The sequence below is a fragment of the Caulobacter sp. FWC26 genome (assembly GCF_002742645.2).
In the GTDB taxonomy this organism is placed as follows: Bacteria; Pseudomonadota; Alphaproteobacteria; order Caulobacterales; family Caulobacteraceae; genus Caulobacter.
Window position 1 is genome coordinate 2175582 of record NZ_CP033875.1, and the last position, 913040, is coordinate 3088621.

The 913040-nt window shown below is 66.3% G+C and carries 853 protein-coding genes, 15 tRNA genes, 22 pseudogenes and 1 riboswitch (2 of these 891 cut by a window edge); of the genes and pseudogenes, 338 read left to right on the top strand and 552 right to left on the bottom strand.

What is annotated here, in order from left to right; translation table 11 throughout:
* Both CSW63_RS11885 and CSW63_RS11890 read left to right on the top strand, forming a co-directional pair.
* Positions 1-245 carry the end of a YoaK family protein gene (locus tag CSW63_RS11885; RefSeq protein WP_082749762.1) on the top strand. 355 nt of this gene lie to the left of the window's left edge, so the window shows 245 of its 600 coding nt (coding positions 356-600); its start codon lies off the left edge, out of view; it ends in the stop codon at positions 243-245.
* A gap of 70 nt (positions 246-315) precedes the next feature.
* A complete protein-coding gene (locus CSW63_RS11890) occupies positions 316-663 on the top strand; it encodes a PRC-barrel domain-containing protein (protein WP_062099635.1) in 348 nt (115 codons plus the stop codon).
* On the opposite strand, the gene CSW63_RS11895 is transcribed toward CSW63_RS11890, so the two are convergent.
* The 3 genes from CSW63_RS11895 to purM all read right to left on the bottom strand — a co-directional run bounded on the left by CSW63_RS11895 (position 660) and on the right by purM (position 2968).
* On the bottom strand, positions 660-1283 hold the full coding sequence (locus tag CSW63_RS11895; RefSeq protein WP_062099636.1) for a DedA family protein: 624 nt from the start codon (positions 1281-1283) through the stop codon (positions 660-662). The genes CSW63_RS11890 and CSW63_RS11895 overlap by 4 nt on opposite strands.
* A gap of 63 nt (positions 1284-1346) precedes the next feature.
* On the bottom strand, positions 1347-1943 hold the full coding sequence (purN, locus tag CSW63_RS11900; RefSeq protein ID WP_062099637.1) for a phosphoribosylglycinamide formyltransferase: 597 nt from the start codon (positions 1941-1943) through the stop codon (positions 1347-1349).
* Positions 1943-2968, bottom strand: a complete 1026-nt coding sequence (gene purM, locus CSW63_RS11905; RefSeq protein WP_062099638.1) for a phosphoribosylformylglycinamidine cyclo-ligase — start codon at positions 2966-2968, stop codon at positions 1943-1945. The genes purN and purM overlap by 1 nt, the downstream gene beginning before the upstream one ends.
* A gap of 125 nt (positions 2969-3093) precedes the next feature.
* On the opposite strand from purM, the gene rnd reads away from it, so the two are divergent.
* Together rnd and CSW63_RS11915 are read left to right on the top strand one after the other, a co-directional pair.
* Positions 3094-4263, top strand: coding sequence for a ribonuclease D (gene rnd, locus CSW63_RS11910; protein ID WP_062099639.1), 1170 nt, complete (start codon positions 3094-3096; stop codon positions 4261-4263).
* A 120-nt stretch (positions 4264-4383) separates the two neighbouring features.
* A complete protein-coding gene (locus CSW63_RS11915) occupies positions 4384-5679 on the top strand; it encodes a serine hydrolase domain-containing protein (RefSeq protein ID WP_349290477.1) in 1296 nt (431 codons plus the stop codon).
* Positions 5680-5751: 72 nt separating this feature from the next.
* Here CSW63_RS11915 and CSW63_RS11920 read toward each other — a convergent pair whose 3' ends face one another.
* The 7 genes from CSW63_RS11920 to CSW63_RS11950 form a co-directional block, all read right to left on the bottom strand.
* A complete protein-coding gene (locus CSW63_RS11920; protein WP_082749758.1) occupies positions 5752-6021 on the bottom strand; it encodes a hypothetical protein in 270 nt (89 codons plus the stop codon).
* 158 nt (positions 6022-6179) lie between these two features.
* Entirely contained in the window at positions 6180-7679 is a 1500-nt protein-coding gene (locus tag CSW63_RS11925) for a Ppx/GppA phosphatase family protein (RefSeq protein ID WP_062099641.1), read from the bottom strand.
* Between the two features lie 89 nt (positions 7680-7768).
* Complete coding sequence (locus CSW63_RS11930; protein WP_062099642.1) at positions 7769-8164, bottom strand: hypothetical protein; 396 nt, start codon at positions 8162-8164, stop codon at positions 7769-7771.
* On the bottom strand, positions 8161-10377 hold the full coding sequence (locus tag CSW63_RS11935) for an RNA degradosome polyphosphate kinase (RefSeq protein ID WP_062099643.1): 2217 nt from the start codon (positions 10375-10377) through the stop codon (positions 8161-8163). The genes CSW63_RS11930 and CSW63_RS11935 overlap by 4 nt, the downstream gene beginning before the upstream one ends.
* A 255-nt stretch (positions 10378-10632) precedes the next feature.
* The gene (locus CSW63_RS11940; RefSeq protein ID WP_062094821.1) at positions 10633-11331 is read right to left on the bottom strand and encodes a hypothetical protein; all 699 of its coding nucleotides are present in this window, start codon (positions 11329-11331) and stop codon (positions 10633-10635) included.
* A 136-nt stretch (positions 11332-11467) separates the two neighbouring features.
* Complete coding sequence (locus CSW63_RS11945) at positions 11468-12004, bottom strand: hypothetical protein (protein WP_127846968.1); 537 nt, start codon at positions 12002-12004, stop codon at positions 11468-11470.
* A gap of 282 nt (positions 12005-12286) precedes the next feature.
* A complete protein-coding gene (locus tag CSW63_RS11950; RefSeq protein ID WP_231737364.1) occupies positions 12287-12379 on the bottom strand; it encodes a hypothetical protein in 93 nt (30 codons plus the stop codon).
* Positions 12380-12801: 422 nt separating this feature from the next.
* Here CSW63_RS11950 and CSW63_RS11960 point away from each other — a divergent pair, with 422 nt between their 5' ends.
* On the top strand, positions 12802-13542 hold the full coding sequence (locus CSW63_RS11960; RefSeq protein ID WP_062094819.1) for an EcsC family protein: 741 nt from the start codon (positions 12802-12804) through the stop codon (positions 13540-13542).
* Between the two features lie 205 nt (positions 13543-13747).
* A pseudogene (locus tag CSW63_RS23530) lies at positions 13748-13983 on the top strand (hypothetical protein).
* Here the strand turns inward: CSW63_RS23530 and CSW63_RS24140 are convergent.
* Both CSW63_RS24140 and CSW63_RS11970 read right to left on the bottom strand, forming a co-directional pair.
* Positions 13962-14066 (bottom strand): annotated as a pseudogene (locus CSW63_RS24140) (hypothetical protein); the annotation flags it as partial. The pseudogenes CSW63_RS23530 and CSW63_RS24140 sit on opposite strands and share 22 nt — an antisense overlap.
* Before the next feature lie 199 nt (positions 14067-14265).
* Positions 14266-14781, bottom strand: a complete 516-nt coding sequence (locus tag CSW63_RS11970; protein ID WP_062099891.1) for a GNAT family N-acetyltransferase — start codon at positions 14779-14781, stop codon at positions 14266-14268.
* A 141-nt stretch (positions 14782-14922) separates the two neighbouring features.
* Between CSW63_RS11970 and secG the strand changes: the two genes are divergently transcribed.
* The 4 genes from secG (at position 14923) to CSW63_RS11990 (ending at position 18570) form a co-directional block, all read left to right on the top strand.
* On the top strand, positions 14923-15384 hold the full coding sequence (gene secG / locus CSW63_RS11975) for a preprotein translocase subunit SecG (RefSeq protein WP_062099890.1): 462 nt from the start codon (positions 14923-14925) through the stop codon (positions 15382-15384).
* Between the two features lie 114 nt (positions 15385-15498).
* On the top strand, positions 15499-17151 hold the full coding sequence (locus CSW63_RS11980) for a CTP synthase (protein ID WP_062099889.1): 1653 nt from the start codon (positions 15499-15501) through the stop codon (positions 17149-17151).
* A gap of 114 nt (positions 17152-17265) precedes the next feature.
* A complete protein-coding gene (gene rpmF, locus CSW63_RS11985; protein WP_010919589.1) occupies positions 17266-17448 on the top strand; it encodes a 50S ribosomal protein L32 in 183 nt (60 codons plus the stop codon).
* Positions 17449-17568: 120 nt separating this feature from the next.
* Positions 17569-18570 (top strand): retropepsin-like aspartic protease, encoded by a 1002-nt coding sequence (locus tag CSW63_RS11990; protein ID WP_062099888.1) that lies wholly within the window; start codon positions 17569-17571, stop codon positions 18568-18570.
* Positions 18571-18581: 11 nt separating this feature from the next.
* Here the strand turns inward: CSW63_RS11990 and CSW63_RS11995 are convergent, their stop codons facing one another.
* Entirely contained in the window at positions 18582-19352 is a 771-nt protein-coding gene (locus CSW63_RS11995; protein ID WP_062099887.1) for an enoyl-CoA hydratase, read from the bottom strand.
* 114 nt (positions 19353-19466) lie between these two features.
* Between CSW63_RS11995 and eno the strand changes: the two genes are divergently transcribed.
* From eno to CSW63_RS12035, 8 genes are all read left to right on the top strand, one after another.
* Positions 19467-20747, top strand: coding sequence for a phosphopyruvate hydratase (gene eno, locus CSW63_RS12000; protein WP_062099886.1), 1281 nt, complete (start codon positions 19467-19469; stop codon positions 20745-20747).
* 353 nt (positions 20748-21100) lie between these two features.
* Positions 21101-21403 (top strand): septum formation initiator family protein, encoded by a 303-nt coding sequence (locus CSW63_RS12005; protein ID WP_062099885.1) that lies wholly within the window; start codon positions 21101-21103, stop codon positions 21401-21403.
* Positions 21404-21568: 165 nt separating this feature from the next.
* Positions 21569-22600: a pyruvate dehydrogenase (acetyl-transferring) E1 component subunit alpha gene (gene pdhA, locus CSW63_RS12010; protein WP_062099884.1), complete on the top strand. Its 1032-nt coding sequence runs from the start codon at positions 21569-21571 to the stop codon at positions 22598-22600.
* Positions 22597-23952, top strand: coding sequence for a pyruvate dehydrogenase complex E1 component subunit beta (locus CSW63_RS12015; protein WP_099503536.1), 1356 nt, complete (start codon positions 22597-22599; stop codon positions 23950-23952). The genes pdhA and CSW63_RS12015 overlap by 4 nt, the downstream gene beginning before the upstream one ends.
* Positions 23953-24095: 143 nt before the next feature.
* Positions 24096-25385: a pyruvate dehydrogenase complex dihydrolipoamide acetyltransferase gene (locus tag CSW63_RS12020; RefSeq protein WP_099503534.1), complete on the top strand. Its 1290-nt coding sequence runs from the start codon at positions 24096-24098 to the stop codon at positions 25383-25385.
* A gap of 17 nt (positions 25386-25402) precedes the next feature.
* Positions 25403-25885 carry a glutathione peroxidase gene (locus tag CSW63_RS12025; protein WP_082749341.1) on the top strand — a complete coding sequence of 161 codons (483 nt, stop codon included), beginning with the start codon at positions 25403-25405 and terminating at the stop codon, positions 25883-25885.
* An 82-nt stretch (positions 25886-25967) separates the two neighbouring features.
* Positions 25968-27368: a dihydrolipoyl dehydrogenase gene (gene lpdA / locus CSW63_RS12030; RefSeq protein WP_062093945.1), complete on the top strand. Its 1401-nt coding sequence runs from the start codon at positions 25968-25970 to the stop codon at positions 27366-27368.
* Positions 27369-27387: 19 nt separating this feature from the next.
* Positions 27388-28845 carry a DUF6880 family protein gene (locus CSW63_RS12035; RefSeq protein WP_062093944.1) on the top strand — a complete coding sequence of 486 codons (1458 nt, stop codon included), beginning with the start codon at positions 27388-27390 and terminating at the stop codon, positions 28843-28845.
* A gap of 14 nt (positions 28846-28859) precedes the next feature.
* On the opposite strand, the gene CSW63_RS12040 is transcribed toward CSW63_RS12035, so the two are convergent.
* Complete coding sequence (locus tag CSW63_RS12040; RefSeq protein ID WP_062093943.1) at positions 28860-30413, bottom strand: AMP-binding protein; 1554 nt, start codon at positions 30411-30413, stop codon at positions 28860-28862.
* An 88-nt stretch (positions 30414-30501) separates the two neighbouring features.
* A pseudogene (locus CSW63_RS12045) lies at positions 30502-31579 on the bottom strand (alpha/beta fold hydrolase).
* A gap of 82 nt (positions 31580-31661) precedes the next feature.
* Between CSW63_RS12045 and lipA the strand changes: the two are divergent.
* On the top strand, positions 31662-32639 hold the full coding sequence (gene lipA / locus CSW63_RS12050) for a lipoyl synthase (protein WP_062093941.1): 978 nt from the start codon (positions 31662-31664) through the stop codon (positions 32637-32639).
* Positions 32640-32642: 3 nt separating this feature from the next.
* Positions 32643-33089: a type II toxin-antitoxin system RatA family toxin gene (locus tag CSW63_RS12055; protein ID WP_062093940.1), complete on the top strand. Its 447-nt coding sequence runs from the start codon at positions 32643-32645 to the stop codon at positions 33087-33089.
* Here the strand turns inward: CSW63_RS12055 and CSW63_RS12060 are convergent.
* Positions 33086-33577 (bottom strand): CinA family protein, encoded by a 492-nt coding sequence (locus CSW63_RS12060; protein WP_062093939.1) that lies wholly within the window; start codon positions 33575-33577, stop codon positions 33086-33088. The genes CSW63_RS12055 and CSW63_RS12060 overlap by 4 nt on opposite strands.
* Positions 33578-33615: 38 nt before the next feature.
* Positions 33616-34764 carry a bifunctional 2-C-methyl-D-erythritol 4-phosphate cytidylyltransferase/2-C-methyl-D-erythritol 2,4-cyclodiphosphate synthase gene (locus tag CSW63_RS12065; RefSeq protein ID WP_062093938.1) on the bottom strand — a complete coding sequence of 383 codons (1149 nt, stop codon included), beginning with the start codon at positions 34762-34764 and terminating at the stop codon, positions 33616-33618.
* A gap of 99 nt (positions 34765-34863) precedes the next feature.
* Between CSW63_RS12065 and dusB the strand changes: the two genes are divergently transcribed.
* The 8 genes from dusB (at position 34864) to hflX (ending at position 44727) form a co-directional block, all read left to right on the top strand.
* On the top strand, positions 34864-35871 hold the full coding sequence (gene dusB / locus CSW63_RS12070) for a tRNA dihydrouridine synthase DusB (protein WP_062093937.1): 1008 nt from the start codon (positions 34864-34866) through the stop codon (positions 35869-35871).
* Positions 35868-36989 (top strand): nitrogen regulation protein NR(II), encoded by a 1122-nt coding sequence (locus CSW63_RS12075; RefSeq protein ID WP_062093936.1) that lies wholly within the window; start codon positions 35868-35870, stop codon positions 36987-36989. Before dusB ends, CSW63_RS12075 begins: the two co-directional genes overlap by 4 nt.
* Positions 36986-38407, top strand: coding sequence for a sigma 54-interacting transcriptional regulator (locus tag CSW63_RS12080; RefSeq protein WP_062093935.1), 1422 nt, complete (start codon positions 36986-36988; stop codon positions 38405-38407). Before CSW63_RS12075 ends, CSW63_RS12080 begins: the two co-directional genes overlap by 4 nt.
* Positions 38408-38470: 63 nt before the next feature.
* Complete coding sequence (locus CSW63_RS12085; protein ID WP_062093934.1) at positions 38471-40714, top strand: PAS domain-containing sensor histidine kinase; 2244 nt, start codon at positions 38471-38473, stop codon at positions 40712-40714.
* Positions 40711-42099: a nitrogen assimilation response regulator NtrX gene (gene ntrX / locus CSW63_RS12090; protein ID WP_062093933.1), complete on the top strand. Its 1389-nt coding sequence runs from the start codon at positions 40711-40713 to the stop codon at positions 42097-42099. Before CSW63_RS12085 ends, ntrX begins: the two co-directional genes overlap by 4 nt.
* The gene (locus CSW63_RS12095; RefSeq protein ID WP_099503532.1) at positions 42100-42963 is read left to right on the top strand and encodes a D-amino-acid transaminase; all 864 of its coding nucleotides are present in this window, start codon (positions 42100-42102) and stop codon (positions 42961-42963) included.
* 156 nt (positions 42964-43119) lie between these two features.
* Positions 43120-43368, top strand: a complete 249-nt coding sequence (gene hfq / locus CSW63_RS12100; RefSeq protein WP_010919613.1) for an RNA chaperone Hfq — start codon at positions 43120-43122, stop codon at positions 43366-43368.
* A 12-nt stretch (positions 43369-43380) separates the two neighbouring features.
* Entirely contained in the window at positions 43381-44727 is a 1347-nt protein-coding gene (gene hflX, locus CSW63_RS12105) for a GTPase HflX (RefSeq protein WP_062093931.1), read from the top strand.
* Here the strand turns inward: hflX and rpiB are convergent.
* The 3 genes from rpiB to CSW63_RS12120 are packed head-to-tail and all read right to left on the bottom strand — an operon-like array spanning position 44702 to position 47368.
* Positions 44702-45166 carry a ribose 5-phosphate isomerase B gene (gene rpiB / locus CSW63_RS12110; protein WP_062093930.1) on the bottom strand — a complete coding sequence of 155 codons (465 nt, stop codon included), beginning with the start codon at positions 45164-45166 and terminating at the stop codon, positions 44702-44704. The two genes, hflX and rpiB, sit on opposite strands and share 26 nt — an antisense overlap.
* The gene (gene mazG, locus CSW63_RS12115; RefSeq protein WP_082749340.1) at positions 45166-45993 is read right to left on the bottom strand and encodes a nucleoside triphosphate pyrophosphohydrolase; all 828 of its coding nucleotides are present in this window, start codon (positions 45991-45993) and stop codon (positions 45166-45168) included. Before mazG ends, rpiB begins: the two co-directional genes overlap by 1 nt.
* A complete protein-coding gene (locus CSW63_RS12120) occupies positions 45956-47368 on the bottom strand; it encodes an MFS transporter (protein WP_062093929.1) in 1413 nt (470 codons plus the stop codon). The genes mazG and CSW63_RS12120 overlap by 38 nt, the downstream gene beginning before the upstream one ends.
* 128 nt (positions 47369-47496) lie before the next feature.
* Between CSW63_RS12120 and CSW63_RS23785 the strand changes: the two are divergent.
* The 3 genes and pseudogenes from CSW63_RS23785 to CSW63_RS12130 all read left to right on the top strand — a co-directional run.
* Positions 47497-47640 (top strand): annotated as a pseudogene (locus tag CSW63_RS23785) (hypothetical protein); the annotation flags it as partial.
* A 279-nt stretch (positions 47641-47919) separates the two neighbouring features.
* Positions 47920-48109, top strand: a riboswitch (cobalamin riboswitch).
* A gap of 134 nt (positions 48110-48243) precedes the next feature.
* Positions 48244-50196 (top strand): TonB-dependent siderophore receptor, encoded by a 1953-nt coding sequence (locus CSW63_RS12125; protein WP_062093928.1) that lies wholly within the window; start codon positions 48244-48246, stop codon positions 50194-50196.
* Positions 50197-50259: 63 nt separating this feature from the next.
* The gene (locus CSW63_RS12130; RefSeq protein WP_062093947.1) at positions 50260-51714 is read left to right on the top strand and encodes a cobyric acid synthase; all 1455 of its coding nucleotides are present in this window, start codon (positions 50260-50262) and stop codon (positions 51712-51714) included.
* On the opposite strand, the gene CSW63_RS12135 is transcribed toward CSW63_RS12130, so the two are convergent.
* Positions 51711-52286, bottom strand: a complete 576-nt coding sequence (locus CSW63_RS12135) for a DUF2939 domain-containing protein (protein WP_062093927.1) — start codon at positions 52284-52286, stop codon at positions 51711-51713. The genes CSW63_RS12130 and CSW63_RS12135 overlap by 4 nt on opposite strands.
* A 55-nt stretch (positions 52287-52341) precedes the next feature.
* Positions 52342-53409: an alginate lyase family protein gene (locus tag CSW63_RS12140; RefSeq protein WP_062093926.1), complete on the bottom strand. Its 1068-nt coding sequence runs from the start codon at positions 53407-53409 to the stop codon at positions 52342-52344.
* Between the two features lie 200 nt (positions 53410-53609).
* Here CSW63_RS12140 and CSW63_RS12145 point away from each other — a divergent pair, with 200 nt between their 5' ends.
* From CSW63_RS12145 to CSW63_RS12165, 5 genes are all read left to right on the top strand, one after another.
* Positions 53610-54650, top strand: coding sequence for a LacI family DNA-binding transcriptional regulator (locus tag CSW63_RS12145; RefSeq protein WP_062093925.1), 1041 nt, complete (start codon positions 53610-53612; stop codon positions 54648-54650).
* A 139-nt stretch (positions 54651-54789) separates the two neighbouring features.
* On the top strand, positions 54790-57651 hold the full coding sequence (locus CSW63_RS12150; RefSeq protein ID WP_099503530.1) for a TonB-dependent receptor: 2862 nt from the start codon (positions 54790-54792) through the stop codon (positions 57649-57651).
* Between the two features lie 114 nt (positions 57652-57765).
* Positions 57766-59289 (top strand): tryptophan halogenase family protein, encoded by a 1524-nt coding sequence (locus CSW63_RS12155; RefSeq protein WP_062097299.1) that lies wholly within the window; start codon positions 57766-57768, stop codon positions 59287-59289.
* A gap of 23 nt (positions 59290-59312) precedes the next feature.
* Entirely contained in the window at positions 59313-61601 is a 2289-nt protein-coding gene (locus tag CSW63_RS12160; RefSeq protein WP_062097297.1) for a beta-glucosidase, read from the top strand.
* The gene (locus CSW63_RS12165) at positions 61601-63010 is read left to right on the top strand and encodes a glycoside hydrolase family 30 beta sandwich domain-containing protein (protein WP_062097301.1); all 1410 of its coding nucleotides are present in this window, start codon (positions 61601-61603) and stop codon (positions 63008-63010) included. The genes CSW63_RS12160 and CSW63_RS12165 overlap by 1 nt, the downstream gene beginning before the upstream one ends.
* Before the next feature lie 40 nt (positions 63011-63050).
* On the opposite strand, the gene CSW63_RS12170 is transcribed toward CSW63_RS12165, so the two are convergent.
* On the bottom strand, positions 63051-63965 hold the full coding sequence (locus CSW63_RS12170; RefSeq protein WP_369797870.1) for an alpha/beta hydrolase: 915 nt from the start codon (positions 63963-63965) through the stop codon (positions 63051-63053).
* A gap of 256 nt (positions 63966-64221) precedes the next feature.
* Here CSW63_RS12170 and CSW63_RS12175 point away from each other — a divergent pair, with 256 nt between their 5' ends.
* Positions 64222-65241, top strand: coding sequence for a glycoside hydrolase family 43 protein (locus tag CSW63_RS12175; RefSeq protein WP_062097293.1), 1020 nt, complete (start codon positions 64222-64224; stop codon positions 65239-65241).
* Positions 65242-65263: 22 nt separating this feature from the next.
* On the opposite strand, the gene CSW63_RS12180 is transcribed toward CSW63_RS12175, so the two are convergent.
* Both CSW63_RS12180 and CSW63_RS12185 read right to left on the bottom strand, forming a co-directional pair.
* The gene (locus CSW63_RS12180; protein ID WP_062097291.1) at positions 65264-67786 is read right to left on the bottom strand and encodes an ABC transporter permease; all 2523 of its coding nucleotides are present in this window, start codon (positions 67784-67786) and stop codon (positions 65264-65266) included.
* Complete coding sequence (locus CSW63_RS12185; protein ID WP_099503528.1) at positions 67783-68469, bottom strand: ABC transporter ATP-binding protein; 687 nt, start codon at positions 68467-68469, stop codon at positions 67783-67785. The genes CSW63_RS12180 and CSW63_RS12185 overlap by 4 nt, the downstream gene beginning before the upstream one ends.
* 57 nt (positions 68470-68526) lie before the next feature.
* On the opposite strand from CSW63_RS12185, the gene CSW63_RS12190 reads away from it, so the two are divergent.
* Positions 68527-69159 (top strand): arylesterase, encoded by a 633-nt coding sequence (locus CSW63_RS12190; protein WP_062093530.1) that lies wholly within the window; start codon positions 68527-68529, stop codon positions 69157-69159.
* A gap of 117 nt (positions 69160-69276) precedes the next feature.
* Here the strand turns inward: CSW63_RS12190 and CSW63_RS12195 are convergent, their stop codons facing one another.
* The 6 genes from CSW63_RS12195 to CSW63_RS12220 all read right to left on the bottom strand — a co-directional run bounded on the left by CSW63_RS12195 (position 69277) and on the right by CSW63_RS12220 (position 73928).
* A complete protein-coding gene (locus CSW63_RS12195) occupies positions 69277-69483 on the bottom strand; it encodes a hypothetical protein (protein WP_062097352.1) in 207 nt (68 codons plus the stop codon).
* Positions 69484-69598: 115 nt separating this feature from the next.
* Complete coding sequence (locus CSW63_RS12200) at positions 69599-70411, bottom strand: MBL fold metallo-hydrolase (protein ID WP_062097353.1); 813 nt, start codon at positions 70409-70411, stop codon at positions 69599-69601.
* Entirely contained in the window at positions 70408-71196 is a 789-nt protein-coding gene (locus tag CSW63_RS12205) for a TatD family hydrolase (RefSeq protein ID WP_062097355.1), read from the bottom strand. The genes CSW63_RS12200 and CSW63_RS12205 overlap by 4 nt, the downstream gene beginning before the upstream one ends.
* Complete coding sequence (locus CSW63_RS12210) at positions 71193-72203, bottom strand: DNA polymerase III subunit delta' (RefSeq protein ID WP_062097357.1); 1011 nt, start codon at positions 72201-72203, stop codon at positions 71193-71195. Before CSW63_RS12210 ends, CSW63_RS12205 begins: the two co-directional genes overlap by 4 nt.
* Positions 72200-72826 carry a dTMP kinase gene (gene tmk, locus CSW63_RS12215; RefSeq protein WP_062097359.1) on the bottom strand — a complete coding sequence of 209 codons (627 nt, stop codon included), beginning with the start codon at positions 72824-72826 and terminating at the stop codon, positions 72200-72202. The genes CSW63_RS12210 and tmk overlap by 4 nt, the downstream gene beginning before the upstream one ends.
* A 145-nt stretch (positions 72827-72971) precedes the next feature.
* Positions 72972-73928: a septal ring lytic transglycosylase RlpA family protein gene (locus CSW63_RS12220; protein ID WP_062097385.1), complete on the bottom strand. Its 957-nt coding sequence runs from the start codon at positions 73926-73928 to the stop codon at positions 72972-72974.
* 103 nt (positions 73929-74031) lie between these two features.
* Here CSW63_RS12220 and CSW63_RS12225 point away from each other — a divergent pair.
* From CSW63_RS12225 to CSW63_RS12240, 4 genes are all read left to right on the top strand, one after another.
* Positions 74032-74121: transfer RNA gene (locus CSW63_RS12225), tRNA-Ser, on the top strand.
* 39 nt (positions 74122-74160) lie between these two features.
* On the top strand, positions 74161-75069 hold the full coding sequence (locus CSW63_RS12230; RefSeq protein ID WP_062097361.1) for a class I SAM-dependent methyltransferase: 909 nt from the start codon (positions 74161-74163) through the stop codon (positions 75067-75069).
* A complete protein-coding gene (locus tag CSW63_RS12235; RefSeq protein ID WP_062097363.1) occupies positions 75066-75806 on the top strand; it encodes a pseudouridine synthase in 741 nt (246 codons plus the stop codon). Before CSW63_RS12230 ends, CSW63_RS12235 begins: the two co-directional genes overlap by 4 nt.
* A complete protein-coding gene (locus tag CSW63_RS12240; RefSeq protein ID WP_062097364.1) occupies positions 75799-76032 on the top strand; it encodes a sulfurtransferase TusA family protein in 234 nt (77 codons plus the stop codon). The genes CSW63_RS12235 and CSW63_RS12240 overlap by 8 nt, the downstream gene beginning before the upstream one ends.
* Here the strand turns inward: CSW63_RS12240 and CSW63_RS12245 are convergent.
* Positions 76004-76966 (bottom strand): YihY/virulence factor BrkB family protein, encoded by a 963-nt coding sequence (locus CSW63_RS12245; RefSeq protein ID WP_062097366.1) that lies wholly within the window; start codon positions 76964-76966, stop codon positions 76004-76006. The genes CSW63_RS12240 and CSW63_RS12245 overlap by 29 nt on opposite strands.
* 163 nt (positions 76967-77129) lie before the next feature.
* The gene (locus CSW63_RS12250; protein WP_062097368.1) at positions 77130-78257 is read right to left on the bottom strand and encodes a CaiB/BaiF CoA-transferase family protein; all 1128 of its coding nucleotides are present in this window, start codon (positions 78255-78257) and stop codon (positions 77130-77132) included.
* Positions 78258-78486: 229 nt separating this feature from the next.
* Here CSW63_RS12250 and CSW63_RS12255 point away from each other — a divergent pair, with 229 nt between their 5' ends.
* Both CSW63_RS12255 and CSW63_RS12260 read left to right on the top strand, forming a co-directional pair.
* A complete protein-coding gene (locus CSW63_RS12255; protein WP_062097370.1) occupies positions 78487-79812 on the top strand; it encodes a diguanylate cyclase domain-containing protein in 1326 nt (441 codons plus the stop codon).
* A gap of 80 nt (positions 79813-79892) precedes the next feature.
* On the top strand, positions 79893-80537 hold the full coding sequence (locus tag CSW63_RS12260) for a DsbA family oxidoreductase (RefSeq protein ID WP_062097372.1): 645 nt from the start codon (positions 79893-79895) through the stop codon (positions 80535-80537).
* A gap of 31 nt (positions 80538-80568) precedes the next feature.
* Here the strand turns inward: CSW63_RS12260 and mfd are convergent, their stop codons facing one another.
* Genes mfd through CSW63_RS12275 form a run of 3 tightly spaced genes read right to left on the bottom strand, consistent with a single transcriptional unit; the run spans position 80569 to position 85071 of the window.
* Positions 80569-84036, bottom strand: coding sequence for a transcription-repair coupling factor (mfd, locus tag CSW63_RS12265; protein ID WP_099503526.1), 3468 nt, complete (start codon positions 84034-84036; stop codon positions 80569-80571).
* A 4-nt stretch (positions 84037-84040) separates the two neighbouring features.
* Positions 84041-84334, bottom strand: a complete 294-nt coding sequence (locus CSW63_RS12270) for a succinate dehydrogenase assembly factor 2 (protein ID WP_062097386.1) — start codon at positions 84332-84334, stop codon at positions 84041-84043.
* Between the two features lie 23 nt (positions 84335-84357).
* Entirely contained in the window at positions 84358-85071 is a 714-nt protein-coding gene (locus CSW63_RS12275; protein WP_062097376.1) for a class I SAM-dependent methyltransferase, read from the bottom strand.
* Positions 85072-85213: 142 nt separating this feature from the next.
* Between CSW63_RS12275 and CSW63_RS12280 the strand changes: the two genes are divergently transcribed.
* Positions 85214-86758, top strand: coding sequence for a DEAD/DEAH box helicase (locus CSW63_RS12280; RefSeq protein ID WP_062097378.1), 1545 nt, complete (start codon positions 85214-85216; stop codon positions 86756-86758).
* A gap of 73 nt (positions 86759-86831) precedes the next feature.
* On the opposite strand, the gene CSW63_RS12285 is transcribed toward CSW63_RS12280, so the two are convergent.
* Complete coding sequence (locus CSW63_RS12285; RefSeq protein WP_062097380.1) at positions 86832-87983, bottom strand: DUF563 domain-containing protein; 1152 nt, start codon at positions 87981-87983, stop codon at positions 86832-86834.
* A gap of 32 nt (positions 87984-88015) precedes the next feature.
* Positions 88016-89473 (bottom strand): coniferyl aldehyde dehydrogenase, encoded by a 1458-nt coding sequence (locus tag CSW63_RS12290; RefSeq protein ID WP_062097382.1) that lies wholly within the window; start codon positions 89471-89473, stop codon positions 88016-88018.
* Positions 89474-89663: 190 nt separating this feature from the next.
* Between CSW63_RS12290 and CSW63_RS12295 the strand changes: the two genes are divergently transcribed.
* Positions 89664-90725 carry a GGDEF domain-containing protein gene (locus CSW63_RS12295; protein WP_099503524.1) on the top strand — a complete coding sequence of 354 codons (1062 nt, stop codon included), beginning with the start codon at positions 89664-89666 and terminating at the stop codon, positions 90723-90725.
* A 138-nt stretch (positions 90726-90863) separates the two neighbouring features.
* Positions 90864-91667, top strand: a complete 804-nt coding sequence (locus tag CSW63_RS12300) for an enoyl-CoA hydratase/isomerase (protein WP_062093284.1) — start codon at positions 90864-90866, stop codon at positions 91665-91667.
* Here the strand turns inward: CSW63_RS12300 and CSW63_RS12305 are convergent.
* From CSW63_RS12305 to CSW63_RS12315, 3 genes are read right to left on the bottom strand one after another with little or no spacing between them, the layout of a single operon-like run.
* On the bottom strand, positions 91654-92061 hold the full coding sequence (locus CSW63_RS12305) for an ACT domain-containing protein (RefSeq protein WP_062093285.1): 408 nt from the start codon (positions 92059-92061) through the stop codon (positions 91654-91656). The genes CSW63_RS12300 and CSW63_RS12305 overlap by 14 nt on opposite strands.
* Complete coding sequence (locus CSW63_RS12310) at positions 92058-92462, bottom strand: DUF6165 family protein (RefSeq protein WP_062093286.1); 405 nt, start codon at positions 92460-92462, stop codon at positions 92058-92060. The genes CSW63_RS12305 and CSW63_RS12310 overlap by 4 nt, the downstream gene beginning before the upstream one ends.
* Complete coding sequence (locus tag CSW63_RS12315; protein ID WP_062093287.1) at positions 92463-93434, bottom strand: glycosyltransferase family 9 protein; 972 nt, start codon at positions 93432-93434, stop codon at positions 92463-92465.
* A gap of 94 nt (positions 93435-93528) precedes the next feature.
* Here CSW63_RS12315 and CSW63_RS12320 point away from each other — a divergent pair, with 94 nt between their 5' ends.
* Entirely contained in the window at positions 93529-94089 is a 561-nt protein-coding gene (locus CSW63_RS12320) for a TetR/AcrR family transcriptional regulator (protein WP_099503521.1), read from the top strand.
* Positions 94086-94898, top strand: coding sequence for a 1-acyl-sn-glycerol-3-phosphate acyltransferase (locus tag CSW63_RS12325; RefSeq protein ID WP_062093289.1), 813 nt, complete (start codon positions 94086-94088; stop codon positions 94896-94898). The genes CSW63_RS12320 and CSW63_RS12325 overlap by 4 nt, the downstream gene beginning before the upstream one ends.
* A gap of 323 nt (positions 94899-95221) precedes the next feature.
* Here CSW63_RS12325 and CSW63_RS12330 read toward each other — a convergent pair whose 3' ends face one another.
* The 10 genes from CSW63_RS12330 to CSW63_RS12375 are packed head-to-tail and all read right to left on the bottom strand — an operon-like array spanning position 95222 to position 102674.
* A complete protein-coding gene (locus CSW63_RS12330) occupies positions 95222-95422 on the bottom strand; it encodes a hypothetical protein (RefSeq protein WP_062093290.1) in 201 nt (66 codons plus the stop codon).
* Positions 95422-95814 carry an iron-sulfur cluster assembly accessory protein gene (locus tag CSW63_RS12335; protein ID WP_062093291.1) on the bottom strand — a complete coding sequence of 131 codons (393 nt, stop codon included), beginning with the start codon at positions 95812-95814 and terminating at the stop codon, positions 95422-95424. The genes CSW63_RS12330 and CSW63_RS12335 overlap by 1 nt, the downstream gene beginning before the upstream one ends.
* Positions 95815-95828: 14 nt before the next feature.
* Positions 95829-96185: an SUF system Fe-S cluster assembly protein gene (locus tag CSW63_RS12340; protein ID WP_062093292.1), complete on the bottom strand. Its 357-nt coding sequence runs from the start codon at positions 96183-96185 to the stop codon at positions 95829-95831.
* Positions 96186-96192: 7 nt separating this feature from the next.
* Positions 96193-97446 carry an aminotransferase class V-fold PLP-dependent enzyme gene (locus tag CSW63_RS12345; RefSeq protein ID WP_062093293.1) on the bottom strand — a complete coding sequence of 418 codons (1254 nt, stop codon included), beginning with the start codon at positions 97444-97446 and terminating at the stop codon, positions 96193-96195.
* Positions 97446-98483 carry a Fe-S cluster assembly protein SufD gene (gene sufD / locus CSW63_RS12350; RefSeq protein WP_062093294.1) on the bottom strand — a complete coding sequence of 346 codons (1038 nt, stop codon included), beginning with the start codon at positions 98481-98483 and terminating at the stop codon, positions 97446-97448. The genes CSW63_RS12345 and sufD overlap by 1 nt, the downstream gene beginning before the upstream one ends.
* A complete protein-coding gene (sufC, locus tag CSW63_RS12355; protein ID WP_062093295.1) occupies positions 98480-99229 on the bottom strand; it encodes a Fe-S cluster assembly ATPase SufC in 750 nt (249 codons plus the stop codon). The genes sufD and sufC overlap by 4 nt, the downstream gene beginning before the upstream one ends.
* Complete coding sequence (locus CSW63_RS12360) at positions 99222-99611, bottom strand: hypothetical protein (RefSeq protein ID WP_062093296.1); 390 nt, start codon at positions 99609-99611, stop codon at positions 99222-99224. Before CSW63_RS12360 ends, sufC begins: the two co-directional genes overlap by 8 nt.
* A complete protein-coding gene (gene sufB, locus CSW63_RS12365) occupies positions 99608-101077 on the bottom strand; it encodes a Fe-S cluster assembly protein SufB (RefSeq protein ID WP_062093297.1) in 1470 nt (489 codons plus the stop codon). Before sufB ends, CSW63_RS12360 begins: the two co-directional genes overlap by 4 nt.
* On the bottom strand, positions 101077-102216 hold the full coding sequence (locus tag CSW63_RS12370; RefSeq protein ID WP_062093298.1) for a cysteine desulfurase family protein: 1140 nt from the start codon (positions 102214-102216) through the stop codon (positions 101077-101079). Before CSW63_RS12370 ends, sufB begins: the two co-directional genes overlap by 1 nt.
* Positions 102213-102674: an Rrf2 family transcriptional regulator gene (locus CSW63_RS12375; RefSeq protein ID WP_062093299.1), complete on the bottom strand. Its 462-nt coding sequence runs from the start codon at positions 102672-102674 to the stop codon at positions 102213-102215. Before CSW63_RS12375 ends, CSW63_RS12370 begins: the two co-directional genes overlap by 4 nt.
* Positions 102675-102852: 178 nt before the next feature.
* On the opposite strand from CSW63_RS12375, the gene CSW63_RS12380 reads away from it, so the two are divergent.
* Positions 102853-103503, top strand: a complete 651-nt coding sequence (locus tag CSW63_RS12380; RefSeq protein ID WP_062093300.1) for an alpha/beta hydrolase — start codon at positions 102853-102855, stop codon at positions 103501-103503.
* 53 nt (positions 103504-103556) lie between these two features.
* Here CSW63_RS12380 and CSW63_RS12385 read toward each other — a convergent pair whose 3' ends face one another.
* Complete coding sequence (locus CSW63_RS12385) at positions 103557-104663, bottom strand: anhydro-N-acetylmuramic acid kinase (protein WP_062093381.1); 1107 nt, start codon at positions 104661-104663, stop codon at positions 103557-103559.
* A 43-nt stretch (positions 104664-104706) separates the two neighbouring features.
* Here CSW63_RS12385 and CSW63_RS12390 point away from each other — a divergent pair, with 43 nt between their 5' ends.
* From CSW63_RS12390 to CSW63_RS12410, 5 genes are all read left to right on the top strand, one after another.
* A complete protein-coding gene (locus tag CSW63_RS12390; RefSeq protein ID WP_024265744.1) occupies positions 104707-104757 on the top strand; it encodes a hypothetical protein in 51 nt (16 codons plus the stop codon).
* 98 nt (positions 104758-104855) lie between these two features.
* A complete protein-coding gene (gene tyrS, locus CSW63_RS12395; protein WP_168193646.1) occupies positions 104856-106181 on the top strand; it encodes a tyrosine--tRNA ligase in 1326 nt (441 codons plus the stop codon).
* A gap of 130 nt (positions 106182-106311) precedes the next feature.
* A complete protein-coding gene (locus CSW63_RS12400; RefSeq protein WP_062093302.1) occupies positions 106312-106773 on the top strand; it encodes a peroxiredoxin in 462 nt (153 codons plus the stop codon).
* 232 nt (positions 106774-107005) lie between these two features.
* Entirely contained in the window at positions 107006-108157 is a 1152-nt protein-coding gene (locus tag CSW63_RS12405) for a peptidoglycan DD-metalloendopeptidase family protein (protein WP_062093303.1), read from the top strand.
* Positions 108138-108623 carry a polymer-forming cytoskeletal protein gene (locus CSW63_RS12410; RefSeq protein ID WP_062093304.1) on the top strand — a complete coding sequence of 162 codons (486 nt, stop codon included), beginning with the start codon at positions 108138-108140 and terminating at the stop codon, positions 108621-108623. Before CSW63_RS12405 ends, CSW63_RS12410 begins: the two co-directional genes overlap by 20 nt.
* A 63-nt stretch (positions 108624-108686) precedes the next feature.
* Here CSW63_RS12410 and prfB read toward each other — a convergent pair.
* From prfB to CSW63_RS12425, 3 genes are all read right to left on the bottom strand, one after another.
* Positions 108687-109812 (bottom strand): peptide chain release factor 2 gene (gene prfB, locus CSW63_RS12415; protein ID WP_099503519.1). Its coding sequence is split into 2 segments (ribosomal slippage): positions 108687-109742 and positions 109744-109812, totalling 1125 coding nucleotides; the frame shifts between segments, so codons are not numbered across the junction.
* 68 nt (positions 109813-109880) lie between these two features.
* Positions 109881-112250, bottom strand: a complete 2370-nt coding sequence (locus CSW63_RS12420; protein ID WP_168193647.1) for a penicillin-binding protein 1A — start codon at positions 112248-112250, stop codon at positions 109881-109883.
* Positions 112251-112410: 160 nt separating this feature from the next.
* Positions 112411-113598: an N-acetylmuramoyl-L-alanine amidase gene (locus CSW63_RS12425; RefSeq protein ID WP_062093307.1), complete on the bottom strand. Its 1188-nt coding sequence runs from the start codon at positions 113596-113598 to the stop codon at positions 112411-112413.
* A gap of 408 nt (positions 113599-114006) precedes the next feature.
* On the opposite strand from CSW63_RS12425, the gene CSW63_RS12430 reads away from it, so the two are divergent.
* The 4 genes from CSW63_RS12430 to CSW63_RS12445 all read left to right on the top strand — a co-directional run bounded on the left by CSW63_RS12430 (position 114007) and on the right by CSW63_RS12445 (position 119188).
* On the top strand, positions 114007-114225 hold the full coding sequence (locus CSW63_RS12430; RefSeq protein ID WP_082749277.1) for a hypothetical protein: 219 nt from the start codon (positions 114007-114009) through the stop codon (positions 114223-114225).
* A complete protein-coding gene (locus CSW63_RS12435) occupies positions 114149-116857 on the top strand; it encodes a ribonuclease E/G (RefSeq protein WP_062093308.1) in 2709 nt (902 codons plus the stop codon). Before CSW63_RS12430 ends, CSW63_RS12435 begins: the two co-directional genes overlap by 77 nt.
* Before the next feature lie 142 nt (positions 116858-116999).
* Positions 117000-118421: a M48 family metallopeptidase gene (locus CSW63_RS12440; protein WP_062093309.1), complete on the top strand. Its 1422-nt coding sequence runs from the start codon at positions 117000-117002 to the stop codon at positions 118419-118421.
* A gap of 26 nt (positions 118422-118447) precedes the next feature.
* Entirely contained in the window at positions 118448-119188 is a 741-nt protein-coding gene (locus CSW63_RS12445; protein WP_062093310.1) for a DsbA family protein, read from the top strand.
* 139 nt (positions 119189-119327) lie between these two features.
* Here the strand turns inward: CSW63_RS12445 and CSW63_RS12450 are convergent, their stop codons facing one another.
* Positions 119328-120137: a thiazole synthase gene (locus CSW63_RS12450; protein ID WP_062093311.1), complete on the bottom strand. Its 810-nt coding sequence runs from the start codon at positions 120135-120137 to the stop codon at positions 119328-119330.
* 45 nt (positions 120138-120182) lie between these two features.
* Positions 120183-120383: a sulfur carrier protein ThiS gene (gene thiS / locus CSW63_RS23535; RefSeq protein ID WP_062093312.1), complete on the bottom strand. Its 201-nt coding sequence runs from the start codon at positions 120381-120383 to the stop codon at positions 120183-120185.
* Positions 120384-120462: 79 nt separating this feature from the next.
* Between thiS and aroQ the strand changes: the two genes are divergently transcribed.
* From aroQ to aat, 4 genes are read left to right on the top strand one after another with little or no spacing between them, the layout of a single operon-like run.
* Positions 120463-120903 carry a type II 3-dehydroquinate dehydratase gene (gene aroQ, locus CSW63_RS12455; protein ID WP_062093313.1) on the top strand — a complete coding sequence of 147 codons (441 nt, stop codon included), beginning with the start codon at positions 120463-120465 and terminating at the stop codon, positions 120901-120903.
* Positions 120904-120963: 60 nt separating this feature from the next.
* On the top strand, positions 120964-121473 hold the full coding sequence (gene accB, locus CSW63_RS12460; RefSeq protein ID WP_062093314.1) for an acetyl-CoA carboxylase biotin carboxyl carrier protein: 510 nt from the start codon (positions 120964-120966) through the stop codon (positions 121471-121473).
* A gap of 5 nt (positions 121474-121478) precedes the next feature.
* A complete protein-coding gene (accC, locus tag CSW63_RS12465) occupies positions 121479-122825 on the top strand; it encodes an acetyl-CoA carboxylase biotin carboxylase subunit (RefSeq protein ID WP_062093315.1) in 1347 nt (448 codons plus the stop codon).
* A gap of 13 nt (positions 122826-122838) precedes the next feature.
* Positions 122839-123492 carry a leucyl/phenylalanyl-tRNA--protein transferase gene (aat, locus tag CSW63_RS12470; RefSeq protein ID WP_062093316.1) on the top strand — a complete coding sequence of 218 codons (654 nt, stop codon included), beginning with the start codon at positions 122839-122841 and terminating at the stop codon, positions 123490-123492.
* Here the strand turns inward: aat and CSW63_RS12475 are convergent.
* From CSW63_RS12475 to CSW63_RS23990, 3 genes are read right to left on the bottom strand one after another with little or no spacing between them, the layout of a single operon-like run.
* Positions 123429-124100, bottom strand: a complete 672-nt coding sequence (locus tag CSW63_RS12475; RefSeq protein WP_062093317.1) for a DUF2155 domain-containing protein — start codon at positions 124098-124100, stop codon at positions 123429-123431. The two genes, aat and CSW63_RS12475, sit on opposite strands and share 64 nt — an antisense overlap.
* Positions 124101-124105: 5 nt before the next feature.
* On the bottom strand, positions 124106-124501 hold the full coding sequence (locus tag CSW63_RS12480) for an NADH:ubiquinone oxidoreductase subunit NDUFA12 (RefSeq protein ID WP_062093318.1): 396 nt from the start codon (positions 124499-124501) through the stop codon (positions 124106-124108).
* Positions 124501-124623 carry a hypothetical protein gene (locus CSW63_RS23990; RefSeq protein ID WP_062093319.1) on the bottom strand — a complete coding sequence of 41 codons (123 nt, stop codon included), beginning with the start codon at positions 124621-124623 and terminating at the stop codon, positions 124501-124503. Before CSW63_RS23990 ends, CSW63_RS12480 begins: the two co-directional genes overlap by 1 nt.
* Positions 124624-124779: 156 nt before the next feature.
* Between CSW63_RS23990 and CSW63_RS12490 the strand changes: the two genes are divergently transcribed.
* The 3 genes from CSW63_RS12490 (at position 124780) to CSW63_RS12500 (ending at position 129043) form a co-directional block, all read left to right on the top strand.
* Positions 124780-127503: a ribonucleotide reductase gene (locus CSW63_RS12490; RefSeq protein WP_062093320.1), complete on the top strand. Its 2724-nt coding sequence runs from the start codon at positions 124780-124782 to the stop codon at positions 127501-127503.
* A 72-nt stretch (positions 127504-127575) separates the two neighbouring features.
* Positions 127576-128076, top strand: a complete 501-nt coding sequence (locus CSW63_RS12495; protein ID WP_062093321.1) for a pentapeptide repeat-containing protein — start codon at positions 127576-127578, stop codon at positions 128074-128076.
* 94 nt (positions 128077-128170) lie between these two features.
* Positions 128171-129043, top strand: coding sequence for a pentapeptide repeat-containing protein (locus tag CSW63_RS12500; RefSeq protein WP_062093322.1), 873 nt, complete (start codon positions 128171-128173; stop codon positions 129041-129043).
* 78 nt (positions 129044-129121) lie between these two features.
* On the opposite strand, the gene aspS is transcribed toward CSW63_RS12500, so the two are convergent.
* A complete protein-coding gene (gene aspS / locus CSW63_RS12505) occupies positions 129122-130960 on the bottom strand; it encodes an aspartate--tRNA ligase (protein WP_168193648.1) in 1839 nt (612 codons plus the stop codon).
* Positions 130961-131075: 115 nt separating this feature from the next.
* The gene (tpiA, locus tag CSW63_RS12510; RefSeq protein ID WP_062093323.1) at positions 131076-131843 is read right to left on the bottom strand and encodes a triose-phosphate isomerase; all 768 of its coding nucleotides are present in this window, start codon (positions 131841-131843) and stop codon (positions 131076-131078) included.
* 140 nt (positions 131844-131983) lie between these two features.
* Here tpiA and CSW63_RS12515 point away from each other — a divergent pair, with 140 nt between their 5' ends.
* Both CSW63_RS12515 and trpE read left to right on the top strand, forming a co-directional pair.
* On the top strand, positions 131984-133948 hold the full coding sequence (locus tag CSW63_RS12515) for a peptidylprolyl isomerase (protein ID WP_062093324.1): 1965 nt from the start codon (positions 131984-131986) through the stop codon (positions 133946-133948).
* A complete protein-coding gene (trpE, locus tag CSW63_RS12520; protein WP_062093325.1) occupies positions 133948-135489 on the top strand; it encodes an anthranilate synthase component I in 1542 nt (513 codons plus the stop codon). Before CSW63_RS12515 ends, trpE begins: the two co-directional genes overlap by 1 nt.
* 3 nt (positions 135490-135492) lie before the next feature.
* Here trpE and CSW63_RS23390 read toward each other — a convergent pair whose 3' ends face one another.
* The gene (locus CSW63_RS23390; protein WP_062093326.1) at positions 135493-135720 is read right to left on the bottom strand and encodes a hypothetical protein; all 228 of its coding nucleotides are present in this window, start codon (positions 135718-135720) and stop codon (positions 135493-135495) included.
* Positions 135721-135934: 214 nt separating this feature from the next.
* Here CSW63_RS23390 and CSW63_RS12530 point away from each other — a divergent pair, with 214 nt between their 5' ends.
* The 6 genes from CSW63_RS12530 (at position 135935) to lexA (ending at position 140814) form a co-directional block, all read left to right on the top strand.
* On the top strand, positions 135935-136531 hold the full coding sequence (locus CSW63_RS12530; protein ID WP_062093327.1) for an aminodeoxychorismate/anthranilate synthase component II: 597 nt from the start codon (positions 135935-135937) through the stop codon (positions 136529-136531).
* 8 nt (positions 136532-136539) lie between these two features.
* Positions 136540-137565, top strand: coding sequence for an anthranilate phosphoribosyltransferase (gene trpD, locus CSW63_RS12535; protein ID WP_062093328.1), 1026 nt, complete (start codon positions 136540-136542; stop codon positions 137563-137565).
* The gene (gene trpC, locus CSW63_RS12540) at positions 137562-138350 is read left to right on the top strand and encodes an indole-3-glycerol phosphate synthase TrpC (protein ID WP_062093329.1); all 789 of its coding nucleotides are present in this window, start codon (positions 137562-137564) and stop codon (positions 138348-138350) included. Before trpD ends, trpC begins: the two co-directional genes overlap by 4 nt.
* Positions 138351-138445: 95 nt before the next feature.
* On the top strand, positions 138446-139036 hold the full coding sequence (locus tag CSW63_RS12545; RefSeq protein WP_062093330.1) for a lysophospholipid acyltransferase family protein: 591 nt from the start codon (positions 138446-138448) through the stop codon (positions 139034-139036).
* 50 nt (positions 139037-139086) lie between these two features.
* Positions 139087-139938, top strand: a complete 852-nt coding sequence (locus CSW63_RS12550; RefSeq protein WP_062093331.1) for a class I SAM-dependent methyltransferase — start codon at positions 139087-139089, stop codon at positions 139936-139938.
* 171 nt (positions 139939-140109) lie between these two features.
* Positions 140110-140814 carry a transcriptional repressor LexA gene (gene lexA, locus CSW63_RS12555; protein ID WP_062093332.1) on the top strand — a complete coding sequence of 235 codons (705 nt, stop codon included), beginning with the start codon at positions 140110-140112 and terminating at the stop codon, positions 140812-140814.
* 78 nt (positions 140815-140892) lie between these two features.
* Here the strand turns inward: lexA and CSW63_RS12560 are convergent, their stop codons facing one another.
* Both CSW63_RS12560 and CSW63_RS12565 read right to left on the bottom strand, forming a co-directional pair.
* Positions 140893-141660, bottom strand: coding sequence for an isocitrate lyase/phosphoenolpyruvate mutase family protein (locus tag CSW63_RS12560; protein WP_062093333.1), 768 nt, complete (start codon positions 141658-141660; stop codon positions 140893-140895).
* Between the two features lie 43 nt (positions 141661-141703).
* Positions 141704-143815, bottom strand: a complete 2112-nt coding sequence (locus CSW63_RS12565; protein ID WP_062093334.1) for a ComEC/Rec2 family competence protein — start codon at positions 143813-143815, stop codon at positions 141704-141706.
* 219 nt (positions 143816-144034) lie between these two features.
* On the opposite strand from CSW63_RS12565, the gene gltX reads away from it, so the two are divergent.
* Positions 144035-145447: a glutamate--tRNA ligase gene (gene gltX, locus CSW63_RS12570; RefSeq protein ID WP_099503517.1), complete on the top strand. Its 1413-nt coding sequence runs from the start codon at positions 144035-144037 to the stop codon at positions 145445-145447.
* A 67-nt stretch (positions 145448-145514) separates the two neighbouring features.
* Positions 145515-146795, top strand: coding sequence for a citrate synthase (gene gltA, locus CSW63_RS12575; protein ID WP_062093336.1), 1281 nt, complete (start codon positions 145515-145517; stop codon positions 146793-146795).
* A gap of 46 nt (positions 146796-146841) precedes the next feature.
* On the opposite strand, the gene CSW63_RS12580 is transcribed toward gltA, so the two are convergent.
* From CSW63_RS12580 to rpsB, 17 genes are all read right to left on the bottom strand, one after another.
* Complete coding sequence (locus CSW63_RS12580; RefSeq protein WP_062093337.1) at positions 146842-147105, bottom strand: EscU/YscU/HrcU family type III secretion system export apparatus switch protein; 264 nt, start codon at positions 147103-147105, stop codon at positions 146842-146844.
* The gene (locus CSW63_RS23790) at positions 147102-147764 is read right to left on the bottom strand and encodes a flagellar hook-length control protein FliK (protein ID WP_246842017.1); all 663 of its coding nucleotides are present in this window, start codon (positions 147762-147764) and stop codon (positions 147102-147104) included. The genes CSW63_RS12580 and CSW63_RS23790 overlap by 4 nt, the downstream gene beginning before the upstream one ends.
* 1272 nt (positions 147765-149036) lie before the next feature.
* The gene (lpxB, locus tag CSW63_RS12590) at positions 149037-150227 is read right to left on the bottom strand and encodes a lipid-A-disaccharide synthase (RefSeq protein ID WP_062093339.1); all 1191 of its coding nucleotides are present in this window, start codon (positions 150225-150227) and stop codon (positions 149037-149039) included.
* The gene (locus CSW63_RS12595) at positions 150224-151066 is read right to left on the bottom strand and encodes an LpxI family protein (protein WP_062093340.1); all 843 of its coding nucleotides are present in this window, start codon (positions 151064-151066) and stop codon (positions 150224-150226) included. Before CSW63_RS12595 ends, lpxB begins: the two co-directional genes overlap by 4 nt.
* Positions 151067-151076: 10 nt before the next feature.
* A complete protein-coding gene (gene lpxA / locus CSW63_RS12600; RefSeq protein WP_062093341.1) occupies positions 151077-151868 on the bottom strand; it encodes an acyl-ACP--UDP-N-acetylglucosamine O-acyltransferase in 792 nt (263 codons plus the stop codon).
* On the bottom strand, positions 151865-152344 hold the full coding sequence (fabZ, locus tag CSW63_RS12605; protein WP_062093342.1) for a 3-hydroxyacyl-ACP dehydratase FabZ: 480 nt from the start codon (positions 152342-152344) through the stop codon (positions 151865-151867). Before fabZ ends, lpxA begins: the two co-directional genes overlap by 4 nt.
* Before the next feature lie 2 nt (positions 152345-152346).
* Positions 152347-153366 (bottom strand): UDP-3-O-(3-hydroxymyristoyl)glucosamine N-acyltransferase, encoded by a 1020-nt coding sequence (gene lpxD / locus CSW63_RS12610; RefSeq protein WP_062093343.1) that lies wholly within the window; start codon positions 153364-153366, stop codon positions 152347-152349.
* 53 nt (positions 153367-153419) lie between these two features.
* Positions 153420-154058: an OmpH family outer membrane protein gene (locus CSW63_RS12615; protein WP_062093344.1), complete on the bottom strand. Its 639-nt coding sequence runs from the start codon at positions 154056-154058 to the stop codon at positions 153420-153422.
* A 2-nt stretch (positions 154059-154060) separates the two neighbouring features.
* Positions 154061-156424 carry an outer membrane protein assembly factor BamA gene (gene bamA, locus CSW63_RS12620; RefSeq protein WP_062093345.1) on the bottom strand — a complete coding sequence of 788 codons (2364 nt, stop codon included), beginning with the start codon at positions 156422-156424 and terminating at the stop codon, positions 154061-154063.
* A gap of 17 nt (positions 156425-156441) precedes the next feature.
* Positions 156442-157638, bottom strand: a complete 1197-nt coding sequence (locus tag CSW63_RS12625; protein WP_062093346.1) for an RIP metalloprotease — start codon at positions 157636-157638, stop codon at positions 156442-156444.
* 22 nt (positions 157639-157660) lie between these two features.
* A complete protein-coding gene (locus tag CSW63_RS12630; RefSeq protein ID WP_062093347.1) occupies positions 157661-158860 on the bottom strand; it encodes a 1-deoxy-D-xylulose-5-phosphate reductoisomerase in 1200 nt (399 codons plus the stop codon).
* A complete protein-coding gene (locus tag CSW63_RS12635; protein ID WP_082749278.1) occupies positions 158848-159693 on the bottom strand; it encodes a phosphatidate cytidylyltransferase in 846 nt (281 codons plus the stop codon). Before CSW63_RS12635 ends, CSW63_RS12630 begins: the two co-directional genes overlap by 13 nt.
* On the bottom strand, positions 159653-160432 hold the full coding sequence (gene uppS / locus CSW63_RS12640; protein WP_062093348.1) for a polyprenyl diphosphate synthase: 780 nt from the start codon (positions 160430-160432) through the stop codon (positions 159653-159655). The genes CSW63_RS12635 and uppS overlap by 41 nt, the downstream gene beginning before the upstream one ends.
* A 50-nt stretch (positions 160433-160482) precedes the next feature.
* A complete protein-coding gene (gene frr, locus CSW63_RS12645; RefSeq protein ID WP_062093349.1) occupies positions 160483-161049 on the bottom strand; it encodes a ribosome recycling factor in 567 nt (188 codons plus the stop codon).
* Between the two features lie 24 nt (positions 161050-161073).
* Positions 161074-161814, bottom strand: coding sequence for a UMP kinase (gene pyrH / locus CSW63_RS12650; protein WP_062093350.1), 741 nt, complete (start codon positions 161812-161814; stop codon positions 161074-161076).
* 177 nt (positions 161815-161991) lie between these two features.
* The gene (gene tsf, locus CSW63_RS12655) at positions 161992-162930 is read right to left on the bottom strand and encodes a translation elongation factor Ts (RefSeq protein ID WP_062093351.1); all 939 of its coding nucleotides are present in this window, start codon (positions 162928-162930) and stop codon (positions 161992-161994) included.
* A gap of 150 nt (positions 162931-163080) precedes the next feature.
* The gene (gene rpsB / locus CSW63_RS12660; protein ID WP_062093352.1) at positions 163081-163887 is read right to left on the bottom strand and encodes a 30S ribosomal protein S2; all 807 of its coding nucleotides are present in this window, start codon (positions 163885-163887) and stop codon (positions 163081-163083) included.
* A 344-nt stretch (positions 163888-164231) separates the two neighbouring features.
* On the opposite strand from rpsB, the gene CSW63_RS12665 reads away from it, so the two are divergent.
* The gene (locus CSW63_RS12665; protein ID WP_062093353.1) at positions 164232-164882 is read left to right on the top strand and encodes a haloacid dehalogenase-like hydrolase; all 651 of its coding nucleotides are present in this window, start codon (positions 164232-164234) and stop codon (positions 164880-164882) included.
* A gap of 119 nt (positions 164883-165001) precedes the next feature.
* On the opposite strand, the pseudogene CSW63_RS12670 reads toward CSW63_RS12665, so the two are convergent.
* The 3 genes and pseudogenes from CSW63_RS12670 to sidA form a co-directional block, all read right to left on the bottom strand.
* Positions 165002-165403 (bottom strand): annotated as a pseudogene (locus tag CSW63_RS12670) (class I SAM-dependent methyltransferase); the annotation flags it as partial.
* Positions 165404-165559: 156 nt separating this feature from the next.
* On the bottom strand, positions 165560-168991 hold the full coding sequence (dnaE, locus tag CSW63_RS12675) for a DNA polymerase III subunit alpha (RefSeq protein WP_062093354.1): 3432 nt from the start codon (positions 168989-168991) through the stop codon (positions 165560-165562).
* A gap of 35 nt (positions 168992-169026) precedes the next feature.
* Positions 169027-169116 carry a cell division inhibitor SidA gene (sidA, locus tag CSW63_RS12680; protein ID WP_096051222.1) on the bottom strand — a complete coding sequence of 30 codons (90 nt, stop codon included), beginning with the start codon at positions 169114-169116 and terminating at the stop codon, positions 169027-169029.
* Positions 169117-169281: 165 nt separating this feature from the next.
* On the opposite strand from sidA, the gene CSW63_RS12685 reads away from it, so the two are divergent.
* The gene (locus tag CSW63_RS12685) at positions 169282-170241 is read left to right on the top strand and encodes a nucleoside hydrolase (protein WP_062093384.1); all 960 of its coding nucleotides are present in this window, start codon (positions 169282-169284) and stop codon (positions 170239-170241) included.
* Here the strand turns inward: CSW63_RS12685 and CSW63_RS12690 are convergent.
* From CSW63_RS12690 to CSW63_RS12825, 28 genes and pseudogenes are all read right to left on the bottom strand, one after another.
* Entirely contained in the window at positions 170238-170924 is a 687-nt protein-coding gene (locus CSW63_RS12690; RefSeq protein WP_062093356.1) for an ABC transporter ATP-binding protein, read from the bottom strand. The two genes, CSW63_RS12685 and CSW63_RS12690, sit on opposite strands and share 4 nt — an antisense overlap.
* Positions 170917-172197 (bottom strand): lipoprotein-releasing ABC transporter permease subunit, encoded by a 1281-nt coding sequence (locus tag CSW63_RS12695; protein WP_062093357.1) that lies wholly within the window; start codon positions 172195-172197, stop codon positions 170917-170919. The genes CSW63_RS12690 and CSW63_RS12695 overlap by 8 nt, the downstream gene beginning before the upstream one ends.
* Positions 172197-173528, bottom strand: a complete 1332-nt coding sequence (proS, locus tag CSW63_RS12700; RefSeq protein WP_062093358.1) for a proline--tRNA ligase — start codon at positions 173526-173528, stop codon at positions 172197-172199. Before proS ends, CSW63_RS12695 begins: the two co-directional genes overlap by 1 nt.
* Positions 173528-173943: pseudogene (locus CSW63_RS12705) on the bottom strand (hypothetical protein). The gene proS and the pseudogene CSW63_RS12705 overlap by 1 nt, the downstream one beginning before the upstream one ends.
* A gap of 18 nt (positions 173944-173961) precedes the next feature.
* Entirely contained in the window at positions 173962-174222 is a 261-nt protein-coding gene (locus CSW63_RS12710; RefSeq protein WP_062093359.1) for a DUF1467 family protein, read from the bottom strand.
* The gene (gene mce, locus CSW63_RS12715; RefSeq protein WP_062093360.1) at positions 174222-174641 is read right to left on the bottom strand and encodes a methylmalonyl-CoA epimerase; all 420 of its coding nucleotides are present in this window, start codon (positions 174639-174641) and stop codon (positions 174222-174224) included. The genes CSW63_RS12710 and mce overlap by 1 nt, the downstream gene beginning before the upstream one ends.
* A gap of 106 nt (positions 174642-174747) precedes the next feature.
* The gene (locus CSW63_RS12720; RefSeq protein ID WP_062093361.1) at positions 174748-176427 is read right to left on the bottom strand and encodes a ribonuclease J; all 1680 of its coding nucleotides are present in this window, start codon (positions 176425-176427) and stop codon (positions 174748-174750) included.
* A complete protein-coding gene (locus CSW63_RS12725) occupies positions 176427-177212 on the bottom strand; it encodes a type III pantothenate kinase (protein ID WP_062093362.1) in 786 nt (261 codons plus the stop codon). The genes CSW63_RS12720 and CSW63_RS12725 overlap by 1 nt, the downstream gene beginning before the upstream one ends.
* A complete protein-coding gene (locus CSW63_RS12730; RefSeq protein WP_062093385.1) occupies positions 177209-177961 on the bottom strand; it encodes a biotin--[acetyl-CoA-carboxylase] ligase in 753 nt (250 codons plus the stop codon). The genes CSW63_RS12725 and CSW63_RS12730 overlap by 4 nt, the downstream gene beginning before the upstream one ends.
* Before the next feature lies 1 nt (position 177962).
* Positions 177963-179423: an NADH-quinone oxidoreductase subunit NuoN gene (nuoN, locus tag CSW63_RS12735; protein ID WP_168193649.1), complete on the bottom strand. Its 1461-nt coding sequence runs from the start codon at positions 179421-179423 to the stop codon at positions 177963-177965.
* Positions 179416-180918: an NADH-quinone oxidoreductase subunit M gene (locus CSW63_RS12740; RefSeq protein WP_168193650.1), complete on the bottom strand. Its 1503-nt coding sequence runs from the start codon at positions 180916-180918 to the stop codon at positions 179416-179418. Before CSW63_RS12740 ends, nuoN begins: the two co-directional genes overlap by 8 nt.
* Positions 180915-182966 (bottom strand): NADH-quinone oxidoreductase subunit L, encoded by a 2052-nt coding sequence (nuoL, locus tag CSW63_RS12745; protein ID WP_062093365.1) that lies wholly within the window; start codon positions 182964-182966, stop codon positions 180915-180917. The genes CSW63_RS12740 and nuoL overlap by 4 nt, the downstream gene beginning before the upstream one ends.
* Before the next feature lie 8 nt (positions 182967-182974).
* Positions 182975-183280 (bottom strand): NADH-quinone oxidoreductase subunit NuoK, encoded by a 306-nt coding sequence (gene nuoK, locus CSW63_RS12750; protein WP_062093366.1) that lies wholly within the window; start codon positions 183278-183280, stop codon positions 182975-182977.
* On the bottom strand, positions 183277-183894 hold the full coding sequence (locus tag CSW63_RS12755) for an NADH-quinone oxidoreductase subunit J (RefSeq protein WP_062093367.1): 618 nt from the start codon (positions 183892-183894) through the stop codon (positions 183277-183279). Before CSW63_RS12755 ends, nuoK begins: the two co-directional genes overlap by 4 nt.
* Positions 183895-183976: 82 nt before the next feature.
* Positions 183977-184468, bottom strand: coding sequence for an NADH-quinone oxidoreductase subunit NuoI (gene nuoI, locus CSW63_RS12760; RefSeq protein WP_010919808.1), 492 nt, complete (start codon positions 184466-184468; stop codon positions 183977-183979).
* A gap of 10 nt (positions 184469-184478) precedes the next feature.
* Complete coding sequence (locus CSW63_RS12765; protein ID WP_062093368.1) at positions 184479-184703, bottom strand: hypothetical protein; 225 nt, start codon at positions 184701-184703, stop codon at positions 184479-184481.
* Positions 184700-184939 (bottom strand): hypothetical protein, encoded by a 240-nt coding sequence (locus CSW63_RS12770; protein ID WP_062093369.1) that lies wholly within the window; start codon positions 184937-184939, stop codon positions 184700-184702. Before CSW63_RS12770 ends, CSW63_RS12765 begins: the two co-directional genes overlap by 4 nt.
* Complete coding sequence (gene nuoH / locus CSW63_RS12775) at positions 184939-186009, bottom strand: NADH-quinone oxidoreductase subunit NuoH (RefSeq protein ID WP_062093370.1); 1071 nt, start codon at positions 186007-186009, stop codon at positions 184939-184941. The genes CSW63_RS12770 and nuoH overlap by 1 nt, the downstream gene beginning before the upstream one ends.
* A 4-nt stretch (positions 186010-186013) precedes the next feature.
* A complete protein-coding gene (gene nuoG / locus CSW63_RS12780; RefSeq protein WP_099503514.1) occupies positions 186014-188074 on the bottom strand; it encodes an NADH-quinone oxidoreductase subunit NuoG in 2061 nt (686 codons plus the stop codon).
* Positions 188075-188079: 5 nt separating this feature from the next.
* Positions 188080-189399, bottom strand: a complete 1320-nt coding sequence (nuoF, locus tag CSW63_RS12785; protein WP_062093372.1) for an NADH-quinone oxidoreductase subunit NuoF — start codon at positions 189397-189399, stop codon at positions 188080-188082.
* Between the two features lie 3 nt (positions 189400-189402).
* Positions 189403-189669 (bottom strand): hypothetical protein, encoded by a 267-nt coding sequence (locus CSW63_RS12790; RefSeq protein WP_062093373.1) that lies wholly within the window; start codon positions 189667-189669, stop codon positions 189403-189405.
* The gene (locus CSW63_RS12795; RefSeq protein ID WP_062093374.1) at positions 189666-189890 is read right to left on the bottom strand and encodes a hypothetical protein; all 225 of its coding nucleotides are present in this window, start codon (positions 189888-189890) and stop codon (positions 189666-189668) included. Before CSW63_RS12795 ends, CSW63_RS12790 begins: the two co-directional genes overlap by 4 nt.
* A gap of 1 nt (position 189891) precedes the next feature.
* Positions 189892-190578, bottom strand: a complete 687-nt coding sequence (gene nuoE, locus CSW63_RS12800) for an NADH-quinone oxidoreductase subunit NuoE (RefSeq protein WP_062093375.1) — start codon at positions 190576-190578, stop codon at positions 189892-189894.
* The gene (locus CSW63_RS12805; RefSeq protein ID WP_062093376.1) at positions 190575-190907 is read right to left on the bottom strand and encodes a nuclear transport factor 2 family protein; all 333 of its coding nucleotides are present in this window, start codon (positions 190905-190907) and stop codon (positions 190575-190577) included. Before CSW63_RS12805 ends, nuoE begins: the two co-directional genes overlap by 4 nt.
* The gene (locus tag CSW63_RS12810; protein ID WP_062093377.1) at positions 190904-192154 is read right to left on the bottom strand and encodes an NADH-quinone oxidoreductase subunit D; all 1251 of its coding nucleotides are present in this window, start codon (positions 192152-192154) and stop codon (positions 190904-190906) included. The genes CSW63_RS12805 and CSW63_RS12810 overlap by 4 nt, the downstream gene beginning before the upstream one ends.
* A 96-nt stretch (positions 192155-192250) precedes the next feature.
* On the bottom strand, positions 192251-192862 hold the full coding sequence (locus tag CSW63_RS12815) for an NADH-quinone oxidoreductase subunit C (protein ID WP_062093378.1): 612 nt from the start codon (positions 192860-192862) through the stop codon (positions 192251-192253).
* The gene (locus CSW63_RS12820) at positions 192859-193461 is read right to left on the bottom strand and encodes an NADH-quinone oxidoreductase subunit B family protein (RefSeq protein ID WP_082749279.1); all 603 of its coding nucleotides are present in this window, start codon (positions 193459-193461) and stop codon (positions 192859-192861) included. Before CSW63_RS12820 ends, CSW63_RS12815 begins: the two co-directional genes overlap by 4 nt.
* Positions 193431-193808: an NADH-quinone oxidoreductase subunit A gene (locus tag CSW63_RS12825; protein WP_062093380.1), complete on the bottom strand. Its 378-nt coding sequence runs from the start codon at positions 193806-193808 to the stop codon at positions 193431-193433. The genes CSW63_RS12820 and CSW63_RS12825 overlap by 31 nt, the downstream gene beginning before the upstream one ends.
* Before the next feature lie 199 nt (positions 193809-194007).
* Here CSW63_RS12825 and CSW63_RS12830 point away from each other — a divergent pair.
* The 3 genes from CSW63_RS12830 (at position 194008) to CSW63_RS12840 (ending at position 195288) form a co-directional block, all read left to right on the top strand.
* Positions 194008-194084 (top strand) — tRNA-Asp (locus CSW63_RS12830).
* Positions 194085-194149: 65 nt separating this feature from the next.
* A tRNA-Asp gene (locus CSW63_RS12835) sits at positions 194150-194226 on the top strand.
* 48 nt (positions 194227-194274) lie between these two features.
* Positions 194275-195288, top strand: a complete 1014-nt coding sequence (locus CSW63_RS12840; RefSeq protein ID WP_062099919.1) for an LLM class flavin-dependent oxidoreductase — start codon at positions 194275-194277, stop codon at positions 195286-195288.
* On the opposite strand, the gene CSW63_RS12845 is transcribed toward CSW63_RS12840, so the two are convergent.
* The 6 genes from CSW63_RS12845 to clpX form a co-directional block, all read right to left on the bottom strand.
* Positions 195285-196496 carry a glycosyltransferase gene (locus tag CSW63_RS12845; RefSeq protein WP_062099918.1) on the bottom strand — a complete coding sequence of 404 codons (1212 nt, stop codon included), beginning with the start codon at positions 196494-196496 and terminating at the stop codon, positions 195285-195287. The genes CSW63_RS12840 and CSW63_RS12845 overlap by 4 nt on opposite strands.
* A 264-nt stretch (positions 196497-196760) precedes the next feature.
* A complete protein-coding gene (locus CSW63_RS12850; RefSeq protein ID WP_062099917.1) occupies positions 196761-197648 on the bottom strand; it encodes an SPFH domain-containing protein in 888 nt (295 codons plus the stop codon).
* A 113-nt stretch (positions 197649-197761) separates the two neighbouring features.
* A tRNA-Val gene (locus CSW63_RS12855) sits at positions 197762-197836 on the bottom strand.
* Positions 197837-197940: 104 nt separating this feature from the next.
* Positions 197941-198219 (bottom strand): HU family DNA-binding protein, encoded by a 279-nt coding sequence (locus CSW63_RS12860; RefSeq protein ID WP_062099916.1) that lies wholly within the window; start codon positions 198217-198219, stop codon positions 197941-197943.
* 142 nt (positions 198220-198361) lie between these two features.
* Positions 198362-200761: an endopeptidase La gene (lon, locus tag CSW63_RS12865; protein ID WP_062099915.1), complete on the bottom strand. Its 2400-nt coding sequence runs from the start codon at positions 200759-200761 to the stop codon at positions 198362-198364.
* Between the two features lie 393 nt (positions 200762-201154).
* Entirely contained in the window at positions 201155-202417 is a 1263-nt protein-coding gene (clpX, locus tag CSW63_RS12870) for an ATP-dependent protease ATP-binding subunit ClpX (protein WP_062099914.1), read from the bottom strand.
* A gap of 338 nt (positions 202418-202755) precedes the next feature.
* Here clpX and CSW63_RS12875 point away from each other — a divergent pair, with 338 nt between their 5' ends.
* Complete coding sequence (locus tag CSW63_RS12875; RefSeq protein WP_062099913.1) at positions 202756-203424, top strand: HAD-IB family hydrolase; 669 nt, start codon at positions 202756-202758, stop codon at positions 203422-203424.
* A 77-nt stretch (positions 203425-203501) separates the two neighbouring features.
* On the opposite strand, the gene CSW63_RS12880 is transcribed toward CSW63_RS12875, so the two are convergent.
* The 6 genes from CSW63_RS12880 to CSW63_RS12905 form a co-directional block, all read right to left on the bottom strand.
* Positions 203502-204134, bottom strand: coding sequence for an ATP-dependent Clp protease proteolytic subunit (locus CSW63_RS12880; protein WP_062099912.1), 633 nt, complete (start codon positions 204132-204134; stop codon positions 203502-203504).
* Between the two features lie 178 nt (positions 204135-204312).
* Entirely contained in the window at positions 204313-205671 is a 1359-nt protein-coding gene (tig, locus tag CSW63_RS12885) for a trigger factor (protein WP_283204743.1), read from the bottom strand.
* A 183-nt stretch (positions 205672-205854) separates the two neighbouring features.
* Positions 205855-205939: transfer RNA gene (locus CSW63_RS12890), tRNA-Leu, on the bottom strand.
* A 44-nt stretch (positions 205940-205983) separates the two neighbouring features.
* On the bottom strand, positions 205984-207435 hold the full coding sequence (locus CSW63_RS12895; protein WP_062099910.1) for a bifunctional ADP-dependent NAD(P)H-hydrate dehydratase/NAD(P)H-hydrate epimerase: 1452 nt from the start codon (positions 207433-207435) through the stop codon (positions 205984-205986).
* Positions 207436-207445: 10 nt separating this feature from the next.
* Positions 207446-208015, bottom strand: a complete 570-nt coding sequence (locus tag CSW63_RS12900; RefSeq protein WP_062099920.1) for a histidine phosphatase family protein — start codon at positions 208013-208015, stop codon at positions 207446-207448.
* 5 nt (positions 208016-208020) lie between these two features.
* The gene (locus tag CSW63_RS12905) at positions 208021-209571 is read right to left on the bottom strand and encodes an acetyl-CoA acetyltransferase (RefSeq protein ID WP_082749829.1); all 1551 of its coding nucleotides are present in this window, start codon (positions 209569-209571) and stop codon (positions 208021-208023) included.
* Between the two features lie 236 nt (positions 209572-209807).
* On the opposite strand from CSW63_RS12905, the gene CSW63_RS12910 reads away from it, so the two are divergent.
* The 3 genes from CSW63_RS12910 to CSW63_RS12920 all read left to right on the top strand — a co-directional run bounded on the left by CSW63_RS12910 (position 209808) and on the right by CSW63_RS12920 (position 214075).
* Positions 209808-210146, top strand: a complete 339-nt coding sequence (locus tag CSW63_RS12910; protein ID WP_062099908.1) for a P-II family nitrogen regulator — start codon at positions 209808-209810, stop codon at positions 210144-210146.
* 44 nt (positions 210147-210190) lie between these two features.
* Positions 210191-211600: a type I glutamate--ammonia ligase gene (gene glnA / locus CSW63_RS12915; RefSeq protein WP_062099907.1), complete on the top strand. Its 1410-nt coding sequence runs from the start codon at positions 210191-210193 to the stop codon at positions 211598-211600.
* A 294-nt stretch (positions 211601-211894) separates the two neighbouring features.
* On the top strand, positions 211895-214075 hold the full coding sequence (locus CSW63_RS12920; protein ID WP_168193651.1) for a TonB-dependent receptor: 2181 nt from the start codon (positions 211895-211897) through the stop codon (positions 214073-214075).
* Between the two features lie 59 nt (positions 214076-214134).
* Here CSW63_RS12920 and CSW63_RS12925 read toward each other — a convergent pair whose 3' ends face one another.
* Both CSW63_RS12925 and CSW63_RS23395 read right to left on the bottom strand, forming a co-directional pair.
* Positions 214135-214530 (bottom strand): putative quinol monooxygenase, encoded by a 396-nt coding sequence (locus CSW63_RS12925; protein WP_062099905.1) that lies wholly within the window; start codon positions 214528-214530, stop codon positions 214135-214137.
* Positions 214517-214729, bottom strand: coding sequence for a hypothetical protein (locus tag CSW63_RS23395; RefSeq protein ID WP_168193581.1), 213 nt, complete (start codon positions 214727-214729; stop codon positions 214517-214519). The genes CSW63_RS12925 and CSW63_RS23395 overlap by 14 nt, the downstream gene beginning before the upstream one ends.
* On the opposite strand from CSW63_RS23395, the gene CSW63_RS12930 reads away from it, so the two are divergent.
* From CSW63_RS12930 to CSW63_RS12955, 6 genes and pseudogenes are all read left to right on the top strand, one after another.
* On the top strand, positions 214698-216167 hold the full coding sequence (locus CSW63_RS12930) for an amidohydrolase (protein WP_062099904.1): 1470 nt from the start codon (positions 214698-214700) through the stop codon (positions 216165-216167). The two genes, CSW63_RS23395 and CSW63_RS12930, sit on opposite strands and share 32 nt — an antisense overlap.
* Entirely contained in the window at positions 216167-217519 is a 1353-nt protein-coding gene (locus tag CSW63_RS12935; RefSeq protein ID WP_062099903.1) for an amidohydrolase family protein, read from the top strand. Before CSW63_RS12930 ends, CSW63_RS12935 begins: the two co-directional genes overlap by 1 nt.
* Positions 217520-217624: 105 nt before the next feature.
* Complete coding sequence (gene parE, locus CSW63_RS12940; RefSeq protein ID WP_099503512.1) at positions 217625-219730, top strand: DNA topoisomerase IV subunit B; 2106 nt, start codon at positions 217625-217627, stop codon at positions 219728-219730.
* Between the two features lie 247 nt (positions 219731-219977).
* A complete protein-coding gene (locus tag CSW63_RS12945) occupies positions 219978-220430 on the top strand; it encodes a hypothetical protein (protein ID WP_062098510.1) in 453 nt (150 codons plus the stop codon).
* Between the two features lie 236 nt (positions 220431-220666).
* The gene (locus CSW63_RS12950) at positions 220667-222859 is read left to right on the top strand and encodes a DEAD/DEAH box helicase (RefSeq protein ID WP_099503510.1); all 2193 of its coding nucleotides are present in this window, start codon (positions 220667-220669) and stop codon (positions 222857-222859) included.
* 9 nt (positions 222860-222868) lie between these two features.
* Positions 222869-222980, top strand: a pseudogene (locus CSW63_RS12955) (hypothetical protein); the annotation flags it as partial.
* Between the two features lie 7 nt (positions 222981-222987).
* On the opposite strand, the gene CSW63_RS12960 reads toward CSW63_RS12955, so the two are convergent.
* Entirely contained in the window at positions 222988-224169 is a 1182-nt protein-coding gene (locus tag CSW63_RS12960; RefSeq protein ID WP_062098514.1) for an NAD(P)/FAD-dependent oxidoreductase, read from the bottom strand.
* 143 nt (positions 224170-224312) lie between these two features.
* On the opposite strand from CSW63_RS12960, the gene CSW63_RS12965 reads away from it, so the two are divergent.
* Both CSW63_RS12965 and CSW63_RS12970 read left to right on the top strand, forming a co-directional pair.
* Positions 224313-225653, top strand: a complete 1341-nt coding sequence (locus tag CSW63_RS12965) for an Hsp70 family protein (RefSeq protein WP_062098516.1) — start codon at positions 224313-224315, stop codon at positions 225651-225653.
* An 89-nt stretch (positions 225654-225742) separates the two neighbouring features.
* Positions 225743-228181 (top strand): hypothetical protein, encoded by a 2439-nt coding sequence (locus CSW63_RS12970; protein ID WP_062098518.1) that lies wholly within the window; start codon positions 225743-225745, stop codon positions 228179-228181.
* A 17-nt stretch (positions 228182-228198) separates the two neighbouring features.
* Here the strand turns inward: CSW63_RS12970 and CSW63_RS12975 are convergent, their stop codons facing one another.
* Positions 228199-229104, bottom strand: coding sequence for a LysR family transcriptional regulator (locus tag CSW63_RS12975; protein WP_062098520.1), 906 nt, complete (start codon positions 229102-229104; stop codon positions 228199-228201).
* A 127-nt stretch (positions 229105-229231) separates the two neighbouring features.
* Here CSW63_RS12975 and CSW63_RS12980 point away from each other — a divergent pair, with 127 nt between their 5' ends.
* The gene (locus tag CSW63_RS12980) at positions 229232-229930 is read left to right on the top strand and encodes a pirin family protein (protein ID WP_062098521.1); all 699 of its coding nucleotides are present in this window, start codon (positions 229232-229234) and stop codon (positions 229928-229930) included.
* A gap of 95 nt (positions 229931-230025) precedes the next feature.
* Here the strand turns inward: CSW63_RS12980 and CSW63_RS12985 are convergent, their stop codons facing one another.
* The 3 genes from CSW63_RS12985 to ppdK form a co-directional block, all read right to left on the bottom strand.
* A complete protein-coding gene (locus tag CSW63_RS12985; protein WP_062098522.1) occupies positions 230026-230946 on the bottom strand; it encodes a DUF4861 family protein in 921 nt (306 codons plus the stop codon).
* A 119-nt stretch (positions 230947-231065) separates the two neighbouring features.
* Entirely contained in the window at positions 231066-231725 is a 660-nt protein-coding gene (locus tag CSW63_RS12990) for a cyclopropane-fatty-acyl-phospholipid synthase family protein (protein WP_062098523.1), read from the bottom strand.
* Between the two features lie 101 nt (positions 231726-231826).
* A complete protein-coding gene (ppdK, locus tag CSW63_RS12995) occupies positions 231827-234514 on the bottom strand; it encodes a pyruvate, phosphate dikinase (RefSeq protein ID WP_062098539.1) in 2688 nt (895 codons plus the stop codon).
* Positions 234515-234835: 321 nt separating this feature from the next.
* Between ppdK and CSW63_RS13000 the strand changes: the two genes are divergently transcribed.
* Entirely contained in the window at positions 234836-235372 is a 537-nt protein-coding gene (locus CSW63_RS13000; protein WP_062098524.1) for a GNAT family N-acetyltransferase, read from the top strand.
* Positions 235373-235398: 26 nt separating this feature from the next.
* Here the strand turns inward: CSW63_RS13000 and CSW63_RS13005 are convergent, their stop codons facing one another.
* From CSW63_RS13005 to flbT, 12 genes are all read right to left on the bottom strand, one after another.
* Positions 235399-236079, bottom strand: coding sequence for a hypothetical protein (locus CSW63_RS13005; RefSeq protein ID WP_082749664.1), 681 nt, complete (start codon positions 236077-236079; stop codon positions 235399-235401).
* 155 nt (positions 236080-236234) lie between these two features.
* Positions 236235-236741, bottom strand: coding sequence for a single-stranded DNA-binding protein (gene ssb / locus CSW63_RS13010; RefSeq protein WP_062098525.1), 507 nt, complete (start codon positions 236739-236741; stop codon positions 236235-236237).
* Between the two features lie 153 nt (positions 236742-236894).
* Positions 236895-237293, bottom strand: a complete 399-nt coding sequence (locus CSW63_RS13015; RefSeq protein ID WP_062098527.1) for a hypothetical protein — start codon at positions 237291-237293, stop codon at positions 236895-236897.
* Between the two features lie 17 nt (positions 237294-237310).
* The gene (locus tag CSW63_RS13020; RefSeq protein WP_062098529.1) at positions 237311-238000 is read right to left on the bottom strand and encodes a hypothetical protein; all 690 of its coding nucleotides are present in this window, start codon (positions 237998-238000) and stop codon (positions 237311-237313) included.
* 61 nt (positions 238001-238061) lie between these two features.
* A complete protein-coding gene (locus CSW63_RS13025) occupies positions 238062-240926 on the bottom strand; it encodes a hypothetical protein (RefSeq protein ID WP_062098531.1) in 2865 nt (954 codons plus the stop codon).
* A gap of 79 nt (positions 240927-241005) precedes the next feature.
* Positions 241006-241560, bottom strand: coding sequence for a UDP-4-amino-4,6-dideoxy-N-acetyl-beta-L-altrosamine N-acetyltransferase (pseH, locus tag CSW63_RS13030; protein WP_062098533.1), 555 nt, complete (start codon positions 241558-241560; stop codon positions 241006-241008).
* 65 nt (positions 241561-241625) lie between these two features.
* Entirely contained in the window at positions 241626-242462 is an 837-nt protein-coding gene (locus CSW63_RS13035; RefSeq protein ID WP_062098535.1) for a flagellin, read from the bottom strand.
* Positions 242463-242639: 177 nt separating this feature from the next.
* Positions 242640-243008: a flagellar protein FlaG gene (locus CSW63_RS13040; protein ID WP_099503508.1), complete on the bottom strand. Its 369-nt coding sequence runs from the start codon at positions 243006-243008 to the stop codon at positions 242640-242642.
* A gap of 112 nt (positions 243009-243120) precedes the next feature.
* On the bottom strand, positions 243121-243942 hold the full coding sequence (gene fljK / locus CSW63_RS13045) for a flagellin FljK (protein ID WP_099503506.1): 822 nt from the start codon (positions 243940-243942) through the stop codon (positions 243121-243123).
* A gap of 276 nt (positions 243943-244218) precedes the next feature.
* On the bottom strand, positions 244219-245040 hold the full coding sequence (gene fljL, locus CSW63_RS13050; protein ID WP_062099696.1) for a flagellin FljL: 822 nt from the start codon (positions 245038-245040) through the stop codon (positions 244219-244221).
* A 248-nt stretch (positions 245041-245288) separates the two neighbouring features.
* Positions 245289-245651, bottom strand: coding sequence for a flagellar biosynthesis regulator FlaF (gene flaF, locus CSW63_RS13055; protein ID WP_062099695.1), 363 nt, complete (start codon positions 245649-245651; stop codon positions 245289-245291).
* Positions 245611-246036 (bottom strand): flagellar biosynthesis repressor FlbT, encoded by a 426-nt coding sequence (gene flbT, locus CSW63_RS13060; protein ID WP_062099694.1) that lies wholly within the window; start codon positions 246034-246036, stop codon positions 245611-245613. Before flbT ends, flaF begins: the two co-directional genes overlap by 41 nt.
* 198 nt (positions 246037-246234) lie before the next feature.
* Here flbT and CSW63_RS13065 point away from each other — a divergent pair, with 198 nt between their 5' ends.
* From CSW63_RS13065 to CSW63_RS13080, 4 genes are all read left to right on the top strand, one after another.
* Positions 246235-248025, top strand: coding sequence for a tetratricopeptide repeat protein (locus tag CSW63_RS13065; protein ID WP_062099693.1), 1791 nt, complete (start codon positions 246235-246237; stop codon positions 248023-248025).
* A gap of 165 nt (positions 248026-248190) precedes the next feature.
* Positions 248191-248772 carry a UDP-4-amino-4,6-dideoxy-N-acetyl-beta-L-altrosamine N-acetyltransferase gene (pseH, locus tag CSW63_RS13070; protein WP_062099698.1) on the top strand — a complete coding sequence of 194 codons (582 nt, stop codon included), beginning with the start codon at positions 248191-248193 and terminating at the stop codon, positions 248770-248772.
* A gap of 107 nt (positions 248773-248879) precedes the next feature.
* Positions 248880-249749: a MoxR family ATPase gene (locus CSW63_RS13075; protein WP_062099692.1), complete on the top strand. Its 870-nt coding sequence runs from the start codon at positions 248880-248882 to the stop codon at positions 249747-249749.
* Between the two features lie 98 nt (positions 249750-249847).
* Positions 249848-250657 carry a hypothetical protein gene (locus CSW63_RS13080; protein WP_062099691.1) on the top strand — a complete coding sequence of 270 codons (810 nt, stop codon included), beginning with the start codon at positions 249848-249850 and terminating at the stop codon, positions 250655-250657.
* Positions 250658-250725: 68 nt separating this feature from the next.
* Here the strand turns inward: CSW63_RS13080 and CSW63_RS13085 are convergent, their stop codons facing one another.
* The gene (locus tag CSW63_RS13085) at positions 250726-251097 is read right to left on the bottom strand and encodes a hypothetical protein (protein ID WP_062099690.1); all 372 of its coding nucleotides are present in this window, start codon (positions 251095-251097) and stop codon (positions 250726-250728) included.
* Between the two features lie 33 nt (positions 251098-251130).
* Entirely contained in the window at positions 251131-251943 is an 813-nt protein-coding gene (locus CSW63_RS13090) for a universal stress protein (protein WP_062099689.1), read from the bottom strand.
* Between the two features lie 106 nt (positions 251944-252049).
* Between CSW63_RS13090 and CSW63_RS13095 the strand changes: the two genes are divergently transcribed.
* The 3 genes from CSW63_RS13095 to CSW63_RS13105 all read left to right on the top strand — a co-directional run bounded on the left by CSW63_RS13095 (position 252050) and on the right by CSW63_RS13105 (position 254452).
* Positions 252050-252694, top strand: coding sequence for a YfbR-like 5'-deoxynucleotidase (locus CSW63_RS13095; protein ID WP_082749780.1), 645 nt, complete (start codon positions 252050-252052; stop codon positions 252692-252694).
* Positions 252695-252703: 9 nt separating this feature from the next.
* The gene (locus tag CSW63_RS13100; RefSeq protein ID WP_062099688.1) at positions 252704-253684 is read left to right on the top strand and encodes a hypothetical protein; all 981 of its coding nucleotides are present in this window, start codon (positions 252704-252706) and stop codon (positions 253682-253684) included.
* Between the two features lie 135 nt (positions 253685-253819).
* Positions 253820-254452, top strand: coding sequence for an NAD(P)H-dependent oxidoreductase (locus CSW63_RS13105; protein ID WP_062099687.1), 633 nt, complete (start codon positions 253820-253822; stop codon positions 254450-254452).
* A gap of 35 nt (positions 254453-254487) precedes the next feature.
* On the opposite strand, the gene CSW63_RS13110 is transcribed toward CSW63_RS13105, so the two are convergent.
* The 3 genes from CSW63_RS13110 to CSW63_RS13120 form a co-directional block, all read right to left on the bottom strand.
* Positions 254488-255390, bottom strand: a complete 903-nt coding sequence (locus CSW63_RS13110; RefSeq protein ID WP_062099686.1) for a sterol desaturase family protein — start codon at positions 255388-255390, stop codon at positions 254488-254490.
* A complete protein-coding gene (locus CSW63_RS13115) occupies positions 255390-255773 on the bottom strand; it encodes a hypothetical protein (RefSeq protein ID WP_062099685.1) in 384 nt (127 codons plus the stop codon). The genes CSW63_RS13110 and CSW63_RS13115 overlap by 1 nt, the downstream gene beginning before the upstream one ends.
* Before the next feature lie 125 nt (positions 255774-255898).
* A complete protein-coding gene (locus CSW63_RS13120) occupies positions 255899-256432 on the bottom strand; it encodes a porin family protein (protein WP_062099684.1) in 534 nt (177 codons plus the stop codon).
* Positions 256433-256670: 238 nt separating this feature from the next.
* Between CSW63_RS13120 and CSW63_RS13125 the strand changes: the two genes are divergently transcribed.
* The 6 genes from CSW63_RS13125 to recG all read left to right on the top strand — a co-directional run bounded on the left by CSW63_RS13125 (position 256671) and on the right by recG (position 262571).
* On the top strand, positions 256671-257786 hold the full coding sequence (locus tag CSW63_RS13125) for a beta-ketoacyl-ACP synthase III (protein WP_062099683.1): 1116 nt from the start codon (positions 256671-256673) through the stop codon (positions 257784-257786).
* Between the two features lie 109 nt (positions 257787-257895).
* The gene (gene tcyJ, locus CSW63_RS13130) at positions 257896-258681 is read left to right on the top strand and encodes a cystine ABC transporter substrate-binding protein (RefSeq protein ID WP_062099682.1); all 786 of its coding nucleotides are present in this window, start codon (positions 257896-257898) and stop codon (positions 258679-258681) included.
* A 3-nt stretch (positions 258682-258684) separates the two neighbouring features.
* Positions 258685-259344 (top strand): cystine ABC transporter permease, encoded by a 660-nt coding sequence (gene tcyL, locus CSW63_RS13135; RefSeq protein ID WP_062099681.1) that lies wholly within the window; start codon positions 258685-258687, stop codon positions 259342-259344.
* Entirely contained in the window at positions 259341-260081 is a 741-nt protein-coding gene (locus tag CSW63_RS13140; RefSeq protein WP_062099680.1) for an amino acid ABC transporter ATP-binding protein, read from the top strand. The genes tcyL and CSW63_RS13140 overlap by 4 nt, the downstream gene beginning before the upstream one ends.
* 65 nt (positions 260082-260146) lie before the next feature.
* Complete coding sequence (locus tag CSW63_RS13145; RefSeq protein WP_062099679.1) at positions 260147-260449, top strand: hypothetical protein; 303 nt, start codon at positions 260147-260149, stop codon at positions 260447-260449.
* A gap of 40 nt (positions 260450-260489) precedes the next feature.
* On the top strand, positions 260490-262571 hold the full coding sequence (gene recG / locus CSW63_RS13150) for an ATP-dependent DNA helicase RecG (RefSeq protein ID WP_062099678.1): 2082 nt from the start codon (positions 260490-260492) through the stop codon (positions 262569-262571).
* Positions 262572-262579: 8 nt separating this feature from the next.
* Here recG and CSW63_RS13155 read toward each other — a convergent pair whose 3' ends face one another.
* Positions 262580-263524, bottom strand: a complete 945-nt coding sequence (locus tag CSW63_RS13155) for a DUF808 domain-containing protein (RefSeq protein ID WP_062099677.1) — start codon at positions 263522-263524, stop codon at positions 262580-262582.
* A 112-nt stretch (positions 263525-263636) separates the two neighbouring features.
* Between CSW63_RS13155 and CSW63_RS13160 the strand changes: the two genes are divergently transcribed.
* The gene (locus CSW63_RS13160; RefSeq protein ID WP_062099676.1) at positions 263637-264605 is read left to right on the top strand and encodes a phosphotransferase family protein; all 969 of its coding nucleotides are present in this window, start codon (positions 263637-263639) and stop codon (positions 264603-264605) included.
* Positions 264602-264982 carry a DUF6285 domain-containing protein gene (locus tag CSW63_RS13165; protein WP_062099675.1) on the top strand — a complete coding sequence of 127 codons (381 nt, stop codon included), beginning with the start codon at positions 264602-264604 and terminating at the stop codon, positions 264980-264982. The genes CSW63_RS13160 and CSW63_RS13165 overlap by 4 nt, the downstream gene beginning before the upstream one ends.
* Here CSW63_RS13165 and CSW63_RS13170 read toward each other — a convergent pair.
* The 5 genes from CSW63_RS13170 to kdsA form a co-directional block, all read right to left on the bottom strand.
* Entirely contained in the window at positions 264947-266101 is a 1155-nt protein-coding gene (locus tag CSW63_RS13170) for a DUF3089 domain-containing protein (RefSeq protein WP_062099674.1), read from the bottom strand. The two genes, CSW63_RS13165 and CSW63_RS13170, sit on opposite strands and share 36 nt — an antisense overlap.
* Before the next feature lie 31 nt (positions 266102-266132).
* On the bottom strand, positions 266133-267335 hold the full coding sequence (locus CSW63_RS13175; protein ID WP_062099673.1) for an acetyl-CoA acetyltransferase: 1203 nt from the start codon (positions 267333-267335) through the stop codon (positions 266133-266135).
* A 10-nt stretch (positions 267336-267345) separates the two neighbouring features.
* On the bottom strand, positions 267346-268812 hold the full coding sequence (locus tag CSW63_RS13180; RefSeq protein ID WP_062099672.1) for a hydroxymethylglutaryl-CoA synthase family protein: 1467 nt from the start codon (positions 268810-268812) through the stop codon (positions 267346-267348).
* A 100-nt stretch (positions 268813-268912) separates the two neighbouring features.
* Entirely contained in the window at positions 268913-269914 is a 1002-nt protein-coding gene (gene rfaD / locus CSW63_RS13185) for an ADP-glyceromanno-heptose 6-epimerase (protein ID WP_099503501.1), read from the bottom strand.
* 2 nt (positions 269915-269916) lie between these two features.
* A complete protein-coding gene (gene kdsA, locus CSW63_RS13190) occupies positions 269917-270780 on the bottom strand; it encodes a 3-deoxy-8-phosphooctulonate synthase (protein WP_082749831.1) in 864 nt (287 codons plus the stop codon).
* 61 nt (positions 270781-270841) lie between these two features.
* Between kdsA and CSW63_RS13195 the strand changes: the two genes are divergently transcribed.
* The 6 genes from CSW63_RS13195 (at position 270842) to CSW63_RS13220 (ending at position 278077) form a co-directional block, all read left to right on the top strand.
* Positions 270842-272293, top strand: coding sequence for a deoxyribodipyrimidine photo-lyase (locus tag CSW63_RS13195; RefSeq protein ID WP_062099922.1), 1452 nt, complete (start codon positions 270842-270844; stop codon positions 272291-272293).
* A 56-nt stretch (positions 272294-272349) separates the two neighbouring features.
* A complete protein-coding gene (locus CSW63_RS13200; RefSeq protein WP_062099923.1) occupies positions 272350-273579 on the top strand; it encodes a cyclopropane-fatty-acyl-phospholipid synthase family protein in 1230 nt (409 codons plus the stop codon).
* Positions 273580-273753: 174 nt separating this feature from the next.
* A complete protein-coding gene (locus CSW63_RS13205; RefSeq protein WP_062099924.1) occupies positions 273754-274752 on the top strand; it encodes a cysteine synthase A in 999 nt (332 codons plus the stop codon).
* A gap of 74 nt (positions 274753-274826) precedes the next feature.
* Positions 274827-275684 (top strand): 3-mercaptopyruvate sulfurtransferase, encoded by an 858-nt coding sequence (gene sseA, locus CSW63_RS13210; RefSeq protein ID WP_062099925.1) that lies wholly within the window; start codon positions 274827-274829, stop codon positions 275682-275684.
* A 24-nt stretch (positions 275685-275708) separates the two neighbouring features.
* Entirely contained in the window at positions 275709-276869 is a 1161-nt protein-coding gene (metC, locus tag CSW63_RS13215; RefSeq protein WP_062099926.1) for a cystathionine beta-lyase, read from the top strand.
* Positions 276870-277000: 131 nt separating this feature from the next.
* A complete protein-coding gene (locus CSW63_RS13220) occupies positions 277001-278077 on the top strand; it encodes an alkene reductase (RefSeq protein ID WP_062099927.1) in 1077 nt (358 codons plus the stop codon).
* 63 nt (positions 278078-278140) lie between these two features.
* Here the strand turns inward: CSW63_RS13220 and CSW63_RS13225 are convergent, their stop codons facing one another.
* The 5 genes from CSW63_RS13225 to CSW63_RS13245 all read right to left on the bottom strand — a co-directional run bounded on the left by CSW63_RS13225 (position 278141) and on the right by CSW63_RS13245 (position 286538).
* Positions 278141-279781 carry an NAD(P)/FAD-dependent oxidoreductase gene (locus CSW63_RS13225; RefSeq protein WP_062099928.1) on the bottom strand — a complete coding sequence of 547 codons (1641 nt, stop codon included), beginning with the start codon at positions 279779-279781 and terminating at the stop codon, positions 278141-278143.
* Between the two features lie 44 nt (positions 279782-279825).
* Positions 279826-282171 (bottom strand): glycoside hydrolase N-terminal domain-containing protein, encoded by a 2346-nt coding sequence (locus CSW63_RS13230; protein ID WP_062099929.1) that lies wholly within the window; start codon positions 282169-282171, stop codon positions 279826-279828.
* A 10-nt stretch (positions 282172-282181) separates the two neighbouring features.
* On the bottom strand, positions 282182-283732 hold the full coding sequence (locus CSW63_RS13235; RefSeq protein ID WP_062099930.1) for an alpha-N-arabinofuranosidase: 1551 nt from the start codon (positions 283730-283732) through the stop codon (positions 282182-282184).
* Between the two features lie 106 nt (positions 283733-283838).
* The gene (locus CSW63_RS13240; RefSeq protein WP_062099931.1) at positions 283839-285641 is read right to left on the bottom strand and encodes an IlvD/Edd family dehydratase; all 1803 of its coding nucleotides are present in this window, start codon (positions 285639-285641) and stop codon (positions 283839-283841) included.
* A gap of 156 nt (positions 285642-285797) precedes the next feature.
* On the bottom strand, positions 285798-286538 hold the full coding sequence (locus tag CSW63_RS13245) for a FadR/GntR family transcriptional regulator (protein WP_062099932.1): 741 nt from the start codon (positions 286536-286538) through the stop codon (positions 285798-285800).
* 169 nt (positions 286539-286707) lie between these two features.
* On the opposite strand from CSW63_RS13245, the gene araD1 reads away from it, so the two are divergent.
* Together araD1 and CSW63_RS13255 are read left to right on the top strand one after the other, a co-directional pair.
* Positions 286708-287718, top strand: a complete 1011-nt coding sequence (araD1, locus tag CSW63_RS13250; protein WP_062099933.1) for an AraD1 family protein — start codon at positions 286708-286710, stop codon at positions 287716-287718.
* Between the two features lie 40 nt (positions 287719-287758).
* Positions 287759-288895, top strand: coding sequence for an aldose epimerase family protein (locus CSW63_RS13255; protein WP_062099934.1), 1137 nt, complete (start codon positions 287759-287761; stop codon positions 288893-288895).
* Here the strand turns inward: CSW63_RS13255 and CSW63_RS23400 are convergent.
* The 5 genes from CSW63_RS23400 to CSW63_RS13280 form a co-directional block, all read right to left on the bottom strand.
* Positions 288892-289311 carry a hypothetical protein gene (locus CSW63_RS23400; RefSeq protein ID WP_231737594.1) on the bottom strand — a complete coding sequence of 140 codons (420 nt, stop codon included), beginning with the start codon at positions 289309-289311 and terminating at the stop codon, positions 288892-288894. The genes CSW63_RS13255 and CSW63_RS23400 overlap by 4 nt on opposite strands.
* A 21-nt stretch (positions 289312-289332) precedes the next feature.
* Positions 289333-289551 (bottom strand): hypothetical protein, encoded by a 219-nt coding sequence (locus tag CSW63_RS13265; RefSeq protein ID WP_062099936.1) that lies wholly within the window; start codon positions 289549-289551, stop codon positions 289333-289335.
* A 262-nt stretch (positions 289552-289813) separates the two neighbouring features.
* Positions 289814-291562 (bottom strand): adenylate/guanylate cyclase domain-containing protein, encoded by a 1749-nt coding sequence (locus tag CSW63_RS13270; protein WP_062099937.1) that lies wholly within the window; start codon positions 291560-291562, stop codon positions 289814-289816.
* Positions 291563-291572: 10 nt separating this feature from the next.
* The gene (locus CSW63_RS13275) at positions 291573-291980 is read right to left on the bottom strand and encodes a hypothetical protein (protein WP_062099938.1); all 408 of its coding nucleotides are present in this window, start codon (positions 291978-291980) and stop codon (positions 291573-291575) included.
* A complete protein-coding gene (locus CSW63_RS13280) occupies positions 291977-294040 on the bottom strand; it encodes a TIR domain-containing protein (protein ID WP_062099939.1) in 2064 nt (687 codons plus the stop codon). Before CSW63_RS13280 ends, CSW63_RS13275 begins: the two co-directional genes overlap by 4 nt.
* Before the next feature lie 35 nt (positions 294041-294075).
* Between CSW63_RS13280 and CSW63_RS13285 the strand changes: the two genes are divergently transcribed.
* The gene (locus CSW63_RS13285) at positions 294076-294822 is read left to right on the top strand and encodes a Crp/Fnr family transcriptional regulator (RefSeq protein WP_062099940.1); all 747 of its coding nucleotides are present in this window, start codon (positions 294076-294078) and stop codon (positions 294820-294822) included.
* Here the strand turns inward: CSW63_RS13285 and hemN are convergent.
* From hemN to CSW63_RS13350, 12 genes are all read right to left on the bottom strand, one after another.
* Positions 294819-296180: an oxygen-independent coproporphyrinogen III oxidase gene (hemN, locus tag CSW63_RS13290; RefSeq protein ID WP_062099941.1), complete on the bottom strand. Its 1362-nt coding sequence runs from the start codon at positions 296178-296180 to the stop codon at positions 294819-294821. The two genes, CSW63_RS13285 and hemN, sit on opposite strands and share 4 nt — an antisense overlap.
* Positions 296181-296233: 53 nt before the next feature.
* Positions 296234-297001 carry a cyclic nucleotide-binding domain-containing protein gene (locus CSW63_RS13295; RefSeq protein WP_062100002.1) on the bottom strand — a complete coding sequence of 256 codons (768 nt, stop codon included), beginning with the start codon at positions 296999-297001 and terminating at the stop codon, positions 296234-296236.
* Positions 297002-297180: 179 nt separating this feature from the next.
* The gene (locus CSW63_RS13300) at positions 297181-297825 is read right to left on the bottom strand and encodes an OmpW family outer membrane protein (protein WP_062099942.1); all 645 of its coding nucleotides are present in this window, start codon (positions 297823-297825) and stop codon (positions 297181-297183) included.
* 131 nt (positions 297826-297956) lie between these two features.
* Positions 297957-298124, bottom strand: a complete 168-nt coding sequence (gene ccoS, locus CSW63_RS13305) for a cbb3-type cytochrome oxidase assembly protein CcoS (protein WP_062099943.1) — start codon at positions 298122-298124, stop codon at positions 297957-297959.
* The gene (locus CSW63_RS13310) at positions 298121-300295 is read right to left on the bottom strand and encodes a heavy metal translocating P-type ATPase (RefSeq protein WP_062099944.1); all 2175 of its coding nucleotides are present in this window, start codon (positions 300293-300295) and stop codon (positions 298121-298123) included. The genes ccoS and CSW63_RS13310 overlap by 4 nt, the downstream gene beginning before the upstream one ends.
* A complete protein-coding gene (locus CSW63_RS13315; RefSeq protein ID WP_062099945.1) occupies positions 300292-300792 on the bottom strand; it encodes a FixH family protein in 501 nt (166 codons plus the stop codon). Before CSW63_RS13315 ends, CSW63_RS13310 begins: the two co-directional genes overlap by 4 nt.
* Positions 300789-302279: a cytochrome c oxidase accessory protein CcoG gene (gene ccoG / locus CSW63_RS13320; protein WP_062099946.1), complete on the bottom strand. Its 1491-nt coding sequence runs from the start codon at positions 302277-302279 to the stop codon at positions 300789-300791. Before ccoG ends, CSW63_RS13315 begins: the two co-directional genes overlap by 4 nt.
* A gap of 5 nt (positions 302280-302284) precedes the next feature.
* Positions 302285-303151, bottom strand: a complete 867-nt coding sequence (gene ccoP / locus CSW63_RS13325; protein ID WP_062099947.1) for a cytochrome-c oxidase, cbb3-type subunit III — start codon at positions 303149-303151, stop codon at positions 302285-302287.
* Entirely contained in the window at positions 303151-303318 is a 168-nt protein-coding gene (locus tag CSW63_RS13330) for a CcoQ/FixQ family Cbb3-type cytochrome c oxidase assembly chaperone (protein ID WP_062099948.1), read from the bottom strand. Before CSW63_RS13330 ends, ccoP begins: the two co-directional genes overlap by 1 nt.
* Positions 303315-304058: a cytochrome-c oxidase, cbb3-type subunit II gene (ccoO, locus tag CSW63_RS13335; protein ID WP_062100003.1), complete on the bottom strand. Its 744-nt coding sequence runs from the start codon at positions 304056-304058 to the stop codon at positions 303315-303317. The genes CSW63_RS13330 and ccoO overlap by 4 nt, the downstream gene beginning before the upstream one ends.
* An 8-nt stretch (positions 304059-304066) precedes the next feature.
* Positions 304067-305713: a cytochrome-c oxidase, cbb3-type subunit I gene (gene ccoN, locus CSW63_RS13340; RefSeq protein WP_062099949.1), complete on the bottom strand. Its 1647-nt coding sequence runs from the start codon at positions 305711-305713 to the stop codon at positions 304067-304069.
* Between the two features lie 430 nt (positions 305714-306143).
* Complete coding sequence (locus CSW63_RS13350) at positions 306144-307736, bottom strand: methyl-accepting chemotaxis protein (RefSeq protein WP_062099951.1); 1593 nt, start codon at positions 307734-307736, stop codon at positions 306144-306146.
* 208 nt (positions 307737-307944) lie between these two features.
* Here CSW63_RS13350 and CSW63_RS13355 point away from each other — a divergent pair, with 208 nt between their 5' ends.
* The 5 genes from CSW63_RS13355 to CSW63_RS13375 all read left to right on the top strand — a co-directional run bounded on the left by CSW63_RS13355 (position 307945) and on the right by CSW63_RS13375 (position 312580).
* Entirely contained in the window at positions 307945-308259 is a 315-nt protein-coding gene (locus CSW63_RS13355) for a hypothetical protein (protein WP_082749834.1), read from the top strand.
* Between the two features lie 144 nt (positions 308260-308403).
* Positions 308404-308487: a hypothetical protein gene (locus tag CSW63_RS13360; protein ID WP_127847013.1), complete on the top strand. Its 84-nt coding sequence runs from the start codon at positions 308404-308406 to the stop codon at positions 308485-308487.
* 96 nt (positions 308488-308583) lie between these two features.
* Complete coding sequence (locus CSW63_RS13365; RefSeq protein ID WP_062099952.1) at positions 308584-309681, top strand: 3-deoxy-7-phosphoheptulonate synthase; 1098 nt, start codon at positions 308584-308586, stop codon at positions 309679-309681.
* Between the two features lie 164 nt (positions 309682-309845).
* Entirely contained in the window at positions 309846-311024 is a 1179-nt protein-coding gene (locus CSW63_RS13370) for a lactate 2-monooxygenase (protein ID WP_099503499.1), read from the top strand.
* Between the two features lie 239 nt (positions 311025-311263).
* On the top strand, positions 311264-312580 hold the full coding sequence (locus CSW63_RS13375) for an MFS transporter (RefSeq protein WP_062099954.1): 1317 nt from the start codon (positions 311264-311266) through the stop codon (positions 312578-312580).
* A 199-nt stretch (positions 312581-312779) separates the two neighbouring features.
* On the opposite strand, the gene CSW63_RS13380 is transcribed toward CSW63_RS13375, so the two are convergent.
* The gene (locus CSW63_RS13380) at positions 312780-313583 is read right to left on the bottom strand and encodes an aldehyde dehydrogenase family protein (protein WP_231737596.1); all 804 of its coding nucleotides are present in this window, start codon (positions 313581-313583) and stop codon (positions 312780-312782) included.
* A gap of 30 nt (positions 313584-313613) precedes the next feature.
* On the opposite strand from CSW63_RS13380, the gene CSW63_RS13385 reads away from it, so the two are divergent.
* A complete protein-coding gene (locus CSW63_RS13385) occupies positions 313614-314384 on the top strand; it encodes a LysR substrate-binding domain-containing protein (RefSeq protein ID WP_062099956.1) in 771 nt (256 codons plus the stop codon).
* Between the two features lie 819 nt (positions 314385-315203).
* On the opposite strand, the gene CSW63_RS13390 is transcribed toward CSW63_RS13385, so the two are convergent.
* The 4 genes from CSW63_RS13390 to CSW63_RS13405 all read right to left on the bottom strand — a co-directional run bounded on the left by CSW63_RS13390 (position 315204) and on the right by CSW63_RS13405 (position 321124).
* Positions 315204-316664, bottom strand: coding sequence for a CehA/McbA family metallohydrolase (locus tag CSW63_RS13390; RefSeq protein ID WP_099503497.1), 1461 nt, complete (start codon positions 316662-316664; stop codon positions 315204-315206).
* 74 nt (positions 316665-316738) lie between these two features.
* Positions 316739-319561 carry a TonB-dependent receptor gene (locus CSW63_RS13395; RefSeq protein ID WP_246842018.1) on the bottom strand — a complete coding sequence of 941 codons (2823 nt, stop codon included), beginning with the start codon at positions 319559-319561 and terminating at the stop codon, positions 316739-316741.
* A 70-nt stretch (positions 319562-319631) separates the two neighbouring features.
* Positions 319632-320579, bottom strand: coding sequence for a FecR domain-containing protein (locus tag CSW63_RS13400; protein ID WP_099503495.1), 948 nt, complete (start codon positions 320577-320579; stop codon positions 319632-319634).
* On the bottom strand, positions 320543-321124 hold the full coding sequence (locus CSW63_RS13405; RefSeq protein WP_099503493.1) for an RNA polymerase sigma factor: 582 nt from the start codon (positions 321122-321124) through the stop codon (positions 320543-320545). The genes CSW63_RS13400 and CSW63_RS13405 overlap by 37 nt, the downstream gene beginning before the upstream one ends.
* A gap of 221 nt (positions 321125-321345) precedes the next feature.
* Here CSW63_RS13405 and CSW63_RS13410 point away from each other — a divergent pair, with 221 nt between their 5' ends.
* A complete protein-coding gene (locus CSW63_RS13410; RefSeq protein WP_099503491.1) occupies positions 321346-322323 on the top strand; it encodes a LysR family transcriptional regulator in 978 nt (325 codons plus the stop codon).
* Here CSW63_RS13410 and CSW63_RS13415 read toward each other — a convergent pair.
* The 6 genes from CSW63_RS13415 to CSW63_RS13440 all read right to left on the bottom strand — a co-directional run bounded on the left by CSW63_RS13415 (position 322230) and on the right by CSW63_RS13440 (position 331678).
* On the bottom strand, positions 322230-323171 hold the full coding sequence (locus tag CSW63_RS13415; RefSeq protein ID WP_099503489.1) for a S1/P1 nuclease: 942 nt from the start codon (positions 323169-323171) through the stop codon (positions 322230-322232). The genes CSW63_RS13410 and CSW63_RS13415 overlap by 94 nt on opposite strands.
* Entirely contained in the window at positions 323171-325462 is a 2292-nt protein-coding gene (locus tag CSW63_RS13420; RefSeq protein ID WP_099503487.1) for a TonB-dependent siderophore receptor, read from the bottom strand. Before CSW63_RS13420 ends, CSW63_RS13415 begins: the two co-directional genes overlap by 1 nt.
* A gap of 173 nt (positions 325463-325635) precedes the next feature.
* A complete protein-coding gene (locus CSW63_RS13425; RefSeq protein ID WP_099503485.1) occupies positions 325636-327150 on the bottom strand; it encodes a phosphoesterase in 1515 nt (504 codons plus the stop codon).
* 107 nt (positions 327151-327257) lie between these two features.
* Entirely contained in the window at positions 327258-330146 is a 2889-nt protein-coding gene (locus tag CSW63_RS13430; protein ID WP_099503998.1) for a TonB-dependent receptor, read from the bottom strand.
* Between the two features lie 105 nt (positions 330147-330251).
* A complete protein-coding gene (locus tag CSW63_RS13435) occupies positions 330252-331175 on the bottom strand; it encodes a FecR family protein (protein WP_099503483.1) in 924 nt (307 codons plus the stop codon).
* Positions 331172-331678 (bottom strand): RNA polymerase sigma factor, encoded by a 507-nt coding sequence (locus tag CSW63_RS13440; protein WP_099503481.1) that lies wholly within the window; start codon positions 331676-331678, stop codon positions 331172-331174. Before CSW63_RS13440 ends, CSW63_RS13435 begins: the two co-directional genes overlap by 4 nt.
* 536 nt (positions 331679-332214) lie before the next feature.
* Here CSW63_RS13440 and CSW63_RS13445 point away from each other — a divergent pair.
* The 3 genes from CSW63_RS13445 (at position 332215) to CSW63_RS24150 (ending at position 333923) form a co-directional block, all read left to right on the top strand.
* Positions 332215-333189 (top strand): sensor histidine kinase, encoded by a 975-nt coding sequence (locus CSW63_RS13445; protein ID WP_256371377.1) that lies wholly within the window; start codon positions 332215-332217, stop codon positions 333187-333189.
* Positions 333190-333484: 295 nt separating this feature from the next.
* The gene (locus CSW63_RS24145) at positions 333485-333706 is read left to right on the top strand and encodes an excalibur calcium-binding domain-containing protein (RefSeq protein WP_099503996.1); all 222 of its coding nucleotides are present in this window, start codon (positions 333485-333487) and stop codon (positions 333704-333706) included.
* Positions 333648-333923, top strand: a complete 276-nt coding sequence (locus CSW63_RS24150; protein WP_099503475.1) for a 5'-nucleotidase — start codon at positions 333648-333650, stop codon at positions 333921-333923. The genes CSW63_RS24145 and CSW63_RS24150 overlap by 59 nt, the downstream gene beginning before the upstream one ends.
* A gap of 593 nt (positions 333924-334516) precedes the next feature.
* Here the strand turns inward: CSW63_RS24150 and CSW63_RS13465 are convergent.
* The gene (locus tag CSW63_RS13465; protein WP_127846970.1) at positions 334517-335023 is read right to left on the bottom strand and encodes a hypothetical protein; all 507 of its coding nucleotides are present in this window, start codon (positions 335021-335023) and stop codon (positions 334517-334519) included.
* A 341-nt stretch (positions 335024-335364) separates the two neighbouring features.
* Between CSW63_RS13465 and istA the strand changes: the two genes are divergently transcribed.
* Positions 335365-336879: an IS21 family transposase gene (istA, locus tag CSW63_RS13470; RefSeq protein ID WP_066684306.1), complete on the top strand. Its 1515-nt coding sequence runs from the start codon at positions 335365-335367 to the stop codon at positions 336877-336879.
* A complete protein-coding gene (gene istB, locus CSW63_RS13475; RefSeq protein WP_066684304.1) occupies positions 336866-337594 on the top strand; it encodes an IS21-like element helper ATPase IstB in 729 nt (242 codons plus the stop codon). The genes istA and istB overlap by 14 nt, the downstream gene beginning before the upstream one ends.
* 294 nt (positions 337595-337888) lie before the next feature.
* Here the strand turns inward: istB and CSW63_RS13480 are convergent, their stop codons facing one another.
* Both CSW63_RS13480 and CSW63_RS13485 read right to left on the bottom strand, forming a co-directional pair.
* Positions 337889-339385 (bottom strand): sensor histidine kinase, encoded by a 1497-nt coding sequence (locus tag CSW63_RS13480; protein ID WP_099503471.1) that lies wholly within the window; start codon positions 339383-339385, stop codon positions 337889-337891.
* Positions 339386-339797: 412 nt separating this feature from the next.
* Positions 339798-340502: an ion transporter gene (locus CSW63_RS13485; RefSeq protein ID WP_305764129.1), complete on the bottom strand. Its 705-nt coding sequence runs from the start codon at positions 340500-340502 to the stop codon at positions 339798-339800.
* A 332-nt stretch (positions 340503-340834) separates the two neighbouring features.
* Here CSW63_RS13485 and CSW63_RS13490 point away from each other — a divergent pair, with 332 nt between their 5' ends.
* From CSW63_RS13490 to CSW63_RS13510, 6 genes and pseudogenes are all read left to right on the top strand, one after another.
* A complete protein-coding gene (locus tag CSW63_RS13490; RefSeq protein ID WP_099503469.1) occupies positions 340835-346684 on the top strand; it encodes a DUF3320 domain-containing protein in 5850 nt (1949 codons plus the stop codon).
* The gene (locus CSW63_RS13495; protein WP_099503467.1) at positions 346681-347808 is read left to right on the top strand and encodes a DNA repair exonuclease; all 1128 of its coding nucleotides are present in this window, start codon (positions 346681-346683) and stop codon (positions 347806-347808) included. Before CSW63_RS13490 ends, CSW63_RS13495 begins: the two co-directional genes overlap by 4 nt.
* Positions 347805-348155, top strand: a pseudogene (locus CSW63_RS24155) (AAA family ATPase); the annotation flags it as partial. The gene CSW63_RS13495 and the pseudogene CSW63_RS24155, both read left to right, overlap by 4 nt.
* A gap of 261 nt (positions 348156-348416) precedes the next feature.
* Positions 348417-350474 carry an ATP-binding protein gene (locus CSW63_RS13500; RefSeq protein WP_371415253.1) on the top strand — a complete coding sequence of 686 codons (2058 nt, stop codon included), beginning with the start codon at positions 348417-348419 and terminating at the stop codon, positions 350472-350474.
* Positions 350475-350658: 184 nt separating this feature from the next.
* The gene (locus CSW63_RS13505) at positions 350659-351849 is read left to right on the top strand and encodes a hypothetical protein (RefSeq protein ID WP_099503463.1); all 1191 of its coding nucleotides are present in this window, start codon (positions 350659-350661) and stop codon (positions 351847-351849) included.
* Positions 351842-353674: an ATP-binding protein gene (locus CSW63_RS13510; RefSeq protein WP_099503461.1), complete on the top strand. Its 1833-nt coding sequence runs from the start codon at positions 351842-351844 to the stop codon at positions 353672-353674. Before CSW63_RS13505 ends, CSW63_RS13510 begins: the two co-directional genes overlap by 8 nt.
* Before the next feature lie 336 nt (positions 353675-354010).
* Here the strand turns inward: CSW63_RS13510 and CSW63_RS13515 are convergent, their stop codons facing one another.
* Together CSW63_RS13515 and CSW63_RS13520 are read right to left on the bottom strand one after the other, a co-directional pair.
* Positions 354011-356140 (bottom strand): outer membrane beta-barrel family protein, encoded by a 2130-nt coding sequence (locus tag CSW63_RS13515; RefSeq protein WP_099503459.1) that lies wholly within the window; start codon positions 356138-356140, stop codon positions 354011-354013.
* A gap of 235 nt (positions 356141-356375) precedes the next feature.
* Positions 356376-356843, bottom strand: a pseudogene (locus CSW63_RS13520) (transposase); the annotation flags it as partial.
* A 505-nt stretch (positions 356844-357348) separates the two neighbouring features.
* Here CSW63_RS13520 and CSW63_RS13525 point away from each other — a divergent pair.
* Positions 357349-359289 carry a bifunctional DedA family/phosphatase PAP2 family protein gene (locus tag CSW63_RS13525; RefSeq protein ID WP_099503457.1) on the top strand — a complete coding sequence of 647 codons (1941 nt, stop codon included), beginning with the start codon at positions 357349-357351 and terminating at the stop codon, positions 359287-359289.
* Between the two features lie 283 nt (positions 359290-359572).
* Here the strand turns inward: CSW63_RS13525 and CSW63_RS13530 are convergent, their stop codons facing one another.
* The 6 genes from CSW63_RS13530 to CSW63_RS13555 all read right to left on the bottom strand — a co-directional run bounded on the left by CSW63_RS13530 (position 359573) and on the right by CSW63_RS13555 (position 367363).
* Complete coding sequence (locus CSW63_RS13530; RefSeq protein ID WP_099503455.1) at positions 359573-362659, bottom strand: efflux RND transporter permease subunit; 3087 nt, start codon at positions 362657-362659, stop codon at positions 359573-359575.
* A 4-nt stretch (positions 362660-362663) separates the two neighbouring features.
* Positions 362664-363563, bottom strand: coding sequence for a hypothetical protein (locus CSW63_RS13535; protein ID WP_099503453.1), 900 nt, complete (start codon positions 363561-363563; stop codon positions 362664-362666).
* Entirely contained in the window at positions 363560-364939 is a 1380-nt protein-coding gene (locus CSW63_RS13540) for a TolC family protein (RefSeq protein ID WP_099503451.1), read from the bottom strand. Before CSW63_RS13540 ends, CSW63_RS13535 begins: the two co-directional genes overlap by 4 nt.
* A 90-nt stretch (positions 364940-365029) precedes the next feature.
* A complete protein-coding gene (locus CSW63_RS13545) occupies positions 365030-366349 on the bottom strand; it encodes a HAMP domain-containing sensor histidine kinase (RefSeq protein WP_099503449.1) in 1320 nt (439 codons plus the stop codon).
* Positions 366350-367027 carry a response regulator transcription factor gene (locus CSW63_RS13550; RefSeq protein WP_099503447.1) on the bottom strand — a complete coding sequence of 226 codons (678 nt, stop codon included), beginning with the start codon at positions 367025-367027 and terminating at the stop codon, positions 366350-366352.
* A gap of 27 nt (positions 367028-367054) precedes the next feature.
* Positions 367055-367363, bottom strand: a complete 309-nt coding sequence (locus CSW63_RS13555) for a PepSY domain-containing protein (RefSeq protein ID WP_099503445.1) — start codon at positions 367361-367363, stop codon at positions 367055-367057.
* Between the two features lie 217 nt (positions 367364-367580).
* Here CSW63_RS13555 and CSW63_RS23995 point away from each other — a divergent pair.
* A pseudogene (locus tag CSW63_RS23995) lies at positions 367581-368861 on the top strand (TonB-dependent receptor); the annotation flags it as partial.
* 20 nt (positions 368862-368881) lie between these two features.
* Positions 368882-369709 (top strand): outer membrane beta-barrel family protein, encoded by an 828-nt coding sequence (locus tag CSW63_RS24000; RefSeq protein ID WP_256371364.1) that lies wholly within the window; start codon positions 368882-368884, stop codon positions 369707-369709.
* Positions 369710-369808: 99 nt separating this feature from the next.
* Here the strand turns inward: CSW63_RS24000 and CSW63_RS13570 are convergent, their stop codons facing one another.
* The 6 genes from CSW63_RS13570 to CSW63_RS13595 are packed head-to-tail and all read right to left on the bottom strand — an operon-like array spanning position 369809 to position 376373.
* Positions 369809-370969, bottom strand: a complete 1161-nt coding sequence (locus CSW63_RS13570; protein WP_256371378.1) for a glycosyltransferase — start codon at positions 370967-370969, stop codon at positions 369809-369811.
* A complete protein-coding gene (locus CSW63_RS13575; protein WP_246842019.1) occupies positions 370957-372123 on the bottom strand; it encodes a glycosyltransferase family 4 protein in 1167 nt (388 codons plus the stop codon). The genes CSW63_RS13570 and CSW63_RS13575 overlap by 13 nt, the downstream gene beginning before the upstream one ends.
* Positions 372116-373321, bottom strand: a complete 1206-nt coding sequence (locus tag CSW63_RS13580) for a hypothetical protein (protein ID WP_099503436.1) — start codon at positions 373319-373321, stop codon at positions 372116-372118. Before CSW63_RS13580 ends, CSW63_RS13575 begins: the two co-directional genes overlap by 8 nt.
* Before the next feature lie 40 nt (positions 373322-373361).
* A complete protein-coding gene (locus CSW63_RS13585; RefSeq protein WP_210408486.1) occupies positions 373362-374258 on the bottom strand; it encodes a hypothetical protein in 897 nt (298 codons plus the stop codon).
* On the bottom strand, positions 374251-375210 hold the full coding sequence (locus CSW63_RS23410; RefSeq protein ID WP_168193655.1) for a hypothetical protein: 960 nt from the start codon (positions 375208-375210) through the stop codon (positions 374251-374253). The genes CSW63_RS13585 and CSW63_RS23410 overlap by 8 nt, the downstream gene beginning before the upstream one ends.
* Complete coding sequence (locus tag CSW63_RS13595) at positions 375207-376373, bottom strand: glycosyltransferase (RefSeq protein WP_099503432.1); 1167 nt, start codon at positions 376371-376373, stop codon at positions 375207-375209. The genes CSW63_RS23410 and CSW63_RS13595 overlap by 4 nt, the downstream gene beginning before the upstream one ends.
* A gap of 190 nt (positions 376374-376563) precedes the next feature.
* Between CSW63_RS13595 and CSW63_RS13600 the strand changes: the two genes are divergently transcribed.
* From CSW63_RS13600 to CSW63_RS13620, 5 genes are all read left to right on the top strand, one after another.
* On the top strand, positions 376564-377814 hold the full coding sequence (locus CSW63_RS13600; RefSeq protein WP_099503430.1) for a glycosyltransferase family 1 protein: 1251 nt from the start codon (positions 376564-376566) through the stop codon (positions 377812-377814).
* A 16-nt stretch (positions 377815-377830) separates the two neighbouring features.
* Positions 377831-379030 (top strand): LptF/LptG family permease, encoded by a 1200-nt coding sequence (locus CSW63_RS13605; protein WP_099503988.1) that lies wholly within the window; start codon positions 377831-377833, stop codon positions 379028-379030.
* Between the two features lie 170 nt (positions 379031-379200).
* Complete coding sequence (locus CSW63_RS13610; RefSeq protein WP_246842020.1) at positions 379201-379728, top strand: RNA polymerase sigma factor; 528 nt, start codon at positions 379201-379203, stop codon at positions 379726-379728.
* 115 nt (positions 379729-379843) lie between these two features.
* Positions 379844-380833 (top strand): FecR domain-containing protein, encoded by a 990-nt coding sequence (locus tag CSW63_RS13615; RefSeq protein WP_099503428.1) that lies wholly within the window; start codon positions 379844-379846, stop codon positions 380831-380833.
* Between the two features lie 2 nt (positions 380834-380835).
* Complete coding sequence (locus CSW63_RS13620; protein WP_246842021.1) at positions 380836-383265, top strand: TonB-dependent receptor; 2430 nt, start codon at positions 380836-380838, stop codon at positions 383263-383265.
* Positions 383266-383273: 8 nt separating this feature from the next.
* Here the strand turns inward: CSW63_RS13620 and CSW63_RS13625 are convergent, their stop codons facing one another.
* The gene (locus CSW63_RS13625; protein WP_168193656.1) at positions 383274-384227 is read right to left on the bottom strand and encodes a tartrate-resistant acid phosphatase type 5 family protein; all 954 of its coding nucleotides are present in this window, start codon (positions 384225-384227) and stop codon (positions 383274-383276) included.
* Between the two features lie 182 nt (positions 384228-384409).
* Here CSW63_RS13625 and CSW63_RS13630 point away from each other — a divergent pair, with 182 nt between their 5' ends.
* Entirely contained in the window at positions 384410-385216 is an 807-nt protein-coding gene (locus CSW63_RS13630; protein WP_099503424.1) for a VacJ family lipoprotein, read from the top strand.
* Between the two features lie 133 nt (positions 385217-385349).
* Here the strand turns inward: CSW63_RS13630 and CSW63_RS13635 are convergent, their stop codons facing one another.
* The 3 genes from CSW63_RS13635 to CSW63_RS13645 all read right to left on the bottom strand — a co-directional run bounded on the left by CSW63_RS13635 (position 385350) and on the right by CSW63_RS13645 (position 389493).
* Positions 385350-387539 (bottom strand): TonB-dependent siderophore receptor, encoded by a 2190-nt coding sequence (locus CSW63_RS13635; protein WP_099503422.1) that lies wholly within the window; start codon positions 387537-387539, stop codon positions 385350-385352.
* Between the two features lie 163 nt (positions 387540-387702).
* Complete coding sequence (locus tag CSW63_RS13640; protein ID WP_127846972.1) at positions 387703-388122, bottom strand: hypothetical protein; 420 nt, start codon at positions 388120-388122, stop codon at positions 387703-387705.
* A 288-nt stretch (positions 388123-388410) separates the two neighbouring features.
* A complete protein-coding gene (locus CSW63_RS13645; protein ID WP_168193657.1) occupies positions 388411-389493 on the bottom strand; it encodes a DUF2726 domain-containing protein in 1083 nt (360 codons plus the stop codon).
* A 305-nt stretch (positions 389494-389798) separates the two neighbouring features.
* Between CSW63_RS13645 and CSW63_RS13650 the strand changes: the two genes are divergently transcribed.
* Positions 389799-390002, top strand: a complete 204-nt coding sequence (locus tag CSW63_RS13650) for a hypothetical protein (protein WP_127846973.1) — start codon at positions 389799-389801, stop codon at positions 390000-390002.
* A gap of 7 nt (positions 390003-390009) precedes the next feature.
* Here the strand turns inward: CSW63_RS13650 and CSW63_RS13655 are convergent, their stop codons facing one another.
* On the bottom strand, positions 390010-390216 hold the full coding sequence (locus CSW63_RS13655) for a hypothetical protein (protein ID WP_099503415.1): 207 nt from the start codon (positions 390214-390216) through the stop codon (positions 390010-390012).
* 140 nt (positions 390217-390356) lie between these two features.
* Between CSW63_RS13655 and CSW63_RS13660 the strand changes: the two genes are divergently transcribed.
* Entirely contained in the window at positions 390357-390755 is a 399-nt protein-coding gene (locus CSW63_RS13660) for a helix-turn-helix domain-containing protein (protein ID WP_099503413.1), read from the top strand.
* Here CSW63_RS13660 and CSW63_RS13665 read toward each other — a convergent pair.
* From CSW63_RS13665 to CSW63_RS13720, 12 genes are all read right to left on the bottom strand, one after another.
* Complete coding sequence (locus tag CSW63_RS13665) at positions 390752-390976, bottom strand: DUF2274 domain-containing protein (protein ID WP_099503411.1); 225 nt, start codon at positions 390974-390976, stop codon at positions 390752-390754. The two genes, CSW63_RS13660 and CSW63_RS13665, sit on opposite strands and share 4 nt — an antisense overlap.
* The gene (locus tag CSW63_RS13670; RefSeq protein ID WP_099503409.1) at positions 390973-392136 is read right to left on the bottom strand and encodes a TrbI/VirB10 family protein; all 1164 of its coding nucleotides are present in this window, start codon (positions 392134-392136) and stop codon (positions 390973-390975) included. Before CSW63_RS13670 ends, CSW63_RS13665 begins: the two co-directional genes overlap by 4 nt.
* Positions 392133-392912: a P-type conjugative transfer protein TrbG gene (trbG, locus tag CSW63_RS13675; protein WP_099503407.1), complete on the bottom strand. Its 780-nt coding sequence runs from the start codon at positions 392910-392912 to the stop codon at positions 392133-392135. Before trbG (CSW63_RS13675) ends, CSW63_RS13670 begins: the two co-directional genes overlap by 4 nt.
* Complete coding sequence (trbF, locus tag CSW63_RS13680) at positions 392909-393595, bottom strand: conjugal transfer protein TrbF (protein ID WP_099503405.1); 687 nt, start codon at positions 393593-393595, stop codon at positions 392909-392911. Before trbF (CSW63_RS13680) ends, trbG (CSW63_RS13675) begins: the two co-directional genes overlap by 4 nt.
* Positions 393595-394848 carry a P-type conjugative transfer protein TrbL gene (gene trbL, locus CSW63_RS13685; RefSeq protein ID WP_099503403.1) on the bottom strand — a complete coding sequence of 418 codons (1254 nt, stop codon included), beginning with the start codon at positions 394846-394848 and terminating at the stop codon, positions 393595-393597. Before trbL (CSW63_RS13685) ends, trbF (CSW63_RS13680) begins: the two co-directional genes overlap by 1 nt.
* Complete coding sequence (gene trbK-alt / locus CSW63_RS13690) at positions 394845-395072, bottom strand: putative entry exclusion protein TrbK-alt (RefSeq protein ID WP_099503401.1); 228 nt, start codon at positions 395070-395072, stop codon at positions 394845-394847. The genes trbL (CSW63_RS13685) and trbK-alt (CSW63_RS13690) overlap by 4 nt, the downstream gene beginning before the upstream one ends.
* Entirely contained in the window at positions 395069-395797 is a 729-nt protein-coding gene (gene trbJ, locus CSW63_RS13695; protein WP_099503399.1) for a P-type conjugative transfer protein TrbJ, read from the bottom strand. The genes trbK-alt (CSW63_RS13690) and trbJ (CSW63_RS13695) overlap by 4 nt, the downstream gene beginning before the upstream one ends.
* The gene (gene trbE, locus CSW63_RS13700; RefSeq protein WP_099503397.1) at positions 395794-398235 is read right to left on the bottom strand and encodes a conjugal transfer protein TrbE; all 2442 of its coding nucleotides are present in this window, start codon (positions 398233-398235) and stop codon (positions 395794-395796) included. The genes trbJ (CSW63_RS13695) and trbE (CSW63_RS13700) overlap by 4 nt, the downstream gene beginning before the upstream one ends.
* 3 nt (positions 398236-398238) lie before the next feature.
* On the bottom strand, positions 398239-398505 hold the full coding sequence (locus tag CSW63_RS13705; RefSeq protein WP_099503395.1) for a VirB3 family type IV secretion system protein: 267 nt from the start codon (positions 398503-398505) through the stop codon (positions 398239-398241).
* Positions 398505-398795 (bottom strand): TrbC/VirB2 family protein, encoded by a 291-nt coding sequence (locus CSW63_RS13710; protein WP_099503982.1) that lies wholly within the window; start codon positions 398793-398795, stop codon positions 398505-398507. The genes CSW63_RS13705 and CSW63_RS13710 overlap by 1 nt, the downstream gene beginning before the upstream one ends.
* Before the next feature lie 144 nt (positions 398796-398939).
* Positions 398940-399848 (bottom strand): P-type conjugative transfer ATPase TrbB, encoded by a 909-nt coding sequence (trbB, locus tag CSW63_RS13715; protein ID WP_099503980.1) that lies wholly within the window; start codon positions 399846-399848, stop codon positions 398940-398942.
* 179 nt (positions 399849-400027) lie between these two features.
* Positions 400028-400399 (bottom strand): MmcQ/YjbR family DNA-binding protein, encoded by a 372-nt coding sequence (locus tag CSW63_RS13720; protein WP_099503393.1) that lies wholly within the window; start codon positions 400397-400399, stop codon positions 400028-400030.
* A 207-nt stretch (positions 400400-400606) separates the two neighbouring features.
* Between CSW63_RS13720 and CSW63_RS13725 the strand changes: the two genes are divergently transcribed.
* Positions 400607-401272: an MAE_28990/MAE_18760 family HEPN-like nuclease gene (locus tag CSW63_RS13725; RefSeq protein WP_127846974.1), complete on the top strand. Its 666-nt coding sequence runs from the start codon at positions 400607-400609 to the stop codon at positions 401270-401272.
* Positions 401273-401308: 36 nt separating this feature from the next.
* Here CSW63_RS13725 and CSW63_RS13730 read toward each other — a convergent pair whose 3' ends face one another.
* Both CSW63_RS13730 and CSW63_RS13735 read right to left on the bottom strand, forming a co-directional pair.
* Positions 401309-403177, bottom strand: coding sequence for a UvrD-helicase domain-containing protein (locus CSW63_RS13730; RefSeq protein ID WP_099503391.1), 1869 nt, complete (start codon positions 403175-403177; stop codon positions 401309-401311).
* Complete coding sequence (locus CSW63_RS13735; protein ID WP_099503389.1) at positions 403177-405267, bottom strand: ATP-dependent endonuclease; 2091 nt, start codon at positions 405265-405267, stop codon at positions 403177-403179. Before CSW63_RS13735 ends, CSW63_RS13730 begins: the two co-directional genes overlap by 1 nt.
* Before the next feature lie 301 nt (positions 405268-405568).
* Here CSW63_RS13735 and CSW63_RS13740 point away from each other — a divergent pair, with 301 nt between their 5' ends.
* Both CSW63_RS13740 and CSW63_RS13745 read left to right on the top strand, forming a co-directional pair.
* Positions 405569-407638 (top strand): hypothetical protein, encoded by a 2070-nt coding sequence (locus CSW63_RS13740; RefSeq protein ID WP_099503387.1) that lies wholly within the window; start codon positions 405569-405571, stop codon positions 407636-407638.
* Between the two features lie 28 nt (positions 407639-407666).
* The gene (locus CSW63_RS13745; protein ID WP_127846976.1) at positions 407667-411875 is read left to right on the top strand and encodes a DEAD/DEAH box helicase; all 4209 of its coding nucleotides are present in this window, start codon (positions 407667-407669) and stop codon (positions 411873-411875) included.
* A 38-nt stretch (positions 411876-411913) separates the two neighbouring features.
* On the opposite strand, the gene CSW63_RS13750 is transcribed toward CSW63_RS13745, so the two are convergent.
* The 3 genes from CSW63_RS13750 to CSW63_RS13760 all read right to left on the bottom strand — a co-directional run bounded on the left by CSW63_RS13750 (position 411914) and on the right by CSW63_RS13760 (position 415042).
* Positions 411914-412822 carry a 3'-5' exonuclease gene (locus tag CSW63_RS13750; RefSeq protein WP_099503383.1) on the bottom strand — a complete coding sequence of 303 codons (909 nt, stop codon included), beginning with the start codon at positions 412820-412822 and terminating at the stop codon, positions 411914-411916.
* Between the two features lie 226 nt (positions 412823-413048).
* Positions 413049-413285 carry a hypothetical protein gene (locus CSW63_RS23795; protein ID WP_246842023.1) on the bottom strand — a complete coding sequence of 79 codons (237 nt, stop codon included), beginning with the start codon at positions 413283-413285 and terminating at the stop codon, positions 413049-413051.
* 170 nt (positions 413286-413455) lie between these two features.
* Positions 413456-415042, bottom strand: coding sequence for a type IV secretory system conjugative DNA transfer family protein (locus CSW63_RS13760; protein ID WP_099503381.1), 1587 nt, complete (start codon positions 415040-415042; stop codon positions 413456-413458).
* Positions 415043-415534: 492 nt separating this feature from the next.
* On the opposite strand from CSW63_RS13760, the gene CSW63_RS23550 reads away from it, so the two are divergent.
* Positions 415535-416230: a hypothetical protein gene (locus CSW63_RS23550; protein ID WP_210408488.1), complete on the top strand. Its 696-nt coding sequence runs from the start codon at positions 415535-415537 to the stop codon at positions 416228-416230.
* 56 nt (positions 416231-416286) lie between these two features.
* Positions 416287-416565 (top strand): HU family DNA-binding protein, encoded by a 279-nt coding sequence (locus CSW63_RS13770; RefSeq protein ID WP_099503379.1) that lies wholly within the window; start codon positions 416287-416289, stop codon positions 416563-416565.
* Positions 416566-416735: 170 nt separating this feature from the next.
* On the opposite strand, the gene CSW63_RS13775 is transcribed toward CSW63_RS13770, so the two are convergent.
* Together CSW63_RS13775 and CSW63_RS13780 are read right to left on the bottom strand one after the other, a co-directional pair.
* Complete coding sequence (locus CSW63_RS13775) at positions 416736-416969, bottom strand: hypothetical protein (protein WP_127846977.1); 234 nt, start codon at positions 416967-416969, stop codon at positions 416736-416738.
* 185 nt (positions 416970-417154) lie between these two features.
* On the bottom strand, positions 417155-417487 hold the full coding sequence (locus CSW63_RS13780; RefSeq protein ID WP_099503375.1) for a DUF3768 domain-containing protein: 333 nt from the start codon (positions 417485-417487) through the stop codon (positions 417155-417157).
* 727 nt (positions 417488-418214) lie between these two features.
* Between CSW63_RS13780 and CSW63_RS13795 the strand changes: the two genes are divergently transcribed.
* The gene (locus CSW63_RS13795) at positions 418215-419885 is read left to right on the top strand and encodes a recombinase family protein (protein ID WP_099503976.1); all 1671 of its coding nucleotides are present in this window, start codon (positions 418215-418217) and stop codon (positions 419883-419885) included.
* Here the strand turns inward: CSW63_RS13795 and CSW63_RS13800 are convergent.
* From CSW63_RS13800 to CSW63_RS13860, 13 genes are all read right to left on the bottom strand, one after another.
* A tRNA-Arg gene (locus CSW63_RS13800) sits at positions 419844-419920 on the bottom strand. The genes CSW63_RS13795 and CSW63_RS13800 overlap by 42 nt on opposite strands.
* Before the next feature lie 28 nt (positions 419921-419948).
* Positions 419949-420254 (bottom strand): ETC complex I subunit, encoded by a 306-nt coding sequence (locus tag CSW63_RS13805; protein WP_062093952.1) that lies wholly within the window; start codon positions 420252-420254, stop codon positions 419949-419951.
* A 26-nt stretch (positions 420255-420280) separates the two neighbouring features.
* Positions 420281-420357 (bottom strand) — tRNA-Pro (locus CSW63_RS13810).
* A gap of 61 nt (positions 420358-420418) precedes the next feature.
* Positions 420419-420871, bottom strand: coding sequence for a DUF192 domain-containing protein (locus CSW63_RS13815; RefSeq protein ID WP_062093959.1), 453 nt, complete (start codon positions 420869-420871; stop codon positions 420419-420421).
* 73 nt (positions 420872-420944) lie between these two features.
* A complete protein-coding gene (gene cspD, locus CSW63_RS13820; protein ID WP_062093951.1) occupies positions 420945-421535 on the bottom strand; it encodes a stationary phase survival cold shock domain protein CspD in 591 nt (196 codons plus the stop codon).
* A 172-nt stretch (positions 421536-421707) separates the two neighbouring features.
* Positions 421708-421782, bottom strand: a tRNA-Glu gene (locus CSW63_RS13825).
* Positions 421783-421826: 44 nt separating this feature from the next.
* Positions 421827-421901: transfer RNA gene (locus tag CSW63_RS13830), tRNA-Glu, on the bottom strand.
* Positions 421902-422029: 128 nt separating this feature from the next.
* Positions 422030-423850 carry a single-stranded-DNA-specific exonuclease RecJ gene (gene recJ / locus CSW63_RS13835; protein WP_062099523.1) on the bottom strand — a complete coding sequence of 607 codons (1821 nt, stop codon included), beginning with the start codon at positions 423848-423850 and terminating at the stop codon, positions 422030-422032.
* Positions 423851-423917: 67 nt separating this feature from the next.
* A complete protein-coding gene (locus CSW63_RS13840) occupies positions 423918-424895 on the bottom strand; it encodes a class 1 fructose-bisphosphatase (protein WP_062099522.1) in 978 nt (325 codons plus the stop codon).
* A gap of 61 nt (positions 424896-424956) precedes the next feature.
* On the bottom strand, positions 424957-425910 hold the full coding sequence (gene glpX, locus CSW63_RS13845; RefSeq protein WP_062099521.1) for a class II fructose-bisphosphatase: 954 nt from the start codon (positions 425908-425910) through the stop codon (positions 424957-424959).
* A 74-nt stretch (positions 425911-425984) separates the two neighbouring features.
* Complete coding sequence (locus CSW63_RS13850; protein WP_099503369.1) at positions 425985-427274, bottom strand: homoserine dehydrogenase; 1290 nt, start codon at positions 427272-427274, stop codon at positions 425985-425987.
* A 36-nt stretch (positions 427275-427310) separates the two neighbouring features.
* Positions 427311-428531: an LL-diaminopimelate aminotransferase gene (locus CSW63_RS13855; RefSeq protein WP_062099519.1), complete on the bottom strand. Its 1221-nt coding sequence runs from the start codon at positions 428529-428531 to the stop codon at positions 427311-427313.
* Positions 428532-428639: 108 nt separating this feature from the next.
* Positions 428640-429080 (bottom strand): hypothetical protein, encoded by a 441-nt coding sequence (locus tag CSW63_RS13860; RefSeq protein ID WP_062099518.1) that lies wholly within the window; start codon positions 429078-429080, stop codon positions 428640-428642.
* A 93-nt stretch (positions 429081-429173) separates the two neighbouring features.
* Here CSW63_RS13860 and CSW63_RS13865 point away from each other — a divergent pair, with 93 nt between their 5' ends.
* Together CSW63_RS13865 and CSW63_RS13870 are read left to right on the top strand one after the other, a co-directional pair.
* On the top strand, positions 429174-431186 hold the full coding sequence (locus CSW63_RS13865; RefSeq protein WP_168193659.1) for a class I poly(R)-hydroxyalkanoic acid synthase: 2013 nt from the start codon (positions 429174-429176) through the stop codon (positions 431184-431186).
* Between the two features lie 86 nt (positions 431187-431272).
* Positions 431273-431905 carry a DUF1287 domain-containing protein gene (locus CSW63_RS13870; protein ID WP_062099517.1) on the top strand — a complete coding sequence of 211 codons (633 nt, stop codon included), beginning with the start codon at positions 431273-431275 and terminating at the stop codon, positions 431903-431905.
* 7 nt (positions 431906-431912) lie between these two features.
* Here the strand turns inward: CSW63_RS13870 and argC are convergent, their stop codons facing one another.
* The 3 genes from argC to rplM form a co-directional block, all read right to left on the bottom strand.
* Entirely contained in the window at positions 431913-432866 is a 954-nt protein-coding gene (gene argC, locus CSW63_RS13875) for an N-acetyl-gamma-glutamyl-phosphate reductase (protein ID WP_062099528.1), read from the bottom strand.
* Between the two features lie 91 nt (positions 432867-432957).
* A complete protein-coding gene (rpsI, locus tag CSW63_RS13880; RefSeq protein WP_004624294.1) occupies positions 432958-433431 on the bottom strand; it encodes a 30S ribosomal protein S9 in 474 nt (157 codons plus the stop codon).
* A gap of 3 nt (positions 433432-433434) precedes the next feature.
* Entirely contained in the window at positions 433435-433908 is a 474-nt protein-coding gene (gene rplM / locus CSW63_RS13885; protein ID WP_010919253.1) for a 50S ribosomal protein L13, read from the bottom strand.
* A 234-nt stretch (positions 433909-434142) separates the two neighbouring features.
* Between rplM and CSW63_RS13890 the strand changes: the two genes are divergently transcribed.
* Entirely contained in the window at positions 434143-435543 is a 1401-nt protein-coding gene (locus CSW63_RS13890; RefSeq protein WP_062099516.1) for an alkaline phosphatase PhoX, read from the top strand.
* Between the two features lie 41 nt (positions 435544-435584).
* Here the strand turns inward: CSW63_RS13890 and CSW63_RS13895 are convergent, their stop codons facing one another.
* Positions 435585-436616, bottom strand: coding sequence for a COX15/CtaA family protein (locus CSW63_RS13895; RefSeq protein WP_062099515.1), 1032 nt, complete (start codon positions 436614-436616; stop codon positions 435585-435587).
* Between the two features lie 150 nt (positions 436617-436766).
* Between CSW63_RS13895 and CSW63_RS13900 the strand changes: the two genes are divergently transcribed.
* The gene (locus CSW63_RS13900) at positions 436767-437018 is read left to right on the top strand and encodes a GlsB/YeaQ/YmgE family stress response membrane protein (RefSeq protein ID WP_062099514.1); all 252 of its coding nucleotides are present in this window, start codon (positions 436767-436769) and stop codon (positions 437016-437018) included.
* A gap of 23 nt (positions 437019-437041) precedes the next feature.
* The gene (locus CSW63_RS13905; RefSeq protein WP_062099513.1) at positions 437042-437266 is read left to right on the top strand and encodes a DUF2842 domain-containing protein; all 225 of its coding nucleotides are present in this window, start codon (positions 437042-437044) and stop codon (positions 437264-437266) included.
* A gap of 90 nt (positions 437267-437356) precedes the next feature.
* Here CSW63_RS13905 and CSW63_RS13910 read toward each other — a convergent pair.
* From CSW63_RS13910 to CSW63_RS13940, 7 genes are all read right to left on the bottom strand, one after another.
* A tRNA-Pro gene (locus tag CSW63_RS13910) sits at positions 437357-437433 on the bottom strand.
* Between the two features lie 63 nt (positions 437434-437496).
* The gene (locus CSW63_RS13915; protein WP_062099512.1) at positions 437497-437922 is read right to left on the bottom strand and encodes a MerR family transcriptional regulator; all 426 of its coding nucleotides are present in this window, start codon (positions 437920-437922) and stop codon (positions 437497-437499) included.
* Positions 437923-437934: 12 nt separating this feature from the next.
* Positions 437935-438237 carry an integration host factor subunit alpha gene (locus tag CSW63_RS13920; protein WP_010919247.1) on the bottom strand — a complete coding sequence of 101 codons (303 nt, stop codon included), beginning with the start codon at positions 438235-438237 and terminating at the stop codon, positions 437935-437937.
* A 209-nt stretch (positions 438238-438446) separates the two neighbouring features.
* Positions 438447-439424: a beta-ketoacyl-ACP synthase III gene (locus CSW63_RS13925; RefSeq protein WP_062099511.1), complete on the bottom strand. Its 978-nt coding sequence runs from the start codon at positions 439422-439424 to the stop codon at positions 438447-438449.
* Positions 439421-440503: a phosphate acyltransferase PlsX gene (gene plsX / locus CSW63_RS13930; RefSeq protein WP_082749742.1), complete on the bottom strand. Its 1083-nt coding sequence runs from the start codon at positions 440501-440503 to the stop codon at positions 439421-439423. Before plsX ends, CSW63_RS13925 begins: the two co-directional genes overlap by 4 nt.
* 175 nt (positions 440504-440678) lie before the next feature.
* Positions 440679-441218, bottom strand: coding sequence for a DUF177 domain-containing protein (locus CSW63_RS13935; protein ID WP_062099509.1), 540 nt, complete (start codon positions 441216-441218; stop codon positions 440679-440681).
* Positions 441203-441733, bottom strand: a complete 531-nt coding sequence (locus CSW63_RS13940) for a ubiquinol-cytochrome C chaperone family protein (protein ID WP_062099508.1) — start codon at positions 441731-441733, stop codon at positions 441203-441205. Before CSW63_RS13940 ends, CSW63_RS13935 begins: the two co-directional genes overlap by 16 nt.
* Positions 441734-441854: 121 nt before the next feature.
* On the opposite strand from CSW63_RS13940, the gene CSW63_RS13945 reads away from it, so the two are divergent.
* Together CSW63_RS13945 and CSW63_RS13950 are read left to right on the top strand one after the other, a co-directional pair.
* On the top strand, positions 441855-442337 hold the full coding sequence (locus CSW63_RS13945; RefSeq protein WP_062099507.1) for an outer membrane protein assembly factor BamE: 483 nt from the start codon (positions 441855-441857) through the stop codon (positions 442335-442337).
* Positions 442338-442640: 303 nt separating this feature from the next.
* Positions 442641-443180 (top strand): response regulator, encoded by a 540-nt coding sequence (locus CSW63_RS13950; RefSeq protein WP_168193660.1) that lies wholly within the window; start codon positions 442641-442643, stop codon positions 443178-443180.
* A 92-nt stretch (positions 443181-443272) separates the two neighbouring features.
* On the opposite strand, the gene CSW63_RS13955 is transcribed toward CSW63_RS13950, so the two are convergent.
* The 7 genes from CSW63_RS13955 to glyA all read right to left on the bottom strand — a co-directional run bounded on the left by CSW63_RS13955 (position 443273) and on the right by glyA (position 449981).
* The gene (locus CSW63_RS13955) at positions 443273-445411 is read right to left on the bottom strand and encodes a sodium-translocating pyrophosphatase (protein WP_062099505.1); all 2139 of its coding nucleotides are present in this window, start codon (positions 445409-445411) and stop codon (positions 443273-443275) included.
* Between the two features lie 249 nt (positions 445412-445660).
* Entirely contained in the window at positions 445661-446158 is a 498-nt protein-coding gene (locus CSW63_RS13960; protein ID WP_062099504.1) for a hypothetical protein, read from the bottom strand.
* A gap of 36 nt (positions 446159-446194) precedes the next feature.
* The gene (gene thiL, locus CSW63_RS13965; protein ID WP_062099503.1) at positions 446195-447253 is read right to left on the bottom strand and encodes a thiamine-phosphate kinase; all 1059 of its coding nucleotides are present in this window, start codon (positions 447251-447253) and stop codon (positions 446195-446197) included.
* Positions 447213-447662, bottom strand: coding sequence for a transcription antitermination factor NusB (gene nusB, locus CSW63_RS13970; RefSeq protein WP_062099502.1), 450 nt, complete (start codon positions 447660-447662; stop codon positions 447213-447215). The genes thiL and nusB overlap by 41 nt, the downstream gene beginning before the upstream one ends.
* Positions 447659-448123: a 6,7-dimethyl-8-ribityllumazine synthase gene (locus CSW63_RS13975; protein ID WP_062099501.1), complete on the bottom strand. Its 465-nt coding sequence runs from the start codon at positions 448121-448123 to the stop codon at positions 447659-447661. The genes nusB and CSW63_RS13975 overlap by 4 nt, the downstream gene beginning before the upstream one ends.
* 65 nt (positions 448124-448188) lie before the next feature.
* Positions 448189-448662 (bottom strand): transcriptional regulator NrdR, encoded by a 474-nt coding sequence (gene nrdR / locus CSW63_RS13980; RefSeq protein ID WP_062099500.1) that lies wholly within the window; start codon positions 448660-448662, stop codon positions 448189-448191.
* A 32-nt stretch (positions 448663-448694) separates the two neighbouring features.
* On the bottom strand, positions 448695-449981 hold the full coding sequence (gene glyA, locus CSW63_RS13985; protein ID WP_062099499.1) for a serine hydroxymethyltransferase: 1287 nt from the start codon (positions 449979-449981) through the stop codon (positions 448695-448697).
* A gap of 164 nt (positions 449982-450145) precedes the next feature.
* Here glyA and CSW63_RS13990 point away from each other — a divergent pair, with 164 nt between their 5' ends.
* The gene (locus CSW63_RS13990) at positions 450146-450589 is read left to right on the top strand and encodes a MucR family transcriptional regulator (protein WP_062099527.1); all 444 of its coding nucleotides are present in this window, start codon (positions 450146-450148) and stop codon (positions 450587-450589) included.
* Positions 450590-450686: 97 nt separating this feature from the next.
* On the opposite strand, the gene hemA is transcribed toward CSW63_RS13990, so the two are convergent.
* The 6 genes from hemA to CSW63_RS14020 all read right to left on the bottom strand — a co-directional run bounded on the left by hemA (position 450687) and on the right by CSW63_RS14020 (position 456726).
* Positions 450687-451913, bottom strand: coding sequence for a 5-aminolevulinate synthase (gene hemA / locus CSW63_RS13995; protein ID WP_062099498.1), 1227 nt, complete (start codon positions 451911-451913; stop codon positions 450687-450689).
* A 175-nt stretch (positions 451914-452088) separates the two neighbouring features.
* Positions 452089-452985, bottom strand: a complete 897-nt coding sequence (gene mmsB / locus CSW63_RS14000; protein WP_062099497.1) for a 3-hydroxyisobutyrate dehydrogenase — start codon at positions 452983-452985, stop codon at positions 452089-452091.
* 71 nt (positions 452986-453056) lie between these two features.
* Entirely contained in the window at positions 453057-453854 is a 798-nt protein-coding gene (locus tag CSW63_RS14005) for a class I SAM-dependent methyltransferase (protein WP_062099496.1), read from the bottom strand.
* Positions 453855-453911: 57 nt separating this feature from the next.
* Positions 453912-454964: an enoyl-CoA hydratase/isomerase family protein gene (locus CSW63_RS14010; RefSeq protein ID WP_062099495.1), complete on the bottom strand. Its 1053-nt coding sequence runs from the start codon at positions 454962-454964 to the stop codon at positions 453912-453914.
* Positions 454965-454973: 9 nt separating this feature from the next.
* Complete coding sequence (locus tag CSW63_RS14015) at positions 454974-455573, bottom strand: histidine phosphatase family protein (RefSeq protein WP_062099494.1); 600 nt, start codon at positions 455571-455573, stop codon at positions 454974-454976.
* A gap of 7 nt (positions 455574-455580) precedes the next feature.
* Positions 455581-456726, bottom strand: a complete 1146-nt coding sequence (locus tag CSW63_RS14020; RefSeq protein ID WP_168193661.1) for an isobutyryl-CoA dehydrogenase — start codon at positions 456724-456726, stop codon at positions 455581-455583.
* 270 nt (positions 456727-456996) lie between these two features.
* Here CSW63_RS14020 and CSW63_RS14025 point away from each other — a divergent pair, with 270 nt between their 5' ends.
* From CSW63_RS14025 to CSW63_RS14040, 4 genes are all read left to right on the top strand, one after another.
* Entirely contained in the window at positions 456997-457455 is a 459-nt protein-coding gene (locus CSW63_RS14025; RefSeq protein WP_082749741.1) for a DUF2147 domain-containing protein, read from the top strand.
* Between the two features lie 144 nt (positions 457456-457599).
* Positions 457600-459099 carry an NAD(P)/FAD-dependent oxidoreductase gene (locus tag CSW63_RS14030; RefSeq protein WP_062099492.1) on the top strand — a complete coding sequence of 500 codons (1500 nt, stop codon included), beginning with the start codon at positions 457600-457602 and terminating at the stop codon, positions 459097-459099.
* Positions 459100-459157: 58 nt separating this feature from the next.
* Positions 459158-460162, top strand: coding sequence for a porphobilinogen synthase (gene hemB, locus CSW63_RS14035; RefSeq protein ID WP_062099491.1), 1005 nt, complete (start codon positions 459158-459160; stop codon positions 460160-460162).
* Positions 460163-460170: 8 nt separating this feature from the next.
* Complete coding sequence (locus CSW63_RS14040) at positions 460171-460566, top strand: NUDIX domain-containing protein (protein ID WP_062099490.1); 396 nt, start codon at positions 460171-460173, stop codon at positions 460564-460566.
* Here the strand turns inward: CSW63_RS14040 and CSW63_RS14045 are convergent.
* Positions 460563-461195 carry a TetR/AcrR family transcriptional regulator gene (locus CSW63_RS14045; RefSeq protein WP_082749740.1) on the bottom strand — a complete coding sequence of 211 codons (633 nt, stop codon included), beginning with the start codon at positions 461193-461195 and terminating at the stop codon, positions 460563-460565. The two genes, CSW63_RS14040 and CSW63_RS14045, sit on opposite strands and share 4 nt — an antisense overlap.
* 56 nt (positions 461196-461251) lie before the next feature.
* Between CSW63_RS14045 and CSW63_RS14050 the strand changes: the two genes are divergently transcribed.
* Positions 461252-462109: a metal-dependent hydrolase gene (locus CSW63_RS14050; RefSeq protein ID WP_062099488.1), complete on the top strand. Its 858-nt coding sequence runs from the start codon at positions 461252-461254 to the stop codon at positions 462107-462109.
* 145 nt (positions 462110-462254) lie between these two features.
* Here CSW63_RS14050 and glyS read toward each other — a convergent pair whose 3' ends face one another.
* From glyS to CSW63_RS14070, 4 genes are all read right to left on the bottom strand, one after another.
* A complete protein-coding gene (gene glyS / locus CSW63_RS14055) occupies positions 462255-464252 on the bottom strand; it encodes a glycine--tRNA ligase subunit beta (RefSeq protein WP_099503367.1) in 1998 nt (665 codons plus the stop codon).
* A 6-nt stretch (positions 464253-464258) separates the two neighbouring features.
* On the bottom strand, positions 464259-465158 hold the full coding sequence (locus tag CSW63_RS14060; protein WP_062099486.1) for a glycine--tRNA ligase subunit alpha: 900 nt from the start codon (positions 465156-465158) through the stop codon (positions 464259-464261).
* A gap of 85 nt (positions 465159-465243) precedes the next feature.
* Complete coding sequence (locus tag CSW63_RS23555; RefSeq protein WP_197425309.1) at positions 465244-466149, bottom strand: fasciclin domain-containing protein; 906 nt, start codon at positions 466147-466149, stop codon at positions 465244-465246.
* Positions 466150-466233: 84 nt separating this feature from the next.
* Complete coding sequence (locus CSW63_RS14070; RefSeq protein ID WP_062099485.1) at positions 466234-466584, bottom strand: DMT family protein; 351 nt, start codon at positions 466582-466584, stop codon at positions 466234-466236.
* Positions 466585-466909: 325 nt separating this feature from the next.
* Here CSW63_RS14070 and CSW63_RS14075 point away from each other — a divergent pair, with 325 nt between their 5' ends.
* Positions 466910-467248, top strand: a complete 339-nt coding sequence (locus CSW63_RS14075) for a P-II family nitrogen regulator (protein ID WP_010919216.1) — start codon at positions 466910-466912, stop codon at positions 467246-467248.
* A gap of 26 nt (positions 467249-467274) precedes the next feature.
* Positions 467275-468807: an ammonium transporter gene (locus CSW63_RS14080; RefSeq protein ID WP_062099484.1), complete on the top strand. Its 1533-nt coding sequence runs from the start codon at positions 467275-467277 to the stop codon at positions 468805-468807.
* Between the two features lie 75 nt (positions 468808-468882).
* Here CSW63_RS14080 and CSW63_RS14085 read toward each other — a convergent pair whose 3' ends face one another.
* The 4 genes from CSW63_RS14085 to CSW63_RS14100 form a co-directional block, all read right to left on the bottom strand.
* The gene (locus CSW63_RS14085; RefSeq protein ID WP_082749739.1) at positions 468883-469521 is read right to left on the bottom strand and encodes a peptidylprolyl isomerase; all 639 of its coding nucleotides are present in this window, start codon (positions 469519-469521) and stop codon (positions 468883-468885) included.
* 7 nt (positions 469522-469528) lie between these two features.
* Positions 469529-470401 carry a 4-(cytidine 5'-diphospho)-2-C-methyl-D-erythritol kinase gene (locus tag CSW63_RS14090; protein WP_062099483.1) on the bottom strand — a complete coding sequence of 291 codons (873 nt, stop codon included), beginning with the start codon at positions 470399-470401 and terminating at the stop codon, positions 469529-469531.
* Between the two features lie 42 nt (positions 470402-470443).
* The gene (locus CSW63_RS14095) at positions 470444-472174 is read right to left on the bottom strand and encodes a tetratricopeptide repeat protein (protein ID WP_062099482.1); all 1731 of its coding nucleotides are present in this window, start codon (positions 472172-472174) and stop codon (positions 470444-470446) included.
* A gap of 72 nt (positions 472175-472246) precedes the next feature.
* On the bottom strand, positions 472247-473917 hold the full coding sequence (locus CSW63_RS14100; RefSeq protein WP_062099481.1) for an electron transfer flavoprotein-ubiquinone oxidoreductase: 1671 nt from the start codon (positions 473915-473917) through the stop codon (positions 472247-472249).
* Positions 473918-474067: 150 nt separating this feature from the next.
* Here CSW63_RS14100 and CSW63_RS14105 point away from each other — a divergent pair, with 150 nt between their 5' ends.
* A complete protein-coding gene (locus tag CSW63_RS14105) occupies positions 474068-474886 on the top strand; it encodes a uracil-DNA glycosylase (RefSeq protein WP_099503365.1) in 819 nt (272 codons plus the stop codon).
* 52 nt (positions 474887-474938) lie between these two features.
* Complete coding sequence (locus CSW63_RS14110; RefSeq protein ID WP_168193662.1) at positions 474939-476549, top strand: lytic transglycosylase domain-containing protein; 1611 nt, start codon at positions 474939-474941, stop codon at positions 476547-476549.
* 28 nt (positions 476550-476577) lie between these two features.
* On the opposite strand, the gene CSW63_RS14115 is transcribed toward CSW63_RS14110, so the two are convergent.
* The 9 genes and pseudogenes from CSW63_RS14115 to CSW63_RS14150 form a co-directional block, all read right to left on the bottom strand.
* Positions 476578-477054: a hypothetical protein gene (locus CSW63_RS14115; RefSeq protein ID WP_062099479.1), complete on the bottom strand. Its 477-nt coding sequence runs from the start codon at positions 477052-477054 to the stop codon at positions 476578-476580.
* A gap of 50 nt (positions 477055-477104) precedes the next feature.
* Complete coding sequence (locus CSW63_RS14120; RefSeq protein ID WP_062099478.1) at positions 477105-478187, bottom strand: PA0069 family radical SAM protein; 1083 nt, start codon at positions 478185-478187, stop codon at positions 477105-477107.
* Positions 478188-478242: 55 nt separating this feature from the next.
* On the bottom strand, positions 478243-479499 hold the full coding sequence (locus CSW63_RS14125) for an RNA polymerase sigma factor (protein ID WP_099503363.1): 1257 nt from the start codon (positions 479497-479499) through the stop codon (positions 478243-478245).
* Positions 479496-479867 (bottom strand): YciI family protein, encoded by a 372-nt coding sequence (locus CSW63_RS14130; protein ID WP_062099477.1) that lies wholly within the window; start codon positions 479865-479867, stop codon positions 479496-479498. Before CSW63_RS14130 ends, CSW63_RS14125 begins: the two co-directional genes overlap by 4 nt.
* Positions 479868-479942: 75 nt before the next feature.
* The gene (locus tag CSW63_RS14135) at positions 479943-480950 is read right to left on the bottom strand and encodes an acyltransferase family protein (RefSeq protein ID WP_369797887.1); all 1008 of its coding nucleotides are present in this window, start codon (positions 480948-480950) and stop codon (positions 479943-479945) included.
* A gap of 54 nt (positions 480951-481004) precedes the next feature.
* On the bottom strand, positions 481005-482072 hold the full coding sequence (locus CSW63_RS14140; protein ID WP_062099475.1) for a class I SAM-dependent methyltransferase: 1068 nt from the start codon (positions 482070-482072) through the stop codon (positions 481005-481007).
* A gap of 6 nt (positions 482073-482078) precedes the next feature.
* A pseudogene (locus CSW63_RS24160) lies at positions 482079-482180 on the bottom strand (hypothetical protein); the annotation flags it as partial.
* A 37-nt stretch (positions 482181-482217) separates the two neighbouring features.
* A pseudogene (locus CSW63_RS23805) lies at positions 482218-482337 on the bottom strand (hypothetical protein); the annotation flags it as partial.
* A 6-nt stretch (positions 482338-482343) separates the two neighbouring features.
* On the bottom strand, positions 482344-483591 hold the full coding sequence (locus tag CSW63_RS14150; protein ID WP_062099474.1) for a class I SAM-dependent RNA methyltransferase: 1248 nt from the start codon (positions 483589-483591) through the stop codon (positions 482344-482346).
* 182 nt (positions 483592-483773) lie between these two features.
* Here CSW63_RS14150 and CSW63_RS14155 point away from each other — a divergent pair, with 182 nt between their 5' ends.
* Positions 483774-484424, top strand: coding sequence for a hypothetical protein (locus CSW63_RS14155; protein ID WP_082749738.1), 651 nt, complete (start codon positions 483774-483776; stop codon positions 484422-484424).
* A 67-nt stretch (positions 484425-484491) separates the two neighbouring features.
* Here CSW63_RS14155 and CSW63_RS14160 read toward each other — a convergent pair whose 3' ends face one another.
* A complete protein-coding gene (locus CSW63_RS14160; protein ID WP_062099472.1) occupies positions 484492-485223 on the bottom strand; it encodes a TlyA family RNA methyltransferase in 732 nt (243 codons plus the stop codon).
* A 119-nt stretch (positions 485224-485342) separates the two neighbouring features.
* On the opposite strand from CSW63_RS14160, the gene CSW63_RS14165 reads away from it, so the two are divergent.
* Entirely contained in the window at positions 485343-486830 is a 1488-nt protein-coding gene (locus CSW63_RS14165) for an amidase (protein WP_062099471.1), read from the top strand.
* 74 nt (positions 486831-486904) lie between these two features.
* Here the strand turns inward: CSW63_RS14165 and CSW63_RS14170 are convergent, their stop codons facing one another.
* The 9 genes from CSW63_RS14170 to CSW63_RS14210 all read right to left on the bottom strand — a co-directional run bounded on the left by CSW63_RS14170 (position 486905) and on the right by CSW63_RS14210 (position 496323).
* Positions 486905-487267 carry an iron chaperone gene (locus CSW63_RS14170; protein WP_062099470.1) on the bottom strand — a complete coding sequence of 121 codons (363 nt, stop codon included), beginning with the start codon at positions 487265-487267 and terminating at the stop codon, positions 486905-486907.
* 5 nt (positions 487268-487272) lie between these two features.
* Positions 487273-489024: a class I adenylate-forming enzyme family protein gene (locus tag CSW63_RS14175; RefSeq protein WP_062099469.1), complete on the bottom strand. Its 1752-nt coding sequence runs from the start codon at positions 489022-489024 to the stop codon at positions 487273-487275.
* 212 nt (positions 489025-489236) lie between these two features.
* Positions 489237-492011 (bottom strand): valine--tRNA ligase, encoded by a 2775-nt coding sequence (locus CSW63_RS14180; protein ID WP_062099468.1) that lies wholly within the window; start codon positions 492009-492011, stop codon positions 489237-489239.
* Between the two features lie 125 nt (positions 492012-492136).
* Positions 492137-492679, bottom strand: a complete 543-nt coding sequence (locus CSW63_RS14185) for a DUF2497 domain-containing protein (RefSeq protein WP_062099467.1) — start codon at positions 492677-492679, stop codon at positions 492137-492139.
* Positions 492680-492807: 128 nt separating this feature from the next.
* Positions 492808-494259, bottom strand: a complete 1452-nt coding sequence (locus CSW63_RS14190; RefSeq protein WP_082749737.1) for a TolC family outer membrane protein — start codon at positions 494257-494259, stop codon at positions 492808-492810.
* Between the two features lie 123 nt (positions 494260-494382).
* Positions 494383-494955, bottom strand: a complete 573-nt coding sequence (locus CSW63_RS14195) for a protein-L-isoaspartate O-methyltransferase (RefSeq protein ID WP_062099466.1) — start codon at positions 494953-494955, stop codon at positions 494383-494385.
* Between the two features lie 161 nt (positions 494956-495116).
* A tRNA-Asn gene (locus CSW63_RS14200) sits at positions 495117-495191 on the bottom strand.
* A gap of 137 nt (positions 495192-495328) precedes the next feature.
* Positions 495329-495403, bottom strand: a tRNA-Asn gene (locus CSW63_RS14205).
* Positions 495404-495618: 215 nt separating this feature from the next.
* A complete protein-coding gene (locus CSW63_RS14210; RefSeq protein ID WP_062095457.1) occupies positions 495619-496323 on the bottom strand; it encodes a glutathione S-transferase N-terminal domain-containing protein in 705 nt (234 codons plus the stop codon).
* A gap of 163 nt (positions 496324-496486) precedes the next feature.
* On the opposite strand from CSW63_RS14210, the gene CSW63_RS14215 reads away from it, so the two are divergent.
* Positions 496487-496882 (top strand): hypothetical protein, encoded by a 396-nt coding sequence (locus CSW63_RS14215; RefSeq protein ID WP_099503361.1) that lies wholly within the window; start codon positions 496487-496489, stop codon positions 496880-496882.
* Position 496883: 1 nt separating this feature from the next.
* On the opposite strand, the gene CSW63_RS14220 is transcribed toward CSW63_RS14215, so the two are convergent.
* From CSW63_RS14220 to CSW63_RS14230, 3 genes are all read right to left on the bottom strand, one after another.
* Positions 496884-497321 (bottom strand): VOC family protein, encoded by a 438-nt coding sequence (locus CSW63_RS14220; RefSeq protein ID WP_062095453.1) that lies wholly within the window; start codon positions 497319-497321, stop codon positions 496884-496886.
* 59 nt (positions 497322-497380) lie between these two features.
* Positions 497381-499150, bottom strand: a complete 1770-nt coding sequence (locus CSW63_RS14225; protein WP_231737420.1) for an ABC transporter ATP-binding protein/permease — start codon at positions 499148-499150, stop codon at positions 497381-497383.
* An 89-nt stretch (positions 499151-499239) separates the two neighbouring features.
* Positions 499240-500046 (bottom strand): hypothetical protein, encoded by an 807-nt coding sequence (locus CSW63_RS14230; RefSeq protein WP_062095449.1) that lies wholly within the window; start codon positions 500044-500046, stop codon positions 499240-499242.
* A 72-nt stretch (positions 500047-500118) separates the two neighbouring features.
* Between CSW63_RS14230 and CSW63_RS14235 the strand changes: the two genes are divergently transcribed.
* Together CSW63_RS14235 and CSW63_RS14240 are read left to right on the top strand one after the other, a co-directional pair.
* Positions 500119-500727 carry a TIGR00730 family Rossman fold protein gene (locus CSW63_RS14235; protein ID WP_062095447.1) on the top strand — a complete coding sequence of 203 codons (609 nt, stop codon included), beginning with the start codon at positions 500119-500121 and terminating at the stop codon, positions 500725-500727.
* A 101-nt stretch (positions 500728-500828) separates the two neighbouring features.
* Positions 500829-501137, top strand: a complete 309-nt coding sequence (locus CSW63_RS14240) for a hypothetical protein (protein ID WP_062095445.1) — start codon at positions 500829-500831, stop codon at positions 501135-501137.
* A 114-nt stretch (positions 501138-501251) separates the two neighbouring features.
* Here CSW63_RS14240 and CSW63_RS14245 read toward each other — a convergent pair whose 3' ends face one another.
* The 5 genes from CSW63_RS14245 to CSW63_RS14265 all read right to left on the bottom strand — a co-directional run bounded on the left by CSW63_RS14245 (position 501252) and on the right by CSW63_RS14265 (position 505629).
* A complete protein-coding gene (locus CSW63_RS14245; RefSeq protein WP_127846980.1) occupies positions 501252-501389 on the bottom strand; it encodes a hypothetical protein in 138 nt (45 codons plus the stop codon).
* 353 nt (positions 501390-501742) lie between these two features.
* Complete coding sequence (locus CSW63_RS14250; protein ID WP_062095443.1) at positions 501743-502882, bottom strand: acyl-CoA dehydrogenase family protein; 1140 nt, start codon at positions 502880-502882, stop codon at positions 501743-501745.
* A gap of 15 nt (positions 502883-502897) precedes the next feature.
* A complete protein-coding gene (locus tag CSW63_RS14255; protein WP_082749436.1) occupies positions 502898-503335 on the bottom strand; it encodes an endonuclease domain-containing protein in 438 nt (145 codons plus the stop codon).
* 38 nt (positions 503336-503373) lie between these two features.
* Entirely contained in the window at positions 503374-504588 is a 1215-nt protein-coding gene (locus tag CSW63_RS14260; protein WP_062095439.1) for an acyl-CoA dehydrogenase family protein, read from the bottom strand.
* Positions 504589-504738: 150 nt separating this feature from the next.
* Positions 504739-505629, bottom strand: a complete 891-nt coding sequence (locus tag CSW63_RS14265) for a nicotinate-nucleotide--dimethylbenzimidazole phosphoribosyltransferase (RefSeq protein WP_099503359.1) — start codon at positions 505627-505629, stop codon at positions 504739-504741.
* Positions 505630-505719: 90 nt separating this feature from the next.
* Here CSW63_RS14265 and CSW63_RS14270 point away from each other — a divergent pair, with 90 nt between their 5' ends.
* Entirely contained in the window at positions 505720-505944 is a 225-nt protein-coding gene (locus tag CSW63_RS14270; RefSeq protein WP_062093642.1) for a DUF1289 domain-containing protein, read from the top strand.
* A 218-nt stretch (positions 505945-506162) separates the two neighbouring features.
* Positions 506163-506681, top strand: coding sequence for a TIGR02281 family clan AA aspartic protease (locus CSW63_RS14275; protein WP_062093641.1), 519 nt, complete (start codon positions 506163-506165; stop codon positions 506679-506681).
* Between the two features lie 20 nt (positions 506682-506701).
* Here CSW63_RS14275 and dusA read toward each other — a convergent pair whose 3' ends face one another.
* Positions 506702-507718: a tRNA dihydrouridine(20/20a) synthase DusA gene (dusA, locus tag CSW63_RS14280; RefSeq protein ID WP_062093640.1), complete on the bottom strand. Its 1017-nt coding sequence runs from the start codon at positions 507716-507718 to the stop codon at positions 506702-506704.
* A gap of 275 nt (positions 507719-507993) precedes the next feature.
* Between dusA and CSW63_RS14285 the strand changes: the two genes are divergently transcribed.
* The gene (locus CSW63_RS14285) at positions 507994-508911 is read left to right on the top strand and encodes a site-specific integrase (RefSeq protein ID WP_231732115.1); all 918 of its coding nucleotides are present in this window, start codon (positions 507994-507996) and stop codon (positions 508909-508911) included.
* On the opposite strand, the gene CSW63_RS14290 is transcribed toward CSW63_RS14285, so the two are convergent.
* Entirely contained in the window at positions 508908-509282 is a 375-nt protein-coding gene (locus CSW63_RS14290; protein WP_062093638.1) for a hypothetical protein, read from the bottom strand. The two genes, CSW63_RS14285 and CSW63_RS14290, sit on opposite strands and share 4 nt — an antisense overlap.
* Positions 509283-509438: 156 nt before the next feature.
* Between CSW63_RS14290 and CSW63_RS14295 the strand changes: the two genes are divergently transcribed.
* Positions 509439-509702: a DksA/TraR family C4-type zinc finger protein gene (locus CSW63_RS14295; RefSeq protein ID WP_062093637.1), complete on the top strand. Its 264-nt coding sequence runs from the start codon at positions 509439-509441 to the stop codon at positions 509700-509702.
* A 250-nt stretch (positions 509703-509952) separates the two neighbouring features.
* On the opposite strand, the gene CSW63_RS14300 is transcribed toward CSW63_RS14295, so the two are convergent.
* On the bottom strand, positions 509953-510201 hold the full coding sequence (locus CSW63_RS14300; RefSeq protein ID WP_066683928.1) for a hypothetical protein: 249 nt from the start codon (positions 510199-510201) through the stop codon (positions 509953-509955).
* Between the two features lie 125 nt (positions 510202-510326).
* Between CSW63_RS14300 and CSW63_RS14305 the strand changes: the two genes are divergently transcribed.
* Complete coding sequence (locus CSW63_RS14305; RefSeq protein WP_062093635.1) at positions 510327-511082, top strand: SOS response-associated peptidase; 756 nt, start codon at positions 510327-510329, stop codon at positions 511080-511082.
* Here the strand turns inward: CSW63_RS14305 and CSW63_RS14310 are convergent.
* Positions 511079-511411: a hypothetical protein gene (locus tag CSW63_RS14310; protein WP_062093634.1), complete on the bottom strand. Its 333-nt coding sequence runs from the start codon at positions 511409-511411 to the stop codon at positions 511079-511081. The two genes, CSW63_RS14305 and CSW63_RS14310, sit on opposite strands and share 4 nt — an antisense overlap.
* 96 nt (positions 511412-511507) lie before the next feature.
* Between CSW63_RS14310 and CSW63_RS14315 the strand changes: the two genes are divergently transcribed.
* A complete protein-coding gene (locus tag CSW63_RS14315; protein ID WP_127846981.1) occupies positions 511508-511687 on the top strand; it encodes a hypothetical protein in 180 nt (59 codons plus the stop codon).
* Between the two features lie 2 nt (positions 511688-511689).
* Here CSW63_RS14315 and CSW63_RS14320 read toward each other — a convergent pair whose 3' ends face one another.
* Entirely contained in the window at positions 511690-512037 is a 348-nt protein-coding gene (locus CSW63_RS14320; RefSeq protein ID WP_062093633.1) for a hypothetical protein, read from the bottom strand.
* Between the two features lie 155 nt (positions 512038-512192).
* On the opposite strand from CSW63_RS14320, the gene dinB reads away from it, so the two are divergent.
* Genes dinB through CSW63_RS14335 form a run of 3 tightly spaced genes read left to right on the top strand, consistent with a single transcriptional unit; the run spans position 512193 to position 514574 of the window.
* Entirely contained in the window at positions 512193-513263 is a 1071-nt protein-coding gene (gene dinB, locus CSW63_RS14325; protein WP_062093632.1) for a DNA polymerase IV, read from the top strand.
* Positions 513264-513308: 45 nt separating this feature from the next.
* Positions 513309-513686, top strand: a complete 378-nt coding sequence (locus CSW63_RS14330) for a hypothetical protein (RefSeq protein ID WP_062093631.1) — start codon at positions 513309-513311, stop codon at positions 513684-513686.
* 27 nt (positions 513687-513713) lie between these two features.
* On the top strand, positions 513714-514574 hold the full coding sequence (locus CSW63_RS14335) for a trypsin-like peptidase domain-containing protein (protein ID WP_062093666.1): 861 nt from the start codon (positions 513714-513716) through the stop codon (positions 514572-514574).
* Here CSW63_RS14335 and CSW63_RS14340 read toward each other — a convergent pair.
* The gene (locus CSW63_RS14340; RefSeq protein WP_062093630.1) at positions 514571-514783 is read right to left on the bottom strand and encodes a hypothetical protein; all 213 of its coding nucleotides are present in this window, start codon (positions 514781-514783) and stop codon (positions 514571-514573) included. The genes CSW63_RS14335 and CSW63_RS14340 overlap by 4 nt on opposite strands.
* 232 nt (positions 514784-515015) lie before the next feature.
* On the opposite strand from CSW63_RS14340, the gene CSW63_RS14345 reads away from it, so the two are divergent.
* From CSW63_RS14345 to CSW63_RS14360, 4 genes are read left to right on the top strand one after another with little or no spacing between them, the layout of a single operon-like run.
* Positions 515016-515783: an ImuA family protein gene (locus CSW63_RS14345; RefSeq protein WP_062093629.1), complete on the top strand. Its 768-nt coding sequence runs from the start codon at positions 515016-515018 to the stop codon at positions 515781-515783.
* Positions 515695-517218 (top strand): DNA polymerase Y family protein, encoded by a 1524-nt coding sequence (locus CSW63_RS14350; RefSeq protein ID WP_062093628.1) that lies wholly within the window; start codon positions 515695-515697, stop codon positions 517216-517218. The genes CSW63_RS14345 and CSW63_RS14350 overlap by 89 nt, the downstream gene beginning before the upstream one ends.
* A complete protein-coding gene (locus CSW63_RS14355; RefSeq protein ID WP_062093627.1) occupies positions 517215-520379 on the top strand; it encodes an error-prone DNA polymerase in 3165 nt (1054 codons plus the stop codon). The genes CSW63_RS14350 and CSW63_RS14355 overlap by 4 nt, the downstream gene beginning before the upstream one ends.
* A gap of 8 nt (positions 520380-520387) precedes the next feature.
* Complete coding sequence (locus tag CSW63_RS14360) at positions 520388-520972, top strand: alpha-ketoglutarate-dependent dioxygenase AlkB (protein WP_062093626.1); 585 nt, start codon at positions 520388-520390, stop codon at positions 520970-520972.
* Here CSW63_RS14360 and CSW63_RS14365 read toward each other — a convergent pair.
* Positions 520969-521346, bottom strand: coding sequence for a hypothetical protein (locus CSW63_RS14365; protein ID WP_062093625.1), 378 nt, complete (start codon positions 521344-521346; stop codon positions 520969-520971). The two genes, CSW63_RS14360 and CSW63_RS14365, sit on opposite strands and share 4 nt — an antisense overlap.
* 212 nt (positions 521347-521558) lie before the next feature.
* Between CSW63_RS14365 and CSW63_RS14370 the strand changes: the two genes are divergently transcribed.
* Together CSW63_RS14370 and CSW63_RS14375 are read left to right on the top strand one after the other, a co-directional pair.
* Positions 521559-521789, top strand: a complete 231-nt coding sequence (locus CSW63_RS14370; protein WP_062093624.1) for a DUF5961 family protein — start codon at positions 521559-521561, stop codon at positions 521787-521789.
* A gap of 87 nt (positions 521790-521876) precedes the next feature.
* On the top strand, positions 521877-522761 hold the full coding sequence (locus tag CSW63_RS14375; RefSeq protein WP_062093623.1) for a Ku protein: 885 nt from the start codon (positions 521877-521879) through the stop codon (positions 522759-522761).
* Here CSW63_RS14375 and CSW63_RS14380 read toward each other — a convergent pair.
* Positions 522758-522940, bottom strand: a complete 183-nt coding sequence (locus tag CSW63_RS14380) for a hypothetical protein (RefSeq protein ID WP_062093622.1) — start codon at positions 522938-522940, stop codon at positions 522758-522760. The genes CSW63_RS14375 and CSW63_RS14380 overlap by 4 nt on opposite strands.
* Positions 522941-523040: 100 nt before the next feature.
* Between CSW63_RS14380 and CSW63_RS14385 the strand changes: the two genes are divergently transcribed.
* The 3 genes from CSW63_RS14385 to CSW63_RS24005 are packed head-to-tail and all read left to right on the top strand — an operon-like array spanning position 523041 to position 524295.
* Positions 523041-523814, top strand: a complete 774-nt coding sequence (locus CSW63_RS14385; RefSeq protein WP_062093621.1) for an exodeoxyribonuclease III — start codon at positions 523041-523043, stop codon at positions 523812-523814.
* The gene (locus CSW63_RS14390; RefSeq protein WP_168193664.1) at positions 523811-524137 is read left to right on the top strand and encodes a hypothetical protein; all 327 of its coding nucleotides are present in this window, start codon (positions 523811-523813) and stop codon (positions 524135-524137) included. Before CSW63_RS14385 ends, CSW63_RS14390 begins: the two co-directional genes overlap by 4 nt.
* Before the next feature lie 32 nt (positions 524138-524169).
* Positions 524170-524295 carry a hypothetical protein gene (locus CSW63_RS24005; protein WP_255357051.1) on the top strand — a complete coding sequence of 42 codons (126 nt, stop codon included), beginning with the start codon at positions 524170-524172 and terminating at the stop codon, positions 524293-524295.
* Here CSW63_RS24005 and CSW63_RS14395 read toward each other — a convergent pair.
* Both CSW63_RS14395 and CSW63_RS14400 read right to left on the bottom strand, forming a co-directional pair.
* The gene (locus CSW63_RS14395; protein WP_062093620.1) at positions 524292-524822 is read right to left on the bottom strand and encodes an antirestriction protein ArdA; all 531 of its coding nucleotides are present in this window, start codon (positions 524820-524822) and stop codon (positions 524292-524294) included. The two genes, CSW63_RS24005 and CSW63_RS14395, sit on opposite strands and share 4 nt — an antisense overlap.
* Before the next feature lie 243 nt (positions 524823-525065).
* The gene (locus CSW63_RS14400) at positions 525066-525707 is read right to left on the bottom strand and encodes a hypothetical protein (RefSeq protein ID WP_062093619.1); all 642 of its coding nucleotides are present in this window, start codon (positions 525705-525707) and stop codon (positions 525066-525068) included.
* A 317-nt stretch (positions 525708-526024) separates the two neighbouring features.
* Here CSW63_RS14400 and CSW63_RS14410 point away from each other — a divergent pair, with 317 nt between their 5' ends.
* Both CSW63_RS14410 and CSW63_RS14415 read left to right on the top strand, forming a co-directional pair.
* Positions 526025-527059, top strand: coding sequence for a hypothetical protein (locus CSW63_RS14410; RefSeq protein ID WP_062093618.1), 1035 nt, complete (start codon positions 526025-526027; stop codon positions 527057-527059).
* Between the two features lie 31 nt (positions 527060-527090).
* Positions 527091-527957, top strand: a complete 867-nt coding sequence (locus CSW63_RS14415; RefSeq protein WP_127846982.1) for a hypothetical protein — start codon at positions 527091-527093, stop codon at positions 527955-527957.
* Between the two features lie 62 nt (positions 527958-528019).
* Here the strand turns inward: CSW63_RS14415 and CSW63_RS14420 are convergent, their stop codons facing one another.
* The 13 genes from CSW63_RS14420 to CSW63_RS14480 form a co-directional block, all read right to left on the bottom strand.
* A complete protein-coding gene (locus CSW63_RS14420) occupies positions 528020-528961 on the bottom strand; it encodes a hypothetical protein (RefSeq protein WP_062093616.1) in 942 nt (313 codons plus the stop codon).
* Between the two features lie 250 nt (positions 528962-529211).
* The gene (locus CSW63_RS14425) at positions 529212-529436 is read right to left on the bottom strand and encodes a DUF2274 domain-containing protein (RefSeq protein WP_062093615.1); all 225 of its coding nucleotides are present in this window, start codon (positions 529434-529436) and stop codon (positions 529212-529214) included.
* Positions 529433-530584 carry a TrbI/VirB10 family protein gene (locus tag CSW63_RS14430; RefSeq protein ID WP_062093614.1) on the bottom strand — a complete coding sequence of 384 codons (1152 nt, stop codon included), beginning with the start codon at positions 530582-530584 and terminating at the stop codon, positions 529433-529435. The genes CSW63_RS14425 and CSW63_RS14430 overlap by 4 nt, the downstream gene beginning before the upstream one ends.
* The gene (trbG, locus tag CSW63_RS14435; protein ID WP_062093613.1) at positions 530581-531360 is read right to left on the bottom strand and encodes a P-type conjugative transfer protein TrbG; all 780 of its coding nucleotides are present in this window, start codon (positions 531358-531360) and stop codon (positions 530581-530583) included. Before trbG (CSW63_RS14435) ends, CSW63_RS14430 begins: the two co-directional genes overlap by 4 nt.
* Positions 531357-532043: a conjugal transfer protein TrbF gene (gene trbF / locus CSW63_RS14440; RefSeq protein WP_062093612.1), complete on the bottom strand. Its 687-nt coding sequence runs from the start codon at positions 532041-532043 to the stop codon at positions 531357-531359. Before trbF (CSW63_RS14440) ends, trbG (CSW63_RS14435) begins: the two co-directional genes overlap by 4 nt.
* Positions 532040-533329 (bottom strand): P-type conjugative transfer protein TrbL, encoded by a 1290-nt coding sequence (gene trbL / locus CSW63_RS14445; RefSeq protein ID WP_062093611.1) that lies wholly within the window; start codon positions 533327-533329, stop codon positions 532040-532042. Before trbL (CSW63_RS14445) ends, trbF (CSW63_RS14440) begins: the two co-directional genes overlap by 4 nt.
* Positions 533326-533553 carry a putative entry exclusion protein TrbK-alt gene (gene trbK-alt, locus CSW63_RS14450; protein ID WP_082749312.1) on the bottom strand — a complete coding sequence of 76 codons (228 nt, stop codon included), beginning with the start codon at positions 533551-533553 and terminating at the stop codon, positions 533326-533328. The genes trbL (CSW63_RS14445) and trbK-alt (CSW63_RS14450) overlap by 4 nt, the downstream gene beginning before the upstream one ends.
* Positions 533550-534266 (bottom strand): P-type conjugative transfer protein TrbJ, encoded by a 717-nt coding sequence (gene trbJ, locus CSW63_RS14455; protein WP_066683924.1) that lies wholly within the window; start codon positions 534264-534266, stop codon positions 533550-533552. Before trbJ (CSW63_RS14455) ends, trbK-alt (CSW63_RS14450) begins: the two co-directional genes overlap by 4 nt.
* Complete coding sequence (gene trbE / locus CSW63_RS14460) at positions 534263-536707, bottom strand: conjugal transfer protein TrbE (protein ID WP_062093609.1); 2445 nt, start codon at positions 536705-536707, stop codon at positions 534263-534265. The genes trbJ (CSW63_RS14455) and trbE (CSW63_RS14460) overlap by 4 nt, the downstream gene beginning before the upstream one ends.
* 2 nt (positions 536708-536709) lie before the next feature.
* On the bottom strand, positions 536710-536976 hold the full coding sequence (locus tag CSW63_RS14465; RefSeq protein WP_062093608.1) for a VirB3 family type IV secretion system protein: 267 nt from the start codon (positions 536974-536976) through the stop codon (positions 536710-536712).
* Positions 536976-537266, bottom strand: a complete 291-nt coding sequence (locus tag CSW63_RS14470; RefSeq protein ID WP_062093664.1) for a TrbC/VirB2 family protein — start codon at positions 537264-537266, stop codon at positions 536976-536978. The genes CSW63_RS14465 and CSW63_RS14470 overlap by 1 nt, the downstream gene beginning before the upstream one ends.
* A gap of 144 nt (positions 537267-537410) precedes the next feature.
* Positions 537411-538319 carry a P-type conjugative transfer ATPase TrbB gene (gene trbB, locus CSW63_RS14475; protein WP_062093663.1) on the bottom strand — a complete coding sequence of 303 codons (909 nt, stop codon included), beginning with the start codon at positions 538317-538319 and terminating at the stop codon, positions 537411-537413.
* 170 nt (positions 538320-538489) lie between these two features.
* Positions 538490-538858, bottom strand: a complete 369-nt coding sequence (locus CSW63_RS14480) for an MmcQ/YjbR family DNA-binding protein (protein WP_062093607.1) — start codon at positions 538856-538858, stop codon at positions 538490-538492.
* 372 nt (positions 538859-539230) lie between these two features.
* On the opposite strand from CSW63_RS14480, the gene CSW63_RS14485 reads away from it, so the two are divergent.
* The 4 genes from CSW63_RS14485 (at position 539231) to CSW63_RS14505 (ending at position 544148) form a co-directional block, all read left to right on the top strand.
* Positions 539231-540655, top strand: coding sequence for an SMEK domain-containing protein (locus CSW63_RS14485; RefSeq protein WP_099503355.1), 1425 nt, complete (start codon positions 539231-539233; stop codon positions 540653-540655).
* 77 nt (positions 540656-540732) lie between these two features.
* Positions 540733-542061 (top strand): hypothetical protein, encoded by a 1329-nt coding sequence (locus CSW63_RS14490; protein WP_210408489.1) that lies wholly within the window; start codon positions 540733-540735, stop codon positions 542059-542061.
* A gap of 663 nt (positions 542062-542724) precedes the next feature.
* On the top strand, positions 542725-543054 hold the full coding sequence (locus CSW63_RS14500) for a hypothetical protein (RefSeq protein WP_099503349.1): 330 nt from the start codon (positions 542725-542727) through the stop codon (positions 543052-543054).
* Positions 543051-544148, top strand: a complete 1098-nt coding sequence (locus tag CSW63_RS14505; protein WP_099503347.1) for an ImmA/IrrE family metallo-endopeptidase — start codon at positions 543051-543053, stop codon at positions 544146-544148. The genes CSW63_RS14500 and CSW63_RS14505 overlap by 4 nt, the downstream gene beginning before the upstream one ends.
* Here CSW63_RS14505 and CSW63_RS14510 read toward each other — a convergent pair.
* The 12 genes from CSW63_RS14510 to CSW63_RS14565 all read right to left on the bottom strand — a co-directional run bounded on the left by CSW63_RS14510 (position 544145) and on the right by CSW63_RS14565 (position 554287).
* A complete protein-coding gene (locus tag CSW63_RS14510; protein WP_210408490.1) occupies positions 544145-545050 on the bottom strand; it encodes a hypothetical protein in 906 nt (301 codons plus the stop codon). The genes CSW63_RS14505 and CSW63_RS14510 overlap by 4 nt on opposite strands.
* Before the next feature lie 36 nt (positions 545051-545086).
* The gene (locus CSW63_RS14515) at positions 545087-546070 is read right to left on the bottom strand and encodes a thymidylate synthase (protein ID WP_062096450.1); all 984 of its coding nucleotides are present in this window, start codon (positions 546068-546070) and stop codon (positions 545087-545089) included.
* A gap of 264 nt (positions 546071-546334) precedes the next feature.
* Positions 546335-546733, bottom strand: a complete 399-nt coding sequence (locus CSW63_RS14520; RefSeq protein WP_371415250.1) for a CopG family transcriptional regulator — start codon at positions 546731-546733, stop codon at positions 546335-546337.
* 14 nt (positions 546734-546747) lie between these two features.
* Positions 546748-548700 (bottom strand): conjugal transfer protein TraG, encoded by a 1953-nt coding sequence (locus tag CSW63_RS14525; protein ID WP_062096447.1) that lies wholly within the window; start codon positions 548698-548700, stop codon positions 546748-546750.
* Between the two features lie 15 nt (positions 548701-548715).
* Positions 548716-550428 carry a DUF3363 domain-containing protein gene (locus tag CSW63_RS14530; protein ID WP_062096445.1) on the bottom strand — a complete coding sequence of 571 codons (1713 nt, stop codon included), beginning with the start codon at positions 550426-550428 and terminating at the stop codon, positions 548716-548718.
* Positions 550429-550653: 225 nt separating this feature from the next.
* Entirely contained in the window at positions 550654-551490 is an 837-nt protein-coding gene (locus CSW63_RS23810) for a lytic transglycosylase domain-containing protein (RefSeq protein WP_231732189.1), read from the bottom strand.
* Complete coding sequence (locus CSW63_RS14540; RefSeq protein ID WP_062098543.1) at positions 551487-552005, bottom strand: S26 family signal peptidase; 519 nt, start codon at positions 552003-552005, stop codon at positions 551487-551489. The genes CSW63_RS23810 and CSW63_RS14540 overlap by 4 nt, the downstream gene beginning before the upstream one ends.
* Entirely contained in the window at positions 552002-552460 is a 459-nt protein-coding gene (locus CSW63_RS14545) for a DUF2840 domain-containing protein (protein ID WP_062098545.1), read from the bottom strand. The genes CSW63_RS14540 and CSW63_RS14545 overlap by 4 nt, the downstream gene beginning before the upstream one ends.
* Positions 552460-552750, bottom strand: coding sequence for an AlpA family transcriptional regulator (locus CSW63_RS14550; protein WP_066683293.1), 291 nt, complete (start codon positions 552748-552750; stop codon positions 552460-552462). The genes CSW63_RS14545 and CSW63_RS14550 overlap by 1 nt, the downstream gene beginning before the upstream one ends.
* Positions 552751-552859: 109 nt before the next feature.
* Positions 552860-553603, bottom strand: coding sequence for a DUF2285 domain-containing protein (locus CSW63_RS23815; protein ID WP_231732188.1), 744 nt, complete (start codon positions 553601-553603; stop codon positions 552860-552862).
* A gap of 163 nt (positions 553604-553766) precedes the next feature.
* The gene (locus CSW63_RS14560; protein WP_062098551.1) at positions 553767-553982 is read right to left on the bottom strand and encodes a helix-turn-helix domain-containing protein; all 216 of its coding nucleotides are present in this window, start codon (positions 553980-553982) and stop codon (positions 553767-553769) included.
* 92 nt (positions 553983-554074) lie between these two features.
* A complete protein-coding gene (locus CSW63_RS14565; RefSeq protein WP_082749667.1) occupies positions 554075-554287 on the bottom strand; it encodes a helix-turn-helix domain-containing protein in 213 nt (70 codons plus the stop codon).
* Between the two features lie 132 nt (positions 554288-554419).
* Between CSW63_RS14565 and CSW63_RS14570 the strand changes: the two genes are divergently transcribed.
* The 4 genes from CSW63_RS14570 (at position 554420) to CSW63_RS24165 (ending at position 561668) form a co-directional block, all read left to right on the top strand.
* A complete protein-coding gene (locus tag CSW63_RS14570) occupies positions 554420-554950 on the top strand; it encodes an RNA polymerase sigma factor (RefSeq protein WP_082749668.1) in 531 nt (176 codons plus the stop codon).
* 16 nt (positions 554951-554966) lie between these two features.
* A complete protein-coding gene (locus CSW63_RS14575; RefSeq protein ID WP_062098553.1) occupies positions 554967-555962 on the top strand; it encodes a FecR family protein in 996 nt (331 codons plus the stop codon).
* Between the two features lie 120 nt (positions 555963-556082).
* A complete protein-coding gene (locus tag CSW63_RS14580) occupies positions 556083-559172 on the top strand; it encodes a TonB-dependent receptor (RefSeq protein ID WP_062098556.1) in 3090 nt (1029 codons plus the stop codon).
* A 36-nt stretch (positions 559173-559208) separates the two neighbouring features.
* Entirely contained in the window at positions 559209-561668 is a 2460-nt protein-coding gene (locus CSW63_RS24165) for a prolyl oligopeptidase family serine peptidase (RefSeq protein WP_062098558.1), read from the top strand.
* A gap of 14 nt (positions 561669-561682) precedes the next feature.
* Here CSW63_RS24165 and CSW63_RS14590 read toward each other — a convergent pair.
* The 3 genes and pseudogenes from CSW63_RS14590 to CSW63_RS14600 form a co-directional block, all read right to left on the bottom strand.
* Positions 561683-563398 (bottom strand): annotated as a pseudogene (locus CSW63_RS14590) (asparagine synthase-related protein); the annotation flags it as partial.
* A 3-nt stretch (positions 563399-563401) separates the two neighbouring features.
* Positions 563402-564049 carry a lasso peptide biosynthesis B2 protein gene (locus CSW63_RS14595; protein WP_062098567.1) on the bottom strand — a complete coding sequence of 216 codons (648 nt, stop codon included), beginning with the start codon at positions 564047-564049 and terminating at the stop codon, positions 563402-563404.
* A gap of 494 nt (positions 564050-564543) precedes the next feature.
* A complete protein-coding gene (locus CSW63_RS14600) occupies positions 564544-565161 on the bottom strand; it encodes a GntR family transcriptional regulator (protein WP_062098569.1) in 618 nt (205 codons plus the stop codon).
* 333 nt (positions 565162-565494) lie between these two features.
* On the opposite strand from CSW63_RS14600, the gene CSW63_RS14605 reads away from it, so the two are divergent.
* Positions 565495-565983: a helix-turn-helix transcriptional regulator gene (locus CSW63_RS14605; protein ID WP_062098571.1), complete on the top strand. Its 489-nt coding sequence runs from the start codon at positions 565495-565497 to the stop codon at positions 565981-565983.
* 7 nt (positions 565984-565990) lie between these two features.
* Here the strand turns inward: CSW63_RS14605 and CSW63_RS14610 are convergent, their stop codons facing one another.
* Complete coding sequence (locus CSW63_RS14610) at positions 565991-566317, bottom strand: DUF736 family protein (RefSeq protein ID WP_062098573.1); 327 nt, start codon at positions 566315-566317, stop codon at positions 565991-565993.
* Positions 566318-566705: 388 nt separating this feature from the next.
* Positions 566706-567026: a DUF736 domain-containing protein gene (locus CSW63_RS14615; protein WP_062098575.1), complete on the bottom strand. Its 321-nt coding sequence runs from the start codon at positions 567024-567026 to the stop codon at positions 566706-566708.
* A gap of 775 nt (positions 567027-567801) precedes the next feature.
* Between CSW63_RS14615 and CSW63_RS14620 the strand changes: the two genes are divergently transcribed.
* Positions 567802-568218: a thermonuclease family protein gene (locus CSW63_RS14620; RefSeq protein ID WP_062098577.1), complete on the top strand. Its 417-nt coding sequence runs from the start codon at positions 567802-567804 to the stop codon at positions 568216-568218.
* 11 nt (positions 568219-568229) lie between these two features.
* Here CSW63_RS14620 and CSW63_RS14625 read toward each other — a convergent pair whose 3' ends face one another.
* Together CSW63_RS14625 and CSW63_RS14630 are read right to left on the bottom strand one after the other, a co-directional pair.
* Positions 568230-568610, bottom strand: coding sequence for a hypothetical protein (locus CSW63_RS14625; protein WP_062098579.1), 381 nt, complete (start codon positions 568608-568610; stop codon positions 568230-568232).
* 83 nt (positions 568611-568693) lie between these two features.
* A complete protein-coding gene (locus CSW63_RS14630) occupies positions 568694-570907 on the bottom strand; it encodes a ParB/RepB/Spo0J family partition protein (RefSeq protein ID WP_062098581.1) in 2214 nt (737 codons plus the stop codon).
* Between the two features lie 549 nt (positions 570908-571456).
* Between CSW63_RS14630 and CSW63_RS23565 the strand changes: the two genes are divergently transcribed.
* Both CSW63_RS23565 and CSW63_RS14640 read left to right on the top strand, forming a co-directional pair.
* Entirely contained in the window at positions 571457-572122 is a 666-nt protein-coding gene (locus tag CSW63_RS23565) for a hypothetical protein (RefSeq protein ID WP_197425296.1), read from the top strand.
* A gap of 57 nt (positions 572123-572179) precedes the next feature.
* Entirely contained in the window at positions 572180-572458 is a 279-nt protein-coding gene (locus CSW63_RS14640) for an HU family DNA-binding protein (protein ID WP_062098584.1), read from the top strand.
* Positions 572459-572978: 520 nt separating this feature from the next.
* Here CSW63_RS14640 and CSW63_RS14645 read toward each other — a convergent pair.
* Complete coding sequence (locus CSW63_RS14645; RefSeq protein WP_062098586.1) at positions 572979-573353, bottom strand: zf-TFIIB domain-containing protein; 375 nt, start codon at positions 573351-573353, stop codon at positions 572979-572981.
* Between the two features lie 171 nt (positions 573354-573524).
* Here CSW63_RS14645 and CSW63_RS14650 point away from each other — a divergent pair, with 171 nt between their 5' ends.
* The 3 genes from CSW63_RS14650 to CSW63_RS14660 all read left to right on the top strand — a co-directional run bounded on the left by CSW63_RS14650 (position 573525) and on the right by CSW63_RS14660 (position 576762).
* Entirely contained in the window at positions 573525-574013 is a 489-nt protein-coding gene (locus CSW63_RS14650) for an MgtC/SapB family protein (RefSeq protein ID WP_062098588.1), read from the top strand.
* Positions 574014-574166: 153 nt separating this feature from the next.
* A complete protein-coding gene (locus CSW63_RS14655) occupies positions 574167-574589 on the top strand; it encodes a hypothetical protein (RefSeq protein ID WP_062098590.1) in 423 nt (140 codons plus the stop codon).
* 106 nt (positions 574590-574695) lie between these two features.
* Positions 574696-576762 (top strand): TonB-dependent receptor domain-containing protein, encoded by a 2067-nt coding sequence (locus tag CSW63_RS14660; RefSeq protein WP_099503343.1) that lies wholly within the window; start codon positions 574696-574698, stop codon positions 576760-576762.
* A 315-nt stretch (positions 576763-577077) separates the two neighbouring features.
* On the opposite strand, the gene CSW63_RS14665 is transcribed toward CSW63_RS14660, so the two are convergent.
* Entirely contained in the window at positions 577078-577752 is a 675-nt protein-coding gene (locus CSW63_RS14665) for a GntR family transcriptional regulator (protein WP_062099893.1), read from the bottom strand.
* 144 nt (positions 577753-577896) lie between these two features.
* On the opposite strand from CSW63_RS14665, the gene ribD reads away from it, so the two are divergent.
* From ribD to CSW63_RS14700, 7 genes are all read left to right on the top strand, one after another.
* Positions 577897-578895: a bifunctional diaminohydroxyphosphoribosylaminopyrimidine deaminase/5-amino-6-(5-phosphoribosylamino)uracil reductase RibD gene (gene ribD, locus CSW63_RS14670; RefSeq protein ID WP_062099894.1), complete on the top strand. Its 999-nt coding sequence runs from the start codon at positions 577897-577899 to the stop codon at positions 578893-578895.
* The gene (locus tag CSW63_RS14675; protein WP_062099902.1) at positions 578895-579521 is read left to right on the top strand and encodes a riboflavin synthase; all 627 of its coding nucleotides are present in this window, start codon (positions 578895-578897) and stop codon (positions 579519-579521) included. Before ribD ends, CSW63_RS14675 begins: the two co-directional genes overlap by 1 nt.
* Positions 579488-580666, top strand: a complete 1179-nt coding sequence (locus CSW63_RS14680) for a bifunctional 3,4-dihydroxy-2-butanone-4-phosphate synthase/GTP cyclohydrolase II (protein ID WP_062099895.1) — start codon at positions 579488-579490, stop codon at positions 580664-580666. Before CSW63_RS14675 ends, CSW63_RS14680 begins: the two co-directional genes overlap by 34 nt.
* A 14-nt stretch (positions 580667-580680) precedes the next feature.
* A complete protein-coding gene (gene ribH, locus CSW63_RS14685; RefSeq protein WP_062099896.1) occupies positions 580681-581136 on the top strand; it encodes a 6,7-dimethyl-8-ribityllumazine synthase in 456 nt (151 codons plus the stop codon).
* A 231-nt stretch (positions 581137-581367) separates the two neighbouring features.
* The gene (locus CSW63_RS14690; protein ID WP_066683756.1) at positions 581368-581970 is read left to right on the top strand and encodes a sigma-70 family RNA polymerase sigma factor; all 603 of its coding nucleotides are present in this window, start codon (positions 581368-581370) and stop codon (positions 581968-581970) included.
* On the top strand, positions 581967-583265 hold the full coding sequence (locus CSW63_RS14695) for an Nramp family divalent metal transporter (protein WP_062099897.1): 1299 nt from the start codon (positions 581967-581969) through the stop codon (positions 583263-583265). Before CSW63_RS14690 ends, CSW63_RS14695 begins: the two co-directional genes overlap by 4 nt.
* Before the next feature lie 91 nt (positions 583266-583356).
* Positions 583357-584259 (top strand): NAD(P)/FAD-dependent oxidoreductase, encoded by a 903-nt coding sequence (locus CSW63_RS14700; RefSeq protein ID WP_062099898.1) that lies wholly within the window; start codon positions 583357-583359, stop codon positions 584257-584259.
* A gap of 19 nt (positions 584260-584278) precedes the next feature.
* Here the strand turns inward: CSW63_RS14700 and CSW63_RS14705 are convergent, their stop codons facing one another.
* The 3 genes from CSW63_RS14705 to CSW63_RS14715 all read right to left on the bottom strand — a co-directional run bounded on the left by CSW63_RS14705 (position 584279) and on the right by CSW63_RS14715 (position 585699).
* The gene (locus CSW63_RS14705) at positions 584279-584710 is read right to left on the bottom strand and encodes a helix-turn-helix domain-containing protein (protein ID WP_062099899.1); all 432 of its coding nucleotides are present in this window, start codon (positions 584708-584710) and stop codon (positions 584279-584281) included.
* A gap of 180 nt (positions 584711-584890) precedes the next feature.
* Positions 584891-585121 (bottom strand): hypothetical protein, encoded by a 231-nt coding sequence (locus tag CSW63_RS14710; protein ID WP_062099900.1) that lies wholly within the window; start codon positions 585119-585121, stop codon positions 584891-584893.
* 245 nt (positions 585122-585366) lie between these two features.
* On the bottom strand, positions 585367-585699 hold the full coding sequence (locus CSW63_RS14715; RefSeq protein WP_066730511.1) for a DUF3768 domain-containing protein: 333 nt from the start codon (positions 585697-585699) through the stop codon (positions 585367-585369).
* A 590-nt stretch (positions 585700-586289) separates the two neighbouring features.
* Here CSW63_RS14715 and CSW63_RS14720 point away from each other — a divergent pair.
* The 4 genes from CSW63_RS14720 to CSW63_RS14735 all read left to right on the top strand — a co-directional run bounded on the left by CSW63_RS14720 (position 586290) and on the right by CSW63_RS14735 (position 588870).
* Positions 586290-586496 carry a hypothetical protein gene (locus CSW63_RS14720; protein WP_062095592.1) on the top strand — a complete coding sequence of 69 codons (207 nt, stop codon included), beginning with the start codon at positions 586290-586292 and terminating at the stop codon, positions 586494-586496.
* Positions 586497-586601: 105 nt separating this feature from the next.
* Positions 586602-587711: a HEPN domain-containing protein gene (locus CSW63_RS14725; protein WP_062095594.1), complete on the top strand. Its 1110-nt coding sequence runs from the start codon at positions 586602-586604 to the stop codon at positions 587709-587711.
* Positions 587712-587830: 119 nt separating this feature from the next.
* The gene (locus CSW63_RS14730; RefSeq protein WP_127846983.1) at positions 587831-588220 is read left to right on the top strand and encodes a hypothetical protein; all 390 of its coding nucleotides are present in this window, start codon (positions 587831-587833) and stop codon (positions 588218-588220) included.
* A gap of 137 nt (positions 588221-588357) precedes the next feature.
* Complete coding sequence (locus CSW63_RS14735; protein ID WP_062095599.1) at positions 588358-588870, top strand: hypothetical protein; 513 nt, start codon at positions 588358-588360, stop codon at positions 588868-588870.
* Between the two features lie 58 nt (positions 588871-588928).
* Here the strand turns inward: CSW63_RS14735 and CSW63_RS14740 are convergent, their stop codons facing one another.
* From CSW63_RS14740 to CSW63_RS14835, 21 genes are all read right to left on the bottom strand, one after another.
* Complete coding sequence (locus CSW63_RS14740; protein ID WP_062095602.1) at positions 588929-590005, bottom strand: acyltransferase; 1077 nt, start codon at positions 590003-590005, stop codon at positions 588929-588931.
* A 24-nt stretch (positions 590006-590029) separates the two neighbouring features.
* Positions 590030-590221, bottom strand: a complete 192-nt coding sequence (locus CSW63_RS14745) for a hypothetical protein (RefSeq protein ID WP_062095604.1) — start codon at positions 590219-590221, stop codon at positions 590030-590032.
* A gap of 55 nt (positions 590222-590276) precedes the next feature.
* Positions 590277-590630, bottom strand: coding sequence for a DUF190 domain-containing protein (locus CSW63_RS14750; protein ID WP_062095606.1), 354 nt, complete (start codon positions 590628-590630; stop codon positions 590277-590279).
* A gap of 71 nt (positions 590631-590701) precedes the next feature.
* Positions 590702-591592 carry a cation diffusion facilitator family transporter gene (locus CSW63_RS14755; RefSeq protein ID WP_062095608.1) on the bottom strand — a complete coding sequence of 297 codons (891 nt, stop codon included), beginning with the start codon at positions 591590-591592 and terminating at the stop codon, positions 590702-590704.
* Between the two features lie 103 nt (positions 591593-591695).
* Positions 591696-592112: a flagellar basal body rod protein FlgC gene (gene flgC / locus CSW63_RS14760; RefSeq protein ID WP_062095610.1), complete on the bottom strand. Its 417-nt coding sequence runs from the start codon at positions 592110-592112 to the stop codon at positions 591696-591698.
* A gap of 70 nt (positions 592113-592182) precedes the next feature.
* The gene (locus tag CSW63_RS14765; protein WP_099503341.1) at positions 592183-595401 is read right to left on the bottom strand and encodes an efflux RND transporter permease subunit; all 3219 of its coding nucleotides are present in this window, start codon (positions 595399-595401) and stop codon (positions 592183-592185) included.
* Positions 595398-595817: a hypothetical protein gene (locus tag CSW63_RS14770; RefSeq protein ID WP_062096444.1), complete on the bottom strand. Its 420-nt coding sequence runs from the start codon at positions 595815-595817 to the stop codon at positions 595398-595400. Before CSW63_RS14770 ends, CSW63_RS14765 begins: the two co-directional genes overlap by 4 nt.
* Positions 595807-596985, bottom strand: coding sequence for an efflux RND transporter periplasmic adaptor subunit (locus tag CSW63_RS14775; RefSeq protein WP_062096442.1), 1179 nt, complete (start codon positions 596983-596985; stop codon positions 595807-595809). Before CSW63_RS14775 ends, CSW63_RS14770 begins: the two co-directional genes overlap by 11 nt.
* A gap of 11 nt (positions 596986-596996) precedes the next feature.
* Complete coding sequence (locus tag CSW63_RS14780; RefSeq protein WP_066730480.1) at positions 596997-598229, bottom strand: TolC family protein; 1233 nt, start codon at positions 598227-598229, stop codon at positions 596997-596999.
* A 59-nt stretch (positions 598230-598288) separates the two neighbouring features.
* A complete protein-coding gene (locus tag CSW63_RS14785) occupies positions 598289-598657 on the bottom strand; it encodes a hypothetical protein (protein ID WP_066682844.1) in 369 nt (122 codons plus the stop codon).
* 84 nt (positions 598658-598741) lie between these two features.
* A complete protein-coding gene (locus CSW63_RS14790) occupies positions 598742-599206 on the bottom strand; it encodes an SRPBCC family protein (RefSeq protein ID WP_066682845.1) in 465 nt (154 codons plus the stop codon).
* Positions 599203-599655, bottom strand: a complete 453-nt coding sequence (locus tag CSW63_RS14795) for a hypothetical protein (protein ID WP_127846984.1) — start codon at positions 599653-599655, stop codon at positions 599203-599205. The genes CSW63_RS14790 and CSW63_RS14795 overlap by 4 nt, the downstream gene beginning before the upstream one ends.
* Positions 599652-599795 (bottom strand): hypothetical protein, encoded by a 144-nt coding sequence (locus tag CSW63_RS23425; RefSeq protein ID WP_156449688.1) that lies wholly within the window; start codon positions 599793-599795, stop codon positions 599652-599654. Before CSW63_RS23425 ends, CSW63_RS14795 begins: the two co-directional genes overlap by 4 nt.
* The gene (locus CSW63_RS14800; protein ID WP_099503339.1) at positions 599792-601816 is read right to left on the bottom strand and encodes a heavy metal translocating P-type ATPase; all 2025 of its coding nucleotides are present in this window, start codon (positions 601814-601816) and stop codon (positions 599792-599794) included. Before CSW63_RS14800 ends, CSW63_RS23425 begins: the two co-directional genes overlap by 4 nt.
* Positions 601817-601827: 11 nt before the next feature.
* Positions 601828-602178, bottom strand: coding sequence for a DUF190 domain-containing protein (locus tag CSW63_RS14805; RefSeq protein WP_066684438.1), 351 nt, complete (start codon positions 602176-602178; stop codon positions 601828-601830).
* Between the two features lie 111 nt (positions 602179-602289).
* Entirely contained in the window at positions 602290-605535 is a 3246-nt protein-coding gene (locus CSW63_RS14810) for an efflux RND transporter permease subunit (protein ID WP_099503337.1), read from the bottom strand.
* Between the two features lie 31 nt (positions 605536-605566).
* Entirely contained in the window at positions 605567-606733 is a 1167-nt protein-coding gene (locus CSW63_RS14815; RefSeq protein WP_099503335.1) for an efflux RND transporter periplasmic adaptor subunit, read from the bottom strand.
* Positions 606733-607995: a TolC family protein gene (locus CSW63_RS14820; RefSeq protein ID WP_099503333.1), complete on the bottom strand. Its 1263-nt coding sequence runs from the start codon at positions 607993-607995 to the stop codon at positions 606733-606735. Before CSW63_RS14820 ends, CSW63_RS14815 begins: the two co-directional genes overlap by 1 nt.
* A gap of 61 nt (positions 607996-608056) precedes the next feature.
* Entirely contained in the window at positions 608057-608419 is a 363-nt protein-coding gene (locus tag CSW63_RS14825) for a hypothetical protein (RefSeq protein ID WP_062100101.1), read from the bottom strand.
* Between the two features lie 259 nt (positions 608420-608678).
* A complete protein-coding gene (locus CSW63_RS14830; protein WP_062100100.1) occupies positions 608679-609251 on the bottom strand; it encodes a hypothetical protein in 573 nt (190 codons plus the stop codon).
* A 47-nt stretch (positions 609252-609298) separates the two neighbouring features.
* Positions 609299-611920: a TonB-dependent siderophore receptor gene (locus CSW63_RS14835; protein WP_099503331.1), complete on the bottom strand. Its 2622-nt coding sequence runs from the start codon at positions 611918-611920 to the stop codon at positions 609299-609301.
* 453 nt (positions 611921-612373) lie between these two features.
* Here CSW63_RS14835 and CSW63_RS14840 point away from each other — a divergent pair, with 453 nt between their 5' ends.
* The 3 genes from CSW63_RS14840 to CSW63_RS14850 all read left to right on the top strand — a co-directional run bounded on the left by CSW63_RS14840 (position 612374) and on the right by CSW63_RS14850 (position 615790).
* Positions 612374-613810, top strand: coding sequence for a M20/M25/M40 family metallo-hydrolase (locus CSW63_RS14840; RefSeq protein ID WP_168193665.1), 1437 nt, complete (start codon positions 612374-612376; stop codon positions 613808-613810).
* A gap of 69 nt (positions 613811-613879) precedes the next feature.
* On the top strand, positions 613880-614782 hold the full coding sequence (locus CSW63_RS14845) for a LysR substrate-binding domain-containing protein (protein WP_062100097.1): 903 nt from the start codon (positions 613880-613882) through the stop codon (positions 614780-614782).
* Between the two features lie 78 nt (positions 614783-614860).
* Entirely contained in the window at positions 614861-615790 is a 930-nt protein-coding gene (locus tag CSW63_RS14850; protein ID WP_062100096.1) for a hypothetical protein, read from the top strand.
* 9 nt (positions 615791-615799) lie between these two features.
* Here CSW63_RS14850 and CSW63_RS14855 read toward each other — a convergent pair whose 3' ends face one another.
* From CSW63_RS14855 to CSW63_RS14915, 13 genes are all read right to left on the bottom strand, one after another.
* Positions 615800-616261: a RidA family protein gene (locus tag CSW63_RS14855; RefSeq protein WP_062100095.1), complete on the bottom strand. Its 462-nt coding sequence runs from the start codon at positions 616259-616261 to the stop codon at positions 615800-615802.
* A 67-nt stretch (positions 616262-616328) separates the two neighbouring features.
* Complete coding sequence (locus CSW63_RS14860) at positions 616329-617072, bottom strand: amino acid ABC transporter ATP-binding protein (protein WP_066680041.1); 744 nt, start codon at positions 617070-617072, stop codon at positions 616329-616331.
* On the bottom strand, positions 617069-618187 hold the full coding sequence (locus tag CSW63_RS14865) for an amino acid ABC transporter permease (RefSeq protein WP_062100093.1): 1119 nt from the start codon (positions 618185-618187) through the stop codon (positions 617069-617071). Before CSW63_RS14865 ends, CSW63_RS14860 begins: the two co-directional genes overlap by 4 nt.
* Complete coding sequence (locus CSW63_RS14870; RefSeq protein ID WP_062100092.1) at positions 618184-619311, bottom strand: amino acid ABC transporter permease; 1128 nt, start codon at positions 619309-619311, stop codon at positions 618184-618186. The genes CSW63_RS14865 and CSW63_RS14870 overlap by 4 nt, the downstream gene beginning before the upstream one ends.
* 8 nt (positions 619312-619319) lie before the next feature.
* Complete coding sequence (locus tag CSW63_RS14875) at positions 619320-620363, bottom strand: amino acid ABC transporter substrate-binding protein (protein WP_062100091.1); 1044 nt, start codon at positions 620361-620363, stop codon at positions 619320-619322.
* Between the two features lie 21 nt (positions 620364-620384).
* On the bottom strand, positions 620385-621545 hold the full coding sequence (metC, locus tag CSW63_RS14880) for a cystathionine beta-lyase (protein ID WP_062100090.1): 1161 nt from the start codon (positions 621543-621545) through the stop codon (positions 620385-620387).
* A gap of 103 nt (positions 621546-621648) precedes the next feature.
* Positions 621649-622632: a hypothetical protein gene (locus CSW63_RS14885; protein ID WP_127846985.1), complete on the bottom strand. Its 984-nt coding sequence runs from the start codon at positions 622630-622632 to the stop codon at positions 621649-621651.
* Positions 622633-622743: 111 nt separating this feature from the next.
* Positions 622744-623763, bottom strand: coding sequence for a hypothetical protein (locus tag CSW63_RS14890; RefSeq protein WP_062100088.1), 1020 nt, complete (start codon positions 623761-623763; stop codon positions 622744-622746).
* A gap of 702 nt (positions 623764-624465) precedes the next feature.
* Positions 624466-625758, bottom strand: coding sequence for a hypothetical protein (locus CSW63_RS14895; protein WP_062100087.1), 1293 nt, complete (start codon positions 625756-625758; stop codon positions 624466-624468).
* 57 nt (positions 625759-625815) lie between these two features.
* Positions 625816-627291, bottom strand: coding sequence for a sulfatase (locus CSW63_RS14900; protein ID WP_062100086.1), 1476 nt, complete (start codon positions 627289-627291; stop codon positions 625816-625818).
* Positions 627288-628325, bottom strand: coding sequence for a hypothetical protein (locus CSW63_RS14905; RefSeq protein ID WP_127846986.1), 1038 nt, complete (start codon positions 628323-628325; stop codon positions 627288-627290). Before CSW63_RS14905 ends, CSW63_RS14900 begins: the two co-directional genes overlap by 4 nt.
* A gap of 2 nt (positions 628326-628327) precedes the next feature.
* Positions 628328-630742 (bottom strand): TonB-dependent receptor, encoded by a 2415-nt coding sequence (locus tag CSW63_RS14910; RefSeq protein ID WP_062100084.1) that lies wholly within the window; start codon positions 630740-630742, stop codon positions 628328-628330.
* A gap of 111 nt (positions 630743-630853) precedes the next feature.
* Positions 630854-631558 (bottom strand): GntR family transcriptional regulator, encoded by a 705-nt coding sequence (locus CSW63_RS14915; protein ID WP_062100083.1) that lies wholly within the window; start codon positions 631556-631558, stop codon positions 630854-630856.
* A gap of 131 nt (positions 631559-631689) precedes the next feature.
* On the opposite strand from CSW63_RS14915, the gene CSW63_RS14920 reads away from it, so the two are divergent.
* Positions 631690-633009, top strand: coding sequence for a DUF1254 domain-containing protein (locus CSW63_RS14920; protein WP_062100082.1), 1320 nt, complete (start codon positions 631690-631692; stop codon positions 633007-633009).
* Here CSW63_RS14920 and CSW63_RS24010 read toward each other — a convergent pair.
* The 5 genes from CSW63_RS24010 to CSW63_RS14940 all read right to left on the bottom strand — a co-directional run bounded on the left by CSW63_RS24010 (position 633006) and on the right by CSW63_RS14940 (position 636514).
* A complete protein-coding gene (locus CSW63_RS24010; RefSeq protein ID WP_256371365.1) occupies positions 633006-633134 on the bottom strand; it encodes a hypothetical protein in 129 nt (42 codons plus the stop codon). The genes CSW63_RS14920 and CSW63_RS24010 overlap by 4 nt on opposite strands.
* Positions 633135-633291: 157 nt before the next feature.
* Positions 633292-634560: a TolC family protein gene (locus CSW63_RS14925; RefSeq protein ID WP_062100081.1), complete on the bottom strand. Its 1269-nt coding sequence runs from the start codon at positions 634558-634560 to the stop codon at positions 633292-633294.
* Entirely contained in the window at positions 634560-634763 is a 204-nt protein-coding gene (locus CSW63_RS14930) for a DUF2892 domain-containing protein (protein ID WP_062100080.1), read from the bottom strand. The genes CSW63_RS14925 and CSW63_RS14930 overlap by 1 nt, the downstream gene beginning before the upstream one ends.
* Before the next feature lie 19 nt (positions 634764-634782).
* The gene (locus CSW63_RS14935) at positions 634783-635226 is read right to left on the bottom strand and encodes a thioredoxin domain-containing protein (RefSeq protein ID WP_062100079.1); all 444 of its coding nucleotides are present in this window, start codon (positions 635224-635226) and stop codon (positions 634783-634785) included.
* A 4-nt stretch (positions 635227-635230) separates the two neighbouring features.
* Positions 635231-636514 carry an NAD(P)/FAD-dependent oxidoreductase gene (locus CSW63_RS14940; RefSeq protein ID WP_062100078.1) on the bottom strand — a complete coding sequence of 428 codons (1284 nt, stop codon included), beginning with the start codon at positions 636512-636514 and terminating at the stop codon, positions 635231-635233.
* A 160-nt stretch (positions 636515-636674) separates the two neighbouring features.
* Between CSW63_RS14940 and CSW63_RS14945 the strand changes: the two genes are divergently transcribed.
* From CSW63_RS14945 to CSW63_RS14960, 4 genes are read left to right on the top strand one after another with little or no spacing between them, the layout of a single operon-like run.
* On the top strand, positions 636675-637037 hold the full coding sequence (locus tag CSW63_RS14945; protein WP_062100077.1) for a rhodanese-like domain-containing protein: 363 nt from the start codon (positions 636675-636677) through the stop codon (positions 637035-637037).
* Positions 637038-637063: 26 nt separating this feature from the next.
* Positions 637064-638098 carry an efflux RND transporter periplasmic adaptor subunit gene (locus CSW63_RS14950; RefSeq protein WP_062100076.1) on the top strand — a complete coding sequence of 345 codons (1035 nt, stop codon included), beginning with the start codon at positions 637064-637066 and terminating at the stop codon, positions 638096-638098.
* The gene (locus CSW63_RS14955) at positions 638095-641307 is read left to right on the top strand and encodes an efflux RND transporter permease subunit (protein WP_099503329.1); all 3213 of its coding nucleotides are present in this window, start codon (positions 638095-638097) and stop codon (positions 641305-641307) included. Before CSW63_RS14950 ends, CSW63_RS14955 begins: the two co-directional genes overlap by 4 nt.
* A gap of 31 nt (positions 641308-641338) precedes the next feature.
* On the top strand, positions 641339-641671 hold the full coding sequence (locus tag CSW63_RS14960) for a helix-turn-helix transcriptional regulator (RefSeq protein WP_062100103.1): 333 nt from the start codon (positions 641339-641341) through the stop codon (positions 641669-641671).
* 496 nt (positions 641672-642167) lie between these two features.
* On the opposite strand, the gene CSW63_RS14970 is transcribed toward CSW63_RS14960, so the two are convergent.
* The 5 genes from CSW63_RS14970 to CSW63_RS14990 all read right to left on the bottom strand — a co-directional run bounded on the left by CSW63_RS14970 (position 642168) and on the right by CSW63_RS14990 (position 647001).
* Positions 642168-642971, bottom strand: coding sequence for a glutathione S-transferase family protein (locus tag CSW63_RS14970; RefSeq protein WP_062100105.1), 804 nt, complete (start codon positions 642969-642971; stop codon positions 642168-642170).
* A gap of 120 nt (positions 642972-643091) precedes the next feature.
* On the bottom strand, positions 643092-643745 hold the full coding sequence (locus CSW63_RS14975) for a TonB-dependent receptor domain-containing protein (RefSeq protein WP_062100106.1): 654 nt from the start codon (positions 643743-643745) through the stop codon (positions 643092-643094).
* Positions 643714-645417: a TonB-dependent receptor gene (locus CSW63_RS14980; RefSeq protein ID WP_168193666.1), complete on the bottom strand. Its 1704-nt coding sequence runs from the start codon at positions 645415-645417 to the stop codon at positions 643714-643716. Before CSW63_RS14980 ends, CSW63_RS14975 begins: the two co-directional genes overlap by 32 nt.
* Positions 645418-645684: 267 nt before the next feature.
* Entirely contained in the window at positions 645685-646296 is a 612-nt protein-coding gene (locus tag CSW63_RS14985; RefSeq protein WP_062100108.1) for a glutathione S-transferase family protein, read from the bottom strand.
* A gap of 108 nt (positions 646297-646404) precedes the next feature.
* Positions 646405-647001 (bottom strand): TetR/AcrR family transcriptional regulator, encoded by a 597-nt coding sequence (locus CSW63_RS14990; RefSeq protein WP_062100109.1) that lies wholly within the window; start codon positions 646999-647001, stop codon positions 646405-646407.
* Between the two features lie 285 nt (positions 647002-647286).
* Here CSW63_RS14990 and CSW63_RS14995 point away from each other — a divergent pair, with 285 nt between their 5' ends.
* On the top strand, positions 647287-647658 hold the full coding sequence (locus CSW63_RS14995) for a PRC-barrel domain-containing protein (protein WP_197425331.1): 372 nt from the start codon (positions 647287-647289) through the stop codon (positions 647656-647658).
* A 103-nt stretch (positions 647659-647761) separates the two neighbouring features.
* Here the strand turns inward: CSW63_RS14995 and CSW63_RS15000 are convergent, their stop codons facing one another.
* The 7 genes and pseudogenes from CSW63_RS15000 to ptsP all read right to left on the bottom strand — a co-directional run bounded on the left by CSW63_RS15000 (position 647762) and on the right by ptsP (position 662619).
* Positions 647762-650287: a glycosyl hydrolase 115 family protein gene (locus tag CSW63_RS15000; protein ID WP_082749909.1), complete on the bottom strand. Its 2526-nt coding sequence runs from the start codon at positions 650285-650287 to the stop codon at positions 647762-647764.
* Positions 650288-650378: 91 nt separating this feature from the next.
* Positions 650379-651623, bottom strand: a complete 1245-nt coding sequence (locus CSW63_RS15005) for a histidine-type phosphatase (protein WP_062100111.1) — start codon at positions 651621-651623, stop codon at positions 650379-650381.
* Positions 651624-651631: 8 nt separating this feature from the next.
* Entirely contained in the window at positions 651632-652750 is a 1119-nt protein-coding gene (locus tag CSW63_RS15010; protein WP_062100112.1) for an acyltransferase family protein, read from the bottom strand.
* Complete coding sequence (locus tag CSW63_RS15015) at positions 652747-655059, bottom strand: alpha-N-acetylglucosaminidase (protein WP_062100113.1); 2313 nt, start codon at positions 655057-655059, stop codon at positions 652747-652749. The genes CSW63_RS15010 and CSW63_RS15015 overlap by 4 nt, the downstream gene beginning before the upstream one ends.
* 139 nt (positions 655060-655198) lie before the next feature.
* Positions 655199-658008: pseudogene (locus CSW63_RS15020) on the bottom strand (TonB-dependent receptor).
* A 248-nt stretch (positions 658009-658256) separates the two neighbouring features.
* A complete protein-coding gene (gene nagE / locus CSW63_RS15025; protein ID WP_099503327.1) occupies positions 658257-660056 on the bottom strand; it encodes an N-acetylglucosamine-specific PTS transporter subunit IIBC in 1800 nt (599 codons plus the stop codon).
* Positions 660057-660060: 4 nt separating this feature from the next.
* Entirely contained in the window at positions 660061-662619 is a 2559-nt protein-coding gene (ptsP, locus tag CSW63_RS15030; RefSeq protein WP_099503325.1) for a phosphoenolpyruvate--protein phosphotransferase, read from the bottom strand.
* Between the two features lie 157 nt (positions 662620-662776).
* Between ptsP and CSW63_RS15035 the strand changes: the two are divergent.
* The 6 genes and pseudogenes from CSW63_RS15035 to CSW63_RS15060 all read left to right on the top strand — a co-directional run bounded on the left by CSW63_RS15035 (position 662777) and on the right by CSW63_RS15060 (position 671130).
* A pseudogene (locus CSW63_RS15035) lies at positions 662777-663603 on the top strand (GntR family transcriptional regulator).
* 37 nt (positions 663604-663640) lie between these two features.
* Positions 663641-664717 carry an SIS domain-containing protein gene (locus CSW63_RS15040; protein ID WP_062097765.1) on the top strand — a complete coding sequence of 359 codons (1077 nt, stop codon included), beginning with the start codon at positions 663641-663643 and terminating at the stop codon, positions 664715-664717.
* Positions 664717-665880, top strand: a complete 1164-nt coding sequence (gene nagA, locus CSW63_RS15045) for an N-acetylglucosamine-6-phosphate deacetylase (protein WP_062097767.1) — start codon at positions 664717-664719, stop codon at positions 665878-665880. The genes CSW63_RS15040 and nagA overlap by 1 nt, the downstream gene beginning before the upstream one ends.
* The gene (locus tag CSW63_RS15050) at positions 665852-668194 is read left to right on the top strand and encodes a GH92 family glycosyl hydrolase (protein ID WP_062097769.1); all 2343 of its coding nucleotides are present in this window, start codon (positions 665852-665854) and stop codon (positions 668192-668194) included. Before nagA ends, CSW63_RS15050 begins: the two co-directional genes overlap by 29 nt.
* Before the next feature lie 110 nt (positions 668195-668304).
* Entirely contained in the window at positions 668305-669516 is a 1212-nt protein-coding gene (manD, locus tag CSW63_RS15055) for a D-mannonate dehydratase ManD (protein WP_062097771.1), read from the top strand.
* 57 nt (positions 669517-669573) lie between these two features.
* On the top strand, positions 669574-671130 hold the full coding sequence (locus tag CSW63_RS15060) for a serine hydrolase (protein ID WP_246842024.1): 1557 nt from the start codon (positions 669574-669576) through the stop codon (positions 671128-671130).
* A gap of 23 nt (positions 671131-671153) precedes the next feature.
* Here the strand turns inward: CSW63_RS15060 and CSW63_RS15065 are convergent, their stop codons facing one another.
* From CSW63_RS15065 to CSW63_RS15090, 7 genes and pseudogenes are all read right to left on the bottom strand, one after another.
* Positions 671154-671366: a hypothetical protein gene (locus tag CSW63_RS15065; protein WP_062097775.1), complete on the bottom strand. Its 213-nt coding sequence runs from the start codon at positions 671364-671366 to the stop codon at positions 671154-671156.
* A complete protein-coding gene (locus CSW63_RS24170) occupies positions 671363-671920 on the bottom strand; it encodes a carboxylesterase family protein (protein ID WP_371415251.1) in 558 nt (185 codons plus the stop codon). The genes CSW63_RS15065 and CSW63_RS24170 overlap by 4 nt, the downstream gene beginning before the upstream one ends.
* 12 nt (positions 671921-671932) lie before the next feature.
* A pseudogene (locus CSW63_RS23830) lies at positions 671933-672933 on the bottom strand (carboxylesterase/lipase family protein); the annotation flags it as partial.
* 12 nt (positions 672934-672945) lie between these two features.
* Positions 672946-675144 (bottom strand): beta-glucosidase, encoded by a 2199-nt coding sequence (locus CSW63_RS15075; protein WP_062097777.1) that lies wholly within the window; start codon positions 675142-675144, stop codon positions 672946-672948.
* 11 nt (positions 675145-675155) lie between these two features.
* Positions 675156-677123 (bottom strand): glycoside hydrolase family 3 protein, encoded by a 1968-nt coding sequence (locus CSW63_RS15080; protein ID WP_099503971.1) that lies wholly within the window; start codon positions 677121-677123, stop codon positions 675156-675158.
* 70 nt (positions 677124-677193) lie between these two features.
* A complete protein-coding gene (locus CSW63_RS15085) occupies positions 677194-679383 on the bottom strand; it encodes a TonB-dependent receptor (RefSeq protein WP_062097778.1) in 2190 nt (729 codons plus the stop codon).
* 350 nt (positions 679384-679733) lie between these two features.
* Positions 679734-680780 (bottom strand): LacI family DNA-binding transcriptional regulator, encoded by a 1047-nt coding sequence (locus CSW63_RS15090; protein WP_062097780.1) that lies wholly within the window; start codon positions 680778-680780, stop codon positions 679734-679736.
* Between the two features lie 445 nt (positions 680781-681225).
* Between CSW63_RS15090 and CSW63_RS15095 the strand changes: the two genes are divergently transcribed.
* From CSW63_RS15095 to CSW63_RS15125, 7 genes are all read left to right on the top strand, one after another.
* On the top strand, positions 681226-682743 hold the full coding sequence (locus tag CSW63_RS15095; protein WP_062097783.1) for a methyl-accepting chemotaxis protein: 1518 nt from the start codon (positions 681226-681228) through the stop codon (positions 682741-682743).
* Positions 682744-683224: 481 nt separating this feature from the next.
* Positions 683225-684061, top strand: a complete 837-nt coding sequence (locus CSW63_RS15100; protein WP_246842059.1) for an alpha/beta fold hydrolase — start codon at positions 683225-683227, stop codon at positions 684059-684061.
* A gap of 311 nt (positions 684062-684372) precedes the next feature.
* A complete protein-coding gene (locus CSW63_RS15105; protein WP_062100009.1) occupies positions 684373-685029 on the top strand; it encodes a hydrolase in 657 nt (218 codons plus the stop codon).
* Positions 685030-685080: 51 nt separating this feature from the next.
* Positions 685081-685338 carry a DUF1427 family protein gene (locus CSW63_RS15110; protein ID WP_062100008.1) on the top strand — a complete coding sequence of 86 codons (258 nt, stop codon included), beginning with the start codon at positions 685081-685083 and terminating at the stop codon, positions 685336-685338.
* An 86-nt stretch (positions 685339-685424) separates the two neighbouring features.
* Entirely contained in the window at positions 685425-687284 is a 1860-nt protein-coding gene (locus tag CSW63_RS15115; RefSeq protein ID WP_210408491.1) for an amidohydrolase, read from the top strand.
* 1 nt (position 687285) lies between these two features.
* The gene (locus tag CSW63_RS15120) at positions 687286-687702 is read left to right on the top strand and encodes a DoxX family protein (RefSeq protein ID WP_062093569.1); all 417 of its coding nucleotides are present in this window, start codon (positions 687286-687288) and stop codon (positions 687700-687702) included.
* A complete protein-coding gene (locus tag CSW63_RS15125; RefSeq protein ID WP_231737268.1) occupies positions 687699-688433 on the top strand; it encodes a YoaK family protein in 735 nt (244 codons plus the stop codon). The genes CSW63_RS15120 and CSW63_RS15125 overlap by 4 nt, the downstream gene beginning before the upstream one ends.
* Here the strand turns inward: CSW63_RS15125 and CSW63_RS15130 are convergent.
* Positions 688430-688984, bottom strand: a complete 555-nt coding sequence (locus CSW63_RS15130; protein ID WP_062093567.1) for a helix-turn-helix domain-containing protein — start codon at positions 688982-688984, stop codon at positions 688430-688432. The genes CSW63_RS15125 and CSW63_RS15130 overlap by 4 nt on opposite strands.
* 312 nt (positions 688985-689296) lie before the next feature.
* On the opposite strand from CSW63_RS15130, the gene CSW63_RS15135 reads away from it, so the two are divergent.
* Positions 689297-689935, top strand: a complete 639-nt coding sequence (locus tag CSW63_RS15135; RefSeq protein ID WP_231737266.1) for a response regulator transcription factor — start codon at positions 689297-689299, stop codon at positions 689933-689935.
* Positions 689936-690017: 82 nt separating this feature from the next.
* Positions 690018-690365 (top strand): response regulator transcription factor, encoded by a 348-nt coding sequence (locus tag CSW63_RS15140; protein ID WP_168193667.1) that lies wholly within the window; start codon positions 690018-690020, stop codon positions 690363-690365.
* An 18-nt stretch (positions 690366-690383) separates the two neighbouring features.
* Here the strand turns inward: CSW63_RS15140 and CSW63_RS15145 are convergent, their stop codons facing one another.
* From CSW63_RS15145 to CSW63_RS15165, 5 genes are all read right to left on the bottom strand, one after another.
* The gene (locus tag CSW63_RS15145) at positions 690384-694502 is read right to left on the bottom strand and encodes an AAA family ATPase (protein WP_062093565.1); all 4119 of its coding nucleotides are present in this window, start codon (positions 694500-694502) and stop codon (positions 690384-690386) included.
* 398 nt (positions 694503-694900) lie between these two features.
* The gene (locus CSW63_RS15150) at positions 694901-696472 is read right to left on the bottom strand and encodes an AMP-binding protein (RefSeq protein ID WP_062093564.1); all 1572 of its coding nucleotides are present in this window, start codon (positions 696470-696472) and stop codon (positions 694901-694903) included.
* Between the two features lie 73 nt (positions 696473-696545).
* A complete protein-coding gene (locus tag CSW63_RS15155; RefSeq protein ID WP_062093563.1) occupies positions 696546-698003 on the bottom strand; it encodes a bifunctional 3-(3-hydroxy-phenyl)propionate/3-hydroxycinnamic acid hydroxylase in 1458 nt (485 codons plus the stop codon).
* A gap of 1 nt (position 698004) precedes the next feature.
* Positions 698005-698844: a fumarylacetoacetate hydrolase family protein gene (locus CSW63_RS15160; protein ID WP_062093562.1), complete on the bottom strand. Its 840-nt coding sequence runs from the start codon at positions 698842-698844 to the stop codon at positions 698005-698007.
* Positions 698841-699860: a VOC family protein gene (locus CSW63_RS15165; protein WP_062093561.1), complete on the bottom strand. Its 1020-nt coding sequence runs from the start codon at positions 699858-699860 to the stop codon at positions 698841-698843. The genes CSW63_RS15160 and CSW63_RS15165 overlap by 4 nt, the downstream gene beginning before the upstream one ends.
* A gap of 80 nt (positions 699861-699940) precedes the next feature.
* Here CSW63_RS15165 and CSW63_RS15170 point away from each other — a divergent pair, with 80 nt between their 5' ends.
* The 6 genes from CSW63_RS15170 (at position 699941) to CSW63_RS15195 (ending at position 708303) form a co-directional block, all read left to right on the top strand.
* Positions 699941-700564, top strand: a complete 624-nt coding sequence (locus CSW63_RS15170) for a TetR/AcrR family transcriptional regulator (RefSeq protein ID WP_062093560.1) — start codon at positions 699941-699943, stop codon at positions 700562-700564.
* Between the two features lie 57 nt (positions 700565-700621).
* A complete protein-coding gene (locus tag CSW63_RS15175; protein ID WP_062093559.1) occupies positions 700622-701647 on the top strand; it encodes a LacI family DNA-binding transcriptional regulator in 1026 nt (341 codons plus the stop codon).
* 150 nt (positions 701648-701797) lie between these two features.
* Complete coding sequence (locus CSW63_RS15180; protein WP_062093558.1) at positions 701798-704248, top strand: TonB-dependent siderophore receptor; 2451 nt, start codon at positions 701798-701800, stop codon at positions 704246-704248.
* A 97-nt stretch (positions 704249-704345) separates the two neighbouring features.
* Entirely contained in the window at positions 704346-706169 is a 1824-nt protein-coding gene (locus CSW63_RS15185) for an alpha-amylase family glycosyl hydrolase (RefSeq protein ID WP_099503319.1), read from the top strand.
* Positions 706166-707071, top strand: a complete 906-nt coding sequence (locus CSW63_RS15190; RefSeq protein WP_062093557.1) for an ROK family protein — start codon at positions 706166-706168, stop codon at positions 707069-707071. Before CSW63_RS15185 ends, CSW63_RS15190 begins: the two co-directional genes overlap by 4 nt.
* Positions 707068-708303, top strand: coding sequence for an MFS transporter (locus CSW63_RS15195; protein ID WP_062093556.1), 1236 nt, complete (start codon positions 707068-707070; stop codon positions 708301-708303). Before CSW63_RS15190 ends, CSW63_RS15195 begins: the two co-directional genes overlap by 4 nt.
* Before the next feature lie 3 nt (positions 708304-708306).
* On the opposite strand, the gene CSW63_RS15200 is transcribed toward CSW63_RS15195, so the two are convergent.
* Genes CSW63_RS15200 through CSW63_RS15210 form a run of 3 tightly spaced genes read right to left on the bottom strand, consistent with a single transcriptional unit; the run spans position 708307 to position 711847 of the window.
* Positions 708307-709680: a DUF3526 domain-containing protein gene (locus CSW63_RS15200; protein WP_062093555.1), complete on the bottom strand. Its 1374-nt coding sequence runs from the start codon at positions 709678-709680 to the stop codon at positions 708307-708309.
* The gene (locus CSW63_RS15205; RefSeq protein ID WP_099503317.1) at positions 709677-711125 is read right to left on the bottom strand and encodes a DUF3526 domain-containing protein; all 1449 of its coding nucleotides are present in this window, start codon (positions 711123-711125) and stop codon (positions 709677-709679) included. Before CSW63_RS15205 ends, CSW63_RS15200 begins: the two co-directional genes overlap by 4 nt.
* Positions 711122-711847 carry an ABC transporter ATP-binding protein gene (locus CSW63_RS15210; RefSeq protein ID WP_062093570.1) on the bottom strand — a complete coding sequence of 242 codons (726 nt, stop codon included), beginning with the start codon at positions 711845-711847 and terminating at the stop codon, positions 711122-711124. Before CSW63_RS15210 ends, CSW63_RS15205 begins: the two co-directional genes overlap by 4 nt.
* A 146-nt stretch (positions 711848-711993) precedes the next feature.
* Here CSW63_RS15210 and CSW63_RS15215 point away from each other — a divergent pair, with 146 nt between their 5' ends.
* The gene (locus tag CSW63_RS15215; RefSeq protein ID WP_062093553.1) at positions 711994-714075 is read left to right on the top strand and encodes a TonB-dependent siderophore receptor; all 2082 of its coding nucleotides are present in this window, start codon (positions 711994-711996) and stop codon (positions 714073-714075) included.
* Between the two features lie 15 nt (positions 714076-714090).
* On the opposite strand, the gene CSW63_RS15220 is transcribed toward CSW63_RS15215, so the two are convergent.
* Positions 714091-714873: an SDR family oxidoreductase gene (locus CSW63_RS15220; RefSeq protein ID WP_062093552.1), complete on the bottom strand. Its 783-nt coding sequence runs from the start codon at positions 714871-714873 to the stop codon at positions 714091-714093.
* A 334-nt stretch (positions 714874-715207) separates the two neighbouring features.
* Between CSW63_RS15220 and CSW63_RS15225 the strand changes: the two genes are divergently transcribed.
* Together CSW63_RS15225 and CSW63_RS15230 are read left to right on the top strand one after the other, a co-directional pair.
* Positions 715208-717532, top strand: coding sequence for a transglycosylase domain-containing protein (locus CSW63_RS15225; protein WP_099503315.1), 2325 nt, complete (start codon positions 715208-715210; stop codon positions 717530-717532).
* A gap of 116 nt (positions 717533-717648) precedes the next feature.
* Entirely contained in the window at positions 717649-718689 is a 1041-nt protein-coding gene (locus CSW63_RS15230; RefSeq protein WP_062098779.1) for a substrate-binding domain-containing protein, read from the top strand.
* Between the two features lie 70 nt (positions 718690-718759).
* Here CSW63_RS15230 and CSW63_RS15235 read toward each other — a convergent pair whose 3' ends face one another.
* The 4 genes from CSW63_RS15235 to CSW63_RS15250 form a co-directional block, all read right to left on the bottom strand.
* Entirely contained in the window at positions 718760-719134 is a 375-nt protein-coding gene (locus tag CSW63_RS15235) for a GFA family protein (protein WP_062098781.1), read from the bottom strand.
* Positions 719135-719786: 652 nt separating this feature from the next.
* Entirely contained in the window at positions 719787-720119 is a 333-nt protein-coding gene (locus CSW63_RS15240; RefSeq protein ID WP_062098783.1) for a hypothetical protein, read from the bottom strand.
* 108 nt (positions 720120-720227) lie between these two features.
* Complete coding sequence (locus CSW63_RS15245; protein ID WP_082749679.1) at positions 720228-720878, bottom strand: DUF882 domain-containing protein; 651 nt, start codon at positions 720876-720878, stop codon at positions 720228-720230.
* A 74-nt stretch (positions 720879-720952) separates the two neighbouring features.
* Positions 720953-722461, bottom strand: coding sequence for a murein L,D-transpeptidase (locus CSW63_RS15250; RefSeq protein ID WP_062098784.1), 1509 nt, complete (start codon positions 722459-722461; stop codon positions 720953-720955).
* 198 nt (positions 722462-722659) lie between these two features.
* Here CSW63_RS15250 and CSW63_RS15255 point away from each other — a divergent pair, with 198 nt between their 5' ends.
* From CSW63_RS15255 to otsA, 4 genes are all read left to right on the top strand, one after another.
* Positions 722660-724471 (top strand): glycoside hydrolase family 15 protein, encoded by a 1812-nt coding sequence (locus tag CSW63_RS15255; protein WP_062098786.1) that lies wholly within the window; start codon positions 722660-722662, stop codon positions 724469-724471.
* 94 nt (positions 724472-724565) lie between these two features.
* Positions 724566-727364: a TonB-dependent receptor gene (locus CSW63_RS15260; RefSeq protein WP_082749680.1), complete on the top strand. Its 2799-nt coding sequence runs from the start codon at positions 724566-724568 to the stop codon at positions 727362-727364.
* Positions 727365-727482: 118 nt separating this feature from the next.
* Positions 727483-728262: a trehalose-phosphatase gene (gene otsB / locus CSW63_RS15265; protein ID WP_062098790.1), complete on the top strand. Its 780-nt coding sequence runs from the start codon at positions 727483-727485 to the stop codon at positions 728260-728262.
* Positions 728259-729746, top strand: a complete 1488-nt coding sequence (otsA, locus tag CSW63_RS15270; protein WP_062098792.1) for an alpha,alpha-trehalose-phosphate synthase (UDP-forming) — start codon at positions 728259-728261, stop codon at positions 729744-729746. Before otsB ends, otsA begins: the two co-directional genes overlap by 4 nt.
* 29 nt (positions 729747-729775) lie before the next feature.
* Here otsA and CSW63_RS15275 read toward each other — a convergent pair whose 3' ends face one another.
* Positions 729776-730138: a BlaI/MecI/CopY family transcriptional regulator gene (locus tag CSW63_RS15275; protein ID WP_062098794.1), complete on the bottom strand. Its 363-nt coding sequence runs from the start codon at positions 730136-730138 to the stop codon at positions 729776-729778.
* A 229-nt stretch (positions 730139-730367) separates the two neighbouring features.
* Between CSW63_RS15275 and CSW63_RS15280 the strand changes: the two genes are divergently transcribed.
* The 3 genes from CSW63_RS15280 (at position 730368) to CSW63_RS15290 (ending at position 733854) form a co-directional block, all read left to right on the top strand.
* Positions 730368-731186 (top strand): 2-keto-4-pentenoate hydratase, encoded by an 819-nt coding sequence (locus CSW63_RS15280; RefSeq protein WP_062098796.1) that lies wholly within the window; start codon positions 730368-730370, stop codon positions 731184-731186.
* A gap of 44 nt (positions 731187-731230) precedes the next feature.
* A complete protein-coding gene (locus CSW63_RS15285) occupies positions 731231-732508 on the top strand; it encodes an MFS transporter (protein WP_082749681.1) in 1278 nt (425 codons plus the stop codon).
* A 119-nt stretch (positions 732509-732627) separates the two neighbouring features.
* Positions 732628-733854, top strand: a complete 1227-nt coding sequence (locus tag CSW63_RS15290) for a PQQ-dependent sugar dehydrogenase (RefSeq protein ID WP_099503312.1) — start codon at positions 732628-732630, stop codon at positions 733852-733854.
* 39 nt (positions 733855-733893) lie between these two features.
* Here CSW63_RS15290 and CSW63_RS15295 read toward each other — a convergent pair whose 3' ends face one another.
* On the bottom strand, positions 733894-734403 hold the full coding sequence (locus tag CSW63_RS15295) for an arsinothricin resistance N-acetyltransferase ArsN1 family A (protein ID WP_062098797.1): 510 nt from the start codon (positions 734401-734403) through the stop codon (positions 733894-733896).
* Positions 734400-735134, bottom strand: a complete 735-nt coding sequence (gene arsH, locus CSW63_RS15300; protein WP_062098813.1) for an arsenical resistance protein ArsH — start codon at positions 735132-735134, stop codon at positions 734400-734402. The genes CSW63_RS15295 and arsH overlap by 4 nt, the downstream gene beginning before the upstream one ends.
* 54 nt (positions 735135-735188) lie before the next feature.
* On the opposite strand from arsH, the gene CSW63_RS15305 reads away from it, so the two are divergent.
* From CSW63_RS15305 to arsC, 3 genes are read left to right on the top strand one after another with little or no spacing between them, the layout of a single operon-like run.
* Positions 735189-735542, top strand: coding sequence for a helix-turn-helix transcriptional regulator (locus tag CSW63_RS15305; RefSeq protein WP_062098799.1), 354 nt, complete (start codon positions 735189-735191; stop codon positions 735540-735542).
* Entirely contained in the window at positions 735539-736213 is a 675-nt protein-coding gene (locus CSW63_RS15310; RefSeq protein WP_062098800.1) for an MIP/aquaporin family protein, read from the top strand. Before CSW63_RS15305 ends, CSW63_RS15310 begins: the two co-directional genes overlap by 4 nt.
* Positions 736210-736620: an arsenate reductase (glutaredoxin) gene (gene arsC / locus CSW63_RS15315; protein ID WP_062098802.1), complete on the top strand. Its 411-nt coding sequence runs from the start codon at positions 736210-736212 to the stop codon at positions 736618-736620. Before CSW63_RS15310 ends, arsC begins: the two co-directional genes overlap by 4 nt.
* On the opposite strand, the gene CSW63_RS15320 is transcribed toward arsC, so the two are convergent.
* From CSW63_RS15320 to CSW63_RS24175, 3 genes are all read right to left on the bottom strand, one after another.
* On the bottom strand, positions 736617-737981 hold the full coding sequence (locus tag CSW63_RS15320; RefSeq protein WP_062098804.1) for a cation:proton antiporter: 1365 nt from the start codon (positions 737979-737981) through the stop codon (positions 736617-736619). The two genes, arsC and CSW63_RS15320, sit on opposite strands and share 4 nt — an antisense overlap.
* A gap of 151 nt (positions 737982-738132) precedes the next feature.
* The gene (gene pip, locus CSW63_RS15325) at positions 738133-739218 is read right to left on the bottom strand and encodes a prolyl aminopeptidase (protein ID WP_062098805.1); all 1086 of its coding nucleotides are present in this window, start codon (positions 739216-739218) and stop codon (positions 738133-738135) included.
* Positions 739219-739272: 54 nt separating this feature from the next.
* Positions 739273-739416 carry a hypothetical protein gene (locus CSW63_RS24175; RefSeq protein ID WP_369797881.1) on the bottom strand — a complete coding sequence of 48 codons (144 nt, stop codon included), beginning with the start codon at positions 739414-739416 and terminating at the stop codon, positions 739273-739275.
* 11 nt (positions 739417-739427) lie between these two features.
* On the opposite strand from CSW63_RS24175, the gene CSW63_RS15330 reads away from it, so the two are divergent.
* The 3 genes and pseudogenes from CSW63_RS15330 (at position 739428) to CSW63_RS15335 (ending at position 740876) form a co-directional block, all read left to right on the top strand.
* On the top strand, positions 739428-739739 hold the full coding sequence (locus tag CSW63_RS15330; RefSeq protein WP_062098807.1) for a DUF1244 domain-containing protein: 312 nt from the start codon (positions 739428-739430) through the stop codon (positions 739737-739739).
* A gap of 447 nt (positions 739740-740186) precedes the next feature.
* Positions 740187-740269, top strand: a pseudogene (locus tag CSW63_RS24180) (hypothetical protein); the annotation flags it as partial.
* Between the two features lie 268 nt (positions 740270-740537).
* A complete protein-coding gene (locus CSW63_RS15335; protein WP_062099883.1) occupies positions 740538-740876 on the top strand; it encodes a hypothetical protein in 339 nt (112 codons plus the stop codon).
* On the opposite strand, the gene CSW63_RS15340 is transcribed toward CSW63_RS15335, so the two are convergent.
* The 9 genes and pseudogenes from CSW63_RS15340 to CSW63_RS15375 form a co-directional block, all read right to left on the bottom strand.
* A complete protein-coding gene (locus CSW63_RS15340; RefSeq protein ID WP_062099882.1) occupies positions 740866-741972 on the bottom strand; it encodes a sugar kinase in 1107 nt (368 codons plus the stop codon). The two genes, CSW63_RS15335 and CSW63_RS15340, sit on opposite strands and share 11 nt — an antisense overlap.
* Before the next feature lie 6 nt (positions 741973-741978).
* Complete coding sequence (locus CSW63_RS15345) at positions 741979-742653, bottom strand: bifunctional 4-hydroxy-2-oxoglutarate aldolase/2-dehydro-3-deoxy-phosphogluconate aldolase (RefSeq protein ID WP_062099881.1); 675 nt, start codon at positions 742651-742653, stop codon at positions 741979-741981.
* Positions 742647-742808: pseudogene (locus tag CSW63_RS24185) on the bottom strand (hypothetical protein); the annotation flags it as partial. The gene CSW63_RS15345 and the pseudogene CSW63_RS24185, both read right to left, overlap by 7 nt.
* 125 nt (positions 742809-742933) lie before the next feature.
* Positions 742934-743035 (bottom strand): annotated as a pseudogene (locus tag CSW63_RS24190) (hypothetical protein); the annotation flags it as partial.
* Between the two features lie 159 nt (positions 743036-743194).
* Positions 743195-745924, bottom strand: a complete 2730-nt coding sequence (gene ppc / locus CSW63_RS15355; protein WP_062099880.1) for a phosphoenolpyruvate carboxylase — start codon at positions 745922-745924, stop codon at positions 743195-743197.
* 186 nt (positions 745925-746110) lie between these two features.
* The gene (kduD, locus tag CSW63_RS15360; RefSeq protein ID WP_062099879.1) at positions 746111-746878 is read right to left on the bottom strand and encodes a 2-dehydro-3-deoxy-D-gluconate 5-dehydrogenase KduD; all 768 of its coding nucleotides are present in this window, start codon (positions 746876-746878) and stop codon (positions 746111-746113) included.
* A gap of 150 nt (positions 746879-747028) precedes the next feature.
* On the bottom strand, positions 747029-747868 hold the full coding sequence (gene kduI, locus CSW63_RS15365; RefSeq protein ID WP_062099878.1) for a 5-dehydro-4-deoxy-D-glucuronate isomerase: 840 nt from the start codon (positions 747866-747868) through the stop codon (positions 747029-747031).
* Positions 747869-747892: 24 nt separating this feature from the next.
* Entirely contained in the window at positions 747893-749356 is a 1464-nt protein-coding gene (uxaC, locus tag CSW63_RS15370) for a glucuronate isomerase (RefSeq protein ID WP_062099877.1), read from the bottom strand.
* Positions 749357-749464: 108 nt separating this feature from the next.
* On the bottom strand, positions 749465-750538 hold the full coding sequence (locus CSW63_RS15375; protein WP_062099876.1) for a LacI family DNA-binding transcriptional regulator: 1074 nt from the start codon (positions 750536-750538) through the stop codon (positions 749465-749467).
* Positions 750539-750697: 159 nt separating this feature from the next.
* Between CSW63_RS15375 and CSW63_RS15380 the strand changes: the two genes are divergently transcribed.
* Together CSW63_RS15380 and CSW63_RS15385 are read left to right on the top strand one after the other, a co-directional pair.
* Complete coding sequence (locus tag CSW63_RS15380) at positions 750698-752206, top strand: UxaA family hydrolase (RefSeq protein ID WP_062099875.1); 1509 nt, start codon at positions 750698-750700, stop codon at positions 752204-752206.
* Positions 752207-752291: 85 nt separating this feature from the next.
* Positions 752292-753740 (top strand): mannitol dehydrogenase family protein, encoded by a 1449-nt coding sequence (locus tag CSW63_RS15385; RefSeq protein ID WP_062099874.1) that lies wholly within the window; start codon positions 752292-752294, stop codon positions 753738-753740.
* On the opposite strand, the gene CSW63_RS15390 is transcribed toward CSW63_RS15385, so the two are convergent.
* The 3 genes from CSW63_RS15390 to CSW63_RS15400 all read right to left on the bottom strand — a co-directional run bounded on the left by CSW63_RS15390 (position 753737) and on the right by CSW63_RS15400 (position 757351).
* Entirely contained in the window at positions 753737-754297 is a 561-nt protein-coding gene (locus CSW63_RS15390; RefSeq protein WP_062099873.1) for a sugar transferase, read from the bottom strand. The genes CSW63_RS15385 and CSW63_RS15390 overlap by 4 nt on opposite strands.
* A gap of 8 nt (positions 754298-754305) precedes the next feature.
* The gene (locus CSW63_RS15395; RefSeq protein ID WP_062099872.1) at positions 754306-756972 is read right to left on the bottom strand and encodes a hypothetical protein; all 2667 of its coding nucleotides are present in this window, start codon (positions 756970-756972) and stop codon (positions 754306-754308) included.
* Between the two features lie 172 nt (positions 756973-757144).
* The gene (locus tag CSW63_RS15400; protein WP_369797891.1) at positions 757145-757351 is read right to left on the bottom strand and encodes a hypothetical protein; all 207 of its coding nucleotides are present in this window, start codon (positions 757349-757351) and stop codon (positions 757145-757147) included.
* Positions 757352-757581: 230 nt separating this feature from the next.
* On the opposite strand from CSW63_RS15400, the gene cysD reads away from it, so the two are divergent.
* Both cysD and cysN read left to right on the top strand, forming a co-directional pair.
* Positions 757582-758562 (top strand): sulfate adenylyltransferase subunit CysD, encoded by a 981-nt coding sequence (cysD, locus tag CSW63_RS15405; RefSeq protein WP_168193668.1) that lies wholly within the window; start codon positions 757582-757584, stop codon positions 758560-758562.
* Positions 758562-760469 carry a sulfate adenylyltransferase subunit CysN gene (gene cysN, locus CSW63_RS15410; RefSeq protein ID WP_062099869.1) on the top strand — a complete coding sequence of 636 codons (1908 nt, stop codon included), beginning with the start codon at positions 758562-758564 and terminating at the stop codon, positions 760467-760469. Before cysD ends, cysN begins: the two co-directional genes overlap by 1 nt.
* A 6-nt stretch (positions 760470-760475) precedes the next feature.
* On the opposite strand, the gene CSW63_RS15415 is transcribed toward cysN, so the two are convergent.
* Together CSW63_RS15415 and metG are read right to left on the bottom strand one after the other, a co-directional pair.
* Positions 760476-761690 carry a major facilitator superfamily domain-containing protein 6 gene (locus CSW63_RS15415; protein WP_062099868.1) on the bottom strand — a complete coding sequence of 405 codons (1215 nt, stop codon included), beginning with the start codon at positions 761688-761690 and terminating at the stop codon, positions 760476-760478.
* Between the two features lies 1 nt (position 761691).
* Entirely contained in the window at positions 761692-763401 is a 1710-nt protein-coding gene (gene metG / locus CSW63_RS15420) for a methionine--tRNA ligase (protein ID WP_062099867.1), read from the bottom strand.
* A gap of 170 nt (positions 763402-763571) precedes the next feature.
* Between metG and CSW63_RS15425 the strand changes: the two genes are divergently transcribed.
* Complete coding sequence (locus tag CSW63_RS15425; RefSeq protein WP_062099866.1) at positions 763572-763985, top strand: DUF1761 domain-containing protein; 414 nt, start codon at positions 763572-763574, stop codon at positions 763983-763985.
* Positions 763986-764031: 46 nt separating this feature from the next.
* On the opposite strand, the gene CSW63_RS15430 is transcribed toward CSW63_RS15425, so the two are convergent.
* Positions 764032-765564: an acyl-CoA carboxylase subunit beta gene (locus CSW63_RS15430; RefSeq protein ID WP_099503310.1), complete on the bottom strand. Its 1533-nt coding sequence runs from the start codon at positions 765562-765564 to the stop codon at positions 764032-764034.
* A 127-nt stretch (positions 765565-765691) separates the two neighbouring features.
* The gene (locus CSW63_RS15435; protein ID WP_062094878.1) at positions 765692-766414 is read right to left on the bottom strand and encodes an ATP12 family chaperone protein; all 723 of its coding nucleotides are present in this window, start codon (positions 766412-766414) and stop codon (positions 765692-765694) included.
* A 56-nt stretch (positions 766415-766470) separates the two neighbouring features.
* Here CSW63_RS15435 and CSW63_RS15440 point away from each other — a divergent pair, with 56 nt between their 5' ends.
* A complete protein-coding gene (locus tag CSW63_RS15440) occupies positions 766471-767913 on the top strand; it encodes a DUF1800 family protein (RefSeq protein WP_062094876.1) in 1443 nt (480 codons plus the stop codon).
* Positions 767910-769130: a DUF1501 domain-containing protein gene (locus CSW63_RS15445; protein WP_062094874.1), complete on the top strand. Its 1221-nt coding sequence runs from the start codon at positions 767910-767912 to the stop codon at positions 769128-769130. Before CSW63_RS15440 ends, CSW63_RS15445 begins: the two co-directional genes overlap by 4 nt.
* A gap of 64 nt (positions 769131-769194) precedes the next feature.
* Here the strand turns inward: CSW63_RS15445 and CSW63_RS15450 are convergent, their stop codons facing one another.
* Positions 769195-770190 (bottom strand): RluA family pseudouridine synthase, encoded by a 996-nt coding sequence (locus CSW63_RS15450; protein ID WP_062094872.1) that lies wholly within the window; start codon positions 770188-770190, stop codon positions 769195-769197.
* On the bottom strand, positions 770187-770570 hold the full coding sequence (crcB, locus tag CSW63_RS15455) for a fluoride efflux transporter CrcB (RefSeq protein WP_062094871.1): 384 nt from the start codon (positions 770568-770570) through the stop codon (positions 770187-770189). Before crcB ends, CSW63_RS15450 begins: the two co-directional genes overlap by 4 nt.
* 163 nt (positions 770571-770733) lie before the next feature.
* Between crcB and CSW63_RS15460 the strand changes: the two genes are divergently transcribed.
* Positions 770734-771963, top strand: coding sequence for a hypothetical protein (locus tag CSW63_RS15460; protein WP_062094869.1), 1230 nt, complete (start codon positions 770734-770736; stop codon positions 771961-771963).
* Here the strand turns inward: CSW63_RS15460 and CSW63_RS15465 are convergent.
* The 12 genes from CSW63_RS15465 to CSW63_RS15520 all read right to left on the bottom strand — a co-directional run bounded on the left by CSW63_RS15465 (position 771960) and on the right by CSW63_RS15520 (position 782454).
* Positions 771960-772469, bottom strand: a complete 510-nt coding sequence (locus tag CSW63_RS15465; protein ID WP_062094867.1) for a hypothetical protein — start codon at positions 772467-772469, stop codon at positions 771960-771962. The two genes, CSW63_RS15460 and CSW63_RS15465, sit on opposite strands and share 4 nt — an antisense overlap.
* A gap of 14 nt (positions 772470-772483) precedes the next feature.
* On the bottom strand, positions 772484-773293 hold the full coding sequence (locus CSW63_RS15470; RefSeq protein ID WP_062094865.1) for an RluA family pseudouridine synthase: 810 nt from the start codon (positions 773291-773293) through the stop codon (positions 772484-772486).
* The gene (locus tag CSW63_RS15475) at positions 773290-773691 is read right to left on the bottom strand and encodes a hypothetical protein (RefSeq protein ID WP_062094864.1); all 402 of its coding nucleotides are present in this window, start codon (positions 773689-773691) and stop codon (positions 773290-773292) included. The genes CSW63_RS15470 and CSW63_RS15475 overlap by 4 nt, the downstream gene beginning before the upstream one ends.
* Positions 773688-774989: a replication-associated recombination protein A gene (locus CSW63_RS15480; protein ID WP_062094863.1), complete on the bottom strand. Its 1302-nt coding sequence runs from the start codon at positions 774987-774989 to the stop codon at positions 773688-773690. Before CSW63_RS15480 ends, CSW63_RS15475 begins: the two co-directional genes overlap by 4 nt.
* A gap of 112 nt (positions 774990-775101) precedes the next feature.
* Complete coding sequence (locus tag CSW63_RS15485; RefSeq protein WP_082749401.1) at positions 775102-776520, bottom strand: DegQ family serine endoprotease; 1419 nt, start codon at positions 776518-776520, stop codon at positions 775102-775104.
* A 91-nt stretch (positions 776521-776611) separates the two neighbouring features.
* On the bottom strand, positions 776612-777862 hold the full coding sequence (locus CSW63_RS15490) for a TCR/Tet family MFS transporter (RefSeq protein WP_062094861.1): 1251 nt from the start codon (positions 777860-777862) through the stop codon (positions 776612-776614).
* Complete coding sequence (locus CSW63_RS15495) at positions 777859-778353, bottom strand: SRPBCC domain-containing protein (protein ID WP_062094858.1); 495 nt, start codon at positions 778351-778353, stop codon at positions 777859-777861. The genes CSW63_RS15490 and CSW63_RS15495 overlap by 4 nt, the downstream gene beginning before the upstream one ends.
* Entirely contained in the window at positions 778350-778679 is a 330-nt protein-coding gene (locus CSW63_RS15500) for a helix-turn-helix transcriptional regulator (RefSeq protein ID WP_062094856.1), read from the bottom strand. Before CSW63_RS15500 ends, CSW63_RS15495 begins: the two co-directional genes overlap by 4 nt.
* The gene (locus CSW63_RS15505) at positions 778676-779011 is read right to left on the bottom strand and encodes an MmcQ/YjbR family DNA-binding protein (protein ID WP_197425231.1); all 336 of its coding nucleotides are present in this window, start codon (positions 779009-779011) and stop codon (positions 778676-778678) included. Before CSW63_RS15505 ends, CSW63_RS15500 begins: the two co-directional genes overlap by 4 nt.
* Positions 779008-779463 (bottom strand): VOC family protein, encoded by a 456-nt coding sequence (locus CSW63_RS15510; RefSeq protein ID WP_062094854.1) that lies wholly within the window; start codon positions 779461-779463, stop codon positions 779008-779010. The genes CSW63_RS15505 and CSW63_RS15510 overlap by 4 nt, the downstream gene beginning before the upstream one ends.
* A gap of 67 nt (positions 779464-779530) precedes the next feature.
* Positions 779531-781153: a GMC family oxidoreductase gene (locus CSW63_RS15515; protein WP_062094852.1), complete on the bottom strand. Its 1623-nt coding sequence runs from the start codon at positions 781151-781153 to the stop codon at positions 779531-779533.
* 71 nt (positions 781154-781224) lie between these two features.
* Positions 781225-782454: an ectonucleotide pyrophosphatase/phosphodiesterase gene (locus CSW63_RS15520; protein WP_062094882.1), complete on the bottom strand. Its 1230-nt coding sequence runs from the start codon at positions 782452-782454 to the stop codon at positions 781225-781227.
* A gap of 171 nt (positions 782455-782625) precedes the next feature.
* Between CSW63_RS15520 and CSW63_RS15525 the strand changes: the two genes are divergently transcribed.
* The 3 genes from CSW63_RS15525 to CSW63_RS15535 all read left to right on the top strand — a co-directional run bounded on the left by CSW63_RS15525 (position 782626) and on the right by CSW63_RS15535 (position 785408).
* Positions 782626-783543 (top strand): ABC transporter ATP-binding protein, encoded by a 918-nt coding sequence (locus CSW63_RS15525; protein WP_062094850.1) that lies wholly within the window; start codon positions 782626-782628, stop codon positions 783541-783543.
* The gene (locus tag CSW63_RS15530) at positions 783543-784373 is read left to right on the top strand and encodes an ABC transporter permease (protein ID WP_062094848.1); all 831 of its coding nucleotides are present in this window, start codon (positions 783543-783545) and stop codon (positions 784371-784373) included. The genes CSW63_RS15525 and CSW63_RS15530 overlap by 1 nt, the downstream gene beginning before the upstream one ends.
* 198 nt (positions 784374-784571) lie before the next feature.
* Entirely contained in the window at positions 784572-785408 is an 837-nt protein-coding gene (locus CSW63_RS15535; protein ID WP_127846987.1) for a hypothetical protein, read from the top strand.
* 102 nt (positions 785409-785510) lie between these two features.
* Here CSW63_RS15535 and rplQ read toward each other — a convergent pair whose 3' ends face one another.
* The 35 genes from rplQ to CSW63_RS15710 form a co-directional block, all read right to left on the bottom strand.
* Positions 785511-785924, bottom strand: coding sequence for a 50S ribosomal protein L17 (gene rplQ / locus CSW63_RS15540; protein WP_062094844.1), 414 nt, complete (start codon positions 785922-785924; stop codon positions 785511-785513).
* A 188-nt stretch (positions 785925-786112) separates the two neighbouring features.
* Entirely contained in the window at positions 786113-787129 is a 1017-nt protein-coding gene (locus tag CSW63_RS15545) for a DNA-directed RNA polymerase subunit alpha (RefSeq protein ID WP_010919151.1), read from the bottom strand.
* Between the two features lie 77 nt (positions 787130-787206).
* A complete protein-coding gene (gene rpsK / locus CSW63_RS15550; RefSeq protein ID WP_010919150.1) occupies positions 787207-787596 on the bottom strand; it encodes a 30S ribosomal protein S11 in 390 nt (129 codons plus the stop codon).
* Positions 787597-787609: 13 nt separating this feature from the next.
* The gene (gene rpsM, locus CSW63_RS15555; protein ID WP_004616895.1) at positions 787610-787978 is read right to left on the bottom strand and encodes a 30S ribosomal protein S13; all 369 of its coding nucleotides are present in this window, start codon (positions 787976-787978) and stop codon (positions 787610-787612) included.
* Between the two features lie 246 nt (positions 787979-788224).
* Positions 788225-788800, bottom strand: coding sequence for an adenylate kinase (locus tag CSW63_RS15560; RefSeq protein WP_062094842.1), 576 nt, complete (start codon positions 788798-788800; stop codon positions 788225-788227).
* Positions 788801-788932: 132 nt separating this feature from the next.
* On the bottom strand, positions 788933-790288 hold the full coding sequence (gene secY / locus CSW63_RS15565) for a preprotein translocase subunit SecY (protein WP_062094840.1): 1356 nt from the start codon (positions 790286-790288) through the stop codon (positions 788933-788935).
* Positions 790289-790508: 220 nt separating this feature from the next.
* The gene (rplO, locus tag CSW63_RS15570; RefSeq protein WP_062094838.1) at positions 790509-790994 is read right to left on the bottom strand and encodes a 50S ribosomal protein L15; all 486 of its coding nucleotides are present in this window, start codon (positions 790992-790994) and stop codon (positions 790509-790511) included.
* Between the two features lie 174 nt (positions 790995-791168).
* Positions 791169-791354 carry a 50S ribosomal protein L30 gene (rpmD, locus tag CSW63_RS15575; protein WP_010919145.1) on the bottom strand — a complete coding sequence of 62 codons (186 nt, stop codon included), beginning with the start codon at positions 791352-791354 and terminating at the stop codon, positions 791169-791171.
* A 3-nt stretch (positions 791355-791357) separates the two neighbouring features.
* On the bottom strand, positions 791358-791963 hold the full coding sequence (gene rpsE / locus CSW63_RS15580) for a 30S ribosomal protein S5 (RefSeq protein WP_010919144.1): 606 nt from the start codon (positions 791961-791963) through the stop codon (positions 791358-791360).
* 10 nt (positions 791964-791973) lie between these two features.
* Positions 791974-792324 carry a 50S ribosomal protein L18 gene (gene rplR, locus CSW63_RS15585; RefSeq protein ID WP_062094836.1) on the bottom strand — a complete coding sequence of 117 codons (351 nt, stop codon included), beginning with the start codon at positions 792322-792324 and terminating at the stop codon, positions 791974-791976.
* A 3-nt stretch (positions 792325-792327) separates the two neighbouring features.
* Positions 792328-792861, bottom strand: a complete 534-nt coding sequence (gene rplF / locus CSW63_RS15590) for a 50S ribosomal protein L6 (RefSeq protein WP_062094834.1) — start codon at positions 792859-792861, stop codon at positions 792328-792330.
* 18 nt (positions 792862-792879) lie between these two features.
* Positions 792880-793278 carry a 30S ribosomal protein S8 gene (gene rpsH / locus CSW63_RS15595; RefSeq protein WP_010919141.1) on the bottom strand — a complete coding sequence of 133 codons (399 nt, stop codon included), beginning with the start codon at positions 793276-793278 and terminating at the stop codon, positions 792880-792882.
* Between the two features lie 10 nt (positions 793279-793288).
* Positions 793289-793594, bottom strand: a complete 306-nt coding sequence (gene rpsN, locus CSW63_RS15600; protein ID WP_096051660.1) for a 30S ribosomal protein S14 — start codon at positions 793592-793594, stop codon at positions 793289-793291.
* A 21-nt stretch (positions 793595-793615) separates the two neighbouring features.
* The gene (gene rplE, locus CSW63_RS15605) at positions 793616-794173 is read right to left on the bottom strand and encodes a 50S ribosomal protein L5 (RefSeq protein WP_099503308.1); all 558 of its coding nucleotides are present in this window, start codon (positions 794171-794173) and stop codon (positions 793616-793618) included.
* Positions 794166-794480, bottom strand: coding sequence for a 50S ribosomal protein L24 (rplX, locus tag CSW63_RS15610; RefSeq protein WP_010919138.1), 315 nt, complete (start codon positions 794478-794480; stop codon positions 794166-794168). Before rplX ends, rplE begins: the two co-directional genes overlap by 8 nt.
* Positions 794480-794848 carry a 50S ribosomal protein L14 gene (gene rplN / locus CSW63_RS15615; protein WP_010919137.1) on the bottom strand — a complete coding sequence of 123 codons (369 nt, stop codon included), beginning with the start codon at positions 794846-794848 and terminating at the stop codon, positions 794480-794482. Before rplN ends, rplX begins: the two co-directional genes overlap by 1 nt.
* A gap of 17 nt (positions 794849-794865) precedes the next feature.
* Entirely contained in the window at positions 794866-795105 is a 240-nt protein-coding gene (rpsQ, locus tag CSW63_RS15620; RefSeq protein ID WP_010919136.1) for a 30S ribosomal protein S17, read from the bottom strand.
* Positions 795106-795115: 10 nt separating this feature from the next.
* Entirely contained in the window at positions 795116-795307 is a 192-nt protein-coding gene (gene rpmC, locus CSW63_RS15625; RefSeq protein WP_010919135.1) for a 50S ribosomal protein L29, read from the bottom strand.
* Positions 795308-795312: 5 nt separating this feature from the next.
* Entirely contained in the window at positions 795313-795744 is a 432-nt protein-coding gene (gene rplP, locus CSW63_RS15630) for a 50S ribosomal protein L16 (protein WP_010919134.1), read from the bottom strand.
* Between the two features lie 13 nt (positions 795745-795757).
* Entirely contained in the window at positions 795758-796510 is a 753-nt protein-coding gene (gene rpsC / locus CSW63_RS15635; RefSeq protein ID WP_096032933.1) for a 30S ribosomal protein S3, read from the bottom strand.
* Positions 796510-796890, bottom strand: a complete 381-nt coding sequence (gene rplV, locus CSW63_RS15640; protein WP_099503306.1) for a 50S ribosomal protein L22 — start codon at positions 796888-796890, stop codon at positions 796510-796512. The genes rpsC and rplV overlap by 1 nt, the downstream gene beginning before the upstream one ends.
* 2 nt (positions 796891-796892) lie before the next feature.
* The gene (gene rpsS, locus CSW63_RS15645; protein ID WP_010919131.1) at positions 796893-797171 is read right to left on the bottom strand and encodes a 30S ribosomal protein S19; all 279 of its coding nucleotides are present in this window, start codon (positions 797169-797171) and stop codon (positions 796893-796895) included.
* Positions 797172-797174: 3 nt separating this feature from the next.
* A complete protein-coding gene (gene rplB, locus CSW63_RS15650; RefSeq protein WP_010919130.1) occupies positions 797175-798014 on the bottom strand; it encodes a 50S ribosomal protein L2 in 840 nt (279 codons plus the stop codon).
* A gap of 3 nt (positions 798015-798017) precedes the next feature.
* On the bottom strand, positions 798018-798314 hold the full coding sequence (locus CSW63_RS15655; protein ID WP_010919129.1) for a 50S ribosomal protein L23: 297 nt from the start codon (positions 798312-798314) through the stop codon (positions 798018-798020).
* Positions 798314-798952, bottom strand: a complete 639-nt coding sequence (gene rplD, locus CSW63_RS15660; RefSeq protein WP_099503304.1) for a 50S ribosomal protein L4 — start codon at positions 798950-798952, stop codon at positions 798314-798316. Before rplD ends, CSW63_RS15655 begins: the two co-directional genes overlap by 1 nt.
* Positions 798952-799719, bottom strand: a complete 768-nt coding sequence (gene rplC / locus CSW63_RS15665; RefSeq protein ID WP_099503300.1) for a 50S ribosomal protein L3 — start codon at positions 799717-799719, stop codon at positions 798952-798954. The genes rplD and rplC overlap by 1 nt, the downstream gene beginning before the upstream one ends.
* 13 nt (positions 799720-799732) lie before the next feature.
* A complete protein-coding gene (gene rpsJ, locus CSW63_RS15670; RefSeq protein ID WP_004616952.1) occupies positions 799733-800041 on the bottom strand; it encodes a 30S ribosomal protein S10 in 309 nt (102 codons plus the stop codon).
* A gap of 13 nt (positions 800042-800054) precedes the next feature.
* Positions 800055-800255 (bottom strand): hypothetical protein, encoded by a 201-nt coding sequence (locus tag CSW63_RS15675; protein ID WP_099503298.1) that lies wholly within the window; start codon positions 800253-800255, stop codon positions 800055-800057.
* Positions 800256-800467: 212 nt separating this feature from the next.
* Entirely contained in the window at positions 800468-801307 is an 840-nt protein-coding gene (locus CSW63_RS15680; RefSeq protein ID WP_099503296.1) for a GIN domain-containing protein, read from the bottom strand.
* Between the two features lie 110 nt (positions 801308-801417).
* The gene (locus tag CSW63_RS15685; protein WP_099503294.1) at positions 801418-802566 is read right to left on the bottom strand and encodes a GNAT family N-acetyltransferase; all 1149 of its coding nucleotides are present in this window, start codon (positions 802564-802566) and stop codon (positions 801418-801420) included.
* Positions 802567-802610: 44 nt separating this feature from the next.
* Entirely contained in the window at positions 802611-804905 is a 2295-nt protein-coding gene (locus CSW63_RS15690) for an FdhF/YdeP family oxidoreductase (RefSeq protein ID WP_099503292.1), read from the bottom strand.
* Positions 804905-805723 (bottom strand): formate dehydrogenase accessory sulfurtransferase FdhD, encoded by an 819-nt coding sequence (gene fdhD / locus CSW63_RS15695; RefSeq protein WP_099503290.1) that lies wholly within the window; start codon positions 805721-805723, stop codon positions 804905-804907. Before fdhD ends, CSW63_RS15690 begins: the two co-directional genes overlap by 1 nt.
* Positions 805724-805814: 91 nt before the next feature.
* Entirely contained in the window at positions 805815-807779 is a 1965-nt protein-coding gene (locus tag CSW63_RS15700; protein WP_099503287.1) for an acetyl/propionyl/methylcrotonyl-CoA carboxylase subunit alpha, read from the bottom strand.
* A gap of 60 nt (positions 807780-807839) precedes the next feature.
* Positions 807840-808679 (bottom strand): enoyl-CoA hydratase-related protein, encoded by an 840-nt coding sequence (locus tag CSW63_RS15705; RefSeq protein ID WP_099503285.1) that lies wholly within the window; start codon positions 808677-808679, stop codon positions 807840-807842.
* Positions 808680-808699: 20 nt separating this feature from the next.
* A complete protein-coding gene (locus tag CSW63_RS15710) occupies positions 808700-810292 on the bottom strand; it encodes a carboxyl transferase domain-containing protein (RefSeq protein WP_099503283.1) in 1593 nt (530 codons plus the stop codon).
* A gap of 170 nt (positions 810293-810462) precedes the next feature.
* Between CSW63_RS15710 and CSW63_RS15715 the strand changes: the two genes are divergently transcribed.
* Together CSW63_RS15715 and CSW63_RS15720 are read left to right on the top strand one after the other, a co-directional pair.
* Positions 810463-812238 (top strand): patatin-like phospholipase family protein, encoded by a 1776-nt coding sequence (locus CSW63_RS15715; protein WP_168193669.1) that lies wholly within the window; start codon positions 810463-810465, stop codon positions 812236-812238.
* Positions 812239-812389: 151 nt separating this feature from the next.
* Positions 812390-812476, top strand: a complete 87-nt coding sequence (locus CSW63_RS15720; protein WP_127847015.1) for a hypothetical protein — start codon at positions 812390-812392, stop codon at positions 812474-812476.
* Between the two features lie 107 nt (positions 812477-812583).
* On the opposite strand, the gene CSW63_RS15725 is transcribed toward CSW63_RS15720, so the two are convergent.
* From CSW63_RS15725 to CSW63_RS15745, 5 genes are all read right to left on the bottom strand, one after another.
* Positions 812584-813744: an isovaleryl-CoA dehydrogenase gene (locus CSW63_RS15725; protein ID WP_099503279.1), complete on the bottom strand. Its 1161-nt coding sequence runs from the start codon at positions 813742-813744 to the stop codon at positions 812584-812586.
* A 201-nt stretch (positions 813745-813945) separates the two neighbouring features.
* A complete protein-coding gene (gene spmX / locus CSW63_RS15730; protein ID WP_099503276.1) occupies positions 813946-815229 on the bottom strand; it encodes a lysozyme-family localization factor SpmX in 1284 nt (427 codons plus the stop codon).
* A 93-nt stretch (positions 815230-815322) separates the two neighbouring features.
* A complete protein-coding gene (gene mgtE, locus CSW63_RS15735) occupies positions 815323-816792 on the bottom strand; it encodes a magnesium transporter (protein WP_099503274.1) in 1470 nt (489 codons plus the stop codon).
* A gap of 147 nt (positions 816793-816939) precedes the next feature.
* Positions 816940-817024, bottom strand: a tRNA-Leu gene (locus tag CSW63_RS15740).
* A gap of 85 nt (positions 817025-817109) precedes the next feature.
* Positions 817110-817421, bottom strand: coding sequence for a FliM/FliN family flagellar motor switch protein (locus CSW63_RS15745; protein ID WP_099503272.1), 312 nt, complete (start codon positions 817419-817421; stop codon positions 817110-817112).
* Between the two features lie 12 nt (positions 817422-817433).
* Here CSW63_RS15745 and lipB point away from each other — a divergent pair, with 12 nt between their 5' ends.
* Positions 817434-818159 (top strand): lipoyl(octanoyl) transferase LipB, encoded by a 726-nt coding sequence (gene lipB, locus CSW63_RS15750; RefSeq protein WP_099503270.1) that lies wholly within the window; start codon positions 817434-817436, stop codon positions 818157-818159.
* A 130-nt stretch (positions 818160-818289) separates the two neighbouring features.
* Positions 818290-818693: pseudogene (locus tag CSW63_RS24195) on the top strand (hypothetical protein).
* A 220-nt stretch (positions 818694-818913) separates the two neighbouring features.
* Here the strand turns inward: CSW63_RS24195 and CSW63_RS15765 are convergent.
* The 3 genes from CSW63_RS15765 to CSW63_RS15775 form a co-directional block, all read right to left on the bottom strand.
* Entirely contained in the window at positions 818914-819318 is a 405-nt protein-coding gene (locus CSW63_RS15765; RefSeq protein ID WP_010920039.1) for a DUF805 domain-containing protein, read from the bottom strand.
* A 72-nt stretch (positions 819319-819390) separates the two neighbouring features.
* Entirely contained in the window at positions 819391-819846 is a 456-nt protein-coding gene (locus tag CSW63_RS15770) for a DUF805 domain-containing protein (RefSeq protein WP_062095068.1), read from the bottom strand.
* A gap of 41 nt (positions 819847-819887) precedes the next feature.
* Complete coding sequence (locus tag CSW63_RS15775; protein WP_099503268.1) at positions 819888-821885, bottom strand: acetyl/propionyl/methylcrotonyl-CoA carboxylase subunit alpha; 1998 nt, start codon at positions 821883-821885, stop codon at positions 819888-819890.
* Between the two features lie 23 nt (positions 821886-821908).
* Here CSW63_RS15775 and CSW63_RS15780 point away from each other — a divergent pair, with 23 nt between their 5' ends.
* Together CSW63_RS15780 and CSW63_RS15785 are read left to right on the top strand one after the other, a co-directional pair.
* Entirely contained in the window at positions 821909-825820 is a 3912-nt protein-coding gene (locus tag CSW63_RS15780; RefSeq protein ID WP_062094191.1) for a LamG-like jellyroll fold domain-containing protein, read from the top strand.
* On the top strand, positions 825817-826314 hold the full coding sequence (locus CSW63_RS15785) for a heme-binding protein (RefSeq protein WP_062094192.1): 498 nt from the start codon (positions 825817-825819) through the stop codon (positions 826312-826314). Before CSW63_RS15780 ends, CSW63_RS15785 begins: the two co-directional genes overlap by 4 nt.
* A gap of 178 nt (positions 826315-826492) precedes the next feature.
* On the opposite strand, the gene CSW63_RS15790 is transcribed toward CSW63_RS15785, so the two are convergent.
* Complete coding sequence (locus CSW63_RS15790; protein WP_062094193.1) at positions 826493-827068, bottom strand: type 1 glutamine amidotransferase family protein; 576 nt, start codon at positions 827066-827068, stop codon at positions 826493-826495.
* 52 nt (positions 827069-827120) lie between these two features.
* On the opposite strand from CSW63_RS15790, the gene msrB reads away from it, so the two are divergent.
* The 3 genes and pseudogenes from msrB to CSW63_RS15805 form a co-directional block, all read left to right on the top strand.
* Entirely contained in the window at positions 827121-827600 is a 480-nt protein-coding gene (gene msrB / locus CSW63_RS15795) for a peptide-methionine (R)-S-oxide reductase MsrB (protein WP_062094197.1), read from the top strand.
* Positions 827601-827680: 80 nt separating this feature from the next.
* The gene (locus CSW63_RS15800) at positions 827681-828721 is read left to right on the top strand and encodes a glutathione S-transferase family protein (protein WP_062094194.1); all 1041 of its coding nucleotides are present in this window, start codon (positions 827681-827683) and stop codon (positions 828719-828721) included.
* A 108-nt stretch (positions 828722-828829) separates the two neighbouring features.
* Positions 828830-829414 (top strand): annotated as a pseudogene (locus CSW63_RS15805) (alpha/beta hydrolase); the annotation flags it as partial.
* 4 nt (positions 829415-829418) lie between these two features.
* Here CSW63_RS15805 and CSW63_RS15810 read toward each other — a convergent pair.
* Positions 829419-829503 (bottom strand) — tRNA-Leu (locus CSW63_RS15810).
* A 101-nt stretch (positions 829504-829604) separates the two neighbouring features.
* Here CSW63_RS15810 and CSW63_RS15815 point away from each other — a divergent pair.
* A complete protein-coding gene (locus CSW63_RS15815; protein ID WP_062094195.1) occupies positions 829605-830597 on the top strand; it encodes a P1 family peptidase in 993 nt (330 codons plus the stop codon).
* Positions 830598-830600: 3 nt separating this feature from the next.
* Here CSW63_RS15815 and CSW63_RS15820 read toward each other — a convergent pair whose 3' ends face one another.
* The 6 genes from CSW63_RS15820 to CSW63_RS15850 form a co-directional block, all read right to left on the bottom strand.
* Positions 830601-831110: a MarR family winged helix-turn-helix transcriptional regulator gene (locus tag CSW63_RS15820; RefSeq protein ID WP_062094196.1), complete on the bottom strand. Its 510-nt coding sequence runs from the start codon at positions 831108-831110 to the stop codon at positions 830601-830603.
* Between the two features lie 225 nt (positions 831111-831335).
* Positions 831336-832109, bottom strand: a complete 774-nt coding sequence (locus tag CSW63_RS15830; RefSeq protein ID WP_168193743.1) for a hypothetical protein — start codon at positions 832107-832109, stop codon at positions 831336-831338.
* Between the two features lie 82 nt (positions 832110-832191).
* Positions 832192-832434 carry a hypothetical protein gene (locus tag CSW63_RS15835; protein WP_062094199.1) on the bottom strand — a complete coding sequence of 81 codons (243 nt, stop codon included), beginning with the start codon at positions 832432-832434 and terminating at the stop codon, positions 832192-832194.
* Between the two features lie 34 nt (positions 832435-832468).
* Positions 832469-832717, bottom strand: a complete 249-nt coding sequence (locus CSW63_RS15840; protein WP_062099782.1) for a DUF3297 family protein — start codon at positions 832715-832717, stop codon at positions 832469-832471.
* Positions 832718-832838: 121 nt separating this feature from the next.
* Complete coding sequence (locus CSW63_RS15845; protein ID WP_082749795.1) at positions 832839-833324, bottom strand: EF-hand domain-containing protein; 486 nt, start codon at positions 833322-833324, stop codon at positions 832839-832841.
* Positions 833321-834106 carry a DUF4198 domain-containing protein gene (locus tag CSW63_RS15850; RefSeq protein ID WP_062099780.1) on the bottom strand — a complete coding sequence of 262 codons (786 nt, stop codon included), beginning with the start codon at positions 834104-834106 and terminating at the stop codon, positions 833321-833323. Before CSW63_RS15850 ends, CSW63_RS15845 begins: the two co-directional genes overlap by 4 nt.
* Before the next feature lie 164 nt (positions 834107-834270).
* On the opposite strand from CSW63_RS15850, the gene CSW63_RS15855 reads away from it, so the two are divergent.
* The 6 genes from CSW63_RS15855 to CSW63_RS15880 all read left to right on the top strand — a co-directional run bounded on the left by CSW63_RS15855 (position 834271) and on the right by CSW63_RS15880 (position 840839).
* Entirely contained in the window at positions 834271-836472 is a 2202-nt protein-coding gene (locus tag CSW63_RS15855; protein WP_062099779.1) for a TonB-dependent hemoglobin/transferrin/lactoferrin family receptor, read from the top strand.
* Positions 836473-836578: 106 nt separating this feature from the next.
* Entirely contained in the window at positions 836579-837187 is a 609-nt protein-coding gene (locus tag CSW63_RS15860; RefSeq protein ID WP_062099778.1) for a YqaA family protein, read from the top strand.
* A complete protein-coding gene (locus CSW63_RS15865) occupies positions 837184-837813 on the top strand; it encodes a disulfide bond formation protein B (RefSeq protein ID WP_062099777.1) in 630 nt (209 codons plus the stop codon). Before CSW63_RS15860 ends, CSW63_RS15865 begins: the two co-directional genes overlap by 4 nt.
* A complete protein-coding gene (locus tag CSW63_RS15870; protein ID WP_062099776.1) occupies positions 837810-838370 on the top strand; it encodes a demethoxyubiquinone hydroxylase family protein in 561 nt (186 codons plus the stop codon). The genes CSW63_RS15865 and CSW63_RS15870 overlap by 4 nt, the downstream gene beginning before the upstream one ends.
* A gap of 83 nt (positions 838371-838453) precedes the next feature.
* The gene (locus CSW63_RS15875) at positions 838454-840238 is read left to right on the top strand and encodes a M1 family metallopeptidase (protein WP_168193670.1); all 1785 of its coding nucleotides are present in this window, start codon (positions 838454-838456) and stop codon (positions 840236-840238) included.
* Between the two features lie 79 nt (positions 840239-840317).
* Positions 840318-840839: a hypothetical protein gene (locus tag CSW63_RS15880; RefSeq protein WP_062099774.1), complete on the top strand. Its 522-nt coding sequence runs from the start codon at positions 840318-840320 to the stop codon at positions 840837-840839.
* Here CSW63_RS15880 and CSW63_RS15885 read toward each other — a convergent pair.
* The 5 genes from CSW63_RS15885 to CSW63_RS15905 all read right to left on the bottom strand — a co-directional run bounded on the left by CSW63_RS15885 (position 840832) and on the right by CSW63_RS15905 (position 843395).
* Entirely contained in the window at positions 840832-841116 is a 285-nt protein-coding gene (locus CSW63_RS15885; RefSeq protein WP_062099773.1) for a hypothetical protein, read from the bottom strand. The two genes, CSW63_RS15880 and CSW63_RS15885, sit on opposite strands and share 8 nt — an antisense overlap.
* An 87-nt stretch (positions 841117-841203) precedes the next feature.
* Positions 841204-841767: an HNH endonuclease gene (locus tag CSW63_RS15890; protein ID WP_082749792.1), complete on the bottom strand. Its 564-nt coding sequence runs from the start codon at positions 841765-841767 to the stop codon at positions 841204-841206.
* 161 nt (positions 841768-841928) lie between these two features.
* Complete coding sequence (locus CSW63_RS15895) at positions 841929-842570, bottom strand: DNA-3-methyladenine glycosylase (protein WP_062099771.1); 642 nt, start codon at positions 842568-842570, stop codon at positions 841929-841931.
* A 51-nt stretch (positions 842571-842621) separates the two neighbouring features.
* Complete coding sequence (gene greA / locus CSW63_RS15900) at positions 842622-843104, bottom strand: transcription elongation factor GreA (RefSeq protein ID WP_062099770.1); 483 nt, start codon at positions 843102-843104, stop codon at positions 842622-842624.
* Positions 843105-843284: 180 nt separating this feature from the next.
* Positions 843285-843395 carry a hypothetical protein gene (locus tag CSW63_RS15905; RefSeq protein WP_062099769.1) on the bottom strand — a complete coding sequence of 37 codons (111 nt, stop codon included), beginning with the start codon at positions 843393-843395 and terminating at the stop codon, positions 843285-843287.
* 168 nt (positions 843396-843563) lie between these two features.
* Here CSW63_RS15905 and CSW63_RS15910 point away from each other — a divergent pair, with 168 nt between their 5' ends.
* Both CSW63_RS15910 and gluQRS read left to right on the top strand, forming a co-directional pair.
* Complete coding sequence (locus CSW63_RS15910; RefSeq protein ID WP_062099768.1) at positions 843564-844193, top strand: TetR/AcrR family transcriptional regulator; 630 nt, start codon at positions 843564-843566, stop codon at positions 844191-844193.
* Positions 844190-845029: a tRNA glutamyl-Q(34) synthetase GluQRS gene (gene gluQRS, locus CSW63_RS15915; protein WP_062099767.1), complete on the top strand. Its 840-nt coding sequence runs from the start codon at positions 844190-844192 to the stop codon at positions 845027-845029. The genes CSW63_RS15910 and gluQRS overlap by 4 nt, the downstream gene beginning before the upstream one ends.
* Before the next feature lie 6 nt (positions 845030-845035).
* Here the strand turns inward: gluQRS and CSW63_RS15920 are convergent, their stop codons facing one another.
* The 5 genes from CSW63_RS15920 to CSW63_RS15940 form a co-directional block, all read right to left on the bottom strand.
* Positions 845036-845347, bottom strand: a complete 312-nt coding sequence (locus CSW63_RS15920; RefSeq protein ID WP_062099766.1) for a transcriptional regulator — start codon at positions 845345-845347, stop codon at positions 845036-845038.
* An 8-nt stretch (positions 845348-845355) separates the two neighbouring features.
* Complete coding sequence (locus tag CSW63_RS15925; protein ID WP_168193744.1) at positions 845356-846003, bottom strand: hypothetical protein; 648 nt, start codon at positions 846001-846003, stop codon at positions 845356-845358.
* Between the two features lie 17 nt (positions 846004-846020).
* Entirely contained in the window at positions 846021-847238 is a 1218-nt protein-coding gene (locus CSW63_RS15930; RefSeq protein ID WP_062099764.1) for an acyltransferase, read from the bottom strand.
* A gap of 234 nt (positions 847239-847472) precedes the next feature.
* Positions 847473-848201 (bottom strand): GNAT family N-acetyltransferase, encoded by a 729-nt coding sequence (locus CSW63_RS15935; RefSeq protein ID WP_062099763.1) that lies wholly within the window; start codon positions 848199-848201, stop codon positions 847473-847475.
* A complete protein-coding gene (locus CSW63_RS15940; RefSeq protein WP_062099762.1) occupies positions 848198-848830 on the bottom strand; it encodes a TlpA disulfide reductase family protein in 633 nt (210 codons plus the stop codon). The genes CSW63_RS15935 and CSW63_RS15940 overlap by 4 nt, the downstream gene beginning before the upstream one ends.
* Here CSW63_RS15940 and argH point away from each other — a divergent pair, their 5' ends adjacent.
* Genes argH through lysA form a run of 3 tightly spaced genes read left to right on the top strand, consistent with a single transcriptional unit; the run spans position 848831 to position 851823 of the window.
* Positions 848831-850249 carry an argininosuccinate lyase gene (gene argH, locus CSW63_RS15945; protein ID WP_082749789.1) on the top strand — a complete coding sequence of 473 codons (1419 nt, stop codon included), beginning with the start codon at positions 848831-848833 and terminating at the stop codon, positions 850247-850249.
* Positions 850228-850548, top strand: coding sequence for a hypothetical protein (locus tag CSW63_RS15950; RefSeq protein WP_062099761.1), 321 nt, complete (start codon positions 850228-850230; stop codon positions 850546-850548). Before argH ends, CSW63_RS15950 begins: the two co-directional genes overlap by 22 nt.
* Before the next feature lie 9 nt (positions 850549-850557).
* Complete coding sequence (gene lysA / locus CSW63_RS15955; protein WP_062099760.1) at positions 850558-851823, top strand: diaminopimelate decarboxylase; 1266 nt, start codon at positions 850558-850560, stop codon at positions 851821-851823.
* A gap of 124 nt (positions 851824-851947) precedes the next feature.
* Here the strand turns inward: lysA and CSW63_RS15960 are convergent, their stop codons facing one another.
* Entirely contained in the window at positions 851948-852529 is a 582-nt protein-coding gene (locus CSW63_RS15960) for a phosphoribosyltransferase (RefSeq protein WP_168193671.1), read from the bottom strand.
* Entirely contained in the window at positions 852471-853427 is a 957-nt protein-coding gene (locus tag CSW63_RS15965; RefSeq protein ID WP_082749787.1) for an MJ0042-type zinc finger domain-containing protein, read from the bottom strand. Before CSW63_RS15965 ends, CSW63_RS15960 begins: the two co-directional genes overlap by 59 nt.
* Before the next feature lie 58 nt (positions 853428-853485).
* On the opposite strand from CSW63_RS15965, the gene ftsE reads away from it, so the two are divergent.
* From ftsE to CSW63_RS15990, 6 genes are all read left to right on the top strand, one after another.
* Positions 853486-854193, top strand: coding sequence for a cell division ATP-binding protein FtsE (gene ftsE / locus CSW63_RS15970; RefSeq protein ID WP_168193672.1), 708 nt, complete (start codon positions 853486-853488; stop codon positions 854191-854193).
* On the top strand, positions 854190-855083 hold the full coding sequence (locus CSW63_RS15975; protein WP_062099758.1) for an ABC transporter permease: 894 nt from the start codon (positions 854190-854192) through the stop codon (positions 855081-855083). The genes ftsE and CSW63_RS15975 overlap by 4 nt, the downstream gene beginning before the upstream one ends.
* Complete coding sequence (locus tag CSW63_RS15980) at positions 855080-855697, top strand: YdcF family protein (protein ID WP_062099757.1); 618 nt, start codon at positions 855080-855082, stop codon at positions 855695-855697. The genes CSW63_RS15975 and CSW63_RS15980 overlap by 4 nt, the downstream gene beginning before the upstream one ends.
* Entirely contained in the window at positions 855694-856404 is a 711-nt protein-coding gene (locus tag CSW63_RS15985) for a 1-acyl-sn-glycerol-3-phosphate acyltransferase (RefSeq protein ID WP_062099756.1), read from the top strand. Before CSW63_RS15980 ends, CSW63_RS15985 begins: the two co-directional genes overlap by 4 nt.
* Before the next feature lie 26 nt (positions 856405-856430).
* On the top strand, positions 856431-856577 hold the full coding sequence (locus CSW63_RS23430) for a hypothetical protein (RefSeq protein ID WP_156447828.1): 147 nt from the start codon (positions 856431-856433) through the stop codon (positions 856575-856577).
* Positions 856578-856655: 78 nt separating this feature from the next.
* Positions 856656-856847 carry a VOC family protein gene (locus CSW63_RS15990; RefSeq protein WP_062099755.1) on the top strand — a complete coding sequence of 64 codons (192 nt, stop codon included), beginning with the start codon at positions 856656-856658 and terminating at the stop codon, positions 856845-856847.
* A 48-nt stretch (positions 856848-856895) separates the two neighbouring features.
* Here the strand turns inward: CSW63_RS15990 and CSW63_RS15995 are convergent, their stop codons facing one another.
* On the bottom strand, positions 856896-857438 hold the full coding sequence (locus CSW63_RS15995; RefSeq protein WP_062099754.1) for a gamma-glutamylcyclotransferase: 543 nt from the start codon (positions 857436-857438) through the stop codon (positions 856896-856898).
* A gap of 28 nt (positions 857439-857466) precedes the next feature.
* Between CSW63_RS15995 and CSW63_RS16000 the strand changes: the two genes are divergently transcribed.
* The 4 genes from CSW63_RS16000 to CSW63_RS16015 all read left to right on the top strand — a co-directional run bounded on the left by CSW63_RS16000 (position 857467) and on the right by CSW63_RS16015 (position 861506).
* The gene (locus CSW63_RS16000; protein ID WP_062099753.1) at positions 857467-858492 is read left to right on the top strand and encodes a DUF2125 domain-containing protein; all 1026 of its coding nucleotides are present in this window, start codon (positions 857467-857469) and stop codon (positions 858490-858492) included.
* Between the two features lie 102 nt (positions 858493-858594).
* The gene (locus tag CSW63_RS16005; RefSeq protein WP_062099752.1) at positions 858595-859395 is read left to right on the top strand and encodes a chorismate mutase; all 801 of its coding nucleotides are present in this window, start codon (positions 858595-858597) and stop codon (positions 859393-859395) included.
* Between the two features lie 44 nt (positions 859396-859439).
* On the top strand, positions 859440-860561 hold the full coding sequence (gene hisC, locus CSW63_RS16010) for a histidinol-phosphate transaminase (RefSeq protein ID WP_062099751.1): 1122 nt from the start codon (positions 859440-859442) through the stop codon (positions 860559-860561).
* 6 nt (positions 860562-860567) lie between these two features.
* On the top strand, positions 860568-861506 hold the full coding sequence (locus CSW63_RS16015; protein WP_099503266.1) for a prephenate/arogenate dehydrogenase family protein: 939 nt from the start codon (positions 860568-860570) through the stop codon (positions 861504-861506).
* Between the two features lie 9 nt (positions 861507-861515).
* On the opposite strand, the gene CSW63_RS16020 is transcribed toward CSW63_RS16015, so the two are convergent.
* Positions 861516-862370 carry a DUF6065 family protein gene (locus tag CSW63_RS16020; protein ID WP_062099657.1) on the bottom strand — a complete coding sequence of 285 codons (855 nt, stop codon included), beginning with the start codon at positions 862368-862370 and terminating at the stop codon, positions 861516-861518.
* A gap of 182 nt (positions 862371-862552) precedes the next feature.
* On the opposite strand from CSW63_RS16020, the gene CSW63_RS16025 reads away from it, so the two are divergent.
* Positions 862553-862888 (top strand): calcium-binding protein, encoded by a 336-nt coding sequence (locus tag CSW63_RS16025; protein WP_062099656.1) that lies wholly within the window; start codon positions 862553-862555, stop codon positions 862886-862888.
* A 58-nt stretch (positions 862889-862946) separates the two neighbouring features.
* On the opposite strand, the gene CSW63_RS16030 is transcribed toward CSW63_RS16025, so the two are convergent.
* Entirely contained in the window at positions 862947-864506 is a 1560-nt protein-coding gene (locus tag CSW63_RS16030; RefSeq protein WP_062099655.1) for a DUF885 family protein, read from the bottom strand.
* A 172-nt stretch (positions 864507-864678) separates the two neighbouring features.
* On the opposite strand from CSW63_RS16030, the gene CSW63_RS16035 reads away from it, so the two are divergent.
* The 3 genes from CSW63_RS16035 to CSW63_RS16045 all read left to right on the top strand — a co-directional run bounded on the left by CSW63_RS16035 (position 864679) and on the right by CSW63_RS16045 (position 867477).
* A complete protein-coding gene (locus CSW63_RS16035; RefSeq protein WP_062099654.1) occupies positions 864679-866541 on the top strand; it encodes a glycoside hydrolase family 9 protein in 1863 nt (620 codons plus the stop codon).
* Between the two features lie 66 nt (positions 866542-866607).
* Positions 866608-866682 (top strand) — tRNA-Gly (locus CSW63_RS16040).
* Positions 866683-866778: 96 nt separating this feature from the next.
* Positions 866779-867477, top strand: coding sequence for a cyclopropane-fatty-acyl-phospholipid synthase family protein (locus tag CSW63_RS16045; protein ID WP_246842027.1), 699 nt, complete (start codon positions 866779-866781; stop codon positions 867475-867477).
* 197 nt (positions 867478-867674) lie between these two features.
* Here CSW63_RS16045 and CSW63_RS16050 read toward each other — a convergent pair whose 3' ends face one another.
* The 7 genes from CSW63_RS16050 to CSW63_RS16080 all read right to left on the bottom strand — a co-directional run bounded on the left by CSW63_RS16050 (position 867675) and on the right by CSW63_RS16080 (position 871741).
* On the bottom strand, positions 867675-868565 hold the full coding sequence (locus CSW63_RS16050) for a TraB/GumN family protein (RefSeq protein ID WP_062099658.1): 891 nt from the start codon (positions 868563-868565) through the stop codon (positions 867675-867677).
* Between the two features lie 90 nt (positions 868566-868655).
* A complete protein-coding gene (locus CSW63_RS16055; protein ID WP_062099652.1) occupies positions 868656-869594 on the bottom strand; it encodes an alpha/beta fold hydrolase in 939 nt (312 codons plus the stop codon).
* A 96-nt stretch (positions 869595-869690) separates the two neighbouring features.
* Positions 869691-870368 carry a hypothetical protein gene (locus CSW63_RS16060; RefSeq protein WP_062099651.1) on the bottom strand — a complete coding sequence of 226 codons (678 nt, stop codon included), beginning with the start codon at positions 870366-870368 and terminating at the stop codon, positions 869691-869693.
* Between the two features lie 27 nt (positions 870369-870395).
* Positions 870396-870590 (bottom strand): helix-turn-helix transcriptional regulator, encoded by a 195-nt coding sequence (locus tag CSW63_RS16065; RefSeq protein WP_010920093.1) that lies wholly within the window; start codon positions 870588-870590, stop codon positions 870396-870398.
* Complete coding sequence (locus tag CSW63_RS16070; protein ID WP_099503264.1) at positions 870587-871102, bottom strand: hypothetical protein; 516 nt, start codon at positions 871100-871102, stop codon at positions 870587-870589. The genes CSW63_RS16065 and CSW63_RS16070 overlap by 4 nt, the downstream gene beginning before the upstream one ends.
* On the bottom strand, positions 871012-871449 hold the full coding sequence (locus CSW63_RS16075; RefSeq protein ID WP_062099649.1) for a hypothetical protein: 438 nt from the start codon (positions 871447-871449) through the stop codon (positions 871012-871014). The genes CSW63_RS16070 and CSW63_RS16075 overlap by 91 nt, the downstream gene beginning before the upstream one ends.
* A 28-nt stretch (positions 871450-871477) precedes the next feature.
* On the bottom strand, positions 871478-871741 hold the full coding sequence (locus CSW63_RS16080) for a hypothetical protein (protein WP_168193673.1): 264 nt from the start codon (positions 871739-871741) through the stop codon (positions 871478-871480).
* A 174-nt stretch (positions 871742-871915) separates the two neighbouring features.
* On the opposite strand from CSW63_RS16080, the gene CSW63_RS16085 reads away from it, so the two are divergent.
* Positions 871916-872872, top strand: a complete 957-nt coding sequence (locus CSW63_RS16085; protein WP_062099648.1) for an IS1595 family transposase — start codon at positions 871916-871918, stop codon at positions 872870-872872.
* A gap of 185 nt (positions 872873-873057) precedes the next feature.
* Here the strand turns inward: CSW63_RS16085 and CSW63_RS16090 are convergent, their stop codons facing one another.
* The 4 genes from CSW63_RS16090 to CSW63_RS16105 all read right to left on the bottom strand — a co-directional run bounded on the left by CSW63_RS16090 (position 873058) and on the right by CSW63_RS16105 (position 876298).
* Positions 873058-873870 (bottom strand): DUF3800 domain-containing protein, encoded by an 813-nt coding sequence (locus tag CSW63_RS16090; RefSeq protein WP_127846988.1) that lies wholly within the window; start codon positions 873868-873870, stop codon positions 873058-873060.
* A gap of 113 nt (positions 873871-873983) precedes the next feature.
* Positions 873984-874550 carry a hypothetical protein gene (locus CSW63_RS23435; protein ID WP_062095459.1) on the bottom strand — a complete coding sequence of 189 codons (567 nt, stop codon included), beginning with the start codon at positions 874548-874550 and terminating at the stop codon, positions 873984-873986.
* An 84-nt stretch (positions 874551-874634) separates the two neighbouring features.
* Positions 874635-875123, bottom strand: coding sequence for a hypothetical protein (locus CSW63_RS16100; protein WP_062095461.1), 489 nt, complete (start codon positions 875121-875123; stop codon positions 874635-874637).
* A gap of 149 nt (positions 875124-875272) precedes the next feature.
* The gene (locus CSW63_RS16105) at positions 875273-876298 is read right to left on the bottom strand and encodes a 2'-deoxycytidine 5'-triphosphate deaminase (RefSeq protein ID WP_062095463.1); all 1026 of its coding nucleotides are present in this window, start codon (positions 876296-876298) and stop codon (positions 875273-875275) included.
* 175 nt (positions 876299-876473) lie between these two features.
* Between CSW63_RS16105 and metZ the strand changes: the two genes are divergently transcribed.
* The 5 genes from metZ (at position 876474) to CSW63_RS16130 (ending at position 880509) form a co-directional block, all read left to right on the top strand.
* On the top strand, positions 876474-877658 hold the full coding sequence (gene metZ, locus CSW63_RS16110; protein WP_062095465.1) for an O-succinylhomoserine sulfhydrylase: 1185 nt from the start codon (positions 876474-876476) through the stop codon (positions 877656-877658).
* Positions 877639-878103: a Co2+/Mg2+ efflux protein ApaG gene (gene apaG / locus CSW63_RS16115; protein WP_062095467.1), complete on the top strand. Its 465-nt coding sequence runs from the start codon at positions 877639-877641 to the stop codon at positions 878101-878103. The genes metZ and apaG overlap by 20 nt, the downstream gene beginning before the upstream one ends.
* Before the next feature lie 253 nt (positions 878104-878356).
* On the top strand, positions 878357-878695 hold the full coding sequence (locus tag CSW63_RS16120) for a helix-turn-helix domain-containing protein (RefSeq protein ID WP_082749438.1): 339 nt from the start codon (positions 878357-878359) through the stop codon (positions 878693-878695).
* Between the two features lie 165 nt (positions 878696-878860).
* Complete coding sequence (locus CSW63_RS16125; protein WP_062095471.1) at positions 878861-879523, top strand: hypothetical protein; 663 nt, start codon at positions 878861-878863, stop codon at positions 879521-879523.
* Positions 879524-879651: 128 nt separating this feature from the next.
* Entirely contained in the window at positions 879652-880509 is an 858-nt protein-coding gene (locus CSW63_RS16130; RefSeq protein ID WP_062095473.1) for a DUF4347 domain-containing protein, read from the top strand.
* Positions 880510-880553: 44 nt separating this feature from the next.
* On the opposite strand, the gene CSW63_RS16135 is transcribed toward CSW63_RS16130, so the two are convergent.
* From CSW63_RS16135 to CSW63_RS16150, 5 genes and pseudogenes are all read right to left on the bottom strand, one after another.
* A complete protein-coding gene (locus CSW63_RS16135; RefSeq protein ID WP_062095476.1) occupies positions 880554-881465 on the bottom strand; it encodes an Hsp33 family molecular chaperone in 912 nt (303 codons plus the stop codon).
* A gap of 219 nt (positions 881466-881684) precedes the next feature.
* Complete coding sequence (gene argF / locus CSW63_RS16140) at positions 881685-882620, bottom strand: ornithine carbamoyltransferase (RefSeq protein WP_062095478.1); 936 nt, start codon at positions 882618-882620, stop codon at positions 881685-881687.
* A gap of 10 nt (positions 882621-882630) precedes the next feature.
* Positions 882631-882722, bottom strand: a pseudogene (locus CSW63_RS24200) (hypothetical protein); the annotation flags it as partial.
* Positions 882723-882736: 14 nt separating this feature from the next.
* Positions 882737-883954 (bottom strand): aspartate aminotransferase family protein, encoded by a 1218-nt coding sequence (locus tag CSW63_RS16145; protein ID WP_082749439.1) that lies wholly within the window; start codon positions 883952-883954, stop codon positions 882737-882739.
* 153 nt (positions 883955-884107) lie between these two features.
* Positions 884108-884929, bottom strand: coding sequence for an ABC transporter permease (locus CSW63_RS16150; protein ID WP_062095480.1), 822 nt, complete (start codon positions 884927-884929; stop codon positions 884108-884110).
* A gap of 238 nt (positions 884930-885167) precedes the next feature.
* Between CSW63_RS16150 and gcrA the strand changes: the two genes are divergently transcribed.
* From gcrA to CSW63_RS16175, 5 genes are all read left to right on the top strand, one after another.
* The gene (gcrA, locus tag CSW63_RS16155; protein WP_062095482.1) at positions 885168-885689 is read left to right on the top strand and encodes a cell cycle sigma 70 cofactor GcrA; all 522 of its coding nucleotides are present in this window, start codon (positions 885168-885170) and stop codon (positions 885687-885689) included.
* A 153-nt stretch (positions 885690-885842) separates the two neighbouring features.
* The gene (xseA, locus tag CSW63_RS16160; RefSeq protein WP_062095485.1) at positions 885843-887360 is read left to right on the top strand and encodes an exodeoxyribonuclease VII large subunit; all 1518 of its coding nucleotides are present in this window, start codon (positions 885843-885845) and stop codon (positions 887358-887360) included.
* A gap of 27 nt (positions 887361-887387) precedes the next feature.
* The gene (locus CSW63_RS16165) at positions 887388-887603 is read left to right on the top strand and encodes a DUF2093 domain-containing protein (RefSeq protein ID WP_062095487.1); all 216 of its coding nucleotides are present in this window, start codon (positions 887388-887390) and stop codon (positions 887601-887603) included.
* Positions 887588-888439: a M23 family metallopeptidase gene (locus CSW63_RS16170; protein WP_062095489.1), complete on the top strand. Its 852-nt coding sequence runs from the start codon at positions 887588-887590 to the stop codon at positions 888437-888439. Before CSW63_RS16165 ends, CSW63_RS16170 begins: the two co-directional genes overlap by 16 nt.
* Positions 888440-888575: 136 nt before the next feature.
* Positions 888576-889094, top strand: coding sequence for a response regulator (locus CSW63_RS16175; protein WP_062095490.1), 519 nt, complete (start codon positions 888576-888578; stop codon positions 889092-889094).
* Here CSW63_RS16175 and CSW63_RS16180 read toward each other — a convergent pair.
* Positions 889091-890035 carry a lysophospholipid acyltransferase family protein gene (locus CSW63_RS16180; RefSeq protein WP_062095492.1) on the bottom strand — a complete coding sequence of 315 codons (945 nt, stop codon included), beginning with the start codon at positions 890033-890035 and terminating at the stop codon, positions 889091-889093. The genes CSW63_RS16175 and CSW63_RS16180 overlap by 4 nt on opposite strands.
* A gap of 120 nt (positions 890036-890155) precedes the next feature.
* Here CSW63_RS16180 and CSW63_RS16185 point away from each other — a divergent pair, with 120 nt between their 5' ends.
* Together CSW63_RS16185 and hisN are read left to right on the top strand one after the other, a co-directional pair.
* Positions 890156-890551: a helix-turn-helix domain-containing protein gene (locus CSW63_RS16185; protein ID WP_062095494.1), complete on the top strand. Its 396-nt coding sequence runs from the start codon at positions 890156-890158 to the stop codon at positions 890549-890551.
* 62 nt (positions 890552-890613) lie between these two features.
* Positions 890614-891450 (top strand): histidinol-phosphatase, encoded by an 837-nt coding sequence (gene hisN / locus CSW63_RS16190; RefSeq protein WP_062095496.1) that lies wholly within the window; start codon positions 890614-890616, stop codon positions 891448-891450.
* On the opposite strand, the gene CSW63_RS16195 is transcribed toward hisN, so the two are convergent.
* The 5 genes from CSW63_RS16195 to CSW63_RS16215 form a co-directional block, all read right to left on the bottom strand.
* Positions 891425-892405, bottom strand: coding sequence for an alpha/beta fold hydrolase (locus tag CSW63_RS16195; protein WP_062095498.1), 981 nt, complete (start codon positions 892403-892405; stop codon positions 891425-891427). The two genes, hisN and CSW63_RS16195, sit on opposite strands and share 26 nt — an antisense overlap.
* A 3-nt stretch (positions 892406-892408) precedes the next feature.
* A complete protein-coding gene (locus CSW63_RS16200; RefSeq protein ID WP_010920115.1) occupies positions 892409-892717 on the bottom strand; it encodes an SCP2 sterol-binding domain-containing protein in 309 nt (102 codons plus the stop codon).
* An 88-nt stretch (positions 892718-892805) separates the two neighbouring features.
* Positions 892806-893468, bottom strand: a complete 663-nt coding sequence (locus CSW63_RS16205; RefSeq protein ID WP_231737423.1) for a DUF2987 domain-containing protein — start codon at positions 893466-893468, stop codon at positions 892806-892808.
* Between the two features lie 11 nt (positions 893469-893479).
* A complete protein-coding gene (locus CSW63_RS16210) occupies positions 893480-894376 on the bottom strand; it encodes a class I SAM-dependent methyltransferase (RefSeq protein WP_099503255.1) in 897 nt (298 codons plus the stop codon).
* Positions 894377-894420: 44 nt separating this feature from the next.
* Complete coding sequence (locus CSW63_RS16215) at positions 894421-895263, bottom strand: class I SAM-dependent methyltransferase (RefSeq protein WP_062095502.1); 843 nt, start codon at positions 895261-895263, stop codon at positions 894421-894423.
* A gap of 231 nt (positions 895264-895494) precedes the next feature.
* Here CSW63_RS16215 and CSW63_RS16220 point away from each other — a divergent pair, with 231 nt between their 5' ends.
* Complete coding sequence (locus CSW63_RS16220; protein WP_062095504.1) at positions 895495-895953, top strand: Hsp20 family protein; 459 nt, start codon at positions 895495-895497, stop codon at positions 895951-895953.
* Between the two features lie 79 nt (positions 895954-896032).
* Here the strand turns inward: CSW63_RS16220 and CSW63_RS16225 are convergent, their stop codons facing one another.
* From CSW63_RS16225 to gpmA, 3 genes are all read right to left on the bottom strand, one after another.
* Positions 896033-897298, bottom strand: coding sequence for a pentapeptide repeat-containing protein (locus CSW63_RS16225; protein ID WP_062095506.1), 1266 nt, complete (start codon positions 897296-897298; stop codon positions 896033-896035).
* Between the two features lie 100 nt (positions 897299-897398).
* A complete protein-coding gene (locus CSW63_RS16230; RefSeq protein ID WP_062095508.1) occupies positions 897399-898658 on the bottom strand; it encodes a pentapeptide repeat-containing protein in 1260 nt (419 codons plus the stop codon).
* Between the two features lie 92 nt (positions 898659-898750).
* The gene (gene gpmA, locus CSW63_RS16235; protein ID WP_062095510.1) at positions 898751-899464 is read right to left on the bottom strand and encodes a 2,3-diphosphoglycerate-dependent phosphoglycerate mutase; all 714 of its coding nucleotides are present in this window, start codon (positions 899462-899464) and stop codon (positions 898751-898753) included.
* A 145-nt stretch (positions 899465-899609) separates the two neighbouring features.
* On the opposite strand from gpmA, the gene CSW63_RS16240 reads away from it, so the two are divergent.
* The 7 genes from CSW63_RS16240 to CSW63_RS16270 all read left to right on the top strand — a co-directional run bounded on the left by CSW63_RS16240 (position 899610) and on the right by CSW63_RS16270 (position 906083).
* Positions 899610-899825, top strand: coding sequence for a hypothetical protein (locus CSW63_RS16240; protein ID WP_082749445.1), 216 nt, complete (start codon positions 899610-899612; stop codon positions 899823-899825).
* Positions 899822-900778 (top strand): SIS domain-containing protein, encoded by a 957-nt coding sequence (locus CSW63_RS16245; RefSeq protein WP_062095514.1) that lies wholly within the window; start codon positions 899822-899824, stop codon positions 900776-900778. The genes CSW63_RS16240 and CSW63_RS16245 overlap by 4 nt, the downstream gene beginning before the upstream one ends.
* Positions 900779-900864: 86 nt before the next feature.
* Positions 900865-902361 carry a phosphomannomutase/phosphoglucomutase gene (locus tag CSW63_RS16250; RefSeq protein ID WP_062095516.1) on the top strand — a complete coding sequence of 499 codons (1497 nt, stop codon included), beginning with the start codon at positions 900865-900867 and terminating at the stop codon, positions 902359-902361.
* Between the two features lie 543 nt (positions 902362-902904).
* Complete coding sequence (locus CSW63_RS16255; protein WP_062095520.1) at positions 902905-903342, top strand: acetyltransferase; 438 nt, start codon at positions 902905-902907, stop codon at positions 903340-903342.
* Positions 903343-903388: 46 nt separating this feature from the next.
* A complete protein-coding gene (locus CSW63_RS16260; protein WP_062095522.1) occupies positions 903389-904666 on the top strand; it encodes an amidohydrolase family protein in 1278 nt (425 codons plus the stop codon).
* An 82-nt stretch (positions 904667-904748) separates the two neighbouring features.
* Complete coding sequence (locus tag CSW63_RS16265) at positions 904749-905648, top strand: 5'-methylthioadenosine/S-adenosylhomocysteine nucleosidase (protein WP_062095524.1); 900 nt, start codon at positions 904749-904751, stop codon at positions 905646-905648.
* 36 nt (positions 905649-905684) lie between these two features.
* Positions 905685-906083, top strand: a complete 399-nt coding sequence (locus tag CSW63_RS16270; protein WP_062095526.1) for a Dabb family protein — start codon at positions 905685-905687, stop codon at positions 906081-906083.
* 8 nt (positions 906084-906091) lie between these two features.
* On the opposite strand, the gene upp is transcribed toward CSW63_RS16270, so the two are convergent.
* From upp to CSW63_RS16285, 3 genes are read right to left on the bottom strand one after another with little or no spacing between them, the layout of a single operon-like run.
* Positions 906092-906721 carry a uracil phosphoribosyltransferase gene (gene upp / locus CSW63_RS16275; protein WP_062095529.1) on the bottom strand — a complete coding sequence of 210 codons (630 nt, stop codon included), beginning with the start codon at positions 906719-906721 and terminating at the stop codon, positions 906092-906094.
* A gap of 53 nt (positions 906722-906774) precedes the next feature.
* Positions 906775-908949 carry a xanthine dehydrogenase family protein molybdopterin-binding subunit gene (locus CSW63_RS16280; RefSeq protein ID WP_062095532.1) on the bottom strand — a complete coding sequence of 725 codons (2175 nt, stop codon included), beginning with the start codon at positions 908947-908949 and terminating at the stop codon, positions 906775-906777.
* A 2-nt stretch (positions 908950-908951) separates the two neighbouring features.
* Complete coding sequence (locus CSW63_RS16285; RefSeq protein ID WP_062095535.1) at positions 908952-909416, bottom strand: (2Fe-2S)-binding protein; 465 nt, start codon at positions 909414-909416, stop codon at positions 908952-908954.
* A 358-nt stretch (positions 909417-909774) separates the two neighbouring features.
* Here CSW63_RS16285 and CSW63_RS16290 point away from each other — a divergent pair, with 358 nt between their 5' ends.
* The 3 genes from CSW63_RS16290 to CSW63_RS16300 all read left to right on the top strand — a co-directional run bounded on the left by CSW63_RS16290 (position 909775) and on the right by CSW63_RS16300 (position 912145).
* Positions 909775-910338: an NUDIX hydrolase gene (locus CSW63_RS16290; RefSeq protein ID WP_082749446.1), complete on the top strand. Its 564-nt coding sequence runs from the start codon at positions 909775-909777 to the stop codon at positions 910336-910338.
* 80 nt (positions 910339-910418) lie between these two features.
* The gene (gene nth, locus CSW63_RS16295) at positions 910419-911144 is read left to right on the top strand and encodes an endonuclease III (protein ID WP_062095538.1); all 726 of its coding nucleotides are present in this window, start codon (positions 910419-910421) and stop codon (positions 911142-911144) included.
* A gap of 452 nt (positions 911145-911596) precedes the next feature.
* Positions 911597-912145: a hypothetical protein gene (locus tag CSW63_RS16300; RefSeq protein ID WP_062095541.1), complete on the top strand. Its 549-nt coding sequence runs from the start codon at positions 911597-911599 to the stop codon at positions 912143-912145.
* 112 nt (positions 912146-912257) lie between these two features.
* Here the strand turns inward: CSW63_RS16300 and CSW63_RS16305 are convergent, their stop codons facing one another.
* On the bottom strand, positions 912258-913040 hold the 3' portion of the coding sequence (locus CSW63_RS16305) for a M15 family metallopeptidase (RefSeq protein WP_082749441.1). The gene runs 186 nt beyond the window's last position; only the last 783 of its 969 coding nucleotides appear in the window; the start codon falls outside the window, past its right edge; it ends in the stop codon at positions 912258-912260.

Here is a 913040-nt window from a genome sequence, read left to right on the forward strand (position 1 = left end):
TGGTGGTCGGATTGACCTACATGACCGGCGCCCTGGTGAAGGCCGGGCAGCGCATCGCGGGCGCTCTGGTGGGGCGCGAACCGCGTGATTGGCTGCGTTACGTGCTTCTGTGGACGGGACTTGCGTCCGGCGGCGCTCTTGGCGCGCTGGCCTATCTGACCGTTGGCGCGGCTTCGCTTTGGGTGGCTGTGACGATGGTGCTGGGTGGCGCCTTGTGGGCCGAGCGCCGCTGGCGTTCGGTATAGGCGGCAACTCTCGTCGCGTTCAGACGCTCTCTCCTCCGGCGCAACCCGCCAAACGGAGAAGAAGACACCGATGAGCCTCACCAAAAGCAGCGACATCCTCGGCATGGACCTGACCGGCGAGGGCGGTGGCAAGCTAGGGACAGTTCGCGAGACGTTCATCGACCTTGCGTCGGGTCAGATCGGCTACGTGATCGTGGAGGCCCCAGGGCTACTGGGTGGTTCGGGCAAGTATCATCCGGTGCCCTGGGCGCTGGTCCGCTTCGATCCTGTCGCCAAGACCTTCCAGGCCGACATTAGCAAGGAGCAGTTCAAAGGCTCTCCCAGCTATGACCGGACCCAGCTTGCCAATCGGGACTATGCTTGGGACGAGCTTTCGGAGCGCTATTTTAACGCCGCCAACGCGGACGTTGACCACTAGACGGTCAAGGCGCGGGCCGCCGGACGTCGCATCATCATCCAGCCGGTCGCTACGACGATCATCACGGCGACCGCCAGGGGACCCGCGATGCCAGGGTCGAGGTTCAAACGCTGCAGGTTGCTGACCGCCAGGTAGCCCGGGGCCATCAGCGAGACGACCCAGATCGGCGCGGTCAGCGCACTGGCGATATGGAAACGCCAAGGCCGCGCGCGGCTCATGCCGGCCAGGATCGGGATCATCGGGCGAACGGGGCCCAGATACCGAGCCGCGACAATGGCGATCGCGCCATGGCGCCGGGCCAGCAGCTTGGCGCGGGCGAATAGACGGCGGCGACCAGAGAACAGCATGCGCGCGCCGTTACGGCCGCCAAGGCGGTGGCCGATCATGTAGGAGAGGGCGTCACCCACCGCCGCGCCGGCGCTGCACCACAGCACCGCCTCGACCGGATGCATGACGCCTTGGGCGACCAAGGCGCCCGCCGCGAGCATCACGCCGACGATCGGGATCAGCACGCCGACGACCAGCAGCGCTTCCAGCAGGGTCAACACGAACAGCACGCCCCCCGCCAACAGGCTGTTGTCGGCCGCGAGAGCGAAGGTCTGATTCAGGAAGGCGTCCATGCCGACAGTATCGTTACCGACTGTGACGAATCTCTGACCCAGTGTCGTAAACGCGCGTGAACCTTAGTCTTTCGCGGCGCCAAGGCCGCGACAGAAGGTCGCCAGGGTGTCGGCATACAGCCGGTGCTCCTGCGCCAGCACGCGCGCGGCCAGGGCGTCGGCGTCGTCGTCGGGCAGGATCGGTACGCGAGCCTGACCTAGGATCGGGCCCTCGTCGACGCCTGCCGTGACCAGATGGACCGTGCAACCGGCCTCGACCTCGCCGCCTGCTAGCGCGCGGGCGTGGGTGTCCAGACCCGGATAGGCGGGCAGCAGGGAGGGGTGGATGTTCAGCATCCGGCCTTCCCAGGCGTCGACCAGGAACGGCGTCAGGATCCGCATGTAGCCGGCCAGGGCGATCACTTCGACCCCGCGCGCACGCAGGGCCGCATCAATGGCGCGCTCGTGCGCCTCGCGGTCCTTGCCGAACGGCTTCTGGTCGACGCAGAGCGCCTCGACCCCGGCTGCGGCGGCGATCTCCAGGCCCTTGGCGTCCGGCTTGTTGGCCAGGACGAGGGTGATCTCGAACGGGCAGCCGGGCGCCTGGGCGGCGCGGACCAGGGCTTCCATGTTGGAGCCCCGACCCGAAATCAGGACGGCGACCTTAGTCCTGGGGCCCATCAGGCCTTGACCAGCTGGCCGCAGATGAAGGCGTCCTCGCCGGCGTTCAGCAGGGCCGCCAACACAGGCTCGGCGTCGGCTTGCGCCACGATGATGATGAAGCCCACGCCGCAATTGAACGTGCGGCGCATCTCGTGCTCGGTGATCCCGCCGGTCTTGGCCAGCCAGTCGAACACGGGTGGCATGGCCCAGCTGTTCCAGTCGAACTCGGCGGCGAGGCCCTCGGCGATGGCGCGCGGCGGGTTCTCGATCAGGCCTCCGCCGGTGATGTGGGCGCCGCCCTTGACGCGGCCCGACTTCAGCAGCGGCAACAGCGACTTCACATAGATGCGGGTCGGCGCCATCAGGGCTTCGGCGAGGGTCTTGCCGGCCTCAAAGGGGCAAGGCGCGTCCCAGGCCAGGCCCGAACGCTCAACCACGCGCCGCACCAGCGAATAGCCGTTCGAGTGCGGACCCGAAGACCCCAGACCAATGATGATGTCGCCGGCGCGCTGTTGGTCCAGCTTCGGCAGGACCGCGTCACGATTGACCGCACCGACCGAGAAGCCGGCCAGGTCGTACTCCCCGTCGGCGTACATGCCCGGCATTTCGGCGGTCTCGCCGCCCACCAGGGCGGAGCCGGAGATCTTGCAGCCCTCGGCGATGCCGGCGACGACGCTCTTGGCCGTCTCGACGTCGAGCTTGCCGGTGGCGAAGTAGTCGAGGAACATCAGCGGCTCAGCGCCCTGGGCCAGCAGGTCGTTGACGCACATGGCCACCAGGTCGATGCCCACCGTGGCGTGCATGCCGGTGTCGATGGCGATCCGCAGCTTGGTGCCGACGCCATCGGTGGTCGTGACCAGCAGCGGATCATCGTAGCCGGCGGCCTTCAGGTCGAACAAGGCGCCAAAGCCCCCGAGGCTGGCTTCCGCGCCCGGACGACGGGTCGCCTTGGCCAGCGGCTTGATGGCGTCCACCAGGGCGTTGCCCGCATCGATGTCGACACCCGCCTGGGCGTAGGTGAGGCCGTTGGGCAGATCGCTCATTCGCTCGCTCTGGTCTGTCGGACGGCGATGACGCCGACCGCACTCGCGGAAAATTTGCCTCCCAGCCACGCTTGGCGCGTCTTGACGCTTGCAGACTCGGGGGTGCGCGAGGCTATTAGCAGCGGATGAAGCCGATCACCACCACCGCCGAGTTGGCGGCGTTCTGTAATAGCCTTGCGGGCGAGCCTTTCGTCGCCGTGGACACTGAGTTCATGCGCGAGACGACCTATTGGCCGATGCTGTGCTTGATTCAGGTCGCGTCTCCCACGCATGAAGCCGTCATCGACCCGTTGGCCGACGGCATCGATCTGGAACCGCTGCTGGCCGTGATGCGTGACGAGCGCATCCTGAAGGTCTTCCACGCAGCGCGTCAGGACGTCGAAATCTTCAACAACCTCAAGGCGATGCCCAAACCGCTGTTCGACACGCAGGTGGCGGGCATGGCGGCCGGCTTCGGCGAGCAGATCGCTTATGACGCCCTGGTGCGGCAGATGCTGCGGATCGAGATCGACAAGTCGAGCCGCTTCACCGACTGGGCGCGGCGTCCGCTGACCGACGCGCAGCTGAGCTACGCCCTGGCCGATGTGACCCACCTGGCCAAGCTGTTCCCGATCCTGCGCGAGCGTCTGGAGACCTCCGGTCGCCTGGCGTGGGTGGAGGAGGAGATGACCGCCATCTCCGATCCCGCCGCCTATGACGTGGACCCGGAAAAGGCCTGGCGTCGCCTTCGCCCGCGCAAGACGCAGGCCAAGTATCTCGCGGTGTTCAAGGCCGTCGCCGCCTGGCGCGAGCGCACTGCCCAGAACCGCGACCAGCCGCGCGGCCGAATCCTGAAGGACGAGGCCATCGACGAACTGGCCACCCAGGCGCCGACCAGCCTGGAGGCGCTGAACAACCTGCGCGGCGTGCCAAAGGGTTTCGGCGGCAGCAAGTTCGGTCCGGATCTTCTGGCCGCCATCAAGGCCGCCTTGGCCGATCCTGAGGGTTATGCGCCCGTCGTCGACAAGCCTGGTCCTCCGCCCCCGCAGAACGCCGGCGCCGTGGTCGAGCTTCTGAAGGTGCTGCTCAAGGCTCGCGCCGAAGAGGCCGGCGTGGCGTCCAAGCTGATCGCCACGGTGTCGGACCTCGAAAAGATCGCCGCCGACGACAACGCCGCGACGCCTGCCCTGACCGGTTGGCGGCGCGAGGCCTTCGGCTCCGACGCCTTGAAGATCAAGCGGGGCGAACTGGCGCTGGTGCTGGATGGCGCGCGCGTGCGCGTGGTCGAGGTGCGTCGCGCCCCCAAGGGCGAATAGTTCTCCCCAGATTGCGCCGTTGGGCCTGGTTGGGCCGGGCGCCGAGTCTGCCTAGAAGAGGTCGGGTCGTCGGCGTTCAGCGCCGCGATCCGACCTCTTTTTCGTTTCATGAGTAGACGCGTGTTGGATACCGGCGAGCAGAGCGACTGGGAGCGGCGGCGGCGCTTGAAGTGGCTGGCCTTCGGCGGGGCTGGTCTGGTTCTGGCCGGTCTGGCGACCTTCCCGTTTCTCAAGGACGCCGCGCCGAAGATCCTTCCGGCGCCATTGTCCCAGGCCGTTGCGCCGATCCCGGAGCGCCCAGCGGACTGGCATGGCCGGATCGACTACCGCGCGATCGATGCTCGCCTCAGAGCGATGATGACTGATCGTTCGATGCAGGGGCTGGCGGTCGCGATCGTCGAGGACGGGCGGCTCGCCTTCGTTCACGGCTATGGCTACACCGCCGCCGACAACGCCCAGCGCGTGGATGCGCGGACGGTGTTTCGCTGGGCGTCTCTGTCGAAGACAATCGCGGGGACACTGACGGCCCGGTTGGCCGCCGACGGCGCGCTGTCGTTGCAAGACCCGCTGTCGGTCTTCAACACAAGCCTGCGCCTGCCTGGCGACGCCCAGGTCGGGCTGACTCTGGAGCAACTGCTCTCCCAGCGCACCGGCCTTGGTCGCAACGCCTATGACGGACGACTGGAAGACGGCGAAGACCCGACGGTCATCCGGGGTTCGTTCGCGACGCTGAAGCCTGTGTGTCCGCCCGCGACCTGCCACACCTATCAGAACATCGCCTACGACACGATTTCGGAGGTGATCCGCGCGCGCACGGGCCTAGACTATGGCGAAGCGGTCAAGCGCCGCTTGTTCGAGCCTCTGGGCATGAAGAGCGCGACGTTCGGGGCGGCGGGGCTGAAGGCGTCGGCCAATTGGGCCCATCCGTCACGCCATGGGCGAGCCTTGCCGTTCTCGGAGGCCTACTACCACGTGCCCGCAGCGGCGGGAGTGAACTCGGACATCGTGGACTTGGCGATCTGGATGCAGGCCCAGATGGGGCTGCGGGGCGACGTCCTGTCGAGGGATGTGCTGAGTGAGGTTCAGAGGTCGCGTGTCGGCACCGGGCGGCCCTATGGTCGCCTCAACATCGCGCGAGAGCTGAAGCAGCCAGGCTATGGCCTGGGGATGCGCAGTTTCACCTACAAGGGCCATGACCTTGTCGGGCATAGCGGCGGTGTGGCGGGTTATCGCTCGACCATGATGTTCGACCCGGCGACGCGGACTGGCATCGTGATGCTGTGGAACAGCGACGCCAACCTGCCATTCCGATACCAGGCCGAGTTCTTCGACCGCGTCTATGGCCAGCCGTTCACCGACTTCCTAGAGCTCGAACGGGGAGACCCGATCACGAGCGGCGCGGAACTGGCGGACTGATCCAGCTCGAGCATTGCTCCGATCTGTCTGGATTGGAGAAATGCTCTAGACGCGGTCAGAAGCTGGTGGCGTTCAGTGGGCGAACTGCGCCAGGGCGCCGCCGGCGGCAAGACCCAAGGCGCAGAAGACGCCTAGGTGGAAGACGATCCCGATCGCCACGGTGCGGCGAACCGACCAGCTGGTTTCCTGGGCGAAGACGCGGCCCAGTTCCGATTGCAGGGTGCGGGCGGCGCTGGTGACCGGCGCGTCGTGGTCATTGGCGACACGCAGTTCCAGGCGCTTGCGAGCGGCAGGAGCCGGAGCGATCGCGTCGAGATAGTCGAACTTACGCTGCAACATCACTGACCTCCACATTTGTTGTTGAGGGCAGGTTGTGCGAGGTAGGGCTAACAAATCGTGCTCTTTCCGCACGTTTCAGCCGTCTCAAAAGCTCATCTCCCCCGTAATGGGGAAATTCATCTGCAGTTAAGTATGATCTATACTTGTGTTGTAGACGGAGATTAAGCGGCGATAATCTTTGTCTTCAGGCCAAGGTGCTGAGCGGCGGTGTTGGCGCGCTTATTGGTCTGTTCACCAAGAAGTAGATCGGCAAAGCCAGGCTCGGCAGCCAGGATCAGATGGCTCTTGTCGAGGCTGAGGGTCGAGCGCGCCAGAAGGCTGGGGCTCCGGCCCGACAGATCGCACGCCAATCGGATCGTGGCGCCGAGCGCGCGGGCGCGCTTCAACTGCGCCGGGCTCAGCAGGCGCTCCAGCGTCTCGAGTTCCGGCGGATGGAAGTTGGTCGCATGGCGCGCGTGGGCGGCCGTGGCCAGGAAACACCGCTCGGCATGACCCTGACCCGCGATCGGCGCGCGCAGCACCTGTTCGAAGACGAGGTCCGCCCGATGGTCGGGGTGCAGGCGAACGCCCATGTCGGCCAGGCGGCAGGCCGCTGAGATCAAGATCGGGTCCCGGTCGCCGAACAGGGGCGGCAGGTCGGCGAAGGCGGGCGAGATCCAGGCGTCCAGCGCCGGTCCCAACTCGTCGGCGACGCCTTGACGGTGGCCCAGCGCACCGCAGCCTTCGATCAGGGGGTCCAGTCCGCGAACGCGCGGCGGCATGGCCTCGAACAGCAGGCCTTCGCGCACGCCATAGGCCGAGATCTCGATCCGCTTCAGGTGAAGCTGTTCGATCAGCGTCTCCAGGACGATCGCGGCGTAGGGCAGGGTCTCCGAGCGCTTCTTGCTCATGCCCTCGATCCGCTCCAGCGAGCTCTTGGACTGGTGGGCGACCAAGCGGGCGGCCTCGAGCGCCTCGGCGGCCGTGATCTCGTACTGATGGACGACGTGCAGCGGATAGCCCGACAAGCGCATGTGCAGCAGGGCCAGATTGCGCCAGGCCCCGCCCACGGCGTGGAAGGTCTCGGTCCGGAAGTCAGCCGCGACGGGAAGCAGCCGGTCTTGGGCCAGGCGTCGCACGCGGTCGGGGTCAAAGCCGTTGGCGGTTCCCGCCGGACCGGCCAGGCTGAACGGCCCCAGCGGCAGGGTGACGCCCCGGCCCGCGCCCGTGCTCGACAGGTGGACGAGCTCGAGGCTCGCGCCGCCCAGATCGCCCACCACGCCGGTGGCGTTCGGGGCGCCCGCCAGCACGCCCACGGCGGCGTAGTGCGCCTCTTCCTCGCCGGAGAGGACCCGGACCTTGAAGCCGGTCTCCTCGCGGACGCGGGCGATGAAGTCCGGACCGTCTTCGGCGTCGCGGGCCGCAGCGGTGGCGACGACGAACGTCTCGGCCGGTGTCACCGCTTCCAGCACGGCCCGGAAGCGCTTCAGGGCCTGCAGGGTCTGGATGACGCCTTCGGGCGACAGGCGGCCAGTCTTTGAGAGGTCGCGGCCAAGGCCGGCCAGCACCTTCTCGTTGAACACGGTCCAGATGGCGCGGCCTTCCAGTCGGTACACCACCAGGCGGACCGAGTTCGAGCCGATATCGATGACAGCCGCGTCGCGCGGGGCCTGGAAGGGCATGGGCGTCCTTTAGCCTATTCCCGGCGTCGGGAAAGCGGGACCAAGGGTCTCTGGTCGATTTTCCATGGGGATGAACGCGCGGAGGCCGTTTAGCGGTTGATCCGGCAGGCCACGGTGCGCCAGCCATCAGCTTCGCGCCGGTGGTAGCAGGTGCCGTAGGCGACCTGGTGGCCGTCGGCGCGGGGGCCGCCCTTGGTCAGGGCCCACGGGGCGGGCCCCAGCAGCAGCATGTCGGTGGTCTGAGCGCTGGGACCGCAGGGACCCCACCAGCGCACGCCATAGCCGCCGGCGATCCCGGGACCGTAGACCTCGGCCGTCGCCTGGGCGGCTTTCTCCACGCCCGGCGGCGGCGCGCCGAAGCGGTCGAAGCCGGGGCGGGCGGGCAGGGCCTGGATCGCGCAGATGTCAGCCCGCCGCTCGCCCTTGGGCGCGCAGGCGGTCAGAGCCGGCAGCAGGGCCATGACGACGAGGGCGGCGCGCCTCACCGCTTGCGCTTGGGCCCCACGTGGTCGAAGGCGCGCGGCAGGTCGCGGGCGCCGTGACCACGTCCCGACAGGCTGGGATTGGTCATGAAGTAGTCGTGCGCCGAGAAGGCGCCCTTGCTGTTCCAGGCCGGATCGCGCGCGTAGTCGCCTTCGCTGTCCAGCTTCCAGCTCTGGGCCTCGTCATTGAGGTTGGCGACCATGATCTGGTCCAGGACCTGCTGGTGGACCGTCGGGTTCTCGATCGGCACCAGGCTCTCGACCCGGCGGTCGAGATTGCGCGGCATCCAGTCGGCCGAGCTCATATAGAGCCGCGTCTGGGCGCTGGGCATCGGCGCGCCGTTGGCGAAGGCCACGATGCGCGAGTGCTCCAGGAACCGGCCGACGATCGACTTGACCCGGATGTTCTCCGACAGGCCCTTGATGCCCGGACGCAGACAGCAGATGCCGCGCACCACGAGGTCGATCTGCACCCCGGCCTGGCTGGCCGCGTAGAGGGCGTCGATGATCTGCGGATCCACGACCGCGTTCATCTTGGCCCAGATCGCCGCCGGACGTCCGGCGCGGGCGGCTTCGGCCTCCAGCGCGATCATCCGCAGCAGATCCGGCTTCAGCGTCTGGGGCGAGAACGACAGCTTCTCCAGCCGGCCCGGTTGGGCGTAGCCGGTGATGAAGTTGAACAGCTTGCCGCCGTCGCGTCCCAGGGCGGGGTCGCAGGTGAACAGCGACAGGTCGGTGTAAACCCGGGCCGTCTGCGGGTGATAGTTGCCGGTGCCGAAGTGGCAGTAGGTGCGTAGGGTCTCGCCCTCGCGGCGCACCACCACCGACAGCTTGGCGTGGGTCTTCCAGTCGACGAAGCCGAACACCACGTGCACGCCGGCCCGTTCCAGGTCGCGCGCCCACTTGAGGTTATTCTCCTCGTCGAAGCGCGCCTTGATCTCGACCAGCGCCGTGACGTTCTTGCCGTTGTCGGCCGCCTCGATCAGGGCCGCCACGATCGGGCTGTCCTTGGAGGTGCGGTACAAGGTCTGCTTGATCGCCAGCACGTTGGGATCGCGCGCGGCCTGGCGCAGGAACTGCACCACCACGTCGAAGCTCTCGAACGGGTGGTGAACGAGAATGTCCTTCTCGCGGATCGCGGCGAAGCAGTCGCCGCCGTGGTCGCGGATGCGCTCGGGGAAGCGGGCGTTGAAGGGCGGGAATTTCAGGTCCGGACGGTCGGGCGGGATCAGCTCGGACATCTGGGCCAAGCCGAGCTTGCCGTCGACCAGCACCACGTCTTCGGGCTCGGCGCGCAGGCCCTCGATGATGAACTCGCGCAGGTCGGCCGGCATGGTGGTCTGGATCTTGACCCGCACCACCTGGCCCAGGCGACGCTTCTTCAGCCGCGCCTCGAACTCGCGCACCAGGTCTTCGGCCTCTTCCTCGATTTCGAGGTCGCTGTCGCGGATCAGGCGGAACAGACCCCGGCCCTCGACCTCGTAGCCGGGAAACAGGTGCTCCAAAAACAGGATGATCATGCTCTCCAGGGCGACGATCTTGCGCTGGCGCTTGCGGCCGCGCGCGACCACCGAGGAGAGCTCCCAGAACCGCCGCACCTGCGAGGGGATCGGCGCCAGGGCGTACAGGTGCTTGTCGTCGGCGATCCGCCGCAGCTTCAAGGCCAGGCAGAAGCCCAGGTTCGGGATGAACGGGAACGGATGCGCCGGATCGATGGCCAGCGGCGTCATCACCGGGAAGATCTGGTTGAGGAAGATTTCCTCGGCCCGCTTGCGGTCGTCGCCCTCGATGTCCTTGGCGTCCAGCAGCTTCAGGCCCTCGTCCCACAGCTGGGTGCGGACCTGACGCCAGATCGTCTGCTGAGCGGCCATCAGCTCGGCGGCCGAGGCGTTGATGCGCGTCAGCTGCTCGCCGGGGGTCAGGCCGTCCTGGCTGACCACCCGCACGCCCTCGCGCACCTGACCTTTCAGGCCGGCGACGCGCACCATGTAGAACTCGTCGAGATTGTTGGCGCTGATCGACAGGAACCGCAGCCGCTCCAGCAGCGGGTGGCGCGGATTGGAGCTCTCCTCCAGCACCCGCTGGTTGAAGGCCAGCCACGAGAGCTCGCGGTTGAAGAACCGCTCGGGCGAGGCCATCAGCTCGGCGTCGAGCGTCAGCGCGTCGGCGGTTGCGGCGACAGGAGCGTTGGCGGCGATCGGCAGGGCGTCGGTCATGGACTCTATCTAGGCGAACTTTGTTCCGTCATGGTGAATGAGGCAAGTGACGCGGTGACGACAGGGGAAAATGAATCCCTCTCTCTTTGAGAGAGGGAGGGGCCCGCGCCGCAGGCGCGGGAGGGTGAGAGGTTGCAGCCCTTAAAGCCCTGGCCTGGATCGTCATTCGGCGGCGCGAACGCCGGGAAGGTTTATCCTCTCACCCTCCCACCGCTGCGCGGCGGGCCCCTCCCTCTCTCCACGAGAGAGGGATTTTTACCCCGCCTCATCCTCCCCCTCGAACCCCTCCAGCACCTCCCGCGCCAGGGCCTTGTTCAACTCGCGCCGGCGCGAGGCGGCTTCCTCGTCCAGCAGGTCGGCGGCGGCGATGGCTTCGGCGGCCGAGCGGGGCAGGCGGGCGACGAGGTAGGGATAGAGGTCGGGCTCGGGCTTCAGGAGCCGCTGGGCGAAGGCCCGCCGCAGCACCGCCTCCAGCACCCCATCGTCGGGCTCGTCGAGGACCGCCACCGACAGGGCGTTCAGCCGCGAGCGCAGGTCCGGCACCGCCGTCTCCCAGGCCAAGGGCGCGACCCGGCCGGTCAGCAGCACGGTCCCGCCGTCCACCCCGGCCATGTTGAGAAGATGAAATAGCGCCTCGTCGCTCAGCGCGCCGCCCTGCGCGCGGCGTTCGGCGTCCTCGACCAGCACCGGCCGGCCGCGCAGGGGCGCCAGGTCCAGCGGCGCGGCGGCCGGATCGGCCGCGTCCACCACCACGGCCCCGACCTCATCGGCCCAGGCCCGCGCCAGATGCGTCTTGCCGCTGCCCGCCGGCCCCACCAGGGCCAGCCGCCCCTCCGGCCAGGCCGGCCACGCATCGACCCGCGCCACCGCCTCGGCGTTGACCGACGAGACGGCGAAGTCCTCCCGGCCATAGCTGGGGGTGAGGGACAGCGGCAGTCGAAACTGGGTGGACAAGCCCTTGGGGTCCGGCGTGGTGAACGTCAGGCCAAGGATATAGGCCGCTTCGGCGGGGCGGGGGAGGTGGCGGAGCTGGGGATGATGGGGATTAGGCGGTGGGAGGTGTGGATGGAGGAGCGGGCATTCGGCGTCATTAATGGCCTGGGTCAGGTGGACGGGGATCATCCAGCGTTGGTAACTGTCGTCGCCATTCTTCAATGAGTAAACTTGTCCGATTAATAGCGTGCAGCTGGATACTAATTGATACGACGATCGCATTTGCAGCTATAAGTCCGTGCGAATTTTCCGGCTGCGGGCCAAACGAAGTTTCAAAATCTTCGTAGTTCGTCTTTGCAAAAAGTCCCAGAGCCCCGCTCCAATTTGGATGCGCGACCTCGCAGAGGCCGAAATATGTTTTGTCCAGCGCGGGAAACTCTAGCGCCATGCGCGGGATGGTTGTGAGTACGTTTATAGCCTCGACATCGCCAATCGACTTGTCTTTATGTCCGAGCAACATGCGATCAAGCTTCTCGTGGAAGTGCGCGGCCGGGGTAAGGTGAACGCCTTCCATCGTCCGTTTTAATTCCCAGGAGAGGGCGCTGGTTTCCATTGCAGCTCGGGCTAAGGTGGCTGCAGAAGCCCACTTCCGTCGCTCGAGCGCTTCTGCCGACATCTCAACGAGATCGAGCATTCTGTGGCCAAGCGAAGTGCTAATACAGAGTGCCTTGTAGGGCGCTTTTGACCAAACGTTCAGTTCTGAAGCGGATATTATTGAGGGTAATACGCTTGAAAGCTCGCGACAATAATTTCTAGCCTCGCTGATTTTGGACGAAATTTCTTTAAAGTATATGGATTGTTCCACCTATTCCTCGAAATTATATTTATGATTCCTGTTAATAGACATTTTGGAGGCGCGCGCACTCCCGTCCTTAAATCTCTTGGAGGCTGTAGCGTGCAGGACTGACCAAGTCAGTCAAGGACCGCCCTGCGGGCGGCCGCGCGGCGGCGACGCGGAGCGTCGTCCTTGAGTGACTCGGACAGCCCTGCGATCGTCTCGCCGGGAGATGTAAGGCGGGCTCCTTCTCGGGCGAGAAGGAGCGGAACTGGATCCCACCAAACCCCCGACTTCCCCGGCGAATGCCGGGGCCCAGATTCATCCGGAACGGTTTGGGTGGGCGCGCCCTGCGGCCTTGCGAGCGCTTCGACGGCGGCGGGTTCGATCTGGACCCCGGCGTTCGCCGGGGAGGTCGGGTTTGGGGGCTTCAAGCCCTCCTTATCGTGTCATCCCGGAAGCCTCGCAGAGGCTATCCGGGACCCAGGGGGTGCTGGAACGCCGCGCGCGCGGCCCCTGGGTCCCGGCTCTCCCCCCGGCTTTCGCCGGGGTCCGGCCGGGATGACACATGAAGGGGGCGAAAACCCTGCTCCCCTTGCGGGAGAAGGAAGACCGCGCGCCTTCACCCGCGCGCGCCAAACCCCTATCTCCACCCCATGACCCTCTCCCCCGACCTCCTCGCCTGGCGCGCCGACCTGATCCAGCCGCCGGGGCCGTTGAACGGTCTGGCGCGGGCCGCGCAGCAGCGGATCAACAGGATCATCCCCGAGAAGGTCCACGCCGCCATCACCACGGCCATCGAGGGCATGACGCGGGCGATGCTGACCGGGGCCGACTTCGCCACGGGCTCGCCGCTCTATAACCTGACGCTGGACGAGCGCCGGGCGCGGGCGGCCAAGGCGATCGACGGCTGGAAGAAGACGGCCGCGGTCGAGGGCGGCGTCACCGGGGCCGGGGGCTTCCTGATGGCGGCGGCCGATTTCCCGCTGCTGATGAGCTTCAAGATCAAGCTGTTGTTCGAGATCGCCGCCATCTTCGGCCATGACGGGACGGCGCTGCCCGAGCGCCTCTTTATCCTGCACGTCTTCGAGCTGGCCTTTTCCGACGGCGCGCACCGGGCCGGGGCGCTGGCGGCGCTGGACCACTGGGATTCCAAGCCCCATCCCCAGCACCTGGACGACTTCGACTGGCGGGCCTTCCAGCAGCAGTACCGCGACCACATCGACCTGGCCAAGCTGGCCCAGTTCCTGCCCGTGGTCGGCGCGCCGCTGGGGGCCATCGTCAACTGGCGGCTCGTCGAGAAGCTGGGCCACACGGCGGTGATGGCCTATCGGATGCGGGCCGAGCAGGGGGCTTATCCCCAGATTGGAACGGGCGCCGAAGTCCCTCTCTCCTAGAGAGAGGGAGGGGCCCGCGCCGCAGGCGCGGGAGGGTGAGAGGTTGCGGCTTTGACCGTGAAAGCCCCGCCCTTTCAGTTTCTTGTCAGGTCCTGCCTGGTCCGGAAAGGGTGTAACCCCTCCCTCTCCCAAGCTTTGCTTGGGTCCCTCCCTCTCCCTTTGGGAGAGGGGATTGGGTGGGCGTTTTCGCCGTTTCATCCCCGGCTTGAAAACCTGGCGTAGTCTCTATCCACCTCGTCGCGAGGAAGGGGCGCATGGCCAGCGACCATTTGCGGCGGCGGGGGGCGGTCGAGCGGGGACAGGTTCGAGGGGGATACTCGGACGGTCCGGGGATCTGGTTGCTGGCCAGACCCGCCCGCCGTCGGCGTGGTCGAGGGAAAGGGTTCGTCCCTCTTCGATCGCCGGGCGCTGCCGGAAACGGAAGCGCCCGGGTCCCGGTAAGGCCCGAACAGGGCCACCTTCCCGGGACGCTGGCGGATAACGACTGCGCGGAGCGTCGGCTTCGTCGAAACGGTATTTATCAATCAACTCCGGACGGATGTCCGGCGCTCCGCGTCCCTTTCCAGACCTCCAGCGGCTAGCCGCGTGAGGATGATCTCACTTGCCCCCACCTGACCGCTTCGCGGTCGTCCGCCCCCAAAGGGGGCGGAAGGACGCGCGCACCTTCTTCCCCCTGTGGGGAGGAGCGCGCAGCGCGGAGGGGCGAGGGCCAGCGTGTCTACCCTAAAGCCTCAGCCCATAGACCCGCCGGTCGCGGCGTTCGCCGTCGCGGTGCACGGCGCCGACGATGTAGCCGTCGGGGCGGAAGCCCAGCTTGGCCAGCAAGCGTTCGGCGGAGGTGTCGCCGACATGGACGCGGGCGGTGACGGTCTTGAGGTCGTCGGCGGCGATCTGGGCGAGCAGGGCGCTCAGGGCCTCCAGGCCAAGGCCCTGGCCCCAGCCCTCGCGGGCGATGGCGAAGCGGATCTCGGCGCTGTCGCGGCGGCGGTCGATGTCGAACAGCTCGCAGAAGCCGATGAAGGCGCCGTCGGCCGCGCGGCGGATGGCCCAGTAGGCGGCTTTCCCGCCGGCCATCTCCTCGACCTGGGCCGTCACGCGGGCGGTGACCTCGTCGGGATCCTCGATCGGCTCCTGGTCGAGGCTGGACATCACCTCGGCGTCGCTGAGGAACGGATACAAGAGCGGCGCGTCTTCCACCGTCAGCGGGGCGATGATCAGGCGTTCGGTTTCGAGGATCATGCGGTCCTTTGGTGGGGCTTATGGGCTTGCGTTGGCGCGGACGCTTCCCAGCTATGGCGTGCAGCCGCCTCTAGTGGTAGAGGGGCCGCTTCGTTTTTCGCGCGGGGTTTGTCCCGCGCCCGGATCGAGAATTCATTCGTCATGCTCATCGGCGTTCTGCTGGCCATCAACATCGTCGTCTGCCTCGCCCTGATCGGGGTGGTGCTGCTGCAGCGCTCCGAGGGCGGCGCGCTGGGCATGGGCGGCAACTCGGGCGGCCTGATGACCGCGCGCGGCGCCGGCGACCTGTTGACCCGCATTACCTGGATCCTGTTCTCGATCTTCCTGATCATCAGCCTGGCCCTGACCATCCTGACCGGCCGCCTGGACAAGAGCGGCTCGGTCGCCGACCGCATCAAGGGCCTGGACGCCAAGACGCTGCAGACCGTCCCGGCGCCGGCCCCGGCGCCCGGCTCGCTGAACTCGCTGCCGTCGGCCCCGCAGCCCGGCGGCATCCAGGCGCCGACGCCGCAGATCAACACGCCGGCCCCGGCGGCTCAGCAGCCGGCGCTCCTGGCCCCCGCAGAGCCGACCCCGGCTCCGGCCAGCCAGCCCAAGCCCTAACCGTCCCTGACGGCGCTTTCACCGACCCCCGAGGGCCACCTCGGGGGTTTAATCTTGTTGATGAACGCGGGTCTTTCTCCCCGCGTCCACGAATCACGGGTAATCTGATCGCCCATGACGCGGTATATCTTCATCACCGGCGGCGTGGTTTCCTCGCTTGGCAAAGGTTTGGCCTCGGCGGCGCTCGGCGCGCTGCTGCAAGCGCGTGGCTACAAGGTCCGCCTCCGTAAGCTCGACCCCTATCTCAACGTCGATCCGGGCACGATGAGCCCGTATCAGCACGGTGAGGTCTTCGTGACCGACGACGGGGCCGAAACCGACCTCGACCTTGGCCACTACGAGCGCTTCACCGGCGTGTCGGCGACCAAGGCCGACAACATCACCACCGGCCAGATCTACAAGACGATCATCGAGAAGGAGCGCCGCGGCGACTATCTGGGCGCGACCGTCCAGGTGATTCCGCACGTGACCAACGAGATCAAGGACTTCGTCCTGTCGCCGGCCATGGACGAGACGGGCGAGAAGTCCGTCGACTTCGTGCTGGTCGAGATCGGCGGCACGGTGGGCGACATCGAGGGCCTGCCCTTCTTCGAGGCCATCCGCCAGCTGCGCCAGGACCTGCCGCGCGGGCAGAGCTGCTACGTGCACCTGACCCTGCTGCCGTTCATCAAGACGGCCGGCGAGATGAAGACCAAGCCGACCCAGCACTCGGTCAAGGAACTGCGCTCGATCGGCATCCAGCCGGACATCCTGCTGTGCCGCTGCGAGCAGGAGATCCCGCCCGAGGAAAAGCGCAAGATCGCCCAGTTCTGCAACGTCCGGCCCAGCGCGGTGATCCAGGCGATGGACTCATCGTCGATCTACGCCGTGCCGATCGACTATCACGAGCAGGGCCTGGACGCCGAGGTGCTGGACGTGTTCGGCATGCGCGACGCGCCGGCGCCGGACCTGACGCGCTGGAAGACCATCGACGACACCGTCCAGCATCCCGATGGCGAGGTCACCATCGCCGTGGTCGGCAAGTACACGGTGCTGAAGGACGCCTACAAGTCGCTGATCGAGGCCCTGCATCACGGGGGCCTGGCCAACAAGGTCAAGGTCAATCTCGACTGGGTCGAGAGCGAGACCTTCGAGGGCGACGAGGGGGCCGCTGCGGCGCGCCTGGAGAACGCCCACGCCATCATGGTGCCGGGCGGCTTCGGCGAGCGGGGCGCGGAGGGCAAGATCCGCGCGGCCCAGTTCGCCCGCGAACGCAAGGTGCCGTACTTCGGCATCTGCTTCGGCATGCAGATGGCCGTGATCGAGACCCTGCGGAACGTCGCGGGGATCAAGGACGCCAGCTCCAGCGAATTTGGCCCCACCGAGCGCCCGGTCGTCGGCATCATGACCGAGTGGATCAAGGGCAACGAGACCGTCCAGCGCCGCGCCAATGACGACCTGGGCGGCACCATGCGCCTGGGGGCCTATGACGCGGTCCTGACGGCCGGCTCGAAGGTCGCCGAGATCTACGGGGCCACCGAGATCAGCGAGCGCCACCGCCACCGCTACGAGGTCAATATCGGCTACGTCCACCTGATGGAGGATGCGGGGCTGAAACTGACCGGTCGCTCGCCCAACGGCGTGCTGCCCGAAATCGTCGAGCGGGACGACCATCCGTGGTTCATCGGGGTGCAGTATCACCCCGAACTGAAGAGCCGTCCGTTCGCCCCGCACCCGCTTTTCGCCAGCTTCATCGCCGCCGCGAAGGAGCACGGACGCCTCGTCTGATCACGAGGTTGCATCTTCCAACAGATTCGGGCATAAGCCCGCCCTCACGCGGCGGCTCGGGCGCTCCCAAGCCGCCGCTCTCGATTTTCACGCTCAGCGAGCAGAGTCACTTCGATGGCCGTTCCTAAAAGAAAAACTTCGCCTTCTCGCCGGAACATGCGCCGGTCGCACCACGCCCTGGGCGCCAACTCGTTCATCGAGGACAAGGACACCGGCGAGCTGCGCCGTCCGCACCATGTCGATCTGAAGACCGGCATGTACAACGGCAAGCAGATCCTGACGCCGAAGGAAGACTAAGTCTCCTTTCGCCTCTGACGACTCGAAAGCGCCGCCGGGCTCGTTCCGGCGGCGCTTTTCGTCGTATTTTTGTCGCTTACGTCGAAACGGTGGTAGCCTCCTGTCGGGAGGACAAAGCCGATGTTCACGCGTCGCCTGTTGGCCGGAGGGCTGGGATCGATCCTCGCCGCGCCCGGCGTCGCCGGGGCATCCGCGCTCACCCCGATCCCCAGCCAAGCGCCGGCGCTGCCTCAGACCGGCAGCGACGTCCCGCAGGCCGCCGAGGATCCGCTGGTGATTCTCGACGCGACGCTCGACAGCGACGCCAGGCTGACCGTCGCGACCAGCGTAAACGATACGGGCGGCTTCCGCTTCGTGGTCGACACCGGCGCCGACAAGACGGTGCTCACGCCTGCGATCGCGGAACGTCTGAACCTGCCGCGCGGTCCCGATGTGCTGGTGCATGGCGCTTCGGGATCCTTGACCTGCCCGACCGCGCTGGTCCGGATCCTGCGGGCCGGGGAGACCGGTCTGACCAACAGCATCCTGCCGGTGCTGCCCTACGAGCGGGTCGGCGCGGATGGGCTCCTGGGGGTCGACGCGCTGGAGGGCCGCAATGTGGTCATCGATTTCCAGCGCAAGCAATTGGAGGTGCGACGCAGCGCGCCCAGTTTCGAGCCCTTCAAGACCTCGCGGGAGGTCAATGTCGCGGCCAATGCCCGGTATGGACGCCTTACCTTGGCGGACTCCCGGATCGGCGGCGCCCGGTCGCTGGCGTTTATCGACTCCGGCGGTGGGGTCACGATCGGGAACATGGCGCTGGCCCGCGCTATCGCCGCGAAGCGTCGCCGTTCGCCGGATTTTGTGCGACGTATCCGACTGCTGACGGCCAGCGGCGAGATCCAGCTGGGCGAGTTTCGGATCATTCCGACGATCGCGATGGGGGACTTACGCCTCAGCAACACGCCGATGGCGTTCGCCGACCTGCATGTCTTCAATCACTGGGGTCTAAACGATCGGCCGGCGGCGCTGTTTGGCGTGGACGTGCTGCGGCTCTTCGCCCGCGTCGAGCTGGACTTCGGGGCGGGCCAAGTGCTGTTCAGGCTAGGGCAGGGTGGGTTTTCTCCCGTGCTCCAGGCCTGAGGGTGGCGGTCCTATTGTCCGCGACCACGCTCCATGACCTGTCGTCGCCGCTGCTCGACACGTTCGGGGGTAACGTCAGCGTTGTGCGCGCTCGAGCGTTCATGCTCAAGCGCGAGGCCTTGGCGGAAGGCCATGCCATATCCGTCGTCGATCAGCCCCTTGTAGAACGCAAGCGTCTCGACGGGGATCGAGGTCATGTCTTCGGCCAGGACTAGCGCCTCGGACAGAAGCCGGTCGGCCGGGACGACACGATTGACCAAGCCCCACTCGGCCGCAGTCCGGGCGTCCAGGAAGTTCCCGGTGAGGGACAACTCCTTGGCGCGATAGGGGCCGATCAGCCGCGAGAGCTTTTGAGAGAGGCCCCAGCCGGGCATGATGCCCACTCGGGCATGGGTGTCGGCGAACCGGGCGTTCTCCGACGCGATCAGGACATCGCACGCCAGGGCCAGCTCGAAGCCGCCTGTAATGGCGACGCCGTTGATCGCCCCGATCACCGGTTTCCGGCATGTCTCGACCGCGCGAACCGGGTTCGAGCGAGCATCCTGATCGTTGGCTGCGCCCATCGCGGCCGGATCGGCGCCAAGCTCCTTCAGGTCCAGCCCCGCCGTGAAGGCGCGTTCCCCCGCGCCGGTCAAGATCACCGCGCTGACATCCGGGTCCTGATCGAACTGGACCATCGCCTCGTGAAGCGCTGATCGCAGGGCCTTCGATAGCGCGTTCATCGCCTCGGGCCGATTCAGCGTCACTATGGCTATGCGGCCGCGTCGTTCGATGAGCAGCATTTCGATCCTCCTTAGGGTTATCGACGTTCACACGCCCTCCCAAAGGGAAGTCAAGTTGCGCCGAGATCGCTTGGGGGCTAAGGCTCCCGCGCCTTTGGCCTTGAGGAGCAGTCCATGACCGAGATCGTCGACATCATCGCCCGCGAAATTCTCGACAGCCGGGGTAACCCGACCGTCGAAGTCGACGTCGTTCTCGAAGATGGAGCTTTCGGTCGCGCCGCCGTGCCGTCGGGCGCCTCGACCGGCGCCCACGAGGCGAATGAAAAGCGGGACGGCGACAAGGCGCGTTACCTTGGCAAAGGCGTCCAGCAGGCCGTCGACGCCGTCAATGGCGAGATTTTTGACGCTCTGTCGGGCGTGGATGCGGAGGACCAGCGTCGGGTCGACAACCTGCTGATTGAGCTGGACGGTACGCCGAACAAGGCGCGCCTGGGCGCCAACGCCATTCTGGGCGTCTCGCTCGCGACGGCCAAGGCCGCTGCGGAGTCGGCGGGGCTGCCGCTCTACAAGTACGTCGGCGGCGTCAACGCCCGCGTCCTGCCGACGCCGATGATGAACATCATCAACGGCGGGGCCCACGCCGACAATCCGATCGACATCCAGGAATTCATGATCCTGCCGACCGGCGCCAAGGACTTCCGCGAAGGTCTCCGCATGGGCGCCGAGATCTTTCACGCCCTGAAGAAGGCCCTGAAGGACGCCGGCCACAACACCAACGTCGGCGACGAAGGCGGTTTCGCCCCGAACCTCGCGTCGGCCGAAGCCGCGCTCGAGTTCATCGTTAAGGCGGGCGAGAAGGCGGGCTACAAGGCCGGTGACGACTTCGTCCTGGGCCTCGATGTCGCTTCGACCGAGTTCTTCAAGAACGGCAAGTATGAGCTGGAAGGCGAGGGCAAGTCCCTCGATCCCGCCGCCATGGTCGACTATCTGGCCGGCCTCGTCGCCAAGTTCCCCATCCTGACGATCGAAGACGGCATGGCCGAGGACGATTTCGACGGCTGGAAGCTGCTGACGGACACCCTGGGCAAGAAGGTGCAACTGGTCGGCGACGACCTGTTCGTGACTAACCCCAAGCGTCTGCAGATCGGCCTCGACAAGGGTCTGGCCAATTCGATCCTGGTGAAGGTCAACCAGATCGGTACGCTCTCGGAGACGATCGACGCGGTCGAGCTGGCGCATCGTCATGGCTACACCAGCGTGATGAGCCACCGTTCGGGTGAAACCGAGGACAGCACCATCGCCGACCTGGCCGTGGCGCTGAACTGCGGGCAGATCAAGACCGGGTCTCTGGCGCGCTCGGACCGTACCGCCAAGTACAACCAGCTGCTCCGCATCGAGGAAATGCTGGACGACCAGGGTGTCTACGCGGGTCGCGCGGCGCTCAAGGGGCGTTAAGGCGCCTGTAGACGCATGACATCAAGGGGCGCGGCCGCACATGTGGCCGCGCCTTTTTCGCATCCGATTCCCGCAAGAACACCCCAAAAGGCCGCAAGGGGCGGCCGCAGGAAAAGGTGTTAACCCACAAATTTTCTAAAAGGCTTGAAGTGGTTTCAAACGAGACCAAATCCAGCCTGTTCGCCAACGCGAAATGACTTCGGCGGCGCGGCATCTAGATGCGCTTGAAACGATCTCAGGTGAAAGCAATGTTCGCCTGTCGCGCGACCAGGCGGCGAGCTGGCGCAACGCCTAGATTTAGAAGGCGTTAAGGCTGGTCGGCGATCCTGCGAATCCCCCTTTGGGACGCTAAGATGTTCGCCCGACTGCAACCTTTCCTGCCGACTGCGGCGATCTTTTTCCTGATTTTCTACTTCGCCTTTCACGCTCTGACGGGTGATCGGGGGCTGCTTTCTATTTCGCAACGCAACGCGGACCTCGCAGCAAAAACCAGAGAACTCAGGAAGATACACGCCGAGAGGATGGACCTGGAGGCCCGCGCTCGTCTATTACGCAGCGGCAGTCTGTCGGCTGATCTTCTGGAGGAGCGTGCGCGTTCCCTCTTGGGATATGCTGACCCGAGGGACTATGTGATCAGGGTCAAGCGTCCGCGCTGATCCGGCGCTATATCTCGGAACACGCTGCCGGTCGTTCGTGGATCGTGTGGATCCATGTGCGATCGCAACGGACAGCAGGGCGTTTCCTTCGCGGAACCGACGAATTTTCGGCGGGAAGCGCTTTTAGCACGAAGGCCGCGATGAAGATTGGCCAGGGAGATTTGAATGGCGCGCACGCGCAAGGCTGATGCCTCCGAGGGGAAGGCGCCGGAAACCGGTGTCAACGCCTTCGTCGGCAAGGACGAACTCCTGAAATTCTATCAGGACATGCTGCTGATCCGCCGCTTCGAGGAGCGCGCCGGCCAGTTGTACGGCATGGGCCTGATCGGCGGCTTCTGCCACCTGTACATCGGTCAGGAAGCCATCGCGGTCGGCATGCAGTCGATCTCGCAGAAGGGCGACCAGATCATCACGGGCTACCGTGACCACGGCCACATGCTGGCCGCCGGCATGGATCCCCGCGAAGTCATGGCTGAACTCACCGGCCGGGCCGGCGGTTCGTCCAAGGGCAAGGGCGGGTCGATGCATATGTTCGACATCGCCACGGGCTTTTACGGCGGTCACGGCATCGTCGGCGCCCAGGTTGCGCTCGGCACGGGTCTGGCGCTGGCCAACAGCTACAAGAACAACGGCAACGTCTCCTACGCCTACATGGGCGACGGAGCGGCCAACCAGGGTCAGGTCTACGAGAGCTTCAACATGGCCCAGCTATGGAAGCTGCCGGTCGTGTACGTGATCGAGAACAACCAGTACGCCATGGGTACGGCCGTTGAACGCGCCGCGTCGGAAACCGCGTTCCACAAGCGCGGCGTCTCGTTCCGCATTCCGGGCGAGGAGGTCGACGGCATGGACGTGATCGCCGTCCGCGAAGCCGGCGCCCGCGCCACCGAGCACGCCCGCAGCGGCCAAGGTCCGTACATCCTTGAGATGAAGACCTATCGCTATCGCGGCCACTCGATGTCGGACCCTGCCAAGTACCGCACCAAGGAAGAGGTCGACGAGGTCAAGACGACCCGCGATCCCATCGACCACATCAAGGAACGCCTGGCCAAGGCCGGCGTCACCGAGGACGACCTGAAGGGCGTCGACGCGGAAGTGAAGCGCATCGTCGCCGAGGCCGCCGAGTTCGCCCGCACGAGCCCCGAGCCTGATCCCTCGGAACTGTATACCGACGTCTACCTGGAGGCCGCCGAGTGACGGACATCCTGATGCCCGCGCTTTCCCCCACGATGGAGGAAGGCACCCTGGCCAAGTGGCTGGTGAAGGAAGGCGACACCATCAAGGCCGGCGACGTGATCGCCGAGATCGAGACCGACAAGGCGACGATGGAAGTCGAAGCCGTCGATGAAGGCGTGATCGAAGCCATCCTGGTTCCGGCAGGCAGCGAGAACGTCAAGGTCAACACTCTGATCGCCCGTCTGAAGGGCGAGGGCGAAACCGCTGCTCCGGCTCCGTCCGCTCCCGCCGCCGAAGCCGCCCCTGCGCCGGCCGCCGCGGCTCCGGCCGCTGGCGGACCGATCTCGGCCGCGTCGACCTTCGCCGATCCGGAAATCGCCGACGGTACGCCGCTGAAGAAGATCACGGTCCGCGACGCCCTGCGCGACGCCATGGCCGAAGAGATGCGTCGCGACGACCGCGTGTTCCTGATGGGCGAGGAAGTCGCTCAGTACCAGGGCGCCTACAAGGTCAGCCGCGAGCTGCTGCAGGAGTTCGGCGACCGTCGCGTCATCGACACCCCGATCACCGAGCACGGCTTTGCCGGCATGGGCGTCGGTGCGGCTATGGCCGGGCTGAAGCCGATCGTCGAGTTCATGACCTGGAACTTCGCCATGCAGGCGATCGACCACATCATCAACTCGGCCGCCAAGACGCTCTACATGTCGGGTGGCCAGATCAAGTCGTCGATCGTGTTCCGCGGCCCGAACGGCGCGGCTTCGCGCGTCGGCGCCCAGCACAGCCAGGACTACGCCGCGTGGTACGGCAACGTTCCGGGCCTGAAAGTCATCGCGCCCTACGACGCCGCTGACGCCAAGGGCCTCTTGAAGGCTGCGATCCGCGATCCGAACCCGGTCGTCTTCCTCGAGCACGAGATGATGTACGGCCACGAGTTCGACATCCCGGACGTCGAGGAGTGGGTCGTGCCGATCGGCAAGGCCAAGGTCCGTCGCCAGGGTTCGGACGTCACGCTGGTCGCCTACAGCCGCATGGTGGGCTTCGCCCTGAAGGCGGCCGAGGAACTGGAGAAAGAGGGCATCGCCGCCGAGGTCGTTGACCTGCGCACGATCCGTCCGATGGACCACGCGACCATTCTGGAAAGCGTCAAGAAGACCAACCGCCTGGTGACGGTCGAGGAAGGCTGGGGCCCGATGGGCGTCGGCGCCGAGATCGTGGCGCGCATCACCGAGCACGGCTTCGACTACCTGGACGCCCCGCCGCTGCGCGTGCACCAGGAAGATGTGCCGCTGCCGTATGCGGCGAACCTGGAAGCCATGAGCCTGCCTTCGGTCGAGAAGATCGTGAAGGCGGCCAAGGCGGTCTGCTACCGCTAAGAGATCGCGGCCCTCGCCCCTGGCGGGGGCCGCTGCTCTTGGCCAAGACATTCATCCCGCCCTAAAGCGGGGTATCGTGGACGCCGGCCCTCTAAGACGAAAAGGGGTTCGCTAACGTCCCGAACGATTGAGGAAAAAGCTCAATGTCGATCGACATCCTGATGCCCGCCCTGTCGCCCACCATGGAGGAGGGAACCCTCGCCAAGTGGCACGTCAAGGTCGGCGACACCGTCAAGGCCGGCGACGTGATCGCCGAGATCGAGACCGACAAGGCGACGATGGAAGTCGAAGCCGTCGACGAAGGCGTCGTGGAAGCCATCCTGGTCGAGGCCGGGACCGAGAACGTCAAGGTCAACGCCCTGATCGCCAAGCTGGCGGGCGAGGGCGAGAGCCCCGCGCCGGCGCCGAAGGCCGAGGCCCCCAAGGCCGCCGCCGCAGCGCCGGCTCCGGCCGCCGCCGCCCCGGCGCCGGCCGTGCCCGCGCCGGCCGCTCCGGTCGCCGCTGACGGTTCGCGCGTCTTCGCGTCTCCGCTGGCCCGCCGCCTGGCTTCGGCCGCCGGTCTGGACCTCAAGACCATCAAGGGCACGGGCCCACACGGCCGTGTCGTGAAGTCGGATGTTGAAGCCGCCAAGTCGGGCGCGCCGACCGCCAAGGCCGCTTCGGCTCCGGCTCCGGCAGCTGCGGCTTCGGCCGCCGCGGCGCCGCGTCAGGTCCAGTCGCTGGAGCAGATGGGCATCCCCGCCGGCTCCTACGACCTCGTCCCGCTGGACGGCATGCGCAAGACGATTGCTCGTCGCATGACGGAGAGCTTCCGCGACGTGCCGCACTTCCCGCTTCAGATCGATCTCGAGATCGACGCCCTGCTGGCCGCCCGCGCCAAGATCAACAGCCTGCTGGAAAAGCAGGGCGTGAAGGTCTCGGTGAACGACATTGTCATCAAGGCCGCCGCCGTGGCCCTGAAGCAGGCGCCGGAAGCCAACGCCAGCTACACGCCGGAAGGCATCGCCATGCACCACCACGCCGACATCGCCGTCGCCGTGGCGGTCGATGGCGGCCTGATCACCCCGATCATCCGCAAGGCCGAGACCAAGGGCCTGGCCCAGATTTCCGCCGAGATGAAGGACCTGGCCCAGCGCGCCAAGGACAAGAAGCTGAAGCCTGAGGAATTCCAGGGCGGCACCTTCTCGATCAGCAACCTCGGCATGTTCGGCATCAAGTCGTTCGCCTCGATCATCAACGAACCGCAAGGCGCGATCATGAGCGTCGGTGCGGGCGAGCAGCGTCCGGTCGTCAAGAACGGAGAGATCAAGGTCGCCACGGTCATGACCGTGACCCTGACCTGCGATCACCGCGTGGTCGACGGCTCGGTCGGCGCCAAGTTCCTGGCGGCCTTCAAGCCGCTGATCGAAGAACCGCTGACCCTGATCGTCTGATCAGGTTGCGGGGAGGGATGGCCATGTCGGTCTACGACTATTCCGCCAAGACGTTGGACGGCCAGGACGTGAGCCTGGCCGACTATCGCGGACAGGTGCTGCTGATCGTGAACACCGCCAGCAAGTGCGGGTTCACACCTCAGTATGAAGGCCTGGAGGCGCTCTACAAGGCGTACAAGGATCGTGGCTTCACGGTGCTGGCCTTCCCCTGCAACCAGTTCGGCGCTCAGGAGCCGGGCGACGCCGCCGAGATCGCGAACTTCTGCTCGCTGACCTACGACGTCAGTTTCCCGGTCATGAGCAAGATCGATGTGAACGGCGCCGACGCCCATCCGCTCTACAAGTTCCTTAAGAAGGAACAGAAGGGCGTGCTGGGCACCGAGGCGATCAAATGGAACTTCACCAAGTTCCTGATCGGCAAGGACGGTCAGGTTGTCGATCGTTTCGCGCCGACCGTGAAGCCGGAAGACCTCAAGGTCGCGGTCGAAGCGCTCCTCTAGTTTCTCCCAGACCGGTTTGCAGACCGGTCGATCGGCGCCGCGCGCTCCCCCGTGCGGCCGTCAAAGTCAGGGTTAGAAGAACATGTCCACGGAATTCGATGTCGTCGTCATCGGCGCCGGTCCTGGCGGCTATGTGGCCGCGATCCGCGCCAGCCAGTTGGGCCTGAAGACGGCAATCGTCGAGCGTGAGAACCTGGGCGGCATCTGCCTGAACTGGGGCTGCATCCCGACCAAGGCGCTGCTCAAGTCCGGCGAGGTCTATGAACAGCTGTCGCACCTGGGCGGCTATGGCCTGTCGGTCGAGAAGGCCTCGTTCGACTTCGGCAAGATCATCGAGCGCTCGCGCGGCGTGGCCAAGAACATGTCGGGCGGCATCGCCTTCCTGATGAAGAAGCACAAGATCGAGGTGATCGAGGGCGAGGCCAAGCTCGAGAAGGGGGCGCCGGCGCCGAAGGTCGTCATCGCCCTGAAGGCCGGCGGCAGCCGCACCGTGCAGGCCAAGCACGTGATCCTGGCCAGCGGCGCGCGCGCCCGTGAGATCCCGGCGATCGGCGCGGTCTCGGACGGCGACAAGATCTGGACCTATCGCGACGCCCTGGCGCCGAAGTCGATGCCGAAGTCCCTGGTCGTGATCGGCTCGGGCGCCATCGGCATCGAGTTCGCGAGCTTCTATCGCGCCCTGGGCGCCGAAGTGACCGTCGTCGAAGCCATCGACCGCATCATGCCGGTCGAGGACGAAGAGGTCTCGAAGGCCGCCCAGAAGGCGTTCGAGAAGCGCGGCATCAAGTTCCGCGTCGGCGCCAAGGTCAGCAAGATCGAGAAGACCAAGGACGGCGTGGCCGTCACCGTGGAAGCCGGCGGCAAGATCGAGCAGCTCACCGCCGAGAAGTGCATCGTGGCCGTCGGCATCGCGCCGAACAATGACGGCCTGGAAGCCCTGGGCGTCAGCCTGGATCGCGGCCACGTCGTCACCGACAAGCACGGCCGCACCAATGTGCCTGGCCTCTACGCCATCGGTGACATCGCCGGCGCGCCCTGGCTCGCCCACAAGGCCAGCCACGAGGGCATCCACGCGGCCGAGGCCATCGCCGGCTACAAGACGCCGAACGTCCACTCGCCGATCCCGGGCTGCACCTACGCCAATCCGCAGGTCGCCTCGGTGGGCTACACCGAAGCCGGCGCCAAGGCGGCGGGCATCGAGGTCAAGGCTGGCCGCTTCCCGTTCCGCGTCAACGGCAAGGCGGTGGCCGCCGGCGAGACCGAGGGCTTCGTGAAGACCGTGTTCGACGCCAAGACAGGTGCCCTGATCGGCGCGCACATGATCGGCCACGAAGTGACCGAGATGATCCAGGGCTTCGTCACCGCCATCACCCTGGAAGCGACCGAGGAAGACCTGCACGGCGTCGTCTACGCCCACCCGACCATGTCGGAAGCGATGCACGAAGCGGCTCTGGACGCCTACGGGCGCGTGCTGCACATCTAAGGCGGCATAGGGAGTCTGGATGGCGCGCAAGGCCGCCGCGACAGCGGGTGACAAGCCGAAGGTTCGGAAGGGGTCGAAGACGACCCTCTCCGAGGCCAATCTGGCGGATCTCGGCGCTGAGCGGCTCGCCGCCATTCTGCTCGACCTCGCCAGCGACAGCCACGTCAAGCGCGTGCTGCGGCTGGAACTGTTCGCCGAGGCCAGCGCCGAAGGCCTGGCGCTGGAAATCTCCAAGCGCCTGGCGACGATCGGCAAATCGTCTTCCCGCATCCACTGGCGCAAGCGTCCGGCGTTCGCCCGGGACCTCGATTTGCATCGCCGGATGATCGAGCGGCTGGCGCAGGACGACGCAACCGCTGCGCTCGACCTTATGCTGGACCTCCTGGACCTGGCTTCGCCGACGTTGGATCGGCTCAGTCAACCCGATGGGCCAATCGGCGATGTCTTCCTGGCGGCCCGCGACTCCATCGGCGCCATCGCCGAGAAAGCCGTGCCCGAGCCGATTGCTCTGGCGGAGCGGACCGCCAAGATCCTGGCGACCGACTACCACGCCCAAATGGGGCCGCTCGCCAGTGCGCTCGGGCCTGCGATGGGGCCCCAGGGGCGCGCCCACCTGCGGCAGGTGCTGGAAACCGTTCTGGCGATGAACGCCAAGCGGCTGCGCGGCGCGGACCCTATGGCGGCGGTCTACAAGGACGCCTTGCGACGCCTGGCCGACGCCAGCGGCGATATCGACGCCTTCGAAGCGACCTTTGCGCCGGAGCTTCGCCGTACGCCGCTGGTCTCGGCCGAGATCGCCCGGCGCTTGCTTGCGGCTGGCCGTGGCGAAGACGCCTTGGCCACGCTCCAGGCCGGCGCACCCGGCGAAGCGCGGGGACGTCATCCCACGTCTGTCGAAGAGCGCGCCGCCTGGGAAGAGGTGATGCTGGAGGCGCTGGAGGCGACCGGGCATCAACAGGAGGCCCAACAACGTCGCTGGGCGGAGTTCGAGCGCACGCTCTCCATTCCGCTGCTGCGGACCTATCTGAAGGGGCTTCCAGACTTCGATGATGTCGAGGCTGAGGATCAGGCCAAGGCCGTCGTGCGTCGCTACCCACGCTTTGACACGGCGCTAGCGTTTTTCGTGTCCTGGCCCGACTTCGCTGCGGCCTCGCGTCTGGTCCTGTCGCGCTCGGGCGAGATCAACGGCGCGGACGACATTCTGATCACCGAGGCGGCGCGGCGGTTGGAAGGGAGCTACCCGCTGGCGGCCACGCTGCTGCTGCGCGCCTCTATCCAACACGTGCTGACCTTCGGCGTCGCGACACGCTACGCGGAGGCCGCGCGTCAGTTGCTGGAGGCCGAGTCCCTAGCGGCCATGATCGCCGATTTCGGCGAGTATCCGGACCACGCCAGCTTCGTCGCCGACCTTCGAGCTTCGCACGCCCGCAAGCAGGGCTTCCGCGCCGAGCTTGAAGCGCTCGGCGCGACGTTCTAGCCAGCCGAGCTTTCTCAGGCCGCTTGAGTGTCTGTTTCAGCCATGCGCTGGATCGCGACGTAGTCCGTCTTGCCGCTCCCCAAGACCGGCACCTCGGTGACCTTCAGGATCTTGCGCGGCACCGCCAGCTCCGGGGCTCCGATCGTCTGGGCGTGTGCGACCAGCGGCGCGACATCAGCGTCATGGCGATCGGTGACCAGGATGAGCTTCTCGCCCTTCTTCTTGTCGGGCATCGAGATCACCGCATGGCGACCGTCCGGCCAGACTGCGGAGGCGAGATCTTCTGCGGCGGTCAGCGAGACCATTTCGCCGCCGATCTTTGCGAAGCGCTTCACGCGGCCCTTAATGGTGATCCATTGATCGTCGGTCATGCTGACGACATCGCCGGTGTCGTGCCAACCGCCCTCAGGCGCATCGATTCCGCCATCCTCGCGGAGATAGCCGGCCATGATGTTGGGACCGCGCACGAACAGGCGCCCGCCTTCGGGAATGCCCTCGACGGGCTCGATACGAACCTCTTGGCCGGGGAGGAGGCCGCCGACGGTGCCGGGACGGTTGTCCTTGGGCTTGTTCACGGCAATGACGGGCGATGCCTCGGTCGCGCCGTAACCTTCGAGCAGCGGCACGCCGCCGAAGCGTTCCTTGATCAGCGTGTGGGTCTCATCGCGAACCTTCTCGGCGCCGCAGACCACAAACTCCAGACCTGACAACTCATCAGACTCGGCTGCTCGCGCGTACTGGTTCACGAACGTGTCGGTGGCCAGCAGGATCGAGGCCTTGGAGTCCTTGATCAGCGGCGGGATCTGCTTGGTGTGCAGCGGTGAGGGATATTGGAACGCCTTCATGCCGGTCAGGATCGGCAGGATGACGCCGCCGGTCAGGCCGAAGCAATGGAAGACGGGGAGGGGATTGAACATCACCCAGTCCGGGTCGAGCTCGATGTGAGCGGCGACCTGCATGGCGTTCTGCACCAAGTTCTCCTGGGTCAGCACCACACCGCGCGGGGCGCCGAAGCTGCCGGAGGTGAACAGTACGACACCCTTGTCCGAGGGCTTGGCTGGCGCACGGAAACGGCGAGGGAACATGCCCGCAGCGGCGGCGAACAGCTTGTCCGGCAAGCTGATCGTGCCGCGTACATCTTCCAGATAGGTCACCTGCGCCTGTTCGCCGATCGCGTCGACGATATCGTGCAGCTTCCCCAGTTCGACGAACTTGTGCGCGGTGAGAACCCGCGTGACCTTGGCCAGTTTACAGGCTGCTTTGATATTCCGAATGCCCGCAGTGAAGTTCAGCATCGTCGGCACGCGACCGAACGCGTGCAAGGCGAAGAAAGTGACGACGGAGCCTGCGCCGGAGGGCAGCAGGACGCCGACGTTCTCGCCCGGCTTCGTCATCGCCGCGATCTTGCGGCCCAAGGCGAAACTGGCTCGGATCAGATCGGTATAGGTGAGCGGGTTGCGATCCTGATCCTCCAGGATCGGCTTCTTGGCGCCGAACTTGTCGCGGGCGTCAATGAGGGCGTCGAAGATGGCCTTTTGGCCGTTCCGCACGTCGTAAACTACCGGCATCCCGGCGAAACCTCCCCGAAGAGCGGTAAGCGCTCTCGTTCTTTAAACGCCGACACTGCCGAGGAAGGTCCAGCTTTGCAAGAAAGAGTCACAATCCGTGACCCTGGTCCTTAGCGGATTGGGTTTTCGGCGGATGTTGGAGGTGCGGCAAAGGCCGTGACTTGGCTCAGCCAAGCGTTGCGGATGGGGTCCGATTCCATGTGCAGATCATGGCCCGCCGACGGATAGCGGATCTCGCGACAGCTCTTCATCGCCTCGCAAAGACGCGTTTGCGGCGCCGGCGTGACGACAGTGTCTCGCCCTGCGTCGAGCATGAGAACCGGGACCGCGACCTTTCGAATGTCGTGCGCGGCGGCTTCCGAGGCGTCGAAGAAGGCGGCGAACCAGCCGAGGCTTCTACCGCCCATGCGAAGATCCGGGTTCGCGAGCATCCATGCGGCCTGAACCTTGCCACGCGCCGCGTCTTGGGTCAGGCCTTGCGCCTTCCCGTCAGGGGCTTCTCGTCGCCAGGGCTGCTGATCTGGCGATCGAATCCAGCCGAGCCGTAGCGCCCTGAGCGCGGGCGCGAACCGTGCGAAGTCGGATCGGGGCCGGGGGAGGGCTTTCAGGCCGAAAGCGGGCGAAGACAGAACCAGTCCCTGCATCGGCAAGCCACCTTGCGCCGCTCTCAGGGCGATCAGACCGCCTTCGCCATGACCGACCACGATCAGGGGAACGCCCCCCGCCGGACGGATAACAGCCGTAACCAAGGCTTTGACCGCCGCGACGTCGGGACCGAAGCTGTCGACATGGCCCAGGTCGCGCCAAGGGGTCAGCCGTTCGGAGCCGCCTTGTCCCTGGCGCTCCAGCACCCAAACGCTGAAACCTTGCTTTGTGAGGTCGGAAGCCGTCTCGAACCACTTTTCGGCCGTTTCGCCATAACCCGGAAGAACCAGGATTGTCGCGCGCGATGCGACGGGCGGTGAGGTGACGCCGTAACGCTGTACGGTCGAATCTCCGGTCTTCACGTAGCCCCAGGCCCAACCCTGGGGCGGGTGGAAGCGTGAGGCCACGGCCGGAGGCGTCCGACTCTCGGCAAACGGCGCACGCGACGCCCCGTCACCGCACGCGGAAACGGCCAGGCAAAGTGCGATAGCCGAGGCGGCTGCAGGGAGACGAAGACGCATACGCCTCACTCATTTCGCGCCTTGGGGCCTTACGCAAGATCAAGCGCTTGATCCTGACGGCAAGAAGACCGATTTAGGCGCCATGGCCACGGTGATCGATACGCTGAAGGCTCGCGGCTCGGAAGACCGGGCGGCGCGCCATCCCGAAAAGCAGAACCGCCCGGATACGCCGGTGCTCCGCAAGCCGGAGTGGCTGCGCGTGCGGGCCCCCGGCTCGGGTCAGTACAACGAAACCAGGGGCATTGTGCGCGAGCACAAGCTTCACACGGTGTGCGAGGAAGCGGCCTGTCCGAACATCGGTGAGTGCTGGAGCCAGAAGCACGCGACCATGATGATCATGGGCGAGATCTGCACCCGCGCCTGCGCCTTCTGCAACGTCACGACGGGCTTGCCGACGCAACTGGATCCGGATGAGCCGCGCCGCGTGGCCGAGGCTGTCGCCAAGATGGGCCTCAAGCACGTGGTCATCACTTCGGTGGATCGTGATGACCTGCTGGACGGCGGCGCGCGCCATTTCGCCGAGGTCGTGACGTCCATCCGAGCCGCCGCTCCGGGAACGACGATCGAGATCCTGACACCGGATTTCCTCCGCAAGGACGGCGCCGAGAACGTGGTGATCGACTCCAAGCCGGACGTCTTCAATCACAACCTCGAAACGGTGCCGCGGCTCTATCTGAAGATCCGTCCCGGCGCGCGTTACTATAACTCGCTGCGCCTGCTGGATCGCGTGAAGCAGCGCGACCCCTCCCAGTTCACCAAGTCGGGCTTGATGGTCGGTCTGGGTGAAACCAAGGAAGAGGTCATGCAGGTCATGGACGACATGCGCTCGGCGGGCGTCGATTTCATCACCATCGGTCAGTACCTGCAGCCGACCCGCAAGCACGCGGCGATCGACCGGTTCGTGACCCCTGAAGAGTTCAAGGCCTATGAGGCGATCGCGCGGGCCAAGGGCTTCCTGATGGTCTCGTCCAGCCCGCTGACGCGTTCGTCCCACCACGCGGGCGAAGACTTCGCCAAGCTCCAGGCGGCGCGGCGCGCCCTCGACGCTCGCACGGCGTAAGCCTTGCATCGACACGTCGTTACGAAGCTGCTGCCTTACACGCCCGATCAGCTGTTCGAGCTGGTCGGAGACGTCGAGGCATATCCGAAGTTCGTCCCCTGGATCACCGGGATGCGCACTTGGAATAGCCGCGTCGAAGGCTCAGTCAGCTTGGTGGACGCAGAGGCCCAGGTCGGCTTTTCGTTTTTGCGTGAGAAGTTTGCTACGCGCGTGCGGCGCGACCGGGGCGCGCGCTCAATCGACGTCAGCCTGCTCTACGGGCCCTTCAAGCGCCTCAACAACGGCTGGCGCTTCGTGCCTGAGGGGGATGCGACGCGGGTCGAATTCGTTATCGAGTTTGCCTTCAAGTCCGCTCTACTCGACGCGATGCTGGCGGCCAATATGGACCGTGCGGCGGGCAAGCTGATCGCCTGTTTCGAGGCACGCGCGCAGCAACTCCACGGCGCTTAGGCGACAGCCTCTCGAAGCATCTCCAGCGCGGTCCGGACGGCGGCGAGTTGGACGGCCTCGCGCGTCTCGCCATCGAAACGCTCTTGGCGGTGCGTCACCGAGCGGTTGGCGCGCGCCACCGCGAAATGCACCGTACCGACGGGCTTCATAGGCGTTCCGCCGCCTGGCCCGGCGACGCCGGTGATGGCGACCGCCACATGGCCATTGCTCTCCCGCAGAGCGCCCTCAGCCATCGCGCGCGCCACCGGTTCGGACACCGCGCCGTAGTCGGCGAGGAGATCCCCCGCCACGCCCAGCATCTCGGACTTGGCGCGGTTGGTGTAGGTCACGAAGCCCCGCTCAAACACATCCGAAGCGCCGGAGATCGAGCAGATTGCACCGGCCACAAGCCCGCCCGTACAGCTCTCCGCCGTCACAAGCCGTAGGGACCGCGCGCGCGCTTCGTCGATCAGCAGGCGCGACAGGGTCTGGATTTCGAGGGGGAACATGAGGGTCTCCGATCTCGCGGGCATTCAGCCTAACTCAATCAGGCGGGCGTCTCGACGGCGACGACGGCCGAGGCGGCCAGGCCTTCGCCACGACCGGTGAAGCCCATTTTCTCGGTCGTGGTCGCCTTGACGCTGACCCGGTCAAGAGGGAGCGAAAGGATGTCGGCCAGACGTTCGCGCATCGCTTGCCGGTGCGGCTTGATCTTGGGCCGTTCGCAGATCAGCGTGACGTCGACATTGATGAGCGCGCCGCCCCTCGCGATGACCAGATCAACGGCGTGTTTCAGGAACTGGTCAGAGGCCGCGCCCTTCCACTTCGGATCCGTCGGCGGGAAATGGTCGCCGATGTCGCCTTCTCCGATCGCGCCCAGGATAGCGTCGGTCAGCGCGTGCAGGCCGGCGTCCGCGTCGGAGTGTCCAATGAGCGTTTCGTCATGCTTTATGGCGACGCCGCACAGCCAGACTTCCTCGCCCGGTCCCCAACGATGCGCATCGAAGCCTTGCCCGACGCGGGTCACGCGCGCAGCGCCGGCGAGACGTTCAGCCATGGCGAAATCCTCTGGATAGGTGAGTTTGCTCAGAAGCGGATCGCCTTGCGTGATCACGATGCGGCCGCCCACCGCTTCGACCACCTGGGCGTCGTCGGTGGGTTCGGGACCGGACCAGGCTGCATACGCGGTCAATAGGCGGTCGCGCCGGGCCGCCTGAGGCGTTTGGGCGCGCCAGAGATGGTCGCGAGACGTGGTTTGGATCTCGTCGCCGGGCGTCTGGCGCTTGAGGGTGTCGGCGACGGCCAAGGCGGGGAGGGCGAGATCCGCCGTCGCCAGCGCCCCCAGCAGATTGTCGATGACCGCGCGCGTCACGAAGGGCCGAGCCGCATCGTGGACCATCACGGGTTCACCGGCCGGACGATTGGACAGCGCCGCCAGCCCAGCTTGCACCGATAAGGCGCGGCTCGCCCCGCCCCGAGCGCTCCGCCATCCTGAAAGACCGGCTAGAACGGAAGGCAGGACCTTTTCTCCATCCTCTGTCGTCACGATGACGACTTCAGCCGCGCCCGCCGCCAGAAAGGTTTCGACCGACCAGCGCAGCACGGGCTTTCCGGCGAGAAGTCGCCATTGCTTGGCCTGGCCGGGGCCGGCCCTGGTCCCTGAGCCGGCGGCGACAATCACGACAGAGAAGGTCATGTCGGGTGTTTAGTCTCGCCACGTCGCTTGTCCAGTCGATCCGGGCTTTACTGCGGCGCACAATGTGCCTAAAAAGACAGCTTCGGGGATGATTACAAAATGAGCATCAAGCTCGATATCGGTGGCGTCGAGGTTCCGGGGCGGGTGTGGATTGCGCCCATGACCGGTGTGTCAGACCTGCCGTTCCGAGAGACGGCCTCGGCGCTCGGCGCGCCTTATGTGGCCACGGAAATGGTCGCCAGCGCGGAATTCGCGAGGGGAAGGCCTGATGTCGTGCGTCGCGCGGCGGTCGGAGACGGGCTCCCGTTGACGGTGATCCAGCTGGTCGGACGCGATGTCGCCTTCATGGCGCAGGGCGCGCGAATGGCTCAAGAGGCCGGCGCCGAGATCGTCGACCTGAACTTCGGCTGCCCTGCCAAGGAGGTCGCGGCCGGGGCGGCTTGCGGATCGGCGCTGATGCGCGAGCCCGAACTTGCCGAGGCCTTGGTGGCCGCGGCCGTCGAGGCGGTCGACGTTCCGGTGACGGTCAAGATGCGGCTCGGTTGGGACAGCGATAGCCTCAACGCGCCGGATATCGCGCGTCGCGCAGAAGCCGCAGGCGCAAAGGCCATCACGGTGCACGGCCGCACGCGCAATCAGTTCTATAAAGGTGTCGCCGACTGGTCGGCCGTGGCTGCGGTGAAGGATGCGGTGTCGGTGCCCGTTCTTGTGAACGGCGACATCGTCGACGGCGACAGCGCAAAACGGGCGCTCGCGCAGTCCGGCGCTGACGGGGTCATGATCGGGAGGGGCGTCTATGGCCGCCCTTGGATCGCCGGCGCGATCGAGGCGGCCCTGATGGGGGAGGGCTTCCGGGAGCCGGACGCCGAGGAGCGCCTGGCGATCGCAATCACGCATTTTCGTCGAAGCCTGTCCTTCTACGGGGAGCGTCTTGGTCTGAAAATGTTCCGCAAACACTTGGCGTCCTACATTGAGGCGGCGCCCTGGCCCGAAACCGCCGAGGCGCGCCGGGCCGCGCGCGCCAGCCTATGTCGGCTCGAAGATCCGGCGGCGGTCGAAAGCGCGCTCCACGATCTTTGGATCGCGGAGCGGAGGAGCGCGGCATGACGGATCGTGCTCGCGTTCTCGGCGGGGTCGCCACCGAAGCGCTCAAGGCGGCGGCTTTCGAACTGAGCCCCGAGCCCGCCTTGGTGGTGGATCACGACGGCGGTTTGATTGCGGTCAACGAAGCCGCCGAAGCGCTGTTTGGACACGGACTTTCGCTCCTGGCGCGCGGACGTTTCCGAGCCGCCTTGCCGCCCGGGTCGGTGCTGGTGTCTCTACTGGATCGGGCCGTGTTTGAGGGCGCGCTGGTTCGTGAGCATGGAGTCGAAGTCAATCTCTTTGGCCAGCCTCCGTTCGAGGCTGATGGTGCGGCGGTTCCGCTTGGCGATGGCTCCGTCCTTCTGACCTTGCACGTCAAGGGCGTGCTTGGGGTTGATCGAAGCGCGGAAGCCGCCGGACTTCGCTCGGTGGTGGGCCTTGGAAAGATGTTGGCCCACGAGATCAAGAACCCGCTCGCCGGCATTCGCGGCGCGGCGCAACTGCTGAAGACGGGGGCGAGCGCGGTTGACCAGCCGCTGGCGCAACTGATCGTCGATGAAACCGACCGGATTCGGCGTCTCGTCGACCGGATGGAGGCCTTCTCGGAACAGGCTCCGACGTCGCGGGAAGCCGTCAATATTCACCAGGTGCTGGACCGCGTCCGCGCTTTGGTGGCTAACGGGGTGGCAGATGGGTTGACGCTCAAGGAGAGCTATGACCCGTCGCTGCCGCCGGTGTGGGGTGACGAGGATCACCTGATCCAGATTTTCCTCAATCTCATGAAGAACGCCGCCGAAGCGGCTCATATGCGGGGCGATGACCGCGGCGTGCTGTCGATCCACACAGCCTGGCGACCCGGTGTTCGCGTGCGAGGCGCCGACGGCAAGGCCGCCAGCGGCGCGCCGATCGAGGTGCGGGTGATCGACAACGGGCCGGGCGTGCCTGCAAGCCTGCGCGATCACCTCTTCCAACCCTTTGTCACCACCAAGTCGAATGGCACGGGCCTGGGACTGGCCTTGGTCACAAAATTGGTCACCGCCCACGGCGGACTGATCGATTTCGAGTCCGAACCCGGTCGCACGGTGTTTCGCGTGCTGTTGCCTGTTGCCCCTGAAGCCGCTTCCGGAGACGTCCGAGCATGAACGCCGCGAGCAAGAAAATCCTGATCGCCGACGACGACAGCTCGGTTCGTCTGGTCCTCAGCCAAGCCTTCACGCGCCTGGGCTACCAGGTGCGCGCTACAGGCAACGCGACCACGCTCCTCAAGTGGGTCACCGACGGAGAGGGCGATCTGGTCGTCACGGACGTGATGATGCCCGACGAGAATGTCTTCGACGTACTCCCGCGCATCCGCAAGGAGCGTCCCAAGCTCCCGATCATCGTGATGAGCGCCCAGAACACGCTTCTGACGGCCGTCAATGCGGCCGACGCCGGCGCCTTCGAGTATGTGTCCAAGCCGTTCGATCTCGATGACGTGACCGCCGCCGCGCGGCGGGCGCTTTCCCGACCGGCGGACAGCGAAGCGTCAAAGGCGCAAGCGCGCGCCATGCGTGATGAGCGCCTGCCTCTGATCGGCCGCTCCGCGCCGATGCAGGAAGTGTATCGCACCATTGCGCGCTTGGTCGGGGCCGACTTGACGGTCTTGATCTTGGGCGAAAGCGGGACCGGCAAGGAACTGGTGGCGCGGGCGCTCCACGAACTCGGCCGCCGGAGGGATGGCAAGTTCGTGGTCATCAATCTCGCCGCCGTGCCCAGGGAGCGGGTGGAGGCGGAACTCTTTGGCCGGGGCGAGGGCGATAACGGACGCCTGATCGAGGCCGATGGCGGCACGCTGTTTCTTGACGAGATCGGCGACATGCCGCTCGATGCTCAGACGCGCCTTTTGCGTGTGATCGACGGCACCGAACCTGTCATCAACCCGAAGACGGGGCGCCGTCCGAATGTGCGGATCATCGCCGCAACCAATCGCGATCTGCGTGGCCTTATTCAGCAAGGCTTGTTCCGCGAGGACCTCTTCTTCCGCTTGAACGTGGCGCCGGTCCGACTGCCGCCGTTGCGCGACCGCGCCGAGGATATTCCCGATCTGGCGCGGACCTTCCTGCTGCGCGCCGCGCGCGAGGGGCTTCCTGCCAAGACGATCGATCAGGGCGCTTTGGATCGTCTGAAAAGCCACCCCTGGCCCGGCAATGTTCGCGAGCTGGAAAACCTGATGCGCCGGATGTGCGCGCTCTACGCGGAAGAGCTCATCACCGCGCGCATCGTCGATCGTGAGCTTCAGGACCACACGCCGGCCGTGCGCTCGGAGGAGGGCCCGGTGACGCTGTCGACGCTCGTCGAGCGTCATCTGGCCTCGCACTTCGCCGACCAGCCCGACGGCGTTCCCGCGCCGGGCCTGTATGACCGTATTCTGGAAGAGGTCGAGCGTCCCCTCATTCAGCTGACGTTGTCGGCGACGCGTGGCAACCAGGTTCGGGCGGCGGAAATCCTGGGGCTTAACCGCAATACCCTGCGCAAGAAGATCCAGGACCTCGGCGTGGAAATGACGCGCGGCCGCCGCTGACGCTGCAGCTTTCACGGCACATTACTGTTGAATTTGAGCCACACGCTCCTAAACTCCGGAGCGATGTCTTCAGTGGCTTACGCGACGAGATCCGAAGGTCCGCCAGCCCGGTTCAGCCGGGCTTGGTGGCGGGGCCTCCTGCGGTCACGCTACCTGACCGGCGGCGGCTACGCCTTGGCCGTGATCTTGACGGTTGCGGGCGTCGCGTTGGCCTCGTCGCCCCCGCGCACCGACTCGATCGGTACGGCCAGCACGGTCATCCTGGTCGTGCTCGGCTTCAACCTCGTGCTGATCCTCGGTGTAGCCACCATTGTCGGCCTTAGGCTGTACGACCTGATCGACGCCAGGGCCAGTGACGCAGGGGCCCGACTTCATCTTCGCTTCGTAGGCCTTTTCTCGCTGGCTGCCGTCGCGCCGGCCGTGATCGTGGCGCTGTTTTTTGGCGTGCTTGTCAACCGGGGCGTCGACGGTTGGTTCAGCCAGCGGGTGCAAACGGTGGTCGGAAATTCGGCGAAGGTCGCCAACTCCTACGTCGAGCAGCAGAAGAACTATATTTCCGAACACATAGGGCCAATGGCGGCGAGCCTTAATCAGGCCGCGCCGGCCCTGGCGCAGTCGCCAGTGGCCTTTGGCCACTTCCTTGCGGGTCTTACGCAGGACAACGGCTTCTCCGCCGCCTACGTGCTGGATCGTGATGGACGTATTCTGGCCCGCACCGAGTCGGAGGGCGCGCCGCCCTTCCTGGCTCCGCCGCCCGCGAGCTTCGATTGGGCGGACGGCGGCGAGGCCAGCGCGCAACGATTCGTCTCGACCGATCTTTTTCGGACGCTCTACAAGCTGAAGGGGTTCGAAGACGGCTACCTTTATGTGGTGCGCCCGATCGAGAAGGGCATCCTGACCCACCTGATCGAGACGCAGGACGCGCTGATCTCCTATCGCGACGCCGAGCGGAGCCGGGGTCGGATTCAGGCGATCTTCGGGTTGAGCTACCTGGAGACGGCGCTGCTCGTGCTGGTGGCGGCGATCTGGGTGGGCATAGCCGCCGCCAACTCCATCGCGGGGCCGGTAGCCGGCCTTGTGGAGGCTGCGGGTCGAGTCTCTGGCGGCGATCTCGACGCGCGGGTAGAGGCGGACCGCGGCCCGGAGGAAATACGGGCCTTGTCCAACGCCTTCAACATGATGACCAGCGAACTGCAGCTACAGCAGGCCGCGCTGAAGGCGGCCAGTCTGGACGCGGAGAGCCGGCGCCAGTTCATCGAGACCATCCTGTCCGGGGTCAGCGCAGGCGTGGTCAGCCTCGACGATCGTGGAATGATCTCGGCGGTCAATCGACGAGCGGTCGCTCTACTGGGCTTGCCTGACGACGCGCTCGGCGTGGACTTGATCCATCTGGCGCCTGAATTCGCGACGGTGATGACGGCGCTCGCGGAAAGCCGCCCCGACACCGATGTCGAGGTGGACATCATGCGCGAGGGCGAAACGCGCCGATTGAGGGTGCGCGCCGCCGGCCATGTTGCCCAGGGCCTTGTTCTGACGTTTGACGACATCACGCGTCTCGTCGCCGCTCAGCGCAACGCCGCCTGGAAGGATGTCGCGCGGCGGATCGCTCACGAGATCAAGAACCCGCTGACACCCATCCAGCTCTCCGCCGAGCGGCTTCGCCGCAAATATCGCAAGGAGATCGCGAGTGATCTGGAGACGTTTGATCGGTGCACCGACACCATCATTCGCCAAGTCGGCGACATCGGCCGCATGGTCGACGAGTTTTCCGCCTTCGCCCGTATGCCCGCGCCACGGTTCGAACCTGGTAACTTGACGGAGATGCTTCGCCAGGCCGTGTTTGCTCAGCGGTTCCAGGACGCCGAGATCGAGGTGACCCTGGAGGAAGCCGGGGATGCGGACGTCTGGATAACCTGCGATACCCGGATGGTCGGGCAGGCCCTGACAAACATCCTGAAGAACGCCGGCGAGGCGGTGGGCGCGCGTCGTTCGACTGAGCCGGCGCTTCGAGGGCGCATCACTGCGACGCTGGTCTGCGGCGCCGACGACCTCTGCGTGAGCATTGAGGACAACGGTGTGGGCCTGCCCGCCAAGGATCGGGATCGCTTGACCGAGCCCTATGTGACGACGCGCGAGAAAGGCACGGGCCTCGGCCTGGCCATCGTCAAGCGGATCATGGAGGACCACGGCGGTAGCCTGGCCCTCGTCGATGCGCGCGAGCCGCCTGGCGCACGCGTGATCATGAAGTTTCCAACGACCGCGCGCCTGCTCGTCGCGGCCCAGAGTGGCGTTGAGGAGATGATATGAGCGCCGACGTTCTTGTCGTGGATGACGAAGCCGACATCCGTGAACTGGTGGCCGGGATTCTCGAGGACGAAGGCTACGCTGTTCGTACCGCCGCCGACTCCGACCAAGCCCTCGCCGCGATCCGGGCGCGCAAGCCTGCGCTCCTGGTCCTGGATATCTGGATGCAGGGCGGGGGCATGGACGGGCTGGAGTTGCTCGACATGGTCAAGGCGCTGGACGCTGATCTGCCAGTCATCATGATTTCGGGGCACGGCAATATCGAGACCGCCGTCAGCGCCATCAAGCGTGGCGCCTACGAGTTCCTGGAAAAGCCGTTCAAGTCGGATCGCCTGTTGCTGGTTGTCGAGCGCGCCCTGGAAGCCGCCGGCCTCCGTCGAGAGAACCGGCGCCTGCGGACGCAAACGCTCGCGCCAGACGGTCTGATCGGCAAATCCGCGCCCGCTCAGGCCTTGCGCCAGCTGATCCTGAAGGTCGCGCCGGCCAACAGCCGGGTGCTGGTCTCGGGTCCGCCGGGCTCGGGCAAGGAGCTCGTCGCGCGGCTCATCCACGGCGCCAGCGCTCGCGCCCGCCAGGAGTTCGTCGCCGTCAGCGCGGCCGGCATGGCGCCGGAGCGCCTCGATGTGGAGCTCTTCGGCGAAGAAGGCGAAGGCGGTCGTCCACGCAAGATCGGCGTTTTCGAGCGTGCGCACGGCGGGACGCTCTATCTGGACGAAGTCGCAGACATGCCCCGGGAGACGCAGGGGCGAATTCTCCGGGTGCTGGTCGAGCAGCGGTTCCGCCGCGTGGGCGGCGACAACGACGTGCAGGTGGATGTGCGCGTGATCTCGTCCAGTTCACGCGATCTGCGGGACGAGATCGCTGCGGGTCGTTTCCGCGAGGACTTGTTCCATCGCTTGAACGTGGTGCCGGTGCGTGTGCCCGGACTTGCCGAGCGCCGCGAGGACATTCCAGAGCTGATCAACTACTTCGTCGAGCGCATCAGCGAGGCCACGGGCTTGCCCCGTCGACGGCTGGGCGAAGACGCCTTGGCCACGCTGCAGGTGCAGGCTTGGCCGGGTAATGTTCGCCAGCTTCGGAACAATGTCGAACGTATGCTGATCCTGGCGTCCGGAGAGCCGGGGGACGTGATCACCGCCGAGATGCTGTCGGGAACCGAGCAACCCAGCGCCGGCAACGCCGGCGCGATCGGCGCCGAGCGCATTATCGCCCTGCCGCTGCGGGAGGCGCGGGAGCTGTTCGAGCGAGAGTATCTGAATGCTCAGATCCTGCGCTTCGGCGGCAATATCTCGCGGACCGCCAACTTCATCGGCATGGAGCGCTCAGCGCTGCACCGCAAGCTGAAGTCGCTGGGGGTCTCCGGCGCTCGTGGCGAAGAGGAAGAGTAGATGTCGCGTTTTGCCTATGTGAACGGCCGCTTCGTTCGTCACGGCGAGGCCGCGGTGCATATCGAGGATCGTGGCTATCAGCTTGCCGACGGCGTCTACGAGGTCTGGGCCGTGTTCGACGGCAAGTTGGCCGATGCGGAGGGGCATTTCGCGCGCCTGTGGCGCAGCCTGGATGAGTTACGCATCGCTCATCCAATGACGGAAGCCGCGCTGACGATGGTGCTGCGGGAGGCTGTGCGCCGCAATAAGGTGCGCGATGGTCTCTGCTACCTTCAAGTCACCCGCGGCGTGGCCCGACGTGATCACGCGTTCCCGAACCCCGCCGTGCTTCCGTCCGTTGTCGTGACCGCGAAGTCGATTGACCGGGCGGCGACCGAAGCCAAGGCGGCGCTGGGCGCATCGGTCATTTCTGTCCCCGAGAACCGTTGGGGGCGCTGCGATATCAAGTCGATTGGTCTGCTGCCGAACGCCCTAGCCAAGCAGGCGGCGCGCGAACGGGGCGCGATCGAAGCCTGGTTTGTCGACGATATGGGTCTCGTCACGGAGGGCGCGTCCTCGAACGCGTGGATCATAGACGCCGAGGGGGCGCTTCGCACCCGGGACACCAACGCCAACATCCTGCGCGGCGTCACGCGCTTCACGCTTTTGGATGTGATCCGCGAGAGCGGCATGACGGTGAACGAAAAGCCCTTCACCATCGCGGAGGCTCAGGCCGCGAAAGAGGCCTTTATCACCGGCGCCGGCTCACTGGTGACGCCCATCGTGCAGATCGACGGGGTGAAACTGGGTGACGGAAAGCCGGGTCCGGTGGCGAAACGCCTTCGGGCTCTCTATATCGAGCGCGCGCGTCAGAAGGTGGTCTGAGTTCGATGAGATTTCGGACCGGGCGGCTTTCGGTCGCAAGGTTGGGTGGAATTTTTCGCTGCCGGCGTGTCGCTTTCGGCGAAAAATCATCTAGCATGACCTAGTTTGTGTGGGGGGCGTGTGGCCCTCCGAGAAAAACGAGAGGGGAACCCCCGTATGTCCGCCGAGAAGAAGCAGAATCTTCAGGACACCTTCCTGAACAGCGTCCGCAAGTCGAAGACGCCGCTCACCATCTTCCTCGTCAACGGCGTCAAGCTTCAGGGCGTGGTCAGCTGGTTCGACAATTTCTGTGTCCTGCTGCGCCGCGATGGCCAATCGCAACTGGTCTACAAGCACGCCATTTCCACCATCATGCCGGCTCAGCCTGTTCAGCTCTACGAGCCGAGCGCGGACGCCGACGACTGACCCTAGAGCCGTTTGTCCAAATCCAGTTCCAAGTCGATTGACCACGCCGCGCCGGTCCTGAAGGCGCTCGTGATCCATCCCGTGCGCCCTTTGCGCGGCCAGGCCGCCCTCGAAGCCCGGGATCCCAACGCCCGGCTCGAGGAGGCCGTGGGTCTCGCTGTAGCGCTCGACCTCGACGTCGTGGAGGCGCTGATTGCGCCTCTGCGCGTCGTCACGCCCGCCACCTTGTTCGGCAAGGGCAAGGTCGAGGAATTCGCCGCGATCTGCGAGGTCGAGCACATCGACGTAGCGGTCTTCGACGACCAGCTCACCCCCATCCAGCAGCGCAATCTTGAGAAAGCGCTGGAGGTCAAGGTCGTCGACCGCACGGGCCTTATCCTCGAAATCTTCGCCCGCCGCGCCCGGACCCGCGAAGGTCGCCTGCAGGTCGAATTGGCCAGGCTTGAGTACGAGCGCTCCCGCCTCGTGCGGACCTGGACCCACCTGGAGCGCCAGCGTGGTGGCACCGGCTCGACCGGCGGCCCGGGCGAAACTCAGATCGAAATCGACCGCCGCCTGATCGCCGGCACGATCGTCAAGCTCAAGAAGGAGCTCGATGAGGTTCGTCGGACGCGCACGCTTCACCGCAGCGCCCGCAAGAAGGTTCCGTACCCGACCGTCGCTCTGGTCGGCTACACGAACGCGGGCAAGTCCACGCTTTTCAATCGCCTCACCGAGGCCGAGGTTCTGGCCAAGGACATGCTGTTCGCCACGCTGGATCCCACGCTTCGCACCGTGAAGCTGCCGGACGGTCGCCCGGCGATCATGTCCGACACGGTGGGCTTTATCTCCGACCTGCCGCACGAGCTGGTCGAGGCCTTCCGCGCCACCCTCGAGGAGGTGCAGGAGGCCGACGTCGTGCTGCACGTCCGCGACGTCGCCAATCCCGATAGCGAGGCCCAGGCTCGCGATGTCGAGACGGTGTTATCCGAACTGGGCGTCACGCTCGACGAGGGCAAGACCGTCGTCGAGGTCTGGAACAAGGTCGATCTGCTCTCGGAGGACGATCGCGACATCGTCGAGGGGCAGGCGCGACGCAACGACGCCTCGGCGGTTTCGGCGGTCACGGGCGAGGGCTGCGAAGCCTTGCTGCGCCGCATCGCCGGCCTCATCGATGACTCGCCGCCGGTGGAGGTGAGTCTGGCCGCGCAGGACGGCCAGGCCCTGGCCTGGATCTATCGTAACGGCCGCGTGCTGAGCCGCTATGACGGCCCGGGCGGGGAGGTGACCTTGGTCGCCCGCCTCGACGCCCAAGCCCTGGGACGGTTCGAGCGCCAGTTTCCAGGCGCGCAGGTCAGCGCTGCTGTTCAGTCGTTGTAGCGGCAGGCGGGACTCCGAGTTTCTCGACCCTCGGGGCGTGACGACCACGCGCGAAATCGGTCGCTAGAAACGCTTCTAGGCAAGCCTTGGCCATGTCGATTTCGACAAGGCGCGCCCCCATAGCGATGACGTTGGCGTCGTTGTGCTCGCGACTCAGGCGCGCGGCGGCTGGGTCGCTGACCAAGGCGCATCGGCATCCGGGATGCCGGTTGACGGCGATCGAGATGCCGATGCCCGAACCGCAAAGCGCGACGCCATATTCTGATCGTCCGCCGGCGATGTGCTCGGCCAGACCATAGCCGTAGTCTGGATAGTCGCCTTGCTCGCCCTCGCGCCCCCCGAGGTCGGTCACCTCATGGCCACCGGCCTCAAGCCACGTCGCCAGCCTCGCCTTTAGCTCAAGGCCGGCGTGGTCCGAACTGATGGCGATCCGCGCCATCAGCGCTCTTTCTCCGCCGCTTTCGCGTCGTTCCAAAGCGCGTCCATCTCTGCGAGATCGGACTGGTCGGGCGTCTTGCCGCGCTTGGCCAGTTCAGTCTCGACGAAGCCGAAGCGGCGCGTGAACTTGGCGTTGGTGGCCCGCAGGGCGTCTTCAGGGTCAACATCCAGTTTACGGGCCAGGTTGGCGCAGACGAACAGGATGTCGCCCAGTTCCTCGCGCGCCTTGGCCAGGTCGCCGGCTTCGATCTCGACCGCGATCTCGTCGGTCTCCTCCCGCAGCTTGTCGAGCACCTCGTTGGCGGTCGGCCAGTCAAAGCCGACGCGGGCGGCGCGCTTGGTCAGTTTCACCGCGCGGGTGAGGGCGGGCAGGCCGGTCGGCACGTCATCAAGCACGCCCGTCTTGGCCTTCGCCTGGCGCTCCTGCGCCTTCAGCTGTTCCCAGCCCGCGACCTGCGCGGAGAGGTCTTCGTAGGCGTGGTCGCCGAAGACATGCGGGTGGCGGCGGATCATCTTGTCAGAGATGGCGCGCGCCACGTCCGTGATGTCGAACGCCCCTTGCTCCTGCGCCATGCGGGAGTGGAAAACGACCTGCAACAGAAGGTCGCCCAGCTCTTCCTTCAGGTCCGACAGGTCGCCGCGTTCGATGGCGTCGGCGACCTCATAGGCTTCCTCGACCGTATAGGGCGCAATCGTCGCGAAGGTCTGCTCCAGGTCCCAGGGGCAGCCGCCATTCGGATCGCGCAGCTTCGCCATGATTTCGATCAGGGCGAACAGCGGGTGCTGGTCGTCACTCGGCGGGGCCAAGGGCGGCGTTTGAGGGGACATGCGGATCCGAGGGGGCTGGGGACTTGGAAGCGTCCGCCGCCGCCGCGTCCCGCGCCGCAAGCTGGCGCTGGATCTCGGCGAGGCGGGTCGCATCCAGCGGATAGCGCATCATGATGGCGGCGACCACCAGTCCCAGCACGGCCGGCGCGATCGCGTACATGCCGATCAAGGCCGCATCGCCTTCGGGCGTGGACACCTTGGGGTCAAAGCCCATCCAGCCCAGGGCGATGAACACCGCCACCGCCAGGGCGTAGCCCAGTTTCACCGTACCGGTGACGATGGCGTAGAGCAGGCCGGTCTTGTCGACGCCGCTCTCCAGGCGCTCCTCGTCGCCGATGTCGGCCATCATCGAGCGCACCAGCACCGGCGCCGCGGAATACGGCAGGCCGGCCAACACCAGCAGCAACATCCCCATCACGGAGCTTCCGGCGGGCATAAACACCGTGGCGACCTGGACGAAGGCGTAGACAACCGCTGCGACGACCAGCGCCTTGTGCTTGCCCAGCTTCTTGGCCAGAAACGGCCAAAGCGGCGCGCCGGCCAGGGCGGCCAGGAAATAGACCAGCAGCAGTACGCCGGCCTGGGTCTTGTCGAAGCCCTTGATCCGCTCGAAGAAGAACAGGAACAGCGTGCCGGCGATGCCGGGGGCCAGCCCCATCAGCAGGTCGGCGAATAGCAGGCGCTGCACCGACGGGCGCATGAGCAGTCGCCAGTATTGCGCCAGGCCGGTCTTGCCGTGCTGGGGCGGGGCCTGCGGCTCTTTCACCGTGGCGACGGCCAGCAGCACCGTGATCGGCAACAGGATGACGATGAACCACCCCATGGCGCGGATGCTGTCGATGTGGTCGCCCTTGAGCACGCCGGTGATGAAGGGCGGCAGGCACAGCACCAGGATCATCCCGACGACATTGGCGCCCTGCCACCAGCCGTAGATGCGCGAGCGTTGCTGATAGTCGCTGGACAGCACCGCGCCCCAGGCCGTTTGGGACAGCACGACGATCGAGTAGCCGGCGTAAAGCACCGACAGCCAGAACCAGAGATAGAGCGAGCCGACGCCCGGTTCCGCCATGAAAAGCGCATAGCAGCCTGCGGTCAGAATCGGCGCGCCGATCAGCATCCACGGACGGAATCGGCCCATCCGCATGCGGGTCCGGTCCAGCAGCCCGCCGAATAGGGGGTCGAACAGGATGTCGATGAGCTTGACGATCAGGAACGCCGAACCCACGACGGTCAGCGAAAGGCCCAGGGAGTTGATGTAGTACTCGGGCAGATAGACCACGAGCGGCAGGCCCATGGCCGCGACCGGAATGCAGGGCGCGGCGAACGCGGCCAGCGTCCAGGATGACGCCTTCTGAGGAGACTGGGCCTCGGACATACTCTTGCTTCTCCCCGCGCCGTTGATCGCGCTTTCAAACGAGTGTGCGAGGAATATCCGGCAAGCGCTAGCCTGTTCCTCGATATGGAGCACGGCGCCGCCGCTTCACGCGGCGCGCCGCTGAAGGTCTGGAAAGGGCTGCGGAGCGCCGGACATCCGTCCGGAGAAGTTTGTGTTTTTACCGTTTCGACGCAGCCGCAACGCTCCGCGCAGCCGTTATCCGCCAGCGTCCCGGCAGGCGGCTCTGTTGAGGCCTTACCGGGACCCAGGCGCTCCCGTTTCCGAGAGCCCCAGCGGTCGGAGAGGACGGGAAATCGGACAGACCGCAGGCCCCCAACCTGACCGCTTCGCGGTCGTCCGCCCCCACAGGGGGCGAGAGGTTTGCGCCCCTTCTTCCCCCTCTGGGGCAGGAGCGCCGAAGGCGCGGAGGGGGCAAGTATGGGGCGCAGAAGCCCCGAACCCGGCCTTCAGCCCTACGCCGAACGGGGTTCCCTCCAACCCGCACGGAGGGTCACCCAAGCTCCACATTGACCGTGTGCGGTGCAGCATGTAGCTCTGGCGACGCGTCAGGTTCCTCGCGAGAGGATGAATAGGGAACGAGGTTCAAGACCTCGGCTGCCCCCGCAACTGTAAGCGGCGAGCTTCGCGTCACATGCCACTGGGCCCCCAAGGCCTGGGAAGGCGACGCCCAGAAGCATTGACCCGTGAGCCAGGAGACCTGCCCGGCGCAGTCGTTCATCGCTCGGCCGGGGTGCGCCGAACGAACGGGATCTCCCGAGAAACGACAGTCAACAGGCCGCGCGGCGGCCTGAGCGTCCGCGTCTTCGCGAGCGTTCGGGATGTCGCGTGGGTCGTTCATAACGGGAAGACTGAACATGATCCGAGCCCTTTTGAGCTCCACCGCCCTGGCCACCGCGCTGCTCGCCGCGCCCGCCTTCGCCGACGACCAGAAAGCCCCTGAGGCCGATGTCGCTGGCGCGACCGGCGCCAACGGCGTCGCCGAGCTGGTGGTCACCGCCACCCGCACCGCCCAACCGATCGAGAAAGTCGGAGCCTCGGTGACGGTCCTGACCCAGCCGGTGATCCAGGCCAGTCAGGCGATCTCGGTCACCGAGTTGCTGGCCCAGACGCCCAGCGTGACCTTCGCGCGCAATGGTGGTGTCGGCAATGCGACCAGCCTCTATATTCGCGGTGCCGAGAGCCATCACACGGTCGTGCTGATCGACGGCGTCAAGCTCAATGACCCCTCGTCCACGCAAGGCGGCTTCAACAGCGGCAACCTGCTGGTCGGCGACATCTCGCGCATCGAAGTGCTGCGCGGCGCTCAATCGACCCTGTGGGGCAGCCAGGCGATCGGCGGCGTCGTCAACATTGTCACCGCCGAGCCGACCACGCCGTTCACGAGCTCGCTGTCGGCCGAGGCCGGCGCGCGCAAGACCGGCTACCTGCGCGGCGCCGTCGGCGGCGCGTCTGACAAGGTCACCTGGCGTGTCGCGGGCGGCTACTACACGACCGACGGCTTCTCCTCGTACAAGCTGGGCCAGGAGAAGGATGGCTATCAGAACGCCGGCGCCTCGGGCCGCCTGCGGGTGAAACTGAGCGACGCGGTCTCGGTCGAGACCCGCGCGGTCTATTCACGCGGCAAGAACGACTTCGACGGCTTTAACACCGACAGCCCCGAGTTCGGCCGCACCAAGGAGCTGGTGGTCTATCAGGGCCTGAACGCCGCCCTGCTGGACGGGCGCTGGAACAATCGCTTCGGCTTCGCCTACACCGACACCGACCGCCAGAACTACAACCCCGCCCGCGCCGTCGTGCCGATGACTTTCGACGCCGCCGGCAAGAACAAGCGCTGGGAGTATCAGGGCGTCTTCGCGATCACCGAGACCTGGACCGCCACCTTCGGCGCCGAGAGCGAGCGCTCGCGCATGCGCACCCGCTCGCCGTCGGTCGCCAATCCGAACGTGGCGTTCCGCAGCGGCAAGATCAGCGCTGACAGCCTGTATGGCCAGCTGCAGGCCGAGATCGCGCCGGGCCTGACGTTGACCGGCGGTCTGCGCTACGAGGACCACGACGCCTACGGCGCCCACACGCTGGGCCAGGTCGGCGCGGCCTGGGCCCTGAATGACAACGCGACGGTGCTTCGCGCCGGCTACAGCCAAGGCTTCCGCGCGCCCGGCCTCTATGAGCTGTTCAGCGAGTACGGCAATGCCGCGCTCTCGCCCGAAGAGTTCGATAGCTGGGAAGCAGGGCTCGAGCAGCGCTTGTTCGAAGGCAAGGTCCGCGCCTCGGCGACGGTCTTCCACCGCGAAGCCGACAACGAGATCCGCTTCTTCTCGTGCTCGTTCGGCGCGACCGACACAATGTGCGCGCCGGGCGGCGTCTTCCGGTTCGGCTACTACCGCAATCTGCAGAAGACCAAGGCCCAAGGCCTGGAGCTGATCGCCGAAGCGCGGCCGCTCGCGGGCCTGACGATCACGGGCAACTACACCTACACCCAGGCCGAACTGGCGGCGGGGGCCAATGACGGTAAGCAGCTGTCGCGTCGTCCCAAGGACCTCGCCAACCTGTCGGCGACCTATCTCTGGCCCGTCGGCCTGTCGACGACGGTGGCGGTCCGCTATGTGGGCAAGACCTACAACAACGAGGCCAACACCGTTCCGGTCTCGGACTACGCGACCGTCGATCTGCGGGCGTCCTATCCGATCAACGAGACCTTCGAGGTCTATGGTCGGGTCGAGAACGCCTTGGACAAGGACTATCAGACCATCCTGAATTACGGCACGCCGGGCCGTGGTGCGTTCCTGGGTCTGCGGGCGCGCTTCTAAATAGGGGCAGGGGCGGGGGCTATGTCCCTCGCCCTGGCCATCTTCGCTTGGGGAGAGCAGCGCATGGCCGCTTTGATGATCCAGGGCTGCGGCTCGGATGTCGGAAAGTCGGTGCTGGTCGCCGGCTTGTGCCGGGTGTTCGCCAATCGTGGTCTCGCCGTGCGCCCCTTCAAGCCGCAAAACATGTCGAACAACGCCGCCGTCACCGCCGACGGCGGCGAGATCGGCCGCGCTCAGGCCTTGCAGGCGATCGCCTGCCGAACGCCGCCGACGGTCGACATGAACCCCGTGCTGCTCAAGCCGCAGAGCGATGTCGGCGCGCAGGTGATCGTACGTGGGCGGATCGCCGGGGAATGGGCGGCGCGTGGCTATCAGGACCACAAGGCGAGCCTTTTACCCACTGTGCTGGAGAGCTTCCGCAGGCTGGAAAGCCAAAGCGACCTGGTCATCGTCGAGGGCGCCGGCAGTCCGGCCGAGATTAATCTGCGGGTCGGCGACATCGCCAACATGGGCTTCGCCCGCCCCGCCGACGTGCCCGTCGTCCTCGTCGGTGACATCGACCGGGGCCACGTCATCGCCGCCCTGGTCGGGGCGCACGCGGTGCTCGATCCTGAGGATCGAGCGATGGTGCGAGGCTTTCTGATCAACAAGTTCCGCGGCGACCCAGCGCTGTTCGACGATGGTCGTCGGGCGATCGTGGAGCGGACCGGCTGGGCCGACCTTGGCATGGCTCCATGGTTGGCGGCGGCGCGACGGTTGCCGGCCGAGGATGCGATCGTGCTCGGCGAGGACGTGACGGAGCGGCGGGGGAAAATCCGTATCGTTGTCCCGATGCTCTCGAGGATCGCCAATTTCGATGAGTTTGACGCGCTGCGGCACGAGCCCTCGGTCGATTTCAGCTTCATACCGCCGGGCGCGGCTCTGCCGGGTGACGCGGATCTGGTGATCGTGCCAGGGACCAAGTCAACCCTGTCGGACATGGCGTTCCTGCGCGCCCAGGGTTGGGACATCGATCTTCGCGCCCATCTGCGTCGCGGCGGCCGGGTCCTTGGGGTCTGCGGCGGCTATCAGATGCTGGGCGCGCGGATCTCGGATCCCGACGGCGTCGAGGGCGTTCCGGGCGCCGCCGAGGGCCTTGGCCTCCTGGGCGTCGAGACGGTGATGACCGGGGACAAGACTCTCCGCCCGGTGACGGGGCGGCTGGCGGGCGGCGCGCGTTTCGCCGGCTATGAAATGCATGTCGGGCGCACAACGGTCTCGACGCGCCCTTTCCTGCGGTTCGACGACGGGACGTCCGACGGCGCCGTCTCGGCCGACGGCCGTGTCAGCGGCTGCTATGTGCATGGTCTATTCGATCAGGGCGAGGCGAGAGCCGCTCTGCTGGCAGAGTTGGGCGCGGCTTCAGACAGGCTGGACCAAGCCGTTCGCGTAGATCAGGCGCTCGACGAGATCGCCGGGGTCCTGGAAACCGCGTTCGATACCGCCGCCCTGGCCCGCATCGCCGGCCTGCGGGCTTAGGGCGCGGGCGCGATATCGATCTGGACCAGCTTCCAGCGGAACAGACCCTGACGGGCCAGGGTGAGGCCAAATCCGGGCTCGTTCGGCTTGGCCTTGTCGCGATAGGTCGCCCTGAAGCGATCCAGGTTCTGGTAGCTGTAATGGAGTTCGGTTTCCGACTTTGGTCTCGGCTTGGCGGTTTCGACCGGCGCGCTTGGCTGGGCAGGTGAAATCCGCGATGGAGCGCGGCGGGCCGCCACCATATGGGAGATGGCCTCCGGCGTGGCGTAGGCGTCGACGGCCTTGTCGATGACGCCGACCAGAAGGATCTGCCCGAACGTGGAGAAGGGATTGTCCCGAAGCTCGGGGTCTTCGGCGACGGACTGGGCCATTGCGTCCTTGAGTTGCGCCTTCAGGCTGTCGCGAACCGCCGGAAAGTCGACCAGACGCTCCAGCCTGGCCCGGTCTCCCGCCTTCGCCGCCGCGTTCAGGCTGTTGAGGGCGAACAGCGGCGATGCCAGATAGGCCGCGACCAGGGCGGCGCCGGCGAGGCCGCCGGCCGTCCAGGTCAGGATACGCTTGGCACGAGTCATCACGTCCTCCGCACCCATAGGGCCAAACCCGAGGAAGGCGGTCAACCGACGGCGGTCAGCGCGCCGCCGTGCTCGAGGCCCGCAGGATCTCGGTCCAGAGGGGCGGCGACTTGCGGGACTTGCGGACCAGGTCGTCGCGCAGGGGCAGGAAGCGCGCGTCCAGCAAGCTGGCAAGGCTGTACGTGCCCACAGCGTTGGCGACGTCCCACGGATGCGGCGCGTATTCCTTCTGGCCCGAGGCGGCGCGGTCGCGGTCGAACTGGATCTTGGACCTGGCGAACTCGATATGGGTCTTCTCGCCACGCGCATAGGCCGACAGCCAGTCCAGCGATCGCGGCAAGCTGGCTCCCTTGGGGCTGGTCCAGGCGTACCAGTCTTCGCCATGCGCCTGCGCGGCCAACGCCGCCACCATCAGCGGGTCGAGATTGTAGGTGACGTAATGCAGGGCGTCGCGGTCGTGGAAATCGAACATCGATCCGTCGGCATAAAGATTGACGGCTACCTGCTTGCGAAACGCCGCGCGCGCACGATCGATGATCGCCGCGTCGCCGGTCTGGAAGGCGCTCAGGGTCGCGAGCTTGATACGGTGGCTCTGCCAGTTGGTTTCGGCGTTGCGTGGCCCAGCGTCCATGGCGTCGAGATAGCCGGTCGCCATCGCGCGCCAGAACCGGTCCAGCTTGGCGCGAACCGGGTCGGCCAAGTCGTTCTCCGTCAGATCGTAGGCAAGGACCAGGGCGTCAAAGCCCGTCTCGTCGATCGGATTGAACGACATCTGATAGATGTCGGCCCAGGCTTCCAAATAGCGGCTGGTGGCGTCGAGAAAGCGCCGGTCGCCGGTCAGCCGCCAGGCGATCGCCAGATTCAGCACGATCGGCTGGTCCTGCTTGGCCTTGATGCTGATGTCCCGGATGCCGTGGCCGGGCAGGGTGCCTTCGGTGTGCAGGCGAGGAAGCGCGCCGGGCGGGCGATCCAGCGCCTCGGTCGCGCGAGCGATGACGGGATCTCTCGTTGTTGCGGCCACGGTGGCGCGACCGAACGACGGCCCCAGAATGGCGTAGTCGGCGGCTTCGGCGGCTGACGCGGCCAACGACAGGGTCAAGGCGGCAAGCCAGGCGGTCTTCATGGCGGTCCCTCCAGAGCGGGCGTCACGACGCACCGTGCGCACAAAAGATATCTGGCCAATGGCGTAACATGTCAATTATTGGTCATGCCAATATTCTTCCATTGGTCGGTCCGATCGAGCGCGGAGATCGCGTCGCCGTTGAGCGGCTTGTTTTGCTCTGCTTTCCTGATCATCTTCCCGACGCGCGAAAGGGGAGCCCATTGACGACCAAGAGACCCACCATCGACGATGTCGCCCGCCTATCGGGGGTGGCGCGCGTGACGGTCTCGCGGGTGCTGAACGGCGGTCCCAATGTGCGCGACGAGGTCCGCGCGCGCGTGATGCAGGCGGTCGAGGCGCTGGACTACAAGGTCAATCCGCAAGCGCGTAGCCTGGCCGGAGGCGCCAGCCGGCTGTTGGCCTTCGTCTTCGCCTCCGACCCCGAGAACGAACCGAACTCCTACTACGAATCCGCGCTCGAACTGGGAGCGCTACGGGCCTGTCTGGCGCTGGGCTATCAGGTGTTGGTTCAGAATGTTCCCCAGCAAACGCCGGACCGGCAGAAGCGGGTGCTCGACCTGATCCAGACCCAGCGCTGCGAGGGCCTGATCCTGTCGCCGCCCTACAGCGATGACGTGGCCTTGATCGAGGCCGCTCTGGCGCAGGGCTGTAAGGTCGTGACCGTCTCGCCCGGCGGGCCCGGGCGTGGCAAGACCGACGCCGTCGGCGTCGACGACGAGGCTGGCGGTTACGACGTCACGCGGGAACTCCTGCGTCTGGGGCACCGCCGATTCGGCTTCATCGCCGGCCTTGAGGGCCACCTCTCGGCGGATCGCCGTCTTCGTGGTTTCCAGCGGGCGCTGGCCGAGCAGGGGCTGGGGGAAGGCGATTGCGTGGTTCGGCGCGGAGACTTCACGTTCCGCGCCGGTGTCCATCTGGCGCCGCAACTGCTCGATCATCCGCTAAAGCCGACCGCGCTGGTCTGCGCCAATGACGACATGGCGGCCGGCGTGCTTTCCGCCGCCCATGCTCGCGGCTTGAACATCCCTCAGGATCTGTCGATCACCGGCTTCGACGACGCGCCGGTCGCTGCGATCGTCTGGCCGCCCCTCACCACGGTCCACCAACCGGTCAAGGTTCTGGGGCAGCGCGCCGTGGAATTGCTAGTCGCTCGACTTACGGGAGCGAATGTGTCGGCGACGCCCGTCTTCGAGGAACTCGAACACGCCGTCATCTCGCGCCAGACGACCGCCGTCGTGTAACCTTGCCAAGCCAGCGATCTTGACAACGTTGTCGGCTTGAGTGTTATTGGAAGCGCTTCCATTGAGCGGTTTGCGCTCGATGACGTGACAACAAGAACGATATCTCGCCGCGGCAAGGCGAATTCAGAGGGGAGAGCCTATGCGAAACCGCACGACACGCGGCGCGCGTCCGTCCAACAACCGATTCTACGCCACGGCCTCGATGGCTGCGATGGCCCTGGCGCTCGCCGGCCCTGGCGCAGCGTGGGCGCAGTCGACCGCTCAGACGCCTAAGGCCGAAGACGACACCGTCGAAGCCATCGTGGTGACCGGCATCAAGGCCGGCATCCAGAACTCGATCAACATCAAGAAGAACGAGACCTCGATCGTCGAGGCCGTCTCGGCCGAGGACATCGGCAAGCTGCCGGACGTGTCGATCGGCGAGTCGATCGCGCGTCTTCCCGGCCTGGCCGCCCAACGGGTCAATGGCCGCGCCCAAGTGATCTCGATCCGTGGCCTTGCCCCGGACTTCACGACCACGTTGCTAAACGGCCGTCAGCAGGCCAGCTCCGGCGACAACCGCGCGGTCGAGTTCGACCAATATCCCTCGGAACTGCTGTCCAGCGTCGTGATCTACAAGACCCCGGACGCTCAAGTCTCGGGTATGGGCCTGTCGGGCACCGCCGACCTGCGGACCGTGCGCCCGCTGGAGTTCGGCAAGCGCGCCGTCGCCGTCAACATTCGGGGCGAGAAGACCGCTGGCAAGAAGCTGAACGACGACGTCAGCAACTGGGGCGGCCGCTACAGCGCCAGCTATATCAACCAGTTCGCCGACGGCACGTTTGGCGTCGCGCTGGGTTATGCCCATCTGGACTCGCCGTCGCAGGTCAAACACTACAAGGCCTACGGCTACGAGACCTTCGACTTCGCGGTGTCGCCCGACAGCGCCGACAAGGCGCTGATGCTGAACGGTCAGGAGCTTTTCGCGACCTCGCGCCTCAACAAGCGCGACGCCGTTATCGGCATTTTTGAGTACCAGCCCAACGACCAGATCCACTCCACCCTGGATCTCTACTACTCGACCTTCCGCCAGAAAGAGACCACGCGCGGAGCGCAGTGGTTCTCGAACGGTTGGGCCGACAACGCGACCTTCACCAATGTGAAGACTGACGAGCTGGGCGGTTCGCAATTCGCCCGCAGCGGTGTGCTCAACAACGCCGTTCCGCAGCTGCGCAACGACTACAACACCCGCATGGACCAGCTGTTCGCGGCCGGTCTGAACAACGAGTTTCAGCTCTCCGAGCGCACCAAGCTGGTCGCCGATCTGTCCTACTCTTCCAACAAGCGGAAAGAGCAGATCATGGAGACGTATGCGGGCTATGGCCGCGGCGTCGGCGGCGTGACCCCGGCCACGCCGGACATCGGCCGGGTCTTCGACAAGATTGGCTTCCAAGTCGCCGACGACGGCTTCTCTCAATACGACGAAGGCTTCAACTACGCCGACGCCAGCAAGGTCACGCTGGGCGACCGCGCGCCCTGGGGCGGCTGGGGCCATGACGGCGCGATCCGCTTCCCGCACGTGAAGGAAGACGTCACGACGATCGACGTGCGCCTTGAGCACGAGCTGGACGGCTTCATCACCCAGGTCAGCGCGGGCGTGAACTACACCAAGCGCGACAAGGGCAAGACCGTCTCGGACAACGACCTGTTCCTGAAGAACGGCCGCCAGCAGGTCTATGTCGACGCGGGCGACCTGGTTGATCCCACCCAACTGGGCTTCGCCGGCTTCGGCGGCGTGCTGAGCGTCAAGATCGGCGACGTCTGGCGCAAGTACTACAACTGGGCGCCGATCCTCGACGCCAACTATTATGACAAGACGTGGGACATCACTGAGAAGGTCACGACCTTCTTCGCCCGCGCCAACTTCCAGACCGGAGACCTGCGCGGCAACCTCGGCGTCCAGGTGGTCAAGCAGGAGCAGGCCTCGGCTGGCGTGGTCATCAACGGCACCGAACCGGGCAAGCCGATCACCCCGACCAAGATCAATTCGACGGACGACTACACCGACGTCCTGCCGAGCCTGAACCTGATCTACGACCTGGGTGGTGGTCATCGCATCCGTTTCGCGCTGTCCAAGACCATGGCGCGCCCGCGCATGGATGACCTGCGCGCCAACGTGACGCCCGGCTTCAACTCGCTGGTGTGCTCGGGTCAGCCCTGCGCGCCCGGTACGACCGTCAATCCGTGGTCGGCCAGCGGCGGCAATCCCAAGCTGAAGCCTTGGATGGCCAAGGCGGCCGACCTTGCCTACGAGTGGTACGTCAGCCCCGCGACCTATGTGTCGGTGGCCGGCTTCTACAAGAAGCTCGACACCTACATCTATTCGCAGACCGGCAAGTTCGACTTCACCGGCATTCCGCTGCCGACGACGGCGACCGCGATTCCCCCCGGCATCACCATCAGCCCCATCGGCCAGATCACCCTGCCGGCCAACGGCAACGGCGGCGTGGTCAAGGGTCTCGAGTTCAGCGGCGCAGTCGATCTTGGTCAGTTCGCCGACCTGTTGAAGGGCTTCGGCATGCAGGGCAGCCTGTCGCTGACCAAGTCGAACCTCAACCCGACCACCAGCACCGATCCCAAGCAGAAGGTCCGTATCCCGGGCCTGTCGGGCACCGTCTACAACGTGACCGGCTACTACGAGCGCGGCGGCTTCCAGGCGCGCATCAGCCAGCGCTACCGTTCGGCCTTCAAGGGCGAGGTGGTGCAACTGTTCGCCACGCGCGGCTTCACCGAAATCCTGGCGGACAAGCAGGTCGACGCCCAGATCGGCTATACCTTCCAGGATGGGCCGATGGAAAACCTGGGTTTGCTGCTGCAGGTGAACAACCTGACCAATTCGCCCTATCGCACGCGCCTCGGCCTGGACGGCGGCGGGACGAAGACCAGCGGCGGCGGTTCGCTGCCTGAAACCTACGAAAAGTACGGCCGGCAGGTGCTGTTCGGCGTGAACTATCGGTTCTAAGCACTAGGCAGGACCGGCCGCTCTCCCCAGCGGCGCGGACCGCCAGGCACGAACCAATCGGGTCGGGATCGCCATGCGGCGATCCCGACCTTCGACCCAACGGGAGGCGGGTGGTTGCAACCGCTCAAGAAGATACTGATCGCCGGCGGCGGCTCCGCCGGATGGATGACGGCCGCGCTGTGCTCGCGTCTGTTCCACGGGCTCTATGAGATCGTGCTCGTGGAATCCGAGGAGATCGGCACCGTCGGGGTAGGGGAGGCGACCATCCCCGCCATCAAGAAATTCAATGAGTTGCTTGGCCTCGATGAGGACGACTTCCTGCGTAAGACGCAGGGTTCGTTCAAGCTGGGCATCCAGTTCAGGAACTGGTGGCGTCAAGGCGAAAGCTATCTGCACGGCTTTGGCGTGATCGGTCAGGACCTGGGCTGGCTGCGCTGCCACCAGTATTGGCTGCGCATGCGCGAACTGGGGCGTGCGGGCGACTTCGACAACCTGTCGATCAACAATGCGATGGCGTTGAGCAACAAGTTCATGCGCGCTCGGCCCGACATGGCGGAGTCGCCGATCGGCCACATCGCCCACGCCTTCCATTTCGACGCCGGTCTCTACGCCAAGCACCTGTCGACCTTCGCCCAGGCGCGGGGCGTCAAGCGCCGCGAAGGCAAGATCGTCGACGTGTCGCTGCGGGCGGAAGACGGCTTCGTGCAATCGGTGACGATGGACGACGGCGAGGTGATCGCCGCGGACCTCTTTGTCGACTGCTCGGGGTTCCGGGGGCTGATCATCGAGCAGGCCCTCAAGACCGGCTACGAGGACTGGACGCACTGGCTGCCCTGCGACCGCGCCGTGGCTGTGCCGTGCGATCGCTCGGAGCAGTTCACGCCCTACACGCGCTCCACCGCGCACTCGGCCGGTTGGCAGTGGCGGATCCCGCTGCAGCACCGCACCGGCAACGGCCACGTCTATTCCAGCCAGTATATCGACGACGACGAGGCCGAGCGGGTCCTGCTGTCTAACCTCGACGGCGCCCAGCGCGCCGATCCGCTGCGCATTCGCTTCAAGACGGGCAAGCGCAAGAAGATCTGGAACAAGAACTGCGTCGCAATCGGCCTGGCCAGCGGCTTCCTGGAACCGCTGGAGTCGACCAGCCTGCACCTGATCCAGTCGGCCGTGATCCGCATGGTGCGGCTGCTGCCGGACGCCGGCTTCGATCAGGCGACGATCGACGAGTTCAATCGCCAGACCGATTTCGAATACGAGCGGATCCGCGACTTCATCATCCTGCACTACAAGGCCACCGAACGCGACGACAGCCCGTTCTGGCGCTACTGCCGCGACATGGAGATCCCCGCGACGCTGCAGCGGAAGATGGATCTCTTCCGCGCCAACGGCCGCGTGTTCCGCGAGGACGACGAGCTGTTCACCGAGGAGAGCTGGATCCAGGTGTTCCTCGGTCAGGGCGTCATTCCCCGCGCCTATGACCCTCTGGTCCACGTCCAGTCCGACGACGAAATCGCCCGCTTCCTCGGGAACATCGAAACCGTCATCGGCAAGTGCCTCAACGTCATGCCCTCCCACGCCGAGTTCGTCGCGCACGCCTGCCAGGCGCCGCCGCTCGCGCCCGTTCCCACCTCATAGCCACGCTTATCCGGAGTACCGCCATGACGACCGCCGCCCAGCCTTCATCCGCGTTGCGGATCCTGAGCCGGACCACCGCCGCCGTGGCGTTGCTCGCGCTTCTGCCGCTGACGGGCGCGAGCGCGCAGGTCATGCCGACGCAAGATAGCGCGCCTCTGAACGTTCGGGCGAACGATCCGGCTTGGGTGCGGGCCGACGCGCTCGTCAAGCAGATGACGCTCGACGAGAAGATCACCTACCTGCACGGCCTTTTCCCGCCCAACACCAAGCCGGCGCCGGCGGACATGATCCCGTCGGCGGGATATGTGCCGGGCGTTCCGCGCCTGAAGATCCCGACTCTGCGCGAAAGCGACGCCAGCCTCGGCGTCGCCAACCAAGTGGAGCAGCGCAAGGGCGATGTGGCGACGGCCCTGCCGTCCGGCCTGGCTCTGGCCTCGACCTTCGAGCCGAAACTGGCCTACGAGGGCGGTGCGATGATCGGCGCAGAAGCCCGCGCCAAGACCTTCAACGTCCTCTTGGCCGGCGGCGTCAACCTGACCCGCGACCCGTGGGCCGGCCGTAATTTCGAGTATCTTGGCGAGGACCCGCTACTGGCCGGCGAGATGGTCGCCGAACAGATCAAGGGCGTGCAGTCCAACAACATCGTCTCGACGATCAAGCACTTCGCGCTGAACGCCCAAGAGACCGGACGCCACGTGATGGACGCCCAGATCGACGAGGCGGACCTGCGGGAAAGCGACCTCCTGGCCTTTCAGATCGCGGTCGAGAAGAGCAACCCCGCCTCGGTCATGTGCGCCTACAACAAGGTCAATGGCGACTGGGCCTGCGAGAACGACTTCCTGCTCAACAAGGTGCTCAAGCGCGACTGGAACTATCCGGGCTGGGTGATGTCGGACTGGGGCGCGGTGCACAGCACGGTCAAGGCCGCGCTGGCGGGACTGGACCAACAGTCGGGTCAGGAACTCGACACCCAGATCTTTTTCGGTGACGACCTGAAGGCCGCCGTGGCCAAGGGCGAGGTGAGCCAGGCTCGTCTCGACGACATGGTTCGCCGCATCCTGCACGGGGTGATCAGTTCGGGATTGATGGACAACCCGACCCCGGCGACCGCTCAGCCGATCGACTATGACGCCCACGCCAAGGTCGCCCAGGCCGTCGCCGAGCGCGGTTCAGTGCTGCTCAAGAACGATCGCGGGCTGCTGCCGCTGGCCAAGACCCCCAAGAAGATCGTGCTGATTGGGGCCCATGCCGATGTCGGCGTACTCTCGGGCGGCGGCTCCTCGCAGGTCCGCTCGGTAGGGGGCGCGCCTGTCGAGATCCCGCTGAACGGCGGCGAGGCGGCCTCGTTCGTTCGCGTCACCTGGCACGCGTCCTCGCCGCTGGAGGCGATCAGGGCCGTCAATCCCGGCGCCGAGGTCACCTATGTCGACGGCAAGGACCCCATCGCCGCGGCGGCCGCCGCCAAGGACGCCGACGTCGCCATCGTCTTCGCCTGGCATTGGCAGACCGAGGCCCAGGACGCGCCGTCGATTGCGCTGCCCGACAACCAGGACGCGCTGATCGACGCGGTCGCGGCGGCCAACAAGAACGCGGTCGTTGTGCTCGAGACCGGCGGTCCGGTGCTGATGCCCTGGCTCGATAAGGTCGGCGCGGTGCTCCAGGCCTGGTATCCGGGCCAGCGCGGCGGCCAGGCCATTGCCCGTCTGCTGTTCGGCGAAGTCAATCCGTCGGGCCGTCTGGCCATGACCTTCCCTAAGAGCGAGGACCAGGCGCCGCGCGCCAGCGCCCCCGGCTTCGCCGAGCAGGCGGCCATCGACGACGCGCGCCGCGCTGGCCAGAAAGCGGGTCCGATCAAGGGCTTCCCGGTGCGCTACGTCGAAGGTGCGGCGGTCGGCTACCGCTGGTACGCTCAGGAGAAGCGCCAGCCGCTCTATCCGTTCGGCTACGGCCTTTCGTACACCAGCTTCGGCTACAAGAACCTCAAGGTCGAGGACGGCGACGGCCTGAAGGTCAGCTTCGACGTCACCAACACCGGCAAGGTCGCCGGCGCCGACGCCCCGCAGCTCTATGTCACCTCCGGCCAACGCAAGGCCATGCTGCGGCTGGCCGGCTACCAAAAGGTGGACCTGGCGCCGGGCGAGACCAAGCGCGTTACTCTCACCGTCGAGCCGCGCATCCTGGCTGACTACGACACCGCCAAGCCCGGCTGGACCATCGCGGCCGGGACCTATCCGCTGTATGTGGGCCGCAACGCTGGCGAGCCGGTTCTGACCGGCAGCGCCAAGCTGAAGTCGTGGTCGAGGAAGCCCTGATGCGCCTCCAACTTGTGTCCTTGACGGTCGCGGCCCTCGCCGCGACCTCGCCCGTCCTGGCTGCGCCCAAGCTTCGCGCCTGGGTGACGACCGGCGACAAGCGCCAGCTGCTGAACGCGCAGACGCCCGTAGCGGCCTCGCGCGCCGGCGCGGTGGCCGGATTGCCGGTGATCACGGTCGAGACGAACGAGCGCCATCAGTCGATGGTCGGCTTCGGCGCCGCCATCACCGACGCCTCGGCCTGGCTGATCCAGAACAAGCTCAAGCCCGCTGACCGCGACGCGCTCTTGCGAGAACTCTTCGGACGCGGGGAGGGCGGTCTGGGGTTCAGCTTCACCCGCGTGACCATCGGCGCGTCCGACTTCTCGCTGGACCACTACAGTCTCGACGACACGCCGGAGGGCGCGCCGGATCCGGACCTGAAGCACTTCTCGCTGGCGCGGCCGGAGCAGTACGTTTTCCCCACTGTCCGGGCGGCCCTGAAGATCAATCCCGACTTGAAGGTGATGGCCTCGCCCTGGAGCGCGCCGGCCTGGATGAAGACCACCGGCTCGCTGGTCAAAGGCCAGCTGAAGGACGAGGCTTATCCGGTCTACGCCCGGTTCTTCGCCCGTTACGTCAATGACGCCGCCAAGCTCGGCGTGCCCACCGACTATCTCAGCATCCAGAACGAGCCCGACTTCGAACCTGACAACTATCCGGGCATGCGGTGGCTGCCGCAGGACCGCGCGCGGTTCTTCGGCGAGCATCTGGCCCCGGTGTTCCAGCGCGAGAAGATCAAGACCCGCGTGCTCGACTGGGACCACAACTGGGATCAGCCCCAGCAGCCACTGACGGTGCTGGCCGACACGAAGGCTCGAGCGTTCCTGACGGGCGTGGCCTGGCACTGCTACGCCGGCGATGTCTCGGCGCAGGACAAGGTGCGCGCGGCCTATCCGGACAAGGAGGTGTTCTTCACCGAGTGTTCGGGCGGCGAGTGGGCGCCGAAGTTCGACGACAGCTTCTCCTGGATGGTCGAGCAGCTGATCATCGGCTCCACGCGCGGCGGCGCGCGCGGCGTGCTGATGTGGAACCTGGCGCTGGACGACAAGTTCGGACCGCACGCGGGCGGTTGCAGCGATTGCCGAGGAGTGGTTTCGATCGACAGCCAAACCGGCGCGGTGACCCGCACCCAGGAGTACTACGCCTTCGGCCACGCCAGCCGCTTCGTGAAGCCCGGCGCGGTGCGGATCGGATCGCCGGCCAAGGTCGAGGGGCTGCGGACCGTCGCGTTCCAGAACCCGGACGGCCAACGCATCTTGATCGTGCTGAACGTGTCCACCGCCCCGGCGGACTTCGCCATTGCTGCGGGCAATGCCCGCTTCAAGGCGTCCTTGCCCGCACGATCCGCCGGCACCTTCGTCTGGTAGCCAGCGGCCGGCGCCCTACCGCGCCGGCCGCTCCTTCGGTTCAGGCCTTCGGCTTCAGCATGCCGTGCATGCCGATCCAGCGCACATAGGCGTCGAACCAGCCGGTGCTGGTGGTGGTCTTCGGGTACATGCCAAAGCCGTGGCCGCCCTGTTCGTACAGATGGAACTCGGCGGGACGCTTGGCGGCGCGCCAGCTGTCGATCAGGCCAAAGCCGCTGTTGGCGAAGAAAGGATCGTCGGCGGCCAGCGCCACGAACATCGGCGGCGCGTCGGCCGGGGTGGTCACCGGCGACAGCGGACCATAGATCAGTCCGATGAAGGCGGGCTTGGCCTCGCTGCCGCTCAGGGTCGTCGTCAGGGTCAGCATGGCCCCGGCCGAGAAGCCCAGCATGCCGATCCGGTCCGGATCCACCCGCCATTCAGCCGCGCGCTTGCGCACCAGGGCGAAGGCGGCGCGGGAGTCGGCCAGTTGCGGCGCGAGGCCCGCCATTGCCGCCTGCGGGTCAGGCCGGGGACGTTGCGCCGTTCCGGAGAACATCTCCCGCATCGACCGCTCAAAGCCCGCCATGTCCGGCGGGGTCTGGTTGAGGCGGTACTTGAGGACGAAGGCGGCGACGCCCTTGTCGGCCAGGGCCCGTGCGGCGTCCCAGCCCTCGTTCTCCATCGACAGAGTCCGGAAGCCGCCCCCCGGCGCAATGATCACCGCCGCGCCCGTGGATTTCGCAGGATCAGGCAGGAAAGGCGTCAGCGTCGCTTGCGTGACGTTCCGGGCGAAGACACTGCCATACTGGCTGTGCCAGGACTCCGGCGCCGTCGCGCCGGGCAGGGGCCCCGTACCGAGCGCTATCGCATTCGGCTGCGCCGGAATTGAAATCGGCGTCATCTTGTCGTTCTGGGCCGCTGCAGGCCCCGCCGTGGCGATGCTAAGGGCTAAGGCGGCCAGAGCTACGCCCATTGATCCCCGTAACCCGCGCGAGCGCTGCATCTTGTTGTTCATGCGTCTCTCCCTTTCGCATGCCGACCGTGCGCCAAGCCCGGTTTGCCACCGTTCGCTTTCAACTGGCGTGTGATCTTTGCCTCATCATGTCTGACAAAAGAATTCGCGATGCGCCAGAGGTACCGTTCACATTGAATGGTCGACCCCGCCCGTTCTCGGCGTTGACGGTTGAATTTGTCCGAGTAAATGTCACGCGTCGTTTGGGAGGCGCATCATGAAGCTGAAGCTCGCTGCGGCCGCGTTGGCCTTGATCGCAAGCCTGAGTGAGCCAAGCCTCGCCGCAGAGGAGGGGAGCTGGCTGCCCCTGAGCGCCAATCCGATCTTCCGCGACAGGTTCACGGCCGATCCCGCACCGCTCGTCGTCGGCGATCGCCTGTACCTCTATGTCGGTCGAGACGAGGCCCAGCGCGACGAGATGTTCAACATGCGCGAGTGGCTCGTCTATTCGACCACCGACATGAAGACGTGGACCTCGCACCCGCCGATCATGAAAGTCGCCGACTTCAAGTGGGCGCAAAAGGACGCCTGGGCGTCGCAGGCGATCCAGAAGAACGGCAAGTTCTATTTCTACGCCGCCGTCGAGCACGACAAGACGCGACCAGGCAAGGCCATCGCCGTGGCGGTGTCCGACAGCCCGACCGGACCGTTCGTGGACGCGCGTGGCTCGGCGCTGATCACCAACGACATGACGCCCAAGGGCACGCACAGCTGGGAGGACATCGATCCAACCGTCTGGACCGACGACGACGGCACAACGTGGATCGCCTGGGGCAACCGCCAGTGCTACATCGCCAAGCTCAAACCCAACATGATCGAGATCGACGGCCCGATCACCGAGATCACCCCGCCGCATTTCGAAGAAGGGCCGTGGCTACACAAGCGCGAGGGGCTCTACTACCTGACCTACGCCTCGCTCGATCGCGCCACGCAGCGCGACGAGCACGTTTCCTACGCCACCGCGCCAGCCATTACCGGGCCTTGGACCTATCGCGGGCTGTTGACGGGCTCAGGCAAGTACAGCTTCACGATCCACCCCGGCATCGTGCAGTTCAAGGGCGCCTGGTACATCTTCCTGCACAACGCGACTCTGACGATCGGCGACCTGAACGGCGCGATCGGTCGGCGCGCGGTCACCGTAGAGCCGCTGAGCTACAATCCCGACGGCACGATGAAGCCGGTGGTCCAGACCGACCGTGCGGACTCCTTCGTGGCGACGGTCGTCCCGGCGAAGTGACTGAAGCCGCTCCTGCGGGGCGCTAGTCGCCCCGCAGGACCGGCGCGGGCCTTTGCGCAAGCGCCAGGCTGGCGGCGATCAGGCCGCCCAAGGTCGCCAGGCCCGTCGCGCCCGCCAGCAGCGCCAGCACGCCGCTCCAGTCGACGCTCCACGTCGCCTCAAAGACCTTGACCACCACCGGCCAGGCAGCGGCGAAGCCGAAGAGCACACCCGCCGCCCCGGCGATGAGGCCGACCGCGCCGTATTCGATGATATAGGCCAACAGGATCTGGCCCCGGGTGGCGCCCAGCACCTTCAGGGTGGCCGCTTCGCGCGCCCGCGCCCGTGCGCCGGCGGCGATAGCGCCGGCCAAAACCAGGAGTCCCGCCAGACCTGCGACCGCCGCTGCGCCGCGAACCGCCAGGGCCAAGCGGTCGAAGAGGGCGGCCGCTGACTCCAGTTGCTCGCGGACGCTGATGACGTTGACCGTGGGAAGGGTCTGACCGAGCTTGCGGGTGAGGGCGGCTTCCTGGCTCTTGTCGAGGCGCGCGATGGCCACACTGCGAAGCTCGGCGCCCTCCAGTGTCGCGGGGTTGAGGATCAGGTTGAAGTTGGGACCAAAGCCCCCGAACTCCACCTTGCGCAGCACCGTGATCCGCGCCTCGATCTCCTGACCCAGGACTTGCAGGGTGACCGTGTCGCCGAGCTTCAACCCCGCAGCCTCAGCGATCTCGGCGCTCATCGCCAGCTTGGGCGGCCCGGCGTCGTTCTCCGCCCACCAACGCCCGGTCACGACGCCCGCGTTCTTGGGCTCCTTGGCCAGGGTTGAAAGGCTGATGTCGTTGTCGAAGGCCCATCGCGCCGAGGGTTTGACCGTCTTCGGGTCGATCGGCTTGCCCTTCACGGCGATGATGCGCCCCGTGACGAACGGCATTCGCAGATAGGTGTCTTCGTTCAGCGCTCCCATGACCGAGGCCACTGTGGCGTCGAAGGTCGCGGCCTTGTCCGCCGGAATCTCGGTGAACACCATGGCCGGCGCGGTTCGCGGAGCCACGTCGCTGACCTGGGCAAGCAGCGCTGATTGAATCAGCACTACACACGCCAGGAGTGCGACACCCAGGCCGATCGCCGGGCTGGCCGTCCGCGCCGCCGACCGAGGCCCTGCGAGGTTGGCGAGGCCAAGCTTGGCGGGGCCCCGGGTGAGCCCGCGCGCCTTGCCCGCCGCCCAGGCGGCGGACCGGCCCAGCGCGGCGAGGAGGCCAAACGACACCGCCACCCCGGCGATCATGATCGCGGCGGCCATCGGCGTCGGGGCGGTGGCGACCGCCAGCGCCGCGAGGGCCAGGCCGGCCAGACCCGCGCCGACGGTCTCGACCCCGAACGACAGCCGCCCCTTGGGCGCGCGACGGAACAGGGCCGACGGCGGCGTTGTCCGCGCCCGCGCCAGGGGCAACAGCGAGAAAGCCGCTGCGGCCAGCAGGCCAAATAGGGCGGCTTTCGCCAGGGGCCACGGATAAATCTTGAAGAGCGCAGGCACCGGCAGGCTGGAGCCCGCCAGCTGTCCCAGGATCAGCGGCGCAGCGCCGCCGACGACCAGGCCGATCGCAATGCCCAGCAGCGCCAGCACCGCGATCTGGATCAGGTGAAGGTCACGGATCAGGCCGCTCTGCGCGCCCAGGGCCTTCAGCACGGCGATCGCCGGCTCCCGCGCCGACAGATAGGCCGAAACGGCGCCCGCCACGCCCAGCCCCCCAGCGACAAGCGAAGCCAACCCGATGAAGCCCAGGAAGTACTCCAGCTGGTCGATCAGGCGACGCGCGCCCGGGGCGGCGTCCAGCCGGTCGCGCACCCGCATCCGCGAGTCCGGAAGCGAGGCCTGAACCGCCTTGCCGATCGCGCGAGGGTCCTGGTTGGGTGACAGCGCAACGCGCACGGTCCTGCTTGTCAGGCCGCCGGGCGCCAGCAGGCCGGATCGCTCCAGCACCTCGCCTCTGACCAGAACACGGGGCGCGATGGCGAAGCCGCGTGACAGGCCGTCGGGCTCACCGGTCAACCGCGCGCCCACGACCAGCGTCATCGGGCCGGCCTCGAAGCGGTCGCCGATCTTGAGGTTCAGGCGATCCATGAGCGCCGGCTCCACCGCCGCGCCGGGCAGACCGTTCCGGTCGGCCAAGGCGGCTTGCAGGCTCGGCGCGCCTTCGAGGGTCACAGCGCCGGCGAGCGGAAACTGTCCGTCTACCCCGCGCAGATTGACCAGCCGCCGCTCGCCGTTAGGCGCCTGCGCCATGGCGCGGGCGGTGGCCGCGTAGGTGGTCACGCCCAGCTTGTCGAACGTCTGACGCTCCTTGGGCGTGAAATCGCGGTTCTCGATCGAGAACGCTAGGTCGCCGCCCAGGATCTCGCGCGCCTGGCTGGCCAGGCCCTGGCGGAAGGCTTCCGCTGTCGAGCCCGCCGCCGCGATGGCCGCGACGCCCAGCGCCAGACAGGCCAGGAAAATACGAAAGCCGCGTACGCCCGAGCGCAGTTCGCGGGCGGCGAGGCGGAAGGCGAGGGGCGTGCGGCTCACGAGACGATCCGTCCGTCGGCCATCCGCACGATCCGGTCGGCCCGCGTCGCCAACAAGGGATCATGGGTGACCATGACCATCGCCGCACCGACCTCGGACACCAGGTTGAACATCAGGTCCGCGACCGACGTCGCCGTGGCGCCGTCGAGATTGCCGGTGGGCTCATCGGCGAACAGCAGGGCGGGGCGGGCGGCCAGGGCGCGGGCGAGGGCCACGCGCTGCTGCTCACCGCCCGAGAGCTGGTGGGGATAGTGCGTTAGGCGACCGGCCAAACCCACCCGGGCCAGCCAATCGCGCGCCGTGGCCATCGCGTCCCGAGCGCCGTCGATCTCAAGCGGCGTTGCAACGTTCTCCTCGGCCGTCATATTCGGCAGCAGGTGGAACGACTGGAAGACTAGGGCCGCGCGACCGCGTCGTAACCGCGCCCGGCCGTCCTCGTTGAGCTTGGCCAGATCCTGTCCGAACAATCGGACCTGTCCCGAGGTCGGCTCTTCAAGACCCGCGCCCACGGCGATTAGCGACGACTTTCCCGAACCCGACGGACCGATGATCGCGACTCGCTCGCCAGGGTTCACGACAAGGTCGACGCCGCGCAGGATGTTCACGGGCCCGGCGGAAGAGGGGAGTGTCAAGGCGACGGCGTCGAGGACCAGGGGCGCGGCGGGCGTAACGTCGTCGGACATGGGTTTTCCTGTGGAGCCGGTCCTTGTTTGGCCGGCGGCTAAACTACATAGGAAGGCATGAGCCAGACCGCACAGCGTTTTCCCAATCGTCGACGATTTTTGCTGGGGATCGGCCTGCTGAGCCAGATCGCGGCCGCCCCGAAGCCGGTCGTGATCACGGTTCTGGGCGATTCGATCACCGCCGGACTGGGTTTGTCCGCGCGTGACGCCATGCCCGCGCAGTTGCAAGCGGCGCTGGGACGGTTGGGCGTTTCGGCGGTCGTCAAGCCCGCCGGGGTTTCAGGAGACACGAGCGGCGGCGGTCTGGCGCGCGTCGGCTTCAGCGTCTCGAAGGATACTCAGCTTTGTGTCGTGGCCCTCGGCGGCAATGACTTGTTGCAAGGCGTTGATCCGGCCCAGACCAAGGCCAATCTGCGCGGTATTCTCCAGAAGCTGAAAGCGCGCGGCGTTCGCGCCGTGCTGGTCGGCGTGGCGGCGCCGCCCAGGATCGGCGCCAGCTACGCACGTGAGTTCAACGCGATTTATCCGAGCCTAGCCAAGGAGTTCGGCGTGCCGCTTTACGCCAATATCCTGGCGGGCGTAGGCGGCAATGCCACGCTTATGCAGAGGGACGGCATCCATCCCAACGCCCAGGGCGCCAGGAAGATTGGCGAAGCGTTGGCTGCGGTCGTCGCCAGGGCGGTCAGATAGGCGTCAAAGCTAAGCGTTGGCGAGAGGCGCTTCGCCCATATCAATATCGTCTAAGATATATTATCGGAAATAATGCGTCGTGACCTTGATGCGGATTTTGGCTTTTCGACTAAGCGCTCAGGCCGCGATGCGGGAGTCCAGCGCAGCGAGCTTGGCCAGCACGCGATCCAGCGTCGAGCGCTTAACGGGCCGGCCGTCCCTGAGTTTGGTCCAGGTCGTCTCGCTGATGGCGTAGCAATTAAAGAGATGCTCCCGCGTGACCGCCGGGAGACGCGCCCGCAGGCGCTGGAACACTTCGCGCGAAATGGTGACGGTTTCGGCCATGGTCGTTGGAAAACTGGACCCAGGTGACGGACTCTACCGCGTCCGTATGCCGACCTAGTTGCGCGAGCCTATTTCAGATTTGTTACGTTCGGCAAAGTTTCCGCCGAAGCCGACATCACGTGGCGGTCGTGAAGCGCATCCCGTCAAATGCGGGCTCGACATTCGGCGGCAGGCGCGCCGCCAGCGCCTGGTAGTCGAGATCGATGTGGAGGTTCGTGAGGATCGCGCGCCGGGGCTTGGCGCGCGCGATCCACTCCAGGGCCAGATCGACGTGGGCGTGGGTCGGGTGCGGCGTCCAGCGCAACGCGTCGACGATCCAGACGTCCAGGTCCTGCAGGGCTGGCCAACTCGCTTCGGGAATGGCGCGCGCGTCGGGCGTATAGGCCACGTCGCCGATCCGATAGCCGACCGCCCGCACCTCGCCGTGGTCGACGTCGAAGGTCTGCACCGAGACATCACCGCTGGGCCCTTCGATCGTGAAGTCCACGCCCAGCGGCGGGATCAGGCGCGGCTCGCAGATCGCGGGATAACCGCCTTGGCTGACGAAAATGTAGGTGAAGCGCTGCGTCAGTCCGTCATGCGTCGCCTGATCCATATAGGTCGGGATGCGCGTGCGCTGGTTGAGGAAGAACGGCCTCAGATCATCGATGCCGTGAGCCTGGTCGGCGTGGTCGTGGGTGAAGAGCGCCGCGTCCATGCGACGAACGCCAGCCGCTGCGGTTTGCAGGCGCAGGTCGGGCGACGTGTCGATGATCACGGTCGTCTCGTGCAGCGGGCCGGCCGGCGATGAGCGGCGCACGAGCAGCGAGCAGCGCGACCGATGATTGCGGGGATCGCTCGGATCACAGTCGCCCCAGTTGCCGTCCGCACGCGGCACGCCGCCAGAGGATCCGGATCCCAGGATCGTGAACTCGAGCGCGCCGCTCATGGGCGCGGTATCCGATCGAACAGCGCGAAGAAGGCGTCCTCGGTGCGCTGCTCGGTCTCCGCGCGGCTCCAGCCCCTAATCTCGGCGAGCTTGTCGTAGATGTGCGGCAGGTAGGCCGGCTCGTTGCGACGCCCGCGCATCGGCACGGGGGCAAGGTAGGGACAGTCGGTCTCAACGATGATGCGGTCGGCGGGCATGTCTCGGATAAGCCCCCTCACCTCCTCGGCCGCCTTGAACGTCGCGATACCGGACACCGAGAACCAGGCGCCCAGGGCGGCGGCGCGCGCGGCCAGTTCTGCGCCGCTGGTGTAGCAGTGCATCAGGATCTTGAACGGCCCGGCCGCATGCTCGGACTCGAGAATCTCGCCCATGATCGCATCGGCTTCGCGCGTGTGGACGACCAGAGGCAGGCCGCTCTTGCGCGCCGCGACGCAGTGTTGTCGAAAGACCTTGGCCTGCACCTCGCGCGGAGACAGGTCGTAGTGGAAATCCAGCCCGCACTCGCCGATGCCGACCACGCGAGGGCGTTGGGCCAGATCCACCAGGGCCGCGGCCGTCAGGTCGGGATTTTCCTTGGCCTCGTGCGGGTGCGTGCCGACGGTGCACCAGATGTCCGGCTCGGCCATGGCGATGGCGTGGACGGCCTCGAACGAGGAGACCTTGTCGCAGATGGTGACCATCATCGCGATGCCAGCCTCGCGGGCGCGGGCGATCACGGCGTCCTTGTCCTCGGCGAACTGAGGCGCGTGCAGGTTTACGTGGCTGTCGATGAGCATGGGGCTCACATCGCCGTCTTGGCCGCCGCGCGCAAGTCCGAGATCACACTCCAGAAGACATCGGCGCGGTCGAGGTTCACTGCCTCGGCTTCGGCGGGCCAGCGCGAGAGCCGCTCCCAGGCGGTCGCCCAGCGGTCCAGGCCCGGCGAGTTCTTGCCATCCGCCGCCACCTGCGTCGCGAAGATGCGGACCTGATCGGCCAGGCGATCCATCAGAAGCTCAAACCGCGCCGCGCCGTCGGCGCCCCGGAAGGTGTCGGCCATGGCCAGCAGCGCGCCCTCGTCCAGCTTGGGCAGACCCCGAAGGATTTCATTGGCCGCGTCGTCGACCGCGAGCGCGCCGGCGGCGGCCAGTTGCAGCGCCCTGCCCGGCGCGCCGTGCGCCATCCGCGCCAACCGCTCGGCGTCGCGATGCGGTAGGTCCGCCATACGCTCGACCATCTCGGCGGCGGCGGCCACGCCGGGCGCCGGGATCGCCAGGCGGCGACAGCGCGAGCGGATGGTCGGCAGCAGCTTGCCTGGCGCATGACTGATCAGCAGGATCACGCCCCGCGCCGGCGGCTCTTCCAGGGTCTTGAGCACCGCGTTGGCGGCGTTGACGTTGAGGTCGTCCGCGGCGTCGATGATCGCCACGCGATAGGGTGAGATCGCAGGCGAATTGGCGAAGAATTCCGGAAGCTTACGGGCTTCATCGACCGGAATGGATTTGCGCGCCTTGCCGTCGTCGGTCAGGCGCTCGAGCACCATCAGGTCGGGATGCGACCGTGCGGCCACCTGGCGGCTTACCACGTCGGACGGCGCCGCGCCCAAGAGGCCCTGCGACGGGTCCGGCCGGGCGCCAAGCAGTCGACGCGCCATGCGGTAGGCCAGAGTCGCCTTGCCCACGCCCTCCGGACCGGTCAGCAGCCAGGCATGGTGCAGCCGTCCACGTTCCAGCGCATCAATGAACGCCGCCTCGGCGGCCGATTGCCCGTCCAACCGATAGACGTCGCGGGGGTGAGCCGGCGCTTGCATCACAGTCCCAGACGTTGCGCGACCACATCCGAAATCGCCGCCGTAACGGCATCGAGCTCGGCGTCGGCGTTGATCACGACGCAGCGCTCAGGCTCCTGGCGCGCGATTTCCAGATAACCGGCGCGCAGCCGTTCATGGAACGCCAAACCCTTGGACTCAAAGCGCGCCGCACCGCCCCGCGCTTCCGCGCGCTCCAGGCCGACCTCAGCCGGCAGGTCGAGGATCAAGGTGAGTACCGGAACCGTGCCGCCCAGCACGTGCGCCTCCAACGCCGAGATCAGGGTGGCCGGCGCGTCGCCGCCCGCGCCCTGGTAGGCGCGTGTCGAGTCGGCGAAGCGATCGCAAAGCACGATCGCGCCCCGCGCCAGGGCCGGCCGGATCAAGCGCTCCAGGTGATCCCGCCGCGCGGCGTACATCAGCAGGCTCTCGGTCACCGGAGACCAGCGATCGGCGGCGCCGTTGACCAGCAGGTCGCGGATGGCCTCCGCACCCGGGCTGCCGCCCGGCTCACGCGTCACGACGACGTCGTGGCCGGAAGCCTGGAGTGTGTCCGCGAGACGGCGGATCTGGGTGGACTTGCCCGCCCCCTCCCCGCCTTCGAAACTGATGAAGAAACCCTGGGTCACCGGTCTCCATTCGACCGGTTTGAGCGCATTGTCCAGAGCCTGTCGGGTCGGGATCTCAACACCTGAACCCGACAAACAGACTTTAGAATCAGGTGTTTAGAGTGTTTTCAAGGCCTTAGAAGATCCCATCTGGAGACGAAGGGCCTCAGGGACGCAAAATGGTTGCGCCGGAATAGCCCAGCGCTTCGACCCGTTCGCGCAAAGTCCAGGCCGCGCTCTCGTCCTCGCCCGCCGCCACGGTGACGCGATACAGCGTTCCCGAGGCCCGCTCGATGGCCTCGATCGACGCCCTACCGGCGCTGGTGAGTTGCCTCACCGCCTTCTCCGCATTCTCTCGGTTGGAGAATGAACCGGCCTGAATGCGGTAGGCGGACTTGACCTTCGCGAAGACGGGGTCAGGCGGATTGATGGGCGGTGCGCTCCAGCCGGGCTCAGGGCGCGGCGGCAGAACCTGAACGCGCTGGGGCGGCTCCTGGATGTCGTCGAAGCTGCGCGGCGTTTGTCGGGGCGGAGGCAGCGGTGAGGCCTGCGCGTATTGCCGGGGCGTCTCGATGGCGCGACGCGGCGCGGGGCCGACATACTTCACCCGAACGCGCGCCACGCCCTGGCGGCGATAGCCCAGTTCCTCGGCCGCAGCCTTGGACAGGTCGATGATCCTGTCCCCGACGAAGGGACCGCGGTCGTTGACCCGGACGATCATCTTGCGGCCGTTATCGAGATTGGTGACCTCCACCAAGCTCGGAAGCGGTAGCGTTTTATGCGCGGCCGAGGGCAGGTCCATATCGAAGACCTCGCCGTTCGACGTGCGACGGTTGTGGAACTGCTCGCCATACCAGGAGCCAATTCCGGTGACGTTGTAGTCCTTGTCCTCGTGGGGATAGTACCAAATCCCATTGATCTGATAGGGCTTTTCGGTTCCGCGCAGCGGCTTGCCGTTGCGTCCGACCGTCGAGCCTGGACGCGGTGCAGCGCCCGTGCTGACGGCGACGGTGCGGCCGACCTCATATTTTGGCGTGGCGCAGGCCGCGAGGCTGGCGGCCGCCAGGGCCATAAGGCCGAGGTTGCGCGCGATCCGCCAAGCCTGCTCGATACGCTGGTTCATCCGATCGTCGTCCGTCGGGCCGCACCCTTCCATACGATCATCTTGATTGGTTTGTTTTGAAGTCTGGTTAAGGCGCGGGCGCGCTGATATAGCCGCCTGCTCCGGACAGGTGGCCGAGTGGTTTAAGGCAGCGGTCTTGAAAACCGCCGTAGGTGGAAGCCTACCGTGGGTTCGAATCCCACCCTGTCCGCCAGACACGTCCGCTCTCGCGGAAAACGCTTTCAGGACAAGCATGTCGGCGAACCGCACCGCGCTCTATGGACAGCCCGATCATGATCTGGCGCCGTCTGCGCCAGACGCCGTGCAGCTCTCGCCTCTCGTCGTCGGTTCGGCGAATCTGGCCGATGTCGGTGACGCCGCATTTGACGCGGTGACGGTGCGCGCGCCGGCCGGGGCGGTGGAGAGACGCTATGTTCTGGCACAAGCACTGCGGACCTTGGTTCCGGGCGGGCGTCTGACCGTCTTCGCGCCGAAGGATCGTGGCGGGTTGCGGCTGAAGAAGGAGCTCCAGGCGCTGGGTTGCGAGGTTGGCGAGAGCGCCCGTCGCCACCACCGCATCTGCGTGGCCTTGCGACCCGCCGTCATCACAGGTCTCCAGGAAACGATCGACGCCGGGGCTCCGCGCCAGATCGCCGAGAACGGCCTTTGGACCCAACCGGGCGTCTTCAGCTGGGACCGCCTCGACGCCGGGACGAACGCCCTGCTCCAGGTTCTGCCGCCGTTCTCGGGCGTTGGCGCCGATTTCGGCAGCGGCATCGGGCTGCTGGCGCTCAATGTGCTCGCCTCCCCGAAGGTGATCAAGCTGAGCCTTGTGGAACTGGATCGGCGCGCGATCGAGGTCTCTGGACGCAACATCACCGATCCTCGGGCGGAGATCGTCTGGGCTGACGCCCGCCAGAGCGGCCTGAAAGATCTCGACTTTGTCGTCAGCAACCCCCCGTTCCACGAGGGTGGTGGAGAAGACAAATCCCTGGGTCAGGCCTTCATTCGCGCCGCCGCCACAGCCCTCCGCAAAGGCGGGGCGCTCTGGATCGTGGCCAATCGCCACCTACCCTACGAGGCGATCCTGGCCGAGAACTTCGCCAAGGTTCGGCTGGTCGCGGAAGGCGGCGGCTACAAGGTGTTCGAGGCCAAGACGTGAGCAAGGCGCTGATGGCGCGTCTGGACCGGCTGCTGGCCAATCTGGGCTACGGCAGCCGCAAGGAGGTTCAGGCCCTGGTGGCCGGTGGCAAGGTCGTGCTCGACGGCGCGGTCCTGAAGGACGCCGGCGCGCGCATCGCGGTCGACGCGACCCTGCCCGCGCGCCTGACCATCCGCGGCGTCCCGGTGGATCCGCCCGCCCCGCTGGTGCTGATGATGCACAAACCACTGGGCGTGGTGTGCTCGCACAAGGAAGACGGCGAGAAGATCTACGATCTGCTGCCGCGCCGCTGGCGCTTGCGCGACCCAGGGCTTTCGACGGTCGGACGCCTCGACAAGGACACCAGCGGCCTGATCCTGATCACGGACGACGGCGACTTCCTGCATCGAGTCATCTCGCCCAAGCGCCACGTGCCCAAGACCTATCTGGCCACGCTGGACCGCGCTCTGACGGGCTCGGAAGGCGAGATCTTCGCGGCGGGGACGCTGATGCTCGACAGCGAGGAGAAGCCCCTGCTCCCGGCTAAGCTGGACGTCGTGGATGCGCGCACGGCGCGCCTCACGATCACGGAGGGGCGCTACCATCAGGTCCGGCGCATGTTCGCGGCTGTCGGCAACCATGTGGTGACGCTGCATCGCGAGCGGATCGGCGGCATCGTCCTGCCCGACGACCTCGCGCCGGGGCAGCACCGCATTCTGCCCGCGGCGGAGGCCGAGCGGGTGTTCGCCGATGACTGAGCCGATCCTCGTCGACGCGCGGGGTCATCATTGCCCGGTGCCGACCCTGAAGCTGCGCAAGGCGCACGAGGCCGCCGCGCCCGGCGCGGAATTGGTGCTGCTGGCGACCGACCCGATGGCCAGGATCGACGCACCGCATTTCGCGGGTCAGGTCGGCGCGACGGTCTTGGATGTCGCCGACCTGGATGGCGGCGTGATCAGGGTTCGAATTCAGAAGGCGCTTTAAGGGCGATCGGACGCGGCCCCTGCAGCAAAGCGCGCGGCCGCTCGTCTAGCGCGATCTCGACTTCGGTCGCCAAGGCCCCGCCGAAGAAGATCGCGTTCACGCTCCAGGACAGCCAGATCAAGAAGATAATAACGGCCGAGATCGAGCCGTAGGTCGCGCCCAGATGGACGATCTTCTCGACATAGAAGGCGCTCGCCCAGGACATGAAGACGCAAAGGGCCGCCGCTGCGACGCCGCCCGCGATCGACGCGCGCCAGCCAACGACCTGCCGCGACATGGCGTAGCGATAGACGAGGCTCATCCCGACCACGATACCGAAGCTGGCCCAGGTCCACTCGGACTGAACCCACGAGACGCCCGCCAGCGGCCTTAGCGCCAGCGCCGATCCGAGCAGGCGCAGGGTCAGAAAGACGCCCGACATGATGAACAGCAGGCCAAAAGCGGCGACCAGAACGAGCAGCGCCATCAGGTTGAAGCCGAAGAAGCCTCGCTGATTTTCCTCGTCATGAATGAATGACAGGCCGGCAAGCAGCGCTTTGAAGCCTCTGTGGGCGGCGTAGGCGCCGACGATCAGAACGACGCCGCTCTGCAGCGAGATGGTCTGCCCCGGCGCGTGCGCCAGCCGCGTGAGCTCATCCTGGACGATCGATCGCGCGCCCGAGGGAATCAGCTCGGCCAGCTTCACCGCCTGCCAGGCTGCGGTCTCCGGCGTCAGGAAGAAGCTGTAGAGCCCGATCAGGATCGCCAGGCCCGGAAAGACCGCCAGCAGCGCGAAAAACGAGACGCCGCCGACGTACAGCATGACGTCGCGTCCCCACAGACGCGACAGGGCGCGGCCCAGCACGCGGAGGATTTCTCGGGCCCAGTGCGTCGGATCAAGGTCGAGGTCGCGCCAGCGGATGCGTTGCAGGGGGTCGTGCATCCGGCGGACCATGGCCGCGCGGCCTCACGAAGTCAAAGACGCGCCGCCTGGGGAGGCGACGCGTCTCCACAGGACGAGCCTGGGAATCGATCGCCGCTTCGAGGGACGGATGGGCGCGACGACCGATCGACGCATTCACCCTAGAAAACGGCGGCTGAACGGAGGCTGAACGACCTCAGAGCGCTCCCGAGGCCTTAAGCGCGTCAATGGCCGAGGCGCTGAAGCCCCAGTCCGCGAGCGCTTCGTCGTTGTGTCCGCCGATCTTGGGCGGCGGCCCCTGGATCGCGCCCGGCGTCGCCGAAAACCGCGGCGCGGGGGCTGGCTGGGTGACGCCGGCGACTTCGACGAAGGTCTGGCGCGCGGCGTTGTGCGGGTGGCTTGGCGCTTCATCCATGGTCAGGACCGGGGCGAAGCAGACGTCGGTCGCGTCCATGATCGCGCACCACTGTGCCTGGGTCTTGGTCTTGATCACGGCGGCGAGCTTCTCGCGCAGCTGCGGCCACTCCTCGCGGCTCATCTGGTGCTGGAACTGCGGATCGGTGATGCCGGTCTTTTCCAGCAGCAGCAGATAAAACTGCGGTTCGATCGAGCCGATGGAGATCCACTTGCCGTCCGAACACTCGTAGGTGTCGTAGAAGTGGGCTCCGCCGTCGAGCATATTGGATCGCCGCCCTTCGCCCCACATGCCCGCGGCCTTGAAGCCGTAGAACATGGCCATGAGCGAGGCCGCGCCGTCGCTCATCGCGCAGTCGATCACCTGGCCCTGTCCGGTCGACCGCGCATGGATCACGCCCGCCAGCAGACCGAAAGCCAAGTAGAGCGCCCCGCCCCCAAAATCGCCGACCAGGTTCAGCGGCGGCACCGGCTTGTCTGTGGTGCCGATGGCGTGGAGCGCGCCGGTTATGGCGATGTAGTTCATGTCATGGCCGGCGGCCTTGGCGTAGGGGCCGGTCTGGCCCCAGCCCGTCATGCGGCCGTAGACAAGCTTGGGATTGCGCGCCAGCACGACGTCCGGGCCAAGACCCAGACGCTCCATGACGCCGGGGCGGAAGCCCTCGATCAGGCCGTCGGCCTGTTCCAGCAGCTTGAGGCAGGTCTCGATGGACTCGGGGTTCTTCAGGTCCAGCGCCACCGAGCGACGTCCGCGCGCAGTGACGTCCGCCGGCGAGCCTCGCCCCTGCCCTTTTCGGTCAATCCGCACGACATCCGCGCCGAGGTCGGACAGCAGCATGCCGCAGAAGGGTCCTGGCCCGATGCCGGCGAACTCTACGATCTTCAGTCCCGAAAGCGGCCCCTGGCCCATGACGCGATCTCCCTGTCGACCCTCTGAACTTGGCCGATTGGCGCCAATAGAGCGATCCTGACGTTCGGTCAGGCAAGCCCGTATCCATGGTACGCGCCAGTTCGTCGATTCACCCCCAGCCTGCGGCGTTGCGCGGCTTTGATGGCGCGAACCCTCTGCTATGGTGCGGCGACGAATCCTGGCGGTCCCGACAAAGGGTTGCATGGTGTGAGTTCGGGCGGAGGTTGGTTTGGCGGTTGACGCCCGGATCCTGATTGTGGCGCGCGACGATGTTCGCGCAGGGCCGCTGGCCGAGGGGCTGGACCGGCTGGGCTGGCGCACGATCACCGCCCGCGGTCCTTACGCGGCGTTGGCGGCCCTAGGCGATCTGCCGATCGAGGCCGTGATCGTCGATCTGGCCAGCGCCGGTCCCGAAACCCAGACCCTGGCGCGCCGCCTGAAGGCCGCTGTCGCGCCGCGTCGCCTTCCGGTCATCGCGATCAGCGAACCGGACGCCGATTTCCGCAACCAAGCGTTCGACCTGACGCTCTCGCCGCCCCTCCATCCGTCGCAAGCGGCGCTGCGTCTCGAATCGCTGGTCCGCACCGCCATCGCCGAGGAAGAGTTCGAGCTTCGCCTTGAGACCTTCGGTGAACGCGGCCGTCGCCTGGACCTGCCCGAGCCCTCCGACGCTCCCTATCGCATCCTGTCGGTTGGCGAGCCCGCGCCGCAGTTCCTGGCCTTGTCCAACGCCCTGCAGGCCAGCGGCGCCGAGGTGGTCGGCGCGTTTACGGCCTATACCGCCTTCGACTATCTGCACGAGCGGCCGTTCGACTCGGTGGTGCTATGGGCGGGCGATAGCCAGCAGGAAGCCCTGTCGATCGCCGCCGGCATGCGGCGCAACACCCGCCTGTTCCACATTCCGGCCCTGCTGTACCTGAAGGCCGAAAGCTATGTGACCATGTCGGAGGCCTTCCATCGAGGGGTGTCCGACGTCGCCTCGCCCGAAACGCCGGAAGGCGAGACGGCGATGCGGGTCATGGAACTGGCCCGCAGCTTCCGTCGCGGCGAGGCCATTCGCGGCGCACTGGAAAAGGCGCGCAGCTCGGGGCTGATGGACGCCGCCACCGGCCTGTTCACCCGCGACCTTTTCGCCGCCCATCTGGCGCGGCTGGCCAGCGCGGCGCGAGAGCGCTCCCGCCCCCTGTCGATCTGCGTCCTGCGCATCGCCGACAAGCCTGAAGCCGTGTGGGCGCGCCAGAACGGCTGGCTCGACAGGGCCATCCCGCAGATCGGCTCGATGGTGGGGCGTCTGGTCCGGGTCGAGGACACTGCGGCGCGCCTGGCCACCGAGGTGTTCGCACTCGCCCTGCCCGCGACCAATCAGAGCGCCGCCCGCGCCGCCGCCGAGCGGATCGCCGCCGTCATCGGCTGCACCGCCTTCGATGCGGGTGAAGATCGCGCACCCTTCGTCTGCGAGTTTGACATTGGCGTGGCCGAGGTCCAGCCCGGCGAAGGCGCGGTAAAGGCCCTGGAAAGGGCCGCATCCGCCGCGCTCAAGCGGGAAGCCAGCTAAAGCTTGACGCTTGGGGCGCAACGGCAAGCGCCCTATATGGAACACGTCCTGTAGCGGACAGTGTTGCCCGGGAGCCCGCCATGAGCCAGCCGCAAGCCATGATCATCGACGTCGTGGCCGACGTCGTCTGTCCCTGGTGCTACCTGGGCTGGCGTCGGCTGAAGTCGGCGATCGCCCTGCGTCCGGACCTCAAGGCCCAACTGATCTGGCGTCCGTATCAACTGGACCCGACGCTCCCCGAGGAAGGCGTCGACCGTAAGGCCTACATGGCCCAGAAGTTCAAGGACCCGGACAAGCTGAAGGCTGTCCACACCGCTCTGGTGGAAGGCGGCGCCGAGGAAGGCATCGCGTTCAACTTCGAGGCCATCGCTCTCACGCCCAACACCAACGCCGCCCATCGCCTGATCCGTTGGGCCCTGACGGCCGGCGTGCAGGACGAGGTCGTCGAAGCCCTGTTCAAGGGCTATTTCGAACAGGGCCTCGACATCGGTGACCCCGTCGTTCTGGGCGATATCGCCGAGGCGGCCGGGATGGAGCGTTTGGTCGTGCTGCAACTGCTCTCTGAGGGGGCCGACAAGGAGGCCGTGGCGCGTGAGCACGCTATGGCCGTCCAAGGCGGCGTGACGGGCGTGCCGTTCGCCATCTTCGCCGGCAAGGTCGCCGTCGTCGGAGCCGAGTCGCCTGAGCGGATCGCCCAGGCGATCGATCAGGCCCTGGCGGCTTAGACATCCTCCCCCCAGCGGGGGAGGATTTGGGTCACCCCTTCGCCAGCTTGGCCAGGACCGTCAGGATCTTCTCGGCCGCGTCGAGGCGCTGGGCGGGTGTTTCCCACTCGCCCTTGATGACGACCTTCTGGTCGGGGCGCACCTTCCAGATCAGGCTGTTCTTGGCGACGTGCTGCATCAGCCCCAGCGGGTTGGCGTAGTTGTCGCCTCGGAAACTGGCCACCGCACCCTTGGGGCCGACGTCGATCTTGGCGACATTGGCCTCGCGGCACAGGCCCTTGATGGCCACGACCTTCAGCAAAGAGTCGGTTTCAGGCGGCAGCGGTCCGAAGCGGTCGATCATCTCGGCGGCCAAGGCTTCGCGGTCGGCGGCCTGCTCGGCCTCGGAAAGGCGGCGATAGAGCGACAGGCGCACATTGAGGTCCGGAACATAGTCGTCCGGGATCATCACGGCCGCGCCGGTGTTGATCTGCGGCGACCAGCCGCGATCCTCCAGCAAGGCTTCCTGACCCTGACGCTGCTTGAGCTCGGCGACGGCGTCCTCCAGCATCTGCTGGTAGAGCTCGACGCCGATTTCCTTGATGTGGCCGCTCTGTTCGTCGCCCAGCAAGTTGCCGCCGCCACGCTGATCGAGGTCGTGGCTGGCCAGTTGGAAGCCGGCGCCCAGGCTGTCGAGCGACTGCAGCACCTGCAGGCGCTTCTCAGCGGACAAGGTCAGAGACTTCTCGACCGGCGTGGTCAGATAGGCATAGGCGCGGGCCTTGGAACGGCCAACGCGTCCGCGGATTTGATACAGCTGAGCCAGGCCGAACATGTCGGCGCGGTGGACGATCAGGGTGTTGGCCGACGGAATGTCCAGACCGCTCTCGACGATGGTCGTGGCGAGCAGCACGTCGTACTGGCCCTCATAGAAGGCCGTCATCACGTCTTCCAACTGGGTGGCCGCCATCTGGCCATGGCCGACAACGTACTTCACCTCAGGCACCTGGGTGCGGAGGAACTTCTCGATATCCTCCAGGTCCTTGATGCGCGGCACCACGTAATAGGACTGGCCGCCGCGATACTTCTCGCGCAGCAGGGCCTCGCGCAGGGTCACCGGGTCGAACGGGCTGATGTAGGTTCGCACCGCCAGGCGATCCACCGGCGGGGTGGCTATGATCGACATCTCGCGGATGCCGCTCAGAGCCATCTGCAGGGTGCGCGGGATCGGCGTGGCGGTCAGGGTCAGCATGTGCACGTCGGCGCGAAGCTCTTTCAGCTTCTCCTTGTGCTTGACCCCAAAGTGCTGCTCCTCGTCGACGATCACGAGGCCCAGATCCTTGAAGGCCACCTGCTTGGACAGGATGGCGTGGGTGCCGACCACGATCTCGAACTGGCCGTTGGCGAGGCCTTCGCGGGTATCGGCGGCCTCCTTGCCGGTGACTAGGCGCGACAGGCGCGTGACCTTGACCGGCCAGCCTTGGAAGCGGTCCTTGAACGTCTTGTAGTGCTGGCGGGCCAGCAGCGTCGTCGGGCAGACGACCGCGACCTGCTTGCCGCTCATCGCCACCACCAAGGCCGCGCGCAGGGCCACTTCCGTCTTGCCGAAGCCGACGTCGCCGCAGATCAGGCGGTCCATCGGTTTGCCGGACGACAGGTCCTCCAACACATCGTGGATGGCGCTGAGCTGGTCGTCCGTCTCCTCGTATGGGAAGCGGGCGCAGAACTCGTCGAACACACCCGACGGCGGATCTGTCTCTTCGACGGTCTTTAGCTGGCGGGCGGCGGCGATCTGGATCAGCCCCTCGGCCATGACCCGCAAGCGTTCCTTGGCTTTCGCCTTGCGGCCCTGCCAGGCCGCGCCGCCCAGCTTGTCCAATTGCACGTTCTCGGCGTCGGCCGCGCCGTAGCGGGTCAAAAGGTCGATGTTCTCGACCGGCAGATAGAGCTTGGCCTCACCGCCGTAGAGCAGGTCCAGGCAGTCGTGCGGCGCGCCTTGGACGTCGAGGGTCTTCAAACCTTCATAGCGGCCGATGCCGTGGTCGATGTGGACGACGAGATCACCCGGCGTCAGGGCGCTGGCTTCGGCCAGGAAGTTGGCGGCGCGGCGCTTCTTGCGCGGACGGGCCAGGCGGTCGCCGAGGATATCAGTCTCGGAAATGACCGCGAGACTGTCGGTCTCGAAGCCGTGATCCAGCGGCAGCACGACCCGCTGAGGGACCTTGGGGTCATTGGCCTTGGCCGCCTGCCAGTAGCCGGCATAGGGAATCTTCTTCAGGCCGTGGTCGGCCAACATGGTTCCCAGGCGTTCCGACGAGCCCTCAGACCACGAGGCGAACAGCACCCGCTTGCCCTCCGCCGCCAATTTCTTGGCGTGGTCGGCGGTGGCCTCGAACAGGTTGACGCTGTCTTGCGCGCGCTCGGCGGCGAAAACCCGACCAAGCTTGGCGCCCAGGTCGACGACATCCAGGCCCTGCGGCTGGAAGGGGGTGAAGCGCCGATGGGGACGATCAGAGAGCTCGCGCTCCCATTCCTCGGCGGTCAGGTAGAGAGCCTCGGGCGCCAGCGGGCGGTAGGCCGACTTGCGATCGGCGCTAGCGCGGGCGTCATAGGCGTCCTGGATCATGGCCAGACGTTCGTCGCGGGCCTCGGTGGCCTGGTTGTCGACACCGATCAGCGACCCGGCGGGCAAATAGTCGAAAAGCGTCGACATCCGCTCGTAGAACAGCGGCAGCCAATGCTCTAGGCCGGCGCGACGGCCGCCCTCGCTGACGGCGGCGTACAGCGGATCATCCCCCGGCGCGCCGAACTCGGCGACATAGCCCTTGCGGAAGCGCGAAATCCCATCGGCGTCGAGCAGGGCCTCGCTGACAGGCAGGAGGTCGATCTCCTTCAACTGCCGGGTCGAACGCTGGGTCTCGGGATCGAAGGCGCGGATGCTCTCCAGCGTGTCGCCGAACAGATCGAGGCGCACTGGCTCCTCGGAGGCCGGCGGATAGACGTCGATCACCCCGCCCCGGATCGCGAACTCGCCGCGCTCCGACACAGTAGACGCGCGCGTATAGCCGTTGACGGCGAAATAGCGCTCAAGGTCTTTGATATCGACATTGGCGCCGACCTTGGCGGAGTAGGAAGCGCGCAGAAGCACATCCTTGGACGGCACGCGCTGCAGCAGCGCGGGCGCGGCGACCACCAGGATGGCGGCCTTGCTCTCGCCAAGACCACGCGCCAGCCGAGATAGCGTCGCCATGCGGGTGGCCGAAACGCCCGAGGAAGGGCCGATCCGGTCGTAAGGCAGGCAGTCCCATGACGGAAACAGCACCGCCTCGATCTCGGGCGCGAAGAACTTCAGCGCGTCGATGAAGGCGCCGGCGCGGGCGGTGTCGCGCGCGACGAAGGCGGTCAGACCGCCGCGCGCCCGGGCGATGTCGGCCATGACCAGGGCGTCGAAGCCCTCAGGCGCGCCGGCCAGGGTCAGGCCGCCCGCGGCCTTGGCGATCTGCTTGGCGTCGTAGCTCATAGGGTTAGGCGCCATCTCCGGCCGGGCGCGAAGCGTGCGCCTCGAACCTGAACGCCCGGATCATCGCCATGACGTCAGTTTCAAATTCCGCCGGCGTCGGCTCCTGTCCCACGATCCAGGCGTAGATCTCGCGATCCGACTGTTCGAGCAGGGTTTCGAGCGTGTCGAACTGCTCGGCCGACAGGTTCGGCCCATGGGTGTCCGCGAACGGCCCCAGGATGAGGTCCGCTTCGCGAAAGCCGCGGTGCCAGGCGCGGAAACGAAGGCGTCGAAGGCGGGAGTCGTGGTCGATGGTCATGTGCGGGCGGATATAGAGCGGCGTCAGGGCTTGCGCCACTCCATGATCACGTACCATGGGGCACGTCGGTACCTGTCAGCACGCGACGGATCGCCGCCGGAGGGCGCGGGCTCGTCGAAGTGGGTCAGGATAAGACCCTGCGCCAGGAACCACTGCATGTAGTCCTTCAGCGGCCGGTGCCAGTTGATGATCCGAATGCCGCGCCATTCTTCCCACTTGGCGCGGGGCTCCAGATAGCGGTCCATCGCGAAGTATTTCGGGCGCCCCATAAGATCCCGCTGCCAGCCGTCACGCGCGCGGGCGCTGGAAAAGCCTGTCAGGTTGGCGACCAGGAGGGTCCCGCCCGGCCTGAGCACCCGGGCCATCTCGGCGATGGCGCGATCGGCCCCCTCGATGTCGATCAACGAAAGGCACGCCACGACGAGATCAAACGTCCCGTCGGTGAAGGTCAGGTCTTCGGCGCGCCCCTCGACATAGGTGCCGTCCGGATCGCGGACCCGCGCCGCTTCCAGCAACTCGACCGTCGGATCCAGCCCGACCGGATCAAAGCCTTCAGCGCGCAGAATCCGACAGAAACGCCCTTCCCCGCAGCCCACATCCAGCGCCCGGCCGCCGTTCAAGCGACGCAGACGCGCGATCATCGGCGCATCGAGAACATAGCGCCGACCGTAATCGCCCTGCTCGCCCATGTCGGCGATCCAGGCCTTGGCGGAGTTTTTCCAACCCCCGTCGTTCATCTTTCGAATACTCCGCTACGCCTTCCCGACGATTGACTTTGCCGACTTTCGGCCTATTTATCCCCAGCTTCGGAGCAGGTCTGGCGAATCCGCGCCGCCCGCTCGCCCAAGCACGGGCGGCTCCGAGCAGACCAGCGTGTAAATGACCGAATTTTCCGACCTAGGGCTCTCGCCCACGACCCTGCAGGCGGTCGCCGACACCGGCTATACCACTGCCACGCCCATTCAGGCCCAGGCCATTCCCGTCGCCATCGCCGGCCAGGATGTCCTCGGCATCGCCCAGACGGGCACCGGCAAGACCGCCGCCTTCACCCTTCCGCTGATCGACCGTCTGCAGTCCGGCCGCGCCAAGGCCCGCATGCCGCGCGCCCTGGTCATCGCCCCGACCCGTGAACTGGCCGACCAGGTGGCCGCCAGCTTCGAGAAGTACGCCAAGGGCACCAAGCTGTCCTGGGCCCTGCTGATCGGCGGCGTGTCGTTCGGCGACCAGGAAAAGAAGCTGGACCGCGGCGTCGATGTCCTGATCGCCACGCCGGGTCGCCTGCTCGACCATTTCGAACGCGGCAAGCTCTTGATGACCGGCGTGCAGTTCCTGGTCGTCGACGAAGCCGACCGCATGCTGGACATGGGCTTCATCCCGGACATCGAGCGCATCTTCAAGATGACGCCGCCCAAGAAGCAGACCCTGTTCTTCTCGGCGACGATGCCGCCGGAAATCACCCGTCTGACCAAGCAGTTCCTGCGCGATCCGGTCCGGATCGAGGTGGCGCGTCCGGCGACCACCAACGCCAACATCACCCAGCTGCTGGTCAAGGTTCCCACCTCCGATCCGAAGGCCAAGCGCCTGGCGCTACGAGCCCTGATCGAGAAGGCCGGCATCGAGACCGGCATCGTGTTCTGCAACCGCAAGACCGAGGTCGATATCGTCGCCAAGTCGTTGAAGGTGCACGGCTATGACGCCGCGCCCATCCACGGCGACCTAGACCAGACCCAGCGCATGAAGACCCTGGCGGATTTCCGTTCGGGCGCGCTGAAGATCCTGGTGGCTTCGGATGTGGCCGCGCGCGGCCTCGATATCCCGGCCGTCAGCCACGTCTTCAACTACGACGTACCGCACCACGCCGACGATTATGTTCACCGCATCGGCCGCACCGGTCGCGCCGGTCGGACGGGCATCACCTACATGTTGGTGACCCCGGCGGACGATAAGGGCTTCGACAAGGTCATCAAGCTGATCGGGTCTACGCCCGACGAAGAGAAGCTCGACCTCGATTATTCCAACGCCGTGACGGTGAAGCGCGAAGGTGACCGCAAGCGCGGAAGCCGTGATCGCGACCGTGGTGAGCGCGCCGAGCGTCCCGCGCGCAGCCGTGGCCGGGGCCGGGATCGCGCCGAGGAGACGGCGGAAGCCGCCCCGGAGGGTGCCGAAGTCATCGAAGCCTCGGCGCCGGCCGAAGAGCGCCCCGCACGCGAACGGCGTCCGCGCCGGGAACTTGAGCCGCGAAACGTCGCGCCGGCCGCCGCGCCCGTGCTCGAGGAAGAGCGTCCGGTGCGCGCCGAACGTCCGGAACGCCCGGTGCGCGGTGTTCAGCCCGTCCGCGATCGTGACGATGACGATCGTCGCGTGGTCGGCTTCGGCAACGAGATCCCCGCCTTCCTCGCCCGTCCGCCGCGCGGCGCGAAGTAGTCGGTCAGACCCTATCGAAGATCACGAAGGCGCCGGGCCATTGTCCGGCGCCTTTGTCGTGAGTTCGCGAGACCTAAAGCGCCGCATCGACGAAGGCGAGCAGATCGCTCAGGTCGGGCTTGAAGGCGAACTTGAAGCCCCGCCGCAGGCGGCTGAGCAATGGCGCCTCGCCGATCGGACAAGGCGAGGCGCAGACATAGCCGCGCCATTCGACACCGACCTGGCGGCAGGCCGCCCTCACCCATTGGCTGGTGAAGTTAGCCGGCTGGATCTCGATCACGCGCGCGCCCTGCGGCAGGAACACGGCGTTGGCCAGAGCCGCGCCGCTGGCTCCGACCACGATCTGCGCGTCGCGCATCAAGGCGACTTGCTGGCGTGCGCTCAGCGTTTCGGGACGCACGATCGTAAACCCGCGGGCCGTCAACGCTTGCTCGAACGCGGCCTCTCCGACCATTACCCGCATCGACTGGCCGCGCCGGGAGAGATAGACGCGCCGCGCACCAGCGCCTGGCGGCGCGTTGGCGACAACCCGCTCGGCCAAGATCGCCAGCAGGCCATTGGGGTGGTGCAGGAAGTGATCCATGCTGGTGGCGAACGTCGCCCGCCCCAGCCGAACAACCGGCGCCTCGATCTCCTGGAGCAGGACCCTAGGCGCGGACAGGGCGATCAGTTCTCGCTGCCAAGTGGTCAGGCGCGGCGCCAGAAGCGGAACGCCGTCCAGCAGCCCGGCCTGCTCCAGCGCAAGCAGCGACGACAGAGCGTCGATGACAAAGTGGCCGTAGTTGAAGCCGGCGCCCCAGGGCAGGAACACCGCGCCGCTCTCGGCAAACGGGGCGCTCTCTGGCGGAACAAGCCTGCGTCCGTTTAAGGAAATGCCCGGGATCGCCGACAGATCGGCGGAGCCATGGCGCGCCTCGCCGATCGTGGCGTTATAGAGCGCGCCGTCGGTTCCAATCACCGCGCCAAAGCTCGGATACCACCAGCACGGCCCGACTGCGCACAACGCCGGAACGTTGACGGGCGGCGGCGAGGACAGCGCGTAGGGCCAGGCGGGCGCCGCCGGACCGCCCAGCAGCCCGGGCGGCGCGCCGTCCGAAGCGTCGTGCTCCAGCGCCCAGGCCACACCTGTACCCCCTTGGGCGAAGTGTTCGCGCAGGGCGTCCGGCAGCATCGGCGGCAGGTCGCGCGCCTCGATGATAGGGCGCAGGGAAATCGGCGCGGTCATGGCCCGCTTGGAGCATGCCGCGCCGCAGTTGGCTACTTCTTGATCTGCCCGGCGAGATACTTGCGGATGCCCTCGCCGTAGGGCGGCCTCAGGCCCAGCATCGGGGCGATGTCCTTCTTGAGCTGCTGGAACACAGCCTTGCGGTGGCTAAATTCGCGGAAGCCGTCATGGCCGTGATAGGCGCCCATCCCCGCCGGACCAATCCCGCCGAACGGCAGGTCTTCCTGGGCGACGTGGAAGATCACGTCGTTGACGGTGACGCCGCCACTTGTGGTGCGTTCCAGAACCCGGTCCTTCTCGACCTCGTCGGTCCCGAACCAATAGAGCGCCAGCGGCCGATCATGCGCGTTCACGTAGTCCACCGCGTCGTCGACGGTCTTGTAGCTCTTCACCGGCAGGACGGGACCGAAGATCTCCTCCTGCATCACCTTCATGTCGTCGGTGGGATCGATGATCAGCGTCGGCGGGATCTTGCGATGCTCCTGTTGGGACAGGTCCTCGCCGGCGGGGTTGATTTCAATGACCCGCGCGCCCTTGGCGCGGGCGTCGTCGACATAGCCCTTCACGCGGTCATAGTGCCGCTGGGCGACCACGGCGGTGTAGTCGGGATTATCCTTGATCGTCGGGAAGTAGCGGCTGACGGCGGCCTGGGCTTCCTTGACGAAGCTCTCGACGTCTTCCTGCGGGGCCAGGACGTAGTCGGGCGCCAGGCAGATCTGGCCAGCGTTCAGGGTCTTGCCGTTCATGATCCGCGCCGCCGCCGTGGCCATGTCGGCGCCGCGCGAGAGGATCACGGGGCTCTTGCCGCCCAGTTCCAGCGTGACGGGCACCAGATTCTCGGCCGCAGCCCGCATCACGTGCTTGGCCACCGAGGTCGCCCCAGTGAACACCAAGTGGTCAAAGGCGAGTCCCGAGAAGGCCTGACCCACTTCGGGGCCGCCAACGAACACGGCGACTTCCTCCTCGTTGAACGCCTTGGCGAACATCGCCTTGAGCAGTTCGGACGTCGCCGGCGTATATTCCGACGGCTTGATCATGGCGCGATTACCGGCGGCGAAGACGCCCGCCAGCGGCGCGAAAGTCAGATTGACGGGGAAGTTCCAGGGGCTGATCACGCCCACCACGCCCTTGGGCTGCCATTGAACCGTCGCCTTGGCGCCGAACAGTCCCAGGATCGCCGGCGTCGTCTTGCGCTTCTCGGGCTTCATCCACTTAGCGACATGGTCGCGCGCGTGTTTCAGCGGCCCGATCGATCCCGCCACGTCAGTTAGGGCGGTCGCCTCGGGTGAGCGGGCGCCGAAGTCCTCGTTGACCGCCTTGGCGATCTCGGCCTGGTGGCCGACCAAGAGGTCAATGCATCGGTTCAACCAGTCAATTCGCGTCTCGGCGCTGGGCGGCCCAGCGCGCAGGTGCGCGGCTTTTTGGCGGTTGAGGACATCGTTCATCGCCGCCTTGTGCGCTTCGAACGACAGGTTCACCGGTGCGTTCATGGCTCGTCGCTCCTCCAACGTCCGGCCCACTGGCGCGGAACTCATCTTATCATTGATCACAATGGGCGAGGCGGCGGCTCGACGCAAGCGAACGTCGTTCGCCTTAACGCATCGTAAGAACTCTGCCCGCTACTATGAAGCTCCAAGCGATCGACGATGCCGCGAGTGGGCGTCGACGGGGGAAGAGAACATGTCGGACGTCGAAACCACGCTTCGCGGTCCCGAGGCTTATAAGATCGCCACGCGCGCCGTGGAGCTCATGGAGCGGCATCAGGTCTGGCCGACCGCGCTGAACTTCGAGCTCTGGACGCATTATGTGGCCGATCCGAACGGCGCGCTGGCGCGTGAGCTGACCCGACTGATCTCGCTCGGCGAGCCGATGACCGAACTGGTCAGCGAGGAACTGGCCGCGACCTACCTGCCCAAGGCGCGTCTTAACGAACAGATCCGCGACGCCGGCGACCTGCTGTCCAAGGAATTGGAAGCTGTCTCCAAGGCCATCCAGAACGCGCAAAAGACCAACGTCGCTTTCGGCAAGGAACTGGCCGGCGCCTCCAAGACCCTCGACAAGCAAACCGACGTCGATGCGATAAAGGCCGTTGTCGGCGGTCTGGCCGAAGCCACGCGCCGCGTTCACAAAGAGAACCAGTCGCTTGAGGCCCGCTTGGCGGACTCGACCGCCGAGGTCGAGCGTCTGCGTGAACACCTCGAACAGGTTCGCCGTGACGCCACCACCGACGGCCTCACCAACCTCGCCAATCGTAAAGCCTTCGACGAGGAGCTCGACCGCGCGTGCGCTGAAGCCGAGGAAGCTGGCACGAGCATCTGCCTCGCCGTCCTCGATATCGATCACTTCAAGGGCTTCAACGATACCTGGGGCCATCAGACGGGCGACCAGGTGATCCGCTACGTCGCCTCGGTCATCGGCCGCGTCGCCGCCCCGCCCCGTTTCGCCGCGCGTTATGGCGGCGAGGAATTTGCGATGATTTTCCCGCGCGAAAGCGCCTCGGTGGTCGCCTCCACGCTGGAGGAGATCCGTATCGAGGTGTCTTCGCGGATGCTCAAGCGTCGCTCGACAAATGAAGATCTGGGCGCGATCACCGTTTCCTCGGGTTTTGCCGAGCGAAAGGCCGGTGAGACCGGTCATTCGGTTATGGAACGCGCCGACGCGGCGCTCTACGCCTCCAAGCGCGGCGGCCGCAACCGCGTCACCGCCGCCGAATCCATGCCAGGCGCGGCCAACGCCGCCTGACGACACGCTTCAGCAGAAGACCTACCTTCGCGCCGCCGGTCCACGACCGGCGGCGTTTCTCTTGGCGAAGATTTCGCTAGCCTTCCCAAACGGCAAAGGCGCCTAGAGTCTCGGCCAACGAACAAGGGAGGCTCCGCCGTGGACTACCAGAAAATCCGTGTCTCGACGCAGGAAGGCGTCGCCACCGTCACCCTCGCCGATCCGGCCACGCTGAACGCGGCCAGCCTGGAGATCGCCCGCGAGCTTCACCACGCCTTCTCGTCGATCGCCGCCGGCAAGATCGAGGCGCGCGCGGTCATCCTGACCGGTGAAGGCCGCGGGTTTTGCTCGGGGGCCAATCTGTCGGGCGGCGGCGCGGCCGGTCGCGAGGCCGACGTCGACGGCAAGCCCGACGCCGGCTCGGCCCTGGAGACGACCTATAATCCCCTGATGACGCTGCTGCGGGACTTCCCGCTGCCGATCGTGACGGCGGTGAACGGTCCGGCTGCGGGCGTCGGCTGCTCGATCGCGCTGATGGGCGACCTGATCGTCGCCGCCGAGAGCGCCTATTTCCTGCAGGCCTTCCGTCGGATTGGCCTGGTGCCGGACGGCGGCTCAACCTACCTCCTGCCCCGCCTGATCGGTAAGGCGCGGGCCATGGAGATGATGCTCCTGGGCGACAAGGTTCCGGCCGCCATAGCCCTGCAGTGGGGTCTGGTGAACCGCTGCGTGCCGGACGCCGACTTGATGTCCACGGCTCAAGCTCTGGCGCTGGAACTGGCCAAGGGCCCCGCAGCGCTGGGCGCCATCCGCAAGCTCGTCTGGGACAGTCTCGACAGCGATTGGACCGGGCAACTGCACGCCGAGCGGAAGGCCCAGAAGTTCGCCGGCAAGACCGAGGACTTTATCGAGGGCGTCTCCGCCTTCCTTCAGAAGCGCGTGGCGGTGTTCAAGGGGCGTTAGCGGCGGCCTGGAGCGCGCGCAGGATACTCAGCGCCTGCGTCGCGCGATCCGCCGGGACGAAGACATGGTCGTGGTTCAGCGCCGCGACCATGTTGCAGGCGATGCCGGCCTCGGCCAAGGCCCCGGCGACCGCCGCAGTCAGGCCCACGCCGTCGAGCGCGGAATAGACATTCAGCGTGATCAGGGCCATCGGGTTTCTCACCGGCAATCCGGCGATCTCGGCGGCGCCGGTTTCCAGGATCAGGCTGACCCCCTCAGCCTCTCGGAACATCGCCAGCGGTTTCAGCGCGGCCCAGTCAAGATCGCCAGCGGCGCAAAATACATAGCACTCCGGCTTCAGGTCCGGCATCATGCCGGCGACCATTTCCCGCGCGCCGCGAACGACTTGCGTCACTTTTCCGAGGTTCCGAGGTAGGGCTTATAGCTCTTCTCCTCGACGATCTCCGAGCCGGCCGCCTCGTTGATGGCGCGCTTGATCGCCGCGCGCCGGTCGTTGTCGATATAGACTCGCCGCGCCAGGGCGACGAAGTCGGGACCAAAGTCCTGGCGGCGTTCGCAGTCGCGCTTGCCGTCCTCGATGTCCCACAGCGCGGCGTTGACGGCGGTCAGCTCTTCGGTGAGGCGCGCGATTAGCTCGCTCTGGGGGAGGTGCTCGCGCGCCGTCGCCTCCAGAAGGGCCAGCTCCTTGCGGACATTGGCCTCCTTGGCCGGATCGCCGATGCGCTGGGCCTTCACGCGCAGGATGGTGATCTTGTCGACCAGTTCGCCCGCCGAGATCGGCGCGAGGATGGACATTCAGGACGCTCCGGAAACCAGCTTCTCGAGGGCCACCCATGCCGCTTCGACCGGCAGGGCGTCCATGCTGTTTCCGTAGTCCTCCGCGACGAGCATCTCAAGCTGCTGGGCGGCCGGGCGGAACTTCACCGCCTTGCGACGGTCCTGCTGAAGCGAAAGCAGCGGCGCGCCGCCGGCCGCCAGCATATGGCCCGGGCCGGCGTCATTGGCGATCCCTGCAGCCATGCGTCCGGCCAGGGCGATAACCAAGAGCGGCCCTTTCACCGGCAAACCGTCGGTGCGATGGCGCTCGGGCTGCAGCGCCTGGGGAATCTCGCGAGCGGCGATGGCTGCGTCTCCGGCTTCGTCCGGGCCGAACAGGAAGACCGGGGTCCAGTCGTTGGCGAGCGTGCGCCGCGCCAGCTCCAGATAGTTCTCAAGCGGCCAGCGCTTGTCTTGTCCGCCCGCGCCGGGCGCCAGGCCGACATAGGTTGGGCCGGCCGGCAGCAGAAGTTCTGCGGCCTTAAGCGCTTCGGGGTGTGTGAGGGCCAGGGGCCTAGGCGCGCCCTGCCCGTCCGTCGCCAGAGCGAGCAGCCGCGCAAGACGGTCGGTCACTGCGACGGGCCAGTCCTTGCTCCTCGCCTGGCGGGCAGCCGAGACGAAGCGGCCGGCGGCGGCGCGACGGGCGACGGCGCTGCGACGGAGATTCTCCTGGGTGTCGATGACGAGATCGAATCTGCGCCCGCCGAACGGCTTCGACCACGGCAGGCTATCCAGCGGTTTGGCGCCGTTGGGCCCCTCCAGGATCACCTCGTCGACATAGCCGTCCACGACGGCCTTCAGCGGCCCGGTATAGACGGTCTCGCCCTTGGCGGCGCACCAGCTGATCCGCGCGTCGGGAAACGCCGCGCGCAGGCCGGCGATGAAGGGCAGCTTGATCAGTCCATCGCCGATCACCTCGCCCATCGAATACACAAGAACCGTCTGGACCATGGCCGTGTGTCGCCGCCTCGTCGATCACGGTCAATCACGGAAATGTAAGTGAGCGCTCACTTGCGTTTCCAGTTACGCCTGCGATGCTCGTCTCATGAGCGCGAAACCCCGCATCGAACGCGCGGCGCTGGAGGCCTTCGTCACCGAGGGCGTCGACGCCACGACCACCAAGACCGTCGCCGCCCGAGCGGGCGTCTCCGAAGGCGCGATCTATCGCCACTGGAAGAGCAAGGACGCGCTGGCGCTAGGCCTGTTCATGGACTGCCATCGCCGCCTCTCGGCCCTGATCGCCGACGAGGCCGCCGCCGCCGACGGGATCAAGGCCAAGGCTGCGGCGCTGGTGAAGGCCTATTGCGCCGTGGCCGACGAAGACTGGCTGCTGTTTTCGTTCCACCTGCTGCAGCTGCACCACTTCTTGCCCTACTACCAGGAGGACGGCCGCGATCCGGTCACCCTGGTCGAGGACCTGATCAAGCGAGCGATGATCCACGCCGAGCTGCCGCCCGGCGACCCGCGCGTGCTGGCCGCCATGGCCATCGGCGTGATCACCCAGACCGCACAGAACAAGGCCTATGGCCGCCTGGGCGACGACGCCCTCTCCGCTCACGCCCCTCTGATGACGGCGGCCGTCCAGGCCGTGCTGTTCGCGCGATGAAAGGACACCCTTCGATGCGCAGCGTTCTGTTCAACGCCTACTACTGGGTCCTGTCGATCTTCTACGGCCTTTCCGCCGCCTTCGCTGCCCTGGCGCCAGGCCGCGAAGCTGTGACCTTCACCCTGCGGCTCTACAGCCGTCGGATGCTGTGGGCGCTGGACGCTCTGGCGGGCGTCAAGGTCCAGGTGAAGGGCCAGGAGAACCTGCCCAAGGGACCCTGCATTATCGCCGCCAAGCACCACAGCTGGGGCGACGGCTTTGTGATGTTCGCCCATGTCGACAACCTCAGCTTCGTCACCGGCGATCATCTGGAGAAATTCCCGCTAGTCGGCGCGATCCTGAAGAAGTTCGGCGCCATCGTCGTCGACAGCTGCGGCGGTCCTGAAGCGCGCGAGGCGCTGTCCAAGAGCGCCGCCCAGGTCGCGGCCGAGGGCCGGCGCATCCTGATCTATCCCGAAGGCCACCTGGCCGCGCCGGGCGAGCATTTCCGCTACCGCACGGGCGTCTACTATATGAGCAAGGACTTCGACCTGCCGGTCGTGCCGGTGGCCACGAACCTGGGCTGCTTCTGGAAGCAGCAGGAGAAGACGAAGACGCCTGGGGTCGCGACCATCGAGTTCCTGCCCGCCCTGCCTCAAAGGCTGGAGAAGGACGAGTTCATGACCCTCATGCAGGCGACGATCGAGGGGCGCACCAATGAACTGATCGCACAGGCGCGCGGGGAGCCGGTGAAGCCCTCGGTGCTGGTGGAGTGGGATGGCAAGAAGAACGTGCACAGCGTCGGACTGAAGGAGCAGACCGTTACCTGACACCAAGCTGGCGCCGCTGCCGCGCCGGGTGGCGATGGCGACAATCCTGGGCGCATTCTGGACCGTCGCGATCCTGCCGGGCCTCTCTATATAGCCGGCTTCTCGGTGATGGCTGCCGACGCGCCAGATTCACACCAGAATCCGGCCATCGTGACCTTCATCTATGCGTGCTGGGCGTTCCCAGTATTCGCGGTCGTCGCAGCGCTCGGCGGACTTGTCGGAGCCCTGAAGGGTTGGAACCGACCAGCCGCAATCACGTCAGCGCTTCCCCTCGTGGCGATCGTCGTGGCCGCAAGCGCGTTGGCCATTTGGGGTCGTCAGTCCTAGACCTCGACCGGACACTCCGCCGGGATCGCCACAAAGGCCCCCTCAGCGCGACGCTTGGCGAAGTGAGCCTGAGCGCAGTCGCTGGAGCACAAGAGGCCGGTGTCCGACCAATAGAGCGGCGCGTCGTCCTCGTGCTTGAAGCGCGGGGCGCCCCAAGGCAGGCCGCATTCGACACACGACGGCGTTTTGGCCAGCATCAGTCCAGCGCCTCCGCAGCCGGCTGGATTGTCACGCTCTCACCGCAGCCGCAGGCGTCGGTCTCGTTGGGATTATGGAACACGAACTTCGAGGACAGCTTGGTGACCTCGTAGTCGATCTCGGTGCCGATCAGGAACAGCACCGCCTTTGGCTCGATCAGGATAGTGACGCCCTTGTCCTCGACGACTTCGTCGATCGGGCCCTTCTCTTTGGCGTACTCGAACACGTACTCCTGGCCTGCACAGCCGCCGTTCTTCACGCCGACGCGCAACCCCGCATAGGGCTGGTCCGCCTTGTCCATGATCTCCTTCACGCGCGCGGCCGCGGCGTCGGTCAGCGTGACGACCTTGGGGCGCGGGCGGCGGGGACGGGCGGCGATCGTGGCTTCCATGGCGTTTGAACCGATCAGAACATGTTCAGTTGCAGCTTGGCCTCGTCGCTCATGCGCGAGGCGTCCCACGGCGGGTCGAAGGTCAGCTCGACCGTGCAGGACTTCAGGCCCGGGATCTCCATGACCGCATCCTTGACCCAGCCGGGCATCTCGCCGGCCACCGGACAGCCCGGCGCGGTCAGGGTCATGTCGATGGCGACATCCTTGGAGTCGCTGACATCAACCTTGTAGATCAGGCCCAGCTCATAGATGTCGACCGGGATTTCCGGGTCGTAGACGGTCTTCAGCTTTTCGATCAGCTGGTCCGTCAGCCGGTTGAGCTCGTCCTGGGTCAGAGCCGTAACGGTTTCCTGGGGGGCGGCGTCGGTCATCGGGGGCTCAACTGAAGAAACTGCGGGCCTTGGCCAGCGCGTCGACGAACGCGTCGGCCTCGGCCTCGGTGTTATATAGGGCGAAGGAGGCGCGGGCGCTCGACGTGACGCCGAAGCGGCGCATCAGGGGCTCGGCGCAGTGGGTCCCGGCCCGCACGGCGACGCCGTAGCGGTCCAGAACCTGGGCGATATCGTGGGCGTGGGCGCCCTCGACGGTGAACGACAACACCGCGCCCTTGCCAGGCGCTTCGCCGAGGATCCGCACGCCGTTGACGCCGCGCAGACGCTCGGCGACCCGCTCATAGAGCGCGTGCTCGTGGGCGAAGACGGCGTCGCGGTCCAGGCCGTTCAGCCACTCGATCGCCGCGCCCAGGCCCACGGCCTCCAGGATCGCTGGGGTGCCGGCTTCGAAGCGATGCGGCGGGTCGGCGTAGGTGATCTTGTCCAGCGCCACCGAGCCGATCATCTCGCCACCGCCCTGGTAAGGCGGCAGGGCCGCCAGGCGATCGGCCTTGCCATAGAGCATGCCGATCCCGGTCGGGCCGTAGAGCTTGTGGCCGGAGAAAACGTAGTAGTCGACGTCCAGGGCCTTCACATCGACCTTGGTATGGACCACGCCCTGGCAGCCGTCCAGCAGCACCGGCGCGCCGGCCGCGTGGGCCAGGCGGACGATCTCGGCAACGTCGTTGACCGTGCCCAGCACGTTCGACATGTGGGTGACGGCGACCATCTTGGTCTTTTCGGACAGCAGGCCCTTGTAGGCCTCCATGTCCAGCCGCCCGTCATCCAGCACCGGGATGAACTTCAGCACAACGCCCTTGCGCTCGCGCAGGAAGTGCCACGGCACGATGTTGGCGTGGTGCTCCATCTCGGAGAGCACGATCTCGTCGCCCGCGTTCAGCGACAGGCCGAACGAGCTGGCGACCAGGTTCACCGCCTCGGTCGCGCTCTTGGTCCAGACGACCTCGTCGCGCTCGGCGTTGATGAACCGCGCCACGGTTTCCCGCGCCTTTTCATAGGCTTCGGTCGTCTCGTTGGCCAGCGTGTGCAGGCCGCGATGGACGTTGGCGTAGGAGGTTCGCGCCAGGCCCATCATCGCGTCCAGCACCGCGTCGGGCTTCTGGGCGCTGGCGGCGCTGTCGAGATAAATCAACGGCTTGCCGTGGACTTCTCGCGCCAGGATGGGGAATTGCTCTCGAATACCCGCCAGCTCGGCCCGGTACTCCTTGAGACTGCGGCGCTCAAGAGTTTGCAAAGCCATCAGGCGTCGCTCCCCAGCTTGCGCGCAACCCAGGCGGCGGCGACTTCCCGCGCGCCGTCGTGCTGAATCCGCTCGACCACTTCGCCCACGAAGGCTTGGGTCAGCATGGCCTTGGCGTCGGCCTCGGGGATGCCGCGCTGCTTGGCGTAGAACAGCACCTCGTCGTCCAGCGCGCCGATCGTGTTGCCGTGGGCGCAGGAGACGTCGTCGGCGAAGATCAGGAGCTCGGGCTTGGCGTCTATCTCGGCCTTGTCCGACAGGATCAGGGCGTGGTGGCCCATCCGCGCGTCGGTCTGGTCGGCGCCCTTCTCGACGACGATCCGCCCCTGGAAGACGCCGCGCGCCTGGTCGGTCACCATGCCCTTGGTCAGCTGGCTGGTGACGCCGTCGAGACCGCCATGCGTGACGACACTGGTCAGGTCGGCGTGGCGCTGGCCGTCGAGCAGATAGGCGCCGTCGAGGCGGACCTCGGCGTGGGCGCCGGGATGGCGGACGCGGGTCTCGATCCGCTGGCGGCGCGCGCCAGACGTCAGGACGGTCTGGGCGAACTTAGAGCCGGGGGCCAAGGCGACCTCGGCCGTTACGACCGAAATGGCGTCCGCATCGTCGTCGGCGAAAATAACGCGTTCGACGATCGCGTCGTTGCCCAGACGGATATTCACAGCCACGTCCGAAACGTAGCCCTTGCCACGGCCTTCGTAGCTTTCGATCAAGGTCAACTTAGCGCCTTCGCCGACGTCGACCCAAAGCTCAGCGCCATGCGAGGTCGCATCGGTGGCGGACATGAAGCGCCAGCCAACGAGGCGCTCTTCGCCTGCGTCAACAACGAGATCCGTAGGCCCGCGCCCGTTGACGACGCCCCCTGTCATGTCGAGCGTGCCGGAAAGCGGGTTCTCCCAGAACCAAGCTCGGCCTTGGGGTGAAGCCGCCGGCAGGACCTTCAGCAGGCCCCGCAGATCGGTCCAGCGCCAGTCCTCGTCGCGCCGCGATGGCAGCGCCGAGAGGTCGCCGGTCTTGAGGGCGGTCGAAAGGGTCAAGCCGCCGCCCCCACGATGCGGTCATAGCCTTCGGCTTCCAGTTGCAGCGCCAGTTCCGGACCGCCCGAGGCGACGATGCGGCCGGCGGCCAGCACGTGGACCTTGTCGGGTTTGATGTGGTCCAGCAGGCGCTGGTAGTGGGTGATGACCAGCATGCCGCGTTCGGGCGACCGCAGGGCGTTGACCCCTTCGGAGACGATTTTCAGGGCGTCGATGTCGAGGCCGCTGTCGGTCTCGTCGAGGATGAGGAACTTCGGCGAAAGCATGGACATCTGGAAGATTTCCATCCGCTTCTTCTCGCCGCCCGAGAAGCCGACGTTCAGGCCGCGCTTGAGCATCTCGAAGTCGATCTTCAGCGCGGCGGCCTTCTCCTTGGCCAGCTTCAGGAAGGCCGGGGCGGCGATCTCGTCCTCGCCCCGCGCGCGACGCTGGGCGTTGAGGGCGGTGCGGATGAAGGTCAGGGCGGGAACGCCCGGAATTTCCAGCGGATACTGGAACGACAGGAACAGGCCCTTGGCCGCCCGCGCGTTCGGCTCGAGGGCCAGCAGGTCCTCGCCATTGAGCGTCGCCGCCCCTTCCGTGACCTCATAGCCGTCTCGGCCGGTCAGCACGTAGGACAGGGTCGACTTGCCGGCGCCGTTCGGGCCCATGATCGCGTGGACCTCGCCGGCCGGCACGTCCAGCGTGACGCCCTTCAGGATCGGCTTGTCCTCGACGCGGGCGTGAAGGTTCTGGATCTTAAGCATGGGTTTCGTTCAGTCTTCTGTACTCGGCGTCATCACCCGCGAAGGTGCCGACGACAGCGATCCGGCCCTGAATGGCCGCGTTTAGCAGCGGAAGATCCTCGGGCGGGATCCAGTATTCCTCATGGCCCAGGGTCCCCGAGACCTTGTTCTCGTAGGCGTCGAGAAAGCCCTTCAGCACCTCGAAACGAACGACATAGCCGCGCCGATAGGTCGTGTGGGCGGCGTTCCAGTCGCGCGCGACCTTGGCGGCAAGGAGCTCGCTGGTTACCGGACGAAAGATCGGCCGCTCAATGTCGTGAGCGGGCAAGGCCGTCCACTCCGACGCCTTGATCGCCTGGAGCTCTTCCAAGCCGACGGGCTGATAAAGGGCGACTGTGGTCATCCCACGCTGCCCTCCAGGCTGATCGCCACCAGCTTCTGGGCCTCGACGGCGAATTCCATGGGCAGTTGCTGCAGCACGTCTTTGACGAAGCCGTTGACCAGCAGGGCCACGGCCTCCTCTTGGTTCAGGCCGCGCTGCTGGCAGTAGAACAGTTGATCGTCCGACAGACGCGTGGTGGTGGCCTCGTGCTCGAACACCGACTGGCCGTTGCGGGCCTCGATGTAGGGCACGGTGTGAGCCGCGCAGTCCTTGCCGATCAGCAGGCTGTCGCACTGGGTGAAGTTGCGCGCGCCCTTGGCCTTGGGGTGGGCCGAGACCAGGCCGCGATAGGTCGAGGTCGACTTGCCAGCGCTGATGCCCTTGGCGACGATCCGCGAGCGGGTGTTGGCGCCCAGGTGGATCATCTTGGTGCCGGTGTCGGCCTGCTGGTGGCCGTTGGTCACCGCGATCGAGTAGAACTCGCCCGAGCTGCCCTCGCCGCGCAGCACGCAGGACGGATACTTCCAGGTGATGGCCGAGCCGGTCTCGACCTGGGTCCACGAGACCTTGGAGCGATCGCCGCGGCAGTCGGCGCGCTTGGTCACGAAGTTGTAGATGCCGCCCTTGCCGGTCTCGGGATCGCCTGGGTACCAGTTTTGAACTGTCGAGTACTTGATCTCGGCGTCGTCCAGCAGGACGAGCTCGACCACGGCTGCGTGCAACTGGTTCTCGTCGCGCATCGGGGCCGTGCAGCCTTCCAGGTACGAGACATAGGCGCCCTTGTCGGCGATGATCAGGGTGCGCTCGAACTGGCCGGAGTCCTTGGCGTTGATCCGGAAATAGGTCGACAGCTCCATCGGACAGCGCACGCCCGGCGGGACGTAGACGAAACTGCCGTCCGAGAAGACCGCGCTGTTGAGGCAGGCGAAATAGTTGTCCGAGGTCGGCACCACGCTGCCCAGGTACTGGCGGACCAGTTCCGGATGCTCGCGGATCGCCTCGCTCATCGAGCAGAAGATGACGCCGGCCTGGGCCAGTTCCTTCTTGAAGGTGGTCACCACGCTGACGCTGTCGAACACCGCGTCCACGGCGTAGCGCGGCGCGCCTTCGACGCCGGCCAGGACCGCCTGTTCCTTCAGAGGGATGCCGAGCTTTTCGTAGACGGCCAGCAGCTCCGGATCGACCTCGTCCAGACTCTTGGGGCCCTCCTTGGTCTTCGGCGCAGCGTAGTAGTAGGTGTCTTGGTAGTCGATCGGCGGATAGCTGACCTTGGCCCAGTTAGGCTCGTCCATCGCCAGCCAACGGCGATAGGCCTCAAGCCGCCACTCCAGCATCCATTCCGGCTCGTCCTTCTTGGCCGAGATGAAGCGCACGATGTCCTCGGAGAGGCCTTTGGGGGCGAACTCCTGATCGATGTCGGTGCTAAAGCCGTGCTCGTACTTCTCGAGCGCGGCGACGGTTTCGACAGTCTCTTTGACTGCGGCCATTAAGCCACCTCCCGGCGCCGCGCGCCGATACGCTTCCAGGCGGCGAGCCAGGCGTCGCCGCACTTGATCCAATCGTCTTCCGTACTCGCCCAGCCGCCACTGATCCGCAGGGCGAACGGGGCGAGATCAGCGCGGCCCATGGCTTCCACCACGCGGCTGGCCTTGACCTTGCCCGACGAGCAGGCGCTGCCGGCGCTGACCATGATCCCGGCCAGATCCATGTTCATGACCTGGACCTCGGAGCCGAAGCCCTCGCCCGAGAAGCACAACGTCTGAGGAAGGCGATCAGCGCCTTCGCCCAGCACGACCGCGCCCTCGGCCTTCAGCCGCTCCGCCAAGGCGTCGCGCCATTGGGCTTGTTCGGCCAGCGAGGCAAGCGACTCGCGCCCCACCTTTGCGGCCGCGCCGAAGGCGGCGATGCCGGCGACGTTCTCGGTGCCGGCCCGGCGGCCGCGTTCCTGGCCGCCGCCGTGCAGGCGGCGGGTCACCGTAGCGCGGGCGCCGGCCACCAGGGCGCCGACGCCTTGCGGCCCGCCCAGCTTGTGAGCCGATAAGGCCATGGTGTCGGCGCCGAGGCCGGAGAAATCGATGGCGATCTTGCCGGCGGCCTGGACAGCGTCGACGTGCAGCCAGCCGTCATGGGCGCGAACCAGAGCCGAAGCCTTATCCACAGGTTGGATGACGCCGGTCTCATTGTTGGCCAGCATCAGGCAGACGAGGGTCTTGCCAGGCTTTTCAAGCGCTTGCGCCAACCAGGCGAGATCGGCGACGCCGTTGTTATCCACAGGCAGGACCTCGACCGGCAGTCCGCACGCCTTGGCCGTCTCGCTCACGGCGTCGTGCTCGACCGCGGAAATGACGATGCGCGCAACGCCCGCAGCTTTGGCGCTTTCGATGGCCAAGGCGTTGGCCTCGGTGCCGCCGCTGACGAAGGTGACCGAACCCGCCGGCACGCCGACCAGAGCGCCGACCTCGGCCCGGGCGCGCTCGACGATGTCGCGAGCGGCGCGGCCGGCGGCATGGACTGATGAGGGATTGGCCGGACTCTCCAGGGCGCGCAACAGCGCTTCGCGCGCCTGCGGCCGCAAGGGCGCCGTCGCGTTGTAGTCGAGATAGACCGATGTGCGGGTGATGTTCACTCGGCCGCGATCTCCAGCGGACGGGCGGGACGCAGTTCACCCTTTAGAACGTCAGCGACCGAGACACTGGCCAGATAGCCGTGAATCTGCCGGCCCATCTCTTCCCAGAGATTATGCGTCATGCAGCGTTCGCCGCCGGCCATGCAGCCCTTGGCCTGGCCCTTGGTGAAATTGCAACGCGTCGCGCGCAGCGGCTCGTCGACGGCCAGCACGATGTCGGCGATGAAGGTTTCGGTAGAAGCCTTGGCCAGGCGATAGCCGCCGCCCGGCCCCCGCGCGCTGATCACCAGACCCTTGCGGCGCAAGCGCGCGAAGAGCTGCTCGAGATAAGACAGCGAAATCTGCTGGCGCGCCGCGATCTCGGCCAGCGCCACGGCGCGGCCATCGCTTTCGTCCTGGCGCTTGGCCAGATCGGTCATCGCCATCACGGCGTATCGGCCTTTGGTGCTCAGGCGCATCAGCCTTACCCCTTGCAGATTCCGCGCGCATCGGCTTTTGCGTGTGCTACAAGCCGCGACTTCGCGCGCGGACCATCTGTCCGCGTTGCGGCTGCGATTTAGGAAGACCAAGCGCGGCGGTCAAGTATTCTGGCCCTTAAAAAGCCGGGATCCGCCGTGGCCAGCTGAAGGGGACGATATGCCTGATGTGATTTTGACCGGCGCGTCCGGCCGGATCGAAGGTCGCTATTCTCCGGGCAAGACCGAAACGGCGCCGATCGCGCTGATCCTGCATCCGCACCCCAAGGCCGGCGGTCACATGAACCACCCGGTCTCGGTGCAACTGTACCACCTGTTCATGAAGCGTGGCTTCGCGACCCTTCGCTTCAACTTCCGCGGCGTGGGCCGCAGCCAGGGCGAGTTCGACAGCGGCATCGGCGAGCTGGCCGACGCCGCCACGGCGCTGGACTGGCTGCAGACCAGCAACCCGGCCGCGAGCCAGACCTGGGTCGCCGGCTTCGACTTCGGCGCCTATATCGGCATGCAGCTTTTGATGCGCCGCCCGGAAACGGACGGCTTCATCTCGGTGTCGCCGCCGACCAACATGTACGACTTCAGCTTCCTGGCGCCCTGCCCGGCCTCGGGCCTGTTCCTGACCGGTTCGGCCGACACCATCACCCCGCCGGTCGAGGTGGAGCGCGTCGTCACTAAGCTGCGCACCCAGAAGGGCATCACGATCGACTACGAGGTCATCGACAAGGCCAGCCACTTCTGGACCGAGCACCTGCCCAGCGTCGAAAAGAGCGTCAGCGACTATCTCGACAAGCGCCTGGCGGAAAACCCGATCTAGGACTTCAGGTCCAACCGTTTCAAAGGCCTCCCTTCGGGGAGGCCTTTTTCGTTTCAGGGCGCGACGATCCGCCCGCCGGTCATCGGCGCTGGGACGCCCGTGGTTCCGGGGAAGCTGATCGGCAAGCCCTTGGCCGTGCGGGCGGCGAGATAGGCGAAGGCTTCGGCCTCGATGCTGTCGCCGCGCCAGCCGTAGGCCTCTGCGGTCTGGACCGGCACGGGCGCGCGCTCGGCCAGGGTCCGCATGATCGCCGGATTGTGCCGCCCGCCGCCGCAGACGATCAGGGCGCTGGGCGCCTCGCCGGTCTGAGCGAAGGCCTTGAACACCGCCTCGGCTGTGAAGGCCACCAGGGTCGCCGCCGCGTCCTCGGCGCAGAGGTGCGCGACCGGCGCCAGCGAGAAGTCATAGCGGTCCAGTGACTTGGGCGCCGGGGCGTCGAAATAGGGGCTGTCGAGCAGGCTCGCCAAGGCGGCCTCGTCGACACGGCCGGCCAGGGCGAGGCGGCCATCCTCGTCGAAACGGCCCAGGCCCCGCTCCTGCAGCATCAGGTCGATCATGCCGTTGCCGGGGCCGGTGTCGAAGGCCAGCAGCGTACCGTCCGCGCCAATCAGGGTGATGTTGGCGACCCCGCCGACATTCAGCGCCGCCACAGGGGCGGTCAGGCCTGAGGCCCGGGCGCGCGCAGCGTGATAGATCGGCGCCAGCGGCGCGCCCTCCCCGCCGGCGGCGACATCGGCGGTGCGGAAATCGAAGGCCACCGGCCGGCCGCAGGCCTTTGCCAGGCGCTCGGCGTCCAGCAACTGCACCGTACGGCCCAGTCGCTCGGCCGTCGGCCGCTCGTGAAGAACGGTCTGGCCGTGGACGCCTAGCAGGTCGAACTCACCCGACGAGAGACCGTGCTCGTCCAGAAAACTTTCCGCAGCCTGGAAATGCTCGTCGGCCACGGCGCGGCGGGCCTCTTCGAAGATCGCTGGCTCGGGCGCGCCACGCGGCCAGGCGCGGGCGATGTCGGTGGTCCTTAGCAACAGATCGCGGGTCGCCTCCCGCAACTTGCGCTCCCCCGCCGGCCCGAAGGCGTGGATCTCGACGCCGTCGGTCTCCAGCACCGCCATGTCGACCGCGTCCAGCGAGGTGCCGGTCATGAATCCCAGGATCTTCATGGGGACGTTGACTGCCATGCCCGTTAAACGGTAGCTAGGCCCCATGATCGACGCTTTCGTCCTGGCCCGCCCCTATTACCGCCCGCTGCCATAGCGGGAGGCCGACTAGACACGTCGCTTAGCCCCCGCCTCGCCGGGGTCGCTTTCTTGCCAGTCGATCATGCGCTCCGGCCGCTTACCCCGGAGTCTGAAATGAAACCCTCACACACTGACCAAGCCGTGCTAGACGGCCCGCCACGTCCACTAGAGAGTCGATCCATGTCCGCCGCCTCGTCCTTCAAGTCAGAGTTCCTGCGAACCCTGGAGGCGCGCGGCTACATCCACCAGATCACCCATCCGGAGGAATTGGACACGGCGGCGCAAGGCGGCCCGATCGTCGCCTACATCGGCTTCGACGCCACCGCGCCCAGCCTCCACGTCGGTTCGCTGATCCAGATCATGCTGCTGCGTCGCCTGCAGCAGGCCGGCCACAAGCCGATCGTCCTGATGGGCGGCGGCACGACCAAGGTCGGCGATCCCACGGGCAAGGACGAGAGCCGCAAGCTGCTGAGCGACGCCGACATCCAGGCCAATATCGCCGGCATCAAGACGGTGTTCTCGAAGTTCCTGACCTTCGGCGACGGCCCCACCGACGCGATCATGGTCGACAACGACGTGTGGCTGTCGAAGTTCGGCTACGTCCAGTTTCTGCGCGAATACGGCGTGCACTTCACCGTCAACCGGATGCTGGCGTTCGATTCCGTCAAGCTGCGCCTTGAGCGCGAACAGCCGATGACGTTCCTTGAGTTCAACTACATGCTGATGCAGGCGGTGGACTTCCTGGAGCTGAACCGCGCCCATGGCTGCGTGCTGCAGATGGGTGGCTCGGATCAGTGGGGCAACATTCTGAACGGCGTCGAGCTGACCCGCCGCGTCGACCAGAAGAGCGCCTTCGGTCTGACGACGCCGCTCCTCGCCACCGCCTCGGGCGCCAAGATGGGCAAGACGGCGGCGGGCGCTGTGTGGCTGAACGCCGAGCAGCTGAGCCCCTACGACTACTGGCAGTTCTGGCGCAACACCGAGGACGCCGACGTCGGCCGCTTCCTGAAGTTGTTCACGGACTTGCCGCTGGATCGCATCGCCGAGTTGGAAGCGCTGCAAGGCGCCCAGATCAATGAGGCCAAGAAGGTGCTGGCCGACGAGGCCACCCGCATGGCCCACGGCGCGGAAGAAGCCCGCAAGGCCCGCGACGCGGCCGAAAAGGCGTTCGAGCAAGGCGCGCTCTCGGCCGACCTGCCGACCTTCGAGATCGCCTCTGCGGATCTGGAGGCCGGCGTCGTGCTGGCGGCCCTGTTTGCTGACGCTGGCCTGGCCGGCTCGCGCGGCGAAGCGCGTCGTCTGGCCCAGGGCGGCGGCCTGAAGGTCAACGACAAGGCCGAAGCCGACGCGAACCGTCTGATCACCGCCGCCGACCTCGTCGAGGGCGTGGTCAAGCTTGCTGCGGGCAAGAAGAAGATCGTGTTGGTGAAGCCTGTTTAGTTATGAGTTGATTGTCGTCCCGCCCCTGGCGTAGCGAAGGCGGGACTCGGCTAGACTCAAAGGCCATTGGCGGTCCCGGCTCGGCGCGTTTCGCGCTGGGCCGGGACGACAAACTTCAAGGAAGCGTTCGATGCTGCAGCCCGGCGACAAGGCTCCCGATTTCGACCTGCCGACCGACACCGGTCGCGTCAGCCTGGCGGCGCTCAAGGGCAAGAATGTCGTCCTGTACTTCTACCCCAAGGACGATACCGCCGGCTGCACCTCCGAGGCGCTGCAGTTCTCGTCGGAAGTCGAAGAGTTCCAGAAGCTCGGCGCGGTGATCATCGGGGTCTCCAAGGACAGCGCCGCCTCGCACGCCAAGTTCCGCGCCAAGCACGACCTGACTATCGAACTGGCGGCCGATCCGCTGGGTGACGTCGTTGAAGCCTATGGCGCCTGGGTCGAGAAAAGCATGTATGGCCGCAAGTACATGGGCATCGATCGGTCGACCTTCCTGATCGACCGCGAGGGCGTCATCCGTGAAATCTGGCGCAAGGTAAAGGTGCCGGGCCACATCAAGGCCGTGATGAACGCCGCCAAGGCCATCAAGTAGAGCGCGCCTCCGCGCCCGACTCTCGCTCCAGTGTTGCGCGCACGCATCGGCATGTGGCGTTTTGGCGCGGAACCACTCTTCTAGCGTGGCTGTTCTGGTTAGGAATCGTTAAGGCTTGAGGCGCAAGCTATAATTTTGCGACTCGCGCTCTCTTTGGGCGCGAACTGTCTTGCATGCGGCTGCTTTCTCATTGCATATCGCCGGGACCTGAAACGGGGGGTTTCCTGGGGCGATGGCGATCAAACGCTTCAAGCGACTGCGGCAATCACTGGAAGCCCTGTTTCCTGAGAGGCACATCTACATCCGCTCCGGCGGCGAGATGCGCGGCTATGTGTTTTCCACCAATAAGCAGCTGCTAGGAGCCGCCGGCGTCGCTGTCAGCGCGCTGTGGATGGGCGTTTGCACCGCCGCCATGATGGTCAACGCCCTGGCGGTCAGTTCGACCGACCAGCAGGTCATCAGGCAAAAGGCCTATTACGAGCGGCTCAACGCCGACCGGCAGGCGCGCCTGAACAGCGCCGTGGCGCAACTGTCCGCCACGAACGGCTCGCTGGAAGATTTGGCTGCCTCGGTCGAGAAGCGTCACGCCGCCCTCGCCCTCCTGGTTTCCGATTTCAAGGGCGTCCCCGGCGCCGCGGAGGCTCTCACGGTCGCCAAGCCGCGGCTGCTCGCCGCCAGCCCCGTACAACGGGTGCAGGCCACCCGGATGGATCAGGAGCGCCTGATCGACGCCGCCGAAAGCTTCGCCAAGAGCCGCGCCGAGCGTCTGCGCCTGGCCATGCGCATGGCCGGCCTGGACGCGGGCAACTACACCGGTCGCGGCGTGTCGCTGGGCGGTCCGCTGATCGAGGCCAAGGACCCGCGCGCCCTCGCCGCCGTCCTGGACGTGGACGAGGAATTCGCCAGCCGCATCCAGCGCGCCGCCAACGACATGTCGGACATGCGGTCGTTGGGCGCGGCGGCCAAGAAGCTGCCGTTCTATCGTCCGACCAGCAATCCGGCCCTGTCGTCCAGCTACGGCGTCCGGTTCGATCCCTTCACCCGCCGGCCCGCCTTCCACTCGGGTCTCGATTTCCCGGGCGCTTTCTACACGCCGATCATGGCGACGGCGCCGGGCGTCGTGTCGTTCACCGGTGTCCGCTCCGGCTATGGCAACACCGTCGAGGTCGACCATGGCGGCGGATTCAAGACCCGCTACGCTCACTTGGCGACGATCGGGGTTCGTGTGGGCCAGCGCGTCGCCATCGGATCGCGCGTCGGGGGAATGGGCTCGACGGGCCGCTCCACAGGCCCTCACCTGCACTACGAAGTGTGGGTCAACGGCAAGGCGCAGAATCCCAACCGCTTCTTGAAGGCTGGTGAGTATGTTCAGCAAGCAAGCTAAATCGAACAAGACCCCGGCTCGGATCGAGCCGCTGCCCGCGCCGATGGCCGCCGCGCCGGCCGAAGCCGCGCGCCGGGCGCCGCCCAAGGTGGCCTCGCTGCTTTCGGCCGACCTGACGATCGAGGGAAGCGTCACCGGCGAGGGCGAGCTGCAGATCGACGGCGTGGTCAAGGGTGATGTCCGCGTTGGCCGCCTCACCGTCGGCGAGACCGGCCATGTCGAAGGCTCGGTTTACGCCGAGGCTGTCGAGGTTCGCGGTCGCGTGGTTGGTGCGATCACGTCCAAGCAGGTGCGCCTGTACGGAACCTCGTACGTGGATGGCGATATCACCCACGAGCAACTCGCCATGGAAACGGGCGCTTTCTTCCAGGGACGCAGCCTGAAGTTCCAGCGCCCGGCGGCTGCGCCGGCCCCGGCCCCCGCGCCGCATCCGGAACAGCTGGCCATCGCCAAGGCTCCGGCCTGACGCGGATCGCGCTGAAGACCAAAACGCCCCGGAGCGGTCCTCCGGGGCGTTTTCTTTTTCGCTTTACGCGGCCTCGCCGCCGTCGCGGGTGTGACCCACGCGTTGGGCCAGGGACGCGGCCATGAAGGCGTCGAGGTCGCCGTCCAGGACCCCTTGGGTGTCGGAGGTCTCGACGTTGGTCCGCAGGTCCTTGACCATCTGATAGGGCTGCAGGACATAGCTGCGGATCTGATGACCCCAGCCGATGTCGGTCTTGGTGTCCTCCAGCGCCTGCTGCGCGGCTTCGCGTTTTTGAAGCTCGGCCTCATAGAGGCGCGCACGCAGCATCTTCCAGGCCTCTTCGCGGTTCTGGTGCTGCGAACGGCCTGCCTGGCAGGCTACGGCGATACCGGTCGGAATGTGCGTCAGACGCACCGCCGAGTCCGTCTTGTTGATGTGCTGTCCACCGGCGCCGGACGCACGGTAGGTATCAGTGCGCACGTCTGAAGGATTGATCTCGATCTCGATATTGTCATCGACCACCGGATAAACCCAGGCCGAGGCGAACGAGGTGTGACGGCGCGCGCTGCTGTCATAAGGACTGATGCGCACCAGACGGTGGACGCCGGCTTCGGTCTTCAACCAGCCATAGGCGTTAGGCCCCTTGACCAGCAGGGTCGCGGACTTGATGCCGGCCTGATCGCCGTCAGTCTCTTCGATCAGCTCGGTGGTCATGCCGTGGGCGTTGGCCCAACGGGTGTACATGCGCAAAAGGATACCGGCCCAGTCGCAGGACTCGGTGCCGCCGGCCCCGGAGTTGATTTCGACATAGCAGTCGTTGCCGTCAGCCTCGCCCGACAGCAGCGCCTCGAGCTCGGCGCGACCAGCGCGCTCCTTCAGCGACTTCAGCTGGGCGCGAGCGTCGTTGAGCGAGTCTTCATCGGACTCCATCTCGGCCAGCTCGGCGTATTCGAGGGCGTCCTTGAGGTCGCGCTCGATCGACTGCACGGCCTCGACCTTGGCGGCGAGGTTCGCGCGCTCGCGCGAGACCGCTTGGGCTTCCGACGGGCGGTCCCAAAGCGTGGGGTCCTCGACCCGGGCGTTCAGCTCATCGAGCTTGCGGAGAGCGACGTCCCAGTCAAAGACGCCTCCTGAGCAGTCCCACGGACTGCTCGATGTCGGCCGCAGCGGCCTCGACATCCGGTCGCATCACGTAACTCCGTGACAGTGTTGAAGGGCGCGGGGAATAACGCGCGTCGCTTCCCCGCGCAATGGAGGTCAGTAGAGCCCGCTCAGCGGATCCACCTTTTGTGTGGGCTTGCCAGGTTGCGCCGGCGGCGGCGCGACGGGCGGCAAGCCTGGCGGGAGTTCCTGATAAGGGATCGGTCCACCGGTCGGCGCGACCTCGACCTTGGGCTCGGTGCCCGGCCGGAAGGCCTCGCGCACGCCGCGCACCATGGCGAACTTGGCGTTCTTCGGCGGCTTGAAGTCGACCACCGGCTGGCCTTCCAGCGCGACCTTCATGAAATCCATGAACATCGGCACCGGGCCTGTAGCGCCGGTCTCGCCCTCGCCAAGCGAACGGTTGTCGTCAAAGCCGATGAACACCCCGACGATCAAGTTGGGCGAGTAACCGACGAACCAGGCGCTGCGATACTCATTGGTCGTGCCGGTCTTGCCAGCCAGCGGCCGCCCTAGAGAACTGACGGCGGCGGCGGTGCCGCGCTGGACGACGCCCTGCAGCATGGAGGTGATCTGGTAGGCCGTGACGGGGTCCATGACCTGCTCGCCGGGCGCGGGGAAGCGCGGGCTCTCGTCGCCGTTGAAGCCCGCGTCGCACCGCTCGCAGTCACGCTTGTCGGCGCGGAAGATCACCTTCCCCTCGCGATCCTGCACCAACTCGATCAGGTGCGGCTCGATGCGACGCCCGCCATTGACGAACGGCGCATAGGCCGCCGTCAGCTTGAAGGGCGTTGTCTCCCCAGCGCCCAGGGCCATGGCGAGCACCGGGTCCATGTCGCGGACCACGCCCGCGCGCTTGGCGAAATCGACGATCTTCTTCATGCCGACGCCCTGAGCCAGGCGCACGGTCATGGCGTTGATCGACTGCTCCAGACCCTTGCGCAGCGGCTGCGCGCCATAGAACTCCTTGTGATAGTTCTCGGGGCTCCACTCCTCGCCGTTCGCGCCCTTGAAGGTGATGGCGCTGTCGACGATCACGCTGGCGGGCGTGTAGCCGTTCTCCAGCGCTGCGGCGTAGACGAAGGGCTTGAACGACGAGCCGGGCTGGCGCATCGCCTGGGTGGCGCGGTTGAAGTTGGATAGCGAGTAGCTGTAGCCGCCGACCAGCGCCACGACTCGTCCCGTATAGGGCTCCATCGCCACGAGAGCGCCATTGACCGCCGGGATCTGGCGCAGACGGTAGCCGCCGGCGTCCGTCTTCTCGACAAAGACCAGGTCTCCCGCCTTCAGGCCCTTGCCCGCCTTGGCCCAGGCCAAGTCCTCGCTGACGATCTGGCCTTCGCCCTCCTTCTTGACGAGCCGGACGCGGCCGTCGTTGGACGTCACCAGCGCCGCGCGCCACTTCGACCGCTCGGAGGGCGCGGCCTTGGCCAACGCCGTCTTTTCCCAATTGAGTTCGTCGGGTTGGACATGGCCCCAGGCGCCGCGCCAGCCGTGGCGACGGTCATACTTTTCCAGCCCGTCCATCAGCGCCACCCGCGCCGCGCTTTGCAGGCGCGGATCCAGGGTCGTGCGCATGTAGTAGCCGCCTTCGTTCAGGCGAGGGCCAAGGGTCGCCATCCCCCGCTGGCGGACTTCCTCGACGAAGTAGTCTGCGTCGCGATAGGCGGCGCGCTTGGGCGCGGCTTGCACGGCCAAAGGTTCGGCCATGGCCTTCTGGGCGTCGGCTTTCGAGACCCAGCCCTGTTCGGCCATCTGCCCCAGCACCCAGTTGCGGCGGCCGATCGCCTTCGCTCGGTTCCGGATCGGATGGTAGTTGTCCGGCCCCTTGGGCAGCGAGGCGAGGTAGGCGCATTCGGCCAGGGTCAGGTCCGGCAGGGATTTGCCGAAGTAGTTGTAGGCCGCAGCCCCGACGCCGAACGAGCGGTAACCCAGCCAGATTTCGTTCAAGTAGAGCTCAAGGATCTGCTGCTTGGTCAGCGACTGCTCCAGGCGATGAGCCAGGATGGCTTCCTTGAACTTGCGCCCGACGGTTGCGTCCGAGGTCAGCAGGACGTTCTTGGCCACCTGCTGGGTGATCGTCGAGCCCCCCTCGAGGCGACGCCCGCGCACCGCATTGCCAATATTCTTGACCATGGCCCGCGAGAGCCCGCCAACATCCACGCCGCCGTGCTGGAAGAAGTTACGATCCTCAGCCGCCAGGAAGGCCTGCGCCAGCTGAGGCGGGATCTGATCATAGGGGATGAAGATCCGGCGCTCTTTCGAATACTCGCCGATCAGGGTGCCGTCCCAGGCATACACACGCGTCGCGGTCGGCGGACGATAGTCCTGCAGTTCACCCGCGTCGGGCATGTCGTGGAACAGCCAGGCGGCATAGATCGCGATCGCGAAGCCCGCGACGGCGATAGCCGAAAGCACCGCCACGCCCGCGATGGCCATCCATCGTTCGGTGGGTTTCAGATCCACGCGACCTCCGTCGAGCGGGCCCCCTCGCCCGCCGTACACCATTCACTAGATCGCTTGGCCCGGAACCGTAAGCGGTTTCGCGGTCGCACCCCAGCCATAGAGGCGCGAACGATCTTCCCTGTGATTAGAGCGCGATGGCTGAAAGGGGAAGCGCGGTCGCTTACGACTTGCGCAGGCCCGAGGAGAAATAGGCCTCGATGGAGTCCGCCACCGCGTCGACCAGGCGCGCACGGCTGGCTTTGGCCGATAGGAACGCTTCGTCCTCGGGATTGGTGATGAAGCCCATTTCGAGAAGCACCGCCGGCACGTCGGGCGCCAGCAGCACAATAAATCCGGCGTCCCGGTGGCTGCGACGCAGCAGAGGCGTCTCCTCGCCCACGTTCGCCAGAAGCAGTTGCGCGAAGGCGGCCGAGCGGTTCTTGGTCGCCCGTTGCGACAGGTCGAGCAGGATTTGGCTGACCGCGCGGTCACGGCCTGGCAGATTGGCCTTCATCAGCCAATCGTCCTTCTCGAGGACGCGGCCGACGCGATCGGCGCCCTTCTCAGAGAGGGTATAGACCGAAGCGCCGCGCGTCGTGGCGTCCGGCCCCGAGTCAGCATGTAGGGAGATGAAGAGATCGGCGTCCGCCCGGCGGGCGATCTGCACGCGCGATTCGAGCGGGACGAAAGTGTCGGTCTCGCGCGTCAGCACCACCTGGAAGCGGCCGGTGCGTTCGAGACGCTCTTTCAGCGCCTTGGCGGCGGCCAAGGTGACTTCCTTCTCGTGGATATTGGCGCCCAACGCGCCGGAGTCCTTGCCGCCATGGCCGGCGTCGATGACGACCACCTTCTTGAGACGAAGCGGCGGGGCCTTGGCCGGCGTTTCCGTCAGGCTGAGACGCGGCGCCGGTGCGACGGCGACGGCGTCCACGGCTTTGAGGTCGATGACATAGCGATAGGCCGTCGCGCCGTCGCCGGGCGGCAGCAGAAACCGTCGACGGACCTCCGCCTTGCCGGCGAGATCCAGCCGCAAGCGTGCGCCGCCGGCCGCCTCGTCGATCAGCCAGCGCTTGACCAGCCCTTGGCCGGCCCCTTGCAGCTCGCCTGAAACCATGACGTTCGGCAGCCCGATGACGAGGCGCTGGTCGGCCATGCCGTCGGCGATGAGCTTGCCGGCGGCGGCGCGATCCAGATCGATCACCACGCGGGTTTCCTGGCGATCCCCACCGAAGCGAACCTTCTGGACGCCGGCCGGCGGTGCGGAGCCGTTCGCGGTGGCGACAGCCACGCCGGCGACGGTCAAACCGCCGACGATCAGGATCGCCCTGACCCAGCCCATACGAGCGAAACTGATGAGACTCCTACGCATTTCCGCTCGCGATACCCGGAACTGGTGAATTGGCCGTCAATATCGTTCAGGCGCGGTAGCGAAAGGGTTAAGTCGGGATCGCCTCGCGAAACCTTTTCTTTTGCGCGCCAATGTGGCTACAGTCCCGCCGCGCGCGAATTCCGTGATCGTCACGATTTTGCGTGAGCCGCTCAGGCGTCGAATGTGGCCTAGACCCACTTTCGTCGCGGGGGCGGCAGACTAGATAGTGTTCGAGACGTGGTCGACCTGACGGGCAAGACGCCTGCCGAGACATCACGCCGCGGGGCCCGCGTCGGGCTCAAACGCCCTCCGGCGACGACGCGCCATCCGATCCGCGCCACTATTGGCGCGACAGGCAAAACACTCCAATCCGCGCTTTGCTGCGCGGTTAGGGAAAAACGAAACCGCATGGGCTGCGCCGCACCCGTCCGCCACTGGCATCCGACCTCTCGCACCCGCGCTGGCGGAGCGACGGACGGCGACGCGCGCGCCCCTCATTCATATCGGCGACGGGACCTTGCGTCCGATGCGCGCCGTGGAGACTTCCTTTATGTCGAAGAAGATGCTGATCGACGCAGCACACGCCGAAGAGACGCGTGTGGTCGTCGTGGACGGAACCCGGGTTGAAGAGTTCGATTTCGAGAGCCAGACCCGCAAACAACTTCGTGGAAACATCTACCTCGCCAAGGTAACCCGCGTCGAACCCAGCCTCCAGGCTGCGTTCATCGAGTATGGCGGCAACCGCCACGGCTTCCTGGCGTTCAACGAAATCCACCCGGACTACTACCAGATCCCGGTCGCCGACCGCGAAGCGCTGATGCGCGATGACTCGGGCGACGACGAGGACGACACTCCGATCTCGCGCCGCGCTTCGGGCGGTGACGACGAAGACGACGTCAACGGCGGCGAACACGCGGTCGACGACGACGAGGATGACGTCGAAGAAGAGCTGGCGCGCCGCAAGCGCCGGCTGATGCGCAAGTACAAGATCCAGGAAGTAATCCGCCGCCGGCAGATCATGCTGGTCCAGGTCGTCAAGGAAGAGCGCGGCAACAAGGGCGCGGCCCTGACCACCTACCTCTCCTTGGCGGGCCGCTACGGCGTCCTGATGCCCAACACCGCCCGGGGCGGCGGCATCAGCCGCAAGATCACGGCGGTCACCGACCGCAAGCGCCTGAAGAGCGTCGTCCAGAGCCTGGACGTGCCGCAGGGCATGGGCCTGATCGTCCGCACGGCGGGCGCCAAGCGCACCAAGGCCGAGATCAAGCGCGACTACGAATATCTGCTGCGTCTGTGGGAAAACATCCGCGAGAACACGCTGCACTCGATCGCGCCGGCGCTGATCTACGAGGAAGAAGACCTCGTCAAGCGCGCCATCCGCGACATGTATGACAAGGACCTGGACGGCATCTGGGTCGAGGGCGACGCCGGCTATAAGGAAGCGCGCGACTTCATGCGCATGCTGATGCCGAGCCAGGCCAAGAAGGTCTTCAACTACCGCGATCCGACGCCGCTGTTCGTCAAGCACAAGATTGAGGACCATCTGGCCCAGATCTATTCGCCGGTCGTGCCGCTGCGCTCCGGCGGCTATCTGGTGATCAACCAGACCGAAGCCCTGGTCGCTATCGACGTCAACTCGGGCAAGGCCACGCGCGAACGGAACATCGAAGCCACCGCGCTGAAGACCAACTGCGAAGCCGCCGAAGAGGCCGCACGCCAGCTGCGCCTGCGCGACCTGGCCGGCCTGATCGTCATCGACTTCATCGACATGGATGAGGCCAAGAACAACCGCACGGTCGAGAAGGTCCTGAAGGACGCCCTGAAGGACGACCGCGCCCGTATCCAAATGGGCAAGATCTCGGGCTTTGGCCTCATGGAGATCAGCCGTCAGCGCCGCCGCACCGGCGTGCTGGAAGGCACCACCCATGTCTGCGAACACTGCGAAGGCACTGGCCGCGTTCGCTCTGTGGAGTCCAGCGCCCTGGCCGCCTTGCGCGCGGTCGAGGCCGAGGCCCTGAAGGGCTCGGGCAGCGTGATCCTGAAGGTCTCGCGCTCGGTTGGCCTCTACATCCTGAACGAAAAGCGCGACTATCTTCAGCGCCTGCTGGCCACGCATGGCCTGTTCGTGTCGGTCGTGGTCGATGACAGCCTGCACGGCGGCGACCAGGAGATCGAGCGCACTGAGCTGGGCGAACGGATCGCCGTGCCTCCGCCGCCGTTTGTCGACGAAGACGACGATTTCGACCCCACGGCCTACGAGGACGAGGAAGAGGAAGACGAGATCATCCCCGAAGACGAGGATGACATCGATCGCGAGAACACCGACGACGACGACGCCTCCGCGCGCAAGCAGGCGCGCGAAGACGATCGCGGTGACCGCAAGGGTCGTCGTGGTCGCCGCGACCGGAGCCGGGGCCGGGGCCGACGCGATGATCGCGACAGCGAGATCGAGGGCGAGGAAGAGGACGACAACGCCGCTGGCGACGGCGCCGACGACGACCGCGTCGACTTCGGCGACGACGACGAGGGCGCCCGGCGCCGCCGCCGCCGTGGCCGCCGTGGCGGCCGCCGTGGGGGTCGCGAGGACGGTGATCGCCCGTCGGATGCGTTCGTGTGGATCCGTCCGCGCGTGCCCTTCGGCGAGAATGTCTTCACCTGGCATGATCCCGCTGCGCTGGTCGGGGGCGGCGAGTCGCGTCGCCCTGCCGCTGAGGCCCGCGCCCAGGCGCCAACTGAGGCTGTTGCGCGCCCTGAACGTACGGAGCGTGAAGAACGCCCCAGCCGTGAGCGCGGTCGTCGCGGTCGCGATCGTGGCCGCCGTCAGCGCGATGAAGCGCCGGTCGTCGACGCCTCGCCCGTTGAAAGCGCGGCCGCCGAACCGACTGAGCCCTTCGAGGCTCCGATCTTGGCGCCGCCTGTGATCGCCGCCCCGCCGACCGACGTCTGGGTCGAACTCCCGGAAGTCGAGGAAGCGCCCAAGAAACCCAAGCGCACCCGCTCGCGCGCCAAGAAGACCGCTGAGACAGTCGAGGTCGTGGAGACGCTTGAGGTCACGGAGATGACGCCCGAGGTCACGATCGAAGCCAGCGAGCCCGAAGCTGTCGAGGTCGCTCCGCCCGCGCCTGCGGTGGAAGTTGCGTCCGAGCCTGAGCCCGTCGTCGAGGTCGCGCCTGTCGAAGAGGCCAAGCCTGCCGAGCCCGACCCGAACGAAATCACCACGCCGCCCGAAAAGCCGCGTCGCGGCTGGTGGCGCCGGTAACGGTGACCGAAATCGGCCCGCGCGTCTTTCCGGCGTGCGGGCCGAATTCTTTTGCGGGACCGAGCAGACCCTTGTTCCCTCGACTTTACGATCCAAGTTAGATTGGTCAGGGTTCGCGGGGGCGCGATCTGGAGATCACTTGATGACCTCGCGTAGTGGGCGGGCCAGTAAGAGATTGGGTGGGGCGCTTTGCGCCCTCGCCGTGCTCGCGTCCACGGTTTCTGCGCCTCAACCTGCAAAAGCGCAGAGTGACGGGCCCTCGCTGATCCGGGACACCGAGATCGAAGAGATCCTGCATCGCGACTCCGCACCGATCTTCGCAGCGGCCGGCCTCGACCCCAACAACGTCCGGATTCTAATCGTCGGCGACAAGTCGCTGAACGCGTTTGCGACGCAAGGCCTGCAGATGGGCCTCAACACCGGCCTGATCTTGCAGACCGAAAACCCCAACCAGTTGCGCGGCGTCATCGCGCACGAGACGGGACATCTGGCCGGCGGCCATCCCATCCGCTCGGACGAAATGATGCGCGCCGGTCTCAAGCCGATGATCCTGACCATGGGGCTCGGCGTCTTGGCCGCCCTGGCCGGCGCGCCGGACGCCGGCGCGGCCCTGATCGGCAATGCTCAGTACGCTGGCGCCCTGGGCGCCCTGGGCTACAGCCGTGAACAGGAGTCCCGAGCCGACCAGGCTGGCGCCGGGTTCCTCGAAGCCACCGGCCAGTCGGGCCGCGGCCTCGTCGAGTTCTTCGACAACTTCCGCTACCAGGAAGTGTTCGACCAAGCTCGCCGTTTCGCCTACTTCCGCAGCCACCCGCTGTCTTCGGAACGGATCGAGGTCCTGCGCAGTCGTGTCGAGCGCCTGCCGCACTACAACGCCGTGGATACGCCGGAGGACCTGGCGCGCCACGAGATCATGAAGGCCAAGCTCGAGGGGTTCCTGAACCCGCAGATCGCCTTGATGAAGTACAAGGAAACCGACACCGGCTTCCCGGCTCGCTACGCGCGGGCGATCGCCTATTACCAGATGAAGGAGCCCGACCGGGCCCTGAAACTGGTGGACGCCATGATCGCCGACCACCCCGACAATCCCTATCTTTGGGAGCTGAAGGGCCAAATCCTCTTCGAATTCAATCGGGTCGAACAAGCCGAGGAACCTCAGCGGCGCTCGGTCGCGCTCAAGCCCGACGCCGCCCTGCTGAGGATCAATCTGGGCCAGACGCTGATCAGCCTGAATGACCCCAAGAAGGTTGAGGAAGGCGTTCAAGAACTGAAGCGCAGCCTGCTGAACGAGCCGGACAACTCGGTGACCTGGCGCCTTCTGGCCCAGGCCTACGACAAGCAGAAGAAGGATGGCGAGGCGCGCCTGGCGACGGCCGAACAGTACTTCTCGCTCGGAGCCGTTCGCGAAGCCAAGGTGTTCGCGATGCGCGCCCGGGAGCTGCTGACCAAGAACACGCCGGACTGGCGTCGCGCGACCGATATCGTCCTCGCCTCCCGGCCGTCCAACCAGGACCTCAAGGACCTGGCCAAGGACGGTCTGACCTCATCCCCTCCCGGCCTGTAATTGGCCCTTCGATTCTAGAGATTTCGATGACCCTGCTTCGTCGCGCCGCGACCGTTGTGCTCCCGCTGGCCCTCACGGGAACCGTTCTTGCCGGCTGTGACCAGGGCAAGCCTGACAAGGCTTTTGGCGAGAAGGTGCGCGCCTATCTGCTGGAGCACCCCGAAGTGCTGATGGAGGCCAGCCAGAAGCTGCAGGAAAAGCAGGCGGCTCAGCAGGCGGTTTCTTCCCAGAAGGCCATCGGCGAGTACCGGCAGGCGATCGAGCGTGACCCCCGCGACATCGTCATCAATCCGGCCGGGACGATCACCGTCACCGAGTTCTTCGACTACCGCTGCGGCTACTGCCGCCACGCGGCGCCGGAGGTTCTCGACCTCGTCCAGAAGAACTCCGACATTCGCCTGGTGCTGAAGGACTTCGTGATCTTCGGCAACGACAGCGAGGCCGCCGCCCGCATCGCTTTGGGCGCCAAGGACCAGGGCAAGAGTCTGGAACTGCACAAGGCGCTGATGGCCGAGAACGCCCTCGACGCGGCCGGCGCGCTGCGCATCGCCAAGGGGCTCGGCATCGACATGGACAAGGCCAAGGCGGTCGGCGAAAGTCAGGGCGTCACTCAGCATCTGGCCGATACCGAGGCGCTGGCGCGGACGCTAAACCTGTCGGGCACGCCCGCCTTCATCGTCGGCGACACGCTCATTCCCGGCGCCGACATCAACGCTCTCAAGTTGGCGATCGAGCAGACGCGGGCCAGCAAGGCCAAGGCGGGTTGATAACGATCCTTCCGCCCCCTCTGGGGGCGGCCGACCGCGCAAAGCGCGGTCAGGTGGGGGCAAAGCGGCGCTTGCCGAACCACACAAGCCCCCTCCGCACCTACGGCGCTCCTCCCCCATGGGGGGGAGAAGGGGCGGCTTAGATCAGCCCCGCCAGCGGCGAGCTCGGATCGGCGTAGAGCCGCTTCTGCATCCGGCCGGCGAGGTAGGCCTCGCGGCCGGCGATTACCGCGTGCTTCATCGCCTTGGCCATGCGGATCGGATCCTTGGCTTCGGCGATGGCGGTGTTCATCAGGATGGCGTCGCAGCCCAGCTCCATGCCGATCGCTGCGTCCGAGGCCGTGCCGACCCCGGCGTCGACCAGCACCGGCACCTTGGCGTTCTCGACGATGATCCGCAGGTTCACGCGGTTCTGGATGCCGAGCCCCGAGCCGATCGGCGCGCCCAGCGGCATGATCGCCACCGCGCCGGCCTCTTCCAATTTCTTGGCGTAGACGGGGTCATCCGAGCAGTAGACCATCACCTGGAAGCCGTCGGCGACCAGCAGCTTCAGTGAGCGCAGGGTCTCTTCCATGTCCGGGAACAGGGTCTTGGGATCGCTGAGGACCTCCAGCTTGACCAGGTCCCAGCCGCCGGCCTCGCGGGCCAGGCGCAGGGTGCGCACCGCGTCCTCGCCGGTGAAGCAGCCGGCAGTGTTCGGAAGGTAGGTGAACTCGGTCGGCTTGACGTAGTCGACCAGCAGAGGCTGGGTCGGATCGGTCAGGTTCACGCGGCGCACGGCCACCGTCACGATCTCGGCGCCGGCCGCACGAGCGGCGGCGGCGTTGGTCGCATAGTCCTTATACTTGCCCGTGCCGACGATCAGGCGCGAGCGGAAGGTGCGGCCGGCGACGGTCCAGGTCTCGTCGCTGTCAGCGGTGACGGAGTCGGGGGTAACATGCGCGTTCATGCGGCTGGTTTACGCCCCGTCAGCCGCCGTTTCAAATACGCAGGATCAACCGCCGCCGATAAAAGTGACGATCTCGATCCGGTCGCCGTCGACCAAAGCTGTGTCGGCATAACTGGAGCGCGGCGCGATCTCGAGGTTGCGCTCGATAGCCACCTTGCGCGCGTTCAGCCCCAGGGCGGACACCAGATCGGCGATCGTGATCACGTCCGCCACGTCCCGCTCTTCCCCGTTCAGTAAAAGCTTCATCTCTCCTCCGACGCGAGCCGTGCTTGTGACCCGGCGGAAGCGGCTATACAAGACCTCCCGGAATCGACGGCGGAGCCGCATGGTAAAACCGATCCACGTGCTGAGCGGCCCCAACCTCAACCTGTTGGGAACACGCGAGCCCGAGATTTACGGCAGGGACACCCTCGATGATGTCCGGACGCGCTGCGAGGCGCGGGCGGCTTCGCGTGGCGTTTCGGTGGTTTTCCGCCAGTCCAACCATGAAGGCGTGCTGATCGATTGGGTGCACGAGGCGCGTGAGTCGGCCTCGGTGCTGATTATCAATCCGGCTGGCTACGGCCATACCTCGATCGCGCTGCTGGACGCGCTCAAGACCTTGAGCATCCCTGTAATCGAGTGCCATCTGTCCAACCCGGCGGCGAGGGAGGAATTCCGCCGCCACACCTACGTTTCGCTGGCGGCCACGGGGATCGTCTCCGGGTTCGGCGCGGCGAGTTACGAACTGGCGATCGAGGCCGCCTTCGGCCTGATCCGCGAATAGCAACGATAACGTCCGGCGTTTTCCGCCGCCCGACGCTTCAGAAGAACAAGGTAAGCTTCCATGTCGAACCCCAAGGCCCCCGCCGATCCGGTCGAAGCTCCCGCGATCGACGCCCGTCTGGTCCGCAAGATCGCGGACATCCTGAAGGACACGGGCCTTTCCGAGATCGAAGTCGAGCATGCCGGCCTGAAGATCCGCGTCGCCCGTGAACTGACCGCCGCGCCCGTCAACTACGTCCAGGCGGCCGCGCCGGCCTATGCGCCGGCGCCCGTCGCGGCTTCCGCCGCCGCGCCCGCTCCGGCGGCCGATGTCGCCCCTGCCCCCGCCGCAGCGCGCGGCGACGCCGTGAAGTCGCCGATGGTCGGCACGGCCTACTTGTCGCCGCAGCCGGGCGCCGATCCGTTCGTCAAGGTTGGCGACACCGTGTCGGCCGGCCAGACGCTGCTGATTGTCGAAGCCATGAAGACCATGAACCCGATCTCGGCCCCGAAGGCCGGCAAGATCGTCGAGATCCTGGTCGCCGACGCCCAGCCCGTCGAGTTCGGCGAGCCGCTCGTCGTCATCGAGTAACGCTCATGTTCGACAAGATTCTCATCGCGAACCGGGGCGAGATCGCGCTCCGGGTTCACCGCGCCTGTAAGGAAATGGGCATCGCCACCGTGGCCGTGCATTCCGAGGCCGACCGCAACTCCATGTGGGTGCGCCTGGCTGACGAAAGCGTCTGCATCGGCCCGGCGCCCGCCGCCAAGAGCTACCTCAACATCCCGTCGATCATCGCGGCCGCCGAGATCACCGGCGCCCAGGCGATCCATCCGGGCTATGGCTTCCTGTCCGAGAACGCCCGCTTCGCCGAGATTGTCGGCGCGCACGGCTTCACCTTCATCGGCCCCAAGCCCGAACACATCCGGATGATGGGCGACAAGATCACCGCCAAGCAGGCCGTCAAAGACGCCGGCATTCCGGTCGTCCCCGGCTCGGACGGCGGCGTCTCCACCGAGGAAGAAGCCTTCGAGGCCGCCGAGAAGATCGGCTTCCCGGTGCTGATCAAGGCCGCCGCCGGCGGCGGCGGTCGCGGCATGAAGGTCGCCCAGACGCGTGAAGATCTGGCCGAAGCGGTCTCGACCGCCCGCGCCGAGGCCCGCGCCGCCTTCGGCGACGACACGGTCTATATGGAGCGCTACCTCCAGAAGCCGCGCCACATCGAGCTGCAGGTCATCGCCGACAGCCACGGCAACGTGGTGCATCTAGGCGAACGCGACTGCTCGCTCCAGCGTCGCCACCAGAAGGTGCTGGAGGAAGCCCCCTCGCCCGCCCTGTCGGCCGAAGGGCGCGCCAAGATCGGCAAGATCGTCGTCGATGCGGTGAAGGCCATCGGCTACCTCGGCGTCGGGACCATCGAGTTCCTGTGGGAGAACGACGAGTTCTTCTTCATCGAGATGAACACCCGCCTGCAGGTCGAGCACCCTGTCACGGAGGCGATCACCGGCATCGACCTGGTGCGCGAGCAGATCCGCATCGCCGCCGGCCTGCCGCTGTCGTTTACGCAGGAAGACGTCGTCTTCGAAGGCCACGCCATCGAGTGCCGGATCAACGCCGAGAACGCCCGAACCTTCACGCCTTCGCCGGGCACGATCACCGACTTCCACGCCCCGGGCGGCCTGGGTGTTCGCCTGGATTCGGCGATCTACACCGGCTACGCGATCCCGCCTTACTACGACAGCCTGATCGGCAAGCTGATCGTCCATGGACGCGACCGCGCAGAGTGCATCGCGCGCCTGAAGCGTTGTTTGGGCGAGATGGTGGTCGGCGGCGTCGAAACCACGATTCCGCTCTTCCAAGACCTGCTGGTGCAGCCCGACATCCTGGCCGGGGACTACAACATCCACTGGCTGGAGCGCTGGATCAAAGCTCAAGAAGCCTGATCCGAGGCTGGCGATGGACGACGCCTTCACGGTCGACGACCTTATCGCCTGCTATGCGCGCGGTGTCTTTCCGATGGCAGACGCGCGCGAGGACGAGAGCCTCTTTCTGATTGATCCCGAGCGGCGCGGCGTGCTGCCGCTCGGGACTTTTCATATTCCCAAGCGCCTAGGCCGCACGGTTCGCAACGGACCCTATGAGGTCCGCGTGGACACCGCCTTCGACGCGGTAATCGAGAGCTGCGCCGCCTCGCGGCCTGGGCGGCTCGACACCTGGATCAACCACCCCATCCAGCGGCTCTATGGCCAACTTTACGCCCGCGGCCTTGCCCACAGCGTCGAGACCTGGCTCGGCGACGAGCTTGTCGGCGGCCTCTATGGCGTATCACTGGGTGGGGCCTTCTTCGGCGAAAGCATGTTCTCGACCGCGCGCGACGCCAGCAAGGTGGCGCTGGTCCACCTCGTCGCGCGCTTGATCGCGGGCGGCTACGAATTGCTGGACACCCAGTTTCTCACCGAGCATCTGGCTCAGTTCGGCGTCACGGAAATCACCCGGGCGGACTATCGCCGCCGGCTATCCAAGGCCCTGGCGACGCAGGGAGACTTCTACGGCTTGGCGGCCGGCGCGACCGGGATCGACTGCTTGCAGGCGATCAGCCAGGCGTCATAGACCGGGTGCTGCAACGGGTTCAGGCCCGGCGAGCTGGCGTACATCCACCCCTTGTAGATCTGGCGCCCGGGCGGAGCCGCGCGGCCGGCTTGCGCCTTTGGCTGGGTGTCGACGACGACATAGGCCGCCGATTCCGGCGCGACCTCGTCAGCGGCTGCAGTCTCGCAGGCGCGGACGGTGAAGATCAGGGTCTTATAGCGGATCGGCTGGCCGATCGGGACCTCGAACCGCATGGTCTCGGTGGTGACCTTGTCCAGAGCCTGGAGGATCGCCACCGCGTATCGTCCACGCTTCGTCGGCTCCACCGGCTTCGCGGTCGTGGCGGTAGCAGGCGTGGTCGGCTTCACGGCCGTCGCCTTGCCCGCCGGCGGCGAGGCCGGCGGATTGGGATTGGCGATCGCCGGCGTTACCTGGGTTGGTTGAGCCGGGCGCAGCTCGCTCACCGGCGGCGCTGGCGTGGGCCTGGGCGTCTGGGCGGCGGGCGCTTGCGGCGCGGCCGGCGGGGTCTGAGCCGATGGGGCGTTTGACTGACGCGCGACCGCCATACCCGTCACGGCCAAGCCGGAAAGGATGCTGACGATCGCGATCAGGGACGCCCGGGGCGTCATCGCGCCTATTCCGGCGACCAGGCTTGATAGTCGCTGGTGGCCGCGGGACGTTCGCCGCCCCGGGCCAGCGAGCCCTTCGGACGCCAGGCGTGCACGGTGCCCGTCAGGTTCGGCAGCGTGTCCTTCTCCCAGCCACGACGCGGCAGCGGCGCGCGCGTTGGGGGCTCGTCGAGGGTGTAGTGCAGCCAACCGCTCCATTCGGCCGGCACCTTCGAGGCTTCGGCGTAGCCGTTGTAGATCACCCAGCGGCGCTTGCGCTCGTCATAGCTGTCGCTGTTGTCGCGCGCCTCGAAATAGCGGTTGCCGTAGTCATCCTGGCCCACGAAGACGCCGCGGCGGCCAATGTGAAAACGCTGACCAAGGGTCGCGCCGTTCCACCACGTGAAGATCGCTTTCAGCACTACGTTCGCACCTGAATCTGCAAGGCTTTGCGCGGCCGCGACGAACGCGGCGAAGCGGCGGGACCATAGCGCCCCGCGCCGTCACCGTCCAGCCGCGCACCGGCGGCGGCCAGCTTCAACATCTTGTGGATTAGCTCATCCCGACCCGCAACATCTATTGAGAGAGCGCAACCAACGCTCTAGCGTATGGTGCGACCTTACGTCCGTTCCGGACGCGTGGAATCACGCGTTAGGGATTTGGTAAGCACTCAAGCTGGCAGCCCGACCAGGAAACGCCCATGCGCCCCTCCGCCAAAGCCGCAGGTCTTGTTCCCGCGATGGAATGGCGCGACCTGGAGCGCGCGGATCATGTCGAGGTCGTTTCCGCCCCCTCTTCATGGTCGGACGCCCGGGTCGAGGCCTGGCTGGATTGGGCTGGAGAGGTCGAGCCGAAGGCGCCGCTCGGCGGCGGTCCGGCGCGCTACGCGGCGCGCGTCGCGCAACTTGGTCTCTCGAAGGGCCTCTTCGGCGACAAGGCCGACGCCGACGCTTTCCGCGAGGCGTTGCTGACCACCATGCTGTCGGGGATCGCGACCCCGACCCAGGGACAGCCAAGCCTTCAGTTGCTTCCTGATATCTCGGAATTCGAATTCCAGACCCAGGCTCGCGAGATTCTGGTCAAGCGCCGGAGCGGCGATCTCGCTGTCCAGGCGGCGGCGCGCCTGAACGCCGCGCTCGATCAGGTCGCAGACGCTGTTCGGCGCTGCCAGGGCGACAGCCGGGCCTGCTCCGACGTCCGTAAGAACCCGGCCCTGGCCCGCGCCGCGCGAAAGGCCCGCGAGCTTGGCGCTGACGACCGGACCATTCTCGACGCCATCGCCACGGCGGACATGCCCCGCCCAGCCCTCTCGGACCTGGAACGTGCGCGTGGCCCCGCGATGGTGGCGGCGGCCATGCGCCAGGCGGTATCGGCTGGCGACGAGGCCGCTTGCCTCGCCGCGCAGCTGGGCTGGGAGACGGGCGATCTCACCCTAGCCCTGTCGCCCTTTGACGCCGACGCCCTGTCGCGAGGGGCCGCACTGGGCGCGGCGATCGACGCCAGCGCCTTTCTGGACGCCGACGGGTTCGACATCGAGCGCTTCACCTTCGTCTGCCATCTTTGGGCGACCGCGCTGGAGCTTGATCGGGGAGAACGCCCTGCCCGACTGTCCCTGGCGGGTGTCGGCGACTGCCTGCTCAGCCAGGGCTACGCGCAGACCACCGTCGAAGGTCGCGACGGCGCGGCCGCCCTGTGGGCCCTGGCCGTCGGCGCCGCGCTATCGGCCAGCGCCGAGGCGGCGGCGGTCATGGGGCAAGATCCGATCTTCGCCCAGGATCGCCAAGGCGTTCTGAAAACCATCGCCGAGCGACGCGTTCGCGCGGCCGCGCTCCGCTCAGCGCTCGCGACGGAGGCCGCCGCCGCGCTCGCGACAGCCCACGCCCTGGCGCGCAAACATGGTCTGCGCTCGGCTGCTCTGGTCGGTCCGTTCGCCGACGCGGAGGCGACGCTTCGATTGGGCGGCGCACCCGTGGGCGCTGCCGGCGCCATGGCGCCGGTGTCGGTCTCCCAAACCCTGGACGGCTTCCTGCTGCCGAGCTTCAGCCCGGCGGCCTTCGAGGCCCTTTCCAGCGAGGGTGTCGATCTCGACGCCGCCCGCCGGCATGCGCTGGGTCATGGATCGCTCACCGAAAGCCCGGCGATCGATCACGCCATGCTGCAGGCGCGCGGCTTCACCGCCCATGAGATCGAGAAGGCCGAAAACGCCCTGCGCGAGCATCACGGCATCCGCGCCGCCTTCGCGCCCGCCGTCGTGGGCGCGGGTTTCCTCCGGGACGTGCTGGGCGCGTCGGCCGAGGATGTCGCGCGTCGCGACTTCGACACCCTGGCCTTCGCCGATTTTTCCACGACGGAGATCGCCACCGCCGAGCGTCATGCCCTGGGCGCCGGAACCCTGGGCGACTGCGAGGCGCTGAACCCCGAACTGCGCGAGGCCTTTCGCTCGGTCGAAGCGCCGGCCTTCGCCGACCGGCTGGCGATGCTGGCGGCCGTCGAGAGCTTCGCCTGCCTGCCGACTGCCGTCACAGTGCCCATCGCTCACGACTCGCGGCCGGCGGACGCAGTCCGCGCCCAAGCAGCGGCGGCCCGCGCCGGCGTCCGCGCCCTGCGCTTGAAACGCGCGCCGACTCCGTCCGACTTCAAGCTGGATCTTCCCGAGGAGCCCACGGCCGAAGCGCCGCGCCCTGCCCCATCGCGCGAGCCGGTCGTCACCGAAAGGGTGGTCGAGAAAATCGTCGAGCGTGACCGTTCTCGACGCCGCCTGCCGGATCGCCGCAAGGGTTATATCCAGAAGGCCGCCGTGGGTGGTCACAAGGTCTATCTGCACACCGGCGAATATGAGGATGGCGAGCTGGGCGAGCTGTTCATCGACATGCACAAGGAAGGCGCGGCCTTCCGAAGCCTGATGAACAACTTCGCCATCGCCGTTTCGCTCGGCCTGCAGCACGGCGTGCCTCTGGACGAGTTCGTCGACGCCTTCGTCTACACAAAGTTCGAGCCGGCGGGCCCTGTCACGGGCAACGACTCCATCAAGTCGGCGACCTCGATCCTGGACTACATCTTCCGCGAATTGGGGGTGTCATATCTGGGTCGCGACGACCTCGCCAATGGCGACCCCAGCGAGTTCAACGCCGACGGGCTTGGCTCCGGAAAACGTCTCTCCGACGATGACCTGGATGACGCCGAGACCGATCCTGTCCCCGCCAGTCGCTTCATATCAAAGGGCTTTTCCCGTGGAGCCACGCCGGACAACCTGGTCTTCGCCAGCTTCGGACGTCGACGAGTCGAGGGGGCGGAGCGACCAGGCGCGGATGGCGAGATGTGTCCGGCCTGCGGCGACCTCTCGCTGGTCCGGCGCGGTGGCCTGACCGTCTGCGACACCTGCGGCGCGCAATCCGAACGCCCGGGACCGCTGGCGTCCTCGTGACGCCGTTCGGTTGGCGTTAAGCTTGCTAGCCCACGCTACAATGACGCCTTTTCGCTCAGGACCTGCGCCAGAATGAAACCGAACGCCCTGCTCGTCGCCGCCTCGTTTGGCTTGGCGTTGTCCGCCGCGTCGCCCGTCAGCGCCCAGAACGCCGGCCAGATCGCCGCCGTGCGCAACGGCGCCCATTGCCCGCGATGCAATCTGTTCCAGGCTGATCTCTCCAACCTGACCTTGAAGAGCAAGAACCTCGCGGGCGCGCGCCTACGGCAGGCGGATTTGTCGACCGCCATCATGAACCGAACCAGCTTCGCCGGTGGCGATCTGCGAGACGTCAACGCCTACGGCGCAGTGTTCACCGGCGCCAGCTTCGCGCGCGCGGACCTCACCAACGCCAGCTTCGTCGGCGCCTATCTGCAAGGCGCCAACCTGTCGGGAGCGAAGCTTTCGGGTGTCAATTTCTCCGGCGCCGAAATGGACCGCGCGATGGGTCTGAAACAAGGGCAGTTGAGTCAGGCTTGCGGCGACGACTCCACATTGCTGCCACGCGGCCTGTCCATTCCCCGCTGCCGTTAAATCCCCGTCATTACCGCGATTTAAGTGGTCTCTGGTCCTTCGACGGTTCAAACCGTAACTCACACAGTCGCGTATGGACTGCACGGAGAAGTCTATGTCCCGCTTGGGCGTTTCCATCGCCGCCTTGACGCTGAGCTTGCTGGCCATGACCAGCCAGGCCCATGCGCGTGGCGAAGATAAGGATGTCGCCCGACTGACGTCCTTTGGCGGCATGTGCGCCAACTGCGATCTCGCCGGCCGCAAGCTGATGAACGCCAAGTTCACCGGTGCGAACTTCAGCAAGGCCGTGCTGATCGGCGCCGACCTGCGCGGCGCGATGTTCTACGGTTCGGACTTCGGCTGGGCCGACCTCAGCCGCGCCGACCTGCGCGGCGCCGAGATGCGCGGCGCCAACTTCACTCGCGCTAACTTCACCGACGCCCGCATGTCTGGGGTCGAGAGCAGCGGCGCCAATTTCACCCAGGCCGCTCTGGTTCGTGTGGATCTTTCCTCATCCGAGTTGCACGCCGCCAACATGGTCGGCGCCAACCTGAATAAGGCCCGTTTCACCAACGCGGAACTGATCGCCGCCAACCTGTCGGGCTCCAATGCGCGCGACGCCGACTTCTCGAACGCCGACATCAATCACGCCAACTTTCAAGGCGCGCGCTTCGACGGCGCCCGGTTCCAGAACGCCGACCTGACCGGCTCGAACCTGCGCGGCGCAATCTTCAACGGCGCGGACTTTCGCAACGCCGACCTGACCATGGTCAATCTCGCCGGCGCCGATCTGTCGAGCGCGCGAGGCCTGGATCAGGAGCAGTTGGACGAGGCCTGCGGCGACAGCAGCACGCGCCTGCCGTCGGGGCTGAGCGTCCGTCCCTGCAATGGCTTGCGCGGCGGCCAGCATTTCATGCTGTTGCGTGCAGTCCCCAAGGCGCCCCCGGCCCCGCCGGCGCCGCCGAAGCCGCCAAAGTCTTCGCGATAATCAACGATCATCGGTACAAACAAAAAAGCCCTCCGGCCTGGTGACCGGAGGGCTTTTTCGCAGACGACTGATCCGACGCTAGACCTTGATCGGGGGGGCGGTGCGGATGTGCAGCTCCTTGAGCTGCTTGTCGAGCACGTTGGCCGGTGCGTTCATCAGCAGGTCCTGGCCCTGCTGGTTCAGCGGGAAGGCGATCACTTCGCGGATGGCGACCTGGTCGGCCAGCAGCATGACGATGCGGTCGATGCCGGGCGCCAGACCGCCGTGCGGCGGCGCGCCATAGCGGAAGGCGTTGAGCATGCCGCCGAACTGCTCCTCGACCACTTCGGGGCCGTAGCCGGCGGTGGCGAAGGCCTTCAGCATGATCTCCGGCTTGTGGTTCCGGATCGCGCCCGAGCACAGCTCGTAACCGTTGCAGACGATGTCGTACTGGTAGGCGCGGATGATCAGCGGATCCTGGGTCTCCAGGGCCTCCAGACCACCCTGCGGCATCGAGAACGGATTGTGGCTGAAGTCGACCTTCTTCTCGTCCTCGTTCCACTCGAACATCGGGAAGTCCACAATCCAGCAGAACTTGAACTGGTTCTCGTCAACCAGCTTCAGCTCCGTGCCGACGCGCGTGCGGGCCAGGCCCGCGAACTTGGCGAACACGGCCGGGTCGCCGGCCACAAAGAAGGCGGCGTCACCGGCGCCAAGGCCCAGCGATTCCATGAGGGCTTGGGTCGGCTCGCCCAGGTTCTTAGCGATCGGGCCGCCCCAGCCGCCCTGGTCTTCCGACCAGAAGACGTAGCCGAGACCCGGCTGGCCTTCGCCTTGGGCCCAGCTGTTCATGCGGTCGCAGAAGGCGCGGCTGCCGCCGGTCGGGGCCGGAATCGCCCAGACCTGATTCTTGACGTCGGCGCCCAGGATCTTGGCGAACAGGCCAAAGCCGCCGTTCCGGAAGTGCTCCGAGACGTTCTGCATCTTGATGGGATTGCGCAGGTCCGGCTTGTCGCTGCCGTACCAGGCCATCGCCTGAGCATAGGTCAGGCGCTCGAAGCCCTTGTGCTCGAACGATTGGCCAAAGTCGTTGGTGAAGGTGTGGGTCTGGTCGATCGGCGACACCGGCTTACCGTTCGAGAACTCCTCGAACACGCCATGCATCACCGGCTCGATCGCCGCAAACACGTCTTCCTGCGTGACGAAGCTCATTTCGACGTCGAGTTGGTAGAATTCCAGCGAACGGTCGGCGCGCAGGTCTTCATCGCGGAAGCAGGGCGCGATCTGGAAGTAGCGATCGAAGCCCGAGACCATCAGCAGCTGCTTGAACTGCTGGGGCGCCTGGGGCAGCGCGTAGAACTTTTCGGGGTGCAGACGCGACGGCACCAGGAAGTCGCGCGCACCTTCCGGCGAGCTGGCCGTCAGGATCGGCGTCTGGAACTCGTTGAAGCCCTGCGCAAACATGCGGTTGCGGATCGACTGAATCACGCGCGAGCGCAGGACGATGTTCTTGTGCAGCGTCTCGCGACGCAGGTCGAGATAGCGGTGCTTGAGGCGGATCTCTTCCGGATAGTCCGGCTCGCCAAAGACCGGCAGCGGCAGTTCGGCGGCCTCGGACAGCACCTCCACGGCCGAAACGCGGATCTCGATCTCACCGGTCGGAAGGTTCGGATTCACGACGCTGGCGTCGCGGGCGATGACCTCGCCGTCGACGCGGATCACGCTCTCGGCGCGGAGGCGTTCGACGACGTTGAAGCCGGGCGTTTCGGGGTGCAGGACCAGCTGGGTCAGGCCATAATGGTCGCGCAGGTCGATGAAGACCAGACCGCCGTGGTCGCGCTTGCGATGGATCCAGCCCGACAGCCGCACGGCCGCGCCGGTGTCGGAAGCGCGCAGAGCGCCGCAGTTATGGGTGCGATAGGCGTGCATGGAGGTCATGAAAGTCTTGAATACGCGCTGATTTGCAAGGCGCGGTAAGGCGCACGTGGGCGCCGCGATGTCAAGGATTCTGGGACGGACCGTGCGCAGGCACGGCCCGTCCTTGGAAGAAGCTTCAGGTCCTAGCCGCGCGGATAATCGCCAGAAAGTCACTCGCTTTCAACGAAGCGCCGCCGACAAGCGCGCCCCCGACCTCGGGCGCCGAGAGAATCTGGCCGGCGTTCTCTGGCTTTACCGAGCCGCCGTAGAGGATCGGCACAAGCGCGCCCTCCTCACCGAAGATCGACACGAGCTCGGCGCGGATCGCCGCGTGCATTTCGACAATGTTGTCGACCGACGCGGTTTTGCCCGTGCCGATCGCCCACAGCGGCTCATAGGCGACGCCAAAGGCTTTACCAGCCAACGTGGCGGGCAGCGACTCGCGCACCTGCTGAACGACAAAGCACACGGCGTCGCCCGCTTCGCGCGTCGCCAGCGTCTCTCCGACACAGACGATCGGCTCCAGCCCCGCCGCGATGGCGGCTTCGGCCTTGCTCGCCACCCGCGCAGAGGTTTCGCCGTGATCGGTGCGCCGTTCGGAGTGGCCGCAGATCACCAGTTTTCCGCCTGCGTCGGCGATCATCTCGGCGGCGATGTCGCCGGTATGCGCGCCGCTAGTTTTCTCGTGACAATCCTGTCCGCCCGTCAGGACCTGGGACCCTTCCAGCGCTTGGCTGAGGCGGTCCAGGAGGGTGGCGGGAGGAAAGATGGCGATGCGGGCGACCGCCGGCTCGGCTTCGAGAGCCGCAGCCACGGCGCGGGCCTCTTCGAGCGCGGCCGAAAGGCCGTTCATCTTCCAGTTTCCGGCGATCAGCGGCCGGGGCGTCGTGCTTGAAAGGGTCATGAGCGCCTTCTTGGGGTCATGCTCCTTTGGGAAGTCAAGCCCACGCCGCTTGCCCCCTCGCCTGCGGCTCTACTATACCCGCTTGCTCTCGATCCTCGCGCCCGCAGGCGCGATGGTCCGTCTGGAAGGTTTTCGCGCTCATGCTCGCCGGTTTCCGCAAACTCGCCAAATCACCCTTCGCGGTCGTGCTCTTTGGCCTGCTGATCGTCAGCTTCGCCGTGTTCGGCATCAGCGACGTGTTCAAGGGACCCAAGGGATCGGGCGTCATTAGCGCCGGGTCGCGCTCCATGAGCGCCGCCGACTTCAAGCAGCGCTTCGACAACTATCGCAAGGCCATGGAGCAGCGGAACGGCACGACCCTGACGCCGGACCAGGCCGTCGAGCAAGGCGTTGATCGCCAGATCGTCCAGGAACTGATGCTCCAGGAGTCGTTGGCCGCCGCCCTCCAGCAAGCGGGCGTCGCGCCGTCTGACAAGCTGGTCGCCGACACGGTGCATCAGCAGATGAGCCAGTTGCCGCCGACGACGCGTCCTTTCGATCCGATCACCGGCAAGTTTGATTCCCGCGCTTACGCGGCTCTGATGCAGCAAAACGGCATCACGCCGCAGGCTTACGAGGCTTCGCTGCGCGACGAGATCGCCCAAACGCATTTCTTCTCCGCCATCGCCGACGGCCTGAAAGCGCCGCGCATCTACGCCGCGCTGCAAGGCGCTTACCTGCTGGAAGCGCGTGACATCTCAGCCTTCGCGGTGAACCCGGCCTCGGTCCAGCGCCCCGGCGCCCCGACCGACGCGCAGCTGATGGCGTTCATGAAAGAGAACGCCGACCGCCTGACGCGCCCCGAGACGCGCGTGCTGTCGATCATGCGCGTCAGCGCACCCGCCTTGGAACCGACGGTGACCGTCGATCCGGCCGAGGTCCAGAAGGCCTTCGACTTCCGCAAGGACAGCCTGGCCAAGCCCGAGACGCGGACCATCATCCAGATCGCCGCGCCTGACGCGAAGGCCGCTGCGACGATCTCACAGCGTCTGGCCAAGGGCGAAGACCCGGCCGCCGTCGCCAAGGCCTACGGCAAGACCCCGCTGGTCCTGACGGACAAGCCGAAGACCGCCGTGCCGGACCGCAAGGTCGCCGAAGCCGCCTTCGCCCTGGCCGCTGGCCAGGTCAGCGGACCGATCACCGGCGATCTAGGCGTCGCCGTCGTCAAGGTCACCAAGATCAATCCGGGCGCGGTCGCCACGCTGGAAAGCGTGCGTCCGCAGATCGAGGCCGAGGTTCGCGCTCAGGCGGCTCAGGCCAAGGCCTATGACCAGACCCAGACCTATCAGGATGCGCGAGACGCCGGCGCCGACCTCGTCTCGGCCGCCAGCAAGGCCGGGGCCCTGGTCATCACGACCGCTCCCGTCACGGCGCAAGGAACCGACCAGATGGGGCAGCCGGTCGCCGGCCTGACGCCCGATATTGTCAAGACGGCGTTCGACCTGTCGCAGGGCGGCGAGAGCGAATTGGTCGAACTGGGCAAGGGCGACTATTACGCCGTGCGCGTCGAGCGCATCGTTCCGGCGGCGCTGCCACCTCTGGCCGAAATCAAGCCGCAGCTAACCGCCGTCTGGATGGGCCAGGAAATGGCCAAGCGCATGAAGGCCAAGGCCGATGAGCTGGCGGCGCGCGTCAAGAAGGGTGAGAGCCTGGAAACGGTCGCCGCCTCGGCGCAATCGAAGGTCCAGAAGATCCCGGGGGGCCTGACCCGCCAGAACGCCCAGCAACATATGGGCCTGGGAACCGAGTTCCTCGGCGCCGCCTTCACCGCCAAACCCGGCGCGATCTTCACCGCCCGCGCCGGCCAGCAGGGCGAAGCGTATGTGGTCGCCAAGCTCGATGCGGTTCGCGCCGCGCCGACGGCGAATGTCGCGCAGATTGCGGTGCTCACCGAGGGCCAAGCCGCCAATGGCTTGATGCGGGATCTGGCCGAGGCCACGCGCCTGGTCGCCAAGACCCAGATGAAGACTAAGAGCAACCTCACCCTGGCGCGTCAGGCGATCGGAGTCGACACCGACGCCCTGGCCAAGGCCGAAGCCGCCAAGGCCGGAAAGAAGGCCGAGTAATGAGCCTGGAGCCCGCGTTCGAGGCCTTTTCGGAAGCCTATGACGCCGGACGGCAACAAGTCGTCTGGACGCGTCTGATCGACGATCTGGAGACGCCCGTCTCAGCCTATCTGAAGATCGCACAGGCGCGGCCCTACAGCTTCCTGTTCGAGAGCGTCGAAGGCGGGGCATGGCGCGGTCGCTACTCGATCGTGACGATGAACCCGGACCTCGTCTGGCGTTGCCGTGGCGACCAGGCTGAAATCGCCGAGGGTGACGATATCGCCGCCGGACGATTCACGCCCCAGCCCGGCGGGGCGCTCGACAGCTTGCGCGACTTGGTCGCGCGTTCGCGGATGGAGCTCCCGAAAGGCTTGCCGCCGATGGCCGCCGGCGTGTTCGGAGCGCTGGGCTATGATCTGGTGCGCCTCGTCGAGCGCCTTCCCAACATCAATCCGGACACTCTGAACCTGCCCGACGGGATCATGACCCGCCCGTCCATCGTCGCGGTGTTCGACGCTATCGCCCAGGAAATCATCCTGACGACGACGGTGCGGCCTCAGGCGGGGGTCTCGGCCAAGACGGCCCACGATCAGGCGCGCGCCCGCATCGAAACCGTGATCGCCGATCTGCATCGTCCCTTGGCGCATGACGCCCCCCGTGCGCCGCGTGGTCCCATGGACTTCACCACGCCGGTCAGCCGCGCGGACTACGCCGAGGTGGTCGCCAAGGCCAAGGACTACATCGCCGCCGGCGACATCTTTCAGGTCGTCGCCAGCCATCGCTTCCGCGCACCGTTCGATTTGCCGCCCTTCGCGCTCTATCGCTCGCTGCGGCGGACCAACCCATCGCCGTTCCTGTTTTTCCTGAACCTGGATGGGTTCAACCTGGTCGGCTCCAGTCCCGAGATCCTGGTGCGGCTGCGCGACGGCAAGATCACGATCCGGCCGATCGCCGGTACGCGACCGCGCGGGGCGACGCCGGAAGAAGACGCAGCGCTGGAGCGCGAACTGTTGGCCGACCCGAAGGAACGCGCCGAGCACCTGATGCTGCTCGACCTGGGTCGCAACGACGTGGGCCGGGTGGCGATGCTGAACCAGCACGGCCGTAACGCTCCGCCGGAACAGACGCGCCCCAAGGGGCCTAATGTGCGGGTCACCGAGAGCTTCACGATCGAGCGCTACAGCCACGTGATGCATATCGTCTCGAACGTCGAGGGCACGGCGCCCGAGGGCGTCGATCCCGTCGATGTCCTGATGGCGGCCCTGCCCGCCGGCACGCTGTCTGGCGCGCCAAAGGTCCGCGCCATGGAGATCATCGACGAACTCGAGGTCGAAAAACGCGGTATCGGCTACGCTGGCGCAGTGGGCTATTTCGGCGCGGACGGCGCGGTCGACACCTGCATCGTGTTGCGCACGGCGCTGGTGAAGGACGGCATGATGTACGTCCAGGCCGGTGGCGGCATCGTCGCCGACAGCGATCCTGACGCCGAATACGACGAGACTCTGCACAAGTCCCGCGCCCTGAAGCGCGCCGCCGAAGAGGCCTGGCGATTCAGCTGAGCCTTAGGGCTGCATTCCCCGCTCGGGACCGCCCAGCCGGTCGTCCGGAATGTGCTGCGTGACCGCAGGCGGCGCCAGCACCATGACCGTGGCGAAGCTGAGCGCGCAGAACGCGGCAAAGGCTGCGGCCGCCAGCACCGGCCCCATTTTCTGGGCACGCTGCTTGGGCCGCAGCAGAGCGCGGACATAGGCGACGGCGACAGGGTCCAAAGCGGAATCACGCGGGTCCATACGCGCATGATGCTCAAGACCGCGATCGCTGTAACCGTTACTGAAAGCCGCAGGCGAAAATGGCGCTATACAATGCCACCGCTAAGACCCCTGGCCTTTCGGACCGCTGTCCACGAGACCTGCGGTTGGTTGAAACCTGGAGCACGTTCGAGCCGCGAAACCGCTTACGCTTTCGCCTAACGCGCTCTAGAACCGCACCTCGAAAGGCGGCGTCATGATCCTCGTCATCGATAACTACGACAGCTTCACCTACAATCTCGTCCACTATCTGAACGAGCTGGGCGCAGACACGACCGTCTATCGCAACGACGCGTTGACCGTCACCGAGGCGCTGGGCCTTCAGCCGGCCGCTGTGCTGCTCTCGCCGGGGCCGAAGGCGCCCGACCAGGCCGGCATCTGCCTCCCGCTGCTGGAAGCCGCGCCCGTAGACCTGCCGATCCTGGGCGTCTGCCTGGGCCACCAGGCCATCGGTCAGGCCTTCGGCGGCGAGGTCATCCGCGCCAAGGCCGTCATGCACGGCAAGGTCAGCAAGGTCCGCCATAACGACAAGGGCATCTTCAAGGGCCTTCCGAACCCCTTCACAGCCACCCGCTATCACAGCCTCGCCGTGCGCCGCGAAGATCTTCCGGCCGACCTGGAGGTCACCGCCTGGACCGATGACGGCGAGATCATGGGCGTGCAGCACAAGACCCGTCCGATCTTCGGCGTCCAATTCCATCCCGAGTCGATCGCCACGGAGGGCGGCCATCAGATGCTGGCCAACTTCATGGATCTGGCCGGCGTCAAGCGCGACGCGGCGATCTGGGTCTAGGCTTTCCGATGTCCGACGCCTTCAAACCGCTGCTGGCCAAGCTCGCCGATGGTCAAACCCTCGACGACAACGACGCCGAACTGTTCTTCGCCGCCTGCCTGCGGGGCGAGCCAACGCCGGCGCAAGTCGCCGCGGCGGTGACCGCCATCCGCCTGCGCGGCGAAACCGTGGGCGAAATCGCGGCCTGCGCCCGCGCGATGCGCCGCGCTGCGGAGCAGCTCGAGCACCCCTATGACGTCATCGATGTCTGCGGGACCGGCGGCGATGGCCTGCACACGCTGAATATTTCGACCGCCGTGGGCTTCGTGGCCGCCGGTGGCGGTCTGAAGGTCGCCAAGCACGGCAACAGGGCGATCACCTCGAAATCGGGCACCGCTGACGTGTTGAGCGCCCTCGGCGTCAACATCGACGCCACGCGCGAGCAACAGCGCAAGGCGCTGGACGAGGCGGGCATTTGCTTCCTGTTCGCCCAGGCTCACCACGGCGCGATGAAGCACGTCTCGCCGATCCGTCAGCAACTGGGCTTCCGCACCATCTTCAACCTGCTTGGGCCGCTCACCAACCCGGCTGGCGCGAAGCGGCAAGTCGTGGGAGTCCCGGCCCCGCGCTTCGTCGAACCAATCGCCAAGGCGCTGGGTGCGCTCGGGGCAGAACGCGCCTGGTCCGTGCACGGCTCCGGCATGGACGAACTGACGACGACGGGTGAGACCGAGGTCGCCGAATGGCGCGATGGGGCGGTTCGTCTGTTCAAGATCACGCCCGAAGCCGTGGGTCTGCCGCGCGCCTCACTCGCGGACCTGACAGGCGGCGATCCTGCCTTCAACGCGGCGGCGCTGGCGCGCTTGTTCGATGGCGAGAAGGGTCCTTACCGCGACATCGTCCTCCTCAACGCCGCCGCCGCGTTCCTCGTCGCCGACAAGGTCGAGACCCTGGCGGAGGGGATCGGCTTGGCGGGCGAGGTCATCGATAACGGGCGCGCCAAGGCCGCCCTCGCCGGCCTGGTTGCCGCCACCCATACGGAAGTTCCCGCGTGACCGACATTCTGGCGAAGATCGCCGCCTACAAGCGCGACGACGTGGCGGGCCGCAAGGCCGCGCGGTCGCAAACCGAGGTGGACGCTGCTGCAAGGGCGGCTTCTGCCCCGCGCGGGTTCAAGGCCGCGCTTCAGGCCTGTCACAGTCCTGGAAAGCTCTCGCTGATCGCCGAGATCAAGAAGGCCTCTCCGTCGAAAGGCCTGATCCGGGAAGACTTCGATCCGCCGATCCTGGCGCAGGCCTACGAGGCCGGTGGCGCGGCTTGCCTTTCGGTGCTGACGGATGGCCCCAGCTTCCAGGGCGCGGACGACTATCTGGTCGCCGCCCGCGCCGCGACCGCCCTGCCCTGCATCCGCAAGGACTTCCTGGTCGACCCCTGGCAGGTGGCCGAAAGCCGGGCGCTGGGCGCCGACGCTATCCTGGTCATCCTGGCGATGATCGACGATGTCTTGGCGGCCGAGCTGATGGCCGAGGCCCGCCGCCTGGGCATGGACGCCCTGGTGGAGGTGCATGACGAAGCGGAGATGGCGCGCGCCGGCGCGCTCGACGCCGACCTCGTGGGGATCAACAATCGCGACCTGAAAAGCTTCGTCGTCGATCTGGCGGTGACCGAACGCTTGGCGGCCCACGCGCCGAAAGACGCGCTTCTGGTCACCGAGAGCGGCGTCTTCACCCACCAGGACGTCGTTCGCATGGAGGCAACCGGCGCGAAGGCCATGCTGGTCGGCGAGAGCCTTATGCGTCATGCGGATGTCACGGCCGCGACCCGCGCCCTGATCGGATAAACCCGAAACGGGCTTTCAAGGCGCTGGCGTCGGACGGCGAAGCAGCTCCATCCTCCCCCCGTCGCCGCGCCGAGAACGCGGATGAGGAAACGGACATGAACTGGCTCGCGCGAGTCGTGAAATGGGCTCTGGCCACGAACTTCAAGCTGCAGGGCTGGAAGATCGAGGGCGCGCCGCCCGAGACGCGAAAATTCGTCGTCATCGCTGCGCCCCACACCAGCAATTGGGACTTTGTCTACTTCGTCGGCGCAGCCGACGCCTTGAACCTTGATCTCAGCTTCATCGGCAAGGCCTCGCTGTTCAAGGCGCCATTCGATCAGATGATGCGGGACCTGGGTGGCATCCCCCTCGACCGCGAGCGCTCCAAGGACATGGTCAGGGCCATGGTCGAAGAATTCGGCCGTCGAGACACCTTCATGCTGACGATCGCGCCCGAGGGCACGCGCGGTAAGGCGCGGCAATGGAAGACGGGCTTCTATCACATCGCCATGGGCGCCAAGGTCCCGATGGTGCTGGGGATGATGGACTACCAGCGAAAGGTCGTGGGCCTGGGCCCCGCGATCTATCCGACCGGCGACTACGCCGCCGACATGCGCCGGATCGCCAGCTTCTACCAGAGCTGCACCCCGAAGTTCCCTGAGTTGGCCACGCGGTTCGACGATCTGGACACGGCGTCGGACGCCTAACGGACGCCACGGATCTATAAGACGAGCGCCGGGACTGACAGGAGAATCGGATGCGCGCCTTACTGACCTCGTTGAAAGCCCTGGCGCCGTCGCCGATCAAGCGCGCTTGGCGCCGGCTGCGACCGTTTGCTCGCGTCTCATCTCCGTCCGACCAAAGCGCGAGCGACGACACCGGATCGGTAAGCGCGCCAAGAGAACTTTGGCATCTGGTCGGCGCCGCCGACGCCGACTTCGTCCGGGTAGGCCAGGGATTCAAGTCTCTCTTCCTGGACGCTGGCCTAAAGCCCCATCACGCCCTTCTGGACGTCGGTTGCGGGATCGGCCGCGCCGCGGCGCCGCTTGTCGACTATTTGGATGAGAACGGCCGCTACGCGGGTTTTGACGTGATGGCGGAGGCCATCGACTGGTGCCGCGCCAACATCGCGGTCGGAGATCCGCGATTCGAGTTCCTCCACGCCGACATGCACAGCGACCGCTACAACCCCGGCGGAACCCAGCCGGCCAGCGCATATGTCTTCCCCTATCCCGACGCGAGCTTTGACTATGTCTGGCTCGGTTCGGTCTTCACCCACCTGCTGGCGGCCGACCAGGCGCAGTTCGCGCGCGAGATCACGCGGGTGCTGAGGCCCGGCGGCGTCAGCATCATCTCGTGGTACCTGATCGACGACGAGGCGCGCGCCAACGCCAGCGAGGGTCGCGCGGCCTTTGACTTCGCCCATGCTCTGGACGGGTGCTGGACTGCGACGCCAGACTTGCCCGAGGCGGTCATCGGCTATGACCTTCAGGCTGTGCGAGACCAGTATGAGGCGCTGGGCCTCGACATTCTGAACCAAGCGCTGGGAGTCTGGCGGCGGGAGCCCCTCCAAGACCAGGACATCATCATCGCCCGCAAATGCACCTGAAAGATTTTATTAAGCTTTTGATTCTTCAGACCTTTTAGCCTCAACTTTTGCTAAGCCTCTGAAATTGAGCGTGTTTCCCGCGTTAACGAACCTCGACTTGACATTATCGCGGAACACCAGGAGAACATTCGCAAGGTTTGCGGTTTGTTCCGCGCTCCACCCGAGGCCGATATGCTCACGCGCAAGCAGCACGAACTGCTGATGTTCATTCACGAGCGGATCAAGGAGACCGGCGTCTCCCCGTCGTTCGACGAGATGAAGGAGGCTCTGGACCTGGCGTCCAAGTCGGGCATCCATCGCCTCATCACCGCCCTGGAAGAGCGTGGGTTTATCCGCCGGCTTGCTCACCGCGCCCGCGCGCTGGAGGTGGTGAAGTTGCCTCAGCAGGCGACGACCGCCGCGCCGCCCAAGGGGCGTGGCGCGTTCCGTCCGCAGGTCTTCGAGGGCGGCGGCGCTCCAGCGCAAGCCGCGAGCGCCGCCGCGCCAGCCAACGACAGCCGCGAACTGCCAATCCTGGGCCGGATCGCTGCGGGTACGCCGATCGATGCGATCCAGCACGAACGCGAGCGGCTGCCGGTGCCGGAGTCTATGCTGGGCGGCGGTGAACACTATGTTCTGGAGGTTCAGGGCGACTCGATGATCGAGGCCGGAATCCTCGATGGCGACTATGTCATCATAAAAAAGGGCGACACCGCGACGTCGGGCGAGATTGTCGTCGCGTTGGTTGGTGAGGAAGCCACCCTGAAGCGCTTGCGCAAGAAGGGCGGCTCGATCGCTCTGGAGGCCGCGAACCCGAAATACGAGACCCGCATTTTCGGGCCCGACCAGGTCGAAGTTCAGGGCAAGCTGGTCGGCCTGATCCGGCGCTATCACTAAGGTCGCTAGGGGCCACTGAAGCCCAAGGCCCTGATCCTCAAGCGGGATCAGGGCCTTTTTCGCGTTCACCGTCTCGCTTTAGCTAACAGACGTCAGTCGCCCTTCGCGCGCCAGCCGTTCAGCCATAGCGTCGAAACCAGCCCAAGCGGCGCCCGCCAGCGCGCCGCCGCTGCTGACTCGGCGCACGCCCAACGCCGCCAGGTTCTCGACCTTCATGTCCGAACCCCACAGCAGCACGTTGACGGGCTTGGGAGCGACCGCTCGAACGATGGCTTCGATCTCCTTTGGATCACTGACCGCAGGCGCGTAGAGGCAGTCCGCACCAGCGTCGGCATAGGCCTTGAGACGCTCCAAGGCCGGTCCCAGATCGCGACGGCCGCGAAGATAGCCCTCGGTCCGGCCGACCAGCATCACATCCTGGCCACTGGCGTCGATAGCCGCGCGCGCCGCCTTGAGCCGCTCGACAGCGACGGGAACGTCGTAGAGCGCCGCCCCCGACCAGTCCTCAATCGATAGGCCCGCGATCCCGGTCGCGACAGCCAGCGAAACGCTCTCGGCCACCTCGTCCGACGTCTCGCCAAAGCCGTTCTCGAAATCGGCGTTCACCGGCAGATCCGTGGCCGCGCAAAGCATCGCCAGGTGGGCGATCACCTCGTCGCGCGTCACCTGGCCATCGTCCTTGCCCAAGGAACAGGCCATGCCAGCGCTGGTCGAGGCCAAAGCCTTGAACCCCAACGTCTTGAGCCGCTTGGCGCTTCCCGCGTCCCAGGGATTAGGAAGAACGAAACATCCCTCCAAATGCAGGGCGCGGAAGGCTGCGCGGCGGGCGGTGAAGGCGGTGGACATGATGGCGCTCCTCGTGGTCCCGCAGACGGGGCGGCGCCCGTTTCTAATCCCGCTGCGTGACATCGCGTGTCAGCAGGGCGCTCCAGGGCCGCTGGCCACGTAGCGGCTGGGCCCAGACGATCCGCCAGCCGTCGGGACGTCTATAGAGCTCAGCTGCTCCCAAGCGCGCGAAATCCTCGCCGGTCAGCAGCACGGTCTCGGCGCAAAGCGGCGGCGCTCGCACCGGCGCAGGTCCTCGTATGACCACGATTTCGCTCCGAACGCACAACCCGGAGAGGGTCTCGGCGTCGGGCGTCTTGCGCGACCAGGCCAAAGCCAGACGCACGGGCGCCCCCAAACCCGGCGCGCAGACGCGGCGATCGCAGACGTAGAGACGCCAGGCGGCCGGCTCCAGCCCCCTGCGTCTTGCCCAAAGCTCCGCGCCAAAGCGCTTGGCGTCGGTCCGGAGCAGCACAGCCGCGTCGCCTGACCGCACTGCGGCAGTGGCGCCGTCGGCGGCGATCCAGGCGTCCGGCGGCGCAGGTCTGGGCCACAGCGCGACCGACAGCGCCAGAGGCGCGCCGATCCAGCGCAGTCTTCCTTTCCACAGGCACAGGATCATCAAACCCAGGAACGCCACGACTAGGACCTGCGGCGGCGCGCTGGCCACCACCTGCTGCGCACCGTGCGCGTTGGCGAAGGCGTTGGCCACCGCCAGCATTGCGTCTACGCCCCAGCCGGCCAGGGCTAGAAGCGGCCCTCCTAGTCCGATGGGCTCCAGGACGGCGCCGATGGCCAGGAACGGCATGATCACGAACGAGGACAACGGCGCGACGGCGAGGTTGGCGGGCAGCCCCCAGACCGCGACCCGGTTGAAATGCTGCATCGCGAACGGCGCGGTGGCCAGTCCTGCGACGAGACTGGCGGCGACACTGGCCGCCAGCCAGGCGACCATGGCCTGCGGGACGCGGATCCACCACGGCGTCGAGATCTCACGCACCGGCCGTGGCCACGCTTCGGCCAACGCCACCAGCGCGGCGGTTGCGGCGAACGACATCTGGAACCCCGGCTCACCGGCGGTTTCCGGCTTGAGCAGCAGAATGAAGAGGGCCGCCAACGCCAGGCCATGCAGCGTGATCGCGCGCCGATCGAAGAGGATCGCCAGAAACGCCACGCTCGCGGTGATGGCGGCCCGCTCGGCCGGCGGCGGCGCGCCCGAAACGACGAGGTAGCCGATCACGGCGATCAAGCCGGCGCTCGCGGCGATCTTCTTCCCGGGCGCACGTAGCGCCAGCCAGGGCCACGCGGCGACCCCGAGCCGAACGGCCATGAACACGAAGCCGCCGACGATCGCCATGTGCAGTCCCGATATGGAGAGAATGTGCGCCAGACCTGACGCACGCATGGCTTCCGTCTGGGTTTCGGTGATCCAAGCCTCATGACCGGTGACCATCGCCGCACCGACACCCCCGCTGGTCGGCCCCATCCGGGCGTGTAACCTCTGCGCCAGGCTCCAGCGGAATGCATTGACCGCCATCGCGAGCCTTAGCCGCATCGGCGGCGGGTCCAGGCTGACCGGATCGATCTCGCCGATCGTAAACCCCACGGCGCCGATGGAATCAAACCATGCGTCGCGCGCGAAATCGTAAGCTCCAGGCGCGGCGGGCGGCGGCGGCGGCCCAAGCATGGCCCGAACGCGGATCGCCCGCCCCGGCGCGGGTATCAGGTTCTCGCCGATCGTGACCCGGATCCGACGCGGGGTCTGATCCGACGTCAGGCCCGATATGCTGACCGGCGCAATCAACAGCCGCCGTCCGCCCGCGCCGGGACTGACCACGTCTACGACGAAGCCCTCGACGCGCCTGACACCCCTTTCACCGGCAATGACGGGCGCGGCGACCCGATCACTTCGAAGCTTGGCTGCAAAGGTTCCCGCCCCGCCCGAGGCCAGTAGACTGAGGCCAACGACGACGGCGGCGGGGGCGTTCCATCGCCGCCCCGCCCACCATGCCAGTCCCAGGAGTATAGCCAAACCCGCCAGCGCCCAGGCGCGCGGCTCGACGCCTGCTTCAAGATAGGCCGCCGCGCCAAGTCCAAACGCGACCGGCGTCCAAAGGAAGTGGCGGTCGAGATTGTCCGCGCCCTCGACGCGTGCGATGCCCCCTAACCGACCCATGATGGAGCCTTTGGGCGCAGCAGGCGATGCGCCTTCATCAACGAAATCTACTAACACGCGGAAACCGTTGTCTTTTTTCTCGTCGCCTTGGCCTTACTGCGCTGCGGAAAAGCGCTAGGCCCCGTGCGAAGCGGCGTGCTAAGACGCCTCGCCCGCGCCGCTTCGCGGTGATTGGTTTCCGCCGCCGTCTCGGCGCCCTGTCCTGCAGCCTTGAAGTCCATGTCGAACCCCACTCCCACCGGCGTCGTCACGCGCTTCGCCCCCTCGCCCACCGGTTTCCTGCATATCGGCGGCGCTCGTACGGCGCTGTTTAACTGGTTATATGCACGTCATACGGGAGGGAAGTTCCTAATTCGCGTCGAGGACACCGATCGCGAGCGCTCGACCGAGGCCGCCGTGGCCGCGATCTTCGAGGGCCTGGACTGGTTGGGCCTGAAGTCCGACGACGAGGTGATCTTCCAGCACACCCGCGCGCCGCGTCACGTCGAGGTGGTGCACGAGCTGTTGGCCAAGGGCCGCGCCTATCGCTGCTGGATGACCGTCGAGGAACTCGAAGTCGCACGCGAGAAGGCCCGCGCCGAAGGCCGCGCGATCCGCTCACCCTGGCGCGACGCGCCCGAGGGCGATCTCTCCGCGCCGCATGTGATCCGTTTCAAAGGACCGCTGGACGGCGAGACCGTAGTCAATGACCTGGTCAAGGGCCCCGTCACCTTCAAGAACATCGAGCTGGACGACCTTGTCCTGCTCCGCGCGGACGGCGCGCCGACCTACAACCTCGCGGTCGTGGTCGACGATCACGATATGGGCGTCACCCACGTCATCCGGGGCGACGACCACCTGAATAACGCCGCCCGTCAGACCCTGATCTATCAGGCGATGGACTGGACCGTTCCGGCCTTCGCGCACATCCCGCTGATCCACGGGCCGGACGGCGCCAAGCTCTCAAAGCGCCACGGCGCCCAGGCCGTGGGCGAGTTCGCCGACCTCGGCTACATCCCGGAAGGGATGCGCAACTATCTCGCCCGCCTGGGCTGGGGTCATGGCGACGACGAGGTCTTCACCGACGAGCAGGCGATCAGCTGGTTCGACGTGGCCGATGTCGTGAAAGCTCCGGCGCGCCTCGACTGGGCCAAGCTGAACCACACCAATGCTCAGCATCTGCGCAAGGCCGACGACGCCCGTCTGACGGCGCTGGCCTTGGCGGCGGCGGAAAAGCGAGGCGAGTCACTGCCCGCCGACGCGGCCGAGCGCATCGCGCGGACGGTTCCGGAGGTCAAGGAAGGCGCCAAGACGATCCTCGAACTGGTCGATCACTGCGCATTCGCGCTGAAGACACGGCCATTGGCGCTGGAAGAGAAAACCCAAAAGCAGCTGACCGAGGAAACGGTCGAGCGGCTGAAGCGACTGCGCGACCAGCTGGCCGCCGCGCCGGCTTTCGATGCCGCAACCCTGGAAGCCGTATTGAAATCATTCGCGGAATCCGAGGGCGTCGGCTTCGGCAAGTTTGGTCCGGCGTTGCGCGGGATCCTCACTGGCGGCGCGCCCGCGCCTGACCTGAACAAGACCATGGCGGCTCTCTCCCGCGATGAGGCGATTGGCCGTCTTGACGACGCGCTGGCGCCTCGCGCATGAGGCGCTATAACGCACCCGCGAAAAGCGAAAATTGGACTGCCCGTCCCAATAATGAAGGGGTCTACGGATGACCGATAAAGCCACGCTGACGATCGGCGACAAGAGCTATGAGCTGCCGATCCTCAAGGGCAGCACGGGTCCGGACGTCATCGACGTCCGCAAGATCTACGGTGAGAGCGATCACTTCACGTTCGATCCGGGCTTCACCTCCACGGCCTCGTGCGAGAGCAAGATCACCTATATCGACGGCGACGCGGGCATTCTGCTGCACCGCGGCTATCCGATCGACCAGTTGGCCGAGAAGTCCTCGTTCCTCGAGGTCTGCTACCTGCTGCTGAACGGCGAGCTGCCCAAGGCCGACGAGTTCGCCAAGTTCGAGCGCAACATCACCTACCACACGATGTTGCACGCCCAGTTCGACCGCTTCTTCGAGGGCTTCCGCCGCGACGCCCACCCGATGGCGGTCATGACCGGCGCTGTCGGCGCCCTGTCGGCCTTCTACTCGGACAGCATCAACGTCGACGACGCGCGTGAGCGTGAGATCAGCGCCCATCGCCTGATCGCCAAGATGCCGACGATCGCCGCCCGCGCCTACAAGTACACGGTCGGCCAGCCGTTCGTGTCGCCGCGCAACGATCTGTCGTACTCGGAAAACTTCCTGCGCATGTGCTTCGCCGTGCCGGCCGAGGACTGGAAGCCGAACCCGGTGCTGACCCGCGCCATGGACCGGATCTTCATCCTGCACGCCGACCACGAGCAAAACGCCTCGACCTCGACCGTCCGCCTGGCCGGCTCATCAGGCGCGCACCCGTTCGCCTGTATCGCCGCCGGCATCGCCTGCCTTTGGGGCCCGTCGCACGGCGGCGCCAACCAGGAAGCGCTGGAGATGCTGGAGACCATCGGTTCGGTCGACAACATCAAGGACTACGTCCAGGGCGTGAAGGACCGGAAGTACAAGCTGATGGGCTTCGGCCACCGCGTGTACAAGAACTTCGACCCGCGCGCGAAGGTCATGCAGAAGACCGCGCACGAAGTTCTGGCCGAACTGGGCCACAACAACGACCCGCTGCTGCAGGTCGCCCAGGAACTGGAAAAGGTCGCCCTGAACGACCCCTACTTCGTCGATCGCAAGCTGTACCCGAACATCGACTTCTATTCGGGCATCACCCTGCGCGCGATGGGCTTCCCGACCAACATGTTCACCGTGCTGTTCGCCCTGGCCCGCACCGTGGGGTGGATCAGCCAGTGGAAGGAGATGTTCGAGGACCCGACCCGCAAGATCGGCCGTCCCCGTCAGCTCTACACGGGCGCCACGCAGCGCGATTACGTCCCGGTCGAGAAGCGCTAAGCGCTGCATTCAGGATCAGGCCCCGCTTCGGCGGGGCCTTTTTCGTTCAGCGCTTGAGAAGGAAGCTCAGCACCTCGGCCACAGCGCGATAAAGCGCTTCGGGAATCTCTTCATCGATCTCAATGGTCGACAGCGCCTGCGCCAGCACCGGGTCTTCCTCGATCGGCACGCCGTGCTCGCGGGCCGTCTCGATGATCTTCTCCCCAACCCACCCCTGACCCGAGGCGACGACCTTTGGCGCGTTGGGCTCTTCGTAGAGAAGCGCGACGGCGATACGGGGCTTGGCCGAAGGGCCGGAAATCCCGCTCATGAGGCCTGATCCACGAAATGGCCGAGCGGATTGGCGCTTTGTGCCAATGGCGCGCCCGAGTGGACCGCGACTTCGGGGCTGAGTTCGGCCTGGCGAAGCGCCGCCCCCAGGGCCTCCTCGCCGGCTCTCAAGCGTGAGATCGTCTCGGCACGTTCCGCCCAGAGCGAGACACGAGCGCGAGCGCCGGTCAGCGTCACGAGGGCATGGACTGGCCCGAGCGGCTCAAGATCGATCGAAAAGCGCGCCTTGTAGGTCCGTTCTCCCGCCGAGGTCGCGCCGCCGCCAGAGCCTCCGCCATCGCGACTGATCTCGAACTGCGCCACGGCGACGCCTTGCGGCGTCACGAAAGGTAGGTCGAGGTTCAACTTCGCACTCGTCGCCCCCGGCGCGCGCGTATCGGCCTGCTCGCGGTCCTGAGGTGCGGACTCGGGCAGTGAGGCGATCTGCATCAAATCCTGTCGCGCGATGGCGGCATGGGCTTTCTTGAGCAGGCTACGCGCCATGTCCTCCGGCGTAGCGCCCAAGGTCACTGGCGCCTCAGCGGGCTTTTGCCCCGCCATAGGGCCGCCAGCATAGGGGGGCGGCGGCGTCTTTGCACGGTCCTCAAAGACCGAAGGGGCATAGGCTCGTGTCGTCAGCGGACGTTCCCGGGCCGGCATTGGATCTCCTGCCGAAGCCTCCTCACCCAGATGTTCAACCTGGATCAATGACGGAAGCGTCGCCTTACTGGGCGCGGCCGGCGATGACGACCGCTCTGGGCCAGATCGCATGGGCGCGACAAACGCGCCAAACCTTGCCTCGAGTTCGGCGGACGCGCTCTCAGGGCGGTTTTGGAGGTTCGGCGCCTGCTGCCGAGCCGAGGACGATGTTTGAGTGTTGGGAGCTGACGACTCCGTCGGAGGCGGCGACCCAGAAGGCAAGTCCATCGCTTGGGCGTTCTGAGGGATCGCCAGCGCCCTGGGCTGCGACGGCGGCGAGCTCATCGCACCCGAGCTTGGCGAGGGCGCACTCAAGGAGCGGAGCGCGGGCGTCGATGGGGTTGCCTGCCCGCGCCCAGACGAACCCAAGGACATCCCCTCACGGTCTGCGGTCGCTCTCCCGGCGGGGGCTTCGCGCATGGTTGCGCCGTCCGCCTCGGCGCCACTTGAGACGGGGTCTTGCACAGTTCCTATGACTAGGCCGGCTGGCGCGTTTTCGATGCGCCCTAGCCAAGCCGAAAGCGCGCCGCGAAACACCAGGAGCGCCGCCTTGAGGTCCCCATCGGCAACAGGGATCCGCGCCGGCGCGTCCACCGACGACGATGGCGACTTCGCCAGCCGGGCTTCCAGCAGCACGCCGGAGCGTTCCACGGCGCGCCGCAATCCCGCCCCTGTGGTGATGTCCGAGATGGTTGGCGTCGCTGCGAGCAATGCCCGGCTGGCGTCTCGAACTTCGGCGGGGGTATCTGGCTGCAGCAAGACCGCGCGGAGGTCCGCCATAAGCGGCGCAATGCCCGCCTGTCGAGGCACGGCCTCGGCGGTCGCCAGCCTTATGGCCTGGGCCAGGCGGGCTTCTGGCGGGCTTCGAGCAGCCGGCGCGGCGCCCGTCGGCGCACTGAACTTCGGGCTTGGGGCGTCAGCGGCGTGCTCCGTGTCCTGCGTTGCAGCCTGGCCAGCCTGCTCGACTTTGCCTTTAGCGTTCTGGACCGGGACAGCAGCTTGGCCGGCTAGGTTACCCAATTGCGCTGTCGTATTGGCTAGGGCCTGGCGCGCCAACGCCGTTAGAACCGCGCTCGAATCGGGCGGGATTCCAGCCGAAGGGGTTGGAAGGATCGGGCTCACGGGCGTGGTCGGGTCTATAGCCACGACAACGACTCCAAGGCGACAGCTTATTGGAGCCTAGCTGCCCGAGCGTAAACCAGCGATTAACCCTCGGCGAGCTTCGACAAGCACTCAGACTGACGCGCGGCGTCTCGCACGTAGGAAATCCAACACGACGTCGGCGGCCGCCTCAGAGGGATCAGGCATCCCTCGCCCCATCCGATCGAGCGCCGCATACTGCTCGGCCACCTGCCGCGCACGCAACTTGGGATCATCCAGGCGCGCAGCGACTTCCCGCGCCAAGCCTTCACCTTCGCAGGCCGCCTGGATCAGCTCCGGCGCGATGGCCTTGCCGGCGGCGATGTTGAAGAGTGTGATCCAGCGCGGCTTCATCAGCCGCTTGACGATCGCGTAGGTCACGGCGCTGGTCTTGTAGCCGACCACCATAGGTCGTCCCGCGAGCGCCAGTTCCGTCGTCACCGTGCCGCTACAGGCCAGGGCGACATCGGCGGCGACGAACGCGTCATCCTTGAGGGCTTCGTCTTCGACGACGTGGGCGCGGAACGGCCATCCGGCCACCTGGGCCTTCACCGCCTCCGCCACGGTATAGGCAGCCGGCACTACAACCTGCAGCGCCGGACGATCGCGCTTGAGCCGCTGAACGGCGTCCTCGAACGCCGGCATCACGCGCTGGATCTCCGAGGGCCGACTGCCGGGAAGGACCAGCAGGATCGGGTCGGACATCGCCGCTCCGATCGCCGCGCGGAGGCGAGCCGGGTCGGCCTGGTCGAACCGCTTGGCGAGCGCGGAATTGCCGACGAAAACGTTCTTGAGCCCCGTCGCGTCGAAATAGGGCTTGTCCATCGGCTGGATCGACAGCAGCAGATCTACAGCCTTGGCCAGTGACTGCGCGCGACGTTCACCATAGGCCCAGACCTGCGGCGCGACGTACTTCACAAGCGGTAGGTCAGGATCAAGCTTGCGCAGCGCCTTTGCCAGACGAATGTTGAAGCCCCAACTGTCGATGAGCACCGCCACATCTGGCTTCTCCCGCGCCGCCAAGGCTACGGTGTCCTTCAGGCGCGCCATGGCGCGAGGATAAGCCTTGAGGCTCTCCAGAATGCCCAGGATCGAAAGCTGAGCGATGTCGAACGGGCTCTCGACGCCCTGTTCAGCCATCTTCGCACCGCCGACGCCGACGAAGGTGACATCATCACCGAGCCGCGTCCGCAGCGCACGCGCCAAGCCCGCTCCAAGAGCGTCGCCCGAAGCCTCCGCAGCGACCAGCATGACTTTCAGAGGCGCTTTGCCTGCATCGGTCATGGCTGCTCCTGCGGATCGACCCCCAAGACGAAGACGCCCAGATCATCGGCGGCCGCGATCACCGCCTCTCGATCGACGACCAGCAAGCGCCCGGTTTCGCCCACAACGCCCGCGAGCCCCGCGCGAGCGGCGCGCTGGATCGTGGCCACACCGATCGTCGGAAGGTCGACGCGCGTTTCCTGGATGGGTTTGGGCGCCTTGGCCAGCACACCAAGACGTCGTTCAGCCCGTCCACGGATCGCCTCCGGCAGCTCAGCCACACGCCGCAGCATCGCGTCGGTGCCCTCCTGGGCTTCCACGGCAAGGACGAGGCCCTCGCAGACGACCGCGCCCTGCCCTATGTCGAGACGGCCGATCTCGCGGGCGACCATCAGCGCCTTGTCGATATCCGCCATATGCTCGGGCGCTGGAGAGACCTTGCCCAAGCGCCCCCGCGGCAAGGTCATTTCCCCCATCACCTCGTGCGCGCCTTCGATCTCGAAGCCTTCCTTCTCGAACTCGTCGAGCACCCGTCGCAGCAGCGCGTCATCGCCTCGCCGCGCGGCGACGATCAGGCTGGGCAGTACTTTCACGCCCCGAGCGTCGGGCATCAGCGCCGAGAAGTCCGGGCGACTGACATTGCCGGCGAAGCAAACAACGCCGCAGCCCTCTGCGCGAAGCGCCTTGAAGATCTTTCCGAACTCGCCAAGGCCGACCTCGACCCCAGGATAGCGACTCAGCGCCGGGTCCGCGAACGAGCGCAAGCGCATCACGGAAAAGGCGCGTCCAGCGGCCTCGCAATGAGACGCCAGTTCGACAGGAAGCGCCCCGCCGCCGGCGATCAGGCCCAATTTGCGCATCAGCGAAACTCTAGACTTCCCGCTCCGGCAGGCAGAGCGGACGATTGGCGTCGGCGCGGATGAAGTCGACGATCTCCATCACCTCGGCGTTGGCGGCATGAATCTCGGCCACGTCGTCGAGCCGCTCCTGGAACGTGCCTTCATCCGCGAACATCAGGCGATAGGCGGCGCGCAGCGCGTTGATCGTCTCGCGCGGGAAACCGCGTCGCTTGAGACCGACGAGATTGAGGCCTTCCAAGTGGGCGTGGTTCCCCCAAACCGAACCGTATGGGATGACATCCTTGGTCACGGCGGCGAGGCCGCCGATGAAGCTGTAGCGGCCGATCCGGGAGAACTGGTGCGCTGCGGCCAGGCCGCCCATGAACACATAGTCACCGATCGCCACGTGCCCGCCCAGGGTTGCGCCCTTGGCCAGGACGACGAAATCCCCAACCGTGCAGTCGTGCGCCACGTGTGAGCCGACCATGTAAAGGCCGTCGGAACCGATCGTCGTCACGCCCTTCCCCGACGCCGTGCCGGTATGCATGGTCACGTGCTCGCGAATGATGTTCCGCGGCCCAATAATGAGCTCGGTCCGCTCGCCCTTGTGCCCCAGGTGCTGCGGCGGGCCGCCGAGGTTGGCGAAGGGGTGGACAACACAGCCCTCGCCAAGGGTGGTCGCCCCCTCCACCACCACGTGAGAAAGCAGACGCACGCCCGCTGACAGCGTCACATCGGGGCCAACGATGCTGTAGGGCCCGATCTCGACATCAGGAGCCAGCTTGGCCTCCGGCGCGACGATGGCGGTGGGATGAATGCTCATGCCTTGGGCCCCGTATCGACGACCATGGCGGCGAACTCGGCCTCGGCGGCCACCTTGTCGCCGACCTTGGCCACGCCCTTGAACTTGAAGATCGACGAACGCGCTCGCAGGACTTCGACCTCCATGCGGATCACGTCGCCGGGCCGCACGGGATTACGGAAGCGGGCGTTGTCGACCGACATGAAGAAGATCGTCTTGCCCTCGGTGTCGACCTCGAGCGACTTGCTCATCAGCACCGCGCCGGTCTGAGCCAGGGCCTCGATGATCAGTACGCCGGGCATCACCGGGTTGCCCGGGAAATGCCCCTGGAAGAAGGGCTCGTTCACCGTCACGCACTTGATGCCGACGATCGACTGATGGGGGTTGTAGTCCTCGGCGCGATCGACGAGCAGGAACGGATAGCGGTGAGGGATACGCGCCAGGATTTCCGCGATGTCGATATCGGTCTGCACCGCTTGCTCGGCGTTGTCGCCCATACTCAGCCCCTCGTCCCTCGGCCGCCAGCCATGCGCGACAGCCATGCGGTCTCCCGAAGCCACCGCTTGAGCGGCCGCGCCGGAAAGCCCGTCCAAGTTTCACCTTCCGGCACGTTCTTGAACACCGAGGCGGAGGCCCCGATGCTCGCGCCCGAGCCGATATTCAAATGGTCCGCAACCCCAGCCTTGCCGCCAAAGGCGACGCCGTCGCCGATGACCGTGCTTCCGGAAATTCCGGTATAGGCCGCCAACACACAATTGCGCCCGATACGGACGTTGTGCGCGACGTGGACGAGATTGTCGATCTTGGTGTTCTCGCCGATGGACGTATCGGCGAATGCGCCCCGGTCGACGCAGCTATTGGCGCCGATCGTCACATTGTCCTGGATGACGACCCGTCCCAACTGGGGCAGATCCACCATGCCACGTGGACCTAGCGCGGCGCCGAAGCCCGCTTCCCCGATGACCGCGCCGGCCGAGATGCGGACACCATCGCCCACGAGTGCAAAACCGATCACTGCATTGGCGCCGATCAAGCAATCACGGCCGATCAGGACGCCAGGACCGATCACCGCGCCGGGACCGATATATGTCCCACGTCCGATCCGGGCGCCTTGGCCGACGGTCACGTTCGTGGACAGCAAGACCCCGGGTTCAAGCGTCGCGTCAGGATGAACGAGCGGAGACCCAGGCTCGTGTCGCCGCGGCGCGTGAAGTCGATTGGCCGCTGCAGCCCACGCGGCTTGCGGACGTGCGGTCACCAAGGCCGCACAGGTCGCCGGCAGGAAGTCCTTATGCTCCGGACGCACGAAACACGCGCCCGCGCGGGTGACCGCAGCGAACGACTTACGCTTGGCGTCAGAGAAGAAGGTGACCGCCTGAGCGTCCGCCGTGTCGAGCGGCGCGGCGGCGGCGATAAGCCTGTGTCCCAAGCTGGCGTCCGCGAGCTCCGCAGCGCCGGCCTGGGCCAGGTCAGAAAGCGAAGCCGGACCCAGGCTGTCAAAGAAACGCGGGTCCGGCATGTTTCCTCACGGCGAAAGAGTCTCCCTTGGTAAACCCAAGAGGGACGATTCGCTTACTTGTTGGTCGGTTGCAGCGCGGCCGCGCCCGGGACCTGCTGGTCCAGACGTTCGCGGTCGAAGGTCAGGGTCTTGATACGAGCGTCCAGGGCGGCGACCACGGCGTCAGTGATGTCCATGGCCGGGTTGGCCAGCATCACGGACTCACGGTCCAGCAGAACGCTGCACTTCTGCGCCTGATAGACCTGTTGGATCGGCGTGTTCAGCTCCGAATAGACGCGCGCCAGAGCCTTTTGCTCAGTCGCCTCGACTTCCTTCTGGCGCAGTTGGCCCTTGCGCTGCCAGGCATTGGCCTTGGCTTGCAGGGTAGCGGCCTGCTGTTCGAGAGCGTCCTGAGCGATGGTCGCCTTCTTGGCGTCCAGAGCCTTGGCTTCATTGTCCAGCGCGGTGCGTTCGCCGGTCAGTTCGGCGTTCACTTGCTGGATGATCGTCTTCAGACGCGCGTCGACGGCCTTGCCGACCTGCGAGCTGCCGATGGCGCGCGCGCCCGAGAAGATGCAGACGCCCGGGATCGCCGGACCGTGCGTGACGGCCGGAGCCGCAGGAGCGGCGGCGGGAGCCGTCTGGGCCGAGGCGCTGGTCGCGATAGCGAGGGCGACAACGCTGGCAGCGGCCGCGGACAGGAACTTGGACATGTTTATTGGAACCTTGTGGAGGTGGAGAACCGGAACGTTTCGGTTCGGTCGTAGCTTTCCTTGGCCAAAATGCGGCTGATATCGAAGCGAATGGGGCCCATGGGGGATTTCCAGTCGATCGAGATACCCGCCGAAGCACGCAGGCCCAGGTTATCGCGAATGTTCGGGTCGAAGACGCCGGGCGACTTCTGGCGATCCACATCATCCAGCAAACCGGCGGTGCCGACGTCGCTGAACAGGGCGGCCTTGATGCCGTACTGCTCGGGCAGGAAGGTCGGGACCGTCAGCTCGAAAGTGCTGATCGCGTAGAGTTTGGCGCCCATCGAGTTGTATGAGCTGGAGATGTCGCGCGGGCCAATACCCGCGATCTCGAAGCCGCGGAACGACGTGCCGCCACGATAGAAGCGGTCGTTGATCCGAACGTTGTCGCCACCCCAGCCTTCGATGTAGCCGAACGAACCGGTGGCGCTGAACACGAGATCCTTGGTGAAGCCCCAATACCAACCGGCGTCGGCTTCGGTCTTGAGGTACTTCACGTCGCCGCCCAGGCCCGCAAGGTCCTGGTTGAGGTCCGCGAACCAGCCGCGGGTCGGGTTGATCGGGTCGTTGCGCTTGTCGATGCGCAGGCCGTAGCCGATCAGCGAGGTGATGTAAGCGCCGCGCTGCAGGCAGAGGATTTGCGAGACAGAACCACTGGTGCAGAGACTGTCGGCGACGCTCACCTCGTCCTGACGGATCGTGTAGCGCAGGCTCATCGACGAGTCGTTGGTCAGCGGGAAGCCGAAGCGCACATCGCCGCCAACCGACTTGGTGTCGTAGGCCGCGTACTGCGAAAGGTCGTAGCGGAAGGTGTAGAGGTTCAGGCCCGCGACCAGATTGCGACCCAGGAAGCGCGGCTCGCTGAAGCCGAAATCGATCTGCTGACGCAGCGAGCCCACGGACGCCCGCGCGCGAAGGTTCTGGCCGCGCCCGCGGAAGTTCCGCTCGGTGATGCCCACATCCAGCACCAGCTTGTCGATCGAGCTGTAACCGGCGCTGAACGACAGTTCACCGGTCGGTTGTTCCTCGACCTTGACCCGCAGGCTGGTGCGATCCGGCGCCGAGCCCGGCGCGTCTTCGATCTCTACTTCCTTGAAGAAGCCCAGGCGACGAATGTTGTTCTTGGAGCGGTCAACCAGAACGCGGTTGTAGGCGTCGCCTTCGGCGACTTCCAGCTCGCGACGCAGCACGTAGTCGAGCGTGCGGGTGTTGCCGACGATGTCGATGCGATCGACATAGACGCGCGGCCCTTCGCGAACCTGGAACACCACGTCGACCGTCTTGGTCTCGCGGTTGGGCACATAGCGCGGGCGCACGTCCACGAACGCGAAGCCCGCCGCGCCGGCGGCGAAGGTCAGGGCGTCGGTCGCCTGCTCGATGCGCTCGTCTTCATAAAGCTGGCCGGTGCGGACGGGCAGAATCTGGGCCAGCAGGTTGCCGTCCAGCTTCTTTAGTTCGGTCTCGACGGTGATCTTGCCGAACTTGTACTTCGGCCCTTCCTCAAGCGTGTAGGTGACGGCGAAGCCGTTCTTGTCCGGCGCCAACTCGGCGACCGAAGAGATGACGCGGAAGTCGAAATAGCCGCGATTTCGATAGTGCTTGCGCAGTTGTTCGCGGTCGTACTCGATCCGGTCGGGGTCGTAGTTATCGTTGCTGGTCAGGATCTTGTACCAGCGGCTCTCCTTCGTGACGATCACGTCACGCAGGTCGTTGTCCGAGAACTCGGAATTGCCGAGGAAGTTGATCCCCAGAACGCCACTTTTGGCGCCCTCACTGATTTCGAACACCAGATCGACGCGCTTCTGCGGCAGTTCGACGACCTTAGGCGTCACGGTGGCCGAAATCCGACCCGAGCGGCGATAGAGTTCGATGATCCGCTGAACGTCGGCTTGGACCTTGGCGCGCGTGAAGATGCCACGTGGGCGGATCTGCACTTCGTCCTTCAGCTTGTCTTCCTTGAGGGAGGAATTCCCTTCAAAGACAACCTGATTGATGATCGGGTTTTCGACGACTTTCACGACGAGATCGCCACCGAGCATCTCGATCTTCACGTCGGCGAAGAGATCGGTGCGCGCCAGGGTCTTCAGCGCCAGGTCAAGGCGTTGCGAGTCGACGGTGTCGCCCGGCTGGATCGGCAAATAGGACAGCACCGTCCCTTGCTCGATGCGCTCGTTGCCTTGCACCAGAATACGCTGAACCACGCCCGTCTGGGCGGCCTGAGCAAAGGCCTGATGCGGAGCCACCAGGGCCGTCGAGCCGAGAAGCAGCGCCATACCCGTGGCGAACGCGGCGCTTTGGGCGCGAAGTTTGTTCATGTGACCAATCATGGACGGAGGACGGACGTTCACGTGAACAGTCCGCCGATGAATTTGAACACGTCGTAGCGGTTTAGGTCGTTCCACGCCGCGAACAGCATGAAACCCAGGATCAAGGCAAGCCCCGCGCGGAAGCCGGCGGCTTGGAATTCAGCCCGGAGAGGCCGCTTCGCCACGGCTTCATAGGCGTACATCACCAAATGACCGCCATCGAGAACAGGAATCGGCAGCAGGTTCATGAAGCCGATGCTGACCGACAGGCTCGCGATCAGCCAGAACTGAGAATAGAGCAGCCCGATCATCAGGGCCTTGCCATTGGGGGCCTGCTCCACGACGCCATTCGTCACGGCGCCGGCGGTATGGCCAATGCCGATGATGCCACTGATCTGGTCGGCAGGCAGTTGCCCCATAAGCAACCGGCCGAGGTAGAACGCGATGGTCCGGATCATATCCCAGACCTCGACCGTCGCGTCGGGAATGGCGCTCAGCAGCGATGAGCGCTCAAATCGACCACCAGGCGCGCTGCGCAGGCCCAATTCGCCGACCTTTACCCGGCCGCTGATTTCGTTTTGACGCTCCACAAGGCGCGGCGTCGCGGTGAGATGCACGGTGCGCCCTTCCCGCTCGACCGCGAAGTCGATGGGCATGTTCGCCCGTAGGGCCACATAGCCCTGAATGTCCTGGAAGGAGCGAATGCGGCGGTCGTCCGCCTTCAGAATCACGTCGCCGGGCTTAAAGCCTGCAACAGCGGCCGGCGTTCCGGCGACAACCTCCCCGACGGCGGTGGAGGTCTTCTGCGCGCCAAACGCTACAAGGATCACGGCGAAAACGAGGATTGCCAGAACAAAGTTCGCCAACGGTCCCGCGACCGCGATGAAAGCGCGTTGCCAAACGGGTTTGAAATGGAAGTAGCGGTTGACCGCGTCATCGCCCTCCCGGCGGCTGATTTCACGTCGCATCGCGTCGAGGTCGTTCTGGTCAGGAACGCTCGCGGCGTTCTCGTCGCCGGCGAAACGGACATAGCCGCCAAGCGGCAAGGCGGCGATGCACCATTCCACGCCGGTCTTGTCCCGCCAGGAAATGAGCGGGGCCCCAAAACCGATGGAGAAACGGTCGATCGCCACGCCGCAGGCGCGCGCCGCCCAGAAGTGTCCGAGCTCGTGCACCGTCACGACGACGGACAGCACGAACACCAAAGACACAAGCATGATCAGAAAGCCGATCATCGCGCGAAAATACTCTCCCCGGTCAGGCCCGCAGACGCTTCTGCGCGACAACCTCGGCCGCAATGCGGCGAGCAGAGGCGTCGATCCACATAGCGTTCTCGACAGCCTCGTCGTCTGCGACAGCGAGATCGCCCAAGCTGTTCATCCGCTCAAGGGTCCCCGCCACCGCGGCGGCAATATCGAGAAACCCGATACGCCGGTCAAGGAAGGCCGCAACGGCGACTTCGTTGGCGGCGTTCATGGCCGCTGGCGCCCCCCCGCCCAGCCTTAGGGCTTCGCGTGCGATTTCGATGGCGGGAAAACGCGCAACATCCGGCGACTCGAAGGTCAACTGACCGTACGCGGCGAGATCGAGGCGCGGCGCCGGCCACGGCAGGCGATCAGGCCATGAAAAAGCGCAGGCGATCGGCGCCCGCATGTCCGGCGGCCCCAGTTGAGCCAAGGTCGAGCCGTCGACATACTCGACAAGGCTATGAATGACGGACTGCGGATGGATCACGACGTCGATGCGCTCTTCCGGCGTTCCGAACAGGTATGACGCCTCGATCATCTCAAGGCCCTTGTTCATCATCGTCGCGGAATCGACCGAAATCTTGGCGCCCATAGACCAATTCGGGTGAGCGATGGCCTGTTCGGGCGTGGCCCGCGCCATGGCCGACATGTCCCATGTCCTGAACGGTCCCCCAGAGGCGGTCAGGATCAGGCGCGAAACCCGCTCGACGCAAGCCGGCTGCAAGACCTGGAAAATGGCCGAATGCTCGGAGTCCACGGGTATCACCGAGCCTCCCGCCGCCTTGGCGATCGCCAGAAGCGCCGGCCCCGCGCAGACGAGGCTCTCCTTGTTCGCCAGCGCGATCACCGCGCCGGTGCGCGCGGCCGCCACCGTCGGTGCAAGGCCTGCCGCGCCAACAATGGCGGACATCACCCAGTCCGCGCCCATGGCCGCAGCCTCGCGGACGGCCTCTGCGCCTGCGGCCACCTGAACCCCCGTCCCGGCCAGGCCTAACCTCAGGTCTTCAAGTCGGGAGGAGTCTTCGATCACGGCGACCCGGGGCCGCCAGCGCCGGGCCTGCGCAATCAGTCTCTCGACGTTGCGTCCAGCGGTCAGCGCAAGGATTTCCACCGACGCGCCGGATTCCTCGAAGAGGCTCAGGGTCGAAAGGCCGATCGATCCGGTCGAGCCCAGCACCACCACCTTGCGCGGCGAGGTCAATGCGCCCATCCGACATAATCGACCAGCCTCACGGCCGCGATAACGATAGCCGCGAACATCAGTCCATCGACACGGTCGAGAAGGCCGCCATGCCCGGGAATGAGGTCGCCGCTGTCCTTGACGCCGAACCGGCGCTTCAACATGGACTCCCAGAGGTCGCCGGCCATGGTGGCCAGGCCGCCGAGCAGGCCGATCAACGCCGCGACCGGCCAGATCAGTTTCAGGTCCGCCAACCAGGCCACAGCGACAGCGCCGATCGTGGCGGCCGCAAGCCCGCCGACGAAGCCTGACCAGGTCTTGTTGGGCGAGATTCGCGGCCAGAGCTTTGGCCCTTTGAAAATGCTCCCGGTGACATAGGCGAAGATGTCAGCGAACCACGTCACCACAAAGAGCAGAAGGGTCCAGCCAAGGCCGTCGCTCAAAGATCGCACCCAGACCAGAGCGATCACCGCAGGCGCGATATAGACCACGCCATAGGCCGCGTCCGCGCGTCGCTCGACCGCGCCGCGCGCGATCAACCCGGCCAGGAATGAGCCGGCAAGCACCACGGCCCAGGCTACCAGGAAGGCTTGCAGGAAGGCGGCGATCACCGCCAAGGCGCAAAATACGCCGACTACGGCGCCCACGGCGTTGGGCGCCTTGGGAGCGCTGATCTTGCCCCATTCGCGCGCCAGAAGAGCGACGCAGACCAGGGACAAGGCCATGAACCAGTAGCCGCCCAGCCACACGGCGGCCACGACTGTGGGCACGAGCACGGTCGCCGAGACCACGCGCGTCCGCAGATTGCCCCAGTTGAAGCGCTTAGCCGGCGACGGCGACGTCATCGGCGGCGACCCCTCCATAACGGCGGTCCCGCCCTCGATACTCAGCGATAGCCGCCGCGAGCGCTTCGGGGCCATAGTCGGGCCAGAGCACGTCCTGGAAAACCAGCTCGGCGTAGGCGCAGTCCCAAAGCAGGAAGTTGGAAAGGCGACGTTCGCCGCTCGTGCGAACGATCAAGTCAGGCGGCGGGGCAGCGGCCGTCGACAGCAGGCCCTCGAAAACGTCCTCGTTCAATTCCGAGGCCTTGGCTTCGCCCCGCTCGACGCGCTCGGCGAACGCGCGGGCGGCGTCGGTGATATCGGCGCGGCCGCCATAGTTGAAAGCGACCTGTAGCACGAACTCAGAGTTCTGAGCCGTCCGGCGCTCGGCGCGCTCGATCACCTCGGCGATGTCGGCGGAAAGACCCGAACGACGACCAATGATACGTACGCGAACACCCGCCTTGGCCAGACGTTCCAGGTCAGACTCGACGTAAGCCTTCAGCAGCCCCATCAACTCGGAGACCTCTTGGGCGGGCCTACGCCAGTTCTCGGTCGAGAAGCCGAAAACCGTCAGCACACCGACATTCTGGCTCTGAGCGCCCTCGACGGTGCGCTTGAGGGCGTTTACGCCCGCGCGATGCCCCAGCACGCGCGGAAGGCCCTGCCGCTTAGCCCAGCGTCCGTTGCCATCCATGATAATGGCCACGTGCAGACGCGCCTCGGACGCTGGCCTTTCGGCGCGCCCTAAAACGTCCTGCGGACCGGTGGTCGCCGGCATTCGCTCCAACCTTCCCTCGTCGCTCCCCATCAAACTCGCGAAGCGGGCGATTAGACCTGCATGATCTCTTGTTCCTTGATTTTCAAGGCCTCGTCGATGCGCTTGATGGCGTCATCGGTGATCTTCTGGACCTCGTTTTCCATCTTCTTGCGCTCGTCCTCAGCGATCGCGCCATCCTTCTCGGCCTTCTTGAGGTCGTCGTTGGCGTCGCGGCGGACGTTGCGCACAGCGATCTTTTGCTGCTCGGCGTATTTGCCGGCGATCTTCTGGAGGTCCTTGCGGCGCTCCTCGGTCAGCGGCGGAATCGGAATCCGCAGGTTCTGCCCTTCCACAACCGGATTGAGGCCCAAACCGGAAGCGCGGATGGCCTTTTCGACGGACACGACGACGCCGCGATCCCAGACGCTGACGTTGATCTGGCGCGGCTCGGGCACGCTGACCGAAGCCACCGCGTTGAGAGGCGTCGTGGAGCCATAAGCCTCGACCATGACCTGGTCGAGAAGGCTGGCCGAGGCGCGACCAGTGCGCAGGCTGGCGAACTCTTCCTTCAAGGCGGCGATGGTCTTGTCCATGCGATCGCGGTAGCGCGACAGAACGGGTTTTTCGGCGGCGGCCATGTGGCTCTCCTCGCTAGAAGTGATTCAGGCGGCGCGGTCTTCGGCGACCACGGTGTGGGTTCCCTCGCCTCGCAGGACGGTCAGCAGGTTGCCGCGCCCCTTGATGGAGAAGACCACGATCGGAATGTTGCTGTCGCGCATCAGCGCCACGGCCGAGGCGTCCATGACCCGCAGGTCCTTGGCCAGCACGTCCATATAGGTCAAGCGGTCATAGCGCTCGGCCTTCGGATCCTTCTTCGGATCGGCGGTGTAGACGCCGTCGACGCTGGTGCCCTTGAACAGAGCATCGCAGTCCATCTCGGCCGCGCGCAGCGCGGCAGCGGTGTCGGTGGTGAAGTAAGGGTTGCCGGTGCCGGCGGCGAAGATCACGACGCGCCCCTTCTCCAGGTGGCGCTGGGCGCGACGGCGGATATAGGGCTCGCAGACCGTCGCCATCGGAATGGCCGACTGCACACGGGTCTGCACGCCGATGCGTTCCAGCGCGTCCTGCATGGCCAGGGCGTTCATCACCGTGGCCAGCATGCCCATATAGTCGGCGCTGGACCGCTCCATCCCCTTGGCCGCCCCGGCCATGCCGCGAAAGATGTTGCCGCCGCCGATGACGAGGCACAGCTCGACCCCCGACTTGACGATTTCCGCCACGTCCTCGGCGACCGACTGAACCGTATTGGTGTCGATTCCGTACGGCGTATCGCCCATCAGGACCTCGCCGGACACTTTCAGCAGGATGCGGCGATATTTTTGGGGCGCGCTGGTATCGGACATGGGACCGCTATTCCTGAGTCGTCGGCACGCACATTACGTGCGTTCTACAGAAGTGGGATGGATTTTGCCAACCACGGCGCGCACGCCGGATGGCAGACATGATAAGGGCGCGGCGCGCGTCGAACGCGCCGCGCCCTCAGTCTTGATCCGACGTCATGCGACGCCGGCGATCGGCCCTTAGGCCTGACCGGTCATCGAGGCGACTTCAGCCGCGAAGTCGTCTTGCTTCTTCTCGACGCCTTCGCCCAGGGCGAGACGCGTGAAGCCTTTGACGGCGACCGGAACGCCGAGGGTCTTGGCGGTTTCGGCGACCAGTTGTTCGACGGTCTGGTCCGGGTTCATGACGAAGGCTTGCTTCAGCAGCACCACTTCTTCCAGGAACTTGCGGATACGGCCCTCGATCATCTTCTCGACGACGGCGGCGGGCTTGCCCGACTCCAGCGCCTGCTCGGTGAAGACGGCCTTTTCACGCTCGATGGCGGCCGGGTCCAGATCGTCCGGCGACAGCGACAGCGGCGAGGTCGCGGCGACGTGCATCGCGATCTTGCGGCCCAGCTCGCGCAGGGCGGCCTTGTCGCCGGTCGACTCGACGGCCACCAGCACGCCGATGCGGCCGAGGTCCGGCGCGGTGGCGTTGTGGATGTACGAGGCGACGACGCCGTTCTCGACCGACCACTTGGCGGCGCGGCGGACCATCATGTTCTCGCCGATCGTGGCGATCAGGTTGGTCAGGTGGTCCTGAACGGTTTCGCCGCCAGCCAGCTTGGCTGCGGTGATCGCGTCGACCGAACCGTCGGTGCCGAGCGCGGCGCCAGCGATCTGACGGGCGGCGCCTTGGAACAGGTCGTTACGCGACACGAAGTCGGTCTCGGCGTTCACTTCTACGGCCGTGGCGGTTTCGCCCGCGCCTTGCTCGGCGGTGGCGATCGCGACGAGGCCTTCGGCGGCGGCGCGGTCAGCCTTCTTGGCGGCCTTGGACAGACCCTTGGCGCGCAGCCAGTCGATGGACGCTTCGATGTCGCCGTTGTTTTCAGCCAGCGCCTTCTTGCAGTCCATCATGCCGACGCCGGACTTTTCGCGCAGTTCCTTGACGAGGGCGGCGGTGATCTCAGCCATCGAAAATCTCCAGATTCAAACGGTTGGCGACTGGGCTTGTTAGCCCGCCAAATCGATAAAGAGTTGGGACCGGACTACTTAGCCCGGTCCCATGTCAGGGGCGCGACGGTCCCGCGCCGGGCGGTCGCCCAGCTAGGGACACGCGAGAAATCAGCCTTCAGCCGATTCCGGAGCCGCTTCGGCGGCCGGAGCTTCCGGAGCCAGTTCGCGGGCCAGGGCCGGCTCGACCGGGGCCACGGCGGCGCCCAGGTCGACACCCGAAGCGGCTTGACCGGCGGCCAGACCGTCGAGGACGGCGTCGGCGATCAGGTCGCAGTAAAGTTGCAGGGCGCGGGCGGCGTCGTCGTTACCCGGGATCGGGTAGGTGATACCGTCCGGATCGCAGTTGGTGTCGAGGATGGCGACGACCGGGATGTTCAGCTTGCGGGCTTCCAGGATCGCGATCGCTTCCTTGTTGGTGTCGATCACGAACATGATGTCGGGGATGCCGCCCATGTCCTTGATGCCGCCCAGCGACAGTTCCAGCTTGTCGCGCTCGCGGGTCAGCTGCAGCAGTTCCTTCTTGGAGCGGCCTTGGGCTTCGCCGGCCAGGACGCCTTCCAGCTCGCGCAGACGAGCGATCGAGCCCGAGACGGTGCGCCAGTTGGTCAGGGTGCCGCCGAGCCAGCGGTGATTCACGTAGTACTGGGCGCAGCGCTTGGCGGCCGTGGCGACCGGGTCGCTGGCCTGGCGCTTGGTGCCGACGAACAGCACGCGGCCGCCGGCGGCGGCGACTTCACGGACCTTCACCAGGGCTTGGTGCAGCAGCGGGATCGTCTGCGACAGGTCGATGATGTGGATGTTCGAGCGCGAACCGAAGATGTAGCGGTCCATCTTCGGGTTCCAGCGGTGCGTCTGGTGACCGAAGTGGGCGCCGGCTTCCAGGAGCTGACGCATGGAGAATTCGGGAAGAGCCATCGGGCCTTTATCCTTTTTCCGGTTGAACCTCCGTGGACACCCCCGATCCAGACCATTCTGGAGCGGGACCGGAACGGCGACGCCGGGATGTCTCCCCAATGCAGCCGAACGTCCACGTGTGGAATGGCCGCGCAAATAGTCGCTACTGAGCGAAAAGGCAAGCCCGTGCTTCGCGCCGTCACGGGTGAAATATGTTCGCCGGGGGTTTGAGGCGCTCGGGCGCGGCTGTCGTCATCGCCATCGAGAGCCCGAGCCGCCAGCCCTTATCCACAGGGCTGGAGCGCGCTGTCGCAAATCCTCCATGCGACCGTGGCTCATTGGAACCGGTGGTACGGGGAACGGTGATGCTCGCGGTTTTCGATATGGACGGTACGTTGCTGAACGGCGACTCCACAGCGATGTGGCTGTGGGCGCGCGCGAAACGATCGCCGCTGCGGATGTTGGCCACCCTAGCCGTCGCGCCGGTCGCCGTGCCGATGGTCGCCCTCCCTTTCACCCGCCGCACTGGAGCTTCGATGCTGCTCTGGATCTCGACGGCGGGACTGTCGGAACAGAAGCTTTTAGCATCCTGCGATACGTTCGCCCACGCGTTCGTCGAGAAGCGCTGCGGCCTATCGTGGAAGCCGCAAGCGCTCGCCACGTTGGACAGTCACGTCGCCGCCGGCGACCGGGTCGTCGTGGTCACCGCCGCCCCGCTGTGCTTGGCGAACGCCCTGCTCCGCACTCTGGACCGTCGCGTGGAGGTGCTCGGCACTTCGTTGAAGCCAGGGCTTGGAGGCTGGGTCGCCAACATCCACTGCCGCAACCAGCGCAAGTGCCAGGCCCTGGCCGAGGCCGGTCACGGCGCTCGCTGGGCTTATGCCTATACCGACAGCCTCGACGACCTGCCGATCCTGCGCGCGGCTGACAAGCCCGTCATCGTCAAGGGCGGCAAGGCGGCGGAGCGACGGCTGTTCCGGGCTGGATTGATGAACGGGCGCGCCGCAGCCTGGTGAAGCAGCGGAGTCTTAAGCAAGGCCGCCTCCGCCGATGGCAAATTGAAATAGCGGCCCAGGCGGTCGCGCTCATCGCCCTTTTCTGCGCCAATCTTGTCGCTGGCCGCGTGAAAACCACCCGGCTTCAAGGCACGAACTATCCGACTCAGCACGCCCCGAAGCGCCAGGAACGGCACATGCAGCAAGCTGGCGTTGGCCCACACCGCGTCATAGGCCCGCTCCGCATCCAGTTCGTCGAACCGCATGACCCGCACTGATTGTCCAAGCCTCGACTCGGCTTGGCTGGCCATGGCGGCGACGCCGTCGGTCGCATCGACGTCGAAGCCTTGCGCCAGCATCGCCACGCTGTCGCGCCCGTCGCCACAGCCCAGTTCCAGGGCCCACGCTCGGGGCGGCAAGCGCTCGAGGAAGGCCTCTAAGGTCCGACTTGACGCGCTGCGAGCGTTCGCCGCGTAGATGGACGCATGGTCGGCATAGAACTGCAGGGTCTGGCCATCGTAGGCGGCGAGGGGCGACGTCATGATGATCCCAACCCTCCGCCCATGAAAACGCCATCCTGAGAGGCATGAGCAACAAGCGCGACCTTCAGGGGGATCCGGCCCCGGACCGACACCTAACTACAGTCCTAGCGCTCCTCACCGGGGAAAGGCGAACAAAGGCAACGCAGGAATATATTCCTATACATCTTCCAAAAGCGCGACACCTGGCGCAGTCTTCAACGCACCGCGCAGCGCCGCATCCAGAGTATAGCGCCCGGGCAAGCGAAGTTCGATCTCCCGCCCGCCGCCGATCGCCGCGACGAAGGTGACCTCGCCGCCCTTCTGAGCCTGCGCGGGTTCAAGGCGACGCTTCAAGGCGTCGATCTCGGCGGCTGACGGCGATAGGTGAACGCGCAGACCCGCCACGACGTTCTCCACCGCCTTCTCGATCGGTTCGGCGTCATCGCCGAAGAAACGCACCTCGCCGTCCCGCGCCTTAGCGCGGACCTTGATCGCCACAGCCTTGCCCGGCTCAAGCACATCGCGGCATTTGCGCAACGACTCCGGCGGATACAGGACCTCGTACTCACCCGTAGGGTCAGACAGGGAAACAAAGGCGAACTTCTCGCCGCTTTGCGAGGCTCGCTCCTGCCGCCGGCGCACCACCCCACACATCCGGAAGGCTTCCGCGCCGGCCTCGGCCTGGGCCATGGCTTCGGCCAGCATGACTGTGCGGCGGCGCCGAAGCATGCCGACCATGTCCTCCAGCGGGTGTCCTGTCAGGTAGAAGCCGACAGCCGACAACTCCTCATCCAGAAGATCGACTTGGTTCCAGTTCTCGGTCTTGGACAGACGGGGGCGACCAGCGCCCGGGTCGGAACCGAAGAGGCCGCCCTGCCCGCCCTGGCGGTCGGCGTGACAGCTCTGAGCGTGGGCGATCAGGACATCGGCCGAGGCGACGATCTGGGCGCGATTCTTGTGGATCGAGTCAAAAGCCCCGGCCCGCGCCAGGTTTTCAATCGCCCGCTTGTTGACCTGCTTGGGGTCGATGCGTTCGACGAAGTCGAAGATGTCGCGGAACGGGCCGCCCTCCTCGCGCACCGCTACTAGGTGCTTCATCGCCTCGAGACCGACGTTACGGATCGCGCCGAGCGCATAGAGCACTTCGCCATTCTCGACCTCAAAGTCAGCGCCGGACCGGTTCACATCGGGCGCGCGCACCGTGATCCCGAAGCGGCGCGCGTCCTGATGGAAAACGGCTAGCTTGTCGGTGTTCGACAGGTCGAGGCTCATCGAAGCCGCGAAGAACTCGACTGGTGTGTTCGCCTTCAGCCAAGCGGTCTGGTACGAAATAAACGCGTAGGCGGCAGCGTGCGACTTGTTGAAGCCGTAGCCGGCGAACTTGGCGACCAATTCGAAGATGGAGCCAGACTGCTCCTCAGGAACGCCCTTCTCCTTAGCGCCAGACACGAAACGGATCTTCTGAAGATCCATCTCCTCCTTCTTTTTCTTGCCCATAGCCCGGCGCAGGAGGTCAGCTTCGCCGAGGCTGTAACCTGCCAGGATCTGGGCGATCTGCATCACCTGTTCCTGGTAGACGATGACGCCGTAGGTCTCTTTCAGCACCGCCTCCAGCGAGGGGTGCAAGGTGTCGACGGGCTTGCGGCCAAACTTGCAGTCAACGAACGTGTCGATGTTATCCATCGGACCAGGACGATAGAGTGAGATCAGCGCGGTGATCTCCTCGATCGAGCCGCAGCGCATCTTGCGCAGCGTGTCGCGCATGCCCTGGCTTTCCAGCTGGAACACGCCGACGGTCTGACCGGAGGCAAGCAACTCGTAGGTTTTGGCGTCGTCGAAGGGCAGCTTACCCAGATCAATCTCGAAGCCGCGTTTTTTCAGGTGCTTCACCGCACGGTCAAGCACGGTCAGCGTCTTCAGGCCCAGGAAGTCGAACTTCACCAGGCCCGCGCTTTCAACCCACTTCATGTTGAACTGGGTGGCCGGCAGATCCGAACGCGGATCCTTGTAGAGCGGCGTCAGTTGCGTCAGCGGCCGGTCGCCGATCACCACGCCGGCCGCGTGGGTCGAAGCGTTCCGGAACAGGCCTTCCAACTGGAGCGCGACGTCCAGGCAGGCCGAGACGTTGGCGTCTTCCTTCTTGGCCTGTTTGAGGCGGGGTTCCAGATCGATCGCCTGGGCCAGGGTCACCGGCGCGGCGGGGTTGTTCGGCACCATTTTACAGAGCCGGTCGACGAGACCGAGCGGCAACTGCATCACGCGTCCCACGTCACGCAGAACAGCGCGCGCCTGTAGCGAGCCGAAGGTGATGATCTGAGCAACGCGATCGCGGCCGTACTTCTCCTGCACGTACGAGATCACCTCTTCGCGCCGCTCCTGACAGAAGTCGACGTCGAAGTCGGGCATCGAAACCCGCTCGGGATTAAGGAAGCGCTCGAACAGCAGACCAAACCGGAGCGGGTCGAGGTCGGTGATGGTCAGCACCCAGGCCACCAGCGAGCCGGCGCCCGAACCCCGTCCAGGACCAACCGGGATCCCGTGCGCCTTACCCCATTTGATAAAGTCCGACACGATCAGGAAGTAGCCGGGGAAGCCCATCTTCTTGATGATGCCGAGCTCGAAATCGAGCCGCTTCCAATATTCTTCCTCGGGCGCCGAGAGGGTTAGTCCCTCGAGGCGCATTTTCAGGCCTTCGCGCGCCTGGTGCTCAAGTTCCTCGGCCTCGTTACGACCATCGCCGGTCGGGAAGCTGGGCAGGATGGGATCGCGCTTGTGCACCATGAAGGCGCAGCGTCGGGCGATGTCCAGGGTGTTGTCGCAGGCCTCAGGCAGATCGGCGAACAGCTTGCGCATCTCGTCCGCCGGCTTGAACCAGTGCTCTGGCGTGACACGTCGCCGTTCGTCCTGACCGACAAACGCGCCATCGGAGATGCATAGCAACGCGTCGTGCGCTTCGTAGAAGCCCGGCTTGGCGAAATAGACGTCATTGGTCGCCACCAGCGGCACGTCGTGATCGTACGCCCAGTTGACGAGACCCGGCTCCGCCGCCGCCTGACGCGGAAGCCCATGACGCTGCAGTTCGACATAGAAGCGATCGCCAAACATGCGATGCATCTCGGCCAGGGCCGCCGAGGCCTCGGCGGTCTTGCCGGCGGCGAAGAGAGCGTCGACGGGGCCATCGGTCCCGCCCGACAGCAGGATCAGGCCCTCGCTGTACTCAGCCACCTTGGCCCAAGGAACGACGGGTTCAGGCAGCTCAGCGCTGTCGAGATAGGCGATCGACGACAGTTCGGAGAGGTTGAGGTAGCCCCGCTCGTTCTGGGCCAGCAACATGATGGTCGGCGCACGCGCCCAGCGCTCGGTAGGGCCTCCGCCGATGCCGACCACGGGAATGGCGCAGCCGATGATGGGCTGCACGCCAGCATCCTTGGCGTAGGAGGAGTATTCCAGCGCCCCGAAGAGGTTGGCGCGGTCGGCGAGACCCGCGGCAGGCATCTTGGCCTCGGCGGCCAGCTTGCCGATCTGGTCGGCCTTTATGGCGCCTTCTAGCAGCGAGTAGGCCGAACGGACCCGCAGGTGGACGAAACCTTGCCCCTCCGCGCCCGACATGACCGACCTCCGCTAAATCATCGCCACGCGGCGACTCAGGCCACCAAGTTGGCGACCGTGCACATCATCCAGACGAAGCCGACGACGGAAACAAGGGCCAAAGACTCACGCGCGACACGGATCATCGGAACCTCCACAGATTTCTTGTTTTGTTCCATATTCCGGTTTTGTTCTGTTCACAAGATGTTCCGCACCGGTCCAGTGCATTTTCTTCGTGCGAAAGACCGATCAGTCCCCTGCGGCCCCCGAAACGGGTGGCCAATCCGCTCGGAGTCGGCCAGATCAGCGCCATGCGCCTGATCATCGACACCGACACGGCGGGAGACGACGTGTTCTCCCTGATGCTCGCCCTCACCCGTCCTGGGGTGCAGCTCGAGGCCATCACCATCGCGCACGGCAATGTTGGCTTCGAACAGCACGCCGAGAATGCGCTTGTCACGCTGGAGCGCTGCGGGCGGGCCGGTGAGGTTCCGGTCTATCTCGGCGCCCAGTTTCCTCTGATGCGGGCGCCCCTGGATGCCGCCTACGTGTTCGGCCGCGACGGCATGAGCGACAGCGGCTTTGCGAAGACGGCGCAGCGTCCCGCAGACGGCCACGCGGTCGACGAACTGGTGCGGCGGATCATGGCCGCCCCGGGCGAGATCACCCTGATCGCCCAGGCGCCTCTGACCAACATCGCCCTCGCCTATCAGCGCGAGCCGCGCATCGCCAAGGCGCTGAAACACCTGTGGGTGATGGGCGGCACCGACAACGGCGTCGGCAATGTGACGCCGGCGGCGGAGTACAATTTCTACGCCGATCCCGAGGCGGCCAAGATCGTGGTCAACGCCGGCTTCAACCTCTCCATCGCCACCTGGACCCTGACCTTGAAGGACGGGTTATGGACGACGGAGCAACTGGACGCGCTGGACGCACTGGGCACTGACAAGGCGCGGTTCTTCACGGATGTGAACCGCGCCTCGCTCGCTTTCGCCCGCGAGACCGAGGGCCTGGACGGCAGCCTGCACCCCGACGCCCTCACCTGTGCGATCGCCTTGGACGAGAGCCTGATTCTTGAGGCCGAGCACTGCGTCGTCGATGTCGAAACCGTTGGCGAGCTCACCCGCGGCTATCTGAGCGTCTCACATTCGATTCTGCCTGACATCGAGATCGCTGACCCGGCGCTGAAGCGCCGTGCGCCAAACGCGCGCGTGATCAAGGCAATCGATCGCGAAGGCTTCTTTGCGGCGATGCGAGGCGCCCTGCTCTAGCCTCGCTGGACTTCGAGGTGGCCGTCCTTCAGGGCGACCACCCGATCCATAAACCGCGCGAGCTCCATGTTGTGCGTCGCGATGACAGCCGCAACGCCCTGCTCGCGGCAGACCTGGTAGAGCGATTGGAAGACGGCGCCTGAAGTCGCCGGATCCAGATTGCCCGTGGGCTCATCGGCCAGTAGCAGCTTGGGACGATTGGCCAGGGCTCGGGCGATCGCCACGCGCTGCTGCTCGCCGCCCGACATCTGGGCCGGTTGGTGGTTCAGGCGGTGGCCTAGGCCCAGCCCTTCCAGCAGCGCTTTAGCCCGAGCGTCAGCCTCTCGGCGGCTTTTGCCCGCGATGGTCAGCGGCATGGCCACGTTCTCCAGCGCGGAGAACTCCGGCAGCAGGTGGTGGAACTGATAGACAAAGCCGACCGTCCCCAGGCGAATACGTGTGCGCGCCCGCTCCGAGAGCGTGGAGCAGTCACGTCCCTCCAACGCCACAAGACCAGCGTCTGGCCGTTCCAACAGGCCGGCCGAATGCAGCAGGGAGGACTTGCCAGAGCCCGACGGACCGATCAGGCCCACGACCTCGCCAGGATAGACGTCCAGGTCGACGCCCCGCAGGACGGGCAGATCGCCGGCTTCGGTCTTGTAGACGCGTTCCAGGCCGCGCAGGGCGAGAACAGGATCACTCATAGCGGAGCGCCTCCACCGGATCGAGGCGCGAGGCGCGCAGGGCGGGCGGAAGTGTGGCCAAGATGCTCATGGCCGCCGAGGCCAGGACAATGCCGCCGACCTCGCGCCAATCGATCTTCGCCGGAATGTGCGAGAGCATATAGACGTCGGCATTGAACACCGATGTGCCAGTCGCCCACTCAACGAAGTTCTGGATCGGGGTGATGTAGGCGCAGAAGACCACGCCCAGCGCCAGGCCGCACAGAGTTCCGGCCACGCCGATCGAGGCGCCGGCCATCAGGAAGATGCGCAGCACCGCGCCCTGGCTGGCGCCCATGGTGCGCAGGATCGCGATGTCCTTGCCCTTGTTCTTCACCAACATGACCAAGCTGGAGATGATGTTCAGGGTCGCGATCGCCACGATGCAGAACAGGATCAGTCGCATCACCTTGCGCTCGACCTGCAGCGCGGTGAAATAGCTGTGGTTCTTGTCCATCCAGTCGCTGACCAAGGCTCCGGGACCGCTGGCGACTTCGACCGCCTGCTTCAGCGCCTTGGCGTTGTCGGGGTCGTCGAGCTTGATCTCGACATAGTCGACCGTGGTGTCACGCCCGAAGAACAGCTGAGCCTGCTCGAGCGGCATGTAGATGAAAGCCTCGTCGAACTGGCTCATGCCAACGCTGAAGACGCCGCCGACGATATAGTTCTTCTCGCGCGTCGAGCTGCCGAAGGCCGTAGCCGGGCCGGAGGGGGAAATGACGGTGATCGGATCGCCCGGTTGAACGCCGAGGGTCTGGGCCATGCGATCACCGATCAGCACGATGTCCCCGCCGTACTCGCCCTGGCCAAAGCCCTCCATCGAGCCCTTCTTGATGTTGCCCGAAATCAGCGACATGTGGCGCAGGTCGCTGGTCGTGACGCCACGTACAATGGCGCCCGTCACCTGCGTAGGACCGATGACCATGGCCTGGGCCTCGACCATCGGCGCGGCCTGGATCACCCCCGGCGCGGCCTTGATCCGTCGAATGATGGTGTCCCGGTCAGGCCCGTTGATCAGCGGAGACTGGGCGTAGAGGTGCCCGTTGAAGCCGAGGATCCGGCCGAGCAGCTCGGCCCGGAAGCCGTTCATGACGCTCATCACGGTGATGAGGGCGAAGACCGCCAGCATCACCGCGCTGAACGAGATGACCGAGATCAGCGCCACGCCGCCGTTCTTGCGCTTGGCGAACAGGTACCGGCGAGCGACCGAGCGCTCCCAGCGACTGAAGGGACCGGCGGCGCGGGCGTCTGGCATCAGGCGGTCTTGCTCTTGGTCAGGCCGTCCAGGACGGACTCAAGCGAGGCCGTGTGGCGCTCGCCGGTCTTGCGGTTCTTGATCTCAACGACACCTTCGGCGATGCCCTTGGGACCGACGATCAGCTGCCAGGGAAGACCGATCAGGTCCATGGTGGCGAACTTGGCGCCGCCACGGGCGTCGGTGTCGTCGTACAGCACGTCGCGGCCAGCGGCCTTGAGCGCGTTGTAGGCGGTCTCGCAGGCCGCGTCGCAGGCCGCGTCGCCCTGGCGCATGTTGACGATGCCGACATCGAAGGGCGCGACGCTTTCCGGCCAGATGATGCCGCCGTCGTCGTGGCTGGCCTCGATGATCGCGCCCAGCAGGCGGGAAACGCCGACGCCATAGCTGCCCATCTGCACCGGAACCTGCTGGCCATCCGGCCCTTGGACCGTGGCCTTCATGGGCTCGGAGTACTTCGTGCCGAACGAGAAGATGTGGCCGACCTCGATGCCGCGCGCCGAAAGGCGATCGCTTTCCGGCAGGGCGTTGAAGGCGGCCTCGTCGTGCATCTCCTCGGTCGCGGCGTACAGCGCCGTGCGCTGGTTCACGATCGGCTGCAGGTCGCCGTTGATCCAGTCGAGGTCCGGACCGGGCGCGGGCATCTCCACCAGATCCTTGTGGCAGAACACGGCGCTTTCGCCGGTCTCGGCCAGGACGATGAACTCGTGGGAGAGGTCCCCGCCGATCGGACCGGTGTCGGCCCGCATCGGCACGGCCTTCAGGCCCATCCGCGCGAACAGGTTCAGGTAGGCCACGAACATGCGGTTATACGACTTTCGCGCGCCGTCCGCGTCGAGGTCGAAGCTGTAGGCGTCCTTCATGAAGAACTCGCGGCCGCGCATCACGCCAAAGCGCGGACGGCGCTCGTCCCGGAACTTCCACTGGATGTTGTAGAGGTTCTTGGGCAGGTCCTTGTAGCTCTTGATCGACGCGCGGAAGATGTCGGTGACGACCTCCTCAGCCGTCGGACCGAACAGAAGCTCGCGCTTGTGACGGTCAGTGATGCGCAGCATCTCGTCGCCGTAGTCGTCGTAGCGACCGCTCTCGCGCCACAGGTCAGCCAATTGGATGGTCGGCATCAAGAGCTCGATGGCCCCGGCGCGATCCATTTCCTCGCGGACGATCTGTTCGATCTTGTTCAGCACCCGAAGACCCAGCGGCAGCCAGGCATAAATGCCCGCCGCCTCCTGGCGGATCATGCCGGCGCGGAGCATCAGCTGGTGCGAAACGATCTGGGCGTCGGACGGCGCTTCCTTCAGCACCGGCAGGAAATAGCGCGACAAGCGCATCAGCTTGGAAACTCCGGGAATTCGAGAAGGGCCTGAGATAGCCCCTCGCCCGACAGCTTGGCAACGCAGTAGAGCCTGCCCGGTTCAGAACTTTGATCTGAACCGGATCAGCAGGCTCGCCCATCCAAGCTTGGAAGCGCGACTATCGCAGAAACCGCCCGCCACGTTGTGCGGTCGCGCTTCGGGCTAAAGTATGGCTCCGGCTGCAAAAAGAGAGGCCGCGCGGATCGCCGCGCGGCCTGTCAGTCATCGTCGGGGAAGACGCCACAGAGCGAGACCGGCAAGGCCGATCTCCTGAGAACACCTTACCGACCAAACAGATGTTGGGGCACGGTCATCCGCCGGAAGCGCTAACAATGAGGCCATTAGCCCAAGACTTGAGCGTTTCGAGGCAAAGCGGTCGCCTCTCGCCCAAGCCTTGTGCATTCGCACGTCAGATAGCCGCCGGAAGATCCGGTAGCGTGATCAGCTTGAAGTGCACGATCAGGAAGAACAGGCCGAACACCACGGCCGAGAGCCAGGTCGTGGTGATGAACTTGCGCTTCAGGTTCGGGTTCATCGGCGCCCCGGGATCCACGCCGGGCGGCGGCTTGATCCCGGCTTCGAAGAAGCTGCGCGATCCGAGCGGCAGAACCGCGAACAGAACGGTCCACCAAATGGTCATGTAGATCGCGAACCAGGTGATCGGGCTCATCAGTGATGCGCGTCCTTCGGCGTTTCCATGAGCTCGACAAGCATGCCGCCCATGTCCTTGGGGTGAACAAAGATGATCAGCGTGCCATGTGCGCCGATGCGAGGCTCACCGAGCACCGTTGCGCCCTTGGCCACGAGGGCGTCACGGGCTTCGTAGATGTTCTCGACCTCGAAGCAGATGTGATGCTGGCCGCCCTTAGGGTTCTTGGCCAGGAACCCATGGATCGGGGAACTCTCGCCATAGGGCTCGATCAGTTCGATCTGGCTGTTGGGCAGGTTGACGAAGCAGACCCAGACCCCCTGTTCCGGCATCGCCCATTTGTCGGTGATCGAAGTCGCGCCGAGCAGGTCGCGATACATCTTCACCGACTCGTCGATAGAGGGCGTGGCGACGCCGACGTGATTGAGCTTGCCGATCATCTCGAGGAACTCCCGCTGCTTTTCTGTTGTTGGCTCTTGGCCTAGCACCAGTGCTGCAATGCGGAAAGATAGGGCGTCCACGGTCCGGCTGCGGACGCCCTATCGGTCAGAGCCGAAGAACCGTCGTCTCGACGACCGGCTTGCGCTCCCAGATGCGGAAGGCCGCCTTCTTCACCGCGCGGGAAATCGCGCCCTCAATCGTCTCGTCGATCTCGCGCGCATCGCCGTCCAGTTTTTTATAGGCGCTCTCAGCTTCTTCGCAGAGATCATCCAGCGCGTCATCCAGCGTGTACTCATCGTCGCCCGTCAGGCCGATGCCCCGGATCTGCGGCCCCGAGACGATCTTGTTGCGACCATCGAGCACGATCGACACCGCCAGCACGCCGTTGAAAGCCGCATGGCGACGTTCGCGCAGCGCCTCGCCGTTCTCCGGCGTGACGACGCCGCCATCCACATACAGACGGCCCGCCGGAACCTCGTCGATGATCCCGGGCTGGCCCGGCGCCAGCAGCACCATGTCGCCATTGCGCGGACTAACGGCGTGCGGCACCTGCAGGTCCTTGGCCAGAGCGGCGTGCTCGATCAGGTGGCGACGCTCGCCGTGCGTCGGGACGGCGATGTGCGGTCGCACCCAGGCGTACATCTGGCGCAGCTCGTCCCGGCACGGGTGGCCCGAAACGTGGATTCCGGGCGTATCGCGCTCGGTGTGCAGACGCACCCCGCGGTCAGCCAGCTTGTTCTGCAGGTTACGGATCGGGATCTCGTTCCCGGGGATCACCCGCGAACTGAAGATCACGTGATCGCCCGAGCCCATCTTCACATGCGGATGGCTGCCGTCGGCGATGCGCGACAGGGCGGCGCGCGCCTCGCCCTGGCTGCCCGTGCAGAGATAGAGGACCTCGTTTTCGGGCAGGTGCTTGGCCTGGTCGTCGTTGATGAACGGCTCCAGGCCTTCCAACAGACCGACCGAGCGGGCTGCCGCAGCCATGCGATGCATCGAGCGCCCTGCCAGACTGACCTTGCGACCGCACGCTTGAGCGGCGCGGATTACGGTGTCCATCCGCGCGACGTTGGAGGCGAAGCAGGCCACGGCGATCTTGCCGCTCAGGCTCTGGATCAGATCGCCCAGCGCCTTGCGGACATCAGCCTCGGAACCGGCAGAGCCCTCTTGGAAAACATTGGTGCTGTCGCACACCATGGCCAGCACGCCCTCGTCGCCGAGACGACGGATGGCGGCTTCGTCGGTCGGCGCGCCAAGCTGGGGCTCAGGATCGATCTTCCAGTCGCCGGTGTGCAGCACCGTGCCCAGCGGCGTTTTGATCGCCAGGCCGTTCGGCTCGGGAATCGAGTGGGTCAAGGTAATCAACTCAAGCTCGAACGGCCCGAGTTTGAAGCTGCCGCCCAGGGGCACTTCGGTGATGTCGACCTCGCCCAGCAGATCCGCGTCCCGCAGCTTCTCGCGCAGCAGGAAGGCCGTGAACGGCGTGGCGAAAACCGGCGCCTTCAGGCGCGGCCACAGCCAGTGCACGGCGCCCAAGTGATCCTCGTGGGCGTGGGTCAGCACGATGCCAAGAATATCGTCGGCATAGGGCTCGATATAGGTCGGATCGGGCAGAATGATCTCGACGCCGGGCGTCGTCTGGTCGCCAAACGTCACCCCCAGGTCGACTACGATCCACTTGCGATCATGCGCCGGCCCGAAGCCATAGAGATTGAAGTTCATGCCGATCTCGTTCGACCCGCCCAGCGGCAGGAAGACGAACTCGTCGTTCTTGGACTTTTTCATCAGGTCTCGGAGATGGTGTTTCGTCGATAGATTTCGAGGAGACCCCGGATTGTCAGATCGGAGTCGAAATGGTCGATGCTGTCGGTCGCGCCTTCGAACAGCGAGGCGACGCCGCCTGTGGCGATGACGGTCATGGGCTCGCCACGCTCAGCCTTGATGCGTGAGACGAGACCTTCGATCAGCGAAATATAACCCCAGAAGACGCCCGATTGCATGGCGGATACCGTATCGGTTCCCACGATCTTGTTACCGGCGGGACGCTGGATGGCGATGCGTGGCAGCTTCGCCGCCGCTTCGTGCAGGGCCTGCATCGACAGGTTGATACCCGGCGAGATGATGCCGCCTTCGAAGGCGCCGTCAGCCGCGACGATATCGAACGTCGTGGCCGTACCGCTGTCGATCACAACGAGGGGACCGGGATAGACCATGGCCGCGCCGATTGCGTTGACCAGCCGGTCAGCGCCGGCTTCGGACGGCTTCTCAATGCGCACGTCGATGCCCAGCTTGGCGTTCTCGCCAATGACCAGCGGCTCGACGTTGAAGTAGCGGCGGCTCAGATTGCGCAGATTGAAGATCGACTGCGGTACGACGCTGGAAATGATAACGGCGTCGATCGCCCGGAAACCCAGCCCCTGCATCGACAACAGTTGAGAGAGCCAGACGACATACTCGTCGGCGGTGCGGGTGCTCTCGGTCGCAGAACGCCACTGCGCCACCCACGATGCACCGTCGTGGATGGCGAACATGGTGTTGGTGTTGCCCTGCTCAATGGCCAGCAGCATCAAGCGCCTCCAAAAAACACGTCGCCGGCGGTGATCCGGCGCAGACTTCCATCGGCCAGGCGCAGCCGAAGCGCGCCATCGGCGTCCAGGGCTTCGGCGACGCCTTCAACGGTCTCATGGCCCAGGCGCGCCACGCAAGGCTCGCCCAACCCATGGGCGCGCGCGGTCCAGGCGTCGGCGATGGCGGGAAAACCAAGCCTATCCCAGACCTGGAGCCAAGACTGGAACGTCTCGGCCAAGCCCTCGGCAGCTTGACGGGGGGAAGGCGGGTTTTCGCGGTAGGTGGCGATCGCCGTCGCAGGCCTTTCGGCGTCGATCGGCTTGCGCTTCAGATTCACACCGATCCCCACCGCGAGCCAGAGACCGCCAACCGGCGAAGCTCCGGACTCGATGAGAATGCCGCTAACCTTCAAGCCGCCTAGCAGAGGGTCGTTCGGCCACTTCAGGCTGATTAGCTCGCGCGGGACGTAGCGGGCTAGCAAATCAGCGACCGCCAGAGCGGCGACAAAGGATATCTGCGCCGCCTCTGCCGGGGTTTTGTCGGTGCGGAGCAGCAGCGTCGCGGCGAGGTTGCCCTCGCCGGTCTCCCAGGCGCGTCCCCGACGACCACGGCCGGCAGTTTGCCGAAGACCAACAAGCCACAGAGGCCCGGCCTCGCCTGCTTCGGCCCGACGCCGGGCTTCGGCGTTGGTCGAGTCGATCTCGTCGAGAACGACGATGGGGGGGACGGTGACGGGCGAAGCGCCCGTCACGTCACGCGTGACCAAAGGCGGCGGCGGCGGCCTTGGCGGCCGGCTCGAGCCAGACCAAGGCCACAAGCACGATCGGGAACGAGAAGATCGCGGCGGCGAAGCCCACGGCCCGGGCTGACGGCGACGGGGCGTCCACGGCGCCTGCAGCGTCGTCGAACCACATCGCCTTGATCAGGCGCAGGTAATAGAAGGCCGCGACCACCGAACCGACCAGCCCGAGAACAGCGGCCCACTGCATCACGACGTCGCCCGTGCCCATCGCGGCCTTGAAGACGAAGTACTTCGCCCAGAAGCCCGAGAACGGCGGCAAGCCTAACGCCGACAGCGAGAACGCGGTCATCGCCAGAGCGACGCCGGGGCGCTGCTTCACGAGACCGGCCATATCCTGGATCGTCTCCATCGGCTTGCCGTCACGGTTCAGCGCCTGCAGGCAGGCGAAGAACCCTGTGACATCGACCATGTAGAGCGTCATGAAGATCAGCATCGACTGGAGGCCGACTTCACCGCCGGCGGCGACGCCTAGCAGGGCGTAACCGACGTTGGCGATCGACGAGTAAGCCCACAGGCGCTTCAGGTTGCTCTGCGCCAGACCGGCGAAGGCGCCCACGAAGACCGACAGCAGGGCCGCGATCACCAGGACCTGACGCCATTGCGCCTCGGATGCCGGGAAGGCGTCGCCCAGTACGCGGGCGAACATCATCATGGCGGCCAACTTCGGTGCGGCGGCGAAGAAGCCAACGACCGGGGTGGGCGCGCCTTCATAGACGTCCGGCGTCCACATGTGGAACGGCGCGGCGGAGACCTTGAACGCCAGACCGCAGATCACGAAGACCAGGCCGAACAGCAGGCCGACGCCGTGCGAACCGCCGTGCGCGGCCGCCAGAGCGATCTGGCTGAAGTGGGTCGAACCGGTGAAGCCATAGATCAGCGAACTGCCGTACAGCAGGAGGCCCGACGACAACGCGCCCAGCACGAAGTATTTCAGGCCGGCTTCCGAGGACTTGGCGTCGTCGCGGCGCATGGCGGCCAGGACGTAAAGCGCCAGCGATTGCAGCTCGACGCCCACATACAGGCTGATCAGGTCGCCGGCCGAGGCGGTGACGCCCATGCCGAGCGCAGCCAGGATCACCAGGACCGCATACTCGAACTTCTGGTCGCCGCGCTGAGCCAGCCAGCGGTCACCGAGGACGACGGCCACGGCGCTCGACAGATAGATGGCCACCTTGGCGTAGGTCGCGGCCGCGTCGGCGACGTAGACGCCGCCAAACGCAACGCCCTTAGGACCCAGCACCGCCGTGGCGGCGGCGGCGACCAGCGACGCGACCGCCGCGAGGGTGAAAATGGCGCCGACCTTGCCTCGGAAGGCGCCGGCGACCAGCAGAACCAGAGCTGCGATCGCGAGAACGACCTCAGGCAGGACGAGCGAGAAGTTGGCGGAAAAGGTCATTGGCTCCTCACCCACCCACGGCGGCGCGCCAGGCGCCGACGAGCGCGTCGACAGACGTCGCGGTCAGGTTGAACACGAGATTGGGATAGATACCCAGCACCAGGGTCGACACGATCAGCGGGGCGAAGATCAGGATCTCGCGCTTGTCCAGATCAGTGATCGTGGTCAGCTGTGGGTTGGTGATCTCGCCGAACATCACGCGGCGGTACAGGGTCAGGGCGTACATGGCCGACAGGATCACGCCCGAAGCGGAGACGATCGCCGTCCAGGTCGAGGCCTTGTAGACGCCGGTCATGGTCAGGATTTCGCCAACGAAGCCCGAGGTGCCCGGAAGGCCGACATTGCCCATGGTGAACAGCATGAACACCGCCGCGTACATCGGCATGCGGTTGGTGAGGCCGCCATAGAACGCGATTTCGCGGGTGTGCATGCGGTCGTAGACCACGCCGACGCAGAGGAAGAGTGCGCCCGAGATGATCCCGTGGCTCAGCATCTGGAACAGGGCGCCCTGCTCGCCCGCCGCATTGCCCGAGAAGATGCCCATGGTCACGAAGCCCATGTGGGCGACCGACGAATAGGCGATCAGCTTCTTGATGTCGGTCTGACGGAAAGCGACCAGCGAGGTGTAGACGATGGCGATGGCCGACATCGCGAACACCAGCGGCTGGAACATCTCCGAAGCGTTCGGGAACATCGGCAGGCTGAAGCGCATGAAGCCGTAGCCGCCCATCTTCAGCAGGATACCGGCCAGGATGACCGAACCGGCCGTCGGCGCCTCGACGTGGGCGTCGGGCAGCCAGGTGTGAACCGGCCACATCGGCATCTTGACCGCAAACGAGGCGAAGAAGGCCAGCCACAGCCAGGTTTGCAGCCACGGGGCGAACTTGAAGGTCATCAGTTCGGGGATCGAGGCGGTGCCAGAGATCCCGATCATCGCCAGGATCGCGGCCAGCATCAGCACCGAGCCGAGCAGCGTGTAGAGGAAGAACTTGTAGGCCGCGTAGATCCGGCGCTTGCCGCCCCAGATGCCGATGATCAGGAACATCGGAACCAGGCCGCCCTCGAAGAAGAGGTAGAACAGCACGAGATCCAGCGCGCAGAAGACGCCGATCACCAGGGTCTCAAGGACCAGGAAGGCGATCAGGTACTCGACGACGCGCTTCTCGACCGACTTCCAGCTGGCCACGATGCAGATCGGCAGCAAAAACGCAGTCAGCAGGACGAACAGCACCGAAATGCCATCGACGCCCATGCGGTAGTGGAGACCGGCGAACCAGGCGACGTCTTCCACGAACTGGAAGCCCGGGTTCTTCGGGTCGAACTGGGCGGTGAGGATGATCGACAGGCCGAACGTGACCAGGGTGGTCACGAGCGCGATCCACTTGGCCAGGGTGTCGGTCTTTTCTCCGGCGCCATGCAGAGCGCGCGCGGCGAGGATCACCGCGACGCCAGCGAGAGGCGCGAAGGTCGTAAGGCTGAGAAGGCCGCTCATGAGCTCCGTCCCCCTCAACGGAATGCGTACAGGGCGAAGGTCAGCAGGCCGGCGACGCCGAGCAGCATGACAAACGCGTAGTGGTAGAGATAGCCGGTCTGCAACTTGCCAGTGCGCTTGCCGACCTCATACGAGACCGCGCTCACGCCATCGGGGCCCAGGCCGTCGATGATCTTCTGGTCGCCGCCCTTCCAGAACAGGTCGCCCAGGAACTTGGCGAAGCGCACGAAGGTGGCCTCGTAGAGTTCATCGAAGAACCACTTGTTGTAGAAGAAGACGTACAGCGGCCCCTTGCGCTCGGCCAGCTTCAGGCCCAGGCGCTCATTGCCCTTGATCAGATAGACATAGACCGCGACCAGCAGACCGATCAGCGAAGCGATTAGCGGGCTCCACTTCACCCAGGTCGCGACCTCATGCGCTTCGTGCAGCACGTGGTTGGTCGGGGCGGTGTAGATGGCGCCGCGCCAGAACTCTTCCTGGTGGTGGCCCACGAAGTAGCCGGTGAAGACGAAGCCAGCGGCGACCGCGCCGATCGACAGCACGACCAGCGGGAACAGCATCACCCACGGGCTTTCGTGCGGCTTGTGGTCGTGACCATGGCCATGATCGTCATGGCCTTGGGCATGGTCGTCATGAGCGTGCGCCGCGTGCGCGTGATCGTCGTGGCCATGGGCGTCATGACCCCAGCGCGCCGTACCGTTGAAGGTGAAGAACGCCAAGCGCCAGGAGTAGAACGAGGTCAGGCCCGCGACGAGCACGCCGATCACCCAGGCGAACATGGCCAGGGCGTTATGACCGCCCGCGGCGAACGCCGCCTCGATGATGGTGTCCTTGGAGTAGAAGCCGGCGAAGCCCAGGTGCAACGGCGGGAAGCCAAGGCCCGTGATGGCGATCGTGCCGATGGTCATGGCGATGAAGGTGACCGGCAGCAGCTTGGCCAGGGCGCCGTAGCGACGCATGTCCTGCTCGTGGTGCATGCCATGGATCACCGAACCGGCGCCCAAGAACAGCAGGGCCTTGAAGAAGGCGTGCGTGAACAGGTGGAACATGGCCGCCTGATAGGCGCCGACACCCGCCGCGAAGAACATGTAGCCCAGCTGCGAGCAGGTCGAGTAGGCGATCACGCGCTTGATGTCGTTCTGCGTCAGGCCGACCGTGGCGGCGAACAGGGCCGTCACCGCGCCGATGACCGTCACGATGTTCTTGGCCACGGGGGCGTATTCGAACATCGGCGAGAGCAGGCACAGCATGTAGACGCCGGCGGTCACCATCGTGGCCGCGTGGATCAGGGCCGACACCGGGGTCGGGCCTTCCATGGCGTCGGGCAGCCAGGTGTGCAGGAAGAACTGCGCCGACTTGCCCATCGCGCCGATGAACAGAAGGAAGCAGGCAATATCCATCAACGGCCACATGTGACCGGCGAATTCCCAGGTCTTGCCCGCGTTGGCCTGGATCAGCGGGAACAGCTCGGCAAACTGGATCGTGCCGAACGCCCAGTAGGTGGTCATGATGCCGAGGGCGAAGCCAAAGTCGCCAACCCGGTTGACCACGAAGGCCTTGATGGCGGCGGCGCTGGCCGAGGGCTTCTTGAACCAGAAGCCGATCAGCAGATACGAGGCCAGACCCACGCCTTCCCAGCCGAAGAACAGCTGCATGAAGTCGGCGGCGGTGACCAGCGACAGCATGGCGAAGGTGAAGAGCGACAGGTACGCGAAGAAGCGCGGCTTGCTGTCGTCCTCGGCCATGTAGCCCCAGGAGTAGATGTGCACGAGGGCCGAGACCGTCGTGACCACGATCAGCATCGTCGCCGACAGGGCGTCAATGCGGATCGACCAGTTGGCCTGGAAGTCGCCGATATGGATGAACGGCAGCAACTGGACCGTGAAGGCCTCCATGTGCCCCCAGGTCCACTGGCTGAACGTGTACCAGGACAGCGCGCACGACAGGATCAGCGCGCCCGTCGTGACCGACTGCGACGCGACATTGCCAATACGGCGGCCGAACAGACCGGCGATCGCCGCGGCGATGATCGGCGCGAAAACGAGAATGGTGACAAGCGTCTGCATGACGTCGCTTAGCCCTTCATCATGCTGGCGTCGTCAACCGCGATGTCGCCGCGGTTGCGGAAGAAGGTGACGAGGATCGCCAGACCCACGGCCGCCTCGGCGGCAGCGACGGTCAGGACGAACATCGCGAAGATCTGGCCCGCCACGTCGTGCAGATAGGCCGAGAACGCCACGAGGTTGATGTTCACCGCCAGAAGGATCAGTTCGATCGACATCAGGATGACGATCACGTTCTTGCGGTTCACGAAGATGCCGAAGACGCCGATCGTGAACAGGATCGCGGCGATGACGAGATAGTGCGGCAGGCCGATCATTCGGAGATCCCCTCACCCGGCTTGATCTGAACCAGCTCCATGCCGGTCTTGGGCGTGCGGGCGACCTGCTTGCCGATGTCCTGGCGCTTGACGCCCGGCTTGTGGCGCAGGGTCAGGACGATGGCGCCGATCATGGCCACCAGCAGCACCAGGCCCGCCAGTTGGAAGAAGAAGACATAGTCGGTGTAGAGCACGCGACCGATCGCTTCGGTGTTCGGAACTCCGCCCGGCGACGCGTTAGGCAGGGCGTTCTTCGCGGCGGCGCCGTTGGTGGCCACGGCCGCGACGACCATCACCATCTCGGTGGCGATCACCAGGGCGATAACGCCGCCGAAGGGCAGGTACTGCACGAAGCCCTGTCGAAGCTCGGCGAAGTCCACATCCAGCATCATGACGACGAAGAGGAACAGCACCGCGACCGCGCCGACGTAAACGACGACCAGCAGCATCGCCAGGAACTCCGCGCCCAGCAGGACGAAAAGGCCGGCGGCCGAGAAGAAGGCGGTGATCAGGAAGAGCACCGAGTGCACCGGGTTGCGCGCCGACACGACGAGGAGACCCGCCGCTATGGTCACGAAAGCCAGTAGATAAAATGCGATCGCCTGCACGGGCATTGGCCCTGGGCTCCCCTGAAATCTTAAGTCCAACAACGGCGCGCCGCGTGACGCGCCGCCTACCCCGGATTCGGCCCCGTCTTTAGCGGTACGGCGCGTCCAACTCCAGATTCTTCGCGATCAGGCGTTCCCAACGGTCGCCGTTATCGAGAAGGCGTTCCTTGTCATAGTAGAGCTCTTCGCGGGTCTCGGTCGCGAACTCGGTGTTCGGGCCCTCGACGATCGCGTCGACCGGGCAAGCCTCCTGGCAGAGGCCGCAGTAGATGCACTTGACCATGTCGATGTCGTAGCGGGTCGTCCGGCGGCTGCCGTCCTCGCGCGGTTCGGCCTCGATGGTGATCGCCTGCGCCGGGCAGATGGCTTCGCAGAGCTTGCAGGCGATGCAACGCTCCTCGCCCGACGGATATCGGCGCAACGCGTGCTCGCCCCGGAAGCGCGGCGACTGCGGATTGCGCTCGTTCGGATAGATCACGGTCTTTTTCGGCGCGACCATATACTTCATGGCCAGGCCGAACGCGCCCGCGAAGTCCAGAAGGGCCGCGCCCTTGACCGCCTGAGTGATGCGCTGGAACACCAGAGCTCTCCTAACACTTTTCCTTAGGGAGGGGACGGACGTCCCTGCCCTGCTCTTTCTGCTGCCGCCGCAACGTCTGCTCGAGGACACACTTTCTGGTCTTGTCGTCAGCCTTGCGGCGCGCCTCGACCTTGTCCTCAAGCGTCCGCCCCGGCGGTCGCGGAATGCTTTCGCCCCAGGTCGAGCATCCAGCCAGAAGGCCGATCGCGGCGATCCCGAGAGCGACCCGTCTCATTTCCCGGTCCGGGGAATGACGCAGGTGTAGTTCGATAGCTGGGCGGGGTCTCCCCCGTCCTGCTTGGCCTGGATGGTTCCACCCGAAGCCTTGCACTTGTCGCCCTCGCGCCGGAGATCGTCATAGCTGACGACGCCGTCGCCGAGGGAATAGGAACGGTCCGGAGCCGAGACCGACTGGCAAGCCGCGAGGCTGGCGACAGTCAAAGCCAAGGTCAGGATCGCGGTCCGGCGCATCAGGCCGCCGGACCGAACACGCGCCAGGCGGCGACTGCAGCAACCAGCACCAGCGACGTCGGCAGGAACACCTTCCAGCCCAGACGCATCAGTTGGTCATAGCGGTAACGAGGCACGATGGCCTTCGCCATGGCGAACATGAAGAACCAGAAGCAGATCTTGGCGTAGAACACCAAGGCCAGGAAGAAATTGGCCGCGAACGGGTGCCAGCTGTCCAGGAAATCGGTCGGGAACCCGGGGTTCCAGCCGCCGAAGAACAGGACGCTGATCATCGCGCACATTAGGACGATGTTCGAATATTCGGCGACCATGAACAGCAGGTACGGGGTCGAGCTGTACTCGACCTGATAGCCGGCCACGAGTTCCGACTCGGCTTCCGGCAGGTCGAAAGGCGGGCGGTTCGTCTCGGCCAGGGCCGAGATGTAGAACATGCCCATGGCCACGACCATGACCGGCAGCAGGACGAGGTTGTTCAGCCCGCCGCCAAAGACATTCCAGTTCCAGATCCAGCCCGTCTGCTTCTCGACGATGGTCGACAGGTTCATCGAACCGGCCAGCAGGATCACCGTGATGATGATCAGGCCGATCGACACTTCATAGGAAACCATCTGCGCGGCGGAACGAAGAGCGCCCAGAAACGGATACTTCGAGTTCGAAGCCCAGCCGCCCATGATGATGCCGTAGACGCCTAGCGAGCTCATCGCCAGCAGGTAGAGGATGCCGACGTTGAGGTTCGAGACGACCCAGCCCGGCGCGAAGGGCACCACGGCCCAGCCGACAAAGGCCAGGACCAGGCTGATCAGCGGCGCCAGGATAAAGATGACCTTGTCGGCGCCGGCGGGGATCACGATCTCCTTCAGCACGAACTTGAAGAAGTCGGCGAAGGACTGCAGCAGGCCGAACGGGCCCACGACGTTTGGCCCCTTGCGCATCTGAACGCCGGCCCAGATCTTGCGGTCGGCCAGCAACAGGAACGCCAGGCTCAGCAGCACCCAGATCACGACCAGCAGGATCCCGCCGGTAGTCAGCAGGGTCCAGGAGACGGCGGGGTTGGCGAAGAACGCTTGCATCGGCCTACTCCGCCGCGATCTTGGCGGCGCCCGAGGCCACGGCCGCGCACTCGGCCATGGTCACGCTGGCGCGCGCAATGGGGTTGGTCAGGTGGAAGGCCTTGATCGGGCTTTCGAACGGCGCGTCCGAAACTTCACCGTCACCGCCCAGGGCGCCGACGTCGAACGAGGTCGCCACCGAGCCCGGCGCGTAGTCGATCTGACCGAAGGTCGGGTGATCGGCGAACAGCTTGGCGCGTAGTTGGTCCAGGCTGTCATACGGCAGCTTGTGGCCCAGCACCTCGGACAGCGCCCGCAGAATCGACCAGTCTTCCTTGGCTTCACCCTTCGGGAACACGGCGCGGCGGCCCATCTGGACGCGCCCTTCCATGTTCACATAGAGGCCGTTCTTCTCGGTGTAGGCCGCGCCCGGCAGGATCACGTCCGCCTTGTGGGCGCCGTTGTCGCCGTGAGTGCCGAGATAGATCTTGAAGGCGTCCGAGGCGGCCGTCTCGCACTCGTCGGCGCCCAGCAGGAACAGCACGTCGAGCGCGCCGGGCTTCAGCATGTCGGCAGTCGCAAGACCGCCCTCGGCCGGGACGAAGCCCACGTCGAGGCCCGCGACGCGCGCGGCGGCGGTGTGCAGCACGTTCCAGCCGTTCCAGCCTTCGCGCACGACCTTGATCGACTTGGCGAGGCCCGCGGCGGCCTTGAGGATCGCCGCGCCGTCGGCGCGCGCCAGGGCGCCCTGGCCGATGATGATCGCCGGACGTTCGGCGGCCTTCAGGGCAGCGACAAAGTCGTTCTTGCTCTTGGCCAGGCTCGACAGCGTTTTGGCGCCGGCGCCGAGATAGTCGTAGCCGAAGGTCAGGTCGGCCTGTTCGCCGATCACGCCGAAACGGGTCTTGCCGGCCAGCCATTGCTTGCGGAAGCGGGCGTTGAGCACCGGCGCCTCAAGACGCGGGTTGGCGCCGACGAACAGCACCACATCGGCGTTTTCGATGCCGGCGATCGTCGAGTTGAACAGCCAGCCCTCGCGCGGACCCGCGCCCAGAGCCGAACCATCCTGACGGCTGTCGAGGTTCTTCACGCCCAGGGCGGTGAAGAGGTCCTTGGCGGCCTTCAGGCTTTCGGCGTCCTGCAGGTCGCCGGCGATCACGCCAACACGCTCCGGAGCCGTCATCTTCACCTTGGCGGCAATGGCCGCGAAGGCCTCGGCCCAGGTCGCCGGCTTCAGCTTGCCGCCGACGCGGACATAAGGACGGTCAAGACGCTGACGGCCCAGGCCGTCGACCGCATAGCGGGTCTTGTCCGAGATCCACTCTTCGTTGACCTCGTCGTTGATGCGCGGCAGCACGCGCAGCACGGCCGCCCCGCGCGCATCAACGCGGATCGACGAACCCAGAGCGTCCATGACGTCGACGCTTTCGGTCTTCTTCAGTTCCCACGGACGGGCTTCGAAGGCGTAGGGCTTAGAGGTCAAGGCGCCGACCGGACACAGGTCGATGACATTGGCGCTGAGCTCCGAGGTCACCGCCGCGCCGAGATAGGTCGTGATTTCAACGTCTTCGCCGCGCGAGATCAGGCCGATCTCCGGCGAACCGGCGACTTCGGTGATGAAGCGGACGCAGCGCGTGCACTGGATGCAGCGCGTCATCACGGTCTTGATCAGCGGGCCCATCGACTTTTCTTCGACCGCGCGCTTGTTCTCTTCATAGCGGCTGTCGTCACGGCCGTACCCGACCGCCTGGTCCTGCAGGTCGCACTCGCCGCCCTGGTCGCAGATCGGGCAGTCCAGCGGGTGGTTGATGAGCAGGAACTCCATCACCCCTTCGCGGGCCTTCTTGACCATCGGAGTCTTGGTGAAGATCTCCTGGCCCTCGGCGGCCGGCAGGGCGCAAGAGGCCTGCGGCTTCGGCGGACCGGGCTTTACCTCAACGAGGCACATCCGGCAGTTGCCGGCGATGGACAGGCGTTCGTGATAGCAGAAGCGCGGGATCTCTTCCCCGGCCAGTTCCGCCACCTGCAGAACCGTCATGCCGGGTTCGAACTCGACCTCGACGCCATTGACCTTGGCGATTGCCATTCTTGTTACTCCGCCGCGATCAGCTTGGCGCCCTGCACGTGCAGGCGACCGCTACGATAGGAAGCGATCCGCTCCTCCACCTCGTGGCGGAAGTGACGGAACAGGCCCTGGATCGGCCAGGCGGCCGCGTCGCCCAGGGCGCAGATGGTGTGACCCTCGACCTGGGTCGTGACGTCCAGCAGGGTGTCGATCTCTTTCGGATCGGCTTCGCCGGTCGCCATGCGCTCCATGACGCGCCACATCCAGCCGGTGCCTTCACGGCACGGCGTGCACTGGCCGCAGCTCTCGTGCTTGTAGAAGTACGACAGGCGGGCGATCGCGCGGACGAGGTCGGTCGACTTGTCCATGACGATGACGGCGGCCGTGCCCAGGCCCGACTTCAGGTTCCGCAGGGCGTCGAAGTCCATCGGCAGGTCTTCGCACTGCTCGGCCGGGATCATCGGCACCGACGAGCCGCCCGGGATGACGGCCTTCAGGTTGCCCCAGCCGCCCCGGATGCCGCCGCAGTGATCTTCCATCAACTGACGGAAGGGGATGCTCATGGCTTCCTCAACGTTGCAGGGCAGGTTCACGTGGCCCGAGACGCAGAAGAGCTTGGTGCCGGCGTTGTTCGGACGGCCAAAGCCGGCGAACCAGGCCGCGCCGCGACGCAGGATCGTGCCGGCGACGGCGATGCTCTCGACGTTGTTCACCGTGGTGGGCATGCCGTAGAGGCCCGCGCCCGCCGGGAACGGCGGCTTCAGGCGCGGTTGACCCTTCTTGCCTTCCAGGCTTTCCAGCAGGGCCGTCTCTTCGCCACAGATATAGGCCCCGGCGCCGTGATGGACGTAGAGGTCGAAGTCCCAGCCGTGGACGTTGTTCTTGCCGATCAGCTTGGCCTCATAGGCCTGCTTGATCGCCGCTTCCAGGCGCTCGCGCTCGAAGACGTATTCGCCGCGAATGTAGATGTAGCAGGCATGGGCCAGCATGGCGCGCGAGGCGATCAGGCAGCCCTCGATCAGGAGGTGCGGGTCATGCCGCATGATCTCCCGGTCCTTGCAGGTGCCCGGCTCGGACTCGTCGGCGTTGACCACCAGGTAGTGAGGACGACCTTCCTTCACTTCCTTGGGCATGAACGACCACTTGAGACCGGTCGAGAAACCGGCGCCGCCCCGGCCACGCAGGCCGGAGTTCTTCATGTTGTCGATGATCCAGTCGCGCCCGGCGTCCAGGATGTCCTTGGTGCCATTCCAGCAGCCGCGCTTCTTCGCGCCCTCGAGGCCCCAGTCGTGGAGACCGTAGAGGTTCGTGAAGATGCGGTCCTTGTCTTCGAGGATACCGACCATGACTCAGCTTTGCGGATCGAATGGATGGGCGCGCACATAGCGCGTCCGACGAATGATGACATAGACGAAAAGCGACCAACCCACGCCGATGATGGCGAGACCGGCCACAACCGCCCAGAACGGCGCGCCTTCGACGACACGACCCCACACCAGCAGGATCGCGCCCACGAGGCACGCAACGAAGCCGAAGCTCCGTTCGCGACGATGCAGACCCCGGAGAGTGTCGACATACGCCGCCTTGCGCATGTTGAGGTCGCTGTCGTCGATCATGACGAGGCGCCCTCCCCCTTGCTCACGCGCATCCAGCCCAGGATGAACCAGATGTGCGAGCCCAGGCCCGCGACGATGGCGCCCAAGAAGACCAGCCGCAGCCAGTCGATCCGCAGCGACACCGCGCCATAAATCGCGACGCCGGCCAGCACGAAGCACACCGCGTTGATGACGAGCATCGCGGTCAGGCGCTTCTTCTGGAGGGCGGCGTCGGCGGTCATGTTAAGCGGCGGGCTCCGACTTCGGGGCCTTCTTCGGCTTCTCGGGCAGGTTCGGGATCTTGATCTTCTTGGCGTACGAGCCGTCGTACAGCTTGGGATCGGTCAGGGTGTGGATCGCGCCCTTCGGCTCCGAAGCGCCACGGCCGTCGTAGCTACCCGGCTGCGGCGCCTTGCCGGCGGCGAAGTCGTCGAGGATCTGAGCCAGGCTCTCCGGCGTCAGGTCTTCGTAATAGTAGTCGTTGATCGCGGCCATCGGCGCATTGCAGCAGGCGCCCAGGCACTCGACCTCTTCCCAGCTGAACTTGCCGTCGTCTGAGACGTGATGGGCCGGACCGATCTTGTCCTCCAGCACCTTCCGCAGGTCGAGCGCGCCGCGCAGTTGGCACGGTGTGGTGCCGCACAGCTGAACGAAGGCGACCTTGCCGACCGGCTGCAACTGGAACATCACGTAGAAGGTCGCAACCTCCAGCACGCGGATCACCGGCATCTCGAGCTGCTTGGCGATCTCCTGGATCGCGGGCTCAGACACCCAGCCTTCCTGCTTTTGGGCCAGCCACAGCATGGGGATCACCGCCGACTGCTTGCGCTCGGCGGGATACTTGGCTTTCCACCAGTCGGCCTTGGCCTGGCTGTCCGCCGTAAAGGCGAAGCTGGCGGGTTGTTCCTTGGCAAGACGACGGACGCTCATCGGGCGAAATCCACGCGGGCGATCTTGTCGCCCTTGAAGGTGTAGATGGCGGCGACCTGGAACGGCGCATCGCCGTTGCCGCGGTCGACATGCTCATGATCGATCACGTTGGACCCGACCACGATGCGGTTCAGCAGCTTCGCCTGGTTCTTGGGGAACTCGGCGAAGGTCTTGGCGTAAAAGGCGCGATAGGCCTCGATTCCCGTGCGCGCGATCTCACCGTTCAACCCCGCAACGACAACGTCGTCGGTGAAGTGGGCGCAATGGGCGTCCAGGTCCTGGGCGTTGTAGGCGTCGAGCTGCGCCTGGGCGATATCGGCCAGGCTCACCGGTCGATCTCCCCGAACACGATGTCCAGCGAGCCTAGAATGGCCGAGACGTCGGCCAGCTGGTGACCACGGTTCAGCCAGTCCATGGCCGCCAGGTGCGGGAAGCCCGGCGCGCGGATCTTGCAGCGATAGGGCTTGTTGGTGCCGTCAGAGACGACGAACACGCCAAACTCGCCCTTCGGCGCCTCGACGCAGGCGTAGACTTCGCCGGCCGGCGTCTTGAAGCCCTCGGTGTAGAGCTTGAAGTGGTGGATCAGCGCTTCCATCGAACGCTTCATCTCGGCGCGACGCGGCGGCGAGACCTTGTTGTCTTCCGACAGCACCGGACCATGCGTCTTGCGCAGCATCTCGCAGGCCTGACGGATGATCTTGGTCGACTCGCGCATCTCCTGCATGCGGCACAGGTAGCGATCGTAACAGTCGCCGTTCTTGCCCAGCGGGATGTCGAACTCGAAGTCGTTGTAGTTCTCGTAGGGCTGGCTGCGACGCAGGTCCCAGGCGATGCCCGAGCCGCGCACCATCACGCCGGAGAAGCCCCAGTTAATCGCGTCTTCCTTGCTAACCACGCCGATATCGACGTTGCGCTGCTTGAAGATGCGGTTGTCGGTGATCAGGCCTTCGATATCGTCGCAGATCTTCGGGAAGGCTTTGGCCCAGGCGTCGATGTCTTCGACCAGTTCCGGCGGCAGGTCCTGGTGGACGCCGCCCGGACGGAAGTAGTTGGAGTGCAGGCGAGCGCCGCAAGCGCGCTCGTAGAACACCATCAGCTTCTCGCGCTCCTCGAAGCCCCACAGCGGCGGCGTCAGGGCGCCGACGTCCATGGCCTGGGTCGTCACGTTCAGCAGGTGGTTCAGGATGCGGCCGATTTCCGAATACAGGACGCGGATGATCTGGCCGCGGATCGGCACTTCGACGCCGAGCAGCTTCTCGATCGCCAGGCAGAAGGCGTGTTCCTGGTTCATCGGCGCCACGTAGTCGAGGCGGTCGAAGTACGGGATGTTCTGCAGATAGGTGCGCGCTTCCATCAGCTTCTCGGTGCCGCGGTGCAGCAGGCCGATGTGCGGATCGACGCGTTCGACGATTTCGCCGTCCAACTCCAGCACCAGGCGCAGCACGCCGTGCGCGGCCGGGTGCTGCGGGCCGAAGTTGATGTTGAACTTGCGGACAGGCGTCTCCGGAATGGCCGGAGCCGTCGCCTCGTCTCGGAAATAGTCGGTCGCCGCGGCGGGCGAGTTCGTGCCGGTCATGGCTACGGACCTTCGTTACACTGCTCGATGTCGGCGGAGTTAAGCCCCTCCGACAAGGTGATCGACGACGAACGCTTCAAGCGCCCATCGCCAGCCCTACGCGTCTCCTGCCCGCTTCTCGACTTTCTCATCGCCGGGCAGCGCATATTTCGCGCCTTCCCACGGAGAGAGGAAGTCGAACGCACGGAACTCGGTGATCTTCACGGGTTCGTACACGACGCGCTTAAGCTCGTCGTCGTAGCGCACTTCCACATAACCCGTCATGGGGAAGTCCTTCCGCAGCGGATGGCCGTGGAAGCCGTAGTCGGTGAGGATACGGCGCAGGTCGGGGTGACCGTCGAAGAAGATCCCGTACATGTCGAACGCCTCGCGCTCGAACCAGTCAGCCACCGGGAAGACCGGCGTAATGCTGGGAACCGGCGTATCCTCGTCGGTCGAGACCTTAAGGCGGATGCGATGGTTCTTAACCAGCGACAGCAGGTGATAGACAACATCGAAGCGCGCGGCGCGCTCGGGATAGTCGACACCGGTCAGGTCCACCAGCTGGTGGAAACGACAAGCAGCGTCGTCACGCAGGAACATCAGCGTCTCGATCACCGACGCAGCGCGGGCGACGATCGTCAGCTCGCCGAATGCGACAGAATGTCCCAGCACGCCCGGAGCGCGGGCGACGATGTCCTGACCAAGCAGTTCCAGGGCTTCGCTCATCGCTCGATCGTCCCCGTGCGGCGAATCTTCTTCTGCAGCTGCAACACGCCGTAGACGAGCGCCTCGGCGGTCGGCGGACAGCCCGGAACATAGATGTCGACCGGCACGACGCGGTCGCAGCCGCGGACGACGCTGTAGCTGTAATAGTAATAGCCGCCACCATTGGCGCAGCTGCCCATCGAGATCACGTAACGCGGCTCGGGCATCTGGTCGTAGACCTTGCGCAGGGCCGGAGCCATCTTGTTGGTCAGCGTGCCGGCGACGATCATCACGTCCGACTGGCGCGGGCTGGCGCGCGGCGCGAAACCGTAGCGCTCCAGGTCGTAACGCGGCATCGACGCTTGCATCATTTCCACGGCGCAGCAGGCCAAGCCGAACGTCATCCACATCAGCGAGCCCGTACGGGCCCAGGTGATCAGGTCGTCGGCGGCGGCCGTGATAAAGCCCTTGTCGGCCAACTGCTGGGAGACGCCGTCGAAGAACGGGTCATGCAGCTTGGGGTCATACCCCTCGACCGTCGAACGGCCGGCCGAGAGCGCCGGAACCGAAGACGAATTGGCGGGAACGATCACTCCCATTCGAGGGCGCCCTTCTTCCATTCATAGATGAAGCCGACGGTCAGAACGCCGAGGAAGGTCATCATCGACCAGAACGCGAACTGCGCCACATCTTGCGGCAATTTCATCAGCGTGACCGCCCAGGGGAACAGAAACGCCACTTCCAAGTCGAAGATGATGAAGAGGATCGAGACCAGATAGAACCGGACGTCGAACTTCATACGCGCATCGTCGAAGGCGTTGAACCCGCACTCGTAGGCGGACAGCTTTTCCGGGTCCGGCGCCTTGGGCGCGAGCACCGCGGCGGCGAGCAGAAAGACGATGCCGATAACCGCCGCGATCCCGAGAAAGATCACGATCGGCAGGTACTGGAGAAGGAAGGCGGTCATGACAGCCCTTGGCTTGAATCGAGCGGGTTGTAGCCCACTGTCGCCAGCGCTTCAAACACCCCGCGCACATTGAGAAACGATCGCAACTGGAGACGAAATGTCGGTTCTTCGAGATCGCCGTTGACACGAGTCTTCACCCGACATATCAGACGCGCCTCGCCGATTGGCGGGTCGCACTTTCGCTTCGGCGAAGGGGTATGCGGATGTAGCTCAGTTGGTTAGAGCGCCGGCCTGTCACGCCGGAGGTCGCGGGTTCGAGCCCCGTCATTCGCGCCACCCTTTCAGAAGCGAGGACTTCCCTCCCCTCGGTCACGGACGACCGTCGCGCTCTGGCGCACGACGCGGATGTAGCTCAGTTGGTTAGAGCGCCGGCCTGTCACGCCGGAGGTCGCGGGTTCGAGCCCCGTCATTCGCGCCACCGTCCACAGATCCCTCGAATCTCGCGAAGGCTTGTGTCAGCCTTCGCATGCGCCATCTAGCGGTCATGACTCGCGCCGCGCTTCCGCCGATCTCCGTTCTCGACCTTGCGCCCGTTCCTCAGGGTTCCAGTGTCGGCCAGGCCTTGAAGAACAGTATCGATCTGGCGCGCCACGCCGAAGCGCTCGGTTTCCAGCGCTACTGGTTGGCCGAGCATCACAACATGCCGGGAATCGCGAGCGCCGCGACCGCTGTGGTCATTGGCCAGGTGGCGGCCGCGACGACGACGATTCGCGTCGGCTCGGGCGGTGTCATGCTGCCAAACCATGCACCGCTGATGGTGGCGGAGCAGTTCGGAACCCTCAACGCGCTCTACCCAGGCCGAATCGATCTGGGTCTTGGGCGCGCGCCAGGAACCGACCAGGCCACCATGCGCGCCCTTCGTCGCTACGCCGGCGCGGTCGATTCGTTCGCTCAGGACGTCGTCGAACTGCAGCATTGGTTCAAGCCCGCCGTCGCCGACCAGAGCGTGCGCGCGGTTCCCGGCGAAGGACAGGATGTGCCGATCTGGATTCTCGGGTCCTCGACCTGGGGCGCACAGCTGGCGGCTGCGCTGGGTCTGCCCTACGCATTCGCCGCGCACTTCGCGCCGGACGCCCTGCTGGACGCCCTTGCGCTGTATCGCCGCCACTTCAAGCCTTCCGAGACTTTGGATCGTCCGTACGCCATGGTCTGTATCGGCGTCTGCGCCGCCGACACCGACGAGGAGGCCAAGCGGTTGTCGACCTCGACCCAGCAGCAGTTCCTGGCGTTGCGTCGGGGCCGCCCAGGCCTTCTGCCGCCTCCCGTCGATGACATCCGCGAGCACGCATCGCCGACAGAGCTGGCCGGGCTTGACCACACCTTGCGCTACGCTGCGGTGGGGTCGGCGGAAACGGTCAGGCGAAAGATCGAACAGGTTCTCGAACTGACGGACGCCGACGAACTGATGGCGGCGACTCAGGTTCACGACCATGACTCGCGCAAACGCAGCTACGAAATTCTTGCGTCGCTTCGAACCTAGTGACTCGCTGGTGTGGCGCGCCCCTCGAAGGCGCGTCGCCCGGTCAGCCGGCCGTATATCCCGCAAAGCTCGGTGAAAACCGCGTCCCATCCATGGCGCGCGACAGCGCGACGGCGCGCGGCGGCGCCGATCGCGCGCACATCGGCGGCAAAGAGCGCGTCGATCGCCTCGGCGAACGCCGCGGCCTCCGAAACCCTCGCCAGACGTCCGACCCCATCGTCTACCGACTCAGCCACCCCACCGGCGGCCACGCCTACGACCGGCAGACCACAGGCCATGGCCTCCAGCACGATCAGACCGAAGGGTTCGTTGTCGTTGGCGTGAACAAAAGCGTCGCAGCTGGCAAGGATGGACGCGAGTTCTACGGGATCGCGGACGTAGTCGATGCAAAGGGCCCGGTCGCTCACCGGGGCGCCGCCCCCCGCGCCGACGAAAAGAAGCTTGTATGGATCGCCCAGGCGCTCGACCGCCGCCACCAGCACATCCAGCTTTTTCTCCTTGGCCGGGCGCCCCGCAAAGACCAGCAAGCGCTCCTTCGCCGAGAGACCAAGACGTCGCCTGAGGCCATCACGATCAGCCCGGTCCGGCCGGAAGATGGCCGTATCCACACCGAGCGGCAATCCAATCGCGTTGTGGACGCCCGCCTCGATCAGACGTCCAGCGATGAAGCGGCTGGGCGCGACCGCTTGGTCGAACTGGCTGTAGATCGCCGCCCATCGCTTCTGAACGGGCTTTTCGGCCCACTCGCCGATATGCAGCGCGGCTAGGCGGCCGAGGTCTGTGTGGCAAAATCCGACCACAGGGACACTCAGAGCGTCGCCGGCCCTCAGCGCCGCGAGCCCAGGCGTGTAAGGGTCGCCCGCCTCGATGATGTCGGGCCGCTGACGGATCAGGCGCTCCATCCAAGCCTGCTTGACGACAGGCCAACGATAGCCAGCCCCGAAGGGCAAAGGCGCGGCGTAGATGGATACCCTTCCCTGTCCATCATACGAGTCGCGCGCTCCGGGCACGACCAGCGTGTGACGCACATCCGGCCGATTGGCGCCCAGCCAGGCGTGCTTCGACGACAGGTAGCGTCGCACACCTCCGCTGCGCGGGGCGTAGAGCATGGTGGTGTCGATCAGGCGAACCGGCTCGTCGATATTTGACCAGGCCGCGCCGAAGAGCCCCTGACAGCCAAGACGTTGGTCAGGTCTCGTATCCGTCACGCCGAATCCTCATCACACTGGGTCGCTCATTCGGCGCCGGAACGATAAAGCTTTTGCGACAGCTACGGTTCCTCGACGCTCCCCGATGACTTTGGGTTGACTCCGCGCCTCTTCAAGGCCTCGCGCAGCAGCACTTCGACCTGAGCATTCACGCTCCGCAACTCAGCTTCCGCCAGACGCTCGACAGCCGAGAGAACCTCGGGATGGACGCGCATTAGAAATGCGCGCCGCGCGCCCCGGCCGTCTTTAGGCTCCCCCGCCACCTTAGCCGTACAGCGTGCCGGTGTTTACGACGGGCTGAGCCTCACGATCTGCGCACAGCACCACCAGGAGGTTGGAGACCATCGCCGCCCTACGCTCGTCGTCCAACGTCACCACGCCGCGTTCGCTGAGCGCGCTCAAGGCGTTCTCGACCATGTCCACCGCGCCCGCGACGATCGTCCGACGCGCGGCCAGCACCGCCTCCGCCTGTTGGCGTTTCAACATCGAGCCTGCGATCTCCGGCGCATAGGCAAGGTGCATCAGATGGGCCTCATCGATCGCGACGCCGGCGACGGCGGTACGGGCCTGGAGATCGGCGCGGAGGCGGTCCCCAACCTCTTCCGCATCGGCGCGTAACGTGGGCTCACCTTCCTCGGCATGGTCGTAGGAGTAATGCGAAGCCACCTCACGAAGGCCCGTCTCGATCTGAATGTTCACGAAGGTGGCATAGTCGTCGACGTCGAACAGCGCCTGAGCCGAATCCTTCACGCGCCAAACGATATTGGCCGCGATCTCGATCGGGTTGCCGCGCTTGTCGTTCACCTTCAGGGTCTCGCTCGTCACGTTGCGCACCCGAAGGCTGATCTTCTTGCGTCCGTACCAGGGCAGCACCCAACGCAGGCCGGTCGAGCGATCGGTGCCGACATATGAGCCAAACAGCGTGAGAACCATCGCCTCATTAGGCTGCAGGGCGTAGAAGCCCGCGCCGATCAGCGCCCCAGCAAGCAAGACAAGAACGCCGGCCACCGCGAACGGCGCTCCACCGCCAGAAGCCTTTAGCAGCCAGACACCCGCCGCAAGCAAAACGGGAGCCAGCAACAGAGGCAGCCCGCCTCCGACGCCGCCCCGAACGCGCTCGCTGGTACGATTGATGGTGTGAACCTCTGACATCAGCGCCTCCCAATTAGCAATCAAAGTGATATCACTTTGATTGCGGGGAACAAGATGCTGGCGCGTGCAGGGACGCCAGCCGAGCGGCCGCTGTTGGGATCGAGACGGAGGAATGGTGGGCAGTGAGGGGATCGAACCCCCGACCCTCTCGGTGTAAACGAGACGCTCTACCGCTGAGCTAACTGCCCTCTTGGGTGCGCGCTTCTAGCCGCCCCCGTTCTCTGCGCAAAGCCCAAAACGAAAGGCGGGGCGCCAATACCTGACGCCCCGCCTTGAATTCCGGTCAACCGCGTTAGCCGTTCAACGACGACTTCAGGCCTTCGCCGACCTGAAAGCGGGCGGTCTTGGATGCGGGGCGGTTCACCGTCTCGCCGGTGCGGGGATTGCGAGCGGTGCCGGCCGCGCGGCTCACCGCCTTGAAAGTACCAAAGCCGACAAGGCGAACATCTTGTCCGGACTTCAAAGAGTCGGTGACCGCCTCGATGAAAGCTTCCAGGGCATCCTTGGCTTGGTTCTTGTTGATGCCCGCCTTTTCGGCGATCGCCGTAACGAGCTCGGCCTTTGTTGTCATGTTTCTCTCCCAGCCTGAGCGGCGACGCTTATCGCTGACGACGCTGCGCTCAGCGGGGATTATGGCGGCTGAATAAGCCTCGTCAAACGAGAGCGGCGCGGGAAACTCCCGCGCCGCATAAGTTATCGCCGGTAAGTTAAACTCAGTGGGTCAACATGGCGTCGCTATCGCCGTCATCCTTCTTCGCGGATGCAGCAATCGGCTCTTCCGCCTCGTTCCATTCTACAGGAGTCAGCGGTCCGGTCAGAGCGTGCTTGAGGACCTCGTCCACCGTCGAAACCGGGATGATCTCAAGCCCGTCCTTCACGCTCTGAGGCACATCGGCCAGATCCTTCTCATTCTCCTGAGGGATCAGCACAGTCTTGACGCCGGAACGCAGCGCCGCCAACAGCTTCTCCTTCAAGCCACCGATGGCGGTGACCCGGCCGCGCAGGGTGATCTCGCCGGTCATGGCGATGTCCTTGCGGATCGGAATGCCAGTCAGCACCGAGACCATGGCCAGGGCCATGGCGATACCGGCCGAGGGACCGTCCTTGGGCGTGGCGCCGTCCGGCACGTGGATGTGCACGTCGGTCTTCTCGAAGACCGGCGGCTTGATGCCGAACTGCAGGGCGCGCGAGCGGACGTAGCTGTTGGCCGCCGCGATCGACTCCTTCATCACGTCCTTGAGGTTGCCAGTGATCTGCATGCGACCCTTGCCCGGCATCTTCACGGCTTCGATGGTCAGGATGTCGCCGCCGAACTCCGTCCAGGCCAGACCCGTGACGATGCCGACCTGGTCGACTTCGTCCGTCTCGCCATAGCGGTACTTCTTGACGCCCGCGTACTTGGCCAGGCGCTCGTCGTCGATGGTGATCGAAGCCACCTTCTCACGAGCCAGGTCGCGGACCGTCTTGCGCGCCAGGGCTCCCAGTTCCCGCTCCAGCGACCGCACGCCGGCTTCCCGGGTGTAGTAGCGGATCAGATCGCGGATCGCCTTGTCCGGCACGATGAACTCGGCCGGCTTCAGTCCGTGATCCTTGGCCAGCTTCGGCAGGATGTGCCGCTTGGCGATCTCCAGCTTCTCGTCCTCGGTGTAGCCGGGGATGCGGATGATCTCCATGCGGTCCAGCAGCGGCTGGGGCATGTTCAGGCTGTTGGCCGTGGTGACGAACATCACCTGCGACAGGTCGTAGTCGACCTCCAGGTAGTGGTCGCCGAAGGTCGAGTTCTGCGACGGATCGAGCACTTCCAGCAGCGCCGAGGCGGGATCGCCGCGGTAGTCGCTGCCCATCTTGTCGATTTCGTCGAGCAGGACGAAGGCGTTGGTCGTCTTGGCCTTTTTCATCGACTGGACGACCTTGCCGGGCATCGAGCCGATGTAGGTGCGGCGGTGGCCGCGGATTTCGGCCTCGTCACGCACGCCGCCGAGGCTCATGCGCACGAATTCGCGGCCGGTCGCCTTGGCGATCGACTTGCCCAGCGAGGTCTTGCCGACGCCCGGAGGGCCGACGAGGCACAGGATCGGCCCTTTCAGCGAGTTGGTGCGCGCCTGAACGGCGAGGTACTCGAGGATGCGCTCCTTGACCTTCTCCAGGCCGTAGTGGTCGGCGTCGAGGATGCCTTCGCTCTCCACGAGGTCGATCTTCTTGGTCTTAGCCTTGCCCCACGGGATCGACAGCAGCCAGTCCAGATAGTTCCGGACCACGGTGCTCTCGGCCGACATCGGGCTCATGTTGCGCAGCTTCTTCAGCTCGCCCTCGGCCTTGGCCCGGGCTTCCTTCGAAAGCTTCGTCTTCTTGATGCGCTTTTCGAGGTCGATCAGTTCGTCGCGAGCATCATCGGGATCGCCTAGCTCGCGCTGGATCGCCTTCATCTGCTCGTTCAGATAATATTCGCGCTGGGTCTTCTCCATCTGGCGCTTCACGCGCGAGCGGATCTTTTTCTCGACCTGCAGCACCGAGATCTCGCCTTCCATGAGGGCGAAAACCTTTTCGAGACGCTTCACGACGTCGAAGATTTCCAACAGGTGCTGCTTGTCGCCGATCTTCACCGAAAGGTGAGCGGCGATGCTATCGGCTAGCTTGCCGGGCTCGGCGATCTGCGGGATCGACGCCAGCGCTTCCGGCGGCACCTTCTTGTTCAGTTTGACGTAGTTTTCGAACTGCTCGACGACCGCGCGCGACAAAGCTTCGGCCTCAGGGCCAGCGCCCTCGTCCTCGGAAACTTCGCCGATCTGAGCCTCGTAATAGGAGTCCTGGTCGGTGAAGCTGACCACGGCGGCGCGGCCCTTGCCCTCGACCAGCACCTTGACGGTGCCGTCGGGCAATTTCAGCAGCTGCAGCACGTTGGCCAGGACGCCGACATCGAAGATGTCGCCCGGCGCCGGATCATCGTCCGCTGAGTTCTTTTGGGTGACGAGCAGGATCTGTTTGTCGCCGCGCATCACCTCTTCGAGCGCGCGCACGGATCTATCGCGGCCCACAAAAAGCGGCACCACCATATGCGGGAACACCACGATGTCCCGCAGCGGCAAAACAGGAAGCGTACGTAGTTCGGACATGTTCTCAATACTCCCGGCCGAGCCCTGGAAGGCGCCTGGCCACGCGGGCCGCCGTAACACCAGACGATGCGCCTGAGTCGATCGGTCCGTCCGCCCTGGACTGGGCGAATGCTCGTTATTTATGTGGACGTTTTACAACAGGGTTCAAGGATACTCGCCCCATAGCGGCGACGAGTCGCGCGACGCCAGCCAAGCTGCAGCAAATACATCCAAAAGCCGCCCGCAGAAGGCAAGAATAACCCCCTTAGCGCTCGAAATAGGTCCATCATAACGACAGCCCATCACTGCGCGCAGGCCACAGTAGCTAACAAGACAGTAGCCCAGATGGGTTATCCACGAAAAAGGCGCGCCCTCCGCAGAGGACGCGCCCGCTTTTTCGATCCGCGAGGTTCTTTAGGCCGAAGCCGCCCCGCCCTTCTTTTCAGCGTAGATCAGCAGCGGCTGCGCTCGGCCCTCGACGACCTCGGCGTTGACCACCACTTCCTCGACGCCCTCATAGTTGGGCAGTTCGAACATGGTTTCGAGCAGGATGCCCTCCATGATCGAGCGCAGGCCCCGGGCGCCGGTCTTGCGAGCGATGGCCTTCTTGGCGACGCCGGAAAGGGCGTCTTCGGTGAAGGTCAGGCCGATATTCTCCATCTCGAACAGCCGCTGGTACTGTTTGACGAAGGCGTTCTTCGGCTCGGTCAGGATCTTGATCAGCGCGGTCTCGTCGAGATCCTCCAGGGTCGCGACGACCGGCAGGCGGCCGATAAACTCGGGGATCAGGCCAAAGCGCTGCAGGTCGTCGGGCTCGACATTGCGCAGGATCTCCCCCGTACGGCGTTCTTCCGGATCGGTAACCTTGGCGCCGAAGCCGATCGACTTAGCCGCGCCGCGCGCCGAGATGATCTTCTCGAGGCCGGCGAACGCGCCGCCGCAGATGAACAGGATGTTCGTCGTGTCGACCTGCAGGAACTCCTGCTGCGGATGCTTGCGCCCGCCCTGCGGCGGCACGGAGGCGACGGTGCCTTCCATGATCTTCAGCAGGGCCTGCTGCACGCCTTCACCCGACACGTCGCGGGTGATCGACGGGTTGTCCGACTTGCGGCTGATCTTGTCGATTTCGTCGATATAGACGATGCCGCGCTGGGCCCGCTCGACGTTGTAGTCGGCGGCTTGCAGCAGCTTCAGAACGATGTTCTCGACATCCTCGCCGACGTAACCGGCTTCGGTCAGCGTCGTGGCGTCGGCCATCGTGAACGGCACATCGATGATTCGAGCCAGGGTCTGGGCCAACAGGGTCTTACCCGTACCGGTCGGGCCGACCAGCAGGATGTTCGACTTGGCCAGTTCGACGTCGTTGTTCTTCGACGCGTGGTTCAGGCGCTTGTAGTGATTGTGCACCGCGACCGCGAGGACCTTCTTGGCGTGGCCCTGACCGATCACGTAATCGTCGAGGACTTCGCAGATCTCGCGAGGCGTGGGAACGCCGTCCTTGGACTTCACGAAGGCGATCTTATGCTCTTCGCGGATGATATCCATGCAGAGCTCGACGCATTCATCACAAATGAACACCGTCGGTCCCGCGATGAGCTTGCGCACCTCATGTTGGCTCTTTCCGCAGAAAGAGCAGTACAGAGTGCTTTTCGTGTCGCCGCTCGCGGCTTTCGTCATGATCGCTTCTCACACTATGGCGACTACGGCTTACGCCGAGACGCCCCTTCCGAGCGCATACGCCGCCACCGAAGCAAGCAGGATACACGCCGGGAGTTGTCTAATCCTTGACATTCCCCGATCCGGGCTCTGTTCACAAGCCTCGCCGGGTCCTTTCGGCCGTGAAACGCGTGAACCTCCCGGATCGTGTCATGAGTTCATCACCTAAATTGGGCGATTGGCCTCCCAGCGCAAGCGCCGAGCGCCTAGACCCTTACGGCTCACTCCGGATGGCCTTATTACCGAACAAGGATTCGCGGGGAAACGAAGCGCCTTTTTGGCGTTCGCATGGAAGTTGAATGGCTAAGCGTTCTTGGATGGCCAAGGGATTGAGCGCCTCGCGCCCGATGACCGGCGAAATGGGTCACGAGCCGTTGCTTGTCGCCTTCGATTTCGACGGCACCCTGACTGTGAAGGACAGCTTCAACGCGTTCCTGAAGTGGCGCGCCGGTCCCCGATGGACCGTCGGCGTCCTTCGGCTTACCCCCGCCTTGTTGACCTACGTATTCGACCGCAACCGCGCGAAGCTGAAAGCCGCTGCAGTCCGTGAGTTCCTCAAGGGGGCCACCGTCTCTCAGATCGAGAACGACGCCCGCGCCTTCGCCGAGGCCTTCGCGCCGTTGCTGCTGCGTCCCGACGCTGTCGCGGTATGGCGCAGCTGGCGCGCCAAAGGGGCCAAGATGGTGATCGTCACCGCCTCCCCCGATCTGATCGTAGCGCCGTTCGCCCGTGGCCTTGGCGCGGACATGCTGATCGGCACGCGCCTGAGGTGCTCGGACGACGGACGCATCCTCGGCGGACTGGACGGCAACAACTGCCGTGCGAAGGAAAAGGTCATCCGCCTGCGCGAGGTCTTCGGCCCGGACGTGCGACTGACGGCCGCATACGGCGACACCTCCGGCGACACCGAGATGCTCGCGATCGCTGACGAGAAGGGGTACCGCGTCTTCCGGGGCAGGCCCGCCTAAGGCTTTCGCCTTGACGGCTATCGCAACAAAAAAGCCGCCGACCTGAGGTCGGCGGCTTCGTCGTTCGATGCCGTCGCTTACTCGGCGCCGGCTTCGGCGGCGTCGCGCGTGTCATAGACGTGGTCGACCAGACCCCAGGCCTTGGCTTCGTCAGCGCTCATGAAGTGGTCGCGGTCCAGCGTACGCTCAACCTCTTCATAAGTGCGGCCGCAGTGCTTGACGTAGATCTCGTTCAGGCGGCGCTTGGTCTTGATGATGTCTTCGGCGTGGCGCTCGATGTCCGAGGCCTGGCCGCGGAAGCCGCCCGACGGCTGGTGCACCATGATCCGGGCGTTCGGCAGCGAGATGCGCTGACCGGCGGCGCCAGCCGCCAGCAGCAGCGAGCCCATCGAGGCGGCCATGCCCATGCACACGGTCGAGACCGGGCTCTTGATGTACTGCATGGTGTCGTAGATCGCGAGACCCGCCGTCACCACGCCACCCGGCGAGTTGATGTACATGGCGATTTCCTTCTTCGGGTTCTCGGACTCGAGGAAGAGCAGTTGGGCGCAGATGAGGCTGGCCATGCCGTCCTCGACCGGACCGGTCAGGAAGATGATCCGTTCCTTCAGCAGGCGAGAGAAGATGTCGAACGCGCGCTCGCCCCGGCTGGTCTGCTCGACCACCATCGGCACCAGATTCATCGCCGTCGAAACCGGATCGTACATCATTGGGGTTCACCCTTTTCGTGTGTGCTGGCGGCGCGAAAACGAATCAGCCCCCGCGCGGCGTCGCTCACGCATATCGCGTTCCCCTTAACAGGTTGCAAGGAGCGGGCGGCGCGGACCGAAATGAAAAAGGCGCGGCCCTCGCGAGCCGCGCCTCTCACAATTTCAGTTTCAGCGAGCCTTAGCCGCCGTAGCCTTCCGGCAGGTCGTCTTCTTCCAGGAGTTCGTCCTTGGAGACTTCCTTTTCCTCAATCTTGGCCTTGCCGAAGATCAGGTCGACGACCTTGTCTTCATAGATCGGGGCGCGCAGCGCGGCCTGAAGGTCGGCGCGCTGGCGGTACATGTCGAACACCTGCTGGGCCTGAGCGCCGTACTGGCGGGCTTCGCGCATGATCGCGTCGGTCAGTTCCTGGTCGGTGACGACCACGTCGTTCTTGCGGCCGATCTCCGCGAGGACCAGACCCAGGCGCACGCGACGCTCGGCGATCTTCTTGTACTCATCCTTCAGCTGGTCTTCCGACTTCTCGGCGTCTTCCGGCGGCAGGCCGCCGCGAGCCTTGTCGGCCTCGACCTGTTGCCAGATGCCGGCGAACTCGGCGTCGACCATGCGCGGCGGCAGCGGGAAGTCGTGCTTGGTGTCGAGCACGTCCAGCAGCGCACGCTTCAGCTTGAAGCGCGAGGAGTTGTCGTAGCGGCTCGACAGGTTCGACTTCAGCAGCTCGGTCAGAGCGGCCAGGTCCGACAGGCCCAGGCGCTTTGCCAGTTCGTCATCGGCCTTGCCGTCGACCGGCGCGCGCACTTCATGAACCTTGGTGGCGAACTCGGCGTCCTTACCGGCCAGATCCTTGGCTTGGTAGTCTTCCGGGAACTTCACCTTCACGACCACGTCGTCACCCGGCTTGGCGCCGAGCAGCTGGTCTTCGAAGCCGGGGATGAACTGACCCGAACCGAGGACCAGTTCAGCGCCCTCGGCCTTGCCGCCGGCGAATTCGACACCGTCGATCGTGCCGACGAAGTCGATCAGAAGTTGGTCGCCGTCCTTGGCCTTCTGGCTCTTGCCGGTGCGCGGCTCATAGGTGCGGGCCTGCTTGGCCAGCTCTTCGAGGGCTTCTTGGACTTCCTCGTCCGAGACCTTGTAGACCGGCTTCACCAGCTCGATCGACGCCGGGTCGATCGGCTCGAATTCCGGCATGACTTCGACGGCCAGGTCGAACGACAGATCTTCACCGCCAGCGATGACCTTTTCCATGTCCGACGAGGGGTTCAGTTCGGGCTGGCCAGCCGGGCGCAGCTTGTTCTCTTCGAGGACCTTGGTGGTGGTCTCGTTCAGGGCCTGCTCGATGACTTCGCCCATCAGGGCCTTGCCGTACAGGCGACGAACGTGGGCCGTCGGCACCTTGCCCGGACGGAAGCCCTTGACGTTCATCTGCGGGGCGACTTCGGCGATCCGCGCTTCAAGACGCGTGGCCAGTTCACTCGCGGGCACCGTGACGCCAAAAACGCGGCTGAGGCCTTCGCCCGACTTTTCAACGATCTGCATCGACATTCTTAATTCTCGGGTCGGGGCGCCGGGCGCCCGAGCTCCGCCCTGGGGTCCAAAAGATCGACGCCGCCCGCGACGAGCCGGGGCGGCGAAAGAGCGCCCTTATGTCACGACGTGCGCGAGCATCCAAGAGCAGCGGCGATAAAACTCACGCCCGCCCGAAGGGCGGTGCGAGGGGTATGGTGCGGATGAGAGGACTCGAACCTCCACGCCTCGCGGCGCTGGAACCTAAATCCAGTGCGTCTACCAGTTTCGCCACATCCGCGTGGGTCCGGCATTACGGGTTACGCGTCGGACGCGCAAGTCCGCTCAGCGCTCTTGGTACAGACGGGCCAGGATCGCAGGCGCCAGGCCCGGCAGATCCTCAGCGATGAGACCGGGGCCATGCAGAGCGCCGCATTCGGCGTGAATCCAAGCGCCGGCGCACGCGGCCTCAAAGCTTCCCATCCCCTGCGCGAGCAACCCGCCGATAAACCCGGCCAACACATCGCCCGAGCCCGCCGTCGCCAGCCAAGGCGATCCGTTGAGCGATACCGCCGCGCGACCATCCGGCGCCGCGACCACCGTGTCAGCGCCCTTGAGCAAGACGACCGCACCTGCCGTTCTCGCGGCCTCGCGGGCCGCCAGGATCCGATCCGAGGACCGAGCAAGCAGACTCGGAAATATCCGTTCGAATTCGCCCGGATGAGGGGTGAGGACATCGTCCCGATCGAGACAGGCGAACAACTCGCCGGGATCGTCTCGAAAACTCGTCAGCGCGTCGGCGTCCGCGACGAGGGCTGCGCCCGTCCTGGCCAGGGCGCGGAGATTTCGCGCCGTAGCCTCGCCAACGCCGGCGGCGGGACCAATAATGACTGCGTCGGCCCTCTCGGCCCGAAGGGCGAGATCCGCGTCCGACTCGAACGGCGCCAGCATCACGGCTTCGAGGTGGGCGGCGTTTACCGGCAGCGCGGAATGCGGCGACAGCAGGGTCACCGCCCCTGCCCCAATCCTCAGTCCCGCTCGGGCGGCGAGCCGGGCGGCGCCCGTGTTCCAAGCCTCCCCGCTCACCACCTTAAGCCGGCCTCGACTATGCTTGTGAGCGTCGATAGCGGGCCAGGGATATCGCTGCGCCCAAAGGCTAGGATCGTTCTCGAAAAGCGCGATGTCGCCAACCGTGGAAAGGCCGATGTCCGCGACCAAGACCTCGCCACACGCTTTTCTTCCCTCGACCAGAACGTGAGCCGGCTTCCGGCGATGGAAAGTGACCGTGACCTGCGCCGGAAAGGCCGTGTTATCCAACGGTGTGCCCGTGTCGCCTGCTATGCCGGAGGGCGTATCCACGGCCACGATCGAAAAAGCCCGCGCCGAGGCTATCCGCGCGAGTTCCGCCACCCCGCCTTCGAGCGGGCGAGACAGGCCAGCGCCAAAGATCGCATCAATATAGAGCGTCTCCCCCGAGCCTTCGCAGGACAACGGCTGGACCTCACCCCGCCATCGTGACGCCGCCCAACGGCAGGCGTCCGTGGCTGGCGCATAGGCCGCTTGAACAACGACCGGCCAGCCATGCTTGCGCAGATGGCGCGCCGCGACATAGCCGTCGCCCCCATTGTCGCCAGGCCCGCACCACACGACGACGGGGCGCCGGTGATACCGCGCCCGAACCGCCTGCGCGACCGCCGCGCCTGCGCGCTCCATCAGAACCGGCGTCGGCGTTCCCGCCAGCACCGCAGCGCGGTCGCACGCGGTCATCTCGGCGACGGTCAGGATTTCTCGGGCCACGGGTTTTCTCTCAAAGCACTTGGCTCTGAGCTTCTCGCCCTTTCTCGACCAGGATCAAGCGCTCGCCTTCAATCTCAAACACCGTCCGGGAACAGTGGTCCGGCCGAAAGGCCATCACTTCGGGACGGCCGGCCGCCACCGACACAGCGCCGTTGAGCGCGACGAAATGGCTGAACACCGCCGCGCCCCCGTACTCCCGGAGCACTGCGGCGACGCTCTGGATCCAAGCGGTGTAGTCGAGGTCGCCGACGATCTCGTCCCACCGCCCGGCAAAAGCCGCGCGCAGCCAGCCGGGTCTCTCCTCGGGCGACAACGCCGCAGGGGTCGGGATCTCGCCGACGCGAGGGTCAATCTCAACTTCGACGCCGAGCGCTCGGGCCAGGGGCTCGGCGGTCTCGCGGCATCGTCTAAGCGGCGACGAGACGACGCGTGTCGGACGCTGATCGACCGGCAGCGCCAAGATAGAGTCGGCGACGCTCCTGGCCTGCGCGGCGCCGACCTCGTCCAACCCTGGATCATCGTCGGCGCCGCCCCAGGTGGAGGCCGGCCGACCATGGCGGATCACATGCACAATCTTCATCAGGATCAATCCGGAACAAACAGATTGCGAACCCCATCGGGGTGAGGCCCGACGGTCCCCGTGCGTCCGACACCCTCGCGCGCCTCAAGGTCGCGCAGCACCGAAGGGTCATCCGGAGTCTGCGCCACGAACCGGCGGCCTTGGGCGTCGCGTCCGATGACAATGCCCATGCGCACCCCCTCGCGCCCATGGACTACGGTGTACGTCTCGATCACCGCCCTGCCTTCGGGCTTGTCGATGATCTCCGGATGCGGCAGCGCGTCGATCTTGGCCTGGATAACCGAGGGCGGCTCACGCTCCCATTTCCCGGTTATTGGCCTCGTGGAATAAATTCCGACCGACTGCTTGGTCAGGAACCAGCCGTTGGCGGTGGACAGGCCGTAGGCGCCTGGCCGCTCTCGTAATCGCGTCACCATCTCGGCGATCGCGTGCAGCGCGTAGTTGTTGCCCGGTCCGCCGAAGTAAGGAAGGCCGCCGGTGATGGTGAGCCCACGCGGGTCGTCGAGCGGCAGGCCGATTTCTTCCGCCCCAATGCGCACCGCCGAAGGGAAGCAGGAATAGAGATCGATGATGTCGAGGTCGCCCAGCGCAATCCCCGCCATCTGCAGCGCGCGTTCGCCGGTCAGACGCATAGCGGGGCTGGAGTAATAGTCTTGGCGCTCCAGCGGGTACCAAAGATCCGAGGCGTCCGCGCAGCCGTGCAGATGGACCCACCTGTCCTCCGGCACGCCCAACTCCCGCGCCTTGCGCGCGCTGGCGATCAGCACCGCAGCCGACTGATCGACCTCCATGATCGCATTGAGATACTTGGGATAGGGATAGCCGACCATGCGGTTGCGGTCGGTGACCGTCACCAGTTCCTCGGCCGTCCGTTCGATGGGGAACCAAGCATAGGGGTTCGCGGCTGCGACCTTGGTGAACGGCGCGAAAAACGCCCCCAGGCGTTGTTGGTGCGCCTCCAGCGAAACTCCGTCGCGGGCGCGCAGCGCGTTCTCGAACAGGGGATAGGTATTGACGGGATAACCGAGGCCATGCGCGGCCTCCTGGGGCGTGACGCCTGGTCGTGGATCACCGATCCGCGCCGGAGCCGTTTCGATATCGTCACCCCACCCGTCAAAGCCGAGGTTTCCTTTCATGCGCTTCATCAGCGATCCCAGGAATTCGGCGCCCGCCACAAGCGTGAGGTCCGACTCGCCGTTGGCGATGCGCTCGCAGGCGATGTTCACGGCCTGTTGCGGGCTATTGCCGCCTGTCTCGGTGTAGACGCTCCAGCGCGGCGCGGCCGACAGCGCGCGCGCGAGCGAGGCGGGCGGGTTTTTCAATCGCGGCAGGGGAAGCTTCGAAAGTCCGCCCGGCGCGTCAATGCTGAAAGCCACGACCGCCAAAGCGTCGAGCGAAGCAAAAACCGTCTCCGGAAGCCCCGCGTCGCGAACAGCCTGTTCCGCCGCAACTTTCAGCAGTTCGAGCGGCGACGGCGAACTCGCGGCTTCCCCTCGATAGGTGAATTGTCCCGCACCGATCAAAACCGGCGTGTCGTCGCGCATATCCGCCCCCATTCAAACGTTCGTTGGGCGCGATCGTAGGCGTCAAATGGAGCCCGGCAAGGGCAATTGACGGCGGTTTCCGATTTGCTTGAACAATGGGCATTCGACGCCTGCCATTTAATCACATGCCCATAACTCAACCGTTCGGTCATATTTGTCGCGAGCGGTCGCTTGCGAGGGTTCGGGCGGCGTGATGGGTGCGCCTCAGTGAAGGCGGTTCGCCGCCGACGGGCCCGAAAGTGGAACCGATGAAGAAGATCGAAGCCATCATCAAGCCGTTCAAGCTGGATGAGGTGAAAGAGGCCCTGCAGGAGATGGGCGTCCAGGGCATGACTGTGCTCGAAGCCAAGGGCTATGGCCGTCAGAAAGGCCACACGGAGCTCTATCGCGGCGCTGAGTACGTCGTGGACTTCCTCCCCAAGATCAAGGTGGAAGTCGTTGTCGAGGACAGCCAGTTGGAGCCCGCGTTGGAGGCCATCACCCGCGCCGCCCGGACGGGCCGTATCGGCGATGGCAAGATTTTCGTCTCGGACATTGCGGAAGTGATCCGCATCCGAACCGGAGAAAGCGGCCCGGCCGCCGTCTAGGCCGGGATCGTCAGCAGCTAAAGAGTTCTACAAGGGGATACGGAATGAGCACCGCCAAGGACATCCTGAACCTGATCAAGGAAAAGGACGTGAAGTACGTCGACGTCCGCTTCACGGACGTGCGCGGCAAGATGCAGCACGTCACCTTCGACATCGATCTGGTTGACGACGACTTCCTCAACGACGGCACGATGTTCGACGGCTCGTCGATCGCCGGCTGGAAGGCCATCAACGAGTCGGACATGAAGCTGCGCCCCGACCTGTCGAGCGCAATCATCGACCCGTTCTACCAACAGACCACGCTGGCGCTGTTCTGCGACGTCGTGAACCCTGACACCGGCACCCCGTACAACCGCGACCCGCGCTCGATCGCCAAGGCCGCTCTGAACTACCTGAAGTCGGCCGGCGTGGGCGACACGGTCTACTTCGGCCCGGAAGCCGAGTTCTTCATCTTCGACGACGTGCGTTGGTCGACCGCTCCGCACGACACCAGCTACTCGTTCGACTCGACCGAACTGCCGGTCAACTCGAACAAGCAATACGCCGAAGGCAACATGGGTCACCGCCCGGGCCCGAAGGGCGGCTACTTCCCGGTGAACCCGGTCGACAGCTGCCAGGATCTGCGTGGCGAAATGCTGGCCGTCATGGGCGAGCTGGGCATGAAGCCGGAAAAGCACCACCACGAAGTGGCCCCGGCCCAGCACGAACTCGGCCTGAAATTCGACACCATGGTCACCATGGCCGACCGGATGCAGCTCTATAAGTACGTCATCCACAACGTCGCTGCGGCTTACGGCAAGACGGCCACCTTCATGGCCAAGCCGATGTTCGCCGACAACGGTTCGGGCATGCACGTGCACCAATCGATCTGGCAGGACGGCAAGCCGCTGTTCGCCGGCGACAAGTACGCTGGCCTTTCGCAAGAATGCCTGTGGTACATCGGCGGCATCATCAAGCACGCCAAGGCGATCAACGCGTTCTCGAACTCGACGACGAACTCGTACAAGCGCCTGGTGCCCGGCTACGAAGCCCCGGTGAAGCTGGCCTACAGCTCGCGCAACCGCTCGGCCTCGATCCGCATCCCGCACGTCGACAGCCCGAAGGCCAAGCGCCTGGAAGCCCGCTTCCCCGATCCGATGGGCAACCCCTATCTGACCTTCGTCGCCCTGCTGATGGCCGGCCTGGACGGCATCATCAACAAGATCGATCCGGGCGCTCCGGCCGACAAGAACCTCTACGACCTGCCGCCCCGCGAGCAGAAGAAGATCCCGGAAGTCTGCGGCTCGCTGCGCGAAGCCCTGGAAAACCTGGACAAGGACCGCGCCTTCCTGAAGGCCGGCGGCGTCATGGACGACGACTTCATCGACAGCTACATCGAGCTGAAGATGGAAGAGGTGATGCGCCTGCAACTGCACCCGCACCCGGTCGAGTTCGACATGTACTACAAGTGCTAAGCGCCTAGGGCTTAGGACAAAAGCTAAGGGGCCGGAGAGTGATCTCCGGCCCCTTTTTCGTTTCGCGCTCAGCGAGCCCGCTTCAAAAGTAGAATAACTTATTACTTAATGGGCGCCCGCTGAACAAAATTGTCGCAAGTTCGCAACATTGCCGACGCAATCGCCCGCAAGGTCCTGAAAAGACGTGATGCGCGATATCTCTCGGGCGGAAACTTGGCCTATCGCAGCGCAAACGGAATCGCCGCCAACGCCTGGATTACAACTCAGCGACGCGGCGTCTCGACAGGACATCTCATGCACAGCCTCAATAGCTCCCTTCGTCGCACCCTGACGCTCTCCTGCGGCGCCGCCGCGCTGGTCACGGCGATGGCCGCCGCACCGGCGGCTTTCGCCCAGGACACCAAGGTGGGCGAAGTCATCATCACCGCCCAAAAGCGCAGCGAAAACCTGCAGGACGTTCCGGTCTCGGTGGCCGCCATCAGCGGCGAGCGTCTGCAATCGACCTTCGCGGCCGGCGACGACATCCTGGCGCTTTCGGCCAAGGCCCCGGGTCTCTACGCCGAGTCCTCGAACGGCCGCGTGGCGCCGCGCTTCTACATCCGCGGCCTGGGCAACGCCGACTTCGATCTGGCCGCCTCGCAGCCGGTGTCGATCATTCAGGACGAAGTCGTTCTGGAAAATGTCGTCCTGAAGAGCTCGCCGCTCTACGATCTGGACCGCGTCGAAGTGCTGCGCGGCCCGCAAGGCACCCTGTTCGGCCGCAACACCACGGCAGGCATTGTCAAGTTCGACACCATCAAGCCGTCGGAAGAAATGAAGGGCCGCGCTTCGGCGACCTACGGTAGCTTCAACACCTTCACCTTCGACGGCGGCATCGGCGGCGCCCTGGTCGAAGGCAAGGTCGCGGCGCGCGCCTCGGTGCTGTTCCAGCATCGCGACGACTGGATCGACAACGGCTTCACCAAGAAGAAAAACGTGATGGGCGGCTTCAACGAGCGCGCCGCCCGCCTGCAACTGCTGTTCACCCCGAACGAAAAGCTGGACGCGCTGTTCAACGTCCACGGCCGCGACCTGGACGGCACCGCCGCCGTGTTCCGCGCCAACGTGCTGACCAAGGGCTCGAACAAGCTCAACGCGAACTACAAGCGCGACACCGTCTACTTCGACGCGGGCGCCAACAACCCGCAGAGCTACAAGGGCTACGGCGCGTCGGCCAACATCGGCTACGACTTCGGCTCCGCCAAGCTGACCTCGATCACCGCCTATGAGAACACCCACGGTTTCAGCCGCGGCGACATCGACGGCGGCAACCCCACGGGCCCAGGCTTCATCCCGTTCCAGTCGGACACGCAGGACGGCATCAAGGACCTGGATCAGTGGACCCAGGAAATCCGTCTGGCCAGCAACACCGACGGCGCGCTGAGCTGGCAGGTGGGCGGCTTCTACTTCGACACGAAGTACGCGATCCAGACCAACCCCTTCTTCGCGCCCGCCACGACTCTCCAGCAGAAGAACACCGCCTGGGCCATCTTCGGTCAGGCGTCGTACAAGGTCAGCGACCAGCTCTCCGTCACCGGCGGCCTGCGCTACACTGACGACGACAAGGACATGAAGGTGCTCTCCGGCCCGAACATGGCCGCGCCGGTTTCGGTGTCGGACTCGCAGGTCAGCTGGGATCTCTCGGCGTTCTATAACGTCAGCGAGGACGTCAGCGTCTACGCCAAGGTGGCCTCGGGCTTCCGCGGTCCGTCGATCCAAGGCCGTGACATCGCCTTCTTTTCGCCGGCCTCGGCGGCGAAGTCTGAAACGATCATGTCCTACGAACTGGGCCTGAAGAGCGAGCTCTTCGACCGTCGCGTTCGCCTGAATGGCGCGGTGTTCGCCTACACGATCGACGATCCGCAGTTCAGCGCGGTCGGCGGCGGCAGCAACTCCAACCGCCTGATCAACGCCAAGAAGGGCGAAGCCTACGGCCTGGAACTGGACAGCGAATTCGTGGTCACCCCGAACTTCGTGATCACCGCCGGCTACAGCTACGCGCACACCGAGATCAAGGACAGCAGCCTGGCCGTGGCCGTCTGCGCGGCTTGCACGGTCACCGATCCCAAGACCGCCGCCGGCGCCGCGCTGGTCAACGGCAACCCGTTCCCGAACGCGCCGAAGTACACCTTCGACTTCACCGCGCGTTACGCCTATCCGGTCGCCAGCGGCGAGCTGTTCGCCTACACCGATTGGAAGGTGCAGGGTTACACGAACCTGTTCCTCTACGAGTCGAAGGAGTTCTACTCCAAGGGTGACTTCGAAGGCGGCCTGAAGCTGGGCTACGCCAACAAGGAAGGCGGCTGGGAGGTTGCAGCCTTTGCTCGCAACATCACCAACGAGAGCAACATCAAGGGCGCCATCGACTTCAACAACCTGACCGCGTTCGTCAACGAACCGCGGGTGGTCGGCGTTTCGATCGACGCTCGTTTCTAAGTCGAGCGATTTTGCTGGACGGGGAAAGGCCGTGGAGCAGTCCACGGCCTTTCTTTCGGTTAGGCCTGCAGACCGTGCCCCCCGACGGGCGTCGTTTCGAAACGTTGCGGGAAGCCTGCGATGATCGGCCTGGCCTTAGCGATCGCGGCCTGAACCGCCGGTAGCTTCAACGAGGCTGAATGCGCCTGCATGTCGGTCCAGACCTCCGTAATCCAGATCGCGTCGGGATTGGTCGGGTCGGTGGCGAGCACGTAGCTCAAGCAACCAGGCATCTCAGCCGTCCCGTCGCGAAGAATCGCGAGTAGGTCATCACGCTTGCCGGGTACGGCGAGCATCTGACCAATCAGTCCATACATGGGCGCTTTTCCCTCAGCGGCCTTGGAAACAGTAGGACACGCGATGGCGGCCGCACCGCCGGCCAGCACATCCCGCCGGCCAAACTCAGTTTTGCTCATCCAGGCCCCCTTTTGACGCTTCGGCCATATCGGCATTGACGCGCAAACCGGCGCTTGAGGCGCCGCGCAAGGTTTTTGCTGACGAGCGAACTCTTCCGCGCCGTTTAACTTGATAACGCGGTTCTTTTCGTCTGTCCTTCCGCCCTCTTCGAGAGTCGGGGTTTTTCATGATGAGATGGCGTTCCGTGGCGATGGCCACCAGCCTGCTCGCGCTTGGTCTTACGGCCTGCGCGACGACCGGGACCGGCGGTCCCTCCAAATCGTCCGCGCCCGCCAAGCCGGCGGAGAAGGCCGAGGTCAAGCCGCTGCCCAAGGGTCTGGATGGTCGGGCCTCCACGGGCTTCCCGTCGACCTATAAGCCACTCCCCTCCCGCGCGACCGCGTTTGTCGGGGCCACCGTGCTGACGGCGACAGGCCAGCAGATCGAGAACGGGGTGGTGTTCGTCTCCGAGGGCAAGATCACGTCGGTCGGCGGCCCGGAGACGCCAGTCCCGGCGGACGTCGTCGTGGTCGACGCCAAGGGCAAGTGGATCACGCCCGGCATCATCGACGCGCACAGCCACCTTGGCGTCTATCCCTCGCCCGGCGTCTCGGCCCGTTCCGATGGCAACGAGGCCACCGACCCGAACACCGCTCAAGTCTGGGCGGAGCATTCGGTCTGGCCGCAGGACCCGGGTTTCAACCGGGCCCGGGCAGGCGGCGTGACCACGCTTCAAATTCTACCGGGCTCGGCCAACCTGTTCGGCGGCCGCTCGGTGACCCTGAAGAACGTCCCCTCGCTGACCATGCAGGGCATGAAGTTCCCCGGTGCGCCCTACGGTCTGAAGATGGCCTGCGGCGAGAACCCCAAGCGAGTCTACGGCGGCAAGGGTCGCAACCCGTCGACGGCGATGGGCAACGCTTTCGGCTTCCGTCGGGCCTGGATCGACGCGGCCGACTACGCCCGTAAGTGGGACGATTTCCGCACCAAGCAGCAGAAGGGCGAGAAGGCCGATGCGCCCAAGCGCGACTTGCAGCTTGAGACCTTGGCCGGCGTTCTGAAGGGCGAGATCCTGGTGCAGAACCACTGCTATCGCGCCGACGAAATGGCCGTGATGATCGATATCGCCAAGGAGTTTGGCTACAAGATCACGATGTTCCACCACGCGATCGAGAGCTACAAGATCGCGCCCGTGCTGGCCAAGGAAGAGATCTGCTCGGCCACCTGGGCCTCGTGGACCGGCTTCAAGATGGAAAGCCTGGACGGCATCGACGCCAACGCGGCGATCCTGGCCAAGAACGGCGCCTGTGTCGTGATCCACTCCGACGACGCGATCATGACCCAGCGCCTGAACCAGGAGGCCGCGATCGCCATGGCGGCCGGCGCCAAGCTCGGGATCAACATCCCGCGCGCCGAGGCCATCAAGTGGATCACGGCCAACCCGGCCAAGGCCATGGGCATCGGCGACAAGACGGGTTCGATCGAGCCCGGCAAGGCCGCCGATCTCGTGGTCTGGAGCCGCGACCCGTTCAGCGTCTACGCCCAGGCCGAGCAGGTCTATGTCGACGGCGCGCTGACCTACGATCGCAAGGATCCGCGCTTCCAGCCCAAGTCCGATTTCGAGCTCGGCCAGCCCGGCCAAGGAGCGTTCAACTGATGATCCGGTCCCTGCTTCTCGCCAGCGCCGCCTGCGTACTGGCCTTCCCCGCGGCGGCCGAAACGGTCGCCATCGTCAACGCCCGCATCGAGCCGGTGTCCAGCGCCGCCATCCCGAGCGGGACCCTGGTGATCAAGGACGGCAAGATCGCCGCCTTGGGCGCCAGCGTCCAGGTTCCGGCCGGAGCCCGCGTCATCGACGCCAAGGGCGGGGTGGTGACCCCGGGCCTAATCGCGCCCTCGTCGAACCTCGGCGCGTCCGAGATCAGCGGCGTACGCGAGACCCGCGATGACGGCACCGGCAATGCGCTCAGCGCGGCCTTCGACATCAGCTACGCGATCAATCCGGCCTCGACCTTCCTGGGCCTGGCGCGGGATGGCGGGATCACCAGTTCGGCCGTCACGCCTGTGCTGTCCGGCTCCGGCGGCGGCGCTCACGAGCACGCCGATGACGGCGTGGTCGAGGAGATGACCGCCGGCGCCCAGGGCGACGGCGATCCGCCGCTGTTCGGCGGCCAGGCGGCCTTCATCCGCCTGAAGGCCGGCAGCCCAGACATCGTCGAGGCCTCCAAGCTGGCTGTCACCGTTTCGCTCGGCGAAAGCGGCGCGCGGTCGGCCGGCGGCTCGCGGGGCGCCAACCTGATCCTGATCCGCTCGGCTCTGGAGGACGCCCGCGCGTTCGCCAACCGCCGCGCCGCGTTCGAGCAGGGCGCCACGCGCGACTTCGGGCTCTCGCGTCTGGACCTGCAGGCGTTGATCCCAGTTGTCCAGGGCAAGACCCCGCTGCTGATCCGCGTCTCCCGCGCCGCCGACATCCGGCAGGCGCTGAAGCTGGCGGCCGATGAAAAGATCAAGATCGTCCTCGAAGGGGTCGAGGAGGGCTGGATGGTCGCAGCCGAGATCGCCAAGGCGGGCGTGCCGGTCATCCTGGATCCGCAGGCCGACCTGCCCGACAGCTTCGAGACCCTGGGCTCGCGCCTCGACAACGCCGCTCGGCTGCACGCCGCCGGTGTTCCGGTGGCGGTCAACGGCTCGCGGGACTTCAACAACCTGCGTCAGGAGCGCCTGAACGCCGGCCTGGCGGTCGCCAACGGCCTGCCCTACCCGGCCGCCCTGGCCGCCGTCACCCTGGTCCCCGCCAAAATCTGGGGCCAGGGCGACAAGGTCGGATCGCTTGAGGTCGGCAAGATCGCCGACGTGGTTGTCTGGAACGGCGACCCGCTGGAGACCACCAGCTGGCCGACGGCCGTGCTGGTCGGCGGCGTCGAGCAGCCCAAGGACGGTCGCCACCAGCAACTGAAGGCCCGCTACGCGGCCAGCGACGAGAGCGGCTACCCGCCGGCCTATCGCTAGGCGCTCCAATCCGCCCCCAGTCCGCTGGGGGCGGATTTCTCTTTTCAGGGGAAGCCGCGACGGCCATACGAGGCCCCCGCGTTCGAATCGCCTAGACTTCCCTTGATGTCCTCCTCCGATAAGACCCCATCCCTGTTTGGTGACGACGACGCCCTGGCGCCGGTCCCCGCCGCGCCGTTCAAGGCCAGCGTGGAGCCGCACGTCGAGGCGACGCCGCGTCCGATGCCCCCGCCCCCGCCGTCAAAGTCCGCGCCCCCGGCCGCGCCCGCCGGGAAGCCCGGCGAATACTCGGCCGCCGACATCGAGGTGCTGGAAGGCCTGGAGCCGGTTCGCAAGCGGCCGGGCATGTACATCGGCGGCACCGATGAGCGGGCCCTGCACCACCTGTTCGCCGAAGTGCTGGACAACTCGATGGACGAGGCCGTGGCCGGCTTCGCCAAGACCATCGAGGTCAAGCTCGACGCCGACGGCTTCCTGTCGGTCAAGGACGACGGTCGCGGCATGCCCGTCGACCCGCACCCCAAGTACCCCGGCAAGTCGGCGCTGGAGGTCATCATGACCGTCCTGCACGCCGGCGGTAAGTTCACGGGCAAGGCCTACGAGACCTCCGGCGGCCTGCACGGCGTCGGCGCCAGCGTCGTCAACGCCCTGTCCGAGCGCGTCGAGGTCACCGTCTGGCGCGACGGCTTCGAGCACCTGCAGGTCTTCGCCCGCGGCAAGCCGCTGGGGCCCATCCAGCAGGTCGCGCCGTCGCGCAAGAAGGGCACCATGGTGCGCTTCAAGCCCGACGACGAGATCTTCGGCGAGGGGACCAATTTCAAGCCCGCGCGCCTCTACCGCATGGCCCGGTCCAAGGCCTATCTGTTCCGCGGCGTGCAGATCAAATGGTCCTGCGATCCCTCGCGGATCCATGACCAGACCCCGCCCGAGGCCACGTTCCACTTCCCCAACGGCCTGGCCGACTTCCTGGCTGAGCGGACCAAAGGCCTCACCACTATCACGCCCGAGAGCTTCTCGGGCCGCATCGAGCGCCAGGGCGAGGCCGGCGCCGTCGAGTGGGCCGTCACCTGGACGCCCCAGGGCTTCGGCGAGCACGACGGCTTCATGCAGTCGTACTGCAACACCGTGCCCACGCCCGAAGGCGGCACCCACGAGAGCGGTTTCCGCGCCGCCCTGACCCGCGGTCTCAAGGCCTACGCCGAGCTCAAGGGCGAGAAGCGCGGCACGATCATCACCGCCGACGACGTCGTCGCCCAGGCCGGCGCGCTGATCTCGGTGTTCATCAAGAACCCCGAGTTCCAGGGCCAGACCAAGGAAAAGCTCTCCACCAGCGAAGCCCAGCGCTTCGTGGAAGCGGCGCTGCGCGACCCGTTCGACCTGTGGCTGTCGTCCAGCCCGAAGAACGCCCAGGCCCTCCTGGAATTCGTCATCGAGCGGGCCGAGGAGCGCCTAAAGCGCCGCAAAGACAAGGAAGTCTCCCGCGCCAGCGCGACCCGCAAGCTGCGCCTGCCGGGCAAGCTGGCCGACTGCGCCGGGAGCGCGGTCGACGGGGCCGAGCTCTTCATCGTCGAAGGCGACTCGGCCGGCGGCTCGGCCAAGCAGGCCCGCGACCGCAAATTCCAGGCGATCCTGCCGCTGCGCGGCAAGATCCTGAACGTGGCCTCGGCCAGCGGCGAGAAGTTCACCGCCAACAAGGAGCTGTCGGACCTGATGCTGGCCCTGGGCGCCCAGGCCGGCTCCAAGTACCGCGAGGAAGATCTGCGCTACGAGCGGATCATCATCATGACCGACGCCGACGTCGACGGCGCCCACATCGCCTCCCTGCTGATCACCTTCTTCTACCGCACCATGCCGGACGTGATCCGCCAGGGGCACCTGTTCCTGGCCCTGCCGCCGCTGTACCGCCTCAGCCACGGCGGCAAGTCGGAATACGCCCGCGACGACGCCCACAAGGACGAGCTCCTGGCCACGGTGTTCAAGGGCAAGAAGCCCGAGATCGGCCGCTTCAAGGGCCTGGGCGAGATGATGGCCGCCCAGCTGAAGGAGACCACCATGGACCCCAAGAAGCGCACCCTGGCCCGCGTCACCCTGCCCCGCCACGAGGAAAGCGTCGAAGACCTGGTCGAGACCCTGATGGGCCGCAAACCCGAACTGCGCTTCCGCTTCATCCAGGAAAACGCCGAGTTCGCGGCGGCGGATCTGGATCTGTAGGTCAGGGAAGCTCCCGTCCTCGTGATGCAGATGGGCCGGGATGGGGTGACTACTGAGCGAAAGCCGCCTTTTGCCCCCTCCGCGCGAAGCCTGTCCCCGGGGCGCGCCAAGCGCGCCCCGGGGGCGCTCCCCCCCCCCGGAGGGGGAGGGTTCCAAAAGGACAAGGCTCGAGGAGTCGGCTTGACCAATCGCATTACACACGTAATCTCAACGTCGATTTTACATGCGTAATCAACGGGAGCCTACCATGCGCATACGCCACCTTTCCCTCATCGCCGCCGCAGCCGCCATCCTCGCCACCCCCGCCTTGGCCTCGACCGCCGTGGCGTCCTCGGACCACAAGCCGTTGACGCTTTTGGCGATCTTCGCGAACGCCGCCATCCCCGTGCAGTTGGTCGCTTTCCTGCTGGTCGCCGGGCTGATCGCCGCTCCCGTCATGGCCGCCATACGACCCGGCGCCCGTTGGCTGACAGCGATCAACAAGAGCGCCCTGCCCCTGGGCTTTGCTGCGGCCGCCTACACGCTTCTGGCCGGCGCGGTGGGGATCGCCAATCTGGGCGCCACACCGAGCCTTGCGGTTCTGGCGCCGGGCCTGGCCGAAGCCCTGATGATGGCGATGCTGGGCCTGCTGACGGCGGGCGTCGCCCGCCTGGCCGCTGAGCTCTCAGCGCGTCGGTCGGACGATCCCGGCGTCGCCTGACCCGCGACAAAACCGCCGTTCACACAACCGCGCTTGCTTTTTGCACCGCAGCAAGCGCATAAGGCCACTCATCGGGCCCCCTTCGTGTCGCTTCGGCGGCGGAAGGGGGCTATTTTTGTTGGAATTCGACCAAGAAGCGGTCCGAGGGAAGCGTTCAAGGCTTCAAAGGGGCCCGATTTGGTCATGGCGCGAGCCGCGCGTGTTTGTGTGCGGCCGCAGACGTGAACTGGACCCTTATGCCCTTCCCTGCCTCCCACCCCGCTCTTGAGCGGGCGCTCGCCGCTCAAGGTTACGCCGAGCCCACCCCCGTCCAAGCCGCCGTTCTGGCCGCCGACGCCGCAGACCGCGACCTGCTGGTCAGCGCCCAGACGGGCTCGGGCAAGACCGTCGCCTTCGGCCTCGCGGCCGCCCCCACCCTGCTGGGCGACGCCGAAACCTTTGGCCAAGCCGCCGAGCCGCTGGCCCTGGTCATCGCTCCGACCCGCGAACTGGCCATGCAGGTCAATCGCGAACTGGGCTGGCTCTACGCCGAAGCCAAGGCCGCGGTGATCAACTGCGTTGGCGGCATGGACGCCCGTCGCGAGCAGCGCGCCCTGAACTACGGCGCCCATATCGTCGTGGGCACGCCCGGCCGTCTGCGCGACCACATCGAACGCGGTCACCTGGATCTTTCCAAGCTGAAGGTCGCCGTCCTCGACGAGGCCGACGAGATGCTGGACATGGGCTTCCGCGAGGACCTGGAGTTCATCCTCGACGCCGCCCCGCCCGAGCGCCGCACCCTGCTGTTCTCGGCCACCCTGGCCCGCGACATCGTCGAGCTGGCCAAGCGCTACCAGAACGACGCCGTCCGCATCGACACCATTGGCCGCAACGAGCCGCACCGCGACATCGAGTACCGCGCCGTGCGCGTGGCCCCCAACGAGGTCGAGCACGCCGTCGTCAACCTACTGCGCTTCTTCGAAGCCCCCGGCGCCCTGGTGTTCGCCAACACCCGCGAGAGCGTCCGCAGCCTGCACGCCAAGCTGCGCGAGCGCGGCTTCGCCGTGGTCGGCCTGTCGGGCGAGCTCAGCCAGCGCGAACGGGCCGACGCCCTGCAAGCTCTTCGGGATGGCCACGCCCGCGTCTGCGTCGCCACCGACGTCGCCGCGCGCGGCCTCGACCTGCCGGATCTGGGCCTAGTGATCCACGCCGAGCTGCCGATCAACAAGGCGACCCTCCTGCACCGGTCGGGCCGCACCGGCCGCGCCGGCAAGAAGGGCGTCAGCGCCCTCGTCGTGCCCTACACCCGTCGCCGCAAGGCCGAGCAACTCTTGTACGCCGCCGGCGTCGAGGCCGACTGGGGCGGCGCCCCCAGCGCCGACTCGATCCGCGAGAAGGACCAGGAGCGCCTGCTCGAGGACCCGATCTTCAGCGAGACCTCGACCGAGGAAGACATCGCCTTGGCCGAAGCCATGCTGGCCAAGCGCACGCCGGTCGAGATCGCCGCCGCGCTGATCCGCACCCGTCGCGCCAAGCTGCCGTCGCCGGAAGACATCTACGACGATCCGCGTCACGGCGCCGATCCCGGCCCGCGCCTGCGCACCGGCGAACCGGGCGAGCGTCCCGAGCGCGAGCCGCGCGTCAGCATGGAAGGCTCGGAGTGGTTCCGGATCAGCGTGGGCCGTCGCGGCAACGCCGACCCGAAGTGGCTGATCCCGATGATCTGCCGCCTGGGCCACATCACCAAGAAGGATATCGGCGCGATCCGGATCTTCGACTACGACACCAAGTTCGAGATCTCGGCCGAGGCGGCGACCAAGTTCGGCGCCGCAGTGCAGGCGACCGTCCGCGAGGACGTCTCGATCACCCCGACGACTGCGCCGGCCCCGCGCGGCGAGCGCCCGCCCCGCGAACCGCGCGACCACGACGCGCCGCGCCGTGAGTTCAAGCCCCGCGCCCCGCGTGAGGACGGCCCTCGTCCGCCGCGCGCCAACGCCCCTGGTTCGCGCGATCACACCCCGCGCCCGTCCAGCTTCGGCGAAGATGGCTTCAGCAACGCCAAGCCCTATGGCCGTGGCGAAGAGCCCAAGGGCGACTACAAGCCGCGCCGCGCGCCGCGCGACAACGACGCGCCGCGTCCGTACTCGCCGCAGGACTCCGAAGGCGCACCCAAGCGCGCCTTCAAGCCGCGCCACGAGGCTGGCGCCGACGCGCCGCGCGAGTACAAGCCCCGCGCCCCGCGCGCGGACGGTGACGCGCCCAAGAAGCCGTTCAAGAAGGCCTTCAGCGACAACGCCGCCGGTCCGAAGCCCTATGCCAAGCCCTACGCTGGCAAGCGCGACAGCGACGCCCCCCCCAAGCCGTTCAAGGGCCCCAAGCCCTTCAAGGCCAAGAGCTTCGACGCCAAACCTGGCGGCAAGCCGGCCGGTAAGCCGTTCAAGAAGAAGTAGCCTAAGCGGTCACTTGCCCCCACCTGACCTGCTTCGCAGGTCGTCCGCCCCCGAAAGGGGGCGGAAGGTTTGCGCGGTCCTTCTTCCCCCTCCGGGGGAGGAGCGCGAAGCGCGGAGGGGGCAAGTGATCACACCGACTGGCCCGCGCTCCAACCGGAACTCCAGGCCCACTGGAAGTTATAGCCGCCTAGCCACCCGGTGACGTCCACGACTTCGCCGATGAAATAGAGGCCGGGTACGGCCTTGGCCTCGAGCGTGCGCGAGTCCAGAGCATCGGTGTCGACCCCGCCCAGGGTGACTTCCGCCGTGCGGTAGCCTTCCGAGCCCACCGGCTTGAAGGTCCAGGCGTTGACCGCCCCGGCCAGCCGCCCCAGCACCTTGTCAGAGCAGTCGGCGATGTTGCCCTTGTCGGGAGCCTCCTCCTCGGCGATCAGCTGGGCGACGCGTTTGGGCAGCAGGGTCGCGAGCACCGTCGCCACGGCCTGACGCGGCGTGGCCGTGCGCGCCGCCTTCAGCGCCGCCAAGGCGTCGACGCCCGGCGCCATGTCGACCCGGATCTCGTCGCCCTCCCGCCAGTAGGACGAAATCTGCAGGATCGAAGGGCCCGACACCCCCCGGTGCGTGAACAGCATGCCTTCCTGGAACTTGGTCTTGCCGTGGGCGACCACGGCGTCCAGCGCTACGCCCGACAGCGGCGTCAGGCGCGCCAGCATCCCGGCCTCGAAGGTCAGCGGCACCAGCGCCGGGCGAGTATCGATGATGTTCAGGCCAAACTGCCTGGCGATGTCATATCCGAGGCCCGTCGCGCCCATCTTCGGGATCGACTTGCCGCCGCTGGCCACCACCAGCGCGGTGCAGGCGACCTTGCCGGACGAGAGGGAAACCTCGAATCCGGACACACCCTTGGCCACGCTCTCTACGCCGGTCTCCAGGCGCAACGTCACGCCGGCGGCCTTCATCTCGGTCAGCAGCATGGTGATGATCTGCTTGGCCGAGCCGTCGCAGAACAACTGCCCCAGGGTCTTTTCGTGATAGGCGATGCCATAGCGCTCGACGAGGGCGACGAAGTCGCGCGGGCGATAGCGACGCAGGGCCGACAGGGCGAACTTCGGATTGGCCGACAGGAAGTTATGGATCGTCGCGCCGGTGTTGGTGAAGTTGCAGCGCCCGCCGCCGCTGATGCGGATTTTCTCACCGGGCGCCTTGGCGTGGTCGATCACCAGGACCGAGCGACCGCGCTTGCCCGCCTCAATGGCGCACATCATGCCAGCCGCACCCGCGCCGATCACCACAACGTCGAAGGTTTCCAAGATTTTCCCGCTCTTTGCTCGCCTTCCTTCGACCGGAGGCGGCCGCCGGAGTCAACCGACCGGGACCGCGAGACCGGCTTGACCTTCCGGCGGAAGCCGCTACGACGCTCGCCCCCTCCCGCACCGCACGATCGAGCCCCTCCATGACGGCCGCTTCCCCCGTTTCGGCCCCACGCGCGCCGACCATCGGCGTCGACTTCGGCACCACCAACACCGTGGTCTCGCTGACCCTGGGCGACGACCAGGCGCGCCTGGTGCGCTTCTCGATCGACAACCGCGACCTCTTCGCCTTCCGCTCCGCGCTCAGCTTCCACAGCGTCCAGGGCGTGGGCGACGCGGCGAACGAGCGGGTGGTCGAGGCCGGTCCCTGGGCGATCGAAGCCTATCTGGAAGATCCGCTGGAGACGCGGTTCATCCAGTCGTTCAAGACCTTCGCCGCATCGGCCGCCTTCACCGAGACCCGCATCCTCAACAAGCGCTACCAGTTCGAGGATCTGCTGGCCGCGTTTCTGCTGCGCCTGCGCGATCACGCGGGCGAGCAGCTCTCGAACCTGCCGCCCCGGATCATCGTCGGCCGCCCGGTGACGTTCGCCGGCTCTTCGCCGGACGAGGCGCTGGCCCTGACCCGCTACGAAGCCGCGTTCCAACGCCTGGGCTTCACCGACATCCGCTACGCCTACGAGCCCGTCGGCGCGGCCTTCTTCTTCGCCCGACAGCTGAAGCAGGACGCCACCGTGCTGGTGGCCGACTTCGGCGGCGGCACCAGCGACTTCTCGCTCGTGCGGTTCGAGCGCGCGACGGACGGCACGCTGCGTTCGACGCCGCTTTCGCGCTCGGGCGTCGGCGTGGCGGGCGACGCCTTCGACTACCGGATCATCGACCAGCTGGTCTCACCGGAGCTGGGTAAGGGCTCGGACTACCGGTCGTTCTCCAACAGCCTGCCTATCCCGCAGCGCTACTACGCCGCCTTCGCACGCTGGGATCAGTTGGCGCTGCTGCGCGCCTCCAAGGACATGCGCGACATCCGCGCTCTGGAGCGCACGGCGCTGGAGCCTGACAAGATCGCCGCCCTGATCGAGGTGCTGGACGGCAATCACGGTTATGCCCTCTACCGCTCGGTCTCGGCGCTGAAGGAGGCGCTGTCGAGCCAGGCGCAAGCGACGTTCCGGTTCGAAGCCGGTTCGGTGCGGATCGAAAAGCCCGTCGCGCGGTCGGAGTTCGAAGCCTGGATCGCGCCCGAGCTCTCGGCGATCGAAACGGCCGTGGGCCAGGCCCTCGACCTGGCCAACCTCACCGAGGCCGGCGTCGATCGGGTGTTCCTGACCGGCGGCAGCTCATTCGTGCCGGCGGTCCGCGAAATCTTCCTGCGCCGGTTCGGGGCCGGCAAGATCGAGACCGGCGGCGAGTTCGAGTCCATCGCCTCGGGCTTGGCGCTGATCGGCCGTGAGGCGGATCTCGACCTCTGGACCATGCGCGCAAGCTAGCTGCTTCTCGCCGCATGGTGGCGCCCCGCGCTTTGGCTTAGGGTTAACGCGATCGATTCGCGTCGCGACCTTGTGGGGCAACGAGTCCAGTGCCGATTTCGTATCTGTCCGCCGCCCAGATCGCCGCCTTGGCGACGACGACGATACAGAACCTTTCGACGACCAAGCTGGAGTCGCTGACCAAGACCCAGGTCGGCGCGCTTTCAGAGGCGGCTATTGGCGTGCTGGACGCCAGTCAGGTTTCCGCGCTGTCGGCGACCCAGGTCAAGGGCCTGACGGCGACCCAGATCCCCGCCTTCTCGCAGAATCTGCTTTTCGACGTCGATCAGTTGCAGGCCTTCAGCGGCGCTCAACTAAACGCCCTGACCTCCACCCAGCTGGCCAAGCTGGACGCCGATCGCCTCAAGGCGCTGAGCGCGATCCAGATCGGCGCGATGGACGCCACGCATTTCACCGCGCTCGACGCCACGCAGATCGCAGCGCTGGACACCACCCAGCTGGCCCAGCTGACGCCCACCCAGATCGCCGCCTTCAGCGTCACCGATCTGGAGGAGCTGTCCGCCGACAAGATCGCCGCCCTGACCGCCACGCAGGTTGCGGCCCTCCCCGCCGATGTCATCCCGTCGCTGCAAGGCTCGCGTCTCGCCGCCCTCAGCGCCACCCAGCTGCAAAAGATGACGACCGACCAGATCGGCGCGTTGTCGACGACCCAGCTTCGCACCCTGGGCTCCAGCACCGCCGCGCTGGGGCCGAGCCAACTTGCCGCCCTGACCGCCGAGCAGACCGCGGCCTTCTCCGACGGCGTGGTCCAGGCGTTGACCGGGACGCAGCTGGGCGCATTGAGCCCGGAGGGCTTCTCGGGGCTATCTGCGACGCAGGTGGCCAACCTTGGCGGCGATCAGATTTCTGGCCTCAAGACGACGCAGCTGCGGGCGCTCAGCGAGAACGACCTGGCGAAGTTCACCGCCGGGCAGATGCGAAGCTTCAGCGCCGCGCAGCTCGCGGGCTTGAGCACGACCGGCCTCAACAGCCTGAGCGTCGACCGGGTTCAGGTCTTTGACGCAACCCAACTGACGGCGCTGACCGCCACGCAGTTCGCCGCCCTGACCGCCGACGACCTTGCAGAGTTCACGCCGGCCCAGGTCGAGGTGTTTACCACGACCCAGCTGGCTGCGCTCTCGACGACCAGCCTGAACAGCCTGGGCCGCGAGCAGATCCAGGCCCTGACGGCCACGCAGCTGAAGAGCCTGGGCAAGACGCAGGTTGGCGGGCTTTCCGAGACCAGCCTGGCCGCCTTCACCGCGGACCAGATTCAGGTGCTGAGCACGACCCAGCTCAGCGCTTTGTCGACGACACGTTTCAACAGCCTGGGCGCCACCCAGGTCCAGGCGCTGACCGCCACCCAACTGGCCGGGCTGACCACGACCCAGATCGCGGGCCTGACCCAGGACGACTTCGGAGAATTCACGACCGATCAGGCGGAGGTCTTCAACAAGACCCAGATGGCGGCCCTGGCCACCACGACGCTGAACGCGATGTATCAAGGCGCGATCCAGGCCTTCACCCCATCGCAGCTGGCGGCGCTGACGACGACCCAGATCAGCGGACTGTCGAGCGTCGGCTTCGATAAGTTCTCCGAGACCCAGGTGAAGGCGTTCGCGCCGACCCAGATCGCGGCCCTGAGTCCGGCCAACTTCAACCGGCTGAGCGCCAGCGCGATCCAGGCTCTTTCAGCATCGCAGCTCGGCAGCGTCAGCGTTACTCAGATCGCGGCCCTGACTGAAACGGACTTCGCGCGCTTCACAGCGACCCAAGTCGCCAGCTTTAGCGGCGAGCAGATCGGCGCGCTGACGACGACCAACTTTAATGGCCTGAGCCAGACCCAGATCGCGGCGCTGTCGTCCGCCCAGTTGGCGGGCGTCAGCGCGACCCAGATGGGCGGACTCACCAACACCGACCTGGCTGAACTGTCGACGACCCAGTTCTCCGCTCTCACCGGCGCGCAGATCGGAGGGCTTTCGACCCGCCATCTTACCGGGCTTGACCGCACAGCGTTCCAAGCTCTGACCCCCGCCCAGATTTCGGGCCTGAGCGCCAGCCAGCTCGGCGCGCTGTCGGCGACCGACATCGGCGACTTCACCCCCACCCAGATCGCCGCGTTGACCGCCTCCCAAATGATGGCGCTGTCGGTGACCAACCTGGCCAACCTGTCGTCCGAGCAGTACGCGGCGCTGACCCCAGACGCGCTCAAGGGCCTGTCGGCGTTCCAGCTGCGGAGCCTGTCGTCCAGCGCCTTCGGCCAACTTGACGCCACTCAGGTTCAGGCCCTCAGCCCCAGTCAGCTCGGCGCGCTTTCGACATCCGTGATCGCCAGCCTGACCCCGACGCAGATCGGCTACCTCGCGCCGACCCAGATTCCGGGCCTGACGATCAATCAGCTGGACTGGCTGTCGACCACCAACATCGCCGCCATGACGCCGCTGCAGGTCGGCGCCTTCACGCCCGCGCAGGTCGAGAGCCTGGGCTAGAGTGTCGTCTAGCGGCCTTAGCCGCGGCTGGCGCCCAAGGCTTTCACGAGATAGCTGGCGAGCGCTTCCACGCGCGCCGGGCGCGGCCCGCCGGGTGGCATCACCAGGTGGAGCGCGATAGGCGTTGCGCTCCAGTCGCTAAGCACGACTTCCAACCGCCCCTCTGCGACGGCCGCCCCGACGATGAAGTCCGGCAACATCGCGACCCCTGTACCCGCCAGCAGCGCGGGCAGCAGGGCGTCGCCGTTGTTGGCGCGCAGCACCGAGCGGGGACGAACCGCAGCCTCATCGCCCGCGCCCTTCTGAAAGCGCCAGGTCTCGGGCGAGGCCTGATGGCCGTAGGTGAGGCCCCGATGCGCGGCGAGATCGGCCGGATGGTTCGGGCGTCCGTGACGATCCCAATAGATAGGCGCGGCCACGACGAAGCGGTTCACCGCTCGCAGCCGCCGCGCGACCAGCGAACTGTCGGGCAGGTCGGCGACACGCAGGGCGAGATCGAAACCCATGCCGATCAGGTCGACCGTGGCGTCGGACAGATGCAGATCGACCGACACGTCGGGATAGGACGCCAGAAATTCCGGGAGAACGGGGGCTAGACTGGTCACGCCCAACGACATCGGCGCGGCCATCCGCACCAGGCCCCGCGGCGCGGCGGACTGGCTGGACGCCTCCTCCTCGGCCGCCTCGCCCTCGGCCAGCACGCGGCTGGCCCGTTCCACGAGGGCATGACCCGCGTCGGTCAGGGCGAGGCGGCGCGATGTTCGGTTGAACAGCCGCGCGCCCAGCCGCAACTCCAGCCGCGTCACCGCTTTTGACACCGTGGCCTTGGACATGGCGAGCTCCTCGGACGCGGCGGCGAACGAGCGGAGCTCCGCCACCTTGGCGAAGACCGCGAGACCTTCCAGATCAGGGAGCTTGGACATGGCAAGAGGTTATATATCGAAACAATGAGTTTCGACAGTTTCCATTTATAATCTCCGCTCAAGCCCTATCTTCTCATCGACAGGACGCGCCGACGCGGCGCGCCAGAGACGCATGAAAGGTAGAGCCATGATCGACCGCAAACCGTTCGACAAGCTTGGCGGCGCCGACCACGGTTGGCTGAAGGCCAAACACCACTTCTCGTTCGCCAGCTACTACGACCCCAACAACATGAACTGGGGCGCGCTGCGGGTCTGGAATGACGACGAGATCGCCCCGAACACCGGCTTTCCGCCGCATCCGCACAGCGACATGGAGATCATCACCTATGTCCGCGATGGCGCGATCACCCACCAGGACAACCTGGGCAACAAGGGACGCACCGTTGCGGGCGACGTCCAGGTGATGAGCGCAGGCTCGGGTATCCGTCACGCCGAGTACAATCTCGAAGCGGAGACCACTCGGATCTTCCAGATCTGGATCGAGCCGAAGTCGTTCGGCGGCGCGCCCTCCTGGGGCTCCAAACCGTTCCCGAAGGGCGACCGCTCGGGAAAGTTCGTAACGCTGGCCAGCGGTTTCGCCGATGACGCCGACGCCCTGCCGATCCGCACCGACGCCCGCGTCCTGGGGGCGACGCTGAAGGCGGGCGAGAGCACCACCTATGCGCTTGGCAAGGATCGTAGCGGCTATCTGGTGCCGGCCGTTGGGACCGTCGAAGTCAACGGGGTCAAGCTGAACGCCCGTGACGGCGCCGGCATCAAGGACGAGGACGTCATCACCGTCACCGCGCTGGAAGACGCCGAGCTCGTGCTGGTCGACGCCGCCTAGAGCAGGTCCCCATAGGTCGTCCGCGCCCTCCCCCATGGCGGACGGTCTTAGCCGCCCCGAGGCTCCCCGCCTCGGGGCGGTTTTCTTTCGGGCGCTTAGTGCGAGGGATCGAAGTCAGGCTTCTGCGCCGCGACATATGCGTCCCAGTCGGCGGCGTTATGGAAGTCGAGGCCTTTGTCCCAGGCCGCGCCCATGTAGTAGACGAATGGCTTGCCCGGCTCGACCCGGACCAGCACGAGGTAGTTGTCGAAGTCCTGCCGCACCTCGACCACGGACTTGGGGTCAACCATGAGGGCGATGGCCATCGCGCCCTTGTCCGGGTCTGCCGGTTCCCAGAACGTCACCCGCCCCGGGACCAGATCCTTTCGGAACAGGCCCGCGCCGCTGGCGCGCTTGCGCTTGGAAATGCCAATCCCGACGACCAGGGGTCCCGGCTTATCCGAGCTGATCGTCGACACCATGCGCGTGAAATTCGTGCCCATCGGCAGCGAGAAGACCCGGGTCTCCCAGACCTTACGGTCGACATCGACCGGCCAGGGCGCGTAGTCGACGCTGAACGACGCCACATCGGGCCCGTTCTGGATCAGCTTCCAGGCGGCCCAATTGCGGGACGTCCACAGCTTGTTGTCGCGCCAGATCCCGAGCCCACCCGCCCCGCGCGCCGTGCCCACGTCGTAGAAATCCAGGCCCTCGCCGTGGTTGGCATGTTGGTCGCCGGTCTGGAGCTGGCGATCCATGTAGGGCCACCGCACGCTCTTGCCCCAGGCGTCGATACCGGAGGTCGACGGCGGCTCGGCCTTTTCCAGGTCACGGCTGTAGATGCGATGCGCCGTGCGGTCGTTTTCCCAGAGAATGTCGTTGTAGCGGTAGGGCGCAAGGGTCACGGCCGCGCGGGGCTTTCGGCCCACGGCGTCAGGCGCTTCGAGCGGTTTGGTCGGCGGATGCGCTTGGGCGTAGGCCTGAGACGCGGCCGCCCCCACAGCGATGGCGAGAGCGACGGCGAAGATCTTGGACATCAAACACGCTCCGGCTCGACGGGCTGACGACGTCAAGCGCCGTGCCGAAAGCTGGTATAGCGCACCGAGATAATTGGTCTATCCAAATGATGGAATTGGACAGTCCAGACACCCACTCGTCACCGCGCCGGACGCACGACCGCCACCAGCCAGCCCCCGCCCCACGGCGTGTTGATCACGGCCTCGTCCAGCACCTCGCCCAGCCCCTTCAGCCGATGCCACAGGCGCAGCGGCTTCAGCGCCAGCCACATGGTCAGGCCCACAGCGCCGCCGGACTTCAGGTTGCGTGCATAGTGAGCGACCACGGCCTCGACTTCGCCAAGGTGCTCGATGCACTCCGAGAACACCACCACATCGAAGGTCTCGTCGGTCGCGAAGGTGCGGCCGTCGCCCAGCAGCATCTTGACCTCGCCGATCGCGATCTCGGGGGCCAGGCGCAGTTCGCCCCGCTCGATCGCCGGCTTGGAGAAGTCGACGCCGACATAGCGGGCCGGACGGTGGGCGCGCAGGGCCTCGTAGAAGACCCCCTCGCCTGCGCCGATCTCCAGGACGCGCGGATTTGGCCAGCGGTCCGCGATCATCGCCGCCAGAAGGCGATGGTGATGGCGCTGCTCGGACCGGTTCAGACGATCATAGACGCCTGCCTGGTACTCGGCGTCCCACTTCTCGACGGGCGCGGCGACGATAGGCTTGTGGCGCTTGCGCATGAAGAGCTCGCCGAGCCAGGGGCGGTCCAGCGAAAGAAGCTCCGTGAACCGTCGCCAGCGCAGATAGGCCATGACTTCCCCTCCCCGACGACCGTTGCCTCCCGGATAGGCAAAGGGCCCCGGGCTGTCCAGCCCGAGGCCCCTTCTTGCCCGGTTCCAGCCTGAAGGGCTGCCTAGCCCTTGTTGGCCAGCGCCGCCTGGGCGGCCGCCAGACGCGCGATCGGCACGCGGTAGGGCGAGCACGACACGTAGTCGAGGCCGACCTTCTCGCAGAAGCCGATCGAGGCCGGATCGCCGCCATGCTCGCCGCAGATGCCCAGCTTGACGTCCGGACGAGCCGCGCGGCCACGCTCGGCGGCGATGCGGATCAGGTCGCCAACGCCGTCCTGGTCGAGACTGACGAAGGGGTCCTTATCGAAGATGCCCTTTTCGATATAGGCGTTCAGGAACTTGCCGGCGTCGTCGCGGCTGATGCCGAACGTCGTCTGGGTCAGGTCATTGGTGCCGAAGCTGAAGAACTCGGCGTTAGCCGCCAGGTCGCCAGCGCGCAGGGCCGCGCGGGGCAGTTCGATCATGGTGCCGACAGTGTACTCCAAGGCCACGCCCTGCTCTTCCAGCACCGCCTTGGCGACACGGTCTGTCAGGTCACGCAGGTACTTCATCTCCTCGCCCTTGGCGACCAGCGGGTGCATGATCTCGGGGACCGGAGCAGCCTTGCCGGACTTGGCGATCTCGCACGCCGCCTCGAGGATGGCGCGCACCTGCATCTCGTAGATCTCGGGATACGAGACGCCCAGGCGGCAGCCGCGATGGCCGAGCATGGGGTTGGTCTCGTGCAGTTCCTTGGCGCGACGCATCAGCTTGGCGGCGTCGAGGCCGGTAGCCTGTGCGACGGCCTGAACGTCTTCCTCGGTGTGCGGCAGGAACTCGTGCAGCGGCGGATCCAGCAGACGGATCGTGACCGGCAGGCCTTCCATGATCGTGAACAGCTCGACGAAGTCGGCCTTCTGGAACGGCGCGATCTTGGCGAGCGCCGCGCGGCGTCCCTTCTCGTCGTCAGCCAGGATCATCTCGCGCACGGCGGCGATCCGGGTGTCGTCAAAGAACATGTGCTCGGTGCGGCAAAGGCCGATGCCTTCCGCGCCGAACTGGCGGGCGGTCTTGGCGTCCAGCGGCGTTTCGGCGTTGGCGCGCACCTTCAGGCGGCGAACCTCGTCGGCCCAGCCCATCAGGGTGGCGAAATCGCCGGTCAGCTCAGGTTCGATCATCTTCGGCGCGCCGGCCAGGATGTCGCCGGTCGAGCCGTCGATGGTGATGATCTCACCGGCCTTGAACTCGCGACCACGGACGCGGAAGAGGCCCTCCTTCTCAAAGATGGCCACGTCGCCGGCGCCCGAGACGCACGCCCGGCCCATGCCGCGCGCCACGACGGCCGCGTGGCTGGTCATGCCGCCCCGGGCGGTGATGATGCCGCGCGCGGCGTGCATGCCGTGGATGTCTTCCGGCGAGGTCTCTTCGCGCACCAGGATCACCGACTCGCCATTGGCGGCGGCCTTCTCGGCGGCGTCGCTGTCGAAGACGATCTTGCCCGTGGCCGCGCCGGGCGAGGCCGGGAGGCCTTTGGCGATCACGTCGCGATGGGCTGACGGATCGATGGTCGGGTGAAGCAGTTGGTCCAGCGAGGCGGGCTCGACGCGGCCCACGGCTTCCGACTTAGAGATCACGCCTTCAGCCGCCATGTCGACCGCGATCTTCAGCGCGGCCTTGGCGGTGCGCTTCCCGTTGCGGGTCTGCAGCATGTAGAGCTTGCCCTGCTCCACGGTGAACTCGATGTCCTGCATGTCGCGGTAATGACGCTCCAGCGTCTCCACGACCGTCTTGAACTGGCCGAACACCTCCGGCATCGCCTCTTCCATCGAGGGGGCGACATCGCCCATTTCCTCGCGGGCGGCCTTGGTCAGGGACTGCGGCGTGCGGATGCCCGCCACCACGTCCTCGCCCTGGGCGTTGATCAGGAACTCGCCGTACAGGCGGTTGTCGCCGTTCGACGGGTTGCGGGTGAAGGCCACGCCGGTCGCCGAGGTCTCGCCCATATTGCCGAACACCATCGACTGGATGTTGACGGCCGTGCCCCAGCTTTCCGGGATGTCGTGCATGCGGCGATAGAACTTGGCGCGGTCGTTCATCCAGCTGGCGAACACGGCGCCCACCGCGCCCCACAGCTGCTCCTGGGCGTCCTGCGGGAACGGCTTGCCCAGCTGCTCGCGGACGGCGGCCTTGTAGTCCTTGATCACCGCGGCCCAGTCGTCGGCGGTGAGGCCGGTGTCGACATGGACGTCCAGACGATCCTTATGGTCGTCGAGGATCTCCTCGAACATATGGTGCTCCAGATTGAGCACGACGTTCGAGTACATCTGGATAAAGCGGCGGTAGCTGTCATAGGCGAAGCGGCGGTCGCCCGACAGCTTGGCCAGGCCCTCGACGGTCTCGTCGTTGAGGCCCAGGTTCAGCACTGTGTCCATCATGCCCGGCATCGAGGCGCGCGCGCCCGAACGCACCGACACCAGCAGCGGGTTGGTCACGTCGCCGAACTTCTTGTTGGTGAGCTCTTCGATCCGGGCGAGCCCCGCCTGGACCTGCTCGGCCAGTTCGGTCGGGTATTGCTTGCCGTTGGCGTAGTAGTGAACGCAGGCTTCGGTCGTGATCGTAAAGCCAGGCGGCACCGGCAAACCCAGCGCCGACATCTCCGCCAGATTGGCGCCCTTGCCGCCCAGGAGGTTCTTCATCGAGGCGTCGCCGTCAGCGCCGCCTCCGCCGAATGCATAAACCCAACGGGCCTTGGTCAGCGTCTCAACCGGCATCTTTGAATTCACCCTGCGATAAGTGAAAAGGCCGCGCCCCTCTTTTGGGGGTCGTCTCGCCCTGGAACAGCGCTGCTTTGTTGTGATCCCGCAGTGCAATATCCGGGGGCCTCAGTAGCACTTCGGTCAAGAACGCGTCCACTGGCGGTTCGCGTTCCAGGCTGTAAGGGCTGAATTCGGCAAATAATTCCAATGACAACGTTGTCCGATCGACAAGCTTGGCCGGCTCGTCGTCAATTTAGACCCAATCACGCGACTTAAGCCGGCCCCGGACGATTATCGCGACTTGCCTTGGCGTCCTGAAACGCTTCCGATGGCCCCATGACCGCGCGGATCGCCCGACTCGGAGCCTCGCCGGGCGACGCCCATGCGATCGCCGATCTGCATACGCGCAGCCGTCAGGTCGCCTATCGCGGTCTCTACGGCGATTACTATCTGGATCATCAGCTCCCAGCGATCTCACGCGCCGTCTGGCGGGAACGCTTCGAAACCTACGCACCTGGCGCTGACCTGATCCTGGCCGCGATGGAGGACGCCGCGCCAATCGCCCTGGCCTATGCCTCCTTCCGCCTCAATCCCGAAGTAGGTCTGCTCGTCGACAATCTGCACGTCGCGCCGGAGCGAAAGGGCGAGGGTCTGGGCTCACGCCTTCTATCCGAAGTGGCGCGCTGGCTGTGCGATGAGCACGCGGGCTCGCCTCTGCACCTGGAAGTCTATGCGTCAAACGCAGCCGCGCTCGGCTTTTATGAGCGCAAGGGCGGCGTGGAGGTGGCGCGCTATCGCGAGACTCCTCCCGGCGGACATGAAGTCGAGGTAGCTCGCTTCAGATGGTCGCGGCCGCGAGACCTGATTCCATAGGCTCCAGAGCCGGCAAATGACCGAACTTACCGCGCGCGGTAGACGCTGCGCAGATAGGCTTGGTCGGCCTCGGTCAGCGCCTGGGGCGCTGCGTTCGCTGCCTCGAAAAGGGCGAGGATTGAATCCGAGGGCGCCGGGCGCGCGCGGACATCAGCCAGGGACACCATCGCCAGATAGTCCGCCAAGGCCGAAACCTTCACGTCTCCAGCCTTGGCGGCATCCACCACGATGAGGGCGTTGTGAGGCCGGGCGTCGCCGGCGGCCGAGCCGCGCACGTCGCCCCCATGGACCCAACGAACCGGGCCGGCGCCGGATTTGAACGCTTCGACCGCTGCGGCCGGCGCACCACTATAGTTGAAGCGCTTTGCTCTCGCCGCCGCTTGGATCAACTGATCCGGCTCGGCCGAGAACAGCACGACGACATTAGGCTCGCAGGCCCGCGTAGCGTAGGACGCGCCCGCTTGCCGAGCCACCTGATGCAGGCGGGCGGCGACATAGGCGTTGACCTCGGCGGAGGCGCCGCGAACCAGCGGACACAGCCCATCTCGCGCGCTGCCCGGCGAGGACTGCCTTAGCCGGCTCATTTCCGACTCAAGTCCGTTCTGGCGGCGGGCGTCCCCAATCAGGGTGTCGGCCTGCCGCGCATGGACGGCGGGCGCGAGCGCCAGAGTGGCGGCGACAGAGAGACCGAAAAGCACATTCCGCATGGCTCACCTCCGTGAAGCCTTGAGCGAAACACAACCTCAACTCGTTGTCCACTTACAGTTCGCACGCAATACGGCGGATGGCTCTATCGGACCATCCGCCGCTCGCCCGTGCAGTGCGCGTGACCGCTAGGGTCGCCCGCGCGCCTCCACTGTTCCTAGAACGGGATCTCGTCATCCAGGTCGGCCGAGAAGCTCTCGCGCGGGCCGCTGGGCTGGCTGCGCTGGCCGCCGCCGAAGCTGGAGCCGCCGCCGGAGTAGCCGCCGCCGTAGCCGTCATCACCGCCGGAGGACATTCCGGAATCGGCGCCGCCGCGACCGCCCAGCATGGTCAGTTCGCCACGGAACTTTTGCAGCACAATCTCGGTCGAGTACTTTTCCTGACCGGTGTTGTCGGTCCATTTGCGGGTCTGCAGCGCGCCCTCGATATACACCGTCGAGCCCTTGCGCAGGTACTGCTCGGCAACCTTGACGAGGTTGTCGTTGAAGATCACGACCCGGTGCCATTCGGTCTTTTCCTTGCGCTCGCCGCTGTTGCGGTCGCGCCAGGTTTCCGACGTGGCGATCCGCAGGTTGGCGACGCGGTCGCCCGAACCCAGGCTGCGGATTTCGGGATCGGCGCCGAGATTGCCGACCAGAATGACCTTGTTGACGCTGCCCGCCATCGTTTAGACCTTGCTCTCGCCCGGCGACCCATGCGCCGGAATCTGGAGCGAGACGTTAACGAGGCGCTAAGACGCGCGCAAGTTTTGTTCCCGTAACGTTCTTGTGGGCAAGCGCAAGCTCTGTGGACGGACCGTTGGGCTTACCGTCCCGCCCTACTCGGCCGGAACACGCCGGATCGCGCCCGGCACGGCCAAGCGGCCGTCGCCGGTCCGCACCAGCGACATGAAGCGCGGGCCTTCGTAGGTCTGGCCCACATAGATGCCTTCCTTCTCGATGAAGATGAAGGATCCCTGGTATGCACCGACCATGCTGCGGCTGTTGGACTGGCCCAGGCGCACGAAGCGCATACGCATGCCCTCGAGCGTCGCCGCGCACTCTTCCAGCTGAGGCACATTCCGGCTGACCGGATTGAAGCGCAGCGTCTTGTCCTTGTTGGTCGCGACATGGAAGCAGACGCCCTGCTCAAACGGCGCCTTGGTCTGCTTCTCGCAACCAGCGAGGACGAGGCCCGAGGCGGCGAGAACGGCGGCGGCGAGGACGGTCTTTTTCATGGCCTACACCTATAAACCTATCCGGCGTTGGGAATAGAGCAGTTCGGCGACTGCTCGAACGCGGTATGGAAGCTGCGGTTGTCCGACGAGATCTCGACACGCCCCGGGACTAGGCGAAGCGTCTCCTCGCCCCACCGGCCGTAGGTCGCGCCGCCCGCCTTCTCGCAGCGCCCGCCGAAAAGCTGCTGGGCGCAGGCGTTCAGGGTGATTTCGCCCGGCAGGCGACGCCACTCGTTGCTGGCGTAGCGCCAACAGGCAGCGAGCGGCGCGGTGGCCGAGGCGGCCGTCGGCGTGGTTGGCGTCGCGGCTGGCGCCGGCGTCGCAGCCGGCGCTGGAACGGCTGTCGGAACAGGCGGCAGGGGAGTCAAAACCATGCCGGCCTGGTCAGCGGCCGCCAGGGCGCCGGTCTCGTCGACGCCGACGTCGAGCGCGCCGGTGGCCACGCCGTTCTTCTTGGCGCATTCGGCCAGGGTGATCTCGCCGACGAACGCGCCGCCCACGAAGCAGCGCAGCGGACGGGCGGGATCAAGCTTGGTGTCGTCGGCGCGGCCCGTCTCCACGATCAGACCTGCCCGCGAGGCCGGAGGCTCTTCAGCGGGCTTCTTGTCATGACCCGACATCAGGGCCACGGCGATGCCAAGGCCGGCCACGAGCGCCAGCGCCGCGCCGCCGCCCAGGATGATCCGTCGATCTTTCAGAAAGTCCATGCCTCTTGGCTACGACGCGCCGATGACGCTTTCAAGCTTGGCGGCCATGGAAAAGGACAGCTTAGCCGCCCGTCAGACGATTGAGCGCCGCCTGATAGTTGGCGACCTGGTTCTTCAGATAGGTCGGAACCGTGCCGCCCGTCTTTCCCGAGCTGGACGCGTTGTTGTTCTTTACGCCCAGAGCAGTGTCGGCGATCTCGCGGTAAGCCGAACGAACCTGCGACATCGCGCGCGTGATCACCATGTTGGCGTTCTTGCGCCCAGCCTCGGTGGTCAAGTCCAGTTCAGGCGGCAACTGCAGCCCGTAGACCGGCCCGCTGCCATCAGCCGAGACCGTCTTGCCGTCTTCGGTCTTGGTCGCGCGCACCACGCCCCCGGCCAAGCCCAGCGACCGCAGAACATCGGTCCCGCCCTTGCCCGGCACGATTTCGATCGTGGCGTTGTTCGAGGCGGGGCTGATCTTCAGAACGCGACTATTGCCATTGGAGGCCGTCTCGACCTTGGCCCGGAAACCCGAAGCGCGCTTGATCTTGTCGGCCAGGGTTTCGAGGGTGTCGTTGGCGTCGATCGTGATCGTCGTCAGCGCGCCGCGTTCACGCGTGCGGATCTGGAAGGTGTCACCCGCGCGCGCCGAGGTCGCCGAAACGATCCGGTTCGACTGGCTGAAATCCATCCTGCCGCTAGGAAGGCCCAAGGCGTCCAGCGCCGAGGCTCCCGAGGCCGATACGGCGACCGATGTGGGCGTCGCGTAGCCGTCCTTGCCGGTGACGCGCTGGCTCCAATCGACAGCGCCGGTGCCGACATTGACCTGGGCGACATAGCCGTCCTTGGTCCCCACCGTCTCCTCGCCATCGAGGTTCTTGCCCGCGGCGCCGACCAGCCAGGCCTTGCCGTTTGACACCGCGAAGCCCGTGACCGTGTCATCGCCGGTCCCGCCGTAGTAGGTCAGGGTGTCGCTGCCGGTATCCGAAATGTCGAGCGACATCCGACCGACGAAGGCGTCCATGCCGCCCGACGATGCGGTGGTGGCGCCGCCGATCGACATCAGGTTGTTGGCGGTATAGCCGCCAACATAGAGCTGGCCGCCGTCGATCTTCAGCCCGACGATCTCGCCGCCCTTCAGCGAACCCAGGTCCCGAGTCGCGCCCGCCGTGATCGTAGCGGTCTTGGTATAGGTGACCGGCACGCTCTCGTAGGCGCCGTATTGGTTCAGCTGGGTCACGTTCTCGGTGACGACCGACGGACTGACCTGGAAGCTGCGCAGCATCGCCTCGCCGTTCTCCTTGGAGCCGACGATGACCTGCGAGCCATTGACGACGATGTCGGAGACGGAGTCGTTCTCGGCGGTGCCGAATTTCTGGGTGAAGAGGGCCTTAGGCTTGCCGCCGGCGTCGGTGGCGAAGGCGGAAAGATAAGCGTCCCAGCCGCCGGCGGGGTCGGTCCCCACAGCGCCAGGCAGATCCGACTTGCTGCGGCCGCCCACGTAAAGAATGCCGTTGGCGCCGAACGCCAGGGCCGTGGCCTCGTCTTCCTGCAGGCCGCCGCGACGGACGGTCCACTGCTCGTCGCCCTTGGCGTCGTAGCGCGTGACGAAGCTGTCGGTCGTGGTCGAGCTGTCGCTGTTGTTGATTGGCCCGTTGACCGCGCCTTGCAGACGGCCGCTGACCGAACCGGCCACGGCCACGCTGCCGTCATCGGCGACGGCCAGGGACAGGCCGCTGGCGTTGTCGGTCGCGCCCAGCGATCGGGCGTACAGCAGGTGCCCGGCGCTATCGTACTTGAGCAGCGCGACGTCGCTGTCGCCCTTGATCGGTTGACCATTGATGTCGGTCTTGCCGTCGACGGCGGTGGCGACATCCGCCAGCATGTAGATCGAACCGTCGGCGCCCGTCACCGATTTGCGGACACTGGAAATGGTGCCCTGCAACGTCTCGCTGAACACCTTGCCGCCCGGCGCGCCGGCGCCAGGCCCGCCAGCGCTTCCAGCCGCGCTGTACTTGGTCAGGGTCGTTTCGAAGACGCCGTCGTCGGTTTCGGCCTTCTTGTCGGGATTCGGGTCTCCGGCCCGGGTCGTCACATAGACGGCTGGCGCGGTGGTCGGCGCGCTGAACGTCAGCTGCTCGACGGAGTCGCCGTTGACCCGCAGCGCGAAATCATCACCCGTGGCCGGCAACTTCACGGGCTTGCCATTGACCTGGACAGTGCGCTCCTCGCCCACCGTGCGCTGGACCGAGAAGTCGGTGTTGAAGCCCGCCGCCTTCATCTTGCCGTTCATGTAGCTGACGACGTTGGACATCGTCCGCGGCGTCGCGCCCATTTCCGACAGGTCCATGGTCACCGTCGACGTGACGCCGAAGCTCTTCACCGAAACATCGAACGAGACGTTCCCCTTGAACTTGGGAACCTCGTCATCGATCTGCCCCGAATAAAGGGTGTCGGTCGTATAGCTGTAGGTCGCCTTGGGGACACCGACGGCGCCCTTGTCGCTGGTCATGACCGCGCCCGTCGTCAGGCGCATCTGGTCCAGCGACAAATTCTGCACATAGCCGCTGATCTCGCCGAGCCCCTTCGTCAGGGCCGTCTGCAGGCGAGACACCTCCCCGTCGGTGACACCCTTCTCGCCGGCCCGCGCAGCGAGGGCAGAGAGCGTGTTCAACGCCTGGTACGTGGCGAACAGTTTCTTGTAGTCGGGGCTCACGCCCTTCAGGGCGGAGGTATTGGCGCCCTCATCGATGAACTTGCGACCATTGAGGGCCGAGCGGACAAGGTCGCTAGCCGGCGGCGAGGCGTTGCTCAGCCAGGGCGCGTTGGGCACCACAGCCTTTGATTTCGTCGACGCAGTCGAGACACCCGACGCGCCAGCGCCCGTCAGGCCCGAACGGGCCTGATAGTAGCTGATCAGCGCGCTGGTATCGAAAGTGATCACGGCGAATCTCGGTCGGGGCGCAATTCACCCCGAAAATACCTTTGCCGGACGATCGCTGACGACTCGTTAAGGCCTGAGATTAACCGGCGATAAGGTGAGCGTCGGAAAGCGCCCGGCGGGCCTCTTCGCGGAGTTCGCCCCACTCGGACGCGAGGATCCCGAGCAAGACCACGTCGCAGGGACGGCCGTCTTTCAGGACGTGGCCGCGTAGATAGCCTTCACGTCTGAAGCCTGCTGCGGACTGCGCTTTCAGCGCCGCGTCATTGTCCGCCATCACCTCGGCGAAGACTTTGTGCAATCCAAGATCGAGGAAGGCGCGATCCAGTCCAAGCACCTGAGCGGCGCGCCCCACGCCCCTGCCCCGCGCTTCAGCCGACCCCAGGAACCAGTTCCAACTGGCGCGCCGATGATGGCTAGTCAGACCCGTCAGCGTCAGCAGCCCCATAGGGACTCCGCCGCGCGTGATCATCCAGCCCCGCATGTCGGGATCGAGCTTCAGCGCCCGGAACCAAGCGGCGTGGGCTTCCCGGCTCGGAAGATCGGCGTCGGACATCCAACGGTCGACCTCGGGCTCGGATCGCCACTGAAAGAGGAGCGCTTCGTCCTCGTCCAACAAGTCGCGCAGTTCGATCATGCCCGTAGCCGAATCCCCGGTTCGCCCAGCGCCAGCTTAAACCCTGGACGTGACAGGACCTAACGCTACTGCCCCTTGAACAGCGACAGGATGATCTGCGGCGCGCCGTTGGCGATCGACAGGGCCTGCGCGCCGAGTTGCTGCTTGACCTGCAGCGCCTGCAGACGCGCGCTTTCTTTGGCTAGGTCGGCGTCCACAAGGTTGCCGACACCGGTCTCGAGCACGTCGTTCAGCTTCGAGACGAACGTATTATGAGCGTCAATCTGCTTGGCCTGGGTGCCGATGTTGCCGACCGCCTGGTTCACCGCGCTCAAGGTCGCATCGAGTCGCGTCAGGACCGCTCCGGCGTTGGTCGTGTCGAGAATATCGTCGGTGGCGGTGAGGGTGTTGATCGTCCCGCCCAGCGAGAGGTTCTGGAGAGTCAGAGTGATCGACTGGCCGGCGTCGGCGTCCGCGAGGAACGTCATATCGGCGGCCTGACTGCCGTCCAGCAGGTTTGCGCCGTCAAACGTCGCGCTTCGGATCACCTGAGCTAGGTTCTTGATGAGCCCCTGGAAGTCGGCGTTCAGAGCCTGACGCGACGTCGTGGTCAGCGAGCTGTCCTTCGCGGCCACCACCTTTTCGCGCATCAGTTTGAGCAGGTCGGAAACCGACTCGCCGGCCGCAAGGGCCACGTCAGCGATCGAGGTCGCGCGATCCAGGCTCATCTTGACGGCGCCCAGCGCGCTCATGTCGGCGCGCTGCGATTGAGCGATCGACCAGACGGCGGCGTTGTCCTTGGCGGTGGAGATGGACTCGCCCGTGTTGATACGGGTCTGCACCGCCTGCATGTCGTCGTTGGTGCGATTGAGATTCTGCAGCGCGATCAGCGCGGGCTGGTTCGTGTTGACGCTCAGCGTCATGCGCGGCCTCCGATCGGCGATTTTGCCGTTGGTTGCGATCGCGCGCGATTCGGCGTGCGATCCGGTCGCCGCCAGAATTGAGGCCAGAAAGTAAGATTATGGTTAACAGAAATAAACCATGCGCATTAACCGCCGCGACCTGACGTCGCATCGGCGGCTAGGTCAGGCGCGACAGCCTCAGGCCTGCCCGTCGAAAACGTCCCCGCTTTCGTAATCCGCGCCATCCCGCATCCGCAGCACTTCCTCTCGCGGGAACTGCTGAAGGGTTTCCCCCGTGCGGCGATCGACGGTCTTATAGACAAATTCGCCAGAGGCTTCGTCATGCTCGATGACGAGCCTTAGGTCACCAAGCTGAGGACCATCATCGACCGGCTTGGCCGGCTCGGCCTTTTGAGCGGCCTCAGTCGTCCGTGCGGCCTCAGCTTCAACGGCCTGGAAGACCTGTCCCACAACGGCTTTAGCGCCCTCGGAAGCCTCCGGGGCGTTGGGCGGGGAAACGGGAGCGACGTAGTCCTTGATGGCCGACAATGCGGCTTTGGGTTCCATTTGCTAAACGCCGACTTTTATCGGTCGGCCCTCCTTTTCTGTTGAGGTTGGTCCCGCAACCGAACCGGAAAAGGCGGAGGCGGGCCGAAGAGCCCGCCTCCGTCCCTGCCCCTTAGCGGAACAGGCTCAGGATCGACGACGACGATTGGTTCGCGATCGACAGCGCCTGCACGCCCAGCTGCTGCTTGGTTTGCAGCGACTGCAGCTTGGCGCTTTCCTTGGCCAGATCGGCGTCCACCAGATTGCCCACGCCGGCGTCCAGGCTGTCTTGCAGCTTGCCGACGAAGGTCAGGTGGGTGTCGAGACCGACAGAGCTGGTGCCCAGCGAAGCCAGCTTGTTGGTGGCCGTCTGCAGCGCCGTATCAATGGTGCCGATCATCGTCTTGGCGGCCGCCGCGGTCGCGAAGGTCGAGCCGGTCGTCAGGCCAATGCCCGCCAGCGAGATGGTCTTAGCGTTGACGGTGAAGCCGGTGCCGTCCGAGTTGGCCAGGAAGGTCAGCTTGGTGGTCGAACCGTCAGCGATGCTGACGCCGTTGAACTTGGCGTTCGTCGCGGCCTTCTCGATCTGGTCGCGCAGCGACTCGAAGTCGGCCTTCAGGGCGTTGAAAGAAGCGGTGTTCAGCGAGGTGTCGGAAGCGGCCAGGGCCTTTTCCTTCATCTTGCCGAGCAGGTCGGTGATGGTGTCGCCGGCGGCGAGCGCGACGTCGATCGTCGACTGGCCACGCTGCAGCGAGTCCTTGACCGAGTTCAGGCTGGAGGCGGTGGCCGACTGGTTCTTCGCGGTCGCCCAGATCGCGCCATTGTCCTTGGCGGTGGCGATCTTCTTGCCGGTGTTGATCCGCTGCTGAACGGTCGTCAGCTCGGAGTTCGTCGAGTTCAGGTTTTGCAGGGCGATCAGAGCGCCCGAGTTCGTATTGATGCTGTTCAGCGCCATAACGAAAGAGTCCTTTTCAAGGTGTCCGACGCCATTTTGGCTGCCGGGAGCATTTTGCTCGGAAGGACCCGTAGCAATTGCCGGGCCAATTCTGCCCAGCGACGGACCGGAGCTAAAGCGCTGAAAAATATACGTTATTGTTCCATTAACGACGAAGGCCCCCGGCACTTTCTGCCGGGAGCCTTTCGTCATGGGAAAATTTTGCCGGGCACTAAATGCGCACCCAGCAGGAAAGAGGCGCCGGACGGCTTTTGACGGCCGTCCGGCGTATCGGGATCACCCCTTGAACAGCGACAGGATCGACTGCGGCGTCTGATTGGCGATCGAAAGCGCTTGAACACCCAGCTGCTGCTTGGTTTGCAGCGACTGGAGCTTGGCGCTTTCCTTCGCCAGGTCCGCATCGACCAGGTTGCCGACACCGGCGTCCAGGCTGTCCTGCAGCTTGCCCACGAAGGTCAGGTGCGTATCCAGACCGACAGAGGACGTACCCAGAGACGACAGCTTGTTCGTGGCCGTCTGCAACGAGGTCGTGATCGTCGCGATCATGGTCTTGGCCGTAGCGGCATCGGTGAAGGTCGACGCCGCCGTCAGACCAATCCCGGTGAGGGACAGGGTCTGGGCGGTCACCGTGAAGTTGCTGCCGTCTTCGTTGGACAGGAAAGCAAGCTTCGTGGTGCTGCCGTCGGCGAGGCTGACACCATTGAACTTCGCGTTCGACGCGGCCTTGGCAATTTGGTCGCGCAGAGACTCGAAGTCCGCCTTGAGGGCGTTGAACGAGGCGGTGTTCAGCGAGGTGTCGGAAGCGGCCAGAGCCTTTTCCTTCATCTTCGTGAGCAGATCGGTGATGGTGTCGCCAGCAGCAAGCGCCACATCGATCGTCGACTGACCGCGTTGGAGGGAGTCCTTCACCGCATTCAGGGACGAAGCGTTTGCGCTTTGCATTTTGGCCATCGACCAGATCGCGCCGTTGTCCTTGGCGTTAGCGATCTTCTTGCCGGTGTTAATACGGCCCTGAGTGGCGGCGAGCTCCGTGTTAGTTGCGTTCAGGTTCTGGAGCGCCAGCAGCGCACCAGGATTGGTGTTGATCGAGTTCAGCATTTGATACCTACCGTTTTGGTGGGATTTGTCCGGCGTATTGCCGGGCTGGCGTTTTGCCCGCGCGAACCATCGCAAGCGGCGGGCCAGTTCGACGCCGATCGCGGAAAATCGCTATAATGCTGTTTTTATTGAGCTTTTAAGGATACTTGAGCTCAAAACGAAACCGCCCGACGAATGCAACATTCGCCGGGCGGCAGGTTTTTCCAGAACTGGTAGGCAAGAGCTTCAGTCTTGCACAAATAGGGGAATCAGGACGCGTCGGCGCGCCCCGCCAAGCCCTGCATGATCATCCGGTTGATTTCGATCAGGGGCTCGAAATCCTCCTCCTTGCGCATCACCGCGCTGGAGTGCCGACCGACCCAGAGGCTGAGCGAAATGATGCTGGCGCGCAGCTCCATTGGGAGCTGGTTTTCCGGGAGCGCGCAATCGGTCGCAAGCGCAGACCAGACCTTGCGGTTCCAGTCCAGCGCATCGATCCGCGTGGCGATGTCGTCCGCCGGGGCCTGCGACGCATCCAACAGGGCGCGCGTCACCTGCCCGAACAGGCGGTACTCCATTTCACGGGGATTCTCAGCCCGCGTCGCCGCCTGCTGATACGCCCGAAGAGACATGCCCCAACCTCTCGTCTTCGTACTCGATAAGCTTCCGGCTCAGCATTAGAGCCTTGTAGTATTCTCGCGCCATCACGTGCTTCGAAATGGCGATGCAGTCCTGAAGGACCACAGGATTACGCACAACACCCATAAATTCGTTAAGGCGCGTAGCGAATTCCTCGTAAAACTTCTCAGCGCCGCTCTCGTCGAGATACATCATCATCACCGGGAAATAGATGTGACGCGCGGGCGTCGTCACCTGATCCGGCTGCATGATGTCCTTCTCGCGAAGGACGGAGGCCTTGTTCTGGAGAACCAGAACCCCGCGCCGATCTCCGTTCTGGACCACGGCGCCGTTGAGAACGAACTTTTCTCCGGGCTTCAGCGACAGCTTCAAAGGCACTGGATGCCGTTCCTTTTGTTGACGCCGCGAGCCCAAATCCGCCGATGACGACGGGTTAAGCGGCACGCTAGGCGAACACGTGTTAACGCCATCTTGCCGCTCCCGGCGACCGCCGGTGCGACCATGAGACGCAGCTTAGGACTCAGTTAAGCATAGGGCCTCAAAACATGGTTAACAGCAAAGTCTAAGGCTACCGCCATGTCCCGCAAAAGCGCCCTGGAATCCTCGGCAAGCGCCCTCGCCCAAGCCGATGTCGGCGTCTCCGGGATCCATCCGAGCGTCATCGCCAACGCGATGGGCGACTCGGCCTCAGCCGAGGCGCTGGACCGGCTTAACCGCGCCGCCCAGGGGACCAAGAACGTCGAGAACGCCAAGGCCTTGGGGCGCGCGATCCAGGCCGTGCAGTTGCAGGACTACGCCAAGGCCGACAAGCTGGCGCTGAAGCTGTTGGAAAAGGACGAGCGCCTGGGTCTGGCCTGGCACATCCTGGCGATCGCCCGCGAGAAGACCGGCGACTTCGCCTCCTCTCTTCGCGCCTATGAAGCCGCGCTGACCTTGCTGCCGGACCACGGCCCGGTGGCGGGCGATCTGGGCCGCCTGGCCTTCCGCATGAATATGCCCGAGTTGGCGGCCAAGTTCTTCGCGCATTACCGACTCTCACGGCCCGACGACGTCGAGGGCGCCAACAACCTGGCCTGCGCGCTCCGCGAATTGAACCGCGAAAGCGAGGCCATCGAAGTCCTGAAGGCCGCACTGAACGCCAATCCCGAAGCGCCAGTTTTGTGGAACACGCTTGGCACGGTTCTTTGCAACATCGGGGATGGCGCGGGCTCCATTGTCTTCTTCGACGAGGCGCTTCGCCTCGCGCCGGACTTCTCCAAGGCCTACCACAACCGCGCCTTCGCCAAGCTGGACCTCGGCGACATCGAGAGCGCGCTCGTCGATTGCGAAGCGGCGATGCGCAATCCCGGGTCGCCCGAAGACCTTGCGATGATGCAGTTCGCCCGCGCGACGATCCTGTTGGCTCTGGGGCGCGTGTCCGAGGGCTGGGACGCTTACGAATCGCGCTTCTCGCCGGCCCTGACCGACGCGCCGCGCTTCCAGATTCCCGGCGTTCGGTGGTCGGGCCAGGATCTGAAGGGCAAGTCCCTGATGATCACGACCGAACAGGGCCTGGGCGACGAGGTGATGTTCGCCAACATGCTGCCAGATATCGTCGAGGCCTTGGGTCCGGACGGCTTCCTGTCGCTTGCGGTCGAGCGTCGCTTGGCGCCCCTGTTCGCCCGATCGTTCCCGAACGTCGAGGTGACGGCGCACCGCACGGTGGCTTACGAAGGCAGAGTCTTCAGGGCCGCGCCGCATATCGAGAATTGGGATCGCTTCGACTACTGGGCGGCGATCGGCGATTTCCTGCCCAGCCTGCGCCCCTCGGCCGAGGCGTTTCCCAAACGGCCGGCCTTCCTTCAGCCGGATCCGGCCCGGGTGGCGCACTGGAAGGCGCAACTCGAAAAGCTTGGTCCCGGCCCCAAGGTCGGCCTTCTCTGGAAAAGCCTCAAGCTTAACGCTGAACGCGCGCGGCAGTTTTCGCCGTTCCACCTGTGGGAGCCGGTTCTCCACACGCCAGGTGTGGTGTTCGTGAACCTGCAGTATGGCGACTGCGACGAAGAGATCGCCTTCGCCAAGCAGGAGCTGGGCGTCGAAATCTGGCAGCCGGAAGGCATCGATCTGAAAGCCGACCTCGACGACGTCGCGGCGCTGTGCGCGGCGGTCGATCTGGTCATTGGCTTCTCGAACGCCACCATCAACCTGGCCGGCGCCGTAGGCACGCCGATCTTTATGCTCACCGGCGCGTCGTCCTGGACCCGCCTGGGGACTGACTACTATCCCTGGTATCCGAGCGTGCGCTGCTTCGTCACCGAGCAGTACGGGGTCTGGGAGCCGACCATGGGCCGCGTGGCCGAGGCTCTGCGCGATTTGGCCGCATCCTGACCGCCCGCCTGGCTTGAGGCGGATCAATGCCCCCGTCGTCCAAGCCCTCAGACTGGAGCCCGGTCGGGATATCCTCTCGGCGGTTCCACATCCGCACTTGAAGGCGCGAGTCCAGACCTAAGCCCCGGACGCGCCGTCTGCGGCGCGAAGGCTGGAGTGATGGACATGGTCACGGTGCGATTGCGCGAGGTTGTTGAAGGGGATCGCGAACGGCTTCTGGCGTGGCGCAACAGTCCCGACGTTTCCGCCTACATGTACTCCGACCACAAGATCGGCCACGAGGAGCACGATCACTGGTTCGATGTGGCGCGGCACGATCCCCGCCGTCGCTACTGGGTTATCGAGGCGGATGGCGAGCCGGTCGGACTGGCTAACCTGGCCGATATCGACTTCGCCCACCGTCGCTGCGCCTGGGCCTACTATCTGGCGAGCCCCAAAGTGCGCGGTCTGGGCGTCGGCTCGTTCGTCGAGTTTCAGATCATCGAGTACGTGTTCGGCCAACTGGGCCTGAACAAACTTTGGTGCGAGGTCCTGATCTCGAACGAGAGCGTCTGGCGGCTGCATGAACTGTACGGTTTCCAGCGCGAAGCTCTCTTCCGGCAACATGTGATGAAGCAGGGCCACGAGGTTGATGTGGTTGGCCTGGGCCTGTTGTCATGCGACTGGGCGGTGCGCCGAGAGGCCATGGCCGAGCGCTTGCGCGGCAAGGGTTTCGAAATCCCGTCCCAAGTTCACCAAGCCGCCTGACAACGCCTTCCGCACCGACACCCTTGCCAACAGCGCAAGCGCCGGTAGTTTGATCCGCTCAATTTGAACAACTGTTCGAACCGGATCCGATTCCGGCGGAGATAGGCATGAGCCAGCGCTTCGAAGGCACTTCCGACTATGTGGCCACCGACGACCTGAAGGTCGCGGTCAACGCTGCGGTCGCTCTTGAACGTCCTTTGCTGATCAAGGGCGAGCCCGGCACCGGCAAGACGGTCCTGGCCTATGAAGTCGCCAAGGCGATGGGCGCGCCGCTAATCACCTGGCACATCAAGTCGACGACCAAGGCCCAGCAAGGCCTCTACGAGTACGACGCCGTCACCCGCCTGCGCGACAGCCAACTGGGCGACGAGCGCGTCAAGGACGTCAAGAACTACATCAAGAAGGGCAAGCTCTGGGAAGCTTTCGAGAGCGAAGTCCGCCCCGTGCTGCTGATCGACGAGATCGACAAGGCCGATATCGAGTTCCCGAACGACCTCCTGCAGGAGCTCGATCGCATGGAGTTCTTCGTCTACGAGACCGGCGAGACCATCAAGGCCAAGGTGCGGCCGGTGATGATCATCACCTCGAACAATGAGAAGGAACTGCCTGACGCGTTCCTTCGCCGCTGCTTCTTCCACTACATCCGCTTCCCGGAAGCCGAGACGATGCAGGCCATCGTCGACGTCCACTTCCCGGGCATCAAGCAGAAGCTCGTCGCCGAGGCGCTGCGCATCTTCTACGACATGCGCAAGGTGCCCGGTCTGAAGAAGAAGCCTTCCACCTCGGAATTGCTGGACTGGCTGAAGCTGTTGCTGGTCGAGGACATCGACGAGACGATCCTGCGCGAAAAAGACCCCACCAAGCTGATCCCGCCGCTGCATGGGGCCTTGCTGAAGAACGAGCAGGACGTTCACCTGTTCGAACGCCTGGCGTTCCTGGCGCGTCGGGAAGGTTCCGGCGGTCGTCCTGGGCAGTAGTCCAGCCTGCGACGAAATGGCCGTTACCGGGAATTCACTGGACGCACGCTATACGCGCGACCAACGTCCAGGCTTCAAGGGAAGGCCAAAGGAACACCATGCGTCATTCGAAATGGCTGGTCGCCGCGCTGCTGGTTGGCGTGGGCGCCAGCGCATTGACCGCCTGCCAGCCCGGCGCGCCGGACAAGGACCACAGGGCAGAGCGGCGCCTGGGCAGGGAGCCCGTGCGCGCCATCGAGCGGCTGGACTGTCCCGAACGACAAGGCGGCCTGACTCGCTTGAGCGCCGCGCCGGACGGCCAGTCCTGCACCTACACCTCCAGCGAAGGGACGGTTGATCTGCGTCTTATTCGTTTGAACGGTGGAGACGCCGAAGCGGCGCTGGCTCCGATCGAGGCGGAACTCAAGGGCGTGATGCCCACGCCCCCCGCCCCGCCGGTCCCGCCCGAGACCAAGGATGGCAAGAACAAGACCAGCATCCATCTGCCGGGCATCAATATCGACGCCCACGGCGACAGCGCCGACATCCGGATCGGCCATCTGACCATCAACAGCGATGGCGGCGCGGCCGAAGTGAAGGTCAACAAGAACGTCAACATCAAGAGCGAAGGCGGCCAGGCGTCGGTCAATGTCGCTGCCAACGACGACCACGAAGGCGACGTCACGATCAAGGCCAATGACAACGGGGCGGAAATCCGCGCTCAGAAGGGCGGCGACGCGGTCCGCTCGACCCTGATCCTCGCCAACGACAAGGCGCCTAAGGGCTATCGCCTGGCCGGCTATGAAGCGCGCGGCCCCAAGGGCGGTCCTTTGGCCGTGGCCGTGGTCAAGGCCAAGAACCGCAACACCGACGATCATGACCTGTTCAAGGACATGAAGGCGCTGGTCCGCCACAACGTCGGCGGCTGACGGGAAAGCCAAATCCCGGCCGGGCAACCACCCGGCCGGGATGATAAAGCCAACGCCTACGCCGCCTATCAGAGCGGCGTGACTTCCATGACCTTGTAAGTCAGCGGTCGACCGTCCTCATCGGTGACGGTGACATATTCACCCAGCGCGAACCGATGCTCGCCCAGGCGATGCAATGGCTCGTCGTCCGACTCTTCCGCGGCGTCGTAGTCGAAGAACCAGCGCTGACCACGCTTGTTCAGCCGGCCATCGACCGCGTCCTCGGCAGGCGCGAAGCGTCGCACGCTGCAGGACGCCTTGACCTTGGCGTACTCACCCTCGTCGATGTGACCGTCGGCGGTGAGCGGCGCCGTCAGAGCGTAGCCGCGATGGTCGTCGCCGCCGGCGAACTCGGTGCCTGGGTTACGCGCCAGGCGCATGACGATGCGGGATAAGGACATCCAGCCTCCCTTTTCTTCTAGTCTTTCAGACGTCTAGTGCGACAGGAACAAGGACGGCCCTTCGCTGCCGAGTAACGTTCGGGTTGTCCCGCCAAAAATGAACTCCTGCAACCTCGGGTGACCGAACGCGCCGGCGACCAGGAGGTTCGCGTTCACGTCCTTGGCCGCGCCTAATAGAAGCGAGGCGGCGTCGCTGCTTCCTTCCAGCGTCCGCGCGCGGGCCGTCACCCCTCGCGCGGCAAGGAAGTCGACCAAACGACCAAGTTCGAACGCGCGCGACGAGGCGGCGGGCGCGCCGGCCACGATGACGGCGCTGGCCTTCTCAAGCAGCGGCAGCGCGGTGCGGACCGCCCGGCTGGCTTCCTTGCCGCCGTCCCAGGCCACAAGAGCGACGCCATCTGTCCGGAAGCCCGGCCGGGCGACCAAGGTGGGCCTTTGCTCGTCAGCGACCAGTTGCTGGAACGCTTCGGCCAGCGGCCCCTTGCCGCGCGCCGACGCATCATCGAACACGATGACGTCGGACAGGCGCCCCTCCATCGCCAGGCCCGCCCAGACCGGCGATTCCAGGGTGATGACGCGCGTGCGGCCATAGCCGAGGTCCGCAGCCAGCTTGCCAACCGCCTTCGCGCCCTCTTGAGCCGCTTCCTTGAGGCTTTCCAGCGCCGTAACCTGCACGCCGCCCATGAAGCCCTCGCCCATCCAAGGCATCAGGTCCGCCATGTCGGCGGGCGCATGGACACAGGCCAGTTCAGCCTTGAAGGCCGTCGCGAGGGTCGCGGCGGAGGTCAGGACGCCTTGGTCGTTCGGGGTTCCGGCCAGCGGAACCATGATTCTCGCCCAACTCATGATCGAACTCCCTTTTGAGGGCATTTCCACAGATGACGGCGAACCGCTCATTGATCTTTCGCAACCGATGCGCCAGTCAACCGACTTCATCACAAGGAACGAACGCGTGGCCAAAGGGCTGCAAAGGGGCGGACCGCCCCGTGCATGGCAGAGAATGCTCTCCGGACGTCGGCTCGACCTGCTCGACCCGTCGCCGATGGATATCGAGATCGAGGACATCGCCCATGGTCTGGCGCGCGTCGCGCGCTGGAACGGACAGACCGTGGGCGAGCATGGCTTTTCGGTGGCCCAGCACAGCCTTGTGGTCGAAGAGATCGCCGCGCACATGAAGCCGGATCTGGAGCCGCGATGGCGCCTCGCGGCGCTACTGCACGACGCCAGCGAGTATGTGATAGGCGACATGATCAGCCCGTTCAAGGCGGCGCTGGGCGTCAGCTACAAGGATTTTGAGACCCGGCTGGAAGACGCGATCCACATCCGCTTCGGCCTGCCGGTAAAGACCCCCGCCCCGATCAAGAAGCTGATCAAGCAAGCCGACCGCGCCTGCGCCTTCTTCGAAGCCACCCAGCTGGCGGGCTTCGAGCGCGCCGAGTCCCTGACGATCTTCGGCGCTCCGCCGGCGGGGTATGATCTGCAGATCACGCCCCTGGCGCCCTTCGAGGCCCAGGCGCGCTATGTTCAGCGCTTCCATGTGCTGTCGCGCGCAGCGGGCTATGAGTCTGCGCCCGACGCGGCGTTTGAAACCGAGTAGCGGGGCGCGATGAACACGGCGGTCGTCATCGGTCTGTCAGCGGTGGTCGTGGCGATCCGCGACGGCGAGGCCGTTGTGCTGACCGTTCGGCCGCATGACGCCGTCACCGATATCGCCTCCCCGCTGTCCGGCCTGCCCTTCGGTCCTTTCGATCCCGAGGCGCACCGAACCTTTGAGCTGGGCCTGCGCGCCTTCGTGACCCAGCAGACCCGTTTCCAGCTGGGCTATGTCGAACAGCTCTACACCTTCGGCGACAAGGGCCGTGACGCGCCGCGCGCCGAGGTGGGGGCCGGCGCCGCTCGCGTGGTTTCGGTCGGCTACCTGGGCCTGACGCCCAAGGCGGTCGACACCGACGCGCCCGACACCGCCTGGGCCCCCTGGACCCGGTTCTTTCCCTGGGAGGACTGGCGCGCCGGCCGCCCTGCCCTGCTCGACGACGCCATCGCCCCGGCCCTGAAACGCTGGGCCGCCGACGACGCCGGCAAATGGTCTCGCGCGCGCCTGGCCTTCGCCCTGGACGGCGCGCCCTGGAACGAGGAACGGGTGCTGGAGCGCTACGAGCTGCTCTACGAGGCGGGCCTGGCGCCCGAAGCCGCCCGCGACCGCGCCCGCGCCGACGGCCAGGATCCCGCCGAACCTGCGGCGCTTTCGGCGGCCTTGGGCGAGCCGATGATTTCGGACCACCGGCGGATCCTGGCCACCGGCCTGTCGCGCCTCCGCGGCAAGATCAAGTACCGCCCCGTGGTGTTCGAGCTGACGCCGGAGGAGTTCACCCTCTCGACCCTGCAGCGCACGGTCGAAGCCATCGCCGGCGTGCCGCTGCACAAGCAGAACTTCCGCCGCGTGGTCGAGCGCGAGGAGCTGGTCGAGGGCCTGGGTCGCCTCGACGCCGAAACCGGCGGCCGCCCGGCGGAGCTGTTCCGTTTCCGCCGCGAGATGCTGGCGACGCGGCAAGCGACGGGGCTCTCGCTGCCACTCCTGCGGGACTAAGGGTCGTCATCGACAATCTGTGGTCTCAGCCCACACGCCGTCATCAAATTTTTGAAACCGTACTGGTTGCGATTTCGGTCGGCGACGCCACATCCGGGCTCTCACCGCTGCGCGCGGATCAAACGAGGGTTTCCTGTGCTGCTTGAAAAACTGAACTGGCGCTACGCCACCAAGAAGATGGATCCGACCAAGGTCGTCTCCGAGGACAAGGTCGAGCGGATCGTGGAAGCTGCACGATTGGCCCCGACGTCCAGCGGGCTGCAGCCCTTCGAGATCATCGTCCTCACAAACGCCGAGGTCCGCGAAAAGATCAAGGCTATCGGCTGGAACCAGAGCCCCATCACCGACGGCTCGCACCTGCTGGTCTTCGCGGCTTGGGATAACTACACCGCCGAGCGGATCAACCATATGTTCGACCTCGTCAACGAGGTGCGTGGTTTCCGGAACGAAGGCTGGGAAAACTATCGCCAGATGCTTCTGTCGACCTATCCGCAGCGCGACGCCGAGACGAACTTCGAGCACGCCGCCCGCCAGGCCTACATCGCGTTTGGCCTCGCCTTGGCTCAGGCGGCCTTTGAGGGCGTCGATGCGACCCCGATGGAAGGTTTCGATCCCAAGGCTCTGGACGAGATCCTCGGCCTCCGGGAGCGCGGACTGCGCTCGGTGACGATTGCCCCGCTAGGCTATCGTCAGGCCGAGGGCGACTGGCTGGTGAACCTGCAGAAGGTCCGTCGCCCGCGCGACCAGTTTGTCACCGAGGTGAAATAACCTAGACGGGTCGAGCGCCCCGACAGGGGCGCTCGCTACTCAGCCTCCACCCGCGCCCGCCACTTGGCCTTGAGCGTGTGGGAGGTGTCGCGCGACCCATCCGGGCTCCAGCCCGGCGGGCCGAACACATAGCCCAGCGCCTCCTTGGGCGACTTTGAGTTCGCGACGTCCTTGGCGATGCCGACCCACTCGTGGAAGACGTTGTGCAACAGGTTGAAGTTGCCGAGGTTCTTAACCGTGCCATAGCGGCAGGGCTCCTCGTCGACCTCGGGGATGAAGGTGCCGAACATCCGGTCCCAGATGATCAGGATGCCCGCGTAGTTGGCGTCCAGATAGCGCGGATTGCGCGCGTGGTGGACGCGGTGATGCGAGGGGGTGTTGAACACCGCCTCGAACCAGCGCGGCATGCGCCCCACCGCCTCGGTGTGGATCCAAAATTGGTAGACGAGGCTGATCCCCTTCTGGATCGCCACCATGGCCGGCGGGAAGCCCAGGAACGACAGCGGCAGCCAAAGCAGCCACGTTCCGGCGACGCCGCCGGTCCAGGTCTGCCGCAGGGCGGTCGACAGGTTGTAGTGGGTCGAGGTGTGGTGGTTGACGTGGCTCGCCCACCAGAACCGCCGTTCGTGCGCGAGACGGTGGAACCAGTAGTAGGTCAGGTCCTCCAGGAAGAAGACCGCGACCCAGGCCCAGACCGCCGTCATCGGGATCGTGAACAGACGGTGCTGGTAGACCCAGACGGTGGTGGCGAACACGACGCCGCCGAACAGCACCCCAGCGATCGTGCTGCCCAGGCCCATGCTGAGCGACATGGCCGTATCGCGCGTCTCGTAATTGGCCTTGGCCTTGCCGAAGCGGCCGAGCAGAATTTCCAGGATGATGGCCAGCACGAAGAACGGGATCGCCAGCTGGACGGGGTCAAAGGGGGCTTTCAGCATCAGGAGAGCTCTTTCGGCGGCCAGACGTCGTCCCTGACGGCAAAGGTGGGACGGGCGTCGGAGACCCGGACTGTTACGCGTCCGCCGGTCGGCTTCAGAGACGCCACGGCGCTCCACGGAAGGTCGCGGGCGACATAGCCGTCGCCACGCTTGTAGAGGACCAGCGCGAGTTCTCCGTCCCGCGCGATCAGGCCCGCGCCATCGGAAGCAATCCAGGTGGCCTTGGGACGATGATCGGGGAATTCGACATCTAGCAGCGCCTTGGCCGAGGCGGCGTCCAGCGGAGGCGTGGGGCGGGCCACGCCTAGCCAGCGAACGAACGCCACCAGCAGCGCCACGGCGACGAGTGAGCCGCCCAACTGAATCACTAGCGCCTTGTCCAAGACCGACGCATCCCCCCGTAACTTATTGCCGTTCAGATTGACGACCGAGGGATCGTCGTCAAGCGCCCAAAGAAAATGGCGCGCCCCTAAGGACGCGCCACGCTCAGAACCTTGGCGCCCAGGTGTTAGAAGTGACGGACGTAGCCGACAGACACCGTGTTCGAGTTGAGGTCGCTCTTGGTGTACTCGGACTTCGTCCAGTCGGCGCGGATACCGTTCTTGCCATCCAGCTTGTACTCGGCGCCGACGCCATAGTTCCAGCTGTCACGGCTGCCGTCGAACTGCGTCGCGGCCGGGTTGTTGGTGCTGAATTTGGTCGTGCCGTAGCCGACCCGGGCGGTCAGATCCAGGTTGGGGTTCACGGGAAGATAGCCGACCGCATAGCCCGCGACCTGATGCTGCATCTTCACGCGGGCCGGACCGCCGGGCGTGTAGACCGTGTCGCTATCGACGCCGCCAGCGACCTCGCCCTCGACGCCAAAATAAGGCGTAAGCTTGGCGCCGACCCGCCCTTGAATTGCGCCGGTGTCAGCGCCCTTCGTCCGAGTTTGACCATAGTTCAGCGAACCATAGATGTCAGTCGAGCTCTGGGCCTGTGCGAACATCGGGGCCGCGAGAACCGAACCAGCGACCAGGGTAGCAGCGATGAGAGTTTTCATTCTTGTACTCCAATTCTACACGTACTCTTCAGCCCACTCAGCCATCCCCTGCTAGGCTCATAACGCGGCGACCATGCGGCGGTTCACGGTCCCGTTTGGGGCCATTGCGTGTCGATCGCCCGACCGAGGGTGGATGACGAGGCCGCCAACCGTGCTATCTACGGGCTCAAACAAGCGTCAGAACGCGAACCCGTCTCTCCTTCGAGCGAGGTCCGCGCGCATCATCGGGACCGTCGTCTTGCCGCAAGCCGTCATCGCCGCCACGGGGCTGTACACCCCACCCCACAGCATCTCGAACGCCGAACTGGTCGAGGCCTTCAACACCTTTGTCGAACGCTTCAACGCCGCCAACGCAGAGGCCATCGCGGCCGGCGAGGTGGTTGCGCTCGCCCCCTCCTCGCCCGAGTTCATTGAGAAAGCTTCGGGCATCAAGTCGCGCTTCGTGATGAACAAGAGCGGGATCGTCGATCCCGAGATCATGCGACCGATCATTCCCGAACGTCCGAACGAAGAAATCTCGATCCTCGCCGAAATGGCCGTGGAAGCCGCCAAGCAGGCGATCGAGCGCTGGGGCAAACCGGCGTCCGAGATCGGCGCGGTGATCTGCGCGGCTTCGAACATGCAGCGCGCCTATCCGGCCATGGCCATCGAGGTCCAGCAGGCGCTGGGCATCGAAGGTTTCGCCTTCGACATGAACGTCGCCTGCTCGTCGGCGACCTTCGGCATCAAGACCGCCGCCGACTTCGTGACCAGCGGCAGCGCCAAGGCGGTGCTGATGGTCAATCCCGAGATCTGCTCGGGGCACCTCAACTTCCAGGACCGCGACAGCCACTTCATCTTCGGGGACGTCGCCACGGCCGTGATCATCGAGGACGCCGACCAGGCGCAGGGCGGCTGGGAGATCGTCGGCACGCGCCTGAAGACCCAGTTCTCGAACAACATCCGCAACAACTTCGGCTTCCTCAATCGCGCCGCGCCCGAGGGGATCGGGGCCAAGGACAAGCTCTTCGTCCAGGAAGGCCGCAAGGTGTTCCGCGAGGTGGTGCCGATGGTCAGCGAAATGATCGTCGAACACGCCAGGGACCTGGGCGTGGACCCGACCGGCCTCAAGCGGCTGTGGCTGCACCAAGCCAATATCAACATGAACGAGATGATCGGTCGCAAGGTGCTGGGTCGGGATCCCGCGCCGGGCGAGAACGTCATCATTCTGGACGAGTACGCCAACACCAGCTCGGCCGGCTCGATCATCGCCTTCCACTCGGCCAATGACGACTTCGCCGCCGGCGAGACGGGCCTGATCTGCAGCTTTGGTGCGGGTTATTCGGCGGGCACGGTGTTCGTCCGCAAGCGCTGAACCCGACCCATCGACCACGGCGCGTCCTCGCCGTGGCAAGGTTCAGGCTAGCGGAGCGCGCGCGCCTGTATAGAAATGCGCGTGACTGTTTCGCCGTAAGGTCCGTTCGATGCGATTCCCTGCCCGCCGCGCCGTTCTCTCCGGCCTTGGCCTCGCCGTGCTGGCCGCTTGCGGCAAGAAGCCCGATGACGGCGCCAGCGGCTGGGAACGGATCAAGGCCTCCGGCAAGTTGCGCGTGGGCCTGGAAGGGACGTATCCGCCCTTCAACTTCCAGGACAAGTCCGGTCAGTTGGCCGGATTCGAGGTCGATTTCGCCAAGGCGCTAGCCCAGCAGCTGGGTCTGAAGGTCGAGTTCAGCCCGGCCCCGTTCGCCGGCCTGCTGGGCTCTCTGGAATCGGGCCGTGTCGACGTGGTGATCAACCAGATCACCATCACCCCCGACCGTCAGGCCAAGTACGACTTCTCCGAGCCCTACACCGTCTCGGGCATCCAGATTATCGCGTTGAAGGGCAAACCTGCGCCGACGGGTCCGGAGGATCTTGCCGGCAAGAAGGTCGGGGTGGGGCTGGGCACGAACTACGAGCAGTGGGTTCGCGCCAATGTTCCCAGCGCGGACGTGCGGACCTATGACGACGATCCGACCAAGTACCAGGACCTGCGCGCGGGCCGTATCGACGCGGTACTGAACGATCGTCTTGTCGCCGCCGACTTCGTGAAGACCTCGCCGGAATTCGTGGCTTCCGGCCAGCCGTTCGCCGCCCAAGGGTCGGGCGTGGCGATGAAAAAGGACCCGGGCCTAAAGATCGTGATCAATCAAGCCATCGACGCCCTGCGCGCCAACGGCAAGCTCGCCGCGATCTCGCAGCAGTGGTTTGGCATGGACGTCACGCACTAGCCGATGGACACCAGCCTCGATCTGTTGCGCCAATCCGCGCCGCTTCTTCTAAAGGGCGCGTCTTACACGATCGTCCTGAGCGTCCTCGGCATGAGCATCGGGGTCGTTCTGGGCTTCGGGCTCGCCCTGATGCGCCTGTCGCGGTCGGCGCTGCTGAGATGGCCGGCGGGCGTCTATGTGTCGGCGTTTCGCGGCACACCCCTGCTGGTGCAACTGTTCCTGATCTATTACGGCCTGCCGCAATTTGGCCTGGAGATGCCGCCGCTGCTGGCGGCGGGCATCGGCTTTTCGCTGAACGTGGCCGCCTATAGTTGCGAGATCCTGCGCAGCGCCTTAGCCGCTGTCGACAAGGGCCAGTGGGAAGCCGCCAGCGTGCTGGGCATGAGCCGGGGTCAGGCCCTGCGCCGTGTGATCCTGCCCCAGGCGGCCCGCACCGCCGTCGCGCCGCTTTCCAACAGCTTCATCAGCCTCGTGAAGGACACCTCACTGGCCGCGACCATCCAGGTGCCCGAGTTGTTCCGCCAGGCGCAGTTGATCACCGCCCGAACCTACGAGATCTTCACGATGTATCTGGCTGCGGCGGCGATCTACTGGATCCTGTCCACGATGCTGGCGGCCGTGCAGACTCGCCTCGAACGTCGCGCAGCGGAGGGTCGCCGATGAGCGCGATCGACGCCAAGTCCCTGAAAAAGAGCTTCGGAGACACCCCTGTCCTGGCTGGCGTCGACCTGACCGTCTCCCCTGGCGAGGTCGTCGCGATCATTGGGCCCAGTGGGTCGGGCAAGAGCACCCTGCTCCGCTGCCTTGCGGGCCTTGAGCCGTTGAACGGCGGCCACCTGACGATTGCGGGCGTCACCGCCGACGCCAAAGTCGCCCTGGCCAAGACGCTGAACGGTCGAGTCGGGTTTGTCTTTCAGAGCTTCAACCTGTTTCCGCACCGGACAGCGCTGGAAAACGTGATCGAAGGTCCGATCGTCGTCCGCAAGCAGCCCCCCGCCCAAGCCCGCGCGAAGGCTTTGGCCCTGCTGGAAAAGGTCGGATTGTCGGATCGCGCGAACGCCTATCCCGCCGCATTGTCGGGCGGCCAGCAACAGCGCTGCGCCATCGCGCGCGCCCTGGCCATGGATCCCGAAGTCATTCTCTTCGACGAGCCCACGTCCGCTCTGGATCCTGAACTGGTGGGCGAGGTGCTGGCGGTTATCCGAGACCTGGCCGTCGAGAAGCGCACCATGGTGATCGTCACTCACCAGATGGATTTCGCCCGAGACGTGGCCGATCGCACGATTTTCATGGACGGCGGCGTGATCGTCGAGCAAGGACCGTCTCGTCGGCTCCTCGCATCGCCGCGCGAAGAGCGGACCCGGCGCTTCCTGGCCAGATCGGGCGTTCTCCAGCCATAATTTGGCCCACGGGACGCGTCACGACCTGACCGTCTACGCCGGGTGGCTTTTTTGGCGAGGACTGCGTGAAGCCTTATATCGAACTCAAGGGCGCCTCGGGCGCCGTCTACCGCTACAAGCTGGCCGAAAACGGCGAGCCCGGCACAACGATCGCCGGCAACTTCGTCTATGTCGACGCCAAGGGCGCGGTGGTGTTCGCCGGTCAGGCCAACAATCTGGTGGACGCCAAGGCCCGCTGGTCGGAAGCCTATTCGCGGTATGGGGCCACCTGGCTCTACACCCGACTCAATGTGTCCGGCGCTTCGCGCGCGGAAGAGTATTCCGACCTGGTGATCGCCCTTCAGCCGGCGATGAATCAGGCGGACTAGGCTCGCCCGCCGGGCGCCGACGCGGCTATGGTCGCATCGAATGCGCCCGGAGATTCTTTTCCCCCTGTTCACCGCCGTGTCCACGCTCAAGGGCGTGGGTCCCAGGGTCGCGCCGCTGGTCGAAAGACTGGCCGGCCCGATCGTGCGCGACGTGTTGTTCACCGCGCCCACGGGCCTGATCCGGCGAACCCCGACCACCGTCGATCAGGCCGTCGAGAACCAAGTTCAGACCTTTCTGGTCACGATCGACAGTCATCAGCCGCCGCATCGCCTGGGACAGCCCTGGAAGATCCGGGCCTGGGACGGAACGGGGTTTCTCACCCTGGTCTGGTTCAAGGGCCACGGGCCGCATCTGGAACGCCAGCACCCTAAGGGCGCGCGCCGCGCGGTCAGCGGCAAGGTCGAACGCCCTGAAGGCTTCGCCTCCGAACTGCAGATCGCTCACCCGGATTACATCGTCGCCGAGGAGAAGGCCGGCGGTATTCCGCTGGTCGAAACCGTTTATCCGGCCACCCAGGGCCTGCCTTCCCGAACCTTCCGCAAGTTCGCGCTGGAATCGCTTGAACGCGCCCCTTCGTTGCCGGAGTGGCAGGACGCCGCTTGGCGCGAACGCGAGAAACTGCCCAGCTGGCGCGAGGCGCTGGCGGCGCTCCACGCGCCCACCGGCGAGGCCGACCTGTCGCCCCTGGCGCGGCCGCGCCGACGTCTGGCCTATGACGAACTGCTGGCGCACCAACTGGCCTTGGCCCAACGCAAGGCCGCCCGCAGGTCACATCCCGGCCCGCGCATCCCGGCGGGCCCGCTGGCGGACGCCGCCGAGAAGGCCCTGCCCTTCCGATTGACCGGAGCACAAATCCGCGCCCTCTCCGAAGTCCGGGGCGATCTGGCGTCCGGCGAACGAATGAGTCGCCTGCTGCAGGGCGATGTGGGCTCGGGCAAGACCGTGGTGGCGATGCTAGCCATGGCCGACGCCGCCAGTGCGGGGCTGCAGTCGGCCTTGATGGCTCCGACGGAAATCCTGGCGCGCCAGCACTTCGAGACCATCGCCGCCCCTCTGGAAGCGCTGGGCCTGTCGGTGATCCTGCTGACGGGCCGAGACAAGGGGACGGCTCGTGCTGGCAAGCTAGCGGGCCTGGCGTCGGGCGCCCACCACATCGCCGTCGGCACCCACGCCCTGTTCCAGGACGATGTCGTCTTCCGATCCCTGGCCTTGACCATTATCGACGAGCAGCATCGCTTCGGGGTCAATGAACGCCGTCGCCTGCAAGACAAGGGGGACGGGGTCCACCTGCTGGCCATGTCCGCCACGCCGATCCCGCGCACGCTGGAACTGACGGTGTTTGGCGACCTGGACGTGTCCCGGATCGACGAGAAACCACCGGGACGCACGCCTGTCGCCACCCGCGCCGCGCCGACCTCGCGCGTACCGGAGATCATCGAGCGGCTGCGCGGGGCCATCTCAGGTGGGGCTCAGTCTTTCTGGATCTGCCCGCTGGTGTCGGAGTCCGAGAAGGTCGATCTACGCGCCGCCGAGGATCGCGCGGCCGACCTGGCCCGCCACTTGCCCGGCGTGGGCCTCGTCCACGGCCAGATGCCGCCGGCCGAGAAGGACTCGGTCATGCAACGTTTCGTCGACGGCGAGGTAAGTGTGCTGGTGGCGACCACGGTGGTCGAGGTCGGGGTCAATGTGCCCAACGCCAGCATCATGGTGATCGAGCACGCCGATCGCTTTGGCCTGGCCCAGCTTCACCAACTGCGGGGCCGGGTGGGCCGAGGGACGCGGGAGAGCGCGTGCGTACTGCTCTACGATCCCCCGCTGTCGGAGGTGGCCCAGCAGCGCCTCGACATCCTGCGTCGCAGCGACGATGGCTTCGAGATCGCCGAGAAGGACCTGGAGCTGCGTGGCGGCGGCGACCCGCTAGGCCTCAAGCAGAGCGGCTTTCCGGCCTATCGCTTGGCTGACCCCGTGGCCCACCGCGACCTTATCGCGGTCGCGGCCGACGACGCCCGCCTGATCCTGGCGCGCGATCCCGAGCTCTCCTCGCCACGGGGTCAGGCGCTGCGAACGCTGCAGGAGTTGTTCGATTGGAAGCCGGCCGCGCCCTTGAACGAGGCCGGCTAATCGGCTGTTCAATGCGCCTGAGCGCCCTTGCGATGATGCCAGAGGTGCATGATCCCCGCGAGCACGCCACCGATCGCCAGACCCACGACCGCCGAGCCTAGCGCGAAGGCCAGCCATCCTGCGACCGGCCCCACGATCGGGGCCTGGCCAGCCCAATGCGAAAGTCCCTCAACCCAGTGCGGGATCGGCGTCAGGTGGAACTTCTCCAGTCCGTGGACGATGATGCCGCCGCCCACCCAGAGCATGGCCGCCGTGCCGATCAAGGTCAGGGCCTCCATGGTCACCGGCATGGCCTTGACGAGGCCTCGGCCGAAGGCCTGAGCGCCCTTGTTCGGACGGCGAGACAGGTGAAGACCGATGTCATCCATCTTCACGATCAACGCGACCGCGCCATAAACGCCGATGGTGAGCAGAACGCCGACCAGAGCAAGCGCTGCGGCCTGCATGGCGAGCCCGAGGTTCGCGACCTCGGCCAGTGCGATGGCCATGATCTCACCCGACAGGATCAGATCGGTGCGGATCGCGCCATCGACCTTCTGCTTCTCCAGGGCCGGACCGCTGAGCGCGAGCTCCTCGATCGCTTCCCCCTCGGCCTGAGGCGTAAAGGCCTCGAGCACCTTCTCGGTCGCCTCGAAGGCCAGGTAGGCCCCACCGACCATCAGGATGGGCGTCACCGCCCAGGGGGCGAAGGCCGACAACAACAAGGCGCCCGGCAAAAGGAAAATCAGCTTGTTGCGTAGTGACCCCAGCGCGATCTTCCAGACGATCGGCAGCTCGCGGTCGGGCGTGAAACCCATCGCGTAACCCGGCGTCACGGCGGCGTCGTCGACCACCACGCCCACCGCCTTGGTCCCGGCCTTTCCCGCAGCGGCGCCGACGTCGTCCAGCGAGGCGGCGGCGATCTTGGTGATGGCCGCGACATCATCGAGCAGCGCGGCAAGGCCGGAGGGCATCGGAGATCCTGTGAGAAGCGCTTGAAGGCCTCGTTGCGTAAGGCGCGCCGCGCGTGTCGTAAAGTGCGGAGCCTCTTGCCTGACGCTGGGTGAAGACTGGAACGCTGATCTCATGGATGTCGCCACCGCTCTCGATCGCCTCGCGCCGCAGCTTTCACCGTCCGCGACCGGTGTGGTCAACGCGCGCCGTTTGTCTGGTGGCGCCAGCCTGGAAACCTGGGCCTTCGACCTCAGCGACGGAACGCCCCTGATCCTGCGTCGCAGGCCTGAGGCCGCGCTGCCCCGCGAAACCGCCCTCCCGCTGGCGTCGGAAGCGGCGCTGATCCGCGCGGCCGAGGCGGCCGGCGCACCGACCCCGACCGTGCTGCGGGTTTGCACGCCCGATGACCAACTGGGCGAGGCCTATGTCATGCGGCGGCTGGAGGGCGAGACCCTAGGCCGGCGCATCACGCGCGACGAAGCCTTTGCATCAGTCCGGCCCGGCCTGGCGCGACGCTGCGGCGAGGTTCTGGCGCGGATTCACGCTGCGCCGACGACCGATCTGCCGCCTCTGGCGACGTCGGACGCGCGCGGCGAGCTGGAGCGTTACGAAGCCATCTACCGCAGTCTCGAGGCCCGCCGCCCGATTCTGGAGGCCGCCTTCCGTTGGTTGGAAGCGGTCGCGCCGGCGCCCCCCGAACGGCCCGTTCTCGTCCACGGGGATTTCCGGAACGGCAATCTGATGATCCACCCCGAGCGCGGTCTCGTGGGCGTGCTCGACTGGGAGCTGGCGCACCTGGGCGATCCCGCCGAAGACCTGGGCTGGATCTGCGTCAACTCGTGGAGGTTTGGCGCGTGGCGCAGCCCCGTCGGCGGTTTTGGCGACTATGCCGAGCTGTTGGCCGGCCATGGCGGCGACATATCGCTGGACCGCGTCCAGTTCTGGCAGGCGCTGGGTTCGCTGAAATGGGCGGTGATGTGCCTGATGATGTACCAGAGCTTCGCAACAGGCGCAGACCCCTCGATCGAGCGCGCAATGATTGGCCGCCGGACCAGCGAGGCCGAGATTGACCTGGTGACCCTGATGGAGGGCGCAACGTGATCAGCCATCCTACCGCCGCGGAGCTGGCCGCAGGGTTGGCCGCCTTTGCAGCCGAACCCGCCACGCCTGGCGACGCGCGTCATGTCTTTCTCTCGCGTGTCGCCGAGAACGCGCGGGCGATTCTGGCGCGCGAAGCCGAGCACGGCGCCAGGCTGCAAGCCGAAGCGACCGAACGCCTGGCCGCCCTGCTGGGCCAGACGGGCGACTTCGAAACCCTGAACGATCAACTGTGCCAGGCGCTAAGGCAGAGCAAAATGGCGCCGCTGGCCCCGGAGCTGCTGGCTCACCTGCGAGCCACGGCTATCGGCCAGATCGCTATCGACCAGCCAAGCTATGGCGGGCTAGCCGCCTTGCTCGACGTTAGCGACAGGACTTAGCGGTCGACCGATCTGGACCTCGGCGCGCGCCAGGGCGTCGGCTTCGATGTCGGCATAGAACAGATTGAAGGCGGCGACCTTGCGCCGATCGGCCCAGGAGCCGCTGTCGCGCAATGCACTGGACTTGGGACGGCTGGTGCGCAGCAGGCCGTTCTCGCATCGCGCCGCCACCTGCCGCTGCAAGAACGCCGGACGAGCACCCCAGTCCAGACCTGTGGCGTTGGCCGCGCCGAGGTTCATCCGCGCCGGCGCGCGCTCAAGCGTCACACCGCCGAGCAGCGGATTGAAGCAAAGGGGCTGGCGATGCTCGAGATTCACCAGCTGATCGGCGCCGTCCCAGACCAGAGACCGTCCGGTAAGCTCCTGGGCGGCGCGGAAATCTCCCTCCTGCGCCGAGGCCCAGGCCGCGACGCAGCGGATTTGACCCCGACGTTCGCAGGCCGGCAGCGGCGCCTCGGGGCCGTACTCGTCGGCGGGCACAACAGTTTCGATCAGATAGGCGGCGACAAGTCGTCGCTTCAGCTCCGGCTTGCCGGCGATCTCCTCGCGCAACAGTCGCGCGGCCAGGGATCCCCCCTGTTCGACGCCGACGATCACGAAGGGACGGTCCTGACCGTAACGCGAGACATAAGCGCGGAAGGCCTGCAGCACGTCGCCATAGGCGAAGCGGCGGGCGTCGCGCGCGTCGTCGCGCAGGGTCAGATAGGTGTAGAGGCTGGCCTGACGATAACGAGGCGCAAACAGACGCCCCACCCGCTCGAACGGCCCCGCGTAGTTGGGCAGCACCACCCGCGACAGGAACCTCTGCGCCTTGGGCTGGTCGATGCCGCCATTCCAGTCGCGCCCACCGTCGAAGGTGGTGGGATGGACGAAGAACACGTCCACCGACGGATCGGCGGCTGTCGGCGTTTCGGCGCGCCCCGGCAGCAGGGCCCAGGCCTCGCGCTTGCCATAGTCCGGCGCGGGCGGCGGCTTGTAAGTCAGGAACGGGATCTTGGGATCGAGCGCGTTGCTGAGGATGTCGTAGCGCCAGATGAAGGCGGCCGCGAGGATCAGCGCCAGGAACAGCGCCGCCCCCGCGAAGATCCAGCGCTTGAAGCCTTTGAACGAGCCGCTCATGCGCTTGGGTTACACCAAGGCTTGGGCGGCTTTAAGCCCCTTCCTGGCCAATGATGGCGACTGAACAGACGTTGCTCGCCGGCGCGCCGCCCAGGTTGTGGGTCATGCCGAAAACCGGGTTGGCCAGCTGTCGCTCCCCCGCGCGGCCCTGAAGCTGCAGGTACATCTCGTAGAGCATCCGCAAGCCCGACGCGCCGATCGGGTGCCCAAAGCACTTCAGGCCGCCGTCGATCTGGCACGGCACGCCGCCGTCGGCGTCATAGAAGCCGTCCAGGACGTCACGCCAGCCCTTCCCCTCGGGCGAGATGAACAGGTCCTCCATCGTGACCAGCTCGGTGACGGAGAAGCAGTCGTGCACCTCCATCATCGAAATCTGCTCGCGCGGGCGCTCGATGCCGGCCTCCTTGTAGGCCTTGCCGGCGGCGATCCGGGCGGTGTGGAAGTGGCTACCGTCCCAGCCGTTGTACTGGCTCTCGTAGCCGTTCGAGACCGACAGCTGCAGGGCCTTCACGGTGACAAGATCGTGCTTGCCCAGCGCGCGGGCGATCTCCGGCGTGGTGACGATCGCCGCCGCCGCGCCGTCCGAGACGCCGCAGCAGTCGAACAGGCCCAGCGGTTCGGCGATCAGCGGCGCATTGAGGGCCTGCTCCTCGGTGATCGGCTTGCGCAGGTGGGCCTTGGGGTTCTTGGCGCCGTTGGCGTGGCTCTTGACCGAAACGTGGGCGATGGCGCGCTTGAGGTCTTCCTTCGAGACCCCATGCTTGGCGCGGTAGGCGCTGGCCAGCTGCGCGAAGTTTCCGGGCGCCGAGCCGTTCGGCATCACCTGCGGGCTGAGCGTGCCGGGATTGGCGACCGGCAGGCCGCCGTAGCCGGTGTCCTTCAGCTTCTCGACCCCGACCGCCAGGGCGATGTCGGCCGCGCCGGCCGCCACCGCATAGACCGCCCCCCGGAAGGCTTCTGAACCGGACGCGCAGAAGTTCTCGACCCGCGTCACGGCGATGTTGGGCAGTCGCAAGGCTATCGACAGCGGCGTGCCGCCTTTGCCCGAGCCGATCTCGTCGATGTGGGTGGAGAACCAGGCCGCGTCCAGCTGGGTCGGCTCAATGCCGGCGTCCTGCATGGCCTCCAGATAGGCTTCGACCATCAGGTCGTCAGGCCCGGCGTCCCAACGCTCGCCGAACTTGCTGCAGCCCATCCCGAGAATGGCGACCTTGTCGCGAATACCTTGAGGCATGTCGGTCTCCCTATTCGGCTGCTTGAGCGGTTTGCGCGGCGATGGCGGCCCGGTCGAGCGTGGCCTTCCAGAAGTAGCGGACGAAGCCGCGCTTCTCGTCGACCTCCTTGATGCGGAACACCATCCGCACCGGCAGGCCGGTCTCGACGTCGCCCGGCGAGACGTCAGTGATGTCCATCATGATTCGACCACCGCCCTCGAAGACGACCATCCCGTAGTGGTTCGGCGGAGCCATCGAAAACGTCAGATAATCAGCCGAGTAACTGAGAATGCTCGCACGACGTTCGGCGAACTTGTACGGCTCCTGGGTGTCGACAGCGGGATTGTTCGGGGCCACCGAGATGCGGGTGCGCGGGAACTGGATGACCCCCGTCTCGCGGCAGCGACCGCCCACAAGGCCCAGGATCATGTCCTCGTTGCGATAGAGGGTCGTCAGGGCCGTCTTGTTGTCCTTCTCGGCCCGCATGCCCTTGTCCCAGTCAATAAGGCCGTTGAAGGTCAGGAACTTCAGATAGTTGGTCTCGACTTCTCGATCCGCGAGCGAACCGGTTACGCCCCGCGCCGGACGCGCGCCCTGGCCCGTGGCGCGGAACACCAGGGCCTCAGCGCCCTGGCCGAACTGGGCGACCAGGATGACCTCGCCGGCCTTCGCCTGCTCCAACGCGTGGGCCAGCATGATCGGACCATGCGCGCAGCCCGCCTCGCCCATAACGGCGGCGAGGTTGTCGCGGACCGCCTCCGGCTTGATCCCGACCGACTTCGCCACGGTGGCGGCCATGCCGGCGAACGTCGACGGGAAGCAGAAATGATCGATATCCGAAGCACTTACCCCCGAAACCTCCAGCGCCTTGCGGATCGCCGGCGGGACCAGTTTGACGATGCCCTCGTCGCGGATCCAGCGCTCTTCCCAGTAGTAGTCAAAGCCCCCGTCATCACCGCGGAAGTGGTCGACGAAGTCATCGGTGATGCTGCCGCGTCCTAGGAACTCGGCCGCGCCGGGATCGTCAGAGATCATGAAGGCGGCCGCGCCGTCGCCGAAGTCCAGCTCCTGAGCCGAGACCGCACGGGCCTTGCGGTGTTCGCCCACCGCGACGAGAGAGGTTCCGCCCGCAGCCAGCGCCTGCCCCAGCGCCGTCAGCCCGCAACGCTGCGAGCCCGTCACGTCACTGGCCGTAATCGACTTCTCAAGGGTGAGCGCCGCCGAGACGACGCCCGCGTTCAGTCGGTCGGCGAACGGCGCGGTCGTCGAGGCGAAATAGAGGCTGCTGATGTGCGAGCGATCATCGTCGGGACCGAGGGCGTCGCGCGCCGCCTCGACCGCCATGGTCAGGGCGTCCTCGTCCCAGTTGGCCATGGATCGCTCGCCCTTGCCCTTGGCCTTGAGATTGGGCGCGACCCAGGCGTTGGCCTCGGTAACGGCCTTGCGGCTCAAACGCAATCGCGGCGCATAGGCGCCCCAGGCGGCGATGCCGACCATTTCTCGCTCCCTGCCTATCGGGCTCGACCCGACTTATCGGCGTTCAGCTTACGCTCGCGGAAATGGACGGCAACCGTGCCCCGACGTTAGCGGAACGCGCTCAGCGGTAGGGATCGTCGGTGTTCAGATAGCCGGCCACATAGTCGGCCACGCCGTCCTCCAGCGCGGTCATCGGGGCGTCGTAACCGGCGGCGCGCAGACGGCTCATGTCGGCCTGGGTGTAGTATTGGTACTTGCCGCGCAGCACCTCGGGCATGTCGATATAGGTGATGTCCGGCGCGCGGCCCGCCGCTTCGAAGGTGGCGACGGCGAGATCGCGGAACGAGCGCGCCTGGCCCGAGCCGAGATTGAAGACGCCGTTGACCGCCGGGCTCTTAGCCAGCCAGCCGACCACGTCGACCACGTCGCGGACATAGACGAAGTCGCGCAGTTGGCCGCCGTCCTCGTAGTCCGGGTGATGCGACTTGAAGAGCTTCACCCCCTCACCCGCCGCGATGCGCGGCCAGATCTGGGCCACGACCGACTTCATGCCGCCCTTGTGGTCCTCGTTGGGCCCGTAGACGTTGAAGAACTTCAGCCCCGCCCACTGCGCCGGCGCGCGGCCGCGCTGGGCCTCGCGCACTGCATAGATGTCGAACAGGGCCTTGGACCAGCCATAGGCGTTCAAGGGCCGCAGGGCCTGCAGCGAGGCCAGATCGTCCTTGCCATCAAAGCCCAGAGCGCCGTCGCCATAGGTGGCGGCCGACGAGGCGTAGATCAGGCGCTTGCCGCGCTGGGCGCACCAGTCCCACAGATCCCGCGAAAGCACGAAGTTGGACTGCACGATCTTGTCGGCGTCGATCTCGGTGGTCGAGGACACCGCGCCCATGTGGATCACGAGCTCAAGCTCGGCGCCGCGCTTGGCAAGCCAGTCGAACAACTGCTCGGGCGCGACGAAGTCGGCGATCGGATGCTTGGCGATGTTGCGCCACTTGCCGCTGGCCGCGTCGCGCAGGCGATCGCAGACCACGACATCCAACTCTGGGTCCTCGCAGAGCCGGGCGACGATGTTCGAACCGACGAAGCCGGCGCCGCCGGTGACCAGGACGATGCGGCGGCTCATGCTCAGGCGGCCTTGGTCAGGGCGTCGTAGCGCAGCAGGTTGGCGACCAGGGCCTCGAACTGGTTCATCGGCACCATGTTCGGACCGTCCGACGGCGCGTTGTCCGGATCGGGATGGGTCTCGATGAAGACGCAGGCCACACCGACGGCGACGGCGGCGCGGGCCAGGGTCGGCACGAACTCGCGCTGACCGCCCGAGGACGTGCCCTGCCCGCCCGGCTGCTGCACGCTGTGGGTGGCGTCGAACACCACGGGGCAGCCGATCTCTTTCATGATCGGCAGGGCGCGCATGTCGCTGACCAGGGTGTTGTAGCCGAACGAGGCGCCGCGCTCGCAGGCCATGACGTTGGGGTTGCCCGCGCCCGTGACCTTGGCGATCACGTTCTTCATATCCCACGGCGCCAGAAACTGGCCCTTCTTGATATTGATCGCGCGGCCGGTGTTGGCGGCGGCGACCAGCAAGTCGGTCTGGCGACACAGGAAGGCCGGGATCTGGATGACATCGACGGCCTCGGCCACGATCGGACAGTGGCTGGTCTCGTGCACGTCGGTCAGGGTCGGCAGGCCGGTGACCTCGCGGATCTCCTGGAAGATCGGGAGGCTGTCCTTCAGGCCGATGCCGCGCTGGGCGTTGGCCGAGGTGCGGTTAGCCTTGTCGTAGGAGGTCTTGTAGATCAGGCCGACGCCGAGCCGGTCGGCCATTTCCTTCAACGCATGCGCTGTTTCCAGGGCGTGCTGGCGGCTCTCCATCTGGCAGGGCCCGGCGATGATCGAGAGCTTCTCACCGTTGCCGATACGAACGGGCGCGCCGTTCGGCGTCTTGATCTTGACGACGGCGTTGGGGGCGACGGCTTTCGGCTGATCCACGGCGGCTATTCCAGCGTATTAGGGCTTCGGGCGCCCCAGAGGTGACCCTTAGGACGAGACGGTGCAAGTGCGGAACGACTCTGGCGACAGCAAGGCGGGCTCCGGCGCCGTCATCGTATGGTTTCGCAAGGACCTGCGCATAGCCGACAATCCGGCTCTGCGCCATGCTGCGGAGACCGGCCGCCCGGTGATCCCGCTCTACATTCTCGACGAGACGCCCGGCGTGCGCCCGATGGGCGGCGCTTCGCTCTGGTGGCTCGACAAGTCTCTCAAGAGCCTTGCAGAGAGCCTGAAGGCCCTGGGAGCCCCCCTCGTGCTCCGCAAGGGCGTCGCAGCGCAGGTGCTCGATGAGGTCATTGCGCAATCCGGCGCGACCTGCGTGCTGTGGAACCGACTCTACGATCAGGCCTCCGTAGACCGAGACGCCGCGATCAAGGCCGCGCTCAAGGATCGCGGCGTCGATTGCCAGAGCTTCAACGCCAGCCTTCTGAACGAGCCCTGGACGATCAAGAACGGCTCGGGCCAGCCCTACAAGGTCTTCACCCCGTACTGGCGCGCCGCACGGGAGCACCTGACCGATGTTGCGGTCGCGCCGGCGCCCGACCGCCTTGTCGCGCCGGCACAACTGCCGCGCAGCGAAGACCTCGCGAGTTGGAACCTGCACCCGACGAAGCCGGACTGGTCCAAGGGCTTCGACCTCTGGACGCCCGGCGAGCCCGGCGCTCATGCGCGGCTCGACGTGTTCCTGAAAGGAGCGATCAAAGGCTACGGCGACCAGCGCGACATCCCGGGGGTGGAAGCAACCTCCAGGCTCTCGCCGCATCTGCACTTCGGCGAGATCGGTCCGCGTCAGGTCTGGCTGGCGACGCGCAACGCCGCAGACCAAGGCGACATACCGGTCGTCGAGGCCGATAAGTTCCTGTCCGAGATCGGCTGGCGCGAGTTCAACCACTCGATCCTGTTTCATTGGCCCGAGATGCCCAGCCGAAACTTCAAGCCGGAGTTCGACAGTTTTCCCTGGATGAAGGATGACGGCGCACTAGAGGCCTGGAAGATGGGCCAGACCGGCTATCCGATCGTCGACGCAGGGATGCGCGAGCTTTGGGCCACCGGCTTCATGCATAATCGCGTGCGCATGATCGTAGCGTCGTTCCTGATCAAGCACTTGATGATCGACTGGCGCGAGGGCGAGGCCTGGTTCTGGGATACGCTGCTGGACGCCGATCTGGCCAACAACGTCGGCAATTGGCAGTGGACCGCCGGCAGCGGCGCGGACGCCGCGCCCTACTTCCGCATCTTCAATCCCATCGCCCAGGGCGAGAAGTTCGACCCCAAGGGCGACTATGTCCGACGCTGGGTTCCCGAGCTTCGCAGCGCTCCAGACGAGGTTATCCACAAGCCGTGGACCAAGCCCCTGCATCTGACGGCCGGCGCCAAACGTCTCTATAGTCGACCGATCGTGGACCACGCCAAGGCGCGGGAACGCGCGCTGGAGGCCTATCACAGCCTCTAGCTGAGCGCGGGGGTTTACGGCGCGGTCGTCGAAGGCGTTAATGAACGCGTAACCGGATGCGAGGCTTGGCCTTGGAAACTGCGCTCTGGAACGATCCCGATCTGCGAACCGCCCCCACGGCTTTCCGCGCGGCTTTGCGCGTGGTCGCCAGCAACTGGGACGCAGGCTCGATCACCTGGATCCTGCCCACGGGCAAGACGATGACGATCACGGGCCCGAACCCAGGTCCCGACGCCACGCTCAAGGTCAATGATTACAACTTCATGCGGCGGGCTTTTACGTCCGGCGCGATCGGCTTCGCCGAGGGCTTCATGGCCGGCGAATGGGAAACGCCGGACCTGTCGGCCCTGCTGGAGGCGTTCTCGCTGAACTTCGACAAGCTGGGCGCTCTGGTGTCCGGCAATCCGCTGATGCGCGCCTTGCACGGTCTCTACCACCTGCTTCACCGCAATAGCCGCTCGGGTTCGAAAAAGAACATCCACGCCCACTACGACCTGGGTAACAGCTTCTACTCGCGATGGCTGGACCCGACGATGACCTATTCGTCGGCGCTCTACGAACGCCCGGGTCAGCCCCTGCCGGAGGCGCAACGCGCCAAGTACGCGGCCCTGGCTCGCACAATCGACCTGCGCCCCGGCAAGCATGTGCTGGAGATCGGCTGCGGCTGGGGCGGCTTCGCCGAGTTCGCCGCCAAGGAGGTCGGGGCCAAGGTCACCGGCATCACCATCTCTCAGGCCCAGTACGATTTCGCCCGCAAGCGCTTGTTCGAACAGGGCCTTTCGGAAAAGGCGGACATCCAGCTCGTCGACTATCGCGACGTCGAAGGTCGCTTTGACGCCGTCGCCTCGATCGAGATGTTCGAGGCCGTGGGCGAGGAGTACTGGCCGGCCTACTTCGCCAAGGTGCGCGATGTCCTGGTCCCCGGCGGCCGCGCGGGCCTGCAGATCATCACGATCCGGGACGAACTGTTCGACGAGTATCGCGGCCAGACCGACTTCATCCAGCGCTACATCTTCCCGGGGGGCATGCTCCCCAGCGAGGCGCGCCTCAAGGAAGAGACCGAGCGCGCGGGCCTGGAATGGAGCGATCTCAAGCGCTTCGGTCAGAATTATGCCGACACGCTAGCCGAATGGGCCCGCCGGTTCGAAGCCGCCTGGAGCGAGATCCGCAAGGATGGTTTTGACGAACGCTTCCGTCGCCTGTGGCGGTTCTATCTGAGCTACTGCGAGGCGGGCTTCCGGACCGAGCGAACCAATGTGATCCAGCTGGGTCTCAGCCGAGCCTAGGGGTGAGGCTGTCGGCTTGGCGTCTAGGCGGGCTTGTTGTGGATAAGAGCCTAAACATCTCAAGACCATGATGCTTTGGCCCGTCGCGCACCGTGCTTTCAGGAAAACTAGGCTTGCGCCGGCGCGGGACGACACGATCTACCAGCCACCTGAAAACCGCGCCCAAGGCTCGCCATGTCCATCCTGCCCAGCGTCCTCGACGCGATTGGAAATACGCCCCTGATCCGCCTCGCCCGTGCGAGCGAGGCCACCGGGTGCGAGATCCTTGGCAAGGCCGAGTTCATGAACCCGGGTCAGTCGGTCAAGGACCGCGCGGCGCTCGCCATCATCCGCGACGCCGAGGCCAAGGGCCTGCTCAAGCCCGGCGGGCGCATCGTCGAGGGCACGGCGGGCAATACGGGTATCGGCCTAGCCATGGTCGCCTCCGCGCTCGGCTACAGGACGACGATCGTCATCCCGCGCACCCAAAGCCAGGAAAAGAAGGACGCTATCCGATTGCTCGGCGCGGAGCTCGTCGAAGTTGACGCCGTCCCCTACTCAAACCCCGACAATTATGTCCGCTACTCCGGGCGCTTGGCCGAGGACCTCGCCAAGACCGAGCCTAACGGCGTGATCTGGGCAAACCAGTTCGACAACACCGCTAACCGCGATGCGCACTATCGCACCACGGGACCAGAAATCTTCGATCAGACAGGCGGTAAGGTCGACGGCTTCATCTGCGCCGTCGGCTCGGGCGGCACGCTGGCGGGCGTGGCGGCGGCGCTGCGGGAACGCAAGCCGGGCGTCCGGATCGGCTTGGCCGACCCCTACGGCGCGGCGCTTTACGCCTGGTACAAGGACGGCGAGCTGAAATCGGAAGGCTCCTCGATCAGCGAGGGCATCGGCCAGGGTCGGATCACGGCCAATCTCGAAGGCCTCGCCATCGATGATCCGTTCCGCGTCTCGGACCAGGAGATGCTGGAGGTGCTCTATGACCTCGTGCAGCACGAAGGTCTGTGCCTGGGCGGATCGGCGGGGATCAATGTCGCCGGCGCGATCAAGCTGGCCAAGGCGATGGGTCCTGGGCACACCATCGTGACGGTGCTGTGCGACCACGGCTCACGCTACCAGTCCAAGCTCTTCAACCCCGCCTTCCTTAAGGAAAAGGGCTTGCCGACGCCGCCTTGGATGTAGCTTGCGATCGGGGCGCGCGGGCGCGATGTTGCCCGGCCCGCAACGTGGCGAGTCAGACCCCGAAAGGCGCCCCCATGAGCACTCCGTCCGATCCGTTGGTGACCACCGCCTGGCTGGCCCAGCACCTCGACGCTCCCGACGTGCGCGTGGTCGACGCCTCCTGGCACATGCCGGCCGCCCAGCGGGACCCGCACAAGGAGTTTTTGGCAGCGCACATTCCCGGCGCGGTGTTCTTCGACATCGACGAGATCGCCGACGAGACCAGCGACCTGCCCCATATGATCCCGTCGCCGACCAAGTTCGCCTCGCGGGTCCGTAAGCTGGGTCTGGGCGACGGCTCCCGCATCGTCGTCTATGACAGCACCGGCATTCTGCCGGCGGCGCGCGTGTGGTGGCACTTCCGGGCCATGGGCCACGAGGACGTCGTCGTGCTGGACGGCGGTCTTCCCAAGTGGATCTCTGAGGGCCGCCCGATCGAGGACGGCCCGGCTTCGCCACAGGAACGGCATTTCACGCCACGTTATCAAGCCGATGTCTATCGCTCGCTGGAGCAGATGCGCGACATCGTGGCCAGCGGCCGCGAGCAGATCGTCGACGCCCGCGCCGCAGGTCGGTTCGAGGGCGTCGATCCGGAGCCCCGCGCCGGCCTGCGTGGCGGGCACATGCCCGGCGCCCGCAACATCCCCCTCTCGGCCCTGATCGCGCCGGACGGAACCATGCTGCCGGCGGAAAAGCTCAAGCCCGTTTTCGAAGCCGCCGGCGTCGATACCAACAAGCCCATCGTCTCCACCTGCGGCTCGGGCATCACCGCCTCGGTCGTGGCCCTGGCGCTGGCGCGCATGGGCAAGCCCCGCTCGGCGGTCTATGACGGCTCCTGGACGGAATGGGGCGGCCTGGCGGATACGCCTGTCGTCACGGGACCCGCCCAGTAGCTCACCACACCACCGAGACCCGCCATGGATGAAGAAACCCGCCTGATCCACACGGGCTCGAAGCCTGCTCGCCTGGGGCGGACCGTCAATCCGCCGATCCAGCGCGGCTCGACCGTTCTGCTGCCCGACGCCGCCTCGCTCTATGACGACGATCAGCTCACCTACGGGATCACAGGCCTCTCGACGCCCACCGCGTTGCAAAGCGCCTTGGCCGAACTGGAGGGCGCGACGAACGTCACGCTGTATCCCTCCGGTCTGGCGGCGATCACGGGGGCAATGCTCGCCGTGCTGAAGGCCGGCGACGAGGTCCTGGTCGTCGACAGCGCCTACAAGCCCACCCGCCGGTTCTGTGATCGGGTGCTGGGCCGCTTTGGCGTCACCACGCGCTACTACGATCCGAAGCTCTCGCCCGAAGCGCTCCTGGCGTTGGTGTCTCCCAGCACTCGCCTGATCGTATTGGAAGCCCCCGGCTCGCTGACCTTCGAGATGCAGGACATTCCCGCCATCGCCGCGGGGGCGAACGCGCGCGGCGTGCTGACCCTGATTGACAACACCTGGGCGGCCGGCCTGCTGTTCAAGCCGCTGGCGCATGGCGTCACTTTGAGCGTCCAGGCCCTGACCAAGTATGTTGGCGGGCACTCCGACTGCTTCATGGGCTCGGTGGCCACCCGCGACGACACGGTCGCCAAGCTCTTGGGCGACGCCATGTGGGATATCGGCTGGTCGGTGTCGTCTGACGACGCCTACACCATGCTACGCGGTCTACGGACCTTGGCGACCCGCCTGCCCCGCCATGCGGAGAGCGGCCTGGCCATGGCGCGATGGCTCCAGGAACGGCCCGAGGTGGCGCGCGTGCTTCACCCTGCTCTGCCTGGCGATCCGGGTCATGCGATCTGGAAGCGCGACTTCACCGGCGCCTGCGGCCTGTTTGGCGTCGTTCTCAAACCGTACTCGCAGAAGGCGGTTCATGCCTTCATGGACAGCCTTAAACTTTTTGGTCTCGGATTCTCCTGGGGCGGCTACGAGAGCCTGGCGCTGCACTGCGACCCGCAGCTGGGCGCACGGTCTATCCCGGTGAATCTGGAAGGGCCGCTGCTGCGCTTCCACATCGGCCTGGAGAATATCGAGGACCTCAAGGCCGATCTGCGCCGGGGCTTCGACGCGCTACGCGAGCACGGAGCCTAGAGCCCGCTTCGAGATTTCGAGGCGTCGCTTTCAGAGGAAATCAGCGTCCGTCGTAGTTGCAGCGGGCGGGAGCGCGACCAGATAGGTCTGCAGACGCCGACGCTGGTCGGCGCATGCCTAGGGACGAGTTCATGCCCAATCTGTTCGATCCGCTGCGCGTCGGCGACCTGACCCTGCCCAATCGTGTCGTGATGGCGCCGCTCACGCGACTGCGCGCCGGTCCGACCCACATCCCCAACCCGCTGATGGCCGAGTACTACGCCCAGCGCGCCTCCGCCGGCCTGCTGATCAGCGAAGGCGTGCCGGTCTCGCCGCAGGGCGTCGGCTACCCGGGTGTTCCGGGGATCTGGTCGGCCGAGCAGACCGAGGCCTGGAAGCAGGTCACCAAGGCCGTGCATGACAAGGGTGGTCGAATCTTCATGCAGATCTGGCACGTCGGCCGCATATCCGACCCGTCGCACCTGAACGGCGGGACGCCAGTCGGCCCCAGCCCGATCGCCGCCAAGGGCCATGTCAGTCTCCTCCGTCCCGAGCGCCCCTACCCCGTTCCGCACGCGCTCTCGATCGAAGAAATCGGCGGCGTGGTCGAAGATTTCAGGCGCGCGGCCGAGAACGCTCAGGCCGCCGGCTTTGACGGCGTGCAACTGCACGGCGCTAACGGCTACCTGCTCGACCAGTTTCTGCAGGACGTCAGCAACCAGCGCACCGACCAGTATGGCGGCGTGATCGAGAACCGCGCACGTTTGCTGCTGGAAGCGACTGACGCAGCGATCTCAGTTTGGGGCGCCGATCGGGTCGGCGTACATCTGGCGCCGCGCGCCGACAGCCACTCGATGGGCGATGGCGACCTGCCCACCACCTTTGGCTACGTCGCCAAGGCCTTGGGCGAGCGAAAGATCGCCTTCGTCTCCGCACGGGAGTATGAGGCCGCTGACAGCCTCGGGCCGGCGCTGAAGGCGGCGTTCGGGGGGCCCTACATCGCCAACGAGAAGTTCGACCTGGCCAGCGCCAACGCGGCCATCGAGTCCGATCGCGCCGACGCGATCGCGTTCGGCAAGGCCTATATCGCCAACCCGGATCTCGTCGAACGCCTGAAGCTCGGCGCCCCGCTGAACGCACCCGATCCTTCGACCTTCTACGGTTACGATAACGGGCCGCGCGGCTACACGGACTATCCTACTTTGGCGGAAGCTGCCGAGGCGGCCTGAGCCAGGCCAGCGGCGCGCCGGGCAAAGGCTTTTAGGTCGGCCTCGGCGCGCCTGCCCCCTCACTCAACAGGCGCTGATCAGCCCCTCGACGACGTACTGCTTGGCCACGGCTTCAGCGACCTTGATCCCGTCAACGGCGGCCGAGAGGATGCCGCCGGCGTAGCCCGCACCCTCGCCCGCCGGATAAAGGCCGGCGGTGTTGAGGCTCTGGAAGTCCTTGCCGCGCGTGATCCGCACCGGCGAGGAGGTGCGGGTCTCCACGCCGGTCAGAACGACATCCGGATGGTCGTAGCCGGGGATCTGGCGGCCGAAGACCGGCAGCGCCTCGCGCATGGCCTCGATGGCGAAGTCGGGCAGGCATTGCGCCAGATCCGTCAGATGCACCCCCGGCTTGTACGACGGCGTCACCGCGCCGAACGCGGTCGAGGGTCGGCCGGCCAGGAAGTCGCCAACCAGTTGGCCCGGCGCCTGGTAGGTTCCGCCGCCGGCCTGGAAGGCCAGGCTCTCCCACTTGCGCTGGAACTCGACGCCGGCCAATGGATGCCCCGGATAATCCTGTTCCGGGTTGATATCGACGACGAAGCCGGAATTGGCGTTCCGCTCGTTACGCGAATACTGGCTCATGCCGTTGGTTACGACCCGACCTGGTTCCGAGGTCGCAGCCACGACCGTGCCGCCCGGACACATGCAGAAGCTATAGACTGTCCGACCGTTCTTGGCGTGGTGAGAGATGGCGTAGGCCGCCGCGCCCAGGTCCTTGTGCCCCGCGCAGTCGCCAAAGCGCGCGCGGTCGATCCACGACTGCGGATGCTCGATCCGCACGCCGATCGAAAACGGCTTGGCCTCGATATGGACGCCGCGATCGTGGAGCACCTGGAAGGTGTCACGGGAGCTGTGACCCAAGGCCATGACCACGTGGTTGGCCGGCAGGTAGGGTTGGCCGGCGATATGCAGACCCTTCACGCGCCGCACGCCATCCTCGCCCACCGCGATGTCGAAGTCCTCGACCCGGTGCTGCCAGCGATATTCGCCGCCCAGACTTTCGATCAGCGCCCGCATGTTCTCGACCATGTGCACCAGGCGGAAGGTGCCGATGTGCGGATGGGCCTCGGTCAGGATCTCCTCGGGCGCTCCAGCCTTGACGAATTCGGTCAGCACCTTGCGACCCAGGAAGCGAGGATCCTTGATCTGGCTGTAGAGCTTGCCGTCCGAGAAGGTCCCCGCCCCGCCTTCGCCGAACTGGACGTTGGACTCCGGATTCAGCTCGCTACGCCGCCACAGAGCCCAGGTGTCCTTGGTGCGCTCGCGCACGACCTTGCCGCGATCGACGATGATCGGCTTCAAGCCCATCTGCGCCAGGATCAGGCCGGCGAACAGGCCGCAAGGGCCCGCGCCGATTACTACTGGACGCGGCCCGTCAAAGCCTTCGGGCGCCTTTGCGACGAAGCGGTAGTCCGTGTCAGGCGTAACCCGCACGTGGTGGTCGCCCTCGAACCGGCGCAGCACCTCTGCCTCATCGCGCAGCACGACATCGACAGAGTAGACCATCTGGATGGCGGACTTCCTGCGCGCGTCATTGGCGCGCCGGGCCAACTCAAAGCTCACTAGGTCAGCGGCCGGAACGCCCAGACGCGCCAGGATGGCGGGCTCCATCGCGTCCGGCGGGTGGCCGAGCGGCAGCTTCAATTCCGAAATACGCAGCATGACGCGCCTCTTAGCCGGAACGCGGCCGATGCGCCATCCAGGACCTAGATCAGGGCAAGCCGGCCTTCGCGCAGGCCCACGCGCCGGGTTTGTCCCTTTCGCAGGTCGAGCACCAAGCGTGAGCCGCCGCACACGAGGCGAACAGTCCCATCCGTTCCGGCTCTGACGGTCGCCTCCTCGAGCCGCCCAGCACGCCAGCGCACGTCGACGCCCACCGCGCCGCGCGCCCGCAGGCCCGTCATGCGCCCGCTCGGCCAGACGGAGGGCAAGGCGGGCAGCAGGAGGATCTCATCGTTGCGGCTTTGCAGGATCATCTCGGTCATGCCCGAGACGCCGCCGAAATTGCCGTCGATCTGGAACGGCGGGTGGGCGTCGAACATGTTCGGGTAGGTGCGCTCGGGCCCGAGCAGGAGCTTTAGGATGTGATGGGCGTGATCCCGCTCGCCCAGGCGAGCCCAGAGGTTCAAACGCCAGGCGATGGCCCAGCCTGTCGACAGATCGCCCCGCGTCTTGAGGCTGGTTCGCGCAGCGGCCGCCAACGCCGGCGTCTGGTCGATCGTGATCTGGTCGGACGGAAACAGACCGTAGAGATGCGAGACGTGGCGATGCTGGATGTCCGGCGCATCGGCATCCCAGTCCTCGAGCCACTCCTGTAGTTGTCCGTTCTTGCCAATCTTGTACGGCGCCAGCCGGGCGCGCGCGGACTCTAGTTCGGCGACGAAGGCTTCGTCCGGCCCGAGAACCGCCTCGGCCTTCAGGCAGTTGTCGAACAGGTCGCGGAGGATGGCCTGATCCATGGTTGGACCGGCAACCAGGGCGGCGCCGTGGCCATGTTCGTTCTCCGGCGAGATCGAAGGACTGGTCACCAAAGCTCCGGAAGCGGGATCGACCACCAGGGTGTCGAGGAAGAACCGCGCTGCGCCCTTCATCAGCGGATAGACGCGCGCCAAGTAGGCTCGGTCGCGCCCGTAGTCGTAGTGGTCCCACACGTGCTTGCAGAGCCAGGCTCCGCCGGTCGGCCACACCCCATACTTGGCGCCGTCGATAGGGCCGGTCGCACGCCACAGGTCGGTATTGTGGTGAGCGACCCAGCCGCGCGCGCCGTACACCGCCTTGGCCATGCGCTCGCCGGTCTGGGCGATATCTGACACCAGCGCGATCAAAGGCTCGACCAGTTCGGGGAGCGATGTCGGCTCGGCGGGCCAGTAGTTCATCTCGGTGTTGATGTTGATCGTGTACTTGCCGCCCCAGGGCGCCGACGTCTTGTCGTTCCAGATCCCCTGCAGATTGGCCGGCTGGCTTCCCGGCCGCGAGCAGGCGATCAACAAGTAGCGCCCATATTGGAAATACAGCGCCGCCAGGGACGGATCATCCGTCGTCGGTGAGCGCCGGATCCGTTCGTCGGTGGGAGCGAGTTCGGCTCGCGTGCGCCCGAAATCCACGCTCACGCGTCGAAAGAGCGCGCGATGGTCGGATTGATGCGTCGCGAGCAACTGCGCCCACGATCTGCCCGCCAACCGCGAAAGCGTCGCCTTGTTCAGCGCCTGCGGATCGCCGGAAACATCGTCGTATCGACGGAAGCTGGTTGCGGCCGCGATCAGTAGAAAGACCTCGTCTGCGCCCTCGACACGCAGCTTGCCCTCGCCGCGAGCGAGCCGCCCGCCCTTGGCGCGCACTTGGACACGGCATTCAAACCGCAAGCGCGCTGGTACCCCTTGCTGACCTTGGTTGACGCCCGAGAGCACCAACGTGTCGCCCTCAATCGCGACACCCGTCTTGAGAGGCGAGGCGAAGCTCAGATCGACCGAAATCGTGCGAGCGCGGCTGGCCGAAAGGCGAACCACGATCACACCGTCCGGCGCGCTGGCGAACACCTCGCGCTGGTGCGCCACGCCGTCCAGCCCAAAGCGCGTCGTCGCAATGGCCCCGTCGAGGTCCAGCTCTCGCCTGTAGTCCGAGATCGGCCGGTCCAAGCCCGGAAAGTCCAGGCGCAGGTCCCCGATCGTCTGGTAGGACATCTGATACTTGGGCCGCGCCAGGAACTTGGCGTCCGCCAAAGCCTCGGCCTTGGCGTACTCGCCGGCCGCGATCAAATGTCGGATCTCGGGCAGCGCAACGCGGGCCTCGGGATTGATCGGCTCGTAAGGGCCGCCGGCCCAAAGTGTGTCTTCGTTCAGCTGCAGCCGTTCAGCCGCCACGCCGCCAAAAACCATAGCGCCAAGCTTGCCGGAGCCGATCGGCAGAGCCTCGACCCACTCGACGGCGGGCTGCCGGTACCAGAGACGATCCGTCAGATCTTCAGTCGAGCGCGCCAATGTCGGCGCGCCGCCGGCGAGCGCGGTGGCGCCAAGACCTGCGACAGCGCCACGGCGGGTGAGCTCTGCGGCCACGCTCGCCCGCCTAGTCCAGCTTGACCACGACCACTGATTTCGACGGGATGTCCAGGGTCAAGCGGTCGCCGGACAGTTTGGCGCCCTTGAAGTCGACCGGAACCACGGTGGGCTTTGCGCCGAAAGTGTTCATCGCGTCCATCTTGTCGGCGGTCAGAACCTGTCCGCTCACGGCCTTGGCCTTCAGGCCCGCCAGAGAGACGCTGAGCTTGACGCCGTCATCCGGAGACATGTTGGCCACCGCGACATAGATCTTGCCGTCCTTGCCCCTGGCCGCCGAGGCGTTGAAGGCCGGGATCTTGCTGCCGGCGACGTCGATCTCCGGCGCCTTGGTCTCCAACGGGATGGCCGTCGAATCCTGGAACGGCACGTACATCTGGTGGGCGTAGTAGGTCGGAGTCAGCACCATCTGGTCGCCCTTGGTCAGGATGACCGCCTGAAGGACATTGATGGTCTGGGCGATGTTGGCCATCCGCACGCGCTCGGCGTGCTGATGGAAGATATTGAAGTTCGCCGCCGCCAGTACGCCGTCACGCAGGGTGTTCAACTGGTAGAGGTGACCGGGGTTCGTGCCCGGTTCGGGGTCATACCAGGCGCCCCACTCATCGACATACAGCCCGATGCGCTTCTGGGGATCATTGCGGCCCATCACCGCGATGTGCTGGCGAAGCAGATCGTCCATCCGCAGAGTCTGCGCGAACGACTTCCCCCAGGCGGCCTTGGCAAAGCCCCTGGCCGCGCCCTTCTTGTTCCAGTCGCCGGTCTGGATCGTGTAATAGTGCAGCGAGATGGCGTCCATCTGCTTGGCGGCCGCCTTGGTGACAACGTCGGTCCAGTTCACGTCGAACGAATTGGCGCCCGAGGCCACCCGAACCGCCGGGTTGTCGCTGTTCTTGTGGAAGAACGACGAGAAGCGGCGGTACTCGTTGGCGTAGTACTCCGCCGTCATCTCGCCGCCGCAGCCCCAGTTCTCGTTGCCGATGCCGATGAACGGCACCTTCCAGGGCTTGTCGCGACCGTTGGCGCGGCGCTCCTGGGCCAGGGTGTCGTCGCCGGGCGAGGTCATGTACTCAATCCACTCGCGCATCTCGGTCGGATTGGACGAACCGACATTGACCGCGACATAGGGGTCGGCGCCGACCTGCTCGGCGAAGTCCATGAACTCGTGCGTGCCGAAGGCGTTGGTCTCGGGCGAGCCGCCCCACCAGTTGTTCTTGCGCGAGGGACGCTTGTCGCGAGGACCAATGCCGTCGCGCCAGTGATACTCATCAGCGAAGCAGCCGCCCGGCCAGCGGATCACCGGCGTCTTGATCGCCTTCAGAGCGCCGACGACGTCGCTGCGCACGCCTCGGACATTGGGGATCTTCGAGTCCGGTCCGACCCAGATACCGTCATAAACGCCGGCGCCCAGGTGTTCGGAGAACTGGCCGTAGATGTAGCGGGAAATCGTCGGACCAGACTGATCGGCCCGAAGCGTCGCCGTTGCGCTGATCTCCGCAGCCCGAGCGCTCGCCGCCAGGGCCAGCAGCGCGACCGCCGCGCCCAACCACTTGCCGCCCATAGTGCTCTCCCAACCCTTTGTCGTTGAGCAAGCCTTAGCAGGCGATTATTTGTCCGACAATATAGCTTACAGATCGACGTTCGTCGTACGGCGTCGATCCGGCTCCCTAGTGGTTGTCGCGCGGCAACCCCTTGGTCTGGGCGATCCGCTGATATTTCACCGCCGGCTCCAGCACCGCGCCTGTATCCATCTGTCCGATAGCGTTCCGCTGGATTTCCTGCCAGGGCGTCTGGCTCTCCGGATAGGCGTAGCCGCCCCCCGCCTCCAACGCCCTGCGACGCTCGACGACCTCAGAGGCGGAGATCAGGACGTCCACCCGCGACTTGCGGAGATCAAAGCGAACCCGGTCACCTGTCTTCAGCAAGGCGAGGCCACCGCCGGCCGCAGCTTCGGGCGAGGCGTTCAGGATCGAGGGCGACCCGGACGTGCCCGACTGGCGTCCGTCGCCGATGCAGGGAAGTTGATGAATACCCTGCTTGATCAGGTAATTCGGCGCGCGCATGTTCACGACCTCGGCCGCGCCCGGATAGCCGATCGGTCCCGCGCCGCGCATGAACAGGATCGAGTTGGCCGTGATCCCCAGCGCGGGGTCATCAATCCGGTGATGGTAGTCCTCGGGGCCGTCGAACACGATCGCGTCCCCTTCGAAGGCGTCTGGATCGTCGGGGTTGGACAGATAGCGCGCGCGGAACTCATCGCTGATCACGCTGGTCTTCATGATGGCCGAGTTGAACAGATTGCCTCGCATGATCGCAAAGCCGGCGCGTTCAACGAGCGGACGCGCAAAGGGACGGATCACGTCCTCGTCCTCGATGACGGCGCCCCGATACTGCTCGCCGATGCTCTGGCCTGACACCGCCCGGGCGTCCTCGTGGATCAAGCCCTGCTCGATCAGTTGGCCAAACACCGCCGGCACGCCGCCCGCGCGGTAGTAGTCCTCGCCGAGATACTCGCCGGCGGGCTGCAGGTTGACCAGCAGCGGCACGTCCTTGCCGGCGGCCTCCCAGTCTTCCAGCTTCAGCTCCACGTCCATGTGGCGCGCCAGGGCGTTCAGATGGATCGGCGCGTTGGTCGAACCGCCGATCGCCGAGTTGACGACGATCGCATTGAGGAACGCCTCGCGGGTCAGGATGTCAGAGGGCTTGAGATCCTCGGCGACCATCTCGACGATCCGAAGGCCCGTGCGATAGGCGTTCTCCTGACGGTCGCGATACGGCGCCGGGATCGCGGCCGAGCCGGGCAGCGACATGCCCAGGGCCTCGGTCAGCGAATTCATGGTCGTGGCCGTGCCCATGGTGTTGCAGTAGCCGGTCGACGGCGCTGAGCTGGCCACGAGCTTGATGAAGCCGGCATTGTCGATTTCGCCGGCGGCCAGCATTTCGCGCGCCTTCCAGACGATCGTGCCCGAACCGGTGCGCTTACCCTTGTGCCAGCCATTCAGCATCGGCCCCACCGACAGGGCGATGGCGGGAATGTTGACCGTCGCCGCCGCCATCAAGCAAGCCGGCGTGGTCTTGTCGCAGCCGATGGTCAGAACCACACCGTCGAGCGGGTAGCCATACAGCAGCTCAACGAGGCCCAGATAAGAGAGATTGCGATCCAGGCCAGCCGTGGGCCGCTTGCCGGTTTCCTGGATCGGATGCACCGGAAACTCCAGCGCGATACCGCCGGCGCTGCGGATGCCTTCGCGCACGCGATCGGCCAACACGAGGTGATGGCGGTTGCAAGGGGAGAGATCCGACCCCGTCTGGGCGATGCCGATGATCGGCTTGCCTGACTGCAACTCCTCCAGGGTCAGGCCGAAATTGAGGTAGCGCTCCAGGTAGAGCGCCGTCATGTCGATATTGTCGGGATTGTCGAACCAGGCGCGCGACCGAAGCGCGCGCGGGGGGACGTTAGGGACGCTCATGACAACCCTTGATGACAGGAACTGGCGATCACGCGGCTTAGATCGACGCGGATTGACCGCGACGGTTCGCCACCGCCTCACCTATCGCATTTGTCTGACTATACGCCGAAGCCTGGAGCGTCAATGCGAACGCCGCTCCTCTGGAAAAGCGACCGACTACGGCTTCAGCGAGGCTCGGGTGTCTTCCAGGGCCAGGGTGACCAATCGCTCCATGGCCTCGCGCGCCTGATCCTCGCGCCCCGCGGCGATGGCGTCGAAGACCTTCCAGTGCTCGGGCATCGGGTCGCGCGCCAGGCCACGTCCACGCTGCTTGAAGATCGTGGTCCAGCGCACCGCCGCGCCGATGCTGCTGCTGAGGGTGAATAGCGGCCCGTTCGCGGTGGCTTCCAGCACAGCGTCGTGGAAATCCCGATCGGCCGCCTGCCCCGCCTCGGTCGCCAGCGTCTCGTGCTGCATGGCGACGAGCGCGGCGCGCATCCGCTCCAACTGTCCCTCGTCGCGCCGCTTAGCCGCCAAGGCCGCCGCTGCGGGCTCGACGATCATGCGAAGCTCATAGAGTTCCTGCAGAAATGACTCGCTGGGTTCTGACTCGAAGAACCAAGAGAGCACCTCAGGATCGAGCAGCCGCCAGCGAGACCGCGGACTGACGCGCGTGCCCGTCTTTGGCCGGCTCTCCACAAGTCCCTTGGCCGCGAGTATCCGGATGGCCTCGCGATAGGCGCTGCGGGAAACCTGGAGCCGTTCGCTGGCCTCGATCTCGTTGGTCAAGACATCGCCTGGCTGGTGCTTGCCGGAGACGATCGCCGCGCCGAGAGACCGGGCGATCGCCCCGTGAAGACGCCCCGAGGACGCCTCCTCACGCTCGCCGCCGGCTTCCTCGCCCTTCGCTTTCCCCACCCGCAGGTCACTCCAGATCGCCGCGCAGCACGAAAGCTGGCGCGCCGGGACTCTAGGGAGACTGCGCCGTTCAGAACAAGAGAATTCCATCGCTTCAGATCCGCGTCTGTTTGACAGGGTGGCCAGGACCGTTATTTGTCTGACCATTAGAACCAAGGGAGGCGAGCCGGTGGCGCTTCGATTCGCGCAGCTGAAAACGCCGTCGGGCGAGCGGCGGCTTGTCGCGATTGATGATTCTCGCCAGGCGCGCCGCGTCGAGGTCGCCGATACGCTGTACGCGCTTGCGCAAACTGCAATCGGGGCCGGCGTGACGCTGTCAGACGCCGCGCAGATTAGGCCTCTGGGCGAGACCGTCGATCTCGACACCGCCCTCGCGGAAGGCCGCGTTCTCGCGCCGATCGATCACCCCGACCCCGCACACCTGTTGATGACGGGCACAGGCCTCACCCACCTGGGGTCCGCCGAAGGCCGCGACCAGATGCATAAGGCGGCCCTCGCCCATCAGGCGGGGGCCGACGAGCCGCTGACCGACTCGCGACGGATGTTCCTGATGGGCGTGGCAGGCGGCAAGCCGCCCGCCGGCGAGGTCGGCGTGCAGCCTGAATGGTTCTACAAGGGCGACGGCTCGCAGCTCGTCGCGCCGGGCCAGGCGCTTGTGTCCCCCGCCTTCGCCGAGGACGGCGGCGAGGAGCCGGAGATCGCCGGCGTCTATCTGGTGGGTCCAGACGGAACGCCTTATCGCCTCGGTTATTGCCTGGCGAACGAGTTCTCCGACCATGTGGTGGAAAGGGGCAACTACCTCTGGCTGGCGCATTCCAAGCTCCGTAACGCCGCCCTTGGTCCCGAACTGCTGACCGGACAGCTGCCGGAAGAGATCCACGGCGCCAGCCGGATCATTCGCGATGGCAAGGTGGCCTGGGAACAGCCCTTCCTGTCCGGCGAAGGCAACATGTCCCACGCCTTGGCGAACCTGGAACACCATCACTTCAAGTACGACCTGTTCCGGCGACCGGGCGACGTGCACGTCCACTTCTTCGGCGCGGCGACGCTTTCGTTCGCCTCCGGGTTCCAGACCCAAGAGGGCGATGTCTTCGAGATCGAAGCCCCACCGTTTCATTATCCCGCGCGCAACACGCTTTCGCGCGCGCCGTCCACCACGACAACCGTCAAGTCACTGTAGAGCGGCCAAGCCGCCGATAACGATATCAAGGGAGAGGACCATGAAGCTGAAGACCATCGCGCTCTGCAGCGCAGCGCTCCTGATCGCCGGCACCGCTCAAGCAGCGGACCTCTCGCGCAAACCGTTCGGTAAACTGCCCTCGGGCGAAACGGTTGAGGCCCTGACCCTGACCAACGGGAACGGCGTCAGCGCCACGGTCATCACCTACGGCGCCACTTTGCAATCGCTGATGGCGCCGGGTCGCGATGGCAAGAGCGCCGATATTGCTCTCGGCTTCGCCGACGCCTCCGGCTACGCCAGCAACAACAGCTATTTCGGGGCCAGCGTCGGGCGGTTCGCCAATCGGATCGGCAAGGGACGCTTCAGCCTGGACGGCAAGACCTATCAGTTGGCGCTGAACAACGATGGCGTCGCCGCGCTGCATGGCGGGGTCAAAGGGTTCGACAAGGTCGTCTGGAAAGTGCTGGAAGCCAAGGCCGGCCCAGTGGCGTCCGTGACCTTTGGCTATGTCAGCCCCGATGGCGAAGAAGGCTATCCGGGCACGCTGACCGCGACGGCGACCTATGCGCTGGACGAACAAAACCAACTGACGATCACCTACGGGGCGACTACCGACAAGCCGACGATCGTCAACCTGACCAACCACGCCCTGTTCAACATGGCCGGCGAAGGCGCCCCCGAGGGCGCCATGGGAAATGTGTTGACCATCCCCGCTGACGGATACACCCCCGTCGACGCCGAACTGATCCCTACGGGCGCGGTGGCGCCGGTGGCCGGGACTGCCTTCGACTTCCGAAAGCCGGCGGCCGTTGGCGATCGCATCCGCGACGCCAACGATCCCCAGCTCGTGATCGGACGCGGCTACGATCACAACTACGTCCTGAACGGCCCATCGGGCGCCGCGCCGCGACTGGCCGCCCGCCTTTCCGATCCAAAGAGCGGTCGGACGCTTGAAATCCTGTCGACCGCGCCCGGGCTGCAATTCTATGCCGGCAACTTCATGAATGGGCTGATGATCGGCAAGAGCGGCAAGATGTATCGCCAAGGTGACGGCATCGCCCTTGAGCCGCAGCATTTCCCCGACGCGCCCAACAAGCCGCAATTCGCCTCCACGCGGCTCGACCCAGGCCAGGCCTACAAGAACACGATGGTGTTCCGACTGAGCGTGGCTCGCTAACGCGGCGCCGACCAGGTTCTCGGCTCGTTCAGCGCCTCGTCGATCATCCGAGAAGCCGCTTCGCAGCGGCTCTCGGCGTTGCGAGGGTCGGCCGCCTGGGGGGTCTTCTGGCGCGCCTCGCGCGCCTGAGCGCGCCGCGTCTCAACCAAGTGTTCGTTGATCGCGGCCATTTGCAGCCGGATGCTGTCGCTCTGAAGCGCTAAACGGCGTTCGAGCTCTTCAATCCTCGTCTGGCTGGCGCAGAGCGCTCGCCGGGCTTCATCGCGTTCCGCTGTCACGATTTCCAGAGCAAGGCGGATGTCCGAGGTCCGCGAACCGGCGTTGGACATTTTTACACCAGCGATGACGCCGCCCGCGACGGACAACAGCCAGAGAGTCTTCAGAATAAAGGGCGTAGCGCCTGCGTCCCACAGCATCTGCATAACCCCTGATCGATACTACAGGGCGCCGCGCCCAAACTGGGCTCGGCGGATCGAGGTGTCTGCGTGCTGCATGACGTCATCGACTACGGCCGAAAGCATGTCGCCTGTCAGGCCATGTTCCCGCGCCCAGACCGAAAGCGCGTGGCGCAGAAAAGTCGCTGCAACCGCAGGGGCGGCTTCACCGTCCAGGGGCGCGAACGTCGCAGGTTCGATCGAGGCTTGGTCCAGACTCACGGCGGGGTCCTTTCAACGAGCCGGGCGCTTACGCCCCGGGCTGATCTCGAAAAGGCGAACCCGACCGGCGGTTGGCCGGGTCCGCAGTCGGTTCACGCGACCAGCGCCGAGCTCTGACAACAGACCGAACGCACCCTGTGACAAGGCGCTGTCCGCCCGTCGCCACCAAGCCAGACCTGGCCGACGGCGAACACTTGCTCAAGATCGCGCGCCAAGATGTGCGGATATGCACAAAGCGTCAGGGACAAGCCGAAGAAGGCGCTTAAATCGCGCGGGTCAGACTGAAGATCGGCGTCGCCGGAAATCCCTTGCGCCCTTGCGTCCTGCCGACATAGCCGCAGCGGACCTTGTCGGCATGAAACGTCGCCAGCGCGCCAGCCAAGGCCTCGCTGACGCAGACCGAGCCCGGCGTGGCATCCGGCTCGATGCGCGCGGCGACCACCACGTGAGCGCCGAGAACGGCCGGTGATTTTGTCATGGGATTGGTGCGCAAATGGACCGGTCCGTAGTGACCGCCAATACGAAGGCCAAGACCGCGCGGCAGCCCCAAGCCGCGCATGTCCAGCGCCTGATGCGTTTCGAGAAGCGCCAAGGCGGCGAGCGCCGCGTCGATGGGCTCATCGAACACCAGAAACAGACCGTCACCCCAAGTCTCAAGGTGCAATGGTGGCGCGGCGAGACTTTCGATCGTCTTGGCCAGGCGCCCCATGACCGCATCGACGAAAAGCGGAATCTGATCATCGCGCAGCCCGCCAAAGCCCTGAATATCGGCGAAGAGCATGGCCTTCATCGCCCGGCGCGGGTCGCCCCCCTCCCCGCTTGACCGCGCGATCGGCGCTGGGCGCTCGATCCGCAGCGCCACTCGTCGGCGCCCGCTGCGCCCCCAATAGCTAAGGTCGGCGTGGACGCCCGCGGGACCCGCGCCAACATGGCCGTCCCAGATCGCAAGCTGAATGGCCTCCGTTGCCAAGGTCTGGGCCCGCAAGACCGCGCAGCCCATGGCGAACTGGCTGGAGTAAGCGAAGACCTGCTCATCGCCGAGATAGGGATCCATGGAGGCGAACCGAAGCGTGGTCGCCTGCGCCAGACAACGCTCGAACCGGCGCACCCAAGTATCCCCGAACGGCGCTACGGAGGCGGAGACGAACGACTGCCGTTCTACCGGAAGGACCACATGAAGTTCGGCGCCTGCATCCAAAAGGGCTTCGGCGAAAATGATGTCCGCGCCCGCAGCCAGACCGCCATAGCCAAAGCCGACCTTCTGGACCGATAAGAGTTCGTCCACCCGCTTGCGCAGCGCCCAGCCGGACAAGGCCGTCTGCCCGGTCATGTCCAGGATATGACCGGTGAAGTGCGCGCAAACGGGCGGCCGGAACGGCGACAACCAAGCGGGGTCTGCGCCCGTCTCGCGACACAGCATCTCCAGTTGTCGCAGCGTCGCGGCGTGGGCGGCGTAGGCCTTCGGCGCCAACGCCACCGCGCGGCTCAACGTCCGACACGCCGCTTCGAGATCGCCCACGATAAAGTGTGCCTCCGCCCGACTGGCCGCGTCGTAGTAAGCGGCCTCGCCCACCAAATCCTGTGCCGGCGGCATCGCCAGGGCTGCCTGCGCCAAGGTGGCGGCGGTCTCGGCGTCGCCCGCCACACGCGTCATGGTCGTGGCGTTGATAGCCCCATAGATGCCGCCAAACCGTCGGTGCAGCTTGGTGTACTGGCGGATCGAAGCCTTGGCGAAGGCAAGCCGTCGCGCGCCGTTCGCCCGCAGCGCCACGTCCTTCAGCAACCGCGCGCCGAGCGCGACGGCGTCATGCTCGTCCAAGCGGTCAAGGCCCAGACGCACATACTCCGACCTTGCGAAATCCAAGGCCCCCGCCCGCGCCAGGCAGAGCACGGCGGCGTAGGCCGCCGCGCCGCCGCCTTGACCGGCCGCCACGGCGGCGTGGGCGAGGTCATAGGCGGCGAGGATTTCTCCCCGCCCGATCAGCGCGGCGACGCGCGCCTGGTCGAACATCGCGCCAGGTTCAGGGGACGTGGCCGGCTCCGTTCTCGATGTCCGGATCCAGACAAATCCTTTGTCCTCGGGAGTCCACCATCAGCAGGCTATAGGTGTATTCACCCATCCGCTGGTCCTCGTAGATGATCTTAAAGCGCGACCTGAACGCTGGATCTCCGCCATCGATGGAATACGGCATCCAGACATAGCTGGAGAAATTCACGCCGAAATCCCGTTGGATTTCGATGGGTCTCCTCTGGAAGGACCAACCAGCGTTGATCAGCTGATCGCTCAGCGTGAACACCAGTTCGCACCGCTCGCTTAGGTCCAGAAGCAGCCGCTTTGGTCGTAGCGGATCGATGAAGTTCATGAAGCTATAGCGCTCGTCCAATCCGAGGACGATTTCGACAACTTTTCCGGGTGCTGGCTCTGTCACTTCGAGGGCTCCTGCCTAGTGATTCCACCTGCAGGAGAGTCTGCCCAAAACGCAACAAATCCTGGATGTGCGTAGCCTTGCCTGCTCAGAGTCCGTGCGATCGACAGCGCTTCGCTCTTTCGCCCGACCGCTAGGTAGGCTCTGGCCAAAGTGTCCAGACTTCCCGGCGTCAGCGATCCAAGGCGGGGCGAAAACGTCGCGATCGTGGCCGAGGGTTCTCCGGCGGCCAGCTGGGCGAAACCCAGAAGATCCGAGCGATCCATCGCCGTATCGCGGCTGGCGGGCCTCGACTTCAAGCTTTGCAATAGGGCTTTAGCCAATTCCCTCGCCTTAGCTTCCTCGCCGGCGCGCAGAGCCAGAACGATGGCCTGACGCTCCAGACGCCCTTCGAGGTCGGCACGCCAAATCTTGCCTTGATCAGCCCCCCGCAACCTCGCGAGACTTCTGGCGGCGGCGGCGCGCATCGCTTCAGCCTTCGCGCCCCCCTCCGACCACGTCGTGAAATCCACGATGTCCATTTCCCCGATCACCAGATACTCGCGCCAACGCGTGTTGCTTGGATCCAACGCCGCAAGCTCGCGCAGACGTCGCATGCTGCGGGCCGACCGTTCTTGGGCTTGCTCCAGACGCCCCACGTTGAACTCCAACCGGGCAAGACCAAGCTCTATTCCCATGCTCTTGGCCGCCAGGCGCTTGTCAGTTGGAAAGGCCGCCACGCCTTGGTCGAGCATGCGCGCGGCGGCTTGTCGTTCGGTGAGCGCCTCTAGCGGTCTCGCCGTCGCCTGCAGGGCGTCGGCCAGCCAGGCATGGGTGTTGGCGGTGTCGGTCAGGCGCTTCTTATCGTTGGGAGCCCGCACGCGCTCGGCCTCGAAGATCACGAACGCAGAGCGAAAGGCCTCGAGCGCCTCGTCGGCGCGTCCTTCCTCGAACAGCAGGGTGCCCAGATTGTTCTTGGCGTAGGCCACCTCGATCCGCCACTCGGCCCGATTGGGGTCGATGGCCACAAGCCGTTTGGCCAGCGCCTCGTAGCGCTTGAATCCGAGCTCGGCCTTATCGGCCTCGCCGCGTCGCCATTCCATATAGGCCAGCCAGAAGACGTTCTGCGCCTCGTCGAAGACGCGCTCGCCGTCATTGGGCGACCGCTCCACGAGCGTATGGGTCGTCGCGGCGGCTTGGGCGAAGGCGTCCTGCGCGCCGGCCAAATCCCCCCTCTGCTCGCGGATCGTCCCGAGCAGGGTCTGAGCCTTGGCGCGCTGAGCCAGGGCTTTGTCGTCCAGGCGATCGCTGTCGGCCTTGGCGTAGTAGGCCAGCACCTTGGCGCTGACTCCGTCCAGCACGTCCAGGCGGCCGACCGGCTCGAGCTGTTCGCGCAGATCGCCCAGCATGTAAGCGACCAGCGCTTCGGTCTCATCGCGCTGTTCGCGGGCGATCTGACGCGACTTCAAGGTCGCGACGGTCATCGCGCCCATGCCGGCGGTGACAACCAGCGCCGCCGCGCTGACCGCCGTCATCACCCGAAGCCGTCGACGGGCGTCGCGCTGAACCAGTTGATCCAGGCTCACGCCGAGAAGACTGGCAGCGATCTTGAGCTTGGCGAGCCTGCGTCCATCCGCGTCCTGGCGCAGGTCCACCGCGAGGGGCTCGACGCCTTCGGGAAGCGCCGCGCGCAGGGTCGGCGGCAGCATTTCGGAAAGCGACATCCGCTCCGGCGCCTCGGGCGCAATGACGCTGATGACGCGAGCGGCCCCGCGCTGAGCGACAAAGTGCGCGACTTCCCTGTCGACCCAAAGCGAGGCGGACGCGTGCGGCGAGCACAGAATGATCAGGGCGTCCGAGCAGTCCAAGGCGCCACGAATCGCTTCGCTGAGATCCGGAGTCGCCGAGAGCTCGTCGCGATCGCGGAAAATAGGCTTCAGGGCGCCGGCCAGGACACCGCCGTCCGTACCGCGCAGGCCGCGCGGCGGGCGATAACTCTCCAGCGCGCGATGAAGCCACTCAGCCGCTTTGCGGTCCTGATGACTATAGCTGATAAAGGCCTTGTACCGTTGCGGACTAGCCATTGAACGCCCCCCGATCGACAGCGTGAGCGTACCAGATGACCGTGATTCCCCCGTCCGCTAAGCGTGTCACGCCTGCTGCGCTCAACACCAAAGCGACCGAGGATTACCGGAACAACCGGTTGTTCCGGTACATGGCCGCCGACGAGGTGGAGGGCTTGGCGCCGCGCCTTGAGCAGTTGCGCTATGACAAGGGCCAGATGATCGTGCAGCGGCGTGATCAGGATCAGGGCGTCTACTTGCTGCTGGAAGGGGTGCTGCTCGCCAATCAGTACGCCCGGTCGGGACGTGAGGTCGGCTATCGACGACTGAACCCGGGCGCCTACTTCGGTGAAATCTCCGCCATCGACGGTCTTCCTCGCTCGGTGAATATCGTCGCGCTCGAAGACGCTCGCATAGCTCGCCTGCCCCAGCGGCTCATCCACGAACTGATCGACAGCTCCCCTCGCTTTATGCGGGCCTTACTCGAAGATATGGCCGCGCTGACGCGATCGCTGACGGATCGCCTGTTCGAGTTGACAGCGATTTCGGTGGCCAGCCGCGTGGATATCGAACTGCTGCGCATGGCGTCTGCGGCGAGCGGAGACGGGAAATCGGCAATCATCAACCCCTGCCCAACCCACGCCGAACTAGCGGTGCTGCTGGGCAGCCAGCGAGAACCGGTGACCCGGGAGTTGAACCGCCTCGCCAACCTCGACATCGTCCGACAAACCGGTCGCTCCCTGCACATCCTGGACATGGAAGCCTTGGCCAGAGAGGTCGAGCGGATCGTTGGCGAGCCTTAGACCGCTTTCGCGTGGCGGTTGGCCGTGACGGGAAGCCGCTCGTCGAACGCGGCGGCTACGACGCGCATCAATCGGCGAGCGCTCTCGGGGATCTTCACGACGGCGCCGTCACGGGCGCAAAGGCCCGCGACCGCCAACGCGTCCGTGCTCGCCAGGCAGTCGGACAGGTGATCCGGAGGGAAACCGTGGGCGAGGCAGATCGCCTCGACGTCGACGGCCATGTCGCACATCAGCCGCTCGATGACTGCGGCGCGAAGCCTATCCTCGTCGCTCAGCGCCAGGGCGCGCCCAAGCGGCAGCTCGCCGCGGGCGATCTTTCCGGCCCACTGGTCGGTGGGTGTCAGGTTCTGGACAAAGCCTTCCCGGAATTGTCCGATCGAGGACGGACCGATCGGAACCAGAACCGGCGCAGGATCGTCGGTGTAGCCTTGAAAGTTGCGTCGCAGTCGTCCTGCGGCCGCCGCTCGACTGAGCGCGTCGTTTGGCAGCGCATAGTGATCAAGGCCGATCCGCACATAGCCCGCCTCGATGAGCGCGGCGTCCGCCGCGTCCGCCTGGCTCCAGCGACCGTCCAGATCGGCGAGGTCAGCCTCGCGGATCATGGTCTGGTGCTTCTTCATCCAGGGAACATGCGCATAGCCGAACACCGCGACTCGGTCCGGACGCAGTTCGACGGCCTTTCGCGTGGAGTCATAGACATTGTCGGGCGTCTGCCCCGGCAGGCCGTACATCAGATCGAAATTCAACCCGCCAATCCCGACCGCGCGTAGGCGCTCCACTGCGGTCGAGACCTGCTCGAAGGGCTGGACGCGATTGACCATCGCCTGAACGGCCGGGTCAAAGGTCTGCACACCAAGGCTGACGCGGGTCACGCCGGCCTCTCCGGCGGCGTCGACAAAGGCGTCCGACAGCATGCCCGGATCCAGCTCGGCGGCGATTTCCGCGCCAGGCCGGGGATGGAACGCAGCCTTCAGTTGGACGACGAGCCGCTTGAAGTCGCCCGGGCTCAGCGCGTTGGGGCTCCCCCCGCCGAAGTGCAGGTGCGCCAGACCGTCATGTTCGCCAAGCCGCGCGGCCACCAGCTCGATCTCGCGCGCGAGAACATCCGCATAGGTGCCGACCCGCTCATAGGTGTGGGCGATCGAGGTGTGGCAGCCGCAGTACCAGCAAAGTCTCCGGCAGAAGGGAACGTGGACATAAACCGAAAGGTGATCATCGGGCCGGGTTTTTGCGAACCAGCCGGGAGCCTGCTCGACCTGATGAGCGTCGAACGCGACGGCGGTCGGATAACTCGTGTAACGCGGCAGATTCCGCTCGGCGTGAGCGCGCTGGACAGGAGAAAGGCCGGTATGGGTCATTTTGGTCCAAGAGCTTGCGAAATGGCGGTTCAACGGAGGCTGCGGCGGGGGCGCTAGAGGGCAGCCATCGCCAAGCGCTCCCCCCGGCGGCGTTCGCGTTCGGCCTGGCTGAAGCCTTCGCCGACATCACTGTCGATCGTCGGATCGGGCCGTGCGAGCATGGCGAGCGCATCCGGCTGACGCAGGGTCACCGTCGCGCCGTCAATCTCAACGCCGTGCGGCGTGAGGCTGGCGAAAGCGCGTGACAGGTTCTCGGGCGTCATGCCGAGGAGCGACGCCAGCACACGTTTCCGGCAAGGCAGCCGGATGATCGAGCCACCGTTCTGGCGTTCGTACTGGGCCAGCAGATAGCTGATCAGGCGTTCTCGCGCCGTGCGCAGCTTGCAGTTCTTCAGAGACCGCACGGCGCCGCTGAAGCAGCCGGCCAGCTCCTCCGCGACGGCTCGCCCCAAGGCCGCATCCTCGCCAAGCGCCTGCCGGAAGGCCTCACCGGGAATCATCAGAATGAGGCTCGCCTTGGTGGTTCGCGCGCTCATCAGACTTGGGCCGTCCAGAACGATCGACGCCAGCCCCAACGTCGCTGTCGGCCATAGAAGCGCCAGCGTCGACTCTCGATCGCAGGAGCTGCCCTCCAACTCGATCGCCCCGTCGAGAAGGACGAACAGGAAGTTGTCCGGTTGTCCCTGGCTGGTCAGTTGCGAGCCGCGGGGGAACCGCTGCAGAAAAGCCCCCCGCATCAACCGCGCGAAGACCTCGCCATCCAAGTCCCTGAAAAGCGACAGGGCCCGAATGCGAACCAGATCGGTGTCTTCAACGGACATGACAAAGCTCCTGAGCGTCACCCTCTCTTCGTGCGCCGCCGCGACCCACTCGACCTTGATGCCGATCAATAGACGCGACGATGTTCGTCAGACCACGACGGGCGGGACAAACAAAAACTCCCCGTCGGCGGACCGACGGGGAGCCAGAGAACAGGCGGCCAAGGACGCCTGCCGGGGGGTTAGAATTGGCGTGACAGGCCGATCGAGGCGACGACCGGGTCCAGATCGACCTTAGCCTTCAGAGCGCCGCCGTTGATCTTGGCGTCGGTGCTGAAATAGACCTTCTTGACGTCGGCGTTGATCAGCCAGCTGTTCTTCATCTTGATGTTGACGCCGGCCTGCAGCGCGTAACCCACACCGTCGTCCACCTTCACGGTGAAGCCGTTCTTGTTCTTGTCGCTGTAGAACAGCATGTAGTTCAGGCCCGCGCCGAAATAGGGGCTGACCTGCGAAGCCGGCAGCGGGTGATATTGCAGCGTCACGACCGGCGGCAGAACCCAGGTCTTGTGAACCAGCACGTCGGTGCCGGGACCCTGGGCGCGGATATCGTGCTCCGTGGTGCCGAGGATGGCCTCGACCGCGACCTTGTCGGTCAGGAAGTAGGTGAAGCCCAGGGTCGGCTTCACGTCGTTGCCCACATGCGCCTTGAGGCCCGAGTTGGCGCCGGCGGCGGTCAGGATCGCTGCGTCCTTGGCGGGCGCGACCTGCGTCAGGCGCGCGTGAACGATCAGGTCGCCCTTGGCGTTCGGCGTAAAGTCCTGCGCCTGGGCGGCGCCGACACCAAGCGCACCAAAGGCCACGAGCGAAAGAGCCAGCTTCTTCATTGTCTATCCCCAATTCCCGCGACGTCTTTGTTCCTTGTCGCGAGGGGAATTTGGACGACTTGCTCAGCCGGGTATTTGACCTGAATCAGGCAAATTACATCTATATCCGAGCCCGGATCCTTAAGTATTACTCAATCCGCGCTGGACGGCGGCTTATCATCAAGGTGATCATAGAGAATCCGTTCCGCATCGCCCTTCGGGTCGTCGTACTGTCCCGAGCGCATCGTCCAAAAGAACGCCAGGAGACCCAGCGCGCCCAGACCAATCGACGCCGGGGCCAGGAAAAGCACGATGTTCATCGGCGGAACCTCCCGACGCTGGGACGCGCCGCATTCAACAAGACCACGATCGAAGACCCCGACATCGCAAGAGCGGCGACAAAGGGATTGACCAAGCCGAACATGGCGGCGGGCGTGGCCACCACGTTGTAGAGGGCCGAGAAGGCGAAGTTTTCCAGCGCTCTTCTGCGGGCGTCGCGAGCCGTCTCGATCGACTCGATCACCGCGCCCAGACCTTCGCCCGTAAACACCAGATCCGCCGCGTTCTGGGCGGCGTCGACCGCCGCGCCCGGCGCCATCGAGGCGTGAGCCTTAGCAAGGGCGGCGGCGTCATTCAGCCCATCGCCGACCATGAGAACCTTACGCCCGCGCGCCTTCAGATCGTCGACAATGGCGGCCTTTTCGACCGGTGTAAGGCCCGCACGCCACGCCGTAACGCCGATATCGGACGCAATGTCGCGGACCGGTCCTTCGACATCACCGGAGAGAATCTCGACCGAGAGACCAAGCGCGCTGAGCTTGGCGATCGTGTCTCGGGCGTCACTCCTCGGGAGGTCCTCGAACGCGAAGCGGATCTTCACGTCGCCTTCGAAGCCGAACCACAGTTCGGTCTCGCGAACGCCAGGCTCCTTCACGCCGACGAAGCTCGCCCGGCCCAACCGTGCGCGCCGACCGTCGATGACACCCTCGACGCCCTGCCCGGCCGTCTCGACGCAGTCCTGGGCGACGGGGCCTGCCCCCGCTTCGGCGGCAAGGGCGCGCGCCAGGGGATGTCGCGAAGCCCGCGCGAGCGGCGCGGCGGTTGCGACCAGATGCGCGGGCGCGTCGATCAGCGCCGGACGCCCCTCGGTCAGCACACCCGTCTTGTCGAACACCACATGATCGATCTCGGCCAGACGCTCCAGCGCCGCCCCCGACTTCACCAGAACGCCCTTACGAAACAATCGGCTGCTAGCGGCGATCTGAACGGCGGGAACAGCCAGACCCAGCGCGCAAGGACAGGTCACGATCAGCACGGCTGCCGCGCGCAGCAGCGCCTCGCGCGGACCAAGTCCAAGCGCCCAACAACCGACGAACGTCAGAGCCGCAGCGGTATGGACGACTGGAACATAGAGCGCGGCAGCCTTGTCGGCGAGCCGGACATAGGTCGAACGCGCCTGGGCGCCGGCTTCCATCAGCCGCGCGATGGCGGCCAGCGTCGAGTCCTCGGTGCGAGCGGTGGCCTTCATGACCAGACGCCCGGACAGATTGAGCGCCCCGGCATGGAGGCGCGCGCCTGAGGCTACGGGGACCAAGGCGGTTTCACCCGTGATCAGCGCATTGTCGATCTCAGACGCGCCCTCTTCCACCAGGCCATCGACCGGAATCCGCTCCCCGGGCGCGACGGCGAGGAGATCGCCAACGCGGATTTCGGCGACCGGAACGCCCTGCTCGGCCCCGTCGACAAGCCGCATGGCGACAGGCGTCTGCAGGGCCAGCAGGTCGCGGGCGGCCGAGCGCGCCCCAGCCCTCAGGCGATGGTCCAGGTAGCGGCCGATCAACAACAGAAACAGCAGCGTCACCGCCGCATCGAAATAGGCATGCTTCCCGCCCAGAAGGGTCTCTGAGAAGCTGACAATCAGGGTCAGAATGACGCCAATCGAAATCGGCACGTCCATGTTGGCCTTGCCGCGCTTCAGCGACGCCCACGCGGAACGGAAGAACGGTCGGCCGGCGAACAGCGCGCACGGCGTCGCGACGATCGCCGCCATCCAGTACATCACCGTCAGCGTGGCGGGGGTCAGTTCCTGGCCGAACAGGCCGGCCCAGGCCGGCACGGTGAACATCATCACGTTGCCTGCGCCGAAACCCGCGACGCCGAGGGCCACGGCCAGCTCCTTGCCCTCACGGTCTTGGGCGGCGTCGGCCTCGGCCGGGTCGAAGAGACAGGCCCGGTATCCGAGGTCCTCGACGGTCTCCAGCACCTGCCCCGGATCGGCTGTCTTGTCCGTCAATTCCACGGCGAGCTTGCCAGTGGTGAGATTCAGCCGCGCCGCGTCCACCCCAGGCAGAGCCCGCACGGCCTTCTCGATCTTGCTGATGCACCCCGCGCAGCGCGCGCCGCGCACCAGCAGCTCAAGCCGCCCGCGTCCCGTATCGTCGCGACGAACGAAGGCCTCCAGATCGCGATGCAGGGCAAGGCCGTGGCTCATCGCGACACCAAGCGGGCTTCCAGCTCGAAGCTGTTCTTGGAGTCGCGAGCGACCGCGCGGAGGTCCCAGGCGCCATCCAGCCGAGCGGTGGCGCGATAGCGCCCGTCGCCGAGAGGCTTGAAGTCGAGGGATTGCTTGCCTGTCTCTGTGGCCGGCCGCTCTAGCGAGCCGGTCAGGGAGAGCCGCTCCAGAGGCTGGCCGGCCCGATCAAGGACGCGAACCACCACTGCCTTGCCCTGCTCGGTTTCCACCGCCGCAGACCACCCCAGGCTCGCCTCTCGCTGTCGCTGGGCCAGGGTCTGGTTGAAGGCCAGACCCGCCTCGTAAGGGTTGGAAGCGACCTGGCCGGAGAAGGTCCGATAGGCCAAGACCATGAACACCACGTCCACCGCGATGACCAAGGCGAAGAAGGCGACGACGCCGATCAGGACATGCCAGCCGGTGATCTGCCCCTTGCGCGAGGCCGGGTTGGGAACGGTTTGCGCGGCGACGGTCATTGCGGGTTCGCGGCTCCTGAAAGGAAGACGGTCTTGGATTCTGCGGTGACATCGCCAGACGTGGCGACGAAGCGGCCCGGAACGCTGGCAGGCAGATCAGCGCCGGCGGGTGCAGTGACGAACACCCGGGCGGAAATCACCTGGTCGGCAGGGACGATCAACGTGACCTTGCCACCCGTCTGACCCGGCTGGCTCAAACGCGCCCCCGGCACGCCCTCAAAGGCGACGTCGAAGCGGCGTTCGGCGAAGGTGCGGTTCGTAATCTTCAGCGTGTAACCGTCCCGGACGGCGCCGTCGTGCATCCGGACAAAGATCGGATTGCGATCCCGGATGACGTGGAGATCCGCCTTGGGACGGGTGACGAGCGACCAAAGGGTCAGGCCACCGACGATGGTGAGGGCGACGGCGTAGTAGATCGTGCGTGAACGGACCGGCTTGTAGACCGCCTTCTGGCCACAGGTGCGGGCGGCGACCGCAGCGTCGGTGTCGTAGGCGATCAGTCCGGTCGGCCGACCCAGCTTGCCCAGGATGTCGTCGCAGGCGTCGACGCAGAGACCGCAGTTGATGCACTCTAGCTGCGAGCCGTCGCGGATATCGATGCCCATGGGGCAGACCACGACGCACTGGCGACAGTCGATGCAGTCGCCACGGCCTTCCCAGCTCTGGCCCTTCTTGTGGGCGCCGCGCGGTTCGCCACGCTCGCGCAGATAGGTCACTTGCAGCGAGTGCTGGTCCAGCATGGCGCCCTGGATCCGGGGCCAGGGGCACATGTAGGTGCAGACCTGCTCACGCATCCATCCAGCGAAGATGTAGGTCGTAGCCGTCAGCAGGGCGCACGACACGTAGGCGGTCGCGGGCGCCTCCCCGGTCCAGAACGTGCGGATCAGGGTCGGCGCATCGTGGAAATAGAAGATCCAGGCGCCGCCGGTGCCAAAGGCGATGCCGAGCCAGACAAGGTGCTTGCCCGTCTTGCGCCAGAGCTTGTCGAAGGACCAAGGCGCGGCGTCCAGGCGCATCCGGGCGTTTCGGTCGCCCTCAAAGAGGCGCTCCACAACGATGTAGAGATCGGTCCAGACGGTCTGCGGACAGGCGTAGCCGCACCAGAGGCGCCCAAACAACGCCGTGGTCAGGAACAGCGCCAAGGCTGCGGCGATCAGCACCCCGGTGAAGAGATACACTTCCTGCGGCCACAACTGAATGTCGAAGAAATAGAAGCGCCTGCCGGTGAAATCGACAAGCGCGGCTTGCTGCGGGAAGCCCTCCGGCCGCTTCCATCGGATCCACGGCGTTATGTAGTAGACGCCAAGGGTGGCGATCAGCAGCGCCCACTTCACCATCCGCCACTTGCCGTGGACAAGCTTAGGATAGATGGGCTGGCGCGGCTTGTAGAGGCCGCCCTTGGCGTCACCCTTGCCCTTGGCCCGTTCGGCGGCCGAGACCGCCGAACGGTTGTCGGGCTTACGCGTGTTATCAATAAGCGTGGGCATGGGCCCTACTGACCGCCCGCGTTGCTGTGGATGTAGACGCTGAGCGCCTTGATGGTTTCGGGGCTCAGACGGCCGCCCCAGGTGGGCATGACCCCGCCGTTGCCGGCGTAGATCTGGCCCCGGATAGAGGCGCGATCAGAGCCGAACAACCAGTCGGCGTCGGTCAGGTTGGGCGCGCCCAGTTCCTGGTTACCTAGGCCCTGAGGACCGTGGCAGGCAGAACATTGCGCCTCGAACAAGGGCGCGGCGCGAGCGACCGCCGCCGCGTCGGCGGGTCGACGCGACAGGCTCACCACGTACTCGGTCAGATCGTCGATCTGCTTGGGCTGAAGCATCTCGTCGCGGCCAAAAGCCGGCATCTGCGACATGCGAGCCCCTTCCGCGCCCGTGCGGACACCGTGGGTGATGGTGTACTGGATGTCCTCCAGCTTACCGCCCCACAGCCACACGTCGTCGCGGAGGTTGGCGTAGCCCTTGGAGCCCGTGCCGCCGATCCCGTGGCAGGTGGCGCAGTTGTCGCCGAAAACCGACTGGCCAACCTGCTGGGCGTAGGCCAGGAGCTTGGGGTCCTTTTCGATCTGTTCAAGGCTGGCGGTGCGCAGCATGGCCGCGCCCTCGCCCCGTTGCTTGTCCAGCGCCTTAAGCTCTTGCCCGACCTCGGCCCGGTCGGACTTGTTGAGCAGGCCCTTGGTGTAGCCGTGCAGGCCCGGCCAGGCCGGCATCAGCACCCAGTAGCCGATCGAGAAGGCGATGGTCGCGTACCAGATCCACAGCCACCAGCGGGGCAGCGGGTTGTCGAGTTCGCGAATGCCGTCCCACTCGTGGCCGGTGGTTTCGACGCCGGTGGCGTCATCGATCTTACGGTCGGCCATCAGGGTTGCTCCCCGTCGTCCAGCGGCATGCGCGCGGCGTGTTGGAATTCGGCCTTCTTGGAGGGCCGGAGGGCGTAGGCGACACCCGCGAGGAAGATCAGTCCGAAATAGATCAGACCGGCCTGCTGCGCGAAGCGCGCCACGGTTTCATAGGAGAGACCGCTCATCGTTGGTTCTCCGGCGCATGAGCCTTGTACGACTTGAAGTCGACGGTCGTGCCCAGCATCTGCAGATATGCCACCAGGGCGTCCATCTCGCTGATCTTGTTGGGATCGCCGTCGAAGTCGCGGTTGACGACCTTGGCGTCGTAGCGACCACGCAGGGCCACGGCGTCCGTCGAGAACGGATCAGCCTGAGCCTCGAGATCCTTCTTGGCGTTGGTGATCTGATCGGCCGTATAGGGCACGCCGACCGTCTTCTGGGTCTTCATGCGATCAGCGATGTCGCTGTAATCCAGCTCCTTCTTGGCGAGGAACTTGTAAGGCGGCATCACCGACTCCGGCACGACCGATCGCGGATCGATCAGGTGGTCGCGGTGCCAGCTGTCGGAGTACTTGCCGCCGACGCGCGCCAGATCAGGACCCGTACGCTTGGAGCCCCATTGGAACGGGTGGTCGTACATGCTCTCGGCGGCCAGGCTGTAGTGGCCGTAACGCTCGACCTCGTCGCGCAGCGGGCGAACCATCTGCGAGTGGCAGAGGTAGCAGCCTTCCCGGACGTAGATGTCACGGCCGGCCAGCTCCAGGGGCGTGTAGGTGCGCACGCCCTGGACCTTTTCAATCGTGCCCTGCAGCCAGAACAGCGGGGCGATTTCGACCAGGCCGCCAATCGAGACGACCAGGAGGATCCCGACGACGAGCAGCAGCGAATGCCGCTCGAACTTTGCGTGGTGCTTCCAGATGGACATCAGAGACCTCAGGCGATCGCGTTGGCGGGAACAGCCGAAGCGTCGGCCGGCGCGGCGGAGGGCGAAGCGATCGTCTTCCACATGTTGACGATCATGATCAGAGCGCCGCTCAGGTACATGAGACCGCCGACCGTCCGGATGACGTTCTCGATGTGCTTGGCCGAGACCGTTTCAATGAAGCTGTAGGCGAGGAAGCCTTGGGGGGTGTATTCCCGCCACATCAGGCCTTCCATGATGCCCGACACCCACATCGCGGCGATGTAGAGCAGGATCCCGGTGGTCGCGATCCAGAAGTGCCACTCGATCAGCTTGTTCGAGTACATGCCGGGCTTCTTCCACAGCCAAGGCACCAGGCAATAGACCGCGCCGAAGCTGATGAAGCCGACCCAACCCAACGCGCCGGAATGCACGTGGCCGATGGTCCAGTCGGTGTAGTGGCTCAGGGCGTTGACCGCGCGGATCGACATCACCGGACCTTCGAAGGTCGACATGCCGTAGAAGGCGATCGAGACGACCATCATGCGGACCACCGGGTCGGTGCGCAGCTTGTCCCACGCGCCCGACAGGGTCATCAGGCCATTGATCATGCCGCCCCAGCTGGGCATCCACAGCATGATCGAGAAGGTCATGCCCAGGGTCTGAGCCCACTGCGGCAGGGCCGTGTAGTGAAGGTGGTGCGGACCGGCCCAGATGTAGATGAAGATCAGCGCCCAGAAGTGCACGATCGACAGGCGATAGCTGTAGACCGGGCGCTCAACGCGCTTGGGCACAAAGTAGTACATCATGGCCAGGAAGCCGGCGGTCAGGAAGAAGCCAACGGCGTTGTGGCCGTACCACCACTGGACCAGGGCGTCCTGCACACCGGCGAACACGCCGTAGGACTTGTGGTTCAGAAGGCCGACGGGCACGCCGGCGTTGTTGACCAAGTGCAGCAGCGCGATGGTGACGATGAAGGCCAGATAGAACCAGTTGGCCACATAGATGTGGGGTTCCTTGCGCTTCCAGATCGTGCCGAGGAACACCAGCAGATAGGCGACCCAGACGATCGTGAGCCACAGGTCGGTGTACCATTCGGGCTCGGCGTACTCCTTGCCCTGGGTCGCGCCGATCAGATAGCCGGTCGCGGCCAGCACGATGAACAGCTGATAGCCCCAGAACACGAACCACGGGGCGATGCCGCCAGCCAGCCGCGCCTTGCAGGTGCGTTGCACGACATAGAAGGAGGTCGCGATCAGGGCGTTGCCGCCGAACGCGAAGATCACCGCCGACGTGTGCAGCGGCCGCAGACGGCCAAAGTTCAGGAAACCCAGCTCAGGGAAATAGAACACCGTCGGCCACGAGAGCTGGGCTGCGATGATCACGCCGACCAGAAGGCCGGCGGCGGCCCAGAACATGGTGGCGATGACGCCCGCCTTGACCACGTTGTCTGAGTATTGATCGGGATGATCCAGAAGCGTCCCGCCGGCCATGCCGGCGTTCAGCACGAAGGCGGCAATGACGCCGGCCAACGCGATCGTTCCAGCTTGCAGCTGGAAGATGGGATCATGGCTTAAGCCAGCGCCGAGGATCGCCAAGAAGGCGCCGACGACGGAAATGGCGAGAAGCGCTCCAGAGCCCGCTGGCGGGCCGGCGCTTCTAAGTGTGGTTGCGGACATACGGACTCCCTGGGGCGAACCTCACCCCTGGATGTCACGCTCCGACTCCGCCGGCTTTGATGCGCATCAAAGCCGGCTTCCCAAGCCCGGGTCATGGTGCGCCTACGTCATGGGAGATTGATCGCGTGCCCCACCTTGAGGTCTTGATCCGAAACAGCGTTCCGCTCAGCGGCGCGCTGGCCTTGGTTAGCTGGGCGATCGCGCTTGGCGAGGCGGCGCCGCGCCTGCTGACGGGCCCCCTTTGCACCTCTGCTCAGGATAGCTGGGCGTTCGCGGGCCACTGTCCGGCATGCTATGTCGCCGTCGGCATGACTCTCACCGCACTCGGGTTTGCGTTGAACGCGCGTCGTCAACCGACTCGGGAAACCCTCAGCGTCGAAGCCGGATAAAGCAGCGAAGAGGCGGACGATCAGCCTGAGACGTCTGCCTGCTAGGCCGCCCGACGTCCCGCAGGTTTTGCGCCGCCGATCTTGAATAGACCCATGCGATCACTGAGGTCTTGAGCCTCAGAGCGCAAGGCATGAGCGGCGGCCGTGGTTTCCTCCACCATCGCCGCATTCTGCTGAACAACACGATCCATTTCGCCGACGGTGGTGTTCACCTCCCGCAGGCTTTGCGCCTGGTCGTAGGCGGATCGAGCGATGGCGTTCACCTGCCCATCGATCTCGGCGACCCGGGCGACGATCCTCTGCAGCGCCTCGCGCGTGCGGGCGACGCGTTCCACGCCTGCCGATACTTGGGCGGTGGAGGCGCTGATCAGCGTCTTGATCTCGCTGGCCGCGTTGGCGGATCGTTGGGCCAGGGCCCGGACTTCCTGCGCCACGACGGCGAAACCCCTGCCGGACTCCCCTGCCCGCGCGGCCTCCACGCCGGCGTTCAGGGCCAGCAGGTTGGTCTGGAACGCGATTTCGTCGATGACGCCGATGATCCGCCCAATCTGACCGGAGGAGGTTTCGATCTGGGTCATCGCGTCGACCGCCTCGGTCACCACCGGATCGGACCGCTCGGCCTCAAGTCGCGCCCCTTCAGCCGCAGCATTCGCTTGTCGCGCATTTTCGGCGGTCTCGTTGACCGCGACCGTCACCTGGCCAAGGGCCGTGGCGGTCTGGACAAGGCTGGCGGCTTGTTGCTCGGTGCGGCGCGCCAATTCGTCGGAGGCGCGGCTCATATCGTTGACGCCGGCGCTCATCGTCGAAGCACGCGTGGTCACATCACCCATCGCGGCCTCAAGGCGTTCTAGCGCCTGATTGAAGTTGACGCGGAGACCTTCATACCGCTCCGCGAAGGCCTGGTTCAGGCGCGAGGTCAGGTCGCCATCGGCGAGCTTGGTGATCGCGGCGTCCAGTTCGGACACGACGAGGTTTTGCTCGGCTTCCATCGCCGCCTTGAGCGCCGCGCGTTCCGCGACGGATTGCTCGCGCGCGTTGCGCTCGGCCACGACCGCCTCGCGGGCTTCCTCGGCCTGTCTGGCCGCTCGCTCGGCATTCTGAGTGCGCGCTGAAACAGCCGAGAACAACCGCGAAACACCCGCCGTCATCCAGATCAGCGACCAAGCTGTGGCCGCCGTGACCCCGATCGCGAACCCGGTCGCCATCAGACCGCCCCCGCCGCCCAGCGCATGCGGAGAAGCGAGTTCGGCGCCGACATGGCAAGCCGCGACGGCCAACGCGGCGGCCGCTATGATCCGCCACTCCCCGTAAGCCACCAACAACGCCAGCGCCGCGAGGAAAGCCATGCGCGCTTCCGACTGGAGAGGGCTGCCGCTGAACGCGAGGACAAAGAGGGCGACCTGGCCTACAAGAACAAGCGCCGAAACAAGGCGTTGGCCGAAGTGATCCGCTGCGAGCCGATAAGCGGCGAAGGCCACGAGAGCCAGAACCATGGCCACGCCCGCCAGCTTGAAGACGGGATTGCCGGCGACGAGGCTGGCCAGGGGAGTCAGAGCCACCATGGCCGCGTTGCAGGCCAAGACCAACTTCCCGCCCGTGCGCCGCTGCGCCTCGATGCTGTCGAACTCGATCATAGACGCCCCTCTACTCGCTCCGGCAAGCATTGATCGTCGGGGTTAACCGTCCATGACCTCAGCGTCGGGGCGCACGATTTGTCGCATACGTAGTGTTACGGAGGGTGGAGCCGATTCCCATGACACTGCTTTGAAGAACCGAAGTACTTGACCGCGAACGCCGATCTGCGATCCCCTGCGAGTCCTATTTCGAAACGGAGCTCTTTCGATGCGCATCGCGACCGGCCTTGTCCTCGCCGCCCTGCTGGCGACGCCGGCCTTGGCTCAAAACGCCTCGCCACCGCCCGCGGCCGCGACCGCCCCCGCCTTCTCGGCGGACACCCCCCTGGAAGCGGTGGTCGCTGACCCTGCGGCCAAGGCCGCCTTGGATAAGACCCTGCCCACCGTCGCCAAACATCCGGCGTTCGACCAGTTCAAGTCGATGAGCCTGAAGCAGTTGCAAGGCTACTCGGAGGGCAAGATCACCGACGAGATGGTCGCCAAGGTCGACGCCGACCTGAAAGCGCTCTCGGCGAAGCCGTAACCACCAGACAACGCCAGACCTTGCTGGGCGTATGGATTCGGCCGGGATGGAGCGCATGTCCTAGTGCGCTTCATCTCTGTCGGATCATCCGCCCCCTAACTTCCAGGCGTGACATCCGCCAAACTTGCCTCTAGGCTTGCCTGGATGACCCTCGCCGCCTGCCAACAGCAGTTTTGGTATTTTAGCTATCCGACGCCTCTGGCGCCGGGAGGGGATCGTTTGGCCTGACACCAGGACCATCGAATATCTTCACCAGCCGCCAGGGGTCCCCCGGGCGGCTTTTTTGATGGCCGCCGGACCTCCAAATTTTCCGGAGCCGCGTCCATGCCTTCCACGTCCACCGCCCACCTTGTCACCCTTCCGGTCCCGACCGACGACCTGCGAATCGAGAAGCTCCAGACCTTGAGCCCGCCCGCTCAGGTGATCGGAGAAGCGCCAGCCACATCCTCCGTGGCCGAGATCGTCGGCGACGCCCGCCACGCGGTGCATCAGATCCTGCAAGGCGAAGACGACCGCCTTGTCGTGGTGATCGGCCCGTGCTCGATCCACGATCCCAAGGCCGCCGTCGACTATGCCCGTCGCCTTGCGGTGGAGCGTGAGCGTCATGCTGGCGAGCTCGAGATCATCATGCGCGTTTACTTCGAGAAGCCGCGCACGACGGTCGGCTGGAAGGGGCTGATCAATGATCCTGGCCTGGACGGCGGCTTCCGGATCAACGACGGCCTGCGCCTGGCGCGCCGCGTCCTGCTGGATGTCAGCGCCCAGGGCCTGCCCGCCGCCTGCGAGTTCCTGGACGTCACGACCCCGCAGTACATCGCCGATCTGGTAGCCTGGGGCGCGATCGGCGCCCGCACGACGGAAAGCCAGATCCACCGCGAGATGGCGTCGGGCCTCTCCTGCCCCGTGGGTTTCAAGAACGGCACAAACGGCGATGTAAAGGTCGCGGTCGACGCGGTGACCGCCGCCGCGCAGCCTCACCACTTCCTGGCGGTCACCAAGGAGGGACGCGCCGCGATCGCGACGACGAAGGGCAATGGCGACTGCCACCTCGTCCTGCGCGGCGGCAAGACGCCGAACTACGACGCCGCCAGCGTGGAGGCCGCCGCCGAAACGCTCGCAAAGGCCGGCCTGCCGCCCCGGATCATGGTCGATGTCAGCCACGCCAACAGCGGCAAGAACCATGAGAACCAGCCCGCGGTGATCGCCGATGTCTGCACGCAGGTGAGTGCAGGCGCCTCGCCGATCATGGGCGTGATGATCGAAAGCAACCTCGTCGCCGGCCGCCAGGACATCGTCCCCGGGCAGCCCCTCACCTACGGCCAGTCGGTCACCGACGCCTGCGTCGACTGGGAAACCTCGGTCCGGCTCCTGGAGGACCTGGCGAACGCGGTGCGGGCGGGCCGGAACGCGCGCGGCGGCTAGCACACCATTGCGCCCCCTGCGCCGCAGCGGTTCAGGGGGTGTTTCAACGAGCTTCCCCGTTGGCTGGCGCGAAACCCGCCGCGCCTGCTAAACGCGCTCTTCAAACACGCGTTCGGCGCGCTAGAGTGGGTTGGCGGAAAACAACAATAAGGCAGGCTCGCGCCATGGCCCACTATGGGGACTACCAGAACGAAATCTATGGCGCCGGTCTGCAGGGCGTCCGGCCGAAGTGGCCGGTCGATTTCAGAAACCTGGAAATGCGGGCGACCGCCGCGATGTCTCCGGATCTGCTCAGCTACGTGCAGGGCGGTTGCGGCGACGAGTTCACGCAGCGTCGCAACGCCGACGCCTTCCACGACTGGGGTGTCGTGCCGCGCATGATGGTCGACGCGTCAAAGCGCGATCTCTCGATCGATCTGTTCGGCCTCAAACTCCCGACGCCGATCTTCATGAGCCCGATCGGGGTCATCGGCATGTGCGCGCAAGACGGCCATGGCGACATCGCCACCGCCATCGCCGCGCAGCGAACGGGCGTACCGGTCATGGCCTCAACCCTGGCCAACGATCCGGTCGAGGCGGTGGGCGCGGCGCTTGGCGACGGGGTCGGCTTTTTCCAGCTCTACACGCCCAAGGACCGCGAGCTGGCAGAAAGCCTTATCCGGCGCGCCGAGGCCGCAGGATTCAAAGCCCTGGTGGTGACGCTGGACACCTGGGTCACGGGCTGGCGTCCGCGCGACTTGAACGACGCCAACTTTCCCCAGCTTCGGGGCCACGTCCTGCAAAACTACTTCACCGATCCGCGCTTTCTGGCGCTGCTGGGTCGCCCCGTGGCGGAGGACCCCGCCACCGCTATCCGCACCTGGGGCGGCCACTTCGGCAAGACGCTGACCTGGGATGACCTCGCCTGGCTCAGATCCGCCACCAAGCTTCCGATTGTGCTCAAGGGCATTTGCCACCCCAACGACGCGCGCCGCGCGATAGATCTCGGCGTCGATGGCGTGTTCTGTTCCAACCACGGCGGCCGGCAGGCCAATGGCGGCATCGCTGCGATCGATCTCCTTGAAGACATCGTCGCGGCCAGCGGGAATACGCCTGTCCTATTCGATTCCGGGGTGCGGTCGGGGTCGGACGTCGCCAAGGCGCTGGCGATGGGAGCCCGTGCGGTCGGGATCGGTCGTCCCTACGCCTACGGACTGGCGATCGGCGGCGTGGATGGGGTCGTCCACGTGTTGAAGAGCATCCTGGCGGAGCTGGACCTGCTGATGGCCGTTGACGGCTTCCCAACCCTCGCCGACCTGCGCGCGGCCGGCGTGAGACCTGTCCGAAAGGCGGGTATCCGTTAGACGGCTTCTCGACGCGCGGGTGCGCAGGGCTACCTGGTTGACGGCCGTGCTTGGCTTGGCCTGGCCCCTCCGGCCAATGAACAGCATCAAACTGATATCGCTCCCTCAGCATGCAGCGCGGCGGCCCCTGTGTTCGCGGCGCCTAACGACAAGCTCGTCCGGCCCGATCGGGCCTTCGTAAGAGAAGTGTCACGTCCGTCGCCTAAGGCTCCACGGGCGCATACTTTCAGGACAAGCCGATGCCGCGCCCACGGGTCGCCCCTCAACGCGCCTTCTTGCTGGTCTATGGCGCAGCCCATGGCGCCAAAAGCCTGATCTGGCACGCGAGCGAATTCCTGTTCGCCTTTTTCCTCACCGAGGCCATTGGACTTTCGCCTGCGTATGTCGGCCTGATGCTGGGCTTATCGCTTGTGCTCAACGCTTTGATGGATCTCTGCGTGGGCTGGACGCTTAGACGATGGGTGTCTAACAGCCTGCGCGCCTCGCGCCTTCAGTTGCTGGGAGCCTGGATCAGTGCCGCTATGCTGCTGACCTTCGCTTTCACCGGGCAGCTTCCTCCAGGCCTTCGTGCGGACGTCGCCCTGACCAGCCTGCTAGCCTTCCGCCTAGCCTACCCCTTCTACGACAATCCGCAGAACACCCTGCTCGCCTTCGCCACACGCGACGATAGCGGCCGGGCTCGCCTGACGGCCGCGCGTTACGTCGCAGGCGGCGCCGCGCGGTTGCTGCTTGCCGCTAGCTTCGCGCCCATGATGATCGGACAGCCGGCCGCGATTCAGTCGAACCGGTTCGGAGTCCTCTGCCTGGCCATGGCCTTGGCGGCTGTCGTCACCGCCGGCGGCCTGCAGACTTTCGTCCGGCGGTGGCCGCATATTGAGTTGCATGGAGAGCGACGGAATCTGCAGGCCGGCGCGCGCGGCGGGGAGACCGCGCCGCTGATCGCATTGCTTGCGATCGCCTTTACCCTCTCGATCTCGGGGTCGCTGTTTGGGCGCCTGGAACCTTATTTCGCAGCCTTCGCGGTCCGTCACGTGATCAACGCCGGCGTCATCATGTTGGCCGCGACAGTGGGGTCCCTGCTCAGCCAGTGGATTTGGGCGCGCGCGGCGCACTATCTGGCGCTGGCTAATCTGCTGAGGGTGGCGCTTGTCGTGCTCGCCGCCGGCGCAGGCCTCTTCTACGTCCTGGCGCCGCTTGGCGTGGCTTGGTCGGCCGCCGCCTGCCTAGTCTACGGGATCGGTTCCGGCGGTGTGCACATGTCGCTTTGGTCCCTGCTGGCCGGTCGCGCGTCGGCCTTGACCGGCGCGTTCACGGGAACAGCCGCCTTTGGTCTTTTCACCTGTTTCTCCAAGCTAGGTCTGGCCTTCGCGGCGACGGCGATGGGCATAATCCTGGCCGGGGTCGACTACCACGATCAGATCCTGGCGATGGGGCCGGTCTTCGCGGCGATGGCCGCCGCGCCTGTCGCCGGGGCGCTCGTGATCGGCCTGCTCACGGTCAGCTTCCGGGCCAGGGCGCAGGGCCTTTCGCAGCCACGGGGAGCCTGGCTGCACTAGCGATGATCAGAGAAAGTAGCCGGCGCGCGCACGGGCAGGATCGCCGCGCCCACCGCCGTGGACTTGGCCGACACCTGGGCGGTCAGGACCTACGGTGCGGACAGCGGAGCATTCTGGTGAACCGGACGGTCTTCCTGGGGCCACCGGATGGCCACGGCGATCCGGCGAGCCAGGGCGGCCGGCGCGTCGGCTGCCGACGCTAGGCGACCATACCGACCAGCCGGCATACCAGCTTGATGTCTAAATAGTCTTCCAAACCCAGATGCGAGCCTTCCCGACCAAGGCCGGACTCTTTAACCCCGCCGAACGGGGCCACCTCGGTTGAGATTAGACCCGTGTTCAGACCCACCATGCCATAACGCAGCGCCTCACTCACTCGGGCCGCGCGATCGATATCACGGGTGAACATGTAGGCCGCCAGTCCGGCCGCGGTGTCGTTAGCCATGGCGATCGCCTCGGACTCGTTGGAGAAGCGGATCAGCCCGGCGACGGGGCCGAAGGTCTCCTCGCGACAGAGCAAAGCGTCGCGACGAACGTTGGCGATCACCGTGGGGGCGTGGAAATGGCCCACGCCGTCGATGGGCCGCCCGCCGGTGGGCACCTTGCCGCCGCCGGCCAAGGCATCCTCGACATGCTCCACGACCTTTCTTAGGGCAGCCTGATTGATCAGGGGTCCCTGATCCGTCGGCCCGTTCAATCCCGACCCCACCACCATCTTGCCGACCTTGGTCGCCAGGCGTGGCGCGCGACGAGTTCCAAGTTGAGAACCATGCGTAAGACCCTTGTTCAGGCTGCTGAGGATGTCTCCTCTTGGTGACGCAAAAGGGCCAAGCGTGACAGGCGACAAAGGGGGCTGATATGGTAACCTCAGGTCACCACCGATGAGCTTCCTAGCCATGCCGATGTCCTTGCCGCCCTTCGCCATGATGCGGGCGTTTGAAGCCTTTGGGCGCACTGGGCCGCGGCCGACCTGCGCCTGAGCCATGCGATCGTCAGCCGCCATTTGAAGGGTCTCGAAGCTTGGCTTGGGATCATGCTCATCGATCGAGAGAGCGGCGCCCTCACCGCCGCAGGCCACGACTACCATCTAAGCGTCAACCGGGCGCTGGAGAGCCTTTCGGGCGCAACGGTCGCGGCCATGCGCGGGGCCCAAGGACGGCTGGAAATCTGGAGCGTGCCGGGCTTCGCCTCCCTCTGGCTGAACGGGCGGTTGGCCAGCTTTCGTCAGGACCACCCCAAGATCGCGCTCGACCTTCGTCCTTCTGAAACCGGAGCCGAGCTCGTCCACTTGCAGGCTGACGCCGATATCCGCTTCGTGCGCGACGTCGATGCGCGTGCGGCCGCAGGGAACGTTCAGACCCTGGTTCTGGCGCGCCCCGAGTTTTTCCCAGTGGCGGCCCCTGCCCTCGGAGAACAGTGGGGCCCGCGCCTTGGACGCCTGGAGGATCTTTTGAGCGCGCCACTGCTCCAGGAAGAGGACGATGGGGACTGGCGCGCATGGTTCCTTGCCCAAGGCGTCGACGCGCCCGTGCCCGCGCCGGTCGCCAGGCTTTGGCAGGCGCATCTGGCGCTGGGCGCGGCGCGGGAGGGTCAGGGCGTGGCGCTTACCAACGCCTTCCTGGCCCACGAGGATCTAAGGTCGGGGCGTCTACGACGACTGACCCTGGGATCGGGCGGGCAGCCATCTGCGACAATCGGCGCCTATGTCCTGTCCGCGCGTTCCGACCGCTGGGAAAGTCCGCCCCTGACGCGGTTTCGCCGCTGGTTGATCGAGGCTTGCGAAGCGGACCTCTCGGCCTTCTAGGCCGATCGACGCCCGCCCCGAGCGTCCGTTCAAACGCCTCAGCGCTTGAACATGGCGTTGTACTTCTTGATCGGCCCCGGCTTGGGCACGGTTCGCTGACATCCCGCCGCGCCTACTTCGGCTGATGCGCCTCCAAGCGGACCGCCCATCAACAGCCGCTTGGAGGCCGGCAAGGAGCAGGTTCTCCGTCGCAAGACGCAAGTCGCCGCCCCTTATCGTCCGTAAACAAAGCTTTCGTAAGGAGGAGAAGATTAGCGGCGCTGTCGTGCGCCGTCGCGCTCTAGCGCAGGCCTGGCGCGCCTTGTCGGATGAAACCGATAACTACGAGTACGCTATTGTACTCCATAGGCTCTCTAGGAGGGACAAGGGGCGCAAGCGTGGCCCTCGAGTCAAGCACCTGCTCACCTGAGCGCCGCGCCGAGACGTCCGCCTCGCGCCACTAACGGACGTTGGCGCGCCTCCGGCAACAAGACATCCGGTTAAAGCGCATCACTCAGATTGCTCCTGAGCTGGTGAGGTGATGATTGACTGCAAAGAGCGCGACAGGTTTCCTTCACCTCCGCAGAGAGGAGATGTTCGCATGCGCTCTACGCCGCTCACCTCCGACGAAGTCGAAGTCCTTCAGGACGTTAGAAAGATTGGAAGCCTAGTCCTACAACCCGAGGCTCGAAGCTTCGCCCATGCCAAGAGTCTGACGGATAGGGGCCTGCTTCGTTGTGTAACGCTGCGCGGCGTATCGACCTCAACATTTTTGTTGTCTGGCGAAGGTATCGCTTTCGCTCGCTGCGGAAGCGGCGACACCAAGGGTTAATCGCCATCTCAGGTCGCGGGCGATAAATAGATCGGATTCCCGATCAAAAGCAGCCGCCTTCCGGCATCACGAACATTGGCCCGGACCCAGGTCTGGCGCCGCCCCATCCGGATTTCGAACTGGCCCTTCGCCGACACTGGCGGGTGGATCCGAACGCCGTCCTGAATGAGCTCCAGCCCAGCGCGATCCGCGCCAGCGATTGTCGCGATGAAGGAAATTGTCCTGCCGGGCTTGGCCTTCAGCACGCCGCCCATAACCGCCGATGCTCCGTCCACGCTGGCGGACAGGTCGAGCATCCGATCGCGCGCGCCTTCCAGATCAATAAAAACACGCCCGGCGCGCAGGCCCGCCAACAAGGCTTCGGATGAGAGCCCCTCCGCGCGGATCACGGTCGTGGGTCGCCCGACGGCTGACGGCTGGCCGCGCGGAACCCCGGCGTCATGGTTGTCGCTGCCGCCGATCGCGGTGATCCGGCGACCCTGGTTCAGCTGAGCCTCCCAGAACGGGACGCCCGACAGGATGCCCTCGAAGCCGCCCAGCGCCTTCTCGTTACCGCCGTTGACGACCTCGATCGCCTGCACCGCGTCGAAGTCGGTGTCCTTGGCGGTCCAGCCGCAGCCCATGCATTGTTCGCCGGATGGAACGGCGGGGTGATTTATCGAGAAGACGCCGCCGGCGGCCTTCACCGCGCGTTGCAGGTCGCGGATCGACGGCGCGCTGCCGGAGCCCAGGCGAAAGTCGATGAAGGCCGTCGGCCCGAAAACATTGGCGTGCCCCTGGAAGGTCGTGACCTCGCGGCCGGTCATCAGCAACAGGTTCGGGAAAGACGGCTGGAGCTCGGCCAGGGCCTGCGCCTGGCTCGTAGTGTTGTGGTCGGTCACGGCGATGAAATCGAGGCCGGCGCCCTGGGCCGCCAGCACCGTGCGATAGACCGGACAAGGGGCGCGCGGCGCGTCTCCGGTGACGCAGCCGCCGTCGCTGTGGGCCGTGTGCATGTGCAGGTCGCCGCGATACCAGCCGGGCGTCGTCGCCCTGGCCAGGGCGACGGGCGGCGGCGCGGGCGCGCGCTGGAACCAGACCTTCGCCTCATAAGTCGCTCGGGACCCCGCTCGGGCGTTGGGCACGCCCAGCAGCAAGGTCCACTGGCCGGCCGGCAGCGGCCCGGGCAGGTAACTGGCGGTCGCCGCCTCGGTGGAGATGAAGAAGGTCTTCTTGTTCCCGCCGCTCCAGCCCCGGAAACGGACGGGATCCAGAAGGCCAAGATCGACCACGGTGCGGTTCTCCCGGCCCGTATAGTCAAAGGCGACGGACAGGCCGGTGACGCCGGCCGGCACGTCGAAGGTCACGAGCTTGTAGGTCTGGTGGTCCGCGCCGGTGATCTCGCCGGTCAGGACTAGGTCGGGCCGGCCTGTCTGGGCCAAGGCGGGCCACGCGATCAACATGGCGACGAGAGCAATCCAGCGGAGCATGGCGGCGTCCAAAGAGAAGGGCGGCCGAGACTGCGGCCGCCCGAGTTTAGGGGAACAAGGTCAATCGGCTCGCCTCAGAAGCGGTAGAGCAGCGCCGCCTTGAAGGCCCGGCCGAACTCCGGCCGACCGACGCCGTAGAGCGCCCCGGCCTCGCCGCTGATGATCTGGCCCGCGCGCGGATTGCCTTCGGTCAGGCCCAGCTCGTTGGTCAGGTTCGTGCCGTAGGCATAGATCGACAGCGCGTCGCTGACGTTGAACCGCACCGTGGCGTTGACGAGGGTGTAGGCCGGCAGGCGCGAGGTGTTGGCCGCGTCCGAGAAGCGGTCGCCATAGCGCTCGATGCTGCTCTCGATCCGCAGACGGCGATCCATCAGATTGACGCCGGGGGCGAGGCGGAACGCGGTCTTCGGTACGCGCACGAGGCGGTTGCCGGTGAAGTCGCGCGTGCGGCTGGCGGTCCCCGCCGGCGGCTTGATCTGGCAGGTCGGGTCCGAGGCCGAGACCGCGCAGCTCTCCTCGAACTTGTAATCGCCGAACTCGGGGTTCTGGACGGTGGCGCTGAACCCGAGGTCGAACCAGTCGAGCGGGCGGATCGTGCCCTCCAGCTCCAGGCCCAGCGTCTTTGTGTCGGTGATGCTGGTCTGGTTCACATAGGCGCCGGTGGTCGGATTGAAGACCAGGCTGCCGAAGGTCAGGGCGTCATAGGCGGTGTGGAACACCGTGGCGTAGAGGTCGAGCTTGCCGGTCGTCAGCTTGTAGCCCGCCTCGGTCAGATCCATCGTCTGGACGATCGGCGCGGTGTTGGTCGCGTTGGTGATATAGTCGCCCAGCGACGGCAGGCGGAACGCCGAGGTGTAACGGGCGAACAGGCCCATGTGCTGGCTCAGCCGATAGTCGGCGCCGAGCGTCCAGCCGGTATGGTCAAACTTGCGGGTGAAGCGGTCGTAGACGCCGGAGCCGGCCAGCACCGTGTCGTCGGCCGGAGTCGGCGAAAGGCCCAGATTGATTGTCGCCGTCCGCTCGCTGCGGCCGGTGAACTCCACCTTCTCCCAACGCACGCCTGCGTCGATGCGCAGGGCCGACGTCACTTGCCACTCGTCGGTCAGATAGAGCGCGGTGGTGTTGGACTTGCCGTCGCCGTTGGCGAATTCGGCGCCATAGCGGCTGATGCCATTCTCGGTGAGGCTGGAGAGCACCTTGCCCGTCGCGTCGACGGTCACGAGATCGAGGCGCCGGGCGTTGTCGCGCACGTCCAGCAGGGCGTTGGCGGAGTAGCGGTTGAAGGCCTCTTCGACATGGGCGTGGTAGACCCCGGCCGCCACGTCATGGGTCTGGCCGCCGATCTCGAACTTGTGCAGCAGGCGCGTGTCGCTGATCAGTTCGTCCAGCGGCACGGAGACGTAACGCAGCGAGCCGTCCAGCACGAGGCCGTTGCCGTTCTGGCCCGCGCCCGTGGTGTTGAAAACCTCGCTGGGACTGGTCGCGTAGCGCAGCTGGACGTCGGTCGCGCCGGGCGTCGCCGCCAGCAGGGCGGCGCGATACTGCGCGATGCGGGCCGACCCCAGCACCGGCGTGTTGGGGAAGAGGCCGATGCGCTTGGACTCCGAGGTCCGGTAGCGCAGCGTCTCCTGCAGGCGCCAGCCATCGGCAACGTCGTATTTCACGACGGCGGTCGCCTGGGTCAGCTTGACCTCGGTGCCGCGCGACAGGTCCCAGTTGAACGGCCCCTTGGGTCCGCGCAGGGTCAGCTTCTCGGTCTCGGGTCCCGCCAGGGTCCCGGTCAGCGGATCGAAGCCCGGCGCCGCGCTGGGCTCGCCCGCGGCGTTGAACTTCAGCGGCACGCCGGCGAACAGGATGACGTTGTCGTCCAGGTGCTTGATGTTGAAGTCGACGCTGCCGCGCTGGAAGTCGCGACCGATCGAGGCGCGGACCTGATAGCCCTTGTTGGCGGTGAAGCCCGGATCGCGGATGCCGTCGTCATCGCGCCAGAAGCCGCCGAGGCTGGCGCGCCAATCGCCGATCGGCCCGCCGACATAGGCGTCGACGCGCTTGAGGCCGTAGTCGCTGGCCTGGACCTTGACGATGCCCTCGCGGGTTTCGCCCTTGCGGGTGATGAAGTTGACCGTGCCGCCCGGCGCGTAGGAGGCGAAGATCGACGACGGACCGCCGCGCACCACCTCGATGCGTTCGATCGTCTCGTCCAGGCGGAACGATTGGTCGGCGTTCAGATATCCCAGGCCGCCGTCATGCTGCACCGGCGCGCCGTCCTCTTGCAGAGCGATGGCCGAGAAGCCCTCCTGGGGAATGCCGCGCGCCCGGATGTTGGCGCTGGCCTCGCCGCCCGACGCCTCGACCCAGAAGCCCGGCACCGACTTCAGCGCGTCGGCCACGCCCATCGGTGACCGCAGGCGCAGAGTCTCTTCGTTCATCGTCGTGACGGCGTAGCTGGTCGACAGGCGCGTGCGGGCGTCCGAACCCGCGCGAGCGGTGACGATCAGCTCCTCCACCGTCGAGACCTCAGCGGCGGCCCCGCCGGCGGCCAAAGGGCCGCCGCCTCGCTGGCGCAGGGTGATGACCTCGGCCGTGGCGGAGGCGATCTCCAGGTCGCTGCCCTCGATCAGACGGCGCACGGCTTCCTCGCGGCCGTAGGCGCCTTGCAAGCCCGCCGTGCGGTGCTTGGCCGCCACGTCGTACGGGAAGAGGATCTGGACGCCAGCTTGACGCGAGAAGGCGTTCAGCGCCTGGGCCGTGTCGCCGGCCGGGATCTTGAATTCCACCCGCGCGGCCGCTTGCGCATGGGCCGCGGCCGGCGCGAAGGCGACGAGCGCCGAGGTGGCCAGAAGCAGACAGGCGCCAAGGCGCGGCGCTCCGTGGCGCGTCCAAGTCTTGATCATCATATTTCGCCCCATCTAGGTCGCCGAAAAACCGGCGTCTCGCTCAGCAAGATGGAGCGGGGGCGAGAAACCTCTATCGAGATTTGAGAAGAATTCGTGACGATCCGTCGTCGATGATCCGTAGGCCGAACGTTGTCCGGAGGGCCTCCAGGAAGCTTTCGGGGTTACCGGTCAGGAAACGGCCACCCAGACGCATCGCGCCGACCTTGGGCTCTTCTATGACCATCTTGCGTACGAGGTAGCGATTGTACTCCTCGACCGCGTCGGACAGGCGCTGCCCCTCGAAAACGATTTCACCGCGACGCCACGCCTGAACGTTCTGGACCTCGTCTTCCGGCGCGGTCGCGACGGCGACGCCCGTGGCGGTGACGGCCAGGGCCTGGCGGGGGTCGGTGGCGCTGATCACGGCGGCCTGGGTTTCGCCCGCCGCCGTCCGGACCGCCGCCCGGCCAGCCAGCACGATCAGGTCCAGCCCCGTCGATCTCAGGCGCGCGTTGAATTGGCCTGGCGCGAGGTTGGCCAGCCCGGTCGGCGTGAAGAGCTCGAACGGCCGCAGCGCATCGTGGGCGATCGTCAGGGCGATCTCCCCTCGCCTTAGCCATAGCCTTCGCCGGTCGCGACCAAAGCGCCAGAGCACTTCGGTGTCGGTGTTCAGCTCGACCGAGCTGCCGTCCGGAAGCGACATCGTGCGACGCTCCCCCACCCCGGTGACCGTGCGGGCGCGCAGCCACTGGTCGCGCCCCAGATAGGCGGCGCCCGAAAGGCCCGCCGCGAGGGCGAGACCGCCGCCCAGCCACGCGCGCCGGCTCATTGCCGGCTGGGCCCGAGGCGGCGCGTCGCGCAGGGCGTCCAGCCGGCTCCACGCCGCGGCGACCTCGGCGAAGGCCGCCGCGCGGCGAGGGTCGGCGTCGCGCCAGGCTTCGAATTCCCGGGAATCCGCTCGTCCGGCGTCCAGGCGCGCCAGCCACTCCGAAGCCTGGGCGATCAGCGCGTCTCTGTCTTGATCGCCCGCTTGCGCCATGTACTCGCCTTAACTCCGATCCTTCGGCCTTCGTCCGCCGCCAACGCCTTGGTGAGTAGGGCCAATCCCTTGGCCAAGTGCTTTTCAACCGTAGAGATGGACAAGTTCAACCGAACCGCTATCTGGCCCGGCGCAAGCCCCTCCATTTTCCGCAGCGTGACCACGCGTCGACATTGTTCCGGCAGCCGATCGACCGCCTCTATCACGCGCAGCAACTCTTCCCGAGCGCTCGCGACGGCATAGGCGTCCGGCGCAGGATCCGGCAGAGCTTCCATCTCCAGCACTCCGATCTGACGGATGCCGACGACCTTGGCCCGCCGAACGCGCTCGAACGCGAGGTTTCGAATGATGGTGAGGACAAAGCGCTCCGGGCGCTCCAACCGGCGCCAGTCCTGAACGCCAAGCACTTTGGCGTAGGCTTCTTGCACGAGGTCCTCGGCCTCGACCGCGTCGCGCGTCAGCTTGCGCGCATAGGCGCGATAGCTCGGCGCGAACGGCAAGACCGCCTCGGCGAACCATTTGTCGATGTCGCGTAGCCAGGCCATCACGCCGCGTCCCGTCAGCGATCACCGCCGACTCTCGATTGCTGCACTAGCGACCCCGGGTGTCAGTTTAGCGACACCGCCTCGACGACGGATGTTCGAGCGCGCTCGCCGTCCCGGCGCCGTTTTCGGGCGCGCGATACTGAGGCGGCGCTAGATCATTCGCATGCGTTGGCTGTCACAGTTCGCGGCTACGGTGCCACAGCGTATGGACTGAGTGATCGATGCAGCGTCGGCTTCCGCCCCTTGAAAACATACAGGCGTTTATCGAGGCGGCTCGCGGCCCGAACTTCCGTGCGGCCGCAGAGCGTTGCGCCATCAGTCCCGCCGCCTTTTCGCGCCGCCTGCAAGCGCTGGCCTCGCAATTCGATCGCGTCCTGTTCGAACGCACGCCCGAAGGCCTTCGGCTGACCGAGGCCGGAGCGCGTTGCCTGCGCGAATTGGAACCGGCCTATCTGGAACTGCGCCGAGCGACCCGCGCCGCGGTGGGGGACGATCTCGAGCAAAGTGACGTGCGCCTATCCCTGTCGCATTCCCTGGCGGTCGGCTGGCTGATCCCGCGCTTGGGTGATCTCGGCAACGTCGCGCCGGACATCCGGCTGTCATTCGACACCATTCGTGACGACTCGGCGCTGCGGCGCGGCGCGGTCGATCTGGCGGTCTGTTTTAGCGACACGGATTTTTCGGGCCTCTCGTCTCGCGCGCTGATCACTGTTTCGGCCACGCCGGTCGCCTCGCCGGAGGTCGCGGCGCGCTTCCAGGCCAATCCCGACCTCTCGGCCTTCCCCCGGCTCGCCGTCAGCGTTCCGCTCAACGTCTGGGACTGGTGGACGGATCAGGCCGGCCTGACCCGTCTAGCCGCGACCACACGCTTCGACGTGATGCAGGCCGCGTACGAGGCGGCGGCCCAGGGCATGGGCGTCGTCCTGGGCGCCCTGCCCACCGTGCAGCCCTATCTCGATGATGGCAGGCTCGTCGAACTGGGCCTTCCCTGGCTCAAGTATCCCGGCGAGTACCGCCTGGCGGCCACGAGCGCCGGAAGACGGCGGCGCTCGGTCGCGACGGTGTGGTCTTGGCTGGAGCGCCAGGCGGCCAGCACTCCGACCGTCTATCTGTCAAAGGCTTCGCGAAGCAGGTCGGACAGCCTGTACCCCGCGAGCGCGGCCCGCGCCTCGGCCACGGCTGCCGCCTCCTCGGCATAGCCCGGCGGCAACGCCTTGGCTTGCTTCGCCGACGGGCCGCCGACGGGTCCTGAAGCATAGACGCGGGACGCCGCCAGCGCTCGGCTCTCTTCGGCCCAATCGCTGTAGTTGGCCGCGACGGCGTGCGCGACGCCCGGCGCCAGGACCGTTCGCGGAAGACGGCGCTCCAGCTCGATCGCGCGCGCGCGCACCGAGCCGATGTCGCCTGCGCGATGGACGGCGTCGTCCCAGAACCAGTGCAGGGTTTCGGGACGGCCGGTCACGGGGTCGATGACGAACTGTTGGCTGCCGGCCTTGTCGCTTTCCGGATACTGGCTGGAGAACAGCTGCGCCGTATGGAGCGGTTGATGCACGTCTCCGGCGAGGTGCATCACCCAACACAGCGCCACGGCGCGCTGGGCGGGCGTGGCGGCGCGGTTGGCCATGACGCGGGCGTTGAGGGCGAAGGCCTCGACACCGTCCATGGCGACATCCGGAGCGGGCGCGTTGGCGGGCGGATCTTCGGTCCGGACAATGGGTTTTAGCTCCAGATGCCAGCTGGGTTGGTCATAACCGGTCAGACGCGCATCGTCGGGCCAGCGCGCGCACTCCATCATCAGCCGTAGCGCCCGCTCTCGCCCCTCGCTGCGGTCTTCGGCCACCTCGAACGCGCCCCGGTCGGGATGGCTGTCCAGCACCGCGACCACGCGATCGATGACCGCGGGATCCCGAACCTCCAGCGCGTCGAAGGCGATCGCGGCGATGACCATGTGCCCCGGCCGCGTCCAAGCGGCGGCCGGAGCGGCGTCAAACGACAAGGCGGTCAGAAGCGCCAGTCCCGCCGCGCCCAGGCATGTCCGAGCCCTCATCAAAAGCTGGCCCCGAGGCGGATGAAGTATTCGCGGCCGTCCACGCCGATACCCCCCGCTTCGGTATAGGGCCTCCCGTCGACCTGACCTCGCACCCGGTCGGGATAGGCGTCCGTGGCGTTCAGCACGCCCGCCTGAACGCGCATCCGCTCTGTCACTTGATAGGCGACCGTCAGATCCAGCGTGGCGTCGGAGCCGAACACTTGGATCGGCCCGACAGGGGCGGCTTTGTAGCGCCCGAAGCGCGCCGCGTCGGCCGTCAGGCTCCAGCGGCCCATCCGTAGATCCGCCGACAGGGTTAGCTTATTGCGGGGCTCGGCGTCGGCCAGCGTGTTCAGCGACGTCGCCGCCAGAAGCGGCAAGGCTGGGATTACCGGATTGCTCCGCAGTTCGCGGGGGTCGGTGTCGAACGCGGCGTAGCCAAAGGTCAGGCTCAGCTTGCCGTCACGGCCAATCTGGGTGCGCCAGTTCCCCGTGGCCTCGATTCCTTGGGTGCGCGTATCGAGAGCGTTGGTGAAGAAGCGAACCTGGCTGGCGTTGGTGATGCCGGCCTTCTGCAGGATCGCCGTGACGGCCGCACCGGTCAGGGACTCGCTGAGTGCGATGCGATCTTCAATTTCGATCCGGAAGGCGTCGAGACTGAAGGTCAGGCCCTCGCGGGGCGTCAAGACGACGCCGCCGGAGTAGTGTTTGGAAGTCTCCGGACGCAGATCGCTCGCCCCCAGGGCGCGGGCGACAGGATCGGTCACGGCGAAGGTGCCGATGTTGACCAGGGCGCCGGCGCTGAGCTGACTGGTGACCGTCGAAAAATACTGCTGCTGCAACGACGGGGCGCGGAAGCCGGTGCTGGCCGTCGTCCGCGCCGCCAACCAGGGCGTGGCCCGCCAGAACGCCGAGACCTTGCCCGTCGCCTTGCGTCCGAAGTCGCTATAATCCTCGGCGCGGCCGGCGACGCCAATGTCCAGACCGTTGACCGGGCTGAATTCGGCATCAACGAAAGCGGCCGACGCGTGGCGATCGACGTCGATCGGCTCTGGCGGGTTGAAGCCAGGAAAGCCTTGCGCGCCCGCGCCGGTGAACGAGGCCGTCTCGCCCGACCGGATCTTGAAGGTCTCGCGGCGATGCTCAAGGCCCAACGCTAGATTGGCGCCCGCCATCACGCCGCGAAAGGCGCGGCTGACCGTGAGGTTGGCTATGTTTTGGCCATAGGTCACGCCGCCTGAATCGAACCGCGTTGGGCTGCCCGCGCCGAGCGAAGTGTTGACGCTGTTGGACAGCTTGAAGTCGCCCCGGTCATAACCGGCGGTGTCGCTCAGATCGTAGCGCCAGCCCGCCATCTCGCCCCGCACGCCGACCGCGCCGCCCAGATCAAGCATGTCGAGATTGACGTAGGGCAGGAAGCCGTTGGGATAGAGCGTTGGCGCGACGCTGGGCAGGCGAAAAAGCGGCGTGCTGGTCGAGTCGCGCCAGGCCAGGGTTCCGAAGCCATAGGCGCGCGCGTCGCCAGGCAGACCCACCTCCGCATTGGCGGTCAGCAGCAGGTTTGTCGCCTCGGGATCGCCCGTGCGCTGGCTGACGCGACCGACGCGCGGATCGATCTCGGCCGAGTTGGTCGGCTTTCTGTTCCGGGCCTCCCCAGTCACGGTGAGGAACCCGTCGTGGCCGAGCCGCAGGCCGAGGCGACCCGCCCCGACGACGGACTGGCCATCGCCATCCTCTGTCACGCCGGTTGTGAGCGTCGCCTCGCCGCCGCGAGCGTCGGAGCGCAGGACGATGTTGATCACGCCGGCGATGGCGTCCGAGCCATACTGAGCGGCCGCGCCATCGCGCAGCACCTCGATGCGGGCGATAGCCGCGACCGGGATGGTGTTGATGTCGACCGGCACCGTGCCGCGGCCGACGCCGTTGTTGAAGTTCAGCACCGACGAGGCATGGCGGCGATGGCCGTTGACCAGGATCAGAACCTGATCGGGGCCCAGCCCCCTCAGTGAGAAACCGCGCGTGCTGCTGGATGACGGCGAGGTCTGGGAGCGCGGATAGTTGAACGACGGCGCCAGGAAGCCGAGGACCTTGCCCAGGTCGGTGAAGCCGCGCTGCGCTAGCATTTCGCCGGAGAATACGTCGACCGGCGCGGCGGTCTCGGTCGCCAGGCGTCCCGGCACCCGCGACCCGACCACCAGCACCTCGTCCAGCACCGTTTCCGGAGGTGACGACGACTGGGCGAAAGCCAACGTCGCACCAAACGACACCGTCAGCGCCGCACCGGCCGCCAACCCCTTGAACACCGTCATGACTGAAACCCCCGTCTCGTGACGAGGCGTTTAGTCCGAGCTCCCACCACGGCGCGAACGCAAAGGCCGCAACGGCGTTGCGCGGCGCGCAACGTCCCCAGCTGCTCTGCCTTCGGTCTCCGATGAAGATCGCACGAGCGCACCTTCTCTTGAGGGTCGCCCGCCCTTGTCGCCTATTTCACGACAATGGAGATCGGGTTCGCGTAGAACCACAGGTCCGACCACGGATCTTCACCTGGCAGGTCCGGCAGCGGTTCGCTCTCCGCGCCGTTCGTGCCCCGGACCCGGATATAGGTGGAGCGGCGCACGTCCTTGAGCGCGTAGACCATCGACAGCACCTCGCCCTCGCGCGCCCAGGAGGTTGGGGTGAAGGCGCGCACGACGCGGGTCGAGGGATTGGCGTCGAGCGTGCGGTCGGCGGCCGGTCCGATGATGTCGCCCTGAATCAGGTCGATGCGGGCGACGCTGGGCGAAAAGCCGCCAAAGTTCTTGCCCGCCGGGTCGCGCACCCGGATGACCACCATGACGTCCGTTCCCGCGGGAACCTCCAGTCGCCCGCCGATCTCGGCCCTGGCGCCGGTGGCGCTGGCGGTGACATCGACCTCGGACACGAGGTCGCCCAGTGTCACGAAGATGCGGCCGTTGCGCAGGCCGTCCAGTACGTCGTCATAGGTGTGGGCGGCCTTCACATAGGTCTTGGAATACTCGCCCGGCCAGAAGTCCGCGCCGCCGTCGGTGTAATGGCGATGGGAGTCCGAGGTCGAGGTGACCCACCAGCGGCGCCCCTCGCCCAGCATCGCGTCCCAGAAGCCGCCGAGCTTGGCGGTCATCTGGTCGAAACCGCCGAGGGTCGGCGCTCGCGAATAGCCGCCGCGATCGCCCTTGCCCTTCAGCGAGCCGTCGGGGTTCAGGCCCGAGGCCTGGTGTCCGGGCGCGCCCTCCATGCCGACCACGACGTCGGGGGCGGTGTCGTTCCAGTCGCGCAGCTCGGACGGCGAGACCAGGCCGTAGCGGCCCATGCCGGTCGCCGACCGCGACGGGTGGTTGGCGATGACCACCGGCGGCTTCGCCAGCGCCTTCATGTGGCGTAGCGCGTCCAGCATGAAGCCTTCTTCGTCGCGGGCCGGGTCGGCCGGCCACGGTTCGCGCCGGTTGTAGCGGCGCTCGATCCCGAACAGGGCGTCCCGTTCGCTCGCCGTGCGCGGCAGGATCAGGCTGGAGTGCTCGGCCGCCGGCGTATCCAGCTCCATGCCCCAGAACTGCAGCACGCCCGGCGTCTCGCGGCGAGAGCGCGCCAACTCGGGATAGGCCTCGTCGCGATTCAGTTTGGCGTGGTTGGGACCGCCGTGATCGGTGGCCACCATCCACGAGAGGCCATACCGGGCGCCCATCCGGGCGTTGGTGGTGATCGGGTTGCTGGCGTCGCCCGCCTTGACCAGGATCGGTGGCTGGGACGGATCGGCGCTGGGCTTCACCGAGACGCTGAACCAGCTGTGGACGTGATGGTCGCCGGCCAGCCAGCGGCGCTCGGAAGCCTTGGCCGGCCGCGCGCCGGGGCGGTTCGGCGCGACCGGCTCGACCGCGTGGCCGGGATGCGCCGACGCCGGGCTTCCGGCGGCCTGCGCGAGGCAGAGCGTCAGGGCGGCAGCCGAACAAGCGAGACGGGCTCGAGGCGGGAAGGTGCGCATCCGAATGTCCTAGCCAAACCCTGTGACGCTTCCCACAAGCGATCTTGGGAAAGCAAGCCGGCCCGCGCCGCGGGCGCGCGAGCCGGCCTCAAACCCCGCCGTCAGGCCTAGAACTTGGCCCGCAGGCCGAAGCTGACCGTGCGGCCGTAGTTGGTGTAACCGCCGAACCAGCCGCCCTTGATGAACTGCCGCTGGGAGGCTTTCGTCAGGTTCTGCCCTTCGATCGCCGCCGTGATCTGCGGCGTGATCTTGTAGCTGACGCTGCCATCAAGCGAGCCGAACGCCTTGTCGTTCAGCGCCGAGAGCCCCGCCCCGCCGACGTCCTGCAGGACGTCGTCGACCCAGCTGTAGCTGGCGCGGGCGGCGAAGCAGTCCTTCTCGTAGAAGGCCGTCACGTTGAAGCTGTTCTTGGCGACATTGACCATCTCGTCCTTGAGGGTCGGCGAGTAGGTCGCTGCGGTGTCGGTGTAGGTGTAGTTGGCCAGGAAGCCCAGGCCGTCAAACGGGGCCGGCAAACGCTTGAACAGGTGCTGGTAGGCCAGCTCGACGCCCTTGATCGTCGCCTTGCCGCCGTTGGTCGGCGAGGTCAGCACGTAGGTCTGGCCGTCGACGACGATGTTGGTGTTCTGACTGTAAACGAAGGTGGTGATGTCCTTGTAGAAGGCCCCGCCGATCAGCGCGCTGCCCGGCGCGAAGTACCATTCCAGGGTCGCGTCATACTGCCAGGCCTCGAAGGGCTTCAGCAGCGGATTGCCGCCCACGGCCGTCAGCAGGGTCCCTGAGTTCAGGGTCAGGCGCGGCGCCAGGTCGGCCAGGGACGGCCGGGTGATCACCTTGGCGGCGGCGACGCGGGCCTGCAGGGTCTCGGTCAGCTCCAGCGCGAAGTTGGCCGTCGGCAGGACGTCGGTATAGGTCTTCTCGAAGCGGACGGGCAGCGCCGCCGTGCCGTTGTCGGCGTGACCCGACGAGACCTGCTTGGTCTGCGCCACACGCACGCCGACCTCACCGCGCAGGGGCGCGCCGAACAGGTTGGTGTCGATGTCGCCCAGGGCGTAGCCGGCCCCGATCTTCTCGGACACGCGATACGAATTGCGCTGGTCCGCGCGGGCCGTGCCCTTCTGGTTCGGGTCGCGCAGGGCCCAGAACGCGGCCGGGTCCGGCATGGCCCAGCGCGTCGGCAGGCCGGCGGAGGCGCCGCCCAGGAAGTCGGTGACCGGGAACGGGTCGAAATAGTCCGCGCCGAAGAACTTGCCGGTCAGGTTGGTCGTGTAGTTGATGTCGGCGCGATTATAGGATCGCGAGCGCTCGCGAAATTTGACGCCGAACTGAAGGCGGCTGACCGGACCCAGGCTCACCGGCCGCTCGGCGTCGAACTGCAGGGCGGTCTCGTCGTCCGTAGCGTTGTTCACCCGCCATTCGATGCGGCGGAACGGCAGCAGGGACGGGTTGTTCAGGTCCGCGGTCAGCAGACTGACGTCCGGCAGCCCGTCGCCAGCCTGGGGCAGGTTGAACGTGGCCCGGCCCATCGACCCCTGCAGACGGGTGCGGGTGATTGGCTTGGAGGTTTCCGAATAGGCCCGGGCGTAGGCGAGGTCGCCGGTGATCGTCCAGTCCTCGAGCTTCTGACGGATCTTGCCGGCGACCATCATGTTGTCGTGAGCCAGGTCGCTGACTTCGCGACCGATCTGACTGTTGGTGTTCGCCGTGCCGCCCATCATGACGCCGTCCTTGATCACGGCCGAGCCGGCGACCAGGGTCGAGAGATCCGGATCGACCGAGTAGGTCAGTTCGTCATAGTGGTCGTCGAGCTTGGTGTAGCTGCCGTCCAGCGTGATTTCCGTGGCGTCGCTGGGCCGATACTGGGCCGAGAGGACGACGCCCTTGCGCTTGCGGTCCTCGCGCTCCAGCGTCGGGCGGATATTGGTCGCATACAGCTGCACGCCCTGGGCGATCAGGCTCTTTCCCAGGGTGGTGGTCGCGCTGGGATAGCTCCAGCCCACGCCGGTGATGCGGTCCTGGCGCAGGGTGCGCTCATCGTACACCGCCGCCGCCAGCACGCCGAAGGTGCCGGCCGCGTTGGTCCAGCTGGCCAGGCCCGACACGCGCGGGTCGGTCTTGCCGGCGAGCTCGGGATGGCTGGCGGTGGCCGACAGCGCCAGGGTCGTGCGGCCTAGGTCCAGCGGACGAAAGGTCTTGATATCGACCACGCCGCCGATGGCCCCCTCGTCCAGAGAGGCCAGCGGCGTCTTGCCGACCTCGACGCCGGCCACCAATTCCGACGGCAGGGTGTCGAAGCGGAACTGGCGGCCGCTCTGGCCGCTGTCGCGCATGTTCTCGTTCACCGCGGCGCTGCGGCCGTTCAGGGTGACGATCTGGAAGTTCGGGCCCAGGCCCCGGACGCGGATGAAAAGGCCCTCGCCCCGGTCGCGGGTGATGGCCACGCCCGGCACGCGCTGCAGGGCCTCGGCGATGTTGTTGGACGGGAACTTGCCGATGTCCTCGGCCGAGATCGCGTCGACGACATTGGCAGCCTTGCGCTTTTCGTTCAGGGCGCGGGCGAGCGAATTGGCGAATCCGCCCGTGACGACGAGCTCCTCGAGCTCGGTGGGCTCGTCAGCCCGGGCTGGGACCGCCTCGGCGCGCGGCGCGGCCGCGGCGGGGTTGGCCTCGGTCGAGACCTTCTGGGCCGCCGGGCGCAGGATCGCCGCGCCGCCGTTGCGCACGAACGTCAGGCCCGTGCCCCGCAGCAGCTCGGCCAGGCCGCGCTCGGCGTCGAACTGGCCGCGCACGCCTTGGGTGTGCTTGCCGCTCAGCAGGGCCGGATCGGCCAGAACCTGCAGGCCCGTGGCCCGGGAAAAGCTCGGCAGGGCCGAGGCCAGGTCGCCAGCCGGGATGGCCAGGGTCGGCTTTTCGGGCGGCGCGGCCACGACGGGGCTCGCCGCCAGCAACGCGGCCGCGGAGGCCGAGCCAAGCCAGGTCCAGGTCTTCGAAGTCATGTCGTCATCCCCGTTTCGCGCGGCGTTCGACGCCGGTTCGGCCGGGAAGACGCTGGCCACCCTCGAACCCGGACAGGGATTTTTGTGAAGTTTCGGCGACGGCGGTCAGCGCGAGAGCAGAAAGCCGTCCGACGTCTGACGGACGGTGAAGCCGTGCATCAGCGCCAGATCGCGCACCAGGGCTCGGGGCTCGTCAAGCCGGAAGCGGCCAGCCACCCGTTGGCGACCCAAGGCCGGATCGGCGATCACGATCGGTGTGGGCGAGGCGCGGTTCAGGCGCTCGACCAGCCGCGCCAGGGGGATGCCGTCCGTTTCCAGCCAGCCCGAGCGCCAGTCGTCGGCATGGAGGTCGAACGCGCGGATCGCCGACAGCCGGCCCTCCTTGGCGAAAGCCCGCTGGCCCATGGTCAGCTCGGCCGTGCGGTGGATCAGCCCCGCCGGCGCCAGCCGAACGCGACCGCGACGCACCGAAAGCTCCAGGCGCCCATCGCTGCGCTCGAGGTCGAAGGCGGTGCCCAGCACACGGGCCGAGCCTTCGGGCGCCTTGACCGTGAACGGCCGTCCCGCGTCGTGGGCGACGTCGAAGAAGGCCTCGCCGCTGACCAGCTCGACCTGGCGCCGCCGGGCGCCCAGGCGCGCCTCCAGGCGGGTCGCGCCGTCCAGGGTGACCTGCGTGCCGTCGGCCAGGGTGGCGACCCGGTGCTGGCCCGGCGCGGTCTGCAGCACCACTGGCGCGACGGTCATCAGCTGAATCTGCGGCCAGGCGACGACGGCGGCCAGGCCGCAGGCCGCCAGACCGCCCGCCAGCGCGGCCCAACGCCCAGCGCGGCGCGGGACTCTCCGCCGTTGTTCGCTCAGCCGCATCGCCTCAGCCAGGGCGGGGTCCTGACTGGCGCGCCAAACCGCGTCGAAGGCTTGGCCGTGGGTCGGATCGGCCGACTTCCAGGTCTCGAAGGCGGCGTCCTGACGGTCGCCGTCGTCCAGACGTCGCGCCGCCCAGACGGCGGCCTCTTGGCGGATGCGGCTCATCGGCGGCCTCCGCTGGCGCGGCGCTCGGCCCGCGCGATCTCGCGATGCAGCTGCTCCAGCGCCCGCACCACGTGCTTTTCGACCGCCGCCTCGCTGAGGCTGAGATCCTGGGCGATCTGACGCGGCGAGTGGCCGTGCAACCGGCGGCGGATGAACACGTCGCGACGCAGGGGCGGCATGGCGTCCAGCGCCTTGCCGAACACCTCGACCTTCTGGCGATGCATCAGGATCTGCTCCGGCGCGGGGGCTTGGCAGGGAATGTCGTCGTCCAGCGCCTGGGCGGGCCGTCGGCTGGCGCGGCGGAAGTGATCGCGCACAAGATTCAAGGCGATGCGATAGCCCAGCGCGGCCCTGTCAACGATGGTCCGCGCCTGCTCGTAGGCAAGCAGGCGCTCGAATGTTTCCTGCACCAAATCCTCGGCCGTCGCGGGATCACGCGTCCGCCGAACGATAAACTGATAAAGGTCGCGCCGCTGCGCGCGCAGGCTAACGAGGTCGCTCATCGTAGCGCTTGGCTCCCCCAGGGAGCGGAATAGCGGACGGACCGACCAAGCATGGCCAGGCGCTAGCACGACTTTGTGACACTATCGTCCTTTCGCGCCGAACGCCGCCTCAGCGCCAACAGCTGACATGGGCGCACTTCCAGAAACTGGACGTTCGCGCCATTCTGAGAAGTGCTTGCTTACGGAGAGGTGGATGTCGCCCTGGCCAAGATAGCGAGGTCCTGAGAGCCAGGCCATTCGCGCCCCTGCTCGCTCCGTGTTCTTGCGCGGCTGGGCGACGGCCATCGTCGCAAAGCGTTGCTGCGCGGCTATGTCGAGGAGTCGGCAGACGCCCGGCCTCGACCGTGACACGACCTCCAGAATGCTGAACCAGAGGGCTAAATGACAAGAAGACCCGCTCATGAACACTGACGACCCGCGCGGGGGCCGAAGGTCTGCCTGGAGGGCGCGCGGACCAAGCGGACGGGGACCTCTCGCAACGGCTAGCCGACGCGACGGCGCGCGCCGATCGCCAGGAAGAGCTCTTCCACGAGCTGATCGAGCGGTGTCCCTTCGGCATCTACATCGTCGACGCCGACTTCAAGATCGCCTCGATGAACCAACGCTCTCAGAACGGCGCCTTCACCAATGTTCGTCCCGTAATTGGTCGCGCGTTCGAAGAGGCCATGCGCATCCTCTGGCCCGAGGAGGTCGCCCAGGAGATTCTCGGCCACTTTCGCCGGACATTGGAGACGGGGGAGCCGTTCTATTCGCGTGACTTCTATCGCCCACGGAATGACGTCGACGAGGTCGAGGGCTACGAGTGGGAATTGCAGCGCACCCGAACGCCCGACGGGCGCCACGGGGTGATCTGCTATTACTACGACTCAACCGAGCTGCGGCGCGCGCAGCAGCAGATTTCCTCGGACCAGCGCCGTCTCGAGCTACTCGTCGACGAGCTGAACCATCGTGTGAAGAACACCCTGGCGATCGTTCAGTCCCTCGCGGCGCAGAGCTTTCGCGGGTCGGACATCCCTTCGCATGCGCGAGAGGCTTTCGAGGGCCGCCTGGAGGCTCTGGCCGGTGCCCACGATGTCCTCACCCGCAATCACTGGGCTGAGGCCGACGTTGCCACTATCGTCGTGAACGGGGCGAGGGCGTGCGGCGTCGAGGGGAGATTGCGCGTCTCGGGGCCAACGGTCGGCCTGGCGCCGCAGACGGCGGTGACCATGGCCATGGCGGTGCATGAGCTTCTCACGAACGCCCTCAAGTACGGCGCGCTTTCGCGAGACACCGGCGAGGTCGAGGTCACGTGGAAGCTCCAGAAGAACGGTGGATCGCGCCGCCTGCGTTGGGTCTGGCGCGAGCGCGGCGGTCCGCCCGTCAAGACGCCGACGCGGCGCGGCTTTGGCTCCCGACTGCTGGAAAGCGCCATGGCCGCTGAAGGCCATGGCCGCGCCGACCTCGCCTTCAACCCCGATGGCCTAGTGTGCACGCTTACTGCTGACCTCAACCAAGCGTTGGGGACTTAGACGGCCGGGGCTTGGCTCCGTATGCCACCGTATCAGACGAGTTGCGCCGACGCGTCGGCCTGCCAGTGATTAGCGTTCCTGAGCCGCAACGCGCCATGAACAGGCATTGGCAGGCCGCCGCTAAGCTGACCTTTGCACAGCCGCACGTTTGCCAGCCGAAGCGACAAGCTCGCCGGACCTTTACAAGAAGATAAGCTCGTCGTGCGACGGTCGGAGGATGGAGCGTCGCCAAAGTTTAAGACTCCCATTTCCCGCCCTGGTGGCGCTGGTCGCTGCGATAGCATTTGCTCTGACGATGCTTGCTCTTTCTAAGCCAGCAGTGGGCTTGGGCGACATCCACGCAGCGCAGATCCAGACGAAAGCGCCAGGGGATCAGCATTTCAGCGGCTGCAGAGCGGCCCGGGCCGCGGGACGCGAAAACATACCCTCTTGGGATCCATCTTACCGCAGTAGCATGGATGGCGACGGTGACGGATTGGCTTGCGAGCCGTATCGGGGCAACAATTCTCGTGGGTGAGCGTGTCGTGCTGACGTTTCGCGAATGGGGCACACCGTTTGATGAAGCGCATTTCGTTGGGCATCACGCCAAGGCTCCGTTTGTCGAAGCATTTGACGCTCACATATTCTTTGATGACCAGGAGAAGCACGTTCTAGGCGCAAGAGCTTTGGTCCCCGCGGGACACGTGCCGGGCCCTCACGCTGCGGACCAGCTGATTGTTCCCGCAGCGGAATAGCACCCTAGCAATCGTCGGGCCCGCTAAATCTCAGACCGCTACAATCGTCACCCCCATATCGAGTAGTGCGTAGTTTACGCAACCTTAAGATCTCACGTAAGCTCAGCCGTGGTGGGCTGGATCATGGGGAATGCTGCGGTGGAGTAGCATCACCAAAGAGCTCCAAGCAGAATCACCCCAAGTGTGAGGAGGTTGAAGTGGCTTGGTACAAGAACGTTGACAATTTGAGAAAGGCGAATGGAACCGAAGCGGTTTGGTCAACTGAATATAAACCTGGCGCGATCGTAGCGACTTCTGGCATTTACCGCTGTAGAAACTGTGGGAAGGAAGCCACTTGCAACAAAGGCGATCCCTTTCCACCCGAGAACCACCACCAACATCCTCAAAGTGGCGCTGTACTTTGGCGATTAATCGTATGGACTAACACCTCTGGCGACGAGAGCCACGGGGCCGTCTAGCTTGCAGATACAAAGGCGCCAGGAGGCGACATTGGCGCACCTCCAGAAACTGGACGTTCGGCATCTGGCTCGAAAAGACCGGCACCGACCTGCGGTGGAGGTTTTACGCAACTTGGCTGGAATGTCAGTCGACCTTCACCCCCTCGGGCACAACCCTTTCGGGGTCCAGTCGGAGGTGAGGGTCGTCGGCGGACTGCCTTCACCATGCAGGATCAATGCGAAGCCTTGCCGGGTTTGTTGGCCAATCGCCATGAGCAACATGGGCGGCCCGCGCCGGACCATCAGCGAATGTCCCGCTCCCCGTGCGACTTGGATGCCATCCGGCGTTTCCAAGCAACTTGCCCCGCTGATCGCATAGAAAGCTTCGGGTCCTGAATGCACGTGCACGGGGGCTGTAGCGCCCGGCGGGAACGTCGACTTCAAATATTCGGCGCTAAAGTCGCCGCTAGCCGCCTCGATTGGGAGGGGGCCGATATCGGCCATATGCTGCCCGCCCACGGGGTCATGCCCCTTGTCGCCGATCTCAAAAAGCCAAACGCGGCCGAAGGCTTGAACAACAGCGCCATGTGGGGATTTAACACGTTCAGCGGCTTGCGCGTCCGCAAAGGTGTAGATTTTCCAATAAAGCGCCCCTTGAGGCAACGCTCCGAGCTCTTGGTGAGCGACAAGGCAGGCTGGGCCCGGCGTCTCGCCAGTTTGCCCGGCGCAGGTCCGCGAGGTTGCTTGGGCCTGAGCAGAAGGCGGAGCGAGGGTTAGTAGCGCTAGGGTCCCAAGAGCGCCTGCTAGCAGTCCGGATAAAGTCCTAACCATGGTCCGAGCTCTCCCAATAGCGCGCTCCGATAGTGCCCGAGGAAAAGCCAGCTGTGTTCCGGCTTGCAAAACTAACCCCCTTCTCGGGGAGATAGGCGTCCAAAGTTGACCCCCTATCCTTGAGGCTTTGATGGCCAGATCGGCGGCTTGTGGAGCTGCGGATCGAGACAGGGATGTTGGTATTGGAGACGGTGGCGAAGATCCGGCGCGAGCATTTCGCGCGGGGTAAGGGCGTGAAGACGATCGCGCGGGAGATGGGCCTGGCGCGCAACACGGTGCGCAAGGTCTTGAGATCGGGAGAGACCTCTCTGGTCTACGAGCGGCGCGAGCAGCCGCACCCCAAGCTTGGGACCTTCATCGAGCGCCTGGAGGGCATGTTGGAGGCCAATGCCTCGGGCCCTCGTAAAGACCGGCTGACGCTGACACGGATCGCCGACCTACTAAGTCGTGAGGGATACGACGGTAGCTATGATGCGGTTCGGCGCTACGCGAGCCGCTGGGCTGATCAGCGCCGGGGCGTCAGCTCGCCGGTCGAGGCCTTCGTGCCCCTGAGCTTCGCGCCGGGCGACGCCTACCAGTTCGACTGGAGCCACGACCAGGTGGAGATCGGCGGCACGCCGCTGACGGTGAAGGTGGCCCACCTGCGGCTCAGCCACAGCCGCCGCTTCTACATCCGGGCCTATCCGCGCGAGACCCAGGAGATGGTGTTCGACGCCCATGCCCGGGCCTTCGCGCTGTTTGGCGGTGTCACCCGGCGGGGCATCTACGACAACATGAAGACCGCCGTGGAGGCGGTGTTCGCCGGCAAGACCCGGCGCTTCAACCGGCGCTTCGAGCAGATGTGCTCCCACTACCTGATCGAGCCTGTGGCCTGCACCCCGGCCTCGGGCTGGGAGAAGGGCCAGGTGGAGAACCAGGTCGGCTACGCCCGCGACAACATCTTCAAGCCGCGCCCTCGGTTCAGGACCCTGGAGGAGCTGAACGGCTGGCTGGAAGCCGAGTGCGAGCGCCGGGCCCGCAACGACCGTCACCCCGAGTATCGCGACCGCACAGTCCAGGAGGTGTTCGAGGCTGAGCGGCCGTTCCTGGCGCCGTTCGTAGGGCCCTTCGACGGCTTCCACCAGGTCGAGGCCGTCGCCCAGGCCACCTGCCTGATCAACTTCGACCGCAACCGCTACTCGGTGGAGGCCAGGGCGGCGCGCCGGGCGGTGCAGATCCGAGCCTATGCCGACCGGGTCATGGTCCTGTGCGACGGCGAGGTCGTGGCCGATCATCCCCGCGGCTTTGGGCGCGACCACACCGTCTATGACCCCTGGCACTATCTGCCTGTCCTGGCACGCAAGCCTGGGGCGCTGCGCAACGGCGCGCCGTTCCAGGACTGGTCTCTGCCGCCCGCCCTGACCCGGCTGCGCAAGCGACTGGGCTCGGGCGACGAGGCCGATCGGCGCTTCGTTCGGGTGCTGGCCAGCGTCCTCGACGACGGCCTGGACGCCGTGGACGACGCGGTCCGCGAGGCCCTCGACGCCGGCGCCGCCAGTGACGAGGTGATCCTCAACATCCTGGCCCGACGGCGCGAACCGCCCAGGCCCGAGGCGATCACCACGTCACAGGCCTTGGCCTTGCGTCATCCGCCGATCGCCGACTGCGCCCGCTACGACCTGCTGCGAGGTCCCCGTGCAGCGGCATGAGATGATCGAGGCCCTGGGTCAGCTGGGCCTGAAGGGCATGGCCGCCGCGTTCGACGACGCGGTGACCACGGGCCTGCAGCGCAACCGCACCGCCTTGGAGATGCTGGCCGACCTGCTCAAGGCCGAGACCGCGCACCGCCAGGCCGCCTCCATCCGCTACCGGATCACCGCCGCCAAGCTGCCGGCGATGAAGGATCTGGCGCGCTTCACCTTCGACGGCTCGCCGATCAATGAGGGCCTGGTCCGCGCCCTGCACAGCGGCTCGTTCCTGGCCGATCACCGCAACATCGTCCTGGTCGGCGGCACGGGCACCGGCAAGACCCACCTGGCCATCGCCATCACCGCCAACGTCGTGCGGGCCGGCGCCCGTGGCCGCTACTTCAACACCGTCGATCTGGTGAACCGCCTTGAGGACGAGGCCCGGCGCGGCAAGACCGGCGCCTTGGCCGCCCAGCTCTCACGTCTGGACGTCGTGGTGCTCGACGAGCTGGGCTACCTGCCGTTCGCCCAGTCCGGCGGCCAGCGCCTGTTCCACCTGATCAGCAAGCTCTACGAGCGCACCTCGGTGATCATCACCACCAACCTGACCTTCGGGGAGTGGCCCACCGTCTTCGGCGACGCCAAGATGACCACGGCGCTGCTCGACCGCCTGACTCATCACTGCGACATCGTCGAGACCGGCAATGACAGCTGGCGGCTCAGGAACCGCGCCTGACCGGCGCGCCCAGCGTCATCCACAACTTGTTCAACCTCCCCCAGACCCCCTCCGGGCAGCTGAAAGATCAGTGGCTCACTAGGCGGCGACGCGCTGCGCTAGCTGACCGCTACGCGCCTCGCCGCCGGTCCGGGAACAGAGCGTAGAGGGGTCAACTTTGGACGCATATTGGGGGTCAGCTTTGGACGCCGTTTGACAAAGCCAGCTCACCACCCTTCCCCGGCCATCCGAGGATCTGTGTCGCCGGCCAGGCTGCGCCATTTGCTGTCGTTGCCGCACCTCCGGAAAGACGACCTATGCAGGGTCTGGCTCTGGGTCTGGGTTAGCCTGCAGCGGGAGCGTAATTTGCGCGCTGAGCCCTAGCTCTGCCCAATGTAATTCCACGCGACCGCCAAACGGCTGAAGGCTGCGCTTGAGCAAGGTCCCACCAAACCCTGAGCGTTTGGGCGCAACGACGGGCGCCCCCCCACGCTCGATCCATGACAGCTCAAGCTGCCCATGGCTGCTACGCCAGCGCACGGTCAAGACGCCTTCATCGACGGACAATGCGCCATACTTGGCGGCATTGGTTGCCAGCTCATGGAGGCAGAGTGCAAGCGCTTGAGCATGTCTGGCCGGCAAGGAGATCGGCGGCCCGTCAAGCTTGATGTGACCGTTGTCACCCAAGCCATAAGGGCCAAGTTCTTCCGTCAGGAGCTGGCGCAGGTCGCCGCCCGACCATCGACTTTCAGCAAGCAGCTGATGGGCGCGCGAGAGAGACTCGATCCGCCCCAGCAGGGCTTGTCGGTAGGTCTCGAGATCACCGGCCTTGGCTAGCGACACCATGCTCTGCACGACAAACAACAGGTTCTTGGCGCGGTGATCGACCTCGAGCATCAGAAGCCGCAGACGCTCTTCATTCTCCCGCTGCTCGGTGACGTCCAACTGTACGCCGACCAACTTCCGGGGCCGGCCAAGGTTATCGCGAACGATCTCCGATCGGACCTGCAGCCAGCGCACCTGGGCGTCAGCCGTTAGGCGCCTGAATTCGAAATCCGCGAATGTGTCGTCGCCGTCGAGGGCGCGCTGTCGCGTCTTATTCAGAAGAGCGGCATCGTCTGGGTGGTGGCGAGTGCGTCCCTCTTCGAGGCGAGCGCCAGCGTCGCCAAAGTCTACTCGCCGGCGCAGGTCGTCACTAAGAGGAGGGAGGGCGTCGTCGAGTGACCATTCGAACGGCGCCATGCGGCCCGCTTCCAGCGCCAAGCGCAGCCGGGCCTCGGAAGCCGCCATTCGCTGGACCGCGAGCTTTTGCTCGGTGATATCCTCAGCGACGCCGATCATGCGCACCGGGGCGCCACTTTCATCGTAGAAGAAGCGACCGCGCGCCGCGCGCCAGTGGATTGAACCGTCTGGCCATAGGGCGCGGAACTCATGATGGAAGGTCGACCGGCCATCGCGAGCCGCTTCGATCAACGCCACCGTCTCGTCGCGATCGTCCGGATGCAACCGGTCGAGCCAGGCTTGGTAGCTGGGTAAAACTTCTCCGACCGCGTAACCCTGCTGCAAGAAGTGGCGGTCGTTCCAAACGACCTTGCCCGAGGCGATGTGCCAGTCCCAGCTGGCAAGGCCGCCAATCTCAAGGGCCAAACGAAGACGTTCCTCGCTTCCACGCAGGGCGCCGTCGACGTGATCTCGGTCCGCCGTGTCGTAGGAAGGGCTCGACAGCCCATTGTTGGCTTCGCGTGGCCCGGTGTTTTCAACCTTTGCCGCCGCTGGCCCAGCTTTCGGATTATCCAGCGACTCTTTAGTCATGCTGTGCCCAACTCCATGCCGCACAATGCATCGGCAGCTCGAAGGTGAAGTTATAATCAAAGGCCTGCATCGCGCCGCCTCAATAGCCGGAGGGACGGAACCGGCTGTGCATAGCTACGGCTTAGGGAGGTAGGGACAAGATCGCGTTATCGACGTCCGCACCATAACAATGCTGGAGGTTCGCACCGTCGCATGACCGACATAGGCCGCTCGGTTCAGATCACCCACCGATCCCTGCGGTTTTTCGCAATCCTAACAGTCCCGCTACGATCGGTAAGGCAGCGCCATAAGCAGACTCTCGGTCCGCTCCAAGAACACGACGTTGAGCGGTATGATCTTCTAGCCGGACGAAGTAGGATAATCGCGATCGAGCGACTGCATGTAGCAGCGGCAGAAACCTAGCTGGGCAATTTCACACCCGACCGTTGGGAGGCGGATTATCCTCTCGCGCACGACGATGGCGATCCATGCCGTCGCTGAACGCGGCGGCCAGTATGCCCGTGGGCATCGCGATCAGTCCGATGCTAAGGATCGCAGTGACGCTAGCCAGGACCTTGCCCAAGGGGGTAATCGGATAGACGTCGCCGTATCCGATGGTCGTCATTGTCGCTACAGACCACCATAGGGCTCTGGGGATGCTGCCGAACTTTTCGGGCTGAACGCCGCCTTCAGCGAGGTAGAGCGCTGTGGCGGCCACGACGATCAAGGACAGGCCCGCCACCAAACTTAGGATAAGCTCGTCGCGGCGCGACATCACGGCCTCGACAATATGGTCGAGGGCTCGGGACATCCGACCAAGCTTGGCGAGGCGAACGATCCTGGCCAGACGTACCCACCGCAGCAGCAGCGCTCCGGAGGTGCCGACGACCATGAACGATGAAACCACGGCGATTAGATCGGCGACCGCCGCAGGCGAAAAAATGAAGCCGAGCCGTGAGCGCCAAGCCGAGCGTGTCGGATTCCGTTCTGGCGCGGTCCATAATCGCACGGCGTATTCCGCGGCAAAAATCCAGCCAAGTGCGAATTCCCCCGAAGTGAACGCCCGCCCGTAGTCGCGGATCAACGTTGGTTCGGTTTCAGCGATCGCCAAGGCGGTAGCGGCGATGATCAACGCCACAAGCACCTTGTTTGTGAGTGAAAGCCCTTGAGCTCGGGCTTGAGGCTCAATTTGCCGGTAGAAGCGTCGGCGGACGCGTTCCTCCGGCCGCTCAAAGGGCGTTGTTCCGTCCACAGGTCCCCCCGGTATCCCGCCTAAGGTTTGAACCCAGATCGATGAACGGTCCAGCGTTGGTTGGCGCCTATCATATTGGCCTTCCGCGGCTCGAGGCCGATAATCAGGTAGAGGCGTTCCGGCCAAAAGCACCCGATTGCCGCGCTGTCGTTGCATCAAGCCACCCATAGTTGACCTAAGCTGGGCCGTCGGGTGTAAATCTCTGAGTGGGGGAAACTATGCAGACATCCGTGCGGGTGCTGGCGAGCATCGCCAGCAAAGTCACCTTTGCTTCGCACCAAAACAGCGCTCCCGTTCTGCTGGATATGGAGTTGGAGCAGACTGGCGAAACGACGCTGGAAAACTTGACGGTCGAATTGACCGCCGAGCCGGGATTTCTGACGCCGAAGACCTGGCGCATCGATCGGCTGGAGCCCCGGGCCCGCGCCCGCATCCTGGATCGCAAGATCGAATTGAACGCAGGCCTTCTGTTCGAAACCGCCGAAAGCCTGGCGGGCGAAGTCGTCATTTGCGTGCGCTGCGGAGACGAGGAACTGGCGCGGGCGCGCTTCGCCGTTGAAGTACTGGCGCGCAATGAATGGGGCGGCGCGGGCTATATGCCGGAGCTGCTGGCCGCCTTCGTGACACCCAACGATCCGGCCGTCGACCAAGTGCTCAAGCAAGCCGCGCAGGTACTGCAAAGCGCCGGCAAGCCCGACACCCTGGACGGCTATCGAAGCCAGTCGAGCCGGCGGGTCTGGGAACTGACCTCCGCACTCTGGTCGGCGGTGTCGTCCCTGCGCCTGATCTACGCCTTGCCGCCGGCGAGCTTCGAGACCAACGGCCAGAAGATCCGGACGCCGGGCGCGATTCTCGAAAGCGGACTCGCGACCTGCCTGGACACCGCTTTGCTGTTCGCCGCGGGACTGGAGCAGATGGGTCTCAATCCCGTCCTGATCCTCACCAAAGGTCACGCCTTTGTCGGATCCTGGCTGATCCCGCAGGAATTCGCGAGCCTGATCACCGACGACGTGGTGGCGGTCAGGAAGCGTGTCGCGCTCGGCGAGATGGTGCTGTTCGAGACCACGCTGGCGACCAGCAAGCCCGCGCCCTCCTTCAGCCAGGCGGTGGAGGCCGCTAGCCGCCAGATCGGTCCCGAACACGAAGGCGATTTTATCCTGGCGCTCGATATTCGCCGCGCGCGCATGCAGCGCTTGCGGCCGGTGGCGCTGCAGATCACCGCCGTCGCGCCCGTCGAGGCGGACACGCGCACGCCCGTGGCCGAGAGCCTGGAAGAAGCGCCCGCCCTGCCCGACTTCGATCCCAGCCCGGCGGACGAGCCTCCAGCGACGCCGAGGGGGCGGATAGACCAGTGGCGACGCAAGTTGCTTGATCTGACGGTGCGCAACCGTCTCTTGCACACCAAGCCCAGCACCACGGCCCTGAGGCTGATCTGCCCCGACATCGCCAGGCTAGAAGATCTGCTGACGGACGGCGCCAAAATCCGGATCAAGCCCCTCCCCGAACTGGAGGGCTTTGCCGCAGGTGGACGGGACGCTGCCCTGCATGAAGCCCGCACGGGCGAAAACCTGCTTGAGGCGCATGCCCGCCAGGCGCTGGAGGCCGGTGAGGTTCTCTCGTCGCTCGACGCCAAGGCGCTGGACGCCCAACTGGTCGAACTCTATCGCAAATCGCGCCTGGACTTGCAGGAAGGCGGCGCAAACACCCTGTTTCTGGCCATGGGCTTTCTGAATTGGAAGCGCTCCGAAGCCGACCCTCGCACCTATCACGCGCCGCTGATCCTGCTGCCCGTGACGCTCGAGAGAAAGAGCGCCCGCTCCGGAGTGGTGATGACCGCGCACGAGGACGAGGCGCGCTTCAACCTGACCCTGCTGGAGCTGCTCAAACAGGATTTCGAGCTGACCATCCCCGAGTTGGAGGGCGAACTGCCGGCCGACGACCACGGCGTGGATGTCCGCGCCGTCTGGACCTCGGTCCGGCGTGCGGTGCGTGACGTTCCAGGGTTCGAGGTCGTCGAGGAACTGACCCTGGGCGTCTTCTCCTTCGCCAAATATCTGATGTGGAAGGATCTGACCGATCGGGTCGACCACCTGAAGGCCAGCGCGGTCGTGCGCCATCTGATCGACACGCCACGCGACCCTTTCCTCTGCAAAGAGGGCTTTCCCGACGCCGACAAACTGGACCGGGAGGTGCGGCCATCGGAGTTGTTCGCACCGCTCCCTGCCGACTCCTCCCAGCTGGCAGCTGTGATCGCCTCCGGCCAGGGTTGCGACTTCGTGCTCGACGGGCCGCCAGGCACGGGCAAATCCCAGACGATCGCCAACATGATCGCGCACAATCTTGCGCTGGGCCGTAAGGTCTTGTTCGTGGCTGAAAAGATGGCGGCCCTAGAGGTCGTCTATCGTCGTCTCGACGCCAGAGGCCTGGCCCCCTTCTGCCTCGAGCTGCACTCCAGCAAGGCCAACAAATCCCAGGTGATCCAGCAATTGGGTCGGGCATGGGATACGCGCGACACCGTGGCGGCGGAAGACTGGAGCGCGGAAACCGGCAAGCTCGCGGCCCTGCGCGACGAGCTGAACGGCTTGGTCGACCTCCTGCATGTCCGGTCAGACAACGGCTTGAGCCTTTTCGAGGCGATCGGTCGGACCGTACGCGACGCCGACGCCCGCACGCCGGAGCTCGGTTGGACCGCCGAGCGTCGCCACGACCGCGCGACGCTGGAGGCCATGCGCGAAGCCTGCCGTCAGATGGACCGCCTGTTCGACGCCGTCGATGACCTGGACCCCGAAGCCTTCGGCGCGATCGCGGCCGATGATTTCACCGGCGCCTGGCAAGCCGAGATGGTCGCCGCGACCGCGGCCCTGGCGCGCGCGGGGGAAACGGCCCACGCGCGACGCGCGGAGCTCGAAACCTCCTTGGCTCTGCCGCGCGGCCCGGCTGATCGGCCGGGCCTGGCGGCGCTGACGGACCTGGCCGATACGATCGACGCTGCCCATGGCCTGGATCTGAGCTTCGCCTTCCTGCCCGACGCGCCGGCGATCATCGACGCGCTGGAGCGCGGACGCCATCACCTTGAGACCTATCAGACGGCCGAACGCAATCTGTCCCAGGCTTATCCGGCCGAGGCCTGTCGCCGGGTTCAGACGACGGCGCTGCAGGCGAAGCTGGAAAAGGCCGACAAGGCTTTCTGGCCAATGAACCTGATCCGGCGCGCCTCTGTGAACGGTGCGTTGAAGACCGCCGCGAACCTGGCCACAAAACCCGACGCGCGGACCGACCTGCCGCTGCTGAAGACGATGCAAGGCCAGTTGGAGCGGCTTGACGAGTTGAAGGGACAGGCCGCTCGCGCCTCGGCCTGGACTGGTCTGGCGACCGACGAGACCCGGCTGGCCGCCACGCTCGACGTCGCGCAACGCCTGCGCGCCGCCACCGCGAGGCTGGCCGCCACGCCCGAGACCTTCGCCGCCGTGCGCGGCGCGGTGCGCCAGGTGGTGGTGGACGGCAACGAACTGCTGGCCGAAGCCATGCCGATCCGTCTGGCCACGGCGAGATGGCGCGGCGCGCACGCCGATCTCGAAGCGGCCTTGGAACGGTTCTGCGCCGTCGCCCGCTGCGAGCAGCCGCTCGACCATCCCGATCTTCTGGAACGCGTCGCCACGATGAGCGCGACCCTGCTAGCCCATCAACCCCGGCTTCGCGATTGGAGCCTGTGGCGAAAGGCTCGGCGCGCGGCCCTGACGCTCGAGCTCGATAGCATGGTCCAGGCGCTGGAGAACCGAACGATCCGGGCAGGCGAGATCGCCGCGCAGTTCGAGACGGCCTATGCGCGATGGTGGGCCGCAGGGCGCATCGACGGCGACGACCGCCTGCGTTTCTTCACCGCGCGCGAAGAGGAAGATCGCATCGCCGACTTCCGCGCCGTGGACGATCGCGTGGCCGACCTGACGGTTGCCTATATCCGCGCGAAGATCTCGGGCCAGATCCCGGACCGCAACACCGTCGCCAAGACATCCGGCTTTGGCGCGCTGCGCCATCAACTGGGCCTGCAAAAGCCCCGCAAGCCCGTGCGCGCCCTGATGAGCGAGATGGGATCAGACATCACTACGCTGGCGCCCTGCATGTTGATGAGCCCGCTTTCGGTGGCCCAGTATCTGCCGGCGGATGGCGCGCTGTTTGACCTGGTGATCTTCGACGAGGCCAGCCAGATCACCACCTGGGACGCCATCGGCAGCCTGGCGCGAGGCCGCCAGGTGGTGATCGCTGGCGATCCGCGTCAAATGCCGCCGACCAACTTTTTCCAGCGCGGCGCGGGCGCGCCGGCCGAAGACGAGATCGACGACAGCGTCGAGGAGGATCTGGAAAGCATCCTGGACGAATGTCTCTCGGCGGGTCTGCCCCGTCACACCCTGGAGTGGCACTATCGCTCGCGCCACGAAAGCCTCATCGCCTTCTCCAACCATCGCTACTACGAAAGCCGCCTGGTCACCTTCCCGTCGGCAGTGACCCAGGACACCATGGTCAGCCTGCGGCGGGTCAGCGGGGCCTACGCCAAGGGCAAGTCCCGCACCAACGCCTCCGAAGCCCAGGCGATGGTGGAGGAGGCCGTCCGGCGCCTGCGCGATCCGACCTTCGGCGGTCGCGGCAAATCACTGGCCATCGTAACCCTCAATTCCGAGCAGCAACGGCTGATCGAAGATCTGCTCGACAAGGAGCGCGCCAAATATCCCGCTTTGGAGCGGTTCTTCGGCGATCACTGCCTCGAGCCCGTCGTGGTCAAGAACCTGGAAACCGTCCAGGGCGATGAGCGCGACCTGATCCTCCTAGGCGTTGGCTATGGGCCCGAGACGCCGGACGCCCCCACCATGAGCATGAACTTTGGCCCGCTGAACCGCTCCGGCGGCTGGCGGCGGTTGAATGTGGCGGTAACCCGGGCGCGCGAGGAGATGATCCTCTTCGCCTCGTTCGGTCCGGAGATGGTCGACCTCAACCGGACCTCGGCCGACGCGGTGCGCGACCTCAAGCATCTCTTGGAATACGCGCAAAAAGGTCCACGGGCCTTGGCCGAGGCGATCCAGGGCTCGGTCGGAGGCTATGAATCGCCGTTCGAGGAAGCCGTAGCCCGAGGCCTGCGCGAACGGGGCTGGACGGTCATCCCCCAGATCGGCGTCTCGCGTTTCCGGATTGACCTGGGCGTGGTGCATCCCGACAAGCCCGGCGCGTATCTGGCCGGGGTGGAGTGCGACGGCGCGGCCTATCATAGCGCGGCCACCGCGCGCGATCGCGACAAGGTTCGCGCGGGAATTCTGAAGGGCCTGGGATGGGAGCTGGAACGCGTCTGGTCGACGGCCTGGTGGCACAATCGCCAACAGGCGCTCGACCTTCTCCACACCGCTTTGACCGGCTTACTGGAGGCCGACCGGACCCGCGTCACCGAAGACGCTCCGGTCGGTCTGCCAGAACCGGAGACGACGGCCGAAACGCCCTTGGCTCTATCCAGCTCAACCGAACGCGTCGCTCAATTCGCGCGCGCCGTGGCCTTCCCGGATTTGAAGGCGACTTCGCCCAGCCAAGACGGCTTCTATCGCGTGGTCGATCTGTCCGACGAACCCGACCTCGATCCGGCCGCGTTCCATGAGCCGATTTATACCTCGACGATCGAGCGACTGGCCCGCCGGGTGGTCCAAGACGAAGGACCGTTGCGGATGGACGCCGTGGTCAGCCGCATCGCGCGAGCCCACGGGTTCAAGCAATCAGGCCGCCTGATCCGAGAACGGGTGGAATTGGTCGCCAAAGCCCTGTTTCCAGCTGTCCCGGACCCAGATGGCCTGGTGTTCGTCTGGCCCGACTGGGCCACGGTGGAAACCTGGTCTCGCGCCCGCGTGCCGGCGAGCGAAGCCGATATCCGCTTCATCGACGACATCCCTCACGCCGAGCTGTCGACCTTGGCGCGACGGGTCTCTGCCGCCGATCCCGTGGTTGAAATTGCCCGTCAGTTCGGAATTCGGCGAGTGTCGGCCGCAGCGCGAGCCCGCATCGAGGCGGCAGTTGCTTCGAGCGTGGACCCATGATCCGGTTCATCCACACCGCCGACTGGCAGCTGGGCAAGCCCTTCGGGCGCATGCCGGATGACGTGCGAACCGTCCTGCAAGAGGCCCGTCTCGACGTCATTGACGCCATCTCCAAACTCGCCGCCGACAAGGGCGCCGATGATGTCTTGGTCGCCGGCGACGTCTTCGACGCACCCGAACCTGGCGAGAGGGTTGTCCGACAAGCCCTCGCCCGGATGCAACGCGCGCAGTGTCGTTGGTGGCTCTTACCAGGCAATCACGACTACGCCCGTGCCGAGGGGCTATGGGCGAGGTTGTCTCGTGACGCTCCCGCCAATGTCAGAGTCCTGGCCGAAGCCCTACCCGTCACCCTGAGTGAGCGCGCGGTCATCTTGCCGGCGCCACTGCTCTATCGGCGCACACCCGACGATCCCACGGCTGTTTTTGAAAGTATGACCACGCCCGCCGGCGTGCACCGGATCGGCCTGGCGCATGGGCCCATCCAGTCGTTCTCCAGCACCGCGGCGATGAACCTGATCCTTGCAGATCGCGCCCAGCGTTCGGGTCTGGACTATCTGGCCTTGGGCGACTGGCACGGCTTTACCCAAATCGGCGAGCGCACGGCCTATAGCGGCACGCCGGAGGCCGACGACTTCGATCGCCCGGTAACCGGCGGAGCGGTGCTGGTGGAGATCGCCGCACCCGGTGCCGTCCCAGCGCTCTCTCATCATCCGTTGGGCCGCTTCACCTGGCGAAACGAGGCCTGGCCAATCGATGGGGTTTCAGGGCTGGAAGCCAAGCTGCGCCGCCTGCGCGCGGAAGCTGACCTATCGCGCCTCGTGCTGCGGCTGAAGGTCTCGGGCATCGTCAGCTTGGCCGATCGGGTCACGATGCGCGAACGGCTGGAGTCGGAGCTCGGCCTGGAGACCCGTTGGCTTGATCTCGACTTGCAGGATCTTTTTGCAAAGCCAACGGCAGACGACCTTGGCGATATCGATGCCCACGGCGTCCTGCGAGTCGCCGCCGAACGCTTGCTGGCTATGGCCAAGGGTTCCGGCCCCGAGGCGCAGCTGGCGGGCGCGGCGCTAGAGCGCCTGTTCGTCGAGAACCTGCGAGCCGCGCGCACCGTTGAGGCCGACGCATGAGGATCCGCAGCCTGGCCCTGGAAAACTTCCGCCGCTTTCGTGCTCCAGTGCGCATCGAGGGTTTGAGCGATGGCCTCAATCTCATCAGCGAGCCCAACGAGACCGGCAAGTCGACCATCCTTGAGGCAATGCGCGCGGCGCTGTTCGAGCGGCATGGATCTGCCGGGGCGTTCATAAAGTCGCTCCGCCCCTGGGGCGATGAGACCGCACCGACCGTCGAGCTCTGCTTCGAACTGGAAGAGTCGGCTTGGACCGTGTCCAAGCGCTTCCTGCAAAAACCCCAGGTCACGCTGACCGGCCCGGGCGGCCAGATCTTCACCAGCGACGCGGCCGAGGAGAAGCTCCAGGCCTTGCTGGGGTTCGAACGATCGAGCAATCGCGGCGCTGACGACGAGAGCCGAGGGGTCCTGGGCCTGCTGTGGGTCGAGCAGGGCAAGGCCCTGTCTCTGGACGCCCCTGGCCGCATCGCTCGGGAAACAATCCAGTCGGTTCTCGCAGGCGAAGTCGGCGCCGTCACTGGTGGCAAGCGCGCGGTCACCGTCACCGCTGCGGTCGAGACGGCGCTAGCAGACTTTCGCACCGCCAAGGCGGGCCAAGCGACAGGGAAGTTGCTTGCGGCTCAGCAGCAGTTGAGCCTGGCGCAGGCCCGACGAGCCGAGGCCAACGCGGCCATGGACCATTTCGGCGGCGTACTCGATCGTCTCGCTGCGGCGCGCGCTGAGCTCGATCGCACCGAAAGGTTCGCCGAAGACCCGCAGCAAACCGAAGAGGTCAAGGCCTGGACGCGTGACCTTGAGATCGCCCGGGCGGCTGAAGGCCGGCGCCGGGAAGCCCAAGCGCGCTTGGGCGAGGCTCAGAGCCGTCGCCAACAGGTGGAAGACCGCGCCCAGAGTCGGGAGAATCTCAAAGCCGAGTTGGCGGCGGCGACGCGCAATAGCGCTGAGGCCGAAGCGTCATTGGCGCAATTTGAGCCCCTCCTCGCCGCTGCCCTCAAGGCCGAAGACGACAGGGCGGGCGATCTGAAAGTGGCCAGAGCCGAGCTGGAGGGAGCCGAGCGCGTCGCCGCCGAAGCGGTGACAGCTGAGCGCGCGATTTCGCGAACCAGGCATCTGGCGGCCGCCTTCGCGCGCCTGGACGCCGCGGAGCATTTGTCGCTGGAGATCGGAGCGCTGAACCAAAACATCGCCCGCGCACCAGTAACCGATCCCATCCTGGAGTCTCTGCTCGCGCTGCAGGCCAAAGTCTCCCAGACGCAAACTGCGCTTGAGGCGGGGGCGCCAACCCTTGAGGTGAAGCTCGAGCCCGGCGGCGTCGGCAAGGCGCGCCTCAACGGGAAGACGGCAGTCGATGGACGTCATCTCATCGTCGAACCCGCAGTTTTGGAGATCGCCCAAACCGGCACCTTCACGCTCGTGCCGGCTTCCGCGTTGGCCGCGCAGGCGGATCATCGCCGTGCGGTCGAGGATCTCACCGAGGCCTTGGCCAGGATCGAGTTACCCAGTCTGGACGCTGCGCGCGCCGCGGCCGAGACACGTCGCGGCCTGGTCGAGCGCCTCAACACGCTTGAAATTCGGCTGGAAACCTACTGCATGGCGGACGAGGCCCTGAACTTGGCGGCGGGACTGGAGGTATTGCGGGGTGCCCTCAGCGGCGCTGAGCGCCCGCCCACCCCTGTGGGTCCCAGCGTCGACCTCCAAGCCGAGACCGAAAAGGCTGAACAGGCTGTCTTGCGAGCTAGAATGGCCGAGCGCGCGGCGGCCGAGGCGCGGGACACGGCCGGTGAAGCGCTGAAGCGTTGCGAGCTTCAAGGCCAAGCCCTGAGCGCGACGAGCCGGGGCCTGAAATCACGCCTTGAGCAGCTCTACTCGACCCTCGACGCCCTGAACGCTGCCCAGTCCGACGACGCGCTCGACATCGAGCTTCGCGACGCACGCCAGGCCGAAGCGCGCTGTTCGGCCGAGTTCGGAGACGCGCAAGCCGCGGCGCTGGCCTTCAACATCGAAGATTTGGAGCGCAAACTTGCCAACGCCGAAACCCGCCGCCGAAACCTCGAGGCCGAGCGTGTTCGCTTGGCCGGTGAGATCGGCGGTCTCAGTGAGGCGGCACGGTCGGAGGGCGAGCGGGGGCCGGCCGCTGAACTTGATGCCGCCCGAGAAGCGGAAGACGGCGCCGCGAACCACCTTGCATTGATCACCCAGCAGGCCGACGTCCTCAGCCTTTTGAAAACCGTCCTCGCTGAGGCCAGTCGGGAGGCCACGCACCAGTATCTCGGCCCGGTCACGCAGCGGGTAACACCCTATATTGACCGCCTGCTCCCTGGCGCGACTTTGGAGATGTCGGACGCTATGGCCGCTGGATCGGTCAGCCGTCTAGGCCGCCTGGAGCCCGCTGAGGATCTCAGCCGCGGGACCCAGGAGCAGTTGGCGGTATTAACGCGGATCGCCTTCGCCGACCTACTTCTCGAAAAGGGCCGTCCGGTCTCTCTCGTACTCGACGACGCGCTGGTCTATTCCGACGATGGGCGACTGGAAACCATGACCGATATCCTGAGCGAAGTGGCTGAACGCATGCAGGTGATCATCCTCACCTGCCGCAAGCGCGCCTTCATGCATTTGGAAGCGAACCGCGTATCATTGATCGAGGTCGATTTGTCAGCGCGGCGCTGAGATCGAAAAGTTTAGGCGAGCGAGGATGGAGGAGACACACCACCTCCCTCCCAGCGAAGCCTATGTTCCGAGCAACCGACTGCTGATGGAGGCCTCTTGACGGCCTTTCTTCGGCGATCGGTGATTGGAAAGTGGTTTGGATCGCTCAATCGCGAATATCAGGTTTGCGAAAAGAGGATGGACCGTGGCGAGGACTGCCGAATATTCAATCAAGGGCTATCTATACCAGTTCCTCCGCTATCTGTCGGAGATCCTGGCGGCGGGGCCGGGCACCAAGGTCACGATCGAGGGCGCGATCGAAGATATCGATGTCGCAGCGCCAGGGTTCACGACCGCGGTACAATGCAAATATCACGAGGCGGTCGATACATTCTCGCTGAGCAAGATCTACAAGCCGGTGCTGCTGATGCTCGAGCATTTTTCGCACAACAGCAGCACAACGCCAGAGATCTATTATAGGCTCTTCTGTCATTTCCCCGACCAGGGCGGCGCGCGTCGGCTCAGCAAGAACGAGCTCAACTCGGTGCTCGCCACCAAATCCGACGCGTTGCAGAAGATCATCAAACGCATCGCGCCCGGCGTCGATCATGACCTCTTCCTGACGCGTTTCACGATCGAATTTGGCCAGACCAGCGACGACTTGCAGAAGTCGGTGCTCGCAACCCTCGGAACCAAAGGTTTCTCAGCGGAGGATGTCGACGCGATCATCTTCCCAAATGCGATCCAGCGGATCGTCGATACCGCCACCCAATCCGCGCTTCCCGACCGGACGGTCGATCCCGCCACGTTCCTTGAAGCGCTGCGCGATGTCCGCCGCGTGACCTTCACCCGCTGGACCCGGGCGCTTGCGTCGCGCGCGCAGATCGCCAAGCGGCTCCGCGGAGACCTTGCCCCGTCGCTCGCTCACAATATCCGCCGCCGAACCTTCGTCATCGACCCGGCCATGATCGAGAAGTTCGACGATACGATCGTCGGTTTCATGAAGGCATTTGCCGACCGCTACTGCTGCAAATATCTCCATGAATATCCGCCGCTATTCCTGATCACGGGTGATTACGATGTGGATGCCCTGGCGACCCGGCTCCACGACGCTGGCCTCACCGCCGCGACTGGGATGGTTGGAAACGCGTTTCGTGCCAACGCTCTGTTCAAGAAGCCGATGCGCCGCAAAACGCCGCTCGCGATCGAGTTTCGTCTTGGCCTTGCGCGCCGGTCAGTCGTCACCGAAGAGCCGCCCGAACGACCCGACGAGCTGTTCCTTGTGAACGTCGCCGACGATGCGTGGGCGAAAAAAGACGTCACCGTCCACCGCTTCGAGATCGAACGCCTGTCCGATCTCGAATACGTGCTCAAGCTGAGGAATGTATATGATTGATCTTGGTGATCCGATCGGCTGCGTCACTGATAGCTCGCCTTCGCTGGTGCGGATCGAAGTCAGCAACGCCGAGGCTTTCGACAGGCACAAGGCGAAGCTCGGCGTTGGGCAATATCTGCTTATCGCGTCGGGCAACGATCTCTATCTGCTTGCGACCATCACGGCGGTCCGTGCCTCACACATCGATCGCGCGAGACCCGACAGCGGTGACGCTGGCACCGGCGAGGCGGACTCGGTCTCATTCCGCTTCCAAATCGACACCCAGCCGATCGGCACGCTCTCAGAGGACACCGACTTCACGCGCGGCACGCCCGCGCTCCCAGTGCCCACTGAATACGCCTATGTCACCCCACCCGAGGTGCTAAGCGCTATCTTCTCGAAGCAGATCAAGTCGCCCTTCTTGCTCGGGACGTTGAGCGTCGCGCCCGACGTCAAGTTCGAGGTCGATGGCGACCGCTTTTTCAGCAAGCATGTCGCGGTAGTGGGCTCAACCGGTTCGGGCAAGTCCTGCGCGGTCGCCAAGATCCTGCAGACCGTGGTTGGCATCGAGGTTAAGACTAATGCCAACAAGGCCACGCAGAAGAACGCGCACATCGTGATTTTCGATATTCACGCCGAATATGCGGCGGCCTTTCGGCTGGCCGAGACCGAAAATTTCACGCTCAACCTGCTCGACGTCGATACGTTGAAACTACCCTATTGGCTGATGAACGCCCAAGAACTCGAGGAAATGTTCATCGAGAGCCACGAGATCAATTCGCACAACCAGGTCTCGCAGTTCCGCCATGCTGTCGTGCGCAACAAGTGCCGACACAATACGGGCCTCGACAACATCTCATTCGACACGCCGGTCTATTTCTCGATCGACGAAGTGGTGACCTATCTTGAGAATATGAATGTCGAAGTGATCGGAAAGCTCAGCGGCGAGGGGAAGCCCAAGCTCGCCGACGAGACCTTGGTCGCGGATCGGGACAGCTGCTATTTCGACAAGCTGCAATCGTTCGTGGTTGCGTCGACCGCCGCCGCGACCAAGGCGAGTAATGGGCCCTTTCACGGCGAGTTCGATCGGCTGATTCTTCGCCTGCGCACCCGGCTCGCTGATCCGCGCCTGCGATTCCTCTTTTATCCGGTGAAAGACGGCGGGATACCGCTCGAGACCGGTGACTTCGCCGATGTCGTCCGGCAGTTCATCGGGTATCTCACCAGATCCAATGTCTCGATCGTCGACCTGAGTGGCATTCCGTTCGAGGTGCTGAGCATCGTCATCAGCCTGATCTCGCGGATGATCTTCGACTTCGGCTTCCATTATTCGAAAACTCGCCACGTTGGCGGCAATGTCAGCGACGTGCCTATCATGGTGGTGTGCGAGGAAGCACACAATTACGTGCCCCGGTCTGGTGGCGCGCAATATGATGCCTCGCGCAAGTCGATCGAACGGATCGCCAAGGAAGGGCGCAAATATGGCGTGACGTTGATGGTCGTGAGCCAGCGCCCGTCCGAGGTCTCTGAGACCATCTTCTCGCAATGCTCGAATTTCATCTCCCTCAGGCTCACCAACGCGGTCGACCAGAGTTACATCAAGTCGCTGCTTCCCGATCTGTCCGCCGGGATTGGCGACCTGCTTCCCAACCTCGGTCAGGGCGAATTCCTCACCGTGGGCGACGCGCCGCTGATGCCGACCGTTGGCCGTTTCGCGCTCCCAGTGCCGGAGCCGCATTCGCGCAGCGTCAATTATCTCCAAGAATGGAAAGCCGACTGGCGCGAGGTCAATTTCGATGACGTGATTGAGCGCTGGCGCGGCAAGGTAGTCGCCGCAACCGCTTGAGACCCAAGGCGAGTAGCCCGTTCCGTTACCCGCCTCTGATCAGCCGGGGTCCGGTCCGGTTACCGGCCCGAACTTAGCGGCTTCCGATAAGTGGCCCTTTCGAAGCGCGCTATGAGTCAGGTCTACCCGTTTCCAGGACCGACCTCGCCAGCGCGTCGCCCGCTGCCAGGAAGCCGACCTTCCCAACTTCTCCGATGAGTCAAAACAGGACTTGGCTTGCTGCCTGGTACGCATCCGGTGAGAACCGCGGTGGCCTAGGTCCGATTAGCGGACGTCATCAAGTTCCGGGCGGGGTGGGAAGCGGTCATCCGGGCTTAAAGAGCCATGTTGGCTAGGTCAGCCGCCATAGTCGAAGTTGGACGGCTTCTTAAGCTTGCCACCGAAGGCGTAGCTTAGCCCCAGCGTGAATCGGCGCGAATTGCTGTCGTACTCCACGCTCTGCCTCAAGCCAGGCTGCGTAACGTATTCGCGTGCCTGGCTGCTGTTGAGCACATCGCGCGCGGTGGCGACCAGCGACAGGCGCTCGTCGATCTTGTGGCGAAAGCCCAGGTTCAGCGTGCTGTAGGCCGGGGCATAGCCTTGCGGCGTCAGGCGCTTTGCGTGGAGCTGGGCATTCAGCTGGAAGAGATCGGCGGGGGTGATCTGGCAGTTCAGCGAACCCTTGCCGCCTACCAACAGCGCCGAACGGGTCTTCGCGCCGGTCAAGCCCTCGGCTTCGATCTCGGAATAGGTCGCCGTCGTGCTGGCTGTATAAGTCAGCTTCGAGGTCAGTCGTCCCCCCGCCGACAGCTCCAGACCGACGTTCCGCTTAAGGCCCAGGTTCTGCCTGGTCGACAGCAAGGTCCCGCCTTCCAACGGCGTGACAATGTCGGTGACCGTGTCGCGGATGTCCCGGTAGAACACTGTCGCCAGGCGATAGGCCGGGCCGTCGCGATACTCGTATGAAGTCTCGATGCCACGGGTTTCCTCCGGTTTCAGGGCCGGGTTGCCGGCCGTGACCGTCAGCGCGCCGGCGGTGTTGGGGAAAGGGTTCAGATCATCGGGATCGGGCCGCTCGATGCGTTGCGTGTAAGACCCCTTCAGCTGGCGGTGATCGTCGAGGGCGTAGCTGAGGTGCAGTGACGGAAAGGCGCGAGTGTCGGTGTCGCGATGCGTTCCGCCCAAAGTCAGCTGCTCGGTCTTGATGCGCGCGCTCTCGACGCGCAGTCCCATCAGCGCGGTCAGCTTGCCGAACGGCCGCTCCAGCGTCGCATAGGCCGCCGAGACCACCTGGCCGTAGTGGAAACGGTTCGTCAGGCTGGGGTCCGGTCGGGCCGTCGCCGCGTCGCCTCCGCGCGCGCCGCTGTTCTCATAGAGATAGCCGTCGTCCTCGACCTGGACGCCAGCCGTCAACTTGGTGTCCTTCGGCAAGGGTTTGCGGTAGTCGGCGGAAAGCCGTGTCAGGGTCTGGTGCTGGTCGAAGTCTCTGGCCTGATATGCGCCCGATGCCGGTGCGCCGCCTAGGTAGGCGTAGGGCTGACGGTCCTTGTTGATTGTCGCGCTGTGATCAAGGTCCAGCGTCAGGTCGTGATCCTCGCCGGCGAACTTGCGCACCAGCTGAGTCTCGACCTCGTCGTCATAGACCCGATAGGTCTTGCGGCCGACGCGGGTGGACGAGGTCTCGCGCCCCGGGGAGCGGATATCGAAGGCGTCTGCCTCATGGGTGACCCAGTCGAGCCGAAGGTGGTGGGCGTCGGCGGAAAGCTGGGTGCGCTCGCCGGCCTCGTATTCGGCCGACAGATGGAGGTTGCCGAAATAGGCGGATGTACGCCCCTGGTAGACGCCGTCGCTCTCGACATCGCCAGACAGTTCGCGGTGCTCGCGAGTCCTTTTCTTGAGAATGTTTCGCCGGACGGAAAGGTCACCGTTCAGCGACAGCTTGCCGGAATTGTAGCCCAGGTTCCCAGCGCCGTTCGCCAGACCCTGGTCGCCGACATTGGCCTGCAGCGCGCCGGTGATCCCCGCGCCCTTGGCCTTCTTACTGATCAGGTTGATGACCCCGCCCGAGCCGTTGGCGTCGAAGGCGGCCGATGGGTTGGTGATGATCTCCACCCGCGCGTACCGGTCGGCGGGCAGCTGTTGCAGGGCGGCGGCGCGACCCGCGCCCTTGAACAGGCCCGAGGGCTTGCCATCGACCAGGATGGTGACGTTGGGGTCGCCGCGCAGCGAGAGCTTCCCCTCAGGATCGACCTCGACCGACGGCAGATTGCCCAGCGCATCGCCAATCGAACCCGCCTTGGCCTGCAGGTCGTCGGAAAGGCTGTAGCTCCGACGATCGATCCGGGTCTGCACACCCGCTTGCGAGGGCGCGGAGATGACGACTCCGTCGATCTTGTTGGCCGGCGCAGGCGGCGTGGGGACTTGGGCTAGAACGGGCTGGGCGGCAAAAACAACGGCGAGGCCCGACTGGCCAAGCAAAACTCTCATCGCCGCGTCTCACCCGGAAGGCTGCAAAATTCAAGCAACCTAGAGGTGGCGCCCGAGACGCTGTCAAGCTTGAGTGGCGGTGGGTTGCGACATTTTCCGCGAAGGTTTCGGACGCGCCGTCGCACGGTCCCAAAACACACCCGCTCTGCACGAAACCAGCTTGGTTCGGATGTCCGACAAGGGTCGGCACACGAAGTAAGGTCCCCGCCGATATCCGGACGTTCCCTGCGGAGTGTCAGGCCGCCTGGGCGGGCGCGGCTGCGGCGCGCCAGTTCCACGGCAGGAGCTCGTTGATCTGCTGAGCGGGATGCCCGGCGATGCGAGCCAGGACGTCGGCGAGCCAAGCCTGCGGATCGACGTCATTCATCTTGGCCGTGACGATCAGGCTGTAGAGGATCGCCGCGCGCTGGCCGCCACGATCCGAGCCGCAGAACAGCCAAGACTTGCGGCCCAGGGCGATGCCGCGCAGAGCGCGCTCAGCGGCGTTGTTGCTGAGGCAAATGCGGCCGTCGTCGAGGAAGCGGATGAACAAGGGCCAGCGGCGCAGCATGTAATGGATGGCCTTGGCCAGGTCGTGGGCGCGGGTGAGCTTGCCGCGCGTTTCGTGCAGCCAAGCCTCCAATTCGGCGACCAAGGGCTTGCTGCGCGCTTGCCGGACCTCCTTTCGCTCCGCAGGCGAAAGCCCCAAGATCTCGCGCTCGATGGCGAGGCCAGGGCCTCCAGGCGCGCCTTCGAGAGCTTCGTCATCGGCTTATCCCCGCTCGCTCACGATCGGAGCCAAAGGAAGCGCTCCGGTCGGGTTCGGCGGCCGATTAGTCGGCTAGGCGCGGCTTGGCGTGTGAAGACTTGATGTCCGAACGACTACATTTTCACATCAGTGACGGATGCCGTTGTTCTGAAACCAGATTTCAGATGACCAAGAGCATCACTCGCAAGATTGAGATATCTCAATGTTCGTGGCGATTGACTCGATGCCAGGGAGACCGCAAAATTATCGGTCCGGTCTAGAGAATTAAGCCTGATCGACTTCCGATTGCTCGGAAACGCGGCTTGCTACGCCCCCACGAAATCTTGGGGATTTGTATAGATTCGGTCACCGGCCGCCAAGCTGGCGGACCGCATGCTTTGCGCGCGCGGATTCGCCCGTGCGTGGAGACCCTGATGCCCATACCCTATGCTCGTCGCCAGATGTCGACCTCAGCGACGTCGTGAGCGACGGGCTCGACCTCATCGCGGGCGTCATCCGGCGCCACATCGCTTGGGCGCCGGTCTTCGCCTTCGTCATCGCGTTCCTGGAAAGTTTGCCGTTCGTAGGGCTGTTCGTCCCCGGCACCTCTCTGCTGCTAGGCCTGGGCGCGGCTGCGGCGATGCACGGCGCCCCACTGTGGGAGATCCTGGCCGCCGCCGCCCTCGGCGCGACGCTGGGAGCGTGGATCTCCTACGAGACCGGGCGTGCCCAATGCGGCCGCCTCAACCAAAACGCCTTCCTGCTGGCTCGACCCAAAATCCTGGCGGCGGGTCAAGCGCTCTTTCAACGCCACGGGGCCGCTAGCGTCGCCATAGGACGTTTCTTACCCGTCCTGCGCCCCATGGTTCCGATGATCGCGGGCGCGTTCGGGCTGCAAGCTAGGCGTTTCCACCTCGTCAACATCGCCTCGGTCCTGCTGTGGTCGCCGGCCTTCATCTTGCCTGGCGCGGCGGCCGGCCTGACCGCCCGTTCGGTCGGCGGCGGCGCGGCGATCATCCTTATCCTGGCGATGGTGGCCCTGGTCGCCGCGATCTTCCTTTTGCGTCGCCTGACGCGGCTCGTCGATCGCCTGGCCGCTCATGCTGGCGCGCTGGCCTCCCGCGCGCTCGCCCGCGCCCCTGGCGCGCCGGTTTGGCGAGCGAGGCTGGCGCGCCTGGTCCTCGGGCCGGAGCATGCTTTGGCCCGCTGGCGCTCGGCTGGGGTTTGCGCCTGCATCCTGCTGATCGTTTACGTTTTGAACTTGGGCGCTGACGTTGTCAGCCAGCGCCCGATCGTCCGGGCTGACGTCGCCATCGCCAATCTGCTCTACGGCCTGCGCACCCCATGGCTGGACGCCCTGATGATGATGGCCTCGGCGCTAGGCGACGGCGGCCAGCGCACCGCCGCGACGGTCTTGGCGACGCTCTACCTCCTCTACCAACGCCGCTGGCGCTGGGCGCTCGCGCTGGCGCTGGTCATGACCGGCGCGGCCCTCGCCACGCCCGCCTTCAAGACCGTTTTCCATGTGGCGCGCCCCTCGACGCTCTATTCAGGCGCGGAAGCCTATAGCTTTCCGAGCGGCCATGCCACTTCGGCCGCCGCCTTCTATCTGAGCCTGGCGTGGATGGCGTCCCGCGCCTTCGAACGACGCTGGCGCCCACTCATCTGGCTGCCGGCGCTCGCCGCGATCCTACTGACGGCCGTCTCAAGGGTCTATCTCGGCGCTCATTGGCCCTCGGACGTGATCGCCGGCATGGCGCTCGGTGGCGCGCTGGCGAGCCTGGCCATTGCCTTCGCGGCCAGCGACGCCAAGCCCTCGGCGGACATGCCGCCTTGGCAGGATGGCGTGGCGTTCGTAACCGCGCTGTCCCTGGTCGCCGGCTCTCTTGGACCTCGAGCTTACAACAAGGCCGAGGCTCTCTACGCCCCCTATCTACAATTGGGGCCGGCGCCGCGAGGCGCAGCCAATCTGACCGGCGCGGCGATCCCCGCCCGCCGCATCGACCTTCTAGGCCAGCCCGAAGAGCCTTTCGTGGCGCTTTGGCGGGCCCAGCCCGGCGCGCTGGAGGCGCGACTTCGAGCGAGGGGGTGGCGCACCGCTCCCCGCTGGTCCTGGCGGGGCGGCCTGGCCGCCCTCGACGGCCGCGCCGATCTGCATCGCCTGCCACCGCCCAACGTCTTGCACGAAGGCCGTCCGGCCATGCTGACGCTCGTCGCCCCAGGCGCGTCGGCGGATGACCGACGCATCCTGCGGCTCTGGCCGTCAGGCCGTCGTTCGGACGTCTATGTCGGCTCGCTCACACGCGAAACCGCCGTCCGTCCGCTACGCATCGTCACCCTGCTACGCGAAGATGACGCCACCGCCCTCGACGATCCGCTGCTCTCGAGCATCGCCCCATTCGAGGTCGCCAAACCCCGATAGATGCTCTTAGGAGAACGTCGCGTTTTCGCCGAGGGGCCGGCGCGGGCCTCACGGCGCGCGGAGGGATCGTTCGTCGCGATTGCTTGGAACCTGTCTGAAGTCGCCCAAGCCGGATGGTCATCACGCTTGAAGACCTCAAACCAGGTCAGAAGGTGCGTGCGACCTTTGTTGATCAGCAGCGTGGATCGCCCTTTTGAACGGCGAATGAGATCCGCTAGCCCGGCGCGCGCTTGGGCTCAGCGCGCGCCGGGTCGCAGCCAGGAGGGAGGAACTGGCTGCGCGGTCAGGCGGGAGCGCCCGACACCGGAGGCCGGCCAAAGCGCCAGATCAGGCTGGGCAGGACGACGAGGCTGGCGATGGTCGAGGTGATCAGACCGCCCAGGATGACAATAGCCATCGGTCCCTGAATCTCGCGGCCTGCCTGCCCGGTCTGGATCGCCAACGGCAGGACGCCGAGGGCGGTGACCAGAGCGGTCATCAGGATCGGCGTCACCCGCTCGCGCGTCGCCCGGGCGATGGCGCCCAGCGACCAGGCCTCGCCCTCGACGAGCACCAGATGGTCCAGGTGCGACACCAGCAGGATGGCGTTACGCGCCGCCACCCCGAACAAGGTCACGAAGCCGACCAGCGAGCCTAGGGACAGGCTAGCGCCTGTCAGAGCTACGGCGACGACCCCGCCGACCAGGGCGAACGGCGCCGAGGCCAGGATCAGGCCAACAGACCGGCCGCTGCGGAAAGTGATCAGCAGCACCGCCACCACGCCGATCACGGCGATGGCGACATTAAACAATAGCTGGCGCTGGGCGTTGGCCGCGCCCTCGGCCGTCCCGGCATAGTCGAGGTAGACGCCGGGCGGCAGCTTCACCGATTTGGCGATGGCGTCCTGCACGGCCTTGGTCACCTTGGCGGCGTCCTTGGGCGCGGGATTGGCCGTCACCACCTGGCGCGGTCGCCCGCCCTCGTGGGCGATGCTGGTGCGGCCGTCGGTCAGCCAGACCTTGGCGATGTCCTTCAGCGCCACGACCTGGCCGCCTTGGGCGCGGATCAGCAGCTCGCCCACGGCCTCGGGGTCCTGGCGAACCTCCGGCGGCGTCGTCACGGCGATGTCGAGCGCGCGGCTCTCTTGGTACACCTGGGCCGCCACCGCGCCCTGATAGGCCGTCTGAATGGCGTCCAGAACCTCGGCCGGGGCGAGGCCATAGCGAGCCAGGCTCGGCAGGTTGAGATCGACGCGGACCACGGGCGTGCTGGGCGGAATCTGGATCTTCACATCGGTCGCGCCAGGGACCTTCTCCATCACCGCGGCGATGTCGGCGGCGGTCTTGTCCAGCGTGTCGAGATCGGCGCCGTAGACGCCGACGGCCAGGGACGCGGTCTCGCCCGACAGGGACTCGCCGATGCGATCGCCTAAGAAGGTCAGCACCTCGGTCTCCAGGCCCGGATAGCTGTCGAGGACCTTGTGGATATCCTCCTGAACACGGTCCTGATCCTTGCCGGAAAGCTTGGGTTTCAGTTCGACGTGGAATTCGCTGCGCTCGGTCCCGAAGGCGTCCTCGCCGCCCGAGGCGCGGCCGATCTGCTGCTCGACACTCTGGACGCCGTCGACGGCCAGGAGGTCACGGGTGATCCCCTCCCCGTACTTGCGCATGACGCCCAGGGAGGTTCCCGGCGGACCGGCGACGCCGAGCACGAAGTGGCCTTCGCGGAAATTGGGCAGCAGCTCGGAATTGAACAGCATGAAGCCGGCGCCGGTGACCGCCGCGGCGGCGATGACCCCGATGACGGCCAGGCCCGGCCGGCCGCTGGCGCGGACCAGGACGCCCTCGTGCCAGACCTTGGCCCGCTCGAGCGCCTTCGGCTCCTCAGGAACATGGGCGTTACCCAGCAACAGCAGGGCCAGCGGCGGGGTGACGACCACGGCCACGGCCAGGGACGCGGCCGTCGCCAGGATGAAGGCCGCCGCGAGGGGCGAGAAGAACGCACCCTGCAGACCGCCCAACATCAGCACCGGCGCCAGCACCAAGGCCACCACGACCGTGGCGTAGATGACTGGCGCGCGCACCTCGAGCGAGGCGCCGAGCACGACCTCCACGGCTGGCGCTTCGCCGCGCCCGCGCAGGCGGCGGACGATGTTCTCGACATCGATGACGGCGTCGTCGACCACCACGCCCAGCGCCACGGCCAGGCCGCCCAGGGTCATGGTGTTGATGGTCCAGCCCAGGGCGTCCAGCACGATCACCGCCGTCAGCAGCGACAGCGGTATCGAGATGAACGAGACCAGCACCGCGCGCAGATTGCGCATGAACAGTAGGAGGACCAGCGCGATCAGCACCGCGCCGATCACCAGATCCTCGGTGATGCCGCCGAGCGCGGCGGAGATGAAGTTGGCCGGCCGGTGCAGGTCGGCGAACACCTTGACGCCTTGGCTGTCGAGGGCCGGCTTCAGCTCTTCCATCGCCGCCTCGACGGCGTGGGTGGCGTCGAGGGTATTGGCCCCGTACTGGCTGGACAGGCTGATCAGCACGCCAGGCTTGCCCATGATCACCGCCTCGCCGACGTCCGGCGCTGGGGCGTCGACCACGTCGGCGACGTCGCTGACACGGACCGGCGCGCCAGCGGCGGAACTCGGGATCGGAGCGGCGCCGATGTCGGCGGGAGTCAGGGCCTGGCCGCGCGCGTCGATAAGGATTCGCTGCTCAGGCGTGTCGATGAAGCCGCCGCCGCTGACGCCGGTCGCCGCCTTGACGGCCGTGACAAGGTCCGACAGCGACAGGTCGCGGGCCGCCAGGTCGTCGGGTCGGGCGCGGACTTCGAAGCGGCGGGCCTCGCCGCCATAGACCGTGGCGCGAGCCACGCCGGCGGCCGCCAGCAGGCGCGGCCGGATCGTCCACTGGACCAGATCGCGAAGTTCCATCGGCGACAAGCGCTCGGAGGTGAAGCCGATCTTCAAGAGGTCCATGGTCGAGGAGGTCAGTGGCGCGACCTTGGGCGCGGCCACGCCCGCCGGCAGGCTGCCGGCGACTTCGCCCAGCGCCTCGGCCACCACCTGGCGGGCCCGGTAAGGATCGGAGCCTTCCTTGAAGACGACACTGACCGAAGACAGGCCCTGCTGGGACTCCGAGCGCACGGTCTCGACGCCCGAGGCGCCGTTGACGGCCTGCTCGACGGGCCGAGTGACCAACTGCTCGACCTGCTGTGCGGTCAAACCGGGCGCCTCGGTCGAGATCTCGGCCTGGGCGGGGACGAACTCGGGGAAGACGTCAAACTTGGCGTGGGTGAGAACCACGCCGCCATAGATCAGCAGCAGGGCCGCGCCGAGCGCGACCAGACGCGGCCTTTCCAGGCACCAACGGACGATGGCGCTGAGCATCGGATCAGTCCTTTGCCTTGGGGGCGTTCTCGGCTGCGAAGATCGCGGCCGCGCCGGACACTGCCACCGGCTCGCCCGCCTTCGCGCCACCGGCGGCGAACAGGCCTTCGGCCTGTGGGACGACGCCGCTCAGGACCCGGCGTTCGAAGTGGGTGGAGTCCTGGCGGACATAGACGAAGACCTTGCCCTGGGCGCGCATCACCGCCGAGCGCGGGGCGAGGACGCCCGTGGTTCCCACCGGTCCGCTCAGCACCGCCGGCGCTGTGAGGCCTGCCGCCAGCCGGCTGGCGGCCGGGCCGCGCACGACTCCGATCAGGCCGCCCGATTGCAGGCGGGTGTCGGCCGTCCGCGCCGAACCGAGTAGGATCACGGCGAGATGCTCACCACCGCTGAGCTCCAGTTGGACGCTCCGGGCCCCTGCCGCACCGGCCGGCGCGTCGATCCGCACCAGGGCCGCGCGACCAGCCGCCAGATCGGCCAGCAACCGCGCCCTGGCGCCGTCGGCCATGAAGGCTGAGCCCCATTCCAGCCCAACCCGACGGCGCAGCAAGGTCAGCTTGGCGGCGTCGGCGTTCGCCTGGGCCTGGGCGGCCTGGGCGGTCTTGACGGAGATGGTGGCGTCGGCAGCCGCCAGGGCCTTGGTCCGCATCGCTTCAGCCGCCGAGGCTCGCACGGCCGCCTGAGCGGCGAGCAGGTCGCTATCGAGGGTCGCGAGCGGCACCGGGTCGAGCACGCGGGCAAAGCCGTTGATCGTCCCGGCGTAGCGCGCCGCCGCCAGCGGAGCGACCGCCACGCCCAGTCGCTTCTGAGTCGCCGCGTCCAGCTCGACACCCGCGAAGGCCTGGCCGGCAAGGGCGGTCGCCATCAGGGCCACCAAGACACTGGTTTTCGCGCCAAGCTTCATTGTCCGTCTCCTAGGGTGCGGGACGTGGTTTCGAGCAGGATGAGTTCGGCCGGGTCGAAGGGCGCGCGCAGGGCGTCCTCCAGATCGATCTCGGCCAAGGCCTGGGCCTTGCGGGCGTCGAGCAGGGTAAGCCGCGTCTCCAGCGCCAGGGCGCGCGCACCCAGGTCGTCGACGCGGTCGGCGGCGCCGGCCGCAAGGCTGCGCGCGGTCGTCGCCGCCAAGGCGTCGGCATTGGGGATGTCACGCGACTGGACTTGGTTCGCGGCGACGCGGGCCGCCGTCGTGGCCGCCTCGGCGGCGTCGACGGCCGTGAGCGCCGCGGCTTGGACGGCTTCCAGCGATCGGCCAGCTTCGGCCCGCTTGGCCTCGGCCTGAGCGATGGCCGCACGGTTCAAGTCCTGTGGCGGTAAGGTCAGGGCCAGGTTGAACGGCAGCTTGGCCACGCCGTGGTCATAGGTGTAGCCGGGTCCGATCCGGACCTCGGGATACTGCTTGGCGATCTCCAGCCGCAGCGCGCCTTCAGCCAGATCGTAGTCGACCACCGCGCGCAAGACGTCGCGCCGGGTCAAGGCGGCGGCCCGCGCGGCGGCCGGAACGTCGAGCGTGTTCGGCATGGTGGTGGCCGGCGCCAGACGCAGGTCGCGCACCGCCAAGACCGGAACGCCCAGCGCTCCGGCCATGGCCGCATCGGCGGCGGCGCGTCGGCTCTGGGCGTCGCTCACCCGGCGGCGGGCCGTCTCCAGCTCGCCACGAGCGGTCAGAGCCAGGCTGCGGTCGTCCTCGCCGGCGGCGACACGGCGGTCCAGGCGATCGGCGCGGGTCTGGCGCACGACCTCGACCTCGCGAGCCTGGGCGACCTCCGCGTCGGCGAAGGCCCGTTCGGTCCGCGCCTTTGCCAGGGCCGTGCGAATGGTCCAGACCGCCTCGCCGTAGTCGTAGAGCGCCTGCAACGCGGCCAGATCGGCGGCGTCGATCCGCGTCTGGCGGCGGCCGCCGATGTCCAGTGGGATGCCAGACGTCGCGCCGTAAAGCCACTGCTTGGGCTCGGACTTTGCGTATTCGGCCGTCAGGGTCAGGCTCGCCGGAGGCGGCACGTGCGAGACCTTGGCCGCCGCCCGCGCCGTCCGGTATTTCGCCGCCGCCTCGGCGACAGCGGGGTTGTTGCGAAGCGCCTCGGCCAGCAGCTCCGCGCCGGTCCAGTCGTGGCCGTCGGCTGGTGCGGACAATTGCGTCGCCGCGCGACGGTCTGGATAGGCGTCCAGCCTCACCGGCGCGGGCGCATAGGCCACACAGGCCGACAAGGTTAGGGCCGCGCCGGCCAGGGCCAAGACCGGCGTCCACTGCCCGGCGGATCTGCAATGCGGAGGGGTGCTCATCCGGATCTCCTCGATCCCTCCGGCTTAGACTGCGGCCCTTGTCGGTCGCATGGCCGGTAGATTGCGAATTCCCAATCTTGCCGCGACAGGTCACCGCAGGAACACGACCTCGGCCCGCAGCCCCGGCTCGGCGTCGCTCAGCCGGACGCTTGCCTCGTGCAGCTTGGCGACGGCGGCGACCAAGGCCAGGCCCAGGCCGCTGCCCGGCGCGGAGCGGCTGCGCTCCAGCCGGTAGAAGCGGTCGAACAGCCGCGCGTGCTCGCCGGTCGGGACGCCGGGGCCGTTGTCGGCGACCCACAGGACCGGCGCCCGGTCGACCAGGTCGATGCCGACTCGCACCTGAGCGCCCTCGCCTGTATGGCGCAGTGCGTTCTCGACCAGATTGACCAACATCTGGGTCAGCAGCTCAGTGTCGCCCTCAATGACGAGGTCTTCGCCGGCCTCCAGCCGCAGGGATCGCCCCCCCTCCTCGGCCGAGGGCGCGAAGGCGTCGACGACGGTGGCGGCCAGATCGCGCAGCCGCACCTGCCGAAACGCCGCGCGCCGCGCGCCGCCCTCGATCTGCGCGATGCGCAGCAGGGCCGCGAAGGTCTCCAGGATGGAGTCGAGATCGCTCAGGGCCCCGTCTATGGCCTCGGCTTGCTCGGCCGGCGCGCTCTGGGCCGCCTCCAGCCGCTGGCGCAGGCGTGTCAGGGGGGTCCGCAGGTCGTGGGCCACGTCGTTGGAAACCTGGCGCAAGCTCTCCATCAGGGCGCCAATGCGGTCGAGCATGCGGTTAAAGGTATGGGCCAGGCGATCGATGTCGTCGCTGGATCCTCGCGCCGGCACCCGCCGGGTGAGATCCCCGTCAATGATCGCCTCGGCCGTGCCCGAGATCGCCGAGAGCCGCCGATGGACGTCGCGGCTGAAGGCCAGCCCGCCCACGACGCCCAGGATCACCACCCCGATCAGGGCGCCGGCAAACCCCTGCAGCACGACGGTGTCCAGCGCCTCGATGCGCTCTTCGTCGTCGCCGACGATCAGGTGATAGCCGCCGGGCAGCGGCGTGGTGAGCACACGGACCGGCTCGACCTCGCCATCGCGCTGAGGGGCAGCCAGGGTCGCCCAGCCCGGCTTGGCCGCCGAGCTTGGAAAGCGCCCGGCCAGCGGTCGGCCGTCAGGTCCGATCAGGCCATAGTCCAGCGCGCCAGGCGTACGGTCGCGCTCGCGCACCGCCTGGACGACGCCGTCCAGGCCCTCGGTGGCGAACTCCTGGGTCAGGGCGGCGGCTTCCGCGCGGATGCGGGCGTCGAACTGCTCCGACAGGGCCGCACGGGTGCTGTAGAGGGTCAGCGCGCCCAGCAGCACCACCGAGAGCGCGAACCCCAGGGTGTAGAGAACGGCCAGGCGCAGGCTGGTTGAGCGCAGCACCTAGTCGGGCTCGCGCAGACAATAGCCGGCGCCGCGCACCGTGTGGATCAGTTCCTGCGGCTGGCCCCGATCGACCTTGCCGCGCAGCCGGCTCATGTGGGTCTCGACGATGTTGGTCTTGGGGTCGAAGTGGAACTCCCAGATGCTCTCCAGCAGCATGGTGCGGGTGACGACCCGGCCTGCATTGCGCATCAGATATTCCAGGAGCTGGAACTCGCGCGGCTGCAGGTCGATGCGCTGCCCGCCCCGGGTGACCGATCGCTTCAGCAGGTCCAGACGCAGGTCGGCCACCTGCAGGGCCGAGACCATCTCCTGAGGCGGCGGCCGACGCGCCAAGGCGTTCACCCGGGCCAGGAACTCGGCGAAAGCGAACGGCTTGACCAGATAGTCGTCGCCGCCCGCTTCCAGCCCCTCGACGCGGTCGTCGATGCCGCCCAGCGCGGTCAGCAGCAGGACGGGCGTCTTGACGCCCGCCGAGCGGATGGTGCGCAGGATGGCCAGGCCGTCGAGCTGGGGCAGCATGCGATCGAGCACGATGACGTCATAGGGTTCGCCGGCGGCCAGCATCAGGCCCTCGCGACCCGTGGCCGCGTGGTCCATGGTGTGCCCGGCTTCCGACAAGGCGCGCCGCAGATAGGCCGCCGCTTCCTTGTCGTCCTCGACCAGCAATATCTTCATGCCGTCATCGTGCTCCCGGAGGACCGCTTAGTCCTTGTCGTTGTCGAGGCCGTTCTCGAGGATCTTGCCGTCGGCGGCGTCGATACCGACTTCGTACTTCTTGCCGTCGGTTCCGACGAGGTCGAACGTGTAGCGCAGGCCGCTGCCGCCCTTTTCCTTTTCCAGCTCGCGATCCTTGATCGTGCCCGGACGCGCCTTCAGGGCGATGGCCTCGGCCTGCTGCATCGAAACCTTGGCCGACTTGGCCAGCTCGTGACCGGTGAAGGTCTTGGCCGTTTCAGCCAGGACCGGCGTGGCGGCGGCGATCAGGGCCGCGACGATGATCAGCTTCTTCATGGGCGACTTCCTTTTCAAGAGGACCCTTCAAGGATCCGACTGACCCCCACGATGCGCCGGCCCGCATTCGTCCACGATGGCCACGACATTACCGATTCCCAATCGCGCGGTGTCGAGGTTGGGAATTATCAATCTCGTCGTCATGGGCCGGGAAGACGCCGCCGACGATACCCGCTGCAGTTTGGCTGGGCGGGACATTTCAATGCGCAAGACTCTGATGGCGGCCCTGGCGGCCAGCGGCGCCCCCGGCGCGATCGCCCTGGCCCAGCAGACAGTTCCTGCGCCCACGGCGGTCGAGGGCGTGGTGATCACCGCCCAGAAGCCGGCGCAAGCAACCTCCATCGACCGGCGGACCTATTCGGTCGCCCATGACCTGCAGGCCAGCGCCGGCTCGGTCGGCGACGTGTTGCGCAACCTGCCCTCCGTCGAGGTCGACGTGCTGGGCAACCTCTCCCTGCGCGGCGACAGCAACGTTCAGGTGCTGATCGACGGCAAGCCCTCGACCATGATGTCGGCGGCCAATCGCGGGGCCATCCTGCAGCAGATGCCAGCCGACAGCATCGAGTCGATCGAGGTGATCACCAACCCCTCGGCCCAGTTCAAGCCGGACGGCGCGTCGGGCATCATCAACATCGTCACCAAGAAAAATCGCCGTCCTGGGCGCTCTGGTACGGCGCAGGCGAGCCTGGGCACGGAAGGTCGCTACAATCTCGGCGCCACCGCCGCCTACAAGTCTGGGGCCCTCAACCTCTTCGGCTCGGCCTCACTGCGCCACGAGACCCGCAAGCGCACCACCACTGACCACCGCGTGCGCCGCGACGCCGTCGCCGGCGGCGCGGCCGCCAGCGACCAGACGGTGGTCAGCGACCAGCAGCGCGATTCCAAGATCGTCTCGGCCGGCTTCGACTACGATCTCGACGCCAAGAGCCGGATCAGCGGCTCGGCAAGCTACAACCGGCGCGCTGAAACCCTGACGATCGGCGAACGCAATCGGGCGGCGGATCCCGGCGGGACGGTGCTGAAGGACTACGACCGGCAGGGCCAGGGACGCGGCCACGAGACCAGCACCCAGCTCTCCGCCGGCTATCGCCGCACCCTGGCGAACGACGGCGAGTTCACGCTCGACCTGCAGCGCGGCGAGACCAAGGAAGACCGCCGCCGCACCTATCTCAGCCGCTTCCGCGCGCCCCCCGCGGCAGATCTTCGCGAAGAGTTGATCCCGCGCGCCGACGAGATCACCACCGAACTGTCGGCCGAGTATTCGGGCGCCCTCCCCGGTAGGGCCAAGCTGAAGCTCGGCTATGATTTGCAGCGCGACAACGACGACTACGACAACTACGGCGGAACGATCGTCGGCGCCCTGCATGTCGTCGATCCGTCCCAAACCAACCGCTTCCTCTACAAGCGCACCGTCCACGCTCTCTACGGGACCTATGAGCGACCTCTGGGCGACTGGACGCTGCTGGCAGGCCTTCGGCTAGAAGAGACGCTGATCGACACCAACCAGCTGCGAGCGCCTTGCAGAACAGCACCGACTACTTCCGCGCCTATCCTACCCTGCACCTGGAGAAGGACCTGGGCGAGGATCGCAAGCTTCGCCTCAGCTATAGCAAGCGCGTGGCCCGTCCCGAGCCCGAGGATCTCAATCCCTACTTCGTGGTCATCGACGCCTTCAGCGCCCGGGCCGGCAATCCCAACCTGATGCCCCAGGAGACCCATGCGTTCGAAATCGGCTACGAGACCCGGACGCACGGCGCGACCTTGGCGGCGACGGCCTATGCTCGCCGTAGCCTGAACGGCATGACCGACGTCAGCCGCTACATCAGCCCGACCGTTTTGCTGACCACCAAGGAGAACCTGGGCAAGGCCACATCGGGCGGCGTGGAGCTGTCGGCCAGCGGCAAGATCGCCAGCGCCGTGAGCTACAACCTCAGCACCAACGTCTTCTACAATCAGATCGACGCGGCCAACCTGGGGTTTGCCGCAAAGCGCTCGGCCATCGGCTATACCGGCAAGGCCAGCCTCGACTACGCCGCCACGGCCAAGGACTTCTTCCAGGTCAGCGCCAGCTACAGCGGCAAGCGCCTGACCGCTCAGGGCCGCCGCCTGCCCAGCAGCAGCGTCAATCTCGGCTATCGGCGCAAGCTGACGAGCGATCTGTCGGCCGTGGTCACGGTCTCAGACCTCCTTAACCGGCAGCGCGACCGCACGGTGATCGACACCCCTACCCTTTCCGACCAGTTCGAGCGCCGCCAGCTAGGTCGCACGGCCTTCGTCAGCCTGTCGTGGAAGTTCGGGGCCGGCGGCAAGGCCAAGGATCCTGGCTTCGACTACGGCGCGCCTTAGTTCCGACCCGAACACTTCCCTGGTCTTCTCTGGAGGGAGCGCCGCATTCATCGGCCCTCCCGATACAGAACCGAGCGGCTGCGCGCCGCGACATCGAGCTTACGACGCCACCTCCAACGCGTTCGGCACGTGCCGCCGTGAAACGCGCCGGAGCTTTGACATGACCTGTAGATAGTCTCGGGAAGCGCCCTCGATCGTGAAGCGGTGGGCTTGCGCGAGGGTCTGCGCCAGATCTTGGCAGAACGGCCGCGCTCTGGCGATTGCTCCTGCCAGCGCCCGCTCGTCGCCCACCGGGACGAGTGCGCCCATCCCGCCGTGACCCAGCAAGGTCGCCATGCTGCGGCTGCAGTCGGTGGCGACGATGGCCAGGCCGGCGGCGAGCCCTTCGAGGATGACGGCGGGCACGCCCTCGTAGTCCGAGGATAGGAGCAGGACATCGAACGACGGCAAAAGGTATGCCGGCTCAGGCAGATATCCCCGGAACTTCACCTGCGCGCCAAGGCCACGGTCTTCCACGAGACCTTCGAGCATCGCCCGCTGCGGCCCATCGCCGATCACCGTCAGCGTGTCGCCTCCCCGCGCGCCGCGCGCGAAGGCCCGGAGCATCAGGCCAATGTTCTTCTGCGGCGTCAGCCGGCCTATACTGACGAAACGCCGACCAGCGCCCAGGCCCGGCCGCGCGCCTGTCATACCCCCCGTCCGCAAGGCTTCGATCAGCGGCCTGGACAAGGCGGGATCGGGGATGATGGTGATCCGACCTTCCGAGACGCCGAGGCCGACGCGGATCTCTTCAGCCATCGGCGCTTCCATACCGATGAAGTGATCCAGGCAATGCCCCTGGATCTTGAGCCACAGGCGATAGAAGACGCAAAACCAGGCCGGCATGTCCTGGCGGTCGAGGTCGTTGCTCACCTTCAGCAGGATGGGTGGGCAGCGCCGCCCCAGCAAGACCTTCAGGGCCACCGCCACGATGGCGTAGGTGTTGCCCGCGCAGAACAGGATGTCAGGGCGTAGCCGTCGAACGACCCCAGGAAGCGTCCAGATCATCCAGAGCGTTTCCATCCTCGCCGTCCAAGGACGGGTCCGATGGGGCGAGACGAAGTCTAGGCCTGCCCCGACGTCGCCGCGCATGTCCCCATCGGTTCTCCCCATGAAGAGCGGCGCATCGACACCCATGGCGCGCCACTGCCGCACCAGGCGCAGGGCAATCCGCTCGACGCCGCCAGGCTCGAAGCTGTGCAGGAAGGTCAGGACGCGCAGGGACGGCCTCCGGGATTCGGCAGCGGTCGCGAGGCGCGGTCTGGCGCCCGCCCCGTCTCGGCGATGAAGCCCGGCAGCCGCTGGTAGATCGCCGCGCCGGTGCGGTCGAAGGCGTCTTGCCCGAAGCGTTCCAGCACGCGCGTGCGGGCCGCCGCGCCCATCTGGGCCAGGCGCTCGGGGCGCGACAAGAGGCGGCCCAACGCTTCGGCCAGCGCCCAAGGATCTCCCGGCGGCACGGTTAGGCCGGTCACGCCGTTCTCGATACTGTAGGGCAGCTCGCCAACGCTGGAGGCGATGACTGGAAGCCCCGCCTGCATGGCTTCGTGGGCGGCGATGCAAAGCCCTTCGGACCGTGATGGCTGCAAGTAGAGGTGCAGGTCGGCCAGGAACTCGAGGGGTCGTTCGTTAAAGCCGGTGAACTCGATGAAAGTCAGGCCATGGCGCTCGGCGCGCTCTTCCAGAGCCGCGCGCGCCCTGCCCTCGCCCGCGATACGGACCCGGATCGCGGCCGGGAAACAGCAGCCCTGGGTCTGGAGCCGTAGCAACGCCTCGATCAGGATGTCGTAGCCCTTCACCGGATGCAGCCGCCCCAGGGATCCCAGCTCCAGGGTCTGTCCAGGGCGCCAGGGATAGGCCCGGTACATGTCGGGATTGGCGGCAAAGAGCGGCCAGGCGACCAGGCGCGACGGCGGGACCTCTAGGCGCTCGGCGGTCAGGTCCGTGACGCTGTGGGAGTCGCCGACCCAGAGCCGCGAACGCGCCTGTCTCAGGCGCAGCAGCAGAAGGTTGGCCAGCTTCAGCTTCGCGGCATGCTGCCAGCTGACCACCGGCACGCCAAGACGTTCGCCGACGATCTGTCCCAGCAGCGTGGCCCGGGTCAGGGAGGTCCAGATCACGTCGGGCCGCCAGTCGCGAAGGCGCGCGTCAAGCCAGGCCAGGGTCTTGCGGTGGTCCTTCTCCCCGCCCTGCCGCACGTGGACAGTAAGGCCTGCCGCTTCCATGGCCGCCACCGCCCGCCCATCGCGACGGGTCAGGGCAAAGACCTCCAGGCGAGCGCCCTGGGCGATCAGGGCGCGCGCCACGGCGGGGACCGGCAGGGCGGCGCCGCCGCCCTCGACCGAGTTGATCACATAGGCGATGCGCAGCTCAGCCATGGGCCCGCTCCGCCTCGACAAGCGCCGCCGCCGACCAGTCCAGGGCCGCCAGGCGCGCCACGGCGCGCGCGGCGCGGACGGCCGAAGGCTCCTCGGTGAGATCGAAGCTCTCGGCGAACATCGCCTGCTGAACAGGCCGCCACCGCGCCTCGTGCTCGGCGCGGGCCGAGGCCAGAGCCTCGCCCAGTTGATCGGGCGTCTCGATGACCGGACCGGCCCGCCAGTGGCCGTAGTTGGGATCGTCCCGCCAGGCCTGGCGATGGGTGTTGAGGAAGACGCAAGGGCGTGGGCGCAGCAGAAACTCGTAGACCTGACTGGAAACGTCCCCGAGATAGATGTCGGCGCGCTGGGTATAGACCATGGTCGTTGAGGCTCGGCTGCCCAGGTCGATATGGATGTTGGGCGCGCGCAGATAGCGCTCCTCGATCCGGCCGGCGCGGTCGAGCCGCAGCTTATCGATGGTCACCACGAACGGCCGCTCGAACAGCATCACGTGCGGCGCAAAGATCAGATGGTAGTCATCGCGCGCGGCGAACCAGTCCAGCACCTGCCGGCCCGCCTCGTACCAGGACGACAGGTGCGGCGAGACATGCGGATTATAGAGCACCACCGGCCGCCCGTCGTCGAGCAGCGGATGGGTCGGCCGACCTCGCGCCAACAGATCGAACTTCGGATATCCAACGACGGAAATCCTGTCGGGCTCGACCCCGGCCTCGGCGACCAGGCGGTCGCGGATTTTTCGGCCGGACACCAGCACGTGGTCGAAGCCGGCGCTGGCCTTGTCGAAACCGATGGCGCGGTCGCCGGCCCCGTGCCGGGTATGGATGATCTTCAGGTGGTCGAGGCCGTAGCGGGTCTTGAGGATCAGCGAGGTCTTCTCGGCGACCACCAGCATGTCCAGCGCGCGGAAGAAGTCGAGATTGTCGCTGTAGACCAGGAGCTTGGTCGCCGGCAGCACCGCTTCGGCGGCGGCGGCCAGGACCTGCGACGACCTCCGCTTTAGACCCAGCTCCACCAGGTTGATGCCGTGGCCGATAAGCCCGCCGCCCAGGCGGACCACTTCGGCGGTCATACGCCGGTTGGTGGTCGCCACCACGATCTCCAATCCAAGATCCGCCCGCGCCAGCGCCAGGGCGATGGGCAGGCTGTGGGCCACTTGATGGATCTGGTCGTGATTGAAGAGAAAGCCGATGCGCATGGCCAAACGACGCCATGCCCCCAAGACCCTCTCACCGATTTTACGCCGCCGCCTCGCGGGCGCGTGGCGTCCACAGCGAGCGATCGATACGCTTGACGTCGAACAGGGTGACCGGACCACAGGCCGACAGGGTGTGCAGCCCTTGCGAATAGGCGCCCGCCCCGGGCGGCAGGCTCAGAGGCGCGGCCGCCTCGGCCTCGAAGCGCGTGGTGTCGAGCCTGAGGACGGTCAGCAACCGGATGCCGCCGCCGTAGGTTCGCGTGCAGTCCTGCATCGGCAACCGCGGCAGGCCATGCTCGACCCACGCCGTGCCGCCAGGCCGACTGGAGGACAGATCCTTGCGGACCGGATTGCCAGGGTGCGTGCGCCAGGGGCCGGCCAGGCGCTCGGCGAAGGCGAGGTGCAGGCGTCCCTGCTTCCAGCGCTGCGGCCCGGTTGGCGAATAGGCCAGCCACCACAGGCCATCGTGGCGGAACGGTGTGGCGTCGATGGCTGGGGTGTCGAGCTCCAGCCGGACCACCGGCTCCCAGACGTGCGGGAACGCCGCGGCGCGATAGAGCGTCAGCACGCCGGACTTGTACGCTTCCGGCAGCATCCAGGTCTCGCCCTCGGCCTCAAAGACCTGCGGATAGGACAGGTGCCAGGGCTCGCGGAGAACCACCGAGCGCTGGACAGGCGCAAAGCCTGCGTCCAGTTCGATCACTTCGATGACGCCGTGCCGGGTCTGGTAGTCATAGGCTTCGACGAAGAGGTGCAGGCGCGCCTCGCGCCAGACGCCGAAGGGATCGGCCAGGAACTTCCGCCCGCCCTCCTCCGGAAGCCAGTGAACCGGCGCGTTCGCCGGAAAACCGCGCCGGGCGACGTCCGCGATCGGCGCCTCCACCAAGCCGACACGCCAAATGTCCCGCCCCGGAATCTTCAGGCCCCACCTAGTCATGGACGCTGCTTTCGACAACGACGCGGCCCATCTCGCTCGGCGTTATCGCCGCGCGCCGCAGGCCACGCGCCAGATCGGCCAGGCCGAGCCCGACGATGACCGCCAGGTGCAGACCCAGGGTCATCACGGCCAGCGCCGCCAGCAGCACCGCGACGGCCGAATGCGCGCCAAGCAGCAGCAGCATCAGGCCGCCGAACACGAGATCCTTGTTGGAGATCAGCGGAATCCGAGACACCAGCAGCCGGATCGCCAGCAGGACCACCCACTGCGCCGGCGCGACCAGCGGAAGCGCCAGGCTCCAGACTAGCACCGTCAGCCCCGCCCAGGCCCCCAGGCGCAACCCGCAGACCCCGGCGACATAAAAGAGCTGCCCGAGGCGCAGCGAGAACACGCGGCGCCCGAAGGCAAGGACCCCCAGCGAGATCGCCACTGGAATGAGCCCAGACCACAGGGCCGGCCCTAGCCGACGGGCGAAATCGAGGTCCTGCAGCTGCGTGGCGCTGACCAGCGCTAGGACCAGGGTGAGGACGTTGCCCATCAGCGCCGAAACGATGTTGGCGTCCTTGATCGCGGCGAAGGGCGAGGCCACGGTGCGGGATGCCCGACGCGCCCAGACATAGAGGAAGGCCTCGCCGCTGTAGCCGAGCACCACCTCGTTGATGACGTTCTTGCGCAGCAGCGCTTCGAAACCGGCCATTGGCATGCGCCAGAGTCGCCGGAAGATCGCGTAGTCGAAGAGCGTTTGCGTCAAATAGAGCAACAGGAAGGCCGGCCAGGCGCCGAGCGGCAACTGGCGGATCGCCTTCAGCACCTCGCCACTGGCCCCGCCCAGCTGCGCCGCGATGGCGCCGATCAGCCCGGCGGAAAGGAGACCGCCCAGCCACCCCCACAGGCGCGAGGTCTTGCCCGCGACGTTCGGCGCCGTCTCGTCGATCAAGGTCTTGCGCCTCACGCCCGCGCCCCGGCCGCAACGGCCCCGTAGTGGTCGAAGAGGTCGGCGAAGTGGTCGATGTCGCGACGGACCCTGGCGGCGGCCGTAATGGCCGAGGCCCTCAAGAGGCCAGGATCACGCGCCAGCAGGCGCCGGATGGCGGCGGCGGCCGAGCCGGTGTCGCCAGCCCGATAGATCTCCGAGGTCGCCGGCTGCGCCAGATGCGCGAAACCGCCACGATCGGGGCCGACGACCGGAAGACCGCTGGCCATGGCCTCGGCGGGGATCAGGCCGAAAGTCTCGGACTCGCAGCCGTGGACCAGAAGGTCGGCGCTGGCCAGGTGGGCGGCCAGCAGATCGCGGTCGCGGATCGGCGGCAGAATGCGGACATGAGGATTGCCGGCCGCGGCGCGGGCCACCCGGGCGCGATCGACTCCGTCGCCGATCAGGACGAGAGCGATCGGCGCATCGGCGCGGGCGCGCATGGTCGCCTCGATGACCATCGGCCAACGCTTTTCCGGATGGAACCGTCCGACGCCCAGGACGAGCCTGGCGTCATCGGGACAGGCGCAGGCCGCCAACAGGCGCGATCGCAGCGCCGCGTCCCGTTTGCCGGGAGAAAAGGCGCCGCGGTCGATGCCGAGCGGCACGCTGGCCACCGCGCCCACGCCCTGCCCCGTCAGCCGGTCGGCGAGCCAAGGTCCGCCCGCGACAACGGAGCCAAAGCCGCCCGCGAGCCTGCGCAGATAGCTCCAGAACCAGCCGAAGAGCTGGTCGATCCGCTGAGGCGTGGCGATCGGCGCCAGCCATCGCTGGGGGTAGGACGCCACCGGGTCGGCGTGCATGAACATAGCCCGTGGGACCGGCCCCTCCCAGCTGGCGACGATACCCGCGCCCCGCCAGGGCGACGAGGCCTCGACCAGGTCCGGCGTCAGGAAGTCGAGCTGGCGGTGCACGGGGTCGGCGTCCCAGAACATGTGGTAGTTGGCGTCGAACGGGAGGCGGGGCGCGCGGACCTGGATCACGCCGCCCGCCGCACGCGGCTCGAAACCGTCGCACGGCCCCGGGGCGATCACGAACAGCTCATGGCCCAGCTGCGCGGCGGCCTCGAACTTGCGGTCGATATAGGTCCGCACGCCCCCGCCGGTGGGCGAATAGAACTCGGCGACATCCACAATCCGCATCGTAGTCTTTCAAAAAGCCCCGCACCACCGCGCGTCCGACATCGTCGGCCGTGACGCCGGTGGCCGCCTGCACGCAAGGACGGCGTCGTCGGACGCGGGTCTCACCGATTTTTCGAAATTCCGTGTGGGGGTGGGACCAGCGCGCCGTCTTGGTCGGCTGGGACCGGGGCGTACACGTGGAAGGACCAGCATGGACATCAAGGCGCAGATACACACCCATGGTGCGCGCCCGTTGCGGATCGCGTTGTTCTCGGGGAACTACAACTACACCCTGGACGGGGCCAACAAGTCGCTGAACCGCCTGGTCGGCCACCTGCAGGACACGATCGGCGCGCAGGTACGGGTCTATTCCCCCACCGCCCCCAAGCCCGCCTTCGAGCCGGTCGGCGAACTCATCTCCGTGCCGTCGGTGAAGATCCCGCTCCGGAGCGATTACCGCCTGGCCTTGGGCCTGCCTGGCTTCCTGCGACGAGACATCGAGGCCTTCAAGCCAGACCTCATCCACCTTTCAGCCCCCGACCTCTTGGGCTCGGCGGCCCTAAAATTCGCCCGCAGACTGGAGGTCCCGGTGGTCGCCAGTCTGCACACCCTGTTTGACACCTATCTCGACTACTATGGCCTGGGTCGCCTGCGCCCGCTGGTGCGCGGGCGACTGTGGAAGTTCTACGGCGCCTGCGACTACGTCATGGCCCCCACCGAGGCGATCGGCGACGAGCTTCGCGCCCAAGTCCCCTCCACGCGGGTCCGGACCTGGGCGCGGGGCGTCGATCCGGACCTCTTCCATCCCGGTCGCCGAAGCGAGGCCTGGCGGCTGGACCAGGGCTTTGATCCCGACCGCCCGGTGATCGTGTTCCTGGGCCGGATCGTCATGGAAAAGGGCCTGGCGGCCTTCGCCGAAGCCATCCGTTTGATCGAGGTAGCCGGCCACAGGCCGCAGGTGCTTATCATCGGCGATGGACCTGCTCGCGCCTGGTTCGAAGACCGGCTGCCGGGCGCGGCTTTCACTGGCTTCCTGTCGGGCGAGCCCCTTGCCACGGCGCTGGCCAGCGGCGACATCTTCTTCAATCCCAGCACCACCGAGACCTTCGGCAACGTCAATCTGGAAGCCATGGCCTGCGGCCTGGCCATGGTCTGCGCCGACGCACCCAACACCCGCGCCCTGTTGCGGCACGGCCGCAACGCTCGGCTCTGCTCAGACCAGCCCGCCGCCTATGGCGAGGCGCTGAGCGAACTGATCCGCATTCCCGAAACCCGCCGTCGCCTGGGAGTGGCGGCGCTGGAACGCAGCGCCGCCTATCGCTGGTCTGAGATCCTCGACGAGGTCGTCGAGGTCTATGCCGAAGCCCTGGGCGTGCGGACGACCACGTCGACGCCGAGGATCGCCACCCGTCGTCACGGCGCGATTGTTGACCCGCACGCCGCTGGCCTCGCGTCGCTCTGAAGGCCCGCGCGTGCTCATGATCCTCAAGACGCTCGACCGCTATCTCCTGAGGCGGGCCCTGACGCCGATGGCCGCCGTGCTGATCAGCACGATGGTGGCGTTCCTGATGGAGCGCATCATGCGCTCCTTCCAGCTGCTCTCTCAGACGACTGACGGCTTCAAATACCTGAGCGAGCTGCTGGTTAATCTGGTCCCGCACTATGTGGGCCTGACCCTGCCCGGCGGTTTTTTCATCGGCCTCTTCGTGGTGGTCAACGGCCTCAACAAGAGCTCGGAGATCGACGCGATCCTGGCCAGCGGCATGTCGCTGGGGCGCTTTGCCGCCCCGTTCGTGGGCCTGGGCGCCGCGCTGATGATGTTCAGCGTGCTGCTGTTCGGCTTCATCCAGCCCTACAGCCGCTATGCCTATCACGCCGTACTGTACGCGGCCGAGAAGGCGGGTTGGAACGGCGATGTCCGGCCCAAGGCCCTGCTTTCCACAGGGCCGCTCTTCCTGACCGCCGATCGCACGGACGCCAGCGGCCGCAATCTCCAGCGCGTCTTCATCCGCAAGATCGAGCCCGACGGCCGCGAGGACGTCCTCACGGCGGTGTCGGCGGTGGTGCGCAAGGACGCCGGCGACCAAAGCGTCACGTTGGACCTGCGCGACGGTCGCCAGGTGAGCACGACGCCCGACGCCCAGGTGTATGTCACCGATTTCGCAAGCTTCTCGTTCGACGTGCCATTGTCGCTGTCGGGCAAGCTGTTCCGCGTCCGGGGCGACGACCCCAGCGAGCTCACCCTCATCGAGCTGGCGCAGCGAGGTTTCGGCAAGGCCCAGCCGACCCTGCCCCGGCAGACCTTGCTGGCCGACTTCTACGCCCGCACCTCCCGCGCCCTGATACTGCCCCTGCTGCCGCTCCTGGCGGTGCCATTCGGCCTCAGCGCCAAACGGGCCGGTTCGGGCTCGGCGATGGCGACGGGCGGCATCCTGCTTTTCCTGTTCGAGACCTCCATGATCCTCGGCGAGGCCATGGCCACGAGCGCCGGGCTGCCGGCGGCTCTCACCGTCGGTTTGCCGGCGGTCCTTTTCGCCACGATCTGTATCGCCACCTGGGTCGCCAGCCGCAAGCGCCCCGGCCAGAACCCCGTCAGCTGGGTGACCGAGCGCATCGCCGCGCTCTTCGCCGCCATTGCCGAAGCACTCGGCGCCCGCCGAGCGGCGGCTCTGCCGTGACCATCGCCGGCCTTCGTCACCATCCGGGCAGCTTGCCTTCGTCGCGCCGCCAAGCCATGTCTCTTGGCGTACCAGCGACTCTTTCAGCGGCCCGAACGCCTGGCGATGCAGACCAACGCCGACAGCCAGATTCCGATCTCGCTCCCATACCGTTGCGGCGCTCGCGCGCGATGAAAGACGCCCCTGCCGATCTTTCGCCGCTGGCGGCCGTCTATCTGGAACGGCGCGAGGACATGCGCCGGTTCTTCCTGGCGCGGCTGGGCGGGCGTGGCGAGGTCGAAGACCTAGTCCAGGAACTCTATCTCAAGGTCCAGGCGGTCACCGAAGAACCGATCGAGAACCCCCAGGCCTATCTCTACCGTCTGGCCTCGAACCTGATGCTGGACCGGCTGCGGCAGGCCAAGCGCGCCGGCGCGCGTGACACCGAATGGCGCCGGACCAACCATGCCACGATCGGGGCGCTCGACATCGCCGACACCCCTGACGCCGAAAGCGCGGTGATCGCCCGCCAGCGGTTGGAGAAGCTTTCCAAGGCCTTGGAGACCCTCGCGCCGCTGACCCAGCGCGTCTTCCGGCTGCACAAGTTCGAGGGCCTGACCCATGCCGAGACCGCCGCGCGGATGAGCATCTCGCGCAGCGCCGTCGAAAAGCATGTCAGCCTGGCCCTGAGCCATCTGGTCAAGCGGGTGGGCCGATGACGACTGTTACCTATTGGCATCACCTTACCGGGATGTGGAGAGGCGGTTGGGGTGGCGTGACGTCAATGAGACGGCGCCCGTTTCAGACTTGGCGCGAAGGAAGCGCGAACCGCCTATGACGAAGTCCGTCGACCAAGACCCGATCCAGCAGGCGGCCGCCGACTGGTTCGCCAGGCTGCAGGGCGATCCTGCCCTGGAGGACTGGACGGCGTTCCAGGCCTGGCTGGAAGCTGACCCCGAGCACGCAGCCGCCTATGAAGCGGTCGAGGCGGTGTGGCTCGATCTCGACGACCTGCCGGCCAATGACACCGCGCCCGATCCGGCCGTCGCCGCACCGATGGCGGCCAATGTCACGCCCCTGCGCCGGCCCGCCGGGGCGCCTCGGCGGGGGCTCCTGATCGGACTTGGCGTCGCGGCCGCGGCGGCCATCGTGGGTCTGGTCGCTGTTCCACGTTTCACCCAGCCAGCCTTCACCAACTATTCGACCAGTCGCGGCGAGACGCGCGAGGTCGCCCTCGCCGACGGTTCACGGCTGACCCTGGGGGCGGCCACGACCCTGCGCGTCAGCCTCGGGGCGCGACAGCGCGACGTGACCCTGGTCGATGGCGAGGCCAGCTTCGATGTCGCCCACCTGGAGAAGCGGCCCTTCGTGGTGGCGGTGGGGGAGCGGCAGGTGCGGGTGCTGGGTACGGAGTTCAACATTCTCAACCACGCTGGAAGCCTCGCCGTCTCGGTGCGTCGTGGCCTGGTCTTGGTCTCGGGCGGCCCCGAAGGCGCGGTGCGCCTGGCTCGCGGCCAGCAACTCGCCAAGGGACCAGGCGCGACCGCCAAGGTCGCCACGGTCCAGCCCGACGCCGCCTTCGCCTGGAAGTCCGGCAAGCTCGTCTATAACCACGCGCCGCTGACGAAGGTTGTCGCCGACCTCAACCGCTATGTCGCGACACCGATCCGCGTTGATCCCAACGCCGCCTCGGTGACAGTGTCAGGCGTGCTGCTGGTCGACGAGGAGGCCGCCATGATCCGGCGCCTGGAACTGTTTGCCCCGATCGTCGCTGAGACGACGTCCACGGGGGTCATCCTCAAGGCCAAGCCGGCGCGCCGCTGACCGTGGGGCGCAGGACCTATCGCGGCGGCCGCCTGTGGGCCGCGGCCCTAAGCGCGGGCCTGGCGGGCCTTGCCGGCTCGTCCGAGGCCGCGCCGCGCCTGCTGGCCGGCCGCCTGTCTCCGGTCGTGCGGGTGCAGATCGCCGCCAAGCCGCTGCACGCTGCCCTGATCGATTTCGCCCTGCAGGCCGAGCTTTCTTTGGGCGGCGACCTCGACGCCTGTCGCGGCCAGGCCCCGGCGCTTTCCGGACGCCTGTCAGTCGGGGCGGCGCTCGACCGCCTGCTGGCCGGCAGCGGCTGCAGCTATAGCCAGCCTGATCCGCGCACGATCATCATCCACCGCCTCGCCGCTACGCCGCGGCCGGCCAAACCTGCGCCGGCAGCCACGCCGCTAGGCCTGGGCGAGGTGGTGATCACGGCCCAGCGCTATCCCAACCTGCCCGGCCGCACGCCGTACGCCATCTCGGTGGTGTCAGGCGGCGCGCTGGAACGCGAGGCAGTCACCAGCCTCTACGACCTGACCAGCCAGGTCGCGGGGATGACCGTGACCAACCTGGGACCCGGACGCGACAAGGTGCTGCTGCGCGGCCTATCGGACGGCGCCTTCACCGGCCAGACCCAGTCGATGGTGGCGCTCTATCTGGACGATGTGCCGATCACCTACAGCGCGCCGGACCCGGACCTGCGGCTGGCCGATGTCGAGCGGGTGGAGATCATGCGTGGGCCACAGGGGACGCTCTATGGCGGCGGCTCGCTGGGGGGCGTGATGCGGATCGCCACCCGAAAGCCCGATCTCGACCGCTACCAGGCCAGCGTTCTGGCTGGCCTTGGCTGGACTCAGGGCGGTGGCCGCGGTGACGAGTTGGAGGCGATGGTCAACCTCCCGCTCCTTCACGGCCGCGTGGCGTTAAGAACCGTGGCCTATCGCGAGACGCAGGACGGCTACATCGACAATCGCGCCTTGGGTCTGCGCCGCATTAACGGTTTCGAGCGCGCGGGCGTCCGCGCCAGTCTGCGCGCGGCCCTGACGCCAGGCTGGACATTGACGCTGGGCCTCACCCAGCAATGGATCGACAACGATGACACTCAGTACGGCTTGCAGCGGTTGGGCCCCAAGCAGCGCGACACGTTCGTACGCGAGCCGCACGACAACGATTTCGACCACGTCTCCCTGACCCTGACGGGCGAAGGCGGCTGGGGACGTCTGACCGGCTCGGTGTCGCAATTGGCGCATGACTTCGCCAGCCGCTACGACGCCACCTCGGTCTCGTCGATCTACGGCCTGGGCGATGCGGCCTCGGCGTTCGATGAGAATAAGGGCATCGATCTGACCGTGGCCGAAGTCACCTACGCCACGCCGGGCGAGCACCGTCTGCACGGCCTGGTCGGGGCTTTCGCCTCGACGGGCTCGATCCGGCTGAACACCAGCCTGCACGCCCTGCCCGCCGGCTCGCCCGCCGCCTATGCCGAGCGGCGGCGCGACACTATCCGCGAGATCGCGCTCTACGGCGAGATGACGTTCGACGCCACGCCGCGCCTCTCTGCGACAGCCGGCCTGCGCTGGTTCGATTTCCGATTCGGTACCGACGCGACGATCACCCAGCCTGCCGGCCTACGCCAGACGCGCCCGTCGGCGGAAGCCGCAGGCTTCTCGCCCAAGGTCCTGGTCAGCTACGACGCCAAGCCCGGCCTGCTGCTCTATGCCCAGGCCGCCGAGGGTTATCGGCCCGGCGGCTTCAACACCGCCGGCCGCATCGGCCAAGTCTTCGACGCGCCCGAAACCCCGCCGCGCCGCTACCAGGCCGATGAACTCTGGAACTACGAGCTGGGCGTCAAGCTGCGGGCGTTCGACGATCGTCTGCAGGGCCGCGCGGCGGTGTTCTTCGCCGATTGGGAGTCGGTGCAGAGCGACCAGTACCTGGCCGACGGCGCGGCCTATACCGCCAACATCGGCAACGGCGCCAACCGCGGGATCGAGGCCGAGGCGGCGTTTCGGGTCAACGAGCGACTGGACCTGCGCGCAGCGGCTCTGCTCAACGATCCGGAGGTCACCAAGCTCAACCCCGCCTTCAGCACGCGCAAGGACGCCAGCCTTCCTGGCGTGTCGCGGGCCTCGGCCAGTCTCGGCTTCGACTATCATCGCGAGCTGGCGATCGGCCCGACGCTGCGGCTCCAGGGCCAGGCGTCCTATGTCGGCGGGTCCTACCTGACCTTCGAAGCCGATCCCGCCCACGAGATGGGCGAGTATCTGGGCCTGCGGGGCGTGGCCAGCCTGACCACACCGGGCTGGACGCTGGCGGCGACGCTGGACAATCCCTTGAACAGTCATGCCAACAGCTTCTCGTTCGGCAACCCGTTCCTGATCACTCGCGACCAGATCGTCACCCCGCCGAGGCCCCGGACCCTGAACGTGCGCCTGACGGCCCGCTTCTAAGCGCTGGCTCACGCCTTACCCCGCCGATCACGCAGGAGCCGGACCTTGTAGACCACCTGGCCGTCGAGATCTCGAAACGCCAAGTCCAGCGCCTCGCCCTCCAGCCGGAAGGCCGCGAAGCCAGGTCGAGACAGGCAAAAGCGGGTTCCAGCCACCGCCTCGACCTTATCGCCGGCGTCCGCGCCTGAGCCCGTACAGATGTAGTCGACACGGCCACGGCGGATGTGTTGCAGGCTGTGGTCGTGGCCGTTGATGTAGGCCTGCACGCCGTGGGCCTCGAGCAGCGGCGCGACAGTCTCCACCAGCTCGGGGCTGTCGCCATGGCCGCCCGAATAGACGGGGTGATGGCCCATGACGATCTTCCAAGGTGCGGTGGAGGTGGCCAGCGTGCGCTCGAGCCAGGCGATCTGTTCAGCGCCGTCGTGACGCTCGCGATGACCGCGGGCCATCTGCTGCAGCATCTCGTCGTAGTTGCCGCCATCGACCAGCGGGGCGGTGTCGATCACGAAGAGATCGACCAGGTCCGAGCCGAGCGTCTCGCCGCCGATCTTGAAATAGCGGCTGGGCATGCGCCAGCGCGCACTCTGGGCCGAATAGTCAATCTGGGCCTGGGCCGCGCCCCGGTAGTCGTGATTGCCAAGCGCGGCGTACCATGGGGTCTGCAAGGCCGGGGCGTCATAGACCGCCTCAAAGGATTCTCGCCAATGGGGGTCGTCCACCGAAGCGACGCCTGCAGGATAGAAGTTGTCGCCGGCCGCCAGCACGAAGCGACTGGCCAGATCCTGCGCCGCCGCGCCCATGGCCCGAGCGACCTGACGCTGGGAGCGCTTGCCACGACGACCCCAGTCTCCCAGCGCCACGAAGCTGATCGCCTGATCCTCGGCGGCGGCCGGCGCGGTCCACGCCGCGCTGGCGGCAAGGCCAGCCAGAAGCGCGCGACGGTCCAGGGACGATTGGGACACTAGAGGCCTCCGGGACGACCGGACCCCGATGGCCCGTGCGTTCAAGGACGCCGCCATCGCCTGCGCCTCTCATCGATTTTGGCGGCGCGCTCGGACTTTGGCGATCTCGTGGGGGGTGCGCCGGGCCGTGGCGTCATTGGCGACATCGACGCCTCGGCGTCCTCTTAGCAACGGGATCGCCCATGAGATCGTCTTGCTCGCCTATCCGCACCGAACGCCCCCTCCCACGACAGGTCATTCGCGGCTGCCGCTGGGCTGGCCTGCTTCTAAGCTGTGCGATCGCGACAAGCGCCGCGGCTCAGACCATCGAACCCGACCCGCCCGTCGTCGAGACGGCCACGGTCGAGACGCCGCCCAAAGACCCGTTGCAGCGCCTGAACCGCGCAAGCTTCGGTCTTGGCATGGCGCTGGACCACACCGTTGTCGGCCCTATCGCCCACGCCTATGTCGCCGTCACTCCGGCGTACGCACGCGCCAGGGTCGACGCCGTCATCACCAATCTCGGCGAACCGCGCACGGTCCTCAACGATCTGGCCCAGGGCCATGCCCGGCGGGCCGAGGCGGCCACGTCGCGCTTCCTGATCAATTCCTCGGCCGGCCTTCTTGGGCTGTTCGATGTCGCGGGCAAGATGGGCATCGCCCATCACCGTAGCGACTTTGGCCAGACGCTGGGCCGATATGGCGCCCGCCCTGGCCCCTACCTCTATGTCCCCTTGCTGGGGCCCCTGACCGTTCGCGACGCCGTCGGCCGGCTGGTCGACGCCGCAGCGGACCCAATCACCCAGATCGGCGGCGGCGGCGGGACGACGTTCGGCGCGGTTCGCAGCAACACCAGCCGGCTGAACACCCGGGTCAAACTCGACGCAGGCCTGCGCGCGCTGGATGATGCGACCGATCCCTATGCCAGCCTGCGGTCGGCCTACCTCCAGCGCCGGGACGCGATCGTCCGTGAAGCGACGGGGGAAGCCGAAGCCCTGCCCGATTTCTGATCTCACCCCTGGGCGCCCGGTTCCGCAATGTTACCGAGGACGCAAGCGGCCCGCCGCCGGGTTTCCCCGACACCGGGCCGCAGGGCCTTCGCAACGATGGCGCAGCGCGAACCGACCTCGCGCCGCGTCGCCGTCAGAAGCGGGCGTTCAGGCTCACCTTCGCCGCCCGACCCGAAGCCGGCGAGATGTTGTTATTGCTATCGGCGTACTGGAAGTAGCGCTTGTCGAAGAGGTTCTCGACATTGAGCTGCAGGTCGTAGGTCTTGTTGATCCGGTAGTAGAGCGCGCCGTCGACGCGGGTGAAGCCGGCCAGCGAGACCGTGTTGTCGGTCGCCGCGAACCGCTTGCCCATGCTGGTCACGCCGATGGCGCCGCCGAAGGTCTTGTTCGGGTCATAGCGCAGCCACACTGCGCCCGACGACTTGGGCACGTGGTTGACGCGGTTGCCGGCCCGTACCGTCGCCGACTGGGAGTCCAGGAACTTGGCGTCGGTATAGGTGTAGGAGGCCACGATGCTGAGCTGGCGGGTGATCTCGCCCTGGGCGCTCAGCTCCACACCCTTGGACCGCTGGCGGCCGATCGGGATCGTCGGCGAGGCGGCGTTGTTGGGGTCGCTCAGCGCCAGCACGTTGTCGCGGTCCAGCTGGAAGATCGCCGCGGCGAGGTTGAAGGTCGGCAGGACGTCCCACTTCGCGCCCAGCTCGTAGTTCTCGTACCTTTCCGGAGCAAGGCTCTGGTTGGAGAGGTTGAGGGCCGAGAGCTGGTCGCCGCCGCGCGGCAGGTAGCTCTTCGAGTAGGAGGCGTAAATCGAAGTGTTGACCGCCGGCTTGAAGATCGCCCCCACCCGCGGCGACCACAGATTGTCGGTGGCGCTGAAGTTGCGCTGCGTGCCGGCGGCCAGGAACGGGTTCCGGTTGGTGACGTCGGTCTGGTAGTGCTCGTAGCGCAGGCCAGCGACCACCTGGACGTTCGGCGACAGCTCGATCTGGTCCTGCACATAGCCGGCCGCCAGCTTGGCGATGCCGAAGTTGTGGCCGCTGGTGGCGGCTTCGCGCCACTGGATGTCCGGACGACTGATCCGCGAGGCGTTGACCGGAACGAAGATCGTCTGCACACCGCTGGCGCTTGTCGCGGTCGGGAAGAAACCTTCGGTGCGCAGGTTGCTGGTGGTCTGGCGACCAAACTCAGCGCCGATCAGCAGGGTGTGCTCCACCCCGCCCGTAGAAACCTTGGCGTTGAAGTCGGTCTGGTTGATCAGGTTCCGGCGCTTGGCGCCGTTGTTGTAGGCGCTGATCGCCACGATCGAGCCCGGCGCATAGACACCGGCCGCCAGGCCCGCCGGATTGGTCTGGGCCGTGGTGTTCACCGCGCCGGGGAAGACGTTCTGGTAGAAGCGGTCATAGTAGGCGTAGCGCGTGCGGTTGCGGATCGACATGGTGTCGCTGAACCGGTGCTCGACGAAGACCGTGCCGGCGCTGGAGTCGATCCAGTTGGGGCTCTGGTCCGGATCGCCGAAGAACTGGCCGCGCGGCGTCTCCAGCGGCTTGCCCTGATAGGACGACACGCCGCGATCGCGGATGCGCTTATCGTGGAAGCGCTCGTAGCCGATCGACAGGGTGGTGTCGGGATCCAGCTTGAACGTCGCCGTCGGATTGAAGCCCCAGCGCTTGTTCCAGACGCCGTCCCGGAAGCTGCCGCTGTCCTGCCAGACGCCCGCCGCGCGCAGCGAGATCGTCTCGCTGACCGGCGCGCCCAGATCGACCTGGCCGCGGTAGTGGTCGTAGCGGCCGACCTCCAGGCGCGCGCCCAGGTGCTGCTGGCCATCGGCGACCTTGGTCACCCGGTTGATCAGGCCGCCGGTGACGCCGCGACCGAAGATCATGGCGTTGGGGCCCTTGAAGACCTCCAGGCGCTCGATGTTGTAGAGGTCGCGATAGCTTTGGGTGTCGTCGCGCACGCCATCGACGAAGAAGCTGGCGGTCGTCAGGTTGCCGCGGAAGCTCAGGGTGTCGCGGTTGTTCTCGCCCTGCGAGGAGAAGACGCCCGGCACGTAGCGGACGGCGTCGCCGATGCCGTTGGCGGCCTGGTCTTCGATCTGCTTGACCGAGACGACATTCACCGCCTGCGGCACGTCGATCAGCGCCGTCGGCGTCTTGGTGGCCGAGGTGATCGCATTGGTCTTGTAGGAGGCCTGGCCTGTGATCGTGACGCCGCTCACCTCGTTGATGGTCTGCGCCAGGACCGGCGTGGCCAGGAGCGCCGCGGCCGAGGCCAGCAGCAGGGCGCGCGAAGGCGCGCCGCGGAACGTGCGGTTGATCGACATCTAATTGAAATCCCGGACCTGAAGCTCGCCTAAGTGCGAACGATTTTCATTCGCGCCGTATAGCGCCGCCGTCCGATCGGCTCAGCCCAAAATTACAAAGCTTGGGAATTTGTATAGCGATTGAAATGTACCCGTAATGTCCGCAACACATGGCCAGATCGCCCTATTTGAGCGGCCTTGGCCCCACCATGGCCTTAAGATGCAGCAGCGGGATCTTGGGCGCCTTGGCTCGCAGGAGGCCGGGTAGCTCGCCGGGTGGAATGAGTGGCGCCGAGACAAGCTCCCACATCACCCCGCGCGGTAGCAGGAATTCCTTTTCGCCGCCGCCCGCGCCTTCCAGGGTCTCCATGTTGTAGACCGGAAATCCTGCAGGCAGGTCCAACTGCATCAACGCACCCGTCTCGCGGATAAAGGTACCTGCCCTGGCGCGTACAGGGGAGGTCGACCAGAATTCCAATGATCGAAATTGATACCCTGGCTTGACCTCCTCCAGGAACGGGCGATGTCCGACGCCTCGCCAGACTGTAAGCTCTGCGCTCAGCTTGGGGCAGCGATCGAACACCGCGTCCAGCGCTTCAGCCACCGGCCTCAGGTCGGCGTCCAGCTCGTCGGTCCAAAACCCTTGGCGAAAGCGCCCTGTTCAGGTGAAAGCAGGGCGACTGGCCAGCGCCTGTCTCCGCTGCGGACTTGTAGCTTTTCAGAGCGCACAGCTCGGCCTCCGTGAGGTCCTGCAGCGCCAACGCGGTCAGATCGTTTTCGATAGCCGTTCTCCTTCAATCTCACCCAGATCACGCGTGTCGCGGGCATTGCCTAGGACGCCGCCGCCGGCTAGGCGGCGAGCGTTCGGCGTCGCCGGGCATCCTCGCCCGGGCTAAGCGCCGCGACCATACTGTGCAGGAAGCGCTCGCCGCCCCGTTGCGCTCTCTGCCGTCAGCCGGGCGTACTCGGCGTCGAGCTTGGCGCGGACGATGTCCTTCCGATCGCCATCCTCGGTGATCACCAGGCCGATATCGGCCAGAACCAGGGCCTGAGCCTTGATTGCATCGCGCTTCTCCCAGTTCTCACCGAGCTGATGCCCGCTGCCGTGATGTTCGACCGCCAGGATCGGCATCCACTGCTCGTCACAGATCACAAAATCGGCGCGCCGATCATTATAGGTCCAGCGAAGTTCTTCCTCGCCTGGCGATGGCTCCAGATACTCGCCCATGCTGACTTGGGGCAGCAGCTTCAGCTTGCGCTCTTTGGTCCAGGTCAGAATGGCCCGAAACTTAGACTGCTCTGCGTAGTTGAGCACGGAGCTTGGTATCAGGGCGCCGGGTTCGGCCGCCTGCAGAAGCGCCAGGTGCTGATCCAAAGTCGATCGGGCGTGTTCGGGCTCCGCCTGGCCTCGGGTCCTGGCCATCTCGTCGAGTTCCACGCGGACCTTGGTGAAGAGCTGTTCGATCTCGACCGCTCGCGTCCGATCGGCCCGCAATTGAGCGTTGTCCTGTTCGAGTTCGACGATCCGACGCCGGGCAGCCTGCGCCTCGCGCCTGACGCTTTCGGCATCGGTCTCCAACATCTTCACCCTCGCTTCCGCCGTTTCGGCCCGCTGCCGTCCCGTGGCGATCGCCCGCTTGAGCGCGTCGACACGTTCGCCAATACGCACGCGCCCATGCTCCAGCGCCAGGAAGCGATCTTTTAGTCGCTGCGCCACGAGCATCATGCCGGCCACGACGATGACGCCCCAGGCCCCGATGCGCAGGACCCGGGTCCATCCGCCTTTGCCGGCCTTGGGTCCAACCGCGTCGATGGTCGTCATCACCGTCGCGCTGACCTTAGCATCGGCCTTGCCGGCGGAGAGGTGTTTACCGTCGCCGCCTGTTTTTCCAGCCACATGCGACGTGCGCCGATGGCCCGAAGGCTTCGCGTTCACGTCGGCGTGGACGGGAATCATGATGAGCAGGATGGCCAAGGCCGCGACGCTGAAGCGGAACATGAACGGAGACTAGAACCGAGCCCTTCAGCACAACCTAAAGGACATGGCTAAGATCACGCTTACCAGCTGCGGGCCGCACCAGAGGAGGCCTTCGCCGGCCGCCTAGGCGTTGGGCTGGAGAGTCTCCAGATCCATATAGACCTGGCCCGCGTCGCCACGCCGGGCCGGCGAGCCGAACCTCGCAGCTTCCGCCCGTCGCCACCGTCCCGCTGGTCCTGGCCCTGCATGAGCTGGGCACCAACGCCACCAAGTATGGAGCACTATCGACAAGCGCCGGGCGCGTGACCCTCTCCTGGCGGCTGGAGCAGGATCGTTGCTGCTTGGTCTGGCGCGAGGCGCTGGGCCCGAAGGTCCGGGCCCCTAGCCGCCAGGGCCTTGGAACCCGGCTCCTGCGCCGCCAGCCAGGACTAGAGACGATCACCACCAGCTTCGAGCCGGACGGTGTGGTGTGCCGCATTGAGGTTCGCGGATGTTCGGCGGATTAGGCCAGCGCTAATTCATCCTGTGCCGGCGCACATAGGCCGCCGCCCGACGCATGGACTCCGCCTCCCGCGTCATGCCCATTTGGTCCAGCGTCACGGCCGCCGCCTCGGCCCGCGCCACGACCTGGCCCAGCGAGGCGCCCGGAAACATCCCCACCAGATGCTCGGCGGCCTCCGCCCAATCGACCTCGTCCAGCGGCTTGGGGGTCTCGACCATGCCGGCAGCTAACGCCGGTGATCGGGCATCCACAAGACCGTGAGGCGGGCTCCAGGCCCGGCCAACGGAAATATACTTGGCGGCGCGCTACCAATACCCGCCTGCCCGCGCGTCTACAGCTCCACCGTCCGGAGCCTGCCTTGCCCAGTCCCGCCAAGCATTATGTCGATCAACATGTCGGCGCCCGTATCCGCCTGCGCCGCCAGATCCTAAAGGTCAGCCAGGGCGGCCTGGCCGCCGATCTGGGCCTGACGTTCCAGCAGATCCAGAAATACGAGACCGGGGCCAACCGCATCGCCGCCTCGACCCTGCACGCCGCGGCCAAGGTGCTGCGAACCACCCCCGAATGGTTCTTCGAGGGCCTGCCACCGACAGCGCCAGGCGGCGAGCCAGGACCGTCTCCAGCCGCGCGCGCCCTGATCCGCCTTGGCGCTTGCCCCGAGGGCCCGGCCATCGCGCAGGCGATGGCCGCCCTGCCCGGCCCGCTTAAACGGCGCATCCTGGCCCTGCTGGCCGTCCTGGCCGAGGACGCCGACTAGGTGCTTCGAGGGTTTCGTCCGCGCACGAAGGCCCGGTCGCTGGCCATGAACTGGTCGAGCATCGGCACGACCAGCCGCACGGGTTCGGCCGGCTTGCCGCCGGTCTGGGCCGCGTGGGCCTGGGCGTAGGCTAGGAGATTGCGGTGGGTGGCGGCCGGCACGTCGAGGGTCATCTTGACCGGCGTCTCGTCCTCCAGCGGACGCAGCTTCAGCTTACTCATCGAGGGGTCCTTTCGACATAGGGTTCGAGCACGAGGTCCTTGGTCAGCAGCACGCGCAGGGGCGCGCCGGGCCGGATCGTCAGGGTCGGGATGCGATCGAGGCTTCGGCCCACGACCTGGCGCCCGACATCGGTGACCGCGTCGGCGCCGCCGCGCCGGATCGCGCGAACCAGGTCCGACTCGTCGGACGAGGCTCCGCTTTCGGCCCCGATCGCCAGGAGCGTCGAAAGCCCGGCGGCGGCCAGGATGCGGCCGCCATGGCGGTCGACGCCGTCCTGCAGCCCCGCCATCCCCTGGGCGTCGGCGGCCGGCAACTTCTCCAGTACAATCGAGCGGCCCGAAGGCAGGATCAGGCGCGTCCACGCCACCCGCAGGCGGCTGTCGCCGGCCTTCACCTCGGCGGCGTATTCGCCGATCAGGCGCGCCCCGGCCGGGATCAGCAGAACGCCGCCGCCCAGGCTGTCGTGGACGCCCTGGGTGACCTGGGCGATGGCGACGCCCGGCGCGTCCGACCGCAATCCCGTCACGAGCGCGGCGGGGATCACCGCGCCGGCCTGCAGCACGTAGGGCGAGGCCGGAGCCTGTAGCCGCTCGCCGCTGGTCGTCCTGGCGTCGATCGCCGGCGCCGCGGCCCCGGAATCCGCGGCGGCTGGCGCCGCCGGTGGGCCGCGCCCATCGGGTCGCGCCGCCGCGAACAGACCGCTCTGGCGCGCCGCCTGCCTGGCCGCCACGCGCGTCTGGCGCTCGACATCCGCCACCGGACGCTGCGGCGCTGTGATGGGCGGCGGGTCGGCCGGCGCGGGCTCGCCTGAGGGCCAGTCGACGTGCTTACCTTCGCGCTGGGCGGCCAGCATCGGGCGCCCCAGGTCACCGGGCAGCGGCGGTCCCAGGGCTGGAACCCCGGCTGGGCCGACATATCCCCGAGGCAGAGCCGTGACCCGCTCGGACGGCGCGCTGGCGGGCGGCGGGTCGGCCACTGGCGGCGGCGGCCGCCGCCGTTCCGACAGCGACCAGCCCAGCGCCGCGAACAGCCCCAGGGAAAGGGCAGCGCCGCTGACGACCAGCGCCCGCCGCGACAGCCGGGCCACCGGCGGCGACGCGCCGCGCAGGCGCAGCGACTTGGCGATCTCTTCCTCGGCAGGGGTGCGATCCTGGCTCATCGATCCGCCTCCGCCTTCGGCGCGAGCCGGACAAGACGGACGCGCTGAGCCCGACGCTTGTCGCCCAGGCGCAGCTCGGCGCGATCGAACAGCCGGTCCAGAACGAGCCGACGGCCCTCGACGTGATAGTTGAGCAGCTCGGCGGACCGACCGTCGAGGCCCGTGCGATAGAGCGGCGGCAGATCGTCCAGGGCCACGCCGGGACCAAACTCCACATAGGCCCGGCGCCCGTCATCGAACACCGCCACCGGGCGCCAGGCCGGGTGGTCGCCCTCGAGGCGATAGGCGCGGTTGACCCGCATAAGGTCCAGGGTCTGCGTCACGGGCGCCGGCGGCGCGGCGACCACGGGGATCAGGCCTTGCCGGTAGCGCCACGACACCTGGGCGTTCCAGGTCCTGGCCGTCGCCCGCAGCTCCAGATGGTAGGTGCGCCGGTCGGTGTTGATAACCAGGTTGGTGGCCAGGCCTGGCTCGGTCGGCTTGACGAGCACATGGACCCGGCGAGCCGCGCCGGCGCCGCTGCTGGTGTCGCCGATCACCCAGCGAGCGGTGTCGCCGGCCGCGACCGCCCCCTGGGAGACAAGCGTCTCGCCCGGCTCGAGCACGATGTCGGTAATGCGGCCTGGGGTGGCCAGGAGCGGATAGACGCCGGTCTCCTCGTAGTCGAACGCGATCATGCCGGCCGGGGCGGCCAGGCGCGGATCGCGATCCTCGGCGCCGGCGGAAGAGACGCACAACAAGCCGGCGACGCCGGCATAGGCAGCCAACCGGATCATGCGCCGAACTCCTTGGACCAGGCGATGGCGCTGACGAAGACGCCCAGCGGGTTGGACCGCAGGCCCTCGGCGGTCGTGGGCGGCTTGATCCGCACCGTCAGGATGGCGGTCCAGCGCTCGGTGGCGATCAGCTGGCCGCCCTCGAAGCGCTGCTCGGTCCAGGCGACGCGGAAGCTCGACGGAGACGCGCGCACGACGCTGGTCACCGACACGACTGCCTGGGCCTTGCCGACCTGGCTGAACGGGTCGGCGCGGCGGGCGTGGTCGGAGAGCGCCGCCGCGCCCGCCGCGTCGGTGAAATCGTAGGCGCGCAGCCAGGCCTGACGCATCAGGACCGGGTCGGTGGAGATGGTGCGCACGTCGGCGACGAAACGGGCCAGGGTCCAGGCGATCATGGCGTCGGTCGGTCGCGCGCCTTGGGCGGCGGGCGCAACGACGCGCGGCTCGCCCAGGCGGTCGACCTCCACGACCCAGGGCGTCACGCCGCCGCGCAACGACAGGGCCACGAGCCCGCCGGTCAGGCCGCCGCTGAGGGCGAGCAGCCCCAGGGCCATCAGGCGCCAGTTGCGAGCCTGGACGCGGGCCGAGCCAATGCGCTCGTCCCAGGCCTGCCCGGCCCGTTGATAGGGGGTTTCGGGCGCCGGGGTCGCGCCGAAGCGCGCCGACCCCTTGAGCGGGCTCATCATCTATCCTCCGAAAGGCTGGGCGCCGCGCCGGCGCTGTGATCGTCGCCGCTGCCGACGGCGTGGACGGCCATGGCCGCGCCATGGGCCAGGGTCTGGCGGTGCTGCAGGTCGCGAGCCCAGGCGGGCGCGGCGGACGGCGCGCCCTCGCCGCTCTCGCCGCCGCCTTCGCCGGAGCCTCCGCCCGAGTTTCCGGCGGGACCGCTGCCGCCGCGCGCCGCCGCGCCGGCCGACGACGAGCTGGTCCCGCCACCGGAAGGGCCCGAGGGGGGCGGAGCGTCAGGGGTCGGGGCCGCGCCGCCGGCCGGCGGGGTACGCCCACCCGCACCGGCCGCCGCCGCGCCAGCGCCGGACGCGCCCACGCCGCTCGCCGCCATCTGCGCCGCGGCCGCGCCGGCCATGGCCATGCCCCCGACCACCAGGCCCGTGCCGACGGCCGCGCCGGCGCCCAGCTGGGGCGCGCCCGACACCAGGCCCGAAGCCACGCCCGGCCCGAAAATCGACAGGCCCAGCAAGGTGAGCGCCGCCAGGGCGATGGCCAGCACCCCTTCCAGGGTCGGCTGGCCGGCGCCGGCGGCGTTGAACTCGGCAAAGAGCGAGGACCCGATGCCGACGATCACCGCCAGCACCATGACCTTCACGCCGCTGGCGATGACGTTGCCCAGAACCTTCTCGGCCAGGAACGCGGTGCGTCCGAAGAGCCCGAAGGGGACGAGGACGAAGCCGGCCAGGGTCACCAGCTTGAACTCGATCAGCACCACGAAGATCTGGATGGCGATGATGAAGAAGGCGACGATGACCAGCAGGGCCGCCGCCAGCAGGATGACGATCTGGACGATGTTCTCGAAGAAGCCGGGAAATCCGCCGAGTTCGGCGGCCGCCTGCAGCAGCGGCTTGCAGGACGACACGCCCAGGGCCGCCAGGCGGCCGGGCCGCAAGAAATCCTCGGCCGATACCCCTGCCCCCGAAGCCTTCAGGCCAAGGCCCGAGAAGCTCTTGAGGACGATCAGCGACAGAGCGTGGAAGTTGCCGATCAGGAACGCAAAGAACCCGACATAGAGGGTCTTCTTGACCAGGCGGGCCAGGACATCCTCGCCAGACGCCCAGGCCCAGAAGAGCGCCGCCAGGGTGACGTCAATGGCCACCAGGGTCGTCGACAGGAAGGCGACCTCCCCGCCCAGCAGGCCAAAGCCGCTGTCGAGATAGCGGTTGAAGGTGTCGAAGAAGCGATCGATGACGCCGACGTCGTTCATGACGCCGCCCCGCCGAAGAATCGCGCCCGAGCCCCAGCCCAGGCCGCCTTGCAGCCGGAGTCGCGTCCTGCCGCCTCGCCCAGGCCCTGGCAGCGCGCCAGCTCCGGATCGACCGGCGCGAGCTTGGCCGGTCCGGTCTGTGATGGATGGGAGGCCCCGCCCGCCAAGACAGCGGCCCCCAGCAGGATGATCAGTGCGGTCCCCCAGGCGAGGGACCGGGTCACGGCGTTCCAGCGCTCCCGATGAAGCGTGAGAACCGGGCCTTGGCGTCGGCGCGCGCGGCGGCCCGGTCGGCGGCCTCAAGGGCCTGGGCTCGTCCTTGGGCGGCGCTCAGCGCCAGAAGGTCGGCGAGTTGCTGGGCCTGGAGCGCCAGGAGCTGGTTGCCGGCCTGGGCGGCCTGCAGGCCGCCGACCGCGCCTTGGCTCTGGCCGATCAGGTTGGTCAGCTGGTCGCGGCTCGCGCCCAGGCCGCCGACCACGCCGGCCTGGACCTTCAGGGCGTCCTCGAAGCCGGCGACCGCCGCGCCCCACCGCGTCTCGGCCCGTTGGGTCAGGGCCGCGTCCGAGGCCGAGAGCGCGATCGCCCCGTACTGCGTGCGAAAGGCCTCGCGGATCTGCGCCACGTCGTAGGCCAGCCCCTGGGCTTGGCCCAACAGCTCGCGGGTGCCGTCGACCTGGGCCTGCAGGGCCGCCAGCGAGGAATAGGGCAAGCTCGCCAGACTGCGGGTCTGGCCGATCAGCATCTGGGCCTCGTTCTGCAGCGAGGTGATCTGGTTGTTGATCGTCTGAAGGGCCCGGGCCGCCTGCAGGACGTTCTGGGCGTAGTTGGTCGGATCAAAGACCGTGAACTGAGCGCGGGCCCGGGCTGGAGCGATCAGGCCGGCCAGGCCCGTCGCGGCGAGCAGCCATGCGGGGCCAGCCGACGCCAGGCGGCGACGGGTAAGGGTCATGTCGACGTCTCCGGAGGGTTGGCCGGCGCGGCGGGGCCGCCCGGCAGGAGGTCGGCGGCCCAAGCCAGGCCACGCGCGCGCAACCAGGCTGCGGCGAAGCCGTCCCGGCCATGAGCGGCCAGGGTCTGGCTGATCGCCCGCTGATCGCTCTTTGAGGAGGCCGCGCAGAAGGCCAGCGCGACCGGCCCCAGGCCAAGGTCGAACAGCCGGTCGCCGACACTTGATTGCAGGTAGTAGTCGCGGGCCGGCGTGGCGCGGGCGAGAATCTCGATCTGCCGCGCGTTGAGACCAAACCGCGCGTAGGCGGCCGCGCCCTGCGGCTCCAGGGCGCGCGGGTTGGGCAGGAAGATGCGGGTTGGGCAGCTTTCGATGATCGAGGCGGCGATCGGGCTCTGGGTGACGTCGGCCAGGGACTGGGTGGCGAAGACGACCGACGCGTTCTTCTTGCGCAGGGTCTTCAGCCAGGTGCGCAGCTGGGCCCCGAACGCGGCGTCGTCGAGCGCCAGCCAGCCCTCATCGATGAGAATGAGGGTCGGTCGGCCGTCCAGGCGCCGCTCGATCCGATGGAAGAGATAGGCCAGCACCGCCGGCGCGGCCGCGCCGCGCGCCAGGCCCTCGGTCTCGAAGACCTGGATGTCGGCCTCGCCGAGCGCTTCGCCAGCCCCATCCAGCAGGCGCCCGTGCGCCCCGCCCAGCACGAACGGAGCCAGCGCCGCCTTCAGGGGCGGACTGGCCAGCAGCGCGACCAAACCCGTCAGAGTGCGCTCGGCCAAAGGGGCGCCGGCCAGACTGCCTAGCGCCGCCCAAAGGTGCTCGCGCACGGCCGGGGTGATGGCGACACCCTCGCGGGCGAGGATCGCCGCCAGCCAGTCGGCCGCCCAGGCGCGCTCCTCGGACGCGTCGATCAGGGCCAGCGGCTGGAGGATCGGCGCGGCCCGGCTCTCGCCCGACAGGTCCTGGAAGTCGCCGCCCATGGCGAGCGCGGCCGCGCGGCTTGAGGCGCCGAAGTCGAAGGCGAAGACCTGCGCGTGCGGGTAGCGTCGGAACGACAGGGCCAGCATGGCCAGCAGGACGCTCTTGCCCGCGCCGGTCGGCCCCACGACCAGGGTGTGGCCGACATCGTCGATATGCAGCGACAGCCGAAACGGCGTCGAGCCGGCGGTGCGCGCGATCAGCAGCGGCGGGCCGCCCAGGTGGCGGTTGCGCTCGGGTCCGGCCCAGACGGCCGACATGGGCGCCAGGTGGGCCAGGTTCAGGGTCGACAGCGGCGGCTGGCGGACATTGGCGTAGGCGTGGCCGGGGACGGTGCCCAGCCAGGCCTCGACGGCGTTGACGTCCTCGCGAATGACCGTGAGGTCGCGCCCCTGGATCACCTTCTCGGCCAGGGCCAGCTTGGCGTCGGCGCGGGACGGATCCTCGTCCCAGACCACGAGACTGGCCGTGACATAGGCGTAGGCCACCGCGTCGCCGCCGAGGTCCTGCAGAGCCAGGTCGGCCTCGCCGGCCTTGTTGGCCGCATCGTTGTCGACCAGGGCCGAGGGCTCCTGGGTCAGGGCCTCGCGCAGCAGAACCAGCACCGACTTGCGCTTGGCGAACCACTGGCGGCGGATCTTGCCCAGGAGCGCCTGGGCGGCGGCCTTGTCCAGGCAGAGCGCACGGGTGGACCAGCGATAGGCGAAGGCCAGGCGGTTGAGATCGTCGAGCAGGCCCGGCGTGGTCGACGGCGGAAAGCCGACCAGGGTCAGGACGCGCAGGTGCGCGCGGCCCAGCCGAGGTTCAAGCCCGCCGGTCAGGGGCTCGGTCGCGAGAAGGCTGTCGAGATGGATGGGGGTTTCAGGGACGGCCACGCCCTGGCGTCCGGTCGACACCGTCCCGTGCAGGAAGCGCAAGGTCGCTGGATCATCGAGCCAGGCTAGTTGCGGCATCAGGCCATCGAGCAGCGCCAGCAGCCGGCCAGACCGATCGATGAAGGCGGCCAGCTCGGCGCGCCAGTCGACGTCGCGCCCGGCCCGCCCCTCGACGAAGAGGCGCTCGATGCGGCCCCGCTGCTCGGCGGGCGGCAGGAAGCTGAGGGTCAGGAAATAGCGGCTCTCGAAGTGCTCGCCGCTGTCCTGGAAGTCGGCCCGACGCTCGGCGTCGACCAGGGCCGACATCGGGTCGGGAAAGCGGCTGTCGGGATAGGCCGCGGACGGGTCGCGCCGCGCTTCCACGAAGATCGCCCAGCCCGAACCCAGACGGCGCAGGGCGCCGTTAAGCCGCGCGGCGACGGCGGCGACCTCCGCGTCGGTGGCGCTGTCGAGGTCGGGGCCGCGGAATTCGGCGGTGCGCTGGAAGCCGCCGTCCTTGTTGAGGACGACACCGGGGGCGACCAGTGCCGCCCACGGCAGGAAGTCGGCCAACAGGGCCGAACGGCGGCGGTATTCGCGAAGGTCGAGCACGGCTCAGGCCTCCAGGCGCACGGGCAGGCGCACGTGGCGGCGGCCCACGTCGAAGATCTGCGGGTCGCGCCGCGCGATCCAGACGGCCAGGCCATGACCGACCAGCCAGACCGCCAGGCCGACGATCCAGAGCCGCAGGCCCACGCCCAGGGCCGCGGCCAGGGTGCCGTTGACCAGGGCGATCGCGCGCGGGGCGCCGGCCAGCAGCATCGGTTCGGTCAGGGCCCGATGGACGGGCGCGGCGAACCCGATCGCGCGATCGCCCGCCATCAGACCAGCGCTCCGCCGCCGAACGAGAAGAACGACAGGAAGAAGGAGCTGGCGGCGAAGGCGATCGACAGCCCAAAGACGATCTGGATCAGCTTGCGAGAGCCGCCGGAGGTCTCGCCGAACGCCAGGGTCAGGCCCGTGACGATGATGATGATCACCGCGATGATCTTGGCGACCGGCCCTTCGACCGACTCCAGGATCTGCTGCAGGGGCTCTTCCCAGGGCATGCCCGAGCCGGCCGCCTGGGCCTGGGCGCTGATCAGCGCCAAGCCCAGGGTCAGGCCGCCCAGGAGCCACGGCTTGAGCTTGGGAAGTCGGTCGCGAAGGCGCGCATGGATGGGCTGGCCGGGCGCATAAGCGCGCGGCAGGGCAAGGCTCGTGGACACGAGACCATCTCCTTCAACAATGTCGGGGGGTTGGGGGGGCTTAGGGTCTCAGGCGGGGCTGAGCTGGTAGGCGCCGTCGGGCGCCTGGCCCTCCAGGCGGACAAGTTCGGTCAGGCGTCGCTGTCGCCCGCGTCCGGCGAGCACGGCGATGACATCGATGGTCTCGGCGATCAGGCCGCGCGGCACCGTGACCACCGCCTCCTGGATCAGCTGCTCCAGGCGCAGCAGCGCCCCCAGGGCCGAGCCGGCATGCAGGGTGCCCACGCCGCCGGGATGGCCCGTGCCCCAGGCCTTGATCAGATCGAGCGCCTCGGGCCCGCGCACCTCGCCGATGATGATGCGGTCGGGCCGCAGCCTCAGAGCTGAGCGGACCAGATCGGTGAGGCTGGCCACTCCCTCGCGCGTGCGCAGCGAAACTTGATTGATCGCCGAGCACTGCAGCTCACGCAGGTCTTCCAGCAGGATGACCCGATCGCCGCCCATGGCGATCTCGGCCAGCAGGGCGTTGACCAGGGTGGTCTTGCCGCTGGAGGTCGGCCCGGCCACCAGGATGTTGGCGCGCTCGCGCACGGCCTGGGCCAGGATCTCGCCCTGGCGGTCGGACATCACGCCCGACAGGACGTAGTCGTCGAGCCGAAAGACAAGGCTCGCGGGCTTGCGGATGGAGAAGGTCGGGGCGGCCGCCAGCGGCGGCATCAGGCCCTCGAAGCGCTCACCCGTACCGGGGAGCTCGGCCGACAGTCGCGGCTGTCCGGCATGGATCTCGGCGGCGACATGATGGGCCACCAGCCGCAGGATCCGCTCGGCGTCCTCGGCCGAAACCGACAGGCCAGCATCAACCAGTCCCGCATCGAGCCGGTCGATCCACACCCGGCCATCGGGGTTTAGCATGACCTCGGCGACACCGGGGTCTTCCAGGCGCGCCAACAGCAGCGGGCCCAGCGCCGTGCGCAGCATCTGGCGGCTGCGCTCGCGTCCAAGTTCGGTTTCGGAAAGGTCCACGGCTGATCCCCGGTTTCCACGGGGATGAGTAAGAAGACCCGTAATCGGCCGATCTCAACAGCCAAATCGGCGCGTCGTACCCTGGCGTACAAAGACAGGGAAACGGCGGCGTCGCTGGAGAAGCGGCTCGTCCCCTAGATCGAAATCACGGACGCCTGCGCGCCGACTGTCCCTGCTCTGCCCCGCGCCGCGCCAGTGCGCGTGGCCACGGACCAGGCCGCCGCCAGCAGTTCGGCCGCCGCGTCTGTCTCCAGCGCCGCCAGCCGCAGCAGGATGATGCCGGCATTGCGCCGCCGACCAGGTTCGGGCGCGGCCGCATCACTGAGGGAAAGCGCCCAGGCCTGGCGCGACGGCGAGACCTTCACCACCGCCCAACCGGCCGCTGGCCAGCCCAAGGTCGCGAAAGCCTTGCCGCCGATCCGAAACTGGGTGGTCTCGAAGATCGCCTTGGCCTGAACGCCCGGCCCCAGGCCCATCGCCAGCGTCGTGAAGTCTTCAGCGTCCATCGAAACCTCATGCGAGACGCGCGACCTCAATCCGAGTCGCCGGCTCAAGGCAAAGTCGGATAGAGCGACGCCACATTCGGTCGTGCGCCATGGGCGGAAGTGACCCGGCCGGGAAGCGGCCCTTGAAGCAGGGCGTGCTTTACCAGTAGTCGAGCTTGACCTTATCCTGCTAGCTCTACGAGCGTCATGGTCGGGGGCGTGGAGTATATGGCGAGCCAAGCTCGGAAATCATTCGACAACCACGTCAAAGACGTGGAGCGACTTCTGCAACTCCATACCCAACTCGGCGGCAAGGGTAAGGGTAGACGGTATGGGCTTGAGGTCCTCAACAAGTCAGCGATTGTTCTTATCACCGCCTTCTGGGAGGCTTACTGCGAAGATATTGCTGCTGAGGGGCTCGAGCATATAGTCAAAAACGCAAAATCGGCCGACGCATTGCCAAAGTCACTGAAAAAACAAATAGCGAAAGAGCTTAAAGAAGATAAAAATGAGATTTCGATCTGGGACATATCCGACGACAAATGGCGAGCATTTTTGACATCCCGACTGGGAAAACTCCAAGAAAGTCGAAACACGACCCTTAATACTCCAAAATCTTACAATATAAACAAGCTGTTCGATGACGCCGTCGGCATTACAGACATTGCCAGCAACTGGAAAATATCCCCCAAGACCGACGCCAAGGCTGCTGCTGATAAGCTGGACCGATTTGTGACGCTGAGAGGGAACATCGCTCACCGCGGCGTTGACGAAGCAAGCGTTAAGAAAAAATCTGTCGACGACTATCTCAAGCTAGTCAAAGCCTTAGCGGGCAAGACTGGCGGTGCGGTCAATCGGCACGTCAAGTCAGTGACGGGTGCAACACTCTGGTAGCCTCCAGGCGAAATAACGACCACATTTACGCTAGCGTCATGATCCTGTCGGCGGTGCTATTTCTGCTATCCCTGCCGCGCGAACCATCTCCCACAGCGGTTCAACTCTTGCTCTGTTTGAACTTGTTGTGGTGATGAAGAAACGTTCGCGAGCACGGGACGCCGCGACGAAGAAGGTCAGGGCCTCCTCGGCCATATCGGCATTGCTGTTAAAGCCGTTGTCCTGAAGATGCAGGAAGATGACCGTGTGGGCTTCCAGCCCCTTGCTCTTGTGAATGGTCATCAGTCTGACCTGACCGGAACCCAGGAACCGATGTATGGCGTCGATCCAGGCTCTCGCGCCCACCGTACCCTCCTGCAGGAACGCCACGATTGAATCGCGGATCGCCGACAGACGGCTTGGCTTCGCATAGTCATCCGACAATTGCCGCAGCGCCGCATCACCGAACGGGGCCAAGATATTATCGACCAGTTGGGGAATGGCCTCGACCGTGGGCAATTGCGCCGAGACCTGCCGGACATGCTTGACGCTGTCGCGAATGGCACGCTCCACGCGAGCCTCGGAGGCAGGCCGATCATCGGCATCGCCGAACACCGCGCCGATCATCGACCTGACCCGGTGGAACGGTGCGTTCTCCCGATCGCCGACGCCCATCTGGATCACGCCGATGACGAGATCCGCCAGAGGTTCGGTCATCAAGTCTTGAATCTGAATGTCGCCGATGTTGCGGGCTTCATTACGTAGGACAAGTCCCTGGGTCGCGAAGGCTGGAGCCAACACCTGCTCGACCTGATTGGCCGATTGCCTCACGAGCAGCATGAAGTCGGCTGGTCTGTGACCATGATCTCGGATGTTTTCGGCGATGGTGCGCGCGAGATCCTCGGCCTCCTCATGCGCGTCCGAGTAGTGCAAAACACCGTCGACCGGGTTTGGCAGCGGCGCGGTTGGCCGGGCGGATCGGACCAAAACCGCGTCGGGCTCCAGGCGCCGCGCCATGGCGTTGACGATGTCGACGATTCTGGAATTGGAGCGGAAGTTGCTGGTCAGGGCGACTGCCGTGGCCTGGAAGTCTTGGGCGAACTCCCTGAAGATCCCGGAGCGGGCGCCGGCGAAGGTCATGATTTTCTGCTTGCTGTCGCCAACCGCGGTGACGATCGCATCCGAGCCCAGGAACGCCTCCTTCAACAGGCCGTACTGCAGGCTGTTCGTGTCCTGGAATTCGTCCAGGAAGACGTGGGAATAGGTGCGCTGCAGAGCGGCCCTAATCTGTGGATTGTGCCTCAGCAGCGTCATCACCAGCGTCGCGATCATACCAAACGTCAGCCGCGGCGGCGTTGAGGTAAGCGACTTGTTCCACCAGTAGGCACCGACGGCGTTGACGATCGCAGACTGGTCATAGTTCAGCGACAGAGGCCCTGGTTCGCTGAGCAAGGTCGCGTGGCCATTATTGATATCCTGTCCAGAAATATAGACGCCGCTGACGCGGCGGTATTCCTCTGAAAACTCATTCCAGTCGCGCCAGCCGGGGAACGCCAGGTCGTAGTTGCGGGCCGGTCGGCACCACTCCGGCAGCGCGGACCCAAATCGATCCAGAAGGCTCTTGGCAAACGCATCGAAGGTGTAGCTCTCAAGTCGTCGGGCCAGATCCTCTCCCGCCCGCAATGCGACCCGGTCCTGCAGATTGCGAGCCGCGTCGCGCTTGAAGCTGATGGCGAGGATTCGGCGTGGGGCCTTGCAGCAATTGGTGGCGAGCAAATAGGCCGCGCGTTGCGCCAGCAACTCGGTCTTGCCTGCTCCTGGTCCCGCGACGATCACCGAGCTGTTGGTGCTGCGCACCGCAGCCATGGTTTCCGTGTCGAGCTGGATCCCGTCGGGCGGTGACCACGCATCGGGTGCGATGATCATCACGGGGTCGCTCCAGCATCGGGTGTGACGTCCAAGAGGACCTTACAGCGCTCGAACAGCGCTCGGAGCGGCTCAGGCGCAAACGCGTTTAGGGTCAAATCGTCCAGCTCGGCGAGCGCCGCCACGTGCGACACGGGTTTGCTGCCGCCCTTGAAGAGCGCTCCATATTGGGCCTGCTGGAGATCCGAAGGCGCGGGTCGTGTGATGTAGGCTGCGGGGCCCAAACCCTCCTTGCCGAACACCGACTTCACGTAGGCGCCCGGGACAACCCCGGTCACATCCACCTCGGCGATTTTGCCATAGGCGACGGGGAAGGCCTGCAACATCGCCATATCGAGATCGAGATCCGCAGAATAGAACAAGTTCTGTTCACGCAGCCACTTAAGGCAACGGTCGAGATCGTGCGGCGCATAGCTATCCCAGACCACAGGGTCCTGGGGTGGAGGAAGGCCTTGCAGGCCGTGAGCGCGAAGTTGCTCTACTGCGTAGCGCAGCCTCCGCGCGCCGCCACCATGTCGGCCAAGATCGTAATCGAGCAGCGTGACGTAGGGAATTTCGAGACCGTTCAGCAACCGCCAGAAGTGGTTCACATGTCGGCCGCCGAGCGGCACAAAGGCGACGAAGGCTGGGTCGAGTTCGAGGTCGGCGTGGAGCGCGCGGGCGATCCTCGGCAGGACAACCTCCTCAGAACGCCCCTCCCCGAGAATGACGAGCCGAGCGAAGTAGAGTTCTGGATGACTGGTCACGGCCTCCTGGATGAATTTGTACGCATCGTCCGCTTTCGGCGGCAGTGCGATCTCCCGGACCTTCGATGTCAAAGTCTGAACGTCATGTCGCACGAAACGAACTTGCTGAGGCGCCACTCGCCGCAATGTGCTGGCCGAGTGGGTGGTCACCACCCCCATGACCGCGTCCGTGCTGGTCTGCTCCTTGAGCAGATTGATCATCCGCGACAGATAGAACGGCGACAGATGGTTTTCCGGCTCCTCGAGAGCGAAGACGGTCAGCCACGGCCTGACGGCTTCAACTTCACGGAAGCCATCGATCTTCGCGCGCGCCAGCTCTCCGTCCAACTTGAACAAAGTCACCACCAAGGCGACGTAGAACAGCGAGGCCTGCCCTTCGCTCAGGTCCTGGACGGGACGATGGCGTCCGCCGGGCGCATCGCCCAGGGTGAGTGAGAGTTCACGAAGCGCCCGTTGAATTTCCCTAGCCAGAACCGTTAGCCTTGGGGTCTTCAAGTGCGGCCCGTCGAACAGGCGCTTCCAGGTGCCCGCCAGTTCGCCGGTGACCTTGCTGATCGCCGGCATGGCGTCGAACATCGACTGTAGACCATCCCACTGTTTCGCCATGGGCTCCTGGCCGCCGCTCCAGTCGCCAAACTTCTCGAGCCAGGCGAGCAGCTCCCTCAGAGCCAGCTTGAGGATGGCGTTGCCGTCTCGTGTCGCCGGAAGGTAACGCAGTTCGAACCGGCGCCGGTCGGCGTTCGAGAAGGGCAGCTTGGCGATATCGCGGTCGCCGAACGGGACAGGGTCGAGCGTCGTGATCCAGTAGAGTTTGGCGCTGATGTCGTCGTCCGCCGCGCCATAGGTCCAAGTGGCCTCCAGCCGGATGCGGGTCTTAAGGGGCTGGCCAGGGCCCGCCGCTGACATCGCCCGGAAAACTTCCGGCACCGCATCACTCTCGCCCGCCACGCCGTTGAGTTCGGGGAAAGCCAGTGTCACCTCGATTTCGACCTCGCGGCTGGTGACCGTCTTGACCTTGGATTCGCCCTCTGGTGCGCCAGTCTGGGAACCGGCGGGAGCGACGGGGGGTGGTTGACCCAGGATCGCGGCAAACGGGTCTGGAGTGACCTCTTCGGCCAAGATCAAGCTGCCGGGCTCCTCCAACGGCCCGAAGTGAACGTCTTCTCGGGCCAGCTTGCGATCCTCGGCGCGGGTGCCGAACAATTTCAGAAGCGCGCCAATGATCGCCGTCTTGCCGGCGCCATTGGCTCCAACGATCGCCGTCAAGGTTGGGTCGAACGTGACGACCTCTGCTTGATCCCCGAAACATCGGAAGTTTCGCAGGCGGAGGCTTTCGATATACAAGGAGCCACTCTCGGTTGCGAGTTTTGCTTTTCGTCTACGCGGTGCAGCTTAACCGCACAATGGGGTCTGAAACCCTGGAGTCGTGCGGCGCGAGGTGTAGGTGAGAGCGCTCAGCGACAAACATGCCTCCGGTCGAGCGGAGCTGCGGAAGGGCCGTTTTCGACCGCCCCACCGTTCAAGGCTGCAATTTGATCGATCAACTTGTTGGCGAACGATCTTCACCTGTGGACGCGAACGAGTCGCCGTTTTAAATGCACAGTCGAGTGGCGCGAGACCTGGAGGAACGATCCAGAGGAAAGTAATGCCGACGTCCCTGAAGGAAAACGAGAAAACGACGCGCAGACGCGCCAGGGTCTATCGGCGGTCCCTCGTGGAAGCCGGCCAGCTTCCCATCGAACAGCTAGTCAACTTCGCGATACGAGAGGGGCGGCGTCCGCGTCCTATCTATACCGCCCACAAGTGGTTTGCCCGTAGACTGGGATCGGTTTTCCGCAGCCTACTCATCGGGGTCACCTCGCCGCCCAATGCCGACTTTGGGCAGCTGTACTATGGGGGCGCGGACCTCACCGGTTTGAAGGTGCTGGATCCGTTCGTTGGCGGAGGCACGTCGGTTTTCGAGGCCTCACGTCTGGGCGCGACGGCCTATGGCTGTGACGTTGATCCCGTGGCCTGCGCCGTCAGCCGAATGGAGCTGGGAGCCGCTGGCCTACCCGACCTGAGCCCTACCCTCGCGGACCTGAAGGCCAAGGTCGGACGTCGCCTGGCTGACTACCATCTCAAGGGCGATGACCAGGTTGTGCATCACTTTTGGGTTCAGGTCGTGGAATGTGGCGGCTGCGGTGCTCATTTCGACGCGCATCCCAATCACGTCCTTGCCGATGACGGCGTCTCACGTCACGCCTTTTGCGCTTCCTGCGGCGCGATCCACGCGCTCGCAGCGCACACGGCGTCGTTCGACTGCATCAGCTGCGGTCACCACACCGCCTGCGATCATGGCGCCGTGGTGCGCGGCCGTGCGCAGTGCCCGCACTGCGAGCACGGCGAGCAGCTGATCGAGTACGGCCGGCGCCGCGGCGCTCCTCGCTGGCGCCTGTTCGCGGCGGAGACGATCGCGCCAGGCACGGGCAATCGCGTTGTGCCGATGACGGAGCGGACGTTCCGATCAGCCACCGCCGAGGATGTACGCCTGTACGAGCGGGCCGAAGCGGCGCTAGCCGAGGCGGAGCTGGCGGGAGAAGTGCTGATCCCAGAGGATGGGATCGATACCTCGGGATGGTCGGACGAGCGATTGAGCGCTTACGGATATGGCCGCTGGCGGGACCTGTTCAACGCCCGGCAACTCCTGCATTTGGGTCTCCTCGCCAAGGAAATCTCCCGCCTCGATCAGCCTCTACGCGGCGCGGTGGCGATGGCGTTCAGCGACCACCTGACCACCAACTGCATGATGGCGTCCTATGCCGGGGGCTGGCGACGTCTGACGCCTTTGTTCTCCTTGAGGGCTTTTCGGCACATCCAGCGCCCGGTCGAACTCAATCCCTGGGTCGAGCGGGCGGGACGCGGCACCTTCCCGAATGCGATCCGCAAGCTGACTTCGGCGGCGGCCTACGCCAGAAGCCCCAAGGAACCGGTCGGCGCCAAGGCCTTCATCGAGGTCCCGACGCGCGCCCATCAGAGGGTCAACCAGATCCACATGGGAACAGCGAGCAATCTCGCCTTTCTGGAGACCGGGTCCATCGATGTCGTGATGACGGATCCACCCTACTTCGACAATATCGCCTACTCCGAGCTGGCGCGGTTCTTCGGACCCTGGCTCAAGGGCCTGGATGTGCTCGATGCCCGCGAACAGCAGGACATCCTGGCCAACAGCCTAGTCGCAAACAAGTCGCGGGCCGGCAGCGTCGAGCGCTACACCGAAGGCCTGGGCCATGCGTTCGAAGAGATCGCCCGCGTGTTGAAGTCCGATGGCATTGTCGCGTTCTCCTACCGACATACCGACGCGCCCGCCTGGCTGGCGCTTGCGGAGGCCATAGCGCGCACCGATTTGCGGATTACCAGCGTCCTGCCCATGCCCGGCGAAGCAGGCAGCGGCCTGCATGCGCAGGGTGATCGAGGCCTGTGGGACGCGGTGTTCGTTTTGCGGCATGGCGCAGGCCCCACACCCGTCCTGGGTGTGAGCGACAAGGATGTCGCCGTTGTTGAGGCCGAGGTTTCCGGATGGCTCGCCCGGTATGGCGAACTGGCCCTTCCATTCAATGCGATCGACGCGGCGGCGCTTCGAAGGGCGGCTTTGGTCGGCAAGGCGTTGTCGCCAACCCGAAGACAGGACGACTCGAAGCTGATCGCGCTTGAGGACGCGCTGCGACGACCCTAGATTGTCCCCAAGTAAAAAGGGGAGCTCGGTGCCGTATCTAAGCAAACGCGTCGTTAGCAATTACTTCCGGACTGACTGCCCACGTCAGCTGCGCCTGCTCCTTTCGCCTGAAAACAAGCAGTATCAACCGGAACGGGACGCACAGGGCATGCCGCCCAAAACGGTCGCCCGTGCTGGTATGGCGGCGCTGACGCAGGAAGGCGGCCGTTGGGAGCAGGACAAGCTGAAGGATCTGCAGGCAACCTTCGGCGCGGCGGCCGTCGTTGGCGTCGTCACCGGCTCCGACTTCCAGGACCAGAAGCTGCAGACTGTCATGCCCAACGCCCAGCCGGGCGTTTTTCTGGTCAGGCCTGCGTTCGAAGTGGGGGCAGCCTTTCAGTCCGCCATCGGCATTGACGCCCTGGCGGTCACCTACGGCCTAGGATTTGCCAGGCTGGTGCCGGACCTGATCCAGGTAATTGGTCCAGCGGAGGTGGGCCGCATCGTGGAGGCCGATGGCTCAGTCCACGACGCGGACGGTCGGATTGGCTTGCGCGTCATCGACATCAAAATGACCGCCGAGCCTAGCGCCTCCTATTTCGCGGAAATCACCTACTACTCGCTGGCGCTCGCTGGCTGGCTCACCGACAACGGTTTTGCCGACCGATACGCGGTCGTCGCCGAGGCGGCCATCTGGCCGGGGTCGCATGAAGCCGCAGCGATCGTGCGACTGCAGGCCGACCGGCAGAAGGCCGGGACCACGGCGAGCGCACAGGATCTGGCAATCGCCCTGGCCGAAGATATCGAGACCCTCGAGATCGATGTCTTCGCTCCCCGTCTCAGGCACTTCTTCGTCGTCGAGTTGCCGCAGGTTCTCGCCAGCCCCTGGAAGAATCTCGACTGGCACGTGAGCACCGCGTGCAGTGGATGCGAATACCTAGGCTATGTGTGGAACGCGACGACACAGGAAAACCCTGATCATTGCATGCCCATGGCCAGGGCGCAGGGCCATCTTAGCTCGATCGCTTTCCTGCCCCGTGGCGCCCGGCGCGCGCTCGGCGACCGCAACATCAACACCACCGGCTCACTGGCGCCGCTGCAGGCGGACGACGCGGCTTTCGACTGCCACCCCAAACTGCGCGCGACTAGAACGGTGGTTGCTGGTCGCGCGCAGTCGTTGGCGAGTGGCAGCAGCGCAATTCCGGCGGGGTCGGGGACGTCGGCGGTCATCCCAAATTGGGCGGACCTCAATCTTTATCTGTCGGCCGACTTCGACCTGGGAAGCGGCCTCACCCTGGCCTTCGGGGTCGGCGGACACTCTTCGATCAACGGGCAGCGAGAGAAGATTGAAGCGCAGGTGTTCGTGAACGACACGCGAAGTGTCCAAAGCGAAACCCGTGAACTGTTGAATTTCCTGGCCTATCTCGAGAAGGCGTTTTCCGACGCGACCAAGGCGAACGCCGACGCCACGGTTCAAATCTACATCTGGGATACCGTCACCTACGAGCACCTCTTGCGGGTAATCGGCCGCAACCTTCAGCACGTTCTAGCCGATGGCAGCCTGAAGAAGCTTGCCTGGTTGTTTCCGCCTGAAGAGATCATCGAGAACGCCAAGTTGCGCTCGGTGAACGCGCCGATCACCATCGTTCGCAACGCGGTCCAAGCGCTCGTCGCTGCGCCGATCCCCCACTACTATTCGCTTCTCGAATTGGCGCGAAAATACCCGCCGCCGGTGAAGCCGGGGGGCACGCCGTTCGAGTTCCGCGTCCCGGTAATCTTCGAAGATCCGCTCTCCGACCAAGTCCCCTCGGAAAGAGCGCATGAAATCTGGACCCGCATGGGCCAGCCCCGTCCTTGGAGTCAGCAGGTCACCCAGCTGCGCTCGACGGTGATCACCAAGCTTAGAGCCTTGCATTCGGTCATGTGGCGGCTTCGCGTCGACCTGCAGGGCCGCCTAAGCAGTCGTGCACCGAAGATCTCGGACATCAAACCGCCGGCATCGCTGCGGGGCGTGAGCGCCGATGGACAGGTCTGGTATGCGTTTGCGGGCCTTAATGCGCAGGTCGCCAGCCTGGAGCACGGCATCGCCCTGGCAATGCCCGTCCATGAACGAGAAGCGCGGTATCTGGCCGCCCGGCTTGACGCGGAGCTGATGGGAACAGATCTCGCGGCGGCGGCCAAAACGCTCGGCGTCATGCTGCGCCCCGGCGTAAGAATCTATACGCTGGCGGAGGGCTCCAGGGAGGCGAAGTTCGAGGAGGGCGAGTTCCTCTGCGCGCTCTCGCCCGCGTCGGAGGCCGGCTTTTATTCCCGGCGCCTCAACGACTTCACTGGCGGAACGCCATTGCCGCAGAACCTTCCGTACTGGATCCGTGAGTTTGGATCTCCGGGAAAGTTGACGGCGACGCAGATCGTCGCGATCGATCGCGATGCCCGCCTCGTCGCCGTAGCGTTCAAGCCGGAGGTCGACGCCTTCCTGAGACAGATCGAATCCTCGCTAGATCTCCGGCGCGACGTCGTGCTCGACAAGCAGGTCCAGGATTTCCTGACCGACAGGCTGGAGGCGGCGCTCAAGGCCATTGGCAATCCGCCTCTGGCGATCAGCGCTGGCGCGCCCACCGCCAATGTCATCGGCAAGGCTGCGCCCAAAACCGCAACGGCTCATGTGCCGGTGGCGGACGTGCTCTGGGATACAAAGAACACCGCGCTGGCCGCAACTGGCAGGAATGCGACGGCAGCTCGGGCCACGCTGGAAACGCTGGGCATTGAGCTCAACGACAGCCAGTGGGATGCTTGGCGCGAAGCGATGGAAAAGCGCCTCGCGCTCATCTGGGGGCCGCCGGGCACGGGCAAGTCGCAGACCCTGCGGGCCATTCTAATGGGGCTGCTGCTTGAGGCGCACGCCGCCGGCAAGGTCATCCGCATCCTGGTGACCAGCAACACCTACGACGCGACCGACAACGTCGTGTTGCGCACGTTCGACCAGATCTTAAAGCTCGGTGCGGCGACGACCGGTGCGGTCAGGCTGGCCCGTCTACGATCGGATTCGAAGGAAGATGCGCCCGGTCTGCCGGTTGGCGTCAATCTTCACAACGACAAGGCCGAGCCGGGCGTCCACCACCTGCATGATCTGCTGAGCGGCCGGACGATGTCTGCGATCGTGTCGGCTCCTCCCCAACAGGTGACCAAGTTCGCGGGCATCAAAGGGGGCAGCGTCGCGCAACCACTTTTCGATATTGTGCTGATCGACGAGGCCTCGCAGATGGACATGGCCAGCGCGGTGCTGGCCCTCGCGCCGCTCGCGGCTGGCGGATCGGCGATCGTCGTGGGCGATCCCAAGCAGTTGCCCCCGATCCAGGCGGTCCAGGCGCCGCTCGGCCTCGAGTCGCTCGTTGGGTCGGTCTACGAATTTCTGGCGAACCATCGTGGGGTGGCCTCGAAGGACTTGCTCGAAAACTATCGCTCGAACAAGGAAATCGTCGGCCTCGGCCGTTTCGCCGGATATCCGGCCGGTCTCACCGCGCGGTTTCCCGATCTTCGCATGCGGGTTGAAAGCCCCCTCCCCTTGGCCGTCCCAACGGACTGGCCATCGAGCCTCGCATTCGATCCGGCGATTGCGCGGCTCTTGGAGCCCACCCAGCCGATTTCTGCCTTCATCTATCCGGAAGGCCGCAGCAGCCAATGGAACGATTTTGAGGCCCAGGTCGTGGCTTCGTTGCTCTGGATGTTGCGAGGCCACTTGGGCTCAGGCCTGCGGGGCGATCCCGATGCCGCCGGTACAGGGGTGCACGACGCGAAGAGCTTCTGGACCACGGCTGTTGGCGTGGTCACTCCTCACCGGGCCCATAAGGCTCTCGTGGTGTCCAAACTGCAGGCGCTTTTCGAGCCCCTCGGTGACGACCGCAGCCTCATTCGCGATGCGGTGAACACGGTTGAGCGGTTTCAGGGTCAGCAGCGCGACGTGATCATCGCCAGCTACGCGCTGGGCGATCCGGACGCGATCGCGGATGAGGACGAGTTCCTGTTGTCGCTCAATCGCTTCAACGTGATGGCCTCGCGCCCTCGGGCCAAGCTCATTGTGTTGGCAAGCCAGGAGGTGATCAATCACCTGCCCGGCGATTTGGAAGTCATGCGCGATTCCCGGCTTCTGAAATACTTCGCCGAGACCTTCCTGAACGATCGCAGCGCCTGCGATATTCCGTTCAGGGATGGCCCGAACCTTGGAGTGAAGAGCGGCTCGTTCCGAAGCCGCAAATAGCAGGACCGGCCGAGCCGGATGCATCCAGCTCGGCAATCTCACCCCCGCTCGGAAAACCGCTCGAAGGCGGTGATCCGGCGGGGAGCGAGGTCGGGGTCGTAGCCGTAGATCTCCTGGGCAAGGAAGAGGAGTTCGGACTCGCGGTCGGCTTCGGCGACGTCGATGAACCAGGCCTTGGGGCCGGTGGCGTCGTCGCCGTTCCAGCGGTAGCCGCGGACCTTTAGCTTGTCCTTCTGCTCGAACGGCGAGTTGGTGGCGACAATGCGCCAGGTCGGGGACCGCGCGGCCTGCAGGAGGTGGGCCAGGGCCGTGCGGCCGTCGCTCAAGGGGCGGCCGAGGACCTCCAAGCCGGCCAGGCAGTCGTTCTCGGCGCGGTGGCCGTCGAAGAAGAAACCACACCGGCTGGCGAGGGTGGAGAGCCGGGTCCCTTCGGCCCCCTCCCCTTTCCAATCGACCTGGCTCATCGAGCAGGCCCAGCCCTTGAGCTTGAAGGCCTCGGTCAGGCGCTCGGCGAACGGGCGGTCGAAGGCGGCGTTGTGGGCGATAACGATCACAGCCTCGGCGATGAAGGCGGCGACCTCTTCGGGATCGATCGCCCGGCCCTCGACCATGGCGTCGGTGATGCCGGTGATCTGGGTCACCTCGGCCGGGATCGGCTTGGACGGCTGGCTGAGCGCCACGAACGGGGCGTGGACCGCGCAGAGGCGGCCGTCTGGGTCGTAGTCGAACGGGACCATGGCCAGTTCGATGATCTCGTCGCGGCGGGTGTCCACGCCCGTGGTCTCGGTGTCCAGATAAATCCCGCGTTTGAGGCTGGCGGGGTCGGCGCCGACGTGCAGGGTACAGGCCTCGAATCTGCGCAGTAGGCGATAGCGGCCGCTGGCTTCCAGCTGGGCGGCCATAGCCTCCAATCTAGCGAGGTCAGAGTCTGTCGGGAGATCGAGCATTGGCGTCCGGGAGAATCGTCGAGCTATCGTGCCATACGAATGCAGGACGTGGCGGATGACCCTCAAGGAGGCCGAGTACGTTCGATTGAACCGCGCACGATCACGGCCGAAAATCGGAATGCAGTTCCTGCTCGTTAGCCCGGCTCTAGTCCAGGGCTCGACGCTCACAAGCGTCATCGAGATGGGCCGCTGCCGGAAAGCGGCCCCTTCCTAGGTCAGAGAAGAGTCAGGTTTCGGCCTCGTGATCCTGCAGCACCTCTGCGCGCAATAGTCGGCCAGACGCCAGCCTACGCGAAAGCGCCTCTAGGAACCCCACATATCGCTCCTGCCCCTTCGCGTTCTGGGCCTTCTGATCGCCCGCGGCCAGGGCCGGAGTCGCTGTCAGCCAGGCCTTCACGAACAGAGCGATCGCCTCGTTGGAGATCGTGAGGTCACGGCCGAGCCGTTCCAACTCCCTGCTCATCCGATCTAGACGCCGGGTAACTGCAGCTTCTGCTGCCTCGTCCGCGTCCGGCGAAAGATAGGCCGCTACAGCTGCCTGGACGATCTCCGACTTTGACCGCCTCATCCGCTTTGAGGCCGCGTCCAACGCCAGCGAAAGATCCCGTGCCAAAAAGACCTTCGTCTGAATCTTCACAGCGGGATCCCATCATCGGGATCAAGCGCCGCGATCCGGGCCGCAGCCCTGAACCGGCGCGACTGCTCGGCTTGGACGGACTCGTCGGCGTCCAGGTCAGGCTCAACTTCAGGCTCGACAGGATCCGCATCCATGGCGTCGGCCACCGGGGCATCGAGTTCCGGCTCGAGGCGAAGGCCGCCCTCGCTCGCGTCTTCAGCCGATCCACCCGTTCCATGGATGCGTGCCGCCGCGATGGCGGCCCAGGCCGACACCTCGGCCGGCACCAGGATCGAGGGCTTGCGCGGCGGACTCGAAACCCGAAGCTTTAGATCCTGGTCCAGATAATAGCGGACCTTGCTGGCCCGGATCGGAGCCACGCCGGAGACCTGAACGAGCGCCTCGTCGGCAGGCAGCTGCATCACCTCGCCCGGCGTCAGCAGCGGCCTGGCCGTCTCTTGGCGACTGACCATCAGGTGGCCAAGCCACGGCGACAGCCGGTGCCCGGCGTAGTTCTTCATGGCCCGCATCTCGGTGGCGGTGCCGAGACTGTCGCTGATCCTGCGCGCGGTGCGCTCGTCGTTTGTCGAGAACGCGACCCGCACGTGGCAGTTATCGAGGATCGAATTGTTCTCCCCGTACGCCTTTGCAATCTGGTTCAGGCTCTGCGCGATCAGGAAGGCCTTGATGCGGTATCCCGCCATGAACGCCATGGCCTGCTCGAAGAAGTCGAGCCGCCCCAGCGCCGGAAACTCGTCCAGCATCAGCAGTAGACGGGGCCGATGGCGCGCCAACTCCAGACCTTCCGTCAGCCGGCGGCCGATCTGATTGAGGATCAGCCGGATCAACGGCCGCGTGCGGCTAATGTCCGACGGCGGCACGACCAGATAGAGCGTCACCGGCCGCCCAGGCGTGACGAGGTCGTCGATCCACCAGTCGCAGCGGGAGGTGACCGCAGAGACGATGGGATCGCGGTAGAGCCCCAGAAAGCTCATCGCCGTGGACAGGACGCCTGATCGCTCGTTTTCGCTCTTGTTCAGCAGCTCGCGAGCAGCGCTGGCGACGACGGGATGGACGCGGTCACCCAGGTGCGGGGTAGCCATCATGGCCCGCAGGGTCGCTTCGATCGTCCTGCGCGGATCGGCCAGGAAGTTGGCCACACCGGCTAGCGTCTTGTCCTCTTCGGCGTAGAGAACGTGAAGGATCGCTCCGACCAGAAGGCTGTGGCTGGTCTTATCCCAATGCGACCTTCGCTCTAGAGCGCCGTCGACCACGCACCGGACCGGCGCGCCCTTGGCCAGCGCCTTGCGCTTGGCCAGCAGGCGCAAGGCTTGGCGGCGCCCCTCCCCCGCGCTGACGAGATAATAGCCGGTCTCGCGTCCATCCTTGAACTCGGGCTCGACGACGAGCGGCTGAAGCACGCCCTTGTGGCTGATCGAAGCGGCGCGGGACTCGATCACCTCGGCGCTATGGCCGACGCGGCGGACGTTCTTGGGCGAGGCCTTGAGGCGGTTGAGGGGGATGTCGCGGACTTCGCCGTACTGGACGACGAGGCCCGCCGGGGTCTGGGCCGCTTGCGGGGCCGGGGTTTGCTGGGTGGTCATGTCTGCCTCCTTGGGGGCTGGGGTTCAGGCGCAAGGCGCGCCTGAAACCGGCGCCCGTCGGCGAGACCGGGGGTGCAAGCGGAGGGGCGGCTTCGCGGGGACCCGGCTGCAGGGCGTCCTTGACGGCGTCCCGCTCTTCACGCGTCGCCCGAAGCTGGGCGGAAGCCGATCCAAAGCGCGCCGGGGGCGGAGCCCCAAGCCACCCGGCCGCGCAAGCGGCCGGCGACAAGGACAAGGCGTGTTTTCTGCGAGCCGCGCGTTTCGGGCAGGCACCTACCGCGACATGACCTCGCCGCCCGCCAATCGGATCGGGCCTTCGCAGAGATGGACCCTCGTAGGGACGGTCCCGCCCTAGGCGCCGCAACAGGGCCAGGCTCCCGTTGCATGGGATGGCCGGCCGTCAGGCTCGGCCTTCGCAGAGATGGTCCCTCGCTCCGACAGCGCTACAGCGTCGGCACGCCGCCAGGCGATGGGCGTGCTATAGACGCGGCCATGGCCCGGAAGACCAAGACCTCGGACGACGACTGGCGCGCGGCCTTCACCCTGGCCCTGGTGGAAACCGCCGTGCGCAATTCCCGGCTCGAGGAACTGCACACGGGGATCTCGCCCGAGAGCGCCACGGGCGATTACAGCGACGTGAAGGTGGTGACGCCCTACGGCGACATCCCCTGGGCGCGCCTTTCGAGACTGGACGACGAGGAGATGAAGGCGCTGATGATCGAAGTGGTCGATCGCGTCTACACCGTGCTCACCCATCCAGAACCCTTCATGATGCTGATGGGCGCTCAGTCCTGGAACCGGCCAGCCCTTGACCCGGCCATGATGGACGCCGTCGCGCGCCACCGGGCCAAGGCGCGAGGCGTCTCGCGCGAGGACATTTGGCGCACCTGGCCGCTCGACGAGACCAAGCTGCGCCCGCCCCTCCGTCGCGAAGCGTTGGCCGTCTCCGATCGGGGTGAGAGCGACGCCGAGGCCGCCGCTGAAGACGAAGCGCTACACCTGTCGACTGCGGAGGGTGAGATCTCGCCTGAGACCCTGCGCCGGCTGGCCGAGAACCCCGTGACCGACGCGGCCTGGATCGCCAAGGTTCGGGAGGCCCTACGCACGGGCGCCGACGGGTGGGAGCGCGCTAACCTGGCTGTGCTCGATGAAATCGAGGCGGCGACCTACGGCCACGACGAAAGGTGACAGGCTCGCCGAGGCGAAGCAGGCTCGGGTTTTCGATTCCCACACCAGGAGCCGCCATGAACGTTTCCGATCTCGTCGACGCCGCCATCGCCGCCGAACCCAAGCTGACCAAGACCCAGGCCAAGGCCATCATCGACGGCGTCTTCAAGTCGCTGACCGAAGCGGCCGTGAAGGGCGAGGAAGTCTCGATCCCAGGCTTTGGCAAGTTCAAGGTCCAGGCCAAGCCCGCCCGCACCGGCCGCAATCCCTCGACCGGGGCCACCATCGAGATCGCCGCCAGCAAAAAGGTCGCCTTCACGCCGGCCAAGCAGCTGAAGGACGCCGTCAACGGATGACGCGCAAGGCGGCGCCGGGTTGGGCTTCGCGACATTGCCCCCGGCGCCATTCAGCGTTCGAACAAGGCGCAGGCGACCTCCGGTCGATCAGGGTCACGCTGAGGTTCGTGTCGCCTGCATACCCATCAAGGCGCTCGCTCATGACATAGCCGGTCGCGTGGGAGCAGCTTTCACCCGAACGTCTTGAAGGCGCCAAGCGCGAGCCCCGAGAGACCGGCCAGGGCGACGAGCCTGAAAATCAGCAGCGCCACGGTCTCGAACGTCCCGGTCGTCAGCGAGGCGCCGAACGACCGATACACCTGAAGGCCGGCGGGATTGCGCCGGTAAAAGCGCCGGCGTTCGATCCACAGGATGCCCGCGATGCCTATGGCGAGCAGCACCAAGCCCGCGATCCACTCGACCATGATGAAATCCACCGATTGAGCGCCAGCGATGTCGAATCCTACTCGCCCGGCGCGCGAGTACAAGCCCGCCGGTGACCCGTCGGAGCAAAAGGCGGCCGATCCCAAAGGATCGGCCGCGCCGGGCCCGCCGTGGTCAAGGTTCGTAAGCCGCCCGCCGCGCCCACCGGGCGCGGCGGCGCTTGTCGTCAGTATTCCTCGACCAACATCAGGGTCAGCACCCGCTTGGTCACGGCCGGGTCGGCCGGATCGGGCGAGGCCATGCACAGGTCCAGGTCGTAGTAGTCGATCTTCCAAAACAGGCGCTGGCCGCCCAGCTCGAACGCGCCAAAGTCACGCTCGCCGTGGGGGTTGTTGTCGTCGGTGAAGGCGTCGAAGTCCTTCACGGCGGCCACCAGGTGGCCCACGGCCGCCGCGCCCAGCGCCTGGACGCCGGCCGTTAGCATCCAGCCCGCGCCGGGCTCGGCCCGGCAGGCGTCATTCAAGGCCGCGATCGCGGCGACATGCTCTTGCTCGGTCATCGAAGTCTCTCCTCAGGGGTTCGGGGTCAGGCGCAAAGGCGCGCCTGACCCCGGCGCCCGTCGGCGAGACCGGGTGTGCAAGCGGAGGGGCGGCTTCGCGGGGACCCGGCTGCAGGCCGCGCCAGCGGCCGAAGCTGGGCGGAAGCCGATCCGAAGCGCGCCGAGGGCGGAGCCCTAAGCCGCGCGGCCACCAGGCCGCCCACCAAGATGAAGCCTGCAAGGAGCCCGCGCACTGCGCGTGGCGGGAAGCGGCGTCGAGCCGCCGGCGGCAGGCCAAGGCCTGCCCGCAGGGTCGCGCCCGAGGGAGCGGCGAAAGCCGCGGGACCGAGCGTGACCGCCGGGGGCTCACCCGACGCCGAAGGCGCGCAGGCTCGCCGAAAGGCGAGCCGGAGCCAGGCGTTGGAACCGCCGAACGCCTGTCTTTGCACGCCAGGGTACGAACGAAGCGACATCGACTTTGCGGTCGTGGGCGATCAGCGCAAGCCTATCGCATGCCCAGGAAGCTTCCGACGCCTGACACGCCCCCTGATTTCTTCGACTACCTAAATATATTTCCGGAGCGACTACCCGCGCCCCCCTCCCCGCGTGTCCCCCTCAAGGTCACGGACGATTGGTCCGGTCAGGTCCCCATTGGCCAGGCCGAAATCCAGATCACCGAGGCCTATCTGGAGAAGGTGCTGGCCGAGCTGTTCGGACCCCTGCCCTGATCCGCAGGGACAATCGACCGATGGCCAAACGCAAGACGCCTCCTCCGCCCGCCCTGCCCAGCGCGGCGCTCTATCTTCGGGTCTCGACCGGACGGCAGGCCGAAAGCGACCTGTCCATTCCCGACCAGGGCCGCCAGCTGCGCGCCTATTGCGAGGCCAAGGGCTGGCCCATCGCCGAGGAGTTCATCGAGCCGGGCAACACGGCCACGGACGACAAGCGTCCGGCCTTCCAGAGAATGATCGATGCCGGCCTGACCAAGCCGCCGCCGTTCCACGTCATCCTGGTCCACTCGTTCTCACGCTTCTTCCGCGACCAGTTCCTGTTTGAGTTCTACGCCCGCAAGCTGGCCAAGAACGGCGTGCGCATCGTGTCGATCACCCAGGAGGTCGGCGACGACCCGATGGGGGTGATGGTGCGGCAGATGATGAACCTCTTCGACGAGTACCAGTCGCGGGAGAATGCCAAGCACACCTTGCGGGCCATGAAGGAGAATGCCCGCCAGGGCTTCTGGAACGGCTCGCATCCCCCGCTGGGCTATCGCGTGGTGGCCGCCGAGCAGCGTGGCGATCGCGTGAAAAAGAGGCTGGAAGTCGATCCCATCGGGGCCGAGACCGTACGCAAGATCTTCCGCCTGGCGCTCAACGGCATCGACGGCAGCGGCCCGATGGGCGTCAAGGCGATCGCCACCTATCTCAATGACAACCACATCTACACACGCGGCGGCGGACGCTGGGGCGTCGGCACGGTGCATCACACCCTGACGCGCACCAGCTACATCGGCGAGCACCGGTTCAACACGCGCCACTACAGAAGCCAGGAACAGAAGGAGGCTTCCGAGGCGGTGATCATGCCGGTTCCCGCGCTGATCGACCAAGAGACCTTCGACGCCGTGCAGCGCGCCATGTCGCGGCGCAATCCAAGGGCCATGCCACCAAGGTTCGTCACCAGCCCGATCTTGCTGGGCGGGATCTGCTTCTGCGGCCTATGTGGCAAGGCCATGACCCTGCGCACCGGCAAGGGCGGCGCCTATCGCTACTACACCTGCTGCACCAAGGCCCGCCAGGGAACCGCCGGCTGCGACGGCATGGCGGTGCGCATGGACATGCTCGACGCCACGGTTATCGATCACCTGGAGAATCGCCTGCTCAATCCCGAGCGTCTGGCGACGATGATGGACAACATCCTCGACCGACGCTCCGAGTGGATCGAGCGCCGCCACCGCCATGTCGGCGACCTGCGCAAGCGGGCGACAGAAGCCAACCAGCGCCTTCAAAGACTCTTCCAGTCCATCGAACACGGCATCGCGGATCCCACCGACCGGACGCTGAAACAGCGGATCGCGGAACTCACCTCGATCCGCGACGCGGCCGAGGGCGACGCTGAACGGGCGGCGGCGGCGATCGACAAGATCACGCCCGCCCTGACCCCCGACCTGCTGCGCCGCTTCGCGGAAGCCACGCGCGAGATGTTCAGAAGCGCGGATGGCGCCTATCGGCGCGACTTGATCCGGGCCGTCGCGCAGAAGGTTGAACTGGTGTCCCCAATGGAGGTCCGCATCTGCGGATCGCGGGTGGAACTGCTGCGCACCATCGCGTCGAACAACGGCGTAGAATCGGCGGCTCTAGCGGTGCCGGGTTTTGTACGGGATTGGCGCGCCCTGCAGGATTCGAACCTGCGACCGTTCGCTTAGAAGGCGAATGCTCTATCCAACTGAGCTAAGGGCGCGCGCTCGCCGGCTGGATCCGCAGTCGCCCTAGTGGGTCCAGGGCTGCTTGCGGTTGGCCGCGAAATTGTCGGCGTAGGCCTTGAGGATGCGCTTCGGCGTCTTGGGCTCGAAGAGCTGAAAGGCAATCTCGTGGCGCTGGGCGTAGGCGACAGCCTCGTCACGGGTCTCGAAGGTTAGGCGGATCTGACCGTTCATGTCGCTGGAAGTCGTCCACCCCATCAGCGGATCGGGCTTGCGCGCGCTCGCCGGCTCGAACTCCAGCACCCAGTCCTTGGTCTTGGCCTTGCCGGACTGCATGGCGTTCTTGGCGGGGCGATAGATGCGGGCCAGCATGGACCTCTCCCAAAGTACCTTACCGATGGTCGGAGCGGCAGGATTTGAACCTGCGACCCTCTGCTCCCAAAACAGATGCGCTACCAGGCTGCGCTACGCTCCGAAACATCGGCAGGCGGCTGCTCTACAGGGGTTCGGCGCGCGGATCAACAAAGGCGCGCAGCTCACTTGGGAAAGATGCGGTGCAACACGCGATCTCCGGGCAGAATGCCGAGCTGAGCGGCGCGACCGCCCGCGATTTCCAAGACGCCCAGCACCATACCGCCCGAGGCCAGCGGCGTGAGGTCATGGGGCCGCGCGTTGCGCGCGATCGAAAGCACCTTGCCGTCGGGCTGGATGAAGATGATGTCCAGCGGGATCAGCGTGTTCTTCATCCAATAGGCCGCCGGCTGCGGGCGCTTGTAAGTGAACAGCATCCCACGATCCGGGGCGAGCGACTTGCGGAACATCAGGCCCCGCTCTTGCTCGGCCTTTGTCGCGGCGATCTCGACCTGGAAGCGCGCGCGACCGCGGCTGGTGACGATCTCGACCGTCTCCAGCTTGCTGGCCGCAAAAGCCGAGCGTCCGCCAACGGCGGCCAGCGCCAATCCGGCCACCAGAGCCCGCCGCTCGATCATCAACTCGGTCACCCGTCACCTCATGCAAAGCCAGTCTCTGACGAGACTAGCTTTCAACACGAAGCGGCGAAAGTCAGGCGTCGCCCGCCGTGATCTCAGCGACGACCAGCCCCTTGGGACCCCGCGCAAACCGCACCAGCACGTCATCGCCAGGCTGCAGGTCCTCAAGACCGCCTCGGCGAAGGGTCTCGATATGCACGAAGATATCGCCAGGCTCGGCGTCGCGAATGACGAAGCCATAGCCCTTGGTGCGGTTGAACCATTTGACCTTCGCGTGTTCCGCTGGACCTTCCGGCGTCAGGGCGCCGCGACCATGGCTGTCACGCAAGCCGTCACGCCTCACCGGCCCCTCGGCGAAGGTCCGTCGCTGACGTTCCAGCGGCGATGGCGCGCTGGTTTCATCGAGATTGACGACCTCGCTGACCTGCCAGCCCTTGGGCCGCCGCACCACGTCGCAAACGATGACGGCGCCTTCCATGGCCGTCTCGCGGCCACAGTTGCGTAGCGACGTCACGTGCAGAAGCACGTCCTTAAGCCCGGTCTGCCCGGGATCATCCGGTACGATGAACCCATAGCCCTTGCCGGCGTCGAACCACTTCACCTTACCGCTGATGCGCACGAACTCCTCGTGCGCCGCAGCGTCCTCAAAATCGTAACCAGACATCCCACCCCTCTGGCTCGCCCAATCAGCCCATCGGAGCGAGCACTACGAGAACAGTGTTCTCGCGTGAGGAGAACCGTCAATGACGAAATCACGTCAAAACGGCGCGCAAGGGCGATGCGCGACATTTCGTCGCGGCCACCATGCGGAAATAATTCTGAGATACAGCCGGAGATGGCAGTCCCTAGGGGAGTCGAACCCCTCTCTCCAGATTGAAAATCTGGCGTCCTAACCGATAGACGAAGGGACCACTTTACCGCCGGAGCGGAAGGTAGCCGTTATATGCCTCGCGGGTGGCAGTCCCTAGGGGAGTCGAACCCCTCTCTCCAGATTGAAAATCTGGCGTCCTAACCGATAGACGAAGGGACCACGGCCCCGCGAGGAAGCGGGTGTATAGCCGCGCCGTTTGGGGTGCGCAACCCGCTCCAAGATACTTTTTTCAGTCCGTCAACATAGCCCTGGGACGCGTCCCAAAGCGGGCGTCACGCCCAAAAACGCTAGTCCGTATAGCGCGCTCGCGGATCGTGGGCGTCCTCGATCTCGAGCTGCACGCCGTTGCGGCCCATATAGTCGTCAGGTTTGAGCTTGCCGACGACATCCAAGGGGCCGCCGCCGGCCAGCAACCGCTGCCCCAGCGGCGTCTCGGCGCTGCGCCAGCTGATCGCCTTGATGCGATCTCCGGTCGGCCCAACGAGATCCATGCGCACGTGCCCGCCCTTGAGCGCCGAGACACGCTCCGGCCGAACCTGAGTCAGCGCGAACAGCGGCTCGGGATTTCCCGGGCCGAACGGCGCAAGGCGTTGAAAATCATCCAGCAGCGCCCGACTCGCCGATCGGGGCTGAACCAAGGCGTCGACCTCGACGGCCTCGACCCCCACGGCCTCCATCTCATCCGCCAGGCGCTCCTCCAGAAACGCCCGGAGCTCCGGAATCATCTCGGGCCGAATCGAGAGGCCCGCCGCCATGGCGTGCCCACCCCCGGCCATCAGCAGGCCCGCCTCGAACGCGTCCTGGATCGCCTTGCCCAAGTTCACACCCGGCTGCGAGCGTCCCGATCCCTTACCGACATTGGCCGCCCGATCGACCCCGATCACGACCACCGGCTTGCGATAACGCTCTCGCAGACGCCCCGCCACGATGCCGATCACGCCTGGATGCCAGTCGTCGCCCGCCACCACGATCACCGGGGCGTCAGGGTTGAAGTTGCTGCCGCGCTCCAGCATCGCGGCCGCCTCCTCGACGACGGCGGCCTCCACGGCCTTGCGCTCGGTGTTGAGGCTGTCGAGTTCCTCAGCCAGCGCGCGCGCCTCGAGCGGATCGTCGGTGGACAGGAGACGGGCGCCGAGATCAGACCGCCCGACACGACCGCCGGCATTGATGCGAGGCCCAAGAATGAACCCGGCGTGGAACACCGAAGGCTCGCCTGAGCCCTTTCCAACTTCGAACAGCGCCTTGAGGCCAGGATTGGCCCAGGCCGACATCGTCCTGAGACCTAGGGCGGTCAGCGCGCGATTGAACCCGACCAACTGAGTGACGTCGCAAACCTCACCCAAGGCGACGAGGTCCAGCCATTGGCGAAGATCTGGCTGCGGCCGCTCATCGGTAAAGAGGCCGCGCTTGCGCGCCTCTCGGTTCAACGCCGTGAGCAGGACAAAGGTCACCCCTGCGGCGGCAAGAACCCCCTGCCCGCTCCGGCATCCGGGACGGTTCGGATTGACCACGGCGGCGGCGGCCGGCGGATCCTCGCGCATCAGGTGGTGGTCGATGACGACGACCTCCAGACCGATCTCACCAGCGCTAGTGATGGCGTCATAGGCCGCCGCGCCACAGTCCAGGGTCACGACGAGTTCGGCGCCGCCGTCGCGGATCTTACGGAAGGCCGCCGGGCTCGGGCCATAGCCCTCGGTTAGACGATCCGGGATATAGATCGGCAGTTCGACGCCCATGTAGCGGAACCAGCGAACCAGCTGCGCGGCGCTGGTGGCGCCATCGACGTCGTAGTCGGCGAAGACCATGGTCGGCCGTCCGCGCTGAAGCGCATCGATCAGGATCTCGGCCGCCCGGTCCATGTCGGTGAAGCTGGACGGGTCCGGAAACAGGGCCTTGAGCGTCGGGCGAAGATAGTGCTCGGCCTGGTCCGGGTTGACGCCGCGCGAAACCAGGGCGCGCGCAAGCGGCTCAATCAAACCGTGCCGTTGCTGGATCTCTCGAACCACCGCCAGATCGGCCGGTCGCTCGCGCCAGGCTCGACCACTCAGGGAGCGATCGACGCCCAGGAAGGCGTTCGAGGCGATGGAGGTGACACCGTCGGCGGGCATCGGACGAACCTAGCGTGTCGCGAGGATTCGAGCCATGCGTCGCTGAGACGACAAGATCGGACGCCGCTTACCCCGCGCGCATCTCCCCGCGGATGATCTCGATCTCGTTCGCCGAGCCCAGCATGACCGGAACCCGCTGATGCAGCCGCCCGGGCTTGAGGTCGAGGATATCTCCCGTACCCTCGATCGACTTGCCCCCGGCCCGCTCTACCAAGAGGCTCATAGGATTGGCCTCGTACATCAGACGCAGCTTTCCCGGCTTGTCGGGCTCGCGCGCGTCCCAGGGATACATGAACACCCCCCCGCGCATCATGATCCGGTGAACGTCGGCGACCATCGAGGCCACCCAGCGCATGTTGAAGTTCTTGCCGCGCGCGCCATCCTTGCCTTGCAGGCAGCCGTCGATATAGCGGCGCACTGGCGGCGCCCAATGGCGCTGGTTGGACATGTTGATCGCGAACTCGGCGGTGTCCGGCTTGATCGCGAGATTGGGGTGGGTCAGCAACCAGCGGCCATCGCCACTGAGCGTGAAGCCGTTGACGCCGTTCGACAACGTCAGCACCAGCATCGTCTGCGGGCCATACACGGCGTAGCCTGCGGCGACCTGGTTACGGCCCGGTTGCAGGAAATCAGCCTCGGTCGGCTTATCGCCGGTCGGCGCCGGCAGAACCGAGAAGATCGTCCCCACCGACACGTTCACGTCGATGTTGCTGGAACCGTCCAGCGGATCGAAAGTCACGAGATAGCCGCCGACACGCCCGGTTGGCTCGATCTCTTCCAGCTCTTCAGACGCTAGGCCGGCGACCGGACCGCACGCCTTGAGCGCCTCGCTCAGCATGTCGTTGGTGATCACGTCGAGCTTCTTCTGCTCTTCGTCCTGGACATTGGTGCTGCCGGCTGCGCCCAGGCTCCCGGAGAGCGCGCCAGATGCGACGACACCGCTGATCTCGGCGCATGTGACCGCGATGGTGGTGATCACGTCCTTCAGGGCGGCGTCCGCCGGCTCGGCCGCGAGCCAGGCGCCCAGGTCGACAAAAGCAGTCATTCTCTTCCTCGAACCGAAAAGCGGAACGGCTCATCTAGGTGACGGCCGTGACAGGACGGTTTCAGACCTTCCGCTTCATGCGAACTTCACGGACGGTGCCCGTCGAGGAGTTCATCACCAGCGTATGGGTGTGGACGCAGCCGTCGCGATAGACGACACCGTCCAACAGACCGCCCCGGGTCACGCCCGTCGCGGCGAAGATCGCCTCGTCACGGACGATCTCGTGCAGATCGTACTTCTTGTCGAGGTCGGTCACACCCCAGCGCGCGGCGCGCGCGCGCTCGTCGGCGTTGCGGAACAACAGCCGCCCTTGGAACTGCCCCCCGACGCACTTCAGCGCCGCACAGGCCAGAACACCTTCGGGAGCGCCCCCCGATCCCAGATAGAGATCGATACCAGTCGAGGGGTCGGTCGTATTGATGACGCCGGCGACATCACCGTCTGTGATCAGGTGAATGCGCGCGCCCGCAGCTCGGACACCGGCAATGATCTCGGCGTGGCGCGGACGATCCAGAACACAGACGGTGATCTCGGACGGCGCGACGCCCTTGGCCTCGGCCACGGCCAGAATGTTCTCGCCCGGAGCGCGATCCAGATCGATGACGCCGGCGGGGAGGCCCGGACCGCAGGCGATCTTGTCCATGTAGGTGTCGGGGGCGTTCAGCAGCGTGCCCTTGGGGGCCCAGGCCATCACCGTCAGCGCATTCGGCTGGGACTTGGCCGCCAGGGTCGTGCCCTCTAGCGGATCGAGCGCAATGTCGATCCGAGGCCCCTTCCCCGTGCCCACCTTCTCGCCGATGTAGAGCATCGGCGCCTCGTCGCGCTCGCCTTCGCCGATAACGATCTCGCCGTCGATGTCGAGCTCATTCAAGGCGTTGCGCATCGCGTCGACTGCGGCCTGGTCAGCGGCCATCTCATCGCCGCGACCGAGCATCGTCCAAGAGGCGATGGCGGCGGCTTCGGTCACGCGAACGGCGTCCAGGACCAGAGCACGGTCCAGGGTGTTCGAACTCATCCGTTTCTCCCGGCCGCTCCGAACGAAGCGGCCTTGTTCCCAATGTCGCCTTCGTCGCCCAGTTTTCCGGGTCGTTAGATGCGCGCGACGCGCAGAAGGCGGGGACGCTCTAGCACGGTCTCGAGTTTTTCGATGCGGCTAATCGCGTCCAGCAGGTTCGATTCCGGCGTCGCATGGGTAACGAGCACGATCGGCACCCCGCCCGCCCCTTCCACGGGCTTTTGCAGGAAGCTGTCGATCGACACGCCGCATTCGGCCAGGGTTTCCGAGATCGCCGCGATCACGCCGGGCTGGTCCTGCACCATCACGCGCAGATAGGCCTTGCCGACCGCCTTGGACGGATCGATGGAGACGAAGGGTTTCAGATCGCCGGCCGGCGCTTGGAACACCGGGCGCACCGCCCGGGTCATCACGTCGGCGATGTCGGCCGCAACCGCAGCCGCCGTCGGACCCGCGCCGGCCCCCGGGCCTTGCAGGAAGATCCGGCCGATGCGCTTGCCCTCGATGAACAGCGCGTTGAGGGCGCCGCCAGCCTGGGCGAGCGGATGATCCAGCGGCACCAGGGACGGATGAACCTTCACGGCGACGCCGTCGTCGGACTTCGCCGCGCCGGCGATCAGCTTGATGCGGTATCCCAGATCCTTGGCCAGCTTGATGTCGAGCAGGTCGACCTCGCTGATGCCTTCGATCTCAGCAACCGCAAAGTTCGGGGCGCAGCCGAAGGCCAGCGCCGCCAGGATGCTGACCTTGTGGCCCGCATCGAAGCCGCCAACGTCCATCGTCGGATCGGCTTCGGCGTAGCCCAGGCCTTGGGCTTCGCGCAGCACGTCGGCGAACGAACGACCGGTCTTTTCCATCTCCGACAGGATGAAGTTGCACGTGCCGTTGAGGATGCCCGCCACGGAGACGATGTCGTCGCCGACCAGGGCTTCGCGCATCATCTTGACCGCCGGCACGCCGCCCATCACCGCCGCTTCGAACAGCAGGGGCGTATGGGTGGCCTCGGCCAGGGCGGCGAGTTCGGACCCATGCTCGGCGATCAGGGCCTTGTTGGCGGTGACCACCGGCTTGCCCGCCTTCAACGCGGTCTCGACCGCAGCCTTGGCGGGGCCATCGGAACCGCCGACCAGTTCGACGAAGATATCGATGTCCGGCGAGGCGGCCAGGGCCACCGGGTCGTCGAACCAAGCCAGGCTCGAAATATCGACCGTACGGGGGCGCGACTTGGAGCGCGCCGACACCGCCGTGACGACCGCCAGATCACCCGCCGGCGCGAAGGCTGGACGCTCCGCGAGGAACTGCAGAAGCCCGCCGCCCACGGTGCCGAGGCCCGCGACGCCGATACGCCAGGTCTTGTTCGTCATCTTCGAATCCTCGTTACGCCGTCCGACGCAGCCTTCTTAGGCCTGTTCCATCTTGTTGTTGGCCTTGGCCAGGATGGAGTCGGCGTTGGCGATGAATTTCTTCACGTTGCGTGCGGCTTGGCGGATGCGATGCTCGTTCTCGACCAGACCTATCCGCACATAGCCTTCGCCATATTCGCCAAAGCCGATGCCCGGCGCCACGGCGACGCCGGCCTCCTCGATCAGCAGTCGCGAGAACAGCATCGAGCCGGCCTCCCGATAGGGTTCGGGGATCTTGGCCCACGCAAACATCGAGGCCGGAGGGTTCGGGATATCCCAACCCGCGGACTTCATCGACTTGATCAGCGTATCGCGGCGGCTCTTGTAGATGCCTCTGATCTCGTCGACGCAGTCCTGCGGGCCATTCAGGGCCGTCGCGGCGGCGACCTGCACCGGCGTATAGGCGCCATAGTCGAGATACGACTTCACGCGGGCGAGGGCCGCGCAAATGCGCGCATTACCGACCACCATGCCTACCCGCCAGCCAGCCATGGCGTAGGTCTTGGACAGCGAGTTGACCTCGACGGCGATGTCCTTGGCCCCATCGACCTGCAGGATCGACGGCGGCGGATTGTTGTCGAAATAGATCTCGCCATAGGCGACGTCGCTGATGACCAGCAGGTCGTGCTTCTTGGCCAGCGCGACAGCGTCCTTGTAGAAATCCAGGTCGACCCACTGGGCCGTCGGGTTCGACGGATAGGACAGGATCAGCACGCTGGGCGGCGGCACCGAGTGCTTCACGGCGCGGCTGATGTTTGAGAGGTATTCCTCGGGCGATAGCGCCGGGACGTGGCGAATGATGCCACCCGCCATGATGAAACCGAAGGCGTGGATCGGATAGGCGGGATTCGGGCAAATGATCACATCGCCGGGTCCGGTCAGGGCCTGGGCGAGGTTGGCGAAGCCTTCCTTGGAGCCCAGCGTGGCGATAACCTCGGTGTCAGGATTCAGCTTAACGCCGAAACGGCGGCCGTAATAGTTCGCCATGGCCTTTCGCAGACCCGGAATGCCCTTGGAAGCCGAATAGCGGCCAGCCTTTGGGTCGCGCGCGGTCTCGATCAGCTTGTCGACGATATGTTGCGGCGTCGGCATGTCGGGATTGCCCATGCCGAAGTCGATGATGTCGGTCCCCTCGGCGCGCAGACGCGCCTTGATCTTGTTGACCTCTTCAAAGACGTAGGGCGGCAGGCGGCGAATACGGTGGAAATCGGTGCTCATGAGGGCTCTATGCGCCGCGTCGGCGCGCTGGGAGCGAAAGTCGGGCATGGATAGACCCCGAGCGGGGTCAAGCCAAGCCAGCCAAAGGAAGATTATGCCTCCGTCGCCCTATTGGGGCTGTGACGGAGGCGCGCTAGCTCGGCCGCGCGCCGCGCGTGCGAAGGCTTCGGTGTCGGCGCGATCGGCCTCGGTCGGCGCGATGAGCGCCGGCGGCTTCACTTCGCGACGGGCCTTGGCGGCGTAGACGTCGGTGTCCTTCAGTTCCCAGGTGCTCGGCGCGGTGGCCTTTTCCAGCGCGGCGGCGTCGGCTTGCTGTCGCGCGACGGTGGCGCGGATCTGGGCGGCTGTCGGGACATCCTTGGGAATCGCGGGGATGTCGGAGAATTTCCGGCGAGGCCCCTTTTCCTTGGCCGCGGCCGTGGCGGCGGCGGCCACGGGAGAGCTGGGATCGACCTGGCTCGTCGTGAACGGACTGGCGCACGCGGAAGCGCCGGCGGCCAAGCCGACGATCAAACCGATCCGTACGATTTTGCGGGTTTCGCCGTTCATCTTGTTTCTGGTCTTATGCGATGATCGCGGCGAGCGGAAGGCGTTCGGCGTCGCTTTTCAAGAACTAGCTTTGGACGAAGCGGAGGAAACCCCATGGCCACGGCGAAGGCCGCCCCCAAGGCTCGCAAGAAAGCCGCGACAAAGGTCGAAGGCGCCGACACGGCGGACAAGACTTCCAAGAGCCCAAAGTCACCCAAGAGCGACACGAAGCCCCCCAAGGCCAAGTCTGCTTCCGGACCGCCGCCCCGGACCGATTCGGCCGATCCACCGCCATCGCCGCCGCGCGGAGAGCCCTCCCCCTTCCCCGCATTTGAGTCCATGTTGTCGCCGGACCAGCTGAGAATGGTCGAAACCCTGTCGGCAAACCTGGCGCGAGCAGCCGTCACCGCGCAAGGCGCGATCGCCGAAGCCGCGCTGCGCCAGGCCGACCGCCCCGCCGCCCTCACGCCCGATCCGTTCCACGTCGCCCCGGCCTTAAATGAGGTGATGACCCGCCTCGCGGCCCAGCCCGATCGGCTGATGCGGGCCCAGGCGGACCTTTTTGGGCAGTATATGGAGCTTTGGCAGAACGCGGCGAGACGCGCGGCCGGTGAAGAGGTCACGCCCGTCGTCGCGCCTTCGGCGGGCGACAAGCGGTTCAATGATCCGGATTGGGCGTCGAATCCGATGTTCGACCTGATGAAGCAGTCCTACCTGCTTTCGTCGAACTGGCTGAACGGGCTGATCGCCGAGGTCGACGGCGTCGATCCGGCAACCAAGCGCCGGGTCGAGTTCTTCACCAAGATGCTGACCGACGCGTTTTCGCCGTCGAACTTCCTGATCTCTAACCCCGCCGCCCTGCGCGAGGTGGTGCAGACCCAGGGCGAGAGCTTGGTGCGCGGGATGCAGAACTTCGCGGCGGATCTGGAGCGCGGCGGCGGACAGCTGGCGATCAGCCAGACGGACCTCGCAAAGTTCAAGGTCGGCGAGAATGTCGCAACCGCCCCGGGCAAGGTCGTCTACCAGAACGATATCCTGCAGCTGCTGCAGTTCGCCCCGACGACCGAGACCGTCTGCGAGATCCCGCTGCTGATCTTCCCGCCATGGATCAACAAGTTCTACATCATGGATCTGCGGCCCGAGAACTCGATGATCCGCTGGCTGACCAGCCAGGGCTTCACGGTGTTCGTCGCATCCTGGGTCAATCCGGATCAGAAGCTCGCAGCCAAGACCTTCGAAGACTACATGTTCGAGGGCATTTACGACGCGGCCCAGCAGGTCATGACCCAGTGCGGCGTCGATAGGGTCAACACCGTCGGCTACTGCATCGGCGGCACGCTACTCTCGGTCGCCCTGGCGCACATGGCCGCGCGCGGCGACAAGCGGATTAATTCCGCGACCTTCTTCGCCGCCCAGCAGGACTTCGCCGAGGCCGGCGACCTGCTCCTGTTCACCAACGAGGAGTGGCTTCAGTCCATCGAGCAACAGATGGACCAGGCGGGCGGCTTCCTGCCCAGCCAGTCGATGGCGGACACCTTCAACGCCCTGCGCGGCAATGACCTGATCTGGTCGTTCTTTGTCAGCAACTACCTGATGGGCAAGGAGCCGCGCCCGTTCGACCTGCTGTTCTGGAACGCCGACCAGACCCGCATGCCCAAGGCGCTGCACCTGTTCTATCTGCGCAACTTCTACAAGGATAACGCCCTGACCCAAGGGCGCCTGAGCCTGGGCGGTGAGCGGCTGGACCTCTCGAAGGTCAAGATCCCGATCTATGTGCAGTCCTCGAAGGACGACCACATCGCCCCGTACCGCAGCGTCTATCGGGGGGCCAAAGCCTTCGGCGGACCGGTGACCTTCACTATGGCGGGGTCGGGCCATATCGCGGGAGTCATCAACCACCCTGACGCCAAGAAGTACCAGCACTGGACGAATGATCAGCTTCCGGCCGACGTTTCGCAATGGATCGCCGGCGCGCAGGAACACCCCGGCTCGTGGTGGCCGCACTGGGCCGCTTGGCTGAAGGCGCGTTCGGGCGACCAGGTTCCGGCCCGCGATCCCGCCAAGGGCAAGTTGAAACCGCTGGAGGACGCACCAGGCTCGTTTGTGCTCGTAAAGTCACAACCGTAACGATCCTGATCGGGTTTTCTCTATAGCGGCGAAGGCGAACCAAGTTCGCCCAAAAGTCGCCAGGATCGTGGCCAAGCTACCGCACCATGCTCTCGCTTAGTCGTCGGACCGCCCTCGGGATGTTCGCCGCCGCACCGTTTCTGGTGCGCGCGGCGCCCGGCTACGCCTTGATCCCGGACGCCGGTCGTAAGCTGGCCGCCGCAGCCCGGGCTCAGGTCGGCGTCACGGTGGATTACGACGCCAGCTATCGATCGATCGGCTATCCGAACGGCGACGTCCTGCGGACCAGCGGGGTCTGCTCCGACGTCTTGATCCGCGCCGCTCGCGACGCCTGGGACATCGACCTGCAGCAACGCGTGCATGAGGACATGAAAGCGGCGTTCGACGCCTATCCGTCGCGTCGAGAATGGGGACTGACCTCGCCCGACGCCAATATCGATCATCGGCGAGTCTTGAACCTTGAGGCGTTCCTCGTGCGCCAGAAGGCCAGGCTTCCCCTCCCCGCCTCTCGGCTTTTCGGTGGCGACGCTTTCGAGAACGTCGCGCCCGGCGACATCCTGACCTGGCGCTTGACGGGCGGGCGTCCGCATCTGGGCGTCGCCGTCAGCGGGCCTGACGCCGTGCGCGTCGCGCACAACATCGGCGAGGGCGTGAAGGAAGAGCCCCTATGGCGCTTCAAGCTGCACAAACCCGCCGGCCATTACCGCTGGCGGGTCTGAGTCGGACCTAAAGGCCGGCCGCCTCGTCCAGGCCAAGGGCGATGTTCAGGTTCTGAACGGCAGCGCCGGACGCGCCCTTGCCCAAATTGTCGAGCAAGGCGACCAGGCGGGCCTGCCCGCTGGCGTCCGACCCGAATACGAACAGCTTGAGCCGATTTGTGCCGTTCAGGCCTTCCGGATCGAGGGAGGTCAACGCCTTGGCCTCGTCCAGCGAGGCGACCTCAACGAACTGCTCCCCCGCATAGTGGTCAGACAGCGCCTCGTGGATGGCGCTCAACGACGGCGCGCCGTGGAGCGCGACGAAATGCAGCGGCATCTCGACGAGCATGCCCTGCATGTAGCGCCCGACGGCTGGGGCGAAGAACGGACGGGTCAACAAACCGCCATGCTTCTGCATTTCGGGAACGTGTTTGTGCGCCTGGGACAGTCCATAAATCCGGAACGGGACCTTGGTGTAGTTGGCGGCGCCCTCATCCTCGAACTCGGCGATCATCGCCTTGCCGCCGCCGCTGTAGCCAGAGACGGCGTTGTAGGAGACCGGCAGTTCAGGCGGCAGGATACCGGCGCTGACCAGCGGCCGCGTCAGGGCGATCGCGCCGGTCGGGTAGCATCCGGGATTGGAGATCCGCTTGGACGCTGCGATCTTGCCGCGCTGGTCCTTGTCCAGTTCCGGGAAGCCGTAGGCCCACCCCTCCGCCGTCCGATAGGCGGTCGAGGCGTCGATGATCACTGTGTTCGGGTTGCGGACCAGCGAAACAGCTTCCTTGGCCGCCTCATCGGGCAGGCACAGGATCACCGCGTCGGCTCCATTCAGCATCTCGGCCCGGGCGTCGGCGTCTTTGCGCTTATCGGGATCGATCGAGATCAGTTGCAGGTCAGTGCGGTCGATCAGGCGCTCGCGAATCTGCAGGCCGGTGGTGCCGGCTTCGCCGTCGATGAAGACCTTGGGAGCGTTCGCCATGGCGGACTCCAATCCGAACAGGAGACAGAACAAGAAAAAGGGCGCTTCGGCCGAACCGAAGCGCCCTTTCCCAAATACGTAATCGTCGCGATTAGCGCTTCGAGAACTGGAAGCTGCGGCGGGCCTTGGCCTTGCCGTACTTCTTACGCTCGACGACGCGGCTGTCGCGGGTCAGGAAGCCGTGCGGCTTCAGGACCGGGCGCAGGCCGGGTTCGTAGTAGGTCAGAGCCTTCGACAGGCCGTGGCGGATGGCGCCGGCCTGACCCGACAGGCCCGAGCCTTCCACGGTCACGACGACGTCGAACTGCCCCAGACGGTCGGTCACTTCCAGCGGCTGGGCGATCATCATGCGCAGCACCGGACGGGCGAAATAGACTTCCTGGTCACGACCGTTGATCGTGATCGAGCCCTTGCCCGGCTTGATCCAGACGCGCGCAATGGCGTTCTTGCGCTTGCCGGTCGCGTAGGCGCGGCCTTGGGCGTCGATCTTGGGTTCGGCCGGAGCGGCAGCTTCCGGGTTGCTGGACAGGCTGGCCAGCGCGTCAAAGCCTTGAGCGTCGGTCATAGCTTAGAGGCTCCGGATGTTCTTGGCGTTGCGGCCCGCGAAGTCGACGACTTCGGGGTTTTGCGCTTGGTGCGGGTGCTCACCGTTGTTGTAGATGAGCAGATGGGTCAGCTGCTTGCGAGCCAGCGGGCTCTCCTTGGGCAGCATGCGCTCAACGGCCTTCTCGAGAACGCGCTCGGGGAAACGACCGCCCAGCACCTTGCGCGGGGTGGTTTCCTTGATGCCGCCCGGGTGACCGGTGTGACGATAGTAGACCTTGTCGTCCAGCTTCTTGCCGGTGAACTTCACCTTGTCGGCGTTGATGACGACGACGAAGTCGCCGCAATCGACGTGCGGGGTGTAGTCCGGACGGTGCTTGCCGCGAAGACGCATGGCGATGAACGAAGCCAGACGGCCGACAACGGCGTTCTCGGCGTCGACCACGATCCACTTCTTCTCGACCTCGGCCGGCTTCAGGGAAGCCGTGATCTTTTGCATGGGATTGATCCGTAATTTCTAGTGCGTCAGCGCCTGTAGAACAGGCCCCAACGGCGTGAGCGGCGGCTGTTACGCGACACGCCCCGCCCTGTCAACACCAAGATCTAGAAATTTGTGAAAAGCTATTTAAAAACAATTGGATAAACAACATGGTATTATAATACCGCATTTCCGTATTCGAGTTGTCACGAAACCTCGGCATAGCGTCCCGCGCCCCTACCCCGAGGACACCCCATGGCCGTATCCCGTAGAACCTTTCTGAGCGCCACCGCCACCAGCATCGCCTTTGGGGCTTTCGCGGCCCGGGCCCAAGACGGCGCGTCGCCGGCCGAGACCTACCTGAACGAGGTCACGGGCTATGGCCCGCTGGTCACCGATCCGAAGGGCATGATCGATCTGCCCGCCGGCTTTCATTACCGCGTGATCGCGCAGGTCGGCCAGACGATGAGTGATGGTCTGATCCTGCCAGGCAAGTTCGACGGCATGGGCTGCTTCGCCGCCGGCGAGGACAAGATCCTGCTGGTCCGCAATCACGAAATGTCGGTCTCGGACGTTGCAGAGGGACCGTTCGGCGCGCGTCAGCAGTTCCTCGACCGGATCGACCGCAGCCGCATCTGGGATTTTGGAAGCGACGCCGCGCCGCTCCCGGGCGGCACGACGACCCAGCTCTACAATCTCAAGACCGGGCAGACCGAGCGCCAGCACATGAGCATCGCCGGGACGCTGGTGAACTGCGCCGGCGGCGTGACACCGTGGGGATCGTGGTTGACCTGCGAGGAGACCACGATCAACGCCGGCGAGAAGGTCGGCAAAAGTCACGGTTACGTCTTCGAGGCGCCCAGCGCGCATGTCGGCCTCGTCGAACCGGTCGCGCTTACGGGTCTTGGCCGCTTCAAGCACGAGGCGGCCTGCATCGATCCGCGCACGGGCGTCGTCTATCTGACCGAAGATGTCGCCGACAGCCTCTTCTACCGTTTCCTGCCCAACGACCGGCGCAACCTGGCGGCCGGCGGTCGCTTGCAGGCCCTGGGCCTGGTCGATGCGCCCGAAGGCGGCGACACCCGTAATCAGAAGGAGCAATCGTTCCCCGTGCGTGGCTGGAAGGCGGTGCGGTGGATCGATCTCGATGGCGTCGACAATCCGCATGACGACCTGCGGCGCCGCGGCCACAAGGCCGGCGCCGCGATCGTCTGCCGAGGCGAAGGCCTGTTTTTCGGTAAGGGAGAGCTCTACTTCACCGCCACCTCGGGCGGTCCCAAGGGCGCGGGCCAGATCTTCCGCTATGTCCCCAGCGCCTTCGAGGGCCAGCCGGGTGAGGCGGACCAGCCGGGCAAGCTGCAGCTGTTCGTCGAAAGCCAGAACACCCGCGTGCTCGACTACGCTGACAATCTGGTGGTGGCGCCGTGGGGCCACGTCATCATTTGCGAGGACCGTTATTCGGACACCCTACGCAATCACCTGCGCGGCGTGACGCCTGAAGGCAAGGTCTACACGCTGGCGCGCAACGTCCATAAGGACAACTCGGAGTTCGCCGGCGCTTGCTTCTCGCCCGACGGCGGCACCCTGTTTGTCAACGTGCAAAACCCGGGCTTCACCCTGGCGATTTCGGGCCCCTGGGGCGCGATCAAGATCTAGCCCCTCACAGACGGCGCTCCGGAAACGTTACGGAGCGCCGATCAGGGCCGGCGTACACGCCACGCGAACATGGTCGTCACCGCCAGGAGCACCGCCGCGCCCGCCTGATGGAGGACGCCCAGGCTGATCGGCACCGCCGCCATCAGGGTCCAGACGCCTAGCGCCGCTTGAAGGGTGACGGTGATGGCGACCGCCATCGCGGCGCGCTTGCCATCGACGACAAGCGTACGATCGCGCCAGGCGATCACCGCCATGGCGATCGCGCCAACGAAAAGCACGTAGGCGAACAGGCGGTGATTGAACTGCACGGCCGCTTGGCTATGGGCCAGCGTGCCCCAGAAGCCTGCACCGGCATAGTCAGCCGGGAAGAAGCGTCCGTTCATCAGCGGCCAGTCGTTGTAGATTAGTCCAGCGTCATTGCCGGCGACAAGCGCGCCCAGCAGACTCTGGAAGTAAACCGCCCCGAGAAAGGCCAACGCCCAGCTTCGCCAGGGGCTGCGCTCCTCGACCCGTGGCGCGCCGTTCCAGGCGTCCAGCGCGGTCCAGATCAGCACCACGAACAACAGCAAGGCCAAGCCCAGATGCGTCATCAAACGTTCCGGCGCGACCGAGACCCTTTCGGACAAGCCGCTGGACACCATCCACCAGCCGACAAGACCTTGCAGGCCGCCTAGGGCCAGCATCACCCCGCACCGCCAGACCAGACGGCGGGGAATGTCGCGACGGATGAGGAATACGATGAAGGGGATGGCGAAAGCCGCGCCGACAACGCGCCCCAGGAGGCGATGAGCCCACTCCCACCAGAAGATGCCCTTGAACTCGTCAAGGGTCATATCGGGGTTGACCAGATGGTACTGCGGGATCTGCTTGTAGAGATCGAAACTGTGCCGCCAGGCGTCATCGGACATCGGTGGCAAGGCGCCCAGGATCGGCTTCCACTCCGTGATCGAAAGGCCAGAGTCGGTCAGGCGGGTCGCCCCGCCCACGACGACCATGGCGAACACCATGGCGGCGACGAAGAAAAGCCAGATCGCGACAGGACGCGAGCGGTCGGAACGCAGGAAAGACGTCATAGGGTCGGAAAAGCGCCACTTGTGGGCCGAATTGCGGCGACCTCTTCCCTACGCCCCTGATGTGCGGGCATCAATGTCTGTGTCGCCCGACATGACGGAGGCGACGCTTCGTGCGAAAGATCGCGGACAGGCGATCAGCCGGAGTCACAAATGAGTGGGATGGGCGTTTTCGCCGCGACGGTTATCGGCATACTCGCGGGCTGGATCGCGGACATTGTTCTGGCGCGCCGGCACTCGCTGTTCATCAAGCTCTTGATCGGCGTGATCGGCTCGTTCATCGGAGCGTTCATCGCCTCGCGCATCGACCTGCATCTGCCAGGCTTCTTTGGCGAACTGGTCGTCTCGAGCGTCGGCGCGATCATGTTCCTGGCCGTGCTCGGCCTTATCCGGAGACCCGCGTGACCTCTTCCGACGCACAGCCCCGCATGATCCCGGCCCGACTTCGAAAGCTGATCGGTTCTATCGGCGTCCTGGTGATTCTTTTCGCCTGGATCTGGATTTTCACGAGCCTCTACGATCACCTGCCGCAGAACCGCTTCATCCATCTCGTCTATTTCGTGGCGCTGGGCCTGGGCTGGATCCTGCCGGTCATTCCGCTGATCTCTTGGATGGGCAAGGCCGATCAGCCCCTCGATACCGGTCAGCGCTAAACGCGCGTGATCACGCACCCCACTTGGGACTATACGAAAAAGGCCGCCCTTTCGGGCGGCCTTTGATCTTCCACGGTATCCCGAAGGAAATGGTCGGAGCGACAGGATTCGAACCTGCGACCCCTTGACCCCCAGTCAAGTGCGCTACCAGGCTGCGCCACGCTCCGACGCGGAAGGAGCGCCCTTATAGGCGCCGCTCCCGGCTTGGGCAACAGCGATTTCGGCAGAAATCAACCGCGCGTCAAAAGACCGTCGAGTCTCGATTTGACCGCGGTCAGGTCGGCTAGCGCGAAGGCTAGGCGCCCCCGCGCTTCTCCCACCAACGCGGTCTTTTGGCGCGGCGCCTGATAGTCGAAATCGGCGTCCAGGCTGGCCGAGCCGTTGGAGCCGATCCCGGCGGCGATCACCTGCGCCAAGCCGTGATCGCGATGCAGCTTCTGCACCCCCTTGATCGTCAGGCCTTCGCTGTGCAGCAGGGTACGGACACCGTTCAGCACGGCGATGTCCTGCGGGCGATAGAATCGACGGCCGCCCGCGCGCTTCATCGGTCGGATGAACGAGAATTTGGTTTCCCAGAAGCGGAGCACGTGCTGAGGCACGCCCAGCTCCTCGGCCGCTTCGGAGATCGTGCGGAAGGCGTTAGGCCCCTTCGCCACCGCAAACGATCCTTAGCCGCCCAGAGCGCGATCGATACGCGCCTTCATGACCTGAGAGGCCCGGAAGCCGATCACGCGGCGCGGCTCGATCTCGGCGGGTTCACCGGTCTTGGGGTTACGGCCCATTCGCGCGCGCTTGGCGCGAACCTGGAAAACGCCGAAACCGGAGAGCTTGACGGTTTCGCCCTGCTCCAGCGCTTCGGCGACCAGATCGAGGGTGCGCTCGACCAGCCCCGCACAATCCTGGCGGGTCAGCCCGACTTCCTCATGAACCGCCTCGCACAGGTCGGCCCGGGTCAAAGTAGCGCCCTTCATGCAACCCCCTTCACGCGTATAGGAGCGATCTGAAGACCGCCCCAGATGGAGCACTCGCGGCGAGCCCAGGCATATTGCGGCCGCCCTCAACAGGCCGCGCCCAGGTTCACCGACGACCTCATGCCGCGATTACCGCATGAAGTCAAAGACTCAACGGCGGGAGTTCATGCCGCCAACGAAGATTGCGCAAGGCTTATAGAGGCACGCTCCTAGAGCCGCACGACACAAGCACCCCAAGTCAATCCGCCGCCCATGGCCTCCAGAAGCAGCAGATCGCCCTTCTTGATGCGCCCGTCCTTGATCCCGTGCGCGAAAGCGAGCGGGATTGAGGCGGCGGACGTATTGGCGTGGATCGCCACGGTCGAGATGACCTTCTCTTCGTCGATGCCACACCTATGCGCGACCCCTTGCAGGATGCGCTGATTAGCTTGGTGCGGGATGAACCAGTCGACATCGGCTATCGAGACGCCAGCGATCTCGGCGGCCGCGCGAATGGCCTCGGAGATGTTGACGACAGCGTGCTTGAAGACCTGATTGCCCACCATGCGGAGCTTGCCAACCGTGCCGGTCGTCGACGGCCCGCCGTCGACATAGAGCAGGTCCTGCTTGGTCCCATCCGCACGCAAAGCGAACCCGAGAAGGCCCCGATCCGCGGTGGTCCCTTCGCCCTGCCCCGGCTCCAGGACGACCGCGCCCGCGCCGTCCCCGAACAGGACGCAGGTGCCCCGATCGCTCCAATCCATCAGGCGAGTCATGGCCTCGGCGCCGATCACCAGCGCGCACTTGGCGTGGCCTCGCGCCACAAAACCGTCCGCGACGCTCATCGCGTAGACAAAGCCGGAGCAGACGGCCTGGACGTCGAATGCGACGCCGACCGGCGCGCCCAGCTTGCGCTGGACGATCGTAGCGGTCGCGGGGAAGGTCAGGTCGCCCGTGGTGGTCGCCACGATGATCAGGTCGACATCAGCGGCGGTCTTGCCGGCCGCCGCCAAGGCCTCCTTGGCCGCTTCGAACGCCATGTCCGAGACTGGCTGATCGTCTGCGGCCTGGTGACGCTGACGAATGCCAGTCCGTTCGACGATCCAAGCGTCGCTCGTATCGACGAACTTGGCGAGATCGTCGTTGGTTACGACCTTGGGGGGCAGATAGGCGCCCACCCCCGTTACAACGCTTCTTACAACGCTCACTCGATCGCTCCCTGCGCGTCCGCGCCAGGACCTTGCCCGCCAGCGGGCGCAGCCGTCGCCGCGTTCGCGGTCAAGCGCTTTAGATTCCTGTCGATCTCGGCGCGGAAGTCGCTCCGCGCAAGATTAGTGGCCACCCGGATGGCGGAGGCGAAGCCGTTGGCGTCCGCACCTCCGTGGCTCTTGACCACAATGCCGTTCAGGCCCAGCAGCGGGGCCCCGTTCACGCGGCTGGGATCAAGACGGTGGCGCATTTTCTTGAGCGCGCCCGAAGCGATCAAGGCGCCCAGCATGGCCAGCGGTCCCGAGGTCAGGGTCGACTTGATCTCGTTGGTGAAGAACCGCGCCAAGCCTTCTGCGGTCTTCAGCGCGACATTGCCGGTGAAGCCGTCGGTGACGACGACATCCACCGTGCCGTGGGCGATATCGTTGCCCTCGACGAAGCCGTGATAGTCAAAATCCAGCGCGGTTTCGCGCAGGATGGCATGCGCCTCGCGCACCTCCTCGTGGCCCTTCTGGTCCTCGGAGCCGACGTTCAGCAGGCCGACCGTCGGACGCTTGGCCCCATGGACAGCATGGTGGAACGCCGCGCCCATGATGGCGAACTCGACGAGCTGGGCCGCGTCGCTTTCAACATTGGCGCCGACATCCAGAACCGTGGTGACGCCCTTCATTGTCGGCCAATTGGCGACGATGGCGGGACGCTCAAGCTCGGCCCCCATGCGCAGGATCAGCTTGGAAATCGCCATCAAGGCGCCCGTATTCCCCGCCGAAACGCACGCTTGCGCCTGCCCCTCGCGGATCGCCTCGATGGCGTTCCACATGCTCGAGCCCTTGCCTCTACGCATGGCCTGAGCCGGCTTTTCGTCCATGCCGATCGACTTCTCGCAGTGCCGGACCTCACTGACCGCCTTGGCGGCGGGGCACTTGGCCAACTCCGACTCGATCGCGGCGCTGTCGCCGTGGAGCAGGAATCGCACGCCCGGCAGGGCCTGGAGCGCTTGGGCGATGCCAGGCACCACGATGGAAGGGCCGTGGTCGCCGCCCATGGCGTCGACAGAGATGACTACGGATTGAGACACGTGGCGCTGTGAGCTCCGGCAGGCGGTCGCGCCGCCCTCAAGGCGGCGGACGATACATCCGCGTGATTATCACGCAAGCGGTCGAGTCGGACCTAGTCGGCGCGACAAGATCGTTCTCGACGCGCTCGAAACGATTTCACCGACCACCGAGAACGAGGCGCATTGGCCGCCTTGTTCAGTCTTCCTCGCGCTTCACATTGAGAGTCTTCAGGGCGGCGAAGGGCGAAATTTCGGTGGGTTCGGGCGGTTGGACAAACACCGCGCCAGGCTTGCGCGGGAACGGGTCCAGTTCCAGAGCCAGATGCTCAACGACATAGCCGGAGACGTCGATTGTCTCGCCTTCCAGCACGTCGGGCGGGTCATCTGCTTCCGGGTCGGCGGCGAGATCCCCGAACTCTTCCTGGGGAGCGTTCTGGCTGTTGGCCGGCAGAACCTTCAGGCTGAATCGCGCGTCGATCGGCGTTTCAAAGTCGTCCGCCGTCGCGCTGCAGGTCTGAATGACCCGGGCGCGAAGCACGCCGGAGATCGTGGCGCCGTCCAGCCAGGAGGACATATGGACCTCGGCGGTCAGCGCCTCAAGGCCGACTAGGCCCAGCTGCTTGGCGATAGCCTTCCGCTGGTCGGCCGACGGTTCAAGCCGAAGGCTCACCGCGCCGCGGTCCACCTGCGCCAGCGGAATTGCGCAAGGCCAGGCTGTCGTCACGGATTCGGCCAAGTCACGTCTCCTTGCAGCAGGGCGTCCAGCGGCTGAGCCGCCAGGGCTTCACGGGTCTTCAGGACATACGCCGTCAGGGCCGTCGCGTCGCCCTCGCCCCGCTCTTCCAGCACCGTGCGCTCGACAAAGGCGGTCGTCGCGGCGCTGTCCGGCAGACCGGCGATGGCGTCGTCATAGGCCTTCAGCCGGCCATAGAACGCGCCCGCGAGCTTCTTCATCTTCTTTCCGACCGAGGTGTCGGACACGCCGATCTCCCGGAACGCATCGTCCAAACCCTTTACATAGGCGTCGAACACCGCCTGCGAGGTTTCGGCCGCAGCGTCACCCTGTCCCTTCAAGCGTTCGATCAGAAGGATCACGTGCAGGCTGAACAGCTCGAAGCGCCCTTCCATCGAGTCGCGCACGCCGTGGTCGCGGTAGAAGATCGCCGATCGAGCCTGCCCGACCGCGGACGCATAGAGCTTGCCGCCCGCCACCTTGGCGGGTCTGGGCTTGAGCCATCTGTCCAGAAACATTCAAACGCCTCGATTTCGCCGCGACATCCCGCTATGCGCGGAGTCCGTCTTCACGCGGGCATTGAACTAAGCCCGCGCGGGCGATAGGTCAAAGTCTGCATTTTTCCGGTTCGGAGCCTTGATGTCTCGCCCCGCCGTTTTCGCCGCCGCCGTTCTGGCGCTGGCCCTTGCTTCCTCGGCGTGTACGCCGCTGACCAGCTACTCCGGTTTCCAGGCCATCGAGGCCAAGCCGGCGGAGATGAAGGTTGGCGAGGACAGCAAGTCCACCCTGATGGAGAAGCTCGGCTCGCCGTCGGCGGTGTCGACCTTCGACAACAACACCTGGTACTACATCTCCCAGACCACCGACCGCGTAGCGTTCTATATGCCGCGCGTCATCAAGCGCGATGTCGTGGCGATCAAGTTCAACCCGGCCGACGAAAAGGTCGCCTCGGTGAACACCTACACGCTGCAGGACGGCAAGGTCATCGCCTACAACGGCCGTGAGACCCCGACCCGCGGTCGCGAGATGACCATTCTCGAGCAACTGCTGGGCAACGTCGGTCGGGGCGGCATGCTGCCTCAGGACGACACCGCGCCGGGCCAACGCCCCGGCAATCGCTAGCCAAGACCGATCATCGAGCCGTTGGAACGGGCCGCCCATCCCTCGATGGGCGGCTTTTCTGTATGTCCCGCGAGGATACTTTGACGTCTTGCGCCCAGGATGCGCCGTCCGCGTCGACACGGACTATCCATGCGCATCAGGTCAGTCACCCAGCGTTCTTCTACTTCAGCGGTCGGATTCGCTATCTTGTCAGCCGAAAGCAACCTTGAGCGAAACACTCTATCAACTCGATCATAGGATGCTTCGAATTGTCGCGCCCAAGGTTTCATGGCGCAGGTTCACGCCCGGAGGGGGAGGCGCACCGTGGAGGGGATGGATTTTCGCGACGTCTCGATCCTTTTGGTCGACGACAACGTGAACATGCGCAGGGTGGTCGGCGCGATCCTGAAGGCCGCCGGCGTGCGCCGCATTTACGAGGCCAACAACGGCGTCGAGGGCGTGAAGATCTTTCAGGCCCATGAGATCGACATCATTTTCACCGATCTCATGATGAAGCCTGGCGATGGCCTATGGTTCATCCATTGGGTCCGCACGGCGGACGCCAGTCCGAACAAGTTTGCACCCATCATCATGATGACGGGGCACGCGACACGACGCACCTTGAACGAAGCTCGCATGGCGGGCGTGACGGAGTTCCTCGCCAAGCCGCTGACGGCGCGCGGCGTGATGCACCGCATCAACGAGATCATCAACAACCCCCGGCCGTTCGTCCGGGTCAACGCGTACTTCGGTCCCTGCCGCCGACGGCGCATCGACCACGACTTCCAAGGCGCAGAGCGCCGAGGCGCCGCCAGAGGCGAGACGGAGACCGCCGAGGAACTGAATCCGGAAGACGTCTACTAGGCGGCGTCCGGCTCTCGAGACACGCCCCACAATGGAAAAACGCCCCGGAGCTTGCTCCGGGGCGTTTCCATTCCTGGCTGTCCCTTGGGAGATCAGCCGCCGTGGGCCAGGACCGCCAGCAGTAGCAGAGCCACGATGTTGGTGATCTTGATCATCGGGTTCACGGCAGGACCCGACGTGTCCTTGTAGGGATCGCCGACGGTGTCGCCCGTCACGGCGGCCTTGTGGGTCTCACCGCCCTTCTTGTGCAAGACGCCGTTCTTGTCGGTGAAGCCTTCCTCGATCACCTTCTTGGCGTTGTCCCAAGCGCCGCCGCCGCTGGTCATCGAGATGGCGACGAACAGGCCGGTGACGATGACCCCCATCAGCATGGCGCCGAGCGCCGCGAAGGCGTCGACCTTGCCGGCGATGGCTTGGATCACGAAGAACAGCGCGACCGGTGAGACCACCGGCAGCAGGCTGGGCACGATCATTTCACGGATCGCGGCCTTGGTCAGGATGTCCACGGCCTTGCCATATTCCGGCTTCACCTCGCCAGTCATGATACCGGGGTTCTCGCGGAACTGACGCCGAACCTCGGCCACCACAGACTCAGCCGCCCGGCCGACGGCGGTCATCGACAGACCGCCGAACAGGAACGGCAGAAGACCGCCGAACAACAGGCCGACCACGACGTACGGGTTCGACAGATCGAAGGTCACCGGGCCCATGCCGTCGAAGAAGCTGCCCGGCGCGGCGTTCGCCGAGAAGAACTTCAGATCTTCAGTATAGGCGGCGAACAGCACCAGGGCGCCGAGGCCCGCCGAACCGATCGCATAGCCCTTGGTGACGGCCTTGGTGGTGTTGCCCACGGCGTCCAGAGCGTCGGTGGTGACGCGGACCTCTGGCGGTAGGCCGGCCATCTCGGCGATACCGCCCGCGTTGTCGGTGACCGGGCCAAAGGCGTCCAACGCGACGATGAAGCCGGCAAGCGACAGCATGGTCGTGGTGGCGATAGCGATACCGAACAGGCCCGCCAGGTTATAGGTCACCACGATGCCGACGATGATCGTCAGGGCCGGCAGGGCCGTGGACTCCAGCGACATGGCCAGGCCCTGGATCACGTTCGTGCCGTGACCGGACACCGAGGCCTGAGCCACCGACTTCACCGGTCGGAAGCCCGTGCCGGTATAGTACTCGGTGATCATAACGATGGCGGCGGTGACGACCAGACCGGCCAGACCGCAATAGAACAGCGCGTCGGCGGTGTACGAGCGGCCACCGACCTCGACAGCGGTCGGAACCAGTTGGTGGATCACATACCACACGGCCGGGATCGACAGGACGCCGGTGACGATCAGGCCCTGATACAGAGCGCCCATGATGTTCTGGCTCTTGCCCAGACGAACAAAGAAGGCGCCGATGATCGAGGTGACAATGCAGACCGCGCAGATCGCCAGCGGCAGCAGCATCATCGCGCTGACGGCCTCGGTCCCGCGGAAGAAGATCGCCGCCAGAACCATCGTCGCGACGGTGGTCACGGCGTAGGTCTCGAACAGGTCGGCGGCCATGCCGGCGCAGTCGCCGACGTTGTCGCCCACGTTATCGGCGATCGTCGCTGCGTTACGCGGATCATCTTCGGGAATGCCCGCCTCGACCTTGCCCACCAGATCGCCGCCCACGTCGGCGCCCTTGGTGAAGATGCCACCGCCCAGACGCGCGAAGATCGAGATCAGCGAGGCGCCGAAGCCCAGCGAGACGAGCGAGTCGACGACCACACGGCCGGTGGCGTCATGACCCGTCGCGAGCAGCACGTAATAGTAGCCCGCCACGCCCAACAGCGCGAAGCCAGCCACCAGCATGCCGGTCACAGCGCCGGAGGTGAAGGCCATCGAAAGACCCTTCGCCAGGCTCTCGGAAGAGGCTTGCGCGGTCCGCACATTGGCGCGCACCGAGATCAGCATCCCGGCAAAGCCCGCCGCTCCCGAGAGCGTGGCGCCGAGCGCGAAGCCCACGGGCTGTTCCCAAGATTTGAAGAAGAACGCCAGAGCGGCGATCACCACCACGCCAACGATCCCGATGGTCGTATACTGGCGGTTCAGATAGGCCTGAGCCCCTTCTTGGATCGCCGCGGCGATCTCCTGCATACGTGCGTTGCCAGCCGAAGCCCGCATCAGACTAGCCGTCTGCACAGCGCCATATAGCACCGCCAGAAGCCCGGCCCCGATGGCCAGATAAAGCCAAACACTCATTAGGTTCTTCGCCCCTTCGCGTTTCTCAATCACGAGGGGACGCCGGTCCGGGCGCAGACGGAATGACGCATGTCAAAGCCGCCACCCGGATCGACGGGCGGGCCTTATGGCCTCGTATCCCCTCGATGCTCCCTGAAATATGACGCCGATAACGGCGTCATCCGGATGAGACTGTCAGATGGCCGGGAGGCGCGCAACCCGTGTCGGCGCAAGCCTTTGGACGCACAAAGCGCCGCTATGGAGCAGAAATTAGGGACGCGGCGACTCGGTTTCGGCAGGCCGTACGGCGCCCGCCTTGGGCGGCATCAACTGCTGCCGGGGGATTTGCTTGACGATCTCGACGGACGCCACCTTGCCCTTGCCGAAGAGCGCCGAGCACTGGCTAAGGACGAAGGTCTTCAGGCGGTCCCCATCGACTTCCTTCCAGGTATCGGCGCGCGTGAACGGCGTCTTATAGGCCGCGCGAACGATAGCGTCGCGCAGGGCGGGCTCCTTGTCTTTGAAGGAGGAAGCATCCGCGCCGGACGCCAGCTTGAGGTTCATCGCCACGAAGACGTAGTTGACGATCCGGCCATTGGCGATGATCGGGATCGTCATCGATCCCAGCTTGTATGTCGGGTCCAAAGCCTGCTCGCCGCCTTCCTTCTTCTCGGAGGCCATGGCCGGCGCCGAGACCGAGGACAGGACGACGACGCCGAACACGGCGGCGACCAGGAAGCGGCGCGAGAGCGAGGTGCGAGCGATCATGGCTTACGCCATTAAGCCAAAGGCCTTGAAATTAGCCTAACCGTGAAGCCAACCCAGGCGTGAGGGCGTGACATCACGACCCTTGTAGTAGGCTGAGACCCCCTCGCCTTCCACGAACTCGCCGATCTCGCTGACCTTCACTCCCGCAGCGGCGGCTGCGACGCGGAACGCCCAGGCTTCGTTCGGGTCAACCGCACAGACGATTTCATAGTCGTCACCGCCCGACGCCAGCGAAATCCGCCCCTCGACCTGCTCGGGCTGCTGCTCCAGCCAGGCTTGAGCGCCGGGCGACAGCGGCAAGCGCTCTAAGTCGACCCTCACCCGACAGCCGCTGGCCTTGGCGATATGGCTGCTGTCGGCCAGGAGACCGTCGGAAACATCGGCGGCGGCCTTGGCGTGGGTTCGCATCGCCTCCCGCAGCGTCACGCGCGGCTCCGGCTGGCGGTACCGGCGAAGCATGGCGCCGTCGGCGTCCAGGACCTCGCCCCACTGAGCCAGCAAACCGAGCCAACCATCTCCGATCGTGCCTGAGACCATCAGACGATCTCCCGGCTTGGCGCCGCGACGCAGGATCGCTTCACCTTCCGGAACCCAGCCCAGAAGCGTGGCCGAGACCACGAGGGGACCAGAAGTCGTCACCGTATCCCCGCCCAGCAGCGAGATGTCGAACAGCGCGCCGTCCTCGGCCAAGCCGCGCGCGAAGGTCTCCCGCGAGGTGACGTCCGAACCAGACGGCCAACCCACGGCGAGGAAGTAACCGTAGGGCTCAGCGGCTTTCGCGGCGAGATCGGAGAGATTGGTGCGGAGCAGCTTGCGCGCGACCACGTCCAGCGCCTCTTCCGCAAGGAAGTGGACGCCGGCCACCATGGCGTCCTTTGTCACGACAAGATCGTAGCCGGGCCGCGACGGCAAAACGGCGGCGTCGTCCAGCAGGTCAAGCGCCACCGGGTCGCCGCGGGTCAACGGGCGCAGCAGGCGCTCGATATGGTCAAATTCAGTCGCCGGCGCCGCCGTGGCGACCGCCGCGTCGTCTTCAGCGAACCAGTCTTCTTCGTCAGTCTCGTGCATCACGGGCGATCGCGTCGAGGGCGCCATTGATGAAGCCTGACTCAGGACCCTCAAAAAAGGATTTCGCGATCTCAACATATTCATTGATGACCACTTCGGTCGGAACGTCCGAGCGGTACATCAACTCAAAGGCGCCGGCCCGAAGCACCGCGCGCGCCGTGGCGTCCAGTCGCTCCAACCGCCAGCCAGAGGCCAGGCGCTTGACGATGCCCTGGTCGATCTTGGCCTGGTTGGCCACCACACCGCGCGCCAGGTCGGCGAAGAAGGTTTCGTCGGCGGCGGCCAACTGCTCGCCTTCGACATCACGATCGAAGCGATGCTCGCCGAACTCGCGGATCACGGAGTCGACGCCCGCGCCCGACACTTCCATCTGGTACAGAGCTTGCACAGCAGCCAGACGGGCCACCGAGCGCGGTTGGATTCGGTTACCGCTCATCGGGCCTGCCCCAGCAGCTGACGCTTCAGCGCGATGGTCTCCAGACAAGCCTTGGCGGCCGCGCCGCCCCGATCACCTTCACTAAGCCGAGCCCGAGCCCAGGCCTGGGCTTCGTCATCGACGGTCAGAACTCCAAACCCGATCGCCAGACGCTTGGCGACGCCCAGGTCCTGCAGGCCGCGCGCAGTCTCGTTGGCGACCAGCTCGAAATGGTAGGTCTCGCCACGGATCACGGCGCCGAGCGCCACATAGCCGTCGTAGCGAACGCCTACGGGACGGTGACCGGCGTCCTCCGCCATGGCGATCACGGTCGGGATCTGCAACGCGCTGGACACGGTGATGACATCGTATTCGGCGCCTTGCGCCTCAATGGCCTGTGTTGCTCCGCGCAGCAGTTCGTCGGAGATCCCCGAATGGCTTCGGCCCTCCACGATCAGCAGGCGGATGTTGTCTTCAACCATCTAGCTCAATTCTCCACGGCCGCGCGCGCCGCGCGATCCTACAAACACACATCAGGATTAACGGACTATGGCTCTTCTTCGCCGCCGTCGCTCAGACCTTCCTCGGTGAGGAACTTGGCGAAGTCGCTGGTTTCCTTGAAATCCCGGTAAACGGACGCGTAACGGACATAGGCCACGTCATCGAGCGATTTCAACGCCTTCATGACCATTTCCCCAACCGTCGAAGACGGAAGTTCGGTCTCGCCCATGCTTTCGAGCTGTCGAACGATGCCGTTGATCATCCGCTCGACCCGCTCGGGATCCACCGGCCGCTTCTGAGTAGCCAGCCCGACGGAACGGACCAACTTGTCGCGATCGAACGGCGAGCGTCGCCCAGAACGCTTGACGATGATGAGCTCGCGGAGCTGCACACGCTCGAACGTCGTGAAACGGCCGCCGCATTCCGGGCACATCCGGCGGCGACGGATAGCCGCGCCGTCTTCCGACGGGCGGCTATCCTTGACCTGGCTTTCGGCATGGCCGCAGAACGGGCACCGCATGATCTAGCCCCCTCCGCGGCGCTATCCCGCTATTAGTTGTAGATCGGGAAGCGAGCCGTCAAGGCCAGCACTTCCTCGCGCACCTTGGCCTCGACTTCGGCGTTGCCGTCGGGGCCATTGGCCGACAGACCGTTGACCACCTCGCCGATCAGTTCGCCCACGCGCGTGAACTCGGCTTCCTTGAAGCCGCGCGTGGTTCCCGCCGGCGTGCCCAGGCGAATGCCCGAGGTGATGGTGAACGGCGCAGTGTCGAAGGGCACCCCGTTCTTGTTGCAGGTCATATAGGCCCGCTCGAGGCTGTGCTCGGCGTCACGGCCCGTCACGCCCTTGGGACGCAGGTCGACCAGCATCAGGTGGCTGTCGGTGCCGCCCGAGACGATGTTCACGCCGGACTTCAACAGGGCTTCGGACAGCGCGCGCGCATTGGCGACGACCTGATGCGCATAAGCCTTGAACGCCGGCTGCAGCGCCTCGCCGAACGCCACGGCCTTGGCGGCGATGACGTGCTCCAGCGGACCGCCCTGCAGGCCAGGGAACACAGCCGAATTGACCTTCTTGATGATCGCTTCGTCGTTGGTCAGCACCATGCCGCCGCGCGGGCCGCGCAGCGTTTTGTGCGTGGTGGTGGTGACGACGTGCGCGTGCGGGATCGGGTTGGCGTAGGCGCCGCCCGCGATCAGCCCGGCGTAGTGGGCCATGTCGACCATCAGATAGGCGCCGATCGAGTCGGCGATCTCGCGAAACTTCGCGAAGTCGATCTCACGGCTATAGGCGCTGCCGCCGGCGATGATGAGCTTGGGTTTCTCGCGCTGTGCGACCTCGGCCACACCGTCATAGTCGATCAACTGATCCTGCTGACGGACGGTGTAGGAGATCGGCTTGAACCACTTGCCCGACTGGTTGGCCGGGCTGCCGTGCGTCAAATGGCCGCCGGCGGCGAGGTCCATGCCGAGGAACGTATCGCCAGGTTGCAACAGGGCCATGAACACGGCTTGGTTGGCCTGTGAGCCGGAGTGGGGCTGAACGTTGGCGAAGGCCGCTCCGAACAACGCCTTGGCGCGCTCGATGGCGATCGTTTCGATCTCGTCAACATACTCGCAGCCGCCATAATAGCGCTTGCCTGGATAACCCTCGGCGTACTTGTTGGTCAGGATCGAGCCCTGAGCCTCCAGCACGGCCTTGGAGACAATGTTCTCCGAGGCGATGAGCTCGATCTGGTTCTGCTGGCGACCCAGCTCCCGACCGATCCGATCGAAAATGTCGCGGTCCGCTTTGGCGAGGTCCGCGCCGAAAAAGGCGTTGAGGTCGGTTTGGGTCATCACGCTCTCCTGGCGTTGCGGGGAGTCGGCAGAGGCGCCTTCTTTAACGGGATAGGCGCGGCGATCAATCTCGGAACCACACGGGATGTCGCGCGTTTACGACCCGCAGGGCGCGTCTGCCCCCTGCGTGAGTTCGTACGACAACAACGAAAATGGGGAATCTGATGGCGTCTCAGGGCGGCGGAAGTACAGGAGCGATCACCGACGACGTCGACATCCTTGGGCTCAGCGCGGAGATCGTCGCCGCCTATGTCGGCCAGAACACCGTCTCTCAGTCGGCGATTCCAGAGCTGATCAGAACCGTCCACGCAGCGCTTTCCAGCCTCAAGAACGGCGACGAAGCCCCCCGCCCCGCCGAAAAGGCCAAGCCTGCGGTGCCGGTAAGCCGCTCGGTGCAGCACGACTACATCGTCTGCCTGGAGGACGGCAAAAGGCTGAAGATGCTGAAGCGCTATCTGCGCTCGCACTATGACATGAGCCCCGAGGACTATCGCCGCAAATGGGGCTTGCCGCCGGACTATCCGATGGTCGCTCCAGCCTATGCGGCGCGCCGCTCGGACTTCGCCAAGCAGATCGGACTCGGCAAGGGCGTGCGGCGCGGCAGCTGATCCGCCAGGCAAACAAATGAACGCCGCCGGCTTCCGGCGGCGTTCTTCGTCTCGCAGATACTGGCGGCGTCCGAAGCTGAAGGTGCGCGTTTTCCCCTTAGGCCGCGTAACCGCCCATACGGGCGACGTTGCAGTGGGCCCAGAGCTTTTCCATCGCCGCCACCAGCTTGCGCATCATGTCGTCGGTATGGAACGGCGTAGGCGTAAAGCGCAGGCGTTCAGTGCCGCGCGGAACGGTCGGATAGTTGATCGGCTGAACATAGACGCCGAAATCGGCCAGCAGCATGTCGCTGATCATCTTGCAGTGAACAGGGTCGCCGACCAACACCGGGACGATGTGGCTGACGCTGTCCATCACCGGCAGACCAGCGGCCTTGAACATAGCCTTCAGGGTCGCGGCGCGCTCCTGATGGATTTCGCGCACTTCCGGGTGCTGCTTCAGCCAGCGCACGCTCGCCAGAGCGCCCGCCGTCAGGGCCGGCGGCAAGGATGTCGTGAAGATGAAGCCCGAGGCCATCAGACGGATGGCGTCGATCACCTCGGCGTCGCCCGTGATATAGCCGCCCATCACGCCGAACGCCTTGCCCAGCGTACCTTCGATGATGTCGATCTCGCCCATCAGGCCATCGCGCTCGGCGACGCCGCCGCCGCGCGGGCCGTACATGCCGACCGCGTGCACCTCGTCTAGATAGGTCATCGCGCCATACTTCTTGGCCAGCGCCACGGTGCCGGCTAGGTCGGCGATGTCGCCGTCCATCGAATAGACGCTCTCGAAGGCGATCATCTTGGGCGCATCGGCCGGCGCTTCAGCCAGCAGTTGTTCCAGATGCGCCAAATCGTTGTGCTTGAAGACCTTGCGCGGACCGCCGCCGTTGCGGATGCCGGCGATCATCGAGGCGTGGTTAAGTTCGTCCGAGAAGATAATGAGACCCGGCAGGATCTTCTGCACCACCGACAGCGTCGCCTCGTTCGAGACATAGCCAGACGTGAACAGCAGACCGGCTTCCTTGCCATGTAAATCCGCCAGTTCCTGCTCCAGCAGGACGTGGTCGTGGTTGGTGCCCGAAATGTTGCGCGTACCGCCAGAGCCCGATCCGTGCTCGTCGACGGCGGCCTTCATGGCCTCCAGCACGACCGGGTTTTGGCCCTGACCGAGATAGTCGTTGCTGCACCAGACCACGACTTCCTGTTCCGAGCCGTCCTGACGCGTCCAGGTCGCGCGCGGAAACTGGCCGCGCTGTCGCTTCAGGTCGGCGAACACCCGGTAGCGACCCTCTTCGCGGATCTGAGCGACGGCGCTGCGGAACGCGGCTTTGTAGTCCATGTCGATCTCTAAACCGCCGCCCCGTTGAGCTGGCGATCCCCTAAGTCCAGGCTTGGCTTTTCGCACCTGTCGCCCGCAGTGTCTATCTAAGGGCGTTTACCTAGCAAATCGAAAGGTCAGATAGCTCCTATCGAACTGCTCGATACCCACCCCACAGCAGCGCCTCTTGGCCGATTCAATGAAGATCGGCCAGCCTTCCGCGCAGTAACGCGATGATCGCCGAGAAATCCTTGTGGCCGAAGCCGTTGGCGTCGAACAGCGCGTACAGGGCTTCGGCCTGCGCTCCCATGGGCGTCGAGGCCCCGGCCTTGGCCGCAGCTTCCTGCGCCAGCTTGAGGTCCTTCAGCATCATCGCCGAGGCGAAACCGCCCTCATAGCCGCGATCTGCGGGCGTCTGCGGCCCCACGCCCGGCGCCGGACAATAGGACGTGAGCGACCAGCATTGGCCCGAAGACTTGCTGGCGATCTCGAAGAATCGGTCGGCGGCCAGGCCCAGCTTTTCGGCCAGGGCAAAGGCTTCGCAGGTCCCGAGCATCGAAACGCCAAGCAGCATATTGTTGCAGATCTTGGCCGCCTGCCCCGCGCCATGGTCGCCGGCATGGATGGTGATGCGCGACATCGGCGCAAGCGCGACTTCGACTGCGGCGAAATCACGCAGCGCGCAGCCGACCATAAAGGCCAGCGTCCCCGCCTCGGCCGCCATGACTCCCCCCGACACGGGCGCGTCAGCAAAGCGGAAGCCCGCCTCCGTCGCCTGGCCCGCCACCTGGCGGGCGCTGTCCACGTCGATGGTCGAACAATCGATCAGCAGGGCGGACTTCGGCGCATGTTTCAGGATTTGCTCGCCATAGACCGCGCGGACATGCGGCCCCGCGGGAAGCATGGTGATGACGACCTCAGCCTCGGCGACCGCCTCAGCGACCGATGCGGCCGCTTGGCAGCCTGCGCTTACGGCCCGCTGGACCGCAGCCGCTGAGAGATCGAAAGCGCGGACCTGGTGCTGGGCCTTGGCCTGATTGGCGGCCATGCCGCCGCCCATGTTGCCGAGGCCGATAAAGGCGATACGCGTCATCTGGTGCTCCCTGCAAAAGCGAACCGCGCCTCATGGGCGCGGCTCTTATCGTTGGTCCTGTTCGACGTTTCTCAGCGCGCAGGCTTGCGGAACTTGTAGACGAACTGGTCGGTCTTCCCGCGAATGCCGGCGTCATAGACGTTTGCAGCGCGGGGATCAGCCGGGTTGCGAAGCACGCGCGTCTCGCCCTCGAAGATGAAGCCGGCGGCCGTAACCTCTGCCTTGACCACCGCGGGATCGATCCGATGGAGGGTTTCGGTGTCCCGCAGACCCGATCCTGCGTCGGCGACATGGTCCAGGACCAGATAGACGCCGCCCGGCTTCAGCGCGCGGAAGACCTGCCGATTTACGACGCCGAGGTCAGCGGGGCCCATGAACTTGTTGTGCATGTCGTGGTAGTTCTGAGCGGTGAAGACAAGGTCCAGCTTCTCGGGCGCGCCGAAGTTGGGCAACGTGTTCAAGATTACCTGAACGTTGGAATAGGCAGGGTCACGCGCGATGGCGTTGACCGCCGGTTCGCGCTTGGCGAGCTTGGTGAGTTCATCGGGGACATAGGCGTAGACCTTGCCCTTGGGACCGACCGCCTTGGCGAAAATCCGCGTGAAGTAGCCGCCGCCGGGGATCAAGTCCGCGACCTTCGCGCCGCTCTTCACGCCGGCGAACGCAAGGATCTCGCCCGGGTGGCGATCCTTGTCGCGAACCATGTCGGCCGCAGGACGCGACGGGTCGCTCAGCGCAGCCGCGATATTGGCGGGCACAGCGATCGCAACCGGCCCTGACGGCGGAGGTGGTGGCGGCCCCATCATCGGCTCGGTGGCGCAGGCGGCGAGCCCCAGCACGGCGACGAGACTTAGAAGCGGCTTACGCATGGCGTTCCTTCCGAACCGACGTGTTCTTCTTGCCGACAGGTTAGCGCACGACATCCGCTACGTCAGCGGTGTCCATTCCTCATCGGCCGGCAACGGCGCGAAGATTTCGGCAAGGGCCGCATCGGTGACGTCCTCGATGCGAGCGGGCGACCAGCGCGGCGCGTTGTCCTTGTCGACGATTACGGCCCGCACGCCCTCGATGAAGTCGTGCTTCATCACCACGCGGGAGCCGATGCGGTACTCCATGGCCATGTTGTCGGCGAAGTCTTCCATCGCCGCGCCGCGCTTGAGCTGTTCGAACGCGACCTTCAGGGTCTGGGGCGACTTGGTCTTCATGACCTCCAACTGCGCCTTGCCCCAGTCGCTGGAGTCGAGGGTCAGGAACTCGAAGATTTCCTCAACGCTTTCGCCCACGAACAGCCGGTTCAAATCCTGTTCGAAGCCCAACAGCGAGGCCTTGCCGGCGTCCGAGCGGTATTTGCGGAGAGTCTCGTCGATCCGGCGCGGGTCGGCGACGATCGCCTTCTTCAGGCCCTCGACCGCGCCGAACTCGACGAAGTGGGTGGCGATCCCAAGGCGCATGCAGTCCGCGCCCTTGATCCGCGCGCCGGTCAGGGCCAGCCAAAGCCCCGCCTTGCCCGGCAGGCGCGGCAGGTACCAGCCGCCGCCCACGTCGGGGAACAAACCGATGCCCGTCTCGGGCATGGCGAAAGTGGTCCGCTCGGTGGCGATGCGGATATGCGCCGGCATCGAAATGCCCACACCTCCGCCCATCACGACGCCGTCCATGACAGCGACAACCGGGATGTCGTAGGTGAACAGCAGGTGGTTCAGCCGATACTCGGTGTGGAAGAATCGGCGCGCCTCGACGCCGTCCTTGGCCCCACTTTCCGCAAGCATCCGGATATCGCCGCCGGCGCAGAAGCCGCGTTCGCCGGCGTGGTCGATGAGGACCATGTAGATTTCGGGATCCTCGCGCCATTCCAGCAAGGCGCCGATCATAGTTTCGCACATGCCCAGCGTCAGGGCGTGCAGCGCCTTGGGCCGATTGAGGGTGATCCGCCCGACGTTCTTATCGACGCGGATTAGGACTTCGGGTTCGTCGGTCATTTCCAAGTCCTAAACCGGTTCGGCCACGGATTCACAATCGAAGCGATCTATCTGGCCGTTCGAGAGCCGGAAAACAGCATCCTGGGGAATGTCGAGCCTCAGGGTCTCCTCGCGCGATAGACTGGCATAGGCGCCGCGCAGCAGCCGGCCGGCGACACCGTGGCTGACGACGATCAGGCGCCGTTCATGTTCTGCGGCCTGCTCTTGCAGCCAGGCCGTCAGACGCGTGCTCATGGCCTCATAGGTCTCGCCGCCCGGCGCGTAGAATCCCCAGGCGTCATCCCCCACAAGGTGCGGGTTCTCGCCATGCACCTCGTCGCGCAACCGACCCGACCATTCGCCGACATCGATCTCGACCAGACGCTCGTCGAGATCGACGGTAAGTCCCAGCCGAGCGCCGATCGCTTCGGCGGTGTGCCGCGCCCGGCGCAGCGGGCTGGCGACCAGCCGCCACGGCGCGGGCGGGTCTCTGCGGATGAGATCGTACAGCAACGCCCCCATGGCCCGGGCCTGCAGAAGGCCTAGCGGCGTCAGGTCCGACTCCATCCGACCTTGAAGCCGCCCCTCGCGATTGTGGAAGGTCTGACCGTGGCGGCAGAGATAAATCATGCGGCGCTCACTGGCGGAACATCTCGCGGGCGATGATGACGCGCATGATCTCGTTGGTCCCTTCCAGGATCTGGTGCACCCGAAGGTCGCGGACAATGCGCTCGAGCGGATAGTCCTGGAGGTAGCCGTAGCCGCCGTGCAGCTGCAAGGCGTCATTGGCGACCTGGAAGCCGGCGTCGGTGGCGAACCGCTTGGCCATGGCGCAGAGCTTCGTCGCCTCAGGGTGCTTGCTGTCCAGCGCATGGGCGGCGCGGCGCACCATCAGGCGGGCGGCCTCCAGTTCGGTGGCCATATCGGCCAGCTTGAACTGCAGGGCCTGGAAATTCTTGAGCGGCCGTCCGAACTGGTTGCGGGTCTCAAGATAGGCTTTGGCGGTGTCGAGCGCGAACTGGGCGCCGCCCAGCGAGCACGAGGCGATGTTCAGCCGGCCGCCATCCAGGCCCATCATCGCGAAGCGGAACCCCTCACCTTCCTGGCCGATACGGTTTGCAACCGGCACCCGACAGTTGTCGAAGTTCACCTGCGCGGTCGGCTGGGCGTTCCAGCCCATCTTGCGCTCGTTGGCGCCGAAGCTGAGGCCGGGCGTTCCCTTCTCGACCACGAAGGCCGAGACGCCCTTGGCGCCCTCACCGCCCGTCCGCGCCATGACGACATAGATGTCCGAGACGCCGCCGCCGGAGATGAAGGCCTTGCCGCCGTTGAGGACATAGTGGTCGCCTTCCAGCTTGGCGGTCGTACGCATGTTGGCCGCATCCGAGCCCGAGCCCGGTTCGGTGAGGCAATAGCTGGCAATCAGCTCCATGGTGGTCAGGCGCGGCAAATAGCGCTGACGCAGATCGTCAGATCCAAAGCGGTCGATCATCCACGACGCCATGTTGTGGATGGTCAGGTAGGCGGCCACAGGCACGTCGCCATAGCTGAGCGCTTCGAAGATGATCGAGGCGTCGAGACGCGACAGCCCTGAACCGCCGACATCCTCGTTCACATAGATGCCCGCAAAGCCAAGCCCGGCTGCATCGCGCAGGATATCGACTGGAAAGTGCTTCTTTTCATCCCAAGCGGCCGAATTGGGGGCAAGCTGTCCCTCGGCAAAAGCGCGGGCGGCATCCTGGATTGCGACTTGATCCTCGTTCAGCGCGAAATCCATGCGCACTTCCTCCCGTTCGGGGCAGAACCGCCCTCGCCTCTTTGACGGCTGACGTGCCGCGCCAAGCGCGCGGTGTCAATCATGCGGCCCGCCACCTTAGCCTATCGCGGAAACGCGCGAGGCGCCCGACGCCGGTGTGGCCTGAAATCCTCCGTTACACGGTGTGAATCGCCTGTTGGGGCGCACCCCCTTGATAACCATGGTCTTTCGCTCCAAATGCCCTGCTCCGGGGATGGCGTCCTCAATCCTAGAAGCTAGTTTATTGCTCTGACCGTGATGCGTTTCGTGAAAACCCTTATGGCTGCCTTGACTGCGGCCCTGGCCATGGCCGCGTTCGCCGCGCCCGCTCATGCGGGCGGCGACATCACGCGCAGCTATGGCGTTTGGCGTAATCCGAAGAATACGGTCCATCTCGAGATAAAGAGCTGCGGCGCGGCGACCTGTGGCGTGGTGGTCTGGGCCAGCGCCAAGGCCGAGGCCGATGCGCGAAAGGCCGGAGCCGACACCCTGATCGGCAAGCAACTGCTTCGCGACTTCGAGGCGCAGGACAACGGCTCGCTCAAAGGCCGGGTCTGGGTCCCTACACTGCGCGTCACCCTTGTCGGCACCGCCGACGTGCTCGACGCCAAGACCATGCGCGCCAAGGGCTGCGTGCTTGGCAACCTGCTTTGCAAATCGCAGGTCTGGACGCGTCTGGACGGATCGTCGCTGTTGGCTTCGCGGGCCGCGCCGTAGGGCGCTTCAAGCCCTAGCCTCGCGAACGTGCTTGATTCAGCGCAAAACACGCGCGACCCTCTAAGTGTACGCTGATAACCTAGGCGCCCGTCAGAGGCGTCCGGTTCGACTGGCCGCAAAGCGGCCGACACGGGAGGAACGGGCATGGCCGAGGCGGCGACGCTTCAAAAGTCCGCGCAAGGCGCGGCGACACAGCATTTCGATGTCATCATCGTCGGCGCCGGCATTTCCGGGATCGGCGGCGCCTATCACCTGACGAGGCAAAGACCGGGCGTGCGCTTCGTCGTCCTGGAAGCTCTCGACGACTTCGGCGGCACCTGGCGGACCCACACCTATCCGGGCATTCGCTCCGACAGCGATCTCTACACCTTCGGCTATCGTTTCAAGCCCTGGGTGGGCCCGCCGATCGCCACCGCCGCCGAGATCCTCAGCTACATGGGCGAGGTGATCGACGAGAACGGGCTTGGCGAGCACATCCGCTACCAACGGCGGATCAGTTCGGCGCGGTGGTCGTCCAAGGACAAACTCTGGACGCTGGAGGTGACCGGCCCCGACGGCGTCGAGACCTACACGACCAACTTCCTATGGATGTGCCAGGGCTACTATCGCCACTCGATCGGCTACACCCCCGAGTGGCCGGGCATGGCGGACTTCGGCGGCCGCATCGTCCACCCACAGACCTGGCCGGCGGACCTCGACCTGAAGGGCAAGAAGGTCGTCGTCATCGGGTCCGGCGCCACCGCCGCCACCCTGGTGCCCAACATCGCGGCCGACTGCGAGCACGTCACCCTCCTGCAGCGCTCACCAACCTACTTCGTGCCGGGGCGCAATGAGAACGAACTGGCCAACACCCTACGCCAGCTCCAGGTCGACGAGACTTGGATCCACGAGATTGTTCGCCGGAAGGTCCTGTTCGACCAGCACGAGTTTACTCGGCGCGCGATCGAGGAATCCGACGCGGTGAAAGCCGAACTGCTGGAAGGCGTGAAGATGTTCCTTGGTGAGGACTTCGACATCGCCAAGCACTTCACGCCGCGCTACCGCCCCTGGCGCCAGCGGATCGCCTTCGTGCCGGACGGTGACCTCTTTCAAGGCGTCGCCTCGGGCAAGGCCAGCGTGGTCACCGACGAGATCGAGCGCTTCACCAAGACCGGTCTGCTGCTGAAATCGGGCGAGACCCTCGACGCCGACGTGATCATCACCGCCACCGGCTTTGACCTGTCGGTGCTGGGCGATATCGCCTTCGAGATTGACGGCCAACCGCTCGATTTCGCTAAGACGGTCACCTATCGCGGCATGATGTTCACGGGCGTGCCGAACCTCGTCTGGGTGTTTGGCTACTTCCGCGCCAGTTGGACCCTGCGTGCCGACCTGATCGGCGACTTCGTCTGCCGCCTGCTCGGGCACATGGAGCAGAAGGGCGCCAAGCAGGTCGAGGTCGCCCTGCGTCCCGAGGACAAGGACATGAAGATCGGGAGCTGGATCGATCCCGAGGACTTCAATCCCGGCTACCTGATGCGCAACATGCATCTGCTACCCCAAGCCGGCGACAAGCCCGAATGGCGGCACACGCAGGACTACTGGACCGAGAAGGACCTGTTCCCCACCATCGACCTGGACGATGCGGCGTTCCGCTATGCGTGAGAGCGCTTAAGGGCGGCTTGGTCTTGCCTCGGCCGGCGGCGCGGTTCACATCAACGCCATGACCACGCCGCCCCTCGCCCCCTACCCGCACACCCGCCTGCGCCGCGTGCGCCAGAGCGACTGGGTCCGCCGCCTTGTTCGTGAGACCGAGGTCCGGCCGTCGGACCTGATCTGGTCGATGGTGGTGCATGAGGGCGAAGGCACGATCCCGGTGGCCTCAATGCCGGGCGTCGAACGCCTGTCGGTCAAGGAGGCCGCCAAGGCCGCCGTCCGCGCTCGCGATCTGGGCATCCCGGCTATCGCCATCTTCCCGCACATCGACGGCTCCCGGAAGGACGCGGCCGGCTCCATCGCCGCCGATCCGGACGGCGTTATCCCGCGCGCGGTCAAGGCCATGAAGGACGCCGCTCCCGAGGTCGGGATCATGTGCGATGTGGCGCTGGATCCCTTCACCGACCACGGCCACGACGGCGTGGTCGAGGGCGGCAAGATCCTCAACGACGCCACGATCGACCGCCTGATCGAACAGGGCCTGATGCAAGCCGAGGCCGGGGCCGATATCCTGGCGCCGTCCGACATGATGGACGGCCGCATCGGCAAGCTGCGCGCGGCGCTGGAAGCCGCCAGCTATCAGGACGTGATGATCATGTCCTACGCGGCCAAGTACGCTTCGGCCTTCTATGGCCCGTATCGCGACGCCATCGGCTCGGCGAAACTCTCGGCGGGCCAAGGCGACAAGAAGACCTACCAGATGGACCCGGCCAATACAGAGGAAGCCATCCGCGAGGTCGCCCTCGACATCGCCGAAGGCGCGGACATGGTCATGGTCAAGCCGGGCATGCCCTATCTCGACATCGTCCGCCGCATCGTCGACGAGTTCCGCATGCCCACCTACGCCTTCCAGGTGTCAGGCGAGTACGCGATGATCATGGCTGCCGCTCAGAATGGCTGGATCGACAAGGACCGCGCCATCCTGGAAAGCCTGACCGCCTTCAAGCGCGCCGGCGCGGCGGGGATAATCACCTACTTCGCGCCGTGGGCGGCGGAGAAGCTGGGGGCTTAGAGCCCGGCATGACCCGCGTCCTCGATATCGTCACCGCCGTGATCCGCAACGAGGCGGGCCGCATGCTGCTGGTCCGCAAGCGCGGGACGGCGATTTTTATGAAACCTGGCGGCAAGCGCGACGCCGGAGAGGACGACCTGACCACCCTGGCCCGCGAACTGCGCGAGGAACTGGGCTGTGATCTGGTTTCGGCCGAGCTTCTGGGCCACTTCAGCGCCAGAGCCGCTAACGAGGCCGGCTTCACGGTGCAGTCGGCGACCTATCTTGCCGAGGTGACGGGCGAGATCGGCCCGCGCGCCGAGATCGAGGAATTGGCGTGGGTCGACCCCGCCGCGCCCGGCGATCGGCGTCTGGCGCCGCTGCTGACCGACGCCGTCCTGCCGGCCCTTCGCGCGCTGCCCTAAGACCGCGCTGCAGCCACGGCCTGATCGATCCGCTCCTGGATCAGCGCCTGAGCCAGCTCGCGCGCCCGGCCTGAAGGACGCCCCAGAAGTTCGCTCAAGGTCGGGCCGAAGAGGCCGACTCCGACGGCCAGAATGATGTTCAGCAGGATGAAGTCGACCACGCCGTCGCGGTCGATGCGGACATCCCGCGCCACGCGGGTCTCGATGATCTCGTCAACGACGTCGCGCACCAGGGTCATTCGTCGCCCTTCCCCAGTCATCTCCAGCCAGGCCGCGAGACGCGCCGTCCCCTTGGCCTCGAAGGCGTCGAACAGGGCCTGGGCACCCATGCCGATCTGGGCTTGGTCCTGCTGCAGCCCCGCGATCACCTTGTCGGCCAGCTGGCGGATCATCCGCTCCATCAGCGCCGTCTCGACGCCGCCGATCGACCCGAAATGGTGAATGACGTTGGCGTGGACCACGCCGGCGGCCTTGGCCACGTCGGCCAGTTTCAAGGCCTGGGGCCCCTGCTCCACCAGGATCACCTCGGCGGCCGCCAGGATGTTCTCGCGGGCGGCTTCCGGCGAGCGGCGAACGCGCGGCGTGCGGGATTGCGGGACTTCTATTGACATTTTTGTCAGTATAACCAAATCTCAGGAGCAACAGGAGCTGACCAAGCCCCAACTCGGCCCAGGATACAACGCCCATGACCGCCGCGACCCAAGCCAAGCACACCCCCGATGATCTCGCCGTCGCCCCGCGCGACATCCGCTTCGATCTGGCCTCGGCCCAAAAGGGCCATTGGCTGGGCGGCGACCCGGTCGGCACCGCCGTGTTCAACGCCCTGTCGCTCACCTTTCCCGACGGCGAGCGGATGTTCATGGACGCCGTGAAGGCCTACCGCGACCGCCTCACGGGCAAGCTGGCCGAAGACGCCAAGGGCTTCATCGCCCAGGAGGCCATCCACTCGCGCGAGCACCACCACCTCAACAGCCTGATCGATCGCGAGCGTTATCCCGTCGCCGAGATCGAGGAGACCATTCGCGGCCGCGTGAAGATGGCGCGCGAGCGTGGCCCGATGGCCATGCTGATCTCGACCATCGCGCTGGAGCACTTCACGGCCATGATGGCCGAGATGCACGCCCGCCACCGCAACCTGTTCGACACCACCGACCCCGAGATCGAAAAGCTATGGCGCTGGCACGCCGTCGAGGAGACCGAGCACAAGGCCGTAGCCTATGACGTCTTCCTGGAGGTGACCAAGGACTGGTCGCCGCTGAAGCGCTACATGATCCGCTGCCGGGCGATGGTGTTCGTGACGATCATGTTCACCCGCAACATCAGCCGCTACGCCGCGCGCCTGCTGGAAGCCGACGGCTACACGCCCGAAGCGGCGTTGAAAGCGGTGAAGCGCTTTGTCTGGGGTGATCCCGGCATCTTCCGCCGCGGCTGGAAGACCTATTTCGCCTGGTACCGTCCAGGCTTCCACCCGTGGGACCAGGACGACCGCCCGCTGGTCGCCGACTGGATGGCCGAGTTCAACGCGGCGGCGGTGCGGGCTTAGGCCCCTATCAATCCGATTTCCCCGGCGAAGGCCGGGGCCCAGATCGTAAGGCTGTGAGGTCCTCGCAGAAACGCCCGCGATTCTTTCGGATACGCGGGCGTTCTTGCCTCTGGGCCCCGGCCTTCGCCAGGGCGATCGGGTTGGGTTACCCCGCGATCAAACCAAAGTCCGCCACCTGGCCCATGGCGTCGCGCACGGCCGCCAGCGTGCGCAGGCGGTTGTCGCGGTGTTCGGGCTCGTTAACGAAGACGCCGTCCAGATAGGCGTCCACCGGACCGCGCAGCTCGGCCAGCTGGGTCATGGCGCCGGTGAAGTCTTCCTTGGCCAGGGCGTCCTTCAGCGGTTTGTCCAGCAGGCGCAGGGCGTTGTAGAGCCCCACCTCAGCGGCGCTGTCGGCGGCCGGCTCGGCGGGCGCGCCGGTCGGGAGCGGACCCTTCTTCTCCTCGGCCTTGAGGATGTTGGAGGCGCGCTTGTAGCCAGCCAGCAGGTTCTTTCCGTCGTCGGTCTTCAGGAAGCCGTCCAGAGCCTCGACCCGCGCGACGATGCGGGCCAGGTCGTCATCACCGAGGGCGAAGACGGCGTCGACGAGGTCGTGACGCTTGCCTTGGTCGCGGAGGGCGACCTTCAGGCGGTCGGCGAAGAACGCGATCAGGTCGTCCTTACCGAACTTGGCGAGTGATAGACGCAGGCTGTTTTCCAGGATGATCCGGATCACGCCCAACGCTGCGCGACGCAGCGCGTACGGGTCCTTGGAACCCGTCGGCTTCTCGTCGATCGCGAAGAAGCCGACCAAGGTGTCAAGCTTGTCCGCCAGCGCCACGGCGATCGCCAGCGGTGCGGTCGGCACGGCGTCCGAGGGGCCTTGCGGCTTGTAGTGGTCCTGGATCGCGGCGGCGATCTCGGGGTCGAGGCCGGCCTCGCGGGCGTAGTAGCCGCCCATCAGGCCCTGCAGTTCCGGGAACTCGCCGACCATGCCGGAGGCCAGGTCGGCCTTGGCCAGGCGCGCGGCTTCCTTGGCCTTCTCGACATCCGCGCCGACCAGCGGAGCGATCTCGCCGGCCAGGGCGACGATACGCTCGACGCGCTCCGCCATCGTGCCGAGCTTGGCGTGGAAGGTCACGCCGTCTAGCTTATTGAGCCAGGCGTCGAAATTGCCGGCCTTGCGGTCCTCGTCCCAGAAGAAACGGGCGTCGGACAGGCGCGCCGACAGCACCTTCGCGTTGCCGGCGGCGATCACCTTGCCGCCGTCGGCGGCTTCGATGTTGGCGATGGTGATGAAGTGCGGGGCCAGGCCCGGCTCGCCCGGCTTCTTCACCGCGAAGTACTTCTGGTGCGTGCGCATGGAGGTGCGGATCACCTCGGGCGGCAAATCAAGGAACGACGGGTCCATGTCGCCCAGCACCGGGGTCGGCCACTCGGCCAGGCCCGCGACTTCGTCGAGCAGGCCCTGATCCTCGACCAGTTCCAGGTGACGCGCGAAGCACAGGGTCTTGCAGCCCTCGAGAATGCGCTGCTTGCGCTCTTCGACGTCCAGCACGACGAAGTGCTTTTCCAGGCCCGCGACGTATTCGTCGAAATCCTTGGCCACGAAGGGCTTGGCGTCACCCATGAAGCGATGGCCTTCGGTGACGTCGCCGCTTTCGATGCCCTCGATCGAGAACGGCACGACCTCGCGGTCCAGCACGCACAGGATGCGCTTGAGCGGTCGCACCCAGCGCAGCTTCTTCGTGCCCCAGATCATCGACTTGGGCCACGGGAAGCCGCGAATGATGGCCTCGACCATCTCGGCGATGATCTCAGGCGTAGGGCGGCCCTTCTTTTCGATGAAGGCCATGTAGACGCCGTCGCGCTCGACCAGCTGGTCTTGCGTCAGACCCGCCTTGCGCAGGAAGCCTTCCATGGCTTGCGGCGGAGCGCCGACGCGGGGTCCTTTGAGCTCTTCCTTGCGGTCGGCCTGGGCCAGCGGCAGGCCTTCGGCCACCAGGGTCAGGCGACGCGGGCCGGCGAAGGTCTTCAGCGCTTCGGGCAAGAAACCAGCGGCGGCCAGGTGCTCGCGCGCCATCCGCTCCAGGTCCTTGGCGGCCTGGGTCTGCATGCGGGCGGGGATCTCTTCCGAGAACAGTTCGAGGAGAAGTTGGGGCATCTTAACTTACGCGGCTTCCTGTTGCTCGACCCAGGCGCTGGCGCACATCTTACAAAGGTCGCGAATGCGGCCGATGTAGCTGGCGCGCTCGGCGACGGCGATCGCGCCGCGGGCGTTCATCAGGTTGAAAAGGTGGCTGGCCTTGAGGACCATGTCGTAGGCGGGCAGCACCAGGGCCTTGTCTTGGTACGAGCGGGCCAGCATCAGCGGCACCTGCTCTTCCATCTGCCCGAACTGCTGCTTGAGCACGGCGACGTCGTAGCCGTGGAAGTTGGCCTCCGACTGCTGGCGCTCGTTCTCCAGGAACACCTCGCCATAGGTCGTGGCGCCGAGGGGCGAGTCCGGATCGTTGAACGGCAGGTCGTAGACGTTGTCGACGCCGAACACGTACATGGCCAGGCGCTCCAGGCCATAGGTCAGCTCACCCGCAACAGGGTTCACATCCAGGCCGCCGACCTGCTGGAAGTAGGTGTACTGTGACACCTCCATGCCGTCGCACCAGACTTCCCAGCCCAGGCCCCAGGCGCCGACGGTCGGATTTTCCCAATCGTCCTCAACGAAGCGGATGTCGTGGGTTCGCAGGTCCAGGCCGATCGCTTCCAACGAGCCGAGATACAGGTCCTGCATGTTCTCGGGGTTGGGCTTCAGGATCACCTGATACTGGTAGTAGTGCTGCAGGCGGTTGGGGTTCTCGCCATAGCGACCGTCGCCCGGACGGCGCGAGGGCTGCACATAGGCCGCGTTCCAGGCCTTGGGACCCAACGCGCGCAGCACCGTGGCCGGGTGCAGCGTCCCCGCCCCCACCTCGACATCGTGCGGTTGCAGGATCACGCAGCCCTGCCGGCTCCAATAGTCATGGAGCGTCAGGATCAGGCTTTGGAAGGACTTGGGTTTTTCGCGCGACATCGATCGAAGCAGGCCTAGAAAAAAGTCGGCGGACCATAGGGCCCGCCGACCGGTGCTTCAAGCGATGTCCTGGCCTTGAAGGGCCTTAGTTGCCCTTGGGCGCGGTGCGCTTGCCGGCGTTCGAGTCCGGCTTGCCATACTTGGCGCGGTTTTCAGGTGTATCGGCCACGGGCGGGTTCGACACGACGTTGGCGTCGCCGGCCTTCAGAGTGGCCTGTTCGTCCGGGGACTTCGACGAGACGGGCACGATGCCCGAGGCGTTCACGCCGGCGGCGGGCGCGGCCATGGCGGTCGGCGAGGCGGCCGGGTCAGCGGCCATGTCGGTGCTCATGGCCGGCGTGGCGGGCGTCGGATTGGTCGCCGCCTGAACCATGGACGTCATCGACTCGCGGGCCGCGACGTTGGTGGAGGCGTCCGTCGCCGAGGCGGCGGCTTGCAGACCGGGCACGTCCTTGGGCAGGAGCACCTTGTCGACGACGTGCAACACGCCGTTGCTGGCCATCACGTCGGCCTGGGTGATGGTCGCGCCATCCACCATCGGCGTCGCGCCGCTGCCGTCCAGGAGCAAAGGCGAGCCTTCGACGCTCTTCACCTCGCCCTTGGCGCCCTTGATCTTGCTGGAATCCACCTTGGCGTTGATCAGGTGATAGGTCAGCACCTTCTGCAGCATCGGCCCGTTCTCCGGCAGCAGCAGGGTGTCCAGCGTGCCGGCCGGCAGGGCGGCGAAAGCGGCGTCGGTCGGCGCGAACACCGTCAGGTTCTGATTGGTCTTCAGAACATTGGTCAGGTTCACGGCCGACACCGCTTTCAGGAAGGTCGTGAACTGACCCGACGCCTGGGCGGTGTCGATCAGGTCGCCCTTGGCCACGACCGGCGCCTGCGCAGCGGGCGCCGCCGTCGCGGAGGCCTCGTTAGTCTGGGTCTGGGCGTGGGCGGCGCCAGCCATCAGGGCGATCGCGGCGGCGGCGGTCAGAAGATGTTTGGAGATCATGGTCGCGTTCCTCTCGGTTCGAGCGATTTACGCCCGACGTCGAGAGTCGGTTCCCTGCTCACCGGTACGTGATCGCGGAAAACATCACTTGAAGAAGAAGACCAGGCCCGCCCCACAGACGATCAGGGCGAAGCCGAGAAGGGTCGTCAGTTTGATCTGTTCGCCGAGATAGAACACCGAGAACAGCGTGAAGACGATCAGCGTTATCGCCTCTTGTCCGGTCTTGAGTTGAGCCGTCGAATACATCGTGCTCCCGAGTCGGTTGGCGGGAACGGCCAGCATGTATTCGGGAAGCGCGATCATCCAGCTCGTCAAAATCGCGAGTGGCAGAGCCATGCTCTTGTTCTTGAGGTGGCCGTACCAGGCGAAGGTCATGAAGATGTTGGACGCCACCAGCATCAGCCAGGGCGCGACCTTCAGGATGACGGGCGGCATATCGACGAACTCCGGGTGTGTCGGAAAAATGGGGGCAACCTAGGCCAACGCGCCGGTCCAGCGCCAGCGGCTATCCCGTGGCCCGAAAACGCCGAATTCTGTCGCAGCAGTAACGCTTGCAGCTCAATTTTTAGGCGCCGCGCCCATTTCGTTTCCAAAACCTTGCGCTCAAGCCCCGTCACGGAACCGTCGCCGATAGCGTGGACGCGCCGGGGAAACGATGCAGCGCGTAACGGCGGCGTCGGCGGTGATCAAAAGCGGGAGCGGTCGCTCCCGAACAACCAAGCAAATCAAGCCCGCGGCTCAGCGGGTCGGAGCAAGGCGGATGAAACTGATCATAGCGGTCGTCAAACCCTTCAAGCTGGACGAGGTGCGTGAAGCGCTCGTCGCGGCCGGAGTCGAAGGCCTGACGGTGTCTGAGGTGAAGGGCTACGGCCGCCAGAAGGGCCAGACCGAGATCTACCGGGGCGCTGAGTACCAGGTGAATTTCGTGCCGAAGGTGAAGCTGGAAGCCGTCGTCGACGACGCCTCGGCCGCCAAGGCCGTGGAAGCCATCAAGGGCGCGGCCGCCACCGGCAAGATCGGCGACGGCAAGGTCTTCGTCCTCAATGTCGAGGAAGCCGTCCGCATCCGCACCGGCGAAACCGGCTCGGCCGCTCTGTAACGCATCGGGAAAAGGGGATACCGACGATGAAACTCACCTTCAAACCGCTGGCGGGGCTTATGCTCGCCGCGACGCTCGTAGGGGCGCCGCTCGGCGCGACCGCCCTCGCCCAGGAGGCCGCGCCGGCCCCCGCCGCTGCGCCCGCCGAGGCTGCGCCGGCTCCGGCCGCCGCGCCTGCGGAAGCCGCGCCCGCGCCCGCCGCCGCCGCACCGACCATCGAAGACAAGATGGACAAGGGCGACAACGCCTGGATGCTCACCTCAGCCCTGCTCGTCCTGCTGATGATCCTCCCGGGCCTGGCCTTGTTCTACGGCGGCCTGGTGCGCTCGAAGAACATGCTGTCGGTGATGATGCAGGTCTCGACCGTCGCGCTGATCGGCTTCGTGGCCTGGTTCCTGTGGGGCTACAGCTTCGCCTTCACCGACGGCGGCAGCTGGGACAAGTTCGTCGGCGGCCTGGGCCGCGTCTTCCTGAAGGACGTGACCCCGGCCAGCAACGTGGCGACCTTCTCCACGGGCGTCGTCATCCCCGAACTGACCTTCATCGCCTTCCAGTCGACCTTCGCGGCCATCACCGCCGCCCTGGTGGTCGGTTCGCTGGTCGAGCGTATGAAGTTCGCCGCCATCGTCGCCTTCGCCGTGCTGTGGCCGCTGCTGTCGTACTATCCGATGGCCCACATGGTCTGGTGGTGGCCGGGCCCGAACGCCATCGCTCTGGCCCCGACTGATCCGGTCAAGTCCGGTCTGCTCTGGGGCTTTGGCGCTCTGGACTTCGCCGGCGGCACTGTCGTTCACATCAACGCTGGTATCGCCGCCCTGGTCGGCGCCCTGATCCTTGGCAAGCGTCAAGGCTACGGCAAGGAGCCGATGCCCCCGCACTCGCTGACCCTGACCCTGGTAGGCGCCGGTCTGCTGTGGGTGGGCTGGTTCGGCTTCAACGCCGGCTCGAACCTGGAGTCGAACGGCTACGCCTCGCTGGCCATGGTCAACACCTTCATCGCCACCGCCGGCGCGGGCCTGTCTTGGGTCCTGGTCGAGTGGATCACCCGCAAGAAGCCGTCGGCTCTGGGCCTGGCCTCGGGCATCGTCGCCGGCCTCGTCGCCGTGACCCCGGCTGCCGGCTTTGCCGGTCCGATGGGCGCGCTGATCCTGGGCCTGGTGGTGTCGCCGATCTGCATCATCTTCTGCTCGGTCGTGAAGAACGCCTTCAAGTATGATGACAGCCTGGACGCCTTCGGTATCCACGGCATCGGCGGCATCGTCGGCGCGATCGGAACCGGCCTCGTGGTCAACCCGCTGTGGGGCGGCGCAGGCGTCGTCGACTACACGAGCTGCGGCAAGGACGGCGACCTGTCGACCTGCGACAGCGCTGTGTACGACATGGGCGTGCAGCTGATGGCCCAGATCAAGGCGGTTGGCGTGACCGTCCTGTGGTCGGCCATCGCCTCGGCCATCGTCTTCTTCGTGATCAAGCTGGTGATCGGCCTGCGGGCTTCACCGGAAGCCGAAGAAGAAGGTCTGGATATCTCGGAACACGGCGAGCGCGCCTACCACAGCTAAGGCTGGCCTAGGCGAAACGTCGAAGGGCGCGGAGGGAAACCTCCGCGCCCTTTCTCTTTCTGCAACGTCGAGCGCCTAGATTCGTCTCGCCGCTACGATCGGAACGACCGGGTCCAGCATCTGCCCCTCCATCACCGGGTTGGTCGCCTTGCCCGGGGTCGGCAGGTTCAGGATCTTTCGGACGATCTCCATGCCTTGCACGACCTGACCAAAGGCCGCGAAGCCGACATTGTCGCCCTCCCCGGCCGGATTGGCGTCAAGATAGGGCGCGTCGCCCACGCAGATGAAGAAGTCGGAGTCGCCGGTTCCGGGCGCCTTGCGAGCCAACGAGATCGTCCCGTCGACATGCCGAAGACCGGTCTGTGTCGTCGGCTCATGCGCCACCGGCGGGAGCAGCTTCTTCGGATCGCCCTGCAGGCCGCCCTCAATCAGACCGTAGTCGACCGAACTGGGCGCCTTGGCCGAGCGCCAGAAGCTCGAACCGTCATAGCGCTTCTCGTCGACATAGCGCAGGAAGTTCGCCACGGTCAGCGGCGCTTGACGAGCCTTCAGAGCGATGACGATCGACCCTAGACTGGTGTCGAGGCGGACCAGCACGTCACCGGCGCCCGGGACGATCGGTGTCGCGGGCAGACTCAGGATCTGCGCCGAGGCCAGGCTCGGCGGGACGGCGAAAACGCCGAGAGCGGCCAGAACGTCGCGACGTTTCATCATCGTCTCCTCAGCTCAGGCGGCAGCGCCGCACCCACCAGTCTGGGCGCATCGCCTTCACGCGTTCGGCCAGACCTTCAGCCTCGATATCGCTGGCGCAGAGGGCGAAACAGGTCGCGCCCGAACCCGACATGCGGACCAACAGACTCTCAGGCTCCTCGCGCAGCGCGTCCAGCACCTCGCCGATACGCGGCTCCAGCATCACGGCGGGCGCTTCCAGATCATTGCGGGTGGCGACGGCAAGCCAGGCGGCGGCCTCTTCGGCGCTCTCCAGATGGTCGGGCATAAAGGGCCGCGCGGCGCCCTCCGGGTGTAAGTCCGCATCATAGGCGCGATAGACCGCGCCCGTGGGCGACGGCGCGCCTGGATTCACGAGGACAGCGTTCATCTCCGGTAGGCCTGGCGCGGGCGAGAGACGCTCGCCACGCCCCTCGGCCATCAAGGCCCGTGCGCGAAAGCACGCCGCGCCGTCAGCGCCCAAACCCGCAGCCAGCGGCTCCAGATCGTCATCCGACAGGCCCGGCGCCAAGGCGTCCCGCAACAACTTAAAGACTGCGCCAGCGTCGCTTGAGCCTCCGCCGAGACCGGCAGCTATGGGCAGGTGCTTTTCCAAGATCAGCCGATAGGGCGGAATCGGTCCGCCCAGTCGCCTGTGGAACGCCTGAGCCGCGCGGACCACCAGATTATCGCCGTCGGCCGGGATTTCGCCCCCGAACGGTCCGGACATCTCGAACGCAGGCGCGTCGCTAGGCTGGATATTCACCTGATCGCCGACATCGGCGAACACCATCAGGCTGGCGATCGGATGATAACCCTCAGCGTCCGGCCCGCCGACGTGCAGGAACAGATTGACCTTGGCCGGGGCGAATGCTGACAGCCGCATGATCTCGTGACTCAAGGCTGGGAAAGACCCAACGCCGATAGCTCAGTTGTGGGCGATCGTCGACTTGGTCGCCGGCGCGGAAAGGCCCAGCCCGTTCTTCAGCTTTTCCTCGGACTCGACTTTCTGCTTGTCCGTCGGCTCCAGGCTCAGGACGCGTTGCCACTGGAACCGCGCTTCGATGAAGCGCCCGACCTTCCAATAGGCGTCGCCCAGGTGTCCGTTGACGTCGGGATCACCCGGCTCGAGCTCGACGGCGGCCTCAAGCTTCTCTACCGCAGCCTTGTAATCACCCAAGCGGAAATAAGCCCATCCCAAGGAGTCCAGCATCGCGCCGGATTGCGGACGAGCGGCGACCGCCTTCTCGACCATGGCCAGGGCCTCGGCCAGGCGCTCGTTTCGGTCGATCCAGGAATAGCCCAGGAAGTTCAGCAGCTCAGGCTCATCCGGATTGACCTTGAGCGCCGCCTGCAGGTCCCGCTCCGCCTCCGGCCAACGCCCGGCCTGCTCAAGCGCCACCGCCCGCAGATACAAGAGGCGCCAGTCGGGCGCCGACGCCTCCCGCGCGATCAGCGGCTCAAGCACCGCAACCGACTCGTCCCAACGGCTGTTGACGCGCAGCAAGTCGGCCAGAGCGACGGCGGCGTCGCGGTCGTTCGGCGCCGCCGTCACGGCTCCGCGCGCGACCTCAAGCGCCTTGGCCTTATCGCCCAACTCGTTCCAGGCCCAAGCGATCTTGCTCTGCGCCGAGGCGTAGTGAGGCGAGCCCGGCGTCACACGGCCATAGGCTTCGATCGCGCCTTCATGATCGTCGCTTTGATTCAGCAGATCACCGACCAGCACCCAGGCTTCGTCGCGCGCCGGGTCCAGCCGCAGAGCCAGCCTGAGGTAGGCCAGCGCGAACTGATTCTGCCGCTCGCCCGCGAAGGTCGCCGCGCAGGCGACCAGAACCTCGGCCGCGCCCTGGCGCGGCGTCGGCATGGCGGGCGGCGTCTGGCGGGCGGCGGCCCGCGCTCGAGCGCGTTGCAATCCGGTATCGTTCGGCGCGACCCGAAGCGCGGCGTCGTACAGAGCCACCGCATCGTCGTGGCGCTTCCGACGCTCCAAGAACGCGCCGTAGTCGAGCGTGAAGATGCTGGCCGTCGCGGCGTTGGACGTCAGGGCCTTGTAGTCGGTCTCGGCTTCGTCATACCGCTTGGCCCGCTCGAACAGCCGCGCCTGTCCCTGCTGGCCGAAATACTGCACCAGCTTGTCGTTGCGCAGCACCGGCTGGACAATCGCGCCTTCGCGGTCGCCGGCGGCGGCGGCGGCCCAGGGGCTAAGCAGAGCTACGGCCTGCTGGTGCGGGAAACCGGGCGGATCGGCCTTCAGGAGCGCCTGCGCCTCCTTGCCCTTGCCGAGCGCCAACGCCTCCACAACACGGGTGAGAACGCCCAGCCGTCGGATAGCTTCGGCGCCTCCGGCTTCGGTGGGCGCCGCTGCGGCCGCGCGCGAAATCTCTCCGGAAAGAAGCAGCGCCGTGAATGAGCGTTCTGCGATCACGCCAGGATCTTCGCCTAGCACCGCAGCTGTGCCGAAGTAGGTCGCCGCCTGCTTGGAGGCTCCATCGCGCAGCGCCGCCTGCCCCGCCAGGAATTGACCGTACGAGGTTCGCGTGTCGAACAGTGAATAGTTCTGACCGACGGAGCCCCGCATCGACACCGCGCCCGGCGCGGAGGCGCACGCGGTCAGGGCGGAGATGGATACGCAAGCGAGCAGGACTTTGAGACGCGTCATGCCGCCACCCTCGGAGGTTTCGAGGCCGTCCGCAAGAAAAAGCCTCCCGGTGCGGACCGGGAGGCTTGATCGTTACATGTTCGGGTAGTTCGGACCGCCGCCGCCTTCCGGCGTGGTCCAGACGATGTTCTGCGACGGGTCCTTGATGTCGCAGGTTTTGCAGTGGACGCAGTTCTGCGCGTTGATCTGGAAGCGCGGATCGGTTCCCTGCTCGTTGTAGAGCACCTCATAGACGCCGGCCGGGCAGTAGAGGCGTGCAGGCTCGCCGTACTTGGGCAGGTTCACCTGGATCGGCACCGAAGGATCCTTCAGGCGCAGGTGCGCCGGCTGGTCTTCCTCGTGGTTGGTCGCCGACAGGAACACCGAGCTCAGCTTGTCGAAGCTGATCACCCCGTCCGGCTTGGGATAGACGATCGGCTTGTAGTCCTTGGCCAAGCCGGTAGAGGCCGCGTCGGTCTTGTCGTGCTTCAGCGTGCCAAAGAACGAGAAGCCCAGCAGGTGGTTGGTCCACATGTCGAGCATGCCGAACGCGCCGCCCAGCGCCGTGCCGAACTTGCCCAGCAGCGGCTTGGCGTTGCGGACAACCTTCAGCTCCTTGGCCACCCACGACTTTTCGTAGGACGCTTGATAGGCGCCCAGCTCGTCACTGGCGCGACCGGCCTGAACCGCCTCGAACGCGGCCTCGGCGGCCAACATGCCGGTCTTGACAGCGTTATGGCTGCCCTTGATGCGCGGCACGTTGACGAAGCCGGCCGAGCAGCCGATCAGCGCCCCACCCGGGAAGGTCAGCTTCGGCACCGACTGATAACCGCCCTCGGTTATGGCGCGAGCGCCGTAGGCGATACGCTTGCCGCCTTCCAGGTGGGGACGGACAGAGGGGTGTTGCTTGAAGCGCTGGAATTCGTCGAATGGCGACAGCCAAGGGTTCTTGTAGTTCAGGTGCACGACGTAGCCGATGGCCACGTAGTTGTCCCCGAAGTGGTACATGAAGCTGCCGCCGCCTGTCTTATCGTCCAGCGGCCAGCCGGTGGTGTGCTCGGCCAGGCCCGGCTGGTGGTTCTCCGGCGGCACCTGCCACAGCTCCTTGATGCCGATGCCGTACTTCTGCGGCGACTTGCCTTCGTCCAGCTTGAATTTGGCGATCAACTGCTTGGCTAGCGAGCCGCGCACGCCCTCGGCGATGAACACGTACTTGCCGTGCAGTTCCATGCCAGGCTGGTAATCAGGCTTCTTCTCGCCGTCCTTGCCGATGCCGACCACGCCGACCACCACGCCCTTCACCGAGCCGTCGTCGTTCCAGACGAGCTCCGAAGCCGCGAAACCAGGATAGATCTCGACGCCCAGCTCTTCGGCCTTGCCGGCCAGCCAGCGGGTCAGATTGGCCAGGGAGGCGATGTAGCAGCCGTGATTGTGCATGAACGGCGGCATGGCGAACATCGGCAGGCTGAGCTCGCCTTGCGGCCCCAGCAGCTTGAAGCGGTCCTTGGTGACCGGCGTCTCCAGCGGCGCGCCCTCTTCCTTCCAGTTCGGGAAGAGCTCGGCCAAGCCCTTGGGATCGATGACCGCGCCCGACAGGATGTGGGCGCCGACTTCCGAGCCCTTTTCCAGCAGGGCGACCGAGATGTCGGTTCCGGCCTTGGCGGCCATCTGTTTCAGCCGGATCGCCGCCGAAAGGCCTGCGGGACCACCGCCGACGATGACGACGTCGTATTCCATCGACTCGCGTTCGAGGTCTTCGCTCATGGGATCTCCCGGTGAGGCCCTACGGCCGCTCTTATGACTGTTTGATTCACAGCTTATCCGAACGTGACGCGGGGGTGGTCAAGCACCTAGCCAGATTTTTTGCTGCACCGCAGCGTGGAGACCGGCGACAATCCGAGTTAAGACGGTCGCATGAGCCTCCCCGTCGATCAACGCGCCGTCGAAAGCCTGCTGGCCTTCTGGGCTGATGCGGGGGTCGAGGCCCTGTACGCCGATGCGCCCATTGATCGCCTCGCTGAGGGCGCGGCGATGCTCCGCGCCAAGAGCCAACCGCCCCCGCCAACGCCGGTCGCCCGGCCCGGGCTGGTCTCAGCGCGCTCGCCCGACGTCGCCTCGGCGGTCGCCGCAGCCAAGGTCGCCGCCGCCGCTTGCCAGGATCTCGATAGCCTCGCCGCCGCCATCGCCGCCTTTGACGGCTGCCCGCTCAAGGGCCAGGGCGCCAAGCAGGCCGTGTTCTCGCGCGGCGTGAGCGACGCGGCGCTGATGATCATCGGCGAAGGCCCCGGCGCCGATGAAGACGCTCAAGGTCAGCCGTTCGTCGGCCGCGCTGGCAAGCTACTCGATCGGATGCTGCAGGCCGCCGGACTCGAAGGGCGGGTGTTCATCACCAACACCGTCTTTTGGCGCCCGCCGGGCAACCGCACGCCGACGCCGCAGGAGCAGGCCACGTGCGCGCCGTTCGTCGAGCGGGCGATCGCGCTGGTGAAGCCCAAGATGCTGCTGCTCGCCGGCGGAGCCTCGGCCAAGGCGATGCTCAAGCGCGACGAAGGCATTCTCTCGATGCGAGGACGCTGGTTTGAGTGGGTCTCCGAGGATCAGTCGCTCGAGCTTCCGGCCCTGCCGACACTGCACCCGGCCTTCCTGCTGCGGACACCCGCGCAGAAGAAGAAGGCCTGGCAAGACCTGCTGACCCTGACCGAACGGCTTGATCGCCCCGAGCGCCCGCACTAAAATGTTCAGCGACCAGTCGGGACAGGGACGCGCGCCTGTGGGGGAGCGCGTATTGCTTTTGCAGCTTTGGGCTCGCCTTCTGGCCGTTTTGTCGGCCTTCGTGCTGTCCGTGACCGCCCTGGCCGCTCAGGCCAGCGGGCTTGAGCCCCTGTCGCCCGATGATGTCCGTTATTATCGCGCCGCGTTCGCCGCCGCTGATCGCGGGGATTTCGACTCCGCCGAAGCCGCCTTCGCCAACACCCGCGATCGCAGCCTGGCCGGGCGCCTGGCCTTCGCCAAGATCATGCACCCGACGCGCTATTCGGCCAGCTACGCGGAGCTGACCCGCTGGCTGGACAGTTACAGCGAAGAAGCCGGCGCCGACCGCGTCTACACCCTGGCCCTCAAGCGCAAGCCGAACGGCAAGCGCGTCGCCGCGCCGCCGGTACCCAGCTTGTTCATCGCCGACGAAAGCGGCCCGCCGCCGGCCGATAAGGGCCGTGCGGCCCGCGAGACCTACTATTCCGGCGACGTGAAACAGGCTCTTGCGCTGGCGATCGCCGGTGGCGAGCGCTGGATCGCCGGCCTTTCCGCGATCCGTTTGGGCGACGCCGCTCAAGCCCAGGCCTTCTTCGAGCAGGTCGCCGACGACGAACACGAAGACGAGTGGCTTCGGGCGGCGGGCGCCTTTTGGGCCGCCCGCGCGGCCAGCCAGCAAGGCCACGGCGGCCAGGCGCGCGATCTGCTGGTCAAGGCCGCCCAGGCGCCGCACACCTTCTACGGCATGATTGCAGGGCGCCAACTGGCGCTCGCGGGGGTCAGCGTTCCCGAGCCCCAGGAAGACCCCATCGCCACCCTGCTCTCGCGCGCGGCCTATACGGGCCCGAACACCGAGTCGCTGAACGCCTTGGTCACCGCCGATCCACGAGCCCGCCGCGCCGCCGCCCTGGCTCAGATCGGTCGCTGGCGCGAAGCGGGCCAGGAGCTCCGTGCGGGGCTTTCCCTGGCGGACACTGAATCCCTGCGCGCCGATTGGACGACCCTGGCCCTGGCGCTGAACGCCAAGGCGCCGCTGAACGCGGGACGTCCGGTGCGCCGTGTCGGGGGCGAGGACTATCCGCTGCCGCCTCTGGATCCGGTTGGCGGGTTCACCATCGACAAGGCGATGGTCTACGCTCTGGTTCGGCAGGAAAGCCGCTTCGATCCCCTCGCCGTCTCCAACGCCGGCGCCGTTGGGCTGATGCAGGTTCGCCCGGTGTCGGCCGCCGACGTGGTGGGGGACGACAAGCTGCGCACCGACAGCACCCCCTTGTTCGACCCGGCCTTCAACCTGCGGGCGGGACAGGACTACTTCACCTGGCTGATGGACCGTGGCCTCAAGAGCCCCGACGTCCTCCGGGCGGTGGCGGCCTATAATGGGGGTCCAGCCACCCTGAACCGCACTCTCGCCCAACTCGGCGCCGACTGCGACAGCCTGCTGCTGATCGAGAGCCTGCCGTTCAAGGAAACGCGCAACTACGTCGAGAAGGTCATGGCCAGCTACTGGACCTATCGCCGTCTGATGGGTGCGGAAAACAGGACGCTCGATGCGGTCGCCAGCGGCGCGCGGACGGTGGACTTCCGCCTCGACCCGCAGGTGGAGATGCCGACCACCATCGACCAGCTGATGGCGCAACTGCCCTAACAGCGCTCCTTGGCCAGCGTTGGCTGACTTAGCGAGCCTGGTAGGTCAGAGACTTGGCCTTCAGGGTTCTTGCGAGCCCTCTCTCATCCAAAGTCGCGCCCTTCGGCCAGTCCAGGCGACGCAGCAAGACGCCGTGCGTCTTAGGCTTCAGGCGGCCCCAAAACCCGCCGGGGGCGATCAGGATCGCTGGCGCGCCCGCGCCGCCCACCAGATGTCGCTCCACCGGCTCGCGCCAACCTTCGCGTAACACGGCGTCGGATCGAAGAGTCAGGATCCAGTCGCCGCGCGCGACGGCGACGCCCGCCGCAAAGCGATCCTCCACAGTTCCCCGCTCACGCACCAGTCGCGCGCCGCTGTCTTCGGCCAGGGCCTCGACGCCCTGCTCGTCACCCGCGACCAGCACCACCTCCATAACGAGGCCATCCACCGCAGCAGGCACCAGCATGGCCATTTGCGCGGCGAGGCCAGCCAAGTCTTCGGAGGCGATGAGGACAACGGAGATCATAACCCTGCTTCGCGACCCACGGCCGCCGGGTCAAGAGCACGACCGCCCGCTTAACCGAAGAGATCCATCTGTGCGCCGGCCGGTCGGGGCGGCTTAAACTGGCTAATGTCCAGCGCCGTCCACGGCTGATCGAGGCCGAACTTCTTGACCGCCAGGTGAAACCGTTGCCGCAGAACCTCTGCGACAGGACCGTCGCCGACCATTCGATCCCCCCACGCGGCCCGGTAGACTTCGCCGGACCGGATCTGCCGAACCAAGGACATCACCTTGCGGGCGCGATCAGGGTGGTCGGCTTCGAGCCATTCCTCAAATAACTGGGCGATCTCGCGGGGCAGGCGCAGCGCGACATAGCCAGCGCCGCGCGCGCCCGCCTTGGCGGCCGCTTCCAGCACCGCCTCGACCTCATGGTCGTTCAGCCCTGGAATAGCCGGCGCGAACATGACGGTCACCGACACGCCCGCCTCAGTGAGCCGTCGCACTGCCTCCACCCGTTTGCCGGGCGTGGCCGCGCGCGGCTCCATGCTCCGCGCCAGGCGACGATCCAAGGTGGTGATCGAGATCGCGACGCGGGTAAGTCCTCGCGCAGCCATGCGGCTCAGCACATCCAGGTCGCGCAGGATCAGCGCGGACTTGGTGATCAGCGTGAATGGGTGACCAAAGCGCTCCAAGGTCTCGATCACCTGTCGGGTGACACGCAGGCTCTTTTCATCCGGCTGATAGGGGTCGGTGTCGCCGCCGATATGGATCGTAGCGGGTTTGTAGCCTGACTTGGACAGTTCCTTGGCAAGCAGCTCGCCAGCCTGTGGCTTGAAGAAGATCTTGCTCTCGAAATCCAGGCCCGGCGACAGGCCCAGATAGGCGTGAGCCGGCCGGGCATAGCAGTAGATGCAGCCGTGGCTGCACCCGCGATACGGATTGATCGACCGATCAAAGCCCACGTCCGGGCTTTGGTTGCGAGCGATGATGGTCCGCGACTTCATGGCCTGGAGCTGCGTGACGAGCTGGGCGGGCTCCTCGTCCGCGCTCCAACCATCATCGAAAGCCTCGCGCACCTGCGATTCGAAGCGTCCTGTTCGGTTGGATTTGGCGCCGCGTCCTCGCGCGGCGGGTCCGAGTTTCGCTGCCTCTGCCATGGGCCGATGATGCGCGACCGATCAGAACATAACAAGAACAATTGTTCACAACTGCCTAAATGCCCTCTCCGCCCTCGGCTGCGACTCGATCAAGGTATTGGCGAATGCTGGCCGCTTCGGCCGCCGTGTTGGCCAAGGCGATAGCGCGGTCGAACGCTTGGCGCGCCTCGTCCCGGCGGCCAGCCTGAAGCAGAAACGCGCCCCGCGCGCCATGGTACGGGAAATACGCGTCAAGCCGGGCGCCAAGGGGGTGGATCATTTCGAGCGCTGCGTTGGGTCCGCGAACCTTGGCGACGGCGACCGCGCGATTCAGGGTGACCACCGGCGACGGTTGCATGACCTCCAGCGTGGCGTAGAGTCGGTCTATGCCCGCCCAGTCGGTGTCCCGAGGTCTCGGCGCGCGCGCGTGCAGCGCGGCGATGGCGGCCTGAACCTGATAAGGCCCCGGCGCACGCTTGAGGATGGCCTTGTCGATCAGAGCCAAGCCCTCATCAATCATCCCGCGATTCCAGAGACTTCGGTCCTGATCCTCCAACAGGATCGCCGCTCCGTCGGTGGCGAAACGCGCGTCGGAACGCGCGTGCTGGATCAGCAGCAGCGCGGTCAGCCCCATCATCTCCGGTTCGGCGGGGAACAGGCGTAGAAGCAGGCGCGCGAGGCGGATCGCCTCGTCACACAAACCGCCCTTGGCCTCTACGGCCTTCCCGCTCGCGGCATAGCCCTCGTTGAAAACCAGGTAGATCATCGCCGCCACAGCCGCGAGCCGCTCGGCGCGCTCGACGGGGCCCGGCGCCTCGAACGGCGCGTTTCCTGCGCCGATCTTGGCCTTCGCCCGGGTGATGCGTTGCTCCATAGCCGCCTCGCTGACGACGAAGGCCCGCGCGATCTCCCTCACCGAGAGGCCTGAGACGATCCGCAGCGCCAAGGCGATCTGCTGCGTGGCTGGCAGGTCCGGATGGCAGCAGATGAACAGCAGCCGCAGCACATCGTCGCGATAGTGCGCGCTGTCCAGCCTTTCGGCCGCCTCGACCTCGGCGTCTTCCAGATCGGAGAGCAGGTGCTCGGAAGGCAGCACCGTATGGCGGCTGGTCTTGCGAACCGCGTCGATGGCGGCGTTACGGCCGACCATGATCAGCCATGCGGTTGGATCGCGAGGCGGACCATTCCTTGGCCAAGCTTTCAAGGCGCGCAGGCAGGCGTCCTGAAAGGCCTCCTCGGCGGCGTCCATGTCGCGGAAATAGCGAAGCAGCGCCGCCATGGCTTGGGGCCGAGCAGCCGCGATCGCGCCCTCGATCCAGCTGAACTCGGTCACGCGCCGGCGGAACCGGGCTGGAACATCGCGATCGGACGGATCTCGTAGGACCCGCCGGGATTGGCCTTGCCCAGGTCCTTGGCGACCTTGAGCGCGCCGTCCAGAGATTCGCAGTCGACGACATAGAAGCCGAGCAGTTGCTCCTTGGTCTCGGCGAAGGGACCGTCCAGCACCAGGGGCGGTTCGCGGTCCTTGCGCAGGGTGGTGGCCGCCGTGGTCGGCATCAGGCGGGCGACGGGGCCCAGCCGCCCCTCCTCCGCCAGACGCTGTTGCACCGCGCCGAGCTTCTGCATCACCGCCTCGTCCTCTTCCTTGGACCAGGCGCAGACGACGTCCTCTTGGTTGTAGCAAAGAATGGCGTAAAGCATGGACGATCCTCTTCTCCGTCACGAGGACGGACGACTATGCCCGCTTCCGACATCGCGCCGGAGTTCTTTTAGGGCTCAGGCGCCGAGGGGCCGCAGACGACGGCGAACGGGTTCGTCATAGAGCTTGAGCACAGCCCAGGCGCCCGCGACGATGATCGCCATCGCCACCAGGGCGAAGCCAAGGGGATAGCCCTCGCCGCCGACCGCGCGGAACCCTCGCAAGAGCAATTCCCAGCCCAGCCAATGGAGGGCGTACAGCGGATACGAGATCGCGCCGCCCACGCGACATAACGTACCGGCCAGACCGCTGGGATCCCGACGGCCCGCCAGCACCATCAGCGGGAAGACGACGCTGACGCAGGCTAGGTCATAAAGCCAGTTCAGCGGGGTCCAGGGCGCGCAGACCACCGCGCCCAGAATGAACGCCAGCAACCAGACAGGCGCCGTCCAGGTGGTGAAGGCCTGAATGCGATAGCATCCCCACCCAAGCAGGAACGCGAAGATCGTTCGCAGGAAGCTGATGACGAAGGTGCCGCGATCCCACCCCGTCAGAACTCCACCCATTCCGTGGGCGACATAAAGCATGACCGGCGCAAGCAGCACGACCATCAGCACATGTCCCAGAACGCCTAACCGGCGCAGCGGAAACCAGGCCGCGCCGACCGCGAGCTCAAAGAACAGCGACCAAGCCGGCGGATTCAAGGGGAAGAGCGGCGAGAAGCCATTGTCGTCGACCCAGACGCGGGGGATCATCAAAAGGCCCAGCGCTAACCAACCCGGCACAGCCTCCCGATTTTGGATAATCACAAAAGCGCCGCCCAGCATGGTCAGCGCGATCAGCGGCCATAACCTCACCAGCCTCTGGCGCATGAAGCCCAGCCAGCTGATCTCGCGCTTGCCGTAGGCGTGGGCCAGCACGAAACCTGAAAGGCAGAAGAAGAAGTCGACCGCCAGATAGCCGTGCGGGACAAGCCACGGCCGGCCTGTCCAACTGCCGATGTGGTAGAGCATGACGCCGACGGCGGCGACGCCGCGCAAGCCGTCAAGGGCCTCGTACCGCCGCCCAGTCTCGTAGACCCGCAAACCCTCGCCCTCGCGCTCGCCCCTGATTAGCCGGGGTCGCGCGCTGCTGGCAACTCAGCCCGGCGGCTTCTCGAACAACAGGGCCTTGGTGAGAAAGGCGCGGTCCTCGCCGAGCAGTCGCAATCCAGCCTCGGCGAAGAGATTGGCAAGGTCGGTCTCGGCGTAGCTGCTGTAGTAGGGCTCGTGGAAGTAGACGGGAAAAGCCTCCAACAGCCGCGCAAGGCCCGGCGTATCCGCCGGCTGAACGGAGTCGACAAGAACGACCACGCCGCCAGGCTTCACGACCCGCGCCAGGCTGGCGGCCACCAGAGGGCGCACGCGCGGGGGCAGTTCGTGGAAAAGATAGACGCAGGTCACCGCGTCCAATGCACTATCGGCGAACGGCAAGGCCTCGGCCATGGCCTTCACGCCGCCGACGCCAGCGCGCTTCCGGGCCTTGGCGAGATAGGCTTCGGACAGGTCCAGGCCCGCCAGAGCCGCACGCGGAAACGCCGCCTTCAAGTCTTTGAGGAAAGCGCCCGAACCGCACGCGACATCGAGAATTTTCGCGTCGCGGTGATCGCGGCCGCGCCAGTGTCGGGCCAGCAGCGAAAGACCGCGACGTCGCATCGCCGCAGCCGTGCCGGAGAACAGCGCTTCGACCTGGGCGTCGTAACGCCGCGCGCTCTCCGCCGTGAACCAACCGCCCGACTGGAAATGGAAGTTCTGCCGATAGTAGTTTGGATAGATTGAACTATCCGCGACGCCGCGCACCTCGACGCCATCTCCTCTACGGCGGCGCTGGTCGACCTCGAAGGCGTCGGCGATGAAGTCCGCCGCCTCACGCAAGGCTGCGGAAGGACGGGTTGGCCCATCCTCCAGGGCGGGGTACAGGCCGGCGGCGACATCGCGCGCATCCTTCTCGAAGGCTTCGAGATAGGCGCGCCGCAGGCGCGTGGGAACGGGCGGCGGCGTGGTCGGGGCGAAATGCCGGGTCTGCGCCCCTTGTGTTGGTTTCGTGAGAGCACGAGCGAGGCCGCCCGTCGCCGTCCACCAAGTGGCCTTGGCCGCCGCCTTGGCGCCCTGCCCCAAAGCGTCGACCGCGAAGGCGGGTCGTTTGCGCTCGCTCCTAGGGTGGATCATCGCCCTCTACCGCGTGAACACTCCGACCAGTTCAATATGGGGCGACCAGACGAACTGGTCCACCGGCGTCACCCTCACGAGTTTGAAGCCCGCATCGACCAGCACGCGAATGCCGGGTCTGCGCCCCTTGTGTTGGTTTCGTGAGAGCACGAGCGAGGCCGCCCGTCGCCGTCCACCAAGTGGCCTTGGCCGCCGCCTTGGCGCCCTGCCCCAAAGCGTCGACCGCGAAGGCGGGTCGTTTGCGCTCGCTCCTAGGGTGGATCATCGCCCTCTACCGCGTGAACACTCCGACCAGTTCAATATGGGGCGACCAGACGAACTGGTCCACCGGCGTCACCCTCACGAGTTTGAAGCCCGCATCGACCAGCACGCGCGCGTCCTTGGCGAAGGTTTGCGGGTTACAAGACACCCCAACCACCTTGGACACCTTAGACTTGGCGATCTCCACCGTCTGCTCGGCGGCGCCAGCGCGAGGCGGGTCGATCACGACGACGTCGGTCTTGGCCAGCTCGGTGCTGAGCACCGGACGACGCACCAGATCACGCGCCTCGGCCGTGATGGGCTTGAGGCCGGGCGTGGCGCCGACGGCGGCCTTCAAGGCCGTGATCGCGGCAGCGCTCATCTCGGCCGCATAGACCGGCGCGACCTCGGCGAGCCGGAAGGTGAAGGTGCCGACCCCGCAATAGAGATCGGCGACACGCCCCGCGCCTTGAACCTCGGCCACGGCGAGTTCGACCATCGCCTTTTCGGCGGCGGGGACCGCTTGAAGGAAGCCTCCCGGCGGCAGGGCCACGATGGCTGGACCCAGCTTCACCAGGGGCTGGCGCGCGCCATAGATCGTTTCACCGGCCAGGGTGACCCGCGCAAAGTCCCCCTCGCCCGCGGCCATCGCCGCGCGCATGCGGGCGTCAGCGGACAATCCGCCGCTCTTGCGCTCTACGCCCGTGATGTCGACGTCTAGGCCCGTCGCGGTGAGCGTGACGTGCAGGGTCGGCGCGGACTTGGGATGTTCAAGAAAGGGTTCAGCGAGACGCGCCAGCGCTGGCAGCGCGGCCACGAGGCGCGGATCGGTGACGGGGCACTCTTCGAGCGGCACGAGGTTCCAGGAACGCCGCTCCTTGAACCCCAGCCGGGCCCCCTGCCCCTTGCCGCCCTTGCGGGCGTGCAGCGCCACCCGCCGACGCGAGGCCGGCGGCGCGGCGAAGGTCGGCAGGATCTCGGTCTCGAGGCCCTCCATCGACAGTTGGAGGCGGACCTGTTCGGCCTTCCAGGCGCGATAGGGTTCGCCTGCCCAATGCTGGAGCGCGCACCCGCCGCAAACCCCGTAGTGTCGGCAAGGCGGCGCCACGCGATCAGGACTTGGCGTCAGGATCTCGATCACCTCGCCGCGCGCGCCGTCGAACTGCGCGCGAACGGTCTCGCCCGGAAGAGTCAGCGGAATGAAGGCGGGCTTGCCGTCAGCAGTGCGCGCGAGCCCGTCGCCTTGGGCGCCGACAGCGTTGATCGTCAGGTCTTGCATCCCCAGTCCATACCCCAAAATCAGGGCTTGAGCGCGCCCGCACGAAGTTTTTGTGTGTGGTGAACGAAGCTGAATATCTCCGTCAGCCCCCGTTCATGTTGGCGGCGCCAGAACTTCACCTAACGGATGGGCGTGGCGGCCGGCGCGATGCGACGGCAGCCCTTAAAAAGACAGCTTCTCTCATGACCATGATCGCCTCGAAGAGCAGGACCTCCAAGATGAAGACCGTTCTGGGCGTGACCGCCGCCCTCGTCTGCGGCGTGCTGACGCCGACCCTGGCCTCGGCCCAGGCCTATAGCTCGCAAAGCTATGGCGGCGCGTACGACCGCCAAGGCTACTACTATGACCCCTGCCAGCGCTCGACCACGCAGCGCGGCACGGGCGGCGGCTTGGCCGGCGCGGGCATCGGCGCGGCGATCGGCAGCGGCGTGGCCGCACGGGGCGCCAAGACCGAGGGCGCTGTGTTGGGTGGTCTGCTCGGCGCGGTCATCGGGTCGAACATCGGCAAGAACTCGGCCGCCTGCACCTCCGGTCGCACGCCGCCGCCCCCGCCCCCGTCGGCCTACAACAACTCCTACAACGGTTCTTACAGCGACCAGGCCTACCGCTACGGCTCGTATGACGACGCCCGTCGCGACGCCGCCCGCGACAGCTATTACGAGCGCAGCTACGAACGGCACGACGGCTACCGGGTCGACAACCGCACCCAGCAGGCGGACGTCAACGGGTGCACCCTGGCCGAAAGCCCGATCTATCTGCCGGACGGCCGCGTCCAGAAGCGCTTCGTGCGCGTCTGCCCGGACTCCAACGGCAAGTACCAGGTCGTCGACTAAGCCCGGCGATCTCTTGTGGAAGACCATCGGCCGCCCCTTGTGGGCGGCCGATTTCGTTTCAGGTGGGCTACAGCTTCGTCGCCCAGACAAGGCGCTCGACCTGACCTTCCCCACCGGTGATCGGACTTTCGGCGAGGCCGCGCACCGACCACCCGGCGGTCTCCAGGAACGCAACGATCTCTTGCTCGACGCGTTCGATCACCTCGGGGTCTTTAACTAGGCCGCCCTTGCCGACATGCTCGCGCCCGGCTTCGAACTGAGGCTTGATCAGCGCGACAAGATCCGCGCCCCCCGTCGCCAGCTCAAGCGCCGCCGGCAGGGCCTTGGTCAGCGAAATAAAGCTGACGTCGCTGACGACGAGGCTGGGCGCTCGGTCGATGCGATCTCGATCAAGGCTGCGCGCATCCAGGCCCGAAAGATCAGCCACTCGATCGCTGGCTCTCAGGCTAGCGTGCAGTTGATCGCGCCCCACATCGACGGCGAACACGAACGCGGCCCCGCGTGACAACAGCACCTCGGTAAAGCCGCCGGTCGAGGCGCCGACGTCGACTGCGACCCGCCCCTCGACGGCGATAGGCCAAAGATCCAGGGCATGGACCAGTTTCAGGGCCCCACGCCCCACCCAGGGATGGGCCGCCTCGGCCGCGATCTCGGCGTCGTCGTCCGCCAGCTCGGAGGGCTTAGCGACCAGTCGGCCCGCCACCAGGACACGGCCGGCCTCGATCGCGGCGCGCGCCCGGGCGCGGCTCTCGAAGACGCCCCTTTCGACAAGCAATTGGTCGATGCGTTTCCTCGCCACGAACCTTCCCCGAAAACTCGAAGCAGGCCTGTAGCACAGGCTTGCGGCGCAGGTCTCTTCGGGGTCAACTGAACGGCGATCACCGGCGCGAAGACGCCGGTCTTGTCGGGAGGAATTCCATGCGTTTCAGCCGCCGTGGCCTGATGGCCGCCTCTGCCGCGATCGCGGCCGCGCCTTCGGCCTTCGCCAAGCCCAAGACGTCCGCCGCGCCCGCGCCCTGGACGCCGGACGCGACCGAGGTCGCGGGTCGCATCCGCCGCAAGGAGATCAGCGCCGTCGAGGCCGTCGAGGACGCCATTCGCAAGGTCGAGGCGCTGCAGCCGCACGTGCAGGCCGTGGTCGCCTCGGATTTCGAACGCGCGCTGGACAAGGCCAAGTCGGGTCAACTGACCGGTCCGTTCGCCGGCGTGCCGTTCCTGGTCAAGGACCTGGATCCCTACAAGGGCATGCGCACCCGTTACGGCACCCGCGCCAGTTTGGGGGCCAAGGCCGACACCGAACAGACGGCCTATGTCGACTCATTCGACGCAGCCGGCTTCGTCACGATCGGCAAGTCGTCGACGCCGGAGTACGGCTTCCTGCCCACCACCGAACCCATGGGGTTCCTGCCCACGCGTAACCCGTGGAACGTCAAGCACTCATCGGGCGGATCGTCCGGCGGCGCGGCGGCCGCAACGGCTTCGGGCATGGTGACCATCGCCCACGCCAGCGACGGCGGCGGTTCGATCCGCATCCCCGCCGCCAACTGCGGCCTGTTCGGCCTGAAACCGTCGCGCGGACGGATGATCCCCAACCGGCCGAGCAATCGGGGCATCGACCTGTCCGTCTCGCACTGCGTATCCCACAGCGTCCGCGACTCTGCCGCCCTGTTCGCCGCCTCGGAGCGCACGGACGCCGGCGCGGCCTTCAAGCCGATCGGCGTCGTTACCGATCCGCTCAAGAAGAAGCTGAAGGTCGGCTTGGTGATGAACACCGGCACCGGCCTGACGCCCCACCCCGAAGTGCAGACAGCCGTGAACAACGCCGCCAAGCTCTTGAAGGACCTTGGCCACAAGGTCGAGCCGACGGCGTGGCCCATGGACGGCAATCAGTTCGGCCAGGACTTTACCGTCCTCTGGGCCGCCGGCGCGGCTGAACTGGTCGCGGGCATCGGCAAGGCCATGGGTCGCAAGCCCGACGCCAATGTGCTGGAGCCCTTCAGCCTGGGCATGGCCGAGTTGGTCAACACCCTGCCGTCAGGCGCTCTGGACGCGGCCCTGCAGCGCCTGAAGGCTACGATCAAGGCCTATGACACCTGGCTCACCAAGTACGACGTCATCCTGTCGCCGGTGCTCGGAAAGCCCCCGGTGGAGCTGGGTTATGTCGCCGGATGGGTGCCGTTCGAGGAACTGCAGGCGCGCCTCATGGCCTATGTCGGCTACACCCCGGTGCAGAACGTGGCCGGCGCGCCGGCGATGAGCGTTCCCCTGCACTGGACGCCGGATGGGCTGCCGGTCGGCGTCCAGATCGCCGGCCGCTCAGGCGACGAGGCGACGCTCTTTGGCCTAGCCTATCAGCTTGAGGCCGCCGCACCCTGGGCGCACCGGAAACCGCCCGTCAGCGCCTAGGCTGGATCCGAGAAAAGAAAGGAGCGCTCAGCGAAAGCCGGGCGCTCCTTTTCTTTGCCGCCTCGTCGATCAGGTCAGCAGCCGCCCCGGCCTGTGTCCCGTACATGGTCTAGGATGTCGGCCAAAAGGTCGAAGTCGATCTTGTCGGGCTTCTTCCAGCGCACGCAGCCGCCGCCCCGATCGACACCAGCAAGACGCTCGTTGAACGCGTCCAAGGCCGCGCGGCCCGGATAGACGGCGATGTATTGCTTCTGGCTATTGAAGGCTACGAGCGGCGCCTTCGGATCGCCATAGGCAGGCATTCCGAAGGCCATCGTCTCGCTGTCGGCGCCGAAGCGCTCCAGGCACAGGGCGCGAAGCCGGTCCAGGGCCGGGCGGCGTTCCGGCGCGACCTCCTGCATGAAGTCATCAACGGTCGCCGCCTTGGACTGGACCATAAACCCTACCCTTCCACGAAGACCTTCTTGAGCTCGTTCTTCATGATCTTGCCGTTGGCGTTGCGGGGCAAGGTCTCGTGCCAGAACACCACCTTTACCGGCACCTTGAAGGCGGCGAGGCGATCAGCGACGAACGCGCGTAGTTCGGCTTCGCTGGCTTGCGCGCCGGGCTTGAGGGTGACGACCGCCGCCGGCTCTTCGCCCAGCGTCTTGTGCGGAACGCCGACCAGGGCGGCGTCCATGACCGCCGGGTGGTCATAGAGGCAGTTCTCGACCTCGATGCAGTAGATGTTTTCGCCGCCCCGTATCAGCATGTCCTTGGCGCGGTCGATGATGAAACAAAAGCCTTCGGCGTCCAGGCGAGCAAGGTCGCCGGTGCGAACCCAGCCGTCGACGAAGGTCTGGGCGGTCGCTTCGGGCTTGTTCCAGTAGCCACGCACGACCTGCGGCCCCTTGCACCAGAGCTCGCCGACTTCGCCGATCGGCAGTTCGCGGTACGGCGCCTCGACCGTCATGATCTTCAGGTCGGTGACTGGCACGGCGGGACCGCAGCTGTCAGGACGGTTCTCGTAGTCCTCGGCCGAGTTGCTGGTCGCCGTGGCCGAGGTCTCGGTCATGCCCCAGCCGTTGCCCGGCGAGGACTTGGGCCAGATTTCCTTGATCTTGCGCACCAGTTCCGGCGCCGACGGCGCCCCGCCATAGGCCACGGCCTCGATCGAGGAGAGATCGTAGTTAGCGCGGTTGGGGTGCTCGATGATCTGCCAGGCGATGGTCGGGACGCCGCCCATCTGGGTCAGCTTCTCGTCCTGGATCAGCTGCATCGCCTTTTCCGGATCCCACTTGCGCATCATGGCCAGCTTGGCGCCGCCGAACAGCGATGGGTTCAGCACGGCGAAACAGCCCGTGGCGTGGAAGAACGGCACCGAGATCAGCGAGCCCTTCTGCGGCAGGCTAGGGTCAGGCTGAGGCGGCGCTTCGCCGCGACGAAGGAAGGCGCGCGCCCCGGCGGCGGCGGCGGCGAAGATATTGCTGTTGATGTTGCGGTGGGTGCCGATGGCGCCCTTGGGTTTCCCCGTCGTGCCCGAGGTATAGAAGATCGTGGCGTCGTCATCCGCCGCGATCGCAACCGTCGGCAGAGGCTTCTCATCGAGCTTGGCCCAGTCGTTCGGGCAGCCGATCTTGGCCTCAAGCGGGATCACGTACGGATGGGTGATCTCCTCCTTGGCGCGGCTCACATAGACGCGCTGGAGTTCGGGGCAGTTGTGCAGGTGCTCGGCCAGACGCTCATAGCGCTCGACATCGACGATCGCGACCTTCGCTCCGGAATCGACCAGGCCGTACTCCAGCTCGGGTCCCGTCCACCAGGCGTTTAGCGGCGTCACAATGGCGCCGAGGGACAGCGCACCGTAGAAGGCGACGGGCCATTCCGGCAGGTTGCGCATCACAATGGCGACGCGGTCGCCCTTCTGAACGCCGAAGGCCTCGAGCTCCGCCGCCATCTGCGTGACGGCGCGATAAAAGGCCTCGAACGTGACCCGCTCATCCTCGTGAACCAGGAAGACTTTATCGCCATGGGCGCGGCCCATGAGCAGGGTGTCGCGCAGGGTCGGCGGGGCGTTCTTCCAGACCCGGGTCTTCACGCCACGGATCTCGACCTCCTCCATCTCACCCGGCGTGCCCGGCTGGGTGATCAGCGCATAGGCTTGCTGGATGGACATCGCGGGCCACGGAACGGACGCGGGGGCGGCCTGGGTCATTCTACTCTCCCGGTATCATGTCGCGCCTTGTTGGTTGAGCGCGTTCGCTGACCAGAGAGCACAGCCGCAAGCGGGATGCAAACGTCCGTTTAAGCCCAACAGAACATTGATAAGTTAGAAGCCTCCAAGGGCCATTCCGCAGCGTCATGGCGCCAAGAAAAAGGGCGACGCCTCGGTGAGGCGCCGCCCTGCTTCTGAGATCAATGACCTGCTTAGCCGACCGATTCCAACCGGGCAAGCGCGGCCTCGAGCTTGGCCTTGGCGGCTTGCGCCTCGGCCAGGCGCTCGCGGTTCTCTTCGACCACCTCTTCCTTGGCGCGCGCTAGGAAGTCGGGGTTGCCGAGCTTCTTGTTGACCTTCTCGATCTCGCCGGCGTGACCCGCGATGTCCTTGGTCAGTCGAGCCTTTTCGGCGGCGATGTCGATGAATTCGGCCACGCCCAGGGCGCCCGTCGCCTCGCCCATCACGACCGGGGCCGATCCAGCGGGCGCAGCTTCAGCTTCACGGACGGTGTCCAGACGCGCCAACGTGAGCAGCAGGTCGCGATGACGGGCCAGACGGGCCTTCGTCTCCGGACCGGCGCCGACGATCGTCAGGCCCGGCTTGGCCGACGGCGGGACGTTCATCTCGGCGCGGATCGAGCGGATCTCGCCCACAGTCTCGACCAGCCAGCCGATCTCGGCCTCGGCCTCGGCGTCGATCCAGTCGGCGGGCAGTTCCGGCCACTTCGCCGAGATCAACATGCTGTCGCGGGCCGGGCCGACAAATTCGGCGGTCTTCTGCCACAGCTCCTCGGTGATGAACGGCATCACCGGGTGCAGCAGCTTCAGGATGACGTCCAACGCCCAGGCGGCGGTGGCGCGGGTCTCGGCCTTGGCGGCGGCGTCATCGCCGTTCAGGATCGGCTTAGCCAGCTCCAGGTACCAGTCGCAGAAGACGTTCCAGACGAAGCGGTACAGAGCCCCGGCGGCCTCGTCGAACGACGGGGCCTCCAGGGCCTTGGTGACCTCGGCGACGGTCTTGACCGTCTCACCCCGGATCCACTTGTTGATCGGCTGCTGGACGGTGGCCGGATCGAAGCCCTCGACGCGGACGCACTCGTTCATCTGCGCAAAGCGCGAGGCGTTCCACAGCTTGGTGCCGAAGTTGCGATAGCCTTCGATACGCTGCTTGGAGAGCTTGATGTCGCGAGCCTGACCCGACATCGCCGTCAGGGTGAAGCGCACGGCGTCGCAGCCCAGCTCGTCGATCAGGATCAAGGGATCCATCACGTTGCCCTTGGACTTGCTCATCTTGGCGCCCTTCTCGTCACGGACGAGGGCGTTGATGAACACCTGCTTGAAGGGCGCTTCGCCCATGAAGTGGATGCCCATCATCATCATCCGGGCGACCCAGAAGAAGATGATGTCGAAGCCGGTGACCAGGGTGCTGGTCGGGTAGAACTTGGCGAGGTCGGCGGTCTTTTCCGGCCAGCCCAAGGTCGAGAACGGCCACAAGGCCGAGCTGAACCAGGTGTCGAGGACGTCCTCGTCTTGTTTGAGCAGAGACGAATAGTCGCCGGACACCTTGGCGGTTACCCGCTCTTGAACAAATAGACCTTGTTCCGAGTAGTGCTGCTCCGCCGAAGCGATGGCTTCTTGCTCGGTCTCTTCGACAAAGATTTGACCGTCCGGACCGAACCAGGCCGGGATCCGGTGGCCCCACCAGAGCTGGCGCGAGACGCACCAGGGCTCGATGTTGCGCAGCCATTCGAAATAGGTCTTTTCCCAGTGCTTGGGCTCGAAAACCGTCTCGCCGGTTTCGACGGCCTTGAGCGCCGGCTGGGCCAAGGTCTTGGCGTCGACGTACCACTGGTCGGTCAGGAAGGGCTCGATGACCACGCCCGAACGGTCGCCGTGCGGAACCATGTGCTTGGTCTTCTCGATCTCCTTCAGCCAGCCCTCTTCCTCGGCGCGGGCGACGATGGCCTTGCGCGCGACGAAGCGGTCCATGCCTTGGTATTCGGCCGGAACGTTCTCGTTCAGCTTGGCCTCGACCGTCAGGATGTTGATGGCTTCCAGGCCGGCGCGCTTGCCGACGCCGAAGTCGTTGAAGTCATGGGCCGGCGTGATCTTCACCGCGCCCGAGCCCTTGGTCGGGTCGGCGTAGTCGTCGGCGACGATCGGGATGCGGCGGCCGACGATCGGCAGGGTCACGAACTTGCCAACTAGGCCCTTGTAGCGCTCGTCGTCGGGATGGACCGCGACGCCGGTGTCGCCCAGCATCGTCTCGGGACGCGTGGTCGCCACGACGATGTAGTCGCGGGTCTCGTATTCGGTCGGCTTGCCGTCCTCGTCGAAGGCGATCGGGTGCTGGTAGGTGACGCCGTCGGCCAGCGGATAGGCGAAGTGCCAATAGGCGCCGTCGACCTCCTTCTGCTCGACCTCAAGATCGGAGATGGCGGTCTGGAATTGCGGGTCCCAGTTGACCAGACGCTTGTCGCGATAAAGCAGGCCCTGCTTGTAGAGCTGGACGAACACCTTGCGGACGGCGGCCGACAAGCCTTCGTCCAGGGTGAAGCGCTCACGCGACCAGTCGCACGACGCGCCCAGGCGGCGCAGCTGGTTGGTGATGGCTCCGCCGCTCTCGGCCTTCCACTCCCAGACCTTGTCGACGAAGGCCTCACGGCCCATGTCTCGGCGGCCGACGTTACCGGCTGCGGCCAGCTGGCGCTCGACGACCATCTGGGTGGCGATGCCCGCGTGGTCGGTGCCCGGCAGCCACAGGGCGGCCTTGCCGCGCATCCGGTGGAAGCGGGTCAGCACGTCCTGCAGCGTGTTGTTCAGCGCGTGGCCGATGTGCAGCGAGCCCGTCACGTTTGGCGGCGGGATCACGATGACGAACGGCTCGGCGTTCGGATCCTCGCTGGGCTTGAAGGCTCCGGAGGCCTCCCAGGCGGCGTACAGGCGGGGTTCGACGGATTTGGGATCGAAGGTTTTTTCGAGCATGGCGGAGCGGATATGCCATCTGCGGCCCGGCCGGGAAACCGGCGGGCCTTGGTTTTCTGACAGTTTGGGCAACGAAAAAGGGCGGCCGCCGCAGCGACCGCCCGATTTTCCGAAAAGTCTGAGGCTTAGACGCCGCGCCCTCGGGAGATACGCTGCACTTCTTCCTCGACCTTGGTCTCGACGATGCGCGGCAGATTCTGGTCCAGCCACTCCTTGAGCAGCGGGCGCAGCAGCTCGCGTACGACATCTTCAAGCGTACGCCCGTCCTTCGGCATCAGCAGAGCCGAACTGAGGCTGCCGAACGCGCTGGCGGCGGCCGAGGCGGCTGAAACGCCGACCAGTTGGTCAGCGATTTCGTCGCGGTCGAACACCGGGGCCGCAGGCGGCGGTGGGGTGTAAGCCGGCTCCGGCTCGGGCGCGCTCGGCGAGTATACGTCGAGGTCCCCGAGGGTCTCCAGCGGCGGCAGCTCGGGCTCGGGCGCGATCGGGTCCGTCAGATCCAGAACGTCGTCATCGAACGAAACCGGCTCGGGTTCCGGCTCGGGTTCCGGCGGCGGAGGCGGCGCTGCTTCGGCCGCAGGCTCCGCCGGCGCGTCATCCTCCGAGATGATGCGTCGAATGGAGGCGAGGATCTCCTCCATTGTAGGTTCTTGAGACTGATCGGACATGTGCGGGGCCGTCGTAAAGAGGTACGAATCCTTGCGCGCTTCAGGTCGCGCTTAGCCGCGATGGTGCAGACTTACGCGTGTTAAGCAAGCGCAAGTCCGCTTATGGGCTGAATCGACGCGGATCGACGCTACTTCGCGCCGCTCTTCGGCTTGGTCGAGGCCGCGCCAACGCTGTCGATCGCCTGCACCACCGGCTCCCACGGAACCCAGCCCACGCTATGGGTCACGCGGTTGTAGGAGGTCTTCGGGTCATAAGCCGTGGTCGAGGCCGACAGCTTGGTGACGTCCAGCTGGCCCATGGCCTGCAGAACGACGGCGCTGGCGAGGTATTCGTCCCGACGGGCCGACACCAGCGCCAGTTCGGCGTTGGACAGCTCCAACTGGGCGTTCAAAACGTCCAGCGTGGTTCGCAGGCCCACCTGCTGCTCCTGGCGCACGCCTTCAAAGGCGATGCGGCTGGCGCGAACCTGTTCCTCGTTCGAGACAAGGCCGGCGCGCGAGGCCAGGAGATTGCTCCAAGCGTTCGACACCTGCTGGATCGCAGTGCGCTTGGCGCCCTCAACGGCGCTGCGGGCGGCATTTTCGCGCTCCGTGGCGGCGCGAACCTGCGAGGTGGTCAAGCCGCCCGTGAACAGCGGGATCGAGGCCGTGATGGCGCCCGATAGCGTGCGGTCATAGTCGTCGAACTGGCTGCCGACGCCCGAGCGCTTGTCGGCGGCGTAGCCAAGCGACGCCCGCGCCGACACGGTCGGGCGGTAACCGGCCTTGGCCACGGCGACGCGCGCCGCAGCGGCCTCTTCGTTGAACTTGGCGGACGCCACGCCCGGATTCGTCGTCTGAGCCGCCTCGAAGGCCTGATCGACGCTGGCCGGCAGCAGACCGGCTAGGCTGGGCTCGGGAGCCAGTTCGCCAGGCGTCTGGCCGACGACGGCGGCGTAGGACGCACGGCTGACTTCAAGCTGCGCCTGGGCGGCCGACAGGCCGGCCTTAGCGGACGCCAGGCGCGCCTGGGACTGGGCGACGTCGGTGCGCGTGATCTCACCCACGTCGAAGCGCGCGTTCGACTCGTCGAGCTGGCGCTGCAGCACGGCGACGTTTTCCTTGGCGATCCGAAGGCGCTCCTGGTCGCGACGCACGTCGACGTAAGCCTGGACAACGCTGACAAGAACGCCCTGCTCCACCGAACGCAGGCCTTCACGAGCCGACAACACGTCGGCTTCGGCGGCGCTGACGCTCGCGCTGGCGCGACCGCCCGTGTAGAGGGGTTGGCTGATCGAAAGCGCGGCGCTGCTACCCGACAGCTTCACTTCGGCGCCGGCGCCCGCCGGATTGGTGTTCGACCCGGTGATGTCGGCGGTGGCGCCGATGGTCGGGCGGAAACCGGTCTTGGCCTGAACCACGCCTTCATCGGTGATGCGCGCGCTGGCCCGCTGTTGCTGCAGCGTCGGATTGGTCTGGTAGGCGAGCGCGATCGCATCGGCGAGGGTCTCGGCGTTCGCGACGGAGAAGGCCCCGGCCAGAAGACCAGCGCTGCAAGCGGCGGCCAGCAACCCGGCCCGTCGACGGTTCGACATCAACATTCTATCCCCAATCACGCGAAGCCCGCGCTCGCCACAATATGATCGCGTGTAAGTCGCTCCGCCAGTCGTCGCCAGTTAAGCTTTTTTCACGCAAACGTTGCGGCGGCCGATCAAGGCGGCGCCTTAGAAGCTGAAACCGCTCTCGACCTCGAAACCGGCCAGGACGGGCGGAGACGCGTCGAAGGCGGCGCGACGGCCCACGCCATCTTCGGCGCGCACATAAATCGCGGCGCGACCAACGGGACCGGTGCGCTCGACAACACCCAGACGCCCGCCGTGGGCCAGCGCGTCCTGCCAGGTCTTGGGCGCGACCGCGACCGCGCCTTCGCAGATGATCACGTCATACGAACCTGCGGGGACGGTCTTTAGATCGTCGCCGTCGTGCCGCGTGACCGACAGGCCCATCTTTTCCAGAACGGCGGCCGCATACGGCGCGGCGATCGCCAGAGCGGTTTCCCCTTCGCGGGGCTTGAGCGCCTGCAGCAGCTTGCCGACTTCACGCGGACGCAGGAGCCAGCGCCCCGGGGCGTACTCGATATCGGCGTCGGCATAGGCCAGGTAAGCCTTCGACGCGGGCACGACGTTTTCGCGCGCGACAACGCGCAGCGCGTCCTGCAGCGGCAGGTCGGTCACGTCGGCAGTGCGAATTTGGCTCTCGACCATGTTCAGCCGCGCGGCGGCGAAGTCGGTGCTCATGGAATCCCTCGAAGGACTGGACTTTCGAGCAGGCTTATAGGTCCGCCGCTCGTCGAAACGCAATGCGATCGCGAGGTTCATCTCAGATGACGCCCCTGCCATTAGAGGGGAAGCCCCCGCCATGTCCTGAGACATGCGCTGTTTGCTGCTGAATCGGGGAGTGGCTCCGCGGGTAGGATTCGAACCTACGACCAGCCGGTTAACAGCCGGCTGCTCTACCACTGAGCTACCGCGGACCAGGTCGCTCTCAAGAGAGGGCGGGTCTTAGCCGCGTCGACGAGTCGGCGCAAGCGCATAAAACGCACAATCGGGCGGACGCCAGACGCTGGTGCGCCGGGCTGGATTTGAGCTCGATTTTCAATGGAAGGAAGAGTGGCTCCGCGGGTAGGATTCGAACCTACGACCAGCCGGTTAACAGCCGGCTGCTCTACCACTGAGCTACCGCGGAACAGGTCGCTCTCAGAAGAGGCCGCGTGATAGCCGCCTCGTTGCGCCGATGCAAGCGTCTAATTCTAAAAAAGCAGCCCGGCTTTGCGGCCGGGCTGTGGAAGTCAGTGATGGTGGGTGCCTTCAAAGAAGACGAGGAAGAGTCGCCCTGTTATGGTTAATGAAATCCTAATTCTTAACGCCGCAACCAAAGAGTCGCAGGCGGATTTCGGGCGCTCAGGTTCGGCGAGGAATCTCCAGTCCGCGCTGGACGGCGGGACGCGCCAAGCCGGCGCCGAGCCAGCGCGGTACATGCTCTAGGCGCCCATAATCGACCAGGTCGCCGGCCTCGTAGAAGCCTACCAAGTTGCGCACCCAGCCCAGCATGGCGATGTCGGCGATCGTGTAGTCGTCACCCATGATCCAGTCGCGGTCGGCCAGCCTGCCCTCCAGCACGCCGAGCAGACGTTTGGATTCGGCGACGTAGCGCTGAAGTGGGCGCTTATCCTCGTACTCGCGCCCGGCGAACTTGTGGAAAAAGCCCAGCTGGCCGAACATCGGCCCGACCGCCGCCATCTGGAAGAACACCCACTGCAGGGTCTGGTAGCGCTCGGCTATGTCGGTGGGCAAGAACGCGCCCGCCTTGTCCGCGAGATAGACCAGGATCGCTCCGCTTTCGAACAGCGCCAGCGGCTTGCCGCCCGGTCCGTTGGGATCGAGGATCGCTGGAATTTTGCCGTTCGGGTTGAGCGACAGATATTCCGGGCTCCAGGTCTCGTTCTTGCCGATATCGATGAGGTGGGGCTCATAGGGCAGCCCAGTCTCCTCCAGCATGATCGAAACCTTCACGCCATTGGGCGTTGGCAGCGAATAGAGCTGGATCTGGTCGGGCCGTTCCGCCGGCCAACGCTTGGTGATCGGAAAGCCGGACAAGTCGGACATGGGGCGCCTCATGATGCGCGCGAATGCGCTACCAGCATTTGGCGTCGCCGTCCGGGCTTTTCCAGAGCCCCGAAACGGGGGCGCGCGCTTGCGCCCACCCCTTTGCGTCGCGAACGAACATCGCTATCCGAGCAGGGATATGCGCTCGGGGGGCGAAACGCGAATGGCTACAGAGGACGACCACTGGCCCACGACGCTCGAGCGCGTGGTCTCAACGCTGGAGTTCACCGTTACGGAGACGGACGGCGATAAGCCGGCTCTAACAGCTAGACCCAAGGGCGACAGTACTCAGTTGCCCGCGCTCGTAGGCCTTGCCCTGCGGGCCGCGCTCGAAGTCGACGGCCGCGTGGCGGCCTCGGACCCTGAACCGCCGATCGATCGCAAGGCGATCCTGGCGCGCAAGGATTTCGCGCGCGCCATGGTCGGCGGCGCCCACGGTATGCTGCTCACCGGTTACGCCATGGCCTATCGGCTGGAATTGGCGCGCATCCTGTGGACCGGCATCGCCGACGCGCCGCGCCGCCGACTGGAAGAACTGGCCCGCCCCCGCTCGTCCTGACCTACCAGGCGCCGACGTTCGGCATCGACACCCAAGGCTCGGTGGGGGGAAGATTTCCGTCTTGCAGCAACTCGATCGAGATGTTGTCGGGCGAACGCACGAAGGCCATGTGCCCGTCGCGGGGCGGGCGGTTGATCGTCACGCCCATGTCCATCAGGCGCTGGCAGGTCTCGTAGATGTCGTCCACCCGATAGGCCAGATGCCCGAAGTTTCGGCCGCCGCCGTAGTCTTCGTCATCCCAGTTGTAGGTCAGCTCGACCAGCGGAGCCTTCCGCGCCTTGGCCAGTTCAACGTCCTCGGGCGCCGCCAGAAACACGAGCGTGAACCGCCCCTTCTCGTTCTCGACCCGGTACATCTCCTGAAGACCCAGGCCCTCGCAGTAGAACCGCAGCGAGGCGTCCAGATCGCGAACACGGATCATGGTGTGCAGATAGCGCATGGCGGCTCTCCAAAAGGTCGACAGCGCGGATATAGGCCCGGGGCCCCGACCCGCAATCCCTAAACCGGCGCGCGGTCGCGAGTCTGGCGACGCCAGAGGGCGGCGTATTCGCCGCCGGCCTCCAGCAGGGCTTCGTGTCGTCCTCGCTCGACGATCTTGCCCCGGCGCAGCACCACGATCTCGTCGGCGTCGGCGATCGTCGACAGGCGGTGGGCGACCACCAGTGTCGTCCGCCCTGCCCTGGCCCGGCGCAAGGTCGCCTGGATCGCGGCCTCGGTGCGACTATCAAGCGCGCTGGTCGCCTCGTCGAGGATCAGAACGCGCGGCTCGGCTAGCAAGGCGCGGGCGATACCCACCCGCTGCCGTTCGCCGCCAGACAGCTTCAGGCCGCGCTCTCCGACCTTGGTGGCCATCCCCTCAGGCAGGTTGCGGATGAAGTCGCCCAACTCCGCCGCCTCGGCCGCCGCCCAGACCTCGGCGTCGCCGACCTCTGGCCGCGCGAAGGCGATGTTGGCCGCCAGGGTGTCGTTGAATAGCGCCACGTCCTGCGGGACCAGGGCCACAGCCCGGCGCAGCGACGCCTGCTTCAAATGCCGCAGGTCGTGGCCATCCAGAGTGACCCTTCCAGCCTGGGGGTCGATCATTCGCAGGGCCAGACGCACCAGAGTGGTCTTCCCCGCGCCCGAGGGACCGACGATCGCGACGGTCGAACCTGGCGCGACCGTCAGAGACACGTCACTGAGGCCCTCGGAGCGCGCGCCATGTCGGAACGACACATTCTCGAACGTCACGGCGCCGCCCCGGTGATCGGCGCACGGCGGAAGGTCTTGGGCGTCGGGCGCGTCGGCCACATCGGCGGTCTGGCGGCGCAGATCCAGCATCGCCTCCATGTCGATCAGCGACTGGCGGATTTCGCGATAGGCGAAGCCCAGGATGTTCAACGGCGCGTACAGGTTTATCAGAATCAAGACGGCGGCCGTGACATCGCCGGGCCCCATCCGACCCTGCGCGGCTTCCGAGCCGGCCAGAACGGCCATCACGCCCAGGCCGACGCTCATCACGCCAGACTGGACCAGGTTGAGCAGGTTCAGAGATTGGGTGGATTTGACGTTGGCCTGGCCATAGACGTCCAGCGCCCGGCCATAGCCCGCGACTGCCCGGCTCTCCGCGCCGAATGATTTGACGGTTTCATAATTCAGAAGCGCGTCCACCGCGCGGCCCGCCGCCTCGGCGTCGGCCTCGTTGAGCGCGCGCCGGTGACCGATCCGCCAGTCGGAAATCGCGAAGGTCACGTAGCCGTAGACCGCGACGGTCAGCAACGCCACGACCGCGAAGCGCCAGTCATAGGCCTTGGCCAGCACGACTGCGGCGAGAATGAGCTCGATGCCGGTCGGGGCGAGGTTGAACACCAGGCCGCGCAGCAGGAAATCCATCGACCTGGCGCCGCGATCGATGACCCGCGACAAGGCGCCCGTCCGCTTGGACTGATGAAAGTCGATGGATAGCGACAGGGCGTGAGCAAAGGTCTCAACGGCCGCTCGGTTTTGCGCGGCTTGGGCGACTGGCGTGAAGATCGTGTCGCGCGCCTGCGGAGCTGCTGCGGAGATGAAACGCACCAGCGCCCAACCGACCGCTAACCCCGCAAAAGTCCAGGTGACCATCACGGCGGCGCCTTGGCCCGCCGAAAGTTGGTTGACCGCCTTGCCCAGCATCAGCGGCGCCAGCACCCCCAGCACCTTCCCCGCCAGCGTCAGCAAGAGAGCCACGGAGAGGCGCCAGCGAAGGCCGGGCGCGCGTGAGCGCAGAACCAGTTGCACGAGGTCGCCCATCGCCTTCCAGAAGCGAACGGGCTGGTCCGCCTTGGCGATCGCGCCCGGCGCCGCCTCCCGCCCCGGAGACGGCGGGCCGCCCAGCCCTCTCATCGACGGTCACCATCGACCAGCAAGGTGGTCTGCACGCCCCCGCCCGGCGTGATCCAGTCGATCCGCCAACCCGTGGGAACGCGCTCAGACCGAACGGGTCCGGACGTCAGCGCCAAGGGCGGGGTCGCGGCGATCGTCACCTGATCTTCGCCCCCCTCGCCGCCGACCTGGATGGTGTGCGGACCGCGCGACACGGGATCCTTGAGCGCCACGAAGAAGTAGCCTTCGTCATTGGTTCGTCCGCCGCCGCTGACCACACGGTCGACCCGCACGTTCAAGCCGGCCCCCGGGGCCGCCACACCCGACACGACCGCGCCGCCGGCCCGGTCGATATCGATCGCGAGGATCCTCGGCGCGCTGGACGGAGAAGCCAACCGCCTAGCGCCTGCGCCCGCGCGCAGAACGGCGACACGTCCCTCTTCCGAGACCATCACGTAGCCCTCGGCCTGCACCGTCCGGCCGTCCTTGGTCATGGACAGTCCAAAAAGACGCACGCCGGGCTCGATCGGCATTTCGACGCTCCAGCGGCCCATGGCGTCCGCCTTGCCCAGAACGACTTCCCCACTGGGCGAGCCCAGGCGAACGTCCGCCTCGGGCAGCGCCTGGCCGATCAAGGTGAGACGCGCGCCCGCGCGCTGGGCGCTCTCAAGCGATGGCGGCGGCAGGTATCCGGCCTCTGCGCTGTCGACCTTATCGACGCTTCTACGATCGCCCTGCCCCGCCGGTTCGCAAGCGGCCAGCAACGCCGCGACGACGGCCAGCACGAACGGCGCCTTGAAACCCCGGGAGCGAATCCTGATCATGCGGCCTCAAATAGGAACGAACCGGTGGCGCGCGATCCCGGCGCGCCATTGTCTTTTGTGGAGTGGACGACGATGTCCCATGAGTCCAGGCGCCTGAACGCCGTCTGCGTCTATTGCGGCTCGTCGAACGACGCCGATCCCAGCTACATCGCGGCGGCCTTCGCGATTGGCGAGAGCTTCGCCAAGGCGGGCCTGAAGCTGGTCTATGGCGGCGGCGGCGTGGGCCTTATGGGCGCGACCGCAAGGGGCGCCCACGCCGCCGGCGGCGCGGTCCTGGGGATCATTCCCACCTTCCTGCGCGGCCGCGAACAGCCTTTCGACGACGTGGAGACCGTCATCGTCGACACCATGCACGAGCGCAAGATGATGATGTTCGAGCGGTCGGACGCCTTCGTCGTGCTGCCAGGCGGCATTGGGACGCTTGAGGAAATCGTCGAACTGCTATCTTGGCGCCGTTTAGATCTTCACCAGAAGCCAATTGTGTTCCATAACCCCGGCGGCTTCTGGGACCCGCTGTTCGACCTGATCCGTCATACGATCGATCGGGGCCTGACCCCGCCCAGCTTGGCTGACACCTGGCGTTCGGTGGAGCGCGCAGAGGATGTCACGCCGGCCCTCTTGAGTTGGGGCGACGAAATCTACCAATCAGGCGCGCCGGACACGCTTCGACGCTTGACTTAGTTTTCAAAGAAAACGCACTATAGGTTAGGCGCTGCGACGCTCCCGATCGCGCGCTCATGCGCCGGAACTCCCATCCGGCGCGGGGATAGGAGACTGTAGGAATGCGTACCGCCATTTTCGCGGGCCTGATGGCCTGCGCCCTCGCCACGCCGGTGTTGGCCGCTGACACCGAAAGCGCCTGGCTGAAGCTGAAGAGCCCCGCCACGACCGAGTCGTTCATCCATGACGGTTCCGCCTGGCGCTGCACGGGCGATGTCTGCACGACGACCAAGGCCCGCTCGCTGCCCGCCGCCCGCGCCTGCCGCAAACTCGCCGCTCAAGTCGGCGAACTGACTGCGTTCAAATACCGCGGTGAAGCGATCGAAGGCGACGAACTGACCGCTTGCAACGCGGCCGCCAAGAAGGGCTGACCGTCGCAAGACCATCACAGAGACAAAGGCCTCCGCCAATTGCTTGGCGGAGGCCTTCTTCTTTCTGAGGGTGTGAGACCCTTGGCGCGCCTGGGTCAGGAGGCTTTGCCAGCGCTATTTGCGCCCTGACTTCTCGGAAGGTGACCGCGCCGGCTTGGAAGCCGGACGCCCTCCCACCAGCATCCCGCCCATCAGGGCGAACGAAAGCATGGCATGGTTCATCTTCGATACGTTCATGGCGGCGTCTCCCAGACATAGCCGTTAAGACCAGGAGACGCGCGCGGCTTACAGGGGTTCTCACCCTCCTAGTCGTCAGCGCGTCGTTATCAAGAATGCGCGCGTTAGGGCGCGCAGCAAGATAATTTATCCGTATAGAGATCATATCCGCATGCGGACGGGTGCGGGATACGAGCGAGAGCCGGCTCGAGATTTTAATCCGTACACAATGCGATTTCAGCAAAACCTTGCAGCAACTGCGGTTCGCTGGTCATCACCCCTGAATTTGCTGGAGCGCGCCGAAAAAGGCGCCATGCAAGGAAAAGCCGCCTGCGTCGGCGTGACGCAGGCGGCTTCGTCGATCAAACCGCGTTGGTCCGTGGACGCCTCTAGGCGGCCGCGTCGAACGACAGGGCTTCGTAGCGCTTCAGGTGGTGATCGACCGAGCCGAACAGCCCTTCGATCATGGTCGCGCGCTTGAAGTAGTGGCCGATCGCCAGTTCATCGGTCATGCCCATGCCGCCGTGAATTTGGATGGCGTTCTGGCCCACAAACTTGCAGGCGCGACCAATGCGGACCTTCATCGCAGAGACGGCCTTGGCGCGCTCGGCGGCGCTTTCACCGACCTTGATCGTCGCCATGTAGGTCATCGACACCGACTGCTCGACCTCGATGAACATGTCGACCATCCGGTGCTGTAGCACCTGGAAGTTGGCGATCGCGGTGCCGAACTGCTTGCGCTGCTTGGCGTAATCCAGCGTGCCTTCGTGCAGCTTGCGCAGCACGCCGACGGCTTCGGCGCCGACGGCGGCGGTGGCCTCGTCGATGACCTGCTCGACCAGGGCCAGACCGCTTTCCGAAATCAGCGCCTCCGCCGGGATCGAGACGTTCTCGAAATAGACTTCCGAGGCGCGGTTGCCGTCGACGGTCGGATAGTCGCGGGTGACGACGCCCGGCAGGCTCTTATCGATGATGAACACGCCGACGCCGCCGGCGTCGCGCTGGGCGCCGCCCGTGCGGGCCGTAACGATCAGATGGGTGGCGAACGGCGCGCCGACCACCACGGCCTTGTGGCCATTCAGAACCCAGCCCGAACCGTCCTTCTTGGCCGTCGTCTTCAGGTCCTGCCAGGTATAGCGGGCTTGCGGTTCGGCATAGGCGAAGGCGATGGTGGTCGAGCCGCCCACAATGCCCTCGATGACCGACGCTGCGCCGGCGTAGCCCGAGTGCTTCATGAAGCCGCCGCCGATCACCACGGTGCCCAGATAGGGCTCGATGACGAGCGCCTTACCGAACTCTTCCATGATTATCATGTTGTCGATGGCGCCGCCGCCCAGGCCGCCCAGCTCTTCGCTGAACGAGGCCCCCAGAATGCCGAGCTCCTCGGCGAAGGCCTTCCAGTAGTCAGCGCGCCAGCCGGCGTCCGAGCTGACGATCTTGCGGCGGGTGTCGAAGTCGTACTTGTCCTGCAGGAAGCTCGCGACGGAGTCGCGGACCATCGACTGCTCTTCGGTGAAGTTGAAATCCATGAAGGCGGTTTCCTCTTACCTTATTGATTCCCCTCCCCCTTGCGGGGAGGGGTTAGGGGTGGGGGTGTCAGCGCCGACGATCGAAAGGATGCGCTGAACAACGGAATACGGGTCGTTGATGGCCTGCGAGTTGGAAACCCGGATCACCCGGTACCCACGCGCCTCAAGCCAGGCTTGGCGTTCGGCGTCACGAGCGGCCACATGCTCCAGGTCGTGAACCGCGCCGTCCACCTCGACGATCAGCCGATGGTGATGGCAGACGAAGTCCACGATGTAGGGCCCGAAAGGCGCTTGGCGACGGAAATGAGACCCGGGGACCTCTACCTTCTTCAGCGCTTTCCAGAACAGCTTCTCCGCCAGGGTTGGCTCGCGACGCATCCGTTTGGCCGAGCGATCGGCTCGATCGGAATGGTGCAGAGCTCCTGGCGTCCGTGCTGACACCCCCACCCCCATCCCCTCCCCGCAAGGGGGAGGGGTGACTAGAGTTCAAATCAGAGCCCCAGCACCATCTTGGCGATGATGTTGCGCTGGATTTCATTCGAGCCGCCATAGATCGACGTCTTGCGGACGTTGAAATAGGTCGGCGCGGCGCGGTGGGCGAAGTCGGGACCGATCGGATGGGCGTTGTCGCCGTCCTTCGGGAAGCCACGGAAGTACGGCGCGCCGTAGTGGCCGGCAGCCTCCAGCACCAGTTCGGTGATCCGCTGCTGGATCTCGGTGCCCTTGATCTTCAAGACGCTGGATTCCGGCCCGGGGCCCTTGCCGGCGGCTTCGCCGGCCAGGGTGCGCAGTTCGGTGTACTCCAGCGCGGTCAGGTCGATCTCCAGTTCGGCGACCTTGCGCTTGAACATCGGATCCTTGATCAGGGCGTCGCCGTCATCGCTCAATTCGGTCGAGGCGATCTGACGGATACGTTCGATGCCGCGCTTGGAGCGCGCCACGCCGGCGATGCCGGACCGCTCGTGGGCCAGCAGGAACTTGGCGCAGGTCCAGCCCTTGTTCTCTTCGTAGATGCGGTTCTCGACCGGCACCTTGACGTTCTCGAACCAGACCTCGTTGACCTCATGCTCGCCGCCCAGGGTAATGATCGGACGCACGGTCACGCCTGGCGACTTCATGTCGATCAGCAGGAACGAGATACCTTCCTGGATCTTGGCGTTGGGGTCCGTGCGGACCAGGCAGAAGATCCAGTCACCGTGCTGGGCCATCGTGGTCCAGGTCTTCTGGCCGTTGACCAGATAGTATTCCTTGCCGTCGTCGCCGGTGAAGCGCTCGGCCTTGGTCTTGAGGCTGGCGAGGTCGGAACCCGCGCCGGGCTCGCTGTAGCCCTGCGACCACCAGATGTCGCCCGACAGCGTCGCCGGCAGGAAGCGCTCCTTCTGCTCGGGCGTGCCGAAGGTGTAGATCACCGGACCGACCATGTTGATCCCGAACGGCAGGATCGGCACGCAGTCGGCGCGGGCGGTTTCTTCCGACCAGATGTAGCGCTGCACCGAGGTCCACCCCGGACCGCCGTACTGGGTCGGCCACGCCGGAGCCACCCAACCCTTCTTGGCGAGCACGCGGTGCCAGGAGAGGAAATCCTCCTTGGCCATCTCCTCGCCCTCTTCCTGCTTGTCGCGAAGGCCCGCCGGATAGTTCTCGGCGATGAAGGCGCGGACCTCGTCGCGGAAGGCGAGGTCCTCGGGCGAGAAGTCGAGATTCATGGCGAGCTCCCGTTCAATCGGCCCCTCGGATGGGGACCGTTATTGCGTTTCGGGAGTCATGATATGGCTCGAACGGCCGTTTGGAAAGATGACGTTAGCGTCAACGTAAGTGAATATTATCCGCGTTCACTTAGACGCACCTGGAGAGGGCTATCGAACCTCGCAGGCCAGCTTGACCAAGGCCAGCGCCGAAACACCGCCAACGCCCTCTTCGTCGGCGACATCAAGGACCAGAAGCGGCGACTTTCCAAGCTTCTCCAGGAGTTTGGCATGGCCCCTGGACGGACCGACATGGCCGGCCAGGCAGTGGTCGATCGCCGTGGGTTCGATAGCCTGGACGATCGCGGCGGCAGCGCAGGCGGCGTAGCCATCGAGCAGGACCGGCACCTTCTGGACGCGCGCGGCCAGGATCGCGCCCGCCACGGCGGCGGTTTCCCGGCCGCCCAGCTGGCGAAGGATCTCGAGCGGATCATTGCCCATACCCTCATCGCGCGCGCGGCCGACAGCGGCGGCGACCGGTTCGGGATCATCCGACCAGTCCGAGGCCTCACCGCCAAACAGCGCGAGACACACGGCCGCAGCGGTGCGCGCGGGCTCGGCGACGATGACGCCAGGGACCAGCAGATCGGGTTGCTTGGCCAGGGCCTCCATGCCGAACGCCATGGTGGCGGCCGCCTCCTTCTCGCTCATCGAGGCCTTGAGCACCATGTCCGGCGAAGGCCGGTCGATCGCTAGGTCGAAGGCTTCCAGGCCCGCGCCCTGAACGCCGGCGAGACGCGAGACGGTCGCGCCGCCGGCGGCGATGGCCTCCAGACGCTCGCGCGCCCAGCCTCTCGGCCCCACGCCCTGACGGGCGCCGGCGTAGAGCGCGACGACGGGACGATTGACGGCCGGCGGGGTCTTGCCGCTCCAAGTCGTCAGCCAGGCCGATATTTCCCCAAGACGACCACCCTGTTCCAGCGCGGGCGCCGGACCCGGTTGGGGCGGCGAAGCCACGAGTTGGCGAATGTCGGCGAAGGGGGAGACGGTCTGATCGGTCATGGGGCGGACTTAAACCGGTCCACGTCCAAAGCAAGCCCCTCCCCCGCCAAACCCTTGCGCCCGCGCCGCCGAGCAGGAATGCTGAGGGGCATGACAACGAACGCTCAGCCCCCTCGCCCCATCGTCACGCCCTGCGTCAAGGTCTGCGCGGTCGACGGCGCTTCGGGTTATTGCCTGGGCTGTCGCCGGACCTTGCCCGAAATCGCCGGCTGGGCGCGGCTCAGCGACGCCGAACGCGACGCGGTGATGGCTGCTCTCCCCCATCGCCCCGACCCCATGGTCGCGCTGATGGCCGCGTCACAAGCGCCTCGGTGACACCGACGGAAGTCGCGCCCAGAACAAAGAGCGCCCGCCCCAAGAAACGCCGCAGACTTCACTGACCTAAATGATGAGCGCCAACTAAATAGAGGTCACGTTATCGGTTCAGTAACCAAACCTCAAAATTTATTTGACCGATTCATCCATTGAAAACGCCTCGCCGCTAATCATGCAGGCAACGATCGCAGAAGCGGTCTCAAAGCCTACAAGGCAGGGTGTCTTCTATGTTGAGGTTCGCGGCGATCGCACTTGTCGGAGCGCTGTCGGCGGTTGGCGCCGCCAAGGCCGTTGTCTCTCTTGACGATCTGCGCCAGCCGCAACTGCGCGCGCCTTCGGCCGCCACGGCCACCTTGGGCGGAGCCGAAGGCGGCGCGGCTCAGTTGACCAAGGACACCGACGGCCACTTCTGGGCTCAGGCCAACGTCGACGGCAAGGCCGTCCGCTTCCTCGTCGACACCGGCGCGACTGCCGTGTCGCTGAGCATGGCCGACGCCCAGCGCCTGGGCATCGACACAAGCCACCTCAGCTACGACTACAACGTCATCACCGCCGACGGCCGCACCCGCGCCGCCGCCGTAAAATTGGCGAGCGTGTCGATCGCCGGGGCCCGAGTCCGTGACGTCGACGCTCTGGTCATCGAGAGCGGTTTGGAAAACTCGCTGCTGGGCATGAGCTATCTGGGACGGCTGTCGCGGTTCGAGGCCACGCGCACCTCGCTCATCCTGCACCCCTAAGACCTCCCCGACACGCGGCGCTAAGCCGCCGGAGCAGTCGCAGTCTCGCGGGCCGCCAGCGCGGCGCGGACCGCGTCGAGAGCGCGATCGATCACGTCAAGACCCGCGCCCGGCTTGACCCCTTCCACGGTCAGGATCCGCCTCCACGCCCGCGCGCCGGGAAGGCCATGGAACAGCCCCAGCATATGCCGGCTCATCGCCGCCAGATGCGTGCCGGCCGCCAATTCCCGCGCCAGATAGGGCCGATAGCGTTCGACAGCCTCGAAGCTGTCAACATCCTCAACGTCCATCCCGAACACCCGGCGGTCCACCTCGCCCAGCAACCCCGCCTCGTGATAGGCGGCTCGACCGAGCATGACCCCATCAACACCGTTGGAGAGATGCTCAAGGGCGGCGTCGACGTTCGGAACGCCGCCGTTGATGGCGATCGTCAGACCGGGACGCTCCCGCTTCAGGCGATAGACAAGCTCGTAGTCCAAGGGCGGGATATCCCGGTTCTCCTTGGGTGACAGGCCTTGCAGCCAGGCCTTGCGCGCATGAACGACAAAGGCGCTGATCCCGGCGCTCGCGCAGGCGTCTACAAGCCCAAAAAGGCTCTCTTCGGAATCCTGGTCGTCGACGCCGATCCGGCACTTTACTGTTGCGGGGACCTTTACGGCGTTCTTGATCGCCGCCATGCACTCGGCGACCAGCGCAGGCTCCCGCATCAGGCAGGCGCCAAAGCGCCCGCTCTGCACGCGATCAGAGGGGCAACCGACGTTGAGATTGACCTCATCATAGCCGAAGTCCTCGGCTATCCGCGCCGCTTGCGCCAGCTCCGCAGGATCCGACCCGCCCAACTGCACCGCGACCGGATGCTGCACCGGATCAAAGCCTAGCAGCTTCTGGCGATCACCATGCACCACCGCGCCGCTCGTCACCATCTCGGTATAGAGAAGCGCCCGCGACGACAGCGCACGATGAAGCGACCGGCAGTGGCGGTCGGTCCAATCCATCATGGGCGCAACAGAAAATCTATGGGGTTCAAATCGCGTCATTTTTATCGTATATTCAATGCGTTAGGAGATACCGAAAACCGAAGAACGTACGCGAGTGTACGCAGGTTTTCTCTATGTTCCGACATTCCACTGTACACATGGCGTACACGAAAATGGCGAACTTTGTGAATTTGCCCTCCGGCGCCTGGCGAGCCATCGTCCGTCGGAAGGGGCGCTATATAAGCGAGACGTTCAAGCTACGCGAGGACGCGCGGCGATGGGCCACGGCACAGGAGAGCGCGATCGACAACGGTGCGGCGCCGAAGAAGACGTATGTGACCACGAAGACGTCCCTCGCCCATCTTATCGACCTACACATCGACGATCTCGCCGCAGCCAAAAAGCCCATCGGCCGTACAAAGCTTGAGGCGCTGCTCCATCTGCGCCGGACGATTGGCGAAACGCGTTTTGCCAAGATCGACCGGCAGTTCATCATCGATTTTGGACGCGAGCGCGCCAAGGGCGGGACCGGCCCGGTCACGATCGGCATGTATGTCGGCTGGATCAAGCTGGTCTTCGCCCACGCCTCGGCCGTCCACGAGATCGAGACCAAGATCGAGCCGATCGAAAAGGGCCGATTGGCGCTGAAGCATCTGGGCCTGATTGGCAAAAGCCAGGAACGCGATCGCCGCCCAACCCAGGAAGAGCTCGATCGGCTGTTCAAGTCGTTCGATGAGAACCTCTGGCAGCGCAACCCGATGACGCGGATCATCCAGTTCGCGATCGCCACGGCCATGCGTCAGGACGAGATCTGCCGGATCACCTGGAGCGATCTCGACCTGCGGGCCAAGACCATCATCATCCGCGACCGCAAGGACCCGCGCGACAAGTACGGCAACGATCAGCGTGTGCCGCTCGTCAACATCAATGGCTATGATGCTCTAGGTTTGATCGAGGAGCAGCGGGCGATCCGTAGCAATTTCGACGATCGGATCTTCCCCTACACGGCGACAGCGATCAGCGCGGCGTTCACGCGCACGGCCGCCAAGCTGCAGATCGATGACCTGCATTTCCACGACACGCGCCATGAAGCCACGAGCCGCTTCTTCGAGGCAGGCCTGAAGATCGAGCAGGTCGCCCTGATCACCGGTCACAAGGATTGGAAAATGCTGCGCCGCTACACGCACATCAAAGCCAAGTCCGTCCATGCGGCAGTCGCCCAGCTTCAGACGTGGACGGATCCGGACGACTAACCGACAGGGGTCGGACGCGGTCGCAGTTCGTCGGCTGCATCGGCCGCCTCGAGGAGCACGCGCGCCAGGTCTCGTAGAGCATCGGGCGTTGCCGATAGGTTGGCGATCTTCCTATGCGGTTTCTTGTCGGGCGCCTGGGTAATCAGCTCGGCGAGCAACTCGACCTGACCCAGAAGGACCGGGCGTGCGGTCAGAAACAGCGTTCGCAAGCCCTGCCTGTTATCCTCGCTGGCGATCGATACCCCGCCGGCGCCCGGGATGCCGACATCGGTATCGACGCCAAGATCGAAGACCACATGGTCGACTTGGGCCTGCGTTTCCTGAAGTTGGCCAATGGCCCAGGCGTTGAGATGAGGATCGCTGCCGGTCATCCGCGAACTCTACTCCATTGCCGCCAGTGATACATCCAACCCGTTGGACGTCGCGGAAATGCGGCAATTTGGCATGGCCCCGAACCCGCCCGCGCCACTGGAGAACGCCGGAAGAAACACCATCTAAGCTTCTGGATTAAAGGAGCTTTCGAACGGATGGCAGGCGGCTGGACCCATGACGGGGGCGTTCTCGATCAGATCGAAGATACGGTAACCGACGGCGTCCTCAACGCGCGTGCTCGGCTACCCGCTGGAGAAAGCTTCTTTTTCTGTGTCGAGTGCGGCGAGGACATTCCCGAAGCTCGCCGACGCGCCCTACCCGGCTGCCGGACCTGCATCGAGTGCCAGGCTGGGCGCGACAAGCAAGTGGTGTTCAGCAGCATCAATCGCCGCGGCAGCAAAGACAGCCAGCTGCGCTGATCCCCATCAGACTGGGGACTCGTGCGCCCCGCTTCGCGGCGGCGCGGTCCCCATGGGCTCGGGACTGACTCGCCGCCATTCCTTTGAGCAGCGACGATACCTGGAGCCCGGCCCGAAGCCTCGTGCTTCGGGCCACCCTCTGCGACCTCACGTCGACTCGCCTTTCACATCAGGATGTTCTATATTCGTTCCCATGAACCACGCTCATCCCGTCACCGCTGAACCGCTGACTGCCGTGGAAATCGACGGCTTAGTCGGCGCACCCGGATACCTGGAAACCCTCCCCGCTGTCCGGCATGTGGAAGCCGGCCGCGATGGCGGCTTGGTCATCTGGCTTGACCGCACGATCGACGCCGCGCCGGCGCTCGATGAGGCCCGTCCTGATCGCCCGCACGAGGTCGAGCTGCATGGCCAGGGCGCACCCTGCCAAGCGCTTGTCGACCATCCGCGCGCCCAGCACGTGGAGATGTTCTTCGATGGTCTGGGCGATCCAGAGCACGCCCCGCGCGGATGGTGGCACGCGCGCGTGTGGTTGAAGGCAGCCTAGAGACGTTCGGTACGTCGGCTTGCAGTTTGATGGCTGACCGCTAGCGTCGGCTGAACGGCCGCCTGGAGACCTCTTGAATGTGCAATCTCTACGCCCTGATGAAGGCGCGCGCTGAAGTGGCGGCGCTGGCGCGGGCGATGACCGACCTCAATAACAACCAGCCGCCTATGCCGGGCATCTATCCTGACTACGCCGCGCCGATCATCACCCAAGGCGAAGACGGTCAGCGGATCATGCGCGACGCGAGGTGGGGCATGCCGTCATCAAAGGAAGCGCTGTTCGACGCGGCCACGCTGCGGGCCGACAAATTGCGCGCCAAGGGCACGGAGTTCGACTTCGCCGAGTTGCTGAAGATGGAGCCCGACAAGGGGACCACCAACATCCGCTACGCGATCAGCAAGAAGACGGGCAAAACCAACCGGCACTGGGCGCCGTGGCTAGGCGCCGGCAGTCGCTGCCTCGTGCCGTTCACCTCCTTCGCCGAGCCCGATCAGGACCACAAGAAAGACCGCAAGAACGTCTGGTTCGCGCTGGACGAAGGCCGCCCCCTGGCCTTCTTCGCCGGCATCTGGACGCCCCACGCCTGCGTGCGGATGATCAGCAAGGGCTGGGAAGAGATTGTGGCCTACGGCTTCCTCACGACGGATTCCGCCGAGCCGGTGAAGACCTATCACTCCAAGGCCATGCCGGTGATCCTCACCGAACCGGAGGAGTGGGACCTCTGGATGAGCGACGCGCCCTGGGACGAGGTCAAGTCGCTCCAGCGTCCGCTTCCGGACCGTCTGAAGATCGTCGCCTTTGGCGGCAAGAGCGACGAGGTTGTCCCCGCCTAGCCCTCGTCGTCCGGCGGGGTCCAAGACCAAGGGCCGTCGTAGAGATGCGGGAAGACAGCCACCTCCTTGGACCTGCATCCTTCTTCGCCGCTGCAGGATAGCCGCGCGGCGATATCCGCGATCTTAATGTGCGTCCGCTCGCCAAATTTCTCGACAAGATCCTCGGGAGTCCATTCCAGGCACCGAGGGCAGTCCTTGCAGCAGATCGCGAGAGAATAGCCCTTGGTGAGGTAGGTGCGCACCGTATCGCTTCCCACCTGACCGAGATGGAAGCGCCGAATGAGCTGTTCCGGCGGTCGCTTCAGCGTCGAAGGCGGGCGCTCTGACATGTCGGCGGTCTGTTCCTCGTGATCGACATCATCGGCGTCGTTCGATCCCGTAAGGAGCGATCGCGCGCCCCTGGCGTTCGGATCATGAGGTAATCCATGTCCGATCCGTTCGCACCCCCACCGCCCCATCCGGAACCTGGTGCTCCACCGCTGGAGATCCCGCCGGACGGCCCGCCGCCTGAGCTCGACGAGCCGATCGTCCCGTTCAACGAGCCAGGACCACCTTTGTCTCCAGACGACGACCGCCCCTACGATCCGCCGCCACGCGTGCAGTAGGCTTAGCCCGCGCGACGCAACTCCGTCGGCTTGGGATCGGCAGGCAACTGCGGAAAGAGCCAGATCAGCTCTGGATGCCGGTCGACCAAGTGCGCGAAAGGCTTGCGGATTCTCGGCGTTAGCGCCGGGTTCTTAACGCACATCGCTACGACTAGAGCGGCCGTCGTGCGCAGGGTCGGGTTGCGCAAACTGGCCCGCTGATCTTCCAGGCGCTTACGATAGCGCGAGCCGTGGTCTGTTGGCGGTAGTTCGGCCATCGCCCGATCGATGTCGCGCAGGGTCTCGGCAATCGCTTCGGCTAGGCCGATCTCCAGGGCCAGGCTCAGAAATTCACCCTCGATACGCGACACGTCTGGCACTCCCCGACTGGCCCCACGATGGACCACCCGAGCGGCCCTTCGCGCTGCGACGCGGCGTCGCAAGACCCGTGGTTTCACCCGATCTCAGCCGCCCGCTCAAGGAGAAAGTTCGCGTTTCGTTCACAGGGTGTTAGCTTGCTGGGGACATGGACTCGCCGCCTCGCAAAATCATCCATATCGACATGGACGCCTTCTATGCGTCGGTCGAACAGCGCGATGATCCCAGCCTTAAGGGCAAGCCCCTCGCCGTTGGCCACGGGGCACGGCGCGGGGTGGTCGCGGCCGCCAGCTATGAGGCCCGACGGTTCGGTGTGCGATCGGCCATGCCGTCAACCACGGCCCTACGCAAATGCCCGCAGCTCGTCTTCGTGCCGCCTCGGTTCGAGGTCTACAAATCTGTTTCGCGCCAGATCCACGAGATCTTCGCTGACTTCACCGACCTGATCGAACCGCTGTCGCTGGACGAGGCCTATCTCGACGTCACCGCCGACAAGGCCGGCGTCGGCAGCGCCACCGAGACCGCGCGGCAGATCCGGGCGCGCATCCTGGCCGAGACGGGCCTCACCGCCTCGGCGGGCATCTCCTACAACAAGTTCTTGGCCAAGATGGCTAGCGACCAGAACAAGCCCAACGGCCAGTTCCTGGTCGCGCCTGGCCGGGGCCAAGCCTTCGTGGCTACCTTGCCGATCGGCCGTTTCTACGGCGTAGGCGAAGTCACCGAGCGCAAGATGAAGGCGCTGGACATCGAGACCGGCGAGGACCTCTACAATCAGACCCTGGACTTCCTTGTTCACCACTTCCGCAACAGCGGAGCATGGTTCTACGGGATCGCCCGCGGTGTCGACGAGCGCCCGGTCAATCCCGATCGCGAGCGCAAGTCCTCAGGCTCGGAGACGACCTTCGAGACCGACCTCACCGATCCCGATCTCATTGAGACCGAGATCGCCGCCTTGGCCGACAAGGTGTTCGGCTGGTGCGAAAAGACCCAGGCGTTTGGGCGCACAGCGACGGTGAAGATCAAGTATGCCGACTTCGAGCAGGCCACGCGGCGGCGCTCTTTGCCCAACGTCATCGCTGACGCGACGACCCTGAAAGGCGTGGCCCAGGATCTGGTGCGATCAGTGTACCCTTTGCGCGCGGGCGTGCGATTGTTGGGCGTGACCGTGTCGAGCTTCGCTCCGGCCCCGATCGAGGCCCAGGCCACCCTACCCGTCTAGCCTCGGACCGTAGGCGTTCGTCATCGTGGCGCTATAAACCTCCCAATGACGCAGCCGCCGAACCCCGAATTGGAACCGATCGACTACTGGCGGGCCGTATCTCGCCGCGGCGTCCTGGCGCTTGGTTTCTGCGTGCGACGCGAAGTCGAGGGCCCCGTGCTGGTCGCTGAACTGACCGGGCCGCTGGACGGTTGGACGCGCCGCGCGGCGCTCGCCGCGATTGCGGTGCATCAGGATGTCACCGCAACGCGTGACCTGCCCTTGATCGCCGCGCACGCCGTATTGATCATGGCCTTGGAGCGGAGCGCAGCCGTCACCGCCCTGGCCGCCTACCAGGACCTTCTTGCCGGTGCGCTATGGCGCGCCATCGAGGCGGACCCGGCGCGCCAGATCGAGGCCTTGAGCCAGGGCGAGCCGTCCTAGCCAGCACTCAGGAGAGACCGCTTGGACATGACTGAGGACCAAGTCGGATCGCAAATCGCAATCCCGACGATGAAGTCGCTCTACATCGAAATGTTCCGGGGCGAGCTGAAGCTGGCGTCCGGCACCGGCTTCCTGGCGGCAAACGACCGGCAGTCGCACTGCGCTTTCATCACCAACCGGCACAACGTCACCGGGCGCGACCAGGATTCTGGACAGTGCCTGCACAGCCAGGGCGCCGAGCCGGACGCCATCGTCATCCATTTCCATAAGGCCGGCCATGTCGGGGAATGGGTTGAAATCCGCCTGCCGTTGTTTCGGGACGACGGCACGCCGTATTGGATCGAGCACCCTCGTCTCGGCGCAGCGGCCGATCTGGTGGCGCTGAACCTTAGTTGGGGCGGCGACGTCAGCAAATACGCGTACTACATGGACCTAGATCTGGATCGGGCGGGGATTTACGTCGGCCCCGCAGACACCGTCAGCGTCATCGGTTTTCCCTTCGGACAGTCGTCGTTCGGCCGGTTTCCAATTTGGGCGACCGGTTTTCTGGCTCAGGAGCTGGAGCTGATTACGCCGGACAACCCGGTGTTCCTTGTCGACTGTCGCGCGCGGAGAGGCCAATCGGGTTCGGCGGTGATCTCCTATCGCACCGGAACCTACCGCACGCGCCGAGCGGACGGCGCTTTGTCATCGGTCATGAGCGGCGCGTCTGTCTGGGAATTCCTGGGCATCTATTCAGGCCGCCTCAACCCGGAATCCGACCTCGGCAGGGTTTGGCATGTCACCGCGGTCAGGGACGTCCTGGATGCGGCCCACCAGGACCAAGTACGACGCGAGGCGGCCGCCGCGCTCGCAGCCCCATCCAAAGACGCTCCAGCCTCCGTCTAGCGCATCGTCCAGGGGCGGATCGCCAGGACGGCCAGCGTGAAGAGGCCGATGAAGAGGCCAGGCAAGAACCACGGCTCGGTCTTGCCCTCGATCATCTGAACCAAGCTGGTGAGCACAACCGTCGGCATCACCGCCCCGACCAGACAGACTGCCCAGCCCTCCCACTCGTAAAACCTTGGGCGCTGTCGGGGCTCGTCATCATCATCCATCAGCCACCTCCGACCACGACCCTAACGCGCATGGCCAGGCTTGGCGACCGCAGGCGGCGCCGCTTCTGGCCACGCTTACGTCAGCTTCGGTCGTCCCCGAAAAATTTCGATTCCGCTCAAACCCTTGTGGCGATTGGACCTTGGGCCGGGCGCGCGCCTGCGCCGCACCGATGGCCCCGTTGACTCCGAAACGGCAACAAGAACAAAGCTAGAACGAATTCGTTCTCTTGCCATGATCTCATCCTCATCCCCCGCCGCGCTCGACGCGCTCCGTCGCAAGGTTCGCGCCCTGGAAGCCCAGGATCGCGTCACCCGCGCGGTGTTGCCGTTCGGCGTCCAACCCTTGGACGCGCGCCTGCCCGGCGGCGGCCTGGCGCTCGGGGCGCTGCACGAAGTGGTTGGCGGCGCCGAGGAAGCGCTCTACGGCGCGACGGCGGCCAAGTTCGCCGCCGGCATCCTGGCCCGAGCGCAGGGCGAGGTTCTCTGGTGCCGGCGGCAAGCGGACCTCTTCGCCCCCTCCCTGGCCCAGGCCGGCCTGCCGCCACAGCGGGTGATCTTCGCCGACGCCGGCGACGAGGCCGGCGTGCTGGCCGCCATGGAGGAAGGTCTGCGCTGGCCGGGCTTGGCCGGGGTGATCGGCGAGGTCGGCAAGCTCTCGATGACCGCCTCGCGGCGCCTGCAGCTGGCGGCCGAGAAGAGCGGCCAGATCGCCATCGCGGTCCGAAGGTGGCGACGGATCGCCGACGCGGCCGACCTCGGCCAGCCGACAGCGGCCGAGACGCGGTGGCGGGTCTCGCCCCTGCCCTCCTCGCCACTTCCGCCTTCCGTTCCTGGCGTGGGTCGTCCCCGCTGGTTTCTCGAACTCCTCCGCTGCAAGGCCGGCGACGCCTTCGACATCGAGCTAGAAGCCTGTGACGCAAAGGGTCATCTCCGTCTTCCTGCCCCGCTGGCCCACCGACCGGCTGGCCCGTTTGCAGGGCAAGAGCGCGCCATCGCCTGACACGCCGATCGTTATGGTCGGACGGGTCGGTCGCCGGCGCGCGGTCGCGCACATGAACCTTGCCGCCGCCAAGACCGGCCTTCGGTTTGGCCAGGCCGTCGCCCACGCCACGGCCCTGGTCCCCGGCCTCGTGCTCCATGATCTCGACGTCGAGGGCGACAACGCCGCCCTCCAGCGCTTGGCGCTCTGGGCCCAGCGGCTCTACTCGCCGACAGTGGCGGCTGATCCGCCCGACGGCCTAGTCATCGACGCCACAGGCTGCGCGCATCTCTTCGGTGGGGAAGAGAAGATGCTGATCGACCTGCGCCGGCGCCTCGCCAAGGCCGGCTACGCCGCCACGGTCGCGATCGCCGACAGCTGGGGCGGCGCCCACGCGCTGGCCCGTTATTCCCGGCGCTCGGTGTTCGTCGTGCCGCCCGGCGGCCTGGGCGTGCAGCTCAAGGACCTGCCGGTCGCAGCGCTGCGCCTGCAGCCGGAGACCGTCCAGGCCCTGGCTAAGCCGGGCTTCGACACCATTGGCGAGTTGGAGGCCACGGCCAAGGGTCCGTTGGCCCATCGCTTCGGGATGGAGCCGATCCGCCGGCTCGACCAGGCCCATGCCCGTGAGCGCGAGCCGATCGAGCCGGTCTTCGCGCCCGAGACCCCACGCGCGGCCAAGATCTTCGCCGAACCGATCGGTGCGCCCGAGACCATGGCCCGCTACTTGACCGAGCTGACCGTCGAACTCTGCGCCACGCTTGAAGCTCTAACGCTCGGGGCCAAGACGATCGATGCCTGGTTCTACCGGGTCGACAACCGCGTCGAGAGCGCCCGCATCGGCCTCTCCGCCCCGGCACGCGACGCTCGTCGGCTGGCCAAGTTGCTTTGCGAAAAGCTGGAGAAGGTCGATCCGGGCTTCGGCGTCGACAAGATGGTCCTGGCCGCGTCTAACGCTGAGCCGCTGGCCTACAGCCAAGACGATGTGCTGGGCGGCAAACGCACCGCCGATCTGTCGGGCTTGATCGACACGCTGCGGGTGCGCCTCGGCGCGGAGGCGGTCTACCGCCTGGCCAGCACCGAGAGCGACTTGCCTGAACGAAGCGTGCGCAAGGCGCCCGCCGGCGAGACGCCGGCCGCCTTCTCCTGGCCCGTCGACTGGCCTCGGCCGACCCGGTTCTTTCCCCGTCCCGAGCCGATCGAGACGGTGGCCCTACTCCCCGACCAACCGCCGGCGTCGTTCACCTGGCGCGGCGTGCGTCGGCGGGTCCGCCGCGCCGACGGCCCCGAGCGGGTGTTCGGCGAGTGGTGGAAGGCGGACGCCGAGCTGGCCCGCTCCAGAGACTACTTCCAGGTCGAGGACGACGGCGGCGAGCGCTACTGGATCTATCGCGACGGCGACGGCGAGGACGCCGCCACCGGCAGCCAGCGCTGGTTCATGGCCGGGGTGTTCGGATGAACTCACCCGGACAAGCACCTGAAGATCTTGGCGAATATGTCGAGCTCCAATGCGCCTCGCACTTTTCGCTGCTACGCGGGGCGTCGTCCCCGGGCGAGCTGTTCGACGAGGCCGCTCGGCTAGGCTACCGGGCGCTGGCCATTTGCGATCGCAACAGCCTGGCTGGCCTGGTGCGCGCCCACATCGCCGCCAAGGAAACCGGGGTTCGGCTGATCGTCGGCTGCGAGTTGGTCCTGCGCGACCGCATGACGATCGTGGTCTTGCCCACAGACCGCCCCGCCTACAGCCGCCTTTCGCGGATGCTGTCCTTGGGGAAGACCCGCGCAGGCAAGGGCGGCTGCGACCTTGATCTCACCGATCTCGCCGCCCACGCCGAGGGGCTGATCGCGATCCTCGTGCCCGAGGACGCCGACGAGACCACCGCCCAGCAGCTCCACAAGCTCGCGTACATTTTCGGCCCGGACGCCCATGTCGCCCTGACCTTGCGCCGGCGTCCTGGCGACGCGCTGCGGCTCTATGAGCTTGAACAGATGGCCCTGGCGGCCGGCGTCACCCCGGTGGTCACCAACCGGGTGCTGTTCCATGAGAAGGAACGGCGACTGCTGCAGGACGTCGTCACCTGCATCCGCGAAGGGACCACGATCGACGACGTCGGCTTCAAGCGCGACCGGCACGCCGACCGCTACCTGAAAACCCCGGCCGAAATCCTGCGCCTCTTCCCACGCCACCGCGCCGCCGTCGCCGCGTCGGTAGCGATCGCGCAGCGCTGCCGGTTCTCGCTGTCCGAGCTCAGCTACCAGTATCCGCGTGAAGTGGTCGCCGACGGTGAGACCGCCCAGCAGACTCTGGAGCGCCTGACGTGGGAAGGCGCGGCCCACCGTTTTCCCGACGGCCTGACGCCGGAGGTCCGCCGGATCCTTCAGCATGAGCTGCAGCTTATCGGGCAGCTGGGCTATGCGCCCTACTTCCTGACCGTCAATTCGATCGTCCGCTATTCCAAGAGCCAGGACATCCTCTGCCAGGGCCGCGGCTCGGCCGCCAATTCGGCGGTCTGCTACGTGCTGGGCATCACCAGCATCGACCCCGAGCGCAACGACCTGCTGTTCGAGCGCTTCGTCAGCGCCGAGCGCGACGAGCCGCCGGACATCGATGTCGATTTCGAGCACGCCCGACGCGAGACGGTGATGCAATGGATCTTCGAAACCTATGGCCGCCATCGCTCGGCGATCGTCGCGGTCGTCCAGCGCTTTCGGCCGCGCGGCGCGGTGCGTGACGTCGGCAAGGTCCTGGGCCTGCCCGAGGACATGACCAAGGGGCTCTCCAGCCAGATCTGGAGCTTTTCCCGCGAGGACATCGAAGAAAAGCACGCCCGCGACATGGGCCTCGATCTTTCCGACCGGCGCCTCCGCCTGACCCTGGAGCTGGCCCAGGTGCTGCTCAACACCCCGCGCCATTTTGGCCAGCACCCTGGCGGCTTCGTCCTGACCCATGACCGCCTGGACGAGCTCGTCCCGATCGAGCCGGCGCGAATGAAGGATCGCCAGATCATCGAGTGGGACAAGGACGACATCGACGAGCTGAAGTTCATGAAGGTCGATGTGCTGGGCCTGGGGATGATGACCTGCCTCAAGCGCGGCCTGGACCTACTCAAGGACGCCAAGGGGATCGCGCTCGATCTTGCGACCATTCCGCCCGAGGATCCGCGCACCTACGCGATGATCCGCAGGGCCGACACCCTGGGCGTTTTCCAGATCGAGAGCCGCGCGCAGATGGCCATGCTGCCACGCCTCAAGCCCCGCTCGTTCTACGACCTGGTCATCGAGGTGGCGATCGTGCGTCCCGGCCCGATCCAGGGCGACATGGTCCATCCCTATCTGCGCCGCCGCGAAGGCAAGGAGCCTGTGACCTTCCCCAAGCCCGAGCTGGAAAAGGTGCTGGGCAAGACCTTGGGCGTGCCGCTCTTCCAGGAGCAGGCTATGCGGGTGGCCATCGAGTGCGCCGGCTTCACGCCCGGCGAGGCCGACCAGCTGCGCCGGGCGATGGCCACCTTCAAGTTCACCGGCGGGGTCAGCCACTTCAAGGACAAGCTGGTCGGCGGCATGGTCGAGCGCGGCTATCCGCTGGAATTTGCCGAACAGACCTTCACCCAGCTGGAGGGCTTCGGGTCCTACGGCTTTCCCGAAAGCCATGCCGCTAGTTTTGCGCTCCTGGCCTACGCCTCGTCCTGGCTCAAATGCCACCACCCCGATGTCTTCTGCGCGGCCCTTCTCAACAGCCAGCCGATGGGCTTTTACCAACCGGCCCAGATCGTCAGGGACGCTATCGAGCACGGCGTCGAAGTGCGACCGATCTGCATCAATGCCTCGCGCTGGGACTGCATCCTGGAGGAGACCTCGGACGGGTCGCTGGCCGTGCGTCTGGGTCTGCGGATGGTGCGCAAGCTGTCCGAACTCGACGCCGCACGCCTCGTTATGGCCCGCGCGGAAGAGCCCTATGGATCGATCGACGAGGTCTGGCGTCGCGCGCAGATCGGCCCTGGCGCCCTCTCGCGCCTGGCCGAAGCCGACGCTTTTCGGCCAAGCCTTGGCCTTGCCCGACGCGAAGCGGGTTGGAAGATCAAAGGCCTGCGTGATGTCGCCCTGCCCCTGTTTGATCAGGCCAAGGCGCCGGAGCTGAATGAGCCAGCCCCGGCGCTGAAGGCCATGACCGAGGGGCGCGAGATCGTCGAGGACTATGGCCACGTGGGCCTGAGCTTACGCCGCCATCCCTTGGCGCTGCTACGCGAAGAACTTGCCGCCCAGGGCTACCGCCCCTGCCAGGCCGCCGCCAGCGGTCGCGATCGCCAGTTCATCAAGACGGCAGGCCTGGTGCTGGTGCGCCAGATGCCGGGCACCGCCAAGGGCGTGATGTTCATGACCCTCGAGGATGAGAGTGGCGTTTCCAACCTCGTGATCTGGAAGACGCTCTACGAAAAGCAGCGCCGAGTGGCCCTTTCGGCCCATCTGCTCGGCGTCGAGGGCTACATCCAGCGCGAAGGCGATGTCGTCCACCTGGTCGCCTACAAGCTCCATGACCTCGGCGCGGTCCTGTCGCACCTGCAGGATCGCGGCGCCGACGCCGGCGATCTTTCCTGGGCCCGCCGCAGCCGCAATTTCTGTTGAGGCGCGCGATGATCGACACCCAACCCTTGCTCTTCGACCTTCCTCTCGCGCCCAAGACGCCCTTGCCGGAAGGCTTTCGCTATAAGGCCGAGCTGATTGACGCGGCCGAGGAACGCGAGCTCGTCGCTAGCTTCCAGGACCTGCCGTTCAAGGCCTATGAGCATCTGGGCTATTTCGGAAATCGCCGCATCGCCGGCTTTGGCTGGCGGCAGGACGAGAGCGGCCGGATGGTGGAAACCGGCGAGCCCATCCCCGACCTGCTCCTGCCGTTGCTGGACAAGGTGGCGGCCTTCACGGGCCTAGCGCGCGACAGCTTCCGCCATGCCCTGGTCACCGAGTATTCGCCGGGCGCGGGGATCGGCTGGCATCGCGACCGGCCGCCGGCCGTGGCGATCGCGGGGGTTTCACTCTTGTCGCCCTGTCATTTCCGCCTGAGGCGCAAGGCCGGCGACCGCTGGGATCGCGCGTCGATCATCGCCTCGCCACGCTCGGCCTATCTGATGGCCGGTCCGGCGCGTAGCGACTGGCAGCACAGCATCCCCGCGCTCGAGGCCCTGCGCTATTCGGTGACGTTTCGGACCGTGCGGCGCTAGACGCGCCAGCTGACGAGGAACGTCTCGATCAAGGCCTTGGCCAGGTCTTCGAAGCGCGCGGCGGCCGCGACTGGAACGCGTGCGGTCAAGCCGCCCGGGAACTTAGCCAGCGCGCCGCCGGTCAGAGCGATTATCAGTTCAAGCTGGGGGCGCGCGTCGCGAACCTCCCCATCCGGACCAATACCCGAGACCTTGGCTTCGGCGGGAATGGCGAACTCGTAGGTGACGACTTTGCTGGCGGCTGCGGCATGGGCCAGGAAGCGCTCGCGGCGCTCGGCGACGCCCTCCAGATCGAGGATCTCCGCGCTCGTTTCGACCGTCAGGTCCTCGGCGAACGGCAGGAGCGCGGCCTTCGCCGTGGATCGCGTGTGCATGCCCCAGATATGGGAACGCCCCGTGAATTTTCGAGAGGTTGGCCGGCCCGCGGGCGCTAGAGGGCGAACACGACGGACCGGCTTTCCCGCCCGCCAAACTCAAGCGGCGGACGGTATTCTAGCGCCAGACGGGCCGGCCAAGTTTCACACCGGCCAATGCGGCAGAATCCTTTCGCCATGCGAAGCGTTGTCTTGGCGCCAGGAGATTTCCCATGCCCGACACCCAGACCTATCGCGTCCATGCGCGCGGCGAAGACGCCAGCCACGGGCACGCGGTCGACGCCGTCAGCTTCGAGGACGCGGCGGTGGCCTTTGTCGAGCTCTGGCATCCGCCAGTCGACGCCGACAACGAGGTCTCTCTGATCGTGCGGGAGACCGAGAGCGGCGTGGAGCACTGCTTCCGGATCGATCTGGACAGCGGCGAGGCCGCGCCCTGCCAGTAGAGGCCGGCCAGAACGAATCACCGCCAGCCCCGTTGAGTCGAGTCTTCACGGACCGGCGATCCTGCCGGCCCTCACGGAAACAGGACCATGGCCGGCTATCGCCCTACTTGGCAGGGACACCTTCGCCTCTCGCTCGTCACCTGTCCGGTGGCGCTCTACACCGCGACCAACTCCGGCGGCGAGGTCCATTTCAACCTGATCAATCCGGAGACCAACAACCGGATCAAGATGGTCACCACCGACCCCGACACCGGGCCGATCGAGCGCGCTAAACTGGTGAAGGGCTACGAGTTCGAGAAGGGCCAGTACGTGCTGCTGACCAATGATGAGATCGCCTCGGTCAAACTGGAGAGCACCAAGACCATCGACATCGAGCGGTTCGTGCCCGAGGCCGACATCGATCGCATCTACTGGGACAATCCCTATTACCTCGCGCCCGACGGCAAGCTGGCCCAGGAAGCCTTCAGCGTCATCCGCGAGGCCATGGCGCGCTCAGGCCAGATCGCCTTGGGCCGGGTGGTCATGTCGACCCGCGAGCGCTTGCTAGCCCTGGAGCCGCGCGGCAAGGGCATCCTGGCCTATACCCTGCGCACCGATGCGGAGGTCCGGGCCGAGGATGAAATTTTCGGGGCAATCAGCGACAAGGCGCCGGACGCGGCGATGATCTCAATCGCCGAAAAGATCATCCAGCAGCAGGAAGGCCCGTTCGACCCCAGTCAGTTTACCGATCGCTACGAGGAGGCGCTCAAGGCGCTGATCGCCGACAAGCGCAAGGGCCACAAGGTGGCCAAGGTCGCCGAGCCGGACGACACCAATGTCGTGGACCTGATGGCGGCGCTGCGGGCCAGCCTTGGCGGCGCGCCCGGCGCCAAGGCCAAGCCGCCCAAGGCGGCGGCCAAGGCCAGCGGTCGATCGAAGGCGACGACGGCGCCGGCGCCCGCCAAGGCGCCGGCCCGCCGCAAGGCTGGCTAGGCCTTCTGGCGATCGCCCTTGTCGCCCTGGCCGCGTCCCGCGTCATGGCTGGAGTGGCGGCGCTGGTCGGCGGCCGACGATTTGCCGACATCGACCACCTCGGAGAAGTGGCCCTTGTCGTCGCGACGCACATAGCGCTTGTCACCGGGCGTGGGCTCGATCAGTTCACGTTTGGACATGGCGGTAAGTCTCCCTTTCGAAAGACGAATCCGCAGGCCAGCCAAACTGTTCCGCACCTAGCCTTTGGAACGACGTCCCGGCGGTGACGGTTGTCCTGGCGTGCGCATCGCCACCTTGAACATCAACAACGTCCTCAGCCGGTTCGACCCGCTGATCGAATGGCTGGACGACGCCCAGCCCGACGTCGTCTGTCTCCAGGAGCTCAAGGCCGAACAGGGCCGGTTTCCAGCCGAGGCCATTGAGCAGATGGGCTACGGCGCGGTCTGGAAGGGCCAGCGCACCTGGAACGGCGTGGCGATCCTGGCGCGCGGGATGACCCCGGTCCTGACGCGCACCGCCCTGCCCGGCGATCCTGATCCATCCCAGAGCCGCTACATCGAGGCGGCGGTAGAAGGCGTGCTGATCGGCTGCCTCTACCTGCCGAACGGCAATCCGGTTCCCGGCCCTAAATTCGATTACAAACTCGCCTGGTTCGAGGCCCTGCTATCCCACGCCCAAAGCCTTCTGAACTCCGGGGCGCCGGTGGTGCTGGCCGGCGACTACAACGTCGTGCCGACCGAAGCTGACATCTATCCCAATCACTCCTATGGCGGCGACGCCCTGCTCCGTCCCGAGAGCCGCGCTGCCTTCCAGCGCCTGCTCGATCAGGGCTGGACCGACGCCCTGCGCGCCGTGCATCCGAACGCCGCGCCCTGGACCTACTGGTCCTATCTGCGGGAGCGCTGGCCCAAGGACAAAGGCCTGCGCATCGACCATCTGCTTCTGTCGCCCGATCTCGCCGACGAACTCGAAGACGCCGGTGTCGATCGATGGGTGCGCGGGCTCGACGGCGCGAGCGACCACGCGCCCGCCTGGATCGAGCTCCTCCGATGAAGCCCCCCGCGCCCATTACGCCGGATGGCCGCTACATCGTCGTGCGCGGGCGGCTCTGGCGACGAAGCAATCCACACCTCTCGGCCGAGCACCGCCAGACCTTGGTGAACGCGCTGATGAATGCGCGTCGCGCGGTCAGGGCGGCGCTGGCGGCCGAGGACCCAGATCAATTGGCCAAGGCTCGCGCTCAAGTCGACGCCGCCAAGGTCGGGCTGGGCGAGCGCGGCCCGGTGTGGTGGAACGATGGAGCGCCAGACCTCAACCGGCACATGGCCAAGAATACCGTCTATGCCGATTGGTGGGCGGGCCTCAACGCGAGCTAGCGCCGCCATGAGCGGCGCCGTACCATGGCCTCATGCCCGCTCGCTCCCGACCAACCGCCCGCCTGCTGACCCCCGCCGGCTGGGCCGGCCTTGCCGCCTTGGTCCTGCTGGCGGCGGGCTTGGTCTTCGCCCTCGTCCAGGTTCTGCCGCGCACCTAGCGCGTCCAGAAAACATGCACTTGGTCGGCGGCGGTCTCGACCGTGAACAACTCGCCGTTTAGCCGCGCGTCGCGCGCCATGGCCTCATAGTCGATGTAGAGCCGCAGGGTCTCCGGAATGGCCGTGGTCTCCTCGGTCATCTCTTGAAAGCAATCGGCCAGACTGGCGAAGACCCCGTGATACTGGTCGTCGAGCGCTGCGGCGGCCGCATCGAGATCGCCTCCGACCTCGGCCAGCACCAGGGCGCCGAGCGTACCCCGCGCGCGCAGGAAGGCGGCGATTTCGACGACCCTGGCGATGTTGGCATATTCGGCGATCTCTACGCCGCCGAAGCCCTCATAGTCATGGATCGCAAACTCCTCGGCCATCGGCTCGGGCGAGGCCGCCAGCATCGCCCGGATCGCCACCCACACCGCTTCGATGTCGTCCTCGACATCGATCCAGGCGCCGTGCAATCGGCCGCCATTGTAGGCGGCCAGGCACGCGACATAGATACGGGGCTCAAGATCATCAGCGGCTTTTCCCATGATCCTCATCCTTCAAGGCAGGGGTTCGACATCGAACCCTTGCCCGTCGGCGAGACCGGGGGTGCAAGCGGAGGGACGGCTTCGCGGGGACCCGGCTGCAGGACGGCCATAGGCCGGCCGAAGCTGGGCGGAAGCCGATCCGAAGCGCGCCGGGGGCGGAGCCCCAAGCTAAAATAGTGGAGCGCCCGATCTGCGGCGCATGAGCCGTTGGCCCAGCAGGACTAGAACTGTGTTAGATTTGAATCACGGATCGAGGCTGTCTCGATCGCGCCTGCGCCAGAGGCGCTTCCAGCGTCGCCGTAGCCACATCGCCACCGCTCTGAAGGCCCGACCGAGTTTGTCGCCCGTCAGGCGTAGCGAGATGGCGAGCCGATGGCTCCAGGGCACGATCCCTAGAGAGGAAAGCGCAAGGTCCATCAGATCACGCGTCGCGGATATGACCTCCCCCATCGGGCCAAGATAGACATCTGGCCCAGCGTCGTAGTCCCAAGCACGTCGCGCGGTAAGAAGGCGCTCGTAGCGATCACGAAAGTGCGCTGGCAGGATCAGGTAGTTGGCCTTGAAGGCCTCATCCGCCTTTACGACCTGCACCCAGTATCGATCGTGATCGGTTTTGAGCGCATCGCTGGCATAGTAGCCGTGCACGTCCTCGTCGAACCCATCGTAGATACGTTCCGCTAGGGGTTTTGCGGCCCTAAGCGCTCCGATGATTTCGCTGCAGGCCTCCTGCCGACGCTCCCAGACTTTTTCATGCCGGTGGCGGTCGCGGGCGAACAGGCCGTTGACGATAGTGACAAGCAACGTGCCCGTCACGCCAATCAAGGCTCCGATCAGCGCGGCAGCCGCAGCCGTGAGCCGAGTATCGAAGAGAATCGAGGAAAGCACAGCCGGTTTCGCCTATATCTGCGATGACAGTCCAGGTTCAAAATTTGCCACTATTCTACTTGCCACAATAGGCGGCCGCGCTAGCCCATCAATGAGCCCTCGATGAGCGAAGTGACCTTGTCCGCCACACTGAAGGCCAACAGCTTCCTGGCGACCGTCACCGTCTCTAACGGTGTCGCGCTCAGCTCCGCTGAGACCTTCCCGACGATCCGGGAGGCTATCACCGCGCCCCTCCCTGAAGCTCCTGCAGATACCAGAGCGGATCGAGTCGCTGGGGGCCGACGAACACTAGTCCGTCACCGCAAAGGGCGAACACCATGACCCAGCGTATCGATCTCTTTGCGCCATGCGTGCCGCCCACAAAGCTGCACCCCAATTTCGCGGCATTGCTGAGGTCGGACCATCACGCCTTGGTGCGCGAGATGATCAGCGACGCCTTCGCGCGGATGGGCGACCCGAACGGGCACTTTGTCTCGCAATTTCAGGGCTATGGCTTCCATGCCCGCCTATTCGAGATTGCGTGCTTTCTTTATCTGGAAGCGGCCGGCCTAGCGCCAAGCCGACCGTTTGACGCTCCAGACTTCATGGCTTCCAAGGCAGGTCTGGAGATCGCCGTGGAAGCGATGACCGCCAATCCCACTGACGGGAACGAAGCCGACATCAGCATCTTGCGCATGGAGGACGGATCTCCCGCAGATATGCAGGAGCGCAGCAGCGTCCTCTTCCCGCGCCGAATGCGCGCGGCCCTGATCAAAAAGGCGAGACACGGCTATGACGCCCTGACGCATATGGCGGGAAAACCGCTTGTGCTGATGACTCAGCCGGCTTTCGAGGCAGGGTCCAGCCTCTACGTGGCGGACGCGCTCGTCCCAATGCTATTTGGCGACACGAAAGGGTCTGCGGGTTTCTTCGCCCGCCCAGACGCTGCCGCGATCAGTGCGATCGCCTATTGCAATGGCTTTGCGGTATCCAAGTTCTGGCGACTGTCTTCGGCGTCGCTGTTTGGAACAGCGATCTTTGCGAAGCGCTTGGGCACGTGCCTCCTGCCCGAGGAAGGCGATCACCCGCAGCCGAGGGAATACGAGTTCGACGTGAGCGATCCCGGCGCGCCGGAGGAAACCTGGTGGCAGGGCGTCACCCTGTTTTTGAATCCGAATGCGACTGTACCGCTGCCTGCGGATTTCCTGCCCGCGACATGTGTCATCGCCCGCGAAGACGGCGTGCTGACGATGGAGATCGATGGGTTCCATCCGATGACGTCCCTCATGCGCGCCGTTGTGCCTGGCCAGAAGGACGCCGGAGAGAATGGTCGCAATAGCCCGCCAGATACCGCTGCCCCCGCGCGCCCTTAAGCTTGATCCCTCGTTTGTCTAGGCTGGCGACATGACCTCGGATTCGCCCGCTACCCACAAACGCACCTCGCCCTGTCCGTGGAGAGATCGACTCCTGCATTGGAAGGATCGCACGACTTGGCATCCGACGCTGACGCAGTGGCTCCAGCCGCACTTTGTCGACGGCGGCTATGCAACTTTGTCGGCCCTCCCAGAACAGGATCTTTGCTGGGACGATACCGATTGGTTGGACGAGATCCTCGCGCCCTATCTCAAAGAGGATCTTGAGGTAGTGCTCGACCAGCTGAGCACCGTGATCAACCGAGCAGTGCTTCGCGCCTTCCACGGCTGCCGCGTCGCTGACGCCGGGGTATTTCATCGCGAGGGAATCCGCTTGAACGACCCCGCCGTGCTCGAAGACGAGGCCCGCCGCATCGTCGCCGAGACAGCGGAGCTCGCCTGGATGCAGAAGTCGCTGGAGAGCCGCCTTGCGGCCTTCGATGCCCGAGAGCGCGATACCGACCAACTCTTCCTCTGCGCCGACGACCAAGTGCAACTCGACCACATCGGCCACTACATGCTGTACGGCAGCGAGTGGATGACGTGTGCGCTTGGTCCTTCCGCCTTCGACACACTCCGAAGACGCGGCATTCCGACCATGATCGAGGTCGATCTGCCGGTCTCTTGGATATCGCCTGGCCTGAGGGACGAACTGGCCGAAAAGCTGCTTCAGGAGTGGGTTCGTGTTGTGGTCAACGCGCCAACCTTCATTCCGAAGATCGACTTCGGCATCGACCTGCGTGTACCCGTGCCGGCCGAGATGATCGTCGCTCACTACCACCCGGCCATCTTGAAGGATCCCTACAACGGCAACGCGCCGTGTCGCACCGAAGTTCGGACTTGCCCCAGCTGCGCCTAGACGCCGATGGCTACCGAAGTCGCAAGATCGACCGGCGCGCCGGTCGATCTTGCGAGGGTTCTTTAGGCGAGCATGGCGTTGAGGCGCGCGTAGGCGGGCGCATCGGTCGGCGAACCACGACGCTTGTGCTCGGCCCTGACAGCTTCCTCTGGCCTATCGACGCCTTCGTTGAAGTACTGCAGAACCGCATCGGCCAGGATGGGCAAGCCGCGCACACCGTGATCCTCCAGGAAGGCCTCTGAGAGCGACCTTGCACCTCGGTGGAGCCAGTTGGGCTCACCGGACAAATCGAAGAAGTAGGTCTGCCCTTTGCGCGGACCGATCCATAGCCACGGCCCCAGACGCTCGACCCTATCGCCACCCACGCGCCAGAGTGGATAATAGTCACGGCTGAACAGAACCTTGGAGCCGTCTTCTAGCGTCCAGTAACCGTAGGGCCGCCAATAGCGCGATGGGATGAAGTCGGCGGGCCGAACCTTGGGGCGAACGACCTCGAAGGTTGCGCAGGTGAGGATACTGTCCTCGAGCAGCACCTTGGCGCCACGTTCACCGTGGCTCAGGACGTAGCCGTATTCCCGAGGCCGCCCCGACGCTTTGATGCGAACGAGGTCACCTCGCCCCCTGGGCTTGGCCGCCAGCAAAGGGCCGCGCCGCCAAGCCGAAAGCCGCAGCATCATGTGATCTTCACGTGACCAGTTTCGGTCGCCAGTGAGCCGCGCCGCAGATAGCGCGTATTGCGCGTCACTATCGGGAATATCGAGGTAGCTGGCGAGAGCGCCGATCTGGTGATCTGCGCGCGCAAGGAACTCGGGATCGGATAGATCCTGGTCCAAGATGCTCGGCGATCGATCCGGTGGACTCTGCTCGAACGCGAACCAGTCTTGGTAGCCGAGGGCCCTGGCCAGGCCCTCCTGCACGGCAGACAGCTTGACGTCCGGAAGCGCCTTGGCAATGCGCTGCGCAGCCTTCTTCGCACGCTCGCGATTCTGGAAAACGAATGTCATGACAAACCCAATCTCGGTGCTGTTTCATGACGCGTCCACTACGCCCGCCAGCACCTCAGAAAGGGTGAGAGGGTCATTCTAGTCGTCGGCCCCTGCCCGGAAGGCTTCGCCACTGTGGACGGCATGGCGGGGTACGCCATGCCTTATCCTTAACAGCAAACGACGCCGAAGGCCACCCTTGCCTCGCACTAGCGCCGACGTCGCGGCCTTAGGGTCGGCCCGACGACGATCTGCAGAATGGAAGTCCTCGTTAGTCCTCCCGAGGCTTGCGTCCCCTCACAAACGCCCGGTCGCTGGCCATGAACTGATCCAGCATCGGCACGACCAGCCGCACGGGCTCAGCGACCTTGCCGCCGGTCTGGGTGGCGTGCGCCTGAGCGTAAGCCACCAGGTTGCGATAGGTCGCCGGCGGCACATCTAGGGTCATCTTGACCGGTGCCTCGTCCTCAAGGGGGCGCAACTTCAGCTTGCTCATCGGCCTGCTCCCGAGCTGTAAGGCTCCAGCACGAGATCCCTGGTCAGCAGGACGCGCAGAGGCGCACCGGGCCGGATGGTCAGGGTGGGTGCGCGATCGAGACTGCGACCAACAACCTGGCGGCCAACGTCGGTTACCGCATCCGCGCTTCCTCTTCGGACAGCACGGGCAAGGTCGGACTCGTCGCTGGACGATCCGCTTTCAGCGCCGATCGCCAGCAAGGTGCTCAAAGCCGCCGCCGCCAGGATCCGCCCGCCGTGGCGATCGACGCCGTCTTGAAGGCCGGCCATGCCTTGCGCATCGGCGGCCGGGAGCTTGTCCAGCACGATCGAGCGTCCCGACGGCAGGATCAGGCGCGTCCAGCCCACCCGCAGGCGGCTCTGTCCTGCCTTGACCTCGGCCTCGTACTCGCCGACCAGACGCGCGCCCGCCGGGATCAGCAGATAGCCGCCGCCGAGGCTGTCATAGACATCCTGGGTGACCTGCGCGATCGCGGCGCCAGGCGCGTCGGATCGAAGCCCGGTGACCAAGGCCGCGGGGATCACCGCGCCAGCCTGCAGCACATAGGCAGAGGCCGGAGCCTGAAGACGTTCGGGACTGGTCGTGCGCGGATCCTGGGGCGGCTGGGCCGTCCCATCGGACGACGCTGTCGCCTGGCCGGGTCCCCGCTCGGCGCGCTCGCTTACGAAGAGCGCGCTCTGACCTGCCGCACGGCGGACCGCCGCCCTGGCCTCCCGCTCTGGATCAACTGGCGGCGGGGTAGCGGGCGGCACTGACGAGGCCGAGACGACCGAGCTTTGCCCTGCCCCCTCCACGGTTCCGGCGCGCTGGGCCGCTAGGATCGGACGGCCGAGGTCTCCCGGCAGTGGCGGTCCCAAGGCCGGGACCCCGGCGGGACCGATATAGCCCTTGGGCAAGGCGGTTACCCGCTCCGAAGGCGTTGCGATCGCCGGTGTATCGGCCGCAGGCGGCGCTGCGCGCCGATGTTGGAGCATCGACCAGCTCACCGCGCCGAACAGGCCAATCGAAACGATCGCGGTGGTGATGATCAGGGCCCGGCGTGAGATGCGGGCCACCGGGACGGGCGTTGCGCGCAGGCGGAGGGTCTTGGCGATGGCCTCTTCGGCCTCGGAGCGCTCGTTGCTCATCGCAAGCCCTCCGTCGCACCAGCCTGCCGAACGATGCGCACGCGAAGGGCTTGTCGTTTGATCCCGAGCCTCAACTCCACGCGGTCGAACAGTCGATCCAGGACGATGCGCCGCCCCTCGATGCGATAGTTGACCAGTTCGCTGGTCTTGCCGTCGCCGCCGACCCGATAGAGCGGCGGCAGGTCGTCCAGCGCGACGCCGGGCCCGAACTCGACATAGGCGCGCTGGCCATCGTCGAAGACCGCGATAGGCCGCCAGACCGGGTGATCGCCCTCGATGCGGTAGCTCCGGTTCACGCGCGAGAGGTCGAGCGCCGGCCGCGCGGGCGGCGCCGCGATCAAGACCGGCTCCGCCGCCGGATAGCGCCACGAGACCTCGGCCTGCCACGTCCGTGCAGAGCCGCGAAGCTCCAGATGGTAGGTGCGTCGGTCGGTGTTGATCAGCAGGTTGGTGGCCAGGCCCGTCGCGGTCGGCTTGATCAGCACATGGACACGACGCTCAGACCCGACCCCGCTGGTCGTGTCGCCGATCACCCAGCGCGCGGTGTCGCCCGCCGCGATCGCATTCGATCCGACCAAGGCCTCGCCCGGTTCCAGGACGATGTCGGTGATGCGGCCTGGCGTGGCGATCACCGGATAGACGAGGCCTTCCCGCCAGGCGAACCGGGTCATGCCCGCCGGCGCGGCCAGGCGCGCGTCGCTCTCGACGGGCTCGGCCCACGCGGGGGAAGACAGGAGAACGCAGGCCCAGCCCGCGATTGGCGCCAGGCGGGTCATGCCCCGAACTCCTTGGACCAGGACAGGGCAGTGACGAAGACGCCCAGCGGATTGGCGCGAAGGCCTTCGGCGGTGCGCGGCGGCTTGATGGTGATGGTCAGGATCGCGGTCCAACGGTCGGTGGCGACCAGTTGGCCGTCGGCGAAGCGCTGCTCGGTCCAGGCCAGGCGAAAACTGTCAGGCGAGGCGCGAACCACGCTGGTCACGGTGACCGTCGTCTGCGTCTTGCCAACCTGGCTGAACGGGTCTGCGCGCCGCGCGTGATCGGAGAGCGCCGCGGCCCCTTCGGTCGACGTGAAGTCGTAGGCGCGAAGCCAAGCCTGGCGCATCAGGACCGGATCGGTCGAGACGGTGCGCACGTCGGTGACGAAGCGCGCCAAGGTCCAGGCGATCATCGCATCGGTCGGACGCGCGCCCTGCACGGCGGGCGCGACGACGCGCGGCTCGCCCAGCTTGTCGATCTGGACGACCCAGGGCGTGACGCCGCCCCGAAGCGACAGCGTGACAAGGCCAGCCGACAAGCCGCCGCTCAGCGCCAGCAACCCGAGCGCCATCAGGCGCCAGTTGAACGCCTGGACACGGGCCGCGCCGAGCCGTTGATCCCACGCCTGGCCGGCGCGCTGATAGGCCGTCTCCGGCGTCGGTGTCGCGCCATAGCGGGCCGGTCCCTTGAGGGGGCTCATGTTCTATCCTCCGAAAGGCTGGGCGCCGCGCCGGCGCTGTGGTCGTCGCCGCTGCCGGCGGCGTGGACGGCCATGGCCGCGCCATGGGTCATGGTCTGGCGATGCTCGAGATCCCGAGCCCAGGCGGGTTGCTCGGAGCCGTCGTCGGGTTGGCCGGGCGAACTCGGCGGGGCTTGGCGCGCGCCGCCGCCCTGGCCGCCAGAGCCACCGCCAGCACTGCCGCCATTGGGGCCGCCGGTGGGCGATGACGAGGCGGCGTCCGTTGAGGCAGCGCCTGCGCCGCCGCCCCCAGGCGGTGAATTGGGAGACCCGCCCCCCGAGGGCGCGGAGCCGGTCGGGGGCGGTCGCCCGCCGCTCGCGGCTGCCGCCGCCGCGCCGGCTCCAGAGCTTGCGACACCGCTGGCGGCCATCTGGGCGGCGGCCGCGCCGGCCATGGCCATGCCGCCAACGACTAGGCCGGTTCCGACAGCCGCGCCGGCGCCAAGTTGCGGCGCGCCCGACACCAGGCCCGAGGCGACGCCCGGTCCGAAGATCGACAGGCCCAGCAGGGTCAAGGCCGCCAGGGCCATGGCCAGGACCTCTTCCAGGGTCGGCTGGCCGCCGGCGGCGTTCGTGAACTCCGAAAAGAGCGAGGAGCCGATGCCGACGACGATGGCCAGCACCATGACCTTGACGCCGCTGGCGATGACGTTGCCGAGCACCTTTTCGGCGAGGAAGGCGGTGCGTCCGAAGAGGCCGAAGGGAACGAGAACGAAGCCGGCCAGGGTGACGAGCTTGAACTCGATCAGCACCACGAAGATCTGCACGGCGATGATGAAGAAGGCGACGATCACGAAGAGCGCCACCAGAAGCAGGACGACGATCTGGACGATGTTTTCGAAGAAGCCCGGAAAGCCGCCCAGCTCGGCGGCCGCCTCCAGGAGCGGCTTGCAGGACGAGACGCCCAGCGCCGCTAGCCGCCCTGGCCGTAGGAAGTCTTCGGCCGAAATCCCGGCGCCAGAGGCTTTCAGGCCAAGGCCCGAGAAGCTCTTGAGCACCACCAGGGAGAGGGTCTGGAAGTTGCCGATCAAGAAGGCGAAGAACCCGACATAGAGGGTCTTCTTGATCAGTCGGGCCAGCACGTCCTCGTTCGAGGCCCAGGCCCAGAACAGCGCCGCCAAGGTGACGTCGATGGCCACCAGGGTGGTCGACAGAAACGCGACCTCGCCGCCCAGCAGCCCAAAGCCAGAGTCGAGGTAGCGGTTGAAGGTGTCGAAGAAGCGATCGATGACGCCGACGTCGCTCATGACGCGGCCCCGCCGAAGGAGCGCTTGCGGGCCAAGGCCCACGCGGCCGCGCAGGCCGCGTCTTGACCGCCCGCCTCGCCGAGCCGCCGGCATCGCGCCAGCTCCGGGTCACGTGGCGACACGCTCGCTTGCGTGATCGATGAAGGCTGGGACGCCCCGCCCGCCAAGACAGCGGCGCCCAGTAGGATGATGAGTGCTGTCCCCCAAACGAGGGCTTTGGTCACGGCGTGCCTGCGCTCCCCATGAACTTGGAGAAGCGGGCCTTGGCGTCGGCCCGGGCGGCGGCACGATCGGCGGCTTCAAGGGCCTGGGCTCGTCCTTGGGCGGCGCTGAGCGCGATCAGGTCCGTCAGTTGCTGGGCTTGCAGCGCCAGGAGCTGATTTCCGGCCTGGGCTGCCTGCAGCCCACCGACCGCGCCCTGGCTCTGGCCCACCAGCGCCGCCAGCTGGTCGCGGCTGGCCCCGATCCCTCCGACCACGCCCGCCTGGACCTTCAGGGCGTCCTGGAACCCGGCGACCGCCGCGCCCCAGCGAGCATCGGCGCGCTGCGTCAGGGCCGCATCCGTCGCCGACAGGTCGACCGCGCCATACTGCGTGCGGAAGGCCTCTCGGATCTGGGCGACGTCGTAGGCCAGGCCCTGGGCCTCAGCTAAAAGACCACGGGTGCGGTCGACCTGAGCCTGCAGCGCCGCCAGGGACGAGTACGGCAGGCTGGCCAGGCTCTTGGCTTGCCCGATCAGCATCTGCGCCTCGTTCTGCAGCGAGCTGATCTGGTTGTTGATGGTCTGCAGAGCGCGGGCGGCCTGCAGAACGTTCTGGGCGTAGTTCGTCGGGTCGAAGACCGTGAACTGGGCCCAGGCCATGGAAGGGACGGCCGGTGTGGCGGCGAGCAGGCTCGCGACCACGACGCCCGTCAGGCGGCGACGCGTGACGTTCATGACGATGTCTCCGGAGAGGCGGACGCCGGGGCGGACGACCCGCCCGGCAGGAGGGTGGCGGCCCAGGACAGGCGCTTGGCGCGCAGCCAAGCGGCGGCGAAGCCGCGCTTGCCGTGGCTCTTGAGCGTCTTTCCGATCGCGGCTTGGTCGGCCTTCGACGAGGCCGCGCAGAACGCCAGGGCCACGGGGCCAAGGCCCAGATCGAACAGGCGGTCGCCGACCCGCGATTGCAGGTAGTAGTCGCGGGCCGGCGTGGCGCGGGCCAGGATCTCGATCTGCCGCGCGTTGAGCCCAAAGCGCGCATAGGCCGCGGCCCCTTGCGGCTCCAGGGCGCGTGGATTGGGCAGGAAGATCCGGGTCGGGCAGCTTTCGATGATCGCCGCGGCGATGGCGCTGGCGGTTACGTCGGCCAGCGACTGGGTGGCGAACACGACCGACGCGTTCTTCTTGCGCAGGGTCTTGAGCCATTCGCGCAGCTGGGCGCCGAACGCGGGGTCATCGAGCGCCAGCCAGCCCTCGTCGATCAGGATCAACGTCGGCCGACCATCGAGGCGACGCCCGATGCGATGGAAGAGATAGGCCAGCACCGCCGGGGCTGCGGCGATGCGCGCGAGGCCCTCGGTCTCGAAGACCTGGACATCGCCCTCCCCCAACCGCTCTCCCGCCCCGTCCAGAAGCCGGCCATGGGGACCGCCCAGAATGAACGGCGCCAGGGCCGCCTTCAGCGGCGGACTGGCCAGTAGCGCAACCAGGCCCGTCAGGGTGCGCTCAGGGACCGGCGCTCCGGCCAAACTTCCCAGCGCCGCCCAGAGGTGCTCGCGGACGGCCGGGGTGATGATCACGCCCTCGCGGGCCAGGATCGCCGCCAACCACTCGGCGGCCCACGCACGCTCCTCGGGCTGATCGATCATCGCCAGCGGCTGCAGGGTCGGCGTCTTGCCGCCCTCGCCCGACAGATCATGGAAGTCCCCGCCCATGCCCAGCACGGCAGCGCGACTGGACGCGCCGAAATCGAAGGCGAAGACCTGGGCGCCGGGATAGCGGCGGAACGACAGAGCCAGCATCGCCAGGAGGACGCTCTTGCCAGCGCCCGTGGGCCCCACCACCAGGGTGTGACCCACATCGTCGACATGCAGACTGAGCCGGAATGGCGTCGAGCCCGCCGTGCGGGCGATCAGCAGCGGCGGTCCGTCGAGGTGGCGGTTGCGGTCCGGTCCGGCCCAGACCGCCGACAGCGGGGCCAGGTGGGCCAGGTTCAGCGTCGAAAGGGGCGGCTGACGCACATTGGCGTAGACATGACCGGGTAGTGTGCCGAGCCAGGCTTCGACAGCGTTGACGCTCTCGCGGATAACCGTGAGCTCTCGGCCCTGGACGACCTTCTCGACGAGGGCGAGCTTGGCGTCGGCGCGAGCGGGGTCCTCATCCCACACCACGATGCTGGCGGTGACATAGGCGTAGCCGACAGCGTCGCCGCCGAGATCTTGAAGCGCGAGGTCAGCTTCGCTGGCCTTGTTGGCCGCATCATTGTCGACGAGCGCCGACGGCTCCTGGGTCAGCGCCTCGCGCAGGAGGACTAGGACCGACTTGCGCTTGGCGAACCACTGCCGGCGGATCTTGGTCAGCAGGCCTGTAGCGGCGGTCTTGTCCAGGCATAGCGCCCGCGTCGACCAGCGATAGGCGAAGGCCAGCCGGTTGAGGTCGTCGAGAAGACCTGGCGTGGTGGCGGGCGGAAACCCGACAACGGTCAGGACCCGCAGGTGCGCCGCGCCCAGGCGCGGCTCGAGACCGCCGGCCAGGCCTTGCGTGGCCAGAAGGGTATCCAGGTAGATCGGCGTGTCGGGGACGGCCACGCGCTGACGCATCGTGGAGACCGCGCCGTGCAGGACGCTCAGCGTCGCGGCGTCGTCCAGCCAGGCCAGGCTGGGCATCAGGCCGTCGAGCAGCGCCAGGAAGCGGTCGGTGCGGTCGACGAACGCGGCCAGCTCGGCGCGCCAGTCGATGTCGGCGCTGTTGCGGCCCTCGACGAAGAGCCTTTCAATCCGGCCGCGCTGCTCGGCCGGCGGCAGATAACTGAGGGTCAGGAAATAGCGGCTCTCGAAGTGGTCGCCGCTCTCCAGGAAATCGGCCCGCCGCTCCTCTTCGACCAAGGCCGAGACCGGATCGGGGAAGGCGCTTGTCGGATAGGCCGCCGACGGATCACGCCGCGCTTCGACGAAAATCGCCCAGCCCGACCCCAGCCGCCGCAGCGCGCCGTTGAGCCTCGCGGCGACGGCGGCGACCTCCGCGTCCGTCGAGCTATCGAGGTCAGGTCCCCGAAACTCGGCAGTGCGTTGGAAACCGCCATCCTTGTTGAGCACCACGCCGGGCGCGACCAGGGCCACCCACGGCAGGTAGTCGGCCAAAAGCGCCGGCCGCTGGCGGTATTCGCGAAGGTCGAGCACGCTCAGACCTCCAGATGCGAAGGCAGGCGCACGTGGCGGCGGCCGACATCGAAGATCTGGGGGTCGTGGCGCGCGGCCCAGACGGCCAGCCCATGGCCGACCATCCAAACCAGCAGCCCCACGATCCACAGGCGCAGGCCAAGGCCCAGGGCCGCGGCCAGGGTGCCGTTGACCAGGGCGATCGCGCGCGGGGCGCCGGCCAGGAGCATCGGTTCGGTCAGGGCCCGATGGACGGGGGCTGCGAAGCCCAGGGCGCGATCGCCGGCCATCAGACCAGCGCCCCGCCGCCGAACGAGAAGAACGACAGGAAGAAGGAGCTGGCGGCGAAGGCGATCGAGAGACCGAAGACGATCTGGATCAGCTTGCGCGAGCCGCCCGAGGTCTCGCCGAACGCCAGGGTCAGGCCCGTGACGATGATGATGATGACAGCGATGATCTTGGCGACCGGCCCTTCGACCGACTCCAGGATCTGCTGCAGCGGCTCTTCCCAGGGCATGCCCGAGCCGGCCGCTTGGGCCTGGGCGCTGAGCAGGGTCAGACCGCCGGCCTGGCCCGCGATGAGCCAGGGCTTGAGCTTGGGAAGCCGGTCACGAAAGCGACGCGCGCGGGTCAGCAGGCCGGGCGCATAGGCGCGCGGCAGGGCAAGGCTCGTGGACACGAGACCATCTCCTTCAACAATGTCGGGGTTTGGGGGCTTAGGGTCTCAGACGGGGCTGAGCTGGTAGGCGCCGTCGGGCGCCTGGCCCTCCAGGCGGACAAGGTCGATCAAGCGTCGCTGTCGCCCACGTCCGGCGAGCACGGCGATGACATCGATGGTTTCGGCGATCAGGCCGCGCGGCACGGTGACCACCGCTTCCTGGATCAGTTGCTCCAGCCGCAGCAGCGCGCCCAGAGCCGAGCCGGCGTGAAGGGTTCCCACACCGCCGGGGTGCCCCGTTCCCCAGGCCTTGATCAGATCGAGGGCTTCGGGTCCGCGCACCTCACCGATGATGATGCGATCGGGCCGCAAACGCAGGGACGATCGGACAAGGTCGGTGAGGCTGGCTACGCCCTCGCGGGTGCGCAGGGCCACCTGATTGATGGCCGCGCACTGCAATTCGCGCAGATCCTCAAGCAGGATGACCCGGTCGCCGCCCATGGCGATCTCGGCCAGGAGCGCATTGACCAGCGTGGTCTTGCCGCTCGATGTCGGCCCGGCCACCAGGATGTTGGCCCGGTCTGCGACCGCGGCGGTCAGCACCTGGGCTTCCCGCTCGGTCATGATCTCGCTGCGGACGTAGTCGTCGAGCCGGAAAACCAAGCTGGCGGGTTTGCGAATGGAGAAGGTCGGGGCGGCCGCCAGCGGCGGCATCAAGCCCTCGAAGCGCTCACCCGTGGCGGGGAGCTCGGCCGACAGCCGCGGCTGCTGCGCATGGATCTCGGCGGCCACATGATGAGCGACCAGCCGCAGGATCCGTTCGGCGTCATCGGCCGAAACCGATAGGCCGGCATCGACCAGGCCCGCATCGAACCGGTCGATCCACACACGCCCATCGGGGTTGAGCATGACCTCGGCGACACCGGGGTCTTCGAGCCGCGCCAGGAGCAGCGGTCCGAGCGCGGTGCGCAGCATCTGGCGGCTGCGTTCGCGTCCAACTTGAGTTTCGGAAAGGTCCACGGCTGATCCCCGTTGCTTACGGGGATGAGTAAGAAGACCTGGAATCCGTCGATCTCAACAGCCAAATCGGCGGATCGGACAGTGGCGTACAAAGACAGGGAAACGGCGGCGTTGGTCCAGTCGACCTAGGCCGAGAGCGCTCGCCCAGTAGAAGCCGCCGTCCCTCGCGCTCGCGGCGCGATGCTGCGGTGTGCGAAAGACCAGGCATCCGCCAAAAGGTCGACCGCCACCGCCTCGTCGATCGCCGCCAGCTGCATCAGAACGATCCCGGACTTGCGACGACGGCCTGGCTCGGGCGCCAAGCCAGCACTCAACGACAACGCCCAGACCTGGCGCGACGGAGCCACCTTCACAACAGCCCAGCCCGTCGCCGGCCAGCCCAAGGTCGCGAACGCCTTGCCACCAACGCGAAACTGAACCGCTTCGAGGATCGGCTTGACGTGGACACTCGGACCAAGGCCCACCGCCAGCGCTGAAAATTCGTCAGGGTTCATCGGATCCTCGTCGCGGCGACGATCAAAATCCGAGTCGCCGCCTGGACACAAAGTCGAGCCGTCCAAAGTCAAAGCCGGTCGTGCGCCATCACCAGACATTGGGACAGGTCCAGGAACGCGACATTCCATAGACACCTGAACAGCGCCGCCACCTTACTCCGGCACGCCCGACTAGGTCGCTTCGACATCCACTTTCATGGCGACCGATTTTGACGCAGCCAACTGCAAAGCTCCCTGGGGAGTGCGGGTGCGTCAGAGAGGATAGTGGGCTGTGGGCAGCTTAGAACTACTTGGGGCTTTCGACCTTGCCCCTCTTGAAATGTTCCCCGTGCGTTCCCATCACAGAGATCTCCGTTTGCAGAGGGGCGCGGGGTGAGGCAACTCGAAATCGAAAACCAGCTTCGTGACGTGGTCAGTCGCATCATGCTCCAAGTGGAGCTGGCGACGGCCCAAGGGCGCACAGACATCAATCTGGCTCTAGAAGACGCTTTCATTCCGATCCTGAAATCCGTCTACAACCTGCCGCACCTGGTCAACCTAAACCGCAAGCAGAAGAATTTCCCGGGGATCGACCTGGGTGACGACCATGATCGCGTCGCCTTCCAGCTAACCTCGACCACAACTCTCGAGAAGGTGAAGTTCACCGTCCGTCAGTTCATGGAGCGAGCCTACTACAACACCTTCGACGAATTGTACGTCCTGATGCTGGCCAGGAAGCAGTCCTCTTACAGCCAGGCCTCGGTTAACGAGCTGCTTGGCGACAAGCTCGCGTTCAACTGCAAGAAGCACATTATCGATTTGACCGATCTGCTGGGCGAGGTCTCCGGCCTACGGCTGGCTGCCCAGGAGCGGGTCCTGGCCGAGTTCAAGCATATCCTCGGCGAGGTCGACGCATTCATCAGCTACAGCACCGAGACGGTCGCCGCCCCCATGGCGATCACCTCAAACCTGCAAGCGATCCGCCTGCCCGAAGCTGTCCACGTCGCGGAGCTGGAGATCGACGACAAGGATGTTTTATCGCGTGCCAGGACGGAGCTTAGCTACGGCGGCAAGGCACGTAGCCGCAGGTCGATCGTCAAGATGGCGCTGCTCCTGAACGGCGTGGAGACCGACGCCTGGATTTGCCATGAGAACAAACTGTTTTCCTTCCACGACCTTGAGGCGACTGGGCTGGCCAGCATAGTCCAGGTAGGTACGATCGAGCGGCTGGAGGCCTCAGACCTCGCCGACTCCCTGGAAATCGACAACATCAACATCCTCAAGCAGCTTCTAGCGGCCGAGACCCGCGAGCGGCTTAAGACGCGCCACGTCCGGATGCACCCGAAGGACGGTTTCTTCTTCTTCACGCCGACAGCCGAGGGTCAGCAGGAGCGCAAGGAGACCTGGATCGGCAAGAAGGCCGCCGCGCGTCGAGTTTATGAAATCAAGTACAATAAGAAGGACCCGTCGAAGGTAGCGCACCATCAGCATTTGTCCTTCGAGCTGGCCTTCACCAAGCTTGCCGACCAGTGGTTCGTTCAGATCGTTCCCAGTTGGTACTACTCCTGGAACGGCCACAAACAGTCCAACTGGCACGACCAGTTACTGTCCCAGCAGAAGCGCCTGGAGCACAACTCCACCGTCAAGAACATGGTCCGGTTCGTGGCCTTCTTCCTGTCCAAGCTGGAAGAGCGCGAGGACGTCGAGGGCCTGCGCTTTCTCTCGCTAGTCGAGTTCAACGTCCAAGAGACCGACGATGCCGACGAGGACGGGGACGACGTGACGATTGATCCGTCGATGGAAGGAGCCGCCGCTTGAAGCTCTCAATGCTCCCCGAGCCCCTGCTGGAGTTCGGCACAGGCACGCACATTTGCCCTCGGACCGGGATCGAGCACATGGGCGTCTACGACAAGCGCGACGAGCTGCGACGCACCGAACTTCGGATCGGCATCGTCGGCCGTGGGGAAGGCATCGACCTGCTCGACGAGTGGTTGGAAAAGTGCCGCGACGGGATCGAGCGCAAGACTGAGTCCAAGCTTCTCAACCTCTTCAGAGGCTTTGGCGGCATCAACCTCGACTACGGTTTCCTAACCCGGTTGATCAACTCGCCCCAGTACACACGCACGATCAAGAAGTCCGACATCACCGGTGTCGTGAAACTCTCCTCGCGGGCCGAGCGGGTGACCAGGGCTGTCGAGCTCTACTACGAGCAGATCCGCTTCCTGGCCGAAAACCGCTCGGTGGATGTCATCGTCTGCGTGGTCCCGAACGAGATGTTCGACTCAGTGACAGCAGCGGCAAGTGGCGACACGCCAGAAGACAACGAGATCGAGCACAATTTCAGACGCATTCTGAAAGCCAAATGCATGCACTTGGGCACGCCGCTTCAGCTGGTGCGGGAGCGAACCATTACCACCAGCAAACAGGCCAGCGACCAGCAGGATCCGGCCACGCGCGCATGGAACTTCTGCACAGCGCTCTACTACAAGGGTAACCGCACAATCCCTTGGCGTCTGGTCGAGGACAATGCCAAGCTCCGCTCCTGCTACATTGGCGTCGGCTTCTACAAGAGCCGGGACGGCGAGACTGTCTCCTCGAGCTTGGCCCAAGTCTTCGACGAGTTCGGGCACGGGATCATCCTGCGCGGTACGCCGGTGTCGATCGACAAGAAGAACCGCCACCCTTACCTCAGCGAAGATCAGGCCTACGAGTTGCTGCGCGATGCGCTCGACGAATACGACCGGGCCCTTGAGCACATGCCCGCCCGCATCGTGATTCACAAATCGAGCCATTTCCGCGACAGCGAGCGGGCCGGCTTCCTGCGGGCGCTGGACGAGAAGGGCATCCGGTCCAAAGACTTCGTGTCCATTACCGACACCGACATCCGGTTGTTCGGCGACAAGGACTATCCGCCCAAGCGCGGGACGCTGCTTTCGGTCTCTGAGTCGGAGGGCGTGCTGTACACCCGCGGCATGGTCGATTTCTACAAGACCTATCCAGGAATGTACGTGCCAAACCCGCTGCGGATTACCGCATATGAGCAGGACTCCTCGCTCGAAGCGCTGTGCGAGGAGATCCTGGGCCTCACCAAGATGAACTGGAACAACACCCAACTCGATGGCCGCCTCCCTATCACCCTGGAGTGCGCCCGAAAGATCGGGGACATCATGAAGTACGTCAGCGCGACGGAGAAGCCGCAGGTCAGCTACAGCTACTACATGTAGCTGGGTGAGGCAGCGATTGTCGGCCGATTTTCAGAGCTAACTATGCGCTTTAGCGGCGACCACGGTTGACGCAAAATCAACAAGCCCAAACTCTACCCTGCATGCTGTTGGCCAGTCGGCTCCCGGAAATGTTGCGCGCCATCCGATTAAGCTTAAGCTGAATCAGAATGGTAGTAGCTGGGACTCGGCGAGGGATGAAAAACGAGGAGCAAGCGCCCGACCGCGTCGTGACAAGCTTCCAGGAGCGCGTCGAGAAATGGCTTGAGGCATGCTTCCCTCCATCGGTCCGGTCTGACAGCAGCGAGAGAACACATCGCTTCCTCGAGGAGGCGTTGGAGTTAGCTCAGGCAAATGGGTGTACGCGGGGCGATGCCATCGCTCTGGTCGAGTACGTTTTTGGCCGCCCTCAAGGACAACCGGACCAAGAGGTCGGTGGCGTGTTGGTCACGCTAGCCAGCCTATGTAGCGCGACCGGGTTGAATATGGACGAAGCTGGCGACCGCGAGTTGGATCGAAACTGGAAGCGGATCGACGCAATTAGAGCCAAGCAACAGTCCAAGCCCCATGGATCGCCGCTGCCGCAATGATTGCCTTGATGCACGGTCGGACTGCCCTCGAAGCCGAGCGTCGCGCCCTTGCTAGGCGCTTAGAGGGCGCTCGCCGTTGATCACGATCTCGTTCGATAGTCAGCAGCTTCACGACGATTGCGTGAATCTCCAGCGTGCGGAGCAGCTCTTTGGCAGCATCAGCGCCGAAGCGCTTGTCACCTTCCTATCGGACGCCGCTGCGTTCGAGAACGCAGGCGAGCTGATCGAATTTCTAGACGGGCAGGTCGGAATTAATTTTGACGACTCACTTTTCGTCGCGATTGGTTCGGAGTATCGCGCGGCCCTCGTCGTCGTCGGTAGGCGTTTTCTGCGAGACGCGAACGATCGAATTGTCTGGGATAGCGTGACTAGGTTGAAGTTGGTCGAAATTTCGAGGCTGCCGTGACGGACGTACAGGAGTTCACGCCCGACTGGTTCTCGAAGCCCGGCGACGCGCTGCGTTCGCTCATGATCCGTCGCGGCCGTACAGCCCAAGAAGTCGCCGGCGTCCTAGATGGCGGATTGGCGACGCTGCGCGGCTTGCTCGACGGGACCAACGCCATCACCGAACACCATGCAGCCGCCCTCGCCGATAATTTGGGTGGAACGAGTTCATTTTGGATCAAGCGCCAGACTAACTACGAAGCCGCGCTTGAGCGCGCAGTTGATCGCGCTGTCGCTACCGAAAGCGAGGACTGGCTGCTGATTCCGGTTCCTGGGGAAAAGCCACGTGGCCGCCTCAGCACCGAGAAGCGGCGAGCAGAAGTTCGTCGTCGCCTCGCCTTCTTCAACGTGGGCACGCTAGACGCGTGGGACGCGCGCTATGGGCGGATTTGCTCCAACACCCTCTTCCGCAAGTCTCAAGCCTTCACCGCAAACAATCGCGCAGTGCTGATGTGGCTCCGCTCGGGCGAGTTAGGCGCGGACCTCATCTCAACGCGATCCTGGAACCTGGGAAATCTCCTAGATCGCCTGGAGACGATTAGAAAACTCTCGAATATCAGGCAGCCAGAACGGTTTCTCCCCAAGCTCAAGCAGCTTTGCGCTGAAGCAGGCGTCGCCGTTGTAGCGCAGAAGGCTCCTGCGGGCTGCCCAGCGTCGGGTGCTAGCCGTATGGTGGCGCCCGACAAGGCCATGATCCTCTTGAGTTTTAGAGGACTGTCTGACGACAAATTCTGGTTCACAGTGTTTCATGAGCTGGGTCACCTCATCCTCCACAATGCCAAGACGTTCGTCGACGCCGATATGGAAGAAGTCGATGAGAGCGAGCGCGAGGCCAACGAATTCGCCTCACGCCTTATTGTGCCGGAGGGCCGGGCAGAGGAGTTTGACCAGTTGGATGCCTCGCGAGACGCCGTACTACGCTTCAGCGTCTCGGTCGGCGTTGCTCCTGGACTAACCGTTGGTCAAATGCAGCACCGTCAGATGATCAGGCGCGATCAGATGAATTTCCTCAAGCGTCATTGGAAGTGGGAAGATCTCGACCCGATCCTCGACTAACCCTTATAGTGGACGAAGCGACGTGGGCTTTTCTGCCAGTTGCAGAGCGCGTCTTCCATAACTTCCATTCCAACGTTCAACCGCTTGTCGAGCTCGTCGAGTACGCCTTGGAGCCTATGATTGTCCGTGTGGCTGGTCGCATCGCCGTCGACAAGAAGCCTCACACCCCGACCGGGGCCCGTCGCACCATCTAGGTAGGCCGTCCCTGCGGAAATCGGGGCGAGGCCGTAGCGGCCGATCAGCGACAAGTAGTCAAACTTAGCCAGGCGCCCAAACGAGTTCACCTTCAGTGATTGATACAGGTTGTCGAAGATGACGTGCGGATCGTTGCCCGCGATCCGGACAGCATTTGCGAAGAAGGCCTGATGACCGGCCGGGCCTATCCACGCCAGGTAATCTTCCACCGCCCGAGACATTGGGCGCTTGGCATTCGGGTTGAGGCTTTCGTACTTGCGATGGTTTCCGAACGCCCCGCCGACACGTTGCCAGTTGGCGACTAGCCACCCGAAGAAAGGCTGAGGATTGCCATGAACGCTCGCCCAGTCCCAAACGCCCGCGCCTAGCTTGCCGTAAACGTCCTGAAGCCGTCGCCATCCAGTGTCTGGACGCCTCGCGAAATGCGTCATCAGGAACAAAAGCCATCCGGCCTCGTCAATATCACCTCGCTGAAGATGGAACGCCACCGCGCGCTCGGCATCGAATGCCACAGAATTGGGATCGGCACGATTGGCCTGGATCTGCTTAACTTGGACCAATCGGTAGTAGTCCTCGCGACGCAAGCTAGCGATGAATTGCCAAGCCAGAGTTTCAACGGTCGCGGCGTCAGGAATTCCTCTTAGACCCAGAGCGGTCCGAGAAGCAGTCAACTCGCCGATGATGCGTTTCCGCTCAGCGTCGCGCAAAGGCCATTTCACTTGAAGCCCCCCCAATGTATCTCTCTAATTGGCGACCTTAGCTGGGTCGCGTGGCTTCATGAACATCCGCCCGTCAATGTAGGAGCGGTAAGCGGGAGAAGAAAGCGCTTCGCGCAGCCCCTTCAGTTGCCCACCGTAATCTTCACCAGCCCACTCACGTGCCCAGAACACCTGGAGAAGGCGGATGATATCGGCCCAATACGGCTGATCGAACGCCTCAGCAGCATCGACATCTTCACCGCCCCGAAGCTTCCCTTCCACCTCTAAGAGCTTTTCGACGATAGAGAACGGATCTCCTTCAGGCATCGGCGGCATCTCGAATGTCTGCTGCACACCCTCTCTAATGTATTCCCTCATATCATCGTAGTAATCTTTGTATACATGCATGCTTCCTACATATTGATAATATTCCCCGATCTCGACGCCGAGCCGCCTGGCCATCATTTCCTGGATCATCGTGAAGCAGAAAACGTCGTGGGGAAGTCCCCAATAGGCATCGTTTGAGCGCAAGGTCACCGACATATGCAGTAGCTCCCCGCGGAGATGAAACTGCAGCGTAGTGGTGCAAGGAATTTCCTTGTGATCGGTCGCAATGTCCTCAGCATTGAAGAGCTGGATCACCGCACGGCGAGAACCGGGCTTTTTACTCAGAAGGCGCTCAATACTCGCGAACTGGTCGATCTTTCCGCGCATTGCCAAGAGGCGCGGCCCATAAGCCCCCTCCAAAACGCCGTCGACAGCATCTTTTTTGTACTGGACCACGTACCGATCAATAAACTCTAACTTGTCGGACCCGGAGAGATACCAAAGCAACTCTCCTAGAGCGCTAAACGGCTTTCCGCGATTTTCAGAACGACTGATGCGAGCTCGCGGCTTCATAATCCGGAGCGAGACACCCAATAGCTCCTTGGTCTCACCACGGGAGCCTTCGTTGATTTCGCCGTACTCATCCAGCGCTCGATACAGCTCGTGGAGAACGGCATCGAGACTATCGTTAGTAATCTCCATACTTCATCGCCGCACGAGGCAGCGCCTCCCCCGAGACATGAAGCGATTGCTCAACGCAACTCTCACTTGAGTCGCGATGCCGAGCAAAGCCACGGGTGAAGCGAAGGAATACGAACAAGCCCACCGTCAGTCTGCGGCCGCTGCGACTCCGGGCACCGCAACTTCGCAAGGTCAGCGATGAGTCAGCTTCCCCGCTGTCGCTGACTGTCGCGCAGTCCACCTCGCTGCGGCCGGAAAGCAGACCTTCCGAGCGGAAGCGATGAGTCACGCACTACCGCTCCCTGGTTGCTCATCATGAATTTCACCGCGCAATAGACGACCTGACGACAGCCGCCGAGACAAGGCGTCGAGGAAGCCGACATAGCGTTCCTGTCCCTTGGCGTTCTGAGCTTTCTGGTCTCCGGCTGTAAGGCTAGGTGTCGCGGTCAGCCAAGCCTTCACGAAAAGCGCGATCGCCTCGTTTGAGATCGTCACGTCTCGCTCCAGCCGCTCGACCGAACGGCTAATCCGATCGAGCCGACGCGTGACCGCCGCCTCCGACGCCTCGTCCCCATCAGGCGATAAGTAGGCGGCGACAGCGGCCTGAACGATCTCGGACTTCGACCGCCGCATACGGCGCGACGCCGCGTCCAAAGCCAGGGACAGATCCCTGGCCAAGAACACCTTCGTCTGGACCTTCACAACGGGATACCGTCGTCGGGATCCAAGGCCGCCAGCCGCGCAGCGGCCCTGAACCGCCGAGCCTGTTCGGCCTGAACCGTTTCGTCGGTGTCGAGTTCAGGGTCCAAGCCAAGCTCGACCTCCTCCGGTGCAGGCGTCGCCTCAATCGGGGCATCGAGCTCCGGCTCCAGCCGTAGGCCGCCCTCTTCCTCCTCGCCTGATCTGGCGCCCTCCTGACCGGCGGAGACATGGACCGACACCCATTCGGAGACCTCGGCGGGAAGCAAGATCGCGGGCTTCTCGGGCGGCGGCCCGACGCGAGACCCAAGCTCCTGGTCGACATAGAAGCGCGCCTTCTTCGCCCGAATGGGCGGTACGCCCGACACCTGCACCAGCGCCTCGTCGGACGGGAGCTGCATGACCTCACCGGGCGTCAGTAGCGGCCTGGCCGTCTCCTGCCGACTGACCATCAAGTGACCAAGCCAGGGCGAAAGCCTGTGCCCGGCGTAGTTCTTCATCGCCCTCATTTCTGTGGCGGTGCCGAGGCTGTCGCTAATCCGGCGCGCGGTCCGCTCGTCGTTCGTAGAGAACGCGACCCGGACGTGGCAGTTATCGAGGATGGAATTGTTCTCGCCGTAGGCCTTGGCGATCTGGTTCAAGCTCTGCGCTATAAGGAAAGCCTTGATCCGGTACCCGGCCATGAACGCCATGGCCTGCTCGAAGAAGTCGAGCCGACCGAGCGCCGGAAACTCGTCCAACATCAGGAGGAGCTGCGGTCTATGGCGCGCCGTCTCTAAGCCCTCGGTCAGGCGCCGGCCGATCTGGTTTAGGATCAGGCGGATCAGCGGCCGGGTACGGCTGATGTCGGACGGCGGCACGACGAGGTAGAGGGTCACCGGCCGGCCCGGCGTCACGAGGTCGTCGATCCGCCAATCGCATCGCGACGTCACGGCCGACGCGATCGGATCGCGGTAGAGCCCGAGGAAGCTCATCGCAGTGGACAGAACGCCCGACCGCTCGTTCTCGCTTTTGTTCAGCAGCTCTCGGGCGGCGCTGGCCACGACGGGATGGACGCGATCGCCCAGATGCGGGGTCGCCATCATCGCCCGCAGGGTGGCCTCGATCGTGCGTCGAGGGTCGGCCAGGAAGTTGGCGACACCCGCCAACGTCTTGTCGGGTTCGGCGTACAGGACGTGTAGGATCGCCCCGACCAGCAGGCTGTGGCTGGTCTTGTCCCAGTGTGACCGGCGCTCTAGCGCGCCATCTGGATCGACCAGGATGTCGGCGATGTTCTGAACATCGCGGACTTCGCGCGGCCCGCGACGCACCTCCAGCAGCGGATTGTAGGCGCTGGACAAGGGGTTGGTCGGGTCGAACAGCAGGACCGGCCCGATGCCAGCGCGACAGGCCGCGGTCAGATGCCAGTTCTCGCCCTTGATGTCGTGGACGACAGCCGAGCCGGCCCAGGTCAGCAGCGTCGGAACGACCAGGCCCACGCCCTTGCCCGAGCGGGTCGGCGCAAAACAGAGAACGTGTTCAGGGCCGTCGTGGCGGAGGTAGTGCTGCCCCAGACGACCAAGAATGACACCGTCCTGACCGAGCAAACCGGCGGCCTTGGCTTCGCCTTCGCTCGCCCACCGCGCCGAGCCGAAGGTGGTCACCTTCTTGGCTTCGCGGGCGCGCCAGATCGACATGCCGATGGCCACGAAGACCGCGACCAGCGCGCCGCCGGCCGCCATAAATGCGCCGGCCGCGAACACATCCGGCGCATAGGCTTCGTAGATGAACCACCAGACGAAGAAGGCTGGCGGCGGATAGACGGGCCATGGCCCGAGATGAAACCAGGGTGGTCCCAAATGCGGCTGGAAGCCCAGCCGCCAAGCAGTCCATTCAGTTGCTAGCCAGATGCCAGCCAAGGCCAAGAGGCCGACGACCAGGATCTGGCCCCAGAGGATCTTCGTTCCACTCATGGAGGGGACTCGCGTTCAAAGCCCTCTCCCCCGCTTGCGTCCGAGCGCCCAATCGACCCCTCCTCCCGGGGTCATCGTCCCTTTCACCTCCTGCCCAAGGCGGTCGTCCAAGGCCTTGGTCCAGGGCACCAACTGGAACCCGAGGCCGTCGTCGATCATCGCGAACCGGCCGGAGGCCAGATCCACCCTTCGTTGGTAGACGCCCTGCACCAGGTCGCCGGGCCGCGATGCGCCCGCTCCGGCCTGGCCGCTTGCAGCGATATTCTCGGCGACCCGCGCCAGCTCCTCAGCCTTCAAGGTGGCCAGCAAGCCCGGCCGGAGTCGGCCGGCTTGATCCGCGAGACCCAGGCGCTGCAGGTGGGCGCGGCGCGCTTCCAGGGCCTCGCGAACTTCCTGGCCGAAGCCATGATTGGCGAGCGTGGCCGGATCCTTGATGACGAGCTGGCGATCGAGCCAAGTCGCACCCGATGCGGTGACCTGACGCTCAAGGGAGAGGTCGGCGCGATGCACCAGCTCTACGCCACGACGACCATCTTCAGCCGTCCATGATCGGACCTCGACGAGGCCGCCCACGGGGGTGTCGCCAGCGGCGCCGAGATCACGCACCCGCACGTGGTGAAGGCGGCCATCCACGCCGTCGACGACCACATAGGCTTGACCGTTCAGCTCGTCGTGGAGGCCACGGTCCGCCAACCGTCCGATCAGGGGCGCGTCTAGAGTCTCGCCATGGATCCGCAAGTCGGCCGGGTCGCGCTCGCCACGCCAAGCACGGTGCAACGTCTTGATGATGTCGCCACGCTCGCCCAGCGCTCGCAGTCTAGCCTCAATGTCTTCGGCGAGGTGCCACTGCCCGTCGGCGCCGTCGGCCAGACCCAGCTTCTGGAGGAAGCTCGCCCGCCCGAGCAACCGCGCAGGAACGTGATGATCATCCGGTCCAGCGGGGCGCAAGTCGATCAGACCGTCGGTGCCCCCAAGGTCGCGGAGCCTCCGATCCAGACTCGTCCAGCGCTCGGCCTCGACTTCGCGGTCCAGGCTGGCCTCCAGCTCCGCAACTGTCCGAGGGCCAAGTTCCATCGAGACCAGAGCCTCGGCGCGCTGGCGCATGCCTTGGGCGATGTAGTCTCTGTCGATGATCAGGTCCTGGCCTGTCTCATCGACACCCCGGATCAGCAGGTGGACGTGCGGGTGTTCGGTGTTCCAATGATCAACGGCCACCCAATCGAGACTGGTCCCCAGGTCCTTCTCGGCCTGAGCCATCAGCTCCCGTGTCGTCGTCCGCAGATCTTCGAGAGAGGCGGCGTCCTCGGGCGAAACGATGAACCGGAAGTGATGGCGATCGTCCTCACAGCGGCGGGCGAAAGCCTCGTGGTCGGCCGCACCGTCGCGATCGAACATCTCCGCTGGCGCGCCGTCCCGCGTGACGCCTTCCCGTCGCAAGTAGCGCATGTGGTCGGCCAGGGGCGCGGCCCGATATCGGGAGCCGGAATGCCGGACGACCCGGGCCTTGATGACCACGCGGCGCCCGATCGAGCGCGAACGCACCCCAGCGTCCCGCCCGCGGCCTGACCGCCGGATCCGCCCACGCCCATTCAGATCGACCGCGCCGAGCCCGCTCTTGCGAGCGCCGGCCAGAACCTCCCGCACGAAGCCGCGGCCCCGCGCGCCATTGCTGGCCCCTCGGTCGCCGATGCGCCCAAGACGCAGGAAGAAGTCGTGGTCGTCAGACATCGCGGCCGTTCCGGCCGGAGGTCCCGGATAACGCTATGAAAAGCTTACGAAACCTCTGAATTCCGGGACCAGACCGCGAATGCAGGTCCCGGAAAATCACCAACAGAACCAAGGACATGGCCCCGAAAGGTCCCGGTCCTTTTATCTCGCCATCTTTCCCGAGCAGCCAATCAGACCAAACCCGCCCTCTTCCGGCGACTTTCCCCGTCATCAGCAGGCCCGGCTTCATCGGCCTGCCTGCGATGTGATCGGAGGAAACAGAAGCTCTTCGAGCGGCCCGTCCTGAACCTTCGAAGTTGCCACAGCGCCGCCTATGAACAAACCTGAAGCACGCCATCCAACGACGCTTGGCGCGCGGTCGGGCCATTGCACCGACGCCATCCTGCCCACCCTAGCCCGCACGCGCGCGATGTAGGCGATGGTCTCCGGCGGCAGACTTTTTCTGCCGTCGAGGAACGCTTGGTAGCGCGCTGGGCCAGCATTGTAGGCGGCCAGGAAGCCATCCTCGCCGAAGCGATCGAACATGCGGCGTAGGTAGACAGCGCCGGCCACGAGGTTGTCGCGCTCGTCGAACGGGTCGCTTCCAAGCGCGAGGTCTATCCGCAGCTCGCGCCAGGTTGCAGGCATGATCTGCATCATGCCCATCGCCCCCTTGGGCGAGATCGCCTCCGCCGCGCCCCCACTCTCGACCCAGGCGACGGCTCGGATCCAGCTCTCCGGAAGGCCTGATCGGCGCGAGGCTTCGGCCATGTGGAGGCCAATCTCGGGCTGCTCCCCGCCAAGTGACAGCGCCGGAACTGCCTCCGCCCGACCAAAAGCCAGAGAGATCGCCAGCACGCCGGCGACGGCGGACGCGCGCAGAGCACGCGAAATCTTTGCTCTCGACCCGACCACAAGAAGCGTGCGGCCGTGCTCGTCGCCGTCAAGGGAAGCGCGCAAGGCGCGCCGGCCATCCGGCCGCCCTTGACCGCGCCTGCGCGCGACCGCCGACGCGGTCTTGGCCGGGACGAGGAAAGGCGACGCAAGATGGCCGAACAAGGAAACGAGGTTGGGCAGCGTCACCTCAGCGCCCCCCATGTCCAGATCGGATGAAGCCGTCCCACCACGGCTTGGCGCGGCAGCGGACCGAAATATCGACCGTCGAGGCTATGAGGCGCGTCGCTGTTGAGGAGAAAGACCTCCCCCTCCCCCACTCGCCGACAGCCGCTGATACCCTTCAGCGGTCGGTGCAGGCGGTCATGCAGTAGGACCTTGGCGACCGCCTGGCCGTCTATCAGAACGCGACCGTGGTCACCGCAAACGAGCTGACCCGTGACGGCGGCCACGCGCTTGATCAGCGGCACGTTCATCGGCAAGTAGCCGCGCATCGCCATCCAGCGCGCCAAAGGCGGCGGCGGGCGAACAAGCGCCAGATCACCGACATCTGGCTCTTGGCCGGCAAGCCAGTAGAAGCCCAAGGGCGCGCTGGCCGTCGTATTGAGGACCAAGCGTTTGGTCGGCTGCACCAGGCCGCCAAAGGCCAAGAGCAGGCAGCTAACCCCGCCGGCGAGCAAGTACCGAGACGCGCCGCCGCTCATCGCCCAAGTCTCCGGCGCATAAGCCAGGCGCGGTGGCGGGCGCGATCGTACGGCCTGGGCGTGAGCCCAACGCCGATCCGAGCGCCGACGTGACGCCAGTAATCCGGCGCGGCCAGGGCCGGCGCCACGCCGATCTTCTCGACCCCATCGACAGCCTCCAGAACCGATTGGACCCTGGCCCAGCCGCTGAGGCTGAGCAGGATTTCAGCGCCCGGCGCGACGCAGGGATAGGTCGTGAACGCCTCGCCGGACGTGACGGCCCGCAAGATGGCGATGTGCGACTCGACGGTTCCGTACTCGCCCGCCCGCCACCGCACGAACGCGAAGACCGAGCCGGCTGCGAACTCGACGATGCGATTGCGTCGGTCGACGATCCGCTCGGCGGCGACCTTCCCGAAGCGAATCCAGCGCTCGATCTGCCCATCGAGCCACAGAAGATCGACCTGGGTATTCATCACTTGCGGCCATCGGCATGCTGAGGCCGCGAACCCGTTCCGGACGCCGGCGTGCGTTTGGCGGGCGACACAAACTGCGCGTCGGGGTCCGTGGTCGAGCGGCGCGCGGCGCGCTCCGACCAGGCCTGCAGGTCCTCCAGCGTGTAGACGACGCGGCCCCCGATCTTCCGATAGATCGGTCCAGTTCCGTATGACCGGTGCTTTTCCAGCGTGCGGTCGGAAAGTCCCAAAAAGCGCGCAGCCTCAGCCGTTTTCAGATGCCTCTGCGGATCGGAGGGGTTGTTGCTCATGACGTATCCTCGGCGACGCCTGGATAAGCCCGGCGTCGTCTGGATAGGCTGGAGCGACGGAACGCTCGGGGTGGATGGCGAAGACAAGGGCCGCCGAAAACGCCACCCCCTAGAGGCCGTCCCGCAGCAGCTTCAGGTACCCTCCGCGCATCAGGTTTCTTCCTGATCGCACCAACCGGATCGTCGCGTCGCGAATGGATGCAGTCCGCCACGTCTCGCGATCGACACGGTCGTGGCCAAAAACTGACCGCGCGATGTCTCGATAGCTCTCGTGCCGTTCGGCGCCATCCAAAGCCACAAGGCTACGAGCCAGGCGTGCGCGTTGAGCCATTGTCAGCCGCGATTTAGGAGCAGCGCGCCCTCGGACAACTCTATCGAGGGCCTCGACTGCACGGACCCGAACCCCGAAATCTTGATCCAACGACAGCACGACAAGCACCGGCCCGGGAGGGGGTGTCGCCCTTTGAACGAGCAGTTGCAGCCCCGCCACCAGCCGCAAGTGGACTCCGTCATCCGCTTGGCGCGGACCACCAGCGATCTGCTTTTCTTGCAACCGCTTGGCGGCCTGATGACCATCGCCAATGATGGGTAGCACGATGCCCGGCGCTATCTCTGCACGCCAAAACACATCTGCGTTCTCGGCTGAAAGTTGCGGGTCTACGGGAAATCGAAGGCCCCACCGCTGATCGATCCGCGCGCCGCGCGAGCCGAATTCCGAGCGGTACTCGGGATTTCGGCGAAGGAACTCCCAAGCAAACCCTGGGACTGTCAGGTTCGCAAATGCATGCCAACCGCCGCCGGCGCCATCGCTCGGCGGCCGATCCCTTCCCGATCGGGCGTGCGGGCCAGCCATCTGCCGATCGCAAATGGCCGAAGCGAAGATTGCGAGGGCCAGCAGCCTATCTGCGCTCTAATTGCTTCACCGCCGCAGCCATCTGGGGGCCGAGCATTGATTTCATACGGCGCGGGACACAATAGAGTGGGGGCGAAACCCCAACTTCTTATTCCAATCGCTCTTAACGTTCAGGTCGCCGAACGAGGTCCTCTTCCGCAACGCCGAGAGCTTTTGCGATGCGCTCCAAAACATTCAATGTAATGTTTCGCTTCCCGGTCTCCACGCCCGACAGGTATGTCGTGTGGATCTCCGCCAGATGTGCGAGTTCATCCTGCGCCATGTCGCGATCGTCACGCAGCGCGCGAATATTCTCTCCAACGACATACCGCAAATTCATAAGGCACGGGCGCACGGACCCGACCGCCAGTTGAATAGACTATGAGTAAAGTCACCCCTTATCCACAGCTATAGCCGCCGCAAATCCCTTCGCTATCGGCGCCGTCGAACCAAGTCTTCCTCATAAACTCCGAGTGCGACGGCCAGCCGTTCAAGCAAATCTACAGTTATGTTCTTCCGACCGTTTTCAATTCCCGACAAATAGGTCGGATGTAGGTCTGCACGATCGGCAAGCTCCTCCTGCTTGAGCGATTTCGCCACACGAAATGCTCGAACATTATCGGCGATGACCGCGCGAAGGTGCATCCGCGCAAGCCGCCGTATTTAGGCTGGACTGTGAATAGACTATGAGTAAAGTCGCTAAAAGGGGCCGTTGAATTCAGTGGAGCGCGCACGCGATGGGGCGTCCCGAAACGCCCCCGGGGCGAGGCAGTCAAGATGGAAGCCACACTAAAGAACTATCCCCTTCGGGAGGCTGACTCTGGGAAGCGCGAAGCGGTTGTTCCACCGACTGTTGAAGACCTGTACAAGGACCACGCCCCCTGGCTTTCCGGCTTTCTTCGTCGCCGCTACGGCGCGGACGCCGCCGACGACCTCCTTCAGGAAACCTTTGTCCGGTTGTCACGACTTCCGCTCACGGAGCCGCTGAAGGACCCGCGCTCCTACCTGCTCCACATTGCCACGAACTTGGCGAAGAACCGCGGCCGCGCCGCGCGCAGGCGAGCCACCGAAACGCAGGACGACAAAGCCGCCGCCAACGCGCCGGTTGAAGCCGCGCAACTTGAAGCCGTACTTTTCCGACAGATCATGCTGGCCCTGCCGCCGAAGTTGCGCGATGTTTTGGTTCTGAACCACGTTCGCGGAATGACCTATCTGGAGATCGCGGCCTTGCTCGGCATCTCGGTGAAGACGGTCGAAAAGCGCATGAGTAAGGCGCTCAAACTTTGCGCGTCGGCGCTTTGCGCCTGACATCTGTGGCTCGCCCATGATCGATCAAACGCACCGTTCAACGGACACCGAACAGGAGGCGGCCGACTGGTACGCTCGCCTGAACTCCACGGTGATCGAGAGTTCGGACGTGACGGCCTTTGAGGCGTGGCGCAAGATTCCGGACAATCGTCAGGCCTATGATCGCTTGTCGGCCGCGGCTTCAAGGTTGCGCGCGCTGCGCGGCGATCCGGCGCTGGAGGACCTCGCCGACGACGCCTTGGCGCGGGCCGCCAAGAGCAGAACCGGTCGACGCATGGTCAGCAAATCCGCTGGGGTTGGCGCAGGCCTCCTGCTCGCCGCTGGCTTGGTGGTCGGCGCCGTGAGCCTGAACAACGCCATGGGACGGCGGTATGAGTCCGCTGTCGGCGAGCGGAAGACCGTGCAGCTGAGCGACGGTTCGGCCGTCCTTCTGAACACCAACAGCCGCATCGCCGTTCGTCTGACAAAGGATCGACGGCTGGTGAAGCTAGTGCGGGGACAGGCGATGTTCGACGTCGCGCACGACAAAACCCGCCCCTTTGTGGTCACAGCGGGGAGCACGTCGATCACAGCGATCGGCACCCGCTTCGACGTCTATCGCCAATCGGACGCCGTCCAGGTCACGCTGGCTGAAGGCAAGGTCGCGGTGCGAGATCAGGGGCGCGAGACCAAGGCGTGGACGCTCAGCCCAGGCCAGAAGATCGTCGTCGGGCCCGCAGCCGCAAAGCCCTCGCGAACCGATGTTGCGGCCGACACGAGCTGGACCGCCGGACAGATTGTGTTCCACAACGCCCCGCTCGACGCTGCGGTCGCGGAGGTCAATCGCTACAGCGCCCGCAAGGTCGTGCTGGCCGAGGGCGCGCCCCACAATCTGGAAATCAACGGCACGTTCCCGACCGGGGACGTCGATGGTTTCGCGATGGCGGCGAGCAACATCCTGGACCTGGAAACCCATACCGCCAGCGGCGGCAAGACCATCGAATTGCGCCCGCGCGGCGCGCCGTCGCCATGACGTCACATTTTTTTCACAGGGCGGTAGGGTAAACCGCCCTCCCCGGTGTCTCCCCCATATCGCCGGTATCGAGCGCCCGTCACGGTGACGCGGCCCGGCCAGCGAGCCGGGGGTGTTTGAATGTCGTTGTCGTATCGCCGCGTCCTATTGGCCTGGGTCTCACCGATCGCCTGCATTGCCGCTGCGCCCAGCGTCGGCATGACGGCCGAGGCCGCCGTTCAAGTCGAAATACCTGCAGGTCCGCTCGACGTCGCGCTGCTGACACTCGGTCGCCAGGCCAAGCTGAAGATCATGTTCACCAGCGATCTGGTCGCGGGCCGCAAGACGGCAGGGGTCAGCGGCCGAATGACGCCTTCGCAGGCGCTCTCCCAGTTGCTGGCGGGCGCCAAGATCGACGTGCGCCAGGCCGGCCCCGGCGTGCTGGTGCTCTATCCCCACGGTCAGAGCGTCATGCGCCCGGTCGCCAATGCGAAGGGGGCGTTGGTCGGTTCAAGCGGCGAGGCTTCGACACTGGCCGGGGACCCGCTGACCGCGACCACCCTGGCTCAGACCCTGCCGTCGCTGGCCCCTGCGTCCACGTCCGGGGAACCCTTCACGGTCTCGGAAATCGTGGTCGGAAGCCACATTCGCGGCGCCCGTAGTGGAGCCTCACCGGTTTTGGTGCTCGGCCGCGAGGACCTCGATCGCGGCGGCTACGCCACGGTCGCTGACGCGCTGACGGATCTGCCCCAGGCATTCGGCGGCACGACGAGCGACGACACCATCATGACAGGCGCCGACACCACCGGCACCAATCAGGCGCGGGCCACGGCGGTCAATCTGCGCGGTCTCGGCGCGGACGCCACCCTGGTCCTGGTCAACGGCCGCCGGTTGGCCGGCGCTGGCCTGCTCGGAGACTTCTCCGACCTGTCGTCCATTCCTCTGGCCGCCGTCGCGCGCGTCGAAGTGCTGCTCGACGGCGCCTCGGCGCTCTACGGGTCGGACGCTGTCGGCGGCGTGGTCAATGTCGTGCTGCGCGACCGCTACGACGGCACCGAGACGCGGGCGCGGATCGGCGGGTCTACCCACGGCGACATGGGCCAACGGCAGCTGGCGCAGACCTTCGGCAAATCCTGGAACACGGGTTCGCTGCTGCTCACAGCCGAATACCAGAGCCGGGATCGATCGCAATCGTCCGACCGTGACTACACGGCCAATGCCGATCTGCGCCCCCTGGGCGGCAGCGACCGCCGACTATACTATTCGATGCCAGCGACGATCCTGGGCATCGATCCCGTCACCTTCTCGCTCGTGCCGATGTGGGCCGTACCGGCCGGCCAGGACGGGACGCGCCTGAAGCCCTCCGACTTCATCGCCGGCGCTCAGAACCTGATCAACTGGCGCGCGGCGGTCGACAACCTGCCCAAACAAGAGCGCGGCGGGTTCTACGCGGCGGTGACCCAGGATGTCGGCTCGAGGATCACGCTCAACGCGGACGCCCGGTACAGCGATCGCCGCTACACGGCCTATTCGGTGGCGCCCTTGACCGTGATGGTCGTCGACGCTCGAAACCCCTACTTCGTCTCGCCCAATGGCGCGTCCAGCAACTATCTGGGCTATTCGTTCCAGAACGAGACCGGCGGCTTGAAAAACACTGGCGAGGTGCAAAGCCGCGCGCTGTCGATCGGGGGCAAGGTCCGTCTTCCCGCAGATTGGCGGCTGGATCTCTACGCCGGCCACGGCGAGGAGATCGCCACCAGTCTCTCGACCCACGGCCTGAACTCGGCCTTCCTCAATGAGGCCCTGGGCGCGACGCCCGACAACCCGCTGACCGCCTACAACGCTGCCCGTGACGGCTACTTCAATCCCTACATCGGCCTGGGCCGCAACAATCAGACGGTGCTGGATTTCGTGATGTCCGGCTATGACACGCGGCGCACGGTCGGGCGGCTCGACACGGTCAGCGCCACCGCCGACGGCCCGTTGTTCACGCTTCCGGCCGGGGCCGTGCGCCTGGCCCTCGGCGCCCAGTGGCGAGAGGAAGGCCTAAAGACCATCGGCGTTTCGGGAAGCGTGGCGGCGACGCCGCGCCCGGCTTTCTCGCGCTTCGCCGAGCGCCGGGTGTCCTCCCTGTTCGCCGAACTGCGCGCGCCGCTGTTTGGCCCGGACTTCCGCCGTCCGGGGCTGGAGCGTCTGGAGCTTTCAGCCGCAGTGCGTCGCGAGACCTATACCGGCGGCCTTTCCAGCACGGTGCCGAAGATTGGCGTGGTCTGGGGCCCAACCGCCGACATCAACCTCAAGGCCACCTATGGCGAATCCTTCCGGGCGCCGTCGCTCAGCCAGCAATCGGATCCCGAGACCGCCTCCCCGACCAATGTCAGCTTCGGATCGGGCACGGCGTTGACCCTGATCCGCTACGGCGGCAACCGCGACCTCAAGCCCGAGCAAGCCAAGTCGTGGACAGCCGGGATCGAGTGGGCGCCGGCGGACCGTCCCGGAACGCGCCTCTCGGCCACCCTGTTCGACACCCGGTTCACCAACCGGATCGCACGGCCCGCCAACGACAACATCTCGACCGTGTTGACCGCCCCGGACCTGGCGCCGTTTCGGACCTTCGTGAACCCTGGAACCAACGCCGCCGATCTGGCGCTGATCCAGGACCTGCTCAAGAACGCGACCTCGGCTGCGGCCGGCCTGTATCCGGCAACCAGCTACCGGGCGATCGCCGACGCGCGCTACGTCAATGCCGGCGCGTTTCATGTGCGGGGCCTGGACCTGACCGGGACCTACGGCCTGACGGTCAAGGGCGACCCGGTGGTGATCGGCGGCAATCTCTCCTGGCTGATGTCCTATGCCCGCAAGATCACGGCCGCCGCGCAGTCGGTGGAGCTGGCCGGGATGGCGACCTTCCCGGCCGACCTTCGGGCGCGTTTCTACACGAGCTGGACGCACGGCGCGTTCACGACCACTGCCTCGTTGAACCATATCGGCGACCTTCGGGACGTAGACGCCAAACGGATCGCAAGCCAGACCACCTTCGACCTGCAGGTCCAGTGGACGTCGCCGGCCAAGGACGGGGCATTTCGCAATCTGAGCCTGGCGCTGACGGCGCAGAATGCCTTCGACAAGGATCCGCCGTTCTATGACTCGCGGCTCGGCGTCGGCTACGACCCGGCCAACTACGATCCGACCGGACGCCTCGTCGCGCTCCAGCTGACCAAGGCCTGGTAGGCCAAAACCCTCTCTCTTTCGCCATCGGAGACTGCGATGCGACACTTCGCATGGCTGGCGCTCGCCTGTGGTCTGGCCACATCGAGCCCGGCTGACGGGCAAGCGTTCTCGGTCGAGGACCTACTCTCGCTGGAAGAACTGGGCCGCACGGCGTTCTCGCCGGACGGCCGCTGGCTGGTGTTCGAGATCCAGGGCCCTTGGAAGAGCGCGCCGCGCTTCGATCAGGACTTCCTGATCGGCGCGGCGGCCAGCCGCCTGATGCTGCTCGACCTCACCGATCGCGGACCGGCCCGGGCGTTGCTGCGGGGCCTTGCCGGCGACGGCGAGACCTTCGGCGCCTTCTCGCCGGACGGCGCGCGCCTGATCGTGTTTCGCCAACGCGGCCATGCGCGGGAACTGGGTGTCGTCACCCTGGCGAGCGGCGCTGTCGCGTGGTCGGGACGCCTTGTCGAGCCGGAGCTGTGGTTTGCCCAAGCGCGTTGGCGCGACAATCGAGAGGTGGTGGCCATTTCACGTCCTCTCGAGGCCCAGGCCCGCCTGGCGGGTCTGGGCTGGCTCGCGGGCGAGCGCCTGCAGCAGGCCTGGGCAGCCGGCGCTCGCGGCGAGATCTCAGTGACGGCGCTGGGCAGCGGCCGCTTCTCCGGCGTCAACGCGCCGGCCAGCACCGCCAGCCTGGTCGCGATCGATGGCGTGTCCGGCGCGGTCCGGGACCTGACCCAGGGCGCGTTCAGCGACCTGATGGTCGCTCCGGGCGGTCGAACCGCAGCCCTGATCGAAGACGGCGAGCGAACGCAGCCTTCGACGAGCAGCACCATGCGCGTGGGCTATCCGCCGCGTCGCCTGCGGCTGGTGATGGTCGACCTCGTGAGCGGGAAGCGGACGATCCCTTGCCCGCGCTGCGATCTCATTCGCGGAACCTGGACCTGGTCGCCGAAGGGAGACGCGGTGGCGGTCGCCGCCCGTCCCGATGGCGATGGCTGGTCCGGTTACGGCTACTGGCGCCTTGCGGCCAACGGAACGGCGAAACCCCTCGCGCCGGACCTGACGCTCGGCGACACCGGTGGCCGGGATCCCAGGCCCATGCCGGGCCTTGCCTGGCTTGGTCGGGATCCGTTCGTCCTGGCGCGGGGTGGCGGAACCCCGCGCCAGGATTGGTGGCGTCTTGACGGCCGCCGCGCGGTCAAGCTCACGGGGACGATCGCCGAGCCCCAGGGGCCAGCGGTCATGATCACGGCCCGCGGCTTCGTCATTCGCAGCGCCGAGGGCCTCCAGCGCATCGGTGCTGACGGACGCCTGGCCCGCTTCGCGCCTTCTACGGCGAGCCTGGACGCGCCGGCCGACCTCCTGCCCGGCGAACCCAGGGCGACGAGAATGCTGTCGCAGGACGGCGAGCGCCGCTTGCTGGGGTCGAACGGGGAGCGCTCCGCGCCTCTCGATCTCCCGGCGAAGGCGCAGATCCTGGCCGCGTCGCAAGCCTGGGGGGGCGTCGCCGTCACAACGACCGATCCGCATGGTGTCGGCTCGTTGCAGGTGATCCGGCCCGGAGCGCCCGCGCGCGCGGTCGCCACCATAAATTCCGCCCTGGCCGACAAGGCTTTCGCCACACCGGAGGCGATCCGCCACAGAGGCCTGGTCGAGGCGGAGTTGACGAGCTGGCTCTATCTTCCGCCCGTCTTGCCCACCGCCGGTCTCAAGGGGCTCATCGTCGTTCCTTATCCCGGCGCGCGCTACGCGCGTCCGCCCGTCGCGGCCGAGCCCGGCAGTCGATCGTTCGACACCAACGTCCAGCTGATGGTAGCGGCGGGCTATGCGGTGATCGTGCCCAGCCTTCCCATGGCCCGTGATCGTGAGCCGATGCCAGGGCTCGCCGAGGCGATGCTGCTGGCCGTCGACGCGGCGATCGCCACCCATCCCGTCCTGAAAGACAAGCCCCTGGCGGTGTGGGGTCAGAGCTATGGCGGCTACGGCGCCTTGGCGGCGGGTGTCCAGTCCAGCCGCTTCTCGGCGATCGTCGCCTCCGCGCCGATCACGAATCTCCTGTCATACTACGGCGCCATCCATCCCGAGGCCCTGGCGTCTCCTGCCCTGATCACCATGCCCTCCGAGCTGGGGTGGGCTGAAAACGGCCAGGGCGCCATGGGCGGCCCGCCATGGTCGGCGCCCGACAAGTACCTGCGCAACAGCCCCGGTCTGCAGTCCGACAAGATCGGCGCGCCGGTGCTCCTGATCTATGGCGATCTCGATATGGATCTTGGCCAAGTGACCACGCTGTTCTCCTCGCTTCTCCGCCAAGGCAAGGACGCGCAGCTGCTGCTCTATCGCGGCGAGAGCCACGTGGTGATGAGCCCGGGTAATGTTCGCGATCTCTATGCGCGAGTGTTCGCGTTCCTGGACGCGGCCCTGCCGGGATCCGCCCTCGCGCCAGCGACGCCCGGCGGCGCGCCCACTCCAGCGACGGTCTCGCCATCCCCCTCGGCGATGCGCCCTTCCCAATGACGAACCCAGGCCTCAAGGGCTGCTGCGACCAGGATCTCCCCGTAGAAATCCTTCCACACCAGGGTCTCTGGCCGCAGCGCCGCCTCCAGGCGCGCCTTGTCGATCAGACCCTCCGCGACGAGACGCCCGTCCAGAAGCATCGGCCTAAGGGTTGGCAGGCTGGCGGCGATGCTTTTGCCGAAGAAGACGGTGATGTCGCCCTTGGACCGTCGCTCGGCCACGAGGGCCGGTAATCGATCGGAGAACGCGCGCCTTGCCAGGCGCCGGTCGCCTTCGCCGGCGCTGAGGATTGGGGCGGGAATCGAGAGACAGAGCTCGACCATCGGCTGGCCGAGCAAGGGATGAGCCAGGCGCGTGACGGCCCCGCGCCGCGTCCTGGCGACCACGTTCAAGCTGTTGACCAACCCCGCCACCTGGACCCGCTTGGCCGGCGCCAGCCCTTGCAGGTCGTCAAGCCAGGGATGGGCGACGCCGCGTGCGGCGTGGACGACGAACCGCTCTCTGCTCGCCGCCCCCTCCGTTGGCCGCCGCCCCCAGAACGCTTGACGGGCGAGACTCCAGACGGACCGGCGCGTGCGCCGCGCGACATCGCCGAGCGCGCGCAGGCGGCCGTCTTCGGTGACCGCGCCCTGCAGGATGTCCGCCGCGATCTCGGCCGCGCCGAGCTGGTAGAACACCACGTCGCCGCCGTGGCCGGTGAAAAGCACCTGCGCCTTCAATCGCTCGGCTTCGGCGAGCAAAAGGCGATCGTACTCCGGGTCCAGGGCGTTCAGGCTCGGGCGCAGGCCCGTCGCGCCAAAGGCAAAGTCGTCTGACGCCAGGGCGAAGGGCGAGCGTTGAACCGTTGTCAGCGGCACGCCGATCGCGTCGGCGACGGCGCGCGCCCAGAGGCGCTCGTCGCCTTGCGCCTGATCGCGATAGAAGTTGATCGCGCCAGTGGGACGCCGACCGGCCCGGGCGAGCGCGGTGGCGACGATCGCCGAGTCCAGTCCGCCGGAGATTTCACAGAGCATCGTCTCGGCATCGCTGGCCTCAGCCGCGACGCTGACGTCCACCCAGCGCCTGAGCGCGTCAGCAGGATCGTCCGGCGGCCTGCGCTCGCGCACGATCCGGGCTGGCGACCAAAGGCGCAGGGATTCGCCCGCGCCGACACCATGCCGGCACTCTCCGGGGTCAACGCCCAGGACGCCGCTCAGCGGCGGGGCCGCGCCGGTCCGGCGAGGATCGTCCAGGAGATCGCCGACCCGGCGCCAATCGATCGCAAGCCCTAGCGGCGCGGCCAGGCCCCTGGGGGCTTCTGATCCAATCAAGGTGACGCCGTCCCGGCGCCAGATGAAGGCCTCGACCTGACCGGTAGGATCGCGCAGCACGACCGGCGGGTCGGGGCGTCGCGGGGCCAGCACCGCCACGTAGCCGCCCCAAGCGCTCTGGATGAGGCGCGAGACCGCCTCGATGGGATCCAGATCGACCAGGCCATCGAGCTGAGGTTGGCGCGCCTCCCCAGCCTCTCCCGCCGCTCGATCGAATACGCGCCCCAGCAAGACGCCACCGACGCCGTGCGCGCCGGCAAGCGGCAGGACCGGCAGCGGCGCGGCGCCCTTGACCAGCACCGCCAGGGCATAGGCCTTGACGACATGGCGCCATCCTTGCCGCGCGACCAGGTCTTCGAGCATGGCGTCGAAGGCGGCGGCGGTGGCGCCGGGCGTGCGGACCAGAACGATATAGCCCATGGCTCAGACCACCAGGATCGGGTGGTAGGCGGACAGGCGCTCGGCCTCGTCGTCCAAGACCGCGTCCTCGACCTGTAGCCAGCAATGAGCGTCGAAAGGCCAGACGCTGACGCCAAAGACCCAGGCTGCGTCGTGCCCGAGCGCGCGAAGATAGGCGCGCAGCATGTGGCTGCGAAAAAGGCAGGCGCCGTCGATCGGGAGCCACGGCGTCAGGCGTCGGTAGGCCGCCAGATCGTCGAGGAAGTCAGGCGAGAGCGCCTGGGCCTGGGCGGGCGGTCCGGCAATGAGCTGCGCGAACGGCCGGTACCGGCCGGCGCGCGCGACGAGGACCGCGTGCGCCAGGGCGCGCCATCGCCGCACGGTCGCACGCGCGTCGATCGTCTCGAGGTGCTCCAGGATCCGACGCGCCGTGCGCGCCACCGGCGCGACACAGGCCGGCTCTGTCGTCGGGAGCGTCCCGCGCTCGGCCAATCGCGCCTCAACCAGCGCTCGCGCCAGCGGTTCGGGCGCGCCGTGCACCTGGCCGTCCGGGTCGATAACCACGCCCCTGATCGCGGGCAGGCAGAAATAGGCGTCGGCTTCGGCGTCGAGCAACACCAGGTCGTCCTCGACGCTGACTCCGCGCACGTGTCGGGCCAGGCACAGCGACATGCTGCCTCCAGAGACTTTGGGAAAGACAGGGAGCCGGCGCCGCGCGGCGCCGGCGCGCCCGCTAGACAGGGTCGTAGTAGAGCGGCAGGCCTTCTTCCATGTGCATAGTGCCGCCGCCGGCTCGGGTCAGGGCCATGGCGCTGCCGAGGCGGATCAGTCGAGGCATGGAGGTCATTGGACCGTCTCCATGAGCGTATGCCGCGCAAAAGCGCGATGAGACGGCGCGCCGTCGGATTGTGACCGGCAGGCGCGCCGCACGGAAGACGGCGTCCGCGAGCGGGCGCCGTCCGCGCCGGGTTCAGAGCGGGTCGTACCGGATGAACTCGACGGACTCGGCCTTCAGGGTGCCGCCGCTGGCCTGGGTCAGCTGCTTGGCCGAGCCGAGGCGGATCAGTTGCAGGGAGTCACTCATCGCAGGTCTCCTTTCGTTCAGCCGCGGGTTGCGGCTTAATCAGGAGGCGACGCGGAGGTGGTATATTCAAACTATATCCGGGCTATATCTGCAGCCGCTCGAGGGTCGCCGAAAGAACCCGCGCCGCGCCCTGGATGCGCCGGCGGTAGAAGGCCCGGGCGAGCGCGCGCAAGCGGCCGGGGTCGGGATAGGCCTGCGCCAGTTCGGCCATGACCGCCTCGGTGTCGCCGATCACCAGGGCTTCGGCCGCAATAAACACCGACAGGGGCTCACGCGTGCGCCGCAAAGCAGCCAGCAGGGTGCGGTCTCCGGCCAGGGCCACGATCACATCGAAGACCTGGTTGGGATCCTCGCCGTCGATCAGCGGCCAGGACGCGCGCCTTACCGGCCCAACGCCACGAGCCGCACCGCCCCGGGCATCGGCCGACAAAGCGGCCAGGACGTGGGCCAGGTTCAAGCGATAGAGTTCGGCCAGGCTCGTGGCGTCATGCGAGCGGCCGACATAGCCGGTCCGGGTGCGGACGATCAGACCTTCGCCGGCCAACCATGCCAGAGCTTCTCGCACCGGGGTCTGGCTGACGCCAAGCGCCTTGGCGAGCAGATTGATGGCCAGGGCCCGGCCCTGCAGCCCCTCCCCCTCCCGAAGCTTCAGCCGAATGGCTTCCAACGCCCGCTCGAACGGATCGCGATCACGGCTCACGACATCCCCACCACAAAGCGGCAAGCGTGAACGTCCCGCTTCCTGGCTGTCGAGGCGCGAAGGGCGCGATGCGCCACCAGGCGGTCAAATGTGTTCGCTCAGAGACTCAACCGGTGGGTGGAAACCAGAAGACGACGGCTCTTCCCCCAGAATCGTGCGGATTGGTTCGCATGGTTTAGAGCAAACCCGTCGCCGATCCCGCGACGGGCGCCGGAATTCGCAAAAACCTGCCCACCTGCACGCAATTGCAACCTTCGGTCATTGATCCGGCTGCGGACGAGCGCCAGATTGCAATTCTGCCTTAGGTTGACCGCGTGTGGTTGCGGAGTGAGCATGTCCCAGCAGGATATCAGCTATGCCCGGCAGTCGGAGTTGCTGTCCACAATCCTCAAGAAGATCCGGGTCATACGAAGGCTCACCCAGGTCGAAGTCGCCGAGGCGATGGGCATCGCCGAGAAGACCTACGAGAACTTCGAGGCGGGTCGAGGACGCTTGCACTTCGACCGCATCAAGCGGTTCGCGGAGGTGACACGCAGCGACGCCTTGGCGATCGTCCACGGCGTCATGTTCGAGGATCCGGAAGTGGCCTACCGGGCGATGGACAACAAGTCGTCCATGATCCTTTGGCTGGCCCACCGGGAGTTCAGCGCCGAGGCCGGAGACGCCGGCGCCCTGCTCCCGGGGACCGCCATTTTCGAGGCCTTCCGGCAGGCATTCGCCCATCTAAAGGCCTTGTTGGCGCGGCGCCGCGACGGGGCCGAGCACTGGCTCGAACGAGAGATCGGCCGGCTCTACCGCAGCGGTGACGCTTCGGAAACTTGACCCAGGCCTAGGCGGGCGGCGGTTTGTCGACCGGCGTCTCGGCCCGGCGGAACCAGACCAGCGGCAGCACCCCATCCTCGGCGGCCATGATCCGGCCGCTCACCGGCTCGGGCCAGGTCGGGTCGTCGATCTTGACGCTGAGCACCGCGCCGCTGGCGTCATTGACCCGCCAGCCTGCCCCGCACTCGCGCTGCCCCGACCAGGCGATGAAGTCCGGGGCCTTGGCCGAGAACTTCTCGGCTGGGGTCAGGGTGATGAGCGCGTCGCTGGCGAAGGTGTCCAGCTTGCCGGTGAAGCCGTCGCCGTCGCGACGGAATTGGCCGATGGTCATCATGAGGTTCTCCTTTTTGCGCTGTCGTGGTCCCCGCCTGGACGATGCCGGCGCCCGACCGGCGGCGGCTCGAGAGACCAGCTGGGGGGAGTTGAGCTGGTCGGACGAGCCGCCGCCTCGCCGCGCTCCGGGGGGAACGAGAGCGCCGCGACGCGCGGGTGCGAAACGGACGCCTGGGCGGGCGGTTGGTGGCGTCCTCGCGAGACCCGCAAGACCCTTGTGTGCCAGCGCCCAAAGGCTCTCAAGGCGCCCAGGACGCCAGTCGTAGAAAGACAGGCCATGGCGTGGAAACGGCGGCTCCGCCCCACGCCGAGCCCCGCTGAAGGCCGGCTTGAAACATCCCCGGCGCGCCGCGCCCGCCCCGCCGGATCGGCGGGGCGGGCTGACCGCCTTAGTCCTCCTTGGGGCCGGTGCTACGCGACCAGACCAGGGTGTGGACCGTCTCGATGACCACCAGGGCGGCGTTGATCGCCGCGCCGAACGAGGGGTCGTCCAGCTTGACCGACAGGTACTCGTTGTTGTCCTTGCTCGTCTTCTTCCAGGCGGCCCCGAGATTGGCGGCGCCGGCGGTGATGCGGAAATCGGGGCTCTTGTCGCTGGGCTTGTCGGCGACCGGGCGGATCTGGACCTTCTTGAGGTTGATGGCCAGGGTGTGGATCTCGCCCGTGAACGAGCCGTCAGCGTTGGCGGTGAAGGCGCCGATGGTGGACATGGTGGTCTCTCCGATCTGAACCGGGCCGCGCCGATCGCGGCCTCGATGGCGATCGCTGGACCGGGGCTTAAAGTCCGCCCCGCAGAGCGCGCCCCGCCCGTCCAAGCCGTGCTTGCGGGCGCGCTCCCGGAGCCTTGCGGAGGACCGAAGGCGTTGAAGTTTCTTGTCTCGCGAGGAATGGGGCGCCTGCGCCCCAAGGGAAGAAAGTCCAAGGCCAAGGTTGCGGGGACGGACCGGTCCCCGGTCAGATCAGGCCAGAAGAGGACGCGGTCGACGCGCCCGGCTCAGATTTTCATGGAGAGACCGCCTGTTCATCTCGGCGCCGGAACGACAACCCTGGCGGCTGGTTCAGCGGCGAGATCCACACCCTGACCATCGGCCTCGAGAGTCCAGGTCCGCCCGGTTGCCGACAAGTCCGCGACATGAGCTCGGGCTTTCGCATCACCTGCGGGAATGCCGGGTTCGGGCCGCCGGACGATGACGAGTAAGGATGACAGCGAGCACCAGTTGGTCAGCCTGGACGTCCCTTGTTCGGCGCGGCGATCAACGCCGCCCTGGCGATCGTCGAGAAGGCGACCCCCTGGTCTGGTCGCGCAGCACTGGCCCCGAGGTGGACTAAGGCGGTCAACCCGCCCCGCTGATCCGGTGGGGCGGGCGCGGCGCGCCGGTCCTTCAGCCCGTCACTCGATCCCTGCCCTCGCGCGGTCCACTGGGCGCTGACGTCTTGATCCGAGGCTGACTGGCGAAGCGCGCGACGCAGGCTATAGGCAGGGACATGCCCGCTCCCGTCGTCATCGGCGTCATCATCGCCTGCACCGCGCCGACCGTTCACGACGGCGATACCCTGCGCTGCGGGAAGACGTATGTTCGGCTGTTCGGCGTCGACGCCCCGGAAGTGCGGCGCGGCAAGACGGCGGCGGAGCCCTTGGCCTACGAGGCTCGCGATTTGCTTTTCAGCCTGACCCGCGAGCGGGTCGGCTGTCGGGTTGTGGCGGCGGACCGCTACGGCCGGCAAGTGGCCAAGTGCTGGTCGAGCGCCAGTCCTGACCTCAACGCCGCGATGATCCGGTCGGGCCTGGCGACGGAGTGGCGCCGCTACAGCAAGGGCGCTTACGCCGCCGCGCAGGACGAGGCGCGCATCGCTAAACGTGGCAACTGGGCACCGGGGGCGACGGCGCGCCCGGCCCGCTGACCCCGCAGGCGCTAGACCTTGGCGTCCTCGCGGCTCTTGAGGTCTTCGAATGACTTGGGGTCTTCGCCCATCGCCACGGCCTCGGCGCGCGTCCACACCCTCGTCTCGCGGCCCTTGGCGACCTTGATCTGAATTCCGCGCGTACGAATGCCGCGTCCTAGCGTGGTGCAGCAGGTCGAAAGGTTGGCGCCGACCCAGTCATCCCGGTCGAAGGTGATCAGGCCGGGACGCTCGCCATCGTCGCCGGTCTTCTCGAAGGCGGCTTGCATCTCTTCGAGGATGCGGTCGATCTGATCCTGAGTCATCGAGCGGCGATAGGTCGATTCCGCGCGTCGCCGACCGTCGATCCAGACCATCAGCCCGATGGTCCACAGGAAAGCGGGCGACGCCAAACGAAAGCGGCCGATCCCAAAGGATCGGCCGCGCCGGTCTTGCCGAAAAGATGACGGGTGGCCGCAAGGCCGCCCGTCCCTCCCTACTCGGCCGCGTCCAGCAGAGCCGCGACCTCAGCCTCGTCCGCTGCGGTCTGTTCGGCCTCGCCGCCGCCCAAGACATCGTCCACGTCGGGCGCGACCTCCTCGGCCTCGTCTTGAGCGCCCGCCCCCTCGGGCGCCCCGGCCTCGGGGGTCGGGCCTTGATCGTCGTCCTCGGCGGACGCCTCGGCACGCGGACTGACGGTGCGCAGGACGGGCGGCAGCCATCCGGCTTCGACCAGCAGCGGCTCGGCCGCCTCGACCATCTGCGGCTTCTTCAAGCCCGACAGCCGCCCCGCCACCTCGGCCGACACACCATCGCCGACCGCCGCCATGATCTGGGCCTTGGTGACGCGGTCCAGGTAGCGCACGGCGGTCGGCCTCCAGTAGGCCCGCATGTCGAGATCAAGCGCCGTGGCCAGGGTCTCGACATGGGCCAGGATCGTTCGCTCACGACGCTCCCAGGTGCGCAGGCCATCGAGCGTCAGGCTCACGCAGTGGGCGAGCAGACAGGCGCGGCTGTCGGCGTCGAGCCCGACCACGAACGCCCAGATGTCCTCGGGGGCGCCGGGGACTTGGCGCGCCCAATGGCTGTGGCGTTCGGCGATGGAGAGCCCCGCCGGGCTTTCCTCGATGCCTTCGCCAAAGCCATTGAGGTTGCGCGACCCCCAACGGATGTCGAGGCAGGTCGCCGGAACGCCGAGGGCGAAGACCCGGCTGACCAGAGCGTGGACCAGGGCGAGTTGGGCAAGGTCCGGGTCCTGGGCCAGGGCGTCGCGAAGGGCCGCGGTGCGATGGGCGGTCAGTTCGGCGATCACGCGGTCGGGCAGCGGCGCGGCGGCGTCACCGTCGGGCTCGTCGATGTCGTCGTCTTCGCCGCCGTCGTCTGCGTCGCCGTCGCCGTCTTCTTCGTCCCTGTCGTCGTCTTCGCCGAGGAATGGGCCGTGATCATCGGCGCCGTCCTGCCCGTCATCGGCCTCGTCTTCCGGTTCGGGCGCGGGCTCGTCCTCGGGGCGGACAAAGCCCCGGTCGATCCGCACGTCGCCGTAGGGCAGCAACACCACCATAACACCGGCTCGCGCCTTCTCTTGCGCCGTGTGGCCGAAGTCGTCGCCCAGCGCCTCCAGTTCGGCTTCGATGGCCTCGAAGCGCGCGGCGACCTCGGGCGGCAGCGGGTCTGCCTCGGCCCACTGCTCGGTCAGGGCCGCCTCTTCAGCCTGCAATGCGTTCACGGCGGCGACCGCCTCGGGCGTGCGCTCAAGCGCGTGTTCCCAGATACGGGCCAGGCCGTGGCCGTGCGGGAATTCGAGGTGAGCGCTCGCCCACTTCCAGCCCTCACGGTCGCGGATGTCCTGGGCCAGAGCGGCGAGCTTTTCGCCGACCAGGCGGTCGAGCAGAACGACGTCCTCGACCCAGCCGTCGTTGTCCTCGGTAAAGAGGTCGCGCAGCACCGGGCCGCCCGCCGCGACATAGGCGTCCAGCCCTAAGAAGCGCACGCGGCGGTCGTCGGCCCCCACCTTCATCTCGGTCATGAGGCGACGGATGGCGTAGGGCTGGCGATTGCCCGGCGACAGCTGCTCATAGACCTGCATCTGCCGCACCGGATCGGGATTGACCGCGAAGGCGGTCACCTGATCGAGGGTCAGGACCCCTTCGCGATAGAGGTCGAGCAGCGCGGGCGACACCGCGCCGAGCCGCAGGTGCTTGCGCACGGTCTCGGGGCTTGGCCCGAACCGCGCGCTCAGCTCCTCGGCGCTGTAGCCCTTGCGCTCGGCGAGGTCCTTGTAGGCTTCGTACTGGTCAGCCGGGTGCATCGGTTCGCGGCTAAGGTTCTCGTCCATTGAGACCTCGGACGGGTCGTTGACCGTATCGACCACGCAGCGAACCGGCGCCCCCTTGGCCAACCGCTTGCGCTGGGCCAGCAGGCGTAGGGCTTGGCGACGCCCTTCGCCCGCGCTGACGAGGTAGTAGCCGGTTTCGCGCCCATCCTTGATCTCGGGTTCGACGACGAGCGGTTGCAGCACGCCCTTGTAGGTGATTGAGGCCGCGCGGGACTCGATCACCTGGGCGCTGTGACCGACGCGTCGGACGTTGCGAGGCGAGGCTTTCAGGCGGTTCAAGGGAATGTCCCGAACCTCGCCGTACTGGACGACGATCTGGCTGGGCTTGGCGGCCGAAGCGTCAGCGACGGTCGCGCGGGTTTCTTGGGGGGTCATGTCTGCCTCCTTGGGCAAGGGTTGCAGGCACGCGGAAGGCGCGCCTGAAACCCTGCCAAGCGGCGAGCGCGGGGGTGCAAACGGAGGGGCGTCTTCGCGGGGACCCGCCTGCAGGACGCGACCTGGCGATGGCTGATCCCTGTCGACACGGCCGAAGGTGGGCGGAAGACGATCCGAAGTGCGCTGGGGGCGGAGCCCCAAGCCACGGCCGCGGCAGCGGCCAAACAAGCCAAAACTCAGTCGGCCGATCTTATCGCGGATCCGGCCTTCGCAGAGATGGGCCCTCGATCGCGGCCAGGGCGGCTAGCCAGGCCGGCGTATCGGGTTCGGCCGTCACAGAGATGGACCCTCGTGGCCTTATCGTCGCAGCGCGCCCACCGCGCCTCGCGCTGTGACCCATAGGCCAAGAACACTCGTAGTGATCCGAGCAACCGAACATCGACCTTCCGCCGACAGGCCAAGCTTGCACCAGGCTGCGGGTCGAGCGACTTGGTATTGGCGGCCTGGCATTGGACCGTCATGGTGACCCAAACGGCCAGGACGCTTTTGATGCCCAGACCCAGCAAGATCGACGAGGAGAGGTGGCGCACCGCGCTTGCCCTGGTGATCGTCGAGACGGGCATGCGCAACTCTCGCCTAGAGGAGCTGCACGCGGGAATCTTCCCGACTTCGGCGGTCGGCGACTACAGCGACGTCAAGGTCGTCACGCCCTACGGCGAGATCCCCTGGTCGCGGCTTTCGCGGCTGTGCGACGAGGAAATGAAGTCGCTGATGATCGAGGTGGTCAATCGCGTCTACACGATCTTGATGAATCCCGAGCCCTTCAAGCGACTAATGGGGGCCGCGCGTTGGAACAAGCCCGAGCCCGATCCGGCCCTGATGGATGTCATCGCCCGCTGGGAGGCCAGGCAGCGTGGGATTTCGGACGAGGAGATCTGGGCGAAGTGGCCTCTGGACGAGTCCAAGCGCCCGCCGCCGATCCGCATGGAGCAACGAACGGCCGCCTATGAGGCCGAGCTCGACGAACCACGGGAGCACTGGTCGTTCGAGGCGACGCCAGGAAGCCTGCGGGCCCTGGCCGAGGCTCCGGTTGCCGACGCGGCCTGGATCGCCAAGGCCCGCGAGGCCCTGCGGCTGGGGGCCGAGGAATGGGAGCGCGATCGGATGACGATCCTAGACGAGGAAGACGCAGCCTATCTGCGCGACGAAACGTGACAACCCAGCAGCGAAGACGCAGGCTCGCGCCTTCGATTCCCACACGGAGCCTACAAGATGAACGTTTCGGATCTCGTCGACGCCGCCGTCGCGGCTGAACCCAAGCTCACCAAGGCCCAGGCGAAGGCCATCATCGATGGCGTGTTCAAGTCGCTCGCGGACGCGGCGGTGAAGGGCGAGGAAGTCTCGATTCCCGGCTTTGGCAAGTTCAAGGTCCAAGCCAAGCCCGCGCGCACGGGTCGCAACCCTTCGACCGGCGCGAGCATCGAGATCGCCGCCAGCAAGAAAGTTGCCTTCTCGCCGGCCAAGCAGCTGAAGGACGCGGTGAATTCCTAATCTTTCGGGCAAGGGGCCATCGACAAAATGGCCCCTTCGCTGGACAAACGCGTCGGTGGACGGCGGTCAGAACAAGCCAGCCGTGCGTCCGCCCCACGGTGCTGTCCCATCTCAACGACCTTAGCCGAAGCCCTGGCCCACGCCCGTAAGCTCTGCCGGACGCTGGCGAGCGCGCCCCTCCCCCAGGTTCGCGCCAAGGAGGTTTTCCAGACCTTGGTGCGTGCGCACGATTGGAGCCCGGCTTAGAAGAGAGATCATCGCCTTTGGGCGGTGGCTCGACAACCGTCCCGCGCCCGGCGCGATCAATGAGCGCTACGAGCGGATGCTGAACGCCCTCTAGGGTTCAGCGCCGGAGGCGGCCCAACCCAGCCGCCGTGACCAAAGGTCTTGTACGCCGCCACGATCAGGCCCGCCACGCCCGCCAGCGCCTGGAAGCGGAGCCCCAAGCCTTTCCAAGCTGGAGGCTCGCCGTGGGCGAGCCGTCGCTACGTCGGATCTACGCGGGTTGGTGTCAGACCGGCTAGTCGAAGAGCCCTCCCAGGAAGCCCCGACGCCGGCCGTGGCCACCACCGTGACCGCCGCCGTGCTTTCCGCCCCCGTGCTTTCCACCGTGGCCGCCGCGATCATGATCACCGCGATACTCCCCTTCCCAGGGGCCGCCGTACTCGGGCGCCTGCTGACGCGGCGTCGGCGCGGGCTGAGGCGGCGGGGCCGCTTCATAGGCCATGCTGCGCTCGATGATCTTGTCGAGTTCGCCCCGATCCAGCCACACACCACGGCATTTCGGGCAGTAGTCGATCTCGATGCCTTGCCGATCCGTCATGACCAGATCGACGCGGCAGACGGGGCACAGCAGACCGCCTTCATGGCGGGCGGCGGACATCGTATCGGTCATTCGCAAGCTCCTCGGAACGGCTGCCCTGTGACGATGGCGACGGATTTTGGAACCCGCCAGGACTGACGGCCACTTAAGAACTCGCACGAGGCCATATAGTGGCGCTCGGCACGCTGGTTCCTGTCAAAGTATGGCGGAAAGACCTGCCCCTGTTGGAGACGTCCGTACGCCATGAAGGTTGATCCGACCGCGCTGTGGGAGACTGCCAACCACGTCTTCAACCTGGCCCTGGCCTTCATCCTGGCCTTGCCGGTCGGTTGGGATCGCGAGCGCGAGGAGCGCAGCGCTGGCATCCGGACGTTCCCGCTGGTCGCCATCGCCGCCTGCGGCTTCGTGCTGGTCGGCATCGCGGTGCTCGGCCGCGGATCGCCCGGCCAGGCCCGGATCATGGAAGGCCTGATCACCGGCGTAGGATTCATCGGTGGCGGGGCGATCCTCAAGCAAGGCGCCCGCGCATCCGGAACCGCGACCGCCGCCAGCCTCTGGGCGACCGGGGCGATGGGAGCGGCGGTCGGCTACGGCCTCTACGACATCGCCGTCGTGCTGGCCCTGACCACCTACCTGACCCTGCGGTTTGCCCGCCCGCTTAAGCAAGCCGCCCGCGATGATAAGGCCGACAGTGAGGCGACCGCTGGCGAGGATCGCGGCGAATATAGCTAGGCACTGGACCGTCCAGCGTCCCCGAACCGTTCCGGCGCTGCGGCTACAGCCGCCGCGCCGGAAGGTCTCGCCTGATTCCTCCGTAGTCGCCCTGAGCCAGGCTGGCGTGAGTGGCAGGCGACAGCCGCCGATTGATCGGATAAAGGCGCCGTCGTGAGCCGCTCGACCGCCATCGCCAGATTCTTGGCCCGCGACGCCTTCCTGGTGCTCGCGACCTTGGCGATCGCCCTCCGGATCATGCTCCCGGCCGGCTACATGCCAGGCCAGGCCACCGGCGACAGGCTGCCGTTCGCTCTGGTGCTCTGCACCGGCAACGGCCCCATGACCATCCAGCCCGGTGAAGACCTGGGGGCGCGCCACGGCGAGGCGCCGGGCGAGCCGTCCGCTCACGACACCCCCTGCCCGTTCGCCGCCCAGGGCGCCGCGGTCGCGCCGCCGACCATCACCGCCGTCGGCCAGGCCAAGGCCGTAGCCTATGCCGAACGGCCCTTGGCCGCCGCGGCGAACCTGACGCCCGGCCGAGGTCTTGCGGCCCCACCGCCTCCGCCGACCGGTCCTCCCAGCGTCCTGATCTGATCTCCGGCGGCCTTGCGCCGCCATCCGAGCCCGCGCGTTCGCGTCGAACCGCGCGCGGCAGATCGATCACGGCCGTCTCGCGCGGCCCAAGGACCTGAACAACGCCATGAAATCGCTCCTGCTGGCCGCCTCGGCCATTACCCTCTGCACGCCTGTCACCGCCCTGGCCGCCGATCTCGCGGCCGCCAACGACCAGACACCGGCCGATAGCCAAGTCTCGTCGGTCATCGTCACCGCCCGCCCGAACCCCGAGGACCCGCAGGTCGTCGCCGACGCCCGCCGACGGCTGTCGGAGACCCCCGGCGGCGTGTCGGTGGTCTCGCAAGAGAGCTACATCAGCCGCCAGGCCCTGGCGCTGGACGACATGCTGCGCGACGCCCCCGGCGTCTACGCCCAGCGCAAATGGGGCGGCGACATCCGCATCTCGATCCGCGGCTCTGGCATCGGCAACACCGTCCACAATCGCGGGCTGCTGCTGGCCCAGGACGGCGTGCCGCTGAATGAAGCCGATGGGTTTGGTGACAGCCAGGTCGCCGACCCGCTGAACACCCGCTACGCCGAGGTCTATCGCGGCGGCAACGCCCTGCGCTTCGGCGGGGCCTTGCTGGGCGGGGCGGTCAACCTGGTCACGCCCACGGGCAAGGACGCGGGCTTCGCCAACCAAGTCCGGATCGACGGCGGCTCGTTCGGGCTGCTACGTGAGCATGTCGCCATCGCCCGCCAGTCGGGGAGCTGGGACGTCTATGCCGCGGCCACAAACCAGACGGCCCAGGGCTGGCGCTCGCAGAGCCAGCAGAACATCCAGTTCGGCTCGCTCAATATCGGCCGCAGCTTCGGCGAGGACCGCGAGGTCCGCTTCATCGTCAACGGCTCGAATATCAACCAGGAGATCCCCGGATCCCTGACCCTGGCCCAGTTCCAGGCCAATCCGCACCAGTCGGCGGCCGGCAACCTCTCCGGCGACCAGAGCCGCAACCAGCGCGGCCTGCGCGGTTCGCTGCGCACCACCTGGCGGCTGGACGACAGCTTGGTGTTCGAGGGCGCTGTCTATGCGGTGTGGAAGGACCTGGACCACCCGATCTTCCAGGTCATCGACCAGCAGAGCCGCAACTGGGGCGCCTTCGGCCGCTTCGACTGGGACGGCGAACTGGCCGGCAAGCGGGCCGACGCCTTCTTCGGCGCCTGGGTGCGGACCGGCGACTTGGACAGCAATTTCTACGTCAACAATCGCGGCGCTCGCGGCGCGCCGACCTCGCGGACCTTGCAGAACGCCAAGGCCGTGGACGTGTTCGGCGAGGGCCGTCTGTTCGTCACCGACCGCGTCGCCGTGGTGGCCGGCGCGACCTGGGGCGAGGCGCGGCGCGACTACACCAGCTTCGCCATCCCCGGCCAGGCGGCGACCTTCAACCTCAAGGCCGACAAAACCTATGACTGGGTCTCGCCGCGCGTCGGCCTCCTCTGGCAGGACGAGACCGGCAACCAGGTCTTCGCCAACCTGACCCGCTCGGTCGAGCCGCCGAACTTCAGCTCGATGAGCCCGACCAATACCGGCTTCGCCCCCGTGAAGGCGCAGAAGGCCTGGACCGGCGAGGTCGGGGCGCGCGGCCACAAGGGTCCGTTCACATACGACCTGACGCTCTATCGCGCCGAGCTTCGGGACGAGATGCTGCAATATGCGGTGACCTCGTCGATCCCGGCCTCGACCTTCAATGCCGACAAGACAATGCACCAGGGGATCGAGGCGGCGCTGGACTGGGCCGTGGCCCCGCGCTGGCGCCTGCGCCAGACCTGGAGCCTGTCGGACTTCCGCTTCAAGGACGACGTGCAGTTCGGCGACAACCGCCTGCCGATCGTGCCGAAGACCTTCTACCGCTCTGAGGTCCGCTACGACGACCCGCGCGGCTGGTTCATCGCGCCGTCGGTCGAGTGGTCGGCCAGCGACGCCTGGATCGACTACAAGAACACCCAGGCCACGCCCAGCTATGCGATCGTCAATCTGAACGCCGGCTGGAAGGTCACGCCCGCCGTGTCGCTGTTCGTCGATGCCCGCAACCTGACCGACAAGGCCTATGTCTCCAACACCCAGGCCGCCGTCGCCTGGACCGCTGCGACTGCCACCCTGTGGCCCGGCGACGGCCGGTCGATCTTCGGCGGGGTCACCGTAAACTTCTGACCTATGCAGGCGCGCCCGGCGCGTCTGCCCCACCCGCCCTTTCGAGCCGCTACACCTGTCCCCCCATGGACGAGTCGGTCGGCCAAAACAGGGCGCTACGGTTTGCGAACCCCTCGTCCTTGCCCCAATTCAGGGTGCGCCGGCCAAGCGTGAGGTGAATCTTCGAGCCCATCACGCGATGGATCCGCGCCTGGCCGGATGGTTCAAGTTCCGTGTGAGCTCCTTGCATCGCGCACGGTGACGCCGATCGACGGCGGGCCTGGTCGTGCCAACCTTGGGCGAGCGACGCTGAAGGCTGAATCCTTGGGGAGCCCCTCAGCGGGCCTCGCCGCTCGGTGGGTGACCAATCAGCTGGGCGCATAGTGCTTCGGCCAGGTCCGGGTCCCCGTCGGCGATGGCCTGACCCAGACCCCGGTGAAGTCCGACGTCCTCCAGCTGGCTCTCCGGCGACTGCTTTTCCATCTGCCAGATCCAGAACCGGGTGGCGACGTTCTGCAGGGCGATCACGAACCGGGCCAGCGTCGGGTTCTGGGCGGCGACGGCGACCGCGCGGTGAAAGGCCAGGTCCATGGCCAGCATGGCGCGAAAATCACCCGTGGCGATGGCGTCTTCGGCGCCGGCGAAGGCGTCGAGAATGGCCACGACATCGGTCGGACGGCGATTGCGCGCGGCCAGCGCGGCGGCCTTGCCTTCGAGCATCCGCCGGACCTGAAAGGCGTGCTCGATCTCGGCGACATCGAGGGGCGCGACGATGGTGCCCACGCGCGGGCGACGCACCACCAGCCCCTCGATGGCCAAGCGCCCCAGGGCGTCCCGGATGCCCGCGACACCGCCTGCGTAGCGGGCGGCCAGGGCATTCTCCTCCAGGACCTGCATGGGCGGCAGATCACCCAGGATGATGTCCTGCAGAAGGAGGTCATAGAGCCTGGCCTTCTGGAGACCGGGCGACCAGGCGCCGTGCGGCGCGACACTATTGAGGGGCCCCTTCATGGGCGGGGCGCGATCGACGACTTCATGGCCAAGGTCCTAGTGACAAACCCCGCCGACGTCATTCCCATTGGCCTCTAAAATGTAAGACTTTCGAACGGCGACAAGCGCTTGGCCCGGGCCGGCCGCCCGCTCTAAGTCGCCGCCATGTCCTGCCCCCACCCTGCTCCCGGCGCCGTCGCATCGGCGTTCCAACAGGCCCTTGAAGCCGGCGCGGCCCTGGCCGGCGCCACCGCGCCCAATCCACCGGTCGGGTGCGCCGCCCTAGCCGCCGATGGCGAGATCCTGGCTGTCGCCGCCCACCATGGCGCCGGTCACGCCCATGCCGAGGTCGCCGCGCTGGAAGCCTGTCGCCAGACCGGCCGGCTGGATGCGGTGAGCGCCCTCGTCGTCACGCTCGAACCCTGCAATCACCACGGCCGCACCCCGCCCTGCGTCGAGACCATCCTGGCCAGTCCCGTCCGCGCCGTCTGGATCGGCACGCCAGATCCGAACCCGGCGGTGCGCGGCGGAGGCGCGCGCCAGCTCGCCGCCGCCGGTCTGGACGTGACCTTCGCCGCCGACCTGCCCCACCCGATGGCGCCGCGGCTGGCCGCCCGGAGCGCCCGGCTCATCGCGCCCTTCGCGCGGCGCCTGCGAAGCGGCCGGCCGTGGGTGACGGTCAAGCAGGCCCTGCGATCGGATGGCTCCATGATCCCGCCCGCCGGCGCCAAGACCTTCACCAGCGCCACGTCGCTGGACCTGGCGCACGCCTTGCGCCGCCGCGCTGACGCCATCGTCACCGGCTCTGGCACGATCCTGGCCGACAGCCCTCTCTTCACCGTGCGGCGGGTCCCCGACCCGCGCCTGTCCCCGCGCCGCCTGGCCATCCTCGACCGCCGCCGCCGCGTCCCGGCCGCCTATCTGGCCCGGGCACGGATGCAGGGCTTCGCGCCGAGCCTACACGACGACCTGCCGACGCTGCTGGCGCAACTGGCGGAAGATGGCGCCCTGGAGGCTTTGATTGAGGCTGGGCCGACCGTGACCACGGCGGTGCTGGCCGGCGATCTCTGGGATGAGCACGTCGTCATCAGGACAGCGGACGCGGCCGATCAGGACGACCGGATCGAGGTTCGGCTGGCCCACGATCTGGAGGCCCGCGCCTGATGTTCACCGGGATCATCGAGACCGTCGGCGAGACCCTGTGGGTGACGCAAGCGGGGGACGGCGCCCTCAAGATCGGCCTGGCCACTGGGTTTTCCGATCTGACCCTGGGCGAAAGCGTCGCCGTCGATGGCGTCTGCCTGACGGTGATCGCCCAGGACGACGCTGGAGAGGCCACCTTCTTCCTCAGCGCCGAGACGCTGGCGCGCAGTACCTTCCCGACCCTCGCCGTCGGCGCCCGCGTCAATCTCGAACGGGCGCTGCAGGTGTCGGCGCGGCTGTCGGGTCACATCGTGCAGGGTCATGTCGATGGCCTGGCGCGGATCACGGCCATCACCGGCGACGAGGACGATCGTCGCGTGCGCCTCAGACTGCCCGACGGCCTCTGGCCCTACTGCGTCGAGAAGGGATCGATCACCCTGAACGGCATCAGCCTGACCCTGACCGATGTCGGCCCGATCCAGGCCCCTGACGGGTTCAGCGTCGGCGTCGCCCTCATTCCCCACACCTGGACCCACACCACCCTGCGGCACGCGGTCGTCGGCGATCTCGTCAATGTCGAAGTCGACGTGCTGGCCAAATATGCGGAGCGTCTATGTCACGTCTATCTGAAGCGCTCGCACGCCTGAGGGCGGGCGGGATGATCATCGTGGTCGACGACGTCGACCGGGAGAACGAAGGCGACCTGGTCATGGCCGCCGAGCATGTCGACGCCGCCGCCATCGCGTTCATGGCCAAGGAAGGCAGCGGGCTGATCTGCCTGTCGCTGGAGGCCGGGGCCGTCGAGCGCCTGGGCCTGGCGCCCATGGTCGCCGACAACCGCACCCGACGCGGCACGGCCTTCACGGTCTCGATCGAGGCGGCGGAAGGCATCGACACCGGCATCTCGGCCCACGACCGGGCCAAGACCATCGCCGCGGCCACCGCGCCGGGCGCATCCGCCGTCGACCTGGTCTCGCCGGGCCACGTCTTCCCGCTGCGGGCCGCGCCGGGCGGCGTCCTGGCCCGCCGCGGTCACACCGAGGCCTCCATCGATCTGGCGAAACTGGCCGGACTGAGGCCCGCCGCCGTGATCTGCGAGATCATGAACCCCGACGGCGCGATGGCGCGGGGCCCGAGCCTGGACGCCTTCGCGGCGCGTCACGACCTGCCGATCGTCTCGATCGCCGAGCTGGTGGCCCATCGTCAGGCTGTGACCGAAGTGGCGCGCTCGCACCTGCCCAGCGCGCGCGGCGACTTTGAAGTCGTGGCGTTCCGGTCGGCGGAAGCTGAACACCTGGCCCTGATCGCCGGTCCGCGCGATGGCGCCGCGCCGTTGGTCCGTATCCACTCGGAGTGCCTGACCGGCGACGCCCTGGGCTCTGGGCGATGCGACTGTGGCGAGCAGCTGCGCGCCGCGATGGACCGCATCGGCCAGGAAGGCGGTGTGCTGATCTATCTGGGCGGTCACGAAGGGCGGGGCCTTGGCCTGGCCAACAAGATCGCCGCCTACGCCCTGCAGGACCAAGGTCTCGACACGGTGTCGGCCAACCATGCCTTGGGCTTCGTCGACGACGCGCGCGACTACGGCGCGGCGTGCCAGATCCTGCAGGCCCTGGGCGTGCGGCAGGTGCGCCTGATGACAAACAATCCGCGCAAGGCCGAGGCCGTGACGGCCGGCGGCCTGACCGTGGTCGAGCGCGTGCCGGTGCTGGCCCCGATCACCGCCGACAACGCCGCCTATCTCAACGCCAAACGCGACCGGCTTGGCCATGACCTCGGTCACGTCGCCTGAAAGGACCTCACGCCATGACCCATGATCTTCCCCGCATCGCCCTCGTCGTCAGCCGCTTCAATGCCGACATTGTTGACGGCCTGGTGCTGGGCGCCCGCGCGGTCCTCGAGGCCGAGGGCGTCAGCCTGGGCGAGGAGGACATCGTGGAGGCCCCGGGCGCTTTCGAGTTGCCGCTGATCGCCCAGACCCTGGCCGCCAGCGGGCGGTTCGATGGGATCGTCTGCCTGGGCTGCGTCATCAAGGGCGACACCGCGCACTTCGAGTATATCAGCCAGGGGGTCGCGGCCGGCCTGATGACTGCGGGGCTCAGCACCGGACGGCCGATCAGCTTCGGCGTCCTGACGACCTACGACGAAGACCAGGCCCTGGCCCGCAGCCGCGAGGACGTAGACAACAAGGGCCGCGAGGCCGCCCACGCCTGTCTCCAGGCCTGGCGGACGCTCCGGTCGATCAGATCACGCGCGGCCTAGACGGCGCCGCAGGCCGACGACCGCCCGGACTGAACGGCGTCGCCGATTGGGGAGCGGGTGACTGCCACAGGAACGGGCGAACACGCCCATTCCTGTGTCGAACACTCGACATCGAATACTGTCTAACCTCCTGACTTTGCTCTGGAACCAAAGTCTTTCGCTGGGATTGAAGCTGCAGTGAGCGGCCTCGGCAAAGGTTGTCCGGGCCGGCGGTGAGGACAGGGCCAGCCCATGACGACGGCGTCACGCGACAAGATCTTCGAAAAAGAACTGGTTTCGCAGATCCCCCACCTGCGCGCGTTCGCCCGCTCGCTCTGTGGGGATGCGGTTCAGGCCGACGACTTGGCCCAGGACGCCGTCGCCAAGGCCTGGCGCTGCCGTGAAAGCTTCGAGCTGGGCACCAACATGCGCGCCTGGACCTTCATGATCCTGCGCAACCAGTTCCTGTCTGAGAAGCGGCGCAGCTGGCGGTCGGTGGAACTGGATCAGGAACGGGCCGAGCAGACCCTGGTCGCCACCGACAATCCAGCCGCCGCGATCGAGCTGGACGATGTCCGCCAGGCGCTGATGGCGCTGCCGGTCCCGCAGCGCGAAGCCCTGATCATGGTCGGGGCCGGCGGCTTTTCCTACGAAGAGGCCGCCGCGGTGATGAACGTGGCGATCGGCACGGTGAAGAGCCGGGTCAACCGCGCGCGCACCGAGCTGCAACGCCTGCTGGAGACTGGCGACTATGCCCGCGATGGCCGCCCGGTCGGCGAGGCCATGGCCGCGCTCACCCCCTGGGACGTGGCGCAACGCGCCGACGTCGTGCTGGACGCGCAGTCGGCCGCGTGACGGCCGCCCCGCCCCCGGACACCACCCAGCGCCCGGCGACCAGCCTGCTGCGCAAGCTCGGACCTGGTCTCGTCACCGGGGCGGCGGACGATGATCCCAGCGGCATCGCCACCTATTCCCAGACCGGCGCGCAGTTCGGCTATGGCCTCTTGTGGACCATGGTCCTGACCTATCCGCTGATGAGCGCGATCCAGCTGGTCAGCGCCCAGATCGGTCGGGTGACCGGCAAGGGCCTAGCGGCCAATCTTGGCGAGGTGATGCCGCGCTGGGCGGTCAATCTGCTGGTGGTTCTGCTGCTGGTGGCCAACACCATCAACATCGGCGCGAACCTGGCGGCCATGGGCGCGGCCGCCGAGCTTCTCGCCCATCGCGGGTCCCACATCTTCACCGTGGGGTTCGCGGTGCTCTCGCTACTGCTGCAGCTCTTCGTGCCTTACCAGCGCTACGTCGCGTTCCTCAAATGGCTGACCTTCGTCCTGCTGGCCTATGTCGCGGTGCTGTTCACCGTGAAGCTCGATTGGACCTCGGTCATCCAGGGTCTGGTCTGGCCGCGCGCGCAGCCGTCGGCGGCGCTGATCACGGCGATCGTGGCCATCTTCGGGACCACGATCAGCCCGTATCTCTTCTTCTGGCAAGCCGCCCAGGAGGTCGAGGAGGTCAATCGCAAGGCCCATGCCAAGCCGCTGACCGAAGCGCCCAAACAGGCCGGCCGGGCCATGCGGCGCATCCGGCTCGACACCCTGGTCGGCATGGCCGTCTCCAACCTGGTGGCCATCGCCATCATGCTGGCCACCGCCGCCACTCTGCATGTCCAGGGCAAGACCGACATCACCAGCGCCGCCGACGCGGCGCGGGCCCTGGAGCCGGCCGCCGGGCGCTTTGCCTTCCTGCTGTTCGCGCTGGGCATCATCGGCACCGGCCTATTGTCCGTCCCGGTACTGGCCGGCTCGGCCGCCTATGCGGTCGGGGAGTGCCGCAAGTGGAAGTGCGGCCTGGCGCACAAGCCGTGGGAGGCGCCGGGGTTCTATGGCGTGATCGCCGCGGCCACCCTGCTGGGGGTCGGTATCGACTGGTCGCCGCTCGACCCGATGAAGGCGCTGTTCTGGAGCGCGGTGATCAACGGCGTGATCGCCGTGCCGATGATGGCGGCGATGATGCGGGTGGCTTCGCGGCCCGGCCAGATGGGGCAGTTCGTGGTCGGGCGCGGTGTGCGCCTGCTGGGATGGATCGCCACGGTCGTGATGGGCCTGGCGGTGGCGGCCATGGCGCTCTCGCCGCTGCTGCCGCGCGGCTGAAGCGGCCGGGCGCGGAGTCCTCGCGCAACTGGAACCGGGTCAGGTCCAGTTCCGTTGAGCCGATGGAACCGACGCCGAGAGATAGCGCCCGATGATCTACGACGCCCTCATCGTCGGCGCCGGCCCGGCAGGCCTGACGGCGGCTACCTATCTCGGGCGCTTCCGCCGCAAGGTCCTGGTGCTCGACGGCGGCCCGTCCCGCGCCAGCTGGATCCCCGAGAGCCACAACACGCCGGGCTTCCCGCAGGGAGTTGGCGGCGGAGCGTTGCTCGCCCGTATGCGCGACCAGGCCGAACGCTACGGCGCCGTGTTCCAGACCGCGCGGGCAGAGACCTTCGAGCGTCGCGGCGACCTTTTCGCGGTACGCCTCTCCGGCGAGAGCGGCGGAACGGTTCAAGGGCGCACCCTGCTGCTCGCCGCTGGCGTGGTGGACATCAAGCCCGACCTTCCCGGGATCGATGCGGCCATCCGGCGGGCGCTCGTGAGGATCTGCCCGATCTGCGACGCCTATGAGGCCATCGACCAGGCCATTGCGGTGCTCGGCGATGGGCCGCTGGGCGCGCGCGAAGCGATCTTCCTGCGCACCTATTCCAACCAGGTGACCTTGCTGCATCTGGGCGCGAGCGACGATCTCGACCTTGTGGCGCTGCGCGAGGCCGGCGTCACCGTGATGGCCACCTCGCTGGGCGCCGTCAGGCTGGAGGACCAGGTGATCGTCGAGACGGGCGACGGTCGGGCGACCTTCGACTGCCTCTATCTGGCGCTCGGGTGCGAGATGCAGAGCCGTCTGGCGGTGCGGTGGGGCGCCGAGCACGACGACGACGGCAACCTGAACGTCGACGCCCATCAGCGCTGCTCGATCGACGGCCTCTATGCGGCGGGGGACGTGGTCCGAGGCCTCAACCAGATCGCCATCGCCACGGCCGAGGCGGCGGTCGCGGCCACCGATATCCACCGACGCCTGCGGCAGATCGATCCTTCGCCCGGCGCCTGAAGGCGGCGCCGGGCGGGGATTACCCGTCGGCCTCTTCCTCGCGCTCGTCGAGGACGGCCATCGCGCCCATCAAGTCCAAGATCTGACGCCGCGCGGTGGACGGCAGGGCTGGAAAGTTCCGCGCCAACTCGACGCCCTCGGCCGACATCAGGAAGGCCTGCGTGGTGCGGGCGATCCGCTCGGCGTCCTGAGCCAGGGCGCTCTCGGGCTCGACGGGATCGGGCAAACCCTCGAAGAACCAGCCGACCGAGGTGTTCAGCACCGCCGCCATGCCGTGGAGCTTGGAGGCGCTGATCCGGTTGGCGCCGCGCTCGTATTTCTGGAGCTGCTGGAAGGTCAGGCCGACCGCGTCGGCCAGGGTCGTCTGGCTCATGCCCAGGCTCTTTCGGCGCAGGCGAAGCCGGGCGCCGACATGCAGATCGACGAAGTGGGGTGATGTTTCGGTCGGCACGTCGGTGCTCCCTGGGCGCAATTGTCCTCAGGGGACATGACGGTTGACCGCCGTTACGCCGAGTCGGTCCAGCAGCCAGCGGTCGCGCGCGGGCGAGTCTCGTCCCAGACGCGAAAGTCGAGACGCGCAACATCCCCGATCAGGGTTCGCGGCCACGGTCGGCCCGCCCCTCGCGCGTCCTCAGCCAAGGGCGCGCACAGCCGCCAAGAACAACATCAGGGCGCCGAGTAACCCGGCGATCCGGCTAGCGCCCAGAACCAGGCGCTCGAGGCCACGCGTGGTCACCGACGCGCCGAAGCTGCTGAAGGTTTCCAGCCCGGCCATATTGCGCCGATAGAAGCGACGGCGTTTGACCCACAGGTCGGCAGCGACGGCCAAGGCCACTAGCCCGATACCAACAATCCATTCCATGGCAGCCTCCACGCGCCGAACTCAACCCTGGATAAACTATCACACCCCTGGCGACATCCAGAGCCGAACGATCAAGCCACCCGCCCGTCAGGTCCGCCCACGACCCCGACAATCTCTTCGAGGCCGGAAGAATGTCCCGCCGCCGCGCGCCGCCGCCTTTGCGGCGGCGCGTCGCGACGCGCCTGCCCCCCCTGGCCCAGCAAGCCGGAGCGCCCTCCCCGCCCCGGCCGCCTCTGGCGCCAGGCCTAGTATTCCTCGGCCAGCATCAGGGTCAGCACCCGCTTGGTCACGGCCGGGTCGGCCGGATCGGTCGAAGCCATGCAGAGGTCGAGGTCGTAGTAGTCGATCTTCCAGAAGAGCTTGGCGTCGCCGACCATAAAGGCCCCGCAATCGCGCTCGCCGTGCGGGTTGTTGTCCTCGTGGAAGTCGGTGAAGGCGGTCACGGCGGCGAAGGCCTTCAGCTTGTCGCCCTCAGGCAGCGCGTGAACGCCCTGGGTCAATACCCAGCCCGCGCCGGGCTCGGCGCGGCAGGCGTCGTTCAGGGCCGCGATGGCGGCGGTATGGTCTTGCTCGGTCATAGGAATTTTCTCCTAGGTGCTCGGGGTCAGGCGCAAAGCGCGCCTGACCCCGACGCCCGTCGGCGAGACCGGGTGTGCAAACGGAGGGGCGGCTTCGCGGGGACCCGGCTGCAGGACGGCCAAGGGCCGGCCGAAGCTGGGCGGAAGCCGATCCGAAGTGCGCCGAGGGCGGAGCCCTAAGCTGGCGCGTCCGCGTCAGCGGGCGCTCATGACAATGAAGCCTGCACAGGAGCCCGCGCGCAGCGCGTGGCGGGAGGCGGCGTCGAGCGTCCGGCGGCAGGCCAAAAGCCTGCCCGCAGGGGCGCGCCCGAGGGAGCGGCGAAAGCCGCGGGACCGAGCGTGCCCGCCGGTCGCTCGCCGGATCAGGCAGAGCCTGGCGCGAAAGCGCCGGGCGGCGCCCCGAGTAGCCCATTTGGACGCCCGCAACAGCGACGCCGGTCAGCGAACGCCGTTAACCAAGCTTGACAAGAGGCAAGTTTTGTGGTAGTATAGAAGTAGGATTGGGATTCCCTCAATCCGTTTTCAGCGCCCTTCAAACCGACGACTGAGAAAGAAATCAGATGAACTGAAATCAATAAGAGAGTTATAAATTGTATAATCCATTTATTCAACGCATTTTCCAATCCCGCCAAGCTCGCAACGGCGGGCTCGTTCGCCGCAATATCGGCTGGGTCAATCTTTTCGCCTCCATGGAACAGCTCGAAGCCGAGGTTCGCCGCCGCGGCTTCCACATGTTTGTCGTCGGCGACCAGGCGCTCATCCTCTGCAACAGCGGAGGCCTCACCTTGGTCTGCTAAAGCGCCCCACCACCGTCCTGGGCCTCTGGCCCAGGACGTATTCTCTTCACGGCCCCCGCCCCTGCGGGATGCGAATGACTCCCGGACAGGCGACGGAAGCTCTCTTTGACCGACACGAAGATCACCGAGGGGCTGCGCCCATCCAACCGCGTCCAGCGGGTCCTGATCTCATCGACCAGCTGGTTCATCGGCGAGTTCGCCGGCGATGATCTCTTGATCACCCACGCCTGGCCCAGCCTTGGAAACCGGGCGGCACGCCAGAGGATGCTGGCCGATCGCCATGCGCGCGGCGCCTTCGTGGCTGCGTTTCTGACCGACGACTACGAGAAGGCCCCAGGCGTCGTGGTCCCGCAATATGCCGGCTACGGCGAGATGTTCGCGGCCGGGATGAGCGTGCTGTTCGGCAAGCGCTTCGACGCCCATGGCTCGCTGCAGAACGATGGCATCTTCAACCTGCCCGATCTCAGCGCGTTCTCGACCTTCACCGATCCGGAGCTGCCGCAGAACAACCACCGTCCGCGCAAGACCCTGCCCGTCCTGCTGAACCTGGAAGAGGTCACCCGCCTCTATCCCGTCTGGACGGGCACGCGCGACATCCCGGCCCTGCACGCCTTCGACGCTGCGTGCCGCTTCTACATGCGCGCGCTACAGAGCAGCGAGCACGATCCCGAACAGGCCTATCTGCACCTGATCACGGCCGGCGAGATCATCTCCGAAGCCCAGTACCCGGCCGGCGGGCGGCTGCTCGACCCGGAGCTGGAGGCTCTCCTGCAGCGGATCGAGAAGGACCTGCCCGACGGCAAGGCCGCCGGCAGCACGCTGCGAAAGCGACTGTTCGAAATCAAGCGACGGTTCGTGACCACCTTCGTGGACTATATCGACCAGCCCTTCTTCGATGGGGGCGAGGCCGAGGCGGCATTCTGGTGCTTCCAGCCCGACAGCTTCAAGGCGTCCATCGGCGCGGCCTACGACCTGCGAAGCCGCTTCGTCCATACTGGCCAGTCATTCGCGGGCTGGGTCGAGCCCAGCCACCGGCTCAACGACGTCCAAGGCGGCCAGCCCGTCGTCAACGACAAAGACCTCCGCAAGATCCTGGAGCGCGCCCCGACCATCCTGGGTCTCGAGCGCGCAACCCGCTATCTGATCCTGCGCTTTGGCCAAGCGCGCCTCGGCCTCGACCTGACACCGCCCCCGCCACCCGAAACCACAGCCTAGCGACCCCAGACCGGGCATCCAGCGTTGAAGAACCCAACCGAAGGCGCGACAATGCGCCGGTTCATTCACCCGGGGGAACCGTGGGCCTCGCTGCGTTCAAAACCGTTCGACAGGCATTGGTGGCTTTCGCCGCCCTGCTGATGGCGGGGCTGTCCGTGCAGGCGCCGGTCGAGCAGGCCCATCTCGACGCGGACTTCGTTCAGGCCGCCAGCGCTTTGACCCAAGCGGCCGCACCCGCGGTCGCCGAGACGCAGGACGCTTCAACCTCCGTGAGACCGAGCGCGGTTCAGACCCCGACCGATCCTCACGCATCCGAGGCGCCGGCCTCGGGCGCGCATCATCACCATGCCGACGGCCCGCCCCTTCACGATCAGGTCGCGAACGCCAACGCTCCGACCATCGCGGCCACTGCAGCGGCTCGGTTCCGGCTGGACAATGACCACCGCGCCGGCCTGACCGGCAACCCGCAAGACCGCCCGCCCAGATCCGACCTCGAACCTATCGCCTAGACCGCGCGGCCCTGGCCGCGTCCTTCGTGTTCGAGGATTCCCATGTTTCTGAAATCTTCAGGCCGCACGTCGCGGCTCCATGCGCCCGCGCGCGCCTCCACTCTGCTGTCGTCGATTGATCACCGGAGCGTCGCTCCGTGAGCCCGATCCATGACCTCACCCTCTATGCCGCCGCCCATCCCTGGGCCGTGACGGCCGCCGTGCTGCTGGTCCTGATCGTCCTGATCGCCAGCCTGGTCTGGCTCTGGCAACGGCAGGCCGAGGAGATCCTCAGCCTCTACAAACAACCCGACGACGACCCACACCGGATCGATCTTGAGAACGGGCGCTTTCGGCTGGACATCGTGCGCCGCCACGCCGGCTGGCGGTTCGTGATCACCTGCCGTGACCACGATCTCAAACCCGGCGACGTGGTCGTGACCACAATCCGTCCGGACGGCTTGGGCCAGCGTTTCGACTTCGCTCGCCGCGGTCGACGCCTGCAATCGATCGTCAAGGTGCGTGAACCGCTGATCTTCGTGGCCCACGTGTCGATCAGCTGGGGCGGTTTCGACTCCACCTTCGTGATCGGCTTTGGCGGCGCCGTAGAACCGATCCGCGCCCACGGCGAAGTGCTCCGGCGCCCGGAGACCACCGCTGACAAAGGCTAGAGCGCCGACCTGGCGCGCCCGCCGGGTTCGCCCGGCGGGCCCTGGGGCTCGGCTCGCCCTACACTGGTGGACCGCGGAACGGATCGTTCTCCCGCAGCCAGCGCCGGGCCGGTCGCTCGACCGCGTGATAGACCGCCACCGACACAAGGAGGCACACCGCCAGGACCCCGAACCTGGCGCCCCAGGCCCAGACCCCGGTCGGCGGCGCCGGCAGGCGGTCCAGGACTTCGAAATAGGCGATGTCGACCGGCAAGTGGGTCATGTAGACCGCGTAGGAGATCTCGCCGAGATAGACCGCCAGCGGCGCGGCCAGGAGGGTGGCGCGCCCAGCCTTGTCCGTTTCCGCCAGGCAGAAGATCAGCGCCGCCAGGCCCGGCCAGATCCAACGATCGGCCAGACCCAGGGCGGTGGACAAGACGATCCAGACCACCGCGAGACCCGTACCCAGCAGCGCCAGCCTCGGCGACATCGACCGTGTCGCGCCCAACCGATGCAGGGCCACGCCCATGGCGAAGGACGGCACGATCCGCAACGCCCCGCCCTGGGCGGTCAACCGGGTCAGCGATCCGCCGAAGGTCTGCACGATCCCGTCGAGCGCGAAGAACAGGACGATCGCCAGCACCACGGCCAGAACGGGACGCGCGCGTAAGGCGATGGATGCGACGGCCGCCGCCGGGAACAGCAGGTAGGCGAACCATTCGGCCGAGATCGACCAGGATGGGAAGTTCCACTGCACGGTTGGCGTCGACCACCAGGCATGGATCAGCACCAGATGCTGCGGGATGGCGCTGGGATCGAAGGCCTGTGTCTCGAAGCTGGCGCCGGCCCAGCGGCCCAGGGCCCAGAGGACGATGGTCGCGCCCAGGGTCAGCAGATGCACCGGATAGAGCCGCGCCAGGCGGGCCCACAGGAAGGAACCGTATCGGAAGCGCCCCTCGGACCAGGCCTTCAGATAGACATGGGAGAGGATGAAGCCCGACAGGATGAAGAAGAGATCGACCCCGAGATAACCCTTGGCGATCAGACCGAACCGTTCGAGGTCGAGACCGAGGCGATTGCGGAAGTGGTAGACGAGCACCCAGGCGGCCGCGACGATGCGCAGGCCGGTCAGAGATCGAAGATCGGCTGGATACATGGTCCCCCCCGGGATGTTGATGGCCTAGCCCTCGCCGAGCATGCCGCCATCGCGGCGCGTTTCGGTTTCGCTCTCGACGCCCTCGACATTGCCGCCCGTCGGGCCGCCCTCGTCGATCATGCCGCCGTCCTTGCGGGGCGCGGGCTCCGGGGATGACGACGGCTTGCCATCGGTGCTGGTCGCCGCGTCGGGCTTGGGGGGATTGGGATTGGTCATGTGCTGCTCCTGAAAACTGGCCGTGGGGGCGGGTCGGGACGCGCCTGGCTCCGCGCTAGGCGGTCGCGGCCCCGGTGCGGTGTCGGTGGCCGCCATAGGCGACGACCTGGATCTTGCCGATGGTCGCCAACCCCACATCGGCGGCCACTTCCAAGGTCGCGGCCAAGGCGTCGAGCTTGGCGCGGCTGTCGACCATCTCGACGATCAGATGCTGTTCGGGAGCCAGGTCGCGGGCCTTGGCGCCGTGCAGCACCGCCTCGCCAAAGGCTTCTTCGATACGCAGCACCGCCGCGCCGGCGATGTCCATCTCGCGGGCGCGCGCCATAAGTACCGCGTCATAGGCGACCCCGTTCAGGGTCGCGCCGGCGTCCAGGTAGATCCGCAGGATGTGCAGGTCGTCTTCGTTCACGCGTCACCTCACGCTCTAAAGTCTGGCGCGCCCCAAGGTCTGGGGCGGCCAGCAGATTGAGGGCCGGCCGCCTAAGCGTGCCGCCCCTCCTCTCCGCACTCGGTCACTTCGGTCTGGATGGTGACGTGGTGCAGGTCGAAGTCGGTCTCTAGTCGGGTGGCGATCGCCGTGCGCACGGCCTCGCCCTGCGCTCCCTCTGTCAGCACGACATGGACGGTGCAGACCGCCTGGTCCGCGCCCGTGGTCCACAGATGCAGCTCGTGAACGCTGGCCACGCCAGGGGCCTCGGTAATGGCCTTGCGCACGCCGGCCAGGGCCATTCCGGGAGGCGCGCCTTCCAGGAGGATTCGGGTGGTGTCCTTCAAAAGGATCCAGGTCCGCGGCAGCACCCACAGGCCGATGCCGATGGCCACGATCGGGTCGACGAACCGCCAGCCGGTGATCTTGATGACGATGGCCCCGACGACCACGCCCAGCGAGCCGAGCATATCGGCCCAGACCTCGAGATAGGCGCCCTTGACGTTGAGGCTCTTGTCCTTGTGGCTGGCCAGAAGGCGCATGGAGATCAGGTTGATGACCAGGCCCAGCGCCGCGACGATGAACATCCCCACCGAGCCGACGGGCTCGGGGTTGAGGATGCGCTTGACGCCTTCGACCAGAACATAGATGGCGACGCCGAACAGCAGGATGGCGTTGAAAGCCGCCGCGAGGATCTCGAAGCGCCGATAGCCGAAGGTGAAGTCCTCGGTGGGCTTGCGCTGGCCGACCCGGATCGCCGCCAGGGCGATGGCCAGGGCGGCGGCGTCGGTGAACATGTGCGCGGCGTCTGACAGCAGCGCCAGGCTGTTGAAGGCGATGCCGGCGACGACCTCAGCGATCAGGAATGTCGAGGTCAGCGCCAGGGCTATGGCAAGCCGCTTGCCGTTCGCCTGGCTCGCGCCGTGATCGTGTCCAGCTCCCATTGAAAACCTCTCCTCTTCACGTGCGCCGAAACGCGCCTGCCAAGTTTGAGGGATCAACGCACGAAACCCGCCAAATGGGAGCTTCGCGCGCGCTCCCCCGCGTCTATTTCTTGTCGAGGATGGAGAGGGTCGCTTTCTCCATCGCGTCCTGGGTATCGAGGACGTTGAGATTGGCCTCATAGGCTTTCATAGCCTGCTTGAGGTCGAGGCTCTCGGCCAGGCTGTTGACGTTGGGCAGCAGCACGTAACCGGCGGCGTTGGCCGCTGGGTGGCCGGGGTCGTAGGCTTGAGGGAATGGTTTGGGATCGGCTTTCACGCCGCTCAACACCACGCCCTCATCGCCGCCCATCGGCTCGACCTTGAACACCGGGATCTGGCGGCGATAGGGCTCGCCGCCGGGGGTTCTGGCGGTCGAGTTCGCGTTGGCGATGTTCTCGGCCAGGATCTGGATACGCTTCTTCTGGGCTTGCAGTCCCGACACGGCGATCGCCGTGCTTCCCCCTTCGATCGGCTTACTCATTCAAGTGCTCCGTGGGTGGATATGAAGAACGGGCGGCGCGCCGGAGCTTGTCCGGCGCGCCGCCTTGGTCTTAGGCGTCGGCGGGTCTCCGGATTTCGGCCTTACGCAGGACGAAGCGGCAGATCGCCGGCAGGACGAAGAGCGTGAGGGCCGTGGCGGTGATCAGCCCGCCGATGACGACGGTGGCCAGCGGACGCTGGACCTCCGCGCCGGTGCCGGTCGCCAGGGCCATGGGCACGAAGCCCAGCGAGGCGACCAGACCGGTCATCATCACCGGCCGCAGCCGCTCCATGGCCCCGTCGATGATCGCCTTCTCCAGCGGCATGCCGGTGGCGAGGCGCTGTCGGATGGCGGTCATCATGACCAGGCCGTTCAGCACCGCCACGCCCGAGAGCGCGATGAAGCCGACGGCGGCCGAGACGGAGAACGGGATCCCGCGCAAGGCCAGGCCGAAGACGCCGCCGGCCAGGGCCAGCGGGATCGCCGAGAACACGGCCGCGGCCGGCGCGATGCCGCCCAGGGCCATGTAGAGCAGGCCGAAGATCAGCAGGAAGCAGAGCGGGACCACGAGCGCCAGGCGGCCTTGGGCGGCCTTCAGATTCTCGTACTGACCACCCCAGACCAGCCAGGAGCCGGCCGGCAGCTTGACCTGCGCATCGACCTTCTGCTGGGCCTGCGTGACGAACGAGCCCAGGTCCGCGCCGCGAACATTCGACTGGACCACGACGCGACGCTTGCCGTTCTCGCGGCTGACCTGGTTGAGGCCTTCCGAATAGGAGAACTTGGCCACGTCGCGCAGAGGCACCGAGGCGCGGGCGCCGCCCCCTGCCCGCTCAGGCAGCATGACCGGCAGGGCGCCGACGGCGTCCAGGTCGTTGCGGCTGGCGTCCGGCAAGCGGACCACCACGTCGAAGCGTCGGTCGCCCTGGAAGACCAGGCCGGCCTCGCGGCCGCCCATGGCCACGGCCAGGGTGTCGGCGACCTCCTCGACCGTCAGGCCGAGGCGACCGATGGCGTCGCGATCGAGCTGGACGTCCAGGGTCGGGAAGCCCGAGGTCTGCTCGACCTTGACGTCCGCCGCGCCCTTCACCGTCCGCAGGACCGTGGCGATCTCTTCGGCGGTGCGGCTCATGGCGTCGAGATCGTCGCCATAAACCTTGATCGCCACGTCGCCGCGCACGCCGGCGATCAGCTCGTTGAAGCGCATCTGGATCGGCTGGCTGAACTCGTAGGCGTTGCCCGTCAGGCCTTCCAGCTTGTTCTCGATGCGGCCGATCAGCTCGGCTTTGGTCTCATTCTTATTGGGCCATTCGTCCTTGGGCTTGAGGATGATGAAGGCGTCCGAGGCATTGGGCGGCATGGGGTCGCTGGCGACCTCGGCCGTGCCGGTCTTGGAGTAGACGAAGGCCACTTCGGGGAAACCCGCCACGACGCGCTCGATCCGGCGCTGCATGCGCAGCGACTGCTCCAGCGAGGTCGACGGGATGCGCAGGGCCTGGACGGCCATGTCCTTCTCGTCGAGCTGAGGCGTGAACTCCCGGCCCAGGAACCCGAAGGTCACGGCGGCCAGGACAAAGAGCGCCACCGCGCCGCCGATCACCGGCCAGGGCTTGGCCACGACCTTGTGCAGCAGCGGCTCATAGCGGGACTTGGTCCAGCGGACCGGCGCGACTTCCTTCTCGGCCACCTTGCCGTTGATCAACAGGGCGATCATGGCCGGGATGAAGGTCAGCGACAGCACGAAGGCGCCGGCCAGGGCCAGCATCACGGTGATGGCCATCGGCGAGAAGGTCTTGCCCTCCACGCCGGTGAAGGTCAGCAGTGGGGCGTAGACCAGGAGGATGATCGCCTGGCCATAGACGGTGGGCGAGATCATCTCGCGGGCGGCTTCGCGGGTTTCGCCCAGGCGCTCGGACAGCGTCAGGAGACGGCCCTCGTGGTGCTGGCGCTCGGCCAGGCGCCGCAAGGCGTTTTCGACGATGATCACGGCGCCGTCGACGATCAGACCAAAGTCCAGCGCGCCCAGGCTCATCAGATTGCCCGAGACGCCCAGCTTGTTCATGCCGATGGCGGTCATCAGCATCGACAGCGGGATGACCAGGGCGGTGATCAGGGCGGCGCGGAAGTTCCCGAGCAGCAGGAACAGCACCACGATGACAAGCAGAGCGCCTTCGGTCAGGTTCTTTTCGACGGTCTTGATGGTCGCGCCGACCAGCTTGGAGCGGTCGTAGACCACCTGGACCTTCACGCCGACCGGCAGACTCTTGGCCACCTCGGTCAGCTTCTCGGCCGAGGCGCCCGCGACGGTGCGGCTGTTCTCGCCGGTCAGCATCAGCACGGTGCCGACAACGACCTCTTCGCCGTTCTCCGAAGCCGCACCGGTGCGCAGGGCGCCGCCGAGCTTGACGGTGGCGACGTCACGCACGCGGATCGAGACACCTTCACGCGCCGCGACCGTGGCGTTGGCGATCTCGTCGACCGTGCGGACGCGGGCGTCGGCGCGAACGAGGAAGGCTTCCCCGCCCTTCTCGACGAAGTTGGCGCCGACGGCGAGGTTCGCCGCCTCCAGGGCTTTGGCCAGGTCGTTGAACGAGACGCCGACCGAGGCCATGCGGGTCGGATCGGGCTGGACGATGAACTGCTTTTCGAAGCCGCCGATGGAGTCGACACCGGCCACACCCGCGACCGAGCGCATCTGGGGCCGGACGATCCAGTCCTGCACTTCGCGCAGGAACGCCGCCTGGGCCGTGGGATCGGAAAGCCGCTCCCCCGTCGAGGTCAGGTAGGACCCGTCGCTCTGCCAGCCGGGCGAACCTTCGGTGACCTTGGCGCCCTTGCCGCCCGGATGCTCGAAGGCCACGGTCCACATCAGGACCTCGCCCAGACCCGAGGAGATCGGGCCCATGGCCGGTTCGGCTCCGGCCGGCAGGCTTTGGCGCACCTGGGTCAGGCGCTCGGCCACCTGCTGGCGGGCGAAGTAGATGTCGGTCTTTTCCTTGAAGACGATCGTCACCTGGGAAAAGCCGTTGCGCGAGATCGAGCGCGTGGACTCCAGGCCAGGGATGCCGGCCATGGCCGTCTCCACCGGGAAGGTGACGAGCTTTTCCACCTCGGCCGGGGCCAGGGTTCCCGAGACGGTGTTGATCTGGACCTGCTTGTTGGTGATGTCGGGCACCGCGTCGATCGGCAGGCGCACGAGGTTGTAGACGCCTAGGGCCGCGACCAGCGTGACCAGGGCGATGACGGCCCACCGGAAGCGGACCGAAAGGTCGAGGATACGGCCGATCATCGGGCCACCTCGCCGGTTTCCATGGCGTGGGGCTTGTCCTGATAGCGGACTTCCAGCTTGGTCACCGAGGCCAGCTGAAGCAGCGGAAAGGTCGCTTCAAAGCGAGCCGGCTCCCGGTCGGTGCGCTGGGGGCTGAGCGCCGCCAGGCGCGTGGGGACGGTGATCGCCCAGTGCCCGTCGGGATCGAAGGCGCTGACGTCGAGGTGGGCGGTGACCGGCGGCAGGCTGCGGCCTGGCGCGCGTCGGACCAGGCCCGACACGCGCAGGCCGTTGCCGGTATCGCGCGCCGAGGCGGTGATGATCTCGACGGTGCGGCCGCCGACACGGTCGATCGTCACCGCATCCTTGGCTTGGGCCGTTGAGGTGGTGAGCGAAGCGACCAGGGCGGCCGCGGCGAGGATGAGCTTAGTCTTCATGGCTCGCCTCCCCCTTGCCGAGTTCAGCCTTCAGCAGGAAAGCGCCCTTGCCGGCGATCTGCTCGCCGGTGCGCACGCCCGAGAGGATCTCGACCTGGCCGCCGCCACGGCGACCGACCCGGACCGGGCGCGGCTCGAAGCCGTTCTTGGTGCGCACGAAGACGACCTCGGCGCCATTGACGGTCTGGACGGCCTCGTCTGGTGCGGAGATGCGGCCGCTGACGCTGGCGGCGGCGCCGCGCGGGGTGATGCGCGCGCGCAGCGCCTGGCCGGGGGTCAGCATCGGGGCTTCGCCACTGACGGCCAGTACGGCGGTAGCCGAACGGTTCTCGGCGTCCAGCGCCGGGGTGATGCTGCGCACGGTGGCGTTCACCGAACCGCTTGCGGTCTCGACCACGGCCGCGTCGCCGGGCTTGACGCGCTGGGCGTCGGCGACCGGGAGCGCGGCCTGGATCTCGATGCGGCCCGGATCGGCGACCCGGAAGAGTTCGGAGCCGGCGGCGACATAGGCGCCGAGGGTGGCGGTGGCGGCGGTGATCCGGCCCGAAATCGGGCTGGTCACGGCCAGGGTGCGGCCATTGCCGCTGACGCCAGCGGCGGCGCTGGCGCCGCTCGCGCGCCGCAGCTCGGACTCGGCGATGGCGGCCTCGCGCTGGGCGGCTTCCAGGTCCTGGCGAGCGGTGATCTTGGCCTCGAACAGGCGCTGCTCACGGACCAGGGCCTGGCGGGCGGCGGCGGCCTTGGCGGCCGCGGCGCTCCGGTCGGCGCTGATGGCGGCGGCGTCGCGGCTCTCGATGGCGGCGATCACCTCGCCGGCGGCGACGGGGTCGCCCAGGCGCTTGTTGATACGAACGATGGCCCCGTCGGCGCGAGCCGCCAGGATCGCCGCGCCATTGGGCGTGGCCACCACCGTGGCCTGGGCCGGAACGGCCGCATCGAGCCCGCCGCCGGCCAGGGTCACCAGCTGGATGCCGTCGGCGGCGATGCGCTCGGCGGTCATCGCGACATGGGGCTTTTCGCCGGCGTGATCTTCCTTGGCCTCGGCGGCCGGGGCGTCCTTGGCGGGCGAGGACAGCATGGTCTTGCCGATCAGCACGCCGGCGCCGGCGGCCAGGACGGCGCTGACCGCCACGGCCGTCAGCAGGGTCTTTCTATCGTTGGACTTCATGGTGAGCTTTCCTATTGCGCGGCGGCGCGTTCGAGCGCGGCCAGCGCCTTGGCGCGTTCGAGGCGCGCGGCGATGAGTTCGGTGCGGGCGGTCGTCAGGGCGCCTTGCGCGTCGAGGACTTCGAGCAGCGAGAACTTCCCCGCCTCGAAGCCACCGCGCGCCAGATCGACGGCGGTTTGGGCCTGCGGGACGATCTTGCTGTCGAGCACTTCCAGCCGGGCATTGGCCGCGCGCAGCGAGGCTTCGCCGTCACGCACCGCCCGGACCGAGCGAGCCAGCGCCAGGCGCTCACGCGCCTCGGCGGCGGTCGCGTCGGCGCGAGCGGCCGCGACCGTGCCCTGGTTGCGATTGGAGATCGGGATCGGGGCCGTGAAGCCGACGATCATCGCCGAGTCGCCGGTCTGCTCGAACCGCCGCACGCCGGCCTGAACCGTCAGGTCCGGGCGGCCGGCGGCGCGCTCGCGATCGATGACGGCGCGGGCCGTTTCGAGGTCCGCGCGCGCCTGGCGCACGTCCAGGGTCTCGCTGGGATCGATCGTGGTCTGGGGGGGCGCGGCCGGGTCCTGACCGCGCACAAGCTCGATCGTCTCGCCCGCGTCGCCCCAGAGGGTGACGAGCGCGCGCCGGGCGGCCAGCGCCTCGGCTTCGGCGGCGATCACCGCAGCGGCCGCTTCGCGGCTGGCGGCTTCGGCGCGCAAGGCCCGCAGCGGCGGCTCGCGTCCGGCCTCGACCAGGGTGCCGGCGACCTTGGACAGCCCCTCGGCGCGGGCGGCGGTTTCACGCGCCAGGACCAGGCGATCCTGGGCGGCCAACGCCTCCGCGTAACGGACCCGAACTTCCTGGGTCAGGTCGGCCTTGGCGATGGTGAAGCCGATACGGGCGGCATCGACTTCGGCATTGGCGGCGGCGGCGCGGGTGCGGCGCTTGCCGCCCAGCTCCAGGCGCTGGCTAATCGTGGCGGTGGTTTCGGCGGCGCCGAACCGGCCATAGGGGCCCGAGCCGGCGAAGTTCTCCGATTGGAGGCCGGCTTCGGGGTTGGGCATCAGGCCAGCCTGGCGCGCGCGGCCTTCCGCCGCCTTCACCGAAGCTTCGGCGGCCGTGACAAGCGGTGACTGGGTCTGGGCGCGCGAAATGGCGGCGTCCAGGGTGAGCGGCTCGGCAGCGGCGCGCGAGAACGCGCCGACACCGGCGAGCGCCAGAACCGCGCCGAGAACGGCAGCGGGCCGGGCATAACGGGAATGCATGGGAGGTCCCTGTGTGAGAACTGACGATGGCGATTACGCGCGCGAAGGCGCGGCCAGGGTCAGGCTCGAGGGGGCTCGTTGGGGCCGTCAGGCATGCGCGAGGGCGGCATGTTGAGGGCCGAGGCGACCAACCGGATACGGTCGGCGGACACGACGTGCTGCGCCCCAACGACCGGGTTCATCAGCTGAGGCACATGGTGGCAGTGACCGCCCGGTTCGCCGCCTTTGGCGTCCGAGGCGTCCGCCGCGTCCTGGTCGTCGATCTGGGTGAAGCTCGCGGCTTCAGCCGCGGCGCCATGCTCGGCGGTCACCGACGTCTCCGGCGGACAGACGTCCAACCGGAACGACGGCGCGGCGACGGCGAGCACCAGCAGGCACGCGAAAAGCGCTCCCGTCCAAGTCTTCAGCCATGTCGGCACGTCGAACATAAAAGGGCCTATAGCGTCCGTGTTGCGTCGAGGAAATACGTTACAAGATACACTTGGCGTGGCGCATCAGCGCAGCCGCAAGGGTCAGATCCGGGTCCGCGGACGTGACCGGGTCACTGCACGCAAAGGCGTGCTGGTGGTGATATATTTCGCGAGAGCTTCCAGCCGGAAGTTGTAGATTCTAACCAACTTTTCGTGCTCAGCCTTAAACTTGAACTGCAAGGCCGCCAAACCGGTGATCTCGTTGGTGTGGCGAAGCAAGGTGCCGCGCGCACTCGGTTCGAGCCGGAAGTATTCGTACGATCGCGCGAAGAACGGCCCCGACTGGAACGCGACTTCCTCGGCCGGCGCCATGCCGATCACCTTGGCCCTGAACCGCAGCCGCTTCTCCGGGTTCGAACCGATGCGGATATAGACCCTAGCGCCCTGCACCGGCACGCCTTCGATCTCCCAGTGCGGGTGCCAGCGCGGATAGGCGCCAAACTCCGTCAAGGTTCGCCAGACCTTGGTCGGGGGCGCGGCGATATCGATCTCTGATTCTATGATCATGGGCGGCCTTTCGTCGCCTTGTCGCCCGCGCCCGATGGGGCCACGACGGGCTCCGGGCACGGGCGGTTCGTGGAAAGCAAGCAGACACGGAACAGCTCGCCGTCTATCGGCGGACTGGCCGTGGGCAAGTCGAAGAACGTGCAGTGGCGCTCGCGCCCGCGCAGATCCCAAAGGACCTTCGACGCGGTGCTCAGGATGTGGCCGTCGCGATCGAGGCGATCGGCTCGCACGAAGCGCGGCGCGGGACCGGCGGTGCGTCGGCAGACCGCGCCGTGGAAGCGCACGCCCTGGCCCTCGGCGACGGCGCGGACCGAGTCCAGCACAAAGCCGCGCGGGGTCGAAAGCGCGATCGGCTTGTCGATGGTGTCGGCCAGGGCCGAGCCGGCGATCGATGCGCCAATCATGGCCAGGCCAAGCGCCATGGCCGGGACGGATCGATGCCCGATCATGGCCGATGCCCCATGCCGATCACCGCCACGGCGATGGTTGCGGCGAGAAACACCATCGCGGCCACCAGGGCGAATAGGGCGCGGCGGGCCGAACGGCGGGCCCAGGCCGCGGCCTCGTCGTGGGATTCAGGGACGCTCATGCCCGGCGCTCCTTGTAAGCCAGGAGGCGCAGGGCGTTGGCCACGACCAGCAGGGTCGAGCCTTCGTGGAAGATCACCGCCTCGCCGATCTTCAAGCCAAACAAGGTCGCCGGGATCAGCACCGCGACCATGCCCAGGCTGACCCAGAGATTTTGGCGGATGATGCCGCTCGTCTTTCGGCTGAGCCCCACCGCGAACGGCAGATGGTTCAGGTCATCGGCCATCAAGGCGACATCGGCGGTCTCCAGGGCCACGTCCGAGCCAGCCGCGCCCATGGCGATGCCGACCGTGGCATTGGCCATGGCCGGGGCGTCGTTGACGCCGTCGCCGACCATCGCGGCCTTGCCGAACTGCTCGCGCAGGGCCTTGATCGTGGCGACCTTGTCCTCCGGCATCAGACCGCCACGGGCCTCATCGAGACCCAGATCACGGGCAATGGCGTCGGAGACCGACTGGTTGTCGCCTGACAGCATGATCATCCGGGTGATCCCGAGGGATCGCAGGCGCTTAATGACGTCGCGCGCCGCCGGACGGGCCGTGTCCATCAGGCCGAGCACGCCAAGATATCGGTCGCCATGGCGCACCATGACGACGGTGCGGCCATTGGCTTCCAGTTTCTGGGCCTCGCTCCACACATCTTCCGGCGGTCGCGGCCCCTCGGCTTCGAACAGGCCTGGCTTGCCGATCACGGCGGACTTGCCGTCCACCTGCGCCTGGATCCCCTGCCCTGTCAGGCTCTTGATGCTGGTGGCTTCCCGGCGGGCCTGGCCGTTCAGCTTGGCCTCGCCGTCGCGCACGACGGCGGCGGCCAGCGGGTGGTCGCTGAGCGCCTCGACCGCCACGGCGATGGCCAGCAGTTCGTCTTCCTCGACGCCTTGGGCCGGGACGATATCGGTCAGCTTGGGCTTGCCTTCGGTCAGGGTGCCGGTCTTGTCGAAAGCCAGGGCCGTCAGGGTGCCCAGGTTCTCCAGCGGACCGCCGCCCTTGACCAGGACGCCGCCGCGGCCGGCCCGGGCCACGCCGCTCAGCACCGCACTGGGCACCGAAATGGCGAGAGCACAGGGGCTGGCGGCCACCAGCACGGCCATGGCGCGGTAGAAGCTGCGGCTGAAGGGCTCATCGAGCACCAGGAAGGCCAGCATCAGGGTCGCGACCAGGACCAGCACGGCCGGAACAAAGACCTTCTCGAACCGGTCGGTGAAGCGCTGGGTGGGCGAGCGCTGGGCCTCGGCCTCGGCGACCATGCGCACCACGCGGGCCAGGGTGCTCTCGCCGGCCTTGCGGGCCACGCGGATGTCGAGCGCGCCCGCGCCATTGATGGTGCCGGCGAACACACGGTATTCCGCGCTGGCCTTGGCGAAGTCGAGATCGCGATCGGCGCTGGCGCGCTTGTCGACGGGCACGCTTTCGCCGGTGACCGGGGCCTGGTTGACGCTGCTGTCGCCCGCCACGACGACGCCGTCGGCGGCGATGCGCTCATTGGGCCGGACCAGGATGATGTCACCGATCTCCAGGGCCTCGACGGCGACGTCCTCGGTCTTGCCGTCACGGCGGACCGTGGCGCGCTCGGGGGCCAGCTTGGCCAGGGCCTCGATCGCCCGGCGGGCCCGGCCCATGGCATAGTGTTCCAGCGAGTGGCCCATGCTGAACAGGAAGAGCAGCAGTGCGCCCTCAGCCCATTGCCCGAGCGCCGCGGCCCCGGCGGCGGCCACCAGCATCAAGGTGTCGATCTCGAACTTGCGCTTGCGCAGGTTTTCGATCGCCTCGGTCAGGGTGAACCAGCCGCCGAACAGGTAGGCCGCCAAGTAGAAGGCCAGCGGCATCCACCCATCGGCCTTGAGGCTGATCAGCCACCCGACCAGCAGCGTCGCGCCGCACAGCAGGGCGAAGATGAGTTCGGTTCGCTCGCCAAACAGCCCACCATGGGCGTGGCCATGGCCGCCCTCCCCGTCGCCATGCTTGTGGTCGCCCTGATCGCCATGGTCATGGCCTTCATGGGCATGCGCAGACTTGCTGGTCATGGCGCTCGCTCCTACCGGTGCGGCTCGACGTGATGGCCGCCGTAACGCAACACCTCGACCTTCTCGAAGGTGACGAGGCCGATGTCCTTGAGATCGTCGAGCTTGGTCAGGAACTCGCGCAAGCGGGCTTCCTCGTCGACGAACTCGATCACCACCGGCAGGTTGTCATTGAAGTCCAGCGGCCGAGGCTCATGCATGCGCGCGGACTCGCCAAAGCCCTTGCGGCCGCGCAGGACCGTGGCGCCGGCCAGTCGATTGGCCTGCGCGCGCTGGACGATGACGTCCATCAGGGACCGGTCGCCGACCAGGGCGTTTTCGTCGGTGTAGATGCGGAGAAGGACCGCTTGTCCGGGGGTTTGCATAGGCGTCTCCTCTTGGTGATTACGGCCCCCGAAGGCTTGGCCCTCGGGGCGTTTGAAGGTGATGCGCCGGCGCGACGCTGTGGGGGCTGAGGGGCCGCGCCGGCGCCCCGGCTAGTGCGTCGTGCTCAAATCCGACGCGGCCGGACCCTCGTCTGGGGTCTTCCGACCAGACCCCAGTTGGAGGATGAGATTGGCGATGGCGGGCAAGACGAGCAGGGTCACGGCGGTGGCCGTGACCAGGCCGCCGATGACCACCATGGCCAGGGGCTTTTGCACTTCGGCGCCGGTCCCGCTGGCCAGGGCCATCGGGATGAAACCGATGGCCGGGACGAGGCCCGTCATCAGAACCGGACGGAAGCGCTCGACCGAGCCCTCGTAGATCGCCTGGGCCACGGGCACGCCCGCTTCGAGGCGCTCTCGGACGCTGGTCATGACGACCAGGCCGTTGAGAACCGCGACGCCGGCCAGAACGATGAAGCCGACGGCGGCCGAGATCGAGAATGTGATCCCCGTCAGCGCCAGGGCGAACACACCGCCCGAAAGTCCGAGCGGGATCGCCGCGAACACCGAGGCTGCGGGTCCGAACCCGCCCAGCGCCATGTAGAGCACCAGGAAGATCAGCGCGAAGCACAGCGGCACGACGATCGACAGGCGTTGGGTGGCGGCCTTCAGGTTCTCGAACTGGCCGCCCCAGGTCAGCCAGTAGCCGGTCGGAAGCTGGACGGCTTCGACCTTTGTACGGGCTTCGGTGACGAACGAACCGATGTCGCGGCCCCGCACGTTGACCTGGATGACCACCCGGCGCTTGCCGTCCTCGCGGCTGATCTGGTTCAGACCATCGGAGAAGCGGAACTGCACCAGCTCGCGCAGCGGCACCGAACGTTGCACACCACTGTCGCCGGCCGGCAGCATGACCGGCAGGGCGCCCAGGGCGTCCAGGTCGTTGCGCTGGGCCATCGGCACGCGGACGGTGATGTCGAAGCGGCGGTCACCCTCGAAGACATCGCCTGCCTGGCGCCCGCCCATGGCCGTGGCCACGGTGTCGGCGACTTGGTCGATGCTGAGACCAAAGCGGGCGATGGCGGCCCGGTCGAACTTGACGTCCAGGGTGGGAGCCCCGCCGACCTGTTCGACGCGAACGCCTTCAGCGCCTTGGATCGACTCCAGCACCGCGCCGATCTTGGCGGCGGTGGCGCTCATCTTGTCCAGATCATCGCCATAAAGCTTGATGGCGACGTCACCGCGCACACCGGCGATCAGCTCGTTGAAGCGCATCTGGATGGGCTGGGTGACTTCGAAGCTGTTGCCCAGCAGCGGCGCGACCTTGGCCTCGATGCGTTGAACGACACCGGCTTTGTTCTCGACGGTCTTGGGCCACTCCTTTTGCGGCTTGAGGATGATGAAGCCGTCCGAGGCGTTGGGCGGCATCGGGTCGGTGGCGACCTCGGCCGTGCCGGTCTTGGAGAACATCATCTCCACTTCAGGCAGGGACGAGACGTTCTTTTCGACCTGGCGCTGCATGGTCAGCGACTGTTCGAGCGCCGTCGACGGGATCTTCAGCGAGCCCATGGCGACGTTCTTTTCGTCCAGCTGCGGGATGAACTCCTGGCCCAGCGTCGTGTAGACCACGCCGGCGACCAGGAAGAGCGCCACCGCGCCGCCGATGAACGGCCAGGGACGATCGACCACGCGCTTCAGGACAGGCTCATAACGCTGCCTGGAGACGGCGATCACCTTGACTTCCTTCTCCGAGATCTTGCCGCGCATCAGGATGGCGACGAGAGCCGGAACGAAGGTCAGCGACAGGATGAAGGCCGCGCCCAGGGCCAGCATGATGGTGATGGCCATCGGCGAGAAGGTCTTGCCTTCCACGCCCGTGAAGGTCAGCAGCGGGGCGAAGACCAAGAAGATGATCGCCTGGCCGAAGACGGTCGGACGGATCATTTCCTGGGCCGCGCGCAGCACGGTTTCCAGGCGTTCGGGCAGTCGCAGCAGGCGGCCTTCGTGGTGCTGGCGCTCGGCCAGGCGTAGCAGACAGTTTTCGATGATGATGACGGTGCCGTCGACGATCAGGCCGAAGTCCAGCGCCCCCAGGCTCATCAGGTTGCCGGGCACCTTCAGCTCGTTCATGCCGATGGCCATCATCACGAAGGACAGCGGGATGATCAGCACGGCGATGAAGGCCGCGCGGACGTTGCCGAGCAGCAGGAACAGGGTCGCGGCGACCAGGATGGCGCCTTCGGTCAGGTTGCGTTCAACGGTCTTGATGGTGGCGTTGACCAGCACCGAGCGGTCGAGCGCGGTGGTGATCACCACGCCATTCGGCAGGGCCTTGCGAACATCGACGAGCTTATCGCCGACCGACTTGGCGACCGAGCGGCTGTTTTCGCCGATCAGCATCAGGGCGGTGCCGACAACGACTTCTTCGCCGTTCTTGCTGGCTGCGCCGGTGCGCAGGTCACCGCCGACCCGCACGGTGGCGACGTCCTTGACGGCGACGGGCACGGTGCGGCGGGTGGCGATGATGGCGTTCTGGATCTCGTCCAGCGTGCGCACCCTTGCGTCGGCCCGGACCAGATAGGCCTCGCCCGCGCGCTGGATGAAGTTGGCGCCGACGGAGAGGTTGGCGCCTTCCAGGGCCTTGGCCAGATCGGTGTAGGAGACGCCGTAGGCGACGAGCTTGGCCGGGTCGGGTTCGACCACATACTGCTTTTGGAAGCCGCCGATGGAGTCGACGCCGGCCACGCCCTTGACGGTGCGCAGTTGCGGACGAACGACCCAGTCCTGGATGGTGCGCAGATACGCGCCCTGCGAGGTGGCGTCGGTGAGGCGTTCGCCCTCCGGCGTCAGATAGGCGCCGTCGCTCTGCCAGCCGGTCTGGCCGTCACGAACCTTGGCGCCCTTGCCGCCCGGATTGGCGTACTCGACCGAGTACATGTAGACCTCGCCGAGGCCCGTGGTGACGGGCCCGATCTGCGGCTGGATCCCGGCTGGCAGGCTATCGCCCGCCTGGGTCAGACGCTCGGCCACCTGTTGGCGGGCGAAGTAGAGGTTGGTCTTCTCCGAGAAGATCGCGGTGACCTGCGAGAAGCCGTTGCGCGAGATCGAGCGGGTGGTCTCCAGGCCGGGGATGCCGGCCAGGGCCGTTTCCACCGGGAAGGTCACCCGCTTTTCGATTTCGACCGGCGAAAGCGCGCCGGCGACGGTGTTGATCTGCACCTGGTTGTTGGTGATGTCGGGAACGGCGTCGATGGGCAGCTTGGTCAGCTGCCACGTGCCGAGGAGTGCGATGATGACGGTGAGAAGCAGGACGTACCAACGCCCCTTCACCGACATCGAGAGTAAGCGACCGATCATTTCGGCGTGTCTCCAGAATAGCGGTTAGGGGTCAGTCTTCTTCCGAGCTCTTGCCGAGTTCGGCCTTGAGCAAGAAGGCGTTCTTGACCGCCAGGGTCTCGCCGCCTTTCAGACCATCGACGATGACGACACGTCCGCCGCTGCGCTGACCGGCCAGCACGTGCTGGACACGGAAGCCCTCCTTTGTCCGCACGAACACCACGTCGTTGCCGTTGACCGTCTGGACGGCCTCTTCGGACACGACGATCCCGCTCGAGGTCGATTGGCGCGAGGTGATGCGGGCGCGGACCAGCTGGCCCGGCTGCAACTGCCCTGCCCCGCCCGTCAGGGTCAGGACGACCGTGGCGCTGCGGGTTTCCTCGTTCACGCCTGGCGTCACGGAGCGGACGACGGCGGTGCGGGTTTCGCCGCCGGTCGTCTCGACGATGGCCTGGTCGCCGGGCTGAATGCGCCGGGCGTCGACGGCGGTAACCGAGGCGTTGACCTGGATCTTGGCCGGGTCGGAGATGCGGAAGAGTTCGGTCTCCGGCGCGACGAAGGCGCCCAGGCTGGCGGTCATGGCGGTCACGCGGCCGTTGATCGGGCTGATGACGGCGACATAGCCACCCGATACCGCCGAGGCGCCGGCCGCGGTCGCGGCGCGACGGGCCTCGGCCTCGGCCACGGCCACTTCGGCCTGGGCGGTCTCATAGTCCTGGCGCGGGCTGACCTTCTGTTCGAAGAGACGCTTCTCACGGGCCAGGTTCTTGCGGGCCAGGTCGGCCTTGGCCGAGGCGACGCTGCGGTCGGCCGAGATCTGGGCGGCCTCGCGGCTGGAGACCAGGGCCAGGGTCTCGCCGGCCCGCACGGGGTCGCCGAGGCGCTTGGTGATGCGGGTGATCGAGCCGGCGGCGCGGGCGGTCAGGGCCGCCTCACCGCCCGGTTCGGCTTCGACGGTGGCCTGAGCGACGACCTCGGCGGCCAGGCCGCCAGTGTTGACCGTCTGCAGCTGGACGCCCGAGGCGGTGATACGCTCGGGACCCATGGCCAGGTTTTGCGGTCCGGCCGCTTCCGCGGCTGCCGCGGGCTTTTCGGTCGCCGGTGTCTCGGCGGGTTTGCCGCCGGACATCTTTCCGACCGAGAAGGCGGCGATGGCGACGACCACGACGGCCGCGCCGCCCAGCAACAACTGCCGGTTCGAGGAATTGGACTTGGGCATCAACGGTCTCCGAAGAGGCGGCCTTGCAGGCGCGCCAGGTCGGCCTCGGCGCGGACGCGCGCCAGCTGGGCCTGGATGGTTTGGTCGCGCGCTTCGGCCAGAGACCGGCGCGCATTGATCAGCTCGACCAGGGGGGCCTTGCCGGACTCGTAGGCGATGCGGGTAAGACGGAAGGCTTCGGCCGCACTGGTTTCGCCTTCGCTCGCCGCGTTGGCCCGCGATTGGGCGGCGCCGAGCTGGAACCGGGCCGTGCGGATGTCGGCCTCGGCGTCGAAGCGGGCAGCGTTAAGCCGGGCCTCGGCCGCCTGCAGCTCGCCCTGAGCGGCGGTGATGTTGCCGCGGTTCTGGTCGAAGACCGGGATGGGCAGCGAGACGCCAGCGACCAGGGCCGTGGAGTCGTCGCCGCTAAAGCGGCGAATGCCAGCCGATACCGTGACGTCCGGCACCGCGCGGGTTCGTTCGATCCGCACCCGCCGGGCGGCGGCTTCACGGTCGGCTTCCGCCGCTACGACCGCCGGGGTCGACAGCGCATCGATGTCGCCGGGCTGGCTCGTGACCTTGGGGCTGGTCAGCAGGCTGTCGCTCAGCGAGGTGAAGGGCGTTGCCGACCCGACGAGGGCTGTCAGCCGCGAGAAGGCGCCGGTCCGTTCGGCCCGAGCCTCTTCTCGGGAGGCCAGCGCGGCGGTCAAGGCCGCTTGAGCCTGCAGGGTGCGTAGCTCGGCTTCCTTGCCGGCGTCGACCATGACCCGCGAGGCGCGCAGCGTCTCGTCGGACAGGGTCACGGCTTCGTCAGCCAGGGCGACACGACGTTCGGCCGCCTCGGCCAGGGCGTAGGCGTCGGCCAGGGCGAAGGCGAAATCAGCCTTGGACTGAACCAGGCGCGCCCGCGCCGCATCGAGAGCGGCGCGACCGGCGGCGACCCGCGCGTCGCGCTTGCCCCCGACTTCGAGCGGCTGGCTCAGCTGGAAGGTCGTCTCGGCATTGTTCGTACCGCTGTAGATCCCCTTGCCGCTGAAGTTCTCGACGGTCACCCCGGCAGTCGGATTGGGGCGGGCGCCGGCCTGGCGGGCCAGACCTTCCGCTTGACGAACGCCGGCCGCCGCTTCGGCGAGCCTGGGCGCATTGGCCTGCGCTTGAGTAAGCAGGTCCTTGAACGGCGGCGCCGGATCGGCGGCCGCGCCGGTCGCGGACGCCAACGCGCCTACGATCGCGGCCGCGCTCACGGCCGCGAAACGCAGCCGCCCACGCATGATGAGAGTCATGAAGATGTGTTCCTAGAGATTGAGACGCAGACGGTCCGCCGCGATGGGCGGAAGGGTCGCGTCAGGCTCTAGGCGGACGATCCAGAAGGACGGGGCGCTCGATCAGCAGGCCCTGGTCCTGCACGGGCTGCCAGGCGGCACGGTCCTCGAACGCGACCGTCTGGGGCGCGAACGACACCGGCAGGCTGATGCTGTGGGCCGAGCAATGGCCCGTACAGGCCGCGAGGGTCTTCTTGACAGGGACCTTTTGGTCGCCCGCGACCTTGATCACGGCCGGGGCCTGGACGTTCGACGCCATGACCTGGGAGGCCACGGACGTCTCGGTTTCCAGAGCCGCGTGTTCGGCCGGGCCGCAAATGACGATGCCCATCAGGAAGACGACGGTGACGAAGAGCGCCACGGCCTTACCGAAGGTGAAACGCACGGGCTGGCCACGGCGCGAGCGCCGCTTTGCGGCGTTTCCGCCGACTTGCCAGCCATGGAGTGCGAGTCCAACCATCCTGAGCTGGCATACCTCTGCTTAGCCGAGATTGAAATGCGTTATATGATTACATGTTATACAATTACACTGAGTGACGACTTGATGCGCCGCAGCGAACACTGAGAAAAGCTAGGCAATACCTAACATCCCCGCCCCAGAACTTCGCCACGACGCGCCAAGATGCCGCATCCAGAAACTCGACCTAACGCCCCGTCGGATAGGGCACGGCCTGCAGGTTGACGTAGTAGGCTTCGAGATCCGTGCCCGCGCCGTCCACCGGCTGCATGACCAGGGCGATATCGTGCCGCCCCTTGGGCAGGGTGAAGACGAAGGACCCATCGGCCGGCTGACGGTCGTGCTCGTAGCGATCGACGGTCTGGACGCTGGGCGCCCCGACATTGACCCGCTTGACGATAACCGGCGCCTGGTCGTTGACCCGCAACAGCGCGCGGACCGAACAAGGACACCCCGCCCCGGTTTCGGCGGCCAGACCGCTGGTGAAGCTGACCATGACGTCGGCCTCGGCGTCCAGGTCCAGCCGGACCTTGCCGACATCGGTCGCGGCCTTTGGGTCAAGCGCCGTCCCGTGGCGATTGGGTGTGTTGAAGTAGGCGATCGCCTTTCGGCTGACGCCATAGGCTGCGGGCTGCTCGGTTGTCGCCGTCGCGGGGGCGTGGGCATGGCCATGCGCGCCATGATCCTGGGCCAATGCCCCATGGGACGCCGCCAGCCAGAGGAGACCCGCCAGGATGGCCGGGGGGAGGATTGCGCGCATACGGGTTCTCCAGGACGGAGAGGCCCTCGCCTCTCCGTCCGCTGGGGTTAGAAGCGATAGCTGGTCTTGATGTAGTAGGTGCGGCCGTTGACGCCGTACGGCGCGACATAGGCGTAAGGGAAGATGCCGTTGTTGTCGGAGCCGTTGGTTCCGGCCGCCACGCTGGCCGCTGTCGAGGCGATCTGCTTTTCAGGATACTTATCGAAGACGTTGTTGACCCCCGCCGACAGGCGCAGCTTGTCGTTGACACGCCAGGCCACGTCCAGGTCCGCGACGATGTCGGCGCGGAAGCGCTGGATAATGTCGGAATTGGCCGAGCCGGGCGCCGAGGGCACCACGGTTACATTGTAGCCGGGGATCAGTGCAGCAACCTGGGCCTGGGTCTTGCCGGTTAGGCCCACCTGGCTGACCTGGCCATAACGCGTTCCGGTCAGGTTGACGCTCCAGGGCCCCTTCTCCCAGTTGAAGTTCAGGGTGATCTTGTCCTTGGGCGTGCTGTCGGTGGTGCGCACCTGCTGGGTGAGGTCAAACAGCGGCGTGGCGATGCCGAGCGCGGCGAGCGGCGCGGGCGTCCCGGCCACGCGATCGAGGCGGGTCTTGTTGAAGTTGGCCGCCAGGGTCGTGGTCAGCTCGCCGAAATCGCCCAGGCCCGCCTTGTGCCGGACGGTCACGTCGACCCCGGTGGTGGTGGTGTCGACCGCGTTGCTTTCGAAGGCGACGGCCGAAATCCCCGAATAGCCTTTGGAGGCCAGCAGCGTGGTGAGCGCCGTGCTCTGGAAGTTCGACGACATGACGATGCGGTCGTCGATAGCGATCCGGTACCAGTCGACGGAGCCGGACAGACCAAAGCCTTGGAACACCGCGCCGACCGAGATGTTGTCGGACTTCTCGGGCGTGAGCGGCTTGGTGCCGACCAGCGCCCCGATGGCGGTGTTGACCGGTACGGTCAGGATCTTCAGCGGCTGGCCGTTGACGAAGCTGATGTTGGTGTTGCCGAAGTACGACTGGGCCAGCGCCGGAGCCCGGAAGCCAGACCCCGCCGAGGCGCGCACCGCCAGGCCCTCGAACAGTTCGAACCGTCCGGCGACCTTGTAGTTGGTCGTGCTGCCGAAGTCGGAGTAGTCCTCGTATCGAATGGCCGCATCGATCATGAAGCGGTCGCCGAAGTCCTTCTCGATTTCGGCATAGAGCGCCTTGGCGGTGCGGTTGGCCGCGGCCGCGTCGGCGGGCGTGATGCCGCCGCCCGGCTGGGCCCCGACCGGGGCTGGTTTGCCGGCGTTGGGCCCATCCAGGATCAGGCCGCCGCCGTTGGCGTAGGACGCCAGCTCCCCGGCGACGAGGTCGTAGTAGTCTTTCCGGTATTCCGCCCCCAGGGCCAGCTTCAGGGGCGAGCCAAGGCCCAGATCCAGCTGACGGGTGAGGTCGAGGTTGGTTGTCCACTGGCGGAACCGCGAACCACCCCGATAGAAGGTGGTCGGCGTGGTCAGCCCCATCGAGACGTTGTTGGAATTGCTGTAGCCGATGTCGTTGATGCTGGTGCCCAGCCCCGTCGACAGGTCCCACTTGAAGCCCAGGACGTCGTCGCCGCGCAGGCCCAGGTTCACCGAATTGTTCTGCAGCTTGATGTCCTGCAAGGGCACGAAGCCGTCTGGATAGAGGGATCGGATGGTTTCATCCTGACCGGCCCGGCGGAAGAAGTTGAAGCTCGTTCCCTTCAGGCGATTGAAGCCACCGAACCCGTAGGCGGTGACCTGGTCGTTGATCGGCAACTCGCCGTTCAAGAAAACGCTGGTGTTGGTGTACTCGGGATCGCCGAACACCCAGATGTTCCGATCGACGGTGGCTTCGCGCGGATCGAGCGTGCCGCTCGACGGCGTCAAGCCAGTGCCGGACCCGAAGTTGGCCGAAGGCGCCACCGCGCCGCCGGCGGCGTTGCGGCCGAAGTACTGCTGGCGGGTGTCGGGCGCGGCGCGGTCGGAGTGTTCGTGGTCCTGGTACTGCACGGTCATGCGGATGGCGCCGCCGTCGCCGACGGCGAAGCCCGCCCCGATCGAGCCCTGCAGATCACGTCCATCGCCCTGCGAGGTGACCCCGGCTTGGCCGTTGGCGGTGACGCCGATCGACTTATCCAGCTGCAGGTTCATGACCCCGGCGATGGCGTCCGAACCATACTGGGCGGCGGCGCCGTCCCGCAGCACTTCGATCCGGCTGATCGCGGCGGCGGGAATGGAGTTGAAGTCATAGGCGACGTCGCCCCGGCCGATCTGGTTGCCGTTGTTGAGGTCGGCCGAGGTGTGGCGACGTTTGCCATTGACCAGGACCAAGATCTGTCCGGTCGAGAGGCCGCGCATGGTCGGCGGCGTGATGAAGTCGAGCGCGCCGGCCGCAACGGGACGCGGAGTGCTGAAGCTGGGCACGGCGACCTTCAGCATGTCCTGGAGGTTCGGCGCCGCCCCGCGGGTCAGCTCATCATTGGTGATGGCGTCGATCGGCGTCGCCGAATTGATCGCGGTGCGACCGCCAAAGCGCGAACCGGTGACGACGACCTCCTCCACCTGGGTGTCGGCGGCCGTGGCCTGGGCCATCGCGTCCGACGCCGCAGCGCTCAAGATCGAAACGCCCACGCCCGCCAAAAGCCAGGCGCGACGCTTTCCCCCGTTCGAAGCCATATGAGTTCCCCTTCTTGGACGCTCTTGGTGAACGTCGGTCGCTCACGACGGTGTGGGGATGACGGTAGAATGACAATTGACGGGGGAACACCACTCCATAACTAACTGTTATAGGTCGCCCAGCGCCCACATTAGTAAGGGGCTGAAGCACAGTGCGAGGTCGCCCCGCGATTTTCTTGCCGCGACCTGACGCGATCCTGCGGCGCCGGCGCCCGATAATTGTGCGCCCGACGAATACCTAGCCGCTAGGCCTGGTTGCTGGACACGCTGGAGACGTGGGCCAAAGGCCGAAGAGCGACCGCCCCCATAACAACAGCGTATGGAGCCTTGCAGTCGGAGCCATTGTCACGCCGAGCGCAGCGGCCAAGGATCAGCACCGCTAAAGTCGCCGTGTCGAGGTTTCTCATGTCGTTTCGCCGCTCTGCCCTGCTCGCTCTTCTGTTGGGCGGATCGATGCTCGCGACCGCCCCGGCCAAGGCCGGATCGCCGGCTGGGCAAAGCGATGTGACGGCCATGCTCAAGGACCTGATCCGCTACGACACCACCAATGCGCCCGGCGACACGCGGGCCGTCGCCGACTACTTGAAGACCGTCTTCGACGCCGCCGGGATCCCCAACGAGATCATCTTGGCGCCCAACGGCAAGGCCGCGCATTTCATCGCCCGGCTGAAGGGCGACGGCCGCCAGCGCCCGGTGCTGCTGGCCGCCCATACCGACGTGGTCCCCGTTCAGAAGGAGCGCTGGAGCGTCGATCCGTTCGGGGCGGTCGAGAAGGACGGCTTCATCTATGGACGCGGCGCGCTGGACAACAAGGGCTCGGTCGCCGTGTTCGCCCAGGCCGTCCTGAAGCTTGCCAAGGACCCGGCGGCCCGGTCGCGCGACGTGATCTTTTTGGCCGAAGCCGACGAGGAACAGGGCCAGTTCAACACCAACTGGCTAGCTGAAAACCACTGGGACAAGATCGACGCCGAATTCACCCTGAACGAGGGCGGACGCACGGTGGGAAGCCCGGATGGCAAGGTCCGCGAACTTCAGGTCACCTATGCCGACAAGCTTACGCTCAATCTGAAGATCAAGACCCACGGCCCGACCGGCCACTCTTCCCGCCCCATTCCCATCACCAGCTCGGCCAATGGCCAGCTGGTAACGGCGCTGAATCGGCTTCAGTCGTACGAGACGACCGTGCAGCTGTCTCCGGAGGTCCGCGCCTTTCTGCAGAAGAAGGCCAGGTTGAGCAGCCCGGCCTTGGCGGCGGCCATCGACCAGCTGCTGAAGGCCAAGGACGCTCCAGCACGCGCCACGGCCGCACGCGTGGTCGTGGCCAATGATCCTGGCGGCTGGGGGATGGAGGGCTTGCTGCGCAACACCCTTGTCCTGACCATGCTGAACGCGGGCCAAAAGCCCAATGTCATCCCCGGCGACGCCGAGGCCGTGCTGAACGCGCGCCTGCTGCCTGGTCAGACCGTCGAGGGCTTCATCGCCGAGCTGAAGCAGGTGATCGCCAATCCCAAGGTCGAGATCGAGATCATCAGCGCCCGGCCCAAGGCCGAGATCGCCGCCTACTTCGACAAGCGCTCGAAGATCGCCCCGTCCAATCTCAACACGGCGCTCTTCAAGGCCTTGGAAGACAGCGCCCAGGCGACCTGGCCCGGTGTCTCCGTACTGCCGACCTTGCTGGTCGCCAGCACCGACGCCACGCCTTGGCGCGAACGGGGCGTGCCCGTCTACGGGATTGGAGCCCTCCCCGCCGATCCTGACAGCGCCAGCCGCATCCATGGCGATGACGAACGCGCCGGGATCGCGGACCTGCGCCAGGGGGAGGCCTTTGTTTTCGGCATTCTCAAGCGGGTGACGACCGCTCCAGCGGCGGCGACGGCCGCGAAGCCATAGACGCTACAGTCGAACTTGCCGCAATCCATGCGCAAACCTTATGGTTCTCGTCTGGAGGCGTGGGGCGGCATGAACTTTCGACATCTTGAGGTTTTCCGCGCGGTGATGATCAGCGGCTCGGCCTCGCGCGCCGCCGAGCTGCTGCAGATCACCCAGCCGGCGGTCAGCCGCGCCCTCTCCGATCTGGAGGCCTCGCTGGGCTTCAACCTCTATGATCGCGTCCGCGGACGGCTCGTGCCGACGCCGGAGGGGCAGCTGTTCTTTCGGGACGTCAACACCAGCTTCGTGGGTCTGGACCGTCTGCGCGCCTCGGCCGCCCAGATTCGCGACTTCGGATCCGGCTCCTTGCGGATCGCCAGCCATGCCGCGCTGGGCTCGGCCCTGGTGCCGCGCGCCATCGCCTCGTTCCGCGCCAAGCATCCCAAGATCGCCATCACCCTCCAGACCCCGTCCTCGACGGCGGTGCGCGACCTGGTGGTCCACCAGCAGTTCGACGTGGGATTGGCCGCCGACGAGGTCGATCTCTCGGGCGTCGACCATCGGGTATTCGGCAACTTCCGCGCCCTGTGCGCCATGCCGCCAGGCCATCCCCTCGCCCAGGAACCGGTCATTCGGCCCGAACATCTTCAGGGCGTTCCGTTCATTGCTCTCGCGCCGGAGGACCGAGCGCGCGGACGCCTAGCCAAGATCCTCGAAGCCGCCGAGGTCCACCCCGAGATCGTGGTGGAGACGCCCAGCTCCTCGACCGTCTGCGCCCTGGTGTTGGAAGGCGCCGGCGTTGGCCTCATCAACCCGTGCTCGGCCCACGGCTTCTCCGAACGCGGCGTGATCTTCCGCCCATTCGAGCCCGAGGTGCTGTTCCGGTCGTACCTGCTGTTCCGGCCGGACGCCCAGCGGGCCCGCCACGTGAACGCCTTCGTGGCCGAACTGCTGAAGGCCCGGGCCGGCATCGTCAAATCGACCGGCTCCTAGATCGCCAGCCTCAAGGCTTCATCGCCGTGGAAGCCCCCGTCGACGGCGCCCCTCTCCCGAAATATCAAGGCCTCGCCGATGACCAGTTGCCTGCTCGCCAAGTCCCCAGACCGTCTCGTGGCCGTCGCCGACGGGCGTCTGTCAGTCACTTCAAAGGGCGTACTGACCACCAGCCTCGACAGCGCCCAGAAGATCGTGGTGTTTCCGACGCGCTACGAGATACCGGTCGTCTCGGTGGGACGCTTCAGCCACTTCTCCGAGTACACGGGGCCGACCTGGCACATCGCCTATGCCGGCACCCACGCCTTGGTGAGCGAGATCCTTGACGGATTTCGCAGCCAAGTTTGCGGAAACCTTCGCCTGTCGAGAGGCGAGAATGGCGTCCCGACCTTTGACGAACACTTCGACCGGTCAAGGTCCTATGACGACAGCTACAACTTCGACAATGACGAATTGCCCAAGCTAGAACCCTGGGAACTGATCCACGAGTTCCGGCAGGTGGCGGAGGCGAAATCCACGGAGTGGGCCCTTAACCGCGCCTTCCCCGACTGCGAGTTCCTGCTGTTCGGCAAAGAACTCCAAACCCGGCGCTACGTGGCCCACAAGGCGGTCCCTCGGCATTTGGGCTGGAGTACGGGCTCGCGGGTCGAATTCGATTTCCACTTGATCAAGGACGGGGAACTGGCGGCGATCGGGTCGCCGGAGGTGTCGAAGCGCGCCTATGCCGACGCAGAGCTGATCGGCGGGCTGAGCGGCTGGAGCAAGGCGGCCGACGCCTTCGGAGACGGGTCGATGTTCGCCGACTTTGATCTCGATGGAGACCTCAATGCCAAGCCGACATCAAAGGCTCCGGCGCCGCCCCAGCCCGATCCGGCGGACTGGGGGACCAACAAGGTGCAAGAGCGCCTGATCGAGCACGTGCTCGGAGCCGGCGACGCCGGCGTCGGTGGCAAGCTCACAATCGCCACCGGCGGCTGGTACGGCGAGATTCAGATTGAGAAGCGCTGATCTGACTCGTCACGCGACCTCAATAATGGCGTCGACCTCGACGGCGAAGCCCAAGGGTAGCTGGTAGACGCCGACGGCAGAGCGGGCGTGACGGCCGACGTCGCCGAAGACTTCGACCATCAGGTCCGAGCAGCCGTTGATGACCTTGGGGATGTCGTGGAAGCCGGGACCGGCCTGCACGAAGCCGCCCAGCTTGATCACGCGGACCAGCCGATCGAGGTCGCCCTCGCAGGCCGCCTTGAATTGGGCGATCAGGTTGATCCCGCAGAGCCGCGCGGCCGCCACGGCCTGGTCGATGTCGACGGCCTCGCCGACCACGCCCTTGATGCCGCCACCAACGTCCAGCGAGAGCTGGCCGGAGATATGGACGATATTGCCCGAGCGGACCGACGGCACGTAGTTGGCTACCGGCGGGGTTAGGGCCGGCAGCACGATGCCCAGCTGTGCGAGGCGTTGATCGATCTTGGGCATGGATAGGCTCCTTGCGCCGGCGCGAAGCGCGCGGCGGTCAAACTTCAGCTGGCGAAAAGGGTGAAGGTTAGTGCAGCACCTGGGCCAGGAACTGGCGGGTGCGCTCATGGCGCGGGGCGGCGAAGAATTCGCCCGGCGGCGCGACCTCCAGGATTTGGCCGGCGTCCATGAACACCACCCGATCGGCGGCCTGGCGGGCAAAGCCCATCTCGTGGGTGACGCAGATCATGGTCATGCCCTCGGCGGCCAGCTCGACCATGATGTCGAGCACCTCCTTGACCATCTCGGCGTCCAAGGCCGAGGTCGGCTCGTCGAACAGCATGACCTTCGGGTCCATGCACAGCGACCGGGCGATGGCCACGCGCTGCTGCTGGCCACCCGACAGCTGGCCCGGATACTTGCCGGCCTGCTCGGGGATGCGCACGCGCTCGAGGTAGCGCATGGCCGTCTCCTGGGCGACTTTCTGCGGCACCTTCTTGGCCCAGGTCTGGGCCAGGGTGCAGTTCTCCAGGATCGTCAGGTGCGGGAAGAGGTTGAAGCTCTGGAACACCATGCCGACCTCGCGCCGCGTAGCGTCGATGGTCTTGGGATCGCCGGTCAGCTCGACGCCCCCCACCCGGATGTGGCCGCGATGATGGGCCTCCAGGCGATTGACGCAACGGATCATGGTCGACTTGCCGGAGCCCGAGGGTCCGCAGACCACGATCTTCTCGCCGCTGGCCACGCTGAGCGTGACATCGCGCAGGGCGTGGTAGTCGCCGTACCACTTGTGGACGCCGGACAGCTCGACGGCGGCAGGGGTATCGGTCATCGGCGGACTCCGAAGGCGGCGCGACGCTCCAGCCAGGCCGCGTAGCGCGACACCGAAAAGCAGATCGCGAAATAGATCAGGGCGATGAAGAGGTAGGTCTCGGCATAGGGACCAGGCCAGGCCGGGTCGGCCAGGGCCGCGCGGCCGGAGCTGAGCAGGTCGAACAGACCCACGACCAGGACGAGGCTGGTGTTCTTGACGATCACAACCACGGTGTTGGTCAGCGGCGGGATCACCTTGGCGATGGCTTGGGGCAGGACGACCAGCCGCGTGGTCTGGAACCACGTCAGGCCCAAGGCGCGGGCCGCCTCGGCCTGTCCGGGCGGGATGGTCTGCAGGCCGCCGCGCAACACCTCGGCCAAATAGGCCGCGGAAAACACCGTCAGCGCCTCCAGGGCTCGCAGCAGCTTGTCGATCGTCACGCCGTCGGGGAGCATGATCGGCAGCATGATCGCGGCCACATAGAGGATGCTAAGCAGCGGCAGGCCGCGGACGATCTCGATCAGGGCCACGGCGATCATGCGCGGCACTGGCAGATCCGACTGGCGCGCCAGTGCCAGGACTACGGCCAGCGGAAAACCCAGGCCCAACGAACTGACGGTTAGCAACAGGGTGATCGGCAAGCCGCCCCAGTCGGAGGTCGAGACCTCCTCCAGGCCGAAGACGCCTCCGCCCATCAGCACCAGCACGGCCGCCGTGCCCACGCCCCAGGCCGCGAGGGTGACACGCGTCCAGTGGCGGGGCGGCAGGCTCCAAAGCGAAAGGCCCAGGAAGATCGCCACGACCAGCATCGATCGCCACTGCTCTTCCGGCGGATAGATGCCGAACAGGATCTGCGGATGCTTGTCACGCAGAAAGGCCCAGCAGGCCCCGACGCCGGTACAGGCCGCGCCCTCGCCGCTCCAGACGGCATTGATCACGCCCCAAGACAGCAGCTTGGGCAGGGCCAGGATCACCAGGGCGGCGATCAGCAGGGTGGCGAGACTCGTGGCCAGGTCGCCAAACAGCGCCTTGACCAGATCGAGGCGCGCCCGGGGCGGCGGCGGCTCGGCGGTCAGCGTCTCGGTGCGCAGGAAGACCTGGGCGACGCTGGGTGGGACGGCTTGCGTGCTCATCGTTGCACCAGCGCGATGCGGCGGTTGTACCAGTTCATGAACAGCGAGGCCGAGAGGCTAAGGGTCAGGAACACCGCCATCAGGACGAGGACGCCCTCCACGGCCTGGCCCGTCTGGTTGATGGTGGTGGCGATCACCGAAGAAATGTCCGGATAGCCGACGACCAGGGCCAGGGTCGTGTTCTTGACCACGTTGACGTACTGGCTGGTCATCGGCGGGATGATCACGCGCAGGGCCTGAGGGATGACGACCAACCGCAGGGTCTGGCGCTCCGAGAGGCCCAGCGCCCTGCCCGCTTCCCACTGCCCGATCGGCACGGCGTCGATGCCGCCCCGGATGATCTCGCCGATGAAGGCCGCCGAATAGAGGATCAGGCCCAGCAGCAGAGCGACCAGCTCGGGCGTCAGGGCAAAACCGCCGGCGTAGTTGAAGTGGCCCAGGCGGGGCGTCTCGACGGTCACGCCGGCCTTCACCGCCAGACCCAGCAGCGAGAGCGCGACCAGCCCCGCGCCGCCGAGGATCATCCCACGCTTGCCGATCTCGCGCTGGGCGTAGGCCGCGCCGCCCGCGATCACCACGACCGCGCTGAGCGTCAGGAACAGCGCCGCGCTCGAGAGCCGCAGTCCCGGCAGATAGAGGCCGCGATCCGTCAGGAAGACGCCCTCGATCGGGCTCATCGCCGCGTGGACATTTGGCAGTCCGACGGTGACCAGCGCGTACCAGAACAAGAGCTGCACCACGAGCGGCGTGTTGCGCAGCGCCTCGACGAAGACGGTCGAGACGCCGCGCGCCAACGGGTTCTGAGAGCGGCGCGCCAGGGCGACGACCAGGCCCAGCGCCGTCGAGACCGCGCCGATGACGATGGCCAGCATCAGGGTGTTGGCCAGGCCGGCCGCGAACGCCCAGGCGAAGCTGTCTGACGGCTGGTAGGGCAAGACGCCCTCGGAGATCGGGAAGCGGGCCGAGCGGGTGACGAAGTCGAAGCCGACGGTGATGCCGCGCTTGGCCAGGTTTGCCAGTGTGTTGCCGACCAGCCAGGCTGCGACGCCGGCCACGGCCAGGATCACCAGGCCTTGGTAGACGAGACCGCGAAGACGGCCTTGGGTTGGCGCGAGCCCCGACATGGGCGCGCTCAGTTGAAGGCCAGGGGGACCATCAGCCCCCCGTCGCGCTGCAGGCGGTTGAGGCCACGGTCGATCTTCAGCTTGCTGTCCTTGCCGACGTTGCGGTCATAAACCTCGGCATAGTTGCCGACCTGATGGACCACGTCGTAGGCGAAAGCCTCATTCAGCCCCAGCGCCTTGCCGTTGCCCTTCTCGACGCCGAGGAAGCGACGGACGGTCGGGCTGTCGGATTTCAGCATGGCTTCGGCATTGGCCGAGGTGATCCCCAGCTGCTCGCCCATCAGCATGGCCTGGAACGACCATTTGACGATGTCGAACCACTGGTCGTCGCCGTGGCGGACAGCCGGCGTCAGCGGCGCGACCTCGTCATTGGCCGGGATGATCACGTAGTCGTCGGGATTGGCCGCCTGGGTGGCGCGCACCGAGGCCAGGGCCGAGGCGTCGGTGATCAGGGCGTCGCAGCGGCCGCTGAAGAAGGCTTGGCGCGTGGCCTGGACGCTGTCGAACACCACGGCGTGCAGGCCAAGGCCATACTGCCGCGAGACGTCGGTGAAGGTCACCTCGGTCGTCGAACCGGTCTGGACGCACACAGACGCACCGGCGAGGTCTTTCACGTTCCCGACCTTTGCCGACTTGGGCACCAGTAGTCCGACATAGTCGTAGTAATTGGGAAAAGCGAAGTTCACGCCGTTGCCGTCGCGCGACAGCGTCCAGGTCGTGGTCCGGGGCAGGACGTCGATCTCACCGCTCTGCAAGGCGGTCAGGCGCTGCTGGCCGGTCAGGGGCACGAAGCGGACCTTGTCCTTGTCGCCCAGGGCGGCGGCCGCGACCGCGCGGCAGGTATCGACATCGAGGCCTCGCCAATAGCCCTTCTTGTCGGGCATGCCGAAGCCGACGGTCAGCGGGCTGGCGCCGCAGATCACGTAGCCGCGCTTGCGGACGGCCGCGAGGGTCGCCCCGCCACCGCCGGACTTGTCCTTGGGCTTCTCTGCGCAGGCCGCGAGTCCACAAAGGACCCCCGCCGCCAGAACCATCGAGACCAGTGCGCGCATGTCCTCGCCCCTCCGCTCGCCTTAGGCCAAGGCCGCGAACAGGCCTTCCAGGTCGGCCCACAGATCCTCAGGATCTTCCAGACCGATGCTGATGCGCAGGATGGTCCCCTCTTCCGTCCACGGCACGGCCACCCGGTCTGGACGGATGTCCATCGGTACGATCAGGCTGCGAACGCCGCCCCAGGAGGCGCCGATGGTGAAGGTCTTGAGCGCGGTCAGAGCCGGGCCGAGCTTGTCGTCGACACCCGGCTTCAGCACCACGGCAAAGAGGCCGCTGGCCCCGGCAAAGTCGCGTTCCCAGAACTCTCGGCCGGGGCACTCGGGCAAGGCCGGATGCAGCACGCGCTCCACGCCGGGCAGGCCGACGATCTTATGGGCCAGGTCCGTGCCGACCTTGCCGACATGGGCCAGGCGCACACCCATGGTCTGCAGGCCACGGATGGCCAGCTGCACCTCGTCGGGCGAGACGCCGATGCCGATCATCCGGGTCGTGGCCTTCAGCGCCTTGAATAGCTCGACGTCGCGGACGCTGATCGAGCCCAGCAGCAGGTCCGAGTGACCGCCGACATACTTGGTCAGGGCTTCCATCGAGAAATCCGCGCCATGGACCAGCGGCTTGAACAGCAAGGGCGTGGCCCAGGTGTTGTCGCAACCGACCAGCGCGCCCTTGGCGTGGGCCGCGGCGATGATCGCCGGCACGTCCTGAAATTCCATAGTCGTCGAGCCGGGGGACTCGATCCAGACGAGCTTGGTCCGATCGTCGATCAGGTCGGCGATCCCCGCCCCGATCATCGGGTCATAGACCTCATGGTCGATGCCGCGCGGCTTCAGATAGTTCACGCAGAAGCCGCGCACTGGCGGATAGGCGGTGTCGGGGATCAGCACCTTGTCGCCCGGCAACAGCACGGTGAGGAAGACGATGGTCGCCCCGGCCTGGCCCGAGGGCACGATCACCGTGCGCTCGCCGCCTTCCAGCGCGGTCAGATAGGCTTCGAGGGTCTTGGTCGTCGGCGTACCGTGCAGTCCGTAGGTATAGCCGTCGGGGCCCCGGTACTTTCGGTTCGAATAGGCGTCGGCGTCTTCGAAGACGATGGTCGAGGCGCGGTAGGTCGGCACCTGCAGGCTGGCGTAGCCTTCGTGCGAAACTTCCGGGTAGTGCACGACGCGCGACAGGTCTTTCATGGTGTCCCTCGACTGATCTCGAAGCGGACATTCGGGCCAGCCGGGTAGAAACACAATTGACCGTCAGGCACCGGTCCATGCCCTACGGTTATAGCTCAGGGACCTACCGCGATCGGGTGCCCCTCAGCGCCGCGGCGAAGAAGGATCTCACCGGCCGTTTTCGTCGGGCAAGGATTGGCCTGGCGGCGCCGGTTAGCTCTGCGCGGACCCGGTCCCACTCCTCCTTGAGGACGATGTCGCCCCAAATGATGAGCCATTTGGAGCGGCGCATCCGCTGTTTCAGGGTGCCGGGCTTTTCGAGGGTTCGGATCGCATCGAGGAGATTGCGCGAAGGCACTTCGGTTGGATTGAGCAGCAACTTGATCTTGGCGACCTTGGTATTGGCCAGCCGCTGCTGGGCCTCTCGGGCTTTTCGATCGGCGGCGGACTCTTTCACGCCCGGGGGTGGATCCTGATAGTTCCCCAGCAGGGAGTGAACATCCGCGATCAGCTCCCGCAAGTCGTTGATCCATTCCTGGCGCAAGCGGGCCACGGCATGAATGCCCAGATTGGCCGAATTCGTTGCGGCGATCTCCACATTGCGGGCCGCCGCCGCCGCGTTCGTTCGGGCCACTTCAACATTGTCGGCCGCGGCCTGGGCGTTCTTGTCGGCCACTTCTACGGACCTGAGGCTGGTCGCCGCCTGCTTCTCGCTCACATCGACGGCCCGGGCGCTGATCGCCGCGAGCTTGTTGGCATTCAGGCGAGCCATGAGGGGCGTGACGATCAAGGCAGCCAGCGAAGCGATCAGCGCCGCGATCGAGCTGAGCGCGGTCCACTTCGAAGACTTGTCCGGTTTCTCGACGGCTTCCTTCTGTGCGGTCGTTGAAGGTTCGGAGCCCTTGGCACCGTTGTCCCGCGCCTGGTCCTGCGTGTGTACGAGGCCGGTCTGCGCCGCCGCTGGTAGACCGGCGTCAGCAACAGGTGACGACGGTGCGGCCGCCGGCTGTTCCTGGGCGATGGTGGGAAGTGCGCCGACGACGGAAAGCGCGATTCCTGCGGAGATGATCAGGCAAAGACGCCGAAATGACACGGTTCGAATAGACACGGGCAATCCACACAGGCTTGGCGACTTCAGGATGGGGCCGTCTAAGTGACGCCCAGCGGAGCCGATAGGATCACGCTTGCGACACCTTTCAACGGGTCTCAGTCACTTGTCCTAGCTGGCCTCAGCTTCCTCCTGAAGCATCGGCCCGATTTTGAAGTGAGGCGTGCGCAATGACGCGGGAAGATCCTCAATCATGAGATCTGTCCATGTGTACCCCTTCGACCGCATGCCACCTGCTATCTCCGGGTAGTTCTTGAACATCACCGAATTGTACTCCGGTTTGAAACGGTGGATGAGTTGAGCCTCCACCTCCCTGGTCATGGCCTCGTCGCCCAAAGCGACCAGGGGCTCGCTCATGAAGCGTACGAAGGCCTCTGAGTCGGACAGGTCCACGTCATGCAAAAGCGTCTGAATGCCCGAGACATCGCTCATTCCGCCGTACGGCAGCTCGGCAACGTCCGTCAGGCCGACGACCGATAGCAAGATCAAGGAAACCTCGAACGGTGCCCTCGCGGCGGGGGCGGCCCCCACCGGGCTCTGCACTGTGAGGATCTTTTGCATCTTCTCGTGCCCAGTCAGTCTGTCCCAGACTTTCTGGTCGAACGCTTTCCCCACGTAAAGAACGGTGAAGTCTAAAAACGAAAGGGGATCGCCGCTTCCCGTGGTGTCGACTTCGAGTCCCCTCACAAGCATCTCGTAAAGAAGCTTCTGCGGACTCCACCAGACGATCAAACTTTTGTCTTTTCGAAACAGCTTGATCGCGCCTACATCACGAAATGGCTGCTCTTTGCCCGGTGCCTTGGTGAAATAATGGGTCTCGACGCAAATTGCTTCGCCGGGACCGCAAAGGCCAGCATTGACGAGGTCTACGCGGCAAGCCAAAGGCGTCGTTTCGCCGTCCGCGATTTCGAAAGAAATGACGCCGTCGTCGAGGACCACGTTGTCGAAGTAGGTCAGCGGCCGCTGGACCAGCAGATACAGCGTGCATTTGTCGAGCCGCTCGCGGACGACCTCCTCCTCCTTGAGAAACTCGAACTCATAAGCCGAGACGATCGGGTAGTTCACGGCTACCTGAATATTCGCGACCTTCGCCCCTTGGACGACGTCACCGTCCGCTGCTGCGGTGTCCATGCCCTGCCCTCCCACGCGCTCCAACGACCTTGAGCGATTACGTTGAGAGTCGCCAGCGCAGCAAGACGAACCCGTCAGCTATAGATTTTCTGCTCGTCCAATCCAACAGACCCAAGTACGCGGCAGCCCTCGGACCGACGCCAGGGCACGACGCGCAAGTGTACACGATGAGTTCACGACACCCCGTAAGTCTTTGATATTTATGATTGCTTCCTACAGTCCATCATCGGCGCAACAGAAAATCTATGATTCTTAAAATCTGCCATTTATTCTTTACATTCAATATTTTATGAAACAAATAAACCGCATTTCGCACCACCTCAGAACGCAGCTTTTCTTTATGCGTCGATATTTCATGCACATACTGCGCGCACGAAAATGCCGACCTTCGACTATTCGCCCTACGGCGCCTAACAAGCCGGCACCCAGCGGAAGGACCGCTATATAAGCGAGATGTTCAAGCTGCGCGAGGATGCACGGCGCTAGGCCACGGCTCAGAGAAGTGCGATCGACAATGGCGTCGCGGCGATCCTGTCGGCTGAGTCCATCGCTGAACTATCCATCGCCGAAGGGCCCTCTCGTCCGGATCCAACTCACGGGCCGCCGCGCCGGCCGACAGGCCGCTTCTGACAAGGCGGTCAACCGCTGATGCTTTGCAATCCCTAGTGCCAAGACTCCCACTTTGAGCGAGAAGACCGGTCGTTAGACGCTTGTAAGGATCCCGCGTTGTTCCAACAGGCGGCGGACGGCGAGGAACACCGCCTCGACAGGCTTGGTCTCTATGCAGCGCATGTCATCGGTGGCCGCGTGGTGAAGCCGATGGGCGCCAAAAATGCCCACGACGCGCCGATAGCCAGCCGCCGCAATATGGGCGAGCTCACCGCTCGCGCCCCCGCCAAGCGCATACGGAGCCTCAAGGCCCGGAAGCCCTGAGAAGGCGGCGCCGCACGCGGGTATAAGCTCGCTGCTGGCCATCAAGAAACGTTGCGGATCAGCGCTGGGCAAGGGCGCTAGACGCCCACCTAGCTCATGCCAGTCACGCGCGGCCACATTGGCCCCGAGATGCAGCCAAAGACGGGTGCGGTCGGGCGCAGGCGCGGCGGTATCGAGCATGTGCTGCGCACCGAGGTTCTCATACTCATGGCCGCTGTTACAGACGAACGCCAAATCAACCGGCGGATTCGAGCGGCTGACCCAATCGGCCAACATCATCCAGACCGCCACGCCAGGACCTCGCTCCCCAGCGCAGGTGAACCAGCCAGACCGGGGGGTGGAGATAACCAGCCACTGGCCGCGCCCCAAATCCCGCCTCCCGATCAGATTGAAGCTGGGTCGCCGCCCGCCCCGCCCGGTGATCTTCAGAACGCCCGCAACGCCGGACTTGGCGGCCGCGATCAGCGCCGGAGCATCCTTAGGGCCCAGCACCGCCACGGGCGATCGGAACAGCGGCGCTCGACCATCGGCGTTCAGCGCCAGAGCCTCACCGCTCGGACCGGTGGTGATCAAGACGACGGCCACCGCGCCGGCGCTTAACGCCGCCATGACCGGTCCGCGCACCGCCGGCGACAAGGCGCTGCTCCAGCGTGCGTAGGGCAGTTTGATGATGACGATAGCGCCGCCCGCCGGCGCCCCCGCGTCTTCAGGTGTCCGGACAAGGATCGGCCCGCTTACGCCCTCGGGCCCCGTCGGCGTGACGATCGCTTGGGGAATGACGGCGGCTCGAGCTTCTCCGACTTGAAGCCAGGCTTCGTTGATCTCGAAAAAGGGCGCGTCGAAACCCTGGCGTTCGACGAGAAATCCACGATCGCTGAGCCAGGCGGCCATCCACTCGCCACAGGCTATGTCCCCCACCCCGCCGCTAGCTTTGTTGCCAAAGGCTACGTAGCGCTCAAGCAGAGCGGCGGCGGAGGGCGCGTTCGACGGCGCCGAGACCTGGCTCGTCGCAAGACCGGTGAGCAAAGGTGTCGCCAGCAAGGTTCGGCGCGTGGGTGTCATGAGCCCCTTCTTATGGTCGCGGCCTAGCCAGAGGGAAGGCCGTCGCGGCGTATGGTGTCAATTGAAGAGCTGGACTTTGCGCCCGTCGACCGCCGAGCGGAACTGCCGCCGACTGGTGAACATTGGCTCGACATTGGCTTGGTCCCAAGCTGCAAAGCGCTTGGAAAGACGCGCCACAACTTCGGGATGGACGCTGGCCAGATCGTGCTTCTCGCCCGGATCCTTCGCAACATCGAACAGCAGCGTCCACTGCCCCTGAGGCGAGACCTGCGCCTTGACGCCATCGGGCGTCGGAGAGCCCAGCACGTTGGTCATATCGTCGACCGTGTCGGACTTGTTGACGACCAGCAGCTTCCATTTTCCCTCGCGCACAGCGTGGTTGGGCCCCATCCGCCAATACAAGGTCCGCTCAACCGGCTTGGCGGTCGGCGCGAGGGCCGAGGCGATGTCGCGTCCTTCGACCCCCGTTGGCGCCTTCACCCCCGCCAAGTGCGCAACCGTCGGCAGAATGTCGAGGGTCGAGACCGGCCGGCTCGAAACCAAACCCGGCGCGATGCGGCCGGGCGCTGACATGATGAAGGGTACGCGCACACCACCCTCCCAGGGAAAGGCCTTGTAACCGGCCAACGGTCCGTTGGAGCAGGCCCCGCGGATGTAGTTTGGACAACCGTTGTCGCTGAGGAAGAAGATTACGGTATCGCGCTCCAAGCCCTCGTCCGCCAGCGCCTTCCGCAACCGACCGATATTGTCATCCAGCGATGCGACCATCGCCGCGTAGAGCCGCTGATGGGGAGACGCAATGTGGGCATAACGGTCGGTATAGGCCTTGGGCGCTTGCAGCGGGGTGTGGGGAGCGTTGTAGGCCAGGTAAAGGAAGAAGGGCTGGCGGCGATGGGACTTCACGAAGCTTACGGCTTCATCAGTGAACACGTCCGTCAGATAGCCGCCCTGCTCCACGACCGTTCGCCCGCGCACAATCGGAAAGCGCGCGCGGGTCATCGCGCCGTCGGCCCCCGTATCGGCCTGCAGGCCGCTTTCCGCCGGATCCTTGAAATAGCTGGCGGCTCCGCCCAGGAAGCCAAAGAAGCTGTCAAAGCCCCGATCAAGCGGATGAAAGCCCGACGCTTGGCCGATGTGCCACTTGCCCACCATCGCCGTGGTATAGCCGGCCGACTTCATAACCTGAGCGATGCTGGCTTCGGTGACTGGCACGCCTGCCTGTTCATCACGCCCTACTGGGTTGAACTCAAAGCCAAACCGAGCCTGATGGCGTCCGCTCATCAAGCCCGCTCGGGAGGGCGCGCAGACGGCCGCAGTGGCATAGCCGTCTGTGAAGCGCACGCCTGAGCCGGCCAGCGCGTCAATGTTCGGCGTGTCGATCACCTTGCCGCCATACACGCCGAGATCGCCATAGCCGAGATCGTCGGTCAGAATGACGATGACATTAGGCGCACGCGGCTTTGCGGGTGAAGAAAAGCCCGTCGTGGTGAGCCCCACCAGGCAGGCCACGACCGCAAGTAGCCAGCGCTTCATGGACTCTCCGCGGGTCTGATAGGCGTTGGGGCGCCGCAGGCCTTGGCCTTCACATAGGCCTCCCCCATGGGCGCAAGGGTCTTGGGCAAGTCGCACAGGCTTTGGGCGGCGCTTTTGTCGCCTCCAAGATAGGCGCGCCAGAAGGTCAGTGTCTCCTCGACGATCACCCGCATCTGACTTGCGTCGGAGGGCTTGGGCGCTCCCATGGACTGGCGGCGCCCGGTATAGACGCCATGATCGCCGTCGCGCAGCACGATCAGGTACTGGTCGGCGCCCGCAATCTCCTGGAAAGGGATGGTCCGCTCCCAGGGCGTCTTTTCGAGATCAAGCGCGGTGCGATCGAGCGTGCCCGTGAAATGCAGGATCGGCGTTCGGATCTGGGCGAACGCGGCATAGGCCCCGCCTTGCCGAGGCTTGTTGGGACTGTAGACGATAGCCGCCTTGATCCGAGGCTCGCGGAAGGCGCCGTCCGGCGCGCCCGGCAGGACCTGCCCGAGCGCGACCAGCGTGGAGAGCGCGCCGAAGGAATGACCGCTCATGCCGATGCGCGAGAGATCAAGTTTGCCGGCCAGATCGCCGCCAGGCGCGGTCATGCGCGTAAGTTGGTCGAGCGCGAAGGGGACGTCGCCAAACCGGTTCACGGCCGCATCGGGGGGCAGCTTGCCCAGCAGTCCGGCCTCATCGCCTGGACGAAATCCGGCCAGGATCGCGGTGTCCGAGCCAGCATGTTGCAGGGCCACCACCGCAAAGCCTGCCTCGGCCATCGCCTGCAAGATGTAGCTGGAGCCCTCTCGCGATCCGCCCAATCCGTGGGAATGAACGATCAGGGGAAAGGGCCCCGGCCCGGCGGGCATGTAGAGCTTGTAAGGCACAACACGCCCGCCGCGGGCCGGGTCAGTCCACTCGCCATATGAAATGCCAGCTTTGGCCGACGCCGCCCCGCTGGCGACGTCCCGCGCCGCTGAGAGACTCGGCGCAGCCATACCCAACGCCAGGGCCGCCATCGCCGTAAGAACCGAGCGCCCCAAGGTCATGACTAGAACTCCCAGCCCAACTCGGCCCCGATCACTCGCGGGTCGGTGTAGAACTCGTTCGCGCTGACGATATTGGCCAGATAGGTCTTGTCACCGAGATTGCGTCCAAAGACCGACAGCCTCAGGCGCTCGGAGCGCACGCCGATCCGCGCGTCGACAAGGCTATAGCCTTCGTAGGAGCGGCTGTTGTCGGGGTTTTCATAGCCGCCGTCGGACATCTGCAATCCCGCTGAGGCGAACCCGCGCCAGGCGCCGCCTAGGGGGAAGGTGTAGGTGGCGTTCAGCGCCAACTGGTAGTCGCGCAGGCGCGGCACGGACTTGCCGCTCAGGTCGGCGTCATCGGGAAGACCATCGCCGTTGAGATCGAGCTTGGCCTTGGCGCCATCCTCGAACTTGCCCTTTTGCCCGCTGAGGCTGGCGCTGAGCGTCAGGTCCGAAGCGCCGAGCAGAAACCGGCGGCGGGCCTCGATCTCGTAACCGGCTACGTGGGCGTCACCGGCGTTCTGCAGGATGAAGCCGCGCGAAAGCGAACTTGGCGCGCTGACCACCTGCACATTGTTGGTCCACGTGTAGTAGATCGCCGCCGAAAGTTGGACGCCCTTCCAGCGCCCCTTTGCGCCCGCTTCGTAGGAGTAGGCGTATTCGGGATCGTAGAGCAGTTGCTGGGCGATCTGGGCGCGGACGGTCGTCGGCGGCAGGTTGCTGTTGAAGCCGCCCGGACGGTAGCCCGTGGCGAAGCGGCCATAGATATTGGCGCCATTGTCGAAGCGGTGACGCAGGGTGACCGTCGGGGTCACAAAGGTCCACCGGCGCTCGGCTTCGACGCGGGCGGTCTCATTTCCGGCCGCGCACGCCCCGCCCGTAACGTTTGGCGGGCAGAATTGGACCGAGCTGGCCGCCAGCGGTCCCGTCGCGCCATCAGGATCGACGGTGACCACCGCCATCAGCCCGGTCGGGGCCGCACCGGCGCCGAAGAAGGCCAGTGGGTCCTTGGCGTATCGCTCGAACCAAAACGACTTCTTGTCACGTTGCAGGCGCGCTTCGACGCCCAGGGTGGTCGCATCGGTGATCTTGTATTCGAGGCTGCCGAACAGCGACGGCGAGTTCAGGGTTTCGGAAAAGGCGTCGTGATTGACCGACAGGCGAGCGGCCGAGCGCACGCTGGCGGAGGTTCCGGTCAAGGCGCCAGCCTGGCCGACCACGCAGCCAGCCGCGACCGGCTGGACACCGCCGGAATAGGTCGGACAGAGATAGGGATCGATCACCACATCGTCGCTGGTGGACAGAAACTCGACGCCCGCCAGCCACGTGAGCCGCCCCTCGCCGTTTGAGCTCAAATAGGCCTGGGCGACAAAGCGGCTGTAATCCTCGAACTGGCCCACGGTGTAGTCCGGGGTGAGCACCGCCGCGCCTGGGGCCACGTCTATGCCTGAATGGCCCGCGTAGTGGTCGTTATCCTCGTTGGTCCGGCCCGCGTCGCGGGTCTTCCAGCCGACCTTGGCCGTCAGGTCCGCGAAGCCGAACTCTCGCTTGGCCGTCAGGTAGACCGAGTCCTCAGTGATATTGGCCCTTCCCTCGCGATCGAGATCCGCCCGCGTCCAGCGCGAGGGGTCCAACACCGAGCCATCGACGCGCACGGCGCGCCGGGCCAAGCTTGAGAAAGCAGGCGTGTCACTCTCATAGCGCTCATAGGTCAGATCGACCGTGGTCGCCGAGCCCGGCGTCCAGCGCAGCCCCGCGCGCAGTCCCTCGTAGGTCTGCCAGTCGAGGTCGTGGCCGGTCGCCTGGTTCTTGGTGAAGCCGCCGCTCTGGTGGTCGTAAAGTCCCGCCACGCGAAGCGCGAGCTTGTCGGCGGCCAACGGCAGGTTCACGACCGCTTCGATCGACGCTCGCTCGGGCTGGCTATAGCGTGCGGTCAAGGACCCGCCGAGCGTCTGGTCGGGCGCGCGTCCCACGATATTGACCGCGCCGCCCACGGAGTTACGGCCGTAGAGCGCGCCCTGGGGTCCTCGCAGCACCTCCAGTCGCTCGATGTCCAGAAGATCCATCCGGCTCAGGGACCGGCCGCCAAAGCCGCCGCCGGCGTTGTACAGCCCATCCTTGTAGAGGCCGGTGGCCGCCTCGGAGAAGCCAAGCCGGCCGCTGCCCTGTCCGCGGATCGAGATGTCCTGGAGGTATTCTGGCCCGGAGGTGACCAAAGTGGCGCTAGGCGCCTGACGCAGATAGTCTTTCATGCCGTCGAGCACGAGGTTACGTCGCTCTTCGGCTGTGATCGCCGAAATGGCCGACGGCACTTCAACCAGAGTCTCGCTGCGCTTGCGCGCCGTGACGATAATCTCGTCCAACGCCTGGGCGTCAACCTGACGGCCCCACGACACTCCAGGCGTCGCCAACAGCACCAATCCGACGGCGGTCATCAGACCGCCCCCTCCTACTCCGCGCCGCATGAGCGCCTCCCCGCGACTTTATCGTTGCGAGAAGGTTCCGGCTCCTAGCGCCAATTGTCAAACAATTTTTTGAAGCGCCGCCTACTTGTGGACCGACTCAAGGTGCAGCGCCGAGGCGAGCGACCGGCGCGTGATCATCACGATCATCCGAGCCGCCGCAGCCGCGATCTCGGGATGACGATCCTTCACGGCCGAGACCAGAATCCGGTGCGCCGACAGCGACTGCTGCTCGGATTGAGATGTCCCGGGCTGGAGCAATCTTTGCTGCCAGAGCGCCAAATTGCCGACCTGGGTCAGCATCCGGTAGGCCAGAACGCTGCCCGAATAACGCCCCACCAACTGCCCCAGACCAAACGAGAGCGCGTAAAGCTCGGCGCGATCAGCGTCGCGCGTCACCGCCGCCTCTATGGCTTCCAGCATCCCGTCCAGCCGGGGGATCAAGCGCTCGGGAAAGCGTTGCGCCGAGAGCCGCGCGCACTGCGCATACATCTCTTCGAGCAGGCTGAAGATATCCAGCAACTCCTCAGAACCCACGGAGACGACCTGCGCGCCGCGCCAGGGCTGCATCTCCACGAACCCCGCTCGAGCCACGCTGCGCAAGGCCTCGCGCACCGAGGCGCGACTTACGCCATGGCGCGCCGAGACCTCTTGCTCGCGCAACCAGGCGCCCGGCGGATAATGATTGTCGATAATCTCACGAATGAGGGTCTCAGACAGGCGCGCATCCAGCGTCTGATCACTCTTACGCCGCACTCGCGGCGGCGCGCTCGACCCAACCTCGTCCATCAGACCTCCCTGAGTTGACGTAATAGTAAGCCAGAAGCTCGCGAAACGGAACGTCAGACAATTGCCAATCTCTTTTGGAATGGTAGGGTCTGCTCAAGGGCGTCGAAAACCGCCCAAGGGAGGATAGGACGATGATCCCGCGACGAGACTTTCTGGCCGGCGCCCTAACGCTGTCGCTGGCTGCGCGAGCCAGCGCGGCGGGACGGGCGCCCCTGCCCCTCTCCCAGGCGGCGAAGCTGGCATGGCTCTATGGCCTGCCCATGATCGAGACGGCGGGCGTCCGCGCCCGCACCGCCAGACTTGGAACGTTCAACCGACTTTATCATCAGACCGATCTCGTCACCCCGGCAAACCAGAAGGTGACTTCGCCCAATAACGACACGCTCTACAGCCGTGGCTTTCTGGATCTGCGCCAGGGCCCAGTCGCCCTGACCCTGCCGGCCAGCGGCGAGCGATATCTCTCGTTGGCGCTGATGGACATCTGGACCAACAACTTCGCCATCCTGGGGACACGAACCACGGGTCCGGACGGTGGCCGCTTTATCGTCGCAGGTCCAAGCGGACCAGCGCCCGCCGATGCGATCCGCGCGCCGAGCGATTTCGTCTTCGCGCTGGGCCGCACCCTAGTCGATGGGCCCGCCGACCTGGTCGCAGCTCGCGCCGTCCAGGCCGCAATCATGGCTACCGGCCCGGAACGGCCGCCAGTCGATTTCGTCACGCCGGTCACGCGCAACGCCCCTTGGCGAGACTACTTCACCAGCGTTGGCGCTTTGCTGGCCGAGAACCCGCCGCCAGCAACCGATGCGGGGTTCTTCCACGCCGTTCGCGCGCTGGGCCTGACCGCCAAAGGCTTCGATCCTCCCGCCTTCACTGCTGAGCAAGAACAGCAGATCGCCGAGGGCGTGGCGCAGGCGATCCGCACCGCCGCCGAGCCGCGCGGCGGACTCTACGCCGCTCAAGGCTGGGTCTATCCGCAAGCCAACCTAGGCGACTTTGGCCAGGACTATGTCTTTCGGGGCCAGATCGCGCTGACCGGCTTGTTTGGCTTGCCCCTGGCTGAAGCGGTCTACACCCGCCCTGTCGGCGACAATAATTCGGGACTTCTGCACGGCGAGCGCTATCGCCTGACCTTCCCGCCAGGACAGATGCTGCCGGTCGACGCCTTCTGGTCACTGACAATGTACGCCGCAACACCGGATGGCCAATTCTTCCTGACCCCCAACGCTATCGATCGCTATGCGATCGGTGACCGCACGCCCGGACTGAAGTACGGGCCCGATGGGGGCCTGGATATCTGGATTTCGCGCAGACCACCGGGACCGGGACGCGAGAACAACTGGCTCCCAGCGCCCGCTGAAGGTCCCTATATCGTAAGCCTTCGCGCCTATCTGCCTCGGTCCGATCTACTTAACGGCGCCTATCGCGCGCCGCCCCTTCTGCAGGGCTTCTAGCGGTCGACCAGGATACTTGGTTCTGCCGTCGCCCTTGGCGGCCTCGAATTGGCGAACACGTCCCAGACCCAGGCACGCTCGGCCTTCAACAGGTCCACGGCGTCAAGCTTGGACGTGTCTGCCATCTCCGCCATCTCCATGGGATAGCCAGAAAGACTGCAGGAAGGGGAAACAGGGCGCTCTGCCCGTCGCTCCAAGACGGGCGGTCTTAAGAGACGTCCGTGAGCGCCTTTTGGGAAACGCGACATTGGGCTGCCGCGCGTCGGCTCGCGGGCAGAGTCGTCAAGGACGCGCCGGCGTCGCCTCCCCCATCAGAACTGCGACTTGGCGCGAACTCACCGTGACATCACCTTCCGCAGTCAGAGCGCGCGCCACCGCGCCAAGTTGCTCTCGTTCAGCGTCCAGCAGGTCCAGCAAGGGCCGTTGGCCAACCCGCACCTCCTGGCGCAGACTATCGGCGGCCCGATTGGCGGCTTTCACTTGATCATGTGCGGCGATTGCAGCCAGGCGATTGGCCTGCAAGTCACTCCAGGCGCTGATGACGACCGTTTTCAGCGCGGCGCGAGCCGCATCCCGTCGGGCCTCGGCCGCTCGGACGTCCGCGGACGCTTCGGCCTTGGCCGCCTGGACGCGTCCGCCGGCGAACAGCGTCCAACGCCCCTGAACCCCCACGGTGACCGCGTCCGAGCGATAACCCGGGAAGAACTGGTCTCGCACCTGCTCGGCCCGAGCCGCGACACTGAAACTTGGTCGCCCCTGGGCCGTTGCGGCCCTCGTGCTCGCCTGCGCCGCACGTAGGTCGGCCTCGGCCGCCTGTAAGATTGGACTGACAGCCTCGGCGCGCGCGAGGACCTCGTCCAGCGTGGGCGTGAGGCCGTCATCCACCACAGGCTCAAGCCCTACAGGCTCGGCGCCGACCAGGGCCGTATATCGCGCTCGCGCGCCCGCGAGCGCACCTTGCGCCCTGGCCGCTCCCGCGCGCGCCTCAGCCCTGCGCGCCAGACTCAACTCCAAGTCGCTTCGAGGAATCTCGCCAGCGCCAAACCGCCGCTCCGCCTGCCGGGCCCACTCATCGAACGCCTTTGTCTGGGCCTGGCTAGCCTCGAATAGGGCTTGGGCGGCTCGCACGTCGGCATAGGCGCGGGCGACAGCCACCTGCAGAGCTTGGTCAGCCTGGAGCAATCGCGCCTTGACGCCCTCCTGACCAGCGCGCGCTTGGTCAACACCAGCGGCCAAAGCTCCTCCCGCGTAAAGCGGCTGCAACATTTCAAGCCGGACCGAGCGGGGATCGACGTCCGCCGAGGCAAAGCCGAAGAAGCCGCCGAGATCGTTGCGGCCACTCATGTACTCGCCGGCGACGCCGACAGTCGGCAGTCGCGCGCCTCTGGCCGCGTCGAGTCGCGCCTTAGCGGCTTCGACTTGGGCTTTCGCCGCGCGGACGTCGGGATTGTAGGCGCGCGCCGCCGCGATCGCGTCGTCGAGCGTGGTCGCCCAAACGGCGGACGGCGAAGCCGACAAGACGCCGGCGGCGATCAGGGCGGCGCGGCGCATCAGCGGAACGCCGCCCCAGGCTTTACGCCGAGCTTTTTGAAGACGATCGCGGCCGGGCAGAAACCCGTGAACGCGGCCTGGATCATGTTCAACCCAGCAAACGCCGACAGACCAATCCAATAGGGATGAACGAAGTGGGCGAGCGTCAGCCCGACGAGAACCACGAAGCCGGCGAAGGCCAGCACGGCGCGATCGAGGGTCATTCCTAATCTTCCTTTGATGTCAGACGGCGGCCCTGGCCGCTGCCAGGTTCACCCAATCCACGATTTGATCGGCGGGCATCAGGCCCGCCTTGCGGGCGATCAGTCGCCCGTCCAAGAAGAGCAGTAAGGACGGGAGGCCCTGCACGGCGTACTGAGCGCAGGGACCTGGGCTTTCATCGGCGTTCAGCTTGAGGAAACGCGCGCTGGCGCCGACCCGCTTGGCGGCCGCCGCGAACTGCGGGGCCATCGCGCGACAGGGGCCGCACCAGGGCGCCCAGACATCGACAAGCACCGGCGCGCCTTTGGCGCCAGCGAGATGACGGGCGAAGGTCTCGGCGTCCACGTCTAACGGCGCGCCGGCAAGAACCTCGGCCTTGCAACGGCCGCAGCGTGCAACCGCCGGATCGCGATCCTCCGGAATCCGGTTGGCGGCGCCGCAGCTAGGACAGACGAACTGGCGCATGACCTCAGGCGCCCTTGATCTTGTTCACGCCAAGAATGTCGAGGGCCAGTTTCTCGTAGAACGGCTCGCTCTCGCCACGCTTAACTTTGCCAAGGAAGTATTTCTCGAAGCCGACCTTGGCCAAGTGCACCCACTTGCCGCTGGCCGACCAGTTAACATTGCGCGGCGGGATCTGGGGCTGAGCCACGAAGGCCACGCCGCCGTCGCCGAAATCGGCCAGGCAGATAGCGTTCCAGCTTGCCTCGTGGGTCGGCGCCTGACCGTCGAGGATTTCCTTGAAGTTGTGGGCGATGGCCGTGACCATGCTTTCGATCATGAAACCGGTCTTAGGCACGCCCACCGGCACAGGCGTCTTGCCGGTAGGCGCAATGGCGACGCAGACGCCGAGCGCCATCACGTTCGGATAGGTCGGATTGCGCTGGTGCTTGTCGATCAGGATGAAACCGCGCGGATTGACCAGTCCCTCAACCCCGCGCACCGCTTCAACGCCCCGGAAGGCTGGCAGCATCATCGCATAGCCGAACGCGACGTTATGGCGCTCGCGTACGGCGCCATCGTCGGCGATCTCGTCGACATGCATCAGACCTGCATCGACCGAGTCGACCTTGGCGTTGGTAATCCACTTGATATGACGCTGGCGCAGCTCGCTCTCAAGCAGCCCCTTTGTGTCGCCGACACCGTCCAGTCCGAGGTGGCCGATATAGGGCTCCGACGTGACAAAGGTCATAGGCACCTTGTCGCGGATCTTGCGACGACGCAGCTCGGTGTCGAGGATCAGCGCGAACTCATAGGCCGGACCGAAGCATGAAGCGCCCTGCACCGCGCCAACAACAATCGGTCCGGGATTTTCGCAGAACTTGTCGAAGGCGTCCGCCGCGGTCTCAGCGTGCTGGACGTGGCAGACCGACTGGGTGTGGCCGCCATGCGGGCCAAGCCCGGGAATCTCGTCAAAGGCCAGCTCCGGACCTGTGGCGATCACCAGATAGTCGTACGGCAGAATCGCGCCATTGCGCAGTTCGATCGTGCTCGACTCCGGGACAACGCGCGCAGCGCCAACCCCCGTAAACTCGATGTCCTTCTTCTGGAACACGGGCGGCAGCTTAACCTCGATAGCCTCGCGCTTGCGCCAACGAACAGCGACCCAAGGATTAGACGGCACGAAGTGAAAGGTGTCCCCCTCGGAGACCACCCGGACATCGGCGCGCTTGCCGACCGCCCGCTTGATCTCGAAGGCGGCGATCGCGCCCCCCAGACCCGCGCCCAAAACGACGATGCGTGGCTTGGTCACCTTGGCGTCTCCCTGCTGATTGATCCAGCTCAGCGTCGCGGCCAGCCAGAGCGGCCATGAAGCTGTCCCAGCGACCGCGCTTGACTTAATATTATAATTCTCGCATATACGCAATTATGAATTTTAAAGCCGCATCGCGGCCCCATTGACGGAGACGATCATGTTTGGCGCCCCGAAGGTGAAAGACCTCACGCCTGCGGATGTGAAGGCGGCCTTGGACGCCGGCGACGCACTGCTGATCGACGTGCGTGAGCCGGCAGAGTTCGCCGCAGAGAGGATTCACGGCGCCCTGAACTTCCCACTGTCGACCTTTGATCCGGCCGCCCTCCCCTTGGCTGACGACAAGCGCATCATCATGCAGTGCGGGTCGGGCAAGCGCTCTGCGATGGCGATCGAGCGCTGTCGCGCCGCCGGCCATAAGCTGGAAAGCCATCTGGGCGGCGGCATCATGGCCTGGAAGGCCGCCGGCCTGCCGACCATCACCATCGATGGCGCGAGCGGCGAAATCCGCGATCGCGGCTGATCCGAAAACGCCCTGGGGGGACCCCGATGACCGCGAAACCTTTCATGATCGGCGCGCTGGGCTTGGCCACGCTGTTGAGCGCTTGCGGCGAGGAAAAGGCCGCACCGAGGCCGGCGACCGTTATGGCGCCGGCAGCCGATCTCCTGACGGTGCGCGCCTCGGTCGTCGACGACCTCAAGCCGGTCCCCGCGACCCTGACGACCCGCGACATGGCCGACGCTCGCGCGCGGATCGGCGGAACAGTCACGCAATTGCTGGTCAAGGAAGGCGACACGGTCCGCCAGGGCCAGACCATCGCCGTAATTCGCGATGACCGCATCGGCCTGCAGACCTCGGCCTACGACGCCCAGGTCGCGGCGGCGGCGGCGCAAGCTGCGCAAGCGCAGGCCGATCTCGCGCGGACCCAGGAGCTCTATGACCACGGCGTCTACGCCAAGGCGCGTCTGGATCAGATGCAAGCCGCCGCCAAGGCCGCCAATGCCGGCCTCGCAGCGGCGCGCGCTCAAGCCCGCGCCAGCGCGGAACTCGGCCATCAAGGCGTCGTTCTGGCCCCGACCGCTGGCCGAGTCCTGACCGCCGATATACCGCTGGGGTCAGTTGTCATGCCCGGTCAGTCCCTGGCCACCATCACCGCCGGCCCGCCGGTCGTCCGCATAACCGTCCCCGAGGGCGAAACCGCCGCACTGAAGCTTGGCGCCGCCGTTCGCCTCGCCGCCGAGGACCTGGGCGGCGTCGCGGCGACGGGCCAGATCACCCAGATCTATCCCGCCGTGACCGGAGGCCAGATCGTCGCCGACGTAACCGCCAGCGGCTTGCCGCAGGCGCTCGTCGGCCGAAAGGTTCGCGCTCTTGTGGCCGTTGGTCAGCGTCAGGCCGTAGTGATCCCGCGGCGCTATATCGCGACGCGCTTCGGCGTCGACTATGTCCGTCTGGTCGGCAAGGACGGCGCCGCAGTCGACAGCCCGGTCCAGACGACCCCTGCCGCCGACCCCGCCGCAGTCGAGGTCCTTTCCGGTCTGCGCCTCGGCGACGTCCTGACCCCCGCGGAGCCCCGCCGATGAACCTCGGACTATCCGGTCGGCTCACCCAGGCCACCATTCGCTCTCCGCTGACGCCGCTGATCCTGATGGCCGCGATCGCTGTCGGACTCTTGGCGCTGTTCTCGATTCCCCGTGAGGAGGAGCCGCAGATCAGTGTGCCCATGGTCGACATCATGGTCGCCGCGCCTGGGATGTCCGCGCCCGATGCAGTCGAGTTGGTCGGCAAGCCGCTGGAAGCCATCGTCAAAAGCGTCAACGAGGTCGAGCACGTCTACACCTTCGCCGACGATCACCAGGTGATGGTGACGGCGCGCTTCAAGGTCGGCGTTGACCCCGATGCGGCGGCCGTGCGGATTCACGAAAAGGTCCGCGCCAACTACGACAAGGTCCCGGCCGGCGTTCCCGAGCCCTTGATCCAGACTCGCGGCATCAACGACGTGCCGAGCCTGGTTCTGACGCTCTCGCCAAAGCCGGGTTTCGAGAGCCGCTGGACCGACGAGGCGCTACGCGAGATCGCAGGCAAGCTGAGGACCGAGGTGGCCAAGGTCGACGATGTCGGCCTGACCTTCATCGTCGGCGGACGGCCGCGCGAGATTCGTGTCACCCCTGACCCAGCCCGCCTGGCGCTGCGGGGCGTGTCGATGAGCGCACTGATGGACACCATCAGACAGGCCACGCGCGCTTTCCCCGCCGGCGACGTGCGCAACGGCGGCGAGGCGGTCGCCGTCACCGCCGGCCGCGACCTGAAAAACGCCACCGAGATCGGCCTTCTGACCCTCCCCTCCGCCAGGGGCGGAGCGGTCTATGTGCGCGATGTCGCCGACGTGACCGAAGGTCCGCGCGAGGATCAGACCCAGGTTCGTCGCTATGCGCGCTTGGAAAGCGGCTGGAGCGAGGCCCCCGCTGTCAGCCTGGCCGTCGCCAAGCGCAAGGGAGCAAACGCTGTCGTCGTCTCCGAAGCTGTCCTGGCCCGCGTCGAGATGCTGAAAGGCTCGCTGCTGCCCGGCTCGCTCAACGTCGATGTCACGCGCGACTACGGCGCCACGGCTAATGAAAAGGCCAACGAACTGCTTTTCCACCTGGGGTTGGCCACGATCTCGATCGTCTTGCTCATCGGGCTGGCCATCGGCTGGCGCGAGGCCGCCGTCACCGCCGTCGTCATCCCGACCACGATCCTGCTGACGCTCTTCGCCTCCAACCTGATGGGCTACACCATCAATCGAGTGAGCCTGTTCGCCCTGATCTTCTCGATCGGCATCCTCGTCGACGACGCCATCGTCATGATCGAGAACATCGCCCGCCACTGGGGCATGAACGACGGTCGCAGCCGGATCCAAGCCGCCATCGAAGCCGTGGCCGAAGTCGGCAATCCCACGGTGGTCGCCACCCTCACCGTCGTTTCGGCCCTGCTGCCGATGCTCTTCGTGTCGGGCCTGATGGGCCCCTACATGGCGCCGATCCCGGTCAACGCTTCAGCCGCCATGGTATTCTCGTTCTTCGTCGCTGTGGTCATCGCGCCCTGGCTGATGGTTCGCTTCGCCCGAAAGACGCTCGAGGGCGGCTCGCACGACCATCGCCATGACGACGAGGGCAAGCTGGGCGCCCTTTACCGGCGGGTCGCTGGCTGGGTGATCCGCGACCGCCGCACCGCCTGGACATTCCTGGGGGGCGTAGGCCTCGCCACGGTATTGGCTTGCGTCATGTTCGCCACCAAGACCGTGACAGTGAAGCTCCTACCGTTCGACAACAAGTCCGAACTGCAGGTGATGCTGGACATGCCGGAGGGCACGTCGCTGGAGATCACCCAGCGCATCCTGGCTCAGGCCGCCGCCATCGCCGGCACTCTGCCCGAGACGGTCGCCATCGACTCCTACGCCGGAACCGCCTCGCCGTTCAATTTCAACGGGCTGGTGCGCCACTATTACCTCCGCACCCGTCCCGAGCAGGGCGATCTTTCGGTCGCGCTCGCCCCCAAGCATGATCGCAAGCGCTCGAGCCACGCCGTGGCCTTGGATCTGCGCAAGCGCCTGTCGCGCCTCGCCCTCCCCGCTGGCGCGGCCATCAAGGTTGTCGAAGCCCCGCCAGGACCGCCCGTGATAGCCACGCTGCTGGCGGAGATTTACGGTCCCGACGCCGCCACACGCCGCGCGGTCGCCGAGAAGGTCAAGGCGACCTTCCACGCCGTGCCCTATATCGTCGATATCGACGACAGCTGGGGCGCGCCCCGCCCCACCCTGCGCTTGGTTCCGGATCGCACACGGTTGGAAGCTCTGGGCGTCTCAGAGCGTGAGGTGCTCGACTCGATCGGCGCGGCCTTCGGGGGGCAAGTGGTCGGCTATGCCCATCGGGGCGAGGGCCGCGACCCGCTGGAGATCGCCGTCCGGCTGCCGCAGAACGCCCGCACCTGGGGCGAGGTCCTTGGCGCGACGCCGGTCGCCCGCGCCGCCGACGGTCGGCTGGTCGAACTGTCCGAAGTCGTCGAGGCCAAGCGCGAAGCCGGCTCGACCCACGTGTTCCGCCGCGACGGTCGCGACGTCGACATGGTGATGGCCGAGCTGGCTGGCGCCTACGAGGCGCCGATCTACGGCATGATGGACGTGAACAAGCGCCTGCGCGACATGGACTGGGGCGCCACGCCCAAGCCCGCCATCCGCCTGAACGGCCAGCCTACAGACGAAAGCCGGTCCACAGTGCTCTGGGATGGCGAATGGGAAATCACCTGGGTCACCTTCCGCGACATGGGCGCAGCGTTCGGTGTGGCGATCCTGGGCATCTATGTGCTGGTGGTTGCGCAGTTCAAGAGCTTCCGCCTGCCGCTTGTCATCCTCACCCCCATCCCGCTGACCCTCGTCGGGATCGTTCTGGGTCACGTCTTGTTCCAGGCGCCGTTCACCGCAACCTCGATGATCGGTTTCATCGCCCTGGCGGGGATCATCGTGCGTAACTCGATCCTGCTGGTGGACTTCATCCGCCACAGCGCCGAGGGCGGCAAACCGCTGCGCGAGGTGCTTCTGACGGCCGGCGCGATACGCTTCAAGCCGATCCTGTTGACCGCGCTGGCGGCGATGATCGGGGCGGCGGTGATCCTGACCGACCCCATCTTCCAGGGGCTGGCGATCTCGCTCCTGTTCGGACTCGCCTCCTCCACCGTCCTTACGGTTTTGGTCATTCCTGCAATCTATGTCGTCTTGCGCGACCCGGACGCACCAGTGAAACCCAAGGCCGCTTGATCCTGCCCCCCTTGTTTCTAAATCTGTTCCAATGACCGCTCCCGCCGTTTCCTGCCATTCGCCTTCCGACGTCGCCGATCTGCGCGCCTGCGCCAGCGACGCTGCGCGCCTGCTGAAACTCCTGGCGAGCGAGCAGCGCCTGCTGCTGCTCTGCCGGCTGGCGGATGGCGAGGCGTCAGTGGGCGAGCTCTCCGAACACGCGGGCCTGGCCCAGTCGGCGACCTCCCAGCACCTCGCCAAGATGCGCGCTGAAGGCCTCGTGGCGCCCCGTCGCGAAGCTCAGACGATTTATTACAGGCTCAGCGACCCGAACGCCGCGCGCGTACTGGGCACCCTGTCGGACATCTACCGCACTGCCGGCTGAGGCTCTGCACCGAGAGCCCGCCCGCCGCGCGCCGGGCGAGATGGACCGCTACGATCAAAAAGAGCGCCGCGTGATACGAGCGCAACTCAAACATTCGCTTCAACCCTATCGCCGCCGACGACTGGCGCAGCGGCTGGATCGAGTTGAACAACGGCCGCCTGGGCGATCTGGTCACCGAGCTCAACCGCGCCAATGCAGCGCGTCCGCTGAAGCTCGGCGAGCCCGCGCTGGCTGAGCTTCGCCTGACAGGTCGCTTTCGCGCGACCGCGCCCCGCGAAACAGCGGCGTTGGTGGCCGCCACTCATGGACTAGCTCTGCGCGAAGACCCCGACGCAACCATACTGACCCTGCCCCCAAAACACCGGAAGGGTTCGTGAAGAGCGCGACCTTTGCCTCGCCCTGTTCGGGGCGCTTTCATCGGCGCGCCGAGGCTCTTCCGGTGAAGCTTACGAACAAGGCGCCATCGCTGGCGCGTCGCCCACCGATGACGCCCTGTTCATCGGGCTCCTGAACCGGGAGGTTTCGCTGCCTCACGCGGGCCAGACGGCGCATGCTGGGGCAGGCGCGGAAGGCTACCGATCATTCCGTCCGGACGCGCCTTGGCCAGCATGCGCTTGTAGGCTGGGCGGGCTTCGATCCTGACTTTCCAGGCCGCCACGTTCGGAAACTGAACCTCGTCGACAAGATTCAGGCCTGTCGCAGCGTTCAACGGGAACATCATCATGATGTCAGCGCAGGAGAAGGCGGCGCCGCCGAACCAGGGATGCTGGCCCAAGAAGTTTTCAGCGAACTGCACGACGGCTTCCGAGTCGACCAGACGCGAGCGCTGCTTGGGCGGCTGGGCCGTCCAGGCGCGATAGTCAGAGAACAGGCGCGCCGCCAGACTGCCTTCGGCGAAGTGCATCCACATCAGGTGATTGGGATAATCCCGGCTGTCCAAGGCGGGCTGCAGACGTCCGGGAGCGTGGCGATTGAGGATCAACTCCATGATCGCGCCGGACTCGACCAGAACTTGGTCGCCATACTTCACGGTCGGCGCCATCGGCACCACAGGACTGAACTCCCGGATCAGCGCCATCGAACCAGCGAGGTCGCCGCGCTTGAACTTCAACTCATAAGGAAAGCCGAGCTCCTCCATCAGCCAGACGATGCGCTCGGAGCGGCGACCTTCCAGATGATAGATCGTAATCGGAGGCAAAGTCGGCGCGGGCTTGGCGTTGGCCTCGGTGGCGATGAACGGCGCGGCGGCCAGACCGGCCAGGGCGCCTAGGGACGCGCGACGTCCGATGGACGGATCCATTGGGGGTTCTCCCAGTAAAGAGGGCAAAAGGGGGCTGGGGCGAGACGTCTCAAGCCGCGTTACTCGCGCTCGTCGCCCCGCCCCTACGCGGCGCCGGCAAGAGCGCCGCGCAAGCAGGTTCTAGAAGGCGACGTCCAGACTGATCCCGGCTCGGCGCACGGAGTCCGGACTAAAATACTGGGCATAGCCACCGGGGTTCAGAGCGGTGACTGGCGACGGCGTGATCTGGGCCGCGTAGCGCTTGTCCAGCACGTTGCTGGCGTAGAACGCCACGCTCCAGGCCTTATCCGGCGCAGAGACGCCCACGCGACCGCCCAGCAGGCCGTAGGCCTTCTGGATCGTGCCGGGGTCGCCGCTGATCGAATAGTTGACGTCGCTCTGCCAGTTCCAGTTGGCTTGAATGAACCCGCGAAGCCCCGGTGTCAGGGCTCGCTCATAGACGGCGCTGACGCCGTAAACCCACTCAGGCACGCCCGCCAGGCTCCGCCCCTTGGCGTTGAAGAAACCGTCAAGCGACGTCGGATTGGCTGGCGGTGCGCTGCATGGTCCCCCCTGAGCGATCTTGGGCTGGCCGAAATAACACTGCACGCCGTTGAAGTCGGCATAGCGGGCGTGGGTGTAGGCCAGGCCCGCCGTCAGGCTGAGACCCGTGATGGGCCGCGCCATCAGATTGGCCTCAAAGCCGCGCGTCTTGATTTCGCCAGCGTTGGTGATCCGCGAGGAATAGGTGGCGCTGGTCAGGTCAGACACCTGGGCTTGGAAATTCTTGACCATGGGTGCTGTACACATTGGCGTTGACGATCAGACGACGATCAAAAAACGCCGCCTTCACGCCCGCCTCGTAGCTTGTCGGGATTTCGGGCCGCACGCGCTGATCAGCCGAGCTGTTAGCCGCGCTCAGGCCGCTGAAGCCCGGCCCCTTGTAACCGCGCGACACCGTCGCGTAGGCCATGATGTCGTCGCTGAAGTTATAGCGAGGCCCGATCCGCCAGGACGTATTTGTGGCGTCTACCTCCTGGTGCAGGGTGAGGGTGACGGAGCCTGGGATATAGACCGCGCCAGGCGTTGGGGCCCGTCGATAGTCCAGAGTGATTTCATCGCGGGTGAGCCGCGCCCCAGCAATGAGATCCAGCTTGGGCGTGATGTGCAGCGCTACCTGCCCGAACGCTGCGTAGCTGGTCGAGTTGATGTCGTTGACCGTCGAGGTCTCGAAGATCGTGCCCAATGGCGCGCCGGGAATGATCGGAACCACCACGCCGTTGGTCGCTGGCGTAATCCAGCTGAGTTGGCCTCGCTGGCGGATCAGCGAGGAGGCCTTGGAATGGTAGAGATAAAGGCCGGCGACATAATCGAACCGTTCGCCAATCGGTGAGGTCAGCCGAATTTCCTGGCTGAGCCAGTCGGTTTTACCGGATCCGCCATTGGTGTCGACATAGCTGACCGTGGTGAGGTCGCCATCATAGAACGCCTCGCGCTTGACTGAGCGATAGGCGCTGATCGAGGTCAAGGTCACCTCCCCCAGCGCATAGTCGACCTGCACCGTACCGCCCTGGGCGGTCGACTTGCCCTGAGACGGACCGTTCGCCGCGACCTGGAGGTTCTTGGGCCCGGCGACAATCCCATAGCGTCCGTTGATTACCGCCGGCGCATAGCCCGGCGTAACCTTGCGCCAGGTTGAAGAGCAGCAGAATGCGTCATTGGCGGTGCGATCGACCGAGAAGAAGACCGTCAGATCATCGCTGGGACGCCACAGCGCCTTCAAGGTCATGGTGCTGACGTCCTGAGGATCCGTAAAGACTCCGTCCTTGGCGACGTTGCGGATCAGGCCGTCACGCTGATTGTGCGTGGCGACCAGGCGCAGGGCCAGAGAGTCGCTGATCGCCAAGTTGCCAACGGCCTGCAGGACCTGCTCGCCACGCTCGCCATACTGCAAGTGTAGCTGACCGCTGTTCTCATTCAGCTTGGGTCGATTGGTGATGAAGTGGACGAGGCCTGCCGAGGCGTTCTTGCCAAACAGCATGCCCTGTGGCCCGCGTAGGATTTCGACCCGCTCCACGTCCGCCAAGGTGGCAAGGCTGGCCGGATCGGCCAGCACGACACCGTCGACGACCGTCGAAATGCTCTGCTCGATCCCCGCCGAGAAGCTGCTGGTGCCGACCCCGCGGATGGTCAGGCCCGAGGCGCTGCTGCTGAGACTCTGTTTGAAGCGGACACTCGGGTCGATGAGCGACAGTTGCTGGGGCTGGGTGATGTTCATCGAGGACAGCGCCTCGCCGCGCACGGCGGTGATGGCCAACGGAACGTCCTGAACGTTCTCGGCGCGCTTCTGGGCGGTGACCGTAATCTCTTCCACGGTTGCGAGCTGGTTGAAGCCACGCGGCGAAGCGTCTTCGGCCCGCGCGGCGCCCGCGACCAGCATTGCAGCGGCGCTGGCCGATACTCCCATCAGCAGATCCATCCTCAGAGGGCGCGACGGAACTCGCGGCCGGAGGGGTTTGAAGGGCATGGCGCATTCCTCCTTGAGCCGCTGCGCGGCTTCTTTTGTGATCGCTTGGTGGCACGCTCTCGCCTTCCCCCGCCGGCAATGGCCGGGCGGCGGCGAGGCGAACCTTGTGGGTCGCCCGGGGATGTGAATTAGCGTCCAGGCCCAAGACGCTTAAGTAACGGTATCGTCACTTAATGAGCATGACAACCGCTTTCGAACAATTGTTCGTCAAGCTGTCGCGCTTGGCCTCTCAGAGACGCGTTGAAGCCAGGCAAGGACACGGCTGCAATCCTCCGGGACCGCAACCCCAATCATCCGTCCGAAATCCACCGTGGTCAGCGCCACGATATCGGCCATGCTGTAGGTCGGTCCGGCGATGTAGTCCTGGTTGGACAGTTCGCCCTCCAGCCAGCGATAGGCCCGGTCGGCATGAGCGCGGTTGGATTCGCCGAAATCCCTGTACTGAGTGAGCAGGCCGGCGGTGAGCGGATGGGTGTGCCGCCAGATGTTGGCGATCGGCGCCATCAGCTGAAATTCGATGCGCCGGATCCACATGTCTATCGCGGCCTGCTCGCGGGGCGTCTCACCAAACAGAGACGGCTGCGGATGCAGGGCCTCAAGATAGCGACAGATGCTCACGCTCTCGCTCAGGAAAGTCCCGTCATCAAGCTCCAGCACGGGAACTTGGCCCAGAGAGTTCTTCCGCAGGAACTCAGCGGCCTTATGGGCGCGCTCCCTCAGTGGGACGCGCTCCTGCTCCAGGGCTAGGCCCTTTTCCGCCAGAAAGATGCGGACGCGGCGCGGATTTGGCGCAGGATTGTCTTCGCCATAGAGCTTCACTTTGGCTTGCCCCCTTCGGCTTACGCCGTCGCGGGCTCCTTCGCCCGCATTTAAGTAACGGTATCGTCACTTAAATGCGTGAGCAACCACTGTATGCACGATCCGGACTCAGGCGGTCTTGGCAGGGCGAGGTTCGCCATATTTCTTCGCTAACGCCTTGGCGCCGGCGACCACCGCCACGGTGATCGCGTCGATCATGGCCTCGTCATCGCCATCCCGGGCGTCCAGGGCGCCGGCCGTCCCGGCGACCATGAACCAGGCATATTGCCTGGCCTGACGGGCTGGCAGGCCGAACGCTTTCTGCAGGCCTAACGCCCAAGCGTCCGCGTCGGCCTTGCGGTTGGCGCGCGCCCGCTCGGCCAAAGGACCACAATCCCTGACCAGCCGCATGAACAGTTCGCCACGTTCATCTGCGCGCCGGCACCAATATTTCAAGGCGCCCCGAACCCATTCCTCAAAGGTGGAGGTCGGCCCGACCTCGGTCGCAAGGCGCTCGACATAGATTTGTGTCTCGCGGTCAAACAAGGCGGTCAGCAGGTCGTCGCGATCACTGAAGTAGCGGTAGCCCAGCGCCTTTGTGACGCCGGTCAGGCTGGCCACGCCATCCATGGTGACGGCGGCGACGCCTTGCTCAATGACGATCTGCGCCGCCGCATCCAAGAAGCGTTCGCGTCGTTCCGCGCCCTTCAACCGTGTCCGGGTCATGTCCGTATCGAAACTCCGACCATCCTCCTTTTTGGCGTGATGACGCGTGAAGTAGCAAGGGCGAGTCTCTTGAGGCGGCCGGAAGGCAGCGTGGCGCGGCAAGGCCAGCCATAAGCAGAGACCTAGAACCGGACGCGTCGCCGATCCCCAAGATGCCGCTCCGGCGCCGTCAGGGGGGTGTCAGCTCGCCATAAGCAAGATGATCGCACGACGTCGCGCCGCGCCTCCTGGCAACGCGCCGCGTCGGGCCCGCGTTATCGGGGCCGTACGAGAAGGAGTGAAACCATGAAACTTGCTGCTATCGGCCTGTCCATCGTCGCCCTTGGCGCGGCGACGACCACCTTGGCCCAAACGTCGATCGCCCATACGGAAGGCCAGCTCGCCAAGGGCGCCTTCACGGTGGGGCAGATCGAGGATGCGGACGTTATCGACTCCGCCAACCGCAAGGCCGGTGAAGTCGAACACGTCCTGCTGGACGCCGGCGGCAAGCCGACCGCCATCGTCATTGAGATCGACCGAATGGGCCCGGACAAGAAGGTCGTGGTGGCGCTCGCCGACGTTACGGTCGCACCCGAGCCGGGAGATTCGGACGATCACCTGGTCCGCACCAAGTTGACGAAGGCTCAGCTTTCCGCGCTGCCGGATTGGAAAGGCTGATTGTGCATGGTCGGGAGCGCACGGGTGATGCTCGGCGCTCCCGACCAACGCCATTGGCGACCTTTAGGTGTCCGCAAATCTCGGCGCAAATCGCTGCACTCGATCAGTGGTTCTCGTGAACTGCGACCACCTCTGGCGTCACCAATCGCAGTTGGTCGACCGCGACGCGTCCCGCACGGGACGTCAGCCGGACAAGATGCTCTCCGGGGCTCAACGGCGACCCGACGACGGCCGTGAGCTGATTGTCGAGAACGCCCTGCGCCCAGGCGGGCGACCCGACCGCGCGCGGCCAGCTCACACGCTGTGGAGCTGCGCCGTCGATACTGACGTCCAAGGCGATCTCCCCGCCCTGACCGTCCGGAAAGATCGGCAGAACCCCCACGCGCAGACTGCGGCCTTCGGTCCCTACCTCAACCTTGAGGGTCAGTTCAACTCCGGCGGCGTCGGCGATCATCACGCCCTCGCCCCGGCCTACGCCCTCCACCAAACGCCAACCGCGATTGGACTGAAAGGCCTCGGCTTCGAATACGGCCGAACCGGCGGAGGGTGTGGCGTCAACCACGGCCAGGAACGTCGCGGGGTCTGCCGTCAGCGCGGCGCCTGGCAACGGGATCGGACGGGCGCGGTAGATGCGCCACTGACTGTCCGCCGGTTCCTCCGGCATCAGCCAGCGCCACTTGCCGCCCGCGATCTCGTTGTTGAAGCGATCGGTCATGGCGGTGATCTCGGCCTGGGCCTCGACCGCCGCGCCGCCTGCGGAACGCGCCATGGCTTGCTGGCTGTCGATCAGCGCGTTGTACCGCTCCGCCGCGAAGAACCGCATATTCGCGGCCGCCGAAATGCGGATCGGAAACTCGACCAACTGGAACCAAGCGTCTTGCAGCGCCGGAGGAACCTGACCGCTCGTCACCTTGGTCTCCGCGACCAGACTGCGGAAGGCGCGCAGGCGTGTGTTGACCTCCTGCGGCGTGTAGCTGGACAGGTGCCGGTTCTCGGCGACGGGCGGCCATTCCAGGTGCTCGGGACGACGCTCGAAGTTCAGGCGATAGTATCGATCCAGGAGGTCGGCGGTCTTCCCCGAGAGGTCAGGCCCCAGGTTGCGCGCCGTCCAGTCCTGCAGAAACTGGCGCTGGGTCTTTCCGCGCCAGCGGTCGATGTCCCACGCCATCTCCAGGAAGTGACTGGTCCCGATCTCGGCCGGCTTGATGTCGCCGACATTGGCGATCCAGACGTTCCGCGCGCCCTTGTCCCAGGCGTGGATCATCTCCTCCTGGACGAGGGCTGGCGGCGTGGTCGAGAGCCACAGATAGGCCAGCGGATAGCCCAGGTACGAGAGATGGTAGTAGACCCCCGCCCCGCCCTTGCGCGCGGACTCCTCGGGGCTGGCGAACTGGCGGATGTAGCCGAAGTTGTCGTCTGGCCAGACGATGGTCACGTCGTCGGGGACCTTCAGGCCCGCGCGGTAGATCCCCAGAACCTCCTTATAGGGCACGAAGATCTGCGGGATCTTGGCGACGTCGGCATTGACGTTCTTGGACAGGATCTCGCGCTGGTCGGCGATGATCTTGTCCAGCAGAGCGACTTTTTCCTCGGTGGTCTTGGGACCGACCATGCCGGTGTCGTGGATGCCGCGCATCCCAACGGTCCAAAGGCTCTCGAAGCCCGCGTTGGCTTTGGCGCGCTCCTCCCAATAGGCCTTCACGCCGTCAGGATTGGTCGCGTAGTTGAACTTGGCCGGGTCGTCCTTCCACTCGCCGACGTTGTTGCGCAGCATGGCCTCGGCGTGGGACGAGCCCATGACGATGCCGTACTCCTCTGCCAGCTTGGCGTTGGCGGGGTTGGAATTGAACGGCGCGGTCGTGTGATGCATGGCCGGCCACAGGGTGTTGGCCTTAAGGCGCAGCAGCAGGGTGAAGATCTTGCGATAGGTCTTGGGACCGATGTCGCCGCGCTCGGGATCGAAGGTCTTCACCGCCCACGGATAGAGCCCCCAGTCCTCGTCATTGACGAAGATCCCGCGATAGCGGACCGACGGCGGCCCCAAGCGATGGACGCCGGCGCGCACGTACAACGTCTCGCGACGCTGCGGCGTCACGTCAGCCCACCAGGCCCAGGGCGAAACGCCCATGGCCTGGGCCACCTCATAGACGCCGAAGGCGGTTCCGCGGCGGTCGCTGCCGATGATCACCAGAGCCTTGTCGACCCCCGGCGCCGGGCGGTCGATCGTGGCGATGACGAAGCTCTCCCAAGCGCCCTTGAGCCGAGAAACCTCGACGCGCTTGGCGGCGACCAACTGGTCGATCATGGCGCTGCCGCCCAGCGTGCCGACGAGGATCGCGGTCTTGCCGGCCGGCGCGGCGGCCACCGACGCCCGCTGGCCTGTAACGGTCAGAATGTCGTCGGCGAGGTCATCGGCGGCGTGGCGCACCACGGCGGCGTCGGCGGGATCGACGACGATGGTCGGAACAACCCCCGCTCCCACCAATTGGAAGCCGCCTTGCACAGGACCATCGGCAAAGATCGGAGCGGTCTCAGCCGTGGCGCGGCTCGAGACTCCCGCAGCCGCAGCGCCGCCGTTCGGAACAGCAGACGAGGCCAGGGCCAGGGCGCAGACCGCCGCAACATGCATCCACTTCATCAGCAAACTCCCTGCTCGCGGCTCATAAGCGCCGCTTGCGCGCCCATTGCCTGGGCGACGTTCCTTGGTCGCCGAGCGGCCTTCAGCCGTCCACACGCGTCGCGCGTCGCACGACCGCTTCAAAGTCTTCCAGCCGGCAGTCGAAGGCCGGAGTCGCCGTGCCGCAGCCCGGAACAAAGACCGGGGCGGACAGGGGCGATGTCGCGGCGCCCAATGCGGTCATGTTCCGCAGTTGAGAAAGGCTCTGGCCCGTGAAACGCACACGAACCACCCGCACACCGTCCTCGCGCTTCCAGCGCTCGAACACCAGGGCGCCGCCCGGTTGGATCTGGTTGGGCTGGTAGCCTGGCAGAGTCCACTCCATACGGAGCAGGCCGCCCAGCGAAGCCAGGGTGCCGTCGTGGCCGGCGATCACCACCAGCTTGGCGTCGGCCGGACCGATCGAGGCGGAACCGCCGCCGATCGTAGCCGCCAGGCGGTCGGCTAGGTGACCCGCCAGCACGCGCGCCACATAGGGCGTCCGCAAGCGCAGGTCGAACTCGGCCTGATGCAGGAAGAACAAGCGGCTCAGCGCCTCCTCGTCCAGACCCTTCCAGCCCAGTCCGGCGAAATCGCGACCGTCGGCCCAGGCCATCAGCAGGCTCTCGGTAACGCCCGAGGCGAAGGCCTCTGGGCCAGAGACGCCAGCCAGTTCCTCACCGTCGACGAAGCCGGGCTTGGCGTCGAACACCCGGCGCTTGCCCGGCGAGGCAGGACACGGCCCCTTGTCGCATTGCATCAGAAGCGCGTCGAGCTGCTCGGCCTCCTGGCGGTGGCTGGCGCTCCAGGCGCCCAGGTCGCCGCCGACGCGCCCGGCGACAGCCGCGCGGGCAAGCGCTGGATCAGGCGTGACGATCCCCGCCTTCACCGGCTCGAACATCGGGTCGTTATTGCCCTCGCCGACCGTGTGCACGGTGATCGCGCAGCCAGGCGCCAAGGCGTCGGCGTAGGCGCGGCCGGTGGCGATGGTGCGCTGGGTGACGTTGGCCCAGGCGTAGACGGCTGAGCAGTCGCCGGCCTTCAAAAGGCCCTTCGCGACATAGTGCTGGCGATAGTAGTCGCCCATGCGCGCGACCAGCGTCTGGCCGCGCGCGGTGAGGCGCCCTGCGGGAACCTCGAAGCGCGGCCAAGGCCGGGCCGAGGTCTCCTCCAGGCGCTCGGGCGAGGACATCGCAGACCGCACGCCGTGGCGGCTGAGGATCACAACCTTCTCGAGCGTCTCGGCCGACGCCGAGGTCGCCGAGATCACGGTGGAGGCGACGGCGGCGATATGGAAGAGCATGCGCATCGCGGCTCCTAGAGCTTCACCACGACGCCACGACGGGCCATGACATAACCCAGCAGCCAGCACACCAGCATGTAGGCGATCGCGCATAGCAGCGAGCCAAGCGGGCCCGGCGCCACAGCCTGGAACACATTGACCCCAACCCACTTATAGAGCCCCACGTCCGGCGCGACCTTGATCATGCCCAGGACAGTCACGAACAGCTCCGAGAACAGATAGATCACCAGCGGATTGAGGCCGAACACCTGGAAGAAGTATGTCGCGCGGTTCGGATCCTTGCCTTCCAGAAGCTTGGTCAGCCCAGCCAGCAGGACGAGGTCTATGCCTACAGTCAACAGCACGAAACTGCCGGTCCAAAGCTTCTTGGCGATCGGGAAGAGAGGGCTCCAGGCGAGGCCCGCCATGATCAGCACGACACCTACGACGGCCATCCGCGCCAGGGCCGAGGACGAGCCCGGGTTCTCCTTCAGAAACCGCGCCGCGAGGTATCCGGCCAGCACATTGACGGTCGAAGGCAGCGTGCCCAGCAAACCCTCGGGGTCGAAACCTCCGTCCTTGCGATAGAGGTGGTTCTGGCCGATCAGGAGGAGATCCAGGTGCGTGCCGGCGTTACCCAACTTGGACAGCGGCGCCGCTGGATCGCCGAAGGTCATCAGGATCGCCCAGTAGCCGAGCAAAAGCGCCGCCGACAGCGCCACGATCAGGCGAGGCGAGAGCCAGCGCGCGGCAAAAGCGGCCAGCAGATAGCAGAGCGCGATCCGCTGCAGCACGCCCATGACCCGGGTGTCGGAGAACGGGATAAACGTCCAGCGCCCGTCGACCTCTCGGACGAATGGGAACCAGTACATCAGGAAGCCGAGCAGAAAGATCAGCGCGGCGCGGCGCAGCACCTTCACCGTAAAATCGCTGACGGGGATCGGCTTCGAGAACGCGAAGGCCATGGAGCAGCCCACGGCGAACAGGAACGACGGGAACACCGCGTCGGCCGCCGTGAACCCGAACCACTTGGCGTGAACCAACTGGCTATAGGCCTTTGCGCCGGGCCCCGCCGTGTTGACGACGATCATCAGGCAGACCGTCAGTCCACGAAATACATCGAGCGACAGGAAACGAGCGGCGGTCTTGCTCATGCGGCGTTCTCCCCGTCCTGAGCGACAAGAGCCACCAAGGTCCTGATCTCGCCGATCGGGTCGGCGGGCCGCTCGCGGCGATAGGCGACCTCGGCCTCGACCCAGGCGCGCTCCCACGCAACGCTGTCCCGTGTCACCGACACCTCGTCGAAGGGTCCAGTCCCGGCCGCTTTCAGAGCGTCGAGGAAGCGCGACCAGCGCGGCAGGTAGAAGCTCTTGTAGAGCCCCTGCCAAGCCTTGGAGGCATAGTCGTTGAGGTTGCCCTCCCCGCCCCAGATGGTGACCTGGGCCTTGGCGTTGGCCACATAGGCGGCCGCGTCAGCGGGGGTGTCCCCGTAGGTCCGAGCGTCATCGATCCAGGTGGCGAGGGTCTCGGGCTGGACGCCCAGCAGCCTGTCGATCGACAGGGCCAGGGCCTCGACCTGGGCCCGCGCGCGGTCGCCGCCGTCGGCGTCGCCCTTGCGATAGGCGGCCACCGCCGCCTGCAGGTAATCGTCGATCCGCATCGAGGCCAGGTGACGGGCCGCGTCGGTCAGGTCCAAAACGAAAAGAGGTTCGTTCGCATAGGCCGGAGCCAGGGCCGTCAGCGCCTTGACGGCGGCCGCCAGCTTGGCGCGATCGCCCGGATGCGGCGGGAACTCGCCGATGGCGGCGGTCGGTCGCTTGAAGAACAGGTAGGCCCCGGCCTTGCTGCGCCACCAGCGCGGCGACCAGTAGCGGGTCGAGAAGGCCGCCTCGACCAACTGGCTCAAAGCCGCGTCGAGCTCGGGCGAGGTCTTACCGTAGCGCGCGCGGGCGTAGGTCGAGAGCCACGCCGACAGCGACGACTGGCCGGCGTTCCAGGCCAGATCATAGGTCGCCTCGTAGACGATCGAGTTGTTATGCAGGCCCTCGGGGAACATCCCAAAGCCCGCCAGCTTGCCTGCCTCGGGATTGGCCGCGATGGCCGGGATGTCCTGACGGTAATAGCCCAGATCCCCATAGACCGGGTTGCTGCCGCCGTAGTTATGGACGTAACCATAGATCCAGGGCTTGCCGCCGAACGCCTTGGCGTTCTTCCAGACGGCCGGATAGCGGTCATTGCCGATGTCGAGGATCATCAGCTTGTCGTCGGGCACCACGCTCAAATAGGCCGAGATCGCCGCCGGATCCCAGAAATGGCTGTCCGCGCCGAACAGCCAGCCTTGCATCACCCAGACCGCGTCAGGTCGAGCCTGACGGATCGAGTCATAGATTGCCTTGCCATAGGCGGCCAAACGCTTCGCCTTCAGAGCCGGATCGACCTCGACCTTGGTCTTGGTCGCTGCGGTGTTGGCCACGCCGTCGCCATACGCCGCGTCGCGGGCGTCTGCGCCGTCGGCGTTGATCGGCGGCAGCATCTCGTTGAACGAGTCCGCCAGATAGTAGGTCCCTGCCCCGTAGGTCTGCGTGTACAGCGCCAGGAAACGCCCGGCGATCTTGGCGAACAGCGGGTCGGCCGGATCCAGCCAGTAGGTCTCGTGGAAGCCCTCCCACGGCCGCATGCGATAGATGCGCGCCGTCGGGTTCTTCCGGGCGAAGGCCTTGGGCACGTAGCCGCCGAACGCCGGCAGGATCGGGGTCATGCCAAGCGACCGCATCCGGCCCAGAATCTTGACCTGGAGGTCCTTTTTCTTGTCGATCCAGGCGGCGGGCAGAGGCGCCTTGTAGCCCTCGATATTGCCCATGCGGTGCCAGGGGGTGAAGGCCGGTCCAGAGAAGTAGTCGGCTAGCTCGGCCTCGCCGAGGCCGAATTCGCGCCAGAGCGCGCGCCAGACATATTCCTGGCCTTCCATGGCCAGCGGCATGTCGACGCCATGCGCCGCCATCCAGTCGATCTCTCGGGTCCAACGGCCCCAGCCCCACCACGGGGTCGTGTAGCCGTAGGTGCAGGTATTCAGATAGGCGCGGTGGCGGAACGGCGTCTCGACGCGGGCGCCGGAACCGAACGGCACGGCGCCGGTCTGGACGACCCGGTCTCCCTCCCAGCTGACATGAGCTAGGCCCGAGTCGCGGAGATGGGCGTAGGCGCCGCGGACCAGCGCCACGGGGCTGTCGCCGGAGATAGAGAGCGCGCCGTGCTTCTTGCCGACGGCGTACCAGGATCGCCCAGCGCCCGGCGTGACGCTCAGCTGAGCACCGGCCAGTCGCCTTCCGAAGAGCCGTTTGAGGCTTGCGCGGGCCGCGGCTACGCCCTCCAGGGAAGACGCTGCGAGAGCGGGAGACGCTACGAACGTCGCAGCGGCGAGGCTTATCGCCTGACGTCGGTTCAGAAGGGCTTTCATCGGCATCAGGATCTACGAAAAGGCGCGCCCGCCGCCTAGGAGAACACGTGCGGCGGGCGCCAGGGGAAGCCTCGTCCGTCCGACGGGCGAGGCAGGGAAAGACACGGCGCTCAGGGGAGGTAGGACGAGCGCCGCGTCAAACGCGTTACATCTTGTATTGGAACGACAGGTAGTAGCTGGGCCCCGTGACCGAGGTCTCCTGCCAACGGCTGGCCTTGCCCAGATACGCTTCCTCCTGAGCATTGTTGATGTTCATCGCCGCGAAGGCGAAGCTCAGGCGTTCGTTGAAGTTATAGCCGAGGTTCAGGTCGAGCTGGGTGCGCGACTTGACCGTGTGGCCCAGCGGACCGGCGAAGAAGCTCTCCACCGACGTCTGGTCGTAGGCGCTGCGGTAGTTGGCCGACAGACGAGCGCTGAACTTCTGGTTTTCCCAGTAGAGCGTGCCGTTGGCGGTGTGCTCCGACAGGTTGGCCAGACGGAAGCCGGTGGTCGAGGTGGCCGGCGTAACGTGCGTGTAATTGGCGATCAGGCCAAAGCCCTCGATCGGCAGCCACGCGTCGAGCGACTGCTGCCAGTTCACCTCGTAGCCGTGGATGTCGACCACGCGGGAGTCATTGAAGCTCTCGGTGATCAGGTAGTTGTCGCCGTTGCCGGCCACGCAGACGCCGCTCGAGTCCTTCGACAGCGAAACGGACTCATAGCTCGTCGGGCAGGTCAGCTGGGTGAAGACGCCGTTCTTGACCTTCTTGGAGAAGTAGCCGGCGCTCAGACCGTTGCCCTGGCCATAGTACCACTCCAGCGTCAGATCCAGCTGGTTGGCGGTCATCGGGTTGAGGTTGCCCTGGCCCGACGAGATCGTGAACACCTTCTTGCCCGTCGTGTCGGTGGTGCTGGTCACCGTACGAGCCAGCTGGTTGCTGGAGTCGATGATCGGACGGACCAGAACCTTCGCGGCGGCGACGCGCAGCAGCAGATTGTCGGTCAGGTCGACGCTCAGGTTGGCCGACGGCAGCAGGTTGTCGTACGACTTCTTGGCGGTGTAGTTGCCCGACACCAGCCGGACCTCGGTGTTCAGAGGATTGGCTGCGCCGCCGACATAGCCCTTGATCGTCTGGTCGGTGCTCTCGTTGCGGACGCCCACATTGCCGCGGAACGACTTGGACAGCACCTCGCCGCGCAGGTTGGCCATCGCGTAGAGCGAGGTCAGGTCCCGCTGGACGCGATAGCTGCCCAGCGGGTCGAAGCCCTCATAGACCGAAACGCCCTGAGCCTTCAGCGCATCGCGATAGGCGTCGAGGTTCGGCGACACCCAGGCGGCCGGCAGGGTCATCTGGCCGTCCAGGAAGTTGCTGATCGGGATGCCGCTGTTGGCCATGGTCGGCGAGTAGGACGCCGGGATGGCGTTCTGACCGTCCTTGCGCACGACGTAGCGCTTGAGCACCTCGGTCCGCGTCTTGGCGCCGACCTGCACCGACTCCAGGATGCCCCACTCCAGATAACGCTTGGCGTCGAACTGGGCCGCGCGCTCGTAGGAGTCGATCGTACGATAGGCGCCGTTCGGGTAGGTGTTCCGGATCAACGTGGCGGGGTTGTATTGCGCCGTGTCCGTCAGGGCCGTCGACGTGGTGAACACCACGTTCTTCGGGTTGGAGATGTCCACCGTGGCCATCGGGATATTGATGCCCAGGATCGCGGCTTCCTCGTTATGCTTGGCGCTGCCGCGCGAGTAGTGGCCGACAGCCTTGAAGTCCCAGTTTTCGATGCCGGTATAGTGGACGTTCGCCGTCAGCGCGCCCGTCGACTGCGGACGGTTCTCGTACTGGTGGTTGTTCTCCAGACGGAAGTTGTTCACCTGCACCTTGGTCGCGGTGCCGTCAGCCAACGTTATCGGCACGACGTTCGACGCCGATGGCGTGGTGAAGAGGAAGACCTGCTGATGGACGTGCTGGGTGGTCTTGTCCTCGGCATAGGTGCCGATGAGGTCCATCTGCAGGTGCTCGGTCGGCTTCCACTGGAGGGCGCCGTTGATCATGCTGCGCTTGGTTTCGCGGTCGATGCGGCGATAGCGCAGACGCGCGGGGGTGTAGACGTTGTTGCTGACGGTCCAGCGGTCCATCCACAGATAGTCGCCACGGTCCTTCAGTTCCTGGTAGCCGGCGCCGAGGAAGACGCCCAGCTTGCCGTCCAGGAAGTGGTCCACATAGGTCAGACCGTACTTGCCCGTGGCGCCGCCGCCGATCAGATCCTGCTTCTGCAGCTTGCCGGCCAGGATGATTTGGCGGCCCTTCACGTCGAACGGGTGAACCGTGTCGATATTGACGGTGCCCGCCAGGCCGCCGGCGTCCATGTCGGCCGTCGGCGACTTGTAGACCTGGATGCCCGACGCCAGCTCGGTCTGAATGACGTCATAGCGGAAGCCGTCGGTGAAGTTGGAGCTCTTGAACGTCTGGCCGTTGACGGTGGTCAGCGCGTACTGCGGGCCCAGACCGCGAATGCTGATCGTCGAGCCGCGGCCGTTGATGGCCGAGATCTGGACGCCCGGAATGCGCTGAATGGCTTCGGCGATGTTCTCCGAGGGAAACTTGCCGATGTCTTCCGACGAGATGCCGTCGGAAACGCGGACGTCCTTGCGCTTGACGTCCAGAGCGGTCGCCAGGCTCTTGCGGAAGGCCGTGACGACGACTTCGTCGACGGCGGCTTGGTCCGCAGGCGCGGCCGCCTGGGCGAGCGCCACATCGGCGAAGCAGACGCCGCTCATCAGCGCGATGGCGAAGGCCTTGCGGCGACCTGCGGTCGCATGGGTCTTGGTGTCGGTCATTCTTGTATTCCCCCTGACTAAGGCGGCGCGAGAACGGGTTGCGGTCGCGTCGCGCGCGGCAAGCATGATGCAGACCATTCGAGTACCTTTTTGCACTCTCGGTCGAATGATAAGAGTTGCGGCGCATTCGCCGCAATTCCTTAAGCCACTGCTTTATTTTACTTTTTGAAGAACGGCTATCCTTTGGGCGCCGCTCCAGCTTGGCTTGTCGAAATCGCCGATTACATCCTCCATATATTATTATATTTCAGTGCCTTATCAGAGCATATTCCGGCGACTGGAATCCGACGCACAATACCATTGTAATGCCTCTTAAGAAACCACTTCCGGCTTGAAGCTCAGCACGTATGATCCCGGCGCGTGTCGCTGCGACCGCGCTCGGAGCCTAGGGTCGCAGCACCTCCGCGATCCGCTCGGCTTCCGGGCCGATGATGAGGTGCAGGGTGTCTTCCGCGACCCGCGTCACCCCGCGCACGCCGGCGGCGTGGACGGCGGGTTGGTCGATGTTTGCGGGGTCGAGGACGACGATGCGCAGGCGGCTGGAGACGGCGGCGACGTCGCAGAGGTTGCCTGGGCCGCCGAGCGCCTGGACCAGACGTTCAGCCTTGCTCCTGTCGGCCTCGGAGGGCGATGGAGACGCAGCAGGAGCCGCCGGGGCCGCGAGCCTTGCCGCTGTTGTGGGCGATGGGCCTGCCCCGCCGGTGGCGATGGCGCCCCGGATCTCGCCGGCCACGGTGTCGGCGATGGGGCCCAGCACCACCTGCAGGGCCTTGTCGGAGGGCTTGACCACCCCGCGCGCGCCCAGCGCCTTGAGGGCGGGCTCGTCGACCTGGCCCTGGTCGTTGACGATCAGGCGCAGGCGGGTGGTGCAGGCGTCGACGCTGACGAGATTGGCCGCGCCGCCCAGGGCGACCAGGAAGTCGGCCCCGCGTCCGCCCCCGGTGGTGACGGTCTCGATGGAAGGGCCCGCTTCGTCCTCGCGCCCGGGGGTCTTCAGGTCGAACCGGACGATCGCGAACCGGAAGACGCCGTAATAGATCGCGCCATAGACCAGCCCCACCGGGATCAGCAGCAACGGGTGCGTGGCCTTGTTGAAGTTCAGCACATAGTCGAACAGGCCCGCCGAGAACCCAAAGCCCAGCTTGACGTCGAGGATGTTCATCAGGGCCATCGACAAGCCCGTCAGCAGGGCGTGGATCGCATAGAGCGCCGGCGCCAGGAACATGAACGTAAACTCGATCGGCTCGGTCACGCCGGTCAGGAACGAGGTCAGGGCCAGCGACCCCAGCATCCCCGCCACCGCCTTGCGGCGCTCGGGCCGCGCAGTGTGCAGCATGGCCAGGCACGCGGCCGGCAAGCCGAACATCATCACCGGGAAGAACCCGCTCATGAACGCCCCGGCCGTCTTGTCGCCGGCGGCGAAGCGGTTGAGGTCGCCGGTGACGCCGTTGAAGTCGCCCAGGATGAACCAGACCACGTTGTTGAGGATGTGGTGCAGGCCCGTGACGATCAGCAGGCGGTTGAGCAGGCCATAGACGACGAGGCCCAGGTTGCCCGACGCGGTGACCAGGCCGCTCAGGCCATCGACGCCGGCCTCCAGCGTGCTCCAGAACGCGCCGAACAGCAGGGCCAGGACCACGCCGGCCAGGCCCGCCACGATCGGCACGAACCGCCGCCCGCCGAAGAAGGCCAGATATTCCGGCAGCTTGATGGTGCTGTAGCGGTTATAGAGCCACCCGCTGATCACGCCCGACAGGATGCCCACCGGGATCGACAGCTTGCCGATCTCCTTGGCCTTCCAGGCGGCCACCGCCAGATCCTTGGCCCCCTCGACGGCCTTGGCCGCCACCTCGGGCGGGGCGACCATCAAGACCTCGACGCCCTTGGTGGCGATGACGTAGCAGACCACGCCCGCGAGGCCCGCGGCCCCATGGTTCTCGCGCGCCAGGCCCACCGCCACGCCGATGGCGAAGATCAGGCCAAGGCTGCCGAAGATCGCCCCGCCCGCCGCGCCGAAGGTGTTGGCCACCGTCAACGACACGCCGTGAGTCATCGCCGCGAGCGCGGGCGCGCCCAAGAGGTCCGGCTGGCCGATGCGAAGCAGCAGCGCGGCCACCGGCAGCACCGCGATCGGCAGCATCAGGGCCCGGCCAAGCGGCTGCAGGACTTCGAGCGGAGACTTCATCGGCTCAGGCTCCCCGGGACGCGTTCAAAGGGTTTTGGACCAGCGCGCGCACCGCCTCGGGGGAGGTCTGCGTCAGGGCCTGCGCCGCCAGGGCCCGGCAGGCCTCCAGCGACAGACCCCTCACCCTGGCCTTCACCTCCGGCGCGATGGACGCCGTGGCCGACAGCTCGGTGACCCCCAGCCCCAGCAGCAGCGGGGTGGCGTCCAGGTCCGAGGCCAGGCCGCCGCAGACCCCGACCCAGCGCCGGTGCTGGGCCGCGCCCCGGCAGGTCTGGTCGATCATCCGCAGCACCGCCGGATGCAGGGCGTCGACCCCGGCGGCGAGCTCGGGATTGCCGCGGTCCATGGCCAGCACGTACTGGGTCAGGTCATTGGTGCCGATCGACAGGAAGTCGGCCTCGGCGGCCAGCAGGTCGGCGGTGACGGCCGCGGCCGGGGTCTCGATCATCACGCCGAGCGCCACCGGCTCGGTGATCCCCAGCTCACGCTTGGCCTCCTCCAGCATCGTGCGGACCGCCCGCAGCTCATCGAGGCTGGCCACCATCGGGACCATGATCTTGCACTGACCTTGCGGCTGGACCCGCAGGATGGCGCGCAGCTGGGCCTTCAGAAGGTGCGGCCGCCACAGGCTGACCCGCACCCCGCGCAGGCCCAGCGCCGGGTTCTCCTCGGCTGGGATCGGCAGATAGGGCGCGGCCTTGTCGCCGCCGACATCCAGGGTGCGGATGATCAGGGGACGGCCGTCCAGGGCCGAGGCGATGGCCTGGTACTGGCGGGCCTGCTCGTCCTCGTCGGGCGGGGTCTCGCGATCCAGGAACAGGAACTCGGTGCGCAGGAGGCCGCAGCCCTCGGCCCCGTTGGCCACGGCGGCCTGGGCGTCGGCGAGCGAGCCGGTGTTGGCGAACACCTCGATGCGGACCCCGTCCAGCGTCACCGCCGGTTCGTGAGCAGCGGCCTTGGCGGCGGCCTTGCGTTCCTGGCGCTGGGCCAGGGCCGTCTGGGCCGCTTCCAGGGCCTTGGCGTCAGGGGCCACGCGCAGGGTCGCGGCGTCGGCGTCCAGGATCAGGGTCGCCCCGTCCTTGACCCTCGACAGGGCCCCGCCCAGGGCCACCAGCGCCGGAACCCCCATCGCCGCAGCCAGGATGGCCACGTGCGAGGTCGGCCCGCCGCGCGCGGTGGCCAAGCCGGCGACGACGCCGGGGTCCGCGCCCATCAGTTGCGAAGGCAACAGCTCGTCGGCCAGCAGGATCGAGCCGGGGGCCAGCGCCGCGCCAGTCTCCTCCTCGCCGCTCAGGGCGCGCAGCACCTGGCGTTCGAGATCGATCAGGTCGTCGACCCGCTCGGCCAGGCGGCGATCGCCCAGGGCTCTGAGGGCCTCGACATAGCCGCCGACCGCCTCTCGCCAGCCAAAGCCCGCGCTCTTGCCCGCCGCGATCGCGCGGCGCGCGCCGGCGACCAGTTCAGGATCGTCCAGGAAGGCCAGGTGCGCGGCCAGGATCGCCTTGCGGGCCTTGTCGCCGGTCTCGGCGGCCTTGCCGATGCGGACGCGGACGCGCTCCAGCGCCGTCGTCAGCGCCGCCTCTTCCTGGGCCAGGCCCTCGCCGGCCTCGCGCACGACGATATCGGCGCTGGCCAGGCGCACGGCCTTGCCAATCGCCAAGCCCGGCGCGGCCAGGACGCCCTTGAGCACGCCGTCGCGCGGCAGGTCCAACGGTTGGGACGGTTCGGTCGGGGCGGGCGGGATGGATGGAGGGATGGGCGAAGCCTGGGTCCTGGCGGCCTCCGGGGCGCCTTCCCCCATGCCGCCTTCGATCAGCTCGGCCAGGGCCGCCACCGCCGCCGGGGCGTCCGCGCCTGCGGCCAGGAGCGTGATGGCGTCTCCATGCCGGATCGCCAGCGCCATCAGGCCCACCGGGCTCCTGGCGTTGGCGCGACGCTCGCCAAGGACAATCGTGATCTCCGCCGCGAACGCTCGCGCGGCCTCGGCGATGCGGGCGGCGGGGCGAGCGTGGATCCCATGGACCAGGGGCACGAGGATCTCGCGGGCGATCTCGTCGCCCGTGGCGGTCGGGGCGGCGGTGGGGGTGGCGCGCCCCTCGATCGGCGACAGCGCCATCAGGAACCCGCCGACCCCGATCTCGCGGTCCTGGTCGCGGCGGACGATCTTGAACGCCTCACCGTTGGTGATCACCACCGGAGTGATCAGGCTGCGCGCCCGTTGCGCCAGCAGGTCAAGGTCAAAGCCGATCAGCGGCTCGCCCGCCTTCACCGCCTGGCCTTCCCGCACCAGGACCTCGAAGCCCTCGCCGTTCAGCGCCACGGTCTCCAGGCCGATATGCATCAGGATCTCAGCGCCGTTGTCCGCCCGCAGCGTCACCGCGTGCCTCGCCCGGTGCACCGACACCACCACCCCGTCGCACGGCGCGTGCAGCACCGAGTCCAGCGGATCAATCGCCAGCCCGTCGCCCAGCATCCGCTCCGCGAACACCGCATCCGGCGCCTCTTCCAGCGACGAGACCCAGCCCTTCAGGGGCGCGGTGAGGATCAAGGCTGACATCGGCATCCCCCTTTCCGCCAGCAAACACCCGGCGACACACTACATTCCATTTTAATACCATTTGGCAAGGCCACTTTTTAAATTTGGCAAGGACACTCTTTCGCGCGCGGCGAAATTCCTGCTATAGCGTTGTCCGACAGCGAGATTCCGGTTCGCCAGATCGATCTCATCGTTCGGTGATTGGTCCCACATTGGCATCGCGCTACACTTTAAGTTCCCGAAGCCCCCGAACGCAGGAGTCGGAGCGACGTGTCTCTTTCCAAGCGCATAGGCTTCGCCCATGGCGCGGTTTCGGCCCCCCTTTACCTGCAGCTGCAACGCGCGCTGCGCGAGGCGATCGAAACCAAGGTGCTCGCGCCCGATGACGCCCTGCCGCCCGAACGGGACATGGCCGAGGATTTCGCGGTTTCGCGGATCACGGTGCGCAAGGCGCTGGAGGGCCTTGTCAGCGAGGGCCTCCTGACTCGTCGGCAAGGCGCCGGCACGTTCGTTGCCGCACGCGTGGAAAAGAACTTCTCCAAGCTGACCTGCTTCACAGAGGACATGCGCTCACGCGGCCGCGCGCCGTCCAGCGAATGGATCGCGCGCGCCGAGGGCGCGGTGACGCCGGAAGAAGCGCTTATGCTGGGCGTTTCGCCCAATACGCCGGTCTATCGCTTCCACCGCATCCGCTTCGCCGACGGCGCGCCTATGGCGGTGGAGTACACGACGATCGCCGGCTTCGCCCTGCCCTCGGCCGAGGCCGTGCAGGACTCCCTCTATGAGGCCATGGCCGCGACCGGTCACCGACCAACGCGAGCGCTGCAGCGGCTGCGCGGCGTCCTGATCTCGCGAGAACACGCGGCGCTGCTGGGCGTCAAGGCCAAGGACGCCGGCTTGCTGGTCGAGCGACGCGGCTACCTCAAGGACGGCCGGGCCGTGGAAATCTCGCACTCCTATTATCGCGGCGACGCCTACGATTTCGTCGCCGAGCTGAACGACGCAACCTGAACGGCGCTAAGGCGCACCTAGCCAAAGGACCACAAGCTTGGAGGCGACTGTCTTGACCCGTTCCGATGAAAACGCGCCGACGCCGCTGCGCCCTCAAGACACGCGCATGTTCCTCGAGGCCCGCGAAGGCGCCGCCGTGGTCAGGAGGCTTATCGCCGCCAACGCCGAACGCGTCGCGGCGCTGGCGGCGCGGCTGCGAGAGCAGCCGCCCCGCGTGGTGATGACCTGCGCCCGCGGAAGCAGCGATCACGCCGCCACCTTCGCCCGTTACCTGATCGAGACAAGGACCGGGGTGCTCACCTCGTCGGCCGGCCTGTCGGTCAGTTCGGTCTACGACGCCTCGCCCAATCTCGACGGCGCGCTCTGCCTTGCCGTGTCGCAGTCGGGCAAGAGCCCCGACCTGCTGTCGGCCGTGACGGCGGCCAAGGCGGCCGGCGCCTATGCGGTCGCCTTCGTCAACGTCGAAGACTCGCCGCTGGCGGCGCTGGCCGATGTGGTGATTCCGCTGCACGCCGGCCCGGAGCTATCGGTCGCCGCGACCAAATCCTACATCGCCGCCCTCGCGGCCATCACCCAACTGATCGCCGCGTGGACGAGAGACGAAGCCCTGACGGCGGCGCTGGAAGGCCTGCCGCTTCAGTTGGAGGCGGCCTGGAACCTGGACTGGTCCACGGCGGTCGACCGCCTTCGCGACGCCGTCAATCTTTATGTGCTGGGACGAGGCGTCGGCTTTGGCGTGGCGCTGGAAGCCGCCCTGAAGTTCAAGGAAACCTGCGGTCTGCATGCGGAAGCGTTCAGCGCCGCCGAGGTGCTTCATGGCCCTATGGCCTTGGTGAAGGACGGCTTCCCCGCTCTGGTCTTCGCCCAGAACGACGAAAGCCGGGACAGTGTCGTGGAGATGGCCAACGGACTGCGCCAGCGCGGCGCGACCGTCTTGATGGCCGCCCCCGGCGACGACGACCCCGGCGGCCTGCCAGCGCCTTTGTCCCACCCGGTGCTGGAGCCCATCCTGATGATCCAGAGCTTCTACCGGATGGCCAACGCCCTGTCGGTCGCGCGCGGCTACAACCCTGATCGTCCGCCCCACCTCAACAAGGTCACCGAAACGCGCTGATGCCTGCCGCTCTCGTCAACGGTCAAATCCTGACTCCGCTGGGTTTCGTCAACGGCAAGGCGGTGCTCGTCGAGAACGGGCGCGTCGCCGCCCTTGTCGACATCGCCGACATCCCGACCGGCGCCCGACGCCTTGACCTCGGCGGTGATCGCCTCGTCCCCGGCTTTATCGACACCCAGGTCAATGGCGGCGGCGGCGTTCTGTTCAACGACGCCCCGACGGCGGCGACGATCGCAGCGATTGGGGCCGCTCACCGGCCTTACGGCACAACGGGTTTCCTGCCCACGCTGATCAGCGACGACCTGGACGTCGTCGACGCCGCGCTCCGAGCAACCGAGGATGCGATCGGCCAAGGCGTTCCCGGCGTCTTGGGCGTGCATATCGAGGGCCCGTTCCTCAACCCCAAGCGTAAGGGCATTCACGACGAGGCCAAGTTTCGGGTCATCGACGAGGACGCCATCGCGCTCCTGACCTCGCTCAAACGCGGCAAGCTGCTACTGACCCTGGCGCCGGAGCGGACCACGGCCGAGGTCATCGCGCGCCTGGCGGACCACGGCGTTATCGTCGCGGCGGGCCACACCAACGCCCGGTACGAGACGATCCGACGCGCACTGGACGCCGGAGTTACAAGCGCCACCCACCTCTTCAACGCCATGTCGCCGCTGACGAGCCGAGAGCCCGGCGTGGTCGGAGCGATGCTCGAAGACCAGAGCGCCTGGACGGGGATCATCGTCGACGGTCGCCACGTCGATCCAGTGACCCTGAAGATCGCGCTGCGGACCCGCCCTCTCGACCGATTCATGCTTGTCACCGACGCCATGCCGACAGTGGGCATGATGAACAAGCGTTTCAACCTACAGGGCCGAGAGATCGTGGTTCGCGACGGCGTCTGCGTCGATGAGACAGGAACCCTGGCCGGGTCGGACCTGGACATGGCGGCTGCGGTTCGGAACGCGATCTCGATGCTGGGACTGACGCTCGAAGACGCGATCATGATGGCCTCGGCCGCGCCTGCGGCTCTGCTGGGCCTGGGACGTCAGCGCGGCGCCATCGCACCGGGGTTCGCCGCAGACTTCTGCCGACTCGATGACGCACTGAACGTCACAAGCACCTGGATCGACGGGGAGGAAACACATGCCCGACAAGAGGCGCTCTTGGTCTAGGCGTTCGCTGGCGCTGGGCCTGACGTTGGTGATCGGCTGCGGGCAGGCCGCATGGGGGCAGGCCGCATGGGGGCAGGCCGCATGGGCCCAGCCCGCCGCTGACCTGCTGGCCAAGGTTGATCCGTTCGTCGGCGTCGACGGCGGCGGCGTCACGGGCGGCAACACGGTGCCCGGCGCCGGCGCGCCGTTCGGCTTCGTGTCGCTCAGCCCCGACACTACGAACGCCGACACCAACGGCTACGACTCTAAGAGCCCGATCATGGGCTTTAGCTACACTCACGTCAGCGGCACGGGCGGTTCGGGCAAGTACGGCAACTTCCGGGTCACGCCGACGGTCGGCCCGCTGCGCGTCAATCACCTGCACTACGGCAAGACCGACGAGCGGGCCTCGCCGGGCTACTACACCGTGGGCCTGGGCAACACCGACGCCGAGCGGATCAAGGTCGAGCTGACGGCGACGCGGCGGGTCGGCGTCCAGCGTCTGACCTACCCGGCCTCCGCCGAGAGCCATCTGATCTTCGACGTCAGCTCCGTGATCGCCATGCGCGGTCGAGGCCAACGCGTGCGCCTGGCCAAGGTGGAGCTGATCGACGACCACACCCTGGCCGGCGAGGTTACGGTCGAGGGCGGCTGGAACCCGACGCCCTACACGCTCTATTTCCACGCGGTCACCGACCGCCCGGCCAAGGCGTTCGGCGCCTGGAAGGCCGGCCAGGGCTGGATGGAGACCCTGCCCGGCGTCGGCCGCGCCGAAGGCGGCGTGCAGGTCAAGAGCCCTGCCAACCGCCTGGGCCTGATGATCGAGTACGACACCGAGCGCGAGTTCTCCAATCGCCTGGGCGCCTATCTGACCTTCGACACGACGACCGACCGGCAGGTCCAGATGAAACTGGCCGTATCGTTCATCAGCGCCGAGAAGGCGCGCGCGAACCTTGCCGAGGAAGCGCCCAGCTGGGATTTCGACACGCTGCGCCGGACCACCGAGACACAATGGTCCGAGGCGTTGGCGAAGATCCGCGTCGAAGGCGGTCGCGAAGAGCAACAGCGCATCTTCTACTCGGCGCTCTACCGCTCACACACCATGCCGCATGACCTCACGGGCGAGAACGTCTGGTGGGCCTCCGACGAGCCCCACTACGAGGACTTCTACACCCTCTGGGACACCTTCAGGACCCTGCATCCGCTGCTGACGGTCATTCAGCCCCAGCGCCAGCGAGACATGATCCGCTCGCTGCTGGACACCTACAAGCACACCGGATGGATGCCCGACTCGCGCATCGCCGGCGCGAACGGCATGACCCAAGGCGGGTCGAACGGCGATATCCTGATCGCCGACGCCGTCTCAAAGAAGCTCGGCGGCTTCGACGTGAACCTGGCCTACGCGGCGATTCTGAAAAACGGCGAGGTGGACAGCGAACGTCCCTTCATGCAGGGGCGGGTCCTCAAGGACTACTTGAAGCTGGGCTATGTGCCGTTCACCGAAACACGCTCGGCCTCCCGCACCCTGGAGTACGCCTACAACGACTTCGCCATCGCTATCGTCGCCAAGTCGCTGGGCAAAACCAAGGACGCCGAGCGTTATCTGGCGCGCTCCGGAAACTGGAAGAACCTCTGGGACGACTCGATCGGATGCGTCCGTCCCCGCTATCCCAACGGCGACTGGGTCGAGAATTACAGCTGCACCTACGAATATCCGGATCGTTCGGGTCCTTGGTGGGACGCGGTGTTCTACGAAGGCAACTCCCTGCAGTACTCAAGCTACGTCCCGCAGGACGTGCCCGGCCTGATGGCCAAGACCGGCGGTCCGGACGGCTTCGTCAAATGGCTCGATCACCTGTTCGACGGCCACTATTCCCAGAGCAACGAGCCGGACCTGCTGGCGCCCTATCTCTACATCCATGCGGGCCGGCCGGATCGGACCCATGAGATCGTTCGCGGCCTGATGGCCAAGCACTATCGGCTCAACCGCACGGGCCTGCCCGGCAACGATGACGCCGGGGCGATGTCGAGCTGGTATGTCTGGAACGCGATGGGCCTGTACCCCAACGCCGGCCAGCCCTTCTACTACCTCTCCTCGCCCATCTTCACCCGCAGCGAGATCCGTCTCGAAGGCGGCAAGACCTTCGTGGTCTCCGCGCCTAACGCGTCGGATGAGAACCGCTACGTCACGGGCGCCAAGCTCAACGGCAAGCCGCTGGATCGGGCCTGGATTTCGCATGAGGAACTCGTGCGCGGCGGAGTGCTGGAGGTGACTTTGGGCCCGACGCCAGGAGCCTGGGCCAGAAGCCTGCCTAAGCCACACCAGGGCTTATGAGCACGCCCTGAAGGCGACCTCGCAAAGCCGCCACAACGCCACTGGAAACTTGTCAGACAACTTGCTAGAAGTGGCCAGGCCACTTTTGGCCCTGCGAAGCAACTAGGTCCATGCTGAAGATCATCGACGCCAAGGTCATCGTCACCTGCCCCGGCCGCAACTTCGTCACACTCAAGATCACGACCGAGGACGGGATCACCGGGGTTGGCGACGCCACCCTGAACGGCCGCGAGCTGTCGGTGGTCAGCTTCCTGCGGGATCACATGATCCCCAGCCTGATCGGCCGTGACGCCCATCAGATCGAGGATATCTGGCAGTTCTTCTATCGCGGTTCGTACTGGCGCGGCGGCCCTGTGGCCATGACCGCTCTGGCGGCCGTCGACATGGCGTTGTGGGACATCAAGGGCAAGGTCGCGGGCCTGCCGGTCTACCAACTGCTGGGCGGCGCATGCCGCACCGGCGTCACCGTCTATGGTCACGCCAACGGCGAGACGATCGACGAGACCATCGCCGAGGCCGTGAAGTACAAGGCCCTGGGCTATAAGGCCATCCGCCTGCAGACGGGCGTCCCGGGCCTGGCCAGCACCTACGGCGTCTCGGGCGACAAGATGTTCTACGAGCCGGCCGACAACGACCTGCCGACCGAGAACGTCTGGTCGACCGCCGCCTATCTGAACCACGTGCCCAAGCTGTTCGAGAAGGCCCGCGAGGTCCTGGGTTGGGACGTCCACCTGCTGCACGACGTCCACCATCGCCTTACCCCGATCGAGGCCGCGCGCCTGGGCAAGGACCTGGAGCCCTACCGCCTGTTCTGGCTGGAGGACTCCGTTCCTGCCGAAAACCAGGGCGGCTTCCGTCTAATCCGCCAGCACACCACCACGCCCCTGGCCGTCGGCGAGATCTTCGCCCACGTCTGGGACGCCAAGCAACTGATCGAAGAGCAGCTGATCGACTATCTGCGCGCCACCGTGCTGCACGCCGGCGGCATCACCAACCTGAAGAAGATCGCCGCCTTCGCCGATCTTCATCACGTCAAGACCGGCTGCCACGGCGCCACCGACCTGTCGCCGGTGACCATGGCCGCCGCCCTGCACTTCGACATGTCGATCCCGAACTTCGGCCTGCAGGAGTACATGCGCCACACGCCGGAGACGGACGCGGTCTTCCCGCACGCCTACACCTTCAACGACGGCATGCTGCATCCGGGCGACAAGCCGGGCCTGGGCGTCGACATCGACGAGGAGCTGGCGGCCAAATACGAGTACAAGCGCGCCTATCTGCCGGTGAACCGCCTGCAGGACGGCACGATGTTCAACTGGTAAGACGCGAGGCGTCGTAGCTTCCGCTGCCGACCGCCGGCCGCTCCTAAGCGGTCGGCGGTGGGCGCGCCGGAACCGGATTCGGAGAAATTTCTTCCAAGCGCGCCTCTAAAAGCGGCCGCCGAAGCCTCTAACCTGCGGGAGGCTTCCATCATGTCCATCGCAGCGCTCTTGGCCATCGCCCTGTCTGTTTCCAGTCCGGTGGCCCGTCCAGAGGTCAAGGACATTGACGCCTTCACCCGCAAGGCGATGGCCCGGGTCGAGATCGTTCCCGGCCTCTCGGTGGCGGTGGTTCAGGGCCCCGATGTGGTGATGACGGCAGGCTACGGGGTCGCGGACTTGCGGACGGGCAAGACCGTGGACGCCGACACATGCTTCTACATCGCCTCGGCGACCAAGGCCTTCACCGCCTTGTCGATCGCCCGTATGGCGGGACGCGGTGAACTGTCGCTCGACGCCCCAGTCAAGACCTGGATCGGCAGCAGCCCGCTGCCGGCCGACATTGCGTCCTCAACCAGTCTCGATGATCTGTTGAGTCACCGCTCTGGCCTCGATAACGCGTCGATCTCATTCCGAGCGGCGTACTCGGGAGCGCACACGCCAAGGACGATGAGCGCCCTGTTGGCGGATACGCGCCGCAGCTATCCCTATGGCACGTTCCGCTACGCCAACACCGGCTACAATCTGGCCACCACCCTGATCGAGGACCGTTTTGCCCGTGGCTGGCGGACGATGGTCGACAGAGAGGTCCTGCGTCCAGCGGGAATGATCCATACTACGGCCCGGATCGATCAGGCCCGCCGCAGAATGGTGGTTGCGGCCGGCCACATGCCGGGCCCGGACGGACGCATGACGGTCAGCCCCCTCCAGAAGATCAACGCGACCATGCAATCGGCTGGCGGCCTCGTCTCGACCGCGCGCGACATGGCCCGCTGGCTGCAGCTACAGCTGAATGACGGTGTCGTGGACGGCCGCCGGGTGTTCCCGCCCGGCCTGGTCGCTTCGACCCACCATCGGCTGGTCAGCCAACAAGCCGCGTTCGGCCCCTATACGCGCGACGGCTACGGGCTGGGCTGGCAAACGGGGCGCTACGGAGACGAGGTGCTGATCCATCATTTCGGCAACTTCGCCGGATCGCGAACGCATGTGTCGTTCATGCCCGAGCGGGGGCTCGGCGTGGCGGTGATGGCCAACGAGGACGCGTTGGCCGGCGAGGTGGTCGATCTGTTGGCCAACTATATCTACGACCGCTTCGCTGGCCGCTCCGACCTCGAGGCCTATTATGAAGGCGAGCTGGCGACGCTGACGGCCCGCCGAGACAAGCGAATGAAAGGCCTGACGGCGAGCCGGGCCGAAAGGGCCGCGCGCCCATGGTCGCTCGCCCGGCCAACCAAAGCCTATGTCGGCGCCTATCAGAACCCGTCCATGGGTCGCATCGACATCGCCGAGAATGACGGCCTCATGGTGGTGACGATAGGCCCGATGTCCTCGCGCGCCGAGGCCGCGACCGATCCGGAAAGCGTTCGCGTCGAGTTGATCCCGCTCACCGGGCAGATCATCCGCTTCGAGGCCCCAGGCCAGCTCATCTACGACGGCCAGACCTACGTCAGACAGTGAGAACGAGGCTGGCGCGTCTGATCTCAAGACCTCGGCGCGCTAGGCATCGTCGCGGCGTCGCCGACCCGGCGCATCAGCCGCTCATAGGTCGAGCGGCGGATGGGGCGGGCGTCCCGCAGCCGAACCCAAGTGGTCTCGCTGATGCCCAGCGTTTCTTGCAGGTGCGCCTTGGTGATGGCCGGTAGGGCCGCCTGGATGCGCCGCACCTGATGCCGGTCGACGATGATCATCGTCATGGAACGGTGGCCTCCACCAGATCAAGGCGCGCCTTGAGCGGATCGGCCTTGCTCACCGGCCCCTGCGCTGAGAAGTCGAGCATCTGGTCCGAAGCGGCCTCGTAGCGTGGCCATGCGGGCAGGCCCGGCGCGACGGGCGCGCCGTTCTTTGCGAAGCTGATCCAATAGGCATGGGCGGCCTTGGCCGCCGCCGCATCGGCCGGCGCCAGCGCCGCGCCATAGCGGGCGTCGACAGTGTCGAACACAAACGGGATTTCGGTGGCGTGCGGCGCGCCCCACCACTGCCCCCTCATGCTCTCGGCCACGTAGGAGAAGCGGAACTGATAGACGGGCGCGCCCTGCCCTGACATCACTCGGGCCACGGCGCGGGCGGGTTCGATGAACATCCGATCGCCCGCAGCGGCCCAGCCATAGACCTTGATGTCACCATCGCCCTTGGGATCATACAGCGCCTCGGCCTCGGCCCGGCGCGGCCCGAACGGCGCGAAAACCTGATCGCGGGTTCCACCGAAGAAGAAACCGTCGGCGCTGGTCGCCCCGACCATCACCGGCATCTTCGTCCAGTCGCCGGCCTTGTAGGCCTGCAACGGCTCGCGAGTCATGAGCTTGCCATCCAGCATCGGCCCGCCGCCCCACGTCGGGGTGTTCGACGTCGCCATGTTGAGACCGTCGACCACCGTCTCGGCCGGCAAGGCGCGAAGGGCTTCCAGCGCCACCGCATCGGTTCCAGAGACCCCCGCCTTGGCCGCGAAAGCCAGCCCCGCCGCCTCGGCGGAACGCTGGCCCGCAGGCGCGGCCAGCGGCAGGGTCGGCAACAGGCGCGGACGGCCGCCGCCCGACTGGATGATAGCCTTGTGGAACAGCCCCTTGGCCTGAGGCGCGGTCAGCAGGGCGTGCACCGACATCCCGCCCGCCGACTCCCCGAAGATGGTGACGTTGTCGGGATCCCCCCGAAGGCGGCGATGGTGTCGCGCACCCAATGCAGGGCCGCGATCTGGTCCATCAGTCCGTAATTGCCCAGAAGCCCGCCGTCGGCGTTCGCCGCCGTGAGGGCCGGGTGCGCGAAGAAGCCGAACCGCCCGACACGATAGTTGAAGCTGACCAGGACCACCCCGTCGCGGGCGAAGCGGTCGCCCGCATAGACCGCCGGCGAACTGCCACCGTTGACGAAGCCGCCGCCGTAGATCCAGACCATGACGGGCAGCTTGGTCTTGCCCTTCAACGCCGCCTCGGGAGTCCAGACATTGACGTAGAGGCAGTCCTCGGACGGGGTCACGCCCAGCGGCGCGGCGTCGCCGGGGAACGGCTTCTGCATGCAGTCGGGGCCGTAGGCCTTGGCGTCGCGCGGGGTCACCCAGGCCTTAGGCCGCTGCGGCGCGCGCCAGCGCAAGGGACCAACGGGCGGCGCCGCGAACGGGACCCCCTTGAAGGCCGCTACGCCGGACGAGGCTTCACCGACGACAGGACCGAAGGTCGTGGTCACGGTGGGATCGGCCGCCAGGGCCTGGCCGGCGCCGAGCATCGCGAGCGCGACGGCGACGGCAACGGCGGTCGTACGGATCATCATCGGTATCCTCCCTTACGGCTTCAGCGTCCGCGCCTTGACCTTGGCCGCGCCTTTGAGAGCCAGATCGGCCGCCGAGGCGCCCACGGCGACCTGGTAGTCGCCGCCGGTCAAGTTCCAGCGGTTGGCCTTGGCGTCGAAGTTGGCCAGCAGGCGGAGATCGGCATTCAACGTGACCCGACGCGTCTCCCCCGGCGCCAGGGACACCTTGTCGAAGCCGATCAGGCGCTGCAGCGGCTTGCCGGCGGCGCCGGTCAGATAGACCTGCGGTGCGTCCTTGCCCGCCCGCTGACCGACATTGGCGACGTCGAAGCTGACCGTCAGGGTCTCGCCGCCGGTCACCTTCAGGTTAGAATAGGCGAACTTGGTGTAGGAGAGGCCGTAGCCGAACGGGAACAATGGCTTCTGGCCGGTGGCGGCGAAACGGCGATAGCCCACATCCGCGCCCTCGGAATAGACCACGTCGAAGCGGGTCTTCTCCGGGACTGTGAGGCCCGGCATTTCGGCGCGCGGATACTGGTCAATCGACGCCGGGAAGGTCATCGGCAAGCGCCCTGACGGATTGACCACGCCCAGCAGAACGTCGGTGATGGCCTCGCCGCCCTTCGCACCCGCGTACCAGGCCTCGACCACCGCGCCCGCCTGATCGAGCCAGGGCATCGACACTGGGCCACCGGTCTGCAGCACCACGATCGCGTTCGGATTGGCGGCGGTGACGGCGGCGATCAGGGCGTCCTGGCCGTCGGGCAGCGACAGGTCGACCGCGTCCTCGCCCTCGCCCATCCATTGGTTGCCGAACACCACCACGACATCGGCGGCCTTGGCGGCAGCCACGGCCGAAGCGACATAGCGGCCGTCATCGAAGGTCACCTTGGCCTCGGGCAGCGCCTTACGCAGCGCCGCCAGCGGCGAGGACCCGTTGAAGTACTGGCTGCGGAACGGGCCCATCATGCCCTCGCCCCCCAGCGGCACGACGCGCTTGGCGCCGCCCGGAGGGACCACCTGGGACGATCCGCCGCCCGACAGCACCCCGGCGTCGGCGTGACCGCCGATCACGGCGATCGTCTTGACGGTCTTGGCCAGCGGCAGAAGCCCGTCGCGGTTCTTGAGCAGCACGATCCCTTCGGCCGCGGCGGCGTGGGCGACAGCGGCGCCGGCCTCGTAGTCGATCGCGCCGCCCGGCTCGACCGGCTTGTCGAACAGGCCGGCGGCGAACATTGAGCGCAGGATGCGCCGCGTGGCGTCCGAGACCCGCGCGGCGGAAACCTCGCCCTTCTCGACGGCCGCCTTCAAGGGCGCGCCGAACCAGATCTGGGCGTCCAGTTGCTCACCCGACTGCTGGTCGAGGCCCTTGACGATGTAGTCGGTGGCGTGGACCGCGCCCCAGTCCGACATCACCCAACCCTTGTAGCCCCAGTCGCGCTTGAGCACGTTGTTGAGCAGGTGATCGTTGCCGCAGCTGTAGTCGCCATTGACCAGGTTGTAGGCGCACATCACCGAACCCGGCTGGCCCTTCTCGATAGCGATCTGGAAGGCCAGCAGGTCGCTTTCGCGGTGAGCAGCCTCGTCGATCAACGAGTTGGCGAAGTGGCGCTTGGTCTCTTGACCGTTCAGCGAGAAATGCTTGACCGTCGAGACGATCCCTTGGTCCTGAACGCCCTTGATCGCCGCGCCGGCTAGGTTGCCGGCCAACCAGGGATCCTCGCCGAGATACTCGAAGTTGCGGCCGTTGCGCGGGTCGCGGGCCAGATTGACGCCGCCGGCCAACTGAACGTTGAAGCCCTTGGCCCGCGCCTCGCGGCCGACCACCGCGCCGCCGTCATAGGCCAACTTGGTGTTGAAGGTCGCCGCCAGTGACAGACCCGACGGCAAGGCCGTGGCCCCGTCACCCGGGCGGACACCGAGGGGATTGGTCACGCCCAGGCTAGCGTCGCTCTCGTTCATCGCGGGGACGCCCAGACGCGGGATGCCCGGGATGTAACCCGCCGAGCCGATGGCGCCCCCGGGCTTCTTGATGCCGAAGATCGGCATCGACATCGGCCCGTGCAGCAGCCCGATCCGCTCGTCGAGCGTCATTTCCCTTTCCAGCAGCGCGGCGCGTTCGTCCGGCGACAGCTTGGCGTTCATCCACGGGCGGGCGGGCGCCTGGGCCTGGGCGGCCGTGGCGATGGCGAGCACGGCCAGGCTGGCGGCGGCGATCAGCGAGCGGTTCATGGCGGTCGTCCTTAGTAGGTCAGGCCGAAATTGATCGGGTACAGGGGGGCCTTGGAGTCATGCGGCGCGTCCTCGGCCTGGGCCTCGACGGCGGCCATGGAAGACGGCAGCTCGAACGGCAGCTTGCCGCGTGGCGGCGCCGCGCCGGTCAGGGCGTCGAGGAAGGCCTCGTCACCGGCCCCGAAGTCGCCGAGCAGCGCGGCGGCCTTGTCCCGTACGTTGGTCAGGATCGCCGGCCGATCCAAATAGACGGCGACGATGGTCGGGACCTTGGCCGAGGCGGTCTTGATCGCCTCGTAGTCCGCCGCCCCGTCCTTGAAGGACAGGTCGCCCTCGTGCTGCATGGCGCCGAACACGAAGTTCGGGTGGAGGGTCTCAAACGGGGTGGACGTGCGCACGATCGCCAGGTCCGCCTGGGCCAGATCGTCGACCGGAACCAAGCCATGGGCGCGCGCCGCGTCGGCGGACACCCCCTTGAGCCAGACCTTCCGGCCGCCCGGCTTCAGGGGCAACAGGCCATTCTTGTTCTCCAACAGGGTCAAGGCCGCGCTTTGCGCCGCGCGCCCCTCGGCCACGAAAGCCTTGGAGCCGACGATAGCGCTCGCCTGTTTGGCGTCGACAAAGGGGTTCTCGAACAGCCCTTGATCGAACTTGATCTTCAAAATGCGGCGCGCGGCGTCGTCGATGCGCGCCACCGGGATCTTGCCCGCCTTGACCGCCGCCACCAGCTCGGCCGTGTCCTCGACGCCGCCGAACTGATCGAGACCGGCGTTCACGCCCTTGGCGTAGCGGTCGACCTTGGACAGGTCCTCGACGCCCCAGGCGGTGGAGAAGCCCGCGAAGCTCGGCTTCTGGCCGGCAGGGAAGCCGTTGCGGCAGGTCTCGGCGCAGTCATTGGTGATCGCCCAGTCCGAAACCACGATCCCCTTGAAGCCGTGCTTGCCCCGTAATTGATCGGTCAGCAGCTGCCTGGAGAAACCGGCGCCGACTTGCTCGAGCGGTTGGCCGTCGAGAGACAGGTCCTTGAGGATCGCATAGGTGGGCATCACGCCCACGACGCCGGCCGAAAACGCCTGGTCGAACGGTTTGACGTGCAGGTCGAACTGTCCGGCCGGGAACACCGCATAGCGGCCATAGCTGTTGTGGCCGTCGAAGCCCTTGGCCGAGGCGCCGTAGCCGACCCAATGCTTGACCACCGCCGAGACACCGTCCGGCGCGAGGCTCGTCTCGTCGCCCTGGAAGCCCTGGATGTAGGCCTTGACCATGCGCCCGGCCAGATCCGGATCCTCGCCGAACGTGCCGCTGATGCGCGACCAGCGGGGCTCGGTGGCGAGGTCGGCCATCGGCGACAGCGCCTGGTGGATGCCGACGGCGCGGTATTCCTGGCGCGCGATGTCGCCGAAGCGGCGCACGAGCCTGTCGTCGCCGATCGCCGCGAGGCCCGTCGCCTCGGGCCATTGCGAGAAACCGCCGGCGGCGACGCTGGCGCCGTCGACGAACTGGAAGTGGTGGCGCGGATCGGTGCTGATCGTGACCGGCACGCCGAGCCGCCCCTGCTCGGCGATCGCCTGGACCGCGTTGTTCTGCTCGGCCAGCCAGGCCGGATCGCCGGAAAGGCGCGTGATGAAGGTGGTGACCTGACGGTCGAGGATCAGGGGCTTGAGCTTGTCCAGGTCGTAGCCCTTGCCGCGGCCCGGAACCATGCCGCCCAGGGCGGGCAAGGTGCCGTGCATCATCTCGCCGGCCTTTTCCTCCAGCGTCATGCGGGCGACGAGATCGTCGGCGCGCTGCTCGGAAGACCGACGCCAGTCCTCGAACGGTGAGAGCCGGCCGTCGCGATCGAGGTCGCGGAAGCGCAGCCCCTCGACCGTGATGATCTTGCCGTTTCGCACGCCCAGGGTCGGTTGCGCGGCGACGGCGGCCGAGCCCATGGCGGCCAGGATGGCGGTCGAGATCAGGAGGCGTCGAAAGGCCGGCACGTTGAACTCCAAGCGCGAAACAAAGAAGCGCCCTCGGCGCGCAGGAGACGCCGAGGGCTGAGGCAGGAGGTTAGAAGTTGACGCCGAGGCGCAGGCCGAAGGTGCGCGGCGGGGCGTAGAACTCGCCGTTGCCGTTCGTGGCCAAACCCGTCGTCGAGTTCGGCGACGAGGCTGTGCGCACATCGTCGTCCTCAAGGTTGCGGACGTAGCCCTGCAGGTTCCACCGGTCGTCGGCGCTGGTGTAGGTCAGGCTGAGATCGGTCTTGGTGAAGCTGCCCTGCTTGTTCTGGGCGAAGCCGTGGTACTCGAGGTTCTTGCTGCTCTCGTAGTGCGTCTGGACGCGACCGACGACCTTGGCGCCCGAGGCGATTTGCCAGGTGTGCTGGTAGCCGACATTGAGCGTCCAATCGGGAGTGCGCGCCATCCGACATCCCGAGAAGTCGGTCGACCGGGGCGCGGCGGCCGCGAAATTGGCCTTGAAACAGGAGGCCACATTCGCGTTGGCCGCATTGTTGGCGAAGGCGTCCCCCAGAGGCAGCACGAAGTCGGTGTAGCGCGCGTGCAGCCAGCCCAGGGTCGCGTCGATCCGATCGTTCTCGGTGATGACCAGATTGCTCTCGAACTCGACGCCATACACCCGCGCCTTGTCGGCGTTCAGGGTCACCGACGCTTGCTGGCCGGCGATGATGCCGACCGCCGTGACCTGGAAGTCACGATAGTCGTAGAGGAAGCCGGTCGCATTGAGCTGCAGCCGATTGTCGAAGAACCGGTTTTTCACCCCGGCCTCATAAGAGGTGATCTTCTCGGGCGCATAGACGTTGTTGGCGACCCCGTCATAGTAGCCGCCGGCCTTATAGCCCGTGGCCACATTCGCGTAGATCATCGACGTGCTGGTCAGGTCGAAATCGGCGCCCAGCTTCCAGTTGGTGGCGTCCCACTTGGCGTCGGCCAGGTTCTTGATGACGGTGGCGGTGATCGCCCCGGCCGAATTGGTCAGGAAGGTGCCGCCGTCGCGAGCCTTGCGATCCTCGGTGTAGCGCAGGCCGCCCGTCACGCGGAACCGGTCGGTGACCTCGTAGGTGCCTTGTCCGAAGACGGCCAGCGACTTGGCAGTCACTTCCGGCTGGATGAACGACAGGTACGAGTTCGTCGCCAGGAAGACGCGGAAGTCGACATTGTTGTCTTCCGTGAAGCGATAGAGACCCACCACCCACTTCAGATTGCCGGTGTCGCCACCCAGGCGCAGCTCGTGCGACCAGGTGTAGTCCTTGCCCTTGAAGAAGTTCGGCGCGCCGGTGCTGGCGTTCTCGCCGCTCCGGTCCAGACGCGAAAAGTTGTAGCCGGCCAGATAGGTCAACGTCGCGAAATTCAGGTCCAGATCGGCCTGGGCGTGAGCGCCGAAGAATTTGTTGTTGCGGTAGAGATTGGTGGCGCAGTTGCAGGTCCACGGGTCGTTGGTGGCCAGGGCCGTGCCGTAGGTCTTGTCGCCGCCGCCCGCGCCGCCCTGGTGGAGGTAGTCCGCCCCGGCCTTCAGCGAGAAGCTGTCATTGGGCTTCCACAGCACTTGAACGCGGGCGGACTTGTCGTCCTGATCGTAGCGGTCATTGCCGCCGGTGCCCGGCCCCTTGTTCAGCGCCTTGACGTAACCATCGTGCCGGGAGGTCTGGAAGGCCGCGCGGACGGCGATGGTGTCACTCACCGGCAAATTGACCATGCCCGAAGTGGTCAACGCGCCGTAGTTGCCGACGTCGACAGAGCCCGCCCCCTCGTAGTCGAACTTGGGCTGCTTGGTGATGACGTTGATGGCGCCCGCCGTAGCGTTGCGGCCGTACAGCGTGCCCTGCGGACCGCGCAGCACCTCGACCCGGTCGACGTCGTAGAACAGCGCGCCTACCGAGGTGGAACGGGCGATATAGATGCCGTCCATATGATAGGCGACCGCCGGATCGCCGACCTCGGTGGTGTTGGTGCTGCCGATGCCACGCAGGAAGACCACCGCCGCGCCCGAGCCGCTGGAGCTGATCTGCAGCGCCGGCACCTGAGCCGACAGGTCGACCACCGTCTTGATGCCTTGAGCCTCAAGCTTGTCACCCGTGACAGCCGAAACGGTGAGCGGGGTTTTCTGAAGGTTTTCACTGCGGCGCTGAGCGGTCACGACCACTTCGTCGAGCTTCACGTTACCGGCTTCCTGAGCCGCCGCGCCAGGCGCGTGAACGATCACGGCCGCCATAGCGGCCGAGGCGAACAGGAGACTACGCATCTCTTTCCCTTTGTCCTGCCTGGACTCGGAGCGCGCCGACGCGAACGTCGCCACACCACGAACCCAGCGGCGCCGTCGGCGCCTGTTTGCGTTCCCTTCGGCCCCTTGTTCCGAGGCCTTTTCCCGACGCGGTCGTCTCTTCCAGAGAGGCTTACGACAACGTTGTCGTAATTAGACAGCACAGTTACGACAACGTTGTCTATGTTCGATTTATTGACACCGCTGTCGACGATGGAGGGCGCTCGGACGAATTTCGCCCCCAAAGCGCGGACCGTGGCGAAGCCTTGTTCGCCTGCCCGTCACACCCTCAAGAATTGATCACGCTGAAAGCGATCCTCGGCCAATCCGACCTAGGCTGGCGGCGGCGCGGCCGAGCTCCTTTGAACAAGGCGATAGTCGAGCTGGCGCGCCGGAACGCTGGCCCGTAGCCGCTCATCGCCGAATCCGTCGATCAACATCTCGACGGCGGCCTCCGCCATTTCCGCGGTCGGCTGATGGATCGTCGTCAGCGGAGGCCAAGCCGCTTCAGCTGTAGGCGTATCATCGAAGCCGACCACGGAAAGATCGCGCGGCACCGATAGACCGTGCTTCGCGGCGGCGGCCAAGGCGCCAACCGCCATCTCGTCATTGGCCGCGAAGATCGCTGTCGGCGGTTCGGGGAGGCGCAACAGGGCTTCGGTGGCGTTGAACCCCGACAGGCTCAGAAATTCGCCCTTGGCGATCCACTCCGGGCGGGGTTCGGCGCCGCGATCCCGCAAGGCCTCGATATAGCCCTGCCGGCGCCGCGAAGCCGAGCCGTGATCCGCGGGGCCGTCGATGAAGGCGATCCGGCGATGGCCCATGTTCCACAAGCGCAGCGTCTGCTCCCGGGCCGCTTTACAATCATCCATGAAGACGTAGGGCGAGCGCTCGAACTCGCGGTGCGGCGCGATGCGCACATAGGGCATTCCCGCCGCCTCGACGGCCGCCAGCACCTCGGGATCGTCGCAGGTCGGCGGGGTCAGCACCACCCCATCGAAGCGAGCGGCGCGTAGGGCTTCGGCGAAACCCTCAACACCGCCCACGGCGTCGGGCGGGAGCACCTGCTCGACCACCAGATGGTAGCCGGCGCGTCGACACGCGCGCATCGCTCCCACCTGGACCTCGCCCACATAGTGATAGGCGCCGACCCGCATGAAGATCACCCCGATCAGGTAGCTACGATGACTGGATAGCGATCGCGCCGAGACGTTCGGGCGATAGCCCAGGGTCTCGACGATCTTGAGGACCCGCGCGCGGGTCTCGGCGCCCACGCCTTCTTCCTGATTGATGACCCGAGAGACGGTCTTGATGGACACGCCAGCGGCTCGGGCGATGTCGACGATCGTGAACTTCCCGGTCGGCGGATTGCGCTGCATGCGGCCACACCTAGCGAAAACCACCGGGCGAAGCGAGAATTTCAGACGGCGGCGGATCGCTGAGATCCTGCCCAGCCAGGGGCGCTCAAGCCCCCGCCTCCCCTCCACGAGACCCCGCGCCCATGGCCGCAAGGCGGCGCCTGGGAAAGTCCGCCAGGACGGCCTTCATCAAGATCTTCCGGCCACCTGTCTCACCGGCGAGACACACGCCGGCCCGGCGCCTGCAATATTAAGACCTGGATAACCAATTCCGCCGGGGATGGAATGAGTAAGAAACAGACCTCTTCAAGCATTCAACTAAAAAGGAATGAAAGCTCTAATTCTTCAATCGTGAATTGCAAGTCAATTCGCACGCCGAACGAGATCGGACGAAAACAGTATGCGTAAAAATCATCCCTAAATCGGATCCCATGTCGATCCGCCCAAGCTCAAGAGGATCCAATCCATGACCGCCATTGAGACGAAGATTGTTACTTGGGACGATCGCGCCCGCGAACGCGGCGAAGTAGTGCATCGGCGCGCAGGAAAACACCTGGAGAGCGCCCTTCTGGCCGCCTATCGCGTGATCGATCCCTCCCTGAAGGCTCTGCCGCAGGACGTCTGGGAAAATGAACAAAGGAAGTTCGCATTCATCGCCCGAGGCCACTTCCCGCGCGAGTACTTCGAACAACAGGCCGTCATCACCCGGAATATCGCCGAAAGTCTCGATTACGCGACCTATCTCAGCAAGACCTACGCGGCCTACGCCGCTGGCCTGGCGTGCGGGCTGATCAAGGAGAAGGGCTGGAACGAGAAGAACTCGGATGAGCTGATGCTCAGCCTGATGCAGTCGGTTTTCTCCGACGCCAGCGTCGTCATGTACTACTTCTTCGAGCTGATAAACGCGAAGGCGGACGAAGAGCGCGCGATCATCGAAGCCGAGCGGAAGGCGATCGCCGACGAGCAGGCCGCCGTCGTCGACGCCCTCGCCGACAGCCTCAAGCGCCTGGCGCGCGGCGACCTGACCGCGCGGATCGTGGCGCCGTTCAATGGTCGCTATGAACTGATCAAGGACGATTTCAACGCCGCCATCGACAGTCTGCGCGCCGCAATGACCACGATCTCGGCGTCGACGGGCGGGCTGCGCGCCGGCTCGGACGAGATCGCCGCCGCTTCGGACGACCTGTCCCGCCGGACCGAACAACAGGCCGCAAGCCTCGAAGAGACGGCTGCGGCGCTCGACGAGATCACCGCGACGGTCAAGCGCAGCGCAGAGGGCGCGCGGCGCGCTTCGGAGGCCGCTTCCAGCGCGCGTCTCGACGCCACAAAATCGGGCCAGGTGATGGAAGACGCCGTGCGCGCCATGGGCGAGATCGAGCAAAGCTCCAAGCAGATCACCAACATCATCGGCGTGATCGACGAGATCGCCTTCCAGACCAACCTTCTGGCTCTGAACGCCGGCGTCGAGGCGGCGCGCGCGGGCGAGGCGGGACGCGGCTTCGCGGTCGTAGCGCAGGAGGTTCGCGCCCTCGCGCAGCGTTCGGCCGACGCGGCCAAGGAGATCAAGGGCCTGATCGCCAGCAGCACCGCCCAGGTCGAGCGCGGCGTCCAACTGGTCGGCGACACCGGGCGAGCCTTGGGCGGCATCGTCAGCAAGATCACCGGCATCGACGGCCTCGTCTCCGAGATCGCCCAGTCCTCGCAAGAGCAGGCGACGGGGCTGAACCAGGTCAACACGGCCGTGAACCAGATGGACCAGGTGACCCAGCAAAACGCGGCCATGGTCGAGGAGGCCACGGCCGCCGCATCGAGCCTGAGATCGGAAGCCGCCGAACTCGAGACGCTGGTGGCCCGCTTTGAGACCGGCGGCAAGGCAGCCGGACGATCCACCGCTGCGCCGGCCGCCGCCTATGGCCAGAGCGGCGCCACCGACGCCCGCGCGCGCCTGGTCGCCTTCGCAAGACCCGCCGCAAACGCCAGCTAGCCTACCCCCTACGGGGGCGCCTTGCGCCCTGGAGGGCCCACCTGTGTTCCGCACCAGCTCAAGACGCCCCGCTCCGGTGGCGTCAGGGATCGGGCAATGTGAACGACGGGTGGGTCGCTCCGGTCCGTGCCGGACTTTTGCGCCGACGCCTGCTGATACCGGCGACCTGACCGCACCTCCCCCCCCCCGACCGGCTCAACGCGTCCGATCTGCGCGCGATTGTTCAATCGACCCCAGGACGCGCCAAGACCCTGGCGCGCCGAAAGGTCCATCTCCCTCCCCGTCGCACGAGACAGCGTCCGGCGACCTTGGAGGGATTTCGATGAGCCAAAACCAATCCAGACAAGCCCACGCCTCGCGTCGCGGCGTTCTCGCCACGGGCCTCAGCCTGGCGGCGATCAGCGCCGCGCCGTCGCTCCTCCCCGCCCTTCCCGCCTCGGCCCAGGCCGCGCATTCCCAAGCCCACAAAGGATCCTTCACCATGAGCAGCGGTTTCGTCACCACCAAGGACGGCGTCCAAATCTTCTACAAGGACTGGGGTCCCAAGAGCGCCCAGCCGATCGTGTTCCACCACGGCTGGCCCCTGTCGTCGGACGACTGGGACGCGCAGATGATGTTCTTCCTGCTGAAGGGCTATCGCGTCATCGCCCATGACCGTCGCGGCCACGGTCGCTCGACCCAGACCGACAGCGGCAACGAGATGGACACCTACGCCGCCGACGTCATCGCCCTGACCGACCATCTGGACCTGAAAAACGCCTTCCACGTCGGCCATTCGACCGGCGGCGGCGAGGCCATCCATTATGCCGCCCGCGCCAAGCCCGGCCGCGTGGCCAAGGTCGTGCTGGTCGGCGCGGTGCCGCCGATCATGCTGAAGACCCCGGCCAATCCCGGCGGCCTGCCGATGGAAGTCTTTGACGGCTTCCGCGCGGCTCTGCTGGCCAACCGCGCTCAGTTCTTCCGCGACATCCCCGAGGGCCCGTTCTTCGGCTTCAACCGTCCGGGCGCCAAGGTCAGCCAGGGCCAGATCGACAACTGGTGGCGCCAGGGGATGATGGGCGGGGCCAAGGCCCACTACGACTGTATCAAGGCCTTCTCGGAAACCGACTTCACCGACGATCTCAAGACGGTCGATATCCCGGTCCTGATCATGCACGGCGAGGACGATCAGATCGTCCCGATCGCCGACAGCGCCCACCTGGCCATCAAGCTAGTCAAGAAGGGCGTGCTGAAGACCTATCCGGGCCTGCCCCACGGCATGGCCACCACCCATCCGGAGATCATCAACAAGGACCTCCTGGCCTTCTTCAAGGCCTAGCCAGCCAAGGAACCGCCGCCATGCGCCAAGCAAGGCAAGCCAAGCCGCCTCACCCGGCTTCCACGTGTGGCGGCGGCGCCTGGCGTCCTCTGGGTCTGGTTACCGTGCGAACACCCGAAGGGGTCGTGTTCGGTCGCCTGGAGGTCCTGACGACGCCAGGCGACCAAAGGCCTCAAGATAGTAGTAAATATGGAAACAATGAATTTCATTCATTTCCATTTATGTACCGCAACGAGCCCGGCACAGTGCCGCCATCAGACATCAAACACGGCGACCCAAGCACGGTTCGCTGACCGACAAGGACCAAGCTCATGACGCTTCAAGCCAAGGCCGCTCCGGGCGCGCGCCTCCTGACGCCGAACGACCACACCCTGATCATGATCGACTTTCAGTCGCAGATGGCTTTCGCGACCAAGTCCATCGACGCCAGCCTGCTGCGAACCAACGCTGCTCTGGTCGCCAGCGCTGCCGCTGGTTTCGGCGCCTCGACCATCCTGACGACGGTCGCCGAGAAGAGCTTCTCGGGTCCGATGTTCTCGGAAGTCACCGCCCCCTTCCCCGGCAAGGCGCTTCTGGACCGCACCTCCATGAACACCTGGGAAGACCAGGCCGTGATCGACGAGGTCAACGCCATCGGCAAGTCGCGTATCGTGCTGGCCGGCCTTTGGACCAGCGTCTGCATTGTCGGCCCGGCGCTGTCGGCGCTCGACCAGGGGTTCGAGGTGTTCGTGATCACCGACGCCTGCGGCGACGTCTCCACCGAGGCGCACGAGCGCGCGGTGACCCGCATGGTCCAGGCCGGCGCCCAGCCCATGACCTCGCTGCAATATCTGCTGGAGCTGCAGCGCGATTGGGCGCGCGGCGAGACCTATGAGCTCACCACCGGCGTGGCCAAGCAGTTCGGCGGCGCCTACGGCCTGGGCATCACCTACGCCAAGACGATGTTCGGCGCCTCGGAAGGCCACTGACCCACACCGGGCGAGGCGCTGGCGCCTCGCCCACTTTCCCGGGAAGTCGTCATGAAACCCTATCTGCTGTCGATCGGCGCCGGCCTGCTGGTGGGCGTGATCTACGCCCTGATGAACGTGCGCTCGCCCGCGCCGCCGGCGATCGCGCTGCTGGGCCTTCTGGGCATGCTGTTGGGCGAGCAGGCCGTGCCGATCGCCAAGCGCCTGCTGACCAAAGCGCCGGTGAGCGCCTACCTCAAGACGCCCGAATGCGCCGGTCAGGTGCTGGGCCCCCATGCGGTGACCAAGACGCCTGAAGACCAGGCATGACGCCGCTCAGTCGCCGTGAGGCGCTGGCCTTGGGCGCAGCGCTCCTTGCTAATCCCCTTCTCGCTGATCCCCGGAGGCCCGGCCCCATGTCCGCTCAAGCCGATCTGCTGCTCGTGAACGGCAAGTTCACGACCCTCGACCGCAGCAACCCCCGCGCCGACGCGGCCCTGATCCGCGACGGCAAATTTGCCGCCGTCGGCGAAGAACGCGACGTGCGCGCCGCCGCTGGCTCGAACCCTAGGGTGATCGACTTGAAGGGACGTCGGGTGATCCCCGGCCTGATCGACAGCCACATGCACATCATCCGCGGCGGGCTGAACTACAACATGGAGCTGCGGTGGGACGGCGTGCCGACCCTGGCCGACGCCATGGCCATGCTCAAGAAGCAGGCCGCCCACACCCCGCCGCCGCAGTGGGTTCGGGTCGTCGGCGGCTTCACCGAGCACCAGTTCGCCGAAAAGCGCCTGCCGACCCTGGACGAGATCAACGCCGCCGCGCCCGAGACGCCGGTCTTCATCCTGCATCTCTACGACCGCGCCCTGCTCAACCGCGCCGCCCTGCGCGCCGTCGGCTACACCAAGGACACGCCCAATCCGCCCGGTGACGAGATCCAGCGCGACGCCTCGGGCGAGCCCACGGGCCTGCTGCTGGCCCAGCCGAACGCGACGATCCTCTACGCCACCCTGGCCAAGGGTCCCAAGCTCCCGCCCGAGTACCAGCTGAACTCCACGCGCCACTTCATGCGCGAGATGAACCGCCTGGGCGTCACCGGCGTGATCGACGCCGGCGGCGGCTTCCAGAATTATCCGGACGACTACGCGATCATCGAGAAGCTGCACGCCGACGACGAACTGACCCTGCGCATCAGCTACAACCTGTTCACCCAGAAGCCGAAGGCCGAGCTGTCGGACTTCCAGAGCTGGTCCAAGCAGGTCAAGCCCGGCCAGGGCGACGACAGCTATCGCCACAACGGCGCGGGCGAGATGCTGGTCTACAGCGCCGCCGACTTCGAGGATTTCCGGGTCGAGCGTCCCGAGATGCCGGCCAACATGGAGAGCGACCTGGAGCCGGTGATCCGTCACCTCGTGGAGAACCGCTGGCCCTGGCGGCTGCACGCCACCTATGACGAGACCATCACGCGGGCGCTGGACGTCTACGAGAAGGTCAACCGCGACATGCCGTTCGACGGCCTGCACTGGTTCTTCGACCACGCCGAGACGATCAGTGAACGGAACATCGACCGGATCGCGGCCCTGGGCGGCGGCATCGCCGTCCAGCACCGGATGGCCTTCCAGGGCGAATATTTCATGGAGCGCTACGGGGCCAAGGCCGCCGAGGCCACGCCCCCGATCGGCAAGATGCTGAAGGCCGGAGTGCCCGTGGGCGCCGGCACGGATGCGACCCGCGTGGCCAGCTACAACCCCTGGGTCTCCCTGAACTGGCTGGTGACCGGCAAGACGGTCGGCGGCACGCGGCTCTATCCGCCGGCCAACCGCGTCGACCGCGAGGAAGCCCTGCGCCTGTGGACCACCGCCAACACCTGGTTCTCGAACGAAGAAGGCAAGAAGGGTCAGATCGCCGTCGGTCAACTGGCCGACCTGGCCGTGCTCAGCGACGACTATCTGACCGTTCCCGAGGACGAGATCCCACACCTGTCTTCGGTGCTGACCCTGCTGGGCGGCAAGGTGGTCCACGGCGAAGGCGACTATGGCAAGCTCGCGCCCGTCCTGCCGCCGCCCATGCCTGACTGGTCGCCCGTGCGGACCTTCGGCGGCTATCAGGACCGCGCGCGCGGCCACGCCCGAGCCCTGTCCAGCGCCTGTGGCTGCGCCAACAGCTGCAACGTCCATGGCCACAACCACGCTTCGGCCTATGTGCAAGAAGCGCCAACGTCCGACGCCCGGTCCTTCTGGGGCGCCATGGGCTGCGGCTGCTGGGCGGTTTGACATGGAGACGCCCGGCGCGATCGCCAAACTGCTGCGTTCCGCCGCCTTCAAGACCTTCGCCAGCGCCCTGCTGACCCTGCCCTATTGGTGGAGCGGACTGACGAAGTTGGCGGACTTCAAGGTCGCGCGGGCGGAGGCGGCCGGCTTCGGACTGGAACCCTCCGCAGTCTTCGTCGCCCTCGTCATCGCGGTTCAGTTGGGAGGCTCCGCGCTGCTGATCGTCGGCCGCTGGAGCTGGCTGGCGGCGGGCGCGCTCGGCGTCTTCACCGCCCTGGCCACCCTGATCGCCCACCCCTACTGGATGATCGCCGAGCCGGCGGCGCGGTTCCACGCGCTGAACACCTTCCTGGAACATCTGGGCTTGATCGGCGGCTTCATGGTCGCGGCCGCCCTGGCCGAGACGGAGCGCACGGCGTGACCGCCCCGTCGCCCCCGGAGTCCGCCCCGCTGGCAGGGGTCACCGGCGTAGGCATGGCGTTCGTCGGCGGCTATGTCGACGTGATCGGCTTTGTTCTGCTGTTCGGGCTGTTCGTCGCCCACGCCACCGGCAACCTCGTCATGCTGGGCGTGGCCCTTGCCGGGAACGGCGAAGGGCTGGCGACCAAGCTTTTGGCCCTGCCGGTCTTCGTGAGCGCCGCGGCTGCGGCCTACGCGCTCGTCAAATCACGCAAGGCGCGAGGCCTGCCCTGCGAAGCCGTGGTTTTAGTGGTGCAGGCGGTTCTGCTGCTGGCGTTCATGCTGCTGACTTTAAAGGCGGCGCCCACCGTCGGTGGGGACCGGCCGGAGGTCATGGCCGCCGCTTTCGTCGGCGTGGCCGCCATGGCCGTGCAGAATGTCGGGGCGCGGGTGGTCTTCGCGCGCCTGGCCCCCACCACCATGATGACCGGCAATGTCACCCAGATCGCGATCGATATCGTGGACATCGTGGCCAATCGCGGCGTGGACGAGGCCTTGCGCGCACGCCTCCTCAAGACATGGCCGCCCATTCTCGCCTTCGCGGCCGGGGCCGCCGCCGGAGCGGCCGGGGTCGTACTGGCCGGCGCGTGGAGCCTGAGCCTGGCCGCCGCCCTCGTCACCGCCCTGGCTGTGGCTCACGCCATCGCGGCGCGCCGCGCGGGAGGCCGTCAGCGGTCGAGCCCGCAACGCTAAGCTCCCGCCATCGCCCGCCCCTGGCGGCGCCATTGGAACGGCGTTGTCCCCAAGTGTCGGCGGAAGAGTCGGGTCAGGTGGGCCTGATCCGACAGGCCGCAAGCGTCGGCGATCTGGCAAAGGCTGTCGCTAGTTTGCAAGATCAGGGTCTGCGCCCGCTCCAGACGGCGACGCATGACATAGGCGTGGGGGGTCTCCCCTGTGGTCGCCTTGAAGGCGCGGCAGAAGTGGCTGGCGCTCAGCCGGATTCGGCTCGCGAGGTCCTCCACGAGAAGCCGCTGATCCAGATTGGCGTCCACGAACTCCGACACCCGGCGCAGCTGCCAGGGCGCCAGGACGCCCCGCGTCGCCGACAAAGCCGGGCTGGGATCTGAGCGCCGCGCGTCGACCGGATCAGGCCAAGCCGGCAGCGCCCGCAACAGGGCCTGCAGCTGGGACAAGCTCCGCCGGGCGGCCGCATCGCGGTCCAGCGTGCTGTCCATCTCCGCTAGGAGGCGCAAGGCCAGCGGACCCAAGTCCTCCAATGAGGTTTCGACGGGGTTGAGCATCATGTCGGGGCGACTCCAGGTTTGCTCCTGAAGCCAGACTGAAGCGCTGCCGCCCGGCTTCGCCATCGAACCAGGGTTTGGTCGTCTATCAACTTGGTCTGCGGAACCTAACCCATCGTATGGTCAAGTCGCCGACGGCAGTTCCTCGGGCTTTCGATGGCGCGGACCATACGATGGTGTGGCTTGCCCGCGCGGGCCATCAGGCCTGATGATGCCAAAATGGCTTATGGAAACCACCTGCTTGATGCTCCGGCCTGGCCGGGCGCGCGCTCGACGGCGGCGTTGAGCGAGCGTGCGATCAGGAGCGGCAAACCCGTGTCGAAACCGCCCGAGGCGCAGCACGCCGACGTCATGATCATTGATGACGATCCGCTGGTGCGACAGTCGCTGGACAGTCTGTTCAGATCCATCGGCCTGACCACCCGATGCCACGCCAGCGGCCAGGAAATGCTGGACGCGCCCGAACCCTTGGCGCCCTGCTGCATCGTCTTGGATGTCCGCATGCCCCAGATGGGAGGCTTCGAGTTCATCACAAAGCTTAGCGAGCGCGGCTGGCGGATTCCCGTCGTATTCATGACGGGTCACGGCGACATCCCCATGTCGGTGCGCGCCATGAAGAGCGGCGCCGTAGACTTCCTGCCCAAGCCTTTCCGCGAGCAGGACATGATCGACGCCGTCCACGCGGCCCTGGATCACGCCAAGGCCTATCTGGAGGAGCAAGCCCACGGCGCCGAGCTTAAGGCCCGCTGGGACTGCCTTACGCCTCGGGAGCGGCAGGTGTTCGAGGGCGTCGCCCAGGGGCTGCTCAATAAGCAGATCGCCGGCGACCTTGGACTATCGGAGATCACCGTTAAGCTGCATCGCGCCAGCATGTTGAGAAAAATGGGGGTGCGGACCGTAGCTGACCTGGTGCGAATTTCCCAAGCGTTGTCGGCCCTGCGCCCGCGCGACTAGATCGCCGCCGCTTCGCGACTTGATCGCGCGGAGCCCCTGAAGGCCGAGAGGAAACCCGCTTTTGCCGCCAGCCGTGATAGCCGTGATCGACGACGATGCGCTGGTGCGTACGGCGATCGCGAGCCTGATCCGATCCTACGACTATCGAACGGCCGTCTTCGCGTCCGCCGTGGAGTTCCTGGCGGCGGATCGGCAGGGCGTTTGCTGCATCGTCTCGGATCTCCAGATGCCCGAGCTCACCGGAATCGATCTGGCGCGCACGCTCCGTCGCGCCGGCGACCGCTCGCCCCTCATCCTGATGACGGCGCACTCGACCCCGACGGCGTGCCAGGAGGCCGCCGAGACGGGGGTGCACGCGGTGCTTGAGAAGCCTTTGGACCCCGAAGCGTTGATCTCCGCCCTCAGGCGCGCCATCGCGAGCCGCGAATGACCGGGCGCACAGCCTAGACTAGGCTCCGGCCAGGATCGGAAGCGAGAAGCTGAAACAAGCGCCGCCGCCTGCCCGCGGCTGGGCCGTGAGCACACCGCCGTGGGCTTCGATGATCGAGCGCCCGATCGCCAGGCCCATGCCCATGCCGCTCGACTTGGTCGTGAACAGCGGCATGAAGATCTGGTCGACCAGCTCGAGCGGAATGCCGCCGCCGGTATCCTCCACGCGCACCACCAGGCTCGCGCCCTCGATCGCCGAAGTGATGGTGAGCTCACGCCCCTCCGACCGCGCCGCAAGGGCGTCTAGGGCGTTTGTGACCAAGTTCAGCACGATCTGTTGCAGTTGAACACGGTCGCCCAGCACCTGGGTTTGACCGGCCGTCAACTGGCAGGTCAGGCTGACCTGTTGGGCCTCGACTTCAGGCTGGGTCAGACGGACGACGTCCTCGATTACGGCGTCCAGGACCAGCGGCTCCATCGCCGCGTAGTCCTGCTTGGCCAGGGAGCGGAGCGAAGCGATGATCGACGCCGCGCGCTCGGCGCCCGCCCGGATGCCGGAAAGACCCGCGACAGCCTCCTCGATGTCGGGAACCGGTCGTCGCAGCCAGCGAAGACTGGCGTCGGCGCCGCTGAGAATGCTGGCCAGCGGCTGGTTTACCTCATGGGCGATCGAGGCCGCGAGCCCTCCCATCATGGCCAGGTGGGCGGTGCGGGAAAGTTCGGTGCGAGCCAACCGGAGCGCCGCGTCGGCCTGGGACTTGCGCTCGTGATCGGCCAGCAGTCGCGAATGGCGCTGCGCGACGCGCAAGGCCGCCGCAGCCTGACCCGCCAGCAGCATCAGGGCCTGGGTGTCGAGACGTAGCGCCTGGGCGGGGGCCAAGGTCAGATAGACCATGCCGACCAGCCCATCGTCATGGCGTAGGGGAACGCCTACGGCTAGGTCGCCCTCCCCCTCCGCCACGACCGGTTCCGAGGCCCTAAGCAAGCGGGTGAGCATCGCCGTAGGTATCCGGTCTTCGGTCGGCACCGTGGACGAGAGACGAACTTCGACGCCGTCATCGGTCCGAACCCCGACCGCTTCGATCATCGGGTCGCTGTCCTTCAACAGCAGGAGCATCCCCCCCGGCGCTTGAGCGTGGTCGATCAGCGCCTCAAGGGCGGCGCGCAGGAGGTTGGGAAGCTCCACCTCCCCCGTCATCGCCCGGATCGAATCCAGCATGGCCGTCAGGTCGGGCGGACGATCCGCGGCGAGCCCCAGGGCGGCCGCCTTGGTTCGAAGCTGAGCGGCCTTGGCCGCCGCGCCCCAGGCCGAGTAGTGGTCCTGAGCTGCGGACGCATAGCGACCCGCCAGATGAACGAGACCTTCCTGGCGACAGAGGTCGCCGGCCAGCTCCTCGGCCAGAGCGCGCTCGTGCACGAAGGCGCCTGAGGCCGCGATCGCGGCATCAAAGGCGCGAAGCGCTTCCAGGGGTTGCCCCTGTAGACGCGCGATCTCGGCTTCGAGCATTATAAGGCGGTGCTCGAACGTGCTGGGATTACGGGATCGCCAGCGCGCCAGCCGCTCGCGCAAGGGCAGGATCTCTGCCAGCGCCCGATCCTTGTCGGTGTCTTGGGCCGCGTTCAGCGCACGGAACAAGGTCAGATAGGCCAGGTCGATGTGGGCCGGCAGCGCCCAGGCTACCGCTTCGGCCTCGGCCAGAGCCTGGGCGGCGCGCGCATGATCGCCAAACCAATAGGCGGCGACGCCGTCATAGAGTTTCAGCCAGCAGGTGGTCGACGCGGACACCACCACATCGGAAGGCGCGTCGGCCCCGGCCTCATAGCCAAGTTGCATGCGTCGAACGAAGCCATGCTGAGCCTCGATCAGGATTTCGATGTCGCGGAAGCCGAAACGCCGCGCGAACGCGATACCCCGTCGCGCGTCCTTCTCGACGTCCGCGAGCGGTCGCCCCATCTGGATCAAATCGGAGACCAGGTGGTTGCGGGCATAGCAGCTCATCGCCAGATCGCCCGCGGCCTTGGCCGCAGCGATAGCGTCGTAGACCCGCTCCAGCGCGTAACCGAACGGCTTGATCCAGGGACTGAGCTGATCCATGGCGAGCAGCGCCGTCGTGCGCTGACCTTCGAAACCGTGGCGCTCCACCAGCTCCAGCGCCGCCTGCACATAGGCGAAGCCGTCCTCATGCCGATCGTGGAAATGGGCGATCATCACGCCGTACCAGGCCAGTCCGTAGGCGCTGTTCGACGTGATACCGTCGGCCAGGGTGAGCTCCACGACCTTGGCCAAATGCGTGAACAGCAGGCGATCCCCGGAGAAGGTCGTCACGATCAGCGTAGAGAGCAGCGAGGTCGCCAGGGCTGTCGCGGGGCTGTCGCTCAACGGACGCCGGGCGAAATCAGCGTCGGGACGGTCGCCCATCACAGCCCGGATTCGCTCCGCCGCCTCGAGGCAGGCGCTCTCCGAGGGCCCGCGCTCAAGCCGATGACCCAGAAGTTCGAGACCCGCGAGCGCGGCCGCGATGGCGCCCTCGTAGTCTGATTGAACCGTCCTCAGAACCGCCATCAACCGGTAGGTTTCGGCCCGGCTCAGCACCGTCAGGTCCTGTGACAGCAGCGTCGCCAGGTTTTCCTCGGCGTCGCTGATCTTCCCTCGCGCCATCAAGCTGGCGGCCTGTCCCTGCTTGATCGCGACGATCAGGGCGGGGTGATCTCGCCACCAGGAGCCCCTCACAAGCGCATCGGCGGCGTCGAGATAAGTAGCGGCTTGATCCAGCGAGCCGCTCGATGTCGCCAGGTCGGCGGCCCGGCGCAGGCTTTCGGCGAAACGCAGCCTAACACCGCCCCGCAGGGCGCCGACACCTTCATCTCGAACCGCCTTGAGGATCAGACCGGCGACCCGCAACAGCTGATCCGGGCTGTCCGCCGCGCGGCGAAGCAGCATCAGCCGTGCGGCGCGAGCATGCTGCAGCGGCCTGTCCTGGATCGGCGTCAAGAGGCGCGCGGCCTCGCGAACGCGGTCATGGGCGAAGCCGTAACCTTGTTCCATCGGCCTGACCAAGCCCTGAGCGATCAGGGCGTCGGTTGTCGGCGCCAGCGAAGGCTCAGAAGCCCTGACGAGGGCGGCCAGAAGACCTAACTCCGCATAGCCGTCCGCGAAGTCCAGGGCGGTGACGACAGCCAGCTGATCTTTCGGCAAGCTTTCGAGCTTCTCGGTCATGAACGACCGGACGTCCCGCGGCGCGGCCGCCAGGGCGCTCCCCTCGCTTCCATCCCGACCTGTAAGGTCAGTGGCGTCGGCGAAATGCGAGCGCAGCAGTTGCTCGATGAAGAAGGGATTGCCCTGGGCGCGCGCGTGGATCACGCCCGCCAGCCTTCCCAGCTCGTCGTCGTCGAGGCCCGCACACCCGAAGTGCGCCAGTATCTCGGTCGTCGCCGCAATCGAAAGCGGCTCCAGCCGAATCTCGGTGCGAGGCATCGACGTCGCGCGCAGCTGGACCAGCCAGTCATCATTTGGCGCGACATCGCCCACCTCCGAGGTTCGGAGAGTCAGAACGATCAAGACGTTCTGGGGCGTGGCCTGGCTTAGCGCCAAGAGCACCGCGCGCGTAGCCGGATCGGCCCACTGGACATCGTCCACCAGCAGGATCAACGGCCGTCCAGCCGCCGCGAACGCCTGCAACACCGCCGCAAAGCCGTGGTGCAGCCGGGACTGAGCCATCGCCGGAGGCAGATCCCGTCCGCGTGGCGGGCGGCCCGTCAAAGCCTCGGCCTCCGGCACAAGATCCAGAAGCAGCCGCCCGTCTCCCCCCAAGTCCGCCAAAAGTCGAGCCCGGATCGGGTTCAGCGTTTCGTCGCCTTCGCCCAACACGTCGGCGATCAACATGCGCAAGGCTTGAGTCAACGGACCAAGCGTTACGCCGTCCACAGAGGCCTCGCTCTTGCCGAAGGCGAAACGCGACTGATCGTGAGCGATCAAGGCGCGAAGACGGTGGGCCAAGGCCGACTTGCCGATCCCCGGCGCCCCGGAGATCACGATCAGTTCCGATCGTCCGGTCGTAGAGACCCGATTGAAGGCGTCGACCAGCGCAGCGGTTTCACGCAGACGCCCAAACAGGCGCTTGGAAGCGTGAAGCGTCATCTAGGCCGCGCCACGCGGGGCGAGCGCGCGCCGGATGGCCTCGCTTGAGCGTACGACCTGCCGATCCATATCGTTCGCGTTCGCCAAGTCACCACCGCCTCGCCCAGACGCTCGGCGTCGGCCACCGCAAGGCGGCGGCGAGGCGCATCGAGGCGCGCCACCACTTGCCAATACGTTGTACGACGCGCGACGCCACACTTGGCGCGTAGCTCAAGGCTCAATGCGCCGCAACAGCTTCCGCCGTCAGATCGTACAAAGAACAGCGTTGTGAGCGTTTCTCAGTCGCAGCGCAGCGCCACACGCTTGCCCCCCGAACGACGCCCCCCCCCCGGCAAGTTACGCTAGACTTAAGGCGTGAGCCCGAGCGTGTTCAAAGTTCAGCGCGGCGCGACTTCGCCCTACGAGGCCATCTCGTTGCGCAGGAGCGCCCGAAGCTCATGCTTGGCCACTTTTTCGAGCGTGGAACGGGGCAGGCTATCGACGAAGCGGATCAGCCGAGGGCGCTTGAAGGCGGCCAGCGCGTGTTCGCAGGCGGCCTCGATCTGCCGCTTGAGATCCTCGTCAGGCGCTCGGGCGGGCAGAACAAAGGCCGCCGGGACCTCGTCGAGCATCGGATGCGCCATGGCCACGACCGCGACCTCGGCGACGCCCGGGACCTGGGCGATGACGCGTTCGATCTCGGAGGCGGCGACATTTTCGCCCCCGACCTTCAACATGTCCTTGGATCGATCCGCGAAATAGAGCCATCCGTCCTGTCCGACCCGGACGCGGTCGCCGGTGATGAACAGGCCCTCGCGGGTGAACGCCGCCGCCGTCGCGGCGGGATCGTTCGCGTACTCCAGAAAGAGCGACACGCCCCGCTGGCCCTCCACGTAAAGGTTGCCGACCTCTCCAGGCGCCACCGCGCGGCCGTCGTCGTCGAGAACGTGAAGCCGGTAGCCCGGCGATGGTCGCCCCATGGACATCGGCGCGTCCGGATGGTCGACGGACCCGACCGATCCATGGGCGATGGTCTCGGTCATGCCCCACCAGCCGATCGAGCGGACGCCGAACATGGCGTCCCAAGGCGCGTCGCAGATGCCGTTGCCGAAGAACCGGTAGCTGTGCGTGGGCGGGACGTGCTGTTGAACCAGCGCCTTGGCGCAGAACGGCACCATCGAGGTCCAGGTCGCGCCATGACGAAGCGACACCGGCCAGAACCGCGAGGCCGAGAACCTGGGCTGCAACACCACGGTCGCGCCGACCCACAGGGACGCCAGCACCGAGTAGACCTGGGCGTTGGTGTGGAACAGCGGTAGGTAGGTCAGATGCACGTCGTCCGCCCGCAGGCCTTCATGCAGCGCGCACATCTTGGCGCCCCACAAGGCGTTGGCGTGGGTCCAGAGCACTGCCTTGGGGCGGGCGGTCGTGCCGGACGTGTATTGGATGCCGAACGGCGCCCAGGGGTCATGCGGACGTGGGGGCGCATGGGCCGGGTCGCCGTCAAGAGCGTCGAAGAGCTCAAAACCCGCCGGCAAGCCCTCCCCCGCGCTGGTCGCCACGCGCCAGGCGCCGGCCGGCAGAACGCTCGCCACCAGCGCGGCGAAGCCTGGCTGGGTGATCGCGCCGACGGCGCCGCTGTGATGGACGAAGTAGTCCAACTCGTCCTGCGTGGAGTTTGTGTTCGTGGTCACGGGCACGGCGCCGGCATAGGCGCACCCCAGCCACGCCAGAATGAACTCCGGACAGTTCTCAAGGTGAACCAGCACGCGATCGCCCGGTTTGACACCTCGGGCGTGCAGCCCGCCGGCGAAGCCGCGAAGCCGCTCGGCGAACGCCGCATAGCCCCAGCTCTCCTCTTCGCCTTCGAACGGCGCCCAGATCAGGAACGGGTGGTCGCCCCGGCCTTGCGCATGTCCGTCGATCAGGGTGCGGATGTCCATGCCCTCGAAGGGCGTCAACGGCCTCGCGACGGAGGTTTGATCGGTCATGAGGATGCTCCGCGACGGGTTGAGCAGAATGGGCGCGACGAACGCGCCTTGGATAGGGCGCCCCGAGGTGAGGTTAGAACTCTTGCGCGCGCAGGCCGGTCATCGTCCGCCAAGCCGTGCGCAAGGCGTCGGGGGAGCCTGCGCCAAAGACATGGCGGTCGGGCCGCACCAGCACCGCCTCGACGCCGCGCGCCTCGAACCAGCGCGAAAGCGGCTGGGCGAAGGGCTGCAGCGGGACGGCGTCCAGAGCCTTGCGGGTCAGAAGCCAGGCCTCCTGACCCAAGGCGTCGTCCAGGCGTGCGCCATCGGCCGCGAGACACTGAGGGAAGTAGGCGCCCGCATTAGCGTCGCCGGACAAGATCACGCCGACCGACAGCGCCGGATAGCCGGGCGGACCGCTGGGCAGCTTGCCCAACGCGCGGCCAAGTCCGATCTGCATATCGCGTACCCAGGCCGACAGGCGATTGGTCTTGCAGACCATCCTTCCCATCATCACCGCCATGTCGATCGTGGCGCGCAGATGGGGGCTTCGTTCAGGCTGATAGCTATCGAGCAGACTCTCGGGCGCGTCCGCCTTCAGGACGGCGGCGAGTTTCCAGGCCAGATTGTCCGCGTCACGCAGGCCCGAACATAGCCCCTGCCCCGCGAACGGCGGCGTCTGGTGCGCCGCGTCGCCGGCCAGGAGCACGCGCCCCTTACGCCATTCAGCGGCGATCCGCGCCCGGAAGGTGTAAACCGCCTTGCGTTCGATCCGCACCGCGCCCTTCACGTTCCACGGCTCCAGCAACGTCTCGATGAAGGCGTCCTGGCTGACCTGCTCGGGGGTCTCGCCCGGCAGGATCATAAACTCCCAGCGGTGACGCCCCTCCCCCATCAGAACGCAGGTGGTCGGGCGCTTCGGGTCGCAGATCTGCAGGTTGGCGGCGGGCAGGCGCGTGGCGTCATCGACCAGGACGTCGACCACCAGCCAGGGCTCCTCAAAGCGAAGATCGTCGAAGGTTATGCCAGCGGCCGAGCGCACGGGCGAGCGCGCGCCGTCGGCGCCGATCAGGAACCGGCTGCGCACTACCTTGTCGCCCTCGGCGGTGTTGATCCGGGTGGTGACGCCTTCGCCGTCGTCGACAAAGCCCTCCACGGCCCAACCCGACTTCAGCTCCGCCGTCTGCTGTCGCTGCAGCGAGCGGCGCAGCGCGGCCTCGACCGACGGCTGGTGGATCATGTTCGCGCCGGGCCAGCCCCCAGGCCCCATCCGGTCCGCGCCATCGAAGCGCATCAGAAGCTTTCCGCGAGCGTTGAGGAAGTCGTAGCGCGCCACACGGCGACTGGTCGCGAACACCGCGTCGGCCGCGCCGGCAGCCTGCAGGATACGCATGCCTTCGTGATCGATGTGAGCCGCGCGCGGCAGCGGAAAGATCGCTGTTTCCTTCTCCGCCACCACCACATTCACGCCATGCCGCGCCAGGAGGATGGCCAGGGTGACCCCCGTGGGTCCGCCTCCCGCGATCAGGACATCGCAATCAAGGTCCGCCACGTCACGCCTCGTCGACCATGACGGCCTCGATATGGCCGAGCCCGTCGATCTCACAGCGCACCACATCGCCGGCCTTCAGGAACTGGCGCGGATCCATGGCCGCGCCGACGCCGCCGGGCGTCCCTGTGAACAGACAGTCGCCCGGCTCCAGCGTCATGCCGACCGACAGATGCTCCACCTGACTCCAGATGTCGAAGACCAGGTGACGGGTGTTGGACTCCTGCCGCATCTGGCCATTCACGAAGCAGCGAAGATCCAGCGCATGAGGGTCTTCGACCTCGTCGGCGGTGACGATCCACGGCCCCATGGGCGCATGGGTGTCGAAGCTCTTGCCCAGCGACCACTGCGGCCCGGCGTGCTGCCAGAGGCGCTCGGTCACGTCGTTGCCGACGCAGTAGCCGAAGATCGCCGCGGGCGCGTCGGCCGCCGCGATGTGTTTGCCCCCCTTGCCGATGACCGCCACCAGTTCGACCTCGTAGTCGGCCGTCGCCGTGCCTTTGGCGATCTGGATGTCGTCGAAGGGACCGTTGACGCTGGTCTGGGCCTTGGTGAACCAGACCTGCCGTTGCGGCGTCTCCATCTTCGACTCGGCGATGTGGTCGGCGTAGTTGAGGCCGATCGCCCAGATCTTTCCCGGGCGCGGTATCGGCGCCTCCAGCTTGACCGAAGACAGCGGGACGCCCCCGCCCTCCTTCGCCCTGCGCTCCAGAGCGGTGCGAACCGTGTCCCAGTCGCGGATCAGGTCGATCATGGAGCCCGGCAGGCCGGTGTCGATGATGCTGTCTCCGACCACGATGCCCGTGCGGGTGCGGTTGTCGACGGTGTAGGTCGCGAGCTTCATGCGCCAATCCTCTGGGTGTCGCGACGAAACAGACGCTGAAGGCGCAGCACCATCGCGGTGATGAAGGAAACCAGGCCGGGCGGCGGCGGACGCTTGCCGGCGAACATCGGGTGGGGAGCGCCCCACTGCACCGCGAGCAAGGCGCTCATCGGCTGCTTTTGCGGAGGATCGGCCGCCGTGAACAGGTCTCCGTCGGTCCAGTGTTCCAGCTCGTTGCCGAACGGATCCTTCCAGTAATCGAAGACCTGACTGCCCATGATGTGGCGACCGACGCCCCAGGCGGACTGCCGGTTCCTGGATTTCAGGTACTGGTGGCCGACCATCAGGTCGTCCAGGTCGGCGACTTCAAAGGCGGCGTGCAGCAGACCCAGCGGACCGGGCAACTGCGCGAGAAACAGGGTGTGGTGATCCGCCGGCTTATCGCCGCGGTCGCATCGCATGAAGGCCCCGACCGGAACGCCCTCGGCGGCCTCCACCTCGTCGGAGGTGAGAAAGCCGAAGCGCTCCTTGTACCAGCGCTCCGAACGGCGAAAATCGCGGACCTTCAGAACCGCGTGTCCGATGCGGCGCACGTGGGCGGGCGCCGGCGACAGTCGGACGGCCTCTCGCAGACGGGTCTTCGACAGCGCGGTGTTCCAGCGCGCGCAGGCCGGCGGGGCCTCAGCCGTATCCTTGGTCTGGCCGGCGACGATCTCGACGCAATAGCCATCCGGATCGGTCAGTCGCACGACCTTGCCGCCGCCCGGAGCGCTCAGATCCTCCACCAGCACGCCGTCATGCGCCGCCAGGGCCTCAAGGTCCGAAACGCGCTCGGCGCGCAGGCCCAGCGCCAGGAGTCTCGCCTCGCCCGGCTCGGTCACATGCACGAAAGGGCGTCCGTCCTCCGCCCTGCCGTACAACCGCCCATCCGCCTCGAAGGCCGCCAGGCCGAAGTCCTCGAGAAACGCCCGCATGACGCCGAGGTCGGGCGCAGCGAAACGCACGTGCGCGATGTCTTCGATCCTGATCACCGACATGAGGTCCTCCCGCGCCAATCTAAGTTGACTACTTAGTCAGATTGGTTGCGACTGACCAAACAGTCAAGTACTTTCCTCACGTGCAAGACCCGTCAGACCTCTCCCCTCGCGCGGCCCGTACCCGCGCAGCCCTGCTTTCCGCCGGCTTTGAGCTTCTGGCCCTCAAGCCGATCGACGCCATTCCCGTCGACGAGGTCGTCGCCAAGGCCGGCGTGGCCAAGGGCAGCTTCTTCAACCACTTCGCCGACAAGCACGCCTTCGCCGCCGCGATCGCGGCCGAGGTGCGGCTTGAACTGGAAGAGCAGGTGACGCGCGCGAACCACGACATCGTCGATCCGGTCGAGCGCATCGCCAACGGCATGTGGATCAGCGCGCGGTTCGCCATACACAACCCCAAGCGGACGGCGGTCCTGCTGCGCGGCCTTGGCGGAGTGACCGAGCGCGCGCACCCGTTGAACAAGGGCGTGTCGAACGATTTCGAAGCCGCCGGGAGACGGGGCCTGATCAGCCCGGAAGCCAGGAACACAGGCGTTCTCTACTGGCTGGGCCTGTGTCAGGTGCTGATGGCGAGCCTTCTGGACGCCCCCGACGACGGCGACGCGGCGCGGGTGCGCGTGCGAGAGATGATGACCCTGGGGCTGACGGGCTTGGGCGTAACGCCCGCAGACGCAGCCAAGCTGTCCGACCAGCGCTGGGCCGCCTGATCGACCCGTCGCCACGCGGCGCTATGCGGGCCCCGCCGATCCACTAAGCTGCGCCCCATGAGTCGCGATCATCCTGCCCCGCCGGCCGGCCGCATCAAGATGGCCGACATCGCCAGGCTGGCGGGCGTATCGACATCCACGGTCTCGCGCGCGCTCTCGGGCCACAAGTCCATCCCCCAGGGGCTGAGAGACCGGATCGCCGAGCTCGCCCAAGCCCACGGCTATGTCGTCAATCAATCGGCCCGCAGCCTTCGCCTGCAACGCACCCATGTCATCGGCGTGGTCGTGCCGCTGGGCCACGAGCGCGAGCAGCTGATCAGCGATCCGTTCTTTCTGGAGATGATCGGCCGGCTGGCCGACGAGATCACCGGCCGAGGCTACGAGGTGCTGTTGAAGAAGGTCGTTGCGCCCAGAACTGGATGGTTGCAGCGCATCGTCCAGTCGCAGCGGTCGGACGGATTGCTGGTCATCGGACAAAGCGACCAGCACGACGCGCTCAACACCCTGGCCGACGAGTATCGCCCCCTGGTCGTCTGGGGCGGAGATATCGCCGAGCGTCGCTACTGCACGGTGGGCACGGACAATGTCGCGGGCGCGCGCATGGCCGTCCAGCACCTGGTCGCTCAAGGTCGACGACGCATCGCCTTTCTCGGACCGCCCGGCGCGCCGGAAGTCGAGCTGCGCCGCGCAGGCTACCTTCAAGCCCTGAGCGAAGCGGGCCTGACGCCGGAGCCCGACCTCTTCGCGCCGGCCCATTTCACGATCGAGACCGCGCAGCCGACAGTGCAGGCGCTGGTCGATAGCGGCGCGTCGTTCGATGCGGTGTTCGCCGCCTCCGACCTGATCGCGATGACGGCCGTTCAAACCTTGAAGCAGGCCGGTCGATCGGTTCCCGAAGAAGTCTCGGTGGTCGGCTTCGACGACATCGCGCTGGCGCAGCACGGCGCGCCGCCGTTGACCACGGTCCGCCAGGACCTGGCCGCCGGCGCGCGAGGCATGGTGGACCTGCTGTTTCGCCGCATTGCGGGCGGCGCCCCCGAGTCCGTATTCATGGCGCCGGAGCTCATCGTTCGCCAAACCTGAGCGGTCGGAGCGTGAGTGTTGCCAAATTAACGCAATCGATTGCGAATTTCATGAACACCGTCATTTTTGGCCTTCGCAATCGATTGCGTATGACGCATGGTGTCATCGCAGCCATCGCCAAAAGAAGCGGCGGCGACAGAGGAGGAAGTGATGAACAGGCAAAAAGCTCGCCTGCTGGCCGGCGTCGCCGTGCTGACCGTGCTGCCCTTGGCGGCGCACGCCCAACAGACCACCCCGCGCGATAACGACGTCCTGGAGCTCGACGCCGTCGTCATCACCGCCTCGCGCGACGGCGCGACCAAGATGAACTCATCGATTTCCGTGAGCGCGCTGTCGGCCGACCAGATCCTGGCCCAGGCCCCGCGCTCGACCGCCGAAATCTTCCGAGGCCTACCGGGCGTGCGTTCGGAATCCACCGGCGGCGACGGCAACGCCAACATCGCCGTGCGCGGCCTGCCCGTGGCCTCGGGCGGCGCCAAGTTCCTGCAACTGCAGGAAGACGGCCTGCCGGTCATGGAATTCGGCGACATCGCGTTCGGCAACGCCGACATCTTCCTCCGCGCCGATCAGAACGTGGCCCGTATCGAGTCGGTCCGCGGCGGCTCGTCCTCGACCTTCGCGTCGAACTCGCCCGGCGGCGTCATCAACTTCATCAGCAAGACCGGCGAGGTCGAGGGCGGCGAGATCGCCCTGACCAAAGGGCTCGGCTACGATCACACGCGCCTGGACTTCGACTACGGCGCGCCGATCAGCGACACGCTGCGCTTCCATGTCGGCGGCTTCTACCGCGAGGGCGAAGGCGCGCGGAAGTCGGGCTACACCTCCGAGAAGGGCGGCCAGATCAAGGCCAACCTGACCAAGGACTTCGAGAACGGCTTCGTTCGGCTGAGCGTCAAATATCTGAACGATCGCGCCGTCGGTTACCTGCCGATGCCGACGCGGGTGAGCGGCTCCAACGGCGATCCGGACATCGGCTCGTTCGCCGGCTACGACATCGGCCGCGACGATCTGCAGTCGGTTTACCTGACCAGCAATCCGGGCCTCGACGGCGATGGCAACCGCCGCATCAGCAAGGTCGCCGACGGTATGCACCCCGACACCCTGCAGTTCGGCGCCGAAGCCAAGTTCGACGTTGGCGGCTGGAAGATCGAGGACCGCTTCAAGGTCGCCAAGACCTCGGGCCGCTTCGTCGCCCCCTTCCCCGCCGAGGTGCTCGGAGCTCAGGCGCTGGCGACCTCGATCGGCGGCGCGGGCGCGACCCTGCGCTACGCCAATGGCCCGAACGCGGGCCAGGCGATCACCGCGCCGGGCAGCCTGAACGGCAACGGCCTGGCGATGCGGATCCACATGTTCGACGTCGAGATCAACGACTTCGGCAACGCCATGAACGACCTGAAGCTGTCGCGCAGCTTCGATACGGGCGAAGCGGTGATCGACGTGACGGCCGGCTACTACAAGTCGCGCCAGACCATCGCCATGGACTGGCTGTGGAACACCTTCGTCTCGGAAGTGAAGGGCGACAACGCCGCCCTGCTCGACGTCTTCAACAGCGCCGGGACCAAGCTGACCCAGACGGGCCTCGCCGCCTACGGCGTGCCGCTGTGGGGCAACTGCTGCACCCGCCGCTACGACGTCACCTACGACATCGACGCGCCCTATCTGAGCCTGTCGAGCCGTATCGGCGCCCTGAGCCTGGACGCCAGCCTTCGCCGCGACGAAGGCAAGGCGCGCGGCCTCTATGCGGGCGCCAAGCAAGCCGCAATCGACGTCAATGGCGACGGCGTGATCCAGAACGTCGAGCAGAGCGTATCGGTGATCGACAACGCCAAGGCCTCGCCGGTCAACTACGACTGGGGCTACACGTCCTGGTCGCTGGGCGCGAACTATCAGTTCAATCCTGACGTCGCGGCCTTCGCTCGCGTCAGCCGCGGCGGCCGCGCCAACGCCGACCGCCTGCTGTTCGGCAAGGTCCGCGCCGACGGCACGGTGTCCAAGGAAGACGCCGTCGACATGGTCGACCAGGTCGAGGGCGGGGTGAAGTATCGCCGCAACGGCTTTGGCCTGTTCGCGACGGCCTTCTGGGCCCGCACGCAGGAGCAGAACTTCGAGGCCACCAGCCAGAAGTTCTTCGACCGCACCTACAAGGCCAAGGGCGTCGAACTGGAGGCCAGCTATCGCATCGGCGGTCTCTCCATCACCGGCGGGGCCACCTACACCGACGCCGTCATCGACAAGGACGCCCTGACGCCGGCCGTCGTCGGCAATACGCCGCGCCGCCAGGCCAAGTGGATCTACCAGTTCGCCCCGACCTGGACGATCAACGATAAGGCCACGATCGGCGCCAGCGTCATCGGCACCACCAAGGCCTACGCCCAGGACGACAACCAGTTGATCTTCCCGGCTTACGCCCAGGTGAACGCCTTCGCCGAGTACAAGCTGGCGGAAACGCTGTCGCTTTCGGTCAACGCCAACAACCTGTTCGACAAGGTCGGCCTGACCGAGGCGGAAGAAGGTTCGATCACGGCGGGGGCGGTCAATGCGATCCGCGCGCGCTCGATCAACGGCCGAACTGTCACGGCGACGCTTCGCTACAGCTTCTAGTCCCCTGGCCGGGCGGGCCTCCTGCCCCGCCCGGCCGATTAGCCTCGCCAAGCCGTTCAAGGCTGGGCGAGGCTCCTCTTTCAACGAGTTCGCTGGCATGGCCTTCGCCGCATCGACCCCGACGCACGAGAATCGCGTCCAGGCCCGCTTTACGCGGCTCTGGCCGGAGATCGAGCGGCGCTTCGCCAGTCTCTACGGCCAGCATCCGCGCGGCGCGGAGGTGATGGATCGTCTCAAGCGCACGCTCATGGACGCTGCGCTGGCGCGTCCACAACCCCTTCGCGCCTTGGACGCGGCTCGGGAAGCCGACCCCGACTGGCTGCAGACGCCGGGCCAAAGCGCCTACACCTTCTACGTCGATCGCTTCGCCGGCGACCTGAACGGCGTTCGCGACAAGCTGGACTACCTGTCCGACCTGGGCGTGCGCTGGCTCCATCCCCTGCCCCTTCTGGAGCCACGTCCTGGCGACAGCGATGGCGGCTTCGCCGTGGCCGACTACCGCAAGGTGGATCCCAAGCTGGGAACGATCGACGACCTTGAGGCTCTGGCCGACGACCTGCGCCGCCGCGACATGGGTCTCATCCTGGATGTGGTGTGCAACCACACCGCCCGCGAACACGCCTGGGCCGTCAAGGCGCGCGCAGGCGACCCCGCCTATCGCGACTACTATATCGTGCTCCCAGACGCGCAGAGCGCCGCCGGCCGCGACCAGGAGCTGATCGACGTCTTCCCCGACACGGCCCCCGGCAGCTTCACCTATGACGCGGAGATGGGCGGCTATGTCTGGACCACCTTCTATCCGTTCCAGTGGGACCTGAACTACGCCAACCCGGCCGTCTTCGCCGAGATGCTGGAGGTTCTGATCTTCCTGGCCGGCAAGGGCGCGCAGGGCTTCCGGCTCGACAGCGCGCCGTTCCTCTGGAAGCAGGCCGGCACCACCTGTCGCAACCTTCCCCAGACCTATGACATCGTCGAGGCCTGGCGCGCGGCGTTGTCGATCGTAGCGCCGGGCGTCGTGCTGCTGGCCGAGGCGATCGAGAGCCTGGAGGACGTCATCCCGTTCTTCGGTCGCGCGGCGCCGGGCTGCAACCTCGCCTACAACAATGTGGTCATGACCGCCCTGTGGGCCGCGCTGGCCGACGGCGACGCCGCCATCGCGCGTCATTGCCTGGCCGTGGCCGCGCGGAAGCCCGCTCAGGGCGTCTGGTTGAACTATGTCCGCTGTCACGACGACCTGATCTGGAACGCGCTCGCCGCCTATGCGCCGCCCGCCGATCTGGCGCGCTGGTCGGCGGCCTATGGCCGGGGCGAGGGTTTCTCGCGAGGGCGCGCCTTCCAGACCGCCGATGGCGGCGTGCCGTCCACCAACGGGATGGCGGCCTCCCTGGTCGGCCTCGACGCGGCCGACGACATCGAGAGCGCAGCTGCGCGCCGCCTTTGCCTGCTCTACGGCGTGATTCACGCGCTGGATGGCTGGCCGCTGATCTACATGGGCGACGAGATCGGCCTCGGCGATGACGAGACCTACGAACAAGACCCCCTCCGCGCAGGCGACGGGCGCTGGCTGCATCGTCCACTGATGGACTGGCGTCGGGCCGAGCGTCGTCGAGCGTCGGGTTCCGTCGAGTCTGGCCTGTTCACAGCTTTCGCCCGCTTTGGGCGCGCGGCGCGGGCCCTGGCGTCCTTCGGCGTCTCCGGCGCGGCCGCGCCGATTGACCTGGGGGCGCGTCAGGTCTTGGCCTTCCAGCGAATGGGCGAGGCCGGCCAACTGCTGTGCGTGGCCAATCTTTCCGCCGAACCCGTGGAGATCACCCTGCCCCCGGCCTATGCCGAGGACGCGCTCGATATCCTGACCGACGAGGCCGCCGCCTCCGTCGTTCGCCTGGAGTCCTACGCGCAGAAATGGCTGGTCGCTCGATGAGCCGCGTCGCTGCGATCGAGCTTGGCGGCACCAAGGCGCTGGTCGCTTTCGGATCAAGCCCGTCCGACCTGACGCCCGCGACGCGGATCGCCACCACCTCGCCCGATGAGACGCTGGCGCGGATCGAGGCGGTGCTCGACGCCAAGCGGGGCGGGTTCGATGCGATCGGCGTCGCCAGCTTCGGCCCCATCCGTCTCGACAGGCGTGCTTCGGACTGGGGCCATATTCTCAAGACACCCAAGCCCGGCTGGTCCGGCGCGGATGTCGCTCAGCGACTGAGCGATCGGTTCGGCGCGCCGCTGGCGCTCGACACCGACGTGAACGGCGCGGCGCTCGGCGAAGGCCGATGGGGCGCAGCGAAGGGCCTGTCCACCTACGCCTATATCACGATCGGCACCGGCGTCGGCGTCGGCCTGATCGTCAACGGCGCGCCAGTACACGGCCTTCTGCATCCTGAGGCCGGCCACCTGCTGGTGCGGCGCGACGCGGCCAGGGACCCGTTCATCGGCGCCTGCCCCTTCCACGGCGACTGCCTGGAAGGCCTGATCAGCGGACCGGCCCTGGCGGCGCGGACTGGCGCCCCCGGAGAGACCCTCGCCGCAGACGACCCCCTCTGGGACCTTGTCGCCGATTATCTGGGCCAACTGCTGTGCAGCCTCGCGCTGACCGTATCGCCCGAGCGCATCATCGTCGGCGGCGGCGTCGGCATGAACCCGCACGTGCTGAGCCGTGCGCGAGCCAAGCTACAGAGCGCCCTCGCCGGCTATCTTGACGCATTGACCACTGACGCGGCGATCGAAACCCTCGTCGTCGCTCCGGCGCTCGGCGGCGACGCCGGTCTCCTCGGGGCGGTCGCCTTGGCCCAGGCCGCCAACCCACAAGTCCAGGAGCTGACGCAATGACGTCGACGGCACAGGTCACGCAGGACCCGCGACGGATCCGCATCCTGACCTATCTGATGTTCATGATGTTCGCGATGACCACCGACTCGGTCGGCGTGATCATCCCCCACGTAATCAAGACCTTCGAGCTGGGCATGGCGGCGGCGGGCTCGTTCCACTACGCCAGCATGACCGGCATCGCGCTGGGCGGGGTGGGTCTGGGCTTCCTTGCCGATCGACTGGGCCGTAAGGCGACGATCGTCATTGGCCTGGTCGCCTTCGCCGTCACGGCCTTTCTGTTCGCCGTGGGCCAAACCTTCGGCTTTTTCGTCGGACTGCTGCTGATCTCGGGACTGGCGATCGGGGTCTTCAAGACCGGCGCCCTGGCCCTGATCGGCGACATCTCGACCTCGACCCGCGCCCACACCGCCACCATGAACATGGTGGAGGGATTTTTTGGCCTGGGCGCCATCATCGGACCGGCGATCGTGGCCGCCCTGTTGGCGAACGGGGCTTCGTGGAAGTGGCTCTATGTCATCGCCGGCGCGCTATGTGTCCTGCTGATCATCGCGGCGATGACCGTCCGCTATCCCGAGGTTCCGCGGACGGCGCAGGAGAAGACCGATCCCCGTGCGACGCTGGCGATGTTCGGCAACCCCTACGCGCTCGGCTTCAGCCTGGCGATCATGCTGTATGTCGGGGTCGAGACGGCGATCTATGTTTGGATGCCGACCCTGTTGGCGGGGTACAAGGGGCCGGCCGTCGCTTTGGCGGCGTACGCCCTGTCGATCTTCTTCGTTCTGCGCGCCGCTGGACGCTTCCTTGGCGCCTGGCTCCTCAGTCGCCTGGCCTGGACCCAAGTGGTCGCGCTCTGCAGCGTGGCGATCCTGGTCTGCTTCGGCGCGGCCCTGACGGGCGGGCGCGAGGTGGCGGTGTTCTCGCTGCCGTTCTCGGGCCTGTTCATGTCGGTGCTCTACCCGACCCTGAACTCCAAAGGCATCAGCTGCTTTCCCAAGGCCCAGCACGGCTCGGTCTCCGGCGTCATCCTGTTCTTCACCTGCGTCAGCGCGGTGGTGTCTCCCTGGATGATGGGCCTGGTCAGCGACCATTTCGGCGACGCCAGCTACGGCTTTGGGCTGGCGACTGTGCTGGCCGCGGCCCTGGCGCTGCTGGCCGCGTTCAACCTGGTCGCCGACCCCAGCCGCCATAAGCTGCTGGCCCGGCAGGAAGCCGACTATGTCGTGGCGGACTAGCCTCTAAAGCAACACGCCTTCGCCACGCCCTTCTCGCCTGGATCGCCATGCGCCGGCGCCGGCGACCAGGGCGCTCATCCCCAACAGGCCCAGCAGCAAGCTGCCCGGCCAACCGCCCGGATCGGGGGCGGCTTGGTACTGCGGTGCGCGCGCAAAGTCGTCGCGGCCGAATGGGCGGTCCCGGAAGAGATATGGGTAGTAGAACCGGCGCAGAGCCCCATGGAACGCCCGGATGCGATCCTGATAGGCGATCTGCGCGGCCGGATCGGCGCCAGCCAGGCGATGTAACGCCAGCTGCGCGGCCACACCCGGCGTCACAAAGCCCAGCCGCTCGCTCCACGCGGCCCGCTTGAGCACGCCGTCGCGATAGGCGCGCGCCAGGTCCGCGGCGCTTTCATCGCCCACCTGATGGAAGGCGAAATACCATTTCCAATGGAACGCCTCGGTGAGCGGCGCGGTGTCCTTCCATTCGGGATGGGTGCGGAAGAACGCGTCCATAGTCTGGGATTTCGGGATGTCCCACGCCCGATGGACGGCGGTGCGCTGGCGCTGACCCAGCTCCATGCCCTGGCGTAGCGGAATGGCGCTGTTGATCACCACGTGACCGATCGCAGGCACGATCAGGGTCAGCGTCATCCAGGCCGCCGCCAGCGTCATGGCGTTGGCGAGCGAGCCGCGCTTGGCTCGGGCCACCACGACGCTGAGCGTGGTCCAGAAGGCGAGATAGGCCAGCACGACCAGCAGAACCGCCCCGGTCTTCCACAGCGCCGTCCCGGCGATCGCTGCGCCGATCAGGAACGGAACCGCCAGCGCCAGGAACAGACCCGCCGCCCGCACCGCGATCCGCGCGCGCCACAATCCGGACGGCGAACCCGCCGAGGCCGTCAGCGCGCCCAGCCGCCCCGCTTCCCGCTCTCCCGACCGCAGGTCGTGGAACAGCAGGATCACGAACAGCGGGGCCAGATAGACCAGCACGAAGGCGAAATCGAAGCGGCCCGGCAGCGCCGCCTCGGGATTTCCGATCTCGCCCTCATAGAGCTGCGCCTCCAAGCCCAGGGCCCGCACGCGCAGTACGTAGGGCGAGACGTCCCGCGTGCCGATCGCCGCGAACGCCAGGTCCGAAGGCGGGTCCCAGGTGGCGTGAAAGGTGTAGTAGGCCGCGTTGCCGGGGTCCTTCTCGCGCGACGCCCAGTCGGCGATCGCGGCGACGTCGGCCGCCTGTTGGGGCGCGATCCGGGCGATGGTCGCCTGTTGCCGCGCGACCTCGACCACCCCCGCGCCGACCGCCACGGCGGACAGCAGGAAGAGGCAGAGAACGGCCGCGACGGCCGATTTCAGGCCCAGCAGAAACCGCGCCTCGCGAAACAGGGCGTTCATGCGGCGCTCCGGTTCAGACGGCGACCGGCGCGGGCCGCCAAGAACGCTCCGGCGGCAAGCCAGAGCAGCAGGACGATCAAGGACGGCAATGCGCGGCCCGTCACCTCGCCGACGGACGGACGGTCCGGCGTGAAATGCGGCATCGACCGCCAATGGTCGGCCGAGATCCGGCTGCGGGCCTCGGCGGCGGCGCTCTTGCTCTTGGCCGCATCGTCCTCGGCGGTCACGGCCGTGGCCTGCAGCCGGTTGAGCCGCTGGACCAAGTCGTAGCGATAGGTTTCGGCCTGCTCCAGAAAGCGGCGATAGGCTGACAGATCGGTCTCGGCCAGGGTCATCGACAGGCGCCGGATCGCGATGGTGGGGCTGACCACCGCCAAGGCGTCCATCACCCGCCCCTGCGCCGCCATCGCCCCGAAGGCCTGGTCGGCGTAGCGGTCAAACAGGCTGGATGTCAGCTTCTCGCCCTCGATGGCCAGAAGGCCGCGATAGTTGACGGGCAGATCCTCGACGCGGCTTACCCCATACTGCTTCAGCATCTTCTGCTTGAAGGCCGCGAAGTACGGATCATTGGGATTGTGGCTGTCGCCCATGGCCCGCAGATCGCGTTGGACGGCGATGTCGGTCTCCACCCGTGTCGGCAACGGGGTCAGGCCGGCGGCGACTTCCGGCGCGAGGCGAGGAACGAGCACGACGCTGAAGGCCCAGGCCCCGACCAGCGCGATCAGGGCCGTACGGCTGCGCTGGACCATCGCCGAGACGGCGACGATCAACAGGGTCCAGAAGGCCAGATAGGCGACATACCCCAGCGCGCTCAACGCCACGGCTGACGCGCGCGCGCCGCCGTTGACGCCGAGCCACAGCAGCAGCCCAAAAGCCGGCGCGGAAATGATCAGGCCGGCCACGCCAAGCGCCAGGGCCTTGCCGCCGAGCAGCGTCCCGCCGGACACGCCAGCCAGCAGCGATTGGCGCAGCGTGCCGCGCTCCCGCTCGCCCGCCACCATGCCCGCGCCGATGAACACCAGCAGCAGCGGCGCGATCGCCTGCAGAACCAGGGCCGGCGACAGCTGGCCGAAGCGGACAAGCAGCGAGGATTGGCGCGCGTCGCCGAAGTTGGCGCTGTTCTGCCGGTGCCCCTCCAGGAAGATCATGTTCCCCGTATAGGCCTCGACGCCGGGATCCATCGCCGCCAGGCCGCTGGCGGGCCGGATGGCGAAGTGTCCGAAATGGACCACGCGATGCGGATGGCGATTGGGCTGTGCCGCGAAGTCCTGATCGGCCGCGTGCTGCAGGCGATCGCGCAGACCCGCCTGATCGGCTTGATAGGCTCTGGAGGTGACGGCCGCGGCCAAGGTCAGCAGCGCGACGAGAACGACGCCCGTCAGCGCGATCCGGCTTCTGAGCAGGTGGCGAAGCGCGTTACGCGCCACCGAGAGAATCACACTCATCCGCCCTGCGCCCTTGAGAAGCGGTCATGCAAAGCGCGCAGATCGAAGCGCTCCGCCCCCTCGGCGACCATCTCGGCGCTGATCCGCCCACGCTCCAGGAAGCCGATACGGTCGGCGATATCGGCCACGCCGATGAGGTCATGGGTGACGATCAGGATCGCAGCGCCCTCCCCGCGCAACCGCGAGACCAGGGCGTTGAAGTCGGCGCTCGCGCCGGGATCCAGGCCCGAGGTCGGCTCGTCCAGCAGCAGGACCGAAGCTCGGCGCAGCAAAGCCAAGGCGATGGCCGTCTTCTGGCGCAAGCCCTTCGAGAAGCCGGAGACGCTGCGCGCCCAGGCCTCCTCGGCGAGACCGACGGCGCCGAATGCGGCATCCATCTCGGCCTGATCGGCGCGGAGGCCGCCGAGCTGGAGGAAGTAGTCGACGTTCTCTCGCGCCGTCAGATGCTCATAAAGAGCGACGTTCTCGGGAATGTAGGCGATCGCGCGGCGAACGCCGGCCGGGTCGGCGGCTGGGTCAAGACCCGTCACACGCACACGTCCGGCGTTCGGTCGGATAAAGCCGAGGATGGCCTGCAAGGTCGTCGACTTGCCGGCGCCGTTGCCGCCGAGCAGGCCGTAGACCTCACCTGCGGCGACGCACAGCGACAGATGGTCGAGCACCTGGCGCTCTCCATACCGGACCACCAGGTCCCCGATCTCGATCGCCTTGTCGCCCTCGATGCTCTTCACGCCACCCTCGTTGTTCGCTCGCGACGCCGCCCGCGTCGGTATGTGATGTTATATCTTAACATTCAACTTGACCGTCAAGTCGCCCCTCGCCTATTCGACCGGACCACCCGGACCGTCGTTCTCCAGCGAGACCCTTCATGATCCCCAAGGCCCTTCTGCTCGCCCTCTGCGCCGGCGCCTCTTCGCTCGCATTCGCAGACATGGCCGACGCGCAGGAACGCGCCGACGAGGTCGAGGGCGTGGTGGTCACCGGTTCGCGCGCGGCCAGCGCCAGCATCAACGGCGTCGTCATCGACCCCATGCGCCTGCCGCAGAGCGTGCGGGTTCTGGACGAGACGCTGATCGCCGACACCGGCGTGACCAACCTGTCGGATCTTTTCGACTTCGCCGGTGGCATGGCGCGCCAGAACAGCTTCGGCGGCGCCTGGGACGCCTACGCGATCCGCGGCTTCTCGGGCGACATCAACCAGGGCCCGGACCTGCTGGTGAATCGCTTCACCGCCAATCGCGGCTTCAACGCCCGCAGGGACGTGGCCACGGTGGAGCGTTTCCAGGTGCTGAAAGGCCCCGCCTCAGCCCTCTCAGGCAAGGGAGAGCCGGGCGGTTCGATCAACATCGTGACCAAGGCGCCGACCCAGACCGCCCAAGGTTCGGGCGAACTCTCCTACGGCAGCTTCGACGCCAAGCGCATCATGGGAGACCTCAGTGGCCCGCTCGGCGGCGGCGTCTCGGCGCGCATGATCGCCGTCTATCAGGACACCGACGGCTGGCGCGATCACGTCGGCAGCGACCGCCTGCTGCTGGCGCCCTCGCTGGCCTGGACGCCGTCTGACGACCTGCGCCTGCTCTATCAGTTGGAGGCCAACACCGTTCACTTCGTGCACGACCGAGGCCTGGTGGCGGTGGGCGGTAACGGCAAGGCGCTGCCGCGCGAGCGGTTCCTCGGCGAACCCAACGACGGCAAGATCACCCAGAAGACGATCCAGCACCAGCTGACCACGACCTACAACTTCAGCCCCAGCGTCGCGGTGGAAGCCGGCGTCCAGTATCGCGACGGCTCGTTCAGGGGCCAGTCCACCCACAACAGTGTCCTGGTGGGAACCCAGCTTCGTCGCCAGCTTCGCATCCACGACTACACCTGGAACGATCTGTCCGGCCGGATCGAGGTGAGCTTCGACGGCAAGCTCGGGGGCCTTGAGCATCAGTTGCGCGCCGGCGCCGACGCCTTCACCTATGAACAGCGGCGGGTGTTCTATCGTTTCAGCCCGACAGCCGCGACGCCCTATGCGATCGACATCTTCAAGCCGGTCTACGGCCAGCCCAAGCCTGTCGCGGCGCTGAACCAGAACCTGCTGGAGGAACTACGCGGCCAGAGCCTGTACCTGCAGGATCTGGTGACGCTGAACAGCCAGTTCACCCTGCTGGTCGGCGTGCGCCAGGACTGGATCCGCCAGACCAACACCAACCATCGCAACAACACCGTCACCCGGCAGTCACCGTCGCAGGCCTCGCCCCGCGCGGCCCTGACCTGGGCGCCCAGCGAGACCTTCTCGGCCTATGTCAGCTGGGGACGTTCGTTCCGCTACAATCAGGGCGCCGACGCTGCGGGCGGAGCCTTCCCGCCGGAAAAGGGCGAATCCTGGGAAGCCGGGGTGAAATGGGATCTGGCCAGCCGCCTGACCGGCACGGCCTCGCTTTTCCGCATCGACAAGGAGAACATCCTCGTCAACGACCCGGCCAATGGCGGCTTCTTCATCCCTGTCGGCGCCGCCCGCAGCCAAGGCCTGGAGGTCGAGGCCAATCTGCGTCTGCCCGCAGGGATCACCGCCACGGCCGTCTATGCCTATACCGACACCGAGGTCACCCGCGACACGCGCGCCAACCTGGTCGGGAGCCATCTCAGCAACATCCCGCTGCACTCGGGCGGGCTCTACGCCAACTGGCGTTCGCGGGGCGACGCTCCGGGATCGGTCACGCTGGGCGGCGGGGTGGTCTATGTCGGCACGCGCGCGGGCGACGACGCCAACACAGGCTTCAAGCTGCCCGACTACGTCACGATACGCGCCAATCTCGCCTATCAGATCTCCAAGGCGGTCTCGCTGCACCTCGATGTCGAAAACCTGTTCGACGCCAACTATCTGGAAAGCTCATACAGCGACGTCTGGATCACGCCCGGCGCGCCCCGCACGGTCACCGGCAAGCTGCGGGTCAGCTTCTAGGCCCGAACTCCGCCGTCAGATGATGGTCATGCCGCCATCGACGACAATGATCTGACCGGTGATGTGGCCGCCCGCGTCGGAGGCCAGCAGAAGGGCGGGACCCATCAGGTCGGTGTCGCCGCCCAGCTTGCCGAGCGGCGTCTGGCGCAGCATCTCCTCGCCGTGCTGACCCAAGGTCGCCATCGTCATCTTCGATGGGAAATAGCCTGGCGCCACGGCGTTGACCCGGATGTTCTTGGGTCCCCACTCAGCGGCCAGGGCCCGCGTCATGTTGATGACCGCGCCCTTGGCGGTGTTGTAGGCGATCGTGCCCAGTTGGGTGTGGTGATGGCCCTGCAAGCCTTCGATCGAGGCCAGATTGACCACCGCTCCCTTGCCCTGCTTCAGGAACGCCTCGCGTGCGACCGCCTGGGTTAGCAGGAAAAGGCCAGTGACGTTGAGGTCCATGACCTTGTTCCAGCCTTCCAGCGGATAGTCTTCGGCCGCCGCCCCCCAGGCCGCGCCGGCGTTATTGACCAGAATATCGATTCGGCCAAAGCGCTCCAGCACGCGAGCCGTCACGGTCTGCGCGGCGTCCGGCAGCCCGAGGTCAGCGGCGAAGCCAACAGCGGTGCGGCCCTCGGCGGTCAGGCTTTCGACCGCGGCGTCCAATTCGTTCTGTTTGCGAGCCACCAGCGCCACGGTCGCCCCGTACTCGGCCAGGGCGCGGGCGATCTGCAGTCCCAGCCCCCGTGAACCTCCCGTCACGATCGCCACGCGACCGCTCAGATCGAACAGTTGGCTCAGGACTCCGGTCATGTCCGCTCTCCGAAGATCAGGCGACGATGCTGCTTTGCAGTTCCCGCCTAATAGCCTCCCCTTACGGAGGTCAACGGCGCCCGAACGGCGAGCAGTTGCGCCGGGCAAAAGAAAAGCCCGGCGACGAGGCCGGGCTGAAACAAGTAGGGAGGAAACGCCCTGGGAAAGGGCAGAGGCTGCTCGCCTCACGTTGGTGATCTATGTTCACTCAAGCGGGCTTCAAGGGGCCAAATGAAAAAAACTTGGCCGCCGTCGCGCTTGGCTTGCCACGGCCGTGTGATAATGAGCGCGCTTGACGAGTGAGGGCCTGCGCCCGAAGCGAGCGCCAAGCCCCATGTCTGATCCGAACGATCCCCAAGACGACGTCCCCGCCGCGCCCGCGCCCAAGCCGCGCCGGCCGCGCAAGCCGCGCGCCCAGACGGTGATGACCGAAGCGGCCGGGCTGGACCCGGCCTCGCCTGAGCCTGCGCCCCCCAAACCCCGCCGAGCCCGCAAGTCCCGCCGCGCAACAGCCGAAACTGCGGCCGAGGCGCCGGCCGAGATTTCAGCTGAGACACCGCCCGTCGCTGCGCCCGACGAGACGGTTGACGCCGAACTCTTCGAGGCGCCGCCCGAACCCGCGACCGGCCCAGAAGCGCAGCCGATCGCGCCGGGACCTGGGAACGACAAGGTCTCCCCAAGCGAGGCCGAGCCCGACGTCCCTCTCTCGCCGGCCGCCGAGCCGCAGGCCGAGACCGCGCCGCCGCCTTCGCCCGCCGAACCTGCCGCCAAGCCGCCAATCTGGAAACGCCCCGCCTGGCTGATCGGCGCGGGGGCGGCGCTGGCGCTGGTGGTCATCCTGGTCGCCTCGCTGTTCTGGTCGCTGCCGCTCAGCCGCGCGCTGGAGCCCTTGAACAACTCGGCGATCGTGCTGGTGGCTGACGACGGCTCACCCATCGCGCGGCGGGGCTCCTACAAGGAAGCGCCGATCGATGTCTCCAAGCTGCCGGACTATGTGCCGGGGGCCTTCATCGCCATTGAGGATCGTCGTTTCTACAGCCACATGGGCGTTGACCCGAAGGCCATTGCGCGGGCGCTGGGGCGCAACGCCCAGGCGGGCGGCGTTTCTGAGGGCGGTTCGACGATCACCCAGCAACTGGCCAAGAACGCCTTCCTGTCCAGCGACCGCAACCTGCGCCGAAAGGCCCAGGAGGCCCTGATCGCCGTCTATCTGGAGGCGCGGCTCTCCAAGGACGAAATTCTGTCGCGCTATCTGTCGTCGGTTTACTTCGGCGACGGCGCCTTTGGCCTGCGCGCCGCGGCTCGGCACTATTTCGGCAAACCGCCCGAGCAGTTGTCGATCGGCGAGGCGGCGATGCTGGCGGGCCTGGTGAAGGCCCCCTCGCGCCTGGCGCCGACCAACAATCTCGAAGGCGCGCGCGAGCGTATGCGCGTGGTGCTCGGCGCCATGGTCGACACCAAGATCATCACCCAGGCGCAGGCCGACGCGGTGGGCGAGGTCTCGCCCGTCGAAGCCGAGGACAAGCTGCCTACCGGCTCCTACTTCGCCGACTGGGCCCTGCCGCAGGCCCGCGCCCTGATCGGCGCGCGCTACGGCGAGACCATCGTCAAGACGACGCTGGACCCCGAACTACAAGAGAAGGCCGAGCGCATTCTCAATGACTATATCGAGCGCGACGGCGAGGCCCTCAATGTCACCCAGGGCGCGCTGGTGGCGATGCGCAAGGATGGCCGGGTCGTGGCCATGGTCGGGGGGCGCGATTACAAGCAGAGCCAGTTCAATCGCGCCGACGCCGGACGCCAGCCGGGCTCCGCCTTCAAGCTGTTCGTCTACCTGGCCGCCCTGCGCGACGGCATGACGACGACGACGCCCATCCTCGACACCCCGGTCCAGGTCAGCGGCTACATGCCCAAAAACCACGAGGGCAAGTACCACGCGCGCGAAGTGCCGCTGATCACCGCCTTCGCCGGCTCGTCCAACGTGGCGGCGGTGCGCCTGGCCCATGACCTGGGCCCCGCCAAGGTGATCAAGGTCGCGCGCGAGCTGGGGGTGACCGAAGACATCCCGTCCGACCTGACCATGGCGCTGGGCACCGGTCCGATGAGCCTCACCCGCCTCACCGCCGCCTATGCTTCGGTCGCCGCCGGCGAGTATCCGATCGTTCCGCACGGTCTGGCCGACTTCAAGAAGCCCAAGACCAAGGCCTATGACCCCAAGGTGCTGGCCAATATGCGCGACCTGCTGCGCTCGGCGACGCATCGCGGCACGGGCGTCGAGGCCGCCATCGCCGGCGCCTACGGCAAGACCGGCACCACCCAGGATTATCACGACGCGCTGTTCGTCGGTTATGTCGACGATCTCGTCGTCGGCGTGTGGCTCGGCAACGACGACAACAGCTCGATGAACGGCGTGGTCGGCGGCGGCGAGCCGGCCAAGATCTGGAAGGCGTTCATGCTGGCGGCGCTGGGACGCGACATCGCCCCCGTGGTCGAAGAAGATCCGCTGGAAGATCTGGGTCTGCCCCTAGAGGGCGAGATCGGCCCTGACGGCCTTCCCCTCGCGCCTTTGACCCCGGCGCCCGACGCCCCGACCCCGTCGCCCGACGGCGGCGCACCAGCCGCCCCGCCCCCGCCCGAACCGCGCCCCGAGGCACCTTAGATCTATTTCATCCGCCCACGGACACACCGTCGTAAAACTGTCGCCAAGCCGTGACAAAAGCCGGTCATCGGTCTGGCAGGTTCTCTCACCGTCTAGACGACTCAGGATTTGACGACATGAACAAGCTCATCGGCGCGGTCGCCACCGTCGCTCTGCTCGCCGTCGCCGACCAAGCCCACGCGGCGCGCGACTACGTCTGGGCCGCCGGCTCCTCGACCGTCTTCCCGTTCTCGACGCGCGTCGCCGAGAACTACGCCAAGAAGACCGGCAAGAAGTCGCCCAAGATCGAAGCCCTGGGCACGGGCGGCGGCATCAAGATGTTCTGCGGCGGCGCCGGCGAGAAGTTCCCGGACATCGCCAACGCCTCACGCCCGATGAAGAAGTCCGAGTTCCTCGCCTGCCAGAAGGCCGGCGTGAAGGACATCGTCGAAATCAAGATCGGCTTCGACGGCATCGTCGTCGCGTCGAACAAGAAGGGCCCGGACTTCAACTTCAAGCTCGAGCAGTTGTATCTGGGCCTGGCCGACCAGACCCTGCGCGGTGGCCAGCTGGTGAAGCAGCCCTACAAGACCTGGAGCGAAGTCGGCCCCGGTCTGCCCAACGCCCGCATCCTGGCCTACGGCCCGCCGCCCACCTCGGGCACGCGCGACGCCTGGATCGAGCTGGCCATCGAAGGCGGCGCGGCCAAGCTGCCGACCCTGGCCAAGATGAAGACCGCCGACGAGAAGAAGTTCAAGGCCACCGTGTCGCCGATGCGCACCGACGGCGGCTGGGTCGATGCGGGCGAGAACGACAACGCCATCGTCGGCACCATCGAAAAGACCCCGAACGCCCTGGGCGTCTTCGGCTACTCGTTCCTCGAAGAGAACGGTTCGCGGATCAAGGGCGCCACGATCAACGGCGTGAAGCCCACCGCCCAGACGATCGCCAGCGGTCAGTACCCGCTGTCGCGCTCGCTCTACATCTATGTGAAGAAGTCGCAGGTCGGTGTGACGCCGGGCCTGAAGGAATTCGTGGCCGAATTCGTCTCGGACGCCGCCACGGGCCGCGGCGGCTATCTGCAGAACCGGGGCATGATCCCGCTGCCGCCGGCGGTTCACGTCCAGATGAAACAGAAGGCCAGCGCCCTGACGCCGATGCCGGCGCCGAAGAACTAGTCCTCGCCAGAGGTGAGAACGACGAAGGCGGTCGCTGATGCGGCCGCCTTTTTCGTGCGCGCTCGGTGGTTCAGGGCTCCTCTCGGGCGGCGACGCAGCGCCAGGTCCGCTGATCCGCCACATACTCGTGAAAATCGGGCGTCAGGCTCGGAACCTCGTCCAGGCAACCGGCGGCGATCGCCAGGATGCGCCCCGAGAACGGGTCGCCCAGCGCCGTCCCGCAACGGCCGCAGAAACAGCGATTGAACCGATGTGGCGGCTGGGGCGCGTAGCGGGCGACGAGATTACGTCCCGAAACCCAGGAGAACGCCTCGACGCGGACATAGGCGTAGACGCTCGATCCAGCCTTGCGACAGCGCGAACAGTGGCAGAGGCCCACCATTTCCGGGCGCCCGAACAGCTCGAACCGAACGCCGCCGCAGCAGCAGCTTCCCTTGACTATCAACGCGCATCTCCCTGATCCGACAGGAAGTCTGCGCGATACCTACCGCCAGCGGGTGTCAGCAGTCGGCATAGAAAAGGAAATCTTAGGTTTTTAAATTCAGATTAAGAATCTATGGTTGCATAACGCAGAGGCCCATGAGACGCTATGGTCAGGTGAAGGAGGAATCCATGCTGAAGCCACCCTCTATCCGCAAACTCGTCGCAATCGCTACCGTTGTCTGTTCGAGCCTGTCCCCCATAGCACCCGCGCAGGCATTGCCAGCCTACCAAGTCGAGAGAACTTATTTCTCAGATGCTTCGTTTTCAGAAGTCATTGGTGACTCGGTGTTAAATTGTAGCGGTCAACTCTTCCTCACCGGACAATCTAGCGCTTATTCCACTATCGAGTTAGTTCCTTGCAAACACGACGATCCACCCCCATTTGACTTTGACTAGAAGTGATTCAAATCCATAACAATTGAATACATGTTGCCAAGTTAAAGAATTGATCATTCAGATCACCCCTAGATCTAATCTTTTTTTGATTTTCGAATACCAGTTCAACTTTTGTTGACATACTCAACGCGCGGCAGCTCTAAGGAAATTATGCCTGTGCAGTGCACTAGCGGACTGAGCGTGATAGCTTAGTTGACCGAGATTAGAAGGCTCGATGCCTATCGCGTCCGCGAGGTCATGCCGGCCGCGGCCGCGTCGTCGGCCACCTGCGAGTCAAGCTCCGGCGCGGGGCCGGTCTGGCGTACGGACGGAACGGCAGGCGGTTCGGGCGCCGGCGCGACGGTCTCGGTCTTGGCCGGCGCGGGCGGAGGGGCGCGGGCGGCCATGGCGGCGGCCGCAGCGTTGTCGGCGGCGGTCCGCGTTTCCGCCGGGCCGTCCTCATAGCCGCCACCGCTGGAGGTCAGGAACAGGATGCTCCCGAAGGTCGCCAGAACACCGATGATGAAACCCAGCAGGACCCACCCGAACGGGTTGCCGCGACGCTCGCTCATCTCAGGGTCCGCCTTTCGCGCTCAAACAGCCTTAACGCCGGCTATCATGGTCTAAACGTGCGAGCCAGCGCTTGGTTACCGAATTTGGCTGAGAGGCGAGCGGCGAGCTCAGGTCCCCGTCCACTTGCGGACCGGTCCGACGTCGACATGCACGAAATTGCTGGTCGGGTAGTAACCGACCCCGCCGACGCCCAGGTCGAGGGCCGCAGCACGAACGTGGCTGAGCGCGACATCCTCCAGGAAGATGTCCATCGCCTTGCCGTCCATGTGCAGGCTCTTCTTGGCGACCTCGCCGCTGCGCTTGGACAGCAGGCGGTTGGTCGCCGGCGAGCGGTAGCCGGAAATGACCTGGAATGGCCCCTTGCTCTCGGTCTTGCGGGCGATCTGGTCGAGAAGGTCATAAAGGCCGGGATCCATGGGATGGACCTCGTCGTTACGATAATCGCGCAGCACCTTGTCGAGGGCGCTGACGGCGTCCGGCACATAGGCGCCGTTCTCCCAGTAAACCGCTTCCAGCTTCTCGCCGGTGTGGATGTTGTGCAGGTGAACCCAGCGCGGATCGACGGCGGGCTTCAACGTCGGCGGGTCGATCGAGGCCACCGTGGCGGCGACGCTGGTCGGCGCGGGAACCGAAGCGGCCTGCGGGACCTTTCCCTCCAGGATCGCACCGATGATGTCGTCGTCGGCGCGCGCGGCCAGCGGCGAGAGCCCAACCCCGATAGCGCCCAGCCCCCACTGGAGCAGCTTACGTCGATGCATGAGTACGCCTTACACCCCGACACAGAAGGTCGGGAGGACACCTCATACAGACCAAGAATGCAAGCTGAGCAGTATCAAAGTGCGGCGATACGCTGCACCAGCTCCCGATCCCATCCATACGGATCCTGGCGGAAGTTCACCTGCCCGTCCGGGGTCACATAGGCTGTCCAATACAGCAGGTAGACGGCGATCTGCTGGGGCAGCTTGGCCCGCACGGTGTCGCCCGAAGCCAGGGTCTCGTTGACCTTTTCCGGCGTCCAGGTCGGATCGTCGCGCATCACCTCGTTGACCAGCTCGATTGGCTTTTGCAGGCGCACGCAGCCATGGCTGGCAAGACGGCTGAAGCTGTCGAACCGCGAGCGGCTGGGCGTATCGTGCAGATAGACGCCGTAGGGATTGTTGAAGTCGAACTTCACCTGCCCCAGCGCCGCCTTGGGCCCGGCCTTCTGCTGCAGGCGCGAGCCGCCGCCCTCGGTCGGGATGACGATGAAGTCGTTCCGCGCGAAATAGCCCGGGCTGGCCCGCTCCTTCGGCCACAGTTCCTTGGTCGCGATGGACTGCGGCACGTTCCACGGCGGATTGAGCACGATGCTGTGGATCATCGACGACAGCATCGGCGTCTCGTCGCCGGGGCGGCCCGTGACCGCCCGCATCGTCAGGGTCGGCGTGTCGTGGTGGAACACCGACAGGATCGCCGCGGCGACGTTCACCTGGATGCGATCGGCCGGCAGGGTCTGCGGCAGCCAGCGCCAGCGTTCCATATTGGCGACGATCTGGTCGATGCGGCGCTCGACCGGGATGTTCAGCGCCCCTAGCGTCGCCTTGTCGACGACCCCAGTGGGATTGAGCCCAAAGCGCTTCTGCGCGCGCTGAACGGCCTGGGTCAGCGCGGCGTCAAAGACCGGCGCGGCGTCCACGGCGACGGTCGGGTCCTCGGCGGCCAGACGCGCCTCCAGCGCGATCACCCGCGCCCCGGTGGCGCCCTCCTTCAGGTCGGGACCAGCGGCGATGGGAAGCCAGCCGCCCTTGGCAGCGATCTCGCGATAGGTGACCAGACCGGTGCGCAGGGTCTGATAGCCCGTATAAGGCGGCGGCAAGGCGTCGAGCCATTCGGCGAGGCGGCCCTGCTGCACGGCCGCGACAAACTCCGGGGTCGGATCATAGGCCGCCGGGCGCAGCCCCCACTCGGCCTTGAAGGCGCTGATGGGCAGACGACCGGTCCGCACGGCGCGGGCATAGGCCAGGGTCAGATTGACGAGCTGCGACTGGCCGGCGGCGCGCGCCCCCGGGTCGTTGGACATATAGAGTTCGATCGCGCGATCCGGCGAAAACACGCTCATGGCGAAGCCATGGCTGTAGGCGTCGCCAAGGACGGCCCGCAACACCTCCACCTGGTCGGGACTCAGCTGCACCGCCGACAGGTCCGGCGGGATCACTGAGGGATGCGGCGTGACCAGCGGAACGTTCTGCACGGGTCGAGCGCCGGCCAGCGGAGGTCTTTGCGACTGCGCCTGGGCGACCTCGAGGGACAGAAGGCTCAACGTCGCCGCCAGGGCGCCGCAGGTTCTCGAAAATCGCATCACCGTCGAACAACTCACCGCGCGGCCAGACCGCGTTAAGGTTTACAGATGGCCGTGTGGCCCCTGCCGCGTCAACGCGGGTAGCGCGAAAGGCGAACTCTCCCCCAGCCGCACGAAGACGTTTTTCAGTAACAGGAACCCGCAAGCCACACCGTTGGTTTCACCGTGGCCAGGAACATCGCTGGCGTCGCGGGGGCGACCATGGACAGAGCCTTGCCACAAAAGACCCTAGACCTGTTTCCGATCGGCAATTGCGCCGTCAGCGCCATGATCGACACCGGCGGTCGTTTCGTCTGGGCCTGTGCTCCCCGCATCGACTCCGATCCGGTGTTCAGCGCCTTGCTCGACAACGCCGATCTCGAAGGCGCGGAAGCCAAGGGCGTCTGGGACGTGCAGGTCGAGCGCCGCGCCGAGGTCCGCCAGGGCTATCTGCGCAACACCCCGATCCTGCGCACCGAGATCGCGGACGAGGATGGCGCGCGGTTCGAGATCATCGACTTCGCGCCGCGCTATCAGCAGTTCGGACGCCTTTTCCGACCGACGGCCTTCGTGCGGCTGATCCGTCCGCTCGTGGGCGTGGCGCGGATCACCCTGCGACTGCGGCCGACGGCCGATTGGGGCGCTCGGGTCGCCGAGCACACCTCCGGCTCGAACCACATCCGCTATCTGTGCTCGGACATGACGCTGCGCCTGTCGACCGACGCGCCGGTGTCCCACATCCTGGAAGAGCGGACGTTCCGGCTTGAGCGCCCGATCGCCATGTATCTGGGTCCCGATGAAGGCTTCAACGCGCCGATCGGTCCGACCTGCGAGCGGATGATGCGCGAAACCGACCAGTACTGGAAACTGTGGGTGCGCGGCCTGGCCCTGCCCCTGGAATGGCAGACCGCCGTGATCCGCGCCGCCATCACCCTGAAGCTCTGCATGCACGAGGAGACCGGCGCGATCGTCGCGGCCCTGACGACCTCGATCCCTGAACACGCCGACAGCGGCCGCAACTGGGACTATCGATACTGCTGGCTGCGCGACGCCTATTACGTAGTGCAGGCGCTCAACCGGCTGGGCGCGGTCGATATCTTGGAGAACTATCTGGGCTATCTGCGCAACATCGTCGATCGGGCTAACGGCGGCCACATTCAGCCGCTGTTCGGCGTGGGCTTCGAGGAGGTGCTGACCGAGCGGATCGCCCCTGACCTGCCTGGCTACCGGGGCATGGGGCCCGTACGAGTGGGCAATCAGGCCTACGAGCATATCCAAAACGACGCATACGGACAGATCGTCCTATCGACCGTCCAGGCGTTCTTCGATGAGCGCCTGCTGCGCCCCGCCACCATCGAGGACTTCCAGGCCCTGGAGCCCGTGGGCGAGCAGGCGTTCCGGCTTCACGACCAGCCCGACGCCAGCCTTTGGGAGTTCCGGGGTCGCGCCAACGTCCATACCTACTCGTCGGCCATGTGCTGGGCGGCGTGCGACCGCCTGGGCAACGCCGCCGAGAAGCTGGGCCTGGAGGATCGCGCCGCCTTCTGGAACGGCCGCGCCGCCCAGGTGCGGCAGGTCATCGAGTCTCGGGCCTGGAACGACAAGCTTGGCCGCTTCGCCGCCACCTTCGAGGGCGACGAGCTGGACGCGTCGCTTTTGCAACTGGTCGACCTACGCTTCCACACTGCGGACGATCCTCGCAACGTCGCCACCTTGAAGGCCATCGAGGAGGGTCTGCGGCGCGGCGCCTATCTGCTGCGCTATGCGATCCCCGATGACTTCGGCTCGCCCCAGACCGCGTTCAACATCTGCACCTTTTGGCTGATCGAGGCCCTGCATCTGGCCGGGCGGAGCGACGAAGCGCGGGCGTTGTTCGAGGACATGCTGTCGCGCCGAACCCCGGCCGGTCTTCTTTCGGAAGACATCGGCTTCGCCGACGGGGAGCTGTGGGGCAACTACCCCCAGACCTACTCGTTGGTGGGCCTGATCAATTGCGCCGTGCTGCTCAGCCGTCCATGGACCTCGGTCCGCTGACGCGTGTTGCGATTTTCGCAAACTCTGAAATCCCGGCGCCATATGAGGCGCGCAACACCCGGCCCGGGACGTATCGTTATCGGAGGCGCTCATCGTGAGCCGTAAACTCGCCCTCGTCGGCGTCCTTGGCCTGTTGTCGGCCGGCGCGGCGCACGCGCAGCAGGTCCAGCCGGCCACGACGCCACAGACGGCGCCGCCGGCCTCCCCGTCGCCGGACCTGGAAGACACCGAGGTCGAGGCCGTCACCATCACCGCCAGCGGCAAGCCGTTCGGCGCGGTGCTGGGCGACATTTCGCCAGAAGAGACCTTCACCGCCGCCGACGTCCGCGCCATCGGCGTCAGTTCGGTGGAAGACCTGCTGACCGAACTCCAGCCCCAGACCACCAGCGGCCTTGGCGGCGATCCGGTGATCCTGCTGAATGGCCGTCGCATCTCGGGACGCGGCGAGATCCGCGACCTCCCTAGCGAGGCGATCCAGCGCGTCGAGGTCCTGCCCGAGGAGGTCGCGCTCAAATACGGCTACTCGGCCGACCAGAAGGTCGTGAACATCGTGCTGCGCCAGCGCTTCCGCGCCTCGACCGTCGACGCCACCGTGGGCGGCTCGACCGATGGCGGGCAGATGACCGAGCAGCTCAACTGGAGCCGGCTGCAGCTGAACCGGAATGGCCGCACCAACCTCTCGGTCAAGATCCAGAATAGTGACGCCTTGCTGGAAAGCGACCGTGATCTGGTCAGTCGCTCCAGCACCGGCCTCTATGACTTCTCGGGCAACGTTACGCCGGTCGGCGGCGGCGCCCTCACCAACCTCAGCGCCCTGGCGGGAACGCCCGTGAGCGTGGCGGGCGTTCCGATTTCGGCCGCCGCCGGCGCCCCGAGCCTGGCGGGTTTCCTGCCGGGCGCGAACCGCGCCAACGTGAGCGACATCACCGACGACCGCACGCTACTGCCCCGCAACCGGCAGCTGACGATCAACAGCGTCACCAATCGCTACATCCTCGACAACGTCTCGGCGACCCTGAACCTCAGCCTGACCGGGTCGGAGAACGACTCGTTGCAAGGCCCCGCGCGGGCGCGCCTGACTCTGCCCGCCGCCAGCCCCTTCTCGCCGTTCGGCCAGGATGTTTTGCTGTATCGCTATCTCGGCGGCCAGGACGCCCTGGGCCAGACATCGCGAAATCTCGCCGGCCACGCCGGCTTCACGCTGAACCGCGACACTGAGCAGCTACGCCTGTCCCTGACCGGCAACTACGATCGCGCGATCAACAAGACCGAAACCGATCGCAGCGTCGACGTCAGCGCCCTGCAAGCGCGCCTGACGGGCCTGGAGGCCGGGCTGAACCCGTTCGGCGCCCTCCCCGCCCTGCCGCTCAACACCGACCGCGCCAAGTCGACGACCGACACCGCCGACCTGCAATTCGTCGCCAACCGCGCCCTGGCCAAGCTGAAGGCCGGCGACCTGTCGACGACCTTGAAGCTCGGCGCGACGGGCTCACGCCTGGAGGCGACCTCGGTCCGCTCGGGCGTCCAGAGCGACAGCACCTTGTCGCGCGGCGAGGGCGACGTTCAGCTCAGCTTCGACCTGCCCCTGGCCAGCCGACGCAAGGGCGTCCACGCCGCGCTCGGCGACCTGTCGGCCAACCTGAACCTCGCCGCCCGCCAGGTTTCCGACTTCGGGACCCTGACCACGGTGGGCGGCGGCGTGAACTGGTCGCCAGTCCGGCCGCTCAGCTTCATCGCCTCGGCCACCCGTCAGGAGAACGCGCCGAGCATCGCCCAACTCGGCAATCCGCTGATCGTAACGCCCGGCAGCCAGGTCTTCGACTATGTGCGCGGGACCAGCGTGGACGTCACCCGCGTCAGCGGCGGCAATCCGGATCTTCGCGGCGAGACGCGAAATGTCCTGCGCCTGGGCGCCACCTACAAGCCCGAGAAGATCCAGGGCCTGTCCCTGACCGCCAACTACAGCCGCACGCGGATCGACAACCCCGTCGCCGGCTTCCCGGCCGCCACGGCCGCCGTCGAGGCCGCGTTCCCGGACCGCTTCACGCGCGACAGCGACGGCGTCCTGACCCGCATCGACACCCGACCGGTCAACTTCCAGAAGCGCGAGCGCGAACAGATCCGCTGGGGGTTCAACCTCTCGCGCCAGATCGGCAAGGCTCCGCCGCCGCCGCCCGGAGGCTGGCGCGGACGCCAGGGCGCCGCATCGGACCGCGCCCCGACGCCGGGTCCGGCGCCCGACAGCACGTCCGAGACCAACGCGCCGCAGCCGGCGACCGGCGCAGCGCCGGCCACCGGAGAGGAGGCTTCGCGTCCGCCCGGCGGCGATGGACAACGCTTTAGCGGGGGCGGCGGACGCGGTTTCGGCGGCGGCGGCTTTGGTCGCGGCGGCGGCAATCCGCGCGCCACGCGTCTGCAGTTGGCGCTGTTCCACACGGTCCATCTGAAGGAACGTGTGACCATCGCCGACGGGCTGCCGGTTCTGGACCTGCTGAACGGTGACGTGCTCGGATCGGGCGGCGGTCAGCCGCGTCACGAGGTCGAGGCCCAGGCCGGGATCACCCGCTATGGCCTCGGCGCCCGGCTCACCGCCAACTGGAAAAGCGGGACGCACGTCGACGGCGGCGTCGGCGGCGCGACCACGGCCCTCGACTTCTCCAGCCTGGCGACCGTCAATCTGCGCCTGTTCGCCGATCTGGGCGTACGGCGCGAACTGGTCCAAGCCCATCCGCTGCTGCGCGGCGTGCGCCTGAGCCTGGCCGTCAACAACCTGTTCGACGCCGAGACCAAGGTTCGCGACGCCAACGGCGTGACCCCGCTCACCTACCAGCCCGACTACCTGGATCCGCGCGGCCGCGTCGTGCAGTTCACGGTGAGGAAGCTGCTGTTCTAGGCACGGACAGCGGCCCCACCTGCCTTTTGATCACGCCCGCTTGACCGTCGGCCGGGATCGAACGCCGCCGTTCCGCGTTCTGACCCCCATGTTGCTTACAGCTGAGGGGGTTCTCGCCATGACCGTGGCCATGCCGGCCGCGCGGACGGAGTCCGCCAATCTGCCCACGCCGCCCGGCGACCTGCCCCGCCGGGCCGCCCTTTTCCTGGATCTGGACGGCACCTTGGCCCCGATCATGCCGCGTCCCGACGACGTGGGGCCTGACCCCGCCCGCGCCCGCTTGCTGAGCCTTGCGCGCGAGAGGCTGAACGGACGTGTCGCCGTCGTCAGCGGGCGGTCACTCCCCGACCTCGATCACATTCTCAGCCGGGGCGTGCCCGCGATTGGCGCGGTGCACGGCCTTGTGCGGCGCTCGGCCGACGGGATCGTCACCACGCTTGAGCCCCACCCTGGCCTCGAAGACGCCCGCCGGATCCTGGGTGAACTGGCGCATTGCGACCGAGGCCTGTTGTTCGAGGACAAGGCCCTCAGCGTCGCGCTGCACTATCGCAACGCGCCCAACGCCGCCGAAGCGGTGATTGAGGCCGCTGAACGTCTTTCCCGCGCGACAGGGCTTATCCTGCAACTCGGCGACATGGTGGCCGAGTTGCGCACGCCCGGCGCGGACAAGGGGGCGGCGGTCGCCGCCTTCCTGCGCGAACCGCCGTTCCTGGGCGCGACTCCCATCTTCGTCGGCGACGACCTGACCGACGAGGATGGCTTCGCCGCCGCTGAACGCCTGGGCGGCTTCGGCGTACTGGTCGGCGAACCGCGCCCGACCACCGCCCGCTATCGCCTATCTGACACCCGCGACGTCAGCCGCTGGCTGCAAACCCTCACCGCGCCGGTGACCGCATGAGCCGGTTGATCGTGGTCTCCAACCGGGTGAACCCGCCCAATCCCGCCGACGGCGAAAGCTCGACGGGCGGCCTGGCCATGGCGCTCGCGGCGGCTCTGCGCGAGTATTCCGGCATCTGGTTTGGCTGGAGCGGCAAAACCGTTCCTGAGTTCAGCGGCCAGTTGAACATGCAGCGGATCGACGGCGTCACCGTCGCCACCGTCGATCTCGAGGAGACTGACTATCAGGAGTACTACAACGGCTACGCCAACAAGACGCTGTGGCCGCTGTTCCACTATCGCGTAGACCTGACCGCCTACGACCGCTCGTTCGGGCAGGGCTATGACCGGGTCAACCGCCTGTTCGCCGAGACCCTGCTGCCGCTGATCGAGCCAGACGACATCGTCTGGATCCACGACTATCACCTGATCCCCCTGGCGCGAGAGCTTCGCCGACTGGGCGTCACTAACCGGATCGGGTTCTTCCTGCACATCCCGTGGCCGGCGCATCAGCTGGTGGTCACCCTGCCCCGCCACCGGCAACTGGTGGAGGCTCTTTTCGACTACGACCTGATCGGCTTCCAGACCGAGGAGTCGCTTCAGGCTTTCGAAGGCTACGTTTTCTCAGAGGTCGAGGGCTCCAAGACCGAACGGGGCGAGCTTGTGGCGTTCGGCAAGCGCGCCCGGGCGGCGGCGTTCCCGATTGGCGTCGACGCCCAGGACTTCGCCCGCCTCGTCGACGGCGACACCGCTCGCAAGGTCTACGACCGCATGATGGCCCACAGCGTGTTTCGTAAGATGGTGGTGGGCGTCGACCGGCTGGACTACTCGAAGGGGCTTGAAGAGCGCCTCATCGGCTTCGAGCGCTTCCTGCACGACCACCCCGAGCTTCGCCGCGAAGTGATGCTCTTGCAGATCGCCCCGATCTCTCGCGACGAGGTCGAGGCCTATCAGGACCTGCGCGTGCGGCTCGACGGCCTGATCGGGCGCATCAACGGCGCCTATGCCGAGATGGACTTCACCCCCATCCGCTGGGTCAACCGCTCCTACCGTCGTGACGAACTGGCCGGCGTCTATCGCGCCAGCAAGGCCGCGCTGGTGACCCCGCTGCGCGACGGCATGAATCTGGTCGCCAAGGAGTTTGTCGCCGCCCAGGATCCGGAAGACCCCGGCGTGCTGATCCTCTCGCGCTTCGCCGGCGCGGCGCGTCAGATGAAGGACGCCCTGATCATCAATCCCAACAGCCCGGAAGAGGTCTCCGACGCGCTGGACAGGGCCCTGTCGATGGATCTGACCGAGCGCCAGCGCCGGTGGCGGACCCTGTTCGACAACGTCCAGCGCGAGGACGTCACCGCATGGCGCGACGACTTCGTTTCGGCGCTGAAGGGCGAGTCGATTTCGGACACGGCCACCGCCCCGCTCCCGAGACCTCGCGTGCAGAGCCTGGACACCGCTGCAAAGGCCCTGAAGGCCCGCAACACCGAGGCGCAGGACGTCAGAGCCTGAGACTGCCCACGACGCCGAAGGGCCTGGACCTACTCGCCCATCTCGTCGATGAGCTTCTTGAGCTTGGCGACTTCGTCGGGCTTGAGCGGCCGATGTTGGGCGAAGTGGCTGATCAGCGGCGCCAGCTGGCCGTCAAACAGGCGATCTAGAAGTCCCTGGCTTTCAGCCTGGACATAGGCGCTGCGGTCGACCAGCGGACGATAGCCGTGTTTGCCGTCGGCGCGCTCGGAGCGGATCGCCTTCTTCTTCAGCAGGCGATTGATCAGCGTCTTGACGGTGGCTTCGCCCCAATTTTGCGCGGCGCCGACCTCGGCGACCAGCTCGTCGGCCGATAACGGCGAGCGGCGCCAGAGCGCTTCCATCACATGGGCTTCGGCGGCGGTGATGTGCATGACGCTTACATCCGTAATTCAACGCGAAACGCTATACCGGTTATTACGCCTGTCAAGCCGTGGCGAGCGCGATGTCGCCCGCTCTGAGCGAGGGCTGGGCAAAGGACGGGTCCGTATTTCCGATGCGCAGGCGTCTCAGCCCCGATTGTCAATGACACCGGTTTCCATTACAGACATCGCAATCCCTGCAAAGCGGGGAAAGTGCCGGATTCGAGGGAGGACTTGCGGCGTGACCGTTTCTGAGGCCGACAGCGAGGTTTTCGCCCCCGCGGCCATCGCCCCCCAATTCGTCAAGGCTCGTCAGCAGGGCGTCAGCGTTCCAGGCTATCCAGGCGGCGTCATCCCCCCCAGCATGGCCGACGGCTACGCGGTCCAGGACATCGCAATCGACCTCTGGCCCGACGAACTGGTCGGCTGGAAGGTGGGTCTCGTGCCGCCGCAGCACCGCGAGCGCCTGGGCGCCGAACGGCTGGCCGGCTGCATCTTCAAGTCCAAGGTGCAGCAGGCGTCGTCCGAGAAGCCGAACACGTTCCGCGCCATCGCCGGCGGCTTCTGCGCGGTCGAGGCCGAGTTCATCATCCGCCTGGGTAAGGACGCGCCGGAAGGCAAGACCGAGTGGACCGCCGAGGAAGCCGCCGACTATGTGGGCGAGCTGCTGGTCGGCGTCGAGATCGCCGGCAGCCCCCTGAAGACCATCAATGCGCTCGGCCCCACCGTGGTGGCGTCAGACTTCGGCAACAATGATGGTCAGATCATTGGTCAGGCCATTTCCAACTGGCGCGACATCGCCTGGGAGGATATGCCGGTCGAGACCTTCATCAACGGCAAGTCGGTGGGTACCGCGACGGCCGCGACCATTCCGGGTTCGCCGCTCGCAGCGCTGGCCTTCCTGCTCGGAACCGTCGCCGCGCGCGGCAAGCCGCTGAAGAAGGGCCAGATCGTCACGACAGGCGCGACCACCGGGATTCACGACGTGGTCGCCGGCGACGTCGCCCATGTGAGTTTCGGCCCGTTCGGAACCGTGGATTGCGTAGCCGTCCCGGCCTGACGCCAACACCAACGCGATAAAAAACACAGGGGAAGGAAGCCAAGTTGATCGAGGTTCCAAAAGCGCCCGAACCCTCCGAGAAGATCGGACGGTATCGCTGGGTCATCGTCACGCTGCTGTTTCTGGCGATGGTCATCAACTATGTCGATCGCCAGACGATCGGCTTCCTGAAGACCGACCTGTCGCACGAGTTCGGCTGGAGCGAGAAGGACTACGCCAACCTCGTCTTCTACTTCCAGCTCTCCTACGCCGTGGCCTACCTCGTCTGGGGTAAGATCATGGACAAGATCGGGGCGCGCTGGGGCTTCGGCATCGCCTTCCTGATCTGGCAAGTCGCGCACATCGCCCACGCCGGCGCGCGTGGCCTGACAGGCTTCATCTTCGCCCGCATGGCGCTGGGCGTCGGCGAGGCCGGAGGCTTCCCGGGCGGCATCAAGGCCGTGACCGAGTGGTTCCCCAAGAAGGAGCGCGCCTTCGCCACCGGCATCTTCAACGCCGGCACCAATATCGGCGCCATCGTCACCCCGCTGGTCGTTCCGGCCATCGTGCTGACCTGGGGCTGGCAGATGGCGTTCATCGTCACGGGCGTCGCCGGTCTGATCTGGCTGCCGATCTGGCTGCTGGTCTATCGTACGCCGCGCGAAACCAAGAACCTGTCCGCCGCCGAGCTGGCGCACATCGAGCAGGATCCGGCCGACCCGGTCGAAAAGATCGCCTGGACCAAACTGCTGACCAAGCGCGAGACCTGGGCCTATGCCCTGGGCAAGTTCCTGATCGACCCGATCTGGTGGATGTTCCTGTTCTGGCTGCCGGATTTCCTGGGCAAGCGTTATGGCCTGGACCTTAAGACTTTCGGCCCGCCGATCGTGGCGATCTATCTGCTGTCGGACGTCGGCAGCGTCGGCGGCGGCTGGCTATCCTCGCGCCTGCTCAAGAACGGCGCCTCGATCAACAAGGCCCGCAAGCTGACCATGCTGGTGTGTGCGCTGCTGGCCGTGCCGGTGATGTTCGCCTCCTACGCCAGCTCGGTCTGGCTGGCCGTGCTGATCATCGGTGTCGCCACCGCCGCCCACCAGGGCTTCTCGGCCAACCTCTACACCCTGCCGTCGGACGTGTTCCCGCGCGGGGCCGTGGGCTCGGTTGTCGGGATCGGCGGCATGCTGGGCGCGTTCGGCGGCATGGTGTTCTCCAAGTACATCGGCCAGGTGCTGGAAAGCATCGGCAGCTACACGCCGATCTTCATCGTGGCGGGCAGCGCCTATCTGGTCGCGCTGCTGGTCGTTCACCTGCTGGCGCCCAAGATGGAGCCGGTGAAGGTCTAGTCACCGCGTTTCGATCGAGATCAATTTGGGCCGGGGAGCAATCCCCGGCCCTTTTTGTTTGAACCCAGGACAGGGGATAACCGGCTGGCGCGGGGCGAAAAGCGCTCTAAGTAAGAGTCATGCGCACGCCCTTGCTCACCGCCTCCGCCGCCCTCGCCGCCGCCTTGGCCGCCTGTGGTCCCGCTCCCGCTCAGCCCGGCCAGGCCGGCGCGCCGGTCGAGAGCCGCGCGCCGAACGCCCCGGAGCAGAAACCCGCCTTCGCCGGCCAGACCCGCGCGCCCGGCCTGAACTCCGCGATCAGCGGCCAGTATCAGACGCTCGCCAGCGGCCTGGACCACCCCTGGGGCATGGCCTTCCTGCCGACCGGCGAGATCCTGGTGACCGAGCGGGCCGGCCGCCTGCGCGTCTATGGCAAGGACGGCAAGCTTTCCCCCGCCGTTACTGGCCTGCCGGCGATCTACGCCCAGGGCCAAGGCGGCCTGCTGGGCGTCGCCATCGATCCTGACTACGCCAAGAACGGCCTCGTCTACTGGTCCTACGCGGAGGAAACCGACGGCGTAAACGGCACGGCCGTGGCGCGTGGCAAGCTGGCCCTGGGCGCGGCGCCCAAGGTGGACGATGTGCAGGTGATCTGGCGCCAGACGCCGAAGATGGCCAGCGCCCTGCACTTCGGCGGCCGCCTGGTGTTTGGTCGTGACGGGAAGCTCTTCATCACCACCGGCGAGCGATCGATCCCGGCCGGCCGTGTGCAGGCCCAGAACCTGGACGGCACCCTAGGCAAAGTCGTTCGGATCAACGCCGACGGCTCGATCCCCAGCGACAATCCGTTCGTGAACACTGCCGGCGCCAAGCCGGACATCTGGTCGCTGGGCCATCGCAACATCCAATCGGCCACGCTGGATGCGCAGGGCCGCCTGTGGACCGTCGAGCACGGCGCACGCGGCGGCGACGAGCTGAACCGCCCAGAACCCGGCAAGAACTACGGCTGGCCGCTGATCACCTATGGCGAGGAGTATTCGGGCAAGCCGATCAGCGAAGGCGCGACGCAGAAGGCGGGGCTGGAACAACCCGTGTACTACTGGGACCCCGTCATCGCCCCGTCGGGCATGGCGCTCTATAACGGCGCCCTGTTCCCAGCGCTGAAGGGTAGCCTGCTGATCGGCTCGATGCGCGAGCAGCACGTCGCACGCCTGGTGCTCAAGGATGACAAGGTGGTCGGCGAGGAGCGCCTGTTCGCCGACATCGGCGGCCGCGTCCGCGACGTATCGGTCGGTCCCGACGGCGCGATTTACGTGCTGACCGACGAGGAAGACGGCAAGCTGATCAGGATCACGCCGAAGGGCTGATCGAAAAAGGGGGCCTGGGCGCCGACGCCGAGGCCCCTTCTAGCCAAGATTGGCTTCGATGATCCGCTCCACGGCGACCACGTCGCGCCAGACGCCATCGAGCTTGCCGTGCTTCTCATGCACGCCCACCTCGCGAAATCCGACCGAGCGCAACAGAGCCAGGCTGGCCCGGTTCTCCACGAACACCCGCGACAACAGCTTCCAGAAACCTGCGTCCTCGGCGGCGGCGATCAAGGCCTTCATGGCCACCACCCCGACGCCCTGACCGCGATGCGAACGGCGGACATAGACCGAGAACTCCGCCACGCCCGCATAGCAGCAGCGATCGGCGTAGGCGAAGGTCACCGCATAGCCGACCACCTGCCCGGCCGCATCGACCACGACCACGGCCGGATGCTTCCCGTCAAACCAGGCCAACACGTCCTCGGGCGTGCGCGGCGTGGTCTCGAAGGTGGCGACCCGGTCGGCGATGCCCTCGTTGTAGATCTCGGCCATAGCCGTCGCGTCATCGACGGCGGCTGGACGTACGGTCAGCGCAGCGGCGGTCATGCGGACGCCGCCTCGTGCTTCATGGCTTCGGCGGCCAGCGCCACATGCTCGGGAATCCGGCCTTGCGCTTTCCGCTCGCTGTAGCGATCGACCAGATAGTCGGCGCGGTCCCGCGTCAGCAGGGTGAACTTCACCAGCTCCTCCATCACATCGACGACCCGATCATAGTAGCTGGACGGCAGCATGCGATCGTTGTCGTCGAACTCGCGGAAGGCCATCGCCACCGACGACTGGTTGGGAATGGTGATCATCCGCATCCAGCGGCCCAAGAGGCGCAGCGTGTTGACCGCGTTGAACGACTGAGACCCGCCGCTGACCTGCATCACCGCCAGGGTCTTGCCCTGGGTGGGGCGCACGCTGCCGATCTCCAGCGGAATCCAGTCGATCTGCGCCTTCATGATCCCCGTGATGGCGCCATGCCGTTCGGGGCTGCACCAGACCTGCCCTTCCGACCACTGAGACAGCGCGCGCAGCTCCTGCACCTTGGGGTGGTCGGGGCCGGTCGCGTCGGGCAGGGGCAGATCGCGAGGATCGAAGATCCGCGTCTCACACCCCAGCGCCTCAAGAATGCGGGCGGCTTCTTCAACCAGCAAGCGGCTGAACGAGCGCTCCCGCAGTGACCCGTACAGCAGCAGGATGCGCGGCGGATGGCTCGCGCGAACATCGACCTCAAGGCGGTCGCCATCGATCTTGGCCAAGAACTTGGCATCCAGGGCGGGGAACTCGGACAAACGCGCCTCCAGCATCGTCATTGATCTGTCGAATAATTCTAGCATATTGGAAATATGGAATCGAAAGCGGCTGTCAACATGCTGTCGGCCTTGGGCCACGAAGGGCGCCTGGCGATCTTCCGCCTCCTGGTGCAGGCCGGCCCTGCGGGCGTCGCCGCCGGCGAGATCGCGCGCACGCTGAGCGTGCTGCCAAACAGCCTGTCGGCCAATCTCAACGTCCTGTCCCACGCCGGATTGATCGCCTCGCGCCGCGACGGCCGCTCGATCATCTACAAGGCCGACTATGACGCGATGAGCGGGCTGCTGGGCTTTCTGATGGAGGACTGCTGCGCCGGCGCGCCGCAGATCTGCGCCCCGCTGAGCGCCATCGTCAGCGGCGGCATGGCTTGCGGGACGGCCAAGGCGTGAGCCCGTTCGATACGCCCCGCCGCCTCGTCGCCGAAGCCCTGGGGTCGGCCCTGCTGCTGGCCGTCGTGGTCGGCTCTGGGATCATGGGCGAGCGCCTCTCGGACGGAAATGTCGCCATCGCGCTGCTGGGCAACACCCTGGCGACGGGAGCGGCGCTGGTCGTGCTGATCTGGGTCTTCGGCCCGATCTCCGGCGCCCACTTCAATCCGGCAGTCACCCTGGTCGCGGCCCTGCGGCGCGAACTGCCGATCGCCCTGGCGCTGGCCTATCCGCTGGCCCAAGTGCTGGGCGGGATCGCGGGCGTCTGGGGTGCGCACGCCATGTTCGGCGAACCGATCCTGCAAGTCTCGACCAAGCTGCGCTCCGGGGGCGGCCAAGCCTTCGCCGAGATGGTGGCGACCTTTGGCCTGGTGGCGACGATCCTGGGCGTCAGCCGTTTTCGGCCCGACAGCACGGCGATGGCCGTAGGGCTTTACATCACGGCCGCCTACTGGTTCACCGCCTCGACCTCGTTCGCCAATCCGGCGGTCACGGTGGCGCGCAGCCTGTCGGACACCTTCGCCGGGATCGCGCCGACCAGCGCGCCGGCCTTCATTCTCGCCCAACTGGTCGGCGCCCTGCTCGCGGCGGCGCTGTTTGGCTGGCTTCTCAAGACGGACACCTCTCGATGACCGACACCGCCTTCCCGATCACCATCTTTCACAACCCGGCCTGCGGGACCTCGCGCAACACCGTGGCCCTGGTCCAGGCCGCCGGCTATGCGCCGCAGATCGTCGAGTACCTGAAGACCGGCTGGACCCGCGAGCAGCTGCAGGACCTCGCCGCCCGGTCCGGCGGGTCGCTGCGCGCCCTGATGCGGGAAAAGGGCACGCCAGCCGAGACCCTGGGCCTGCTGGCCGACGACGTCTCGGACGATCGTCTGCTGGACGCGATGGTCGAGCACCCGATCCTGGTGAACCGCCCCATCGTCGTCACGCCTAAGGGCGTAAAGCTGTGCCGTCCGTCCGAGCTGGTGCTCGACCTGCTGGACCGCAAACCCGACCAGTTCAGCAAGGAAGACGGCGAGGTCGTGATCTAGGCCTTCGCGGCGTCCGGCACGGCGTCCAATTCGCCCCGCGCGCGGGCCTTGCGCCCATAGACGATCTCGAACAGCGGGCTGGCCATCACCGTAGTGACGATCGCCATCAGCACCAGCATCGAGAACAGCGTCGGGCCGATGATGCCCTTCTGCAGGCCGATATTGATGATGATCAGCTCCATCAGGCCGCGCGAGTTCATCAAGGCCCCGATGCCCATGGCCGTGGCGTGGTCCTCGCCGGTGGCGCGGGCGGCAAGGTAGCAGGCGCCCCACTTGGCCAGGATCGAGGCGGCCAGGATGCCGAGCGCGATCAGCAGCAGCTCCGGCGAATTGACCATGTCCATCCGGGTGTTCAGGCCGGAATAGGTGAAGAACATCGGCAGCAGCAGCACCACGGCCAGCGGCTCGACCTTCTTCTTCAGCTCTTCGGTCAAGCGGCCGCGCGGCATCACCACGCCCATGATAAAGCCGCCGAAGATCGCGTGAATGCCGACCGCATCCATCAGGAAGGCTGAGAGGCAGAAGGCCAGGATGACCAGGGCCAGCGCGTGGGTGCTCATCTCGCCCTCGCGCTCGACCATGCGGCCCAGCGGCGCCAGGATTTTCGGACCCAGGGTCAGGACCAGCAGCACCCACAGCAGGCCGCCGCCAATGGCCAGGCCCGCGACGCCCGGGCCGCCGCCGAACGTGGCCAGCACCACCGCCAGCACGCACCACGACACCGCGTCGTCGAAGGCGCCGGCGGTCAGGGACAGCGTGCCCAGCGATGTCTTCTGCAGGCCGCGCTCATTGATGATCCGCGCCAGCATCGGAAAGGCGGTCAGGGCGATGCACGCGCCCATGAACAGGGTCGCCGCGCCCGGCGTGATGGCGGGCGAGAACAGCCCGGGGACCTTCAGCAGGAACGGCGTGATGATCGCCGCGATCGCGAACGGCGCGGCGATGCCGGCGAACGAGACGCTCATCGCGCTCTTGGCCTTGGCCTTGAAGTGGTCGGCCTGAAAGGTCGTGCCCACCATGAACATATAGAGGCCTACGCCCAGCTGCGCGCCGACATAGAGGACGTTGCGCGTCTCCTTCGGGAAAAGGGCCAACTGGAAATCAGGAAACAGCAGCCCCAGCAGCGATGGCCCCAGAACCACGCCGGCGATCATCTCGCCCACCACCTGCGGCTGGGCCAAGAACTTCTTGCCCAACCAGCCGACCACCCGGCACGTGACCAGGATCACGGCCAGCTGCAGGAAGAAGTGAATGGAATAGTCGCCGGCGTTGTAGCTTTGGGCGGCCGCCGCCGTGGCCGGACCATGCGGCGAAAGAACGCCCGCCGCCGTCTTCAGCGTCTCCGAAATCAGGTCCGACACGTCCGTAAGCCCCCCAAATCACCGTACCGGCTTTGCGCCTTGTGGCATGCCGCGCAGACTAGGATCGCGGACGCAAACCATCGATCGCTCACTTTGACAGCCTTGTCACGCGCTGATTCCGGCGGTTTTCGTCCCAGACGCTTTCCGAGGCTCAGAGCTTCGGCAAGCCGTCCATGATCGCGGTCAGGGCGATCACCGTCTGAGCTTCCATGGCGCTGTGGCCGGCGTCGGTGATGACGTAGGTCGCCGGCGGCTGACCCGCCGCCTCCAGAGCCTGGACGAGGCGCGAGGCCTGGGTCAGCGGGCAGACCTGATCGAAACGGCCGTGGACAATATGGACCGGCACGCCCTCGAGCGCCGCCACGCCGTCAGTAATCTCGCCCTCCTTCAAGAACAGGTCATGGGCGAAGAAGTGCGCCTCGATCTGGGCAAAGCTCAAGGCGAACGCGGCCTCGCCGAACTTGCCCGCGTCCTCGGTGGCCGGGATCATGTTCGAGATCGTCCCCTCCCAGACCGACCAAGCCAGGGCGGCTTTCAGCTGAGCCTCGCGCTCGGCGTCCGTGGTCGGAACCTTGTCGAAGATCGCCTTGTAGGCGCCCATCATGTCGCCGCGCTGGTTGGGCGGGATCACCTCGACGAAGGCCTTCCACTCGTCGGGATAGGTGATGTAGGCGCCCGGCGCGGTCAGGGCGTAGGGCTGGGCCTCATAGGTCTCGGCGTTGCCCTGGTACATGTAGAGCAGGTCCTCCTTCCGGCCCAGGAAGATGCCGCGCAGGATCAGCGAGGCGACCTTCTCCGGGTTACGGATGGCGTAGACGAGGGCCAGCGTGCTGCCCCAGCTGCCGCCGAATACGTGCATCTTGCCGGTGACGCCCAGCGCCTCACGCAGGGCGTTGATGTCGGCCACCAGATGGTCGGTCGTGTTGTTGGCCAAGGCCTTTTCCGGCCCGTCGGCCGCCACGGTCGGGCGGCTTTTCCCGCAGCCGCGCTGGTCGAACAGGATCACGCGATACCGGTCCGGATCGAAGAAGCGCGACATCACCGGCGCGCAGGCCCCGCCCGGTCCGCCGTGCAGGAACATCACCGGCTCGCCGTCGGCGCGGCCGTATTCCTCCCAATAGAGCTCGTGGTCCGGCGCCGTGTCGACCCGCAGCCAGCCGGTGCGCAGCGGCTGCCCTTGCGGATAGCTCCACTCGGTGGTGACCTTGCTGGTGGCGCGAAGCTTCGAGAAATCCATGGTCGAATCCTGCCGAAAGAGGTCGCGCACTCTCGCGCTGAAAGATGGAAATCTCTAGGCTCGAAACTCACGCTCTTCCGTGTCATCCCGGCCGGAAGCCCGCTTGCGGGCTGTAGAGCCGGGACCCAGGGGCCGGCGCACTGCGGTTCCCCCTGGGTCCCGGCTCTCCGCTACGCTGCGGCCGGGATGACACGACATTTGGAACACCCATGGCCCTCGACATCGAAGACCGCCTCGCCGCCGCCGCCTTCCGCCGTCTGGTCGAGCATCTGCAGATGCGCGCCGACGCCCAGAACATCGACCTGATGGGCCTGGCCGGCTTCTGCCGCAACTGCCTGGGCGATTGGGTCCATGAGGCCTCCGACGGGACAATCAGCAAGGAAGCCGCCCGCGAAGCGGTCCATGGCATGCCCGCCGCCGAGTGGAAGGCCAAGCACCAGTCGCCGGCGACGCCCGAGCAACTGGCGCGGATGGAGGAAAGCCTGGCGCTGAACGCGAAACTGCGGGCTGAACGCGCGTAGGGGGATGGGCGAAGAATCCTTCTCTCGAAGAGAGAGGGGGACCCGCCGCGGAGCGGTGGGAGGGTGAGAGGTTTCACCCTTTCCGGATTGGGCTCAGCCACAAGATACTGGAATAACAAAGGATTTAAAGGTTACTCTCGTAACCTCTCACCCTCCCACGCCTAACAGCGCGGGCCCCTCCCTCTCTCGAAGAGAGAGAGGGATTTTATGGGCGCTCAACGAGCATCCAGCCCTTTTCATCCTCCCCTGCAAAACCGGCCCTATCCTCTTTCCACCTCGAAGCACTGGGGAGGGCGCGCGGCCAGCGACCTTCGCGGCTTCGGGGGGCGGTCGAGCGGGGACAGGTTCGAGGGGGATACTCGAACGGTCCGGGGCTGAGCTTGCTGGGTTCACCCGCCCGCCGTCGGCGTGGTTGGAGGTAAAAGGGCGCGTCTGGCTGCAAGCCCGTCCTCTCCGATCGCTGGGGCTCTCGGAAACGGGAGGTCCAGGTCCCGGTAAGGCCTGAACAGGGCCACCCGACGGGACGCTGATGGAAAACGGTCGCGCGAGGCGTCGGGCTTCGTCGAAACGGTAATTACTCTTCACACTCCGGACGAACGTCCGGCGCCTCGCATCCCTCCCCGCTCCCGGCGTTTCCGCGTCGGGCCGATTTCGCGCGCCCTCCCCCCTTGATGGGGGAGGGTTGGGTGGGGGTGAGCACGGCGGCGAACGCCTTCGCGACGGCTAGCGCAGCGGATCACCTCCATCCCCTACCCTTCCCCCATCAAGGGAGAAGGGAGCTTGTGGGAGAGACCATTTATGCCCCTGCCTCGAAAGCCACGACTCAAGCGCTCCACCGGCGGCACCCGCGCCAGCCGGCGCTTCATCCGTGACAAGGCTCGCCTGAAAGCCATGCTCATGGCCCGGTTCATCGCGCTTCACGAGCAGATCGAACGCCGCAAGCAGTACACCTATCGCGGCGCGTACGGCGCGATCAGCTATTTCAACCCTGGAGAGCCCATTCCACCGGGCTACCAGAAGGTCGAATACGACGAGGACGGCAATGAAACACCGCCCTGCGTCAAAGAAAAAGTCCCCGGCCTTGCGACCGAGGACTTCTCCTTGTTCTTTAGAGAGCGAGAGACGCTTAGCGGATGACCCGCGCGCCCTTGCCCTTCATCACGGCCTCGACCTCTTCCTTGCGCACCATCGAGGTGTCGCCCGGCGTGGTCATGGCCAGGGCGCCGTGAGCCGCGCCGTACTCGACGGCGGCCTGGGGACCCTTGCCTTCCATGAAGCCGAAGGCCAGGCCCGAGGCGAAGCCGTCGCCGCCGCCGACGCGGTCGTAGATCTCGAGGTTCTCCCGCATCATCGAGGCGTAGAACTGGCCGCCGGCGTACAGGATCGCCGACCAGTCGTTGACCGAGGCGGTCTTGGCGTTGCGCAGGGTGGTGGCGGCGACCTTGAAGTTCGGGAACTCCTTCACGGCCGTCTGGATCATCTTCTTGAAGTTGGCCGGGTCGATCGAGCTGATGTGCTCGTCCAGGCCTTCCACTTCAAAGCCGAGGCAGGCGGTGAAGTCTTCCTCGTTGCCGATCATCACATCGACGTACTGGGCGATGTGACGATTGACCTTCTGGGCGCCTTCCTTGCCGCCCTGCGACTTCCACAGGCTGGCGCGGTAGTTCAGGTCGTAAGAGACGACGGTGCCGTACTTGCGGGCCACTTCGACGGCTTCGATCACGGCTTCCGCCGTGTTCGAAGCCAGGGCCGCAAAGATGCCGCCGGTGTGGAACCAGCGCACGCCTTCTTCGCCGAACAGCTTTTCCCAGTTCACTTCACCGGGGCGGATCTGCGAGGCGGCCGAGTGACCCCGGTCGCTGCAGCCCAGGGCCGGGCGAACGCCGAAGCCCTTTTCGGTGAAGTTCAGACCAACGCGCGTGTTGCGGCCCAGGCCGTCGAACTCGCGCCAGATGATGTGGGAGGTGTCGACACCGCCCTGCATCATCAGATCCTCGACCAGCCAGCCCAGGTCATTCACCGGCAGGGCGGTGACGGCCGTCGAGCGCTTGCCCCAGCACTTCTTGAAAGCGCGGGCGACGTTGTATTCGCCGCCGCCTTCCCAGACCTGGAACTGACGGGCGTTACGAACCCGGCCGAAGCCGGGGTCGAAACGCAGCATCACTTCACCGAAGCTGGCGCAGTCCCACTTCGTCTCCGAAGCCGGGCGGATGTTGAGGATATTGTCGGTCATTTGGTCTTAGGCCTTCCCACGAACCTTCTTGATCAGATCGACGGTCTCGCGAACCTTCTTGGAGATGCCCGCGTAGTCCTTGGCGTCCAGCAGCTCTTGCGTGATCAGCTTGGAGCCCATGCCGGCGGCGACGATGCCCGCGCCGAACCACTTCTTCACCGAAGCCTCGTCCGGATCGACACCGCCCGTCGGCATGATGCGGGTCCAGGGCATCGGGCCCAGCACCGCCTTGACGAAATCGGGACCGCCGACCGACGAACCCGGGAACACCTTGACGATCTCGCAGCCCAGCTCTTCGGCGTACGAGATTTCCGAGGCCGAACCGCAGCCCGGCGAGTACGGGATCTTGCGACGGTTGCAGACCTTGGCGACATCGGCGTTCAGGATCGGGCCGACGACGAACTTGGCGCCGTTGGCGATGTAGATGCCGGCGGTCGGCGCATCGACGATCGAGCCCACGCCCATGATCACGCGCGGATCGGCCTTATCGAAGTAACGGGTGACTTCGTAGAAGACGTGGCTGGCGAAATCGCCGCGGTTGGTGAACTCGATGCAGGGCGCGCCGCCGTCGGCGCAGGCCTGGATCACGTTCTTACAGACCTCGACGTCCGGGTGATAGAACACCGGAATGACGCCCTGCTCCATCAGGGCGGTCAGCACCGCCATACGGTCTTTCACCATCTCAAACTCCTTCCCGAAGGATCGTTCTTGCGCGAACCGCCGCAGGGGCCGCCGCGCGAGCAATATTTCGCCGGAATTGGCTCAGGGCGTTCCCTTAGACCGCGTTGCGCTCGGGCGCCACACCGCGCTTGCCGCTACGTCAAACTAAGGTCGCAGGGCGCATCGACCTTCGACCGATCACGGTCCCCCGGTCTCGACCCGCAGGGCGATCTTCCGTCGCTGTCGCTTCCTTCCCTATGGCCTATTCCGCGCCCCTCAGTCCTCGCCCGGACCGCAAAATTGAGGGCGTCGGATTTCGCCGACGCCCCAAGAGTTTGCGCAGGAGCGAGCTCAAAGAGCCGCAAACGAGACGGACCGACCGCCAAGCCGAACCGAAACGTATGACACCGGTTACCAAAAGTGGCTTGGCCACTTCGCTACCGGTGTCATTTGCAGATAACCAGAAACTGATAAGGAGCGCAAGCGCCGTTACAAGGCGAAATGGACAATCATAACCTCTTGGAATCCCGTGCCTTCTCCGGCCTGGGAGAACGCCGCTCCATCAACCCGTGTTGCGCAGCCCCGCCGCGATGCCGGCGACGGTTAGCTGAATGGCCAGACGCAGCGCTTCGTCGCTGTCCCCTGCCCTGCGACGGGACAGGAGCTCCAGCTGCAGATGGTTCAGCGGATCGACCGAGCGGCTGGCTAGCGCGACGGATTCGGAGAGGTCCGGCTGATTGTCGAGCAGCGCGGTTCCGCCTCGGATCGCCAGGGCCAGCCCGGTCGCCGCCTCGTGCTCGCGCCGGATCGTCGCGAAGATCCGCTCGGCGTCGGCCTTGTCCGGCGACAGGGCCACATAGCGGGCGGCGATGTCCATCTGGCTCTGGGCCAGGGCCAGCTCCATGTTCGACAGCAGGGAAGCGAAGAAGTCGAAGCTGCCGGCCAGATCGCGCAACTGCTCAACCGATAGGCCCGCGCGCTCAACGCCCGAGGCAAAGCCATACCAGCCCGGCAGCATGAACCGCGCCTGCGACCAGCTGAACACCCACGGGATGGCCCGCAGGTCCTCGATCTTGCGGCTGGCGGTCCGGCTTGCGGGCCGGCTGCCGATATTGAGACCGACGATCTCGCTGATCGGGGTGACCGACCAGAAGAAGTCCTCGAAGGCCGGATCGTCATAGACCAGCGCCCGATAGCCGTGGAACGAAGCCTCGGCCAGAGCGGTCATGGCGGCCTCGACCTTGGGGTCGCGCTGCGGGACCGGACGCTCGCTGGCCATCAACACGGCGGCGGCCAGACCGTCGAGATTACGGCGGGCGGTCGGCTGGTCGCCGAAGCGGCGGGCGATCATCTCGCCCTGCTCGGTCATGCGGATGCGTCCCTGGACGGTGCCGGCCGGTTGGGCGAGCACGGCCTCGGCGGCCGGCCCCCCGCCCCGCCCGACGCTTCCGCCGCGACCGTGGAACAGCTGCAAGCCTACGCCCATGCGATCAGCCTCGTGCGCCAAGGCAGAGGCGCCGGTCGCCACGCCGCGCCGGCTGGCGACATAGCCGCCGTCCTTATTGCTGTCGGAATAGCCGAGCATGATTTCCTGCACCGGCCGATCGCCCAGGATCGTGCGGCTGAGCGGCAGCTCCAGCCACTGGCGCAGCACGGCCGGGCCGTTTTCGAGGTCGCCGATGGTCTCGAACAGCGGCGCGACCTTGACCGAGGCGCGCGGCGCCGCGCCGCCCCAGACCAGCCCCACCTGCTTGAGCAGCACCAGCGGTTCCAGCATGTCCGACAAGGTCGCCGACTTCGAGATGATGTAGGCGCCAAGGCAGCCGTGGCCATAGTCGCGCACCGCCTGGGCGGCCGCCTCCATGGTCGCCAGCTCCTTGGTCGTCTCTTCTTCATAAGCGGTGAACGGCGAGACCAGCGGGCGCTGATGCGACAGCTCCTCAATCAGCACCTTGCACCGAGCGTCCTCGCCGAGCTTCAGATAGTCGACGCCCGTGCCCGCCCGTCGGAACAGCTCGTCCAGGGTGCGCTCGTGAACGTCGGCGTTCTGGCGCAGATCCAGGCTCATCAGGTGGAAACCGCAGGCCTTGGCGACCTCGACCAGGGTGCGCAGGGCCGAACCGACCAGCCGCTCGCCGCCATTGCGCTCAAGGCTGTCGATGATGACCGAGAGGTCGGCGACGAAGGCGTCCGGATGACCGTAGGGCTCGACGCTGGTCACCCCCGTCGCGAAGGCCACCGGCGCGCCAGTCAGCTTCTGCGACACGGCGGTCAGGCGGTCGAAGATCAGCTCCAGCGCCAGGCGGTAGGGCTCGTCGATCCGATGAACCGAAGGATCCTTGGCCTGGGCGGCCAGGGCCAGCAGCTCCTCGGACACTGGCGTGTAGGCCGTCGACACCGCGAGATTGGACCACAGCTTGCGCACTTCGCCGGCGTACCAATCGAGGATCACCCGCGACTGGCTGGCGAAAGCCAACTTCAGCGTCTGGCCGTTCACACCGGGATGGCCGTCGCGATCGCCCCCCAGCCACGACCCCATCTTCAGCAACGGCGCCAACTGGCCGTGCTGACCGATCTTGCCGGTCCAGTCACCGTAGAGGTCGATGATCGCCGGCAGGATCGAGGTGCGGACGATCGACAGCGCATTGCGGATCTCGTCCTTCACCGTGATCCGCTCGGGACGATAGAGCCGCGTACGCCACATCAGGGCGATCTCGCGGAACAGGCTCTCGCGAATCTCGGCGTCCAGGTCCGGCGGCAGGTGGTGACGGCGCAGGGCCATCAGACGCGAGATCTCGGTCTCTCGGTCCACCATGCTGCGGCGACGCACCTCGGTCGGGTGCGCGGTCAGCACCGGCACGACGTTCATCGCCGCGAAGACCTTCGCCAGCTCGGCGTCGGACTTGCCGGCGGATTTCAGCGCCTTCACGGCGTCGACGAGGGTGCGCGGACGGTCGTCGCCGGGCCGGGCGTCAGCTTCGGCATGACGACGACGACCGGCAACGTCCTCGCCGATATTGGCCAGCAGCGAATGGCTGGCGAACGCCCGCGCCAGGAACACCGCCTGCTCGGTCGTCAGGTCGGCGAACAGGTGGTCCAGCTGCGGCGCGTCGCCGGTGGCGGCGTCCTCCCGGGACGCAGCCTTGCGCGCCCTGGCTACCAGCTCGGCCTTCTCCGGGCCCTCCAGATAGGTGATCGCCTCGATCAGCAGCTCGCTGAGCAGATTGGCGTTCTGGCGGACGTGGCGGCTGGTCGGACGATCGGCGGCGATCGACAGGGCCGGGTTGCGCATGCGCGGACTCCAGGGACCGCGCGAGAGGCGGTCCCGATCAGGAATGGATCTCGAGAACACGTCGTCGCGCCGGGCCGTTCCCCGGCGCTTGACGTAGCGGCGCCCTCTAGCGCGCTTCACCGGGCGGGAAAAGCCGCCCGGCACGATGGTTGCGCTACCATCGTATTTCTGCGCGTTTTTCTTTCGCTAGCGAGCCAGCCAGCCGCCATCCACGGGCAGAGTAATGCCCTGAACGTAGTCCGAGGCCGACGACGCCAGAAACACTGCAGCGCCGCCAATGTCCTCCGGACGCCCCCAGCGACCGGCGGGAATACGGGCCAGGATGGCGGCGTTCCGGTCAGCGTCGTTGCGCAGGGCCTCGGTATTGTTGGTGTCGAAATAGCCCGGCGCGATGGCGTTGACGTTGATCCCCTTGGTCGCCCACTCATTGGCGAGAATCTTGGTCAGACCCGCCAAGCCCGACTTGGAAGCCGTGTAGGACGGGACCCGGATGCCGCCCTGGAAGGACAGCAGCGAGGCGATGTTGATCACCTTGGCCTGACCGCCCTCGACGCCCTGCTTGAGCGCCTGCTTGGCGAAGGCCTGGGTCAGGAAGAAGACGACCTTCAGGTTGGTGTCCATCACCGCGTCCCAGTCGGCCTCGCTGAACTCGATCGAGTCCGCGCGACGGATGATGCCGGCGTTATTGACCAGGATGTCGACCTTGCCATAGGCGGCGACGGTTTCGTCGACGACGCGCTGAACGGGCTCGGTCGAGCCGAAGTCGGCCTTGATCGACAGGAACTTACGACCCAGGGCCTCAACAGCCTTCTGCGTGTCGACCGGCTCACTGCGGCCCGCGGCGGCGATATCCGCGCCGGCGGCGGCCAGGGCGATGGCGATCCCCTGCCCGATCCCGGTGTTGGCGCCGGTGACGAGCGCGACCTTGCCTTCGAGGCTGAACGGATTGGCCATGTCGAGTTCCTGTTCAAATTAGCTGTCATCCCGGACGACCTGAAAGGTCGATCCGGGACCCAGGGGCCAGCGGCAAGGCGACCGCCCCTGGGTCCCGGCCCTACGCTGCGCTCCGGCCGGGATGACACCGGAGCACGGTGGCCGAAGGCCCTATTTCAGCTGGCAGATGTCCAGCACGTTCATGTCGGTGTAGTCGAGGTTCTCGCCGCCCATCGCCCAGATGAAGGTATAGTTGGCGGTGCCCGAACCCATGTGGATCGACCACGGCGGGCTCATCACGGCTTCCTCGTTGGCGATCACGATGTGACGCATCTCGTCCGGCTCGCCCATGTAGTGGAAGACCCGGTCGTTCTCGCCCAGGCCGAAGTAAAAGTAGGCTTCCGAACGACGATCGTGCAGGTGGGGCGGCATGGTGTTCCAGACGCTGCCCGGCTTCAGCACGGTCATGCCCAGCAGCAGCTGGGCCGACTTGCAGGTGGTCGGCACGATGTACTGGTAGATCGTGCGCTCGTTGGAAGTCTCCAGCGCGCCACGCTCCAGCGGGATCGCGTCGGCGAAGGCCAGCTTCTTGGTCTCGAACGCGGCATGGGCCGGAAGGCTGACCAGGTAGAAGCGCGCGGCGCCGTCGACGCCTTCGAAGGTGACGTCCTTGGCGCCCATGGTGACGTACAGGCCGTCACGCGGCACGATCTCGTAGACCACGCCGTCGACGGTGACCTTGCCGGTCGTCTCGCCGACATTGATGAGGCCCAGCTCGCGACGCTCCAAAAACGGGTGGCCAGCGGCCGAGGCGGGCTCGGTCTGGTCGGGCAGCTTGATCGGGCTGGTGGCCACGACGCCGCCGACGACAAAGCGTTCGGCGTGATTGTAGGTCAGGACGATCTGGCCGTCCTGGAACAGACCCTGCATCAGGTAACGGTCGCGCAGGTCGTCATTGCTGACCGCGAACATCATGTCCGGATGGGTGGCGTGATAGGTCTTGGCGAACATCGGGAAGTCTCCGGAAAGGGTGTTCTATTCGGCGGCCGCGCGCAGCGTGGCGGGGCGAGCCCAGTCCGGACGCTGGTCGAGCTTGTAGGCTTTCTTGGGCAGGTTATAGGTCAGGTCGACGATCAGTTCCTCGGCCTCGACCAGGTCCATACGATGCTCGGCCACCATGCGGGCCAGGAAGGCGCTGTCGACACGGCGGGCCACGTCGTGGCGAGCCGGGATCGAGAGGAAGGCGCGCGTGTCGTCGTTGAAGCCGACGGTGTTGTAGAAGCCGGCGGTCTCGGTGACCTGCTCGCGGAAGCGCATCATGCCTTCCGGGCTATCGTGGAACCACCAGGACGGGCCCAGCTTCAGCACTGGATAGTGGCCGGCCAACGGAGCCAGTTCGCGGCTGTAGGTCGTCTCGTCCAGCGTGAACAGGATGATCGACAGGCGCGGATCGTTGCCCAGACGGGTCAGCAGCGGCTTCAGCGCATCGACATATTCGGTGCGCATCGGGATGTCCGCGCCCTTGTCGCGACCATGCGAGTTCAGCAGGCCCACATTGTGGTTGCGGTGCGAGCCGGGGTGGATCTGCATGACCAAGCCATCATCGAGGCTCATCTTGGCCATCTCGGTCAGCATTTGGGCGCGGAACAGCTCCGCCTTCTCCGGCGTGACGTCCCCCTTCACCAGGCTGTTGAACAGCGCCTCGGCCTCGACATCGGAGAGGTCGGCGGTCGCCGCCGTCGGATGGCCGTGATCGGAAGAGGTTGCGCCGGCGTCGATGAACGCCTGGCGACGCAGGCGGTGCGCCTCCAGATAGCTCTTCCAGCTATAGACGTCCTGCCCCGAGGTCTCGGCGAACCGCTCGAAGGCGCGCGGGCCACGCTCGTCCTCGAAGTCGATGACCGCGTCGGGACGGTAGGCGGTGATCACGTGGCCGCCCCAGCCGCTTTCACGGATGGCGGCGTGATGCTGCAGGCTTTCGTGCGGCCCCTCGGTGGTGGCCAGCGTCTCGATGTTGAACCGGTCGAACAGCGCGCGCGGACGGAAGGCGTCCGTGGCAAGCGCGGCATTGATGCGGTCGAAATAGTCGTCGGCGTTCGAAGCCTCGAGGAACTCAGTGAAGCCAAAGACCTTGGCGAATACGTGATTCAGCCAGACCCACGACGGCGTGCCGCGGAAGAGGTGGAAGTTCGAAGCGAACACCCGCCAAGCGTCACGGGGGTCGGTGTCGGGAACCCCGGCCTTCGAGCGCACCTTCAGCGCCTCCAGGCTGACGCCCTGGCTATAGAGCATGCGGAACAGGTAGTGGTCGGGCGCCAGCAACAGATCGGTAGCGTCCTGGAAGGGCGCGTTGGTCGCGAACCAGGACGGATCAGTATGGCCGTGCGGGCTGATGATCGGCAGATCCTTGACCAGCGCATAGAGGCCGCGCGCATAGGACCGCATTGTCGGATCGGACGGGAAAAGACGATCCTCGTGAAAATTCAGAGGTCTGGCCATGGCTTAGCGTCTTCTCCCTTCGTCGATGGCGGCTTCGCAGACCGCCGCTCGTGTCCGCTTGGTAACCGGTGTCATCACTCGATGCAAGCATCAGCGCGTGAAGCTTGCTCAGGCCGGAACGGGCCCGGAAGACTCACGAATAACCAGGTTTGGTTCCATCTTGGTGACGTCGCGCGGCTCGCGACGTTCACCGCCGATCAGCTTCTCGACGGCGATACGACCAATCTCGCGCGTCGGGGTGTGGATGGTCGTCAGCGGCGGCCAGACGGCCTGAGCGATCTGGAAATCATCGAACCCCACGACGGTCAGATCCTGGGGCACCGAAAGCCCCGCCTTTCGGGCCGACTGCAGTACGCCGGCGGCCATTTCGTCATTGCCGCAGAAGATGGCCGTCGGACGCGGGGTCCGCGACAGCAGCAGGTCGCCACAGGCCATGCCCGACTCGAAGGTATAGGCCCCCTGGACGATATCCTCCGGCGCCAGCGCCAACCCGGCCTCGGCCAAAGCATCCTCAAAGCCCCCTCGCCGCTCGTGCGACGAACGGAAGCTCTCCGGACCCGAAATAAAGGCGATGCGCTTGTGGCCAAGCTCGACGATGTGCCGTGCGGCCTGGGCGCCGCCCATGCGGTCATGGCCGACGATCATGTGCTCAGGCTTGTCCAACTCGACCGAAGCGATCCGGATATAGGCGCAACCGATCTCGTTCAGCAGCTTGGCCACCCGCTCGTCCTCGGACACCGACGGCGGCAGCACGACGCCATACAGTTTCTGCCGCTCGACGAACGCGCGGATGTCAGTGAGGAAAGTCGGGCTGGCGCGATTACAGGGATGCACCACGAGTTCGAACCCGGAACCGCGCATACCGTCCAGCAGGCCAAGCTGCATGTTGACGACGTACTGCGGATTGGGATTGTCGTAGATCATGCCGATCAGGAACGATCGGCGGAAGGCCAATCCCCGCGCCTGAGGGTCTGGCGCGTAGCCCCATTCGGCGATCACAGCCTCAATCCGCTCACGGGTCTCGTCGCGCACGAAGGGCGACTGGTTGATCACCCGCGACACCGTCTTTTTCGACACGCCGGCCAGACGCGCGATGTCGTTGATCGTGGCCCGCCGCCGTCCGCCTTCGACGCTGGTCTCGTTTTCATCGGGGATCGAGGACGGCGTCTTGGAAGGGCTCACGGGGTTTCCAGCAGCTTCGGGCGTTTTCTTTTGTCATACTCCAGCCGACCCAAGCTCGCCAACATAAGGCGGAACATTCGATTGCGAGATGATTGACACCGGTTTCCATCCTGCCGATAGCGGGCGATGACAGCAGACAGGCGACGACGATCACCCCTGATGACCCAATCGACCTCGATCCCTGACGAATCGATCCACCTGGTGGACTCGCGCGATCATGTCGCCACTGCGCTGCGTGATCTCACCACTGGCGAAAAGGTGCGGCTGCACGGCCAGGCGCTGATCGTCGGCGCGGACATTCCCAAGGGCCACAAGATCGCGACGCGTCCGGTGCGATCCGGCGAGGATGTCTTGAAATACGGCTGGCCGATCGGACGCGCCACCCGTGACATCGCGGCAGGCGATCACGTTCACGTCCATAACGTCGCCACCCGCCTCGAAGGCGTAGAGGACTACAGCTTTTCCCCCGCCCCGGTGACACGCCCCCCGGCCGCTGATGCAAGAACATTCCAGGGCTTTCGCCGCAAGAACGGCAGGGCCGGGACGCGGAACGAAATCTGGGTTCTGTGCACCGTCGGCTGCGTCGCCAACACCGCGCGCCGGATCGCAGAAAAAGCCAACCAGCGCTTTAGCGGCCGGGTCGATGGCGTTCATGCCTTCCCCCACCCATTTGGATGCTCGCAACTCGGCGACGATCTGACCCATACGCGCAAGCTGATCGCCGCGCTGGCCAGTCATCCCAACGCCGGCGGCGTGCTGATCCTGGGCCTCGGCTGCGAGAACAACCAGCTCAAGACGCTGCTCGAAAGCGCGCCCGATATCGATCGGGAACGACTGAGAAGCTTCACGACCCAGATGGTCGAGGACGAACTCGAAGATGGCCTGGCGGCCGTGGAAGCGCTGGTCGAAATCGCCGAGCGCGATCAGCGCGAACCGGTCCCGATCTCCCAACTGGTCGTCGGCCTGAAATGCGGCGGATCGGACGGCTTCTCGGGAGTCACCGCCAATCCGCTGGTCGGGCGGATCGCCGACAAGGTCGCCGAGGCCGGTGGCACCCCCGTACTGACGGAAATTCCCGAGATATTCGGAGCCGAGAACGTTCTTCTGCAGCGCGCCGCGACACAGGAAGTGTTCGACGCTGCGGTCGCGGTCATCGACGATTTCAAGCGCTACTTCATCGAAGCCAACCAGCCGATCTATGAAAATCCGTCTCCGGGCAATATCGCGGGCGGCATCACCAGCCTCGAGGAAAAATCCCTTGGCGCGGTGCAGAAGGGCGGGCGCTCGCCGCTCGTGGAAGTTCTGCGCTATGGCGACAAGGTCGGTCGCCACGGCCTGACACTGCTGGAAGCGCCCGGTAATGACGCGGTGTCGTCCACGGCCCTGACAGCGGCCGGGGCGACGGTGATCCTGTTCACCACCGGCCGCGGAACGCCACTGGGCTTTCCCGCGCCGACCCTGAAGATCGCCTCCAACTCCGGACTGGCGCAGCGCAAGCCGGGCTGGATCGACTTCGATGCGGGCCAGGTGCTGGAAGGCGTTTCAATGGACGCTGCGGCTGACCGACTGATGGACCTTGTGATCGCAACCGCTTCCGGCAAGGCGACCAAGGCCGAACAGAACGGCGAACGGGAGATCGCGATCTGGAAATCCGGAGTCACCCTCTGAAATCCGCAAAGCTGGATTGCCACCGGTGTCCAAACTGGCTCATCTACCGTCCCGCCCTTCCCTAACGAAACTCCAGGCGTGTCCTTTGACTGCTTCCTTCGTCACGACCCAAGCCCTCCGCCTCAGCGCCACCAGCTATCCCGGCGCGATCCCCGGCGTGGCCATTCCCGGCTACGACAGAGACAAGATTCAGGTCGGTGTGGTGCACTTCGGTCCGGGCGCATTCCATCGCGCTCACCAAGCCTACTATTTCGACAAGCTGCTGGAGCACGACCCGCGCTGGGGCGTGTGCGCCGTGTCGCTCAAGAGCCCCGGCGTCCGGGATGCGCTGGAGCCCCAGGATGGCCTCTACACCCTGGCCCAGCTTGACGCCGACACGACCTTCCGCGTCATGGGCTCGATCCTGGAAGTGTTGGTGGCTCCCGAAGATCCGCCCTCCGTGTTCGCGCGTCTCGCCGCGCCGACCACTCGCTTGGTCACCCTGACCGTGACCGAAAAAGGCTACACGCTGTCGCCTGACGGGGGACTGGACGAGAACCATCCCGACATCATCCATGATCTGGCCAATCCACGCGAACCCCGGAGCGCCGTCGGCTACATTGTGGAAGGTCTGCGCCGCCGTTTCGCCGCCGGGCTCGCGCCGTACGCGGTCGTGGCCTGCGACAACCTCGCCGACAACGGCTGGCGGCTGAAAGCCGCAGTGGTCGCCTATGCCGGCAAGCTGGATGAGGAACTCGCCCGCTGGATAGACCACGAGGGCCGCTTTCCGCGGACGATGGTCGACAGCATTACGCCGGCGACCGATGATGCGCTACGCGCCCGCGTTCTCGCCGCCACCGGACTGGAAGACGCTTGGCCGATCCAACGCGAGGCCTTCACCCAGTGGGTGGTCGAGGACGTGCTGCCAGCGGACGGCCCCGACCTCGCCAGCGTCGGCGTCATCCTGACTGACGATGTTCGTGGGTTCGAGCGCGCCAAGCTAAGGCTGCTGAATGGCGTCCATTCAACGCTCGCCTATGTCGGCCTGCTGCGCGGCCATGAGACGGTCTTTGAAGCCGTCAGTGATCCCGCCCTCGCCGCCCTCGCGCAGGACATGATGGCCAACGACATCATCCCGACGCTGACGCCACCGCGCGGCCTGGACCTGCAGAGCTATGCCGACGCGATCCTGGCGCGTTTCCGGAATCCGGAGATCCGCCATCTGCTCTCGCAGATCGCCTGGGATGGCTCGCAGAAGCTGCCGTTCCGGATTCTGGGAACCCTCACCGAGACTTTGGAGGCTGACCGGTCCATTGAACGTCTGGTGGTTCCTCTAGCGGCCTGGATGCGCTTTATCGCTCGCCGCGCCGAGGCGGGTGAGATGATCGTCGATCCGCTGCAGGAACGCCTGTCGGCTCTGGGCGCGGCGGCGACCGGCGAAGCCAAGACCGACGTCGCCGCGTTCCTGGCGCTGGACACGGTGTTCCCCGCCGCGCTCTCGGAAAATCCAACCTTCGTGGCGGCGCTCGAAACGGCCTATGCCAACCTGAGCTAACGCGTAACGCCGCGCGCGGTCAGCACCGGCACGACGGTGCTGACCAGGATCTGAAGATCAAACAGGAACGACTGGCGGCGCAGATATTCGGCGTCGAGCGCGACCTTGTCGGGAATGGCCAGTTCATCCCGCCCATTGATCTGAGCCCAACCGGTCACGCCGGGCCGTAGACTATCGACCCCCGCCGCCTGGCGCGCCGCGATCAGGTCGTGCTGGTTGAAGAGGGCGGGACGCGGGCCAACCAGGCTCATGTGGCCGATGAACACACTCCACAGCTGGGGGAGTTCATCCAGGCTGAGCTTGCGCATGGCGCCGCCGATGGGTGTGAGCCATTGGTCGGGATTGTCCAGCAGGTGCGTGGCCACCTCGGGCGTGTCGATCCGCATGGTGCGGAACTTGGGCATCGGAAACAGCGCCGACGCCCGCCCGACACGTTGAGACCAGTAGAGACCCGGCCCTGGCGACGTCGCTCGCACCAGCAGCCAGAGCAGCGCGAGTGGCGTGGCCAGAACGACCAGCCCGACCCCCGCCGCCACCATATCGAAGGCGCGCTTCACGCGACGCCCTAGGCCAGATCGCCGCTGGCCGCGTCGAGCAACAGATAGGCCCGCCCTGCGTCGGACGACAGCAGCGCCGCCAGCAAGAAGCCCTCGCGGTCCTGACCCGCTGCTTCCTCGATCATGCCCGCATAGCGCTTGAGGAAGCGCTCAGTGTTGCTCTTAAGGGTGGCGTCGGAGAATAGCCGGCGCACGAGGCGACGGATCGCCGCCGGCGCCAGGCGCTTGACCACCTCCCGCGCGCCGACGGAGTCCCGCGTTTGCAGCGCCGCGGCGATCTCGTCGATACGACCGCGCGGCAACAGAGCGTGGGGGTCGATGCCCATGGCTGTGATCTCGGCGGCGAGCTTTTCACCCAACCCCGCATCGCCCGGCGTGCTGTTCTCGATGCCCGACAACAGGCTGCGCCAGCTCCAGTTTCCTTCCGCGTCGGCCTCGGACGGAGATCCCCCGGCCTGTTTACGGGCTGAGGCCTGCTCGAACACCGAGCGGAATTCCTGATCGGTCGCCGTGGGCGTGAGGCGCAAACGCCGCCGATCCAACGGCGGCTCGTCCTCGTCGTCGAATTCAGCGATCGGCAGCGCGGCCGGCGTCGGCGCGGGCGGGGTTGGCGGCGGTGCGGCGGCGCGACTCCGCGTTGGCGGGGCCAGCGTCGCGGCGCGCGCCGCAACAGTCGAAACGCCGGAAGCCGTCACAGCCCCCGCCGCCTCGCTCAGCATCTCGTAGTTGCGACGAACCCGCTCCTGGAAGGCCTGATCGATGGCCGCCGTTTCCTCGGCCGTGCGACGCACGGCGTTCATCAGCTGCTCGACGCCCTGCTCGATCGCGATACGAACCTCCCCGGCCTTCTGCAGGGCTTCGGCGGGCAGGTCTGCGGTGCGCCGGCTGATCTCGGCCAGCATCACCTCAAGCTCGTCCAACGTCCCGCGTGCGGTCTGCACCGAGTCCTGAAGCTTCTGCGCAGTGCGCGCGCCGGCCTGCTCGACCATTTGGGCGGAGTGCTCGATGATGTCGCGCGCCTCCTCCATCCGAGACTCGAACACCGCGTCCGCCTTCTGACCGGCGGCGAAGGCGATCTCGTTAAGTTGGTCGACACGGCTGCGCGCCGCTTCGACACGCGCCTCAACGCTCTCGCTGGCCTTCAGAGCCGCCTCAGCCATGGCTTCCATGGCCGCCTTGAGTTCCTCTTCCAGCAGGGAGCGCTGGTTTTCGGCGACGTCGCCAATCGTCTCCAGCGTCTTCTTGGTTTCCTCGGTTAGGGCGTCGCGCTGAGCCTTGGCGCCATCGGCCATCTCGCGGAACTGGTCCGCCGCCGCGCTGATCAGACCGCGCAGGATCTCCGCGCCCATGGCCGCTGTGTCCGACAACTCGGTCGCGCCGACGCGGGTGTAGGCCACGAATTCGGTCAGCTGCGCCGTCCGCGTTTCGGCCTCGGCCGCGAAGTCCTCCTGCTCCGAACGCAGCGCCTGACTGATTTCGACCAGCGCGGCCCGTTGCGCCGCGAGCGTCTTTTCGACCGAAGCCACCTGGTCCCCGACGCCGACGCCAGCGGTCTCCAGACGCGCGATCTGTCTTGAAAGGTCCTCAGCCCCGACGCGAGCGGCGTCGGACGCCTCGGCGGCGGCGGCGGCGAGATCGGCTGCGCGGGCGGCCAAGGCCGCTTCGGCTTCACGCAGTTGAGTCTCGGCCAGATCGGACGCCTCGGCGACCATTCGGGCCTGGCTGCCGATCGCGTCGACCACCGCCGTCGAGCGTGCATCCAGGGACAGCGAGAGGGTCTCCATCGCCGAGCGCTCGTGGCTCAGGCCTTGCGCCAGCTGATTGGCCATACGCGCGGACTCAGCGGCGGCGTCCGCGAGGCGCGCCGTCTCCTCGGCCAAGGCCTTGCGGAGCGAGATAATGTGCTCGCGTGCGCGCTCGGCCGCTGCGGCGGCCTCGTCCACGCCCTGGCGCATGGCGTCCACAGCGTTCGTGGCGCCGGCGGCGGCGAAGGCGGCGGGGGTGACCAGTCGGTCGGTCAGGGTTCGGTTGCGTCGCAATTCGTCCGAAATACCGTTCGCCTGACGAAGCAGGTACGCGCCCAGCAAGGTCAGTAAGGCTGGCCCGATCGCCAGACCTGCGAACACCATCAGTGCAAAGCCTTCGATCTTGAAGGCCGGCACGCCGCGGGCATAACCCAGCGCGAAGGCGATCGGAGCCAGCGCCCAGAGCGCCGCGACCGCCGTCGCCAAAGTCCAGAAGAGGACGCCGGACATGCGACGCGGAACCGGCTCGGCTTCGAGGGCGATGGCCGGATCAGATGCGGAATCGCGCAGATCCAGCGCCGCCTCGCGCCCGCGCGTCGTCGCCGCAGCTTCGGTCGGGGTCGCCTGTTCGACGATGGGCGCCGGCGGTTGGGGCGTCGCCGCTAGCGACTGAGCAGCCCTCGCTTCAGGCTCGGCGATCCTCGCCTGCTCGGCTTCCCGGCGACGCCGAGAGCGCGCGGAGGTCGGGGGCGGCACGGCGAGGTCATCCGCGCGCTGATCAAGCGTTAACGGCTCGCTAACAGGCGCATCGTCCTCCGGCGCCACGGACGCTGCCGGCTCCGGGAATTCAGGCGTGGTCTTGGGTTCCTCGGGAGGGATCTCCGTCGGCGTCGCGGAGAAATCGAGCGGTTGGCGCTTCTTAGGCTTCATACACAGCCAGGGTCCCAAGACGGGGCATAAAAGGGGCGTCGGCGAGGGGGCGTGGGTAGAACGTCGCGCGCCGAACCCCTCCTTCGCGTGTTACATGAACCTAACGGCGAAAAGCCTTGGGGAAAAGCGGCTTTGGTTGCGTTCTCGAGGGTTGCGACGCCAGGGCGCGGGTTCAGGCGTCGCGTTTCGTCCGTTGGGGGCCGTTCAGGGCGACCGGGTCCGCCGGAACGGCCGCATCGCGGGAACGGCTGACCGTTCGCGCTTGCGTTGATTTGGCGTGAGGACAGACGGCGTGCTCGACCACGACGCCGAACTGGCAGAGCGCAAATGACGACAGCCAGACGACCGCCACGGCCAACATTTCCGCCAGGAAGCTCATAGCTCGCCTCACGATCCGATAGCGACGTTATGCGAGAACCCCATGGCTTCGGCGAGTGAAATTTTGGTCATGAAGCGCCCGCCTTTCCGAGCCGGCGCCACGGCATCTGACAGCGCCCCCAGAATTACGACGGTTGTCGACGCGTCTGCTCGGGCCTAGGTGCCAGCCTAAGGCCGGCGCGCCCTTGAGCAGGCGTCATGCCGGAGATTTTTCCTTTGCGGACCCCAGCCTTGGCCCTTACGCAACTTGCACCCGCCGCCTCTCCGCCGGACCCGATGACGCCCGATCTCACCCAGGCAGCGATGACTCCAGCGCGTTTGACTCATCTCCAACGCCTGGAGGCCGAGAGCATCCACATCCTTCGCGAGGTCGCCGCGGAGTGCGAGCGGCCGGTTATGCTCTACTCAATCGGCAAGGACAGCGCTGTGATGCTGCACCTGGCCGCCAAGGCGTTCTATCCAAGCAAGCCGCCCTTCCCGCTGCTGCACGTCGACACGACCTGGAAGTTCCGGGAGATGTACGCTTTGCGGGATCGGATCGCCTCGGAGCTCGGCTTCGACCTGCTGGTCCACAAGAACCCGGACGCCGAGGCGCGCGGGATCAATCCGTTCGATCACGGCAGCGCGGCGCACACCGACCTTTGGAAAACCGAGGGCCTCAAGCAGGCACTGACGAAGTACGGCTTCGATGCGGCCTTCGGCGGCGCCCGCCGCGATGAGGAAAAGAGCCGCGCCAAGGAGCGGGTCTTCTCCTTCCGCACGGCCGAGCACCGTTGGGACCCCAAGAACCAGCGCCCGGAGCTTTGGAACCTCTACAACACCCGCAAGCATCCGGGCGAAAGTCTGCGCGTCTTCCCGATCTCCAATTGGACCGAACTCGATGTCTGGCAGTACATCCATCTGGAGAACATCCCGATCGTGCCGCTGTACTTCGCGGCCGAGCGACCGGTGGTCGAGCGCGACGGCGCGCTGATCATGGTCGACGACGACCGCTTCCGCCTGCGTGAAGGCGAAGTCCCGCAGATGAAGAGCGTTCGGTTCCGCACCCTGGGCTGCTACCCGCTGACCGGCGCCGTCGAAAGCACGGCCGCCACCCTGCCCCAGGTCATCCAGGAAATGCTGCTGACCACCACCAGCGAGCGCCAGGGCCGCGTCATCGACCATGACCAGTCCGCCTCGATGGAGAAGAAAAAGCAGGAGGGCTACTTCTGATGGCGCACCAGTCCGCCCTCATCGCCGAAGATATCGAAGCCTATCTGCACCAGCATCAGCACAAGTCGCTGCTGCGCTTCATCACCTGCGGCAGCGTCGACGACGGCAAGTCCACCCTGATCGGCCGACTGCTGTACGACAGCAAGATGATCTTCGAGGACCAGATGGCGGCCCTTGAGGCCGACTCCAGAAAGGTTGGCACCCAAGGTGGGGCGATCGATTTCGCCCTGCTGGTCGACGGCCTGGCCGCCGAGCGCGAGCAAGGCATCACCATCGACGTCGCCTACCGCTTCTTCTCGACCGAGAAGCGCAAGTTCATCGTCGCCGATACGCCCGGGCACGAGCAGTACACGCGCAATATGGTCACCGGCGCCTCGACCGCCGACGCGGCCGTGATCCTGATCGATGCGCGCAAGGGCGTGCTGACCCAGACCCGTCGTCACAGCTATCTCGTCAGCCTGCTGGGCATCCGCCACGTGGTCCTGGCGGTGAACAAGATGGACCTGGTCGGCTGGGACCAGACCGTCTTCGACGCCATTGTCGCCGACTATCGCGCGTTCGCCGAGCAGATCGGTCTTTCGGTGTTCACCCCGATCCCGATCTCGGGTCTGGGCGGCGACAACATCGCCACGCGCAGCGAGGCGACACCCTGGTTCGACGGTCCGATCCTGATGGACTGGCTGGAAGCCGTTGAGGTCGAGGACGACCTTCAGGCCAAGCCCTTTCGCATGCCGGTGCAGTGGGTAAACCGCCCCAATCTCGACTTCCGGGGGTTCTCGGGCCTCATCGCGTCGGGCGCGATCAAGCCCGGCGATCGCATCCGCGCCCTCCCTTCGGGTCGTGAAAGCCGGGTGGCGCGGATCGTCACGCTGCCGGGTGATCTCGACCAGGCGGTCGCCGGCCAGTCGGTCACCTTGACGCTGGAAGACGAGATCGACATCTCGCGCGGCGACGTTATCGCGACCGCCGACGCCCCGGCCCCTGTCGCCAATCAATTCGAGGCGACCATCGTCTGGATGGACGACGAACCCTTGCCGCCCGGCCGGACCTATCAGCTGAAACTCGGGGCTCGGACCGTTGGCGCCAGCATCACCGACATCAAGCACCGGGTGAACGTCAACACGCTTGAGAAAGCCGCCGCCAAACGCCTCGAGCTGAACGAGATCGGCCTGTGCAACCTGTCGGTCGATCAGGCGATCCCGTTCGAGGCCTATGCCGACAACCGCCAGATGGGCGGCTTCATCCTGATCGACCGCCTGTCGAACCGCACGGTCGGCGCGGGCATGATCAACTTCGCCCTGCGGCGCGCCGACAACATCCATTGGCAGCACACCGACGTCAGCAAGGTCTCGCGGGCCGCCCTGAAGCGCCAGCGGGGACAGGTGGTGTGGCTCACCGGTCTGTCGGGCGCGGGCAAGTCGACGATCGCCAACCTTGTCGAGAAGCGCCTGCACGCCCTGGGTCGCCACACCTATCTGCTGGATGGCGACAATGTCCGCCACGGCCTGAACAAGGACCTCGGGTTCACCGAGGAGGATCGCGTCGAGAACATCCGCCGGGTGGCCGAGGTCGCCAAGCTGATGGTCGATGCGGGCCTGATCGTGTTGACCGCCTTCATCTCGCCGTTCCGGGCCGAGCGCCAGCTGGCGCGCGACCTGATGGAGCCCGGCGAGTTCATCGAGGTCTTTGTCGACACGCCGCTGGCCGTCGCCGAGGCGCGGGACGTCAAGGGCCTCTACAAGAAGGCTCGGTCGGGTCAGCTGAAGAACTTCACCGGCGTTGACAGCCCCTATGAAGCGCCGGAAACGCCGGAGCTGCGCATCGACACGACCGCGATCGATCCCGTCGAGGCGGCCGAGCGGATCGTGGCCTGGCTGGAGGGCCAGGAGATCGACTACACGATCTGAAGTCGCTCAGAAGCGGAGCCTGTCGGAAGACAGGCTCCGCGCGCGGCGCGTCAGCAGGATTGCGCCGGCCAGGCCCAGCAGCGCCATGAAGGCGGTGGCCAGGTAACCGAATGCACCGAAAGCGTCGAACAGAGGGCCGGACGCCAAGGTCGCTATGCCCAGGGTGAAACCCGACGACAGCGCTGAATTGATCGCTTGGGCCGGCGAGGCGGCCGAAGGCGGCGCCAGCTTCTCGATCAGCCGCAGCGACGCCAGGAACGAGGCGGCGAAGGTCAGAGCATGCAGCATCTGCAGCGGGAACAACGCCCAGAGCGGCGGCTCAAAGGCGTAGACTGTCCAGCGCAGCACGGCGGCGCCCGCGCCTAGCACCAGGAACAGCTCCGGCCCCCAGCGGCGACGCAGCGGTTCGAGGAACCACATGAAGCCGACCTCGGCCGCCACCCCCACGCCCCACAGCACGCCGATCATCGGCTCGCTGATCCCCTGCTTGCGCCAAAGAATGGCCGAGAAGCTGTAGTAGAAGGCGTGCGCGCCCTGGATCAGCCCGGCGGTCACCACCGCCAGGACAAAGGTGCGGTTGCGCAGCAGCTCCGACAGGCCGTTCCAGCGCTCCGACCGCAGCGGCTTGGCGCCCTCGGCATGGACACGCTCCGCCGGCACCAGGGTCGCGGCGGCCAGCGCCCCGAACAGGCACGCCGCCGCGATCCAGACCGCGATGATCGTCGGCGCCGCGAAGGTCAGTATCGCCCCCATGGCCAGATTAGCCGCGATGAAGGCGCTAGAGCCGGTCCCGCGCGGGATGCCGTAGTTGAAATTGTCGACCCGGGCCCGCCGCAGGGTGATGACATCGATCAGCGGCGAGACCGTCGAGAGCAGCGTCTGGCCGACGAACCAGGCCAGCATGAACCACCAGAGGTTGGCCGGTCCCAGCAGAGCGCCATAACCGATCGCCGCGCCCAGCAGCAGCAGCACCATCGGCGTGCGGCGCAGGGTGAAGCCGTCCGCCCAGACCGCCAGCACCGGCCCGGTAAAGGGCTTGAGCAGCAGCGGCGCGGCCAGGATCAGGCCAATCGCACCGCCGCTCATACCTCGGTCACGCAGATAGGTGCCGATATAGGGTAGGCTGACGCCGGAACTCAGAAAGATGGCGGCGTAGAACAGGCAGAGGCGAACCAGGGTCGAGAACCCCTGCCGCTCTGCCTTGTCCGCCCCGCCCGTCACCTTACTCCGCGCCGCCGAAGCGGGCCGTCCAGTCGGCGATCTGCTCGTCCTCGATCTTCTTGAACAGAACCTCCGGCACGGTCACCGGCGCGCCGACCGTCAAGCTGCCGAGTTCGGTCTTGGCGTCGTTCGACGGCCAGGCGGCCGGGAAGTCCAGGCCGAAGGCGTCGCCGATCTTTTCGGCGGCGAACGGGATGAACGGCGCGGAGATTTTCGCGTACAGCGCCGCCAGGTTCAGGGCCGTGCGCACGATGACGGCGGCGCGGTCGCGATCGGTCTTGATCGCCGTCCAGGGCGCGGCTTCCTGCAGGTACTCGTTGCCAACCACCCAGAGGGCGCGGAGCGCCTGGGCGCTCTTGCGCATCTCGATCGCGTCCATCTGCTCGGTCAGATCAGCCAGACGAGCCGAGACATCGGCGAACAGCTTCTCCTCCAGCGGACCGGGCTCGCCACCCGCCGGAACCACGCCCTCGAACTTGCTCTCGTTGAACTTCAGGATACGGTTGACGAAGTTGCCCAGCACATCGGCCAGGTCACGGTTCACGGCGCTGGCGAACTGTTCCCAGGTGAAGGCCGTGTCGCTGCCTTCCGGCGAGTTGGCCGTCAGGTACCAGCGCCACAGGTCGGGCGGCAGGATCTCAAGCGCCGCGTCCATGAACACGCCGCGCTTGTTCGAGGTCGAGAACTTGCCGCCGTACCAGTTCAACCAGTTGAAGGCCTTGAGCATGTCGACGCTCTTCCAGGGCTCTTCGGAGCCGAGGATGGTCGCGGGGAAGCTGACGGTGTGGAACGCCACATTGTCCTTGCCCATGAACTGAACGTAGCGGACGTCGTCAGCGCCGGCGTCGGTGCGCCACCAGCGCTTCCAGTCGCGGTCCGGCGAGCCTTCGGCCCACTCCTGGGTGGCGGCGATGTACTCGATCGGGGCGTCGAACCAGACGTAGAAGACCTTGTCCTCGAAGCCGGGGCGCGGAACACCGTCCTTCGCCACGGGGATGCCCCAGGCGAGGTCCCGGGTGATGCCGCGATCGATCAGGCCCTCGTCCAGATGTTTGTAGGCGATCGAGCGGGCTAGCGGCGGCCATTCGGCGTGGGCGTCGACCCAGGCGCGGATCTTGTCCTGCATCTTGGTCTGCAGCAGGTAAAGGTGCTTGGTGTCCCGCACCTCGATGTTCCGTGAGCCGGAGATCACCGAGTACGGATCGATCAGGTCGGTCGGGTCCAAGAGGTTTCCGCAGTTGTCGCACTGATCGCCACGCGCCTTCTCAAACTTGCAGTGCGGGCAGGTCCCTTCGACGTAGCGGTCGGGCAGGAAGCGCTTGTCGTCGACCGAATAGACCATCTGGTCGACGCGTTCCTCGATCAGGCCGTGATCCTCCAGGGCCTGGCAGAAGTGCTGGGTCAGGCGATGGTTCTGCGGCGAGGACGAGCGGCCGAAATGATCCCACGACAGGCCGAAGGCCCGGCCCACGTCGTGCTGCAGCACGTGCTGCTCGGCGCAGTAGGTGGCCACGTCCTGGCCAGCCGCGGCGGCGGCCAGTTCAGCCGGCGTGCCGTGTTCGTCGGTGGCGCAGATGTAGAGCGTCTCGTGGCCTTGGGCCCGCTTGAAGCGTGCATAGACGTCCGCCGGCAGCATGGAGCCCGCGAGGTTCCCCAGGTGCTTGATGCCGTTGATGTACGGCAGGGCGGAGGTGATCAGGATGCGTGCCATGCGGGCGCGGCCTTTCGGGGGAGTCTACAGAACGCTTGGAAGGGTCCGCATATAGAAGGCTCGGACCGGAAACGAAAGCGCAAGCCGGTTGACCGAACAGCGTTCTCGGGGGCAGCCTCACGAACGCTGAGCCGGATAGACCTCATCCGGCGGTTTCGGGGGAAACGCCAATGAAGAACGTGAACTGGCTGGGCCTTGTCGTGGCCCTGGTCGCCGGACAGGTGATCGGCATTCTCTGGTACGGCAATCTTTTCAGCGCCGCTTGGATGGAGGCCCAGCGCCTGACCGAAGCCGACTTCGTCGGTCAGGACTGGAAAATGGGGCTTGGCGTCGTGAACATGATCGTCATCCTTCTGGGCTTGGACTGGCTGCTGCGTCGGCTCGGCGTTGACGGCTATGTCGCCGGGGCGAGGACCGCCCTGCTGGTCTGTGTCTGCTTCGCCCTGACGGTCGCAGCGCTAAACTACATCTATGCCGCTGGAACGCTGTCTCTGTTCGTGATCGACGGCGGCTACCAGGTCGTGACCTACACGATCGCCGGCGCGTTGCTGGCCGGCCTGAAGCGCAGACCAAAAGCGGCCTGAGCTAGAGGATCCTCCCCCAAAACGGGGAGGATCCCGACAGTCTCCGCTACAGCGGGATGTTGTCGTGCTTCTTCCAGGGGTTGGAGAGTTCCTTCCCCTTGAGGCTCTTTAGGCCCCGCACAATCCGGCGACGCGTGCCGTGGGGCATGATGACGTCGTCGATATAGCCGCGAGAGGCGGCGACAAACGGATTGGCGAAGCGATCCTTGTACTCGGCCTCGCGGGCGGCCAGGGCCTCGGGGTCCTTGGCCTCTGCGCGGAAGATGATCTCCACCGCCCCCTTGGCGCCCATCACCGCGATCTCGGCCGTGGGCCAGGCGTAGTTGAGGTCGCCGCGCAGGTGCTTGGAGCTCATCACGTCATAGGCGCCGCCATAGGCCTTTCGGGTGATGACGGTGATCTTCGGCACGGTGGCCTCGGCGTAGGCGAACAGGAGCTTGGCGCCGTGCTTGATCAGGCCTCCGTATTCCTGCTTGGTGCCCGGCATGAAGCCCGGCACGTCGACGAAGGTGACGATCGGGATGTTGAAGGCGTCGCAGAAACGCACGAAGCGCGCGGCCTTGCGGCTGCTGTCGATGTCGAGCACGCCCGCCAGCACCTGCGGCTGGTTCGCCACGATACCGACCGTCTCGCCGTCCATCCGGGCGAAGCCGCAGATGATGTTCTTGGCCCACTCGCTGCTGATCTCGAAGAAGTCCGCCTCGTCGACGATCTTCAGGATCAACTCCTTCATGTCGTAGGGCTTGGTCGGATCGGCCGGGACCAGGGTGTCCAGGCTCATCTCCTCGCGCAGCGGCTCGTCGAAGCTCTCGCGCTCAGGCGCGGCCTCGCGGTTGGACGAGGGCAAGAAGTCGATCAGGCGACGCACCTGGGTCATGGCTTCCAGATCGTTCTCGAACGCCCCCTCGGCGACGCCCGACTTGGCCGCGTGGACCCGGGCCCCGCCCAGTTCCTCGGCCGTGACGACCTCATTGGTGACGGTCTTCACGACGTCCGGGCCGGTCACGAACATGTAGCTCGTGTCCTTCACCATGAAGATGAAATCGGTCATCGCCGGCGAATAGACGTCGCCCCCGGCGCAGGGGCCCATGATCACGCTGATCTGCGGGATGACGCCCGAGGCCATGACGTTCTCGACGAAGATGTCGGCGTAACCGGCCAGGCTGTCGACGCCCTCTTGAATCCGCGCGCCGCCCGCGTCGAACAGGCCGATCACCGGCGCGCCGACCTTCATGGCCTGGCGCTGCACCTTGACGATCTTCTGGGCGTGAGCGTTCGACAGCGAGCCGCCAAACACGGTGAAGTCCTTGGAGAAGACGTAGACGACCTTACCGTTGATCGTGCCCCAGCCGGTGACGACGCCGTCGCCCGGGATCTTCTGGTCCTGCATTCCGAAGTCGGCGCAGCGGTGCTCGACGAACATGTCGAACTCCTCGAACGAGCCCTCGTCCAGCAGCAAGTCGATCCGCTCGCGGGCGGTCAGCTTGCCCTTGGCGTGCTGACTGGCGACACGCTTCTCACCGCCGCCGGCCTTGGCCTGCTCGCGACGACGCTCCAGTTCCTCGAGAATGTGCTGCACGCGCGTACTCCCCTGCCCGGTTCATTAGACTGGCGGTTCTTCCACCTTATGACCAAGCCGTAGCGAGGCCTGCGTCAGGGCGCAAGGCGGACCTTGCGGCAGCGCAGCATAAGCCGTCGCCGGAGCGTCAGCGCAGCGCGGCGAACCAACGCTCGATCATCTCCGCCTCGACGCCCAGCGCCTCGGCCCGCGCCTTGGCCTCGGCGTCCTCGCCCCATTGCTCGGCCTGATAAATCTCGTCCAGCCGCGACAGGTCCAGCGCGCTCCGCCCGGACAGCCGTTCCGCCCGGACCGCGAGGGCCAGGGCCGTCGAGCCGAAGAGGCCTGCGGCGAAGGCCATGCCCGCCAGCGCGAAATCGTCCAGGGTCAGGGCCAAGCCCTCGATCGACGCCAGGGTGTCCGGCGGCTGCGGCGTGTGGATGATCCCGCTGACAGGCGTGAACGCCAGGCCATGCTCGGCCTTGATCCAGTCCAGAACCGCGCCCCACTCACGCTCTTGTCGCTCGACCAGCGCCCTGGGGCTTTCAGCGCGATAGCAGAGGTGATCCGAGGCGGCGTAGGCGGTGATCTCCCGAGCGACCTCGGCGCGGGTCTCGGCGATCCGGTCAATGGCGGTGAAGGCCAGGCGGGTGGCCGGCATCGCGCTGCTGTCGATATACTCGACCTGCGCTTCCCACTCGGCGGCGATCATCTCTCCCAAGGCCTTGGTCGGCGCGATGAGAGGCTTCTTGGCCGGCGATTTGGGCGTGCGGCCGTCCAGCTGGACCGCGAAGCCGCCCTCGGCCGGCGCAGCAGCGGCGGCCTTGTAGAAGCGCTTGGGTTTCAACAGCAGTTCGGACTTGTCGGACACGGCTCAGGCTCTTTTTGACGCGCGTCCGCGACGGAAGGGCGGCGGACCGGCGTTGAATGGGCAAGATCACGCGTTCGCGCAAGGGAGAGCGCCCTTTGAGCCTACCATCCAAGGACATGATGGCCGCCATCGCCGTGACGCGCTTTGGCCTGGGCGCCCGGCCCGGCGAAATCGAGGCCGCCACATCCGATCCCCGCGAGTTCCTGATCGCCCAAATCCGCCGCGAGGGCGCGGACGTGCCGCAGGACGACGGCGAAAGCGCCGGCGCGCGCTTCGAGCAGATGCGCGCCTACCAGCAACAGCGCCGGGCCGAGCGCCAGAAGAAGGACGGCGAGGACGACGCTAAGACCACCGCCCAGGCGTTCATGAACGCCCAGCGGGACCTGCGCGAAAAAGTCGGCGCCGACTTCCTCGCTCGCGCGCGTCTTGGGGCGGCCACGCCAGCGGCCTTCCGGGAGCGCTGGGCGCTGTTCTGGGCCAACCACTTCACCGTCTCGGCGACCAAACAGCTGACCTCGGTGCTGATCGGGCCGTTCGAACGCGAAGCCCTTCGGCCTCATGTGTTCGGCAGCTTCGAGACACTGCTGGTGGCTTCCTCGACTCATCCGGCCATGCTGACCTATCTGGATCAGGCCCAGTCGATCGGTCCCAACAGCCGCGCGGCGCAGTTCGCCGCCCGGCGGCGCAACGCCAAGGCCGGTCTCAACGAGAATCTGGCCCGGGAAATCCTGGAGCTCCACACAGTGGGCGTCGATGCGGGCTACACGCAGGGCGATGTCACCGAGTTCGCCCGCGCCCTGACCGGCTTCTCGCTCGGCCGCGAACAGGAAGACCGCGCCGGCCAGTTCCTGTTCCGCGAACAGGCCCACGAACCGGGCGTGCGCACGATCCTGGGCCGGCGCTACGGCGAGACAGGCATGGCCCAGGGCCTGGCCGTGCTGCGTGACCTGGCCGCCGATCCTCGCACCGCCAGACACGTCTGCGGTAAGATCGCCCGCCACTTCGTCGCCGATGTTCCGCCGTCGTCCCTGGTGGAGCGGCTGGAACGGCGGTGGCTGGAAACCGGCGGCGACCTGGCCGCCGTGGCCAAGGCCCTGGTCGAGAGCCCCGAGGCCTGGAACCCGGCGGCCGCAAAGTTCAAGACGCCCTACGAGTACACGCTGTCGACCTGGCGGCTGATCGGCGCCGAGCCCTCGGCGATCGAGCGCCTCGCGCCGATCCTGACCAGCCTGGGCCAAAAGCCGTTCTCGGCCCCCTCCCCGAAGGGCTGGGCCGAGGACGCCCAGACCTGGGCCGCGCCCGACGCGCTGATCAAGCGGATGCAATGGGCGCAAGGCTTCGCCGCCGCCGTCGCCGACCGCGCCGACCCCAACACCCTGGCGCGCTCGGCGCTGGGTGAGCGCCTGACGTCGCCGGTCGCCACCGCCATCGCCCGGGCCGAGACCCGCCGCGAGGCCTTCGCCCTTCTGATCATGAGCCCGGAGTTCCAACGCCGATGACCGCGCCTCTGAACCGCCGCTCACTGCTGGGCCTGGGCGCGAGCCTGGGCCTCTCGGTCAGCTTTCTGGGAACCCAGGCCTTCGCCGCCTCGGAGGGCGATCTGGCGCGCAAAAAGCTGGTCGTCGTCATCTGTCGGGGCGGCATGGACGGCCTGTCGGTGTCACCGCCGGTGGGGGACGCGAACTACGCGGCCCTGCGCGGCTCGATCGCAATGCAGCGCGACCAGGTTCGGATGCTGGACGAGACCTTCGGCCTGCATCCTGAGCTGAAGGCCGTCCACGCCCTGGCGCAGAAGGGCCAGGCCCGTATCGCGCCGGCCATCGCCAGCCCTGACCGCGCGCGCTCGCACTTCGAGGCCCAGGACGTGCTGGAGACCGGCTCGGCCAAGGTGTACGGCGCCGAAACCGGCTGGCTGAACCGCACGCTGGAGGCCCTGGCGCCAGTCCGCAAGGTCGAGGGTCTGTCGGTCGGAACCACCGCGCCTTTGATCCTCCGCGGCAAGGTCCAGGCGGCCAGTTGGTCGCCGGGCAAGCTGGTCGACGAGACCGCTCGCCTGCCCGGCCTTCTGCAGGACCTCTACAAGTCCGACCCCCTGCTCGGCCCCGCCTTCGCGCGAGGACTGGAGACCGAAGCCATGGCTGAGACCGCGATGGCGGGCATGGCGGCTTCCGGATCCATGGCCGCGCCGGACCTCGTCCGAAACCGGGGCGGAGCCGAGACCGCGCGCAAGCTGGGGTCGACGCTGGGCGGGTTCATGACCCAGACCGGCGGTCCGCAGATCGCGGCGGTCTCGCTGGACGGCTTCGACACCCACGCCAACCAGCCGGGCCAGATCGCCACGCGGCTGTCCTACATGGACGCGGTGCTGGACGGGCTTCATCAGGGCCTTGGCGCGGAGTGGAAAAATACGGTGGTGATCGCCGTCACCGAGTTCGGCCGCACCGCGCGGGTGAACGGCACCGGTGGCACCGATCACGGCACGGCGTCCACGGGCCTGATCCTGGGCGGCGCGCTGAAGCCCGGCGGGATCGTCGGCGACTGGCCGGGCCTGGCCGACAAGGCGCTGTTCGAGAACCGCGACACGGCGCCGACGCTGGACATGCGCGGGCTGTTCAAGGGCGTTCTGGCCGACCACATGGGCGTCGACCGCGCCCTTCTCGATCGCAAGATCTTCCCCGACAGCCCCGGCGTGAAGCCGGTCGCGGGTCTGGTTTAGACTTCCGCGAAACCGGACAGCCGCGCTCTTGCAGCGCAGCCTGTGGGGGACCAAGCGGCGCTTCTCAGCGTCGCTTGGTCTGCCGCCGGGCGAAGGGATCCTGGTCGGCCTCGTCCTCGGAGAATCCGAACTTGCGGAAGCCTTCCTTCATCTCGGCGCTCAACGGCGCCTCGATGTGCAGCATGCCGGCCGACGGATGCGGCAGCAGGATCGAGCGGGCGTGCAGCTGCAGCTTCAGCCCCTCTGACAAGGGGGCGGACTTTTCGTCGCCATACTTGGGATCGCCGAGAATCGGGTGCCCCATGGCCTTCATGTGGGCGCGTAGCTGGTGGGTGCGGCCGGTGTGCGGACGCAGGGCCATCCAGGTCACGCGCGGACCGGCGCGGCTGATGGTGACGAACTCGGTCTCGGCCGGCTGGGCGTCCGGGTCCTTGGGCTGGGCAGGAACCACAAGTTCGCGGTCACCGACCCCGCGCTTGGCCAGGTGCAGTTCCATCACGCCCTCGGTCGGGTGCGGATTGCCGGCCACGATCGCCCAATAGGTCTTCTGCGCCTTGCGCTTGGCGAAGGCGCCCGACAGACGGGCAGCCGCCGACGGGGTCTTGCCCAGGAGCAACACCCCCGAGGTGTCGCGGTCCAGGCGGTGGACCAGACGCGGACGATCCACGCCCTCGCCCCACGCGCTGAGCAGCTTGTCGATATGCTTGGTCGTCTTGGTGCCGCCCTGCACGGCCAGACCCGCCGGCTTGTTCAGGGCCAGGACTTCCTCGTCCTCGTAAAGCACCAGCGACTTAGCGTAGGCGACGTCGCGCGCCGACAGCTTGTTCTTGTCGGACGGATCAGGCGCGTCGGGCAGCGGCGGCACGCGGATCTGGCTACCGGCCGCCAGCTTGGTGTCGGCCTTGGCGCGCGAGCCGTCGACCCGGACCTGGCCCGAGCGGAACAGCTTGTTCAGTTGGATATGGTTCAGGTGCGGCCAGCGGCGCTTGAACCAGCGATCGAGGCGCACCCCGTCCTCGCCAGCGTCAACGTAGAGGGTGCGGACTTCCTTGGTGCTCATGCGAAGACTTTCCGGGCCACCAGAAGGCCCGCGAACAGGGCCGCGATCGCCAGAAGGACGCTCGCAGCGGAATAGGTGAACGCCTGGCCGTAGGCGCGCTTCTGGATCATCAGCGCGGTCTCCAGCGAGAACGACGAAAAGGTTGTGAAGCCGCCCAGTGCGCCGACGCCCAGCAGCACCCGCCACTGTTCGCCAGAACCGTTACCGCGATGCGCCAGCCATGAGGCCAGGCAGCCCATCAGAAAGCCGCCGACCACGTTGACTGTAAAGGTGCCATACGGCCAGCCGGGTCCCAGGACCCGCATGGCGCCGACGCCCACCAGATAGCGCGCGACGGACCCGACGGCCCCTCCGGCCGCCACCAAGAGCAGCTTGTTCATGACCGCCTTATGCGCCGAGGGGCCGCGAACGCCAAGCGCCCACCGTCCATCCCTCGGTTTTCCCCCGCTCTCTTCACGGTAAACCCGGTCGGAAACCCTATTTCCAAACGGGAGGTTAAGCGCGTGATCGGCACTGTGCGGGTTCATCCAAAGCGCCAGGTCCATGCCCTTCGACACCCCCTCTTCAGACGCGAACGAACGCGTGGCCTTACCGGCGCCCGTCGTCCGACGCCTGGCAGGCTCGGAGCTGATCGCGCGCGGTTCGGTAAACGTCATCAGCATCAAGGCCATCCGCGCCTGGGCCGGCGAATGGTGGAGCCAGAAGCGCACCGACGTCTGGACCTATGTCGAGCGCAAGCTGAACGACCATCTGGACCGCCAGGACCTGCGCGCGCGGATTTCCGACAGCGAGTTTCTGATCGCGACGAACAACGATCAGGGTCTGGCGGCCCAGGCGACCAGCGTGAAGATCCTCGAGGACGTGCTGACGCATCTGTTGGGCGCGGCTTCGGTGATGGACCTTGGCGTTCGCTCGGTGATCGGCGTCGAGGACGGCGCGGCCGTATGCCGGCCGATCGATCCGATGGTGATCCTGGCGGCCCGCGCGCGGCGCGACTCCGCCCGCTCGCCGGTCCGCATCGCCATCGAACCCAGCGACGAGGCCCGACGTACTCCCGTGGCCTTCACCACCGCCGGCGGCGCGGCGCTCCGGGTGGATTTTACGCTGGAACACGTCGTCAGCCTGAGACGGAGCATCACCACGGCCGTGCGCATCGAACCGATGGTGACCCATCTGGCCAGTGGTCGGCAGGCCTCGGCGCGAGCATTGACCAAGCTTTCGGACCGGGACGTCGCCTTCATCGACGAGTCGACGCTGAAATATGCCAGCGTGTTCGCCCGCGCCGCCCAAGGGCCGAACACGCCTGAACTCATCCTGCCGGCCTCGTTCCGTACGCTCGGCACTCAACGCGGCCGCGACCTATTGACCGGAACGGCGGGCCTGTCGCTGAGCCTGCTGCGCGGCGGGGTGATGATCGAACTGGTCGACGTGACGCGCGGCACGCCGGCGGGACGTTTGCTGGAGGTGGTCGGACTGCTGCGCGCCCTGACGCGCGGGGTCATCGCACGCGTGCCTCCCGACAAGGAGGCGCTGCGCGTGCTGCGTGACGCTCGCCTGGCGGGACTGGCGCTCGATGCATCGGACCTTTCGGGCGAGGCGTCGAAGATCGCGATGGACATCATGACCTTTGGTCGGGACGCCCAGGGTCTGGCCGCCATGACCATTCTGCAGGGGCTGCCGGCCGAGGGGTATTTCGCCGCCGCCGACACGGCCGGACTGACCCACGCGTCCTTGCGGGCGACCTATCCGCTCGCCCGGCAGGCGGCCGCTTAAACGCTAGCGCGCCCGTAGCCGACCACCTTGACGATCTCTCGCGCGTCGTAGGCGTCACGGTCGCGCGGTGTCGGTCCTTTGCCGAACACCACCTCGATCGAGCGTGCAAAGGCGGGTCCTGGACCGAGGTCGAAGCTCGTGCCCACGCCGACCCCAAAGCCGGTGCGTCGGCCAAAGCTGGCGGAACCACCGCCGACGGAGAGGCGCGGGCCTGATCCCGCGCCGCTGACGACAGTGGAACGGTCGGCGATCCGGAACCAGTCGTAGCCGTCACGCAAAGCCAACTCGGCGGCGCGCAGCAGCGCGTAGTCAGCGACCTGAGCTTCCGGAGCGCCGGGCCCACCCTGGAAGGTGACCCGGTAACGCCCGGCCTCCAGGCGATACTCGGAATAGCCCATCGCGGTCGGCGCGCCCTGGGCCGCGCGATAGACCGTGGGGGCGGTCGCGCAGGCGGTGAGCAGCAAGGCGGCCAAGCCGGCAGCGATCAGGGGTGTGGCGGTTTTCATCACGGTTGGCCCTTTCAAGCCTGCTCAACGGTCGCCGGGGCCGGCTGTTCCGGAACAGGCAGGTCCAGAGCTTCGAGCATCGTGGTGAAATCGGTCGGAAGCGGTGCCAGGATCTTGCGTTCGCCACCCAGCGGATGCGGGAAGCTCAAGCTTGCGGCGTGCAGCATCAGGCGCGGGGCGGCGAACCCGCCCAGCATCAGCGCGCCGCCATATCGGCTATCGCCGGCCAGGGGGCGGCCTATGGAGGCCATATGAACGCGCAATTGGTGCATCCGGCCCGTGTCCGGCGACAGCTCGACCAGCGCCGCCAAACTGTTGTGCGCCAGGGTGCGATAGCGGCTGCGCGCGGTCTCGGCGTCCGGATGGTTGGGGTCGCAGACGCGCATATAGGCCTCGCGCCCGATCGACTCGCGACGCAGCGGACTGTCGATCATGCCGCCCTTGGGTTCGGGCGCGCCGGCGACGATGGCCAGATAGCTCTTGCGAAAGCGCTTGGCCTCCAGCGCCTTGCCCAGCATCGCCGCCGCCGGCTTGGTCTTGGCCGTCAGGATCACGCCCGAGGTGTCGCGGTCCAGACGATGAACCAGCTTGGGCCGAGGCCTGTTGGGTCGCGCGAACGCCCACAGCAGGTCGTCCAGCGTATGCGCCTTGATCCGTCCGCCCTGGCTGGACAGGCCCGCCGGCTTGTTGAGCACGATGATCGTCTCGTCCTCGTACAGCACCCAGGATCGCGCTGCAGCGATCTCGTCCGGTGTCAGGGCGATGGGCGTCTCTGAGGCCTTGGGCTTGGCGACGCCGGGCGGACGACGGTGAGGCTTGTTCATGACGCCCCCCTACCGAAATGACGCGAGAGAATGAAAGCCCCAATCGTAGCGACCAGTGTCGCCGGCCCCGTGAAAACCAGCAACGACCCCATAACGTCTTCACGCCACCACGGCATGGGCTCACTGAACATCATGTCCAAAGCGGTGTTGCAGAAGGCCTCGCCATAAAGGAACGCCGCCACCGCCAAGCCCGAGATGGCGGCGGAGACGACGGGGCGTCCCGGAAAGGCCTGAGCTGTCAGCACGATGCCGGTCGCCACCGAAAGAACGGCCAAGGGGAGCAGCAATTCCCGAACCTCGCGCGGAGGCGATCCCATAGCGCCGCCCTGAGCCGCGAAGGTCAGGAGCGTCAGCAGAATAAGCCCGACCGCGAGATATTGGCTCCTTAGCGCCTTCACTTGCCGCCCCTCCGCCTTTGACTCCAGGCCTCGAGACGCTCGCGCACCTTGGCCTCGGCGCCGATCGGCTTGGGCTCGTAGAAGCGCCGGCGCTCCATCCCGTCGGGGAAGTAGTTCTGGCCCGACACGCCGCCTTCCACATCGTGGTCATAGGCATAGCCGTCGCCATAGCCGAGCGACTTCATCAGCTTGGTTGGGGCGTTCAGGATATGAGCCGGCGGCGTCAGGCTGCCGGTTTCTTTCGCGGCCCGGCGTGCGGCCTTGTAGGCGGTGTAGACGGCGTTGGACTTGGGCGCGCTGGCCATGTGGACCACCGCCTGGGCCAGGGCCAGTTCGCCCTCGGGCGAACCGAGAAAGTCGTAAGCGTCCTTGGCCGCCGTAGTCAGCAGCAACGACAGCGGATCGGCCGCGCCGATATCCTCGGACGCCATGCGCACCAGGCGGCGGGCGATGAACAGCGGGTCCTCACCGCCCTCCAGCATCCGCGCCAGCCAGTACAGCGCTGCATCCGGGTCGCTGCCGCGCACCGACTTATGCAGGGCCGAGATGAGGTTGTAGTGCTCCTCGCGGTCCTTGTCGTAGGCGGGGCGACGCTTTTGCAGAAACTGGCCCAGTTGCGTCGGGTTCAGCGGGCTGTCGGTCCCGATCGAGAATAAGGTCTCGGCCAGGGTCAGCAGATAGCGGCCATCGCCGTCGGCCATGGCCACCAGGGCCGAGCGCGCCTCGGCGTCGACCGGCAACGGGCGGCTTTCGGCCGCTTCGGCGCGCTGCAGCAGAAGCTCCAGCGACTCCTCGGTCAGGCGCTTGAGCACAAAGACCTGGCAGCGCGACAGCAAAGCGCCGTTCAGCTCGAAGGACGGGTTCTCGGTCGTGGCCCCCACCAGGGTGACGATCCCCTCCTCGACGAACGGCAGAAAGCCGTCCTGCTGGGCGCGGTTGAAGCGGTGGATCTCGTCGACGAACAGCAGGGTCGACTGTCCCGCCATGCGCCGGGCGCGGGCCTGTTCGAACGCCTTCTTCAAGTCAGCGACACCCGAGAACACCGCCGAAATCTGCATGAACTCATAGCCGCCGGCCTTGGCCAACAGGCGGGCGATCGTGGTCTTGCCTGTGCCGGGCGGTCCCCACAGGATCATCGAGGCTAGGCGATGCGCCGCCGCCATCCGGCCGATCGGCCCTTCAGGGCCCAGCAGATGCTGTTGGCCCACGACCTCATCCAGGCTCTGCGGCCTCAGGCGATCAGCCAAGGGTGATGGCGCATGGGGTGTCAAGCCGGCGGCCTGGAAGAGATCGGACATTCGACTCTTCTAGAGCGTGGCAGGCGAAAGTGTGAGCAGTTTCGCCGCCCGCCACGCCTCAACAAGGGGCCGTTCATCAGGAGATGAACGGCTGCAGCGGGCGGCTCCAAACCTAGAACTGCGCCTGGACCAGTTGCCCGCCGCGCTCGATGGTGATGCTCCAGCGGCCCGCCCGGCCGGCGATCGCCGAAGCGAGATCAGCCACCGTATTGATCTGGCGACCATTGACGCTACGCACGAAATCGCCCGGACGCATCCAGTTGCCCGCATAACCAGGGCCGATCTTGGTGACCAAGGCGCCGCGACCGACGAAGGGATCGACGCCCAGGTCCTGGGCAACGGCCGGCGAGAGGTTCATCACCGTGGCGCCGTTGAAGGGGTTGTTGCCGCTGAGGGTGCGCTCGTCACGGGCCGGCGTTTCCGGCGCAGCGTCGGCGCGGACGGTGATGGTCTGCTCGCGGTCGCCCCGGCGGATCTGCATCGGCACGCGATCGCCGACCTTGTGGGTGCCGATGGCGAAGGCGCCGCCGCCTTCGTCGTTCACAGGCTGGCCGTCGATCGACAGGATGACGTCGCCTTCCCTCAGGCCCGCGCGCTCGGCCGACGAGCCCGGATAGACCTGCGCCACCAGCACGCCGCGCGGAGCGGCCATGCCCAAGCTCTTGGCGATGTCGGCTGTAACGGTCTGGCCTTTCACGCCCAGCCAGGGGCGCACGATGCTGTGGCCGCCGCCCAGGGCGGCGTTGACCACCTGGCGCACCACGCGGGCCGGGATGGCGAAGCCCACGCCCGACGACGAGCCAGAGCGCGAGATGATGAAGGTGTTGATGCCGACGAGGTCGCCGTCCATGTCGACCAGCGGACCGCCCGAGTTGCCAGGATTGATCGCGGCGTCGGTCTGGATGTAGCTGCCGAAATCCGCGGCGCCGACGTCCGTCCGCGCCAGCGCCGAGACGATGCCGTTGGTGACGGTCTGGCCGACGCCGAAGGGGTTGCCCATCGCCAGGACGAGATCGCCGACTTCCAGCTGCTCCTGGTCGTCGATGGCCATTACCGGCAGCTTCTCGCCCTTTGTGTCGATCTTCAAGACCGCGAGGTCAGCGCGCGGATCGTCCAGCAGCACCACGGCCGGAAACTCGCGCCGGTCGGCCAGCTGGACCGTGATATCGCTCATCCCGTCGATGTTGTGATGGTTGGTGATGATCACGCCGTCGGCGCGGACGATCGCGCCCGAGCCCAGCGACCCCTGCACCTGCGCGCCGCCTTGGCCGCCGCCCATGAAGAAATCCCAGAACGGGTCGACGCGACGCTGGACCACCCGGCGGCTTTTGACATTGACCACGGCCGGAGCGGTCTTCTTCACGATCGGCGAGAAGGACTGCTTCATCGTCGCCGCATCCGCCGGAACCCGTCGGGTCGGCTGAGGCATGTCCGGGATAGCCTGCGCGTTGGACTGGCCGGTCGGGTTCGAACAGGCCGTCAGCAGGACGAAGACGGGCAGCAGGGCGCGAAGCTTGCGCATGTTGGTCAAGGTGACTCCTAGCGTTTCTCCCTGAACTCAGCCGAGCTTTCGGGCGAGTCTAAGGCGACGAAAGGTCGAGGTTTGGCCATCACCAAAGCCGTCAGGCCGCCTGGGGTTCCGGCGCTGGGGCAGGCTTGGCCTTGGCATAAGCTAGGATGGTCGCCGCCAGCATCAAGGCCGCCGCGATCAGGATCGGCAGACCGGGGATGTGCAGCGTCGCGTCATGCCGAACCGCGAAGGCGAACGGGATCAGGAACAGCGGCGGACCGATGATCGAGGCGATGCCCATCATGGCCGCGTTCGCGCCTTGCAGCTGGCCCTGCTCGTTGGGCCCGACACGGCGGGTCATCAGGCCTTGCAAGCCGGGTTGGATCAGGCCCGAGAAGGTGAAGATCGGCAGTCCGGCCAGATACAGCAGCCCAGTCGGCGCGAAGGCGTAGATCGAGAAACCCAAAAAGCCGGCGAACAGGCCGATCATCAGCACGCCGCGCTCGCCGAACCGCTTGACCGCCGGACCGACGACGAAAGCCTGAATCAGGATGCTGGCGATGCCGCTGGCCATCAACGTCAGGCCGATCGTCTGCGGGCTCCAGCCATAGCGGAAGCCCATGTACAGAACGAAGACGCTGGGCAGCACGTTGTGCGCCAGCTGGAACAGGAAGCCCACGCCCGCCAGGCCCATCAGACCCGGATGGTGTCGCAGCAGCTGCAGCGAGCCGACCGGATTGGCCTTCTTCCAGTCGAACCGCGGTTGGCGCCGCTCGGGCGGCAGCGACTCGGGCAGGACGAAGAAGCCGTACAACCAGTTGGTCAGGGCCAGGGCCGCGCACACCAGGAACGGCGCCCGGTGATCGAATTCCCAGAGCCAGCCGCCAAGGGCGGGACCGAAGGTGAAGCCGATGCCGAACGCCGCGCCCATCAGGCCAAAGCCCTTGGCGCGGTTCTCCGGCGTGGTGACATCGGCGACATAGGCGCTGGCCGTCGAGAAGCTGGCGGCCGTCATGCCGTTAAAGATCCGGCCGATGAACAGCCACCAGAGGTTCGGCGCGAAGGCCATGAACAGGAAGTCGACGCCAAGGCCGAAGATCGAGGTCAGGATCACCGGTCGGCGGCCGAAGCGGTCCGACATCAGGCCCAGGATCGGCGAGCAGAAGAACTGCATCACACCCCAGGTCGTGGCGAACAGCACGTTCCAGTCTGCGGCAGAGGCGGTGTCGCCGCCGCCAAACGCCTTCACCAGGTTCGGCAGCACCGGGATCATCACGCCGAGGGACAGAACGTCCAGGATCGCGGTGACGAAGATAAAGCCCAGGGCGGCCTGACGCCGCCCGCCCGTGATCGTGGTGTTCATGACCGCCCCTTGTCGCCCGCCCCTAGGTGGACGCTGTTCGCCCGCGCCGCAAGCCCGGCGAGAAGGTCGCGCCACCATTCGCCGTGTCGCGCCAGAAACACCGTGTTTGGAAAGCCGTGCCGCGCCACATGAGGGCCAGGAACGCTGTCCCAGCCACGATGCTCGACAGTGACGCGGGTCTCGTCGCCAACCGCGTCGAAGCGGACCTCGACCTCGGTGTTCATGTCCGGCGCGAAAGCGGCCTGCCGCCAGCCGAACACCAGCCGCTCGCCGCGCTCCCAGACGCTGACGGCGCCGACCTCAAAGACCTTGCCGTTGGGCAGGCGCTCAACCAGACGGCCGTTCTCGAACGCCATCACGCCGGGTGAGCGTGGCGTGAACGAGAACAGGGTGTTGGGTCGCCACCAAAGCCCGATGTCGTCGACAAAGGAGTCGAACACCACCTCGGGCGGCGCTGCGATGCGCAGGGAGACCAGAATCCGCGAGCTCACGAGCGCTTGGCCTCCACATGGTTCTTGAGCGCCGAGAGCTGATCGGCCCAGTGATTTTCGGCCGCCTCAAGCCAGGCCTTCAGCTCGGCCATAGGCCCAGGCCTCAGTCGATACAGCCGCACCCGGGCGTCGAACTCGGGGTGGCTCTCCTCCACCAGGCCCGACTGACGCAGGGCCCGTAGATGACGGCTCATGGCGGGCGCGCTGAGACCCAGGCTGTCGGCCAGCTCTCCCGCCCGCCGCGGTCGCTCGCGCAGCAGATCCACCGCGCGCCGGCGATGCGGGTCGGCCAGGGCGGCCAGGGTGCGATCTAGCGCGTCGCTCATGGCGCGGCGTCCAGCAACGTCTTCGGCGCGACGTTGCGCCAGGCGTCGAGCAAGGCCCCGCGCGCCGTCGCCTCATCGCACGCCGACAGACGCAACCGCGTCGCCCCGCCCCTTCCCCAGCCGCCTGGCACGGGAACAAACACGTCAGGCAAGGCCGCGACCCGCGCCTCCTGCTGGTCGGGCGTCAGCTTGACCATGGCCCAGGCCGCATCCGGATTGCCCAGGGTCGCGAAGATCTTCCCGCACCGGAAGTCGACCGTGCCCATATGCGACGACTCGACCGCCCGAGGCAGGGCCAGGGCCAGGCGCCGGAAATCGTCCGGCGAGATCAAGGCTTGCCGACCGTGATCTTAAGGCCGCTGCGCGTCTCCATCTCATCCATCGAGACTACCTCGACATCGGCCGAGACCGTCCAGAGATGGCCCTCCAAGTCGCGACAGCGATAGGTGCGCGCGCCGTAAAACTGGGTTTCCGGAGCCTGGAGAATCTCCGCGCCGGCGTCTGCGGCCCGTCGGCAATGAGCGTCGACGTCGCCGTCGATATAGATGTGCACCGTCTGAGTGACCTTGCCGCCCATCGAGGCCGGGCTGGCATGGGCGGGGCTCCATTCGCCGCCGACCATCAGGCGCGAGGCGCCGTGGGTCATCTCGGCGTGGGCGACGCTGGAGTCCTCGCCTTCGATCAGAAAAGTCAGCTCGAAACCGAAGGCGGCTTCCAGCCAGGCCAGAGCCGCCTTCGGATCACGGTAAGTGACAGCCGAAACCAGGCCGGGGGAATTGGACATGCGCCACTCCTTCTGAATAGGCGTAATATTTAACGCATATCGAAACTATATCCGCAAGCCACCGCGCTCAGCGGCGATCTTCCAGCACCATCGCCGCGCCCTTCTCGGCGATCATCACGGTCGGTGCGTTGGTGTTGCCGGAGGTAATGGTCGGCATGACCGAGGCGTCGATCACGCGCAGCCCCTCAACGCCCCGGACACGAAGACGGCCGTCGAGCACCGCCATTCGATCGTCGTCGGGCCCCATGGCGGCCGTGCCGACGGGGTGGAAGATCGTCGTCGCCAGCGCCTTGGCGGCGGCGAGAAGGGCCGTGTCACCCTCGACGTCAGGGCCGGGACGGAAGGCCTCGGGCTGATAGGCCGCCAAGGCCCCCTGCCCCATGATCCGGCGGGCCCACTTCAAAGAGTCGACCGCCACGCGTCGATCCTCGTCCGTGGCGAGGTAGTTCGGATCGATCCGGGGCGGATGCTCAAGTCCAGGGCCCGACAGCGTCACCGAGCCCCGGCTCGTCGGGCGCAGATTGCAGACGCTGGCCGTCACCGCGCCGAACCGATGCAGACCCTCGCCCCAGCGATCCAGGCTGAGCGGCTGGAAGTGGAACTCCAGATTGGCGGTCTCGGACGCCGGGCCCGAACGGCAGAACATCCCCAGCTGCGACGGAGCCATCGTCAGCGGGCCCGAGCGGCGCAGCAGATAGTCCAGACCCATGCCGGCCCGGCGAAGGAGATTGGCGTAGTCGGTGTTCAGGGTCCGCACGCCCCGCACCTTGAACACCGGACGGATCTGAAGGTGGTCTTGCAGATTGGCGCCAACGCCCGGCAGGTCGTGGGTCACGGCCACGCCGACCTGCGCCAAGGCCGCGCCAGGGCCGATCCCCGAACGCTGCAGGATCACCGGCGAGCCGATCGCCCCCGCCGCCAGGATCAACTCGCCCGACACCCTGGCGGTCACCGCCTGACCGCCTCGACGCCCGTGCAGGCCGCGAACCCGCTTGCCGTCGAACACGAGCCGTTCGACCTCAACACCCTTCACCAATCGAAGGTTAGGGCGGCTCAGGATCGGCTTCAGGAACGCGGTGGCCGTGCTCCAGCGACGTCCCGCGCGCTGGTTGACCTGGAAGTACGACGAGCCCTCGTTATCGCCGCCGTTGAAGTCGTCGATCTGGGCGACGCCCGCCTGCTCGCCCGCGCGGCGGATGGCGTCCAGCACGTCCCAGCGGACGCGCGGGTGCTCGACCCGGTACTCGCCGCCGGCCCTGTGGTGCTCGCCCTGAGGGTCGATATGGTCCTCGTGCCGCAGGAAATAGGGCAGCACGTCCGACCAGCCCCACCCGGCCAGCCCGCGCTCGCGCCAGCCGTCATAGTCGCGAGCCTGCCCGCGCATATAGATCATGGCGTTGATCGCCGAGGAGCCGCCGATCACCTTGCCGCGCGGATAGGCCAGAACCCGTCCGTCCAAACCCGCCTGCGGCGTGGTCTCCAGCATCCAGTCGGCGCGCGGGTTGCCGATCGCGAACAGGTAGCCGACCGGGATATGCAACCAGATCCAGTCGTCGTCGCCACCAGCCTCCAGCAGCAAGACCTTATGGCGCGGGTCCGCCGACAGCCGATTGGCCAGCAGGCATCCCGCCGAGCCCGCCCCGACGATGATGTAGTCGTACTCGCCCAGATCCGTCGTTTCGCTGCCCACGCGTGATGGTCCTCCCCGGCGCCAGACTGCCGCCAGCGCCGCCGCCTGGGAAGCGGCTTGCAGCTTGCGGGCTAGCGCAGCGCTTGGCGAACCACCTTCAGCGAGCCGTCGGTCTTTTCGGGACGAACGCCCGTCACCTTGGCCAGCAGCGCATAGACGTCGACATTGTCGAACACCGGCAGCGCGACGCCCGACTTGAACGACGGGCCGTGAGCCACGAAGACCGCGCGCATGGTCGGATCGTAAGGATCGAAGCCATGGGCCCCGCCGTCCTTGCCGTCCCACTCGCTCGGCTTTCGCTTGGCCGCCGCCGTGGTCGTGTACCAGCCCGTCTCCGACAGGCAGACAATCGCGGGGACCCGAGGGTTTCGGCCATAATTGAAGCGGGCTGGTACGCGGTTCTTCTTCCAGCAGCTCATATGCGGCAGGGGTTTGGACAGAAACGCCTTCTCGACCGCCCTGCGCTCGCCCGGCTCGGGCGAAAACGACGTGACAGCGCCAGTCGTCACCAACTGGATCTTCGAGACATCGACAAGATCGTCCAGCACCACGCGATTGGCGGCCGGCAGCGGAGCCATGCCGTGATCGGCGACGATGACGATGTCGGTGCTCTCGAAACGCCCGCGCGCCTTCAGGCCCTCGACCAGCCGCCCCAAGGCAGCATCGACGGACGCGGCCGCAGCGCGGACCTCGGGGGACTCAGGGCCGTAGTGATGCCCCTGGGTGTCGACGATGTCGAAATAGAGGGTCGAGAAGGCGATCGGCGGGCCATCGGCGCTGTCCAGCCAGGACAGCACCTGATCGACGCGGGCCTCATGAGACATGGTCGCATCGAACTTGACCCAGCGTGAGGGGCGCACGCCGTCGATCTCGACTTCGGAGCCGGGCCAGAACATCGCCGCCGCGCGTTTGCCCTGCTGTTCGACCGAAACCCAGAACGGCTTGGCCTGGCTCCACCAGCCGGGTTCCAGGCTGCGCATGGTGAACTTCTCGGCCGAGACGCTGGGATCGATCATGGTGTTGGCCACGATCCCGTGCCGATCAGGCCGCTTGCCTGTGATCAGGGTGTAGTGGTTGGGAAAGGTCACCGACGGGAACGACGGCCGCATCGCCGCCCGGGCGCCATCCTCGGCCAGAGCCTTCATGACGGGGGTGTCGCCGCGATCCAGATAGTCGGCGCGGAAGCCGTCGATCGACACCAGGATCGTCAGGTGCGGCGCCTTCTCACGCGCCTCAGTTCCGCCAGCGACGACAGTCAGGCTCAAGGCCAGAACCAGGGACAGCAGGTGGCGCAGGATCATCGTCAGGCTCAATCTGAAACTTCGGTCTCGCCGGTCATCCATGGCCCAGATTGCAGGCGTATGACGATCGGCGTTTTCCGGCGGATGACACCCTCTTAACTTGGCGGTCGCGGCCGCGCTCGCCATAGTCGCACCGTCGAGCCGACTCGTTTCGGCGCCCGGAACCGCTTCATGTCGATCGCCCTGGAGGCCGCCGGCCTCACCAAGACGTATGGGGCGGTGCGCGCCCTCGACGACTTCTCCATCGCCATTCCCGCCGGCGGCGTGTTCGGGGTCCTGGGCCCCAACGGCGCGGGCAAGAGCACCCTGTTCCGGATCGCGCTGGGCCTCGTGCGCCCCACCAGCGGCTCGGCGCGCCTCTTCGGGGCCGCGCCGGGCGACATTACCGCTCTGCGCAAGGTCGGGGCCATGATCGAGACCCCGCGCTATCCGCCCTATCTGACGGCGCGCGACACCCTGAAGATGCTGGCCCTGGAAAGCGGCAAGGCCGACGCCGACATCGGCGGCTGGCTGGAGCGGGTCAGCCTGACCCACGCCGCCGACCGCGCCACCAGCGGCTTCTCGGTCGGCATGAAACAGCGCCTGGGCCTGGCCGCCGCCTTCCTGACCAAGCCCGAACTCGTCATTCTGGACGAGCCGACCAGCGGCATGGACCCGGCGGGCATCCAGGAAATCCGCGCCCTGATCATCGATCTGGCCAAGATCGAAGGCGTCACCGTCATCCTGGCCAGCCACCAGCTGGACGAGGTCAAGCGCGTCTGCGACCGAGTCGCCATCCTGTCGCGCGGCAAGGTCGTGGCCGAGGGCGGCGTGGCCGAACTGACCGCCGGCGAGGCCCGCCTGCGCCTGACCCTGGCCTCTCCCCTCGCTCCGGCGCTGGCGGTTCTGGGCGATCGCGGCGAAGCCGACGGACGGGACGCCGTTTTGGCCGATATTCCCCGCGCCGAGGCCCCCGCTGTCATCCGCGGGCTGGTCGAGGCGGGCGTCGATATCATTGAGGCCCGCTGGCGCGAGGTCGATCTGGAGGGCGTCTATCTGAAATCCCTGGGCCAGACGCCGACGGCCGCCACCTCGGAAGGAGCCGCCTGATGCTCGCCGACGCCATCGCCGCCGAACGTTTCCGCCTGCTGCGCGACCGCGCCGCCGTCTTCTGGGGCTTCTGCTTCGCGCCGCTGGTGGGCTTTGCCCTCAGCATCGGCGGGGATCTGTTCCTGCGCTTCGTCATCAAAAAGCCGATGCCGGGCCTGACCGTCGGCCTGATCGACCAGGTGTTGAAGGCGCTGTCGGACGGCGCGTCGACCTTTGGCGCGCTGTTCCTGATGATCGGCGCCGCCGCCGTGCTGGCCGGCGACTATCGCTGGGAGACCTGGCGGCTGCTCACCCCGCGCAACACCCGCCAAAACCTGCTGCTGGCGAAGCTGATCGTCGTCGGCGAGGCGGTGTTCTGGAGCCTGCTGCTGACAGGCGTCCTGTCGGCGCTGGCGGCCGTGATCGGCGCCGCGATCAACAGCAAGAGCCTGACTGTGTCGATGTTCGACCGCAACCTGTTCGACATCATCGGCGTGCTGGCCATCACCTGGCTTGAGGCCATGACCCTGGCGTCCCTGGCCGCGTGCGTCGCGATCCTGTCGCGCTCCACCATGGGCGTGGTGATCGCGTGCCTGGGCTTCCGGTTCGTCCAGACGATCCTGGCAGGCTCTCTGCGGCTGCTGGAGCAAAACGAGGCGCCCAGCTGGAAACTCCTCTCCCTCCCCGTCTACGACGCCGACCTGCTGCGCGCGGCGCTGCTGGATGCAACAACCCTAGGCCCGGCGAGCGGTTCGGCCGGCGTGGCGCTAGCGGTGCTGCTGGCCTGGGTCGCAGCGTTGACGGCTGGCGCGGTGTGGCTGTTCCGGCGGCAGGACCTGACGAAGGAGTGAGGGGGCCGCCCAGGACACCCAGGTGGCATCGTGGGCGATAGGCGACCCTTGCTCATAACCCCCCGGTTTCGGCCGTGCGACACCGAGAGCAGAATGCGTAACCCAGGACTGACCTTGCTTCTGTGTGGGACCCTGTTGGCGAGTTGCGCCAGCGCGCCCCGCCCGGACGCCACGCGACTGGCCCCATGGAGTCGGGTGTTGCGAGACCAGCAACCGGACGAAGCGCTCGCGGTCGTCTATCGGTGGCGAGGACGGAACTTGGTGTTCGTGGGCGCTAAACATTCGACGCGCTCGGATAGCCATACGTTCAAGCTCATCGCAGAGGCTTACGCGCGCGAGCATTTCAACGCCCTCATCGCCGAGGGTTTCCCCTATTCGCGAGGGCCGAACGCGCCGCGCACCCTGCGTTGGCTCGAGAGCCAGACCGAGACCGATGGCTTTGTGGTGGGAGGCGAAAGCGTTCCGGCTTTACGCGGCGCCGTTCAACAGCAGGCGCGCATTTGGGGCGGCGAACCCGACGATAGCGATGTTCGCGATCGCACGCTCGCGGACGGCATCTCGGCCATTGACCTGCTGGGCTTCTATACCCTCCGCTCCGTGCCTCAATGGATCAGAGAGCAGAGGATCACTGATGGCGGAGATCCCCGTGTGACGGCGCTCATCGAGAGCGAACTGATCCGCAATAGAAGTCGGCTGGGGCTGTCCGAGGCGCTGCTGCCCGACTACGCCGCGTGGGCGGACTGGTACAAACAAGCGAACGGTCAAGCCTTCGACCGCAACTTCAAGCTCGAAGAAGTCGGCCCGCTGGTTGATGGCGACTTCAGCACCAACAAGATTTCGGCGGCGGTCGGGCGCGCGCGCGACGCGTTCCTCCTGAGCGTCATCGCCGATCATCTCGGCAGGGGCGAGACCGTTCTGGTCGTGTTCGGCGCGAGCCATCTGACGATCTTGCGCCCTGCGCTTGATCACATGTTGGGCAAACCCTGCTACGTCGGCGCGAGTCTGGGGCCGGCGCCGACATCCTGCTTCGAATAGAAGCCGCCGGGAACTCGCCCGAAGGGGCTCAGACGCTGAAAGCCAAAGAAAAAGGCCCCGGATCGCTCCGGGGCCTTCTTGCTCAGCCGAGGCTGAAATCTCTTAGTCTTCGGCTTCGTTCGCGTAGACCGGACCGGAGTCCTTGCCCTTTTCCGAGACGTCGCGGTCGACGAATTCGATCACGGCCATCGGGGCGTTGTCGCCATAGCGGAAGCCGGCCTTCAGGACGCGGATGTAGCCGCCCTGACGGTCCTTGTAGCGCGGGCCGAGGACCGCGAAGAGCTTGCCGACTTGTTCGACGTCGCGAACCGAGCTGATGGCCTGACGACGGGCGTGCAGGTCGCCGCGCTTGGCCAGGGTGACCAGCTTTTCGACGATCGGACGCAGTTCCTTGGCCTTGGGCAGGGTGGTGACGATCTGCTCGTGCTTGATCAGCGAGGCCGACATGTTGGCGAACATGGCGGTGCGGTGAGCCGAGGTGCGGCCGAGTTTACGGTGAGCCTTACCGTGACGCATTTTGTATCTCCTGGGCGATCAGCCCGAACGGCGCAAAACCAGTGAGCGCCTGATTGTCACCAATCCTGGTCTGTCCCGACCCGGTCAGAGCGAAGCGCCGGGGCCCTCCACCGCGTTAGCGGCTTCAAAAGGCCCAGGCCGCATCCCGAAAGACGCGGCCCGGATTAAGCGCGTTAGGCTTGGAAGTCTTAGATCTGGTCTTCGAACTTCTTAGCCAGGTCTTCGATGTTCTCCGGCGGCCAGTTCGGCACGTCCATGCCGAGGTGCAGACCCATGCCGGCGAGCACTTCCTTGATTTCGTTCAGCGACTTGCGGCCGAAGTTCGGGGTGCGGAGCATCTCGGCTTCGGTCTTCTGGATCAGGTCGCCGATGTAGACGATGTTGTCGTTCTTCAGGCAGTTGGCCGAACGGACCGACAGCTCCAGCTCGTCGACCTTCTTCAGCAGGGCCGGGTTGAACGGCAGTTCCGGCTTGGACTCGTCGGCCGACTTGGCCTTCGGTTCCTCGAAGGTGATGAAGATCTGCAGTTGGTCCTGCAGGATCCGGGCGGCGTAGGCCACAGCGTCCACCGGAGTGACGGCGCCGTTGGTTTCCACTTCCAGGATCAGCTTGTCGTAGTCCAGCGACTGGCCCTGGCGGGTCGGCTCGACGCGGTAGGCGACGCGCTTGACCGGCGAGTACAGCGCGTCGACGGCGATCAGGCCGATCGGCGCGTCTTCCGGACGGTTGCGGTCGGCCGGGACATAGCCCTTGCCGTTGTTGACCGTGAACTCCATGCGCACCGAAGCGCCGTCGTCCAGCGTGCAGAGCACGTGGTCGGGGTTCAGGATCTCGATATCGGCCGGGGTTTCGATCTGACCCGCGGTCACCGGGCCGGGGCCCGTGGCGCGCAGGGTCATGCGCTTGGGGCCTTCGGCGTGCATGCGCACGGCCAGTTGCTTGATGTTCAGAACGATGTCGACGACGTCTTCACGGACGCCTTCGAGCGAGGAGAATTCGTGCACCACGCCATCGATCTGGATGGCGGTGACGGCGGCGCCTTGCAGCGACGAGAGGAGAACGCGACGCAGAGCGTTGCCGAGCGTCACGCCGAAGCCGCGCTCAAGCGGTTCAGCGACGATACGGGCCTTGCGGGTCGCATCGGCGCCGGTTTCGATTTGCGGCTTCTCAGGACGGATCAGCTCGTTCCAGTTTCTTTCGATCACGTGGTCGGGTCCCTTGAACGCGGCTCGCCGGCCGCGGTTTACGCAGCCGGCGAAGGAAGATTGTGGTCTAAAAAGTACTAGACGCGACGACGCTTGGGCGGACGGCAGCCGTTGTGCGGGATCGGCGTGACGTCGCGGATGGTCGTGATGGTCATACCCGCGGCTTGCAGCGCGCGCAGAGCCGATTCACGGCCCGAACCCGGACCCGAAACGTTGACTTCCAGCGTCTTCACGCCGTGCTCGGCAGCCTTCTTGCCCGCGTCTTCGGCGGCCATCTGCGCGGCGTACGGGGTCGACTTGCGCGAACCCTTGAAGCCCATCATGCCGGCCGAGGACCACGAGATCGTGTTGCCCTGGGCGTCGGTGATGGTGATCATGGTGTTGTTGAACGAGGCGTTCACGTGCGCCACGCCCGAGGTGATGTTCTTGCGTTCGCGACGTTTAACGCGAGCCGGTTCCTTGGCCATCGGTCAGGCTACCTTACTTCTTCTTGCCGGCGATCGGCTTGGCCGGACCCTTGCGGGTGCGGGCGTTCGTGTGGGTGCGCTGACCGCGGACCGGCAGGCCCTTACGGTGACGCAGGCCGCGATAGCAGGCCAGGTCCATCAGACGCTTGATGTTCATCGAGTTCTCGCGACGCAGGTCGCCCTCGACGGTGTAGTCACGGTCGATCGTCTCGCGGATCGCGAGGACCTCGGCGTCGGTCAGCTGATTGACGCGACGCGCATCCTCGATGCCCACCTTCGTGATGATTTCACGAGCCGACTTTTGGCCGATGCCGTGAATGTACTGAAGCGCGATCAAAACGCGCTTGTTCGTCGGGATGTTGACGCCTGCGATACGGGCCACGTCTAATGTTCTCCTAGTCACGCACTAAAGACGCGAACGGCGCGCCCGGCCGGATCAGGGATCCAAACCGGCGCGCACGGATCGCGCCCTTTCGCGGAAGCGCCCCGTTATAGGGATCGTTTCGCTTCCGTCAACAACTGAATCCGGGAGACATCCCCCAAATTCGGGCTTTCTTAATCGACCACAGGCGCGTGAGCAAAGTCACGCTCTCCTCAGAGATGGGGCCCGCTTATCGCTGCCGGATAGTCATCCTGCGGCGACGGGCTCCAGCGCGTTGTCGATCGACGCGGCGACCGTTTCGACGGTCCCCATGCCATCCAGTTCCGTCAGCTTACCCTGCCCTTGATAGTAGGGCAGCAGCGGCGCGGTCTGAGCGTTGTACGCGGCCAGACGAGTCACGAAGACTTCCGGATTGTCGTCGGGCCGTCCCTGCTCTTCGAACCGCTTCTTGATCCGTTCGATCAGGGCCGGCTCGTCTACCTTGAGTCGGAGAACGACGTCGATCTTCTGACCGCGCGCCGCCAGCATTTTATCCAGCGCCTCGGCCTGAGCGACCGTACGGGGGAAGCCGTCGAAGATCGCGCCGCCAGCCGCTTCGGCTTCGGGCAGGCGATCTTCGATCAGGGCGATGACGATCTCGTCGGTCACCAGCTCGCCGCGATCCAGCACGCCCTTGACGCGCTGACCCAGCTCCGAGCCCGAGGCGATCGCCGCGCGCAGCATGTCGCCGGTCGAGAGCTGGACCATGCCACGCTCCGTGACCAGGCGTTTGGCCTGGGTCCCCTTCCCCGCCGCCGGCGGGCCGAACAGGATCAGATTCATAAATGCCCCTTCGCGCGTTGGCGGGTCTCCGCCCGCTCCTCCCTCCGCAGACCTAGATTGCGCCGGGAGAAAACGGAAGTCAGTTTTGCGACAAACCGACTTCCGACGCCTGGTTTCGAAACAAGTCCGCGTTTAGCGGTTGCGACCGCCCCGCAGCTTCGACTTCTTGATCAGTCCCTCGTACTGGTGCGCCAGCAGATGCGACTGGATCTGAGCGACCGTGTCCATCGTCACGGTCACGACGATCAGGATCGAAGTGCCGCCCAAGGCGAACTGGTTAGACTTGATCGCCATCATCGCCAGTTCCGGCGCGACGCAGACGGCGGTGATATAGGCCGCGCCGATCACGGTCAGCCGGGTCAGCACATAGTCCAGATACTCGGCGGTCCGCTTACCTGGACGGATGCCCGGCAGGAAGCCGCCGTACTTGCGCAGGTTCTCGGCCGTCTCGTCCGGATTGAACACCACCGAGGTGTAGAAGAACGAGAAGAAGATGATCAGCAGCGCATAGAGGATCAGAAACGCCGGGTGGCCGTGCTGGAGCGCCCCGACCACGCTCGGCAGCCAGCCGGCCCAGTCGGGCAGGTTGGCTGTCTGGACGAACTGCAGGGCGGTCGTCGGCAGCAGCAGCAGCGACGAGGCGAAGATCGGCGGGATGACGCCAGCAGTGTTGATCTTCAACGGCATGAACGAGCTTTCGCCCCCGATCATGCGGTTGCCTTGCTGGCGCTTGGGATAGTGAACCAGCAGGCGGCGCTGCGAGCGCTCCATGAACACGATGGCCAGGATCGCGGCCACGCCGCCGATCACCACCAGGAACAGCGGCATGTAGTTGTTGTTCGACTGGCCCTGGGTCAGCATCTGCATCAGGATGATCGGCAGACGCGCCACGATGCCGGCGAAGATGATCAGCGACACGCCGTTGCCGACGCCACGGCTGGTGATCTGCTCGCCCAGCCACATCAGGAACATAGTGCCGCCGGTCAGCGAGACGATGGTCGATACGATGAAGAACGTCTGGCCCACGCCGTCGGCGACGACGCCAGGCTGCGCCACGATACCCATGGCGATAGAGGCCGACTGAACAATGGCAAGGATCACCGCCAGATAGCGGGTGTATTGGTTCAGGGTCTTGCGGCCCGCCTCCCCGCCTTCCTTCTTCAGCTTTTCCCACGGCGGATACACCGTGCCCATCAGCTGCACGATGATCGAGGCGCTGATGTAGGGCATGACGTTCAGCGAGAAGATCGCCATCCGCTCGACGGCGCCGCCAGAGAACATGTCAAACATGCCCAGGATGCCCTTGCTGTTCTGGCTGAACAGCGAGGCGAAGGCGACCGGGTCGATGCCGGGGATCGGGACGTAGGTGCCAAGGCGGTAGACGACCAGGGCGATGATCGTGAACCAGATACGCTTGTGAAGTTCGCTCGCCTTCTGGAACGAGCTGAAATTCATATTGGCTGCGAGTTGTTCGGCGGCCGAGGCCATACAGATCCCCACGACTCAGGAGCGCGATCGTCGAAAGCCAATACCGCTTCGGTGGCGATCGCGCTCTGAAATAAGGTTTCCTGGATCACGGTGATCCGAGGAGAGCGCCACAAATAGGTGAGGCCCGCCGCGATGTCACGGCGAGCCTCGTAATTCTGTCATCCCGGTCGAAAACGCGGTCCCGAAAGCGCCAGGCGCTCAACGGGATGACATATGCCCCTTAGGCTTCGGCTTGCGCCTTGGCCTTCTTGGTCACGGTGACCGAACCACCGGCGGCCTCGACGGCCTTGATGGCGGCCTCGGTGGCCGAATAGACGGTCAGCTTCAGGGCGGTCTTGATTTCGCCCTTGCCCAGCAGCTTCACGCCGTCGAGTTCACGACGGATGACGCCGGCGGCGACCAGTTCAGCAGCGCCCAGCTCGGCGCCCTTCTTGATCTTGCCCGCAGCGACGGCCTGCTCCAGGCGCCACAGGTTCACTTCGGCGAACTCCAGGCGGAAGGGGTTGTTGAAGCCGCGCTTCGGCATGCGCATGTGCAGCGGCATCTGGCCGCCTTCGAAACCGTTGATGGCGACGCCCGAGCGCGCCTTCTGGCCCTTCACACCGCGACCGGCGGTCTTGCCCTTGCCCGAACCCGGGCCACGGCCGACGCGCATGCGGCCCTTGGTCGAGCCTTCGCGGGGAGCCAGTTCGTTCAGCTTGGTCATATGTGCCTCTCCTTGGAGATCTGCGCCCAGCCGGGGGCTGGACTCGGCTTTTGAAAAACAGAGCGCGCTTAAAACCCCAAAACGCGAGAAAACTCAATGGGGCGAATGCGCGAATTCAAACGAAAACCACCCCGGATCGCTCCGGGGTGGCGTAATTCGCATCGCGTAGAAGAACTACTCGACGATTTCCAGCAGGTGCTGGACCTTGCGGATCATGCCGCGGGTCGACGGGTTGTCCTGCAGGGTCGAGACACGACCCACGCGGTTCAGGCCCAGACCCACGAGCGTGGCGCGCTGGTCCTTTTCCCGACGGATCGGGCTGCCGGTTTGGCGAACCGTAACGGTCTTAGCTTCAGCCATGACTTAGCCCTCGATGGCTTCCGGCGCCGAAGCGCCGTCGGCGCGGCGGCCGAGGATGTCGCCAACCTTCTTGCCGCGCTTGGCGGCGATCTGGCGGGGCGACGATTGCACCTTCAGGGCCTCGAACGTGGCGCGCACCATGTTGTACGGGTTCGAGGAACCCGTCGACTTGGCCACGACGTCCTGGACGCCCAGGGTTTCGAGAACCGCGCGCATCGGACCGCCGGCGATGACGCCGGTGCCGGGAGGCGCCGCGCGCATCATCACCTTGCCGGCGCCCCAACGGCCAGCGCCGTCGTGGTGCAGGGTGCGGGATTCGCGCAGCGGAACGCGGATCATCGTCTTCTTGGCTTCTTCGGTCGCCTTGCGGATGGCTTCCGGCACTTCACGCGCCTTGCCATGACCGAAGCCGACGCGGCCCTTTTGGTCGCCAACGACCATCAGAGCAGCGAAGCTGAAGCGACGACCACCCTTCACGGTGGCGGCGACGCGGTTGATGTGGACGAGCTTTTCGACGATGTCGCTGTCGACCCGCTCTTCGGGGGCGTTGCGGTCGCGACGGTCACGGCGTTGACCGCCTTCACCGCGCTGTTGTTCACCACGAGCCATTTTTGTTCCCTTAGAAGTTCAGGCCGGCTTCGCGCGCGGCGTCGGCCAGGGCTTTCACCCGGCCGTGGAAGATGTAGCCGCCCCGGTCGAAGACGACGTCCTTGACGCCCTTTTCGATGGCGCGCTCGGCGACGAGCTTGCCGACCTTGGCCGCGGCATCCTTGTCCGCGCCCTTGCCTTCGGCTTCCAGAGTGGAGGCCGACGCCAGGGTCACGCCGCGAGCATCATCGATGATCTGGGCGTAGATGTTCTTCGACGAACGGAAGACCGACAGACGCGGACGACCGTTGGCGAGGCTCTTGAGGCGGGTGCGAACGCGCTGAGCGCGCTTGGCCGCCGATTCACGAGGAGAGAGCGCCATGGCTTACTTCTTCTTGCCTTCCTTGCGGCGAACCTTCTCGCCAGCATAACGCACGCCCTTGCCCTTGTAGGGCTCCGGCGGACGAATGCGGCGGATCTTCGCGGCAATCTCACCAACCGCCTGCTTGTCGATGCCGGCGATCTTGATTTCGGTTTGCTTCGGCACCGCGAAGGTGACGCCGGCCGGGGCCGCAACGTCCACATCGTGGCTGAAACCGAGTTGGAGGCTGAGGGCCGTGCCCTTCATGGCCGCGCGGTAACCAACGCCGACCAGTTCGAGGCTTTCCTCGAACCCGACGGTGACACCGTGCACCATGTTGGCCACCAGCGTGCGGGACAGACCCCACATGCCCTTGGCGCGCTTCGTGTCGACGCGCGGAGCCAGCACGAGCTCGGAGCCCTCTTGCTTGACTTCGACTTCGTCGGCGATCGTCCACGACAGTTGACCCTTGGGGCCCTTCACCGTGACCGTCTGACCCGCGAGCGTGACTTGCACGCCCGAGGGGATTGCGACGGCTTTCTTACCGATACGTGACATGCTCTTTCCCTCCCGCGCCTAGTAGACGCGGCAGAGGACTTCGCCGCCGACGTTAGCGTCGCGTGCAGCGGTGTCCGACATGACGCCCTTCGGCGTCGACAGGATCGAGATGCCCAGGCCGTTCTTGATCGGCTTCAGGTCCTTGATCGAGGAGTAGACGCGACGGCCAGGCTTGGACACGCGGCTGATCTCGGCGATCACGGGCTCACCGTCGAAGTACTTGAGCTCGATCTCGAATTCGGGGAACGCGCCGGGCTTCTCGACCAGCGAGTAGCCGCGGATGTAGCCTTCGTCGGCCAGCACGTCCAGGACGCGGGCGCGCAGCTTGGAAGCCGGCGTCGAGACCTTGGACCGCTTGCGTTGGGCGGCGTTCTTGATGCGAGCGATCATATCGCTCAGGGGATCGTTCATCGACATCTGATCGTCCTCACCAGCTCGACTTGACGAGGCCGGGGATCTGGCCTTGCGAACCCAGTTCGCGGAGGGCCACACGGCTCATCTTGAGCTTACGGTAATAGGCGCGCGGACGGCCGGTGACTTCGCAGCGATTGCGGATGCGGATCGCGGCGCTGTTACGCGGCAGCTTGGCGAGCTTGAGGCGAGCCTCGAAGCGTTCCTCGAGCGGCAGGCTTTCGTCGTTGGCGATCGCCTTCAGCGCGGCGCGCTTCTCGGCGAACTTCTTGACGAGAGCCTTGACGGCTTCGTTGCGGTTGACGGCGCTTTTCTTGGCCATGGTTTCTTTCCCTTCCCGCTCTTAGTTCACGAACGGGAACTGGAATTCCTTCAGGAGAGCCTTGGCTTCCTGATCGGACTTCGCAGTGGTGCAGACGATGATGTCCATGCCCCAGATCTGTTCGATCTGGTCATAGTTGATTTCCGGGAACACCAGGTGCTCCTTCAGGCCCATGGCGTAGTTGCCACGGCCGTCGAAGCTCTTGCCGTTCAGACCACGGAAGTCCTTCACGCGCGGCAGCGCGATCGTGACCAGGCGGTCGAGGAATTCGTACATCCGGTCCTTGCGCAGGGTGACCTTGGCGCCGACCACCATGCCTTCGCGCAGCTTGAAGCCGGCGATCGACTTGCGGGCGCGGGTCGCGACGGGCTTTTGGCCGGCGATCGCTTGCAGGTCCTTCAGAGCGGTCTGGGCCTTCTTGGAGTCGGCCACGGCCTCACCGATACCCATGTTCAGGACGATCTTGTCCAGCTTGGGGATCTGCATCTCGTTGGTGTAGCCGAACTGCTCCTTCATCGCGGCGCGGATGCGCTCGCGATAAACGGTTTTCAGCCGGGGCTCGTAAGCTTGATCAGCCATTGATCACCTCGCCGGTCGTCTTGGCGACGCGCACCTTCTTGTCGCCTTCGATCTTGAAACCGACGCGGGTGGGCTTGCCGTTGGAGTCCACGACGGCGACGTTCGAGACGTGCAGCGCGGCTTCCTTGTTCTTGATGCCGCCTTGCGGATCGGCTTGGGTCGGCTTGGTGTGACGCGAAACCATGTTCACGCCTTCCACGACGACCCGGTTGTCCTTCGGCAGGACTTGCAGGACGGAGCCTTGCTTGCCCTTGTCCTTGCCGGCCAGAACGACGACGCGGTCGCCCTTCTTGATCTTAGCGGCCATTACAGCACCTCCGGAGCGAGGGAGATGATCTTCATGTGGTTCTTGGCGCGCAGTTCGCGGGGAACCGGGCCGAAGATCCGCGTGCCGACCGGCTCGCTCTGCTTGTTCACGATCACCGCGGCGTTCTTATCGAAGCGGATGACCGAGCCATCCTTGCGCTTCAGATTTTGATTCACCCGAACGACGACGGCGCGAAGCACGTCACCCTTCTTCACGCGACCGCGCGGAATGGCTTCCTTGACGGAGACGACGATGACGTCGCCCACGCTGGCGTAGCGACGGCCAGCGCCGCCCAACACCTTGATGCACATGACCCGGCGAGCGCCAGAGTTGTCGGCGACTTCCAGGTTAGTTTGCATCTGGATCATGGTCTAAACCTTCCAGATTAAGCCGAAGCCTTGGGAAGCACTTCCCAGGTCTTCAGCTTGGACTTCGGAGCGCACTCGATGATGCGGATAGCTTCACCGGCCTTGTACGCGTTGGCTTCGTCGTGCGCGTGATACTTCTTCGACTGACGCACGATCTTCTTCAGAACCGGGTGGACGATGGTCCGTTCAACCTTCACCACCACGGTCTTGTCGCCCTTATCGGAGACGACGACCCCTTCGAGGATACGCTTGGGCATATCGTTCTCCTTACGCCGCGGCCTTGGCGCGCAGCACGGTCTTGATCCGCGCGATATCCTTGCGGATTTCGTTGACGCGGTGGGTCTTTTCGACCTGGCCCGTGGCGGCCTGGAAGCGCAGGTTGAACTGCTCCTTCTTCAGGCTGATCAGGGTGTCGGCCAGCTGGTCGGGGGTCATGCCCCGGATTTCAGCGATCTTCATGAGCCTCAGGCCTCCTGAGCCACGCCCGCATCGATGCGGGTGACAACACGGGTGCGGATCGGCAGCTTGGCGGCGCCAAGGCGGAGCGCTTCACGCGCGATATCGTCCGGCACGCCGTCGATTTCGAACATGATGCGGCCCGGAGCCACGCGAGCGGCCCAGTAATCCACGGCGCCCTTACCCTTACCCATCCGGACTTCCGCCGGCTTGCCAGTGACCGGCACGTCCGGGAAGATACGGATCCAGACGCGGCCTTGACGCTTCATCTGGCGGGTGATGGCGCGACGGGCGGCTTCGATCTGACGGGCCGTGATGCGCTCCGGCTCGACGGCCTTCAGGCCGTACGAACCGAAGTTCAGCAGGGTGCCGCCCTTCGAAGTGCCGTGGATGCGGCCCTTGAACTGCTTGCGGAATTTGGTCTTCTTCGGAGACAGCATGGCGATCTAATCCTTAGGCGCGATCGCGACGGTCACGACGGTCGCCCCGGTCGGGACGATCACCACGCTCACGTCCGCCACCTTCACCGGCCGGGCCGGATTCGGTCGCCAGACGCTTGTCGAGCGCCATCGGATCATGCTCGAGCACCTCGCCCTTGAAGATCCAGGTCTTCACGCCGATGATGCCGTAGGTGGTCTTGGCTTCGGCGAAACCGAAGTCGATGTCGGCGCGCAGGGTGTGCAGCGGCACGCGGCCTTCGCGGTACCACTCCATGCGAGCGATTTCAGCGCCGCCCAGACGACCCGAAACGTTGATCCGGATGCCCTTGGCGCCGAGGCGCACGGCCGACTGGATCGAGCGCTTCATGGCGCGACGGAACGCGATACGGCGCTCGAGCTGCTGAGCGATGGACTCGGCGACCAGCTGAGCGTCGGTTTCCGGCTTGCGGATCTCGACGATGTTCAGGTGGACTTCGCCCTCGGTCATCACCGACAGGTCCTTGCGGAGCTTGTCGATGTCAGCGCCCTTCTTGCCGATGATGACGCCCGGACGGGCGGCATAGATCGTCACGCGGCACTTCTTGTGCGGACGCTCGATGATGATGCGCGAGACACCAGCTTGGTACAGGCGCTTCTTCAGAGCGGCGCGGACCGCGAGGTCTTGGTGCAGCAGCTTGCCGTACTGGTTGCCGTCGGCGAACCAACGGCTGTCCCAGGTGCGGTTGATGCCGAGCCGCAGCCCGACCGGATTGACTTTCTGACCCATTAGGCGGCCTCACCCAGTTCGCGGACCACGATCGTGATCTCGGAGAACGGCTTCTCAACGCGCGTCGCGCGACCGCGAGCGCGGGGCGAGAAACGCTTCATGATCAGGTTCTTACCCACATAGGCCTCGGCGACGACCAGGGAGTCGATGTCGAGGTTGTGGTTGTTCTCGGCGTTCGAGATCGCCGAGTACAGCGCCTTGCGGACGTCCTGAGCGATGCGCTTGTGGCTGAACTCGAGCTCGTTGAGAGCGCGCTGGACGTTCAGGCCACGGATGGACTGAGCGACCAGGTTCAGCTTGCGCGGGCTGGTGCGCAGGGTGCGAACCTTGGCCATCGCTTCGGCGCCGTCGAGGCGGCGAGCTTGCTTTTGCTTGGCCATGATTACTTCCTCTTGGCCTTCTTGTCGGCGGCGTGACCCGGGAAGTTCCGGGTCGGCGCGAATTCGCCGAACTTCATGCCGACCATGTCTTCCGACACGAGCACGGGAACGTGCTTGTGGCCGTTGTGCACGCCGAAGGTCAGGCCGACGAACTGCGGCATGATCGTCGAGCGACGCGACCAGGTCTTGATGACGTCCTTGCGGCCCGACGACAGAGCGGCATCGGCCTTCTTCAGGAGGTACCCGTCGACAAACGGGCCTTTCCAGACGGAGCGGGTCATGGCTTAGCGGCCCTTCTTCGCTTTGTGGCGCGAGCGGATGATGAACTTATCCGTGGCCTTGTTGACGCGGGTCTTGGCGCCCTTGGTCGGCTTACCAGCCGGGGTCACCGGGTGGCGACCGCCCGAGGTCCGGCCTTCACCACCACCGTGCGGGTGGTCGACCGGGTTCATGGCGACACCGCGGACGTGCGGGCGACGGCCCATGTGACGAGAACGACCGGCCTTGCCGAGGTTCTGGTTCATGTGGTCGGGGTTCGAAACGGCGCCGACGGTGGCCATGCACGTATCGAGCACCATGCGCAGCTCGCCCGAGTTCAGGCGGATCTGGGCGTAACCGGCGTCACGACCGACCAGCTGGGCGTAGGCGCCAGCCGAACGGGCGATCTGACCGCCCTTGGCGGGCTTCAGCTCGATGTTGTGGATGATCGTGCCGATCGGCAGCGTGCGCAGCGGCGAGGCGTTGCCCGGCTTCACGTCGACCTTTTCAGCCGTGACGACTTCGTCGCCGGCCTTCAGGCGTTGCGGGGCCAGGATGTAGGCCAGCTCACCGTCGGCCTGATACTTGATCAGGGCGATGAAGGCGGTGCGGTTGGGGTCGTACTCGAGACGAACGACCGTAGCCACGCCTTGCTTGCGGCGCTTGAAGTCGACCAGACGGTACAGGCGCTTGGCGCCGCCGCCGCGGAAACGGACCGCGATACGGCCGTTGCCGCCGCGACCGCCCGACTTGGTCAGGCCTTCGACGAGCTTCTTCTCGGGGCGACCCTTGTGAAGTTCGCTGCGGTCGATCAGCACCAGGCCGCGCTGGCCGGGGCTGGTCGGGTTAAATTGCTTCAAGGCCATGTCTTAGAGCCCCGTCGTGATGTCGATCGACTGGCCTTCGGCCAGGGTCACGATCGCTTTTTTGACGTCGTTGCGACGACCCACGATACCGCGGAAGCGCTTGGTCTTGCCCTTGGTCACGATGGTGTTGACCTTGGTCACCTTGACCTTGAACAGCTCTTCGACGGCGGCGGCGATTTCGTCCTTGGTCGCGTCGTTGGCCACCTTGAAGACAACCTTGTTCTGCTCGCTGAGCAGGGTCGTCTTTTCGGTGATCACCGGCGACAGGATCGTGTCGTAGTGGCGAGCGGTGGCGGCCATTAGGCGGCTTCCTTCTCAGCGAAACGGGCCGAGATCGCTTCGACCGCGTCCTTGGTCAGGACGAGGGTTTGGCGACGCAGCACGTCGTAGACGTTCAGGCCGGCGTTCGGCAGGACATCCACGTTCGGGATGTTGCGGGCGGCGAGCTTGAAGTTCGCGTCCACTTCCGGACCGGCGATGACCAGGGCGTTCTTCAGACCGATCTTGTCGAAGTTGGCGCGCAGAGCGGCCGTCTTGGCTTCGGTCAGAACGGCGCTGTCCAGGACGACCAGCGAGCCCGACTTGGCCTTCGACGACAGAGCGTGCTTCAGGGCCAGGGCGCGGATCTTCTTGGGCAGATCGAAGGCGTGGCTGCGGACCACGGGACCGTGGGCCTTGGCGCCGCCGACGAACTGGGCCGCACGGCGCGAGCCGTGACGGGCGCCGCCGGTGCCCTTCTGCTTGTACATCTTCTTGCTCGTACGAGAGACCTCGTTACGAACTTGAATCTTGTGGTTACCCGAGCGGCGCTTGGCCAGCTGCCAGGTGACGACGCGCTGCAGGATGTCGCCGCGGATCTCGTCGATGCCGAAGATGGCGTCGTCGAGATCAACGGAACCGGCCTTGCCGCCGTCCAGTTTGATGACGTCGAGTTTCATTAGCCTTCGCCCTCTTCGGTCACAGCCGCGGGGGCCTCTTCAGCGGGGGTCTCAGCAGCGGCCGGAGCAGCTTCGCCAGCCTTGCGGAAGGCGCCCGGACGCGGAGCGTCAGCCGGCAGAGCCTTCTTCACGGCGTCGCGAACCTTCACGTAGCTGCCTTCGTGGCCCGGGACGGCGCCCTTGACCAGGATCAGGCCGCGCTCGACGTCGACCTTCCAGACGGTGACGTTCAGCGTGGTGACGGTTTCTTGACCCAGGTGACCGGCCATCTTCTTGCCCGGGAACGTACGACCCGGGTCCTGGCGGTTACCGGTCGAACCGTGCGAACGGTGCGAGACCGAAACACCGTGGGTGGCGCGCAGACCGCCGAAGTTCCAGCGCTTCATGGCGCCGGCGAAACCCTTACCGACGGTCACGCCTTGGATGTCGACCTTCTGGCCGGCGACGAAGTGGTCGGCCGTCAGTTCGGCGCCGACTTCGATCAGGGCGTTTTCCTCGACGCGGAATTCAGCGACGACGCGCTTCGGCTCAACGGCCGCCTTCGCGAAGTGGCCGCGCATGGCCTTGGAGGTGTTCTTGGCCTTCTTGGCGCCAGCGCCCAGTTGCAGGGCGGTGTAGCCGTCCTTCTCAACGGTGCGAACGCCCGTAACCTGGCAACCGTCGAGCGACAGGACGGTGACCGGCACGTGCTGACCAGCTTCGTCGAAGAAGCGGGTCATGCCGAGCTTCTTGGCGATGACGCCAGTGCGTTGGGTGGGGAGAGTCATGGATCGGCCCTCCTTACAGCTTGATTTCGACGTCAACGCCGGCCGACAGGTCGAGCTTCATCAGCGCGTCCACGGTCTGCGGAGTCGGGTCAACGATGTCGAGAACGCGCTTGTGCGTACGGATCTCGAACTGCTCGCGCGACTTCTTGTCGACGTGCGGCGAACGGTTGACAGTGAATTTCTCGATAAGCGTGGGCAGGGGGATGGGGCCCCGCACCGTCGCACCCGTACGCTTGGCCGTATTGACGATCTCGCGCGTGGAATGATCCAACACGCGGTGATCGAAGGCCTTGAGCCGGATGCGGATGTTCTGACGATCCATATCGCTCGGTTTCCTAGTGGGCTGCGCCCGCGTCTCGAACCATTTCAAAGACCAACTCGGAACCCAGGTGGGCTCCGTACGCAGCGTCCGCAAAACAAATGTCCCCAACAGTCGCCTGTCGGGGGTGATGACCAGATATTGCACCCCTTCCGAGGAAGGTTAGCGGCGCTATGTCCGGGCGTCTCGCGAACCGCGTTTGAGCCCGAGAGCTCACAGCCGGTCCAACAGAGGCGCGCTTGTACGTTCCGGAATCGGTTTCGTCAAGCGCTCTGTCCGGTTCGTCGCGACTTTGTGGGACGCGAGTCGTCGGGCGGGTTCTGACTAGGCCCCTCCCTGCCCCGAAGCAAGCCCTCGAACGCGAAAACGCCCCGGCGAGACGATCGCCGGGGCGTTCCAGTTGTCTCTCTATATATTAGGTCCGTGGCGCTATTGGCCGATGATCACGTCGCCCGAGCCCGCTACATGTTTCTTCACCGGGCCCGTGACCTTGGCGATCTTGACGTCGCCCGAGCCCATCACGGACAGCTCGACCTCGCCCGCTTCACCGTTGAAGGTCACGTCGCCCGAGCCCATCACGCTGACCTCGACCGATCGGCTACGGCCGCCGGCCACGGTGATGTCGCCGGAGCCCGCGATATTGCCTTCCAGCTTGCCGCCGATGCTGGCGACCCAGACGTCGCCCGAGCCCGCGATATTGGCTTCGAGGTCGCCAGCGATCGCCTGGGAAGAGACATCGCCGGAACCCGCGATGCTGATCTCGGCATAGGCCGCGGTCCCGGCCTTGGCGCCACCCGATCCGGCCTGACTGATTTCCAGCTTGCCCTTGGTGTTGGCGATGGTCCAATCGCCGCAACCGGCGTTGCCGAGTTCGATGCTATCGGAGCGACCGATGGAGCCAAACACCGCGCCCCCCGCCTGGACCTTGACGTTCATCGGGGTGCGCACCGCGACTTCCGGGAGATTGTCGTAGGACACATCGCCCACGCCGCGCACCTTCACGAAGACCTTGCCGCCACGGCTGTTGCAGCCGTTGATCCGGCTCATCCGCAGATCGCCATCGATCACGACCTGCTCGCCTTCCTGGCGCACCGAGAGCGGTAGGGACGCGTTGGTGGTCAGGAACTCGACCTTCACGTCAGCCCGGTTCTCCGGGATGATGACGACGCGAGCGACCGCGTCCTTGATCTTGACGGAAGGCGCGGCCGCAGCAGCGCCGGCGGCGGTCGTGGCGATGGCCAGAACGGCCAGAGTGGTCAGAGCCCGCATCAGTGTCTCCCCAGGGATGCGTTGAATTCGATGGGGAGAAGCTACCGACCGCCTGACACCGTTTCGACTTAATTCGAGGTCATGACCCCGAAGTCATGTTCGGCGCAAGGTCAGTCGACCATCAGCGTCAGGCCGACCAGACCGAAGCTCAGGCCGAGCGCCGCGCCCAGCCGGGGATGACGGCGGGCCAGCGCGGTCAGGAAGCCGCCTCCCCCGCGAAGTTGCCCGACAAGACCCGGCTCGCAGGCCACAATCCGGTCGAAACGCCGCGCCAGCCGCGACGCGCCGATCGTCCGCATCGACTGACCCCGCGCGCCGCCTCGCCGCTCGATCAAGCCCTCGAAGACAACCTCGGCCGGGTCGGCGAAGTCATGCTTGTAGCTATCGGCGTCAACGCCGAAGTCGACCCGCTCGACCCCCAGGCCCGCCGCCGCCTCCAGGGTGTCCAGCGTCATCAGCGCGCCGGGGGAGTAGCGCGCGAACGCGGGCTCGTAGATCGGGAACCACAGGTGATGGCGCGCACCGGACAACAGTCCGAGTTCCGCCGCGACCATCTTGCCCCCTGCCCGCAACATCGCCATGCGCAGGCCGAAATCCTCGGTCCCGGAGGTCGCGAGCCGCTCCAGCAGCGTCACGGTCCATCCGCAACCGAACACATCGTACTGATGCGTCCGGGCGATCTGCGCCCGCTTTCGATCCACGATCAAAGCCACGTCGTCGAGCGTCGCCGGCGCGAAAGAGAAGGACAGCGGACCGTGATCGCGCTCCAGCGCCCGCCGACGCCGGCGCTTGTCCTTGAGAAAGCGCGCATCGCGGCCCGCCAAGTATGCGTCGAAGCCTTGCGAAAGGTCGGCCGCCATGGCCGATCGCGGCGACAGGCCCGCCAGGTCCGCAGCGCTTGGGCCGACCAAGCCGCCAAACCGGGCGCGGCGCGCGCCGGGCAGATGCGGCAGCAGCCGGGCGATCGACAGACCGGGCGCGGCGATCAGGCCGTGGAAATCGCTGAGCGGCGCGGCCAGGGGCTGCACGAGCGCGCCGCGCCTCTGGAACGGCAGGAAGCCCCGCAAGGCGTCACCGTCGCGCACCACGGCCAGCCTTGCGCCCGGCGCGACCTGGGCGGCGACCTCGATAAAGCGAAGGTCGAAGTAAGGGCTGGCCAAGTCCGGAGTCGCCGCACGTAGAGCCGTCCACGCAGACCGCTCGCTCGCCCCCAAGGCGGCGACGTCGACGATATCGACACGGATGCGATCAGCCTGCACGCGGCGAAGTCTCCCTAGACTGCGCGCATTTAGACCAAAGCCTCCTAACAACCGCTTTCGTTGAGCGCTGATCGACGAAGGCGGACGGGCGCGGACTTGTAGGCCGGGGTCCCCGAGCGCTGGTCATGGTCGTCCAGCGCGATCACCACATTGGTCTCGGGATAATAAGCCGCCAGACAGCCGGGCGGGATATCCCTCGCCACCAGGGTAAAGCCCCGCGCCACACGCCGCCCGCCCTCGTCGAATGCCGCCGCAAGGTCCACCCGGTCCCCCGCCGCCAGCCCGAGGCGCGCGATATCTTCCGGGCTGGCGAACACCACGTCGCGACGCCCGAACACGCCTCTGTAACGGTCATCCTGACCATAGATCGTCGTATTGTACTGGTCGTGACTGCGCAGGGTCGTCAGCAGCATCACGTCCCGATCGCCCCGGCGCGGATCCCCCCCCTTGGGGTCATAGACCAGGAAGTTGGCCTTGCCGCTGGCCGTCCGCCAGACGCGGTTAGAAGGTCCGACCGGCAGACGAAACCCGCCTGGGATCCGGACCCGCTCATTGTAATCCGCAAAAGCCGACGGGAAGACGCGCGCGATCAGGTCTCGCACAGCGTCGTAGTTGTCGGCCAGGCCGAACCAATCCACCAGGGGATCCTCGCCGAACGTCGCCGCCGCGATCCCCGCGACGATCGCCGGCTCGGACAGCAGGTGCTCGGACGCCGGCGCGTTGAGACCGCGCGACGCATGGACCATGGACATGGAGTCCTCGACCGTCACCGCCTGACGGACCCCGCCCCGGACGTCCATCTCGGTGCGGCCCAGACACGGCAGCAGCAAGGCCGCCTTGCCGACCAGCAGATGGGTGCGATTGGGTTTAGTCGCGACATGCACAGCCATATCCAGCTTGCGCATGGCGGCGAAGGTGCGGGTGGGATCGGGGGCGGCCACGGCGAAGTTTCCGCCCAAGCCCACGAACACCTTGGCCCGTCCCGCCTCCATCGCCCCGATCGCCTCGACCACGGTGTGGCCGTGAGCGCGCGGCGGCTCGAAGCCGAAGACGTCGCGGATCGCGTCCAGAAGCGCGGTCGGCGGCTTCTCCCAGACCCCCACGGTGCGCGCGCCCTGAACGTTGGAATGGCCGCGCAACGGGCAGATGCCAGCGCCGGGCCGTCCGATATTGCCCCGCATCAGCAGCAGATTGACCAGTTGCTGAACCGTGCTCGAGCTATCGCGGTGCTGGGTCAGGCCCATGCCGTAGCAGAGGATCGCCGCCTTGGCCTTAGCGTAGATGGCGGCGGCCTCCTCGATCCGCGCGCGCGGCAGGCCGCATCCTGCCTCGATCGTCGACCAGTCAAGCGCTTCGACCTGCTCGACAACGGCGTCGAAGCCCGTCGTGTGCTCGGCAATGAAGGCGTGGTCCAGAACCCCGCCGTCCCGCACCTCCAGAGCCAGCAGGGCCTTCATCATGCCCTGGACCAGCATCGCGTCGCCGCCGATCGTCACCTGGTAGTAGGCCGACGCGATGGGCGTAGAGCCCAGGGTCGCCATCTCGACCGGATCTTGCGGCGAGGCGAAGCGCTCCAGCGCCCGCTCCTTCAGCGGATTGAAGGCCAGGATCGTCGCGCCGCGCCGGCTGGCTTCGCGCAGGGTCGCCATCATTCGCGGGTGGTTGGTGCCGGGATTGTGGCCGAAACACAGGATCAGGTCGGCGTGGTCGAAATCCTCCAGCGTCACCGAGCCCTTGCCCAGGCCGATCGAGTCCGGCAGGCCCACGCTGGTGGGCTCGTGGCACATGTTCGAACAGTCGGGGAAGTTGTTGGTCCCGAACCGCCGACCGAGCAACTGATACAGGAACGCCGCCTCGTTCGACGCGCGGCCCGAGGCGTAGAACTCGGCCTCGTTCGGATCGTTCAAGGCCTTCAGCGCCGCGCCGACATGCGAGAAGGCGTCCGCCCAGGTGATCGCCTTGTAGCGATCGTCGGTCGGGTCATAGGCCATCGGCTCGGTCAGACGGCCCAGATCCTCGATCTGGTGGTCGCTCCAGGTCAGCAGCTCGCTAACGGTGTGACGGGCGAAAACCTCAGGCGTGGCGCGCTTGGTCGTCGCCTCCCAGGCGACGGCCTTGGCGCCGTTCTCGCAGAACTCGAAAGACGAGGTGTGCTTGGGGTCTGGCCAGGCGCAACCGGGACAGTCGAAACCCTCCGGCTGGTTGGCGTGCAGCAGGGTCTTGCCGCCCTCAATCACCGTTTCCTGGTCCGATAGCGCGCCAGCGACGGCCTTCAGCGCGCCCCAGCCTCCGGCAGGGGCGTCATAGGTCCGGACGCCGGGAATCTTGTTGTCCGCCATCAGGCCGGCTCCCTCATCCGATCGGTCAGCCGCTCAGCGCCCGCAAACACCGCGTGGCCATCGGCGCGCGCCAGAGCCACAAGCGTCAGGTTCGCCGTCTGCGCCCGATCAATCGCCAACGCGGTCGGCGCCGACACCGCCACCAAGATCGGGCAGCCCAGGCGCACGGTCTTTTCGACCATCTCGAACGAGCAACGGCTGGTCACCACGACGAAACCCTTCGCCGGATCACGCCCCCCGCGCAGCAAGGCTCCGGCCAGCTTGTCCAGCGCGTTATGGCGGCCGACATCCTCGCGTAGCAGGACCAGGTCCCCCTCCAGCGAGAAGAACGCGGCCGCGTGAGTGGCGCGGGTCAGGCGGCCCAGGGCTTGCTCGACCTCAAGCCTCTCCAGGGCGCGCGGAATGACGGTGTGCGCCAGGACTGTGTCCGAGGCGGCCAGCGTCGGCAGCGGTCTCACAGCGTCGGCCAGACGCTCCACGCCGCACAACCCGCAGCTGGACCGTCCTTCCAGATTGCGCGGACGAGCCTTGCGGGGCCCCGCGCCCGGCGTGAAGCGGACGTCGACCAGGACGCCCAGCTCCTCGGTCCGAACGTCGATCCCGGCGATGTCCTGAACGGCGGCCACCGCTTCGGTGACGACAAAACCACGCGCCAGATCCTCCAGATCATCCGGCGTGGCCATCAGCACCGTATGCGGGCGACCATCGAACGACAGACCGACGGCGGTTTCCTGCGGCGTGATGCGCTCGAAAGGCCGCGCAGCCTGATCGGCGCGCCACTGCAGGGCGGGACGGGGATCGGCGACGGAACGCGACATGCTTGAAGCCTACTCCCACGGCGCCGAGCGGTACAGCGGCCGTCGCGATGTCATCTGGAGGCTGGGTGAAGGCGAGGCGCGCGGATCAGACTCAGCCTGCGGCCGGCTCCAGGCGCGCAAGTAAGACGCCCTCGCTGACTTGCCCGCCCGTCGTCGCCGACAGCTCGGCGACCACGCCGTCGAACGGCGCGGCCATTGCGTGCTCCATCTTCATGGCCTCTAGGGTCAGCAGGGTCTGCCCCTTGCTTACGGCCTCGCCGGCGGTCACCGCGACCGAGACGATCTTGCCCGGCATCGGCGACAGGATCGCGCCATCCGAGGCGCCGCCTTCACCCGCTCCGCCGACCCTGGCGACGAAGTCGAACTCCACGACGTCGCCACCCTCGAACACTTGGATCGGGCCTTTGCCGTAAGTGGTTGGCAGGCGCGTAACCTCGTCGAAGGTCGAGCCGTCGGCGTGGCGGATGTCCCAGGACCAGTCTTCGGTTCCACCGCCGATCAGGGCGACGCGCAGCGGCGTGGCCTTGCCGTCGGTAGACATCGGCAGATGCATCGTCGCCCGGGGCGCATTCATACGGAAACCGAGCAACTTCGACGGGGCTGGCTCCCACGGATCGCGCCGGGCCTCCGCCTCCAGGAAGCTGTCCAAACGCCAGCCGATCGCGGCCATGGCAGGCTCGTCGCTAAAAGTGCGTTCCGTCAGCTCATCAAGGCGCGCCTCGATAAAGCCGGTGTCCACCGCGCCGTCGACGAAGTCCGGGTGGCTGGCGCATTTGGCCAGGAACGCGGCGTTGGTCTTGACCGGCCAAACCTCGACCAGAGCGCAGGCCTCGGCCAAGCGCTGGGCGGCGTCCTCGCGGTCGGCGCCGTGGGCGATCAGCTTGGCGATCATCGGGTCGTAGAATGGGGTGACCTCGCCCCCCTCCTCGACCGCGCTGTCGACCCGGACGTCGCCTTCCGGCAGGCGGAAGTGCTTGAGCTTGCCCGTCGACGGGAGGAAGCCCGTGGTCGGGTTCTCGGCGTAGAGCCGCGCCTCCATGGCCCAGCCGTCCAGCGTGATCTCGTCCTGCTCCAGCGGCAGCGGCTCGCCGGAGGCCACGCGCAACTGCCATTCAACCAAATCCTGCCCGGTGACCATCTCGGTCACTGGATGCTCGACCTGCAAGCGGGTGTTCATCTCCATGAACCAGATACGGTCGGCGCGCAGGCCTTCGCTGGCGTCGGCGATAAACTCGACCGTTCCAGCGCCGACATAGTTCACGGCCTTGGCGGCCTTGACCGCCGCGGCGCAGACGGCGGCCCGGGTCGCCTCGTCCATGCCCGGCGCCGGCGCCTCCTCGATGACCTTCTGGTGGCGGCGTTGCAGCGAGCAGTCGCGTTCAAACAGGTGGACGACATTGCCGTGGCTGTCGCCGAACACCTGCACCTCGATGTGGCGCGGCCGGGTGACGTACTTCTCCAGCAGCACCCGGTCGTCGCCGAAGGCCGCCGCGGCCTCGCGCCGGCACGAGCCCAGCGCGGCCTCGAAGTCCTCCGCGCGCTCGACCTTACGCATCCCCTTGCCGCCGCCGCCGGCGACGGCCTTGATCAGCACCGGATAGCCGATCTTGGCCGCCTCGGCGGTGAGGCGGTCAACCGACTGGTCCTCGCCCAGATAACCGGGCGTGGTGGGCACGCCGGCCTTGATCATCACCGCCTTGGCGGCGTCCTTCAGGCCCATGGCCCGGATCGCCGATGGCGGCGGACCGATCCAGACGAGCCCCGCGTCCATCACGCTTTGCGCGAACTCGGCGTTCTCGGACAGGAAGCCATAGCCCGGATGGATCGCCTCGGCGCCCATCTGCTTGGCCGCCGCTAGGATCTTGCGAGGGTCCAGATAGCTGTCCTTGGCCGGCGCTGGGCCGATCAGGATCGCGGCGTCGGCCTCCATGACGAACGGCGCATTGGCGTCCGCCTCGGAATAGACGGCGATCGTCCGCACGCCCAGATCGCGAGCGGTGCGAATGATACGGCGGGCGATCTCGCCTCGGTTGGCGATCAGGACGGAAGAGAGCAACGGGAAACCCAATCTAGCGAAAACGCGAAGACCAACGGAGCCTGGCTGAGAGGGCGAATCCTATTCGACCCAGGACGGCTTGCGACGGGCCAGGAAAGCGCGCACGCCTTCTTGTCCTTCGGACGACACACGCCGGCGTGCGATGCGACGCGCGCTCTCTTCGATCAGCCCCTTGTCGAGCTTTTGACCAACGAAGTCGTTGACCAGGGCCTTGGCGTCGCCGATCGCGCCGGGCGCGCAGGGCGCCATCTCGGCGATCAGGGCGTCACGGGCGGCCTCAAGGCTGGCGACATCCTCGAACACTTCGTCGACAAGACCAAAGCCCCAGGCGTCATCGGCGTCGAAGACGCGGCCCGTGGCGAACAGGAGTTTGGCGGTCCGAGGGCCCAGGGCTTGGATGACGTAGGGACTGATCGTCGCCGGCGTCAGACCCAGCTTCACCTCCGAGAAGGCGAACTTGGCGTCGACCAGCGCCAGCGCATGGTCGCACGCCGCGACAAGCCCCGCGCCGCCACCGAAGGCGGGGCCTTCGACGAGAGCCACGGTCAGAGCCGGGATATCGTGCAACGCCTTGAGCATGTGCGCCAATTCGAGCGCGTCCTGGCGATTGTCATCCTCGTCCCAATCGGCCGCGTCGGCCATCCAGGAGAGGTCGGCGCCGGCGCTGAACGCGCCGCCCACCCCACGCAGGAACACCACGCGGACACCCTCGGCGCCGTGCAGGGTCTCAAAGGTCTGACGCAAGGCCGCGATCGTGGCGGCGTCGAAGGCGTTCTTCTTCTCCGGCCGATTGATCCACACGGTGACCGCGCCTTCCGGCGTGCTGTCCATGTGGACCAACGGGCTCATCGCGTCAGTGTCGGGCACCTCGACGATGGGATCGGCGATCGGGTTGGTCATGGGAAGGTCCTTCCTGGAAGCTACATCCGGAAAACGCCGAAAGTGGTCTCGGGGATCGGCGCGTTCAGCGACGCCGAGATGGCCAGACCCAGAACGTCCCGGGTTTGCGCCGGATCAATGATCCCGTCGTCCCAGAGGCGGGCCGTTGCGTGGTAGGGATTGCCTTCGTCCTCGTAGCGCTGGCGGATCGGCGCCTTGAAAGCCTCGGCCTCCTCGGGCGTCCACTTGGCGGCGTCCCGGTGGACGGTGGCCAGCACGCTGGCGGCCTGCTCGCCGCCCATGACCGAGATGCGGCTGTTGGGCCAGGTGAACAGGAAGCGCGGGCTGTAGGCGCGGCCGCACATGCCGTAGTTTCCCGCCCCGAAGCTGCCGCCGATCAGGACGGTGAATTTCGGGACCTCGGCGGAAGCCACAGCCGTCACCAGCTTGGCGCCGTCCTTGGCGATGCCGCCGGCCTCGTACTTGCCGCCGACCATGAAGCCCGAGATGTTCTGCAAAAAGACCAGCGGAATCTTGCGCTTGCAGGCGAGTTCAATGAAGTGCGCGCCCTTGACCGCGCTCTCGCTGAAGAGCACGCCGTTGTTGGCGAGGATCGCCACAGGCTGCCCCCAGATGCGCGCGAAACCGCAGACTAGGGTCGTGCCATACAAGGCCTTGAACTCGTCGAACTGGCTGCCGTCGACTACGCGGGCGATCACCTCGCGGACATCATAGGGCGCGCGAACATCGGTGGGCACGATCCCGTAAATCTCCTCGGGGTCGTAAGCGGGTGGCTCGGGGTCGGCGAGCACCAACTGATCCGGCTTGGTGGTGTTCAGGTTGGCGACGATGGAGCGAACGATCTCCAGGGCGTGCTCGTCGTTCTCCGCGACGTGGTCGACAACGCCCGAGCGGCGACCGTGAGTCTCGGCGCCGCCCAGCTCTTCGGCCGAGATCACCTCGCCGGTCGCGGCCTTCACAAGCGGCGGGCCGGCGAGGAAGATAGTGCCTTGATTGCGAACGATGACCGTCTCATCGCTCATCGCCGGGACGTAGGCCCCGCCGGCGGTGCATGAGCCCATCACGCAGGCGATCTGCGGAATGCTGGCCGCGCTCATCCGGGCCTGGTTGAAGAAGATGCGCCCGAAGTGGTCGCGGTCCGGGAAGACCTCGGCCTGGTGCGGCAGGTTCGCGCCGCCGCTGTCGACCAGATAGATGCAGGGCAGCCGATTCTGCGCGGCGATCTCCTGGGCGCGCAGGTGCTTCTTTACCGTCATCGGGAAATAGGCGCCGCCCTTCACCGTCGGTTCATTGGCGACGATCATCACCTCGCGGCCCGACACGCGGCCGACGCCGCAGATCATGCCCGCGCCTGGCGCTTCGCCATTGTAGAGGTCGCAGGCGGCCAGTTGGCCGACCTCCAGGAAAGGCGAGCCCGGATCCAAGAGGCGCTCGACGCGATCACGGGGCAGCAACTTGCCGCGCGACGTGTGCCGCTCGCGGGCGCCTTCCGGTCCGCCGAGGGCGGCTTGCGCCACCTTGGCGCGCAGCTCTTCCACAAGCGCCCGGTTATGGGCGGCGTTCCTGGCGAAGGCGTCGCTGGACGCGTCGATAACGGAGTTCAACTTCGGCATGACCGACGCTTAGCCTTTTCCACCCTGCCCTGAAAGTCGGAGTTTTTTGGACCCCGAACCCAAAGATTCCGAGCCAAAACCGTTCTCGACCATTTCGCTTGTGCGATCAACAGTTGCGCCTGATGGTGTCCTTGTGGTCAAGCCTGCCGGTTCGGGTTAGCGTTCGCGGCGTGGAAACGCCCCTGCCCGACGACTCGGCCCTGGCCCGCCTCTTCGCCCGCGCGACACGAACCGGGGCGGCGGCCTGGTTTTCCCTGCCCGGGGGGGCGACCCTTTTCGAGCCAGGCGAAGCGGCGGACCATCTCTATTTTCTGAAGACCGGACGCCTGGGCGCCTTCCGCCGCGAGGAAGGCCAGGAATCACAATTCCTGGGCGTGATCCGCCCGGGCGAACCGGCGGGTGAGATGGCCCTGGTCGGGGGCACGGCGCATTCGGCCAACATGGTGTCTCTTCGCGACAGCGAGGTGCTAGCGCTTCCCCGCGACGACTTCTTCGAGGCGGCGGAGGACGATCCGACGGTCATGCTGGAGCTCTCCCGGCTGATGATCCGCCGGGCGCGCCAGGCGCAGACCCACGCAGCGATCGGCGATCCGTCGGTCTTCGGCTTCATCGCAGTGGAGCCCGGCGCGGCGATCCGCCCCGTCGTTGAGCGCCTTGGCCGCTGCATCGAAAGCCTGGGCTACTCGGTCACCGTGGAAGGCGGCGAGTCGTTGCTCGCGCCGACCGAATGGTTCAGTAACGTCGAACGTGAGCACGACTTCGTGCTGTACGTGGCCGAAGCCGACGAGACCGCGTGGAAGCATGTCGTTGGCCGTCAGGTCGACCACCTATTCCGCGTTGGTCGCGGCGATCGTTCGCCGCCCACGACCATTCCATCCTACGCTTCCGGTCCGCTGCAGACGCAGCGGCTGGTGGATCTCATTCTGCTGCAGTCCGCCAACCTTGATCGCCCGTCCGGCTCGGCGGCCTGGATGGCGGCGACCCAGGCGGCCAGACTGTTCCATCTGCGCGAGAATGGCGTCGGAGACCTACAGCGACTGGCCCGCGTGCTTACGGGTCAGTCGGTGGGCCTTGTTCTCTCCGGGGGCGGGGCTCGCGCCTACGCCCATATCGGCGCGATCCAGGCGATGCGCGAACGCGGCATCCCGATCGACTTCGTGGGCGGCGCGTCGATGGGCGCGATCGTCGCGGCTGGTCTGGCCATGGGGTGGGACGACGGAGAACTGGAAGCCCGTATTCAAAAGGCCTTCGTCGACACCAGTCCGTTGGACGATATCGCTTTTCCGATGATCGCCATGACACGCGGCGAGAAAGTCCGCGACCGGCTGCACGAGCACTTTGGCGAGGTCGACATCAGCGATCTCTGGCTGCCGTTCTTCTGCGTGTCGTCGAACCTTACCTCCGGCTCCTATCAACTCCACCGCACGGGCGACCTGCAGGAGGCGTTGCGCGCCTCGATCTCGTTGCCGGGCGTGCTTCCGCCGGCCACCCAGAATGGACAGGTGCTGGTGGATGGCGCGGTGATGAAGAACTTCCCCGCCGACGTGATGCGCTCATTTCAACTCGGCCCGATCGTCGGCGTCGACGTCACGCGCGGCCGCAGCATCACCAGCGCCGACATCGTCACGCCGCCGTCGCTGTGGAACTGGATCGTTTCAGGCGAGTGGCGGAAGGGGCCGCCGATCGTGGCCCTGTTGATGCGCGCCGCGACCGTGACGACGGGACGCGACCTCGCCGCCGCCCGCGAGGCGACCGACGTCCTGATCACCCCGAAACTGGAAGGGATCGACATCCGGGACTGGCGCGCGTTCGAACCGGCGGTGAAGGCCGGCTACGTCGCCGCAGGCTTCGCGCTGGACGGCGTGGATCGGCCGATCACCGACCTTCGCAAGCGCCCGAGCCTGATCGAGCGGCGCGCCCAGCACAGCCCCGCCTGGCAGAGATAAGACACGCGGCCTTGGGCGAGCGACGGACGATCAGATGTTGCTCCGGAATTGAGCGGCGCACCCCGCAAGCGACCGCGACCTCGCGTCGCAAGCGATAGCCCCTTCCCTTTCGCCGACGGCGGTCCAATATCCGTCCTGTGTTGTTCAACAACTGAAAGGAGGTGATCCAGTGTCTCATTGTCTCCAACCGCGGTCGCAAGTCGTGACCTGGAGCCCGAAGAGCGAGGTCTCCGCCTAAGGCGTTGAGCGCCAAGGGTAAAAGTCACAGGCTGCGAGAGCGGCTACGACGATGGAGGGCCGTCCCGAGCGATCGGGGCGGCCCTTTTCATGTCTCGCAGACCAGGATCAGCCGCCGATCAACTCACGGCCGATCAGGAAGCGGCGGATCTCGTTGGTGCCCGCGCCGATGTCGTAGAGTTTGGCGTCGCGCAGGAGCCGCTCGACCGGCCATTCCTTAGTGTAGCCGGCGCCGCCCAGAGCCTGGATCGCTTCCAGCGACACCTTCACGGCGTTCTCAGACGCCATCAGGATCGCGCCGGCGGCGTCGAAACGCGTGGTCTTGCCCGCGTCGCAGGCCTTGGCGACGGCGTAGACATAGGCCCGCGCCGAGTTCAGGGCCACGTACATGTCGGCGATCTTGCCCTGCATCAGCTGGAACGACCCGATCGGTTGGCCGAACTGCTTGCGGTCGCGGACATAGGGCAGAACGATATCGAGACAGGCCTGCATGATGCCCAAGGGCCCCGCCGCCAGCACGGCGCGCTCATAGTCCAGGCCGCTCATCAGCACGCCGACGCCGCCGCCGACCGGACCCATGACGTTCTCTTCCGGGATCTCGCAGTCCTCGAACACCAGCTCGGCGGTGTCCGAGCCGCGCATGCCCATCTTGTCCAGCTTCTTGGAGACGCTGAAGCCCTTCATGCCCTTCTCGACGAGGAAGGCGGTGATGCCCCGGCTGCCCTCGCCGGTCTTGGCGTAGACCACCAGCGTGTCGGCGTGGGGCGCGTTGGTGATCCAGAACTTCGTGCCATTCAGGATGTAGCGGTCGCCGACCTGCTCGGCGCGTAGCTTCATCGACACGACGTCCGAGCCCGAACCGGCCTCACTCATGGCCAGCGAACCGACATGCTCGCCGCTGATCAGCTTGGGAAGGTAACGGCGCTTCTGCTCCGGCGTCGCCCAGCGGCGGACCTGGTTCACGCAGAGATTGGAGTGCGCGCCATAGCTGAGCCCCACCGAGGCCGACGCGCGGCTGACCTCTTCCATCGCCACGACGTGCTCTAGATAGCCCAGGCCCAGACCGCCGAATTCCTCTTCGACGGTAACGCCATGCAGGCCGAGGTCCCCCATCGGGACCCAGAGGTCGCGCGGGAAGGTGTTGGTCTCATCGATCTTCGCAGCGATCGGCGCGATTTTGTCTGCGGCGAAGCGCGCCGTGGTTTCACGGATGGCGTCTGCGGTCTCACCCAGCGCGAAATCCATCGAGGGAGCGAAAGTCATCGACATAGTTTCCTTCCCGAGCGCCCGAACGGAAGATGTGGGCGGTTTCAGCGCTTGTCACGCTCTGGCTCAGCACCGAGACAGCGTGTGCATCCGATCGCAGTCGATTTCCACCGGAAAACTGTCGAGACATAGCAAAAACGCCCGCCGGGCATCGAGACCAGCGGGCGTTCTTGCTCACAGCTTCCGCATGGGAAGCAAAGAAAACTACTCGTCGTCGCTCGTATCGGGACCGGCCAGGCGACGCAGCAACAGATAGGCCGAGACCACAAAGCAGATCGCGCCGACCATGCTGGCGCCATAGCCGAACAGCTTCACCTGGCCGTCAGAGCCCGCCGCGACGGTGAGGATCCACAGAACGCCGCCGCCGAACAGGGCCAGGCCCAGGATGCCCAGGCTGATCAGAAGGCTTGCGTTGCCGAAGCGCGGCTGCTCGGGCTCGACCAGAGGCACATCCATCACGCCGACGCTGGCGTCTTCGCTCGTCGAGAAGCCGTCGAGATTGAACACCGACGAACCCGCGACCGGCGCACCGAACAAGGTCGGCTCGCTGGGAGCCGAACGCACCTGATACGGGGCTTCGACCGGCGACTCTACCTCTTCGGTCGTCTGCGGAGTCAGGCGGAACGGCGTGAACTCGACGGGCGCGGGCGGCGCTTCGTCCGGAACCGCCTGCGGCTCGGAAGGGAACAGGGTCGGGGCAGGGTCGACCTCGGCCGGCCGAGTCGGCACGGGCGGCTCGGGCAGACCCAGATCGTCCTGGCGGATCGCCGGCTTGGCGATCGGCGCCGGGCTCTCCGGCAGGATGGCTTCCAGGCGGGCGGCGACGGCGGCGGCCGACTGCTCGGTCGCTGTCGGCCCCTCCTCTTCCGGGACGACCACGTTCAGCGGCAGCCCGTCCTCGCGCTCGGCGACGACCCGGTCGCCCTCGGTGCGCGTATTGACGGCGGCGGGCGTCTGCCTGGGCACCGCGCAGCTGGCGTCATAGTCGACCTTGGGCCGCAGCACCGGGCTCGGCGCCGGGACCCATTCGCCGTTGGCCGGCGTGAGGAAAAGCGTCTTTTCGGCGGCGCGGCGGCGCACCAGGGCGTCGATGACAATGCGCTCGCCCTCGAAGTCGGCCTTGCGCCACATCTCCATCGCGCACGCGGCTTGCAGCAGCGAGCCCTCGTTGATCCGGCGCAGCACGCCCGAACGCAGGAAGTTGTCGAGGCCGATATTGAAGGCGAAGCAGACCAGCGCGTCGAACTGGTTCTGATTCAGCGGCGCGTAGGTGTGCTCGTTCACCGAATGGGCGACCGAGATGAGATCGTAGAGCAGCAGCGCCTCGGCGTCCTTTTCCGAGACGGAGGCCCCTTCACGGGCGGTCAGGGTGTGGCCATAGCCGACCGTCCAGCGCCCATCGGGGAGCTGCGCGGCCTTCTGACGGTACCCTTCGAATCTCTTGATGAGATCGACGGCGGCCCGGGAGACCTGATGACGCGGTTTCATCGCCTAGATTGACCCAGTTTGAGACAGACGCGGATGCGTTCGCCTGTCTCGGCGCAAGGTCGGCGCCAGTTTCCCCGGATGAGCGAGAAGATCTCAGTGCAGCAGCAGCGAGGCGATCAGCAGCACGGCGAAGAAGCCGGTGAAGTCGGTCAGGAAGGTGACGAAGATCGACGACGACACCGCCGGGTCGCGACCCATCTTCTCCAGCGCCAGCGGCATCAGGATGCCGCCCAGCGCGGCGGTGAAGATGTTGGTGATCAGGGCCGCGCCGACGATGATCGCCAGCTTGTCGTGGTGGTCGGACGGCCCGAAGAACATGTAGGTCGCCGCGCCCATCACCAGCGCCAAACACAGGCCGTTGACCAGGCCCACCAGCAGCTCCCGGGCCACGATGCGGCGGGCGTTGGCCGTGGTCAGCTCCTTGCTGGCCAGGGCGCGCACCGCGACGGCGAGAGTCTGGGTGCCGGCGTTGCCGCCCAATGACGAGACGATCGGCATCAGGATGGCCAGGGCCACCAGCTGGGCGATCTCGTCCTGGAAGATGGCCACGCCGCTGACCGCCAGGGTCGCGGTCGCCAGGTTCAGCATCAGCCACGGCAGGCGCGACTTTACGATCTCGATCACCGAGGCGTCGCGGCCCGCGTCCGACACACCGGCCAGGGCCAGGATGTCTTCTTCGGCCTCGTCACGGATGACCTCGACGATGTCGTCGACGGTGATCTGGCCCACGAGGCGCCCGCCGGGCTCGATCACCGGGGCGCTGATCAGGTGGTACTTGTCGAAGATGTAGGCGACCTCTTCCTGGTCCATCTCGACCGGGATTTCGGTGACCGCCTCCATCAGCTCGGCCAGCGGCGTCTCGCGGCGGCTGCGCAGCAGAATGCTGATCGGGATGGCTCCGACCGGCTTGAAGGTCGGATCGACGACATAAACGTCGAAGAACAGCTCGGGCAGTGAGTCACCGGCCTCGCGGACATGGTCAATCGTCTGGCCGACGGTCCAGAATTCCGGCGCGGCCAGGAACTCGCGCTGCATCAGGCGGCCGGCGGTCTCGTCCTCGTAGGACAGGGTCGTTTCGATGGCGGCGCGGTCGGTCTCGCCCATGGCGGCCAGCACCTGGAAGCGCTTGGTGTCGTCAAGGTCGTCGATGACGTCGGCGGCGTCGTCTGTGTCCAGCTCCTCGAGGGCCCGGGCCAGGGTGACGGACGGCGTCGCCTCCAGCACCTCTTCGCGGATGTTGTCCTCGAGCTCGGAAATGATCTCGCCCAGCGCCTGCGGGTCGAGCAGCGGGATCACTTCCTCGCGGTAGTCGGCCGTGAGAAAGCCCATCAGGTCGGCGACGTCCGCCGGGTCCAGCGCCGTGATCAGTTCGCCCAGGCGCTTGGTGTCGCCGCGATCGGCGGCGTCGATCACCATCTCGACGTAGTCGGGATTGAGCGCGTAGTCATCGCCCAGGGCGAGGTCTTCGAGCTCCTCGGGCGTCTCGGTCTTCGGAAGCGGGATGTGAGCCAGCGGGGTGTCGTCCAGCACGTCGTCGTTCAGTTCGGCGGTGTCCCGGGTCATGGGGGCCTCCTGAGCTCAAGAGCTGGCAGATTCGTGCTGGTTGGTCCGATGAAGCGACCTTGGGGCGAATCCAAGGCCAGAAACGATTAGAGCGCCCCAGGCGAGTCGGAAACCGAATTCGCCGGGACGCTCTACTCAAGTTCACCTTGGTGCGGTCGAGAAGACTCGAACTTCCACGGGTTGCCCCACAGCGACCTCAACGCTGCGCGTCTACCAATTCCGCCACGACCGCTCGTGGTGAGGGGCGGCTGGTAGCAAACTGGATCGGCTTTGGGAAGCCGGAAGTTCGAGAATGTCGAACTCCGCCCCGCGACGGATCAGCTGCCGCCCGCCATGTAGTCGTAGACGTCGGCCGCGCGCGTCACCTGGATGGCGATGCGATCGTCGCTGATCTGGATTTCGCCGCGCGCGATCGGGTGGTTGTTGGCCAGAATCCACACCTCGTCATGAGTCTTGGCGTCCAGCGGAATCACCGCGCCCCGGCCCATGCGCAGAAGCTGCTGCATCGGCAGGATCGAACGACCCAACAGGACCGAGATCTCGACATTGACGGCGTTGACCTGGCTCACGAAGTAAGACCCTTGAACTGACACGCACGACCCACCCGGTCGCGGCGTCCAGGATTGCAAGAATAAGGCCGCATGCTTTCGCTCCCGTTAAACCCTGAAAAGACTGGCCTTCCGCGCATGACCCGCGCCGACGGGGCGCCCGTGGGGTGGGCGGTTTCGACCGGGCCCGTACCCTACCCGGCAGCCGTTGCCGCCATGGAGGCCCGCGCGGCGGCCATCGCCGACGGAACCGCGGGCGAGCTGATCTGGCTGCTGGAGCACCCGCCGCTCTATACGGCCGGCGTCTCGGCCAAGCCCGGCGACCTGATCCAGCCTGATCGTTTCCCCGTGTTCGAGAGCGGGCGCGGCGGCCAGTTCACCTATCACGGCCCGGGCCAGCGCGTGGCCTATGTGATGCTGGACCTGACGCAGCGCGGCCGCGACGTGCGGGCCTTCGTCGCGGCGCTGGAGGCCTGGATCATCGACGCCCTGGCCGCCTTCAATGTCACCGGCGAACTGCGCGAGGGCCGGGTCGGCGTCTGGGTAGAGCGCAAGGGCGCCGGCTGGAGCCGCGAGGACAAGATCGCCGCCATCGGCGTCAAGCTGCGGCGCTGGGTCAGCTTCCACGGGATCAGCCTGAACGTGGAGCCCGACCTGTCGCACTTCTCGGGCATCGTGCCCTGCGGCCAGACCGAGCATGGCGTCACCAGCCTGGTGGACCTGGGCCTGCCGGTCGCCATGGATGAAGCGGACGCAGCGCTGCGGGCCAGTTTCGCCAAAATCTTCGGACCGGTCGAGGACGCTGAGGCTCCGGTTTAAGAGCATGCGCTTGCCGTCTCTCTGCTTCCTTCCCCTTGATGGGGAAGGGCCGGGGCAAACAATCCTCCCCCATCGGGGGAGGATCTAGAAGGCGTGCGTCCGCCGCTTCACGCGGCTATCCGCTGAAGGTCTGGAAAGGGATGCGGAGCGCCGGACATCCGTCCGGAGTGTGAGTTTGTAGATACCGTTTCGACGAAGCCCAAACGCTCCGCGCAGCCGTTTTCCGCCAGCATCCCGTCAGGTGGCCCTGTTCAGGCCTTACCGGGACCCGGGCCGCTGGTTTCCCAGATGCCCGACGGTCGGAGGGGACGAGCCACTACAGGCTAAGACACATTCTTTTGCCTCCAACCACGCCGACGGCGGGCGGGCCTGACCAGCATCAGGTCCCCGGACTGTCCGAGTATCCCCCTCGAACCTGTCCCCGCTCGACCGCCCCCCGCCGCCGCAAATGGTCGCTGGCCATGCGCCCTTTCCTCGCGACGAGGTGGGACCAGTATGGGGCGGGTTTCAACGCCGGGGAAAGTTGGCGCGTAAAAGTGAGAAGTGGTGGATTTCGTTGGGGTGAACGCCGCCAATTCCGAGCGTTCGCGGCGCCCAATCCCCATAAATCGGCCCCTCTCCCAGAGGGAGAGGGTGGCCGCGAAGCGGTCGGGAGAGGGGTTTCAAAGCCGCCGCTCTGCCGGCGCGCCGGCCAAGGCCGTCTCCCCTCTCCCCGGCCCTCTCCCCATGGGAGAGGGTGTAGGGCTGCCGCAACCTAGATCGAAATCGTCTTCAAGGGATTGGGCCCGTAGCGGTTGGCCCCCTGCTCGCCGCCCATCACGCCCAGCTCGACCACTGACCAGAGGATGACCAGCGAGAACAGGAAATCCAGGAAGTGCTCGGGCTGCGGCCAGACCGCGACCACCGCGATCAGGATCAGCATCGACCACCAGCCCGACCGGCCGCGGTCATGCAGCCGCTTAGAGAGCAGGCAAGCGCCGGTGAACAGCAGGATCGGATAGACGAACCAGCCCGTCAGCCAGTGCAGGGTGTAGTTGGCGATCGCCTCGTAGAACACGGCGACCCCGACCACCACGGCCGAGGCGATCAGGAACGGCGTGCGCGCCAGCCTGCCGTTCGACGACAGGAACAGTTCCGCCAGTTCGCTACGATCGCTCATTCGCCTGCTCCGAGTCGGTGGATGCACCGCTCGCGGCAATCTAGGCGTTGACGGACAAGGCTGGAAGTCCGCCTAGGCGACAGCCGGCGTCTCCGAGGGCGAAGGCTCGCGCGGCGCCTTCGGCGACGGCCCGAAGCGGTTGTCGCCTTGAGTCCCGTCCAAACAACCGAAGTCGATGAAGAACCAGATCGCCACTAAGCCGCCGACAATTTTAGCTGACATCGAAATCTCCAAAGGGAGACCGATGATCGCGTCGAAAGAGCCGACCAGATCGGGGACAAGCAGCAGCAGCGCCCACCAAGCCGATCGGTTACGATCATGCATGCGTTTGGCGAGCAGCGCAAAGCTCGGCCAGACCGTCAGCAGGGTCAGTATCCTGGAGCGGTGCTCAGTCAAATCGAGCCCAAGCAGGCGCTCCAACAGCACAAAGAGGGTCGCGGCCACCACCAACAACCCGATCCAGTACATCCAAAGGTCGCGACGACGAAGACGCCCCTGGAAGCTCAGCATCGTCTGCGTGAAGGTCACATAAGTTCTCCCCGGCTATCAAACCGAGGAGAAAACATCGTTTATGCGAACTCCACCAGCACCTCATCGGCCGCGACCGGGTCGCCGCCCTTGGCGTTGACCGCCTTGACGACGCCGTCACGCTCGGCGCGGATGATGTTCTGCATCTTCATGGCCTCGAGCACACAGACCACCTCGCCCTCGCGGACCTGCTGGCCGGCGGTGACGTCCATCGAGACGACGAGGCCGGGCATCGGCGACAGCACCAGCTTGGAGGTGTCGGCGGCCTGCTTCTCGGGCAGCTTGTCGTGCAGCTCGGCCGAGCGCGGGGTCAGGACCAGCACGCGCGTCTTGGCCGCGCGATGGCGGATGGTGAAGCCCTCGGCGGCGGGCGAGGCCTGGACGGTGAAGGCCAGACCGTTCAGCACGGCCTTGAACACCGGCTTGCCCGGACGCCAGTCGATGTCGGTCAGGAACAGGGTGCGGCCTTCGTCGAGCAGCTCGACAGCCACCGCACCGTCCTCGCCGGCGACCTTGACCCGGCGACGGGTCTCGCCGATCGCCACCACCCACTCGTCACGCGCCTCGCCGATCAGGCCAGAGTCGTAGCTGCGAGCGCGGGTCGCATAGACGCGCTGCATGGCCGCGCCGACGGCGGTCAGGATGTCGAGCTGGAGGGCCGTCGGCGTCGTGCCGTTGAAGCCGTCGGGGAACTCGTCCTTGATGTAGCTGGTCGCCAGCTTGCCCGACCGGAAACGCTCCTCGTCCATCACGGCGGCCAGGAACGGGATGTTCTGGCCCAGGCCCTCGATGTGGAAGTCCTCCAGCGCCCGGCCCATGCCGTCGATGGCGGCCAGGCGTGTCGGCGCCCAGGTGCAGAGCTTGGAGATCATCGGGTCGTAGAACATCGAGATCTCGTCGCCTTCGCGCACCCCGGCGTCGTTGCGGACCTTGTAGCCGTCCTTGTCGCCTTCCGCCGGCGGGTCGTAGCGCACGAGGCGGCCGATCGAGGGCAGGAACTTGCGGTACGGGTCCTCGGCGTAGATGCGGCTTTCGATGGCCCAACCGTTGATCGAGAGGTCCGACTGGCCAAAGGCCATCTTCTCCCCATAGGCCGAGCGGATCATCTGCTCGACCAGATCAAGGCCGGTGATCAGCTCGGTCACCGGGTGCTCGACCTGCAGACGGGTGTTCATCTCCAGGAAGTAGAAGCTCTTGTCCTGGCCGGCGACGAACTCGACCGTACCGGCGGAGTCGTAGTTCACGGCCTTGGCCAGGGCGACGGCCTGGGCGCCCATGGCGTTGCGGGTGGCCTCGTCCAGCAGCGGGCTGGGAGCTTCCTCGATGACCTTCTGATTGCGGCGCTGGATCGAGCACTCGCGCTCGAACAGGTGGACGACGTTGCCGTGCTTGTCGCCCAGCACCTGGATCTCGATGTGGCGCGGGCTTTCGATGAACTTCTCGATGAAGATGCGGTCGTCGCCGAAGCTGGCCTTGGCCTCGGCGCGCACGGCCGGGAAGCCTTCCTCGACGTCCTGGCGGGTCCAGGCGACGCGAATGCCCTTGCCGCCGCCGCCGGCCGAGGCCTTGATCATCACCGGATAGCCGATCTCCTCGGAGATCTTCACGGCTTCTGCGGTGTCGGCGATCTCGCCGATGTGGCCGGGCACGCAGGACACGCCCGCGGCCTGGGCGAACTTCTTGCTCTCGATCTTGTCGCCCATGGCGCTGATCGCGCCAGGGTTAGGACCGATGAAGACGATTCCCTCGTCGGCGCAGCGCTGGGCGAAGCTGGCGTTCTCGGACAGGAAGCCAAAGCCCGGATGCACCGCTTGCGCGCCCGTCTGCTTGCAGGCGGCGATGATCTTGTCGGCGACGAGATAGCTCTGATTGGCCGGCGAAGCGCCGATGTGCACCGTCTCGTCGGCCATCTCCACGGCCAGCGAACCAGCGTCGGCGTCCGAGTAGACGACCACCGTCTTGATGCCGAGGCGGCGGCACGTCTTGATCACCCGGACGGCGATCTCACCACGGTTGGCGATCAGGATCTTCGTGAACATCGGCAACTTCCGCCCGCAGATTTTTGTGCTTTGCAGCATGGCCTATCAGGCCCCGCCGGGTTTGCAAGCTTGCCCTTACGGCGCTACACCGGGCCCCAGGCATGACACCGGTTACCAAGAGTAGGGTCCGAGATGTTCGCCATCGGGAGGAGACGGTCGTCATGAAGTCGATGTTCCTGGGCTCGGCTTGCGCCTTGATCCTGGCCAGCGCCACGAGCGCGGCGCCGACCGGCGAGCCGGGGCTGCTGTTTCGTCTGTCGGGCGACAAAGGGCTGGTCCCCGACATCACGGCCGGCGATCCTGTCCCCAACTTCGCCGACAAGGTGACATCAATCGAAGGCAAGGCCGGCAAGGGCTTCCGCGCCGCCGACGATGGAATCGTCTCTTGGAACGCGCCCGGCAATATCCAGGCCCAGCGCGGAACCCTCGCCTTCTTCTGGAAGTCCGGCTACCCGGCCGGCGTCGCGCCGTTCGTGATCTTCCGCGTCGGCTACGCCGATCATTCCAGCTGGGACATGGCGTTCCTGCGCATCGACTGGAACGGCCAGGGCTTCGACGCCTTTGTCACCGACAATGGGCTGGCGCGCACCCGTGTCTCGTTCAAGGTCGACAAGAACCCCGCCCCGGACGCCTGGACGCATCTGGCCTTCACCTGGGACGAGACCACCGGCGTCCAGCTCTATGTCGACGGCAAGCTGGCGGCCAAGAAGGAGGCCAAGGCGGTCTATGACGCGGGCCTCGATCAGTTCGGCGTCGCCGGGCGGGTGATCGCGCCCCACCAGGTGCAGAGCCGCTACAACTTCACGCGCGGCGGCGATCTGGACGAGCTGCGGATCTATGACCGCGCGCTGGCCGCCGACGCCATCACCGCCCTCGCCCGCAACCAGGCGCCCGCCATCGCTGCACCCGTCGCCACGCTTGAGGACCCGGCCGTCCGCGCCGCCTGGAAGCAGCGCTACGGCTGGACCAAGGAGGTCCCGCCGCTCCTCGCCGACGAGAAGACCACGATCCGCAAGGTCGAGATCACGGACGCCAAGGACATCAAACAGTGGATGTGGCGGGCCAATGACGGCATCCCGGAAACCACCTGGCCTGGCGTCTACAACCGCTCGCGCCTGCCCGGCCGCGACGACTATTTCCCGTTGCCCGACTGGAACGTTTATGTCGACGGCGGCAAGGCGCTGACTGTGGCTCTGCCCGACGAGCCGATCAACCGGATCGAGATCCAGGGGCCGGCCTACGGCGCGCTCTCCTGGTCGGCCAAGGCCGGCGACAAGCAAGCCAGCGTCGGAACACGCGCCAAGGACCAGCAGCGCACGGTCACCCCACTGGCCCAGCCGCTGACGGGCGGCGTTCTGACCTTTACCAACGTGGCGCAGGAAACTCCGATCCAGGAGCTCTGGGCCTACAACGTCTCGGCCGGAGGCGAGCCGAGGGACGCCTTCAAGATGAGCTACACGGTCCGCGCCGACGTGGCGCCGGACTATCTGAATCTGGCCGATCTCAACGCCTACATCGCCGGTCGCCATCCGGCGGGCGAGCGCGCCACGGTCGTGGCCGTTCCGGAGGGCGCGCCGACCCGGCCGCGTCCCGCGACCGACCTCACGGCCAAGGGCCTGCCGATCGTCCACGTGCTGATCCCGTCGGGCTTCGGCGACGCGCCGGCGGCCAAGCCGCTGGCCCGCAATTGGGCCTATGGCTGGGAGAACGCCCGCGACGGCCTGGACGGGATCGCCATCGACATCCCCGCGCTGCCCGGCGCGGCGGGCACGGTCATCCCGCTGAACATCCAGGTGAAGGACCCGATCTGGCCGGGCCGCAACATGATCGACGTCAGCGTCTCGGTGAAGGCCGGCGAGGCCCGCACAGTGTGGCTCGACCTGCGCGACCGCATCCTGACCGCCGACAGCCTGTATCTGACCCTGGCCGCCGACAGCGCCGCCTTCAGCCCCAAGGCTATGGACGGGACTAAGATCCGCCTAGTGCTCAAGGACCGCGACAAGGCCAAGGTCGAGCACATCCAGGATCGTCTGAACCAGGTGAAGGACAACTGGGCGTTCCTCGTTGAGGAGCACACCACCTCCAAACGCCAAGGCCTTTATCGTCGCCTCTACGCCGACATCACCGATCTGCTGCGCGTTGATCCCGACAACCCGGTTGGCCGCGAATACTGGGGCGACATCACCTATGGCAGCCAAGGCTGGCCGGCGTTCGAGCAGCCCAAGCCCAAGGACGACACACCGCTGTGGGCCTTCCGCCAACTGGAGGACCTGAAGCTGGTCTCCAGGTTCGTCAACTGGTGGATCGACGAGCGCCAGGCCGACTTCGGCGACTTCGGCGGCGGCTTGTCGGATGACAGCGACCTCTTGCAGCAATGGCCGGGCGTGGCGCTGATGGGCGTGCAGCCCGACAAGATCACCCACTCGCTGAACCGCCTGACCGACGCCGTCTACAGGAACGGCATGTTCACCGACGGCCTGTCGACCATCGCGACCGACGAGCTGCACGCCTATGAGGAAGGCATCAACTCCAATTCGGAGGCGATGTACGTCAACTACGGCGATCCGCTGGCGGTCGAGCGCCTGTTCACGACCGTGAAGGCCCTGCCGCGCGTCATCGACCAGAACCCGGCCGGCCACGTCCACTTCAATACCAACTGGTACAGCGGCAAGATCGCGTACCGCGAAGGCCCGTGGGAGTGGCAGAAGCCGTATTCGTTCGGCGTCACCCACCCCTCGATCCTGATCGCCGACTACAATGGCGACGCCACCGCCAAGGCTACGGTGGTGGGGCTCGCCGATGGCTATCTGGCCCACGCCAAGCCGGACGGCTCCCTGCCCAACGAAATCAACTGGCGCAGCGACGCCGAACGCGGCGGCACGGTGCTGCAAGGCTCGGGCGCGGACGGTCCTTTCCAGGTGTTCTGGTCGGCCTGGCGCATCACCGGCGACGCGAAGTATCTGGCCCCGATCACCTGGCGGATCGGCAAGAACGGCCTGAAGTCTCTGGCGGCGGTCAACGAAAACGCCCTCACTGCGCTGAACCTGGGCGAGGCCAACAAGGACGCGCTCCTGAAAGCCGCAGCGAAGGGCGGGGCGTTCGAGCGCTATGCGGCCTGGACCCTCACCGGCGACAAGACCCACCTTGAGGACCTCTACGCCGACGAGATCCAGTGGAACGCCCAGCACATGTACATGCACACCGAGGGCCACTGGTGGTCCGACCGGGTGGAGCTTCCATCCGACTATCTGCAGCGCACCCGGCTGGGCGGCATCGCCAACAAGCGCGGCCAGATGAACCCGGGCCACACCGTCTCCTGGCGCTTCGACGGCGCCGACGGCACGGCGGTCGCCCTGCTGGTCAAGAACGCCACCAAGACCGGCTTCAAGGTCATCGCCTACAACACCACCGACAAGCCGGTGACGGCGACCATGACCGGCTGGACCGTCACGCCCGGCCAGTGGAGCTTGACCCAAGGCCTCGACTCCGATGGCGACGACGCGATCGACGGGACAAGCCAGACCCGCACCCTCGCCTTCGAGCGCAGCCTGGGGACCAAGGTCGTCCTGCCCCCGCGTCAGACGACGATCATCGACATGAGCCTGACCAAGGCCGGCGACGATCCCGCCCGGCGCGCCGATCTGGGCGTGGGGCGCGGTGACGTCACCTTGAAGGGCTCGGTCGTCACCGCCAAGGTTCACAGCCTGGGCGCCCAGGACACGTCCGCCGCCCAGCTGGAGCTCGTCGGCGCCTCGGGCCAGGTGCTGGCCACCGCCGCGATCCCGCCGCTGAAGGCGCCCCGCGACTTGCTGCCCAATACCGCTTCGGTGAAGCTGAAGATCCCGGCGGGCGCCAAGCCCTCGGGCCTGCGGGTCCGCATCGTCTCGGATCACCCCCAGAACACCGCCCTGAACGACGAGGTCGTGCTGCCATGAACAAGACGCTTGCCCTGATCGCCGCCGGCCTGGCTCTCTCAGGCGGCTACGCTTCGGCCCAGACCGCGCCTGCGGCGCCGGCGGCCCCAGCGCCCGCCTATTCCAGCCGCGTCATCACCCTGGCTGAGGCCAAGACCGTCGCGGCCGCCGCCGAGGCCGAGGCCCGCAAGAACGGCTGGACCATGGTCATCGTCGTGCTGGAGTCGAACGGCGCCCAGGTGCTGGCCCAGAAGATGGACGGTACGCAGTACGGCTCGAACGAGGTCGCGGTGAAGAAGGCCCAGACCGCCGCCCACTTCCGCCGTCCGACCTCGGTGTTTCAGGACGCGGTGAAGAGCGGGACCCTAAACGCGATCTTCACCGGCGCCACGGCGGTTGAAGGCGGCGAGCTGCTGCTGGTCGACGGCAAGATCGTCGGCGCCATCGGCGTTTCGGGCGGCACGGCGGCCCAGGACGGCGTGGTTGCGCGCGCGGGTCAGACGGCGCTGAAGTAGAACCTTCCGCCAAATCAATCACCTCTGTGTCATCCCGGCCGTAGCGCGCAGCGCGGAGAGCCGGGACCCAGGGGGTGTCGAAACGCGGTGCGCGCGGCCCCTGGGTCCCGGATCGCCTCTAAGAGGCGTCCGGGATGACAAGTGTTCCGACCTTGTGGGAATGGCGCTGAGGCACCCCCTAAGCCCCAAACTCGCGCGCGAACATCGCTTCATAGCCTGCGATCAGCGCCTCCTGCTCCGGCGCGATCAGGCGCGCGACAGCGGCCGCGAAGGTCACTGGCGCCAAGCCTGACGCGCTAACCAGCTTGCCGTCGGTCACCGCCTTGGGCGTGTCGACATAGTGCTCGCCGCCCGCATAGCCCGGGACAACGCCGTCCAGCCAGTCCTTGCCGTTCGAAGTGTGGCGGCGTCCGGCGAACAGGCCCGCACGGGCCAGGGCCGTCGTGCCGGCGCAGATCCCGCCCACGATCTTGCCGTCGGCCAGCGCCTGGCGGATCAGCGCCGAGATCGCTGGATTTTCGCCTTCGCTCCAGGCGTCGCTGCCGATCAGCAGGAAGACGTCGGCGTCACTGAGCACCGGGTCGTCAAAGCGATAGTCCGACGCCGCTAGCACCCCGCCGATCGAGGTCTCGGGATCGCCGGTCGGGGTAGCGATCTCAATCTGCACCTTCAGGTGCTCGCGCAACAGAGCCAGCACGCCGCCGGCCTCCCAATCGGCCCAGCCCGGCTGCAGAAAGGCGACGGCGACGGTCATGTGGGGCTCCTGGTGCTACCGAAACAGCGCCGAAACGCTTACATTGGCCTTCATGACAGACGCAGCCACCCTTTCAACCGCCGGCTTTGACCTGACGCCGCCGACCGAGCCCGAGCGCGAACGCCTGGAGGCCGACCTGACGGCCGAGGAAGCCCGCGTTCTCCTGCATCACGGCACCGAAGCCCCGTTCTGCGGCGGCCTGCTGGGCGAGAAGAACCCCGGCGCCTATTGCTGCCGTCTCTGCGGCCTGCCGCTGTTCAAGCACGAGACCAAGTTCGAAAGCGGCACCGGCTGGCCCAGCTTCTACGCCCCGTTCGCCGAGGATCACGTCATCGGCGTGCGCGACACCTCTTACGGCATGGTTCGCATCGAGACCCGCTGCGCCCGCTGCGACAGCCACCAGGGCCACGTCTTCCCGGATGGCCCGGCGCCGACGCGGCTGCGCTACTGCATCAACTCGGTGTCGCTGCAGTTCGTGAAGTCCGGCGATCCCCTGCCCGACCCGCTGCATCGAGGCGATGCGATCGCCTGACCCAAGGGGAAGTTTGACGGCGAACCTATTTCGGCATTCCCTCTGCCAAAAGCTCCGAAGCGAGCGATGGCGGAGGGAACATGTCGACGAACGCCAAAGCGCCGCTCGCCCTGCTGGGCGCGGCCGGATCACCCTACACCCGCAAGATGCTGGCGTTGCTGCGTTTTCGGCGCATCCCGCACGCGATCCACTGGGGCAGCCACCGCAACCCGCCACCGGGCCTGCCCGAGCCGAAGGTGAAGCTGCTGCCCACCTTCTACTTTCCCACCGCCGATGGCGTCGAGGCGGTGACCGACTCCACCCCGATCATTCGCCGACTTGAGCGCGAGCACGCCGGCCGCTCGGTGATCCCGGACGATCCGGTCGTCGCCTTCCTCAATGACCTGATCGAAGACTACGCTGACGAGTGGCTGACCAAGGCGATGTTCCATTTCCGCTGGGCGCACGCGGCGGACATCGCAAACGCGGGGCCGATGCTGATTTTCTGGCACGACCCCACCCTGCCCGGCCAGGTCGCCGAAGCGGCCGCCCGCGAGATCTCCAAGCGCCAGATCGACCGCCTCTATGTGGTGGGCTCCAACCCGACCACCGCCGCCACCATTGAGGCCAGCTACGCCCGCTTGGTCGAGGTGCTGGACGGCCTGATCGAGCGCCAAGGCTATGTGCTGGGCGCCCGCCCCTCGGCGGCGGACTTCGCGATCCAGGGCCAACTGTCGCAGCTGGCGATCATCGAACCGACCTCGGCGGCGATCACCGTCCAGCGCTCGCGCCGGGTTCGGGCCTGGCTCGATCGGGTGGAGGACCTGTCAGGCCTGGAGCCCGACGCCGCCCACTGGGCCTCGCGCGCCGACCTTGCCGACACGCTGCGCCCGCTGCTGACCGAGATCGGCAGGGTCTATGCGCCGTTCTTGCTGGCCAACGCCAAGGCGACGATGAGCGGCGTCGAAACAGTCGAGGCGGTCATCGACGGCCGCCCCTGGACCCAGCCGACCTTCCCCTACCAGGCCAAGTGCCTGATGGCGCTGCGGCAGGCTCATGCCGCGCTGTCTGCAGCCGATCGCGCGGCGGCTGACGCCCTGCTGGCGGGGACGGGGTGTGAGGCGCTGTTTGGGGGGATATGAGGAAAGCCCATCAGCTTTCCTTAAATCCTACTCAATTGATATGAATTGAGCTGCAACCCCGCCGCGCCCTAGAGATCGCTTATCAGCGCTCAATCCCGGCGGACCACCATGACCTTGCAAGCCCGTGACGCCACGCCGCCGATCCTGATCGTGCCGGGCCTCTACAACTCCGGGCCCGATCACTGGCAAACCCATTGGGAACGCGCGCTGCCGGGCGCGGTGCGCGTCGAGCAGCAGGACTGGGAGCGCCCCCTGCTGGGCGACTGGACCATCAGTCTGGCCGAGGCCGTACGCCAGCGGCCCGGCGCGATCCTGGTGGCTCACAGCCTGGGCTGCGCGCTGGTCGCCCACTTCGCCCAGGTGACGGGCGGGCGCGGCGTGGGCGGGGCCATGCTGGTGGCGCCGGCCGACGTCAATCGCGAGGGGCCGGCGGGCCGCCTGCTGGTCGGCTTCTCGCCCATTCCCCGCCAGCGCCTGCCGTTTCCGAGCCTGGTCGTGGCCAGCCGCAACGATCCCTATGTCGAGATCGAGCGCGCCGAGGCCTTCGCGCGCGGCTGGGGGTCCGAGTTCGTCGACCTGGGGCGAGCGGGCCACATCAATGTGGCCTCCGGTCACGGTGCATGGCCAAAGGGGCGAGCCCTGCTGAACCGCCTGGTCCGGCGCGTCACGGAAGACGCTCGACAGAAGGAAAGGAAGTTGGTGCGGGCGGTCGGGGTCGAACCGACACTCCTTTCGGAACCGGATTTTGAGTCCGGCGCGTCTACCAGTTTCACCACGCCCGCACATCTTCGCCTGCGCGAAGGGTGGTCTTCCTAGCAGGCGTTCGCGGCGAATTCCAGAGGCGCGATGGACGGTTTAGCATCGCTCCACACGGAGATTCTCGATGCTGCGCCCCGGCCCCCGCAACCTGATCACCGACGTCGCCGGCCTGAAGGTGGGCTGCGTCGAGGACGAGGCCGTCCGCACCGGCGTGACGGTGGTCCTCTGCCCCGAGGCCTGGACCGCCGCCGTCGACGTGCGCGGCGGCGGCCCGGCGGTGCGCGAGACCGACACGCTGCGCCCCGAGAACAGCTTCTCCAAGGCCCACGCGATCTGTCTATCGGGGGGATCGGTGTTTGGTCTTGGCGCGGCCGATGGCGTGGCTTCGGCCCTTTCGAACCGCGACGTGGGCCTGCGAATCACCGCCGGCACGCCGGCCATCCCGATCGTGCCGGCGGCGTGTCTGCATGACCTTTCCAACGGCGGCGATAAGGCCTGGGGCCTGGACCCGCCCTATCGCGCCCTGGGCATGAAGGCGGTCGAGGCGGCCGGCGAGGATTTCCCGCTCGGCCCGGTCGGCGCGGGACGCGGGGCGATGGCGGGCGTGCGGCCGGGCGGACTGGGCTCGGCCTCGATCGACCTCGGCGACGGGCTGATCGTCGGTGCCCTGGTGGCGGCCAATCCGGTCGGCTCGGCCTACATGGCCGACGGGGAAACCTTCTGGGCCTGGCCGTTCGAGATCGACGGCGAGTTCGGCGGCCACCGCCCTGGCGCCATGCCGTCGGCGGTCGAGCCGCTTCCGGACGACTCGAAGCTCGGCGCGCGCCTCAAGGCCGGGGCCAACACGACGCTGGCCCTGGTGGCCACGACCGCCGATCTGTCCACCGCTGAGGCCCAACGCATGGCGATGATGGCGCATGACGGGATGGCGCGCGCCGTGCGCCCCGCCCATACGCCGTTCGACGGCGATGTCGTCTTCGCCCTGGCCTCGGGCGCCAAGCCGCTGGGCGAGGATCCTGTGCGCGGCGTCCTGCGGACCCGAATCGGCTCGGCGGCGGCCGACTGTCTCGCGCGGGCTATGGCCCGGGCGGTCTACGAAAGCCGAGAGCGCCGCTGAGCCTTACGGCGGCGTGATCGTCTCGCCGCCGGCCAGCTGGATGGCGGCCGTCTCCAGGTGATCGAGCAGACGCTTGAAGGTGGCCACCTCGCTGGGGGCCAGTCCCGCCAGCAGCGTCGCCTCATAGGCCAGGGCCAGGGGGGCGATCTCGGCGAACAGCCGTCGCCCGGCGGCCGTGAGCTCCAGCGTGTGAGAGCGCCGATCTGTCCGCACCGTGGTGCGCGCCACCAGCCGGCGCACAACCAGCTCCTGAGCGGCGCGGCTGACCCGGACCTTGTCCATCGCGGTGCGGGTGACGGCGGTGTGCGGGGTCAACGCGCCCTCGGCGAGCACCGACATCAACCGCCACTGCGGGATCGTCAGACCAAAGCGGTCCTCATAGGCCCGCGCGATCAGACGGCTCACGGCGGCCGAGGCCGTCGCCAGGCGATACGGCACATAGTCCGAGAGGCTGACATTGGCCTCGGGCGCTGCGGGCGCGCCAGACGTGATCGGAGAGACCGTTGCGGTCATGTCCCTTCCTTTCGTCCTTCCCCGGCGCGGTCGCCTTCGGAAGGAGCGACCTTTCGCTTGATCCGTTCCCGAACGAGGCCCTGGCTAGGGCCCCATCGGTCCTGTCTGTTTGGGCATCGCCGCCGCAGGAGCTCAATGCTCGTTACGATCCGCGTCGAATACACGTCATAATCGCACGTCACTTGGGCAGAGAATAGCCGTCTCGCCTTCCTGAACAGCGATCCGTCAGTGATGGGCTGCGGCGGCGAGCTTGTCCTTGGGCGGCTCCGGCGTGGTCAGCAGCGCCTTCTGGCAGGCGCGCAACTCGTCGAGGCAGGTCTTGCGATTCCAGAAGTCGGAGAATTCGGCGACGGCCAGACGCAGGAGCTGGATATGCTCCTTGTATTCAACGGGTTTGGGCGCGTCGTCATGATCGTCGTGGTCGCCGTGGGCGGGCTTGGCGTCGGTCAGCAGCACCGTCTGGGAGCCCACGATCGTCACATTGCGACTCAGGACCTCGACGCCGGCCTTGGCGGGCGCGGCCTTGGGGTCGTCGTGATGACCGCCGGCGGCGTGGTCGTGTTCCTTGTCGTGGCCCTTGGCGTCATGACCCTTGCCGTGGCCGTGCTTGTCGGCCTTGCCGTGGTCGTCCTTCTTCTCCTCGGGACGCTCGCCCTTCATGCCCTTGTTGAGCTGCTCAAAGGCCTTGCCGCACGGTCCGCCGAACACCAGCAGCGGACCGATCCGCAACTGAACTTCGTCGATCAGGTCCTGGGTCTTGGCCACAAGCTCGCCGGAGTGGGCGCTGCTGGCGGCCACGCACTTGGCCTTGATGGCCTCATGAATGATCTTGGGCGTCTCGCCGTGCTTCTCGCCCTTGTCGCCGCGCCCCGTCAGCCGTCCGGCGAAAAAGGCCAGGCCGATGATCGCCAGGCCGGCGAGCACCAGAAGGAAAACCAGCGTCGGATCGAAGACCGGCACAGGTTGGTCGACCGGAAATTCTGACTGGTACACGCTGATGTCTCCGCCCCACGCGACACGCCATTCTCATGACGCTTCGTATGGTTAACGCAACAGCATTATTGATGCACGGCCAAGGTGCTCAGGACGGCCGATAAATGATCGCCGAAACGCGGGCGCCGTGCTCGTAACGGGCGGGCCCGCCGTAGACGGCGACCTCGCAGAGGATGTCCCCGCCGGCCTCCCCGCTCCAGATGTAGCTTCGCTCGACCTCGACATAGCGGCCGGCGGGCGAGATGCCCTCGAAGGTGTCACCCCAGGGGACCACGCCCTTCAGGTCCTGCCAGCGCAGCGTGACGGCGCGGGACAGCTCGTCGCGCGCCATCGCCTCCAGGTCAGGATCGCTCGTCGACAGCGCCTCAGCCCTCGGCCGTGTCGCGGAAATAGGCCTCGACCTCGCCCTGCAGCTTGATCGTCATCGGATTGCCCTTGCGATCCAGGGTCTTGCCGGCCGCGACCCGCACCCACTTCTCGCTGATGCAGTATTCCTCGACATTGGTCTTCTCGACACCCTTGAAGCGGATGCCGATGCCGCGTTCCAGGAGATCGGCGTCGTAATACGGGCTATCCGGATTGACGGAGAGGCGGTCGGGGGGCGTGTCGCTCATGGTCTTCAGCTTTCGGTGCGGGCCGCGCGGCCCCTGTCTTGGCCGGCGGTGATAGCTACGAAACGCGCAGAAGCCAAATCCTGAGGGACATCCCCTCCCCTGGCCGGACTTTCGTCGGCGCTCAGGTGGTCTGGTCGCTCTTGATCGGATCGGCGGCCGAGACCACCCCGTCATTGTTGGTGTCGTGGGTCACGAACATCCGCCAGCCCGAATAGTCGAACTCGGCCTTGGTGATTCCGCCGCTCTTGTCGCTGTCGAGCACCCCAAAGCGGATATCGGTCTGCCGCATCTGGCGCATCCGCTCCTCGTCCTTCTTGTCAGGCGTCATGTCCGAAGCGGCCAGCTTGGCCTCCAGCCGCGCCTTGAACTCGGCGACGTACTCGGCTTGCGACAGCGCGCCGCTCTTGTCGGTGTCGGTCTTGGCGAACTGAAGGGCGCGGGTGGCGGCGTACTCGTCCTTGGTGACGACGCCGTCGCCGTTCTGGTCCTGCTCCTTGATGAAGATGTCGCGGGCGTGCGAGGCGGCTTGGGCCACGCCTGCGATCAAGGACAGGGCCGCGGCGGCGGTCAGGAGGGTGCGGGTCTTCATGAGGGGTCTTTCGCTCAACGGAGGGATTCGAAGGTCAGGGCGTAGGTGAAGCTCTGGCCCGGCTGGCCGGGGGCTGGCGCGGCGACGCGGTAGCGCGACTGGATCTGGTAGACGCCGGACCGATCGACCCGCACGGCGAAGCGGCCGTTGGCGTCGCTCTTCAGCGTCTTGGGGGTCGCCTTGGTGTCGGCGTAGCGGTCGTCGGCCCCGTGCAGGGTGATCGGCTGACCGGCTACGGGCTTGCCGTCGAACAAGACCTCGAACACCGCGTCCTGGCCGGTGACGATCTTGCTGGGATGAGTCACGGCCCGGAACTCCAGACCCTTGCCGTGGGGCGCCAAGGCCTGGTCGCTGGGCGCCCCGCGCGTGACATAGACGTCCGCCAGGGTCAGGCTCTGCATGTCGATAGCGTCGGCCGGCGCCTTGGAGCCTTCGAAGAACGCCCACTCGCCATTGACCAGCGCCGCCTTGGCGACCCGGCCGGCGCGCAGGCCGGTGGTGATCCGATAGGTGCCGGGCTTCTCGGTCGTCGCCTCGACCAGCGCGAGCTCGCGCGTATAGACCGGAACCAGGGCGGTGCGCACGCCATCGGGACCGATCACGGCGTAACCGTCCGACTTCATTGCCACTTCAGGCGTGAAGAAGCTCTCGGTGAAGGCGCCCTGCACCGTCACGATCTTGCGGTCCGAGGCGTCGAACACGGTCGGCAGCAGATACGGCGAGTGGGCCTGCGCGGCGGGCCCGAGCAGGGCGAACAGCAGCGCGCCGCCTGTCAGGCTGGCGCGAAACGAACGGATCATTGAACAAAACCCCAAGCGCCGCGACGGCTGCGGCGACTCCGCTTTATTGCGACTGATTCTAAGAATCAATCTTAATTAGCTTGACCGCGCCCCTATCGAACCTTAGGCCCCTCACCGTCAGTTGCGAGTCATTCGCATATCAAAATATTAAGAAGGGGATCTCGATGTCGCGCCTGAAACTCGCCGCCCTCGCCGCCGCGTCCACCGCCGCCTTGCTCGCCACGGCCGCTCGCGCGGACGACGCCAAGCCCGAATCCGACGCCGTCGAGTTGGACAAGGTCACCGTTACCGCCACCCGCTCGGAAAAAGCCCTGTCCAAGGCCCCCGCCAGCGTGACCGTCATCTCAGCGCAGGAGATCGAGGACGGCTTGATCAAGGACATCAAGGACCTGGTGCGCGGGGAGCCGGGCGTTTCGGTCCGCAACGCCCCCGCCCGGTTCACCGCCGCCGGCGCCTCGACGGGGCGGGACGGCAATGCAGGCTTCAATATTCGGGGCCTGGAGGGCAACCGGGTGCTCATCGTCGTGGACGGCGTGCGCGTGCCCGACAGCTTCGCGTTCGGCGCCCAGTCGGTCGGACGCGGCGACCAGGTCGACCTCGACACGCTCAAGTCGGTGGAGATCGTTCGGGGCCCGGCCTCAGCGCTCTATGGCTCGGACGGCCTGGCTGGATCGGTCAGCTTCATCACCAAGGACCCGTCGGACATTCTAAAGGGCGGTGACGCGTTCGCGGGTCGGGCGCGCATCGGCTATGCGTCGGCCGACGAGAGCTGGACCGAAAGCGCGCTGCTGGCGGGCCAGGTCGGCCGCTGGGAGGGCCTGCTGACCTACACCCGCCGCGACGGCGAGGGCCAGAAGACGGCCGGGACCAACGCCTCGGCCAACACCGACCGCACCACCGCCAACCCCGAGGACAACCAGTCCAACGCGATCCTGGCCAAGCTGATCTACAGCCCCGATGACCATAACCGCTTCCGCCTGACGGTGGATCATCTGGACCGCGATGTGGATTGGACGGTCCTGTCGGCGATCGCCAAGCCGCCCCTGGCCGCAACCAGCGTGATCGGCCTGACCGCCTTCGACAAGGTGAAGCGTGATCGTGTCAGCCTGGATCACCGGTTCGACGGCGGCCAGGGCCTGATCGATAGCGCCCACACGACCCTCTACTGGCAAAAGAGCACGACGCGTCAGTTTTCGGCCGAGGATCGCAACACCGCCGTCGATCGCACGCGCGACGCCACCTTCGACAACCGGGTGCTGGGCGCCAGCGCCGAACTGCACAGCCGCTTCGACCACGGCGCGCTCACCCACGACATCGTCTGGGGCGGCGACGCGTCGATCACCCGCCAGCGAGGCGTGCGTGGCGGTACGGTTCCGCCCGCCGGCGAGACCTTCCCCGCTAGAGCTTTCCCGACCACGGACTTCACCCTGGCCGGGCTCTATGTTCAGGACGAGATCAAGGCCGGCCGCTTGGCGCTCTACCCCGCCCTTCGCCTCGACTACTACAAGCTGGATCCGAAGACTGACCCGTTGTTCCACGCCGCGACCGCCGGCCAGAGCGACACGCACCTGTCGCCCAAGCTGGGGCTGGTCTGGGAAGCCAGCGACCTCGTCACGGTCTTCGCCAACGCTGCGACAGGCTTCAAGGCCCCCTCGCCATCGCAGGTGAACACCGGCTTCAGCAACCCGGTCTCGAACTACCAGTCGATCTCGAACCCCGACCTCAAACCCGAAACCAGCCGCACCCTGGAAGCGGGGCTACGCCTGGGCCGGGAAAGCTGGCGACTGTCGGTGACAGGGTTCACCGGCGACTATGACGACTTCATCGAGCAGGTCCAGGTAGGCGGGAACTTCACCGCCGCCAGCCCCGCCGTCTATCAGTATGTGAACCTCACCGGCGTGACGATCAGCGGCGCGGAAGCCAAGGGCAGCGTCGTCCTGGGCGCCGGCTTTACGGCGCGAGCGGCGGTCGCCTACGCCAAGGGCTCGTCCAAGGCCAAGGGCGTCAGCACGCCGCTCGTGTCCATCGATCCTCTCAAGATCACCGGCGGCCTCGGCTACCGCGCGCCGTCAGGCCGGTTCGGCGGGGATCTTTCCGTCATCCACGCGGATCGGAAATCGGCGAGCCGAACGGGCGTCACCTGCGCGGGCGGCTGCTTCACGCCGGCGGCCTTCACCGTCGCCGACGCGACGGCTTGGTGGTCTGTCACCGAGGCGGTGACGGTGCGCGCGGGCGTCTTCAATCTCACGGACGAGAAATACTGGTGGTGGAGCGACGTCCGCGGCCTTTCCGACACCTCGGTGGTCAAGGACGCCTACAGCCAGCCTGGCCGGAACTACAGCATATCCCTGGCGCTGAAGTTCTGACCCGGCGGAGCGGCGCGCGCGGGCGGGAAGCCGCGCGCGCCGACATCCTTGCGGACAAGCGCCCCGGCCCCTGCTAGCTAGTCGCGGTCACGACACCGGAGTTCGCATGCTGCGTCGCCTTTACGACTGGGTCATGGGTCTGGCCGCCTCGCGCCACGCCGAAAAGAGCCTGTTCGCCGTCTCGTTCGCCGAGAGCTCCTTCTTCCCCGTTCCGCCCGACGTGATGCTGGCGCCGATGTGCCTGGCCAAGCCGGAGAAGGCCTGGCGCTATGCGGCCCTCTGCACCCTCGCCTCGGTTCTGGGCGGCATCCTCGGCTATGCGATCGGCTTCTTCCTGCAGGATCTCGGCATCTGGCTGATGAAGATCACCGGCCACGCCGGCGGGCTGGAAGAGTTCCAGTGCTGGTACGGCAAATACGGTGTCTGGGTCATCCTGGCCAAGGGCCTGACGCCCATTCCTTATAAGCTGGTGACCGTGGCCTCCGGTCTTGCCGCCTTCAGCTTCCCGATGTTCATCGCCGCGTCGGTGATCACCCGGGGCGCGCGCTTCTTCCTGGTGGCTTTCGTCATCAAGAAGTTCGGCCCCACGCTGCTGCCGGTGATCGAGCGTCGTCTCGCCTTGTTCGCCGGAATTTTGATCGCGCTCCTTGTCATCGGTCTCGGCGCCAGCCACCTCCTGGGCGGAAGTGGAAGCGCTGGAGCCTGCGTCGCATGACGAACGAGGACCCGAAGGTCGAAGACACCGCCCCTGTGGGCGAAACCCCGCCAGCGGCGACGCCTGTGCGCGGTCCCACGCCGGCCGCCCCCGTGCAGCGCTCCGTCATCGCCACGACCTATGACCTCGTGACACGGCACTGGCCGCTGGTGGCGCTGCTGTCGAGCGCGCTGCTGCTGGTCATCGCCCACGCCTTCGAAAAGTTCGGCGGCCTCGCGCCCTGCCACCTGTGCCTGAAGCAACGCGAGGTCTACTGGGTCGCCGGAACGGTCGGCCTGGTCGGACTGGCCTTGCAGCGCACGCCGTTCTGGTCGCGCCTGCGCCTGCCTTTGGCCCTGCTTCTCGGCGCCATCTTCCTCTACGGCGCGGGCCTGGCGACCTATCACGCCGGCGCCGAATGGAAGTGGTGGCCAGGACCCAAGACCTGTTCCGGCGGTGACGCCGCAGCGGCCTCCAATCTCGAGGCGATGCTGAAGGGAACGGCGGCTATCAAGCCGCCGGCCTGCGACAAGGCCGCCTGGGTGTTCCTGGGCCTGTCGATGGCCGGCTGGAACGTCCTGATCTCGCTCAAGCTGGCCGTCTGGTCCGTCCTGGCGGCGTTCCGCAAGTCGGAGACCCTGGCATGACCCGTCCCATCCCCCCGCGTCCCGGCTCATCGGCCTCGGCCGCGCGCCTCGCGGAAATCCTGCGCGTCGACCAGGCCGGCGAACTGGCCGCCGTCCATATCTATCGTGGTCAGGCGGCGGTCATGCGCGCCGCGCCCGGCCGTGAACGCATCGCCGAGCAGCTGCGCGAGATGGAAGGTCACGAGCAGGTCCACCTGTCCCGCTTCAACGAACTGCTGACCGAGCGCGGCGTACGGCCGACGTTGATGTCGCCGGTCTGGCGCGCCGCCGCCTTCGCGCTGGGCGCCGGCACCGCCCTGCTGGGCGACAAGGCCGCCCATGCCTGCACCGAGGCCGTCGAGACGGTGATCGAGAAGCACTACGCCGGCCAGATCGAGGAGCTGAAGGACCGCGATCCGGCGCTGGCGGCCGAACTCAGCCAGTTCCGCGACGACGAGCTGGCGCATCGCGACATCGCCATCGAAGAAGGCGCGCATGAGGCGACGGCCTATCCGCTTCTGACGGCGGTGATCCAGGCCGGATGCCGCGCCGCCATCAAGATCAGCGAGAAGATCTGAGCCGAAGACGAAGGTCCCGCTTTCGTGCAAGCGCTTGGCGCCCCGCGCGGACGAGCCTACCCATAGGCCCTCTATGGGGTCGGGTGGGGAGTCGTCCGTTGTCGCATCGCTTTAGCCTTTTCGCCGCCTGTGCGGTCTCATGCCTGGCGCTAGGCGTCGGGCAAGTCGGCGCCCAGACGGTCAAGACCAGCGAACTCACGCTGGAAACCGGCGGCGCGATGCCGGAGGCGCAACGCGCCCTGGCGTTCGATCACGCCGACCTCAAGCTCAAGATCCTCCCCGAGAAGAAGGCCATCGAGGGCGAGGCGACCCTGACCTTCACGGCTAAATCCCGGCTCGACAAGCTGGTGGTCGACTTCGATCGCGTCTTCACGATCCGTAGGCTGACGATCGACGGAAAGGCGCTGAAGCCGACATCCTGGAGCAACCCCGAAGGCCGGCTGACGATCACCCTGCCCCGGACGGTGGCCAAGGGGAGACAGGTGACGCTCGCCGTCACCTATGACGGCGTCCCTCACGAGGCCAAGCGCGCGCCGTGGGACGGCGGCTTCGTGTGGTCCAAGACCGAGACCGGCGAGCCGTGGATCGCCACGGCGGTCCAGGGCGACGGCTGCGATCTCTTCTGGCCCTGCATCGACTACCCGACTGGCGAACCCAAACTGGTGGACCTGCACATCACCGTGCCCGCACCCCTAGTCGCACCGGCCAACGGCGTCTTCAAGGGCATGACCGAGAAGGACGGCTGGCGCACCTATCACTGGCGGGCCAAGCAGCCGAACACCTACGCCATCGCGCTGGATGTCGGCCCCTACGAGGAGTTGACCGGGACCTATGAGAGCCGGTTCGGCGACAGCATTCCGCTGTCGTTCTGGCACCTGAAGTCCAGCGCCGCGCCGGCCAAGGACCTGTTCGCCGAGTTCACGCCGATGCTGGACTTCTTCGAGCAGATGATCGGCCCCTACCCGTTCCGCGACGAGAAGATGGGCGTGGTCGAGACGCCGCATCTGGGCATGGAGCACCAGACGATCAACGCCTACGGCAACGCCTATAAGAAGGACGGCTTCGGTTTCGACTGGCTGCTGCAGCACGAGTTCGCGCACGAGTGGTTCGGCAACCAGCTGACCAACGCCGACAACGACGACATGTGGCTGCACGAGGGCTTCGGCAGCTACATGCAGCCGCTCTACTCGCAGTGGCTGCACGGCGACATGGAATATATGAGCCGGCTGAACACTCAGCGCCTGGCCGTGCGCAACAAGTTCCCGATCGTCTCGGATCGCCCGCTCAAGGAGGACGCGGTCTATAACGGTGATCGCGGTCCGGGGAACGACATCTACTACAAGGCCTCGAACGTCCTCCACACCTTGCGCGCCCTGATTGGCGATGAGGCGTTCTTCAAGATCACCCGGATCGCTGTGTACGGCCGCGATGACCCCAAGCCCGGAAACTTCTCGCCGCGCTATTTGAGCACCCGGGACTTCGTGCGGATCGTCAACGAGGTCACCGGCCAGGACTTCGGCTGGTTCTTCGACGTCTATCTGTACCAGGCCGCTCCGCCGGAACTGATCGAGCGCCGCGACGGGGCCGACCTCGTGCTGCAATGGAAAACGCCGGCCGACAAACCCTTCCCGATGCCCGTGGACGTCAAGATCGGCGGAAAGCTGGTGACCTTGCCGATGGCCGGCGGAACCGGCCGCGTGACGGTGGGCGATGCGGTTCCTGTCATCGTCGATCCCGCGTCCAAGGTTCTGCGTCGCCAACCCTATGTCGAGGCGTTCCAAGCCTGGAAACAGGCGGCGGACAAGGCGGCGGCTGAGGCGCGCAAGAAGGCCGAAGCGCAAAAGGCTTCGCCCAGCCCGGGGTCTTGAACCCTCGCTAACCTTGTCGCTTTACCCGATGGCGCGATCTGGCCTCTAGGGTCAGAGGTCTGTGTTGGAGACCGCGTCCGTGTTGAAGCCAAGCCATTTCGTGATCGCAGCGCGCGGGGCTCTGCTGATGGGCGGCCTCGCGGTCGCAGTCCTGGCGCTGGGTCCTTTCCAAGGCGCCGAGCGGCTGATCGGGCTAAGCGACAAGACCGCCCACGCCCTGGCCTTTGGCGGGCTGCTGGCGGTTTCGTTCCTGGCCTTCCCGCGTTCGCGCCGCAGCGATCTGGCCATCGCCGCGCTGATCCTTGGCGCGGGCGTCGAGGTGGCGCAACTTTTGGGCCATCGCAGCGCCAGCCTGCTGGACTGGCTGGCGGACGCGGCCGGCGTGGCGACGATCTACGGCGCGAGCATGATCGAGACCGTTCGGAAGATGGCGCGTGACCACGGCGACAAGACCTTCGCCGAGATCGCGGCCTTGAACCGCCGGCGCACGCCGCGTCGCCCGTCAATCAGCTTCGCCCCTGCTCAGACCAAAGCCGAAAACGCGAGCCCCGGTTACGACACCTTCGCGCAACGCGCGGCCCGCCGCTTTCCGGTCAGGTAATCCGTTTGACGCTGACCGGGTCGCTGCCGGGGAAGCTCTCTTCCAGGCCTTCGTCGAGCAAGGCCTCCTGGCGGTTTTCCGACTGGGCGACCCTGCCCGCGAGCTGATCGTGCTTTTCACCCTCGGCCAGCGGTTCGTCGGCTTCCCGCGCGTGGGGCGCGTCGAAGGACTTGTCCTCGGGCCGGATCTTGCCCTCTGCGGCCATGTCAGCCGTCGATGCGGCCGTCCCATGCGTGAAGTGACGCTTGTCAGCGTCGTTGGCGGGGTTCTGGTTCATCTTCGATCTCCATGACGACTGTCATGGGAAGAACCCGCGCCTGGCGGCTCCGGTTGCATCGGGCGACCGGCGGGCCGGAAGCTCGCCTTACGCCTCCAGCTCGATGTCCCAGTACAGATAGTCCAGCCAGCTCACATGCAGCCGTCCCGGCGGGAACCGGCGCCCGCGTTCCTGCAGCTCGTACATCGACGGCCGGCGCGCGGTGTGGAACGTCTGCATTCCCGCCTCGCGCGGCGTTCGCCCGCCCTTGCTGAGGTTGCAGGGCGCGCAGGCGGTGACGATGTTCTCCCAGGTCGTGCGGCCGCCCCGCGAGCGCGGGATGACGTGGTCGAACGTCAGGTCGTCCGGAGATCCGCAGTACTGGCAGCTGAAACTGTCGCGCAGGAACAGGTTGAAGCGTGTGAAGGCCGGCGGGCGCTCCTGCGGCACATACTGCTTCAGAGCCACCACGCTGGGCAGCTTCATCTCACAGGAGGGCGAGTGGATGACCTGGTCATAGCTGGCCACGACATCGACGCGGTCCAGAAACACCGCCTTGATCACCTCCTGCCAGGGCCAGAGGGACAGCGGATAGTAGCTCAACGGCCTGAAGTCCGCGTTGAGGACCAGAGCGGGCATGCCCGACGGCGGGCGGGTGAGGACCTGCATCAAGTCCTCCTCTCGAGGCGGCCAGGGCCTCGGACGATGGGGTACGCGACAGGACTGAAGACGGGCCTCCTTCCTACGCTATTCAGGGAATCGCCATTCATTCCCGAACGCATGAGAAGGATGATCCGACTCAGCGACAGAACCAAGACATCCCTGGCTCGTTTTCAAAAAGGCGCGATTTCGCGTCGTTTCACGGCGCCGTAGCAGGCCCACAGCAGGTGAGCGGCGACGCTCCTGTAAGGCCGCCAAAGCTCGGCCCGGGCGTAGGCCTGCTTCTCGGTCGGACGGACATCGGCGCCGTCGACCCAGCGCAGGGCTTCCTGCAGCGCCACGTCCCCGCCGGGAAACAGGTCCAGCCGGCCTTGGGTGAACATCAGGAAGACCTCGGCCGTCCATCGGCCCACGCCGGTGATCGCCGTGAGGGCCGCCACGGCCTCCGCGTCGGAGAGGCTCCTTAGCGCGTTGAAATCGCAGGCGCCGTTCAAATGGGCCTCGGCGATGGCCCGGGCATAGCGCGCCTTGGGCCGGGAAAGGCCCAGCGAGAGCAGGTGAGCCTCTTCCAGCCCCGCCACCGCCTCCGGTGTCATGTCCGGCAGCCCCGCCTCGACCCGCGCCCAGATCGCCGCAGCGGAGGCAAGCGACACCTGCTGCTGGACGATCATCTTCAGAAGACCGGGAAAGCCGCCCAGGCCGACGCGCCAAGCGAAGGCCGGCGTCACAGCCTCCGCCGCCGCCAAGGCCGGATCGGCGGCCGCCAGGTGTTTGCGGGCGGCCAGGATCGCTTCGGCGGAAGGCGGGTCGAACATCCAGGCTTGGTCGCTCTGACAGCGCCCGCGCACAACCCGAAACTTGCGGCTCTACTCGATCACCGTGATCTCGATCGCGCCGCCCGGCGCGGCGGAGACCTCGCCGACCGCCTTGCCGAGCAAAGCCCGGGCGATCGGCGCGACGTAAGAGATCGAGCCCTTGGCGGGATCGGCCTGGTCCTCGCCGACGATCCGGAAAGTCTGAACCCGGCCGTCCTCGCGTTCGAACGTCACGCGATCGCCGAACTGCGCCACCGACTTGGAGGGATCGCGTTCCAGCACTTGCGCGGTCGCGCGACGGGCCGACCAGTAGCGGAGATCGCGCGTCGCGCGCGCCATGGCCGTGCGGTCACCGTCGGCGGCGCCGCCCGCGCTCTGGGCGCTGGAATACGCCGCGCGCGCAGCCGCGAGTTCGAGCTCGATCTCGGCTAGGCCGTCGGGCGTCACCAGGTTCGGGTGCGTGGAGATCGGACGATCCGGCAGATCGGCGGCGAAGGCTTCGCTGTCGCCTTCCTTGGTGAAGGCGACGCTCATGGCCGGAAAAGTCTGTGAAACATTGCAGGGGCCCGTGACGCGTCGAACAGAGGCGGCGTCTGGGGCCTAACGCGTCCCGCTCTGGTTAGCTCCGCCAAGGCGGCGGTTCAAGCGGTAGCCGCATTGGACACGGCGGCGGGCGCTCCCGTGGAACTCGCCCGCCGATCGTGGATCAACAGCCTACAGGACGACGCCGACGATGGCGGCGGCAACGCCCAGAGCGATGACCAGGAAGTAGCCGGCGGCCATGCGGTCAAAGGCGGTTTCAAAGGCGTTCAGCGTGCGGTTCATGATGATGATCCCTCTCATTCAGCTTGTCCCGATCCGCTACGGATCATCGGTCTCGCCAGAGACGAGCCAATCTGGACGGTGCTTAGATAGCACCAATCTGAACGCCGTCAAGATGATCTTTACAGCGTTTGGATGAAATTTTAGAAAGGCGGGGTTAGAGTGAGGCCGATGAGCACAGCGACCGCAGAATCACGCCCCTATCACCACGGTGACCTGAGCCGCGCCCTGATTGGGGCGGCGCGCAAGATTCTCGAGACCGATGGTCCTGCGGCGCTGTCTCTCCGGGCGGTGGCGCGCGAGGCCGGGGTAAGCCCCGCCGCGCCGTACCATCACTTCAAGGACAAGGCCGAACTGCTGGACGCCGTGGCGCACGAGGGCTGGCACGAACTCGATGCGGCGCTCTCCAAAGCCCGTGGCGAGAACAATGCCGCCCGGGACCAGATGACCAATCTCGGCGTCGCCTATGTGTGCTTCGCCCGCGACAATCCCGCGCTCTATCGCGTCATGTATGACTGCTCACGCGACCGGGACGCCTTGCCCGACCAGCTGAAGGACGACGGCGCCTATTGCCAGGTCCGCGACACCATCGGCGAGAATAGCGGCGGCCGCGCCACCGAGATCGACCTGGAGTTGGCGACGATCGCCGCCTGGTGCGCCGGACATGGCCTGGCCGAGATGATCAGCTTCAAGCAGTTCGCGCCGCTCAAGGAACTGCTCGGCGGCGAAGAGGCGTTCCTGCGGGCGGTCTTCGAGCATCTGGGCATGTTCGCCAAGGTCATCGACCAGGATCCGGCTTGACGTTCGTCACCCGGTTCGCGCCCTCCCCGACGGGTTACCTGCATCGCGGCCACGCCTACTCCGCGCTGACTACGTTCGAGGCGGCGCGCGCGGCGGGCGGGCGGTTCATCCTGCGCATCGAGGACATCGACGCCACCCGTTGCCGACCCGAGTACGAGGCGGCGATCCTGGAAGACCTCGCCTGGCTGGGCCTGCGCTGGGAAACGCCGGCGCGCCGGCAATCCGAGCACCTATCGGACTACGAGGCCGCCATTGCAGCGCTGCGCGATCGCGGCCTCGTCTATCGCTGCTTCAAGACCCGCAAGGAAATCGACATAGGTCGCGCGCCGCACGAGCCCGCCGTCGCCTATGTCGGCGCGCCGCTCAGCGCGGGCGAGGAAGCTGAACGGCTGGCGCGCGGCGAGCCGTTCGCCTGGCGGCTGTCGCTGGCGGCGGCGCGAGAGGCCCTCGGCGGCTTCGATTCCCTCACCTTCGTGGAGGAAGGCGTCGACAGATCATCGCCCCGAACCGTCCAAGCCCGCCCCGAAACCGCCGGCGATATCGTCCTGGCCCGCAAGGACGTCGGCGTGGCCTACCACCTTGCGGTCGTTCATGACGATGCGCTGCAGGGAGTGACCCATGTGATCCGGGGCGAAGACCTGTTCGAGGCCACGCATATCCAGCGACTGCTACAGGCGCTGCTGGGCCTGCCGACCCCGGTCTATCGCCACCATGGCCTGCTCACGGGGCCGGACGGCAAGCGCTACGCCAAGCGGGACAAGGCCCAGACCCTGCGGGCGCTTCGCGCGTCGGGGATGACAGCCTCGGCGCTTCGCGCCGAACTCGGGTTTGAATGAGGGCGATCAGCCGCCGCCCGCCTGCTCCACCAACTGCCCCATGGCCTTCAGATAGTTCGAAAACGCCGCCCGGCCGGTGTCGGTCAGTCGCACGCGCGTCAGGGGCTTGCGCCCGACGAAGCTCTTGTCGATCGACACGTAAGCCGCCTCCTCCAGCTTGCGCAGGTGGATCGACAGGTTGCCCTGGGTGACCTCGAGCACATCCTTCAGCTCGGTGAAGTCCGCGACCTCGGCGCTGGCCAGATAGGCGACGATGCCCAGGCGCACCCGGCCATGGATCACGTCGTCCAGCCCGCTGATTTCAAACTTGGGGGCCACCGAGCGCCTCAGGCCGCCGACCGCATGGCCTGGCGCATCATGTAGAAGCCCGGGGCCGCCATGAACGCGAACAGGCCGAAGCTGGCGATCATCAGGTAGAGGTCCGCCCGCTCGATCAGAAGGCCCATGGCCACGCCGGAGACCAGCCAGCCCAGGGCGACGATCAGCATCCACATCCTCCGGCGCAGCACGTAGATCACCTGCCACACCGCGCCTTGCAGGATGAACACCACCGCCGGATGGAAGAGCCAGTAGTGGAAGTCCTTGTGGCGCGAGGCGGCCGCCGCGAAGACGATGATCAGGGCCAGGTTCGCCACGCCCGTCGCCTGAAACGCCGCGTTGACCGCCCGATTGGTGACGCCGCGTTGCGGGCTCTTGCGATCCTTGATGATGACGATGGTCATCAGCACCAGGAAGATCACGGTCGGCGCCCAGGCCAGGATCAGGTTGCCAAGGCCGCCAAGGCCGATCAGCCCGCGTTCCTGGACAACGTAGATCAGAGACTGAAGACCATAGAGCAGCCCGGCCGCGCCGTAGAGCGCGCCGCCGGCCACACCCAGTCCGCCGCGCTCCTGGGAGCCTTCGGCCAGGCCGCGCAGGAAGGCCAGGTCGTCCTGGACGCTCTTCAGGTCTTTGCTCATGTCGGCCCCTTTCAGCGCGGCATCATGGACGGTCACAGGATTCGACCCAACAGCGGCAGGCGACGTAGTGCCATGGTCAGAATCCAGCTCAACACGGTGGCCCCGACAAACACCGCCACGCCCTTGGCCAGTCCGCCCCAGGCTTGAGGCAGGAACAGCCAGGCCAGCCAGGCCGTGAAGACGTAGTGGGTCAGGTACATGCCGTAGGCGTTGGCCTGCAGGCTGGCGCCGATCGGACCGGTTTTCTTGACGAACCGCAGGAAGGTGGCCAACGCCGCGAAGGACAGGGTGGCGCAGGCCAGGGCGAACATCACGCCGCCGCCGATGTCCAGCGCCAGGCGCGGCGGCGGCTTGGGCGAAAAGGCCATGATGATCACCGCGATCACCCCCACGACGGGCAGGATCGGGGCGGCCTGCCAGGCCCACCAGCGCTTGGCCAGCTTGCCCTCCGCGTTGGTCAGCCCCTGGCCGACGCCCGCCGCCCCGACCGCGACGCCGGCCAGGAAATAGACGAAGTAATGAAGGACCCGCGAAGTCTGCACCGTGAAGGGCCCCACCTGCGTCCAATGCATGAAGGTGAAGGTCGCGCTCATCGGGATATACGCAACGGCGCTGGCGATCACGAGCCCGAGAAAGAACAGGCCCGGCTTACGATCCGCGCCGCGCGCCAGCCGTCCGAGGCTCTCGATCGCGCCCGGCGCGATCAGGTTGATCGCCGTGGCCACGGCGCCGAAGGCGAGCAGCACCCACAGGAACCACGCCGGGCCGCTGGGCCAGACGGGCAGATCGAACCAGGCGCTTGCGAAGGCGGCGACAGAGACATCCCCACCGGCCTGCAGCCACGCCGGGAAATAGGCCAGCGGCGCCAGCAGGCCCGCCGCAAGCACAAACGGAACACCCAGTCGCAGGGCCCGGCCGCCCAGGAACCCGCCGCTACCCTTCGCCCGCAGGCCGTCAGCGACGAACAGACCCGAGATGAAGAACATCAGCGACATGAAGAACAGATCGTTGACCAGGGTCAGCAGGCCAAACAGCTCGAACTTCTGAGGATCGCGAACCGGGAAGGCCATCCACAGGTACGGGGCCTGGCCGAAGTCCGCGATCGGCGGCGGATTGGGCGTGTACGCCAGCACCGTGTGGTGGGCGATCACCAGCAGGGTGACGAAGGCGCGCAACGCGCCGATCGGAGCGTTGCGGCCGCCGAGTTGGGCCATCGTCGATCGTTCGGTGACACTGAGCGGCGCGTGCATGGGCTGATCCCTTCCTCAAGTGGGCGTACCATGGATCAACTAGTTTGTTTTGTAAACTAGTCTATCAGAAGCCTGTATCCTCTGATGCCGTGTCATCCCGGCCGAAGCGCAGCGGAGCGCCGGGACCCAGGGGCGACAGAACGCTGTGCGCGCCGCCCCTGGGTCCCGGACAGCCTCTACGAGGCTTCCGGGATGACACGGATTAATGGTTTGAATTTACGGATGTTCTGGCGCTCACCGCGCCCAGTACCGATACCGATACGCCGGCTCGAAACCCTCATCGTCATACAAGGCGATAGCAGGCGCGTTGTCGGCCTCCACCTGCAGCCAGGCCTGTTCTGCGCCCAGCGTCGAAGCCTCCGACAGCAGAGCGCGCAGCACCAAGCGGGCCAGCCCCTTGCGGCGATGGTCGGGCGCGGTGCGCATGCCGAAGATCCCCGCGAAGCCTCCGCCGATCGCGCTGGCCCCGATCGCCGCCGGCGCATTGTTGATGTCCAGGCGCGCGAACCGAGCGGGGGCCGGGATTCGTCGCAGAGTCTCCAGCCGCTCGCGGCCGTCTTCGGGATCGCCGGCCGTGGCGGTGAACACCGCCTGGAACGCGTCGTCGGGCGTCATCGAGATCACCACACGATCGCTCCCCTCCCCGCGCGTCGGCCCCAGCATCACCAGCGTTTCCTTGGTCGGCGCATAACCCCGCGCAGCAAGCCTTCGATCAAGGTCCGCAGGCGCGCAGGCGCCGTCCGTGAGCTTGAAGCGCGGCGGCAGTCCTCGCGCATCGAGCCACGCCTCGGCGGCCAGGATCGCCGCATCGACGTCGCGATCGGGCGCGCCCAGCGGCCAGCAGGCGTTGATGCGCATGGAGTGGCCCGACGTGGCGTTCAACCGCCATCCGCCAAGCGTCGCGCGCTCTCGCGCGGGCCAGGCGTCGTCGGCCAGCGGCTCCAGCCGCGCCGGATCGATCACTTCTCGGCCAGGAGCTTTTCGACCAGACCCCGCATCTCGGGCGCGGACCAGTCAGCCGGTCCGGCCAGACGCGCGCGTTCGCGACCCTGGCGGTCATAGATTACGGTCGTCGGGTAGCCCTGAGCGCGCGGTTGCAGGTCGAAGGACAGCTTGTAGGACGGATCGCGATAGGTGACGAGCGGCGGATTGGCCGCCATCTCTTCCTTGACGAGGTTCAGATCGCTGTCGCGGTCGACGCTGATCGGCAGCACCGTCAGAGGCTGGGTGGCGTAGGCGGCCTGAAGCTTGGCCAGGGTCGGCATCTCGGCCTTGCACGGCGCGCACCAGGTCGCCCAAAGGTTCATGACCACGACTCGTCCCTTGAAGTCGGCCAGGGTCGTGGGCTTTCCGTCCATCGAGGTGAAGACCGTCGTCGGCGCAGGACGAGGCGTGGCGGGCACGTCCAGCTTTTCCAGCGCGCCCTTCTTGAATTCTGTCAGGTCAGCGGGCCCAGAGGGTTTGAACGAAGCCGACACGATGACGTATAGAACCGCCGCGACGCCGACGAGAATGACGCCCGCCAGCGCCATTCTCATAGGATTACGCTTCTTGGCTTCCGCGCCGTTCTGACCCGACTGGACTTCGCTCATATGACCGACAACGCCTCCAACACGCCCAAGGCCAAGGGCCAGGGCCAAGCCATGTGGGGCGGTCGGTTTTCGGCCAAGCCGGCGGAACTGATGCAGGCGATCAACGTCTCCATCGGTTTCGACAAGCGCCTGTGGGCGCAGGACCTGGCAGGCTCCCGCGCCCACGCCCGGATGTTGATGAACCAGGGCGTGATTTCAAGCCATGACGGCGAGGAAATCCTGGAGGGTCTCGCCCGCGTCGAGGACGAACTGCTGTCCGGGACCTTCCCGTTCCGCGATGAGTACGAAGACATCCACATGAATATCGAGGCGCGGCTGCGCGAGCTGATCGGCCCGACGGCCGGTCGGCTGCACACCGCGCGTTCGCGCAACGACCAGGTGGCGCTCGACTTCCGTCTCTGGGTACGCGACGCCTGCGACCGCACGGTCGGCCAGCTCGAGGCCCTGCAAAAGGCCCTGCTGGCCCAGGCCGAAGCCCATGCCGATGCGCTGATGCCCGGCTTCACCCACCTGCAACCGGCGCAGCCGGTGACCTTCGGCCATCACCTGATGGCCTATGTCGAGATGTTCGGCCGCGACGCCGGCCGATTCCGCGACGCCCGCGCGCGGATGAACGAATGTCCGCTGGGCGCGGCCGCCCTGGCGGGCTCTCCCTTCCCGATCGACCGACAGCAGACGGCGACCGCATTGGGCTTCGACCGCCCGACCGCAAACTCGCTGGACAGCGTCTCCTCGCGCGACTTCGCGTTGGAAGCCCTGTCGGCCGCCTCGATCACCGCCACGCACCTGTCGCGCCTGGCCGAGGAGATCGTGCTGTGGACGACGCCGATGTTCGGCTTCATCAAGCTGACCGACGCTTTCACGACCGGCAGCTCGATCATGCCGCAGAAGAAGAACCCCGACGCGGCCGAGCTGATCCGCGCCAAGGTCGGCCGCATTCTGGGCTCGCTGACCACGCTGACCGTGGTCATGAAGGGCCTGCCGCTGGCCTATTCCAAGGACATGCAGGAGGACAAGGTCCCGACCTTCGAGGCCTTCGACGCGCTCGAACTCAGCCTGCTGGCCATGGCCGGCATGGTCGCCGACCTGACGCCGAACACCCAGAACATGGCCAAGGCGGCCGGCGCGGGCTTCTCGACCGCCACCGATCTGGCCGATTGGCTGGTGCGGACGCTGAACATGCCTTTCCGTGACGCCCACCACGTGACAGGCTCGGCCGTGAAGACGGCCGAAGGCTTGGGCGTCGATCTGGCGGATCTTTCCCTGGAACAGTTCCAGGCGATCGAGCCCCGGATCACGAACGACGTCTATGCCGTCCTGACTCCGGCCGCCTCGGCGGCCAGCCGCATGAGCTACGGCGGGACGGCCCCCGCACAGGTCCGCGCCCAGATCGCGCGTTGGAAGGAACTGCTCGCATGACCCGCCTCATCACCCTGGCGACCCTGACCGCCCTGGCCGTCTCGGCCGCCGCCTGTGGCAAGCAAGGGACGCTGGAACGTCCCGCCCCGATGTGGGACGCGCAGAAAAAGGCCGCCTGGGCCGCCGAGCGCCGGACGGCGTCGGCCCAGGCCAACCAGCCCGCCCGCGCCGGCGGCGCTCAGGAGATCCGTGACCCGGCCTCCAGCAGCCGCACCATCCGGGCCGCGCCGCTGCCCGGCACCAAGGACCCGTTCGGCGGTCCGTCAGCCGCGGGCTTCCCCGGCGCCACGCCCAACTAAGAGACTCCGTTGAACCACTTCGAGTACGGCCCCGAGGGCCTGGCCTGCGAAGGCGCGCCCCTGGCCAAGATCGCGGCCGAGGTCGGCACGCCGGTCTATGTGTACAGCCGCGCGACCCTGGAGCGGCACTTTGTGGTGTTCCGCGACGCGCTGGCGGCCGCCGGCGTCGTCGATCCGCTGATCGCCTACGCGGTGAAGGCCAACTCGAACGTCGCTGTGCTGAAAGTGCTGGGCGACCTGGGCGCCGGCGCCGACACGGTGTCCGAGGGCGAGGTGCGCCGCGCCCTGGCCGCCGGTATTCCGGGCGAGCGGATCGTCTTTTCGGGCGTCGGCAAGGCGCGGCGCGAGATCGCCTTCGCCCTGCAAGCCGGTGTCGCCGAGATCAATGTCGAGTCCGAGCCCGAACTGAACCTGATCGCCGAGGTCGCCGCCGAGCTGGGCGTGCGCGCCAAGGTCGCCTTCCGGGTCAATCCGGACGTCGCGGCCGGCGGCCACGCCAAGATCGCTACGGGCAAGTCCGAGAACAAGTTCGGCGTCTCGTTCGCCGAGGCCGCGCGCCTCTACGCCAACGCCAGCAACAACGCCAACCTCGACCCCGTGGGCGTCGCCTGCCACATCGGCAGCCAGATCACCGATCTGGCGCCCATGCGCGCAGCCTTCACCAAGATGCGGGGCCTGGTCGAGCAACTGCTGGCCGAAGGGCTGTCGGTCGAGCGCCTGGATCTCGGCGGGGGCCTCGGCGTGCCCTATTTCAACCACCCCGAACCGCCCTCGCCCGCCGAGTTCGCCGCCATGGTCGGCGAGGTCACGAAGGGCCTGCCCGTGACCCTGGCCTTCGAGCCCGGCCGGGTGATCGCCGCCAACGCCGGCGTCCTGGTGTCGGAAGTGATCCACGTCCACGAGCGCCCCGAGGGTCGCAAGTTCCTGGTCATCGACGCGGCCATGAACGACCTGGTGCGTCCGGCCATGTATGACGCGTTCCACGACATCCGTCCGGTGACGCAGCGCGCGGGCGAAACGGTCTATGACGTCGTGGGTCCGGTCTGCGAGACGGGCGACACCTTCACCCGCGACCGGGCCCTGCCGCCGTTCGTGGCCGGAGACCTGGTGGCCTTCATGTCGGCGGGCGCCTATGGCGCGGCCATGGCCAGCGAATACAACACCCGTCCGCTGGTGCCCGAGGTGCTGGTCGACGGCGATCGCTACGCGGTGATCCGCAAGCGGCCGACCTATGAGGAGATGCTGGCGCGGGATCTGGTGCCGGACTGGGTGTAGCCTCGTTACTTGCCCCCACCGGACCTGCTGCGCAGGTCGTCCGCCCCCGGAGGGGGCGGAAGGTTCCTTCTTCCCCCTTTGGGGGAGGAGGGCCGCAGGCCCGGAGGGGGCCGGCGGCCGCCTATCAATCCATCGCGCCGATGTACGGCAGACCCCGGCTCTTGCCCTCGTCGTCGAGGCCATAGCCCACGAGGTAGCGGGCCGGCGCTTCCCAGGCGACGAAGTCGGGCTCCATGCCGCGATCCTTGGGCCAGGGCTTGCGGGCGAAGACGGCGGTCAGCACTTCGCTGGCGCCGGCGTCTTTCACCAGGCGCGCGGCCTCCGACAGCGACAGGCCGGTGTCGAAGACGTCGTCGACCACCAGAGCGCGACGGCCGACCAGCGGGCGCTGCAGGTCGGCGCGAACCTCGCAGCGGCCCGAGCTCTTGCGCTCGTCGTGGTAGGAGGCCAGCCAGAGCGCGTCGAAGCGGACGTCGCGTCCCGCCTTCCACAGCGCGCGGGTCAGATCGGCGGCGAACCACAGGCCGCCGGTCAGCAGGCAAACCACGACAGTGTCGTCGTCGATGCGGGGCGCGATCTGTTCGGCCAGTTTTTGAACCCGCTCGGCGATCTCGGTTTCCGAGATCAGGACTTCGGGCTTGGGAAGGTCATTCATGATGGGCGGGTTCGTGAGAGTCTGAAGGGGGTGTTTGGTCCCCGCTCTCATGTCCCGGGGGTTCCTGTCCAGCCGCTTCGTGCGCGACCGGCGCATCCTGAGCGCCACGCAGGGCGACTTCGGGCTCGCCGCCGTGCGCTTCGGGCTTCTTCAGGGCGGTCTTGACCGCCTTGGCCGCGCCCGGCTCGGTGGCGAAAGCGATCTGAAGGTCCTTGGCTGTCCGAGGCGGATCCAGGAAGGTGATCGAGAAGTGCCGCACCTCGCCCGGCGGGATCTTGGCGTCGGCAGCGGCCGCCAGTTGGCCGGCCACGCGCTTGTCTTCCTTGCTCAGCAGTTCCACGCGCAGCGGCGGCGCGACGACTTCATGCTCGGTGATGTTGCGGATCGAGCCGGTGATCGTGACGGCCGCATGGCCCTCCTGCATAGACGGCTGGGCCTTGATGCTGTCGCGGTCGATCACGAGCCCTACGGTGTTCACCGGCAGGCCAACCGCCGCATAGGCGCCCGCCGAGCCCGGCATGATCCGCACCACATCGATCCGGAAGATCAGGGCGGCCACGACAACCACCGCCATGGCGGCGGCCATGCCGGCCCAGATCACGCCAGTGGTGGTGGCCGCGCGGAGTCGACGCTCGGCGTCAGCGCGCGCCCTGAAGACCTTGGGCAGTTCCTCGCCCGGCAAGGCGCTGACCGGCGGCTCTTCCACTTCGGCGACCGGTTCGGGGGCCTCGACGCGCTCAGGTTCGGGATCGCTGCTGGCGCTGGGCGGTTCGTCGAAGAGGTCTAGCGGCTCTTCGGCGTCTTCATCCTTGCGGGCGGTCCAACGGTGTCCGCACGAGGCGCAACGCACGACGCGGCCGTCCGGCCCGACCTTGGAGTCGTCGACGAAATAGCGGCTGGCGCACTCCGGGCAGGTCAGTATCATGGCCGCGAATCGAACGAACCCCACATGACTTCATGGGGTCGCTGATTTTAACCCTGATGTCCAGAAAGCCCAGTGACGCGCCTTGCGGATCGACACAGAACAGGGCGATGACGCCCTTCCGGTGGTCCGCTTCGAAGGCGTGTCGATGCGCTATGGGCGGGGGCCGGAAACCCTCAGAGATATAAGCTTTTCCCTGGACCAGGGCTCGTTTCACTTCCTGACCGGCGCGTCAGGGGCGGGCAAGAGCTCGCTGCTGAAATTGATCTACCTGGCGCACCGTGCGTCACGGGGTCGCGTGGAGCTCTTCGGGCGCGACGTCAGCCTGACCCACGCCTCGGACCTGCCGTTCCTGCGTCGCCGCATCGGCGTGGTCTTCCAGGAGTTCCGGCTGCTGGAGCACCTTTCGGTGTTTGACAACGCCGCCCTGCCCCTGAGAATCCTCGGCCGCAAGCCGGCGACCTATCGCGAGGATGTGGCCGAACTGTTGAACTGGGTGGGTCTGGGCGAGCGGATGCACGCCCTGCCCGCCACGCTGTCGGGCGGCGAGAAGCAGCGGCTGGCCATCGCCCGCGCCGTTGTCGACCGTCCTGACGTCCTGCTGGCGGACGAACCGACAGGCAATGTCGATCCGGCCATGTCGCTGAGGCTGCTGCGCCTGTTCGTCGAGCTGAACCGACTGGGCACCACGGTTCTGATCGCGACCCACGACGAGGACCTCGTGGTCCGCGCCGCCCGTCCGACCCTGCACCTCGAGCAGGGGCGACTGGTTCCGCTGGGAGGACGCTCATGAGCGAGTTCTTCCAGGTCTCGCGCTGGCGTCCGGGTCCCCTGTTGCCCCCGCGCGACGCGCGCGACGGCGCTCTGGTGTTCGTCGTCGCCGTGCTTTGCTTCCTCGCCTGCCTGACCGCCTTCGCGGCGCTGGCGGCCAACCGCGCGGCGCAAGGCTGGACGGCCCAGCTGAGCGGCTCGGCGACGGTCGTGGTTCGCGCTCGGGCCAACGAAACGCCTGATAGCGCCGCAGCACGCGCGGCCGAGGCCCTGGCCGGGGTACGCGGGGTCGTCGAGGCCCAGGCGCTGCCCCGCGAGAAGGCCGAGGCGCTGCTCGAGCCCTGGATCGGCAAGGAGGCTCTGGTCGACGATCTGCCGACGCCGCGTCTGGTGACCCTGGATCTTGATCCCAAGGCTCCACCGACGGCGGAGGTGCTTGAGCGCGCGCTCGGCGCCGCCGGGCTGGACGCGACAGTGGACGACCACAGTCGCTGGATCGCCGACATCGAGCGCGCCGCAGATCTGGCGCGCCTGACCGCCTTGGGCGTCTTCGTGCTGATCGCCGCGGCGACCGCGGCTGTCATCGCCTTTGCGACCCGGGCCGGGCTTGCCGCCCGTCGCGAGGTGATCGAGGTTCTGCACTTCTCAGGCGCAGAGGCCCGCTTCATCGCCGGACTGTTCCAGAACCGGTTTGCGGCGATGGGCGCCCTGGCGGGCTTGCTGGGGGGCGCGGGGGCGGTCATCATCGGCGCCGCCGCGCGTTACTTCGGCGGAGGGAGCGGCCTGGTTCCGGTCTTGCCGCTGGCATGGGTCGATCTGCTGGCGGCCCTGCCCGCTCCCGTGATCGCGGCCCTGATCGCCGGCGCCTCCGCGCGCATGGCGGCGTCGCGCATCGTGGGGGAGATGCCGTGAAGACCTTGGCCGCTTTACTGATCGCCCTGATGATCTGGGGGCTGGGACTGCTGGCCTTCACCGGGCGCGTTGACCAGTCGACCCCCGCGCCCGAGCCGCCCATTTCGGATGGTGTGGTGGTCTTGACTGGCGCCTCGAACCTGCGCCTGGAGGCGGCGACACGGCTCCTGGAAGACGGCAAGGGCAAGCGGCTTCTGATCTCGGGCGTCAACCGCGAGGCTACCCGCGCCGATGTCCAGTCGGTCACCCGAGCGGTGAAGCCAATCTACGACTGTTGCGTCGACCTCGGCTTCGCGGCCGCAGACACCGTGGGCAACGCGCGTGAGACGGCTGAGTGGGCCCGGTCGAAGGGGTACAAGAGCCTGATCGTGGTCACCGCCGACTACCACATGCCCCGATCGATGCTGGAGCTGCGCGCGGCCATGCCGGACGCGACCCTGCACCCCTATCCCGTCAAGACCGATCTGAACGCCCGGCGCTGGTGGAAAACCAGTCTCAGCGCGCGGCGCATGATCGTGGAGTACTGCAAGTATCTGGCGATCCTGGGCCGAGAGGCGTTCCTGAGCCTGGGACCGAAAGAAAAGGCCGCCCCGGCGGCGAAGGAAGCGTCTTGATCTATCTGCGTTCGTTCCTGTTCCAGTTGGTGTTCTGGCTGTGGTCGATCACCTGGGCGATCGGCATGCTGCTGGTGCTGCCGCTGCCGCGTCGCGTCAACACCTGGTGCCTGACCACATGGGCTAAGGGTTTGCTGGTGGGTTTGAGAGTCCTGGCGGGCGTCCGGGTCGAAGTGCGGGGCCAAGAGCACCGCCCGACCGGACCGGCGCTGATCGCGGCCAAGCACCAGTCGATGTTCGACGTGTTCAGCCAGTTCGCCCTGCTGCCCGACGCCTGCTTCGTGATGAAGAAGGAGCTCCTGATGGTGCCCCTGTTCGGCTGGCACGGCTTGAAGGCGCAGATGATCGTGGTGGACCGCGACGGACACTCGGCGGCGCTGAAGAAGCTGGTTCGGGACGCCGTCGAGCGCATGAAGGAAAGCCGCCAGATCGTGATCTTCCCGGAAGGCACGCGCGGCAAGGTCGGCGAGCCCGGCGACTACAAGCCCGGCATCGCCGCGCTCTACCGCGAAATGAACATGCCGGTGACGCCGCTGGCCCTGAACTGCGGCTCGCACTGGAACAAGAGCCTTCTCATCCAGCCCGGTACGATCGTGTTCGAGTATCTGCCCGCCATCCCCGCCGGACTGAAGCGCGGCGAGTTCATGCGCGAACTGCAGACCCGCATCGACACGGCGACCAAGGCGCTGGAGGATGCGGGGACCTAGATCGCGACACACAGCCGTTGAGCACAATGACTGAAACCGCCGCCTCGGCATCCGCCGCGCCGCTGCCGCTTGACCACCTGACCATTCTCTCGCGCTCGGCCGAGGCGGGCGCGGCGTTCTATGGCGTGGTCCTGCCCCGGCTGGGCTTCTGGTCGGAAAAGCCGGGGATCTAGCGCAACGCGGCCGGCCTTTATCTGCAGCTGCGCCAGGCCCACGACGACACCCGCGACTATGACCGCTACGGACCGGGCATGAACCACGTCGGCTTTAGGGCGCCGTCGCCAGCGTTCGTCGAGGACCTCCACGCGACGATGACGACGGCTGGCTACGAAGCGCGGCTGCAGACCTTCGGGGACGGGGTCGTCGCGCTGTTCCTGCCCGATCCAGACGGTTTGCGGATCGAGGTGTCCTGGTATCCCGACGGCGTTCCGCCGGTGGACTAGCCGCGCCGACGCCCAGCGCGGCCCTCAAATGGCGGGGGAGCCCGTCCCTTACCCCTCCCGCGCCTCGACCAGCTTCAGCAGCGCCTCCATCGCTTGGTCGCGCACACCGTCCTCGCGCAGGTGCGCGACCAGATCGCGCAGATAGTCGATGTTCGGCCCCGACAGGCCCACGGCGCCGGCGATCAACGCCGCCTGCTGCTCCAGGGTGAGGGCCCCCGCCCATTGGCTATGCTTCATGTCCGACAGGAAAACCAGGGCGGGCGTGCGGGCGCCGCCGTCGACCTTCACCTCGCGCCAGGTCTCGAAATAGGTCTCGGTCGGCTGTTCGCGCTCGCGCAGATAGGCGTAGACGCCTTCCCACTCGGCGGCGGCCACGCGATAGGCCATGCCGCGCACCGAACCGCCCGGCGCCAAGCCCAGCACCAGGCCCGGCCGCTCATAGGTGCCCCGATGGTGCACCGAATAGATGCAGAACGCCCGCCGCCGGCCGTGGAGCACGGCGGTTCTTCGGTCTATGAACGGGAACCCGGGCCGCCACATCAGCGATCCGTATCCGAACACCCAGCGATCTTCGCCGCTCTCTGAACTCATCACCGATCCCGACTGGACGCGCCCTAGAATGACCCATAACGACGCCGCCCCGTCCCGCAAAGCCCCTGCCAAGGCTCGCCGTAGCCGGCTTTTCGCGCCCTTCATCCTTGCGGCCATCCTGGCGGGCGGCTGGTGCTATGGCTGGTTCTGGCTGCGTGGCCAGGCCGAGCAGCGGATGGACGCGCAGGCGGCCGACCTCGAGGCGCGCGGCTATGACTTGTCGTGGAGCGCCCGCACCTTCTCGGGCTTTCCGTTCCGAATGAATATCCAACTGGCCGATGTCCGGGTCGCCGAACCGACGGGCTGGGCGCTGCGCGTCCCGCAATTGAAGGGCGAAGCGGCCGTCTACGACCTGACCCACTGGGTCCTCGTGGCGCCAGGCGGCGTCGTGCTGACCCGTCCCGAGTCGGGCGACGTCACGATCACCGGCGAAGCCCTGCGCGCCAGCATCTCCCATGTCACCGAGTACCCGCCGCGCATATCGGTCGAAGGGGCCAAGCTCACCTTCGTCCCCGCGCCCGGCGCCAAGCCCTTCACCCTGGTCTCGGCGGACCGGATGCAGTTGCACGTCCGCGGCGGCGGTCCCGACGACCAGGGCGCGGTGTTCTTCAAGGCCGACGGCGCCAAGACCGCCTTCCCCGGCCTGCTGGGCCGCATCGCCCAGGACAAGACCGCCTCGATGATCCTGGAGACGCGCCTGTCGCACGTGTCGTATCTGCGCGGCCGCAACTGGGCGGCGGCGGTGAAGCGCTGGGGCGAGGCCGGCGGACAGATCACCGTTCAGCAAAGCCAGATCCTGGCCGGCGACGCCGAAGGCAAGGCCAAGTCCGGCGTGCTGGGCGTTGACTCCGACGGCCGCGTGACCGGCCTGCTCAGCGTGGCGATCAAGGAGCGCGCCGATCCTTCGCAGCCTATCCGGACACCGGAGCAGGCGCTGGCGGCCGCCGCTCAGGCCATGGGTCAGGAGCCAGTCATCGAGGCGGACCTGCGATTCGATAACGGTCGCACCTATCTGGGCGCCATCGACACCGGACCCGCGCCCACCGTCTATTGATCAGGCAATCGCGGCGCACACGCAATTTTCTTCCCGTGAAGGCTAGCTATTGCGTGTTTGGCGGCAAAGACTATGGTCCGCCCTCCAATTTCGGGGAAGAACATGGGCAGCGACGCGACGGACGCCACGCCGTCTCTCGAAGAGGTCCGATGGCGGCTCGACGCCATCGACGGTGAACTGCTGAAACTGCTCGACGAGCGCGCCAGTCTGGCCGGCGCCGTCGCGGCGGCCAAGCGCGCCTCGGGCGATACTGGCTTTGGCCTGCGCCCCGGCCGCGAGGCCCAGATCGTCCGCAAGCTGCTCGCCTCGCCCCGCAAGGGCGCCGGCGCCGCCCTGGTGATCCGCATCTGGCGCGAGATCATGGCCGACAACTTGGCGCGCCAGGGTCCCTATCACCTGGGCGTGTTCGGTGGCCGTGAACCGGCCCGGACAGTCGAGCTGACCCGCCTGCGGTTCGGAACCGCGCCGCGCCTGTCGCTGGTGGCCTCGGCTCAGGATGCCCTGGCCGCGGCCCGCACGCCGTGGGGCGTCGGGGTCCTGCCGCTCGCGTCTGACACCCCCTGGTGGGGCCGCCTGCTGGCCGAACCCAAGCTGAAGGTCTTCGCCGCACTGCCGTGCCTCGCCGCCTGGGGATCGCAGGCCGCCTTGGCGGTGGCCGAGGTCGACGTGGAGCCGACCGGCGGCGATCAGACCTTCTGGGTCACCGACTCGCCCAAGAGCGCGTCCGCCATCGTCGAGGCCCTCAGCCAGACCGACGTGGCGGCCGAACTGATCGCCGACGTCGGCGGCCTGAAGCTCTTCTCGCTCTCTGGCTTCTTCCAGGCCGACGACCCGCGTCTGGCGCGCGCGCCAGGCCAACTTACGGGGGTGATCGGGGCTGCACCGGAGCAGTTCGACGTGTAAGAGACGGCCGTCTTACCGAAGACATCCGTCAACCGAGTAATCCGATGACCGCCGCCTCCAACGACCGCTTCGCCGCGCCGCGTCCCATGCCCAAGCCCGGGATCATGGACATCCACGCCTATGTCGGCGGCAAGTCTAAGGTCGAGGGCGTCGCCCATCCGGTCAAACTGTCGAGCAACGAGAACATCCTGGGCAGCAGCGACAAGGCCAAGGACGCCTATCGCAACGCCGTCGATCGCCTGCACATCTATCCGGACGGCAAGGCCAACATCCTGCGCGCCGCCGTGGCCGAGCGCTACAAGCTGGAGCCCGAGCGCCTGACCTTCGGCGACGGCAGCGACGAGATCTTCGCCCTGCTGTGCCAAGTGTATCTCGAGCCCGGCGACAACATCGTCCAGGGCGAGCACGGCTTCGCCGCCTACGCCATCGGCGCCCGCGCCTGCCAGGGCGAGGTACGCATGGCCAAGGAGGTCAACCACCGCGTCGACATCGACGAGGTGATCAAGTGCGTCGACGAGCGCACGCGTCTGGTCTTCATCGCCAATCCCGCGAACCCCACCGGCACCTGGCTGACCGGCGAGGAGATCCGCGCGCTTCACGCGGCCCTGCCGCCCTCGGTGATCCTGGTGCTGGACGGCGCCTATGCCGAGTTCTGCAGCGATCCGCGCTTCGAGGACGGGCTGGAACTGGCGCGCACGGCCGAGAACGTCATCGTCACGCGGACCTTCTCGAAGATCCACGGCCTGGCTGCGCTGCGCGTGGGCTGGGGCTATGCGCCCGAGCACATCATCGCGCCGATCGAGCGCATCCGCCCGCCGTTCAACACCTCGATCCCCGCGCAGGAGGCGGCGGTCGCGGCGCTGTTCGACGACGACTTCCAGGACCGCTCACGCGCCCTGGTCGAGCAGTGGCGGCCCTGGCTGGCACAGCAGCTGGGCGGCCTTGGGCTGGAAGTGACGCCGTCGGCGGCTAATTTCGTGCTGGCCACCTTCCCGACAACGCCGGGCAAGACGGCCCCGGAGGCCGAGGCGTTCCTGGCCTCGAAGGGCTACCTCGTCCGGGCCGTCGGCAACTACAACCTGCCCAACGCGATCCGCATCACGATCGGCCTGGAAGAGCAGAACCGCGCTGTGGTCGAGCTCCTGTCGCAGTTCATGGGGCGCTAGAGACCCATGCCCAACCCCGGCGTCCTCTATCCGAAACTCACCGTCATTGGCTGCGGCCTGATCGGCGGCTCGGTGATCCGCGCGGCGCGCCAGCATGGTGTGGTTGGCGAGATTACCGTCGCCGACGCCAGCGAGGCTCACCGCGCCCGAGTGACCGAACTGGGGATCGCCGAGCACGTCACCGGCGACATCGCCGAGGCGGTGAAGGACGCCGATCTCGTGGTCATCGCCACGCCGGTCCTGTCGGTGCCCGAGCTGGCCAGCGTGGTGATCCCCGCGATGAAGCCGGGGGCCACCTTGACCGATGTCGGCTCGACCAAGGGCAATGTGGCCGAAGCCTTCCGTGCCCAGGACCTGACGAAGATCTACGCCATCCCTGGCCACCCGATCGCCGGCACCGAACAGTCTGGCCCCGACGCCGGCTTCGCCGAGCTGTTCGAGAACCGCTGGACGATCCTGACGCCCTTCGAAAGCGAAGACGACCACTACGCGGCCGCCGTCGCCAAGCTGTCGGCCTTCTGGCGCGCCTTCGGGGCCCAGGTCGAGTTGATGGACGAAAAGCACCACGACCTCGTCCTGGCCGTCGTGTCCCACCTGCCCCACCTGATCGCCTACACCATCGTCGGCAGCGCGGCGGACCTGGAGAACGTCACCGAGAACGAAGTCATCAAGTACTCGGCCTCGGGCTTCCGCGACTTCACCCGCATCGCCGCCAGCGACCCGACCATGTGGCGCGACATCTTCGTGGCCAACAAGGACGCGGTGCTGGAGATGCTGGGCCGCTTCACCGAGGACCTGCAGGCGATGAGCCGCGCGATCCGCTGGGGCGACGCCGACACCCTGCACGCCCACTTCACACGCACCCGCGCCATCCGTCGCGGCATCGTGGCTGCGGGCCAGGAAAGCGCCGAACCCAATTTCGGCCGCGATCGCGGGAAGCACTAGCTAACGGGCTTAGTCCGGCTTGCGCTCGCCCTTGCGATGAACTGGGCAAACCCGCCGGGATCCGGTCTGCCGGAAATCCGCGAGGCGGATCTTCGACTCGTGGTCCGGCGCGCCCGGCCGACCGTCCGGGTGCAGGCCCCGATAATAGAGCTTCTGCCACTGATCGGCCGGCGTCTTGGGCTGGTTCGCCTTGATCCACTCTTGGAACGCAGCGCGCGAGGCGGCCCAGCCGCGATAGCTTTCCAACAGGTCCGGCGCATCTTCCAGCGGCCGCAGCTCAGGCTTCAGCCTGTCGACCACGCCGCGCGGGGTCGGGAAAAAGAAGCAGAACGGCTCGTTCTCCTCGAACCGGATCCAGTGATTGGGCCGGGTGAAGCGCCAGTTCATCGTGAAGGTATATGGGGCCCAGTCGGTCTCGATCACGCCGCCCATCGGCGCGATGCCATCCTTCATGGCGTTCGGAGGACCGCCGACCCAGAGGTTCCAGCCCTCGGATGTGCGCATGATGCCCTCGACATGGAAGGTCAGCGTGCCGCTGCCGAAAAGCGAGACTGGCGCGCGCTTCTTGTCCGCGCCCTCGTCGACGACAATCTCAACCGATTGGGTCCCGACGTCGCCAAGCCAGCGCGCCGAGAAGCCGCATGGATTCAGGATGACCCAGCCATGCGAATTGGCGATGGCCAGGGGAAGGCAGCGATAGGCGAAGCTCTCGGGCGTCGCCGTCATCCAGTCGCGCTTGGCCGACGCTGGCGCGATCCTGGGCTCCCAACCCTCATGGACGTAACAGGTCAGTTCCGTCTCGGCGGCGCGGGCTGCAACATTCCGGGGACGCTCGGGAACCGAGCCCTTCAAGCGCTTCCGCATTGTTTCGCCTCAAAGCTGATCACCGCTGGGCCTATCGGTCCGACATGACAGTTTCGTGTCGCTTGCGAGGCTCGAGGGGCCTGCGCCTTGGCCCGCCATCGGCCTCATTCCCGAAACATCGCCGCAACAAAAGAGGCCCACTCACACCGTTCAGGGACATAGCCCTGGAAGGAACCGCCTACATGCGCCGTACGCTTCTCGTCGCGCTCGCTTCGCTCACCACCCTCGCGGCAGGCGCCGCCGTGGCCCAGCAGGACGGACCGCCGCGCGGCATGCCTGCGCCGGAAGACGTCTTCAAGCGCTGGGACGCCAACAGCGACGGCGTTGTCGACAAGGCCGAGTGGACCGGCGCCGGTCGCCCGGAAGACCGCTTTGCGATGATCGACGCCAACAAGGACGGCAAGATCACCATCGACGAACTGAAGACCGCGTTCGAAACCATGCGCCAGCGCCGGATGCAGCAGGGCGAAGGCCCGCCTCCGGGGCCGCCGCCGGAAGGCGCTCCGCCGCAGAACTAGCCTTCTCGACGGAACGTCGAACGCCGCCCGGTCAGCCCATCGGGCGGCGTTCTGCGTTTCAGGCCAAAAGGCGGGCGCGCAGCATCGCCAGCGGAAGTGTCCCCGGCCACAGCACCGCGTCGTGGAAAGCCTTCAGATCGAAGTCCTTGCCCTGCCGCCGGCGCATGGCCGCGCGGAGTTCCACCAGCGCCAGCCACGCCAACCCCTGCCCCGCCACGCTTCCCGGGCCGATGGCCGCGCGCTCGACATCCTGAGCCACGGGCGCGAACACCGGGGCAGGTCCTTGCAGGTCGGCGAACCAGGCCTCGGCCTTGGCCTGGCTCCAGCCCTTGGCGTGCAAGCCCGTGTCGATCACTAGCCGCCCTGCCCGGAACAGCATCCACTGAAGGTAGCCGAGCTCGGCCAGGGGATCGCCAGCGAACGCGCCTTCCTCGTCGGCCAGTTGCTCGGCATAGATCGCCCACCCTTCGCTGAAACCAGGACAGGCCAGGCGGGTTCGCAGCGGGTGGGCGGCGGCTCCCTCCTCCATAGGGATCTGCAGCATGTGTCCGGGAACGCACTCGTGGTGGGCGACGCTGGGCAGGGTCCAATGGGGCCGGCTACGGATGGCCGCCAGGTCGACGAAATAGGTCCCCGGCCGCGCGCCATCGAAGCTGGGCGGGGTGCGATAACCCTGACGCGCCGCCGCTTCGTCGGCCGCCGACATCCGCGAGATCACGGCCGTCAGCGCGCCCTTCGGGATGGCGCCAAAGGATCGCGGCAGGCGTGCCTTGGCCTTATCCAGCCACGCGTTCATGTCGGCCACCAGTTGATCGCGGCCGGCGTCATCATCGGTGTAGAGAAACTGGGGATCGCGCGACAACGCCGTCAGGCGCGCCCCCAAACTCCCCTTGGTCAGCCCCCGGGCGCGCAGCAAGGCGTCGGCCCGCGCGCCAAACCGGCGGGCGGCGTCCAGGCCTCGGGCGTGGGCTTCGTCGGGCGACATGTCCATGCCCGTGTTCAGTTTCAGCACCAGGGCGTAGTAGTTTTCGGCGTCCTTGAAGCGCACGCCTACGCCTTCGCCCGCCTGAGGCTTGAGCGCGAGAAGCACCTCGCTCTGCCGCACCAGCTCGGCGGCGAGATCGCCGCTCGCCCCGGCGGCGACCTTGGCGATGGCGGCTACGGTCTTGTCGATCACGAAGGCCGGCGCGATCACGCCCAGCGCGGCGTCGGCGCGGATCTTCTGTGTGTCGGCCTTCAGCCTGGAAGCCAGGACGGACGGCGCGTCGCCGCCCGCCCGTATCGCCTCCGGAACATTCGTCCACCAGCCTGCGCGGGTGGTCACCGCATACGGCGCGCTCGCAGACGCTCCGAACGGAAAGCGGCGCACCAGTTCGGCCTCGGTGTCGTAGGCCTGAAGGACGGCGTCGCGGTCGAGGCGCGCGTTGGACGACAGCCCCTCAGTCGGGAAGGCTTTCAACAGCGCCAGCCGGTCGGCCGGCCCGCCCGTCCCCTTGGCCAGCTTGTCGAGCAGCGCCTTCAGCGCGGCGTCGCCCGACCCTTGCGCGATGGCCTCCCCGCCCGTCAGGGTCGCCCCAACGGCGGCGGCGCCCGCGAGCGCTTGGCGGCGGCTGAGCATGGGATCCTCCCGAAATTCCACCTCCTGTCTATGGCGCCTGACACCGGTGTCCAGCCACGTCGTCACCCGCACTCCTGGATACCGCTAACAAACGTCGTGACAACGCTGTCGTTTCACCGCTAGCTTGTCCGCCAAGGCGTGCGAGCGATGCGCCAATCTTGAGGAAGCGTCGATGATCCGCCGGGCCGTTCTCTCGTTTGCGTCCGTCATGGCGCTGGCCGGCGCGAGCTGGGCCAATGATGCGCCGCGTCCCATCCGCCTGAACCAGACCGGCTTCGAGGCCCAGGGGCCCAAGCGCGCCATTCTCGCCGATTCCTCGAAGACACCGCTGGACTGGCTGCTGCTCGACGCCGGCGGCGCCACGATCGCCAAGGGCAAGACCGTCGTCTTCGGCGACGACAAGGCCTCGGGAGAGCACGTTCACCAGATCGACCTTTCGGCGTTTCGCAAGGCGGGCGAAGGCTACCGCCTGACGGTCGGCGCGTTGGAATCCCGTCCTTTCGCGATCAAAGCCAAGCCTGACGGCCGCCTGACGCAGGCGGCGATGTCGTTCTTCTATCAGCAACGGGCCAGCGTCCCGATCGAGGCCCGCTTTGTCGAGCGCCCCGACCTGGCGCGCCCAGCCGGTCACGCCCCGGACAGGGCCACCTGTTTCGACCAGGCCGACGAGCGCGGACAGCTCTGGCCGGGCTGCGACTACACGCTGGACGCCAGCCGAGGCTGGTACGACGCCGGCGACCACGGCAAGTACGTCGTCAATGGCGGCATCTCGGCCTGGACCCTGCTCAACGCCTGGGAGCGGGCCGCTGTCTTGAACCGCCCCGGCGCCCGCGCGGCGTTCGGCGATCGCGCCCTGGCCTTGCCCGAGGCGGGTAACGGCGTCCCCGACATCCTGGACGAGGTTCGCTTCGAGCTCGACTTCCTCCTGGCCATGCAGGTCCCCGAGGGCAAGACCCTGCAAGTCCCCGTCGGCGCCCAGCGTCCGACCGATGGTAGGCTTGTTCTCAGCGCGATCGACGCCTCGGGCATGGCGCACCAGAAGCTGGCCGACCGCCAATGGACCGCACTGCCCACCGCGCCCGCCGACGACAAGCAGGTGCGCTATCTCTACTACCCGACGACCGGCGCGACGCTGAACCTGGCCGCCGTGGCGGCCCAGGCCGCGCGGTTGTGGAAGGACATCGATCCCGCATTCTCGGCCAAGTGCCTGGACGCCGCCCGGCGCGCCTTCGCCGCCGCCCAACGCCATCCGGACATCTACGCCATCGGCCCCTTCACGGGCTCGGGCGGCTACGGCGATGGCGATCTGACCGACGAGCTCTATTGGGCGGCGGCGGAGCTCTACGCCACGACGGGAGAGACCATTTACGAGACTGCCCTGCGCGCCTCGCCGCTGTTCCTGGCCTCACCGACCGAAGGGGCGCGTCCGACCGGTGACATCGGCTGGAACAGCGTGGGCGCCCTGGGCACGATCACCCTGGCGCTCGTCCCGAACGGCTTGAAGCCCGCCGAAATCGCCAAGGCCCGCGCCAATCTGGTGGCCACGGCCGGAAAGCACCTGTCCGACGACCTCGGCCAAGGTTACGCCCTGCCCTACGCCGCCCCGGGCTATCCCTGGGGCTCGAATTCATCGGTGCTGAACCGCGCGCTGGTGCTGGGCCTGGCCCACGACTTCACCGGCGAGATCGCCTATCGGCATGGCGCGGTCGACGCGATGGACTACGTGCTGGGCCGCAACCCGCTGGACCAGTCTTATGTCACCGGCTTTGGCGCGCGACCGATGCGCCATCCGCACCACCGCTTCTGGGCCAAGCAAGCCGATCCAGCCTATCCCGCGCCGCCGGCGGGCGTGGTTTCGGGCGGGCCCAACTCGACCAATATGAGCGACCCGGTGGCCAGCCAAATGAAGGGCAAGTGCCGGCCGCAGACCTGCTGGGTCGACGACTACCGGTCCTTCACCCAGAACGAAGTGGCGATCAACTGGAACGCCCCGCTGGTCTGGGTGTCGGCCTTCCTCGACGACACCGCGCGCTAGGTTGCCGGTCGGCGCCATAGCGACTTGAGTCAGCCGGCGCGGCAGGCTAAACGGAGCCTCCCCTGAGCGGGCGTAGTTCAGAGGTAGAACGTCAGCTTCCCAAGCTGAATGTCGGGGGTTCGATTCCCCCCGCCCGCTCCAACCGCTTCCCGACAAAACCACTTCGAGTTCAGCCGGCGTTGGCCGCGACAGACCTCGCTTGGTCACCTTCCAAAACACAGGTATCTCGACCTCGTCATGTTCGCGCTGCGCGAGCCAGAAGGGCGGGATAGGATGGCTTACGGCAAGTTGAGGCGCTTTATCGAGTTATCGGCGCTTGATCGCCCTTGGGTCGGACGTGTCTTCGACAAGAAGCGCAAAAGCGCGCCGCCGCGAGACGCACACGCTGACTGGGACTGGAACAGCGACTACGCCTCGGGCGTCCTGGATCGTCTGTGGCGTAATGACCAGCGACACCACCACCGGCTGCTGGCCTCGCTTCTGGCCAGCGCGCGCCCTAATCCTGCAGTGCTGGATATCGGCTGTGGCGAGGGCGCGCTTTATCACACCATGGCGCTGCATCGCCCTTCGGCATATCTTGGTGTCGATATCTCCAGCCTGGCGATCGAGCGCGCGCGCGAGCGCGCCAAGGCGACACCGATTGACGGACCGGTCGCCTTCGAGACCGGCAACGGGAGCGCCTACGAGACCGACCAGACCTTTGATGTTATTGTCTTTTCTGAATGCGCTGAGTTCCTGGGCGACATGGGAAAGGTGCTTGACCACTACAGGAAGAACCTGCGGGAAGGCGGCAAGTTCGGCCTGACCATGTGGCTTGCGACCCGCCAACTTCCGACCTGGGAATTGCTCAAGACCCAGACCAAGGTGGACGATGAAGCCGTTGTCTGCACCGCCTGGGGCGGCGCATGGATCGTGGCGGTGCTCTCACCGCGTTAGCGCGTCCAGGTTCGTAGGCTCTAGCGCTCCTTTCACACGATGCAGCCCCGCCTTTCGTGAAGAAAAGAGCCGAACAGAAGACCAGAGCCCTCTGCCGGGAGCCGTCAGGTCGTGAGATCTGGCGCCTGCCCGGCCTGGATGCTCCCTCATCCAGACCAGACAGGCTTTCGGCGTTAGATCAGGAAAGTTGGCGCAACCTATTTGACCCGCTCGGCCTTGATGCCCAGCTTGGCCAATTGAGCCTGGACGCTTTCGGCGCCGACCAGGTGACCCGAGCCAACCGCGACGAAGCTGACGCCCGAACCGTCCAGCTTGGTCTTCAGCTGGTTGGCCCAGTCGACGTTCCGCTTGACCAGCAACAGCTCATAGAGGTCCGGGTACTGCGTCTTCATCTCGGTGATGAACTGCGCTTCCAGAGCCGCCACGTCGCCCGACGCCCAGGCCGCGACCATCTTGTCGAGCTTGGCGGCGCCGCCTTCGGCGTCCTTCAGGCTGGACTTCAGGAACTCGATCTCGGTGGCCGAAGGCAGGTCGGCGAAGAAGCGGATCTGTTGTTCGGGCGTTTCGAGACCGGCGACGGGCTTACCGGCGGCCTTGACGTCGCGGGTCAGCACGCCCTCGACGCCGCTCTTGGGATCGTAGCCAGCCTTGATCATCGGCGCCATCGCCAGCGACACCGCCGCCAACCACGGACGCATCATCTCCAGGGCCTGGGGCGGCATGCCGGCCGACTGACCCAGCTCGCTGGCGCGCTTGAAGTCCTCCGGACCGATCTTGGCCGAGAGCTTGTTGGCCGGATCGACGCCGTAGCGCATCACCAGCGGCTGCATCACCGCCGGATCGTCCGCGCCGACCAGTTCCAGAGTCAAGTCGCCGCTGTCGGCCAGGGCCTTGTCGATCTTGGCCGAGCGCCACTGGGTGTCCGGCTTCAGCACGTGGACGGTGCCGAACAGGTAGATGGTCGAGTCCTTGTCCTTGATCGCCCAGAGGGCCGGTTCGGCAAGGGCGGTTCCGGCGAAGCCGAGCGCGACGACGGAGACCATGCCGGCGAACAGGCGGCGGGCCGAGCGATTGAGTTTGTTGAACATGAAAACCCCGATGGTTGGTGTGAAAGAAGTGAGGCGGGTCAGGAAGGTCCGCAAGAGCGGATCTGACCCAGGGTTGATTTTCGAGAGACGCTACTTGAGGAAGTCCGCGACCGCCTGGGCGAACGCCTGCGGCTGGTCGAGCATGATGAAGTGGCGGGCGTCGTCGATCCGGCGGGCGGTCAGACCCGGCAGACCCGCATAGGCGTCGACGAACAGCTTGTCGGCGGCGGCCGCCGGCATGCCGGTCCCGGCGTCATAGGCGTAGAGCAGCGTCGTCGGCGCCTTCACCTTGGCGAGGTCGCCGCGCGCGTCGGTGACCAGCAGGTCGTACATCGCCCGCCCAACGACCGACGGCGACGACGCGCCGCCCCAGGCGGTCACCTGCTTCTGTCCCTCGGCGGACTTCACGAAGCGCGGCGCGCCCATGGCCTGCTGGCTCGCGAAAGCCTCGGCGCTCATCGCCGCCGTCGCGTCGCGCATCTGCACGGCCTGCGGGCGCACCATGTCGGGGGTCGCCGCCGGCGAGAACAGCAGCGAGAAGAACGGCAGGCTGTCGACGATCATCAGTCGGCCGATCGACTCCGGATGGCGCTCGGCCAGCAACAGGCCCGTGAAGCCGCCCAACGAATGGCCGATCACGGCGGGCGACTTCAGGCCCTTGGCCTTGATGTAGCCGTCGATGGCCTCGACCAGCGGACCGACCACGGCCCCCTCGGCGTTGCCGGCGACCGGCGCCCCGGCGAATCCCGCCACTTGCACGACGTGAATCCGGTGGGTCGCCGAAAGCTGCTTCACCGTCCCATCCCAGACCGCGCCGGACGAGGCCAGGCCCGGGATCAGGATCACATCAGGACCCTGGCCGACGACCGTCACCGTCATGCGCTCGGCGGCAGGACTTGCGGCCACCGGCGCCAGCGGGGCGGCGTGGGCGTGGTCGCCGCCGAACACGCCGGTGGCGGCAAGAATGGCCACGAGAATGGCCGACGTGCGCAGACCAGCGCGGCGTGGGCATGAGATCTTTGCAGTCATGATCCTTGTCCTTGGATAGGGGCGCGCGAAAGGCTTCGGCGTCGCGCGCTGGTGTTGCGATGGTCAGGGGTTGGTGGAAGGGCCGGCGGCGGTGGGCTAGCCGGCGAGGCCTCGGCGCCAGGTGATGATCATGCCGATCACCAGGTAGGCGGCCATCATCACGCTGGCTGCGTCCCACAGGGTGAGACTGGGCAGCAAGTCCAGCTTCTCACCGGCCGCCCACAGGAACAGCAGGCCCTGGAGGATGGCGAAGCTGATGGCGGCGATCTCAGCCATGGCGTGGCGCATCAGCTCGTCGCTTCGCGCCCAGATGGCGATGTTGCCGGCCGTCTGGACCAGGAACAGGGCGATCAGGCCGGCCATGGCCGCCGACGCGATCATCGGCGACAAGGGCGAGAACAGCACCGGCGCCAGGACGGGGATCGCCATCATCACACCGGCCAGCAAAAGAACCAGACCGTTCTGGGCGTAGAACACCACCTGGCTGGGCGTGGCCGGGCGGGCGTCTTCTGGATTGATCTGCCGCCCCAGAGCATGACGGCTGAGGCTGACCAGGATCGTCACAAGCCCCACCGCGACCATCATCGCGGCCAGCAGCAAGGCCAGCACATCGGACCACCCCAGATCGGCGACCGATAGGGCGCCGGCCTTTTCCAGCGCGACTAGATAGCGCCCGAAAAGATAACCCAGCGGCGCGGCGACGATAGCGCCGACCAGGGCCTGGATCGCCCGGCGGCTAAAAGGGGACTTTGACGACTTCGAAGCGAAGATCATGACGGTGTCCTCGATCGGGGCGGGCCTTCAGGCCTCGTCCTGGAAGATGGATTCGATGGGCTGCCCAAAGAGGCGGGCGATCTTGAAGGCGAGCGGCAGGCTGGGATCGTACTTGCCAGTCTCCAGGGCGTTGATGGTCTGGCGAGAGACCTCCAGCCGGTCCGCGAGATCCGCCTGACTCCAGTCGCGCTCGGCGCGCAGCACCTTGAGGCGGTTCTTCACTTGTACCTCCAGCGAACCAGAGGCTGGGCCAGCCCGAAGGCGCCGCAGAACACCGGGAAGGCCAGATAGGTCGGCGCATGTCCCAGCACCCCGAAGTTCTCGAGAAAGCCCCAGATCGTCGCGCCGGCCAGGGTGCCCCCCATCGCCCAAAGCAACGCCCGGACGGACATGTTGCGCTGGAACTCGTCGGTCTCCTCGGCCAGGTAGAACCCCATGACGGCGATCACCGCGACGATGGGAAGCGCCGGCGCCACCGCCACCGCCCAGAGCGCCAGGCCCGTAGGCTTGAAGTGCTCGTAGAGCAGGATCGAGCAGGGCAGGACCGCCATATAGGCCAGCATCGCGGGGGTGAACCGGAGCAGGTAGCGGCGCATAGCCGGCGACATTTTCTGAGCCATGATTGAACTCCTTCCGTCTGCGATCAGCGCTGACGCAGCCACCACACGGCCCAGACCACGACGTAGGCGGTCAGTTGAAAGACCAGCAGGCTGAACACGCCGATCGCGAACCACTCCGAGGGGGAATGTTGTCCGGCCAGCGCCGTCAGCCGCGCATCGCCGACCAGCATGGCCAGTGGCGCGGCCAGCAGGATCGATCCCGAGCCGCCCCAGAACCAGGCGAACTTGTGAGCCTCGCGCGCCGCCTCGTCGATATTGCGCCAGTAGATGACGGAGGCGACGATCATGAAGGGCGCCACCGCCAGCAGGGCGTAACCCATAAAGCTGGCCGGCGGGGTGACGCCGATCTCCTTCAGAAGAGTCAGCCCTGCCCCGCCAATCGCCCCCAGCAGGGCGCTGGCGACAAGCAGGCGCAGTGCGATCGCCTGACGGCGGGCCTGGGTTCCGGTGGATTCGCTCATCGGGAAAACCTTGCTCTGGATCGGGCGACTAGAGGGCGGCCAGCGCTTCGACGGCGCCGTCCTGCTCGGTCGTCGCGGACGTCTTGGCGTTTTTGGACGGGCGCTCGCGCAGAACCAGGAACAAGATCGCCCACAGCACGGCGAGCCCCAGGGCCAGACCGACCGCCAGCAGCGGCCCGCCCATCTCGCGCGCCGCGCTGGTGGCCACCACCAGTGACCCGGAGCTGGCCGCCATCCCGATCGCCAGCTTCTGGGCGCGGGTTGCGGGGGTGCGTTGAGCGGTCTTCTTCATGACAAGCCTCCTCGTCGAAATGACAAGGATGTTTGTCATACATCACCGCAACGTTGTCAAGCATGGTTGTCATTTTGTCGAGCAAGCAAGACTAAATGACGGATGTGCTGGCGATTATATACTTTGCAAACGCGGCTGATTTTGGTACCTTGGCCTCGTTGAAAGAGGCCCGTTATGTCCATCCTGTCCAAGCCGTATTTCCACGATGAACAAGCTGCTTTCGAGTTCGTCGAAAGCATCATCTGGGCTGCTGGTCCGGTGTGCCCGCACTGTGGCGGAACGGAACGCATCACGTCGGTTAAGCCGAACCCTGAGAAGCGCGTCCGCTTCGGCCTGAAGCGCTGCGGCCAGTGCAAAGGCCAATTCACCGTTCGCATGGGCACGATCTTCGAGGAGTCCAAGCTCCCCATGACGAAGTGGCTTCAAGCCATCTTCCTCATGTGCGCCAGCAAGAAGGGCGTGAGCGCTCACCAGCTCCACCGCACTCTGGACGTGACCTACAAGACGGCTTGGTTTCTGGCGCACCGCGTTCGCGAGGCGATGAAGCCGTTCGCCAAGGCGATGATGGGTTCGGACGGTGGCGCCGTGGAGGTCGATGAGACTTTCATTGGTCAAGCGCCGGTCGAGAAGAAGAGCCGCCTAACCCTGGCGAACATGAACAAGGTCATGACCCTGGTGGAGCGCAACACCGGCCGCGCCGCCTCTATCGTCGTGACCGATTTCCGGCTCTCGACCATTGAGCCGATCCTGTACAGCCACGTTCACCCCTACGCGCACCTCATGACCGACGAGGCCAAGCACTACGTTCGCCCCGGCAAGGCGTTCGCCAACCACGACACGGTGAACCATGCCCGCGACGAGTACACCCGCAACGAAGAGGGCAAGCACCTGATCACCACGAACACGGTGGAAGGCTACTACTCGATCTTCAAGCGCGGCATGAAGGGCGTCTATCAGCACTGCCAGGCCAAGCACCTGCACCGCTATCTCGCTGAATTCGATTTCCGCTACAGCAACCGCGTTGCGCTGGGCGTCGATGATCAGGAGCGCGCCAAGCGGGCGCTTGAGGGTGTCGTTGGACGTCGCCTGACGTACCGAAATCCTAACGTCGGGTCCGCGCCACAAGCCTAACGGCAAGAGGCGTAATGCTCGGTGGAAATGCGCCAAGTGACCCTTGACTAGTCGCTGGAATGGCGCCTAGTCGCCCTTGTCGATTCTGTCGAATCTGGTATATTCGCATTGCGGGTGCCGAGAGGCCGTCCCATTAGCCTGCGGGTGAAGGGTGGATGTCAGGAAGGCGTAAGTCCCTGGACCCGCTATCTCAAACCAAGCGCCATTTTTATCCAGTCTCCTCGGGCCTCTTGCCGCAGGAATGCGAGACCAGAATCCGGCCAGATTTTCAGGCCATTCCCGACGACGCGGCCCTGCGAGTGATAAAACTTTGCTGCCCATAGCCTTGCAAAGCGGTCATCGAATACGCCCTGATCCTTACGCTCCAAGGCAAGTCCAAGGCCAGCAGACAAGTAATCGGCTGCTAGCAGCGCGGCGTGTGAGTCGTCGTGAGCTAGTGGCTCAACCAAATCTGGGTCAATGTGAGCCCAGGAGGTGTTTGTATTATGTCCCGGCTCATCGCGTAGTCGCCTCAAGTATCCCTGAAACGCATCATATCGAAGACCCTTTCTTTCAGAGAATACTATTCTAACGCGCGGGTCATTTGCTGGTAGCTTTGCGTGCGTATCGCGGCAGGCAAACGAAATCCGCTCAACAAGGTACTTAGAGGCGTGAAAATAGAGGTCGCCTGGATTTTCCCGCCACCCATCCTCAATAAGCCCCGGCTTATAGACAGCCACGGCAACCGCTTGGCAGGACCTTGCAGCGAACGACTCCGTAATTGCCCACTGCTGAGACGGGGAAGATCCCATCTTCTTAAAGGATTTAAACTGCCAATCTTTTGGCTTCCGACAGGCGACACGCGCATCTGCAAGCGCAGTGTTATATTGCTCGACGTTTGCGGTTCGGCAAAGCACCGCAGCGATGACAAGAAAGTCGGAAGAACCAGCTTCGAATGAGAAGCCGTCACATCCAGATTCATCAATGAAAGCTGTAAAGTCCGCCATGAACGACAGCAAAGCCGATCAACCGCAGCTAGACAAGTTCCGCGAACTAGCGCGCCAACTGGAGTGCGACGAGGACGAGGCGCGCTTTGAGGATCAGGTCAGGAAGATCGCGAGCGCGCCAAAGGTTAACGATGCGCTCGAACCACCAGCGTCCCAACTGGAAGCGCCCCGTCAAAGACGATGATCGCGCTTCGCTGATTAAAATCCTTCACCTCATAACGTGGAAGATTCATATCGGGCGACGAGATGGATAGGTTGTTTGTCGTGGTCGGCTGGTCAAAGGTGATGAAGAGAGCCGTCATTAAGTGGTCGGCCATCGGCTTTCCCCGCTTTCCGGGTTCCGGCATGGCCTGGGCTATCATCAGAAGCGTAAACCAGCGCCAGATATTGTCTGTTTGCAGGCCTGTCGCCGTTCGATTGCCCGCATAGCATTGCAGCCTCAACTCGCTCTCGACGGGAGCTGCTGGCAAACTTGCGACCGAGCCAGCTTGGGGTATTGGGCGCCACAGACGGTAGACGAACACAGCAATCGCAATCGTCACCAGTGCAAGCGGCGCGTAACCCCACCAGGGAGAGGCCAAGAACTGGGGCGCGCCCAACGGCAGGGGAGCCTTCGCGCTAGTGAAGGCGAAGATCATAGCGCCCAACCAGAGCGATACGACGCCGAGCCAATCAAGCAGCGTTTTTGGCAATCAGACCCCCCCGGACAGATCGCTTTTATATCATGCGATTCTGGGAAGTTTGCAAAGTATATAGTCACCGATGTGCTTGATGTTTCAGGCCGCACGGCGGCCCAGGAAGGGGTCGTCGCGCAGGGTCTCCCCGAGCAGGCCGCGCCAGTGGACGGCCACGAGTCGCCGCCGCGCCAAGGCTCGGTTCAGGACTCCGGTTGGGGCAAGCGTCATCACTTCCCAGCCATAGCGCGAGAAGCGATCGCCAAAGTCCGACCAGCGAATGACCCGCCCGGCAGCGTCCTGACGCCACACGGACTTGTCGCAGCCGGGAATACGCGCGCATCGCTCCCAGGCCTCGACACGCGCCTGCAGGATCAGAAACGGATCATGAGCGATACGGGCCAAAAAGGGCCTCCGGAAAAATCTGCGCCATCCTCCGCTTGGGGCGGGACTGAGTCGCGCCCCAGGAGAACGACGACCAGGTTTTGTGTAATCGCACAGACTGTCCACTAGATGTGGTTGCGGCGCGTTGCCGCGCGACACCCCCTGCGACAGCTCATCGCGCACGACGAAAGCTGTCCCCGCGCGCAGCCTGGCGCCGGGCCTTGCTCTTCAATCGCTTCTGGAGGTCACGAAACATCGCGCCGGGGCCCGTGGAAAATCACGGCCCCAGCAAAGCGCATCACGGTTACCCGGCCCGTAACTCGGCCCCGCGACCTATCGCCCCAAGGTGACGTCGGCTAGCGCCAAGCCTTGAAATGCTTGGACAATTTCAACCCCTGACGCTGGTAGTGCGACCCACCTTCGCCGTACAGACGGGCCGGACGCGCCGTCAGCGGTTCATAGACCAGGCGCGCGACCGTCTGGCCGTCCTCCAGCAGGAACGGCGTTTCGTGGCTGCGGACCTCCAGCACGCCCTTGGAGCCGACGGCGGCGGCCTCCTCGGTGCCGAAGCCGGGATCAAAGAAGCCCGCATAATGGACCCGGAATTCGCCGACCGACGGGTCGATCGGCGTCATTTCCGCAGCTTCAAGCACCGGGATCTCGATGTCGTCCTTGCTGGCCAGGATGTAGAACTCGCCCGGATCCAGCAGCAGCTCGCCGTGGCGGGCCTCCAGCGGCTCCCAGAAGTCCCGCGGGTCGTGGCCGTCCTCGTGGTCGAGATCCACGACCCCCGCGTGCCGACGACCTCGGAAGCCGACCACACCGGTCTCGGAGAGAAGATCGACACCGACGCTGCGGGTCGCCAGCTTAGCCGGCTCGCCGCGCTTCAGGCGCAGCTGGTTGAGCCGCGTACCGGCCCGCACCAGCACCGAAAAGGTCTGCGGCGCGATCTCGATATAGAGCGGCCCCGTATAACCCGCGTCCACGTCGTCGAAGGCCCGGCTATGGTCGGTCAGCAGGCGCACGAAGACATCCACCCGCCCCGTCGAGCTCTTCGGATTGCCGCGCGCCGACACCGTCATCGGCAGCGCCAGGCGCTCCTGGATCTCGGCGATGTAGACGCAGCCCTTCTCCAGCACCGCGCCCTTGGTCAGGTCCAGCTCGTGCATGGCCACGTCCCTCAGGCGCTCGGGCACCTTGCGGTTCAGGCCCGGCAGGAACGAGGCGCGGATACGCCAGGCCCTCGCACCCAGGCGCAAGTCGAGACTGGCGGGCTGCACCTGATCGACGTCGAACGGCGTGGCGGAGGTGATGGCCTCCTGGGCGATCAGCTCTTCGATGGTCTGGCAGGGCAGAATCCCTGCGGCGTGGGCGTCGGTCATCGGCGCGACACTCGCCAAACCCGCTCGCAAACGCAAGGCGCGAGCGAATACCGCTCGCCTGTCACGGCTCACTTTTCGCCTGTGACAATTCTCTGACGCACCAAAAGGCGTTCTGGCTTGACCCGGCCCCCTCCCCCGCTCCTTATGCGCGCGTTTTTGCGTAGGAGACTGGGCCGTGGCCGAGAACCCGAAGGACTGGGATGTCGCGACGAAATTGATCCGGGGTGGGATCGCGCGCTCGCAGTTCATGGAGACCGCCGAGGCGCTCTATCTGACCCAGGGCTTCACCTACGACAGCGCCGAAGGCGCCGACCGCCGCTTCGCCGGCGAGGACCCCGGCTTCGTCTATTCGCGGTTCAACAACCCGACCGTCAAGATGTTCGAGGACCGCCTAGCCCTACTGGAAGGCGCCGAGGTGTGCCGCGCCCAGGCTACCGGCATGGCCTCGATCCATGCCGCGCTGATGGGCCTTGTCCGCGCCGGCGATCACGTGGTGGCCGGCCGGGCCCTGTTCGGCTCCTGCCGCTGGATCGTCAGCGAGTGGTTGCCGCGCTTCGGCATTGAGACCACCTTTGTCGACGCGACCGATCCCAAGGCCTGGGAAGCGGCGATGCGCCCCAACACCAAGGCGGTGCTGGTCGAAACGCCGTCGAACCCGGTGCTGGAGATCACCGACATCCGCGCCGTGTCGGAACTGGCCCATGCGGTCGGGGCCAAGGTCATTGTCGACAACGTCTTCGCCACCCCGATCTTCCAGAAGCCGCTGGAGCTGGGCGCCGACGTCGTCGTCTATTCGGCGACCAAGCATATCGACGGCCAGGGGCGGGTGCTGGGCGGAGCCATCTTGACCAGCGAGGCGATCAACGAGGAATTCTACCGCGACAGCCTGCGCCACACCGGCCCTTCGCTGTCGCCGTTCAACGCCTGGGTGATGCTGAAGGGTCTGGAGACCCTGGATCTGCGCGTCCGTCGCCAGGCCGACAGCGCGTTCGCGCTGGCCAATGTCATCGCCGAACACAAGAAGGTCCAGTCGGTCCTTTATCCGTTCCGCCCCGACCACCCCGGCCACAACGTCGCCAAGGCGCAGATGACCGGCGGCGGCACCGTGATCGCCCTGGACCTCGGCAGCCGCGAAGCCGCCTTCAAGTTCCTGAACGCGCTGGAGATCGTCGACATCTCGAACAATCTCGGCGACGCCAAGTCGATGGCGACCCATCCGCCGACCACCACCCACCGCTCGGTGCCGGAAGCCGACCGCCCGTCGCTGGGCGTCACCGAGGGCGGCGTGCGCCTCTCGGTCGGCCTGGAAAGCGTGGAAGACCTCAAGCGGGACGTGATCCGTGCGCTCGATCAGGCGTGAGACCTCCCCGCCCATGCACCGCATGAGACGCCGCAGAGGCGGCGACAGCGCCGCCTACGAAGCCCGCACGCGCGACATCGTCGTGCGCGTGTTTCCCGCCTATGCGGCCGAGGAATCCTCGCCCGAGCAGGGGCTTTATCTGTGGTCCTACACCGTCGAGATCGAGAACCACGGCGACGAGACGGTCACCCTGATCGCACGGCGCTGGATAATCACCGACGCCTTCAACCGCGTGAACGAGGTCGAGGGCAGCGGCGTCGTCGGCGAACAGCCCGAGCTGAAGCCCCGCGAGGCGTTCCGCTACGTCTCGAACTGCCCCCTCCCCACGCCGTCCGGCGCCATGCGGGGCAGCTACCAGATGGTCAACGACGCCGGCGAGCTGTTCGACGTCGAGATCCCGGAGTTCTCGCTGCACCTACCGGGCGCGGCGATGAGGATGCACTGAGGCAGTTGAAACTAACGTGCTTCGGTGCCGTTCACCCGGGCTGATCGCACCCGGCGCGATCTAACGATACTCCCTGCCTTCTCATCCGCCTGGCGATCCCGCGACGGAGAATTCGCGCGTCCCGTGTTTCAGCGCGCACGCCCCAAAATACAACCATAAGGTAAATATATACCGTATCCGTACTATGGTTGTTCTTACCACACTCGGCGCGGCGCGACCCCCGAACGGTCTCGCCCTTTGAGCGGCAGGGGGGATGGAGTCCAGAGGAGATCGGCTGAGCCGCGCCATCAAGGATAGGGGAATATCCAAGATGATGGCCTTGGCCATGGACCTGGACGTGCACGAGAGCGCCATCAGCCGCTGGCGCAAGGGCGCCCCCATGTCCCTGGAGCACGCCGCGCGGCTCTCCGAGGTGCTGAACATCTCCCTGGACTGGCTGGTGTTGGGTCGGGGGGAGATGGACGCGCACAAGGCCGAAAGTCTTGCGCGGGAGGAGTACGAGCTGGTCCGCCTCTCGCGTGGCCTAAGGCGCAGCGCGGTTCGCCGACTCGTCTCCTTCTTACAAGATCTAAGCCCACCCATTCAGAATTGATCTACGCGCAATTTTAACAATAACCACTTGCGCGTCACGCAATTCGCGTCACCTACCACGAATTTCAAGCATCAATATTATCTCCAAATCGGCGGCTCGCGATCACTTCACTTGCGAAGTGATCAGATCATTTGGCCAATACCGATTTAAACGGAGAAATACACAATGGCGACCTACACGATCAAGATCTTCAACCAGTCGACCATCAACAAGGCCTATACCGTTTTCCAGCAACCGCCGTTGGTCACGGCGAATGGCGGCTCGCCGACGATCTTCGCCAACGCCTGGCGGACCTTCCCGCTGCTGACGAACAACGGCTTCAACACTCTCACCTACACCGAGACCACCTACGCGTACTGGGCGCAGCCGCCTGGCGTCAGCGCCGGGGTTACGGTCGACTCCGGCGGCGTGTTGGAACTCGACACCGCCACCAAGGACACCACGTCCTTCGTCTACGGGGAGGATAGCGGCAAGCAGACCGGGTTCCTGCCAAAGACCAGCCCTGGTACGGCGCAGAACGGCTCGTTCCAGATTCTGACCGGCACCGACTTCACGCCGGCCAACAACCTGGTTCTCGGTCTGGCTAGCGACAACGGCAGCGGGATTCCGTCGCCCGTGGCGACCTTCGCCGCTGCGCCGAATGAAAGCTACAACATCACGCCGATCGTGCAGTTCTACGTCGCCGACGGGGCCTTCACCGAGGGACAGATCGTCGACGTGACCACCGTCTCGAACGCCAGCGCCTCGATCGACTTCACCGGCACGTCGTTCACGACGGCGGTTGTCGAGCAGCGCCCCAACGGCGCGTTCATCGTCACCTACAGCTGACGGATTCCAAGGCGCGCCGCCCCCCCGCCCTGCGCGCCTTGCGATCCGAGCGGCGCGGCGAGCCGCACTGCACAAGCGCGGCTCGCCGATGCCTGCCCTTTCCCCTTTTTCCAACTCGGAGACACCATATGTCCTCTCCCCAGAACAGCGCGCCCCTGGATGGGTGCACCACCATCGACGCGGCGAAGGGCGACCTTGCGCTCCAGGCCGCGCGCGATGCCAATCCTAACGCTCCCGGCAATTCCACAACGAAGGAGGCCGTCGACAATCTTCTCCTGTGCGAGAGCAAGCGGCCCAAGATCGGTCCAGCCAACCTCGTCGGCCACGGTTGCGAAGGCGACATCGACACGGGCAAGGACGTCGGCCAATGCATCACGTCCAAGAACACGCTCGTGTGGACGCCCCACCTGGAAAACCTCAAGGGCCACGTCAGCGAGCTCTTCCTGTTCGGCTGCAGCGTCGGCGCCGGCGTTGACGGAGCGGCGTTGCTGCACCAGATCGCCCAAGTGATCGATGCGCCGGTGAGCGCCCCCACCGGCCTCGTCTCTTTCACCGCCACGGGGTATAAGCTCCAACCCGGCGCTGTCTGGCAGACCGCAACCCCAGACAAACAGCCCCTGCATATCGATCCGCCGCCTCATGGGGGTCCGCACGCCATGGTCCAAGCGTCCAACGGTTCGAACGCTTCTAGCCTCATCCAACATGCGGAATACACGCCGAAGGGCGACGGGCCGCCCGCCCCCGAGCATGTCTCTCTGGCCCTGGCTAAGGAGGTTCTCTGGGACCAGCCCATCTCTATCGAAGGCGAGCTTCTCGCCAAGGTTACCGGCCATCTGGTAGCCCATCTGGCGCACCCCGGCCGAGCTCACGAGGTCCGGTCGCTCATCGTCTACAATCACGCGGTCCTCGAGGACCTCGCGACCAAGACCTACTATCACGCGACCCCCGAGTTCAGGCGCATAGCGCGAGCTCTGATCGACGCATAGCAGAGAAAAGAAGGCGGCCCCTGGGCCGCCTTCGATCGTATAAGTTAAACCCCTGTCGGCGGATCCAACTTATAGACCCGCGAGCAGTACTCGCAGGTCACGTGGATCTTGCCGTCGGGCTCGACCATCTCGGCGACTTCCTCGGCCGAGAACGAGTCCATCACCACGCCGATGCGATCCTCGGAACAACGGCAGAAGGCCCGCAGCGGCTTTTCGTCGAGCAGGCGCACGCCGTCCTCGTTGAACAGGCGCCACAAGAGCGTCGGCGTCGACACGGTCGGGTCGATCAACTCGTCCTCGCCGGTCGTCTCGAACAGAGCCTGGACGTGAGTCCAGGCGTCCTGCGTCTCGCCCCGCGCCTGATCGCCGGCGATGACCTGGATCAGAATGCCGCCCGCGCGCCAGGTTGCGCCTTCTCCGGTGTCGACCTGCCCCACCGCCAGACGAACGCGCGTCGGCGTCTGCTCCGACTGGGCGAAATACTGTTCGGCGCAAAGCGCCAGGGTCTCGCCCTCGATCGGCGTCACGCCCTGGTAGCGGTCCATATCCGGACCTTGGTCCAGGGTCATGATGAACACGCCGCCGCCCAGCAGGGTCTTGGCGCCGGGGCGCACAAACCCGTCCGAAACCGCCGCCACCTCATCGGGATCGAACCGGCAATAGCCGCGCAGGCCGCCGCTGGTGTCGTAATCGACGACGACATAGCGCACCGGACCGTCGCCCTGGGCCTGGACGATAAGTCGTCCCTCGAACTTCAAGCTCGACCCGACCAGCGCCGCCAGAGCGCAGGCCTCACCCAGCAGGTTGGCCACCGGCTCAGGATAGTCGTGGCGCGTCAGCACCTCGTCGATCGCCGCGCCAAGGCGCACGACCCGCCCACGGACGGGCAGGTTCTCGATCTGGAACGCGGAAACGACGTCGTCGAGGACGCCAGTGTCGGAAGCGATGTCGGTCATGGGGAGGCTAGATAGGCGGTTCTGACGAAATTGCGAGCCCGATCACCGTCCGCGCGTCGCGCCGCCCAAAGCAATACGTACCGAGATCGGGGGCCTGCGACCGAACGCCCCGTTGCGATAACACGGGATTCGGATTCATTTGGGGACGCCGTCGCTTTTGCCCATACGCGACGGCGACACCGGCCAGCGTTTACCAACCGGCGCTGGCCGGTAACCTTTCTAGCTGATCGCGCCGAAGCACCAGGCCAGGACGGATTTCTGGGCGTGGATGCGGTTCTCAGCCTCATCCCAGACCAGGGAACGCGGGCCGTCCAGTACGGCGTCGGTGACCTCTTCACCCCGATGCGCCGGCAGGCAGTGCAGGAAGACGCCGTTGTCAGCCGCCAGATCCATCAGCTTGTCGTCGACCTGATAGGGCTCCAGCGCGGCGAGACGCTCGTCGTGGTCAGTGTCGCCCATCGAGACCCAGGTGTCGGCGACGACTACGTCGGCGCCGCTAACGGCGGCCTTGGGATCGGTGGTCATGCTGACGCGGCCCTGCAGGCCCTCGGCGCGGGCCAGGTCATGGAGGTCGGCGTGATAGACCGCCGGGCAGGCGATCTTCAGCTCGAAGCCCAGCAAAGGCGCGGCGTGGATGAAGCTGGAGCAAACATTGTTGCCGTCCCCGACCCAGGCGATGGTCTTGCCGGCGATCGGGCCGCGATGCTCCTCGATGGTGAGGATGTCGGCCATGATCTGGCACGGATGGCTCTTGTCGGTCAGGCCGTTGATGACCGGCACGGTCGAGACCTGAGCGAAGCGCTCGACGTCGGCGTGGCTGTTGGCGCGGATCATCACCGCGTCCACCATGCGCGACAGCACCTTGGCCGTGTCCTCAATGGTCTCGCCGCGGCCCAGCTGCATGTCCGAGGCGGTCGAGATGATCGCGCTGCCGCCCAGCTGGCGCATGGCCGCGTCGAACGAGAAGCGGGTGCGGGTCGAGTTCTTCTGGAAGATCATCGACAGCACGCGGTCCTTGGCGGGGGCGTCGGCGTCGACCTTGCCCTGTGGCCAGCCTTTGCGAGCGGCCTTCCGCGCATGAGCGTCGTCCAGCAGCAGGCGCAGCGTGGAGCCGTCCAGCTTCCAAAGGTCGATGAAGTGGCGGGGTTGAGTCATCGGACGATCCCTATCCCCGCCTCCCCGGCGAACGCCGGGGCCCAGATCCATCCTGGGATTAAGCGGGCTTGATCTGGGTCCCGGCATTCGCCGGGAAGGTCGGAAAAGATGGGTTCTTAAGCAGCGGCCTTGGCGCGCGCGGCCTCGCAAGCCTTTTCGAGCTTGGCGATCGCTTCGCTGGCTTCCTCGATGGTCAGGTTCAACGGCGGCAGCAGGCGCACGCAGTTGTCGCCGCCACCGGCCACCAGCAGCTTCTGATCGCGCGCCAGGACCATGAACTCGCGATTGTTCGGGATCAGCTTGACGCCGATCAGCAGGCCCTTGCCGCGCACGTCGACGATAATGTCGGGGAAGCGGTCCTTCAGGCCGTTCAGCTGCTGGGTGAAAAAGCCCGAGACGGTCTTCACGTTGTCCAGCGTTTCAGGCGACTTGATGATGTCGAGCGCGGCCTTGCCCACGGCCATGGCCAGCGGATTGCCGCCGAAGGTCGAGCCGTGCGCCGCCACCGTCATGCCCTTGGCCGCCTCGGTGGTGGCCAGACACGCGCCGATCGGGAAGCCGCCGCCCAGGGCCTTGGCCACCGCCATGATGTGCGGCTCGCCGCCTTCGGCCCACTCGTAGGCGAAGAGCTTGCCCGTCCGGCCCATGCCGCACTGGACTTCGTCGTAGATCAGCAGAACGCCGTGCTCGTCGCAGAGCTGACGCAGGCCGACCAGGCACTGGGTCGGGATCGAGCGCGCGCCGCCCTCGCCCTGCACGGGCTCGACGATGATCGCCGCGGTGGTCGGGCTGGCGATAGCGGCCTTGATGGCGTCGTGGTCGCCGAAGGTCAGCTGGCTGTAGCCCGGAAGACGCGGACCAAAGCCGTCGACATAGCTCGGATTGCCCGACGCATTGACCGCCGCATAGGTGCGGCCGTGGAACGAGCCGTCAAAGCCGTAGATGTCGATCCGCTCAGGCTGACCGTTGGCGGAGTGATATTTGCGCGCCGTCTTCAGCGCGCACTCCACGGCCTCGGTGCCCGAGTTGGTGAAGAACACCACGTCGGCGAACGAGTTGGCGCACAGGGCATCGGCCAGTTCCTCCTGCTCGGGGATCCGATAGATGTTGGAGACGTGCCAGAGCTTCTCGGCCTGGGCCTTCAGCACTTCGACCAGGGCCGGATGGGCGTGGCCCAGGCCGTTGGTGGCGATACCCGCCACGCAGTCCAGATATTCTTCGCCCTCGGTCGAGATCAGTCGCGCGCCTCGGCCTCGCTCGAACGCCAGCGGAGCGCGGTTGTACACGCCCATGATGTGGTGCTGCGAGGTGGTGGACGACGTCGCGGTGCTCAAGACCGGCCTCCCTAAAAGGAAACAAGCCCCCGCGCTGTAGGCACGGGGACCGGAAGGCCGCAGGTTGTCGCCGTGGAACGTCGTCGTGTCAATGAACGGTCTGTGAAAAGACCCTGAAATGCCGACGAAATTTCAGGCTATGGCGCCTCCGCCTCAGCTCTTGAGACGGTAACCGGTGACGAAGAGCCTCCAGCACCACAGGAACAGCGCCACCGTGAGCAGGCCGGTGGTGACCACGCCGATCGCGATCGAGCCGTCGGCATGGCCGATGAAGCCATAGCGGAAGCCGTCGATCAGATAGAAGAACGGGTTGAAGTGGCTCGCGGAGCGGAATGGTTCCGGCAGTTTGTCCACCAGATAGAAGGTGCCCGACAGGAAGGTCATGGGCATGATCAGGAAGTTGGTCACGGCCGCCAGTTGGTCGAACTTCTCGGCCCAAAGCCCGGCCAGCACGCCCGCCAGACCCAGGATCAGCGAGGCGGTGAGGCCGAAGTACAAGACCGCCCAGAGGTGAGCCACCGACAGACCGGCGCCCGGCAGAACGCCGATCACCGCCGCCGTCACCGCGCCCACCACCACGCCGCGCGTGGCGGCGCCCAAGGCGAAGGCCGAGACTTGCTCCAGCGCCGACAAGGGCGGCGTCAGGAAGTCCGGCGTCAGACCCATCATCTTGGCCTGGATCAGCGAGGACGACGAGTTGGCGAAGGCGTTGTTGAGGATCGCCATCATGATCAGGCCCGGGGCCACGAAATGGCCGAAGGTCACGCCCCCCACGGCCGGACGGCTGGCGCCGACGGCGACCACGAACACCAGCATGTAGAGCAGCGTCGTGACCACCGGCGCAGCGACCGTCTGGGTGCCGACCTTCCAGAACCGGCGGATTTCGCGCTGGTAGAGCGTGATGAAGCCGGACCAGTTCCAGCCGCGATAGTCGCGCGGCTGCGGCGGAATGACGCTCTCGGCCATGTCTCTCATCGGCTCAAACCCTTGTTCTGCTTGGCCATGTGCGCCTTGAGGGCCCTTTTCGCAAGCGTAGGCTTGCCGGAATCAACATCTTGTTTCTGTGGACAGAGTCGATGGCGCCCATTGTGCGTTTTAACGCATTCTTTACGATATGTAGTAGGACAGCCGCCGGCGGGGCGGTTTGATCACCATATATGGGGTGACGGGCGTGGGGACGCCCCCACCCTCTCTCGAATGGCGGAGATGGGTAATGAGCTGGACCGACGAACGGGTTTCCACCCTGAAGAAGCTCTGGTTGGACGGCCTTTCGGCCAGCCAGATCGCCAAGCAGCTGGGCGGCGTGACGCGCAACGCCGTGATCGGCAAGGTGCACCGCCTGGGTCTCTCGGGCCGCGCGGCCCCCTCGCAGCCGGCCCGTCCTGCCTTCAAGGCGCCGCGCCCTGCGCGTCCGGCAGCGCAGGCCATGCCGTCGGCGCCGCGCCGCGTGACGCCGGTCGAGGCCCCCTCGGCGGTTCCGGTCGCCGCGGCTCCGGCGCCCCTGCCGGCCTTCCGCCACGAAGAGCCGGGCTCGGCCACCGTGCTGACCCTGGGCGCGCACATGTGCAAATGGCCGATCGGCGATCCGTCGTCGGAAGGCTTCACCTTCTGCGGTCGCCGCTCGTCGGAGGGCCCCTACTGCGTTGAGCACGCGCGGGTGGCCTACCAGCCGCAGCAGACCAAGAAGAAGAGCGGCGGCGCCGAACTGGCCCGCTCGCTTCGCCGCTACATCTAAGAAGAACAATAGTCTCTCGGAGCGGCGGATCCCGGACGGCCCGAAAGGCCGTCCGGGATTTCTGCGTTCTAGATCTCCGCGAAAGCCCCCTCCGTCGGAGGGGGTGCGCCCCGGGGAGATGACCTGCTCCAACTTCCCCCCTAAAACGCTCCCATGAGCGATCTGCCGCCCTCCGATTCCAACGCGCCGCCCTACTCGGTCTCCGAGCTGGCCTTCGCCCTGAAGCGCACGCTGGAGGACCGCTACGGCTTCGTGCGGCTGCGGGGCGAGCTTTCCAAGGTCACCCACCACTCGAACGGCCACGTCTATTTGACCATCAAGGACGACAAGGCCGCGATCGACGGCGTCGTCTGGAAGGGCAATGTCCGGTCCCTGGGCGTGCGGCCCGAGCACGGGCTCGAGGTTATCGTCACCGGCAAGATCACCACCTATCCGGCCGGCTCGCGCTACCAGATCGTCATCGACAGCATGGAGGCCGCCGGCGTCGGCGCCCTCCTGGCGCAACTCGAACGCCTGAAGGCCAAGCTGGCCGCCGAAGGCCTGTTCGCGCCAGAGCGCAAGCGTCCCCTGCCCTCGATGCCCGCCGTGGTGGGCGTGATCACCAGCCCGACGGGCGCGGTCATCCGTGACATCCTGCACCGGATCCGCGACCGCTGGCCCTGCCAGGTGCTGGTCTGGCCCTGCGTGGTGCAAGGCGACGCCGCCGCCGGCCAGGTCAGCGCCGCGATCCGAGGCTTCAACGCCATCCAGCCGGCCGGGCCCGTCCCGCGCCCCGACGTCCTGATCGTCGCGCGCGGCGGCGGTTCGGTGGAGGATCTGTGGGCCTTCAACGACGAGGGCCTGGCCCGCACGGTGGCCGAAGGAACCATCCCGCTGATCTCGGCCGTCGGCCACGAGACCGACACCACCCTGATCGACTTCGTTTCCGACCGCCGCGCGCCAACCCCGACAGCAGCCGCAGAGATGGCGACGCCGGTGCTGGCCGAACTGCGCGCCCTGATCTCCGACTTCGATCGCCGCCTCAACCGGTGCGGCTCACGGACGATCGAGGAGCGGCGCACGCGCCTCATCAGCGCTGCGCGCGGCCTGCCGCGCCCCAACGATCTGCTGGCCCTGGCCCAACAACGGTTCGACATCGCCTCGGGACGTCTGGACGCCGCCCTGCAACGCAACACCGCCGTCCATGCACAGGATCTGTTGAAGGTCACCGCGCGCCTGACACCCGACGCCTTGGGCCGCCAGCGCGCTGTGAAGGCCGATCGCTTGACCGATCTCTCCCGACGCCTGGACCTCGCCGCACGGCGCGCGCCTGATCGCGTGGCCCAGCACGCGCGTCTGCCGGCGCTTTGGGAACGCCTGAACGACGCCGGTCGACGCCGCCTGCAGCGCGACGCCGACCGCTTGGCGAACCTGGAGAAACTGCGCCAGTCGCTGAACCCGGAACGCCCGCTGGAACTCGGCTTCGCGCTGGTGCGGAAAGGCGATGGGACCCTGGCCCGCTCCGCTGCGGACCTCGTGTCAGGCGAACGTGTGAACCTGAAGTTCAAGAGCGGTGATCGCGACGCGGTGATCGACGGTGAAGGCGGCTTTGTTCCGCCTCCCGCTCCGCCGGCGCCAAAGCCCCGCCCCAAATCCACCAGCCAACCAGCCGGTCAGGGTGACCTGTTCTGAAACGCCGGCTTGGCGTAGAGTAGTGCCATGAACGCTTTTGATCGTGATCTCGGTAAGCCCGATGGCATGGCCGTCCTGCACTATGGCGACGGCGAGTTCGCCGTGCTCAACCCCGGCCGCTTCGTGCTGTGCGCCGTGACAAACAAGCCGATCCCGCTTGAAGCCCTGCGCTATTGGAGTCCCGAGCGGCAGGAAGCCTATGCGGGTCCCGCCGAGGCGCTGAAGCGTTGGCAGGAGGCCTGAGCCGCCGCGCGGTTCTTGCCGCGCTTCCGATCGGCCTGGGCCTTCCGGGCCTGGCGCGCGCCGCCGCGCCCGGCCTGTCACTGAAGGGAAAATTCGTTCAGGGCGGCTACGCCGTGGGCCGCACCGCCTCCCGGGCGACCATAGCCCTGGACGGCCAGGTTCTAACCACAGCCTCGGCCGATGGCTGGTTCGTGATCGGGTTCGATCGCGACGCGCCGCCCACCTCGATCCTGACCGTGACGACACCCGATGGCTCGGCCTCCGACGAACGATCCATCGCGGCCGGCGATTTCGATATCCAGCGCATCGACGGCCTGCCGACCGAACAGGTCACGCCGACTGACCCCGGCTTGCTGGAGCGCCTGGCCGCCGAGAACGCGCGCAAGGTCGCGGGTTTCGCCAGCCAGGCCGACATCGACGGCTTCCGGGAGGGATTCATACTCCCGGTTGCGGGCGCACGTCGATCGGCGCGCTTCGGCGGTCAGCGTATCCTGAACGGCGAACCCAAACGTCCCCATTATGGGGTTGATCTCGCCGTGCCGGTGGGGACCCCGGTCCGCGCGCCGGCGTCCGCGATCGTGGCCTTCGCCGAGACCGGACTGCATTTCGAAGGCGGCCTCTTGCTTCTCGACCATGGCCAGGGCCTGGTGACGGCCTATCTGCACCTCTCAAAAATCCTCGCGTCGCCGGGGACTTACGTGAAGCAGGGCGAGGTGGTGGCGTTGAGCGGCAAAGAAGGCCGTGCGACCGGCCCGCATCTGTGCTGGCGGATGAAATGGCGCAGCCGGAATATGGATCCCTCCCTGTTCGTCGGCGCTGGGCCGTTCCGCGCCTGAAACTAAGACCAATTCGCCCCTGGCGCGAGTTGCAATCATTCGTTAGCTATGCCGCCGGTATCGAGACATGAGATCGCCGGGGGAGCGGTCATCGGTTTCGGTCTTCCCGCGAGATCCTTGAGGAGGCGGCTCCCGCATGTCGGCGGTGCTCGAAAAGCTGCGCTTTCTACTGGTGGACGATAACCATCACATCCGAGCGATCGTTTCGACGATCCTCAAGGGCGTCGGGGTACGGCACATTCGTGAGGCCATGGATGGGGCCGAGGCGTTGCAGATCCTGCGGGATTGGCAGACCGATATCGCCATCGTCGACTTCAAGATGAGTCCGCTGGATGGGGTGCAGTTCGCGCAACTGGTCCGCAATTCCCCGGACAGCGTCGATCCGTTCCTGCCGATCATCATGCTAACCGGATTCGCCGAACGACACCGCGTGTTCGAAGCGCGCGACGCAGGCGTGACCGAGATCGTTGTGAAACCGGTCACCGCTCGCTCCTTGCTCGACCGGATCAACACGGTGATCTTCCATCCCCGTCCGTTCATCCGCTCGCCCGACTATTTCGGCCCGTGCCGCCGTCGGCGCGTCGACCCGAACTATCATGGCCCCTTCCGCCGCGCCGGCGAGAAGGATGGCCCGGCGCCCAAGGTCGAAATCTAGGACTCTTCAGCCTGGTTCCGCTCGCGCTCGGCAAGCGCCGCGTAGACCTCGTTCGGCCAGCGTCGGTGGACCCAGAACCATTCCGCCGGCCGCTCGCGAATGCGATCCTCCATGAAGGCGTTGATCATTCGCACGCCCGCTTCGATGTCCGCCGTGCGGTCCCCGGTCTTGGGCGGAACGATCGGGTCGTGGACCACCGCTCGGAAGCGTGCGCCCTTCAAGCGCTGAACCGACATCGGCTGCAGCACCGTGCCAAAGCGGATCGCCAGGCGCGTCGGCCCAGGCGCCGTATGGGCCAGATGACCGAAGAACGGCGCAGCTACCCCGCTGTTGAACTTCTGGTCGTTCATCAGGGCGACCGACTTGCCCTGCTTCATCCCTTCCAGTAGCTCACGCGCGCCGTCGCCCCCCTTGGGCGCAAATAGTCGGACGCCATAGCGGAACCGGCTCTCCTTGATCCGCTTGTCGACATAGGGATTGTTGGCCGCGCGATAGGTCATCTCGCAGATGACGCCGCTATCGACGATCGCCGCCGGCATCACCTCCCAGTTCGACAGGTGTCCCGAAACGAACACCACGGGGATCCGGTTCTCGGCGATCTGGACCAGTCTCTCCTTGCCCACCACCTCGACCCGGCCGGTGGACGGCAGGATCTTGTCCATCAGCGGGAACTCGGCGAACGAGCGGCCGAGACCGTCCCATTGCTCGTGCAGGATCTGTTCATGCCAGGCGGCGTCCTTGTCCGGAAACGCCAGCTTCAGATTCCGGGCGGCGACCTTGTGCGCCCCGCTCATCGGCCCGAACGTGCGACCCAGCCAGCCGCCAAAGTCCGAGGCCCGATCCACGCCCATCAGGCGAACAGCGCCGATGAACAGGTCGAAGCCGAAGGCTTCCAACCGCCACAGAAGGTCCTGAACCCAAGGCTGACGCTTTTCGGACATGCGCCCTTAGTAGGCTCCCACGCACGCCTCGCGCAACGGCGTCTCGCCCGGCACGCGACTTGCGGCTGCCAACCCAGACCGTTCCGTTTCGGGACGGGTCCTCGGGAGAAGAAGTGGGGTATGGCTTCCATGGGCAATGACATCGACGTTCATCTCGGTAAGCGACTGCGTCGCCGCCGTCGTCTGCTGGGTCTGACCCAGCAGCAGCTGGCCGGCACGGTCGGCGTGCGTTTCCAGCAAATCCAAAAGTACGAGTGCGGCGCCAACCGCATTTCAGCCGCGCGGCTGTGGCAACTGTCAGAGGCCCTGGAGGTGCCGGTCGGCTACTTCTACGATGGCCTGTCTGACACGCGACGCGAGACGACCGGCGAATCGGCGGAAGGCGGCGAGATGTTCGCGCGCAAGGAAACGCTGGACCTGATCCGGGCCTACTACCTGCTGGGCGAGCGTCCGCGCCGTCGCCTGCTCGATCTGGCCAAGTCGCTGAACGGCGGCGCAGAACACGCCGACGCTTAAAGTCGGCGAGCCTATACAGTCATTGGTGGCGTACCTGCGGCGGGGAGGCTACATCCCCGCCCATGACGCTCTCCGCTGACCGGCTCGCCGCGCTCGACGCCTTCATTCTCGACCTCAATCGGGCTTCCGCAGAGGTCATTCTGCCGCTGTTCCGGGCCGACCATGGCCTGGAGGACAAGGGGGCGGGCAAGAACCTGCCGCGCGACACCCACGCCGCCTTCGATCCGGTCACCGAGGCTGATCGCGGCGCCGAGGCGGCGATCCGCAAGCTGATCTCGGAACACTATCCAGAACACGGCGTGATCGGCGAGGAGTACGGCGAGGACCGGCCCGACGCCGAGTTCGTCTGGGTGCTTGACCCCATCGACGGCACGCGCGCCTTTATCTCCGGCCTGCCGCTGTGGACCACCCTGATCGGCCTGCGCCATCAGGGACGCCCCGTGCTGGGCTCGATCGGTCAGCCGTTCATCGATGAGGTCTTCGTCGGCCACGCAGGCGGCTCGCGCCTTGTCGCGGGCGGTCAGCAGCGCGCGATCCGCGTTCGCGAGTGCGCCAACATCAATGACGCCGTCATCGCCACCACCGATCCGGACGCCTGCTTCGACGGAGCCGAGCGTGGCGCCTGGCTGCAGGTCCGCGCCGCTGCAAAGCTGGCGCGCCTGGGCTGCGACGCCTACGCCTACGCCATGGTGGCCATGGGCAAGATGGACATGGTCATCGAGGCCGGCCTGAAATCCTGGGACATTGAGGCCGCCATCCCGGTCGTCGAGGGCGCCGGCGGCATGGTCACCAACTGGCGTGGCGAGCCCGTGGGTCCCAACGGCGGCCAGATGGTCATCTCCGGCGACCGCCGTCCGCTGGACGAGGCGCTGGTCAGTCTGAAACGTTCGGCGAAATAAGCGGCTCGCGCGGGGCGAGCGGATCCACCGTCTCGTCGAACGCCCTCCAGAACACCGCACGGCGAGCGTCGGTCTCAACCAGGATCTCGTGAAAAGCGCCGGGGACCTCGATGTAGCGCCCCTTGGGAAGGCGTCGCGCAATCGCCATTGAGTCTGCATTCAGCACACGGTTGTCGAGTTCGGCCCCCAGGATCGTCACCGGAACGGCGATCGCCTCGACCGACTTGCTCCCCCGCAGCCAGGCGCAAGCGGAGATGGCGAAGTCGGCCCAGCCCCAGGTCATCCCGCCCAGCGCGATCTCGGGATGGGCGCGCAGTTGGACCTGATAACGATTGTAGCGTGGCTCATCATGGGTCAGGCCGTCGCCCTGAAAGGTCTGAGTCAGCGGATCGTAAGGGGCCTGCACGTACTCGCCCGCAAGCCCGATCCGCGACATGACGAAGGCCAACGGCCGGGCCAGCCAGGGCGGAACTCCGGCCGTGTTGAGACCCAGCATCGGCGCGGACAGGACCGCAGCCGCGAAACGTGTCTCACCATGGGCCAGGGCCAGCATGGTCAGGCACCCGCCCATGGAGTGGCTGACGGCGATCCAAGGCTTGGGCATCCGCGTCTCGAACGCGTCGAGCAGCGCCGTGTGGTCGGCAACGAACGTCCTGAAGCCTCGGGCGTGGCCCTTGAGGCGATCCGGCAAGGCGCGCGCCGACAGCCCCTGCCCTCGCCAGTCATGCAGCAGTACGGCGAAGCCACGCGCCAGGAGGTCGTCGACGACCTCGAAATACTTCTCCAGCGGCTCGCTGCGTCCGGGGCTCAGCACCACCGTCCCACGCGCGGGACCGTCCGGGAAAAACGTCGCGGCGCGGAGGGTCGCCCCATCCGCGCCGCGGAACCATTCGGCCTTGCCGCTGTCGGGAACCGGGGCCTCGGGAATCGAGACCAGAGGCGCCGGTCCCGCCATGGCTTAGCGGAGCTTGGCGAACAGCGCGCCCATCTTGGGCTGCAGGCCCATGGCCACGCCCATGTCCGACAGCTTCAGCTTGCCGGTCATGACGGCCATCGTCGGGTCCAGCTTGCCCTCGCCCATGGCGACCAGGTCGTCCAGGGCCAGGGTCATGGTCAGGTCGGCGGGCTTGTCTTCGTTGGTGACCGAACCGCCGTCGATGTGGATGACACCGGCGTCCTTCAGGTCGAACTTCAGGGACTTGCCCAGGCCGCTGTCGTCGCCAACGGCGGTTTTGATCTTGTCGGTGAGTTCCTGGATGGTGGCCATGGCGCGATCTCCCTCTGCGCTTGTGGATTGGCGAATAGCTAGACCGGCTGAAGCGGATAAGTAAACACCGTTCAGAACGGCCACAGGTTTATTTCTTGCCGTCGTCGAACGCGACCCTAGCGGGCGTTCGCGACAGCTTTACGCGGGCGGCGCCCTTGTGCGCCTCGGGATAGAAGACCGGCGCGCCGCCGACGATCGGAAGCGCTTCAGTCCGGCCGTCGCCATAGACGATCTGACCGCCCTGCGCGCCGACGAAGCCAATCCCAGGCAACTTGGGAACCATGAGACTCAGCCCTGGACCGGCCGCCTTGCGCATCGCCGCGTTCGACTCCGACACCGTCAGCGCCAGCTCACGCGCGTCATAGTCCTGGGCCAGCTTGAGCACCGGCGTCGGTCCCATGCTGACCCCGAACTTCTTGTCCGCAGGCAGGTCGAAAACAAGCCTGGCCTTGCTATTCAGCTGGGCCAGCGTTGGCAGGCGATCGAACTCGCCGTCAGGCCCGACGGGCAGCGGCGTCGTCGCGCCATTGCTCTCGACCAGGACGACCTTCACGCCGCCCAGCGGCTTGCCGTCGCTCCGCAGAACGTACCCAAGGCGCATGCGGCTACGCTCTTGCGCCGGCACCTTCAGGAACCTGTCGAGATAGACGAAGACCTTATCGGCCGGAACGCTCTTTTCCCGGGCGATAGCCGGCGCGGCGGCGGACACAAGAACGAGGCTGAGCGCCGTCGCGGCTAGCGGCCTGATCATCGGGCTCCGCCTCATTTGGGCTTCACAAACTTCAGAGTCATGCGGTCGCTCTCCCCGATCGCGTCGTACTTGGCATGATCGAACCCCGGCTCGGCCGGTTCGCCGCGCGGCGTAGACAGGCGCGTGGGCGGCAGGGTCCAGACCCCGAAGGGGTGGTCCTTGGTGTCCTTGGGATTGGCGTTGATTTCACTGGTCCCGGCCAGGACGAACCCGGCCTCCTTGGCCATCTGGATCACATAGTCCTGCTGGACATAGCCATCCTCAGCCAGCACGTCCTGAACCCGTCCCGGCTGGCCGCGATGTTCCTCGATCCCGAGAATTCCGCCCGGCTTCAGCGCCGACAGCGCGTCCTTGAAGGCCTTCTCAGCGATTCCGCCCGCCATCCAGTTGTGGAGATTGCGGAGGAAAAGCACCAGATCGGCGCTGCCGGCTGGAGCCACGGGCCCGCTGGTGGGGCCGAAGGCCGTAAACGCGACCTCGCCATACACCTTCTTTTTCTCGGCCAGCTTGCGCTGAAAACCCTCGACAATCTCCGCAGCCGCGGGGTCAGCGGGACCGGTTGTCTCCAGCATGGCCTCGTAGAGCTTGCCGCGCGTGTCGGCCAGGAACGGCGCCAGAATGTCCGTGTACCAACCCGCGCCCGGCCAGAACTCCACCACGGTCTGGCCAGGCTTGAGCTCCCAGAACTTCAGGCTCTCAACCGGGTGGCGCCACACGTCGCGCGCGCGATCGGCGGGGAGGCGCCAGCCACCCGCCACTGCGGCCTCGATCGTGTTCGGACCCGCCTTGGCGGCGGCCTTGGCCTCCGCCTTCGCCGGGTCTTCCTTTTTTCCACACGACGCCAAGGCCAAAGCGCCGACGCCGGCGACCAAGCTTCGCCGCGACCAGAGTTGAACTGGAACCATCATTCCCCCACTGCGCGGGTCAGCTTGGCGGCGGACCTTGGCGAAAGTCAGGCCGGCTTGCGGAAGCGCAGGGTCATTCGATCGCTTTCGCCGATCGCGTCGTACTTGCTGCGGTCGAAGTTAGGATCTGCGGGCTGGCCGCCCGGGGCGGTGCGCTTGACCGGCGGCAGCGTCCAGACGCCAAACGGGTGATCCTTGGTGTCCTTGGGATTGGCGTTGATCTCGGACTGCGCGTCCAGCTTGAAGCCGGCCTTCTCGGCCAGAGCGATCACCGTCGCGGTGTTGAGGTAGCCGTCAGCGCCGGCGGCCTTCTCCGAACGCGGATCAGCGCGGTGTTCCTCGACCGCCAGCACGCCGCCCGGCTTCAAGACCGCGAAGAAGTCGGCGAACACCTTGTCGGCGACACCCGGCTGCACCGTCCAGTTATGGACGTTGCGCGCGGTCAGCACGATGTCAGCCGAGCCTGGCGCGCCCAGCGGACCCGACACCGGGCCGAAGTTGGCGAACTGCGGCTTGCCGTACTTGGCTGCGTCCGCGAAGCGCGCTTCGAAGTCGGCGCGGCCCTTGCGCGCGCCTTCTGACAGCTTCGGGTTAGCCAAGTCGGCGACGCCGGCGATGTAGGTCCCGCCGGTGGCCTTGGCGTAGGGCGCCAGGATCTCGGTCCAGTAGCCGCCACCCGGCGAAACCTCGATCACGGTCTGCTTGGGCTTCAGACCCCAGAAGATCAGGCTCTCATAGGGATGGCGGGCGCCATCGCGAGCGACGTCGGCGGCGGGGCGGGTCGGCGACGCGATCGCAGCCTTCAGGGCGGCGTCGGTCGCGGCGAAGGCGGCAGGCGCGGACAGGGTGAAGGCGGCGGCGAGCAGGAGAACTTGGCGACGAAGCGGCATGGGGAAGTGTCCTTCGGTCGAATGGGAGCGGCGACCTTAGCCATGCTTGGCGGCGCGTCAAACGATTCACGTTCTGTGAGTTGGCGCCCCTTGAACCGGAAAACAGGCTCACCAATTATCTCAACGAAGGCGCTGGATGACCGGGCCTTCCGGACCGCTGGCGACGCCGATTTCGGGTCGCTGAAGGGACGAAAACACTAGACCTTGCTTGATGAGAAGGATCTGAAACCTATGCGTACGATCGACCTTTCGCCCCTGTACCGCTCGCTCGTCGGCTTTGACCGCCTCGCCGACCAGCTGGACGCCGCCGCGCGCAATGAAGCGGCCTCGGGCTACCCTCCCTACAACATCGAACGCACCGGCGAGAACGAGTACCGGATCGAGATCGCGGTAGCGGGCTTCAAGCCCGAAGAGCTGAATGTCGAGGTGAAGGAAAATCTGCTCACCGTCACCGGCCGCAAGGCGGCTAACGACGAAGCCAAGCAGTACCTCCATCGCGGCCTGGCCGAGCGCAACTTCGAGCGCAAGTTCCAGCTGACCGACTACCTGGTGGTGGTCGACGCCGATTTGTCGAACGGCCTGCTGTCTATCGCGTTGAAGCGTGAGCTGCCCGAAGCGCTCAAGCCCCGCACGGTGGAGATCAAGACGACATCCGCCTCGACCCTGATCGAGGGCGAAAAGGCCGCTTAACCCGCGGCCCTGTCTTTCTGTTTCCCAAATCCCCCCACTGAACTAGGCGGCGTCGAAAGGCGCCGCCTTTTTCTTGGGATCAATCCGGCATCGACAGATCCAGGCCCTGGACTTGGGTGAGATCCACGTTCCGGAAGCTGGCCTTGGCCACGCGTGCGCCGGTCAGGTCCGAACCGCGCAGATCAGCGCCGTCCAGAATGGCCTCGCTGAGATCGGCCGCCTGAAGCATGACGTACCGCATCCGAGCGGCTTGCAGGTTCGACTGCGTGACCCGTTCCGGCCCGAGCGGCAGAGGCGACAGGAACGCTTGTCGCAGGTCGGCCTTGGTCAGGTTGGCGCCAGCCAGTTTCGCCCCGCGCAGATCCGCCCCACGCAGATTGGCGGCGCGCAGATCGGCGTTCTGCAGGTTCGCGCCCTGAAGCTGCGCGCCAGCCAAGTCGAGCCCGACCATACAAGCGCCCTTGGCGCTCATCGCGGTCAGACGCAAACCCTTCAGCTTGTCAGTCAGCGGACGAAGGTCTTCACCGTCCAGACGCGCTGCGGAGCCTTCCTTGCCGCCGGTCTGGCACCAGCGCTGATTGTCGACGCAGCGGCGCAACAGCTCGTCGACCTTGGCCAAGGCCTCCTGGCTGGGAGTCTTCAAGGCGCCGTTCATATGCGCCCCGCTGGTCCGAGCGGTCGATGTGTCGACCCCGGCCAGCACCGCGCCCGAAAGGTTCGCCCCCTCGAGATTGGTTCCCCGGACATCGGCGCCGTCCAGGATCGCGCCCGTCAGGTTGGCCTCCTTCAGGTTCGCCCCCGACAGCTTGGCGCCCTTGAGCGAGCAGTCGCTAAAGTCCGCCTTGAAAGCCGAGACGCCTTCGAACTGCGACCCGTCCAGGGTGGCGCCGGAGAAGTTGACTTCGTCGACATCGCCCTGGCGCGCTTCGTGCCGCAGCGTGTCCAAACCCTTGCGCGGGTGCGGAATCGCGATCTGCCCTTCACGGAAATCGGCCTGGGTCAGGTCCGCTTGGGAGAGATTGGCCCCCCGCAGGCAGGCGCCGCGCAGATCGGCTCGCACCAGGGACGCCTGGCGCATGTCGCTCTTGCGCAGGTCGCAGCCGAAAAGGCTAGCCCGGTCGAGCTTGGTGCGCGCCATGCGGCACCCGTCCAGGACGGAGGCGGTAAGATCCGCGTCGGTCAGGTTTCGAAACGACAGATCAAGGCCCGACAACTGCATGAAGCGGAGCGAAGCGCGCTTGCCCCCTTGCTTGCCGGTAACGAATTTCTCGTGCGCCGTTACGATCATGTCGAGCTCGGCTTGGCTCAGGCGACGACGCCCGGCCACGCTTTGCGCGGCGTTCATAACGATTTCCCCATGTGAATTCAGTTCTTGGTTACGCGGACTTTAGCGAGGATCGACGAGCGAAGCGTTAAGGCTGCGTCGGTTTGTCGCGGAATATTTCCTAGATGACATCATCAAGCCCGCGCGCCGCGAGACGGATGGCGCCGACCAAGTCCACGTCTCGCATCTGCGCACCGGTAAAATTCGCCCGAGACACGTCCGCGCCCGCCATGCGGGCCTGACGCAGATCCGCCCGCGCCAGATCGGCGTTGGTCAGGATCGCGCCGGTCAGGTCGACAGGAAGCAGGCGATCGGCGCCGATAAGAAGGGGACCAAGCTGCGCGTCGCGCAGATCCGAGCCCGTCAGCTTCGCGCCCTTGAGCCGCGCGCCGCGTAGATCCGCCCGGCGAAGATTGCATGCCCGCAGGTCGGCGCCATCCAACTGCGCGCCCTGCATCTGCACCCCTTCCATATCCAGGCCGTAGAAGACCGCGCCCTTGGCCGACAGCGCGGTCAGATTGAAGCCCCGGATCGAGCGCAGATTGCGCAGGTCAGCCTTGTCGAAAACCGACGGCTTGCCCTCCGCCCCGCCCGTTTCGATCCAGCGCGCGTGGTCGGCGATCATCTGCTCGTAGGGCAGATCGGAAACGCTGGTGCCCGACGGCTTGTCGGTCAGCGCGCCTTCCATATTGGTGTCGTGGACGTTCCAAGACAGGGTCTTGGCCCCGACCAGAACGGTGTTTCGGAGATCCGCACCGGCGAGGTTCGCGCCCGACAGGTCGGCGCCGGCAAGATTGGCCCCATTGAAATTGGCCTGCTTGAGATTGGCTCGGACCAGCTTGGCGTCCTTCAGGATCGCATCGCTGAAATCGGCCTTGGTGGCGACGATGCCGGACAGTCGAGACCGCTCCAGATTGGCGCCCGACAGATTGGCGCCGGCCGCATAGGCCTCACGCTGGGTCGGCTCGATCACCCGATAGCCTTCCTTTCGGTCGGCGGCCGCGATCGTTCCCTCGCGCAGATCGGCCTCGAACATGTCCGCGCCGGTCAGGTTCGCGCCGCGAAGGCTGGAGCCCCGCAGGTCGGCTCGGCGCAGGGAGGCGTCGGTCAGATCCGCGCCCTGCATGTCGGCGCCGTAGAAGTTGGCGTTGTCCAACTTGGTCTTGCGTAGATCGCATCCGACCAGGATCGCGCCGGTGAAGTCGGCGTCGCAGAGATTCCGCCCCGTCACAGACAGGCCGGAGAGATCGCAGAAGGCGAACACCGCGCGCGCGCCGCCCATCCGCGCCGACCACAGCCGGTCGTGCTTGGCGCAGATGACATCCACGTCGTACTGCGTCAGACGCTTGTATTCCTGCGTGGTGCCGGCGGCGGCGCTCATGGCTCGCAAGGTGTCCCCATTTAGGAAACCACCTTGCGCAGACCAAAATTAACGCCGTGTTTCCAACAGCTTCCGGCTATCGCCTACCGGCGTTATTCGACCGGAGGCAGAGCCTCGGCGCGACTTTCGTCAAGGTAGCGCGCGCTGGTGGGTCTCAACACACCATCGAGTTCGATCACCAACGGATTGCCTGTCGGGATCTCGACACCGACAATCTTGTCGTCCGGCACGTTGAACAGGTGCTTGACGATCGCGCGCAGCGAATTGCCGTGCGCGGCGATCAGAACCGTCTCGCCCGCCTTCAGATGCGGAGCGATGTCGCTCTCCCAATACGGCAGAACGCGAACCAGGGTGGTCGCCAGGCTCTCGGTCGACGGAAGGGTCGCGCCCTTGTACCGCCGATCTTGGGCGAAATCGTATTCGCCGCCCGGGGCCAGTTCCGGCGGCGGGATGTCGTAAGATCGGCGCCAGATGGTGACCTGCTCGACGCCGTGCTTCTCGGCGGTCTCGGCCTTGTTAAGCCCCGTCAGGCCGCCGTAGTGGCGTTCGTTCAGGCGCCAGTCCTTGGTCACCGGCACGAAGCTCTGCTTGGCCGCGTCCAGCGCAAGGTTGCCGGTGCGGATCGCGCGGGTCTGCACCGAGGTGAACAAGTGATCGATCTGGAGACCGGCCGCCGCGATCAGTTCGCCGCCCTTCTTGGCCTGCGCTTCGCCCTCGGCGGTCAGGTCGACGTCGACCCAGCCCGTGAAGCGGTTTTCCAGGTTCCACTGGCTCTGGCCATGGCGGAGCAGGACGAGCGTCGGCATCGGGCTTCCTTTGGAGATCAAGTACAGGGGGCGGGCTAAGGCCCTGCGGGGCGAGCGTCAAGCGTCACGGCGATCGCTGGCGCGCTCGCCCCCTCCCCCGCGCCGCCGCCCGTGCTATAGGCGGGCCATGCCTGATCGCATCTTCATGCCGTTGATGGGCCTGATCGCCGCCGCGCTGATCGCCCTCTCCCTCGTCTGGCCGCAAGGGCAGGGCGACCGCTCCTGGGGGCCTTTCGGCCATACGCCCGTCCAGCAGACCCCTGAGATGAAAGCCAAGATCCAGCGCGAAAAGGATTCGGCGCGTCGGCGGGACGAAGCGGCCAAGAAGGCCGTCGAAGCGGCGAGCCAGCTTTCGCAATGACCCCTTTCGACGCCGTTCAGGTGGGCCGTCGGGTTCTTGCCGTCGAGGCCGACGCGCTGCGCGCGCTCTCCGACTCGCTGGGCGAGGCCTTCGTCCAATCCGTCGAGACCATCTTCAACGCCAAGGGCCGCGTGGTCTGCACCGGCATGGGCAAGTCCGGCCACGTGGCGCGCAAGATCGCCGCGACCCTGGCGTCCACCGGGACCCAGGCGATGTTCGTTCATCCGGCCGAAGCCTCTCACGGCGACCTCGGCATGATCGGCCCCGACGATGTGGTGCTGGCTCTGTCAAAGTCCGGAGCGGGCCGCGAATTGGCCGATACCCTGACCTACGCCAAACGTTTCTCGATCCCGCTCATCGCGATGACGGCTGTGGCCGACAGCCCGCTCGGCCAAGCTGGAGACGTCCTGTTGTTGCTTCCCGACGCGCCGGAAGCCACTGCGGAGGTCAATGCGCCGACCACCTCGACCACGCTGCAGATCGCCCTGGGCGACGCCCTCGCCGTAGCCCTGCTGGAACGGCGTGGTTTCACGGCGAGCGACTTCAGGGTCTTCCATCCTGGCGGAAAACTGGGCGCGATGCTGCGAACCGTGGGCGACCTCATGCATGGGGTCGACGAACTGCCCCTGGTGCCCGCCGAGTCCCCGATGCCAGACGCGCTGCTGGTGATGAGCGAGAAGCGCTTCGGCGCGGTGGGAGTCATCGACGACGCCGGCCGCCTGACCGGGTTGATCACCGATGGCGACCTTCGCCGCCATATGGACGGGCTGCTGACCCACACCGCTGGTCAGGTCATGACCCACGCGCCCCAGACAATCGCGCCCGGCGCGCTGGCCGCAGAAGCCCTGAAGCTGATGAACGATCGCCGCATAACCGTCCTGTTCGTCGTAGAGGATCAGCGACCTGTGGGCGTCCTGCACGTTCATGACCTGCTGCGCGCCGGCGTGATCTAGGCCGCGCCACACTCTTTACAAGCCACCGTGTTACCGGCCCGCTCAGGCCGGTCATGCGGCCTCGTCCTTCCCAAAGCGAGCCTTCGATGTTCTCCGTTCCCCGCGCCGACCTGGTTCCCAACACCGCCGCCTACGAGAACGAGCCCTTGGTCAAGGCGACCGGCTTTCGCGAGTATGACGCGCGCTGGCTGTTCGGACCGGAGATCAACCTGCTGGGCGTCCAGGCCCTGGGTCTTGGTCTGGGGACATACATCCACGAGCTTGGCCAATCGAAGATCGTGGTCGGCCATGACTTCAGATCCTACTCGTCGTCGATCAAGAACGCTCTGATCCTGGGACTGATCAGCGCCGGCTGCGAGGTGCACGACATCGGTCTGGCCCTGTCGCCGACGGCCTATTTCGCCCAGTTCGACCTCGACATCCCCTGCGTGGCCATGGTCACGGCCAGCCACAACGAGAACGGCTGGACCGGCGTGAAGATGGGCGCCCAGAAGCCGCTGACCTTCGGCCCCGACGAGATGAGCCGCCTGAAGGACATCGTGCTCAACGCCAAGTTCGTCGAGCGCGACGGCGGCAAGCTGATCCGCGTGCAGGGGCAGGCCCAGCGCTATATCGACGACGTGGCCAAGCGCGCCAGCATCACCCGGCCGCTGAAGGTCATCGCCGCCTGCGGCAACGGCACGGCCGGCGCCTTCGTGGTCGAGGCCCTGCAGAAGATGGGCGTTACCGAGGTGGTGCCGATGGACACCGACCTCGACTTCAACTTTCCCAAGTACAACCCCAACCCCGAAGACGCCGAGATGCTGCACGAGATGGCCCACGCCGTCCGCGAGCGTAAGGCCGACCTGGCCTTCGGCTTCGATGGCGACGGCGACCGCTGCGGCGTGGTGGATGACGAGGGCGAGGAGATCTTCGCCGACAAGATCGGCCTGATGCTGGCCCGGGATCTGGCGCCGCTGCACCCGGGCGCGACCTTCGTGGTCGATGTGAAGTCCACAGGCCTCTACGCGACGGATCCGATCCTCAAGGCCCATGGCTGCGAGGTCGTCTACTGGAAGACGGGCCACAGCTACATCAAGCGCAAGAGCGCCGAGCTGGGCGCGCTGGCCGGCTTCGAGAAGAGCGGCCACTTCTTCATGAACGGCGAGCTCGGCTACGGCTACGACTGCGGCCTGACCGCCGCCGCGGCCATCCTGGCCATGCTGGACCGCAATCCGGGCGTGAAGCTGTCGGACATGCGCAAGGCCCTGCCGGTGGCCTTCACCTCGCTGACCATGAGCCCGCACTGCGCCGACGAGGTGAAGTACGGCGTCGTCGCCGAGGTGGTGAAGGAGTACGAAGACCTGTTCGCCGCCGGCGGTTCGATCCTGGGCCGCAAGATCACCGAGGTGATCACGGTCAACGGCGTGCGTGTTCACCTGGAGGACGGCTCGTGGGTGCTGGTCCGCGCCTCGTCGAACAAGCCCGAGGTCGTGGTCGTCGTCGAGAGCACCCAGTCCGAAGACGACATGCGCGCCCTCTTCCGCCAGGAAGTGAAGCCGCGCCTGGGCGACCGGGTCGGCAAGTACAATCAGGAGATCTGATCGGTTAACGCCGGAGTGGCCGGACATCCGATCCGGCGCGTCCGCGACAAGGCGAAGAGGCAGGCTTAAAGCCGCCTGCCCCTCCCTTAGCGGGCCGGCTATCGGACGTCGCGTGTCAGGACGTCCTGGTGCCCCGCTTTGCGAGCGTATCGACGCGCTTGGAGGGCGGCGTACCCGTTGAGCGCGGATCGTTGAGCCCTCTTGGCGGTGAGGGCAGCGTGCCTGGATAGACGTTCATCGCGGCGTCGTCTTGAACGGGCGGTAGGGCGAGGGGGCGAGGCGCGGGGCCACGACGAAGAGACGGAATGCGGGAAGCATGAGCGCCGCAGCGACAATACAGGCTACCGACAGCTGGAAGAGCCAGTCCATTTGGGGGGTCTCAAGCATCGCCACGCCTGAGCGCTGACCGCGATGCGGTTCGCTCCCGACGGCGACTGATGCTTATATGGGGAGCGAGCCCCCGGTTTATCAGGGACGTCTTGAAATATGCTGCGTCCGGCCGGTTGGCTGGCGCGCGACATTGCGGCGGGGTAGTCACCGCCCATGATCAAGCTTCGTCCTTCTCAGCCCCAGGACGGTGATCGCGTCGTCGCGATCTGGGCCGCGGCCGTCGACGCAACGCATGACTTCCTGACGCCCGAGGATCGCGCCTCAATCGGTCGCGAGGTCGAGGCCTTTCTCCCTGCGGCGCCGCTTGTGCTGGCCGTCGATGACCGCGATCGCCCTTTGGGCTTCATGCTGATCGCCGACGGCCACATGGAGGCCCTGTTCATCGACCCCGAGTATCGCGGAGCCGGCCTCGGCGCGATGATGATCGACTATGCGCTGGCGTTGCATCCCCACCTGACCACCGACGTCAACGCGCAGAACGCCCAGGCGTTGGGCTTTTACGAGCACATGGGCTTCGAGCGCATCGGCTGGTCAGCGACCGACGGCCAGGGCCGTCCGTACCCGCTGATCCATCTGCGCTTTGGCGTATGAGCCGATTTTCGGCTTATCTGCACGGCCTTCCCTCGCGAGTCATTCCATGCGCCGCCTGCTCACCGCCCTCGCCCTGATCCTGACGCCTGGCCTCGCGGTCGCCGCTCAACCGATCCTGCTCAAACCCGCGCGGGTCTGGACTGCGGAGAGCGCGGGACCGCCCCGCGAAGGCTGGGCCGTGCTGATCAGGGACGGCAAGATCGCTTCCGTCGGCCCCGCCGCCCAGATCGACGCCGCCGGCGCGGAGGTCGTCGACCTGCCCGACGCGACACTGATCCCCGGCCTGATGGACCTGCACAGCCACCTGTTCCTGCATCCCTATAACGAGACCTCGTGGGACGATCAGGTCCTCAAGGAGACCCCGACCTATCGCACGTTGCGGGCGGCGGTGCAGGCCAAGGCGACGCTGGAGGCCGGCTTCACCACGCTGCGTGATCTTGGCACCGAGGGCGCGGGAACTGCGGATGTGCCGCTGAAAAAGGCGATCAACGAGGGCTTGATTCCCGGCCCTCGCCTCTTTGTGACCACGCAGGCGATCGTGGCGACCGGCGCCTATGGTCCGGCGCGACGGAACTACAATCCCGACGCGGAAATCCCGCAGGGCGCGCAAGAGGCCAGCGGCGTCGCCGAGGTGGTCAAAGCGGTGCGCGAACAGGCCGGCGCAGGCGCCGACTGGATCAAGGTCTATGCCGACTATCGCGTCGGGCCCGATGGTTCGACGCAGCCGACGTTCAGCGTCGAGGAACTGAGAGCGCTGGTCGAGACCGCGCATTCCAGCGGCCGCCCGGTCTCGGCCCACGCCTCCAGCGACGAGGGGATGCGTCGCGCGATCCTGGCCGGCGTCGACACGATCGAGCACGGCTATGGCGGATCGGAAGCCACCTTCAAGCTCATGGCCGAAAAGGGCGTTGTCTTCTTCCCCACCCTCACGGCGGTCGAGAGCACCTCGACCTATTTGGGCGGCTATGTCGCGGGCAAGACGACGCCGACCCCCGCGATGCAGGCGGCCGAGCGGGCCTTCCGTCTGGCGGTCAAGGCCGGCGTGACCATCGGCATGGGCAGCGATGTCGGCGTCTTCAAGCATGGCGACAACGCGCGGGAACTGGTGTGGATGGTCCGCTACGGCCTGACACCCGCCCAGGCGTTGCTGACGGCCACCTCGGTGGACGCCAAGGTCCTGGGCCGGACCAACGATCTGGGCCAGATCAAATCCGGCTATCTGGCCGATCTCGTCGCGGTGAAGGGCGATCCGACCCAGAGCATCGAGGCGACGCGCGATGTCGTTCTGGTGATGAAAGCCGGAAAAATCGTCGTTCGTCCCTGATCGTGGTGTCGAAGACGCAGTCCCCCTTGGGGCAGGTCACGCCGCCCGCTAATCAGGGCGGCGCTGCTTAAAAGGAGTCGCCATGCGCCTGCCCGCCCTCGTTCTGGCCTGCCTGTTCCTCTTCGTCTCGCCGGCCCTGGCGCAGAAGCTGGACGAGACGCCGCGCGTGGCGGTCATCTCGGCCTTCCCGCCGGAGATCGGCGCGCTGAACGCCGCCACGACCGAGCAGAAGGCGCACGACGTCAACGGTGTGCGCTTCGTGACCGGCAGGCTCGAGGGCAAGCCGGTGGTGGTGTTCCTGAGCGGCGTGTCGATGGTCAACGCGGCCATGACCACCCAGATGGCGCTGGACCGCTTCAACATCACGCGGATCGTCTTCTCGGGGATCGCGGGCGGCGTCGACGAGGGCCTGGATATCGGCGACGTGGTCGTCGCCGACCAATGGGCCCAGAACCTGGAAAGCGCCTTCGCGCGCGAGACCGAAAAGGGCTTCGAGGTCGCGCCCAGCATCCGAACGACCACCCTTGCCAACTATGGCATGATCTTCCCGCGCGGCATTCACATGCCCGGCGACGCGTTGGGGACGCCGGCCCGCGTCTGGTTCCCGGCCGACGCCAGCCTGTTGGACACGGCGCGCAAGGTCGCGGCGCAGGTGGCCCTGCAACGTTGTGCTGCCGACAAGTGCCTGGTCCATCCGCCGAAAGTGGTGGTGGGCGGCAACGGCGTCTCGGCGCCGGTGTTTCTCGACAACGCCGCCTATCGCAAATACCTGCGCGCCACCTTCGAGGCCCGGGTGGTCGACATGGAAAGCGCCGCCGTCGCCCATGTGGCCCTGGTCAACAAGACCCCGTTCATCGCCTTCCGCAGCCTGTCTGACCTGGCCGGCGGCGGCGCGGGCGCCAACGAGATGCACACCTTCATGGCCCTGGCCTCGGACAACTCAGCCACGGTGGTGAAGGCGTTCGTAAAGGCGCTGCCCTAGATTCCCCCCTGAGTTCAGACCCCGGAGGAGCAAACCATGTCGTCTTTCGATCGCCGCGTCCTGATCTCTGGGGCGCTTGTAGCTGGCGCAACTCTGGCGACGTCGGCCAGCGCCGCGCCCGACGCGCCCATGCTGTTTCACCAAGTGTTCTTCTGGCTGAAGACCCCGGGCGACAAGGCCGATCGGGACAAACTGATCGCGGGGCTGAAGGCGTTGAAGGCCATCGACGTCATCCAACAACTGCACGTCGGGGTGCCCGCTTCGACCGAGAAGCGCGATGTCATCGACAACAGCTACGATGTCTCCGAGCTGATGGTGTTCAAAAGCGTCGAGGACCAGAAGCGCTACCAGGACCATCCGCTGCACCAGAGGTTTGTGGCTGACTGCAGCCATCTCTGGAGCAAGGTGGTGGTCTACGACTCGATGTCGGTCTGAAGGCGGCTCTATCGCGTACCAAACGTGCGGTCGCCGGCGTCGCCGAGCCCCGGCACGATATAGCCGTGCTCGTTGAGGGTCTGGTCGATCGCCGCCGTCCAGATCGGCACGTCCGGATGCGCCTCGCGCAGCGCGTCGACGCCCGCTTGGGCGGCCAACAGGCAGACGAAACGCAGGTTGGTGACGCCGTAGTGCTTGAGGCGTGCGATCGCCGCGATGGCCGAGTGGCCGGTGGCCAGCATCGGATCGACCACGATCACAAGGCGGCCGGCGATGTCCTCGGGCGCCTTGAAGTAGTACTCGACCGCCTCCAGCGTCTCATGGTCGCGATAAAGACCGATGTGCGCCACACGCGCAGACGGCACGAGGTCGAGCATGCCCTCGCACATGCCCAGACCCGCGCGCAGGATCGGCGCGAAGACCAGCTTCTTGCCGGCGATTTCATAGGCCGTGGTCGGCGCCACCGGCGTCTCGATCTGGACCTCGTCCATCGGCAGATCGCGGGTGACCTCGTAGCAGATCAACGTCGCGGTCTCGCGCATCAGGGCGCGGAACGTCTTCGTCGAGGTCGTCTTGTCCCGCATCTTGGTCAGCTTGTGCTGGACGAGCGGATGGCTGACGACGGTGACGTTGGACATGAGAAAGCCTTGCTAGAAGCGTGTCGCCACGCTCCTAGCACGGTGTCTCGAAATCAGGCCAGTTGGTCGCCGATCGGCAAAGACCGGATGCGTTTGCCGGTCGCCGCGAAGATGGCGTTGCACAGGGCCGCCGGCGCCGGCGGATAGGCCGGCTCGCCCAGGCCCGTAGGATTGTTGTCCGACAGCTTGTAACGCACCTCGACGGGCGGCGCATCGGCCATCCGCAGCAGCGGGAAATCACCGAAATTGCTGTTGGACGCAGCGCCCTTCTCGAAGGTGATGCTCTGGTAGAGCGTGCTGCTGATGGCGTCGAGGATCGAGCCCTGCACCTGCTGTTCGGCGCCGTTCGGGTTGACGATCTGGCGGCCGACGTCGGCGGCGGCCCAGACCTTGTCGACCTTCACCGCGCCGTCCTTGACCGTCACCTGCATGACCACCGCCACATAGCCCAGGTGGCTGTAGTGGCAGGCGACGCCAAGACCCGTGCCCTTGGGAAGCTTGCGCCCCCAGCCAGACATCTCGGCCGCGAGGTCGAGCACGCCGCGCATCCGGCCGGTGTGGAAGCTGTCGCCCTTTCCCGGCTCGCCCAGCAGGCGTGGCTCGCCCAGCAGCTCGCGACGGAAGGCGACAGGGTCCTTTCCAGCCGCCAGGGCCAGCTCGTCGGTGAAGCTCTGGATCACGAAGCCGAAGGCGTTGTTGCCCGGCGCGCGCAGGAAGCCGGTCGGGAAGCCTAGCGGCATCACCGATACGTCATGGCGGTAGTTGGCCACGGCCCGGCACGGGAACTGGGTCGCGTTCATCGCTGCGGCGGTGTTGAAGGTCTCGCCCTCGCCGAAGGTGATGAAGTGGTTTTTCCAGGCCACCAGCGCGCCCTTGGCGTCCAGACCGGCGGTCAGGTTGTGCCAGCCGCCCGGACGATAGAAGTCGTGCTGGATATCGTCTTCGCGGGTCCAGATCAGTTGCACCGGCGCATCAACCTTGGCGGCGATGGCCGCAGCCTCGACCATGTAGTCGTTCATCAGTCGGCGACCAAAGCCGCCGCCGCCGCGGATCAGGTGGATGGTGATCGCCGAAGGATCGACGTTCAGCGCCCGCGCGACCAGGGCGCGGCCGGACTCGGGATTCTGGGTCGGGGCCCAGATCTCGACCTTGCCGTCCTTGACGTGCGCCGTGCAGTTCTGCGGCTCCAGCGCTGCGTGGGCGATGAAGGGATAGCTGTAGGCGGCTTTCACCGTCTTGGCCGCGCCCTTCAGCGCCGCCTCGACGTCGCCGTCGTTGTGCAGGTTGCGATGCGGCGGCGCGGCGGCCAGTTCGGCGGCCTTTGCGGCGAAGCTGGCGGTGCTCTGGCTGGCCGTCGGGTGCTCGGCCCACTGGATCTGCAACGCCTCACGGCCCTTGCGCGCCGCCCACCAGCTGTCGGCCACCACGGCCACGCCGGGCATAAGCCCTTGGAGATTGGTCCCGCCCTCAATGATGAAGGCGTCTCGGACGCCCCTTACCGCCTTGGCCGGCGCCAGATCGACTGACTCGACCTTGGCCCCATAGACCGGCGCCTTGGCGAAGGTGGCGAACAGCATCCCCGGCAGGCGCACGTCGATGCCGTAGGTCGGCTGGCCCGTGACGATCGCGTCGAGGTTCTGGCTCTTGTGGCTCTTGCCGATGATCCGGAACGCCTTGGGATCCTTCAGAGTCAGCGACTTTGGATCCGGCGGCGTCAGCGCGGCGGCGGCCTCGGCGAGCTCGCCATAGGACGCGCGGCGCTTGCTGGCGGCGTGGACCACGACGCCCGGCTCGGTCGTCAGGCTGTCGGCCGGGACGTTCCAGCGCGCGGCGGCGGCGGCGATCAGCAGGGCGCGGACCGTCGCGCCCACCCGGCGCAGCCCGTCATACTCCAGCGTCGTGGCCATGCTGCCGCCGGCCACCTGGCGTCCGTAGACCTTGGCGTCGGCGATCGCCTGCTCGACCGTCACTGCCGACCACTCGACGTCCAGTTCCTCGGCGATCAGCATCGGCAGGGCGGTCTTGATGCCCTGCCCCACCTCGGGAACCTTGGAGGCGATAGTCACCTTGCCGTCTGGCGCGATGCGGACATAGGCGTTGATCTTGGTGTCGCCCGCCGCGCGGCTTTCAGAGGACATGGTGAAGCTGAGCAGCAGGCCACCGCCGACGGCGGCCCCGGACTGCAGGACAAAGCGACGGGTCGGGTCGCGCAGGATCTCGCCGTCCATGATCAAGCCTTCTCCAGACCGGCGGCGACCTTGATCGCCTTTTTGATGCGGATGTAGGTGGCGCAGCGGCACAGATTGCCGTTCATCGCCGCGTCGATCTCCTCGTCGGTCGGCTTGGGCGTGGTAGTGAGCAGCGCCGTGGCAGACATGATCTGGCCCGCCTGGCAGTAGCCGCACTGGGGCGTGTCCACCGCCTTCCAAGCCGCCTGCACCTTGGCGCCGACCGCCGTCTTGCCCACGCCCTCGATGGTGGTCACCTTCTGCTCACCCACGCCGCTGATCGGCGTGACGCAAGCGCGCACCGGAACGCCGTCCAGATGCACAGTGCAGGCGCCGCACAACGCCGCCCCACAGCCGTACTTGGCGCCGACGAGGCCCAGCGTGTCGCGCAACACCCAAAGCAGCGGGGTGTCGCCATCGACGTCGGCGGTACGGCGCTCTCCGTTGACGCTCAGCGTAAAGGCCATGGCCAAGGGCTCCTGCTGCAGGGGGCGACATCGTAACCTCTTCAATCTGGCTTGGAGACTCGCGTTTTGGAAGCGCTCTCCCCCACGAAGATTGTGGCGAGACGGGGATATCATCCGAACCAAGACAATTTCCGCGACAAGGCGGCCGTTGTCGCGTAAGGGGCGCACCACGCGTTACGGGACGATAGGATCACGACAGACTGTCGAGCCTTCCGATCGCGACGACTCCCTTGATCGCGGGCGCTATGGTCAGCGTCGGCGCGGCTCTCCGTGTGTTGGCCGCGCGCTGAGCGTGGCCAGGATTTCGTGGTCTCGTCGCCGACGAGGCCTACGATGGCGGGTTCTATTTTATCGGGTTCTGGATGACGTGAGGCAAGCGGGCGGCAAATCGGAAGAACGCAAGACTGGCAAGCGCCGCCAAGTCGCCGCTCTACCCTGGCGCGGCGAGCGCGAGGCGCTGCGCGTCCTGCTCGTGTCCTCTCGCGAAACCCGCCGCTGGGTGATTCCGAAGGGCTGGCCGATGAAGGGTCGTTCTGATCCGGAAGCCGCGGCGCAAGAAGCCTATGAAGAGGCGGGCCTGAGAGGGATCGTCGCGACCGGTCCTTTGGGCGACTATGGCTACCTGAAGCGCCTCAAGAACGGCCAGGCGCGCGAGGTCAGGGTCGACGTCTACGCGTTCGAGGTCACTGCGCAGCTCGAGAGCTGGCCTGAACAGGGGCAACGCACGCTCGAATGGATGACGCCGGTCGAGGCCGCGCTCGCCGTTCAGGAGCCGGAATTGCGCGACCTCATCGCCCGCTTCGCCGGCGTTGACCTGACCAGCGATCACGACACGCCCGCCAAGGCCCCGACACCGATGCGCGTGGCCTTCCAGCGCCTGCGCCGCCGCGTCACGGCGCTGTGGGGCCGCTACCGAGGCTAGATCCTTAGATCAACAGGCCTGTGGACAAGTCTTCGCTGCGCGCATAATGTTCTCATTATGTTCTATTTTAGCGAAGTCCCATGCAGCTGTCCCTAGCCCTGGCCCGGTCTCCGCTGGAAAGCGTCCGCGACGCCCTGCTCTGCGAGTTCGGGCCTCAGCGGCCGGTGGCGCGGATGGACCCGATCTCGCAGCTGGTGAAGTCGTCGATCAGCGGCCGCACGGCCGATGCGGTGTCCTGGGCGGCGTTCCTGCGCCTGCGCGCGGCGTTCAAGTCGTGGGAGGACCTCTCGCGCGCCAAGGTCGCCCACGTGGCCATGGCCATTCAGGACGTGACCTTTCCGGAGGACAAGGCCCGCCACCTGACCACCGCCCTGCGCATGATCGAGGAGAAGGTCGGCTGGCTCTCGCTCAGCCACCTGAAAAACCTGGAGGTCGACCAGGCGCGCTGGGAGCTTCAGGCCCTACCCGGCGTCGGTGTGAAGGTCGCCGCCTGCGTCCTGAACTTCAGCGACCTGGCCATGCGGGCCCTGGTGGTCGACACGAACGTCGACCGCGTCGCCAAACGGATCGGCCTGGTGGGCGCGGGCGACACGACCAACACCTATCACGCCCTGATGGCCATGGCGCCGGCGACCTGGACCGCCGACGATCTTTTCGAACTGCACTGGCTGATGAAGCGAGGCCTGGGCCAGATGCTGTGCGGGGCCGAAGCACCCAAGTGCGGGGCCTGCCCGGTCAAGCAGATGTGCGCCAAGGCGGGGGTCGGTCATAGCGCCGAGGTGCTGGCTTGGCGGCCGCGAGGGTAAGCGGGGACGTGAGGTGAGGATGGCGACGTTTTGAACGGTTGAAGTGATCCCCAGAATCCCGACCTCCCCGGCGAACGCCGGGGCCCAGATTCATCCTGGGCGGTTCGGGGTCACGCGATATTGCGCAACGCGAACGGGATAGATCGCCCGTAGGTTCGATCTGGATCCCGGCGTTCGCCGGGAAGGTCGGGTTTCTGGAGAGTCGTTAGAGGCTGCTCACGACCCATACTCGCCCCCTCCGCGCCTTCGGCGCTCCTCCCCCATAAGGGGAAGAAGGGAGCGCACCTTCTGCCCCTATGGGGGCGGACGACCATACAAGGCATGGTCCGGTGGGGGCCTGCGGCCTGTCCGACTTCCCCCATTGCGGACATCAGGCGTGTCCGCTCTGCGACGTGCGCGATTGCTTGCCGTGGCTGGGTTGCGCTACAGCCCCCTCGTCTGAGGAGATATCCATGAAGCGCCTCGTCCTGTTCGTGATCGCTATCCTCGCTGCGGAGAGCGCGATGGCCGCTGTCGGTGTCGCCGAATGGTCCGGGGTCTACAAGCAGCGGTTCAACGTGACCGAGCCTGAGCCGGGCGTGTTGGAGGACGTGCTCGAAATCGTGCCCGTGGGGCCAGACCGCGCCTATGTCCGCGCCGATCTCACCTTCTCAGCGGGCAATAGCTGCAAATTCTATGGCGTAGCGACCCTGGAAGGCGATCGTCTCAGCTATCGCGGTCCGGTCAAGGGCTATCAGGGCGAGCGCTGCACGCTGACGCTTGAGCGTGGCAGGGACGCCAGGGGCAATCCGACGATCGTGCTGCGCGACGAAGGCGCCCGTTGCGAGGCGGCGACCTGCTCGAAACGCGGGTCGTACGACACCCAGTCCTTTCCCGTGAGCGCCCGGCGGACGATCCGGTATCTGCCGCGCCTGAAGGCCTCGAGCGAATTTGCCCGCGCGCTGAAAGAGGCCGGTATCAAGACGCCCCCGGCACCGCCCGCGACCGGGGCCAATCCGTAGCGCGACTTGCGGTGGGCGCGGGTTCTGTGGGGGCTCCACTGAGGGCGGGCGCCGGACGCCGGGGTGGACGCTGAGGGGGCCTTCGCCCCATCCCAGACGCTCCCAACGCCCCCTACCCCGCCGCCAGTTCCGTGAACGTCTTCGTTCCGATCGGGTAGCGGCGGTAGTCGCGGTAGTCGAAGTGCCACCATTCCTCGGCGTAGACGGTGAAGCCGTCCGCCTCCATGGCCTCGCGCAGGATCGCGCGCAGCGCACGCTGCCGGCTCGTGCCGCCAATAAAATCGGCATAGGCGCGGGTCGAGAACTCGTCGTAGCGGCTGGGCATCTCGACCGGCTGGCCGGTCTTCAGGTCGTACAGCGTCAGGTCGACCGCGCAGCCGCGATTGTGGCGCGAGCCTTGGGCCGGATCAGCGACGAAGATGCGGGCCTCGGGTGGCGTGGCCTCCCAGAACATCCAGGTCACGGACCAGGGCCGATAGGCGTCGTGGACCAGGAGGCCATAGCCCTGCGCAGCCAGGGCGCGGTGGATACGCGCCAGCGCCTCCGCCGCCGGGCGCTGCAGATAGGCCGCCGGCGTCTCGTAAAGCGGAATCCCCATGAAGTTGTTCGAGCCCGCATAGCGGATGTCGAGCTTAATCCCCGGCGCGAGGCGGGTGACCTCGACCAGGTCCGAGGGCAGCTTGTCGCCCGCCTCAACCGGCGGCGCGGCCGCCAGGGCCCGCTGGCGCAGCAGGACCGGATCGGCCCGGACGGCCTTGCGGATCGCCGCCTCGACCTCGGCTCCGAAGTCGTGGAAGGCCAGAGACTTGCCGTTCAGTCGAACCGCGACCGTCTCCAGGATCAGCTCGCCGCCGCCCGCGATGGCGTAGCGCCCCCCTCCGCGCGGGCGCAGGCG

Excerpts from the sequence above, each read along its gene's own strand:
- CSW63_RS11890 (WP_062099635.1), top strand. The coding sequence starts at position 316 with ATGAGCCTCACCAAAAGCAGCGACATCCTCGGCATGGACCTGACCGGC.
- CSW63_RS11895 (WP_062099636.1), bottom strand. The coding sequence starts at position 1,283 with ATGGACGCCTTCCTGAATCAGACCTTCGCTCTCGCGGCCGACAACAGC.
- purN (WP_062099637.1), bottom strand. The coding sequence starts at position 1,943 with ATGGGCCCCAGGACTAAGGTCGCCGTCCTGATTTCGGGTCGGGGCTCC.
- purM (WP_062099638.1), bottom strand. The coding sequence starts at position 2,968 with ATGAGCGATCTGCCCAACGGCCTCACCTACGCCCAGGCGGGTGTCGAC.
- rnd (WP_062099639.1), top strand. The coding sequence starts at position 3,094 with ATGAAGCCGATCACCACCACCGCCGAGTTGGCGGCGTTCTGTAATAGC.
- CSW63_RS11925 (WP_062099641.1), bottom strand. The coding sequence starts at position 7,679 with ATGCCCTTCCAGGCCCCGCGCGACGCGGCTGTCATCGATATCGGCTCG.
- CSW63_RS11935 (WP_062099643.1), bottom strand. The coding sequence starts at position 10,377 with ATGACCGACGCCCTGCCGATCGCCGCCAACGCTCCTGTCGCCGCAACC.
- CSW63_RS11945 (WP_127846968.1), bottom strand. The coding sequence starts at position 12,004 with ATGCTCGATCTCGTTGAGATGTCGGCAGAAGCGCTCGAGCGACGGAAG.
- CSW63_RS11960 (WP_062094819.1), top strand. The coding sequence starts at position 12,802 with ATGACCCTCTCCCCCGACCTCCTCGCCTGGCGCGCCGACCTGATCCAG.
- CSW63_RS11970 (WP_062099891.1), bottom strand. The coding sequence starts at position 14,781 with ATGATCCTCGAAACCGAACGCCTGATCATCGCCCCGCTGACGGTGGAA.
- secG (WP_062099890.1), top strand. The coding sequence starts at position 14,923 with ATGCTCATCGGCGTTCTGCTGGCCATCAACATCGTCGTCTGCCTCGCC.
- CSW63_RS11980 (WP_062099889.1), top strand. The coding sequence starts at position 15,499 with ATGACGCGGTATATCTTCATCACCGGCGGCGTGGTTTCCTCGCTTGGC.
- rpmF (WP_010919589.1), top strand. The coding sequence starts at position 17,266 with ATGGCCGTTCCTAAAAGAAAAACTTCGCCTTCTCGCCGGAACATGCGC.
- CSW63_RS11990 (WP_062099888.1), top strand. The coding sequence starts at position 17,569 with ATGTTCACGCGTCGCCTGTTGGCCGGAGGGCTGGGATCGATCCTCGCC.
- CSW63_RS11995 (WP_062099887.1), bottom strand. The coding sequence starts at position 19,352 with ATGCTGCTCATCGAACGACGCGGCCGCATAGCCATAGTGACGCTGAAT.
- eno (WP_062099886.1), top strand. The coding sequence starts at position 19,467 with ATGACCGAGATCGTCGACATCATCGCCCGCGAAATTCTCGACAGCCGG.
- CSW63_RS12005 (WP_062099885.1), top strand. The coding sequence starts at position 21,101 with ATGTTCGCCCGACTGCAACCTTTCCTGCCGACTGCGGCGATCTTTTTC.
- pdhA (WP_062099884.1), top strand. The coding sequence starts at position 21,569 with ATGGCGCGCACGCGCAAGGCTGATGCCTCCGAGGGGAAGGCGCCGGAA.
- CSW63_RS12020 (WP_099503534.1), top strand. The coding sequence starts at position 24,096 with ATGTCGATCGACATCCTGATGCCCGCCCTGTCGCCCACCATGGAGGAG.
- CSW63_RS12025 (WP_082749341.1), top strand. The coding sequence starts at position 25,403 with ATGGCCATGTCGGTCTACGACTATTCCGCCAAGACGTTGGACGGCCAG.
- lpdA (WP_062093945.1), top strand. The coding sequence starts at position 25,968 with ATGTCCACGGAATTCGATGTCGTCGTCATCGGCGCCGGTCCTGGCGGC.
- CSW63_RS12035 (WP_062093944.1), top strand. The coding sequence starts at position 27,388 with ATGGCGCGCAAGGCCGCCGCGACAGCGGGTGACAAGCCGAAGGTTCGG.
- CSW63_RS12040 (WP_062093943.1), bottom strand. The coding sequence starts at position 30,413 with ATGCCGGTAGTTTACGACGTGCGGAACGGCCAAAAGGCCATCTTCGAC.
- lipA (WP_062093941.1), top strand. The coding sequence starts at position 31,662 with ATGGCCACGGTGATCGATACGCTGAAGGCTCGCGGCTCGGAAGACCGG.
- CSW63_RS12060 (WP_062093939.1), bottom strand. The coding sequence starts at position 33,577 with ATGTTCCCCCTCGAAATCCAGACCCTGTCGCGCCTGCTGATCGACGAA.
- CSW63_RS12065 (WP_062093938.1), bottom strand. The coding sequence starts at position 34,764 with ATGACCTTCTCTGTCGTGATTGTCGCCGCCGGCTCAGGGACCAGGGCC.
- dusB (WP_062093937.1), top strand. The coding sequence starts at position 34,864 with ATGAGCATCAAGCTCGATATCGGTGGCGTCGAGGTTCCGGGGCGGGTG.
- CSW63_RS12075 (WP_062093936.1), top strand. The coding sequence starts at position 35,868 with ATGACGGATCGTGCTCGCGTTCTCGGCGGGGTCGCCACCGAAGCGCTC.
- CSW63_RS12080 (WP_062093935.1), top strand. The coding sequence starts at position 36,986 with ATGAACGCCGCGAGCAAGAAAATCCTGATCGCCGACGACGACAGCTCG.
- CSW63_RS12085 (WP_062093934.1), top strand. The coding sequence starts at position 38,471 with ATGTCTTCAGTGGCTTACGCGACGAGATCCGAAGGTCCGCCAGCCCGG.
- ntrX (WP_062093933.1), top strand. The coding sequence starts at position 40,711 with ATGAGCGCCGACGTTCTTGTCGTGGATGACGAAGCCGACATCCGTGAA.
- CSW63_RS12095 (WP_099503532.1), top strand. The coding sequence starts at position 42,100 with ATGTCGCGTTTTGCCTATGTGAACGGCCGCTTCGTTCGTCACGGCGAG.
- hfq (WP_010919613.1), top strand. The coding sequence starts at position 43,120 with ATGTCCGCCGAGAAGAAGCAGAATCTTCAGGACACCTTCCTGAACAGC.
- rpiB (WP_062093930.1), bottom strand. The coding sequence starts at position 45,166 with ATGGCGCGGATCGCCATCAGTTCGGACCACGCCGGCCTTGAGCTAAAG.
- mazG (WP_082749340.1), bottom strand. The coding sequence starts at position 45,993 with ATGTCCCCTCAAACGCCGCCCTTGGCCCCGCCGAGTGACGACCAGCAC.
- CSW63_RS12120 (WP_062093929.1), bottom strand. The coding sequence starts at position 47,368 with ATGTCCGAGGCCCAGTCTCCTCAGAAGGCGTCATCCTGGACGCTGGCC.
- CSW63_RS12125 (WP_062093928.1), top strand. The coding sequence starts at position 48,244 with ATGATCCGAGCCCTTTTGAGCTCCACCGCCCTGGCCACCGCGCTGCTC.
- CSW63_RS12130 (WP_062093947.1), top strand. The coding sequence starts at position 50,260 with ATGGCCGCTTTGATGATCCAGGGCTGCGGCTCGGATGTCGGAAAGTCG.
- CSW63_RS12135 (WP_062093927.1), bottom strand. The coding sequence starts at position 52,286 with ATGACTCGTGCCAAGCGTATCCTGACCTGGACGGCCGGCGGCCTCGCC.
- CSW63_RS12140 (WP_062093926.1), bottom strand. The coding sequence starts at position 53,409 with ATGAAGACCGCCTGGCTTGCCGCCTTGACCCTGTCGTTGGCCGCGTCA.
- CSW63_RS12150 (WP_099503530.1), top strand. The coding sequence starts at position 54,790 with ATGCGAAACCGCACGACACGCGGCGCGCGTCCGTCCAACAACCGATTC.
- CSW63_RS12160 (WP_062097297.1), top strand. The coding sequence starts at position 59,313 with ATGACGACCGCCGCCCAGCCTTCATCCGCGTTGCGGATCCTGAGCCGG.
- CSW63_RS12165 (WP_062097301.1), top strand. The coding sequence starts at position 61,601 with ATGCGCCTCCAACTTGTGTCCTTGACGGTCGCGGCCCTCGCCGCGACC.
- CSW63_RS12170 (WP_369797870.1), bottom strand. The coding sequence starts at position 63,965 with ATGGGCGTAGCTCTGGCCGCCTTAGCCCTTAGCATCGCCACGGCGGGG.
- CSW63_RS12175 (WP_062097293.1), top strand. The coding sequence starts at position 64,222 with ATGAAGCTGAAGCTCGCTGCGGCCGCGTTGGCCTTGATCGCAAGCCTG.
- CSW63_RS12185 (WP_099503528.1), bottom strand. The coding sequence starts at position 68,469 with ATGTCCGACGACGTTACGCCCGCCGCGCCCCTGGTCCTCGACGCCGTC.
- CSW63_RS12190 (WP_062093530.1), top strand. The coding sequence starts at position 68,527 with ATGAGCCAGACCGCACAGCGTTTTCCCAATCGTCGACGATTTTTGCTG.
- CSW63_RS12195 (WP_062097352.1), bottom strand. The coding sequence starts at position 69,483 with ATGGCCGAAACCGTCACCATTTCGCGCGAAGTGTTCCAGCGCCTGCGG.
- CSW63_RS12200 (WP_062097353.1), bottom strand. The coding sequence starts at position 70,411 with ATGAGCGGCGCGCTCGAGTTCACGATCCTGGGATCCGGATCCTCTGGC.
- CSW63_RS12220 (WP_062097385.1), bottom strand. The coding sequence starts at position 73,928 with ATGAACCAGCGTATCGAGCAGGCTTGGCGGATCGCGCGCAACCTCGGC.
- CSW63_RS12230 (WP_062097361.1), top strand. The coding sequence starts at position 74,161 with ATGTCGGCGAACCGCACCGCGCTCTATGGACAGCCCGATCATGATCTG.
- CSW63_RS12240 (WP_062097364.1), top strand. The coding sequence starts at position 75,799 with ATGACTGAGCCGATCCTCGTCGACGCGCGGGGTCATCATTGCCCGGTG.
- CSW63_RS12245 (WP_062097366.1), bottom strand. The coding sequence starts at position 76,966 with ATGGTCCGCCGGATGCACGACCCCCTGCAACGCATCCGCTGGCGCGAC.
- CSW63_RS12250 (WP_062097368.1), bottom strand. The coding sequence starts at position 78,257 with ATGGGCCAGGGGCCGCTTTCGGGACTGAAGATCGTAGAGTTCGCCGGC.
- CSW63_RS12260 (WP_062097372.1), top strand. The coding sequence starts at position 79,893 with ATGAGCCAGCCGCAAGCCATGATCATCGACGTCGTGGCCGACGTCGTC.
- mfd (WP_099503526.1), bottom strand. The coding sequence starts at position 84,036 with ATGAGCTACGACGCCAAGCAGATCGCCAAGGCCGCGGGCGGCCTGACC.
- CSW63_RS12270 (WP_062097386.1), bottom strand. The coding sequence starts at position 84,334 with ATGACCATCGACCACGACTCCCGCCTTCGACGCCTTCGTTTCCGCGCC.
- CSW63_RS12275 (WP_062097376.1), bottom strand. The coding sequence starts at position 85,071 with ATGAACGACGGGGGTTGGAAAAACTCCGCCAAGGCCTGGATCGCCGAC.
- CSW63_RS12280 (WP_062097378.1), top strand. The coding sequence starts at position 85,214 with ATGACCGAATTTTCCGACCTAGGGCTCTCGCCCACGACCCTGCAGGCG.
- CSW63_RS12285 (WP_062097380.1), bottom strand. The coding sequence starts at position 87,983 with ATGACCGCGCCGATTTCCCTGCGCCCTATCATCGAGGCGCGCGACCTG.
- CSW63_RS12290 (WP_062097382.1), bottom strand. The coding sequence starts at position 89,473 with ATGAACGCACCGGTGAACCTGTCGTTCGAAGCGCACAAGGCGGCGATG.
- CSW63_RS12295 (WP_099503524.1), top strand. The coding sequence starts at position 89,664 with ATGTCGGACGTCGAAACCACGCTTCGCGGTCCCGAGGCTTATAAGATC.
- CSW63_RS12310 (WP_062093286.1), bottom strand. The coding sequence starts at position 92,462 with ATGTCCATCCTCGCGCCGATCTCGGCGGGCGAACTGGTCGACAAGATC.
- CSW63_RS12315 (WP_062093287.1), bottom strand. The coding sequence starts at position 93,434 with ATGGTCCAGACGGTTCTTGTGTATTCGATGGGCGAGGTGATCGGCGAT.
- CSW63_RS12320 (WP_099503521.1), top strand. The coding sequence starts at position 93,529 with ATGAGCGCGAAACCCCGCATCGAACGCGCGGCGCTGGAGGCCTTCGTC.
- CSW63_RS12325 (WP_062093289.1), top strand. The coding sequence starts at position 94,086 with ATGAAAGGACACCCTTCGATGCGCAGCGTTCTGTTCAACGCCTACTAC.
- CSW63_RS12330 (WP_062093290.1), bottom strand. The coding sequence starts at position 95,422 with ATGCTGGCCAAAACGCCGTCGTGTGTCGAATGCGGCCTGCCTTGGGGC.
- CSW63_RS12335 (WP_062093291.1), bottom strand. The coding sequence starts at position 95,814 with ATGGAAGCCACGATCGCCGCCCGTCCCCGCCGCCCGCGCCCCAAGGTC.
- CSW63_RS12340 (WP_062093292.1), bottom strand. The coding sequence starts at position 96,185 with ATGACCGACGCCGCCCCCCAGGAAACCGTTACGGCTCTGACCCAGGAC.
- CSW63_RS12345 (WP_062093293.1), bottom strand. The coding sequence starts at position 97,446 with ATGGCTTTGCAAACTCTTGAGCGCCGCAGTCTCAAGGAGTACCGGGCC.
- sufC (WP_062093295.1), bottom strand. The coding sequence starts at position 99,229 with ATGCTTAAGATCCAGAACCTTCACGCCCGCGTCGAGGACAAGCCGATC.
- CSW63_RS12360 (WP_062093296.1), bottom strand. The coding sequence starts at position 99,611 with ATGACCACAGTCGCCCTTTATCAGCCCGTCGGCTTGGAAGAGCTCCAG.
- sufB (WP_062093297.1), bottom strand. The coding sequence starts at position 101,077 with ATGGCCGCAGTCAAAGAGACTGTCGAAACCGTCGCCGCGCTCGAGAAG.
- CSW63_RS12375 (WP_062093299.1), bottom strand. The coding sequence starts at position 102,674 with ATGCGCCTGAGCACCAAAGGCCGATACGCCGTGATGGCGATGACCGAT.
- CSW63_RS12380 (WP_062093300.1), top strand. The coding sequence starts at position 102,853 with ATGCCTGATGTGATTTTGACCGGCGCGTCCGGCCGGATCGAAGGTCGC.
- CSW63_RS12385 (WP_062093381.1), bottom strand. The coding sequence starts at position 104,663 with ATGAAGATCCTGGGATTCATGACCGGCACCTCGCTGGACGCGGTCGAC.
- tyrS (WP_168193646.1), top strand. The coding sequence starts at position 104,856 with ATGAAACCCTCACACACTGACCAAGCCGTGCTAGACGGCCCGCCACGT.
- CSW63_RS12400 (WP_062093302.1), top strand. The coding sequence starts at position 106,312 with ATGCTGCAGCCCGGCGACAAGGCTCCCGATTTCGACCTGCCGACCGAC.
- CSW63_RS12405 (WP_062093303.1), top strand. The coding sequence starts at position 107,006 with ATGGCGATCAAACGCTTCAAGCGACTGCGGCAATCACTGGAAGCCCTG.
- CSW63_RS12410 (WP_062093304.1), top strand. The coding sequence starts at position 108,138 with ATGTTCAGCAAGCAAGCTAAATCGAACAAGACCCCGGCTCGGATCGAG.
- CSW63_RS12425 (WP_062093307.1), bottom strand. The coding sequence starts at position 113,598 with ATGCGTAGGAGTCTCATCAGTTTCGCTCGTATGGGCTGGGTCAGGGCG.
- CSW63_RS12430 (WP_082749277.1), top strand. The coding sequence starts at position 114,007 with ATGGGCTGCGCCGCACCCGTCCGCCACTGGCATCCGACCTCTCGCACC.
- CSW63_RS12435 (WP_062093308.1), top strand. The coding sequence starts at position 114,149 with ATGTCGAAGAAGATGCTGATCGACGCAGCACACGCCGAAGAGACGCGT.
- CSW63_RS12440 (WP_062093309.1), top strand. The coding sequence starts at position 117,000 with ATGACCTCGCGTAGTGGGCGGGCCAGTAAGAGATTGGGTGGGGCGCTT.
- CSW63_RS12445 (WP_062093310.1), top strand. The coding sequence starts at position 118,448 with ATGACCCTGCTTCGTCGCGCCGCGACCGTTGTGCTCCCGCTGGCCCTC.
- CSW63_RS12450 (WP_062093311.1), bottom strand. The coding sequence starts at position 120,137 with ATGAACGCGCATGTTACCCCCGACTCCGTCACCGCTGACAGCGACGAG.
- thiS (WP_062093312.1), bottom strand. The coding sequence starts at position 120,383 with ATGAAGCTTTTACTGAACGGGGAAGAGCGGGACGTGGCGGACGTGATC.
- aroQ (WP_062093313.1), top strand. The coding sequence starts at position 120,463 with ATGGTAAAACCGATCCACGTGCTGAGCGGCCCCAACCTCAACCTGTTG.
- accB (WP_062093314.1), top strand. The coding sequence starts at position 120,964 with ATGTCGAACCCCAAGGCCCCCGCCGATCCGGTCGAAGCTCCCGCGATC.
- accC (WP_062093315.1), top strand. The coding sequence starts at position 121,479 with ATGTTCGACAAGATTCTCATCGCGAACCGGGGCGAGATCGCGCTCCGG.
- aat (WP_062093316.1), top strand. The coding sequence starts at position 122,839 with ATGGACGACGCCTTCACGGTCGACGACCTTATCGCCTGCTATGCGCGC.
- CSW63_RS12475 (WP_062093317.1), bottom strand. The coding sequence starts at position 124,100 with ATGACGCCCCGGGCGTCCCTGATCGCGATCGTCAGCATCCTTTCCGGC.
- CSW63_RS23990 (WP_062093319.1), bottom strand. The coding sequence starts at position 124,623 with ATGTTGAAGCTGGCCGCCGCCGGTGCGCGGCTGGACGGTGACGGCGCG.
- CSW63_RS12490 (WP_062093320.1), top strand. The coding sequence starts at position 124,780 with ATGCGCCCCTCCGCCAAAGCCGCAGGTCTTGTTCCCGCGATGGAATGG.
- CSW63_RS12495 (WP_062093321.1), top strand. The coding sequence starts at position 127,576 with ATGAAACCGAACGCCCTGCTCGTCGCCGCCTCGTTTGGCTTGGCGTTG.
- CSW63_RS12500 (WP_062093322.1), top strand. The coding sequence starts at position 128,171 with ATGTCCCGCTTGGGCGTTTCCATCGCCGCCTTGACGCTGAGCTTGCTG.
- aspS (WP_168193648.1), bottom strand. The coding sequence starts at position 130,960 with ATGACCTCCATGCACGCCTATCGCACCCATAACTGCGGCGCTCTGCGC.
- tpiA (WP_062093323.1), bottom strand. The coding sequence starts at position 131,843 with ATGACCCTTTCAAGCACGACGCCCCGGCCGCTGATCGCCGGAAACTGG.
- CSW63_RS12515 (WP_062093324.1), top strand. The coding sequence starts at position 131,984 with ATGCTCGCCGGTTTCCGCAAACTCGCCAAATCACCCTTCGCGGTCGTG.
- trpE (WP_062093325.1), top strand. The coding sequence starts at position 133,948 with ATGAGCCTGGAGCCCGCGTTCGAGGCCTTTTCGGAAGCCTATGACGCC.
- CSW63_RS23390 (WP_062093326.1), bottom strand. The coding sequence starts at position 135,720 with ATGGACCCGCGTGATTCCGCTTTGGACCCTGTCGCCGTCGCCTATGTC.
- CSW63_RS12530 (WP_062093327.1), top strand. The coding sequence starts at position 135,935 with ATGATCCTCGTCATCGATAACTACGACAGCTTCACCTACAATCTCGTC.
- trpD (WP_062093328.1), top strand. The coding sequence starts at position 136,540 with ATGTCCGACGCCTTCAAACCGCTGCTGGCCAAGCTCGCCGATGGTCAA.
- CSW63_RS12545 (WP_062093330.1), top strand. The coding sequence starts at position 138,446 with ATGAACTGGCTCGCGCGAGTCGTGAAATGGGCTCTGGCCACGAACTTC.
- CSW63_RS12550 (WP_062093331.1), top strand. The coding sequence starts at position 139,087 with ATGCGCGCCTTACTGACCTCGTTGAAAGCCCTGGCGCCGTCGCCGATC.
- lexA (WP_062093332.1), top strand. The coding sequence starts at position 140,110 with ATGCTCACGCGCAAGCAGCACGAACTGCTGATGTTCATTCACGAGCGG.
- CSW63_RS12560 (WP_062093333.1), bottom strand. The coding sequence starts at position 141,660 with ATGTCCACCGCCTTCACCGCCCGCCGCGCAGCCTTCCGCGCCCTGCAT.
- CSW63_RS12565 (WP_062093334.1), bottom strand. The coding sequence starts at position 143,815 with ATGGGTCGGTTAGGGGGCATCGCACGCGTCGAGGGCGCGGACAATCTC.
- gltX (WP_099503517.1), top strand. The coding sequence starts at position 144,035 with ATGTCGAACCCCACTCCCACCGGCGTCGTCACGCGCTTCGCCCCCTCG.
- gltA (WP_062093336.1), top strand. The coding sequence starts at position 145,515 with ATGACCGATAAAGCCACGCTGACGATCGGCGACAAGAGCTATGAGCTG.
- CSW63_RS12580 (WP_062093337.1), bottom strand. The coding sequence starts at position 147,105 with ATGAGCGGGATTTCCGGCCCTTCGGCCAAGCCCCGTATCGCCGTCGCG.
- CSW63_RS23790 (WP_246842017.1), bottom strand. The coding sequence starts at position 147,764 with ATGCCGGCCCGGGAACGTCCGCTGACGACACGAGCCTATGCCCCTTCG.
- lpxB (WP_062093339.1), bottom strand. The coding sequence starts at position 150,227 with ATGACCGATGCAGGCAAAGCGCCTCTGAAAGTCATGCTGGTCGCTGCG.
- CSW63_RS12595 (WP_062093340.1), bottom strand. The coding sequence starts at position 151,066 with ATGCGCAAATTGGGCCTGATCGCCGGCGGCGGGGCGCTTCCTGTCGAA.
- lpxA (WP_062093341.1), bottom strand. The coding sequence starts at position 151,868 with ATGAGCATTCATCCCACCGCCATCGTCGCGCCGGAGGCCAAGCTGGCT.
- fabZ (WP_062093342.1), bottom strand. The coding sequence starts at position 152,344 with ATGGGCGACAACGCCGAGCAAGCGGTGCAGACCGATATCGACATCGCG.
- lpxD (WP_062093343.1), bottom strand. The coding sequence starts at position 153,366 with ATGCCGGACCCGCGTTTCTTTGACAGCCTGGGTCCGGCTTCGCTTTCT.
- CSW63_RS12615 (WP_062093344.1), bottom strand. The coding sequence starts at position 154,058 with ATGTCCAAGTTCCTGTCCGCGGCCGCTGCCAGCGTTGTCGCCCTCGCT.
- bamA (WP_062093345.1), bottom strand. The coding sequence starts at position 156,424 with ATGATTGGTCACATGAACAAACTTCGCGCCCAAAGCGCCGCGTTCGCC.
- CSW63_RS12625 (WP_062093346.1), bottom strand. The coding sequence starts at position 157,638 with ATGATCGGCTTTCTGATCATGCTTGTGTCTTTGGTGTTCGTGCTGTCC.
- CSW63_RS12630 (WP_062093347.1), bottom strand. The coding sequence starts at position 158,860 with ATGGGCGCATTGACCTCGCCGCGCAAGGTGGTGGTGCTGGGCTCGACC.
- CSW63_RS12635 (WP_082749278.1), bottom strand. The coding sequence starts at position 159,693 with ATGGAGGGGTCGCCGCCGATGACGTCGCCGTCGCCGGCTAAGCGCTTC.
- uppS (WP_062093348.1), bottom strand. The coding sequence starts at position 160,432 with ATGCCGGCGACCACCGGTCCGCAGGACGTTTTAGGGCGCGCCGAAAGG.
- frr (WP_062093349.1), bottom strand. The coding sequence starts at position 161,049 with ATGGCCGCCGCCGAAAAACCCGTTCTGTCGCGCTACCGCGATCGCATG.
- pyrH (WP_062093350.1), bottom strand. The coding sequence starts at position 161,814 with ATGTCCGATACCAGCGCGCCCCAAAAATATCGCCGCATCCTGCTGAAA.
- tsf (WP_062093351.1), bottom strand. The coding sequence starts at position 162,930 with ATGGCTGAGATCACCGCCGCCCTCGTCAAGGAACTGCGCGAAAAGTCC.
- rpsB (WP_062093352.1), bottom strand. The coding sequence starts at position 163,887 with ATGGCTCTTCCCGAATTCTCCATGCGTCAGCTCCTGGAAGCCGGCGCC.
- CSW63_RS12665 (WP_062093353.1), top strand. The coding sequence starts at position 164,232 with ATGCTCGCGGTTTTCGATATGGACGGTACGTTGCTGAACGGCGACTCC.
- dnaE (WP_062093354.1), bottom strand. The coding sequence starts at position 168,991 with ATGTCGGGCGCGGAGGGGCAAGGTTTCGTCCACCTGCGGGTCCGTTCG.
- sidA (WP_096051222.1), bottom strand. The coding sequence starts at position 169,116 with ATGATCCGTGTCGCGCGTGAGTCTTTGGCCCTTGTTTCCGTCGTCGGC.
- CSW63_RS12685 (WP_062093384.1), top strand. The coding sequence starts at position 169,282 with ATGCGCCTGATCATCGACACCGACACGGCGGGAGACGACGTGTTCTCC.
- CSW63_RS12690 (WP_062093356.1), bottom strand. The coding sequence starts at position 170,924 with ATGAGTGATCCTGTTCTCGCCCTGCGCGGCCTGGAACGCGTCTACAAG.
- CSW63_RS12695 (WP_062093357.1), bottom strand. The coding sequence starts at position 172,197 with ATGCCAGACGCCCGCGCCGCCGGTCCCTTCAGTCGCTGGGAGCGCTCG.
- proS (WP_062093358.1), bottom strand. The coding sequence starts at position 173,528 with ATGCGCTTGTCGCGCTATTTCCTGCCGGTGCTGAAGGAAGCGCCGTCC.
- CSW63_RS12710 (WP_062093359.1), bottom strand. The coding sequence starts at position 174,222 with ATGAGCCCGATCACCTGGTTCGCGATCTACATGACCATTTGGTGGACC.
- mce (WP_062093360.1), bottom strand. The coding sequence starts at position 174,641 with ATGATCGGCAAGCTCAATCACGTCGGCGTCGCCACGCCCTCTATCGAC.
- CSW63_RS12720 (WP_062093361.1), bottom strand. The coding sequence starts at position 176,427 with ATGAAAAAGTCCAAGAACGACGAGTTCGTCTTCCTGCCGCTGGGCGGG.
- nuoL (WP_062093365.1), bottom strand. The coding sequence starts at position 182,966 with ATGCAGACGCTTGTCACCATTCTCGTTTTCGCGCCGATCATCGCCGCG.
- nuoK (WP_062093366.1), bottom strand. The coding sequence starts at position 183,280 with ATGATCGGCCTGCCGCACTATCTCGTCATCGCCGCGATCCTGTTCACG.
- CSW63_RS12755 (WP_062093367.1), bottom strand. The coding sequence starts at position 183,894 with ATGCCCGTGCAGGCGATCGCATTTTATCTACTGGCTTTCGTGACCATA.
- CSW63_RS12765 (WP_062093368.1), bottom strand. The coding sequence starts at position 184,703 with ATGAGACGGGTCGCTCTCGGGATCGCCGCGATCGGCCTTCTGGCTGGA.
- CSW63_RS12770 (WP_062093369.1), bottom strand. The coding sequence starts at position 184,939 with ATGCGCCGGACCGCGATCCTGACCTTGGCTTTGACTGTCGCCAGCCTC.
- nuoH (WP_062093370.1), bottom strand. The coding sequence starts at position 186,009 with ATGCAAGCGTTCTTCGCCAACCCCGCCGTCTCCTGGACCCTGCTGACT.
- nuoG (WP_099503514.1), bottom strand. The coding sequence starts at position 188,074 with ATGGCAATCGCCAAGGTCAATGGCGTCGAGGTCGAGTTCGAACCCGGC.
- nuoF (WP_062093372.1), bottom strand. The coding sequence starts at position 189,399 with ATGGTCGGTATCCTCGAAGACAAGGACCGCATCTTCACGAACCTCTAC.
- CSW63_RS12790 (WP_062093373.1), bottom strand. The coding sequence starts at position 189,669 with ATGATCGACGACAGCGACCTCAACATGCGCAAGGCGGCGTATGTCGAC.
- CSW63_RS12795 (WP_062093374.1), bottom strand. The coding sequence starts at position 189,890 with ATGACCGCCGACGCCGCCCTCCAGAAGAAGCGCCTGACCGCGATGCTC.
- nuoE (WP_062093375.1), bottom strand. The coding sequence starts at position 190,578 with ATGAGCGTCCGTCGTCTTGCCAAGGAACAACCCGCCAGCTTCGCCTTT.
- CSW63_RS12810 (WP_062093377.1), bottom strand. The coding sequence starts at position 192,154 with ATGACCGGCACGAACTCGCCCGCCGCGGCGACCGACTATTTCCGAGAC.
- CSW63_RS12815 (WP_062093378.1), bottom strand. The coding sequence starts at position 192,862 with ATGAGCGAAGCCCTGGAACTGCTTGGTCAGGACATCGTCGCCCGCGCT.
- CSW63_RS12820 (WP_082749279.1), bottom strand. The coding sequence starts at position 193,461 with ATGGAAGAAGGGCGCCCTCGAATGGGAGTGATCGTTCCCGCCAATTCG.
- CSW63_RS12825 (WP_062093380.1), bottom strand. The coding sequence starts at position 193,808 with ATGACCGCCTTCCTTCTCCAGTACCTGCCGATCGTGATCTTTCTCGGG.
- CSW63_RS12840 (WP_062099919.1), top strand. The coding sequence starts at position 194,275 with ATGCGCCATCTAGCGGTCATGACTCGCGCCGCGCTTCCGCCGATCTCC.
- CSW63_RS12850 (WP_062099917.1), bottom strand. The coding sequence starts at position 197,648 with ATGTCAGAGGTTCACACCATCAATCGTACCAGCGAGCGCGTTCGGGGC.
- CSW63_RS12860 (WP_062099916.1), bottom strand. The coding sequence starts at position 198,219 with ATGACAACAAAGGCCGAGCTCGTTACGGCGATCGCCGAAAAGGCGGGC.
- lon (WP_062099915.1), bottom strand. The coding sequence starts at position 200,761 with ATGTCCGAACTACGTACGCTTCCTGTTTTGCCGCTGCGGGACATCGTG.
- clpX (WP_062099914.1), bottom strand. The coding sequence starts at position 202,417 with ATGACGAAAGCCGCGAGCGGCGACACGAAAAGCACTCTGTACTGCTCT.
- CSW63_RS12875 (WP_062099913.1), top strand. The coding sequence starts at position 202,756 with ATGGCTAAGCGTTCTTGGATGGCCAAGGGATTGAGCGCCTCGCGCCCG.
- CSW63_RS12880 (WP_062099912.1), bottom strand. The coding sequence starts at position 204,134 with ATGATGTACGATCCGGTTTCGACGGCGATGAATCTGGTGCCGATGGTG.
- tig (WP_283204743.1), bottom strand. The coding sequence starts at position 205,671 with ATGCAGATCGTTGAAAAGTCGGGCGAAGGCCTCAGCCGCGTTTTTGGC.
- CSW63_RS12900 (WP_062099920.1), bottom strand. The coding sequence starts at position 208,015 with ATGAAGATTGTGCATGTGATCCGCCATGGTCGGCCGGCCTCCACCTGG.
- CSW63_RS12905 (WP_082749829.1), bottom strand. The coding sequence starts at position 209,571 with ATGGGGGCGGATATGCGCGACGACACGCCGGTTTTGATCGGTGCGGGA.
- CSW63_RS12910 (WP_062099908.1), top strand. The coding sequence starts at position 209,808 with ATGAAGAAGATCGAAGCCATCATCAAGCCGTTCAAGCTGGATGAGGTG.
- glnA (WP_062099907.1), top strand. The coding sequence starts at position 210,191 with ATGAGCACCGCCAAGGACATCCTGAACCTGATCAAGGAAAAGGACGTG.
- CSW63_RS12920 (WP_168193651.1), top strand. The coding sequence starts at position 211,895 with ATGCACAGCCTCAATAGCTCCCTTCGTCGCACCCTGACGCTCTCCTGC.
- CSW63_RS12925 (WP_062099905.1), bottom strand. The coding sequence starts at position 214,530 with ATGAGCAAAACTGAGTTTGGCCGGCGGGATGTGCTGGCCGGCGGTGCG.
- CSW63_RS12930 (WP_062099904.1), top strand. The coding sequence starts at position 214,698 with ATGATGAGATGGCGTTCCGTGGCGATGGCCACCAGCCTGCTCGCGCTT.
- CSW63_RS12935 (WP_062099903.1), top strand. The coding sequence starts at position 216,167 with ATGATCCGGTCCCTGCTTCTCGCCAGCGCCGCCTGCGTACTGGCCTTC.
- parE (WP_099503512.1), top strand. The coding sequence starts at position 217,625 with ATGTCCTCCTCCGATAAGACCCCATCCCTGTTTGGTGACGACGACGCC.
- CSW63_RS12945 (WP_062098510.1), top strand. The coding sequence starts at position 219,978 with ATGCGCATACGCCACCTTTCCCTCATCGCCGCCGCAGCCGCCATCCTC.
- CSW63_RS12950 (WP_099503510.1), top strand. The coding sequence starts at position 220,667 with ATGCCCTTCCCTGCCTCCCACCCCGCTCTTGAGCGGGCGCTCGCCGCT.
- CSW63_RS12965 (WP_062098516.1), top strand. The coding sequence starts at position 224,313 with ATGACGGCCGCTTCCCCCGTTTCGGCCCCACGCGCGCCGACCATCGGC.
- CSW63_RS12975 (WP_062098520.1), bottom strand. The coding sequence starts at position 229,104 with ATGTCCAAGCTCCCTGATCTGGAAGGTCTCGCGGTCTTCGCCAAGGTG.
- CSW63_RS12980 (WP_062098521.1), top strand. The coding sequence starts at position 229,232 with ATGATCGACCGCAAACCGTTCGACAAGCTTGGCGGCGCCGACCACGGT.
- CSW63_RS12985 (WP_062098522.1), bottom strand. The coding sequence starts at position 230,946 with ATGTCCAAGATCTTCGCCGTCGCTCTCGCCATCGCTGTGGGGGCGGCC.
- CSW63_RS12990 (WP_062098523.1), bottom strand. The coding sequence starts at position 231,725 with ATGGCCTATCTGCGCTGGCGACGGTTCACGGAGCTTCTTTCGCTGGAC.
- ppdK (WP_062098539.1), bottom strand. The coding sequence starts at position 234,514 with ATGCCGGTTGAGACGCTGACCAAGGCCCGTTGGGTTTATGCATTCGGC.
- CSW63_RS13000 (WP_062098524.1), top strand. The coding sequence starts at position 234,836 with ATGACCGCGCGGATCGCCCGACTCGGAGCCTCGCCGGGCGACGCCCAT.
- CSW63_RS13005 (WP_082749664.1), bottom strand. The coding sequence starts at position 236,079 with ATGCGGAATGTGCTTTTCGGTCTCTCTGTCGCCGCCACTCTGGCGCTC.
- ssb (WP_062098525.1), bottom strand. The coding sequence starts at position 236,741 with ATGGCGGGCAGCGTCAACAAGGTCATTCTGGTCGGCAATCTCGGCGCC.
- CSW63_RS13015 (WP_062098527.1), bottom strand. The coding sequence starts at position 237,293 with ATGAAAAAGACCGTCCTCGCCGCCGCCGTTCTCGCCGCCTCGGGCCTC.
- CSW63_RS13020 (WP_062098529.1), bottom strand. The coding sequence starts at position 238,000 with ATGGACTTTCTGAAAGATCGACGGATCATCCTGGGCGGCGGCGCGGCG.
- pseH (WP_062098533.1), bottom strand. The coding sequence starts at position 241,560 with ATGATCGAACTGCGCGACTTGTTGGACGAGGACGAAGCGCTCCTCTTT.
- CSW63_RS13035 (WP_062098535.1), bottom strand. The coding sequence starts at position 242,462 with ATGACGCTGAGCGTCAACACGAACCAGCCCGCGCTGATCGCGCTGCAG.
- CSW63_RS13040 (WP_099503508.1), bottom strand. The coding sequence starts at position 243,008 with ATGGAACCCAAAGCCGCATTGTCGGCCATCAAGGACTACGTCGCTCCC.
- fljK (WP_099503506.1), bottom strand. The coding sequence starts at position 243,942 with ATGGCGCTGAACAGCATCAATACGAACTCGGGCGCTCTGATCGCCCTG.
- fljL (WP_062099696.1), bottom strand. The coding sequence starts at position 245,040 with ATGCTGAACTCGATCAACACCAATCCTGGTGCGCTGCTGGCGCTCCAG.
- flaF (WP_062099695.1), bottom strand. The coding sequence starts at position 245,651 with ATGTCTCTTCGGGCGTATCAGCAGGCGGCGACGCGGGCTGAGAATCCC.
- CSW63_RS13065 (WP_062099693.1), top strand. The coding sequence starts at position 246,235 with ATGTCCCGCAAAAGCGCCCTGGAATCCTCGGCAAGCGCCCTCGCCCAA.
- pseH (WP_062099698.1), top strand. The coding sequence starts at position 248,191 with ATGGTCACGGTGCGATTGCGCGAGGTTGTTGAAGGGGATCGCGAACGG.
- CSW63_RS13075 (WP_062099692.1), top strand. The coding sequence starts at position 248,880 with ATGAGCCAGCGCTTCGAAGGCACTTCCGACTATGTGGCCACCGACGAC.
- CSW63_RS13080 (WP_062099691.1), top strand. The coding sequence starts at position 249,848 with ATGCGTCATTCGAAATGGCTGGTCGCCGCGCTGCTGGTTGGCGTGGGC.
- CSW63_RS13085 (WP_062099690.1), bottom strand. The coding sequence starts at position 251,097 with ATGTCCTTATCCCGCATCGTCATGCGCCTGGCGCGTAACCCAGGCACC.
- CSW63_RS13090 (WP_062099689.1), bottom strand. The coding sequence starts at position 251,943 with ATGAGTTGGGCGAGAATCATGGTTCCGCTGGCCGGAACCCCGAACGAC.
- CSW63_RS13100 (WP_062099688.1), top strand. The coding sequence starts at position 252,704 with ATGAACACGGCGGTCGTCATCGGTCTGTCAGCGGTGGTCGTGGCGATC.
- CSW63_RS13110 (WP_062099686.1), bottom strand. The coding sequence starts at position 255,390 with ATGCTGAAAGCCCCCTTTGACCCCGTCCAGCTGGCGATCCCGTTCTTC.
- CSW63_RS13120 (WP_062099684.1), bottom strand. The coding sequence starts at position 256,432 with ATGAAAACTCTCATCGCTGCTACCCTGGTCGCTGGTTCGGTTCTCGCG.
- tcyJ (WP_062099682.1), top strand. The coding sequence starts at position 257,896 with ATGCGATTCCCTGCCCGCCGCGCCGTTCTCTCCGGCCTTGGCCTCGCC.
- tcyL (WP_062099681.1), top strand. The coding sequence starts at position 258,685 with ATGGACACCAGCCTCGATCTGTTGCGCCAATCCGCGCCGCTTCTTCTA.
- CSW63_RS13140 (WP_062099680.1), top strand. The coding sequence starts at position 259,341 with ATGAGCGCGATCGACGCCAAGTCCCTGAAAAAGAGCTTCGGAGACACC.
- recG (WP_062099678.1), top strand. The coding sequence starts at position 260,490 with ATGCGCCCGGAGATTCTTTTCCCCCTGTTCACCGCCGTGTCCACGCTC.
- CSW63_RS13155 (WP_062099677.1), bottom strand. The coding sequence starts at position 263,524 with ATGCCCTCCGGCCTTGCCGCGCTGCTCGATGATGTCGCGGCCATCACC.
- CSW63_RS13160 (WP_062099676.1), top strand. The coding sequence starts at position 263,637 with ATGGATGTCGCCACCGCTCTCGATCGCCTCGCGCCGCAGCTTTCACCG.
- CSW63_RS13170 (WP_062099674.1), bottom strand. The coding sequence starts at position 266,101 with ATGAGCGGCTCGTTCAAAGGCTTCAAGCGCTGGATCTTCGCGGGGGCG.
- CSW63_RS13175 (WP_062099673.1), bottom strand. The coding sequence starts at position 267,335 with ATGCCTCAAGGTATTCGCGACAAGGTCGCCATTCTCGGGATGGGCTGC.
- CSW63_RS13180 (WP_062099672.1), bottom strand. The coding sequence starts at position 268,812 with ATGGTCGGCATCGCCGCCTGGGGCGCCTATGCGCCGCGATTGCGTTTG.
- rfaD (WP_099503501.1), bottom strand. The coding sequence starts at position 269,914 with ATGAGCCGCCGCATCGTCCTGGTCACCGGCGGCGCCGGCTTCGTCGGT.
- CSW63_RS13200 (WP_062099923.1), top strand. The coding sequence starts at position 272,350 with ATGCGAGGCTTGGCCTTGGAAACTGCGCTCTGGAACGATCCCGATCTG.
- CSW63_RS13205 (WP_062099924.1), top strand. The coding sequence starts at position 273,754 with ATGTCCATCCTGCCCAGCGTCCTCGACGCGATTGGAAATACGCCCCTG.
- sseA (WP_062099925.1), top strand. The coding sequence starts at position 274,827 with ATGAGCACTCCGTCCGATCCGTTGGTGACCACCGCCTGGCTGGCCCAG.
- metC (WP_062099926.1), top strand. The coding sequence starts at position 275,709 with ATGGATGAAGAAACCCGCCTGATCCACACGGGCTCGAAGCCTGCTCGC.
- CSW63_RS13220 (WP_062099927.1), top strand. The coding sequence starts at position 277,001 with ATGCCCAATCTGTTCGATCCGCTGCGCGTCGGCGACCTGACCCTGCCC.
- CSW63_RS13225 (WP_062099928.1), bottom strand. The coding sequence starts at position 279,781 with ATGCTGCGTATTTCGGAATTGAAGCTGCCGCTCGGCCACCCGCCGGAC.
- CSW63_RS13235 (WP_062099930.1), bottom strand. The coding sequence starts at position 283,732 with ATGGGCGGCAAGTGGTTGGGCGCGGCGGTCGCGCTGCTGGCCCTGGCG.
- CSW63_RS13240 (WP_062099931.1), bottom strand. The coding sequence starts at position 285,641 with ATGAGCGTCCCTAACGTCCCCCCGCGCGCGCTTCGGTCGCGCGCCTGG.
- CSW63_RS13255 (WP_062099934.1), top strand. The coding sequence starts at position 287,759 with ATGAAGCTGAAGACCATCGCGCTCTGCAGCGCAGCGCTCCTGATCGCC.
- CSW63_RS23400 (WP_231737594.1), bottom strand. The coding sequence starts at position 289,311 with ATGCTGTGGGACGCAGGCGCTACGCCCTTTATTCTGAAGACTCTCTGG.
- CSW63_RS13270 (WP_062099937.1), bottom strand. The coding sequence starts at position 291,562 with ATGTTCGACCAGGCGCGCGTCGCCGCGCTGATCGGGCGGGGAGAAATC.
- CSW63_RS13280 (WP_062099939.1), bottom strand. The coding sequence starts at position 294,040 with ATGGCTAGTCCGCAACGGTACAAGGCCTTTATCAGCTATAGTCATCAG.
- CSW63_RS13285 (WP_062099940.1), top strand. The coding sequence starts at position 294,076 with ATGACCGTGATTCCCCCGTCCGCTAAGCGTGTCACGCCTGCTGCGCTC.
- hemN (WP_062099941.1), bottom strand. The coding sequence starts at position 296,180 with ATGACCCATACCGGCCTTTCTCCTGTCCAGCGCGCTCACGCCGAGCGG.
- CSW63_RS13295 (WP_062100002.1), bottom strand. The coding sequence starts at position 297,001 with ATGTCCGTTGAAGACACCGATCTGGTTCGCATTCGGGCCCTGTCGCTT.
- CSW63_RS13300 (WP_062099942.1), bottom strand. The coding sequence starts at position 297,825 with ATGAAGAAGCTGGCTCTTTCGCTCGTGGCCTTTGGTGCGCTTGGTGTC.
- ccoS (WP_062099943.1), bottom strand. The coding sequence starts at position 298,124 with ATGAACATCGTGCTTTTCCTGGCCCCGGCGTCGATTGGTCTGGGCGCG.
- CSW63_RS13310 (WP_062099944.1), bottom strand. The coding sequence starts at position 300,295 with ATGAGCCACGGCCTTGCCCTGCATCGCGATCTGGAGGCCTTCGTTCGT.
- CSW63_RS13315 (WP_062099945.1), bottom strand. The coding sequence starts at position 300,792 with ATGACCGTCGCCGCGCAAACCGTTCCCAACCCGGCCTCGCGCAAGGGG.
- ccoG (WP_062099946.1), bottom strand. The coding sequence starts at position 302,279 with ATGCCCACGCTTATTGATAACACGCGTAAGCCCGACAACCGTTCGGCG.
- ccoP (WP_062099947.1), bottom strand. The coding sequence starts at position 303,151 with ATGGCCGACCGTAAGATCGATGACGCCACCGGCGTCGAAACCACCGGC.
- CSW63_RS13330 (WP_062099948.1), bottom strand. The coding sequence starts at position 303,318 with ATGAGCGGTCTCTCCTATGAAACCGTGGCGCGCTTCGCGCAGCAGGCC.
- ccoO (WP_062100003.1), bottom strand. The coding sequence starts at position 304,058 with ATGTCCATCTGGAAGCACCACGCAAAGTTCGAGCGGCATTCGCTGCTG.
- ccoN (WP_062099949.1), bottom strand. The coding sequence starts at position 305,713 with ATGTCCGCAACCACACTTAGAAGCGCCGGCCCGCCAGCGGGCTCTGGA.
- CSW63_RS13350 (WP_062099951.1), bottom strand. The coding sequence starts at position 307,736 with ATGATCGAGTTCGACAGCATCGAGGCGCAGCGGCGCACGGGCGGGAAG.
- CSW63_RS13355 (WP_082749834.1), top strand. The coding sequence starts at position 307,945 with ATGCGCATCGCGACCGGCCTTGTCCTCGCCGCCCTGCTGGCGACGCCG.
- CSW63_RS13360 (WP_127847013.1), top strand. The coding sequence starts at position 308,404 with ATGACCCTCGCCGCCTGCCAACAGCAGTTTTGGTATTTTAGCTATCCG.
- CSW63_RS13365 (WP_062099952.1), top strand. The coding sequence starts at position 308,584 with ATGCCTTCCACGTCCACCGCCCACCTTGTCACCCTTCCGGTCCCGACC.
- CSW63_RS13370 (WP_099503499.1), top strand. The coding sequence starts at position 309,846 with ATGGCCCACTATGGGGACTACCAGAACGAAATCTATGGCGCCGGTCTG.
- CSW63_RS13375 (WP_062099954.1), top strand. The coding sequence starts at position 311,264 with ATGCCGCGCCCACGGGTCGCCCCTCAACGCGCCTTCTTGCTGGTCTAT.
- CSW63_RS13380 (WP_231737596.1), bottom strand. The coding sequence starts at position 313,583 with ATGGCGGCTGACGATCGCATGGCTCAGGCGCAGGTCGGCCGCGGCCCA.
- CSW63_RS13385 (WP_062099956.1), top strand. The coding sequence starts at position 313,614 with ATGCTCATCGATCGAGAGAGCGGCGCCCTCACCGCCGCAGGCCACGAC.
- CSW63_RS13390 (WP_099503497.1), bottom strand. The coding sequence starts at position 316,664 with ATGCTCCGCTGGATTGCTCTCGTCGCCATGTTGATCGCGTGGCCCGCC.
- CSW63_RS13395 (WP_246842018.1), bottom strand. The coding sequence starts at position 319,561 with ATGATGATCAAGACTTGGACGCGCCACGGAGCGCCGCGCCTTGGCGCC.
- CSW63_RS13400 (WP_099503495.1), bottom strand. The coding sequence starts at position 320,579 with ATGGCGCAAGCGGGCGATCAAGACAGAGACGCGCTGATCGCCCAGGCT.
- CSW63_RS13405 (WP_099503493.1), bottom strand. The coding sequence starts at position 321,124 with ATGGCCTGGCTACGCGACATCGACAAATGGTTCGCCGAGGCGGTCTTG.
- CSW63_RS13410 (WP_099503491.1), top strand. The coding sequence starts at position 321,346 with ATGCAGCGTCGGCTTCCGCCCCTTGAAAACATACAGGCGTTTATCGAG.
- CSW63_RS13415 (WP_099503489.1), bottom strand. The coding sequence starts at position 323,171 with ATGAGGGCTCGGACATGCCTGGGCGCGGCGGGACTGGCGCTTCTGACC.
- CSW63_RS13420 (WP_099503487.1), bottom strand. The coding sequence starts at position 325,462 with ATGACGGTGTTCAAGGGGTTGGCGGCCGGTGCGGCGCTGACGGTGTCG.
- CSW63_RS13425 (WP_099503485.1), bottom strand. The coding sequence starts at position 327,150 with ATGCGCACCTTCCCGCCTCGAGCCCGTCTCGCTTGTTCGGCTGCCGCC.
- CSW63_RS13430 (WP_099503998.1), bottom strand. The coding sequence starts at position 330,146 with ATGACTTCGAAGACCTGGACCTGGCTTGGCTCGGCCTCCGCGGCCGCG.
- CSW63_RS13435 (WP_099503483.1), bottom strand. The coding sequence starts at position 331,175 with ATGAGCCGCATCCGCCAAGAGGCCGCCGTCTGGGCGGCGCGACGTCTG.
- CSW63_RS13440 (WP_099503481.1), bottom strand. The coding sequence starts at position 331,678 with ATGAGCGACCTCGTTAGCCTGCGCGCGCAGCGGCGCGACCTTTATCAG.
- CSW63_RS24145 (WP_099503996.1), top strand. The coding sequence starts at position 333,485 with ATGCTTGCTCTTTCTAAGCCAGCAGTGGGCTTGGGCGACATCCACGCA.
- CSW63_RS24150 (WP_099503475.1), top strand. The coding sequence starts at position 333,648 with ATGGCGACGGTGACGGATTGGCTTGCGAGCCGTATCGGGGCAACAATT.
- istA (WP_066684306.1), top strand. The coding sequence starts at position 335,365 with ATGTTGGTATTGGAGACGGTGGCGAAGATCCGGCGCGAGCATTTCGCG.
- CSW63_RS13480 (WP_099503471.1), bottom strand. The coding sequence starts at position 339,385 with ATGACTAAAGAGTCGCTGGATAATCCGAAAGCTGGGCCAGCGGCGGCA.
- CSW63_RS13490 (WP_099503469.1), top strand. The coding sequence starts at position 340,835 with ATGCAGACATCCGTGCGGGTGCTGGCGAGCATCGCCAGCAAAGTCACC.
- CSW63_RS13495 (WP_099503467.1), top strand. The coding sequence starts at position 346,681 with ATGATCCGGTTCATCCACACCGCCGACTGGCAGCTGGGCAAGCCCTTC.
- CSW63_RS13510 (WP_099503461.1), top strand. The coding sequence starts at position 351,842 with ATGATTGATCTTGGTGATCCGATCGGCTGCGTCACTGATAGCTCGCCT.
- CSW63_RS13515 (WP_099503459.1), bottom strand. The coding sequence starts at position 356,140 with ATGAGAGTTTTGCTTGGCCAGTCGGGCCTCGCCGTTGTTTTTGCCGCC.
- CSW63_RS13530 (WP_099503455.1), bottom strand. The coding sequence starts at position 362,659 with ATGCTCAGCGCCATCGTCCGTTGGTGCCTGGAAAGGCCGCGTCTGGTC.
- CSW63_RS13535 (WP_099503453.1), bottom strand. The coding sequence starts at position 363,563 with ATGAAGCTTGGCGCGAAAACCAGTGTCTTGGTGGCCCTGATGGCGACC.
- CSW63_RS13540 (WP_099503451.1), bottom strand. The coding sequence starts at position 364,939 with ATGAGCACCCCTCCGCATTGCAGATCCGCCGGGCAGTGGACGCCGGTC.
- CSW63_RS13550 (WP_099503447.1), bottom strand. The coding sequence starts at position 367,027 with ATGAAGATATTGCTGGTCGAGGACGACAAGGAAGCGGCGGCCTATCTG.
- CSW63_RS13555 (WP_099503445.1), bottom strand. The coding sequence starts at position 367,363 with ATGAAGAAGCTGATCATCGTCGCGGCCCTGATCGCCGCCGCCACGCCG.
- CSW63_RS13575 (WP_246842019.1), bottom strand. The coding sequence starts at position 372,123 with ATGGCTGAGCTGCGCATCGCCTATGTGATCAACTCGGTCGAGGGCGGC.
- CSW63_RS13580 (WP_099503436.1), bottom strand. The coding sequence starts at position 373,321 with ATGCGCATCGGCTTTCTCTTCAATCACGACCAGATCCATCAAGTGGCC.
- CSW63_RS13585 (WP_210408486.1), bottom strand. The coding sequence starts at position 374,258 with ATGACTAGGTGGGGCCTGAAGATTCCGGGGCGGGACATTTGGCGTGTC.
- CSW63_RS13595 (WP_099503432.1), bottom strand. The coding sequence starts at position 376,373 with ATGCGGATTGTGGATGTCGCCGAGTTCTATTCGCCCACCGGCGGGGGC.
- CSW63_RS13600 (WP_099503430.1), top strand. The coding sequence starts at position 376,564 with ATGGACATCAAGGCGCAGATACACACCCATGGTGCGCGCCCGTTGCGG.
- CSW63_RS13605 (WP_099503988.1), top strand. The coding sequence starts at position 377,831 with ATGATCCTCAAGACGCTCGACCGCTATCTCCTGAGGCGGGCCCTGACG.
- CSW63_RS13610 (WP_246842020.1), top strand. The coding sequence starts at position 379,201 with ATGAAAGACGCCCCTGCCGATCTTTCGCCGCTGGCGGCCGTCTATCTG.
- CSW63_RS13615 (WP_099503428.1), top strand. The coding sequence starts at position 379,844 with ATGACGAAGTCCGTCGACCAAGACCCGATCCAGCAGGCGGCCGCCGAC.
- CSW63_RS13630 (WP_099503424.1), top strand. The coding sequence starts at position 384,410 with ATGAGATCGTCTTGCTCGCCTATCCGCACCGAACGCCCCCTCCCACGA.
- CSW63_RS13635 (WP_099503422.1), bottom strand. The coding sequence starts at position 387,539 with ATGTCGATCAACCGCACGTTCCGCGGCGCGCCTTCGCGCGCCCTGCTG.
- CSW63_RS13655 (WP_099503415.1), bottom strand. The coding sequence starts at position 390,216 with ATGGTCGAGACCCCCAAGCCGCTGGACGAGGTCGATTGGGCGGAGGCC.
- CSW63_RS13665 (WP_099503411.1), bottom strand. The coding sequence starts at position 390,976 with ATGAGTAAGCTGAAGCTGCGTCCGCTGGAGGACGAGACGCCGGTCAAG.
- CSW63_RS13670 (WP_099503409.1), bottom strand. The coding sequence starts at position 392,136 with ATGAGCCAGGATCGCACCCCTGCCGAGGAAGAGATCGCCAAGTCGCTG.
- trbG (WP_099503407.1), bottom strand. The coding sequence starts at position 392,912 with ATGATCCGGTTGGCTGCCTATGCCGGCGTCGCCGGCTTGTTGTGCGTC.
- trbF (WP_099503405.1), bottom strand. The coding sequence starts at position 393,595 with ATGAGCCCGCTCAAGGGGTCGGCGCGCTTCGGCGCGACCCCGGCGCCC.
- trbL (WP_099503403.1), bottom strand. The coding sequence starts at position 394,848 with ATGAACGACGTCGGCGTCATCGATCGCTTCTTCGACACCTTCAACCGC.
- trbJ (WP_099503399.1), bottom strand. The coding sequence starts at position 395,797 with ATGACCCTTACCCGTCGCCGCCTGGCGTCGGCTGGCCCCGCATGGCTG.
- CSW63_RS13705 (WP_099503395.1), bottom strand. The coding sequence starts at position 398,505 with ATGGCGGGCGATCGCGCGATCGGGTTCGCCGCGCCCGTCCATCGGGCC.
- trbB (WP_099503980.1), bottom strand. The coding sequence starts at position 399,848 with ATGCTGCGCACGGCGCTGGGCCCGCTGCTGTTGGCGCGCCTGGAAGAC.
- CSW63_RS13720 (WP_099503393.1), bottom strand. The coding sequence starts at position 400,399 with ATGGACGCTGAAGACTTCACGACGCTGGCGATGGGCCTGGGGCCGGGC.
- CSW63_RS13725 (WP_127846974.1), top strand. The coding sequence starts at position 400,607 with ATGGCGAGCCAAGCTCGGAAATCATTCGACAACCACGTCAAAGACGTG.
- CSW63_RS13730 (WP_099503391.1), bottom strand. The coding sequence starts at position 403,177 with ATGATCATCGCACCCGATGCGTGGTCACCGCCCGACGGGATCCAGCTC.
- CSW63_RS13740 (WP_099503387.1), top strand. The coding sequence starts at position 405,569 with ATGCCGACGTCCCTGAAGGAAAACGAGAAAACGACGCGCAGACGCGCC.
- CSW63_RS13750 (WP_099503383.1), bottom strand. The coding sequence starts at position 412,822 with ATGCTCGATCTCCCGACAGACTCTGACCTCGCTAGATTGGAGGCTATG.
- CSW63_RS23795 (WP_246842023.1), bottom strand. The coding sequence starts at position 413,285 with ATGAGCAGGGAGTTGGAACGGCTCGGCCGTGACCTCACGATCTCCAAC.
- CSW63_RS13760 (WP_099503381.1), bottom strand. The coding sequence starts at position 415,042 with ATGACCACCCAGCAAACCCCGGCCCCGCAAGCGGCCCAGACCCCGGCG.
- CSW63_RS23550 (WP_210408488.1), top strand. The coding sequence starts at position 415,535 with ATGGCCCGGAAGACCAAGACCTCGGACGACGACTGGCGCGCGGCCTTC.
- CSW63_RS13770 (WP_099503379.1), top strand. The coding sequence starts at position 416,287 with ATGAACGTTTCCGATCTCGTCGACGCCGCCATCGCCGCCGAACCCAAG.
- CSW63_RS13775 (WP_127846977.1), bottom strand. The coding sequence starts at position 416,969 with ATGGTCGAGTGGATCGCGGGCTTGGTGCTGCTCGCCATAGGCATCGCG.
- CSW63_RS13780 (WP_099503375.1), bottom strand. The coding sequence starts at position 417,487 with ATGACCGAGCAAGAGCATGTCGCCGCGATCGCGGCCTTGAATGACGCC.
- CSW63_RS13795 (WP_099503976.1), top strand. The coding sequence starts at position 418,215 with ATGGCCAAACGCAAGACGCCTCCTCCGCCCGCCCTGCCCAGCGCGGCG.
- CSW63_RS13805 (WP_062093952.1), bottom strand. The coding sequence starts at position 420,254 with ATGCTGGCCCGCATCTATCGCCCCGCCAAGAACGCCATGCAGTCCGGC.
- CSW63_RS13815 (WP_062093959.1), bottom strand. The coding sequence starts at position 420,871 with ATGATCGAGCGGCGGGCTCTGGTGGCCGGATTGGCGCTGGCCGCCGTT.
- cspD (WP_062093951.1), bottom strand. The coding sequence starts at position 421,535 with ATGTCTGGTTACGATTTTGAGGACGCTGCGGCGCACGAGGAGTTCGTG.
- recJ (WP_062099523.1), bottom strand. The coding sequence starts at position 423,850 with ATGCCCGCCGACGGTGTCACCTCCATCGCCTCGAACGCCTTCCTGGGC.
- CSW63_RS13840 (WP_062099522.1), bottom strand. The coding sequence starts at position 424,895 with ATGACTGCTTTTGTCGACCTGGGCGCCTGGCTCGCGGCCGAGCCGGCG.
- glpX (WP_062099521.1), bottom strand. The coding sequence starts at position 425,910 with ATGAGTTCGAACACCCTGGACCGTGCTCTGGTCCTGGACGCCGTTCGC.
- CSW63_RS13850 (WP_099503369.1), bottom strand. The coding sequence starts at position 427,274 with ATGACGAACAAGACCTGGCGTATCGGCGTCGCGGGCCTCGGCACCGTG.
- CSW63_RS13855 (WP_062099519.1), bottom strand. The coding sequence starts at position 428,531 with ATGAGCACCGATTTCCACCGTATTCGCCGCCTGCCGCCCTACGTCTTT.
- CSW63_RS13860 (WP_062099518.1), bottom strand. The coding sequence starts at position 429,080 with ATGAACGGCGAAACCCGCAAAATCGTACGGATCGGTTTGATCGTCGGC.
- CSW63_RS13865 (WP_168193659.1), top strand. The coding sequence starts at position 429,174 with ATGGCCACGGCGAAGGCCGCCCCCAAGGCTCGCAAGAAAGCCGCGACA.
- CSW63_RS13870 (WP_062099517.1), top strand. The coding sequence starts at position 431,273 with ATGCTCTCGCTTAGTCGTCGGACCGCCCTCGGGATGTTCGCCGCCGCA.
- argC (WP_062099528.1), bottom strand. The coding sequence starts at position 432,866 with ATGGCGAACGCTCCCAAGGTCTTCATCGACGGCGAAGCCGGCACCACC.
- rpsI (WP_004624294.1), bottom strand. The coding sequence starts at position 433,431 with ATGACCGACGCTCAAGGCTTTGACGCGCTGGCCAGCCTGTCCAGCAAC.
- rplM (WP_010919253.1), bottom strand. The coding sequence starts at position 433,908 with ATGCAAAAGATCACGGCTTCCCTGAAGCCGGCCGAGGTCGAGAAGAAG.
- CSW63_RS13890 (WP_062099516.1), top strand. The coding sequence starts at position 434,143 with ATGGCCGTATCCCGTAGAACCTTTCTGAGCGCCACCGCCACCAGCATC.
- CSW63_RS13895 (WP_062099515.1), bottom strand. The coding sequence starts at position 436,616 with ATGACGTCTTTCCTGCGTTCCGACCGCTCGCGTCCTGTCGCGATCTGG.
- CSW63_RS13900 (WP_062099514.1), top strand. The coding sequence starts at position 436,767 with ATGAGTGGGATGGGCGTTTTCGCCGCGACGGTTATCGGCATACTCGCG.
- CSW63_RS13905 (WP_062099513.1), top strand. The coding sequence starts at position 437,042 with ATGATCCCGGCCCGACTTCGAAAGCTGATCGGTTCTATCGGCGTCCTG.
- CSW63_RS13920 (WP_010919247.1), bottom strand. The coding sequence starts at position 438,237 with ATGAAGGGCGCTACTTTGACCCGGGCCGACCTGTGCGAGGCGGTTCAT.
- CSW63_RS13940 (WP_062099508.1), bottom strand. The coding sequence starts at position 441,733 with ATGTTTCTGGACAGATGGCTCAAGCCCAGACCCGCCAAGGTGGCGGGC.
- CSW63_RS13945 (WP_062099507.1), top strand. The coding sequence starts at position 441,855 with ATGTCTCGCCCCGCCGTTTTCGCCGCCGCCGTTCTGGCGCTGGCCCTT.
- CSW63_RS13955 (WP_062099505.1), bottom strand. The coding sequence starts at position 445,411 with ATGAGTGTTTGGCTTTATCTGGCCATCGGGGCCGGGCTTCTGGCGGTG.
- CSW63_RS13960 (WP_062099504.1), bottom strand. The coding sequence starts at position 446,158 with ATGATCGCTCGCACCTCGCTCTCGCGCCGCTTCCTGGTCGCCGCCGTG.
- thiL (WP_062099503.1), bottom strand. The coding sequence starts at position 447,253 with ATGGCGCCCTCGACGCGATCGCCCGTGATGCACGAGACTGACGAAGAA.
- nusB (WP_062099502.1), bottom strand. The coding sequence starts at position 447,662 with ATGAGCGGTAACCGAATCCAACCGCGCTCGGTGGCCCGTCTGGCTGCT.
- CSW63_RS13975 (WP_062099501.1), bottom strand. The coding sequence starts at position 448,123 with ATGGTTGAAGACAACATCCGCCTGCTGATCGTGGAGGGCCGAAGCCAT.
- nrdR (WP_062099500.1), bottom strand. The coding sequence starts at position 448,662 with ATGCGGTGCCCGTTCTGCGGCCATGCCGAAAGCCAGGTCAAGGATAGC.
- glyA (WP_062099499.1), bottom strand. The coding sequence starts at position 449,981 with ATGACCCAAACCGACCTCAACGCCTTTTTCGGCGCGGACCTCGCCAAA.
- CSW63_RS13990 (WP_062099527.1), top strand. The coding sequence starts at position 450,146 with ATGGCGTCTCAGGGCGGCGGAAGTACAGGAGCGATCACCGACGACGTC.
- hemA (WP_062099498.1), bottom strand. The coding sequence starts at position 451,913 with ATGGACTACAAAGCCGCGTTCCGCAGCGCCGTCGCTCAGATCCGCGAA.
- mmsB (WP_062099497.1), bottom strand. The coding sequence starts at position 452,985 with ATGACGCGTATCGCCTTTATCGGCCTCGGCAACATGGGCGGCGGCATG.
- CSW63_RS14005 (WP_062099496.1), bottom strand. The coding sequence starts at position 453,854 with ATGCGTAAGCCGCTTCTAAGTCTCGTCGCCGTGCTGGGGCTCGCCGCC.
- CSW63_RS14010 (WP_062099495.1), bottom strand. The coding sequence starts at position 454,964 with ATGACCGACGAACCCGAAGTCCTAATCCGCGTCGATAAGAACGTCGGG.
- CSW63_RS14015 (WP_062099494.1), bottom strand. The coding sequence starts at position 455,573 with ATGATTTATCTCTGCCGCCACGGTCAGACCTTCCACAATCGCGAGGGG.
- CSW63_RS14025 (WP_082749741.1), top strand. The coding sequence starts at position 456,997 with ATGCGTTTCGTGAAAACCCTTATGGCTGCCTTGACTGCGGCCCTGGCC.
- CSW63_RS14030 (WP_062099492.1), top strand. The coding sequence starts at position 457,600 with ATGGCCGAGGCGGCGACGCTTCAAAAGTCCGCGCAAGGCGCGGCGACA.
- hemB (WP_062099491.1), top strand. The coding sequence starts at position 459,158 with ATGACCACGCCGCCCCTCGCCCCCTACCCGCACACCCGCCTGCGCCGC.
- CSW63_RS14040 (WP_062099490.1), top strand. The coding sequence starts at position 460,171 with ATGACCCGCGTCCTCGATATCGTCACCGCCGTGATCCGCAACGAGGCG.
- CSW63_RS14050 (WP_062099488.1), top strand. The coding sequence starts at position 461,252 with ATGACCGCCGCGACCCAAGCCAAGCACACCCCCGATGATCTCGCCGTC.
- glyS (WP_099503367.1), bottom strand. The coding sequence starts at position 464,252 with ATGCCCCAACTTCTCCTCGAACTGTTCTCGGAAGAGATCCCCGCCCGC.
- CSW63_RS14060 (WP_062099486.1), bottom strand. The coding sequence starts at position 465,158 with ATGTCGCGCGAAAAACCCAAGTCCTTCCAAAGCCTGATCCTGACGCTC.
- CSW63_RS23555 (WP_197425309.1), bottom strand. The coding sequence starts at position 466,149 with ATGATCTCCAAACATCTTCTGACCGCCGCCGCCGCGATCGCCCTGATG.
- CSW63_RS14070 (WP_062099485.1), bottom strand. The coding sequence starts at position 466,584 with ATGCCGCCCGTCATCCTGAAGGTCGCGCCCTGGCTGATGCTGGTGGCG.
- CSW63_RS14075 (WP_010919216.1), top strand. The coding sequence starts at position 466,910 with ATGAAACTGATCATAGCGGTCGTCAAACCCTTCAAGCTGGACGAGGTG.
- CSW63_RS14080 (WP_062099484.1), top strand. The coding sequence starts at position 467,275 with ATGAAACTCACCTTCAAACCGCTGGCGGGGCTTATGCTCGCCGCGACG.
- CSW63_RS14085 (WP_082749739.1), bottom strand. The coding sequence starts at position 469,521 with ATGATGAAACGTCGCGACGTTCTGGCCGCTCTCGGCGTTTTCGCCGTC.
- CSW63_RS14090 (WP_062099483.1), bottom strand. The coding sequence starts at position 470,401 with ATGCGGCTGTCAGCATTCGCCCCGGCCAAGGTCAATCTGTTCCTGCAC.
- CSW63_RS14095 (WP_062099482.1), bottom strand. The coding sequence starts at position 472,174 with ATGACGCGTCTCAAAGTCCTGCTCGCTTGCGTATCCATCTCCGCCCTG.
- CSW63_RS14100 (WP_062099481.1), bottom strand. The coding sequence starts at position 473,917 with ATGAGCGAAGACCTCGAACGCGAGTCGATGGAATACGACGTCGTCATC.
- CSW63_RS14105 (WP_099503365.1), top strand. The coding sequence starts at position 474,068 with ATGAGCCTCCCCGTCGATCAACGCGCCGTCGAAAGCCTGCTGGCCTTC.
- CSW63_RS14115 (WP_062099479.1), bottom strand. The coding sequence starts at position 477,054 with ATGATCTCCGTTGTCCTCATCGCCTCCGAAGACTTGGCTGGCCTCGCC.
- CSW63_RS14120 (WP_062099478.1), bottom strand. The coding sequence starts at position 478,187 with ATGGCAGAGGCAGCGAAACTCGGACCCGCCGCGCGAGGACGCGGCGCC.
- CSW63_RS14130 (WP_062099477.1), bottom strand. The coding sequence starts at position 479,867 with ATGCTTTACGCCATTCTTTGCTACAACCAAGAGGACGTCGTCTGCGCC.
- CSW63_RS14140 (WP_062099475.1), bottom strand. The coding sequence starts at position 482,072 with ATGATCCACCCTAGGAGCGAGCGCAAACGACCCGCCTTCGCGGTCGAC.
- CSW63_RS14150 (WP_062099474.1), bottom strand. The coding sequence starts at position 483,591 with ATGCAAGACCTGACGATCAACGCTGTCGGCGCCCAAGGCGACGGGCTC.
- CSW63_RS14155 (WP_082749738.1), top strand. The coding sequence starts at position 483,774 with ATGACCATGATCGCCTCGAAGAGCAGGACCTCCAAGATGAAGACCGTT.
- CSW63_RS14165 (WP_062099471.1), top strand. The coding sequence starts at position 485,343 with ATGCGTTTCAGCCGCCGTGGCCTGATGGCCGCCTCTGCCGCGATCGCG.
- CSW63_RS14170 (WP_062099470.1), bottom strand. The coding sequence starts at position 487,267 with ATGGTCCAGTCCAAGGCGGCGACCGTTGATGACTTCATGCAGGAGGTC.
- CSW63_RS14175 (WP_062099469.1), bottom strand. The coding sequence starts at position 489,024 with ATGACCCAGGCCGCCCCCGCGTCCGTTCCGTGGCCCGCGATGTCCATC.
- CSW63_RS14180 (WP_062099468.1), bottom strand. The coding sequence starts at position 492,011 with ATGCTCGAAAAAACCTTCGATCCCAAATCCGTCGAACCCCGCCTGTAC.
- CSW63_RS14185 (WP_062099467.1), bottom strand. The coding sequence starts at position 492,679 with ATGTCCGATCAGTCTCAAGAACCTACAATGGAGGAGATCCTCGCCTCC.
- CSW63_RS14190 (WP_082749737.1), bottom strand. The coding sequence starts at position 494,259 with ATGTTGATGTCGAACCGTCGACGGGCCGGGTTGCTGGCCGCCGCTTGC.
- CSW63_RS14195 (WP_062099466.1), bottom strand. The coding sequence starts at position 494,955 with ATGAGCACCGACTTCGCCGCCGCGCGGCTGAACATGGTCGAGAGCCAA.
- CSW63_RS14210 (WP_062095457.1), bottom strand. The coding sequence starts at position 496,323 with ATGTCCGACTTGTCCGGCTTTCCGATCACCAAGCGTTGGCCGGCGGAA.
- CSW63_RS14215 (WP_099503361.1), top strand. The coding sequence starts at position 496,487 with ATGGCTACAGAGGACGACCACTGGCCCACGACGCTCGAGCGCGTGGTC.
- CSW63_RS14220 (WP_062095453.1), bottom strand. The coding sequence starts at position 497,321 with ATGCGCTATCTGCACACCATGATCCGTGTTCGCGATCTGGACGCCTCG.
- CSW63_RS14225 (WP_231737420.1), bottom strand. The coding sequence starts at position 499,150 with ATGGGCGACCTCGTGCAACTGGTTCTGCGCTCACGCGCGCCCGGCCTT.
- CSW63_RS14230 (WP_062095449.1), bottom strand. The coding sequence starts at position 500,046 with ATGATCAGGATTCGCTCCCGGGGTTTCAAGGCGCCGTTCGTGCTGGCC.
- CSW63_RS14235 (WP_062095447.1), top strand. The coding sequence starts at position 500,119 with ATGTCCCATGAGTCCAGGCGCCTGAACGCCGTCTGCGTCTATTGCGGC.
- CSW63_RS14240 (WP_062095445.1), top strand. The coding sequence starts at position 500,829 with ATGCGTACCGCCATTTTCGCGGGCCTGATGGCCTGCGCCCTCGCCACG.
- CSW63_RS14250 (WP_062095443.1), bottom strand. The coding sequence starts at position 502,882 with ATGGATTTCAACTTCACCGAAGAGCAGTCGATGGTCCGCGACTCCGTC.
- CSW63_RS14255 (WP_082749436.1), bottom strand. The coding sequence starts at position 503,335 with ATGGGGGTGGGGGTGTCAGCACGGACGCCAGGAGCTCTGCACCATTCC.
- CSW63_RS14260 (WP_062095439.1), bottom strand. The coding sequence starts at position 504,588 with ATGAATCTCGACTTCTCGCCCGAGGACCTCGCCTTCCGCGACGAGGTC.
- CSW63_RS14265 (WP_099503359.1), bottom strand. The coding sequence starts at position 505,629 with ATGACCGATCAGACCGTCTCCCCCTTCGCCGACATTCGCCAACTCGTG.
- CSW63_RS14270 (WP_062093642.1), top strand. The coding sequence starts at position 505,720 with ATGACAACGAACGCTCAGCCCCCTCGCCCCATCGTCACGCCCTGCGTC.
- dusA (WP_062093640.1), bottom strand. The coding sequence starts at position 507,718 with ATGACGCGATTTGAACCCCATAGATTTTCTGTTGCGCCCATGATGGAT.
- CSW63_RS14290 (WP_062093638.1), bottom strand. The coding sequence starts at position 509,282 with ATGACCGGCAGCGATCCTCATCTCAACGCCTGGGCCATTGGCCAACTT.
- CSW63_RS14295 (WP_062093637.1), top strand. The coding sequence starts at position 509,439 with ATGGCAGGCGGCTGGACCCATGACGGGGGCGTTCTCGATCAGATCGAA.
- CSW63_RS14305 (WP_062093635.1), top strand. The coding sequence starts at position 510,327 with ATGTGCAATCTCTACGCCCTGATGAAGGCGCGCGCTGAAGTGGCGGCG.
- CSW63_RS14310 (WP_062093634.1), bottom strand. The coding sequence starts at position 511,411 with ATGTCAGAGCGCCCGCCTTCGACGCTGAAGCGACCGCCGGAACAGCTC.
- CSW63_RS14315 (WP_127846981.1), top strand. The coding sequence starts at position 511,508 with ATGTCCGATCCGTTCGCACCCCCACCGCCCCATCCGGAACCTGGTGCT.
- dinB (WP_062093632.1), top strand. The coding sequence starts at position 512,193 with ATGGACTCGCCGCCTCGCAAAATCATCCATATCGACATGGACGCCTTC.
- CSW63_RS14330 (WP_062093631.1), top strand. The coding sequence starts at position 513,309 with ATGACGCAGCCGCCGAACCCCGAATTGGAACCGATCGACTACTGGCGG.
- CSW63_RS14335 (WP_062093666.1), top strand. The coding sequence starts at position 513,714 with ATGACTGAGGACCAAGTCGGATCGCAAATCGCAATCCCGACGATGAAG.
- CSW63_RS14340 (WP_062093630.1), bottom strand. The coding sequence starts at position 514,783 with ATGGATGATGATGACGAGCCCCGACAGCGCCCAAGGTTTTACGAGTGG.
- CSW63_RS14345 (WP_062093629.1), top strand. The coding sequence starts at position 515,016 with ATGATCTCATCCTCATCCCCCGCCGCGCTCGACGCGCTCCGTCGCAAG.
- CSW63_RS14355 (WP_062093627.1), top strand. The coding sequence starts at position 517,215 with ATGAACTCACCCGGACAAGCACCTGAAGATCTTGGCGAATATGTCGAG.
- CSW63_RS14360 (WP_062093626.1), top strand. The coding sequence starts at position 520,388 with ATGATCGACACCCAACCCTTGCTCTTCGACCTTCCTCTCGCGCCCAAG.
- CSW63_RS14365 (WP_062093625.1), bottom strand. The coding sequence starts at position 521,346 with ATGCACACGCGATCCACGGCGAAGGCCGCGCTCCTGCCGTTCGCCGAG.
- CSW63_RS14370 (WP_062093624.1), top strand. The coding sequence starts at position 521,559 with ATGCCCGACACCCAGACCTATCGCGTCCATGCGCGCGGCGAAGACGCC.
- CSW63_RS14375 (WP_062093623.1), top strand. The coding sequence starts at position 521,877 with ATGGCCGGCTATCGCCCTACTTGGCAGGGACACCTTCGCCTCTCGCTC.
- CSW63_RS14380 (WP_062093622.1), bottom strand. The coding sequence starts at position 522,940 with ATGTCCAAACGTGAACTGATCGAGCCCACGCCCGGTGACAAGCGCTAT.
- CSW63_RS14390 (WP_168193664.1), top strand. The coding sequence starts at position 523,811 with ATGAAGCCCCCCGCGCCCATTACGCCGGATGGCCGCTACATCGTCGTG.
- CSW63_RS24005 (WP_255357051.1), top strand. The coding sequence starts at position 524,170 with ATGCCCGCTCGCTCCCGACCAACCGCCCGCCTGCTGACCCCCGCCGGC.
- CSW63_RS14395 (WP_062093620.1), bottom strand. The coding sequence starts at position 524,822 with ATGGGAAAAGCCGCTGATGATCTTGAGCCCCGTATCTATGTCGCGTGC.
- CSW63_RS14410 (WP_062093618.1), top strand. The coding sequence starts at position 526,025 with ATGACCCAGCGTATCGATCTCTTTGCGCCATGCGTGCCGCCCACAAAG.
- CSW63_RS14415 (WP_127846982.1), top strand. The coding sequence starts at position 527,091 with ATGACCTCGGATTCGCCCGCTACCCACAAACGCACCTCGCCCTGTCCG.
- CSW63_RS14420 (WP_062093616.1), bottom strand. The coding sequence starts at position 528,961 with ATGACATTCGTTTTCCAGAATCGCGAGCGTGCGAAGAAGGCTGCGCAG.
- CSW63_RS14425 (WP_062093615.1), bottom strand. The coding sequence starts at position 529,436 with ATGAGCAAGCTGAAGTTGCGCCCCCTTGAGGACGAGGCACCGGTCAAG.
- CSW63_RS14430 (WP_062093614.1), bottom strand. The coding sequence starts at position 530,584 with ATGAGCAACGAGCGCTCCGAGGCCGAAGAGGCCATCGCCAAGACCCTC.
- trbG (WP_062093613.1), bottom strand. The coding sequence starts at position 531,360 with ATGACCCGCCTGGCGCCAATCGCGGGCTGGGCCTGCGTTCTCCTGTCT.
- trbF (WP_062093612.1), bottom strand. The coding sequence starts at position 532,043 with ATGAGCCCCCTCAAGGGACCGGCCCGCTATGGCGCGACACCGACGCCG.
- trbL (WP_062093611.1), bottom strand. The coding sequence starts at position 533,329 with ATGAGCGACGTCGGCGTCATCGATCGCTTCTTCGACACCTTCAACCGC.
- trbJ (WP_066683924.1), bottom strand. The coding sequence starts at position 534,266 with ATGAACGTCACGCGTCGCCGCCTGACGGGCGTCGTGGTCGCGAGCCTG.
- CSW63_RS14465 (WP_062093608.1), bottom strand. The coding sequence starts at position 536,976 with ATGGCCGGCGATCGCGCCCTGGGCTTCGCAGCCCCCGTCCATCGGGCC.
- trbB (WP_062093663.1), bottom strand. The coding sequence starts at position 538,319 with ATGCTGCGCACCGCGCTCGGACCGCTGCTCCTGGCGCGGCTCGAAGAC.
- CSW63_RS14480 (WP_062093607.1), bottom strand. The coding sequence starts at position 538,858 with ATGAACCCTGACGAATTTTCAGCGCTGGCGGTGGGCCTTGGTCCGAGT.
- CSW63_RS14490 (WP_210408489.1), top strand. The coding sequence starts at position 540,733 with ATGGGCGTCTACGACAAGCGCGACGAGCTGCGACGCACCGAACTTCGG.
- CSW63_RS14515 (WP_062096450.1), bottom strand. The coding sequence starts at position 546,070 with ATGGAGATTACTAACGATAGTCTCGATGCCGTTCTCCACGAGCTGTAT.
- CSW63_RS14525 (WP_062096447.1), bottom strand. The coding sequence starts at position 548,700 with ATGAGTGGAACGAAGATCCTCTGGGGCCAGATCCTGGTCGTCGGCCTC.
- CSW63_RS14530 (WP_062096445.1), bottom strand. The coding sequence starts at position 550,428 with ATGTCTGACGACCACGACTTCTTCCTGCGTCTTGGGCGCATCGGCGAC.
- CSW63_RS14540 (WP_062098543.1), bottom strand. The coding sequence starts at position 552,005 with ATGAGCGGCGGCGCGTCTCGGTACTTGCTCGCCGGCGGGGTTAGCTGC.
- CSW63_RS14545 (WP_062098545.1), bottom strand. The coding sequence starts at position 552,460 with ATGAATACCCAGGTCGATCTTCTGTGGCTCGATGGGCAGATCGAGCGC.
- CSW63_RS14550 (WP_066683293.1), bottom strand. The coding sequence starts at position 552,750 with ATGAGCAACAACCCCTCCGATCCGCAGAGGCATCTGAAAACGGCTGAG.
- CSW63_RS23815 (WP_231732188.1), bottom strand. The coding sequence starts at position 553,603 with ATGGCTGGCCCGCACGCCCGATCGGGAAGGGATCGGCCGCCGAGCGAT.
- CSW63_RS14560 (WP_062098551.1), bottom strand. The coding sequence starts at position 553,982 with ATGAATTTGCGGTATGTCGTTGGAGAGAATATTCGCGCGCTGCGTGAC.
- CSW63_RS14565 (WP_082749667.1), bottom strand. The coding sequence starts at position 554,287 with ATGCACCTTCGCGCGGTCATCGCCGATAATGTTCGAGCATTTCGTGTG.
- CSW63_RS14570 (WP_082749668.1), top strand. The coding sequence starts at position 554,420 with ATGGAAGCCACACTAAAGAACTATCCCCTTCGGGAGGCTGACTCTGGG.
- CSW63_RS14575 (WP_062098553.1), top strand. The coding sequence starts at position 554,967 with ATGATCGATCAAACGCACCGTTCAACGGACACCGAACAGGAGGCGGCC.
- CSW63_RS14580 (WP_062098556.1), top strand. The coding sequence starts at position 556,083 with ATGTCGTTGTCGTATCGCCGCGTCCTATTGGCCTGGGTCTCACCGATC.
- CSW63_RS24165 (WP_062098558.1), top strand. The coding sequence starts at position 559,209 with ATGCGACACTTCGCATGGCTGGCGCTCGCCTGTGGTCTGGCCACATCG.
- CSW63_RS14595 (WP_062098567.1), bottom strand. The coding sequence starts at position 564,049 with ATGTCGCTGTGCCTGGCCCGACACGTGCGCGGAGTCAGCGTCGAGGAC.
- CSW63_RS14605 (WP_062098571.1), top strand. The coding sequence starts at position 565,495 with ATGTCCCAGCAGGATATCAGCTATGCCCGGCAGTCGGAGTTGCTGTCC.
- CSW63_RS14610 (WP_062098573.1), bottom strand. The coding sequence starts at position 566,317 with ATGATGACCATCGGCCAATTCCGTCGCGACGGCGACGGCTTCACCGGC.
- CSW63_RS14615 (WP_062098575.1), bottom strand. The coding sequence starts at position 567,026 with ATGTCCACCATCGGCGCCTTCACCGCCAACGCTGACGGCTCGTTCACG.
- CSW63_RS14620 (WP_062098577.1), top strand. The coding sequence starts at position 567,802 with ATGCCCGCTCCCGTCGTCATCGGCGTCATCATCGCCTGCACCGCGCCG.
- CSW63_RS14630 (WP_062098581.1), bottom strand. The coding sequence starts at position 570,907 with ATGACCCCCCAAGAAACCCGCGCGACCGTCGCTGACGCTTCGGCCGCC.
- CSW63_RS23565 (WP_197425296.1), top strand. The coding sequence starts at position 571,457 with ATGCCCAGACCCAGCAAGATCGACGAGGAGAGGTGGCGCACCGCGCTT.
- CSW63_RS14640 (WP_062098584.1), top strand. The coding sequence starts at position 572,180 with ATGAACGTTTCGGATCTCGTCGACGCCGCCGTCGCGGCTGAACCCAAG.
- CSW63_RS14645 (WP_062098586.1), bottom strand. The coding sequence starts at position 573,353 with ATGACCGATACGATGTCCGCCGCCCGCCATGAAGGCGGTCTGCTGTGC.
- CSW63_RS14650 (WP_062098588.1), top strand. The coding sequence starts at position 573,525 with ATGAAGGTTGATCCGACCGCGCTGTGGGAGACTGCCAACCACGTCTTC.
- CSW63_RS14660 (WP_099503343.1), top strand. The coding sequence starts at position 574,696 with ATGAAATCGCTCCTGCTGGCCGCCTCGGCCATTACCCTCTGCACGCCT.
- CSW63_RS14665 (WP_062099893.1), bottom strand. The coding sequence starts at position 577,752 with ATGAAGGGGCCCCTCAATAGTGTCGCGCCGCACGGCGCCTGGTCGCCC.
- ribD (WP_062099894.1), top strand. The coding sequence starts at position 577,897 with ATGTCCTGCCCCCACCCTGCTCCCGGCGCCGTCGCATCGGCGTTCCAA.
- CSW63_RS14675 (WP_062099902.1), top strand. The coding sequence starts at position 578,895 with ATGTTCACCGGGATCATCGAGACCGTCGGCGAGACCCTGTGGGTGACG.
- CSW63_RS14680 (WP_062099895.1), top strand. The coding sequence starts at position 579,488 with ATGTCACGTCTATCTGAAGCGCTCGCACGCCTGAGGGCGGGCGGGATG.
- ribH (WP_062099896.1), top strand. The coding sequence starts at position 580,681 with ATGACCCATGATCTTCCCCGCATCGCCCTCGTCGTCAGCCGCTTCAAT.
- CSW63_RS14690 (WP_066683756.1), top strand. The coding sequence starts at position 581,368 with ATGACGACGGCGTCACGCGACAAGATCTTCGAAAAAGAACTGGTTTCG.
- CSW63_RS14700 (WP_062099898.1), top strand. The coding sequence starts at position 583,357 with ATGATCTACGACGCCCTCATCGTCGGCGCCGGCCCGGCAGGCCTGACG.
- CSW63_RS14710 (WP_062099900.1), bottom strand. The coding sequence starts at position 585,121 with ATGGAATGGATTGTTGGTATCGGGCTAGTGGCCTTGGCCGTCGCTGCC.
- CSW63_RS14715 (WP_066730511.1), bottom strand. The coding sequence starts at position 585,699 with ATGACCGAGCAAGACCATACCGCCGCCATCGCGGCCCTGAACGACGCC.
- CSW63_RS14740 (WP_062095602.1), bottom strand. The coding sequence starts at position 590,005 with ATGTATCCAGCCGATCTTCGATCTCTGACCGGCCTGCGCATCGTCGCG.
- CSW63_RS14745 (WP_062095604.1), bottom strand. The coding sequence starts at position 590,221 with ATGACCAATCCCAATCCCCCCAAGCCCGACGCGGCGACCAGCACCGAT.
- CSW63_RS14755 (WP_062095608.1), bottom strand. The coding sequence starts at position 591,592 with ATGGGAGCTGGACACGATCACGGCGCGAGCCAGGCGAACGGCAAGCGG.
- flgC (WP_062095610.1), bottom strand. The coding sequence starts at position 592,112 with ATGAGTAAGCCGATCGAAGGGGGAAGCACGGCGATCGCCGTGTCGGGA.
- CSW63_RS14765 (WP_099503341.1), bottom strand. The coding sequence starts at position 595,401 with ATGATCGGCCGTATCCTCGACCTTTCGGTCCGCTTCCGGTGGGCCGTC.
- CSW63_RS14770 (WP_062096444.1), bottom strand. The coding sequence starts at position 595,817 with ATGAAGACTAAGCTCATCCTCGCCGCGGCCGCCCTGGTCGCTTCGCTC.
- CSW63_RS14775 (WP_062096442.1), bottom strand. The coding sequence starts at position 596,985 with ATGAAGTCCAACGATAGAAAGACCCTGCTGACGGCCGTGGCGGTCAGC.
- CSW63_RS14780 (WP_066730480.1), bottom strand. The coding sequence starts at position 598,229 with ATGCATTCCCGTTATGCCCGGCCCGCTGCCGTTCTCGGCGCGGTTCTG.
- CSW63_RS14785 (WP_066682844.1), bottom strand. The coding sequence starts at position 598,657 with ATGTTCGACGTGCCGACATGGCTGAAGACTTGGACGGGAGCGCTTTTC.
- CSW63_RS14790 (WP_066682845.1), bottom strand. The coding sequence starts at position 599,206 with ATGATCATAGAATCAGAGATCGATATCGCCGCGCCCCCGACCAAGGTC.
- CSW63_RS14795 (WP_127846984.1), bottom strand. The coding sequence starts at position 599,655 with ATGATCGGGCATCGATCCGTCCCGGCCATGGCGCTTGGCCTGGCCATG.
- CSW63_RS23425 (WP_156449688.1), bottom strand. The coding sequence starts at position 599,795 with ATGAGCGTCCCTGAATCCCACGACGAGGCCGCGGCCTGGGCCCGCCGT.
- CSW63_RS14800 (WP_099503339.1), bottom strand. The coding sequence starts at position 601,816 with ATGACCAGCAAGTCTGCGCATGCCCATGAAGGCCATGACCATGGCGAT.
- CSW63_RS14805 (WP_066684438.1), bottom strand. The coding sequence starts at position 602,178 with ATGCAAACCCCCGGACAAGCGGTCCTTCTCCGCATCTACACCGACGAA.
- CSW63_RS14810 (WP_099503337.1), bottom strand. The coding sequence starts at position 605,535 with ATGATCGGTCGCTTACTCTCGATGTCGGTGAAGGGGCGTTGGTACGTC.
- CSW63_RS14815 (WP_099503335.1), bottom strand. The coding sequence starts at position 606,733 with ATGCCCAAGTCCAATTCCTCGAACCGGCAGTTGTTGCTGGGCGGCGCG.
- CSW63_RS14820 (WP_099503333.1), bottom strand. The coding sequence starts at position 607,995 with ATGACTCTCATCATGCGTGGGCGGCTGCGTTTCGCGGCCGTGAGCGCG.
- CSW63_RS14830 (WP_062100100.1), bottom strand. The coding sequence starts at position 609,251 with ATGCGCGCAATCCTCCCCCCGGCCATCCTGGCGGGTCTCCTCTGGCTG.
- CSW63_RS14835 (WP_099503331.1), bottom strand. The coding sequence starts at position 611,920 with ATGGCTTCGAACGGGGGAAAGCGTCGCGCCTGGCTTTTGGCGGGCGTG.
- CSW63_RS14840 (WP_168193665.1), top strand. The coding sequence starts at position 612,374 with ATGCTCGCGACCGCCCCGGCCAAGGCCGGATCGCCGGCTGGGCAAAGC.
- CSW63_RS14845 (WP_062100097.1), top strand. The coding sequence starts at position 613,880 with ATGAACTTTCGACATCTTGAGGTTTTCCGCGCGGTGATGATCAGCGGC.
- CSW63_RS14850 (WP_062100096.1), top strand. The coding sequence starts at position 614,861 with ATGACCAGTTGCCTGCTCGCCAAGTCCCCAGACCGTCTCGTGGCCGTC.
- CSW63_RS14855 (WP_062100095.1), bottom strand. The coding sequence starts at position 616,261 with ATGCCCAAGATCGATCAACGCCTCGCACAGCTGGGCATCGTGCTGCCG.
- CSW63_RS14860 (WP_066680041.1), bottom strand. The coding sequence starts at position 617,072 with ATGACCGATACCCCTGCCGCCGTCGAGCTGTCCGGCGTCCACAAGTGG.
- CSW63_RS14865 (WP_062100093.1), bottom strand. The coding sequence starts at position 618,187 with ATGAGCACGCAAGCCGTCCCACCCAGCGTCGCCCAGGTCTTCCTGCGC.
- CSW63_RS14870 (WP_062100092.1), bottom strand. The coding sequence starts at position 619,311 with ATGTCGGGGCTCGCGCCAACCCAAGGCCGTCTTCGCGGTCTCGTCTAC.
- CSW63_RS14875 (WP_062100091.1), bottom strand. The coding sequence starts at position 620,363 with ATGCGCGCACTGGTCTCGATGGTTCTGGCGGCGGGGGTCCTTTGTGGA.
- metC (WP_062100090.1), bottom strand. The coding sequence starts at position 621,545 with ATGAAAGACCTGTCGCGCGTCGTGCACTACCCGGAAGTTTCGCACGAA.
- CSW63_RS14890 (WP_062100088.1), bottom strand. The coding sequence starts at position 623,763 with ATGGACACCGCAGCAGCGGACGGTGACGTCGTCCAAGGGGCGAAGGTC.
- CSW63_RS14895 (WP_062100087.1), bottom strand. The coding sequence starts at position 625,758 with ATGACACCCACGCGCCGAACCTTGCTGGCGACACCTTTGCTCACCGGT.
- CSW63_RS14900 (WP_062100086.1), bottom strand. The coding sequence starts at position 627,291 with ATGAAGCGCTGGCTACTTGCGGTCGTGGCCTGCCTGGTGGGGCTCACC.
- CSW63_RS14905 (WP_127846986.1), bottom strand. The coding sequence starts at position 628,325 with ATGACCTTGGGGCGCTCGGTTCTTACGGCGATGGCGGCCCTGGCGTTG.
- CSW63_RS14910 (WP_062100084.1), bottom strand. The coding sequence starts at position 630,742 with ATGACCGCCGTCGGATTGGTGCTGTTGGCGACGCCTGGAGTGTCGTGG.
- CSW63_RS14915 (WP_062100083.1), bottom strand. The coding sequence starts at position 631,558 with ATGGACGAGGTTGGGTCGAGCGCGCCGCCGCGAGTGCGGCGTAAGAGT.
- CSW63_RS14920 (WP_062100082.1), top strand. The coding sequence starts at position 631,690 with ATGATCCCGCGACGAGACTTTCTGGCCGGCGCCCTAACGCTGTCGCTG.
- CSW63_RS24010 (WP_256371365.1), bottom strand. The coding sequence starts at position 633,134 with ATGGCAGACACGTCCAAGCTTGACGCCGTGGACCTGTTGAAGGCCGAG.
- CSW63_RS14925 (WP_062100081.1), bottom strand. The coding sequence starts at position 634,560 with ATGCGCCGCGCCGCCCTGATCGCCGCCGGCGTCTTGTCGGCTTCGCCG.
- CSW63_RS14930 (WP_062100080.1), bottom strand. The coding sequence starts at position 634,763 with ATGACCCTCGATCGCGCCGTGCTGGCCTTCGCCGGCTTCGTGGTTCTC.
- CSW63_RS14935 (WP_062100079.1), bottom strand. The coding sequence starts at position 635,226 with ATGCGCCAGTTCGTCTGTCCTAGCTGCGGCGCCGCCAACCGGATTCCG.
- CSW63_RS14945 (WP_062100077.1), top strand. The coding sequence starts at position 636,675 with ATGTTTGGCGCCCCGAAGGTGAAAGACCTCACGCCTGCGGATGTGAAG.
- CSW63_RS14950 (WP_062100076.1), top strand. The coding sequence starts at position 637,064 with ATGACCGCGAAACCTTTCATGATCGGCGCGCTGGGCTTGGCCACGCTG.
- CSW63_RS14955 (WP_099503329.1), top strand. The coding sequence starts at position 638,095 with ATGAACCTCGGACTATCCGGTCGGCTCACCCAGGCCACCATTCGCTCT.
- CSW63_RS14960 (WP_062100103.1), top strand. The coding sequence starts at position 641,339 with ATGACCGCTCCCGCCGTTTCCTGCCATTCGCCTTCCGACGTCGCCGAT.
- CSW63_RS14970 (WP_062100105.1), bottom strand. The coding sequence starts at position 642,971 with ATGGATCCGTCCATCGGACGTCGCGCGTCCCTAGGCGCCCTGGCCGGT.
- CSW63_RS14975 (WP_062100106.1), bottom strand. The coding sequence starts at position 643,745 with ATGGTCAAGAATTTCCAAGCCCAGGTGTCTGACCTGACCAGCGCCACC.
- CSW63_RS14980 (WP_168193666.1), bottom strand. The coding sequence starts at position 645,417 with ATGGGAGTATCGGCCAGCGCCGCTGCAATGCTGGTCGCGGGCGCCGCG.
- CSW63_RS14990 (WP_062100109.1), bottom strand. The coding sequence starts at position 647,001 with ATGACCCGGACACGGTTGAAGGGCGCGGAACGACGCGAACGCTTCTTG.
- CSW63_RS14995 (WP_197425331.1), top strand. The coding sequence starts at position 647,287 with ATGAAACTTGCTGCTATCGGCCTGTCCATCGTCGCCCTTGGCGCGGCG.
- CSW63_RS15000 (WP_082749909.1), bottom strand. The coding sequence starts at position 650,287 with ATGCATGTTGCGGCGGTCTGCGCCCTGGCCCTGGCCTCGTCTGCTGTT.
- CSW63_RS15005 (WP_062100111.1), bottom strand. The coding sequence starts at position 651,623 with ATGCGCATGCTCTTCCATATCGCCGCCGTCGCCTCCACCGTGATCTCG.
- CSW63_RS15010 (WP_062100112.1), bottom strand. The coding sequence starts at position 652,750 with ATGAGCAAGACCGCCGCTCGTTTCCTGTCGCTCGATGTATTTCGTGGA.
- CSW63_RS15015 (WP_062100113.1), bottom strand. The coding sequence starts at position 655,059 with ATGCCGATGAAAGCCCTTCTGAACCGACGTCAGGCGATAAGCCTCGCC.
- nagE (WP_099503327.1), bottom strand. The coding sequence starts at position 660,056 with ATGAAGTCTCCGCTCGAAGTCCTGCAGCCGCTTGGCCGGGCCCTGATG.
- ptsP (WP_099503325.1), bottom strand. The coding sequence starts at position 662,619 with ATGCCGATGTCAGCCTTGATCCTCACCGCGCCCCTGAAGGGCTGGGTC.
- nagA (WP_062097767.1), top strand. The coding sequence starts at position 664,717 with ATGCCTGCCGCTCTCGTCAACGGTCAAATCCTGACTCCGCTGGGTTTC.
- CSW63_RS15050 (WP_062097769.1), top strand. The coding sequence starts at position 665,852 with ATGCCCGACAAGAGGCGCTCTTGGTCTAGGCGTTCGCTGGCGCTGGGC.
- manD (WP_062097771.1), top strand. The coding sequence starts at position 668,305 with ATGCTGAAGATCATCGACGCCAAGGTCATCGTCACCTGCCCCGGCCGC.
- CSW63_RS15065 (WP_062097775.1), bottom strand. The coding sequence starts at position 671,366 with ATGACGATGATCATCGTCGACCGGCATCAGGTGCGGCGCATCCAGGCG.
- CSW63_RS24170 (WP_371415251.1), bottom strand. The coding sequence starts at position 671,920 with ATGCCGGTGATGGTCGGGGCGACCAGCGCCGACGGTTTCTTCTTCGGT.
- CSW63_RS15075 (WP_062097777.1), bottom strand. The coding sequence starts at position 675,144 with ATGAACCGCTCGCTGATCGCCGCCGCCAGCCTGGCCGTGCTCGCCATC.
- CSW63_RS15085 (WP_062097778.1), bottom strand. The coding sequence starts at position 679,383 with ATGCGTAGTCTCCTGTTCGCCTCGGCCGCTATGGCGGCCGTGATCGTT.
- CSW63_RS15090 (WP_062097780.1), bottom strand. The coding sequence starts at position 680,780 with ATGCAGCGCAATCCGCCGACCGGGAAGTTCACGATCGTCGACATCGCC.
- CSW63_RS15095 (WP_062097783.1), top strand. The coding sequence starts at position 681,226 with ATGACCGCCATTGAGACGAAGATTGTTACTTGGGACGATCGCGCCCGC.
- CSW63_RS15100 (WP_246842059.1), top strand. The coding sequence starts at position 683,225 with ATGAGCAGCGGTTTCGTCACCACCAAGGACGGCGTCCAAATCTTCTAC.
- CSW63_RS15105 (WP_062100009.1), top strand. The coding sequence starts at position 684,373 with ATGACGCTTCAAGCCAAGGCCGCTCCGGGCGCGCGCCTCCTGACGCCG.
- CSW63_RS15110 (WP_062100008.1), top strand. The coding sequence starts at position 685,081 with ATGAAACCCTATCTGCTGTCGATCGGCGCCGGCCTGCTGGTGGGCGTG.
- CSW63_RS15115 (WP_210408491.1), top strand. The coding sequence starts at position 685,425 with ATGTCCGCTCAAGCCGATCTGCTGCTCGTGAACGGCAAGTTCACGACC.
- CSW63_RS15120 (WP_062093569.1), top strand. The coding sequence starts at position 687,286 with ATGGAGACGCCCGGCGCGATCGCCAAACTGCTGCGTTCCGCCGCCTTC.
- CSW63_RS15130 (WP_062093567.1), bottom strand. The coding sequence starts at position 688,984 with ATGATGCTCAACCCCGTCGAAACCTCATTGGAGGACTTGGGTCCGCTG.
- CSW63_RS15145 (WP_062093565.1), bottom strand. The coding sequence starts at position 694,502 with ATGACGCTTCACGCTTCCAAGCGCCTGTTTGGGCGTCTGCGTGAAACC.
- CSW63_RS15150 (WP_062093564.1), bottom strand. The coding sequence starts at position 696,472 with ATGACCGATCAAACCTCCGTCGCGAGGCCGTTGACGCCCTTCGAGGGC.
- CSW63_RS15160 (WP_062093562.1), bottom strand. The coding sequence starts at position 698,844 with ATGAAGCTCGCGACCTACACCGTCGACAACCGCACCCGCACGGGCATC.
- CSW63_RS15165 (WP_062093561.1), bottom strand. The coding sequence starts at position 699,860 with ATGTCGGTGATCAGGATCGAAGACATCGCGCACGTGCGTTTCGCTGCG.
- CSW63_RS15175 (WP_062093559.1), top strand. The coding sequence starts at position 700,622 with ATGAGTCGCGATCATCCTGCCCCGCCGGCCGGCCGCATCAAGATGGCC.
- CSW63_RS15180 (WP_062093558.1), top strand. The coding sequence starts at position 701,798 with ATGAACAGGCAAAAAGCTCGCCTGCTGGCCGGCGTCGCCGTGCTGACC.
- CSW63_RS15185 (WP_099503319.1), top strand. The coding sequence starts at position 704,346 with ATGGCCTTCGCCGCATCGACCCCGACGCACGAGAATCGCGTCCAGGCC.
- CSW63_RS15190 (WP_062093557.1), top strand. The coding sequence starts at position 706,166 with ATGAGCCGCGTCGCTGCGATCGAGCTTGGCGGCACCAAGGCGCTGGTC.
- CSW63_RS15195 (WP_062093556.1), top strand. The coding sequence starts at position 707,068 with ATGACGTCGACGGCACAGGTCACGCAGGACCCGCGACGGATCCGCATC.
- CSW63_RS15200 (WP_062093555.1), bottom strand. The coding sequence starts at position 709,680 with ATGAACGCCCTGTTTCGCGAGGCGCGGTTTCTGCTGGGCCTGAAATCG.
- CSW63_RS15205 (WP_099503317.1), bottom strand. The coding sequence starts at position 711,125 with ATGAGTGTGATTCTCTCGGTGGCGCGTAACGCGCTTCGCCACCTGCTC.
- CSW63_RS15215 (WP_062093553.1), top strand. The coding sequence starts at position 711,994 with ATGATCCCCAAGGCCCTTCTGCTCGCCCTCTGCGCCGGCGCCTCTTCG.
- CSW63_RS15220 (WP_062093552.1), bottom strand. The coding sequence starts at position 714,873 with ATGACCGGAGTCCTGAGCCAACTGTTCGATCTGAGCGGTCGCGTGGCG.
- CSW63_RS15225 (WP_099503315.1), top strand. The coding sequence starts at position 715,208 with ATGTCTGATCCGAACGATCCCCAAGACGACGTCCCCGCCGCGCCCGCG.
- CSW63_RS15230 (WP_062098779.1), top strand. The coding sequence starts at position 717,649 with ATGAACAAGCTCATCGGCGCGGTCGCCACCGTCGCTCTGCTCGCCGTC.
- CSW63_RS15240 (WP_062098783.1), bottom strand. The coding sequence starts at position 720,119 with ATGAGCGAGCGTCGCGGCAACCCGTTCGGGTGGGTCCTGCTGGGTTTC.
- CSW63_RS15245 (WP_082749679.1), bottom strand. The coding sequence starts at position 720,878 with ATGCATCGACGTAAGCTGCTCCAGTGGGGGCTGGGCGCTATCGGGGTT.
- CSW63_RS15255 (WP_062098786.1), top strand. The coding sequence starts at position 722,660 with ATGGACAGAGCCTTGCCACAAAAGACCCTAGACCTGTTTCCGATCGGC.
- otsB (WP_062098790.1), top strand. The coding sequence starts at position 727,483 with ATGACCGTGGCCATGCCGGCCGCGCGGACGGAGTCCGCCAATCTGCCC.
- otsA (WP_062098792.1), top strand. The coding sequence starts at position 728,259 with ATGAGCCGGTTGATCGTGGTCTCCAACCGGGTGAACCCGCCCAATCCC.
- CSW63_RS15275 (WP_062098794.1), bottom strand. The coding sequence starts at position 730,138 with ATGCACATCACCGCCGCCGAAGCCCATGTGATGGAAGCGCTCTGGCGC.
- CSW63_RS15290 (WP_099503312.1), top strand. The coding sequence starts at position 732,628 with ATGCGCACGCCCTTGCTCACCGCCTCCGCCGCCCTCGCCGCCGCCTTG.
- CSW63_RS15295 (WP_062098797.1), bottom strand. The coding sequence starts at position 734,403 with ATGACCGCCGCTGCGCTGACCGTACGTCCAGCCGCCGTCGATGACGCG.
- CSW63_RS15305 (WP_062098799.1), top strand. The coding sequence starts at position 735,189 with ATGGAATCGAAAGCGGCTGTCAACATGCTGTCGGCCTTGGGCCACGAA.
- arsC (WP_062098802.1), top strand. The coding sequence starts at position 736,210 with ATGACCGACACCGCCTTCCCGATCACCATCTTTCACAACCCGGCCTGC.
- pip (WP_062098805.1), bottom strand. The coding sequence starts at position 739,218 with ATGGATTTCTCGAAGCTTCGCGCCACCAGCAAGGTCACCACCGAGTGG.
- CSW63_RS24175 (WP_369797881.1), bottom strand. The coding sequence starts at position 739,416 with ATGTCGTGTCATCCCGGCCGCAGCGTAGCGGAGAGCCGGGACCCAGGG.
- CSW63_RS15330 (WP_062098807.1), top strand. The coding sequence starts at position 739,428 with ATGGCCCTCGACATCGAAGACCGCCTCGCCGCCGCCGCCTTCCGCCGT.
- CSW63_RS15335 (WP_062099883.1), top strand. The coding sequence starts at position 740,538 with ATGCCCCTGCCTCGAAAGCCACGACTCAAGCGCTCCACCGGCGGCACC.
- CSW63_RS15340 (WP_062099882.1), bottom strand. The coding sequence starts at position 741,972 with ATGACCGACAATATCCTCAACATCCGCCCGGCTTCGGAGACGAAGTGG.
- CSW63_RS15345 (WP_062099881.1), bottom strand. The coding sequence starts at position 742,653 with ATGGTGAAAGACCGTATGGCGGTGCTGACCGCCCTGATGGAGCAGGGC.
- ppc (WP_062099880.1), bottom strand. The coding sequence starts at position 745,924 with ATGCGCAACCCGGCCCTGTCGATCGCCGCCGATCGTCCGACCAGCCGC.
- kduD (WP_062099879.1), bottom strand. The coding sequence starts at position 746,878 with ATGGCCAATCCGTTCAGCCTCGAAGGCAAGGTCGCGCTCGTCACCGGC.
- kduI (WP_062099878.1), bottom strand. The coding sequence starts at position 747,868 with ATGTTCGCCAAGACCTATCACGCCACCCATCCGGACATGATGTTCGCG.
- uxaC (WP_062099877.1), bottom strand. The coding sequence starts at position 749,356 with ATGGCCAGACCTCTGAATTTTCACGAGGATCGTCTTTTCCCGTCCGAT.
- CSW63_RS15380 (WP_062099875.1), top strand. The coding sequence starts at position 750,698 with ATGACCCAATCGACCTCGATCCCTGACGAATCGATCCACCTGGTGGAC.
- CSW63_RS15395 (WP_062099872.1), bottom strand. The coding sequence starts at position 756,972 with ATGAAGCCTAAGAAGCGCCAACCGCTCGATTTCTCCGCGACGCCGACG.
- CSW63_RS15400 (WP_369797891.1), bottom strand. The coding sequence starts at position 757,351 with ATGAGCTTCCTGGCGGAAATGTTGGCCGTGGCGGTCGTCTGGCTGTCG.
- cysN (WP_062099869.1), top strand. The coding sequence starts at position 758,562 with ATGGCGCACCAGTCCGCCCTCATCGCCGAAGATATCGAAGCCTATCTG.
- metG (WP_062099867.1), bottom strand. The coding sequence starts at position 763,401 with ATGGCACGCATCCTGATCACCTCCGCCCTGCCGTACATCAACGGCATC.
- CSW63_RS15425 (WP_062099866.1), top strand. The coding sequence starts at position 763,572 with ATGAAGAACGTGAACTGGCTGGGCCTTGTCGTGGCCCTGGTCGCCGGA.
- CSW63_RS15440 (WP_062094876.1), top strand. The coding sequence starts at position 766,471 with ATGGGCAAGATCACGCGTTCGCGCAAGGGAGAGCGCCCTTTGAGCCTA.
- CSW63_RS15445 (WP_062094874.1), top strand. The coding sequence starts at position 767,910 with ATGACCGCGCCTCTGAACCGCCGCTCACTGCTGGGCCTGGGCGCGAGC.
- CSW63_RS15450 (WP_062094872.1), bottom strand. The coding sequence starts at position 770,190 with ATGAGCACCAAGGAAGTCCGCACCCTCTACGTTGACGCTGGCGAGGAC.
- crcB (WP_062094871.1), bottom strand. The coding sequence starts at position 770,570 with ATGAACAAGCTGCTCTTGGTGGCGGCCGGAGGGGCCGTCGGGTCCGTC.
- CSW63_RS15460 (WP_062094869.1), top strand. The coding sequence starts at position 770,734 with ATGCCCTTCGACACCCCCTCTTCAGACGCGAACGAACGCGTGGCCTTA.
- CSW63_RS15465 (WP_062094867.1), bottom strand. The coding sequence starts at position 772,469 with ATGAAAACCGCCACACCCCTGATCGCTGCCGGCTTGGCCGCCTTGCTG.
- CSW63_RS15470 (WP_062094865.1), bottom strand. The coding sequence starts at position 773,293 with ATGAACAAGCCTCACCGTCGTCCGCCCGGCGTCGCCAAGCCCAAGGCC.
- CSW63_RS15480 (WP_062094863.1), bottom strand. The coding sequence starts at position 774,989 with ATGTCCGATCTCTTCCAGGCCGCCGGCTTGACACCCCATGCGCCATCA.
- CSW63_RS15490 (WP_062094861.1), bottom strand. The coding sequence starts at position 777,862 with ATGAACACCACGATCACGGGCGGGCGGCGTCAGGCCGCCCTGGGCTTT.
- CSW63_RS15500 (WP_062094856.1), bottom strand. The coding sequence starts at position 778,679 with ATGAGCGACGCGCTAGATCGCACCCTGGCCGCCCTGGCCGACCCGCAT.
- CSW63_RS15510 (WP_062094854.1), bottom strand. The coding sequence starts at position 779,463 with ATGTCCAATTCCCCCGGCCTGGTTTCGGCTGTCACTTACCGTGATCCG.
- CSW63_RS15520 (WP_062094882.1), bottom strand. The coding sequence starts at position 782,454 with ATGATCCTGCGCCACCTGCTGTCCCTGGTTCTGGCCTTGAGCCTGACT.
- CSW63_RS15525 (WP_062094850.1), top strand. The coding sequence starts at position 782,626 with ATGTCGATCGCCCTGGAGGCCGCCGGCCTCACCAAGACGTATGGGGCG.
- CSW63_RS15530 (WP_062094848.1), top strand. The coding sequence starts at position 783,543 with ATGCTCGCCGACGCCATCGCCGCCGAACGTTTCCGCCTGCTGCGCGAC.
- rplQ (WP_062094844.1), bottom strand. The coding sequence starts at position 785,924 with ATGCGTCACGGTAAGGCTCACCGTAAACTCGGCCGCACCTCGGCTCAC.
- rpsK (WP_010919150.1), bottom strand. The coding sequence starts at position 787,596 with ATGGCCAAGGAACCGGCTCGCGTTAAACGTCGCGAACGCAAGAACATC.
- CSW63_RS15560 (WP_062094842.1), bottom strand. The coding sequence starts at position 788,800 with ATGAATCTGATCCTGTTCGGCCCGCCGGCGGCGGGGAAGGGGACCCAG.
- secY (WP_062094840.1), bottom strand. The coding sequence starts at position 790,288 with ATGGCCTCGGCCGCCGAACAACTCGCAGCCAATATGAATTTCAGCTCG.
- rplO (WP_062094838.1), bottom strand. The coding sequence starts at position 790,994 with ATGACCAAGCTGAACGAACTGGCTCCCCGCGAAGGCTCGACCAAGGGC.
- rpmD (WP_010919145.1), bottom strand. The coding sequence starts at position 791,354 with ATGGCTGAAGCTAAGACCGTTACGGTTCGCCAAACCGGCAGCCCGATC.
- rpsE (WP_010919144.1), bottom strand. The coding sequence starts at position 791,963 with ATGGCTCGTGGTGAACAACAGCGCGGTGAAGGCGGTCAACGCCGTGAC.
- rplR (WP_062094836.1), bottom strand. The coding sequence starts at position 792,324 with ATGGCGCTCTCTCCTCGTGAATCGGCGGCCAAGCGCGCTCAGCGCGTT.
- rplF (WP_062094834.1), bottom strand. The coding sequence starts at position 792,861 with ATGTCACGTATCGGTAAGAAAGCCGTCGCAATCCCCTCGGGCGTGCAA.
- rpsH (WP_010919141.1), bottom strand. The coding sequence starts at position 793,278 with ATGTCGATGAACGATCCCCTGAGCGATATGATCGCTCGCATCAAGAAC.
- rpsN (WP_096051660.1), bottom strand. The coding sequence starts at position 793,594 with ATGGCCAAGAAAAGCGCCGTCAACCGCAACGAAGCCGTCAAGGCTCTC.
- rplE (WP_099503308.1), bottom strand. The coding sequence starts at position 794,173 with ATGGCTGATCAAGCTTACGAGCCCCGGCTGAAAACCGTTTATCGCGAG.
- rplX (WP_010919138.1), bottom strand. The coding sequence starts at position 794,480 with ATGGCCGCTAAGATCAAGAAGGGCGACCGCGTCGTCGTTCTGGCCGGC.
- rplN (WP_010919137.1), bottom strand. The coding sequence starts at position 794,848 with ATGATCCAGATGCAAACTAACCTGGAAGTCGCCGACAACTCTGGCGCT.
- rpsQ (WP_010919136.1), bottom strand. The coding sequence starts at position 795,105 with ATGCCCAAGCGTATCCTCGAAGGGGTCGTCGTCTCCGATAAGGGCGAC.
- rpmC (WP_010919135.1), bottom strand. The coding sequence starts at position 795,307 with ATGAAGATCGCTGAAATCCGGGGCATGACCCCCGACCAGCTGGCCGAC.
- rplP (WP_010919134.1), bottom strand. The coding sequence starts at position 795,744 with ATGCTGTCTCCGAAGAAGACCAAATTCCGCAAGCAGTTCAAGGGCCGC.
- rpsC (WP_096032933.1), bottom strand. The coding sequence starts at position 796,510 with ATGGGTCAGAAAGTCAATCCGGTCGGGCTGCGGCTCGGCATCAACCGC.
- rplV (WP_099503306.1), bottom strand. The coding sequence starts at position 796,890 with ATGGCCAAGCAAAAGCAAGCTCGCCGCCTCGACGGCGCCGAAGCGATG.
- rpsS (WP_010919131.1), bottom strand. The coding sequence starts at position 797,171 with ATGACCCGCTCCGTCTGGAAAGGCCCGTTTGTCGACGGGTACCTCCTG.
- rplB (WP_010919130.1), bottom strand. The coding sequence starts at position 798,014 with ATGGCCTTGAAGCAATTTAACCCGACCAGCCCCGGCCAGCGCGGCCTG.
- CSW63_RS15655 (WP_010919129.1), bottom strand. The coding sequence starts at position 798,314 with ATGGCCGCCACCGCTCGCCACTACGACACGATCCTGTCGCCGGTGATC.
- rplD (WP_099503304.1), bottom strand. The coding sequence starts at position 798,952 with ATGAAACTCGACGTCATCAAACTGGACGGCGGCAAGGCCGGTTCCGTT.
- rplC (WP_099503300.1), bottom strand. The coding sequence starts at position 799,719 with ATGACTCTCCCCACCCAACGCACTGGCGTCATCGCCAAGAAGCTCGGC.
- rpsJ (WP_004616952.1), bottom strand. The coding sequence starts at position 800,041 with ATGGATCGTCAGAACATCCGCATCCGGCTCAAGGCCTTCGATCACCGC.
- CSW63_RS15680 (WP_099503296.1), bottom strand. The coding sequence starts at position 801,307 with ATGCGGGCTCTGACCACTCTGGCCGTTCTGGCCATCGCCACGACCGCC.
- CSW63_RS15690 (WP_099503292.1), bottom strand. The coding sequence starts at position 804,905 with ATGGCGGACAACAAGATTCCCGGCGTCCGGACCTATGACGCCCCTGCC.
- fdhD (WP_099503290.1), bottom strand. The coding sequence starts at position 805,723 with ATGTCGCGTTCCGTCGCCGATCCCCGTCCCGCCCTGCAGTGGCGCGCC.
- CSW63_RS15705 (WP_099503285.1), bottom strand. The coding sequence starts at position 808,679 with ATGACCAACCCGATCGCCGATCCCATCGTCGAGGTGCCCGACACTGAC.
- CSW63_RS15710 (WP_099503283.1), bottom strand. The coding sequence starts at position 810,292 with ATGCCGAAGTTGAACTCCGTTATCGACGCGTCCAGCGACGCCTTCGCC.
- CSW63_RS15725 (WP_099503279.1), bottom strand. The coding sequence starts at position 813,744 with ATGTCGATGACTTTCGCTCCCTCGATGGATTTCGCGCTGGGTGAGACC.
- spmX (WP_099503276.1), bottom strand. The coding sequence starts at position 815,229 with ATGAAACCGCGTCATCAGGTCTCCCGGGCCGCCGTCGATCTCATCAAG.
- mgtE (WP_099503274.1), bottom strand. The coding sequence starts at position 816,792 with ATGACCCGGGACACCGCCGAACTGAACGACGACGTGCTGGACGACACC.
- lipB (WP_099503270.1), top strand. The coding sequence starts at position 817,434 with ATGCTTTCGCTCCCGTTAAACCCTGAAAAGACTGGCCTTCCGCGCATG.
- CSW63_RS15765 (WP_010920039.1), bottom strand. The coding sequence starts at position 819,318 with ATGAGCGATCGTAGCGAACTGGCGGAACTGTTCCTGTCGTCGAACGGC.
- CSW63_RS15775 (WP_099503268.1), bottom strand. The coding sequence starts at position 821,885 with ATGTTCACGAAGATCCTGATCGCCAACCGTGGTGAGATCGCCGTCCGG.
- CSW63_RS15785 (WP_062094192.1), top strand. The coding sequence starts at position 825,817 with ATGAACAAGACGCTTGCCCTGATCGCCGCCGGCCTGGCTCTCTCAGGC.
- CSW63_RS15790 (WP_062094193.1), bottom strand. The coding sequence starts at position 827,068 with ATGACCGTCGCCGTCGCCTTTCTGCAGCCGGGCTGGGCCGATTGGGAG.
- msrB (WP_062094197.1), top strand. The coding sequence starts at position 827,121 with ATGACAGACGCAGCCACCCTTTCAACCGCCGGCTTTGACCTGACGCCG.
- CSW63_RS15800 (WP_062094194.1), top strand. The coding sequence starts at position 827,681 with ATGTCGACGAACGCCAAAGCGCCGCTCGCCCTGCTGGGCGCGGCCGGA.
- CSW63_RS15815 (WP_062094195.1), top strand. The coding sequence starts at position 829,605 with ATGCTGCGCCCCGGCCCCCGCAACCTGATCACCGACGTCGCCGGCCTG.
- CSW63_RS15820 (WP_062094196.1), bottom strand. The coding sequence starts at position 831,110 with ATGACCGCAACGGTCTCTCCGATCACGTCTGGCGCGCCCGCAGCGCCC.
- CSW63_RS15835 (WP_062094199.1), bottom strand. The coding sequence starts at position 832,434 with ATGGCGCGCGACGAGCTGTCCCGCGCCGTCACGCTGCGCTGGCAGGAC.
- CSW63_RS15840 (WP_062099782.1), bottom strand. The coding sequence starts at position 832,717 with ATGAGCGACACGCCCCCCGACCGCCTCTCCGTCAATCCGGATAGCCCG.
- CSW63_RS15850 (WP_062099780.1), bottom strand. The coding sequence starts at position 834,106 with ATGATCCGTTCGTTTCGCGCCAGCCTGACAGGCGGCGCGCTGCTGTTC.
- CSW63_RS15855 (WP_062099779.1), top strand. The coding sequence starts at position 834,271 with ATGTCGCGCCTGAAACTCGCCGCCCTCGCCGCCGCGTCCACCGCCGCC.
- CSW63_RS15860 (WP_062099778.1), top strand. The coding sequence starts at position 836,579 with ATGCTGCGTCGCCTTTACGACTGGGTCATGGGTCTGGCCGCCTCGCGC.
- CSW63_RS15865 (WP_062099777.1), top strand. The coding sequence starts at position 837,184 with ATGACGAACGAGGACCCGAAGGTCGAAGACACCGCCCCTGTGGGCGAA.
- CSW63_RS15870 (WP_062099776.1), top strand. The coding sequence starts at position 837,810 with ATGACCCGTCCCATCCCCCCGCGTCCCGGCTCATCGGCCTCGGCCGCG.
- CSW63_RS15885 (WP_062099773.1), bottom strand. The coding sequence starts at position 841,116 with ATGAACCAGAACCCCGCCAACGACGCTGACAAGCGTCACTTCACGCAT.
- CSW63_RS15895 (WP_062099771.1), bottom strand. The coding sequence starts at position 842,570 with ATGTTCGACCCGCCTTCCGCCGAAGCGATCCTGGCCGCCCGCAAACAC.
- greA (WP_062099770.1), bottom strand. The coding sequence starts at position 843,104 with ATGAGCGTCGCCTTCACCAAGGAAGGCGACAGCGAAGCCTTCGCCGCC.
- CSW63_RS15905 (WP_062099769.1), bottom strand. The coding sequence starts at position 843,395 with ATGAACCGCACGCTGAACGCCTTTGAAACCGCCTTTGACCGCATGGCC.
- CSW63_RS15910 (WP_062099768.1), top strand. The coding sequence starts at position 843,564 with ATGAGCACAGCGACCGCAGAATCACGCCCCTATCACCACGGTGACCTG.
- CSW63_RS15930 (WP_062099764.1), bottom strand. The coding sequence starts at position 847,238 with ATGCACGCGCCGCTCAGTGTCACCGAACGATCGACGATGGCCCAACTC.
- CSW63_RS15940 (WP_062099762.1), bottom strand. The coding sequence starts at position 848,830 with ATGAGCGAAGTCCAGTCGGGTCAGAACGGCGCGGAAGCCAAGAAGCGT.
- argH (WP_082749789.1), top strand. The coding sequence starts at position 848,831 with ATGACCGACAACGCCTCCAACACGCCCAAGGCCAAGGGCCAGGGCCAA.
- CSW63_RS15960 (WP_168193671.1), bottom strand. The coding sequence starts at position 852,529 with ATGAGAGCGGGGACCAAACACCCCCTTCAGACTCTCACGAACCCGCCC.
- CSW63_RS15975 (WP_062099758.1), top strand. The coding sequence starts at position 854,190 with ATGAGCGAGTTCTTCCAGGTCTCGCGCTGGCGTCCGGGTCCCCTGTTG.
- CSW63_RS23430 (WP_156447828.1), top strand. The coding sequence starts at position 856,431 with ATGACTGAAACCGCCGCCTCGGCATCCGCCGCGCCGCTGCCGCTTGAC.
- CSW63_RS15990 (WP_062099755.1), top strand. The coding sequence starts at position 856,656 with ATGAACCACGTCGGCTTTAGGGCGCCGTCGCCAGCGTTCGTCGAGGAC.
- CSW63_RS15995 (WP_062099754.1), bottom strand. The coding sequence starts at position 857,438 with ATGAGTTCAGAGAGCGGCGAAGATCGCTGGGTGTTCGGATACGGATCG.
- CSW63_RS16000 (WP_062099753.1), top strand. The coding sequence starts at position 857,467 with ATGACCCATAACGACGCCGCCCCGTCCCGCAAAGCCCCTGCCAAGGCT.
- CSW63_RS16005 (WP_062099752.1), top strand. The coding sequence starts at position 858,595 with ATGGGCAGCGACGCGACGGACGCCACGCCGTCTCTCGAAGAGGTCCGA.
- hisC (WP_062099751.1), top strand. The coding sequence starts at position 859,440 with ATGACCGCCGCCTCCAACGACCGCTTCGCCGCGCCGCGTCCCATGCCC.
- CSW63_RS16015 (WP_099503266.1), top strand. The coding sequence starts at position 860,568 with ATGCCCAACCCCGGCGTCCTCTATCCGAAACTCACCGTCATTGGCTGC.
- CSW63_RS16020 (WP_062099657.1), bottom strand. The coding sequence starts at position 862,370 with ATGCGGAAGCGCTTGAAGGGCTCGGTTCCCGAGCGTCCCCGGAATGTT.
- CSW63_RS16025 (WP_062099656.1), top strand. The coding sequence starts at position 862,553 with ATGCGCCGTACGCTTCTCGTCGCGCTCGCTTCGCTCACCACCCTCGCG.
- CSW63_RS16030 (WP_062099655.1), bottom strand. The coding sequence starts at position 864,506 with ATGCTCAGCCGCCGCCAAGCGCTCGCGGGCGCCGCCGCCGTTGGGGCG.
- CSW63_RS16035 (WP_062099654.1), top strand. The coding sequence starts at position 864,679 with ATGATCCGCCGGGCCGTTCTCTCGTTTGCGTCCGTCATGGCGCTGGCC.
- CSW63_RS16045 (WP_246842027.1), top strand. The coding sequence starts at position 866,779 with ATGTTCGCGCTGCGCGAGCCAGAAGGGCGGGATAGGATGGCTTACGGC.
- CSW63_RS16050 (WP_062099658.1), bottom strand. The coding sequence starts at position 868,565 with ATGTTCAACAAACTCAATCGCTCGGCCCGCCGCCTGTTCGCCGGCATG.
- CSW63_RS16055 (WP_062099652.1), bottom strand. The coding sequence starts at position 869,594 with ATGACTGCAAAGATCTCATGCCCACGCCGCGCTGGTCTGCGCACGTCG.
- CSW63_RS16060 (WP_062099651.1), bottom strand. The coding sequence starts at position 870,368 with ATGATCTTCGCTTCGAAGTCGTCAAAGTCCCCTTTTAGCCGCCGGGCG.
- CSW63_RS16075 (WP_062099649.1), bottom strand. The coding sequence starts at position 871,449 with ATGAGCGAATCCACCGGAACCCAGGCCCGCCGTCAGGCGATCGCACTG.
- CSW63_RS16080 (WP_168193673.1), bottom strand. The coding sequence starts at position 871,741 with ATGAAGAAGACCGCTCAACGCACCCCCGCAACCCGCGCCCAGAAGCTG.
- CSW63_RS16085 (WP_062099648.1), top strand. The coding sequence starts at position 871,916 with ATGTCCATCCTGTCCAAGCCGTATTTCCACGATGAACAAGCTGCTTTC.
- CSW63_RS16105 (WP_062095463.1), bottom strand. The coding sequence starts at position 876,298 with ATGACCGACGCCCACGCCGCAGGGATTCTGCCCTGCCAGACCATCGAA.
- CSW63_RS16120 (WP_082749438.1), top strand. The coding sequence starts at position 878,357 with ATGGAGTCCAGAGGAGATCGGCTGAGCCGCGCCATCAAGGATAGGGGA.
- CSW63_RS16125 (WP_062095471.1), top strand. The coding sequence starts at position 878,861 with ATGGCGACCTACACGATCAAGATCTTCAACCAGTCGACCATCAACAAG.
- CSW63_RS16130 (WP_062095473.1), top strand. The coding sequence starts at position 879,652 with ATGTCCTCTCCCCAGAACAGCGCGCCCCTGGATGGGTGCACCACCATC.
- CSW63_RS16135 (WP_062095476.1), bottom strand. The coding sequence starts at position 881,465 with ATGACCGACATCGCTTCCGACACTGGCGTCCTCGACGACGTCGTTTCC.
- argF (WP_062095478.1), bottom strand. The coding sequence starts at position 882,620 with ATGACTCAACCCCGCCACTTCATCGACCTTTGGAAGCTGGACGGCTCC.
- CSW63_RS16150 (WP_062095480.1), bottom strand. The coding sequence starts at position 884,929 with ATGAGAGACATGGCCGAGAGCGTCATTCCGCCGCAGCCGCGCGACTAT.
- gcrA (WP_062095482.1), top strand. The coding sequence starts at position 885,168 with ATGAGCTGGACCGACGAACGGGTTTCCACCCTGAAGAAGCTCTGGTTG.
- xseA (WP_062095485.1), top strand. The coding sequence starts at position 885,843 with ATGAGCGATCTGCCGCCCTCCGATTCCAACGCGCCGCCCTACTCGGTC.
- CSW63_RS16165 (WP_062095487.1), top strand. The coding sequence starts at position 887,388 with ATGAACGCTTTTGATCGTGATCTCGGTAAGCCCGATGGCATGGCCGTC.
- CSW63_RS16175 (WP_062095490.1), top strand. The coding sequence starts at position 888,576 with ATGTCGGCGGTGCTCGAAAAGCTGCGCTTTCTACTGGTGGACGATAAC.
- CSW63_RS16180 (WP_062095492.1), bottom strand. The coding sequence starts at position 890,035 with ATGTCCGAAAAGCGTCAGCCTTGGGTTCAGGACCTTCTGTGGCGGTTG.
- CSW63_RS16185 (WP_062095494.1), top strand. The coding sequence starts at position 890,156 with ATGGCTTCCATGGGCAATGACATCGACGTTCATCTCGGTAAGCGACTG.
- hisN (WP_062095496.1), top strand. The coding sequence starts at position 890,614 with ATGACGCTCTCCGCTGACCGGCTCGCCGCGCTCGACGCCTTCATTCTC.
- CSW63_RS16195 (WP_062095498.1), bottom strand. The coding sequence starts at position 892,405 with ATGGCGGGACCGGCGCCTCTGGTCTCGATTCCCGAGGCCCCGGTTCCC.
- CSW63_RS16200 (WP_010920115.1), bottom strand. The coding sequence starts at position 892,717 with ATGGCCACCATCCAGGAACTCACCGACAAGATCAAAACCGCCGTTGGC.
- CSW63_RS16205 (WP_231737423.1), bottom strand. The coding sequence starts at position 893,468 with ATGATCAGGCCGCTAGCCGCGACGGCGCTCAGCCTCGTTCTTGTGTCC.
- CSW63_RS16210 (WP_099503255.1), bottom strand. The coding sequence starts at position 894,376 with ATGATGGTTCCAGTTCAACTCTGGTCGCGGCGAAGCTTGGTCGCCGGC.
- CSW63_RS16215 (WP_062095502.1), bottom strand. The coding sequence starts at position 895,263 with ATGCCGCTTCGTCGCCAAGTTCTCCTGCTCGCCGCCGCCTTCACCCTG.
- CSW63_RS16220 (WP_062095504.1), top strand. The coding sequence starts at position 895,495 with ATGCGTACGATCGACCTTTCGCCCCTGTACCGCTCGCTCGTCGGCTTT.
- CSW63_RS16225 (WP_062095506.1), bottom strand. The coding sequence starts at position 897,298 with ATGAACGCCGCGCAAAGCGTGGCCGGGCGTCGTCGCCTGAGCCAAGCC.
- CSW63_RS16230 (WP_062095508.1), bottom strand. The coding sequence starts at position 898,658 with ATGAGCGCCGCCGCCGGCACCACGCAGGAATACAAGCGTCTGACGCAG.
- gpmA (WP_062095510.1), bottom strand. The coding sequence starts at position 899,464 with ATGCCGACGCTCGTCCTGCTCCGCCATGGCCAGAGCCAGTGGAACCTG.
- CSW63_RS16240 (WP_082749445.1), top strand. The coding sequence starts at position 899,610 with ATGCCGTTGATGGGCCTGATCGCCGCCGCGCTGATCGCCCTCTCCCTC.
- CSW63_RS16245 (WP_062095514.1), top strand. The coding sequence starts at position 899,822 with ATGACCCCTTTCGACGCCGTTCAGGTGGGCCGTCGGGTTCTTGCCGTC.
- CSW63_RS16250 (WP_062095516.1), top strand. The coding sequence starts at position 900,865 with ATGTTCTCCGTTCCCCGCGCCGACCTGGTTCCCAACACCGCCGCCTAC.
- CSW63_RS16255 (WP_062095520.1), top strand. The coding sequence starts at position 902,905 with ATGATCAAGCTTCGTCCTTCTCAGCCCCAGGACGGTGATCGCGTCGTC.
- CSW63_RS16260 (WP_062095522.1), top strand. The coding sequence starts at position 903,389 with ATGCGCCGCCTGCTCACCGCCCTCGCCCTGATCCTGACGCCTGGCCTC.
- CSW63_RS16265 (WP_062095524.1), top strand. The coding sequence starts at position 904,749 with ATGCGCCTGCCCGCCCTCGTTCTGGCCTGCCTGTTCCTCTTCGTCTCG.
- CSW63_RS16270 (WP_062095526.1), top strand. The coding sequence starts at position 905,685 with ATGTCGTCTTTCGATCGCCGCGTCCTGATCTCTGGGGCGCTTGTAGCT.
- upp (WP_062095529.1), bottom strand. The coding sequence starts at position 906,721 with ATGTCCAACGTCACCGTCGTCAGCCATCCGCTCGTCCAGCACAAGCTG.
- CSW63_RS16280 (WP_062095532.1), bottom strand. The coding sequence starts at position 908,949 with ATGGACGGCGAGATCCTGCGCGACCCGACCCGTCGCTTTGTCCTGCAG.
- CSW63_RS16285 (WP_062095535.1), bottom strand. The coding sequence starts at position 909,416 with ATGGCCTTTACGCTGAGCGTCAACGGAGAGCGCCGTACCGCCGACGTC.
- nth (WP_062095538.1), top strand. The coding sequence starts at position 910,419 with ATGCAGCTGTCCCTAGCCCTGGCCCGGTCTCCGCTGGAAAGCGTCCGC.
- CSW63_RS16300 (WP_062095541.1), top strand. The coding sequence starts at position 911,597 with ATGAAGCGCCTCGTCCTGTTCGTGATCGCTATCCTCGCTGCGGAGAGC.